Source organism: Modestobacter roseus (assembly GCF_007994135.1).
GTDB classification, from domain to species: domain Bacteria; phylum Actinomycetota; class Actinomycetes; order Mycobacteriales; family Geodermatophilaceae; genus Modestobacter; species Modestobacter roseus.
In genome coordinates, this window is sequence record NZ_VLKF01000001.1 from 2,174,391 (window position 1) to 3,095,230 (window position 920,840).

Below are 920,840 nucleotides of genomic sequence, written 5' to 3' on the forward strand. Positions count from 1 at the left end.
GGGTGGCGCCGATCGGCGCCTTCGGGGCGATCGCGGCGGTGGTCGGGGAGACCGGCATCGACGCGCTGAAGAGCCTCGCGGTGATCATGCTCGGCTTCTACGCCACCTGCCTGCTCTTCGTGGTGGTCGTGCTCGGGTCGCTGCTGCGGGTGGTCGCCGGGGTCAACCTGTTCGCGCTGCTGCGCTACCTGGGCCGGGAGTTCCTGCTCATCGTCTCCACCTCCTCCTCGGAGACGGCGCTGCCGCGGCTGATCGCGAAGATGGAGCACGCCGGGGTGAGCAAGCCGGTGGCCGGCATCGTGGTGCCGACCGGGTACTCCTTCAACCTCGACGGCACGGCGATCTACCTGACCATGGCCTCGCTGTTCATCGCCGAGGCGCTGGGCGACCCGCTGTCGGTGGGCGAGCAGATCGGCCTGCTGGTCTTCATGATCGTCGCCTCGAAGGGCGCGGCCGGGGTCACCGGCGCGGGCCTGGCCACGCTGGCCGGTGGGCTGGCGGCACACAAGCCCGAGCTGCTGGACGGCGTCGGGTTCATCGTCGGCATCGACCGGTTCATGTCCGAGGCCCGCGCGCTGACGAACTTCGCCGGCAACGCGGTCGCCGCCGTCCTCGTCGCCACCTGGACCCGGGAGCTGGACCGCGAGCAGCTCGACGCGGTGCTGGCCGGGCAGCGCCCCTTCGACGAGGCGACCATGCTCGACCCGCACGACGACGAGGAGCCCGCCTCGGCGACCAACGCCGGCCCCGGCCAGGCCGACGCCGGCCGCGCCCAGCGCGAGGCCGCGCTCCCGCACTGAGCTGCGCGACCCGCCCCGCGAGGGCATCCAGCGGCGCCGTCCCGGACCTCCGGGACGGCGCCGCTGCGCGTTCCGGACGACCCCGGGGTGTGACCGCCCGGCGGCGGTGCGGTGTGCGACACACCATGTTGTTTACAGCGTAAACGGACGGGCTACCAGTGCTCCGCCAGGCCGGCCGGCGCGCACCGCGCGCCGCCGCCCGGGCCACATCTGCACCCGACGCACGAGGAGACATCCGTGATCACCGAGCAGGACATCCACACCGTCATCGGCACCAACGCCGTGGACGCCGACGGCGACAAGCTCGGCAAGGTCGGCCAGGTCTACCTGGACGACCAGACCGGCCGCCCCGAGTGGGCCACCGTCAGCACCGGCATGTTCGGCACGTCGGAGACCTTCGTCCCGCTGGCCGACGCCCAGCTCGCCGACGGAGCCCTCCGCGTGCCCTACCAGAAGGCCAAGGTCAAGGACGCGCCCCGGATGGACGCCGACGCCGGCCACCTGAGCCCCGAGGAGGAGGCCGAGCTCTACCGCTACTACGGCGTCGCCACGGGCACCGGGACGGTGGACCGCACCACCGACCGCACCGAGGGTGTCACCGACACCAACCGGCACGGCACGACCGGCCACGACACCTCCGGCCCCACCACCGACGACGCCATGACGCGCTCGGAGGAGCAGCTGCGGGTCGGCACCCAGCAGGTCGAGACCGGCAAGGCCCGGCTGCGCAAGTTCGTCGTCACCGAGAACGTCACCACCACGGTCCCGGTGTCCCACGAGGAGGTCCGGCTCGAGCGTGAGCCGATCACCGACGCCAACCGCGAGGCCGCACTCGCCGGCCCGGGGATCTCCGAGGAGGAGCACGAGGTCGTGCTGCACGCCGAGCGCCCCGTGGTCGCCAAGGAGACGGTGCCGGTCGAGCGCGTCCGGCTCGACACCGAGACGGTCACCGGCGAGGAGACGGTCAGCGACTCCGTGCGCAAGGAGCAGATCGACGCCGACACCGACGGCCGCACCGAGGCCCGCACCGAGGGCCGCACCGAGGGCCGCACCGCGGGCTTCGACGACACCACCCGCTGATCCGCCCGGCCGGCGGGTGCCCGCACCCGCCGGCCGGCCCCGCACGACCCCATCCCAGACCCCGGAGACCCCGATGGCCACCAGCTCCTCCCCCGATCCCACCGGCGCCGCGACCAGCGCCCGGGACACGGAGTTCCGCAACAACTCCGCCACCGGCGCTCGCGCCACGAGGGGCACCGCCCACGACGCGGTCGACGCCCAGCACGCCCGCTTCGGCGGGATCAAGTGGGGCGCGGCCTTCTTCGGCTGGCTCTCCGCCAACGGCCTCGCCGTCCTGCTCATCGCCGCGGTGTCCGCCGCGGGGGTGGCCATCGGGCTGACCGAGGACCTGGACGCCGGGCAGGTCACCGACCAGGCCGGCACCGTCGGCATCGGCGGCGGCATCGCGCTGCTCGTCGTGCTGTTCCTGGCCTACCTGGCCGGGGGGTACGTCGCCGGCCGGATGGCCCGCTTCGACGGCGTCCGCCAGGGCATCGCCGTCTGGGTCGTCGGCCTGCTCGTCGTGGTCGTCCTCGCGATCCTCGGCGTCGTGTTCGGGTCGCAGTACAACGTGCTGTCCCAGCTGAACCTGCCGCGCATCCCGATCGACGAGGGCACCGCCACCACCGCCGGGATCATCGCCCTGGTCGCCGTCCTGGTGGTCACGCTGGTCGGCGCGATCGTCGGCGGCACGCTGGGCGAGCGCTTCCACCGCAAGATCGACCGGGCCGGCTTCACCGCCTGATCGACACCGGCGCACCGCACGACCACAGGTGCGCGCACGACCACAGGGACTGCCCACCGGGGACCACCCGGTGGGCAGTCCCCTGTGACGTGTGCGGCGCCTGGGGCGCCGACCGGGCAGGGTCTGGCGTGTTGCCCGGCGAACGCCGTCGACACCTCACATCGTGGGGGCATGGGATTCACCTACCGCACGGCGCGCGCCGTGATGATGGTCGGGTCCATGTCGGACCCGGCCGGCCAGCAGGCCCGGCTCATCGGCCCCGCCCACGCGACGCTGGGACTCAGCGGCGCTCGCGGACGGACGGCGTTGTGCGGCCTCTACGTCGCCCGGGACGAGCAGGTCCCGTGGCCGCCGCAGCCCGACGTGTGCGACTCGCTCTGCCCCACCTGCAGCCAGCTCGCCCTGCTCTGAGGGCGGTGCCACCGGCCCCACCGGACACCTGTCGTCACACCCGCACCACCTGTCGGCCGGGTGCGCCGGACCGGTCCGTCCGAACCGGTAGACAGAACCCATGGGGAACGTCGCCGACCTGCAGGACGAGGCCGAGGGGCCCGTCCGGCCGCCCGCCGAGGCCTCCCTCGAGCTGACCGCGACCCCGGTGCTCAGCCAGGCGCTGGCGCACAACGGCGTCCCGGTCGTCTCCCGGCTGGCGGTGCACAGCGCCACCACCGTGCGCGGCGCCACCGTCCGGTTGTCGGTGGCCGACGACGGCGGCCCGGTCGGCCCACCGGTGGAGCGGCTGGTCGACCTGGAGGCGGGCCGCACCACCGTCGTCGGCGACCTGGGGCTCACCCTGGACGCCGGGGCGCTGCTGCAGGTGCCCGCGCGCCGCTCGGGCTGGGTCCGCGTCGAGCTGACCGCCGAGCGCCGCACCCTGGCCTCCCGCCGCCTGCCGGTGCACGTGCTCGCCCCGGGCCAGTGGCTGGCCACTCCCCTGCCGCTGGCGCTGGAGCTGCTGGCCGCGCACGTGCTCCCGCACGACCCGGCGATCGGCCGGCTGCTGGACGACGCCTGCGACCTGCTGGAGGAGGGCACCGGGAGCCGGGCGCTGTCCGGCTACGACGAGGGCCCGGAGCGGGTCGACGAGGTGGTCGACGCGCTCGTGTGGGCGATGCGCCGGCGCAGCGTGCGGCCCACCCTGCCGCCGGTGAGCTGGACCGACGTCGGTCAGGTCGTGCGCACCCCCGAGGAGGTGCTCGCTGGCGACGTCGGCACCAGTCTGGACACCACGCTCACCCTGGCCGCGGCCTGCGAGCGGGCCGGCATCCGGCCGCTGGTCTGGGTCGCCGACGGGCACGCCTTCTGCGGCTACTGGCGCGAGGAGCGCAGCACCGAGACCGCGGCCACCACCGACGTGGCCGCCCTGGTCGACCTGGTCGACCTCGGCGTGATCCGGCTGGTGGAGACGACGCTGCTGGCCGCCGGCGGGCAGAACGTCGCCGACCTGCACCGCCCGGCCCACGCCGCCTGGCTCACCGGCGACCTGGGCCGGCTGCTGGGGGTGACCGACGTGGTCCGCGCCCGCCGCGAGGGCGTGCGCGCGCTGCCGGTGCACACCGCCGGCGAGGTCGTGCCGGAGGACCGGCCGGCTCCCCTGCCCGCCGGTGCCGCCGACGCCGAGGCGCCGGCGGCACCCGACGGCCGCCCCGAGGTGCCCGCTCGCGTGCGGCAGTGGCAGAACGCCCTGCTGGACCTGAGCCCGCGCAACCGCCTCATCTCCTACGGCGAGCGCGCCGGCGTGCCGCTGGCCGTGCCGCACGACGCACTGCCCCTGCTCGAGGAGCTGCTCACCAGCGGCGTCACGCTCACCCTGCTGCCCGGTGACGCGCTCTCCGGCGTGCAGCGCGAGCGCGGGGTGCGCTCGGCGCGCGAGCTGCCCGGCGAGCTGCTCACCGAAGCCCTCGCCGAGCGCCGCGCCGTGCACACCGACGTGCCGCAGGCCGGGTACCTCGCCCGGCTGCGCAGCCTCACCCACCGGGCCCGCACCGTGGTCGAGGAGACCGGTGCGAACAACCTCTACCTGGCGCTGGGGAGCCTGGTCTGGGAGGCCGAGGGCCGCCCGCTCCGCTCCCCGCTGGTGCTGCTCCCGGTGCTGCTGGCCCCGGCCTCCCGGACCGGCGGCTACCGGCTGACCGCCGACGAGGCCGGCGTCGCCACCGTGAACTGGTGCCTGCTGGAGAAGCTGCGCCGGCTGCACGGGCTGACCTTCCCCGGCCTGGCCGACGGCGTGCGGCTGGGCACCGCGCTGCAGACGGTGCGCGAGGCGCTGGCCGAACGCGGCCTGCCGTGGCAGGTCGAGCCGACGGCCGACCTCGCCGTCCTGCAGTTCGCCAAGTACCGGCTCTGGTCCGACCTCGACCGGCACTGGGCCGACTTCGCCCGCAACCCGCTGGTCGCCCACCTGATCGACGACCCGAACGCCCCGTTCACCGACCCGGTACCGGACACCGCCGGCACGGTCGACCTGGACGAGCTGGCTGCCGGCTGCCCGGTGCCCGCCGACGCCTCGCAGCTGCGCGCGGTCGCCGAGGCGGTCGCCGGGCGCACCTTCGTGCTGGAGGGCCCACCCGGCACCGGCAAGTCCCAGACGATCACCAACCTGCTCACCCGGGCGGTCGCCGAGGGCAAGCGGGTGCTGTTCGTCGCCGAGAAGCGCGCGGCGCTCGACGTGGTGGCCCGGCGGCTGGACGCCGTCGGCATGGGGCCGTTCGCGCTGGACCTGCACGACAAGGGCAGCCGGCCGGCGGTCGTCCGGGCGCAGATCCGGGCCGCGCTGGACCACGCGGTCGAGGTCGACGAGCAGGGCCTGGCCACCGACGCGGAGGACCTCCGCTCGGCCCGCCGGAGCCTGGACCGCTACGCCCAGCGCCTGCACGCCGCCAACCCCGCCGGGCTCTCGTACCACTCCGCGCACACCGCGGTGCTGGCTGCCGGCGACACGGTCCCGCCGCTGCCGGTGCCCCCGGCCTTCGCGGGGCAGGCCGACGCCGGGACGGTCACCGCGGTGCGCCGGGCACTGGCGCTGCTGCCGGACATCGCCGACCTGGCCCGCCCCTCCGCCGGTCACGCGTGGGCCTTCCTGGACACGGTGGACATCGACATCGAGGTGGTCCAGCGGGCCGCCGTCGCCGTCGACACCGCCATCCGCGACCTGCCCGGCTCCGACGCCCTGGCGGCCGTGCTGCGGGCGGTCCGCACCCCCGAGGACCTCGACGACCTGGCGCACCTGCTGGCCGGGCCGCCGCTGGGTCTGGACGTGCTCGACCAGGTGCGCACCGCCCGCTGGGCGGCCGCGGTCGACGACCTGCTCGCCGACGTGGAGGCGCTGGCCGAGGCCGGCTCCCCCGCCTTCGCCGTCGTCACCCCCGAGGCGCTGGGCCTGCCACTGGGCGAGTTGTTCGTGCAGGCGCAGGAGGCCGCCGCCGGGTCCCTGCTGAGCCGGCGCGGCAAGCTCGCCGAGGTGCGCACCCGGTTCGCCGGGGTGCTGGTCGACGGAGCGACCCTGCGCACCAAGGACGTGCCGGAGCTGACCGCCACGCTGCGCGGCGCGCAGTCGGCGGTCCAGGCCCTGGCCGCCCGGGCCACCGCCGTGCCCGGGCTGCAGGTGCCCGCCGGCTGGAACCCGTTCACCGACGCCGGGCGCACGCTGCTCGCGGCGGAGGCCCGCTGGCTGCGCCGGGCGTCGGCCACCGCCGACGGGTCGGTGGGGCTGGCCGGCGCGGTGCGCCGGCTGCTCGTCGCCGCACCCGCCTCCGACCCCGCGGCGGCGGGCCTGGTCGTCCGGCTGCGCGACGCGGTCACCGCACTGCTGGACGCGTGCGCCAGCAGCTCGGCGCAGCTGGCGGCGTGGAGCGGCGAGCAGGGGCTGGTGCTGCACTGGACGATGACCCGCCCCGAGCGTGGCGTGGAGTACGTGCACCCGATGTCGCTGCGGCGCTGGGTGAGCCTGCTGGACACCCTCGAGCCGCTGCGGCTGTCCGGGCTCACCGAGGCCCGCCGGCTGCTGGTGCACGGTGAGCTGCCGGCCGAGGACGCGGTGCGTGCCTTCGACCGCGGCCTGGCCGAGGCCTCGCTGGCCGAGCGCCGGGCGGCCACCGGGCTGAGCGCCTTCGACGCCGGCCGGCACGAGGCGACGATCACCCGGTTCGCGGCGGCGTCCCGCGCCGTCCGGTCGCACCTGACCAGCGCGGTGCCGGCCGGGGTGCTGGCCGCCCGCCCGTTCGACCCGGCGACCGGCGACAGCCGGGTGGGCGCGCTGCAGCGTGAGCTGGCCGGACAGCGCCGAGGGCTGGGCGTGCGGGGCCTGCTGGCCACCCACGGCGACCTCATCACCTCGGTGCTGCCCTGCGTGCTGGTCAGCCCGGACTCGGTGGCCCGCTTCTTCCCCGCCGACGCCGACCTGTTCGACCTCGTGGTCTTCGACGAGGCCTCGCAGATCCGGGTCGCCGACGCGATCGGGGCGCTGGGCCGGGCCCGGGCCGCGGTCGTCGTCGGGGACAGCCGGCAGCTGCCGCCGTCGACGTTCGGCGAGCCCTCGGCGGCCGACGACGAGCCGGCCGAGGACACCGTCGCCGACGAGGAGTCGATCCTCTCGGAGTGCGTGCAGGCCCGGGTGCCGCGGCAGTGGCTGTCCTGGCACTACCGCAGCCAGGACGAGACGCTGATCGCCTTCAGCAACGCCCAGTACTACGACAACCGGCTGGCCACCTTCCCCGCCCCGGCGCACGGGCGCGCGTCCTCCGGGCCCGAGGGCCGCGGGGTCTCGCTGGTGCAGGTCGAGGGCACCTTCCACCGCACCGGCGGCGGGAAGCTGCTGCGCACCAACCCGGTCGAGGCGGCGGCCGTGGTCGCCGAGGTCCTGCGCCGGTTCGCGGCGGCCGCACCCGCGGTGCCCTCGATCGGGGTGGTCACCTTCAACGCGCCGCAGCGCACGCTGATCGAGGCCCAGCTGCGCGACAGCGGCGACCAGCGGGTGGTGGACGCCCTCGACCGCACCGACGGCGAGGGCCTGTTCGTGAAGAACCTGGAGAACGTGCAGGGCGACGAGCGGGACGTGGTGTTCTTCTCCACCGGCTTCAGCCCCGACGAGCGCGGGAACCTGCCGCTGAACTTCGGCCCGCTGAACCGCGCCGGCGGCGAGCGGCGGCTCAACGTGGCCGTCACCCGCGCCCGCCGCCAGGTCGTCGTCTTCACCTCCTTCGCCCCGGAGCAGCTGCACGCCGAGCAGACCGCGTCGCTGGGCGTGCAGCACCTGCGGGCGTACCTGGACCTGGCCGCGCTGGGCACCGACGCGCTGCCGCGCGGCGCCCGCCCGGCGGGGGCACCGGACCGGCACCGGGACGAGGTCGCCACCGCCCTGCGGGCCCGGGGGCTGGTGGTCCGCACCGACGTCGGGCTCTCGGACTTCCGGGTCGACCTCACCGTCGCGCGGCCGGCGGCCCCGGACGCACCGGTGCTCGCGGTGCTGCTGGACGGGCCGGCGTGGGCGCGGCGGCGGACGGTCGGCGACCGGGACGGGCTGCCGGTCGAGGTGCTCTCCGGCCTGCTGGGCTGGCCCGCGGTCGAGCGCGTGTGGCTGCCGACCTGGCTGGCCGACGCCGGCGCCGTCGTCGACCGGCTGGTCGCCGCCGTGGAGGCCGCTCCCCTGCCCCGCCCCGTCCCGGCGGAGCCCCCGGCGGTCGAGTCGTCCCCTCAGGCCCCGGTCGCCCTGGAGGCCTCGGCTGCCGAGTCGGGGCCGGCCGAGGACGAGCCCGAGGCAGCCGCCGCGGACCAGGACGAGAGCCCGCTGGCCGACGTCATCCCGATCCGCCCGGTGACCCGCCGGACTGAGCCGCGCCCGGCGGAGCCGGCCGCCGACGCCGAGGTCCGCACCGAGGCGCCCGTGGCCGCCGAGACCGCCGTCGCTCCGAAGACCGGGGCGGAGGTCGAGCTCGAGCTGCCGGCTGCCGTCACCCCGCCGCGCGCCCGGTCGGCGCAGCCGGCCGGGCCGCTGGACGAGGAGCTGCCCTTCATCGCCTGGGCACCCAGGCCGGCCGGGGAGAAGGCGCAGCTCGACCAGCTGGGCGACCCCGCGGTCGCGCGGGTGGTGCGGCGGCTGCTCAACGCCGGCATCAAGGCGGAGGGCCCGATCCACCGGGACCGGCTGGCCCGGCTGACCGCGGGCGCCTTCGGCCTGACCCGGGTCGGCGTGGCCCGCCGCGACGCCCTGCTGGACCTGCTGCCGCCCAGCGCGCTGCAGGGCGAGCACCTGTGGCCCAAGGGCACCGACCCGGCGGAGTGGACCTGGTTCCGCCGGCAGGCGACCGCCGCCGAGCGGCCGCTGGAGCACATCGCCCCCCGGGAGATCGGCAACGCGATGGTCGCCCTCACCCGGGCGGCCGGGAGCCTCACCGCCGACGATCTCCAGGCGCGGACGGCGGAGGTCTTCGGGCACCGCCGTCGCACCCCGGCGGTCCGCTCGCTGCTCGAGGCGGCGCTGCAGGTGGCCGTCGAGACCGGTCGCCTGACGGTCGCCGCCGACGGGGCCGTCACCGCCTGAGCCACTCCCCCTGGACGGTCGTGCGCTGCCCACCCGGGGTGGGCAGCGCACGACCGTCCGCGGGTGTCCTCGATGCGGACGGTGGGTCAGCGGTCCAGCGGGTTGGCGCGCACGCGCTCGGCGAACCCGCCGGCCACGAACTGGCCGGCGAGGGAATCGGGCTTGCGGCGGGCCTGCGCGGTGAAGCAGCCGACGAACTCCTCGGCCAGCCCGAGCCGGGGGTGGCGGGCGAGCACCTCGGTACGGACGTCGGCCGGCCAGTCCTCGGGCCGGCGCCCGGAGACGTCCAGTCCGGTGGCCAGCTCCAGCAGGTGACCCTCGGGGTCGGCGTCGACGTCGACCTCCGGCCACATGTGCCGGACGATCACCTCGGAGACCCGGCGCCGCCGGTCGGGGTCCCAGCCCGCACCGGCGGCGAACGCCCAGGCAACCGCGCCCCCGGCCTCCTCGAACGGCTCGGTGACGCTGTCGAAGACCGGCACCAGGCCGAGGTCGTGCAGCATCGCGGCGACGTACAGCAGCTCGGCGTCGAAGCCGATGCCGCGGGCCCGGCCGTACTCGGCGGCCCAGAGGTAGGAGCGGTCGCAGTGGGCGAGCAGCGAAGGCGAGGAGAACGCCGCGGTCACCGCACGGGCGGCGCGGGCGACGGCGGAGTCGGGTACCAGGACGACGAGGGGCACGGACAGCAGTCTCGCCGCCGTCCGTGCCCCTCGTCCCGCCGGTCCCGGCCCGATGGCAGGAACCCTGCGGAGGTCGGCAGGGTGACCTGCCGTTCCTCCGCTACCGGGGTCAGCCCCGGCGAGCGGTGCCCTTGGTGCCGCCGCTCTTGCCGCGGTTGGTCATCGACGAGATCGCGCTCTTGATCTTCGCCTGGTTCTGCGGCTTGCGGGCCTCGTCCATCGCCTTCTTGGCCACGCCTGCCTTGGTGAGCTTGCTCATCAGCCCCATGGCTGCCTCCTCGTGTCGCTGCGGTCGTTGCCCGAGTGGGTGCCCTGGAACGGCCAGGCCAACCACGGGGCGGCGATGCGAGGTGCGTCCGTCAGCCGGCGGCGGCCGGGCGGGCGCCCTCCCCGGCCCCGGCACCGTCCTCGTCGCCCTCGCCGCTGTCCCGGGCGAGCAGGTAGGTCGCCCCACCGAGCAGCGCCCCCGCCAGCACCGACAGCACGACGACGACCGGGGTGCTGATCGGCCCGACCACCGCGGTCAGCAGGGACCGGGACTGCGAGGTGGGGTCGGCCAGCACCACCCCGACGAAGACGGCGACCAGCGTCCCGGCGATCCCGGCGAACAGGTGCGCCCCGCGACCGGCCAGCCCGATCCGGGCAGCCAACACCCGCGCGGCGCGCACGATCCGGCCCGCGCGCAGCACCCGGAGCGCGCCGACCGTCCGGATCAGCCGGAGCACCTGGACCGGCCCGACCGCGAGCACGATCGCCAGCAGCACCCCGCCGGTGAGCAGCAGCATCCCCCGGTGACCGCGGATCCAGGCCCGCTTGTCCTCGGCCACCCACAGGAGCACGACCGACTCGGCGACCAGCACCAGGCCGCTCAGCACGTCGACCGCCCGGCCGGCGGTGCCCAGCGTGCCCCCGGCGAAGGTCAGGAACATCGCCGGGATGGAGGCCAGCGCGGCGATCAGCACCGGGAGCGCCAGCCGCCGTTCCCAGCGTTCCTCGCGGCTCATCGCTGCACGGTAACCGCGGCGGGCCCGGAGCCGTTGCAGGTCACATCCAGCCCGGACCTACCGTGGGTCGCATGCAGACCCCTTCGCGCAACCGCGCCGTCGTCGCCACCACGAGCGGCCCGGTCGACGTCCTCACCGACGTCGAGCTCGACGTCCCCACCCCCGGCCCGCGTGACCTGCTGGTCGACGTCCGCGCCGTCTCGGTCAACCCGGTCGACGTGAAGCTGCGGGGCGGCGCCCTGCCCGGCGACGGCGGCCCGCAGGTCCTCGGCTACGACGCCGCCGGGGTCGTGCTCGCGGTGGGCGAGGAGGTCACCGCCTTCACCGTGGGCGACGAGGTGTACTACGCCGGTTCCATCGCCCGGCCGGGGTCGAACCAGCAGGTCCAGCTGGTCGACGAGCGGGTCGCCGGGCACAAGCCCACCTCCCTCGACTTCGCCGAGGCCGCCGCGCTGCCGCTCACCACGATCACCGCCTGGGAGACGCTGTTCGAGCGCTGGCGGCTGTCCGCGGACAGCACCGGCACGTTGCTGGTCATGGGGGCCGCGGGCGGCGTCGGCTCCATCCTCGTGCAGCTCGCGCGGCAGCTCACCGGCCTCACCGTGATCGCCGCGGTGGGCCGCCCGGAGTCCCGCGAGTGGATCAGCGGGCTCGGCGCGCACCACGTCGTCGACCGCAACGACCTGCTCGCGCAGGTCGCCGAGATCGCCCCGCGCGGCGTCGACCTGGTGTTCAGCCCCTTCTCGGCGGGGATGGTCGACACCTACACGCAGGTGATGGCCGTCGGCGGCTCGGTGGTCGCCATCGACGAGCCCGAGGGCGTGGACACCCTGCCGCTGAAGTGGAAGAGCCAGGGCTGGCACTGGGAGTTCATGTTCAGCCGGGTGCTGCACGACCCGGAGAGCACCGCCCACCGGGAGCTGCTCGACGAGGTGGCCCGGCTGGTGGACGCCGGCACGCTGCGCACCACGCTCGGCACCCGGCTGTCGCCGATCGACGCCGCGACCCTGCAGGAAGCGCACCGGCAGCTGGAGTCCTCGGCCACGATCGGCAAGGTCGTGCTCGCCGCGGAGTGATGCACACGGAGTGACCCGTCCCGCCGGTGCTCTGCCGCCCACGAGGCAACGCGAGCAGCAGAGCACCGGCGCCGCCGTCAGGACGACGGGGTCAGGGCGCGGACCCGCTCGATCAGCTCGTCCTTCGCCACCTGCATGAACCCCTCCGGGTCGGGGCCGGCGTTCTGGAAGACGATGTGGTCGAAGCCGGCGTCGACGTAGGGCTGCGCCTGCTGCACGTGCCGGTCGAGGTCCGGGCCGCAGGAGAACTGGCCCTTGATGTCCTCGGCGGTCACCGTGCTGCTGGCGGCGTCGAAGTTGACCGGGTTGGGCAGCTCGCTCATCACCTTCCAGCCCGACAGCGCCCAGCGGCTGGTCTTCAGCGCCTCCTGCGCGGCCGCGTCCTCGTCGGGCGCCCAGGCCATCGGCACCTCGCAGTACTTGGGGCCGCTGCCGCCGTGCTCGGCGTAGGCCTGCACCAGCTCAGGCTTCGGCTCGGTCGCGAACAGGCCGCTGCCGTACTTCGCGGCGAGCTTCGAGGCGCCGGGCCCGCCGCTGGCCACCGCGATCACCGGCAGCTGGTCGGGCAGGTCGAAGACGCGAGCGTCCTCCAGGGTCAGGTACTCGCCCTCGTAGGACTGGTAGCCGCCCTGCCAGAGCAGGTTGATGATCTCCAGGGCCTCGCGGAGCATGTGGTGCCGGATCCGGACCGCGGGCCAGCCACCGCCGACGACGTGCTCGTTGAGCCGCTCCCCGGCGCCGATGCCGAGGGTGAACCGGTTGCCGGAGATGAGCTGCATGGTCGCCGCGGCCTGGGCGATGATCGCCGGGTGGTACCGGACGGTCGGGCAGGTGACCCCGGTGGCCAGCCCGATCCGCTCGGTCTTCGCGGCCATCGAGCCGAGCATCGACCAGGTGAACCCGCTGTGCCCCTGCTCCTCCAGCCACGGGTGGTAGTGGTCGCTGAGCTCGACGAAGTCGAAGCCGGCCTCCTCGGCCGCCACCGTCTGCTCGATGATCTGCATGGGGCTGAACGCCTCGGTGGCGAGCTTGTAACCGACCTGCATCGGGGTTGTCCCTCCGTCGTCTCCGCTGTCGCCTGCCCTCGTGCCCGAGGGCCGCGCAGCGGAAACGGCGGCCCGTGCGTCAGCCGGCCGTGACGGCGGCCAGCGCCCGCGCACCCAGCCGGGCGCCCCACTCCTCGGCCCGCTGCTCCTCCCCCGGCGCCAGCGGGCCGGTCGTGTCGAGGACGAGGAAGTGCTCGGCCGGCGCGATCGACGCACCGCCGTGCGCGCCGAGCAGCTTCTCCTCGGTGCGCGCGGCGTGGTCCAGCCGGGTCAGGAACCGCGGGTGGTCCATCCGGGTGTCGAACGCGCCGACGTGCGTCCCCCCTGCCTCGAACTGCACCCGGCCCAGCCACTCGCGCAGCCCGGTGTGCGGCGAGGACACCTGCGCCCCGCGGTTCACCGCATCCTCGCGCGTGCTGGGGCGGGGCATCGCCATCGCGTGGTTGGGCCCGCCGACGACGAGCAGCGCCACGTCCCGGCCGACCGTCTCCGGCGCACCCGCGGCCGGCACCGCCTCGGCGGGCAGCTGGGTCGCCAGGCCGCGGGCGATCGCCCGGGCGATCGTCTCCGCGTTGCCGAACAGGGACTCGTAGACGACGAGAGCACGCACCGGGACCTCCGAGCTGGGCATCGCCCGCCGCCCACCGGCGGGCATCGCCGAGCGTCGTCCGACTGGGTCGTCCAGGAGCCGGGCACAGCGTCCTGGCAGGCGGGGTCGGAGGTCCCGTCAGCCGCCGACCAGCGCCCAGTCCTCGGCGGCGACGTCGTCGGCCTCGGCCCGGGTGAGCTCGCCGACGTCGACCAGGCGGTCGAGCACGTGCGCCTGCCGTGCTGCGGCCCGCTCCGGGTGGACCAGCGGGTCGTAGGCGCTGGGCGCCTGCAGCAGCCCGGCCAGCAGGCTGGCCTGCGCCCAGCTGAGCTCACCGGGCGCCAGCCCGAAGTAGCCCTGCGCGGCGTCGACCACCCCGGTGAAGCCGTGACCGAGGTAGGCGTCGTCGAGGTACATCCGCAGCAGGTCCTCCTTGGACCACGCGGCGTCCAGCTTGAGCGCGAGCACCACCGCGGAGACGCGGTCCAGCACTCCCGCCTCGCCGTCCTCGTAGACGTTCTTGGCCAGCTGCTGGTCGAGCGTCGACCCGCCCAGGTCCTCCCCGGTCACCGCACCGATGGGCGCCCGCAGCGCGCCCCGCCAGTCGACGCCGATGTGGTGCTCGAAGTGGCTGTCCTCGGTGGCCAGCACCGCCGCGACGACCCGGTCGGGCAGCTCACCCTCCAGCGGCGTGGCGTCGGCGGCGGCCAGCCGCTCGGTGACCCGCTCGCGCGCGTCGCCGACGCCCGGGGTCACCACCCAGGCCACGCCGAGGACGGCGACGCCGAGCACGGCCAGCGCGGCCGCAGCGGCGACCAGCCGGCGCAGCAGCCGGGCCCACCAGGGGCGCTTCCGCGCTCCCGCCGGGCCCGACCGCATCGTGCCGTCGAACCCCTGGCCGTCCTCCTGCCGGTGGCGGGAGGCGGTCGGGTGGGCTGCCAGCACGGGGTTCTCCTCGGTCGGTGCGGTGGACGATCCCAGTCCACCCCGTCCACCGCTGCGCGCGCATCCGCCCGACGGGTGATCATCCGCCGTTCCCGGGTGCGACTCCAGGCTGATCGTGCAACCGGCGGGGTAAACGGGGTGCGCGCTCCCTGGTCAGCGCGTTGACTGCACCGGCTGCGCAGCGCCACCCCTCCCCCGACCGAGAAGAGAAAGGACCATGGAGCAGATCAACGGACGCCTGCTGAGCTGGGCGTCCATCCTGGAGCCGAGCACCCGCGAGCAGGCCGAGCGCACGGCGACGATGCCGTTCATCCAGCCGTACCTCGCGCTGATGCCCGACGCCCACCTGGGCAAGGGGGCCACCGTCGGCTCGGTCATCCCGACCGAGGGCGCGATCATCCCGGCCGCGGTCGGGGTCGACATCGGCTGCGGCATGATGGCCGTGCGCACCCAGTTCGACGCCGCCGACCTGACGGGTGCGGACCTCGGCGTCCTGCACGGCTGGATCTCCCGCGCCGTCCCGCTGTCGGCCGGCCGGTACAACACGAGCGTCAGCGCCACCGCCGAACCGCGCATCGCGGAGCTGCGGGCGATGACGGGCGCCGACCAGGCCGACGGCGTGGTCGGCAACTGGCCGCTGCAGCTGGGCTCGCTCGGCTCGGGCAACCACTTCATCGAGGTGTCGCTGGACGAGCAGGACCGGGTCTGGCTCTTCCTGCACTCCGGCTCGCGCGGCGTGGGCAACAAGCTGGCGTCGGTGCACATCCGCCGGGCGCAGGAGGAGTGCCGGGCGCAGGGCATCGAGCTGCCCGACCGGGACCTCGCGTACCTGGTCGAGGGGACGCCGGAGTTCGACGCCTACATCACCGCACTGCGGTGGGCGCAGCGGTTCGCCTACCTGAACCGCGAGGAGATGATGGACCGCGTCGTCGAGCAGACGGGTCGGTTCCTCCGGGACGACGTCCAGCGGCTGGAGACGGTGAACTGCCACCACAACTACACCGAGCGCGAGCGGCACCAGGGGCGCGACGTGTGGCTGTCCCGCAAGGGCGCGATCAGCGCGCGGGCGGGGCAGGCCGGGCTCATCCCCGGGTCGATGGGGACGGCGTCCTACGTCGTCGAGGGACTGGGCAACGAAGCGGCGCTGCTGTCATCCCCGCACGGTGCGGGTCGGAACCACTCGCGGAACGCGGCCCGGCGGCTGTTCAACCGGGCCGACCTGGAGCAGCGGATGGCCGGCATCGCGTGGGGGCACTCGGACGCGTTCCTCGACGAGCACCCCGACGCCTACAAGGACATCGACGTCGTCATGCGCGACGCCGCCGACCTGGTGTCGATCCGGCACACCCTGCGCCAGGTGGTGAACGTCAAGGGCGACTAGCGCCCTGCCTTCCGCGGAAATGGCCATTTCTGCCCCTCCTCCGAGGGGCGGAAATGGCCATTTCCGGCCCTCAGAGGGAAGCGGCGAGGCGGTCGAGGAAGACGACCTGGCCCTTCACCAGCTTGGTGCGGGCGGCGTCGAGGTCGAACCAGGCGGCGCGGTCGATCTCGGGGAACTCCTGCAGGCGGCCCGACCGCGGCGGCCACTCCAGGGTGAAGGTGTTGCTCACCGCGGCGTCGGCGTCCAGGTCGCCCTCGGCGGCCCAGACGGTGAGCACCTTGCCGCTGGTCACCCGGGCCTCGCCGAGCGGAGTGAAGTCCTGGGCGGGCACCGGCGACCCGAGCTCCTCGGCGAACTCGCGCAGCGCGACGGCGAGCGGCTCCTCGTCGGGCTCCAGCTCGCCCTTCGGGATCGACCAGCCGCCGTCGTCCTTCCGCGCCCAGAACGGCCCGCCCATGTGGCCGATCAGCACCTCCGGGCCGGCCGGCCCGGCGCGGTGGAGCAGGATCCCGGCGCTGCGTCTGGTCGGCACCGGCCCAGTGTCAGGTGTGCAGCCAGGGCGTGATGAACCCGGGCCCGCCCTCCGGGGTGCAGCGCAGACGGACCAGCCCGACCGGCACACCGTCGAGCAGGAACCGCCCCAGCTCGTCGGTGTCCTCGGTCAGCGTGCCGTCGGTGTGCTCGAGGACGACGCGGGCCGGCTGCGCGGGGCTGAGCTCCCCGACGAGCCGTCGGGTGGCGCCCTCGGCCAGCACCTCGACGTCCAGCCGCAGGTCACCGGCGCTGAAGGTGAGCAGCCGGACGTCGTCGCCGGCGGTGCGGACGGCGCGGGCCACCTCGTGCGAGTCGGCGGTCAGCTCGGCGAGCTCGGCGTCGACGGTGCGCCAGGTCAGGGACTGCCGGGCGAACTCGAGCAAGTCCGTCGGCACCGGGTCGCGGTCGCGGGCCACCCGGGCCAGGTCGTGCAGCAGCCGCTCGTCGGCGGCGTCGTCGTGCTCGGGCACCCTGCCCCCTCCCCCGTCAGGACCGGTCATGGACGCCCACCTCCGCCAGGTCGCGGCGCAACTTCTCCAGGCAGCGGCGTCGCGTGGGCCCGATGCTGCCGATCGGCATGCCCAGCAGCTCGGACACCTCGGTGTAGCTCAGCGGCGGCTCGGCCAGCAGCACGCCGAGCAGCTCGCGGCAACGGCCGGTGGTGTTCCGCAGCGCATGCCACACGGCGGTGTCCCGCTCCGCAGTGACCAGCCGGGAGGACACCTCCGGCCCGTCGTCGGGCGTCAGGTCGAGCAGCTCCGGCTCGCGCGCCGTCTCGCGCCCGGACCGGCGGATCACTCTGAGGCACTCGTGCCGGGCGGTGGTGGCGAGCCAGGCACCGACCCGCTCGGGCTCGCGCAGCCGCGGCAGGTGCTCGACCAGCCGCAGCCATGTCGTCTGGAACACGTCGGCGGCGTCGTCTCCCTGCAGGCGGTGGGCCCGTGCCACCGCCCACACCAGGTTGCCGAACCGCTCGACGAGCCCGTTCCACGCGGCCTGGTCGCCCGCCGCGGCGGCGCGGACCAGCGCGGCGACGTCGGTCGCCGGCGAGCCGGTCATGCGGCGTCCCGGCAGCGGCGAACCGCGCGTCCGGGGGCGCGGCGGGGCGGAGAGCATGCAGCACAGAGCACGACCGACGGCGCCTGATACACCCGCCTGCTCATGCGCCCACGCAGAGGAACGCCGCCCCGGTGGCGGCGTCCGCGTCGGATCCGGCGCGAGCCCGGGCGACGGCGGCGGCGAGCGCCGCGGGCACGCTCGCACCCGCGAGCAGCTCGCGGTGCAGGTCGAGCATCAGCGGCGCGGTCTCGGCGTCAGGCACCTGCAGCACCGGCGCCACCACCGAGCGCACGCCCATCGACAGCAGGGTCGCGGCCAGGCCGAGCAGCTCACCGCCGGCCAGGACGGCGGCGGCCCCGGTCTCGCAGGCCGACAGCACGGCGACCTCGGGCGGGTGCTGCAGCCGCTCCAGGTCGTAGCCGGTGAGCGGCCCGTCGGCGAGGTCGACGGCGGAGAACTGCGGGTTGTCGCCGCGGAACCGGCCGTGCGCGGCGAGGTGCACCAGCCGCGCGCCGGACGCCGCGGTGAGCACGTCGGCCACCCGGGCGTCGTCGCCGGCCAGCACCCGGGCGCCTGGGCGCAGGTCGGCCAGCGCCTTCACCTCGGGCTCGGCGTGCGCGAGCCCCGGCCCGGCGGCGAGCACCACCGCGCCGTTCCCGGCCGGCACCGACCGGGCGCGCTGCCACAGGGTCGCCGACGGGGACACCGAGAAGGCGCGCCCCGCGCAGGTGGGCAGCACGCCCCACGGCAGCGCGTGCAGCTGCTCGGTCGGGACGACGACCAGGTCGCGGTCGCCCAGCTCCGCGGACAGCGGCGCGAGCAGCTGGGCGTCGAGCCGGGCGGCAGCGGCCTCCAGCCGGCGCCGCAGCCCGGGTGCCGGGTCGACTCCCGGGGCGGCCATCCGGCGCAGCGCGTGGAAGAGGTGGTGCAGCTCCCGGGTGACCGCCGCGGTCTCGCCGAGCCGGTGCAGCCGGAACCGCCCGCCGACGGCGACCACCGCGACGAGCCGGCCGTCGCACTCGGCGAACTCGACCAGCGCCCGGTCGTCCAGCGCGGTGTGCAGCCGGCCGGCGTCCAGATCGGGCCGGACACCCCGGCCGTCGCCGCTGGTGTGCCGCACCGCCTGCCGGATGCGCTCCTCCAGCCGGGCCTGCCGGCGGGCCAGCTCCGGTGCGGCCCGGCCTTCGGTCGCGGTGTCCTGGCGCTCCCGGACGACGGTGCGCAGCTCGGCCAGCGCCTGCTCGGTGTCCTCGTCGTCGGGCGGGTGCACCGGCGGGTGCAGGAGGGCGGCGGCCCGGGTTCGTTCGGCCCAGCGCCACACCAGCTCGGGCCGGCCGCCGTCGAGGGCCAGCCGGAGCCCGGTGGACGCGAGTTCGGCGACGTGCGCGGACGCGGCCGCCCGCAGGTCGGTGGCCCCGAGGGTGGCGCGGTGGTCGTCGGCCAGGTCGAGGCCGCGGGCGACGGCGCGCAGTGCCCCCGCGCGGTCCCCTCGGCCTCGGCGGAGCAGGGCCTCGGCGTGCCAGCCCAGCTGGCGGTGCCAGACCGTGCCCGACCGGCGCGCCCGGCTGACCGGTTCCAGGTGCTGCTGGGCCCGGGCACGGGTGGTCGCCCGCTGGCCGGCACGGAGCCGGGCCTGGAGGGCGGCCTCCGGCCAGCCGGCGCGCTCCAGCCGGTCGGCCGCGCGGCGGTAGCCGGCCTCGGTCACCGAGTCCGGGTCCTGGGCCGCGCAGGCGAGGACGACGGTCCAGTGCGCCAGCGCGGCCCAGCCGGTGCGGCGCTGCCGGGTGAGCGCCCGAGCGGCCTGGTCGGCGAGAGTCTGGGCGGTGGCCGGGTCGCCGTCGGCGAGCGCGGCCTGGGCCAGCCGGAGGCGCGCCTCGGCGAGCTCGGCGGGTTCGCGGCGGGCGGTGGCGGCGTCGACGGCGCGCTGGGCGGCTCGGCGGGCCTCGGCGGTCAGCCCGGCGGCGAGCAGCAGCTCGCATCGATCCCGCCAGAGCTCGCCGGGGACCTCGCGGTGCCGGACGTAGCCGGCCTCCGCCTCGTCGTACCGGGTCAGGGCCAGCGGGACCTGACCCCGTAGTGCGGCGACATAGCCGAGGTTGTGCGCGGTGATCGCCCGGTGCATGTCCGACGCCGAGCTGCCGAGGAGCCGGTCGGCCTCGATGAAGTCCCGCTCGGCCTCGCGGGCCCGGCCGAGCAACAGGTGCACGACGCCACGATTCCCCACCAGCATCGCGAGGCTTCGCAGGTCACCGTCATGCCGGACCAGCGGGAGTGCCTGGTCGTACGCTTCCAGCGCATCGCTCCACTGCCCGAGCGTCTCCAGCACCATGGCCCGCTCACGCAGGACCGGGCCGACGTTCGGATCACCCGGGCTCAGCACCGGCACCCGGTTGAGTTCCTGGACAGCCGCCTGCCGACGGCCGCAGCGGGCATGCACGTAGGCGAGCTGACACCGGGCCCGAGCGGTCACGCCCTCGGCACCGGATCGGGCGCCATGACGAACGGCATGTCTCAGGTGTCGGGCGGCCGAATCGCTGTCGGCCATGTGCCCCGCGACCAGCCCGAGCACGCGCTCACACACCGAGGCGACAGCCCAGTCACATTGGGTCTGTGCCAGAACGAGGCCGCGTTCGGCGGCGGACTTGGCGGCGACCGGGTCTGTGAGGTAGCCACGCAGGGCCTCGTCGGCGAGGTCGCCAGCTACAGACATGGGCACTCCCATCTGACGTCCGAATGAGCCTAGGGGTTCGAGTTCCCAGGTCACGGATGTATCAGGTCGGTTCTCCGCCCCTCCTGTCCCCCGGCGCGTGCGTTGAGTGACGCCGCGCTGCAAGTCACCAGCTCATCGGTCCGTTGGTCTCAGCCACCCCGCTGTTCACACGGTGGCTGATGGCTGATGCCACGGTCACCTCGGAGCCCTGCCCATCTCCACCCACAGGAGGAAGTCGTGCCCGCTGCTCTCGTCGTCGACCGATCCGTCCCGCGCGTCCGGGAGGTGCTCGGCCGCTCCGCCGGATGGACTCGGGTCGGCTCCCGCCTCCGCCGCATCCACCTGCCCGACCAGGAGTTCGCCGACGTCCGCCGACGGTGCGCCGGGGTCGACGAGGACCGGGTGATGACGGTCCGGATCACCGGCCAGCCGATGCGGTACAACGGCGACGGCGCCGCGCTGCCCACGCTGGCCGAACTGCGCGACCGGCGAGACCAGCCGGGTGGCAACTGGACCGGTGAGGGCGTGCTGGTCGGCAGCGTCGACACCGGCGTCCAGCAGCACCTGTGGCTCTCCGGCGGCTACCTGTCCGCCCCCGCCGACTTCGAGGCGCCCACCGGTACGGCGCCGGGCCTGCAGGTGGGGCACGGCACCTTCATCACCGGGCTGGTGCTGCAGCAGGCACCGGCCGCCGGCGTCTGGGTGGAGAAGGCGCTGGCCGCCGACGGGCAGGCGCTGTCCAGCGTGGTCGCCGACGCGGCGATGCAGCTGGCCCGCCGCGGCGTGCACGTGCTGAACCTGTCGCTGGGCTGCTTCGCCGACGACCCGAACGCCCGCGAGGTCATGCAGCAGCTGGTCGACGACCTGCACGAGGTGAACCCCGAGCTGGTGATCGTCACCGCGGCGGGCAACCTCGGCGGGCCGGGCGAGCCGGCGACCCCGCAGGACTTCTGGCCGGCGGCCCTGGACGACGTCGTCGCCGTGGGGTCGGTCGACTCCCCCACCTCGACCGGCTGGTCGGCGTGGAGCAACCGCGGCCCGTGGGTCGACCTCGCCGCGCCGGGGCACGAGCTGCTGAGCACGTTCGTCGACGGCACGCTGACCGACGCCGACGGGACCGCCCAGACCTACACCGGCTGGGCGCGCTGGTCGGGCACGTCGTTCGCCGCGGCCGTGGTGGCCGGCGCGATCGCCCGGCTGATGACCGGTCGCCGGCCGATCACCGCACGGGAGGCCGTCGCGGCCCTCCGCAGTGGCGCGTACGGCACCGGCTGGACGGCACCGGAGGAGGGCGTGCCCGCCGTTCCGGTGGTGCGGCTGGCCACCTGGGACGAGCAGCAGGCCGACACGGCGGTCGCCTGATCTCCGCACGCGATCAGGTATCAGCGGCCGCCGAGCCGGCTCTGTGCCCGTGACGCAGCCCTGACCCCGCTGCGTCGACCCGTGACGGCTGCCGGGGCCCACACCACGGGGGTGGGCCCCGTCAGTCGGTGGTCGGCCAGGGACGCTCGTCGCTGATGCCCAGGTCGACATCGCAGGTGCGGTCGGGGTCGATCTGCTGCGGCCGGAAGAAGACGGTGGAGGCGGTGACGTCGTCGCCGAACGCCTCCGGCGCCTGGACGTCGGCCGCGGTGGCCGGGTCGGTGAGGACGGCGGTGTCCTGCGGGGTGATCTGGAACCGCATGATCCGGGTGAACTGGCAGGCCTCGGAGACGAAGCCGATGGAGAAGCTGATCGGCGGTCGGTCCTGGCCGCGGACGATGTTGTCCAGCCCGCCGGCGCCGGTGGAGCCCTCGACCAGGGTGATCGCGCCGTCGCCGTCCTGCAGTTCGTCGCTGCTGCTCTGCTGGTGCGTGTGCCCGGAGACGGTCAGCCGGACGTCGTTCTCCAGCACCTCGCGCACCTCCTCCGCAGCGACCGGCTCGTGGAGGGCGAACACGTCGATCGGCGTGGTGTCGATGGCCTCGTCGGTGCGGGTGGCCGTGCTCGACGCCTCCGGCGGCGGCTGGCTGCCGTCGGCCACCGGGCTGCCGTCCGCGGGCGGCGCAGTGGCCGTGGTCGCCGGGTCGTCGGTCGTCGCCGCCACGGCCGTCGGGTCGGCGACCTCGAGGGCCTCCTGCACAGCCCGCCGCTGGAGCGGCTCGACGACGGACGGCGCGTCGGCGCCGTACTCACCGGGGCCCCCGTACACCCGGGGGTCGGGGAGGCCGGCGATGGTGAGCCCGAAGGCGTCGACGAGCCCCGCGGAGACGTCGAAACCGTCGGAGGTGGCGGTCTTGCTGCCGAGCACGGTGACGCCGGGGATCGAGCGCATGACCTGCTCGGTCTCCGGGGAGTCGTGGTTGCCGGCGACCCAGAGCATCGGGGTCTCGGCGGTGACGGCCCGCAGCGCGTCGAGGTAGCCGGGCGTCAGCTCGAAGGCGGGCCCGAAGGCACCCTCGTCACCGGTGTTGATGATCAGGTCGACGTCGTAGGTGGCGGCGTACTGGGCGACCAGCGGGTAGTTCGCCGCCAGGTGCATGTCGGAGATGTACATGATCTGCAGCGCCGGCTGCGGGGTCTGGTCGTCCTCGACCTGCGACTGCAGCTCGGCCTGGATGCCGACGATCGAGCCGAGCACGTCGAGCGCCTTGGAACGCTGGGTGTAGTACTGGCTCAGCTGGTCGGGGAAGAGCTGCGCCGCGGCGAGCGAGCCGGTCAGGCGGGACTCACGGACCCAGTCGGGGTTGTAGCTGACGACGCCGTAGACCGTGACGGCGGCCAGGGCGAGCCCGGCCGCGCCCAGCTGCCGCGCGCGGTAGCGGAGTTCGGACGGCCGGCGGGGACGGCCGCGCAGGTACCGGACCGACATGTTGATCGCGGCCGCGACGGCCAACCCGACTGCGAGGCCGATGAGGAACTCGGCGAGCAGCCAGGTCGCGATGCGGGGCACCTGGGCGGCGAAGTCGGCCTGCAGCCGTTCGACGAAGGCGGGCAGGTTGCCCTCGGCGGCGCGGGTGATCTGGAGGACATCGACGTCCTCCGGGGAGATGTGCACCCCGAAGGGGAGGCCGACAAAGTCGGGGAACTCCCAGCTACCCAGGGTGGTGTCGGCCGACAGCACCGGGCGGCTGAAGAGGCTGCCCTGGACCTCGAACGGGATGCCCTGCACCGTGGCGTGGTACGGGAACGCCTGGAGCGCGGCGGCGGCGCCGAGCAGCGGCAGCGCGATCCGGAGCACCCAGCGCATGACCACGCTCAGCACGCGGGCGGCGACGTCCCGAGCCCGACCGAGCCGCTGGCGGGCCCGCTCCCCGCGGGTCGGTGGGAACGGGAGCGGGAGCTGATCGCCGGGCTGGTGAGACATCGCGATCATTGTCCGTGGCCGGACGACGGTTCGCCGCAACGACGCGAGGACGTAACTGAACCGACGCGCGTGCTCGGGGCGAACGTGGTGGGACGCCCCGCTCCCCTGTTCCCGGAGCGGGGCGTTCCCCGGGGCTGTCCACAGATCGGGTGACGGCGGCGGCGGTGAGGTCGTCGAGCTGCGTAGTCTCCCGGCAACTGTGCGCAGGCACTCGGGAGGACGACGGATGCGGCGGGTTCGACTGGTGGCGGCGCTCACCATCGGTGCGGCGGTGCTCGCCGGCTGCTCGGGTGGGCAGCAGGCCAACGAGACGCTGCCGTCGGCGAGCAGCACGACGGCGACCGCGGAGGCACTGCCACCCCTGGGGCCGCCGGACTTCCCGATGCCCGACGAGGCGCGGGAGATGACCCCCGAGGGAGCCGAAGCCGGCCTCCGCTACTACCTCGACCTGATCACGCACCAGGCCGGCGTGAGTGGCGAGCCACTTCGTGATCTCAGCCGTGACTGCGAGTTCTGCACCTTCATCGCCAACCGGTACGACGAGGACGCCGCCGCCGGTTACAGCTACCGCGGCGGAGAACTCACTGTGGAAGGTATGAGCAGGCCCGCAGTCAACGGTTCAACCGCGGAATTCTCTCTCAGTCTGACCCAAGCAGCTGTCGACATCTTGGATGCGAACAACGCTCCCGTGCCCGGTCGTGGTCAAGCTGCAGCCGAACGCCTCAACACTGGGGCGCGGATGACTTGGAGCAGTCAGCAAGAGTATTGGGTAATGAATCAGATCATCGTAAACAGCTGATGAAGCACTTGCTCAGCATTCTGGCTCTGCTCGTTGTCGCACTATTCCCTTCTGCTGCCGTGGCAGCGCCTTGCGAACTCATCTTTTGTTCCACACCTGATCCCGATGTGACCCTGAACGACGGCGCAGTGACAGCCAACTATGTCGATGGAGTACCGGGCCAACGACTGCGTTCTGCCACCAACCGCCAACCGATCACTGAGTTCAAATACAGGCTCGTACGCCCGTGTGATTTCACCGACGAAACACTAGGCGGCTGCGAACAAGGAATTGAGCCATGCCCCGATTCCCCGGACCGAGTTCTGGCTGAGTACTACGTACTCAGTCAGAGAATCGCGCAGCCCGATCGACGCCCACTCGCCGATCTAGAGCCCGAGTCGGACGTTCCCACCGGGGCTCCCTACGGCGGCGAGATCAACGAGGGCCTGTCCTGCGTCGACGTGACGGACCTGAATCCGCCGCCGTCGCCGGATGAGGTGTTCCGCTACTTCCAGACGCTGCCGCTGCCGCACCTGGAGACGCGGCAGCAGCCACCGGGCAACGCGCTCACCGGGCTGCCGGTCATCTTCTACACCGACAGCCCGTCGACCCAGACCTTCACCGTCGACATCCGCGGCTTCGAGGTCGTCATCGTCGCCACCGCCACCGGCTACAGCTGGCACACCGGCGACGGCACCACCCTGACGACCGACCACCCCGGCGCGCCCTACCCCGACCAGTCGATCACCCACGAGTACGGCTCGGGCGACTACACGGCCAGCCTCACCACCACCTGGGGTGGCACCTTCTCCGTCGACGGCGGCGTCCAGGCCGACATCCCCGGCACCACGACCACCGAGGGCCCACCGGTGAGCTTCACCGTGCTGCAGGCCCGCCCGGTCCTGACCAACCCTTACGACTAGGGGTCGGCGAACCTGGTGCTCCGCTCACGGGGGGTGAGCAGAGCACCAGATCCCCGACCCCACCACCGTCAGGCGCTCGCCGGCGCCTGGTCTCAGTGGATGCAGCTCGTGTCGGTCGCCGTCCGCTCGTTGGTCTCCAGACCGGCGGACGCCGGCGCCTCGACGGTGACCGGCTGGCCGACGCCCTCGAAGTCGCCGCCGATGACCAGCTGCACGGCACCCACCGGGATGCTGTCGTCGACGGCCACCGCCGCGCCGGGCACCTGGCCGACCACCAGTGCGGCCGCGGCCTCGTCCCCGGTGCGGTGCCGCACCGTCGTCGTCCCGGTGCTGGCCGCGTTGCCGCCGCTGCTCGCCTGGAAGCCGCCGGCCGTCAGCGCGGTCGCCGCCGTCGCCGCGGCGCCCGAGACACCGGAGCCGTTGAGCACGCTGACGGTCACCGCCGACGGCGCCAGGGCCGGCGCGGCGCTGGACGGCGCGGGCGGCGGCGCGGGCGCCGGGTCCGCGGTCAGTGTCGCGAAGAAGTCGTTGACCACCGCCTGGCTCGGCGGCTTGAGCACGTCGGCGCCGTCGACCTTGGCGTCGGTGAGCCCGGGGATGGTCTGGAAGGAGAGGCTGCCCGGGTCCACGTTCTGCATCTGCGCGGCCAGGTCGAACACGTTCAGGCCCTCGTCGAAGGTGATGCTGCTGCCCACCTGCTCGACGATCGCCTGCTGCTTGCCCAGGTCCAGCAGCAGGTTGGAGCTGAGCACGTTGCGCAGCATCCCGGCGATGTACACCTGCTGCCGCACCACCCGGTCCAGGTCCGACCGCAGCCCGTGCCGCTGCCGGACGAACGACAGCGCGTCGGTGCCGGAGATGGTCTGCACGCCGGCCGGGAAGTCCGCACCGGAGTAGGAGTCCTGCGTCGCCGCGCAGAGGTTGACCTCCACGCCGCCGACGATGGTGCTCAGGTTGATGAAGCCGAGCAGGTTGACCTCGGCGAAGTGGTCGATGCGCAGCCCGGTGAACTGGCTGACCGTCTGCACCAGCAGCTGCGCCCCGGCGGCGTCCTTCTCCACCTCGCCACCCGATGCGGCGTTGTACCCGCGCGCATAGGCGGAGTTCAGCCGGGCCTTGCCGTAGCCGGGGATCGACACGTAGGTGTCCCGCGGCAGCGAGACGAACGACGCGGCCGATCCGTCGGCCGGCACGTGCACCAGCATCATCGAGTCGGTGTTGAGCACCCCGTCGGCGTCGCCGGTGCTGAACAGCGCCTTCTGCTCATCGGTCAGCCCCTTGCGGGAGTCCATCCCGACCAGCAGCAGGTTCATCGCCGCCCCGGCGTGCGCGCCGCCGTTCACGTCGGAGTTGCCATCATCGGGGATGGCGTCGGTGCGGCTGACGCTCGCCTCGGCGACCCGGGCCAGGTTCCAGCCCCAGCCGCTGCCGGCCAGCAGCAGCACGCTGAACACCGCGGCGAGCGACCGCACCACCACCGCAGCCCGCCGGGAGCCACGCCCCGCACCGTCGCCACGTGCCCCGCTGCCGGGGGGCCGGCCCACGCGTGGGTCCAGCCGCGCCGGCAGGGGACGCTGCTCGTCCCGGCTCATCGCACACCCCGGTCACGCCGGCCGAGGGCACGCCCACCGAGCAGGCCGGGACACGTCACGGGGAGGGAGCAGCGCACCCACAGGAGGCTGCCAGCCCGGAGCCGCCGTTCGGCTGAGGGACGGGCGCGCCGCGACTCGCCCGCCACAGCAGGAACAGCAGCCACGACCAGGTCGACGGTTCAGCCGACGACCACGTCACCGGTGCCGTTGGGCACCAGCTCCACCCAGGTGTTGCCGGCCTGCAACTGCACGGGCATCCCGTCGGGCCCGGTGAGGATGATCCGGTCGGCGACGCCGGCCTTCGTCCACGTTGCCTGCACGGTGTGCCCGCCGGTGGCGACCACCGCGGCGCCGGTGCCGGTCAGCACCGTCTCGGGCACCGGGTTGCCCGCCGGGTCGGTGAAGCTGGTGTTCTGCACGTCCACCCGCAGCACGACGACGTTCACCGCCCGCAGCGGCGTCCCGTCCGCCTCGACCGCCGGGGTGCTGCCCTCGGCCCGCACCCACCGGCCGTCCGGCGGGCTCCACGTCCACTGCGGACGGCCCACCCCCGACAGCTTCAACTGCAGCGTGGTCGCCGGGGTCCCGCCGACGACGGCCGTCGGCTGACCGTCCGGGGCGGCGGTCTCGAACTGGGGCGGCGGCGCGGCCAGGTGACCGGCGTCGGCCTGGGCGACCAGAGCGGCCGGGTCGGCGTAGACGTTGTGCGGCGCCGAACGGGTGCTGAGCCGCGAGAAGCCGGGGGCGCCGGCGTCCTGGCTGATGATCTGCAGGCCGGCGGCCGCGGCGGCGTCGATGAACGGCCGCTGCCCGCCGGAGAAGGCGAACAGCCCGTGCAGCGGGCCGGCGATCGCCGCGTCCATCGGCCGCACCGAGCGCACCGGCCCGATCTGCGGCGGCAGCGTCGAGTGGTAGACGGCGACGAAGCGGGTGATGCCGCCCTCGACGACCTCCTCCCAGACCATGTCGGCGGCGTTGAGCCCGGTCTGCGGTCGCGCAGCCACCGAGTTCTCGATCTTCACCGCGAGCGCCGGGCGGGGTGGCACCTCACCGCTCTCCACCCCCGTCAGCGGCCAGAGCACCGGCGGCGGAGGCGGCGGGGGTGGGGTGGACGACGTCGGCGCCGGCTCCGCGACCGGCTCGGTGCCCCCGCCGCCGCAGCCGACCGTGCCGGCGAGCACTGCTCCGATCAGCAGGGCGGCGCGGAGGGCTCGACGGGGACGCCGGACGGCGAGGTGGTGCACGGTGGAGCCTGCTCTCGGTCGACGACGCGGTGGATCGGTGCCCACGCTAGGTCGGCGGACCGCCGCCAGGGGGCAGGACGCACGCCCCCCGCCTCACGCGGCCCACCCGCCCCGGACGACGGGCCCGGAGACACCGGCGCCCCGCCACCCGGGTGGGCGGCGGGGCGCTGGAGTGCGTCGCTCAGCGACCGCTGAAGGCGGCGACGCCGAACTGCTGCACGCCGTCCTCGTCCTCCTGGACGAGCACCGTGTAGGCGGAGCCGCCGATGATCGCGCTGCAGATGTCGCCGTGGCACTCCACGGTCGACACCTCGGCGCCCTGCGACTGCACCGACTGGCGGAACGCCGCCTCGGTGTCGGCGTTGCGGTCGGCGATCCGGTCGCGCCACAGGATCAGCCCGGTGATCGCCACCGCGACGACGATCACCGCCACCATCAGGGCGATCAGCGTGCCGGTGTGCCGGCTGACCCAGCCCGGGTCGCCCTCCTCGCCGGTGGCCGGGTCGTGGGCACCCGCGGTGTCGGGGGTCTGGTCGGCCGTGGGGCCGTCGTCGTGCCGGCGGCGGTCGCCCCCGGCTGCCCGGGGGTGTTCTCGGGCGTGCTCGTGCCGTCGGTGCTCATGGTGGAGTGCCTCGTCCTGTCGGGTACCGGGTTCGCGCGCGCGACCGGCCAGGCCGCGGTGCCTGCCGTGCGTCGTCGTCAGTGCGCGACGATCCCACACCCCGCTGTGGGCCACGGAGCACCGGCGTCGGACGTCGATGACCCAGCGGATCCAGACTCTTCGCCGACGAGAGGCAGCGGCCGCACGCCGGCCGTCTGACGGCGGAGCGGTGGAAACCTGTCGCCTGCGGTGGACCGGTACGGGCAGGCTGCGCCCCGTGTTCTTCGACGAGCGGGTCGCCGCCACCTACGACGACGACGGCATGTCCGCGCCGGAGGTGGTGGATCCGGCGGTCGACCTGCTGGCCGAGCTCGCCGACGGCGGGCCCGCGCTGGAGCTCGCCGTCGGTACCGGCCGGATCGCGCTGCCGCTGGCCGCCCGCGGCGTCCCGGTGAGCGGCATCGACACCTCCGCACCGATGCTCGCCCGGCTCCGCGCGAAGCCCGGCGCCGACGCCGTCCGCGCCACCGAGGGCGACATGACCACCGCGCGGGTGCCGGGCACCTTCTCGCTGGTCTACCTGGTGTTCAACACGATCATGAACGTGACCAGCCAGGACGGGCAGGTCGCCGTCTTCGGCAACGCTGCCGCGCACCTCGGGCCGGGCGGGCGGTTCGTGGTCGAGGTGATGGTGCCGGCGCTGCAGCGGCTGCCGCCCGGGGAGACGGTGCGCGCGTTCACGCTCACCGACGAGCACCTGGGCTTCGACGAGTACGACGTCGTCACCCAGAGGCTGGTCTCGCACCACCACCGCGTCGGCGAGGGCGTGCTCCGGGTGCCGTTCCGCTACGTGTGGCCGGCCGAACTGGACCTGATGGCCCGGCTGGCCGGCATGGAGCTGGAGCACCGCTGGGCCGGCTGGGACCGCGCGCCGTTCACCGCGGCCAGCACCGCGCACGTGTCGGTCTACCGACGCCCCTGACGGTCAGGGCCGGGTGCGCAGGGTGGCCCGCTTGAGCCGCATGATCAGCCGCATCCCGCCGGAGCGGCCCAGTTCACGCTGCCGCTGCTGCAGCTGGGCGCCCAGCTCCTCCAGCCGCCGCTCCCCGAGGGCGTGCGACTGCGGGAACATCCGCTCCTCCTCCTCGAAGGTGTGGTGCCGCAGCGTCGACTCCAGCATCCGCACTTCGGTGGTGAACTCCGGGTCGTCCAGCGCCAGGCGCATCACCACCGCCAGCTGGTCGTCGATCTGGCGGTGCTCGGCGTGCGCGAGCGACAGCAGCGGGGAGACGTCGACGACGGCCGGGTAGAACAGCTCGTCCTCGATCTGGGTGTGCACCTCCAGCTCCCGCAGCAGCTCGTCGCGCAGCTCCCGCCGCCGGTCGGTCTGCCCGTCGCTGGTCTCCGCGAGGTCGCGGAGCAGGCCCCGCAGCACGTCGTGGTGGGCGGTGAGCACCTCGTCGGCCTTCATCGGGACGCCTCCTCGACCGTGGTGACCGCCGTCTCGCTGCGCCAGTGCGCCCGGCGGCGGATCTCGACCTGCCCGTCGCGGACCCGGGTGTCGAAGCAGGGCAGCGGCGCGGTCGACGGCCCCTGCGCCGGTTCGCCGTCCGCCAGCGAGAACCGCGACCCGTGCCAGGGGCAGACCAGCTCGCCGCGGTGCAGCCAGCCCTCCCCCATCGGCGCGCCCAGGTGCGGGCACCGGCCGCCGACGGCCCGCACCCCGCCGTCGGTGGCGACCAGCACGACCGGCACGCCGTCGACGTCGACACCGACCGGCTCGCCGTCGGGCAGGTCGGCCGCCGCGGCGACCCGGGTGAACCGGCGCGGCTCGTTGCTCCGCTCGCTGTGGTCGACGCCCAGCCGGTGCCGGTAGGACAGCTCCCCGCCGAGGAAGCCGCCGGCCACGGTGAACGCGAAGCCGGCGGCGGCGGTGACCCGGGCCCGCACCGCGCGCCCGCGGGACCGGTCGGCGAACGACCAGGTGTAGAGGCCCAGTGCGGTGGAGTTGACGGCGGCGTGGACGAGGCCGACCCGCCGGGCGCCGTCGTGGGCGTGCTGCCAGTCGGTGAGCCCGGTGGCGGCCGAGGCGACGGCGCCGCTGATGCCCAGCCCGACGACGGCGCGGGCGGCCTGGCCGGTCGCCGGCCCACCCCGGCCCGCGACGTCCAGGCCGTCCAGCAGCAGCGCGCTGCTCCACGCCCCGATCGGCACGGTGACCAGCACCGGGTGCAGCGGGTGGCCCAGCCACACGCCGTGCAGCAGGTCCTGCAGCGGCCGCGCCCACCGGCCGGTGAGCAGGAAGGTCAGCGCGACGCCGTGCTCGACCTGGTAGCCCGGCGCGTCGAGGTCCTCCCACCGCTCGATCGCGCCGGTGGCCCGCTCGAGCAGCCCGCGCACCCTCATCGGGCCGCTCCCCGGCCGGCGGGCGGGCGGGAATGGGCAGCGGGTTCAGCCATGGTGCCCGCGTGCCCAACCGGCGGGTGTCGCAACCGCGGACCAGTGGGTCAGCGCACCGCGGCGGCGTCCCCGGCGAGCCACTCCCCGAAAGTGGCGCGCCCGCGGTCGGCGTCCGGCCCGGGGAGCAGCCCGCCCGCGCGCATCCGCCGGCCCAGCTCCCCCGGCAGCGGCACCCGGACGACCCGGCGGCGCTGACCGGTGGCCGCGAGCCAGCGCCGCACCAGGTCGGCGAGCTCGGCCTCCTCCGGGCCACCGAGGTCGGTCGCCCGCCCGCTCGGCCCGGCCTCGGCCAGCGCGACCAGCGCCGCACCGACCTCGCTCGCCGCCACCGTGCAGACCCGGCCGGCCGGCACCGCGACGACCGGGCCGATCCCCGTCCGCTGGACCAGCTGCGCCGCGAACTCGTGGAACTGGGTGGCCCGCAACACCGTCCACGGCACCGGCCCCGCGGTCACCAGCCGTTCCTGGGCGACCTTGCCGGCGTAGTAGCCGCGGCGCGCGCCGTCGACGCCGACGATGGACAGCGCCAGGTGGTGCCCGACCCCGGCGTCCTGCTCAGCGGCGAGCAGCTTCCCGGTGGCGCGGGTGCAGAAGTCGACGGCGGGCCGGGTCCGGGTCGTCAGCACGCTGGTCACGTCGACGACGACGTCGGCGCCGGTGAGCGCCTCGGCCAGGCCCGCTCCGGTGGTGACGTCCTGCCCGGTGCCGCGCGACATCGGGACGACGCTGTGCCCGGCCGCCCGGGCGTGCGCGACGACGTGCCGGCCGACCACCCCGGTGGCCCCGGCGATGGCGATCCTCAGCTGCTGCGGTGGTGTCATGCCCTCTTGACGACGCAGCGGCCGAGGATGTGAGGCTGCCCGGGTGATCGTGGACGAGCAGCGCGCGCACCTGACCGGCGTGGCGTACCGGATGCTCGGCACGACGGCCGACGCCGAGGACGCCGTCCAGGAGACCTTCGCCCGCTGGTACCGGCTCACCGACGCCGAGCGGGCGGCGATCGAGCGGCCGGCCGCCTGGCTGACCCGGGTGGTGAGCCGGGTGTGCCTGGACGTGCTCGGCTCGGCCCGGGCCCGCCGGGAGCGCTACGTCGGCGAGTGGCTGCCCGAGCCGGTGCCGGCCGACCCGGTCGACGACCCGGCCGAGCGGGCAGCGCTCACCGACTCGGTGGGCCTGGCGCTGCTCGTCGTCCTGGAGTCGCTGACCCCGGCCGAGCGGGTCGTGTTCGTGCTGCACGAGGTGTTCGCGGTGCCCTTCGGCGAGATCGCCGAGGCGGTCGGGCGCAGCCCCGCGGCCTGCCGGCAGCTGGCCACCTCCGCCCGTCGCCGGGTCGACGCCGCCCGCGCCGGCACCCCGCCGCGGGCCCGGCGCGACGCGGTGGTGCGCGCCTTCGCCGCGGCCTGCGCCGGCGGCGACCTCACCGCACTGGTCGCGCTGCTCGACCCGCAGGTCACGCTGCGCTCGGACGGCGGCGGCCTGGTCAGCGCCGCGCGCAACCCGGTGCACGGCCCGGAGAACGTGGCGCGCTTCCTGTTCGGGGTGCTGGCGAAGAACCCGGCGGCCCGGGTCGAGGAGGTGGCGACCGGGGACGGCGTGGCGTACCTCTGGCGCGACGCCGACGCCGTCCGGGGACTGCTCACCCTCGGCGTCACCGGTGACCGGGCCACCGACGTCTGGATCGTGCTCAACCCGGAGAAGCTCACCCGCTGGGCCTGACCCGTCCAGGGACTCCGGACCCTGCCGCATGCGTCGCGGCGCACCTAGCGTCGGCAGCGGGCCGGTGGTTCCGCCGGCCCGGAACACGAGCGGAGGAGAGCCATGCGCGCGGTGCAGTACCGGACGATCGGCGGCGAGCCCGAGGTGGTGGAGGTGCCCACCCCCGAACCGGGCCCGGGCCAGGTGCGGCTGCGGGTGACCGCCGCGGGACTGTGCCACTCCGACTCGTTCGTCATGGGCCTGCCCGCCGACCAGTACACCTACGGGCTGCCGCTCACCCTGGGGCACGAGGGCGCCGGCGTCGTCGACGCCCTCGGTGACGGGGTCACCGGGGTGTCGGTCGGTGACGCCGTGGCGGTCTACGGACCGTGGGGCTGCGGGCAGTGCCACGCCTGCGCCCGGGGCGCGGAGAACTACTGCACCCGCGCCGCGGAGCTGGGCATCCAGCCGCCCGGGCTGGGCTCCCCCGGTGCGCTGGCCGAGTACATGCTGGTGGACGACGTCCGGCACCTGGTGCCGCTGGGTGACCTCGACCCGGTGGCCACCGTCTCGCTCACCGACGCCGGTCTGACGCCGTACCACGCGATCGTCAGCAGCCTGGGCGCGCTGCCGCCGGGCGGGACGGCGGTGGTCATCGGCGCCGGCGGGCTCGGGCACGTGGCGATCCAGCTGCTGCGGGCGATCTCCGGGGCGACGGTGATCGCACTGGACATCAGCGACGAGAAGCTCCAGCTGGCCAAGGAGCTGGGCGCGCACCACGTGCTCCGCTCCGACGACGACGCGGCAGCGAGGATCCGCGAGCTCACCGGCGGGGTGGGCGCGGCTGCGGTGTTCGACATCGTCGGCGCCCAGGCCACCATCGACCTCGCCCGCTCGGTGGTCGCGATCGGCGGCGTGGTGCAGATCGTCGGCATCGGCGGCGGCACGCTGCCCACGGGGTTCTTCTCCACCCCGATGGGCGCCGCGGTGCGCGCGCCGTACTGGGGCACCCGGACCGAGCTGATGGAGGTGCTCGACCTGGCCCGGGCCGGGGCGGTGCACGTGGAGGTCGAGCGGTTCACCCTCGACCAGGCGCCGGAGGCCTACCGGCGGCTGCACGCGGGGACGATCCGCGGCCGCGCCGTCGTCGTCCCCTGAGCCGTGCCCGGCCGGGACGGGCGGACCTCATCCGTCACATCCCGGCCGGGCTCCCGGACTCCGCGGTTCCGCGGGGGTAGACAGGCGGCATGGGCGACTCCCCGTGCCCGCAGCAGCCGGTGACGATCGAGGCCGAGTGCGTCCCCGTGCTGGACGAGGCGCTCGCCGCCCTCGCCGTCCCCGTGGTCACGCGGCTGGTCCTGACGGCCGAGCGCGAGCTGCTCGGCGCCCGGGTCACCGTCGCCGTCCGTGCCGCGGGGCGCCCGCTCGCCGACCCGGTCGAGCTGCGCGCCGACCTGCTGCCCGGCCGGCCCACCGTGCTGCTCGACGTCCCGCTGCTGCTCGACCCGGCCGCGTTCGCCGCGCTTCCCGAGGCGTCACCCGGCGAGGTCACGGTGCGGGTCGGGCACGACGACGACGTGCTCGCCGGGACGAGCGCGCCGGTGCGGGTGCTCGGCGCCGGGCAGTGGCTGGCCGCGCCCTCACCGCTGGCGCTGGAGCTGCTGGCAGCGCACGTCCGCCCCGACGACCCGGCGGTGGCCGGGCTGGTCGGCGCGGCCGCCGACCACCTGCGGCAGCGCACCGGCCGCCCCGAACTGGCCGACCTCGACCCCGCGCACCTGGACCCAGCCGAGCTGGACCAGGCCGCCGCCGCGATCGTCGAGGCGATGCGCCGCCGCGGCATCCGCCCGCTCCCGGCGGCCGCCCGCTGGGCCGACGTGGCACAGCGGGTGCGCACCCCCACCGAGGTGCTCGACGAGCGCGCCGGGACCGGCCTGGACACCGCCCTCACCCTGGCTGCCGCGTTCGAGCACGCCGGGCTGCGGCCGCTGGTGTGGATCACCGCCGACGACGCCGGACCCGCGCACGCCTTCCTCGGCTGGTGGCGGGGCGGGCCGGGCGCCGAGCACACCGCGACCACCGACGTCGCCGGGCTCGCGGAGCTGGTCGCCGACGGCACGATCGGCCTGGTCGAGCCGGCCCTGCTGGTCGCCGGTGCCCCACCGGCGACCTTCGGCGACCTGCACCGGACGGCGGCCGCCAGCTGGCTCACCGGCGACCACCACCGGCTGCTCGGGGTCACCGACGTGCACCGCGCCCGCGCCGACGGCGTCCGGCCGCTGGGCCCGAAGCCCCGCGCGGCGACCCCGCTGGCCGCAGCGCTGGCCACGCTGCCCGCGCCGCAGCCGCTGGACCTGGCCGACGCCCTCCCGCTGACCGTGCCCGCCGGCCGGCTGTCGGTGCTCGCCGAGCGGCTGGCCGCCGGTGCCCCGCTGACCCTGCTGCCCGCCGACCAGCTCGGGGCGGCCGCCCGCCGGCGGGGCATCCGCGCCGCCCGCGACCTGCCCGCGCACCAGCTCGCCGAGCTGCTGACCGAGCACGGCGGCCTCTACACCGAGCTGTCCTCGGCCGCGTACGGGGAGCAGGCCGGGGCGCTCGCCGAGCGGGCCCAGGCGGTCCTCGCCACCCGCGGCACCAACGACCTGTGCCTGGCGCTCGGCTCGCTCACCTGGGCACCCGAGGGCCGCGCGGTGCGCGCCCCGCTGGTGCTGCTGCCGGTGACCCTCACCGCCGGCGCGAACGGCTCGTTCCGGCTCGTCGCCGACCCGACCGGCGGCACCACCGTGAACGCGCAGCTGCTGGCCGAGCTGCGCCGTCGGCACGGCGTCTCGCTGCCGCTGCCCGCCGAGCCGGACCCGGCGGCGGTGGTGGTCGCGCTGCGCCAGGCGCTGGCCCGCAGCGGGGCGTCGGCCCGGGTGGAGCCGACCGCCGACCTCGCGCTGCTCCCCGCGGCGGCGTCCCGGGTGCGGCAGGACGCCGAGCACCTCGGGGCCGCCGCCCTGCGCAACCCGCTGGTGCCGGTCCTGCTGCGCCCCGGCCAGCCGTTCCCGGCGCAGGACCCGGCCGGCACCGACCTCGACCAGCTGGCGACGACGCTGCCGCTGCCGGCCGACGGGAGCCAGCTGGCTGCGGTCGCCGATGCGCTCGCCGGGCGCACGTTCGCGCTGCTCGGCGCGGCAGGCACCGGGAAGGCGCAGACGGTGGCGAACACCGTCGCCGCCGTGGCCGGGGCGGGGCGGCGGGTGCTCGTGGTCGCGCCCCGGCGCGGCACGCTCGACACCGTCGCCGCACGGCTGGCCGACGCGGGCCTGTCCGCGCTGGTCACCGGCGAGCAGGCACCCGAGCTGCCGACGTCGGAGCTGCCCGACCTGGGCCCGTTGCGCAAGCAGCTGGCCGGGTACTCCGCGCGGCTGCACGCACCCAACTCGGCGGGCCTGTCGCTGTACGACGCCTCGGCCTCGCTCGTGGCGGCGGGCGCCGCGATCCCGTCGCTGCCGGTGCCGCCCGCCTTCGTGGTCAACGCCTCCACCCGCACGACGGCTGCGGTCCGCGCCGCGCTCGCCGAGCTGCCGGCGGTGGCGGCCCGCACCCGGCCGCGCGCCGGGCACCCGTGGGGCTTCCTCGACTCGGCCGACGTCGACCCGGTGGCCGTGCAGGCCGCGGTCCGCGCCGTCGACCGCGCGCTGGACGCCGTCCCGCCCGGCCCGGTGGCCCGGGTGGTGTCGGCCGCGCCGACCCCCGCCGACCTGTCCGCGGTCGCCGTCCTGCTCGACGGGCCCGCCGTGCCGCTGGCCGACCTGGACCTCGCCGGCACCCCGGAGTGGGAGGAACAGGTCGCCGAGCTGCGCGCCGACGTCGCGTTCTTCTGCACCGAGCAGCACCCGGGCATGGACGTCGCCGGTCCGGCGGTGCTGGACCTGCCGCTGGCCGCGATCGCCGAGAACGCCCGGCAGGCGGCCGCCTCGGGCCGGATCGGCCGCGGCAAGCGGCTGGCCGCCGTGCTCGCCGAGCTGACGCCGGCGCTGCTGCCCGGCGCGGAGGTGCCGCCGGCCGAGGTGCCGGCGCTGGCCGAGGAGCTGCTCGCCGTGCAGGCCGCCGCGCGCGAGCTGGGTTTCCGTGCCCGCGAGCTGCCCGGGGTGGACCTGCCGTGGAACTGGAACCCGTTCACCGACGTCGACCGGCTCGACGCCCAGCTGGAGGCGGTCCGCCGGCTCGCCGCCGCGCTGCGGGCGAACCCCGACCACACCCCGGCGCTGCGGCGGTTCATCGACACCGCGTCGCTCCCCGACCCCGCCCGCGCGTCCGCCGTCCGGGCGCTGCAGCGGGCCCTCGCCGAGCTACCGGGGGCCTGCCTCGCCACCCCGGAGCAGCTGCTGGCCTGGGCCGGGGACCGCCGGCTGGTGGCCCGCTGGGAGGAGACCCGGGCCGGGCGGGCGATCGACGAGTTCGGCCTGCCGTCGCTGGCGCACTGGCTGGACCTGCTGCGCGCGCTGCACCTGCTGGACGCCGCCGGGCTGACCGCGATGCGGGATGCACTGGTCTCCGGGGCGGTCCCGGCCGAGCAGGCCGTCGCCGCCTTCGACCGGGGGCTGGCCGAGTCCTCCGTGACCGAGCGGGCCGCGGCCGCCGGGCTGACCGCCGCCGACGCCCGCGCGCACGAGGCGGCGGTGGGGCTGTTCCTGCGGGCCTCGGCCGCGGCCCGGGCCGCCGCCGCCGCGCGGGTGCTGGCCGGCGCGATCCCGGGCAGCTGTGTGCTCGCCACCCCCGACGAGGTGGCCCGCCGGCTGCCGCCGGAGCCGGGTTCCTTCGACCTGGTCGTGCTCGCCGACGCCGGCCGGCTGCCGGTCGCCGACGCGCTGGGCGCCCTCGGCCGGGCGACCGCGGCGGTGGTGGTGGGCGGGGAGCAGGACGGCCTGCTGGCCGCCTGCCTGCGCGCCGGCGTGCCCCGGCGGGAGCTGGCCTGGCACCACCGGAGCGAGGACGAGCTGCTGTTCGCGGTGCCGAACGCGGTGCACCGGGTGGGCACGTTCCCCTCGGCCGTGCCGGGGCCGGCCCTCGCGCTGGTGTCGGTGGACGGCCGCTTCTCCCGGACCGGCTCCGCTGCGGGCACGAACGCGGCGGAGGCAGCAGCGGTGGTGGCCGAGGTGGCGCGGCGGTTCGCCGACTCCCCCGGCGCGGCGCCGTCGGTCGCCGTCGTCACGGTGCACGCCGCGCAGCGCCGACTGGTCGAGGAGCTGCTGCGCGCGGCGGCCGATCCCCGGGTCGTCTCGGCGCTGGACTCCGGTGACCTGCGGGTGGCCGCGGTCGAGGCCGTGCACGGCGGCGAGTGGGACGTCGTGCTGCTCTCCCTGGGCGCCTCCCCGGACGAGCGCGGCGGGCTGCCACTGGACCTCGGACCGCTCAACCGGGCCGGCGGGGAGCGGCGGCTGCGCGCCGTCGTCACCCGGGCCCGCCGTCAGCTGCTGGTGTTCGCGTCGTTCCCGCCGGCGGCGCTGGTGCCGGCCGGCACGGCGCAGCGGGGGGTGCGCGAGCTGCGTGCGCTGCTCGACGTCGTCACCGCGGGCGCCGCGGCGGCGCCGCGGGACGGCGTGCCCGCGCCGGTGCACGACGCGCACCGGGAGGACGTGGCGGCAGCGCTGCGGGACCGCGGGCTGTCCGTGCGGACCGACGTCGGGCTCTCGCAGTTCCGGATCGACGTGGCGGTGGCGCCGGCCGACGAGCCGGGGCAACCGCGGGTGGCGGTGCTGCTCGACGGTCCGGACGCCGCGGTGACGCTCGGCGACCGACTGGAGCTGCCGGTGCGGGCGCTGGCGGCGCGCGGCTGGGCGGTGGAGCGGGTGTGGCTGCCCGAGTGGCTGGCCGACCGGGCGGCGGTGCTGGACCGGCTGGTGACGGCGGTGCAGGCGGCGCGACCGCCGGCGGCCCTGCCCACGCCGCTGCCCGCCGAGGCTGCCCGGCGGGAGGCGCCGACCCCGGCTCCGCCGGCCGGGGACGCGCCGCGGCGGGTGCCGGCGCGGCCGGTGGTGCCGCCGGTGCGGCTGCCCGGGGAGGAGCCGTTCGTGCCCTGGACGCCGGGGCCGGCGGGTGAGCCGCGGGACCTGCGCCGGCTGGACGACCCGGCGATCGCGCGGCTGGTGCGCGAGGTGCTGGTCGACGGGATCGCCGCGGAGGGGCCGGTGCACCGGGAGCGGCTGGCCCGGCGGGCGGCGCGGGCGTTCGAGGTGCCGCGGCTGACCGATGCACGGATGGCGGAGCTGCTGGCGCTGCTGCCCGAGCCGGCGGCGGAGTGGCTGTGGCCGGAGGACCTGGACCCGGTGTCCTGGGCGGGGTTCCGCCGGCAGGGGTCGGCGGGTGACCGGCCGCTGGAGCACGTGCCGCCGGAGGAGATCGGGAACGCGATGGTCGCGCTGCTGCGGTCCAGCGGTGGGTTGACGCACGAGCAGCTGGTGGCGCAGACGCTGGCGGTCTTCGGGCACCGGCGGCTGCACCCGGTGCTGATGCCGGCGCTGGAGGCGGGGCTGGCGCGGGCGGCGCGGGCCGGTCGGGTGACCCGGTCGGGCAGCGGGCAGCCGATCACCGCGACCGACGCGGTGGGTGCGGGCTTCTTTGCGGGTGCGTGACGACGCTTGACCCCGCTCCGGGTGCCGGGGAGGTTGGGGGGTGCGAGGCGAACCGTCTCCGGTCGACCGCCTTGCCCGCCGGCCACCGACGTCCGGCGGGCTGGGCCCCCTGCAACCGAGAGGACCCCGCACGATGCTGACCCTCACCCCCACCGCCGCCACCGCGATCAAGGGGATCCTCGGCCAGTCCGAGGTCCCCGAGGCCGGTGGTCTGCGGATCGCCAACGACCCGACCGGCGCGAACCTGGAGCTCAGCCTGGCCGCCGTGCCCGCCGAGGACGACGCGGTGCTCGACGAGGCCGGGGCGCGGGTGTTCCTGGACTCCCGCGCCGCGGAGCTGCTCGACGACAAGACGCTCGACGCGGCCGCCGGCCCCGACGGCTCGCTGCAGTTCGGGATCGGCGAGCAGACCGCCTGATCTCCGCAGCACCAGCACGACGACAGCGCCGCCGAGGAGTGATCCCCGGCGGCGCTGTCGCGTGCTGGGGAAGTACCCCCGGCAACGTCGTGGTCTGCCCACCCCCGGTGGGCAGACCACGACTGTCGGCAGCACCCCATGTGACCCCCGCCGTGCGCCCGGGCCCCCGCTCCTGACGCAGCTCCAGGGCTTGGCGCGTCGTGAGGCCGTCAACACGAAGCGTGGGCACGCGCCGCCGTCCGACACGATCGTTTCCCCGCGAGACACGCCGGGGACGGCTTGGCGTTTGTTGCGGTCGCGACGGCGAGTCGCTGTCCGAGGGCTCCCGGATCGGGTCGAGATGGACCGCTGCGGACTCCGGGATGCCGACCTAGCGTCATCGCGGCCGACCGGGTCCGACCGTCACCGCCTGTGGTGACACCCGGACGGCACCGCCGAACCGGACGTCGGCTGCGCACGCTGCAGCCGCCGCCTGGACCGGGGACCCACCGCAGTTCTGGGGTGAAGCACGGCCGCACGCAGGTGCGGCCGAGCCGGGCGAGTTCCCCGCCCGAACCCGTCAGCTAACTCGGTAGGCGGTTGAGGAGAACAAGGAGAACCCGTCGTTCCATGACGACCCTGCGCACCACCTCTGCACGTCGTTCCACCCGCACCGCCAAGGGCGCGCTGATCGCGCTGCTCACCGGCGCCGGCGTGGTGCTCACCCCCCTCGCCGCACAGGCCAACGCCGGGGCGCCGCCCCGCCGGCCGCGGCTCCGATCGCCGCGCCGGTCGCGGCCACCGCAGCGCCGAACTCCGCCGCCCAGGTGGTCATCGACACCGCGCTCGCACAGCTGGGCAAGCCCTACGTGTGGGCCGGGGCCGGCCCGAACGTCTACGACTGCTCGGGCCTGACCCAGTTCGCGTACCGGGCGGCCGGGATCACCCTGCCGCACTCGTCGCGGATGCAGTCCACGATGGGCGTGCCCGTCGACCGGGCCCACCTGCAGCCGGGTGACCTGGTCTTCTACTACTCCCCCGTCGGGCACGTGGGGATCTACCTGGGCGACGGGCTGATGGTGCACGCGCCGACCAGCGGCGACGTCGTCCGCGTCGCCAGCATCGACATGTGGGGCTACAACACCGCGCGTCGGCTGGTCTGAGTCGCACACCTCCCGGGGACGCCGCAGTGGCGCCCCCGGGAGGTGTCAGGCCGCCTGGGCCAGGCAGCTGACGGCCGGCCAGCCCGGCGGCAGCGCCCGGGTGGCCTCCCCACCGCGGACGGCGAGGAAGGGGCGGGTCAGCCGCTCCTTCTCGATCCGGTCCCAGGCGGTGAGCAGCTCGGCGACCCAGCGGGCCAGGGTCAGCGCGTCGCTGGCCAGCGGATCGCCGGCGGTCTCCGGACGCGGCCGGGTCGGGATCCGCGGCCAGCGCGGGCTCACCAGGCTCCGCTTGGACGACGGCAGCGACGCGACGTGCGCGGCGAAGGCGGCGTCGAGCGCGCTGGTCTCCGCGACGATCGCCACGGCGAGCGCAGCGGCGTCGGCACCGCGGCCGAACCGCACCGAGGCCTTCTCGGTGGGCACCATGATCCGGCCGACGAGCAGCCGGGCGATCCGGTCGTCGTCCGAGGGCAGCACCCAGGCACCGGCCATCGTCGACTCGAGCCCCTCGCCGACGTTGACGTGCCAGCCGACCACCCGGTCCTCGACCGGCTGGTCGATGACGACGATCCCGCGCATCCCGCTCTCCTGACTCCGGTGAAGCCGTGTTGCTGCGCAGCATCGAGGACGTTGCCGACAGGATTCGCCGAAACGGGGCGTCGACGCCGAGTCGTCACACCATCCGCACCGGCAGTCCCACGAGCCGCAGACGCGCTGGTCAGCCGCCCACGTCGACCGGTACGCCGGAGGGCAGCCAGCGGAACCGCCGACCGACGTCCGGCGCCCGGTCCAGCGCACGCTGCACGCCGTCCCGCCCCTCGCGGAAGTGGCTCCAGCCCTCGTGGTGCACCGGGACGACGACCCGTGGCTCCAGCAGCCGCGCCGTCCGTACCGCGCCCCGGCCCGTCATCGAGAAGCGCAGCGGGCCGGTGACGGGAAACCGGACGCCGCCCAGGTGCAGCACGGCCACGTCGACGGTCAGCCGGTCGGCGACCTCCCGCAGCCGGCGGTGGAACACGGTGTCCCCGGAGATCCACACCACGCCACCCTCGGCTCCCTGCGGGTGGACGGCGAAGCCGACGACGTCCCCGGACACCCGCCGGCTCAACGGCGGGCCGTGCCGCGCCGGCGTCGCGGTGACCACCAGCGGCACCCGACCGGGGGCGGTCAGCACCGTCGAGGCCCACGGCACGAGACCCCGCGCGCCGTCCCCCAGCCGCGCGGCCCCGGCCACCGTCGTCACCACCACCGGGGCCGACGGCAGCAGCGCCCGGCCGGCGTCGTCCAGGTTGTCGGCGTGGTGGTCGTGGCTGAGCAGGACGGCGTCCACCGGCGGCAGGTCACCCCGGTCAAGCGCCGGGCCGGTGACCTTGCGCGAGCTGGTGCCCCAGCCGAAGTCGTACCGCCGTCCGGGCGGGTCGAAGGTCGGGTCGGTGAGCAGCGTCCACCCGGCGAGCTCGACCAGCAGTGTCGGCCCGCCGACGTGCGTGAGCCTCACTGGGCGCCGAGCACCCGGGGGCCGGTCGCGTGCTCGAGCGCCCAGTCGAGGGCCTCGTCGGCGACGGCCTGCCAGCCGGGAGCGGCGGGCAGCAGGTGCGGGAAGCCCTCGTGCTCGCGGAGCTCGGTGACCGTGTCGCCCCGGTAGTGCTTGGCGTTCGAGCGCTGCACCGACGGCGGCATGATGTGGTCCTCGCTGCCGGAGATGAACAGCAGCGGCGGGCGGGCCGGGTTGGCGTAGTCGACGTGCGCGTCCTGCGGCCCGGGCATGAAGTTGGCCAGCACCGAGCTCCACAGGATGTTGCCCGGCGCGGGGATCGCGTACCGCTGGTACAGCCGGCGGGACTCCTCCTCGGTGAAGGTGTTGGTGAAGGCGTAGTGCCACTGCTCCTCGCTGAGCGGGACGGCGCGGTGCCGGTTCGCCGGGTTCTTGAACGCCGTCCAGGTCGACCGCAGCTGCGACAGCGGGAGCACCCGTACGTCCTCGGTGGGGGCGGAGTTGAGCGTGACGCCGACCGCGCCGAGGCCCCGGTCGAGCAGCAACTGGGTGATCGCGCCGCCGGCGGAGTGGCCGATGAGGACCGGCGGCTGCTCCAGCTCACCGATGACCTGCGCCAGGGAGTCGACGATCTGCGGCAGGGTGACCTCGGCGACCGGGGTGGGGTCGGCGTTGAGCGCCTCGACCTCCACCTCGAAGCCCGGGTAGGCGGGGGTGAGCACCCGGAAGCCGCGGGCCTCGTAGTGCGCCTTCCACTCCTCCCAGCTGCGCGGGGTCACCCAGAAGCCGTGGATCAGGACGATGGTGTCGGGGGCGGTGTCCATGGCGCTCTCCCTGCGGGTCGGTCGGGCTGCTGACGCGGGGAGCGTGGCAGCGTGCCGGACTGCAGGATCGGCTCTCCCTGCAGACCTCTGGCCCCTCCGTGCCGGGAGTGGTTCCGCCGGTGCGGTGCGCCTGCCACCCTGGGCGCCACCGCACCGTCGTCCGCAGGGGACTGCCGATGCTGCTGCTGGACACCGCCACCGTTGCACCCGCCGCCCGGGTCGGCGCCTTCCGCGACGCCTTCGGGCAGGCGTCGGTGCCCTGCCGGATCGACCAGCTCGAGCCCGCCGAACGGATGCACTCACGAATGCACCTGTGGCAGTTCGGGACGGCGTCGCTGTTCACCACCGACGCGTCCGGTTTCCGGCTGACCCGCACGGCGCGGCACGTGCGCCAGGAGGCACCGTCCGTGGTGGCGCTGGCCGTGCAGGTCAGCGGCATGGGGCGGTTCAGCCAGTTCGACGCCGACCAGCTGGTGCGCGCCCGCGAGCTGATGCTCAGCGACCTGACCGCGCCGTACCAGTTCTCCTGGGCCGGGGACGGCGGGTCGCGCGCCTTCCACGTGTCCTACGACCGGCTGGCCCTGCCGACCGACGTGATCCGGGCCGCCGGACCGCGGCTGCGTGCCAGCCCGCTGCACGACCTGGTGCGCGACCACCTCGAGGGGCTGACGGCGCACGCCGACCGGCTCGGCAGCGACCCGGCCGCGGCGTCACTGGGGACGGCGACCGTCGAACTGGTGCGGGCACTGCTGGTCTCCGCGGCCGGCGACGTCCGACAACGGCACGTGTGGGAGGACACGCTCCTCACCCGGGTGGGGGCGTACATCGCCCGGCATCTCACCGACCCGGCGCTGACGCCGTCGTCGATCGCCGCGGCGCACGCGGTGTCCGTGCGCCGGCTCTACCAGGTGTTCGCCGACGCGGGGCTGAGCCTGGAGCAGGAGGTCATCGGCCGGCGGCTGGAGGCGGCCCGGGCCGCACTGGTGTCCCCGGCCGGGCGGCGGCGGTCGATCGCCGCCACCGCCCGTGCGCACGGGTTCACCGACCCGAGCCACTTCGCCCGACGCTTCCGTGAGGCCTACGGCCTCCCGCCGAGCGAGTGGCAGCGGTCAGGTCACTCGCACCCGACGCCGTCGCCGTCCCGGTCGAACGTGGTGTCCCAGCCGGGGTCGCCGGCGCGGATCGGGTCGGCACCAGCAGCTCGGACGGCGTCGCAGTTCTTGTAGAACACGCCCGGTGCCGGGGCGGGCGCCGGAGCCGGGGCGGGCGCGGGAGCCGGTGCGGGGGCCGGTGCCGGGGCGGGCGTGGGCGCGGGGGCCGGCGCGTGGACGTTCGCGACGACACCGCCGGGCAGCGGCTCGGCCGGGCAGGTGGCGAGCACGGTGGCGATGGCGTTGCGCTCGGCCTGGGTCATCCAGAGGCCGTAGCTGACCTTCACCGCGACCTGCCGGGCGACGTACGCGCAGCGGTAGGCCTTGTTCGGCGGCAGCCAGGTGGCGGCGTCGCCGTCGCCCTTCTGCATGTTCAGCGGGCCGTCGACGGCGAGCAGGTTGAGCGGGTCGTTGGCGAAGGCGGTGCGCTTCGCGGCGTCCCAGCCCTGGGCGCCGGTCTGCCAGCTGTTGGACAGCGCGACGACGTGGTCGACCTGCACGTCGCTGCTGGTGTCCTGGCCGCGCTGGAAGGCGATGGTGGTGCCGGAGTAGGGGTCGGCGAGGGAGCCGGTGAGCACCACGCAGTCCCGGGTGCCGGGCTTGAACGTCTCGGCGGTGAGGTCGCGGGCGAGGACGTCGTTGCGGGTGTCGCAGCCGTTGCGGTCGACGTCGGTCCAGGCGGCGCCGAACTGGTCGCGGTCGTAGCCGGTCTTCGGGGCACGGCCCTTCACCTCGACGGCGGCCAGCGCCGCGAGCGCGGTGGTGGGCGGCGCCGCGGTAATCGCCGAGTCGGCGTCCGCATCGGTGAGCAACCCGGTCGTGTTCTCGGAGGCCGTCGCGGCCTCCGCCGTCTCCTCGCGCGCGAGCGACGCCTCGGCGGCGGCGATGGCGGCCTCGTCGTCGGCCGGGGTGGCGGGCGCGGTCGCCTCCGTCCCGGAGCTGGCGGTGTCGGCATCGGTCTCCGACGACGCGGCCGTGCCCCCGACGAGCAGGGCGATGACGAACAGGAGCGCAGCGACCGCGGCCGCGGCGCGGGTGGGGGTCAGCCGGGCGGTGCGCGGCGCGGCGGACGCCGGTTCCGGTGCGGCCGGCAGTTCCGCCGTCGGCGGGTGCGCGGTCTCGCCCGTGGCGGCAGCCCGGAACCCCTCGAGGACCTCGCCGGGGTCGGCGGCGTCGAAGGGGAACTGGACGTCGCGCGGACGGACGACGGCGCCGGGCAGCGAGCCGGCGAGGTCGCGCAGACCCGCGCCGGCTGCGGTGAGCCGCTGGGCGTCGGCGTACAGGGTGACCGAGCCGCCGGGGGCGTCGAGCACCAGGCGCAGGTACCGGGCCGAGCTGGTCGGCTCGGCGACGACGAACCCCAGGTCGACGGCCTGCTGCACCACCGGCCGGACCGGGGTGCCCGGGTTCTTGGCCTCCCACCGCTGCAGCATCTGCTCGATGGCGGACTCGGACCGTGACATGCGCTGACCCCCGTGATGCTCCAGTGAGCGTCCATGGTCAGTCGGCGGGCGCGTCGTCCACGGCAGGACAGGCCGGATCTACCTCGTCCGTCCCACTCGCCCCACACCTCGCGGTGCCGGGCGGGGTCAATCGGTCGGCGGTGGAGGGCGGTAGGCCGTGGCCCGGTGCGCGATGCGGACGACGAGCACCGTTCGGGCGACCTCGTCGACGACGACGAGCACCCGGTAGTCGCCGCGGCGGGCGCTGCGCAGGCCGGCGAACTCACCGCTCAGCGGCTTGCTCAGCCGCAGCGGGTTCTCCGGCAGGACGGCAGTGAGGAACTCCACCACGGCAGGCGCGACCCGCGGTGGGAGGCGACGCAGCTGGCGGAGGGCCGCGGACGAGATCTGGACGTCGAACGGCGAGCTCACCCGGGGAGCCCGAACTCCGTCCGGAGCTCGCCCGCGCCGGTGGTGCGCCCCTCGGCCACCTCACGTCGCGCCGATTCGATGTCCTCCCGGACACCGGGTTGCGACAACCAGAAGATCGTCTCGTGCAGCGAGTCCAGGTCCGACTTGGCCATCAGGACGGCGGCTTCCCGGCCGTGCCGGGTGATGGTGACGATCTCGTGCGTGGTCTCTGCCGCCTCGACGAGCGCGGAGAGCTTGTCCTTGGCCTCGCTGAGCGGAACAGTGGTCACGCTGGCCAGCTTAGCCGGAATTCTGGCCGATTCGGCTTCAGAGACGAGGGTGCCGCTCGGAGGGGTCAGGGGTCGATGGTCCCGCCCGCCCCGACTCGGGCAGACTCCGAAGCCGTGGCACGGCGCAAGCGCGGGACCCACCCGTACGACTACACGCCCGGCGACGACCTGCGGTTCGCCGACGCCGGGATCGGCGGCACGCTCCGCGTGCTGCACGGCCCGGGCAGCGGCATGGGCGTGCCGGCGGGCGTCCGCTGCACGGTGGAGGTCACCGCAACCGACGGCGAGGTCCTCGACGAGTGCCACGAGGGGAAGCTCGGCAAGGAGCACCGGCTGCACGACACCGGAGCCGGCGATCGCGTCACGGTGACCGTCCGCGGCGGGTTCGACGAGGGCGAGCAGCTGACCGCATCGCGGACCGTCCGGTTGACCGGGGACCTCGCCGACGTCGTGCGCATCGGTGTGGGCCCGGCGTGGCACCTGGTCGTCGCGATCGACACCGGCGACGAGGACCCGCGGGAGCACTCCCCCAGCAGCGACTCCTGGGGCGCGGGAGCTCGGCTGCGGGGCGCACGTCAGGAGTGACGGCTGCTTACGTCGACTGCCTTCCCCTCATCGTGGCAACCGCGACCACTCGACGGGAATGCCGGCAGCGGTCAGGTGGTCGGCAGGACGTCGACGTCCGACATGAGGCCGACCAGGAGGTCGGCCAGCGGCGCGGGGCGCCCGTAGCGCCAGCCCTGCGCGAAGGTGCAGCCCACGGCCCCCACCGCGGCGGCCTGCTCCGCGGTCTCCACGCCCTCGGCGACGACGTCCAGCCCGAGTCCCTGACACATCGCGGCGAGGTGCGCGAGCATCTGCGCGCGCCGCGGGGACTCCCCGAGGCTGGCGACGAACGAGCGGTCGAGCTTGAGGACGTCGGCCGGCAGCGTGTCCAGCCGGCTGAGCGAGGAGTAGCCGGTGCCGAAGTCGTCGATCGACACCTTGAGCCCGGCGGCGCGCAGCTGGTGCAGCGCGGTGACGGCGGTGGGTGACTCCCCCTCGACGAGGCTCTCGGTCACCTCGAGCACCAGGTGCTGCGCGGGGAAGCCGGTCTCGGCGAGGACGGCGAGCGCTCGCGCGGGGTAGCCGGGGTCGGACAGTTCCCGCCCGGAGACGTTGACCCCGAGGGTGACCTGCTCGCCGGCCCCGGTGCGCACCCCGGCCAGGTCGGTGCAGGCGGTGCGCAGCACGTGCTCCCCCAGCGCCGCGACGAGGCCGGTCTGCTCGGCGACGGCGACGAACTCGACGGGCGGCACGGGACCGTGCTCGGGGTGGGTCCAGCGGGCGAGCGCCTCGACGCCGACCACCTCGCCGTCCGGCAGGGCGACGATCGGCTGGTAGTGCACCTGGAGGTCGCCGGCGTCGAGGGCGGCCGCCAGGTCGCCGGCCAGCTCGGACGACGGCCCGCTCTCCAGCTCGCAGCGGCCCCGGCCGGCGGCCTTGGCGTCGTAGAGCGCGCGGTCGGCGCGGCGCATGAGGTCGGCGGCGGAGTGGTCGGGGCGGTGCTCGGCGACGCCGACCGACAGCGACACCTCCGGGTGCCGGGCGGCGATGTCATCGACCAGGGTCAGCGCCTCCGCGCCGGAGAACCCGGGCAGCAGCAGCGCGAACTCGTCGCCGCCCTGGCGGGCGAGGACGGCGTCGGCGGGCAGCTCGCGGCGCCAGACGTCGGCCACCCGGCACAGCACCCGGTCACCTGCCTCGTGGCCCTGGCTGTCGTTGACCCGTTTGAAGTGGTCGAGGTCGAGCAGCGCCGCGGAGATCCGTCTCCCGCCCCGGGAGGACGCGGCGAGCAGCTCCTGGAGGGCGTCGTCGAAACCGCGGCGGTTGGCCAGCCCGGTGAGCGGGTCGCGGCTGGCGCTGGAGGCCCGCAGGACGAGACCGCGCACGACGGTGCCCAGTGCGACGACGACGGCGTCGAGCGCGAGTGCGATGGCGGCCGGCACGTCGCCCTGGGCGATGAGCGCGGCAGTGACCGCGGCGATGCCGAAGCCCATGTGCAGCCAGGCCAGCGGCAGGCTGAAGAAGAAGCAGGCGTCGACCGCGACGAACGACAGCAGCGCGGCGGCAGCCATCGCGGTGGCCGGGTCGGGGCTGACCAGGACTCCGCAGGCCACGAGCGCGGACGCCGAGGCGACGGGCCCGTGGAAGACGTGCCGCGGCCAGCGGGAGCCCCAGCGGAAGGAGACCGCGCCGCAGAGCAGGACGACGACCGACAGGCCGAGGATCTGCCAGCGCCCCTGCGACCCGGCACCGGGCCCGACGACGGCGAACAGCCCGGCGATCCCGGCGGCGATGTAGAAGGTGGCCAGGACGCGCGCCATCATCCGCGGCGTGGCCACCGCGGGCGCCGTCGACCAGGTCATGCGGTCTGGTCGGCCTGCCGGCGCGCGAGGTTGACCGGCACCGCGGAACCGGGCCGTCTCGCTCCCCCGCCCGGGTGACCGCTGGTCACATGGTGACGGCCGCCCCGTCGTCCGCGCCATCGTCGGACGAATCGGGCGCAGGCACCGATGCTGCCAGCTCGACGCCGTCCTGCGACGAGAGCGCAGTGCTCGCGAGTGCCGGCGACGTCTCTTTGGGGAGTTCGGCGACGTCCCTCATCTTGGGCGCTGCAGCCGTCCATGCCCTCAGGTTCTGCAGCACCTCCCCGTAAAAGGTCTCAACTGCATCCAGGACCGAATCGATGGCCGCCCCTCGGCCTCGACCGCGCTTGGTCCCCAACGGACTGGTGAGCGCAACGCGGAAGCTCCTAATCTCTCGCTTCGGGTCCTGAACGAGAACGGCAGAGTCCTCGCGCACTGCTCTGAGCAGCTCAGCGGCCCCCGGGCCCCTCGCATGCATGGCGAATGCCTCGATGCGAACGCTCTCGGGAGCCGCCCTCAGCTGCCGGACCAGCCAGTTGACCCGGGTTGTGGGGCGCCCTTCCCGGGGCGCGTCGACGTCGACATGGCAAGTCACACGATTGGCCCGGAGGTCCAGTTCGATGCTCAGCGGGGCGACAGCATGCGGGATCCGTATCGCCCCCGAGACTCGCCCATCTCGGACCAAGCTCTCGACCAGAGTCGTGTTCCGCAGGGCTGGCTCCGCCATCTCGCGGCGTGTGAGGGCAGGCACGACCTCGGTGCCGAGCGTGCGACCGAGTCGCAGCGACACGTAGCGCATCAGCGCATCGAAACGAGCGGCGACGTCGGCGACGCCCTTGTCCGACGCTCGCAGCGTGCCCGCACCAACGGCGTCGCGAACGGGAACCCAGGACGCGCCCATGTCCTCGAACTCGAGCGCGCCGGAACGCGGGTGCTCCAAGTAGCGGATGAGTTCACCGAGAATCCACGCCTGGTCGGGGTCTGCCACCCCGCGGTGCTCTTTCTGGACGACCGCCGCAGCCAGGATCTGACTCCACGGCAGATGGTGCATGGCGACCTTGCGGAGCTTGCGCTTGTCCACCTTGGTGGGATGTTGACCCGCGAGCGGGGAGATCTCGTTGCTGATCGTGATCAGCGCGTCGAAGCCGTTCTCGCGCGCGATGTCGAGGTAGTTCTCGAGTTGCTCGGTACCCAGCTCGTTCGTGCCCGTCTTCACCTCGACGAGGGCCGTCCAGCTCCGCTGTCCACGAGTGACGCGGATGAGCCCGTCCGGATAGCACCGCTTCTCGCCGAGCATGAACGGCACCTCGATGAAGGCCTCGATGGCGCCCGCCGGCGCACCGAAGGGTTGCGTCAGACCGCGGCCGAACTCCTTGACGGCGGTGATCACCGCGAGGAGGGCCGACGTGGCACGTCGCTCCTGCTCTTCAGCCCCGTTGATCCCTGATGTCGGGATCAACCGCGCTTCGTGCCAACTCTCCTCAGTCATCCCCGTTGCACCCTTCGATCAGTCAGCGATTCGCTTTCGACACTAATGATCAGAATTCACAGACACGACTCACCCGCCAGGTCTCAGTTCTCTCAAGCGGATTGACACCACTCAGGCACCACCGCCCACTCTGTGAAGGCCGCCGACAGGGCGGTTCGCTCAGCGGCGGATGCGCTCGCGGCCGCGGGTGAGCGAGGTGTAGCCGTGGGCGAACGGGCGGCCGTCCTCGTCCACCGCCACGAAGACGACCTTGTCGATGGTCAGGATGCTCGCCCCGGTCACGATGTTCCGCGCCTCGGCCCGCATGGTCAGCGACGTCCGGCCGAACTCGGTGGCGACCAGCCCGATCTCGATGATGTCGCCCAGCCGCGCGGAGCCGACGAAGTCGATCTCCGAGATGTACTTGGTGACCACCTTCGCCGTGCCGAGCTGGATGGCCGCGTAGACGACGGCCTCGTCGTCGATCCAGCGCAGCAGGCTGCCGCCGAACAGGGTGCCGTGGGCGTTGAGGTCCTCGGGCCGCACCCACTTCCGCGTGTAGAAGTTGATGCTCGGCTCGACGTCGCCGTCCTCGTGCGTCACCTCGGCGACCCTAGCGGCGGCTGGTCAGGCCCAGCGGGGGTCGGCGGGCAGTCGCGGGTTGAGCAGGTGCGCGACCAGCGCCGTCCAGCCGGTCTGGTGCGTGGCACCGAGGCCCTCGCCGGTGTCGCCGTCGAAGAACTCGCTGAACGTCGGGTGCTCGCGCCACAGCGGTGAGTCGCTGGACTCGATCCGCTTGCCGTCGGCGGGGCGCTTGCCGTCGACCGGGCGGAACAGCCGGGTGAGCGAGTTGTCGATCAGGTCGGCCGCCTCGATGAGCGTGCAGTGGTTGCCCGAGCCGGTGGGGATCTCGATGGTGAACGAGTCGCCGTAGTGCCGGCCCAGCGTGCGCAGCTTGTCCGCCAGCAGCACGTTCACCGGGAACCACACCGGCCCGCGCCAGTTGGAGTTGCCGCCGAACAGCTTGGTGCGCGACTCCCCCGGCTCGTACTCGATCGACACGTCCCGCCCGCCGACGTTGGCGAACACCTGCCCGGTCGACTTCGACAGCGACCGGATGCCGAACGGGGAGAGGAACTCCTCGGTGTCGAACATCCTCTGCAGGATCCGGGTCAGCCGCTCCTTGCCGACCAGCGAGAGCAGCATCTTGCGCCCCTCCGGCGTCGACCGGCTGCGCAGCGGGCCCATCAGCTCCGGCCGGCGCTTCTGCAGCCACCGCACCCGGTCGGCGACGTCGGGCAGCTGGCTCACCCACGCCGGGATCTCGGTCGTGCCCAGGATCGGCAGCAGCCCGACCATCGACCGCACCCGCAGCGGCTCCGTCGTCCCGTCGGGGGCGATGAGCACGTCGTGGAAGAAGCCGTCCTCCTCGTGCCACAGCGAGACCTCGTGCGAGCCGAAGGCGTTCATCGCCTGCGAGATGGCGAGGAAGTGCTCGAAGAACTTCGTCGCGACGCCGTCCCACGCCTGGTCGGTGCGCGACAGCTCCAGGGCGATCTTCAGCATCTGCTGGCAGTAGAACGCCATCCAGCTGGTCGCGTCGGACTGCTCGAGCTTGTAGCCGGGCGGCAGCGGCGCGGACCGGTCGAACAGCGCGATGTTGTCCATCCCGAGGAACCCGCCCTCGAAGACGTTCGAGCCGTCGGCGTCCTTGCGGTTGACCCACCAGCTGAAGTTCAGCAGCAGCTTGGTGAACACCCGGACGAGGAACTGCTGGTCGCGGTAGCCGTCGATCCGGTACACGTGCCAGGCGGCCCAGGCGTGCACCGGCGGGTTGACGTCACCGAACGCCCACTCGTAGGCGGGCAGCTGGCCGTTGGGGTGCATCGCCCACTCACGGCACATGAGCAGCAGCTGCTCCTTGGCGAAGTCGGGGTCGACGTGCGCCAGCGGCAGGCAGTGGAAGGCGGTGTCCCACGCGGCGAACCACGGGTACTCCCACTCGTCGGGCATGGAGATGACGTCGGCGAGCGCGAGGTGCCGCCAGCCGACGTTGCGCCCGCCGCGCTTCTTGCGGGTGTCCGGCGCCGGCGCCTCCGGGTCGCCGTCCAGCCACTGGGCGACGTCGTAGCGGTACAGCTGCTTGGTCCACAGCAGGCCGGCGTAGGCGCGGCGGGCGACGTGCCGGTCGTCGGCGGACAGGCTCGGGTGGATGACGTCGGCGTAGAACTCGTCGGCGTCGGCCTTCCGGGCATCGAGGACGGCGTCGAACTGGGGGCCGAACGTCGCGTCGTCCGGGTCCTCCTTGCGCAGCCGCAGCTTGACGGTGACCGTCTCACCGGGCTGGACGGCGTCCCACGAGTACCAGAACGCGGCCTTGGTGCCGGTGTCGGCGGGGTTGACGGCGTCGCGGTCGCCACGGACGACGCGGCGGTCGATGCCGTCCTTCGTGTACCGGGTCTCGTTGCGCGCGGCGCCGAAGAGCTCGACGGCGTTGGTCTCGTTGTTGCAGAACAGCACGTTCGGCGCGCCCTCGGCGGCGAGCACGTACCGGCCGAGGAAGCCGTGCTCGGCCTCGATGGCCTCCAGGCCGTTGACGGCGAGGGTGGGCGCGAGCAGCTGGCTGAGCACGCCCTGGCGCTTGTCGCCGCCCCAGGACCAGGTGTTGCGGAACCAGACCTGCGGCAGCAGGTGCAGCGGTGCGGCCTGCGGACCGTGGTTGGTGGCGGTGACGACGATGCAGACGTCGTCCGGGGCGTTCTTCGCGTAGGTCATCTGGACGTCGAAGAAGCGGTCGTCGTCCAGGACGCCGGTGTCGGCGAGCTCGAACTCCCGCTCCAGCTTGCTGCGCTGCGCGTTCTCGTCGCGGAGCTCCTGGTACGGGAACTCGGCCTGCGGGTAGCGGTAGAGCCACTGCATCCAGGAGTGCGTGGGCGTGCCGTCGACGGCCCACCAGTGCTCCTTGGCGTCCTCACCGTGGTTGCCCTCGGCGTTGGTCAGCCCGAACAGCCGCTCCTTGAGCACCGGGTCCTTGCCGTTCCACATCGCCACGGAGAAGTTGAGGAAGCCGTAGCGGTCGCAGATGCCGCCCAGGCCGTCCTCGCCCCAGCGGTAGGCGCGGGCGCGCGCGTGGTCGAACGGGAACGACGCCCACGCGTCGCCGTCGGCGGAGTAGTCCTCGCGGACGGTCCCCCACTGCCGGCCTGCCAGGTAGGGGCCCCACATCCGCCACGGCGCCGACATGTCCGCCGACTCGGCCAGCCGGGCGTGCTCGGCGCTGAGCGGCGTCGGCTCGGGTCGGGGGGCGGGCTCGTCGATCGGCGCGGCGCCGGGGGTCGCGTCAGACACGTGCCCCACGGTCCCACGGGTTCGTTGCGTGGTCGTGTCGGACCGGCGGGTCGGAGACGCGTCTCACGGCGGGGCGTCCCGCCCGTCGCACGGACCCCGTGGGCTCGACGGGGATGGATCAGCCGCGGTGGACGCCTCCCGCGGGGGCGGCCTGGGCGGCGAGCAGACCGGGGAACGGCACCGGGTGGCCGTGGCGCCAGCCCTGGGCGAACGTGCAGCCCATCGCCCGCACGGCCGCCTCCTGCTCGGCGGTCTCCACGCCCTCGGCGACGATGTCGAGGCCGAGCCCGCGGCACATCGCCACCAGGCTGTGCAGCATCTGCGCGCGACGCGGCGAGCTGTGCACGGTCGCGACGAACGACCGGTCGAGCTTGAGGAGGTCGGCCGGCAGCGTGTCCAGCCGGCTGAGCGAGGAGAAGCCGGTGCCGAAGTCGTCGATGGCGACCGACAGTCCGGCGTCGCGGAGGGCCTGCAGGGTGGCGACGGCGTCCGGCGACCCGCCCTCGAGCAGGCTCTCGGTCACCTCGATCACCAGGTGGTCGGCGGGGAAGCCGGTGTCGGCGAGCACGGCCGCCACCCGCTGTGCGTAGCCGGGGTCGGTGAGCTCGCGGCCGGAGACGTTGACGCCGAGGGTCAACTGCTCACCGGCAGCGGTGCGGACGCCGGCCAGGTCGGCGCAGGCGGTGCGCAGCACGTGCGCGCCGAGGGCGTGGACCAGCCCGCTCTGCTCGGCGACCGGGACGAACTCGCCGGGCGGCACCGCGCCGCGCTCCGGGTGGGTCCAGCGGGCCAGCGCCTCCACCCCGACGACGGCGCCGCCGGGAAGGGCCACGATCGGCTGGTAGTGCACGGCGACGTCGTCCGCGGCGAGCGCGGCGGCGAGATCACGGGCCAGGGTGGAGCCGGTGCCGCCGGCCAGTTCGCACCGGCCCCGGCCGGCGGCCTTGACCTCGTAGAGGGTCCGGTCGGCCCGGCGCATCAGCTCCGCGGCGGTCTCCCCGGGGCGCACCTCGGCGACGCCGCACGAGACGCTGATCTCCGGGTGACCGGCGGAGGCGCGGCGGACCAGCGCGAGGGCGTCGGCGCCGGCCGTGCCGGGCAGCAGGACGGCGAACTCGTCACCGCCCTGCCGGGCGAGGACGGCCGACGGCGGCAGCTCGTGCCGCCAGACGTCGGCGACCCGGCAGAGCACCCGGTCGCCGGCCTCGTGGCCGTCGGTGTCGTTGATCTGCTTGAAGTGGTCGAGGTCCAGCAGCGCGGCCGACAGCGGCTCATCCCGGCGGGCGGCCGCGGCGAGCAGCTCCTGCAGGGCGTCGTCGAAGCCGCGGCGGTTGGCCAGCCCGGTGAGCGGGTCGCGGCTGGCGCTGGAGGCGCGGATGACCAGGCCGCGGGTGACGTTGCCCAGCGCGGCGACGACCGTGTTCAGCGCGAGCGCGATCGAGATCGGCACCTCGCCCTGGACCAGCAAGGCGACGGTGGTGGCGCTCATGCCCAGCAGCAGGTGCGCCCAGGCGAGCCGGAGGCTGAAGAAGAAGCAGGCGTCGACGGCGGCGAAGGCGAGCAGCGAGGCGGCGGCCATGGCGATGGCCGCGTCGGGGCTGACCGCCACCACGAGCGCGATCACCAGGCTGGCCGACGCGACCAGACAGTGGAAGACCCGCCGGGGCCAGCGGGAGCCCCAGTGGAGGGAGGTCGCACCGGCGGCGATCGCGGCGACGGCGAGGACGGCGGTGAGCGAGCGGCTCTGCTGCGCTGCGCCGGGACCGAGGACGGCGAACAGCCCCGCGATCCCGGCGGCCACGTAGAAGGTGCCCAGGACCCGTGCCATCAGCCGCGGTGTCGCCACCGCGGGCGCCGTCGACCAGTTCACCGAGTGGTGGTCGGTCCGGCGGCGCACGAGGTTGACGATCCGAGCGAGACCGAGGGGTTCAGCTACCTCGCCCGGGTGAGGGGGCTCGGGTGCCGACGGCAGTCCGTGCGCCGGCGAGCCAGTGGCCCGGGCTCCCACCCGCACGTCGCGGCGGTTCAGCGGGGGATGCTGACCGCGCCGTCGACCCACCGGGCCGCCAGCCACCCCGCCAGCTCGTCGGCCGGCATCGGCCGGCCGTAGAACCAGCCCTGTCCGAAGTGCACGCCGAGCCGGCGCAGCTCGGCGTCCTGCTCCCGGGTCTCCACACCCTCGGCGAGGAGACCGAGCCCGAGGTTGTCGGCGAGCGCGACGATGCTGGCCACCAGCTGCGCCCGGCGCGGGGCGGTGGTGATCGAGGCGATGAACGACGTGTCGAGCTTCAGGTGCTGGACGGGCAGCACGTCGAGCCGGCTCAGCGAGGAGTAGCCGGTGCCGAAGTCGTCGGCGGCGACGACGTGCCCGATCCGAGTCAGCGTCTCGAGGTTCTGCCGGACGACGGCGACGTCGGACTCCAGCTGGGTCTCGGTGACCTCGACGACGACGTGGGCGGCGGGCCAGTCGAACTCGGCCAGCACCGCCGCCATCCGGTGCGGGTACCCGGGGTCGGCGAGCTCGCGCACCGACACGTTGACGCCGAGCGCGAGCTGCACGCCGTTGGCCGCACGCAGGGCGGTGAGCTGCTGCAGGCCGGTGCGCAGCACCTGCCGGCCGAGGGTGGCGATCAGGCCGTGCTGCTCGGCGAGGGCGACGAACTCGGCGGGCGGGACGGCGCCGCGCTCCGGGTGGTCCCACCGGGCCAGCGCCTCCACGCCGATCACCCGGTTGCCGGCGAGCTCCACCACCGGCTGGAAGGCCACGCCGATCCGGCCCGCGGCGAGAGCGGCGGTCAGGTCGGCGGCCAGCTGGTCGCCGGCGGCGTCGTCGAGGGCGCAGCGGTTGCGACCGGTGTCCTTGGCGACGTACAGGGCGGCGTCGGCGCGGCGCATCAGCTGGGCCTTGGTCTCGCCGGGGATGTGCTGGGCGACGCCGCAGGAGACGCCGATGCCCGGGTGCAGCCCGGTCAGCCGTTCGACCTCCGCCAGGGCGACCGGCCCGGTCAGGCCGGGGAGCAGCAGCGCGAACTCGTCGCCGCCGTGCCGGGCGAGCACCGCGCCCGGGGCCAGCTGGGCGCACCAGACCTCGCTGACCCGGACCAGCACGCGGTCGCCGGCCTCGTGACCGTCGGTGTCGTTGATCCGCTTGAAGTGGTCGAGGTCGAGCAGCGCGGCGGACAGCGGTTCACCACGGCGCTCGGCGGCGACGAGCAGCTCCTGCAGGGCGTCGTCGAAACCGCGCCGGTTGGCCAGCCCGGTGAGCGGGTCACGGCTGGCGCTGGAGGCGCGCCAGGCGAGGTCGCGGGTGACCGTGCCCAGCGCGACGACCACCGCGACCAGGGCCAGCGTGGTGAACAGCGGGACGTCGCCGCGCAGCACGAGCACGCCGCTGACGCCGACCAGCGCGATCACCAGGTGCGCCAGCGCGGGCCCGGGCCGAAAGAAGAAGAACGCGTCGACGGCGACGAAGGAGATGATCGAACCGATGGCGAAGGCGGTCAGCGGGTCGGGGGCGAGCGCGGCGGCGCTGCCGATCATCGCGGTGGCCGCGGCGACCGGGACGTGGAAGGCCGCGCGGGGCCAGCACGGGCCCCAGCGGCCGATGACGCCGGCGCCGAGCAGGGCGGTGGCCGCCAGAGCTGCGATGGCCACGCTGCGGCCGGAGTGCGCGGCCGCCCCGAGGAGCGCGAGCAGTCCCGCGGTGCCACCGAAGGCGTAGAAGACGGCCAGGATGCGCGCCGTCATCCGCGGGGTGGCGACCTCGGGGGCGTGCGAGCCGAGGCGCCTCACCGAGCCGGGCCCGCGCACGGGCCGACCACCGCCCCGTCGTCAGGGGTGCGCACCGTCGAATGCATGGCCCAGCTCACCCCTCACCCCTCGGATCGATTGCGTACGAGGTTGATGAGTTCTACCGGACCGGTGAGTTCAGCTACCCCGCGGGGGTGAGGCCCTGACCTGCGGCGCAGAGCTGCCAGAGGCGGTGCCGGCGGGAACCGTGCTCCCCCTCACCGGGGACGCCGCGCAGCGCCCGGTCGATCCGGGACATCGCGGCCGGGTCGGCGAGCACCCGCGGGAGGTCGTCGACGCCGAGGAGGCCGTGTGCCACGAGGATGCGGGCGACCCGGAGGACGGCCTCGGCCTTGGGCACGCCGCCCCGGGTCGAGGTGCGCTGCCGGTTCTGCGCGGCCTCCTCCAGCGCCGGGGCGTCGGGGAAGCGGGCGAGCAGGCGCGGCAGCGGGTGGCTGTCGGTGGCCGGCAGCTCGGTGGTGGTCATCGGCCCGGACGCCGCCGGGCCGAGCACCCGGTGCACCAGGGGGACGACGACCCGGCCGTGGGAGGTGCCGGGCGTCCAGACCGCGTCCAGCACGACCGCGGACAGGCTGGCCCAGCGCGGTCGGCCAGCCTGCGCGCCGGCCGCGGGCGCGCGGGGGGTCTCCGCCGCCGACTCGAAGTCGAGCATCGGCGCCTCGGTGTCCTGCACGCTCACCCCTCGATGCGCGCCGCGCCGGTCGCAGCGGACCGGTCGATGATGCCGCCGGACGTCGACCGCGCCCGGCCGACACGGCGGGTGCGCGTCACGGTGCCGCGGCCGGCGCTCATTCCTCGCCGGCGTCCGGCTCGGCGCTCCCGCGCCGACGGAAGCCGGCGATCCCTCCGGCGATGCCGCCCGAGATCCCCCCGGAGATGCGACCCGTCACCGACTTGGCGCGGTCGAGGGTCTCGGTGCCGAGGCGCCGGGAGGCGTCGAGACCCTCTGCCCCCGTGTCGAGGACCTTCCCCTTGAGTTCCGTCGCCGCAGCCGTCCACGCCCGCGCCTCCACGAGCTCGGGTCCGGACGCTATCCCGAGCGGGCCGTGGAAGTCCGCGACGGCGAGGGCGACCTTCTCGCTCGACTGCACGATCGCCGGGGACTGGATCGGGTTGAGCAGCACCTTCGCGTTCGCCGTGCCCGCGGCGTCGGCCATGCGGGTCAGCAGGTGGTGGGTGACCTGCGCGATGGTGTCCAGGCGCTTCTGCCGGGCTGCCCTGAGCCCGAGGCGGTGACCGTCGACGTCGTCCGGCGCCACCTCCAGCACGCGGTCGATCTCCAGCACGGCGATCGCGTCCTGGAGCTGGAAGGTGCGAGCCAGGACGGCGAGCCACCCCTGGGCCTTGGCCGCGACGTCCTTGGTCGCGTCGGCGAGCTCGCTGATCCTCGCCTTGTGCTCGACCTTCTCGGTGATCGCCTCGAGCTGTCGCACCGCGTACGCCTGGGTCCGCGCGATCGTCGACGACGATCCCTGGACCTTGGACCAGGTGACCTCGTTGACCCGGCCGCCGTGCTCGCGCAGGGTCATGGCCTCGTCGATGTCCAGGCCGACGCCGATCAGGTCGGCGTGGACGGCGTCCTCCTGCGCGCGCAGGACGTCGTCGAGCTTCTCGTCGATCGTGGCGAGGTAGTCGGTGATCTCGTCCATGGCCTGCTGCATGGCGAGCTGCGTCATGATGCCGGCGGCACCGGTGAGCAGCGCCGGGTTCCTCGCGAGCGTGCCGGGTCCCTTGTCGATCTGCAGCCACTTCTTGATCTCGCCCGGCCGCCCGACCATGGCGTGGCTGACGCCGTGTGTCTTGCTCGGCATCAGCCCGAACTGCTTGACGTGCTGCGCCGACTCCGGCGTCAGCTTCACCCAGCGCCCCGAGTTCGCCGCGATCTCGGAGCCCGCCTGTGCCAGTGCTCCCCCGGCGCTGAGGAAGCCACTCAGCCGCGACAGCTCGAGCTTCTTCGCTGACAGACCCTGGTCGGCGACGAAGCGCTCGACGGCTGCCGGTTCGCCGATCACCGCCAGGCCATCGCCGTCGCTGATCAGCTGGATGTCGTCACTCATGACTGTCCCCCGTGGATCGATGCGAGTCGGCCTGCGCCGGGCACCCGCGAGGGCGTGCACAGGTCGAGCACGGGCACCCTGACATGCGCCACCGACGAACGAGGGCCGCTTGCGTCGAATCGGTGACGCGGCGACGTTCCTGGTGCAGCTGATGACTGCCCTGGCACGACATCGAGCGCGGAGCGCTTCAGTCCTCGACACGAGCCAGGCTGGCCGCGGCAGCACGACGGTGTGCCGCGTACCGTACGGCCTGCGTCGGCGGGCCGTCCGGGCTGATCAGTCCTGTCGGCCGGTCGACCCTGGAGGCGTCGACGCCCCGCGACCGATGGGGACGGCCCGCAGCCGGTCGGCGATCTCCGCCACCTCAGCGCCGCCGGCAGCCACGTCCATCACCAGCACGAAGGCGGCCTCGTCGTCCAGGTCGGGAGCGTGCCCGTTGAGGTCGAGGAAGACGACGGTGGCAAGCCAGCCCAGCCGCTTGTTGCCGTCGACGAGGGCGTGGTTGCCGACCAGCGAGTGGAGCAGCGCCGCCGCCTTCTGCGGCACCGTGGGGTAGGCCTCCTCCCCGAAGACCGTTGCCTGCGGTCGCGCCGCGGCAGCACTCAACAGGCCGACATCACGCACCGGGCCGGTGCGCAGCGCGCGGACGAGAGCGAGGAGATCGTCGAGTTGCAGGTACTCGACGTCGCTCACACCGTGCCCAGGCGGTGCAGCACGTCGCCCCACCGGTCGATGAGCCGGGCGGAGCTCTCCTCGACCCGGCCGGCGTGACCGCTGCGCTCGTACCGCTCGAGCACGGCCCGTCGGATGACCTCCTGACGAGAGGTGCCCTCGGCCTCTGCGAGGGCCGTCAGTGCCTGCTCGAGCTCGTCATCGGTTCGTACGGTCAGCGCCATGCGGGCGACGATACCAAGGTGATACCACCGTGAGGCCCCATCAGATCGAGCCGAAGGAATCGGTGAAGCCGAAAGCACCCCCGTCGGTGCCCATGGCCCGGGCCCCCTCCGCCCGCGTTGAGTCCATCGCCAACCCCGCAGCAACTGGGAGCCCGGGTGCTGGTCCGTGTCGGCCTCCTCCGCCACCCTGTGCGACCCGACCCTCTACCGCCTGCCCCAGGAGCGACCCGTGGACCCCAGCAATGCGACACCCCCGCCGATCTCCGGCATCAAGGCGATCGAGGACGCCGCCATTGCCTTCGTCATCGAGCAGGAGACGAAGGAAGGACGCACGGCGCGGGACACCCGCCAGGACAACAGCGCCTCCGCCGACCTCATCAGCGGCGACCGCATCATCGAGGTCAAGGCGGCGGGCACGAGCTCCCGGGGATACGACCTGTGGCTGGAACCGGCCCAGTACCACGCTGCTCGCGCCGACCCGGATCACTCTTGGTTGTACCTGGTCGAGAACGTGCGCCAAGGAGATCCCGAGAACTTCAGGCTGCTCCGTCTCGGCGGTCAGCAGCTGAGTGACCTGTTGGTCAAGGCAAGGCGCCGGGAGTACTTCACGGTTCCCGTCCCGGTCGCCGTGCACGACGCTCTGTCCGAGCACCTGTGACCACCGAGGGCCGCACGCTCTGTCGGCTGCGCCAACCCCTCCTGCCCGTCACGGCGCGGCGTGGTTGACCGAGAGATCGACCGGAAGACTGCCCGCGGAACGCTCGGCCTGCCGCCGGCATCTCAGCCGACGACGGTCGCCATCTCGACCAGACGACACAGCGCATTCACCTGGCGCAGTTGCTCCGGCTGAAGTGACCCCCGTCGGCTGAACACCTCCAGACTTGGCATCAGCCAAGGAGGGAGGGCCCGGATGGGCCGACGGAGCAAGTACCCCGAGGAGTTCCGGCAGCGAGCCGCGCAGCTGGTGCTGGACAGCCGCCGCAGCGTCCGCGAGGTCGCCAGTGAGCTGGGCATCAACCACGAGACGCTGCGCAACTGGGTCACCGCCGAGAAGCGTCAGCGAGCCGATGGGCCGGCCGCGCTCAGTGCCGACGAGCGGATGGAGCTGGCCCGGCTGCGGCGCAAGGTCGCTGAGCTGGAAGTCGAGCGGGAGATCTTGAAAAAAGCCGCGGTCTTCTTCGCTCGGGAGACGGGCCGGTGAGCCGCGGACTGGTCTGCGAGTTCATCGCCGCGGAGAAGACCAGCTACGGCGTGCGCCGTCTCTGCCGAGTGTTTCGGATCAGCCCCACCAGCTTCTACGCATGGGCCGCCCGCGCCGGCGGGCCGACAGCCGGCGAGCTCGACGAGGCCTACGCGATCGAGGCCGCTCGTGAGGCCTGGGTAGCCCACCGCCGGATCTACGGCGCCCGCCGGCTGACCGCAGAAGTCCGCGACCGCGGGCACGGCTGGAACCGGAAACGGGTTGCGCGGCTGATGCGGCTGGGTGCGATCGAGGGCGTGCACCGGCGCCGGCGAGGCAAGTACGGCCGCCGCGCGGTCTCCACCGCGACCGCCCCGGACCGGGTGGAGCGGAACTTCACCGCGGCCGCCCCCAACCAGCTGTGGGTCGCCGACATCTCCTACCTGCGCTCCTGGGAAGGCTTCGTCTACCTCGCCGTGGTCGTCGACGCCTTCAGCCGCAAGGTCGTCGGCTGGGCGATGGCCGACCACCTGCGCACCGAGCTCGTCCTCGACGCCGTCGGCATGGCCATCACCACCCGCAAGCCCGCTGCAGGAACGGTGCACCACACCGACCGCGGCAGCCAGTACACCTCCTATGAGTTCGGCAAGGCGCTGCGCGCCTCCGGGGTACTGGCCTCGATGGGCCGGGTCGGGTCGGCATTCGACAACGCGATGGCCGAATCGGTGTTCGCCACGCTGAAGACCGAACTGATCTACCGCCGCTCCTGGCCCACCCGCCACGAGCTGGAGATGGAGGTCTTCTCCTACCTCGAAGGCTTCTACAACACCCGCCGCCGGCACTCCCGGCTCGGCAACCTCAGCCCCACCGACTACGAGAACATGCACCTGACACAGAACGAGGTGTCCGCCTGACGGGGGTCACTTCAGGCGTCCGCACCGGGGCGTCGAGCAGCTCCTCACTCATCACTGCGACCGCCAGCGCCTTCGCCCGCGACACCGCCATGTTCAGCCGGTGCAGGTTGTGAAGAAGGGGGGCCCCGCGGGGTGCGTCCTCCGCGCTGGTCGACGTCATCGAGTACAGGACGGCGCCTCCTGCCCTTGGACTCGGTCAAGGGCAGGAGGCGCCATCGGCGCAGCAGCCCGCGGATCAGCGCGACCTAGTTGTTGCACGGCGAGACCACCAGCACGTCGCCGACGCTGACCACGTGCCGCCACCCTTCGGCGTCCACCCAAGTCAACGCCCTGCAGCAACCGCCACAATGTGGCCACGGCTTCCGCCTCACCAGCAGAGGCGGCCGCCGCCGACCGGGCGCACTCGACGAACCGCACGGTCCGTTGAGAAACTGCAGCAATGATTAGGCCTTAGCAGCGACGCCCCCCTGCGCCGTCTGGCACGCCGCGACAAGAGGACAGTCAGAGCAGTCGGACAATTCCTTCTTACAGCGCGTAGCCGCTAGGAGGCGCAGCCCGGCCATGCGTAGGGCAGCATCCTCTCCACCACCGACGAGTCGCGCGAGGTCGATCCTGCCATCGGACAGGCGATTAGTCTCATGCGACGTACTGCCCGCAACCCGGGCAGCCACACGCAAGACGCCCTGCGACCGCAGAAGGAGATCCTCCCCGCGTAACAGTGCAAAAACCTGCCGTTCGGCGGGAGTCAGAGCGATTAGCTGCGGGACGGACTCAGGCGCGACCCAGGCTGATTTCCGCCGGACGAGCGGCCGCAGTCGCTCTAGCGACCGGCCGGCCTTGCCAGCGGGAAGCGCTTCGATTGCACCCTTGAGAGCTAAGGCCGACAGTTCGGCTAGGCCACGGAAATGACGCAGAGCGTCACCCTGCACTTTTAGATCTGTACGTGTGCTGCACAACACGGCCGCCCCAATAGCCACGGGCGGGGTCACGGCTGAACCTGGGAGTGTGTGCCAATAATCCCCGGTGCGTTGCTTCGCCGCCCAATCAGCCAGTTGCCGACGCACTTGGAGCCAGTTGATTGAATCCCCGGCCGCGGGGCGGTCGTACCCTCCGAGGGCGCGGGCAGCTGCCTCCCCCAGCAGCGGGGGCACAGCATTCCCAATCTGCCGGAAGGCATCACTCCGAGTTCCTGCGAAACGGAACTCGTCTGGGAAGGTTTGGATCCGGGCAGCCTCTCGGACCGTCAAGGTTCGGTGCTCCTCAGGATGGATGTACCAGTACCCGTCCTTGGCGATGTGCGCCGTGATCGAGCGGCTGACATCGTTCCAGTCGAGTCGCTTGTACTTGTCGTCGAAACTGTCCGCTTTATATCGCCTGAGGTGCTCAGGGATATCCGAGTACAAGGTCTTGGACGTCATCATCTGGAAGACCTCGAGGTCGTCGGGTCGCACCGGCCGCGTCATGTGGTCGTGGAGCACCTCGGGGACGGCTCCTTCTCGCATCCGCGCAGCGAATGCCGAGAAGGTAGGTGGGGCCACATAAGGCATCTCCCGTGCACCCGTCGTTCCGTTGAGCGCCGGCAGATCGCTGATGCTGTCGCGCAGGGTTGTCACCACGGGTGCTTCATCAGGCCAACTGAACGCGCACCCGTCCCGCCGAGCGAGCAGGATGAGTCGCTTGCGATGCTGCGGGACGCCGAAACGCCAAGCCTCGGCCAACTGCACCTTCGTTGCGTAGCCAGCCGCCTCCAGAGCATCCACCATAGTGCGGACCACCCGGAAGTCATCACCCAGCCCCATATCGGGGACGTTCTCCATGAGAATGGCTCGCGGCTTGAGACGTAGGGCGATGTCAAGAAATGCCGCCCACAACTCCCGCCGCGTGTCGACCGCGTCACGCGTGCCGGCCTCGACGAGGCTACGAATTTTGCTCCGACCAGCTCGGCTGAAGGGCTGGCAGGGAGGGCCGCCGGCCACCAGATCAACCGGAATGTCCGCAAAAAGGTTGACGAAGGAGTCCCTGGCGGCCGACTCGCCGAGGTCCAAGTCCAAGGCGAGCCCCGGAAAGTTGTGCCGGTGCGTCTCGAGAGCCCGCGCATCATGGTCAACCGCAGCCGCCACCGCCCAACCAGCGGCCTCGACCCCGGCGCTCAACCCACCTGCTCCGGAGAACAGGTCGACAGCGATGGGCCGGCCCGCAGCTACCTGGCCATGGGCCCACGCGCGGAGAGTGCGGACACTGGGACCTTCCGGGTGCGGCGGCAGCCGCAGGGCGTCGCTTCGCTGAAGCGTTACGCCGTAGTGTCCCACCAAGTATTCCTTTCCCCCCAGATCGGCGACCAGGAGAACACGCTGACAGGGGTACGAGCAAGCACCGTCATCGGAAGCGCGCCGTGTCGGGTGTCTCGGCGACGCGCCAGTCGGCGCATGCGTTCATATCAAGCTGGTACGACAGCTTCGTGATGGCGGGAGGCAGCCCGTCCGCGAACGACGCTCTCGTCAGGCGCGGGAAGCTGTCGGCCACCCGGTACAGCGCCTCGTCGACAACGCGGAACGGAACACGGGCGTGCTCATCCGCGGCGGGTGTGTAGCCGCGCCGACTCAGCTTGGCAAGCAGCTCGGAGCGGGCCGCAGGATCGTCGGCCAGCGCCCCGGTGGCCGCGTGCACGAGGCCTGCCAGGGTGTTGGCCCCGAGCGCGTCCCGGCTTACCCGCAGACTGAACAGGTAGAGCTGCCCGGTCTCCGCATCCTCGAGCTGCTCGAGGCGCTCGATGTTGTGAACGACCGCACCCCCGCTTGACGTCGTCTTGACTTCCACGGACTGGGCTGGCCACTGGAAGTCGTGCCGGGCTCCGTTTGATGCGTCCCATGCCTCGATGGCCTTCGATGAGACGCCGACCCACCGGACGAGGAACCAGAGCTCTCCGAACAGCCCGAGCGCGTCCGTGGCGGAGAGGCGGGAGGGGTCCACTCCCCAAAACCAGCGCCACTCGCTTAGCACAGACAGCAACTTCTCCCGCCGCGCATCGAGGTCTGCCTCCAACACCGCCCGAACCAGATCCGATGTAACAGCCGCGAACGTGTGCAGGACCGCCTGATCGAGACAGACGAAGTCGACATACGTAGCGTCGGGCAGCCCCATGATCCGGTGTCGTCCGACGCCTACGCCGAGGCCGTGCGTCTCGGCAGCGTTGAACGACGCACCGTCGGGAATCCGCACCAACAAGTGCGGACGTGCGCTGTGATCCCGCGCTACCCAGACCCCCGACTGACCCAACACCTGAATCGCCTGCAGTTCACGGCCGGACGCTGGAATGATGATCTCCCTCCAGCGGGATTGGAGCTCCTCTGGCGTCACAAGGTGCCCTTCGGCGGCGGCGCCGAGACGTATTCCACAGTGGCATTGCTCCGGCTCGCGGGGAATGAGACAGCATAGGAAATGAGAGGAGCAACATTTTCCGGATTCGCAAACAGCCTAATCCGGTTCTTGGCATTGCCACCTGCTTCTGAAGCCGCGCTGATGGGATAGATGACGAGGAGCCCCTCTGCGGGGTTCCGGTAGGCGCGGTAGGCCTCCGCTAGGGACGAAAACTTTCCATCGCGCACGTCTTCGTCTGCAGACTGGATATCCGCCTCCTCTAGGCCAAGCAGCTCGTCGTTCGGGGTCGTGATAACACCGAGCGAGGTCGGATCGTTCTTGAGGCGGCTGCGCGCGATCAACGGAACCTGCTTCATCCCACTGACCCCTAGATCCGTAGTCCACGCTGCACTTGTCCTCACCTGGCTGGCGCAAGCTAGCAGGACACGCCACCGCGTCAGCTCACCGTGCTCGAGCTGCTTGTCGATGTAATCGACCACCGAGCGAGGATCGATTGCAGTTTGCTGGATGACACGAAAGTTGCTCAAGAAGGCGATGACCAGTCTCGGATCGACGCCAGACCATGAAGGTTTACCCGATTCGAACGCCTCAGGTTGCCCAAGCGCACGGAAAAGATCTGCGGCGACACCAACGTTGATCTGCAGGTCGTCCGTTGGCCGCTCTGGGAAGCGAAGCGCCTGGACCCTCTGTCCGGCGAAGTTTGCGCTGACCTCTTCGGCCGCACGCATCTTGCTTTTCTGCGTCACTGCCATCTGAGGATGGGTCCGAACTTTCGGCACAAACTCCGTTGGCGTAAGTCGTTCGTGTTCATACCGGGCGATTTGCTTGCGCAGTTCCTCCTCGGCCGTGGCCAGATCGTGAAAGCAGGAGACGAGCAGTTCCGTGCTGTAGAGCCGCGTCAGATCCACGTAACGTCCGCGGTACCCGAACCATCGTCCCATCTGCATCAACGTGTCGTAGTAAAGCGTCTCGCGAACATAGTAGGAAACGAGGAGACCCTCAATCGTTACGCCCCGGCTCAGCTTATTGCCGCCGATCAGTACGGCTTTGAGGGTCGGTTCGGCATCGAAATCGATGGTGTCAGGCCAATCCGAATTCAGCACCCTGACTACTATTCCACTCCGAAGAAGACGATCGACATAAGGCTCGATCGTCTCAAATGGCACTTCGCGCGCGAGATCCACACTGGCTGAGAGCGGCCTGAAACGGGTATCCCACCGATCCCGGAGTCGGGGACGGTACTCGGCCGCTTCATACAGCCACCGTTGTCGGATGTAAGCCAACTCAGCGGCCACGTCGGGGGCTAGGTCGTTCTGGAGCGCCCGACGCATGTCTGTGTGCACGAGCATCGTGCACGGCTCGTCCTTGCCGGAGCGCTCAAGCCAGGCAGCCGACGCGAGGACATAGTCGACGAGCGCCTGCTTGAGGCTGGGCGGGATCGCGGGAACGAATCCCTGACGCTGCCTGGGAGGCGGCACGACCATGTCAACCTCGTGATCGGGCACGAATTCGACGACATCGAGACCGTCGTGGCTGCTGGTATCGGGATCGCCTGGTAACCGATCGCGACCGAAGAGCGTCGCAGCGCCCACATAGACGTCGCCAGGGGGCGGCGGCAGCGAGATGATGAAGTGGCTCGGGAAGAGGTCATTACCTCCCTCCCTGTCGACAGCAGATGGGTCGATGAGGACGTTCGCAAAGGGTGTCGCCGTGTACGCCACGTATGAGCAGCGCACGAAGTTGCGGAGCAGCTTGCGAATCTCGAGATTGATGGCACTGGGGTCGAGCTCATCCTCGCTCAGCACGTCCCCGTCGAAATCAGCGCCGCCGACGAGGTCGACCTCATCGCGAGCCGACCGGTTGCCCCCTGTGTTCACGGACGCCTGATCCGCCTCGTCGTCGATCACGAGGACGGGGACGTGAGCGGGCACCCTCCCTTGCATCCATCCGTTCAATCGCTCGAGTCGCGTCTTGTTTTTCTTGACAACGAAGATGACTTGTTCATTGCCCTGAAGGATGGCCGCGTTCACACCGCGAGGTTCGAAATCGCCCCATATTTCACCGCCGGTCATCCACTGCCAGCGCTTCCCAGCCTCGGGCTCACCGACCCCGGGGACGTTCTCTCGCCCCAGATCCCGCTCCAGTCGTCGCTGCGTCTGCTGACGTAGTGAGTTATGCAGCCCCGACAATACGATGACTATCTTGTAACCTGCATCAGCAGATTTGGCAATGAGCGCTGAGAAGTTCTGGGTCTTACCGCTCTGGACGTGGCCGACGACTAGGCCGCGGATCGCAAAGCCCTCCGGGGAGCGCGGATCCTCTAGGTGACTCAACACCTTATTGCTGGCCCGGTCTAGGCTATCGAGCTCGAAATCCTTTCGACCAACCTCGTGCGCGAGATAGTCGCGCTGACGCCGCCAGTAGTAGCCCCGGGAGGGATCATATCCGTCAAACCACTCCCGCGGCCCCCCCTCGGACAGCGCGCCTGGCTCTAAGACCTGGATGGTCGTAGAGGACTGCTGCTGATAATGGCGCCGGACAGCCTCATGATCGTCGCTTGGCACAAGAGGTCCTGCAGCAGCAAGAGCCTCTTCGAACGTTACCGAGTCACGAGTCATCAGGATCCGAACCAAGCGGAAGTGCCCCTCGATGCGTTCACCAACCGAGGTCACTTGCCACCTCCGGCGCGGTCCGACGCAGGCTGTCGACGATTCGTTGCAACGCTTCCTGCTCTCCCGCCGCTTGCGCGGCAGCCTCAATCGCTCGTCGAATGGGCGGTTCGATACTCGATCCAGTGGACCCGGCAGGCGTGGGGGCTGAAAGGACGTGATCCGTGTAGCGGGTAGTCGTGGCGGTGGCCGGGGGCGTCAAGCCAGACGCGGCCGGTGCTGGATGCGCCGGAAAGGCCGGTCGCGGAGTCATCGGGGAAGCGCCAGTCCGGCCGGTAGGCCGGGTCTCGTTCCCCTTGCGATATCGCTGGGAGGCGATCCGCGCCACCTGGTTCACGACGGGTTCAATGTCATCCCGAAAATCCGTCGGCAGCTTGACGATCGCCTTGGAGATGTTTATTCCAAAGGCAGAGTCCAAGTTCGGGGAGAAATCGAGTGCGACACGGGCGAGCTTGCTGTGCTCGTCGATCGTGCGGATTCGACTCCAGCCACCCCACTGGATCAGCCTGTTCGCACGATAGATGTAGAGACCCTGCTGCCGATTCCACTTGAGAGGGCCAGACGCCCGCTGCCAAGCGGAGGCATCTGAGAACTCACCCTTGTCCGGGAGGACGAATGGCCGAACGTGCACAATTCCCATGCCCTCGTCCGAGGCGACGCGGAAATCATGCTCGGGCAGTGCGGTCGTTCCCGACTCGTTCCGACAGAACGGATCCCAAGGGTCGACCGCGGCACCGTTCACGTGGATCTCCACCTTGTGGCCGCTCACCTCCCCCGCCAAGAAGCGGTGGAAGACCATCCCTAGGTGCTCGGCGATGGCCTCGGCCCGGTCGAGAAGCTTTCGACGTGCCCACCCACCCCAAGGATCCTTATAGTCCAAGATCCGGTCGAGATCTTCCCACAGGACCACCGTTCCTGTGGTCTCCTTTAGCGGCTCGACAAGGTGGCCCGGACGTTCGGCGGGGCCGACGATCAGGATTTCCCACCGGTTCGTTCGCTCGATCTGGGCTAGGTCTAGGGCTCGGACCTCGATACGGGCTCGCGACAGGGCTCGTCGCGATGCGACAACGACACGGCGGCACTGCGAGGTGGAGGCGGTCTTCAGACCAAAGCCGAACTTTCCTAGGTCGTCGCTGTCGTAGTCCCGCATGGATCCGTAGCGCAGGGACTCGGTCAGGGTCGCCGTGTCCATGCCCCGGCCGTTGTCGGCGATCCGGATCCAGGAGTCCGTGCCATCGAAGTGCAGGTCGATAGACACCCTGCTGGCTCCATGCGACACACTGTTGTCCACGAGGTCCGCGACCGCCTGAGGCAGCTCGTAACCGATGTCGCGCAGGGACAGGATGGTTCGCGCCGCTGCCGGGACGACCTCCTCGACTCGCTGTCGACGAGCCGTGGCGGCCCCCGCTGCTCTCTCCAAGCCAGGCCTCCCTGCACACCGACGCGTTGACACAGACCATCCGCGGTCTAACGCAGCGTAGGCGGTACTCCGGAGAATCCGTGCGAGGTGACCCTCAACTGCTCCCAGCGGGGCCTTCGGACGGGCACTCGCCACTGAAGCGTGGCCGCCCCCTCACTACGTAGGCGCTGCGCCGACGCAGCACCCCAGCAAGGGAGGTTCCATGAGCGGCCGGTGATGGCAGTCCGCAGGCCGTTAACTGGACCCGGGGTGGGCGTGGCGGGATAGCCGCTGGGTCGCCATGTAGAGCCACAACCGGACCCCAACTTCCGGAACGGCAGCGTACGAGCGACGCCGACTTCGAGCTGCTTGCGCGGAATGCCTTCAAGGTGCTAGCCGCCCGCGGCCTGCGCGGCGGCGAGCTATATTCGTTCGGCCTGCAGACTCGACGCTTGTTCGACAGCTTGCTCGCCTGACCGAGTCCTACTTCTGTCAATGCCGCCAACGGGTTGCCGTGCTAGGGGGGGTGAGCAGTGCAGTCCGGCTGCGACGGTCCGTCGGGCCCCCTTTTCATGCCCACCGTCGACCCAGGGCCGCACCCGGGTGCATCGACGGACGAAATCCGCGCACGCATGTCCCGCTTGCGCCGACGGGACAACGCCCCCGAGATGGCCGTCCGGCGACTGCTGACAGCTGCTGGCCTTCGCTACCGGGTCACATACCGCATCCCCGGCCAGCGGCGGCGGACGATGGACATCGCGGTGCTCCGCTGCAAGCTGGCTGTCTACATCGACGGGTGCTTCTGGCACAGCTGCCCCGAGCACTTCCACCTGCCCAAGGCCAACGCGGACTGGTGGGTGCGCAAAATGGCGATGAACCGAGCCCGCGATGCGGCGAGCACAGCTCAGCTGGAGGCGCTCGGCTGGACGGTCTTGCGGTTCTGGGAGCACGAGCCGCCAGCCGAGGTGGCGTCGACCATCCTCGCCGCGGCGAGGTACCGGCCCAAGCACTCAGACGAGCAACTTGGCGAGCGTGTGCGTGCACTGCTCGACCCGGGTGGGTGTCTCCGGCACGGCCGAACTCGTGCTCAGCACCACCCCGGCGACGAGCTCGCCAGCTCGCGATCGGACGGCAGCCACACTGCAACCGACCCGGTCGTGTAGCTCGCCGCACTCCGCCGCCCACCCGCGAGCCCGGATGTCCGCGAGGCAGGCATCGCGCTGGTCCGACTCGGTCACCGTCGCGCCGGGGGTCGCCCACATCGCAGGGGGCAGTCGATCCGGTCCCGCACCCAGCCGTGGAAGGTGCTCAGGTGGTGCTCCGCAGGAACCAGCACGCCTCCGGCCGCGCACGCCCGCGAGCTCATCTCATCCCGCAGCTGCACTGGCACCAACGCGTTCGCCACCCGGTCGACGTCGGGCATATGCCGCAGGGTCGGAGCGCCGACCAGCGTCCCGTCCAGCCCGTACGACCGCGTGGTACGGACACCGCAACGTCCGCTTGGTCTGCCCCGACTCCTCGGTGCACAGCAACGCGCCGCGGTGACGGCAAACATTGAGGAACGCCCGCAGCTCGCTCTCCCGACCCCGGACCACCAGCACGCTCTCCCGGCTCACGCGGACTCGGCGGTGTAGTCCCCGCCGACGGCTTCTTCCACCACGCGGGACGACGTCCTGTGCCACCCGCGCCGGCTGCCTAGCGTCCCCGCCACCGGCACCGAGGCGAGGGAGCGGACATGGCTGTGGGCTTCGACCTGATGGACCCGACCGAGCAGGCCAAGGACGACGGCACGGCGGTGCTGCTCGCCGAGCGGCCGGCCGACCTGCGGGGTAAGCGCCTGGTGCTGATGGACAACGGCAAGCACAACGCCCGCGAGCTGCTGGAGGCGGTCTTCGCGCTCGTCGAGCCGGAGCTAGCGCCGTCCGAGGTGATCTGGAAGACCGTCCCCGCCACCTGGCCCGCGCCCGACGAGACGCTCGACGCCATCGCCGCGGAGTGCGACCTCGTCATCGAAGCGGTCGGCGATTAGGGCAGCTGCAGCGCGGCCAGTGTGGCCGACGTCATCCTGATGGAGAAGCGCGGAATCCCGTCGGCAGCGATCTGCACCGACGCACTCAAGGCGAGCGCCGACGCCATGGCGCGCATCCAGGGCGCACCCGGCTACACGTTCGCCGTCGTCCCCCACCCGGTGAGCAGCCTGGACGCCGACGGCATCGCCGAGCACGCCCGGCTGGCGGCACCGCAGGTCATGGCGATCCTGCGCGGGGAGGTCTCGTGACCGAGCAGCAGACCGGCCTCACCCCCGAGGACCTCATCGCCGCAATCGAGGAGTGCCACGCCAACGGCTGGACCGACGGCCTCCCCGTCGTCCCGCCCATCCCGAGCCTGGTGCACCGCTTCCTCGAGCACACCGACCGCTCGCCGTCCGAGGTCATCTGGACGATGACGCAGGTCAAGCGCGGCTGCACCGTCCAGGCCGCGGCGATCAACGCCGCCATGGCCGGCTGCCTCCCCGAGCACTTCCCCGTCGTCCTCGCCGCGCTCGAAGCCGCGGTCGACGAGGGCTGGCCGGCCCTGGGCGGCTGGCAGAGCACCACCGGCGGCGGCCCGCTGCTCGTCGTCAACGGCCCTGTCCGCACCGAGCTCGGCTTCAACTCCCAGGGCAACGTGTTCGGCCCCGGCTTCCGCGCCAACGCCACCGTCGGCCGGGCGATGCGGTTGATCATCATGAACGCCTACGGCATCCGCCCGCACGAGCTCGACCAGGCCACCCAGGGCTTCCCGGGCAAGTTCTCCCTCTGCATCGCGGAGAACGAGGAGGAGAGCCCCTGGGAGCCGCTGTCGGTCACCCTCGGCCACGACGCCGGCGCCAGCACCGTGTCGGCGCTGCACACCCGCAGCACCGAGCACGTCGACAACCGCAACACCGGCGACCCGAAGGCCGTGCTCAACGACATCGCCGACACCTGCGGGCGGATCGGGTCGATGACCCGCCGGTTCCGCCGGGTCGGCGTGGTCATCGGCCCTGAGCACGCGCAGCTGCTGGCTTCGCACGGGATGAGCAAGCAGGACGTCCGCGAGTACCTGGCCGAGCACAGTGGCCGGACGGCGGGTGCCCTGCGCGCGGCCGGCCGGGGCGAGTCGACCGCCGTCTTCTCCAACCACCCGACCGCGGCGGCGTTCGACGAGAAGCAGGCGTCGGACATCGAGCAGATCCCGGACGACGACCTCGTGACGTCGCTGCGCACGCCAGACGACGTCATCGTGGTGGTCGCCGGCGCCGCCAACGCCGGGATCTCCACGGTCGTGCAGACGCTGGGCTTCCCGACCAAGACGATCGGCACCGCCGTCGTCCGCCGCTGATCCGGTCCCCCGTTTCGTCCTGCGCCGCGGAACGGCCTCCAGGAACCTTCATCACTAGCCGAATACTTATCCGAGAGATAAGTTCCTGCACAGTGACAAGGGAGGCAGCCGTGGCCGGAGCACTCGACGTCATGACCCGCGCTCCGCTCCGGACGGTACGGCCGCGCGACCTCGCCGCGGTGTACACCCAGCCCAACGTCCAGCTGACGCGGCTGACCCGACAGGGCCGCGTCCGCAAGGTGGCGGCCGGCCTGTACTACGCCCTCCCCGACGACCGGGACCCCGCGTGGCTGCCCACGCTCGAAGCTGCCGCCGCGGGCGCTGCCACCGCGTTGTACGGCGACCGGGTCCCGGTGCTCATGCACGTGACGGCGGCTCGCCTGCACGGCGCCCTCCCGCGCGCCATCACCCAGGCCGTGGTCGCCGTCCCCGCGCAGCACCGCGCCCTTCAGGTGCTGGACCGCCCCACGGGGGTGATCACGTTCGTCACCCGGGACGTCGAGGCGCTCGATGCGGTGCTCGTCCGCACGGACCTGGGACCTGCACTGGTGACGACACCCGAGCAGACCGTGCTCGACCTGACGAAGCGTCCCGCTCTGGCCGGCATGCCGGGAGAGGTCCGGGACGCCGTCCGGACGCTGCTCCCCCGCTGTGCGCCGGACCGCCTGGACGAGATCGCGCGCGAGCAACGGATGGGCACGACCCTGGCGCGTCTGCGCGCGGAACACCCGTGACGCCGCGTCGATCGCGAGGCCTGGATGCCGCAGAGGCGGCCGCAGTCCGGGAGCAGTTCGGCGTCGCGGACGAGCAGGTGCTGCGAGACCACGCCATCAGTCACGTCCTGGGGGCCCTGTCCGCGGCCGGCCTGCACGATGACCTGGTCTTCTTCGGCGGCACCGCGCTGTCCCGGACCTTCCTGCCCACCCTGCGACTCAGCGAGGACATCGACCTCATCGCCAGCGCGCCACGCGGGGTGATCGGACCTGCCATCGAGGCTGCTGTCTCGACGGGCCTCCAGCGGTCCCACGGCACCGTCAGCTGGCTGCCTCCCCTCGCCGCGACCCGAGGCCCCGCCTCGAGCGTGCTGGTCGTGACCGACACCATCTCCATCCGAGTGCAGCTGCTCTCGGCCACGGGGTACCCGCGCTGGCCGGTCGAACTGCGTCCGTTGGAGCAGCGGTTCAGCGACGCCCCGCCCGCATCGATGGTCACACCGACCGCTGCCGCTTTCGCGGGCTGGAAAGCAGCCGCCTGGCACGACCGATCGGCGGCGCGCGACCTCTACGACCTGTGGGGCCTGGCTGCGGCCGGCCTCATCGACCGCGAGGCCGCTCGACTGTTCTGTGAGCACGGCCCCACGGCCGGCCACGTGCAGCCCTGGATGTTCGACCATGCCCCCAGCGAGGCCGAGTGGCTGACTGCACTCGGCCATCAGGGTCGCGTCCAGGTCGGCCCGGTGGACGCCCGGGACACGGTCCGGGCAGCGTGGACCGCTGCCGTGGACGCCGATGGCTGACCCGGAGATCCTGGTGGTCGCCGGCGCCGCCAACGCCGGGATCTCCACGGTCGGGCAGACGGTGAGCTTCCCGACCAAGACGATCGGCACCGCCGTCGTCCGCCGCTGGTCCGTTCCCGCCGCCTCCCCCCGCCACAGTGGCCACTTCGGCGAAGAGAGGCGGCGCCGGGATCAGCAGCGCTTCCAGCCCCGGGCTCGGGACAACGAGCCGCGGGCGCGGTGGTCACAGCTGGAGATGCAGTCGCAATGCCTCGTCGAGCTCCTGCATGAGGTCGGCCGGCACGCGGCCGAGCACCGGTCCGATGCGCTTCAGGGCAACCGACCGGATCTGCTCTGCCTGCGCCTTCGAGTCAGCGGCGAGACCGGTGCGGCCGGCGGGTTCCCCGGACCGGATCGAGGTCGATGAGCCGGACCTCACCGCGACGCATCGGCCGGGCCATCCGCCACCGTCGTGTCCCACACGGTTGCGTCGTCCGTCTCCCACTCACCCCACGCTGCGGCGTAGTCCTGCTCGAGCTCCGCCTCCCGCAACAGCCGGAGTGCGTGCTGGATGACCGCGGAACGTCCCTTCAACCCCGACGTGCGGGCGTACTCGTCCAACAGCGCGACGTCCGCATCGGACAGACTGACGCTCAGCTTCACACCGGCATGCTCCTTCGGTGGCACTCCGGTAGCAATCAGCGCGGTGCACCCCGACCGCAGTCACCCCGCTCAGCTACCGGCGGCGCCTGCGGGTGCCGAACAGGCCGCGGGTGATCTCCCGGCCCAGCGCGGACGCCGCCGACCGCGTGAACGACCGGAACGCCGCCGAGCCGAGCACGTCGGCGACCACGCCACCGGACGGTTCGGGCTCTCGCTCCGGCGGACGACGACGCGGTGCCGGCCTCCTCTCGACGGGCGCATCGGCAGCGACCGATGGCGGGGCGAGCCGAGCGGCCAGCCGCTCGTACGCCGACTCCCGGTCCACCGGCTGCCCGTACTTCGCCGTCAGCGGCGACCCCGCGACGGACTGCTGCAGGTCGCCCTCGGGGACCGGACCCATCAGCGACCGCGGCGCCCGCAGCATCGTCCACGCCAGCGGCGTCGGCGTCCCACGGTCGGACAGCACCGTCACCGGCCGCCTCGCCGGTGCCCAGCGAGGTGAGCATCTCGGCGACGTCGTAGTCGGTCGACGTCGGGAAGGTCTTCACCGTCTTGCGCAGCGCGGTGGCGTCCTCTGGGGTGAACGTGCGCAGCGCGTGCTGCACCCGGTTGCCCAGCTGACCCAGCACCGACGACGGCACGTCGGTCGGGTTCTGCGTCACGAAGAACACCCCGACGCCCTTGCTCCGGATCAGCCGCACCGTCTGCGTCACCGACTCGAGGAACGCCTTGCTCGCCCCGGTGAACAGCAGGTGCGCCTCGTCGAGGAAGAACACCAGCTTCGGCTGCTCGACGTCGCCGACCTCGGGCAGCTCCTCGAACAGCTCGGCCAGCAGCCACATGAGGAACGTGGAGAACAGCGCCGGCCGGTCCTGCACCGCCGGCAGCTCCACCGCGCTGATCACCCCGCGCCCGTCGGCGGCCGTCCGCAGCAGGTCCGCCGGCTCCCACTCCGGCTCGCCGAAGAAGACGTCGCCGCCCAGCTGCTCCAGCCCGATCAGCTCGCGCAGCAGGACACCCGCCGTGCTCGACGACAGCCCGCCCAGCCCCTTGAGGTCGGCCTTGCCCTCGTCGCTGACCAGCCAGCTGATCACCGACCGCAGGTCCTTGAGGTCCAGCAGCGGCAGCCCGGCCTGGTCGGCGTAGTGGAACACCAGCCCGAGCGAGCTCTCCTGCGTGGCGTTGAGGTCGAGCACCTTCGACAGCAGCACCGGCCCGAACTGGGTCATCGTGGCCCGCACCGGCACGCCCGGCCCGATGCCGCCCAGCGACAGGTACTCGACCGGGTAGCCGGTCGGCGTCCAGGTGTCGGCGGTGTCCGCGGCGCGCGTCACGACCCGGTCGCCGCCGGCCCCCGGCGCCGCCAGACCGCTCAGGTCGCCCTTGATGTCGGCGACCACCACCGGCACGCCCGCCGCCGAGAGCTGCTCGGCCATCAGCTGCAGCGTCTTCGTCTTGCCCGTGCCGGTGGCGCCGGCGATGAGGCCGTGCCGGTTGAGCATCGCCAGGGGCAGCTGCACCTGGGCGTCGGGGTGCGGCCGGCCGTCGTGCACCACCGAGCCGAGCACCAGCGCCGGGCCGGCGGTCGCGTAGCCGGCGGCGATGCGCGCCGCGGCGTCGTCCGCAGAGGTCGTCTCCGTCACCGTGCGGACGCTAGCGCCCGCCGCCGCAGTCTGCGCCTCCACGGAACCGCCCGGCCCGTGCACGCACGGTCAGAAACGCCGTAGGCGCACGCCGCTCGACCGCGCACGCACCGGCGATCGACGGCGCACGCGAGGAGACTCCAGGTTGCGGCGGTGCCGCCGGTGCCCGCCGCGGGGAGGTGCCACGGCCATGTTCGCCAGGACCACCATCATCCGCGGAGAGCCCGCCGCGGTGGACGCGGGCATCGCGCACGTCCACGACTCCACCTGGCCGACGCTGCGGGGCATGAGCGGGTGCGTCGGGATGTCGATGCTCGCCGACCGGGAACTGGGCCGGTGCATCGTGACCAGCGCGTGGGCCGACGAGTCGGCGATGCACGCCAGCGCTGGCGCGGTGGACGACGTCCGCCGGCAGGCCACCGAGGTGATGCGCGCCGACGCCGTCGAGGTCGGCGAGTGGCGGATCGCCGTGCTGCACCGGATGCGGCCCACCGGCGGCAGTGCCGCCACCCGGGTCATCTGGGCAGACCAGCCCCCCGGCACCGCCGAGGCGACCATCGACGCCTTCCGGTTGAGCCTGCTGTCGCAGCTGGAGGACCTGCCCGGCTTCTGCAGCGTCAGCGTGCTCCTGGACGCCGACGAGCAGCACAGCGTCACCGCGGTCACCTACGACAGCCGCGACGCCATGCACCAGGCCAGCGGGCCGGCCATCGCGCTGCGCGAGAGCTTCAGCCGGTCGGTCGGGATGGTCATCACCGAGACCGCCGAGTTCGACCTGGTGCTGGCCCACCTGCGCGTGCCCGAGATGGCCTGAGGCGACCCGGGTCAGAGCGGCGCAGCCCTCGCTGCCTCGCGCGTCCGCGTGGCTGCTTCCCGATAACACAGATGCGGAATGGTGCCCGGCTGCGGATCATCTCCGCATGCCCGACCTGCACCTGCGCAACGTCCCCGCCGAGGTGGTCGACCGGCTCACCCGGCTGGCCACGCGCGAGCACACCTCGGTGAGCGCGGTGGCGATCCGCGAACTCACCCACGCCGGCCGGCGGGCGGGCAACCCAGCACTGCTGGCGCGCCTCCCGGACACCGGCATCGACCTCGACGAGATCGTCGCCGCCGTGCACGCCGGCCGCTGACAGCCCCAGCCGGATCACGCCAGTAGCCCGGCCAGCGTGGGCGCGCACTCGCGGACGCCGGCCGGCAGCTCCCGCACGCCCGCCCGGGCGCTCACCACCACCCCGGCCACGAGCTCCCCCGCCGACCGCACCGGCGCCACCGCGCAGCCCACCCCGTCGTGCAGCTCTCCCGTCTGCGAAGCCCAGTCCGCGGCCCGCACCTCGGCCAGGCAGGCGTCCAGCTGGTCCGGCCGGGTCACCGTCGCCGCGGTGAACCGGGTCAGCCGCGACGGCGGCAGCAGGTCCCGCCACTCCGGCTGCTCGGCCAGCAGCAGCCGCCCCGCCGCCGTCGCGTGCAGGTGCCGCTCGACCAGCGCCGGGTCGTGCAGCGGCAGGTCCGGGTCGACGTCGGCCACCCGCAGCGTCGTCGCGGTGTACAGCACCAGGTGCACCCCGGCCCGCACCTCCCGGCGCAGCTCGGCCAGCACCTCCCGCGCCGCCGACGGCACCCGCACCGGCGCGATCGCCCCCGCCAGCCCGGCCACCTTCCGGCCCAGCGCGAACCCGCGCAGGTCCGGCAGCCGCACCAGGTACTCCTCCCCCACCAGCAGGTTCAGCAGCCGGTAGGCCGTGGCCGGCGGCAGCTCCAGCGCCGACGCCACCTCCTTCGCCGTCACCCCCGCCCCCAGCCGCGCCACGCACTCCAGCACCGCCAGCGCGCTCTGCACCGCCTTCGGCTGGCGGCCGCTCAACCCCTCGGCCATCAGGCCGCCAGCGACCCGGGCAGCACGCTGGCCAGCGTCGGCTCGTCGTACACACCGACGGACGAGAGCCGCTGCGGCCGCCGGAACCGCAGCCACAGCGCCCACGCCACCCCGGGCAGCAGCGCGCCGAGGTAGACCACCGTCATCGCCCGGCCGCCCTGCCACGACTCCCCGCCCAGCGCCACCACCAGCACGAGCAGCCACAGCCCCGCTGCGCCCAGCCCGACCACCACCGGCGCCGGGGTCAGCTCACCGATCCGCCGCAGGAACGCCGGCGCCGCCACGCACACCAGCACGTAGGCCAGCACGTAGCCGAACGCCGACACGGTGATCGTGCCGGTCAGCACCGACCGCCCACCCGCACCCGCCACCAGCGCGACGAACGGCACCGCCACCACCAGCGGCAACGCCAGCAGCAACGCCCGCACCGGGGTGCCGCGTCGCGCGTGCACCCGCCCGAGCGCCGCCGGCAGCACCCCCTCCCGGCCCATCGAGAACAGCACCCGGGCCAGCGCGTTCACCGACCCGGTCACGCAGGCGAAGAACGACGCCGCGATCCCCGCGTCCAGCAGCCGCACCAGCCAGCCGATGTCCGCCGCCAGCGACGACACCGGCACCGGCCCGGTCAGCACCTCCAGCGGCGCCCGGCGCAGCAGCACCACCTGCGCCACCGCCCCGGCCAGGAACAGCACCCCCGCCACCGCCGGCGTCCCCAGCACCGCCCGCGGCACCGCCAGCAGCGGCCGCTGCGCCTCCACCCCCAGCACCCCGGCGCTCTCGAACCCCATGAACGCGGTCACCCCGAGCACCACGCCGATCGCGATCCCGCCCCAGCGCACCTCGCCGTCCACCAGCGGCGCCGCCGTCCCGGGGCCGCCGTCCAGCCGCAGCAGCAGCACGGCCAGCACCACCAGGACGACGCCGATCGACACCACCTCCAGCGCCAGCGCCACCCGCGCCGACAGCTGGATCCCGCGCACCGTGCACCACCCGGCCAGCCCACCCACCAGCAGCACCAGCAGCGCCACGGCCGACGACGGCAGCCCCAGCAGCGCGGCCAGGTACAGCGCGCACCCCACCAGCGCCGACATCGCGACCGCCGCGTAGCCGATCACCAGCGACCACCCGCCGACGACGGCGCCCAACGGCCCCAGCCCCCGCGCGGTGTAGGTGTACAGCCCACCCACCGCGGCCAGCCGCTGCGCGAACAGCGACACGCACCAGCCGACCAGCAGCACCAGCACCGTCGCGGCGACCAGCACCGGCAGGGTGGCCCGGCCGGCGTCCACCAGCACGATCGCCGGCACCGTCACCATCGCCGCCGACGGCGCCAGCGCCGACACCGACTGGGCCAGCACCTCCGGGAACGACAGCCGCCGCCGGTGCAGCCCGGCCACGGGCGAGATGCGGGCGAGTCGGGTCACGCGGGCGCCTCCAGGTCGGGACGCCGGAGCGTAGGCAGCCGCCCGTTGCGCCGGTGTTACCGCCGAGGTCCGCGACCGCGTCGCCGAATGAGAAGACCCCCGCCCGGCTCTCCCACCCGGGACGTCGCAGAACGTCAACGACCCCGAACGCGGCGGCAACCGGCCGCGGCCAGGGTCTGCGGGCAACGCGACGCCACCGGGGCGCCGCCGGACCCAGGAGACCGCAGATGGCCATCTCCGACCCGCCCGCCACCGGCGCGCCGACCACCGCGCCGCCACGCCTCACCGGCTCGCTCGGCGTCGGCGCGATCATCTTCATGGTCGTCGCCGCCGCGGCGCCGCTCACCGTCATCGCCGGCGCGGTGCCGATCGGCGTCCTCGTCGGCAACGGCGCCGGCTACCCGGCGGCCTTCGTGGTCAGCGCGGTCATCCTGCTGTTCTTCGCCGTCGGCTTCGTCGCGATGACCCCGCACGTGCCGCAGGCCGGCGCCTTCTACTCCTACATCTCCCGCGGCCTGGGCCGCCCGCTCGGCCTGGGCGGGGCGATGCTCGCGCTGCTCACCTACGTCACCATCCAGGGCGCGGTGCTCGGCTACATCGGCCAGGCCGTCGCCGACCTGCTCGGCCGCTACGGCGTCGCCTCCCCGCCCTGGTGGGTGTGGACGCTCGCCGTCGTCGCCGGCATCGGCGTGCTCGGCTTCCGGCACATCGACCTGTCCAGCAAGGTGCTCGGGCTGCTGCTGATCGCCGAGGTCGCGATCGTCGTCGTCCTCGACGTCGCGGTCGTCGGGCAGGGCGGGCCGGAGGGGTACTCCACCGGCGTCCTCAGCCTGTCCACGGTTACCAGCGGCTCCCCCGCGCTCGGCCTGATGTTCGCCATCGCCGGGTTCATCGGCTTCGAGGCCACCGCCGTCTTCCGCGACGAGGCCCGCGAGCCCGAGCGGACCATCCCCCGCGCCACCTACCTGGCGCTGGCGATCATCGGCGTCTTCTACGCCGTCTCCAGCTGGGCGATCATCACCGCCTGGGGCGACGGGGGGGTGGTCGAGCGCGCCGCCGCCGACCCGGGCTCGATGGTCGTGGAGACCACGGAGGTCTACCTGGGCACCGTCGCCGCCGACGTGCTCAACGTGCTGCTGGTCACCAGCCTGTTCGCCTGCGCGCTGAGCTTCCACAACGTGCTGGCCCGGTACTACTTCAACCTCGGCAACACCGGCGTGCTGCACACCCGGCTGGGCAGCGCGCACGCCACGCACGCCTCCCCCGCCACCGCCTCGCTGACGCAGACGGTGATCAGCGCGGCACTCATGGTGGTGTGCGCGCTGGCCGGGCTCGACCCGGTGCTCGAGGTCTTCACCTGGCTGTCCGGGATCGCCACCGTGGGCATCGTGGCCCTGATGCTGCTCACCTGCGCGGCGGTGCTGGTCTTCTTCCGCCGCACCCGGGTCGACACCCGCCCCTGGCAGACGCTGATCGCGCCGGGCCTGGGGTTCCTCGGGCTGGCCGCCGTGCTCGTCGTCCTGGTGCAGAACCTGCCGCTGCTGATGGGCGAGTCGACGGCGCTGGGCGTCGGCGCCGGCGTCCTGCTGCTGGCCACCCTCGCCGTCGGCGCCGTCATCGCCCGGACCCGGCCGCAGGCCGCCGCCCTCACCGACACCGACCTCTCGTCCTGACCCCCTCCCCCGGTTTCGGCGCCGAAACCCCGCCGGGTTCCGGCGCCGGAACCGGGACAGCCACCACCGGAAGGAACCACCCCCATGACGATGACCGCGCCGGTCAGCACCGCCACCCACCCGCTCTCCCGGCTGTCCGCCGAGGAGTTCACCGCGATCCGCGGGATCGTCGCCGACGCCGGGCTGGTCGGTGAGCGCACCAAGTTCGTCTACGTCGGCCTGGCCGAGCCGCACAAGGACGTCGTCCTCGCCTGGCAGCCCGGCGACCCGATCGAGCGCCGGGCCCGGGTGCTGCTGCTGGACCGCGCCACCGGCACCGGCGCCGACCTCACCGTCTCGTTGAGCACCGGCCAGGTGGAGAGCAGCACGCCGATCGACGCCCTGGTCGACGGGCAGGTGCCGATCCTGGACGCCGAGTTCGAGGCCATCGAGCCGATCCTCGCCGCCGACGAGCGCTGGGTCACCGCGATGACCAAGCGCGGTCTGGACGTCGCCAACGTCCGGTCGGTGCCGCTGTCGGCCGGCTCCTACTTCCCCGACGAGTTCGGCTCCCGCGTCGTCCGGGTGCTCGGCTTCCACCAGGCCGACGCAGCAGACCTCCCCTGGGCGCACCCGGTGGACGGCGTCGTCGCGTTCGTCGACGTCACCCGCGGCGTGGCCATCGACGTGCAGGACCACGTCGACCTGCCCGTGCCGGCCGAGCGCGCCGAGCTCACCCCCGACGTCGTCCGGGACCTCAAGCCGATCGAGATCACCCAGCCGGAAGGGCGCAGCTTCACCGTCACCGACGACGTCGTCCGCTGGGCCGGCTGGGAGGTGCGGGTGGGCTTCGACGCCCGCGAGGGCCTCACCCTCAACCAGCTGTCCATCGACGGCCGCTCGGTCATCCACCGCGCGTCGATCAGCGAGATGGTCGTGCCCTACGCCGACCCCTCACCGGTGCGGTTCTGGCAGAACTACTTCGACACCGGCGAGTACCTCTTCGCCCGGTACACCAACTCCCTCGAGCTCGGCTGCGACTGCCTGGGCGAGATCCACTACTTCGACGGCGTGCTCGCCGACGAGGACGGCAACCCGCGCACCATCCGCAACGCCATCTGCCTGCACGAGGAGGACTACGGCGTCGGGTGGAAGCACACCGACATGTTCAACGGGATGGTCGAGACCCGGCGCTCCCGGCGGCTGGTGATCAGCTTCTTCACCACGATCGGCAACTACGACTACGGCTTCTACTGGTACCTCTACACCGACGGCACGATCGCGCTGGAGTCCAAGGCCACCGGGATCGTGTTCACCTCCGCCTACCGCGGCGAGGAGCACCCGTTCGCCACCGAGATCGCACCGGGCCTGGGCGCGCCGTTCCACCAGCACCTGTTCTCCGCGCGGCTGGACATGGCCGTCGACGGCGTCGCCAACACGGTGCACGAGGTGGACGCCGTCCGGCTGCCGGTGTCGCCGACCAACCCCTACGGCAACGCCTTCACCCGGAAGCTCACCCCGCTCACCACGGAGAAGACGGCGGCCCGGACGACGGACGCGACGGTCGGGCGCACCTGGCACATCGTGAACCCGTCGGTGACCAACCGGCTGGGCCAGCCCGTCGGGTACGCGCTGCACCCGGAGAACGGCCCCACCCTGCTGGCCGACGAGTCGTCGTCGGTGCACAAGCGGGCGACGTTCTCGACCAAGAGCCTCTGGGTGACCGCCTACGACCCGGCCGAGCGCTATCCGGCCGGTGACTTCGTCAACCAGCACCCCGGCGACGGCGGGCTGCCCGCGTTCGTCGCCGACGACGCCCCGGTGGAGAACGCCGACGTCGTCCTCTGGCACACCTTCGGGCTCACCCACTTCCCGCGCCCGGAGGACTGGCCGGTCATGCCCACCGACTACGCCGGGTTCACCCTCAAGCCGGTCGGCTTCTTCGACAAGAACCCGGCGCTGGGGGTGCCGACGTCCAGCTCGTCGCACTGTGCGACCGAGACGGGGCACTGCTCGTGACGACCGCCGTCGTCCCCACCCGGCCGAGGGCGGTCGCCCTCGGCCGGGTGGCCGCCGGCCTGGCGGCGGCCTCGGCCGCGGTGCACCTGCTGCTGGTCGACGGCTCGCTCGGGTCGCTGGTGATGGTGGCCATGGCGGCGGCGTGCCTGCCGTGCGCCTGGCACCTGTGGCGTTCACCCACCGGGTCGGTCTGGCGGTTCACCGCCGGAGTGGACGCCGCCATGCTCGTGCTGCACGCGCAGCTGATGGGCGGCTCGCCGGTCCACGCGCACCACGGCGGGACGTCGCCGTCGCTGATGTGGCTGGGTCTCGGCCTGGTCGGTGCCCAGCTGCTGCTCGCCGGGCTGGCGGCGGTGCGCCGACCCTGAGCGGGCGCGCCGGCGGCTAGAGCTGCAGGTGCACGCGCAGCGCATCATCCAGTTCACCCATGAGGTCCAGCGGCACCTGACCGAGCACCGGACCGATCCGCTCGACCGCCACCGACCGGACCTGCTCGGCCTGCGCCTTCGAGTCGGCCGGCAGGCCCGTGCGATCGGCCGGCAGCAGCGCCTGGAACGGGAAGACGCGGGTGACGTTGCTGGTCACCGGCACGATCGTGACGACGCCGCGTCCCAGGCGGGCGGCAGTGGCGTTGGCCCGGTCGTTGCTGACCAGCACAGCCGGTCGACGCTTGCTCGCCTCGTTGCCGCGGACCGGATCGAGGTCGACGAGCCGGACCTCACCGCGACGCATCGACCACGCCGTCCCCCGCGGCGGCATCCCACGCCGACTGATCTCCGGAGGTCTCCCACTCCCGCCACGCCGCGGCGTAGTCCTGCTCGAGTTCCGCCTGGCGGAGAAGCCGGAGCGCGTGCTGGATGACCGCGGACCGTCCCTTCAGGCCGGCGGTACGGGCGTACTCGTCCAGCAGCGCCACGTCGTCGTCGGGCAGGCTCACGCTCAGCTTCACGAAGGTCATGCTACTCAGGTAGCAACCGGGTAGCAACGGCCGACGGCGGTGAGCACGCACGAGATGGGCGACACTGCCGGGCGTGGACGTCGAGGCCTTCTACCTGCCGCTGGGCGACAACCGGTTCTCCCCCACCCGGGCCACCGAGAGCCCCTGGGACGCCGACGCCCAGCACGGCGGGCCGCCGTCGGCGCTGCTGGCGCACCTCGCGGCCGGCGCGACCGGCGACGGGCTGCGCGCGGCCCGGGTCAGCGTCGACTTCCTCGGCGCCATCCCCCGCCGCGAGCTGACCGTCGAGGTCTCCGCCGTCCGCCCCGGCCGGCGGATCGCCCTCACCGAGGCCGCGATGAGCGTCGACGGGCGCACCGTGGCCGTCGCCCGGGTGTGGTCGATCGCGACCGGGCCGACGCCGCCGGTGGTCACCGAGCTCAGCCCGCCGCCCGCCGTCCCGACGGCGAACGACCTGTTCCTGCCGCACCTCCCCGACTGGGGCTACGGGCAGGCCCTCGACTGGCGCTACACCGCCGGCTCACCGGACCGGCCCGGCGCGGCCGACGTCTGGACCCGGGTCCGGCTCCCCCTCGTGGCCGGCCGGCCGCTCACCGGACTGGACCGCACGCTGATCGCCGCCGACGCCGCCAACGGCATCTCCGCCGAGCTGCCGATCAGCAGCTGGTTCTCCATCCCGCCGGGCATGACCACCCACCTGACCCGCGAGCCGGACGGCGACTGGGTGCACCTGTCCTGCCGCTCGACGATCGCCGCCGACGGCATCGGGTTGTGCCTCGGCACGCTGTCCGACGCGCGCGGTGAGATCGGCCAGGTCGCCCAGCCGCTGCTGGTCCAGCAGCGCTGACTACCGCGGGTCGTCGATCGCCCCGGCGCCGGCCAGCCAGTCGTCCTCGCGCCGGTGGAAGGCGACCAGCTCGTCCCACCGGTCGTCGCCGAGCAGGTCGAGGTCCAGGTCGACGCCGCGGTCGACCTGCGCGTAGCCGAGGTGCCGGTAGGACGGCCGGAGCCGGGCGAGCAGCGCGGGGTCCAACGCGGGCACCTGGCCGGCGGTGATCGGTCGCAGCTCGTCCCACTCGAAGAGGACGTGGAAGGTCAGCAGCCGCCACTCCCCGCCCTGGCGGACCGCTCGGGAGAAGAAGCGGCAGTAGGCGTGCAGGTCGACCTCGATGCCGCCGAGCTCCTGGCGCAGGAAGATCTTCGCCGGGCTCTCCACGGTCGCCCGGTCACCGCGCACCCGCGCGAAGGCGGGGAACACCCAGTGCTTGCCGGTGTACGGCCCGGCCGGGGCGTCGCCCAGCAACGACCGGGTCGCCTCGACGTAGGCCCGGCCGCCCACGCCGTCGTACCAGGTGGTGCGCACCCAGGCGCCGGGGTGGAAGCACGCCGCCATGACGTCGAACCGCCGCTGGTCGCGCGCGAACCGCTCGCGCCGCACCAGGTCGAACAGCGCGTCCTCGTCAGCCGACGGCACGCGGGCCGCCTTCGCCCCGGTGCCCCAGCTCCTCGCTCAGCGCACCGGCCGTGGCCAGCAGCTGCTCCAGGGTCGCGTCGAGGTCAAGCTCCCCGGCACCCAGCAGCGCCACCGTCGCGGCCAGCCCCTTGTCGTCGAACACCGGCGCGGCCACGGCGACCGTGCTGTCGTTCCACACCACGCTGTAGCCCTGCCGCCGGGCCGAGTAGACGTCGGTCTCCAGCCGGGCGCGCTGGGCCGCTGGCATGCCCGTGGTCGCCAGCTCCATGTCGGCGGCGTCCCCGTAGGCCAGCATCAGCTGCGACTGCGCCGCCGTCGGGTCCAGCTTCGTGCCCGGGTGCACGGTCATCACGACCACCCGGCTGGTGTCCTCCTCGGCCAGCGCCACCACCGGCCCGGTGGTGCCCTTGATGCTGAGGACCGCCGTCATCCGGACGGCGGTCCTCAGCCGCTGCAGGTGCGGACCGGCGATCTCCACCACGCGCTTGCGCCCCAGCGCCTGCACGCCCAGCTCGAGCATCAGCGCACCCAGGGCGAAGGTGCCCCGCCGCTCTCCCCGCTGGAGGATGCCCGCCGCTGCCATCGACGCGCAGTAGCGGTAGGCCGTCGTGCGGTTGAGCCCGGTGGCCTCGGCGATGTCGGCCGCGGACAGCTCCACCACCGCGGGCCCGAAGAGCGCGCAGATCTGGCCGACGCGCGCCACCGCCCGGATGTCAGCGGTGGACGTCGCATCCTCGGAGTTCGCCATGCGTGAAGAGTAGTTCACCAGGAGCACTTCCCAGACCTTCTCCCCCTCGCCAGGAGGGCGTGATCAGCCGGCCAGCCAGTTGGTGAGCTGCGCCGTCACGTCGTTGAAGTTCTCCGCGTACCAGTCGACGTCCTGCATCACGGTCTCCCCGGTGTTGACCGGCCCGTACACCTCGACCACCTGCTGGTTCTCCGACAGCTCCGGCTGCGCCGTGGTGTTCACCGGCGCGGTGCCCAGGTCCTCCGAGATGGCCGCCGAGGCCTCCGGGCCGGTGAGGGAGGAGACGAAGGCCGCCGCGGCCGCCGCGTTCGGGGCGTCCTTCGGGACCGCGAAGGCGCTCAGCGTGGTGACCGTGGTGTCCCAGACGACGGTGATGTCGGTGCCCTGGTCCAGCAGCGGCACCAACCGCGAGTCCGACAGGAAGAACATGTCCACCTGCCCGGATCCGACCGCCTGCTGCAGGGCACCCACGTTCGGGGCGAAGGTCGTCACGTCCCGGATCGTGTCCAGCTTCTCCAGCGCCCGGTCCACGTCCAGCGGGTACAGCTCGTCCGGCGCGACGCCGTCGGCCAGCAGCGGGTACTCCAGGATCCCGTTCTGCAGGTTGGTCAGGATGCCTCGCTGACCAGGGAACTCCTCGGTGTCGAAGAAATCCTCCACCGTCTTGGGCGCCGTGCTGGGATCGGGAAAGGCCTCGGTGCGGTAGGCCAGCGGCGTGGAGTTGATGAAGCCGCCGACGTAGCAGTCCCCGACCGCCTGCTCGACCAGTTCGGCCTCCGGAGCCCCGCTGTAGTCGATCTCCTCGAACAACGTGCCGCAGTTCTGCTGGGCGGCCGCCGGCGCGACCGCCACCACGTCCCAGGCCACCGCCCCGGCCTCCACCTGCGCCTTGACCTGGGCGACGTCCGGCGGCGAGGTGTTGACGAAGGTGACCTCGGGATGCTCCGCCGTGTACGGCTCCTGCCAGTCGGCGATCATCGCGTCCTGGCCGTCCCCGCCGTAGCCGACGAAGGTCAACTGGGCGTCGCCGGTGGCCGAGCCGCCGCCGGAGCCGGCCGCACTCCCGTCGTCGCTCCCGCAGGCGGCCAGCGAGGTCGCCAGGGCGATCACTCCGAGAGTCCCGAGCATGCGCGTGGATCGTGGCACCGTTGTCACTTCCCTCTGGGATTGCGGGGTCGAGAGCCCCGGACCGAGTTGTTCGGCATGCGATGAGTCACATCGCCATGTGAACGCTAGCCCCGGTACGCATTGCCCGGCAAGCATGCGGGGCAGGTCGTCCCAGAAAGTCCGACCGCAGCGGAACAGCCGCGTGCGCATCGTGAACGCGCAGGTGACAGGCCTGCCCCACCCGGCACCGGACATGCCGGGGCGCCGCGTGCGGAGTTCCCCACGCGGCGCCCCGGACGACCTCAGCGCGCGACGATCCGCTGCCGCTCGACCCGCCACCAGGCCGTCACCGGCTGGCCGACCGCCAGTTGGGTCTCCGACGCGTCCAGCCGGGCCCGGCCGACCGTGCCGTCGGCGTGGGACAGCGCGACGGTGCGGTAGGAGCCCAGGTAGTGGACCTCGGCGACCGTGGCCGGCACGCCGTTGGCGTCCGGTGGCACGGCGGCTCCCCCCGGGGCGATGTGCACGTCCTCCGGCCGGACCACCAGGGCGGCGTGCTCGGCCGCGCGCGCCCGGTCGGACACGGTGCGCGGGTCGACCGCCCAGGTGTGCCCGCACCAGCCGACGCTGCTGCCCGGCACGTGCGCCAGCTCGAACACCGTCGAGTCGCCGAGGAACGAGGCGGTGAACAGGGTCTCCGGCGCCTTGTACAGCGTCTCCGGGGTGCCGACCTGCTCGATCCGCCCGCTGTTGAACAGCGCGATGCGGTCCGAGAGGCTCATCGCCTCCTCCTGGTCATGGGTGACGAAGACGAACGTCGACCCCACCTCCCGGTGGATCCGCTGGATCTCCGCCTGCAGCGCACCGCGCAGGTTCCGGTCCAGCGCGCCCAGCGGCTCGTCCAGCAGCAACGCCTTGGGGCCGAAGACGATCGCCCGCGCCAGCGCGACCCGCTGCTGCTGCCCACCGGACAGCTGGGCGGGCACGTCGTCGTCGCGGCCGGGGAGCTGCACCAGCTCCAGCACCTCGGCGACCCGGCGGGAGATCTCCGCCTTGGGCACCTTGCGTTCCCGCAGCGGGTAGGCGACGTTCTGCGCCACCGTCAGGTGCGGGAACAGCGCGTAGTTCTGGAACAGCATGCCTAGGTTGCGCTTGTGCGGCGGCAGGCTGCCGACGTCGTCGCCGTTGAACGCGATGTGCCCGGAGGTCAGCGTCTCGAAGCCGGCGATCAGGTTCAGCGTCGTGGTCTTCCCCGAGCCCGACGGCCCGAGCAGGGTCATGAACTCCCCCGGCTCGATGGTCAGCGAGACCCCGTCCACGGCCGGGACGGCCAGGCCGTAGTCCTTGACGACGTCGGTCAGCCGGATCTCGGTCCCCGCCCGGGGCAGGGTCGGGGCGACCGGGGGCACGGCGGTGGTGGTGGCGGGCATCAGGGCTCCTGTCGGTTCTTGCCCCGACTGCCCAGCAGCAGCGGGACGAGGCAGAGGACGGTGACCGCGGTGACCACCAGGCTGGACGTCGCGGCGATGGTGGGGTCGACCTCGAAGGTGACGCTGTTGAACATCTGCACGGGCAGCGTCTGGAAGGTCGGGGAGCGCAGGAACAGCGCGATGACCACCTCGTCGAAGGAGGTCACGAACGCGAAGACGGCGCCGGTGACGATGCCGCGGCTGATCAGCGGCATCGTCACCCGGGCGAACGTGCGCAACGGGCTGGCGCCCAGCGACGCCGACGCCCGCAGCAGCTTGGGGTCCAGGCCGCTGAGCGCGCTGGTCACCGACACCAGCACGAACGGCACACCGATCGCGGCGTGGGCCAGCGCGTACCCGGCGAACGTGCCGACCAGGTGCCACTTGAGGAAGGAGATGTAGACGACGACGGCGAGGACGATGCCGGGCGTGACGATGGAGATCATCAGCACCGTGCGGGCCAGCTTGGCCATCCGGCCGGTCAGGCTGTGCAGCCCGATCGCGGCGGCCGTGCCGACCGCCGTGGCGAGCGCCGCGGCGACGACGGCCACGAAGAAGGAGTTGCGCAGCGACGTCAGCCACACCGGGTCGGTGAAGAAGTTCCGGTAGAGCTCGAGCGAGAAGCCCTCTGGCGGAAAGCTGAACGTCGTCGAGTCGCTGAAGCTCATCGGGATGACGAACAGCGTCGGCAGCACGAAGTACAGCGCCACCAGCGCGACCACCAGCCGCAGCCACCACGGGACGGCGTCCACGCCGCGGGGACGGCGGCGCGGCGGGCGGGCGGGCCGCCGCTCGGCGGTGCCGGGCCGGGCCGGGGCGAGCTCGGCGGTGCTGGTCATCGCTGCTCCTTGCTGGACGAGGTGGCGACGACGCCGATCGCCGAGACGGTGCCGCCGATGCGGTTCGCCCAGGCCACCAGCACGAGGGTGACCACGAGCACGAGCATCCCCAGGGCCCCGGCGCCGGCGAAGTCCAGCAGCTGGGTGGTCCGCTGGGCGAGCAGCTGGGCGATCAGCGACTCCTGCGGGGTGCCGAGCAGCGCCGGGGTGACGTAGAAGCCGAGGCTGAGGGTGAAGACCAGGATCAGCCCCGCGGTGACACCGGCCCGGGACAGCGGCCAGTAGATCTTCCAGAACGCGATCAGCGGGGAGGACCCGAGGCCGCGGGCGGCCAGCAGCAGCCGGCGGTCGATGCCGCTGAGCGCACTGAACAGCGGCAGCACCATGAACGGCAGCAGCACCTGGCTCATCGCGATCGCGACGCCGGTCACCGACCCGTACAGCACCACGTCCATCCCGAACAGCGCGAAGAACTCGTGCACCGGGCCCCCGCGCTGCAGGATGAGGATCCAGGCGTAGTTGCGGGCCATCACCGAGGTCCAGAACGGCACCAGGACGACGACCAGCAGGATCGCGCGCGCCCGCGGCCCGACCCGGGTCATCACGTAGGCGTACGGGTAGCCCAGGGCGAACGCGATCACGGTCACCAGCAGCGCCGTCTGCGCCGTGCGCAGCAGCACCCGCATCGTCACCCCGTCGGTGAACAGCGACCGGTAGTGCTCGTCGGTCAGGTCCGGGGCGCCGACGCTGCGCAGGAAGCTCTGCGCCAGCGGCAGCAGGAGGACCACGCCGAGCAGCGCGAGGGCGGGGACGAGCAGCAGCCAGTGCGGTCGCGGCGCCCGGCGCCGGGGCTCGTCCGTCCTGGGCTCGTCCGTCCTGGGCACCACCGTCCTGGGCACCACCGTCCTGGGCACCACCGTCCTGGGCACCACCGTCCTCGGCAGCTCTGTCCGGGGCACGTCTGTCATGGGGACTCCACCTTCGTCGAGGGTCAGCCGGCGACCATGCCGCCGAGCGAGGTCGCGGCGTCCTGGAGGGCGCGCACCCGCTCCGCCGTACCGGCGGGGTTGAGCATCGTGCTGGTGCCGATCAGGGCCATGGCCGCCTGCACGTCGTAGGTGGCCAGCACCGGGACGGCGACCGAGGCGAGCCCGACCCGGTCGAGGTCGGCCCAGGCCAGCCGACGCCGCCGGACGTCGCGCAGGGCCTGGCGCTCGACCGCGGCCTGCGCCTCGGTGAGCGTGGCGTGCGCGCGGGTGACCGCCGTCGGGTCGGACTGGAAGGCCAGCAGCACCCGGGTCTGGGCGGCCTTCACCTCGAGCACCGTGCCGACCCGGACGGTGAGCAGGATCGTGGTCTGCTGCGGCTCCTCGACCAGCGTCACGACGGCGCCGGTGCGGCCGAGGAAGCTGAGCACGGCGGTCAGGCCGCTGGTGTCGGCCAGGTGGCGCATCACCGCCGGCGCCAGGGTGATCAGCTGCTGGCGCACCGAGACCAGTGCGGAGAGCTGGTCGAGCAGCGGCCCGGGGCCGGCGGTGGCGTTGAGGAAGCCCGCCTGCTGCAGGGCCTGCAGGTACCGGTGCGCGGTGGTCCGGTTGAGCCCGAGCCGCGCGGCGACCACCCCTGCCGTCAGCCTCCGGGTGTCCTGGTCCAGCAGCGACAGGACGTTCGCGGCCCGGTCGATCGCCTGGATCGGCGCCCGCTCCGCCTCGGCCGCGGGCGCCGCGTGGGTGTCCCGGGCAGCCCGGCCGTGCAGCGCCAGGTCCATCTCCCACCTCCTCGGCGGGTGCGGCGGTGCACCCGGCGGCCGGAGTCAACCAGGTCACAGTTCACGATGCAATCGCCAACTTCGCAGTGCGAACACGCGGCCCGCCAACACTGGACAGCGACCCCTCGACGTGCATAGCGTGAACATCAGATGCGCATACCGAACATCATGTTCGCTCTACAAGGAGGATCCCGGATGGCCACCGTCGACGCGGACGTCGAGCCGACCCCGGCACTGTTGAAGGTCCTGGACGGCGTCGTCGACCTGCACTGCCACTCCGGTCCCAGCCCCTTCCCCCGGCGGCTGGACCACGTCGAGGCCTCCTACGACGGGGCCCGGATCGGCATGCGGGCAGCGCTGGTGAAGTCCCACCACCACAACACCGTGATGGACCTGCTGGCCATGGGCCCGCGGCTGACCGAGGCACCGACGCCGATGTACGGCGGCGTAGCGCTCAACTCCGAGGTCGGCGGGATCAACCCCTCGGCCGTCGCGGTCGCCCTCACCATGGGCGGCCGGTGCGTCTGGGGGCCCACCGTCTCGGCCGGCCAGCACATCGAGGCCCACCGGCACGACGACGGCTTCCCGCACAACACCGGCAACCTCTACGAGCAGGAGGTGTCGGTCTTCGATGCCTCCGGCCAGGTGTCGCAGGAGGCCGACCTGGTCACCCGGCTGGTCGGTGACGCCGACGTCCTGCTCACCGGCGGCCACCTGGACGGTGAGTCGATGGTCGCCTGGTTCGAGACGGCCCACCGCAACGGTGTCCGGCGGATGCTGATCCACCACCCGGACTACATCATCAAGGCCTCGGACCAGGCGATCGAGAAGATGGTCGGCCTCGGCGCCTTCGTCGAGCACGAGCTGTCCATGTACGACCCGCGGGTCACGGCACCGGACTGGCCGATCGAGCAGCTGGTCGACTGGATCCGCAAGATCGGGCCGGAGCACACCGTCATCGACTCCGACCTGGGCCAGATCGGCAACCCGCTGCCGGTCGACGCCTACCTGCTGGTCACCCAGCAGCTGCTCGACCACGGCATCCCGGCCGCCGACATCCGCCAGATGATGTGCCGCAACACCGCCTTCCTCCTCGGCCTGGAGGAGAGCAACTGATGCGGAAGGCGGAAAAGGTCGTCATCACCACGGCCGTGACGGGCTCGGTCAACGTCCCCTCGCAGAGCCCGTTCCTGCCGGTGACCCCGGACGAGGTGGTCGAGGCCGCGCTGGGCGCCATCGAGGCGGGCTCCGCCGTCGTGCACCTGCACGCCCGGCACCCCGACGGACGCCCCGCCTGGGAGCCGGAGGTGTTCACGCAGATCGTCCCGCGGATCACCGAGGCCACCGACGCGGTCATCAACATCACCACCGGCGGCTCGTCGCAGATGACGATGGAGCAGCGGCTGGCCGGCGCGACGACGTTCGCACCTGAGCTCGCCTCGATGAACATGGGCTCGATGAATTTCGTCTACTCCGGGATCGCCGACCGGGTGACCGAGTGGCGGCACGACTGGGAGAAGCCGTACGTGCAGGCCACGTACAGCCACCCGTTCATCAACACGTTCGACCGGATCGAGCACACGCTCCGCACCCTGGGTGCGGCCGGCACCCGGTTCGAGTTCGAGTGCTACGACATCGGTCACCTGTACTCCCTGGCGTACTTCGTCGACCGCGGGCTGGTGCCGACCCCGCTGCTGGTCCAGGGCGTCTTCGGCATCCTCGGTGGCATCGGTTCCGACCACGAGAACCTCGAGCACATGGTGCGGATCGCCGACAAGCTCTTCGGCGACGACTACTCGTTCTCCGCCTTCGCCGCCGGCCGGGACCAGATGCAGTTCGCCACGCACAGCGCCTGGCTCGGCGGGCACGTCCGGGTCGGCCTCGAGGACAGCCTCTGGCTCGGCAAGGGCCGGCTGGCCGAGAGCAACGCCCAGCAGGTCATCAGGATCCGCGCCGTCGTCGAGGACCTCGGCAAGCAGATCGCCACCCCCGCCGACGCCCGCGCGATGCTCGCGCTCCGCGGCACAGCCACCCTGAACGGGAGAGCACTCGCATGACCACGTACGCCGCCGACGACATCCGCTCGAAGCTGGCCACCGCCGCCCCGCAGCGGAGCGTCGACCCGTCGACCCCGATCAAGGCCTCGCAGTGGATCGAGTTCCTGTCCCTGCCGCCGTCGGAGACCGCACCGCACGGCAGCCGCACCTGGATCGCCCGCGCCACCAACCTGGTGATCGCCTACACCGAGGCGACGGCCGGTGACGTGTTCACCCGCACCGGGCAGCCCGACGAGTACGCCGTCCTCCTGTACTCGGGCAGCGCGCCGGTCACCGTGACCGGTGGCGGGGTCACCGAGTCGGTCGCGAAGGAGGCGTTCGTCGTCGTCCCGCCCGGGGACAGCGAGGTCCGGGTCGACGGCGACGGCGTCCTCATCCGGCTGTTCTCGTCGGCGGCCCCCGACCTCACCGCGAGCGCGCTCAACGCCGGGGCCTATGCCGAGCCCGACCTGCGGGCCGCGCCGCTGGTGCCGTGGCCGGACCCGGTCGGTGGCTTCCGGCTGCGTGTCTACCGGCTCGCCGACACCCCGATCGCCGAGGGCCGGTTCGGCCGGATCTTCCGCACCACCAACCTGATGGTGAACTTCCTGGCCGAGGAGCCGCAGCCGCGGAACGCGCAGAAGCTCTCCCCGCACACCCACGAGGACTTCGAGCAGATCTCGCTGGCGGTCAAGGGCCGGTTCATGCACCACATCCGCTACCCGTGGGGCCCGGACTCGGCGCAGTGGCGGCCGGACGAGAACCGGGAGATCGCCACCCCGTCGATCTGCGTCATCCCGCCGCCGACGGTGCACACCACCCAGGGCGTGGGCCCGCACCAGCAGCTGATCGACCTGTTCTCCCCGCCGCGTGCCGACTTCTCGGCCTCGGGCTGGGTGCTCAACGCCGACGACTACCCGGCGCCGTGAGGACCAGCCTGTTCCGGGCCGCCCTGGCCCGCGGAGACGGACCGGCGCTCGGAACGTGGGTGAAGATCCCGGCACCGGAGGTGGTGGAGCTGGTCGCACTGGCCGGCTTCGACGTCGCGGTCATCGACCTCGAGCACTCACCCATGAGCCTGGAGTCGGCGTCCACGCTGATCGCGACGGCGCTGCACACCGGGGTCTCCGCGATCGTGCGTGTGCCCGGCCTCGACCCGGGGCTGGTGCAGCGGGTGCTCGACGCCGGTGCCGAGGGCGTCATGGTGCCGCACGTGGACACCGTCGAGCAGGCCCGAAGCGCCGCCGCCGCCGTGCGCTTCCCGCCACTGGGTGAGCGCGGCGTGGGGTCGACCAGCCGGGCGGGTGCATGGGGCGCCCAGCCCCTGGCCGAGTACCTGCGCTTCGGCCAGGAGGAGGCGATGCTCATCGCCCAGATCGAGTCCGCCGCGGGCGTACGCAACGCCGAGGAGATCGCCGCGGTCGACGGCGTGGACGCGCTGCTCGTCGGCACGGTCGACCTGGCGGTCAGCGAGGGACGGACGCCGGGCGACCCGGCGGTCGCCGAGCTCGTCGCCGCCGTGGTCGACTCCGCGCGCGCCGCCGGGGTGCCGGTGGGCAACGCCGGCGCCGCGACGGCTGAGGCGGCGCAGACCGCCGTCGACGCCGGGTTCACCTTCACCATGCTCAGCAACGACGCCACGATGCTCGGCACCGCCGCGCGCGCGGCCGTCGCCGCGGGCCGATCCGCACGACCGCGACAGGAGACCCGATGAGTGCCGCGTTGGAGGGGAAGGTCGTGCTGGTGGTCGGCGCGAGCGCCGGCATCGGCGCCGACGCCGCCCGGGTGCTGGCCGGGGACGGCGCGTCGCTGATGCTGGTGGCGCGCGGCGAAGAGCCGCTGGCCGCGTTGGCGAAGGAGCTCGACGCCGCCGGTCACGATGTCGGGTACTGCCCGGGTGACGTGTCCCGGGCGGCGGACGTCGTCCGGTTCGTGGACGCGACCGTCGAGCGGTTCGGTCGGTTGGACGGGGCGTTCAACAACGCCGCGATGACCCAGGCGGGCCGGCTGGACCAGGTGTCCGAGACCGACTTCGACCAGCTCATGGCGGTCAACGTGAAGGGCACCTGGCTGTGCCTGCGCGAGGAGATCCGGGTGATGGCGGCGGCCGGCGCGGGCTCGATCGTGAACGTCAGCAGCATCGGCGGGCTGCGCGGCAGCTCCGGGATGGGCGCGTACCAGGCCAGCAAGCACGCAGTCATCGGGCTGACCCGCACCGCCGCGCACGACGTCGGGCCACTGGGCATCCGGGTGAACGTCGTCGCCCCCGGACCGACCGAGACCCCGATGCTGGAGAAGACGCGGCAGGCGATCCCCGGCGGCGTGGAGGCGCGCATCGCGGCCACCCCGCTGCGCAAGGCGGGCACCGGCGCCGAGGTCGGCAGCGTGGTGTCGTTCCTGTTGTCGGACCGGGCGTCGCACCTGAGCGGCGTCGTCCTGCCGGTGGACGGTGGGTTCGTTGCCTGAGGCCGTGGGGACGCTGCGGCTGCCGGCGCGGGTGCACGTCGGGTGGGGTGCCCGGGCGCAGCTGCCGGAGCTGGTGACGGTGTCCGGCAACCGGGTGCTCGCCGTCGTCGACCCGTTCCTGGCCGGCACGGAGCTGCTCGCGTCCGTCGTCGCCGGCCTGACCGCGGCCGGCCTGCACGTGCGGGTGCACTCCGACATCACCCCGGAGCTGCCGGTCGCGAGCCTCACCGCGGCCGCCGAGACGGCGCGGGAGCACGCGGCCGACGTCGTCCTGGCCATCGGCGGCGGCAGCGCGCTGGACGCGGCGAAGGTCGTCGCACTGCTGTCCCGGTACGAGGGCCCGCTGTCCCGCTTCTACGGCGAGAACCTGGTGCCCGGGCCGGTGCTGCCGGTCGTCGCGGTGCCCACCACGGCGGGTACCGGCTCGGAGGTCACCCCGGTGGCGGTCGTCTCCGACCCGGAGCGCGAGCTGAAAGTGGGTATCTCGAGCCCGTTCCTGGTGCCGGTGGCCGCCGTCGTCGACCCCGAGCTGACCCTGGGTGCCCCGGCGAGCGTGACGGCCTTCGCCGGCATCGATGCCCTGGTGCACGCCGCGGAGTCCTACACCGCGCGGCCGCTGCCGGTCGACTGGTCCGCGCCGCTGCCGGTCTTCACCGGCCGCAACGCGCTGGCCGATCCGGTCGCGCTGCAGGCGGCCGGCCACCTCGGGCCCTGGCTGCCGGTCGCCGTCACCGAGCCGGGCAACCGGCGCGCCCGCGAGGAGGTCGCGCGCGGCGCGCTGCTGGCAGGCATCGCGTTCGGCTCGACCGGCACCCACCTCTGCCACGCGCTGCAGTACCCGATCGGCGGGCTGACCAAGACCCCGCACGGCCTGGGCACCGGGCTGCTGCTGCCCTACGTCCTCGACGTGCTGCGCCGCGACCCGGCGGTCGCCGACCGGATCGCCGCGCTCGGCGCGGCGCTGGAGGGCATCGGTGCCGCCGAGGCCTCGGCAGCGCGGACCGTCGCCCGGGTCGTGGAGATCAACGCGCGGATCGGCGTACCCGCGGACCTGGCAGCGATCGGCATCGGCCGCGACCAGCTGCCGCGCGTCGCCGACCTCGGCCTGCGCTCGGCCCGGCTGCTCGCCATCGCGCCAACCGACCCCACCCGGGACCTGCTGCTCGAGGTGCTCGAGCACGCCCATGCCGGAGAACTCACCGATCGGAGCCCCGCGTGACCCTTCCCGAGCTGCACACCGACCTGTTCATCGACGGGCAGTGGCGACCCGGCTCCGACGGCCGCCGGTTCGACGTCGTCGACCCGGCCGACTCCTCGGTGGTCGCGTCGTTCGCCATCGCCACCGCCGCCGACTGCGCGGCCGCCGTCGACGCCGCGGCCGCCGCGCAGGAGGGCTGGGCGGCGACCGCGCCACGCGTGCGCAGCGAGCTGCTGCGGGCGGCCTACGAGGTGCTCACCGCGGAGCGCGAGTCCTTCGCCGAACTGATGGTGCGGGAGAACGGCAAGTCCTGGGCCGACGCGATCGGCGAGGCCGGCTACGCCACGGAGTTCTTCCGCTGGTTCGCCGAGGAGGCGGTGCGGGTGCCCGGCGAGTACCGCCTCTCCCCCGCTGGTGACAAGCGGATCGTCGTCGACCGGCAGCCGATCGGGGTCTCCCTGCTCGTCACCCCGTGGAACTTCCCAGCCGCGATGGCCACCCGCAAGCTCGCACCCGCGCTGGCCGCCGGCTGCACCACGATCCTCAAGCCGGCCCGGGAGACCCCGCTGACCGCGGCCTACGTCGTCGACGTGCTGCACCGGGTCGGGGTGCCGCGCGGGGTGGTGAACCTGGTGACGCCGGTGCCCACCGGCCCACTGGTCAAGGAGATGCTCGACCGGCCTGAGGTGCGGAAGCTGTCGTTCACCGGGTCGACCGAGGTCGGCCGGGACCTGCTGCACGCCTGCGCCGACACGGTGGTGAGCGCGTCGATGGAGCTGGGCGGCAACGCGCCGCTGCTGGTGCTGCCCGGCGCGGACCTGGAGTCGGCGGTGGAGGGCGCGCTGCTGGCCAAGATGCGCAACGGCGGGTCGGCGTGCACCGCCGCCAACCGGTTCTACGTGCACTCCTCGGTGCACGACGAGTTCGTCGCGCGGATGGACGCCGCGCTGTCGAAGGTCGCCGTCGGCCCGGGGCTGGACCGGGCCAACGACCTCGGGGCGCTGGTGTCCGTCGCCGAGCGCGACAAGGTCGCCGGTCTGGTCGACGGTGCGGTGGCCGACGGCGCGACCGTGGTCCGCGGCGGCTCGTCGTCGGCCGAGGGCGCCTTCTACGACGCGACGCTGCTGACCGGGGTCCGGCACGGCTCGGCCATCTCGACCACCGAGATCTTCGGCCCGGTGACCGCGGTGGTCCGGTTCGACGACGTCGACGACGCGGTGCGGATGGCCAACGACACCGTCTACGGGCTGATGGCCTACGTGTTCGGCGAGGAGCGGGAGGCGATGGCCGTCGCCCGCAGGCTGGAGGCCGGGATGGTCGCGGTCAACCGTGGCGTCGTCAGCGACCCGGCCGCCCCGTTCGGCGGGGTGAAGCAGAGCGGGCTGGGCCGGGAGGGCGGCTCCGAGGGGATCCTGGAGTTCCTCGAGGAGAAGTACATCGCGCTGACCGCCTGACGGCGGTTCGGGTCGGGGCGGCCGACCCGGTGGCAGGAGGACACCTCCCTCCGAGGAGCGACTGGGCCGGGCGCGACGCGCACTCGTCGGTTATCGTCGTGAGGTTCCTGAAACACGTGTGTAACTACCTGCTGGCACAGCAAGGCGGCACGCCCGATCCCGCCAGCAGAGGTCATGTTCCACACCCGATCGTCCGGCAACGAGCTGATCAAGCAGGCCGGCTTCTCCTACTTCCCGCTCGCCTTCGTCGCGCGCCTGCCGTACGCGATGATCACCGTCGGCGTGCTCACCCTCGTCGTCGCCGAGCGCGGCTCGGTCACCCTCGGCGGGCTCAACTCCGCCGCCGCCGGCCTCGGGACGGCGCTCGTCGGGCCGCTGCTCGGCGCGGCCGCCGACCGGTTCGGCCAGCGCCGGGTGCTCGTCCCGGTCGGGCTGGTCAACGCCTCCCTGCTCGCGGCCTTCCCGTTCGTCGTCGCCGGCAGCACGCCCGACCTGCTGCTGCTCGCCCTGTCGGTGCTGATCGGCGCCTCCGCGCCGCAGATCGCGCCGATGTCGCGCACCCGCCTGGTCGCGATCATCCGCCGGGTGATCGCGCCGCACCGGCGCGAGAAGGTGCTCAACTCGACGATGGCCTACGAGTCCGCGGCCGACGAGATGGTCTTCATCGTCGGCCCGTTCCTGGTCGGGCTGCTGGCCACCGCCGTCGCTCCGTGGCTGGCGATCGCCGGGGCCTCGGCGCTGACGTTCGTCTTCGTCACCCGGTTCGCGCTGCACCCCACCGGCCGGCTCCACCCCGGCAGCGCCGACTCGCCGCAGGTGCAGGCGCCGGCCCGGGAGCTGGCCCGCTTCTCGCTGCTCACCGTGGTCGCCGGCACGCTCGGCATCGGCTTCTTCTTCGGCGCCACGCTCACCTCGCTCACCGGCTTCCTCGCCGACGACGGCGCGGGCGACCGGGCCGGGCTGCTCTACGGCGTCATGGGCATCGGGTCGGCCGCGCTGGCCCTGGGTTCGGCGGCGTTCCCGGCGCGGTTCAGCCAGCGGGCGCGGTGGCTGGTCTTCGGCTCGCTGCTGCTCGCCGCCGCGATCGCCTACGCCGGCGCGCGCTCGGTCCCGGTGCTGATCGCGGCGCTGGCGGTGCTCGGCTGCGGCATCGGCCCGACGCTGGTCAGCCAGTACAGCCTCGCCGCGCGGTTCAGCCCGACGGGCCGCTCGGCGACCACGATGACGATGCTCGGCTCCGCCGTGGTCGTCGGCCAGGCGGTCGCGTCGGCGGTCACCGGCATCGTCGTCGACCAGCTGGGCGCCGAGGCCGGCCTGCTGCTGCCGGCCGTCGCCGCGGCCGTCGTGGTGGCCGCCGGGGTGGCGCACGCGGCGACCACCCGGCCGTTCGAGGTCGAGCGGGAGCGGGAGCTGGTCCCCGCCTGAATCGGGGCCGCGATCAGGGTCATCCCTGATGAGGACGGGGCCTCGCAGCCCTAGCGTCCGCTGCGCCGGGACGGCCCCGGGCCCAGCGCAGCGAGAGGCGCCGCCATGCAGGCGATCACCCAGGACACCTACGGATCCACCGACACCCTCACGCTCCGGGACGTCGACGCCCCCGTCCCCGGCGCCGGGCAGGTGCTGGTCCGGGTCCGCGCGGCCTCGGTCAACGCGGCCGACTGGCACGTCATGCGCGGTGACCCGCGGATCGCCCGGCTCGCGCTCGGGCTCCGCCGGCCGAAGGCCCGCATCCGCGGTCGCGACGTGGCCGGGGTCGTGGCGGCCGTCGGTGCGGGTGTCACGCACGTCCAGCCCGGCGACGAGGTGTACGGCGAGGCCGGCGCCGCGGACGGCGCGTTCGCCGAGTTCGCCTGCCTGCCCGCCGGTCAGGTCGCGCCGAAGCCGGCCGGGTCGACCTTCGAGCAGGCGGCGGCCATGCCGCTGGCAGGGTGCACCGCCCTGGAGGGGCTCCGCGACCACGCACGCCTGACGGCCGGCCAGCGGGTCCTGGTCAACGGTGCTGCGGGCGGGGTGGGCACCTTCGCCGTGCAGATCGCCCGCGCCCTCGGCGCCGAGGTGACCGGCGTGTGCAGCACCCGGAACGTCGAGCTGGTGCGCTCCCTCGGCGCGGACGTCGTCGACTACACGGTGGAGGACGTCACCGCGCGGACGGACCGCTACGACGTCGTCTTCGACCTGGTCGGGAACCGGCGGTTGCGTGAGCTCCGCGGCCTGCTCACCGACGGCGGGACGCTGCTGCTGGCCGGTGGCGGGGTGTGGGACGGCGGCAGCCTGCTGGGTCCCATCCGGCTGCTCGTGACCGGCGCGGTCGTCGGGCGGCTCCTGCGCCAGCGCATCGTCACCTTCACCGCGACCCCGACCACCGAGCGGCTGACCGCGCTGGCCGAGCTGTTCGGGTCGGGTGCGGTCACCCCGGTGGTCGACCGCACCTACCCACTGGCCCAGGTCCCCGAGGCGATCCGGCACGTCGAGACCGGCCATGCCCGCGCCAAGACCGTCGTCGTCGTGCCCTGACCCTCCCCGGGTGGGCGCCCCACCGGCGCTGTCCGGGCCGGGCTCAGGCGCGCGTGGCGCCGCCGCCCGAGGGGGTGCGGTCGTCGTGCGCGACCGGCTGGACGACGTCCGGCTGCTGGACGGCGTCCGGCTCCGGCTGGTCGTCGTGGTCGTCGTGGTCGTCGGCGAGGTCCTGCTCGGACAGCCCCGGCGCCAGCTTCTGGGCCCGGGCGCGCAGCTCCTGGGCGGCCGACCGGTCCTCGTTGGCCCGGCCGGCGTGCTCCAGCGCCTCCCGCTCGGCCAGCGCCAGCCGCTCCTCGGCCTCGGCGCGCTCCCGGCGGGTGCGGGCCATCTGCTCGTCGGCCAGCGCCTGCTCCTGGTCGGCGCGGGCCTGGCGGACCTGCGCCTCGCGCAGCGCCTCCCGCGCCTGGTCGGCCTTGCGGGCCCTGGCCGCGGTGCCGCGGCGGGCCAGCACGACGGCGATGGCTGCCAGCAGCAGGACCGCTGCGATCACGATGACGACGATGGCCCAGGTCGGCATGGCCGCTCTCCTCTGTCTCAGGGGCCGGGGACCTGCCCCGCGCCGCCCACCGGGAAACGGCGCACCGGGTCAGGCCGGCGTGCGCAGCGGGGCCGAGCGCAGCACCCGCCGGCGGTGCTCCTGGACGACGACCAGCGACCCGCCCCGCGCCGTCCCGCTGAGCGCCTCGAACACGGCCGGGTCCAGCAGCGCCGTCTCGGTGCGCCCGCGCACCCCGGTCTGCGTCTCCGCCCGGGCCACCTGTGCCTCCAGCGCCGCCCGGGCGAGGTCGCGCTCGACGTCGTCCGCCCGCGGGTGCACGACGCGGCAGGCCAGCACGCTGCCCTCCTGCCGGGCCGCGTCCCGCAGGGCGCGGACCAGCTCCGCGGCTCCCCCGGTCACCCCGTCGAGCACGACGAGGAGGCGGGCGCGCTCGCGACGGGAGACCCGGCTGCCGACCACCTCTGCTGACGTCATGCGCATGATCGTGAGCGCGCCGACACGCCGGCGGTAAGGGGCCAGCGTCGTTCCGAGACCGCCACGCACCTGTGAGAGCGCGGACATCGACGCACCGTGTGCGACCGGTCACAGCAAGACCGGCATCCGCACAGCGCGCACGGGAGCCGCGTGCGGAAGAGTTGACCGGCTCCCCCGGCGGCCGTAACCGGCCCGGAGCACCGGCGCGGTGTGCTCGGCGCACTCACCGCAGCACCGAGAGGAACGCCATGCCGGACCTGTTCTCGCCCTTCAGCCTCAAGGGCGTCACCCTGCGCAACCGCATCGCGATGTCGCCGATGACGATGTACGGCTCCGTCGACGGCCACATGGACGACTACCACGTGATGTACCTCGGCGCCCGCGCCGCGGGCGGCTTCGGACTGGTGTTCCCGGAGCAGATCGCCATCACCCCCGACGGCCGGACGACGACCTCCTGCGCCGGCATCTGGGACGACGACCAGATCGCCGGCCACGCCCGGGTGACGGCGATGATCAAGCGCTTCGGCGCCGTCCCGGGGATCCAGCTGGGGCACACCGGGCGCAAGGGCAGCGAGGTGCCGCCACACCAGGAGACCAACGCGCAGGGCAGCTGGAAGGCGCTCCCGCCGGACCACCCGCACGGCTGGCAGACCGTGGGCCCCTCCGCCATCCCGGCCGGTGGCGACCACTCCTACCCGGTGCACGAGCTGACCGTGGAGGAGATCAAGGCGCTGCACCGCAGCTACGCCGACGCCGCCCGCCGCGCCCTGGACGCCGGCTACGAGTGGCTGGAGATGCACTTCGCGCACGGCTATCTCGCCGCCAGCTTCTTCTCCCCGCTGGCCAACCAGCGCACCGACGCCTACGGCGGCAGCAACCGCAACCGCGCCCGGTTCCTGCTCGAGGCGCTGGACGCCGTCCGGGAGGTCTGGCCCGAGCGGCTGCCGCTGACCATGCGACTGGGCTCGGACGACTTCCACCCCGACGGCGTCCAGTTCACCGACTCCCTCGAGGCGATCGGCTGGATGACCGAGCACGGGCTGGACCTCGCCGACCTGAGCATGGGCGGCAACACCGACGACATGGTCGACCCGCACTTCTTCAACGAGCCGGCCGGCTTCGTCCCGCGGGCGACCCGGGTGCGCCGGGAGATCGGCATCCCGGTGGCCACCAGCTGGAACCTCGGGGTGCCGCAGACCGCCGACACCGTCATCCGCCAGGAGCTGATCGACGTCGCGATGATCGGCCGACCCGCGCTGGCCAACCCGCACTGGCCGGTGTGGGCCGCCCGCGAGCTCGGCCACCCGGCGCCGTTCGAGCTGGTGCCCGCCGACTGGCGCTGGTGGCTGTCGAACTTCCGCGGCCACGCCCCGAGCATCGGGCTGCCGCCGACCCCGGCCGAGGTGCGCGCCGCCGCGGCGGCCGACGTCCCGGTCGCCGAGTTCGGCGAGGTGCCGGTCAACGCCTGACCGCCGCGCCGGGGGGCGGTGGCTCGATGCCGCCACCCTCCGGACCGGGCGAGCACGCCGGATCCCGCACCGCACCACCGCGATCTGGGACAGTCGAGCGGGCAGGGACCGCCGCACGCGGCGACCCGACACCCCCGCCGCCGCACGGACAGGAACCCGGTCATCGCTCTCCCCGGAACGTCGCGGGCACTGCTCGCGCTCGCCGCTGTCCTCCTGCTGACCGGCTGCTCCGGCTCGGATGACGCCGGAGCAGCCGCACCCGCGGCCGGAGTCACCGTCGTCGAGCCCAGCACGGCCCTGGAGGAGATCGGCGTCGCCGGCAACACGGTCATCGACGTCCGCACCCCCGCCGAGCACGCCGACGGGCACCTCGTCGGCGCGCGGAACATCGACGTCAGCGCGGACACCTTCCCCGACCAGGTCTCCCAGCTGGACCGGGACGCCACCTATGTCGTCTACTGCCGCACCGGCGCCCGCTCCGCCGAGGCCGCCGCGCGGATGGCCGACCTCGGGTTCACCGACATCCGCGACGCCGGCGCCCTGTCCGACCTCGTGGCCGCGGGCGGGGCCACCGAGACCGGCTGACCCCAGGCGGCGTTGCGGGAGACCGCCGGGGCCGTGCACGAGCGGCCTGACGTGCCGCAGTCAGCGTCGCTGACCGGCTGCCGCACCGCGGAGAGCGGCCCTCAGTCCGCGGCGACGTGGGTGAGCGCTTCGCGGAGGACGGCGAGCTGGGTGGGGGTCATCCGGTCGATGAACAGCTCGCGGACCAGCGCGATGTGGGCGGGCAGCGCCCGCGCCAGCAGCTCCGCGCCGTCCGCGGTGAGCCGGAGCCGGACGGCGCGGTCGTCGTCCAGGTCAGCCGTCCGGTTGACCAGCCCACGGCTCTCCAGCTGCCCCGCCTGGTAGGTCAGTCCGCTCTTGGTCACCACCAGCCGGTGGGCCAGGTCGGACATGCCGATCCCGTCCGGGCTCTCGCCGAGCTGGGCGAGGACCGAGAACTGCACCTCGGTGAGCCCGAGGTCGCGCAGGTGCCCGGTCACGGCCCGCTGCAGCCGGTCACCGGCGCGGCGGAGCGCGAAGTAGGCCGCCAGCTCGCCGGCGCTCAGCTCGGTGGACACACGCCCTCCTGGTTGTTCAAATTCGAATTATCTGTTACGGTCGGCTCGTTCAAGTTCGAACAATATCAGCGGACCACCCGAGACAGGAGCACGTCATGGACATCACCGTCCTCGGCACCGGCCAGATGGCCCAGGTCCTCGGCGCAGGCCTCCTGCGCGCGGGCCACGACGTCGTCTTCGGCTCCCGCGATCCCGGCCGGGCCCGCGACCTGCCCGCCCCGGTGCTCGGCCACGCCGAGGCGATCGCGCGGGCGGACGTCGTCCTCAGCGCCCTGGCCGCGGCCCACTCGCTGGAGACCCTCACCCCGCTGCGCGATGCGCTCGGCACGCGGGTGCTGATCGACATCGGCAACGCCGTCGACGAGCGGATGGAGCTGATCTACACCGACTCCAGCCTCGGCGAGCGCCTGCAGCGGGCACTGCCGGAGGTGCGCGTGGTCAAGACGCTGAACACCGTCGGCGGCCCGATCGGGGCCGACCCCGCACTCCTCCCCGAGCCGACGAACGTCTTCCTCTCCGGGGACGACGCCGCCGCGAAGGCCACCGTCGCCGGGATCCTGGCCGACCTCGGCTGGGCCACGGAGCAGCAGATCGACCTCGGGGGGATCGCCACGGCCCGGGCCGTGGAGCACTGGTTCCTGCTCTTCGCCGCCCTGATGGGCGCCCTGCGCGACCCCGGTTTCAACCTCTCCATCGTCCGCTGAACCCGACCCGCCACGAGAGGACCGACATGTCCCAGCAGCAGCGCGACACGATCGACCAGGTGCTCCGGCACAGCGGGCTCGACCTCGGCGGCGAGGTGGCCGAACAGCGGCGCCGCTACCGCGAGATGATGTCCGCGATCCCCCTGCCCGGCGACGTCCGGACCGAGGACGCCGCCCTGGGCGGCGTGCCCGTCGTCGTGGTCACCGTCGACGACGTCCCGGCGACCAGCACGATCCTGTACTTCCACGGCGGCGCGTACGCGATCGGGGCCGCCGCCCTGTCCGTGGGGCTGGCGTCAGGGGTGGCCCGGGCGGCCGGGGCCCGGACAGTCTCGGTGGAGTACTCCCTCGCCCCCGAGGCGCCCCACCCGGCAGCCACCGACGACGCGGTCGCGGCCTACCGGGGACTGCTCGAGGACGGCGTGCCGGCCGGCGCCGTCGTCCTGGCCGGGGAGTCCGCCGGCGGCGGCCTCGCCTTGGCCGCCGCGGTGGCGATCCGGGCAGCCGGACTGCCCGCCCCGGCGGCGGTGTACCTCGTCTCCCCCTGGGTCGACCTGACCCTGAGCGGGGAGAGCATCGTCACCAAGGCCCCCGTCGACCCCTCCGTCGACCCTGCCGGGCTGGGCCGGCGGGCGCTGGACTACGGCGGCGGTCACGACCTCGGCGACGGGCGGCTCAGCCCGCTCTTCGCCGACCTCACCGGCCTGCCACCACTGCTGCTCCAGGTGGGTGGCAACGAGGTGCTGCTCGACGACTCCACCCGGCTCGCCGCGAGAGCCGCCGCCGCCGGGGTCCAGGTGACCCTGCAGGTCACCCCCGGCGTGCCACACGTCTTCGTCGGGTTCGCGGGGATGCTGGACGAGGCCGACCGGGCGCTGGCCGAGGCCGGGCGGTTCCTCGCCACCCACCTGGCCGGCTGAGCACCGGGGCGGACCGCCGGCCCCGTCCGCATCCGGGGCGGGCGAGCGCCGCGGAGCCAGGTCGCTAGCCGGTCGTGACGACGATCTTGCCGTGCACGTGGCGGGCGGCCTGCGCGGTGACGGCGTCCCGGATGCGCTCGAGCGGGAAGGTGACGGCGACGGGCACGTGCAGCCGCCCTGCGCGAAGGGCGTCCATGAGGGTGCCCATGGCGTCCGGGCCGGCGTCCCGGGCGCCCGTCGAGCGAACGCCCGGAGGCAGGGCCGCTCCGGCGGCGATCGCGGAGATCCGGCGGGGTTCCACCCCGAGGGCCAGGGCGGCGTGCACGGCGTCGGCCCCGAAGAGGCCGGTGCGGCAGTGACGCGCTCGGCGGCGATCGCGGCGACCCGGCCCGCGAGTCCGGGGCCGTGGGCGACGGGCTCCGCTCCCAGTCCGCGCAGGAAGGGAGCGGTCTGCGGCGCCGCCGTCCCGATCACCGTCGCGCCCGCCGACCTGGCGAGCTGGACGGCGAAGACACCCACTCCTCCCGCTGCGCCACCGATGAGGACGGTGTCCCGGGCGGCAACCCCGATGACCGAGAGCGCAGCCGATGCGGTCAGGCCGGCCACGGTCAGCGTGCTCGCGACGACGTCCGGGATCTCGTCGGGCGTCCGGTACACGGTGTCGGCGCGATCGAGCACGAGATGGTCGGCGGCAGCCCTGCTCGGGACGGTGCCGAACACCCGGTCCCCGACGGCGAAGCCGGGTGCGGCGTCGCCGACCTCGTCGACCACTCCCGCGAAGTCATGCGCGAAGCCGGACGGGAGGGAGATGCCGAGAGCCGCCGCCAGACCGGGTGTGGAGGAGATCATCCAGTCCATCGGGTTGAGCCCGATCGCGGTGACGCGCACGCGCACCTGACCGGGACCGGGGCGGCTCGGCCCGCCGGCGCAGGACGAGCCGGTCGGGGCCCCCGAACTGCTCGACGACGACGCGGCTCATGACCGCTGGTCCCGGGGCCGGGCTCCGGAGCCGATGAAGCGGGGCACGGCGTCATCGACCAGCGCCGGCACGGCCGCCGGCGGCACGACACCGCAGCTCACCAGCGCGGCGAGCCCCTGCAGCATGGCGAGGAACAGCGTCGCGGCGGACTCGGCGTCCCCGCCGCGCAGGAGCTCCTCCTGCCCGGTACGGCGGAACAGGTGCACCAGCGGTTCCAACGCCGCGGCCGCGCTCCGGCCAACCACCTCCGCGTCGCGCCCGGTCTCGTGCCGGTACATGACCTCGACCAGGTTGGCCTTCTCGATCGCGAAGGCCAGGTAGGCGTGCGCCAGACGGCGCACCTGGGCGTCCGGCTCGCTCGTCGAGCCGACCGCCTCGGCGATCTCGACGGCGAGCAGCCGGAATCCCTCGACCGCCACCGCATCGAGGAGCTGCTGGCGGTCGGCGAAGTGCCGGGACGGTGCGGCGTGGGACACCCCGACGTCCCGCGCGAGCTCGCGCAGCGACAGCGCTGCTGCCCCGCGGTCCCGGAGGACCAGCAGGGCCCGGTCCAGGAGCGCTTCCCGCAGGTTGCTCCGCCGGTACGGCACCTTCTCGACCATGCTGGCAGCATAACCGCCGTGTAGTCATTGACAACTATGTTGTCACTGCCTACAGTGTGCGGCATGAACCGACTCACCTCTCCCGCACAGCTGCCAGACCAGACGGGGCGGACCGCGGTGATCACCGGCGCGAACAGCGGGATCGGCCTGGCAACCGCAGCCGCCCTCGCCGCCAAAGGCGCGCGCGTCGTCCTCGCGGTGCGCGATGTCGACAAGGGCCGGACCGCGGCGAGGACGATCGGGGCAGGGGTCGAGGCCCGCCGGCTCGACCTGTCGTCGCTGGCCTCGGTGCGGGAGTTCGCCGCCGGCATCGGGGAACCGTTCGACCACCTGATCAACAACGCCGGCACCATGACCGGCACCCGGCAGGTGACCGCCGACGGATTCGAGAGCCAGTTCGGGGTCAACCACCTCGGCCACTTCGCGCTCACCAACCTGCTCATCGACCGCATCACCAGCCGCGTCGTGACCGTCACGTCCAGCGCGCACCGCACCGCGACGATCGACGTCGACGACCTGCAGTGGGAGCGCCGCCCGTATCGCCCGCTCGGTGCCTACGGGCAGTCGAAGCTGGCCAACCTGCTCTTCACGGTCGAGCTGCAACGGCTCCTCACCGCCGCGGGGTCGTCCGTGCTCTCCACGGCCGCCCATCCCGGCTGGGCATCGACGGGTTTCACCATCACCAGCGGCAACCGCCTCCTCGACCGCCTGAGCGCACTCTCCACCCCGCTGCTGGCGCACGGCCCCGATCGCGGAGCGCTCCCCACCCTCCTGGCCACCGCCGGGGACGTCGCCGGGGGCTCGCTCACCGGCCCCGGCCGCTTCGGGGTGCGAGGCCCGGCCACTGTGGTCGACCGATCGGCTGCGGCGGACGATCCAGCGCTCGCGCGACGGCTGTGGTCGACGTCGGAGGAGCTGACCCACACCACCTCCTCGCTCGACCCCCGCCCGAGCACCTGAGCCGGCCGGGCGCCCTGCTCGAGCACCCACCGGTCCGCGCTGGATCGCCGTCGCTGCGCCGGGGTCTCAGATCTGGTTCTCCCCGCCGTCGACGTAGAGGTTGGCCCCGAGCATGAAGCTGCTGTCCGCCGAGGCCAGGAAGGCGACAGCGGCCGCCACCTCCTCCGGGCGACCGATCCGCCCGATGGCGATCCGGGCACCCTCGCTCGCCTTGTGGGCCGCCGCGTTGGCCTCTCCCACGAGTTCGGTGATCCCGGAGGTGTCGATGGGCCCCGGGGAAATGGCGTTCACCCGGATGCCCCGCCCTTTCAGCTCGTTGGCCCAGGTCCGGGTGAGAGCCCGCAGGGCCGCCTTCGAGGCGGCGTAGGCACCGAATCCGACCGCGCCGTGGTCGGCTGCGGTCGAGGCGTTGACGATGACCGAGGCACCCTCGTTGAGCACCGGCAGCGCCTTCTGCACCGTGAGCACCGTGCCCACGACGTTGACACGGAAGACCTGGTCGAGATCCTGCGCGGTGATCGTCTCGATGGTCGCGAACGAGGCGGTGGCCGCGTTGGCGAAGAGGACGTCCAACCCTCGGCCACGGGCGGCGACCGCCTCGAAGAGCCGGTCCAGGTCCGCCGGGTCCGTGATGTCGCCCGGTACGGCCGTCACCTCAGGGCCGATGACCCGCACCGCCTCCTCCAGCTCGGTCCGCCGTCGGCCGACGATGAACACGTGAGCGCCTTCGCTCACCAGCCGCGCGGCCGCGGCTCGCCCGATGCCCTGCGTGCCACCCCCGGTGACGATCGCGGTCTTGCCTTCCAGCCTGCGCATGCCAGCCTCCTCAGTTGTGCACCGATCGGTGCATAACAGGAACGTAGCAGTTGGCTACCGATCGGTGCAGAAGACGTAGGGTGGTGCGGTGGAGACAGCACGACCGGGACGACCGCGGGCCTTCGACGCCGGGACGGCGTTGGAGAAGGCGATGATCGTCTTCTGGAGGCAGGGGTACGACGGCGCCAGCCTCAGCGACCTGACCGAGGCGATGGGCATCTCCCGGAAGAGCATGTACGCCGCCTTCGGCAACAAGAGCGACCTCTTCGACAAGGCGCTGCAGCGCTACACCGACGGTCCCGGCGCCTACCTGCTCCAGGCACTGGGAGCAGCCACCGCGCAGGAGGTGGCGCGGGCGTTCCTCGCCGGCTCGGTCCGCGCCAACACCCGGCCGGGACTTCCCGCCGGCTGCCTGGGCGTGCAAGGCGCACTGGCCGTCGGCGAGAGCGGGCGAGCCGCACACGACACCCTGGCGCAGTGGCGAGCCCGAGGGCAGCAGCTGCTCCGCGACAGGTTCCTGCAGGCGGTCGAGGAGGGCGACCTGCCTCCTGACGCCGACCCGGACCTGATTGCCCGCTACGTCATGACGATCGCGAACGGCCTGACCGTGCAGGCCACCGGCGGCGCAGCGGCCGAGGACCTCCAGCGAGTAGCCGACGCCGCGCTCCGCAGCTGGCCACCGGGATGAGCCCGGCGACGCACGAGCACCGACGTCCCGGGACCCGACCGCCCTCGGGCGGTCGCGTGCGCGAACAGGGAGCCGTCCGCACGGGCAGCCGTCCTCGCCGGGCCGGACGTCGTGCCCCGCTGATCGTCCCGCCGGCCCGGGCTCCGGCGGGCACTGCTGCTCACCTGGCCACCGGCTCATCGGGATCGGGCACGTGGCCGTCGACCTCTGCCCGCTCGAGGTTGTCGATCAGGCGCTGCACGGTGGAGAGGAAGGCTGCGACCTCGGCCTCGCTCAGACCGGCGGTGGCCGCGGTGTTCACCCCGAGGGCCGAGGCGACAAGCACGGCCTCGAGGTAGCGCGCCTTCGGGGTGAGGTGGACGAGGGTGCGGCGGCGATCCCGGTGATCGGCGGTCCGGACGACCAGCCCGTCCCGCTCCATCCGGTTGAGCGTGTTCGCCATCGTGGCCTGCTCGATCTGGACATCGCGGCACAACTCGGCCTGCGTCCGCCCGTCGCGCTCGTACAGCGCCAGGAGCTGCGCGAACTGCCCCGGGACGACGCCGAACGCCTGCACCCGGGATCGCAGCGCGTTGGTGAGCAGCCGGCTGAGGTGGTTCACCTGGTACCCCAGCGACTCCTCCCGCCGCAGCAGCGGCTGCTGCGTCATGACCGCACAGCCCGCACCAGCCGCCGGATCCGCGGCCACTTCCACAGCACCACGCCCGAGACGACCAGCACCGGCAGGGCGACGAAGCGCACCACACCCATCAGCCACCCCGGCAGGAGGTCCCCGCCGTAGACCGCCGCGACGACCAGCGCGCCGCTCACCAGGTGGATCGCCCGCTGTCCCTGCCGAACCGCGATGCGCGGTGCTCGACCGGTCCGGCCTCCAGCTGTCATCGCCATGCCGGAAACATAGCAAGCTATGCTTGGTTGGACCAAGCCCATCCGGGTCGTCATCCGGCCACCCGCTCGCCGGCGCTCGACCGCGCCGCGGCCGCCCGGCATCGAGCTGATCGACCTCCGTCGCTCCGTGACGCGCACGGATGCGAGCGTCGCGTCGCGTCACCCCCCGCTGACGTGCGCGGCGGACCGATACCGACACCGGTCCGCCGCGCCATCGGTCAGGTCTTCCCGGGCACCGGCAGGTGGCCAGGGAGAGCACGAAGTTGGCGGTGTCGGTCACGGTGATGCCCATCGCGGGCCCGAACTCCTCGCGGAACACCCGCGCCCCCTCGGCGGCCTGCTCGGGGTCGGCCCAGCTGGCGTACGAGACGACGGCGACGGCCATCCCGTCGCTGGGGCGGGCCATCACGCTGACACCGCAGTGCCGGCCGGACCGCCGACGTCCGGATCGCCGGCCTCAGCAAGGCCTACGCCGGGGACGTCGCGGCGATGGCCGACGTCGACCTGACCATCGCCTCGGGTGAGTTCGTCGCCGTCGTCGGGCCCAGCGGGTGCGGCAAGAGCACGCTGCTGCGCATCCTGGGCGGCTTCGAGCAGCCCACCGCCGGCACCGTCGAGGTCGGCGGGACGCCGGTCACCGGCCCCGGGCCCGACCGCGGCGTCGTGTTCCAGGACCACGGCCTGTTCTCGTGGCTGTCGGTGCGGGAGAACGTCGCCCACGGGCCGGCCCGGAAGAAGCTGCCCAAGGCCGAGGTCACCGCTCTCACCGACCGGTTCATCGCCGCCGTGGGGCTCGCCCGGTTCGCCGGGACGTACCCCGGGCCGCTGTCCGGCGGCATGCAGCAGCGGGTGGGGATCGCCCGGGTGCTCGCCAACGACCCGGCGCTGCTGCTGATGGACGAGCCGTTCGGTGCCCTGGACGCGCTCACCCGTGCCGACCTGCAGGCCGAGCTCAAGCGCATCCACGTCGACACCCGGACGACGGGGGTGTTCGTGACCCACTCCATCGAGGAGGCGGTGTTCCTCGCCGATCGGGTCGTGGTGATGACCGGCGGCGCGGCGCACGGCGTCCCGGGGCACGTGCAGGCGATCGTGCCCGTCGACCTCCCGACCGGGACGTCACGTCACCGGCGTTCAGCGCGGTGAAGCGGCAGATCGCCGACCTGGTGCACACCGCGCCCGTCCCCGCCTGAGCCCGCCCGGCACCTCGAGGCATAGGAGCCTCTGCACCCGGTATCCGTCGCGGAACCGGGTGCAAAGGCTCCTGTGCCTGGGTCGACGGGAGCGGGCGGTCAGACGCCGAGGTGGGCCAGCGCCTGCACCACGAGCGCGCTCTGCCCGTTGGCCAGCTCCGCGAGGACGGCGGCCTCCCGCACCTCGTCGGGGGTGAACCAGGTCAGCTCCAGCGCGTCCTGCTGCGGCGCGCAGTCGCCCTCGACCGGCACCACGTAGGCCAGCGACACCGCGTGCTGCCGCGGGTCGTGGAACGGGGTGACGCCGGGGGTCGGGAAGTACTCGGCGATGGTGAACGGCTGCGGCGCCGCCGGCACCCGGGGCAGGGCCAGCGGGCCGAGGTCCTTCTCCAGGTGCCGCAGCAGCGCCGAGCGCACCCGCTCGTGGTAGAGCACCCGGCCCGAGACGAGCGCCCGCTTCACCTGGCCGTCCTCGCCGATCCGCAGCAGCAGCCCGACGGCGGTGACGACGCCGTGGTCGTCGACGCGCACCGGCACCGCGTCGACGTAGAGGATCGGCAGCCGTTCCCGGGCGGCGTCCATCTCCTCCCGGGACAGCCATTGGGAGCCAGAGCTGTTCGTCACCTCGGTCATGCCTGCTTGTCTAGCCCACGACCGGGCGCCCGGCACGCTGCGGGGCGGTGCCGTCACTCACGTCGGGGGCGAAAATGGCCATTTCCGCCCCCTGTGAAGGGGGCGGAAATGGCCATTCTCGGCGAACGCGGGGTCAGCGGTCGCTGTCGTCGGCTCCGGCCAGGACGGCCTCGGCGGCCGGCCGGGGGCCGGGCACCTCGGGGCGGCCGGCGCGGCGGGAACCTGTGCCGTACATCCCCGCCTCGTAGGAGCCGGTGAGCAGCGCCTCCAGCTCGCCGGTGTCCAGCGTCGGCTCGATGATCTCGGGCGCGGCCGGGGCACCGTCGCGGGCCGGGAAGATCGCCCGCAGCGTCCGCGGCAGCCGGCGGGCGCGCCGGCGGGCTGCCTTGCGCGCCGCCTCCTCGCGCTGGGCGGCCTCCCGCTCCAGGATCTCCCGCGCCATCCGGTCGGTCTCCGCGGCGACGACCAGGTCGGCGCGGGCCCGCTGCGCCCGCTGCCGGCCGTTCACCCGAATCTTCTCCGCTTCGATCTCCTCGGCGTCGCGCACCTCCAGCAGCCGGTCGTAGGCGCTGGGCGGGGAGAAGTTCAGCATCACCTTCACCAGCACCGGCAGCACCTCGATGCAGAGGAACAGCAGGAACAGCATCAGGTGGGCGGTGCCGACCATCGGCCGCTCCTCACCGAGCCGGTCCATCGCCTCCAGCCGGGCCAGGATGCCGTCGCTCTCGCCGTTCTCGGCGTCGAAGGCGGCCTGCTCGGCGTTGCGGGCATCGGTCAGCCGGGTGAGCTCCGCGGAGTCCGCGGCCAGGTCGGTCCGCGCCAGGGCGAGCCCGCGGGCGTCGGCGCTGGCGGCCTCGTCGGCGGCGGTCGCCCGGGTCTGCTGCAGCGCGGCCTCGGCGTCGTCCAGCTCGGCCTTCGCCCGGTCGCGGGCGGTGGCTTCCTGGGCCGCGGCCGCCGCAGCGGAGAAGTAGGCGTCGCCGGTGCCGGCCCGGCCGGAGCCGCAGGTGCCGTCCAGCTCGCACTGCGCCTTGGCCTGCAGCTCGTCGTACCGGCCGACCGCGGCGTCGTAGGCGGCGCGCTTGGCGTCCCGCTCGGCCTGCGCGGCGACGACGGTGGGGGCGGCGTTCGGGTCGGCGGTGCGCCCACCGGCGAGCACGGCTTGCGACTCGGCGATCCGCTCGGACAGCACCGGGATCTGCGCGTACCGCTCGTCGGCGTCCAGCCCTTCGCTGAACTCCTGCGCGGCCTCGGCCTGCATCGTCACGATCGTCGCGTCGATCTCCTTGCTGAACACCTGCAGCGTCAGCGGGGTGGAGATGACCGTGCCCAGGATCAGGGCGAGCGCGACGCGCGGCAGCGCCATCGCGACGTTCCGCTGCCAGGACGGGTCGTGGGACATCCCGGTGAGCAGCATCCGGTCCAGGTTGAGGATCACCAGCCCCCAGCCGAGGCCGATCGCCGTGGCCAGCGCCCACCAGGCGCCGAGGGTCATGTGGACGGCGAACGCCGCCGACAGCGCGGCCAGCGCGGCCGTGCTCACCAGCACGCCGCCGAGGGCGACCTGCCGGGCGCGTGCGCCGGGGGCGACACGAAGGACGTCGAGCCGGGCTCCGCCGAGCACGGCCAGCCGGTCGCCGAAACGGGTGCGGGTGCGCACTGGGTGGTTCCTTCCGCCGGGATCTCCTCCCCGCTATCGGTCGCCCACGACCGGTCCGGTACCGCCGTGTCCGACGTCGGCCGGTGTGGGCTGCGCCGCCGCCCCGTCACATCCGGCTCATCCTGCGCACCCGTGCCGCGACGGTCCCGCCCGGCCGGCCGGCCGCCGATGACCCCCGCATGCGCACCACCGACCACGCACCACAGGCAGACGCGCTCGACAGCTGGATCTCCGAGCTGTCCGACGGCGCCCGCTCCATGCGCCGGCTGCGCCAGCGGCTCGGCACCGAGGGCAACCTGGTCGCCGACCCCTGCCCGTCCTGCCAGCGCCCGGCGACCGAGGACTTCTCGCACACCGGTCACTGGATCGCCGACCCGGCCGACTGACCCGTGGCCCGCGACGGCGGGCGGACCGCGCGCCTCAGGCGGTCGGCGACCAACCGAGCGCCGGGCCGAGGTGCTGGGCGGTGTCGGTGAGGATCTGCACGTAGTCGGCCGCCTCGAAGCTGAACGGCAGCGCGAACACCACCTCGGACACCTCGCGGAACCCGGCGTGCGCGTGGAGCTGCTCGGCGATCTGCTCCGAGGTCCCGATCAGGTCGGGGGCGAACATCATCCGCGCCGGTCCCTGCGGCGTCGCCGTCCGCGGCAGCCGCGCCTCGACGTAGGCGGCGTACTTCTCCCGCTGCTCGGCCGTCGCCGAGTCGGTCGGGATGACCACCAGCCCCTGCGACACCCGGCCCGCCGGGTTCGCCGCCCGGAACGCCTGCACCTGGGTGGCCTGCTCGGTGGCGAAGTCCTCGCTGGACTCGGCCTTGACCACCGACGAGGTCAGGAAGTTCAGCCCCTGCTCCCCCGCCCACTGCGCCGAGCGCAGCGACCCGCCGCCGTACCAGACCCGGGACGCCAGCCCGGGTGAGTGCGGCTGCACCCGGTCCGACCACTCCTCGACCACGCCCTCGCGGCCGGCGAACGACGACGCCGGCTCCCCGGCCAGGAAGCGCACCAGCCGGGACACCCGCTCGTAGGAGAGGTCCTCGAGGTCGGCGGTGTCCGGGTAGAGCGCGGCCTTCACGTCGTCCCAGTGCATCGGCGGGCCGACGCTGACCCCGGGGTTGAGCCGGCCGCCGGACAGCACGTCGACGGTGGCGAGGTCCTCGGCCAGCCGCAGCGGGTTCTCCCAGCCCAGCGGGGTCACCGCGGTGCCCAGCGCGATGCGGGAGGTGCGCTGGGTCGCCGCGGCCAGGACGGCGACCGGCGAGGAGATGCCGTACTGCAGGTGCCGGTGCCGCAGCCAGGCGCTGTCGAAGCCCAGCTGCTCGCCGAGCTCGATGACCTGCAGGGTGGTCTCGTGGCCGGGACCGGGGTCGGCCCCGTCGAACAGGCCGATCGTCAGGAAGCCGAGCGAACGCAGCGGGTCACCGGGAGCGGGCATGCCCCGATCCTGTCCGGTGAGCCGCAGTCGGGTGTCACCGCCGGCCCACCCGGGTGCGGGCGGGCCGGCGGGAGTCGGTCAGACGGCCATCCCGCTGCAGGCCGACGCGCAGTTGACCTGCCAGATCCGCGGTACCAGCGACGCCAGCACCGTGGACCGCACCAGCCGCATGCCGTGCGGGCCCGCCAGCTCGGTGGGCCGGGCACCACCCGACGTCGGTGTCGCCGTCGCCGTGGCCGTCGCCGTGGCCGTCGCCGTGGCCGTCGCCGTGGCCGTCGGCGTGCTGCCGGCCGAGGTCGGCGCGGCCCCGCCGGAGCCACCGTCCACCGCCGTCAGCGCCACGGGCAGCGTCGCGGAGGTGGTCCGGTCGGGGGCGAAGACGGTGACGTCGTGGCTGCCCACCGCCAGCGGCGGTGCGATGAACACCAGCCGGGTCGCCGACACGCTGGTCACCGTCGCCGAGCGGCTGCCCCCGACGACCACCAGGGCACCGGCGGGGATGGCCGTGCCGGTGACCGTCACCGACGTACCGCCGGCGGTGCCCACCTGCGCCGGGCTGATCGAGGTCAGCCCGAACGCCCCGGTCGGCGGGAAGGTGGTGCCACCACCCGGCGCTGTCGGCGACGGCGAGGACGTCGGCGTGCTGCCCGGCGCCGGCGCGGTGGAGCTGCGCGGGGGCGCCGCGGTGCCGGTCGAGGTCGGGGTCGGCGTCGAGGTCGGGCTCGGGGTCGAGGAGGCCGACGACGAGCCGGTCGGGGTCGCGCCGCCCGAGCCGCCGCCGGAGCCACCGGACGAGGTGGGCGTGGCGGTCGCCGACGCCGTGGGCGACGAGGTCACCCGCGGGGTCGTCGGGGCCGGCGCGGTGCCCGTCGGCGCACCGGCCGTCGGGGTCGCGGCGGACGACGTCGGTGTGGTCCCCCCGGACCCGCCCGGGGCGGACGAGGTCGGCGCGGTCGTCGTCCCGGGGGTCGGGGCGACGGTGCTCCCCGGGGTCGGCGCGGACGTCGGAGTCGATCCACCGGAGGGCGCCAGGGAGGTCGGCGCGGACGGGGTGGGGGTGGCGGCCGCGGCGGCGACCAGCAGCGGCGCGGCGTACTGCCGGCCGGCCGCGACGCCGTCGCGGTAGAGCTGCACGGTCAGCACGTACCGCCCGACCCCGAGCTCGGTCGAGGGGCTCAGCACCTGCGGGCCGGCGCTCGGGCGGCTGCCCAGGTCGAAGGTGACCCCACCGGTGTCGTCGGTGGTGGCGACCGTCCCGCCCAGGTCGATCGGGTGCCCGGCGACCGCCATGACCTCGCCCTGGTACTCCAGGCCGAGCCCGAGGCGCACGCTGTACACGCCGGCCGGCGTCGAGCCGTCGACGACGACCTGCGGGGTGACCGTGCCCGGCGTCGTCCGCATGCCGGTGAAGGAGTAGTGCACGTCCTCGACGGTGCTGCCCAGCGCGGCCAGGGACAGCCGGCCGCCGCTGACCGACTTCCCGACGAACGCGGGCGCGGTGCGGGTGTCGGCCATCATCCGGGCCTTGAGGTCGGCGGCCGACGCGGTGGGCAGGTGCGCCCGGTACAGCGCCAGCGCGGCGGCCACCTGCGGCGCCGCGGCGCTGGTGCCGCTGATCAGGCTGTAACTGCCGGTGTTGTCCGTGGTGAAGACCCAGTTGCCCGGGGCGAACAGGTCGACGGTGGTGGCGCCGTAGGCCGAGCTCGGGCTGACCGTGTCGGAGGCGGTGGCGTTGCCGACCGTGACCACGTTGGGCGCCCGGTAGTTGGCCGGGTAGACCTCGTTGACGTCGCGGTTGCCGGAGTCGTTGCCCGCGGCGGCCACCACCGGCACGCCGTGGGCGTTGGCGTAGTCGATCGCCGCGACCAGCTGGGCGGACAGCCCGGCCCCGCCCCAGGAGGCGTTGATGACGTCGGCGCCCTGGTCGACGGCGTAGACGATCGCCGCGGCACCGGCCACCTGGTCGACGGAGCCGCCGGAGCCGATGACCAGCGGCATGATGGTGACGTCCGGGGCGACCCCGGCCGAGCCCGCGCCGTTCCCGGCGCGCGCGCCGGCCAGGCCGGAGACGCCGGTGCCGTGGCTGTTGTCGCCGCCGGCGTTCGTGTAGTCGGCGTTGGCCCGGTAGAAGTTCCAGCCGTGGCAGTCACCGGCCAGGCCGTTGCCGTCGGTGTCCGGGGCGTTGCACGCCTGGTCGGGGTTGGTCCACAGCGCGCCGGCCAGGTCCGGGTGGTCGGCCACCAGCCCGGTGTCGGTGACCGCGACGACGAGGCCGCGGCCGGTGCCGGCCGCCCAGCCCTCGGGCGCCGCGACGTCGGCGCCGGCGACCGCCGACTGGCCGTAGGCGTTCGAGCCGGTGTTCTGCAGGTTCCACCCGTACTGCGCCCAGTACGGATCGCTGACGGTGCCGAACACCGAGGCGGTGATCGAGGGCTCGACCGTGGCGTCGGTGACGACGCCGTCCAGGTCGGCCACGGACAGGCCCTCGGTGGCCACCAGGACCGACCCGTCGAAGATCCGCTGCGCGCTGACCACGCCGGGGTGCGCCTGCAGGGCGGCGAGCCCGGCGTCGTCCACGGCGCGGCCGGCGGCGGTGACCACCAGCCGGCTCAGGCCGTCGCCGTCCGGGCCGAAGTCGGCCAGGGGCTCGATGCCGTCGGCCAGCGCCAGGTGGTCGATGGCCGCGGCCCCGCCGAACCCGAGCACCGCGGCCGCCGCGGCGGCGAGCAGCCGCTGTCCGGTCCGGCGGCGCGGGGGCGCGTCGGGCCGGCGCACGGCGGGCTCGTCGGGTCGCTGGTGGTCCATCTGGATGTCTCCTGGTCGCCGAGGGCACCGGTCCCGGGCAGGGACTGCCTGGTAGCTGTCGACCGGCGCACCGGCGTGCTTGATGACCCGGATGGGTGAGACCGCCTACGACTCGGGGATGACCCCGGCGGCGTGTTCCCCCGACCTTGGGCTGATCTTGGCCGCCGGACCCCGAAATCACTGTCCGGCCGGGGCTCGGCCGCCCTACCGTGCTGGCGTCCGAACCACTGCCGAACCGGAGAAGGTGCGCCATGACCGCCGCGGTCCTCCCCCGCCCTGCGGCCGCTCCGACCCCCGACCCCGACCGGCTGCCGAGCACGGCCGCCGTCGCCTACCAGCGGGTGCTGCACGGGCTCGCCCGCCGCGAGCTCCGGCTGCTCGCCGAGCTGACCTCCTGGGCGCCGGCCGACGACACCGCCCGCGCCGGCGAGCTGGCCGCCCACGCCGACCTGGTCGCCCGGGTGGTCGTGCAGCACCACGCCACCGAGCGCGACCTGCTCTGGCCGCTGCTGCTCACCGGGCTCCCCGACGGCGTGCGCGAGGACGCCCGGGGCGAGGTGCGGGCCTGGACGACCCGGGCCACGCTGATCGACCAGCTGCTGCGGGACCTGACCACCGCCGGCCGCCAGTGGGCGGTCGCGGGCGGCGACCGGGCCCAGGAGGTCTTCGCCGGGGCGTGCACCCGGCTGGCGGCCGCCGTCGGCGTGCACACCGCCGCCGAGGAGCGCGCACTGCTGCCGCTGGTCGCCACGCACCTCACCTCGGCCGACTGGGCGGCGATCAGCCGGGCCGCGGGCAACCCGCTGTCCGGGCGGGAGCAGATGCTCGTGCTCGGCCTGGCCCTGGAGGACGCCTGCGCCGGCGACCGGGCCCGGCTGATGGTGGGGCTGCCCCGCGCGGCGCGGACCGCGTGGCGGCTCTTCGGCCGACGTGACTTCCGCGCCGCCGTCGTCCGGCTGCGCGGCGCCCCGCCCGCCGCCTGAACTCCCTCCCCCGGCGCCGGTCCCGCCCCGATGGCCGTGCCGACGCCGCCGGGTAGCAGATCGAGGCACGCCGCGGGCGCCGCCGGCCGGCCGGCTGTGGAGGGACGAGCACCCTGTGGACGGCGGACGCGATGGACGAGGAGTTCGCCGATTGCGTGGACGCCACCTGGAGCCTGCACCTCGCCGCCGGCGGCACCGTGCGGCCGCTGCTCGAACCCCCGGTGTGGACCTGGCGCTGACCAGCCGTCCCGGGGTGTGGTCCGCAACCGGACCGGGCACTGCCGGTGCGGCCACCCACGACCAGAGGAGACCCGTGCCCGACCAGTTCACGTTCACCGACCCGACCACGCGGTACCGCACCGACGGCTTCCCCGAGCAGAGCCAGGACGCCCCCGGCCTCGCCCAGGACCTGGCGCCGCGCGCCGACCACGGCGAGACCAGCTACCGGGGCACCGGGCGGCTCACCGGCCGCAAGGCGCTGGTCACCGGCGCCGACTCCGGCATCGGCCGGGCGGCGGCGATCGCCTTCGCCCGCGAGGGCGCCGACGTCGTCCTCAACTACCTGCCCAGCGAGCAGTCCGACGCCGAGCAGGTCGCAGCGCTCATCGAGGAGGCCGGCCGCAAGGCCGTGCTCGCCCCGTCCGACATCGCCGAGGAGTCCGCCGCCCGGGCGCTGGTGCACACGGCGGTCGACGAGCTCGGCGGGCTGGACATCGTCGCCAACGTCGCGGGCCGGCAGACCTACGTCGACGACCTCGCCGACGTGACCAGCGAGCAGTTCGACCGGACCTTCAAGACCAACGTCTACGCGCTGTTCTGGATCGTGCAGGAGGCCCTGCCGCACCTGCCGGCCGGCGCGACGATCATCAACACCAGCTCGATCCAGGCCTACCAGCCCTCTCCCGGCCTGGTCGACTACGCCACCACCAAGGCCGCGATCAACACGATGAGCAAGGCGCTGGCCCAGCAGCTCGCCCCCAAGGGCATCCGGGTCAACGTGGTGGCCCCCGGCCCGTTCTGGACGCCGCTGCAGGCCTCCGGCGGCCAGCCGACCGAGGCGCTGCCGGAGTTCGGCCAGGAGACCCCGCTCGGTCGCGCCGGCCAGCCGGCCGAGCTGGGGCCGGCCTACGTCTTCCTCGCCTCCCCGGAGTCCAGCTACGTCAGCGGGGAGACCCTCAACGTCAACGGTGGGATGCCGACCCCCTGACGCCTGCCGCCCCGGCGACGCGTGCCCTGCCGCTGCCGTCCCGGCCGCGGGGTGGCAGGGTCGTTGACCGGGTCGCCGGCAGACCGCCGGACCACGGACGACGACGGGAGCGCCAGGTGCACCCCACGGGCCGGCTGATCGACGGCCGCTACCAGCTGACCTCCCTGATCGCGACCGGCGGCATGGGTCAGGTCTGGCAGGGGCGCGACACCGTGCTCGACCGGGACGTCGCGGTGAAGGTGCTGCGCAGCGAGTACACCGGTGACCCCACGTTCCTGGCCCGGTTCCGCAGCGAGGCGCAGCTCTCCGCGGGGCTGCTGCACCCCCACATCGCCACCCTCTTCGACTACGGCGAGGTCCCTGCCCAGCACCCGGGTGACGAGCACCTGGCCTACCTGGTCATGGAGCTGGTGCGCGGGGAGTCGCTCTCCCAGCTGTTGCACCGCGAGCACCGGCTCACCCCCGACCGCACCCTGGAGGTCCTCCGGCAGTGCGCCGCCGGGCTGGCCGCCGCGCACGCCGGCGGCGTGGTGCACCGGGACGTGAAGCCGGGCAACGTGCTGCTCGCCGACGACGGCACCGTCAAGCTCACCGACTTCGGCGTCGCCCTGTCGGCGGCGAGCGTCTCCCTCACCCAGACCGGCCAGGTCATCGGCACCGCCCACTACCTCTCCCCCGAGCAGGCGCAGGGCTCACGGGCCACCCCGGCCAGCGACGTCTACGCCCTGGGGCTGGTGGGCTACGAGTGCCTCGCCGGGCACCGGGCGTTCGACGCGGAGAGCTCGGTGCAGGTCGCGCTGATGCAGATCCGGGACACCCCGGCACCGCTGCCGGCCGACGTCCCCGAACCGGTCCGCGCCCTGATCGGCGCGGCGCTGGCCAAGGACCCGGCCCAGCGGATCGCCGACGGCGCCGCCCTCCGGGACGCCGTCGACGACGTGCGCGCCGGACGCCCCCTGCCCGGCCCGGTCACCGACCGCACCACCGTGCTGCCCACCGCCTCCGCCGCCTCCACCGCCTCCACCGCCTCCACCGCCGACGAGACGACGGTGCTGCCACCGGCCGGCTCGGCGTCGGCCGCCCGGTCGACCCCGGCCACCCGGGTGTTCGCCGCCCCGGTGCCCTCCGGCGGCTCCCCCGCCGGAGCCCGGCCGGCCGGGTCGACCGGCGCACGCCCGGGTGGCCCGGGCCGCGGTGCGGCCCCGGCCGACCCGCCGGCACCGCGCTCGCGCAGGCGGCTCGCCCTGGCCGGCCTGGCGCTGCTGGCCGTGGCCGCGCTCGTCTTCGGCATCACCCAGGTGACCGACAGCGGCACGACCGGCGACGCCGACACCACGCCCCCACCGACCACCGGCACCTCCGCTCCCGAGACGACCGGGGCGCAGACCACGCAGACCGTCACCGTCACCGCCGCCGACTTCGTGGGCCGGCCGGTCGACGACGTGCAGGCGGAGCTGAACGAGCTCGGCCTGGCGGTCGACCTGGTCCCCCGCCGCACCGCCGACGTCGATCCCGGCGAGGTCGTGGCGGTCTCCCCGACCGGCGAACTCAGCCCCGGCAGCACGGTCACCGTCGAGTACGCCACCGAGCCCCCGGCAGCGTCCCCGCCGAGCACCACCCCGCCGAGCAGCCCCCCGCCGTCCACCACCCCGGCCCCGTCGACCGGCGGCGACGAGGACGAGGCGAACGAGGACGAGCCCGACGAGGACGAACCCGACGAGAACGAACCCGGGAACGGCGGCGGCAACGGGAACGGCGGCGGGAACGGGAACGGCGGCTGACCACGCCCCCACGGGCGCGGTTCCGGGCACTCCCGTGCCGGCTGCGACTCCCGCCCCAGCCGTCACACACCGCCGCCGCGCAGCGGTCACCATCGGCGGGTGCTCCCCGACCGTCCGCTGCTCGGCCGGCGCTACGACCTGCTGGCGCCGATCGCCACCGGCGGCACGGGCCGGGTGTGGCGTGCCCGCGACACCCTGCTCGGCCGGGACGTGGCGGTGAAGGTGCTGCGCCCGGAGTACACCGCCAACGCCACCTTCCTCGCCCGGTTCCGCGCCGAGGCCCAGCACTCGGCCGGCCTGCTGCACCCGGCCATCGCCACCCTCTTCGACTACGGCGAGGTACCGCCCGACGCCTCCCCCGACGGTGAGCACCTCGCCTACCTGGTGATGGAGCTGGTCCGCGGTGAGTCACTGTCGATGCTGCTGCGCCGGGAGCGGCGGCTCTCCCCGGAACGCACGCTGGCCGTGCTCCGGGAGTGCGCCGCCGGGCTGGCCGCCGCCCACGCCGCCGGGGTCGTGCACCGCGACGTCAAGCCGGGCAACGTGCTGCTCGGCGACGACGGCGCGGTCAAGCTGACCGACTTCGGAATCGCCCTCTCCGCGAGCAGCGTGCCGCTGACCGTCACCGGTGAGGTCGTCGGCACCGCCCACTACCTCTCACCAGAGCAGGCCGCCGGGGAGCGCGCCACCCCGGCCAGCGACGTGTACGCCCTCGGCCTGGTGGGCTACGAGTGCCTGGCCGGTCACCGGGGCTACGACGGCGGTGACGCGGTGGAGGTCGCGCTGCGTCGGATCCGGGAGGTCCCGCCGCCGCTGCCCGACGACGTCCCGGCGGCTCTGCGCCGGCTGATTGACCGCGCCATCACCAAGGACCCCGCCCAGCGGTTCGCCGACGGCGCCGCCCTCCGCGCCGCCGTCGAGGACGTCCTCGCAGGTCGGCCGGCCGCCGGCCCGGCCGACGGGCCGCGGACGCTGGTGATGCCCGCCGTGCGCATGGCGGCACCGCCGCCCCCGCCGCCGCGCCCGCCGTCCCCGGCCCACGAGGCCGACGAGGCCGACGAGGCCGAGCCGGAGCCGGCACCCCACCGACGCTGGCCGTTCCTGCTCGCCGCGGTGCTCACGTTCCTGGTCGTGGCCGGCGGCACGTCCGGCCTGCTGCAGCTCGCCACGGACCGCGGCGACCAGGCCGCAGCCGCAGCGGTGCGCCCGTCGCCCACCCCCGCGTCCGCCGCACCCACCGAGCCGGCGGTGCGGCTGGTGTCGCTGTCGACGGCCGACTACGTGGGGCGCCCGGTCGCCGAGGTGCAGGCCGAGCTGGCCGAGCGCGGGATGGTGGTGACGTTGCGGCCGCTGCAGACCGGCGACGTCCCCGACGGCCAGGTGATCGCGCTGTACCCGGTCGGGCAGGTGCTCCCGGGCGCGGCGGTGGACCTCACGCACGCGGTCGCGCCGCCACCTCCCCCACCACCGCCGCCCGCGCCGGCACCCGCCCCGGTCCCCGCCCCGACGGAAGCCGTCGATGAGCCGGACGACGGCCGGGACGACGGCTGGCACGACGACCGGCACGACGACCGGGACGACGGCTGGCACGACGACCGGGACGGCCACGGGGACGGCGACCGGCAGGACCGGCGGGACCGCTGGCGCGATCGGGGCGACCGGGACGGCTGACCTCCCGTCGCGCGCCCGTCCGGTGTCACTTCGACGGGCGGTACCGCGCGGGGTCCGAGAGGCTGGCACCTCAGGGCCCGGAGACGACGGGTCGGTCCGTCAGACACCGAGGAGGCAGTCGTGCCCGCTCGCACACCACCCGAGATCGCCCAGGCCGCCGCCGAGACCGGCGCCAAGAAGACCCGCCGCACCTGGGACAAGGTGCTGGTCAGCGCGTTCCTGGCCGGCGCCTACATCGCCTTCGGCGGCCTCGTCGCCATCACCGTCTCCTCCGGGCTGGACCCGGAGACGTGGGGCACCCTGCCCACGCTCTTCACCGGGGCCACGTTCACCCTCGGCCTGGTGCTGGTGCTCATCGCCGGCTCCGACCTGGCCACCGGCAACATGGCGCTGGTGCCGCTGGGCGCGATGCGCGGCAAGATCGGCATCGGCGACGTCGCCAGGAACCTCTCGCTGGTGCTGATCGGCAACCTGATCGGCGCGCTGTTCGTGGCGTACTTCCTGGCCGTGCAGACCGGCGTGATCGGCAGCTCCGGCGCCAGCGGCACCGGTGCGCTCACCTTCGAGCGGCTGGCCTCGATCTCCGAGGGCAAGGCGCTGGACGAGTCGTCCTGGCAGGTCTTCCTGCGCGCGGTGGGCTGCAACTGGCTGGTCTGTCTCGCGGTCTGGATGTCCCTGGCGGCGAAGACCGTCTCGGGCAAGATCCTGGCGATCTTCTTCCCGATCATGGCGTTCGTGGCGATGGGCTTCGACCACGTGGTGGCCAACATGTTCTTCCTGCCGGCGGCCATCTTCGCCGGGGTGCCCGACCTGGGCTGGGGCGACGTGCTGGTCAACTGGCTGTTCGCCGGCCTGGGCAACCTGGTCGGCGCCGTCGTCTTCGTGGCGACGTCGTACTGGTACCTGTTCCTGAAGGACGACCCGGACGACGAGTCCGCCGAGGACGCGCCGGCCGCCGAACGCGGCTGAGCCGGCACCAGACGCAGCACCGCCCCGGAACTCTCGGGGGCGTCCGGGGTGGTGCTGCCCCGCCAGCCAGGGTCGGCCGGTCAGCGCTCCGGAGGGGGCGGTGCGTCGTCGCCCGCGGCGCGGGCGGTCTCCTGCTCCCGGCGGAAACGCAGCGACTCGACGGCCACGTAGCCGAACACGGCGCACCAGGCGAAGCTGAGGAACGCCTCCCCCCACAGCCCGTCGACCAGCCGCAGCACCAGCTGGACGGCGTTGTACAGCGCGGCGGCGCCGGCCACGATCGGCAGCACGGGGTGGCCGAACCAGGGCGGGCGGAAGGGTGCGGCGGCCATCCCACCAGGCTAGACGTGATCAAGGGAACGGGATCACCGGCGCCGGGTCGGCGCGCGCGACGGGCGGCCGTCGGCGAGGCTGGGGTGGTGAGCACCTCGAAGAGCGGCAGCGGCTACGTCGAAAAGGGCCAGGACTACCAGCGCGACCAGAACTACATCACCGACCGGATCACCGCCGATGGCTCCAGCGGGTGGCCGGTCGAGGCCGACCGCTACCGGCTGGTGATCGCCCGGGCGTGCCCGTGGGCGAACCGGGCGGCCATCGTCCGCCGGCTGCTGGGCCTCGAGCAGGTCATCTCGATGGGCATCTGCGGTCCGACGCACGACGAGCGCAGCTGGACCTTCGACCTCGACCCGGACGGCCGCGACCCGGTGCTGGGCTACGAGCGGCTGCAGCAGGCGTTCTTCGCCCGCGACCCGGAGTACCCGCGCGGCATCACCGTGCCCGCGATGGTCGACGTCCCGACCGGCGCCGTGGTCACCAACGACTTCAAGCAGATGACCCTGGACTTCTCCACCGAGTGGTGGGAGTTCCACCGCGACGGCGCCCCCGACCTCTACCCCGAGCACCTGCGGGCGGAGATGGACGAGGTGATCGAGCGGATCTTCACCGAGGTCAACAACGGGGTCTACCGCTGCGGGTTCGCCGGTTCCCAGCGCGCCTACGACAAGGCCTACGAGCGGCTGTGGACGGCGATGGACTGGCTGGAGGAGCGGCTGACCACCCGCCGGTTCCTGATGGGCGACACCATCACCGAGGCCGACGTCCGGCTGTTCACCACGCTGGCCCGCTTCGACGCCGTCTACCACGGCCACTTCAAGTGCAACCGGAACAAGCTGACCGAGATGCCGGCGCTGTGGGGCTACGCCCGCGACCTGTTCCAGACCCCGGGCTTCGGTGACACCACCGACTTCCCGCAGATCAAGGAGCACTACTACGTGGTGCACGCCGACATCAACCCGACCCAGATCATCCCGATGGGCCCGGACACCTCGGTCTGGCTGACCGCGCACCACCGCGAGGAGCTCGGCGGCCGCCCGTTCGGCGACGGCACCCCGCCCGGCCCGCCGATCGACGGCGAGGTCGTCCCGGCCGAGCACGGCCCGGGCGGCATCGGGCACCGCTGAACGCGCCTGGTCGGCCGACCCCTGGTTGGCTGACCCGGATCCCGGGCAGCGGAGCCCGCGGACCGTGGAGAGGTGGCGCAGTGGTGCACCGACTGATCGTCCAGTACGGCCGGCCGACCGACCCGGCGGAGTTCGACCGGCACTACCGGGAGGTGCACGTCGGCCTGGCGCAGGCGATCCCCGGCCTGCTGCGGTTCACCCTCGGCCACCCCGCCTCGATGGACCCGACCGCGCCGGCGCCCTACCTGATCGCCGAGCTCGACTTCGAGTCCGCCGAGGCGATGGCCGCCGGGATGGGCTCGGCAGCGGGCCGGGCCGCCGGGGTGGACGTCGCCTCCTTCGCCACCGGCGGGGCGAGCATGGCCGCCTTCGACGTGGACGACGTCACCCCGGGGGGCTGACCCGCCACCATGGCCCCCGACCACCCGGCGTCCCCCGACCACCCGGCGTTCACGCTGCCCACCACGGGCCCGGACCCGCTGCCCTGGGACACCGCGCTGGCCGCCGTCCTGGGCTACGTCCGGGGACGCCGGCCGTTGCGGTACCGCTCCCCCACCGAGCGCGAGGGGCGATGGGTGCAGGTGGCCGCCTTCGGCCACGACCGGTTCGACGCCCGGCCGGTGCCCGCCGGCCCGCTCGGTGAGGACGACGTGCTGGTCGCCGAGGGGCTGCACGGGCGACTGGACCCGGCCGGCTGGGCCGCGGTGCGCGACGGGCTGGACGAGGCGCAGTCCACCACCGACGCACTGGTGGCGCGGGCCGCCGGTCGGGCGTTGTGGGAACTGCCCGAGGACGAGCTGTCGGTGCTGGGCGAGCCCGGCACGGTCGGGGCGCACCTGCGCGCGCTCGCCGGGCTGCCCGAGCCGCAGCCGCGCTACGTGCTGGCCGCGCTGCACCACCGCCACCCGCGGCTGGTGCCGCTGCTGTCCCGGGCCACCTGGCTGCAGTCGGTGCCGCACGTGCGCGAGGGCGACAGCAGCGTGGCCGCGGTCGTGCACCGGGAACTGCGGGCCGACGACGCCGCGTTCGCCGCGCTGGAGACAGCCACCACCGACCTGCTGGGCCGGGAGCTGAGCCGCCTGCGGCTGCACGACCTGCTGGTCTACCTGGCCGGCACCCTGCGGCTGACCACCGCCGTCGCCCTCGGGGAGCAGACCGAGGAGTGGCTGCGGTGGCACTCCGCCCGGATGCCGGTCGCCCGCGACGTCCAGGCACACCTGCACGTCCCCCGGGCCGGGCCGGGCCGGTAGGGGACGCCGACGGCGGCCGCCAGGTCCCAGCCGTGCACCACGGCGAACTCATCGGCCAGCCCGGGCGGGACGGTCGCCGAGCCGGCTCAGCGCTCGGCGACGCTCCGCCGGCGACGGCGGAACCGGGAGGTCACCAGCTCCAGGGTCGGCCCCGGGTCCGCCAGCCGCCAGACGCTGGTGGTCGCGCCGGGCAGCCAGCGGAGCGTCGACGCCACGTCGGCCACCAGGCCGCCGCGCCGCTCCACCGCGGCCCGGCGCAGGTCGCCCGCGGTCCACAGGAACCGCACGCCCGGCCGTGCGTCGGCCAGCGGGGGGACCGGCCGGCCGAGCACCTGGCGGCCCCAGGCATCGGCGAGGTTGGCGCCCGCGGCGTTGGCCAGCGCCATCGAGCCGAAGAACCGGCCGTTGAGGTCGATGAGGTGGGGGACGCCGTCGTCGTCCCGCAGGAACTGCAGCTCGACCAGTCCCGACCAGCCCAGGTCGGTCAACAGGTCGGTGGCGCAGGCGGTCAGCCCGGGGTCGACCGGGAGGGTCTCCGCCCGGCAGGAGACCCCGCTCGGGGTGGGCCACAGCCGCGGTGAGCGCTGGTGCACGCGGCCCCGCAGCTCGCCGTCGACGAACAGCCCGATCAGCGCGGTCAGCTCCCCCTCGACCGGCTGCTGGAGCACCGGCTCGAGCCCCGCCTCCCGGAGCCGTTCGATCCTGGTCCCCGCGGCCCGCACGTCGGGGTACGAGCGCGCCTCGATCCGGTGCGGGTGCGCGTGCTGGGGCCGCCAGTGCGCCCGGCACTTGACCACGACGGGCCCCTGCCAGCCGGCCACGGACGCCTCGGTGGCGAGCTCGGTGCGCGGCGCGGCGAGCCCGACGGCCCGAGCACGTTCGGTCAGCCCCACCTTGTCCAGCGCCCGGTCCACCACGTCCGCGGCCGGGTGCGGCACCACCGCGGGCACCTCGTCGCGGTACAGGGCGAGCGCGGCCATCCAGTCGTCACCGCCCCCGAAGACCACGTCGTAGCCGCCGTCGGCCACCGCGTCCCGGATCCCGTCGAGGAAGTCGCGGCAGTCACCCCGCGGCCGCGCCACCCGGTGCGCCCGGGCGCACGCCCGTGAGGTGGTCACCATCCCGGCGCCGTCCGGCGTGCCGACGCCGACGGTCCATCCCGCCTGGTGCAGCGCGCGCACGGCGGCGAGCGAGCCCCGGGCCCGGCCCGCGGTGAGCACGAGGGCACGTCGGGGAGCAGGCATCGCCGAACGCTAGCAAGCGGTGGTGTCCGGCAGTCGCCCTCGCGGTCAGGCCCGGTGGCCGGGACGCCGGCGGAGCCCCGGCAGGCTGCGCAGCTCGGCGAGCTCCGGCGCGCGGATCGCCACCAGCACGGCGAGGTGGACGCCGGCGACCACGCTCCCCGCGACGGCCAGCCGGAGCAGCGCGTCCGGGGCGCCGTCGTCGCCGGGGCCCAGGCCGGCCAGCGCGCCCGCGGCCAGCAGCCCGCCGAGCAGCGCGGCCCCGCCCAGCCGGGCCACCGACCGGGCCAGCGGGCCCAGCGAGACGCCGTCGTGCCGGCGGGCGAGCAGCGCGATCGACAGCCCGGCGGCCAGCACGAGCGAGAGGCTCGTGGACAGCGCGATGCCGGCGATGCCGTAGGCGACGCCGAGGGTCAGGTCGCCCACCACGTTGACCGCCATCGCCAGCAGCGCCACCACCGTGGGGGTCCGCCGGTCCCCGACGGCCAGGCAGGCGCGGGAGGTGATCGACCGCAGTGCCAGCCCCAGGGTGGCCGCGGCGTACCAGGTCGCCGCGGTGGTGGTCGCCGCGACGGCGGCCGCGTCGAAGTCCCCCCGCCCGAACACCAGCTGCACCAGCGGGCGGGCCGCCACGACCAGCACGACGGTCACCGGCAGCAGCACCAGCAGCACGGCCCGCAGCGCGCGGTCGACCAGGCTCCGCAGCTCGGCCCGGCGGTCGGGGGTGCCGGCGGCGCTGAACGCCGGGTACAGGGCCGCGACCACGGTGGCCACCAACAGCGACTCCACCAGGCTGACCACCCGGAAGCCCAGGTTCAGCGCGGTGATCACGCCCTCCACCTGGCTGGATCCCACGGCCCGGTCCACCAGGGTGTTGACGTTGAGCACGGCACTGCCCACCAGCAGCGGAGGGGTCAGCCGCAGCACCTCGCGCACGTCCGGGTCACGCAGCGCCAGCCGGGGTCGCAGCCGGATGCCGGCGGCCCGGACGGCGGGCAGCTGGGTGAGCAACCGCACCGCGGAGCCCGCCACGAACCCGACGGCGAGCGCCTCGATGCCGAACCGCGGGCCGGCCCAGACCGCGGCGGCGATCATCACCAGGTTGAACGGCACGCCCTGCACCCCGGAGCCGAAGAACCGGCCGTGGGCCTGCGCAGCGGCGGCGAGGATGTCGGTGCCGGCGATGAACAGCGCGGCCACCAGCACGATCCGGGTCAGCTCGACGGCGAGCTCCGCGGTCGCCTCGTCGAACCCGGGCGCCAGCACCGCGACCACCTGCTCGGTGCCGGCCAGCACCAGCCCGGCGCCCACCAGCAGGACCAGCACGGCGAGGGTCAGCACCGACTGCACCGTGCGATCGGCCCGGCCGCTCTCCCCGGCGGCCGCTGCCCGGCTCACCGGCGGCACCACCGCGCGGGCGAGCGCACCGGCCATCAGCGCCAGCACCAGGTTCATCACGCCCTGGGAGACCAGGTAGGCGTCCAGCGCCGCCCCGGCCCCGAAGACCGCGGCGATGACCGCGTCCCGGACGAACCCCAGCACCTGGCTCACCGCGGTGAGCGACACCAGCAGGGTCGCCGCCCGGGCGATGCCCCGGCCCGGAGCGGGCAGGCGGCCCCTGCCCCGGTGCCGGTCGCTGGTCATCGCGGCCCATCATCCGGGTCGCCGGCCCCAGCCCCGACCGCACCCGCCGGAGAGGCACAGGGTGACGGCCGTCAGGCAGGCGGTCACGGAACGCCGAGGACCCCACCCCCGCGACGCCGGGCGCACCCACCGCGGACGACCGGCGAGGACAGTGCAGCTCCTCGCGGCGATGTGGCCGAGGCGTCGCCGCCCGGCGCGGAGGCCCGCCATGTTCGCCCGATCCACCACCGTGCGCGGCGACCCCGCCGCGATCGACGCCGCCGTCTCCTACGTCCGGGACGAGGTGCTCCCGGCCGTCGAGCCGATGGCCGGCTGCGTCGGGCTCTCCCTGCTGACCAACCACCGCAACGGCCGGTGCGTGCTGACCAGCGCCTGGGCCGACGAGGAGGCCCTGCAGGCCAGCGCGGAGGGCACCCGCGGGTTCCGGGCCCGGTTCGGCGAGCTGCTCGACGCGGTGCCGATGGTCGCCACCTGGGAGATCGCGGTGATGCACCGGCTGCGGCCCGCCGGGGACGGCGCCTGCTGCCGGGTGGTGCGCGGCGCGCTGCACGAGCCGGCCGCGATGGACGACGTGCTCGGCACCGTGCGCACCAGCCTGCTGCCCCGGCTGGAGGAGCTGCCCGGCTTCTGCAGCGTGAGCTTCCTGGTCGACCGGATCTCCGGGCGCACCACGACCACGGTCACCTACAGCGACCGGGCCGCGATGGCCCGCGCCGTCGACCCCGGCGGCGCGCTGCGGGAGGAGTTCAGCCGGGCCAGCCGGACGACGGTCCAGGAGGTGAGCGAGTACGCGCTGTCGGTGGCCCACCTGCGGGTGCCCGAGACGGTCTAGGTGGTCGGCGACCCCAGGTAGGTCGTCGGACCGGCGTCGGCCACGGCGATCTCGGTGAACCCGAGCCGGTCGTAGAAGGCCCGGGCGCGGGTGTTGGTGGCGACCATGCCCAGGTGCAGAGCGGGCGCGCCGGCGCCGGCGGCCGCGGCGCGGAAGGTGTCGACCAGCGCCCGACCGTGCCCGCGGCCCTGGTGCTCGGGCAGCAGGTCGATGTGCAGGTGGGCCGGGAACGGGGCCAGCTCCGGGCGCAGCATCCGCTCCGGCCGGTACAACAGCGCCACCATCGCCTGCTCCGCATCCCGGGGCGGCTCCGGTGGCCGCGGGTACCGCCCGGCGGTCCGCGGCAGCCACTCGGCCCGCCACCTGCGCACGAAGGCGGCGGTGTCCGCGGTGCCGACCACGTAGCCGACCGCGCGCTCGCCGTCGTCGAGCACGAACGCCAGGCCGGGCTCGAGGTCGACGTAGGGCCCGGCGAAGAGGTCGGGCATCAGGTCGTCGGTGGACCACTGCCCGCGGGCGTCGCCACCGGCGTCCGCGGTACGGACGCAGACGTCGTAGACCGCGGCCCGGTCGCCCGCCCGGTAGGGGCGGATCAGCGGCGTGCCTGCCATGCCGCCAGCCTGACAGGCGGCGGCGGACGGCTCAGCACGGGAGGATGCCCGCATGCCCGCGGACCCCTTCGACCTGCAGCGCTTCGTCGACGCCCAGGACGCCGGCGGCACGTACGACCAGGCGCTGGCCGAGCTGCGCGCCGGCAGCAAGCGCAGCCACTGGATGTGGTTCGTCTTCCCGCAGGTCGCCGGCCTGGGCCGCAGCCCGATGGCGCAGCGCTACGCGGTCAGCGGCGCCGAGCAGGCGCGGGCGTACCTGGCCCACCCGGTGCTCGGCCCGCGCCTGGTGGCGTGTGCGCGGGCGCTGCTCGACCTGGCCACCACCGACCCGGTCGCCGTCCTCGGGGGGATCGACGCGCAGAAGCTGCGCTCGTCGGCGACGCTGTTCGCCGCCGTCGCCGAGGAGCCGGCGTTCGGCGCGGTCCTGGACCGGTTCTTCGCCGGCGACCGGGACGACGCCACCCTCGCCCGCCTCTGATCCGCCTGCCGCCTGCGGGCATGATCGACGGCCGCTGGCCGGAACACCGGCCGGCCGGGCATCGTTGGTCGCCGCGGACGCCCCGGGAGGGCGCGCCCGGACAGCTCCGCGCCACCGCGGCCGCCGACGGACAGCAGGGAGAGACCGGAATTGTCGAGCTCACCGGCCGGCGTCGGGAACGACGCCGTGCAGGACCCCGAGCGGGCGGCCGAGCAGCCGGCCGTCGACGACCTCTACCGCCGGCTGGACGCCGCGCGCGAGCTCGCCGTCATGCGGTTCCGCCAAGCGCTGGCGATGCCCGTGATCAACCCGCAGTCCCTCGGTGAGCGGGAGGCCGCGGCCCGGTTCCAGTCGGCCCGGATCACCGCGCTGGACGCCGCCGACCACGGGCTGGTGATCGGCCGGCTGGACCGCGAGGCGGCGCCGCAGCCGCTCTACATCGGCCGGGTCGGGCTGCCCGCCGACGACCCCGCGGGCGACCCGGCGCTGGTCGACTGGCGGGCGCCGGCGTCCCGGCCGTTCTACACCGCCACCGCGTTCCGCCCCGAGGGCGTCGTCCGGCGCCGGCACATCCGCACCCGCGGGCGCGCCGTCACCGCGGTCAACGACGAGGTGCTCACCGTCGACCCCGAGCGCGGCGACGGCCCCGAGCTCACCGGCGAGGCCGCGCTGATGGCCGCGCTGACCGCCGAGCGCACCGGCCGGATGACCGACATCGTCGCCACCATCCAGGCCGAGCAGGACGCCATCATCCGCAGCGACGTCCGCGGCGTGCTCGTCGTCCAGGGCGGCCCGGGCACCGGCAAGACCGCCGTCGCCCTGCACCGCGCGGCCTACCTGCTCTACACCCACCGCGAGCGGCTGGCCCGCAGCGGCCTGCTCGTCGTCGGCCCGACACCGACCTTCCTGCGCTACATCGCCGACGTGCTCCCCGCGCTGGGCGAGACCGGCGTGCTGCTCTCCGGCCTGGGGCAGCTCCGCCCCGGGCTGGATGCCCGCGGCACCGACGCACCGGCGGTGGCCGAGCTCAAGGGCCGCCTGGCGATGGTCGACGTGCTCAAGGCCGCCGTCCGCGACCGCGAGGTCGTACCCCGGGGCGGCCGCCAGCTCGTCGTCGACGGGGTGCGCATCAGCCTGCGCGGGCCCGACCTCACCAGCTGCCGCACGGTGGGCCGGCGCGCCTCGCGCATGCACAACATCGCCCGCCCGGCGTTCGCCCGGGCCGTGGTCGACCTGGTCACCGACCGCTTCCTCGGCCGGATCGGCAACGACGTGCGCGGCGCGGAGAGCCTGCTCTCGCGCCGCGACGTCGACGACGTGCGCCGCGAGATGGCCGCCGACGCCGGGGTGCGCGAGCTGATCGACGAGATGTGGCCGCTGCTCTCCCCCGAGCAGCTGCTGCGCGACCTGCTGGCCGACCCCGACCGCATCCGGCGGGTCACCAAGGGGTGGACCGACACCGACCGCGCGCTGCTGCACCGCCGGGCCGGCGCCGAGTGGACCCCCGCCGACGTGCCGCTGCTGGAGGAGCTCGACGAGCTGCTCGGCCACGACGACAGCGCCGAGCGGGCCGCGGAGGCCCGGCGCCGGCGGCAGGCGCGCGAGCACGCGCAGGAGACCCTCGACCTGCTGTACGGCTCGCGCTCGCACGACGCCGACGAGGACGAGGAGAGCGAGGAGCTCACCGCCGTCGACCTGCTGGACGCCGAGATGCTGGCCGACCGGGAGACCGAGGTCGACGTCCGCAGCGCCGCCGAGCGGGCCGCGACCGACCGCACCTGGACCTTCGGGCACGTCGTCGTCGACGAGGCGCAGGAGCTCTCCCCGATGACCTGGCGGCTGCTGGCCCGCAAGTGCCCGACCCGGTCGATGACCGTGGTCGGCGACCTGGCCCAGACCGGCAGCCTGGCCGGCGCGACCGACTGGGCGCAGGCGCTCGGCCCGCACGCCGAGGGGCAGTGGCGGCTGGCCCAGCTGACCGTCAACTACCGGACGCCGACCGAGATCATGGACGTCGCCGCCGACGTGCTCGCCGCGAGCGACGCGGTCGCCGCCGCGCCCCGCTCGGTGCGCAGCACCGGCGTGCCGCCGACCGCGCACCGGGTGACCGAGGAGGCGCTCGCGGCCCGGACGGCGGAGCTGGCCGCCGAGCTGGCCGCGCAGGGCGGCACCGCGGCGGTCATCGTCCCGCCCAGCCGGCACGAGGCCGTCGCCACCGCGCTGCCCGGCGCCCAGACCGGCCCGGCCGCCGACTCCTCCCGCGGCACGGTGGTGCTGCTGCCGGGTGAGGCCAAGGGGCTGGAGTTCGACTCGGTCGTCGTCGTCGACCCGCAGGGCGTGCTCGACGAGGGCGTGCGCGGGCACAGCGACCTGTACGTGGCGCTGACCCGGGCCACCCAGCGGATGGCCGTCGTGCACCCCGGCGACCTGCCCGACGAGCTGTCCCGCCTCGCCGACGCCTGATGGCAGTCAGGCGAGGGTGAGCACCTCGGCGACCGGGCGGCGGCCGGTGGACGGGGCCGCGCCGGTAGGGGCGCCCAGCCGCAGCAGCATCTGCGGGTGACCGACCAGGTCCAGCCGGCGGGTCAGCCGGGCCCGCGCCCAGGACTGGTCCAGCGCCTGGGTGAGCGGTGAGGCGACCAGTCCGGCCTCGGTGAGCGCCAGCAGCAGCCGGCCCAGCGCCATCCCGGCGCGCACCCAGGCGGCGCGGTCGTCGGCCGTGGTGCCCAGCAGCAGCACCGAGGGGTGCTCGACCGGCGGCGCCGGGTCGTCGTCGTCGGGCACCGCCACGGGGGCCGGCCGGGCGGTGCCGAAGTCGCGCACCGGCACGTTCGAGATGCGCTGCTCCCCGTCCGGGACGGCGTCCGCGGGCACACCGTCGAGCGCGGACGGGTCGGTGCGGGTCCACGCCCGCAGCTCGGCCAGGTAGGCGGGGTCGCGCTGCTCGGACTCCTCGGCCTCGCCCAGCAGGGTGGTCACCGCGGTCTCCTCCTCGCTGCGGCTGATCAGCTTCAGCCACACGCCGTCCCGCCCGAGCGTGCGCTCCAGCTGATCGACCAGGCCGGCCGGGAGAGGCTGCTCGAGGAAGCGGGCGCGGTCGGTGTGCCGCTGCCCGATCGCCGCCGCGGCGCGCCGGTCGCCGTCGGTGGGCTCGTGCCGGCCGATCACCCGGACGACGGCGACCAGCTCGGGGTCGGCCGGGTCGGGGAGCACGTCGACCTCGGCGGCGGCGCCCAGTGCGGCCAGCGCGACGACGGCGAACTGCACCGCGACGCCCACGCTGAGCACCTGCTGGCGGCCGGTCGGGTCGATCGCCGGCAGCCCGCGGGACGGGTCGTGACGCACCTCCAGCCGGTCGCCGTCGGCACGGAAGGACCACGGCTGGGTGTTGTGGATCGACGGGGCCCGCACCGCCCGCTCGACCACCTGCGTCCACCGGTCCGCGTCCAGCATGGGGGTCCCCTCTCGGTGTGCCACGCCCCCACCCTCACCCAGCGCAGGCCGGAGGTCACGGGCCGAAGGTCCCGCCTCAGGCACAGGAGGCTGTGCACCCACTTTCCGGGCGAGAACCGGGTGCAGAGCTTCCTGTGCCTCGCGGATCGGGCGGGGGGTCAGCGGTCGCGGGTCAGGGCGAGCAGGGCGATGTCGTCGGCCCGGTGGGTGCCGGCCAGATCGCCGAGCAGCCGGTCGCACAGCTCGTCGGGGTCCGCGGTCGGGGCCCGCTCCGCCGCCACCCGCAGCCGGTCCAGCCCGGCGTCGATGTCGCTGCTGCGGCTCTCCACCAGGCCGTCGGTGAAGAGCACCAGCGTGGCGCCCGGCGGGATGACGCCGCTCCACTCGACCGGGGCCGACGGCGGCGCCCCGAGCATCCGGCTGGGGCGCACCGGCAGGAACTCCGCGCCGGCGTCGGTGACCAGCAGCGGCGGCGGGTGCCCGGCCGAGGCCACGTGCAGCAGCCCGGTCGGCAGGTCGAGGGTGGCGAAGAGCGCGGTGGCCATCCGCTGCAGCCCGAGCAGCGGCCAGCTGGCCTGCAGCCGGTCGATGACCGCGGTGGGCGACGGGCTCTCCACCAGCAGCGCCCGGTAGACGCTGCGCAGCTGGCCCATGGTCGCCGCGGCGGTGATGTCGTGCCCGACGACGTCGCCCACGGCGATCGCCACGTGGTCGCCGGGCAGCGGGGCCAGGTCGTAGAAGTCACCGCCGATCTCCACCCCGGAGGTGGCGGCGAGGTACCGCACCGCCACGCGCATCGCCGGCACCTGCGGAGGTGCCGGCGGCAGCAGGGTGGCCTGCAGGGTGTGCGAGGTGCGTGCCTCCAGCTCGTAGCGCTGCGCCTTGGCCATCATCAGCGCGACCTGCAGCGCCAGCTGTTCGACCAGCTCGACGTCGGCGGCGGTCAGCGGACGGCGGCGACGGTCGGCGGAGACGGTGAGCACCCCGAGCGACCGGCCCTCGGCGGCCAGCGGCACGGCGATCATCCCGGCCAGCTCCAGCGCCTGCACCGCGGCCAGCTCGGCGGGATCGCGGACGACCCCGGCCAGCCACTCGTCGGAGACCGCCGGGAACCAGCGGGTCCGGCCCTCCGCCAGCGCCGTCCGGGCCGGGTAGGGCAGCTCCCGCGCCGGGGGCGCCCACGAGCGCAGTGCGTCGACCAGGTGCTGGCGGCCCGGGTCGCCGTGCCGGGCGACCACCCGGTAGGTGCCCGCGTCGGTGATCAGGTCCAGCAGGCAGACGTCGGCCAGCTGCGGCACGACCATCTCCGCCAGCCGCTCGACGGTCTCGGTGACCCCGGAGGCCCGGGCGAGCAGCCGGGCCGCGTCGAGCAGGAACGCCGAGCGCTCCGCCTGGCGGGCGGTCTCCTCGTGCAGCCGGGCCCGCTCCAGCGCCTGCCCCGCCTGCTGGCCCACCGTGGTGAGCAGGTCGACGTCGGCGGCGCCGAGGGGCTGGTGCGCTCCCGGTTCGCGCAGGCTGATCAGGTCCTCCGCAGGCTGGCCGCCGAGCGCCACCAGCAGCGCACCCAGCGGGGCGTCGTCGGCGGTGACCGGGACGACGACCAGCTCGGTGTACCCGGCCGCCGCGGCGGCGGCGGCCAGCCGGGGCCACACCTGGGCGAGCTGCTCCCCCACCGGCACCGAGCGCACTCCCGCGGCCAGCGCCAGGTCCGCCCGGCCCTGGGCGGTCGCGGTGAGCGCCGCGGCGACCTCGTCGTCCAGCTCCTCCCGGGCGGTCAGTGCCACGCGGACGTCGTCGGCGCGGCGGCCGGTGCGGTCCAGCAGCCACAGCCCGGCGGCGGTCGCCCGCACGGCCCGCCGCGCCCGGTGCACGACGACGGCGGCGGTGTCGGCGGTGGTGACCGCGGCGGACAGCTCGGAGACGAACTGCTGGAGCGTGCGCGACCGCAGCTCGGACTCCTCCGCGACGCGCTGGGCGGCGAGCCGGTCGGCCTCGTACCGGCGACGCGCGGTCGCCTCGAACAGGGTGTAGCGGACCAGCACGGGCTCGCCGTCGGCGTCCCGGACCTCGACGGCGTGCACCAGGCAGGGCACCGTGCCGCCGTCGGCCCGCCGGACGTCCAGCGCCACCTCCCGGACCACCCCCTGGGTGCGCAGGGTGGGCACGAGGTGTGTCTCGGTGAACACGCGGCCGCCCACGGTGAGCAGGTCGGCGAAGCGGACGCCCAGCACGTCACCGGCCGGTCGGCCGACCCATCCGCAGAACGTCTGGTTGACCTGGACGACGGTGCCGTCGGGCAGTGCGGACAGGTAACCGCAGGGCGCGTGCTCGTAGTAGAGGTCGGCGGGGTCCTCGTCGAGGAACCTGGCCCGGTCGCCGTCCGGGCGCGACCCGAGGTCGGCGCTCACCGGGGACTCAGCGGGCCGGGAGGCTGGTGGAGAGGAACGCGCGGATCGCCGCTGTCGTCTCCGCCGGGGCGCTCAGGTGCGGGCAGTGCCCGGTGGCGGCGAGCTGGGTGAAGTGGCTGCCCGGGATCGCCGCGTGCACGTACCGGCCCACCGCCTCGGGGGCGATGACGTCGTCGGTGCACTGCAGCACCAGCGTCGGCACCGTGACCCCGGGCAGGTCGGCCCGGTTGTCGGAGAGGAAGGTGACCCGGGCGAACCGGCGGGCCACCTCGGGGTCGGTGCGGCAGAAGCTCGCGGTGAGCTCGGCGGACAGCTCCGGGCGGTCGGCGTTGCCCATGATCGCCGGCGCCATCGCCGCCGACCAGCCGGTGTGGTTGCTGTCCAGGGTGTCCAGCAGCTCGGCGATGTCGGCCCGGCTGAAGCCACCGGTGTAGTCCCCGTCGTCGACGTACCGCGGGTTGGGCCCGATCAGCACGAGCGCCCCGACGAGCTCCGGCGCCTGCTGCTGGGCGAGCACCGCGATCATGGCGCTGACCGAGTGCCCGACCAGGACGGCGTCGGACAGCCCCAGCTCGCGGCAGACGGCGACGACGTCGGCGGCGTGACCGGCCAGCGAGCCGTGCCGCTCGGGCTGCCACGCGGTGGCGTCGGAGTCCCCGAACCCGACCAGGTCCAGGGTGACGACCTGGTGGTCGAGCGCGAACTCGGGCACCAGGTACCGCCACATCTCCTGGTTGCAGCCGAAGCCGTGCACGAACACGATCGGGCGGCCCCCGGCCAGGCCGGTCACGCGGGGGTGGTTCCGCGTGCTCACGACCATGCCGCAGACGGTACCCAGCGGCCGGGGCACGCGACAGCCCCGGACCGCACGCCAGCCCCGGACCGCGCGGGTCAGCCGGGCCGGACGTCGGTGAGCACGACCCCGCTGGCCGGCCGGGCGGGGATGCGGCTCAGCGAGATCGAGAGGTCCTGCTCGGGCAGCGTGTAGTCCAGCTGCGCCAGCCGCAGCGCCAGCGCCGACAGCAGGGCCACGGTGATGTCCTCCCCCGGGCAGCGGTGCCCGGTCCGCGGGTCGCCGGCGCCCTGCGGGACGAGCTCCCACTGCCCGATCTCGCGCACCTCGTCACCGTCCAGGAAGCGCTCGGGCCGGAACTCGAACGGCTCGGGGAACAGCTCGGCGTCGTGGTCCTGACCCCACAGGTCCAGCAGCACCATCGACCCGGCCGGCACCCGCTCGCCGTCGAACTCGACCTCCTGCGGGCTGCGGCCGCCGATGAACGGCGCGAACGGGTAGAACCGGCGGACCTCGTGGGCGAAGGCGACGGCGAAGGCGCGGTCCCCGGCGCGCAGCCGCTCCCGGTGCTGCGGCCAGGTGTGCAGCGCGTGCGCGGCGAAGCCGACGAACCAGCTGACCGCGACCGTGGGCCGGATGACGTTGAGGACCTCGACGGCGGCCACCCGCGGCTCCAGCAGCTCGCCGTCGGAGTCGCGGTGCCGGGCGACCACGTCGACCACCGAACCCGACGGGACGGTGCGGGTGCCCTCGCGCACCTCCTCGACGATGCCGGCCAGCCAGGCCTCGCGGCGCTGCCGGGCGCGGCGGGCCCGCCAGTGCCGCGGGGCGCCCGTGGCGAAACCGTCGATCTCCACGGTCAGGTCCCGGGTCAGCGCGGGCAGCTCGTCGTCGGTCACCGGGACGGCGGCCCAGTCGCACACCCCGCGGGTGATCAGCAGGGCGGCCTCGTCCATCAGCACGATCTCCGGCCGGCCGGCCCAGCGGGCCGCGGTGGCGTCCCAGGCGGCGGAGACCTGGCCGACCAGCGGCCAGACCCGCTCCGGCCCCATGAGCAGCTCGATGAACATCCCCTTGCGCACCCGGTGGGCCTCGCCGTCCAGGGTGTGCACGGCGCCGTGGCCGAACAGCGTGCTCACCACCGGCTCGGGCAGCGCCCCGCTGCGCCGCACGTTGTCCTCGTCGTAGAGGAACTGCGCGCCGGCGGGTCCCTTGACCCCCAGCGTCCGGCGGAGCATCAGCCGGCTGCGCACCGTGCCCCCGCCGTCGGCGCGGCGCCGGTCGGGCAGCCAGGCGTACCCCTTGGCGAGCAGCGGGATGGTCTGGTCCAGGTCGGGCGTCCGGGTCATGGACCCTGCTGTGCCCACCCCGTCCGCCGTCGGAAACGGGAGCGGGCCGACGGGCCCGGCTGCGGGCTTGGGCAGGATGGCGCGGTGACCACCTCCGCTCCCCCGCTCGGCCTGCTGCTGGACGTCGACGGGCCGATCGCCAGCCCGGCCACCCGCACGGTGGCGGCGCCGGGCCTGGTCGCGGACCTGCGAACCCTGCTGGCCGCCGGCGTGCCCGTGGTCTTCAACACCGGCCGCTCCGACGCGTTCCTGCGCGACCAGGTCGTGCCCCCGCTGCTGGCCGGCGGGCTGCCCCGCGGCGCGCGACTGCACGCGGTGTGCGAGAAGGGCGCCGTCTGGACCTCGATCGGCCCGGACGGGATGGGGCCGGTGCACGTCGACGAGGCGCTCGCCGTGCCCCTGGCCGTGCACGAGGTGGTCGACGAGCTGCTCTCCCGGTACCGGGACACGATGTTCCTCGACGGCACGAAGCGGTCGATGGCCAGCGTCGAGGCACGCACCGACGTCCCGGCCGCCGACTACACCCGGGCCCAGGCCGCCTTCGACGCCGAGCTGGTCGCCGCGCTCACCGGCCGCGGCCTGGGCGTCGGGTACCGCGACCGGCAGCACCCCGACGACGCCGGCGCCGTCCCGTGGCGGGTCGACCCGTCGGTGATCGCCACCGACGTCGAGTCCGCCGACGTCGGCAAGGACCTGGGCGCCCGGCGGGCGCTGACCCTGCTGTCCGCCGACGGGCCGCTCCCCCGGGCCTGGCACACGGTCGGCGACTCGCGCAGCGACTACCGGATGGCGGACCAGCTGCACGCACTGGGCCACCGGGTCACCCACGTCGACGTCCGGCCGGCCGGCCCGCTGCCCACCACGCCGTACCCCGTGCTCACCGACCCGGTGCGGGTCGACGACGCCGCCGGCGCCGCGCACCTGCGGGCGCTGGTGGTGGAGCTCCGGCTCGGCTGATCCGGGTCAGTGCCGGGTCGTGCCGCAGTCGGTGCAGCGCTTGCGGCTGGTGCTGTTGGAACGGTTGCAGTTCTCGCAGACCCAGACGGTCCGCTCGAGGGTGCGCATCTCGCTGTGGCTCCTCCCCCGGCCGGCGCGCCGGCCTCGTCGTGCCCGGCAGACCCCGGACCACCGGCGCCGTTGCCGCGATCGACGCTAGGCCGGTCGGATGACGAGGAGGTGACGTGGACGGGACGAGTGGGCACGCCCCGGAGTGCGCCTCGACACAGCTCGGCGCAGGGCGGCGCAGGGCGGCGCAGGGCGGCGCAGGGCGGGACAGCTCAGCGCAGGGCGAGAAGGCTCAGCGCAGGGCGGCGGCGCCGCAGCCCCCCGCGCTGCACGCGCACCCGCCGCACCCGGCCGCAGGAGCGGGCTCCGGGCGCCGGGCCAGCCGGGCCAGCCCGACGGCGGCGGCGACGTCGGCCAGCCCGACCACGCCGGCGAGGATGGCGGCCGCGACCCGGCCGGTGGCCAGCAGCGCGTCGGCCCCGCCGACGGTGCCGAGGACGACGGCTCCGGCCAGCAGGGCGACGCCCAGCCCCGCCGCGGCCGCCCGGCCGGTGGCTGCGACGGCGAGCGCGGTGGGCACCAGCACGACGGCGGCGACGAGGACCCAGCCGGTGGCCGTCGCGGACACCAGCGCGACGAGGAGCGCGAGCACGCCGAACCACACGGCGACGGCGCCGCCGGCGGCGCCGGTGCGGGTCACCTCCCCCGTCCGGGCCGCGCGCAGCAGGGCCGCCCCGCGCAGCACCGCGAGGGCCCCTGCGCCACCGAGCAGCAGCTGCGGCCCGACCGACCAGGTGAGCGCGAGCACGGCCAGCACGATCAGCGCCGCACCCAGGGCGGCCGTCCGGGGCCACGTCCGCCGGGCCTGCTCGGGGGTGGTCGGGGCGGTGCCGGGCAGGCGGCCGGCGGTCACGGCGTTCGTCACCCGCCCAGTGTCCCCCACCGGGGCGGGGCGCCGTCCCCGCCCCGCGCGCGGCGGACCGCCCGGGACGGTGGGATCCTCCTCCCGGGCCCAGGACCGGCCCGGAGCGGAGCGCACGGGTGGGAACGGGGCAGGCGGCGCACGACGCCGCCGCCAGCACGACGCTCCGGCGGTTCGCCGCGGTCGGGCTGGTCGGGTACGGCCTGCTGCACCTGGCCGTCGCCTGGCTGGCGCTGCAGCTCGCCTGGCGGGAGACCGGCACGACCGGCACCGGGGGCAACCGGGGTCCCGGCCGGGAGACCACCGCGGACCCCAGCGGCGCACTGTCCGTGCTGGCCGGGTCGCCGTCCGGCACGGTCGCGCTGTGGGTGCTGGTCGCCGGGTTGGCCGGGCTGGCCCTCTGGCAGGCCGCCGAGGTGCTGCGCCACCACCGGTCGGTGCCCCCACCCGGGCGGGCGCGGTGGAGTGCGCTCGCCCGGATGGTGCGAACGGTGGCCACCGCGGCCGTCTACGGCTACCTGGCCGTCCTCGCCGCGCGGGCCACGGTCACCGGCGGCCAGCAACGGGACGAGGAGCAGTCCGCCGTCCGCGGGGTGCTCGGCTGGCCGGGCGGGCAGCTGCTCGTGGTCGCCGTCGCGGTCGTCGTGGCCGGGGTCGGGGCGCACCTCGCGCAGAAGGGCGTGCGGGCCGCGTTCGGCGACGAGCTGGACCTGGCGCCCTTCTCCCCCCGCCTGCGCCGGCTGATCCAGGTGCTGTGCCAGGCCGGCTTCGTCACCAAGGGCGTCGCGCTCCTGCTGGTCGGCGGTGTGGTCGGCTGGGCGGCGGCCACCTTCGACCCGGAGCAGGCCAACGGCCTGGACGGTGCGCTGCGCACGATCGCGGACGCCCCGTACGGGCGCTGGCTGCTGAGCGCGATCGCCGCGGGCACCGCCCTGTTCAGCGTCTACTGCTTCGCCCGGGCCCGGCACCCGGTCGGCTGATCGTCCGCCGGGCGGTCCGGCCTCGCGTGTGCCACGCTGATCGCCGCCACGGGGGCCGGACGACGGGGAGTGACAGGTGGGGACGACCTCGGGGGCAGGCACCTCGGCACAGCAGGCCGGCGACAGCGACGCCCTGGAGCACCTCGCCCGGGTCGGCCTGATCGCCTACGGCGTCGTGCACCTGCTGATCGCCTGGCTGGCGCTGCAGCTGGCCTGGAGCGGCGGCAGTGGCTCCGCCGACCAGTCCGGGGCGATGGCGACGCTGGCCCAGCAGCCCTTCGGCCAGGTGCTGCTGTGGGTGCTGGCGATCGGGCTGGTGGCGCTGGCGCTGTGGCAGCTGGCCGTGCTCCTGCGTCACCGCGCCGGGCTGCGCAGCTCCGGGGACCAGCGCAAGGAGGCGGCCGCGAAGAGCGCCAAGGCGGTGGCCAAGGCCGTCGTCTACGTGTTCCTGGCGGTCACCGCGATCCGCTTCGCCACCGGTGGCGGGCAGTCCAGCTCCGGGCAGGAGCAGCAGACCGTGGCCGGCGTGTTCGGCTGGCCCGGCGGCCGCTGGCTGGTCGGCCTCGCGGCCCTCGTCGTGATCGGGGTGGGCGCCTACCACGTGCACAAGGGGCTCACGAGCCGCTTCCTCAAGGAGATCGACACCGCGGAGGCCTCCGCCGGGCAGCGCCGGGTCATCGAACGACTCGGCCAGGTCGGCTACCCGGCCAAGGGCATCGCCCTCGCGCTGGTCGGCGGCCTGCTGGGCTGGGCGGCGATCACCTTCGACGCCTCGAAGGCCGGTGGCCTGGACAGCGCACTGCACACGGTGCTCGACGCGCCGTTCGGCAAGCTGCTGCTCACCCTGGTCGCGCTCGGCATCGCGGCGTTCGGCGTCTTCTCCTTCGCCCGGGCCCGGTATCCCCAGCGCACGTGACCCGCGCCCCTGACCAGCGGCACGTGCCCTCGGCGGTGCGCGGCCCGCTGCGGTGGGTGCACGACGCGGCCGACCGGGCCCGCGAGGTCACCGACCACCCGGTGCTCGAGCACCTGGCCCGGATCGGTCTGGTGGCCTACGGGGTGCTGCACCTGCTCATCGGCTGGCTGACGGCCCGGATCGCCTGGTTCGTGCAGCCGCGCACCGAGGACGCCGACCAGACCGGCGCCCTGCAGGCGGTGGCCGACTCACCCGGCGGCCTCGTCCTGCTCTGGCTGATCGGGCTCGGGCTGCTGGCGCTCGCGGTCTGGCAGGGCGGGGAGGTGCTGCGCTGGTGGACCGGGCTGCTCCGCCCCGGGCACCGGCTGCGGGTGGCGCTGGTGTGCGCGAAGTGCGGGGCGAAGGCGGTCGTCTACGCGGTCCTCGGGGCCACCGCGCTGCTGTTCGCCGCCGGCGCCGGCTACGAGGCCGACGAGCGCGTCCAGGAGCTGACCGGCGACGCGTTCCTGGTCCCCGGTGGCTCGACCCTGGTGGGTGCCGTCGGCGTCGGCGTCGCGGCCGTCGGGGTGTACGTGCTGGTGCGCGGGGTGACCGGGGGCTTCATGCGGGACGTCGACCTGCACGCCGCCCCGGACCGGTGGGAGCCGCTGATCGAACGGATCGGGCGGGTCGGCTACGTGGCCAAGGGCATCGCCTTCGCCCTCTCCGGCGGGCTGCTGACCCACGCGGCGGTGCAGCGCGACGTGTCGACCGCGACCGGGCTGGACGGGGCGATGAACGCGATCGGCGCCGTGCCCACCGGGCAGTGGCTGCTGACCGCCGTCGCCGTCGGCTTCGCCGCGTTCGGGGTGTACGCGCTGGCCCGGGCCCGCTACCCCGACCGGGACCCCTCGACCTGACACGCGGCTCCCACGCTCTTCGCGCGCTCCCCACGCGGTGCGGTGCGTGGGGAGCGCGCGAAGAGCGTGGGTGGCCGTCAGGCGTCGACGACGGTGAAGACGTCCCAGAGGCCGGTGATCTGCAGCGGCCGGACGACGGCCCGTGCGGTGCCGCAGCGCATCTGCAGGGTCCGCCCGCCGGCGAGCGCTGCGCGGTGCGCGGTGGCCAGCGCCGAGAGGCCGGCGGAGTCCAGGAACGTGACGCCGGACAGGTCGAGCTCGACGACGTCCAGGCCCGGGCGGGCGAGCACCTCGAGGACGGCACCGCGCAGACCGGGAGCGGTCGTCGAGTCGACCTCACCGCTCACGGTGACGGTGCACCCGGCGGCCGAGGGGACGGCGGCGAGGTGGACGGTGACGTCGATGCGGGTGGGGTCGATGTCGACGGGCAGTGCGGTCATGATCGCCTCCGGCGGGCCCGAGCGCGGCCGGCGACGCTGCCGGCCAGGCGGCCGGACCCCTGCCGGGGTCCGGTCACGGCTGGTGGTTGAACCGCGTGGCCCTGACGCTAGGGAGCCGATCGGCTGCGCACAAGAGGCCTGCGGCGTTTCGGGTTCCGCCACGCCGGTGGTACCGATCTCCCGGGGCGGCCGGACCGGTCAGCCCCAGACCTCCTGCGCGGTCTCCACGACCAGCGCGAGCTTGCGGATCTGCTCGTCCCGGGTCAGCGCGTTGCCCTCGACGGTGGAGGAGAAACCGCACTGCGGCGACAGCGCCAGCTGCTCCAGCGGCACGTACCGGGCGGCCTCGTCGATGCGCCGCTTCAGGTCGTCCTTGTCCTCCAGCTCCGGCCGCTTGGTGGTGACCAGGCCGAGCACGACCCGCGTGCCCGCGGGCACGAAGCGCAGCGGCTCGAACCCGCCGGAGCGGGCGTCGTCGTACTCGAGGAAGAAGCCGTCGACCTCCAGCCCGCCGAACAGCGCCTCGGCGACGAAGTCGTAGCCGCCCTCGGCGACCCACGAGGACCGGAAGTTGCCCCGGCACAGGTGGGTCGTGACGGTGAGGCCCGCGGGGCGGCCGGCCAGCGCGGCGTTGATCTGCCGGATGTAGCGCTCGTGCTGGTGCTCGGCGTCGCGGCCCTGACCGGCGAGCTCGGCGCGTTGCTCCGGGTCGTTGAGGTAGGCGAGGCTGGTGTCGTCCAGCTGCAGGTAGGTGCACCCCTGGGCGGCGATGCCCTGCACCTGCTGCCGGTAGGCCGCCGACAGGGCGTCCCAGAACGCGTCCTCGTCCGGGTAGACCGCCGGGTCGATCGCCGCCGCCCCGCCCCGGTAGTGGACCATCGACGGGGACGGGATGGTCAGCTTCGCCGTCTGCCCGGCGCCGACCTGCGACTGCAGGAACGCGAAGTCCGCGGCGAACACCGGCTCGTCGATCGACAGCGGCCCGTCGACCCGCAGCCCGGCCGGGGTGAAGTCGATCGTGCCGTCGGCGTTCTTGAAGTGGACCTCGATCGGCTGCTGCACCTTGCTGATGCCGTCGATGGCGTAGATGAAGTCCATGTGCCACGAGGCGCGGCGGAACTCGCCGTCGGTGGCGGTGGCCAGACCGACGTCGCCCTGGAGCCGGACGACGTCGGCGATGGCGGCGTCCTCGGCGGCGCGCAGCTCGGCGGCGTCGATCTCCCCGGCGGCGTGCCGGGTGCGGGCCTCGAGCAGGGCCGGAGGACGGAGCAGGCTGCCGACGTGGTCGGCGCGGAAGGGCGGGCCGGAGAGGTCGGTCATGCCCTCAGCATGCCCGCGCCGCCCAGCCCTCGCCGCCGGGGGGATACTCGCGGGCATGTCGAAGCGGACCGTCGTCGCCGGGGCCGCATGGCTGGCCCTCACCGTGCTGGCGTTCCTGGCCGACCCGATCCTGGGGGCCGTGGTGCTGATCTTCGGCGCCATCGGGGTGGTCATGGTCCAGCTGGCCAGCACCTGGGACGAGCACCCGGACTTCGAGGCCCGCGAGCAGGCCCGCGCCGAGCGCCGCAAGGTGAAGTGGGAGGCCAACGCCCCCGCCCGCGACCGGGATCGGGAGCGCTACCAGGCACACAAGGCGCGGCAGGCCGAGAAGGCCGCCCGGGCGCAGGATCGCGCCGAGCGCTGAGCCCGCTCGGTAATCCGGTCGACGCGCCGCACCGCGGGCCCTACGGTCCTCGGCATGGGCACCCTCTCGCTGTGACCGCGGACCTCCGGCTGAGCTGATCGCCGGAGCCGATCCGCCGCGGGCGCTGCCGCGCAGCCCGCCGCCGGCCGTCCCCGACCGGCCGCACCGCACTCCCCGTTCCCCGGCCTGCCCGCCGGACGTCGCGGGCTGCCCGTCGCCCTCTCCCGGAGGCACCCCATGTCACGACCCACCCCTGCCCCCGTCGGCCCCGCCGCCGAGGCGCGCGCCCAGCTCCCCGAGGAGGCGCACGCGGGCTTCGACCGCCTGGTGCACGCGGTGCTCGCCTCCCCCGGCAACGGCCGGCAGCCCGTGCTCGGTGCGGCGCTGCGCAGCCAGCTGCCCGGCACCGCCGGGGTCCGCTGGCTGCACGCCGAGGGGTTGCCGCCGACCGCTCGGGCCTCGGCGCTGACCGCCGCGCACTGGCTGTCGCTGCACACCGCGTGGCTGGCGCAGGAGCGCGCCCCGCGGGGTGGGGGCCGGCCGGCGGCGTCCGCGGGCCGCGCCGACAGCCGGCACGGGCACGCGCCCGGGGCGCAGGCCGCGCCGCGCTGGTTCTGACGAAGGACCCCGTCCAGCGGCTCACCCCTCGCAGGCTCGGGGCGAGCCTGCGAGGGGCCGGACTACAGGGCGTCCTCCACCGCGAGGTCGGCGGACCGCTGCGGGTGGGCGAACGCCTCGGTCAACGCCGCCCGCAACGGCCACGCCCCGGCCCGCCAGGCCAGCGCCCGGCCGAAGGCCGCGGGGGTGCCGTCGACGGCGTCCGGGTCGCCCGGCCACCAGGAGACGGTGCGCCCACCGGTGACGGCGACCTCGGCGTGCACCGCGACAAGCCCGTCCAGCTCGGCCAGGCCCAGCCGGGCGGCGGCCAGCTCGGCCCCGGGCACCTCCGACCACGGCAGCGTGCGCACCGGCCGGCTGGTCACGCGCGCCCGCCCGGCGAGCTCGGAGGCCAGCGGCAGGTCCAGCAGGTCGGCCACCGCACCGGGAGCCCCGCCCGCGGGCACGAGCGCACGATCGACCAGTGGCTGTAACCACGGCGCGTCCAGGACGACGGCGTCGTCGCTGACCTGCCGCGGCCCCACCCGCACCCGCTCCGGCGGGTCGACGTCCACTCCCTCCAGCGCGGCGGCCAGCTGGGCGTAGACCGTGCGGAGCACCGCCGGGACGACGGTCCGCCGGGGGTCGCCGAGCCGGTCCAGGAGGTCGAGCGCGTCGTCGACGTCGGCGAGCACGTCGGCCACCGTGCGCGGCGGGGCGAGCAGCTCGAGCACGCCCGGGACCAGCTCGGGGACGGGTTCGTACAGTCCCTGTAACTCCGTGCCGTCCGGGTGTCGCAGCCGGTCGGGCCGCTGCCCGCCCAGCACCGGCGACGTCCGCAGCCACCACCGCAGGTAGCCCGGCACGGTGACCCCGTCCAGCTGCACGTCGGCCCGCGCCTCGGCCGGGAGGGCGGCCAGCAGCGGCAGGGCGCGAGGCCAGTCGCGGACCAACTCGAGGTCCCGGACGGCGGTCAGCCCCGGCCAGTCCGGTGGCGGTGCGTCGGCGGGCAGCCGGTCGAGCACCGCATCGGCCCATTCCTCGGCGCGGTCGACGTCGAGGTCGTCGGGGTGCTCGGCGCGCACGGTGGCGAACCCGTCGAGCACGCCGACGGCGACCAGCGCGGCGCGGTCGTGCCGGCGGGCGAACGCCCTGTCCAGGGTCCCCAGCGAGCCCCGTTCGAGGACGGCGGCCAGCGGTGAGCCGGGCAGCACCAGCTCCCCCGCCGGCGCCCAGCCGCCATCGTCGTCGGGCAGCGCGAGCTCGGCCAGCTCCGGGTGCTCACCCGGTCCGGCCGCGGCGACCAGCGCGAGGACGGCGTCGGCCAGCGGGGCGACGTCCTCGCCGTCGTCGGCGCGGTCCAGCGAGGTCCGGGCAGCCGCGGCGACGGCGGGGTCGGCGATCACGGCGGCCGCGGTTGCCGGACGTGCACCGAGCCGTTCCAGCACCTGCCCGGCCCGGCCGGTGGTCGCGGCGGGGTCGGCGATCCGCAACCCCAGCGGCGCGAGCCGCTGGGTGGGCAGGTCGGGGCTGGGCAGCAGCACTCCGGCCGGCGACTGGGCGGTGCGGCCGTCCGCGAGCGGCACCGGCAGCGCGGCGAGCTCCTCCCGGTCGGCGTCGGCCAGCGCGGTGTAGAGCGCGGCCCACCACTCCCCCGGGCGCTGCACGCCGCGGACGGCCTCGACCACCTCGGCCAGGCCGGCGCGCCGCACGCCCAGCGCGGTGAGCACCGGCCCGTCGGTGCGCCGGGACCAATCAGCCGGCAGGAGCCCGGGCAGCACACCGGCCAGCGCCGCGACCCGCTCGGGTGTCGGGTCGTGCAGGGCGACCGCGCGGTCCGGGCGCAGCGGCGGCTCCTCCGGGTCGGCAGCCGGCAGCCACGCCGCGCGGCTGAGCCGGTCGAGCACCGCCCGGCAGAGCGCGGCGTCCAGCTCGGTGGCGGCCAGGTTCGCCGTGGGCACGAGGTAAAGCAGCGCTGGTTCCGTGGGGAGCTCGGTGAGCAGGTCGGTGTACGCCTGCGCCAGCACCGCGACGAGGGCGTCGGTGAGCGGCCCGGGGGCGACGTGCCGGCGGTCGGGGGCGAGCGGGAACGGCGCGATGAGCCGCACGGGCAGCGAGAGCAGCTCGTCGCTGGGGGTGGGGGCGTGCAGCACCTGGCGGCCGGGCAGCCGGGTGGGGGCGCCGTCGTCGTCCAGCGGGACGGCGCAGGTGACCGTGTAGCCGCGGCGGTCGCGCTCCTCCACGGGACGGTCGGCGAACAGCTCGGCGGGCAGCTCGCCGGTGCGGGTGACCACGGCCCAGGTGGTGCGAACCCCGTCGGCGGTGAGCTCCACCCGGTCGCCGTCGCCGGACCGGGTGTGCACGCGGACGGCGCCGTCGACGACCACCTCGATCTCCGTGAGCGCGGGCAGACCGAGCAGCAGGGTGGCGTCGAGGCCGCGCAGCGCGGCGCGGACGACGTCGCCGGCGCCGGGGCGCAGCGGCAGGACGACGGCGGTGGCGAAGCCGTCGGGCACCTCGCCCGCCGCGTCGAAGGGCAGCCGGAGCACGGGGACGGCCCCGTCGCGGCGGCCCAGCTCGTCGGCCAGGGCGGGGACGGCGGCGACCGCGTCCCGGGTGGCGGCGGCGCTGAACCGCACCGACCGGCCGGTGGAGAGGACGGCGGGCTCGTCGGTGACCGCGAGGACCGCGGCGAACCCGACGCCGAACCGGCCGACGCCGGTGCCGTCGCGCTTGGCGGAGGCGCGCAGGCTGGCAAGTGCCTGGACGCCGTCGTCGTCGAGCGGGGCACCGGTGTTGGCCGCGGTGAGGGTGCCGCTCTCCAGGCTCAGCTGCAGCCGGCCGGGGACGCCGGCGCGGGCGGCGGCGTCGGCGGCGTTCTGCGCGAGCTCGACCAGCAGCCGGTCCCGGTAGCCGCCGCGGACCAGGTCCTCCTCGGCGTTGGCGTCCTCCCGGAAGCGGGCCGGGGAATCGGTCCAGGCGGCGAGGACCCGCCGCTGCAGCTCAGCAGGCTCGGGCACCCGCCGAGCTTCCCACTGGCCGGCCGGTTCGATCGGCGCGACGCAGCCGAACCAGGGTCAGTGGCGACACGGACCCCGTCGCTGCCGCTTCATGCAAGGGACGCCAGTGACCGGCGAGCGTGCTCCAGCTCTTGCGAGATGCGCGCTCGGCCGGACCGTGTGACGTGCCGGATCGGGAGCCCCAGCACCGCGGTTGCCGCATCTTCGTTCCACCCGAACGCACCCGCCAACGCCCTCCGCGCCGCATCGTCGTCCTCGGCTTCACCGACCAGCCGGAGCACGGTGAACCGGTCGCGCAACGCGCGCTCGTAAGCGTCGAGGATGTGCGCTCGATGCTCCAGCAGCAGACGGGCTCGGGCGTCGCTCACGTCCATGCGGACATCCTCGTCCCGACGCACGGTGTACGCAGGTCGGGCGCTTGATCTCCGCGGCGCCTGCGCGAGGCGTTCCAGGTGAGAGGCTCACACGATGCGGATGGAGCAGACGTCGCGGAGGTGTCTCACCACGCTGGCCGCGATCGCCGTGCTGACCGCGTGCTCGTCGGACGAGGAGCGCGGACCGCAACCGATCGTGGGGTGGTCGACCGACGGGGACGTGCTCCAGGTCTGGTTGCCAACCTGCAACGGCGACCCGGAGACCGAGGTACTCCACGCCGATGACCGGGTGACCGTCACCGTCGTCGCGACGAAGCGGGACCCCAGCGACGCCTGCCAGGACTCGGTGACCGTGCTGCTGGACGAGCCGCTGGGCGACCGCACCGTCGTCGATGGGTCGACCGGGCGCGAGGCCGAGCCGATGGAGGGGTGACCTGCCCCCAGCAGGTCTACTCGATGAGCGGGCCGATCAGGATCTCGGTGCCGTCGGGGCGCCAGGTGCGCCACTGCCCGTCGGGTTGTCGCTCGACCCGGAACCCGTGATGGACCTTCGTGTGTCAAAGGACCACCCCCTCCCCACGACTCGCAAGCTCGCCGCGGGCCCCTGGGGATGGCCGAATGGTGCACGTCGCACCACCAGGTCGGTGCACCGCAGCCGGTGAACACGCAGGACTTGTCGCGACGCTCCACTGCCTTGCGCAGACCCGGCGTCACCACCCGGTGGTCCCGGCCCAGGTCCAGCGGGGTGCCGTCCGGCCCCATCACGATTCGGGAGATGCTGCCGTCGCAGGCCAGGTAGCGGGCCCGCGCGGCGGAGATCGTCGCGCCGAACCCCAGGTCGGCGGCACCGCGGCCGGTCGCCTCGTCGACGAGGTCCTCCAGGTCGATCCCGACGACGACGTGCGGCTTCACCGTCCGCAGCGTCGGGAGGTTGCCGGAGGCCAGCGCGTTGTCGAACACCTGCACGAACGCATCGGCCTGCTGCTGGGGCCGGGTGCGGGTGTCACCCTTGGGCCGGTCGGCCTGCACGTGGGACTCCAGCCCGGCCTTCACCTTCTCCCCACCGGCGGCGTCCAGGTCGAAGTGGCCGCTGATGCTGCCGTCGGCGTGCGTGACGATGACCAGCCGCCGCCCCTCGGTGGGGTCGGGCTCCGGTCCGTCGGGGTCGAGGGCATCGTCGAAGGCCTGGACCGCCTGCACCAGCGACGCATGCGGCGACTCGGCCGCCACCCGCGCCCATGCGGTGTCGAACACGCCCAGGTCGATGCCCTGCTCCGCAGCCTCCGCCACCTCAGCGGAGCCGACCTTCTCCGCGATCACGTTCACCTGCGTCGCGCTCACCTCACCGGCGGCGAACCCTGCCGCCAGCACCGGGAAGGACTCCAGCACCCGCCCCGACCGGCCGATCCGGTCGGCCTCCCCCGCCGACAACCGCACGTGCCCGATCAACCACGACCGCATGCTCTTCAGCCCGTCACGCTCGGCGGCCTGGGCCAGCTTCGCGTGCCGCACCGTGCGGGTCAGCTCCGCATCCAGCCGGTTCCGCGCCGCCACCAGCAACGCCGTCCGCTCCAGCACCCCACCATCGCCGAACGCGTGCAGGTCATCGGCCGCGAGCGCGTCGAGAGCCGACTGCAACTCGCCCACGGCCACCTCCCGACGCATTCGAACGTGTGTACGAAGTCTACCGCGGATCACCGACACGTGCGAGATGAATTAGCAGGTCAGGGCGCTGATTCGGCCTTCCACTGAACGGGGTCACGACGTCCGACGGCGACCCGTCGCCGGTAGCGTCCACGGCATGGCGACAGCGACGACGACGGCGGTGGTGACCGGGGGCAGCCGCGGGCTGGGCGCAGCGATCGCAGCCCGCCTGCGCGCCGACGGGCACGCGGTGGCGGTGCTCGACGTCATCCCGCCCGACGACACCGATCTGGCCGCCGGGTACACCGAGTGCGACGTCACCGAGCCCGACCAGCTCGACGCGGCGATGACCGCGATCGCCGGGCAGCACGGCGGCATCGACGTCCTGGTCAACAACGCCGGCCTGATCTCCCCGCGGCGCCCCTACACGGAGAGCTCCAAGCAGGAGCTGCTGCGCTTCCTGACCGTCAACGCGGTCGGGTACGCGCTCGCCACCCAGGCCGCACACCCGCACCTCACCGCCAGCGACCGGGGCTGCGTGGTGAACGTCGCCTCCCGCACCTTCTTCACCGGCGGCCCGGGGCAGCTCGCCTACGTCGCCAGCAAGGGGGCGGTGCTCGGCATGACCCGGGTGCTGGCCCGTGAGCTCGGCGAGCACGGCGTCACCGTGAACGCGGTCATGCCCGGGCAGGTCGCCACCCCCGGCACCGAGCAGTACAACTCGGAGGACGACTTCGACCGGACCATGGCCCAGCAGGCGATCCGCCGCCGGGTGCAGCCCGACGACCTCGCCGGCCTGGTCTCGTTCCTGGCCGGCGCCGACGCCCGGATGATCACCGGCCAGACCATCGTCTGCGACGGCGGCGGCCTCCTGCACTGAGCGTCAGCGGGGCAGCCCCAGCGCCCGGGCCACCAGGTTGCGCTGGATGTCGTTCGTCCCGCCGGCCACCACCGACATGATCGAGTAGCGCAGCGCCGTCTCGAAGGTCTCCGGCGACCCGGCGTTCGGGCCGTCGGCGAGCGCGGCGGCCGGGCCGAGCAGCCGCAGCACCGCCTCGCCGAACTCCTCCTCCAGCTCGCTGCCCACGATCTTCGCCATCGGCGCGGTGGCGACGCTGCCGCCGTCGCCGAGCGCGTCCCGGGCACTCGTGGCGACCAGGGCCCGGGCGGCCTGCAGCCGGACGGCGAGCGAGGTGAGCGTTGCGCGCGCGGCCGAGCCGCGCGGGCCGGCGCGATCGGGATCGGCGCGCAGCGCGTCGACCAGGTCCTCGAACAGCCGCAGCAGCGCGGCGGTGCCCGACGCGATGACGATCCGCTCGTGCGCCAGCGCCTCGGTGAGCACCCGCCAGCCCTGGTTCGTCTCCCCGATCCGGGCCGAGTCGGGCACCCGCACCTCGTCGAAGAAGGTGGTGCAGGAGACGCCACCGGCCAGCGACCGGTGCTGCTGCAGGCTCCAGCCGGGCAGCCCGGTCGGGAAGCAGAAGACGGTGATGCCCGCGTGCGCCTGCGCCGCGGGGTCGGTGCGCGCGGCCAGCCAGGTCCACTCGGCCAGGTGCGCGCCGGTGCCCCACATCTTCTGCCCGGTGACCACCCAGTCGTCGCCGTCGCGCACCGCGGTGGTGCGCAGGTGCGCGAGGTCCGAGCCGGTCTCCGGCTCGGAGTAGCCCAGGTAGAACGGCATCCGGCCTCGGCTGATCAGCGGCAGCAGCTGCGCGCGCTGCGCCGGGGTGCCGAGCCGGTCGATCGTCGGGCCGAGCATCCCGGCCGCCACCCGGGCCTCGGGCGCCAGCCCGGCGTAGGTGAGCTCTTCCCCGATGGCCACCTGCTCGGCGGCGCCGGCGCCGCGCCCGCCGTGCTCGACGGGCAGCCCGGGCGCCAGGTACCGCGCGTCGGCGAGCAGCTCCACCAGCGCGGGGTCCTCCCCGGTGAGGCCGGGCGGCACCGACTTGGCCAGGAACGCCCGCACCTCCGCGCGCGCCGCCTCGGCCGCCTCGCCCAGGTACGGGGTGGGCAGCCGGGCACCGGTCTCCAGCAGCAGGTCGGCGGGCTCGCCCGCGGCCGGGACGAAGAGAGCCACCCGGGTGACGTCGGCGTGCACCCGGCGGAACAGCCAGGGCGCCTCGTGCTCCTCGAAGTAGCCGGTGGCGGCGAGCGTGTGGTGCGCGCCGAACTGCACCCGGGGCGCCGCCTCGACCGCGTGCGCGACGGCGAGCTCGGTGGCCAGCAGCCACCCGGCGTCTCCGGCCAGCGCCAGCCGGGTTGCCTCGGTGCGCAGCGCGTCGAAGGCCGCGAGGTCGATGGCGCCGTCGACGCAGCGGTGCGAGACCGCCTGGAACGACGCGATCGGCCGGCCGAACTGGTGCCGCAGCGAGGCGTGCTCCAGCGCCAGCTCCGCCGCCCGGGCGGCCGCGCCGAACGCCCGGGTGGCCAGCGCCAGCCGCAGCAGCACCTGCGCCCGCTCGGCGGCCGCCGCGTCCACCGGTGCGCGCACGGCGCCGTCGGCGGTCCAGTCGACGTCGGCCCAGGCCGGGACGGGCGTGCCGGGGGTGGGCCGGACGCCGGTGACGGGGGCGAGCACCGCCTCGCCCGCCCCCTCGGGGAGGAGCAGCAGGTGTGTGGCCGCGCCCGCGCCGTCGACGAACCGGACCGTGCCGGAGACGGCCGGCACGACCACCGGCCGGACGGCGCCCTCGCCGATGGCGGCCACCACGTCGTCGTGCTCGGCGAACAGCTCGGCGGCCAGGTGGGCGTCGGCGAGCGGCAGCGGGCAGGCCAGCCGGCCCAGCTCCGCGGTCACGGCGAGCAGCGCGTCCAGCGCGCCGGCCGCGCCCAGCTCGGTCCAGCCCTGCCGTACGGCGACCTGCCACGCCGCGGCCAGCCGGGCGTCGCCGGCGTCCGGCTCACCGGCGGTCTGCGGCCGTTCCCAGACGGCGCGCAGCGCCCCCGCGACCGTGCCGCGCAGCTCGGCGAGCTCCTCGGGGGCGAGTGCCTCCGGGGCAGCGCCGGCCCGCGCGGCCGGCGCCGCCCCGGCGCTCACACGTACTGGCGGACGACGATCGTCGCCACGCAGGCCGGCTTGGTGCCGCCCTCGACCTCGAAGGTCAGCGTGGTCTGCATCTGCACCCCGCCGGGGACGTCGGTGACCTGGTCGACGACGGCGCGGGCGCGGAGCTTGCTGCCCACCGGCACCGGGGAGGGGAAGCGGACCTTCTCGGTGCCGTAGTTGACGCCCATCGAGAAGCCGGTGATGGTCATCAGCTGCGGCAGGAACATCGGGGTGAGCGACAGGGTGAGGTACCCGTGCGCGATCGGCCCGCCGAACGGGCTCTCCTTCTTCGCCCGCTCGGGGTCGACGTGGATCCACTGGTGGTCGCCGGTGGCGTCGGCGAAGGTGTTGACCATCTCCTGGGTGATCTCCACCCAGTCGCTGACGCCCAGGTCCTGGCCGGCCAGGCTCTTGACGCCCTCGACGCCGTCGACGGTGATGGGGCTGCTCATGGGTCTCTCCTCGGGGTGGGGTGGTGGTTCAGGGCCGGTCCGTGCCGGTGGCGACGGAGCTGGCCCACCGCAGGTCTGCCTTGCCCGACGGGCTGCGCCGCAACTCGTCGACGACGACGAGTTCTCGCGGCCGCTTGTGGTCGGCCAGCCGCTCGCCGACGTGGGCACGGGCCTCGGCCTCGGTCAGCTCCGCACCGGGGTGCAGCGCGACGACGGCGACGATCCGCGAGCCCCAGCGCTCGTCGGGCGCACCGACGACCATCGCGTCGCGCACCGCGGGGTGGGTGAGCAGCAGCTGCTCGACCTCCTCGGCGAACACCTTCTCGCCGCCGGTGTTGATCACCCGGCTGCCGCGGCCGTGGAAGACGACGGTGCCGTCGGCGTCCAGGCTGGCCATGTCGCCGGGGACCACCCAGCGCCGGCCGCCGAGCTCGCGGAAGGTGGCCGCGGTCGCGGCGTCGTCGCCCTGGTAGCGGATGTGCTCGTCGACCGGGGCGGCGAGCATGCCGACCTGACCGGAGCCGGGTTCGACGTCGCGTCCCTGCTCGTCGATGACCCGCGCGCCGGGCACCAGCCGGAAGCGGGCGGTCTCGGTCGGCTCGCCCCGCCGGGTCTCGATGACCGCGTACGGCCCGCCCTCGGAGGAGGCGACCAGGTCGCGGCACACGATGTCGGCGTGGTGCAGCAGGCGCTCCTTGACGTCGGCGCTCCAGGTGACCCCGACGCTGATGATCCGGCGCAGGCTGGACAGGTCGTAGGACCGTCCCTCGGCCTCGGCCCGGTCGAGCGCCTGGGCCAGCGGCCGGGCGAAGACGTCGCCGACGATGGAGACGGTGTCCACCCGCTCCCGCTCGACCGTGGCGGCGAGCTCGTCGGGGTCGTAGGACCGCGAGGGCAGGTAGACCACCCGGCCACCGGCGAGCAGGGCACCGAAGGTCGTGTACATCCCGGTGGCGTGCATGAGCGGCGGCGCCGGCAGGCAGACCATGGCGTCCCGGTCGGCGCCGAGGCGCTCGACGGTGGCCCGCAGCTCGTCGAGGGTCTGCGGGAAGGGCACCTCCCCGAGCAGCAGGAACCCGTTGGCGCAGACCGTGTTGTAGAGCCCGGAGTGCCGGGACAGCACGCCCTTGGGCCGGCCGGTGGTGCCGCCGGTGTACATCAGCCAGTGGTCGTTGCCGCGCTCCTGCCGGGGCGCGGGCTCGGCGGCCGCCAGCGCCGCGTCGTAGCCGGCGGCCCAGTCGGGCACGTCGTCGCCGCCGAACTGCACCAGCGTGCGCAGCCGCGGCAGGTCCGGGCGGGCCTCGCCCATGCGCTCGGCCAGGGTGGCGTCGAACACCACCGCCTCCGCCTGCGCGTCGTCCAGCAGGCCGACGATCTCGTCCCGGCGGTAGCGGTAGTTCACGTTCAGCGGCACCGCGCGCAGCTTGAGCACCGCGTACACGCTCTCGATGTACTCGACGCCGTTGTACAGCGCGATCGCGACCCGGGACTCCGGGCCGACGCCCTGCGCCGCGAGGTGCCCGGCGAGCCGGGCGGCCCGCTCGTCGAGCTCGGCCCAGGTGCGGGTGCGGTCGCCGTGGCTGACCGCGAGCCGGTCGGGCCGGACGTCGCCGACCGTCTCCAGGATCGTCGCGAAGCTCTCGTTCACGCCGGCGTCCCGCCCGCGCCCGGACGCAGCCCGAACAGCCGGGCGGCGTTCTCCTTGAGGATCTTCGGCCGCACCGTCTCCTTGATGGAGAGGGCGTCGAAGTCCTTCATCCACCGCTCGGGGGTGATCACCGGGAAGTCCGAGCCGAACAGCACCTTGTCCTGCAGCAGCGAGTTCGCGTACTGCACCAGCTGCGGCGGGAAGTACTTCGGCGACCAGCCGGACAGGTCGATGTGCACCCGGGGCTTGTGCGTGGCCACCGCCAGCGCCTCGTCCTGCCAGGGGAAGGACGGGTGGGCCAGGATGATGTCCAGGTCCGGGAAGTCGACGGCGACGTCGTCGACGTCCATCGGGTTGGCGTACTTCAGCCGGATCCCGCCCCCGCCCCGGGTGCCGGCGCCCACCCCGGTCTGCCCGGTGTGGAACAGCGCCACCAGGCCGGCCTCGGCGATCACCTCGTAGAGCGGGTAGGCCATCCGGTCGTTGGGGAAGAAGCCCTGCGCCTGCGGGTGGAACTTGAAGCCGCGGACGCCGTGGTCGTCGATCAGCCGCCGCGCCTGGCGGACGCCGGCGGCGCCCCGGGCGGGGTCGATGCTGGCGAACGGGATGAGCACGTCGGCGTGCTCGGCGGCGAGCTCGGCGACCTCCTCGTTGGCCGGCACCGGGTCGTCACCGGTCCGGGACCAGTCGTCCACCCCGAAGACGACGGCGGCCATCGACCGCTGCCGGTACTCGTCGGCGAGCTCGGGCACCGTGAAGGTGCGCATCCCGCCCTGGCCGAAGTACTCCCCCAGCGCCTCGATGCCCTCCTCGCCCTCGGCGGTGTGCCGGGTGCCGCGGGCGGAGCGGTGCACGTGGGTGTGCACGTCGATGGCGACGAGCGCATCGACGTCCATCGCGGGGGTGCTGCCGGCGACGTTGCCGGTCATGCGGTCACTTCCCTTCGGGCGCGCCGGGAACGGTGTCGGGCTTGAACGGCTGCAGGTGCGGCTGGAACGCGGTGGGGAACACCTCGGCGATCGCGTCGGCGCTCCAGCCACCCGCACGGCTCTCGACGGCGACCTCGGTCGGGTGCGACCAGATCGCGATCCGGTCACCGCCGACGCCGATGGCCTGGCCGGTGACGCCGGCGGCGTCGTCGGAGGCGAGGAAGACCACCAGCGGGGCGACGTCGTCGGCGGTGCCGAGGCCACCGGCGCGGACGTCGGCCGGGATCGGCTCGCCCTTGTCGGCCTTCTCGACCAGCTCGGCCATGCCCGGGATGGTGGCGACCATCCGGGTCAGCGCGACCGGGATGACGGCGTTGACGGTCGAGCCGCTGCGCTCGAGCTCGGCGGCCCAGGTGCGCACCAGACCCACGATGCCGGCCTTGGAGGCGGTGTAGCCGGTCTGCCCGAAACTGGCGCGCTGGCCGGCCGGGGAGCCGATCAGGATGAGCCGGCCGTTGCCGCCCTGCTCCTTGAACTGCCGGGCCGCCGCACGGGCACAGGTGAAGGTGCCCCGCAGGTGCGTCTCGACGACGACGTCGAAGTCGGCGTCCTCCATCTTCAGCAGTGAGCGGTCGCGCAGCACGCCGGCGTTGGTGACCATGACGTCGAGCCGGCCGAACTCACCGACCGCCGTCGCGACGATCGCGTCGGCGGCCTCGGTCGAGCCGATGGCCGAGTGCTCGGCGACCGCCCGGCCGCCGGCGGCGCGGATGCCCTCGGCGGTCTGCTCGGCGAGCTCCCCGTCGAGGTCGTTGACCACCACCGCGGCGCCCGCGGCGGCGAGCGCCCGGGCGTAGGCCTGGCCGAGCCCGCGGCCGGCTCCGGTGACGACGGCGACCTTGCCGTTCAGCTGCATGGGGGTCCTCTCGTAGCGCGTCGGCCCATCGGCGGGGAGCGCTGCTGGAGCCTCCTCGCACCACCGCGGACGTTATTCACTCTCGTGGCGGACGTCAACGGCACTGCCCAGTGAGGAGACCGCGACCTCCGGCGGGTCAGAGCGCGGCCACCCCGACCCCCTCGGGCAGCTCGTCCTCGGCGTCCGCGACGACCGGCGCGGCGATCTCGGCCTCCGACAGCCGCTCCACCAGCCCGTCGGCGATGACCCGCGCGCCCGCCTCGTAGCGGGTGCGCAGCCGCAGCGCGACGTGCTCGGCCCGCACGGCCGGCCAGTCGGCGGGCAGGTACTCCACCGGCAGCGCCGGGTCGTGCCGGGCGAGCAACGTCCACTCGGCGAGCAACCGCAGCTGACGGGCCAGGTCGTCGGGGGCGTCGGGCAACGGGTCGGGGGTGTCCCAGCGCGCGAGGAAGTCGGCGTAGCCGCGGGCGATCGCCGCGACGTCCCAGGCGTCCTCGATCAGCTCGGCCACCTCGGTGGGCGCGGCGACCTGCGCCCGGAACACCCGCAGGTGGTCCAGCACGTCCAGCTGCCGCAGCATCCCGGCGACGTCGACGTCGCCGGCGGCCACCCACAGCCCGTTCTGCAGCATCCCGAACCCGGCCCACTGCAGCCGGGACCGCAGCAGGTGCCGGTCGGCCCGGCGGCTCTCCGGCAGGGAGAAGCCCAGCAGCGTCCAGTGCCCGTCCCAGGTGCGGTTCACCGGCGAGCGCCAGGCCCGTTCCCCACCCTCGGCCAGCATCGCCCGGGCGCTCGGCGTGGGCGACAGCAGGATCCGCTTGCCCCGGCGGCGGCGCTCCAGGGTGCCGCGCCGGATCATCCGGCTCACCGTGGAGCGCGCGGCGTGCTCGCCGACGCCCACCCGGGACAGGGCGTCGATGAGCCCGCCGGTGGGGACCGCCAGCCCGGGTTCACCCAGGTGGGTCCCGGAGAACATCAGCACGTGGGTCTGCGGGCGGACGGCCGGGCCCCCGGGCCAGGCGTCGCCCGACCCGCGCCGTGCGCCTCCGTCGCTCATCCGCTCTCCTGCCGCAGCCGGTCCCCGTGGTCGACGGCAGCCGACTCTAGGGGCAGCGCCCACCACGGCGACACCTCTGCACCCCCGCCGCCCGCCGGTCGACCCCTGTCGGCCGGTGAGGCACAGCGGTGACGGCCGGCAGCGAGATGCCTCCACCGCCTCGGGCGACGACCCCCTGGGCGCCCACCCGCCGGTAACCTACGTCACATGCTGCGCAGCGAGGGAACGGGCGACACCACGGGCGCGACGGCCGGGACGGTCGCCCCCTCCCCCACCGGGGGGACCTTCGAGTCACGTGACCCGGCGACCGGGACCGTGGTCGGCGTCTTCCCGGTGCACGACACGGCCGCCGTCGACGCGGCCGTCGCCCGGGCGCGCACCGCCGCCGAGCGCTGGGCCGCCCTCGGCTTCGGGGAACGCCGGCTGCGGCTGGCCGCCTACCGGGGCCACCTGGCCCGCCGACTGCACGAGCTCGCCGACCTGGTGCACCGGGAGAACGGCAAGCCCCGGGCCGACGCGGTGCTGGAGATCGCCCTCGCCGTCGACCACCTGGCCTGGGCCGGGGCGCACGCCCGCCGGACCCTGGGGCCGCGCCGGGTGCACCCGGGGCTGCTGGCGGTCAACCACGCGGCGCACCTGGAGTACCAGCCCCTCGGCGTCGTCGGGGTGATCGGCCCGTGGAACTACCCGGTGTTCACCCCGATGGGCTCGATCGCCTACGCGCTGGCCGCCGGCAACGCCGTGGTGTTCAAGCCCAGCGAGTTCACCCCCGCCGTCGGCGCCTGGCTCGCCGAGGCCTGGCGGGCGGCCGTACCCGACGTCCCCGACGCCCTGCAGGTGGTCACCGGCCTCGGGGAGACGGGGGCGGCGCTGTGCCGCGCCGGCGTCGGCAAGCTCGCCTTCACCGGCTCCGCACCGACCGGCCGGACGGTGATGGCCGCCTGCGCCGAGACGCTCACCCCGGTGCTCATGGAGCTCGGCGGCAAGGACGCGATGATCGTCGACGACGACGCCGACGTGGCCGCCGCCGCGGACGCCGCCGTCTGGGGAGCGATGAGCAACGCCGGGCAGACCTGCATCGGCATCGAGCGGGTCTACGCCACCGCCGCCGTCCACGACCGGTTCGTCGCCGAGGTCGTCACCCGGGTCGAGGCGCTGCAGCCCGGCTCGGACGCCGACGCCAGCTACGGGCCGATGACCATGGCCGGGCAGACCGACGTCGTCCGCCGGCACCTGGCCGACGCGGTCGCCGCCGGCGGCACGGTCGCCACCGGCGGCACCGTGGACGGCGGCTACGTCGCCCCCACCGTGCTGCTCGACGTACCGGAGACCTCGGCCGCGGTGCGCGAGGAGACCTTCGGCCCGACGCTGACCATCACCCGGGTCGCCGACGCCGAGGAGGCGCTCACCCGCGCCAACGACAGCAGCATGGGCCTGGGCGGGTCGGTGTTCAGCGGCTCGCGGGACCGCGGGCTGGACCTGGCCCGCCGGATGCGCAGCGGGATGACCTCGGTCAACGCCGTGCTCACCTTCGCCTCGGTGCCGGCGCTGCCGTTCGGCGGGGTCGGGGAGAGCGGCTTCGGCCGGATCCACGGCGAGGACGGGCTGCGGGAGTTCACCCGGGCCAAGGCGGTCACCGTCAAGCGGGCGCCGCTGCCGGTGGACTTCATGAGCTTCGGCCGGCCCGCCGGCGCCGCCGACGCCCTGGCCCGGGTGCTCCGACTCGTGCACGGCCGCCACCGCTGACCACAGGGGCGGCCCGCACCCGATGTGACGAGTCCCTCCTCCGTGGCCACCCGGTGACGGAGCGCGTCTGGCAGAGTGGGGCGCACCGGCGCCGCCCCCGCTCATCCGAGAGCTAGTGGACTCGACGTCGGCGCGAGGCTGCGCCACCGAGGCGCGCCGGCGACCAGACGTCCGGTCCCGTCGATGCGACGCGGCTCCCCCGTGGTGCCCCGCACCGGGTGGACGAACGGTGGCCACCTGAGTGTTGAGGAACTCGATGACCTCCAACCCCGCCCACGACGAGCGCCCGCGCCGTCGCGCCACCCGCCCCGCGACCGCCCCCACCGGGACGGCCGCCACCCCCGCCTTCCGCAGCGCCCCCACCGCCGCGCCGGCCGCCCCCGCCGCGCCGTCCCGTCCGGAGGCCGCCTCCCGCCCCGATGGAGCCTCCCGCCCCGACGGTGAGGCCAGCCGCCGCCGTCGCGGTGGCCGCGGCCGCGGCACCGGTCCCCGTCCGGCCGAGCAGCAGGCCGCGCCGGCCGCCGCGGCGCCGGTCGTCGTCCCGGCCGGCGCCGACGCCACCGTGCTCCCGACGGACAGCACCTGGGCCGACCTCGGCGTCCCCGCGCCGCTGGTCGAGGTGCTCACCCAGAGCGGGCTGACCTCGCCGTTCCCGATCCAGGTGGCCACGCTGCCCGACTCGCTGGCCGGCCGGGACGTGCTCGGCCGCGGCCGCACCGGCTCGGGCAAGACCCTCGCCTTCGCCATCCCGCTGGTGGCCCGGCTGGCCACCTCGAGCAGCCGCCGCCAGCCCAAGCGGCCGCGCGCGCTGATCCTCGTGCCGACCCGGGAGCTCGCCAACCAGGTCAACGCCACCGTCGAGCCGCTGGCCCGCGCGCTCGGCCTGAAGACCACCGTCGTCTTCGGCGGCGTGGGCCAGAACCCGCAGGTGCAGGCGCTGGCCGGCGGCATCGACGTGCTCATCGCCTGCCCCGGCCGGCTGGAGGACCTGATCGGCCAGGGCCACGCGGACCTGGGCGCGGTCGAGGTCACCATCCTCGACGAGGCCGACCACATGGCCGACCTGGGCTTCCTGCCCGGCGTCAAGCGCCTGCTGGACCGGACGCCGAAGGTCGGCCAGCGGCTGCTGTTCTCCGCGACCCTGGACAACGGCGTCGACGTGCTGGTCAAGCGCTACCTGACCAGCCCGGTCACGCACTCGGTCGACCCCGCCGTCGCCCCGGTCTCGACGATGACCCACCACGTCTTCCGGGTCGACGCCGCGGACAAGCCGCAGATCGTCAAGGAGCTCGCCTCCGGCGAGGGCCGCAGCGTGCTGTTCACCCGCACCAAGCACCAGGCGAAGAAGCTGGCCAAGCAGCTCACCGCCGCGGGCGTGCCCGCCGTGGACCTGCAGGGCAACCTGAGCCAGAACGCCCGCGAGCGGAACCTCGAGGCGTTCAGCACCGGCGAGATCCGGGTGCTCTGCGCCACCGACATCGCCGCCCGCGGCATCCACGTCGACGACGTCTCGATCGTGGTGCACGTCGACCCGCCGGCCGAGCACAAGGCCTACCTGCACCGCTCGGGCCGTACCGCCCGCGCCGGTGCCGGCGGCACGGTGGTCACCATCGCCACCCCCGACCAGGCCGGTGAGGTGCGCACCCTGGCCCGCCAGGCCGGGATCACCCCGGAGGTCACCGCGATCAAGCCCGGCGCCCGGGAGATCACCGCGCTGACCGGTCCGGCCGCGCCCTACGTCGAGCCGGCCCCGGCCCCCGAGCCGCAGCCCCAGGGCAGCGGCGGTGGCGGTGGCGCCAACGGTGGCCGTCGTCGGCGCAGCGGTGGCGGCGGGGCCTCCGGTGCGTCGTCGGCCGCCTCGGGCGGCGGCCGCGGGCAGGGCCGCCCCGGCGGCCCGGCGCGCACCCGGGCCGAGCTGGCCGCCCGCGCCGGCCAGGCGCCGTCCGGCGGCGGTCGGGGACGCGGCCGGTCGGGTCGCTGACCGCCCGCTGATCGCTCCGGGCCGGTGGTGGTCGTCCGCACGGACGACTCCCACCGGCCCGTCCCGTTCCCGGCCCCCGGTCGCGGAGGGGCCGCCGGACGACGACGATGATGTTGAGCACTGCAGCATCCCCCGTCGCCAGTGAGGTCCCCCATGCGCCTGCCCATCACCCCCGCCGAGATCGCGCCCCGCATCGCCACCGGCGCGTTCATCCTCAACTCCGGCCTGGGCAAGCGCAGCGTCGACGGCGGCACCGCCGCCGGGCTGCACGGCTTCGCGGCCGGCGCCTACCCGTTCCTGAAGAAGGTCCAGCCCGCCACCTTCGCCAAGGCGCTGTCCACCACGGAGATCGCGATCGGCGCGGCGCTGCTGACCCCGTTCGTGCCGACCGCGGTCGCCGGCGCCGCGCTGACCGGCTTCTCCGGCGGCCTGGTCGGGCTGTACCTGCGCACCCCGGGCATGACCAAGCCCGGCAGCGTGGCCCCCACCCAGGACGGGCTGACCATCGCCAAGGACGTGTGGATGCTCGGCATCGGCCTGGGCCTGCTCACCGAGGCCCTCACCGGCCGGTCCGACCGGGCAGCCGCTCGCCGGCGCGCCCGCCGCGCCCCGGGGAAGCGTGCGATGGGCAAGGCCGCGCACCAGGGCAGCCGGAAGGCCGCCCGGAAGGGCGCGAAGCTCGCGGCGGCGGAGAACCGGGCTCTCGCCCGGGCCGCGGCCACCGCCGGTGCCGTCAGCGCCCGGGCGCGCGACGCCGTGGCTGCCTGACCGCTCAGGACACCTGCCGGACGAGGTCGGCCACGACCGCGGCCACCTCGTCCGGGTGGGTCTGCGGGGTCATGTGCGCCGCCCCCGGCAGCTCCACCAGCCGGCCGTGCGGCGCGGCCGCGGCCAGCTGCCGGGCCCAGTCGTGCGGGCAGAGCGCGTCGTGGCTGCCGCGCAGGACGACGACGGGCACCCGCACCCGGCGCAGCCGCCCGTCCAGCCGCTCCCCCGACGTCCGCCGCCACAGCGCCGACATCCGGACCGGACCGGTGGTCGCCCACTGGGCGAGCAGCAGCGGCACCTGCCACCACGGCTCGTGCACCGCGGTGCGCGCCCACCGGCCGGCGAGCACCCGCAGCCGCCGCGTCCGCGGGTCGGGCGTGGGGCCCAGCAGCAGCACCCCGGCCACCCGCGGGTCGTGCTCGGCGAGGGCGGCGACGACGCCGCAGCTCTGCGAGTGGCCCACCAGGACGACGCGCCCCGCGGGCAGCTCGGCGGCGAGCCGCGCGGCCAGCACCGGTGCAGGCGGTACCGTTTCCCGCCGGCCCAGGCCGGGCAGGTGCACGACGGCCCCGCCGATGCGGCCGCGCACCCGCGCCGAGGACCGGCGGTCCAGTCCCAGACCAGGGACCCAGACCACGCCGGTCCGCGGAACACCCGGGACGCCCCCGCTGCTCACCCTGGTGAGCCCTCGGATGCCCCGGCAGGGGCACCCCGGAGTGGGGTGCCGATCGGCAGCATCAGCGCAGTGGGAGGATGAGTCATCATGACGACATCAGGAGGCAGTGTGACCACCGCAACCCCGTCCACCGGACAGCGACCCCGCGTCGTCATCGTCGGGTCCGGGTTCGGCGGTCTCTTCGCCGCCCAGCGCCTGAAGAAGGCGCCCGTCGACGTCACGCTCATCGGGAAGACCACGCACCACCTCTTCCAGCCGTTGCTCTACCAAGTGGCCACCGGCATCCTCTCCGAGGGTGAGATCGCCCCGCCCACCCGGGAGATCCTGAAGAACCAGGACAACGCCCGCGTGGTGCTCGGTGAGGTCACCGACATCGACCTGGCCGCGAAGACCGTCACCTCGACCGTCCTGGGCCGCACCACGGTGCACGCCTACGACGAGCTGATCGTCGCCGCCGGCGCCGGCCAGTCGTACTTCGGCAACGACCAGTTCGCCGAGTTCGCCCCGGGCATGAAGAGCATCGACGACGCGCTGGAGCTGCGCGGCCGGATCTTCGGCGCCTTCGAGCTGGCCGAGCTGGCCACCGACCCGGCCGAGATCGACCGGCTGCTGACCTTCGTCGTCGTGGGCGCCGGGCCGACCGGCGTGGAGATGGCCGGCCAGATCGCCGAGCTCGCCCGCCGCACCCTGCGGCACGACTTCCGCCGGATCGACCCGACCAGCGCGCGGGTCATCCTGCTCGACGCAGCGCCCAAGGTGCTGCCGCCGTTCGTCGACAAGCTGAGCCAGAAGGCGCACAAGCAGCTCAACGAGATCGGCGTCGAGGTCCAGCTGGGCGCGATGGTCACCAACGTCGACGCCGACGGCATCGTGGTGAAGGACGGCGACGGGCACGAGCGCCGGATCAACGCGGCCACCAAGATCTGGGCCGCCGGCGTGCAGGCCAGCCCGCTGGGCAAGCTGCTGGGCGAGCAGTCCGGCGCCGAGGTCGACCGCGCCGGCCGGATCTCCGTGCAGCCGGACCTGAGCCTGCCCGGGCACCCCGAGGTGCACGTGGTCGGCGACATGATGTCGCTCAACCGCCTGCCGGGGGTGGCCCAGGTGGCCATCCAGGGTGGCCGGTTCGCCGCCGAGGCCGTCGCCGCCCGGGTCGCCGGCCGGCCCACGAAGCCGGAGTTCCACTACTTCGACAAGGGCAGCATGGCGACGATCTCGCGGTTCCACGCGGTCGCCGACACGTGGAAGTTCCAGTTCGGCGGGTTCATCGCCTGGGTGCTGTGGCTGGTCGTGCACCTGATGTACCAGGTGGGCTTCAAGAACCGGTTCAGCACCGTCGTCCACTGGGCGGTCAGCTTCCTGGGCCGCGGCCGTTCGCAGCGGGTGGGCACCCAGCAGCAGGTCTACGGCCGGTTGGCGCTGGAGCACCTGGGCCCGGACTTCGAGGTCTCCAAGACCGGCGGCAAGCGGCACACCGGTGAGCCGGTCGACGTCACCGGGCGCGAGTCCGCCTGAGCTCCACCGCCTGAACCCCATGCCTGAGCCCATCGGCTGAGCCGTCGACGGCCCGGTCACCGCTGCTGCGGTGACCGGGCCGTCGTCGTAGTCGGCTCAGAACGGGTAGGCCGGCAGGTCGCCCCGCACGGTGACCCACTGGGTCTCGGTGAACGCCTCGATGTTGGCCTGCGGGCCGCCGTGCCGGGAGCCGGTGCCCGAGGCCCCCACCCCGCCGAAGGGCGCCACCGCCTCGTCGTTCACGGTCTGGTCGTTGATGTGCACCAGCCCCGAGGGGATCCGCTCGGCCAGCTGCAGCCCGGCGTAGACGTCGCGGGTCAGGATGCCCAGGCTCAGCCCGTACTCGGTGCCCGCGGCCAGCTCCGCGACCTCGTCGAGGGAGGAGAACGCCGTCACCGGGGCGACCGGACCGAAGATCTCCTCCTGGTAGGCCGGGGAGTCGACCGGCACGCCGCCGAGCACCGTCGGGCGGTAGAACAGCCCCTCGTAGGTGCCGCCGGTGCGCACCGTCGCGCCGCTGTCGACGCTGGCCGTGACCAGCCCGTGCACCCGGTCGCGCTGGCCGGCGTCGATCAGCGGGCCGAGCGCCACCTGCTCGCGCCAGGTGTCGCCCACCGGGAGGTTCTCGACCTTGCTGGTCAGGATCGCGGTGTACTCCTCGGCGATCGACTCGTGCACCAGGTGCCGGCTGGTGGCCATGCAGATCTGACCGGAGTGGGCGAACGTGCCCCACGCGCCGACCGAGGCGGCCGCGGTCACGTCGACGTCGCCCATGACGATGAGCGCGGAGTTGCCGCCCAGCTCCAGGTGGGCCCGCTTGAGGTGCTGGCCGGCCAGCGCACCGACCGCGCGGCCGGCCTTGGTCGAGCCGGTGAACGCGATGACCCGAACCGCCGGGTCGGTGACCAGCGCCTGGCCGACGTCGGCCCCGCCGGGCAGCACCTGGAACACCCCGGCCGGCAGCCCGGCCTCCTCGAAGACCCGCGCGAAGACGGCGCCGCCGCAGATCGCCGTCCGCGGGTCGGGCTTGAGGACGACGGCGTTGCCCAGTGCCAGCGCGGGGGCGATCGCCCGGATCGCGAGGATGGTGGGCACGTTGAACGGCGCGATCACGCCCACCACGCCGGCGGGCACCCGGCGGGCGAACGACAGCCGGGGCGACCCGCTGCGCAGCAGCTCGCCGTAGGGGTGGCTGGGCAGGGCGGAGGCCTCGTAGCACTCCTGCGCCGTGGTGTGCACCTGGAAGTCGCCGAAGGGCTGGATGGCGCCGGACTCCCGGGCCAGCCACTCCTTGATCTCGGCGGCGTGCTCGGTGAGCAGGTCACCGGCCTTGCGCAGCACGGCTGCCCGCTGCTCGAACGGCAGCGCCGCCCACTCGCGCTGGGCCTGCGCCGCGCGGGCGCCGGCCTTCTCCACGTCGGCCGGGGTCGCCTGGCCGACCTCACCGAGCTCGGCGCCGGTGGCCGGCTCGACCGCGGTGTAGGTGCCGCCGCTGCCGTCGGTCCAGGAACCGGTCCAGATCTTGCCGCGCCATTCGCCCTTGTCGAGCAGTGCCATGGGAGTCCTCGTCTCGTCGATGAGCGGTCGGAACGGTTCTGCCACCCGGCACCACCGCCGTCCACCGACCTCTTCCGCTGCACGGAAGGGCGGGTGTGCCGGGGCGGGAGAACCGTCCACACCGTAGGACGGCTGCCTTGTCCGGGTGAGGACACGTGCCCGCCCTCTTGCCGTTCCGGCCGCGCTGGTCGACAGTCCCCGTTCATGGACGGGGGAACGGTGCTGCGGGGGCGACCGGTCCGGGTGGTGCTGCTGGCCGCGCTGTTCCTGGTCGGCGGGGCCTTCTGCCTGGCGGCGGCCGTGCGGCCGCTGTCGCCCGCGGCACCGACGACGCTGAACGCCGCGCTCGGGGTCACCGGGGTGCTGCTCGGGTCGGCGCTGTGGGCGGCCGCCTCCCGGGTCACCGCCGTCGTGGTGCACGCCGCCCTGGTGTTCCTCACGGCAGCCACCGCGCTGCTGGCCTGGCAGTCCGCGACCGCCGTCGGGGTGGTCGGGCTGGGTCCGATGGTCATCGCCCTGGGCTCCTACGCCGCGCACTTCACCTCGCTGCGCGCCACGCGCGCCCACGTGTCCACCACCGTGGCGCTGGTGACGACCGGGGCCGTGGCCGCGACCCCCGGCGGGTTCGCCGTGCCCTGGCTGATCGCGATGGTCACCGCGGTGGCGTTGACCGAGTCCCAGGCCCAGCTGAGCGGCCGGCTGCGGGCGATCGCCGCCACCGACCCGCTCACCGGCCTGGCCAACCGGCGGGCCTGGCAGGCCGAGACGGCCCGCACGCTGGCGCGGGCACACCGCACCGGGGCCCCGCTGACCCTGGCCGTGCTCGACCTGGACGGGTTCAAGGAGGTCAACGACCGGGACGGCCACGACGCCGGCGACGCGCTGCTGCGGCGGCTGGCACGGACCTGGTCCGGCCGGCTGCGGACGTCGGACCTGCTGGGCCGGTACGGCGGCGACGAGTTCGTGCTGTGCCTGCCCGACACCGACCTGCTCGGCGCGGCGGAGATCCTGGCCCGGCTGAGGCACGACGCGGCGACCACCTGGTCGGTGGGGACGGCGGTCCGGGAGGACGGCGACTCGCTGACCGCCCTGCTGAACCGGGCCGACGCCGACCTGTACCTGCGGAAGCGGGCCCGCCGCGCGCCCGAACCGGACGTGCACTGAACCGTCAGTCGTCCTCGTCGCGCAGCCGGGTCACCCGGTCCCGGGCCCGGTCGGCGATGGCGGTCGCGGTGGCCGCGCGCCGGGCCGCCGCGTCGCGGCGCCGCTCGCGGTCGGGGAGGGTGCGGCCCGCGGCGAGCGCCTCCTGCTCGGCCTGGTGCAGCGCGGCGGTGAGCTCCTCGACCCGCTCCCGCAGCTGCTCGTGCCGGTCGGTGGCCTCGGTGAGCTCCCGCTCGGCGTCCGCGGTGGCTGCGGCGGCGTCCCGGGCGACGGCGGCGGCCTCCTCGGCGTCCCGCTCCGCCTGCGCCAGTTCGCGGGCCCGGCGCTCGGCCGCCTCCTGACGGGCCCGCTCGCGGGCGTCCGCAAGGTCGTCGGTGTCGTCGGCGGGCGCCGCCGACGGCGAGCTGCGCGGCGGGCGCGCGGGGGCGGCGACCGCGGCGGAGAGGTCGACCGGGCCCAGGCCGGTGTAGGACAGCGCCGTGGTGAGCCGGCCGGCCTGCAGCGCCGACCCGGCGTCCGGGTCGGCGACCGCCGCGCGCAGCGTGGCCTCGACCTGCTCGGCGACGGCGGAGCTGACGTCGTGCCCCTCCCGGTGCGCGATCGCCCGCGCCTGCCGGGTCAGGGCGGCCACCACCTGGTTCCGCTGGCGGCCCAGCTCGCGGAGCTGATCGCCGGCGAGCCCCTCCTGCGCCGCGCGCAGCAGCTCGCCGAGCTCGGTCAGCTGGGCGACCTCCGCCGGCGCGCGGCGGCTGAGCAGGTTGCAGACCCAGGCCGCCGTCGTCGGCTTCGGCAGCACGGCCACGTCCCGGGCCAGCTGCTTGTCCCCCGCGGCGCGGGCCCGGTCCCGGGCGGCCGTGCGGGCGGCGACGAACTCCTCCGGGGGGACGCCGTAGAGCTCCTCGGCGACCTCGTCCAGCGCGTCCCTGCCGTCCACCCCGTCATCGTGCCCGGTGCTCAGCCGGCCCGGACGGCGGCCACCACCTCCTGCAGCGCGGCCAGGCTGTGCCCGCTGACGAACGCGTCGCAGAAGGGCAGCGCCGCCGCCATCCCGCCGACCCGGGGCGCGAAACCCGGCGCGGCCGCCCGGGGGTTGACCCACACGATCCGGTGGGCGAGGCGGCGCAGCCGGGCCATGGCCGCGGCGACCTCCTCCGGCGGATCGGTGGCCCAGCCGTCGGAGAGGACCACGACCACCGCGCCCCGCGCCATCCCCCGCCGGCCGAAGACGGCCAGGAACTCCTCGATGCTGGCGGCCAGCCGGGTGCCGCCCGACCAGCCGGTGCACACCGCCGCCGCCCGGGCGAGCGCGGCGTCGACGTCGCGGCCGGCCAGCTGCCGGGTCAGCCGGGTGACGCCGGTGGCGAAGACGAAGGCCTCCGCCGAGGCATCGGCCACCGCGCCCTGCAGCAGGGTGAGGAAGACGCGGCTGTAGGGCTGCATCGACCCGGAGACGTCGCACAGCAGCACCAGCCGGCGGGCCCGCGGACGGCGCTCGGCGAACACCAGCCGCTCGACGTCCCCGCCCCGGCGCTGCGCTGCGGCGACGGTGCGGCGGACGTCGATGCGCCGGCCCTGGCCCGGCCGGGACCGCCGGCTCAGCCGCTGCGGGGTGGCGAGCACCAGCCGGCGGACCAGGTCCCGCACCTCGGCCAGCTCCCCGGGCTCCAGCTCCGCGAAGGCGGTCGTGCCGAGCCGCTCCTGCGCCGACGCGACCGCCAGCACCGTCTCCCGCTCCGCGCCGTCCGCGTCCCCCGCGCCGGGGCTGCCGGCGCGCGGGCCGTCGTCCGGTGCCGACGTCGCCGGGTCGCTGCGCCGCCGGTCCGGGGGCACCGGCCGGGTGCGCGGCTCCGACCCGACCGCCGGCGGTGCGGCGTCGTCGCCGCGGGAGTCGGCCGGGTCCAGCCGGCCGTCGAAGACCGCGGAGAAGACCGCGTCGAACAGCGGCAGCTGGGCCCGGGTGGGCACCAGCGTCACCCGGGCCGTCCAGTACAGGCTGTCCCGGTCCACCGGAGGCACGAGCCGCAGGGCGCGGGCCAGCCGGGCCGCCCGGTCGGCCGTCACCGGCAGCCCGGCCCGCTGCAGCGCGGCCGACAGGCCCACGGCGAGCGGGCCCGGCGCCACCGGCAGGTCAGCCACGGCCGGCACCGGCGAGCCACGCCGCTCCGCGGTCGGCCGCCACGTCCAGGTCGTCCCGGTTCTTGAGCACCGCACCCCAGGTCGCCGCGACCGCCGCCGGGTCGAGCCGGCGCACGCCCAGCAGCGACAGGGCGGTGACCCAGTCGATCGCCTCGGCGATGCCCGGCGGCTTGACCAGGTCCAGTGCGCGCAGCCGGCCGATCGCGGCCGTCGCGTCGTGGACCAGCGGCTCGTCGCTGCCCGGCACCCGGCGGCGGACGATCTCGGCCACCCGCTCCGGGGCCGGGTGGTCGATCCAGTGGTAGAGGCACCGGCGGGTGAGCGCGTCGTGCAGGTCCCGGGTCCGGTTGGAGGTCAGGACGACGACCGGCGGGTGCGTGGCGCGCACGGTGCCGAGCTCCGGGATGCTGACCGCCGCCTCGGCCAGCGCCTGGAAGGTGAACGCCTCGAACTCGGCGTCGGCCCGGTCGATCTCGTCCAGCAGCAGCACCGCCGGCCGCGGCCCGGGGTGCGCGATGGCCGCCAGCAGGGGCCGGCGCAGCAGGTACTGCGGGCCGTACAGGTCTGCCTCGGCCACCTCGGCGTGCCGGGCCTCGGCCAGCCGGACGGCGAGCAGCTGGCGGGGGTGGTCCCACTCGTAGAGCGCCTCGGCGGCGTCGATCCCCTCGTAGCACTGCAGCCGGAACAGCGGGGTCTGCAGCAACCGGGCGAGCGCCTGCGCGGCCGCGGTCTTGCCCACGCCGGGTTCGCCCTCCAGCAGCAGCGGCTGGCGCAGCCGCACGGCGAGGAACAGCGCGGTCGCCAGCCCCAGGTCGGTCAGGTAGTCGACGGCGTCCAGTCCCGCGGCGAGCGCGGCGATGTCCGGCAGCAGCTGCGCTACGTCGTCGTCCCGCTCCCCTGTCCCGGCGCCGGAACCGGGGTCAGACGGGGGCATACCGGGCGGGGTCGGCGGCGTAGGAGTCCCGGCAGCCGGCGCAGCAGAACCACCGGACGCCGTCGGGGGTGTCCAGGTGCACGGAGGTGTCGACGGCGGCCACGGTCATGCCGCACACCGGGTCGACCGCACTTGCCGGTCCCGGCCGTGCGCTCGCCCGGGCGGCGGCCCGCCGCTCCCCCACCAGCTCGGCCAGGATCGACAGCGCGATCTCCGCCGCCGTCCCCCCGCCCAGGTCGAGCCCGGCCGGGCTGTGCACCCGGGCCCGCAGCTCGTCGGGGACGTCGAGCGAGCCGATCACCGCGGCACCGCGGGTGCGGCTGGCGACCAGCGCGACGTAGGGGACGCCGGCCCGCAGCGCCGCCGTCAGCGCCGCCTCCTCCCCGCGGCCGTGCGAGGCGACCACCAGGGCGGCGTCGTCCGGCCGGGGGCCCGCGTCGGAGAGCTCGACGTGCAGGCCGAGTGGGCCGCCGAGCGCGGCCAGCGCGCGCCCGATCGGGGTGTCGCCCACGACGGTCATCCGCGGGGCGGGCAGCCTGGGTTCCAGGAAGATCTCCACGGCTCCCCCGGAGAGGCACGGGTTGGCCACCGTGACCGCGCCCGGCTCGGCGCTCCCCGGCACCTCCCCGGGCACGATCCGCAGCAGCAACGGCTCGCCGGCCTGCAGCGCGCGCAGCCCGTACTCCCGGACCGAGGACTCCGCGCAGGTGCCGCCCACGAAGCCCTCGATGCTGCCGTCGGCCCGCACCAGCGCGGTGTCCCCGGCGTGCGAGCTGGTGGGGTGCTGGGCGCGCACCACCGTGGCCCGCACGAACGGCACCCGGCTCGCGGTGAGCTCCTCGCTCCGCATGGTCAGGGTGGTCGTCATCAGACCGGCGGGGTGGCGCGGCCCTGCATGGCCGCCCAGACCCGGGCCGGGGTGCACGGCATGTCCATGTGCCGCACGCCGTACGGCTCCAGCGCGTCGATGACCGCGTTGACCACCGCCGGCGGGGAGCCCACGGTCGCCGACTCCCCGATGCCCTTGGCGCCGATCGGGTGGTGCGGGCTGGGGGTGACGGTGTGCCCGGTCTCCCAGTCCGGCACCTCCATCGCGGTGGGGATCAGGTAGTCCATGAACGACCCGCCCAGGCAGTTGCCGTCCTCGTCGAAGTCGATGAGCTCCATCAGCGCCATCCCGACGCCGTCGGCGAGCCCGCCGTGCACCTGCCCCTCGATGATCATCGGGTTGATCCGGGTGCCGCAGTCGTCGACGGCGACGAACCGGCGGACCGTCACGTGCCCGGTGCCGGGGTCGACGTCCACCACGCAGATGTAGGCGCCGAACGGGAACGTGAGGTTGGGCGGGTCGTAGGTGACCTCGGCGTCCAGGTTGCCGTCGACGCCCTCGGGCAGCTCGATCGTGCCGTGCGCGGCCATCGAGATCTCCGGCATCGTCCTCCCCTGCGTGGGGTCGCCGGTGACGAACCAGCGGCCCTTCTCCCACTCCAGGTCCTCCGGCCGGGCCTCGAGCATCGCCGCGGCGATGAGCTTGGCCTTCTCCCGCACCTTGCGGGCGGCGAGTGCGACGGCGGCACCGCTCACCGGGGTCGACCGGCTGCCGTAGGTGCCCAGCCCGAACGGCGTCTGGTCGGTGTCGCCGTGCACGACGTCGATGTCCTCGGGCGGGATGCCCAGCTCCTCGGCGACGATCTGCGCGAACGTCGTCTCGTGCCCCTGGCCCTGGCTCTGCACCGAGAGCCGGACGACGGCCTTGCCGGTGGGGTGCACCCGCACCTCGGCGCCGTCGGCCATGCCGAGCCCGACGATGTCCATGTGCTTGCGCGGGCCGGCGCCGACGGTCTCGGTGAAGAACGAGATGCCGATGCCCATCAGCTCGCCGCGGGCCCGCTTCTCGGCCTGCTCGCGACGCAGCTCGTCGTAGCCGGCCATCCGCATCGCCAGCCGCATGGTCGGCTCGTAGTCGCCGGAGTCGTACTCCCAGCCGGTTTTGTTCGGGTAGGGGAACTGCTCGGGCCGGATGAAGTTGCGCAACCGCAGCTCGGCGGGGTCCATGCCGAGCTCGTCGGCGAGCAGGTCGACCATCCGCTCCACCAGGTAGACCGCCTCGGTGACCCGGAACGAGCACGCGTAGGCCACTCCCCCCGGCGCCTTGTTCGTGTAGACGCCGGTGACCGTGCAGTGCGCGGCCTCGAGGTCGTAGCTGCCGGTGAAGATGTGGAAGAAGCCGGCCGGGTACTTGGTCGGCTGGGCGGTCGCGTTGAACGCCCCGTGGTCGGCGAGCACGTTCGTGCGGACGGCGAGGATCTTCCCCTCGCGGGTCGCGGCGATCTCCCCGGTCATGATGTAGTCGCGGGCGAACGAGGTGCTCATCAGGTTCTCCGAGCGGTCCTCGACCCACTTCACCGGTCTGCCGGTCACGATCGACCCGACGACGGCCAGGATGTAGCCGGGGTAGATGCCGACCTTGTTGCCGAAGCCGCCACCGATGTCCGGGCTGACCACCCGGATCTTGTGTTCCGGGATGCCGGCCACGATGGCGAACAGCGTGCGGTGCGCGTGCGGGGCCTGCGTCGTCTCGTAGAGGGTGAGCTTGCCGTCGACCGCGTCGTAGTCGGCGATCGCCCCGCAGGTCTCCATCGGGGCCGGGTGCACCCGCGGGTAGACCACCTCCTGCGTCACCACGACGTCGGCCCGGGCGAAGACGGCGTCGGTCGCCGCGGCGTCGCCGGCCTCCCAGTCGAAGACGTGGTTGTCGGTGCGCCCCTCCATCTCGTCCCGGACGACGGGCGCGCCGGGGGCCAGCGCCGTCCGCGCGTCGACGACCGGGGTGAGCTGCTCGTACTCGACGTCGATCAGCTCCAGCGCGTCGCGGGCGGCGTAGCGGTCCTCGGCGACGACGAAGGCGACCTCCTGCCCCTGGAAGCGGACCTTGTCCGTGGCGAGCACGGCCTGCACGTCGGCGGACAGCGTGGGCGCCCAGGCCAGGTTCAGCGCCTCCAGGTCCTTGCCGGTGACGACGGCGTGCACCTTCGGGTGGGCGAGGGCCTCGGTGGTGTCGATGCTGACGATCCGGCCGTGCGCCATCGGCGACCGCAGGATCGCGCCGTGCAGCATCCCGGGCAGCACGATGTCGTCCAGGTAGCGCCCCTTGCCGCGGACGAAGCGCGGGTCCTCCTTGCGCTGGATCCGGCCGAAGCCGATGGGCCGGTCGGCGGCGGTGGCCGACGGGTTGGCCTCGCGGGTGGCCGGTCCGGTGGTGGGCCGGTCCTCGACGGCGGTCATGCCTGGGCCTCCGCCGGCTGCGCCGCCGGCTGGTCGGCCGGCTGGTCGGCCGGCTGGTCGGCCGGGTGGTCGGCCGCCCACTGGATCGACCGGACGATGGTCGCGTAGCCGGTGCACCGGCAGATCTGCCCGGAGATCGCCTCCCGGATCTGCTGCTCGTCCGGGTGCGGTTCGCGGTCCAGCAGCGCCCGGGCGGTGAGCAGCATCCCCGGGGTGCAGAAGCCGCACTGCAGCCCGTGCTCGGCCATGAAGCCCTGCTGCACGGGGTCGAGGGTGGCGCCGTCGGCCAGCCCCTCGACGGTGGTCACCTCGTGCCCGTCGGTCATCACGGCGAGCACCGTGCAGGACTTCACCGGTTCGCCGTCCAGCAGCACCACGCAGGTGCCGCAGTTGCTGGTGTCGCAGCCCCAGTGGGTCCCGGTCAGCCGCAGGTCGTCGCGCAGGTGGTGCACCAGCAGCACCCGGGGTTCGACCTCCCGGGTGACCTCGGTGCCGTTGACGGTCGTGGTGATCTGCATGTCAGCTCCCGGTGGAGGCGCGCTGGACGGCCCGCCGGAGGACCCGGCGGGTGAGCTCGTCGGCGAGGTGCCGCTTGTAGTCGACCGGGCCGCGCTGGTCCTCGGTCGGGTCGCTGGCCTCGGCGGCCAGCCGGCCCGCCTCGGTGACGGCCTGCTCGCTCGGCGGTCGACCGACGAGGGACGCCGCCGCCTCGGTGGCCACGCCCTCCAGGCCGAGTGCCGTCAGCCCGATGCAGGCGTCGGCGACGGTGCCGTCCTCGGCGAGGGTCACCGCCGCCCCGGCGGCGGCCACCGCCCAGTCGCCCACCCGGCGCTCGACCTTCTCGTAGGCGCTGGAGGAACGGGGGACGACCGGGAAACGGATCTCGGTGACCAGCTCGGACTGCTCGCAGGCGCTCTCGTAGGGGCCGCGGTGGAACTCGGCCAGCGGCACCGCGCGCTGGCCCGCGGGGCCGGTGATGAGCACGTCGGCGCGCAGCACGTCGCAGACGGTGGTCAGGTCCTCGGCCGGGTCGGCCTGGCACAGCGAGCCGCCGATGGTGCCGCGGTTGCGCACCAGCGGGTCGGCGATGACGCGCTCGGCGTCGTGCACGATCGGGAAGAGCCGGCCCACCAGCGCTGAGTCCAGCAGCGTGGCGTGCCGGGTGAGGGCTCCGACCCGCAGCACCCCGGGCTCCTCGACCACGAAGTCCAGCTCGGCGAGGCCGTTGATGTCGATCAGGCAGTCCGGCCGGGCCAGCCGCAGCTTCATCATCGGCAGCAGGCTGTGCCCGCCGGCGACGACGCGGGCCTCGGGGCCGTGCCGTTCCAGCAGGTCCAGCACGTTGCCGACGCTCTCGGCCCGGACGTAGTCGAAGGCTGCTGGGATCTGCACGGGGACGCCCCCTCGCTGGCGGACCGTCGACGGTGACGGCCAGGTGGGCGGACCTTGTCGCCGCGCGCCAGGGGTGTCAATGTCGACATAACCACTCGGTTATGAGGTGCTCGACGGTGACTCCTCGATGACGGCGCCCCGCCTCCCCGGGGCCGTGCCGTGACGCTCACCCAGTTGCGCACGTTCGCGCTGGTGGCCCGGTTGGGCTCGCTGCGGGCCGCCGCCGCCGAGCTGGGGGTGAGCGAACCCGCGGTCTCCGCTGCGCTCGGCGCGCTGCGCACCGACCTGGGCGACCCGCTGTTCGTCCGGGCCGGCGGCGGGATCGAGCTGACCCCGGGCGGGCAGGCGCTGGCCGCCTACGCCGGGGAGATCGTCGGGCTGGCCGACCGGGCCCGCCGGTCGGTCACCGCGGCGACCTCGACCGTCGGCCGGCGGCTCCGCGTGCTGGCCAGCGCGGCCTGCGAGGAGCACGCGGCCGGGCCGCTGATCGACGCCTTCACCGCCCGCGTGCCCGGGGCGGCGGTGGACGTCGTCCGCGGCGACGCCGCGGCGATGGCCACCGCGCTGGCCGAGGACCGCTGCGACCTGACCCTGGGGGTCCGGCCACGACCGGTCCCGGGCGTCGACTCCGTGCCCTTCCTGCGCTACCAACGGGTCCTGGTGGCCGGTGCTCGGCACCCGATCGCCGCATCCGGACCGGTGCCGCTGCCCGCGGTGCTGGCCGAGCCGTGGGTGACCGGCCCCGCCGGGCTGGAGGACGGCAGCGCCGAGCGGTGCTGGGCGGCCGGCCTGCCCACGCCACCCCGGCTGGAGCGGCACGACAGCGAGGCGGACGCGCTGGCCGCCGTCCTGGCCGGTCACGGGGTGCTGCTGGCGCTGGCCCACGCGGTCCGCGACGAGCTCCGCCGGGGCACGGCGGTGGTGCTGCCGGTCGCCGGCACCCCGGTGCGTGACCTGTGGTGGGTGACCGTGCCCGGCCGTGCGCGCGCGACCGGACCCGCGCACGCACTGCGCCGGTTCCTCACCACCCCGGATGCCACCACCGCGTTGATGTCCGGCAGCGGGCGGAGCCGGCCCCGCCCGCGCCCCACCGTGCGCGTGGCCCTGTGGAGCCGTCAGTAGGCGGGTCCGTCCGGCAGCGGCTCATCGGCCGCGACCCGGTCGCTGGCCCGGGCGCCGACGATCGACTGGGCGCCGCCGGAGCCCGCGGCCGCCGGGTCGGGGTTGCCGGCGGGCCGCGACTCGTCCTCCCCCAGCACGACCTGGCCCCCGGTCATCTCCGGGTCGTCGCGCACCTGCTCGACCGGCGCGCTGCCCGGTGCACCGGGCAGGCCGTGCGCGTCCTCGATGGCCGATCCGGCCTCCGCGGTGCGGACGGCGTCGACGACGTCCTCCCCGCTGCGGGTGGGGTCGGCCGGGTCGCTGTCCGGGTGGGGCTGGGTCATCGGGTGCCTCCGCGCACGTCGTCGGGCTGGGCTGCCCCGGAGTGTGTTCCTCCCCGGCCCCGGTGGGCAACGTCCCCAGCGCCACGGACTTGTTCTAGTCGACATAGAACAGTTAGCGTTGCGCCGTGCTCGTCCGCATCGACCCCACCTCGGCGGCACCGCTGCACGCGCAGATCTCCGCGGCGGTGCGGCGGGGCATCGCCCAGGGCGAGATCGCCCCGGGCGAGCGACTGCCCGGCGCCCGCGACCTGGCGGCGTCGCTGGGCGTCAACCTGCACACCGTGCTGCGCGGCTACCAGGAGCTGCGCGCCGAGGGCCTGGTGGAGCTGCGCCGCGGCCGGGGCGCGTCGGTGCGTGCCGACGCCGCCCCCGCGGTGGCCGCGCTCCGCCAGGCGGTGCACGCGCTGGTCGAGGAGGCGCGGCGGCTCGGGCTGGAGCCAGGCGAGGTCACGGCGATGGTGAGAGAGGCGATGTCATGAGCGGTCGGGGGAACAGGCGGCTCCGGGAGCTGGCGGCGGGCGCGGCGCCGGTCGCCGGCTGGGCCGTCGGGGTGGCGCTGGTGGCGTCCTGGACGGCCGAGCTGCCGGCCCGGGTGGCGGTCCACTGGGGGCCCGACGGCCGGGCCGACGGGTTCGGCGGGCCGGTGTCGACCGTGCTGCTCACCGGGGTCGTCGCCGGTCTCGCCGCGCTGGCCACCGCCGGTGTGCTGCGCGCCCGCCGGTTCGCCGTCCCCGAGCGCCGGCTGCTCGTGGGCTCCGCGGCCGGCACGGCGTTCTTCTGCGTCGCGCTGCTGGTGGGCGCGCTCGCCGGTCAGCGCGGGCTGGCCGACCCGGCCGCCGCCCCCTCCCCCACGGTGCCCGCCCTGGTGGCGGCCGTGCTCGCCGTCGCCGGCGGGGCCGTCGTCGCCCGGCTGCTGCCGGCCGACCCGCCCGGTGCGGCCCACGCCCGCACCGCACCGCCGGCGACCGCCCCGCGGTTGCCGCTGGCCGAGGGTGAGCGGGCCGTGTGGTCGGGCTTCACCACGATGCAGCCGGCCGGCCTCGCCGTGCTGGTCACCACCGGCCTGGTGCTCGGCGGGCTGGTCGTGGTCGGGGTCGCCCCCGTGCCCCTGCTGCTCGCCCCGGCCCTGCTGCTGGTCATCGGGCTGGTCGTCGGCAGCGCCCGGGTCTGGGTCGACGAGCGCGGGCTGACGGTCCGCTCCCCGCTGGGTCGCCCCACGTGGTCGGTGCCGCTGGCCGAGGTCGCCGAGGCAGGCGTCACCGACGTCCGGCCGTTCCGCGAGTTCGGCGGCTGGGGGTACCGGGTGGGCCGCGACGGGCGGGCCGGCATCGTGCTGCGCGCCGGCGAGGCGCTGGAGGTGACCCGGGGAGACGGGCGGCGCTTCGTGGTGACCGTGCCCGGTGCCGCCCAGGCCGCCGCGCTGCTGAACAGCCTGGCGACCCGGCAGCGCACCTGACCGGCTGGTCGGCGCCGCCAGTGCACCCTGCCCCTGTTCGTCGCCGGGGACGAAGACCCGCCGTCCCCGGGAGCAGCAGGCTCGGCGCATGGGCCGGCCACTGGACCTCGCGGACGTGCACTGCCTGCAGCTGCCCGACTCGCCCACCATCGCCCCGGACGGACGGCACGTCGTCTACGTGCTGCGCACGACCGACGCGGACGCCGACGCCGACCGGCGGGCGCTGTGGTCGGTGCGCGCCACCGCCGACGGCTGGGCGGCGCCCACCCCGCTGACCCGGGGCACTGCCGACACCGCCCCCGCCTTCTCCCCGCAGGGTGACCGGGTGGCCTTCCTCCGCGCCGGTGACGGCCCGGCCCAGCTGCACCTGCTGCCGGTGGACGGCGGGGAGGCCGAACGGGTCACCGCCCTGCCCGCCGGCGCCGGGGCCGCGGTGTGGAGCCCGGACGGTGGACGGATCGCGTTCACCGCGCCGGTGCGGCCGGAGACGGACGAACACGACCCGGTGCCGGTCACCCGGATCGGCTTCAAGGCCGACGGCGTGGGGCTGCTGCGCGGCACCCGCCAGCACCTGCACGTGCTCGACCTGGCCACCGGTGAGGTACGGCAGCTGACCGACGGCGACTGGGACGCCGGCCGCCCCGCCTGGTCACCCGACGGCGCCCGGCTCGCCTTCGCCGCCGCGACCGACCCGGACGCCGACCTCACCCACCGCACCCCCGTGCACGTCATCGACGCCGCCGGGGGACCGCCCCGGCGGGTGGGCGACGGCCTCGGCGTCGCCGGCCCGGTGCTCTGGACCGCCGACGGCGAGGCGTTGCTGGTCGCCGGGCAGTCCACCGTCGCCGTCGGCCACACCGGGCTGCTGCTCCAGCCACGGGACGCCGCCGCCGTCGCGCGGGACCTGGCCGCGCCGCTGGACCGCACCGTCATGCCCGGCGGGCCCGGCTACCCCGGCGGGCTGCCGCAGCTCACCGCGGACGGCGCCACCGTGGTCTTCTGCGTCCGCGACCGCGGCTGCTCGCACGTGTACGCCACCGCCGTCGACGGCTCGTCCGCGCCACGGCCGGTGGTCACCGGGGCGGACACGGTCGTCTCCGGGCTGGCCGTCGCCGCCCGCGCGGACGTCGTGGCGGTGGTGCTGGCCGACCCGGCCACCTTCGGCGAGGTCGCCGTCGTCGACCTGACCACCGGCGCCCCGACCCGGCTCACCGCGCACACCGCCGGCAGCCTCCCCGACGTCGACCTCGTCGTCCCGGAGCCCCGGACGTTCACCGTGCACGACGGCACCGAGGTGCACGGCTGGCTGCTCCGCGGGCCGGCGGCCGGCCCGGTGCCACTGCTGGTCGACGTGCACGGCGGGCCGCACAACGCCTGGTCACCGGCCGCGGACCCGGCGCACGCGTACCACCAGGCGCTCGTCGCGGCGGGCTGGGCGGTGCTGCTGCTCAACATCCGCGGCAGCGACGGCTACGGCCACGCGTTCTTCACCGCCGCCGTCGGCGCCTGGGGCACCGCCGACGAGCGCGACGTCCTCGACCCGGTCGACCAGCTGGTCACCGAGGGCGTGGCCGACCCGGCCCGGCTCGCGTTGACCGGCTACAGCTACGGCGGCTACCTCACCTGCTGGCTGACCGGGCGCACCGACCGGTTCGCCGCCGCGATCGCTGGCGGGGTGGTCGCCGACCTCACCAGCCTGGCCGGCACCAGCGACGCCGGGGAGGCGCTGGGGCTGGAGTTCGGCGACCCGGTCATCGACCCGGAGGCCGTCAGGGAGCACTCACCCATCACGCACGTGCACCGGGTGCGCACGCCGACGCTGGTGCTGCACGGCGGCGCCGACGAGCGCTGCCCGGTCGGCCAGGCCGAGCAGTGGTTCACCGCGCTGCGCACCCAGCGGGTGCCCACCGAGCTGGTGCTGTTCCCCGGCGGCTCGCACCTGTTCATCCTCGACGGCCGCCCCTCGCACCGGGTCGACTACGGCCGCCGGCTCATCGACTGGGCGCTGCGGCACACGACCGGGGCGGGCGGCCGGTCGGTCACCGGCGGACTGTTCGCGCCGGGCGCCCCGGGTACCCGGGTGGCGCACCCACCCCAGGAAAGGGCTGAACTCCCGTGACCGACCTGCTGGCCGGAAGTGACACCGAGGCACTGCTGCCCGGGATGCTGGCCGACCTCGAGGAGCTGGTCAGCTGCGAGACGCCGTCGTCGGACCCGGCCGCGGTGGCCGCCGGCGCCGAGCGGGTGGCCCGGCTGGGCGCCCGCGACCTCGGTACCGACCCGGAGGTGCTGGTCGTCGACGGCTGCACGCACCTGCGCTGGCGGCTGGGCGGCGGGCCGCGGCGCCTGCTGCTGCTGTGCCACCAGGACACCGTGTGGCCGCGGGGCACCCTGGCGGAGATCCCGTGGTCGGTGACCGACGGCGTGGTGCGCGGACCCGGCTGCTTCGACATGAAGGCCGGCATCGTGCTCGCCTGCACCGCGCTGGCCCGGCTGCGTGCCGACGGCCTCGACCTCGACGGCGTGACCGTGCTGGTCACCGGCGACGAGGAGATCGGCTCCCCGACGTCGGCCGACCTGATCCGCGCCGAGGCCCGGGACTGCGCCGCCGTCCTGGTGCTGGAGGCCAGCGCCGACGGCGGCGCGCTGAAGACCGGCCGCAAGGGCGCGTCGATGTACGAGCTGCTGGTGACCGGCCGGGCCGCGCACGCGGGGCTGGAGCCGGAGGCCGGCGTCAACACCACGATCGAGCTGGCGCACCAGGTGCTGGCGATCGCCGCCCTGGCCGACCCTGCACAGGGCACCACGGTCACCCCGACCGTGCTGGCCTCGGGCACGACGACGAACACCGTGCCGGCAGCCGGGCGGCTCGCCGTGGACGTGCGGGCGCTGACCGCGGCCGAGCAGCAGCGGGTGGACGCCGGCATCCGGGCGCTCACCCCGCGGGTGCCCGGCGCGGTGCTGGAGCTGCGCGGCGGCATCAACCGCCCGCCGCTGGAGGTGGCGTCGTCGGCCGCGCTGTTCGCCCTGGCTCAGCAGGTGGCGGCCCGGCTCGGGCTGCCCGCCCCTGCCGGGGTGACCGTCGGCGGGGCCTCGGACGGGAACTTCACCGCCGGCATCGGGGTGCCGACGCTGGACGGGCTGGGCGCCGTGGGCGGTGGGGCGCACGCCGTGGGCGAGCACGTGCTGGCCGGTGAGCTCCCCGCCCGGCTGGCGCTGCTGACCGGTTTGGTCCGCGCGGTCCTCGACGGCGAGCTGGGCACGCACGCCCGGGACGGCGGGGGCGTTGGTGTCCCGGACGAAGAGCCCTCCGGTGAATGAGGAGCCCGCACCAAGCCCGGCGGGGTCTCCCCCACCGACCATGGCCGGTGTGACCGACCTGATCGACGCGACGCCGGCGTCCCCGCTCCCGGCAGCAGGGGGCACCGGGGTCGCCCGGGCCGTCGCGCGTGCGGCCGCCGCCACCTCCGGCGTCCGGATCGTCGAGCTGACCGACCTCGCCGAGCTGCGCGCGGTGCAGGCGCTGTTCGACTCGATCTGGCACCCGGCGCCGGACAACCCCCCGGTGACCATCGAGCTGATGCGCGCGCTCACCAAGGCGGGCAACCCCCTCACCGGCGCCTACGCCGGCGGTGAGCTGGTCGGCGCCTGCATCGGCTTCTTCGCCGCCCCGTCGGGCACCTCGCTGCACAGCCACGTGACCGGCGTCGTCCCGGCCGCGCAGCGGCGGAGCGTGGGCCGGGCGCTGAAGCTGCACCAGCGCGCCTGGGCACTGGAGCACGGCATCACCCGGATCAGCTGGACCTTCGACCCGCTGGTGCGGCGCAACGCCTGGTTCAACCTGGGCCGGCTGGGCGCGGTGCCGGTCGAGTACCTGACCGACTTCTACGGCCCGATGCACGACACGATCAACGCCGCGGACGCCTCCGACCGGCTGCTGACCTGCTGGGCGCTGGACAGCGAGCCGGTGGTCCGCGCGGCGGCCGGGGAGCCGGTGACGGTCGACCTGCCGGGGCTGCGGGCGGCCGGGGCCGACGTCGTCGTCTCCGCCGGTGCCGACGGCGCCCCGGTGCTCGCCCCCGGCACACCGGGCCACCCCTGGCTGGTCGGGGTGCCGGCGGACGTCGAAGGCCTGCGCGCCCGGGACCCCGAGCTCGCCGCACGATGGCGGGTGGCGGTGCGCAGCGCGCTGGGCGGGGCGCTGGCGGCCGGCGGCCGGGTGCGCGGTTTCGCCCGCGAGGGCTGGTACGTGGTGGACGGCGCAGGCACAGTCGACGGCGCGGGGACACCCGCCGCCCCCGAGGCCGGGAGGGCCACCCGATGAGAGCCACGCCGTGAAGCTGCAGAGCGTCGAGCTGCGCCGGATCAGCATGCCGCTGGTCGCGCCGTTCCGGACGTCGTTCAGCACCCAGACCAGCCGCGACATCCTGCTGGTGCGCGCCCGCACCGACGTCGGCGAGGGCTGGGGCGAGTGCGCCGCGCTGGTCGACCCCCGGTACTCCGCCGAGTACGTCGACGGCGCGGCCGACGTGCTGCGCCGCTTCCTCGTGCCGGCCGTCGCCGCGGTGCCCGACCTCGACGCGAACGCCGTCGGCCGGGTGCTGTCGCCCTTCCTCGGCCACTTCATGGCCAAGGCCGCGCTGGAGACCGCCGTCCTCGACGCGGAGCTGCGCGCGGCCGGCCGGTCCTTCGGCGGGTTCCTCGGCGCCGCCACCGACCGGGTGCCCTGCGGGGTCTCGGTGGGGATCATGGACTCGATCCCGGCGCTGCTGGACGCCGTCGGGGGCTACCTCGAGCAGGGGTACCTGCGGATCAAGCTGAAGATCGAGCCCGGCTGGGACGTCGAGCCGGTGCGCGCCGTGCGGGAGCGGTTCGGCGACGTCGCACTGCAGGTCGACGCCAACACCGCCTACGCGGTCTCCGACGCCCGGCACCTGGCGAAGCTGGACCCCTTCGAGCTGCTGCTGATCGAGCAGCCGCTGCCCGAGGACGACGTGCTGGGCCACGCCGAGCTCGCCCGGCTGGTGCGCACGCCGATCTGCCTGGACGAGTCGATCACCTCCGCCCGGACCGCGGCCGCGGCGATCCGGCTGGGCGCCTGCTCGATCGTGAACGTCAAGCCGGCCCGGGTCGGCGGCTACCTGGAGGCCCGGCGGATCCACGACCTCTGCGCCGCGCACGGGGTGCCGGTGTGGTGCGGCGGCATGCTGGAGACCGGGCTCGGGCGGGCGGCGAACGTGGCGCTGGCGGCGCTGCCGAACTTCACGCTGCCCGGCGACACCTCGGCGTCCGACCGCTACTACGCCACCGACATCACCGAGCCGTTCCGGCTGTCCGACGGCCACCTCGCCGTCCCGACCGGCCCCGGGCTCGGGGTCGAGCCCGACCCGGCCCGGCTCGACGCGGTGACGACGTCGGTCGAGGAGCTCAGCCTGCGCTGAGCCCGGCGGACTCCCGAGCGCGCGAGATCTGCGGTCTCGGGGCCACCGCGGCCGGGAAGCCCCGAGACCGCAGATCTCGTCGCGCGACCGGTCGCCGGCGCACCAGGCGATGAGTTCCGGCGCCGGCGGGCGTCTCATCGATGGGCGCCCGCCGGCGTCCATGGCGACGGAGGCAGCAGATGAACGGGGACGGGGACGTCCGGTCCTGGGTGGGGCGCACGTACGACGGGCTCGCGGACCTGCTGGCCACCGGGCCGGCCGGCACCTGGGAGGCACCGACGCTCTGCACCGGCTGGCAGGCGCGGCACGTCGTCGCGCACGTGACCATGCCCGCGCGGCTGTCGGCCGAGCAGTTCGGCGCCGAGCTGGCAGCAGCGGGCGGCGACTTCGGCCGGCTGTCGGACACGGTGGCCGCCCGCGACGCCGCCCTGCCGACGGACGAGCTGCTGGTCGCGCTGCGCTCGCCGGTGCTGCACGCGTGGCAGCCACCGGGCGGGGGCGCCGCGGGGGCGCTGGTGCACGCCGTCGTCCACTCGCTGGACGTGACCGTCGCGCTGGACCGGCCGCCGGCCGCCCCGGCGGACGCGGTGCGCGCCGTCCTCGACCAGCTGACCGCCGCGCGGGGCGCGGTCTTCGGCGTGGACCTGGCCGGCGTCCGGCTCGAGGCCACCGACACCAGCTGGAGCTGGGGCGAGGGCACCAGCGAGGGCGACGTCGTCCGGGCGGACGGCGGCTCGCTGGTGGCGCTGCTCAGCGCCCGCCGGCTGCCCGACGGCCGCGACCTCCGCCGCTGACTCGTCCGACCCGACCATGGAAAGCGGCCTGATCGTGCGATCGGACAACCACGGGAGGCCCCGATCTCCCTAGGCTCGGGGAGGTGACCCTGACTGCTGCGCACGTCCCGGGACCGGCCCCGCTCCAGCACGCCCCGCGGGCCAGCCTCGGCAACGTGCTCGAACACCTGGGCACCACCCTGCTGGAGGTGGTGGCCGGCGACCCCACCCGGCCACTGGACGAGCTCGGCGTGGGCGGGGTGGTCATCCACGACCCGGTCGACGCCCCGGTCCTGCCGCCCCGCGCGCTGGTGCTGGGGGTCGGGGTGCACGAGCCCGACGACGTCCTGGCGCTGCTGACGGAGACCGCCGCCGCCGGCGGTGCCGGGGTGGTGGTGCGCGCGCCGGCGCCGACCGACCCGCGGATCGCCGAGGTCGCCGCGCGCACCGGCACCCTGCTGCTGGCGCTGACCCGGGGCGCGAGCTGGAACCAGCTGGCCGCCCTGGTGCGGGCCCTGCTCGGCGAGGGCGAGGTGGGCACCGCCGAGCCGGAGTCGTTCGGCGGCGTGCCGGCCGGTGACCTGTTCGCCCTGGCCAACGCGATCGGGTCGCTGCTGGACGCGCCGGTGACGATCGAGGACCGCAGCTCCCGGATCCTGGCGTTCTCCGGCCGCCAGGACGAGGCCGACGAGTCACGGATCCAGACCATCCTCGGCCGCCAGGTGCCCGACCGGTTCACCCGCGGCCTGGAGGCGCACGGCATCTTCCGGCAGGTCTACGCCAGCGACCGGCCGGTGTGGCTGCCCGCGGACACCCTGGGCATGCCGGAGGTGACGGTGGCGCGCACGGCGATCGCGGTGCGGGCCGGCGACGAGATCCTGGGCACCATCTGGGCCGCCACCGACGAGCCGCTGGACGACGCCCGGGAGCGCAGCCTGGTCGACGCGGCCAAGCTGGTCGCGCTGCACCTGCTGCGGATGCGGGCCGGCGCCGACGTCGAGCGCCGGCTGGCCAGCGAGCTGGTGGCCACCGCGCTGGAGGGCGGCCCGGGCACCGTCGACGCGCTGGCCCGGCTCGGGCTCGCCGGCCGCCCGCTCATCGTCCTGGCGATGGGGCTGACCGAGCCCGACGCCGAGCCGGGCACGCTCAGCCTGGCCCGGCGGGAGGCGGAGCGGCAGCGGTCCGCCGACGCGCTCGCCGTGCACCTCACCGCGCTGCACCCGGGATCGGTGGTCGCGGTGGTCGGCGGGGTCAGCTACGCCGTCCTCCCGGTGACCGCCGGGATCGAGGGCGCCGACGAACGGGCGGCGGCCGTGGCCACGGAGTTCCTGCAGCGCACCGGCGGGCGGGTGCCCGGGATGATCGGCGTCGGCACCGTCGCCGCGGAGGTCTCCGCGCTGACCCGCTCCCGGGACAGCGCCGACCGGGCGCTGCGGGTGCTGCGCAGCGGCACCACCTCCCGGCGGGTGGCGCGCGCCGCCGAGGTGCACATCGAGTCGCTGATGCTCCAGCTGGCCGACCTGGCCGCCGCCGAGGGGCACCAGGCCTCCGGTCCGGTGGCCCGGCTGGCCGCCTACGACGCCGCGCACCGCACCCAGCTGGTGGCGACGCTGCGGGCCTGGCTGGACGCCTTCGGCGACGCCATCCGCGCGGCCGGTGAGGTGCACGTGCACCCCAACACGTTCCGCTACCGGCTGCGGCGGATCGCCGAGGTCGGCGGCATCGACCTCGACGACGCCGACTCCCGGTTCGCCGCGATGCTGGAGCTCCGCCTGCTGCGCTGGTGAGCCGTCCCGCCGCCGACCACTCGGCCAGCCGGTCACTCAGCTCCGCGGGGGCGAGCACGGTGAACTCCGCCCGGGTCGCGCCGAGCACCAGCACCGGTTCGATCCACACGCTGGGCGGGTGATGACCAGCCCGCCTCCCCCCGGCGCGGTGGCGCGGGGCGGACCGCTCGACGGCAGCGTCCTCGGCGAGTCCGCACCGGCGCAGTTCGAGGTCGAGATGGCGGACGGCTCGCGCCACCGGTACGTCGCCACCGACGAGTGGTCCGAGAGCGCACGGGTCTACGACTGGCGTGGCCGGGCGGGAGCCCGCTGAGCCCGTGGCGACCGGCCGCGCCGGTCCGGCTCAGCCGGTCGCGGGCCGGCCGGTGACCTGGAGCAGCGGCTCCCGCGTCGCGGCGAAGTGGCAGGCCGCCGCGTGCCGGTGGTCGCTGCCGGGCTCGGTCGTGCGGCAGACCTCGCGGTCGGGGTGCACGAGCGGGCCGATCGGGCAGCGCGGGTGGTACCGGCACCCCGACGGCGGGGCGTGCGGGTCGGGCGGGTCGGCGTCCGGCACCGCCACCCCAGCCGCTGCCTCCGCCGGATCCGCCTCCGGGATGGCCCGGGGGTGCACCGAGTCGGGGACGGCGGCCAGCAGGTCGCGGGTGTAGGGGTGCTGGGGGTCGGTGAGCACCTGCTGGGCCGGCCCGTGCTCGACGATCCGGCCCAGGTACATCACCGCGATCTCGCTGGCCACGTACCGGACGACGGCGAGGTTGTGCGAGATGAACAGCATCGAGGTGCCGAGCTCCCGCTGCAGCCGGCGCACCAGGTTGAGCACGGTGCCCTGGATGGAGACGTCCAGCGCGGAGGTGATCTCGTCGGCGATGAGCACCTCCGGCCGGGCAGCCAGCGCCCGGGCCAGCGCCACCCGCTGCCGCTGCCCGCCGGACAGCTCCCCGGGGTACGCGCCGGCCCGGGTCGGGTCGAGCTCCACCAGCTCCAGCAGCCGGGCGACCTCGGCGCGGCGCTCGGCGGCGCGGAGGCCGCGGGGCACCGCCTCGGCGATGCTGGCGCCCACCGTCATGCGCGGGTCCAGCGAGGAGTACGGGTCCTGGAAGACCAGCTGCACCGGCCGGGCACCGGACCGGTGCGACAGCGGCCGCCCGTCGAGGGAGATCTCACCACCGGCCAGCGGGGCGAGGCCGACGGCGGCGCGGGCGAGGGTGGACTTGCCCGAGCCGGACTCCCCCACCAGGCCGACCACCGCGCCGTCGGGGACGGTCAGCGAGACCCGGTCGACGGCGGTCATCGCCCGCCGCCGGGAGCCGAAGCGGACGCTGACGTCGGAGAACCGCAGTTCGCTCATGCCTGCCTCTCCAGGGCGGTCCCGGCGGGGAGCTCGTCCTCGGTGTCCCCGGCGTCCGCCGTCGCCCCGGCACCGGGTTCGGCCGGGGCGCGCTCGCCGGCGTGCCAGCAGGCCACCCGGCGGCCGGCGCCGTCGTCGGCCAGCGCCGGGTCCTCCTCGTGGCAACGGGCCGAGGCCAGCGGGCACCGCGGCGCGTAGGCGCAGCCGACGGGCTGGTGCGCTGGGTCGACCGGCCGCCCGGGGATGACCGGGAGCGGGCGGTCGAGGTCGACGTGCATGTCCGGCACCGTGGCGACCAGCGCCCGCGTGTAGGGGTGCCGGGCCGCGGTGGCCAGCTCCGCGGCGGGCAGGTCCTCCACGACCCGGCCGGCGTACATCACCAGCACCCGGTCGCAGACCTGGCCGACGACGGCGACGTCGTGGCTGATCAGCAGCAGCGCGACGTCGTCTGCGGCCCGGATCGAGGCCAGCAGGTCGAGCACCTGACGCTGGACGGTCACGTCGAGGGCGGTGGTCGGCTCGTCGGCGACGATCAGCGCCGGCTCGCCCATCAGGCCCATGCCGATCATCGCCCGCTGCCGCATGCCACCGGAGAACTCGTGCGGGTACTGGTGGGCCCGCCGCTCGGCGGCGGGGACCCGGACGCTGCGCAGCCGGTCGACGGCGCGGCCCAGCGCCTGGCGCCGGTTCATCCCCTGGTGCTCCTCGGCGACCTCGGCCAGCTGCCGGCCGATCCGGCGGGTGGGGTTGAAGGAGGTCATCGGGTCCTGGAAGACCATGGCGAAGGAGGTGCCGAGCAGCCGGCGGTGGGGCCGCACGTCGCCCCGCAGGTCCTCGCCGAGGAAGTCCAGCCGCTCCGCGGTCACCTGCCCGGGCTGCTCGACCAGCCGGGCCACCGCCAGCGCGGTCAGCGACTTGCCCGACCCGGACTCCCCCACGACGCCGACGGCCTCGCCGCGGCCGATCCGGAAGCTGACCCCGCGCACCGGCCGCACCGGCCCGTTCCCGCTGCCGGGGAAGGTGACCGTGAGGTCCTGGACGTCGAGCACCGTCCGGCCCCCGGCCGGCCCCGGATCGGTCGCCGGCGTCCCCTGGTCCTCGGTCCTCGCCCGCGCGGTGTCCAGGCTGACCACGCGGCCGGGGGCGAAGGCGCCGCCGACGCCGGCGGTCAGCCCGATGCCCTTGGCCACCGCCTCGCCGAACATGTTGAACGCCAGCCCGGCGACGACGATCGCCAGGCCGGGGGCGAGCGCCGCCACGGGGTGGATGTAGATGCCGGAGAGCCCGTCCTGCAGCAGCCGCCCCCAGTCGTAGGCCGGGGCCTGCACGCCGAGGCCCAGGAAGGACAGCCCGGCGAAGGCCAGCAGCGCGCCGCCGGCGCCGATGGTGGCGTTGACCACCAGCGGCTCGCCGATGTTGGGCAGCACGTGCCGCAGCAGGACCCGGACGCGGCCGACCCCGACGATCCGGGCCGCGGCCACGTAGTCGCGGTCGGCGACGCCGGCGGACAGCGTGTGGGTGAGCCGGGCGAAGGCCGGTGCGCCGGCGAAGCCGATGGCCAGCACCGCACCGGTCGCGCCGACGCCGAAGACGACGGCGAAGAACAGCGCGAGCAGCAGCCCGGGGAAGGCGACGGCGATGTCGACCCCCGCGGTGACCAGCCGCCCGGCCCGCCGCCCCAGCAGCAGCGGTGCGGTGCCCAGCAGGAGTCCCGCGACGACGGCGATGAGGGTGGCCAGCAGGGCCAGCCCGATCGACAGCCGGGTGGCCACGAGCACGCGGGCGAACAGGTCCCGGCCCAGCGCGTCGGTGCCCACCCAGTGCTCGGCGGAGGCGCCCTGCAGTGCGTCGGCGGTGTCCACCGTGTCGGCGGCGTCGGACCAGAACACCGGGCCGAACACCGCCAGCAGGAGCACCAGCGCCAGCAGCAGACCGGCCCCCGCGCCGACCGGCGTCCGCAGCACGGCGAACCAGCGGGAGCGCCCCGCCGACCGGCGGGGCGCCACGGCCGCCGGACGGTCGTCCGGTGCGGCGGCGGGGGTGGCTGCTGCCGGGGTGGCTGGGGTGACCATCGCTCAGCTCTCCCGGATGGCCGAGCGCGGGTCCAGCAGCGCCAGCACGACGTCGACGACGAGGTTGACCAGCAGCACCCCCGCGCCGTAGACGAGGACGATGCCCTGCACCACCGGGTAGTCCTTGAGCAGGATCGACTGCACGATCGTGCTGCCCAGGCCCGGCCAGGCGAAGACGTTCTCCACCAGCACGGTGCCGGCGATCAGCGCGCTGAGCAGCAGCCCGCCCAGGGTGATGGTCGAGGTGAGCGCGTTGGGCACCGCGTGCCGCAGGTAGGTCTTCGACGGCGGCAGGCGTTTGGCCCGGGCGGTGCGCACGTAGTCGGTCTGCAGCACCGCGAGCATCTCCACGCGCAGGATGCGCGCCAGCGCCGCCGCCGGGCCGATCGCCAGCGCCAGCACCGGCAGGACGTAGGAGCTGGGCCCCTCCTGCCCGGCCACCGGCAGCCACCCCAGCTCGACGCCGAAGACGAAGACCAGGCCCACCCCGAGCAGGAACTCCGGGATCGCACCGAAGACGACGCTGCCGGAGGAGAACGCCAGCTCCCGGCGCCGGGCCCGCCCGCCCCGGGTGAGCACGCCCATCGCCACCCCGATCGGGACGGCGAGGGCCATGGTCACCAGGAACGCCAGCAGGGCCATCTGCACGGTGGCCGGCAGCCGCTGCCCGATGACCTGCGACACCGGCAGCTGGGAGGTCATCGACGTCCCCAGGTCCCCGGTGAACACCCCGCGCAGGCTGCGCAGGTACTGCAGCAGCAGGGGGTCGTCCAGCCCGAGCGACGCCCGGCGGGCGGCCACCAGCGACGCCGGCGCCGTCGGCCCCAGCGCCGAGCGGACCGGGTCGCCGGGGATCAGGTGGATCATCAGGAAGGAGGCGGTGAACAGCACCCACAACGAGACCAGCAGCCGGCCGCCGCGGCGGAGCGCGAAGCGGGCCCAGGGGCCCTGCAGCGCCGCCGCCACCCTCCCCTGCCCCGTGGTCGGACCGTGTTCCGCGGTCGTGCTGGCCACGTGCACCTCCTCCGCTCCGAGCGCCCTGTCCGTGACCCGCCTGCTCAGTCGGCCAGCATCCGGATGGTCGTGGGCACGACGGCGACCGCACCGGAGTCGAACTCCGCCCCGCTGCCGAACGTGCTGGCCGACTGGTTGGCGAAGGGGACGACGTCGGCCGCTTCGATGAGGTTCGCCTCCGCGGCCAGCCACTCGTCGCAGCCCTCGGCGCCGGCCATCGCCGCCGCCCGGGCCACGCCCTCCTCGTAGTCGGCGTTCGCGATCCGCGAGAAGTTGTTGCCCTCGGGGGCGGCCGGGCCGGAGAAGAAGGGCACCAGCTGGTCGGGGCTGCTGACGTTGAGCGCCAGCCAGGTCACATCCCAGTTGCCGCTGCCGAAGACGGTCTGCAGGAGTGCGGTGTCGTCCTGCCCGCTCATGCTCACCTCGGCCCCCAGCTCCTGCCACGTCGCGGCGGCGAGCTCGGCGGCGGCGGCCCCGCCGGAGCCCAGACCCGAGTTGTAGATGAAGGTCAGCTCGAGGGGGGTCCCGTCCTTGGTCCGGGTGCCGTCCGGCCCGGCGGTCCACCCGGCGTCGTCCAGCGTCTGCCGGGCCACGTCGAGCCCCCCGGTGGGGAGCGCGCCCGACACCGAGTCCCCCGGGCAGGCCACCGGGGCAGCGGTCGCCAGGGTGGTGGCGGGACCGCCGGTGCCCCCGGTGAGCACCGACTGCAGCTCGTCCAGGTCCAGGGCCTGGGTCAGCGCGCGGCGGACCGCCGGGTCGGCGCCGGGCCGGCCCTCCTGCTGGTGGAACCACATCTCGCCCAGCACCGCGTCCAGGGTGCTGGCGAAGAGGTCGGACTCGACGAGGCGCTGGGCGTCCGGGCCGAGCACCGTGGCCGCGTTGAGCCCGCCGGACAGCAGCAGGTTGGCCGCCGTCGTCGCGTTCGGCACCACCTGCACGACCACCTGGTCGGGCATGCCCTCCTCGGCCGTGGTCGCGCCGTCGGGCCCCCACGTGTAGCCCTCGCGGAGCGTGTAGGTGATGCGGTCGCCCGGGACCACCTCGGTCAGCTCGTACGGGCCGGTGCCGCGGGTCTCGTCGGCCAGCACCGAGCGGTCCGCCAGCCCGCTGGCGCAGACCATCGGGATGCTGGCCAGTCCCTGGAGGACGAAGGGCGCGGGCTCGGCGAGCGTGATGGTCAGCGTCGAGCCGTCGGCGGTGGCCGTGGCGCCGGGGGGCAGGTACGTGCCCAGCAGCGGGCTCTCGTTCGCCGGGTCGGCGACGTAGGAGATGTTCGCCGCGGCGTCGGCCGCGGTGAACGGCGAACCGTCGGCGCAGGTGACGCCGTCGCCCAGGGTCAGCGTGACCTCCGTGCCGTCCACCGCCCAGTCGCTGGCGAGCCCGCTGACCACGGTGCCGTCGTCGGCCAGGTGCACCAGCGAGTCGTAGGCGAAGGCGCTGAGCTGGAACACGTTGCTGGCCGGGGACATCTGCGGGTCGAGGTTCCCCGGGTCGGCGTCCATCGCCATGGTGAAGGTGCCGCCGGAGGCGACCTCTCCCCCGCCACCGCCGCCGTCCCCACCTCCGCAGCCGGCGAGGAGGATCACGACGGCACACGCGCCGGCGCCGGTGCGGATGAACCTCATGGGGTGTCCTCTCGGGAGGTCAGTGCGGAGGAGTGGCGGTTGCGAGAAGGCTGCCCGGCATCGGGCGGGGGGTCTTCGTGCGCTGGCACGAGGTGACCGGGGGCGGCTCGTCGGTGGTGACGAGCCAGGTGGACGACCGGGTCACCCAGCGGCCCGGGGCACGGCCCGGCCGATGTGCAGGAACGCGGCGTGGCCGGCGCCGTCGTCACCGAGGAAGGCGAAGGGCACGTGCAGCCCCGACTGGGCCTGCACCGGGATGAGCGTGTCCGGGGCGAAGGCCACCAGCTCGCTGCGCTCGGGCTGCTCGCCCAGCTCGAGCGCGTCGCCCTTGGGCCGCATCTCCAGCCACACCCGGCCGTCGTCGTCCTGGCTGACCACGAGGTCGGCGACCCGGCTGCTGTAGGTGCCGGCGTACCGCATCGCGTCGACCGGCTCCGGGTGCTCCGGCGGCACCGGCAGCGGGTGCAGCTGCACGTCGGCCAGTTCGCGGAGCACGTGCCCCACCACGTCGCGGTAGAGCCCGTAGGGGTTCCCGCCGTTGGTGAGCAGGACGACGGCGATGCCGCGCTCGGGCAGCACCCGCAGGAACGAGGCCTGGCCGATGGTGTTGCCGTCGTGCCCGACCACCGGGGTGCCCAGCCCGTCGAACAGCTCCCAGCCCAGCCCCCAGGCGTCGCCCATCACCCGGATGTCGGGCAGCCGCACCCGGGGCTCCTGCATGGCCGCGACCGTGCCGGCGTCCAGCACGGTCGCGCCGTCGGCGGCCTTGCCCGCCTCCAGGTGCATCCGGGCGAAGGCGATCAGGTCCCGCGGCCGCATCGCCAGCGTGGAGCCGGCCGGGGCGTTGGACCGGGCCAGCGCCCACACCGGGGCCGGCACCTCCGGGGCGTCCGGCTCGGGGCGCACGTGGCCCACCGCCACCCGGTGCACGATCGCCTCGTACGGGCTCGCCGCGGCGTGGGTGAGCCCGAGCGGGGTGAACAGGTGCTCGGCCAGGCACTCGTCGAAGGGCTTGCCGCGCAGCACCTCCACCAGCCGGCCGAGCACGCAGTAGCCGGCGTTGTTGTAGGAGAACTGGTCGCCGGGCGGGAAGAGCTGGGCCAGGTCGCCGAGGCCGGCGACGTAGCGCGCCAGGGCGTCGTCGCCGCGACCGGTGTCGGTGAAGACGTCGCCCTCGAAGCCCGCGGTGTGGCTGAGCAGCTGCTCGACGGTGAGGGTGCGGGCCGCGTGCTCGTCGGCCAGCGCGAAGTCGGGCAGGTGCCGGCTCACCGGGTCCGCCAGCGCGACCCTGCCGTCGTCGACCAGCTGCATCACCAGCGTCGCCGTCCACACCTTGGTGATCGAGCCGATCTGGAACAGCGAGTCCGGCGTCGCCTCCACTCCGGTGGCCGTGCTGAGCAGCCCGGCGGCGGCGTCGACCACCTCGCCGTCGGCGAGCACCGCCACCCCGGCGGCGGGTACGTCGTGCTCGGCCAGGAGTGCGGGCAGGCGGTCGCGGATCCAGGCTCCGACCTCGTCCAGCTTCGTCATGCCGGAACGGTAGGAGCGCCGGTGCGCTGGTGGTTCGTGGTGGCGGCCAGCCCTCGGGGACGGCGTTCGTGCGCACCGACGAAGCCCGCCCTGGGCCGTCGCGGCAGACCGCGAGAGGCGGACCGACCGGGTGGACGCCGACCCGCGGGGCCCGACGGGTGGACCAGCACGTGCCCCGGTGGCACGGCGGCGCCGCCGCCGTGCCACCGGGCCGGATCAGTCCTCGACGACCGGCGACCAGACGCCCAGCTCCCACAGCGAGTAGCCGTACCCGGTGGCCCGCTGCAGGCCCTGCACCCGCACGTGGCGCGCGGTGGCCGACACGTCGTACGCCGTCTCGCCGACCGACCCGGCGCGGTCGGGCCCGAGCTGCCGCCAGGGGTCGTCCTCGCTGTCGCGCACCTGGATGCGGAACTGCGTGGCGTACGCGGCCTCCCAGTCGGTGGTCACCCGGGAGATCGGGGTGACCCGTCCCAGGTCGACCTGCACCCACTCGTCGTCGCTGCCCCAGGCGCTGGACCAGCGGGTGGTGGTCCGCCCGTCGACGGCGTCGGCGAGCGGGGTGCCCTCCCACTCCACCGACGAGGCGGTCACCGGCCGACCGAGCGCGACGTTGCGCAGCGCCGGGGGCGGAGCGGGCGACGTGGCCTGCGTCCGGACGTCGACCGTGGCCGTCCCGGTGGCCGACCCGACGGCGGCCGTGACCGTGGCCGAGCCGGCCGCCGGGGCGGTGAACCGGCCGGTGGCGTCGACCTCGCCGGCGGTGGTCGTCCAGGTCACCGGCGCGTCCGCGGTCAGCGGGCCGCCGTTGCCCGCGGCGTCGAAGGCGTACGCGGTGAGCTGCGTCGTCGTCCCGGCGAGCACGGTGCTCGTCGGCGGGCCGACCAGCACGGTCGTCGGGGTGACCGCCGCGGCGCTGGGCGTGCCGTGGACCTCGACTCCGTAGATCGAGTAGCCGTACTGGGTCAGCCGGGTCAGCCCGGTGATCCGGACGTACCGGCCGGTGGCCGCCACGACCAGGTCGTCGTCGCCGGCGTCGGTCTTGGTGACCGTCTGCACCGGGGCGCCGCCGTCCGGGTCGTCGGAGACCGACAGCTGGTACGTGCGCGCCGCGGCCCCCTCCCAGTCGACGTGCACCCGGCGGACGTCGTACTCCGCACCCAGGTCGATCTGCAGCCACTCGTCGTCGCTGCCGTGGACGCTCTCCCAGCGGGTGTCGCCGCGCCCGTCGACGGCCAGCGGCGCGGTGTTGCCACCGAGCTCGCTGCTCGCGGTCACCTGGGCGCCGCGGGCCACGTCGGCCAGCGGGGCGACCACGGCGACGACGGCGGAGCCGGTGGCCCCGCCCGCCGCGGTCGCCGTCACGTACCCGGCCCCGACCGCACCGGCGGTGAACCGGCCGCCCTCGACCGTCCCGTCGGCGGACGTCGTCCAGGTGAGCTCGCCGGCATCGGCCGGGTCGCCGTACTGGTCCCGGCCGGTCGCGGTGAGCGCCAGCTCCTGTCCGCTGACCACCTGCTGCCACCCGGGGGTGACGGTCAGCGCGGTGAGCACCGGTGCCGGCGCGACCCGCAGCGCGTACGCCTGGGTGACGCCGCCACTGGTGGCGGTGACGGTCACCGGGTCGGCCTCGGTGGTGGCGGTGAACACCCCGGCCGGGCTGATCGTGCCGCCGCCGCTGACCTGCCAGGTCACCTCGTCCAGGGCGATGGTGGCGCCGTACTGGTCGATGCCGGTGGCGGTGAAGGCCACGGTGCTGCCCGGCTGGACCGTGCGGACGGCGCCCGGGGTGGTGACCTCGACGTGGTCGAGCGCCGCGTCCAGGTGGTGCCGCACGGTGGCGTGCGCCGGCACCCGGATCGTGCCGATCTCCCGCGCCGCCGTACCGGTGCCCTCGTAGACCGGGTACACCTGCTCGCTGTCGGTCGGGTTGGTGACGACGTAGGTGTACGTGCCGTCGGCGGCGCGGTAGACCTGGCTCAGCGGGGCGCCGGTGTGCCGGTCGAGGGTCTCGGTGCCGGTGCCCAGGTTGGACAGGGCGTTCCAGTAGACGATCCCGGCCATCGACTGCGACGTCGCCACCGGGTCCTGCGCCGCCCACAGCGCGTCGGCGATGTCGACGTACTGCGCCGGGTCGGCCTGGGCCAGGTAGCCCAGCAGCACGTTGCCCAGCGCGTCACCGATCCGGCTGTACACGGCCACCGCCTGCGCGGTGTCCTCGCCGGGCTCGTAGTCCCCGGCGTCGTAGGCGTACAGCGCCCTCGCCGCTGCGGGGTCGGCCACGTAGTCCGTGGACAGCCGCTCGAACAGCGGCCAGGCGGGGCCCCACGTCTTCGGGTCGGCGTCCGGGTCCGCGGCCGGCGGGGCGATCGGGGTCAGCGCTGCGGGCAGGGCGTCGGGCGTCCAGACGTCGGCCGGGAAGGTCAGCGAGCCGTCGGCGGCGACCGTGACCAGCAGCCGGCCGTCGTCGTACAGCGGGTTGTCCGGGGTCTCCGCCGTCACGTACGCCGGGTTGTGCAGGTACGCCGTCCGGACGGCGTTCTGCACGTCGCCGATCGCGGCGTTGCGGTCCAGGGTGATGATCGTGTCGCCGTAGGTGCCGACGCCGTACCAGCTCTTGGCTGCCGCCTGCAGCCTGCCCGCGACGTCGCCGGGCACGCCGGCCGCGAGCGCGGCCGGTCGCAGGGTGAAGAGGTCGGCCAGCCGGGACCGGGAGAACGCCGGGTCCCAGCCGAGGTAGTTGAACCACGGCGCGGTCGGCATCCACTGGATGCCGTAGGTCCACGCCGGGTCGCCGGAGAAGTAGTTGGCGAACGTGGGGCCGCTGTCGAAGAGGATCCCGACGGTGGTGTGGTCGAACTCCGCCGGGTAGGTCGAGGGCCCCTGCGGGTCGCTGGCAGCCGGGCTGCCGACGGCATCCAGCCAGTACTGGCGCACCGAGGCGCGCTCGGTGACGTAGCCCATCGCGCCCTCGGCCTGCATCTCGGCGTCGCCGAGCACGGTGCCCAGCAGGTAGAGCCCGGCCCACGACTGGATCGCCTCGGAGCTGGACTCCTGGTTGTTGCCGCCGGGCGAGCTGAAGCCGCCGGCGTAGGAGTGGCCCTCGAAGGTGTCGAAGGTGCGCTGGTAGGGGAAGTCGGCGTCGTCGCGGTCCCAGTTGGCGTACTGCTTGGCCACCAGGGTCGCCATCTCGCCGTACTGCTCGGCGAACTGCGGGTCGGTCAGCCCCAGCAGCGCGGTGGCCAGGGTGAAGTAGCCGTAGTGGAAGTGGTTGTCGGTGAACTGGTAGGAGCCGTAGGAGTCACCGAACCCGATGAGCGCCGCCCACGAGTCGTACCGGGCGAAGAAGTGCTCGGTCTCCCCCGGCGTGTACGTGTACCAGTCGGCGAGCGCCGTGCGCAGCGTCGACTGGAGCGTGGTGAACGCCTCGGTGTCGCCGATCTGCTGGGCGATGAGCATGTACTCGGCGTACTGCTGCAGGTCCTTGCCGCCCCAGTAGGTGTCGCCGCCGTAGCTGGTGCGCTCGGCGTACTCGTCGACGTAGCGCTGCATCCGCGCCGGGTCGTACTCGGCGGCCTCGGGCAGCGCGGCCAGCGGGCTGATGCCGGTGAAGGGGTAGGTGACCGTCCACGGTCCCGGGCCGATCGTGGTCTCCATCGGCCCGCGCGGGGTGGCGTAGCGGACGCCGGAGAACGCCAGGTCGTGCGTCGTCTCGACGTGGTGGTGCGGCAGCCAGCCCTGCACGACCTCGGTGCCGGTGCCCTCCAGCGCCTCGGCGTCGACGGTCCAGGTCTCGGCGACCGTGCCGGCCGCCTGGTCGTAGACCGACTCCATCGCCACGTCCCGCGGGACGGCGAACGCCGTGCGGTGCAGGTCGTCCAGCGTCGCGCCGCTGGCCGGGACGGCGCTGACGACGAGGTGCGGCACGTCGGTCTCGGCGGTGAGCACGTCGCCCGCGCGGGAGAAGGTGGTGCCCGCCGGCACGTGGACGCCGTAGGTGCGCCCGCCCTGGGTGACGGCGAACCGGTCGGCGGTCAGCGGGAAGGTCACCGGGTCGCCGTCGGCGTCGGTGACCACGGCGCCGGGCTGCAGGGTGAGCCGCGGGGCCATGTCGGTGTACTCGAACCAGGTGTAGGGCATGCCGCGCGAGGCGGTGACGTCGACGTGCTGGGTGCCGCCGGTCTGCTGCATCCGCCAGCTCACGTTCTGGTCGCCCCAGCGCAGCGCCGTCGCGCTCTCGGCGCGGAACGCCGGGTCGAAGCGGGTGGCCAGACCCTCGGGTTCGTCGGTGAGCACGACCTGGTCGACGAGCACGTGCGCCCAGCCGGCGGTCAGCGTGTCGACCACCCGGATCTGCGCCTGCTGCCCGGCCCAGGCCGACAGGTCCCAGGTCACCCAGCGCAGCGCCTCGGAGTTCTCGCCGGTGGCCGACTGCACGACCTCGCCGTCGACGACCAGCTGGACCTCCTCGGCTCCCGGGTGGTTGCCGCCGGCGACCAGGAAGCCGGCGAAGCCGCGGTCGACGGTGAACGCCGGCGAGGTGAGCGTGCCGGTGGCGCCGTCGCCGCGGCCGTCGGTGAAGGAGTTGGCCAGGCCGGCGCCGAGGAAGCCGGCGACCGCGCTCTGCCCCGCGTTGGTGCCCGCCGAGGGCACGTCGGCGAAGGCGTCGCCGGTCGCGGTCCAGCCGGTCGCACCGGTGGCGGAGTCGAAGTCGGCGAGGACCACGTCGGAGGCGGCCGGCTGCGGCGTCACGGTGCCGCCGACGACCAGCGGCTGCTCGAGGCGCATCGCGGTGCCGTCGGCGTTCCACCGCGTGGGGTAGGTGACCGTGGTGCCGTTCGCGCTGTTCGAGACGACCAGCGGGTCGGCCCACAGGTCCCCGGACCAGCGGCTGACCACGAGGTCGGTCCACCAGGCGTTGGTCGGGACGGGGTGGCCGTCCAGGCTGGGGTCGATGAACAGCTGCTGGTCGACCGTCTCCGACACCGTCGGCCGGTGGTTGGCGTCCAGCGACGCCGGGGGCGCGGCGGCGTAGGACCCGCTGCCGACCGCCACGACGGACGGGTCGCCGGGAGCGGCGTGCGCGGGCGGGGCGGCCAGCACGAGCGGGACGGCGCCCAGCGCGGTGGCCGCGGCGAGCGCCGCGGCCAGCCGCGGCATCCGGCGGGACGGCGTCGGTCGGCGGGTGCGGTGCGGGTCGGTCACGGGGTCTGCCACCCGATCAGCGGAGGTCACGGGCGGTGAACCTATAGGCACTTTGTGTCACATAGATTGCCGGGTGCAACCGCAGGGACGAACAGCCGGTGCCGGCATCGGCCCCGACGCCGCGAGCCGGCGCCGGCACTCGCCGCGGTGCGCCGGCCCCCTCCCGGCTTCGTGGTCCCGGCCAGCCGTGCCCGGCGGCGTTCGTACGCACCGACGAAGCCCGCCGCGGGCCCGCGCGGCAGGCTGCGGCCACGGGCCGACCAGGTGCACGCCGACCCGCCGACACGCCGACCCGCGCAGCCCGACGGACGGAGCAGCACGTGACCAGCAACCCGACGACCCCGACCGACACCCGACCCGCCCTGGACCGGGAGCACTGGCAGCAGCGGCTGGACGAGCTGGCCGCGAAGCACCAGGTGCCCGGGGCGACCCTCGCCGTCCTGCGGCTGGGCCCGGACGGCGACGAGCTGGTCGAGGCCGCCACCGGCGTGCTGAACAAGTCCACCGGCGCCCGGGCCACCCCCGACTCGGTGTTCCAGATCGGCTCCATCACCAAGGTGTGGACCGCGACCCTGGTCATGCAGCTGGTCGACGAGGGGAAGCTGGACCTGGACGCCCCGCTGGTCGAGGTGCTGCCCGACCTCCAGCTCGGCGACCCCGAGGCCACCCGCCAGGTCACCATGCGGCACCTGCTCAACCACACCAGCGGCATCGACGGCGACGTCTTCACCGACACCGGCCGCGGCGACGACGTGCTCGAGCGCTACGTCGCGGCGCTGGCCGACGTGGCGCAGAACCACCCGCTGGGCGCCACCTTCTCCTACTGCAACTCCGGCTTCAGCCTGGCCGGCCGGGTCGTCGAGGTGCTCACCGGCAAGACCTGGGACGCCGCGCTGCGCGAGCAGCTCGCCGAGCCGCTCGGCCTGACGCACACCTCGACGCTGCCGGAGGAGGCGATCCGGCACGGCGTGGCGGTCGGGCACATCAGCCCCGAGCCGGGGCAGGAGCAGCAGGTGGCCCCGGTCTGGATGCTGCCCCGCTCGCTCGGCCCGGCCGGACTGGTCAACGCCACCGCCCGCGACGTCGCCGCCTTCGCCCGGATGCACCTGTCGCAGGGCCGGGCCGCCGACGGCACGGCGGTGCTGTCCCCGGCGTCGACCGCGGCCATGCAGGCGCACTCCACGGACCTGCCCGACCACTGGTCCCTCGGCGACTCGTGGGGGCTGGGCTGGATCCGGTTCGACTGGCAGGGGCGGCGGCTCTACGGCCACGACGGGACGACGTTCGGCCAGAACGCCTTCCTGCGGGTGCTGCCCGGCCCCGACGGCACCGGGGGCATCGCGGTGGCCCTGCTGACCAACGGCGGGCAGCCGCGCGACCTGTTCAACGACCTCTACAGCGAGCTCTTCTCCGAGCTGGCCGGCATCCGGGTCGCCGAGCAGCTGGAGCCGCCGGCGGAGGCGCCCGAGGTCGAGCTGACCCGCTTCGTGGGCACCTACGAGCGCAGCTCGATCACCACCGAGGTCTTCGAGCGCGACGGCGGCCTGGTCATGCGGGTCATCCCCACCGGCCAGGTCGCCCTGGAGTCCGGGGCGACCGTGGAGGAGCTGGCGCTGCACCCGGTGGAGCCGGGCGTGTTCGCCACCCGGGCACCGGAGTCGGAGACCTGGATGGCCGTGGTCTTCTACACGCTCCCGGGCGGCGCCGAGTACCTGCACTACGGGGTGCGGGCCAACCCGCGGAAGGCCTGATGCCGGCACCGGTCGCCGACCTCGTCCTGACCGGCGCCCGGGTCATCGACCCGGAGACCGGCCTGGACGCGGTGCGGGCGGTCGCGGTCACCGGCGGCACGATCACCGCCGTCGGTGAGGCCGCGCCGCCGGCCCGCGAGGTGTGGGACGTCGCCGGGTCGGTGCTGGCCCCGGGCTTCATCGACCTGCACAGCCACGCGCAGAGCACCACCGGGCTGCGGCTGCAGGCGCTGGACGGCGTGACCACCGCCCTGGAGCTGGAGGCCGGGGTGCTGCCGGTGGCCGGCGCCTACGCCCGCGCGGCGGCCGAGGGCCGGCCGGTCAACTACGGGTTCTCCGCCTCCTGGACCGACGCCCGCATGCACGTGCTGGACGGCGTCCCGCTGGACGCCGACGGGTCACTGGACCTGTTCAGCACCCACCAGGCGCTGCCGAACTGGCGCGGTCCGGCGGGTGACCGGGACGTCGCGCGCATCCTGGACTTGCTGGAGGGCGCGGTCGCCGACGGTGCGCTGGGCATCGGGGTGCTGGTCGGCTACGCCCCGGACAGCGGCCGGGCGGAGTACTTCCGGCTGGCCGGGCTCGCCGCCCGGCTGGGCGTGCCGACCTTCACGCACACCCGGTACATCTCGACCGCGGAGCCGGGCACCTCCCTGGAGGGGGCGCTGGAGGTGATCGCCGCGGCGGCCGGCACCGGGGCGGCCATGCACATGTGCCACGTCAACAGCACCTCGAACCGGATGATCGACGAGGTGGCCGGCGCCGTCGACGCCGCCCGCGCGACCGGGGTGCGGGTGACGACGGAGGCCTACCCCTACGGCGCCGGCGCGACGGTCATCGGCGCGGCCTTCCTGGCTCCCGAGGTGCTGCACCGGATGGGCATCGGGCCGCGGCGGCTGACCTACCTGGCCACCGGGGAGCGGGTCGCCGACGAGCGCCGGCTGGCCGAGCTGCGCGCCGCCGATCCCGGCGGTGACGTGGTGGTGCACTTCCTCGACGAGGAGGACCCGGCCGACCTCGCCGTCCTGGAGCGGTCCTTCACCCTCGCCGACACCGCGATCGCCACCGACGCGATGCCGCTGGTCTCCCCGGGCGGAGGCGCTGCACCGGACGTCTGGCCCCCGCCACCGGGCGTGCACACCCACCCCCGCTCGGCGGGGTCGTACGCGCGCACGCTGCGCTGGCTGGTCCGCGAGCGCGGCGTGCTGACCCTGACCGAGGCGCTGCGGCGCTCGTCGCTGCTGCCGGCGCAGGTGCTCGCCGAGGCCGTGCCCGCCATGCGGCGCAAGGGCCGGGTGCAGGCGGGGGCCGACGCCGACCTCGTGGTGTTCGACCCGGACACGGTCACCGACCGGGCGACCTACGCGCAGGTGGCGCCCTCGACGGGCTTCCGGCACGTGCTCGTCGGCGGGACGCCGGTGGTCCGCGACGGCGAGCTGCAGACCGGCGCCCTGCCCGGGCGGCCGATCCGGTCGGGCGACCGCTGAGGCCCGACGTCACGATGCCGTTGCGGATCAGCGGCTCCCGGGTGCGGCGGCCTCCGGTGGGTACTCCTCACCGATGCATCGCTCTGCCCTCCTGACTCCGCTGGCCGCCGTCCTGATCGGGTGCACCGGCTGCGCCGTCGTCAGCACCGACGTCGCGGCCGGTGGTGCCGTCGCGACCGCCCCGGCGTCCCAGTCCCCGCCCGCCGGCGGGACCGGGGCGCCCGCCGAGGAGCAGGTGGCCCGAGCCGTCTTCGACCGGGTCAACGCCGAGCGCGAGGAGCGGGGTCTGGGACCGGTGTCCTGGAACGACGACCTGGCCGCGGTGGCGAGGGGCTGGAGCCAGGAGATGTCCGAGACCGGCCGGTTCGAGCACCAGGACCTCCAGCAGGTGCTGCAGAGCGACCGGGTGTCGGGCTTCACCGCGATGGGCGAGAACCTCTTCCGGTCGACCGGGCCGGTGCCGGCCGGCACGATCCATGCCGGCTGGATGCGTTCGGACGAGCACCGGGTCAACGTGTTGAACCCCGGCTTCGACCGCCTCGGCGTCGGGGTGTTCTGCGCCGCCGACGGCTCGGTCTGGGCCACCCAGGAGTTCGGCCGGACGACGGGCGCCGACCGGCCCGCCGTCGCCTCCACCACCCCGCCGGTCGAGCCGATCGCCCGCCCCGAGGACGACGGACCGACCTGCTGATCCCACGGTTGCCCGGCGCACCCGATCGGGTAGCCGATCGCGGATGACCAGCCTCGACCACCTGCCCCGCGTCCGCCGGGCACTTCGCCGTGCCCGGCAGCGGTACGCCCGCACCCGGGACACGCTGCCGGCCCCCGTGCTGCGCTTCGGCCGGTGGGTGCGCGGGCCGGAGTTCTTCACCGTCGCCGCCAGCCTCGCGTTCTACGCGATGATCTCCCTGCCTCCGATGGTGCTGATCGCCTTCTGGATCGCCGGGGCCTTCGTCGACGCGTCGGCGCTGGAGGGGCTGGGCAGCGAGGTGTCGGGGCAGACACCCGAGCAGCTGCCGGTGGGCGAGGTGCTCCGCGCGCTGATCGACATCGCCTCCCGGGCCGGCCCGCTCGCGGTCCTCTCCGCCGCCTGGCCGGCTACCGCCTACGGCGCCGCGCTGGCCCGGGCGTTCACGCAGGTGGCCCCGCAGTCCGAACGGCAGATCCGCGGCTGGCGGGGCCGGCTGCTGGCGCTGGTGCTCATCGCCGTCCTGCCGCTGGTCGTGTTCTCCGCCCTCGCCACGCTGTACGTCGTGCCCCGCCTGTTCGGCACCGGCTGGGCCCTCACCGCGCTGCTCGGACTGGGCGCGTTCGTCGTGCTCGCCCTGGTGATCGCGCTCGTCTACGCCCTCTTCCAGCTCCGGGACACGCGCTGGCACGACGTGGCCTTCGGGGCGCTGATCGCCGCCGGCCTGGTCGCCGTCACCACCGCCGGCTACCTGGTCTACCTGCGGTTCTTCGCCGACTTCTCCGACCGGTACGGCACCAGCTCGCTCGCCACCGCGGTGCTGCTCGGGCTCTGGCTGCTGCTGGGCAACGCGGTGCTGCTGGTCGGGTACCGGCTGATGCTGCGCCGGGCCATCCGCCGCCACGAGGCAGGCGGCTGATCGTCCCCGGGTGTTCGCTCAGGGCGTTCCCACCACTGCCCGGAGCGGCGTTCACTGGTGCACGTAACCGTGTAATCGTCGGAGGTCGGACATGGACGGGATCGACGAGACGGCGCTGGACGCCTACTCGCGGGTGGTCACCACCGTGGCCGCGGAGCTGATGCCGCACGTCGCCGCGCTCTCGGTGGGCGGTCCGGGTGGCCGGGGCGGCGCCGGGTCGGCCGTCGTCGTCGACGCAGACGGGCTGCTGCTGACCAACGCCCACGTCGTCGGCCGGGCGACCGGCGGACGCGCGGCGTTCAGCGACGGCTCGGAGGTGCCGGTCGACGTGGTCGGGGCCGACCCGCTGTCGGACCTGGCCGTGGTGCGGGCCCGGGGTGCGACTCCCCCGCCGGCCGAGCTCGGCGACGCCGCGGAGCTGCGGGTCGGCCAGCTGGTGGTGGCGGTCGGGAACCCGTTCGGGCTCGCCGGGTCCGTCACCGCCGGTGTGGTGAGCGGACTGGGCCGCTCGCTGCCCACCCGGGAGGGCCGGGCCGCGCGGGTGGTCGAGGACGTGATCCAGACCGACGCGGCGCTCAACCCGGGCAACTCCGGTGGCGCGCTGGCGGATGCGCACGGCCGGGTGGTCGGGATCAACACCGCCGTCGCCGGGTGGGGCCTGGGCCTCGCGGTGCCGGTCAACGACACCAGCCGGCGGATCGTGGCGACGCTGGTCCGCGACGGCCGGGTGCGCCGCGCCTACCTCGGCGTGGTCAGCAGCCCGGTGCCGCTGCCGGCCGAGCTCGCCGCGCGCACCGGGCAGCGGCGCGGGCTGCAGGTGCTCGACGTCATCGCCGGCTCCCCGGCCGACCGGGCCGGGCTGAAGGGCGGCGACCTGGTGCTGGAGGCGGGCCGGGCGGCCGTGGCGTCGGCGCAGAGCCTGCAACGGCTGCTCTTCGACGAGGCGATCGGGCAACCGCTGCCGGTGACCGTGGTGCGCCGCGGGGCGATGGTCGACGTCGTGGCGGTGCCCACCGAGCTCACCGGCTGACCGGCGGGTCAGTCGTCGAGCGGGTCACCCACCAGGGCGTCGATGGCGACGTCGTCCTGCTCCACGACGCGGGCGGTGCCGTCGGCGCGCGCGACGTCGCTGAGCACGCCGCCGGGCACGCTCAGCAGGCGGATCATCTCCTCGCCCGGTCCGATGGCCAGCACGGTGTACGGGCCGGTGACCAGCTCGCCGTCCACCCGGACGCCGTCGGCACCGTCGACCAGGGCGGTGGAGACGACCACCCGCACGCCGTTGACCTGGATCGCCTCCGCGCCGGCGCCGCGCAGCTCCTGCACCGCCTCCAGCAGCAGGGCGGCGTCGACCTCCTCCTCCGGGTCGACGATCGACAACCGGATACCAGGGCCGCGGACGGGGACGGCACCGGTCAGCACGTCGACCGCCTGCGAGCGCTCCACCGCCTGCTCGAGGGCGCTGTCGGCCTCCGACCGGTCACTGGTCAGCTCGTCCACCGTGCGGCGGGTCTCGGCGAGCTGCTGCCGCAGCAGGTCCTCGTTGGCGTCGATGTCGTTGAGGATCGTGACCAGGTCCTCCTCGGTGGTCGTACTGAGCGGGTCATCGGTGTTGCTGATCCGGATCTGCAGCGTCATGCCCAGCCCGAGCGCCAGCGCCAAGGCCCCGGTCACCACGGACAGCACGAGGCGGCGTCGCCGCCGCTGCCGGGCCCGTTCCGGGCCTGCGGGGCTCACCGGCCCGGTCTCGTCGCCCCCGGTCACGTCGCCCCCGGGTTCGCTGCCTGCGGGTTCGCCGGCGGGCGGACTCCGGTCGGGGTCGGTCTGGCCAGGTGCCGACCGGTTCGCTGCGGGGTCGACCCGGACCGCGCCGGCCTCGTCGGCGGGCGCGGTCTGCTCCGGACCGGCGTCGTGGGACGGTCCGGTCGGCTCGCCGGCGCTCATCGCAGCCAGCCTAGGCGGCGGACGGCGCCTGTCGACGATGACGCGAGGGAGCGCTTGTCCTCGCTCCCGGAGGTGGATAGCCTGCCGACGTGGACGGGCAGCAGATTCGGTGCGGGCTCGCCGGCGACTGATCCTCGCACCGGCGGGTCCGTGGGCACACCCTCGAGGTCGCTCCCCCGCTGACCAGGGCCGTTCCGGCCCGGAGGCACTCATGTCCCTGCGCCCCACCCCCACCATCAGCTACCGCGCCGCGACCACGGACGCCGCGCGCCTCCGGGTGACCGTCACCGACGGCGTGGCCCTGCAGCGCGTGCTCACGGTGCTGACCGGACGCAATCACACGTTCACCCGCCTGGAGGCCGAGGAGGCCGGCGGCGGCCGGTGGACGGTCAGCCTGGACCTGGCGGCCTCCCCTCGGGAGGTCGACCTGGTGGCCGTCCGACTGCAGCGGCTGCCCAGCGTGCTGAGCGTCGCCGTCGTGGGCCACGCCGTCGAGCTGGTCACCGGGGTCGGCCAGACCCGCGCGGGCTGACGGTCGGCCGGTCCCCTGCGGGCCACCGAACGGGGCCGCCTGTCCTCGGACTGACCGACGTCCCCTCGTCGCACGAGCCGCCCCCTGGAACGCCACCGGCCCGGTCCCCTGGTGGGGACCGGGCCAGTGGTCGGTGGGTCGCGGCCACGGGGCGTCCGATCAGCTGGTGACCGGCCACCCCGTGGCCGACGGCGTCAGCTGCAGCCGCTGGTGGAGCCGCAGCCCTCGCAGACGTAGCAGCTGCCGGCCGGGCGCATCTTCGTACCGCAGGTCATGCACAGCGGCGCGTCGGTCGCAGTGCCGGTGACCAGCTCCAGCAGCTCGGCCGAGGAGTGGGCCTCCTTGATCGCCTGCTTCGGCGACTCCTTGACGACCGTCTCGGTCTCCGCCTTGGCCGGGGCCTCGGTGGGCACCGAGCCGCGCAGCGCCTCGACGTCGACCTCGTCCTCCTCGGTCACCTGCGGGGTGGCGGCGGAGGTGTCGTAGCCGGCGACCTGGGCGGCCCGCTCCTCGGCGCTGAAGATGCCGAGGTTGGCCCGCGCGTCCACCGGCAGGTGGTCCAGCGCCAGGCGACGGAAGATGTAGTCCATCACCGACTGGGCGATGCGGATGTCCGGGTCGTCGGTCATGCCGGCCGGCTCGAAGCGCATGTTGGTGAACTTCTGGATGTAGGTCTCCAGCGGCACACCGTGCTGCAGCGCGATCGAGATGCCGATCGAGAAGGCGTCCATCACCCCGGCCAGGGTCGAGCCCTGCTTGCCGAGCTTCAGGAAGACCTCACCGAGGCTGCCGTCCTCGTACATGCCGGCGGTCATGTAGCCCTCGGCACCGGCGACGCTGAACGACGTCGTCATGCTGGTGCGCTTCTTGGGCAGCCGCTTGCGGACCGGGTGCGCCAGCGCGGTGGCGGCGGGTGCGGTCTCCTCGGCGGCGACCTCGGCCTTGGTGCCGTCGTTCTTGCCCTTGCCACCGGACAGCGGCTGGCCGACCTTGCAGTTGTCGCGGTAGATGGCCAGCGCCTTGATGCCCATCTTCCAGCCCTGGAAGTAGATGTCCGCGACCTCCTCGACGGTCGCCGACTCGGGCATGTTGACCGTCTTGCTGATCGCGCCGGAGATGAACGGCTGCACCGCGGCCATCATCCGGACGTGGCCCATCGGGGAGATGGCCCGCTCGCCCATGGCGCAGTCGAAGACCTCGTAGTGCTCCGGGCGCAGGCTCGGGGCGTCGACGACGTGGCCGTGCTCGGCGATGTACTCGACGATCGCCTCGACCTGCTCGTCCTGGTAGCCCAGGCTCTTCAGCGCCCGCGGCACCGTCTGGTTGACGATCTGCATGGAGCCGCCGCCGACCAGCTTCTTGAACTTGACCAGCGAGAAGTCCGGCTCGATGCCGGTCGTGTCGCAGTCCATCATGAAGCCGATGGTGCCGGTGGGGGCGAGCACCGAGGCCTGCGCGTTGCGCCAGCCGTTCTCGGTGCCGATGGCCAGGCAGTCCTGCCACTGCTGGGTGGCGACCTTGAGCACGTCGGCGTCGTCGGCGCCGACCGGGCGGATGGCGTCGTTGGCGGCGGCGTGCTTGCGCATGACCCGGGCGTGGGCGTCGGCGTTGCGGGCGTAGCCCTCGTAGGCGCCGACGACACCGGCCAGCTCGGCCGAGCGGCGGTAGGCGGTGCCGGTCATCAGCGAGGTGATCGCCGCGGCCAGGGTCTGCCCGCCCCGGGAGTCGTAGGCGTGGCCGGTGGCCATCAGCATCGCGCCGAGGTTGGCGTAGCCGATGCCCAGCTGCCGGTAGGCCCGGGTGGTCTCCCCGATCGGGTCGGTCGGGAAGTCGGCGAAGCAGATCGAGATGTCCATCGCGGTGATGATCAGCTCGACGGCCTTGACGAAGTTCTTGGAGTCGAACGTGCCGTCGTCCTTCAGGAACTTCATGAGGTTCAGCGACGCCAGGTTGCACGAGCTGTTGTCCAGGCTCATGTACTCCGAGCAGGGGTTGGACGCGTTGATCCGCCCGGTCTCGGGGTTGGTGTGCCAGTCGTTGATCGTGTCGTCGTACTGGATGCCCGGGTCGGCGCACTCCCAGGCGGCCTGGGTGACCTTGCCGAACAGCTCGCGGGCGTCGACGGTCTCGATGACCGAGCCGTCGGAGCGGGCCCGGAGACCGAACTCGGCGCCCTCCTCCACGGCGCGCATGAACTCGTCGTTGACCCGAACCGAGTTGTTGGCGTTCTGGTACTGGACGCTGGTGATGTCCTTGCCGCCGAGGTCCATGTCGTAGCCGGCGTCGCGCAGCGCGCGGATCTTGTCCTCCTCGCGCGCCTTGGTCTCGATGAACTCCTCGATGTCGGGGTGGTCGATGTCGAGGACGACCATCTTCGCCGCGCGGCGGGTGGCGCCACCGGACTTGATGGTGCCGGCGGAGGCGTCGGCACCGCGCATGAAGGAGACCGGGCCGGAGGCGGTGCCACCGGAGGAGAGCAGCTCCTTGGAGGAGCGGATCCGGGAGAGGTTCAGGCCGGCGCCGGAGCCGCCCTTGAAGATCAGGCCCTCTTCCCGGTACCAGTTCAGGATCGAGTCCATCGTGTCGTCGACCGCGAGGATGAAGCAGGCGCTGACCTGCTGCGGCGAGGCGGTGCCCACGTTGAACCAGACGGGGCTGTTGAAGCTGAACACCTGGTGCAGCAGCATCCAGGTGAGCTCGTGCTCGAAGATCTCGGCGTCGCCCTCGGTGGCGAAGTAGTCGTGCTCACGGCCGGCCGCGCCGTAGGTCAGGACGACCCGGTCGATCAGCTGGCGGAGGCTCGTCTCCCGCTGCGGGCTGCCGACCGCGCCGCGGAAGTACTTGGTGGTGACGATGTTGGTGGCGTTGATGCTCCACTCGGCCGGGAACTCGACGCCCCGCTGCTCGAAGTTGATCGAGCCGTCCCGCCAGTTGGTCATGACGACGTCGCGACGCTCCCAGACCACCTCGTCGTAGGGGTGCACCCCCGCGGAGGTGAAGACGCGCTTGACCTTGAGGCCCTTCCCCCGGGCTGGCGCCTTGCCGCCGCGGCGTGCACGGGTGGTGGCGAGGCGGTCTTCGGTCTCGGTCATGGTGTGCGGGATCTCCCTCGTGGGCAGCGGCGGGGGAAGCGCCGCGATGGGTGCTGCTCTGACTGGTGTAGCGGACGGTGCTGACAGTTCCGGGACGGCCCGGCGCCGGTCGTCAGGAGGTGGTCGGGGCCCGGCTGCCCGCACGACGCCGGCCGCCCGGCTCGTCGGGCTGCAGACCGGGCAGTGGCGGGGTGCCACCGGGCAGGTGCCGGGAGCGGAGCTCGGTGATCTCCTGCTCGAAGTCCTCGATCGAGTCGAACGCCCGGTAGACGCTGGCGAACCGGAGGTAGGCCACCTCGTCGAGCTCCCGCAGCGGCTGCAGGATCGCCAGCCCGACCTCGTTGCTCGGCACCTCGGCGCAGCCGGTGGCCCGGACCGCCTCCTCGACCCGCTGGGCGAGGACTGCCAGCTGGTCCTCGTCGACCGGGCGGCCCTGGCAGGCGCGTCGCACGCCGGCGACGACCTTGGTGCGGTTGAAGGGCTCGGTGACCCCGCTGCGCTTGACGACGGCGAGGACCGGCTCCTCGACCGTGGTGAACCGGCGTCCACAGCCGGGGCAGGACCGGCGGCGGCGGGTGGTGGCCCCCTCGTCGGTCTCGCGCGAGTCGACCACGCGGGAGTCGGGGTTGTGGCAGAAGGGGCAGCGCACAGCGGTTCACCTCCTCTCTCGAGGTGTCGCGGGCGGGTTCCTCCCGGCGACGTGACACCGTGGGGAGGGACCTGCTCGACGGGCCGTCCTGTGGACTCGTCCGGGGACATCCGGTGGATGCCCCGGGGAGAACGTGTGGAACGGCTGTGGACGACTTACAGCGGTGTAAGCACTAGATGTTGTGGTGGAACCGTAAGGGAGACCCCACAGAAGGTGCAAGCGCTGCGCGGCGTGTCCTGTTCCACCGCGCGCACCCGCCCACGCACCACCAGCCGCCACACCGGCCACAGCCGCCGGCAGGCCGCACCACGCCCCCTGCCCTGACGGCTCGGCGCCCCGTCAGGGCAGCTCGAGCACCTGCCCCGGCTGCAGCACGACGTCGTCGAGGTCGTTGCGCTCCAGGAGCGCGTCGACCACGGCGCGCCGGTCCTCGTCCGGGGCCACCTCGCCGGCGATCGACCACAGCGTGTCGCCGGGCTGGACCACCACCGTGCCGGCGGCGGCCAGTCGCAGCGCCGGCCCCCCGTCGCCCGCCACGGCGAGCGTGCCCGCCGCCACCCCCAGGCCGACGGCGATCGACAGGGCCGCCACGACCCGCCGACCGCGACGGGTGAGCCGCATCGGCAGCTCGTCCCGCTCGCCCACCCGCGAGGGCGGCCCGGTGGGCACCGTCCGGCACCCACCACCGCGGACGGTCCGCGTGCTCGCGACCCCGGAGCCCGCCACCGGACGCCCACCGGGACGCGCCGACGGCCGTCGCACTGCACCCGACCCGGCCCGCCCGGCCGAGACCTCCTCGACCACCGGGGAGGTCACCAGCCGCAGCGGCGGGCGGGAACGGGTGACACGGGCATCCGGGGACTCGGCGGTGACCATCGGTGCACTCCTCGCAACGGGCACCCGTGCGGGTGCTGGCTCGAACGCCTGTTCGATTCGAACGTCTGTGCGATGTCTACCGCATGCCACCGACAGACGGGCCGCGACACGGCGTTTCTTCGAACACGTGTTTGAACCGGACCCCGGGAGCCGTTACCGTGCGCAGGGAGACCACGACGGCGTCTCACTCCCGTCCCCGCGGGAGCGACGCCACCGGGCAGCTGCGCGGGCAGCCGGACGAGGAGGACACATGGCGGTCGACGGCCGGACGGCGGACGAACGCAAGGGGTCCAGCCGACGCAAGCGACCGGCTGGGCAGTCGACGGAGACCGCCGAGACCACCGGCGGCGCCGCGGTCCGCGAGTTCCCCGACCGCGGGGAGGCCGGGGACGGCCTGACCCAGCGCCAGCGCCGGGTGCTCGAGGTCATCCGCGACTCGATCGAACGCCGCGGCTACCCGCCTTCGGTCCGCGAGATCGGCGAGGCCGTCGGGCTCTCGTCCGCCTCCTCGGTCGCCCACCAGCTCTCGGTGCTGCAGCGCAAGGGCTGGCTGCGTCGCGACCCGAACCGGCCGCGCGCTCTCGACGTCCGGCTGCCGGGCGAGAACGGCACGACCACGGCCACCGACACCGCACCCTCGGCGCTCGCCGCCGCGGGTGCGGGCAGCGGGGTCGACGAGGCGGGCGCCCCCGCCCCGACGTACGTGCCCCTGGTGGGCCGCATCGCGGCCGGTGGCCCGGTGCTGGCGGAGCAGGCGGTGGAAGAGGTCTTCCCGCTGCCGCGCGAGCTGGTCGGCGAGGGCACGCTCTTCATGCTCAAGGTCGCCGGCGACTCGATGGTCGAGGCCGCGATCTGCGACGGCGACTGGGTGGTGGTCCGTCAGCAGCCCACCGCGGAGAACGGCGAGATCGTCGCCGCCATGATCGACGGCGAGGCGACCGTGAAGACCTACAAGCGACGCGACGGGCACGTGTGGCTCATGCCGCACAACCCGGCGTACGCGCCGATCCCGGGTGACGACGCGACCGTCCTCGGCCGGGTCGTGACGGTCCTGCGCCGGGTCTGAGCCCGATCACCGGGCCGGCGGCGACGATGCCGCCGTCGGCCCGGTCACTCCCGCCGTCGGCGGAGCTTCCCCCCGACCCAGACGAGCACGGTGGCGATGCCGGCGGCGATGATGCCCGCCGTCACCGGGGGCACCCCCGGAGCAGCCGTCGCCAGCTCCCCGGTCGGGGCAGGCCCGGACGCCGCACCGGCCGGGCCTGCCGCAGCCGCCTCCCCGGTCACCGGGACCAGGGTCACCGGTGCGGGCAGGCCCTCGCTGGCGACCAGCAGGTCCCGGTTGTTGGCCGCGAAGGTGATCGCCTCGCCCTGGGGCGACTCCGGGAGCGGGACCCGGATCGGGGCGCCCGACAGCGCGCCGGCCACGTCGGAGCCCTCCAAGGTCCAGACGTAGGCGTCGGTGTAGGTGCGCAGGGCGATCCGCTCCCCGTCCGCCGAGACCGCTCCGCCGGTCACCAGCAGCTGCCCGGCCCGGCCGACCGGACCGCCCGGCGTGCCGGTCAGGGTGAAGCCCAGCCCGACCACCCTGGTCATCGGCACGGTGGCGCCGTCGGCCAGGAGCGCGTCCGGGCGGTAGACGCCGGATGCACCGAGCACCTCCTTGGTCACGATGTAGGGGGTGCCGTCGGGCGCCAGCAGCAGCGCTTCGGCGTCGTGCGCGCCGTCGGGGTAGGTGAGCCGGGTCAGCGTGGTCCCACCGTCGGGCCGGAGCCCGATCAGCGCGACGGTCTCCCGGACGGCGTTGTTGTCACCGATGTCGGCCAGCCAGAGCGTGCCGTCGGCGGCCAGCGCGAGGTCCTCGGGGTCGTAGGGGTCGACCTCACCCGACCGCACCTCGGCGACGGCGCAGGCGGCGTCCAGGACGTACACCTCGGCCCGGTCGCCGCCGTCGTTCATCGCCAGCAGCGTCTCCCCCGCGCTGGCCAGCCCGGAGATCTCCGGCAGCCGCGGGTCGGTGATCGTGCAGCGCGTGCCGGGAGCCGCCTCCTCGGCGAGTGCCACGGAGACGGGCAGGACCGCCAGCAGGGCCGCCGCAGGCAGGGCGAGGACCGCGGCGTCCGCCAGACAACGGCGGCCGGCGCGGCTACGCGTGCGTGCGGCCCACTCTGGCACGAACCCAGCGTGACACCACGGCTGCGTCCAGTGCGTGAACCACGCCCAACAGCACGATCCCGACGGCCGCGCCGACGACTGCGTCGGTGACCCAGTGGAAGTTCAGCGCCACCATGGCCACTCCCGTGGCCAACGGCCCCAGCACGCTGAGCAGCCAGGCGGCTCGCTGCACGCCGGCGGGCAGCCCGTAGCTGACCGCCTGCCAGCGGGCGACGCCCCACATCAGCACGGCGTTGGCCACGTGCCCGGACGGGAAGCTCTCCCCGTCCCGGTGGAAGTACGACCCGGGGTAGGCCGGGGCGGTGCGGCCCGTGCCCCACTTGAACGCGTAGACCACCGCGGTGAGCAGCACCAGGGCCAGCAGCACGCGCACGAGCGGCGCGACCGTGCGGTGGCGCCAGAACAGCCAGGCCACCAGCGCGGTGAGGACCAGCAGGATGGTGACCCGTCCGCCGGCCTGGGTGAACACCCACACCGGCCAGTAGGCGGCCGAGTCGCGCAGCCCCCAGGCCCCGATCTGCTCCGAGATCGCGACGTCCAGCCGTTCGAGGCGGCCACCGACGAGGAGGTCGACGGTGACGCCTGCGGCGAGGAGCACGGAGGCGAGCACCAGCCACCACGGCGGACGCCCCACGCCGACCACCGGACGGGCCCGGGAGGGCGGCCCACCGGTGGCGCCGTCGCTCACGCGCACCGCTCCGCTCGCCACGGCGTCACGGTACCGGCACCGTGACCTGACCGTGATCGAGCGGGGACACCGCTGGCGGCGCGACCCGTCACGGGTCGCGCCGTCCGACGGTGCCGTGCAGCCGGGTGGTCAGCCGCCGGCGACGGGGGTGGCGAACCCGTCGAGCGCCGCAGCCAGCCCGTCGTCGACCCGAGCGGTGAGCCGGGTGCCGTCGGCCTCGTGCCGCTCCTCGAGCACCTCGCCGTCCCGGTGCACCCGGGCGACCAGGTCGCCCCGGTCGTAGGGCACGAGGACGTCGACGTCGATCTGGGGGTGCGGCAGCCGGGCCGCGACGATGTCGCGCAGCGCCTCGATCCCCTCGCCGGTGCGGGCGGACACCCACGCGGCACCGGGCAGCGCCTGGCGCAGCGCCAGGACGTCGTCCTCGCTCATGGCGTCGATCTTGTTGACCACGATCAGCTCGGGCACGGCGGCGGCGTCGATCTCGCCGAGCACGGTGTGCACCGCGTTGATCTGCCCGATCGGGTCGGGGTCGGCGCCGTCGACGACGTGCAGCAGCAGGTCGGCGGCGGCCACCTCCTCCAGCGTCGACCGGAAGGCGTCGACCAGCTGGTGGGGCAGGTGCCGCACGAAGCCGACGGTGTCGGTCATCGTGAACTCGCGCCCCTCCGGGGTCTGCGCCCGGCGGACCGTCGGGTCCAGGGTGGCGAACAGCGCGTCCTGCACCAGCACGCCGGCATCGGTGAGCTGGTTGAGCAGGCTGGACTTGCCGGCGTTGGTGTACCCGGCGATGGCCACGCTGGGGGTGGCGTTCCGGTCGCGGGAGTTGCGCTGGGTGGTGCGCGCGGTCGCCATGCCGGCGATCTCCTTGCGCAGCTTGCTCACCCGGGCCCGGATCCGGCGTCGGTCGGTCTCGATCTTCGTCTCACCGGGACCACGGGTTCCGATTCCGCCACCGCCGGCGACGCGACCACCGGCCTGCCGGCTCAGCGACTCACCCCAGCCGCGCAGTCGCGGCAGCATGTACTGCATCTGGGCGAGCTCGACCTGCGCCTTGCCCTCCCGGCTGGTGGCGTGCTGGGCGAAGATGTCCAGGATCAGTGCGGTCCGGTCGACCACCTTGACCTTGAGGATCTTCTCCAGCTGGTTGAGCTGGCCGGGGGCGAGCTCCCCGTCGCAGATCACCGTGTCCGCACCGGTGGCCGCGACGATGTCCCGCAGCTCGGCGGCCTTGCCCGAGCCCACGTAGGTCGCCGGGTCGGGCTTGTCCCGGCGCTGCATCAGCGCGTCGAGCACCTGCGAGCCGGCGGTCTCGGCGAGCGCGGCCAGCTCGGCCAGCGAGCGCTGGGCGTCGGCGACAGTGCCCTCGGTCCACACGCCGACCAGCACGACGCGCTCCAGCCGGAGCTGGCGGTACTCGACCTCGGTGACGTCGGTGAGCTCGGTGGAGAGCCCGGCGACGCGGCGGAGGGCTCCGCGCTCTTCCTTGATGTAGGAGCCCGTGGTGTCGTCGGGGGCGTCCCAGGGGGTGGCCGCGGCGGGGCTCGGGTCCTTGGCGCGGGCACGCGCCGCCTTGTCCACCCGGGCTTCGGCCTCGTCGAGGATCGCGCGGTTCTGGGCTGTCGTCATCGGGTCCAGCGTGGCACGCCCGTCGGTGCGGGGCGAGTGAGTTGTCGTCATCACGGGGTGCAACGCCTCAGCGCTCCGGATGCATCCCCAGGTAGAGCGACCACCGCTCGCCTGCCGGGTCGGCCGGGCGGCGGGCGTACTCGTCCAGCAGTTCGTGGAGCCGGTCCCGGAGCTCCGCCAGCGCCTCGGGCGCGAGCTGCAGCCCCAACCGGGTGCTCTCCAGGTGCGCCTCCCCCACGGCGGCGACCTCCTGGAGGAAGGCCGCGAGCAGGACGTCGGACCCGGGCGTGGCCGCGCCGGAGCCGTCCATCAGCCAGCTCTTGCCGGTGGCCCGGTAGGGCACCTCCCGGGCGCCGCGCCTGCCGCGCCGCGGCGGCTCGGCGGCGAGGAAGCCGGTGTCGACCAGGGTGCGCACGTGGTGCAGCACGGTGGCCGGGTTGCGGTCCAGGCGGGCCGCGATCTCCTTGTTGGTCAGCGCCTCGTGCAGGCACAGCCGGAGGACCCGCAGGCGCAGCGCCGAGGCCAGCGCCCGCGCCTCGGCGTCGGTGGGTGGACGGCGCGGGCCGGACGCCCGCCCGGTCGTCGCGGGCTCCCCCTGGTCGCTCATCCCGGCCAGCGTAGGACGACGCGCCCGCCAGTGATTGACATCCCCCAATCACACGACCACGCTCGCCCGGTGAGCAACGACCGGAGCCTGGTGCGGCACCCCGACTTCCGCCGGCTGTGGGCCGCGGAGACCGTCAGCCAGGTGGGCACCCAGGTCACCCTGCTCGCCCTGCCGGTGCTGGCGGTCTCCCTGCTCGACGCGACGCCGCTGCAGATGGGGTACCTCACCGCGCTGGAGACCGCGGCCTTCCTGCTCATCGGCCTCCCGGCCGGGGCGTGGGTGGACCGCTGGCGGCGCAAGCGGGTGCTGGTGACCGCCGACCTGGTGCGCGCGGTCGTGCTGGGCACGCTGCCGCTGGCGTACCTGCTCGACGTGCTCACCCTCGGCCAGCTGTTCGTCGTCGCGGCCCTCACCGGGACGGCGACGGTCTTCTTCGACGTCGCCTACCAGAGCTACCTGCCCGCCCTCGTCGACCGCGACCAGCTCGTCGACGGCAACGGCAAGCTGGAGGCCAGCCGCGCCGTCGCCCAGGTGGCCGGGCCGGGGGTCACCGGCGTGCTGCTGCGCGTGATGAGCGCGCCCGTCGTCATCGCCCTGGACGCGGCGTCCTTCCTGCTGTCGGCGTTCTTCCTCGGCCGCATCCGCCGGCCCGACGTCGTCCCCGACCGCGCCGGCCGCCGGTCGTTGCGCGCGGAGATCGGCGAGGGGCTGTCCTTCGTCGTCCGGCAGCCGCTGCTGCGCCGGATCGTGGCCTGCACCGGCACCTCCAACCTGTTCTCCTCGATCACCACGACGCTGCTGGTGCTGTACGCGCTGCGGGAGCTGGAGCTGTCGGAGAGCACGCTGGGGCTGGTCTTCTCCGCCGGCGCGGTGGGCGGGCTGGTCGGTGCGGCGACCGCGGCCCGGTTCGCGCGGCGGGTGGGCGAAGGGCGGGCGATCCCGCTGGCGATCCTGGTGGCCCTGCCGTTCACCGCGCTCACCCCGCTCGCCGCCGTCGGGGCGCCGCTGGTGCTGCTGACGCTGGGGCAGCTGGGCTTCAGCTGGTCGGTCGTGGTCTACAACGTGACCCAGGTGAGCTTCCGCCAGCGGCTCTGCCCCCCGGCGCTGCTCGGCCGGATGAACGCCTCCGTGCGGTTCATCGTCTTCGGCACCATGCCGCTGGGCGGCCTGCTGGGCGGGGTGCTCGGCACCTGGCTGGGAGTGCTGCCGGCGCTGTGGATCGCCGCCGCCGGGCAGGTGCTCGCCGCCGGCTGGGTGGTGGCCAGCCCGCTGCGGCACCTGCGGGAGCTGCCGGGAGGGCCCGACGACCCCGCCGTCCCGGTCGTCGGGTTGACCGGGCCGGCGCCGGGTAGCCCGCCGGGGACCTGACGCCCATCCAGGGAGGACGACGATGACCAGCCCGAACGAGGAACTCGACGACCCCGGCCGCGACCCCGTCGGCCTCACCCCGCCGCGCAACCCGTTCGGCGGCGCCGACCAGGACACCGGCCGCGGGGAACCGCGCGGCACCGGCAACGTCGGGCCGGGCGACAAGCCCGAGGCGCCGACCGACGACCCGGAGACCCGGGCCGACGAGCCGGACCGGCCCTGACCCTCAGCTGGCCAGCCACTCCGGGGTGAGCACCCCGGTGGCGACGACGACGGCGGGGCCGGCGAGCACCGTCGTCGTCCCGTCGAACTCCACCGACAGCCGGCCGCCCGGGACGTCCACCGTGACCGTCCCGGCGGTCCGGCCACCGGCCTCCAGGGCGGCGAACGCCGCGGCGCAGGCCCCGGTGCCGCACGAGCGGGTCTCCCCCACCCCGCGCTCGTGCACCCGCAGCCGGATGTGCGCACTGGCCCCGCCCGGGGCGTCGCCGGCGGCCAGCACGTTGACCAGCTCGACGTTCACGCCGTCGGGGAAGAAGTCGGCGTCCACCCCCGGCAGGACGGTCAGGTCCAGGGTGTCGACCGGGACGTCGGTCAGCGCGGCCAGGTGCGGGTTGCCCATGGAGACACCCAGGCCGGGGAACTCGGCGCCGCCGATGCGGGCGGCGCTGCGGCCGAGCACCCGGGCCGGGCCCATGTCCACCCAGTAGCCGCCGTCGGGGCGGGCGCCCACCCGGCGGGGGCCACCGCGGGTGCCGACCAGCACGCCGGCCTCGGCCACCGCGCGGTCGAGCAACCCCTCGGTCAGCAGCACGTGCAGGAACAGCCGGACGCCGTTGCCGCACATCTCGGCGAACGAGCCGTCGGCGTTGCGGTGGTCCATGAACCACTCGCACTGCGGGAGCGCCTCGCCCAGCACGGCGGCCGCGTCCGGCACGTGCCGGCTCGGCACCACCCGCAGCACGCCGTCGCCGCCCAGACCCGCCCGCCGGTCGCACAGCCGGCGGACCAGCGCGGCGTCCAGCCGCTGCTCCGGCCACACCGAGCCGTCGGGGTCGGGCAGGACGACGAAGTCGTTCTCCGTGCCGTGGCCGAGGAGGACCCGGGGACCAGCGCTGTCGATCACCGCCCGATCGTACGGTCGGTGATCGCGGTGGCCACGGCGTCGGCCAGGTCTGCCCGGGCGGCGTCGAACCAGGCCGTGGCCGCGTCGCGGCGGAACCAGGAGCGCTGCCGGCGGACGAACCGCCGGGTGGTGGTGACCGTGCGCTCCCGGGCCTCGTCGGCGGTGAGCGCGCCGTCGAACTGCTGCAGCACCTGCGCGTAGCCCAGCGCCCGGGAGGCGGTGGGGCCCGCGCGCAGCCCGTCGGCGGCCAGGGCCGCCACCTCCGCGACGAAACCGGCGGCCCACATGGCGTCCACCCGGCGGGCTACCCGGTCGTCGAGCTCCTCGGGTGCCCGGTCCAGCCCGACGGTCACCGACGGGTAGCGGGGGCGGGGATCGGGGAGCCGGGCGGTGAACGGCTGCCCGGTGAGCTCGATGACCTCGAGGGCGCGCACCACCCGGCGGGTGTTGCTGGGCAGGATCGCCGCCGCGGCCGCCGGGTCGAGCCCCGCCAGCCGGTCGTGCAGCGCCTGCGCCCCCTCGACGGCGAGCTCACCGTCCAGCCGCGCCCGCACCCCGGCGTCGGTGCCCGGGAAGTCCAGCTCGTCCAGGACGGCGCGCACGTACAGCCCCGACCCGCCGACGAGCAGCGGGACGGCGCCGGCCGCGCGCAACCGGTCGATCTCGGTGCGCGCCCGCTGCCGGTACTCCGCCACCGAGGCCGGCTCCCGCACGTGCCAGAGGTCCATCAGGTGGTGCGGCACCCCGTCGCGCTCGGCGGTGCTCGGCTTGGCGGTGCCGATGTCCATGCCGCGGTAGAGCTGCATGGAGTCGGCGTTGACCACCTCGCCGCCGAGCCGGTGGGCGAGGGCGACGGCGAGGGCGGTCTTGCCCGTGGCCGTCGGCCCGACCACCGCGACCACCGGCGGCAGCCCCGCGGACTGCCCGGTCACCGGGCAGTCCAGGAGGCGACGAGGTAGCCGACCCCGAAGGGCGCATCGTCGTGGCGGAGCTCCGCGGTGACCGGCCTGCCCAGCAGGGCAGCGCCCACGGCCCGCCAGACCGGCACCCCGGCGGCCAGCAGGCGGGCTCCCTCGGCGGCGTCCAGGTCGGCCAGGACCGCGGCGTCCCCGGAGGCCAGCGCCGCGGCGACGGCGGCGTCGAACGGCGCGGCCGCCGGGTCGAGGGCACCGGGCGCCTTCTCGCTCCGCCGCGCCGACCCGTCCCCCATGGCCAGCACGCCGACCGGGCCGGGGAGGTCGCGCAGCACGCCCGCCAGGTCGTCGGGGCCGACACCCAGGCGGGACCCGGTGTGGCCGGCGTCGTCGAGCAGCTGGGCGCCGACCAGGTGCGGCAACGGCGGCCGGCGCCCACCCGGTCGCACCCGCCCGGCGAAGGGCACCTCCCGGTCGACGCCGAATCCGCGCAGGTCACCGCCGTCCCCGGGGCCGAACCGCACGCCGCCGGCGCCGTCACCGACGACGACCACGACCTCGGGGCCGGCCTCCAGCACGGTCTGCACCGCAGCCGAGACCGCGGCCCGCAGCACCGCGAGCGCGGAGCCCGGCGAACCGGTGACGACGGGCAGCAGCACCGGAGCCTGCGGGCAGAACGCCAGCGTGACCGGAGAGGGAGGACTCACGCCAGGCAGTGTCGCGCAGGCATCGTGGGACACTGCTGGCGTGTCGAGCACGGAGAACACCGGAGACCGGACGCAGCAGGCCACCCCCGACGTCGAGGAGCACCCCGAGACGGCAGCGACCGCGGTCGCGCCGGTCGACGAAGGGCCCCTGGCCGCGACCCCGGACGCCGCCGTCCCCACCGGCGCCGCCGAGCAGGGTGAGGCGGTCCAGGAGACCCCGGCGGCACCCGACGCCGCCGCGGCTGAGGAGCCGTCGGTCGCGGTCGCCCCCGTCGACGAGGGCCCCCTGGCGGCCACCCCCGACGCCGCCGTCCCCACCGGCACCGAGTCCCCCGCCCAGGCGGTGACCGACACCGCCGACACCCCGGCTGCCGAGGCCCCGGCCGCCGCAGAGACACCCGGCACCGAGACACCCGGCACCGAGACACCCGGCACCGAGACACCCAGCACCGAGACGCCGGCTGCCGGGACGCCCGGCGAGACCCCTGCCCCGGCGCCCAAGCCCGGCCGCAACCGGGGTCGTGGCCGTGGCCGCGGCGCCGGCGCCCCGGCCGCCGAGCCGCTGGTCGTCCCCGCCGTCACCCCCTCCGACCCGACCGAGTGGGGCCGGGTCGACGAGGAGGGGACCGTCTACGTGCGCACCGCCACCGGCGAGCGCCCCGTGGGCTCCTGGCAGGCCGGCGCGCCCGACGAGGGCCTGGCGCACTTCGGCCGGCGCTACGACGACCTGGCCACCGAGGTGGCCCTGCTGGAGGCGCGGCTGGCCGCGCACACCGGAAACCCCAACGAGATCAAGACCAAGGCCGAGGAGCTCGCCGAGCAGATCCTCACCTCGGCCGCGGTCGGCGACCTGGACCACCTCGCACTGCGCGCCCGGGCGATCAGCAGCATGGCCGAGACCGCCGTCGCCGCGAACCGCCGGGAGCGGGCCGCCCAGCGCGCCGTCCTCGTCGAGCGCAAGGAGTCCCTCGCCGCCGAGGCCGAGCAGATCGGCGCGGAGTCCACGCAGTGGAAGGCCGCCGGCGACCGGCTCAAGGCCATCGTCGAGGAGTGGAAGACGATCAAGGGCATCGACCGCAAGACCGACGAGGCGCTGTGGCAGCGCTTCGCGGCCGCGCGGGACGCCTTCGGTCGTCGCCGGGGTGCGCACTTCGCCGAGCTGGACAAGCAGCGGGGCGAGTCGCGGGCGGCCAAGCAGGAGCTCATCGCCGAGGCCGAGCGGCTGTCGACCTCCACCGAGTGGGGGCCGACCAGCGCCGCGATGCGCACCCTGATGGACCGCTGGAAGGCCGTGCCGCGGGTGGGCCGGGACACCGACGACGACCTGTGGAAGAAGTTCCGGGCCGCCCAGGACGTGTTCTTCGCCGCCCGCACCGCCAACGACCAGGCGCGCAGCAGCGACGAGCTGGCCAACCAGCAGGCCAAGGAGGAGCTGCTCGCCGAGGCCGAGAAGCTCGACCCTTCCAACCGGGGCAACCAGAACGCGCTGCGCAAGATCCAGGAGCGCTACGACGCCATCGGGCACGTGCCCCGTGGCGCCATGCGGCAGCTCGAGGACCGGATGCGGGCCGTGGAGGAGAAGTTCCGGGGCGTCGCCGACGCCTCCCGCCCCCGGGTGCAGCCGGAGAACCCGCTGCTCACCTCGATGCGTGAGGCCGTCACCAAGGCCGAGGACCAGCTGGCCAAGGCCCAGGCCGCCGGCAACGCCAAGCGGATCAGCGAGGCGGAGGCCAACCTGGCCACCCGCCGCGAGTGGCTCGCCGAGGCCGAGAAGGCCGCCGGCCGCCGCTGACCCCCACCCCGAGCCGCCGTCGGCCGGGGAGCACCGCCCCGAGGGCCCGTCCGTTCACCGGACGGGCCCTCGGTGTTTTCCGGAACGGTCGTGTAGCCCTGAGGTCGCCGGGTAGGTCGTGGACGACGGAATGCGCCGCGCTGCATGCGTGCGCGCCCCTCCAGCTCACCCGGGCGTTCGGCACCTGCTGTTCGCCGCCCCCCAGGGAAGGAGCACCACCATGAAGGCCATCGTCTACCGAGGCCCCAAGAACGTCGCCGTCGAGGAGGTGCCGGACGCCACGATCCAGGCGCCCACCGACGCGGTCATCCGGATCACCACCACCAACATCTGCGGGTCCGACCTGCACATGTACGAGGGCCGCACCTCCGTCGAGGAGGGCAAGGTCCTCGGCCACGAGAACATGGGCGTCGTCGAGGCCGTCGGCGACGGCGTCGACCGGATCAAGGTCGGCGACCGCGTGTCGGTCCCGTTCAACATCGCCTGCGGCAGCTGCCGCAACTGCACCGAGGGCTGGACGTCGTTCTGCCTGCGCGCCAACCCCACCGAGGGGATGGACGGCGCGGCGTACGGCTACGCCAACATGGGCCCCTACGACGGCGGGCAGGCCGAGTACCTGCGCGTGCCGTGGGCGGACTTCAACCTGCTGCACCTGCCCGAGGGCAGCGAGCACGAGAACGACTTCACGATGCTCTCGGACATCTTCCCGACCGGCTGGCACGGCGTGGAGCTCTCCGGCTTCCAGGTCGGTGACCGGGTGGCGGTGTTCGGCGGCGGCCCGGTCGGGCTCATGGCCGCGCACAGCGCGATGATCCGCGGCGCCTCCGAGGTCTTCGTCGTCGACAAGGAGACCGACCGGTTGGCGCTGGCGGAGAAGTACGGGGCCACCCCGATCGACTTCAGCGCCGGCGACCCGGTGGAGCAGCTGATGCAGGCCACCGGCGGGCGCGGCGTCGACCGTGGCGTCGAGGCGGTCGGCTACCAGGCGCACGACTCCGACGGCGAGGAGCACCCGGAGCTGGTGCTGGACAACCTGGTGCAGGTCGTCCGCGCCACCGGTGGCATCGGCGTCGTCGGCGTCTACATGCCGGAGGACCCGGGCGCGGGCAGCGACCTGGCCAAGGAGGGCCGGATCCCCTGGCAGTTCGGCACCTTCTTCACCAAGGGCCAGTCGATGGGCACCGGGCAGGCGCCGGTCAAGCGCTACAACCGGCAGCTCCGTGACCTGATCATCGACGGCAAGGCCAACCCCGGCTGGATCACCAGCCACGAGCTGGGTCTGGACCAGGCCGTCGAGGGCTACCAGCACTTCGACGACCGGGACAAGGGCTGGACCAAGGTCCTGCTGCACCCCGGCAGCTGACCCGTCGGCCGTGGGTTCGATCAGGTGACCTGATCACTGGGCGTCCCCCTGCACCAGCTTTGGTGCAGGGGGACGCCTTTTGATCAGGGCACCTGATCAAAAGGCGCAGGGGTGAGGGCGCTGGCTCAGCCGCAGGCGGGAACGGCGGCGGGCAGCGGCGCGGGGACGCCGATGCCCGGCATGCCCAGCGCGACGCCGGGCGTGGTGGGCCGGGTGCCCGCCTCGGCGGCGTCGCCGGCCCGGGTCCGGCGGTGCGAGAGCAGCGGGCCCTCGGCGACCAGGAAGTGCGGCTTGCCCTCGGTGACCACCGTCTCGACGACGTCGCCCGGGCGGACGCCGGCCGCCGCGTCGAAGTGCACCAGCCGGCCGTCGCGGGACCGCCCGGAGAGCCGGCCGCGAGCGGCGTCCTTGCTGCCCTCCCCCGCCGCGACCAGCAGCTCCACGCGGGTGCCGACGAGCGCCTTGTTCAGGTCCCAGCTGATCTCGTCCTGCAGCGCGGTGAGCCGCAGGTAGCGCTCCTGGACGACCTCCTTGGGCAGCTGGTCGGCCATCTCCGCGGCCGGGGTGCCCGGGCGCTTGGAGTACTGGAAGGTGAAGGCGCTGGCGAAGCGGGCCTCGCGGACGACGTGCAGCGTCTGCTCGAAGTCGGCCTCGGTCTCGCCCGGGAAGCCGACGATGATGTCGGTGGTGATCGCGGCGTCGGGCATCGCGGCCCGCACCCGGTCGATGATCCCCAGGTAGCGGTCCTGCCGGTAGCCACGGCGCATCGCACGCAGCACCTCGTCGGAGCCGGACTGCAGCGGCATGTGCAGCTGGTGGCAGACCGCGGGGGTCTCGGCCATGGCGGAGATGACGTCGTCGGTGAACTCGCGCGGGTGCGGGCTGGTGAAGCGCACCCGCTCCAGGCCCTCGATCGCGCCGGTGGCGCGCAGCAGGTCGGCGAAGGCCCCGCGGTCGCGGAACTCCACCCCGTAGGCGTTCACGTTCTGGCCGAGCAGGGTCACCTCGAGCACGCCCTGGTCGACCAGCGCCTGCACCTCGGCCAGGATGTCCCCGGGACGGCGGTCCTTCTCCTTGCCACGCAGCGCCGGGACGATGCAGAACGTGCAGGTGTTGTTGCACCCGACGCTGATCGACACCCAGCCGGAGTGGGCGGAGTCCCGCTTGGCCGGCAGCGTGGACGGGAAGACCTCGAGCGCCTCGGCGATCTCGACCTGCGCCTCCTCGTTGTGCCGCGCCCGCTCCAGCAGCGCCGGCAGCGAGCCGACGTTGTGCGTGCCGAAGACGACGTCGACCCAGGGGGCGCGCCGGACGATCTCGCCGCGGTCCTTCTGCGCCAGGCAACCGCCGACGGCGATCTGCATGCCGGGGTGGGCGTCCTTGACCGGGCGCAGGTGGCCGAGGTTGCCGTAGAGGCGGTTGTCGGCGTTCTCCCGGACCGCGCACGTGTTGAGCACGACGACGTCCGCGTCGGTGCCTTCCGGAGCTGCCGAGTACCCGGCCGACTCCAGCAGCCCGGACAGGCGCTCGGAGTCGTGCACGTTCATCTGGCAGCCGTAGGTGCGCACGAGGTAGGTCTTGCCGTTCACCACCGCATCGTACGGAGGACCGCGCCGGACCCGGTGCCCGCAGCCAGGTCCTGCGTTCGACCGACTCCGGAAGGTGACCGGGACGACCCCCACCGGGTGAACTCCGGGCCCGCCGGCAGCTTCGTTACAGGTTCGTGATGGCTTCGCGACGTTCCTGCGGCGGGAGCCACCTAGGGTCACCCGCTGTGACCGAACGTCCGACCGGAGAGCCTCTCGTCCGCCTGTCCGGCGTCAACAAGTGGTTCGGCGAACTGCACGTCCTGCAGGACATCGACCTGACGATCGACCGCGGCGAGGTCGTCGTCGTCATCGGCCCCTCCGGGTCGGGCAAGTCGACGCTGTGCCGGACGATCAACCGGCTGGAGTCGATCGAGCAGGGCGAGATCACCATCGACGGCCAGCGGCTGCCCGAGGAGGGCAAGGAGCTGGCCCGGCTGCGCGCCGACGTCGGCATGGTGTTCCAGAGCTTCAACCTCTTCGCGCACAAGACCGTGCTGGAGAACGTGACCCTCGGTCCGGTCAAGGTCCGCAAGCAGTCCAAGGCCGACGCCGAGAAGCGCGCCCGCGAGCTGCTCGACCGCGTGGGCGTGGGCCACCAGGCCGACAAGGTGCCCGCCCAGCTGTCCGGCGGCCAGCAGCAGCGCGTCGCGATCGCCCGGGCGCTGGCGATGGACCCGAAGGTCATGCTCTTCGACGAGCCCACCTCCGCGCTGGACCCGGAGATGATCAACGAGGTCCTCGACGTGATGACCGGGCTGGCCCGTGACGGCATGACGATGGTCGTCGTGACCCACGAGATGGGCTTCGCCCGCCGGGCGGCCAACCGGGTGGTCTTCATGGACGGCGGCCGCGTCGTCGAGTCCGCCACCCCGGAGGAGTTCTTCACCAACCCGAGCTCCGACCGGGCCAAGGACTTCCTCTCCAAGATCCTCAACCACTGATCCGCCGCACCACCGACGAGAGGACCCCCTCATGCGCATCACCCGCTACGCCGCTGGTCTCGCGGCCCTGGGCATCGTGCTCACCGGCTGCTCCAGCGAGGCCGGCAACCAGGCCGAGGAGGCCGCCGAGGGCACCGCCGAGGTCGCCGAGGACGTCGAGTTCGAGGCCGGGACGACCATGGCCGAGCTCGCCGAGGCGGGCTCGATGACCGTGGGCACGAAGTTCGACCAGCCCGGGTTCGGCCTGCTCAACCCCAGCGGCACCCCCGAGGGCTTCGACGTCGAGATCGCCAAGATCATCGCGGCCGAGATGGGCATCGCGGCCGAGGACATCGAGTGGACCGAGACGGTCTCGGCGAACCGGGAGCCGTTCATCGAGAACGGCCAGGTCGACATGGTCGTGGCCACCTACACGATCAACGACGCCCGCAAGGAGCGGATCGACTTCGCCGGCCCGTACTACGAGGCCGGGCAGGACATCATGGTCGCGGCGGGCAACCCGCTGGGCATCGAGGGCCCCGAGGACCTGGCCGGCAAGAACGTCTGCTCGGTCGAGGGCTCCACCCCGGCGGAGACGATCCGCACCGACTACCCCGAGGCGCAGCTGACGCTCTTCGACGTGTACTCCAAGTGCGCCGACGCCCTCACCAACGGCCAGGTCGACGCGGTCACCACCGACAACGTCATCCTGACCGGCCTGGTGGCCGGCAACCCCGACGGCTTCGAGCTGGTGGGCAACCCGTTCACCGAGGAGCCCTACGGCATCGGCATCGAGAAGGGCGACCAGGAGTTCCGCGACTTCATCAACGACACCCTCGAGCAGGCGTACGAGGACGGCACCTGGGCCGCCGCCTGGGACCGCACCGCCGGTGCCATCAGCGACACCGAGGCCCCCGAGCCGCCGGACGTCGACCGCTACTGACCGTTCCATGACACCGCCGGGTGGGGTCAGCCCCCGCCCGGCGGTGTCACGCTCCCCCAGCCTCGAGAGGAGGCGCTGTGCAGTTCTTCGTCGACAACTTCCCGCTGCTGCGGGACGCCTTCCTCACGACGCTGAGCCTGTCCCTGCTGGGCGGGCTGCTCGCCCTGGTGCTCGGCACGCTGCTCGCCGCGTTCCGGGTCAGCCCGATCCCCCCGCTGCGCGGGCTGTCCACCTTCTACGTGGAGACCTTCCGCAACACACCACTGACCGTGGTCTTCTTCTTCATCATCTTCGGGCTGCCGCAGATCGACTTCGCCCTCAGCTTCTACACCGGCTCGGTGCTCGCGGTGGGGCTCTACACCGCGGCCTTCGTCTGCGAGGCGGTGCGCTCGGGCATCAACGCGGTGAACCCCGGCCAGGCGGAGGCGTCCCGGGCCATCGGTCTCACCTTCGGCCAGTCGCTGCGGGAGGTCGTCCTCCCGCAGGCGTTCCGCACGGTGGTCCCACCGCTGGGGAACGTCTGGATCGCGATGGTGAAGAACACCTCGATCGCCGCCGGGTTCGCCGTCACCGAGCTCACCGCCTCGCTGCAGCGCCTCGCCAACGCCAACGCCGGTGAGCTGCTGCTGGTGCTGGTCGCCGTGGTCGCCGGGTACATGCTCATCACGGTGCCGTCCGCGATCGCGATCAACCACGTCGAGCGACGGGTGGCGATCCTGCGATGAGCACTCCCGTTCTCTTCGACGTCCCCGGCCCGAAGGCCAAGGCGCGGATCCGGATCGGCACCGTCGTCGGCGCGCTGCTCGTGCTCGCCGTCATCGCATTCGTGCTGGTCCGGCTGGCCGGCAACCAGCAGCTCGACCCGCAGCGCTGGTCGGTGCTCTTCGACCCCGCGAGCGGCGTGCCGCAGGCGCTGGGTGAGGCCCTGGTCAGCACGCTGCAGGTCGCCGCCGTCGGCATGGTGTTCGCCACCCTGCTCGGCCTGCTGCTCGCCGTCGGCCGGCTCTCCGACCACCGCTGGGTGCGACTGCCGATCACCCTGCTGATCGAGTTCTTCCGCGCTGTGCCGCTGCTGGTGGTCATCTTCGCGCTGTACCTCGTGCTGCCCGGGTTCGGGATCCGGCTCAGCGCCTACGCCGCGCTGACCGGCGGCCTGGTGCTCTACAACATGGCGGTGCTGGCGGAGATCTTCCGGGCCGGCATCCTCTCGATCGACAAGGGGCAACGGGAGGCCGCCTTCGGTCTCGGCCTGCGGAAGTCGCAGGTGATGACCCTCGTGCTGCTGCCCCAGGCGATCCGCCGGATGCTGCCGGTGCTCGTCGCCCAGCTGGTCGTGCTGCTCAAGGACAGCTCGCTGGGCTTCATCATCGGCTACTTCGAACTCCTCCGGCAGGCGCGCAGCCTGGTCGAGTTCTTCACCCCGCAGTTCGGCAACCAGTACACCTTCCAGCTCTACGTGGCCGCCGGGCTGATCTACATCCTGGTGAACGTGCTGCTCTCCCAGCTGGCCAAGTACCTGGAGGGACGGACGAACCGCAGCAACCAGGCCGGCGGCGCTGCCGTGAAGGCGGAGCCGGCCGACCAGATGGGGGCCGGCGCCGGGGCCCCCTGACCCCAGCCCCTGCACCACCTTCCGGGGAGGCGGTGCAGGGGTGCAGGACCCGCGTGCCGCCCGTACTGTCGACCAGCGTCGTCCCGGGCCGGACCGGCTCTGGCCGTCGCAGCGGACGGGTGGGCCGGTGCAACGCCGCGCTCCCCGCGGACTCGACGAGGAGTCGCATGGCAATGGCGCCATCACGGCCTGAGTTCCCGGTCGACGGTCCGGTCTCGGGCCTGCTCGACCACCTGATCACGGTCAGCGGCCGGGCGCTGGGGGCGGGAGCAGGCAGCATCTCGCTCGTCGACGGCTCCCGGGACCGTTACGCCAAGCTCGCCGAGCGCGGCACGTCCTGCCAGCTGGGCGGCAGCTTCCCGCTCGACGAGGGGGTCACCGGCCGGGTGGTGGCCCGGCGACGCCCCGTCGTGCTCGCGGCCTACGGCGAGATCGGCGCCGGGCACCTGGCCGCCGACGGGGCGGCCCGCGCCGGTTCCGTCGTCGCCGTGCCGCTCTGGTGGCGCGGTGAGGTGGTGGGCGCGAACGTCGTCTTCGCCTGCCGGCCCCGCCGCTTCACCACGGCCGAGGTCGACGAGCTCGAGCTGCTCACCCAGGCCGCGGTGCCCCGCCTGGTCCGCGCCGGGGTCGATGACGCCTCCCTCTGCCACCTGATCCGCCGGCAGGACGCGGGCGACCGTCCGGAGTGCGACGAGGCCGCCGCATCACCGCTGACCCGGCGGGAGCGGGAGACCGTCGCCCTGCTCGCCCGCGGCTTCAGCAACCGGCAGGTGGCCACTGCCCTGGTGCTCTCCCCCAAGACGGTCGAGAAGCACGTGGCCGCGGTGCTGCGCAAGACCGGGACCGGCAGCCGCACCGCGGCGGTGATGGCTGCGCTGGCCCAGGGCTGGGTGCTGCCCGCGCCGGCCCGCCGACCAGGGCCGGGACGCACAACTGGGGGAAACACCCCATAGAACTGTTGCGCACGTCACGGTCTACTCCGGGGACACAGCTGGCAGCCCGGCCCGACCGACAGCGCAGGAGCGTCCGTGCCCGTCGTCCCCCTGAAGGAACTGCTCGACCGAGCCCTGGCCGACCGGTACGGCGTGCCGGCGTTCAACATCGTCAACGACCTGAGCATCGAGGCGGTGGTGGCGGCCGCCGTCGCGGAGAACTCGCCGGTGATCCTGCAGACCTCGGTCAAGACGGTGCGGATGTACGGCCGAGCGCAGCTGTTCGACATCGTGCACACCCTGATCCGCGACTCGACGGTGCCGGTGACGCTGCACCTGGACCACTGCCCCGACCGCGCGGTGATCAGCGACTGCCTGGCCGGCGGCTGGAACTCGGTGCTGTTCGACGCCCACGAGCTGGACGTCGCGGAGAACCTGCGCCAGACCACCGAGGTGGTGGCCGAGGCCCGGGCCCGTGGCGCGCACGTCGAGGGTGAGATCGAGGGCATCCAGGGCGTCGAGGACGACCTGGGCTCCGACGAGGCCGCCGTCCTGCAGACCCTCGAGGTGGCGGTGGACTTCATCCAGCGCACCGGCGTCGACTGCTTCGCGCCGGCCATCGGCAACGCGCACGGTCAGTACGCGAGCGCGCCGGTGCTCGACGCCCAGCGGGTCAGCGACCTGGTCGCGGCGACCGGCGTGCCGATGGCCCTGCACGGCGGCACCGGGTTGTCCGCCGAGCAGTTCCAGGACCTCATCAGCCGCGGCTGCGCCAAGGTCAACATCTCCACGGCGCTCAAGCAGGTCTACATGCAGTCCAGTCTGGAGTTCCTCCGCGGCGCGGAGGAGAAGGGGAAGTGGGACCCGCCGTCGCTGTTCACCCACCAGCGCGCCGCGGTCATGGCCATGGCGCAGGAGCACATGCGGGTCTTCGGCAGCTCGGGGCGTGCCTGGTGAGCGCGCTGGTCTTCGACTGCGACGGCGTGCTGGCCGACACCGAGCGGTACGGGCACCTGCCGGCGTTCAACGCGACGTTCGCCGAGCACGGTCTCCCGGTGCGGTGGAGCGAGGAGGAGTACGGCGAGAAGCTGGCCATCGGCGGCGGCAAGGAGCGGATGGCCAGCCTGTTCGCCGACCCGGCGTTCGTCCGGGAGGCCGGCGTCCCGGACGACGACGCCGCGCGCGCGGAGCTGCTCGCCCAGTGGCACCGCACCAAGACGACGCGGTTCCGGGCCCTGGTGGCCGCCGGGGAGATCCCCGCCCGCCCCGGGGTCGCCCGGCTGATCGGCGAGGCGCTGGACGCCGGGTGGACGGTCGCGGTGGCCTCCACCTCGGCCGAGGAGTCCGTCCGCGCCGTCCTCGAGCACGCCGTCGGCGCGGACACCGCAGCCGGCATCCCGGTGTTCGCCGGTGACGTCGTCCCGGCCAAGAAGCCCGACCCGGCCATCTACGACCTCGTGGTGGCGGACCTGGGCCTGGACCGCGGCGACACCCTCGTCGTCGAGGACTCGCGCAACGGGCTGCTCGCCGCCACCGGCGCCGGGCTGCCCTGCCTGGTGACGGTCAACGGCTACACCCGGGCCGAGCCGTTCGACGAGGCGGTCCTGGTGGTGTCCGAGCTCGGTGACCCCGACCGCCCACCGGTCGAGGTCCTCGCCAACCGCGGCCCGGCCCGGCCCGGGCACCACGTCACCCTGGCCGACGCCCGCGCCTGCCTGGGGGCCGTCCCGTCCACCGACCGTCCCGAGGGAGCCACGCCGTGAGCGGGTCGCAGCAGCAGGTCGACCTCGTCGTCCGCACGATCGCCCAGGCGGCGGTGGACAACGAGAAGTACTTCGGGGACCTGGACGCCGTCGTCGGCGACGGCGACTTCGGCTACTCGCTGGCCCGCGGGTTCGAGACGGTGCTCGCCGGCTGGGACGACGTCGACCGCAGCGACATCGGCACGTTCCTGAAGAAGACCGGGATGATGATCACCGCCAGGATCGGCGGGACGTCCGGGCCGATCTGGGGCACGGCGTTCATGCGCGCGGGGATGACCGCCGGCGCGACGGACACCCTGACCGGGAACCAGGTCGTGGCGATGCTCCGGGCGGCCATCGAGGGCATCAAGGCCCGCGGCCAGTCCGACGTCGGCGACAAGACGCTGCTCGACGTCCTGGTGCCGGTCACCGACCGGCTCGAGGCCGAGGTGGCGGCCGGCGCCGACGCCGGGCAGGCGCTGTCCGCGATGGCCGACACCGCCCGCGAGGCGGCCGAGGCGACCGCCGACATGGTCGCGAGGCGGGGACGCGCCTCCTACACCGGGGAGCGCAGCAAGGGCTCGGTCGACGCCGGCGCCATGGGCGTGGCCGTGATCATCGGCCGGATCAACGAGGCCTGGCAGACAGAGGGCTGGCAGACAGAGGGAGCGTCATGAAGAAGTTCGTCAACGACCCGAAGCAGTTCGTCCCCGAGATGCTCGAGGGCCTCGCGCTGGCCAACCCGGACACCCTCCGGTACGTCCCCGAGCACAACCTGATCATGCGGGCGGACTCGCCCCGCGACGACAAGGTGTCCGTCGTGCAGGGGTCGGGCTCCGGTCACGAGCCCGCCCACGTCATGGTCGTCGGCACGGGGATGCTGGACGCCGCCTGCCCCGGCGACGTCTTCGCCGCACCGCCGATGAACTACGTCTACGAGACGGCCAAGCTGCTGGCCACCCCCAAGGGCGTGCTGCTGCTGGTGAACAACTACACCGGCGACCGGATGGCCTTCGACATGGGCCGGGAGATGGCCGAGGCCGAGGGCATCAAGGTCGAGATCCTGACCATCAACGACGACGTCGCCGTCAAGGACTCCACGTACACCGTCGGCCGCCGCGGGGTGGCCGGCAACTTCTTCGTCATCAAGGCCGTGGGCGCGGCCGCCGAGCAGGGCGCCGACCTCGACGAGGTGGTGCGAGTCGGGAAGAAGGTCAACGACGTCACCCGCACCATGGGCGTGGCCCTCACCGCCTGCACCCCGCCGGCCAAGGGCTCCCCGCTGTTCGAGCTCGGCGCGGACGAGATCGAGATGGGCGTGGGCATCCACGGCGAGCCGGGCCGGGAGCGGAAGAAGCTGACCAACGCCGACGCCATCGTCGACGAGCTGCTCGACTCGGTGGTCGGTGACCTGCCCTACCAGTCCGGCGACAACGTGGCGCTCATGATCAACGGGCTGGGCGGCACCCCGATCAGCGAGCTGTACATCCTCTACCGCCGCGCCCACCAGCAGCTGGCCGAGCGCGGGATCACGGTGACCCGCAGCTACGTCAACGAGTACTGCACCTCGCTGGACATGGCAGGGGCCTCGCTGACCCTGGTCCGGCTCGACGACGAGATCGACGCCCTGCTCGGCGCACCGGCGGAGGTCCCGGTCCGGGTGTTCTGAGGGGTCCCCTACCGGTCCGGGGCCCCCGACCCACATCTCCCGACGGAGGCGCCATGGGCAGGCAGATCACCCTCGAGCAGGCCGAGTCGATCATCGACGCGTGCACGGCGGAGGCGGTGTCCGTCGGGTAGCCGATGAACATCGCCGTGGTGGACGACGGAGGCAACCTGGTGACCTTCGTGGCGATGGACGGCACCAGGCTCATCGGCGTCGACATCTCGCAGAAGAAGGCGCTCACGGCGGTCTGGTTCCAGACCGACACCCGCGAGCTCGCCGCGCTCGTGCAGCCGGGTCAGCCCCTCTACGGCATCGAGTCGACCTCCGGCGGCCGGCTGGTCGTCTTCGGCGGCGGGGTGCTGCTGACCGGTGCCGACGGCGCCGTCGTCGGCGGGGTGGGGGTCAGCGCCGGAACCGTCGACCAGGACCACCAGGTGGCCGACGCCGGCCGGCGCGCCTGGTCCGGCTGACGCTCCACTCCCCCAGCCCGGTCCGCCGGGCAGCCCCGACCGCTCCGGCGGTCGACTGCCCGGCCGCGCTGCCCCGACGGCCCTGCCCCGCCGCCGGGGTGGCTGCACGTCTGCCCGAGTTCGCCGGCGAGCTTGTCACTTTCAGCCGGTCAGCGGCGGGCACCGACTGCCGAGAACGGGGGTGTGACCGCCTCTCCCCTCGCCGCGAGGTTCGACATGGACTACGACCTGGACCACACCTCGCAGCTCTTCGTGAACCGGCTGCGGTCGTCCGCCGCGGGTTTCGCCGCCGCAGCCGGCGCCGAGGAGGCGATCGTCCGCGAAGCGGTACCCCCGGCCCGCCACCGCCGCTCGCGCTGCCGGGTGGTGCTGCGCTACCCCGGTGGGCAGGAGAGCGACGTGACGTTCCTGGGTCCTGTCGTCTCCCCCGACCTGGGCAAGTACCTGTCGATGTCGGAGTTCGACTCCTCGATCGAGCAGTGGCTGGTCGCCGGTCAGCAGCGCAGCCGCCGCTGGCTGGTGCCGGACGACGAGGCCGCCGACGGCGTCGCGATCGACGTCAGCGCCTGGCTGGACCGCGCCCCCGGCGCGTTCGTCCCACGCCCGCGCTGAACCACCCGCGCTGAGCCCATCGGTCCCGGGTCCGCGAGGCGGCGGGCCCGGGACCACGACTCCCCCAGCACGCGCTCCGGACGTGCGGGGACGACGGAGGCCGGCACGACGCACCGAGCGTCGCACCGGCCTCGTCGGCGTTGCGGGCGTGCGTGCCTCAGAAGCCGCTCCCGCCGAGCATCCAGCTGTTCTTGTTCACGGCGCCGCGGGCGTCGGGCGACTGGTTCTCGGAGCGAGTACCGCGGCCGGGTGGGTCGTTGCTGGGGAACTGCGGAGTCATCGCCTGTTCCCAGCGGCGACGGCGGCTGCCCAGGTAGCCGACGGCGCCGACCACCACCAGGACCGGGACGAGCACGAGCAGCCACTCCACCAGCAACCCTCCCCTCGTCTGCCCGGGCAGGGCGGCAGCGCCTGCTGGGCGCACTCCGGCGCGCCGCCGTGAGCCGCCCCGCGCTCAGGGAAGGTAGTCCTCCCAGACGTCGCCCGACTGTGCGGCACGGCGACCGAGCCGGCGTGCCTGCCCCTCCCCCACCTCGGCGGCACCGGACCCGGGACCATCGTCGCGGGGACCATCGTCGCGGGGGCCATCGTCGCGGGGGCCGTCGTCAGCGGAGCCGCCGTCGAGAGAACCTGCCTCCTCGTCACTCCGTTCGTCCTCGGCCAGCAGCTCGGCGGTGAGCGCGTCCAGCGCCTCGCGGACCACGTAGCCGGCCAGCCCACCGCCGTAGCCCTTGCGGGCGAGCATGCCGACCAGCCGGCGTTCCGCGGTCACCCGGTCCAGCCTGCGCATCCCGGGCAGCTTGCGTTCGACCAGCCGGCGGGCGGTGTCCCACTCGTCCTGGGGGTCGACCTCGGCGACCGCCGCGGCAGCCACCTCGCCGTCCACGCCCTTGGCCCGCAGCTCCGAGGCGAGCGCCCGGCGGGCCAGCCCCCGGCTCGACTGCCGCGAGCTCACCCAGGCGGCCGCGAAGGCGGCGTCGTCGATCAGCCCGACCTCGGTGAACCGGTCGAGCACCGTCGCCGCCACCTCGTCGGGGATCTCCCGCGTGGCGAGCAGGTCGGCCAGCTGCTTGCGCGTCTTGGATGCGCCCGTCAGCGCGCGCAGGCAGATCGCCCGCGCCTCCTGCGCCGGGTCACGGGGCTCGTCCTCGGGACGGTCGGAGGCCTGGTCCCGGCCCGGGCGGCGCTCAGCGCGGGAGGACCGGGCCCCCCGGTCGCCACCTCCCGATCGACCGGCGCTGGACCACCCGGAACGACGACGGCCGGCGCGGTGGGTCTCCCCACCGGCCGGCCGTGCGTGGTCCTCGGCCGGCCCGTCGCTGGTGGACAGCGAGTCGGACACGGCCGGGCTCAGAAGTCGGCCGGCTCGGCGGCCGGGGTCTCGGCCACGACACCGATGCCCAGCTTCTCCTTGATCTTCTTCTCGATCTCGTCGGCCAGGTCCGGGTTGTCGCGCAGGAAGGACCGGGCGTTCTCCTTGCCCTGGCCGAGCTGGTCGCCCTCGTAGGTGTACCAAGCGCCGGACTTGCGGACGAAGCCCTGCTCGACACCCATGTCGATGAGACCGCCCTCGCGGCTGAAGCCGTGGCCCCAGAGCAGGTCGAGCTCGGCCTGCTTGAACGGCGCGGCGACCTTGTTCTTCACGACCTTCACCCGCACCCGGCTGCCGACCGCCTCGGTGCCCTGCTTGAGGGTCTCGATGCGGCGGATGTCGAGGCGGACCGAGGCGTAGAACTTCAGCGCCCGGCCACCGGTGGTGACCTCCGGCGAGCCGTAGACCACGCCGACCTTCTCGCGCAGCTGGTTGATGAAGATGCAGGTGGTGCCGGAGTTGCTGAGCGCGCCGGTGATCTTGCGCAGCGCCTGGCTCATCAGCCGGGCCTGCAGACCGACGTGGCTGTCACCCATCTCGCCCTCGATCTCGGCGCGGGGCACCAGAGCCGCCACGGAGTCGATGACGATGAGGTCGAGCGCGCCGGAGCGGATCAGCATGTCGGCGATCTCGAGCGCCTGCTCACCGGTGTCGGGCTGGCTGACCAGGAGGGCGTCGGTGTCGACGCCGATGGCCCGGGCGTACTCGGGGTCGAGGGCGTGCTCGGCGTCGACGAAGGCCACGATGCCGCCGGCGGCCTGGGCGTTGGCCACCGCGTGCAGGGCGATCGTCGTCTTGCCGGAGGCCTCGGGGCCGTACACCTCGACGACGCGGCCGCGGGGCAGGCCACCGACACCGAGGGCGATGTCGAGGGCCACCGAGCCGGTCGGGATGACCTTCATGGCGATCTCGGGCGAGTCGCCCAGCCGCATGACCGAGCCCTTGCCGAACTGCTTGTCGATCTGGGCGAGGGCCATGTCGAGGGCCTTGTCGCGGTCCAGGGTTGCTGCCATGGTGGCCACCTTCGGGTGTCGCTGTGCGCTGTCTGCGGGTCGTCGCCGACGCTAGGTCGGGGGTCTGACAGTTTCGCCGGGCCGACGTCATCTGTGGACGAGCACCGGACCTGTGGACACCGTAGGCCGAACACGTGTTCGAAGCCAGCGACACGCCGTCCGCGCGCCACTCCCGTCCCACCGCGGGCGCGGCCGGCCTCAGTGAGCCGCGCGCGCTTCGTCCGCCGCGGCCCGGGCGGCGTGCACCGCCGGCATCCGCCCCTCGACGAAGTCGATGAGCGCCAGCAGGTGCGGCACCAGCTGCGCCCCGGCCTCGGTGAGCCGGTACTCCACGTGCGGCGGGATCGACGACCGCACCTCGCGGTGCACCCAGCCGTCGCGCTCCAGGGTCTGCAGGCTCTGCGCCAGCATCTTCTCGCTGACGCCCTCGATCCGGCGGCGCAGCTCACCGAACCGGTGCGGGCACTCGGCCAGCGCCGACAGGGCGAGCAGCGACCACTTCCCGGTGACGTGCTCGAGGGCCTCGCGGGAGGTACAGGCGCGCCGGAACACGTCGGCGACCAGTTGCTCCACCGTCTGCTCCACGGAACCCCTCCTGTTCGATGCGGCGACCCAGTGTACGGTGCGAACCTCCTGCACTAACGAATAGTTAGTGCCCCTGCTCCCGCAAGCTCTCGGAGGGTCCCTTGATCACCGTCACCGGAGCCAGTGGCCACCTCGGCCGGCTCGTCGTCCTCGGCCTCCTCGACGCCGGCGTGCCCGCCGCCGAGGTCGTCGCCGTCGTGCGCACCCCCGCCAAGGCCGCCGACCTCGCCGACCGGGGGGTGCAGGTGCGCCAGGCCGACTACGCCGACCCCGCCGCCCTGGCGTCGGCCCTGCAGGGCACCGACCGGCTGCTGCTGGTCTCCGGCAGCGAGGTCGGCCAGCGCGTCGAGCAGCACGGCAACGTGCTGCAGGCGGCCGAGGCGGCCGGCGCCCAGCTGGTCGTCTACACCAGCGCGCCACGGGCCGACGACACCTCGCTCCCGCTGGCACCCGAGCACATCGCGACCGAGCGGCTCATCGCGGAGGCGGGCATCCCCGCCGTGGTCCTGCGGAACAACTGGTACCTGGAGAACTACGACACCCAGCTCCAGCAGGCGGCGAGCACCGGTGAGCTGACCGGCAGCTCCGGCAGCGGCCGCATCGCCGCGGCGACCCGGGCGGACTACGCGGCCGGGGCGGTCGCCGTCCTCACCGCCGACCAGCCGGAGACCGGCGTCCTGGAGCTCGGCGGCGACGAGGCGTTCAGCCTCGCCGACCTCGCCGCGGTCGTCGCGGCGCAGACCGGCCGCGACGTCGTCTACCGGGACCTCTCCCCCGAGGAGCACCAGCGCACCCTGGTCGAGGCCGGCGTGCCCGAGGCCACCGCCGGGTTCGTCGTGGCGCTGGACCAGTCGATCGCGCAGGGTGCGCTGGACACCGGCAGCACCGACCTGCACCGGCTCATCGGCCGCGCCCCGACCACCCTGGAGCAGTACGCCCGCACGGTCCTGGGCAGCTGACCCGGCGGCGTCCCGCCGGACGGGCCTCAGCGGTCCTTCGGCGGGACGTCGTACTCCTTGCAGATCTCCAGCCAGACGGTGCGCACCGGCACGCCCGCCTCGATCGCCTCGGACGCCGTCCGACCGCCCAGCGCACCGAACGAGTGGTCGCGCACGACGCTCTGCGACCGCATCGAGCCGAACTGCTGCTCCATCCGGGACCAGAACTCCTGCAGACGCACGGCGAGCACGGTACCCGCCGGCAGCGCCCGGCCTACCCTGGGCGCATGGTCCCGAGCACCGGCTCCCCCACCTGGGACACCGTCCTGGAGATCGGGATCGTGTGCGCGCTGGTGGTCTGGCTGGTGCTCCTGTGGCGGAGCTACCGCAACCGGCGCTGAGCCGCCCACACCACCGCCAGCGGGACGACGAGCGCGGCGCTGACCGCCGCGACCAGCCCGAAGCCCCCACCGGCCAGCAGTGGCCCGCCGACCGCGCCGGCCAGCGCCGCCCCGAGCCCCATCAGCAGGTCGGTGGCGCCCTGCGCAGTCGGGCGCAGCTCGTCGGTCACCGACTCGGTGACCAGGGTCGAACCGGCCACGAGGCCGCACGACCAGCCGACCCCGAGCAGGAACAGGCCGACGCCGAGCTGCCAGGCGGCGCCCGGCGGGGCGGTGCCGGCGACGAGCGCGGCCACCAGCAGCAGCGCACCGCCGAGCCCCACCGTGGCCGTGCGGCCGAACCGGTCGGCCAGCCAGCCGACCACCGGGGAGAAGAGGTACATCCCGGCGACGTGCACGCTGATCACCAGGCCGATCACCCGGAGCGTGGGGCCGTGGTCGTGCGCGCCGCCCGCGCCCATGTGCACGGGGGTCATGACCATCAGCCCGACCATCACCGAGTGCGCCACGACGACGGCGGTGAGCCCGAGCCGCCCGTCCGGCGTCGCCCACACCGCGCGCACGGCGGCGGCCGCGCCGGTGCGGGGGCGGGCCCGGCGGCGGGTGCGGCGGGGGCGAGCCGACGGGCGAGCAGCAGCGGGTCGGGCCGCAGCAGCGCGAGCACCCCCAGGACGACGGCGAGGAAGGCCACGACCGGCAGCACGAAGGCCCCGCCCAGCGCCGGCAGCCCCAGGGCCCGGCCGAGGTCGTCGCCGGGGCCGGCCAGGTTCGGCCCGAGCACCGAGCCGATCGTGGTCGCCCACACCACCAGGGACAGCGCCCGGCCGCGGTGCGCCGGTTCGGCGAGGTCCGCGGCGGCGTACCGGGCCTGCAGCCCGCTGGTCGTGGCCGCCCCGAAGAGGAACAGCCCGGCCAACAGCAGGGCCAGCGACGAGAGTGCGGCGGCCGCGACGACGACCAGCGCGCCGAGCACCGCGACCGCGTAGCCCAGGGCGAGTCCGGCTCGCCGGCCGGCGCGGTCGCTGACCCGCGCCAGGGGCACGGCGATCAACGCCGCGCCCAGCACGCTCGCGGTCTGGCCCAGCCCGGCGGCGGCGTCGCTGCCGGCGACCTCGCGGGCGAGCAGGCCGCCGACGGTGATGCCGACGGTCACCCCCAGCCCGCCCAGGGCCACCCCCGCGGAGAGGACCCCGACGGTGCGGCGCTGCACGGCCGCACGGTCCGGGATCGTCGTCGGCAGGGTCACGGCGGGGAGTCTGCCGCAGTCACCACCCGAGACGGCGCGGGGAACACGCCGTTCAGGCCACCCGGTGGACCACGCGGCAGCGGTGGTGCGGCTTGACCACGCCGTTGAGGTACCGGCCGATGGAGTCGGACTCCAGCAGCGCCAGCGCCTCCTCCGGCGGGACGTCGAGGTAGTCGTAGACCCCGCCGCCGACGTACTCGATCTCCAGCACGCGGTGGTCGAGGTCGTACCCCACCGACCGGACGCTGGACGACTGCACGTGAGCCCGTCTCATCGGCCCTCCAGGGTCACACCGGTGTGGTTCCACCAGTGTGATCCCGAGGCGTCACGGGGACAAACCCGCTTGTCGACTCGTGGACCATCCGGGCAACCTCGGGCGATGCGCTCGTTCGAGGACCTGGTCGCCGAGGCCGAGGCGGCGCCGGTCGACGGCTGGGACTTCTCCTGGTTCGCCGGGCGGGCGACCGAGGAGCGCCCGGCCTGGGGCTACGCCCGACTGCTGATCGCGCGCCTGGCCGGTGCCGACACGGCACTGGACGTGCAGACCGGGGGCGGCGAGGTCTTCACCGAGTGCCTGGGGCGGGCCGCGCGACGCCCCGCCGTCGTCCTCGCCACCGAGGGCTGGGCACCGAACGCGGCGCTCGCCCGGGTGGCCCTGGCCCCGTTCGGCGGCCGGGTCCACGAGGTGGGCGAGCGCGACCCGCTCCCGCTCGCCGACTCCACGGTCGACCTCGTCAGCAGCCGCCACCCGGTCGCCCGCGGCTGGGACGAGCTCGCCCGGGTGCTGCGACCCGGCGGCACCTACCTGTCCCAGGGCGTGGGACGCGGGTCGAACCGGGAGCTGGCGGAGTTCCTGCTGGGCCCCCAGCCGGACGTCGGCCAGCCCACCCTGGCCGAGGAGGTGGCCGCCGCAACGGCCGCCGGGCTGCAGGTGGTCGACGCCCGGGAGCAGTCGACCCGGGTGGAGTTCACCGACGTCGGCGCCGTCGTCCACTTCCTGCGCAAGGTCGTCTGGACCGTGCCGGGCTTCTCCGTCGAGGAGCACCGGGCACGCCTGGCGTCGCTGCACGACCGGATCCGCCGGGACGGGAGCTTCGTCTGCCACTCGCACCGGCAGCTGATCGAGGCGAGGCGCCCCCGCTGAGGTCACCCGTTCGCGCGGGAGGACGGCGAACTGTCGTACCCGCGAGGAGACTGGAGACGTGTCGGCCCTCGAGCGCTTCTCCGCGCCCACCCAGGCGTGGTTCACCGGTGCCTTCGAGCAGCCGACCGCCGCGCAGGAGGGCGCCTGGACGGCGATCAGCAGCGGCGAGCACGCGCTGGTCGTCGCCCCCACCGGATCGGGCAAGACGCTCGCGGCGTTCCTGTGGTCGCTCGACCGACTGGCCGCCGCGCCCCCGCCCGAGGAGCCGCTGGCCCGCTGCCGGGTGCTCTACGTCTCCCCGCTCAAGGCGCTGGCCGTCGACGTCGAGCGCAACCTGCGCGCACCCCTGACCGGCATCGGCCAGGCCGCCGCCCGGCTGGGCCTGCCGCGCCCGGAGATCACCGTGGGTATCCGGTCCGGCGACACCCCGGCCGACGAGCGACGGCTGTTCGCCAAGCGACCGCCGGACATCCTGATCACCACGCCCGAGTCGCTGTTCCTGCTGCTCACCAGCCAGGCGCGGGAGGCGTTGCGCGGCGTGGAGACGGTGATCCTCGACGAGGTGCACGCGGTCTGCGGCAGCAAACGCGGCGCCCACCTGGCGGTCTCCCTCGACCGGCTCGACGAGCTGCTGGAGCGGCCGGCGCAGCGGATCGGGCTGTCGGCGACGGTGCGGCCGATCGAGGAGGTGTCGACCTTCCTCGCCGGCGGGCGCCCGGTGCAGGTGGTCGCGCCGCCGTCGCAGAAGCAGTGGGACCTGTCCGTCGTCGTCCCGGTCGAGGACATGAGCCAACTGGGTCAGCCGACCGGGGAGCTGGAGGGCTCGGCGGCGGGCAACCAGCCGCGGACGTCGATCTGGCCGGCGGTCGAGGAGCGGGTGCTCGACCTGATCGAGTCGCACCGCAGCACCATCGTCTTCGCCAACTCACGGCGGCTGGCCGAACGGCTGACCAGCCGGCTGAACGAGCTGGCCTACGAACGCGCCACCGGGGAGCCGCTGCCGCACGGCGCGAACCCGGCCGAGCTGATGGCGCAGGCCGGCTCTGGCGGTGGGCTGCCACCGGAGGTGAAGCCGGTCGCTTCGGCCCACCACGGCTCGGTCTCCCGCGAGCAGCGCGCGGTGGTCGAGGAGGCACTCAAGTCCGGGCAGCTGCCCGCGGTGGTCGCCACCTCCTCGCTGGAGCTGGGCATCGACATGGGCGCGGTCGACCTCGTCGTCCAGGTCGAGTCACCGCCGAACGTGGCGGCCGGGCTGCAGCGGGTGGGCCGGGCCGGCCACCAGGTGGGCGCGGTCAGCGAGGGCGTGATCTTCCCGAAGTTCCGCGGTGACCTCGTGCAGAGCGCCGTCGTCGCCGAGCGGATGCGCGCCGGCGCCATCGAGTCGACCCGCTACCTGCGCAACCCGCTCGACGTGCTGGCCCAGCAGATCGTGGCGATGGTCTCCGAGCGGCCGCGCACCGTCGACGAGGTCGCCGCGGTGCTGCGCCGCTCGGCCGCCTTCGCCTCGCTCCCGGAGTCCGCCCTGCACGCGGTGCTCGACATGCTGGCCGGCCGCTACCCCTCCGACGCCTTCGCCGAGCTGCGCCCCCGGCTCACCTGGGACCGGGTCACCGACACCCTCACCGCGCGCACCGGCGCCCAACGGCTGGCGGTCACCAGTGGCGGCACCATCCCCGACCGTGGGCTCTTCGGCGTCTTCCTGGTGTCCGGCGCCGGGGAGAAGGGCGGCCGCCGGGTCGGCGAGCTCGACGAGGAGATGGTCTACGAGTCGCGGGTGGGCGACGTCTTCCTGCTCGGCTCGTCGTCCTGGCGGATCGAGGAGATCACCCACGACCGGGTGCTGGTGAGCCCCGCGCCCGGGCTGCCCGGCAAGATGCCGTTCTGGCACGGCGACACCCTGGGGCGGCCGCTGGAGCTGGGCCGGGCCCTGGGCGCGTTCCTGCGCGAGGTGGGTTCGGCGACGCCCGAGGCCGGCGCGGAGCGGGCCCGGGCCGCAGGGCTGGACGAGTGGGGCGCGGCCAACCTGCTCGCCTACCTGGCCGAGCAGAAGCAGGCCACCGGGCACCTGCCCGACGACCGCACGATGCTGGTCGAGCGGTTCCGCGACGAGCTGGGTGACTGGCGGCTGGTCGTCCACTCCCCGTTCGGCGCGCAGGTCAACGCACCGTGGGCGCTGGTGCTCGCGGCCCGGCTGCGCGAGCGGTACGGCGTCGACGTCGCCTCGATGCACTCCGACGACGGCATCGTGCTGCGGCTGCCCGACACCACCGGTGAGGCGCCCGAGGCCGATCTCGCGATCCTCGACCCGGACGACGTCGAGCGGGAGGTCACCGCCGAGGTCGGCAACTCCGCGCTGTTCGCCAGCCGGTTCCGCGAGTGCGCGGCCCGTGCTCTGCTGCTGCCCAAGCGCGACCCGCGCAAGCGGACCCCGCTGTGGCAGCAGCGTCAGCGGGCGGCCCAGCTGCTCTCGGTGGCCAGCGAGTTCTCCTCGTTCCCGATCACGCTCGAGGCGGTGCGGGAGGTGCTGCAGGACGTCTACGACGTGCCCGGCCTGGTCGAGCTGATGAGCGACGTCCGGGCCCGCCGGGTGCGGGTCGTCGACGTGCAGACCCAGACGGCGTCCCCGTTCGCGCAGTCGCTGCTGTTCGGCTACGTGGGCCAGTTCATCTACGAGGGCGACGCCCCGCTGGCCGAACGCCGGGCACAGGCGCTGGCCCTGGACACCGGCCTGCTGGCCGAGCTGCTGGGCCGCTCCGAGCTGCGCGAGCTGCTCGACGGCGACGCGATGGGCGAGATCGAGTCCGAGCTTCAGCGGCTGCCGGCCGAGCGGCACCCCCGCGACGTCGACGGCGCCGCCGACCTGCTCCGGGTGGTCGGCGACCTCACCGTCGCCGAGGCCGCCGCCCGGGGGGTGCCGGCCGACTGGCTGACCGAGCTGGTCACCACCCGCCGGGCGCTCGTCGTGCGGATCGCCGGCGAGGAGCGCCACGTCGCCATCGAGGACGCCGGCCGGCTCCGCGACGCGCTCGGCACCGCCCTGCCGGTCGGCGTGCCCGAGGCGTTCACCGAACCGGTCGCCGACCCGCTCGGTGACCTCGTGGGCCGCTTCGCCCGCACGCACGGCCCGTTCGTGCCGGCCGACGTCGCCACCCGCCTGGGCCTGGGTGTCGCCGTCGTGACCGCGACGCTGCAGCGCCTGGTGGGCACCGGGCGGCTGGTGACCGGCGAGTTCCGGCCCGGCGGGACCGGTCAGGAGTGGTGCGACGCCGACGTGCTGCGCTCCGTCCGCCGGCGGTCGCTGGCCAAGCTGCGCCAGGAGGTCGAGCCGGTCCCGATCGACACCCTGGCCCGCTTCACCCCGTCCTGGCAGTCGGTCGGCGGGCGGCTGCGCGGTGTCGACGGCGTGCTGGCCGTGGTCGAGCAGCTGGCCGGTGCCCTGGTGCCGGCGTCGGCGCTGGAGTCGCTGGTGCTGCCGTCCCGGGTGCGCGACTACTCCCCCGCCCTGCTCGACGAGCTGACCAGCGCCGGTGAGGTGCTGTGGGCCGGCGCCGGTGGGCTGTCCGGTGGCGACGGCTGGGTCACCCTGGTGCCCGCCGACCTCGCACCGCTGCTGCTCCCCGAACCGCCCGGCGCTGCCTCGGTGGAGGGCGGCTACGGCGCGGCCCTGCTCGACGAGCTCGCCGGCGGGCAGGCGCTGTTCTTCCGCTCGCTGTCCGACCGGGTCGGAGCGACCGACGATCCGGCGCTGGCCGAGGAGATCTGGGACCTGGTCTGGGCCGGCGCCCTCACCAACGACACCCTGGCGCCGCTGCGCACCCGGCTGTCCGGCGGCGGTACCCACAAGCGGCAGCCGGCGGCACCCCGGGCCCGGTTGGACCGCACCCGGCACGGGCGCACCCGGCTGGGCCGCCCGGCGATGCCCAGCCGCACCGGGCCGCCGTCGATGGCCGGCCGCTGGTCGCGGCTGCCCGAGCTGGAGGACAACGCCACGAAGCGCACCACCGCGCGGGCCGAGGCGCTGCTGGAACGGCACGGCGTGCTGACCCGCGGTGCGGTGCAGGCCGAGCAGGTGGCCGGCGGGTTCTCCGCCGTCTACCCCGTGCTGCGGGCCTTCGAGGAGAACGGCCGGGCCCGCCGCGGCTACTTCGTGGAGACGCTGGGCGCCGCCCAGTTCGGCACCCCCGGGTCGATCGACCGGGTGCGCAGCTTCGCCAGCCCCGACCGGGTGCCGGCCGGCCCGGTCGTCCTGGCCGCCACCGACCCGGCCAACGTCTACGGCGCTGCGCTGCCGTGGCCCGAGCGGGCGGTCGCCGCCGGGGACGGCGACGCGGTCGACCTGGGCGAGGGCACGGCCACGAAGAAGAGCGGCCACCGGGCCGGGCGCAAGGCAGGCGCCCTGGTCGTGCTGGTCGACGGCGAACTTGTGCTCTACGTCGAACGCGGCGGCAAGACGCTGCTGTCCTGGACCGATGAGGAGACCGTGCTCAAGGAGGCGGCCACCGCGTTGTCCGGTGCGGTCGCCTCGGGCGCGCTGGGCCGGATGGTCGTGCAGAAGGCCGACGGCGCCTCGGTGCACGAGTCCGGCCCGCTCACCGCCGCCCTCCAGGCAGCCGGTTTCGCCGCGACCCCGCGCGGCCTCCGCCTCCGCGCCTGACCAGCCGGGCACCTGTGCGGCTGAACGCCGGGTCAGGTGGGCGCCGGGTCAGGTGGGCGCCGGGTCAGGTGGGCGCCGGGTCAGGTGGGCGCCGGGTCAGGTGGGCGCCGGGTCAGGTGGGCGCCGGGTCAGGTGGGCGCCGGGTCAGCGGCGGCGCGAGCCCTGCAGCCACGGGGCCAACCAGCGGCTCAACCGTGGCATCAGCAACCGCAGCGCCGTCACGACGTAGACCGCGGACAGCAGCAGGCGCAGCGGCCACGGCCAGTCGCCGACGACCGGCACGGCCAGCAGCTGGAAGCTGGTGGTGAACAGCAGCACGACGGCGACTGTGAGCAGCCAGCTGCGCCACACCGGGCCCGGCCGCGGCGGTACGGCGAAGAACGTCTCCAGCCCGACCGCGCGGGCCACCCGCTCGTCCTCGACCAGCCGGCGCACGCGGTCCAGCGCCTCCCGCCGCTGCGGCGAACGCTCCCACGCGGCCAGCGACGCGTCGTCGGCGAAGCGGTAGACCAGGTGGTACTCGTCGCTGGCCGGCCCCGGCCGCAGCAGCGACGACCCGAGGTGCCCGGGGAACGTGGCGACCAGCTCCTGCACGTCGTCCGCCCACCGCTCGAACGCGCCGTGCTGCTCGGGCCGCACGACCCGGGCGACGGTCACGGTCACCGGCTCGTGCGCCGGTGCCCGGGTGGTGCCGGTGCTGGTCAGGTGCCGCAGTCGCGAGGTCACGTCCACGAGGTGCACCAGCACCGACGATCCCCCGCCTGTTCCGCGCTGTCGGCCCACTCACAGCGCTCCACCCCGGACGGGGGACCCCGACCGCCCGCCCCGGGGGACCATGGACGGCGTGCCCGAGGGAGACACCGTCTGGCTGGCCGCCCAGCGGATGAACACGGCGCTGGCCGGCGCGACCCTCCGCCGCGGCGAGCTCCGGGTACCGCAGCTGGCCGCCGTCGACCTGACCGGGGCGACCGTCACCGAGGTCGTGCCCCGCGGGAAGCACATGCTCATCCGCCTGGCCGACCGCCGTACGCTGCGCACCCACTACCGGATGGACGGCAGCTGGCACATCTACCGCCGGGGCAGTCGCTGGCGCGGCGGCCCCGGGCACGACGTCCGCGCCGTGCTGGCCACCGACGTCCACGAGTGCGTGGGTTACCGGCTGCACGACATGCGCATCGTGCCCACCGCCGACGAGGCCCAGCTCGTCGGCCACCTCGGCCCCGACGTGCTGGGCCCGGACTGGGACGTCGATGAGGCGCTGCGGCGGCTGCGCTCGCACCCCGACGAGCAGATCGGCGTCGCCCTCCTGGACCAGCGCAACCTGGCCGGCCCGGGCAACCTGTACAAGGTCGAGTCGCTGTTCCTGACCGGGGTGAACCCGTGGGCCCGGGTCGCGGACGTGCCCGACCTGCGCGCACTGGTCGAGCGGGCCCGCACGCTCATGCTGGCCAACCGCGACCGCCCCGAGCAGAGCACCACCGGGATCCTCCGGCGCGGGCAGGACCACTGGGTCGCCGGCCGGAAGGGCCGGCCGTGCCGCCGCTGCGGCACGCGGATCGAACTCGGCGACCAGGGCCCGGACCTGCAGGAGCGGGTGACCTGGTGGTGCCCGACCTGCCAGGCCACCCCGGTGCCGGTGGACCCGCGAGCGCGCACCGGCCTGCCCGGCACCGAGCCCCGTCGCGCCGCCTACTGAGGCGCACGCCCCGCGCGGCGGGGATCATGACGGCATGCCCGAGGGAGACACCGTCTGGTTGGCGGCCAACCGGATGAACACCGCGCTGGCCGGCGCCACCCTCACCACGGGCGAGCTGCGCGTGCCCCAGCTGGCCACGGTCGACCTCGCCGGCGCCACCGTCACCGAGGTGGTGCCGCGCGGCAAGCACATGCTCACCCGCTTCGCCGACGGCCGCACGCTGCGCAGCCACTACCGGATGGACGGCAGCTGGCACATCTACCGGAACGGCACCCCGTGGAAGGGCGGGCCCGCGCACAGCATCCGGGCCGTGCTGTCCACCGACGCGTGGGACTGCGTCGGCTACCGGCTGCACGACCTCCGGATCGTGCCGACGAGCGCCGAGCACGAGCTGGTGGGCCATCTGGGTCCCGACGTGCTGGGCCCGGACTGGGACCTGGACGAGGCGCTGCGCCGGCTGCGGTCGCACCCCGACGAGGAGATCGGCGTGGCGGTGCTCGACCAGCGCAACCTGGCCGGCATCGGCAACCTGTACAAGGTCGAGACGCTGTTCATGACCCGCACCCACCCGTGGACCCGAGTGGCCGACGTCCCCGACCTGCCCGGCCTGGTCACCCGCGCCCGCACGCTGATGCAGGCCAACCGCGACCGCCCCGAGCAGAGCACCACCGGCTCGACCCGGCGCGGGGAGGACCACTGGGTCTTCGGCCGCCGCGGCCGCCCGTGCCGCCGCTGCCGGACGCCGATCCTGCTCGGTGACCAGGGCCCGGACACCCAGGAGCGGGTGACCTACTGGTGCCCGCAGTGCCAGGCCGCCCGCAGCCCCATCGACCCGACCGCCCGGACCGGCGAGCGCGACCACCCGCCGTCGCTGGCCGGCCGCTGATCCCCGCGCACCGTCACCCGCCGGAGCGGTCCCGCGAACGCCCCGCACGACGGGCATCGCGCCGGCGCCCGAGCCAGCGGATCAGCCGGGCGACCGCCAGGTCCGGGCCCGCCGCGTTGCCCACGCTCGCCTGCTCGCCCAGGAACCCGCCGTTCGGGTCGTGCCGCCCGTCCCGGCCCCAGGGGCCGCGGTCCAGTGTGCCCATCGTCGCCTCCGTGGTCCGGGTGCTCTCACCCGGCTGCCTCGCCCGGCTGCCTGCGTCGGGCCGAGTGTGCCGTACCGGGACGCACCGCGGGCCGATCCGGGACCGGACACGGCACCGCCCGGTGCCGGACGACGTCCGGGACCGGGCGGTGCGTGTCCTGCGTGTGCGGGCTCAGGCCTGCTCGGGCCGCTCGGCCGGCTGGGCGGCCGGCTGCTGCTCGGTGCCGGGGACGGCGTCGGTGCCCTGCTCGATGGCCGCGGCCTGCTGCCCGCCGGTGACCGCCTGCTGCCCGGTGCCGCCGGCACCCTGCTGTCCGGCCATCGCGGCGCGGATCTCGGCGAGCCGGGAGGAGCCGGCCACGTCGAGGGTCGCCTTCTGCACGTCGAGCATCCGGCCCTCGACCGAGTTCTGCGCCAGCTCCGCCTGGCCCAGGGCGTTGGCGTACCGGGACTCGATCTTGTCGCGCACCTCGCCGAGGCTCGGCGTGTTGCCCGGCGCGGACAGCTCGTTGACCTGACGCAGCGAGTCCGAGACCCGCTCCTGCATCTTGGCCTGCTCCAGCTGGGACAGCAGCTTCGTGCGCTCGGCGAGGGTGGTCTGCAGCCGCATCCGGCTGGTCTCCACCGCGCCCTTGGCCTGCTCGGCGGCCTGCAGCGCCTCGTCGTGGCTGCGCTTGAGGTCCTCCATCGCCTGCTCGGCGCTGACCAGCTGGGTGGCGAACGCCTGGGCCGCCTGCTCGTACTCGGCGGCCTTCGCCGCGTCACCGGCAGCCCGGGTCTGGTCGGCCAGCACGAGCGCCTGCCGGGCGGACGCCTGCATCTGCTCGACCTCGCTCAGCTGCCGGTTGAGCCGCATCTCCAGCTGACGCTGGTTGCCCAGCACCGCGGCGGCCTGGTTGGCCAGCGCCTGGTGCCGCTGCTGCTCTGCCTCGATGGCCTGCGAGATCTGGACCTTGGGGTCCGCACGCTGGTCGATCTGCTGGTTGGCCGACGCCGTCAGGTACTTCCACAGCTTCACGAACGGGTTGGGCATGGCTCCTCCTGTCCGGCGCGCCGGCCCGCCGGGAGGCGGTGGGGCGCGGCACGGGCGACGTCGTCATCGATCATCGTCCCAGTCGGTCGCGGAGGTCAGCCACCGCAGCCCTCCGGGCGTCGTGCTGGTGTTCCCGGGGCGTGCGCGGGGGCACGCCCGGGAACAGCCGGGGCCTGCGTCAGACGGGGCGGTTGCGCAGCCGGCGGTAGTGCTCGACCAGGGCGACCGTCGAGTCGTCCTGGTCGATCTCCGGCGCGTCCTCGCTGGTCAGCGCGGGGGCGAGCTGGCGGGCCATGACCTTGCCCAGCTCCACGCCCCACTGGTCGAAGGAGTCGATCTGCCAGATGACGCCCTCGGTGAAGACGGTGTGCTCGTAGAAGGCCACCAGCTGCCCCAGCGTCGACGGGGTGAGCTTCGGCGCGAGGATCGTCGTCGACGGCCGGTTGCCCGGCATGACCTTGTGCGGGACGACGTCGGCGGCGGTGCCGTCGGCGGCGACCTCCTCCGCGGTCTTGCCGAAGGCCAGGGCCGCGCTCTGCGCGAACATGTTGGCCATCAGCAGGTCGTGCATGTCGCCGATGTCGTGGTTGGGCTCGCCGAACCCGATGAAGTCCGACGGGATCAGCGACGTGCCCTGGTGCAGCAGCTGGTGGAACGCGTGCTGGCCGTTGGTGCCCGGCTCCCCCCAGTAGACCTCGCCGGTGGTGGTGCTGACGGGCTCGCCGTCCCAGGTGACCGACTTGCCGTTGCTCTCCATGGTCAGCTGCTGCAGGTAGGCCGGCAGCCGGGACAGGTACTGGCTGTAGGGCAGCACGGCGTGGGTCTGCGCGCCGAAGAAGCTCGTGTACCAGACGTTGAGCAGGCCCTGGAGCACCGGGAGGTTCTCCGCCAGCGGGGTGCGGCGGAAGTGCTCGTCGACGGCGTGGAAGCCGGCGAGCATCTCGTCGTAGCCGGCCGGCCCGATGGCGACCATCAGCGCGAGCCCGACGGCCGAGGTGAAGGAGTACCGGCCACCCACCCAGTCCCAGAACCCGAACATGTTCTCGGTGTCGATGCCGAACTCGGCGACGGCGTCGGCGTTGGTGGAGACGGCGACGAAGTGCTTCGCCACTGCGGACTCGTCGGCGCCGGAGGCCAGCAGCCAGTCGCGGGCGGCCGTCGCGTTGGTCAGCGTCTCCAGGGTGGTGAAGGTCTTGGAGCAGACGACGAACAGCGTGGTCGCCGGGTCCAGGTCCCGGGTCTTCTCCGCGAAGTCGGTCGGGTCGATGTTGGACACGAACCGGGCGGTGAGGCCGCGGTCGCTGTAGTCGGCCAGCGCCGTGTAGGCCATCGCCGGGCCGAGGTCGGAGCCACCGATGCCGATGTTGACCACCGCGCGGATCCGCTCGCCGGTGTGCCCGGTCCACTCCCCCGACCGCACCCGGTCGGCGAAGCCGCGCATCTTCGCCAGCACCTCGTGCACGTCCGCGGCCACGTCCTGGCCGTCGACGACCAGTTCCTGGCCGGCGGGGGCGCGCAGCGCGACGTGCAGGACCGCGCGGTCCTCGGTGGTGTTGATGTGCTCGCCGCGGAACATCGCCTCGATGCGCTCGGGCAGCCCGGCGCGCTCGGCGAGGGCGGCCAGCAGCCGCACCGTCTCGTCGGTGACCCGGTGCTTGGACCAGTCGACGTGCAGGTCGCCGGCGGTCCCGGTGAGCCGGTGGCCCCGGCCCGGGTCGTCGCTGAACAGCTGCCGCAGGGTCGCGCCCTCGATGGTGGCGTGGTGGGCGGCGAGCGCACCCCACTCGTCGGTCGCGGTGATGTCCAAAGCTGCCTCCTGGGTCGACCGAGGTCCGTCCCGACACAGGTGTGCACCACCGGGTCCGGACAAACGCTGCGGGGGCAGCATGCCGCACCGGGGCCACCGGTCCCCACCCGGGGAACCGGTGACCCCGCAGCCGGGTCAGGCGGCGCTGTTGCTGCGCTCGCTGATCGAGCCCTGGGCGTCGGCGACCTGCTCCTCGCGGTCCTGGGCGGCCATCCGGGTCAGCTCGGCACCGGCCTCGGCATCACGGGTGAGGTTCTCCCCCGACGCCGGGTCGAAGACGTGCACCTTGCGGCTGTCCAGCCAGAACTCCGCGTCGCGCCCCTCCCGGATCCGGCTGGTCGCATCGATGGACACGATCGCCTGGGTACGGAGCTCCTCGGCGTCCAGTTCGCGGGACAGGTCGCGCAGCTGCGCGCGGATCTCCTCGGGGGCCTCGTAGGGGATGTAGGCGAACTGCGAGTCGCCCAGCCACTCGGTGACGTCGACCCGGGCGGTGAACACCGAGCCCAGCGGCCGCTTCGCCTCGTCGACCAGCGAGGCGTCCTCGAAGTACTCCGGCCGGATGCCCACCAGCAGCACGTCGCGCCCGGCCACGGCGGCGGCCCGGCGCTCGTCGAGCTCGATCTGCCCGAACGGCGTCGTCAGCGTGCGGTCGTCCAGCGTGGCGGGCAGGAAGTTCATCGGCGGGGAGCCGATGAAGCCGGCGACGAACAGGTTGACCGGCTGCTCGTAGAGCTCCCGCGGCGAGGCGACCTGCTGGATCTTGCCCTTGCGCAGCACGCAGACCCGGTCGCCGAGCGTCATCGCCTCGGTCTGGTCGTGGGTGACGTACACCGTGGTGATGCCCAGCCGGCGCTGCAGCCGGCTGATCTCGGTGCGCATCTGGCCGCGCAGCTTGGCGTCGAGGTTGGACAACGGCTCGTCGAAGAGGAACGCCTCCGCCTGGCGCACGATGGCCCGGCCCATCGCCACCCGCTGGCGCTGACCGCCGGACAGGTTGGCCGGCTTGCGCTCCAGGTGCTCGTGCAGCTCCAGGACGTCGGCGGCCTCGTTGACCCGCTTCTGCACCTCGGCGTCGTCGACCTTGGACAGCCGCAGCGGGAAGGCGATGTTCTCGAACACCGTCAGGTGCGGGTAGAGCGCGTAGTTCTGGAAGACCATCGACAGGTTGCGCTCCCGCGGGGCCAGGTCGTTGACCCGCTTGCCGCCGATGACCATGTCGCCGCTGGTGATGTCCTCCAGCCCGACGATCATCCGCAGCAGGGTCGACTTCCCGCAGCCGGAGGGGCCGACCAGGATCATGAACTCGCCGTCGGCGATGTCCAGGCTGACGTCGTTCACCGCGGGGAACCCGTCGCCGTACTTCTTGACGATGCTCTTCATCTCGATGGAGGCCATCGGTGTCCGTTCCCTTCGTGGGGTGGGGATGCAGTTCGCTGGATGGCGCGCTGACCGGGCGGCTCAGCCCTTGACGGCGCCGTTGGTGAGGCCGGCGACGATGCGCCGCTGGAAGAGCAGCACCAGGACGACGACCGGGATGGTGACGATCACCGCGGCGGCGGCGATGGCGCCGGTCGGGTCCTCGAACTGCGAGGCGCCGGAGAACAGACCCAGTGCGGCCGGCACCGGCCGGGACGCCTCGGTGGAGGTGAGCGAGATGCCGTAGACGAAGTCGTTCCAGGCGATGAAGAACGCGATGATCGCCGTGGTGAAGACCCCGGGTGCGGCCAGCGGGACGATCACCTTGCGGAACGCCTGCCAGGTGGTCGCGCCGTCGACCTGGGCGGCCTGCTCCATCTCCCAGGGGATCTCCCGGAAGAACGCCGACATGGTCCAGATCGAGATCGGCAGGGTCAGCGACAGGTACGGGATGATCAGCCCCGGCCAGGTGTCGTACAGGCCGATGTTCCGCCACAGGTTGAACAGCGGCGTGACGATGGAGATGACCGGGAAGATCGCCACCGCCAGCGCGGTGCCGAGGATGAACTTCTTGCCGGGGAAGTCCAGCCGGGCGATGGCGTAGGCGGCGAACATCGACAGGATGCAGGAGATGAACGTCGCGATCAGGCAGATGCCGAACGAGTTGCGCAGCGCCGGCAGGAACAGGTCACTGGCCCCGCCGGTGAGGATCAGCGAGTAGTTCTCCGTCGTCGGGCTGCTCGGGAAGAACGACTCGTTGGCCAGGTCGCTGGGCGCCTTGAACGACAGCGACACGATCCAGGCGATCGGGGCCAGGCAGTACAGCACGATGGCGAAGCCCGCGACGATCCACCAGGTGCGTTCCTTCGTGGACATCAGCTGTCCCCCCTCGTCTGCGACAGGTCGACCTTGAAGCCCTTGATGAAGCTGAACGCGATGAGCACCACCGCGAGGAACAGCAGCACCGAGACCGCCGACCCGAGGCCGATCTCCAGCCGCGAGATGGTCTGCCGGTAGGCGAGGAACGAGACCGACTCGGTCGCGTTCGCGCCGCCGGTCATGATGAAGATGCTGTCGAAGACCCGGAAGGCGTCCAGGGTGCGGAACAGCAGCGCGACCATGATCGCGGCCTTCATGTTGGGCAGGGTGACCTTGCGCATCCGCTGCCACCAGGTCGCACCGTCGACCTTCGCCGCCTCCTGCAGCACCTCCGGCACCTGGGCCAGGCCGGCCAGCAGGAGCAGCGAGATGAACGGCGTGGTCTTCCAGATCTCGGCCAGGCAGATGACGAACAGCGAGCTCCAGGTGCCACCGAACCAGTCGGTGTCGGCACCGATCCCGGGGATCCAGCCGAACCAGCTGTTGATGAACCCGGTCTGGATGTCGAAGGCGAACTGCCAGGCGAACGCCGAGACGACGGTGATGACCGCGTACGGGATCAGGATCGCCGCGCGGAGCACCGGACGGATCGAGCTCAGCGCCTTCGCCATCACCAGCGCCAGGGCGAACCCGAGCACCAGCTCCACGGCGACGGTGACCGCGGTGATGAACAGCGTGACCAGGATGGCCCGCCACCACAGCCAGTCGGTGAGGATCACGAAGTAGTTCGAGAACCCGGTGAACGACCGGTTGTCCGGGTCGGTGAGCCGGAAGTCGAACAGCGAGTCGTAGAACGCCTGGGCGATCGGGTAGGCGGTCACCAGCAGCATGACCACGAGGGCGGGGCCGGCCAGCAACCAGCCCAGCCGCCGCTCGCTGCGGGTCCGGTCGCTCGCCTTCCCGTCGGGGGCGGAGACCGGGGTGGTCTTCTCCGCCGGGGGCAGCGTCGTGGTGCTCACAGCAGCTCCTCCTTCCGCAGGACTGCGTTGATCAGTTCGGTGGCCTCTTCCGGCGTCCGCTCCGGGTTCACCGACGACGGCGGGTGGTAGACGCGCTGGATGCCCCCGGACACCTCGCTGTAGTACGGCGTCTGCGGCCGGGGGGCAGCCAGTTCCAGGGAGTCCCGGATGGTGGGCGCCATCGGGAACTGCTCCAGCACCTCCGGGTCGTCGTAGACCGCGGTGTCCGACGCCGGGTTGCCGTTGCTGACGAAGTAGTACGCCTGGTTCTCCGTCGAGGTGATGCACTCGGTCGCCTCGTAGGCGAGGTCGACGTTGTCGCTGAAGGCGCCGACGCCGAGGTTGATCCCGCCGTAGGGCGGCGCGGCCGGGGTGTCCTCGTCGACCCGCGGGTAGATCGCCCAGCCGTAGTCCTCGGGCACCGAGGCGTCCATGGTCCCGTCCTCCACGGCGGCCAGGGCGCGGGGGTAGATGAACGGGTAGTTCACGTTGAACCCGCCGTCGGGGCCCTCGAACGCGGTTGCGGTGGAGTCCTCGTTCGCCGTGGACAGCGCCGGGCCGGCCGTGCCGCTGGTGGCGATCATCTGCATCACCTCGGTGGCGCGGACCCCTGCCTCGGACGTCAGACCCAGCTCGATCGCCGACGGGTCGGTGGAGTTCTCCTGGATGATCGAGCCGCCGGCGGATTCGATGAGCGCGTTGAACCAGACGGTCAGCGCCTCGGCGCGGATGCCCTGCACGCCGACCTGCACGCCCTGCTCCTGGGCCGCCGCCACGACCTCGTCCCAGGTGACCGGCTCGCTCATGTCCAGCCCGGCCGCCTCGGCGACCGACTCGCGGTACCAGAGCAGCTGGGTGTTCGCCCAGAACGGGACGGCGACCAGCTCGTCGTCCCACGTCGAGCCCTCGATGGCGCTGTCGACCACGTCCTCGGTCACCCGTTCGGCGACGTCCTCGGGCACCGGCGCGAGGAACCCGGCCTCGGCGAACTCGGGGATGAACGGCGGGTCGAGGCTCATGATGTCGATCGAGGAGTCGTTGGCCGCCAGCCGCCGGATCAGCTGCTCCCGTTGCTGGGACGCCTCGCGGGGCAGGACCGCCGTCTCGATCGTGTACCGACCCCCGGCCGCCTCGGTGCAGCGCGCCGCGATCTCCGCTTGCCCCCCGGAGTCGGGGTTGGTGTACCAGGTCAGCGTGGGCGTGCCGCCCCCGTCACTGCCACAGGCGGCGAGCGCCGAGGTGAGCACCACGGCCGCGGCGGCACCGCCCAGACCGCGCCTCAACCGCCCCCGGTGTGCCGCCCGCCCCGGGCCCGCCCGCTCTCCGTCGACACCGACCTTGCGAACGTCGCGCACCGTCCACCGCCTCCGTTGGCGCCGGGGCGATCCGATGATCGCCGTGGATCTCGGAGAGTGGCCCAGGCCACAGGGGCTGTCAAACGGACGGAGACCCCCCGGTGACCATCGCCGTGCCGACCGCCGAACGGTGGGCCATGACCGACGGCGTGGTCAGCACCTCGGGCAGCCGGGGCAGCTCGTGCTGGACGTAGGAGCGGGCGGCCGTCCAGGTGCCGACGTCGAAGCCGGCCTGCTCGGAGAGGAACCAGCGGTGCTCCAGCACCTCGTGGAAGACCTCCGCCGGGGCGAGCCGGCCGGCCAGCTCCTCGGGGACCGCCCCGATCACCGGCTGGTAGACCTCGGCCAGCCAGCGGTGGCCGGCGACCGTCTCGGGCACCGGCTCCCCGGCCCGCTGCTCGAGGTAGGCCCGGTAGGAGCGGACGTCGTTGAGCAGCCGCCTGGCCTGGTTCTCCTGCACCTCCAGCCCGGTCAGCCGGAACAGCTCGCGGCGGTTCTCCCCCGGCTCGGCGACCCGGGTCTCCACCCGCAGCCGGGCACCCTCCGCGGAGGTGATCAGCTCGATCTCGCCGACGTCGAAGCCCAGCTCGTTGATCCGGGCCAGTCGCTCGGCAACCCGGATGGCGGACTCGTCGAGCCGGAAGACCTCCTCCCGGGTCACCTCGTCCCACAGCGCCTCGTAGCGCTCGGGGAGGCAGTTGGCGACCTCCAGCGGGTCGATCTCCTCCGGCAGCAGCTCACCCGCCTGCAGGTCCATCAGCTCGGCACCCACCCGTTCCCGGGCCAGCTCGACGTCGTAGGTCCGCAGGCCCCGGGACAGCTGCGGGTGCCGCTCGGCGGTCTCGGCGTCGACCAGGTAGGCGGTGTAGGCCCCGGCGTCCAGCCGGAACAGGGTGTTCGACAGCGAGCAGTCGCCCCAGTAGACGCCGGCCAGGTGCAGTCGCACGAGCAGCTGCACCAGGGTGTCCAGCAACCGCTCGGCCGAGTCTCCGGCCCGCGCGCCGGAGAACAGGTAGCGGTAGGACATCGAGTACTCGAGGTACCGGGTGACCAGCACCGCCTCCAGCCCGTCCGGCCGGTCGACGCAGATGCCGAGCACCGAGACCGAGGGCAGGCCCTCCCCCTCGAACTCGGTCAGCAGCGCGTACTCGTGCCGGGCCAGCGGCTCGGCGATCTCCTTGAGCGCGTACACCCGGCCCTCGGCGACGGTGAAGCGCACGACGTGCCGGGAGATGCCGCGCTGCGGGACGTCGAGCAGCAGGCTCTCGTCCCACTCCTCCAGCGGCTGGTCCCAGGGCAGGGCCAGCAGCTCGGCGGCCTCGGTGGCCGGTGGGCGGAAGAGGAACCGCATCAGGTGCTCCAGAGGGTGTGCGGACGGCGGATCGGCCGGTGCTGGGCGGGACGCCGTCGTCCTGGCCTCACGATGCCACGGCGCCGCCCGCCCACGAGGCACAGGAAGCTCTGCACCCGGTTCCAGCCGCGAGACCGGGTGCAAAGCCCCCTGTGCCAGATGGGACGGGGGCGGGAGCGGGAGCGGCTCAGCCCAGGATCTGGCCGGTGATCACCGCGGCCTGCGCGGCCCGCTCCGGCGCCGTGCCCGGCTGCAGCACCAGGCCGAGCAGCCACCGGCACACCAGCTCCGCCTCCGGGCGGGAGATCCGCAGCGCCTGGGCGAGGGTGAGGACCACGTCGGTCCAGCGCCCGGCGTCCAGCGCCATCATCTGCACGAGGGTCTCGGGCTCGGTCTCGGCCAGCCGGCGCAGCACCGGGTGCCCGCCGACCTCCTCGGCCAGCGCGGGGACGGCGACGGTGAGCGGCAGCTCGGCGGCCAGCGCGGCCAGCCGGTCCAGCTCGAAGGCGATCAGCGCCTGGGCGACGTCGTCCTTGGTGCGGAAGTGGTTGTACAGCGTCGCCTTGGCCACGCCTGCCGCCGCCGCGACGTGCTGCATGGTGGCCTTGCGCACCCCCCGCTCGGCGAAGGCGGTCCGGGCGCCGTTGAGCAGGCCGCGCCGCGTGCGGCTCATCGCGGAGCCGGTGCGGATCGGCGCGCGGCGGGGGTCGCGGGCCGCAGCCGGCGCCGTCGGACGGGGCGCCGGGACGGCGACGGCGAGCGCGGGCACCGGCGCGGTCAGGTGGTGGCCGGGGACCGGGGGCTGGATGCGGCCCGCGCCGACCGGGACCGGCGTGGTCAGGTGCTGCCCACCGGAGACCGCCGCCTCGGCGGCCGCGGCCTCGGCGGCGTCGGCCTCCAGCACGGTGGCCGCGCCGCGACCGGCGAGGGTCGCCTGCGGTGCGGCGGACGGCGACTGCGGGGAACGGGAACCCGGGGAAGACATGGACACTTTGTGCCTTCCCGGTCGCACTGGGTCAAGGATGTGGACGCCGAGCGCTGTTCGTGTCGCACCGTTCGTCCGCCGCTGGCAACTGGTGGACGGTCGAGGGCGTCGGGGTCCACCACGGAACGAGCCCCGCCGGAGTACTCCGGCGGGGCTCGGTCGAGCGGCTGGTTCAGGCGGCGAGGGAGACCGCGCCGGAGGCCCGGGAACCGCGGGCGGGCTGTCCCCCTCCGACGAGCGCCAGGGCGGGCTCGGCGACCGGCGCCTCGACGGCGACCTGCTCCGCCGGCTCGGCGGCGTCGGCCGCACCGGCCTCGTCAGCAGCCGCCCCGGGGACCGGGAGCGCCACCGGGCGGACCGTGCGACCACCGGGCTCGGCCAGCCGCATCTCCAGGCTCACCTCGGCGAGCAGGTCGGCGAGCTCCACGTCGAGGGCGTCGCAGATGGAGGCCAGCAGCTCCGAGGAGGCCTCCTTCTGGCCGCGCTCGACCTCGGAGAGGTACCCCAGGCTGACCCGCGCAGCGCCGGACACGTCCCGCAGCGTGCGCCGCTGCCGCAGCCGGTGTCCCCGCAGGGTGGTGCCGAGCTGGGTGCGCAGCAGCGTCATGGCCGTCTCCTGTCCACTCATCTCGAGCAGTCGCAACGAGCAGCTGCGGCGTCGACCGGCCGGGCCGGGGGACGCCGTGCGCCCACGGTACGCGGACGTGCCCGCCCTCACGCGCCGGGTCGGGCCGCGTCCGCTCCTGGCGTAACACCTGCGCCACCGTCGGGCTTCCCGGTGTCCAGCCGCGCCAGCAGCCGCTGCACGGCCGCGGCCACCGCCCCGGACCGCACGGCCGCCCGGTCCCCCGGCAGGTCGAGTTGGTGCACCTCGGTCCGCACGCCGTCGCTGATGCCCAGGTAGACCCGCCCGGGACCGTGGCCGTCGACCGGGTCGGGGCCGGCCACGCCGGTGAGCCCCACCCCCCAGGTGGCCGTGCAGCGCTCCCGGATGCCCTCGGCGAGCGCGGCCGCGGTGGGCTCGCTGACCGGGCCGACGGCGGCCAGCAGCTCGGCCGGCACCCCGGCCAGCGTCGTCTTCAGGTCGGTGGCGTAGACGACGGCGCCGCCGCGCAGCGTGGCGCTGGCGCCGGGGACGGCGGCCAGCGTGGCGCAGAACAGCCCGGCGGTCAGCGACTCGGCGGCCGCGATCGTCTCACCCCGGGCCAGCAGGGCGGCGTGCAGCCGGGTGGCGTCGTCGGCCGCCGGCGCGCTCACGCCGCGGTGTCCCGGCGACCGGGTTCGCCGGGCGGTCCACCCCCGGCGCGCCGGTCGGCTGCCTCGCGCATCGCCCGGGCACTGGTGCGGCGCAGGGTGAGCGCCCGGTAGACGTAGTCGATCCCGGTGATCACGGTGAGCACCAGCGCCGCCGCCATCACCCACCAGCGGGCCGACGCCAGCACCCCGCTCAGCGGCAGGATGTAGAGCCCGATCGCCAGGGCCTGCAGCACGGTCTTGGCCTTGCCGCCGCGGCTGGCCGCGATCACGCCGTGCCGGATCACCCAGAAGCGCAGCACGGTGACCCCGAGCTCGCGGAACAGGATCACCACCGTCACCCACCAGGGCAGCAGCGCGAGGATGGACAGCCCCAGCAGGGCGGTGCCGGTCAGCGCCTTGTCCGCGATGGGGTCGGCGAGCTTGCCGAACTCGGTGACCTGGTTGGTGCGGCGGGCGATCATCCCGTCGTAGCGGTCGGTGATGATCGCGAGGGCGAAGAAGACCGTCGCCCACACCCGGCGGTCGTCGTCCATGCCGCCGTCGGTGAGCAGCAGCAGGGCGAAGACCGGCACCATGGCCAGCCGCAGCGTCGTCAGTGCGTTGGGGAGGTTGACCAGCCGCGTGGAGTGCGGCGGCGTGGCGGCCGGGTCGGCCGCCCCCTCGGGCACCGCCGCGCTCACGTGGTCAGACCCCGGCCGCGGCGGACGCCGAGGCTCCGGCGAGCGCCGGCGTCACCGCGACGGCGACCAGGTCGATCCCGTCGGTGTCGACCACCTCGGCGCGCACCAGCTGGCCGGCGACGGCGCCGGCCGGCACCCCGCTGACCGTGGTGGTGCCGTCGGCGTCGGGGTCCTGGTGGGCGGCGTGACCGCCCCAGGTGCCCGCCTCGGTCACCTCGGACAGGTCGTCGGTGAGCAGCACGTCGACCGTGCTGCCGATGCGCTCCTCCGCCCGCTGGGCGGTGAGCTCCTCCACCAGGTCGGTGATCCGCCGCACGCGGGCGTCGATCTCGGCCTGGTCGAGCTTGCCGTCCAGTCCTTCGCCCTCGGTGCCCTCCTCGTCGGAGTAACCGAAGACGCCGACCGCGTCGAGCCGGCCCTCGACCAGGAAGCGCTCCAGCTCGGCGACGTCGGCCTCGGTCTCCCCGGGGAAGCCGAGGATGACGTTGGTGCGGAAGCCCGCCTCCGGGGCGAGGGACCGGGCTCGCGCCATCACCGCGAGGAAGTCGTCGGTGCCGCCGAAGCGGCGCATCCGGCGCAGCAGGGTCGGCGAGGAGTGCTGGAAGGACAGGTCGTAGTAGGGCGCGACCCCGGGGGTGCCGGCGATGACCTCCAGCAGGCCCGGCCGCAGCTCGGCCGGCTGCAGGTAGGCGACCCGGACCCGGACGATCCCCGGGACCGCCGCCAGCTGCGGCAACAGCTTCTCCAGCGAGCGCAGGTCGCCGGTGTCCTTGCCGTAGGAGGTGGAGTTCTCGCTGACCAGGACGATCTCGGTGACGCCCTCGGACGCCAGCCACTGGGCCTCGCCCAGCACCTCGGCCATGGGGCGGGAGACGAACGCGCCGCGGAAGGTCGGGATGGCGCAGAAGGCGCAGCGCCGGTCGCAGCCGGAGGCGATCTTCAGCGCCGCGGAGGGGCCGCTGGCCAGTCGACGCCGGCGCAGCCAGTCGTGCCCGGGGATGGCCGGGGCGTCGGAGCCGGTGGTCGCGGCGGTGCGCGCGACCGGGCTGATCGGCAGCAGGGTGCGCCGGTCGCGGGGCGAGTGCGGCACCAGCGGACGGCCGGACAGCACGTCGTCGAGCCGGTCGCCGATCGCGGCGTAGTCGTCGAAGCCGAGCACCGTCGCCTCGGGCAGCGCCCCGGCCAGCTCGTTGCCGTACCGCTCGGCCATGCAGCCGACGGCGATCACCTCGGCGCCGGAGTCGGTGGCCTCCAGGATCGCGTCGAGGGAGTCCTTCTTGGCGCTCTCGATGAACCCGCAGGTGTTGACCAGCACGGCGTCGGCGTCGTCGGCGTCCTCGACCAGCTGGTAGCCCTCGCCGGCCAGCCGGCCGGCCAGCTCCTCGGAGTCGACCTCGTTCCGCGCGCAGCCCAGGGTGACCACGGCGACCCGGCGCGGCGAGGCGGCCCCGGCCGGCGGTTCGTCCGGCTGTCCACCGGCCCGACGGTCGGTCGGGGCGGCGGCGGGCACGGAGCGGGGCAGAGCTGACACCGGTCCATCGTAGGCGCCGCCGCTCCCCCACCCCCGCGCCCCGGCCGCGTGGCTCGTCCCCGCCTGCCGGCCCCGCTGCAGGGTCCCGCGCCGAGCCTGCGAGGCGTGGGGGGACAGCGGGGTCCTTCTGCTCGCCCCCCTCCGCGGCCGCCGACGCGCTCAGCCTCCGCCGCCGCGCAGGACGAGCCGGGCGACGACCTCGCCCCCCTCCGCGGCCGCCGACGCGCTCAGCCTCCGCCGCCGCGCAGGACGAACAGCGTGGACTCCAGCTCGTCGGGCTTGATCAGCACGTCGCGGGCCTTGGAGCCCTCCGAGGGCCCGACGATGCCGCGGCTCTCCATGAGGTCCATCAGCCGCCCGGCCTTGGCGAAGCCGACCCGCAGCTTGCGCTGCAGCATCGAGGTGGAGCCGAACTGGCTGGTGACGACGAGCTCGATCGCCTGGACCAGCAGCTCCATGTCGCCGCCGACGTCCTCGTCGATCTCCTTCTTCTCGCCCGCCGCCGCGGTGAAGACCTCTTCCCGGTACTCGGGCTCGGCCTGCCGCTTGGTGAACTCGACGACCGCCTCGATCTCGGCGTCGGAGACGTAGGCGCCCTGGACGCGCATCGGCTTGCCCGCGCCGATGGGCAGGAAGAGCGCGTCACCCATGCCGATCAGCTTCTCCGCGCCGGGCTGGTCGAGGATGACCCGGCTGTCGGTGAGGCTGGAGGTGGAGAACGCGAGCCGGGAGGGCACGTTGGCCTTGATCAGGCCGGTGACGACGTCGACCGAGGGCCGCTGGGTCGCGAGCACCAGGTGGATGCCGGCGGCACGGGCCTTCTGGGTGATCCGGACGATCGACTCCTCGACGTCCCGCGGGGCGACCATCATCAGGTCGGCGAGCTCGTCGACGATGGTGAGGATGTACGGGTAGGGCTGGTAGACCCGCTCGCTGCCGGGCGGGGCGGTGATCTCGCCGCGCTCGACCTTCTTGTTGAAGTCGTCGATGTGCCGCACCCCGGTGGCCCGCATGTCCTGGTAGCGCTGCTCCATCTCCTCGACCAGCCAGGCCAGCGCGGTGGCGGCCTTCTTGGGGTCGGTGATGATCGGCGTGATCAGGTGCGGGATGCCGTCGTAGGGCGTCAGCTCGACCATCTTCGGGTCGACCAGGATCATCCGCAGCTGGTCCGGGGTGGCCCGCAGCAGCAGCGAGGTCAGCAGCGAGTTGATGCAGCTGGACTTTCCGGCACCGGTGGCGCCGGCGACCAGCAGGTGCGGCATCTTCGCCAGGTTCGCGCAGACGAACCCGCCCTCGATGTCCTTGCCCAGGCCGACCAGCATCGGGTGCGGGTCCTGCTTGGCCACCTGGGAGCGCATGACGTCGCCCAGGCTGACCGTCTCGCGGTCGGTGTTGGGCACCTCGACGCCCACCGCGGACTTGCCGGGGATCGGCGCCAGGATGCGGATGTTGTCGTTGGCGACGGCGTAGGCGAGGTTCTTGGTCAGCGCGGTGATCTTCTCGACCTTGACCGCGTTGCCCAGCTCGATCTCGTACCGGGTGACCGTCGGGCCGCGGGTGTAGCTGGTGACCGCCGCGTCGATGTTGAACTGCTCGAGCACCCCGGTGATCGCCTCGATGGCGACGTCGTTGGCCTTGGACTTCGCCCGCGGCGGGGTGCCCGGGCGCAGCACGCTGACCGAGGGCAGGGTGTAGGTGCCCTCGACCGGCTGGATCCGGAGCTGCTCGGGCTCCTCGATCGGCGGCAGGTCCTCCGGCGGCGCGGTGCGGTCGACGACGGCCGGCCGGCGCACCGGCTCCGCCGGCGGGGGCGGCTCGTGCACGACCGCCAGCGGCGCCTCGTCGAGGGCGCCGACGTCGATCCGGCCGGTGTCCAGGGTGTCCTGCACCGCCGCCGCGGCGGTCTTGCGCCCGCGGCGGGCCCGCGGGGCGGGTTCCTCCTCCGGCTCGTCGTCGTAGAGCTCGTCGTAGTCGTCGTACTCGTCGGTGTCCCGGCCGAGCTTCTCGTCGACCCACCCGCGCAGCCGCTCGGGCACCTGGTGCACCGGGGTGGCGGTGACGACGAGCAGGCCGAAGAAGGCCAGCAGCACGAGCAGCAGCACGGTGACGACGTCGCCGACACCGGCCACCAGCGGCGTGCCGACCGCCCAGCCGAGCAGGCCGCCGGCGCCGCTGCGGTCGGTGTCGCTGAGGTCGGGCCCGGTCACGTGGGTGATGCCGACGACGGCGGCGAGGACGCAGATCCACCCGATGGTCAGCCTGCCCCGGGCCTCCGGCTGCGGGGGGTGGCGCAGCAGGCGCAGCGCGACCAGCAGCAGCACGACCGGCAGCACCGCGGTGAGCACGCCGATGGTCCAGCGGACCCCGTCGGCCATGCCCGCGCCCACCGGGCCGATGCCGCCGGTCCAGGTCGCCGCGCCCAGCACGATGGCCAGGCCCAGCACGAACAGGCCGACGCCGTCCCGGCGGTGCTCCGGGGCCAGCGGCTCGGCCTCCGGCGGCCGGGCGACGGAGCGGGCGAGCCCGCCGGCGCCGCGGGCCAGCAGCGACCAGGCGCCGACGGCGCCGCGCATCAGCGATCCGCTGAGGGTGTTCTTCTTCTTGGCCGCCGGGCGGCGGGCGGCCGTGGAGCCGCCCCGCTTGGCCGGGGGGCGCTTCTTGGCCGTGGACCCGCCGGAGCGCGGGCGGGAGGAGGCCCCACCACGCGCCGGCGCCCGGTTCGACGTCGCGCGAGCAGGCATGCGTCGACGGTAATGGCCTGGGGGGTGCAGGTGGATGATCCTGGCCCCGCGTGTCCACCTCCGGCTCCCGACCAGACGTGCCGGCTGGCTACCGTCTCGGAGGTGACCGAGACCCGCCCGTACGGCAGCTGGCCCACCCCGATCACCTCCGAGCTGGTGGTCCGCGCCTCCGCGCGGCTGGGCGAGGTGGCCGTCGACGGGGACGACGTCTGGTGGGCCGAGGGGCGGCCGGGCGAGGGCGGCCGCAGCGTGCTGGTCCGCCGCGCCGCCGACGGCACGACCACCGACCTGCTCCCCCCACCCTGGAACGCCCGGACCCGGGTGCACGAGTACGGCGGCGGGGCGTGGACCGTGGCCGACGGCACCGTCTGGCTCACCTCCTACGCCGACCAGCGGCTGTACCGGGTGCCCGCGGGCGGCGAGCCGGTGGCGGTCACCGGCGAGCCGGACCTCCCGGCCGGGGTCCGCTTCGCCGACCTCTCCGCCGACGGCGACGGGGTGCTGGCCGTCCGGGAGACCCACTCCCCCGGCGGCGCCTCGGCCGACGTCGTGCACGAAGTGGTCCGGGTGCGCGCCGACGGCGCGGTCGAGGTGCTGGTGTCGGGCAGCGACTTCGTCTCCGACCCACGACGCTCCCCCGACGGCCGGTCGCTGGCCTGGTTGCAGTGGCAGCACCCGGACATGCCGTGGGACGCCGCCGAGCTGGTGGTCCGCGGCCCGGACGGCAGCGAGACGGTGGTGGCCGGTGGCCGGTCGGGTGCCCGGCCGGAGTCGGTGGTGCAGCCGGTCTGGGCCGCCGACGGCGCGCTGTGGTTTCTCGCCGACCGCACCGACGTGTGGTCGCTGTACCGCTGGGCACCGGGCGGCGGGCCGGAGCTGGTCGTCGGCGTCGGGAGCGACATCGCCGGCCCGCAGTGGGTGTTCGGGCAGAGCCGGTTCGCCCTGCTGCCCGACGGCCGGGTCGTGCTGGCGTACGGCCGGGACGGCGCCGACCGGCTCGCGGTGCGGGACCCCGACGGGACGCTGCGCGAACTCGACCTCCCGTACGGGTCCTTCGGTCAGCTCCGGGCGGCCGGCGACGGCGTGGTGTGCGTGGCCGGCGGGCCGACGTCGGAGCCGGTGGTGCTTCGGGTGTCGGCCGACGGGCGGGCCGAGGTGCTGCGCCCGGCCCGCGACCTCGGGCTGGACCCGGGCTGGTTCTCCCGCCCGGAGCACGTCACCTTCCCCACCGAGGACGGCGGCAGCGGGGTGGCCTCCGCCCACGCACTGGTCTACCCGCCGACCAACCCCCGGGTGACCGGCCCCGACGACGAGCGCCCGCCTCTGCTGGTGCTCGTGCACGGCGGACCGACCTCGGCCGCGTCGTCGGTGCTGTCGCTGGGCGTGCAGTACTGGACCTCCCGGGGCTTCACCGTGGCCGACGTCGACTACCGCGGCTCCACCGGCTACGGCCGGCGGTACCGGGAGGCGCTGCAGGGGCGCTGGGGCGTGGCCGACCTGGACGACGTCGTCGCCTGCGCCCGCTGGCTGGCCGGCCAGGACCGGGTCGACCCCGCGCGGATGGCGATCCGCGGCGGCTCGGCCGGCGGGTACACGACGCTGGCCGTGCTGACCTTCCGGCCGGGCGTCTTCGCGGCCGGCGCGAGCCACTACGGCGTCGCCGACCTGGCCGCGCTGGCCGCCGACACGCACTCGTTCGAGTCCCGGTACCTCGACGGGCTGGTCGCGCCGTGGCCCGAGGGGGCCGACGTCTACGCCGAGCGCTCCCCCGTCCACGCCACGGACGCCCTGGACACCCCGCTGGCGGTGTTCCAGGGCGACGAGGACCGGGTGGTGCCGCCGGAGCAGGCTGAGATGATGGTCGCCGCGCTGCGGGAGAAGGGCGTACCGCACGCCTACCTGCTCTTCGCCGGGGAGCAGCACGGGTTCCGGCAGGCGGAGAACATCCGGGCCGCGCTCGACGGCGAGCTGTCGTTCTACGCCCAGGTGCTCGGCTTCGACCTGCCCGCCGAGGAGGGCATCACCCCGATCGACGTCGTCCGCGGCTGACGGATCCCCGCGCCGGGTGAACCGATCCGGCTCGGGCGACGTACACCCCGGGGAGACGACGTCCGGACCGGGAGGTGCCCATGGCGCGGCGACAGCTGCGAGCGGTCGAGCCGTGCCGTCTCGACGTCCCGGCCGCCTACGCGGCCCACGGCCCGGAGCTGTACCGCTTCGCCCTGCGGCACCTCGGCGACCAGGGCGCCGCCCAGGACGTCGTGCAGGAGGTGTTCCTGCGGGCCTGGCGGTCGGCGGACTCCTTCGACGCCGGCCTGGCCAGCCTGCGCACGTGGCTGTTCGCCATCGCGCGGAACCTGGTGGTCGACGAATCGCGGCGCGGCGCGGCCCGGCCGTGGCAGCGCGAGCTCACCGACGGCTCGGGGCACGCCGACGTCGGGCCGCCCGGGCCCGGCCTGGACGAGCGGCTGGTCGACGCGTGGGTGGTCGAGGAGGCGCTGCGGCGGATCGGGACCGAGCACCGCGCCGCCATCGTGGAGACCCACCTGCGCGGCCGGCCGCACGCCGAGGTGGCCGCGGAGCTCGGCGTCCCGGTGGGCACACTGCGCAGCCGGGTGTTCTACGGCCTGAAGGCGCTGCGGCTGGCGATGGAGGAGATGGGGGTGGAACCGTGACCGAGGAGCAGGCGCACCGCGCCCTGCGGGAGCAGCTGGGCGTGTACGCCCTGGGGGCGGGGACCGCGGACGAGCGCGCCGTCGTCCGGGCGCACCTCGAGGGCTGCGCCGCCTGCCGCGCCGAGCTGGCCGAGCTGACCCCGGTGGCCGCCCGGCTCGCCGACGTCGACCCGGACCGTCTCGACGAGCCCCCGCACCGCCGCCCGGGCTGGCCGACGCCGTCCTCGCCCGCATCGCCGCGGAGGGCACCCCGTCCCGGCGCGGGACGGCGCCCCGTCCACCCCGGTCCCGGCTCGCTGCCGGTGCCGTCGTGCTGGCCACCGCCGCGGCGGCGTTCGCGGTCGGCTGGCTGGTCCGCCCGACGCCTCCCCCGCCACCGTTGGAGAGCGTGGCCGTGCAGGTGAGCGACCCGGACATCAGCGCCACCGCCGACGTCGTGCCGCACACCTGGGGGGTGGAGGTGAAGCTCTCCGGTTCGGGGTTCACCGCCGGGGAGGTCTACCGGGTCGCCGTCCTCGAGGAGGACGGCGACGCCGCACCCGCCGGCGCCTTCCTCGGCACCGGCCCGGCGGAGCTGGACTGCAACCTCAACTCCCCGGTGCTGCGCACGGACGCCGAGGGCTTCGTGGTCGTCGACGCCAGCGGCGCGGTGGTGCTCAGTTCGGAGTTCTGAGCCGGCGGTGAACGGGACGGCGGTGGGCTGCGTAGACCCGGTTGTCCGATCACCGAGACCGCAGGAGCCAGCCATGACCCGCATGCGCCCGACCCGCACGCGCACCACCCGCACCGCCGTCGTCGCCGGGGCGGTGGGGGCCCTCGTCCTCACCGGTGCCGGCACCGCCTCCGCCGAGACCGAGGTGGCCGAGCCCTCGACCTTCACCAGCGCGTTCACCGCGATGGCCACGCCGGACATGGTGGTCGACACCGACGGGGTGCCCACGCCCGGCGAGCCCGGCGCCTCGGGCAGCTTCATGTACCGGATCAACTCCGACCTCGAGATCATCTGCTACGACATCACGCTCGACGGCGTGACCCCGCCGTACCAGAGCCCGGCGAAGACCTCCACGCACATCCACGAGGCGGCGCGCGGCCAGTCGGGCCCGCCGCGGATCGCGCTGCCCGACCCGCAGGACGACGGCACGGGGAAGCTGGTCAGCAGCGGCTGCCTGCAGGGCCCCTTCACCACCGGCCTCGCCCCCGAGGGCACCGACACCGGTGAGGGCTTCTCGCTGGCCGAGATCGAGGCCGACCCGGCGGCGTTCTTCACCGACAACCACACCGCGGCCTTCCCCTCGGGCGCGGTGCGCGGGCAGCTGACCCAGGTGCCGGTGGAGGGCATCGACACCGGCGCCGGTGGCACGGCCGGCGACGGGCCGTCCGGGGCGCCGCTGGCCGCGCTCGGCGGCTCGCTCGCCCTCGCCGGAGCCGCGGCTCTCGGACTGCGCCGCCGCGCACTCCGGAGCTGAGCCGTGCGCCCCGGACGCGGGACCCTGCTGGTCGGCGGCGTGCTGCTCGCCCTCAGCGGGTGCGGCGCGCCGGCCGGACCTCCCGCGGCCGGGGCGCCCAGCGGGCAGTCGACGCCGGCCGGCTCCCCGTCGACGGCCCCGGAGGCGCCGGTGGCGGCTGCCGCCCCGGTGCTCGACCCGGCCACCGTGCCGGAGCCGGAGTCCGTCCGGATCCCCGCGATCGGGGTCCGGCGGGACCTGGTGGACCTCGGCCTGGCCGGGGACGGCACGGCCGAGGTGCCCCGGGACTTCGACGACGCAGGGTGGTTCACCGGCGGCGGCCGGCCGGGGTCACGGGGCCCGACCGTCCTGCTGGGCCACGTCGACTCCACCGCCGGGCCGGCGGTCTTCGCCGACCTGCGGGACCTGGTGCCCGGGGACGTGGTCGAGGTGACCGTCGCCGGCGGTGCCGTCGCGCGGTACGCGGTGACGGGCAGCGAGCAGGTGCCCAAGGACGAGTTCCCGACCGCGGCGGTCTTCGCCGCCACGACCGAGGACGTGCTCCGGCTGATCACCTGCACCGGTGACTTCGACCGCGGCGCCCGCAGCTACGAGGACAACCTCGTCGTCACCGCCGAGCGCATCGGCTGACCCGGGTGCCGGCCACGTCCCGCCGTTCAGCGGAGCGTGGCCGACACCCGGGCGGCCAGCTCGTCGAGGTGCTCGGCGGCAAGCAGGTCCCAGTGGTCGCCGGGCACCTCGGTGATCACCAGGTGCGGGGCCACCCGGAGCCAGGCGGCCAGCGTGTTGCCGACCACGGGCAGCCGTTCGCGGGCCTGGTAGTAGGTGACCATGCCGTCGTAGCGGGACAGCTCGTGGTCCTCCACGGCAGCGAACAGGCCCCGCACCATCGCCTGCACCGGGTCGGCGAACCGTTGCCGGAGGCCGCCGGGCAGGTGCCGGGCCAGCGCCTTGCGCACCTTCGTGCCGGAGCGGGCGGTCTGCACCCGACCGGCCCAGGAGTGGGCCCGGCGCTCGGCCGGCGTCAGGTTCACCGCCGGCGGCAGCACGTCGAGCAGCCCGACGGAGGAGACCTCCGCACCGGCTGCCCGGAACCGGACCGCTGCCTCGTAGGCCACCAACCCGCCGAACGAGTAGCCGAGCAGGCTGTACGGGCCCTGCGGTTGCACCTCGCCGATCGCGGCCAGGGCGTCGTCGACCACCGCGGCCACGGGCCGGCGCACCCCCGCGTCGTCGGTCACCGCCAGGCGCAGCCCGTACACCGGCCGCGTCGTCTCCAGCCGGCCGACGAGCCCCGCGTAGGAGTTCAGCTGCCCCCAGGCGTCGGCGACCACGAACACCGGCCGGCCGGTGCCCGGGCGCATCAGCTCCACGACGTCCGGGACGGCGACGCGGGCCGCGGTGGCGAGCCGGACCAGCCCGCCGAGCGTGGGCTGGCGGGCGAACTCCGCGATGCCCACCTCGGCACCGAGCTCGGTGCGCAGCCGGCGCAGCAGGTCCACGGCCTGCCGGGAGGTGCCGCCCAGGTCGGTGAAGTCGTCGTGCGGCTCGGCGGTGCGCAGGCCCAGCACCGCACACCACTCCCGGGCGACCCCGGCGCGCAGCTCGTCGTCCCCCGCCGCGGTTGCCGCCGGGCGGCCGCCGGCCGGTCCGCCGCCGGGACCGCGGCGCGGATGGCCGCCACGCACGCGGGGTCGCGCAGGGCGTCGAGGTTCGGCACCGGGTCGCCGTTGACCGCGTCGCGCGCCGCCCGGTACGACTGCTTGCCGTTGTGGGTCACCGGCAGGCTCGGCACCGCGATCACGAGCGAGGGCACGTGCGCCGCGGACGCCTCCCGGCGCAGCGTCCGCCGGACCGCCCGGTCCAGCGCGGCATCCAGTTCGGCGCCGGGGGCCAGGACGACGAGCAGCACCATCCTGGTCCGCCCCGGGTGGCCGGGGTCGCGCTGCTCGACCGGCATGGCGTCGGCCACCTCGGGCACAGCGCGCAGCACGGACACCACCTCGGCCGGGCCGATCCGCACGCCGTCGACGTTCAGCACCCCGTCGGCGCGGCCGTGCACGCGGGCCGACCCGTCGGCCGCGACGTCGACCAGGTCACCGTGGGTCCAGACGCCGGGGTGGTCGGCGAAGTAGGCGGCGTGGAACCGGCTGCCGCAAGGGTCGGCGAGGAAGCCGACCGGACGGGACGGGAACGGGTTCCGGCACACCAGCTCACCGGTCCGGCCGACGACGACGTCCCCCCGCTCGTCGACGGCGGCCACGTCCAGCCCGAGGCTCAGCGACTGGGAACGCCCCCGCCGCACCGGCGCCTCGGGGTGGCCGAGCACGAAGCAGCCGATCACGTCGGTCCCGCCCGAGATGGACTGCAGCGGCTGCGGGCCCACCGCCTCGGCCACCCAGTCGAACTGCCACTCGTGCAGCACCGAGCCGGTCGACAGGACGGCGCGCAACGCGGAGAGGTCCACCCGGTCGCGCGGGCACCACCCGGCGTCCTCGCACAGCTGCAGGTAGGCCGGACTGGTGCCGAAGACCGTCACCCCGTGCTCGGCCACCAGCTGCCAGAGGGCTTCCGGGCCCTGCACCGGGCCGTCGTACAGCACCACCGATGCGCCGACGGCGAGCGCGGACAGCTGCCAGTTCCACATCATCCAGGCGGTCGTGGTGTGGAAGTACATCCGGTCCAGCGAGCTCAGGTCGCCGTGCAGCCGGTGCTCCTTCACGTGCTCCAGGAGCGTGCCGCCGGCGCCGTGGACGATCGCCTTCGGCGGCCCGGTGGTGCCCGAGGAGAACATCACGAACAGCGGGTGGTCGAACGGCAGCCGCGGCCAGTCGCGGTGTCGCCCATCCGCGGCCCGCGCGACCAGGTCGGCGAGGCGGTCGACGGGCACGCCCGGGTGCCCGGGCAGCGGGCCGTCGTCGAGGACCACCACTCGGCGCACCGTCGGCAGCCCGTCGAGCAGTACCGCCAGCTCCGCCGCGCCGACCGCCGGCCCGGCTGAGCGGTCCAGCACCAGGGTGGTCGGCTCGACCTGCGTGAAGCGCCCCAGCAGGGTGGCGGTGCCCATGTCCGGGGTCGACGTCGACACCGTGGCCCCCACGGCGGCGAGCCCCAGCACCGCCACGGTCACCGCACCGTCGTTCGGGCCGATGACCGCAGCCCGGTCGCCGGGGCCGATGCCGAGGCCGGCCAGCGCGTCGGCAGCACCGGTGACCGCCCCGCGCAGCTGCCGGCGGGACCACCGCTGGTCCGGGGCGGAGGCGTGCACGGAGATGAGGGCGGGAGCGTCGTCGTCGACCCAGGAGAGCGGGGCCAGCAACGCCTCGGCGTAGTTGAGCGTGACGTCGGGGAAGAACCGGGCCGTCTCGACGTCGTCCCCGGTGCGGACCGTGTCCGCCGAGCCCGACCAGGGCAGCCCGGACCACTCCAGCAGGAGGCGCCAGAACGCCTCCGGCTCCGCCACCGAGAAGTCGTGCAGCTCCGTCGGGCTGGCCAGCGGGCGCCCGACCAGCTGCTCGCAGGCGGCCCGGAAGGCGGCCAGCTGGGTGCCGGTGGACCGCCGGTCGGCGATGGACGTCATGGGGTGCTCCCTCCAGCGGGGTCGAGGTCGAGCGGTCGTGGGACGAGCGGGCGAGGGCGCAGTGGTCGTGGGCTCAGGGCTCGGGGGCCCAGGGCTCGGGGGCCCAGGGCTCGGGGGCGCGAGCAGGCGATCCGGCCGACCGTCCCCGGCGGGGTCGCGAGGCCGGCCACCGTCCAGCCGGCCACCTGCACCGGCGTGGTGGCGAAGCCCGGTTCGACGAGCGTCGGAGCGACCGTGAGGCCGCACCCGACGGCCTTGAGGACGGCCTCCTTGCCGGCCCAGACGCGGGCGGCCGCGATCCCCCGCGCGCGGGCGGGCAGCGCGAGCAGCGCCGCGACCTCGGCGTCGGACAGCCACCCCTCGGCCAGGACCTCGGGAGCCCACGGGGTCACGCGCTCGAGGTCGATCCCGACCCGGACGCCGCGGCCCACCGCGACCAGCCCCACGGCGCCCGAGGAGGAGCAGGTGACGTCGAGCTCCGCCGGGCCGGCGACCTCGGGTCGGCCGGACTCCCCGGTGCGCAGCGGCACCTCCGCCGGCGAGCAGCCGAGCTCACGGGCGGCCGCCGTGCGCAGGGCGGCACGCAGCGCGATCCGCCGCCGCCGGACCGACTCGGTACCGCGGTCCGCCCGGGCCCGCTCGGTGGCCGAGAGCACCGCGGACGCCGCCACCAGGGCGTCGTCCGGCAGGTCGAGCGCCACCTGCCACACGGCGACGGAGGCACCTCGACGAGGGCGTCGACCGGTGACGTCCGTCCGGGGTCCCCGTTCCGGACCGGGGACCCCGCGCTGCCACCGCCTCATCCTGATCATGCTGGCACTGCGGCCAGCCCGCCGCAGCCCCTGTTCGCGCGCCGTCCACGGAGCCCGCTGATCGGGCCCGGCGGACCGGCCGGAGTCACACCTCCAGGACGGTGGGGATGATCATCGGGCGGCGGCGGTGCCGGTCGCTCACCCACTTGCCGACCGTGCGGCGGATGACCTGGGAGAGCCGGTGCGGGTCGACCTCGCCGTCGGCCAGGGTGCGGCGCAGGTTGTCCTCGACCAGGGCGAGCACCTCGTCGAAGGCGGACGGGTCGTCGGAGAAGCCGCGGGTGGACAGGTGCACCGGCCGGACGATCGTGCGGGTCGAGGGCTCGATGACCACGGTGAGCGCGACGAAGCCCTCGTCGCCGAGGATCCGCCGGGCCTGCAGCGACTCCTCGCCGACGTCACCGACGTTGACCCCGTCGACGTAGACGTTGCCGATCGGCACGCTGCCCACGATGGCGGCCTTGCCGTCGACCAGGTCGACGACCACGCCGTCCTCGGCGAGCAGGATCCGGTCGCGGCTCATGCCGGTCTGCTCGGCCAGCGCGGCGTGCGCCCGCAGGTGCCGCCACTCGCCGTGCACCGGCATCAGGTAGCGGGGCTTGGCCACGTTGAGCAGGGTGCGGAGCTCACCGGCCGGGGCGTGCCCGGAGACGTGCACCCGCGCGGTCTCCTTGTGCACCACGGTGGCGCCGAGGCGGGCCAGCTGGTTGATCACCTTGTAGACGGAGGTCTCGTTCCCCGGCACCAGCGAGGAGGCGAGGATGATCGTGTCGCCGGCCTCGATGGTGATCTGGTGGTGCTCCCCGCGGGCCATCCGGCCCAGCGCCGACAGCGGCTCGCCCTGCGAGCCGGTGCTGATCAGCACCACCTGCTCCGGCGGCATGGCCGCGGCCTCGTCCAGCTTCACCATCAGCCCGGGGGCCACGCGGAGCAGGCCGAGGTCCTGGGCGACGCCCATGTTCCGCACCATCGACCGGCCGACGAACGCGGCCTTGCGGCCGTGCTTGACCGCCGCGTCGAGCACCTGCTGGATGCGGTGCACGTGGCTGGCGAAGCTGGAGACGATCAGCCGCTGGGTGGCGCGCTCGAACACCGAGTCCAGCACCGGGCCGATCTCGCGCTCCGAGGTGACGAACCCGGGCACCTCGGCGTTGGTGGAGTCGCTCAGCAGCAGGTCGATGCCCTCGACGCCGAGCCGGGCGAAGGCGCCCAGGTCGGTGAGCCTGCCGTCCAGCGGCAGCTGGTCCATCTTGAAGTCACCGGTGTGCACCAGCGTGCCCGCGGAGGTGTGCACCGCGACGGCCAGCGCGTCGGGGATCGAGTGGTTCACGCTGATGAACTCGGTGTGGAACGGGCCGGCCAGGTGGTCGTCCCCGGCCGCCACCTCCACCAGGACCGGGTCGATGCGGTGCTCGCGGAGCTTCGCCTTGACCAGGGCCAGGGTGAACCGGGAGCCGATGAGCGGGATGTCGGCGCGCAGCCGCAGCAGGTAGGGGATCGCCCCGATGTGGTCCTCGTGCCCGTGGGTCAGCACGACGCCGGTGACGTCGTCCAGCCGGTGCTCGATGACGCCGAAGTCGGGGAGGATCAGGTCGACGCCGGGCTGCTCGGCCTCCGGGAAGAGCACCCCGCAGTCGATGACCAGCAGCTGCCCGTCGAACTCGAGCACGGCCATGTTCCGGCCGATCTCGCCCAGCCCGCCCAGCGCCATCACGCGCAGCCCGCCGGCGGGCAGCGGCGGGGGCGCCTTGAGGTCCAGGTGCGGCTGCAGGGCCTGCTGACCGGGCGGGGGCATCGAGGTCACAGCTGAACTCCTCCGGCGGCGAGGTCCTCGCGCAGCTGCGCGAGCTCCTCGGCCGTCGCATCGACCAACGGGGGGCGCACCGGGCCGGCCGGCAGGCCGAGCGCGCGCAGCGCCGCCTTCACCGTGATGACGCCCTGGGTGCGGAAGACGCCGGTGTAGACCGGCAGCAAGCTCTCGTTGACGGCGCGCGCGGTGACCAGGTCACCGGACTCGACCGCGGCGATCATCTCCGCGAGGCGCGTGCCGACCAGGTGGCTGACCACGCTGACCACGCCGACGGCCCCGACGGCCAGCAGCGGCAGGTTCAGCATGTCGTCGCCGGAGTAGTAGGCGAGGTCGGTGCGGGCGCGCGTCCACTGCACCGCGCCGAAGTCGCCCTTGGCGTCCTTGACGGCCACGATGTTCGGGTGCTCGGCGGCGCGCACCAGCGTGTCCACGTGGACCGGGACACCGGAACGGTGCGGGATGTCGTAGAGCATCACCGGCAGCTCGGTGGCGTCGGCGACCGCGGTGAAGTGCCGCAGCAGCCCCGCCTGCGGTGGCTTGTTGTAGTACGGGGTGACGACGAGCAGCCCGTCGACACCGAGCCGGGCAGCGGACTGCGCCTTCTCGATCGAGTGCGCCGTGTCGTTCGTGCCCACGCCGGCGATCACCGTGGCCCGGTCGCCCACGGCGTCGAGCACCGCCTCGAGCACCGCGTGCTGCTCGCCGTCGCTGATGGTGGGCGACTCCCCCGTGGTCCCGAAGACGACCAGCCCGTCGTTGGACTCGCGCTCGACGAGGTGCGCGGCCAGTTCCTGGGCGCCGGCGAGGTCGATCGTGCCGTCCTCGGCGAGCGGGGTGACCATCGCCGTGATCACGCGCCCGAAGGGCCGGGCGGGGTCGGTGGTCATGGCGGCGAATCTACCGGCCCGTACCGACGTCGCCGTCGGACCGTCCGGCGGCGGCCCACCGCCGAGCGTGCTCGGCCAGCACACCGGGCACCGGACCGGCCGGCGCGGCTCCCCGTCGCCACGACGACACGCGGAAGCGCAGACCGCCGGACGACGTGGCCCACCCGCCCGCCGGCTGCTGCACGGCGGGCTCCCACTCCGGCCCCAGCGGCGGGGCCCAGGTGTCGCCGGGCAGCTGCGCGTCGACCTCGGTGACGACGACCTCCGTGGCGTGCGGGGCGAACGCGGCGTAGACGGCGCCACCGCCGATCACCCACCGGTCGTCGTCGCGGGCGAGGACGTCGGCCACCGACCGGACCACGGGCACGCCGACCTCGGCCGGGTCGAGCGCCGTGCTGAGCACGACGTTGCGGCGCCCCGGCAGCGGCCGGTACCGCGGCGGCAGCGACTCCCACGTTCGCCGCCCCATCACCACCGTGCTGCCGAGGGTCAGCGCCTTGAACAGCCGGAGGTCCTCCGGCAGGTGCCAGGGCAGCGCGCCGTCGGCGCCGATGACGCCCTCGGTGGTCTGCGCCCAGACCATCCGCAGGGTGCCCGTGGTGGTCGCTGCGGCCACGGTCAGACGGCCACCGCGCCGCGGATCGCCGGGTGGTGGCGGTAGTCCAGCAGGTGCAGGTCCTCGTAGCGGTGGTCGAACAGCGTGGTGGCCGGGTCGATGGTCAGCCGCGGGAAGGGCAGCACCTCGCGGGACAGCTGCTCGCGCACCTGGTCGACGTGGTTGGTGTAGACGTGGCAGTCGCCGCCGACCCAGATGAAGTCCCCGGGCTCCAGGCCGACCTGCTGGGCGACCAGCTGGGTGAGCAGGGCGTAGCTGGCGATGTTGAACGGCACGCCGAGGAACATGTCGGCGCTGCGCTGGTAGAGCTGGCACGACAGCCGGCCGTCGGCGACGGCGAACTGGAACAGCGTGTGGCACGGCGCCAGGGCCATCTCCGGCAGCGCGGCGACGTTCCAGGCCGAGACGATCATGCGGCGGGAGTCCGGGTCGCTGCGCAGGGTCTCCAGGACGCCGGCGAGCTGGTCGACCGTCCCGCCGTCGGGGGTGGGCCAGGAGCGCCACTGGACGCCGTAGACCGGGCCGAGGCTGCCGTCCTCGGCCGCCCACTCGTCCCAGATGGAGACGCCGTGCTCCTGCAGCCAGCGGACGTTGCCCTCACCGCGCAGGAACCACAGCAGCTCGTAGGCCACGGACTTGAAGTGCACCTTCTTGGTGGTCACCAGCGGGAAGCCGGCGGAGAGGTCGTAGCGCAGCCGCTCGCCGAAGAGGCTCAGCGTGCCCGTGCCGGTGCGGTCGGACTTCGCCGTGCCGGTCTCCAGCACCCGGCGCAGCAGGTCCTCGTACTGGGTGTCGCTGGTCGCGTCGGCCACGGGAGTCGACTCTAGGCTGGGGTCAGCCCTCGGTGACGTAGGGGCTGGCCGCCACCTCGGTGCCGTCGGTCAGCGCGCTGACCCGGAAGTCGCCGAACACGTTGGGGGCGATGCGCTGCAGCTCGCGCAGGCAGGCGACGGCGAGCTCACGGATCTCGACGTCGGCGTGCTCGCTGGCGCGCATCGCGATGAAGTGCCGCCAGGCACGGTAGTTGCCGGTGACGACGATGCGCGTCTCGGTGGCGTTGGGGAGGACGGATCGGGCCGCCTGCCGGGCCTGCTTGTGGCGCAGCGTGGCGTTCGGGACGCCGGCGAACCGCTGCTCCAGCCCCTCCAGCAGGTCGGCATAGGCGGCCCGGGCCGCGTCGGTCGCGGCCAGGAAGCGCGCGTGCAGTTCGGGGTCCTCGGCGATGACGGCCGGTTCGACCACGGCGGCGTCCCGCTCGGGCACGTAGCGCTGGGACAGCTGGCTGTAGGAGAAGTGCCGGTGCCGGATCAGCTCGTGGGTCAGCGACCGGGACACCCCGGTCAGGTACATCGTCACGCTGCCGTGCTCGAGCACCGACAGGTGACCGACCTCGAGGATGTGCCGGAGGTAGGAGGCGTTGGTCGCCGTCGCGGGATTGGGCTTGTCCCAGGACTGGTAGCAGGCGCGGCCGGCGAACTCGGCGAGCGCCTGCCCGCCGTCGGCGTCGGTCTCCCAGGTCACGTCGGCGGGCGGGGTGAACTGCGTCTGGGCGATGACCTGCACCTGGAGCGGAGCGATCGCGGGCACCCGTCGAGGGTACGGGGGGCGCAGCGCCCGGCTCCCCGGGCTCACCAGGAGGGCGCCGGGGCTCCGAGCGCGCCGGCCAGCGCGGGGGCGAGGTCGCCCGGGCCGGCCACGGCCACGTCTTCCAACGCCAGCCAGCCGGCCACCAGCCGGAGCTCGGCGGCGAGCTCGGCCGCCACCGCGCCGTGGTCGACGCCCGGCTCGGCGTGCGCGGCCTGCACCCGGAGCACACCGGCCTGGCGGTCGGCCTTGAGGTCGACCCGGGCGACCAGCCGGTCGCCGAGCAGGAAGGGCAGCACGTAGTAGCCGTGCACCCGCTTGTGCGCCGGGGTGTAGATCTCCAGCCGGTACCGGAAGCCGAAGAGCCGCTCCACCCGCGGACGTTCCCAGACCAGCGAGTCGAAGGGGCTGAGCAGGGCCCGCGCCCGGACCCACCTCGGCCGCCGGGCGAGCGGGTCGGCCCAGGCCGGCCGTTCCCAGCCGGCCACCTCCACCGGCTGTAGCTCACCGGCGTCGGCGAGCTCGGCGATCGCCGTCCGGGCGTCGGTGGGCGTCAGCCGGAAGTAGTCGCGCAGGTCGGTCTCCGTGGCGACGCCCAGCGCCCGCGCCGCGGTGCGCACCAGCTCACGGATCGCCTCGGCCCGGTCCGGTGTCGGCGCCTCGACGACGGCGGCCGGCAGCACCCGCTCGGTGAGGTCGTACACCCGCTCGAAGCCGGCCGTGCGGGCCCGGGCGGTGAGGGCGCCGGTGAAGAACAGGTACTCCAGGGCCGCCTTGCCCGCATGCCAGTTCCACATGCTCCCGGGACGGTTCGGGCGGGCCTCCTGCAGCTGGCTCGCCCGGATCGGTCCCTCCTCCCGGACCCGGGCGAGCAGCGCGGCCACGAACTCCGGTCGCTCGCGCTGGACCCTGGTCATCGAGCCCCACGCCTCGCGGTCGGCGGCGTCCATCCGCCATCGGAGGGAGGGCTGCAGGCGTGCCGGCAGGAACGAGGCCTCGTGCGCCCAGTACTCGAACAGGTCGTGCCGGCGGTTGGCGAGGGCGTCGAGCACCGTGCGGTCGTAGGGACCGAGCCGGCTGAAGAACGGCAGGTAGTGCGAGCGGGAGAGGACGTTCACCGAGTCGATCTGCACCACGGCCAGCCGCTCGGCGGTCCGCCGCAACTGGCGGGTGCCCACGACCCCGCCGGGCCGTGGCTCGGCGAAGCCCTGGGCGGCCAGCGCCATCCGCCGGGCGAGGGCGGCAGGGAGCCGTTCGACAGCCGTGGTCACCCCGCCGATCCTGCCCCGGGGGTACGACGGTCGCGGTTCGGGCCGGCCCGGCGACGACCTAGGCTGCCCCGGTGGACCTGCCCCCGTTCCCCGGCCCGCGTGGTCGCGCGGACGTGTCCGTCCGTCCGGCCGTGGCCGACGACGCGGAGGCGATCGCCCGGGTACAGGTGGTCACCTGGCGCACCGCCTACCGCGAGGTGCTGCCCGCGGCGGTCCTCGACGGGTGGGACGACACGGCCGCGGCGGACACGTGGCGCCGCTCGATCGCCTCACCCCCCTCCCCGGCGCACCGGGTCCTCGTCGCCCAGGAGCGGGACGTCACCGTCGGGCTGGCCGCCTGCGCGCCGGCGGAAGACGCGACCGGTCCCGGTCTGCTGGAGATCGTGGCACTGGCGGTGGAACCGCGCTGGGGACGGCGGGGACACGGCAGCCGCCTGCTGGCCGCCGTCGCCGACACTGCCCGCGACCTGTCGGCGCCCGGGCTGACCATGTGGCTGGCGACCGCGGACGCGGTGACCGCGCGCTTCCTGACCGGTGCGGGGTGGGCCCACGACGGGGCGACCCGCACCCTGGACGCGGGTGACGCACTGGTGCCGCAGGAACGCTGGCACAGCTGGTTCGACGAGTGAGGAGCACGGTGGGGTTCAGCGGTTTCCCGGACGAGGGCCTGGTCTTCTACGAGGGCCTGGAGGCGGACAACAGCCGGGCCTACTGGACGGCGCACCGCGCCGACTGGGAGACCCACGTCCGCGCCCCGATGCAGGCGCTGGTCGACGAGCTGACCGGTGAGTTCGGCACCCCCAAGCTGTTCCGCCCCTACCGAGACGTGCGCTTCAGCCACGACAAGACCCCGTACAAGACGCACCAGGGGGCCGTGCTGCACCCGGCAGGCTCCGGTCTGGGCTCGGTGTACGTCGAGATCTCGGCGGACGGCCTCCGGGTCGCTGGCGGCTGCTGGCGGCTGCAGCCGGACCAGCTGGACCGATTCCGGCGGGCCGTCGCGGACGACCTGCAGGGCCCGCGGCTCGTGGCCGAGGTGGACCGGCTCCGCTCGGCCGGCTACGAGATCGACGGAGATCGGCTGGTGCGGTCACCGCGGGGTTGGCCGGGCGACCACCCGCGCATCGAGCTGCTGCGGCACAAGGCGCTGCACGGGTCCCACCGGTGGGAGCCCAGCGACTGGCTGCACACCCCCACCGCGGTGGACCGGGTGCGGGACGCCTGGCGTGCGTTCGCCCCACTGAACCGGTGGCTGGACGACAACGTCGGTGCCACGACCGCGCCGCCTGATCGCCGGCGCTGAGAACGACGACCCCGACCAGATCGGGGCGTCTTCCGTCACGTGACGTCCAGGTCCGTGGAACGGCAGTCGGGGGTTCCGCGCAGCCTGTCCGCCGTCGAGCTCGCGGTGCTCTCACAGCCCGAGAAATGCCGAAACGGGGCCACAGCGTGAGCTGTGACCCCGTTTCGGGAAAGATTGTCCGGCGGCGTCCTACTCTCCCACCCGGTCCCCCGGGCAGTACCATCGGCGCTGAAAGGCTTAGCTTCCGGGTTCGGAATGAGACCGGGCGTTTCCCTTTCGCCATGACCGCCGTAACACTGTGAAACTATCGGCCACCCCTTGTTACGGGGGGCTCGTCGTTTCAGAGCTGCACAGTGGACGCGACACAACATTTTGCAAGAAAAGGCTGGATGGTGTGTGTGATCAAGCCCTCGGCCTATTAGTACCGGTCAGCTCCACGACTCACGCCGCTTCCACTTCCGGCCTATCAACCCGCTGGTCTGGGCGGGGGCCTTACCCGGTTAACCCGGTGAGAGACCTCATCTTGAAGCGAGCTTCCCGCTTAGATGCTTTCAGCGGTTATCCCTGCCGAACGTAGCCAACCAGCAGTGCTCCTGGCGGAACAACTGGCACACCAGAGGTTCGTCCGTCCCGGTCCTCTCGTACTAGGGACAGCTCTTCTCAAGTCTCTTACGCGCACGGCGGATAGGGACCGAACTGTCTCACGACGTTCTAAACCCAGCTCGCGTACCGCTTTAATGGGCGAACAGCCCAACCCTTGGGACCTACTCCAGCCCCAGGATGCGACGAGCCGACATCGAGGTGCCAAACCATCCCGTCGATATGGACTCTTGGGGAAGATCAGCCTGTTATCCCCGGGGTACCTTTTATCCGTTGAGCGACACCGCTTCCACATGCCGGTGCCGGGTCACTAGTCCCAGCTTTCGCTCCTGCTCGACCCGTCAGTCTCGCAGTCAAGCTCCCTTGTGCACTTGCACTCGACACCTGATTGCCAACCAGGCTGAGGGAACCTTTGGGCGCCTCCGTTACATTTTGGGAGGCAACCGCCCCAGTTAAACTACCCACCTGACACTGTCCCTGATCCGGATCACGGACCGAGGTTAGACATCCAATTCGACCAGAGTGGTATTTCAACGATGACTCCACGAACACTGGCGTGCCCGCTTCACAGTCTCCCACCTATCCTACACAAGCCGAACCGAACACCAATATCAAGCTATAGTGAAGGTCCCGGGGTCTTTCCGTCCTGCCGCGCGTAACGAGCATCTTTACTCGTAGTGCAATTTCGCCGAGCCTGTGGTTGAGACAGCTGAGAAGTCGTTACGCCATTCGTGCAGGTCGGAACTTACCCGACAAGGAATTTCGCTACCTTAGGATGGTTATAGTTACCACCGCCGTTTACTGGCGCTTGAGTTCTGAGCTTCGCCCCGAAGAGCTAACCCGTCCCCTTAACGTTCCAGCACCGGGCAGGCGTCAGTCCGTATACATCGTCTTTCGACTTCGCACGGACCTGTGTTTTTAGTAAACAGTCGCTTCTCACTGGTCTCTGCGGCCACCCACCGCTGCCCCGCGCAAGGCGGTTCACAGCAGATGGCCCCCCTTCTCCCGAAGTTACGGGGGCATTTTGCCGAGTTCCTTAACCACAGTTCGCTCGATCGCCTTGGTATTCTCTACCTGACCACCTGAGTTGGTTTGGGGTACGGGCCGCTAAGAACTCGCTAGAGGCTTTTCTCGGCAGCATAGGATCATCCAATTCGCCTCATTCGGCTATGCGTCGGGCCTCACCCTGCATGTGCCACGGATTTACCTATGGCACGGGCCACACCCTTGCACCGGTACTACCACTCACCGGTAGGACTACCTTCCTGCGTCACCCCATCGCTTGCCTACTACCAGTCCGGGTCCCACGCTCCACCAGATCAGACCCGAAGGTCAGTCACCGGCTTCGGATGGTTAGCATCGCTGGGTTCAGCATGGGCGTTCTTTCGCGGGTACGGGAATATCAACCCGTTGTCCATCGACTACGCCTGTCGGCCTCGCCTTAGGTCCCGACTCACCCTGGGCGGATTAGCCTGGCCCAGGAACCCTTGGTCATCCGGCGGGGGAGTTTCTCACTCCCCTTTCGCTACTCATGCCTGCATTCTCACTCGTGTGGCGTCCACGGCTGGATCACTCCGCCGCTTCCACCGCCACACGACGCTCCCCTACCCATCCACACACCTGGCCCTGAACCGAAATCCTGGACGGGTTCATGTGAATGCCACAGCTTCGGCGGTGTGCTTGAGCCCCGCTACATTGTCGGCGCGGAACCACTTGACCAGTGAGCTATTACGCACTCTTTCAAGGGTGGCTGCTTCTAAGCCAACCTCCTGGTTGTCACTGCGATCCCACATCCTTTTCCACTTAGCACACGCTTAGGGGCCTTAGCCGATGATCTGGGCTGTTTCCCTCTCGACTACGAACCTTATCGCCCGCAGTCTCACTGCCACGCTCTCACTTACCGGCATTCGGAGTTTGGTTGACTTCAGTAAGCTTGTGGGCCCCCTAGGCCATCCAGTGCTCTACCTCCGGCAAGAAACACGTGACGCTGCACCTAAATGCATTTCGGGGAGAACCAGCTATCACCGAGTTTGATTGGCCTTTCACCCCTACCCACAGCTCATCCCCTCCGTTTTCAACCGAAGTGGGTTCGGTCCTCCACGCGGTCTTACCCGCGCTTCAACCTGGCCATGGGTAGATCACTCGGCTTCGGGTCTAGAGCACGCGACTGAGACGCCCTGTTCGGACTCGCTTTCGCTACGGCTACCCCACACGGGTTAACCTCGCCACGTACCGCTAACTCGCAGGCTCATTCTTCAAAAGGCACGCAATCACCCCTCCACCGAAGTGGATAAGGCTCTCACGGCTTGTAGGCACACGGTTTCAGGTACTATTTCACTCCCCTCCCGGGGTACTTTTCACCTTTCCCTCACGGTACTTGTCCGCTATCGGTCACCAGGGAGTATTTAGGCTTAGCGGGTGGTCCCGCCAGATTCACACCGAATTTCACGGGCTCGGTGCTACTTGGGATACAACTCGGGAGGCCATGCGTTTTCGTGTACGGGGCTCTCACCCTCTACGGCGACCCCTTCCAGAGGCCTTCCACTAACACAAGACTTTCTGACTCCCTGCACCCTCGGCAGAAGATGCTGAATCGTCCCACGACCCCGACCACACAACGCCTGCCGGCTTGGCATGCAATCGGTTTAGCCTCATCCGCTTTCGCTCGCCACTACTCACGGAATCACGGTTGTTTTCTCTTCCTGTGGGTACTGAGATGTTTCACTTCCCCACGTTCCCTCCACACGCCCTATGTGTTCAGGCGCGGGTCACACCACATGACTGGTGCGGGGTTCCCCCATTCGGAAATCCTCGGATCAACGCTCGGTTGGCAGCTCCCCGAGGCTTATCGCAGCCTCCTACGTCCTTCATCGGCTCCTGGTGCCCAGGCATCCACCGTGTGCCCTTAACAACTTGACCACACAACAACACCCACACCCACCCACCACCAACCCCACCCACCAGACCCGAAGACCCAGCCCAGCGACCGAAGCCGCCAGCGGTGACACAAGTGATGGACCAGTGCGGATATCCAGATACCTACAAAAGATGCTCGCGTCCACTGTGCAGTTCTCAAACGACGAACAGTCACCCCGCTACCACCCACCACCAGACCCCACCACCCACCAACCCCACACAGGGACCAGCAGACGATCAGCGGTATGACGAGCACGAAGCCCTGCCACCAGAAGCAACAACCCAACCCAGCCACACCCACAGGCATGACCACGCCGGCCCGTTCCCTCAGGACCCAACAGCGTGCCTACGACCAGCCACCCACCACCACCCCGCTCCACACCCCCACCCGCGAACGAGTAGAAGGCCGTACTAGGGGCAGCACCAAGCCACCAGCCGAACTGGTCAGTGTTCCACCCTCGAGCTCCGCCACGAACACCCGAGCCCCTCGAGATTGAGGACACTTCACGGTCCGTGCACGGCTCTGGACCACCACACAGAATGTGGCGGCCAGTGCTCCTTAGAAAGGAGGTGATCCAGCCGCACCTTCCGGTACGGCTACCTTGTTACGACTTCGTCCCAATCGCCGATCCCGCCTTCGACGGCTCCCTCCACAAGGGTTGGGCCACCGGCTTCGGGCGTTACCGACTTTCGTGACGTGACGGGCGGTGTGTACAAGGCCCGGGAACGTATTCACCGCAGCGTTGCTGATCTGCGATTACTAGCGACTCCAACTTCATGGGGTCGAGTTGCAGACCCCAATCCGAACTGAGACCGGCTTTTTGGGATTCGCTCCACCTCGCGGTATCGCAGCCCTTTGTACCGGCCATTGTAGCATGTTTGCAGCCCTAGACATAAGGGGCATGATGATTTGACGTCATCCCCACCTTCCTCCGAGTTGACCCCGGCAGTCTCCTATGAGTCCCCACCATCACGTGCTGGCAACATAGAACGAGGGTTGCGCTCGTTGCGGGACTTAACCCAACATCTCACGACACGAGCTGACGACAACCATGCACCACCTGTGCACGACGCCAAAGGCACCCCGTATCTCTACGAGATTTCCGTGCATGTCAAGCCTAGGTAAGGTTCTTCGCGTTGCATCGAATTAAGCAACATGCTCCGCCGCTTGTGCGGGCCCCCGTCAATTCCTTTGAGTTTTAGCCTTGCGGCCGTACTCCCCAGGCGGGGCGCTTAATGCGTTAGCTGCGGCACGGAGACCGTGGAATGGCCCCCACACCTAGCGCCCAACGTTTACGGCGTGGACTACCAGGGTATCTAATCCTGTTCGCTCCCCACGCTTTCGCTCCTCAGCGTCAGTAACTGCCCAGAGACCCGCCTTCGCCACCGGTGTTCCTCCTGATATCTGCGCATTTCACCGCTACACCAGGAATTCCAGTCTCCCCTGCAGTACTCCAGTCTGCCCGTATCGACTGCAGGCCCGAGGTTGAGCCTCGGGTTTTCACAGCCGACGCGACAGACCGCCTACGAGCTCTTTACGCCCAATAATTCCGGACAACGCTTGCACCCTACGTATTACCGCGGCTGCTGGCACGTAGTTGGCCGGTGCTTCTTCTGTAGGTACCGTCACTTGCGCTTCGTCCCTACTGAAAGAGGTTTACAACCCGAAGGCCGTCATCCCTCACGCGGCGTCGCTGCGTCAGGCTTTCGCCCATTGCGCAATATTCCCCACTGCTGCCTCCCGTAGGAGTCTGGGCCGTGTCTCAGTCCCAGTGTGGCCGGTCACCCTCTCAGGCCGGCTACCCGTCGTCGCCTTGGTAGGCCACTACCCCACCAACAAGCTGATAGGCCGCGGGCCCATCCTCAGCCGATAAATCTTTCCACCACCAGACCATGCGGTCAGCGGTCACATCCGGTATTAGCACCAATTTCTTGGAGTTATCCCAGAGCTGAGGGCAGGTTGCCCACGTGTTACTCACCCGTTCGCCGCTAGGGCACCCCCCGAAGGAGGGCCTCGCTCGACTTGCATGTGTTAAGCACGCCGCCAGCGTTCGTCCTGAGCCAGGATCAAACTCTCCGTAGATGAATTCAACCCACGGCTGAGAACCGAGAGCTAGCACTCTCGATGTCAATCAACCAAAGGAATCCCCAACCAGACCACCCGAAGGCGACCCAGCCGAATGGGGTTTAACTATATGGCACTGACTTTCGGCACGCTGTTGAGTTCTCAAGGAGCGGACGCGCACGAAACCCGACCGGATCTCTCCGGCCATCGTTCGCGGCGGCTTGTTCCACGTTACGCCGTGCACGGCTCGCTGTCACACCCGGGGGTCTGACCTCGCGGCTCCCGGCTCTTTCGACCCGGTCTCGCTCGGCGCAGAGAGAAAGTTACGTGGCCGGACGGGGCTCGTCAAACCGCAGATGGCCACCAGGTGGCCATGCCGCCTCCCATGGGACGGTTTGCACGAAGAACGTGCAGGTCAGCGTCGAGCGGTCGGTGCGGGATTGCGAGCCAGGTCACGTGTCCGCGGGATGTCCGACCGGCCCACCGGCCCCAGCCGCCCCACGGAGGGGGCTCAGAGACCGAGCAGGGACTCGATGCCAACGGTCAGACCGGGCCGGGTGCGCACCTCGCGGACGGCGAGGAGGACGCCGGGCATGAACGACGCCCGGTCGTAGGAGTCGTGCCGCAGGGTGAGCGTCTCCCCCGCCGCACCCATCAGGACCTCCTGGTGTGCGACGAGCCCGGCGAGCCGCACCGCGTGCACGGGAACGCCCTCGACGTCGGCACCGCGGGCACCGGGCAGCGAGTCCGACTCCCTGGTGGCGTCCGGGGCCGCCGGCACGCCCGCCGTCCGCCTGGCCGCTGCGACCAGCCGGGCGGTCCGCGCGGCGGTGCCCGAGGGGGCGTCGACCTTGCCGGGGTGGTGCAGCTCCACGATCTCCACCGAGGGGAAGAAGCGGGCCGCCTCCTGGGCGAAGCGCATGAGCAGGACCGCGCCGATGCCGAAGTTCGGTGCGATCAGCACGCCCAGGTCGGGCTTGGGCTCCAGCCACTGGGCGATGGTCGCGAGCCGCTCGTCGTCGAAGCCCGTCGTCCCCACGACGCAGTGGATGTTCTGGTCGATGCAGAAGCGGATGTTGTCCATGACCGAGTCGGGACGGGTGAAGTCCACGACGACCTGGGCACCGGCGTCGGCGACGTTGAACAACCAGTCCCGCTCGTCGACCATCGCGACGAGCTCCATGTCCTCCGCGGCGTCGACGGCCCGGCAGACCTCGGTCCCCATGCGTCCCCGCGCGCCCAGCACCCCGACCGGGATGAGCGGGGCCTCCCCGGCGGGGGCCTCGGGGGCGGACACGGTCGCAGTGGGGGGTGTGCTCACCCCGCGATGCTCACCAACCCGGCCGCCAGGCGCAAGGCGGCCCTCCCGGTGGCGGCAGATCGGGTCGGCGGATCAGTGGGCTGTCGCGCGGTTCCGGCCTGCCCACGCCGCCCAGGCCGTGAGACCGAGCAGCACACCGACGACGTCGGCGAGGAGGTCGCCCACGGAGGCGTCCCGGCCCACCAGGTCGGTGGCCTGCAGCAGTTCGCTGCCGGCTGCGTAGAGCACCAGCAGACCGGCCAGGACGCCGCGGCCGACGCCGGCCCACCGGCCACTGACCGCGAGCGTGGCGAAGAGCAGCAGGTGGACCAGCTTGTCGACCCCGGGTGGGCTGTCCGGGACGTCGGAGGGCGGCGCGAAGAGGACGGCGAGGGAGATCAGCACGGCGACGGCCAGCACGCCACGGGACAGGGCACCGTGCACCCGGAAGGGGGAGCTCATCCCTCAGCCCAGGAGCGCATCGAGGTCACGCTCGCGGTACGGCCCCACCACGGCCAGGCAGGTGGGACGGGTGAGCAGCTCGGCGGCGACCGATCGCACCTGGTCCTCCTCGACCGAGTCCAGCCGCTCGAGCACGGTGCGCACGGGCAGGTACTCCCCGTGGGACAGCTCGCTCTTGCCGAGCCGGCTCATCCGTGAGCCGGTGTCCTCCAGCCCGAGCACCAGGCCGCCCTTGAGCTGTCCACGGCCGCGGGTGACCTCCTCGGTGCGCAACCCGTTCGCGGCCACCTCCGCCAGTTCGGCGCGCACCAGCCGGAGCACCTCGGGCACCCGCTTGGGCGAGCACCCGGCGTACACCAAGAAGCTGCCGGTCCCGGCGTAGTGGGTCAGCGACGACCCGACGGTGTAGACCAGGCCACGCTTCTCCCGGACCTCCTGGAAGAGCCGGGAGCTCATCCCCCCGCCGACGGCGGCGTCGAGCACCGCTGCGGCGTAGCGGCCGTCGTCCAGCCGGCCGAACCCGACCCCACCCAGCAGCAGGTGGGTCTGCTCGGTCCGGCGGTGGATCAGCCCCGCCGGCCGGGCCGGGACCGTCGGCACCGCGTCGTCCCCCAGCCGCAGCGGATCCGGTCGCCCGGGACCGGCGAGCCGGTCACCGAAGGCCCTGGTGACCAGGTCCACCACCTGCTGGTGGTCGACCCGACCGGCAGCGGAGACGACGATGGAGGGCACCCGGTAGCGCGAGCGGTACCAGCCGTCGACGTCGTCGCGGGTCAGCGCCTCGATCGAGTCGACCGTGCCGAGCACCGACCGCCCCAGCGGGGACTCGCCGAACAACGTCTCGGAGAACAGGTCGTGCACCGCGTCGGCGGGCTCGTCGTCGCGCATGGCGATCTCCTCGAGCACCACCGTGCGCTCGGACTCCAGGTCCGGGGCGGTGTTGAGGGCCTCGGTGACCAGGTCACCGAGGAGCGTGACGGCCAGCGGGAGGTCGCTGGCGAGCACGTTCGCGTAGTAGCAGGTGTGCTCCTTGGCGGTGAAGGCGTTCATCTCACCGCCGACGGCGTCCATGGCCGTGGCGATCTCCAGCGCCGTCCGGCTCCGGGTGCCCTTGAAGAGCAGGTGCTCCAGGAAGTGCGAGGAGCCACCCAGCTCCGGGCTCTCGTCCCGGGAGCCGACGCCTACCCAGATGCCCAGCGTCGCCGAGAGCACGCCGGGCATCGTCTCGGTCAGCACCCGCAGGCCGCCGGGCAGCTCGGTCCGTTCGACCCGGCCGCCGACCTCGTCGACGTCCAGCACCTGGGTGACACCGACCGGGGCCGGGACGGACGCCGCAGCGCCCGTCCCGGCCCCGGTCAGGTCGGTACCCGTGGTCACGCCTCCGCGGGAGCGGCGGCCTCGTCGGCCGGGGCCGCGTCAGCGGCAGCGCCGGCGTCGCCCTCGGCGACCGGCACCAGGCTGATCTTGCCGCGGGCGTCGATGTCGGTGATCTCCACCTGGAGCTTGTCACCGACGTTCGCGACGTCCTCGACCTTGGCGATCCGCTTGCCGCCACCCAGCTTGCTGATGTGCACCAGACCGTCGCGGCCGGGCAGCAGGGAGACGAACGCACCGAAGGCGGTCGTCTTCACCACGGTGCCGAGGAACCGCTCGCCGACCTTGGGCAGCGTCGGGTTGGCGATCGCGTTGATCCGGTCGACGGCGGCCTGGGCCGACGGGCCGTCGGAGGCGCCGACGTAGATCGTGCCGTCGTCCTCGATGGTGATGTCGGCGCCGGTCTCGTCCTGGATGGCGTTGATCATCTGGCCCTTCGGGCCGATGACCGCGCCGATCTTGTCGACCGGGATGCGCACCGTGGTCACCCGCGGGGCGTAGGGGCTCATCTCGTCGGGGCCGTCGATCGCCTCGAGCATGACGTCGAGGATGTGCAGCCGGGCCGCGCGGGCCTGGGTGAGCGCACCGGCGAGGACGTCGGAGGGGATGCCGTCGAGCTTCGTGTCCAGCTGGAGGGCCGTGACGAAGTCCTTGGTGCCGGCGACCTTGAAGTCCATGTCACCGAACGCGTCCTCGGCGCCGAGGATGTCGGTCAGCGCGACGTACTGGGTCTTGCCGTCGACCTCGTCGGAGACCAGCCCCATGGCGATGCCGGCGACCGGGGCCTTCAGCGGCACACCGGCGTTGAGCAGGGCCAGCGTGGAGGCGCAGACCGAGCCCATCGAGGTCGAGCCGTTGGAGCCGAGGGCCTCGGAGACCTGACGGATCGCGTAGGGGAACTCCTCGCGGTCCGGCAGCACCGGCAGCAGCGCCCGCTCGGCGAGCGCGCCGTGGCCGATCTCGCGGCGCTTGGGCGAGCCCACCCGGCCGGTCTCACCGGTGGAGTACGGCGGGAAGTTGTAGTTGTGCATGTAGCGCTTGCGGGTGACCGGGTTCAGGGTGTCCAGCTGCTGCTCCATGCGGAGCATGTTCAGCGTGGTGACGCCCATGATCTGGGTCTCGCCGCGCTCGAACAGCGCCGAGCCGTGCACCCGCGGCAACACCTCGACCTCGGCCGACAGCGGCCGGATGTCGGTCAGGCCACGGCCGTCGATGCGGATCTTGTCGCGCAGGATGCGCTGCCGGACGACCTTCTTGGTGACCGCGCGGAAGGCCCCGGAGATCTCCTTCTCCCGGCCCTCGAACTGGCCGGCCAGAGCGGCCTTGACCTCGTCCTTGAGCGCGTCGGTGGCCTCCTCGCGCTCCTGCTTCCCGGCGATGGCCTGGGCCACGGCGAGCTTCTCGGCGGCCTGGGCCTCGACGGCGGCGTAGACGTCGTCCTGGTAGTCCAGGAAGCGGGGGAAGTGCGCCTCGGGCTTGGCGGCCTTGCCGGCCAGCTCCGACTGCGCCTGGCACAGCGCCTTGATGAACGGCTTGGCGGCCTCGAGGCCCTGGGCCACGACCTCCTCGGTCGGGGCGGTGGCCCCACCGGCGATGAGCTCGATGGTCTTCTCGGTGGCCTCGGCCTCGACCATCATGATCGCGACGTCGCCGTCGGGCAGCAGCCGGCCGGCCACGACCATGTCGAAGACGGCGTCCTCGAGCTCGGCGTGGGTCGGGAAGCCCACCCACTGGCCGTTGATCAGCGCGACCCGGGTGCCGCCGACCGGGCCGGAGAACGGCAGGCCGGAGAGCTGGGTGGAGGCGGACGCGCCGTTGATGGCGAGCACGTCGTAGAGGTGGTCGGGGTCCAGGGACAGGACCGAGATGACCACCTGGACCTCGTTGCGCAGGCCCTTGGCGAACGTCGGGCGCAGCGGGCGGTCGATCAGCCGGCAGGTGAGGATCGCGTCCTCGGACGGGCGGCCCTCACGGCGGAAGAACGAGCCGGGGATCTTGCCGATCGCGTACATGCGCTCTTCGACGTCCACCGTCAGCGGGAAGAAGTCGAACTGCTCCTTGGGCTGACGGCCGGCCGTGGTGGCCGACAGCAGCGTGGTGTCGCCCATGGTGGCGACGACGGAGCCCGCGGCCTGCTTGGCGAGGCGGCCGGTCTCGAACGTGACGGTGCGGGAGCCGAGGGCCCCGTTGTCGATCACCGCGGTGGCGGTGTAGACGCCGTCCTCGGCGTCGAAGTCGGTGGTGTCGGTGGTGGGTGCGGACATCGTGTCCTCTTCCTGCGTCGCATACGGCGACGTCTCTTCTCGGCGGTCGGCACCGGCGGTGTCCGGGGCGACCGGTCTTCGATCGAAGCCCTCGGGGGGTGCGCGTCCCTGCGGTGCGGCTCGCTGCGTCCCGGGGGCCACTACCGAGGACCGGCCCACGCGGGGCGCGGCGGTGCGGTCGGCCGGTGGGCCCGTGCGGCGGGTGCCGCACGAGTGAGGGGACCGTCCCGGCGTACCGGAGCGGTCCCCTCGGTGGTGCTAGCGGCGCAGGCCGAGCCGCTCGATGAGCGAGCGGTACCGGTTGATGTCGGTCTTCGCCAGGTAGTTCAGCAGCCGACGGCGGCGGCCGACCAGCAGGAGCAGGCCCCGCCGGCTGTGGTGGTCGTGCTTGTGCATCTTGAGGTGCTCGGTCAGGTCGCTGATCCGTCGGGTCAGCATCGCGACCTGCACCTCGGGGGAACCGGTGTCGTTCTCGACCGTCGCGTACTCGGTCATGATCTGCTTCTTCGTCGCGCTCTCCAGCGCCATGGTGCCTCCAGGGCAGGTCACGTGTGGCCCCCGGTCTGTGTCACGGGGGCAGCATGCACACACGTCGGTCACCCGACGTCGGGTGCCAGGCTACACGGCCGTCTCACGGCACCGTCGCGAGGAGCGGGGCCCGGTAGCCCCCGCGATCGAGGGGGGCCAGGGAGCAGTGCCGTGCCGAGTGGGGGCCGGAGGCTCCCGCGCTGGCACGACGACGTGGCTCGACGCCGTCGGGACGACGCCTGGCCGCGGTGCGGCCCGTCAGGGTCGCCGTGTCACCGCGGTGCGGCCCGTCAGGGTCGCCGTGTCACGGCGGTGCGGCCCGTCAGGGCCGCACTCCCACGATGTCGCGGGTCCGGGCGACGTCGTCGGCCATCGCGAGCAGCAGGTCCGGGACGCCGGTGAAGGCGGTCATCGGGCGCAGCCGCTCGGCGAACTCGACCCCGACGTGCTCCCCGTACAGGTCGCCGTCGAAGTCGAGCAGGTGGGCCTCGACCGTGCGGCGGGCCCCGGAGAACGTCGGGTTGGAGCCGACCGAGATCGCCGCGGGGTGGCGGGCGCCGCTGGCCCCGGTCTGGTGGTCGCGCAGCACCAGGTGCCCGGCGTAGACGCCGTCGGCCGGGACGGCGGTGTGCGCCGGGCTCTCCACGTTGGCCGTCGGGTACCCCAGCTCCCGGCCCCGCCGGTCCCCGCGCACGACGATCCCGTCCACCCGGTGCGGACGACCGAGCGCCAGCGCGGCCGAGGTCATGTCGCCGGCGGCCACGCAGGCCCGGATGTAGGTGGAGGAGATCGTGACGTCGCCCCCGCCGGCCGGGTCAGGGGCCTGCGCGACGCTGGCCAGGTCGACGCCCTCGACGCCGAGCCCGAACCGGCGGCCCTCGGCGGTGAGCGTCTCCACCGTGCCGGCGGCCTTGTGCCCGTAGGTGAAGTTGCGGCCGACGACGACCCGCGCGGCGTGCAGGTGCTCGACCAGCACGGTGTGGGTGAACTCCCCCGGGCCGAGCCGGCTGAACTCCTGGGTGAACGGGAGCACGCACATCGCGTCCACGCCGAGGGCGGCGACGAGTTCCGCCTTGCGGTCGGCCGCGGTGAGGATCGCCGGGTGGGAGCCGGGGCGGACCACCTCGGAGGGGTGCGGGTCGAAGGTCAGCAGCAACGCCGGCCGGCCCGCCGCGCGGGCCCGCGCCACCGCGGTACCGATCAGCTCCTGGTGCCCCCGGTGCACGCCGTCGTACATGCCGATCGTGACCACCGTGCGCCCCAGGTCAGCGGGCGTCGCGTTCAGCCCGCGCCAGCGCAGCACGCCGCTCCCCCGTCCCGGCCGGCTCAGGAGGCGGGGGCGACGCGGTGCAGCCAGCCGTGGGGGTCGGCCACCCGGCCGTGCTGGACGTCGAGCAGGTGCTCACGCAGGCGCATGGTCAGCGGGCCGGGCTCGCCGTTGCCGACGACGAAGTCACCGGTGCGCGCCGTGACCGAGCCGACCGGGGTGATCACCGCGGCCGTGCCGCAGGCGAAGGTCTCGGTGACCGTGCCGTCGGCCACCCCGGCCCGCCACTCCTCGACGGTGAACTTCCGCTCGGTCACGGTGTGCCCCAGCTCGCGGGCGACGGTGATCAGGGAGTCGCGGGTGATGCCGGGCAGCAGCGTGCCGGTGAGCTCGGGGGTGACCAGCTCGGCGTCGTCGCCGGAGCCGAGGACGAAGAACAGGTTCATCCCGCCCATCTCCTCGACGTACTTCTTCTCGACCGCGTCCAGCCAGACCACCTGGTCGCAGCCGGCGGCGATGGCCTGCTCCTGGGCCAGCAGGCTGGCCGCGTAGTTGCCGGCGCACTTGACGTCGCCGGTGCCGCCGGGGGCCGCGCGGATGTAGTCCTCGGAGAGGTAGACCGACACCGGGTGCACCCCCCGCGGGAAGTAGGCGCCGGCGGGGCTGGCGATGACCACGAACAGGTACTCGTGCGCCGGGCGCACGCCGAGGAAGGGCTCGACCGCGAGCTGGTAGGGGCGCAGGTACAGCGTCTGGTCGGGCCCGGTCGGCACCCAGTCGCGGTCGGCGTCCACGAGGGCGTCGACCGCGGTGAGGAACGCCTGCTCGGGCACCGGCGGCATGGCCAGCCGGCGGGCGCCGCGGGCGAAGCGGGCGGCGTTGGCCTCGGGGCGGAAGGTGGCCACGCTGCCGTCGGGCTGGGCGTAGGCCTTGAGCCCCTCGAAGATCGACTGCGCGTAGTGCAGGGCGGCGGCGCTCGGGTCCAGCTGCAGGGGCGCGTAGGCGGTGAGCCGCGCGTCGACCCAGCCCTCGCCGGCGCGGTACCGGGCCACGAACATCGAGTCGGTGAAGTGCCGCCCGAAGCCGGGGTCGGCGAGCACCGCGGCGCGGTCGACGGCGGGCCGGCGCGGCACGTCCTCCACGACCAGCGGCACGCCGTCGGTGAAGACCCGACCGGAGGTACGGCTGTCGGCGAGGGTGTCGGTCATGGCTCCCACCTGCTGGTGCTCGTGCTGGCGCCTGGTGTTCGTGCTGGCGCAGGGCCCGGCGGGTGCCGGGCCGCCCCGTCACCCTAGTCCGCGCCCCTCGCGCGGCCAGCGGAGCCGGGGCGGCCCACCCCCGGAGCGGGGACGGTCAGCTCTTCTCGCCGTGCGGGCCGGAGGACTGGACGACCTCGTAGCTCCACAGGTGGTTCTTGGACCGCTCCGCGGCCGGAGCGAGGGTGTCCCCGCCGCCGGCGTGGGCGCGATCGAAGTCCTGGCTGGACTGCCAGGCCTGGTAGGCCTCCTCGGTGGTCCACCGGGTGTAGACCAGGTAGGCATCGGTGCCCTCGACGGGCCGCAGCAGCTCGAACCACTCGAAGCCCTCGGTGGTCTCCACGGCGCCGGCCCGGCCCCGGAACCGCTCCTCGAACCGCTCGCGCTTGTCCTCGGGCATGGTCACCACGTTGATCTTCACGACGCTCATGCCCCGCATCCTGCCCGTCCGGCGGGGACCCGACACGCCGAGTGCGCCAGACTGCGGCCGTGGACCGGCAACCGCGCACCACCGACCTCGGGTACGCCCGGCTGGACCCCGACCGGGCGGCCCGCACCGGCACCCCCGAGGTCGTCTACGCGGCCGGGAAGGCCCCCGCGGAGACCGTCGGCTGCCTGGCCGGCCTGCTGGACGCCGCCACCGGGGCCGGGGTGGGTGGGCAGGCCTTCGCCTGGGCGACCCGGGTCGACGAGGCCACCGCCGACGCCGTCCGGGCCCGCTGGCCGGACGCGCACGTCGACCCGGTGGCCCGGGTGGCCTGGGTCGGCGCTCCCCCGCCGCCGGTGGGCGAGGTGCTGGTGCTGACCGCCGGGACGTCGGACGGGCCGGTCGCCGCGGAGGTCGCCGCGACGCTGACCGCGAGCGGCGTGGGCTGCCGCCGGGTGGACGACGTCGGGGTGGCAGGCGTGCACCGGGTCCTCGCCGTCGCTCCCGACATGGCAGCCGCCGACGCCGTGGTGGTGGTCGCCGGGATGGACGGCGCGCTGCCGAGCGTCGTCGCCGGGCTGACCGACCGGCTGGTGGTCGCCGTGCCGACGTCGGTGGGCTACGGCGCCGCGTTCGAGGGGCTCGCGGCGCTGCTCACCATGCTGACGGCCTGCGCGCCCGGCGTGCTCGTGGTGAACATCGACAACGGCTTCGGCGCCGGGGTCGCTGCCGCCCGCATCGCCCGGTCGGCTCAGCGGTAGCGCACGGGGTCCGGCAGCAGCTCGTTCATCGACCCCGACCGGAACCCCCGGGGGTCCAGCTCGACGCGCTCGAACCCGGTGACCGCGCCCAGCAGCTCCGGCCCGATCTCCGGTACCAGGCCGGCGTCCAGCTCCACCCGGGCCACGTCGCCGCCCAGGTCGCGCACCCGCAGGTCCCGCACGGCCAGCCCGGCCCCGGTCAGCGCGGCCCGCAACGCCACCTCGGCGCGCTCCACCCGGGCCAGTCCGGCGGCCGAGACGGGCACCCCGTAGGCGATCCGGCTGGCCAGGCAGGCGGCCGCCGGCTTCTCCGCCAGCGGCAGGCCCCACCGGCGGGCGGCGGACCGGACGTCGTCCTTGGTCAGGCCGGCCCGGGCCAGCGGCGCCCACGCGCCCCGCTCGGCGGCGGCCCGGATGCCCGGGCGGAACCCGGCCCGCACGTCGTCGGCGTTGGTACCGGTGACGACGTCGGCGATGCCCAGCCCGGCGGCCAGCGGCACGAGCACCTCGACCAGCTCGGTCTTGCAGAAGGCGCACCGGTCGCCGGCGTTGGCCACGTAGCCCGGCCGGGCCAGCTCGTCGGTGCGGGGCTGCTCGTGCCGGACGCCGAGGCCCACGGCGAACGCGTGGGCCGCCACCCGCTCGGCGGCGGGCAGGCTCGGGGAGACGGCGGTGGCGGCCACCACCCGGTCGGTGCCCAGCGCGCGGACGGCGGCGGCGAGCACCACCCCCGAGTCGACACCGCCGGAGAAGGCCACCAGCACGGCGGGGACCGCCGCCAGCTCGGCGTCCAGCGCGGCCAGCCGGTCGTCGAGTCCGCTCACGCCCCGGAGCGTGCCACCGCGGTCAGGGCGCCGGGAAGCCCACGGCGACCCGGGCGATCCGGCCGTCGTCCTCGACCAGCGCGACGAGCCGCCCGTCGGGGGCGACCGCCGCGTGCAGGCCGGGGGTTCCGGTGGCCGGCACCCGCTGGCCGTACCCCAGGGCGACCGCCTCCTCGGCGGTGAGCTCCCGGGCCGGGAAGACGGCCCGGGCAGCGTCGGCGAGCCCCAGCACCCCGGGGCCGGACCCCCGCTCGCCGAGGGCGCCCGCGGCCTCCTCGACCGGGCGGGCCTGCCCGGTGTCGAACGGCCCGGACGAGGTGCGCCGCAGCGCGGTGAGGTGCCCGCCGACGCCCAGCGCCGCGCCGACGTCCCGGGCGATCGCGCGGACGTAGGTGCCGGTGCTGCAGGAGACGGTGACCTCGACGTCGACCAGATCCGGCGTCGGCCGGGTCAGCCGGTGGACGTCGATGGCGTGCACGGTCACCGAGCGGGCGGCGAGCTCGACCTCCTCGCCGGCGCGCACCCGGTCGTAGGACCGCCGCCCGTCGACCTTGACGGCGCTCACGGAGGAGGGCACCTGCTGCAGCGCGCCCACCTGACCGGCGACGGCGGCGCGCACCGCGTCGTCGGTCAGGCCGGCCGCGGAGGTGGTGTGGGTGACCTGCCCCTCACGGTCGTCGGTGACCGTCGACTGGCCCAGCCGGAGCGTGGCCGCGTAGACCTTGTCCGAGCCGGCCAGGTGGCCCAGCAGCCGGGTGGCGGCGCCGACGCCGAGCACGAGCAACCCCGTGGCCATCGGGTCGAGCGTGCCCGCGTGGCCGACCTTGCGCACCGACAGCACCCGGCGGGCGATCGCGACGACGTCGTGGGAGGTCATGCCGCCGGGCTTGTCGACCAGCAGCAGGGACGGCGGGACGTCGGCATCTGGGCGGCGGCGTCTGGCCGCGCTCCGCCCTCCTTCCGCTCCTCGGTCGCTGGCGCTCCCTGCGATGCTCGGTCGGGCGTCGTCGTCGCGGTCGGGGCTCACGCCGACACCGTCTCACCCAGCCACGCACTCCCCCGCACCCGCCAGCTGACCGCCGCCAGCCGCAGCACGATGAACAGGGTCAGGCCCGACCACACGCCGGCCAGCCCCCAGTCCAGCCAGCCCGACAGCAGCGACAGCGGCAGGAAGCCGACCAGGGCCGACCCCACCGTCACGGTGCGGAGCCAGGCGACGTCGCCGGCGCCCATGAGCACGCCGTCGAGGGCGAAGGCCGCGCCCGCCAGCGGCTGCATCAGCGCGAGGAACCACCAGACGACGTCGGCCTGGGCGAGCACCGCGGGGTCGTCGGTGAACAGCGGCGGGAGCACCGGCCGCAGCGCCAGCAGCACCGCGGCGGCCACCGCGCCCGTGCCGGCCCCCACCGGACCACGCGTGCGGCCGTCCGGCGGGCGTCACCGGGGCGCGCGCCGCCCAGCGCCTGGCCCACCAGGGTCTGCGCGGCGATCGCGTAGGCGTCCAGCACCAGGGCCAGGAAGAGCCACAGCTGCAGGGCGATCTGGTGGGCGCCCAGCTGTGCGGTCCCCGCCCGGGCCACCACCGCGGCCGCGGCGGCGAACGCCAGCTGCAGCACCGCCGCGCGCACCAGCAGGTCACGGCCGAGCACCAGGTGCGCCCGCAGCGCCGTCGTCCGGGGGCGCCAGTCGATCTCCTGCCGGGCCAGCTCCCGGGCCAGCGACCAGGCGAACAGCGAGGCGGCGACGGCCTGCCCGGCCACGTTCGCCACCGCGGAGCCGACCAGGCCGAACCCGGCCGGGTACACCAGCAGCGGGCAGAGCGCGAGGCTGACCAGGCTCCCGGCGAGCACGTAGCCCATCGGCCGGCGCAGCTCCTGCACCCCACGCAGCCAGCCGTTGCCGGCCAGCGCCACCAGCAGCAGCGGCAGCCCGGCGCTGGCCACCCGCAGCCACTGCTCGCCGGCGGCGGCCACCGGGCCGGCGCCGCCGGCCATCAGCCGGGTGAGCGGGCCGGCGAGCAGCTGGAGCAGCAGGGCCGTCCCGACGCCCAGGCAGACGGCCAGCCAGGTGGCCTGCACGCCCTCCGCGACGGCGCCGGGCCGGTCACCGGCCCCGGCCCGGCGCGCGGCGCGGGCGGTGGTGCCGTAGGCCAGGAAGTTCAGCAGCCCGGCGACGACCGCGAGGATGCCGCCGCCGACGGCCAGCCCACCCAGCGCGACCGTGCCCAGGTTGCCGACGACCGCGGTGTCGACCAGCAGGTACAGCGGTTCAGCGGCCAGCACGACCAGCGCGGGTGCGGCGAGCGAGGGGATGCTCCGCTCGGCCGGCGGCCGGACCGCCCCGGTCATGCCCGGCCGAGCTCCGCGCGCAGCTGGGCGACGGTGCCCTCGAGGTCGTACGCGGAGCTGTACCCGGCCGCGGCCCGATGCCCGCCGCCGCCCAGGGCGATCGCCACCCGGGAGACGTCGGTGGCGCCGCGCGAGCGCATGGAGACGACCCAGGTGCCGTCGTCCTGGCCCTTCAGCACGGCGGCCACGTCGGCCTCCGCGGTGGCCCGGACGACGTCGACGAGCGCCTCGAGCTGGTCGGCGGGGAGCCCGTGCTCCTGCGCATCGGCCGCGGTCGCCCACGTCCACACCAGGCCGGCCCCGACGCCGGTCTCCAGCCGGGCGCGGCCGGTGACCTGGGACAGCAGGCCGAGCCAGCCGAACGGCGCGGTGTCGAACAGCCGCCGGCTGATCGCGGCGTGGTCGATGCCGGTGCGCAGCAGCCGGGCGGCCAGCTCGTGCGTGCCGGGAGACGTGTTGCCGAACCGGAACGAGCCGGTGTCGGCCGACAGCCCGGCGTAGAGGCAGGCGGCCAGCTGCTGGTCCAGCTCGACGCCGAGGGCGTCGAGGAGGTCGGCGACCAGCGCGACCGTGGCGGCGCCGTGCGGGTCGACCAGCCGGACCTCGCCGAACCCGGGGTTGCTGGCGTGGTGGTCGACCACGACCGAGCGCCCCGCCGTCTCCAGCAGCGGGGCCAGCTCACCCAGCCGGCCGGGGGAGGCGGCGTCCAGGCTCACGAAGACGTCGACGTCGCCCGGCACGGTGGCCGGGTCGGTCAGCTGGTCGGCCCCGGGCAGCCAGCCGAGCGACGCGGGCAGCGTGAACGGCGCGGGGAAGGTGGCGACGACGCGGGCACCACGCCGGCGGAGCCCCTCGGCCAGGGCCAGGGTGCTGCCGAGCGCGTCGGCGTCGGGCTGCACGTGCCCGGACAGCACGACCGTCGCACCCGCTGCCGCCGCCTCCGCCAGCACCTGGACCGCGGCCGCGAGGGGCGTGGAGACGGTGGCGGTCACGGGGTGCCGTCGGGCCCCGCGTCGGCGTGCGGGACGGCGTCGGACTCCTCACCCACGCCGCCACCGCCGACGGGGTAGCTGCTGCCGTCGTCGGGCTCGTCGGCCGCGATGCTCGGCACCTCCCCGATGTCGCCGCGCTTGCCCCCGGCGGTCGGGTCGCCGGAGGCCGGCTCCTCCCGCCCGCCCAGGGTCACCCGGCGCTCGGGGGTGCCGTCGGGGTCGATCGGGTCGCTGGTCTCGGTCACGATGCGCTCCGCGGGGTCGCCGGCGCGTCGGCCGGGTCGGTGAGCTCGGCGGCGTCGGCATCGGCGTCGTCGGCCTGCTGGTCGTCCTGCTCGCCCTCCTCGTCGACGGTGTCCTCGTCGACCGCGGGACGGCGGTACGGGTCCGCCTCACCCGCGTACTGAGCGCCCTCGCGGGCACGGGCGAGTTCGGCGTCGGCCTGCCGCACCCGCTCGAGCGCCTCCTCGAGCTCCCGGGCGGTGTCCGGGACGATGTCGGCCACGAAGGTCAGCGACGGCACGAACTTGATGCCCGTCTGCTTGCCCACGGTCGACCGGAGCACGCCGGTGGCGCTGGCGAGCGCCTTGGCGGAGTCCTCGATCGCCTGGGCGTCGCCGTAGACGGTGTAGAACACCGTCGCCTCGCGCAGGTCGCTGGTCACCCGGGAGTCGGTGATGGTGACCATCCCCAGGCGCGGGTCCTTGATCTGCATCTCGATGGTGGCGGAGACGATCTGGCGGATGCGCACCGCCAGCCGGCGTGCGCGGGCCGGGTCGGCCATCAGATCTCCTCGTGGTGCGGGGGCGTCGGTGGGACGCCCGGTGGTGACGGTGGCTGTTCGTCAATCCGTGTCGCTGTGCAGCTGCCGGTGCGTCGACAGGAGCGTCACCTCGGGGCGCTCGGCCAGCAACCGCTCGCAGGCGTCGAGCACGTCGGTGACCTGCCCGGCCTCGCCGGCCACGGTGGCCACCCCGATCTGCACCCGGCGGTGCAGGTCCTGATCGCCCACCTCGGCGGCGGCCACGGCGAAGCGTCGTCGGAGTTCGGCCACGATCGGCCGGACGACGGCGCGCTTCCCCTTCAGCGAGTGGACGTCCCCCAGCAACAGGTCGGCGGTGAGCGTGCCCGTGAACACGCTCACCGCCTCCCTGGTGCTCAGTGCGTCCCGCCCGTGCGGGCGGGGTCGATCAGGCGCGCGGCTTCTCGCGCAGCTCGAAGGTCTCGATCACGTCATCGACCTTGATGTCGTTGAACGACCCCAGGCCGATACCGCACTCGTAGCCCTCGCGGACCTCGGTCGCGTCGTCCTTGAAGCGGCGCAGCGAGTCGACCGACAGGTTGTCGGCGACCACGGCACCGTCGCGGATGAGGCGCGCCTTGGAGTTGCGCACGATCGTGCCGCTGCGGACCAGCGAGCCGGCGACGTTGCCGATGCGCGGGACCCGGAAGACCTCGCGGACCTCCGCGGTGCCCAGCTGCACCTCTTCGTACTCCGGCTTGAGCATGCCCTTGAGCGCGGCCTCGATCTCCTCGATGGCCTGGTAGATGACCGTGTAGTACCGGACGTCCACGCCCTCGCGGTTGGCGAGCTCGGTGGCCTGCCCCTCGGCCCGGACGTTGAAGCCCAGGACGATGACGTCGTCGGCCAGCGCCAGGTCGATGTCGCTCTTGGTGATCCCACCGACGCCGCGGTGGATGACCCGCAGCGAGATGTCGTCGCTCACCTCGATCTTCATCAGCGCCTCTTCGAGCGCCTCGACGGTGCCCGAGTTGTCGCCCTTGATGATCAGGTTGAGCTGACGGGTCTCCTTGAGCGCCGCGTCGAGGTCCTCCAGGCTGATCCGCTTCCGCATCTGCGCGTTCTGCGCGTTGCGGATCCGGGCCTGACGGCGGTCGGCGATCTGCCGGGCGATCCGGTCCTCCTCGACGACGAGGAAGGTGTCACCGGCACGTGGCACGGAGGTCAGGCCGACGACCTGGACCGGACGGGCCGGCAGGGCCTCCTTGAGCTTGTTGCCGTGCTCGTCGAGCAGCGACCGGACGCGACCGTAGGCGTCGCCGGCCACGATCGAGTCGCCCTGGCGGAGGATGCCGCGCTGGACCAGCACCGTGGCGACGGGGCCACGGCCCTTGTCCAGCTTGCCCTCGATGACCACACCCTGCGGGTCCTGGCCCACGTTGGCGCGCAGGTCCAGCGAGGCGTCGGCGGTCAGCAGGATCGAGGTCAGCAGGTCGTCGAGGCCCTGACGGGTGGTCGCGGAGACGTCGACGAACATCGTGTCGCCGCCGTACTCCTCGGCCACCAGGCCGTACTCGGTCAGCTGCTGACGGATCTTGGCGGGGTTGGCCCCCTCCTTGTCGATCTTGTTCACCGCGACCACGATCGGCACCTCGGCGGCCTGGGCGTGGTTCAGCGCCTCCACCGTCTGCGGCATGACGCCGTCGTCGGCGGCGACGACCAGGACCACGATGTCGGTGACCTTCGCGCCACGGGCACGCATCGCGGTGAACGACTCGTGACCCGGGGTGTCGATGAAGGTGACCGGACGCTCGTTGCCCTCCAGCTCGGTGACGATCTGGTAGGCGCCGATGTGCTGGGTGATGCCACCGGCCTCCTTGCCCGCCACGTTGGCGTGCCGGAGCGCGTCCAGGAGCTTGGTCTTCCCGTGGTCGACGTGACCCATGACGGTCACGACCGGCGGGCGGACGTCCCAGTCGTCCTCGTCGTCGCTCTCCTCGTCACCGAAGGTGAGGTCGAACGTGTCGAGGAGCTCGCGGTCCTCGTCCTCGGGGCTGACGACCTGGATGACCCAGCCGATCTCGGCACCGAGCAGCTGCAGCGTGTCGTCGTTGACCGACTGCGTCGCGGTGATCATCTCGCCCAGGTGGAACAGGGCGGTGACCAGCGCGGCGGGCTCGGCGTTGATCCGCTCGGCCAGGTCGGTCAGCGAGGCGCCGCGGGGCAGCCGGACGGTCTGCCCGTTGCCACGGGGCAGCGAGACGCCGCCCATGCTCGGCGCCGCCATGGAGTCGAACTCCTGACGCCGCTGCTTCTTGCTCTTGCGCCCGCGGACCGGACCGCGACCACCGGGACGCCCGAAGGCACCCGCGGTGCCCGCACCGGAGCCGCCGCGGCCACGACCGCGGCCACCACCACCGGGACGGAAGCCACCACCGGCCGGAGCGCCACCGGGCGCACCGCCGCCGCCACCGGGACGGAAACCGCCGCCACCACCGGGACCACCCGGGCGGCCACGGCCACCGGGAGCACCGGGGCGGCCGCCACCGGCCGGGCGCGGCGGCATCATGCCGGGGCTCGGACGCTGCGGCATCATGCCGGGGTTGGGACGCGGGCCACCCGGGCCGGCGGACGGACGGGGACCGCCCGGACCGGCGGACGGACGGGGACCACCCGGACCGGCACCGGGACGTGGGCCACCGGCGCCCGGCGCGGGCGCGGACCGCCCTGGCCGGGAGCGCCGCCCGGCGCGGGACGGCCGGGAGCCGCGGGACGCGGCGCGCTGCTGAAGGGGTTGTTGCCCGGACGCGGCGCCGGCCGCGGGCCGGGACGCGGACCGCCACCCGCCGGACGGGGAGCGCCGGGAGCGGCGCCGCCGCCGGCACCCGGACGCGCCGCCGGACCCGGGCGCGGCCCGGACTGCGGAGCGGCCGGGGGCTGCTGGGGCGGAGCACTCGCCGCGGCCGGAGCCGGTGCGGGCGCAGGGGCCGGAGCGGCCGGACGCGGACCCGGGCGCGGGCCCGGAGTCGCCGGACGGGCAGCGGCCGGGGCGGGAGCCGCCGGCGCCTGGGGGGCGGCGGCAGCGGGCGCCTGCGGGGCGGGCGCCGGAGCAGCGGGAGCCGGAGCTGCCGGAGCGGCGGGCGCCGCCGGGGCGCTGGCCGCCGGGGCGCTGGGCGCGGTCGGGCGCGGGGCCGGAGCCGGGCGCGGACCGGGACGGGGGGCGGAGCTGCTGCGGCTCTCACCGGAGCTGCCCCCGGGGAACGCCTCGCGCAACCGTCGGGCCACCGGGGCCTCGACGGTGGACGAGGCGGACTTCACGAACTCGCCCTGCTCCTTGAGCTTGGCGAGCACTGCCTTGCTGTCGACGCCGAGCTCTTTCGCGAGCTCGTGTACGCGGGCCTTGCCTGGCACGGGTCTCCTCTTCGTGAGGCCGGCGGCTGGCCCGCTCGACCTCGTCGTCAGTGGTGCATGGTCATCGTGGCGACTTCACGGGTTGCTCATCCGAGGGGTCGTCCTGTTCGAGTGGTGGACCGGCCGGGTGCCGGTCCGACGGTGTCCCGCCCGGGGCCGGCCGCCCGGCGGACCGGGCGACGTGGCTCTCGAGCGGACCGGTCTCCAGCGGAACGCTGCTGCGCAGCGCGCGCGGGAAGGCCCGGCGCCGGGCTGCCGCACGCAGGCACTCCTCGGTGGGGTGCAGGGACGCACCCCGGCCGGGGAGCCGCCGCCGTGGGTCGGGGGTGAGCCCCCCGTCACGGACGACGACGCGCAACAGCTCGGTGACCGGAGCGCGTCCCCGGCACCCCACACAGGTGCGGACCGGGATCGACGAGTCGGCCATCGACGAGTCTAGCGCGCCGCGCGTCCGGGATGTTCCGCCCGCCGTACGGGCGGGCGCTGACCCGTCTGCGGACCGCGGAGTCCGGGGCGCTGCTCGGCCGGGCCGGGGCGCAGCGGTGCGCGCCCCACACCGGGCGAGGCCGGACCGTCGTCGAGGGGCTGGGCGTCGCTGCGGATGTCGATCCGGCACCCCGTCAGGCGCGCGGCCAGCCGGGCGTTCTGCCCTTCCTTGCCGATCGCCAGCGAGAGCTGGTAGTCGGGGACGACGACCTGGACCGCCCGCGCCTTGGGATCGACGACGCGGGCGCTGGAGACCCGGGCCGGGGACAGCGCGGAGGCGACGAACGTGGCGTCGTCGTCCGACCAGTCGACGATGTCGATCTTCTCGCCGTTGAGCTCGGCCATCACGTTGCGCACCCGCTGGCCCATCGGGCCGATGCAGGCACCCTTGGCGTTCAGCCCGGGGACGGACGTGCGGACGGCGATCTTGGTGCGGTGCCCGGCCTCCCGCGCCACCGCGACGATCTCCACGCTGCCGTCGGCGACCTCGGGGGCCTCCAGCGCGAACAGCTTGCGCACCAGGTTGGGGTGGGTCCGCGAGACGGTCACCTGCGGGCCGCGGAAGCTGCGGGCCACCGAGACGACGTAGCCCTTGAGCCGGCTGCCGTGGGTGTAGCGCTCGCCCGGCACCTGCTCGGCGGCCGGCAGCGTCGCCTCCACCTTGCCGATGTCGACCATGACGACACCGCTGGCGTTGCGCCGCTGGTCGGCCTGGACGATGCCGCTGACGATGTCGCCTTCCTTGCCGGCGTACTCCCCGAAGGTCTGCTCGTGCTCGGCGTCGCGCAGCCGCTGCATGATGACCTGCTTGGCGGTGCTGGCCGCGATCCGGCCGAAGTCACCGGGGGTGTCGTCCCACTCGTGGACGACCTCGCCGTCGGGTCCGAGCTCCTGGGCGAGCACGGCCACCTCACCGCTCTTGCGGTCGACCTGCACGCGCACGTGCTTGGCGGCGCCGTCGGCGTGCCGGTAGGCGGTGACCAGGGCGGTCTCGATCGCCTCCAGCACCGTGTCGGCGGGGATGCCCTTCTCCCGCTCGACCGCCTTGAGGGCGGTCACGTCGATGTTCACTTGTTGCCTCCTCGTCGCGGCCGGTCGCCCCGCGGCGCGCGGCGCGGGCCCGGTCGCCCGGTGCGTCCGCTCGCGCCGGCCGCGGGTGCACCGGCCGGGTCCTGCTGGTGGTCCATCGGGTCGTCGTCCCCGGTGCCGGGGTACGCACCCTCGTCGTCGTCGTCCTCGTCGTCGGCCTCGCCGTCGTCGTCGGCCTCGTCGTCGTCACCGGTCGACTCGTCGACCAGGGCGGCGTCCCGGTGCCCGGCGGGGCGGGCGAACTCGACCTGCACCCGGGCCTCCCCGAGCTCGGCCCAGGCGATCGTGCGCTCCCCTGCCGCCTTGCGCACCTGGCCCTTCTTGGCCCCGCCCTTCTGCACCTCGAGCACGACGCCCTCGTCGGTGACCCGCAGCACGCGGGCGGCCAGCTGCTCCCGCGACCCGTCGGGGCCCACGGCGACGTCGACCAGCCGGCCGACGTTCCGCCGCCAGTGCCGCGGTGCGGTGAGCGGCCGGTCGACCCCGGGGCTGGTGACCTCGAGGACGTAGGGCGCGCTGCCGAATGCCTCGTCCTCGCCGTCGAGCACCTCGGACAGGGACCGGCTCAGCTCGGCGACGTCGTCCAGGCTCACGCCGGCGTCCCGGTCGATGACCACGCGGACGACCGAGCGCTGCCCGGCCGGGCGGACGACCAGCTCCTCCAGGTCGTAACCGGCGGCGGCGACGACCGGCTCGACCGAGGCGACGAGCTGGGCGGTCGCCTCGGGGGTGCGGGCACCTCGGGTGGACACCGGCTGCCTCCTGTCGTCCGTGCTGCTCGATGTGCGTGCGTCACCTCGCGGACCGGGGAACGGACCGTGAACCGGTCCGGGCGCGAGGGAGTGAACCGTCAGGCTACCGCCCACCCGGGGACGCGCTCACGGCCAGCGACGGACTCCGGCGGCACACCGGTGCGTCACCCCCGGGGTGTGGCCGGTCGGCTGTCAGGATGGACGTCGATGTCCGCTGCCGGATCCCCTCCCCCGCGCACGGGCGCCTTCTCCCGGCGCACCCTGCTCGTGGCCGCCATGGTGGGCACCGCGTCGACCGCCGTGGCGTGCACCGGCGGCAGCGGCGGCGACCCGGCCGACGCGGTCACCCCCCAGCAGGCCGACCAGCTCGCGGCCCAGCTGACCGTGCAGCAGGCCCTGGTCGACGCCTACGACCAGGCCTTCGCCGCCGACCCCGGGCTGGCCACCGCTGCGGCGACGCTGGCCGAACAGGCCCGGACCCAGCTCGACCGGTTGCAGGCGGCCGCACCCGGGGCCACCGGCAGCCCGGCGCCGACGACCGGCGGCGGCCCGGGCCCGGCCGACGCGCGCGCCTGGCTGCGCACCCAGGTGGTCGCCGCGGCCGACGCGCACGCCGCCGCCGCCGCGACCTTCAGCGGTGGCCGCGCGGCACTGCTGGGCAGCATCGCCGCCGGCCTGCGCGGCCAGGAGGGGCTGCTGGCATGACCGGCCGGACGGCGGACGGCACACGGGGCAGCACACGAGACGGGGAGCGGGACGGCGATGGCTGACGGCACCGAGGGCGGGGCGCCGGCGAGCGGGGCGACGACCCCGGCCGGACGGGAGACCGCCGCGCTGCAGGACGCGCTGGCCGCCACCCGCGCGGCCATCTGGGGTTACGGCGTGGTCGGCGCGGCCTGGCCCGCGGAGGACCGGGCGGTGGTCGCCGCGGCGGAGGAGGCGCACCGGGACGTCCGCGACACCCTGCTCGCCCTCCTGGACGCACGGGGGGTCGACCCGGCGCCGTCGGCGGGCGGCTACACGCTGCCCTTCCCCGTGCTCTCCCCGGTGGACGCCGCCGCCCTCGCGGTCACGCTGGAGGAGGGCACCTCCCGGTCCTGGACCTGGGTGCTCGACCAGGCCGCCGAGCAGGCCACCCGCGAGCTGGCCGTGCGCGAGCTGACCGCGGCCGAGCTCCGCGCCGTCACCTGGCGCACGGCGGCCGGCCGCACGCCGGTCACCAGCGCCCTGCCCGGCCTCTGATCGGGCCCCGGCGCCCGATCAGGCGGCCGGGCCTCAGCCCAGGTTGCCGAGGAAGGCGTCGGTGACGGCGACCGCGGCGCTGCTGGACTGCCCGGCCTCGACCAGGACGGCGAAGGCGATGTCGCCCTGCGGCCCACCCAGCTGGTAGCCCATGAACCAGCCGTGGGAGTCCGGCGGGGTGTTGGTGCCGAACTCCGCGGTGCCGGTCTTGCCGAACACCTGACCCCGGTCGCCCAGCGCGATGGCGGTGCCGCTGACCACGACCTCGCGCATGAGCGGGCGGAGCTGCTCCAGCACCGCGGAGCCGGGCCCGGCGGGCGCCGGTCCGGCGGGCTCGCCGCCGACGACCTCGACCGGCGCGGCGGGGGTGCCGCTGGCGATGCCGGCGGCGACCAGCGCGAGCTGCGCCGGGCTCATCAGGACCTGGCCCTGCCCGATGGCGTCGGCCGCCTTGGTGGTGCCGGTGCTCGTGCTGGGCACCTGCCCGCTGAAGACCGGGACCGGGAGGTCCCACTCGGAGCCGACGCCGTAGGAGGCCGCCGCCTGGGACAGCGCGTCGTCGGGCAGGGCGAGCGCCTGCTGGATGAACGTGGTGTTGCAGGACTCGGCGAAGGCCTGGGTGAAGGGGACCGTGCCCAGGTCGAACTGGTCCTCGTTCTCGAACTCCCGGCCGTCGACGACCGTCGTCCCCGGGCAGGCCACCGGCGTCTGCGGGGTCAGCGCACCGGCGCCGAGCAGCGCGGTCGCGGTCATCGTCTTCATGCTCGACCCGGGCGGGAACTGGCCCGACAGCGCGTAGGAGGGGTTGGCCGCCTCGTTGGAGCTCACCGCGAGCAGCTCACCCGTGCCCGGCCGGACGACGACCAGGTGCGTGGCCAGCGGCTGGGTCGCGACGGCGGCGTCCGCGGCGTTCTGCAGCGCCGGCACGAGCGGGGTCTGCAGCGGGGTGCCGGGCACCGGCTCGACGGTCGCGACCACCTGGCCGGCGTCGTCGGTGGCCTCGTCGGCGCTGACCACCGAGACGGTGAAGCCCGGCGTGCCGGTCAGCTGCTCCTGCGCCTGCCGCTGCAGCCCGGACAGGCCGAGCTGGTCACCGGCCGCGTAGCGCGGCGCACCGTCGGTGGCGCTCTCGTCCAGCAGCTCCTGGGTGGCCGCGCCGACCCGGCCGAGCAGCCCGACCGCGAACCGCGACGAGGGGGCCAGCAGGCGGGTGCCAGGGGGGAAGACCGCGCCGGGCAGGTCGTAGACCTGGGCCCGGATCGCCTCGAAGTCGGGGCGACGCAGGGTGATCACCGGCACGAACTGGCCGGCGGGCGCGGCCTGCACGTCGGCCACGATCGTCGCCGCGTCCACCCCGGTCGCCGCGGCGAGCGCCTGGGCCAGCGCCGGCAGGTCGGTGACCTGTGCGGGGTCGACGCCGACGTTGACCACGTCGGTCTCGGCGAACAGCGGGGCGCCGGAGCCGTCGGTGATCGGGGCCCGCTCGGGCAGGGTGCGCGCCAGTTCGAGGCGCTGGCCGGCGGCGAGCTCGGGGTGCACCGCGCTGGGCTCGGCGGCCACCCCCCAGCGGTCGTCCCGCTCGGTCAGCGAGAGCGTGCCGGGGTACTCCCAGTCGGGTGCCGCGACCAGGTCCCAGGTCGCGGTCCAGTCGACGGTGGCGGCGCCGTCCTCGCCGACCTGCACCTCGCCCACCTCGGCCGCGAGCTCCGCGCCGGACAGGTCGGTGGCGGTCTGCTCCAGCAGGGCGGTGGCCGCCGCGGGATCGGTGGTCCGGCCGGCCGCGCCGGCGACGTCACCGGCGGACCAGTCCGCCAGGAACGCCTCGGCCGCGGCCCGGACGTCGTCGGAGGGGTCGCTGGAGCAACTGGTCAGCAGGGGGCCCAGCAGCAGCACCACCGCCCCCGCGGTCGCCGTCGCCCGTCCTGATCTCGGACCCGTCACCGTTCCCCGTGCACGCACCCCGCCACCCTGGCAGACGCCGGCCCCGGAACCGAGGCGGCCGCACCACCCGCCCCGTGACTCACAGCTGAGCGGGCCGGCCGCTCAGAAGAGCACGGAGGCGTAGGTGCCGACCTGCTGGAAGCCCACCCGCTCGTACGTGGCCCGCGCGGCCCGGTTGTAGTCGTTGACGTAGAGGCTGACCACCGGGGCGATCGCGGCGCGTGCGTACTCGACCACCGCCGCGGTGCCCGACCGGCCGATCCCCTGCCCGCGCAGCCGGGGCGCGACCCAGACCCCCTGCACCTGGCAGGCGGCCCCGGAGACGGCGCCGACGTCGGCCTTGAAGAGCACCTCGCCACCCTCGATCCAGGCGAGCGCGTGGCCGGCGCGGACCAGCTCGGTGACCCGGGCCCGGTAGCCGGCACCGCCGTCGACCCGGACCGGGCTGACGCCGACCTCCTCGGTGAACATGGCGATCGCCGCGGGCAGCAGGGTCTCGAGCTCGCCGAGGGCGACCGGGCGCACCCGGGGCTCCGCCGGGACGGCCGGCGGACCCTCGATGGCCAGCAGCGGCTGCCGGGCACGCACCTCGCGCGCCGGACCCCACGACGGCTCGAGCAGGTCCCACAGCGGGAGCACCGCCGCCGACGGTCCGACGATGGTCGAGCAGCGCCGCCCGGCGCGCCGGGCCCGGTCGGCGAACGCGGCCGCCGCGGCCTGCTCGACACCGGGGCGGGCGAACGGGATCAGGTTGGCCCCGGCCAGGCACACCGCGTCCAGCCGCCGCCCCGAGTGCAGGCCCCACAACGGGGCGCCCAGGGTCGCGGCCGACGTCCCGTGCGCCTCGATCCGGCCGGCCAGCATGCAGGCCGCGACGGGGTCGGTGGCCAGCAGCTCGCGGACCGGGACCTCGTCGTCGGCGTCCAGCACCCGTGCCGACGGCGCGCGCAGCACCCGGTTGCCCCGTTCCCGTGTCGGTCGGCTCAGGAGACGCTGACGACGGGCGGACCCGACGGGGTGCCGTCGGCGACCTGCGCCTCCGCGATGCGCATGGCCTCCTCGATGAGCGTCTCGACGATCATCGACTCGGGCACGGTCTTGACCACCTCGCCCTTGACGAAGATCTGGCCCTTGCCGTTGCCGGAGGCGACGCCGAGGTCGGCCTCGCGGGCCTCCCCCGGGCCGTTGACGACGCAGCCCATGACCGCCACGCGCAGCGGGACCTCCATGCCCTCCAGCCCGGCGGTGACCTCGTCGGCGAGCTTGTAGACGTCGACCTGGGCGCGGCCGCACGAGGGGCAGCTGACGATCTCCAGGCCGCGCTGGCGCAGGTTCAGCGACTCGAGGATCTGGTTGCCGACCTTGACCTCCTCCGCCGGCGGGGCCGACAGGGAGACGCGGATCGTGTCGCCGATGCCCTGGGAGAGCAGCGCGCCGAAGGCGACGGCGGACTTGATCGTCCCCTGGAAGGCGGGGCCGGCCTCGGTGACGCCCAGGTGCAGCGGGTAGTCGCACTGGGCGGCGAGCAGCTCGTAGGCGCGCACCATGACCACCGGGTCGTTGTGCTTGACCGAGATCTTGATGTCCCGGAAGTCGTGCTCCTCGAACAGCGAGCACTCCCACAGCGCGGACTCGACCAGCGCCTCCGGGGTGGCCTTGCCGTACTTGGCCAGCAGGCGCTTGTCGAGCGAGCCGGCGTTGACGCCGATCCGGATGGGGGTGCCGGCGTCCTTGGCCGCCCGGGCGATCTCGCCGACCTTGTCGTCGAACTTCTTGATGTTGCCCGGGTTCACCCGGACGGCGGCGCAGCCGGCGTCGATCGCGGCGAACACGTACCGCGGCTGGAAGTGGATGTCGGCGATGACCGGGATCTGCGACTTCCTCGCGATGATCGGCAGCGCCTCGGCGTCGTCGGTGTCGGGCACCGCGACCCGCACGATCTGGCAGCCCGAGGCGGTCAGCTCGGCGATCTGCTGGAGCGTGGCGTTGATGTCGGCGGTCTTGGTGGTGCACATCGACTGGACGCTCACCGGGGAGTCGCTGCCGACGCCGACGCCCCCCACGTCGAGCTGACGGGTCTTGCGCCGGGGCGCGAGGACCGGTGGAGGAGCTGCGGGCATGCCGAGACTGACGGGGGTCGCCATGCCGCCCAGTATCCCCCTGCCCGCCACCGCGCCGCCGCCGCGCCGGGTGTGACCGTCGCCGTGCCCGGTGCGGGCGGCTACCGGAGGGTGATCGGGTTGACCACGTCGGCGACCACGAGCAGCAGCGACAGCAGCACGAAGGCGCCGGCGATGACGTAGGCCACCGGCATCAGCCGGGCGATGTCGAACGGCCCCGGGTCGGGGCGGCCGCGCAGCCGGGCCACCGTCGCCCGGGCCTTCTCGTACAGCGCCCCGGCCACGTGCCCGCCGTCCAGCGGGTACATCGGCAGCAGGTTGAACAGGAACAGGATCAGGTTGAGGCTGGCCAGCAGCCCGACGAAGAAGCTGACCTTCGTCGTCGTGCTGAAGCCCTCGAAGGCGAACGCCTCCCCGGACAGCCGGCCGACGCCGACCAGGCCGATCGGCCCCTCCCGGTCCCGCTCCTCGCCGAGGAACGCGGCCCGGAACAGCTGCGGGATGCGCTCGGGGATGCCGACCAGCCGCTCGACGGACTCCACGACCACGTCGCCGAAGAAGCCCGGCAGCCGGCTCAGCGGCTGCCGCACGTAGGTCTCGGCCGACTGCACGCCCAGGTACCCGACCTCCGCGGTGCCGTCGACCTCGTCGTCCCCGTCACGGTCGACGTAAACGGTGTTCTGGATCGGGGTCACGGTCAGCTCGAACTGCCGGGTGTCCCCGTCGTCGTCCTCCCGGGCGACGGTCAGGGTCAGCGGTTCGCCCGCGCTCGCCTGCACGGTGTCGACCAGGGCGTCCCAGCCGTCCTCGGGGGCCTCGGGCAGCGGCTCGCCGTCGATGGCCAGCACGGTGTCGCCGGCCCGGAGCCCGGCCTCGGCGGCCGGCCCGGCCGGGGGCAGCGCGCAGTCCCCCGAGCCGGCGGCGCACAGCTCCCCGGCCGGGGTGATCGGCACCTGGCAGGGCTGGTCGTCGGCGGCGCTGGCCGCGCCGGCGGGCAGCACGCACTCGGGCACGGCCTGCAGGGTGGGGCTGACCGTGGGCAGGCCGATGCCCACCAGCAGCACGAGGAAGAAGACGACGGCGAGCACCAGGTTGTGGAACGGCCCGGCGGCCATCACGATCACCCGCTGCCACCAGGGCTTCTTGTAGAAGACCCGGTCGCCGTCGGTGGGCCGCACGTCGTTGAGGGCGGCGCCGCGGACCTCGGCGATGAAGCTGCGCATCCGGGTGGCGCGCTTGCTCTCGTTCTCCTCGGCCGGCGGGATCATCCCGACGATCCGGATGTACCCGCCCAGCGGGACGGCCTTGATGCCGAACTCGGTCTCCCCGCGGCGGCGCGACCAGACCGTCGGGCCGAAGCCGACGAAGAACTGCGGCACCCGCATGCCGAACTTCCGGGCCCAGTAGTAGTGCCCGAACTCGTGGAAGCCGATGCTGAACAGCAGCCCGACGGCGAAGGCGACGATCCCGAGGACCGTCAGCAGGAACCCGCTCAGCTCAGCCTCCTGCGATGGCGCCGCGAGCGTGCTCCCGGGCCCACTTCTCAGCGGCCAGCACGTCCTCGACGCAGGTGGGTGCGCCGAGGTCCGGCGCGGCGTCGAGGGTACGCGCGATGACCTGCACGATCCCTGGGAACGACAGGTGTCCGGCGGTGAAGGCGGCGACCGCCTCCTCGTTGGCCGCGTTGTACAGCGCCGGCACGACCCCACCGGCCTCGCCGGCCTGCCGGGCCAGCCGCACAGCCGGGAAGACCTCCTCGTCCAGCGGCGTGAACTCCCAGGTGCTGGCGGTCGACCAGTCCAGCGCCGGCTGCACGTCGGGCAGCCGGTCGGGCCAGGCGAGCGCCAGCGCGATCGGCAGCCGCATGTCCGGCGGGCTGGCCTGGGCGATGGTGGCGCCGTCGACGAAGGTCACCATCGAGTGGACGATCGACTGCGGGTGGACGACGACGTCGATGTCGGCGTAGGGGACGCCGAAGAGCAGGTGCGCCTCGATGAGCTCCAGCCCCTTGTTCACCAGGGTGGCCGAGTTGATCGTGACCACCGGACCCATGTCCCAGGTGGGGTGGGCCAGCGCGTCCTCCCGGGTGACACCGGCCAGCTCGGCAGCCGTGCGACCGCGGAACGGGCCACCGCTGGCGGTGAGCACCAGCCGGGCCACCTCCCCGCGGTCGCCGCCGCGCAGGCACTGGGCCAGGGCGGAGTGCTCGGAGTCGACCGGCACGAGCTGGCCGGGGGCCGCGGCGGCGGTCACCAGCTCCCCGCCGGCCACCAGCGACTCCTTGTTTGCCAGCGCGACGGTGCGGCCGGCGGCGAGCGCGGCGAGCGTCGGGCCCAGGCCGATCGACCCGGTGATGCCGTTGAGCACGATGTCGGCGGGGCGGGCGGCGAGCTCCTCGGCGGCGCGCGGCCCGGCCAGGATCTCCGGCAGTGCGTAGTGGCCCTGCGACCAGCCCCGCTGCTGGGCGGCCGCGTAGAAGGCCAGCTGCAGGTCCTGGGCCGCGGTGGCCCGCGCGACGGCCACGGTGCGCACGCCCAGCGCGAGGGCCTGCTCGGCCAGCAGCGCGACGTCGCCACCGCCGGCGGCGAGGCCGGTGACCCGCAGCCGGTCGGGGTTCTGCCGGGCGACGGAGATCGCCTGCCGACCGATCGACCCGGTCGACCCCAGCACGGTCACGGTGCGGGGTGTCGAGGAAGAGGGCTCGCTCATGCCCCGATCCTGCCAAGCCGCCCGGCGTCCGCGTCAGCGGCGCCCTCGACAAGAACACCCCGGATCGTCCGACACGTCGTCATCCGTGCATGAACTCGACCATCCACCCCAAGGTCTGCCAGCTCGAAAGTGGACAACGATCGCCTCGGTCGTGCAGTTGTGGGCGAATTCGCGGCGTGTCGTCGTCCACAGCTACAGCTCAGCCGTCTCCGTACCGATACTCAGCGCGACGGCTCGGCACTCGGGCCCCGACAGACGGAGAAAGTCATGACCCGCGTGTCCCCGTTCCGCGCCACCGCCGCGGCCGGCCTGGCCCTCGGCACCGCCGCCCTCGGCGTCGCCTTCGCCCCGGCCGCCCTGGCCGCCGGTCTGACCACCGCCCCGACCGGGCCGGCCAGCGTGATGGCGGAGAAGCTCTTCGACGTCTCCGGCTCGGGCTGCGTCACGGAGACCGACCCGGCGTACCCGGACTACGAGGCCGGCGTCCTGCTGATCACCGACATGACCGACATCGAGGACCCCGAGGCACTGATCTTCCTGGCCGACCCGGACGACGCCGGTGACTGGACCGCCCAGGTCGCCTTCCCGGCCGGCACCCCGGCCGGTGCGCACGAGGTCTACGCGGCCTGCGCCACGACCTACACCGGCGAGCCGGTCGAGTACCCGACGCTGACGGTGGAGGTCACCACCGCCACCACCACCCCGGCCCCCGCTCCGGCCCCGGCTCCGGCTCCGGCTCCGGCTCCGGCTCCGGCGAAGCCGGTCGTCACCGGCGTCCTCGGGACCAAGGCCATCACCCCCGGCGTGGCCGCTGCCAAGGCCACCAGCCCCCTCAACGACACCCTCGCCGCTGCCGGTGAGAAGGTCGTCCGGGTGATCAAGGGCTTCCAGCCCGCCGAGGTGGTCACGGTCACCCTGCACTCCACCCCGCAGACCGTCGGCACCTTCACCGCCGACGCCAACGGCGTGCTGACCGCGGAGTTCACCCTCCCCGCGGGTACGCCGGTCGGCGACCACACGCTGGTCTACAACGGCACCGTGACCTACTACCAGGAGGCGTTCGAGGTCACCGGCGCCGGCGACCCGCGCCTGGCCTACACCGGTGCGAGCATCGCCCTGCCGCTGGCGCTGGGCACCGGCCTCGTCGCCCTCGGCGGCGGCGCCCTGCTGGTCACCCGTCGCCGCGCCTCGGGGGCCTCGCAGGCCTGAGCATGACCGCACCGCACGTCCCGAACGCCGGCCAGGGCCCCCCTGGCCGGCGTTCGGCATGGCTGGGTCCACTCGCCCCCCACCGACGCCTGCGAGCGGGCCTGCTGGTCCTCGTCGTCGTGGTGGTGGCCCTGGTGGCCGACGTCGCGGTCCTGGCCGCACGCATCGACCGCATCGACGTGGACCTCTCCGGCGGTGCCGGTGACGCGGACGGCCGGACATGGGTGCTGGCCGGGCTGGACAGCCGAGACCGGTTGCCCGCCGGCGCGGACGTGTCCCAGTTCGGCACTCCCGACGACGTACCCGGGGCGCGCGCCGACGTGATCGTCGTCGTGCACCAGACCGACGCCGGGACAACCGCGCTGTCCGTACCGCGTGACCTCGTGGTCCACACCGACCACGGCCCGGACCGCCTCGCGCTGGCCTGGCTGGAGGGCCCACAGGGCCTGGCGGACTCGCTGTGCCGACTGGGCATCCCCACCGACCACCTGGTCACCGTCGACCTCGCCGGGTTCGCCGCGGTCGTCGATGCCGCCGGCGGGCTGGACGTGGAGGTCCCCGAGCCGGTGCGCGACCGCCCGGCCGGGCTGCAGGTCGACGAGGCCGGACACCAGCACGTCGACGGCGCGACCGCTCTGGCACTGGTGCGCTCACGCCACCCCGAGCACCTGGTCGACGGGACATGGCGCGCGGCGCCGGTCGACCCCGACGGCCGGGCGACCGCCGCGGGCACGGTGCTCGACGCGCTGGTCGACCAGGTCCGCGGCTCTCCGCTGCGCCCGTGGCGCCTGCAGTCGCTGGCCTGGGCCGCCTCGGGGGCCCTCGCCGTCGACCCGGACACCTCCATGGCCGACCTGGCCGGGCTGGCCCGCGCGGAGCTGGACCGGCTGGAGGTGCTGCCGGTCGACGACCCCGTGGGTGACACGCTGCTGCGACGCCCGACCGCCGCGACGACCGCGGCTCTCGCGGCAGCCGGCCTCACCTGCGACCCGTGACCGTCCTCCGCGCGGTCTCCCCGCCACGCCCACGCCGCGCCCGGCAGGTGCCGCACCGCACGGCCTGGCAAGATGACCCCCGTGAGCGAGCACAGCGGCCGGGGACAGGGCCAGCAGACCAGCGCCCGGGTGGTCGAGCAGTCCGAGCGCGAAGAAGGCATCGTCCGCGCTGGCGAGACACCGATCACCCACGAGAGCCCCGAGGACTGGGGCTGGCACGGCGAGGCCGGCAAGGCAGGCCGCATCGGCGGGTGGTTCATGGTCGTGGTGCTGCTGGCCTTCCTGGTCGGCAACCACGACGGCCAGGTCGAGAACCTGTGGATCATCGGCTTCGCCGCCTACCTCGTCGGGCTGCTGATCTGGGACGCCCGACGGCGCAAGAACGCCTGGCGCTCACGCTGAGCTGACCTCGACGGGCCCGTCCCCCATCGGGGGCGGGCCGTCGTCGTTCCCGGCCCAGGTCAGGCGACCGAGACGCCGATCGCCAGGCCGATGAGGTAGGTGGCCCCGGCCGCCAGCGCGCCGAACAGGAGCTGCCGCAGGGCGCTGGACCACCACGCGCGTGGGGTGAAGCGGGAGGAGAGGGCGCCGGCCACCGCCAGCCCGATGCCGCCGCAGACCAACGCGACCCAGAGCAGGTCCAGCCCGATCAGGTAGGGCAGCAGGGGCACCGCGGCCCCGACCGAGAACGTGATGAACGAGGAGACCGCAGCCACCCGCGGCGAGGGGGTGTCCTCCGGACTCAGGCCCAGCTCGGCCACCACGTGCAGCCGCAGCGCGGTCTCCGGGTCACGGGACAGCTGCACCGAGACCGTCTCGGCCACGTCATCGTCGACGCCCCGCGCGCGCAGCATCTCGACCAGCTCCTGGCGCTCCCCCTCCGGGTTGACCTCCAGCTCGCGCCGCTCCTTGGCGACCTCCAGCGCCAGCTGCTCGTTCTGGGTGGTCACCGAGGTGTACTCCCCGAGCGCCATCGAGATCGCGCCGGCGACCAGGCTGGCGACGCCGGACAGGACGACGGTCTGCGCCGCCACCCCGCCGGCGCCGACCCCCGCGACGAGCGCGGTGTTGGTGACCAGGCCGTCCATCGCCCCGAAGACCGCGGCCCGGAGCCAGCCGCCGGAGACGTCGGCGTGGCTGTGCTCGTGCAGCTCCGCCGGCGACTCCGTGCTCATCCCTGGTCGGCCTCGGCCCCGAGCGGCACGCCCTCCTCGACGCCCGGGGTGGCCACGGCGACGCTCGGCACCCCGTCGACCCGGTCGGCGGCGGCCAGCTGCCCGCAGGCGCCGTCGATGTCCTGGCCGCGGGTGTCGCGCACCGTCGTCGGCACGCCGGCGGCGCGCAGCCGGGCGACGAACTCCCGCTGGGCCGGCAGCGGGCTGGCGTCCCACTTGCTGCCCGGGGTCGGGTTGAGCGGGATGAGGTTCACGTGCGCGAGCCGCTTCGACAGCAGCTTGCCGAGCAGGTCCGCCCGGAACGGCTGGTCGTTGACGTCCCGGATCAGCGCGTACTCGATCGAGTACCGCCGGCCGGTGCGGCGGGCGAAGTCGTCGGCGGCGGCCAGCACCTCCGCGATGTCGAACCGGGTGTTGATCGGCACGAGCGTGTTCCGGAGCTCGTCGTCGGGGGCGTGCAGGCTCACCGCGAGGGTCACGTTGAGCCCCTCCTCGGTGAGCTTGCGGATCGCCGGCACGACGCCGACCGTCGACACGGTCACGGAGCGCTGGGCCAGGCCCAGCCCGTGCGGGGCCGGGGTGAGCAGCGCGTCCAGCGTCTTGCGCACCCGGGCGTAGTTGGCGAGCGGCTCGCCCATGCCCATGAAGACGACGTTGGACAGCCGACCGGGGCCCCCGGGGATCTCGCCGTCGGCCATCGCCGCCGCCGCGGCGACCGCCTGGCCGATGATCTCCGCGGCGGAGAGGTTGCGGGTCAGGCCGCTCTGGCCGGTGGCGCAGAAGGGGCAGGCCATGCCGCAGCCGGCCTGGCTGGAGATGCAGACCGTCGCGCGGTCGGGGTAGCGCATCAGCACGCTCTCCACCAGCGCCCCGTCGTGCAGCCGCCACAGGGTCTTCCGGGTGCGGCCGCCGTCGGCGGACTGGTGCCGCACCGGGGTGAGCAGGCCGGGCAGGAGGGCTTCGGCGAGCTCGGCCCGGGCCGCCGCCGGCAGGTCGGTCATCTGCTGCGGATCGGTGACCCCGGCGTAGAAGTGCCGCGCGAGCTGGTCAGCGCGGAACGCCGGCTGACCGAGCTCGGCGACGGCGGCGCGCGCCTCCTCACGGGTGAGGTCGGCGAGGTGGCGAGGCGGCTTGGTGCGGCGCGGGGCGTCGAAGACCAGGGGGAGGGCAGTCATGGCGACGTCCATGCTCCCACTCCCCCGCGGCCCGTGGCGCCCGCGGGCCGTGAGATGGCTCCCCCGGAGGGGTCAGCGCGGCACCGCGGGCGCCGTGAGCGGCAGCTCGTCACCCGGGGTCGTCGTGAGCGGGGTGGTCGTGAGCGGGGTGGTCATCAGCGGGGTGGTCTCCGTCGCCGGGGTGTCCCCGGACGGCGGCGCGGAGGTGGGCTCCGTCGGGGCGCCCGTCTCCGTGGGGGTCCCCGTGTCCGTCGGGGTCCCCGTGTCCGTCGGGGCGCCCGTCTCCGTGGGGGTCCCCGTGTCCGTCGGGGTGCCCGTCGGCGTCGGGGTACCGGTCTCCGGCGGAGTGCTCGTCAGCGTCGGGGTGCCGGTCGGCGTCGCGGTGCCCGTCGGGGTCGGCGTGCCGGGCCGAGGCGCCGTGGAGGGAGCCGGAGCTGGCGGGACCACCGGTGCGCCGGTCACCGGGAGCACCGGGGCCGCCACGGACGGCGGCAGCGGCGACGGGGCGGCAACCGGGGGCCGTGCGGCCGACCCAGCGACCACGGCTGCGGGTGCGGGTGCCCGCACACTCCCCCGGTTCGCGGCCTGCCGACCGGGCTCGGCGCGGGGCTCCACCGGCGCGGGGGCGACCGATTCCACCCCGGGGGTCACCGGCTGAGCCGGGGGCGGCGCCGGCGTCGTGCGCCGGGGACGGCTGGGCGAGGCACTGGGTGTGCTCTCGTCGGGGTTCGCGACGGCCTCCCGGGTCACCGCGGCCGCCGTCGTCTCCTCGCCGTCCGCGCCACCCAACGCGGCGAAGCCACCGAACACCCCGGCGACGACCAGCACCAGCAGCGGGACGAGCACCCGGGCCCGATGGCGCGGCCGGACCGGAGGGCCGACCACGGACGGCACCGACTCCGCCGCCGGCGCGGCGACCGGGTCGGGTGCCGGTACCGGCGCCACTGCCGGCAGGTCCGGTGCCGGCTCGGACGGTCGCGCGGCGGCAGTCCCGACCGCGAGCAGTTCGTCGGCGAGACGGGAAGCGGCCTGCGCGACCTCGGCACGAACCGCAGCGCGCTCCTCCTCGGCCCGGCGCAGGGCGGCGAGCTCCTCGTCCAGCTCCGCGGCGGCGCGGATCAGGTCGGCGCGGGGGTCAACGGCCGTGGGGCCAACGGTGTCCTGCGTGGGGGAAGGCTCCGGGTCGGCCGCGGGCTGCGGGTCGGTCTCCGGCAGGTCGTCGGTCTCGAGCAGCGTGTCGGTCTCGAGCAGGGCACCGGTCTCGAGCAGTGCGTCATCCGCGCCCGGGGACGCGGCCTCGGGGGCGCGCTCCTCCGCCGGGGCCGCATCGGCCACCGCGACCCAGGCCGGGAGCCACGCCTCGTCCCAGCTGTCACGCGGGTCGGACTCCACGCCGGCCTCGGCGCGGGGCTCCGAGGGCAGCTGCTCGGCCGACGGTCCGGCACCGGCAGCCGTGGCGGTCACCGCGACGTCGCCGGTGGCAGCTCGCGGCTGCGGCAGCTCCTGGCCCGTCGCCTGCGAGCGCTCGACCTCTGGTCGGCGCGACCCCACGTGCACTCCTCGTCGGCGGCCGTCTCCCCGGCCGCCGTCTGCGACCGGCCCGTCGGCCGCCTGTGGATGCTCCCCTGCGGGGGCCCATCGACCCGGCGTGACGGGGCGGTCACATCTGACGACGCGCGTCAGAGCTTTGGTGAGGTCTCGCCAGCACCCGGGAGTCCGGCGTGCTGCCGGATCCAGCTGTGCATCGCGATGCCCGCGGCCACGCCGGCGTTCAGCGAGCGGGTGGACCCGAACTGCGCGATGGAGACGGTCAGCGCCGCCCCCGCCGATGCCGCCGCGGTGAGCCCGGGCCCCTCCTGGCCGAACAGCAGGAGGCAGGCGCGGGGCAGCTCGACCGTCTCCAGGGGCACCGCACCGGGGCCGTTGTCGACCCCGACCACGACGAGCCCGGCCGCGTCGGCGTGCGCGAGCAGCGCCGCGACGTCGGAGTGGTGGCGCAGGTGCTGGTACCGGTCGGTGACCATCGCCCCGCGGCGGTTCCAGCGCCGGCGGCCGACCACGTGCACCTCGGCGGCGAGGAAGGCGTTGGCGGTGCGCACCACCGTGCCGATGTTGAGGTCGTGCTCGAAGTTCTCGATCGCCACGTGGAAGGGGTGCCGCCGGCGGTCGAGGTCGGCGACGATCGCCTCCAGCCGCCAGTAGCGGTACCGGTCGACGACGTTCCGCCGGTCCCCGCCGGCCAGCAGCTCCGGGTCGTAGCGGGGGTCGGTGGGCCAGTCGCCGGGCCACGGACCGACGCCGACCGTGGTGCCCCACTCGGTGGGCCCCAATCCGGTCCCACCGTCACCGGGGTGCTGCTGCTCGACCACCGGCGCATGCTGCCACGCCCGCCGGGCCCGGCGGGCGGCCGCCCGGGCACAGTGGACCGGTGGACGACCGCGTGCTGCTGCACCTCATCGAGCCGGCCGCCTGGCGGGCGGCGCTGGACACCGGGGTGGTCGAGCCGCCGTCGCTGGCCGGCGCCGGCTTCGTGCACCTGTCGACGCCGGACCAGGTCCACCTGCCGGCCCGGCGGCTGTACGGGGACCGGCGCGACGTCGTGGTGCTCGTCGTCGACCCGGCCCGGCTGACCGATCCGGTGCGCTGGGAGCCCGGCGTGCCCGGTGACCCGTCTGCGATGCGCTTCCCGCACCTGTTCGGTCCGCTGCCCACCGCCGCCGTCGTCGGCGTGGTGCCGTGGCTCCGCGGCAGACCGCTGGCGCTGCCCGATCCCGGGGACGCGGCCGCGCGTGCCCGGGCGCTCGCGGTCTCGGTCGCCACCCGGCGAGCCGCACAGCTGCGGCCCGTCCCCGGGGGTCTGGTGGTCTCGGAGCCGGCGTTCCCCCACTCCCGGGACGACAACCGGGTGCTCGTCACCGGCGCCGTCACCGCCGCGGCCGTGGCGGAGCTGACGGCTGCGGCTGCGACGGACGCGGCCTGGCCGGCGCAGGCCGCGACCCTGCTGCACCCGGCCGCCGGCCCGGTCGCGCAGGAGCTGGCCCGGCGGGGCTGGGACGTCTCCCCGACCGTGGCCATGGCGCGCCGGGCACCGTTCCCCGAGCGTCCGCCCGGGTCCGTGGAGGCGGTCCCGCAGGAGCGGGTGCACGAGTTCTGGGCACAGTCGTGGCGGCGCGAGCTGGCCGGCGCGGACCCGCCGCTGGCCGAGGTGGTCGCGCAGCTGGTCGGCCGGGAGCACCGCACCGACCGCGTGGTGCAGGTGACCGACCTGGTGGTCCGCGAGTCGGGGCGGGTGGTCGCTGCCGCCCAGCTGCGGGTGGACGGGGCCACCGCGGCCGTGGACTCGGTGCTCACCGACCCGGCCGCGCGCCGCCGGGGGCACGCCGACGCGCTGCTGACGGCTGCGCTCCACCGGGCCGGCCGGGCAGGCTGCGACCTCGTGGTGCTGGACGCCGCAGCGGAGGACTGGCCGCGTCAGTGGTATGCCCGGCGTGGCTTCGACGTGGTCGGACGGAGCTGGGAGGCGGTCCGCGCCTGATCAGGCTCCGCGCCTCGTCAGGTCGGGACGACCAGCGAGAGCACCAGCCAGGCGACGGCGGCCGAGGGCAGCAGGGAGTCCATCCGGTCCATCAGCCCGCCGTGCCCGGGCAGCATCGTGCCCATGTCCTTGATGCCGAGGTCGCGCTTGATCAGCGACTCACCGAGGTCGCCCAGGGTGGCGGTCAGGGCGATCGCGACGCCGAACAGCACGCCACCCCACCAGGGGCCGTGGAAGGTCAGCGTGAACAGCAGGACGCCGACCAGCACGCAGGCGGCGACCGAACCGGCCAGCCCCTCCCAGGACTTCTTCGGGCTGATGCTCTTCGCGAGCGGGGTCTTGCCGAAGAGCACGCCGGCGGCAAACCCGCCGGTGTCGCTGCACACGACCGTGACGATGAACGCCAGCACCCGGGCGACGCCGTCGTCGGGCACCAGCAGCAGGACGGCGAACCCGGCCAGCAGCGGGACGTAGAGCGCCACCAGGACGGCGGCGGAGGCGTCGCGCAGGTAGCCCACCGGTCCGTCGCCGAGCCGCCAGAGGACCACCGCGAACACCGTCAGCAGGAAGCCGACGACCAGCCCGGAGGGTCCGCGGGTCCACGCGAGGGCCATCATCGCCACCGAGCCGACGACGACCGGGGGCAGCGGCGGGCGGTGCCCGCCGGCCTGCAGCGCCCGGCTCAGCTCCACCACGCTGACCAGCACGGCCAGGGTGATCACCAGCAGGAACGCCGGACGCCAGACGAGCAGGGTCGTGATGACCACCGCACCCAGGGCCAGCGCGACACCGATGGCCGACCCCATGTCCCGGCCGGCGCGGCCAGGACCCTTGGGCGTGTCCCGGGGCGGCTCACCGCTGACCTCGGTGCCGGGCGCCCCGGGCACCGCCGTCAGCGGGGCGTCGTGCTCCGCGTCGTCGTACGGTGCGTCGTCGTCGTGCGCCGCGTCGTCATCGCCGGGCTCTGCCCCGTCGGCCGGCCCGTAGGCGGCTCCCTCCGCCGCGCGTGCGCCGCCACGGAGCCCGCCGTGGGAGGTGAGCAGACCGTCGGCCAGGGTGTCCTGCGACGGCTCGTCGTCCGGGGCACCGGCCGGCCGGCGGGCGGCGTGTCCGGGCGGCGCCGGCCGAGCCCGCCCGGGAGGCACCGGCGGCCGGCCGACCCGGGGCAGGGACCCGGTCGCCGGCTCCCCGACGGACGGCTGCGGGGCGGTCGCCGGGTCGCCGGACGACCAGCCGGACTCGGCGAGGCCGGCCCGGCCACGGGCAGGCTCGCGCTCCGGACCATCGGGTCCGGAGCGGGACAGGAAGCGGGGCACCGCGCGGGTCCGGTCGGGATCAGACGTCGAGGAGCTCGGTCTCCTTGTTCTTCATCGCCTCGTCGATGGCAGCGACGTGGGTGGCGGTGAGGTCGTCGAGCTCCTTCTCCGCGCGTCGCACGTCGTCCTCGCCGGCCTCGCCGTCCTTGGCGATGCGGTCGAGCTCCTCCTTCGAGCGGCGACGGATGTTGCGGATCGCGACCTTGGCGTCCTCGCCCTTGGCCCGGGCCTGCTTGACCAGGTCGCGGCGCCGCTCCTCGGTCAGCTGCGGGAAGACCACCCGGATCAGCGTGCCGTCGTTCGTCGGGTTGACGCCGAGGTCGGAGTCGCGGATCGCCCGCTCGATGGCCTGCAGCTGACCCATGTCGTAGGGCTTGATGACCGCCATGCGCGCTTCGGGCACGGTGATCGAGGCCATCTGCGGCACCGGGGTGTACGCGCCGTAGTAGTCGACCGAGATCTTGTTGAACATGGACGGCGCAGCGCGGCCGGTGCGCACGGAACCGAGGTCCTCGCGGGCGACCGACAGGGCCTTGTCCATCCGCTCCTCGGCGTCGAGCAGGGTGTCGTCGATCACGGTTCTCTCCTCCTGCGGCAGCTGCCGCCGTGCTGGCCGTCTGGTCGGTCGGCGTTCAGCCGACCGGTACCCGGGTCGGGGCGCGGCGACCGTCGCCCGCCCGGGAGCCGACCGGTCAGGCCGGCTGGCTGATCAGGGTCCCGATCTTCTCACCTGCGACGGCACGACCGATGTTGCCCTCACGCAACAGGTTGAACACGACGATCGGCATGCGGTTGTCCATGCAGAGGCTGATCGCCGTGGCGTCGGCCACCCCGAGCTGCTTGGCCAGGACCGTGGCGTAGTCCAGCTCCTCGTACATGGTCGCGGAGGGGTCCTTGCGGGGGTCGGCGTCGTACACGCCGTCCACGCCGTTCTTCGCCATCAGCAGCACCTGGCAGCCGATCTCCAGGGCACGCTGGGCGGCGACGGTGTCGGTGGAGAAGTAGGGCATCCCGGCACCGGCGCCGAAGATGACCAGCCGGCCCTTCTCCATGTGCCGGACGGCCTTGCGCGGGATGTAGGGCTCGGCGACCTGGCCCATGGTGATCGCCGTCTGCACCCGCGTCTCCAGGCCGATCTGCTCGCAGAAGGCCTGCAGGGCCAGCGCGTTCATCACCGTGCCGAGCATGCCCATGTAGTCGGCGTGCCGGCGGTCCATGCCCGCTTGCGCCAGCTCCGCGCCGCGGAAGAAGTTGCCACCGCCGACGACGACGGCCACCTGGGTCCCGCCGTGGACGACCTCGGCCAGCTGCTCGGCGATGTCGTGCACGATGCCGCCGTCGACCCCGACGCTGCCGCCACCGAACGCCTCACCGGAGAGCTTGAGCAGCACCCGCCGGTAGCCGCTGCCGTCGGTCGGCGCGGAGGCGGCGGGCGCGAAGAGCAGGCCCTCCGGGTTGCTGGCGGCGGTCGTGTCGGTCACAGGTGTCCTTCGCGTCGGGGTGTTCGTTGGTCGATCCTGCCGCATGCCGGGGACGTCGTCGCTCCCGGGACGGGGCCGGACAGGCCACCGGCCCCGTCCCGGGAGGGACGGGGCCGGCGGTGAGCTGCTGGTCCTGCGTCAGGCCTGGCCGACCTCGAACCGGGCGAACCGGTCGACGGTCAGGCCGGCGTCGCCGATGACCTGCTTGACGGTGCGCTTCGGCTCGGTGATCGAGGGCTGCTCGAGGAGCACGAAGTCCTTGAAGTAGGAGTTGACCCGCCCCTCGACGATCTTCGCGATCGCCTGCTCGGGCTTGCCCTCCTCCTTCGCCGTCTGCTCGGCCACCCGGCGCTCGGTCTCCACCGTCTCGGCGGGGACCTCCTCGCGGGTCAGGTAGCGGGGACGGGCCGCGGCGATGTGCATCGCCAGGGCGCGGGCCGCGTCCTCGTCGCCGCCGGAGTACTGCACCGCGACACCGATGGCCGGGGGCAGGTCGGTGGCGCGCTTGTGCAGGTACACGGCCGTGGGGCCCTCGAAGACCGCGAAACGGGAGAGGACGAGCTTCTCGCCGATCCGGGCGGACTCGGACTCGATCAGCTTCTCGACCGTCTGGCCGTCGACCTCGGTGGCCAGCAGCGCCGCGACGTCGGCGGGCTTCTGGGCCAGCACGACGTCCAGGAGCTTCTCGCCCAGGGCGACGAACTCGGCGTTCTTGGCGACGAAGTCGGTCTCGCAGTCGAGCTCGAGCAGCGCGCCGTCCTTGCTGACCACGATGCCGTTGGTCGTCGAGCGCTCCAGGCGCTTGCCGACGTCCTTGGCGCCCTTGACCCGCAGGATCTCGACGGCCTTGTCGTACTCGCCGTCGGCCTCGGTCAGGGCCTTCTTGGCGTCCATCATGCCGGCGCCGGTGGCGTCGCGGAGACGCTTGACGTCGGCTGCGGTGAAGGCGGGCATGTCACTTCCTCTGGTCTGGTGGTAACCGGGTGCGGACGTGCGGCGGCGCCGCCCCCCTCAGCAGGGGGCGGCGCCGACCGGGTCAGCCGTTCTGGGCGTTCTGGGTGCCGGTGGCGGTGTCGCCGGTGGCGGGGACGCCCTCGACGGGCGCGACCTCGTCAGCGGTGACGGCCGGCGGGGCGGCCGGGGTCTCGGGCAGCTCGGCGGCCGGGGCGTCACCGGACTGGCCGGTGAGCAGCTCGCGCTCCCAGTCGGCCAGCGGCTCGGCGGCGGCACCGGCCGGAGCGCCGTCCTCGGTGCGGCCGGCGTTGGCCTGCGCGGCCGAACGGGCCATCAGGCCGTCGGCGACGGCGTCGGCGATCACGCGGGTGAGCAGCGCGGTGCTGCGGATCGCGTCGTCGTTGCCCGGGATCTTGTAGTCGACCTCGTCGGGGTCGCAGTTGGTGTCGAGGATCGCGACGACGGGGATGCCCAGCTTGCGGGCCTCGCCGACGGCGATGTGCTCCTTCTTGGTGTCCACGACCCAGATGGCGCTGGGCACCTTCTGCATGTCGCGGATGCCGCCGAGGCTGCGCTCGAGCTTGGCCTTCTCGCGGGTCAGGCCCAGCTGCTCCTTCTTGGAGAGGGAGGCCATGACGCCGGTCTGCTCCATGTCCTCCAGCTCCTTCATGCGCTGGAGCCGCTTGTAGACGGTGGAGAAGTTGGTGAGCATGCCGCCCAGCCAGCGCTGGTTCACGTAGGGCATGCCGACGCGGGTCGCCTGCTCGGCGATGACCTCCTGCGCCTGGCGCTTGGTCCCGACGAACATGATCGAACCGCCGTGGGCCACGGTCTGCTTGACGAACTCGTAGGCCTGGTCGATGTAACCCAGCGTCTGCTGGATGTCGATGATGTAGATGCCGTTGCGCTCGGTGAAGATGAAGCGCTTCATCTTCGGGTTCCAGCGACGGGTCTGGTGCCCGAAGTGGACCCCGCTGTCGAGCAGGTTCTTCATGCTGACGACTGCCACGAGGCGCCGCCTTCCTTCTCGTGCGCGGACGGCCGGGGGCCGGGCCGCGCTGTGCCGGTTGTCGCGGGCACCGGGTGGTGCACCGCCCTGGTGTCGCAGATCGCGTCACCGACCCGCCGCGAGACGGGACCGAGGTGACGAGCTCCCCGCATGGCTCGTCGAGGTGCACGAGCAGCGGGATGCGGACACGCGAAGTCGACCCGCCGGAGCGGGCCGCACCGGCAAGCATACGCGGTGCCCGAGGGTGCTCCACGCCGGTCGTCCCCAGGCGGACCCGCCGTCCACAACCGGGGCGGCAGGCCGCCACCCGCACGCCGGTGACCGCAGGGTCGGCGGGTGCCCCTCGCCCGCCTGCTCGTGCTGCTCACCCTGCTCTGCGCGGCTCTGCTCGGACCCGCGGCGGGGGCGGCCACGCCGGCTCCGCCCCCACCGTCCTCCCCCGCCCCGTCCGGTGTCTGGGGGTGGCCCTTCCCGGGGGCGCCGGAGGTGTCCCGCGCCTTCGACCCCCCACCGACGCCGTACGCCGCGGGCCACCGGGGCGTGGACCTGCTCGGCGGGGTCGGCGCACCGGTGCTCTCCTCCGGGGACGGCGTGGTGGCCTTCGCGGGCATGGTGGCCGGGCGGCCGGTGGTGAGCGTCGAGCACGCCGGTGGCCTGCGCACCACCTACGAGCCGGTGGAGCCGTCGGTGGCCGCCGGCCAGGCAGTCGCGCGGGGCTCGCCGCTGGGCACCCTGGCCGCCGGGCACGCCGGCTGCCCGGCCGAGGCCTGCCTGCACTGGGGGCTGCGGCACGGGGGGCTGCGGCACGGGGAGGTGTACCTGGACCCGCTCTCCCTGCTGCAGCCGCCGCGGATCAGTCTGCTGCCGTGGTCCTGAGTGCGGGAGGCGTTACCGTCCGGGCGTGCGCTGGCGACGGAAGAAGGAGTCCGGACCGGAGGAGCAGGACGGCGGCCAGGTGCTGCGCGACCTGCAGGCGGTCATCGGCCGGTTCGGCTGGGCGGTGCTGCACGGCGGCGGGTCACCCGGGGAGCCGCGCTGGTCGCACACCGTGGGCCTGACCGCGCTCGGGCACCCGGAGGTGATCGTGACCGGGCTGCCCTTCGAGGCCGGCGAGAAGTACCTGAACCTGGTGGGCGAGGCCGTCCGGGCCGGCGCCCGGTTCGCGCCGGGCGCGGCGACCACGGCGATCACCGACGCCGACTCCCCCGTGGTCTTCCTGGCCGTGGCCGACACCGGCCGGCTGGCGGTGGCCGAGCAGCTCTACGGGAGCGTCGAGGTGCTGCAGCTGGTGTGGCCGGACTCCCAGGGGACGCTCCCCTGGGAGGAGGGGCACCGCAACCCGCCGACGGCGCAGCCCCTGCTGGGGCCCCGCCCCGGAGAGCAGAGCGCCTGATCCCAGCGGGCCGACCGACCGCCGACGGCGCTCAGGCGATGTCGGCGAGCTTGGTGCGCAGCTGGAGCACGGCCTTGGTGTGCAGCTGGCAGATGCGGCTCTCGGTCACCCCGAGCACCCGGCCGATGTCGGCCAGGGTGAGCCCCTCGAAGTAGTAGAGGCTGACCACGACCTTCTCCCGGTCGGGCAGCTGCTCGACCGCGCGTGCCAGCAGCTGCCGGGCCTCACCGTGCTCGGCCATCGCCTGCGGGTCCAGTGCGCTGGTGTCCTTGAGCGTGTCGACCAGGCGCGGGGCGGAGCCGTCGTCGTCGACGAGCAGCTCGTCGAGGGCGACGACGTTGACCAGGGAGAGCTGGCCGAGGAACTTGCGGATCTCCTCGACGTCCATCTCCATCTCCGCGGCGATCTCCTCCTCGGAGGGGCTCCGCTGGAGCCGGCTCTCCAGGGCCGCGATCGTGCGCTCGAACTGGCGGGCCTTCATCCGCACCGACCGCGGGATCCAGTCGGTGGAGCGGAGCTCGTCGATGATCGCGCCGCGGATGCGGGACATCGCGTAGCTCTCGAACTTGATCTCCCGGGACGGCTCGAAGCGGGTGATCGCATCGATCAGCCCGAAGGTGCCGTAGGAGACGAGGTCGGCCTGCTCGACGTGGGCGGGCAGGCCGCTGCCGACCCGGCCGGCGACGTACTTGACCAGCGGCGCGTAGTGCAGGATCAGCCGGTCGCGCAGACCGGTGTCCCGGTCGAGGACGTAGCGGGCCCAGAGCTCGGCGACCACCGCGTCCGGGTCGTCGCTCGCCCCGAGCTGGACCGTCGCCTCAGACACCTGATTCCCCCTGATCGCCCGTCGCCGTGCACAACCTGACCGTGCGCACCGGTGTCGTCCCCACTCTGTCAGGCCCGCGGATGGGCCTGCGCGTGGACCGTGCGCAGCCGCTCGACCGTCACGTGCGTGTAGACCTGCGTGGTCGCGAGGCTAGCGTGACCCAGCAGCTCCTGGACCGAGCGCAGGTCGGCCCCGCCCTCCAGGACGTGCGTGGCCGCGGAGTGCCGCAGCCCGTGCGGGCCGATGTCCGGGGTGCCGGGGGCTGCCTGGACCGCGGTGTGCACGACGCGGCGCGCCTCCCGGGCGTCCAGCCGCCCACCGCGGGCGCCCAGCAGCAGCGCCGGGCCGCTGTCCGGGGTGGCGAGCGTCGGCCTCCCACCGGTCAGCCAGGTCTCCAGCGCCTGGGCCGCCGGGGCGCCGAAGGGCACGCTCCGCTCCTTGCGGCCCTTGCCGAACACCCGGAGCAGCCGCCGGCCCCGGTCGACGTCATCGACGTCCAGGCCGACCAGCTCCCCCACCCGGATGCCGCTGGCGTAGAGCAGCTCGAGCACCAGCACGTTGCGCAGCCGGAGCGCGGTCTCGGCCGGTTCCTCGCCCTCGCCGACGGGCTGGGCGGCCTGCTCCAGCACGGCGCGCGCCTGCTCGGTGCCGAGCACGCCGGGCAGGGTGCGGTGCGCCTTCGGGCTGGCCAGCCGGAGGCCGACGTCCTCGGCGACCTGGCCGCTGCGGCGCAGGTACGCCGTGAACGACCGCGCCGACGCCGACCGCCGGGCGGTGGTGGACCGGCTGTCGCCGCGGGTGCGGCCGGCGGCCAGCCAGCTGCGCAGCGTCGCGAGGTCCAGGTCGGCCGGGGTGGCCCCCTGCCGGCGAGCCAGGTGGTCCAGCAGCGAGACGACGTCGCTGACGTACCCACGGACCGTGTGCGCGGACAGGTCCCGCTGCAGCCGCAGGTGCTCCTCCCAGCCGTCCAGCGACTCGGCGAGGGCAGGGGGCAGCCCCGCCCGCAGCTCCGCCGTCCCCGCCATGGGGGCAGCGTCCGTGCCGGACCACGACCGGTCAACGTGACGCGCCGGTCCCGGTCTTCGGCGGCGGGTGCAGCCGCCAGCCGGTGCCGGTCCACTGGACGAGGTCGGCGAGCTCCAACGCCGGCAGCACCCGCAGCACGTCGAGGACGTCGCACCCGGCCACCGCGGCGAGCCGTTCGGGGCTGACGCCGGTGCGCACCGGGCAGGCGTCGAGCACCCGGCGGGCCACGTCGGACAGCTCGTCGCGGGGACTGGCCGGCCGCGCCGGTGGAGCGGCGAGGTCGGCCCCCAGCGACCCGACCTGCTCGACCACCTGCGCGGCGGTGGTGACCAGCCGGGCGCCGCGCTCCTCGTCGCGGAGCAGCTCGTGGCAGCCCACCGACATCGCGGAGGTGACCGGACCGGGGACGACCATCAGCGCCCGCCCCAGGTCTCGGGCCCGGTGCGCCGTGGCCAGCGCCCCGGACCGCGCGGCCGCCTCGACCACCACGGTGCCCCGGGTCAGGGCGGCGATCAGCCGGTTGCGCACCAGGAAGCGGTGCCGCAGCGGGGCGCACCCGGGCGGCCACTCGCTGACCAGCAGCCCGCCGTCGAGCAGCCGGGAGAACAGCGCGGAGTGCGACGCCGGGTAGGCGCGGTCGACGCCGCAGGCGAGCACGGCCACGGTGGGGGCACCGGCGGCCAGCGCCCCGCGGTGGGCGGCGGCGTCGATCCCGAAGGCGCCGCCGGAGACGGTGGTCCAGCCCCGCTCCCCCAGTCCGTGGGCCAGCTCCCCGGTCACGTGCTCGCCGTAGGCGGTCGCCGCCCGGGAGCCGACCAGGGCCACCGAGCGGTCGACCACGTCGGCCAGTGCCCCGTCGCCACGGACCCACAGCCCCAGGGGCGGCACGGGCGTGAGGGTCCGGTCCAGCCGGTGGTCGTCCGGCAGCGCGGAGCTGGCCACGGTCAGGCAGTGCAGGGCGGAGGTGGGCCACTCGTCGTCCTCGGGCACCACCAGGCGTGCGCCGCACCGCTCGGCCCGCCGGAGGTCGTCGAGGCTGGCGTCCTCGGCGACCCGCGCACCGGCGACCGCCTGCACCCGGGGCGGGGCCGTCCCGGCCCGGAGCGCGGCCACGGCCTCGACCGGCCCGACCCGCTCCACGAACCGCCAGGCCGGCACCGACCCCGGTTCCAGCGCGCGGGTGAGCCATGCCCGCGCCCGGCGGACGGCCGGCCCGGCGGTGCCCGGCTCGTCCACGACCGACCCGCCGCGCAGGTCGGCCACCAGCTCGTCGGCGCTCACGCCGCGGCCCGCGACAGCCGCATGCCGAGCGCCTCGGCGATCTGGTCGGGGCCCGGCGTACCGAGACCGGCCAGGTCGGCGAGCGTCCAGGCGACCCGCAGCACGCGGTCGAAGCCGCGGACCGACAGCGAGCCCCGCTCCAGTGCCCGCTCGGCCAGCGCCAGCGCCCGCCGGGGCACCGGCCACCGTTCGCGCAGCAGCCGGCCGGGCACCGCGCTGTTGAGGGTGAGACCGGTGCCGGCCAGCCGGGCTGCGGCTGCCTCCCGCGCCGCCCGCACCCGCCGGGCCACCACCTGGGTCGATTCCGGGGGCGCGACGCCGTCCAGCCAGGCAGCCCGGCTCACCGCCGGCAGCGTGACCCGCAGGTCGATCCGGTCCAGCAACGGTCCGGAGAGCCGGGCCTGGTAGCGCCGGCGTTCCAGCGGGCTGCAGGTGCAGGCCGTGTCCCCGGCCGCGCTGGCGCAGGGACACGGGTTGGCGGCGAGCACCAGCTGCGCCCGGCAGGGGAAGGTGGCCGAGCCGTTCGCCCGGTGGATGGTGACCTCGCCCCGCTCCAGCGGCTGGCGCAGCGTGTCGAGCACCGCACGAGGGAACTCGGGCGCCTCGTCGAGGAAGAGCACGCCCAGGTGGGCGCGGCAGAGCGCGCCGGGACGGATCTGGCCCGACCCACCGCCGACCAGCGCGGCCATCGTCGCCGAGTGGTGCGGTGACTCGAACGTCGGGCGGCGGACCAGCGGCGCCCCCGGCGGCAGGGTGCCGGCGACCGAGGCGATCGCGGTGACCTCCATGGCGGCGCGCTCGTCCAGCGGGGGCAGCAGACCCGGCAGCCGCTCGGCGAGCATCGTCTTGCCCGCACCGGGCGGGCCGGTGAGGAACAGGTGGTGTCCCCCGGCGGCGGCGACCTCCACCGCGCGGCGTCCGGCGGTCTGGCCGACGACGTCGGCCAGGTCCGGCCCCGGCGGCTCGGGCGCCGCCGACGCACGCTCGTGCACCGGGATGGCGGTACCGCCGGCGAGGTGGGCGACGACCTGCCCCAGCGTCTCCGCAGCGAGCACCTCGACGCCCTCGACCAGGGCCGCCTCGTCGGCGTTGCCGGCCGGCACCACGACCTGCCGGTGCCCGGCCCGGGCGGCGGCCAGCGCCGCGGGGAGCACCCCGCGCACCGTCCGCAGTGACCCGTCCAGGCCCAGCTCACCCAGCAGGACGAGCTCCCGCACCCGCTCGGCCGGCACCACCCCGACGGCGGCGAGCACGGCCACGGCCAGGGCGAGGTCGAACCCGCTCCCCTGCTTGGGCATCGCCGCCGGCGACAGCCCGATGGTCACCCGGCGCAGCGGGAAGTCGTGCCCGCTGTTGACCACGGCCGCGCGCACCCGGTCGACCGACTGGCGCACCACGGCGTCGGGCAGGCCGACGAGCACCACCGTGGGCACCCCCGGGGCGAGGTCGACCTCCACCTCCACCAAGGCGCCCCGCACGCCGACCAGCCCCACCGACCAGGTCCTCGCCAGCGCCATCAGAACGCGTTCCGCAGGTGCGCCACCCGGGCCGGGCCGGCGTCCGGGACGTGCACCCCGACGACGTCGAAGCGCAGGTCGGGCGCGTGGTGGTCGTGCGCCGCGAGCCAGGCGCTGGCCAGCTGGCGCAGCCGGCGCCGCTTGTCCGCGGTGACCGCCTCCACGGCGTGCCCGAAGCCGGTGCCGCGCCGGGTCTTCACCTCGCAGAAGACGATGGCGTCGCCGTCGCGGGCGACGACGTCGAGCTCGCCGTGCCGGCAGCGCCAGTTGCGGTCGAGCACCTGCATGCCGGCATCGGTGAGCAGCCGGACGGCCACGCGCTCGCCGTAGGCGCCGAGCGCGGCTCGTGGGGTGGGGGTCGTGGACACCCCTCGACCCTGGGTCCGGCGCTGCCCGCGGGCCAGCGCCCAGCGAGGTCTGTGGACAGCGCCCACGACTGTGGACGACGGGGCCCGACCGGCGCCCGGCCGGGGCAACCTGGCCGGGGAAATCTGGCCGGGTGCGCGGCGACCGGGTCAGGGCAGGCGCGGGCTGTCCGGCAGCTCGAGGTCGGGCTTGTCCAGCTCCTCGACGTTGACGTCCTTGAACGTCACGACCCGCACGTTCTTCACGAAGCGGGCCGGCCGGTACATGTCCCAGACCCAGGCGTCGGTGAGGGTGAGCTCGAAGAACACCTCGCCGCCGGCGTCCCGGACCTGGAGGTCGACGCTGTTGGCCAGGTAGAACCGCCGCTCGGTCTCCACGACGTAGGAGAACTGGCGGACGATGTCCTTGTACTCGCGATAGAGCTGCAGCTCCATCTCGGTCTCGTACTTCTCGAGGTCCTCGGTGCTCATCGGGTGTGCTCCACGAGTGCCGGCGTGGGCAGGCCGGCACGGTGGTCGGCAGCCCGCGGGATGGATCCGGAGACGAGCTCCGGGGGGTCGTTCGACTGGGCGGGCACGGGTCCATCATCGGGCATGGCCCGTGTCCGCGGCAGCGCTGGTGTCCGCGCGGCGTGCGCGTCCCGCGCCCGGGCCACGTTGACGAACCGCATCCGGTGCTCCGGGCAGGGTCCGTGCCGGTCGAGGGCAGCACTGTGCGCCTCGGTGATGTAGCCCTTGTGGACGTCGAAGCCGTAGGCCGGGAACCGCTCGTGCAGGTCGAGCATCATCCGGTCGCGGGTGACCTTCGCCAGCACCGATGCCGCGGCGACGCAGGCGGCGACCCGGTCGCCCTTCCAGACCGCCAGCGAGGGCTGCGCCAGCCCGCTGACCGGGAAGCCGTCGGTGAGCACGTACTGCGGGCCCGGTTCGAGGGTGTGCACCGCCCGGCGCAGCGCCTCGATGTTGGTGACGTGCATCCCCCGGGCGTCGAGCTCGCCCACCGGGATCACGACCACCGACCAGGCGACCGCCCGGTCGAGCACCTCGGCGTGCACCCGCTCCCGCGTCGCGGCGGTGAGCAACTTGGAGTCGGCCAGTCCCGGGACCCGTCCACGTCGGCCGGCCGGCAGCACGCACGCGGCGGCGACCAGGGGTCCGGCGCAGGCACCGCGGCCGGCCTCGTCGGCCCCGGCGATGGCGGCGAACCCGCGCCGGCGCAGGGATCGCTCCATCTCCCAGAGGGCGTCGTCGGCGTCCGCGACGGCGCCGCCCCGGGAGCGGGGGGCGGTGGGGGTGGCTCGGGCAGGCATCGACTGCCGACCCTACGACGCACCGACGACGGCGCGCCCCCGGGCTGGGACCGACGGCGCGCCCGGCCGGACCCGGACGCACCACGAGCCGGTCCGCGGGGGAACGGGGACCGGCTCGTGGCGGCTGGGCGCGGTCGACAGCTGCCGACCAGCCCTGCCTGCCGGGGCGTGGGGGGACGCCCCGGCCGTCGTGTCGGGTCGGTCGCGGTGGGCGTGGTGCCCGGTCCGCCACCGGCCCGCCGGCTCAGACGCCGGTGGCGGTGAAGGAGTGCGCGCCGCAGGTGCAGCCGGGGTTGCGGGCGGAGAGCACCAGCGACACGGCGTGCGCCCGGTCGCGGGCGCCGAGCTTGCGCAGGATCGCCTTCACGTGGGACTTGACGGTGTCCTCGCTGATGAACAGGTTCCGGCCGATCTGCCGGTTCGACTGCCCCTGGAGGAGCTCGTCGAGGACGTCGGACTCCCGCCGGGTCAGCGGCACCTCGGGGGTGAGCGGCTTGGCGACCGGCTCGGCCCCGCCCTCGGTGCGGCGGATCTGCGGGTCGACGACGGTGCGCCCGGCACGGGCGGCGAGCACCGCCCAGCCCAGCAGCGTGGGCGAGGTGTTCATCAGCAGGTAGCCGCGGACACCGGCGGCCAGCGCCTCGTTGACCACGGCCGGGTCCTCGGAGGTGGCGATCGCGACGATCGCGATCTGCGGGTAACGGCGACGGAGGTCGCGGCAGGCGTTGAGGGTCGCGGCCCGGCCGGCGCCCAGCTCCACCACGACGGCGTCGGGGCGGGCCGAGTCGGCGAGGGTCAGTGCGCGCCGGGGCTCACCGGGGCTGCCCACCGCCTGCATGCCCGCGGTCTCGTTGATCATGCCGATCAGGCCGCGGCGCAGAACCGGGGCGTCCGCGAGGATCATGACGCGGGTGACGCCGCGCGTGGTGCTCGCCATGGGTGCAGACACTGTCTGACTCTCCGTTCGGGTCTGATGACTCTCTGCGATGTACATCGACCGGGTGAACGGATTGCTTGAACAACTTCCGCGAACTTCTTTCCACGACGCGCGCAGATCCTGCCGAAAGCCGTATCCGGGCGGTAGCCCGGCGTGGCCGATCGGCGGCGCGCCTGCTCGACAGTGGCCCGGAGAGGACGCCATCGAGTCGGGCCGTCAGCCGGCCGCGGAGTCTCGCGCCGGCCGGGTCTGCGCGGGCCGGCGCACGCGCCGCCAGCCGGTGCGCGGAGGACGACGGGACGGACCTGCCGCCCGGAGGGGCCGTAGCCGCCGCCGACGACGCCAGGCGGTCAGCGGCACGGCCCCGACCAGGCCCAGGACGTAGGGCACCGCCACCGCCGCGCCGCCCTGCACCGGCAGACCGGCAGGAGCCGCAGCGGCGTCGGCCTGGATCTCCGGATCGTCGATGAAGCCGAGCCGGTCCAGTGGCCAGACGATGACGGCCGCCTTGCCGATCACGTCGTCCACGCCGATGGTGCCGGAGTACTCGTCCCCGCTGTGCTCGACGGAGTCCGCCGACGCCGAGCGGTGGTCCCCCATCACCCACAGCCGCCCCTCGGGCACGACCACCGGGGAGAACGCCCGCGACTCGATCGGGTTGTCCTGGTAGATGTACGGCTCGTCCAACGGCTCGCCGTCGACGGTCACCCGCCCCTCGGCGTCGCAGCAGGCGACCTCCTGCCCCTCGGTGGCGATGACCCGCTTGACGTAGTCGTCCTCGCTGGGCGGCGCCACGCCGATCGCCCGGCCCAGGGTCAGCAGCGCACCGGTGAACCAGTTGCTCGGCTCCTCGACGGTGATCTCCGGGGACCAGGTGTCCGGACCGCGGAAGACCACCACGTCGCCGGGCTCGGGCTCGCCGAACCAGTAGGGCACCTTGTTCACCAGCACCCGGTCCCCGGTGCAGCCGGGACAGCCGTGCAGCGTCTGCTCCATCGAGCCCGAGGGGATGAAGAAGGCCTGCACCAGGAAGGTCTTCACCAGCAGCGCCAGCACGAAGGCGATGACCAGCAGCACCGGCAGCTCCCGCAGCAGGGAGCCCTTCTTCGCCGGCGCCCGGCCACCGTGCGCCGCCGCGGGGGTCGCCCCGCCCGGCTCGGGCCCACCGGACCGGCGGTCACCCGCCTCGACGGAGGGCGGGGAGTCCGGGGCGTCCCCGTCGGGACGGCCGGTGGGCGGGTCGGTGGGGCCGTGCGTGCTCATCGCCGATCAGCGTACGGTCCGCGCGCCACCGCGCCCGGTGGAACGCCGGATGCCACGGAACGCACAGTCGCCCGGGAACGCGAACGGGGCCGGCTGCCCATGGCAGCCGGCCCCGTGCGACGTCGGGACGCTGGGATCAGCGCGAGACGACCTCGCGCTTCTCCTTGATCTTGGCGGCCTTGCCGCGCAGCTCACGGAGGTAGTACAGCTTCGCCCGGCGGACGTCACCGCGGGTGAGCACCTCGATCTGCTCCACCACCGGGGTGTGCACCGGGAAGGTGCGCTCCACGCCGACGCCGAAGCTGACCTTGCGGACGGTGAAGGTCTCGCGGATCCCGCCACCCTGGCGCCGGATGATGACGCCCTGGAAGACCTGGACGCGCGAGCGGGTGCCCTCGATGACCCGCACGTGCACCTTCACGGTGTCCCCGGGGCGGAAGTCGGGGATGTCGTTGCGCAGCGACGCAGCGTCGAGGGCGTCCAGGGTGTTCATCGCAGCAGTCCTCAGATCTAGGGAACTCGTCGTGGAACGGGCAGCGGGGTCCCGGTGAGTCCGTACCGGGGGGCCGCGCTCCAGCGCCCGCGAGATCGGCCGTGGCGGTGCCACAGGACGTCGTCGTCAGGTGCGGAGCCACCGTCGACAGGAGCCGACGGCGTGCAGCAGCTCTCTACTGTGCCACATCTTCAGCTGACGATGCGCGGCGGCCCCGTCCACGGGCCGGTGAGCAGCTGCGGGAGCACCTCGGCGAGCTCCTGCGGGGCGAAGGCGACCCCGCCGGCCGCCACCTCGGCGGCGGTCCACCAGCGGTGCGGCTCGTCGGCGAGCAGCTCCAGTTCGGTGCGGCCGGCGACGTCGACCTCGTGCCGGACGTCGCGCAGCACGAAGAAGGTCTCCCGCGAGTCGATCTCCCGCCCGCCCCACCGACCCAGGTGCCGCCGCAGCCACACCGGTCCCTCCAGGTCGACCGGGTCGGCGCGCAGGCCGGTCTCCTCGGCGAGCTCGCGGACGGCGGCCGTGCGCAGGTCCTCGCCGTCCTCCACTCCCCCGCCGGGCGTGTACCAGAACAGCACCTCCCCGGGGACGGCGTCCGGGCCGGTGAGCCGGGCGCCGAGCAGCAGCACCCGCTGCGCCGGGTCGAGCACCAGCACCCGCGCGGTCGGCCGGACCCACGGCTGGCCGGTCACGACTGCGCCGGTCACTGCTGGGGGTCGGCGTCCAGCGCCGACCGGTCGGCCGCCGACAGGGCGTCGTCCGGCAGCGCCGCCAGCAGGTCGGGACGGCGGTCGGCGGTGCGCCGCAGCGACTCCGCGCGGCGCCAGCGGGCGATCGCGGCGTGGTCACCGGACAGCAGCACCGGCGGCACGTCCTGGTCACGCCAGGACGCCGGGCGGGTGTAGGAGGGCCCTTCGAGCAGCCCGTCGGCGTGCGAGTCGAACTCCACCGACTCGGCGTTGCCGACCACCCCGGGGATCAGCCGGGTGACCGCCTCGACCATCACCAGCACCGCGGACTCACCGCCGGCGAGCACGTAGTCGCCGATGGAGACCTCCGACACCGGCCCGGCCGAGGCCGCCCAGTCCGCGACCCGCTGGTCGATGCCCTCGTAGCGGCCGCAGGCGAAGACCAGGCCGGGCTCGGCGGCCCACTCGGCGGCGACCGCCTGGGTGAAGGGCCGGCCGGCCGGGGTCGGTACGACCAGCCGGGTGCCCGGAGGGCGGACCGCCTCCAGCGCGCGCGCCCAGGGCTCGGGGCGCATGACCATGCCGGGGCCGCCGCCGTAGGGGGCGTCGTCGACCGTGCGGTGGACGTCGTCGGTCCACTGCCGCAGGTCGTGCACGCCGACGGAGACCAGGCCCCGGGCCGCGGCCTTGCCGAGCAGGGACTGGCCGAGCGGGGCGAGGTACTCCGGGAAGATCGTGACCACGTCGATCCGGAAGCCGGTCACAGGTCGAGCAGCCCCTCGGGCGGGTCGACGACGAGCCGGCCCCCGGCCACGTCCACCACCGGGACCATCGCCGTCACGAACGGCACGAGGAGCTCGCGGCCGTCGGTGCGGCGCACGACCAGCAGCTCGGCGCCCTCGTGCTGCACGGCGGTGACCTCGCCCAGCGGCGAGCCGTCGGTCAGCTCGGCGGCCAGGCCGACCAGCTGGTGGTCGTAGAAGGAGTCCGGGTCGTCGAGCTCGGGGAGCGCATCGACCGGGACGAGCAGCCGGGTGTTGCGCAGCGCGTCGGCGGCCTCGCGGTCGGCGACCACGACGCCGTCCGGGCCGGCCAGCTGCAGCAGCAGGACGCCGCTGTGCCAGCGGGCGGCGGAGACGGTGAGCGGGCCGCGCGCGGCGGGGTCGGTGAGCAGCACCGACCCGGGCGCGAACCGCAGGTCGGGGTCGTCGGTGCGCACCTCGACGGTCACCTGACCACGGACACCGTGGGGCCGGCCGATGCGGCCGACCACCACGGTGTCGGGGTGTGCGGGGGTGGCGCCAGGGGCGCCGGGAGTGCTCAGCGCCCGTCGGTGTCGACGACGTCAACCCGCAGGCCGCGGCCGCCGACACCGGTCATGACCTGACGCAGGGCCTTGGCGGTGCGCCCGCCGCGGCCGATGACCTTGCCGAGGTCATCGGGGTGCACCCGGACCTCGAGGGTCTTGCCGCGACGGCCGTTGACCAGGTCGACCACGACGTCGTCGGGGTTGTCGACGATGCCCTTGACCAGGTGCTCGAGCGCTTCTTCGAGCACGTCTTACTCGGCAGCAGGCGTCTCGGCGGCGTCCGCGGCCGGGGCGTCGGCAGCGGCGTCGGCCTTGGGGGCGGCCTTCTTGCGCGGGGTGGTCGCCTCGGTCGTCGGCTCGTCGGCGGCGGCGCGGGCGGCCTCCTCGTAGAGGGCCTTCTTGTCCGGCTTGGGGGCCGCGACCTTCATCGGGGCCGGGGCCGGCTCGCCCTTGAACTTCTGCCAGTCACCGGTGACCCGGAGGATGGCGGCGACGGCCTCGGTCGGCTGGGCGCCGACGCCGAGCCAGTACTGCGCGCGCTCGCTGTCGACCTCGATGAAGGACGGGTCCTCCTTCGGGTGGTACTTGCCGATCGTCTCGATCGAGCGACCGTCCCGCTTGGTGCGGGCGTCGGCGACGACGATGCGGTAGTACGGCGCGCGCATCTTGCCCAGGCGCATGAGCTTGATCTTGGTGGCCACGGTGTGTGGTGTGCTCCTCGAACGTGTGTGGTTGCCCGCCGGACGGACGCGTGGGGGTACGCCGGGGCGGAGCGCTGGACACGGGCGGGGATGGTGAGAGGGCCGCCCACCGCCGTGTTCGACAGACCATGATGCCAGACGCCCGGAGGAGACACATGACCGCTGCTGGGCCGCTGCACCACATCGAGCTGTGGGTGCCCGATCTCGCCCGGGCGGAGCGGTCCTGGGGGTGGCTGCTCACCGCACTGGGCGCGGAGCCGTTCCAGCGCTGGGAGCACGGGCGCTCCTGGCGCTGGGGCGAGGGCACCTACCTCGTCGTCGAACAGTCGCCGGCGCTGACCGGCGACCGGCACGACCGGTGCGCACCGGGGCTGAACCACCTCGCGTTCACCGTGCCCGGTGACCTCGACGCGCTCGTCACCGAGGCAGCGGCGCACGGGTGGACGCTGCTGTTCGGTGACCGTCACCCGTTCGCCGGCGGTCCGGAGCACCGGGCCGCCTACCTCACGGACGCCGACGGCTACGAGGTGGAGCTGGTCGCCTCGCCCGGCTCCTGAGGCGGGACGAGGAAGCCGCCCCAGCCGTCGTAGCGGCCGCCGTGCCGCCCGACGATCGCCACGATCTCCCGGGTGAACGCCGCCGCGGTCTCGTGGTCCACCGCGGTCATCGCGCTGAACTCGACCCAGACGGTCAGCAACCGGCGGTAGGTGCCGTCGACCCGGTAGCCGGCGTCGACCAGCTCCCGGCAGGCCGCGGTGGCGGCCCGCCGGGAGCGGAACCCGGCCAGGTGGTCGATCGGCCGGGGCGCGTGCACCTGGTCGCCGTGGCCGAGGTTGGCCTCGACCACCTCGGCGGTCAGCCGCAGCTGCTCGTCGAGCGACCGCTCAGCCACGGACGGCGGCGAGGACCGCGTCGGCCGCCTCGGCCACCGCGACCTCGGACCGCTCCCCCGTCGCCCGGTCGCGCACCTCGATGACGCCGTCGGCCAGCCCACGTCCCACGGTGACGATCGTCGGCATGCCCAGCAGCTCGGCGTCTTTGAACTTGACCCCGGGCGACACCTTCGGCCGGTCGTCGAAGAGCACCGTGACCCCGGCGTCGACCAGCTGGCCGGCGAGGGTCTCGGCGTACTCGAAGACGGCGGCGTCCTTGCCGGTGGCGACCAGGTGGACGTCGGCCGGCGCGACCGACCGCGGCCAGCGCAAGCCGAGCTCGTCGTGGGTGGACTCGGCGATGGCGGCCACCGCTCGCGAGACCCCGATGCCGTAGGAGCCCATGGTGACGGTGACGAGCTTGCCGTTCTCGTCGAGCACCTTGAGGTCCAGTGCCTCGGCGTACTTGCGACCCAGCTGGAAGATGTGACCCATCTCCACGCCGCGGGCGAGCTCCAGCGGGCCGGAGCCGTCGGGCGCGGGGTCACCGGGGCGCACCTCGGCTGCCTCGATCACGCCGTCCCAGGTGAAGTCGCGCCCGGCCACCAGGTCGAACACGTGCTTGCCGGGCTCGTTGGCGCCGGTGATCCACCGGCTCCCCGGCACCACCCGCGGGTCGACGAGGTAGCGGATGCCGGTCTTGCTCTCGCTGCCCAGCACCTGCGGGCCGATGTAGCCCTTGACCAGGTCGGGGTGGGCGGCGAAGTCGGTGAACGGCTCGACCTCGGCCGGCGACACCTGGGCCTCCAGCCGCTTGGCGTCGACCTCCCGGTCACCGGGCAGGCCGATCACCAACGGCTCGCGGGTGCCGTCGGGGTGCACCAGCGTGACCACGACGTTCTTCAGCGTCGAGGCACCTGTGTACCCGGCCTGGGGGAAGAGCTCGTTCGCCGCGGCCACGAGCGTCTCGATGGTCGGGGTGTCGGGGGTGTCCTCGACGTGCGCGTCGGGCAGGCCGTCGAACGGCACCGCCTCGGGGACGACGGTGGCGACGGCTTCGACGTTCGCCGCGTACCCGCCGGGCGAGCGGACGAAGGTGTCCTCACCGATCGAGGTCGGGTGCAGGAACTCCTCGCTCTTCGAGCCGCCCATCGCCCCGGACATCGCCGAGACGATCACGTAGTCCAGGCCCAGCCGGTCGAAGATCCGGATGTAGGCGGCGCGGTGCGCGGCGTAGGAGGCGTCCAGGCCGGCGTCGTCGACGTCGAAGGAGTAGCTGTCCTTCATGGTGAACTCGCGGCCGCGGAACAGCCCGGCCCGGGGACGCGCCTCGTCCCGGTACTTGGTCTGGATCTGGTACAGCGAGACCGGCAGGTCCTTGTAGGAGCCGTAGAGGTCCTTCACCAGGAGGGTGAACATCTCCTCGTGGGTGGGGCCGAGGAGGAAGTCGTTGCCCCGGCGGTCCTGCAGCCGGAAGAGGTTGGGGCCGTACTCGGTCCACCGGCCGGTCGCCTCGTAGGGCTCGCGCGGCAGCAGCGCCGGGAAGTGCACCTCCTGCGCGCCCATCGCGTCCATCTCCTCGCGGACGATGCGCTCGACGTTGCGGAACACCCGCCAGCCCAGCGGCAGCCACGTGAACCCACCCGGCGCGGCCCGCCGGATGTACCCGCCCCGGGCGAGCAGCCGGTGGCTGGGGACCTCGGCGTCGGCCGGGTCGTCGCGCAGGGTGCGCAGGAACAGGGAGGACATCCGCAACAACACGGTGCTCATTGTCGCCCCCCGGGCTCCCACCGCGGCCAGCGGGTTTCCGGCGACACCGTCACCCTCCGGGCGACACCGCGACCACGAGCCGTCCCGGCCGCCGACGAGCCACTTCCCGTGTCCCTGCCGGGAGGCCTCCGGCCCCCGCGGCAGGGACACCCGCTTCGCGGTCTCCCCGCGGGTCACCTGACAGTGAGGATGCTGTCGGCGTCATCGGGTGCGGCCTGACCCTGGGTTCTGACCGACGCCTGGCTGTCTTGGCTGAGATCTGTCGGCCGTGCCCGGTGGCGCCGTTTCGCACGTCCGGACGGGTGGCCGTGACCTCATAGGAGCCTGTGCGAGAGGCGCCCATCACTGTCTTGTCCGACCGGCCCGCCCGGACGCGCGTCGCCATCACCGGTGCGAGCGGGAGACGACATGACGAGCATGACCAGCACGCGGCGGGTTGTCACCGTCGGCGTGGACACCCACAGCGACACCCATCACGCGGCGGTGATCGACGACGTCGGCAGGCCGCTGGCCGACGCTGGCTTCCCGACGACCCCGGCGGGCTACCGGCAGTTGCTGGCCTGGGCGGGCGAGCACGGGGACGTCGCCGCGTTCGGGGTGGAGGGCACCGGCGCCTACGGTGCGGCCCTGGCCCGGCATCTGCGGGCGGCCGGGCAGACGGTCATCGAGGTCGACCGGCCCGACCGCAGAACCCGCCGCCAGCGGGGCAAGAGCGACCCGATCGACGCTTACGCTGCCGCGGCCGCCGTGCTCTCCGGTGCCGCGGCCGGTACTCCGAAGACCCGCGACGGGAGGGTCGAGGCCATCCGCACCCTGCGAGTCGCCCGGCGCAGCGCGATAAAGGGCCGCACCCAGGCGATCAACCAGCTCAAGGCAGTGGTGCTCACCGGCCCGACCGAACTCCGTCAGACGCTGGGCGGGCAGTCCACTCGCCAACTCCTGGCCACCTGCCGGCGGTTGAGGGTGACCGAATGCCTGGTCGAGGCCGCCGATCCGGTCACCGCCGCCACCAAGCTCACTTTGCGCCGGCTGGCCCGGCGCATCGCCGCCCTGACCGAGGAGATCGACGAGCTCGACGCCGACCTGCAGCCGCTGGTCACGGCTACCGCGCCGGCGCTGATGGCCGTCTACGGCGTGGGCACCGAGGTTGCCGCCCAGCTGCTGGTCACCGCCGGGGACAACCCCGACCGACTGCGCTCCGAAGCGGCCTTCGCCCAGCTCTGCGGCACCGCACCACTACCGGCAAGCAGCGGCCGCACCACCCGACACCGGCTCAACCGCGGCGGCGACCGGCACGCCAACTACGCCTTGCACATCATTGCGCTGGTCCGGCTCTCATCTCATCAACCGACACAGGCCTACGCCGCCCGCCGCCGAGCCGAAGGCCTCAGCAACCTCGAGATCATTCGCTGCCTCAAGCGCTACATCGCCCGCGAGATCCACCACGTCATGACCGCTTGACGAGGCATAGGAGCATCTCAGGCGACGACGCGGCCGCGGAGGACGAGTCGCTGCGGTCGCTGCAGCGTGTCGAGGTCGACCCGGGGGTCGGCGTCGTACACGACCAGGTCGGCCGGGGCCCCCTCCGCGACGCCGGGCAGGCCGAGCCACTCCCGCGCCGCCCAGGACGCCGCGGCGACCGCCGCCTCGGCGGGCAGGCCGGCGGCGTGCAGCGCCCGCACCTCGTCGGCGATGACGCCGTGGTCGATGCCGCCACCGGCGTCGGTGCCGGCGAACACCGGGACACCGGCGTCGTAAGCGGCCCGTACGACGGCACCGGCCCGTGCGTACAGCCGCCGCATCGTCGAGGCGTAGGCGGGGAACCTCTTCTCCCCCGCCGCCGCGAAGCCGGGGAAGTTCGCCACGTTGACCAGGGTGGGGACGACGGCGGTGCCGCGTGCCGCCATCTCCCCGACCAGCTCCTCGGTCAGCCCGCTGCCGTGCTCGATGCAGTCGATGCCGGCGCCGATCAGGTCGGGCAGCGCGTCGGTGCCGAAGGTGTGCGCGGTGACCCGGGCGCCCTCCTCGTGGGCGGCCGCGATCGCCGCGGCGACGACGTCGGCCGGCCACTCCGGCGCCAGGTCACCCACCCCGCGGTCGATCCAGTCACCGACCAGCTTCACCCAGCCGTCGCCCCGCCGGGCCTGCACCCGGACCTGCTCCACCAGGTCGCCGGGCTCCAGTTCGAGGGCGAGCCCGGGGATGTAGCGCCGGGTCGCGGCCAGGTGCCGGCCGGCCCGGATCACCCGCGGCAGGTCCTCGTGCTCGTCGAGCACCCGGGTGTCGACCGGCGACCCGCAGTCGCGCAGCAGCAGCACCCCGGCGTCCCGCTCGGCGAGCGCCTGGACGCGGAGGCCGTCGAGGTCGCCGACGTGCTCGCCGCCGTGGCCCAGGCCGACGTGGCAGTGCGCGTCGACCAGCCCGGGCAGCACGAACCCGCCCCGGCTCACCGTCTCGGCGCCGGGAACGGGGTCGAAGGTGATCCGGCCGTCCCGCACCCACAGGTCGCGGTGCTCCCCGGCGGGGAGCACCACGCCGGCCAGGTGCAGGGCGGGGGCGGTCACCGGGTCAGCGGCCCTGGTCCTTGAACTTGCTGAAGTCGAGCGTGGACAGGTCGGGCAGGGCCTGACCCGGCGGGAGGCCGGGCACGCCACCGGGCGGCAGCTGACCCGGCATGCCGCCCATGGCGCCGGGGGCACCGATGGGCCGGCGGGCCGGGCCGCCCTTCTTGCCGCCCTTGCCCTTCTTGCCCTTGCCGCGCGCCTGCACCTGGTTCTGCCGGCCACGCTGCTTCTTCGACATCGGGCCCATGCCGGGCATGCCCATGCTGCCGGCCATCTGGCCCATCATCTTCTGCGCCTGGGCGAAGCGCTCCAGCAGCTGGTTGACGTCGGTGACGCTCATCCCGGAGCCGTTGGCGATGCGCACCCGCCGCGAGGCGTTGATGATCTTGGGGCTGACCCGCTCGGCCGGGGTCATCGACCGGATGATCGCCGCGGTGCGGTCGAGATCGCGCTCGTCGACCTGCGCGAGCTGCTCCTTCATCTGGCCCGCACCCGGGAGCATCCCGAGCAGGTTCGCGATCGGGCCCATCTTGCGGATCGCCATCATCTGCTCGAGGAAGTCCTCGAGGGTGAACCCCTCGCGGGCGGCGAGCTTGCCGGCCATCCGCTCGGCCTGATCGGCGTCGAACGCCTGCTCGGCCTGCTCGATGAGGGTGAGCACGTCGCCCATCCCGAGGATGCGCGAGGCCATCCGCTCGGGGTGGAAGACGTCGAAGTCGGCGAGCTTCTCCCCGGTCGAGGCGAACATGATCGGCTGGCCGGTCACGTGCCGGACGGAGAGCGCGGCACCACCGCGGGCGTCGCCGTCGAGCTTGGTCAGGACGACGCCGGAGAAACCGACGCCCTCCTGGAACGCCGTCGCCGTGGTGACGGCGTCCTGCCCGATCATCGCGTCGACGACGAACAGCGTCTCGTCGGGCTGCACGGCGTCGCGGATGCCCGCGGCCTGCGCCATCAGCTCGGCGTCGATGCCGAGCCGGCCGGCGGTGTCGACGACGACGACGTCGTGCATCGTGCGCCGCGCGTGGTCGATCGACTCGCGGGCCACCGCGATCGGGTCGCCCACGCCGTTGCCGGGCGCGGGGGCGAAGACGTCGACGCCGGCCTGGCCGGCCACCACCGACAGCTGCTGCACGGCGTTGGGGCGCTGGAGGTCGCAGGCGACCAGCAGCGGGGTGTGCCCCTGGCTCTTGAGCCAGCGGCCGAGCTTGCCGGCCAGCGTGGTCTTACCGGCACCCTGCAGACCGGCCAGCATGATCACCGTGGGCGACTGCTTCGCAAAGCGGATCCGCCGCGTCTCGCCACCGAGGATGCCGACGAGCTCCTCGTTGACGATCTTGATGATCTGCTGCGCGGGGTTCAGCGCCTGGGAGACCTCGGCGCCGCGCGCCCGCTCCTTGACCGAGGCGATGAAGGCCCGGACGACCGGCAGCGCGACGTCGGCCTCGAGCAGGGCGATCCGGATCTCGCGCGCGGTGGCGTCGATGTCCTCGTCGGAGAGCCGGCCCTTGCCGCGCAGACCGGTGAAGACCTTGTCCAGGCGGTCGGAGAGGGTCTCGAACACAACACGTCCTCAAGCAGTCGGGCGCGCAGCCGTCGTCCGGAGCGGACGGCTCGGCTCGGGCACCCGGGGCCACCCCGGGGCCGTCACGCCACCTCGGCCCAGCCTAACGACCCCCGGCCCGGCGCGGCGGCCACGGCGTCCGCCGACCCGGCGCCGGGAGGGCTCAGGGCCGGTTCGGCCGGTCCAGCACCAGCGCCAGGAACGCCCCGACGGTCAGGTGCTCCTCCAGCGGGTGCCGGAAGCTCGCGTCGGGGACGACGGTGTACCGATTGCGCCGCCCGATCCGCTCGCGTCGCACGTGACCGGCGGCCGTCAGGTCGGCCACGATCATCTGCACGGCGCGCTCGGTGATGCCGACCTGCGCGGCGATGTCACGGATGCGGACGTCGGGGTCGGCGGCGAGGCTCACCAGCACGTGGCCGTGGTTGGACAGGAAGGTCCAACCGGGCGCAGATGCGGTCACCACCTAACCGTATCCGGGGGGCACGCCCAGCGACTGGACGTCTGAACTCAGTTTCGTCTATTGTGGCCGTGCGAGGGGAGTACCCGCCGCACCGCGGCGTCGTCGCCCGACAGTCCCGGCCCAGCGCCCGGGCACGGCCGGCCTCCGGGCCGGGGGAGACCTCGCCCGCCCCGGGGAGACCCCGTGCCCGCACCCAGCCTGCTCCGCGTCCGCCGTTCCAGCCCGGTCCAGCCACCCGAGGCAGCCGGTCCACCGCCGCCGGGAGCGCGCCGGCGGCTGCTGGCCGTCGTCCTGGACGAGACCGACCTCGACACCCTGCTGCCTCCCGCCATCGCCGCCGCCGTGCTGGACGACCGCCCGCTCACCGTGGCGGTGCTGCGCCCCTCCCCCGGCTGGACGATCGACGCAGCGCTGGTCGCCGCGCTGGCGGTGGAGTCCGAGCGGGTGACCGGCCAGCTCACCGCACGGGCCGGCGCACGGGTCCGGGCGGCGGGCCTGGAGCCCCACGTCGTCGTCCACCACGTGCGGGGCCTGCGCGGTCGTCGCCGGGCGACCGCACTGACCCGTGCGCTGCGCGAGGTGGCCCGGCGGTACGACGCCGAGCCGATCGTCCGGCCGCTGCCGTGACGGCACGGATCCGGCCGGGGGTGGTCTCCCCCGCCCGCGTCATGGCGCTGCAGGCCGTGCGGGCCTACCCCTCGGTCTCGCTGCTGGCGACGACGTCGCCGGCGGCGCGGATGGGCAGCGACGACGTCCGCACCCTGCGCCGGCTGGCCGCCTCGGCGACGGCCCGGCTCGCCACCGAGGACCTGCCCGAGCGGGCGGACGTCGTCCGCGGGCTGGAACGGACGCTGGCGGAAGCCACCCACGGGCCCACCGACGAGGCGATCGGCCTGTTCGTCAGCGCCGCGACCCGCGAGATCGTCCGGCTGCCGGTGCCGGTCACCGACCGGGTGGTCATCGACCCCACGTTCGCCACCCGCGATCTGGTGCGCAGCCTGCACCGCACGCCCCGGCACGTGGTGCTGCTCCTGGCCGAGCGGGAGGCCCGGCTGCTGGACGGCGTCGGCGACCTGCTCACCCCCGCCGCGGGATCGGGCTTCCCGATGCGCGCCCCGGACCGCGACGCAGGTGGCTCGACGGAGTCGTTCCTGCGTGAGGTGGACCGGGCCCTCGGGACCCACCTGCGCCTGCACCCGGCGCCGCTGGTGCTGGTCGGCGCCGAGCGCACGGTGGCGCAGTTCCGACAGCTGTCGCGGAACACCGGCCGCCTGGCCGGCACGGTGAGCGGGGCGCTGACCACCGCACCGCTGACCCGGCTGACCCCACGGATCCGGCTGGTGCTCGAGCGCTACCTGTTCTCCCGGCAGCAGGACGCACTCGACCTGCTGGAACGACGGCGCTCCCGCGGGCGGGTGGTGGACGGCATCGCGTCCGCCTGGCTGGCCGCCCGGGCCGAACGGCCGGAGGTGCTGGCCGTCGAGGAGGGGTTCGTCTTCCCGGCCCGGATCAGCGAGGACGGCGACCTGCTGACCCCGGCCGACGACGTCGAGCACCCGGACGTCATCGACGACGCCGTCGACGAGCTGATCGAGACCGTGCTGCTGCGCGGTGGCTGGGTCGCGTTCCTCGTCGACGGGGCGCTGCCGGACCGGGTGGCGCTCGCGGTGCGGTGACCGGTGGCGCTCAGGCCGCGCGCTGCCGCTCCCGCACCGACACCTGGCCGTTGACGATGGCGGTGCCGCAGTCGACGCACAGCCACTCGGGGCAGTCGCCGCCGTCGTCGGTGTGCCCGTCGGCGCACGGCGGCTGCTCGAACCGGGTGTCGTGCCCACAGCCCACGCAGGGCCAGGTCGGCAGCTCGTCCACGAGAGGTCCCTTCCGTTCGTCCGGCGCCGGTCGTCGTCCGGCACGTGCACCGTGCCACGGGGCTCCGACAGAACCGGGACCGGCCGCCGGTCAGGTGTCGCGGGCGGACTGCCCGGCGGGATCGCGGACCTCGCCGCGAGCGGCGGCGGCGAGCGCCCGCTCGGCGCGTTCCCGCTGGCCGGCGTCGATCGGGGTGCCGCTGGGATCGGCGACGTAGAAGGCGTCGACGGCATCCGCGCCCAGCGTCTCGATGGTGGCCGAGCTCACGTCCAGCCCGGCGTCGGCGAGCGCCGCGGTGAGCCGGTGCAGCAGACCGGCGCGGTCGGTCGCCCGGACCTCGACCAGCCCCGTGACCCCGGTGGCCTCGGCGTCGAACCAGGAGATCCGCGGCGGGCGCCCGGGCGCCCGGTCCTGGCTGTAGTCGTGCTCGCGCTGCCGCAGCCGCTCGGCCAGCGGGAGCGTGCCCTCCAGCGCCGCACGGACGCCGTCGGCGAGGATCTCCGGCACCGGAGCGCGCCCGAACCGGGGCCGGACGGCGAAGACCTGGGTGGCGTGCCGGCCCTGCACGCTGACCCGGGCCGCCCGCACGTCCAGCTGGTTGAGCGCCAGCACCCCCGCGCACAGGCTGAACAGACCCGGCCGGTCGGGCGCCCCGATGGTGATCTGCTGGCCGTCCAGCACGTCCTCCACGCCGACCGTGACCGGCTCGGTCGGCCCGGGGATCGCCGGGGCCGGCGTCGTCACCTGCGGCTCGGTGGGCTCCAGCACCGGCTCCGGGGTCGCGGAGCTGCCCAGCCGCGCGGCCACCCGGGCGACCAGGGCGGCGACCAGGTGCGCCTTCCACGGCGACCACGCCGACGTGCTGGTGGCGGCGCCGTCGGCCTGGGACAGCGCGTGCAGCAGCTGCAGCAGCGCGGGGTCGCCGTCGATCGCCTCCACCACCCGGTCGACGGTCAGCGGGTCGTCCAGGTCGCGACGGGTGGCCACGTCGGGCAGCAGCAGGTGGTGGCGGACCATCGCGACCAGGGTGGCGACGTCCGGCGGGCTGAACCCCATCCGGGCGGCCATCTCCCCGACCACCACCACGCCGACGTCGGTGTGGTCACCCGGCCAGCCCTTGCCGATGTCGTGCAGCAGGGCGCCGACCAGCAGCAGGTCGGGCCGGTCGACGTCGCGGGTGAGCTCCGCGGCCGCGGCCGCGGCCTCCACCAGGTGCCGGTCGACGGTGAAGCGGTGCCAGGGATGGCGCTGCGGCAGCGACCGCACCCGGTCCCACTCCGGCAGCATCCGGGACAGCAGCCCCTCCTGGTCCAGCTGCTCCAGCACCGGGACCGCGCTGCGCCCGCTGGCGAGCAGCCGCAGGAACGACCAGCGGACCTCCGGCGGCCAAGGCTCGGGCAGCGGCGGGGCGTGCACGGCGAGCACCTTGAGCGTGTAGGGCGACAGCAGCAGGTCGGCCCGGGCGGCCGCGGCGGCACCGCGCAGCACCAGGCCGGGGTCGGCGGCCGGCCGGGCGTCGCGGGCCAGCACCACCTCGTCGCCCTGGCGCACCAGCCCCTCGGCGAGCGGTTCCCGGCGGACCCGCCGGTAGCGGGCGCGGGGCCGGCGGACCAGTGAGGCGTCCACCCGGCGCCAGGTCTCGTCGGCGACGAACGCCAGCCGGCGGCCGGCCAGGCTCACCTGGCGGAGCAGCACGTCGTCGTCGGCCAGCCCGAGGGCCTCGGCGACCGGCCGCTGCTCCTGGCGGACCAGCACGTCGGTGGCCCGGCCGGTGTGCGCGCGCAGCGCGTCCCGGGCGTCCAGCAGCAGGGCGTAGGCCTCCCCCGCGTCGGCCGGGGGCTGGTCGGCCAGCTGGGCGGCGGCCAGCGCGCGGAGCACCTGCCCCTCGCGCAGCCCCCCGTAGGCCTCCTTCAGGTCCGGCTCGAGCAGGAACCCCAGCTCGCCGACCAGCCGGCCCCGGGAGCGCCGGAGGTCGCGCAGCTCGGGCAGCAGCCGGCCGGCGTGCTGACGCCAGGTGGCCAGCGTCGCGGTGCGCAGCGCAGCGCTCACCTCGGCGTCGCCGGCCACGTGGCGGACGTCGAGCAGCCCGAGCCCGGCCTTCACGTCGTCGCCGGCCACCGAGACGGCCTCGGCGACGGTGCGCACCGAGTGGTCCAGCCGCATCCCGGCGTCCCAGATCGGGTACCACAGCGCGTCGGCCAGGGCGGCGATCTCCGGCCGCCCGTCGTGCACGAGAACCAGGTCCAGGTCACCGTGCGGGGGCAGCTCGCGCCGCCCCAGGCTGCCGACGGCGACCAGCGCGACCCCCTGTCCGGCCGGCGTCGTCGGCACGACTCCCCGCCGGCCGGACGGACGCGGGGTGCCGGCGAGCGCCTCGGCGAGGAGGCCGGCCAGCCAGGTGTCCAGCGCCTGCACCCGCTCGGCACGGGACAGGCGGGGCAGGGCCTCGAGGTCGAGCACGCGACACCTCTCGCGGTCGTGGGGTACGGGGTGGGGTGGGCGGAAAGGCGTCGGCCGGGGCGGCGGGTCTCCCCACCGCCCCGGCCGACCTCAGGTCACCGGCTGCGCGTCACAGCGCTGCGCATCAGAGCGCGTCGGCGCCGCGCTCCCCGGTGCGGACCCGGACGACCTCGTCGATCGTCGTCACCCACACCTTCCCGTCGCCGATCTGCCCGGTCGAGGCGGCCTCGACGATCGCGTCGACCACCCGGGCGGCCTCGATCTCGCCGACCACGACCTCGATCCGCACCTTCGGCACGAAGTCCACCTGGTACTCCGCCCCGCGGTAGACCTCGGTGTGGCCCCGCTGGCGGCCGAAGCCCTGGACCTCGCTGACGGTGAGCCCGGCGATGCCGATCAGCTCGAGTGCGTTCTTGACGTCGTCGAGCTTGAACGGCTTGACGATGGCGGTGACGAGCTTCATGCCCGGCTCCCTTCCGTGTTGCGCGCCTCGGCGCGTGCCTGGCCGCCCAGGGGCGCGGTGCTGCCACCGCCGCCCAGGGAGGCGAAGTCGTACCCGGACTCAGCGTGCACCACGGTGTCGATGCCGGTCACCTCGTCGTCCTCGGTGAGCCGGAAGCCGATCGTCTTCTGGATGGCGAAGCCGATGATCAGCGTCACCACGAAGGAGAAGGCGAGCACCGCGAGTGCGCCGACGACCTGCCGCCAGAGCTGGTCGACGCCGCCGCCGTAGAAGAGGCCGTCGACCGCGGCCGGGGCCTCGGCGGTGGCCAGGAAGCCGATGGCGATCGTGCCCCACAGACCACCGACCAGGTGCACGCCGACGACGTCGAGGGAGTCGTCGTAGCCCAGCTTGAACTTCAGGCCGACCGCCAGGGCGCAGAGCACGCCGGCGATGACACCGACGACCAGCGCACCGATCGGGGACACCGCGGAGCAGGCCGGGGTGATGGCGACCAGGCCGGCGACGACGCCGGAGGCGGCGCCCAGCGAGGTGGCGTGCCCGTCGCGGATCTTCTCGATCAGCAGCCAGCCCAGGACGGCGGCCGCGGTGGCGGCCAGGGTGTTGACCCAGGCGACCGAGGCGGTGTTGTTCGCCGCGAGCGCGGAGCCGGCGTTGAAGCCGAACCAGCCGAACCACAGCAGCCCGGCGCCGATCATCACCAGCGGCAGGTTGTGCGGGCGCATCGGGTCGCGGCCGAAGCCCCGCCGCTTGCCGAGCACCAGCGCCAGGGCCAGGCCTGCGGCACCGGCGTTGATGTGCACCGCGGTGCCGCCGGCGAAGTCGATGGCCCGCAGGTCGTTGGCGATCCAGCCGCCGGTGACCTCGTCGCCGTCGAAGGCGAACACCCAGTGCGCGACCGGGAAGTAGACGATCGTGGCCCAGATGCCGGCGAAGACCATCCACGAGCCGAACTTGGCGCGGTCGGCGATCGCCCCGGAGATCAGCGCGACGGTGATGATCGCGAAGACGGCCTGGAAGCCGACGAAGGCCATGACCGGCAGGCCGCCCGCCTCGGTGGTGGTGTCCTCCATCAGGCCGGAGAGGCCGAAGAACTCCGCGGGGTCGCCCAGCAGGCCGGCGCCGACGTCGTCACCGAAGGCGACCGAGTAGCCGTAGAGGACCCACAGCACGCTGATCAGGGCCAGCGCGCCGAAGCTCATCATCATCATGTTCAGCACGCTCTTCGCGCGGACCATGCCGCCGTAGAACAGTGCCAGACCTGGCGTCATCAACAGCACGAGCGCCGCGCTGGTGAGGATCCAGGCGGTGTCGCCGGTGTTGACCACGGCAACCTCCTGAGGGTGTCGTCGGCCATCGGCCGCAAGCGGGGGCCCGGGGGCCTCGGGGTCGACCGCCGCCCGTGCGGGCGGCGGGTTGAGCCGGCGTCCCCACCGGGGGGTGACGCAGGGAGAACGGTGCCGACCTCGTGTTTCCGGATGCAGCGCGAACGTGTTTCGCGACCGTGAACTCCGCTGCGCGTGTCGGCGGGTTCTGTTCCAACCGTGTTGCCGACGCCACCGGACCCGGTCGGCGAGGACGGAACCGGGAGTTCACCGGAGCTTCTTGCGAACACTGTGCAACTGCCAAAGAGCTGCAATAGGGTCGAGCGGCCGGCGTCCCGACCGGACCGGCGCACCACCCGACGTCCCGGAGGTCTGCGTGCACGTCCCCGATGGCTACCTCGATGCGGCGACCACCGCGGGCACCGCGGCCGTCGCCGCAGCCGGCGTCGCCCTGGCCCTGCGGGGCTCCCGACGGGAGCTGGACGAGCGCACCGCGCCGATGGCCGGCCTCACCGCCGCCTTCGTCTTCGCCGTCCAGATGATGAACTTCCCGGTCGCCTACGGCACCAGCGGCCACCTGATCGGTGGCGCGCTCACCGCAGTGCTGGTCGGCCCGTGGACTGCGGTGCTGTGCATGACCGTGGTGTTGCTGGTGCAGGCGCTGGTCTTCGCCGACGGCGGGCTGACCGCGCTGGGCACGAACGTCACGCTGATGGGCCTGGTCGCGGTGGCGGTCGGCTACGGCGCCTTCGCCGGGCTGCGCCGGGTGCTGCCCGACGGTCGCACCGGGGTGCTCGCCGCGGCCGGCGTCGGAGCGTTCCTCTCCGTGCCCGCGGCGGCGCTGGTCTTCGCCGGGCTCTTCGGCCTGGGCGGGGTGGCCGACGTGTCGCTGGCCGCGGTCGCCGCCGCCATGGGCGGGGTGCACCTGCTCATCGGGCTGGGCGAGGCGGCCATCACCGTCGCCGTGCTCGGGGCGGTCCTCGCCGTCCGCCCGGACCTGGTCCGCGGCGCCCGGCACCTCACCCGGTCCGCCGGCACGCTGGCCCCGCGGCCGGAGGCCGCCGGCCGGCCCCGCACCCCCAACACCACCGCCCCGATGCCCCCGGCCCACCCCGCCGCCGAGCAGCCGGCGCTGATCCGGACGGACGCCCGATGACCGCCGCGCAGCACCGCACGCGCACCTTCCTGTTCATCGGCGTGGTCGTCGCGCTGCTGATCGCCGGGCTGGGCAGCTACTACGCCAGCTCCTCCCCCGACGGCCTGGAGGCCACGGCCGCCGAGCAGGGCTTCGACACCGCACAGGACAGCGCGGTCGCCGGCTCCCCGCTGGCCGACTACGGCACCGCGGGCATCGACGACGCCCGGCTCTCCGGTGGCCTGGCCGGCGTCGTCGGGGTGCTGCTGGTGCTGGTGCTGGCCGGCGGGCTCACCCTCGTGCTGCGCCGCCGCAACTCCACGGCCGACGACGAGCGGGCGGACGGCTCTGCCGCGGACGACGAGCGGGCGCCCACCGCCGCCCGCGGCTGAGGTGAGCGCCGGACACGCGCACGGCGGGCTGGGCGCGACCTACGTCCCCGGCGACAGCCCCGTGCACCGCCTGGAGCCGCACACCAAACTGGTCGCCGTCCTGGGCTTCGCGCTGGTGGTGGTGCTCACCCCGGTGCACGCCGGGTGGGCGCCGCTCGCGTACGCCGCCTTCCTGGGCCTGCTGCTGGTCGTCGCCGCCGTCGCCGGGGTGCGCCCCGGTCGGCTGCTGCGCGGCCTGGTGGTCGAGGTGCCGTTCGTCCTCTTCGCCGTGCTGCTGCCGTTCGTCTCCCGCGGACCCCGCACCGAGGTGCTGGGGCTCTCGCTGTCGGAGAACGGCCTGGCCGCCGGCGGCAGCATCCTGGCCAAGGCGACGCTGTCGGTGCTGGCCGCCACCCTGCTGGCCGCGACCACGGACCCGCGGGCCCTGCTGCGCGGGCTGGAGCGGCTGCGGATGCCGTCTGTGCTGGTGCAGATCCTCGGCTTCATGATCCGGTACGCCGACGTCGTCGGTGGTGAGCTGCGCCGGATGCGGGTGGCCCGCGAGTCGCGCGGCTTCCGCGCCCGGCACCTCGGCGCGCTCAAGGTGCTCGGCCCGGCCGCCGGGTCGCTGTTCATCCGCTCCTACGAGCGGGGCGAGCGGGTGCACCTGGCGATGCTGTCCCGCGGCTACACCGGCCGGATCCCGACCGGGCCGGTCGCGGTGGTCGGGTCGCGGTCGTGGGCGCTCGCGCTCTCGCTGCCCCTGGCTGCGGCCGCCGTCCTGACGGCGGGTTCACTGCTCGGGTGAGCACTCCCCCGCCGTCCCTCGTGGTGGACGACCTCGCCTTCGCCTACCCCGACGGGCACCAGGCGCTGTTCGGCGTCGACCTGCGGATCGCGCCGGGTGAGCGGGTGGCGCTGCTGGGCCCGAACGGGGCCGGCAAGACGACGCTGGTGCTGCACCTCAACGGGATCCTGCGGGGCGGGCGCGGGCGGGTGGAGGTCGGCGGCCTGCCGGTGACCGACCGCTCGCTGCAGGAGGTGCGCCGTCGGGTCGGGATCGTCTTCCAGGACCCCGACGACCAGCTGTTCATGCCCACGGTCGGCGAGGACGTCGCCTTCGGCCCGCGGAACCTGGGGCTGCCCGAACCCGAGGTCGCCCGGCGGGTGGCCGACGCGCTGGCCGCCGTCCGGATGGCCGACGCCGCCGACCGGCCACCGCACCACCTGTCCTTCGGGCAGCGGCGCCGGGTCGCCGTCGCCACCGTGCTGTCGATGCAGCCGGAGGTGCTCGTCCTCGACGAGCCGAGCAGCAACCTGGACCCGGCCGGGCGCCGGGAGCTCGCAGAGGTGCTCCAGTCACTGCCGGTGACGATGCTGATGGTCACCCACGACCTGCCCTACGCGCTGCAGCTGTGCCCGCGCTCGGTGGTGCTCGACGGCGGGGTCATCGTGGCCGACGGCCCCACCCGCGAGCTGCTGGGCGACCCGGCGCTGCTGGCCGCCCACCGGCTGGAGCTGCCCTTCGGCTTCGACCCCCGCGCCGTCGGCTGATCCGCGTCCCCCGGGTCCCCACGTCACGGAACCGCCAGGTTGCAGCCGGCTTCACCGTGGGTAGCCCGCACGGTCGGGTGAGGACGGCAGCCGGGGAGGAGGGGCCAGCGACGTGGCCGAGGGACGTCCGCCGTACCGGGTGAGCCGCGCCGGTCTGCCGGTGCCCGACTACGCCCAGGTGTTCGAGGCGGCGCCCGCACCGTTCCTGCTGCTGACCCCCGACCTGGTGATCGTGCACGCCAACCGTGCGCGGCGTGCGTCGACCGCCACCACGGTCGCCGAGAACGTGGGGCGGCACCTCTTCGACGCCTTCCCGATGAACCCCGACGACCCGGCCGCCGACGGGATGACCCGCCTGGCCGCCTTCCTCGCCGAGGCCCGCGACACCCGGCGGCCGGTGTTGATGCCGATCCAGAAGTACGACATCCGGATTCCCGACGGCAGCTACCAGGAGCGTTTCTGGAGCTCGCGGAACGTGCCGATCCTGGACGACGCCGGGCAGGTCGTGTTCCTGCTGCACCACGCCGACGACATCACCGCCTACGTCCGCGACCGCGACCAGGCACGCCGGGAGGCGGCTCGCGGACAGGACCGGGCGTCCCGTGTGGAGTCCGACCTGTTCGTCCGGACCCAGGAGCTGGAGCGGCTCAACACCCGGCTGCGCGAGGTCGGCGAGCGGCAGGAGCGCACCGCCGGTTCCCTCGCCGGGCTGGCGGCCACCGTCTCGGCGCTGGCCCGGGCCCAGACCACCCGCGAGCTGCTGGAGCAGCTCTTCCGGCACAGCTGCGAGGCGCTCGGCGCCGACGCCGCCGCCGTGTGCCTGGCCGAGCCGGGCGGTGGGCCGCTGCAGCTCACCGAGTGGCGCCGCGGCCGGCTGTTCACCGCCGAGCTGGCCGCCGACTCGACCCTGCCGATGGCCGTCGCCGCCGCCGGCTCCCCGCGGATCGTGCGCGACGCGACGCTGAGCGGCTGGTCGGACGTCGAGGCCACCCGAGTGGCCGAGGGCCTCGGCGTGCGGTCGTGGGCCGCGCTCCCGCTGCGCGCCGGTGGCCGGCTGCTGGGCTCGTGGACGGTCGGCTGGGCCGGACCCCGGGCCCTGGAGGACGAGGAGCTCCGCGTCCTGGACGCGTACGCGGCGCAGTGCGCGCAGGCGGTCGAGCGGGTCGCCCGGCTGGAGGAGGAGCGGCGGCGGGCCCGCGCGACCCGCAGCCTCTCCGAGGCCCTGCAGCGCTCGCTGCTCACCGCCCCACCCCAGCCCGACCACCTGCGGATCGGCGTCCGCTACCGGCCGGCCGCCCGTGAGGCCCAGGTCGGCGGGGACTGGTACGACGCCTTCCCGTCCCGCGACGGCGCGACCACCCTGGTCATCGGCGACGTCACCGGGCACGACCGGGACGCCGCAGCCGCCATGGGACAGCTGCGCAACCTGCTGCGTGGGGTCGCGCACGCGCTGGACGCGCCGCCCGCTCCGGTGCTGTCCGCGCTGGACCACGCCGTCCGCGACCTCGGCGTGGCCACCCTGGCCACCACGGTGCTGGCCCGGGTCGAGCAGACACCGGAGCAGGCAGCCGCGGGCGTGCGCACGCTGCGCTGGTCCAACGCCGGTCACCCGCCGCCGGTGCTGGTCCGCGCCGACGGGTCGACGCAGCTGCTGGAACGGCCCCGCAACCTGCTGGTCGGCGTCGACCCGGACACCCCGCGGACCGACCACGCGGTGGACCTGGCGCCCGGGGACACCGTCGTCCTCTACACCGACGGCCTCGTCGAGCGCCGGGACGCCGACCTCGACGACGGCCTGGACCGGCTGGTCGCGGCCGCCGCCGAGCTGGCCGGCACCCCCGTGGACCAGCTCTGCGACGCGCTGCTGGCCCGGATGGCGCCGGACTTCGCCGACGACGTGGCCCTGCTGGTGCTGCGCATCAGCCCCGGCTGAGCCCCACCCCCGAGGCATAGGAAGCTCTGCACCCGGTCTGAGCCACGAAACTGGGTGCAAAGCCTCCTGTGCCTGGGATGGAGCGGGGTCAGCCGACGATCGCCTCGGCGAATGCCTCCGGCTCGAACGGCGCCAGGTCGTCCGGCCCCTCGCCCAGCCCGATCAGCTTCACCGGGATGCCGAGCTCACGCTGCACCGAGACGACGATGCCGCCCTTCGCCGTGCCGTCGAGCTTGGTGAGCACCACCCCGGTGACGTGCACCGCCTCGGTGAACACCCGGGCCTGGACGACGCCGTTCTGCCCGGTGGTCGCGTCCAGCACCAGCAGCACCTCGTCGACCGGACCGTGCTTCTCCACGACCCGCTTGACCTTGCCCAGCTCGTCCATCAGGCCGGACTTGGTGTGCAGCCGGCCCGCGGTGTCGACCAGGACGGTGTCGACCTCGCCCTCGGTACCGGTGCGCACGGCCTCGAACGCGACGGCCGCCGGGTCACCGCCCTCCCGGCCGCGTACGGTGAGCACCCCCACCCGCTCGCCCCAGGTCTCCAGCTGGTCGGCGGCGGCGGCGCGGAAGGTGTCGGCCGCGCCGAGCAGCACGGTCTTGCCATCACCGACCAGCGAGCGGGCGATCTTGCCGACCGTCGTCGTCTTGCCCGCGCCGTTCACCCCGACCACGAGGACGACGGCGGGGCGGCCGTCGTGCCGGTCGGTGTGCAGCGTGCGGTCCAGGTCGGGCCCCAGGACGGCGGTGAGCTCGCGGACCAGCAGCTGGCGCAGGTCCTCCCCGGTCGCGGTGGCCAGCACCATGCTCTGGGTGCGCAGCCGGGACACGATCTGGGTGGTCGCGGCCACGCCGATGTCGGCGGCCAGCAGGGTCTCCTCGATCTCCTCCCAGTCGTCCTCGGTGAGCTTCTCCCGGCCCAGCACGGTGAGCAGCCCGCGGCCCAGCGAGGACTGCGACCGGGCCAGCCGGGACCGCAGCCGGACCAGCCGGCCCGCCGACGGCGGCGGGGTCTCGAAGACCAGCCCCGGCTCCGGCTCGGCCGGGGGCAGCTCGACCGGCTCGGCCACCGGGAGGTCGGCCGGGTCGACGGCGGTGGACCCGGTTCGCTCCGGCGCGGGCGCGGGCGCGGGCGGCGGGGTGGTCTGGGGCGGTCGGGGCCGGGTCAGCGTGGTGCCGGCCGCGGCGTCGTCGTCCAGCCGGGTGGTGCGCCGGCCCCGGCCGACGAGCAGGCCGACGGCGGACACCAGGCCGACGACGAGGATCGCGACCGCGATCAGCACGTACTCCACGAACTCCATGGGGGCAGTCTCCCAGCCGCGTCCGTACCGTTGCACAGCCTGATGGGGCACGCTGTCGCGCATGCCCGAGACCGCCGGCCCCGCTCCCCTCCTGCTGCTCGGGCCCCTGCTCCGGCACGTCGACCCGGTCTCGGCGACCGTGTGGGTCGAGACCGACCGGGCCTGCGAGGTGACCGTGCTCGGCCGCACGGCGCGCACCTTCTGCGTCAACGGCCACCACTACGCCCTGGTCGTGGTGGAGGACCTGGAGCCGGGCTCGAGCACCCCCTACGAGGTGCACCTGGACGACGTCCGGGTGTGGCCGCCGGCGCAGTCGCCGTTCCCGGCCAGCCGGATCCGCACCGCCGGCCGCCCCGGCCCGTTCCGCCTGGCGTTCGGCTCCTGCCGGTACGCCACCCCGACCTCGGTCGACGTCCGGGAGCAGATCCCGCCGGACGCCCTGGACGCCTTCGCCCGCCGGCTGCTGGGCATGCCCGAGGACGAGTGGCCCGACGCCCTGGTGCTGCTCGGCGACCAGGTCTACGCCGACGAGATCACCCCGGCCACCCGCACCTGGATGGCGGCGCGGCGTGACCTCGACGAGCCGCCGGGCGCCCAGGCGGCGGACTTCGAGGAGTACACCCGGCTCTACGCGGAGTCCTGGAGCGACGCCGAGGTCCGTTGGCTGATGTCGACCATCCCCTCGTCGATGGTCTTCGACGACCACGAGATGATCGACGACTGGAACACCTCCGCCGCCTGGCGGGCCGAGGTCACCCCCACCGACTGGTGGAAGCGCCGGATCTGCGGCGGGCTGGTCACCTACTGGATCTACCAGCACCTGGGCAACCTGTCGCCGCGGGAGCTGGCCGAGAACGACACCTGGCAGGCGATCCAGGCCTCCCCCGACGAGGACGCCGGGCCGATGCTCGACGAGATGGCCCGCGCCGCCGACGAGGAGCCGCTCACCGTGCGGTGGAGCTACGTCCGGCACTGGGGGCCGGCGCGGCTGGTCATGGTCGACACCCGGGCCGGCCGCGCGCTGGAGGAGGCCGACCGGAAGATCGTCGACGACGAGGAGTTCGCCTGGGTCGACGCCCAGGTCACCCAGGCGGTGGCCGACGGCGTCGACCACCTGCTCATCGGCACGTCGCTGCCGTGGCTGCTGCCGCACGCGGTCCACGACATCGAGCGGTGGAACGAGACGCTCTCGGTGCGGCACCACGGCCGGCTGCTGGGCCGGCTGATGGAGAAGCTGCGCCAGGCCGCGGACCTGGAGCACTGGGCCGCGTTCGAGCAGTCCTTCGAGCGGCTGGGCCGCACGCTGCTGGAGGTCGGGCGGGGCGAGCGGGGCCGGCCGCCGGCGACCGCGCTGGTGCTCTCCGGCGACGTCCACCACGCCTACGCCGCCGAGCTGGTCAACCCGGGCGGGACGGAGAGCCGGATCCACCAGCTGACCGTCTCCCCGCTGCACAACGCGGCCCCGCACGCGATCGAGATCGGCTTCAAGCTCGGCTGGAGCCGCTGGGCGCGCGGGCTGACCGGTGCGATGACCCGGCTGGCCCGCGTGCGCCCGAGCGCGCTGCAGTGGCGCAAGCATGCCGGGCCGTTCTTCGGCAACGAGCTGGGCGAGCTGGTGCTCGACGGCCGGGACGCCCGGTTCCTGCTGTGGGCCACCTCCCGGGACGAGGACGGCACCGAGCACTTCACCCAGGTGCTGGACACCCGGCTCTCGGCAACGACCCGCTCATCGGCCACGCTGGGGGCATGACCGAACGCGCGCCCCTCCCGGTCCGGCTGGTCACCTTCAACGTGCACCACGGCGTCGGGGACGACGGCCGGCACGACCTGCCCCGGCTGGCCCGGTTGCTCGCCGACGTCGACGCCGACCTGATCTGCCTGCAGGAGGTCGACCGGCGCTTCGGGCCGCGCAGCGAGGGCGTGGACCAGGCCGAGCTGCTGTCCCGGGCGCTGGAGATGGACCTGGCCTGGGGGCCGGCGATCGACGCACCCGGCCCGGCGGGCAGCGAGGACGGCGGTGACCGGCGGCAGTACGGCAACGCCCTGCTGTCCCGGCTGCCCCTGCTGGCCACCGAGGTCCACCCGCTGCCCGGTGGGGGCGAGCCGCGCAGCGCGCTGCGGGTCCAGGTCGGGCTGACCGATGGCGCGCTGTGGGTCACCACCACCCACCTGTCCAGCGGTTCGGCGGCCGACCGCGCACGGCAGGCGGCCGCGGTGACGGAGCTGCAGATCGCTGCTCCGGGGGTGCTGGTCGGTGACCTCAACGCCGACGCCGGCGCACCCGAGCTGGCGGCGCTGCGCGAGCGGCTCTCCGACGCCTGGCAGCAGGCGGCCGCCCGCAGCGACCAGGGGGGCCGGCTCTCCCTGCACCGGGAGGCCGGGCTCACCCACCCGGCCCGCCGGCCACGGGTGCGGATCGACCAGGTGTGGGTGACCGGCGGTGTCTCGGTGGCCGACGCGCGGGTGCTCGACGGCGCCGGCACGTCCGATCACCACCCGCTGCTGGTGGACCTGCTGGTCACGCCCGAGCGCTGAGGTCCACCCCGCGCGGACCGCAGGAGCCGGGTCAGACGGGCTGCGCCTCGCGGAGGCGCTGGCTGATGACCCCGGTGATGCCGTCGCCGCGCATGCTGACCCCGTAGAGCGCGTCGGCGATCTCCATGGTGCGCTTCTGGTGGGTGATCACGATCAGCTGCGAGGTGCCCCGGAGCTGCTCGATGAGCGTGATGAGCCGGCCCAGGTTGACGTCGTCCAGCGCCGCCTCGACCTCGTCGAGCACGTAGAACGGCGACGGCCGGGCCCGGAAGATCGCGACCAGCAGCGCCACCGCGGTCAGCGACCGCTCGCCACCGGACAGCAGCGACAGCCGCTTCACCTTCTTGCCCGGCGGGCGTGCCTCGACCTCGACGCCGGTGGTGAGCAGGTCCTCGGGGTTGGTGAGGAAGATGCGGCCCTCACCGCCGGGGAACAGCGTGCCGAAGACCTGCTCGAACTCGCGCTGGGTGTCGGCGAACGCCTGGGCGAACACCTCGTGGATCCGGGCGTCGACCTCGCGGACGACGGTCAGCAGGTCGCGGCGGGTGGTCTTCAGGTCGTCCAGCTGGGTGGCGAGGAAGGTGTGCCGCTCCTCCAGCGCCGCGAACTCCTCCAGCGCCAGCGGGTTGACCTTGCCCAGCGCCGCCAGGTCGCGCTCGGCGCGGGCGGCCCGGCGCTCCTGCGCGGCCCGGTCGTAGGGCACCGGCTCGGGTTCGGGCTCACCGGCCGTCTCGGCTGCGGCCACCTCGGCCTGGCTCGGGGGCACCTCGGCGGCGGGGCCGTACTCGGCGACCAGGGTGGGCAGGTCGACGCCGTACTCCTCGGCGGCCCGGGCCTCCAGCGCCTCGATCCGCAGCCGCTGCTCGGCGCGGGCCACCTCGTCGCGGTGCACCTCGTCGGTGAGCCGGTCCAGTTCGGCGGTGTGCTCGCGCACCCGGGCGCGGACGGCCAGCAGCTCCGCCTCCCGGCCGGTGCGGGCCTCGGCGAGCGCGTCGCGTTCGGTGGCGGCCCGGGCCAGCGACGTGGTCAGCGCGGTCAGCGCGTCCTCCGCCCCGGCCCGCACCCCCGCGGCGACGCGGGCCCCGCGCTCGCGGGCCGCGCGGGCGGCGGCGGCCCGTTCCCGGGCGGCCCGCTCCTGCCGCGCCTGCCGGCGCAGCGACTCGGCGCGGCCGGACAGCGATCGGGCCCGCTCCTCGGCGGTGCGCACCGCCAGCCGGGCCTCGGTCTCGGCCTGCCGGGCCGCGGTGGCCTCCGCGCGCAGCCGGTCCCGCTCCTCGGTCGAGGGCTCCTCGTCGACCGGCGCGGCCTCGGCGGCGGCCAGCCGGTCCGCCAGCTCGGTCAGCCCGGCGACGGCCTGCTCGTGGGCCTGCTCGGCCCGCACCCGCGCGGCGTCCAGCCGGTCGGCCTCGGCGACGGCCGAGCGGGCGGCGGCACCGAGCTCGGCGAGCTCCGCCGCCGCGACCGACCGGGCCCGGTCACCGGCCTGGCGGGCGGTGAGGGCGGCGTCGACGTCGGCGGAGCGGTCGGTGGCCACCTGTCGGGCCACGGCGAGCTGTTCGGCGAGCTCGGCGGCGGCGATGCTGGCCGCCTCGAGGGCGGCGGTGGCCTCCTCGACCCGTGCGCGCACCTCGAGGCCGGAGGGGGCGTTGGCCTGCCCACCGGTCGCCCAGTCGGCGCCGAGCAGGTCACCCGCGCCGGTGACCGCCCGGACGCGCGGATGGGTGCGCACCAGGGCCACGGCGGCGGGGAGGTCGGCGACGACGGCCACCCGCTCCAGCGCACGGGCCAGGGCCGGCCCGAGCTCGGCGGGCGCCTGCACCAGGTCCAGGGCCCAGCGGGCGCCGGCGGGCAGCTCGGGCCAGCCGTCGCGGGAGACTGGCGGGAGCCCCCCGGTGACCAGCAGCCCGGCCCGGCCACCGGCGCCGTCGGCCAGGTGGGCGAGCACGTCGGCCGCCTCGGCCACCCCCGCGACGACGACGGCGTCGGCCAGGCCACCGAGCGCGGCGGCCAGCGCCACCTCGGCGCCGGGGGTCACGGTGAGCCGGTCGGCGACCGGGCCCAGCACGCCGGGCAGCCCGGCATCGAGCACGGCGGCGGCTCCGTCGGCGGGGGCCAGCCCGAGGGCGAGGGCGTCGCGGCGGGCCTGCGCGCCGGCCCGGTCACGCTCCGCGGCGCGCTCGGCGGCGGTGAGATCGGTGACGGCGCGCACCGCCTCGCGGTGCGCGGTGACCGCCGCCGCGTGCGCCTCGGCCAGGTCGGTGTCGTCGCCGGCGTCGTCGGTGAGCTCCTCGCGCCGGCGGGCCAGCCGCTCGGCCGCGGCCTCGGCCCGCTCGGTCGCCTCCGCCGCGGCCGCGGCGAGGCGCTCGGTCTCCGCCTCCCCGGCGGCGGCGCGGGAGCGGCCGGCGGCCACCTGGCCGGAGAGCCGGGCCAGCTGCTCACGCCGGTCGGCGAGCGCCCGGGCGGCGGCGACCAGCGCCCGCTCGGCGTCGGCCAGCGCGGTCTCGACGTCGCTGCGGACGGCGACCGCGGTGGCGAGCCGGGCCCGTTCGGCGTCCAGGGAGGCGCCGAGCTCGCGCTCGGTGGTCTCGACCCGGTCGGCCTCCGCGTCGAGCTGCTCGGGGTCCCGGCCCGCGGGGCCGGCCGGGGGCGCGGCGGAGAGGTGCCGGTGCCGCTCGGCCGCCAGCTGGGCGACGCTGCGGAACCGCTCCCCCAGGGTGGACAGCCGGTACCAGGCCTCCTGCGCGGCGGCCAGCTGCGGTGCGTCGGCGGCCAGCTGCCGCTCCAGCGCCGACTCGGCGCGGGACGCCTCGGCGAGCGACTGCTCGACCACCGCCCGCCGGGCGCGCGCGGCGGTCTCGTCGGCGACGTCCTTGTCCAGCGCGTCGCGCAGGCCCACGAGGTCGTCGGCGAGCAGCCGGAGCCGGGAGTCGCGCAGGTCGGCCTGCACCCCGGCAGCACGCCGGGCCACCTCGGCCTGCCGGCCCAGCGGCTTGAGCTGGCGGCGCAGCTCCGCGGTCAGGTCGGTGAGCCGGTCGAGGTTGGCCTGCATCGCGTCGAGCTTGCGGAGCGCCTTCTCCTTGCGCTTGCGGTGCTTGAGGACCCCGGCGGCCTCCTCGATGAAGGCGCGGCGGTCCTCCGGGCGGCCGGAGAGCACCGCGTCGAGCTGCCCCTGGCCGACGATGACGTGCATCTCGCGGCCGATGCCGGAGTCGCTGAGCAGCTCCTGGACGTCGAGCAGGCGGACCTTGTCGCCGTTGATCTCGTACTCGCTCTCCCCGGAGCGGTACATGCGGCGGGTGATCGACACCTCGGTGTAGTCGATCGGGAGCGCGCCGTCGGCGTTGTCGATGGTGAGCGTCACCTCGGCCCGGCCCAGCGGCTGGCGGCCGGCCGTGCCGGCGAAGATGACGTCCTCCATCTTGCCGCCGCGCAGGCTCTTGGCGCCCTGCTCGCCGAGCACCCAGGCGATCGCGTCGACGACGTTGGACTTGCCCGAGCCGTTCGGGCCGACGACGGCGGTGATGCCCGGCTCCAGGCGGAGCGTCGTCGGCGACGCGAAGGACTTGAAGCCCTTGAGCGTCAGGCTGGACAGGTGCACGGTGAAACCCTAGCTCCGGCCGACGACGGAAAGCCGCTGCTGGAACGGCCTCGCCGCAGGGCACCGCCCCGAGCGGAGCGAGGGGTGGGAGGCGGCGAGGTCCTTCTTCAGGCCAGGGCGGGGGCGGCCGACTCGTCGGCCAGGGTGAGCAGCTCGCGGGCGATCACGTTGTCGCGCTCCTCGCGGAGGACGGCGAGCTCCTCCTCCAGGCGGCGTACCCGCGCCCGCAGCGCGGCGTTCTCCTGGGCCATCCGGAGCTCGTGCGGAGCGACGACGGAACCGAACAGGGCCTTGGCCATGACTGAGCGGCCTCTCACTGACAGGAGGTGGTTCCCCGTGCACCGACGAGGCGGTCTGCACGGGCTGGTCGTCTCAGGGTGACACCCGTCTCGACCTGGGTCAACGGATGCACTACCGCCTCACCGTGTCGGGTGGATGTCGCCTTGGTCACCCCGTGGTGAAGCCGTGCACGCCCCGCACCACGTCGTCCCGCGCCTGCACGCCGCGCACCGTGCCGGGGGCGTCCGCGCCGTCCAACCCGGCCAGCACCGCCGCGACGTCGTCGGCCGGCCCCTCCAGCACGACCTCCACCCGGCCGTCGGGCAGGTTGGTCGCCGAACCGGCCAGGCCCCGGGCGGTGGCCGCGCGGTGCACGAAGAAGCGGTAGCCGACGCCCTGGACCAGGCCGTCGACGAGCGCGACCACCCGCCGCGCGCTCATGCGCGCCGCCGGGGACGCGGCTGGCACTGCGGGCAGCTGTAGCTGGACCGGTTCATGAACTGCTCCCGGACGACGGCGGTGCCGCACCGCGGGCAGGGCCGGTCCTCCTGCCCGTAGACGGCCAGGTGCCGGGAGAAGTAGCCGCTCTGCCCGTTGACGTCGACGTAGAGCGAGTCGAACGACGTGCCGCCCTGCGCCAGCGACTCTCCGAGCACGTCCCGGATGCCCTCCAGCAGCGCGCCGACCTGCGGGCGGGTGAGCTTGTCGGTGGGCCGGGCACCGTGCAGCTGGGCGCGCCAGAGCGACTCGTCGGCGTAGATGTTGCCCACCCCGCCGATGAGCGTCTGGTCCAGCAGCGCCCGCTTCACCTCGGTGCGGCGCCGGCGGAGGGCGGCGGTGAACGCCGCCTCGTCGAAACCGGGGTCCAGCGGGTCGATGGCGATGTGCGCGAGACGGGGCGGCAGCCGGTCACCGGTGGTCTCCTCGACGGCCAGGCCGCCGAAGGTGCGCTGGTCGACGAAGCGCAGCTCCCGGCCGCCGTCGGTGAACCGGAAGCGGGCCCGCAGGTGCACCTCGTCGGGCTCGCTGCGCTTCTCCACCAGCAGCTGGCCACTCATCCCCAGGTGCGCCACCAGCGCCCGGTCGGCCGGGACGCCGTCGGCTCCGGCCAGCGGCAGCCACAGGTACTTGCCGCGCCGGTGGGCGGCGGTGAACGTGGCCCCGGTCAGCGTGGCGACGAAGTGGTCGACGCCCTCCAGGTGCCGGCGGACGGCGCGGGGGTGGTGCACCTCGACGGTGGCGACGGTGCGGCCGGCCACCCAGCGCTCCAGCCCGCGCCGGACGACCTCGACCTCGGGGAGCTCGGGCACTCAGACCCCCGTCTCGCCGGCTGTCCCGCCTTCGGGCCCCGGCTCGGCCGACAGGGCCCGCCAGGCGGCCTCCGCGGCCTCCTGCTCGGCGGCCTTCTTGGTGCGGCCCGAACCGCGGCCGCGGGCGGCGCCGGCCAGCAGCACCGACGCGGTGAACGTCTTGGCGTGGTCGGGGCCCTCGTCCTCGACCTCGTAGACCGGTGCGCCCAGCCCCTGCGCGGCGCCCAGTTCCTGGAGGCTGGTCTTCCAGTCCAGGCCGGCACCGCGGGTGGCCGACTCGGCCAGCAGCGGGTCGAACAGCCGGTGCACGATCGAGCTGGCGACGTCCAGGCCGCGGCCGAGGTGGATCGCGCCGATCAGCGCCTCGAGGGCGTCGGCGAGGATCGAGTCCTTCTCCCGGCCGCCGGTGGTCTGCTCACCGCGGCCGAGCAGCAGGTGCGGACCGATGCCACCGTCGCCGAGGGAGCGGGCGACCTTGGCCAGCGAGGTCATGTTGACCACCGACGCCCGCAGCTTGGCCAGCTGCCCCTCGGGCAGGTCGGGGTGGCTGCGGTAGAGCTCGTCGGTGACGACCAGGCCGAGCACCGAGTCGCCGAGGAACTCCAGGCGCTCGTTGGTGGGCAGGCCACCGTGCTCGTAGGCGTAGGACCGGTGGGTCAGCGCCAGGGTCAGCAGGTCACCGGGGAGCGAGACGTCCAGCGCGTCGGCCAGCCAGCGGGCGGCCTGGACGGCGTGCGTCCCACCGGTGGGGAAACCGCCACCGGCGTCCACCGCCGACGGCTGCACGGAGCCGTCGGCGGTGGACGCCGGTGTCGTGGTCGAGCTCGCCACGCGGGGAGCGGTTGCGGAGCTGGTCAGACCGCGAGGGTCTGACGGCCGTCGTACTGACCGCAGGTCGGGCAGGCCTGGTGCGGCGGCTTGAGCTCGCGGCAGGCCGGGTTCTGGCAGGCGGCCAGGGTGGGGGCGGTCGTCTTCCACTGCGAACGGCGGGACCGGGTGTTCGCGCGCGACATCTTCCGCTTCGGGACGGCCACGTCAGTTCTCCTCTGGGTCGGTGCGGGCGGACCCGGACTGGGACCCCTCCGCGGTGTCGGTCAGGTTCGCGAAGCGGTCGGCCAGACCGGCGAACCGGGGGTCGATCACCTCGTGCGAGTGGTCGGCGGGCAGGTCGTCGAGCCGCTCACCGCAGTCGACGCACAGCCCCGCGCAGTCGGGCGTGCAGGTGGGCGACAGCGGCAGGGTGAGCACCACGGTGTCGCGGACCAGAGGCGCGAGGTCGATCGCGTCACCCTCGATCCGGCGCACCTCGTCCTCGGCGCTGGTGGCCTCGGTGGTGCTGCCCTCGTAGGCGTACAGCTCCTGCACGTCCAGGGTCAGGGTGTCCGAGAGCGGCTCCAGGCAGCGGGCGCACTGGCCGGTCACCGGGACGTCGACCTCGCCGGAGACGAGCACGCCCTCCATGACCGACTCCAGCCGCAGCCGCAGCTCGACCGGCGCGCCTTCGGGGACGCCGATCATCTCCACACCCCAGCCCCCGGGGGCGGGCAGCGTCTTGTCCCACTCGCGCAGCGAGCCGGCGCGGCGGCCCAGCTCACGGAGTTCGACCTTCCACGCCTTGGCGGCGGCCCGCTCCGCGGCGGTCGCGGCGGGGTCGCCGGCAGGACGCCGGGCGTCGGTGGACGCGGCGTCGGAGCGGCGGGCGGAGGCAGCAGGCATGTCAGTACTCGTCGTCGTCGGTGTGGGGTGCCGGCACGGCCCCGCGCGGACGGCGCGGGACGGCACGGAGCCGGACAAGCGTCCAGCCTACCCGATCCTCGGCGGGCACCCGCCGGGCGCCGGGGCCGGGGCAGCCGTCAGGAGGACCTGAGGTTGCTGCGTGCCTGCTCGACCGAACGTGCCATGTGGGCGAGGGTGTTCCCGAAGTCGGCGAGCCGGGTGTCGACGTACTCGTCGACCTCGGCCCGCATCCGGGCCACCTCCGCCACCGTCTGGGCGCCGAGCTCGTCGGCGCGGGCGACGGCGGTGCGGTAGACCTCGGTCTCGGTGAGCAGCCGCTCGTTCTCGGCGACGCCCTCGGCGACCAGCTGCTCGGCCTGCGCCCGCCCCTCGGCGACCAGCTGGTCGCGCAGCCGCTCGGCCTCGGCGACGACGGCCTCGGCCTCGGCCTCGGCGCGGGCCAGCAGGTCGTCGGCCTGCTCGCGGGCCTGGGAGAGCAGCTCGTCGCGCTGCCGCCGGGCGGTGCCGACCATCTCCTCGCGCTGGCGGCGCGCGGCGGCGACGACCTGGTCGCTCTCGCTGCGGGTGCGCCCGGTCAGCCGCTCGGCCTCGGCCTGCGCCTGCTGGAGGATCTCGGTGCGCTGCTCGACGATCGCGCCGGCGGCGTGCACCTCCTCCGGGAGCGTCTCGCGCAGCTCGTCGAGCAGGTCCAGCAGGTGGTCGCGCGGGACCATGCAGGAGCCCGACATCGGCACGCTGCGGGCGTTCTCGATCACCGTGGTCAGCTCGTCCACGGTCTCGTAGAGCCGGTACACGACCTCGGTCATGCGGATGCCTCCCCTGCCCGGGCCACCAGCCGGTCGTTGACGGCCTTGGGGACCAGTGACGAGACGTCGCCGCCGAACCTGGCGATCTGCTTTACCAGGCTGGAGGACAGGTGGCCGACCTGGGGTGCGGTGGGCACGAACAGCGTCTCGACGCCGGCCAGTTCGCGGTTCATCTGCGCCATCTGCAGCTCGTACTCGAAGTCGCCGACGGCACGCAGCCCCTTGACCACCACCGGCAGGTCGTTCGCCGTGCAGTAGTCGACCAGCAGGCCGGAGAAGCTGTCGACGACGACGTTCGGCAGGTCGACGACGGCTTCACGCAGCAGCGCCATCCGCTCGTCGACGTCGAACAGGCCTGCCTTGCCCGGGTTCACCAGCACCGCGACGACCAGCTCGTCGTACAGCGCGGCGGCGCGGCGGATGACGTCGACGTGGCCGTTGGTGACCGGGTCGAACGAGCCGGGGCAGACCGCGCGCCTCACAACGAGCGACCGTACCGGAGCACGGCCTCGCCGTAGCGCCGATCGCGCAGCCCGGTGATCGGTGTCGGCCACTCGAACGGCGCGTCCCGGCTGGCGCGCTCGACCACGACGACCGCCTCCGGGGCCAGCCAGCCGCCGTCGGCCAGGGCACGCAGCACGCCGAGCACCTCGGCGTCGTCGATGGCGTAGGGCGGGTCGGCGAGCACCAGGTCGAACGCGGCCGGGGCCGGCCCGGCGACCACGGCGGTCACCTGCCCCTGGACGACGCGCGCGCCGGGCAGGCCCACGGCCTCGACGTTGGCGCGGAGCACCGGCAGCACCCCGGCCCCGGACTCCACGAACACCGCCTCCGCCGCCCCGCGGCTCAGCGCCTCCAGGCCCAGCGCGCCGGTGCCGGCGTACAGGTCGAGCACCCGGGCGCCGTCCAGGTCGAGCAGCGAGTTCAGGGAGTTGAACAGCCCCTCGCGGGCACGGTCGCCGGTGGGCCGCACCCCGGCCCGCGGCACCTTCAGCCGCCGCCCGCCCGCGGTTCCCGCGATGATCCGCGTCATAGGTGTCCCCCCACCCCTGGCCCGGTCCAGAGGCTCACCCCGAGCTCGCGAGGGGTGAGGGGGACCGGGTCCTTCAAGCCTTCTCCAGGTAGTCGGCGCGGTCGTCCAGCGCCAGGGCGGCGACCGCCGCGGCGAGCTCCGGGTGGTCGGCGAGCCCGCGGCCCTCCTCGACCAGCCGGGTGGCCTCCACCCGCGCCTCGGCGATCAGGTGCTCGTCGTCGAGCAGCGACAGCAGCCGCACCCCCGACCGCCGCCCGGACTGCGCAGCGCCGAGCACGTCGCCCTCCCGGCGGGTCTCCAGGTCCAGCCGGGCCAGCTCGAAGCCGTCGGTCGTGGCGGCGACCGCGGCGAGCCGCTGGCCGGTGGCCGAGGTGGCGGGCGCCTCGCTGACCAGCAGGCACAGCCCGGGGTGCTTGCCGCGCGCCACCCGGCCGCGCAGCTGGTGCAGCTGGCTGACGCCGAACCGGTCGGCGTCCATCACCACCATCACCGTGGCGTTGGGCACGTCGACGCCGACCTCGACGACGGTGGTGGCGACCAGCACGTCGACCTCGGCGGCCGCGAAGGCCCGCATCCGGGCCTCCTTGTCCTCCGGGGTCATCCGGCCGTGCAGCACCTCGACCCGCAGCTGCGCCAGTGGCCCGGCGCGCAGCTCCTCGGCGACGTCGAGCACCGCCAGCGGTGGTCGACGGTCGCTGCCGCCCTTCTCGTCCTCGGGCGGGGCGCCGTCCTCGCCGCCGGGGCCGTCGTCCTTCTCACCGGGGAGGTCACCGATGCGCGGGCAGACGACGTAGGCCTGCCGCCCGGCGGCGACCTCCTCGCGCACCCGCTCCCAGGCGCGGTCGAGCCAGCTCGGCTTCTCCCGGACCGGCACCAGCGAGCTGGACACCCCGCCGCGGCCGGCGGGCAGCTGGCGCAGCGTGGAGGTCTCCAGGTCGCCGTAGACGGTCATCGCCACGGTGCGCGGGATCGGGGTGGCGGTCATCACCAGCACGTGCGGCGGGCGGTTGCCCTTGGCCCGCAGCGCATCGCGCTGCTCGACGCCGAACCGGTGCTGCTCGTCGACGACGACGAGCCCCAGGTCGGCGAACTCCACCCCCTCCTGCAGCAAGGCGTGCGTGCCCACCACGATGCCGGCGCTTCCGTCGGCGACCGCGGCCCGCGCCTCGCGCCGGACCGCGGCCTTCTGCGAGCCGGTGAGCAGCACGACCCGGGTGCCGGCCGGGTCGCCGTCCAGCTCGCCGGCCCGACCGAGCGGACCGAGGACGGCGGCGAGGCTGCGGGCGTGCTGGGCGGCGAGCACCTCGGTGGGCGCCAGCAGCGCGGCCTGCCCCCCGGCGTCGACGACCTGGGCCATCGCCCGCAGCGCGACGACGGTCTTGCCCGAGCCGACCTCGCCCTGCAGCAGCCGGTTCATCGGCTGCTCGCGAGCGAGCTCCGCGGCGAGCTCCTCCCCCACCTCGCGCTGCCCGTCGGTGAGCGCGAACGGCAGCGCGGCGTCGACGGCGTCGAGCAGGCCACCGGCGCGGCGGGGGCGGGCGATCCCGGGCTCGAGCGCGGCGGCGCGGCGGCGGCCGGCCAGGGTGGCCTGCAGCACCAGCGCCTCGTCCCACTTGAGCCGCTCGTCGGCGGAGTCGACCTGCTCCTGGGACTCCGGGCGGTGCTTCCAGCGCAGCGCGGTGGCCAGCGGCACCAGCCCGTGCCGCTCGCGGACCGGCGCGGGCAGCGGGTCGTCGAGCGCCTGCTGCAGGGAGCGCTCGTCGTCCAGCAGCAGCTTCACCGACTTCTGGATCACCCAGCTGGAGACGTCCTTGCTGGCCGGGTAGATCGGCACCAGCGCCCGGGCCCAGTCGTCGTCGTCCCCGGTGATCACGTGGCAGTCGGGGTGGGTGAACTGCAGGTCGCCCTGCCACTTCCCGACGCTGCCGGCGAACAGCCCCCAGGCGCCGACCTCGAGGTGGGCGTGCCGGTGGTTGAAGAAGACCAGCCGCATGCTGCCCGCGCCGTCGCCGACGGTGACCTCGGTGATCGTGCCGCGGCGCTGGCGCATCGGCCGGCTGCTGACCTTCTTCACCTGGGCGAGCACGGTGACCCGGTCGCCGACCTGGAGGTCCTCCAACCGGCTCATCTCGCCGCGGCGCGCGTACCGGCGCGGGTAGTGCCGCAGCAGGTCGCGGACGGTGTGCAGCGAGAGCTGGTCGGCCATCGCCTTCGCCGTCTTCGGCCCCACCACCTTGCCCAGCGGGGTGTCCATCGCCAGCGCCACGTCACTCCACCCCGACCACTGTCACTCCACCCCGACCAGCAACGGGAGCGCACCCTCGCCGCCGGCGTGGCGCAGCACCTCGACCGTGGGGTGCACGGCGGCCAGGTGCGCGCACACGGCGTCGCCGAGCGCCTCGTCGCCGGCGACGACGGTGGTCAGCTCACCGCCGGCGGAGAGCAGCCGGTCCAGCAGCTCGGCGGCGACGGCGGCCTGGTCGACACCGATGACGACGACGTCGCCCTCCGCGCTGCCCAGCACGTCACCGGCGGAGCAGCGGCCGGCCGAGGTGAGCGCCTCGTGCTCGGCGACGGTGACCTCCGCCCAGCGGGTGGCGGCAGCGGCCTCGGCCATGGCGATCACGTCGTCGCCGAACCGGCGCGCGGGGTCGGCGACGGCGAGCGCGGCCACGCCTTGCACCGCCGAGCGGGTGGGGACGACGACGACGTCGCGCCCCTCCGCCCGGGCCCGCTCGGCCGCCCGCGCCGACACGGCGGTGACCTCGGGGTGGTTGGGCAGCAGCACGACCTGCTCGGCGCCGGTGCCCAGCACCGCGGCCAGCACCTCGTCCTCGACGACGGCGTCGACCGGGGCGGTGAGCACGGTGACCCCCTCCTCGGCGGCGAAGAGGTCGGCCAGGCCGGCCGAGCAGGCCAGCGCCACCACCGCGCGGACCCCGGGCGCGGCCGCCGGCGGGCGCACCGGGGCCAGCGGGGTGACCGCGATGCGGTGCGGTCGGCCGGCCTCGATCCCGGCCTCGATCGCCGCACCGACGTCGTGCACGTGGACGTGGACGTTCCACTCCCGCCCGCCGGGGGTGTCGACGCCGACGACGACCAGCGAGTCACCGAGCGCCGCCAGCCGGTGCTGCAGCGCGGTGACGGCGGCCTCGTCGGAGTCGGCCAGCAGGTACTGCACCTCGCTGCCGGGGCCGGCGGGGGGCTGGCCGACCAGCGGTGCGGGAGCGGCCCGGTGCCGGTGCGGCCGGCCGGCGAGCGGCGGGCGCGCCGGGACCTCCCCGGTGACCGTGCCGACGAGCGCGTCCAGCACCAGGCACCAGCCGGCACCGCCGGCGTCGACCACCCCGGCGTCGCGGAGGACGGCGAGCTGGCCGGGGGTGGCCTGCAGCGCGGTGCGTGCGCCGTCGGCGGCGGCCCGGACGACGTCGGGCAGCGCGTCGCGCCCGGCCTCGACCTCGGCCACGGCGGCGTCGGCCCCGGCGCGGGCGACGGTGAGGAAGGTGCCCTCCTCGGGGTCGGCCACCGCGCCGTAGGCGGCCCGTGCCGCGGCGGCGAGGGCCCCGGCGAGCACCGGGCCGTCGACCCGCGGGGCACCGGCCAGCCCGTCGGCCAGGCCGCGCAGCAGCTGGGCGAGGATCGCGCCGGAGTTGCCGCGGGCGCCGAGCACCGCGCCACGGGCGAACGCCGTCCACGCCGGTTCACCGGCCGCCGTCGTCAGCTCGGCCCGACCCGCCTCGGCGGTCAGCAGCAGGTTGGTGCCGGTGTCGCCGTCGGGCACCGGGAAGACGTTGAGCTCGTCCAGCCGGCTCCGGGAGGCGGACAGCGTCTGGACGACGGCGGCGCTCCACCGGCCGACCGCCGCGTCGTCGAGCACCTGCAGCACGGACGGGAGGGTACCGGCGCCCACCGACGGGAGCTGTTCCCACGCTCCCCGGGCTCCGGCCGTCCCGGCCGGTCCGACGGCCGCTGCGGGGACCGGCTACAGTGGTCTCCAGTCTGCGTGTGGGTACCCGTGTGCCCGTGTCCGAACGACCTCGCTGCAAACGACTTACGTTGAACGACTTCTGGGAGTGATCCACCGTGGCTGCCGTGTGCGATGTCTGTGGCAAGGGGCCCGGTTTCGGTATGTCGGTGTCGCACTCGCACCGCCGCACGCCGCGCCGTTGGAACCCGAACATCCAGTCCGTGCGGGCTGCGCTCTCCGGCGGTGGCCGGCAGCGCATGAACGTCTGCACCTCCTGCATCCGCGCGGGCAAGGTCGTCCGGGGCTGACACCCCGGAACTGATCGCCCCCGGCTCCGGCCGGGACACCAGACCCCGGAGGTCCTCGTGACCTCCGGGGTCTTTCGTGTGCCCGTCGACCCCCCGTGGGTTCGGCGGGGCCGGGTCAGCGGCCGATGCCCCGCGCCCGCGCGGCGGTGACGACCAGCTCGACGACGGTGTCGTGCGGCAGCTCGGTGCTGTCCACCACCAGGTGGTAGTGCCGCGCCTCGGCCGGGTCGCACCGGTAGAAGTGCCGCACGTAGGCGGTCCGGGCGGCGTCGGCGGCGTCCCGCTCCCGGCGCACGTCGTCCTCCGGCCCGCCCCGGTGGGCCAGCGCGGCGGCCAGCCGCCGGTCGGGGTGCCCGTCCAGCCGCACGTGCAGCACGTCGGGGCGGTCGCGCAGCACCATCGCCGCCGCCCGGCCGAGCACCACACCCCCGGCGCCCTCGGCGATCTCGGCCAGCACCCGCTCGGTCTGCACCCGGTAGGCGCGCTCGTCGGGCAGCGTCGAGGTGGGCAGCACCCCGCCGACCGGGTCGGGCATGGTGCCCAGCGAGGTGACCAGCCGCCACAGGCCCCGGGTGATCGTCTCGTCGTTGGCCTCCGCCTCGGCGACGGGGACGCCGAGGCGGCCGGCGACCTGGGCCGGGATCACCCGGTCGTGGAACGGCAGCCCGAGCCGCTCGGCGACGGCGGGGGCGATCTCCGCCCCGCCCGCACCGAACGACGCCGACACCGTCACGACGCCCATGCGTCCTCCCCACCCGTTGCGTCCCCGCGGACCGGGGCCAGGTCCTTGCCGAGGAACACCGCCTCCGGGGAGTCCGCGTACATGCCGTAACCCATGACGGGCGTGTAGCCGTGCCGCGCGTACAGCGCCAGCGCCTCGGGCTGCCGGTCGCCGGAGTTGAGGAGCAGGTGCCGGTGCCCGGCATCGGCGGCGGTGCGCTCGAGCTCGGTGAGCACCCGGGCGGCCAGCCCGCGGCGCCGGAACGCCGGCTCCACGTACATCCGCTTCAGCTCGACGGTGCCCGACGCCCGGTCGTGCACCCGCCAGCCGCCGCACGCCGCGGGCACGCCGTCGACGTCGGCGACGAGGAACAGGCCCTGCGGCGGTGCGAACTCCGCAGGGTCGACGACCGCGCCGTCCCGGCCGCCGTAGCGGACCACGTACTCCTGCTGCACCCGCTCGATGAGCTGCTGGGCCACCGGGTCGGCGTAGCCGACCGTGCGCAGCCGCACGCCCTGCTCAGCCGAAGTGGACATGTCCGGCCCCCTCCCCCAGGTCGGCGGCCACCTGCGCGGCGGGCACGCCGTCCACCTCGACCCCGGACGCGTCGTCGTGCACCCGGCCGATGACGGTCCAGCCCTCCGGCAGCGCCGCGGTGGGCGGGAAGGTGGCCACCAGGGCATGGTCCTCGCCGCCGGTGAGCACCCAGCCCAGCGGGTCGCCCCCGAGGGCGGCGGCCACCTGGGGCAGGGGGCCGGTGACGAAGGCGGCGAGCGTCGCGCGGTCCAGGTCGATGCCCACGCCGCTGTCGGCGGCCAGGTGGCCGGCGTCGGCGAGCAGCCCGTCGCTGGTGTCGCACATCGACGTCGCCCCGGCGTCGGCCGCGGCCGGGCCGGCGGCGTAGGGCGGGGTGGGACGGCGGTGCGCGGCGATGGCCGCGGCCGGGGCGCGGAAGCCGCGGCGCAGCACCGCCAGCCCGCAGGCCGACCAGCCGAGCCGGCCGGCGACGGCGACGACGTCCCCGGGGCGAGCGCCGTCGCGGCGGACCGGGGCGCGCCCGCCCAGGTCGCCCAGCGCGGTGACCGACAGGACGACCGACGACGAGTCCGGGGCGCTGGCCACGGTGTCCCCGCCGACGACCGCGGCACCGAAGGGCGCGCACTCGGCCGCCATGCCGTCGGCCACGCCCTCCAACCAGACCGCGGGGGTGTCGGCGGGGCAGGCCAGCCCGACCAGCAGCGCGGTCGGGACGGCGCCCATCGCGGCGACGTCGGCGAGGTTGGCGGCGGCGGCCTTGTGCCCGACGTCCTCGGCGGAGGACCAGTCGCGGCGGAAGTGCCGGCCCTCGACCAGCACGTCGGTGCAGGCCACGACCCGCCCGTCCGGGGCGCGCAGTACCGCGGCGTCGTCCCCGGGGCCGACCTCGGCCACCCGGGCGGAGCCGGAGCGGGCGAGCACCCGGGCGATCAGCCCGAACTCGCCGACCACGCCGATGGCGTCGGCGGGATCGGGTCGGGGCACCAGCGGCCGGGGGCGAGTCACCGGGCACCTCCTGCCGCTGGGGTACGTTGCCGGTCGGTCTGCCGTTCGGCAGGCTCGTTCCGCCCCCAGCCGTTGCCGACGTGGTGACGCCCGAGGAAGGTCAACCCGTGGTTCACGCCTACATCCTCATCCAGACCGAAGTCGGCAAGGCAGCCGCGGTCGCCGCGAGCATCGGCGAGATCGCCGGCGTGACCAAGGCGGAGGACGTGACGGGCCCCTACGACGTGATCGTGCGGGCCGAGGCGAACAACGTCGACGAGCTCGGCCGGCTGGTCGTGGCCCGGGTGCAGTCGGTCGACGGCATCACCCGCACGCTGACCTGCCCCGTCGTCAACATCTGAGGCACGTGAGCACCGCCCCGGACGCTCCCGCCGACCCCGCGCCGTCCCCGGCGCCCGACCCGCTGCGCCGGGCCGCGCTGATCGCGCTGGCCGTCGCGGTGCCGCTGGTGGCCGCGCTGCTCGTGGTGGTCAACGTCGTCGGGGGGAACGAGGAACCGGACGGCGACGACGACGCGGTGGCGGAGATCTCGGGCACGACGTCGGCGCCGCGCGGGGACCTGCCGCCGGTGGAGGTCGACACCCCGGAGGTGACGCCGGAGGCGGAGCTCGCCTGCCCGGTGCTGATGGACCAGCTGCCGCTGGAGCTGGCCGGGGAGACCTCGCGGATGGTCAACTCGGACTCGGTGTTCGCCTACGCCTGGGGCGACCCGGCCCAGGTGCTGATCTGCGGCGTCGACCCGGTCACCGCCGGGCAGCCGGACACCACCGAGATCCAGCTCAGCGGCGTGCAGTGGCTGGTCGACACCTCCGCCCCGGAGGCCAACGTGTGGACGACGGTCGACCGGCTGGTGCCGGTGCAGGTGACCGTGCCCGAGAGTGCGGACAGCTCGCTGCCGCAGGCGCTGAGCCCGATCATCGCCACCACGCTGCCCGTCACCGACCCGTCCGCCACCGACTGACCGACGGTTCGCCGACGGCGCCGCAGCCAGTCCAGGCTGAGAGCGAGAAGACCGAGAACCCGGTGAGAACGCCATGCTCGGTCCGGCGAGGTATTCCGAGCAGATGGGGGCGGAAGCATCACGGGCAAGGGGTCAATCAACCTGGTGCACCCCGCTGCCAACTTTGGTGGGATCGGCGAGGTTGCGCAGGCCCACGCCGCGATCGGTCAGGTCGTGGCTCGGTTCGGGGTGTCGCAAACGGTGCGGCCGAGTCGGTCGAGGGTGTTCACGACGGACTCATCGACGGGACGGGCGAGGGCCAGGAGTGCGGTCAGCCCGGGGCAGTCGGTGGTAGCGCCGGACTTCCTGTCCAGCCAGATCCACTCGGGAGCGACGCCGGCGGTCGTGAGGGCGTCGACCTGGCGGTCGAGATCCCGCTGGGTCGTCGAGACCCGCTCATACACAAGATCCACACCCGGGGGTTACCGGCGACGTCTGACAAGTCGGAGGCGGTTGGGTGAAGTGAGACGGCGTTTTGAGACGATCTCGGAGACGGTGACGACCTGTGGACTTGATTCGTTGGACTGGTGGCAGCGCGGGTGTCTCACTTCCAAGGATGTGAGACGGTCCGCCCGAGCGTGAGGTGACGCCTCTGGTGCCACGGCACATCGCGTTCGGTAAGGCCTCAAATGGCCGGAAGGCCACACGACCCGACTAGCACGATGCCAGCGACCCTTAAGTCCCCATCGCGGCGCTAGCGTGGCCGGATTAGGTGGAGCTAGGCGGCCGGGCCAACCCAGTTCGGTCGCCTAGCTTAATCGCGCCTCCTTATGTGGATTCGGGTCTGGGTCGTATCACCTGAATGGGTAGCGTGTCCGCCGCACCCCGGTCCGCCGCTTTTCGGCCATTTGAGCTAAATACCCCCAACCGCACAAGTATGCGAAGACGGCGGTAAATGCAGCTAGACCCGACTGAATTGCGTCAGAACTGTTGGCGAGGCCGCCCACCAAGAAGGCCACCCCTACTGTCAATGGGAGAAGATGGCGAGAGTCGGTGGGTGAGACTGATCCTCCTAGTCGGCGCTTCAACTGCAGTCTCGGGACAAGCGCCGAGCGCCAGTAGAATCCCAACGTAAAGCACAAGATCAGTACAGCTCCGATAAAGCAAACTAAACGCACCGATGACGTGGTCGGCTGTAGAAATCGCCAAGTCAGCTGGACTGCGCCACCAAGGATGGCGATCGTCGCGGCCAGCGTAACCAATGAGAGAACTCGGTCGACCCGCTCAGGCTTAGTCCAGCTGCGGATCCATCCTGCTTTCGCCATCAGAAACACCAAGCTCCCTTGTAGTGCCCCGGGACTACGGCAACGGTCGGCGCGGGCCCTGGGAAAGCGAGACCGTACTTGACCTTCAAGCATGTATTCGCGTAGAACCTGGCCGACACTGCCCAAGCCATCACGTTACCCACCGTCCACAGGACGAAGAAGTTCACGCCCGGCACGAACACAAGGAGTGCGAGCGCGGTCGCGTAGCTCCCGCCGGCCATCAGGCGGGTCTCCTTCTTGTTGAAGTAGGCCGTGCCAGTAATCCAACCCCAGGTGAACCTGGGATCTGCTACAACGGGGTATGCGTACGACATCTTGGTGTGTTCTACAACTTGAACGAGCGTAGTGCCTATGACCTCGTATCGGGTTGGCACCCCGGTGCCGTTGACGTCCTTGGCCCACGGAGCGCTCACGGCACCAATTAGAGTGCCATTCGTGCCGCGAATCTCTACGGACCCGTCCGCCAGGCGGGTCATCCGCGCAGTCGGAGGAAGAGACATTTCGTACTCATAGCGGGTAGGCGCTGCGGCACTCGAGATAACCGTTGCAAAGCGGACGCTCTCATCGCCAAGCTTTTGCACCGTCAAGCTGTCGTCATTCTCGGCGCCATAAACAGTAGTTCCGTCTTGAGCTGTTGTTGCCTTTTGCGAAGTGGCTAGATCTGGCAGTTGTACTCCAAGTTGAGTGGTTTGACCAGAAGCATCTTTCGAAGTCAGTAGTACAGGATTCGTGGAGGCGGACGGCGCCATGACACTTGTTGTTGCGCCGGAGTCGATGGACTGAGCAGCGGCGTATTGATCGCTTGCTATCGGCTGGAGCATCTCAGCGTCCTGCGATGGCGACGCTGCGTTGACCATGTCGGCCACTGCATCGGCCGGTCCCTGGACTCTGATCGTCTCACAGTCCGACATGTCACCCGATTCTTCGTCTTCCGTGCAGATATCGATACCGCTTCCGCCTTGCGAGATGTCCTTGGACGGTCCGCCGTTCAGGGTGTCATCGCCCACATCTCCGTTCAGGCGGTCTTCGCCGAGCCCTCCATATATGAGGTCAGTCCCCGCCCCACCGCTTAGAAGATCGTGTCCGTCATCGCCGTGCAGGACGTCGTCACCTTCGTCACCCTCCAGGGTGTCGTCTCCACTGCCACCCCGGAGCAAGTCGGCACCGTCGCCACCAGTCAGTACGTCGCCACCGTCTTCTCCCGACAGGTCGTCGTCACCTTGACCACCGATGAGCCGATCATCGCCCGTGCCGCCGCGGATTGTGTCGTTGCCCAAACCTCCGATGATCACGTCATTTCCTGCTTGGCCACTGGCGGAGTCGTCGCCCTCACCCAGGTCGATCCAGTCATTGCCGGGCCCGCCGAAGACGATGTCGTCACCACCCAGCGCTTCTACTCTGTCGTCTCCTCCCAGTGCGCAGATGATGTCTGGACCGGCAGTGCCGACGATAATGTCGGGACCACTGGTTCCCATGACTGTACAAGGCACTGCGATGGCATTTGTGTCGGTAAAAAGGGTTGTTCCAACGAATTCTTGAACTTTCCCCTCCGAAATCGGACGCTCTGCGCTCCTCGGGTAGCCGAACGTTGACTCGACTCCACCTGCCGCAAGCCACAGGTCGCGCGTCTGTCCAGTGACTGGATGTGCCCCGGTGGCGGGTGAGTGGTAAATGGAGCCGCCTTGAAAGTCGTTATAGCTGCCGCCGTTGACGTTGGTGGGGTCGCTGGTGGGGAAGCCGAGGTAGCTGCGTTCCCAGTTCATCGCTGCGTACTTGGCGCGGATGGGGCCTTGGACGTAGTAGGCGGCGGGTGCTCCGGGGGTGGAGTACATGATGGCGTCGCCGGAGAAATACTGGTGGAAGTGGTTGGGCTGGGCCATGCCGTACTGGGGGCTGGTGGGGTAGCCCAGAGGGCCGTTTTCGTAGCCGGTGGCGGCCCACTTGCTGCGGATGGGGCCGTTGCCGATGTCCCAGGCGTTCGTGGCCGGGGAGTAGTAGATGGAGCCGCGCTGGAAGTGGTTGAAGCAGCCGCCGTTCTGCAGACCGCAGGTCTGGCCGGTGGTGGGGTAGCCGAGGTGGCTGCCTTCCCAGCCGATGGCTGCCCACCGGTCTCTGATCGCGCCGGTGATGTCCTGGGCGCCGGTGGCGGCGGTCCAGTAGATGGACCCGCGTTCGAAGTGGTTGTAGCAGCCGCCGTCACGTAGCCCTGAAGTGACCCCCGTCGGCTGAACACCTCCAGACTTGGCATCAGCCAAGGAGGGAGGGCCCGGATGGGCCGACGGAGCAAGTACCCCGAGGAGTTCCGGCAGCGAGCCGCGCAGCTGGTGCTGGACAGCCGCCGCAGCGTCCGCGAGGTCGCCAGTGAGCTGGGCATCAACCACGAGACGCTGCGCAACTGGGTCACCGCCGAGAAGCGTCAGCGAGCCGATGGGCCGGCCGCGCTCAGTGCCGACGAGCGGATGGAGCTGGCCCGGCTGCGGCGCAAGGTCGCTGAGCTGGAAGTCGAGCGGGAGATCTTGAAAAAAGCCGCGGTCTTCTTCGCTCGGGAGACGGGCCGGTGAGCCGCGGACTGGTCTGCGAGTTCATCGCCGCGGAGAAGACCAGCTACGGCGTGCGCCGTCTCTGCCGAGTGTTTCGGATCAGCCCCACCAGCTTCTACGCATGGGCCGCCCGCGCCGGCGGGCCGACAGCCGGCGAGCTCGACGAGGCCTACGCGATCGAGGCCGCTCGTGAGGCCTGGGTAGCCCACCGCCGGATCTACGGCGCCCGCCGGCTGACCGCAGAAGTCCGCGACCGCGGGCACGGCTGGAACCGGAAACGGGTTGCGCGGCTGATGCGGCTGGGTGCGATCGAGGGCGTGCACCGGCGCCGGCGAGGCAAGTACGGCCGCCGCGCGGTCTCCACCGCGACCGCCCCGGACCGGGTGGAGCGGAACTTCACCGCGGCCGCCCCCAACCAGCTGTGGGTCGCCGACATCTCCTACCTGCGCTCCTGGGAAGGCTTCGTCTACCTCGCCGTGGTCGTCGACGCCTTCAGCCGCAAGGTCGTCGGCTGGGCGATGGCCGACCACCTGCGCACCGAGCTCGTCCTCGACGCCGTCGGCATGGCCATCACCACCCGCAAGCCCGCTGCAGGAACGGTGCACCACACCGACCGCGGCAGCCAGTACACCTCCTATGAGTTCGGCAAGGCGCTGCGCGACTCCGGGGTACTGGCCTCGATGGGCCGGGTCGGGTCGGCATTCGACAACGCGATGGCCGAATCGGTGTTCGCCACGCTGAAGACCGAACTGATCTACCGCCGCTCCTGGCCCACCCGCCACGAGCTGGAGATGGAGGTCTTCTCCTACCTCGAAGGCTTCTACAACACCCGCCGCCGGCACTCCCGGCTCGGCAACCTCAGCCCCACCGACTACGAGAACATGCACCTGACACAGAACGAGGTGTCCGCCTGACGGGGGTCACTTCAGGGCATCGGTGCGGGAGGCACATCGATGAGCGATCTCGGCCACGCGATCTTCTGCGGGCTGGACGTCGGCAAAGGCACCCATCACGCGGTGGCACTGGACCCTGACGGGAAGCGGCTGCACGATGCCGCGCTACCGCAAGACGAGCAGCGGTTGCGCCAACTGTTCACCGGCCTGCAGGTTCACGGCGACGTGCTGGTGGTCGTGGATCAGCCGGCCACAATCGGTGCGCTGCCGATCGCGGTCGCCCGGGACGTGGGATGCCAGGTCGCCTACCTGCCCGGGCTGGCGATGCGCCGGATCGCGGACCTGCACCCGGGGTCGGCCAAGACCGACGCCCGGGACGCCTACGTCATCGCCGAGGCCGCCCGGACCATGCCGCGCACACTGCGCCAGGTCGATCCCGGTGAAGAAGTGCTGGCCGAGCTCGGCGTGCTGATCGGATTCGACGATGACCAGGCCGCCGAGGCCACCCGGCTGAGCAACCGCATCCGCGGGCTGCTCACCCAGATCCACCCCGCCGCCGAGCGAGTACTCGGTCCTCGAGTGAGCACCACGGTCGTGCTGGAGTTGCTCTCCCGTTTCGGCGGCCCCGCCGGACTTCGCGCAGCCGGCAAGCGGCGACTGATCACCGTTGCCCGCAAGGCCGCACCCCGCGCTGGCGAGCAACTGGTCACCGACCTGCTCGCCGCACTCGACGAGCAGACAGTGGTCGTTCCCGGCAGCGCAGCCGCGGAGAAGGTGCTGCCGCGGCTGGCCGAATCCCTGGCCCAAGTGCTCACCCAACGGCGGCAGATCGCCGAGGAAGTGGAAGGGATCCTCGATGCCCACCCTCTTGCCAAGGTCCTGACCTCGATGCCCGGCGTGGGGATCAGGACCGCAGCCCGCATCCTGCTCGAAGTCGGCGACGGCAGCGCCTTCCCGACCTCCGGGCACCTGGCCGCCTACGCCGGCCTGGCGCCGGTCACCCGCCGCTCGGGCTCCTCGATCCGCGGCGAGCACCCGCCCCAGGGAGGCAACAAGCAGCTCAAGCGGGCACTGTTCCTCTCCGCCTTCGCCGCCCTGGCCGACCCAACCTCACGGGCCTACTACGACCGCAAGCGCGCCGCCGGGAAACGACACAACGCCGCCCTCATCTGCCTGGCCCGACGCCGAGTCGACGTCCTGTTCGCCATGCTCCGCGAAGGCACCCTCTACGAGACCCGGTCCGCCCGACCGGCTTGACCGGACCCATAGGGACACCCCCCCCGATACTGACCGATCGCTTCTCTCGACGCGCTATCGCCTTTCCCTTGTTGCTCCGGCAATGATCCCGAACGCGAGTATGGCCATCAGCGAGAACGTAAGCACGAGTAACAATCCGCGATCATTGGCTATCGAATCCCATAGTCCCCAGATCCCCAACGGAAGCAGGATGATGCCGACAATAAGACGCGTGCGCTGGATTGGTCTCATCACTAGAAGCAAGAGTCGATAACGCTGGCTATGGCAAAGGTGCCGAAGATAGACGATACCCCGTATTCGGCTACCAGGCCAGCGAATGCAAGGGCCGAAATTCCACCCGAAGCGGCAATGCCGGCTAGGGCGACTGCCGTTGCACTGCCTGCACCGATAACTCCGAGGATTGACAAAGCACAGGAGGAGATGAGTCCAGTCGGGTCGGATCGGTTGCAGGGATTCCCTGCGGCGTAGAGGTAGTCGTTGGCTTCTTGGCCGCTGGGGTCGGTCTGGGTGAAGCGGCCGTGGGTGGGGTCGTAGTAGCGGGCGCCGAGTTTGATCAGCCCCGAGTTGGTGTCGGTGTAGCCCTGGCCGTAGCGGTAGGGGTTGGTGGCGGCGTAGCTACCGGTGCTGGTCTTGGTGGCCCCGTAGGCGCTGTAGGTGTAGGCCGCGGCGACTGTGCCGGTGGTGGTTACGAGGGTGCGGACGGCGTCGACCTGGTCGGTGAAGGGGTAGTAGCTGGTCGCACCGTTCGGGTTGGTGATGCTGCCCTGGCGCACGGCGATCAGCGTGCCCTGCGGGTCCCGGACCGTCCAGGTGCCTGAGCCCGAGGCCGCGGACCAGGCGGGTGCCGGAGAGAGCGGGCTGAGGCCGAAGGTGGTGTTCCCGGCGGTAACCCGGTCGTTGTTGCCGGTTCCGGCGTAACCCGAGGTAACCGCGGTGCCGCCGGTGGGGGTGGTGGTGACGGCCTGATCGCGGTCGTTGTAGGCCACCGTGCGCCCGGGGCTGGACTTGGCGGTGGTCTGGTTGCCGTTGCCGTCGTAGCTGAAGCCGCTGCCGGTCAGGCCGCTGCCGGTGGCGCCGGTGAGCTGGTTGGCCGCGTCGTAGCTCAGCTGCTGGGCCGGGTTGGCGGTGGTGCAGGTGGCGCCGGCGGCGGTGTAGCTGCGGGTGCGGTTGCCGGCGGCGTCGTAGCAGAACGCCTCGTAGTCCACGCTCGCCCCGCCGGCGGTGGGGGTGGTGTTGGCGATGGTGAGCCGGTCGAGGGCGTCGTAGCTGTAGGCGGTGGTGCGGGCGGTGACCGCGTCCCGGATGGAGGTGACCAGTCCGGTGTCCTTGGTCGGGTTCTCCGCCGTGGCCGGGACGGTGGGGTCGGTGTAGACCAGGGTCAGGTCCAGCCGGGTGCTGCCGGCAGCCGTGCCCTTGATGTTGGTCGGCCGGCCGGAGCCGTCCAGGGTCCAGGTCTGGGTGGCCCCGCCGGGGTAGCGGACGCCGGTGCGCTGCCCGTCGTCATCGACCCGGAAGAGGATGCACTTGGTGGAGGCCGCACCGGGGCTGGTGTAGCTCTGCCCGGAGCACGTGCCGCCGGGCTCGGCGATGGAGGTCAGCTGGTTGGCGGTGTTGTAGCCGTAGGTGATCTGCCCGCCGGTGTCCTGGTAGCCGACCAGCAGCCCGAGGCCGTCGTAGTCCAGGTAGGTGTCGCCCTCGGGGGCTTCGATGGACTGGATGCGGTCGACCAGTTGGGCGTGACGGTTGTACTGGGTGTAGCGGGTCTGGGTGCCGGCGGGGTTGTACTCGGCGACCGAGCGCAGCGGCCCGTCGCCGGTGATGTAGCGGGACTCGGTGGAGCCGTCGTCGTGCCGGGTCCAGGCCACCCGGTCCAGCCGGTCGTAGCCGTAGCGGGTTTCCTTGCCGTTGCCGTCGGTCAGGCTGGTCAGCCGGGAGAGGGCGTCCCAGGTGTAGGTCTGCACCCCCCGCCCGGTGGTGGTCGCGCCGTCGGCGGTGGTGCCCGGCGGGATCATCGTGGCCAGCTGGCCGGCGGTGTCGTAGCGGTAGGCGGTGCGGTGCGCGGTGGTCGCCGCCGCCGATGCCCCGGGGGTGTAGAGGGCGTCGCGCTCCTCGCACAGCACCCCGGTCTTGGTCGCACTCGGCGCGCCGCCAGTTGCCATGGGACCTGCACTTGATCAAGTCGGCGCCGGCGCCGTGGCGACTACTTCTTTGATCGCAAGTACATGACCACAGCAAAGAGCAGGACCACGAATACTGCGATCGCAATGCCCACAACGGGGCTCGTTGACCCGCCCGTACTGTTCGTTGGATTGTTCGTTACCGCCAGGATGAGCACCTGCACTCCACCAGTAACGGGCGTTGTCGGTCTCCGTGGTGCGGACGGCAGCGATCACGAAGTCCAGGCTCATGCCTCCCGCTCCGTCCTCTCGCCGGTGAGGTTCGCGTCCGGTTCGCGACCCTCCACCGACACTCGCACCGCACTCGTCGGGCGTCGTCTCACTTCTTCCTCATCCGCTTGACGAGCAAGCCGATCACAGCAATCGCCATGATCACACCGACGATGACGAAGCTCGCCGGGCTGCTGTCACCGCCGCTGTAACTCGTATTCGCGGCCAAGATCTGCACTGTCGACTCCGATCACTGGGTACGGGCTTCCACGAACGGCACGTCATCGAGACCGGCCGGACGGTCAACGGCGCCGGGGACATCCCCGTTACGATGTCGGCGCCAAACGCTACGGCTCCCCACGCCGGCCCTCCTGCGGGCAACGCCCGGCCGACCTCGACCCGGTCAGCTGGACAGCCAGTCGGCGACGACCAGCCCGACGCCGGCGACGAGCAGCACCGCTCCCGCGAGTGCGGCGCCCCTTCGATCGTGGTCGAGGGGCTTCTCCTCGCGGTCGCTCACGCCGAGCCACCGGTTGCCCTTCTCGTTCATCGCCGAGATGACCGACCGTCCGGTGATGAGGAGCACTCCTGTCAGAGCGAGCGCCCCACCGATCACCACCCCGGCCACCGGCTCGAATCCCTTCAGCGATCACTCAGACCCGGAGAACGGGTGCAGGGTCGACATCTCGGCTCTCAGTTGTCCGGGAGCTGGGCGAGCTGGTCGGCGACGACGGCGGACAGCTCGGTGCGCGCCTCCTCCGCCGTCGGCTGCACCGAGGCCACCGCGACGGTGAACGCCCCGCGGGTGCACCAGGCGAACGCCGGCGGCCCCTCCAGCCCGTGCTCGGGCACCGCCTCGGGCATGGCCATCAGCACGCAGTCCTCCGGCAGGCCGGCCGGCGCGTGGTCCAGGGTGCCGCCGTAGTACTCGGCGTCGTTGCGGGCCAGGTCCTCGGCGTAGGTCGCCGCGCCGGCCGGGTCGGCGAACTGGTCGATGAAGACGCTGGTGATCCGCGGACCGTCGCGCCAGAACCGCTCCCACCCGCGCAGGTACCCGTACTCGCCGAGCACCTCCTCCTGCTGCTGCGCGTCCTCGCCGTAGCCGGCGACGTCGTCGACCGTCTTCTCCCCCGCCGGCGGGTCCAGGTCGTCGTCGGGCACCCGGGGCAGCCCGGAGGGCACCTCGTCGACCAGCAGCTCCTCCAGCTCCCGCGCGTCAGTGGGCAGCGACGGGGCCGGGCTCTGCGCCAGGGAGGTCTGCGGCGCCGGCTCGGTCTCCGCGCAGCCGGCACACACCGGGGCGACCGCCAGCAAGGCTGCCGCCAGCGCCCAGCGCGGCCACAGCCCGGAGGTCATCCGGCGTCCAGCGCGCTGCGCACCAGCCGGTCCACCAGCTCCGGGTAGCTGACGCCGGACGCCGCCCACATCCGCGGGAACATCGAGATCGGCGTGAAGCCGGGCATCGTGTTGACCTCGTTGACCACCAGCCGGTCCGCGCCGGTGGCCGGGTCGGTGGAGAGGAAGAAGTCGACCCGGGCCAGCCCGCGGCAGTCCATCGCCAGGTAGGCCCGCCGGGACATCTCCTGCACCGCCGCGGTCTGCGCCGGCGTCAGGTCGGCCGGGACGTCGAACTCCACGGCGTCGGCGAGGTACTTCGCGTCGAAGTCGTACCAGTCGGTGCCCGGCCGCAGCCGGATCTCCGCCGGCAGGCTGGTGTCCGGCACCGGGGAACCGGGCCGGGCGAGCACCCCGCACTCCACCTCGCGGCCGGGGACGGCGGCCTCGACGACCACCTTCGGGTCGACCGCGGCCGCCGTCGCCACCGCCGCGGGGAACTGCGCCCAGTCGGTGACCTTGGTGATGCCGATGCTGGAGCCGGCCCGCGAGGGCTTCACGAAGACCGGCAGGCCCAGCCGCTCCCGGGCCGTGGCGTCGAGCAGCTCGGGATCGGCGCTCAGCGCGCCGGCGGCGTCGCGGAGCACCACGTGGTCGCCCTGCGGGATGCCGGCGGCGGACAGGAGCTTCTTGGTGAACTCCTTGTCCATCGACGCCGCGCTGGCGAACACCCCGGAGCCCACGTAGGGCAGCCCCGACATCTCCAGCAGGCCCTGGATGGTGCCGTCCTCGCCGTAGGCGCCGTGCAGCACCGGGAAGACGACGTCGACCGCGGTGAGCCGGCCGATCGCCTGACCGGCGTCCAGCACCGCCAGGCCCCGCCCGGCCGGGTCGCCCACCAGGCAGACCGCGGTGCCGTCGGTGACCTCGGGCAGCTGCCCGGCGTCGATGGCCAGCGCCTTGCCGTCGTGCAGCACCCAGCGGCCGTCGCGGGTGATGCCCACCGGCACCACGTCGTAGCGCTCCGGGTCCAGCGCGGCCAGCACGCTGCCGGCCGAGACGCAGGAGATCGCGTGCTCCGCGCTCCGCCCGCCGAACACGACCGCGACCCTCGTCTTGCCCGGCTTCCCCGTCATCGCCGCCGACCCTAGCCGAGCGGGCGGCCGGCCACGGCAGGCAGCGCGGAGAGCCCGGCCTCGAGGTCGGCGACGAGGTCGGCGGTGTCCTCGATGCCGCAGGAGAAGCGCACGAACCCGGCCGGGACGGCGTCCCCGCCCCACTGCGCCCGCCGGTCGACGGTGGTGTGCACGCCACCGAAGCTGGTCGCCGCGGCGAAGAACCGGGTGGCCGCGACGAACGCCGCCACCGCCTCGGCGTCGGCGAGCTCGGCGGAGACGACCCCGTTGGGGCGCAGCATCTGGCGCTGGGCCAGCGCGAACGACGGGTCGCCCGGCCGCCACGGCCAGCGCACGTCCCGCACCGCTGGGGAGCCGGCCAGCACCTCGGTGAGCGCGGCGGCGTTGGCCGCCTGCCGGGCCAGCCGCAGGTCCAGGGTGCCCATCGAGCGGTGCGCCAGCCATGCCTCGAACGCCCCGGGGGTGTTGCCGGTCGTCTTGCGCCAGGCGGCGATCCGGGTGTTGAGCTCGCGGCCCCGCTCGGTGTGGGCGGTGCTCACGTGCCCCAGGAGCACGTCGCTGTGGCCGGTCAGCGCCTTGGTGTCCGACGCGACGACGACGTCGGCCCCCAGCGCCAGCGGGCGCTGGCCGATCGGGGTGGCCGTGGTGTTGTCGACCACCAGCACCGCGCCGGCCGCCTGGGTGGCCGCGGCCACGGCGGCGATGTCGCAGACGTCCAGCTGCGGGTTGCTGGGGGTCTCCAGCAGCACCAGCCGGGCGCCGTCGAGGTCGCCGCGGGCGGCGACGTCGGCGATCTCCAGGGTCGGCACCAGCTCCACCTGCACGCCGAACCGGGCCAGCTCGTCCCGGGCGAGCACCCGGGTGGCGTAGTAGCCGTCCGACGGCAGCACCACCCGGTCACCGGGGCCGGCCAGCGCGAGGACCGCGGAGCTGATCGCCGCCATGCCGGTGGCGAAGGACAGGCAGTCGCCGCCGTCCAGCTCACCGACCGCCCGCTCGAACACCCGCAGCGTCGGGTTGTCCGGCCGGGCGTACCCGTCGGCGCCCTGCCAGCCGGGGGCCTGGTCGCCGAGGTGGTACGGCGCGGCGAACACCGGGGAGGGCCGCAGCGGGGCACCCGGCACCAGGGGCTCGTCGCCGGCGTGCACCAGCCGGCTGCCGTCACCCAGCTCGGCGGGCAGGTCAGGGGTGGTCACAGGAGTCCTCCACGGGGGTGCGACAGTGACCCGGGGCTATTCGGGCTTGGCCTCGCGGGACATCATCTCGCGCACCATCCGCGCCGCCGACTCCCCCTCGTGGCACACCCGGACGACGGCTTCGGTGATCGGCACGTCGACCCCGTGGGCGCGGGCCAGGTCGAGCACCGAGCGGCAGCTCTTGACCCCCTCGGCGGTCTGCCGGGTGATCTGCTCGACCTCCGCGACCGACATGCCCTGGCCGAGGTGCTCGCCGAAGGTGCGGTTGCGCGACAGCGGGGAGGAGCAGGTGGCCACCAGGTCACCGAGCCCGGCCAGCCCGGCGAAGGTGGCGGCGTCCGCGCCCAGGGCCAGGCCCAGCCGGGTGGTCTCGGCCAGGCCCCGGGTGATCAGCGAGGCCCGGGTGTTGTCGCCGTAGCCGAGCCCGGCGGCGATGCCGCAGGCCAGCGCGATGACGTTCTTCACGGCGCCACCGAGCTCGCAGCCCACCAGGTCGGCGTTGGTGTACGGGCGGAAGTACCGGGTGTGGCAGGCGGCCTGCAGCGCCGCGGCGCGGTCGGTGTCCGCGCAGGCGATCACGGTGGCCGAGGGCTGCTCCTCGGCGATCTCCCGGGCCAGGTTCGGGCCCGACAGCGCGGCCACCCGGTCGGTGCCGGCGCCGGTGACCTCGCTGATCACCTCGCTCATCCGCTTGGTGGTGCCCAGCTCCACGCCCTTCATCAGCGACAGCAGCGTCGCGTCCGGCGGCAGCTGGGGCGCCCAGCCGGTCAGGTTGCGCCGCAGCGTCTGGCTGGGCACGGCCAGGACGACGACGTCGGCGCCGTCCAGCGCCTCGGCGGCGTCGCTGGTGGCCCGCACCGCGTCGGGCAGGCGCACGCCGGGCAGGTACTCGGCGTTCTCCCGGGTGCCGGCGATGGCCTCGGCCAGCTCGGGACGCCGCGCGTGCAGGGTCACCGTGCTGCCGGCGTCGGCGAGCACCTTGGCGAAGGTCGTGCCCCAGGAGCCGGCGCCGAGCACCGCGGCCCGGGTCACGCCGCGTCCCCGGGCAGCGTGCGGAGGGACGGGCGGGGGTGGAAGGCGGTCGGCGGGGTCTGGCCGCGCACCTCACCGAGCTCGTCGCGGACCCGGGTCATCACCAGGTCGGTCACCTCGCGCAGCAGCTCGGGGCTCAGCGCCCGGCCGGCGCGGACGTCGGCCCGCTGGGCGGAGAGGTCGACCGGCTCCCCCACCCGGTACTCCACCGGGGTCCGCAGCCGCAGGTGCAGCTTCCTGGCGTGGTAGTCGTGCACCCGCTGCGGACCCCACTGGGCCACCGGCAGCACCACGGCGTCGGTGGACAGCGCCAGCCGGGCCACCCCGGTGCGCGCCTGCATCGGCCACCAGTCCGGGTCGCGGGTGACCGACCCCTCCGGGTAGATCACCACCACCGCGCCGGCGTCGAGGGCCTGCTTCGCCGCGTGCACCGAGGAGCTGGCCGTGCTCGACCCCCGGGAGACCGGGAACTGCCCGGCGGCACGCAGGATCGTCCCGGCCAGGCCGCGGAACAGGGCGTCCTTGGCGAGGAAGTGCGGTACCCGCCCGGCGTCCCAGACCAGCCGGGCGCAGCCCAGCGGGTCGAGCACCGAGACGTGGTTGGCCACCAGCAGCACCCCGCCGGCCGGCGGGATGCGGTCGGCGTGCCGGTAGCGCAGCCGGAACACCAGCGAGGCCGCCGGGTACACGACGAGCACGCACAGCCACAGCGCGAACGGCACCGGCCGGCGGGTCGCCCAGCGGGGCGGCCTACGGCCCGGCGGGCCCTGCTCCTGCGACACGTGCACCCTCTCCTCCCGGGGCCGACGGCTCCTGAGCCGGTGACCCGACTCGTGATCGTGCCCCCCGCCCCCCGGTCGTGCGCAAGCGCCCCTGGCCCAGCTCCCCGCCGCGGTGGGTGAACCGGCCGCCGACCAGGGTGGCGAGCACCTCCGTCGTCCGCAGGCCGGCGGCGCCGTCGCGGGCCAGCACGGTGGCCGGCGGCTCGGCGACGACGACCAGGTCCGCGACGTCGCCCACCCGGACGGCGTCGCGGCCACCGCTGGCCGCCCGCAGCGCGACCGCCAGGTCCAGGTGCTGCTCGGGGTGCCAGGCGGCACGCTCGTCCAGCGACCGGTGCACGGCGGCGGCGATCCCGTCCCAGGGGTCCAGCGCGGCCACCGGGGCGTCCGAACCCAGCGCGAGCTCCGCCCCGGCGCCGGCGAGCGCGCCGTAGGGGAACGCCGTGCCCGTCGCGCCGGCCCAGTGCAGGTCGGCGGCGTCCCGGTCGTCGACGGCGTGCCGCGGCTGCACGCTGGCCACCACGCCGAGCTCGGCGAAGCGCGGCAGGTCGCGGTCGGCCACCTGCTGGGCGTGCTCGATCCGCCCCGGGGCGCCGACGGCGGCGAAGCCGTCCAGGGCGACGGCGGTGGCCCGGTCGCCGATGGCGTGCACCGCGAGGTCCAGCCCGGCCGCGCTCGCCCGGCGCAGCAGCCGTTCCAGCTCCGCCGGCGGGGTGCGCAGCAGCCCGTGCGCCTCCGGCCCGGTCACACCGGGGTAGGCGTGTGAGCAGTACGCCGTCCGGGTGCCGAGCGACCCGTCGACGAACACCTTCAGCGGGCCCAGCCGCACGCGGTCGGCGGCCACCGGGTCGGTCAGGCCGGGCAGCGGGTCGCCGCTGCGCAGGCCCGCGGCGAGCACGTCGTCCAGCCGGTCGACGTAGACGCCGGCGGCCACCCGTACCGCCGGCCCGCCCGGGCGCAGCGCCGCGCGCCGCACCCACGAGGTGACCAGGTCGTCGAACTCCAGGTCGACCACCGCGGTCACCCCGCGGGCGGCCGCGGCGTCGGTGGCCGCCAGCACCCACTCGTCCCGGACGTCGGGGCCGGCGGACTCCGCGGCCGCGTAGACCCGCATCGCCTCGTGCTCCCGCAGCACGCCGTCGGCGGTGCGCAGCCCCAGCCACCGGACGGCCGCGGTGCTGCACCAGGCGGTGTGCAGGTCGCCGCTGACCACCACCACCGGCAGCCCGGGCAGGGCGGCGTCGAGCACCGCGGCGTCCGGGCCGGTGGTCCACAACGCGTCGCGGAAGCCCTGGGCGACGACGACGGCGTCCCCGGCCGGCGGCGCCGCGGCCACCACCGCGGCGATCATCGCCGCCACCTGCTCCGCGGAGCCGGCGGTGGAGACGTCGATCCGGCGGCGGGCTGCCGCCCACTGTTCCAGGTGCACGTGCGCGTCCCGCAACCCGGGCAGCAGCACCGCGCCGTCCAGATCGACCACCTCGACACCGTCGGGCAGCCGGTCCAGGCCGGGCGCACCGCCGGACAGGTCGTCGGCGATCGCCACCACCCGGCCGGCGGTGACCAGCACGTCCCGGACCGCGGTCCCGAGCCGGGCCCGGCGCAGCAGCAGGCCGCTCACCGCGGCTCCCCGGCCACCTGCGCGGCGCGGCGGGCGCGGAAGGCGTCGACCGGCCAGGCGGTGATCCCGCCGATCCGGACGGCGGTGGCCGCACCGTCGTCGCCCCACTCGTAGGTGATCGGCTCCCCCGCCGAGCCGAAGCCGGCCACCGACTCCTGGCGCAGCGTGTCGCCGTCGACGACGGCCAGCTCCAGGTGCTCGTCGGCCGGCGCGGTCGAGCCGGGGTGCAGCAGCACGAGGCGGCCGCCGAGCAGGGCGACGTCGGTGACCCCCCACAGGTTGGCGAACCGGCCGGAGAACCGGGCCAGGTCCGCACCGGCGGCGTCCTCGGGCGCGGCCAGCGCCAGGTCGACCAGCCCGACCAGCCCCCGGGCGAGCACGTCGGCCGGGCCCTCCAGGCAGTTGGTCAGCACGCTGACCACCAGCTGCGCCTCCGGGTCGAGCCAGGTGCGGGTGATGTGCCCCGGGTAGCCGCCGCTGTGGCCGACCAGCCGACGCTCGCCCACGGTCTTCAGGTCCATGCCCAGCCCGTACCAGCGGGCCTCCTGCCCGTGCGCGCGGATCTCGGACTCCGGGCGGCGCATCAGCCGCTTGGCCGCCTCGGGCAGCAGCCGGTCGTCACCGGTCGCGTGCGCGGCGAAGAACGCCGAGAGGTCGCGGGCGGTGGACCAGAAGCCGGTGGCCGCGGCCATCGCCCGGGTGTCGACGTGCGGGATGCGCAGCCGGGTCAGCTCGCCCTCCAGCAGCGCGGTGTGCCCGGCCGCGTACTCCGCCGCGCGGGCCGGCTCCCACTCCGGGCCGGTGTCGGTCAGCCCGAGCGGGTCGACCACGGCGCGCTGCACGTGCTCGGCGTACCCGGTGCCGGTCACCGCCTCGACCACCTGGCCGAGCAGGGAGTAGCCGACGTTCGAGTACTTGAAGTGCTCGTTGCGGCCGAAGACGACGGCGTCCGGCCCGACCACGAGCTCGCTCAGCCGCTGCGCGTCCGGGAAGGCGTGCAGCAGCTGCCAGAAGTCGTTGTCCGCGCCGTCGCGCAGCAGCCCGGACTGGTGGCCCAGCAGCTCCCGGACGGTGACCGCCGCGACCGCCGCGGGCAGCCCGGGCACCCAGGAGCCGACCGGGTCGTCCAGCCGCAGCCGCCCGGCCTCGACCAGCTGCAGCACCGCGGTCGCGGTGAAGGTCTTGGAGTGCGAGGCGACCCGGAACAGGTGCCGCGGGGTCAGCGGCGCCCCGGTGGTCTCGTCGGCGACCCCGAGCGCGACGTCGAGGACCAACCGGCCACCCACCCGGACGGCGGCCTGCACGCCGGGCACCCGCCCCCGCCGGCGCTGGTGCTCCAGCCACGACTGCAGGTACGGCGCGGCCGCGGTGACGACGTCGGCGGTGCGGTCGGGGGTGCTGGGCATGCTCGGGCGCTCCTCGGGAGGGGACGGTGCCGCAGCAGCCCACCACACGGGCGCGCGGGCGGTGTGCTCACATGGCCCGGTGCACCAGTGGTCAGTGCAGCAGTGGTCCGTGGTCGTGCCGGCCAAGCGGCTGGTGTCGGCCAAGACGCGGCTGACCCCGCTCACCAGCGGGCTCGGCGCCGCGGGCACGGCCCGGCACGAGGAGCTGGTGCTCGCGCTGCTGGCCGACACCGTCGCCGCGGCGCTCGCCGCCGACGCCGTCGCCGGGGTGCTGGTGGTCACCGACGAGCCGCGGGCCGCCGCCGTCGTCGGCGCACTCGGGGCGGCCACCGTGGGCGACGAGCCCGACCGCGGGCTCAACGCCGCCCTGGAGCACGGCGCGGCGCACGCCCGGCGCACCGGCGCGACCGCCGTCGCGGCGCTCTCCTCCGACCTGCCGGCGTTGCGCCCGGCCGAGCTGACCGCGGCCCTGCGCGCGGCGGCGGCACACCCGCGGGCCTTCGCCGCCGACGCCGCCGGCACCGGGACGACGCTGCTCTGCGCCGGCCCCGGCGCCGCCCTGGACCCCCGGTTCGGGCGCGCTTCGGCCACCGCGCACGCGGCCAGCGGCGCCGTCCCGCTGGGCGGGAGCTGGCCGGGGCTGCGCCGCGACGTCGACACGCCTGCCGACCTGCGGTCCGCCGCGCGGCTCGGGCTGGGCCCGCGCAGCACGGATCTCCTCTCGGACACCCTCTGGTCACCTCGGTGAGGCAGGATCGACCCGTGCCTGCCGCCGACCCGACGCTCCCCGCCGACCGGTTCCTCAACCGTGAGCTCTCCTGGCTGGACTTCAACGCCCGGGTGCTCGAGCTGGCCGAGGACGACAGCCTGCCGTTGCTGGAGCGGGTGAAGTTCCTCTCGATCTTCGCCAGCAACCTCGACGAGTTCTTCATGGTCCGGATCGCCGGCCTCAAGCGCCGGCAGAGCACCGGCCTCACCGTCCGCTCCCCCGACGGGCTGACCATCCGCGAGCAGCTCGCCCTGGTCACCGAGCGCACCCAGGACCTGATGCACCGGCACGGCGGCGTCTTCACCAAGGACGTCACGCCGCTGCTGGAGGCGCAGGGCATCCGGATCCTGCACTGGAGCGACCTCGCCGACACCGATGCGATGCGCCTGCGCGAGTACTTCCGCGACCAGGTGTTCCCGGTGCTCACCCCGCTGGCGGTCGACCCGGCGCACCCCTTCCCCTACATCAGCGGGCTGTCGCTGAACCTGGCGGTCTCCGTCCGCGACCCGGACACCGGCGCCCCCCGCTTCGCGCGGGTCAAGGTGCCCAACAACGTGCCGCGGTTCATCCCGGTGTCCCCGGCCGGGGGGCAGCACAGCGACGCGACGGCGGTCTTCCTCCCGCTCGAGGACCTGATCGCCGCGCACCTCGGCCAGCTGTTCCCCGGCCTGGACGTGCTCGACCACCACCTGTTCCGGGTCACCCGCAACGCCGACCTCGAGGTCGAGGAGGACCGGGACGAGGACCTGCTGCAGGCCCTGGAGCGCGAGCTCGCCCGGCGCCGGTTCGGGCCGGCGGTGCGCCTGGAGATCACCGCGTCGATGGACCCGCAGATCCTCGACGTGCTCGTCTCCGAGCTGGAGATCAGCCCGTCCGACGTCGTCTCGGTGCCCGGGCTGCTGGACCTGGCCTCGCTGATGGAGCTCTACGACCTGGACCGGCCCGAGCTCAAGGACGACCCGTTCGTGCCGGCCACCCACCCCCGGCTCTCCGAGGGCGAGACCCCCAAGAGCGTGTTCGCGACGCTGCGCGAGGGCGACGTGCTGGTGCACCACCCCTACGACTCCTTCGCCACCAGCGTGCAGCGGTTCATCGAGCAGGCCGCCGCCGACCCGCACGTGCTGGCGATCAAGCAGACGCTCTACCGCACCTCGGGTGACTCCCCCATCGTCTCGGCGCTGATCGAGGCGGCGCAGGCCGGCAAGCAGGTCGTCGTCCTGGTGGAGATCAAGGCCCGCTTCGACGAGGAGGCGAACATCAGCTGGGCCCGTTCGCTGGAGCGGGCCGGCTGCCACGTCGTCTACGGGCTGGTGGGGCTCAAGACGCACTGCAAGACGGCGCTGGTGGTCCGGATGGAGAACGGGGTGATCCGCCGGTACTGCCACATCGGCACCGGCAACTACAACCCGAAGACCGCCCGGATCTACGAGGACCTGGGCATCCTCACCGCCGACCCCCGGGTGGGCGCCGACCTCACCGACCTGTTCAACACCCTCACCGGTTACTCCCGGCAGACCACCTACCGGTCACTGCTGGTGGCGCCCCGCGGGGTGCGCACCGGGCTGGTGGAGCGGATCCGCCGCGAGGCCCGGCACGCCGCCGAGGGGCGCGCGTCGGGCATCCGGATCAAGGTGAACTCCCTGGTCGACGAGCAGATCATCGACGCGCTCTACGAGGCGTCCCTGGCCGGCGTGCCGGTCGAGCTGCTGATCCGCGGCATCTGCGCGCTGCGCCCGGGGGTGCCGGGGCTGAGCGAGAACATCCGGGTGCGCTCGATCGTGGGCCGCTTCCTGGAGCACTCGCGGGCGATCAGCTTCGTCAACGACGGCGAGCCCGAGTGGTGGATCGGCAGCGCCGACCTCATGCACCGCAACCTCGACCGCCGGGTGGAGGTGCTGTTGCGGGTGAACGACCCGGCCGCCCAGCGCCAGCTGCAGCAGGTCTTCGACGGCGCGCTCGCGCCCGACGTGCTCAGCTGGGAGCTGTCCGCCGACGGGAGCTGGCGCCGCTGCGGGCAGCGCGACCACCAGCGGGAGCTGCTCACCGGGCGGGGTGAGCACGCTGCCTGAGCCCGCCCCGCTGATCCCGGCGGCCGGCGGTGCGCTGTGGCGCCGCCGCCCCGACGGCACGCTCGAGACCGCACTGGTGCACCGGCCCAAGTACGACGACTGGTCGCTGCCCAAGGGCAAGCTCGACCCCGGGGAGCACCCGCTGCTGGCCGCCGTGCGGGAGGTCGACGAGGAGACCGGCCTGCGCACCGTCGTCGGCCGGCGCAGCGTGCAGACCCGCTACGAGCACCGGCAGGGCCCCAAGCGGGTCGACTACTGGGTGATGCGCGCCGCCGGCGGTGACTTCGTGCCCAACGACGAGGTCGACGAGCTGCGCTGGCTGTCCCTGCCCGACGCCGACCGGGTGGTCAGCCACGACCACGACCGCGCGGTGCTGCACGACCTGGCCCGCACCGACGTGCCGCGGATGCCGCAGCTGCTGCTGGTCCGGCACGCGTCGGCCGGTGAGCGCGGCGACTGGGACGGCCCGGACGACGAGCGCCCGCTGGACCGCCGGGGCCGCGGGCAGGCGGCCGCGCTGGCCGCGGTGCTGCCCGCCTTCGGCCCCGTCCGGGTGCTCGCCGCGCCACCGGTGCGCTGCCGGGAGACGGTGACGCCGCTCGCGGAGGAGCTGGGCCTGCCGGTGGGCGAGGTGCCCGAGCTCGGCGAGGACGGCTTCGAGGCCGACCCCGAGGCGGGGCTGGCCGTCGTCGAACGGCTGCTGACCACCGACGCGCCGGACGACGGCGTGACCGTGGTGTGCAGCCAGGGCGGGGCGATCCCCTCGGTGCTGCTCTCCCTCGGGGTGCGCTGGCACGGCACCGCCGGGGCGCTGTGGCCGCCGGCGGCCAAGGGCAGCGTGTGGGCGCTCAGCGGCCGGCCGGGCGCGCTGGCCGCGGACTACTACCGCGACTTCACCGCCGACCCGGCGGCGCCGTCGGGCCGGGCGACCGGCACCGCCGGCCGGGTCGCCGCCACCAGCTGAGGAAGGACCCCGCTGCCCCCCACCGCTCGCACGCTCGCGGTGGGCCCCTGCAGCGGGGCCGTTCCAGCAGCTGGCGTCAGGCGGGCAGGGCGGGGAGCGCCTTCGGCTTCCAGGACGGGCGCTGCGCCTCGAACGCCGCGACGTCGTCCAGGTGGCGCTCGGTGAGCCCGACGTCGTCCAGCCCCTCCAGCAGCCGCCAGCGGGTGTAGTCGTCGATCTCGAACGGCACCGTGACGTCGGCGTAGGTGACCTGCTTGGCCCGCAGGTCGACCGTCACCGCCGTCGCCGGGTCGGCCTCGATCGCGGCCCACAGCGCCTCGACCTCCGGCTGCGCCATCAGCACGGTGAGCAGCCCGGACTTGGTCGAGTTGTTCTTGAAGATGTCGGCGAACCGGGAGCTGATCACGACCCGGAACCCGCCGTCGAGCAGCGCCCAGACGGCGTGCTCCCGGGAGGAGCCGGTGCCGAAGTCGGGGCCGGCGACCAGCACCGAGGCGTCGGCGTACTCCGGCTGGTTGAGCACGAAGTCCGGCTCGTTGGTGCGCCAGGCGACGAACAGCCCGTCCTCGAAGCCGGTGCGGGTGATCCGCTTGAGGTACTCCGCCGGGATGATCTGGTCGGTGTCGACGTTGCTGCGCCGCAGCGGGGCGGCGCTGCCGGTGTGCGTGGTGAAGGCGTCCATGGTGCGGCTCTCCAGCGGGTCAGACGGTCGTCGGGACGGCGTCGGGCAGGTCGGCGGGGGCGGTGAGCCGGCCGGTCAGCGCGGTGGCCGCGGCGACCGCCGGGGAGACCAGGTGGGTGCGACCGCCCTTGCCCTGCCGGCCCTGGAAGTTGCGGTTGCTGGTCGACGCCGACCGCTCGCCCGGCTTGAGCTGGTCGGGGTTCATGCCCAGGCACATCGAGCAGCCCGCGCCCCGCCACTCGGCGCCGGCGTCCAGGAAGACCTGGTCCAGCCCCTCGGCCTCGGCCTGCAGCTTCACCTGCACCGAGCCCGGGACGACGAGCATCCGGGTGCTCTCGTCGACGTGCTTGCCCTTGAGCAGCGCGGCGGCGACCCGGAGGTCCTCGATCCGGCCGTTGGTGCACGAGCCCAGGAAGACGGTGTCCACCTCGATCTCGCGCAGCGGGGTGCCGGCGGTCAGGCCCATGTACGCCAGCGCAGACTCGGCGGCCCGGCGCTCGCTCTCGTCGGCGATCTGCGCCGGGTCGGGCACGCTGGCGTCGATCGGCAGGCCCTGGCCGGGGTTCGTGCCCCAGGTGACGTAGGGGGTCAGCGACGCGGCGTCGATGCGCACCTCGCGGTCGAAGACGGCGTCGTCGTCGGTGCGCAGCGTGCGCCACTGCGCGACGGCGGCGTCCCAGTCCGCACCCTGCGGCGCGTGCGGGCGCCCCTGCAGGAAGTCGAACGTCGTCTGGTCCGGGGCGATGAGCCCGGCCCGGGCGCCGGCCTCGATGGACATGTTGCAGATCGTCATCCGGGCCTCCATCGACAGCGCCTCGATCGCGCTGCCGCGGTACTCGATGACGTGGCCCTGGCCGCCGCCGGTGCCGATCTCGGCGATGACCGCCAGGATGATGTCCTTGGCGCTCACCCCGGGCGGCAGCTCGCCGTCGACGGTCACCGCCATCTGCTTGGCCGGCAGCTGGGGCAGCGTCTGGGTGGCCAGCACGTGCTCGACCTCGCTGGTGCCGATGCCGAAGGCCAGCGCGCCGAACGCCCCGTGGGTGGAGGTGTGGCTGTCGCCGCAGACGATCGTCGTGCCGGGCTGGGTGAGCCCGAGCTGGGGGCCGATGACGTGCACGATGCCCTGGTCGCGGTCGCCCATCGGGGCCAGCCGGATGCCGAACTCGGCGGCGTTGCGCCGCAGCGCCTCGACCTGGGCGCGGGAGACCGGGTCGGCGATCGGCTTCAGGATGTCCAGCGTGGGGACGTTGTGGTCCTCGGTGGCCATGGTCAGGTCCGGCCGCCGGACGGTGCGACCCGCCGCGCGCAGGCCGTCGAAGGCCTGCGGGCTGGTCACCTCGTGCACGAGGTGCAGGTCGATGTAGAGGAGGTCGGGCTCCCCCGCCGTCCGCCGCACGACGTGCTGCTCGTACACCTTCTGCGCCAGGGTCGTGCCCACGGTGCGTCCTCCTCGATCGGGCGATGCGGTTGACCGTCTCACCCACTGGGATGCGAGTATTGCTGCGTGGGACAGCCTAACCCCGTTGCCGTGCTGGACAAAGCAGTGGCCATCCTCCGCGCCGTGAGCGACGACCCGGCCACGCTCGCCGAGCTGGTGACCCGCACCGGCCTGCCGCGCGCGACCGCGCACCGGCTGGCCACCGCCCTGGAGGGCCACCGCCTGCTGCGGCGCACCGCGGGTGGCGCCTGGGCACCCGGCCCCGGCCTCGCGGAGCTGGGCCGAGGTGGCGCCGACCTGGCCGACCTCGCCGGCCGGTACCTGCCGGGGCTGCGCGACGCGACCGGGGAGAGTGCCCAGTTCTACGTGCGCGACGGGGGCAGCCGGGTCTGCATCGCGGCGGCCGAACGGCTGAGCGGGCTGCGCGACACCGTGCCGGTGGGCGCTCGCCTCCCGCTCACCGCCGGGTCGGCCGCCCACGCCCTGCTGGCCTTCGCCCCCGCCGACGAGGTGAACGCCCTGCTGCCCTCGGCGAGCTTCACCGCCCGCACCCTGCTCGACGTCCGGCGTCGCGGCTGGGCGCACAGCATCGCCGAGCGCGAACCGGGGGTCGCGTCACTGTCGGCCCCGGTCCGCGACGGCACGGGCGGGGTGCTGGGCGCGATCTCGATCTCCGGCCCGATCGAACGGCTCGGGCGCCGGCCCAGCCCGGAGGTGGTGGCCGCGGTGCTCGAGGCAGCACTGACCCTCTCCCGCGCCGCGCGCTGACCGCACTTGATCGTTGATACGTAGTTCCGTACTTTCGGCGTCGTGGACGACGCCCGGCTGACCCGGATCGAGCAACGACTGGCGGCGCTGGAGGCACGGCTGATCGCCGTGCCGGCCGGCCCACCGGCGCCGGAGCAGTTCTGGCTGCTGCACGCGCTCGCCACCGAGGCGGCCGGGCTGCCCGGCGGCGCGGTGGCCTACGGCGGCCAGGTGCGGCTGCCCGGGGGCGAGGAGTACGCCTGGCAGCGGACGCACGGGGCCGAGGAGGTGCGCGCCGCGGACCCCGAGGAGGACGACGCGCTCGCCGCGGCCCTGTCCGCACTGGCCCACCCGGTGCGCCTGCGACTGCTGCGCGAGGTGCTGGGCGGCACCACCACGACCGCGGCGCTGGCCGCGCTCCCCGGGCTGGGCACCACCGGCCAGCTGCACCACCACCTGCGGCAGCTCACCACCGCCGGCTGGCTGCGCACGACCGCTCGCGGCGCGTACGGGGTGCCGCCCGAGCGGGTCGTCCCGCTGCACGTCGTCCTGGCGGCGGTGTCGTCGTGAGCGCGGGCGACGTCGGCACGGCCACCGGCCCGGTGGTGCGCCGGCTCGCAGCCCGGATCCGGCCGCCGCTGCTCCCGCTGGGCATCCTGCTGATCCTGGCCGACGCCCTCGGGGTGCTGCGGTGGACGGCACTGCTGGGCATCGCCGTCCTGCTCGGCGCCGGGCTGCTCGAGCGGGTGCGCCCGCCCGCGGCACCGCTGCGGGTCGTCGAGTCGCCGGTGCGGGGACCCTGGCGGGCACTCAACTCCCCCGCCACCAAGGTGCCCTCGCACGGCACGCACGGCCTGGGCCAGACCTGGGCGATCGACCTGGTGCTCGACCCGCCCGACGGCAGCCGCCCGGAGCTCGGCTCCGGCGGCCAGTGGCGCCGGCCCGAGGAGTACCCCGCGTTCGGCACGCCGCTGCTCAGCCCGGTCGACGGCGTGGTGGTCCGGGTGCACCAGCGGCGGCGCGACCACCGGGCCCGCAGCGGCTGGGTGTCGCTCCTGTACCTGATCGTGGTGGAGGGCTTCGTCCGGTCGTTCGGTGGCGCGCGCTGGATCGCCGGCAACCACGTCGTCGTCCGGGCCGACGACGGGGTGCACGCCGCCCTGGTGCACCTGCGACGGGGCTCGGTCCGGGTGCGGCCGGGCGAGCGGGTGGCCGCCGGCCAGCAGCTGGCCGAGTGCGGGAACTCCGGCAACAGCAGCGAACCGCACCTGCACGTCCAGCTCTGCGACTCACCCCACCTGGCTGCCGCCGGGGGCCTGCCGATGGCCTTCCGGGCCGGCGCGCCGGACGGCACCGACGGGCTGCCGGCCAACGGCGAGCTGCTCGGGGCGACCGGGTCCTGACGCACGACGGCCCGCAGCGGGAACACCCGCTGCGGGCCGTCGGCGGGTCGTGCCGGGACTACCGGCCGGCGGTGTCCGCGCCGCCGGTCGGGTCCTCGACCGCCTCGTCGTCCTCGACGACGACCGGCCGCAGCCGGGTCCAGACGGCGAAGGTGAGGGCGAAGACCACCATGCCCAGGCCGACCCACAGGTTCGCGTTCCAGCCGCCGGTCTTGGCCGCGTCGGCATCGCTGAAGTCGACGATGCCGACGACCACCAGGACGATGCCGTAGAACCCGATCAGCCCGGCGATGACCGTACGGACGTCGTAGGCCCCCGCGGTGTGCTTGCGGCCGGCCGCCTCAGCGGCCTGCCCGTTGGATCCGGTGCTCATGGGGTGCTCCTCTCGAGGGTGCTGGCCGCGGTCAGCGGAAGATCAGGTTCAGGGCGATGACGAGCACCAGCGAGATGCCGGCGAGCTTCGTCGGCGACTGGTACCAGGGCAGCTTGTGCGCATCGGGGTCGGTGCGCACCTCCTTGGGCGTCTCGGAGTAGACGAGGCCGGCCAGTTCTGAGACCGGCTTGGGCGTCGTGACCATGCTGACCCCGACGCTGACGGCGATGTCGACCACGAACGCCGCGCCCGCGGCGACGAAGCTCGCGCCCTGCCCCTCCAGGCCGATCACGCCGGTCTCGCTCAACGACCAGACCAGCACCGCGGCGAGCGTGCCGGACACCAGCCCGGTCCAGCCGGCCGTGGGCGTCATCCGCTTCCAGAACATGCCGAGGATGAACGTGGCGAACAGCGGGGCGTTGAAGAACCCGAACAGCGTCTGCAGGTAGTCCATCAGGTTGTCGAAGTTGGCGGCGATGAGCGCGGTGAAGATGGCGATCACCGTGGCGCCGACCGTGGCCAGCCGCCCGACCCGCAGGTAGTACTCGTCGGGCCGGTCCTTCTTCACGTACTGCTGCCACAGGTCGTAGCTGAAGACGGTGTTGAAGGCGGAGATGTTGGCTGCCATGCCGGCCATGAAGGAGGCGAGCAGACCGGCGATCGCCACGCCCAGCAGGCCGTTGGGCAGCACGTCGCGGATCAGCAGCAGGATCGAGTCGTTGTAGGTGACCCCCGGGTCCCCGCCGGCCTTCAGGTCCGCGGTCTCGTTGACCAGGACCGCGGCGATCATGCCGGGGACGATGACGATGAACGGGATGAACATCTTCGGGAACGACCCGATGATCGGGGTGCTCCGGGCCGCCGACATCGACTTGGTCGCCATCGCCCGCTGGACCTCGACGAAGTTCGTCGTCCAGTAGCCGAAGGAGAGCACGAAACCCAGGCCGAAGACGATGCCGATGACCGACAGCACCGGGTTCTCGATGCTGGTCAGGTCCGAACCCGGCCAGGAGCTCAGGTCGTTCTCGTTGCCGCTGTCCCGGATCGCGTCGATCAGGCCACCGACGCCACCCACCCGGTGCAGGCCGATGAGCGTCAGCGGCAGCAGCGCGGCCACGATGACGAAGAACTGCAGCACCTCGTTGTAGATGGCCGCGGAGAGGCCGCCGAGGGTGATGTAGCTGAGCACGATGACCGCGGCCACGATCAGCGAGATCCACTGCGGCCAGCCGAGCAGCGCGTTCACGATGGTGGCCAGCAGGTACAGGTTGATGCCGGCGATGAGCACCTGGGCCAGCGCGAAGCTCAGCGCGTTCACCAGGTGCGCCCCGGTGCCGAACCGCCGGCGCATGAACTCCGGCACGGACCGGACCTTCGAGCCGTAGTAGAAGGGCATCATCACGACGCCCAGGAAGAGCATCGCCGGGACGGCGCCGATCCAGAAGTAGTGGAACGTGGCCATGCCGAACTGGGCACCGTTGGCCGACATGCCGATGATCTCGACCGCGCCGAGGTTGGCCGAGATGAAGGCCAGGCCGGTCACCCAGGCCGGCAGCGACCGGCCGGAGAGGAAGAAGTCGAGGCTGTCGGACACGCGCCGCCGGGCGGCGAAGCCGATGAGCAGCACGACAGCGAAGTAGGCGACGACGAGCAGGTAGTCGACGAAGTTGGCGTCGAGCCGCAGCGTCTCGTCAGCAGCGAGCACCACCGGGGGTGTCCCTCCTGGGTCGGGATGGCGGGCCCCCGACACCCTCGTGCGGCGGCCCCTGTTCTGCCGTCAGGGGCGGGGCACGAGGGTCCAGCGCGGTGATCAGCAACGGGACGCTAACACCGTTGCTGTGAGCAAGCATTCCGGCGTTCACCGGGACGGGTGACGACCCGTGACCGGGAACACGAGAGCCCCCGACCCGGGTGGGTCGGGGGCTCTCCGCTGTAGCCCCGAAGGGATTCGAACCCTCGCTACCGCCGTGAGAGGGCGGCGTCCTGGGCCGCTAGACGACGGGGCCGTGCGCGCAGAGATGGTGCCACACCGGCCCGGCCGGATCGACACCCGGGGGTGGGTGGGCTCCGGAGACGACGAGAGCCCCCGACCCGGGTGGGTCGGGGGCTCTCCGCTGTAGCCCCGAAGGGATTCGAACCCTCGCTACCGCCGTGAGAGGGCGGCGTCCTGGGCCGCTAGACGACGGGGCCAGGCGTACTGCTCGGTGGTGCTGGAGGAGATGGTGCTTCCTCGCTGGGGTACCAGGACTCGAACCTAGACTAACGGAACCAGAAACCGTCGGGCTGCCAATTACCCCATACCCCAATGGCCGTTCATCGCCTTGCGGCGACGGGAAGAAACGATACCCGATGCGCGGGGAGCGTGTGGAGGCACCCCCCTCCCCGGCGCGTCAGCCCCCCGTCGGCCGGGCCCAGCGGTCGTCCGGCGGGGGCGGCGCCGCGTGCCCGGGCGGCCCGTAGGCGGGCGGCGCGTACCCGGGCGGGCCGTAGGCGGGCGGCCCGTAGGCGGGCGGGCCGTAGGCGGCCGGCCCGTAGGCGGGCGGCCCGTAGGCGGGCGGCCCGTACGCCGACTGCGGGACGGCCGGCGGCCCGACGTGGTGCGGGACGCCCTGGGACGGCCACCCCGGCCCGCTCGGGGCCTGGGACGTCACCCGCAGGTCCAGCGCCGGGCTGAGCAGCTCCGGGTGCAGCCGACGGCTCAGGCCGCGCACCCACAGCACGTAGGCGACCATGCCGACGGCGCCCAGCAACGCCGCCCACCAGCCGAGCAGGTCGTCGGAGGCGTCGGCGGAGACCGCGCCACCCAGGGCGCCCCCCAGCAGGAAGATCACCACGTTGTTCACGGTGTGCGCGACGATCGCCGCCTCGAGGCCGCCGGTCCACCAGACGACGGCGGAGAAGGACAGGCCCATGGCGAACCGGTAGAGGAACGACTCGACGTCCGGTGGGAGGTGGGCGGCGGAGAACAGCGTGGCGGTGACCAGCGCGGCGACCAGCGCACCGGCCCGCGGCCGGCCGATCCAGCCCGCGATGGCCTGGCTGAGGTAGCCGCGGAAGGCGTACTCCTCCGCGGCGGCCTGCAAGGGGGTGGTGAGGACCACGACCAGCACCAGCCAGCCGTAGGAGGCCGACGGCCCGGTGACGCCGCCCGGCCCGGTCACGGTGTCGATGACCACCAGCACGGCCACCGCGGCGCCCAGGGTGGCCAGGCCGCGCCAGCCCAGCGGCCGGAACAGCCGCCAGCGCAAACGGCCGAGGACCGAGGAGGACCAGCCGATCCGCATGCCGTGCGCCACCGACCAGCACAGCCAGATGATCGGGATCGCGACGATCAGCGAGATGTTGGTCAGCAGCAGCACGCCGGCGTCGGTGAGGTCCATGTACAGGTCGACGGTGAGGCCGGTGAACAGCGCGATCCCGCCGATCACCGCACCGGCGACGACGTACAGCACGACGAGCAGCAGCAGCCCCAGCACCGGTCGCCACCAGGCCCAGTCGCGGGTCCGCATGAGCAGCGCGTAGGGCTGCGGGGCATCGTGCGGGGGCGCCCCGGGTGGCGTGACCGGCCGGCTCTGCCGGCGGCGCCCGGTCGGGGGCGCCGGCGGCCCGGGAACGGCCGCCGGCGGGTACCAGACGGCCACCCGGGGCACGACCGGCGGCGCACCGGCCGGGCCCGTGGGCGGTGGGCCGGCGTAGGACTGACCCGGCGGGCCGGCGTAGGGCTCCCCCGGCTGCCCGCCGGGCCAGCCGCCCCAGCCGGTCATCCCGTCGCGATCCCGCGGGCGGCGGCCAGCCGGGCCAGGGTGCGCTCGCGGCCCAGCAGCTCGATCGACTCGTACAGCGGCGGGGAGACCGTGCGGCCGCTGACCGCCACCCGCACCGGCCCGAACGCCTGGCGCGGCTTGCGGCCCAGCCCGTCGACGAGGGCCTCCTTCAGCGCCGCCTCGATCGCCGGGGTCTCCCAGGCGGCCAGGTCGCGCAGCGCGGCCGTGGCGGCGTCGAGCACCTCCCCCGCGCCGGCGCCCAGCTGCTTGGCCGCGGCGGCCTCGTCGATCTCGACGTCGTCGGTGAAGAGGAAGCCCAGCAGACCGACGGCGTCGGAGAGCACGATCATGCGCTCCTGGGCCAGCGGGGCGATCGCCGTCAGCACGCGCTGCTGCTCGGGCGTCGGCGGGTCGGCGACCAGCCCGGCCGCGGCCAGGAAGGGCGTGACCCGGGCGCGGAACTCCTCGACCGGCAGTGCCCGCAGGTGGGCGGCGTTGATCGCCTCGGCCTTCTTGAGGTCGAAGCGCGCGGGGTTGGCGCTGACCCGGGTCACGTCGAAGGCCTCGACCATCTCCTGGACGGAGAAGACGTCGCGGTCCTCGGCGATCGACCAGCCCAGCAGCGCCAGGTAGTTGACCAGCCCCTCGGGCAGGAAGCCGCGCTCCCGGTAGACGTCGAAGTTGGACTGCGGGTCGCGCTTGGACAGCTTCTTGTTGCCCTCGCCGTTGACCAGCGGGAGGTGCCCGAAGCGGGGCGTGCCGGCGGCGACGCCGATGTCGGTGAGCGCCCGGTACAGCGCGAGCTGCCGCGGGGTGGAGGGCAGCAGGTCCTCCCCGCGGAGCACGTCGGTGACGCCCATCAGCGCGTCGTCGACGGGGTTCACGAAGGGGTAGAGCGGGGCGCCGTTGCCGCGGACCAGCACGAAGTCGGGCACCGAGCCGGCGGCGAAGCGCACCTCGCCGCGCACCAGGTCGGTCCAGCTGATGTCCTCGTCGGGCATCCGCAGCCGCAGCACGGGCTGGCGGCCCTCGGCGCGGAAGGCGGCCTTCTGCTCCTCGGTGAGGTGGCGGTCGGCGTTGTCGTAGCCCAGCTTGGGGTCCTGGCCGGCGGCCCGCCGGCGCGCGTCGACCTCCTCGTTGGTGGAGAACGACTCGTAGGCGTGGCCGGCGGCCAGCAGCTTCGCGGCGACCTCCCGGTAGACCTCCGCCCGCTCCGACTGGCGGTAGGGCCCGTTGGGACCGCCCACCTCGGGGCCCTCGTCCCAGTCCAGGCCCAGCCAGCGCAGGGAGTCGAGCAGGTGCCGGTAGGACTCCTCGGAGTCGCGGGCGGCGTCGGTGTCCTCGATGCGGAACAGGAAGCTGCCGCCGGTGTGCCGGGCGTGCGCCCAGTTGAACAGCGCCGCCCGCATCACCCCGACGTGCACCAGCCCCGTCGGGGACGGGCAGAACCGGGTCTTGACGCTCATCGGGCGCCACCGGCGGTGGAGGTCGGGTCGGCACCGGCCACGGAGCTGGTCAGCGTGCCCAGGCCCTCGATGGTGCACTCGACGCGCTGACCGGGGCGGATCGGCCCGACGCCGGCGGGGGTGCCGGTGAGCACGACGTCGCCGGGCAGCAGCGTCATCACCTGGGAGACGTGCGAGATCAGCCGCGGGACGTCGAACAGCAGCTGGCTGGTGCGGCCGGACTGGCGGAGCTCGCCGTCCACGCTGCAGGTGATCTCCAGGTCCGCCGGGTCCTTGCCCAGACCGGCCAGGTCGGTCTCGATCCACGGGCCCAGCGGGCAGAACGAGTCGAAGCCCTTCGCCCGGGTCCACTGCCCGTCGCTGCGCTGCATGTCCCGCTCGGTGACGTCGTTGCCGATCGTGTAGCCGAAGATGCTGGCCGGCGCCTGCTCCGGGGTGACCTGACGGGCCCCGCGGGCGCCGATGACGACGGCGAGCTCCACCTCGTGGTGCACGTTGGTGCTGCCCGGCGGGATGCGGATCGCGTCGCCGGGGCCGATCACGGTGGTGGAGGGCTTGAGGAAGAACAGCGGCTCCGCCGGCGCCTCACCGGTGTTCATCTCCTTGACGTGGTCGGCGTAGTTCTTGCCGATGCCGACCACCTTGCTCGGCAGGATCGGCGAGAGCAGCCGGACGTCGGCAGCGGCGAACCGCTGGCCGGTGAAGGAGATCTGACCGAACGGGTGGCCGTCGATCTGGGCGACCTGACCGTCCCCGTCGAGGACCCCGAAGGACATGCCGGCTGGGTGGGCGTAACGGACGATGCGCACGCCGCCAGGCTAGTCGGGGTCGACCTGCGGTCAGCCCGCCCGGTGCCGGACCGCGTAGGTGAGCGCGTCGACCAGGGCGTGCCAGGAGGCCTCGACGATGTTGTCGTGCACGCCGACGGTGGTCCACTCCCCCGCGCCGTCGGTGCTGTCGATGAGCACCCGGGTGGTGGCGCTGGTGCCGCCGTTCCAGCCCAGGATGCGCACCTTGTAGTCGGCCAGCGACACCCCGGCGAGCGCCGGGAACCGGCCGACGAGGGCCTGGCGCAGCGCGTTGTCCAGGGCGTTGACCGGCCCGTTGCCCTCCGCGGTGCTGATGACCCGCTCCCGTTCCCCGGTGGCGGTGTGCACGTGCACCTTCACGGTGGCCTCGCTGACCACCACGCCGTTGCCCCAGTGCTCGACCGAGGTGCGGTAGCTCTCCAGCTCGAACAGCGGCTCGGGGGCGCCGGGCAGCTGGGCGCGCAGCAGCAGCTCGAAGGAGGCGTCGGCGGCCTCGAACGACCAGCCGTCGGCCTCCAGCACCTTCACCTGGTCGACCACCCGGCCGATCGCGTCGCCCTGGCCGGTGAGGTCCACGCCCAGCTCGCGGCCCTTGAGCTCGACCGAGGCGCGGCCGGCCATCTCGGTGACCAGGATGCGCATGTCGTTGCCGACGACGGCCGGGTCGAGGTGGTTGTAGAGCTGCGGGTCGACCTTGATGGCGCTGGCGTGCAGGCCCGCCTTGTGGGCGAACGCGGAGGCGCCGACGAAGGGCTGGTGGTCGTCGGGGGCGATGTTGGCCAGCTCGGCGATGGCCGCGCTGACCCGGGTGAGCTCCGGCAGGCACTCGGCCGGCACCACGGGCAGGCCCATCTTGGTGACCAGGTTGCCGATCAGCGCGAACGTGTCGGCGTTGCCGGCGCGCTCGCCGTAGCCGTTGGCGGTGCCCTGCACGTGCGTCACCCCGGCCTCCACCGCGGCCAGGGAGTTGGCGACGGCGCAGCCGGTGTCGTCCTGGCAGTGGATGCCGAGCCGGCCGACGACCTGGCCCCGCACGTCGGCCACCACCCGGGCCACGCCCATGGGCAGCATGCCGCCGTTGGTGTCGCACATGACCCCGACCTCGGCGCCGGAGGCGAACGCGGTGGCCAGCACCCGCACCCCGTAGCCGGGGTCGACGGCGTACCCGTCGAAGAAGTGCTCGCAGTCGACGAACACCCGCCGTCCGGCGGCGACCAGGTGGCTCACGGTGTCGGCCACCATGGCCAGGTTCTCCTCCAGCGTCGTGCGCAGCGCCTCGCGCACGTGCCGGACGTCGGACTTGGCGACGATGCAGACCACCGGGGCCCCGGAGTCCAGCAGGGCCTGCACCTGCGGGTCGTCCTCGACGCGCACCCCGGCCTTGCGGGTCGCACCGAAGGCGACCAGCTGCGCGTGCCGCAGCTGCAGCTCGGTGCGCGCGCGGGCGAAGAACTCGGTGTCCTTGGGCAGCGCACCCGGCCAGCCGCCCTCGATGAAGCCGACACCGACCTCGTCCAGCAGCCGGGCCACGGCGAGCTTGTCGGCCACGGAGTAGCTGACGCCCTCCCGCTGGGCGCCGTCGCGCAGCGTGGTGTCGAAGACGTGGAAGTCCAGATCGGTCGGCACCGGGTCGGTCAGCACCGGGTCGGTCAGCACAAGGTCCTCCGGGTGAGGTGGGTCGTCCCCAGACACGAAAAAACCTCCCGGGGTACGGGAGGTTGCGCGCAGTCGGGGAGGAGACTGCGCGCTAGGCGATGATGATCGGGGCGGTGGCGTCCATCGGGTCGAGTGAAGCACGCCGGCCGCGGATGTGGAACGCCCCGTCCACTGCCTGGGACGCGAGGTCGCCGGCGCGCCGTGCGCCGCCGGGTCCGCATACGGTGCCGGCGTGATCGAGGTGGGCGCCCGGCGGCGCAACCAGCCGGCACCGCCGCACGTGCTCTACGCGGCCCTGACCACGCCGGATCGCGACCCCGCCCGGAATTGGCTGCTGCTGCTGGCCGACGAGCGGCGTCCGGCGGTCGTCGAGGCCGAGGAGCCCGGGCTGGTGGTGTGGTCGTCGCTGTGGCCTCGCCGGCCCGACGCCCGCATCCGGTTCGAGCTGCCGGCCGACGCCTCCGGCCAGGGCACGGACCTGCGCTGGGTGCTGCTGGTGGACGAGCCGCCGCCGGACGCCTCGTTGCTCGGCCACCTGCGCCGCCGGGTCAACGAACTGGTCAACGCGAACCTGAGGTACACGCTCGGCCAGTAGCGCCGGTCAGCCGCCGGCGAGCGCGGCGAGCCGGTCGCCGACCTCCGCGGTGCGGATCTGCGCCTTCGGGTCACGGGTGGACAGGTCGAAGGCGACCGCCGCGTTGACCTTCTTCGCCAGCTCCGGGCGGCCCAGGTGCTCCAGCATCAGGGCCACCGACAGCACGGTCGCGGTGGGGTCGGCGATGCCCTGCCCGGCGATGTCGGGGGCGGAGCCGTGCACCGGCTCGAACATGCTCGGGTTGGTGCCGGAGACGTCGAGGTTGCCGCTGGCGGCCAGCCCGATGCCGCCGGTGACCGCGGCCGCGACGTCGGTGACGATGTCGCCGAAGAGGTTGTCGGTGACGATCACGTCGTACCGGGCCGGGTCGGTGATGAAGAACATCGCCGCGGCGTCGACGTGCTGGTAGGCGACGGAGACCTCCGGGAACTCCGCGGCCACCTCCTCCACCGTGCGCGACCACAGCGACCCGGCGTGGGTGAGCACGTTGGTCTTGTGGATCAGCGTCAGGTGCTTGCGCGGGCGGGCGGTGGCCCGCTCGAAGGCGTACCGGACCACCCGCTCGACGCCGAAGGCGGTGTTCAGGCTGACCTCGGTGGCCACCTCGTGCGGGGTGTCCCGGCGCAGCACGCCGCCGTTGCCGACGTAGGGGCCCTCGGTGCCCTCGCGGACGCAGAGCATGTCGATCTCGCCCGGGTCGGCCAGCGGGCTGCTCACGCCGTCGAAGAGCCGGGCCGGGCGCAGGTTGACGTGGTGGTCGAGCTCGAAGCGGAGCTTCAGCAGCAGGCCGCGCTCGAGGATGCCGGCCGGCACGCTGGGGTCGCCGACGGCGCCGAGCAGGATCGCGTCGTGCTGGCGCAGCTCGTCGAGCACCGCGTCCGGCAGCAGCTCGCCGGTGCGCTGCCAGCGGGCCGCGCCCAGGTCGTACCGGGTCGTCTCGACGTCCGGCGCCACCGCGCCCAGGACCTTGAGGCCCTCCGCCACCACCTCGGTACCGATGCCGTCTCCAGGGACCACTGCCAGCCGCATGAGGCCAGAGGTTAGTGGTCGCCGTCTCCCGCACCACTACCCGCACACGCCGGACGCCCCCGGCGAGGGAGGTCCTCACCGGGGGCGCCGGGGTGCTGCGGGGTCGGTGGTACGGGGGTCAGGGCCGGCCGGCCCGGCGTGGTGCCGGGCCGGCCGGCACCGTCACGGGGCGGCCGGTCGCTCCCCCACCGGGACGAACTGGGTGCGCCCCGGGCCGGTGCTGCCGTTGTGCTGCAGCACCACCATCGCGCCCTTGGGCCCGCCGACGGCGGTGTCCTGGGCGTAGGCCGCCGGGTCCTGCGTCACCGAGATGGTGCTCCCGCCGGTGACCGGGACCAGCACCGCCGGGCCACCCGCGGCGGTGAACGACAGCCCCGGGTGCAGCGGGTCGAAGCTCATCCGCTCCCCCGCCAGCTCCGCGCCGCCGTCCGGCCCGGTGACCGTGCCCAGGTCGTCGACCGTGCCGTAGGCGCTGGTCGACTGGACCCCGAGGGAGACCCGGCCGGTGACCAGCGGCATCACCGACAGCGGCGCGGACAGCAGCTGGACGTCGGAGTCGAAGGCGTTGGTGTCGATCGTGCCGTCGGCGACGTTCAGGTAGCCGATCCACGGGTTCCCCCGGGGCAGCAGGTTGTACGCCCGGTCGGTGACCACGACCAGCGGCGCGTCGTAGTCGGCGATCCGGTAGGTGGTCACCTGGTAGTCCCAGGCGCCGTCACCGGTCGCGTCGAGGTAGACGCCGTAGTTCACCGCGGTCTCCGGGGAGGTGTACTTCCCGTGCGCCGAGACCCCGACGTAGAGCCACGGGTCCTGCGGGCTGACCGCGACGTCGGAGGCGACGCCCACCTGGGCCAGGTCCACCGACCGCTCCAGCTCGGACTTGTAGCAGTCCGCGCGGGCCTCGGTCGTGCACCTGGGCAGCTGCGGGCTTGCGCCCAGCCGCTCGAAGGCGCTGCCGAGGGAGGTGTAGGCCGTAGGGTCACCGAGGGTGCCGTTGGCCACGCCGCGGCCGACCAGCGCGATCGTCTTCCCCGGCTGCCGGTCCTGGGCGACCAGGTTCGACGCCGGCTTGGCGTTGGCGTGCACCGGCACCCGCAAGGTCGGCGCACCGCCGGTGCCCGGGGTGAGCACCACCCGGCCGCTGGCCTCGCCGAGGAACTGCCGCCCGTCGTCGGTGACCACGGTGGGGTCGGCCACCTTGCGCAGCTGGTCCCGGGTGACCGTCATGACCACGTTGACCACGGTCTTGGTGTTCGGGGCGACGGCGACCACCGACGGCTCGACCCGGTAGCTGACCCCGGGCTGCTGGGCCAGCGCCTCGTAGGCGAGGCGGTAGCGGACGGTCCGGTCGCTCTTGTTCGACACCGTGACCTGCCGGTTCTGCACCACCTTCGGGTCGACGGCCTCGACGACCCCGAAGGACGCCGACACGACGCCACTGCCGGCGTTCGCGTAGGCCAGCACCTGGTTGTCCAGCGCAGCCTTGGCGTCGATCCGGCCGGCGCCCTGACGGTTCGGTCCGTACACGGTGCCGTCGGCGGTGTGCACGTCGTGGACGGCGGTGTTCATGAGGTCGGCCTTGACCTCCTCCGTCGTCCAGTCCGGGTGGGCGGCGCGGACGAGCGCGGTGACCCCGGAGGTGGTCGGCGCGGCCATCGAGGTGCCGGACTCGCTGACGCCCTGGGTGCCGGTGCCGACCGCGGCGGAGTACAGCGTCACGCCGGGCGCGGAGACGTCCGGCTTGAGGCCGTTGGCCTGCCGGCTGCTGCGCGAGGAGAACGACGCGAGCAGGTCCACCTGCGCCGGGTCGTCGACCGTGGCCGCGTCCTTCAGGCTCGGCCCGAAGGTGACGGTGACCGGGCCGGCCACGACCGCGTCGGCCAGCGCCGCGCCGTCGGTGGCCGTGGTGAGGATGCCCGGGATCTGCGGGACGCCGGTGATGCCGGTCTCCAGCAGGTCGTCGTCACCGATGATCATGAAGCCGATCGCGCCGTGGTCGCGGGCGTTGCCACCCTTGGCCACCGAACCGCAGGCGAAGCCGGCGGCCTCGATGAGCACGATCTCGCCGCTGTAGTCCCCGCTCCAGGACGCACAGCCGGTCGGGTCGTCGCCGGCCTCGGGCAGCACCACCGGACCGGTGACGTCGGGCTTCACGGCCCCGGACTCGTCCAGGTCGCTGTAGGAGACCGACCGCAGCCCGGGCCGGACGCCCTCGGGTCCGCCGCCGGAGACGACCTGCCAGCCGTCGAAGACCCCGTAGCCGTCGTTGGAGGCGGCGACGCCGATGCCCCGCGGGGCGTTGCCGGGCGAGCCGCCGATGTCGTAGCTGTCGCCGGCGTTGCCGGCCGACATCACCACGAGCATGCCGCGGGCCATCGCCTCGTTGGCGACCATCGCGTCGGCGTCGTCGGCCAGGCCGTAGTCCGATCCGAGGGAGAGGTTGACCACGTCGAGGTGGTCGTCGATGGAGCCGTCACCGTTGGGGTCCATCGCCCACTCGATGGCCTGGACGGTGACGTCGGTGGACCCCTCACAGCCGAAGACCTTCAGCGCGTACAGCTCGGCGTCCGGCGCCATGCCGGGGCCGATGCGCAGGCTGCCGGCGTCGAAGCCGTCGCCGTAGCCACCGCGGTAGGTGGCGCCGTCGGCGGTGACCCCGTACCCGGCGGCCGTGCCGGCGACGTGGGTGCCGTGGCCGTTGCAGTCCAGCGGGTTGTCGTCGGGGCGGGCGACCGGCTGGTAGTCGGGGCTGGACGGGTCGGCGTTGTAGTCGTCACCGACGAAGTCGTGCCCACCGACCACCTTCGCGTTGGGGTACACCCCGGCCGGCGCGGGTGCCGCCTCGGCGGCCTGGAGGGCGGCGAACTGGGCGACGTCGCCGCTTCCGCCGAAGTCGGCGTGGGTGTAGTCGATGCCGGTGTCGATGATCCCGACCGAGACGCCCGCGCCGGTGTTGCCCAGGTCCTGCCAGGCGGCGACGGCGTCGACGACCCGGGCGGCACCGGTGTTGCTGATCGTCTTCGGGGTGATCGGGAGGACCGCGGTCACCCCGGGCAGCGTCCCCAGCGCGGCCTGGTCGGCCGCGTCGGCGGCCACCGCGACGCCGGTGACGACGGTCGAGGCGGTGTAGAGCACCTCGGCCTCCGGCACGGTCGCCGGCAACTCGCCGACGACGTCGGCCGCGGCGGCCTCCACCTCCGGCTTCGCCGCGCGGGCGGCATCGGCCGCCTGGGCCGCGCTCCCGGAGGCCAGGGCGTCGGCGTAGACCTGCGACGTCGCCGGCGTGTCCAACTGGAGGAAGAACGAGGCCGGCCCGCTCGCGGGGAGTCCGGCCGAGCCCTGGGCCGCCACGGCCGCCTGCACCTGTGCCAGCTGGTCCGCGCTCAGCTCCGCCTGCGCCCGGTCGCCGATCGGGGTGGCCGGCGCGGCCAGCGCCGCGGTCGTCCCCCCGGTGGTCACCAGGGCCGCCGCGACGGCGACGACCCCGGTCCGGACGGCGACGCGTCGGCGCCCCGCCCGGTTCGTGTGTGTGCTGTTCGAACCCACGTGCACCCCTGTCCGATGTTCCTGCGCGAGGTCCGCCTGCACGCACCGTCAGACGGACCAGACAGAGAGTGGTCATTGCCGTCGCTAACGGCCAATAGACCGTTCGGAGCAGTCATGGCGTCCAGGTGGCGCATCTGCCACACCTGGTCGGGCGCTGTGTTCGTCTTCTGTTCCGAGGATGTTCCACTGCTCGTGGCGTGGGCCGTTCGGCCCAGTGCCGGTGGCGCATACGACACGATCGATCCGCTCTCAACGACCCGACCCGTTCCGTCGGGCAACGACCTCGAACCAGGACGCAACGGGCCCGGAAGCGACGAGGCCGCGCCGTCCGGGTGGACGACGCGGCCTCGGGGCGCGGTGGGCTCAGGCGGGGTTGAGGTCCGCCGCCCGCACCTGGCGGGCACCGATGCGCCCGGCGATGTCGGCGAGCAGCTCGCCGCTGACCGGGCTGTCGACGGTGACCGCCATGAGCGCGTCACCGCCCTGCGTGGTCCGGCTGACCTGGGCGCCGGCGATGTTGATGCCCGCCTCCCCCAGCGCGGCACCCACGGCGCCGACCACCCCGGGCCGGTCCGCGTAGACGAAGAACAGCAGGTACCCGTCGGCGGTGAGGTCGAGGTCGAACCCGCTGACCTCGGTCAGCTTCGGCACCTGGTTCTTGCCGTAGAGGGTGCCGGAGACGGCTACCTCGGTGCCGTCGGCCATCGCCCCGCGGATGCTGATCAGGTTGCGGTAGTCGGGGCTCTCCGTGCTGCTGGACAGCCCCACCTCCAGGCCTCGCTGGTCGGCCAGCAGCGGGGCGTTGACGTAGGTGACCGGCTCCTCGACGACGTCGGAGAAGACCCCGCGCAGCACCGCGAGCTGGATGACGGAGACGTCGAACTCGGCGATCTTGCCCTGCACCTCGACGTGCACCGACTGGGCCAGCCCACCGGCCACCGCGGTGAACACCCGGCCCAGCTTCTCCGCCAGCGGCAGCCCGGGCCGGACGTCCTCGGCCACCACGCCGCCGGCCTGCACGTTGACCGCATCCGGCACGAAGTCGCCCTGCAGCGCCAGGCGCACGCTGCGCGCCACCGCGGTACCGGCCTTGTCCTGGGCCTCGGTGGTGGAGGCGCCCAGGTGCGGGGTGACGACGACGTTGGGCAGCCCGAACAGCGGGCTGTCGGTGCACGGCTCCTTGGCGTAGACGTCGATGCCCGCCGCGCCGACCTGGCCGGACTGCAGCGCCTCGGCCAGCGCCGCCTCGTCGACCAGCCCACCGCGGGCGGCGTTGACGATGATCACGCCGCGCTTGGTCGCGGCGAGCTGGTCGCGGCCGATCAGGCCGAGGGTCTCCGGCGTCTTCGGCAGGTGGACGGTGATGAAGTCCGCCTCGCGGAGCAGCTCGTCGAGGCTGACCAGCCGGACGCCGAGCTGGGCGGCCCGGCCGGGCTGGATGTACGGGTCGTAGGCGATCAGGGTGACGCCGAAGGCGGCCAGCCGCTGGGCCACCAGCACGCCGATGCGGCCGAGCCCGACCACGCCGACGGTCTTGTCGGTGACCTCGACGCCGGTGAACTTCGAGCGGGCCCACTTCCCGTCGCGCAGCGAGGCGTCCGCGGCCGGGATGTGCCGGGCGGCGGCCAGCAGCAGCGCGACGGCGTGCTCCGCGGCGCTGACGATGTTCGACGTCGGCGCGTTGACCACCAGCACACCGCGCTCGGTGGCGGCGGGGACGTCGACGTTGTCCAGCCCGATGCCCGCCCGCGCGACGACCTTCAGCCGGGGGGCCGCGGCGAGCGCCTCGGCGTCGATCTGGGTGGCGGAGCGGATGAGGACGGCGGAGGCCTCGGCCAGCGCCGGCAGCAGCGCGGCGCGGTCGGCGCCGTCGACGTGGCGGATCTCCACGTCGTCGCCCAGCACCTGCAGGACGCTGGGTGCGAGCTCTTCGGCGATGAGGACGACGGGCGCGGTCCCGGGCGTGGTGGCGGTCACGGGGCAACAGCCTAGGAGCGCGGCCGCCCCGCCGGTCGGGCCGGTGTCGCCGGTCCCACTGGGTGGACGCCGGGCGGACACCCCGACCGCCCGGGTGAGGCGTGCTTGCCCCCCGCCGCCCGGCGCCCGCATCCTGACCGCAGCGCCGGTGCCGCCGGCCCGTGCGGAGGAGACCATGAGCAACGACCCGGACGCCCCCGGCCGGCAGGAGCCCGGCTGGGGCCAGCAGCCGCAGTCCGGCCCGCCGTCCCCCTACGGGCAGTACGGCCAGTCCCCGCAGCCGGCGCCCTGGGGCCCCTACGGTCCACCGCCCCAGCAGACGTCCCCGCCCGCGTCGTGGGGCCAGTACGGCCAGCAGCCGCAGTACGGCCGGTACGGGCCCTACGGTGGCGCTCCCGGCGGCTTCGACCCGGCGCTGCCCCCCGCCCGGCCCGGCGCGGTCATCACCGCGGCGGTGCTGGCCTTCGTCTACGCGGCGCTCGGGGTGCTGGTCGCCCTCGGCCTGTTCGCCGGTGGCGCGTTCCTCGACGACCTGGTCGACGCGAGCCTGGCCGCCGACCCCTCGCTGGGCAGCGACGTGGGCGCGGAGGAGGTCGGCACCCTGCGCGGGATCATCGTGCTGATGGGGGTCCTCGCGCTGGCCTGGACGGTGGTGATGGCCTGGGGCGGCGCGCTGGCGCTGCGCGGCCGCAGCCGGGTACTGCTGCTGGTCGGGGCGTCGATCTCGGTGGCGGCCACCGGGTTCCTGCTGCTGTCCGCCGTCCTCACGGCCGCCGCCGGGGAGCCCGGGATGGCCGGCCCGCTGGTCTTCTCCCTGGTGCTCTTCCTCGGTGCGCTCGCCGTCCTGGTGCTGCTGTGCCTGCGCCCCGCCGCGGACTACTTCGACGCACACCGGGCCCGGCGGCAGGCCCGGCGGTGAACGCGGACGGCCCCCGCAGCGTGCGCTGCGGGGGCCGTCCGTGCGGTGCGGGCACGATCAGCGGGCGGCGGTGCCCGTGTAGTCGTCGCTGGCCGAGACCCAGCTCATCAGGCCACGGAGCTTGCGGCCGGTCTCCTCGATCGGGTGCGCCTCGGCGGCGGCCCGCTTGGCCTTGAAGTCCGGGGCACCGGCGTCCTGGTCGGCGATGAACGCCGCGGCCCACGAGCCGTCCTGGATGGCGGTGAGCACGTCCTTCATCGACTCCTTGACCCGGGCGTCGACGACCTTGGGGCCGGAGGTGTAGTCGCCGTACTCGGCGGTGTCGGACACCGACCAGCGCTGCTTGGCGATGCCGCCCTCGTACATCAGGTCGACGATCAGCTTCAGCTCGTGCAGGCACTCGAAGTAGGCGATCTCCGGCTGGTAGCCCGCCTCGGTGAGGGTCTCGAACCCGGCGGCGACCAGGGCCGACATGCCGCCGCAGAGCACCGCCTGCTCACCGAAGAGGTCGGTCTCGGTCTCCTCGGCGAAGGTGGTCTTGATGACCCCGGCGCGGGTGCCGCCGATGCCCTTGGCGTAGGAGAGCGCGAGCGCCTGGGCCTTGCCGCTGGCGTCCTGCTCGACGGCGATCAGGCAGGGCACGCCCTTGCCGTCGGCGAACTCCCGGCGCACCAGGTGGCCGGGGCCCTTGGGGGCGACCATCGCGACGTCCACGCCGGCCGGGGGCTTGATGTAGCCGAACCGGATGTTGAACCCGTGGCCGAAGAAGAGGGCGTCGCCGTCCTGCAGGTTGGGCTCGACGGACTCGGCGTACAGCTTCCGCTGCACGTGGTCCGGCGCCAGGATCATGATCAGGTCGGCCTCGGCGGAGGCCTCGGCCGGGGTGACCACGCGCAGGCCCTCGGCCTCGGCCTTGGCCCGGCTCTTCGAGCCCTCGGGCAGGCCGACGCGGACGTCGACGCCGGAGTCGCGCAGCGAGAGCGCGTGCGCGTGCCCCTGGCTGCCGTAGCCCAGGACGGCGACGGTGCGCCCCTGGATGATCGAGAGGTCGGCGTCGTCGTCGTAGAAGATCTCGGCGGCCATCTGGTGGTGCTCTCCTTCGGTTGGTGACTTCCTGGAACGGCCCCGTCGCGGGGCCCCGCGGCGTGCGGAGCGCGTCGTGGGGGGCGACGGGGTCCTTTGACTAGGCGGAGCGCTCGACCGGGCGCAAGGTACCGGCGCCGCTCATCGACCGGGGGCCGCGGGCCAGCGCGACCGTGCCCGACTGCGCCATCTCCTTGATGCCCAGCGGGGCGAGGACGGCCAGCAGCGCCTGCAGCTTGTCCGGGGTGCCGGTCGCCTCGAGGGTGACCGTCTCGGTGTTGACGTCGATGACCCGGGCGCGGAACAGCTCGGCGGTCTGCAGCACCTGGGACCGGTCGGCCATCGGTGCGCGGACCTTCACCAGCAGCAGCTCGCGCTGCACGGCCGCGTCGGACTCCAGCTCGACGATCTTGATCACCTCGATCAGCTTGTTCAGCTGCTTGGTGATCTGCTCCAGCGGCTGGCTCTCCGCCTCGGCGACGATGGTCATCCGGGACAGGTCGGGGTTCTCGGTCGGCCCGACGGCGAGGGACTCGATGTTGAACCCGCGCCGGCTGAACAGCGCCGACACCCGGGCGAGCACCCCGGACTTGTTCTCGACCAGCACCGACAGCGTGTGGCGTGGCATCAGACCTGGCCCTCTCCGAAGACGGGCCGCACGTCGCGCGCGGCCATGATCTCGTCGTTGCTCGCGCCGGCGGCGACCATCGGCCACACCTGGGCGTCGGAGCCGACGACGAAGTCGATCACCACGGGGGCGTCGTTGATCGCCATCGCCTTCTCGATCACCCCGTCGACGTCGTCCTTGATCTCGCACCGCAGCCCCACGCAACCCAGCGCCTCGGCCAGGGTGACGAAGTCGGGGATGCGCACCGGCTTGGCCGCCCCCGGCTTGCCGCTGTGGGTGTTCAGGTGGGTGTTGGAGTAGCGCCCCTCGTAGAAGAGCGTCTGCCACTGCCGGACCATCCCGAGGTTGCCGTTGTTGATCACGGCCACCTTGATCGGGATGCCCTCGATGGCGCAGGTGGCCAGCTCCTGGTTGGTCATCTGGAAGCAGCCGTCGCCGTCGATGGCCCACACGGTCGTGCCGGGAGCGCCGTACTTGGCGCCCATGGCCGCCGGGACGGCGTAGCCCATCGTGCCCAGCCCGCCGCTGTTGAGCCAGGTGCCCGGCTTCTCGTAGCGGATGAACTGGGCGGCCCACATCTGGTGCTGGCCGACGCCGGAGGTGTAGATCGCGTCGGGCCCCGCGATCGCGCCGAGCCGCTCGATCACGTACTGCGGGGACAGCGCGCCGTCCTCGGGCCAGTCGTAGCCCAGCGGGTAGCGGGTGCGCCAGTCGTCCAGCTGGGTCCACCAGGCAGCGAGGTCGGAGGTGTGGCCGGCGGCCTGCTCGGCGCGCAGCGCGGTCACCAGCTCGGCGATGGTCTCCTTGGCGTCGCCCACGATCGGGACGTCGGCCTTGCGGTTCTTGCCGATCTCGGCCGGGTCGATGTCAGCGTGCACGACCTGCGCCTCGGGCGCGAAGCTCGACAGCTGGCCGGTGACCCGGTCGTCGAACCGGGCGCCGAGGGCGATCAGCACGTCGGACTTCTGCAGGGCGGTGACCGCGGCGACGGTGCCGTGCATCCCGGGCATGCCCAGGTTCTGCCGGTGGCTGTCGGGGAAGGCGCCGCGGGCCATCAGCGTGGTGACCACCGGGGCGCCGGTCAGCTCGGCCAGCTCGGCCAGCTCGGGGCTGGCGCCGGCCTTGAGCACCCCGCCTCCGACGTAGAGCACCGGCCGGCTCGCCCGGGCGATGAGCGCCGCCGCCTCGCGGACCTGCTTGCCGTGCGGGCGCGTCGTCGGCTTGTAGCCGGGCAGGTCCAGCCGCGGCGGCCAGCTGAAGTCGGTGGTCGCCTGCAGGGCGTCCTTGCTGATGTCGACCAGCACCGGGCCGGGGCGGCCGGTGCCGGCCAGGTGGAAGGCCTCGGCGATCGCCTGCGGGATGTCGTCGGGGTCGGTGACCAGGAAGTTGTGCTTGGTGATCGGCATGGTGATGCCGCGGATGTCCGCCTCCTGGAAGGCGTCGGTGCCGATCGCCGCGCTGGGCACCTGGCCGGTGATGGCCACCACGGGCACGGAGTCCATGTAGGCGTCGGCCAGCGGGGTGACCAGGTTGGTCGCGCCCGGTCCGGAGGTGGCCATGCAGACGCCGACCCGGCCGGTGGCCTGGGCGTAGCCGGTGGCGGCGTGCCCGGCGCCCTGCTCGTGGCGCACCAGCACGTGCCGGACGGCGGAGTCGAACAGCGGGTCGTAGGCGGGCAGGATCGCTCCGCCCGGGATGCCGAACACGACCTCGACCCCGACCGCCTCGAGCGCGCGGACCAGGCTCTGCGCCCCGGTGATGCCGGTGGCGGGCTCGGCGGCGGCCGCGGCGATCGAGCGCTCGGTGGCCTCGACCCCGAGCGTCGCGGCGGCGGCGGCCTCGGTGGGGCGACCGGCGTGGCCGGTGCGGGACCGGCTCCCGGCGCGGCGGTGGGGCCGGGGGCCGCTGCGGTGCGGCCGGTGCTGGTGCTCATTGTCGACGATCTCCCTGGGCGGGTGGGGTGCTGCGGCGGGTCGCTCGATGGTCGGGCCGAGCGGTGCCCGGCCAACAAAAAACCCCTCGTGCCGTGGCACGGAGGGGTGGCGCGTCGGTCGGGAGGGACCGGCGCGCTAGCGGATCGCTACGAGACCAGGAGCACGGAGCAGACGGGTGCGGGGCACCGGACCACTGTGCGCCCCTCCCCGTCCCGGCGTCAACAGCTGCGTCTCATCCAGTGGACAGCGGCGTGAGCGAACGTGGGACGGCGGTCAGCGGCCGCCCGCGGCGGCCGGCTCGCCGTCGAGGAGCGTGGCGTCGAAGGAGTCGATGACCGCTGCCAGGCCCTCGGGTCCGACGGGCCGCCCGAGCAGGTGGCCCTGCAGGTACCGGCAGCCCAGCACCTGCAGCGCGGCCAGCTCCCCCGGCGTCTCCACCCCCTCGGCGACGACGTCGATCGAGAGCCGGCGGCCCAGCTCGATGACCGTGTGCACCAGGGCGGCGCTGCGCTCGTCGGCCTCGATGCCGGCCAGGAACTCCCGGTCCATCTTGAGCACGTCCACCGGGAGCCGGGTGAGGTGGGCGAACGTCGAGTAGCCGCGGCCGAAGTCGTCCAGGGAGATCACGCAGCCCATGTCGTGCAGCGTCTGCAGGTCGCCGTCGGCCCGGTCGGGCTGGCCGAGGAAGAGCGACTCGGCGACCTCCAGCATCAGCCGCCGCGGGGGCAGCCCGGAGCGCGCCAGCGCCGCGGCGACGTCGGGGACCAGGCTGCCCGACTGCAGGTGCCGGACGCTGATGTTCACCCCCAGCTGCAGGTCCCGCCCCTGGCGCAGCAGCCCGGCGAGCTCCGCGGTGGCCTGCTCCAGCACCCAGCGCTGCAGCGGCACGATCAGCCCGTCGTCCTCGGCCAGCGGGACGAACTCCGCCGGCGGCACCGGCCCGAGCACCGGGTGGTCCCAGCGCAGCAGCGCCTCCACGCCCAGCACCCGGCGTTCCACGGTGCCGACGACCGGTTGGTACTCCAGCCGCAGCTCGCCCCGGGCCAGCGCGTCGGGCAGGTCCCGGGCGAGCCGGGTGCGCCGGCCGGTCGCGCTGTCGGCCGCCTCGCCGTGGCGGCGCACGCAGCCCTTGCCGGCCGCCTTGGCCGCCCGCAGCGCGAGGTCGGCGGAGCGGATGGTCACGGCCACCTCGTCGACCGGGTCGAGCGCGGTCACCCCGATGCTGCAGGAGACGTCGAAGACCAGGTCCGGGTCCGCACCCGGCGTCGGCACCGCCCGGTGCACGCCGGCGAGCTCGGTGACCACCCGCTCGGCCAGCGCCGTCGCCTCCGACAGCCCACCGCGCACCACGACGGCGAACTCGTCGCCGCCGAGCCGGCCGACCAGGTCACGGTCGCGGACGGTGGCGCGGAGCCGGTCGGCGACCTCGATCAGCAGCAGGTCACCCGCCTCGTGCCCGGCGACGTCGTTGACCGCCTTGAAGCCGTCCAGGTCCAGCAGGAGCAGGCAGCCGGCCTCGCCGGCGGCCGCACGGCTGCGGGCCCCGGCCAGCGCTGCCATCAGGCGGGCCCGGTTGGGCAGCCCGGTCAGGTAGTCGGTGTAGGCCAGCCGCTCGAGCTCCAGCTCGACCGAGCGCCGGTCGTCGACGTCGCGCAGGTGGAGCACCAGCCCGTTCCCGCCGCGAGCCGCGCCGCGCGGGGCGCCCTCGGGGGCGGCGTGCAGCGCCTCCGACGGGATGACCCGGACCGGCTCGAACGGCCGCCACCCGCCGTCGCGGGTGCGGAGCCGGAAGGAGCGGCCGCTCGGGTCGTCCAGGTCGGCGGCGGCCAGCACGCGCACCAGGTCGGCGCGGTCCTCGGGGTGGACGAAGTCCAGCAGCGGCCGTCCTTCCAGGTCGCGCGCGGCCCAGGCAGCCGGACCCTTGCCGGCCCCGGACGCCCAGGTGATCGCGCCCCGCTGGTCCAGCACGATGGTGATGTCCGCGGCGCTGTGCACCAGCGTGCGGAAGTACGCCTCGGCGCGCAGCACCTGACGGGTCAGCCGGGTGGCGTCGGCGGCCCAGAGCAGCGTGCGGGCCAGGGTGGCGGCCAGCAGAACCCCGGTCGCCACCGCCTCCAGCACGCTGATCGGCCGCCCGCCGGCCCACCCGGCCAGCAGCAGGAGGACGACCCCGAACGCCAGGCAGTAGCTGACCAGCACCCCCGCCAGCGGGGTGACCACCGGGTCGGCGTCCTCGTCGGTGCCCGGGCCCGGGTCCGCGTCGAGCGCCAGCGTCGTGGCCGCCAGGCCAGCCACGTAGGCCACGGCGGTCAGTGCGTCCCACCCCGCGGCAGGCTCCGCGGCCGCGATCGACCCGCTGGTCAACGTCACCGCCAACGCACCGAGCGCGAGCAGCAGCCAGCCGGCGGCCCGGCGGCGTGCCGGACCCACCGAGGCCAGCGTGACCAGCCCGACCGCGACGAGCACCGCGCTGGCCGCCGGGTACCCGGAGGTAAGCAGCCGATCGGCACCGGCCGCCCGCGGGGCGACCGCGGGGAGCACCACCTCGACCAGGACACCGAGGGCGATCAGCGCGACGGCGCCGTCGAGGGCCACCTGCAGGCTCGCCCGCCCGCCCGCGGCACGCGCGAGCAGGTACCACAGCACCAGGGCGAGCGGTGCAGTGGCGGCCAGCGCCACGTCGGCCGGCCCTCCGGTCTGCGGGTTGACCCCGGCGCCGGTCACGCCGCGGATCAGCTGTCCGGCCCCGACCAGGGCGGTGATGACCGCGAAGGTTCGCCACACGCCCGGGGACACGGCGCCGGGACGGCGGCTGTGCCGGTGCACCAGCACGCCCACGATCAGGGTGGTCGCCCCCGCCAGCAGCGGGCCGGCGTGGCGGGACAGGCCGGCGGGCGCCAGGACGGGGAGCGCGGCCAGCCCCGCGGCGACGGCGGCCAGCGCGACCAGCACCGTGGTGCGCGGCCACGTGCCGGTCGCCGGCGGCGCCACACCCGGGCACCCCCGCGGAGCGTTCACACCGCCCGCCCGACGAGCCCGGGCCACAGCCGCCCCGCGCCAGCGTCCAGCAGCTCGGTGAGCGCACCGAGCGGGACGGGCCGGGAGAGCAGGAAGCCCTGCGCGAAGCCGCAGCCGACGCCCTCCAGCACGGCGAGCTGGCTGGTGGTCTCCACGCCCTCGGCGACCACGTCGATGCCCAGCGATGCGCCCAGGCCGACGACGGACTCGCACACCACCCGGGTGTAGGCGTCCCGGTCGACGGCGGCCAGCAGCGCCCGGTCGAGCTTGATCACGTCGACCGGGAGCCGACCCAGCCGCGGCAGGGCGGACCGGCCGCTGCCGAAGTCGTCGAGGGCCAGGTGCACCCCCATCAGCCGCAGCGCGGTCACGTCGTCGATCACGTGCGGGCCGTCCAGGGCCGCCTCGGGCACCTCCACCACGAGCCGCTCGGGCGACAGCCCGCTGGCTGCCAGCGCGGTCGTGACGTCGGCGACCAGCGTGCCGGCGGCCAGGTGGGCGGCGGAGACGTTGACCCCGAGCCGGAGCGGCGCCGGGCCGTGCTGCGGCAGCTGCTGCACCCCGGCGGTGGCCTCGGCCAGCAGCCAGCGCTGCAGCTCGACCACCAGACCGGCGCGCTCGGCGACCGGCAGGAACTCCTCCGGCTGCACCTCGCCGTGCACCGGGTGCCGCCAGCGCAGCAGCGCCTCCACCCCGGCGACCTGGTGGTCGGTCAGGGACACGATGGGCTGCCAGACGAGCGTGAGCTCACCCCGTTCGCGGGCGCCGACCAGGTCGCGGCGCAGCTGGTCCCGGCGGTCCCGGGCGGCGGTCAGCTCCGGGCGGTAACGGCGCACCGAGCCCGGCCCCGCCGCGCGGGCGTCGAGCACGGCCAGGTCGGCCCGGTCACTGGCCTGGCGGCCGGTGAGGCCGGGCGGCAGCGCCACGACGCCGACGACGGCGGTGAGGTCGACCAGGCCGGCATCGGTGCCGATCGGCGCCTCGATGACGGCCAGGCAGCGTGCGGCGAGGCGGTCCGGCTCGTCGCCGGTGCCGTGGGCGAGCACGCCGAACGCCTCGGCGGAGAGCCGGGCGACCTGGTCCTCGGTGCGCACGGTGGCGCGCAGCCGGCGGGCGACCTCGGCGACGGCGACGTCCACGACGTCCCGGCCGGCCTGCTCGCCGGCCTCGCGCAACCCCAGCACCTCGATGACCAGCAGCGCCACCTCACCGGAGGGGTCCGCACCGGCCGGCCGGTCGAGGAGCTGCGCCAGCGAGCGCTGCTGGGCCGCCCGGTTGGGCAGCCCGGTCAGGGGGTCGGTGAAGGCCAGGGAGCTCAGCTCGCGCTCCCGGTCCAGGCGCGCGCCCACGTCCCGGCAGTGCAGCACCAGTGCCCGCACCTCCGCGTCGGCGCGCAGGTCGGTGGCCGCCGCCTCCAGCACCCGCCAGCCCACGCCGGGCACGGGCAGCCGGAAGGTGTGCACCCCGGTGGGGCCGGGGACGTCCGACGGGCCGGTCAGCCACGCCAGCACCCCGGCCGCGTCGTCCGGGTGCACCACGTCGGCCAGCCGGGAGCCGGTCAGCGGGACGTCGACCGGCGTGGCCGCCGACAGCCCGGGGGCGGCCCAGGAGATCCGCAGGGTGCCGTCGAGCACGAGCGCCGCGTCGCTCCCGGCCTGCGCCAGCGACCGGGCGAACGACGGCGACTGCAGCAGCCGGGCGAACCCGCGGGCCCGGTCCCGGTCACCGCGCTGCCGGCGCCAGAGCCCGAGGGCCAGGCAGCCGAGCAGCACGCCGCCGGCCGGCCGGGGCGGCACCAGGTCGGTGAGGAGTGCGAGGGCGACCGCGACCACGGCGGCGCCGAACAGCACCCCGGTGGCCTGGCGGGCCAGCACCGGGGCAGCGCTCAACCACCAGCCGGGTGCGCGCCGGCGCCTGGACTCCACACGGTGAACTGTCGGCGCCGGACCCACCCGGCCGAACGGTGCGCCGGGTGGGTCTCACCCCATGGGGGCGGCGGCGGTCAGCCGCAGACGGCGCCCTGCGCGGCCGAACCGACCAGCTTGGCGTACTTGCCGAGCACGCCGGTCGTGTAGCGGGGCGCGGGCGGCGCCCACCCCGTGCGGCGGCGGGCCAGCTCGTCGTCGTCGACCAGCAGCTCCAGGGTGCGGTTGGCCAGGTCCAGGCGGATCGGGTCGCCGTCCTGCACGAAGGCGATCGGGCCGCCGTCGGTGGCCTCGGGCGCGATGTGCCCGACGCAGAGGCCGGTGGTGCCCCCGGAGAACCGGCCGTCGGTGAGCAGCAGGACGTCCTTGCCCAGCCCGGCGCCCTTGATCGCGCCGGTCACCGCGAGCATCTCCCGCATCCCCGGGCCGCCCTTGGGGCCCTCGTAGCGGATGACCACCACGTCCCCGGCCTGCAGCGTGCCCTCGGTGACGGCGTCCATCGCGCCCTGCTCACCGTCGAAGACCCGGGCGGTGCCCTCGAACACGTCGGTGTCGAAGCCGGCGGACTTGACCACCGCGCCGTCGGGGGCCAGCGACCCGCGCAGGATCGTCAGGCCGCCGGTGCGGTGGATCGGCTCGTTCATCGCGTGGATGATCGCGCCGTCGGGGTCCGGCGGGGACAGCTCGGCGAGGTTCTCCGCCATGGTCTTCCCGGTGACGGTGAGGGTGTCGCCGTGCAGCAGGCCTGCGTCCAGCAGCGCCCGCAGCACGACGGGGACGCCGCCGACCCGGTCGACGTCGGTCATCACGAACCGGCCGAAGGGCTTCACGTCGGCCAGGTGCGGGGTGCGGTCGCCGATCCGGTTGAAGTCCTCCAGCGTCAGCTCGACCTGCGCCTCGTGCGCGATCGCCATCAGGTGCAGGACGGCGTTGGTGGAGCCGCCCAGCGCCATGACCACGGTGATCGCGTTCTCGAACGCCTCGCGGGTCATGATCTGCCGCGCGGTGATGCCCGTGCGGAGCAGCTCGACCACGGCCTCGCCGGACTTGACCGCGTAGTCGTCGCGGCGGCGGTCCGGGGCCGGCGGGGCGGCGCTGCCGGGCAGGCTCATGCCCAGCGCCTCGGCGACGCTGGCCATCGTGTTGGCGGTGTACATGCCACCGCAGGAGCCCTGGCCGGGGCAGGCGGCCTTCTCGATCGCGGTGAGCTCCTCGCGGGTGATCAGCCCGCGCGCGCACGCACCGACGCCTTCGAAGACGTCGATGATCGTGAGGTCCTTGTCGCCCAGCTTCCCCGGCAGGGTGGACCCGGAGTAGAGGAAGACGCTGGCCAGGTCCAGCCGCGCGGCGGCCATCAGCATGCCGGGCAGGGACTTGTCGCAGCCGGCCAGCAGCACCGAGCCGTCCAGCCGCTCGGCGAACATGACCGTCTCCACCGAGTCGGCGATCACCTCGCGGGACACCAGCGAGGCGCGCATGCCCTCGTGCCCCATGGAGATGCCGTCGGAGACCGAGATGGTGCCGAACTCCAGCGGGAACCCGCCGGCGGCGTGCACCCCCTCCTTGGCGCTCTTGGCCAGCCGGTCCAGGGAGAGGTTGCAGGGGGTGATCTCGTTCCAGGACGAGGCGACGCCGATCTGCGGCTTGGCGAAGTCGTCGTCGCCCATGCCCACCGCGCGCAGCATCGCCCGGGCCGGGGCCTTGGCGTCCCCGTCGGTCACCGCCCGGCTGCGCGGCTTGATGTCGATGCCGGGTGCACCCGGGGTGGTCTGCTCGGCACGGTCGTCCACGGTGCTGGTCACGACGGCGATGCTAGGCGGGTCCGGCCGCCTCCCCCAGATGCGGTCCATGCTGGTACCAGCACCACCACCCAGTCCCGAGGAGGACACCCGTGCCCGGCACCCCGCGCGAGGAGCTCGCCGCCTTCCTGCGGTCCCGCCGCCGGCAGGTCGACCCGGCCGCCGTCGGCCTGCCCGGGGCCGGCGCCCGGCGCACCCCGGGGCTGCGCCGGGAGGAGGTCGCGCTGCTCGCCGGGGTCAGCCACACCTGGTACACGTGGCTGGAGCAGGGGCGGGACATCCGGCCCTCCCGGCAGGTGGTCGACGCGGTGGCCGGCACGCTGCAGATGTCGGCCGCCGAGCACGAGTACGTGCTGCGGCTGGCCGGGCACCCCGCCGCGACCCCGTCCGGCACCGCCGGCGGCCTGCCGCCGCACCTGCAGCGGCTGCTGGACGCGCTGGGCCCCTCCCCCGCCTACGCGATCACCCCCGACTGGTCGATCGTCGGCTGGAACGACGCCTACGCGCGCTTCTACCCGGGCGCCGCCGACGCCGCCGAGGGCGACCGGAACCTGCTGTGGCTGGTCTTCACCGATCCCCGGGTGCGCGGGCTGCTCGCCGACTGGACCACCGACAGCCGACGCTTCCTCACCCAGTTCCGGGCCGAGGTCGGTGGCCGGCTGCACGACCCGGCCGTGGTGCGCCTGGTGGCCCGCCTGGAGGCGGCCAGCGAGCACTTCCGGGCCGGCTGGGCCAGCCACGACGTCGACCGGTTCACCTCCGGCGAGCGCCGCTTCGCCCATCCCGAGGTCGGTGAGCTCGTGCTGGAGCACCACCAGCTCACCCCCGCCGACGCGCCCGGGGTGCACCTGGTGGTCTACACCGCCGCGCCGGGCACCGACGCCGCCGACCGGCTCGCCCGGCTCGCCGCGGGGTGAGCCGGGTCTGGGAGCCGAGTGGTTCTGGGACCATGGCGGACGTGAGGACGGCGCGGATGCGGATGAGCCGGACGGCGCTGCTGCCGGTGGGCCTGCTGGCCATCGGGGTGCTGCCGCTGGCGACCGCCACGGCCTGGCTGCTGCTCCTGCTGGTGGTGCCGCTGGTGCTCGGCCTGTGGGTGCTCCGGGTCGGCGTCGACGTCGGCCCCGACGGGATGACCGCCCGCTCCCTGGCCGGCCGGCGGCTGGTGCCCTGGGCCGAGCTGGCCGGCGTGCGGGTGGCCGAGGACCGCGCACTGTGGCTGGTCACGACCGGCGGCAGCGAGGTGCGCCTGCCGGTGCTGCGGGCCCGCGACCTGCCCCGGCTGGCCGCGCTGACCGGCGGGCGCATCCCCGCCCCCTGAGCAACGACCCCGTCCCCCGGACTCCTCGCAGGCTCGGGGCGAGCCTCTGGACGGGGCCGTCAGTAGTCGCGGACGACGTTCTCCAGCGGGCGGCCGGCCAGCACCCGTGCCAGCTGCTCGGTCACGGCCGCGGTCGCCCGTGCCTCGGTGCCGGGCACGTCGCCGGCCACGTGCGGGGTGAGCAGCAGCCCCGGGGCGGCGAACAGCGGGTGCCCGTCGGGCAGCGGCTCGGGGTCGGTGACGTCCAGCGCCGCGCGCAGCCGGCCGCGGTGCAGCTCGGCCAGCAGGGCGTCGGTGTCCACGACCACGCCGCGGGCGGCGTTGACCAGCAGGGCGCCGTCCTTCATCGCGGCCAGGAAGCCGGCGTCGACCATGCCGGTCGTCTGCGGGGTGACCGGGACGATGAGCACCACGACGTCGGCGTGCGGCAGCAGGCCGGGCAGCTCGTCCATCGCGTGCACGCCGTCGCGGGCGGTGCGCGCGACCCAGGTCAGCTCGACGTCGAAGCCGGCGAGCATCCGGCCGATGGCCCGGCCGATGTCGCCCGCGCCGACGACGAGCACCCGGGCGCCGACCAGCGAGTGGTGCGTGGCGGGCGCCCAGCGACCGGCGTCCTGCGCCCGGGTGAAGGAGGGGAGGCCCCGCTGGGCGGCGAGCGTCGCGGCGACCGCCCATTCGGCGGTCGCGGGGGTGTGCGCACCCCGGGCGTTGCAGAGCACCACCCGGTCGGGCAGCCGGCCGGCGAACTTCTCCGCGCCCGCGCTGAGCAGCTGCACCAGGCGCAGGTCCGGCAGCGCGTCCAGCAGCTCCTGGGTGGGCGCCGCGCCGCCCCGCGGCACGAGCACCTGGGCGCGGGTGGCCTCCCCGGTGGGCAGGCCGTCGGCCGGGTCGAAGCGGTGGGCGGTCACCCGCGGTGACAGCGCCTCGACCGCTCCGGCCATCGCGCGCGAGGGCACGAGCACGTGCAGCGTCTCGTCGGGGCCGAGCTCCAGCAGGGGCGGGGACGTGTCCGGCACGGCTCCCGACCCTAGGGTGCGGCGGTCCCGGCGGCCCGTCCGGGCGACCGCGGCGGTGGCGGGCGGGCCGTACTGTGGCAGGCGTGGGCGGGTCGACGGCGGGAGCGCGCACCCGGCTGGCCGGCGCCCTGCTCGCCGGCACCCTGCTCGGCGGTGCCGCCCTGACCGGCTGCGGCGGCGGCTACACCCCGTCCGGTCCGTTCCGGGAGATCCCGCAGGGGCAGCCGCCGCAGGTGGGCCCGCCGCCGGGGAGCGCCCCCGCCCCCGTCCCGGGGCAGCCCTCCACGCCCGGCACCCAGCAGGAGCAGGCCGCCGGCGACCCGAACGTCGTCGCCACCGACCTCGACGTCCCCACCGGGCTCGTGGTGCTGCCCGACGGCACCGCCGTCGTCGGGGAGCGGGACACCGGCCGGCTGCTGCAGGTCTTCCCCGACCGCTCGCCGGCCCGCGAGCTGATGGTGCTGCCGGTCGACACCACCGGCGAGGGCGGGCTGCTCGGGCTGGCGCTCTCCCCCACCTTCGCCGAGGACGGGCTGCTCTACGCCTACGTGTCCACCGCCACCGACAACCGGGTGGTCCGCTTCCCGATCGGCGGCGCGCCCAACCCGGTGCTCACCGGCATCCCGCGCGGTGCGGTGGCCAACGGCGGCGGGCTGGCCTTCGGGCCGGACGGCACCCTTTACGTGGGGACCGGCAACACCGGCGACCCGGCGCTCGCCGCCGACCCCGCGTCGCTGGCCGGCAAGGTGCTGGCCGTCGACGTGTTCGGCCAGCCGGTCGGCGCCGGCCCGGTCACCTCACGCGGCCACCGGGACGTCACCGCGCTCTGCGCGGGCCTCGACGACCGGGTGTACGCCACCGATGAGGCGGCCACCGGCCCCGACGCGCTGGACGCGGTACGACCCGACGGCGACGTCGGGCCGGCCGGTGCGCGCCCGGTGCTGGAGGTGCCCGCCGAGGAGGGCGGGCTGGGCGGTTGCGCGGTCAGCGGTGCCTACGTGTTCCTCGGCGCCCTCGACGGCGAGCGGGTGACGATCGTGCAGCTGGACGAGACCGGCCGGCCGGTCGAGGAGCCGGAGTCCTTCCTGGACGGCCGCTACGGGCGGCTGCGCAGCGTCGCCGTCGACCCGGCGGGCGCCCTGTGGGTCACCACCTCGAACCGCGACGGCGCCGGCGAGCCGGCCGAGGACGACGACAAGGTGCTCCGGGTGACCCCGCCGTCGTCGGGGGCCACCTCCCCGGTCTGACCGGCCGGCAGCAGCGGCACGGGCCCCCGGCGGGGCCCGTGCCGCGGACGCTCAGCCCTGCAGCACGCGCTCCTCGAGCATGCGCTTGACCGTGGGCGCGTCGGCCTTGCCGCGGGTGGCCTTCATGACCTGCCCGACGAGCGCGCCCAGCGCCTGCACCTTGCCGGCGCGGACCTTCTCGACCACGTCGGGGGCTCCGGCGATGGCGGCGTCGACGGCGGCGACCAGCTCGTCGGACTCCCCCATCACCGCCAGCCCCTGCGCCTCGACGACCTGCGCCGGGCCGCCCTGGCCGCCGAGCACGCCGTCGAGCACCTGCCGGGCGAGCTTGTCGTTGATCGTGCCGGCGGTGATCAGCCCGGTGAGCTCGGCGACCTGCGCCGGGGTGATGGCCAGCTCGGCCAGCTCCACGCCGCCGTCGTTGGCCCGCCGGGCCAGGTCGCCCAGCCACCACTTGCGGGCGTCGCCCGGGGCGGCGCCGGCGGCGACGGTCTGCTCGACCAGGCCCAGCGCACCGGCGTTGGCCAGCCAGGTCATCTCGGTGCCGGAGATGCCCCACTCCTGCTGCAGCCGGACGCGGCGGGCGGCGGGCAGCTCGGGCAGCGCGGCGCGCAGCGACTCGACCCAGTCGGCGTCCGGCGCGAGCGGCACCAGGTCGGGCTCGGGGAAGTACCGGTAGTCGGTGGCCTCCTCCTTGCTGCGCCCGGGCGAGGTGGAGCCGGTGTCCTCGTGGAAGTGCCGGGTCTCCTGCCGGATCGTCCCGCCGTCGTCGAGCAGGGCGGCCTGGCGGCGCATCTCGTACCGGACCGCCCGCTCGACCGACCGCAACGAGTTGACGTTCTTGGTCTCGGTGCGGGTGCCCCACTCGAGGCTGCCGACCGGGGCGAGGGAGGTGTTCACGTCGCAGCGCAGGTTGCCCTGCTCCATGCGCACCTCGGAGACCCCGAGGGTCAGCAGGATCTCGCGCAGCTCGGTGACGTAGGCGCGGGCCACCTCCGGCGCCTTGGCGCCGGTGCCCGGCACCGGCCGGGTGACGATCTCGACCAGCGGGATTCCGGCGCGGTTGAAGTCGACCAGCGAGTGGTCGGCGCCCTGGATGCGGCCGGTGGCGCCACCGACGTGCAGGTTCTTGCCGGTGTCCTCCTCCAGGTGCACCCGCTCGATCTCCACCCGGTAGGTCTCCCCGTCGACCTCGACGTCGAGGTGTCCGGCGGTGCACAGCGGCTCGTCGTACTGGCTGGTCTGGAAGCCCTTGGGGATGTCCGGGTAGAAGTAGTTCTTCCGGGCGAACCGCGACCAGTTGGCGATCCGGCAGCCCAGCGCCAGGCCGATCCGGATCGTCGCCTCGATCGCCGCGGCGTTGGCCACCGGCAGCGAGCCGGGCAGCGCCAGGCAGACCGGGCAGGTCTGGGTGTTCGGCTCGGCGCCGAAGGTGGTCGAGCAGCCGCAGAACATCTTCGACGCGGTGCCCAGCTCGACGTGCGTCTCCAGGCCGATCACCGGCTCGTAGCGGGCGACGGCATCGTCGAACTCGACCAACCGGTCCGTCATGGTGGCGGTCACTCCTTCTCCTCCGGGTAGCTGAGCTCGCCCGTCGCCCGGGTCTGCTTCCCTGTGGGTGCGGTGCGCCCGGTGAACCAGGCGCCGACCGCGGTGAGCAGGCCCAGCACGATGAAGACGGCGAAGATCGCGCGGCCGGTGACGGCCCAGAGCACGATGCCGGCGACGATCACGAAGGCGGTCAGCCCCCAGGCGGCCTTGAGCGGGCCGGTCACGCCGCGCTCCCGGCGGCCGGCAGCTCGTCGAGCAGGCGGTGGCCGCGGGCGGCGTCCTGGGCGGCCTCGAGCGCGGCGGCGACCCGGTAGCAGCGGTCGTCGGCCAGCGCGGGCGCCATCACCTGCAGGCCGACGGGCAGCCCCTCGGACAGCCCGCTGGGCACCGAGATCGCCGGCAGCCCGGCCAGGCTGGCCGGGAGCGTGCACAGGTCGGCGGCGTACATCGAGATCGGGTCCTCCACCCGCGCGCCCAGCGGCCAGGCGACGGTCGGGCTGGTCGGGCTGACCAGCACGTCGACCCCGGCGAAGGCGGCGGCGAACTCGCCGGCGATGAGCGAGCGGACCTTCTGCGCCTGGCCGTAGTAGGCCTCGTAGTAGCCGCTGGACAGCGCGTAGGTGCCCAGGATGATCCGGCGCTTGACCTCCGGGCCGAAGCCCTGCTCCCGGGTCAGCGCCATGACGTCGTCCAGGTCCCGGCTGCCGTCGTCACCGGCGCGCAGCCCGAAGCGGACGCCCTCGTAGCGGGCCAGGTTGCTCGACGCCTCGCTCGGGGCGATCAGGTAGTAGGCGGCCAGGGCCAGGTCGAAGGAGGGGCAGGAGACCTCGGTGACCTCGGCGCCGAGGCTCGCCAGCAGCTCGACCGCCTCCCGGGTCCGGGCCAGCACGCCGGGGTCGTACCCGTCGGTGTGCCCGTCGCCGCCGAGCTCGCGGACGACGCCCACCCGCACGCCGCTCAGGTCGCCGGCGGCGCCGGCCCGGGCCGCGTCGGCGAGCCCGAACAGCGGCGAGTCGATGCTGGTGGAGTCCCGCGGGTCGTGGCCGCCGATGACCTCGTGCATCAGGGCGGCGTCGAGCACCGTGCGGGCCATCGGACCGGCCTGGTCGAGGCTGGAGGAGAACGCGATCAGGCCGTACCGGGAGACCGAGCCGTAGGTGGGCTTGTGCCCGACCAGGCCGGTGACCGCGGCGGGCTGGCGGATCGAGCCGCCGGTGTCGGTGCCGATCGCCCAGGGCGCCAGGTGCCCGGCGACGGCGGAGCTGGACCCACCGGAGGAGCCGCCGGGGATCCGGTCGTGGTCCCAGGGGTTGCGGCTCACGCCGTAGGCGGAGTTCTCGGTGGAGGAGCCCATCGCGAACTCGTCCATGTTCGTCTTGCCGAGCAGCACGGTGCCGGCCTCGGCGAGCCGGGTGGCGATCGTCGCGCTGTACGGCGGCCGCCAGCCCTCGAGGATCTTCGAGCCGCTGGTGGTGGGCACCCCCTCGGTGACGACGAGGTCCTTGAGCGCCACCGGGACACCGGCCAGCGGGCCGAGCTCGGCGCCCGCGGCGCGCGACTCGTCGACGGCGGTCGCGGCGGCGAGCGCCGCGTCGGCGTCGACGTGCAGGTAGGCGCCGAGGGCGCCGTCCTCGGCGGCGATCCGGTCCAGGTGGGCGCGGGTCACCTCGGCGGCGCTCACCTCACCGGCGGTCAGCCGGCGGGACATCTCGGCGACGTCGAGGGTGGTCAGGTCGGTGCTCACTGCTCGACTCCGTACTCGTTCCGCTCCTCGGTGGCTGGCGCGCCCTGCGATGCTCGCTCGCACGTCGTCATCGCCGCGCTCACTCGGCCTCCCCCAGGATGCGCGGCACGCGGAAACGGCCGTCCTCGGCGGCGGGGGCCGCGGCCAGCACCGCCTCACGGGGCAGGCTCGGGGTGACCACGTCGGCGCGCAGCACGTTCGTCAGCGGCACGGCGTGGGTCATCGGCGGGACGTCCCCGGCGGCGGCCTCACCGACGCGGGCGACCGCTGCGAGCACCTGGTCGAGCTGGCCGGCGAACCGGTCGAGCTCCTCGTCGGTCACCGCCAGCCGGGCCAGGCGCGCCAGGTGCGCGACGTCGTCCCGGGAGATGCTGCTCATGCTCTGTTGCGACCCCACTCCGTCTGCCGGCCGGGCCCGGTGGAGGCCCACGTCCACGACCCCGCCACTGTACGTGGGGGCCGGACGGCGGTCGGCGGTGCACAGGAGGCCGTGCGAGCCGGGCTTGGTGCGCGGGCCGGCATGCGGGAGGCTGCACCTGCCCGCGATCGACGGAGATCGGCCTGCACCGGACGACACCGGAGGATCGACGTGTCCTACCTCTTGCGGCTGGTCGTGCCCGACCGGCCCGGCATCCTCGGCGCGGTCGCCACCGCGCTGGGCGAGGCCGGCATCGACATCGTCTCCGTCGACGTCCTGGAGCGCGGCAACGGCGTGGCCGTGGACGACATCGTGGTCGAGCTGCCGCCCGAGCGGGTGGCCGACAGCCTGATCACCGCGGCGACCGCGGTGGAGGGCGTCCAGGTGGAGTCGCTGCGCCCGTTCGCCGGGCCGCTGGACACGCACCGGGAGCTGGACCTGCTCGAGGCGCTCGCGCCGGCCGGCGAGGGCACGGTGAAGATGCTGGCCGCGGAGCTGCCACGGGTCTTCCGCAGCGGCTGGGCGGTGGTGCTCACCGGCTCGGGCGACGACGTCCAGCTGCTCGCCGCCTCGGACGCCGCGCCCTCCCTGGACGGGGTGGCCATGCCGTGGCTGCCGCTGACCGGGCCGCTGCTGCTGCCCAGCGAGGCGGACTGGGTGCCGGCCCGCTGGCAGGAGCTCGCGGTGGAGATGATGGCGGCACCGCTCGACGGCGCTGCGGCGGTGCTCCTCGGCCGCTCCGGCGGACCGGCGTTCCGGCGCTCGGAGCTGCTGCGGCTGACGCACCTCACCGGCCTCGCCGCGACCGTCGCCCGGATGCCCCCCGTCTGAGGGCGGCCCCTCTCCCTGCGCCGAGCTACCCCTCCTCGCTCCCGTCGCCGATGGTGGCGACCTCGCGGGCGGCGTCCGGGCCCTGCTCGAGCAGCACCTGGAACCCGTCGTCGTCCAGGATCGGCGCCTTCACCTGCACGGCCTTGTCGTACTTGCTGCCCGGGTCGGCGCCGACGACGACGAAGCCGGTCTTCTTCGACACCGAGCCGGTGACCTTGCCGCCGCGCTCCTGGATCGCGGCGATCGCCTGGTCCCGGCTCAGGTCGCGCAGCGACCCGGTGACGACGACGGTGACCCCGGTGAGCGGCCCCGGCCCGGCGTCCTCGCCCTCGTCGGCCATCCGGACCCCGGCCCGGCGCCACTTCTCCACGACCTCGCGGTGCCAGTCGACGGCGAACCAGTCGCGCACCGCCGTGGCGATGGTGGGACCGACGCCCTCGGCGGCCGCGAGCTCCTCCTCGGTGGCGGCCATCAGCCGGTCGATGGAGCGGAACTCGCGGGCCAGCGCCTGGGCGGCGGTCGGGCCGACGTGCCGGATGGACAGCCCCACGAGCACCCGCCACAGCGGCACGTCCTTGCGGGTCTGCAGGTTGGCGAGCAGCTTCTGCCCGTTCGCGGAGAGGGTGCCGTCCTTCTTGGTGAAGAAGTCGGTGCGGCACAACGCGTCCTCGTCCAGGAAGAAGACGTCCCCCTCGTCGGTCAGCAGGTGCGACCCGAGGAGGGCGACCGCCGCCTCGTAGCCGAGCACCTCGATGTCGAAGGCACCGCGGCCGGCCACGTGGTAGACGCGCTCACGCAGCTGGGCGGGGCACGAGCGGGAGTTCGGGCAGCGGATGTCGGCATCGCCCTCCTTCTCCGGGCGCAGCTCCGTGCCGCACTCGGGGCAGTGGGTGGGCATGACGAAGGCCCGCTCGTCGCCGGTGCGCGCCGCGACGACCGGGCCGAGCACCTCGGGGATGACGTCGCCGGCCTTGCGGATGACGACGGTGTCGCCGATCAGCACGCCCTTGCGCTGCACCTCGCTGGCGTTGTGCAGGGTGGCGAGCTGGACGGTGGAGCCGGCGACCTTGACCGGCTCCATGTACGCGAACGGCGTCACCCGGCCGGTGCGGCCCACGTTGACCCGGATGTCGACCAGCGTCGTGGTGGCCTCCTCCGGCGGGTACTTGAACGCGATCGCCCACCGGGGGGCGCGGCTGGTCGACCCGAGCCGTCGCTGCAGCGCGACCTGGTCGACCTTCACCACGACGCCGTCGATCTCGTGCTCGACCGAGTGCCGCTGGTCGCGGTAGCGCTCGATGTAGCCCCAGACCGCCTCGAGGTCGTCGACGACCTCGTACCGCCCGCTGGTGGGCAGGCCGAGGTCGCGCAGCCGGGCGTAGGCCTCGGACTGCCGCTCCGGCTGCCAGCCGTCGTGGGCGCCGATGCCGTGCACGATCAGCTGCAGCGGGCGCGAGGCGGTGACCTTCGGGTCCTTCTGGCGCAGCGAGCCGGCCGCGGCGTTGCGCGGGTTGGCGAACGGCGCCTTGCCCTGCTCGACCATCGCGGCGTTGAGGTCGGCGAACGCGGCCACCGGGAAGTAGATCTCGCCGCGCACCTCGAGGCGGTCGGGCAGGTCGTCGCCGTCGAGCTGCTGCGGGACGTCGCGCATGGTGCGCACGTTGGCGGTGACGTCCTCGCCGGTGGCGCCGTCGCCGCGGGTGGCCGCGCGCACCAGCCGGCCCTTCTCGTAGAGCAGCGCGACGGCCAGGCCGTCGATCTTGAGCTCGCACAGCCAGCTGACGCCGGTGCCCGCGTCCCGCTCGACCCGGGCGGCCCAGGCCGACAGCTCGTCGGAGGAGAAGGCGTTGTCCAGGCTCTGCATCCGTTCCAGGTGCTGGACCGGCGCGAACGTGGCGGTGAAGCCGCCGTTGACCTTCTGGCTGGGCGAATCGGGGGTGATCAGCGCCGGGTGGGCGGCCTCGATCGCCCTCAGCTCGCCGAGACGCTCGTCGTACTGGCCGTCGCTGACCAGCGGCGCGTCCTGCACGTAGTAGGCGAAGGCGTACCGGTCGAGCTCCTCGGAGAGGTCGCGGTGCCGGGTGCGCGCGTCGTCGGGGACCTCGGTGAGGTCCTCCCGGTCGACGGCCGCCTCGACCGTGGGCTGCTGCTCCAGCCCCTCCTGCTCCACCCCTGCCTCGGTGCTCACGGGCAGCACGGTATCCGGCGGGTCCGACGGGAAACGGCCATCGCCGTCGCGTCACCCGCCCGGGGAACCGGGTGCGGGCCGGCGAGGCGGGCGTACCTCGACGGCCGAGCAGACCGCGAGCAGCCCCACGACGACGGCGACGACGACCGACCAGCCGCCCAGCCCGTCCCAGGCGGTCAGCGCGCGCACGGCCACCACGCCGAGGGCGACCGCCGCGAGCGCGTTGAGCAGGCGGTACCACCAGGGCCGGGCGCGGCCCAGGGCGGCGTAGCGGTCGGTCCAGGTGCCGCTGCCCGGTGGTGGGGCGAAGTCACCGCGCACGGCGGCCCGCATGCCGCCGACCACTCCTCTGCCGGCCACCCGGCGGGGCTCCTGGACGGCTTCCCCGCGGAGCAGCCGGACGGCGTCCTCGGGGAGGTCCAGCACCGTCGCGAGGTGGTCCACCACCTCGTCCGGCCCACCGGACCGGAAGAGCGCGCCGGCGACCGCTGCCGGGTCGGCCCCGGTGAGCCGGGCCAGCCGGCCCGCGTCCCCGTGCACGGTGCCCCAGCGGTGCCGGTCGACCTCCACCCCGCGCTCGTACAGCACGTAGTCGGCGTCCACCCGGCCCTGCCGGACGGCGAGTGCGACCGTCCGCTGCCCCGAGACACCAGCCAGCCGCTGCGCCCACTCCCAGGAGGGGTGCGCCTCGTCGGGCACCAGGGCGGTCCAGCGCTCGTCCCCCACCAGCGTGGCCTCCCAGCGGGTCACGCCGATGGCCTCCTCGACCCGGTGCACGGGCGCCTTGACCAGGAGCACCGCACCGTCGCGCGCGTCGTCGGCGAGGACGTGCAGCTCCGCGGGGACCGCGGCGCGGACGAGCGCCTCGGCCTCGGCGCCGTCCCGCCAGTCCGAGGCCACCACCGGCAGGGCGAAGCCGTCCCGACCGTGGACCCGGCTCGTGTCCGGGTCCACCCGGACCAGGCCCACGACGTCCGCCCACCGCACGGTGACCCGCTCCGCGGAGTCGAGGAACAGACTCACCCCCTCCTCGCCGACGACCAGCCGGGCGGCGGGCGGCGCGCCGGAGCGCCGGGTGGGCCGGAACTCCCGACCGAGGACCACCTCCTGCGACCACTCCGGCCAGCGGGGCAACCCGGCCGGGCCGGCCGCCAGCGGTTCGGGCAGTGCGAGCAGGGCGGCGTCCCGCAGCGCGGCCGCCACGACCCGCACGGCCTCCGGGGTGAGGGCGGTCGCCCGGGCGCGCAGCTCGGACCGGGTCACCGGGGTGGTGCCGGTGACCCGGTCGCGCGCGTGGCTGCGCGCCTCCTCGACCGCGGACCGCGGGTCGTCGAGCACCGCCTCGAGCACGGCCCGCTCGTGGTCCAACTCCTCGGGCCGCGGACCGTGCAGGGCGAGCGCGACCAGCTGTTCCCACAGCACGTGGGCGGCGACCGCCTCGTGCCCCGGTCGTACGTCGGTGGAGAGCACCACCACGTCCTCGTCCGGGCCCACGGGGACCTGCTCGGTCTGCACCGCGTAGCTGACCCCGCGCCGGTGGCGCAGCTCGTCCTCGACCCGGCTGCGGAGCACCGCCAGGCAGGCCCCCACCCCTGACCGCACGCCCGTGCGAGCCGCCAGGGTCACTCGCTCGGGGAAGGGCGATCCGGTCCAAGCCGGCGTGTCCAGCGCGCGAGGTACGGCTGCAGGGCGCGGCGGGACCTCTCCTCCCGGCAACGGGAGGGACGCATCAGCGGGGACCGGCCCGGACCACCAGACGGCGGCGTTCCGGCGGTGGAACCAGCGCGCCGACCACGTCCGCACGTCGGACACGGTCAACGCCAGCAGCGCCGGCTCGGGGACGGCTGCCAGCCCGGGGCCGTCCGCTCCGTAGAGCTCACCGAGCAGGTGCGCGACGGGGGGCGAGGCGACCGTGCCGCCCTCGGCGCGCAAGACGTCGGCCTCGACCTGGAGCCGGTCGACCGGCGGGTCGGCCAACTGGGTGCACACGTCCCGCAGGAAGGCGGCCACCTGATCCGCCGGACCGGTGCACGTGAACTCGGTCGTCGTGAGGTCGACGGAGGCGTTCACCTCGATCGCCCGCCTGCCCACCCCGCCCATCACCAGGTGCTCGACGAGGTGGGTGATGCCGCTGCGGACGAACGTCTCGTCCTGCCGGCCGACCCCGAACACGAGCCCGGCGGCGACCGGCGCCGGCCCGTCGGCCACGAAGGCCGGGACCCCGTCGATGCTGGTGGTGTGCACGCCGGCAGGCTAGGGCTGCCGGACGCCGATCAGCGGGGAGCCGCGCGGACAGCCACCCGACCGGGTCGGGCGGTCAGTCGGGCAGCAGGAACCTCGCCGCCTCGCGCACGTGCTGCATCGCCGTCCGGGCGTAGGCCGGGCTGGCGCCGGCCAGGCCGCAGGCCGGCGTCAGGGTGACCGCCTCGTGCAGCTGCTCCACCGGGAAGCCGAGCTCCCGCCACCACGACTGCACCCGACTGGCGGTCACCTTCGGGGCGCCCAGGGTGGCGTCGGTCCCCGGCACCACCCCGACCAGCAGCTGGGTGCCGGCCTCGACCGCGGTGCCGATGTCGTCGAGGTCCTGCACCATGCCGAGGTCGAAGGAGACGCCGGCGGCCCCGGCGGCGCGGAACAGCTCCAGCGGCGCCCGGTTGGCGCAGCAGTGCACGACCACGGGCGCCGCGATCCGGCCCACGACGTCGGCGAGCAGCTCCTCGACCACCTGCGCCTCGACCGCGGCCAGCTTGCCGAAGCCGCTCGCCGTGGGCAGCCCGCCCTGCAGCACCGCGGGCACCGAGGGCTCGTCGAGCTGCACGACGACCCGGGCGCCGGGCACCCGCCCGGTCACCGCGGCGACGTGCGCGGCGACGCCCTCGGCCAGCGACTGGGCGAGGTCGCGCCGCGCGCCGGCGTCGACGACGGCCCGGTCACCGCGGGTGCGCTCCAGTCCGGCGGCCAGCGTCCAGGGGCCGGTGACCTGCACCTTGAACGGGCCCGTGTGGCCCTCGGCCACCTCGTGGAGGGCGTCGAGGTCACGGGCCAGGAGCTCCTGCGCGCGGCGCTGGTCGGTGCCCGGGCGGGCGACCAGCCGCCAGCCGGCCGGCACCAGGTCGACGGCGACGTCGACCAGCAGCGCCGCCGAGCGGCCGATCATGTCCGACCCGGCACCCCGGCCGGGCAGCTCGGGCAGGTGCGGGAAGTCCGGCAGCTCGCCGAGCACCACCCGCATCGCCTCGAGCGGGTCGGTGCCGGGCAGCGACCCGACACCGGAGGCGGGTCCCCAGAGTGCGGGCTGCGGCGACTCGTCCGCGTTCCCGCCGCCGTCCGGCGACCCGGGTGCGTCGAGGGGTCCTTCGTCTGTCGGCGGGGCCACGCCGCCGACCGTAGCCCGCGCCGTCCCGGCGCCGTCCGCCGGATCCGGGTCGCTCAGGCCGCGAGGTCCACGGCGGCCTGGCCGAGCACCCGGTCCCCGCGCACCGGGTCCGGCGCGTAGAGCACCGCCGACTGCCCCGGGGCCACGCCGCGCTGCGGGCTCCCCAGCTCGATCCGCAGCCCGCCGTCCCCGGCCGCGGAGACGGTGCACGGCACCGCCGCACCGTGGGCGCGCAGCTGCACCTCGGCGGTGAACGGCAGCTCGGGCGCGGGCCCGGCCCAGGTGGGCAGCGCGGTGCGCACCTCGCCGACCTCGGCCTGCTCCGCGGTGCCCACGGTGACCGTGCGGCTCACCGGCTCGATGCCCAGCACGTACCGGGGCCGCTGGTCGCCGGTGGTGATGCCCAGCCCGCGCCGCTGCCCGACGGTGAACCCGTACGCGCCGCCGTGCGTGCCGACCGTCTCCCCGGTCAGCGCGTCGACCACCGGGCCGGGCTGCTCGCCCAGGCGGCGGGCCAGGAAGCCGCGGGTGTCCCCGTCGGGGATGAAGCAGATGTCGTGCGAGTCGGGCTTGGCGGCCACCGCGTAGCCCCGCTCGGCGGCCAGCTCGCGCACGCGCTCCTTGGTCATCTCCCCCAGCGGGAAGGCAGCACCGGCCAGCTGCTCGGGGGTGAGCACGCCCAGCACGTAGGACTGGTCCTTCGCCGCGTCCACCGAGCGGCGGAGCTCGCCCCCGGCCAGCCGGGCGTGGTGGCCGGTGACGACGGCGTCGAACCCGAGCGCCTGCGCGCGGTCCAGCACCGCGGAGAACTTGATCTTCTCGTTGCAGCGCAGGCAGGGGTTGGGCGTGCGGCCGGCGGCGTACTCGGCGACGAAGTCCTCGACGACGTCCTCCCGGAACCGCTCGGCCAGGTCCCAGACGTAGAACGGGATGCCCAGGGCGTCGGCGACCCGCCGGGCGTCGTGCGCGTCCTCGACGCTGCAGCAGCCCCGCGACCCGCTGCGCAGCTGCTGGCGGTCCGGGGAGAGCGCCAGGTGCACACCGGTGACGTCGTGGCCGGCCTCGACCGCCAGTGCGGCGGCGACCGCGGAGTCCACTCCCCCGCTCATCGCGGCGATGACCCGCACGGTCAGGACCGCCCGGTGCCGGCCCGGCGGGCCCGCTCGACGACCGGCGCGATCACCTCGAGCACGGCGTCGACGTCGCCGTCGGTGGAGGTGTGGCCGAGGCTGAAGCGCAGCGAGCTGCGCGCCCGGGCGGCGTCGGCCCCGGTGGCCAGCAGCACGTGGCTGGGGCGGGCGACGCCGGCGCTGCACGCCGACCCGGTCGAGCACTCGATGCCGCGCGCGTCGAGCAGCATCAGCAGCGCGTCGCCCTCCGCGCCCGGGAAGGACAGGTGCGCGTTGCCGGGCAGCCGCCCCGGCCCGCCGGCCACGACGTCGTCCAGCGGTGGCCCGTTGAGCTGCGCGTCGGGCACCTGGGCGACCACGCCGGCCACCAGGCGGTCGCGCAGCGCGGCGACCCGGGCGACCCGCTCGACCCGGTCGACGACGGCCAGCCGGGTGGCGGTGGCGAGCCCGACGATCGCGGCGACGTCGAGGGTGCCCGACCGCACGTCGCGCTCCTGGCCACCGCCGTGCAGCAGCGGGGTGCACTCGGCGTCCCGGCGCAGCAGCAGCGCACCGGCGCCCATCGGCCCACCCAGCTTGTGCCCGGTCATGGTCAGCGCGTCGACGCCGCTGGCGGTGAAGTCGACGGCCAGCTGCCCGACGGCCTGCACGGCGTCGGTGTGCAGCGGGACGCCGACGGCGTGCGCGACCTCGGCCAGGGCGGCCACGTCGCTGACCGCACCGATCTCGTTGTTCGCCCACATGACGCTGACCAGGGCGACGTCGGTGCCCTCACCGAGCGCGTCGGCCAGCGCCTCGGGGGTGATCCGGCCGCTGGGCTCGACCCGCAGCCAGGTGACCTCGGCACCGTCGTGCTTCTCCAGCCACTCCACGCTGTCCAGGACGGCGTGGTGCTCCGCCGGGCTGGCCACGATCCGGCGCCGCCGGTCGTCGACGCCGCGGCGGGCCCAGTAGAGGCCCTTGACGGCGAGGTTGTCGCCCTCGGTGCCGCCGGCGGTGAACAGCACCTCCGAGGGGCGGGCGCCCAGGGCCGCGGCGAGCTGCTCGCGCGACTGCTCGGCCACCCGCCGGGCCTCCCGCCCGCTGGCGTGCAGCGAGGAGGCGTTGCCGACCCGGCCCAGCTGCGCGGCCATCGCCTCGACGGCGGCCGGCACCATCGGGGTGGTGGCCGCGTGGTCCAGGTAGGTCATGGCAGGTCCACGGGGGTCATGGCAGGTCCTGGTGCGTCATGGCACCGGCAAGCGTAGGCGCCGCAGGACGGGCCCGGTCGCCGGGCGCCCGGCTGGTGGAAGTGGACGGCCCCGCACGCGCGTCGGGCGCCGGCCCCGGAGGACCGACGCCCGACACGTGACGTACTGGGCCCGTCGACTACTTGCGGGCGGCGATCTGCTCGGTCGCGGCGGGGACGACGGCGTTCAGGTCGCCGACCACGCCGAAGTCGGCCAGCTCGAAGATCGGCGCCTCGGGGTCCTTGTTGACCGCGACGATCGTCTTCGAGGTCTGCATCCCCGCGCGGTGCTGGATCGCCCCGGAGATGCCCACGGCGATGTACAGCTGCGGGGAGACGGTCTTGCCGGTCTGCCCGACCTGGAAGGTGTGCGGGTAGAAGCCGGAGTCGACCGCGGCGCGCGAGGCGCCGACGGCGCCGCCGAGGGCGTCGGCGAGCCCCTCGATGACGGCGAAGTTCTCCGCACTGGCCACCCCGCGGCCGCCGGAGACGACGATCGACGCCTCGGTGAGCTCGGGCCGGCTGCTCTTCTGCTCCACCACGCGGTCGACCACCCGGGTCTGCCGGGCCTGGTCGGAGACCGACACGGCCACGGGCTGTTCGGTGCCGGCCGCCGGGGCGGGCTCCGCGGTGACCGAGTTGCCGCGCAGGGTGTAGATCGGCGTGCCCACCGTCACCTTCGAGTGCACGATCGTCGCCCCGGCGAAGGCCACCTGGGTGGCGGTGCCGTCGGGGGCGATCTCGGTGACGTCGGTGAGGAAGCCGCTGCCGGTCTTGATCGCGAGCCGACCGGCGATCTCCTTGCCCTCCGACGAGGACGGGATGACGACCGCGACCGGCTGCTTCTCCGCGACCAGCTGGGCCAGCACCTCGGCCTTGGGGGCCACCAGGTAGGCGTCGACGTCGTCGGACTCGGCCACGTAGACGGTGGCCGCGCCGTACTCGGCCAGCTGCTCGCGGACCGACGCGGCGGTGCCGGGGGCGCCGAGCACCACCGCCGAGGGCTCACCCAGGGCGCGGGCCGCGGTCAGCGCCTCCAGCGTCGTCTTGCGTGCCCGGCCGGACGGGTCGAGCTCGGCCAGGACCAGTACCTCTGCCATGTTCCGCTGCTCCTCTTCCTCGAGGTCCGGCTCAGACGATCTTCTGCTCGGCGAGGAAGCCGACCAGCTTGCCGGCGCCGTCGCCGTCGTCGGCGACCTTCACGCCCTCGCCCTTGGGCGGGCGGCCGGCGAAGTCGACGACGGCGCTGGTGGCGGTGGCCAGGCCGACCGTCGCCGGGTCGATGCCCAGGTCGGCGAGGGTGAGGGTCTCCACCGGCTTCTTCTTGGCCGCCATGATCCCCTTGAACGACGGGTACCGGGGCTCGTTGATGGTGTCCCAGGTGGAGACGATCGCCGGCAGCTCCGCCTCCAGCGCCCAGTAGCCGCCGTCGGTCTGCCGCTCGACCTTGGCCGTGGTGCCCTCGACCGTGAGCTTGCGGGCACCGGACAGCTGCGGGATGCCCAGCCGCTCGGACAGCAGCGCGGGCATGACCGAGACCTGGCCGTCGGTCGACTCGGCGCCGCAGAGCACCAGGTCGTACGGCAGCCGGGACAGCGCCGCGGCGAGCACGGCGCTGGTCTGCGGGGCGCAGGAGCCGTGCATCGCCGGGTCGCTGACGTGCACCGCCTTGTCCGCGCCCATCGACAGCGCCTTGCGGATCGCGTCGGTGGCGGTGTCCGGGCCGACGGTCAGCACGGTCACCTCGCCGCCGTGCGCCTCCTTGAGGGTCAGCGCCTCCTCGATGGCGTACTCGTCCATCTCGTTGATGACGTTGTCGGCGGTGGCCCGGGCGACGGTGTTGTCCGCCGGGTCCAGCTTCCGCTCGCTGCCGGAGTCGGGGACCTGCTTGACCAGAACGACGATGTCCATCGTCAGACGACCTCCGCGGTGCTCAGTCGGGGCGCGGGCGGGGGCCCGCCTCGCTGCCGATCATCGAGGCTACCCACCGGTAACGACGCCGGTGAGGGTGGGCCCCGTCACGTCGGAGGGTGCCACTCCCCGGTCGCGGCGAAGTGCTCGAGGGTCCGCGTGCACGGGCCCAGGTCCATGCCCCGCGCCGCCAGCCACGCGTCGGAGTGGTACGTGTCGGCGTACCGCTCACCGCCGTCGCAGAGCAGGGTCACCACGCTGCCGGTGCGGCCGGCGGCGAGCATCTCCGCCACCAGCCCGAACGCGCCCCACAGGTTCGTGCCGGTCGACCCGCCGGCCCGCCGGCCGGTGACCCGCTGCAGGTGCCGCATCGCGGCGAGCGACCCCTCGTCGGGCACGCGCACCATCCGGTCGACGATGGTCGGCACGAACGACGGCTCCACCCGGGGCCGGCCGATCCCCTCGATCCGCGACCCGCGCGCGGTCGCCGCCGGGTCGCCGTCCCGCCAGCCGGCGAAGAACGCCGACCCCTCGGGGTCGACGACGGCCAGCCGGGTGGGCAGCCGGCGGTAGCGCAGGTACCGGCCGATCGTGGCGCTGGTGCCGCCGGTCCCCGCCCCGACGACGACCCACTCCGGCACCGGGTGCCGCTCCCGGGCGAGCTGGTCGAACACCGACTCGGCGATGTTGTTGTTGCCGCGCCAGTCGGTGGCGCGCTCGGCGTTGGTGAACTGGTCCAGGTAGTGACCGTCGCACTCCGCGGCGATCCGGCGCGCCTCGTCGTAGACGCTGCCGGCGTCGGCGACCAGGTGGCACCGGCCGCCGTGGAACTCGATGAGCGCGATCTTCTCCGGGCTGGTGGCCGCGGGCATCACCGCGACGAAGGGCAGCCCCAGCATCCGCGCGAAGTAGGCCTCGCTGACCGCGGTCGAGCCGCTGGAGGCCTCCACCACGGTGCTGCCCTCGTGCAGCTGCCCGGAGCACAGCGCGTAGAGGAACAGCGACCGCGCCAGCCGGTGCTTGAGGCTGCCGGTGGGGTGGGTGGACTCGTCCTTGAGGTAGAGGTCGATGCCCCACTCCGGGGGCAGGGGGTAGACCAGCAGGTGGGTGTCGGCCGACCGGTGCGCGTCGGCCTCCACCAGCGACACCGCCCACTCGACCCAGGCGCGGGCGGCGCGGTCGGAGCGGTCGACGTCGGCGGGTCGCGGGGCGGTCACCCCGGCATGATGCCCGGTCGGCTCCCGAGCAGCTCAGCTGCGGCGGGCGGTGCGGCACTGTGCGGCAGGTGCCCACTCCGGCGCCGGAGTGGGCACCTGCCGCACAGTGCCCGGGCTGCCCGGGGCGCTCACCGGCCGGTGAAGGTGGCCTTGCCCGGCCCCTGCTCCAGGAACGAGCGCATCCCGGTGGCCTGGTCCTCGGTGTCGAACAGCTCGGCGAACAGCCGGCTCTCCAGCTGCAGGCCGGCCGCGAGGGACCCGTCCAGCCCCTCGTCGATCGCCCGCTTGGCAGCGGCCAGCGCCAGCGGCGGGCCGGCGGCGAACTTGCGGGCCATCGCGAGGGCGGTCGGGTAGACGTCGTCGTCGGGGACGACGGCGTCGGCCAGCCCCATCTCCAGCGCCTCCTCCGCGGACACGTGCCGGCCGGTGAAGACCAGGTCCTTGGCCTTGGCCGGGCCGACCAGCCGGGCCAGGCGCTGGGTGCCGCCGGCGCCCGGGATCACCCCGAGCTGGATCTCCGGCTGCCCGATCTTCGCGCCGTGCCCCATCACCCGGAAGTCCGCGCACAGCGCCAGCTCGTACCCGCCGCCCAGGGCGTAGCCGGTGATCGCGGCGATGACCGGCTTCGGCACCCGGGCCACCTCGGTGAAGGACGCGGTGAGCTCGCGGCCCCAGGCGACCATGCTCGCGCCGGTCAGCTGGGACATCGCCTTGATGTCGGCGCCGGCGGCGAACACCCGCTCACCGCCGTAGAGGACGACGGCGCGCACGTCGTCCCGCGACCCGGCCTCCAGCGCCGCGGCGCGCACCTCGCGGTGCAGCTGCTCGTCGATCGCGTTCATCTTCGGCCGGTCCAGCCGGATCGTGCCGACGCCGTCCTCGACCTGCAGGGTGACGAACTCGGGCGATGTCATGCCGGGCCTCCGTGGAGTCGGTGGGACGTCGGTGTCCGGTTGCTGACCTTAGGCGGCGCGGCGGGCGGCGAACCGGCCGCGCTCCAGCTGGACGTCGAGCCCGACGCCGAAGGCCTCCGAGAGCAGCGGCGCGGTGAGCACCTCGGCCATCGGGCCGGCGGCGACCACCTCGCCTTCGCGCAGCAGCAGCGCGTGGGTGTACCCCGGGGGGATCTCCTCGACGTGGTGGGTGACCAGCACCTGGGCGGGGGCGTAGTGGTCGCGGGCCAGGCCGGTGAGCCGGGTGACCAGGTCCTCCCGGCCGCCGAGGTCCAGCCCCGCGCCGGGCTCGTCCAGCAGCAGCAGCTCGGGGTCGGTCATCAGCGCGCGGGCGATCTGGGTGCGCTTGCGCTCACCCTCGCTGAGGGTGCCGAAGGGCCGGTGCGCGAAGGGCGAGACACCCCACTGCTGCATCAGCATCGCCGCGCGGGTCAGGTCGTGGACGTCGTAGCGCTCGCGCCACCGGCCCATCACCGCGTAGCCGGCGCTGACCACCACGTCGCCCACCCGCTCGCTCGGGGAGATCCGCTGGGCGAGCGCCGCGCTGGTCAGCCCGATCCGCGGGCGCAGCTCGAAGACGTCGACGGCGCCGAGGGTCTCCCCCAGCACCCGCACCTCGCCGCGGGTCGGGTGCAGCTGCGCGCCCGCCAGCTGCAGCAGCGTGGTCTTGCCCGCCCCGTTGGGCCCCAGCAGCACCCAGCGCTCGTCGGCCCGGACGGTCCAGTCGACCCCGCGCAACAGGTGCGCCTGGCCCCGGACGACGTCCACACCCCGGATCTCGACGACGGGCTCGTGTTCCACGCAGGCCATCCAACCAACCAACCGGGCGTCGCGACGACCGGGCCGGGGCCGTGTCGGGCACCATGCTCCGGGTGGACGCACAGACGGGGGCACGCTGGCACGGCGGGACGGCGGAGGTGTGGCCGGGCAGCCCGGCTCCGCTCGGCGCGCACTGGGACGGCACGGGGACCAACTTCGCCCTGTGGTCGGCCGGCGCGTCGGGGGTCGACCTGTGCCTGTTCGACGCCGACGGCACCGAGCACCGGCAGCAGCTGCAGGAGACCACCCACCAGGTGTGGCACGGGCGGCTGCCCGGCGTCGGCCCCGGGCAGCGGTACGGGTACCGCGTGCACGGTCCGCACGACCCGGCGTCCGGCGCCCGGTACAACCCGGCCAAGCTGCTGCTGGACCCCTACACGCGGGCGGTCGACGGCGAACTCGTGCTCGACGACGCGCTGTTCGGGCACGACCGGCACGACCCGAACCTCGCCGACCCGCGCGACTCCGCGCCCTTCGTGCCCCGGGGCGTGGTCATCCACGACTCGTTCCCCTGGGACGGCGACACCCGGCTGGACACCCCCTGGTCGGACACCGTCGTCTACGAGGTGCACGTCAAGGGGGCGACGATGCTGCACCCCGACGTCCCCCCGACGCTGCGCGGCACCTACGCCGGCCTCGCGCACCCGGCCTTCGTCGAGCACCTGGTCTCCCTCGGCGTGACCGCGGTCGAGCTGCTGCCGGTGCACCACTTCGTCAGCGAGCCGCACCTGCTGCGGCGCGGGCTGACCAACCACTGGGGCTACAACACCCTGGGCTACTTCGCCCCGCACGCCGCCTACAGCTCAGCGGGGTCGGCCGGCGGCCAGGTCACCGAGTTCAAGGCGATGGTCAAGGCGCTGCACGCGGCGGGCATCGAGGTGATCCTGGACGTCGTCTACAACCACACCGCGGAGGGCGACCACACCGGCCCGACCCTGTCGTTCAAGGGCATCGACAACGCGGGCTACTACCGGCTCGGCGGCTTCGGCGCCGGCGACGACCGGTCCCGCTACACCGACTACACCGGCTGCGGGAACACCCTCGACGTCCGGCGGCCGGCCGTGCTCGGGCTGCTGATGGACTCGTTGCGCTACTGGGTCACCGAGATGCACGTGGACGGCTTCCGGTTCGACCTCGCCTCCGCGCTGGCCCGCTCGATGCACGACGTCGACCGGTTGTCCGCCTTCTTCGACGTCGTCCACCAGGACCCGGTGGTGAGCACCGTCAAGCTGATCGCCGAGCCGTGGGACGTCGGCGAGGGCGGCTACCAGGTGGGCAACTTCCCCCCACCGTGGACGGAGTGGAACGGCAAGTACCGCGACACCGTGCGCGACGTGTGGTCCGGCGCGCGGGTGGGCGTCCGCGACCTGGCCTACCGCCTCACCGGGTCCTCCGACCTCTACCGCTCCGACGGCCGCCGCCCGTTCGCCTCGGTCAACTTCATCACCGCGCACGACGGCTTCACCATGGCCGACCTGGTCACCTACGAGCAGAAGCGCAACGAGGCCAACGGCGAGGACAACCGGGACGGCGAGAGCCACAACCGGAACTGGAACTGCGGCGTCGAGGGCCCCACCGACGACCCCGCCGTCACCGAGCTGCGGGCCCGGCAGGTGCGCAACCACCTGGCCACGCTGCTGCTGTCCACCGGGGTGCCGATGCTGACCGCCGGGGACGAGCTGGGGCGCACCCAGGGCGGCAACAACAACGCCTACTGCCAGGACAACGAGGTCTCCTGGATCGACTGGGGGGCGATCGACGCCGACCTGTGGTCCTTCGTCGCGCACGCGGTGGGGCTGCGTCGCCGCTCGCCGGTGCTGCGCCAGGAGGCGTTCTTCGAGGGCGCCGAGGTGGCCGGCACCGGAGGCACCCGCGACCTGGCCTGGTTCTCCCCCAGCGGGGAGCAGCTCACCAGCAGCGACTGGTTCGACACCGGGCTGCAGACCGTGGGCATGTACCTCGACGGCCGCGGGATCCGGCACCGCGACCAGCGCGGGCGACCGGTGGTCGACGACTCGTGGCTGATCTGGCTGCACGCCGGCGCCGACGCCGTCGACGTCGTCCTGCCGGGCGACCCGTGGGGCGACGGGTACGAGCTGGTGCTCGCGACCGAGTACCCGACCGGCCAGCCACCCCGACCGACCGCCCTGCCCCCGGGTCCGGCCCAGCTGCCCGGCCGCTCGGTGTGGGCGCTCCGGGTGCTCCGGCACCCGCAGCCGGAGGCGCACGCCGACTGACCCTCAGCCCACCACCGCCGACGGCCGGCCGGCCGCCACCGCGACGGCGAGCGCGTCCAGCGGCCGGCGCGGCAGCAGCCGGGGCAGGTCGGTGACCGTGCCGGCCAGGAACCCGCCGGCCACCGCGCTGAAGAGGGACAGCAGCATCGGCGGCTGGAACGGGAGCAGCCCCGCGCCGGCCAACGCCGCCCGGTGGTCCTGCAACGAGACCGGGCGGCGCGCCACCCCCCACGCCCGGGCGAGGTCCGCCGCAGTGAAGGCGGCGGTCCCGGCCAGCTCGTAGGTCTGCCCGTGGTGCGCTGCGGCGTCGGCCGCCACGACGGCGGTGACCTCGGCCAGGTCCTCCCGGGCGACGGCCGCGAGTGCACCGTCCCCGAACGGCGCCGTCACCGCACCGTCCAGCGGGCTGGCGAGCCGACCGAACAGCTCGGCGTACAGCCCGTTGCGCAGCACGGTCCAGCCCAGCCGGCCCGCCCGGAGACGCCGCTCGGTCCACCGGTGCGCCAGCGCGAAGCCCAGGTGGTCGCCGGCCGCGGTCAGGCTGGTGTAGACGACGTGCCGGACACCCTGGTCCTCGGCCGCGGTGATCACCCGGTCGTGCCGGGCGATGACGACGTCGTCCTCGGCGTAGCCCGCGGAGACGAGCACGAGGGTCTGCACCCCCGAGAGGTCGAGCGTCGCCGGGTCGTCGAAGTCCAGCGCGCGCGCGCCGGCACCGAGCCGCCGGGGATCGCGGGACCCGGCGAGGGCCGGGACGCCGGCGGCCAGCAGCCGGGCGTGGACGCGGGAACCGAGCTGACCGGACGCGCCGGTGACGAGCAGCATGAGGGGTCTTCCTCCGGAGGGTGGACGATGTCCGACGGCGTGATCGTCAGCGGCCCGCGCGGCCGGGACAAGGAGGCACTTCCATGTCAGCAGGGCACACCGGGGGAACCGACCTGCTCGAGCCGTGCGGCCGGGCCGATCACCCGGACTGCGGCATCCGCGACGTGCTCGACCGGGTGGGCGACACCTGGTCGGTGCTGGTGCTCTCCGAGCTGTCCGCCGGCACCCGTCGCTTCGGCGAGCTGCAGCGAGCGGTCGCCGGGGTGTCCCAGCGGATGCTCACCCTCACGGTGCGCCGGCTGGAGCGCGACGGGCTCGTGACGCGGACGGTGTACCCCACCGTGCCGGCCACGGTCACCTACGCGCTGACCGACCGCGGCCGTGAGCTCAGCGCCCTGGTGCGGGGGTTGGCGGAGTGGTCACTCGCCAACCGCGCCGCGATCGCCGGGTCACGGGAGAGCTGGGACGCGGCCCACCCGGGCTCCACCGTCCGCTGACCCTGCCGGGCCGCACCTGCTGTTGATCATGGGCACGTCGCCCGTAGACCCGCGGCCGGCGGAGTGTCGACGGGCAGGACCACCATGATCAACGGCGGACCTGCGGCTCTGGAGACGCAGACGGCCCCGTTCCCGGATCGGGAACGGGGCCGTCTCGGCGTGTGGGGCTCGGTTACTCGGCGGCCTGTTCGAAGGTGATGACGGTCCAGCCCAGCAGCAGGCGGTCGCCGTCGGCCAGCACGTGCGGCACGCCCGGCTCGAGCTGGGTCCACTCGGTGGCCTCGGGGCCGGCGACGTGCGTGCCGTTGAGCGACCCCAGGTCGATCAGCGACACCTCCCGACCGGACCGCTGGATGGCGGCGTGCGCGGAGGACAGCACGTTCTGCGTGTCGGCGATCGGCACGGGCCGCGCCGAGCCGCTGGTGACCAGGTCGTGGCCGTCGGGACGGCGACCGAGGACCAGGTCCTCGTCGACGGTGACGACCAGGCCGTCGTCGAAGCGGAGCACCGGCGCCGCCGGCGGCTCCGGCCGCCAGAACGCGGTCTGCTCACCCGACGGTGCAGCCGCCGCGGCGGCGCGCCCGCCACCGCTGAAGCCGCCGTCGGTGCTGGCGGTGAAGGGCGACTCGCTGGGCAGACCGGTCGACCTCGGCACGGCGACCGAGGGCGGCACGGCGGCGGCCAGCTGCAGCAGCGCGCCGGAGCCGGGCACGGTGCCCTCGACGAGGTCCAGGGCGACCCCCGGCGGCATCGCGGCGGCCGGCTGCCCGGGCCCCACGTACAGCGTCTGCCCCAGGGCGAAGCCCGCGGCCAGGGTGCAGCCGTCGGCGGCCGACCCAGAGACGGGCACGCCGTCGACGGCGGGCTGACCCTTGCCCGACCACAGCGCGACGCCGGAGCCGGCGCCGTCGGTGGTGTCGGCGAGGACCAGGGCGAAGGAGACGGGGCCGTCGGAGAGCCGGCTCACCTGCCCGGCGACGGCGGCGAGCACGCGGTCGGCGCCCGGGCCGCTGACGCCGAGACAGGCGTGCAGCGCGGCGACGAGCGCCGGTGAACCGGGGGCGTCGACCCACAGCAGGCCACCGCCGCGGCGGGCGACGACAGAGTCTCCGGGGAGCACCTCACAGCGGTCGGGCATGGAGGCCAGCCTAACGACGCGCGCGCACATCCGAGCGCCCGCCACCGCACGCCGCGCCGTGATCTCGGCCCGTTCTGCACGGCACGTACCAGCGGTCACACCTTCACCACCGAGACTGCGACGTTCCGCTGTCGAGCGCGCACCCAGCGTGAGCGATCGACCGGCGACCGCACGCCCTCAGGCGTTGACCACGACCCCGAGCTCGGCGGGCGTGGCCAGCAGCTCGGAGTGCGGCAGCACCCGGACCGTGTAACCGAAGGCGCCGGTACGCTCGAGTGGCACGGTGCCGGTGAACCAGTGCCGCGAACCCTCCGCGCCGTCGTGCCGCAGCCGGAGCGTGGTGACCTCGTGCAGCCCGTCCGCGTCGTCGACCCGGCCGTAGGCCGCCTCGACCAGGACGTCGGACGGCGCGAGGCCGGGCAGCTCCACCTCGGCCCGCAGCCCGATGCCCCCGCCGATCTCCGGGGTCTCCCCCACGCCGGTCGCCTCCACGTGGGCCACCCGCACCCCCGGCCACTGCTCCAGCAGCTGCGCGCGCCAGGCCGCCTCCGCGCGAGCCGGCTCGTAGCCGCCGGCGGCCATCGCCCGGGCGGCCCCGGCCGCCGGGACGTAGAGCCGCTGCACGTAGTCGCGCACCATCCGGGTCGCGAGCACCTTCGGCCCGGTCTCGCGCAGGGTGTCGCGGACCATCTCCACCCAGCGGGTCGGGATGCCGTCGGCGTCGACCTCGTAGAAGCGCGGGATGACCTGGCGGCCGAGGAGGTCGTAGATGGCCTGCGCCTCCACGTCGTCCCGCCGCTCCGGGTCCGCGACGCCGTCGGCGGTCGGGATCGCCCAGCCGTTCTGGCCGTCGAACCACTCGTCCCACCACCCGTCGCGGATCGAGAGGTTCAGCCCGCCGTTCAGCGCCGACTTCATGCCCGAGGTGCCGCAGGCCTCCAGCGGCCGCAGCGGGTTGTTCAGCCAGACGTCGCAGCCCCAGTACAGGTAGCGGGCCATGCCGATGTCGTAGTTGGGCAGGAAGGCGATCCGGTGCCGGATCTCCGGGTCGTCGGCGAACTTCACCATCTGCTGGATCAGCTGCTTGCCGCCGTCGTCGGCCGGGTGGCTCTTGCCGGCGATGACCAGCTGGACCGGCCGCTCGTCGTCCAGCAGCAGGGCCTTGAGGCGTGCGGGGTCGCGCAGCATGAGCGTGAGCCGCTTGTAGGAGGGCACCCGGCGGGCGAAGCCGATGGTCAGCACGTCCGGGTCGAACGCGGTCTCGGTCCAGTCCAGCTCGGCCTCGGCCGCACCGCGGGACAGCGCGGTGGCCCGCACCCGGCGGCGCACCTCGTCGACCAGCCGGCCGCGCAGCAGCCGGCGGGTGCTCCAGAGCTCGCCGGCGGGGATGCGGTCGACCCCGTCGAAGTGCACGTCGTCGTCGACCTCGAGCGGGTCGCCCTGGCTGGTGGTCTGCGTGCCCAGCTCCAGCAGCTCGCGCGCGGTCCAGGTCGGGGCGTGCACCCCGTTGGTGATCGAGCCGATCGGCACGTCGTCGGGGTCGAAGCCCGGCCACAGGGGCCCGAACATGTCCCGGCTGACGTGGCCGTGCAGCTGGCTCACCCCGTTGGCCCGCTGGCCCAGCCGCAGCCCCATGTGCGCCATGTTGAACTTGCTCGGGTCCTCCTCGGCGCCCAGCGGCAGCAGCTGGTCGACCGGGACGCCGAAGCCGGCGAAGTACCGCTCGATGAGCGCCTTGGGGAACCGGTCGATCCCCGCCGGCACCGGGGTGTGGGTGGTGAAGACCGTGCCGCCGCGCACCGCCTGGAGCGCCTCGGCGAAGGACAGCCCGTGCGACTCGGTGAGCTCGCGGATCCGCTCGACGCCCTGGAACCCGGCGTGGCCCTCGTTGGCGTGGAACACCTCCGGCTGCGGGGTGCCGGTCAGCGCGCAGAAGGCCCGCAGGGCCCGCACCCCGCCGATGCCCAGCAGCATCTCCTGGCGCAGCCGGTGGTCCTCGCCGCCGCCGTAGAGCCGGTCGGTGACCCCGCGCTCGGCCGGGGCGTTCTCCTCGATGTCGCTGTCGAGCAGCAGCAGCGACACCCGGCCCACCTGGGCCCGGTAGACGTGGGCGTAGAGGGTGCGCCCCTCGGGCAGCGGCACCGCGACGACGACGGCGTTGCGGTCGCCGTCGCGCAGCAGCTTCAGCGGCAGGCCGTGCGGGTCCAGCGCCGGGTAGTGCTCCAGCTGCCAGCCGTCGGCGGACAGCCCCTGGGAGAAGTAGCCGGACCGGTAGAGCAGCCCCACCCCGATCAGCGGGACGCCCAGGTCCGAGGCGGCCTTGAGGTGGTCGCCGGCCAGGATCCCCAGGCCCCCGGAGTACTGCGGCAGCACCTCGGTGATGCCGAACTCGGCGGAGAAGTAGGCGATCGTCGCCGGTGCGTCCGCGCCCAGTGACTGGTACCAGTGCGGGGCGTCGAGGTACTCCCGGAGGTCGTCGGCGACCGACTGCAGCCGCTGCAGGAAGGCCGGGTCACCGGCCAGCGTGGCCAGGCGTTCGGCCGACACCTCACCCAGGACCTTCACCGGGTCGCCCCCGCAGCTGTCCCACAGCTCGGGGTCCAGCGCCTCGAACAGGTCGCGGGTCTCCGGGTGCCAGGACCAGCGCAGGTTCGTGACCAGCTGGGAGAGCGGACGGAGCGCCTCGGGCAGCGAGGCTCGGACGGTGAGTCGACGCAGGGCTCGCACGGACCCGACCCTAGCCGCGGACCCCGGTCCGCACCGGGTCGAACGACCTCCGCCGTCCACCCACCGGACACGACCTCCCGGGCCGACCGGGCCGGTCCGGGCGGCCCGACGGCTCACCCGCCTGGCGGAGGGGAGATCACTTCGACGTGCCCACCTGTGCGGATGTGGATAGCGTGGCCGCGATGACTGGCCGCGCAGATCTCCGTCTCGGCATCACCGATGTCGCCCCCGTCGTGTCGTGCGGGTCGTTCTCGACCCGCGCCGTGGTCGGTGAGCACCTGCCGATCACCGCCACCGTCTTCCGCGAGGGCCACGACGCCGTGGCCGCCACCGTGGTGCTCACGCCCCCGGACGGCCCCGCGGGAGCTCCCGCCCTCACCAGGATGCGGAAGTACGGGCCCGAACCCGACCGCTGGACCGCCACCGTCGTCCCCGACCGGGAGGGTCTGTGGACCTACCGGGTCGAGGCGTGGGACGACCCGTTGAGCACCTGGCACCACGACGTCGAGGTGAAGGTCGAGGCCGGCCAGGGCGCCGACGAGCTCGCCAACGACCTCGAGTCCGGTGCCCGGCTGCTGGAGGAGGTCGTGGCCGGCGTGCCCGAGGAGCACCGCCCGGCGCTGCACGACGCCATCGGCGCGCTCCGCGACGAGGGCCGCGAGCTGACCGCCCGGATCGCCCCGGCGTTCGCCCCGGCGCTGCAGCAGTTCCTCCACGAGCACCCGGTCCGCCGGCTGGTCACCGCGACGCAGGAGCACGAGCTGTGGGTCGACCGCCCGCGGGCGCTGTACGGCTCCTGGTACGAGTTCTTCCCGCGCTCGGAGGGCCCGGTCGTCGGCGACCAGCCCACGCACGGCACCTTCGCGCAGGCCGCCGACCGGCTGCCGGCCATCGCCGACATGGGCTTCGACGTGGTCTACCTGCCGCCGATCCACCCGATCGGCAAGGTCAACCGCAAGGGGAAGAACAACACCCTGGTCGCCACCCCGGAGGACGTCGGCTCCCCGTGGGCGATCGGCAGCGACGAGGGCGGGCACGACGCCGTCCACCCGCAGCTGGGCACCCTCGACGACTTCAAGGCCTTCGTCGGCCGCACCCGCGAGCTGGGCATGGAGGTCGCCCTGGACCTCGCGCTGCAGGCGGCGCCGGACCACCCCTGGGTGCGCGAGCACCCGGAGTGGTTCACCACCAAGCCCGACGGCACGATCGCCTACGCGGAGAACCCGCCGAAGAAGTACCAGGACATCTACCCGATCAACTTCGACAACGACCCGGCGGGCATCTACGCCGAGGTGCTGCGGGTGGTCCGGCACTGGATGGACGCCGGGGTGCGGGTGTTCCGGGTCGACAACCCGCACACCAAGCCGCTGAACTTCTGGCACTGGCTGATCTGGGAGGTCAAGAAGACCGACCCGGACGTGATCTTCCTGGCCGAGGCGTTCACCCGGCCGGCCATGATGCACCAGCTCGCCCGGGTCGGCTTCACCCAGAGCTACACCTACTTCACCTGGCGCACGGAGAAGTGGGAGCTCGAGGAGTACGGCCGCGAGCTGGCCGCCAACGCCCACTACATGCGGCCGAACTTCTTCGTGAACACCCCGGACATCCTGCACGAGACGCTGCAGGTCGGCGGCCCGCCGATGTTCAAGATCCGCGCGGTGCTGGCGTCGATGATGAGCCCGACCTGGGGCGTCTACTCCGGCTACGAGCTGTTCGAGCACGTCGGCCTGCGCCCGGGCAGCGAGGAGTACCTGGACACCGAGAAGTTCCAGCTGCGTCCCCGCGACTGGGCCGGCGCCGACGCCAGCGGCCGCTCGCTGGCGCCCTACCTGCGCCGGCTCAACGAGGTCCGCCGGGCGCACCCGGCGCTGCAGCAGCTGCGCACGCTGCGGTTCCACCACATCGACAACGAGAACCTGCTGTGCTTCTCCAAGACCGACCCGGGCTCGGACGACGCAGTGCTCGTGGTGGTCTCGCTGAACAGCAGCTACGCCCAGATCGGCACCACCTCGCTGGACATGCCGGCCCTCGGGCTGGACTGGTCCGACCGGTTCTCGGTCACCGACGAGATCACCGGCGCGCACTACGACTGGGGCCAGCACAACTACGTCGAGCTCGACCCCTACCGGGAGCCGGCCCACGTGTTCACCGTGCACCGCAGCCTGGCCGCACCGGTGGACCCGCAGTGACCGGCCGACCGGCCTCCTGACCGTCCTCACCCGCGACGGCGCCGGACCTGCCGCGGCCGGCGCCGTCGCACCGCCCCGCACCTCCGAGAACGAACGAGGACCCCAGTTCCATGACCCTCCCCGTCCCCGCCCAGTCGACCCCCGGCACGGCTGAGCAGTCGGGCCTGCCCGCCCCCGGCAGCGACCCCGAGTGGTTCAAGCGCGCCGTCTTCTACGAGGTGCTCGTCCGCGGCTTCGCCGACAGCAACGCCGACGGCATCGGCGACCTGCGCGGCATGATCGGCAAGCTCGACTACCTGCAGTGGCTCGGCGTCGACTGCCTCTGGCTGCCGCCCTTCTTCGCCTCACCGCTGCGTGACGGCGGCTACGACGTCAGCGACTACACCGCGGTGCTGCCGGAGTTCGGCGACATCGAGGACTTCAAGGAGCTCATCAGCGAGGCCCACTCCCGTGGGATGCGGATGATCATCGACTTCGTCATGAACCACACCTCGGACCAGCACCCCTGGTTCCAGGCCAGCCGCAGCGACCCCGACGGCCCCTTCGGCGACTTCTACGTGTGGGCCGACGACGACACCGGCTACGCCGATGCGCGGATCATCTTCGTCGACACCGAGAGCTCGAACTGGACGTTCGACCCGGTCCGCAAGCAGTACTTCTGGCACCGCTTCTTCAGCCACCAGCCCGACCTGAACTTCGAGAACCCGAAGGTGCAGGAGGCGATCATCGACGCCCTGCGCTTCTGGCTCGACCTCGGCATCGACGGCTTCCGGCTCGACGCCGTCCCCTACCTCTTCGAGGAGGAGGGGACCAACTGCGAGAACCTCCCCCGCACCCACGAGTTCCTGAAGAAGGTGCGCAAGGTCGTCGACGCCGAGTACCCCGACCGGGTGCTGCTGTGCGAGGCGAACCAGTGGCCGGCCGACGTCGTCGAGTACTTCGGCGAGGACGGCGACGAGTGCCAGATGGCCTTCCACTTCCCGGTCATGCCGCGCCTGTTCATGGCCGTCCGCCGGGAGCAGCGCTTCCCGATCTCCGAGATCATGGCGCAGACGCCGGACATCCCGGAGAACTGCCAGTGGGGCGTCTTCCTGCGCAACCACGACGAGCTGACGCTGGAGATGGTCACCGACGAGGAGCGGGACTACATGTGGGGGGAGTACGCCAAGGACCCCCGGATGAAGGCCAACATCGGCATCCGCCGCCGGCTGGCCCCGCTGCTGGACAACGACCTGGACACCCTCGAGCTGTTCACCGCGCTGCTCATGTCGCTACCCGGCTCGCCGGTCATGTACTACGGCGACGAGATCGGCATGGGCGACAACATCTGGCTCGGTGACCGCGACGGCGTGCGCACCCCGATGCAGTGGACGCCGGACCGCAACGGCGGCTTCTCCACCGCCGACCCCCAGCGCATGCACCTGCCGCTGGTCGCCGACCCGGTCTACGGGTTCCAGGTCACCAACGTCGAGGCCCAGCTGCGGAACTCGAACTCGCTGCTGCACTGGACCCGGACGATGATCTCCATCCGCAAGCAGCACCCGACGTTCGGCGTCGGCAGCTTCACCGAGATCGGGTCGCGCAACCCCACGGTGCTGTCGTTCGTGCGCGAGTTCGGCGACGACGTCGTGCTCTGCGTCAACAACCTCTCGCGCTTCCCCCAGCCGGTCGAGCTGGACCTGCGGCGCTTCGAGGGCTACACCCCGGTCGAGCTGACCGGGCGCGTGCAGTTCCCCCAGATCGGGGTGCTGCCCTACATGCTGACCCTCGGCGGTCACGGCTTCTACTGGTTCGAGCTGCAGAAGCCCGTCGCGACGACGACCGAGGACGAGGAGGACTGGGAGACCACGACGAGCAGCAGCGTCGCACGGTCCCTGCTGGACTCCGGCCTGGTCTCCGAGGGCAACCCGGCGGGCAGCGGGGGCCTCGGCAGCGAGGCCACGACCATCGACCACGAGGGAGAGGCCTGATGACTGCGGTGACCGACCTGCTGGCCGGCTGGATGCCGGGACAGCGCTGGTTCGGGGGCAAGGGCCGCGACTGGGCCGAGGTCAGCGACGAGGGGTTCTTCCTCGACCAGTCCGACCCGGTGCTCTCCGTCCACCGCGTCCAGATCACCTACACCGACGGGGCGACCGAGACCTACCTCGTGCCCCTCTCCTGGCGCGAGTCGCCGGCCGAGGAGCTGGCCGGTGCCTTCATCGGCGCGGTGACCGGTTCCAACGGCACGGAGAACTACGCCTACGACGCGATGCGCGACCGCGAGGCCACCGTCCCGTGGCTGACCCACCTGGTGGCCGCCTCCACCGTGGGCCCGATGCGCTTCCACCCGGCCGGGGTCGCGCACATCCCCGAGGGGCTGCCCGGCGACATCATCTCCACCGAGCAGAGCAACACCTCGCTGGTCTACGGCGAGTCGGCGATCCTCAAGCTGTTCCGCCGGCTCGAGCCCGGGCTCAACCCGGACGTCGAGATCCACGACGCGCTGCGCCGCGCGGAGAACCCGCACATCGCCGGGCTGCTCGGGCACATCGAGATCGACGGCGCCCCCGGCGAGGAGCCGGCCACCGTCGCGATGCTGCAGACCTTCGTGCCCAACGCCAGCGACGGCTGGCGACTGGCCACCTCCAGCGTGCGCGACCTGTACGCCGAGGCCGACCTGCACGCCGACGAGGTGGGCGGTGACTTCGCCGGGGAGAGCGAGCGGCTCGGTGAGGCGACCGCCTCGGTGCACGCCGACCTCGCCCGGGTGCTGCCGACCGAACCCGCCGACCGGGACTGGTACCGCACGCTGGCGGAGCAGATGACCCAGCGGCTGGACGCGGCGCTCGCCGTCGTCCCGGACCTGGCCGAGCACGCCGATGCGCTGCGGACGCTCTACACCGCGGTGGCCGGCACCGAGGAGCCGGTCACCCGCCAGCGGGTGCACGGCGACCTGCACCTGGGCCAGGTGCTGCGCACCACCAGCGGCTGGATCGTGCTGGACTTCGAGGGCGAGCCGGCCCGACCGCTGGCCGCCCGGCGCGAGCTGGACACCCCGCTGCGCGACGTGGCGGGGATGCTGCGCAGCTTCGACTACGCCGCGCGGCACATGCTCGTCGAGCAGCCCGACGACCCGCAGCGCGCCTACCGCGCCCAGGAGTGGGCCGAGCGGAACCGGGCCGCCTTCTGCGCGGGCTACTCGGCCGCGGGCGGGGTGCCGCTGGCGGCCGACTCGGCCCTGCTGCGGGCGTTCGAGGCGGACAAGGCGGTCTACGAATGCGTCTACGAGGCGCGCAACCGGCCGCACTGGTTGATGATCCCGCTCAGCTCGTTGTCCCGGCTGACCTCCGGCGACTGATCCGCCGACGCGGCCGGCGACGACCACAGACCACCGAGAAGCACCTGGAGACACCGATGAGCACCGAGGACACGCAGGGGAACCCCCCCGACGCGGAGCCGGCCGGCAAGGACGAGCTGATGCGCCGGGTCGAGGAGAAGACGGCCGCCGTCCAGGAGGCCGCCACGACCGACGAGAACGCCACCGAGGCGGCGCCGCCGGCGAAGAAGGCCACCCGCAAGGCCGCCGCCACGAAGGCCCCGGCGAAGAAGGCCCCGGCCAAGAAGTCCCCGGCCAAGAAGGCGGCCGCCGCGACCGCTGACGCCGGTGCGCAGAGCGAGCTGCCCACCGAGGCGGCGCCGGCCACGAAGGCCACCAAGCGGACGACGAAGAAGGCAGCTGCGGCCGCCGCTGACGGCGACGCCGCCCCGGCCAAGCGCACGCGGAAGGCCGCCGCCAAGAAGGTGACCGCCGCGCCCGTCGTCGCCCCGGCGCCGATCGCCGAGCCCGGCGACCCGACCGCGCCGTCGGCCCCGCAGCCGGAGCCGCCGAGCCCCGACCCGGCCGAGCCGAGCACCCCGCAGGCGCCGGAGGACGGCGAGCACGCCGGTACCGGGGGCAGCTCCCCGGCCGAGACCGCCTCCGAGCCGGGCGCGGAGAGCGCGCCCGACACGGTCGGCGCGCCGGACAGCCAGGCGTCGGCCCCCGAGCCGACGACGGCGGAGACCGCCACCGCCGACCTGGTCGTCGGCGAGGTCACCGACCTGCCCCCCGCTCCCGGTGAGGCCCCAGAGCCTGCCGCCACCGAGCTGGTCGCGGCGCTGCCGGAGGGCGAGACCCCGGTGAGCACCTCGGTGCCCGCCGACGCCACCCCGGCCGGTCGCGAGGTGTCCGGCGAGGAGCTGCGCGCCGTCGTCGAGGGCTGGTCCTACGACCCGCACGGGGTGCTCGGTGCCCACCGACTGCCCGAGGGCTGGGCGGTCCGCACCCTGCGGCCGGACGCCGTGGCCGTGGTGGTCGTCGACCAGGACGGCACCCGGTACGAGGCCCACCAGCTGCACGGTGGCGGCGTCTACGAGGCGCGACTGCCCCAGCAGCCCGGTGACTACCGGATCGAGGTCGTCTACCCCAACGGGGACGGCGGCACCGACACCTACACCGTCGACGACCCCTACCGCTGGCTGCCCACGCTGGGCGAGGTCGACCAGCACCTGATCCGCGAGGGCCGGCACGAGAAGCTGTGGACCGTCCTCGGTGCGCACGTGCGCCACTACGACACCCCCGGCGGCCCCGTCGACGGGGTGTCCTTCGCCGTCTGGGCGCCCAACGCCCGCGGCGTGAAGGTCACCGGCGACTTCGACTACTGGGAGGCGCGCGCCTACCCGATGCGGTCGCTGGGCTCCTCCGGCGTCTGGGAGGTCTTCGTCCCCGGCGTGCAGGTGGGCACCCGCTACCGGTACCACGTGCTGGGCGCCGACGGTCAGTGGCGGGTGAAGAGCGACCCGATGGCGTTCGCCACCGAGGTGCCGCCGGCCAACGCCTCCGTCGTCACCGAGTCCACGCACGAGTGGCACGACGACGCGTGGCTCGCCTCCCGCGCCGAGAGCCGCTGGCACGAGCGGCCGATGAGCGTCTACGAGGTGCACGCCGGCTCGTGGCGGCAGGGCCTGTCCTACCGGGAGATGGCCGACGAGCTCGTCGCCTACGTCAAGGACGCCGGGTTCACCCACCTGGAGTTCATGCCGCTGGCCGAGCACCCCTTCGGCGGCTCGTGGGGCTACCAGGTCACCTCCTACTACGCCCCCACCTCGCGCTTCGGCAGCCCCGACGACCTGCGCTACCTGATCGACGCCGCCCACCAGGCCGGCATCGGCGTCATCGTCGACTGGGTGCCGGCACACTTCCCGAAGGACGACTGGGCGCTGGCCCGGTTCGACGGCACCCCGCTGTACGAGCACGCCGACCCGCGCCGCGGCGAGCAGCCGGACTGGGGAACCTACGTCTTCGACTTCGGCCGGAACGAGGTGCGCAACTTCCTGGTCGCCAACGCGCTGTTCTGGGCCAAGGAGTTCCACATCGACGGCATCCGGGTCGACGCCGTCGCCTCGATGCTCTACCTGGACTACTCGCGCAACGACGGTGAGTGGACGCCGAACGAGTACGGCGGCCGGGAGAACCTGGACGCGGTCTCCTTCCTGCAGGAGATGAACGCGACCGTGTACCGCGAGGTGCCCGGCGTCGTGACCATCGCCGAGGAGTCGACCGCCTGGCCGGGCGTCACCCGGCCCACCTACCTCGGCGGCCTGGGCTTCGGCTTCAAGTGGAACATGGGCTGGATGCACGACTCGTTGGGCTACATGGCCAACGCGCCGATCTACCGCAGCTACCACCACGGCCAGCTGACCTTCTCCCTGGTCTACGCGTTCTCGGAGAACTACGTCCTGCCGATCAGCCACGACGAGGTCGTGTACGGCAAGGGCTCGCTGCTGCGGAAGATGCCCGGTGACCGGTGGCAGCAGCTGGCCAACCTGCGCGCCTACCTGGGCTACATGTGGGCCCACCCGGGCAAGCAGCTGCTGTTCATGGGCTCGGAGTTCGGGCAGCTGTCGGAGTGGGCGGAGAGCCGCTCGCTGGACTGGTGGCACCTCGACGACCCGGCGCACCGCGGCGTGCTCGACCTGGTCCGCGACCTCAACACGGTCTACAAGGAGACCGAGGCGCTGTACTCCCAGGACGTCGATCCGGCGGGCTTCCAGTGGATCGACGCCAACGACGCCGGCGGCAACACGCTGACCTTCCTCCGGTACGGCAAGGACGGCCAGGTGCTGGCCTGCATCGTCAACCTCTCCGGCAACCCGCACCACGACTACCGGGTGGGCCTGCCGCGGGGTGGCCGCTGGCGCGAGCTGATCAACACCGACTCGGAGGGCTACGGCGGGTCCGGCGTGGGCAACTTCGGCGGGGTCGACGCCGTCGCCGAGGCGTGGCACGGGCAGCCGTGGTCGGCGACGCTCACCGCGCCGCCGCTGGCCACCGTGTGGCTGGTGCACGAGGGCCCCGAGCCCGAGCTGCCCGACTCCGGCGTGCCGGCGGACCAGGCTCAGATCGCCGCCGCCGAGGCCTCCGGTGCCGCCGAGGGCCCGGGCACCGGTCTGGAGCCAGCACAGCCCGACTCCCAGGAGTGACCCTGAGGTGGTGGCGGTCCCGTCGGGCCGCCACCACCTCCGCGTCCTCCAGGGGTGGACCGCCACCGACCCGGTGGCCTGGACGACAGGGAGCCGATGTCCACCTCCTCGCGTCGGCTCGCCGGCGTGGTGCTGGCCGCAGGGCTCGGGACGGCGACGCTGACCGGGTGCGCGGTCACCTTCGTCGAGGGCACGGCGACGCCGCTGTCCGGTCTGCGCGGTCCGGACGAGCCGGCGGAGTTCCCGGTCGTCGGCGCCGTCGACTCGGACGTCGACCAGATCGCCCGCAACGCGCTGGCCGACCTGAACCTGTACTGGGGTGAACAGTTCGGCCCGGTGTACCAGCAGGAGTTCCCGCCGCTGACCGGTGGCTACTACTCCGTCGACCCCGACGACATCGACCCCGTCGCCTACCCCGGCGGGGAGATCGGCTGCGGGGAGCCGCCCGAGGCGGTGACGGACAACGCCTTCTACTGCGGGCCCAGCCAGGAGTACCCGAACGGGGACGCCATCCAGTACGACCGGGCCTTCCTCGACGAGCTGGCCTTCGGCACCGGTGGGTCGGAGGGCTACGGGCGCTTCATCCCGGCGCTGGTGATGGCCCACGAGTTCGGCCACGCCGTGCAGGGCCGGGTCGGCTACCCGTTCCAGGCCTCCATCGCGATCGAGACCCAGGCGGACTGCTTCGCCGGCGCCTGGACCCGGTGGGTCGCCGACGGAGAGGCGCCGCACAACTCGATCCGGCCGGCCGAGCTGGACGACGTGCTGCGCGGCTACCTGCTGCTGCGCGACCCGGTGGGCACCGGCCTGAACGCCGGGGAGGCGCACGGCTCGTACTTCGACCGGGTCTCGGCCTTCCAGCAGGGCTTCGACGACGGCCCGACGGCCTGCCGGGACGACTTCGGCGGTGACCGCCCGTACACCCAGGGCGCGTTCCGGGACGACGACGACGCGCTGACCGGTGGCAACGCCCCCTACGCGCTGACCGTGGACCAGTTCCTCCCCGAGGGGCTGGGCGAGTTCTGGCAGCAGGTGCTCGCCGACCGCGGCCGGACGTTCCGCCCGCCACGACTGGAGCCGTTCGACGGCCGGGCACCGGACTGCGCCGACGAGGGGGCCGACGTCGACCTGGTCTACTGCGCCGGCGAGGACACGGTCGCCTTCGACGAGGCCGACCTCACCGAGCCGCTCTACCAGGCCGAACGGGGCGGTGACTACGCCGTCCTCACCGCCGTGGCGATCCCCTACGGCCTGGCCGGCCGGGCGCAGCTCGGGCTGTCCACCGACGGCCAGGAGGCCTTGCGCTCAGCGGTCTGCCTGTCCGGGGCGTTCACCGCCTCGGTGCTCAACGGCGAGAGCACGGTGCTCAGCATCTCCCCCGGCGACGTCGACGAGAGCGTCTCGTTCCTGCTCGAGTACGCCACCGACCCCGACGTGCTCCCCGACGCCGAGCTGACCGGGTTCCAGCTCGTCGACGTCTTCCGCACCGGCGTCTTCGACGGCCCCGCCGCCTGCGACCTCGACAGCTGAGCCCGGCCCCCTCGGGCCGTGCGGCCGCGTCAGTACAGGGCGAGGGTGAGCGCGCGGCGGGCGGCGCCGACCCGGGGGTCCTCGTCGCCGACGACGCCGAACAGCTCGACCAGGTGCTTGCGGGCCAGGTCGCGGTCCTCACCGGCGGTGCGGCGGATGACGTCCAGCAGCCGGTCGAAGGCCGCGTCCACGTTGCCGGTGCCCAGCAGCAGGTCGGCGGCGCGGGTCTGCGCGGCGACGTCGTCGGGCGAGGCGTCGGCGACGTTCAGCGCGTCGGGCCCGGCCTCCTCGGCCCGGCGGAACAGCTGCACCTGCCGCAGCGCGAGGCCGGCGACCGGGTGGTCGGGCTCGGCGTCGAGGATCGCCTGGTAGGCGGCCTCGGCGGCGGTCAGGTCACCGCGGTCCAGCGCGGCCTCGGCCTCGTCCAGCCGGGGGTCCTCCTGCTCGGCCGGCTCGGCCTCGGCGCCGCCGGGGACCGCTCCCCCGCTGGTGGCGGCGACCAGCTCGGTGACGAACTGGCGGGCCTGCTCCTCCGGGATGGCCCCGGTGAACTCGGCGACCAGCTGGCCCTGCCAGACCGCCTTGACCGCCGGGATGCCCTGCACCCGCAGGCCCTGGGCCAGCGCCGGGTTGGCGTCGACGTCGACCTTGGCCAGCACCCAGGAGCCGGCGCCCTCGGTGGCCAGCTTCTCCAGCACCGGAGAGAGCTGCTTGCAGGGCCCGCACCACTCGGCCCACAGGTCCAGCACGACCGGCACCTGGAAGGAGCGGTCGAGGACCTCGGACTGGAAGGTGTCCTCGGTGACGTCGACGACGGCGCTGCCCGGGGCGCCGGCCGGCGTGCTCGCCGACGGCGGCGGCGCGGCCTGGGCCCGGGCTGCGGCCTCGCTGCGCGCCTTGACCGCGGCGAGGTCGACGGCGCCGGCCAGTGAGGCGGCCATCTGCGCCTGCTGGGCGGCGGCGCGGGGGTCACGCGGAGCGGCGGGGCGGTTCGGCTGCATGGCCACGATCATCCCACCGGACGACCGGGCGCGTGGCGGCCGGTCGTCCGACCTCAGAACCGGGCCGGTTCGGTGTAGGTGCCCCACTCCGCGCGGAGGGCGTCGCAGATCTCGCCGAGCGTCGCCTCGGCGCGGGCGGCGGCGAGCATCGCCGGCACCATGTTCTGGTCCGTGCGGGCCACCTCGACCATCCGGGCCACCGCCGCGCGGGCCGCCTCGTCGTCCCGGTCCTGCCGCCGGGTGGCGAGCTCGGCCCGCTGGTCGAGCTCGACCTGGTGGCTGATCCGGAGGATCTCCAGCTGGTCCCCGTCGGTCACCGAGTCGGTGAGGGTGTTGACCCCGACCACCTTCTTCTCGCCCTTCTCCAGCGCCCGCTGGTAGGTGAACGCGGCCTCGGCGATCTCCCCGGTGAACCAGCCGTCCTCGATGCCCCGCAGGATCCCGCTGGTCATCGAGCCGTCGGAGCCCATCTCGCGGATCCGGGCGAAGACCTCCTCGGCCTGGGCCTCGAGGGAGTCGGTGAGCGCCTCGACGTACCAGGAGCCGCCCAGCGGGTCGGCCACGTTCGCCACCCCGGTCTCCTCGGCGAGCACCTGCTGGGTGCGCAGCGCGATCTGCGCGGCCTTGGCGCTGGGCAGGGCGAGCACCTCGTCGAGGGCGTTGGTGTGCAGCGAGTTGGTGCCGCCGAGCACCGCCGCGAGCGCCTCGACCGCCGTCCGCACGATGTTGTTCTCCGGCTGCTGCGCGGTGAGCGAGACCCCGGCGGTCTGGGTGTGGAAGCGCAGCTGCTGCGCCTTCGCCGTCCGCGCGCCGTAGACGTCGCGCAGCCAGCGGGCCCAGATCCGCCGGGCGGCCCGGAACTTGGCGATCTCCTCGAAGAAGTCGATGTGCGCGTCGAAGAAGAAGCTCAGCCCGGGGGCGAACACGTCGACGTCCAGCCCGCGGGAGAGGCCCAGCTCCACGTAGCCGAAGCCGTCGGCCAGCGTGTAGGCCAGCTCCTGCGCGGCGGTCGAGCCGGCCTCCCGGATGTGGTAGCCGGACACCGAGACCGGCTTGTAGGCCGGGATCGCGTGCGCGCAGTACTCCATCAGGTCACCGATGAGCCGCAGGTGCGGCTCGGGGGCGAACAGCCACTCCTTCTGCGCCGTGTACTCCTTGAAGATGTCGGTCTGCAGCGTGCCGTCCAGCTTCGCGAGGTCCGCTCCCTGACGTTCGGCGGCGACCAGGTACATGCAGAACACCGGGACGGCGGGGCCGCTGATCGTCATCGACGTGGTGGTGTCCTGCAGCGGGATGCCGGCGAAGAGCACGTCCAGGTCGGCGGCGGAGTCGACGGCGACGCCGCAGTGCCCGACCTCGCCGAGCGCGCGGGGGTCGTCGGAGTCCCGGCCCATCAGGGTGGGCATGTCGAAGGCGACCGACAGCCCGCCCCCGCCGGCGGCCAGCAGCGACCGGAACCGCTCGTTGGTCTGCCGGGCGTTGCCGAACCCGGCGAACTGCCGGATGGTCCACAGCCGGCCGCGGTAGCCGGTGGGGTGCAGCCCGCGGGTGAACGGGAACTCCCCCGGCCAGCCGATCCGCGCGAAGTCCGGGACGGCGCGTTCGTCGGCGGGCCCGTAGGCGGGCTCCACGGGCACGCCGGACAGGGTGGTGAAGTCCGCCTCCCGCACCCGCCCGGCGGCCTGCGCCGACTCGTACCGCTGCTGCCAGCGCTGGCGGGCCTCGCTGCCCGCGGGCTCGGTCATGGACAGATGCTAGGACGTCCTAGCATCTACGGCCAGCGGCCGACCTCGATCAGTCCGGGACGACGTCCCCCGCGCCGAGCCGGACCTTGCGGAGGATGTCGAACAGCGCGTCCAGCTCGGCCTCGGGCACGTCGGCCAGCCCGAAGTCCTGGCCGGTGAGCGCCTCGGTGGCCAGCGGGACGACGTCCCGGCCGGCGTCGGTGATCGCCGCCAGCACGCCCCGGCCGTCGGTCGGGTTGGGGCGCCGCTCGACGTAGCCGGCCGCGACCAGGCGCTCGATCGCGTTGGTGACGCTGGTCGGGTGCACCATCAGCCGGCTGCCGATGACCTTCAGCGGCAGCTGCCCGGTGCGGGAGAAGGTGAGCAGCACCAGCACCTCGTACCGGGCGAAGGTCAGCCCGTGCGGCTTGAGCGCCTCGTCGAAGCGGGCCAGCAGGATCTGCTGCACCCGGAACACGCTGGTCGCCGCCCGCATCGACGCCGCCGGGCCGAAGCGCTCAGCCCAAGTCTGCGCCGCGCGCTCGATCGGGTCGAAGGGCAGGCCCAGCGGTCGCACCATGGCCGCAGAGCGTAGTTGCGGGCTGCGACCGCCCGGCCGCGGCCGCCGCCCGCCGACCGCGGCCATCGAGTGCCGACCTGTCGACGCCGGTCGCTGCGCCGACATGTCGATGAGTCGACACTCGCCGATACCCGCACCAGGGCTGTGGACAGCGCGGCCGGTCCCCGCGCCCGATCGGCCAGGCTCCCCCGGTGGTCGCCCCCGCACACCGCCCGCCGGCACTCCGCGGACGGGTCTTCCGCGGCACCACCGCCGTCCGGGCCGGGCTGGTCACCCGGCGACAGCTGGACAGCAGCCCCTGGCACCGGCTCTTCCGCGACGTCTACGCCTGCGCCGACCTGGCCGTCACCCATGAGCTGCGCGCTGTCGCCGCCGCGTCCGTGCTGCTGCCGGGTGCGGTCGTCACCGGAGCCAGCGCCGCCGTCCTGTGGCGGCTGGACGCGGCCGGCCCGGACGACGACGTGGAGCTGACCGTGCCGCCGGGCACGCCTGCCCGCGCGGTCAGCGGGCTGCGGGTCCGCCGGGCGCGGATCCGCCCCGAGGACCTCACCCGCCGGCGCGGCGTCCCGGTCACCACCCCTGAGCGGACGGCGGTGTCACTGGGTGCCGAGCGTCCGCTCGACGAGGCGGTCGTGCTCATCGACCAGTTCGCCGCCGCCGGCCTGGTCGACCTCGGCGACGTCCGGGCGATGGCCGCAGCGACCACCGGCCGGGGATGCCGGAGGGCCCGGGACGCCGCCGCGCTCGCCGACGGTCTGGCCGGCTCACCCCAGGAGACCCGGCTCAGGCTGCTGGTGCACCGCAGCGGGCTGCCACTCCCGGTAGCCCAGCACCCCGTGCACGACGGGCGGGTGTTCGTCGCGCGCGTGGACTTCGCCTGGCCTGCGCAGCGCCTGGCACTGGAGTACGACGGGCTCTGGCACGCCGAACCCGGTCAGTTCGCCGCTGACCGCCGCCGCCTCAACCGCCTGCTCGCCGCGGGATGGCGGGTCCTGTTCGTCACCGCGGCCGACCTGCACCGGCCCGATCGGCTGATCGCCCGGATCGCCGCTGAGCTCGCTCGCTGAGTGTCGACTCGTCGACGTGTCGGCCTGGCCAGAGGGGTCGGCATGTCGACACTCGACGCGCGATCGGCGAGGGGGCGGATCAGGCGGGCGGGGCGGGGCGCAGCGCCGGCGCGTGCCGGATGCCGAAGACGTCGCGCAGCGCCACCCGGGCGGCGTTGTCGCCGCAGTGGCCGTGCACCGCCGGCCCGGGCGGGGTCGCCGCACCGGCCAGGTAGACCCCGGTCATCGGCGTCTTGTAGGTGTTCCAGCGGGGCACCGGGCGGAAGAGCATCTGCCGCAGCGACGCCTCGCCGTTGGAGATGTCCCCGCCGACGTCGTTGGGGTTCCACTGCTCCATCTCCCCGGCGTGCATGGTGTGCCGGGCCAGGATGGTGTCGCGGAAGCCGGGCGCGAACCGCTCGATCTGGTCCTCGATGGCCTCGGTCATGTCGACCGTCGAGCCGTGCGGCACGTGCACGTAGGCCCAGAACACGTGGCCGCCCGCCGGTGCCCGCGAGGGGTCCACGACGGTCGGCTGCACGGCGAGCACGTAGGGCTTCTCGGCGACCCGCCCGTGCGCCGGCGCGGCCTCCCCGGCGATCGTCTCCTCCATGGTGCCGGCGACGTGCACCGTCCCGGCCCGGCGGACGTCGGGGTTGGTCCACGGCACCGGCTCCGACAGCGCCCAGTCGATCTTGAACACGCCGGGGCCGTGGGTGTAGCGGCGGACCCAGCGCCGGTAGCCCTCGGGCAGCGCGTTGCCCGCCATCGCGACGAACGCCCCGGGGGTGGTGTCCAGCAGCACGGCGGGCACCCCGGCGAACTCGCGCAGGTCGGTGACCTCGTGCCCGGTGACGACCTCGCCGCCCTGCTGCTCCAGCGCGGTGACCATGGCGTCGGCGAGCACCTGGGACCCGCCCTCGACCACCGGCCAGCCGCGGTGGTGCGCGAGCATCGCCAGGATCATGCCGAGCCCGGCGGTCAGCGGGCGGGAGAGCTCGAGCATCCCGTGGGCCGCGGCGCCGGCGATCAGCGCGCGGGCCTCCTCACCCTCGAACCGGCGGCGCGCCAGCTGCCCGACGCTGGGCAGCGCCTGCAGCCCGAAGCGGGTGATCCCGGTGATCCCGCGGGTGGGCAGCCGGCGGAACGCGGAGGTCAGGAAGAAGTCGACGATCTCGGGGGCCTGCCGCAGCAGCGGGCCGAACAGCTGCTGCCAGGCCGCGTCGTCGACACCGAGCCCGGCCGCGGTCTGCTCCAGCGACCCGACCGACACCGCGGCCCGGCCGCCGTCCAGCGGGTGGGCGAAGGCGACCTCGGGCTGCAGCAGCCGCACGCCCCGGCTGTCCAGGTCGAACTCCTCGAAGAACGGCGCCGCGGCCGCCATCGGGTGCACCGTGGAGCAGATGTCGTGCCGGTAGCCCGGCAGCGTCACCTCCTCGGTGCGCAGCCCGCCCCCGGCCTGCTCACCGCGCTCGACGACCTGGACCCTCAGGCCGGCCGCGGCCAGGCGCAGGGCAGCGGCCAGACCGTTCGGGCCGGCTCCGACGACGACGGCATCCGGGGTCCCGTTCACGCCGCCATCCTGCCCGCCGGGCCCTAGAGCTGCGCGACCAAGTGGTCGGCGGCCCGGTACGGGTCGGTCTCCCCCGCGACCACCCGCTCCGCCAGCGCCGGCAGCGCGGCCGAGCCGCCGACGTCGCCCATCCGCTCCCGCACCCCGGCGACGGCGATCGCCTCGATCTCGCGGGCGGCCCGGGCGACCCGGCGCCGGTGGCCCTCCCCCGAGGAGTCCAGCCATGCGGCGTGCTCCCCGATCCGGGCCACGACCTCCTCGATCCCGGCGTCGGCGTCCCGGTACGCGACGGTCTTCACGATCGGCGGTCGCCACGCCCCCGCGTCGGTGTGCCGGCCACCGAGGGAGAGCATCCCGCGCAGGTCGCGCACCGTCTGGTCCGCGCCGTCCCGGTCGGCCTTGTTCACCACGAAGACGTCGGCGACCTCGAGGATCCCGGCCTTGGCGGCCTGGATGCCGTCGCCCATGCCCGGGGCGAGCAGCACCAGCGTGGTGTCGGCGAGCGAGGCGACCTCCAGCTCGGACTGCCCGACCCCGACGGTCTCGACCAGCACGACGTCGCAGCCGGCCGCGTCGAGCACCCGCAGCGCCTGGGGCGTGGCCCAGGCCAGCCCGCCCAGGTGTCCCCGGGAGGCCATCGACCGGATGAACACGCCGGCGTCACCGGCGTGGTCCTGCATCCGCACCCGGTCACCGAGCAGAGCGCCCCCGGAGAACGGCGAGGAGGGGTCGACGGCGAGCACCCCGACCCGCTGCCCGGCGGCCCGGAAGGCGCGCACCAGCGCCGTCGTCGTCGTCGACTTGCCGACCCCGGGCGGCCCGGTCAGCCCCAGCACCCGGGCCCGGCCGGTGTGCGGAGCCAGCGCCGCCGCGACCTCGCGCAGCAGCGGGCTGGCGTCCTCCACCAGCGAGATCAGCCGGGCCACCGACCGGGCGTCGCCCTCCCGGGCCCCGGCGACCAGCGCCGGCACGTCGGCCGTCCGCCGGCCGCGCCGGCCACCGGCTCGAGCGGGGGCGTTCACGCCGCGGCGGGGACCCTGAGGATCAGCGCGTCGCCCTGACCGCCGCCGCCGCAGAGCGCGGCCGCTCCGACCCCGCCGCCGCGGCGGCGCAGCTCCAGCACCAGGTGCAGCACGATCCGGGCACCGCTCATCCCGACCGGGTGCCCCAGCGCGATCGCCCCGCCGTTGGGGTTGACCCGCTCCGGGTCGATGCCCAGCTCGCGGGTGGAGACGATGCCGACGGCGGCGAAGGCCTCGTTGAGCTCGACCAGGTCCAGGCCGGCGGGGTCGATCCCCTCCCGGGCGCACGCCTTGGCGATCGCCCGCGAGGGCTGGGTCTGCAGCGTGGCGTCCGGCCCGGCGACGACGCCGTGCGCGCCGATCTCGGCCAGCACGGTGCAACCGAGCTCCGCCGCCTTGGCCGCGGACATCACCACGACCGCGCAGGCGCCGTCGGAGATCTGCGACGCCGACGCCGCGGTGATCGTGCCGTCGGCCGCGAAGGCGGGCTTGAGCCGGGCCAGGCTCTCCGCGGTGGTGTCCGGGCGGATGCCCTCGTCCTCGCGGAACTCGATCGGGTCGCCCTTGCGCTGCGGGATGAGGACCGGGGTGATCTCGTCGTCGAACAGGCCGTTCTTCTGCGCGGCGGCGGCCTTCTGGTGGCTGGCGGCGGCGAAGGCGTCCTGCTCCTCGCGGGTCAGCCCGTAGCGGCTGTTGGCCTGCTCGGTCAGCGCGCCCATCGCGACCTGGTCGAAGGTGTCGGTGAGGCCGTCGTGCGCCATGGCGTCGACGAGAGTGGCGTCGCCGTACTTGGTGCCGGTGCGCGAGCTGGGCAGCAGGTGCGGCGCCCGGGTCATCGACTCCATGCCGCCGGCCACCACGACGTCGAACTCCCCGGCCCGGATGAGCTGGTCGGCCAGGGCGATCGCGTCGATGCCCGAGAGACACACCTTGTTCAGCGTGAACGAGGGCACCGACATCGGGATGCCGCCGGCGACCGCGGCCGGGCGGGCGGGGTTCTGCCCGGCGCCGGCCTGGATGACCTGGCCCATGATCACGTAGTCGACCTGGTCACCGGTGATCCCGGCGCGCTCGAGGGCAGCCTTGATGGCCACGCCGCCGAGGTCGGCGGCGCTGAAGTCCTTGAGGGAGCCCAGCAGCCGGCCCATCGGCGTGCGGGCCCCGCCGACGATGACGGAGCGGGTGGGTGCGGGCTGGCTCATCGGGGCCTCCAGTGGCTCCGGCCGCCGCCGTTGGCGGCCTGCTCCGGGGTCGCGGCGCAGTGCTCCGCGCCGCTGCGGGACCCGTCGAGGATAGGGCCCGGAGAGCGACCGACGGCCCGGGGTGAGCCACGTCACGTACCGGGCGGTGCGGGTGGGTCCCCAGCGGGCGGGTGCGGCGGCAGGATGCGACGCATGCCCGACGACGCGCTGACCGGCCTCCCCGCCGGCCTGTTCACCACCATCGACCACGTCGGCATCGCGGTGCCCGACCTCGACGAGGCGATCGCCTTCTACGCCGGCACGTTCGGCGTGCACTCGGTCCACGAGGAGACGAACGAGGAGCAGGGCGTCCGGGAGGCGATGCTCGCCGTCGGTGACGGCACCACGCGCATCCAGCTGCTGGCACCGCTCACACCCGAGTCGACGATCGCGAGGTTCATCGGCCGCTCCGGCCCGGGGCTGCAGCAGCTGGCCTTCCGGGTGACCGACGTCGAGGCGGCGGCGCAGACGCTGCGCGACCGCGGCCTGCGGCTGCTCTACGACGAACCGCGCCGCGGCACCGCCGGCAGCCGGGTGAACTTCGTGCACCCCAAGGACGCCGGCGGCGTGCTGGTCGAGCTCGTGGAGCCCGCCGCCGCGCACTGACCCGTTGCACCGCCGCACAACTGCACACAGCGCCACCACCGCACCTGCACCGACCGAGACCTGCACCGACCGAGACCTGCACCTACCGAGCCAACGACGACTCGGGAGAGCACGCATGGACGAGATCAGGGACGCCGTCCTCGGCGACCACCTCGACGCGATCGGAGGGCTCCCCGTGCCGGGGTCCTACCGCGCCGTCGTGGTGCGCGAGGACGAGCAGGGGATGTTCGAGGGACTGCCCACCCGGGACAAGGACCCCCGGAAGTCGCTGCACGTGCAGGAGGTGCCCACCCCCGAGCTCGGCCCGGGCGAGGCGCTGGTGGCGGTGATGGCCTCGGCGGTCAACTACAACACCGTCTGGACGTCGATCTTCGAGCCCGTCTCGACCTTCGGCTTCCTGCGGCGCTACGGCCGGGTCTCCGACCTCACCAAACGGCACGACCTGCCCTACCACGTGGTCGGGTCCGACCTGGCCGGCGTCGTGGTCCGGGTGGGGCCGGGCGTCAACCGCTGGAAGCCCGGCGACGAGGTCGTCGCGCACTGCCTGTCGGTGGAGCTGGAGGACCCGGCCGGGCACGACGACACGATGCTCGACCCGCAGCAGCGGATCTGGGGGTTCGAGACGAACTTCGGCGGCCTGGCCGAGCTGTCGCTGGTCAAGAGCAACCAGCTCATGCCCAAGCCCGCCCACCTGACCTGGGAGGAGGCGGCCAGCCCGGGGCTGGTCAACTCGACCGCCTACCGGCAGCTGGTCAGCCGCAACGGTGCGGACGTGAAGCAGGGCGACGTCGTGCTCATCTGGGGCGCCTCCGGCGGGCTCGGCTCGTACGCCACCCAGCTGGCGCTCAACGGCGGCGCCATCCCCGTCTGCGTGGTGGGCAGCCCGGAGAAGGCCGAGATCGTCCGCTCGATGGGCGCCGAGCTGGTCATCGACCGCTCGGTCGAGCAGTACGCGTTCTGGAAGGACGAGGAGACGCAGGACCCGGACGAGTGGAAGCGGCTCGGCGCCCGGATCCGGGAGCTGACCGGGGGCGACGACCCGGACATCGTCTTCGAGCACCCCGGGCGGGAGACCTTCGGCGCCAGCGTCTACGTCGCCCGCAAGGGCGGCACGGTCGTCACCTGTGCCTCCACGACCGGGTTCCTGCACTCCTACGACAACCGGTACCTCTGGATGAACCTCAAGCGGATCGTCGGCTCGCACTTCGCCAACTACCGCGAGGCCTGGGAGGCCAACCGGCTGGTCCAGCGGGGCCTGGTCCACCCGACCCTGTCGCGGACCTACGCCATGGACGATGTCGGCCAGGCCGCGTACGACGTCCACCGCAACGCCCACCAGGGCAAGGTGGGGGTGCTGGTCCTCGCCCCGGAGGAGGGGCTCGGGGTCCGGGACACCGCGCTGCGGGCGCGCCACCAGACGGCGATCGACCGGTTCCGCGACCGCTGACCAGGGCTCCGGGACCCGGCCGCCGGCCGGGCCCCGGGCTCCCTGGCAGTTGCCTGCGGAGCGGTCGGGGACACGCTGACCCGGCGCCGGTTCTCTGCGAGGATGACGCCCATGAGCGACCCTCGTGACGACCTCTTCCGCGACGGCGGCCCCGGCTTCGACGTGGTACGCAAGGGTTACGACCGGGAACAGGTGCACGAGACCCTCTCCGGGATGGACGCCGACCTGCGGGTCGCCATCGCCGACCGGGACGCCGCCGTCGCGCGCTCCTCGGACCTGGCCCGCCAGCTGCAGGCGCTGCACGGCGAGGTCGAGTCGCTGCGCCGCCGCGCCGCGAGCGCCAGTGCACCCACGTTCGAGAACATGGGCGAGCGCATCTCGAACATGCTGCGGCTGGCCGAGGAGGAGGCCGCGGAGATCCGCCGGGCCGCCCAGGAGGAGGCCGCGCAGCTGCAGTCCGCGGTCGCCGCCGAGGTCGAGGCGGTGCGCGAGCGGATCACCGGTGAGGAGCGGTCGCTCGGCGAGCGGGCGGCCGCCAGCCGGGCCGAGGCCGAGCGCCTCGTGGCGGAGGCCCGGGCGCACGCCGAGCAGGTCGCGGTGAAGGCCCAGGCCCGCGCCGACGAGCTGGTCACCAAGGCCCAGGAGCGGGTGGCCCGGCTCGACGCCGACTCGCAGACCCGCCGCACCAAGGCGGAGGAGGACTTCGAGATCGCGATGCGCATCCGGCGCACCGAGGCCGCCCGGCTGGAGGACGAGCGCGAGCGCGCCTCCGTCGCCGCCGCCCAGCAGCGGGTCACCACCGCCGACGAGCGGGCGCGCCGGACGGTCACCGAGGCGGAGGCCTCCGCAGCCGCCGTCCGCGCCGTCCGGGACGAGCTGGCCCAGCGGCTGGCCGAGGTCCGCACGCTCCTCACGCAGCTGCCCGACCTGGGCGACCGCCCCGCACCGGCCGCCCGACCTGCCGGGCAGCAGTCCACCCCGCCGCAGGGCACTCCCCCGCGGGCGGCCGGCCAGCCAGGCCCGGCCTCCGACGCCCCGGCGCCGTCGCAGCCCGCCCCGTCCCCGCCGAGCCGCCGGCCGCGCGCACCCAGTCGCTGCGGGTGCCGCCGCGCACGGAGGAGCCGGCCGCGAAGCCCGCCCCCGAGTCTCCGACGGACGGGGCGGCGCAGGACGAGGCACCGGAGACCGAGGCGACCAAGACCGAGGCGCCGAAGACCGAGGCGCCGAAGACCGAGGCGTCGACCGACCAGGCGCCCACGCCGGCGGCCGCGCAGCCGGAGTCCGGGGCACCGGCACGACCGCAGCAGGCCCCGGCTCAGCAGGCCCCGGCTCAGCAGGCGCCGCCGGTCCAGCCGGCTGCCGGACCGCGCACCGCGCCGGCCAGCCCGGCCCAGGAGCAGGCCCCCGCGCCGGCCACCACCGCGGAGCGGCCCGCCGCCGAGCGGGAGCCCGGGCGCCCGGTGGCCGCGCCCCGCCACACCCCGCCGGTGCCGCCGCGGAGCACCCCGCCCCGCGGCCAGCAGCCGCCCACCACCCCGGTGCCCGCCGGCACCGGCAGCGCCCCGACCAACGGGTCGACCGAGTCCGGCCACAGCTGACCCGGTCCGGCGCTGCCCCCGCGCGCCGGCTGCCCTGACGAGGACCCGCCCCGGCCCGGCCGCGGCGGGTCCTCGCGCGTCCGGAGCCACCCGCTCGCGCCGTCCGCCCCGGTGGCCCGCCCCCCGTCCCCGTGTCAGGGTCGACCCCGGCTGAGTACCGGGGCGACCACAGCGGGTGGCGAACCGGGCGCTGCCCGCACCACGAGACGCCGGGAGGACCGCCACCGTGCCGGACCCGACGCCGCCGGTCGGCCGTCGTCGCCCGGGCGCCCGGCGGGCCCGGCACGCAGCGACGGCCCCGGGTCACCGGCGCACCGGCGTCCTCTGGCCGCTGACGGCGCTGGCGGTGCTGGCCGCCGTCGCCGCCCGGCGCCTGTCCGGACCGCGACTGCCGGGCGACGACACGCTCGCGGCACCGGCGGCCGTCCTGCTCCGCGGCGACGGCGACCTGGCGCTGCTCTCCCCGGAGGGACTGGGGGCGCTGCACACCGCGGTCTACGCCACCGTCACCCGTGCCTTCGCCCGGCACGACACCCTCGTGGGTGCGGAGCGGGAGCTGCTCGCCGTGGCCCTGCTCGGCACGGGCGTGCTGCTGTGGCGGACCGGCCGACGGCTGGGCCTGGGCGACGCCGGGTGCGCGCTGGCCGTGCTCGCGCTCGCGGCGGTGCCGGCGCTGGCCCCGCTCTCGGCCGCCGCGTCGCCGTCCTGGCTGGCCCTGCCGTGGCTGCTGCTCGCGGCCTGGCTGCTGCTGTCCGGTCGCCCCTCCCGCGCCAGCGCGGTCACGGCCGCGGTGGCCACCTCGCTCGGGGTCCTGCTCGCCCCGGACGCGCTGGTGCTCCTGGTCCCCGGCGTCGCCGCGGGAGTGGCGGCGCGTGCAGCGTGGCGCAGGCCGGCGCGCATGCCCCCGGGGGTGACCCGGGCGCTCACCGTCGCCGGGATCGCGGTGGGCGCCGGCGTCACCCGGCTGCTGGTCGGCGCCTGGTACCCGCAGCCGGGCGACCCGACCAGGTGGGGGGCGGGCACCGCGGAGCTCGTGCTGGTCGGCAGCGGGCTGCTCGTCGTCGGGGTGCTGGCGGTGGTCTGGCTGCCGCGCCTGCGCGGGCCGGGCGCGGCACTGCTGGCCGGGACGCTGCTCGGCGTCGTCCCGCCCGGGGACAGGCTGCCGACCCTGCTGGTCTGCCTGCCGCTGGCCGCTCTGCTCGCCGCGGTGCTGGCCGATGCGCTGGTCGACCGGGTCGCCGCCGCCCGGCCGGCGTTCGGCCGGGTCGCCCGGCCGGCCGCCGCCGGGGCCCTGGTGCTGGTGCTCGCCGCCGCACTCGCCGGAGTCGTCACCGGACCCCGGGGCGACCTCGGGGCCGAGGCGTACGGCCAGCTCGTGGCGTGGTCCGACCAGCAGCTGCCCGACGACGCGGTGCTCGCCGCGGACCCCCGGCCGGCCGCCGAACTGGTGCACGCCGGCCTGGACCTCGACCGGCTGGTCACCGCCCGCGGCCCGGTCACCGCCGCGACCGGGGAGCTCCCGCTGCAGCTGCAGGTCAGCGCCGACGGCGACCCGGCGGCCGACGCCCGCCCCGTGGCCCGCTTCCCGGCCGGCTCACCCACGGACGGCGGGGCACCGGACGACGGGGCACCGGACGACAGGGCACCGGACGGCGTCACGCTGACCGTGGCCGACCCCGATCCCGCCGAGCCGACCAGCGAGCAGCTGGCGGCCCGGCGCGAGCTCGGCGAGGCGCTGCTGGCCAACCCGGCGACCACCGCGCCCCCGGCCGCCGCCGAGCTGCTGCGCGCCGGCTCGGTCGACCCCCGCCTGCTCACCACGCTCGCCGGCCTCGCCGCCCGGTTCGGCGTCTCGCTGGCCGACCTGCCCGCGGTGCCCGGCGAGCTGCCCGGTGTCCCGGTCCGCCAGGCCGTGCTCGGCTCGGTCGCCGGTGTGCCGTTGCCCGGGGACTCCCCGGCGGCCGACCGGCTGCGGAACTGGCTGGAGGCCCAGCGGTCCCCCTACCGGCCGGCCCGGGTGACCAGCGTCGAGGACGGGCTGCTGCTGACCTGGCCGCTGGCCCCGGACCCCGACGCGCAGGTGACCCCCGGCGGAGGAGGATGACGCACCGCGGTCTTCCGCGAACCCGGCGTGCATGTGCCGTGCAGCGTGGGTAGGGGTGGCCGAGCACTGCCCAATCGACTGGAGGACGCCGATGTCCCGGCTCAACCGAGGCCCGTTGCTGCTCCTGCTGGGGGCGGGCCTCTGCGCCCTGGGGCTCGTCGCCCCCGCTGCCGCGGCCGCCGCGCCGAGCGGTGAGACGGCGCTGGTGCGGATGATGCACCTGTCCCCGGACACCCCGTCGGTCGACGCGTACATCGACTCGGTGTCCGCCCCGGGCACCGGGGTGGTGCTCCCGGCGGTGACCTACGGCGACGTCTCGGCCTACCAGGCGGTGCCGCCGGGCACGTACACCGTCAGCGCCCGTGCCGCCGGGGCCAACCCAGCGAGCCCGCCGGTGCTGGCCACCACGGTCACCGTGGCCCCGGGCAGCGCGACCACGATCGCCGGGGTCGGCTACTTCGCCGACCTGGGCTTCGCCGTCCTGCCCGACGACCTCTCCCTCCCGCCGGCCGGCCAGGCCCGCGTCCGCGTGGTCAACGCGGCGGCCGGGGTCTCCCCCGTCGACCTGGCCCTGGCCGACGGCCCGCAGCTGGCCGCGGACCTGGCCTTCCCCAGCAACACCGAGTACCAGGACGTGCCCGGCGGCCCGGCCACGCTGACCGTGACGCCGGCGTCCGGCGAGCCCACGGAGCTGCCGCTCGACCTGGCCGCGGGCTCGGTGCAGACCGTGCTGCTGCTGGACCGCGGCGAGGGCGGGGTCACCGTGACCACCGCGCTGGACGCCGCCAGCCCCGGCGTCGTCCCGGTCGGCGGGGTGGAGGCCGGCGCGGGCGGGACCGCCACCGGCGGCGGTGCGCCGGTCGGTCGCGTGGCGCTGGCGGTGCTCGCGGTGTCCGCCCTGCTGGTCGCCGTCCGTGGCCGGGTCGGCCCCCGTGGCCGGGTGGCCCGGCACACGGCGTCCTGACCGGCGACGCGATGACCGGAGGCCGGCACCGGCGCCCGCCGTCCCGGATGCCGGCGCGGGCGCGGCTGGCGCTGGCCGCCGTGGGTGTCACCGCGGGGGCCGTCGCCCTGCTCTCCCCCACCCCGGCGACGCCGGCCCGGGCCGCGGCGCCACCGGCGCCGGTGGTGGTCGCCGACACCGCCACGGCGACCGCCCCGGCGCCCGTGCGGGTCCGGGTGCCCGCCATCGGCGTGGACAGCCCGGTGCCGGCCATCGGGGTCGACGGCGACGGCGCGCTCGTGCCGCCCGCCGACTTCACCCGGGCGGGCTGGTTCGCCGCGGGGCCCGCCCCCGGCGAGACCGGCCCCGCGGTGCTGGCCGGCCACGTCGACGACCGCAGCGGGCCGGCGGTCTTCTTCCGGTTGGAGGAGCTCAGCGCCGGCGACGAGGTCGTCGTCGACCGCGCCGACGGCAGCCAGGTCACGTTCACCGTCACCCGGGTGGCCGCCTACCCGAAGACCGACTTCGCCACCGCGGAGGTGTACGGCCCGACGGCCGACGCGCAGCTGCGGCTGATCACCTGCGGCGGCGAGTTCGACCGCGACCGCCGCAGCTACACCGACAACGTGGTGGTCTACGCCCGCCTGTCGAGCTGATCCTGCGGCTCAGCGGCGGCGGAGGCGGCTGTCCCAGCAGATCCGGTGCCAGTGCCGGCGCAGGTCGGCGGCGGACTCGGTGTCCCACGGGTCCAGATCGGAGTCGCGCGCGTAGGCGGGCCAGGTGACCACGTGCGGTGTCCCCGGGCGGATCTCCTGGTCGCAGCCCGGGCAGCGGTAGCTCTTGTCCCCCGCCGCGCCGGTGAGCGGGCGCACCGCCCAGTCACCGTCCGGGGCCTCCTCCACCGGGGTCGACCGCGGGACGGGCCGCCGCGCGGACGGCCGGGCACCGCGACCGGCCGGGGACGACCCGGCCCGATCGCGGCGAGAGCCACCGCGGCGGGGCACGTCCCTACCGCGCCGCGTGGTCGCGGAAGCCGCGACCGGTCTTGCGGCCGAGGTAGCCGGCAGTCACCAGGTGCTCCAGCAGCGGGGCCGGCGCGAACCCCGGCTCGCGGAACTCGGTGTAGAGCTCCCGCTCGATCGCCAGCGAGACGTCCAGCCCGACGACGTCCAGCAGCTCGAACGGGCCCATCGGGTAGCCGCAGCCGACCTTCATCGCCGCGTCGATGTCGTCGGCGGTGGCGTAGTGCGCCTCGAGCATCTTGACCGCGTCGTTGAGGTAGGGGAACAGCAGCGCGTTGACGATGAACCCGGCGCGGTCGGTGCAGGAGACCGTCGTCCTGCCCAGTCGCTGGCCGAGCGCGTGTCCGGTGGCGGCGACGTCCGGCGCGGTCGCGATGGTGGAGACCACCTCGACCAGCTTCATCACCGGCGCCGGGTTGAAGAAGTGCAGGCCGACGACGTCGGCCGGGCGACCACTGGCGCGGGCGCACTCGATCACCGGCAGGCTGGAGGTGCTGGTGGCCAGCACGGCACCGGGCTTCGCGACCCGGCCCAGCTCGGCGAAGAGCTCGCGCTTCACCTGGAGGTCCTCGGCCACCGCCTCGACCACCAGGTCGGCGTCGGCCAGGTCGGCCAGCGAGGTGCTGGCGGTGACCCGCCCCAGGGCGGCGTCCCGGTCGGCGGCGTCCAGCCGGCCCCGGTCGACCTGCCGGTCCAGCGAGCGGGTCAGCGCGTCCCGCAGGGCCTGCACCTTCTCCCCGGTGCGGGCGACGACGGTGACGTCGCAGCCGCCCGTGGCGAGCACCTCGACGATGCCGGTGGCCATCGTCCCGGAGCCGACGACGCCCACGGCCTGCACCGGGCGGGCCCCCTGCGCCGCACCTCCGGCGACCGGGGTCTGCGCGTCCGGCACGACCTCGGCGGAGTCGCGACCGGCGTAGCTGTAGAAGCCGCGACCGGTCTTCCGGCCCAGCAGCCCGGCGGTCATCATCTGCTTGATCAGCGGGCTCGGCGCGTGCAGCCGGTTGCGCGACTGCTGGTACATCGTCACGAGGATCTCGTAGGCGGTGTCGATGCCGATGAGGTCCATCAGCGCCAGCGGCCCCATCGGCAGGCCGCAGCCCAGCCGCATGGCGGCGTCGAGGTCCTCGCGGCTGGCGTAGCGGTTCTCGAACATCGAGACGGCGTGGTTGAGGTAGCCGAACAGCAGCGCGTTGGCGATGAAGCCGGCCCGGTCGCCGATCGTGACGTCGGTCTTGCCCAGCCGCGCGCACAGCGCCTCGACGTCGGAGACCACCGACGGCTCGGTGACCACCGTGCGGACCACCTCGACCAGCTTCATCACCGGCGCCGGGTTGAAGAAGTGCATCCCGATGACCTTGCCCGGGCGGCCGGTGGCCACCGCGAGCTCGGTGACCGACAGGCTGGAGGTGTTGGTGGCCAGGATCGTCTCCGGCGGGCAGACCCGGTCCAGCGTGGCCAGCACCTGGCCCTTCAGCTCCAGCCGCTCGGGGACCGCCTCCACCACGAGCTCGGCGACGGCGAGGCCGTCCATCGCGGTGGTGAAGCGGATCCGGGAGAGGACGGCGTCCCGGTCGGCGGGGTCGAGCTTGCCCCGGGCGACGGCCTTGTCGGTGGAGGTGACGACGTGCTCCCGGCCGCGCTGCACCGCCTCGTCGGTCACCTCGACCGCGGTCACCGACAGGCCCGCGCGGGCGAACACCTCGGCGATGCCGGCGCCCATCGTGCCCAGCCCCACCACGCCGACCTCGGTCAGTTCTCTGGCCACGCTGCCGTCCTCCTGTCGTCCGGTGATCGCCCTGCCGTCCCGTGACCGACGGAGTCTCCCAAACGGCGAGGCCGGGACCCCGCGCGGGCGCACCGGGCCGTGCCGCTCCCGGTGCGGGCCCGACGTCTCGTCTCGTCGCGGGACGTCGGGCCTCCGGGTCACCGGGCCGGGGCGGGGTCTGCGGCCGTACCCACGACGGTGTCGTGGACCGGGTCGCCGGCGTCGTCGTCGAGCAGCGCCCGCAGCGCCGGGTGGCGTCCGAGCCGCGCGCGGGCCCGGTGCAGCCGCACCCGCGCCGTGTTCGCGGTGATCCCGACGACCCGCGCCGCCTCGGCCGGGCTCAGCCGTTCCCAGGTGGTGAGGGTGATCAGTTCCCGGTCCACGTCGCTGAGCGAGTCCAGGGCGCGGCGTACGGCGTCCTCCCGTCGGCTGCCGGCGGTGTCCGGTCCCGGGGTCGTGACCCGCCCCGCCTCGTCCTCGACGTCCGAGCGCGTCCACGCCGCCCGGTGGTGCTCGGCGAGCAGCCGGCGGGCGACACCGAACAGCCACAGCCGCCGCTCGTCCCCCGCCGGCAGGTCCGCCCGCCGGCGCCAGGCGACCAGGTAGACCTCGGCGAGCAGGTCCGGGGCGTCGTCGACCGGGGCCCGGCGGGACAGGTAGGCCAGCAGCGGGGCGCGGGTCTCCCGGAACAGGGTCTCGAATCCCGCCCGCTCGTCGCTCACCGGAGACCGTGCCACTCGTACGCCGGGTCGGCGTCGATGACCGGGAGGTACTCCCAGCCGCAGGTGGCGCTGTCGGCCACCGCGTCGAGGACCGCCTGCCGGTCGCCGGCCCGGGCCGCCTCGGCGAGCGGGCGCATCCACCAGCGGTAGGACCCCTCCCCGGTCGACTCCGCCGGGAGCGGCTCCTGGTGGTCGGTGGCGAAGGTGAGGAACGGCTCCCAGGACAGCGCGGCGCTGAGTGTCTCCGTCGCCGCGGCGCGCGCCGCGACGTCCCCGGTGGCGTCGGCGGCCACCCAGGCGTCGGCCCAGGTGCACACGGCGAGGCCGGCGACCCCGGACCGCAGGTGGCTCTCGGTGATGGCCGAGCCGAGGTCGTGCTGGCCGTACTGCGCCAGGGCCCGGTCGCGCTGAGCCGCGTAGCCCGGCGCGAAGACGATGTCGGCGGTGGCCTCCTCCACCACCTGGGCCAGGTCGGTGCCCTCCAGGTCGAGGACCTCCCCGGACCCGCCGGCGCCGACCTCCCAACCGGTCAGCTCCTCGCCGGTCCGGGTCGCGATGTAGGCCGCGGCCGCCGCCGTCCCGCTGCCGGCCACGACGACGGCGAGCGTCACCGTCGCCAGCCGGGCCGTGCGCCGCCGGCGCCGCGCGGCCACCTCGCGGTCCCCGATCAGGCCCAGCCGGCGCCGCTGCAGGTCGTCACCGCTGCCTGCGGGGTCGTCGTCCATGGCCGCCTGCACCCGTGACCACACGTCGGTGAAGACCTGCTCGTCCTCGGCCCGGGTCCGCTGGACCCTGCCTGCGTCGCGCAGCAGCGCGTCCAGCTCGTCGCCGTCCGGCTCTCTCATGGGGGTCGCCCTTCGCGGGGGGCCGCGGTCAGCGGCCCGTCACCTCCACATGCGGGAGCGTTACAGCAGCACGCCCAAGCGGTCACTCGGCTCTGCGAGACTCGCCTCATGGCAGGCCGGATCTCCTCCCTGGGCACCGCGCCTGCCGTCGTCAGCACACCGGTGGCCGAGAAGGTCGGCAGGTTCCGCCGGAAGATGGTCCCCCGCGCGTTCACGTACCTGGAATGGACCATCGACGGGGTGCCACTCCGTGAGGTCGTGGCGTGGCCGGACGGTTCGGTGGCTCGTGAGGTGACCCCGGTGGGGAACGGCGCTGCCCTGCCCGAGTACGAAGTCGACTACCTCCGAGCAGTCCTCGGGGAGCCGGTCAGCCGCGAGTGGGCGGTGATGCCGGACGGACGAGTGCCGCTGCTCGTCTGTGAGGTCGACTTCGACCTGGACTGTCGTGCGCTCACGGCTGAGCTGGTCCGGAGTGACGACCGCGTCGAGTGGCGCGACATCGCATGGCAGGTCACCTACGAGCCGCTCGACCTGACCGAGCAGGAGCTGCCGGTCATGACCCTCGCATTCGACCGGCAGCAGTACGACGACGTCGTGCGGCCACTGCTCGCGGCGGCACCCGAGGGCTAGAAGAGCCGGGCGGAGGGGTCGTCGGTGCCCTTGAGGACGGCGTAGTCGACGGTCACGCAGTCGATGCCCCGGTCAGCGGCGAGCACCCGGGCCTGCGGCTTGATCTCCTGGGCGGCGAAGACGCCCTTCACCGGGGCGAGCAGGGGGTCGCGGTTGAGCAGCTCCAGGTAGCGGGTGAGCTGCTCGACCCCGTCGATCTCGCCGCGCCGCTTGATCTCCACCGCCACCGTCATACCGTCGGCGTCCCGGCAGAGCAGGTCGACCGGGCCGATCGCGGTCGGGTACTCCCGGCGCACCAGCGACCAGCCCGCGCCGAAGGTCTCCACGTGCAACGCCAGCAGCCGCTGCAGGTCGGCCTCGACGCCGTCCTTCTGCAGCCCCGGGTCGACGCCGAGCTCGTGCCGGGAGTCGTGCTCGACCGACTCGATCGTGATGATCAGCTGCTCGCCGGCCTTGTTGGTGACCGTCCAGGTGCCCGCTCTGCCGCCCTCCGGGGTGTCGGTCAGCTCCTCCTTGAGCGAGCACGGCGGGCTCATCCAGTTCAGCGGCTTGTAGGCCCGGTCGTCGGCGTGGATGGACACCGACCCGTCGGCCTTCACCAGCAGCAGCCGCAGCGCGGGCGGCAGGTGGGCGGTGAGCCGCCCGATGTAGTCGACGGAGCAGCGGGCAATGACCAGACGCACGGACGGCGACGCTACCGGGCCGTGGAACCACACGCCCGCCCCCTTCGTCAGGACGGTGTGCGCATGATCACCACGCTCCGCGCGTCCGCCGTCGTCGGCCTGCTGGCCGTGCTCGCCGCCTGCGCCGAGGGGAGCGGCGGCACCACCGCTGCGCCGGCCACCCCCGGCCTGGAGCTCCCCGACGCCGCCGATGCGCTGGTGCTGTCGGTGGAGCAGACCGGCGGCTTCACCACGCCGGAGATGCTGGCGGCCCGGCTGCCGGTGGTGAGCGTCTACGCCGACGGGCGGGTGCTGACCGAGGGGCCGGTCATCGCGATCTACCCCGGCCCGGCCTGGCCCAACGTGCAGGTGCAGCAGATCGACCCGGCCGACGTCCGGGCCCTGGCGCAGCGGGCGCTGGACGCCGGGCTCGCGGAGGACGGCGACCTCGGCTCGCCGCCGCTCGCCGACGCGACCAGCACCCGGTTCACCCTGCAGACCGCCGACCAGGCGTTCGTCCGGGAGGCGTACGCCCTGGCCGAGGGGCAGGACTGGCCCGACAGCGGACTGACCGAGGACCAGCAGGAGGCCCGCGCCCGGCTGGCCGAGCTGCGCGACGCCCTCACCGACCTGACCGCCACCCTCGGCGCGGACGCGGTGAGCGAGACCGAGCCGTACGAGCCGGCCGCCGTCACCGCCCTGGTCCGGCCGTGGACCGAGCCGGCCGACGACCTGGCCCCACCGGCGGAGGTCGCCTGGCCCGGTCCGGCCCTGCCGGGCGAGCCGCTCGCGCCGGGCGTGACCTGCCTGACCGTCGAGGGCGAGCAGGCCGCCGCCGTCGTCGCCGCCGCCCGGGACGCCACGACGGCGACCCCGTGGGTGGGGTCCGACGGCGCCCGGTGGTCGGTCACCTTCCGGCCGCTGCTGCCGCACGAGGAGGGGTGCGCCGACCTGACGGCGTGAGCCCGGCGGCACTCCGGTGCGGTGCCGGGCGTGTCGAGGGCCCCGGGCCGGTGCGGGCTGCCAGGGTCTGCCCGTGCGGCGACCGACGACCCTGCTGGACGGGTCCCGCCGCGAACGGGTCCTGCTCGGCGGGCTCCTCGTCCTGCTGGTCGTCGTCGCCCCGCTCGCGGCGTTCCTCGGCGACCCGGCGCTGGCCGCGCTGGTGACCGCCGGCCCGGCCGTGGTCGGGCTGCTGGTCGCCTACGCGGGAGCCGTGGCACCCCGCGGCCCGGCCGGGGGACGACCGGACGCCCGCACCGCGCTGGACGCGACGGCCCCGGCGGTCTCGGTGCGGGTGGCCGACGTGGTGGCCTCCCGGGGCGACGGCGACGTCCGCTTCGAGCTGCGGCTGGAGGTGGAGAACCACGGCGCCGCACCGGTGGTGGTCGTACCGGGCCGGTCGTCCCGCGGACGCTTCCGCGACCAGGGGTCGCTGGCCCTGCCCCCGCGCCGCGGCGGCGCCCATCCGGGCCCGCACGTCGGCTCCCTCGACCTGCAGCTGGTGGTGCCGGCACCCGAGGTGGCCGCCGGACTGGCCGGCTGCACCGGCCGGCGGTTCGGCTGGACCGGCGTCACGGTCGTCCTGCTGGCGCACAACCTGGGCCGCACGGTCACCGACGAGCTGCGGCTGGCCTTCGACCTGGAGCCCTTCACCCGCACCGCCGACGGCGGCTGGGCGTGGACCGAGGACCTGCTCACCGACGACGGGGGCTGGGGCTGGCTCGCGGGCCGGTCCTACCGGGACCTCCCGCTGCCGGTCTGACGGGGCGAGCGGGAGACCGGGGAAGCTGGAGGGCATGGCCGACCCGGAACCGTCCACCGCGACCAGCCCACGCCCGGTGCTGCGCGGCATCTCCACCCAGGGCTGGCGCGACCTGGCCTTCCTGCACTGGGCGGTCGACCCCGCCGTGGTCGCCCCGCTGCTGCCGGCCGGGACCGTGCCCGACGTGCACGAGGGCGCCACCTACGTCGGCCTGGTGCCCTTCCGGATGGTCCGCATCGGCCTGTTCGGCAGCCCGGGGCTGCCGTATCTCGGCACGTTCGCCGAGACGAACGTGCGGCTGTACTCGGTCGACGACGCCGGCCGCCGGGGCGTGGTCTTCCGGTCGCTGGACGCCGAGCGGCTGCTGCCCGTGCTCGCCGCCCGCTGGGTGGCCCGGCTGCCCTACCTGTGGTCGCGGATGCGCGTGGAGCGCACCGGCGACCGGGTCCGCTACACCTCCACCCGCCGCTGGCCGGGCCCCGGCCGGCGGAGAGCCGGGTCGAGCTGCGGATCGGGGAGCCGCTGACCGGGGACGACCCGCTGGCCCGGTTCCTGACCGCGCGCTGGGGGCTGCACCGCCCGGGCCGGCGCGGGCCCGTCTACTGGCCCAACGAGCACCCGGAGTGGCCGCTGTTCTCCGCCGAGCTGGTCTCGCTGGAGGAGTCGCTGCTGGCCGCGGCCGGGCTGCCGGACGTCACCGGCGCGCCCGACAGCGTCCTGTTCTCCCCCGGCGTCGACGTCCGGTTCGGGCCGCTGCTGCGCTGATCCCGGCCCGGCGGGGTGAGCGCCGGGCCGGGGAACCTCAGACCGACGCGGGCTGCGGGGCGCGCAGGTCGCCGTCGACGCCGTCCTGGCCGGTCGCGGCGCGCAGCGGGTCGGCGGTGCGGGTGGCGTTGAACCGGGCGAGGTCCAGGATGCCCTCCCGCTTGGCGACGATGGTCGGCACCAGCGCCTGGCCGGTGACGTTCGTCGCGGTGCGGCCCATGTCCAGGATCGGGTCGACCGCCAGCAGCAGCCCCACCCCGGCCAGCGGCAGGCCCAGGGTGGACAGCGTCAGCGTGAGCATCACGACGGCACCGGTGACGCCCGCGGTCGCCGCCGAGCCGACCACCGAGACCAGCGCGATGAGCAGGTAGTCGGTCAGCGACAGCGGCACGTCGAAGAACTGGGCCACGAAGATCGCGGCCAGCGCCGGGTAGATCGCCGCACAGCCGTCCATCTTCGTGGTCGCGCCCAGCGGCACGGCGAAGGAGGCGTAGCTGCGCGGGACCCCGAGGTCGGCCTCGGTCACCCGCTGGGTCACCGGCAGCGTGCCGATCGAGCTGCGGGAGACGAAGGCGAGCTGGATGGCCGGCCAGGCGCCGGCGTAGAAGCGCAGCGGCGAGAGGCCGTGCAGCTTCAGCAGCACCGGGTAGACGACGAGCAGGACGATCGCCAGGCCGGCGTAGACCGCGCCGACGAAGACACCGAGCGAGCCGAGCGACGTCCAGCCGTAGCTGGCCACCGCGTTGCCGATCAGGCCGACGGTGCCGATCGGGGCCAGCAGGATGACCCACCAGAGGACCTTCTGCACGACCGCCAGCACCGAGCGGGTCACCGACAGGAACGGCTCGGCGGCCTCGCCCACCTTGAGCGCGGCGACGCCGATGGCGACCGAGACGACGATCAGCTGCAGGATGTTGAAGCTCACCCCACCGGAGCCGTTGCCCTCCAGGCCGAGGAAGTTCGCCGGCACCAGGCCGGTGAGGAAGTCCCACCACGAACCGGACCCGCCGTCGTAGTCGGCCAGCGCGGCGTCGACGGAGCTGTTGTCCCCGGGCCGGGTGAGCAGCCCCAGCCCGATGCCGATGGAGACGGCGATCAGCGAGGTGATCGCGAACCACAGCAGGGTCTGCCCGGCCAGCCGGGCGGCGTTCGACACCTGCTTGAGGTTGGCGATGCTCACCACGATCGCGGTGACGATCAGCGGGACGACGATCGCGCGCAGCAGCCCGACGAAGCTGCTGCCGATGGTGCCGAGGGTGCTGGTCAGCCAGTTGGCGTCGGTGCCGGGGACCAGCGTCCCGTCGACGAAGGAGCCCTCGACGGGGCCCATCGCGCGGGCGACGAGCCCGAGGGCGATGCCGACGACGAGGCCGAGGAGGACCTGGACCGCGAACGGGACGCGGCGCAGACGTGCGAGCACGGTGGTGGTGCCTTTCCGGAGATGAGGTGGGGGAGGGGGTGCCGCACCGCGCCTAGCGGTCGGCGGTCATCCGCCCGAAGTCGATGACGCGTCGCCGCGTCAGCCCCCAGCCATCACCCACGGGGGGACGAAGGCGCCGCGGGTGGGTCCCGATTCCCGCCGGTGACCGTGATCACCGTCCGGCGGGAGCCGTCCGGGAGTCGCAGGCGGGTGCTACTCCCGGGGGACCCCGATCGAGACCTCGGGTGGATGTGCCCGGCCGCCGGCGCGAGCAGGCTGGCCGCATGCCGTCCCCGGGGAGCCGACCGTGACCGACGCCCTGCTGACCTGGGTGCACGACCTGATGGCCTCGCCCTGGGTGCTGGTGGCCCTGTTCACGCTGGCCGCCGTCGACGGCTTCTTCCCGGTGGTGCCGGGCGAGAGCGTGGTCATCACCGCCGGGGTGTTCGCCGCCACCGGCCAGCCCGACCTGCCGTGGGTGATCGCGGCCGCCGCGCTCGGCGCGTTCGCCGGCGACCACGTCTCCTACCTGCTCGGGCACACGGCGGGCCCGCGGCTGCGCTCCCGGGCGCGGCCCGGCAGCCGCCGCGCCGCCCTCGACCGGGCCGATCGGCTGCTCGCCCGGCGCGGGGGCGTGCTGCTGGTGACCGCCCGCTACGTGCCCGGACTGCGGACGGCGGTCACCCTGACCGCCGGCGCGGTCGGCTGGCCGCTGCGCCGGTTCACGCCGTTCGCCGCGCTGGCCGCGGCCACCTGGGCCGGGTGGTCCGCGGGGATCGGGTACGTCGGTGGGCTGGCCTTCGAGCGCGACCCGCTGCGCGGTCTGCTGCTGGGACTGGGGCTGGCGCTGGGTCTCGCCGCACTGGGCGAGCTGGTCCGCTTCCTGCTGCACCTCCGGCGCCCCCGGGACGACGAGCCCACCGACCCGGCACGAGTGCCGGTGCCGGCGGGCTGAACCCGCGACCCGGAGGACAATCGGTACCAGGTCGTTCCGCCATCGCCGCTCCTGCGGGACACTGGGCGAGTGATCGGGAGCACACCGTCGCCGTCCGCACCCGCCCTGTCCCCCGCCTGGCTGCACCGGGTGCTCGACGCGGCGCGCACCCGGCTGGGCATGGAGGTGGCCTGGATGTCGACGTTCACCGAGAGCGCCCAGCTGATCCAGGCCGCCAGCGGCGCGCTGGAGGAGATGCACGTCCAGGAGGGGATGCAGCCCTCGCTGGAGGGGTCGTTCTGCGTGCGGGTGCTCGGCGGGCAGCTCCCCCCGGTGGTCACCGCCGCCCGCCGGAACACGGTCACGCGCGACCTGGCGGTCACCGCCGACCTGGGCATCGGGTCCTACGTGGGGGCGCCGGTGCGGAGCCCGGACGGCCGCCCGGTCGGGATGCTGTGCTGCCTGAGCCGCGACGACGGCGCCCACCTGGACGGCGCCGCCGCCCGCACCCTGGAGCTGCTGGCCGACCTCATCGCCGACCGGCTGGCCGACCCGCTGCCCGCACCCCCGCTCGACCCCGCCGGGCAGGTGCGCGAGGTGCTCCTCGAGGGCGGGGTCGTCACCCACGTGCAGCCGATCGTCGACCTGGCGAGCGGGGCGACGGTGGCCTACGAGGCGCTCGCCCGGTTCCCCGAGGTCGGCGGCGGACCTGCGGGGCTGTTCAGCGCCGCGGCCGCCGCCGGGCTCGGGCGGGAGCTGGAGGAACTGGCCGCCCGCGCCGCCCTCGCCGTCGCCCCGCGGCTGCCCGCAGGACGCCCGCTCGGGATCAACCTCTCCCCGGACGCGCTGCTGTCCCGGTCGGTGACCGGCCTGCTGCTCGACCACCGGCACCTCGACCTCGCGGTCGAGGTCACCGAGCACAGCCCGGTCGCGGACTACGACGCCCTGGAACGGGCGCTCGGGTGCCTGCGGGAGGCCGGGATCGGGCTGACCGTCGACGACGCCGGGGCCGGGTACGCCAGCCTGCGGCACGTGCTGCGGCTGCGCCCGGACGCCGTCAAGCTCGACATCGCGCTGGTGTCCGGCCTGCACACCGACCCGGCCAAGCAGGCGATGGTGACCGCGCTGGTCAGCTTCGCCGCCGCGACGGGGACCCGGCTGGTCGCCGAGGGGGTCGAGGAGGCCGCCGAGCTGGAGACCCTGCGGTCCCTGGGCGTGGGCCAGGGGCAGGGGCACCTGTTCGGCCGGCCGGCGCCGCTGCTCTGAGTGCCCTGGCGGCGGGCTGCCCGCTCCCGCCGACCCCGGGCAGGAGAGGATCCGGGCACGCGTCGTCGAGGCAGGGAGCGCAGGAGATGGACCCCGTTCGGTTCGGACTGGTCGGCTACGGGTTCGGCGGGCGGTACTTCCACGCGCCGCTGCTGGCCGCCGCCGCGGAGGTCGACCTGGTCGGCGTCGTCACCTCCTCGGCGCAGCGGCGGGAACTGGTGGCCCGCGAGCACCCCGGGACGGCGACGTTCGGGTCGCTCGCCGAGCTGCGTGCCGCCGGGGCGGAGGCGGTGGCGATCTCCACGCCCGCCGACACCCACAGCGCGCTGACCGACGAGGCGCTGGACCTCGGCCTCGCCGTCGTGTGCGACAAGCCGTTCGCGCTCGACGCGACCGCCGCCCTCGCCAGCGTCGAGCGGGCCGAGCGGCTGGGCCTGCGCCTGGCGCCGTACCAGAACCGGCGCTGGGACTCCGACTTCCGCACCGTCCAGGCGCTGGCCGAGGCCGGCACGCTCGGCACGATCACCCGGTTCGAGTCCCGCTTCGAGCGCTTCACCCCCGAGCCCGGGCCCGCGCCCGCCGGCGGGGGCACGCTGCTGGACTTCGGCAGCCACCTGGTCGACCAGGCCCTGGTGCTGCTCGGCCCGGTCACCTCGGTCTACGCCGAGTGGCGGGTGCGCGCGAACGGGCTGGACGACGACGTCTTCGTCGCCCTGACCCATGTCGGCGGCGCCCGCTCGCACCTGGCCGGCAGCTGGAGCGAGGGGGCGCCGGGCGACCGCTTCCGGGTCACCGGCACCGCCGGCAGCTACGTCGTCGGCGGGCCGATGGACGGCCAGGAGGACGCGCTGGTCGCCGGGCAGACCCCGGCCACCCTGGGGCCGGCCTGGGGTGCCGAGCCCGAGGAGCGCTGGGGGCGGGTCCGGCGCGGCGACCAGGCCGAGCGGGTGCCCACGCTGCCCGGCGCGTGGGACACCTTCTACCCGGCGTTCGCCGCCGCGGTGCGGGGCCTCGGCCTGGTGCCGGTGGAGCCCCGGGACGCCGTCGCCAGCCTCACCGTGCTCGACGCCGCCCGGCGCAGCGCCACCGAGGGCGTCGTCGTCCGGCTCCCCTAGACAGGCGCCGGGACGTCGTCCGGGAGGTCGTGGGCCGCCCGGACGACGTCGACGATCTCGCCCATGATCCCGGTGATGCCGACGTCCTTCGGGGTGAACACCCGGGCCACCCCCAGCTCCCGCAGCCGGCGGGCGTCGGCGTCGGGGACGATGCCGCCGACGACCACCGGGACGTCGTCCAGGCCGGCCGCGCGCAGACCGTCGAGCACGGCCGGCACCACCTGCAGGTGCGAGCCGGAGAGCACCGAGAGCCCGACGACGTGCACGTCCTCCTCGACGGCGGCCGCCACGAGTTGGGCGGGGGTCAGCCGGATGCCCTGGTAGACGACCTCGAAGCCGGCGTCCCGGGCGCGGACGGCGATCTGCTCGGCGCCGTTGGAGTGCCCGTCCAGCCCCGGCTTGCCCACCAGCAGGCGGAGCCGGCCGCCGAGCTCCTCCCCCGTCCGGCGCACCCGCGCGCGCACCTCGGCCAGGTCGGCGTCGCCACCCCCGTCGGGGTGGCCGCCACCGGCCGCGGCCACCCCGGTCGGCGCCCGGTACTCCCCGAACACCTCGCGCAGCACCCCGGCCCACTCCCCCGTGGTCACCCCAGCCCGGGCGCAGTCCAGGGTCGCGGGCACCAGGTTGGCATCGGTGCCGGCCGCCTCCCGCAGCGCGGCCAGCGCGCGGCGCACCGGCTCCGGGTCGCGGGCGGCCCGCCACGCGCGCACGGCCTGCTGGGCGGCGGCCTCCACCGCGGGATCGACGGTCTGGACCGCGGTGTCCAGGTCGGCCAGCAGCGGGTTGGGCTCGGTGGCCTGGAACCGGTTCACCCCGACGACGACGTCGTCACCGCGCTCCAGCCGGCGCCGGCGTTCGGCCAGCGAGGCGACCAGCCGGCCCTTCATGTAGCCGGACTCCACCGCGGCGACCGCGCCGCCCAGCTCCGCCACCCGCGCCATCTCCGCGCGGGCACCCTCGACCAGCTCGGCGACCTTGGCCTCGACCACCACCGACCCGGTGAACAGGTCCTCGTACTCCAGCAGGTCGGTCTCGTGGGCGAGCACCTGCTGCAGGCGCAGCGACCACTGCTGGTCCCACGGCCGGGGCAGCCCGAGCGCCTCGTTCCAGGCCGGCAGCTGCACCGCGCGGGCCCGGGCGTCCCGGGAGAGGGTGACGCCGAGCATCTCCAGCACGATCCGCTGGACGTTGTTCTCCGGCTGCGCCTCGGTCAGGCCGAGGGAGTTGACCTGCACGCCGTAGCGGAACCGGCGCTGCGCCGGGTCCTGCACGCCGTAGCGCTCGAGGGTCAGCTCGTCCCACAGCCGGCCGAAGGCGCGCATCTTGCACATCTCCTCGACGAACCGGATCCCGGCGTTGACGAAGAAGGAGATCCGGGCGACGACGTCGCCGAACCGCTCCGGCGGCACCTGCCCGGAGTCCCGGACCGCGTCCAGCACCGCGATCGCGGTGCTCATCGCGTAGGCGATCTCCTGCACCGGCGTCGCCCCGGCCTCCTGCAGGTGGTAGCTGCAGATGTTGATCGGGTTCCACCGCGGCATCGCCGTCACCGTGTAGGCCACCATGTCGGTGATCAGCCGCAGGCTCTGCGCCGGCGGGAACACGTACGTGCCGCGGGACAGGTACTCCTTGATGATGTCGTTCTGCGTCGTCCCGGCCAGCTGGGCGACGTCGTGCCCGTGCTCCTCGGCGACCACCTGGTAGAGCGCCAGCAGCCACATGGCCGGGGCGTTGATGGTCATCGACGTGTTCATCCCGTCGAGCGGGATGCCGTCGAAGAGCGCCCGCAGGTCACCGAGGTGGCTCACCGGGACGCCGACCTTCCCCACCTCCCCCACGGCCAGCTCGTCGTCGGGGTCGTAGCCGGTCTGGGTGGGCAGGTCGAAGGCGACCGACAGGCCGGTCTGGCCCTTGGCCAGGTTGCGGCGGTAGAGCGCGTTGGACTCGGCGGGGCTGGAGTGGCCGGCGTAGGTGCGCATGACCCACGGACGGTCGCTCTCCTTCGGCGCTGAAGGGAACGGCATGCCGCCGCAGTGTAGGGAGGCTACCGGCCGGTAACAACGGCTCGCGTGCCCGGCGGGAGTGGCACACTCGGTCGCGGGCCGGTGACCGACCGACCCGGTCCAGCCAGGAGGTGGCCGTGCCGATCGACGCCGGGAGCCTGCACTTCATCGTGGGGCCGGCCATCGCGCTGGCGGTGCTCGTCCTGATCGGGTTCTTCCTGCGCTGGGCGTTCGCCTCGGACTCCTCGGCGAAGCCGCGCCGGCCCGAGGAGCTGCTCACCCCGGTCGCGTCGATGACCCGCCGGGAGTCGGCGCTGGCCTTCCGTGCGGTGCTCTCCGACGCCGGCATCCGCTCGACGATCCGGCACCCGGCCGCGCACCGCTCGGACGTGCTGGTCTTCCCCGAGGACCTCGACCGCGCCCGCGCGCTCGCGCTGTCCTTCCACGGCCAGTGACGACGGCGCCCTGACGGCGGGCGTCAGCCCGGGCGCTCGGTCCGTTCGATCTGCACGCCGACCCCGCGCAGCTGGTCGAGGAACGCCGGGTAGCCGCGGTCGACGTGGTGCACGTCCTGCACCTCGGTGACCCCGTCGGTGAGCAGGCCGGCGAGCACCAGGCCGGCACCGGCGCGGATGTCGGTGGCCAGCACCGGCGCGCTGGACAGCCGCTCGCGGCCGCGGACCACCGCGTGGTGGCCGTCGATGCGCACGTCGGCCCCCAGCCGGACCAGCTCGTTGACGAACATGAACCGGCCCTCGAACACGTTCTCGGTGATCAGCGCGGTGCCCGTCGAGACCGCGGCCAGGGCCACCGCCATCGGCTGCAGGTCGGTCGGGAAACCCGGGAAGGGCAGCGTGACGACGTCGACCCCGCGCGGGCGGTCGTCCATCGCGACCCGCACCCCGTCGGGTCGGGCCTCGACGGTGGCCCCGGCGGCGACCAGCTTCTCCAGCGGCACGGAGAGGTGGTCGGCGACCGCGCGCTCGACGAGGACGTCGCCACGGGTCATGACCGCCCCGATCGCCCACGTGCCGGCGACGATCCGGTCGGGCACGGTCGTGTACTCGACGGGGTGCAGCTCGCTCACCCCCTCGACGGTGATCGTGGAGGTGCCGGCGCCCTCGATCCGGGCGCCCATCGCCGTGAGCATCCGGCAGAGGTCGACGATCTCCGGCTCGCGCGCGGCGTTGTCGACCACCGTGGTGCCCTGAGCCAGGACCGCGGCCATCACCAGGTTCTCGGTGGCCCCGACGGACGGGAAGTCCAGCCAGATGGAGGTGCCCACCAGCGTCGGGGCGGTGGCGATCAGGAAGCCGTGCTCGTTGACCACCGTGGCACCCAGCCGCTCGAGGCCGGCGACGTGCATGTCCAGACCGCGGGACCCGATCGCGTCACCACCGGGGAGGGCCACCTTGGCGGTGCCCAGTCGCGCCACCAGCGGGCCGAGGACGCTGATCGAGGCCCGCATCCGGCGGACCAGGTCGTAGTCGGTCTCGCTGGAGGGCTCCTCGGGAACGTCGATGAGCACCCGGCCGCCCCCGCTGCGGCTCTCGCCCTCGCGCGCCGGGTACCGCTCGTAGCTGACCCCGCAGCCCAGCCGGCGCAGCACCTCGCTCATGATCTCGACGTCGAGGATGTCGGGCACCTCGTCGAGGGTGGTGCGGCCCGGGGCGAGCAGCGCCGCGGCCATGAGCTTGAGAGCGCTGTTCTTCGCACCGGTGACCCGCACCCGGCCGCGCAGCGACGTACCGCCGGTCACCTCGAAGCACTCCACGAGCCCAGCCTAGAGGCGCCCGCCGCGCCCCCTCGCCGGCGTGGTCCCACCCCGGTCCGCCCGGGCCGCGCAGCCTAGGCTCCTGGGCATGACCGTCCGGCTGACCCGCATCTACACCCGCACCGGTGACGCCGGCCAGACGCACCTGGGCGACATGTCCCGGGTGACCAAGACCGACCCCCGGCTCATCGCCTACGCCGACGTCGACGAGACCAACAGCGTGCTGGGCGTCGCCCTGGCGCTGGGCTCCCCCACCCCCGAGGTCGCCGGCCTGCTGAGCTCGGTGCAGAACGACCTGTTCGACGTCGGCGCCGACCTGTCCACCCCGGTGGTCGCCGAGCCCGCGCACCCCCCGCTGCGGGTCACCGCCGCCTACACCGAGCGGCTGGAGGCGGCGTGCGACGAGCACAACGCGCAGCTGCCCGCGCTGACCTCGTTCGTGCTCCCCGGCGGGACGCCGCTGGCCGCACTGCTGCACCAGGCCCGCACCGTGGCCCGGCGGGCGGAGCGCAGCGTCTGGGCGCTGCTCGAGGCCGACGGCGAGCGCACCAACGCCGAGACCGCGCGCTACCTCAACCGGCTCTCGGACCTGCTGTTCATCCTCGCCCGGCGGGCCAACCCCGACGGCGACGTGCTGTGGGAGCCCGGCGCGCACAGCGGCGTGCACGCCCAGCGCGAGGCCCGCGACCGCAGCTGACGGGAACGGCCCCTCCCGAGGGGCCGTTCAGCGGTCGACGGGCGGGGCGGACTCGATCCAGGACAGGAAGCCGGTCACCGTCGAGGGGTCCATCGCGAGCTCCTGCGGGCCGACGCCGGTGCGGCAGGTCAGCACCACGCTCTCGGCAGGGAGCGCGAGGTCGCCCTCGTCGGGACGACGCCGCGCCTCGACCTGGAACTCACCACGGCACAGGCGCTGGTTGGGCCGCACGGAGAGGGAGAGCGCGCGGTACCAGAGCAGGGTGTCGCCGGAGTACCAGGCGACGCCGAGCCCCCAACGGCCCGCGTCGGGGGCCCGCAGCCACATCGTGACCGCGCCCAGCCCGGAGAGCAGGAAACGACGACGCAGCAGGAAGGCCGCGACCAGCGCCACCAGCAGCACGCCGACGACGACCAGGACGAGGGTGGTCACCGGGGCGCGGCTGGCGGGAGCGGGAGAACGGTCCGGCCGATCAGGCGTCCTGGCCGGCGGCACGCAGCCGGGACTGGGCTCGGCGGCCTGCGGCGACCGCCTCCGGGTCGTCCCCGGCCTGCTGGGCGCGGCGGAGCGCCTCACGGGCCCGCTCGACGTCGATCTCGTCAGCGAGCTCCGCGGTCTCGGCGAGGATCGAGACGCCCTGGCCGGTCACGGAGAGGAAGCCCCCGTGGGCGGCGACGACGAGCTCCTCGCCGGACTCCTGCTGGATGCGGACGATGCCGCCGGGGGCCAGCTCGCCGAGCAGCGGTGCGTGACCGGCCAGCACCCCGAGCTCACCTTCGGTGGTCCGCGCGATCACCCGGGTGGCCTCACCCGACCAGATCATCCGCTCCACGGCCACGAGCTCGACCTGCAAGGTCGCCACGACACTCCTCGGGGGTCACCGGGCCGGCGGTGCGCCGGCGGTGCGGGCCACCGGTCCGGCTGGACGCGGCGACGGGTCGCACTCACTGTAACGGCAGACGCGGCCGCCACCTCGCCCAGGGCGCCTCGGCGCCGCGGCAGGAGGATCCTCGCTCAGGCGCTGCGCCGGTAGACGACGGTCCAGCGGCCGAGGCGCACCTGGGGGTGCCACACGACCGATGGCGGAGCCCAGTCGTCCTCGGCGGCGGCGAAGGAGCGCCCCTCGACCGGCGCGTAGGGCGGCCAGCTCCACTCCAGGGCGTCCGCGGGCAACGGCGCGTGCCGGTCACCGGGGAGCGCGTCCACGGCCGTCGGTCGCAGCGGTCCTGCGAGGTCCCTCTTGCGCACGAGCCGATCTCCCCGGTGCCGCACCCGCTGGTCGGGTGCTCCCGGACCATGGTCGTCACGTCCCTGCCGTTCCTTGAGCGCCGGTGCACGCCGACCACCCGATCGGGGACCCGGGCCGCGCGCGTCGTCACCCTGCGCACCTCCGACACCGCAGGTGCAGCACGACGACGGCCGGGCCCCCGAAGGGACCCGGCCGACGTGACGTGCTGGAACGGTCGTCGATCAGCTCTTCTTGAGCTTGTCGAAGTTCCGCTCGAGGTCCTCGAGGCCACCGCACATGAAGAAGGCCTGCTCGGGGACGTGGTCGTACTCGCCGGCCGCGACCGCCTTGAACGCCTGCAGCGTCTCCGACAGCGGGACGTAGGAGCCAGGCTGACCGGTGAAGGCCTCGGCGACAAACATGTTCTGCGAGAGGAAGCGCTCGATGCGACGGGCCCGGTTGACGGTGACCTTGTCCTCCTCACCGAGCTCGTCGATGCCGAGGATCGCGATGATGTCCTGCAGCTCCTGGTAGCGCTGCAGGATCCGCTGCACCTCGCGGGCGATGTCGTAGTGCTCCTGCCCGATGTACTGCGGGTCGAGGATCCGGCTGGTGGAGTCCAGCGGGTCGACGGCCGGGTAGATGCCCTTCTCGGAGATGGGCCGGGAGAGCACCGTGGTGGCGTCGAGGTGGGCGAACGTGGTGTGCGGCGCCGGGTCGGTGATGTCGTCGGCGGGCACGTAGATCGCCTGCATCGAGGTGATCGACCGGCCGCGGGTGGAGGTGATCCGTTCCTGCAGCGTGCCCATCTCGTCGGCCAGGGTCGGCTGGTAGCCCACCGCGGAGGGCATGCGCCCGAGCAGGGTGGAGACCTCGGAGCCGGCCTGGGTGAACCGGAAGATGTTGTCGATGAAGAGCAGCACGTCCTGGTCGGCCTCGTCGCGGAAGTACTCCGCCATGGTCAGCGCCGACAGCGCGACCCGCAGCCGGGTGCCCGGCGGCTCGTCCATCTGGCCGAAGACCAGCGCGGTCGAGTTGATGACGCCGGACTCGGTCATCTCGGTGATGAGGTCGTTGCCCTCGCGGGTCCGCTCCCCCACGCCGGCGAAGACCGAGACGCCACCGAACTCCTGGGCGACGCGGCGGATCATCTCCTGGATGAGCACCGTCTTGCCCACGCCGGCACCGCCGAACAGGCCGATCTTCCCGCCGCGCACGTAGGGCGTCAGCAGGTCGATGACCTTGATGCCGGTCTCGAGCAGGTCGGTGCGTCCCTCGAGCTGGTCGAACTTCGGCGCGTGCCGGTGGATCGTCCAGTGCGGGGCGTCCTCGCCGTAGCCGGGGGTGTCCAAGCACTCGCCGAGCGCGTTGAACACGTGGCCGGTGACGGCCTCGCCGACGGGCACGGAGATCGCCGAGCCGGTGTCGCTGACCGGGGCCCCGCGGACCAGGCCGTCGGTCGGGGCCATGGAGATGGTGCGGACCACGTTGTCGCCCAGGTGCTGGGCGACCTCGAGGGTCAGCGTCTTGCGGAGGTCGGCCAGGGTGACGTCGACCTTCAGCGCGTTGAACAGGTCGGGCATCGCGTCGCGGGGGAACTCGACGTCGACGACCGGCCCGGTGACCCGGACGACGCGGCCGGAGCCGGTCGTCTCCCGGGTGGTCGGACGGTCCTCGGTGACGGTCATCTGTGCTGCTCTCCTGCCCTCGGGCTCGGTGGTCCTACGTCTTCAGTGTCCCCGGCGGCGGCGATCGGCGCCGCCGCCGGCGGACGGTGGAACGGGTGCGGGCTCAGTCGTCCTGGCCCGCAGAGACCAGCGCGTCGGCGCCGCCGACGATCTCGCTGATCTCCTGGGTGATCTCCGCCTGCCGGGCCTGGTTGGCCTGGCGGGACAGGTTCTTGGCCAGCTCCTCGGCGTTGTCCGAGGCGGACTTCATCGCCCGCCGCCGCGACGCCGACTCCGAGGCCGCGGCCTCCAGCATCGCCGCGTAGATGCGGGTGGTGACGTACTTGGGCAGCAGCGCGTCCAGCAGCTGCTCCGGCGAGGGCTCGAACTCGTAGGAGGCCACCGGCTCGTTGCCGTTACCGGGCTGCTGCTCCTCGAGCTCGTCGACCTCTTCGACGACCAGGGGCGCCATCCGCTTGGCGACGGGCACCTGGCTCAGCAGCGAGCGGAACTCGGTGTAGACGATGTGCAGCTCGTCCACGCCCAGCACGCCATCGGCGCCGGCGCCGCCGGAGGCCCCGGCGTCCGCTCTGTCATCGTCGGCCCCGGCGGTGAACGCCTCGATCAGCGTGCTGCCGACCTCCTGGGCGTTCTCGTACCCGGGCTGCTCGGAGAAGCCGGTCCAGCTGTCCTCGATGGCGCGCTCACGGAACCGGTAGTACGTCTCGCCCTTGCGGCCGACGACGTACAGCAGCGGCTCCTTGCCCTCGTCCCGCAGCAGACCGAGGAGCTCCTCGGTGCGCCGCAGCACGTTGACGTTGTACGAGCCGGCGAAGCCCCGGTCGGAGGTGATCACCAGGACCGCCACCCGGCGCGGGTTCTCCCGCTCGGTCAGCAGCGGGTGGTCCAGGCTGGCGGAACCCGCCAGCGCGGAGAGCACCCGGGTGATCTCCCGGGAGTAGGGCTTGGAGGCCTCCACCCGGGCCTGGGCACGCACGATGCGGGCACCGGCGATCAGCTCCTGCGCCGAGAAGATCTTCTTCGTCGAACGCGTGGAGCGGATCCGGCGCCGCAGCGCGCGCAGACTGCCGGCCACGTCAGGAGCTCCGCTTGACCCGGACGGTCTCCTGGCCGCGCTCGCTGGCGTCCATGGACTCGACCTCGGGCTCGTTGATCTGCAGCGACTCGCCGTCACCGGTGGTGAACTGCCCGTAGAAGGCCTCCACCGCCCGCTCCAGGCTGCTCACCGTGTCGTCGCTGAGCTTCTTGCTGTTGCGGATGTCGTCGAAGACGGTGTTGTCGCCCCGGGCGATGAAGTCCAGGAACTCCGACTCGAACCGCCGGACGTCGCTGACCGGCACCTTGTCCAGCTTGCCGGTCGTGCCCAGCCACAGCGAGACGACCTCGCGCTCGACCGGGTAGGGCGAGTACTGCCCCTGCTTGAGCAGCTCGACCAGCCGCTGACCGCGGTCCAGGGTGGCCCGGCTGGAGGCGTCGAGGTCCGAGGAGAAGGAGGAGAAGGCCTCCAGCTCGCGGAACTGCGCCAGGTCGAGGCGGAGCCGGCCGGCGACGGACTTCATCGCCTTGATCTGGGCGGAGCCACCGACGCGGGACACCGAGATGCCCACGTTGATCGCCGGGCGCACACCGGAGTTGAACAGACCCGTCTCGAGGAAGATCTGGCCGTCGGTGATGGAGATGACGTTGGTCGGGATGTACGCCGACACGTCGTTGCCCTTGGTCTCGATGAGCGGCAGGCCGGTCATCGAACCCGCGCCCAGCTCGTCGTTGAGCTTCGCGCAACGCTCGAGCAGGCGGGAGTGCAAGTAGAAGACGTCGCCGGGGTAGGCCTCGCGGCCCGGCGGGCGGCGCAGCAGCAGCGACACCGCGCGGTAGGCCTCGGCCTGCTTGGACAGGTCGTCGAAGACGATCAGGACGTGCTTGCCCTCGTACATCCAGTGCTGGCCGATGGCCGAGCCGGTGTAGGGGGCGATGTACTTGAAGCCGGCGGCCTCCGAGGCCGGGGCGGCGACGATGGTCGTGTACTCCATCGCGCCGGCGTCCTCGAGCGCCGCGCGGGTGGCGGCGATCGTGGAGCCCTTCTGGCCGACGGCGACGTAGATGCAGCGGACCTGCTGCTTCGGGTCGCCGGTCGCCCAGGCCTGCTTCTGGTTGATGATCGTGTCCAGCGCGATCGCGGACTTGCCGGTCTGCCGGTCGCCGATGATCAGCTGGCGCTGACCGCGGCCGATCGGCGTCATGGCGTCGATCGCCTTGATGCCGGTCTGCATCGGCTCGTGCACCGACTGCCGCTGGACCACCGTGGGCGCCTGCAGCTCGAGGGCGCGGCGGGTGCTGGTCTCGATCTCGCCGGCGCCGTCGATGGGGTTGCCCAGCGGGTCGACGACCCGGCCGAGGTAGCCGTCGCCGACCGGGACGGAGAGGACCTCGCCGGTCCGGCGGACCGTCTGGCCCTCCTCGATGCCGGCGAAGTCACCGAGGATGACGACGCCGACCTCGCGGGTGTCGAGGTTCAGCGCCAGGCCACGCACACCGCCCTCGAACTCGAGCAGCTCGTTGGTCATGACCGAGGGCAGGCCCTCGACCCGGGCGATGCCATCGCCGGACTCGGTGACGACGCCGACCTCTTCCCGGGAGACGTCCGGGGTGTACTCGGTGACGTAGTTCTGGATGGCACTGCGGATCTCGTCCGCAGAGATCGTCAGCTCGGCCATGGCTCTCGCGTCCTCTTCTGCTGGTGTCTTCGGGTGGTGGGGCGGGCCGGGTCTGGGCGGCGGGCCGGGTGCGCGCGGCGTGGCCGCGGCGGGCTCAGCCGGCCAGCCGCCGGCCGGCGGCCTCGAGGCGGTGGGCGATGCTGCCGTCGATGACCTCGTCGTCGACGCGGATGACCAGCCCGCCGAGGACCGCCGGGTCGATCTGGATCTGCAGCCCCATGGTCCGCCCGTAGATGCGCTCGAGTGCGGTGACGAGCCGCCGCTGCTGCGGCTCGGTGAGCGGGACCGCGCTGATCACCGAGGCGACCGACCGGCCGCGCCGGTGGGCCGCGACCGTGGACAACCGCTCGATCTCGTTCTCCGCGTTGAACACGTGCGAGCTGGTGAGCGAGTTCCGCAGCAGCCGGTCGGTGACCGGGCTGACCTTCCCGGCCAGCAGCCGGTCCAGCAGCTCCAGCTTCCCCGGGCGGGGCGCCGAGCGGTCACCGAGGATCCGGGCCAGCTGCGGGTCCGCGGCCACGATGCGGCCGAACCGGAACAGCTCGTCCTCGACGCCGTCGAGTTCGCCACGGGCATCGGCCGCGTCGAGCGCGGCCTCCGTCGCCAGCGTCTCGGTGGCCTCGACCAGGTCCAGCGGGCGGGACCACCGCTGCCGGGCCACCGTCTCGACGACGTCGAGGGCGGTGGCACCGACCTGGGCGGACAGCAGCCGACGGGCCAGCCCGGCCCGGTCGTCCGGACGGACGGACGGGTCGGACAGCGCCCGGCGCAGGGTGACCTGCCCGTCGAGCAGGTGCGCGACGGCGAACAGCTCGTCGGCCAGCGAGAGCAGCGAGTCACCGCGGGTGCGACTGCGCGCCCCTGCGGTGTGCTGCTCCAGCTGCGCCCGTGAGGCGTCCAGGGCGGCCCGGCTCGCGGCGTGCATCAGCGAGTGCCCCCGGACGCGGACGAGGCGGTCATGCCGTCCAGGTTGTCCAGGAACCGGTCGACCGTGCCGCTGCGGCGGGCGTCATCGGCGAGGGACTCACCGACGACCCGGCCGGCCAGGTCGACCGCGAGCGTGCCGATCTGGCCGCGCAGCTCGGTGACCACCTGCTGGCGGGAGGCAGCGAGCTGCTCCTCGCCGCGGGCGACGATCCGCGCGGACTCCTCCTGGGCCTGGGCCCGGAGCTCCTCGATGATGCGCTGCCCCTCGGCGCGCGCGGCATCGCGGATCTGCGCCGCCTCGGTGCGGGCCTCGGCCAGCTGGGCGCGGTACTGCTCCAGCGCCGCCTTGGCCTCGGCCTGCATCGCCTCGGCACGCTCGATGCCACCCTCGATCGCCTCGCGGCGGGCCTGGAAGACCTGCTCGAAGCGGGGGGCTACGACCTTCATCATCACGAACAGGAGGACCAGGAAGGCGATCGTCCCGATGATGATCTCGCCCACCGGTGGGATGAGCGGGTTCGCGCTCTCCGCAGCCAGGATGCTCATGCTGTCAACGTCCTCGTCTGGGTGTCAGTGACCGATCTCGTCAGCGAGGTGGCTCAGGTGCCGTAGACGAGCGGGGCGACGAAGCCGATGAGGGCCAGCGCCTCGGCCAGGGCGAAGCCCAGGAAGGCGTAGGTACGGGTGAGACCGGCCGACTCGGGCTGGCGAGCGGTGGCCTGGATGTAGGCGGCCCAGACGAGGCCCACACCGATACCGGGGCCGATCGTGGCGATGCCGTAGCCGACCGAACCGATGCTGCCCTCGAGCTCTGCGAGTACCTCGATCATTGCGGGGTGTTCCTCCTGTGTCGGTCGCCCGGTGGACACCGGGCGGCTGGCGGGGTGGTGCGGGTGGTGCAGTTCAGGTCGACCGGGGGCGGTCGGGGGTGGGCGATCCGATCAGTGCGCGGCCTCGACCGAACCGTTGAGGTAGGTGCCCATCAGCATGGTGAAGACGTAGGCCTGCAGGAAGATCACCAGCAGCTCGAAGAACGTCATCACGATGGCCATCAGCGCGGAGATCGGCCCGAAGACGGCGGAGAAGTTGCCCACCGTGAACAGGTAGGTGGCGCCCAGCGCGAAGGTGACCAGCAGCATGTGGCCGGCGAACATGTTGGCGAAGAGCCGGACCGCGAGCGTGAACGGCCGCACGATGAAGTTCTGCAGCAGCTCGAGCGGGGTGATCAGGATGTACATCGGCTTGGGCACGCCGGGGAGGAAGGCGATGTCCCGGAAGTAGGGCACCAGGCCCTGGTTCTTGATGCCGACCCAGATGTAGACGACCCAGCAGATCAGGGCCAGCACCAGCGGGAAGGCGAACTTCGACATCGGCGAGATCTGCGCGAGCGGGATGATCGCCATCAGGTTGTTCGCCAGGATGAAGAAGAACAGCGAGGCGAGGAACGGCGCGAAGGGCAGCCCCTTCGGGCCGACCACGTCGCGGGCGATCCCGTCGCGGATGAAGGAGTAGCCGCTCTCGCCGACCCACTGCAGCTTCCCCGGCACGATCTGCGGGTTGCGGACCGTGGCGACCAGGAAGGCGATCATCGCCGCGGTGGCGATCCACAGCAGCAGCGTGATGCGGGTGATCTCGAAGTCGACGCCGAGGATCGAGAACTGGAAGAGCGCCTCGGGGAAGAACTCACCGAGGCCGGGGGGCACGAAGCCGCCACCGGGGTCGCTCTCCACAGCGAGCACGTCGCCGAGCGCGTGGGCGCTGGAGGTCACCGTCGTCCCTTCTGCGTCCTGGGCTGGCTCCGTCGTCCGCCCGGGGTGGTACCGGTGTGCTGCCCGGGGACCGGGTCGAGCGCACCGTACTTCTTGACCACAACGTAGATGGCCACACTCACGCCGAGCACCACGCCTACCGGCAGGAAGAAGATCGTCTCCAGCCACCGGTCCAGCAGCCACCCGACCCCGCCCCACACGGCCATCCCGGACATCATGGTCCCGGTGACCGCCCAGCCCATGTCGGCCCCGCTGGGCTGACGAGCTGGTACTACGGGTCGTGGTCGGGCTTCCCCGCGAGCGGGCAGGTCCTCAGCCATCGCGCCGGACACTATCAGCCGCGTGTCGCGGCCTCTCCGGGTCCGCTGCCCGACCCATCTGCGGCCCCACCCGGTGGACTGGGTGGCGGCACGTAGTAGAGCTGCCGGGTCCACACCCACCGGAGCTGCACCCCGCTCCACAGCAGCGCACCGGCGACCACCGTCCAGGCCATCACCTGCCGGTCCGGCCAGCCGTCCTCCGGCAGCCCGGTCAGCAGCGGGAAGAGCAGCACGGCCTTGAGCCCGAAGGTGCCCAGCGCGGCGGGCAGCGTCCAGGTGTCGTCGACCCGGCCGGCCCAGCCGACCACCGCACCGGAGACGCAGAAGAAGAACGTGACGATCGCGCTGCCGAGCAGCACGCTCAGCGCATCCGCCCAGCTCAGCGCCAGGCCGACGACCAGCGCGGCGACCGCGGCGAGGGCCGTGGTGACCAGCACGCCGACCCGCAGGAACGACAGGTCCCACGGCACGGCCGACCGCTCCGGCGTCCCGGCGGTCATCGTCGGACCCCCGCCGGCCGAGGTGCCTCGGGCTGCGCCGGGACGACGTCGGCCGCTCGCCTCCCCCGCGCCGCACGGGTCGCGGGGTGCGCGGTGCGGCTGCGTTCCCGCATGGCCGCGAGCTCGGCCTGACGGGCGGCGATCGCGGCCCGCCGGGCCCGCGGGCTGAGCACGACCACGACCCCCACCACCAGCAGCGCACCGATCACCACGAGCACCTCGACGGTGCCCCCGGTGATGGACAGCGCGACGGCGCCGAAGCTCAGCAGGGCAGCCCAGAAGTACATGATCAGCACCGCCCGGCGGTGCGAGTGGCCGATCGACAGCAACCGGTGGTGCAGGTGCATCTTGTCCGGCGCGAACGGCGACTGCCCGCGCATGCTGCGCCGCACGACCGCCATCACCAGGTCCATGAACGGGATGAAGAGCACCGCGACCGGCACCAGCAGCGGCAGGGTGAGCGGCAGCAGGCTGGCTGCCGAGCCGAGGGTCTGCGAGTCGGTCTGCCCGGTGGCCGAGACCGCGGCGGCCGAGAGCATCAGTCCGACCAGCATCGACCCGGAGTCGCCCATGAAGATCCGCGCCGGGCTGAAGTTGTGCGGCAGGAAACCCAGGCAGGCGCCGGCGAGCACGGCGGTGATCAGCGCCGGGGCGCTGGAGACGTCGTCGTAGCCGATGTAGCCCAGGTGGTAGCTGTAGGCGAAGAAGGCCAGCGCGGCGATCGCCGAGACCCCCGCGGCCAGGCCGTCGAGGCCGTCGATGAAGTTGAGGGCGTTCACCGTGAGCACGGTCAGCAGCACGGTCGCCGGCACCCCGACGTCCGGGCCCAGCGACAGCGTGCCGATGTCGGCGACCGGCAGGAACACGTAGGCCAGCTGGACGCCGAGGAGGACCATCACCCCGGCCGCGGCGATCTGCCCGGTGAGCTTGGTCAGTGCGTCGAGGCCGAACCGGTCGTCGAGCACGCCGAGGAGGCAGATCAGGCCTCCGGCGACCAGCACCGCCACCGTCTGCGAGCTGAAGTCGAAGCTGCGCTGCAGCGAGGGCAGCTGTGCGGCCACCAGCACGCCGGCGGCCACCCCCAGGTACATCGCCACTCCCCCGCCGCGGGGGGTCGGGATGACGTGCACGTCGCGGTCGCGGACCGCCGCCATCACCTTGAAGCGGACCGCCGCGACCCGCACCACGGGGGTGGCCAGGAAGGTGACCAGCCCCGCGGCGAGCAGGACGACGGCGTACTCGCGCATGCGGTCAGCCGGCCGTCGGGTGCGTTCCGCACGGACGGGTCATCGGGGTGCACTCCAGAGCGGTGGTGGGACGTCGACGCCGCGATCCCCGGGGCGGGGGCGGCAGACACGCCACGGTATCCCGTGTCGAGGCCCCGCCCCTGCCAGACGGCTGTGAACTGTGGCCGCGTCCGGTCGCTAGTCGGTGAGCTCGGGCACGACCTCGCGCAGCCGCGCGACGTCGATGGCCCCGTGCCGGAGCACCCGAGGGGCCGGGGCGGTGCAGTCGACGATCGTGCTCGCGCTGCTCCCGGTCCGCGGGCCCGCGTCGAGCACCACGGCCGCGTGCTCACCGAGCTGGGCCACCGCCTCCTCCGCGGTGGTCGCCGCCGGCCGGCCCGACCGGTTGGCACTGGACACCGCCAGCGGCCCGGTGCGCCGCAGCAGGTCACGGGCGACGTCGTCGTCGGGCAGACGGACCGCCACGGTGCCCTCCGCGTCGCCGAGGTCCCAGGCCAGCGAGGGCGCGTGCTCGACCACCAGGGTGAGCCCGCCGGGCCAGAACGCCTCGGCGAGGGCGTGCGCGGTCTTCGGCACGGTCGTCACCAGCCCGGCCAGGGTCGAGGCCTCACCGATGAGCACGGGCGTGGGCATGCTGCGGCCGCGGTTCTTCGCGGCCAGCAACCGGGTGACGGCCGCCGGGGTGAAGGCGTCGGCGGCGACGCCGTAGACGGTGTCGGTGGGCACGAGGACGAGCTCGCCACGCGAGACGGCGACCGCGGCGGCGGTCAGCCCCTGCTCGCGGAGCTCGGGGTCACTGCAGTCGTAGACGTCGGGCACGAGTGCGCAGTCTGCTCCCCCTACGCTGCGCACTCGTGCACAGGTGGGCGCTGGCGACGTCGACGGCGCTGCTGCTGACCGCCTGCGGGGCGAGCGGCGGGCCCGCCGACCCGACCGGGGGCCGCCGTCCGGCGCGCGGTTCGACTACCAGCTGGGTGGCGCCCACCCGCCGGCGGACGGCGTGCAGGTGGTGGTCCGCGACCGCACCGCCGAGCCAGCGCCGGGCGGGTACCCGGTCTGCTACGTCAACGCCTTCCAGACCCAGCCCGGCGTCGCGGAGGTGCCGGACGACCTGCTGCTGCGGGACGGTGGCGCGCTGGTCGCGGATCCGGACTGGCCCGACGAGCACCTGCTCGACGTCTCCACGGCCGACCGGCAGGAGCGCGTCGCCGACCTGGTGGGCGGCTGGATCGACGGCTGCGCCGACGACGGGTTCGCCGCCGTGGAGCTGGACAACCTGGACAGCTGGACCCGGTCGCGGGGCCTGCTCGAGCGGGCCGACGCCGAGGCGACGGCCCGGCTGCTGGTCGACCGGGCGCACGCCGCCGGGCTGGCCGTGGCGCAGAAGAACGCCCCCGAGCTCGACGGCGCCGCACTGGGGTTCGACTTCGCCGTGGCCGAGGACTGCGGCGCCTACGACGAGTGCGCCGTGTTCACCGACGCCCACCCGGTGGTGCTGGACGTCGAGTACACCGACGAGGGCTTCGCCGCCGCGTGCGACCTCGCGGACGACCTCGCGGGCCTGAGCGTGCAGCGCCGCGACCTGGCGGTCTCGCTGCCGGACGACCCCGACTACGTCGCGGAGTGGTGCCCGGCCCGCTGAGCCCGGGTCCGCTGAGCGGTGGTGTGCCGGGGGCGGCCGGCGAGGTCGGGGTGATCGGCCACGTCGGTCCAACCGCCGTGCGCGCGGACCAGCGCCGGCAGCGAGGCACCCTGCTGGTCGGCGTGCTCGATGCCCAGCCAGCCGCCGGGCCGCAGCAGCCGGGCCGCGGTGTCCAGCAGCCCGCGGACGACGTCCAGCCCGTCCGGGCCGCCCCACAGCGCCAGCGGCGGGTCGTGGTCGGCGACCTCCCGGGGCAGCCCGGCGCCGTCGGGGACGTACGGCGGGTTGGAGACGACGACGTCGACGGTGCCGTCGAGCTCGGCGAGCAGCTGCGGGTCGGTCATGTCCCCGGCGCGCACGTCGACCGGGGTGTCGCCGGCGGCGGCCCGGGCACGGGCGTTGTGCCTGGTCCACTCGATCGCGCCGGCGTCCCGCTCCACGGCGACCACCCGGGCGCCCGGGTGCTCGGAGGCGACCGACAGCGCGATCGCCCCCGAGCCGGTGCCCAGGTCGACGACGAGCGGCGCGTCCTGGCCGGCGATGCGGTCGAGCACCCAGCCGGCGATGAGCTCGGTCTCCGGGCGGGGCACGAAGACGCCGGGCCCGACGGCGAGCTCGAGGTGCCGGAAGGGGGCCGTGCCGGTGAGGTGCTGCAGCGGCACCCGGTCGGCGCGCAGCTCCACCCACCCGGCGAACCGGTCCACGGCGGCCGCGGGCACGTCCCCGGCGGTGAGCAGGCCGGCGCGGGTCGTGCCCAGGACCGCGGCGAGCAGCAGCTCGGCGTCCACCCGCGGCGACTCCACGCCGGCCTCGGCGAGCCGGCGCGCGGCGTCGGCCAGCAGGCTCCGGGCGGCGGTCAGGAGCCGGCCGCCAGCAGCTCGGCGGTGTGCGCGGCGGTCAGCGCGTCGATCACCGGGTCCAGCTCGCCGTCGAGCACCGCGTCGAGGTTGTGCGCCTTGAAGCCGACCCGGTGGTCGGAGATGCGGTTCTCCGGGAAGTTGTAGGTGCGCACCCGCTCGCTGCGGTCGACGGTGCGGACCTGGCTGCGGCGGGCGTCGCTGGCCGCGGCGGCGGCCTCGTCCCGGGCGGCGGCGAGCAGCCGGGAGCGGAGCACCCGCAGCGCGGACTCGCGGTTCTGCAGCTGGCTCTTCTCGTTCTGCGAGCTGACGACGATGCCGCTGGGCAGGTGGGTGATGCGCACCGCCGAGTCGGTGGTGTTCACGCTCTGCCCGCCGGGCCCGGACGACCGGAAGACGTCGATCCGCAGGTCGCCCGGGTCGACGCTGACGTCGACCTCCTCGGCTTCGGGGAGCACCAGGACCCCCACCGCGGAGGTGTGGATGCGCCCCTGGGACTCGGTGACCGGCACCCGCTGGACCCGGTGCACGCCGCCCTCGAACTTGAGCCGCGACCACACCGCCTCCGGCCCGCGGGCCTTGATGGCGACCGCGACGTCCTTGTAGCCGCCCAGCTCGGCGTCGACCGCGTCGAGCACCTCGGTCGCCCAGCCCCGGCGCTCGGCGTAGCGCAGGTACATCCGCAGCAGGTCCCCGGCGAACAGCGCCGACTCCGCGCCGCCCTCCCCCGCCTTGATCTCGAGGATGACGTCCTTGTCGTCGTCGGGGTCCTTGGGCAGCAGCTGCTCGGTGAGCTGCTGGGTCAGCTCGCCGATCCGGACCTGCAGTCCCTCGGCCTCGGCGGCGAAGGAGGCGTCCTCGGCGGCCAGCTCCTGCGCCGCGGACAGGTCGTCGCGGGCGGCGTCCAGCGCGCGGGCGGTCTCCACCACCGGGGCCAGCTGGGCGTAGCGACGGCCCAGCCGCCGGGCGCGCGCGGTGTCGGCGTGCACCGCCGGGTCGGCGAGCTCCAGCTCCAGCTCGGCGTGCTCGCTGAGCAGACCGGCGAGCCGGTCGCTGCCGGTGTCACTGCTGCTCACGCACACGCTCCTGCGAGGAGGGCAGAAATGGCCATTTCTGCCCGGTTGGGGCCGGACATGACGACGGCGCCCGCCCCGCCCCGGTGAGGGGCGGCGCGGGCGCCGTCGGAGGTGCTACTTCTCGGCGCCGGTGGTGCGCTTGCCGAACCGCTTCTCGAAGCGGGCGACGCGGCCACCGGTGTCCAGGATGCGCTGCTTGCCCGTGTAGAAGGGGTGGCAGGCGGAGCAGGTCTCGACGGTGAGGGTGCCGCCAGGCGCCGTGCTGCGGGTGGTGAACGTGTTGCCGCAACCACAGGTCACCTGGGTGACGTTGTAGTCGGGGTGGATGTCGGCCTTCATGCCGTGCACCCTCTCTCTGTCTCGGGATCTGGTGGTTCGGACGCCGCCGGTGACAGCGGCGGAGGCTCGACGGGCCAGTGTACGGCTCCGCCGACGCAGCGGAGCGGCCCCCTGCGCGAGGGGGCCGCGCCCGTCACTCCTTCTCGTTGACGCCGAGCGTCGTCTTCTGCACCTGCATGAGGAACTCGATGTTGTTGCGGGTCTTCCGCATCCGGTCGAGCAGCAGCTCCAGCGCCTGCTGGGGCTCCAGCGCCGACAGCACCCGGCGCAGCTTGATGACGATCGCCAGCTCGTCGGGCGAGAGGAGGATCTCCTCCTTGCGGGTGCCCGAGGCGTTGACGTCGACGGCCGGGAAGACCCGCTTGTCCGCCAGCCGGCGGTCGAGCTTGATCTCCGCGTTCCCGGTGCCCTTGAACTCCTCGAAGATGACCGTGTCCATCGTGGAGCCGGTCTCGACCAGCGCCGAGGCGATGATCGTCAGCGAGCCACCGTTCTCGATGTTGCGGGCGGCGCCGAGGAAGCGCTTGGGCGGGTACAGCGCCGTGGAGTCGACACCGCCGGAGAGGATGCGCCCGCTGGCGGGGGCCGCCAGGTTGTAGGCGCGGCCCAGCCGGGTGATCGAGTCCAGCAGGACGACGACGTCGTGACCCATCTCGACCAGGCGCTTGGCCCGCTCGATGGAGAGCTCCGCGACGGTGGTGTGGTCCGCCGGCGGCCGGTCGAAGGTGGAGGCGATGACCTCGCCCTTCACCGACCGCTGCATGTCGGTGACCTCCTCGGGCCGCTCGTCGACGAGGACGACCATGAGGTGGCACTCGGGGTTGTTCGTGGTGATCGCGTTGGCGATCGACTGCAGCACCATCGTCTTGCCGGCCTTCGGCGGGCTGACGATCAGCGCCCGCTGCCCCTTGCCGATCGGCATGACCAGGTCCATGACGCGGGTGGTCATCAGGTGCGGCTCGGTCTCCAGCCGCAGGCGGTCCTGCGGGTAGAGCGGGGTGAGCTTGGTGAAGTCCGGCCGGTTGCGGGCCTGCTCGGGGTCCATGCCGTTGACCGAGTCGAGCCGCACCAGCGCGTTGTACTTGTCCTTGCGCTCGCCCTCGCGCGGCTGGCGCACGGCACCGGTGATCGCGTCACCGCGGCGCAGCCCGTACCGGCGCACCTGGGAGAGCGACACGTAGACGTCGTTCGGGCCGGTCAGGTACCCGGAGGTGCGGACGAACGCGTAGTTGTCCAGCACGTCGAGGATGCCGGCGACCGGCAGCAGGACGTCGTCCTCGCTGACGGTGGGCTCGTTCTGGTCGAAGCGCTCACGCCCACCGGCCTGGCCGCCACGGCGGTTGCGGTCGCGGTAGCGCCGGCCACGCCGGCGGCCGCCGCCCTCGAAGTCGTCGTCGTCCTCGTCGTTGCGGACGTCGTTGCGCGGGTCGTTGCGGTCGGTGCGCTCGTTGCCCCGGCCGCCGTCCCGCTGCTGCTCGGCGCGGTCGTTGCGGTTGCGGCCGTTGCGACCGCCCCCGTCCCGGTTCCCACCGTCGCGGTCGTCGTTGCGGGCGTCGCGGTCGCGGTCGTTGCGGTTGCGGCCGCCACGGTCCTCGCCCTCCCGGCCACCCTCGGAGCGGGCGGCGCGGTCCTCGCGCGGAGCCCGCTCCTCACGGGTGCCCCGCTCCTCGCGGTTGCCTCGCTCCTCGCGGTTGCCTCGCTCCTCGCGGGTGCCTCGCTCCTCACGAGGGGCCCGGTCCTCGCGCGCGGGCTCGCCGTCCCGGTCGCCGCGGTTGCGGTTGCGGCTGGGGCGCTCACGCTGCGGGCGCTCGCCGTCGGTCGCCGGGGTCTCGGCGGCCGGGGCGTCGCTGGTGCGCGCATCGGTGGCAGGGGCGTCGGCGGCAGGTGCCTCGCTGGCCCGTGCGTCGGCGGCCGGCGCATCGCCGGTGGCTGCCTCGGGGGCGGCGTCCGCGGTCGGTGCGCCGGCGGGGCGGCTCGCCGCACGCCGGCGACGGCCGGTGGGGGCGCTCCCGGCGGGGTCGGCGTCCGCGGTGGTGACCGGGCCGCCGTTGGCGCCGCCGCTCACCGGCGCCTCGAGGGGCGCCGAGGTGGCGGCCCCGCTGTCGGCGGCCGGGGCGTTCGGGGCCGGGGCGTTCGGGGTCGGGGCGTCAGCGACCGGGGCGTCGGCGGTGGGGCTCGCGGCCGGGGAGGCCGGGGCGCTCACCTGGCGCTCGGAGATCGCGGCCACCAGGTCGCTCTTGCGCATCTTCGCGGTGCCGGGGATGCCCAGCTCGCCGGCCAGGCGCTGCAGCTCGGGGAGCAGCATGCCGGACAGCCCGCTGCCGCGACGGCGGGAACGGGGAGCCGTTCCGGCACCGGCGGCTGCCTCGTCGGACGGGGCGGCGTCGCGCGCGCCGTCGATGAGGTCGGTGGTCTCACTCACGTACAGGTCCTTCCCTGCGGTGACCTGCGCCTACCAGCGCAGGAGGTGACCCGGTCCCGGAGGCGGCAGGAGCCCGGGGGCTCGTGGCGACCGTGCGGAGGCGTCGGGTCTGTGGATGCGGGCCGAGGATCGGGGAGACGATCACCGTGAGAGGGTCGTCCGTCTGCAACGTCCCGCGTGAGGCTCGCCCGAGGGCGGCTACGTCGTCAGCCTAGATGCCGGCTGACATGGGCCACAACACCGGCTACCACCAGTGTGTTCCTGGGCATCACAACCGTACCGCACGCCCCATCTCGTGGACGACCGCGCCGTCGTCGTCCACCGACAGGGGCATGCACCGCCACCCGTTCGGGGCGTGGGCGGCCAGCTCGTCGGCCGCGCCGGCGTCCGGCGCGAGCACCAGCACGCAGGGGCCGGCACCGGAGACCACCGCGGCGTGCCCGTCGGCGCGCAAGCGCGCGAGCAGGGCGGCGCTGTCGGGCATGGCGGGGGCCCGCTGCGCCTGGTGCAGCCGGTCCTCGGTGGCCTCCAGCAGGAGCTCGGGCGCGGTGGTGAGCGCGTGCACCAGCAACGCGGCCCGTCCGGCGTTGGCGGCGGCGTCGGCGTGCGGCACCGCCGCCGGCAGCAGCCCGCGGGCCACGTGGGTCGAGAGGGTCGCGCCGGGCACGAAGAGCACCGGCGTGACCTCCGGGCGGACCGCCAGCCGCACGGCGCGGGCGCCGGCCGGGGTGGTCCAGGACAGCGTCGCCCCGCCCAGCAGGCAGGGCGCCACGTTGTCCGGGTGGCCCTCCAGCGCCGAGCACAGTCGCAGGACGGCGGCCTCGTCGACGTCGGTGACGTCGGGGCACAGCGACCAGGCGGCCAGCACCCCGGCGGTGACCGCGGCGGCCGAGGAGCCCATCCCCCGCCCCTGCGGGATGCCGTTGGTGGCGGCCAGGCGCAGGCCCGCCGGTGACCAGCCGAGCTCTGCGCAGGCGGCCCGGAAGGCCTGGACCACCAGGTGCGACTCGTCGGTGGGGAGGTCGCCCTCGCCCTCGCCGGCCACGGTCACGGCCAGGCCGCCGTCGGTGACCTCGACCTCCAGCTCGTCCCAGCAGGTGAGGGCCAGCCCGGCGGCGTCGAACGCCGGCCCGAGGTTCGCGCTGGTCGCCGGGACCCGGATCCGCACGCCGTCCACCGGCTACAGGCCCAGCTGCGCGGCGGCCGCCGCGGCGTCGACCGGGACGGTGACCGGGGCCGGCGCCCCGGAGATGGCCCACTCGGGGTCCTTGAGGCCGTTGCCGGTGACCGTGCAGACCACCCGCTGGCCGGGCTCCAGCCCACCCGCCTCGGCGACCTGCAGCAGCCCGGCGACCGAGGCGGCCGAGGCCGGCTCGACGAAGACCGCCTCGGAGCGGGCCAGCAGCCGGTAGGCGGCGAGGATCGCCCGGTCGGTGACCGCGTCGATCCGGCCGCCGGACTCGTCGCGGGCGGCCAGCGCCTTGGTCCAGGACGCCGGGTTGCCGATCCGGATGGCGGTCGCGATGGTGCTCGGCTGCTCGACGACCCGACCGGTGACGATCGGCGCGGCGCCAGCCGCCTGGAAGCCCCACATCCGCGGCGTGCGGGTGGCCGGGCCGTCGGCGGCGTACTCGCGGTAGCCCTGCCAGTAGGCGGTGATGTTGCCGGCGTTCCCGACCGGCAGGCAGTGCACGTCAGGCGCGTCGCCGAGGACGTCGACGATCTCGAAGGAGGCGGTCTTCTGCCCCTCGATGCGGTACTGGTTCACGCTGTTGACCAGGCTGACCGGGTAGTCGATCGCCAGCTTGCTGGCCAGCGCCAGGCAGTCGTCGAAGTTGCCCTCGACCTGCAGCAGCTTGGCCCCGTGCACCAGCGCCTGGGCCAGCTTGCCGGTGGCGATCTTCCCCTGCGGGACGAGCACCGCGCAGACCAGCCCGGCGCGCGCGGCGTAGGCGGCGGCGCTGGCGCTGGTGTTGCCGGTGGAGGCGCAGATGACCGCCTGCGCGCCCTCCTCCAGCGCCTTGGTGATCGCCATGGTCATGCCGCGGTCCTTGAACGACCCGGTCGGGTTGGCGCCCTCGACCTTGAGGAACACCTCGCACCCGGTGCGCCGGGAGAGCTCGGGCGCGGGCACCAAGGGGGTGGCGCCCTCCTGCAGCGTCACCACCGGGGTGCTGTCGCTGACCGGCAGCCGGTGCCGGTAGGCCTCGATCAGCCCCGGCCAGTACGGGGAGACCGCTCCCCGGAGTCCCGCAGTGGTCATGACAGCCCCTCCACGCGCAGCACGCTCGTCACGCCGCGGACGGCGTCCATCTCCCGCAACCGGGCCACCGTCGTCGCCAGCGCGGCGTCCGGGGCCCGGTGGGTCACGATCACCAGCGTCGCGGCGTCGCCGTGGCCGTCCTGCCGGACGGTGGCGATGCTGACGCCGTGCGCGGCGAACTCCTGGGCGACCGTCGCGAGCACGCCCGGCACGTCGGCGACGTCGAGGCTGACGTGGTACCGGGTGGGCGTCTCGGCCATCGGCCGCACGCTCAGCCCGGCGTAGCCGGTGGTGCCCGGGCCGGCGGCGCCGGTCAGCCGGTTGCGCGCCACCGCCACCAGGTCGCCGAGCACCGCGCTCGCGGTGGGCTCCCCCCCGGCGCCCTGGCCGTAGAACATCAGCTCACCGGCGGCGTCGGCCTCGACGAAGACGGCGTTGAACGCGCCGCCGACCGCGGCCAGCGGGTGGGTGGTCGGGATCATCGCCGGGTGCACGCGGACCGCGATCGTGTCGCCGTCCTCCCCGGCCACCCGCTCGCAGATGGCCAGCAGCTTCACCGTGCAGCCGATCTCCGCCGCCCGGGCCACGTCGCTGGCCGAGACCGCGGCGATCCCCTCCCGGTACACGTCGGAGGAGCGCACCGGGGAGTGGAAGGCCAGCGAGGCGAGGATCGCGGCCTTCGCGGCGGCGTCGAACCCGTCGACGTCGGCGGTCGGGTCGGCCTCGGCGTAGCCGGCCTCGGTCGCCTCGGCCAGCGCCTCGCCGAAGCCGGCGCCGGTCTCGGCCATCCGGGAGAGGATGTAGTTGGTCGTGCCGTTGACGATGCCGACGACGCGGCGCAGCTGGTCACCGGCGAGCGACTCGCGCAGCGGGCGCAGCAGCGGGATCGCCCCGGCCACCGCGGCCTCGTAGTAGAGGTCCACCCCGGCGTCCGCGGCCGCGGCGTGCAGCGCCACACCGTCCTCGGCCAGCAGCGCCTTGTTCGCGCTGACCACCGACTTGCCGGCGCCGATCGCCGCCAGCAGCAGGGTGCGGGCCGGCTCGATGCCGCCGATCACCTCGACCACCAGGTCGACGTCGTCCCGGGTGACCAGCGCCTCGGCGTCGGTGGTGAGCAGCTCGGCGGGGACTCCCGCGTGCCGGTCGGGCCGGCGGACGGCGACCCCGGCCACCTCGACCCGGCGGCCGACGCGGGCGGCGAGGTCGTCGGCCTGCTCGGACAGCAGCCGGAGCACGGCGCTGCCGACGGTGCCGCAGCCCAGCAGGGCGACCTTCAGGGAGTCACTCACGAGCGGGCTCCAGCGGGGTGCTCGGGGGCCGGCTGGTCGATCGCCGGCGAGGGGGCGGGGACGTCGGCGAGGACCGCGTCGAGGGCGAACACGTCGGACAGGGTCTGCCGCCGCACGATCTCGGTGGCCGCACCGCCCCGGACGGCGACGACCGGGGGCTTGAGCAGGTAGTTGTAGTTGCTCGCCATCGACCAGCAGTAGGCGCCGGTCGCGGCGACGGCGAGCAGGTCGCCGGGCTGCACGTCCGAGGGCAGCCACAGGTCGCGGACCAGCACGTCCCCGCTCTCGCAGTGCTTGCCCACCACCCGGCACAGCGCCGGCGGGGCGTCGGAGGTGCGGTTGGCCAGCACGCAGGTGTAGGCGGCGTCGTAGAGGGCGGTGCGGATGTTGTCGCTCATCCCGCCGTCGACGGAGACGTAGTTGCGCACCAGCGGCGCACCCGGGGCGCCGCTGGAACCGAGCCGGACCGGCTTGATGGTGCCGATCTCGTACAGGGTCACGGTGCCCGGCCCGGCGATCGCCCGCCCGGGCTCCACGGCCAGCCGGGGCACCGGCAGCCCCAGCTGGGCGCACTCGGCGGCGACCACCGTGCGCAGCCGCGCCGCGACGTCGCCGGGGGTCACCGGGTCGTCCTCGGGCAGGTAGGCGATGCCGAACCCGCCGCCGAGGTTGAGCTCGCCGAGCACCTCGCCGGTGGCCTGGTGCACCTGCCCCAGCAGGCCCACCACCCGGTGCGCGGCGGCCTCGAAGCCCGCGGTGTCGAAGATCTGCGACCCGATGTGGCTGTGCAGACCGGCCAGGTGCAGCGCCGGCTCGCGGATGACCCGGACCGCGGCGGTCAGCGCGTCGCCGGTGGCCAGCGAGAAGCCGAACTTCTGGTCCTCGTGGGCGGTGGCGATGAACTCGTGGGTGTGCGCCTCGATGCCCACCGTCGCGCGGATGAGCACCGGCACCGGCGTGCCGCCGCCGGCGACCCGGGCCTCGGCCATCGGCACCAGCCGCTCGATCTCGTCGAAGGAGTCGAGCACCACGTGCCCGATCCCGGCGTCGACGGCGAGCTGCAGCTCGACCAGGGACTTGTTGTTGCCGTGCAGCGCGATCCGCTCGGCGGGGAAGCCGGCGGCCAGCGCGACGGCGAGCTCGTTGCCGCTGCAGGCGTCCAGGAACAGCCCGTCGTCGGCGATCCAGCGGGCCACCTGCCCGCAGAGGAACGCCTTGGAGGCGTAGTGCACGTCGGCGGGCAGCTGCGGGTCGGCGAAGGCGGTGGCGAAGTCCGCCGCCCGGCCGCGGAAGTCGCCCTCGTCCAGCACGAACAGCGGCGTGCCGTGGGTGCGGGCCAGCTCGGTGACCGGGCGGCCGCCCAGGTGCATCTCCCCGCCGACCCGGGTGGCCGAACGCGGCCAGACGTGCGGGTCGAGCGTGCCCAGGTCGGTGGGCGGGGCACCGGCGGCCGGCGGCGGGGTCAGCGTGCCGTGCAGCGGCCCGGCCGGGTGCGCCCTCACATCCGCTCCGGCGCGGAGACCCCGAGCACGCCCAGGCCGTTGCGCAGCACCGTGGCGGTCGCGGCGCACAGCCACAGCCGGGCCGTGGTCACCGGGGTCGCCTCCTCGTCGCCGCGGGGCAGCACCCGGCAGACGTCGTAGAAGCGGTGGTAGGTGCCGGCCAGCTCCTCCAGGTACCGGGCCACCCGGTGCGGCGCCCGCAGCTCGGCGGCCGAGGCGACCACCTGCGGGAACTCCGCGAGCGCGCGCAGCAGGTCGCTCTCCCGCTGGGTCTCCAGCAGCGCGGTGTCGACCCCGCCCGCATCGCCCAGCGCCAGCCCCAGGTCGGCCGCCCCGCGCAGCACCGAGGAGATGCGGGCGTGGGCGTACTGGACGTAGAAGACCGGGTTGTCGTTGGTCTTCCGCGTCCACGCGTCCAGGTCCAGGTCGATCTGCTGGTCGACCGAGGCCCGGGCGAGGGCGTACCGGGCGGCGTCCGCGCCGATCGCGTCGACCAGGTCCTCGAGGTTGACCACCGTGCCGGCCCGCTTGCTCATCCGCACCGGCTCGCCGTTGCGGACCAGGTTGACCAGCTGGCCGATGAGGATCTCCAGGTTCGTGGCCGGGTCGTCGCCCATCGCCGCGACCAGCGCCTTGTACCGCCCCACGTAGCCGGTGTGGTCGGCGCCGAGCATGATCACGACCCGGTCGAAGCCGCGCTCCCGCTTGTCCAGGTAGTAGGCGCAGTCGGCGGCGAAGTAGGTCGGCTCGCCGTCGCTCTTGACCAGCACCCGGTCCTTGTCGTCGGCGAACGTCGTCGTCCGCAGCCAGACCGCACCGTCGGACTCGTAGACGTGCCCCTGCTCCCGCAGCCGGGCCACCGCCTTCTCCAGCGCGCCGCTGTCGTGCAGCGTCTTCTCCGAGAAGTAGGTGTCGAAGACGACGCCGAAGCCGGCCAGGCTGCGCTTGATCTCGGCGAACATCAGCTCGACGCCGCGCACCCGGAAGCGCTCCTGCTGCTCGGGGGCGGGGAGCTCCAGGACGCCGGGCTCCGCCGCGACGACCTGGGCGGCGATCTCGCCGATGTAGTCGCCGGCGTAGCCGTCCTCGGGCACCGGCCGGCCCAGCGCCGCGGCCTGCAGGCTGCGGGCGAACCGGTCGATCTGCGAGCCCGCGTCGTTGAAGTAGTACTCCCGGGAGACCTCCGCGCCGCTGGCGGTGAGCAGCCGGCCGAGCGCATCACCGACCGCAGCCCACCGGGTGCCGCCGATGTGCACCGGGCCGGTCGGGTTGGCCGAGACGAACTCCAGATTCAGCCGCTGCCCGGCCAGCACCGTGGTGCGCCCGTAGGCCTCCCCCGCGGTCACCACCCGGACGGCGATCTGCCCGAGCGCGTCCTTGGCCAGGGTGACGTTGAGGAAGCCGGGGCCGGCGACGTCGACCGCCGCCACGCCCTCGTGCTCGCGCAGCTGCGCGGCCAGCACCTCGGCCACCTCGCGCGGCGGCCGCGCGGCCGGCTTGGCCAGCCGGAGCGCCACGTTGGTCGCGTAGTCACCGTGCTCGGGGTTCTTCGGGCGCTCGATGACGACGTCCTCCGGGACGGCGACGGCGAGGTCGCCGCGCTCCACGGCCGCCGCGACAGCGGACCGGACGACGTCACTGAGCTGCTCGGGTGTCACCCGGCGAGCGTACTGAGCGGCTCGGCGCCCCGGGCCGGACAGGTCGGCGACGTCCAGGGTCCGCACAGGTCGGCGACCTAGACTCGCGACCGTCCGGGCCAGCCCCGGGCCGCGACCTGCGGGGGCACCAGGCGCCCGCGGAGCAGCACCTGCGAGGAGAGACAGTTGGCCAAGGACCCCAAGCCCGGAACCGGTCGCCCGTCCGGTGGCGCCTCCCGTGGGGGGTCGGGGGCATCTCGGCCAGGGGTACAGCAGTCCGGCGGGCGCGGGCGCACCCGGCCGCCGGCCAACGTGGTGACGCCGCAGCGGCCCTGGGGGCTGATCGCCGCGGCGGTCGCGGTCGCCGTCTTCGCGGCCGCGATCCTCACCTACGCCGTCGTCACGGTGAACCGGTCCAACGCGAACCGGATCACCTCCGCCGACCAGCTCGAGGGGCTGGAGACCTACGACTACGCCGGCGCCGAGCACGTCGTCACCGGGGTCGACTACGTGGAGACCCCGCCGGTGGGCGGGCCGCACGACAACGAGTGGGCCGACTGCACCGGCACGGTCTACGACGCGCAGATCCGCCCCGAGAACGCGGTGCACAGCCTGGAGCACGGTTCGACCTGGATCACCTACGACCCCGACCTCACCAGCGACGACGACGTCGCCACGCTGGAGGAGCTGGTCGACGGGCGCCAGGGCCTGATGCTCTCCCCGTGGCCGGGCCAGGGTGCGCCGATCAGCCTGCAGTCCTGGAACCACCAGCTGACCGTCGACTCGGCCACCGACGAGCGGGTCGAGCAGTACGTCGACTTCTTCACCCTCAACGCCGACTTCCACCCCGAGCCGGGCGCCAGCTGCGACAACCCCGCCTTCCTCAGCGACCCGCTGGTCGTCGGCGACGAGAGCCGCTACGCCGGCGCGGGTGAGCCGGACATGAGCGGCGTCCCGAGCGACGCCCCGGTGAGCGAGACCCCGGCGGCCGACGCCACCGGCACGCCCTGATGACGGCACCGGAGACCGGGCACCCCGCCCCGGGACGGCCCCGCTGGCTGACCGCCCTGCTGGTCGGCGTGATCGCCGTCGGCATGCTGGTGGCCGGTGGCGGCCTGGCCGTCGCGCTCGGCATCGGCTCGGAGGAGACCCCGGCCGCGGACTCGGTCGACGCCGGGTTCGCCCGGGACATGTCCCGCCACCACCTGCAGGCCGTGCAGATGGCCAACCTCGCGCTCACCCGCAGCGAGGACCCGGAGGTGCAGCAGCTGGCCTTCGACATCTCGGCCACCCAGACCAACCAGGTCGGCCGGATGCAGGGCTGGCTGTCGCTGTGGGGGCTGCCGCTCACCAGCGGTGAGGTCATGGGCTGGATGGACGACGGCGAGATGGCCGACATGGCCGGGATGGACCACGCGGGCCACGGCGACGGCGCTGCCGAGGATGCGGCGCTGATGCCGGGGATGGCCACCGACGCCGAGCTGGCGGAGCTGCGCGCCGCGACCGGCGACGAGCTCGACGTGCTGTTCCTGCAGCTGATGACCCGGCACCACCAGGGCGGGCTGGAGATGGCCGAGTACGGCGAGGAGCACGCGCAGCGGGCCGCCGTGCAGCGACTGGCGGAGTCGATGGCGCAGAGCCAGACGGCGGAGACCGCGACGATGGTCGACATGCTCCGCGACCGCGGGGCGGAGCCGCTCCCCTTCCCCTGACCCCACCCCCTGACCCCGTCGGCCCGGCCGGTCACCCGGGCTGGTAGTTTCTCTCCCGGCGCCGGGAGACCGGTCGCCGCGGAACGAGCCCCCGTAGCTCAGGGGATAGAGCACTGCCCTCCGGAGGCAGGGGCGCAGGTTCGAATCCTGCCGGGGGCACCCACAGCCCCGAGGCTCACCGCAGCACCGAGACCGCCCGCCCGGCCACTGGCCGGGCGGGCGTCGTCGTTCCCGAGGCCACCCCGCGTCAGGCGTCCCGGACGATGCCGTCGCTGACCAGCAGCCGCCGGGTGGTGTGCACGGCCTCGAGCATCCGCCGGTCGTGGGTGACCAGCAGCAGCGTGCCCGGGTAGTCGGCCAGCGCCTGCTCCAGCTGCTCGATCGCCGGCAGGTCCAGGTGGTTGGTCGGCTCGTCGAGCACCAGCACGTTCACCCCGCGGGCCTGCAGCAGCGCCAGCGCGGCCCGGGTCCGCTCCCCCGGGGAGAGCGTCGCGGCCGGGCGCAGCACGTGGTCGGCGCGCAGGCCGAACTTCGCCAGCAGGGTGCGCACCTCGGCGTCGGGCCAGTCGGGCACCTGCCGGCCGAAGGCGAGGGCGAGCGGCTCGTCGCCGAGGAAGAGCCCGCGCGCCTGGTCGACCTCGCCCAGCCGCACCCCGGGGCCCAGGGCGGCGGCGCCGTCGTCCAGCGGCAGCCGGCCCAGCAGGGCCGCGAGCAGGGTGCTCTTGCCCGACCCGTTGGCGCCGGTGATCGCCAGCCGGTCACCCCAGCCGACCTGCAGGTCGACCGGGCCCAGCTGGAAGCCGCCGCGGCGGACGACGGCGCCGCGCAGCGTGGCGACGACGTCACCGGCCCGGGGCGCGGCGGCGATCTCCATCCGCAGCTCCCACTCCTTGCGCGGCTCCTCGACCACCTCCAGCCGCTCGATCCGCCGCTCGGTCTGCTTGGCCTTCGCCGCCTGCTTCTCCGAGCTGGCCCGGTTGGCGGCCTTGATGTGCTTGTCGCCGTCCTTGCTCTTCTTGATCGAGTCGCGCACGCCCTTGGCCATCCAGTTGCGCTGCATCCGCCCCCGCGCCTCCAGCGACGCCTTCGTGTCGGCGAACTCCTCGTACTCCTCGCGGGCGTGCCGCCGGGCCACCTCCCGCTCGGCCAGGTATGCCTCGTAGCCGCCGTCGTGCACGCGGACCAGCTGCTGGGCGAGGTCCAGCTCGACCACCCGGGTGACCGTCCGCGCGAGGAACTCGCGGTCGTGGCTGACCAGCACCACGCCCGCGCGCAGGCCGCCCACGAACCGCTCCAGCTGGTCCAGACCGGCCAGGTCCAGGTCGTTGGTCGGCTCGTCGAGCAGCAGCACGTCGTAGCGGGACAGCAGCAGCGAGGCGAGCCCCACCCGGGCCGCCTGGCCACCGGACAGACCGGTCATCGCGGCGTCCAGCGCCACCCCGGGGGCGACGCCGGCCACCACCTCCTCGGCGCGCTCGGCGAGGTCGGCCCCGCCCAGGGCCAGCCAGCGCTCCAGCGCGTCGGCGTAGGCGTCGTCGGCGCCGGCCTCCCCCGCGGTCAGTGCGTCGGTGGCGGCGTCCAGGGCCCGCTGCGCCGCGTCGACCCCCGTCCGCCGGGCGAGCGCGTCGAGCACCGTCTCCCCGGGACGGCGCTCGTGCTCCTGGGGCAGGTAGCCCACGGTCGCCGACGGCGGGGACAGCGCGACGTCACCGGACTCGGCGGGCAGCCGACCGGCCAGGGTCTGCAGCAGGGTGGACTTGCCGGCGCCGTTGACCCCCACCAGCCCGACGACGTCGCCGGGGGCCACGACGAGGTCGAGGCCGGTGAACAGGACACGGGCACCGTGGCCGGCGGCGAGGCCGCGGGCCAGCAGGGTGGCGGACACCCGCACATCGTGCCCACCGCCCTGCGCGGCGGTCGACCGGGTTCCCCGGTCAGGCCGGTGGCTCGTCCGAGCCGCGCCGCAGCACGTCGTGGGCGATCTCGTCGAGCAGCTGCTCCAGCGCCGCGACGCCCGGCACGTCGCCGGCCTCGCGCCGGCGGACCAGCCAGGGCCGCAGCTGGTCGTAGCCACGGACCGACACCTGCCGCAGCGGCCGGACCCGGTAGGCGGGCGAGCCGAGCAACCGGCGGGCCAGCTCCCGGTCGACCAGCACGGTGGACGGCCGCGCGATCGAGGTCAAGCGGCTGGCCAGGTTGACCACCGGGGAGTACACGTCGCCGAGCCGGGTGAGCACCGGCCCGTAGGCGGCCCCGACCCGCAGCGGCGGGCGGTCGTCGGCCGACCACTCCACCGGCAGCCGCAGCGCGATCTCCACCGCGTCGACGGCGTCGGCGCAGGTGAACAGCACCCCGTCACCGACGGTCTTGACCACCCGGCCGCGGTACCGCGCGATGACGTCGGCGGCCAGGCCCTCGAAGTCCTCGACCATGTCGCCCAGCTCGCGCCCGCCCATCCCGCGGCTGCGGGAGGTGTAGCCGACCAGGTCGGCGAAGCCGACCGCGAGCTCCCGGTGGTCGGCGCCGGAGGACAGCACCAGCCGCCCCGCGTTCGCGGCCAGGTGCCGGCGCCAGACGTAGTCCTGCAGCTCGCTCATCAGCGGCAGCAGCGCTTCCGTGGAGCGCAGCACCGCAGCCGCCACGGCGTCCGTGCCGGCGTCCACCCCCAGTCCGACCCCGGCCTCGGCGAGCCGGGCGGCGACCAGGTCGGTCTGCCAGTCGGCCAGCCGGGACAGCGTCTGCCCCATGGCCCGGGCGATCGACGCCTCGGTCAGCGGGTCCACGAACCCGGAGTCGATCAGCGCCGACAGCCGGGCCAGCGCGGTCACGTCGGCGTCGGTGAAGGCCGGGTCGTCGTCGGCGACGTCGGCGAAGCCCAGCGCCCGCCACAGCCGCTGGGTCCGTTCGGCGGGCATCCCGGCCAGCTCGGCCACCTGCCGCCGGGTGTACCGGCGCGGACCGTCGAGCAGCAGCCGCTCGAGCTCCTCCCGGGCAGCCGCCGATCGTCCGGCCGGCTCGGCCGGCTCGGTCGGCCCGGTCTCCGTCAGCGGTCGGCCCGCGGGGTCCGCCGCCACCCGGCGACCGTGCGGGAGGCGTTCACGAGGCCGGAACCTACCAACCCGGCGGGTGCACTGTGCCCACGGTCACGCCGCCTGGACCCCGGCCCCGCCACGCCCGGCCCCGGCGGGCTCCCCCAGGGCGTCCCCGTGCGCTTGGATGACCCCCGGAGTGCGCGACCCGCTGATCCCTCGCCGACCCCAGGAGCCCGAGATCGCCAGCCCCAGCAGCGCCCGGACCGACCCCGTACGGGTCGAGGTCCGCGGCCTCACCAAGTCCTTCGGCGCCGTCCGCGCCGTCGACAGCCTCAGCTTCACCGTCGAGCCCGGCCAGGTGACCGGCTTCCTCGGCCCCAACGGCGCCGGCAAGACCACCACGCTGCGGATGGCGCTGGGCCTGATCACCCCCGACGGCGGGACGACGACCTTCAACGGCACGCCCTACGCCCGGCTGGACGAGCCGCTGCGCCGGGTCGGCGCGGTGCTGGAGACGGCCTTCCACCCGGCCCGCAGCGGCCGGGACCACCTGCGCGTCTACGCCGCTGCCGCCGGCCTGCCCGCCGCCCGCGCCGACGAGGTGCTGGCCCGGGTCGGGCTCGGACCGGCCGGCCGGCGCCGGGCCGGCGGCTACTCGCTGGGCATGCGCCAGCGCCTGGGGCTGGCCACCGCACTGCTGGGCGACCCCCAGGTGCTCGTGCTCGACGAGCCGGCCAACGGGCTGGACCCGGAGGGCATCCAGTGGCTGCGCGGCTTCCTGCGCCACCTGGCGCACGAGGAGGGGCGCACCGTCCTGGTCTCCAGCCACCTGCTGTCCGAGGTCGAGCAGACCGCGGACCGGGTGGTCATCGTGGGCGCCGGGAAGCTCGTGCGGGAGGGCTCGCTGGCCGAGCTGCGCGGTGGCGCCGGCGGTGGCACCGTGCTGGCCCGCAGCCCCCAGGTGGTCCAGCTCGCCGACCTGCTGGCGGCGGCGGGCGCCACCGTGGCGCCCAGCGGACCCGACGGCGTCACCGTGTCCGGCATGCCCACCGAGGAGGTGGGGCACCGGGCGTTCACCGCCGGGGTCGAGCTGCACGAGCTGCGCGCGCAGACCAGCGGCCTCGAGGAGGTCTACTTCCGGCTCACCGCCGGGCAGGAGCAGTACGCCGCGGGTGTCCCCGCGCAGACCGAGGGGACGACCCGATGACCCGGCTGGTGCGCGCGGAGTGGCTCAAGCTGCTGACCACCCGCGTCTGGATCGGGCTGCTCGTCGGCGCCTGCGTGCTGGCCGGCGGCTTCGCCGCCCTGTTCACCGGCCTGGCCGGACAGCAGGGCGGTCCGGCGCCGATCGGCACCCCCATGTACGAGCAGCTGGCGCTGGGCGCCGCCGGCCAGGCGGCGATCCTGTCCCTGGTGCTGGGCATCATCGGGATGACCCAGGAGTACCGGCACCGCACGGCCACCCCCACCTTCCTGGCCACCCCGCACCGCGGGCGGGTGGTGATCGCCAAGCTGATCGCCTACCTGGTGGCCGCCGTCCCCTTCGCGCTGGCCGCCTGCGCCGTGGCCGTGCTCGTGGTGGTCGTCTACGCCGGGGCACGCGGGGCCGCGCCCTCGCTGAGCGGTGACAACCTCGAGGTGCTGCTCGGGGCGACCGTCTCGATCGTGCTGTACGCGGTCATCGGGGTCGGGGTGGGCGCGCTGTTCCGCAACCAGGTGGGCGCGATCGTCGGCTCGCTGGTCTACCTCTTCATCATCGAGAGCATCGTCGGCGGCATCCCCGCCACCGCCGGCGTCTACAAGTGGCTGCCCGGCGGCGCGGCGGCGGCGCTCACCGCGGTCAACGAGGGGCCGGACCTGCTCAACCAGTGGCAGGGCGGGCTCCTGCTGCTGGGCTACGGGCTCGTCGCCGCCCTGCTCGGCACGCTGCTGGCGGTCCGCCGCGACGTCGTCTGACGGCCCTGGCGGACCGTGCGGCCGTCACCCGCCGCCCGGGTCGGGCGGGTGACGGCCCGGCCGCGCGCGGGACCCGTGGGACCGGTGAGCCGGGACACGTGCGGCACCTCACGTCGCACGATCCGCGGCACGGGGGCCGGGCGTAGAGTCGGACACCGGTCCAACGACGTCCACCGACGAAGAAGGCACTCCTCCCCGTGTCAAGCGTGAGCTCATCCCAGCCGTCCGCCGCCAACAGCAGCCCGGTGGCGGGTTTCGGCACCAACGAGTGGCTGGTCGAGGAGATGTACCAGCAGTACCTCGCCGATCCACGCAGCGTGGACCAGGCCTGGCACGACTTCTTCGCCGACTACCGGCCGGGCAGCCCGGTCGCCGACGGGCAGGACCGCACGTCCGCCGCGGCCACCCCGGCCCCGTCGTCCACGCCGACGCCCGCCGCCGCCCCCACCGCGACCGGCTACGCGTCCCCCGCCCCCGAGCGCGAGGTCACCGGCCGCGACGCCGCACCGCAGCGGGCCGAGGCGCCCGCACCGCGGGAGGCGAAGGCCACCGCCGCGCCGTCGTCCGGCGACGCCGCACCCGCGGACCGGCCCAGCACGCCTGCCGCCAGCCCCGGCACCGAGGAGACCGTCTCCCGGGCCCCCATCGCCGACCCCCGCTCGGAGGGAACCGTGGTCAACCGCGCCGCCGAGCGCGCCTCGCAGCAGCAGCCCGCCGCACCGGCCAAGCCGGTGGCCAAGGCAGGGGCCGCGAAGCCGGCCGCCGACGCCGGGGAGGGCCCGAGCCGCACCCCGCTGCGCGGTGCGGCCGCGAGCGTCGTCAAGAACATGAACGCCTCGCTGACCGTCCCGACGGCCACCAGCGTGCGCGCGGTCCCGGCCAAGCTCCTGGTCGACAACCGGATCGTCATCAACAACCACCTGGCCCGTGCCCGGGGCGGCAAGGTGTCCTTCACGCACCTGATCGGCTACGCGCTGGTCCGGGCGCTGGACGCCTTCCCGAACATGAACAGCTCGTTCGCCGAGGTCGACGGCAAGCCGGTGCTGGTGCGCCCCGAGCACGTCAACTTCGGGCTGGCCATCGACCTGCCCAAGCCCGACGGCTCGCGGTCGCTCGTGGTCGCCTCGATCAAGGCCGCCGAGACCATGGACTTCGCGGAGTTCTGGGGCGCCTACGAGGACATCATCCGGCGGGCCCGCGCCAACAAGCTGACGATGGACGACTTCTCCGGCACCACGGTCAGCCTGACCAACCCGGGCACGATCGGCACCAACCACTCGGTGCCGCGGTTGACCACCGGCCAGGGCACGATCGTCGGCGTCGGGGCGATGGACTACCCGGCCGAGTTCCAGGGGATGAGCCCCGAGGCGCTCGCCGAGATGGCCGTCTCCAAGATCATCACGCTCACCTCGACCTACGACCACCGGGTCATCCAGGGCGCGGAGTCCGGCGACTTCCTGCGCCGGATGCACCAGCTGCTGCTGGGTGAGGACGGCTTCTACGACGACGTCTTCCGCTCGCTGCGGGTGCCGTACGAGCCGGTCCGCTGGGTGCCCGACATGCGGGTCAGCCACGAGGGGCAGATCGACAAGAACGCCCGGGTCATCGAGGTCATCGAGGCCTACCGGCGCAACGGCCACCTGATGGCCGACACCGACCCGCTGGAGTTCAAGGTCCGCACCCACCCCGACCTGGACATCGTCCAGCACGGGCTGACGCTGTGGGACCTCGACCGGCAGTTCCCGGTCGGCGGCTTCGCCGGCGAGCGGACCATGCTGCTGCGCGACATCCTCGGCGTGCTGCGCCAGTCGTACTGCCGCACGGTGGGCATCGAGTACATGCACATCACCGACCCCGAGGAGCGCACGTGGCTCCAGGAGCGGATCGAGGTCAAGCACGACAAGCCCGCCCGGGACAAGCAGAAGCGGGTGCTCGGCCGGCTGAACGCGGCCGAGGCGTTCGAGACCTTCCTGCAGACCAAGTACGTCGGGCAGAAGCGCTTCAGCCTGGAGGGCGGCGAGTCGGTCATCCCGCTGCTGGACGAGGTGCTCACCTCCTCCACCGAGCACGGCCTCGAGGAGGTCGCGATCGGCATGGCCCACCGCGGCCGGCTGAACGTGCTGGCCAACGTGCTGGGCAAGAGCTACTCGAAGATCTTCGGGGAGTTCGAGGGCAACATCGACCCGGGCACCGTGCAGGGCTCCGGCGACGTGAAGTACCACCTGGGCGCCGAGGGCAGCTTCGAGCACGAGGGCCGTCGGCTCGCCGTGTCCCTGGCCAGCAACCCCAGCCACCTGGAGACGGTCAACCCGGTCCTCGAGGGCATCGTGCGCGCCAAGCAGGACATGATCGACAAGGGCGAGGGCGGCTTCACCGTGCTGCCCGTGCTGCTCCACGGGGACGCGGCCTTCGCCGGCCAGGGCGTCGTGCAGGAGACGCTGAACCTGTCGCAGCTGCGCGGCTACCGCACCGGCGGCACCGTGCACGTGGTCATCAACAACCAGGTCGGTTTCACCACCAGCCCGGCGCAGTCCCGCTCGACGCTCTACTCGACCGACGTCGCCCGGATGATCGGCGCCCCGGTCTTCCACGTGAACGGCGACGACCCCGAGGCCTGCGTCCGGGTCGCCCGGCTGGCCGTGGACTACCGGCAGGCGTTCAACAAGGACGTCGTCATCGACCTGGTCTGCTACCGCCGGCGCGGGCACAACGAGGGCGACGACCCCTCGATGACCCAGCCGCTGATGTACGACATCATCGACCGCAAGCGCTCGGTCCGGAAGCTGTACACCGAGGCGCTGGTCGGCCGGGGCGACATCACCCTCGCCGAGGCCGAGGAGGCGCTGAAGGACTACCGCGACCAGCTGGAGCGGGCCTTCGCCGAGACCCACGACGCGCGGGACTCCTCGGCGCCGGAGCCGGTGATGGACCCGCGCTCGCCGCAGTCGATGACGGTCGACACCGCCATCACCCGCGAGGTGCTCAAGGCCATCGGCGACGCGCACGTCTCGCTGCCGACGGACTTCACCGTGCACCCCAAGCTGCAGCGGATGCTGGAGCGCCGGGCGGCGATGGCCAGCGAGGGCGGCGTCGACTGGGCGATGGGCGAGCTGCTGGCCTTCGGGTCCCTGCTGATGCAGGGCGTGCCGGTGCGGCTGGCCGGCCAGGACTCCCGCCGCGGCACCTTCGTGCAGCGGCACTCGGTCCTCATCGACCGGGAGTCCGCCGCCGAGCACACCCCGCTGGCCCACCTGACCGAGGACCAGGCGAAGTTCTTCGTCTACGACTCGCTGCTGAGCGAGTACGCCGCGCTCGGCTTCGAGTACGGCTACTCGGTGGCCAACCCCCAGGCGCTGGTGCTCTGGGAGGCCCAGTTCGGCGACTTCGTCGACGGCGCGCAGATGGTCATCGACGAGTTCATCAGCTCCGGCGAGGCCAAGTGGGGGCAGCGCTCCGGCGTCGTCCTGCTGCTGCCGCACGGGCTGGAGGGCCAGGGGCCCGACCACTCCAGCGGCCGGATCGAGCGCTTCCTGCAGCTGTCGGCCGAGAACAACATGACGGTCGCCAACTGCTCCACGCCGGCGAACTACTTCCACCTGCTGCGCCGCCAGGCGCTGTCGGAGGTGCACCGCCCGCTGGTCGTCTTCACCCCGAAGTCGCTGCTGCGCGCCAAGGCCGCGGTGAGCCCCGTCGAGGAATTCACCGAGCAGCGGTTCCGCCCCGTCCTGCCCGACCCGGGCGTGCGCGGCGCGGCGCTGGACGCCGCCGCGGTGCGTCGCGTGCTGCTGTGCAGCGGCAAGGTGAGCTACGAGCTGCTGTCCCAGCGGGAGTCCGAGGGTCGCACCGACACCGCGGTCCTGCGGGTCGAGCAGCTCTACCCGCTGCCGGCCGAGGAGATCACCGAGGCGCTGGCGCAGTACCCGGACGCGACCGACGTCGTGTGGGTGCAGGAGGAGCCGGCCAACATGGGCGCCTGGCAGTTCATGGCCTGCAACCTGCCCGAGCACCTCACCGGTGGCCGGACGCTGCGCCGGGTCTCCCGCAAGGCCTCGGCCAGCCCGGCCGTGGGGTCGGCGAAGGTGCACGAGGTGGAGCAGCGCCAGCTGGTCGCCCAGGCCTTCGCCGACTGACCGCGCTCCGCCGACCGAGGGGGAACGCCGGTGTACTTCACCGATCGCGGTATCGAGGAGCTGGCCGGCCGGCGGGGCGAGGAGCAGGTCAGCCTCGCCTGGCTGGCCGACCAGCTGCAGGCCTTCGTCGACCAGCACCCGGACTTCGAGGTGCCGGTCGAGCGGCTGGCCACCTGGCTGGCCCGCGGCGGCACCGACGACGACCTGGACGACGAGTGACACCGGACGACGAGTGACCGGCGCCCCCTCTGCTCCCCCGCGGAGGGGGCGCCCGGCCGGATGGGACCTGATGGTCCTGCTGGGCGCCCTGTCGGCCCTCGGTCCGCTGTCGATGGACCTCTACCTGCCGGCGCTGCCCACCCTCGAGCGTGAGTTCGACGCCGGCCAGTCGGCGACCCAGCTGACGCTGACCGCGGTGGCGCTGGGGCTGGCGCTCGGCCAGCTGGTCGTCGGCCCGCTGTCGGACCGGCTCGGCCGCCGCGTCCCGGTGCTGGTCGGGGTGGGTGCCTACGCCCTCGCCTCGCTGCTGTGCGCCCTCTCCCCCGACGTGTGGGTGCTGTCCGGCATCCGGCTGCTCCAGGGCGTCGCCGGAGCGGCCGGCATCGTGCTGGCCCGGGCGGTCGTCCGGGACCGGCTGGAGGGCGCCGAGGCCGCCCGGGCGTTCGCCGTGCTCGCCTCCATCATGGGCGCGGCTCCGGTCCTCGCCCCGGTGGCCGGCGCCCAGCTGCTGCGGTTCACCGACTGGCGGGGTGTGTTCGTCGCGCTCACCGGCATCGGGGTGGTGCTCTTCCTGGCCACCCTGTGGCGGATGCCGGAGACCCTCCCCCCGGAGCGCCGGGTCGCGGGCGGCTTCCGCACCACCGCGCGCAACGCCCGCCGGCTGCTGGCCCGGCGGGCCTTCGTCGGGGCCGTGCTGGCCCAGGGGCTGGGCTTCGGCACGCTGTTCACCTACATCTCCAGCTCCTCGTTCGTGCTGCAGTCGGGGCAGGGCCTCAGCGCGCAGCAGTTCGGCCTGGTGTTCGCCGTCAACGGGATCGGCATCGTCCTCGCCGGCCAGGTGTCCCGGCTGCTGGTCCGCCGGCTGGGATCCCGCACGCTGCTGGTCACCGGGCTGAGCGTGGAGGTCGTCGGCAGCGCCGTGCTGCTCGTCGGGGCGATGGCCGGGGCAGGGCTGCCGCTGGTGCTGCCGATGCTGTTCCTGGTGGTCTCCGCCAACGGCCTGGTGCTGCCCAACGCGACCGCGCTGGCCATGGCGGACGCCGCCCGGATGGCCGGGACGGCATCGGCGCTGGTCGGCACGGCGCAGTTCGCGCTGCCCGGGCTGGGGGCACCCCTGGCCGGGTTCGGCACCCCCGGCACGCTGCTGCCGATGGCGGCGGTGATGGTCGGCTTCGCCGCGACCGGGTGGCTGGCCGCCGTCGTCCTGACCCGGGAGCGGGCCCCCGCCGGCCGCGACCCCGGAGAGGTGCCGGCCGCGGCCTGACCGGCGGCCCGGTCACGCGGGGTGCGCACCACCCGCGCGCCTCCCCCGCCGCGCCTCACGTCGGCGGCACGCTCCGTGCGTGCTCGGTCACTCTCATGCGCTCTCCGGCCTGGCCGCCGGCGCCGCGACGCTGCCCTGGGCACCGGTCGAGGGCACCGTGGCCCAGGTGGCGTGGGTGGCCGCCGCGGGCGGGTTCGCCATGCTCCCCGACCTCGACCAGCGCGGGTCGACCATCTCCCGGATGTGGGGGCCGTTCACCGACGCGCCGTCCGGGCTGGTCAACACGATCGCCCGAGGGCACCGGTGGGGCACGCACGACGCCGTCCTCGGCCCGCTCGCGTTCGGCCTGCTCGCCTCCGTCGCCGCCTGGCAGCACTGGTCGAGCCTGCTGCTGCTGGCGCTGGCCATCGGCCTGGCGCTGCGGGCACTGCACTTCGTCATCCCCGGACGGGCGGAGAACACCGTCCTCGGCAACCTGGTGCTCTCCTGGGGTGGCGCATGGCTGCTGCTGGCGCACAGCCCGCCCCCCGGCTGGCTGCCGTGGGCCGTCGTCGTCGGGGTGCTCACGCACATCGCCGGTGACGGGCTGACCAAGGAGGGCGTGCCGCTGCCGGTGTTCTGGGTGCTGCGCCGCACCCGGCTCAACCCGGTGCACCTGCGCACCGGCGCGACGATCGAGAAGGCGGTGCTCGTGCCGTTGTTCGGCGCGGCGACGCTGGTGTTCCTGTACCTCAACACCGGAGCCCGGGACCTCGTCGACCCGCTGCTGGACCGCCTCGGCTGAGGGGCCGCTCAGCCCGGCGGCGGGGCCGCCGGCAGGCGTCCGGGGCGGGGCCACAGCCGCGCCACCACCCGACCGACCACGACAGCCGGGCCGAACGCCCGGCTGTCGTCGGTGACGAACGGGTTGTCCCCCTCCACCCACCAGCGGCCGTCGTCGAGCGGCCGGCGGGCGCGCTTGACCACCAGCAGCTCCGGCCGCGAGGGGAACCGGGCCAGGACCACGTCGCCGGAGCGGACCGCGTCGCCGGAGCGGATCGGGCGGGACCGGGGCAGCCGTCGCACCAGCAACCGGTCCGCCGACCGGACGGTCGGGGACATCGACGGCCCGGCGACCCGGGCCAGGACCCACGGCGTGGGCAGCCCGGGGAGCTCCGCGGAGCCACCGCCGCTGGACGTGTTCGCGCTGATCACCGCGGGTAGGGTCCCAGACGATCCATCCCCACGAACCCGGAGGCACACCCATGCGTCTGTTCCGCATGTTCTCCGCCGTGGAGGCCACCGCGCACTGTGACCTCCCCTGCGGCGTCTACGACCCCGCCCAGGCCCGGATCGAGGCCGAGTCGGTCAAGGCCATCCAGGAGAAGTACCAGGGCAACGAGGACCCGGTCTACCGGACCCGCGCCGTCCTGATCAAGGAGCAGCGGGCCGAGCTGGTCAAGCACCACCTGTGGGTGCTCTGGACCGACTACTTCAAGCCCCCGCACTTCGAGAAGTACCCGCAGCTGCACGAGCTGTTCAACAAGGCCACCAAGCAGGCCGGCGCCGCCGGCGGCAAGGGCAGCATGGACCCGGCCGAGGGTCAGAAGCTGCTCGACTACATCGCCGAGATCGACAAGATCTTCTGGGAGACCAAGGCAGCTGCCTGAGGAAGGACCCCCTCCCTCCCCCGCCACTCGCTCCACCGGTGGCGGGCCCCGGGGAGGGGGCCGTTCCGCCACGTCACCTGCCGGGTCGCCCTCGGGCGACCCGGCAGTGCCGTTCCTGCCTCCGGTCCTGGGTGGCAGCCCCCTGCCGACCCAGGAGACCGGTAGCCCGTGAGCCCCCACTTCGACCTGCGCCCGTTGCTCGAGCGGGTGGAGGCAGCCGCCCCGGTCGACGCCGTCACCGCCGTCACCGCCGAGCTGGCCAGCCTCTCCGGCGCGACCGAGGTGTCCTTCCTGATCGCCGACTTCAGCGGCCACGCCCTGGTCCGGCTCGGGACGGCGACCCGCGCGCCGGACGGGTCGCGCGTCCAGGGCGCCGAGCACGCGGAGACCCTCCGGCTGGAGGGCACGGTGCACGAGCAGGTGCTGCGCACCCAACAGGCCGCCGTGCAGGCCGGGGACGACGCGGGCGTGCACGTGATCGTCCCGGTCACCGACCGCGGCGACGCCATCGGCCTGCTGGAACTGGTGCTCCCCGAGCCGCCCGGCGAGCAGGAGCTGGCCGACATCTCCGCGGCCGGGCACGCACTCGCCTACGTGGTCGTCGCCAACCGCAGGCACACCGACCTCTTCGAGTGGGGCCAGCGCACCACGCCGTTCTCGCTGGCGGCGGAGATCCAGCGCCGGCTGCTGCCCAGCGCCTTCACCTGCGAGGCCGGCCAGTTCACCCTGGCCGGCTGGCTGGAGCCGGCGGCCACCGTGGGCGGGGACACGTTCGACTACGCCCTGGACCGGGACTCCCTCCAGGTCTCGATCACCGACGCGGTGGGGCACGAGGTCGGCGCCGCCCTGCTGGCCACGCTGCTGGTCGGCAGCCTCCGCAACGAGCGGCGCCGCGGGATGGACCTGGGTACGCAGACGCGCAACGCCAACGACGCCGTCGCGGCGCACTCCGCGGCCGGCGGGTTCGTCACCGGCCAGGTGGTGCGCGTCGACCTGCACAGCCGCCGAGCGCAGATCGTGAACGCCGGGCACCCCTTCCCCCTGCGGCTGCGCGAGGGCCGCGTGGAGGAGGTCGAGCTGCTCATCGACCTGCCCTTCGGCATCCAGGCCGGCACCGGCTACCGACTGCAGCACTTCCCGCTCGAACCCGGCGACCGGGTCGTCTTCGTCACCGACGGGATGCAGGAGCGCAATGCCGCCTCCCTGGACGTGGCGGCGACGCTCGCCGCCACGTCGGCGCTGCACCCCCGGGAGGTGGTGCACGAGCTCGGGCAGGCGGTCCTGCGCGCCACCGGCGGGGTCCTGCGGGACGACGCCTCCGTGGTCTGCCTCGACTGGTACGGCGGTCCCCCGCGGGCGCGGGAGAGCGACGCCGGGGCCAGCAGGCGGCTCGCCTCCGGCGGGGCCGGCTCCGGCGCACCCTCCCCCGGCGCCACGTCCGCGGGCGCCGCGTCCGGCTCCCGGTAACCTCGGTCCGCGATGCGCATCGACCCGGCCGGCTGGCCCTTCCTCGCCGTTCCGTCGGTCTCCGCGGCGGCGCTGTCCACCCTGGGCCGCGCCACCGGGTCCCGACCGGTCCGGCTGGCGGCGTGGCCGCTCCTGGCCCTGACCGGCTACATGGCGCTGTTCTTCCGCGACCCGGACCGGCCCTGCGACACGGTGCCGCCGCCGGACGACGAGGTCATCTCCCCCGCCGACGGCGTCGTCATGGTGGCCGGCGAGCCGCAGCCCGGGGTAGCCCCCGACGGCGACTGGCAGCAGGTCAGCGTCTTCCTCTCCGTCGTCGACGTGCACGTCAACCGGTCGCCCTACCGGGGCCGGGTCACCTCCGCCAGCTACCGGCCGGGCAGCTTCCTGGCCGCGTACCGCAAGGAGAGCGCGCACCGGAACGAGCGCAGCGAGCTGTGGCTCGCCGACGGCGACCGCACCGTGGTGTTCCGCCAGATCGTCGGGGTGCTCGCGCGGCGGATCGTCACCCGGGTGCGGGAGGGACAGCAGGTGGCCACCGGAGAACGGATCGGGCTGATGAAGTTCGGGTCGCGGATGGACGTCTTCGTGCCGCGCGAGTGCACGGTCACCGTCTCCACGGGGCAGCGGGTGCGCGGCGGCGAGACCGTCATCGCACGCTGGCCGCGGCCGGCCTGAGATGCCTCCGGTGTCCGGCAGACGGACGACGACGGTCGAGTTCGTCCGCGGGTCGATGCGCGGCGGGCGGCGGCGGGCCCGGGCCTGGCTGCCCAGCCTGTTCACCCTGGCCAACATGGCGTGCGGCTTCGCGGCCATCCTGGTCTCCTTCCGCGGGGAGTACCGGCTCGCCTGCCTGCTGGTCGGCCTGTCGGTGGTCTTCGACATCGCCGACGGCGCGGTCGCCCGGCTGGTCGGAGCGGTGTCCCCCTTCGGCCTGCAGTTCGACTCGCTCGCCGACCTGGTCTCCTTCGGCCTGGCCCCGTCGCTGGTGGTCTTCGCGCTGTTCTCCGACGGCCGTGACCAGTGGGACCCGCTGGGCTGGCTGGCCTGCTTCGTCTGGGTGGCCTGCGCCGCGATCCGGCTGGCCCGGTTCAACACCACGATCGACCCGACGGCGGACAAGCGGTACTTCACCGGGCTGCCCAGCCCCGGCGCGGCCGGCGTCGTGCTGGCCAGCGTCTTCGCCTTCGCCGACGCCATGCAGGGGCGCGACCGGCTCTGGGTCCTGCTGGTGCTGGTCGTCCCCGGACTGCTGATGATCAGCAACGTCCGCTACCGGTCCTTCCGCTCCCTGGTCAGCCCCAAGAGCGGCAAGCCCTACAGCCTGGTGGCCGCCGCCGTGGTGGTCGTGGTCGGCTTCTCCACCGTGCCGGTGGTGACCGGCTGCGTGCTGGCCTACGGGTACCTGCTGTCCCCGCTGGTGATGCCGCTGCTCTCCCCGCTCGAGCGGCTGGTGCCCGACCGGGTCAAGGAGGTCCTGTCGTGACCGTGCGCCCGGTGGAGCCCGACGACGTCCCGGCCGTGCTGGAGATGATCCGGGAGCTCGCCGCCTACGAGCGGGCCGAGCACGAGGCGCAGATGACGCCCGGCCAGCTGCACGGGGCCCTGTTCGGGGAGCAGCCCGCGGTGTTCGGGCACGTCGCGCTCGCCGCGGACGGCAGCACCGCCGGGTTCGCGCTCTGGTTCCGCACCTTCTCCACCTGGCGCGGCACCCACGGCATCCACCTGGAGGACCTCTACGTCCGGCCCGAGCACCGCGGCACGGGCCTGGGCCGGGAGCTGCTGCGCACGCTGGCCGAGGTCTGCGTGGCGCGCGGGTACGCCCGGCTGGAGTGGTCGGTGCTGGACTGGAACGCGCCGTCGATCGAGTTCTACAGAGCGGCCGGCGCCGTGCCGATGGACGAGTGGACGGTCTACCGGCTGACCGGCGGGGCGCTGGACTCCTTCGCCGCCGCCCGCCGGTGACCACCCCGACTGACGAGGAGGACGGCGTGACCACCGAACGCAGCGAGTCCCTGTGCTGGCTGACCGACATGGACGGCGTGCTGGTGCACGAGGGCAACGCCCTGCCCGGCGCCGCGGAGTTCCTGCAGCGGCTGCGGGACCGGGAACGCCGTTTCCTGGTGCTGACCAACAACTCGATCTTCACCCCGCGGGACCTCTCGGCCCGGCTCTCCCGCAGCGGCCTGACCGTGCCGGAGGAGTTCATCTGGACCTCGGCCCTGGCGACGGCGGACTTCCTCTCCTCGCAGCTGCCCGGGGGCTCGGCCTACGTGATCGGCGAGGCGGGGCTGACCACCGCGCTGTACGAGGCGGGCTACGTGCTCACCGACACCGACCCGGACTACGTGGTGCTGGGCGAGACCCGCACCTACTCCTTCGAGGCGATCACCCGGGCCATCCGGCTGATCGGCGACGGCGCGCGGTTCATCGCCACCAACCCGGACGTGACCGGGCCGTCGCCGGAGGGACCGCTGCCCGCCACCGGATCGGTCGCGGCGATGATCACCAAGGCCACCGGCGCCGAGCCCTACTTCGTCGGCAAGCCGAACCCGATGATGTTCCGCAGCGCGATGAACCGCATCGAGGCCCACTCGGAGTCCACGACCATGGTCGGCGACCGGATGGACACCGACGTCGTGGCCGGCATCGAGGCCGGGCTGGACACCGTGCTGGTGCTCACCGGGTCGACGAAGGAGGCGGACGTGACGCGCTTCCCGTTCCGACCGGGTCGGGTGCTCCCCTCGATCGCCGAGGTCATCGACCTCGTCTGACGAAGGCCCCCCGTGCCCCCACCGCTCGCACGCTCGCGGCGGGTCCCTGCACCGGCGCCTAACGGTCGAGGAACGCCAACCGGGCCTCGGGCGTGGCCAGCAGGTACAGCTCCAGCCCCACCAGGGCCAGCAGCGGCACCCCCAGCAGCGGCTGGTCGGCCTGGAAGGCCGCGGTGTACCCGATGACCCCCAGCAGCAGCTGCAGCACGATCACCGGGCCCCTGGACCACCCGGACACCCGCCACAGCCCGACCGCCGCGGCCGACAGCAGCCCGGCGCCCAGTCCGACGTAGACCACCTCGGCCAGCGCCCGGCTCACGCTGTCCGGGTCCCCGGCGACCGTCAGGAAGAGCAGCAGCAGCGCCAGCGCGATCAGCCCCGCCGCCTCGACGGCGACCACCAGGGCCGCCCAGCGGACCGCGCGGGGCGCCGGCGGGCGCTCGCGCACCGGCTTCGGCGCCGCCGGCCGCGCGGCGCCGCCGAGCAGCCCCTCCGCCCGGGGCCGCCGGCGACCGGCGGCGTTCGACTCCTCGCCTGACACGGCCCAGAGGCTACGCCCGGGGCCGCCGGGTGAGTTGCCCGAAGGCGCCGCGGAGGCGCTGGCTATGTTGACCGCATGCGTGCGCTGCTGGTGGCGAACCCGGCGGCGACCACCACCACCCGGAAGGTGCGCGACGTCCTGGTCCGGGCGCTCTCCAGCCAGCTCGAGGTGGAGGTCGCGGAGACGGCCCACCGAGGGCACGGGCAGGAGCTCGCGGCGCAGGCGGCGACCGACGGTGTCGACGTCGTGGTCACCCTCGGCGGCGACGGCACGGTCAACGAGGCGGTCAACGGCCTGCTCGCCGCCGGCCCGGGCGACCGGGTCCCCACGCTCGCCGTGGTCCCCGGCGGTTCGACCAACGTCTTCTCCCGGGCGCTGGGGCGTTCCCGCGACCCCGTCGAGGCGATCGGGGAGATCCTCGATTCGCTGCGCGCCGGGCGCACCCGAACGGTGTCGCTGGGGACCGCGTCGGCGCGTCTGCCGGACGACGGCGGAGCGACCGGTGAGCAGTGGACCGAGCCACGCTGGTTCGCCTTCGCCGCCGGCATGGGGTTCGACGCCGACGTGATCTCCCGGGTCGAGGCGCAGCGGGAACGCGGACGCCGGTCCAGCGGTCTGCTGTACGTCCGGGCCGGCCTCGACGCCTTCGTGCGGGGCCAGGACCGGCGCCGCCCGACCATGACGCTCACCGTGCCCGGGGAACAGCCCGTCGACGGGCTGTTCCTCGCGCTGCTGTCCAACGTGAGCCCGTGGACCTACCTGGGCTCCCGGCCGATCGACCCGAGCCCCCAGGCGTCCTTCGACACCGGGCTGGACGTGTTCGCGATGGGCCGGGTCGGCGTGGTGCGCATGCTGCACCACGTCCGCCAGGTGATGGCCGCCGAGCCGGACGCCCGGGGCCGGGGCATCCACCGCTGGCACGACCTGACCGAGCTCACGCTCACCGCCACGCGCCCGCAGGGGTGGCAGCTCGACGGCGACCACCTCGGCACCACGACCGGCTTGCGGGTGCGCTCGGTGCCCGACGCGCTCCGGGTGGTCGTGTAGGGGTCGTCGCCCCGTGCGCGCGGCGCCCGCCCACCCCGCCGGGGGATGCGCGGACGGCGTCCGACCCGGACCCGAGTGGCGAGGCCCGCACACCCGTGGTGAGCTTCCTCACGAGCACCGGTGAACAAGCGGGAGTCTGCTTGACAGCCCGGCGTCTCGTGAAAGCATCACAAGCAAGCAACCTGCCGGTAACAAGGCAGGCGGTCGCCGTTCACGACGCCGGGCCTCCGGCGCGTTGATCTGCGGGGGCGGTCATCAGAGCCGGCGGCCGACTGCCCACCGACAGCACTCAGCCGAGATCGAGGAGTACACAGCCATGGACTGGCGCCACCGCGCGCTCTGCCGGGACGAGGACCCGGAGCTCTTCTTCCCGATCGGGACGACGGGCCCTGCGGTCGTCCAGATCGAGCAGGCCAAGGCTGTGTGCCGTCGCTGCCCGGTCGTGGAGTCGTGCCTGGAGTGGGCACTCAGCTCCGGCCAGGACTCCGGCGTCTGGGGCGGCCTGTCCGAGGACGAGCGCCGCGCCCTCAAGCGACGCACCGCCCGCACCCGGGTACGCACCGCCTAGTCGAACGACCCGTCCCCTCACCCCGCACACCCGGGGGTGAGCCGCTGGACGGAGCACACAGCGAGGGCCGTTCCGTGATCCGGGACGGCCCTCGCTGCGTCACCGCCGCGGACGGCCCGCTCCGGGCAGGGTGAGCACGGCCTCCGTGCCCGGTCCACCGCCGGCCGGCGGCCCCATCTCCAGCGTGCCGTGCAGCTCGCTGGTGACCAGCGTGCGGACGATCTGCAGGCCCAGGCCGGTGCTCGCCGCCGGGTCGAAGTCCGGGGGCAGCCCCCGCCCGTCGTCGTGCACCCGGACCTCCAGGTCGGCGCCCTCCCGGCGCGCGTGCAGCACGATCGTGCCGGGCGAGCCGTCCTCGAACGCGTGGTGCGCGGCGTTGTGCAGCAGTTCGGTCACCGCCATCACCAGCGGCGTCGCGGCGGCCGCGGGCAGCTCCCCGAACCGGCCGTCCCGGGTGAACCGCGCCGCCGGCCCCACCGAGGTGACGTCCCCGAGCATCGGCAGCACCTGGTCCAGCACGTCGTCGACGTCGACCACGTCCTCCCGGCTGCCGGCCAGCGTCTCGTGCACCACCGCGATCGACGCGACCCGGCGCACCGACTCCTGCAGCGCGGCGCGGGCGGCCGGCTCGGTCATCCGGCGGGCCTGCAACCGGAGCAGCGCCGCCACGGTCTGCAGGTTGTTCTTCACCCGGTGGTGGATCTCCCGGATGGTGGCGTCCTTGGTCATCAGCGCGCGGTCCCGCCGGCGGACGTCGGTGACGTCCCGGACCAGCACCAGCGCGCCCTCCTCGGCCCCGGGCGCCTGCAACGGCAGCGCCCGGACCAGCATGGTCGCCGCGTCGTTCTCCACGTCCATCGGGTCGGGGAACCGGCCGGCCACGGAGGCCGCGATGCTCGCCGCGACCGCCTCCCCGGCCACCCGGTCGGCCGAGACGCCGCGGGTGACCTCGGCGAGGTCCGCACCGACGACGTCGCCCATGACCCCCATCCGCCGGTAGGCCGACAGCGCGTTGGGGCTGGCGTAGACGGCACGGCCGGCGGAGTCCAGCCGGACCAGCCCGTCGCCGACCCGCGGGCTCATCTCGGCGTCGTCGAGCATCCGCGGCGGGAAGGTGCCGGCGGCCACCATGAGCGATAGGTCGGCGGCGATGTCGAGGTAGGTCAGCTCGAGCGTGGACGGCGCCCGGGTGGCCGCGAGGTTCGTGTCCTTGGCCAGCACCGCGACCACCACGCCGTCGTGCCGGACGGGGATGACCTCGCGCCGGCGCGGAGCCGTCCCGGTCCAGTCCGGCTCCCCCTCGGTGACCGGGCGCCCCTCGGTGTGCGCCTGCACCAGCTGGGCGGCGTCGTCGCCGCTGAGCTCGGTCCCGATCAGGTCGTCGGGTTGGCTGGTCGGCGCGGTCAGCGGGCGCACCTGGGCCACGCACCACCACGCGCCGTCCTGCAACGGCACCCACAGGGTGAGGTCGGCGAAGGCCAGGTCGGCGAGCAGCTGCCAGTCGGCGACCAGCCGGCGGGCGTGGTCGACCTGGGACGGGCTCGCCGCGGAGCTCCGGGTCAGGCGTTCGGACAGGCTGCTCATCGGGAGGAGCTTAGAGGCCCTGTCCGGAGGCTCACCCGAGCCTGCGAGGGAGGAGCGGGGCAGGGTCCTTTCACTACCCTGCGCTGGTGACCCCCTCCACCCCGATCCGCGGCGCCACCGTCGACATCGGCCCCGCCCGCGCCGACGAGCACGACCGGATCGGCCGGCTGACCGCCGGCGTCTACACCGCCGAGGGGTTCGCCTCGCCGGACTACGCCCAGCAGCTCGCCGACGTCGCCGGCCGGGCCGACCGGGCCGAGCTGCTCGTCGCCCGGGACGGTGACGGCCGGGTGGTGGGCAGCGTCGCGCTGGCGCTCACCGACGACTTCGGCCAGGTCACCGAGGCCGACGACGAGGCGGCCTTCCGGATGTTGGTGGTCGACCCCGCCGCGCGCGGGCAGGGGCTCGGCGAGGCCCTCGTGCAGGCCTGCCTGGACCGCGCCCGGGCGGCCGGCAAGCGCCGGATGCTGCTCTCCACCAGCCCGGAGATGACGACGGCGCACCGGATCTACGAGCGGCTGGGGTTCACCCGGCTACCCGAGCGCGACTGGAGCCCGGTCCCGGGCATCGACCTCCGGGTGTACGCGCGCGAGCTCTGACCTCAGCCGGGGACGACGGTGGCGATGAGGTCGCCCTCCTGGAGCACCTCGCCCTCCACCACGTGCAGCTCACCGACGACGCCGGCCCGCTCGGTGAGCACCGGGATCTCCATCTTCATCGACTCCAGGATCACCAGCGTGTCCCCGGCCGCCACCTGGGCGCCGGGGGCCACCAGGACCTTCCAGACGCTGGAGACCATCTCGGCGTGGATCTCCTCGACCGCCACCGGCGCGCCTCCTCAGTCGTCGTCCCCGCCGCCCGGCGGGGACGACCATGAAAGCACGCCGGGTGGTCAGCGGCGGTCGGCCACCAGCGGACCCGCGATCCGGTGCAGCACCCGGCAGGCCTCGGCTGCGTCGTGCGGCACCCCGGTCTCGGGCAGCCCGGTCAGCACGTCGGTGGCCGCGCGCGCCGCCGCGGCGACGTCCGGGGCCGACGCGCTGACCGTCGCCAGCAACGCGTCGTACCAGCCGTCCAGGCGGTCCCCGGGGTCGTAGCCGCGGACGGCGACCACCTCGCGGTCGGTGCCCTGCACGCTGCCGGGCGGGAGGTCCGGGAGGCGCCCGGTCACCCGTCCGGCGACCCCCGGCGCCAGGGTGGCGCGCAGCTGGACGGCCACCGCCGGGCGACCCGGGGCCGTCCCGTCGTCGTCGGGGGCGTCGTCGACGGCGCTGCGCAGCGAGAGCTCGACGGCGTCCACGCCGTGCGACCGTTCCAGCACGGCCATGTCCAGGGAGAACCCGGCGGCGACCTCGGCCAGCTCGCCGTCCGGGTCGATGCCCACCGTGACCAGGCCCCGCCACCCCAGCTCGGGCAGGCGGCGGGCCGCGGCCGGGAGCGGGCCGACCCCTTCCGCGGGGGTCCAGCTGACCCGCAGCGTGCCCCCGGCCGGGTCGCGCACCACCGGGGTCACGTACCGCAGGGCGTCTTTGGTGACCCAGGCCAGGAACCCGCGCCCACTGGCCGGCTCGACCCCGTCGCCCCCCAGCCGTTCGAGCACCTCCGCGTGCGGCCCGATCCAGGTCAGCCCCGCCTCGGCCACCGCGGCGGCCAGCCGGGCGTTCCCGGCGAGCGCGGACGGCACCGGCAGCACGGCGTGCACGCGGGTCCGGCGCGCGGCCTCGACCAGGCGGCGCACGTCGAGGTAGGACTCGGCAGCGGGTGCGGGACCCAGCAGCACCGACTCGTCGGCCATCCGGACGTGCCGGGCGTCCTGCTCGGCCTCGGAGCACACCGCGACCGCCTTGACACCCAGCTGCGTGCAGGCCGCGATCACCGCGCACGCCGCCGGGCCACGGCCGGCGACCAGCACGCTCTCCACCGCCGTCTGGGCCACCCCGTCCCCCTCCCCGGCCTGAGGCCGGCCTCGTCCCCACCAGTTGGTCCCCACCAGTTGGTCCCCACCACTCGCCCCCGAGCCTGACAGGTGCCCGGGTGGACCGCGCACCGCCGCACGGCAGCAGCCGGGCGCGTGAGATCCTCGTCGGGTCAGCTTGGCCGGTCCAGGTGCTCCTCGCACGCTGCACCGGTCGACATCACCCGCCCGCCGGGGCACCACCGGCGGGAACCCGACCAGAGTGAGGAGGCAGCGATGTCCAAGCGTGGACGCAAGCGGCGCGCCCGCAAGAAGAGCGGCGCCAACCACGGCAAGCGCCCCAACGCCTGATCGACGGCGCCAGATCCACGGCGACCGGGGGCGCCCCTCCCGCTCAGGCGGAGGGGCGCTCCCCCGGCAGCTGCTCGGTGTAGGTCTCCACGCTGGACCGCTCGATGCGGACCTGGGTGCCGTCCTCCTCGAAGGAGACGGTGGTCAGCTGCACCTTGATCCGGTCACGCAGCCCGGGCGGCGGCGCGTCGCCCCCGCAGCGGCGCCGCACCAGCGCCTTGAACTCCTGCTCGATGCCGAACTGCCGCAGGCAGGGCGAACAGTCCTCGAGGTGCTCGGCGATCACCGATCGGCGGGCGTCGTCCGTCTCGTGGTCGAGGAACTCGAACACGTGCGAGAGGACGTCGTCGCACGAGGTGATGTCGACGTCGTCGTGGGCGCCGTGCCCACCCTCGGTCGCGCGCGTTCCGTCGTGAGCGCCGGTGCTCATGAGCGGGTCGCCTCCTCCGTGGCCCCCGCGCGGACGAAGCCGCGGTCGCGGGCGTAGTCGGCCAGCAGCTTCTGCAGACCGCGGCGACCGCGGTGCAGGCGGGACATCACCGTGCCGATGGGCGTGCCCATGATCTCGGCGATCTCCTTGTAGGCGAACCCCTCGACGTCGGCGAGGTAGACCGCCAGCCGGAAGTCCTCCGGCAGCTGCTGGAGGGCGTCCTTGATGTCGGAGTCGGGCAGGTGGTCCAGCGCCTCGATCTCCGCCGAGCGCAGACCGCTGGAGGTGTGCTCCTCCGCGGCGTAGAGCTGCCAGTCCTGCACCTGCTCGGTGGGGTACTGCTGCGGCTGCCGCTGCTTCTTGCGGTAGCTGTTGATGTAGGTGTTCGTCAGGATCCGGTACAGCCAGGCCTTGAGGTTCGTGCCCTCGGCGAACTGGTGGAACGCGGAGTAGGCCTTGACGAACGTCTCCTGCACCAGGTCCTCGGCGTCGGCCGGGTTGCGGGTCATCCGCAGGGCCGCCGGGTAGAGCTGGTCCAGGTAGGGCAGGGCGTCGCGCTCGAACCGGGCGTCACGCTGCGCCCGCGACTCGGCGAGCTCGCTCCGACTGCCGTCGGCGCGGGCCTCCGGCGTCTCCTCGCGCTGGTCCGGCTGCGCTGCAGCCGCGTCCGCCTCGACGACGGGGTTCTCGACCGTGGGCTCCTCGGGCACCGACCGTCCTCTCTGCGGCGCCCGGGAACGGGGCACCACGTCGGACGATCCTAGCCGGGACCGGTCGGGACGGCCGGGGGGACGACGGGACGGGGCGGCGCTGCGCGCGGTCCGCGCCGCCGCACCCGGGGCTGTGCTGCTCACGAGGGGTCCAACCGTGCGCCTCCCGAGGGGATTCCCACGACCGGGGGACCCCGGGACGCGTCGTGCCGTCCGCCCCCGACGGCCGTGCTCGGTGCACCTAGGCTCACCGGCCGTGGCGGCGACCCCGGCGGTGCGGACCCTGGACCAGGCGCGGGCGCGGTACTCCCTGCACGAGTACGACCCGGCCGACGGCGGGGACGGGCACGGGTACGGCGAGGTGGCGGTGGCCGCGCTGGGCGCCGACCCGGCCCAGGTGTTCAAGACCCTGGTGACCCGGGTTGACGGAGCGCTGACCGTCGCCGTCGTGCCGGTCAGCGGGCACCTGGACCTCAAGGCGCTGGCCGCCGCCGCCGGGGGCCGGAAGGCCGCGATGGCCGACCCCGCCGACGCCGAGCGCGCCACCGGCTACGTGCGGGGCGGGATCAGCCCGCTGGGCCAGCGCAAGGCGCTGCCCACCGTGGTCGACGACTCGGCGCTGGGCTTCACGACGGTGCTGGTGAGCGCCGGCCGGCGCGGGCTGCAGGTGGAGCTCGCGCCCGCGGACCTGGTGCGGCTCACCCGCGCGCGGACCGCGCCGATCGCGCGGTAACTGCTCGGTTATCAAGTGTCACAACATGCCTTCGCCCCCCCAGTCGCCGGCCTAGGCCCTCGCATCTAGACCAGCGATTTACGCGCGCCAGGCGAGATAGGTCTGATTGGCCGCGGCATCGATGACCTGATTAGCTACAGAATCCATCAGCGAGACGACCCGATCCTTGAGCTCGCTCCATTCAGTCTCTGCAATGGCCGTGAATTCGCCATGAGCAACCCTATTGCGCGAAGCGACCAGGTTCTCGTCGATCAGATCTTGGAATTCGTCATACATGTCGGTGGGGCAGCCAATGCTCGTCAGCACGTCCATCAGTACCCGGTAGGACAGATTCGATTCCGTTCTAACATCGTCGCGCGAAGTAGGGATCAAGATGCGCGCAGTCGCCTCCTCGCGAATCATTCGCACGACATCAACGTGCCCCTGAATCCTGCGCGACTGCTCGAGCCCGAGAAGCCGCCCACGAATCGCTAAAGCGGCAATCTCTGGACGCACCTTTTGGGTGGTAAGTCGCTGGGATGCCAAAAAGCACAGATACCAGTGACACGAGTTTTTTACGAATCCCTCCCAGTGTGCATAGAGCATCGCGACTGATGCACGAAGAAGAGCGCGCTGCACATCCGGGTTGCTTCGCCGAACTTCGGCAGAGAAGACTGCAATCTCCTTCTTGCGCCACGCGAGGTCGTCCGCGATGCGCTCAAAGAGCAACTCTGAGGTTTGAATTTTCACGACTCACTCAGGACGCGAAGAAGCTCGAAGCGAACGGAAGGGTCTTCGTGACTCGAGTCGACGCGCGTATGCCGCTCCCCGACCCAGTTCGAAACTCGTCACTTTCCCAAAGCTCGCACACCCGGTTGACCAGTGTTTGAGGGTCCTCCGCTACGCGCGCCTGCCAGACATCGACCGACTTCGACAGGCCGACCGTAATAGATTCGAAAGCCGAGACCGAAAATCCGCCCAGAAAGCGGTCTCGCGCTGCGTCATAGCGCCTGAAGCTCTCATCCGCCAGCGACTTGTTCAAGAGACTGAAAATCGCCCCGAACGTGCTCGCTTGCGTCGCCCGGTCAAAGTTCGAGTCGAACGTGAACTCAAAGAGCTTCTCCGAGAGAAAGTCATCCATGCTTCGCATGTTTCGCCACTCGCTCTCTATCGAGTTCGCGAGGACCAGATAACGACAGACCAGTTCTGCGTCGTACCCCTCATCGTAAAGTCGATCACTGATCGCAAGCGTAGCCTGGAAGTCAGGATTGATTCGAAGCGCCTCGATCCACTCGAACATCGACGCATCGCGCATGATTAGCTGAGCGTTACGAATTTCCTGAGAAGTGGCCACGCTCCCGCCAGCATTTAGTCGGTCGAATAGCTCATACTTGCTCTTGTCGTCACTCTCCGGCAGAAGGATCTTGACGTCAATTTTCGCTCGTTTCAAGGAGAGTCGCTGCCCAGGTGTCAGGGTCGAAGGTCCAGTAGGCCCATCATCAGCTCCGTAAACGAGACCTTGCAACGACGGCAAGTACGCGGTGCTCACCAGAGCACTGGCCGGCAAAGTCTCCGACTTAGCCTCGTCGCGCAACTCACCCATGAACTCAAGAATAGTGCTCAGCCGCTGGAGTCCGTCGATAACCTCCCACACGCCATCCTCTCGCTGCATCACAAAGATCGAAGGCAAAGGGATTCCCAGAAGAAGGCTCTCGATTAGCCGCGACTTCTGATCGATCCCCCAGCGAAAGAGACGCTGAAACTCTGGACGAATGATCAGCTCAGACTGTCGGTATAGATTGACGAGTTCCCCGATCGACATCGCGTACGACTCGGCTCGGATGGTCTGACGACCGGATTCGATCTCAGCTTGCAGTCCTGACGGCGCCACGAACCATCCCTCATTGCGTGTCGATAGCGTTTCGATCTGAGCCTAGAACGTGTTTAGGCAGAGCCCTAACAACATGCGGCGTGTTGGGCCGGCGCGCTCAGCGGGCGGTGGTCGCGTACGGGGTGAGCAGCTGGTCGACCGGCGCGAAGTCGTCGGTCAGCACGCCGGCGTCGCCGACGAACCGGTCGAGCTCCTTCCCCGTCGCCACCTGCCAGGCCAGTTGCCGCTCCTCCAGGGCCGCGGCAATGCCCTCGACCGGCAGCGGCTGCTGCGAGGCCACCGCGACCACGTTGCCGCCGTCCTCACCGGCCAGCACCGGGGCCCGGGCCAGCAGCGCGACGTGGTCGAACACCTCCCGCAGGGTGGCGAGCTCCGCCCGGACGAACCCCAGCGGCGGGTGGTCGATGAGGTTGACCGCGTAGACGCCGTCCTCGGCCAGGGCGTCGTCGACCAGGCGCAGCGCCTCCACCGTGGTCAGCTGCCAGGGCACCGAGAGACCGCCGAAGGCGTCGCCCACGACCAGGTCGCGCTGCCCGGCCGGCTCCTCCCCCAGCCCGACCCGGCCGTCACCGACCCGCACCTGCAGCTGCGCGGACCGCTCCAGCCCGAGCTCCTCCTCGTCGATGGCGACCACCCCCGGGTCGACCTCCAGCACCCGGCTGACCGTGCCCGGCCGGACCTCGGCGAGGTAGCGGGGCAGCGTGAGCCCGCCGCCGCCGACGTGCAGGGCGGACAGCGGCTCCCCCGCCGGCGCCAGCGCGTCGGTGACCGCGGCGATCGCCTGCACGTACTCGAACTCCAGGTACGTGGGGTCGGCCAGGTCGACGTAGGAGTGGCGCAGCGTGTCCAGCTGCAGCACCCGCCCGGTCGGCCGTCCCGGATCGGTGGTGACCCGGGCGCAGTGGTAGGCGGTCTCCCGCCCGCACGGGGTGGGGGCGACCGCGGCGAGCAACGGAGCCGCGAGGGCCAGCACGAGCAGCCCGACCGGGAGCCGGCCGGTCACCCCCGGGGTCCGGCGGCGCAGCAGCACGGCCAGGGCCACGCCGACGAGGACGACGAGCAGCCCGGTGCCCACCAGGATCACGCTGCTGGGCAGCACCGCGATCAGCAGGAAGCCGGTGGCGAAGGTGGCCACGATGCCGCCGATGGTGCCGATGCCCGACAGCCGCCCGACCACCGAGCCGGTCTGCGCCAGGTTGCCCAGCTGCAGCGCCACCACCATCGGCGGGACGGCGGACAGCAGCGCGGCCGGCACGACCACGGCCACCGCGGCCAGCAGCAGCACGTTGCCCGCGGCGGCGCCGGTGAGCAGCTCACCGGCGAACCGGACCAGCGGCAGCACGGCGACCACCAGGGCGCCCCCGGCGACCATCAGCGGCGCGATCAGCCGGCGCGGGTCGGTGCGGTCGGCGGCCGCACCGCCGGCCCAGGCGCCCACCGCGATCGCGGCCAGCGCGAAGCCGATGACCGCGGTGCTGGTCTGGAGGGTGACGCCGACGTAGGGCGCGATCAGCCGGAGACCGACGATCTCCAGCACGAGCACCGCCCCGGAGGACAGGAAGGTGACGCCGGCGGCGATCCAGTCGGGCAACGCCCGCGACTCGGGTGCCGACGTCTGCGGTCTGCCCGCAACGGTGGTCGGGTCGGGGTCCAGCGGGCTCACCTCGGGCATCAGGGACGGACGATCAGAACAGGGCGGGCTGGTCGGCCGGCTCGGCGACCGTCTCCACGCGGGCGGTGAGCTGCGGGCCGTTGTTGGCCACGTTGCCCACGGCCGGGCCCACCGGGCGGATCTCCAGCCGCTCGACGAGCTCCGGCGGGGTCGGCTCGGCCACCTCGGTGACGTCCTGCACCGCCGGGTCCAGCCAGCCCGCCCAGCGCTCGCGGGGCAGCACCAGCGGCATCCGCGGGTGCACCTCGGCCAGCGCCCCGACGGCCGGCGCCGTCACCACCGTGCAGGTGTAGAGCCGGTCGTCGCCGCGCCCCCAGACCTCCCACAGCCCGGCGAAGGCGAGACCGGCGCCGTCCTCTGGGGTGACGTAGTACGGCTGCTTGCCCGGCCGGTCGGTGCGCGGCGCCCACTCGTACCAGCCGTCGGCGGGCACCAGGCAGCGGCGGCTCGCCGCGGCGGTGCGGAACGCCGGCTTCTCGGTCAGCGACTCCACCCGGGCGTTGAGCATCCGGTTGCCGATCGCGACGTCCTTGGCCCAGGAGGGCACCAGGCCCCAGCGCACGGCCCGCAGCTCGCGGTGCCCGCCGCCGGTCAGCGCCCCCTCGGCGTCCCGCTCCTTCGTGTGCCGGACGACGTACACGTCCTTGGTCGGCGCGACGTTGTGGTCCGCCGGCAGCGCGGGCTGCCCCTCGGCGGCGACCGCCTCGAACTCGACCACCAGGTCCTCGGGACGGCGGCTGGCGGCGTAGCGACCACACATGGCGACTCCTCCCCGGGCACCGGTGGGCCGGCGACCAGCAGCCACCCTAGGTGGGTCTTCCGTCCCGCGCCGCCGCCCGTGTGATCCGGGCCGCACAGCGGTAGGACGGAGGGGCACAGCGCCGACCCAGACAGCCGACCCGAGCGATGGAGGCACGACGACGTGACGACCCAGGCTCCACCGACCGACCACCCGAAGACCGCCGGCGACGCCGGCGACCGCCCGTACGCGACGATCGACCCGGCCACCGGACGCACCGAGCAGGAGTTCCCCTTCCTGGACACCGCCGAGGTCGACGGCGTCGTCGAGCGGGCGCACGCCGCCTTCGCCGAGTGGCGCCGCCGCCCGGTCGCCGAGCGCGCCGCGGTCGTCGGCCGCATCGGCGAGCTGATGCGCGAGCGCCGGGACGACCTCGGCGCGCTGATCACCAAGGAGATGGGCAAGCGCATCCAGGAGGCGACCGGCGAGGCGATGCTCGTCTCGATGATCTTCGACTGGTACGCGCAGAAGGGCCCGGGCTTCCTCGAGCCGAAGCCGATCGACGTGATGGAGGGCGAAGCGGTCGTCGTCAACGAGCCGGTCGGCGTACTGCTCGCGATCGAGCCGTGGAACTTCCCGCTCTACCAGGTGGCCCGGGTGGTCGCCCCCAACCTGGTGCTCGGCAACGTGGTGCTGCTCAAGCACGCGGAGAACAACCCGCTGACGGCGCTGGCCATCGAGCAGCTCTTCCGCGACGCGGGAGTCCCCGAGGGCGTCTACACCAACCTGTTCCTGCGCATCTCCGACGTCGAGCAGGTGATCGCCCACCCGCACGTGCAGGGCGTGACGCTGACCGGCAGCGCCCGCGCCGGCAGCAGCGTGGCCTCGCTGGCCGGCAAGCACCTGAAGAAGTCGGTGCTCGAGCTCGGCGGCAGCGACCCGTTCATCGTCCTCGACGCCCCCGACGTCTCGAAGACGGTGCAGGCGGCCACCATGTCGCGCACGCTGAACACCGGCCAGGCCTGCATCGCCGCCAAGCGGTTCATCGTGATGGACGACGTCTACGACGAGTTCGTCTCCGGGCTGACCGAGGCGTTCCGCGGGCTGCAGCCCGGCGACCCGGCCGACCCGGCCACCACGCTGGGCCCGCTGTCCTCCGAGCGAGCCGCGCAGGACTACACCGCCCAGGTGCAGGACGCGATCGACAAGGGCGCGACGGTGCTCGTCGGCGGCGGCCGGCCGGACCGCGAGGGCGCCTACGTCAACGCGACGCTGCTGGCCGACGTGACCCCGGAGATGCGTGCCTACCGCGAGGAGCTCTTCGGCCCCGCCGCGGTCGTGTACCGGGTGTCCAGCGAGGACGAGGCGGTCGAGCTGGCCAACGACACCGAGTTCGGGCTCAGCGCCTCGGTCTTCTCCGCCGACGTCGAGCGCGCCCGGGCCGTCGCCGACCGGGTCGAGTCGGGGATGGTGTGGATCAACTCCCCGTCCGGCACCTCCCCCGAGCTGCCCTTCGGCGGGGTCAAGCGCTCCGGCTACGGCCGCGAGCTCTCCGAGCTGGGCATGTTCGAGTTCGCCAACCAGCGGCTGGTGCGCACCGTCGGCACCCCGAAGCGCGAGACGGTGGAGGCGGCGGCCGGCTGACCCGCCGGCCCCGGGGTGACGGCCGCAGCGCGCCGTCACCCCGGCCCCCCGGCGGGGACAGGGCAGGATGAGCGGCATGGCCGAGGTCTGGACGACGCCGCACCGCACCGCCCCCGTCGACGCGGTGGTCGCGCTGCCCGGGTCGAAGTCGCTCACCGCCCGCGCGCTGGTGCTGGCCGCGCTGGCCGACGGGCCCAGCCGGCTGGTCCGCCCGCTGCGGGCCCGGGACACCGACCTGATGGCCGCCGGGCTGCGCGCGCTGGGCACCGGGATCGAGCAGGACGGGGACGACTGGCTGGTCACCCCCGGCGAGCTGCGCGGTCCCGCCGACGTCGACGCCGGCCTGGCCGGCACCGTGCTGCGCTTCCTGCCGCCGGTCGCCGCGCTGGCCACCGGTCCGGTGCGGCTGGACGGCGACCCGCGGCTGCACGAGCGCCCCAACGCCGGGCTGATCGCCGGGCTGCGCGACCTCGGCGTCCGGATCGACGACGGCGGCCGGGGCCGGGCCCCGTTCACCGTGCACGGCACCGGCGCGGTCCGCGGCGGTGCGGTGACCGTCGACGCCAGCGAGTCCAGCCAGGTGGTCTCCGGGCTGCTGCTGGCCGCCGCCCGCTACGACGCCGGGATCGACCTGACGGTCGCCGGCTCGCTGCCCTCGATGCCGCACGTGGAGATGACCGTGCGCACGCTGGCCGAGCACGGCGTCGACGTCGCCGCGACCGAGCGGGGGTGGCGGGTCTCCCCCTCGCCGATCGCCGCCGTCGACCGGGTGGTCGAGCCGGACCTGTCGAATGCCGCCCCCTTCCTCGCGGCGGCGCTGGTCACCGCCGGGCGGGTCACCGTGCGCGACTGGCCGGCCGAGACCACCCAGCCCGGCGCCCAGCTGGACCGGCTCCTCACCGCGATGGGCGCCGAGGTGCGGGCGACCCCGGCCGGGCTGCAGGTCACCGGGGGCGGCCGGATCGCGCCGCTGGAGGCCGACCTGGGCGCCGTCGGCGAGCTGACCCCGGTGCTCGCGGCGCTGTGCGCGCTGGCCGACGGGCCGTCCCGGCTGACCGGCATCGCGCACCTGAGAGGGCACGAGACCGACCGGCTGCAGGCCCTGGACGAGGTGCTGACCGCCGTCGGCGCCCGGGTCGAGCAGCTGCCCGGCGGCCTGGTGATCATCCCGGGCCCCGGCCGGGCCGCGCAGCTGGACTCCTACGCCGACCACCGCATGGTGCACGCGGCGGCGGTGCTGGGCCTGGCGGTCGATGGCATCGAGGTCACCGACCCGGGCGCGGTCAGCAAGACGCTGCCGGACTACCTGGACCGGTGGGCCGCGCTGGTCGACCAGCCGGCGGAGGTGGGCCGTTGAGCCGGCGGATGGACAGCCGGTCCGACGAGGACGACGTCCGGGTCCGGCCGACCCGGCACGGCTCCCGCCCGCGCACCCGCACCCGGCCGGCGCACGACGACGCCGTCCCCGGGATGGTCATCGCCGTCGACCGCGGCCGGATGCAGGTGCGGGTCGAGGGCCCGGACGGCGCCCCGGTCGACGTGACCGCGATGCGCGCGCGGGAGCTCGGCAAGCACGGTGTGGTCGTGGGCGACCGGGTGCGGATCGTCGGCGACACCTCCGGCCGGACGGACACCCTGGCCCGGATCGTGGTGATCGAGGACCGGGCGACGTCGCTGCGCCGCACCGCCGACGACACCGACCCGACCGAGCGGATCGTGGTGGCCAACGCCGAGCTGCTGGTCGTCGTCACCTCGGTGACCGACCCCGAGCCGGCGCTGGGCTTCCTGGACCGCTGCCTCGTCGCCGCCTACGCCGGCGGGCTGGCCCCCCTGCTGTGCCTGACCAAGACCGACCTGGCCAGCCCGCAGCCGCTGCTGGACCGGTACGCCGGGCTGGAGGTCGAGGCGGTGCCGATGTCGCGCGAGGCGTCGCTGGCGGAGCTGCTCGAGCGGCTGACCGGGCGGATGAGCGTGCTGGTCGGCCAGTCCGGGGTCGGCAAGTCGACCCTGGTCAACCGGCTGGTGCCGGACGCCTTCCGGGCCACCGGCGACGTCAGCAAGATCGGCAAGGGCCGGCACACGTCGTCCTCGGCGGTGCTCCTGGACCTCCCCGGTGGCGGCACCGTCATCGACACCCCGGGCATCCGGTCGCTGGGGCTGGCCCACGTCACCGCCCAGGACGTGCTGGCCGCCTTCGACGACCTCGCCGAGGCCGCCGTCGACTGCCCGCCCGGCTGCGGGCACACCGCCGAGGACCCGGAGTGCGCGCTCGACGCGTGGGCCGCCGACGGGCCGCCCGCCCGCGCCGAGCGGCTGGGCAGCTTCCGCCGGCTGATCACCGCCGTCGGCCACGTGACGTGACGAAGGACCCCGCTGCCCCCCCGACGCTCGCAAGCTCGCGACGGGCCCCTGCAGCGGAGCCGTCAGATCGGGCGCGTCGGCAGCGCGCGCTCGGACCAGCCGCCGGTGCCGTCGGGGCGCACGTGCCACGCCTGGGCCCCGGGCCGGACGGTGACCGCCTCGGCGAGCGCCGCGCCGATGTAGTGCAGACCGACGCCGTCCTCGGTCGCGTACCCCCCGGGCAGTTCGCCCTGCGCCACCGACCGGCGGTAGGCGTCCCGGCGAGGGAGCTCCCCGTCGGCGTCGTGCACGTTGTTGCTGAACGGCAGCAGGCCCAACCCCTCGGTCAGCGGCGCGAGCCGGTCACCGAGGGCGTCGGTGGGGCCGCCCACGTGCCAGCACTGGCTGCCTGCGCCGGTGCCGGCCAGCACGATCCCGGCCTCCCAGCACTCGCGCAGCACGGCGGGCAGGTCGTGCGCGCGCCAGACGGCCAGCAGGTTGACCAGGCTGCCGCCCTCGACGAGCACGACGTCCTGGGTGAGCAGGTGGCGGCGCGCGTCGGGCTCGCTCGGCCGCGGGAACAGCCGCAGCGTGCTGAGCGTGACGTCGCCCCGGTTGCCGAAGACCCGGTCGTAGACCGAGACCGCGGTCGGGTCGTCGCCCACGGCCGTCGGGACGTAGCAGACCCGCACCGGCCCCTCGGCGGTACGCCGGTCCCGGCCCAGGCGGAGCACGTGCTCGATGAGCGGCTGGTTGCCGCGCTCGCCCGGCCGGGGCGCGAGCACCCCGGAGAAGGCGAAGACCTGCCGTTGCACGCTGCTCCCCTCGTCCGGCCGACGCCGGTCAGTCGTCGACGCCGTGCACGTAGCCCCCGCTGCGCCAGTAGACCCCGGCGCCGTCGCGCGAGAGCAGCCCCTCGTCGACCAGGTACCGGCGGAGCGCGGCCACGTCGGGGTGCCAGGCTGCCAGGAGGGCGTTCACCTCGCGCTCCGGGTACCGCACGCCGGCGTCGAAGACGTGCACCAGGTGCGCCAGCACCACCCGCCGTTTGCCCTGCTGCGCGGGGATCCCGGTCAGCCGGCCGTCGCGCACGAAGGCCTGCAGCACGGCGTCCTCCGCGGGGTCCGCGGACAGCGGCTCGGGGGCCGGTTCGCGCGCGGCGGCGGCCCGGGCGGCGCTGCCGAAGCGGTCCTCGTGCAGCGTGAGCCGGTGACCGTCGCGGCCGACGAGGCCGCCGCGGGCCAGTCGGCGGGCGGCCAGCGCGACCTCCTGGAGGGAGAGTCCCGCGACCTCGGCGACCTGCTCGATCGTGCCGGCACCGAGCGCGAGCGCGGCCACCACCTTCAGCCGGACCGGATCGGCCAGCAGCCCGACGATCGTCCGCGCCTCCACTCCCCGACCGTAACCGGGCCGCCGGCCCGGGCATCGTCGCGCGGGTCCCGGGGTAGCCGACCGGCCATGGTGAGCCCGATCGACATCCAGAAGGCCCTCGGCGGCATCGACTACCCGGCGACGAAGGAGGACGCGGTCTCGCACGCGGAGTCCAACGGCGGCAGCGACGAGGTGCTCGACGCGCTGCGCGGCATGGGCGACGGCGAGTACGACACCCCCGCGGCGGTGGAGAAGGCGGTTTTCAACAGCTGAGGAACCCCCGCCGGTCCCGGCCCCTCGGGGCCGGGACCAGTAGGTTCCGGTGTCATGACACCGGGGATGCGCGGCTACACCGAGGACATGCGCCTGGCGCACGTCCTCGCCGACCAGGCCGACGCGATCAGCCTCGACCGGTTCCGGGCGCAGGACCTGCGGGTGGAGACCAAGCCCGACCTCACCCCCGTCACCGACGCCGACCGGGCGGTCGAGGAGCAGCTGCGGGCCACCCTCTCCCGGGCCCGGACGCGGGACGCCGTCCTCGGCGAGGAGTTCGGCAGCACCGGACGGGGTGACCGGCGCTGGGTGATCGACCCCATCGACGGCACGAAGAACTTCGTCCGCGGCGTGCCGGTGTGGGCGACCCTCATCGCCCTGCTGGAGGGCGAGGTCCCGGTCGTCGGGCTGGTCTCCGCGCCGGCGCTGAACCGGCGCTGGTGGGCCGCCGCCGACGTCGGCGCCTGGACCGGCCGCCGGCTGGAGAGCGCGACCCGCTGCACCGTCTCCCAGGTGGCCAGCCTGGCCGACGCCAGCCTCTCCTACTCCAGCCTCTCCGGCTGGGAGGAGCAGGGCCGTCTCGAGCCGTTCCTGGACCTGACCCGATCGGTGTGGCGGACCCGCGCCTACGGGGACTTCTGGAGCTACATGATGGTCGCCGAGGGCGCCGTGGACGTGGCCTGCGAACCCGAGGTCTCGCTCTGGGACCTGGCCGCGCTCGACGTCATCGTGCGGGAGGCCGGCGGCAGCTTCAGCGACCTCGAGGGCGCCGCGGGCCCGGCGGGCGGCAGCGCGGTCGCCAGCAACGGCGTGCTGCACGCCGACGTGCTGACCGCGCTCGCCTCCCGCTGAGCGCTCGTCCCCGCACGGCGCTCGCCCCCCGCGAGGGACGAGCGCCGACCGGTCAGCGGGCCGGGCCGGTGCCCCTGGAGCCGCCGCGACCGCCCTGGATGCGGCGGCGCACGTCGTCGATCTTGGCCCGGTTCTTCGGGTCGCTCGCGAACTGCTGGGCCTTCTCCGTCGCCTGACGGATCACCTGCTTGCCCTTCGGGCTGTTCGCGAACTGCATCACCTTGGTCATGATCGACGCCATCGCGCGTCACCCCTCTCGTCGACGGGGAGCCGCGGCCGGCTCCCTCTCCCGGCCAACGGTGCCCCGGCGAGGGCGGTTCCAGTCCTGGACGACGAGGTCAGCCGATGGCGGCGGTCCAGCGGTCCCGGGCGGCCCGCAGCTCCGGCACCGGCCGCGGCCGCACCACCGGCCCGTGCGCCCGCTGCGGGGTGACCGGCACGCCGACGCCGTGCGCGGCGAGCACCGCGGCGCCGGCGGCCGACGCGCTGCGCACCTGCACGTGCTGCACGGGCCGGCCCAGCACGTCGGCGAGCAGCTGCTGGAGCCCGGGGTCTCGTCCGCCACCGCCGGTGAGCACCACCGGGACCCCGTCGTCCGGCGGAGCGGGCAGCAGGTCCAGCGCGGCCCCGACGGCGAAGGCGACGCCCTCGAGCGCGGCACGGGCCAGGTCGGCCCGGCTGGTGTCCGCCGACAGCCCGGTCCAGCCGCCGCGCGCCGCCGGACCGGCCACCCCGCCGCGTTCCCCGGTGAGGAAGGGGGCGAAGACGACCCCACCGGCGCCCGGCGGTGCGGCGTGCAGGCAACCGGCGAGGGTCGCCCAGTCCAGGCCCAGCACCTGCTGCACCCAGGCCCAGGCGGTTCCCGCGTTCTGCAGCGCGGCCATCGCGTACCAGCCGTCGTCGGCGTCGGCGAAGCAGTGCACGACCGGATCGGCCACCGGCCGCGGCCGCACACCGGGCCGCAGCACCTGGGCGCCCGACCCGAGGTTCACCTGCACGCCGTCGGCGGTGCCCGCGGCCAGCAGCGCCAGCGGGGTGTCGGCCCCGCCGACGACGACCGGCACCTCACCCACCGGCAGGGACGCCGTCCCGAGCACCTCGGCGCCGGGGCGGACGGCGGGCAGCAGCCGGGCGGGCAGGCCGGCGGCGGCCACCGCGGCGGTCGACCAGCGCTCCCCGGGGACGTCCCACAGCAGGGTGGCCGACGCATCGCTCCGGTCGGTGACCGCCGGGTCGGTGCCGGGCAGCAGCGCGGCGCGCAGGGCGTCCTTGGGCAGCAGCGCCGCCGCGGCCCGGTCCAGCAGGTCGGGGTGGGCGCCGGACAGCCAGGCCAGCAACGGCCCGGTCATGCCCGGGACGAGCGGGTTGGCCAGCGCCGCCCGGTCGGCGTCGGGCAGCGCCCGCCACCGGTCGAGCTCCGCCACAGCGCGCTGGTCGGGCCAGAGCAGGGCGGGCGTCAGCGCGTCGCCGGCGCCGTCGACCAGCACCACGCCGTGCATCTGTCCGGAGAGTCCGAGGGCGGCCACCGGACGACCCGCGAGCCGGCCGGCGAGGGTGGCCAGCACGTCGTCGAGCGCGTGGCGCCACACCGCGACCTCGGTCTGCGCCCAGCCCGGCTGCGGCCGGTCGACGGCGTAACCGGCCTCCTCCTCGGCGACGACCCTCCCCGCCAGGTCCAGCGCGGCGACCTTCCACCCACTGGTGCCGAGGTCCGCGCCGACGACGACGGGGTCGCTGCTCACCGCCGCATCCTGACCGCCCGCGGACCGGCCGCGCCAGCCCGGGCCGAGCTCAGCGGGCGGTGAGCTCGCCGGTCGCCACCAGCTCGTCGGCGATCTCGCGCAGCTTCACGTTGCGCTGCTGGGAGGCGTGCGTCAGCACGGTGAACGCCTGCTCGGCGGTGATCTTGTGCCGCTCCATCAGGATGCCCTTGGCTTGCTCGATGACCGCGCGGGTGGCCATCGCCCGGCGCATGTTCGCCGCGTCCTCCACCGCGCGGGAGGCCGCCTCGGCGTTGCCCACGACGACGGCGACGAAGGCGGCGACCTCCTCGGCGAGCGCGACGTCGGCCTCGCCGAAGCCATCCACCCGGGTCGAGTAGACGTTGAGCCCGCCGATCGTGGCGCCCTGGAAGGGCAGCGGGGTGGACAGCGAGCTGCGCACCCCCCGCTCGACCGCGTGCCGGCCGTAGTCCGGCCAGCGGTCGTCGGTGGTCATGTCCGCCACCAGGAACGTCTCGCCGGCCCGTGCGGCGTCCATGCAGGGGCCGTACCCCCGCTGGTACTGCAGCTCGTCGGCGTCCATCGCCAGCTGCCCGTCGAAGGCGGCGGTGAACGACCGCTCGCCGCGGATCAGGGTGACCGAGGTGGCCTCGGCGCCCGGGATGGCCCGGCGGGCGATGCGCACGACCTCGTCGAGCACCTCCGGCAGCTCGCGCCCGGCGAGCACCACCCGGGCCAGGGCCGCGTGCAGCGTGGACGAGGCCTCGCTCATCGGGCGGACTCCCTCCGTCGACGGTCCCCGCTCGTGGACGACCCCCGCCGAGTGGCGCACCCGGCGGGATGAGAGTAGTGCCCTCCTGCAGGAAGTCGGTTGCCGTGCCCGGACCGCAGCGGCAGGGTGCCCCCGTGCCCGAGGCCGTCCACCCCCTGCCCGGCGGGCTGGTGCTGCGCCCGTGCCGCCCCGCCGACCTCGACCAGGTGGGTGCCCTCCTGGCCGCCCGCGGCGAGGAGACCGACGCGGAGGACCAGCGGCTGGTCGCGGACGACCCGGACCTCGGCCCCGCGGCGACCGCGGTCGTCGCCGACGGCGACCGGGTGGTCTCCACCGCGACGCTGCTGGCCGAGACCGTCCGCCTGGACGACGTCGTCCTGCCCGCCGGCCAGGTCGAGCTGGTGGCGACCGACCCCGGCTACGAGGGCCGCGGGCTGGTGCGCGCGCTGATGGCCTGGGCGCACGCCCGGTCGGCCGCGCGCGGCGACCTGGTGCAGGTCATGATCGGGATCCCCTACTTCTACCGGTTGTTCGGCTACGAGTACGCCGTCGACATCGCCCCGGCCCGGCCACTGGTCGACGTCCCCGCAGCGGCCCCCGGGCTGCGCCCCGCCACCCCCGCCGACCTGCCCGACCTGGCCGCCCTGCAGGCGTCGGCGCAGCAACGGGCCGACGTCGCCGTGCCGCACCCCGCCGCGCGACTGCGGTGGCTGGTGGCGCACGCGGCCAGCACCACGTGGGTGGCCGAGCGGGACGGCGGGGTGGTGGCCTCGGCCCGCAGCCGTGCGGACGACGGCGCGGTGCTGCTCGCCGAACCGACCGCGGTCGACGACCGGGCCACCGACCAGCTGCTGGCCGGTGTCGTCGCGCTGGCCGCCGGCCGCGCGGTGCGGGTGACCGACCGCCCCGCGAGCCTGCCCGGGCAGGCCTGGGCGCGCCGGCTCGGGCCGGGCAGCGAGCTGGCCGAGCAGTACTACCTGCGCGTCCCCGACCCCGGGGCCCTGCTGGAGGCGATCCGCCCGGTGCTCGGCCGCCGGCTCGCCGGGTCCGGCGTCGACCCGGGCGGGACCGACGTCGTCGTCTCCACCTACGGCGCCAGCTGGCGGCTGCCGGTCACCGACGACGGGCTGGGCGCGGTGGTGCCCGGCGGGCGCCTGCAGGCCCCGGAGGCCCGTGGTGGCGCCGGCGTCGCCCCGGACCAGCTCGGCGCCCTGCTGTTCGGCCCGCACGGCATGCACGGGCTGGCCCGGCGGCGGCCCGACGTGTACCCCGGCCGCCGCCGTGAGCTGTACGAGGCGCTCTTCCCCCCGCTCTCCGCCGACGTCCTCACGTACTACCTGCCGTACTGACCCGGGTCTGATGGGATGGGCGGACCGCCGGGGGCGTGATCCGTCCCCGTCCCGAGCGCCGCAGGAGACCCCGTGCAGTACGCCCAGTCCGTCGTCGAGCTGATCGGCGGCACCCCGCTGGTCCGCCTCAACAAGGTGACCGAGCACCTGGGGCCCGACGCCCCGCTGGTGCTCGCCAAGGTCGAGTACGTCAACCCCGGCGGCTCGGTGAAGGACCGGATCGCGCTGCGCATGATCGAGGAGGCGGAGGCCTCCGGCGCCCTGCGTCCCGGGGGCACCATCATCGAGCCGACCAGCGGCAACACCGGCATCGGGCTGGCCCTGGTCGGCCAGCAGCGCGGGTACCGGTGCGTCTTCGTCTGCCCGGACAAGGTCAGCCAGGAGAAGATCAACGTGCTGCGCGCCTACGGCGCGGAGGTGCACGTCTGCCCCACCGCCGTCGACCCCGCCGACCCGCGCTCCTACTACTCGGTCTCCGACCGCCTGGCGAAGGAGATCCCCGGCGGCTGGAAGCCGGACCAGTACGCCAACCCGGCCAACCCGCGCTCGCACTACGAGACCACCGGCCCGGAGATCTGGAGCCAGACCGACGGGCGGGTCACCCACTTCGTCACCGGGGCCGGCACCGGCGGCACCATCTCCGGCGTCGGCCGGTACCTCAAGGAGGCCTCCGGCGGCCGGGTGCAGGTGGTCGGCGCCGACCCCGAGGGCTCGGTCTACTCCGGCGGCACCGGCCGGCCCTACCTGGTCGAGGGCGTCGGCGAGGACTTCTGGCCGGAGGCCTACGACCGGACCATCGCCGACGAGATCGTCGCCGTCTCCGACGGCGACTCCTTCGCGATGACCCGGCGGCTGGCCCGCGAGGAGGGGCTGCTGGTCGGCGGCTCGTGCGGCATGGCCGTGGTCGCCGCGCTGCGGGTGGCCGAGCGGCTGGGCAAGGACGACGTCCTGGTCGTGCTGCTGCCCGACGGCGGCCGCGGCTACCTGAACAAGATCTTCAACGACGAGTGGATGGCCGACTACGGCTTCCTGGACGCCGGGGGCGGCGAGACCGTCGGCGAGCTGCTCGACGCCAAGTCCGGGAGCACGACCCCCACGCTGGTGCACACCCACCCGAACGAGACCGTCCGCGACGCGATCGACATCCTGCGCGAGTACGGCGTCAGCCAGCTGCCCGTGGTCCGCGCCGAGCCGCCGGTCACCGCCGGCGAGGTGGTCGGGTCGGTCGCGGAGAAGGCGCTGCTGGACGCGCTGTTCACCGGCCGGGCCACGCTGGCCGACCCGGTCGAGCGGCACATGTCCGCACCGCTGCCGATCATCGGCTCGGGCGAGCCGGTCTCGGCCGCGGTCGGCGCCCTCGGCGACGCCGACGCGCTGCTCGTGCACGTCGACGGCAAGCCCGCCGGCGTCGTCACCCGGCAGGACGTGCTGGGTCACCTGGTCGGCATCCCGGCTCCTACGGTGGAGCCATGACCGGCTTCGACACCCGCGCCATCCACGCCGGGCAGGACCCCGACCCGGCGACCGGCGCGGTCATCCCGCCGCTGCACCTGACGACCACCTACAAGCAGGACGGCGTCGGCGGCCTGCGCGGCGGGTACGAGTACAGCCGCAGCGGCAACCCGACCCGGGACACCCTGCAGACGGCGCTGGCCTCCCTGGAGCAGGGCACCCGCGCGATGACGTTCGCCTCGGGCCTCGCGGCCGAGGACGTCCTGCTGCGCACCGTCTGCCGGCCCGGCGACCGGATCGTGCTGGGCGGCGACGCCTACGGCGGCACGTACCGGCTCATCTCCAAGGTCCAGGAGCCCTGGGGCGTCGGGCACCTCCCCGTCGACCTGAACGACCTGGACGCCGTCCGGGAGGCGGTCGCGCCGGAGACCACCCGGGTGCTGTGGTGCGAGACGCCCAGCAACCCGCTGCTCAACGTCTCCGACATCGCGGTGCTCGCCGAGATCGCGCACGCCGCGGGGACACTGCTGGTCGTCGACAACACCTTCGCCAGCCCCTACCTGCAGCAGCCGCTGACGCTGGGCGCCGACGTCGTCGTCCACTCGACGACGAAGTACCTGGGCGGGCACTCCGACGTCGTCGGTGGCGCGCTGGTGGTCGCCGACGCCGAGCTCGGCGAGCGGCTGGCGTACCTGCAGAACGCCGCCGGAGCGGTCAACGGCCCGTTCGACGCGTGGCTGCTGCTGCGCAGCCTGAAGACCCTCGGCGTGCGGATGGACCGGCACAGCGCCAACGCCGGCCGGATCGCCGAGTGGCTGCTGGAGCACCCGGCCGTGGGCGACGTGCTCTACCCGGGGCTGCCGCAGCACCGCAACCACGAGATCGCCGCGAAGCAGATGTCCGGCTTCGGCGGGATGGTGTCGTTCCGGCTCAGGGCGGGCGAGGAGGCGGCGCTGCGCGTGTGCGAGCGCGCGCAGCTGTTCACCCTGGCCGAGTCGCTCGGCGGGGTGGAGTCACTGATCGAGCACCCGCACCGGATGACCCACGCCAGCGCCGCCGGCTCCCCGCTGGAGGTGCCGGCCGACCTCGTCCGCCTGTCGGTGGGCATCGAGGACGTCGACGACCTGCTGGCCGACCTGGACCAGGCGCTGGGCTGATCCACCGGCGTGTCACTGCCTTTGTGCACCCCTCGTCGGTTCCCGCGGCGGGAACCGACGAGGGGTGCACAACGGCGAGCGTCAGCGGGGGGCGGTGAGGATGCGCGGGCCGTCGTCGGTGACCGCGACGGTGTGCTCGACGTGCGCGGCCCGGCTGCCGTCCGCGCTGCGCAGGGTCCAGCCGTCGGCGTCGACCCGGTAGTCGTCGCTGCCCCCGGCCAGGAACCACGGCTCGATGGCGATCACCAGCCCGGCGCGCAGCTTCAGGCCGCGACCGGCGCGGCCCTCGTTGGGCACGGACGGCGCCTCGTGCATCGAGCGGCCCACCCCGTGCCCGCCCTGGTCGGTGTTGATGCCGCACCCGCCGGCCCGGCCGACCTCGGCGATGGCGGCCGAGATGTCGCCGATCCTGTTGCCGACCACCGCCGCAGCGATCCCCGCGGCCAGCGCCCGCTCGGTGGTCTCCACCAGCTGGAGGTCCTCCGGCCGCGGGGTGCCGATCGGGTAGGTGCGGGCTGCGTCGCCCACCCAGCCGTCCAGGGTGGCGCCGGCGTCGACGCTGAGCAGGTCGCCGTCCTCGAGCTCCTGGGCGGTGGGGATGCCGTGCAGCGCCACGTCGTTCACCGACAGGCACAGCACCCCGGGGAACGGCGGCGTGCTGCGCAGCGGCGCGTAGCCCAGGAACGGGGAGGTGGCCCCGGCGTCGGCGAGGACCTGCCGGGCGACGGCGTCCAGCTCGGTCAGCCGGACCCCGGGTGCGGCCAGCGCGTGCACCGCGGCGTGCATGTCGGCGACCACCGCACCGGCGGCGCGCATGGCGTCGATCTCCCCGGGTGTGCGCAGCTCGATCATCTGAAGTCCTTCCGGGATTGGTATCCCGGTATCAGTACCACGTGCTCCCGATCCGTCCTACTGTCACGGCCATGGTCCGACCGCCGCTGAGCCCCGAGGAGCGCGACCGCGGTCGCCGGCTGGGCGCGCTGCTGCGCGCGGCGCGCGGGGACCGCCCGCCGTCCGACGTCGCCGCCGCGTCCGGGGTGAGCCTGGAGGCGCTCCGCAAGATCGAGTCCGGCCGGGTGCCGACGCCGGCGTTCTTCACCGTCGCCGCCCTCGCCGGCGCCCTCGACCTGCCGCTGGACCAGCTCGTGGCCGCCCTGCACACCCCGGTGACGGAGGCCACGCTCATCGCCTGAGCGCTCGGGTAGGGCTGGGCGGTGCCCCGCGTCAGCGTCGTGATCGCCACCCGCGACCGGAGGGAGTCGCTGCTCCGGTCGCTCGCCCACCTCGACGACGGCCGACAGCCGATCGTGGTCGTCGACAACGCCTCGTCCGACGGCACGACAGCCGCCGTACGGGCCGCCCATCCCCGGGTCGACGTCCTCGAGCTGCCGGAGAACGCCGGCGCGGTCGCCCGCACCGAGGGCGTCCGGCGCGCGACGACCCGCTACGTGGCCTTCGCCGACGACGACTCGTGGTGGGACCTCGGCGCGCTGGACCGGGCCGCCGAGCTGCTCGACGCCCATCCGCGGGTCGCGGTCCTGGTCGGCCGGGTGCGCCTGGCGGCGGACCGCGTCGACGACCGGGTGTCGGTCAAGCACCGGGCCGCGCTGCTGGGCCGCTCCCCCGGGGCGCCCGGCCCGGACGTCCTCAGCTTCCCGGCCTTCGCCGCCGTGGTGCGCCGGGACGCCTACCTGGCCGTCGGGGGCTTCTCCCCGCTCCTGTTCTTCGGCGGCGAGGAGCACCTGCTCGCCCTCGACCTGGCCGCCGCCGGCTGGCAGCTCGCCTACGCCGACGACGTCGTCACCTGGCACGACCCGGCGGGGCCGGGCATCCCGAGCCCGGCCCGGTGGGCGCTGCAGACCCGCAACGACGTGCTGATCGACTGGCTGCGCCGCCCGCTGCCGGTGGCGCTCGCCGCGACCGCGCGACTGGCCCGCGGCTGCTCGCGCGACCCGGCCGCGCGCACGGCCCTGGCCGGCGTGCTGCGGCGACTGCCCACCGCCCTGCGTCAGCGCCGGCCGGTACCCGCGGAGCTGGAACGACGGTTCGCCACGGCCCAGCGCCCGCTCAGCCCTGCAGCTGGCGGGTGAACCAGTCGCGGGCCGCGGCGTTGCCCTCGGCGCCGCGCCGCTGCGCGGTGGCGATCTCCTCGGTCAGCGTGCCCGACAGGGCGTGCTCGAGGGCGGCGTCCAGCGTGACCGGGTCGATCTCGCCGGCCCGCAGCACCACCGGCCAGCCGAGCGACGCCGCCTGGGCACTCACCTTCGCGCCGCCGACGATCGAGTCGCAGGCGATGACCGGCGTGCCGTGCGCGAGCCCCAGGACCAGCGCGTGCAGCCGCATGCTGAGCACCACGTCGGCCCGCCGGATCAGCGCCTCGACCTGGGAGGGGAACCGCTCGTGCGGCTTCTCGAACAGGTCCATGGTCAGCTCGAACCACGGGATCGCCCGGGCGCCGAGCCAGCCCTCGATCGCCGCCCGCACCTCCCCGGCCCGGCTGCGGTCGCCGTACTCCTCCTGCGGCGGGGCGAAGGCGACGGCCAGCACCGGGACGTCCGGCGTCGACGTGCCGATGGCCAGGTCGGGCCGGGAGATGCCCGGGGCGTCCCGCTCCCAGACCTGGTCGAACAGCGCGCGCCCGGCGTCGGAGACCACCGAGACGTTCACCGCCCAGCGCTGGGCGTGCGCGAAGGCGTCGGTGAGCTCGCGGAGCAGTGGCGTGTCCGACACCGGGCCGCTGACGAACACCAGGTGGGTGTACTGCGCCGGGTCGACGTCGCGCCAGTGCGGGCCGCGCTGCAGGTAGGGCGCCCAGGCGACGTCGTGGTCGACCCCGAGCTCGCGGAGCCAGCCGGTGACGACGTCGGCCCCCAGCTCGTCACCGATGGTCGCGATGACCTCGTCGAAACTGAACCACCCGGCGACCAGGACGCGCATGCCCCCACCCTCTCAGGCGGGCCGTCGCGCGGTTGCAGGCGGTCAGCTCTCGGCGGCGACCAGGTCCCGGTACTCCGGGTGACGCTCGATCCAGCCGCGCACGAAGGAGCACATCGGCACGACCGTCTCCCCCTTGCTGCGGACGTCGTCCAGCGCGGCCCGGACGAGCCGGCCGCCCAGCCCGGAGTGCTCCTCGCCGCTGTCGACCTCGGTGTGGGTGAACACCACCTGGTTGCCGCGGCGCTGGTACGCGGCCTGGCCGAGCAGGCGGTCGCCGTCGCGGATCTCGTAGCGGCTGTCCTCGGGGGCGTCGGTGACGGTCGTCTCCATGTCCGGGCCCAACCCCGTGGGCCGGGGTGCTGTTCCCCGGCCCGCGGGGGCTCAGGACAGCCGGCGCGCCGCCGGGCCGGAGGTCACGGTGAGCGTGCCGGGCTCGGTGAGGCCACGCTCCCGGCAGGCGGCGACGACGGCGTCGCTGATCGCCTGCGCGTCGCCGGGGCGGATCAGCGCGATCGCCGAGCCGCCGAACCCGCCGCCGACCATGCGTGCACCCAGCGCACCCGCCTTGCGGGCCGCCTCGACGACGAGGTCGAGCTCGGTGGCCGAGACCTCGTAGTCGTCGCGCAGCGAGACGTGCGAGGCGTCCAGCAGCGGCCCGATCTCGGCCACCCGACCGGCCCGGACCAGCTCGACCACCCGGTCGACCCGCTGGTTCTCCCCCACCACGTGCCGGGTGCGGGCCCGCAGCCGCTCGTCGGTCAGCCGGTCGACGTCGGCCTCGGTGGCGTCCGACAGCCACTCCAGCCCCAGCTGCCGGGCCGCCTCGTCGCAGTCGGCCCGCCGCTTCGCGTACTGGCCGTCGGCGAGGGAGTGGGTCACCCGGGTGTCGATGACCATCAGCTCGAGCCCCGCCTCCTCGAGTCCCAGCTGCACCGGCTCGGTGCGGAAGTCGCGGGTGTGGATGAGCAGCGCCGAGCCCTCCTCGGCCAGCAGCGCGACGGTCTGGTCCATGCCCCCCGTGCCGGCGCCGACGACCTCGTTCTCGGCGCGGATCGCGGCCTGGACGAGCAGGTGCCGCAGCTCGGGCGAGTCGGCGCGACCGGCCAGCTCGGCCGCGGCGATCGCCACCGTCGCCTCCAGCGACGCCGAGCTGGACAGCCCCGCGCCCAGCGGCACGTCGCTGCTGACCGCCAGGTCCAGGCCGGGGACCTCCACGCCGGCTTGCTGCAGCGCCCACAGGGTGCCCGCGGCGTAGCCGGCCCAGCCGGAGACCTGGCCGGGGCCCAGCGCGTCGAGGGACCCCTCGAACACCGGCGCTTCCGGGTCGGTGCTCGCCAGCCGGACGACGTCGTCGTCCCGGCGGCGCACCGCCGCCGCGGTGACCCGGGTCAGCGCCATCGGCAGGCAGCGGCCGCCGTTGTAGTCGACGTGCTCACCGATCAGGTTCACCCGGCCGGGCGCGGCCCAGACGCCGTCGGGCTCGACGCCGAAGGCCTCCTGGAGCGCCTGCGCGGCGAGGTCGGCCTGGTCCTGTCCGCTCACGACGCCACCTCGCGCAGCCGGTCGGCGATCCGTTCCGGCGTGGTGTCGTTGATCCAGGCGCCCATCCCCGACTCCGAGCCGGCCAGGTACTTGAGCTTGCCCGGCGCCCGCAGCAGGGAGAACAACTGCAGGTGCAGCCGGCCCAGCTCGCGGTCCGCGCCGGTGGGCGCCTGGTGCCAGCCGGCGATGTAGGGCACCCGGTCGACCCCGGGGTGGAACCGGTCGACCCGCCGCAGCAGCTCCTGGTAGACCACGGCCAGCTCGGCCTTCTCGGCGTCGTCCAGCGCGGCCAGGTCGGGGACGTCGCGGTGCGGGGCCAGGTGCACCTCCACCGGCCAGCGCGCCGCCCGGGGCACGTAGGCGGTCCAGTGCTCACCTGCCAGCACGACCCGCCGGCCCGCGGCCTGCTCGGCGCGCAGCACGTCGGCCAGCAGGTGGCCGCCGGTGGCCTCCCGGTGCCGGCGGGCCTGCTCGACCAGCTGGCCGGCGCGCGGCGGCAGGAAGGGGTAGGCGTAGATCTGGCCGTGCGGGTGGGTCAGCGTGACGCCGATCTCCTGACCCCGGTTCTCGAAGACGAAGACCTGCGCGATCCGCGGATCCGCCGAGTGGGCCGCGGTCCGCTGCGCCCATGCCTCCACCACCGTGCGCATGCGCTGGGCCGGCAGGTCGACCACCGACGCCTCGTGGTCGCTGGAGAAGACCACGACGTCGCAGTGCCCGTAGGCGGGGCCGTCGGCCGGGCCGAACGGCGGCGCCTCGACCCCGGACTCCACGGCCACCGGGGCGAAGCTGGGGAACTGGTTGGCGAAGACGACGACGTCGTAGTCGCTGTCGGGCACCTCGCTGGGGTGCGCGGGGTCCCGGGTGGGGTCCAGCGGGCAGTCCGCGGCCGCCGGCAGGAAGGTGCGGTTCATCCGGTGCCCGGCGATCGTCACCCACTCCCCGGTGAGGACGTCGTAGCGCACCTCACCGGCGCGCGGCAGGCCGTCCAGGGGCCGCTGGTCGACGGCCTCGTGCACGGGCCCGGCCCGGCGCGCGTCGTCGAAGTAGAGGATCGGGCGACCGTCGGCGAGGGTCCGCTCGGTCACCTGCCCGGTCCAGCCCTGCGGCGCCCCTGCAGACCCCGGTGCCATCGACTGCGTCCTCTCCGTCCCGGGCGGCCGGAGCCCGGGGAACCGGGTCGGCACCACCACACAGACCGGAGGCCCGGTCACCAGAACGGTGACCGGGCCTCCGGGTTGGTAGCGGGGACAGGATTTGAACCTGTGACCTCTGGGTTATGAGCCCAGCGAGCTACCGAGCTGCTCCACCCCGCGTCGGTGAGATCAGGTTACCCCACCTCACGACCTGATGCGAACCGGGGGGTCCACGGGCTACCCCACCCCCGGAGCCCGACGCCGCCGGGGAGCAGTGCGGCCCGGTCGTGACGCCGGCAGCCCGGAGGTGCAGCAGGACCGGACATGACGGAGGGCCGGTCACCGTGACGGTGACCGGCCCTCCGGACGAGTAGCGGGGGCAGGATTTGAACCTGCGACCTCTGGGTTATGAGCCCAGCGAGCTACCGAGCTGCTCCACCCCGCGTCGGTGAGACAACAGTACAACAGGCCCACCCGGCCCTGCAGAGGGGGGCTGCGCGGCGCCCCGGGAGGCGCCGCGCAGCCCGTCCGTCAGTCGGCCGGAGCGGCCGAGCCGGCTGCCTGGGCCGCCTGGTAGGCGTCCACCGCAGCCTGCAGATCGGCCTGCGCCTGCCCGATCGCCGCGAAGTCGGCGTTCCGCTGCGCATCGGCCAGCGCGTCCAGTGCGGCGTCGATGTCGGCGAGGGCCGCCTCGAGGGTCGGCGACCCGCTGCCACCATCGGCCGGCGGCGGGCTGGTGCCCGGGTCCGCCGGCTGCTCCGGTGCGGGGGTCTCCCCGGGAGCGACGTCGCTGTCCGGGGCCGCCTCCCCCGCACCCTCGCCGAACACCTGGGTCAGCGCCTCGGCCAGGGTGTTCGCGTAGCCGATCTTGTCCTGGTAGTTCACCAGCACCTTCTGCAGCAGCGGGAACCCACCGGCTCCGGTGCCCTGCACGTACAGCGGCTCGATGTAGACCAGTCCGGCGTTGCCGATCGGCAGCGTCAGCAGGTTGCCGAACACCGGTTCGGAGTTGTCGCTGTCGAACAGGGTCAGGTCCGGTCGCACCTGGTTGTTCGACTCGAACGCGTTCTGCACCTGCAGCGGACCGCGGTAGGGCGTGTTGCCCGGCAGCCGCAGCACCTGGATCTCCCCGTAGGTCTCCGGCGCGGACGAGGCCGAGATGAACGCCGACAGGTTGTCGCGGTTGTAGGCGTTCAGCGCGCTGGTCAGCTGGAAGCTGGCCTCCTCGTCACCGGGCCGCTGGGCCACGATGTAGTACGGCGGCTGCGGGTCGGTGCTCTCCGGCTGCTGCGTCGGGTCGACCGGCACCTGCCAGCGGTCGTTCTGGTTGTAGAAGTCGACCGGGTTGGCGACGTGGTACCGGGTCAGCACGTCCCGCTGGAGCTTGAAGAGGTCCTCCGGGTAGCGGACGTGGCTGATCAGCTCCTCGGACATGTCGCTCTCCGGGCGCACGATCCCCGGGAACGCCTTCATGTAGGTCTGCAGGACCGGGTCCATCCGGTCCTCCTGGTCCCAGGCGTAGAGCGTGACCGTGCCGTCGTAGGCGTCGACCGTCGCCTTGACCGAGTTGCGGATGTAGTTGAACTGCTGGTCGGGCAGGGCCGTCGTGCCGACCCCGGTCAGGGCGTCGGTGGCGGCCTCGCCCAGCGACATCTGCTCGGCGTAGGGGTAGGCGTCCGACGTCGTGTAGCCGTCGAGGATCCACTGCACCCGCCCGTCGATCACCGCGGGGTACGGGTCGCCGTCCACGGTCAGGAAGGGCGCGGCCTTCTCCACCCGCTCCAGCGGGTCGCGGACGTAGAGCACCTTCGACTGGTCGTTGACCGCGTCGGAGAGCAGGAAGTTCCGCTCCCGGTAGAAGATCGCGAAGGTCAGCTGGCGGAAGAAGCTGCCGATCGAGACCCCGCCCTCGCCGTCGTAGGTGGAGTTGATCTGCCGGTCGCCGGACCCACCCTCGGGCAGGTCGAACTCGCGCGGCTCGTCGTTGCCACCCACCACCGAGTAGACGTCCTGGCCGTTGACGTTCATCAGCTCGCCGTAGTAGATGCGGGCCTGGTCGACGTCGATGTCGCCGGTGGTCGGCAGGTTGCCGGTGGTGAAGTCCGGCTCGCCACCCTCCTGGCCGGCGACGACCTCGTTGGCCGGGGCCGCGACGAAGCCGTTCCCGTGCGTGTAGACGGTGTGCCGGTTGATCCAGCTGCTCTGGTTCTCGCTCAGCCCCGACTGGTCCAGCTCGCGGACGGCGACCACGTAGTCCTGCAGCTCGCCGTCGACGGTGTACCGGTCGATGTCCAGCTTGTCCGGGAACCCGTACACGTTGCGGATCTGCTGGCGCGCGGTGAACGTCGCCGAGAGGACGTTCGGGTCCAGCAACCGGGCGTTGGAGATCGTCGGGGAGTCGGCGAGCTCGGCCAGCGCCGCCTCGGTGTCGGCGTTGTCGGAGAGGTCGGCCTCGCCGGCCTCGCCACCGGTGGTCTGGTTCTGCGCGTAGGGGACGTACTCGATCTCGTCCAGACCGTAGGCGTCCAGCGTGGAGCCGATGGCCCGCTCGATGTACTCCTGCTCGCGCTGGTCGGCCGAGGGGCGGACGAGGAACTGCTGCACGCCCGCCGGGTAGGCCACCCCGGTGACCAGGCTGGCCACCAGCAGCACACCGAGCGCACCGGCCGGGAGCAGGGTGTTGCGGACGAAGACGTTGGCGAAGAAGGCCAGCGCGCAGAAGGCCGCCACGAACACGAGGATGTTCTTCGCCGGGAGCAGTGCGTTCACGTCGGTGTACGAGGCACCGGTGAACACGTCGCCGCGGTTGGAGTAGACCAGCCCGTAGCGGTCCAGCCAGTAGCCGACCGCCTTCAGCGCGACGAACACCCCGACCAGCACCGACAGCTGCACGCGGGCGGCGCCGCTGAGCTTCTGCCCCGGCGTCTGCAGCCGCAGGCCCCCGAAGACGTAGTGGGTCAGCACCGAGCCGATCAGCGCCAGCAGCACGATCGCGAAGGCGAAGCCCAGCGCGAGCCGGTAGAAGGGGTAGTCGAAGACGAAGAACGAGATGTCCAGGCCGAACTGGGGGTCGACCCGGCCGAAGTCGGTCGCGTTGCGGAACTCCAGCCAGGTGCGCCAGCTGCCCTGGGCGGTGAAGCCGGCGAACAGGCCCAGCACCACGGCGAGCGCGGTCAGCAGCGTCTTGCGACGCGGCTCGATCGACTGCCGGTAGCGCTCGAGGTTCTGCTGCTCCAGCGACATCGGCCGGAAGGTCGGCCGGAAGCGGTAGGCCAGGTGCACGGCCAGCGCCACCAGACCGCCGGTGGCCACGCCGGTCACCGCGAACAGCAGTGCGCGGGTCTGGACCTCGGTCCAGAAGACCTCGGTGAAGTCGGTCTCGTCGAACCAGAGGTAGTCGACGTAGACGTTGGTCAGGGTGCCGATGACGGTGAACAGCACCAGCAGGACGGCGACAGCGCCGATGACCAGCTTGGCGCGCCGGGACAGCGTCGGCACCGGCACGGGGGGCCGCATGGCCACGGTCGGTCTCCTGTCTGTTGCGCGGTTCTCGAAGAGCGGTGTTCGGGGGGACGAGGTCGTCGGGAGGTCCCGGCGGGGCCGGCGCGTCGCCGGTCACCCGGGTCCGACCGTAGGGGCACCGGCGGCGCCCGTGGGCGGCCGGTCACTCCGGGGTCGCATCCTCAACTGCTGTCGACCGCGCGGGGTTCCCGGGCCGTCCGCCACGACCGGCGGAGACGTGCCGGCGGCGTCAGGTCAGCAGGGATCGGGCGTCCGCCCGGCCCGCAGGTCGGCGAGCGCCTGCAGCGCGTCGTCCAGGGTGGCGACCTCGGCCATCGGCAGCCCGGGCTGGGCGTTGGCCAGCGCCTCGGCACAGTTGGCGCTGGGCACCAGGAACAGCTCGGCGCCGATCTCCCGCGCGGAGACGAGCTTCAGCGGGATGCCACCGATCGGCCCCACGTTGCCCTCGACGTCGATCGTCCCGGTGCCCGCCACCACGGCCCCGCCGGTCAGGTCGGTGTCGCCGACCAGGTCGATGATCCCGAGGCTCAGCATCAGCCCCGCCGACGGGCCGCCGACGTCGTCCACCTGGATGTCGACCTCGAACGGCGCGTTCGGGATCTCCAGCACGTTGATCCCCAGCGCGGACCCCTCCCCCTCGGTTGCGGCCATCGTGGTCACGGTCCCGCTCTCCTCGACACCGAGCCGCGTGTACTCGACCTGGACCTCCGTGCCCGGCGGGATCGCCTCGAGCACCGCGGAGAGCGTGTCGAAGTCCGGCGTCGGCGTTCCGTCCACGGCCTGGACGGCGTCGCCTGCCTGCAGGGTCCCCTCGGCCGGGGAGTCCTCGGGCAGCGCCTGGACGACGACCTCCGCCGGGTAGCCGAGCTCCCCCAGCGCCGCGCCGCGGGCGGACTGCTCGGAGGTGAGGAAGGCCTGCCGGTTCTGCTGGCGGGTCTCCTCTTCCGACTGCCCGGACGGGTACACCTGCTCGCGCGGTACGACGGTGACCTCGTCGTCGAACCAGCCCTGCACCGCACCGACCAGCGTCAGCGGTCCGGAGGGGACGCCGACGGTGGTGAGGTTCAGGTTGCCCGAGGTCTCGTTCTCCTCGCGGCCGGTCACGCTGATGATCGGGGTGCCGTCGATCTCGCCGAGGGTGTTGTACGTGGGACCGGGCACCTGCGCGACGTAGGGCACCGGCAGCAGCGAGCCGAGCCCCCCGAACACGGGCAGCAACACCGACCCGGCGACCAGCACGGTGGTCCGACGGCTCACGTCTCCTCCTCGTCCGGCGCGACACCGACCTCGGGGTGCCCGTCGAACGGCGAGAGTAGGTGACTTCCCCGTGAGGACCGCGGAGCGCGCTCAGCTCACAGCGCAACGGAGGGTGCCCGGGACGTCCCGGGAGGGGCGCTGCGGACCGCCGCCCGCGTCTACGGTGGAGGCATGAGTGATCTCCCGTTCGGCTTCGGCGTCCCCGACCGCGACCCCGAGCGCCGGGGCGAGTCCGGCGGCTCGGGCGGCAGCTCGGGTGGGGGCTCGGGTGGGGGCCCCGCCGGGAACGACCCGTTCGGCCTGGGAGCCCTGTTCGGCGCGGCCGGGGGTGCCGGCGGCGCCGGTGGACCGGCCGACCTGCTCGGCAAGATGCCGCTGTTCGCCGAGCTCCAGAAGCTGATGAACTGGTCCGGCGGCCCGGTGAACTGGGACCTGGCGCGCCAGGGCGCGATCAGCCAGCTCGCCCCCGGGCACCAGCCCACCTCCGCCGGCGAGCGGTCCGCGGTCACCGAGGCCCTCCGCCTGGCCGACCTCTGGCTGGACCAGGTCACCGAGCTGCCCTCGGGCATCGACCGCGGCCTGGCCTGGTCGCGCGTGGAGTGGGTCGAGCAGACCCTGCCGGCGTGGGCCGCCCTCATCGACCCGCTGGCGGAGCGGGTGGTGGCTGCGATGACCAGCGCCCTGCCCGCGGAGGCCGCGTCGATCGCCGGCCCGCTGGCCGGGATCATGGGCCAGATGGGCGGCGTCATGTTCGGCGCCCAGGTCGGCCAGGCGCTGGCCCGGCTGGCCGACGAGGTCACCACGAGCACCGACGTCGGGCTCCCGCTGGGCCCGCAGGGCGCCGGCGTGCTGGTGCCGCAGAACGTCGCCGCCTTCGGCGCCGGGCTGGACCGCCCCGAGGACGAGGTCCGGCTCTTCCTCGCGCTGCGCGAGGCCGCCCACCAGCGACTGTTCGCGCACGTCCCGTGGCTGCGCCAGCAGCTCACCGACGCCGTGCACGCCTACGCCCGGGGCATCCACGTCGACCGCGAGGCGATCGAGCGGAGCATCCAGGACGCGATGGGCGGCATGGAGGGCGGGCTCGACCCGAGCGACCCGGAGAGCATCCAGCGGCTGCTGGGCAGCGGTGTGCTGGAGCCGGAGGAGACCCCCGAGCAGCAGATGGCGCTGCGCCGGCTGGAGACCCTGCTGGCGCTGGTCGAGGGCTGGGTGGACAGCCTGGTCGCCGCCGCGGCGGCCGAGCGCCTGCCCGGGCACTCCGCGCTGGCCGAGACGATGCGCCGCCGCCGGGCGTCGGGCGGGCCCGCCGAGCAGACCTTCGCCACGCTGGTCGGGCTCGAGCTGCGGCCGCGCCGGCTGCGTGACGCCAGCACCGTCTGGGGCGCGATGGCCCAGCAGCACGGCACCGCGGCGCGGGACCGGCTCTGGTCGCACCCGGACCTGCTGCCCACCTCCGACGACCTCGACGAGCCGCTGGACTTCGTGGCCCGGCAGGGCGCGGCGGACCCGTTCGCCGAGCTCACCGACGGGCTCGCGGAGCAGGCCGGGGACCAGCCTGGCGACGACGCCGAGGACGGGGACACACCCCGCGGCTGAGGCGACGGCCCCGCTGCAGGGTCCCGCCGCGAGCGGGCGAGTGGCGGGGGTGAGGCCCCGTCCCGAGGCTCGCCCCGAGCGTGCGAGGGGTGAGGAGGACGGGGTCCTTCGACCTTCGTCAGTCGATGGCGCCGGGCTCCAGGTCGTCGTCGGTCGCGGCGGGCGTGGTGCGCCCGCCGTGCTCGACGCCCTCCAGGAACCCGAGGGCCCGCTCGGCCCGCGGATAGGCGTGCACCAGGGCCCAGAACCGCTGGTCGTGGTTGGGCTCGAGCAGGTGGGCGAGCTCGTGCACCAGGACGTAGTCGACGACGAACTCCGGCATCCCCCGCAGGCGGCTGGACAACCGGATGGTGCCGTCGGCCGGGGTGCAGGAGCCCCAGCGCCGGTTCTGGTTGTCGACCCACCGCACGCTGACCGGCACGGCGCGCCCGTCCAGGTGCGCGTCGGAGAGCTGCCGCGCGCGGGCCATCAGGTCGTCGTCCGAGCCGAGGGTGCGCTTGCGCCGCTCCTCGCGGGTCTGCAGCTTGGCCACCATCTGGTCGACCCAGCGGCGCTCCTCGGCCGCGCTGAACGCGGCCGGGATCAGCACGATGGTGCGGCCGCCCTCCCGGTAGGCGGTCACGGTCCGGCGCCGGCGTGCGCTGCGCCGCACCTCGACGGGCCCGGCCATGGTGGTCAGCGCCTCGCTCGCGGCGGAGGACCCCGCGCTGGATGACGAGGCGGCCGGGCGGCGCTCGGGTCGCTGGTGCACGGACGCACGGTAGCCGCCGGCACAGGCTGCGCCCAGCGGGCGGACACCCGGTGGTGGACAGGTGCACACGGTCAGTGGACCCCCCGGTGCGCCGGATCCCCCGAACGGTGGAACGGAACGCGCTCCTCCACACCCGGGGGACGACGTCCCCGCAGGTGAGCGAGCCACCGAACGGACCACCCAGGGCCGCGTCCCCCGTCCGTGCACAGCGCGACCCGGCCGGTTCCCCATCCTGTCCACAGCCCTGTCCCCACCATGTGGGCAGGGATCCGGCGGGATGCGCTCCGGCCTGTGGACGACGCCGGTGCGACCCCCTTCCCGCTGGCACGCTCCTGCCGGTGACCGAGACGCCGCACCCCCTGCTCCCCGCCACGACGCCGGTGACCCGCCCCGACGAGCACACGGTGCAGGTCGGGGGCGCCGACGGGCGCGACGGCGTGCGGGTGTGGCCGGCCGGTCCGGAGGTCGCCCGGCTGCTCACCGGCATCGACGGCCGGCGCACCGAACGCGCGCTGCGGGGCGACTGGTCCGCGGCCGGGCTCGACGACGACGTGGTCGAGGACCTGCTGGCCGGGCTGCGCGGCGCCGGTCTGCTGCGCGAGGTGACCGCCGGCGACCTGCTGGCCACCGACCCCGGCCCGGCTGCCGCCGCGCGGGCCGGGCTGGAGCTGCCCACCGTCGCCGCCGGACGCTGGCGCACCCGGCGGCAGAGCTCGGTGGTCGTGGAGGGCGCGACCCGGGTCGGCACCCCGCTCGCCGGGCTGCTGGCCGCCAGCGGCGTCGGCCGGGTGTCGGTCCGCGACCGCGGGCTGACGACGGCGGGGGAACCGGTCGTCGGCGGCGTCGCAGCCCACGACGAGGGCCGGCCGCGGGTGCTCGCGGCCGCCGACGCGATCCGCCGGGCCAGCCCGCTGACCGACCTGCGCCCGCTCCCGGCGACCCAGCGTCCGGACCTGGTGCTGCTGTGCCGCCCCTGGGCCGCCGTCGACCCGCTGACCGCGGCACTGCAGCGCGACGGGGTGCCCCACCTGGTCGCGACGGTGCGCGGGGACACCGGTGTGGTCGGTCCGCTGGTCCTGCCGGGGTCACCAGCTGCCTGCGGTGCGCGGACGGGTGGCGCCGGGAGGACGACCCGAGCTGGCCCGCGACGGCCGCCCAGCTCGCGACGGCCCGGCCGGCTCCGGCGGGCAGCACCCTCACCTGCCTGGCCACCGCGGTGACCGCCGCGGTGCAGGCGCTCGCCCACCTCGACGGCGGCGACTGCGCGCCCGGCGTGCTGGACGCGGCGCTGGAGCTGGGCCCGCCGACGTTCCAGCCTCGCCTCCGCCGGTGGCCGCCACACCCCGGGTGCGGCTGCGGCGCCCGGCAGGAGGGGGTGGCGGAGCGCGAGGTCGCGGCCGAGAGGGGACAATGGGGTGGTGAGTGACACGGGGCGGGACATCCCACGGGGGGCGGTGTCCCGAACGGCCCGGCTGGCGGCCCTGCCGCTCGGCGCCGCCGGACGGGCCACCCTCGGCATCGGCAAGAAGCTGTCCGGCCGGCCGGGTGAGGAGGTCGACGCGGAGCTCCAGGCGCGCACGGCCGAGCAGCTCTTCGCCGTCCTCGGGCAGCTCAAGGGCGGGGCGATGAAGCTCGGCCAGCAGCTGTCGATCTTCGAGGCCGCCGTGCCCGAAGAGGTCGCCGGCCCGTACCGGGAGGCCCTGGTCAAGCTGCAGGAGGCCGCACCGCCGATGCCGGTGCGCACCGTCCACGCGGTGCTGGCCCAGCAGCTGGGCGGCCGGTGGCGGGAGCGGTTCCGGGAGTTCGACGACACCCCGGCCGCCGCGGCCAGCATCGGCCAGGTCCACCGGGCGACCTGGCGGGACGGCCGGGACGTCGCGGTCAAGATCCAGTACCCGGGCGCCGGGACGGCGCTGATGGCCGACCTCAACCAGCTCGCCCGCTTCGCCCGGATGTTCGCCGTGCTCTTCCCGGGCATGGAGGTCAAGCCGCTGATCGCCGAGCTCAAGGCGCGGGCGGAGGAGGAGCTGGACTACGGGCTGGAGGCCGACGCCCAGCGCGGCTTCGCCGCCGCCTACGCCGACGACCCGCAGATCGCCGTGCCGCGCGTGGTGGCCAGTGCCCCCAAGGTGATCGTCTCGGAGTGGCAGGAGGGCACCTCGCTGGCGAGGATCATCGCCTCGGGCACCCGGGAGCAGCGCGACCGGGCCGGGCTGCTGATGGCTGTCCTGCACTTCTCCGGCCCCCAGCGGGCCGGGCTGCTGCACGCCGACCCGCACCCGGGCAACTTCCGGCTGCTGCCGGACGGCCGGCTGGGCGTCATCGACTTCGGCGCGACGGCGCGGCTCCCCGGCGGCCTGCCGGAGCCGATCGGCCGGCTGGTGAAGTGGGCGCTGGACGGCCGGGCCGAGGACGTGCTCACCGACCTGCGCGCCGAGGGCTTCGTGCGCCAGTCGGTGCAGGTGGACGCCCAGGCCGTGCTGGACTTCCTGCTCCCCTTCCTGGCGCCGGTGGCCGAGCCGTCCTTCCAGTTCACCCGGGCGTGGATGCAGCAGCAGGCGAACCGGCTCGGCGACCCCCGCAGCGAGGCCAGCCAGCTGGGCCGGCAGCTCAACCTGCCCCCCGCCTACCTGCTCATCCACCGGGTGACCATCGGCTCGATCGGGGTGCTGTGCCAGCTGGACGCCCAGGCTCCCTACCGGGGCGTGTGCGAGGAGTGGCTGCCGGGCTTCGCCGGCTGACGACCCGGTCCTGAGCGCCCGGGTGCGGTGACGGTGCTGCGCCACCGCACCCGGGCGGGGGTCGGTCGATCCGGGGCGGGTCGAGCGAGGTGGGACTCACCAGACGGCGGCCCCGGCCCGGGCCGCGCGGCGGTTCGCCCGGGCGGCCCGACGGTCGCACCGGCGGGCGGTGACGATCCGGCGTGCGCGCGCCGACCGGTCGGCGTGGACCAGTCGTTCTCGTACCTGGTCACGTGCCAGGTCGGGGTCCATCAGGAACATCGGGGGTCCTCCGGGTGCGGGAGCGCCGTCCGGCGCTCGGACGTGGTGCATCGGGTGGCCGGCCGGCCGCCGTGCGGACGTCGGACGGCGGCCGGCCGGGTGGTGCGGTGGGCGGGGCTCATGCCGCCGCCCCGGTCCGGACCTTCGGGGGACGGCCGCGCGGCCGCTTGCGGGGGATCACGACGCCACGGTCGAAGATCTCCCCTCCCCAGACGCCCCAGGGCTCGGCCCGGTCGAGCGCGCCGGCCAGGCACGACGCCCGGACCGGGCACTCGAGGCACAGGTCCTTGGCCTGCTCGAGCTGGGCCGGCGCCTCGGCGAACCACAGGTCCGGGTCGGATGACGCCCGGCAGGGCAGCGTGCGGCGCGGCGCCGGGCTGAGCCCGGTGGTGGACAGGTGCGTGCGGTCGATCCCTCGCCGGCGGTGGGTCGTCGCGGGCTCGATCGTGGTCGGCACGACCGCTCCTCCTCTTCCTCGGTCGGTGGACCGGGCGGCGGGGTCCCGCCGACCGGTGGTCGGGGTGGGTCCGCGAGGTGGAGAAAGAAGAAGGCCGCGGATCCCGGTTTCCGGGTTCCGCGGCCTCGAGGAGGACCAGCCGAGCGGCTAGCTCAGCGGGTCTTCCGGGGGCAGGTCACCCGGGGTGGTGCTGGTGGTGCGCAGTGCGGTGAGGGTGGTGCGCAGCGCGGGGACGCCGGAGACGGCGAAGCCCGTGCCCGTGGGGTCGATCAGGTGCGCATCGGTGCCGTAGGTGGCACCGGTGGCGTGAGCAGCGGTGGCGAGGAGGTCCAGAGCGCGCAGCCGGACAGCCGGCTCGGTGGTGGACAGACCCGTCCCCTGGAACGGAGCGGCGGTGGGCGCCATCAGGACGACCCGCTCGGTCCACTCACCCGGGCGCACGGCCGGAGCGCACGCGGCAGCAGCCGGCTCGGGGGCCACGACGCCCTTGCCGGTCACGACGAAGTCGGTGCTGTTCACGGTCCCCTCCTCTCCGGGGTCGGGGCTCGGCCTGCCGGCCGGGCTCCCTGCTGGTGGTGCGGTCTGTGCTGTGCAGTGCGTCCTGGGTCACCCCCAGGTGCTGCAGCGAAGGCTAGGGGGTGGCCGACGAACGGGTCAATCGAATTAGCGCACGATCGCCGGAAAGTGTGTCCGTGCAGGTCAGCGGCGCATCACTCGTCGATGGCCGCGAGCACGCCGGCGCCGTAGAGCTCCAGCTTCCGGGCGCCGACGCCGGGCAGGGCCGACAGCTCGCGCAGTGACGTCGGCCGGGTCTCGGCGATCGCCTGCAGCGTGGCGTCGGTGAACACCACGTAGGCCGGCACGGACGCCTCCTGGGCGGTGGTGCTGCGCCAGGAGCGGAGCCGTTCGAACCGCTCGCCCGCCTCGCCCTCCAGGACGACCTTGGGGCGTTTGGCCGGCCGCCGGGGCGCCGCCGCGGTGTCGGGGGCCAGCCCGTCGAGGAACCGGCTGCGCGGCCGGGCCCGCCGTCCCCCGGGGTTGCGGGCGAGCGACCAGGAGAGGGTCAGCTGCTCGCGGGCCCGGGTGACCGCGACGTAGAGCAGCCGCCGCTCCTCCTCGACCGCCTCCGGGCGCGACTGCGACTGGGCGATGGGGACCACACCGTCGACGAGCCCGACCACGAAGACGGCGTCCCACTCCAGGCCCTTGGCCGCGTGCATCGACGCAAGAGTCACGCCCTGCACCGTCGGGGCGTGCTGGGCGTTGGCGCGCTCGGCGAGGTGCGCGACGAACCCGGCGAGGTCGAGCGCGGGCTGCTCGGCGACGAGGTCGACGGCGAGGTCGACCAGCGCGGCGAGGGACTGCCAGCGGTCGCGGGCGGCGCCGCCCGGCGGCGGCTGGTGCTCCGCCCACCCGAGCGAGGCCAGCACGTCGCGGACGGTGGGCACCAGCGCGCCGGCCTCGTGACCACCGGCGGCCGCACCGCGCAGCAGCAGGACCGCCTCGCGCACCTCGGGTCGCTCGAAGAACCGCTCACCGCCCTTGAGCACGTAGGGGACGCCGACGTCGGCCAGCGCGCTCTCGTAGACCTGGGACTGCGCGTTGATCCGGAACAGCACCGCGATCTCGCTGGCCGGGAGCCCGCCGTCGATCAGCTCCCGGCAGGCCGCCGCCACCGCGGCCGCCTCGGCCGGTTCGTCGGGGTGCTCGACGAACCGCGGGGCCGGGCCCTCGGGGCGCTGACCCAGCAGCCGCAGCCCGGGCAGCCCCTTGCGCGGCGGCGCCTGGCCGATCAGCTTGTTGGCCAGCCCGACCACCTGCGGGGTGGAGCGGTAGTCGCGCTCCAGCTTGACCACCTCGGCGTCGCCGTAGCGGTCGGCGAACCCGAGCAGGTAGTCGGGGTCGGCGCCGGTGAAGGAGTAGATCGTCTGGTTCGGGTCGCCGACCACGCACACCTCGGCCCGGCCGCCGAGCCAGGCGTCCAGCAGCCGCTGCTGCAGGGGGTTGACGTCCTGGTACTCGTCGACGACGAAGTGCCGGTACTGCGCGCGCACCTCCCGGGCCACGTCCGGGTGCTCCTCGATGGCGTAGGCGGTGACCAGCAGCAGGTCCTCGAAGTCCAGGGCGCCGTCCCGGGACTTGGCCTCCTCGTAACTGCGGTAGACCGCGGCGACCGCCGCCGCGTCGAAGGGCAGCTCGCGGGCGGCCGCCGCGGCCCGGGCCGGGTAGTCGTCCGGGGTGGCCAGCGTGGTCTTGGCCCACTCGATCTCGCTGGCGAGGTCGCGCAGGCTGGTGCGGTCGGTGGTCAGCCGGTTGCGGGTGGCGGCGCCGGCGACGACGCGGAGCTTGTTCTCGACCAGCTCCGGCATCGGGCCACCGAGGACCCGCGGGGCGAAGTAGCGCAGCTGCCGCATCGCCGCGGAGTGGAAGGTGCGTGCCTGCACGCCCCCCACGCCGAGCGCGGACAGCCGCCCGCGCAGCTCGCCCGCGGCTCGGGCGGTGAAGGTCACGGCGAGCACCTGCTCGGGGACGAACTCCCCCAGGTGCACGCCGTAGGCGATCCGGTGGGTGATCGTGCGGGTCTTGCCGGTGCCGGCACCCGCGAGGATGCAGACCGGCCCCCGGACCGCCACCGCGGCCGCCCGCTGCTGCTCGTCCAACCCGGCGAGCACCGCCTCGGCGCCCGCCGACCCGTCGTGCCCCTGTTCTGCCCTGTGCACCTGATCTGCTACCCGCGGCATCCCCACGCCGCCGAGTCTCCCAGCCCGGGACGACAGCCCGGGGAAGCATCCCCAGGACGGCTGCGTTCCCCCATCGGCACAGTCCCCGGGGCGGGCCACCTCCCCCGGGTGGCCGTCCGGGGCACGGACGAGGGAGGATCCATCCGATGAGCGCTCCGGCACCCACAGTGACGATGTACACCACCAACTGGTGCGGCTACTGCGTCCGGCTGAAGAAGCTGATGCAGCGCGAGGGGATCGAGTACGCCGAGGTCAACATCGAGACCGACGAGAACGCCGCCGAGCTGGTCATGAACGCCAACGGCGGCAACCGGACCGTCCCCACGCTGGTGTTCGCCGACGGCTCGGCGCTGACCAACCCGAGCATCGAGCAGGTCAAGGGCCAGCTCGCGAAGCTCCCGGGCGCGTGATCCCCGACCCGCGGCCCTCCGGGGGCGATGACCGCCCCGCGGGGGGCTGCGGGAACCTGTCCGCGGCCGCCGAACCGGCCGTGGACCGCAGCACCTCGGTGGTGCTTCCCCCGGACGCACTGCGCACGCCCGACGGCGCGCCGGCGGTGCTGCTGACCCGCACCACGGCCGGCTGGACGGTGCTCCAGCCCCCGGCCGGCGGTGGCCGGTCCGCCGCCGCGGAGGGCGACGCCGGACTGCCGCTGGTCGAGGCGATGACCCTCGCCGACCTGGTGGCCGGGGAGCTGGGCGTCCACCCGGAGCCCAACCGGCAGGCCCGCCGCGCGGCCCGGTCCGGCGCCACGGCGGAGTCACCCGAGGAGGGCGCCGAGAGCGAGCAGCTCCAGGCGCTGCGCCGCACCGTCGCCCAGCTGGAACACGCCCTGGCCGCCCGGGTGTCGATCGAACGGGCCATCGGCGTGCTCGCCGAACGCCACGACACCCCGCCGAGGCAGGCCTTCGAACGGCTGCGTCAGCAGGCCCGCAACTCCGGACGTTCGGCTGCCGACCTCGCCGTCGAGGTGCTGGACTCCCTCGCCCCGCCGGCTCCGGGCCCGACCACCGGACGGCGAGGTGCCGACGACGAGCGCGCCGCGCGGTCGGAGGGCCTGCTGGGGTCGGCCGGTGGCGACGGGACTCCCCCGGGAGCGCCGAGCTGAGCGCTCCGCTCCCGCTCTCCCCCGACGCGCTCGCCGACCGGCTGGCCGAGCTGCTCACCCCACTGCGTCCCGAGCCCGGCGCCGCGACGCTGCGGGTGGCCGTCGACGGGCCCGACCTGCCCGGCCCGGCCGGTGGGGTGACCGGGCCGGAGGTGCTCGCCCGGGCGATCGCCGAGCGGCTGCCCGGTCGCAGCCGCGCGGCCGTCGTCGTGCCGGCCGAGGGCTTCTACCGTCCGGCGTCCCTGCGGCTGGAGCACGGCCGCACCGATCCCGATGCCCGGTACACCGACTGGCTGGACGCCGGTGCGCTGGCCCGGGAGGTGCTGGACCGCTGCGGCCCCGGTGGCCCGGGCGAGTACCTCCCGGCGCTGTGGGACCTGGCGCGCGACCGGGCGGCCCGGGCGAGCTACCAGGCGGCTCCGGCCGGCGGGGTGCTGCTCGTGCCCGGCTCCCTGCTGCAGGGCCTGGGGCTGGCCTTCGACGTCGTCGTCCACCTGCGGGTCAGCCCGGCCGCCCGCCGGCGGCGGGCGCCGGAGGAGCGGGAGTGGGAGCTGCCCGCCTTCGACCGCTACGACGAGGAGGTCGACCCGACGACACTGGCCGACGCCGTCGTCCTGGCCGACCACGCCGACCGCCCCGCTCTCGTGCTGCAGGGGAGGCTCAGCTGAACTCGCCGGCCACCCAGCGGTCGATGATGTGCCGCGCGATGGAGACCGTGGGCGGCAGCGCCTGCGGGCCGGTGCCCGAGCGCAGCTCGTCCCGGGTGAACCAGCGGGCCTCCTCGATCTCGTCGTGGTCGATGCGCAGCTCGGTGTCGACCGCACGGGCCACGTAGCCGAGCATCAGCGACTGCGGGAACGGCCAGGGCTGGCTGGAGACGTACCGCACGTCGGTGACGCGGATCCCGACCTCCTCCGCGACCTCGCGGGCCACCGCGGCCTCCGCGGACTCCCCCGGCTCGACGAAGCCCGCGAGGATCGAGAAGCGGCCGGCCGGCCAGACGGCCTGGCGGCCCAGCACGCAGCGGTCACCGCCGTCGTGCACCAGCATGATCACCGCCGGGTCGGTGCGCGGGAACACCTCGCGGCCGTTCTCCGGGTCGCGCTGGACCCAGCCGGACCGCTCGACGGTGGTGCGGCTTCCGGTCATGGGCGAGAAGCGGTTGCGCTCGTGCCACTCGACGATGCCCACGGCCTGGGCGAGCAGGCCGGCGTCGAGGTCGCCCAACTCGCCGCCCACCTCGCGGAGGCCGGCCCAGCGGCCGATCTGCCCGCCCTCGGTCACGTCGGGGCGGGGCCCGCGCAGCGCGGCGTAGACCGCGCCGTCGGCCTCACCGAGGTAGATCGCCCCCTCGGGCATGGTGGGCCGCTCGTCGTAGACCAGCTCCGGCCGGCCGTCGCCGTCGCGGACCGGGACGGCGCGCTGGTCGTCGACGAGCAGCACCCGCACCGGCCGGCCCTGCGCGGGGTCGGGGAGCGACCGGGACAGGTGGCCGCGGTCGTGCGCGGTACGGGAGAGCAGCGGGACGTCGGTGACCGCGCCGGCGATCCGGTCGTCAGGCCAGAACCCGCGGACGTCGGGCGGCGGGTTGTCGGCGGGGGTGCTGCCGCCGGGCGGGACGCTCACTCCCCGGCCTGCGGCGCCGGTGCGATCGGCGCCGGGCGGACCTCGACCGGGCCGACCGCGCCCAGCGGGTCGGTGATCCGCTCCGCGTCCCCGACCACGACCGCGGTCAGGCCGGTGGGCGCGAGCCAGCGACGGGCGGCCTCGGTGACCTCGTCGACCCCGACGGCGGCCAGCGCCTGCTGGTGGTCGGCGAGCCACTCGGCGGACAGCCCGGACCCGAACAGCGCCGAGAGCGTGCTGGCCAGGCCGGCGTGCGTCGCAGTGCCCAGCGCAAGGGTGCCCAGCAGGTAGCGGCGGGCGGACTCGAGCTCGGCCTCGGTGACCGGGGTCAGCGCCATGCGCCCGAGCTCGTACAGCGTCTCGAGCAGCGCAGGGCCGGTGACCTCGGTGGCGACGTCGGCGTCGACCAGGAACGAGGAGCCGGCGACCAGGTGCTCCACCGAGCTGCGCGGGCTGTAGGTGTACCCGCGCCGCTCGCGGAGGTTCTCCACCAACCGGGAGGAGAAGTAGCCGCCGAACACCATGCTGGCCAGCCGGACGGCGGCCAGTTGCGGGTCGGTGCGTCCGGGTGCCGGGCCGCCGAGCCGGATGTTGGACTGCACGGCACCCGCCCGGTGGACGAGCTCCAGCGGGCCGGGGGCGGTCACCGGTGCCGGCGGCGCGGTGACGGCCACTCCCTCGGCGCTCCAGCCGGCCAGGGCAGTGCCGACGGCATCGGCCGCAGCAGCCGGGTCGACGTCGCCGACCAGGACCAGCGTGCTGCCCGCGGGCAGCACCCGCTCCCGGTGCAGCTTCCGCAGCGCGGCCGGGGTGACCGCACCGACCAGCTCGGCCGAGGGCAGCTGCTGGGCGTAGGGGTGCGAGCCGTAGCGGCGCTCGGCCAGGGCGGTGCGGGCGATCAGCCCGGGCTGGGAGCGGGCGATGCGCAGCCGCTCGCCGACCCGGGAGCGCTCGGCCTCGACCTGGCGCGCGGGGTAGGTGGCCGAGCCCAGCAGCTCGGCGACGATGCCCAGGACCTCGCCGAGGCCGCCTGGCAGCATGGTGGTCGCCAGCAGCAGGCGGTCGGCGTCGGCGGAGACCGAGAGCTCCGCGCCCTGGGCCTGCAGCAGCTGGGCGAGCTGCAGCTCGTCGTGCTGTGCGGTGCCGAGCAGCACCGCGCCGCTGAGGACGGCGGTGCGCGCGGCGTGGACGGCGGCCGTGCGCGGGGTGGCCGCAGCGAAGGGCACCCGCAGCCGGAGCTCGACCAGCGGCACACCGGGGCGCGGGACGACGACCAGCCGCAGGCCGTTGGGCATCGTCGTCTCGTGCACCTGCGGCACCGGCATGGGCCGGGGGTCGCCCAGCGGCGGCACCAGCACCGGGGCGCTCATCGGGCACCGCCCGCGCGGAGCTCGAGCACCGCGGCGGTGTCCGGGGACAGGCCCCGCGCCGCCGTCTGCACCTGGTCGGGGGTGACCGCGGCGAGCCGGGCGGCCAGCTCCCCGGCGAGTTCGGCACGACCGTGGACGAGCTCCGCGGCCGCGAACCCGAGGGTGCGGCCGAGCACCGAGTCGGCCTGCTGCAGCAGCTGGGCCTCGGCCCGGGCGGTGACCCGGGCGAGCTCCTCGGCCGGGACGCCGTCGGTGGCCACCTTCTCGACCTCCTCGTGGACGGCGCGCAGCACCGCGTCGGTCGACACCTCCGCCGGGTGGTGCACCTGGGTGACCAGCAGCGTGGCGTCGCGGACGTCGAACGGGTCGCCGAACAGGCCCAGGTAGCTGCTCTGCCCGACCGCGAGCTGGTCGGTGTGCAGCAGCCGGCGCTCCAGCCGGGAGGCGTCGCCCTCGCTGAGCAGCTCGGTGAGCAGGACGGTGCCGAGGTAGGTGTCCAGGTCGTTGACCGGGTCGGGCACCCGCCAGCCGATCGCCACCGCGGGCGCCGGGGCCAGCGGGTCCTCCACCACGCCGCGCCGGACGGCGGTCGGCGAGGGCTCGCCGGTGTTCGGCATCGGCGGGGCCGGCCGGGCGGGCACCTGGTCGAACCAGCGGCGCACCAGCTGCTCGGTCTCGGTGACGTCGAGGTCGCCGCCGATGCACAGCACCGCGTTGGCCGGGGCGTAGTAGCGGTCGAAGAAGTCCTGCGCGTCGTCGACGGTGGAGGACTCCAGGTCGACGAAGGAGCCGTAGCCGTCGTGCGTGTTGGCGAAGGTCTCGAAGGCGATCGGCGGCAGCTGCAGCCACGGGAAGGCGCCGTACGGGCGGTTGAGCACGTTGACCCGGATCTCCTCCTTCACCACGTCGATCTGGTTGCGGAGGTTCTCCGGGGTGATCGCCGGGGCGGCCATCCGGTCGGCCTCGAGGAAGAGCGCGCGCTCGAGCGCCTCGGCGGGCAGCGCCTGGAAGTAGTTCGTGTAGTCCTGGTGCGTGGAGCCGTTGAAGGTGCCACCGGCGGCCTGCACCAGCCGGGCGTGCTCCATCTTCGGGACGTTCGCCGAGCCCTGGAACATCATGTGCTCGAACAGGTGGGCGAAGCCGGTGCGGCCCGGCGGCTCGGACCGCATGCCTACGTCGTAGAAGACGCTGACGGCGACGACGGGGACACTCCGGTCGGGCGCCAGGACCACGCGCAGCCCGTTGTCGAGCGTGAACCGCTCGACCGGGTGGCGCAGGACCAGGTCGCCCTGAGCTGCTGTCACGCGACCGACCCTAACCGTGCTCATCGCGGTCCTCCGGACCGCACCGCGTCCAGGCCCCCTGATCCGAGCGGCTGGTGCGGATCTCCGGCGCGCAGCGGCGTCGGGCTGACGAGTGGGCCCGGTGCGTCCGCGAGGATGGCCGGCAACGGCTCAACGCCGGTCGGGCACGGCTCGTGGCCGCGGTGCGGCCCGCCAGGGTCGCCATGTCACAGCACCTCGACGGACTCCAGGACGCGGTCGACGACGCCGTAGAGCTCGGCGTGGGTGTTGGGCACCGAGACGTACAGCAGCGCCGGGGCCTCCCGGCCGACGTCGATGAGCAGCAGCGCGGCCCGCTCCCCGGTGGCGTCGTAGCCCTCGACGTCCCAGGCGAGGTCGAACTCGTAGACCCAGGCCTGCGCGCCGTCGACGGTGACCGCCTCGTCGCGGCGCACCGTGCGCTCGTTGGGGCCGGGGTAGTGGGCCTGCCGGACGTAGTCGGCGATCGTGGTGGTGGTGGCCTGCAGGCTGTCCGGCCCGCTGTACCCGAACTCGGGCACCAGCGGCCCCGAGGTGCACTGGGCGATGAAGGAGTCGAAGGCGTCGGGCAGCTCCTCCTGCGTGACGAAGTACTGCCCGGCGGTGCTGCTGGTCTCCAGCTGGTCGCCGCGGTCCCACTCGTACCAGCCGTCGCCGAGCCACGGGTAGGAGATGCCCGCGGCCTCGTCGACGACCCGGACGGTGCCCGGCGGGAACGGGGTGCCGGGCTCGATGACGGGCCGCGCGACCGGGGTGCCGGCGTCGTCGCCGCCCGACCGGCCGACCAGCACGCCCACGAGCACCACGAGGGCCACCACCAGCAGTGCGCCGAGCCCGATGAGCAGCGGCCGCCGCGACCGCCGCTCGGGTTCGGCCGGCCCCGCACCCCAGGCCTCCCACGAGGCGTCCGCGCTCGGCCGGGCGGGTCCTTCGAACGACTGACCCACGGCGACGCCGGGGCCGGCCGGGGTGGTGACGTCGGACCAGCCGGCACCGTCCCACCACCGGACGAGCCCCGGCCCGCCGTCCGGGTCGGGGTACCAACCGGGCGGGGCGGCGCCGGGCGCGGTCACGTCAGCGGGCGACGGTCGCGAGCTCGCGCCACAGGTGGGCGGCGGCCTCCGCGCCTCGGTGCAGCTGGGACAGCAGCACCCGCTCGTTGGGCGAGTGGATCCGGTCGGTGGGCAGCCCGGCGCCGAGGAACACCAGCGGCGCATCGAGCTGGTCGACCAGGTCGGCCTCGGGGCCGCTGCCGCCCTCCTTCATGAAGAGGACGTCGTCCGGGGAGCTGTCCCAGGCCTGCGCGATGGAGGACAGCAGCGCGGCCATGTACGGGGAGTCCAGGTCGCTGGCGCAGGGGGCGACGCCACCGGGCGGGGCGTGCACCTCGGCCTCGATGCCCTCGGGGAGGTGCTGGTCGACCCAGGCGCGCACCTGGTCGGCGATCTGCTCCGGCCGCTGGTCGGCGACCAGCCGGAAGGTCAGCTTGGCGTGCGCCTCGGCCGGGATGATCGTCTTGTGGCCGGGGCCGGTGTAGCCGCCCCACATGCCGTTGACCTCCGCCGTCGGCCGGGCACCGATCCGCTCCTGGGTGCTGAAGCCCGCCTCCCCGGTGGTGGTCCGGGAGGCGGCCGGGCCGGCGAGCCAGGCGGCCTCGTCGAAGGGCACCCGACCCATCAGCTCGCGCTCGCGCTCGGACAGCGGGCGCACCGCGTCGTAGAAGCCGGGCAGGGTGACCCGGCCCTGGTCGTCGTGCAGGGCGCTGATCAGCTGGGCGAGAGCGTGCAGCGGGTTGGGGACGGCGCCGCCGAAGGAACCGGAGTGCAGGTCGACCGCCGGGCCGCGCAGGGTGATCTCGGCGTCGGCCAGGCCGCGCATGGAGGTCACCGCGCTGGGCAGGTGCGGGGCGGCCATGCCGGTGTCGCTGACCACGACGACGTCGCAGTCCAGCCGGTCGCGCTTCTCGCGCAACAGGTCGGCGAAGTGCGGCGAGCCGGACTCCTCCTCGCCCTCGATGACCAGCTTGACCGTCACCGCGGGGGTGTTGCGTCCCGTGGCAGCGAGGTGCGCGCGGATGCCGAGCAGGTGGAAGGCGACGTTGCCCTTGTCGTCGATGGCGCCGCGAGCGTGCAGCTCGGGACCGTCGGGGCCCTCGACCCGGGTCGGCTCGAACGGCGGGTGCTCCCACAGCTCCAGCGGGTCGACCGGCTGGACGTCGTGGTGGCCGTAGACGAGCGCGACCGGGGCGCCGGCGTCGGCCGAGGGCCATTCGGCGAAGACCGCCGGGGCACCGGGGGTGTCCCAGATCTCGACGGTCGGGAAGCCGGTGCGGCGCAGCGCCTCGGCCAGCCATCCGGCGCTGGCCCGCACGTCGCCGGCGTGGGCGGGGTCGGCGGAGATCGAGGGGATCCGCAGCCACGCGTCGAGGTCGGCGTGCAGGTCCTCGAGGTGGGCGGTGACGAAGTCGCGTTCGGCGCTGCTGCTCACCGCCGAACGGTAACGCGGGGCGCTGGGCCGCCCGGCGTGGTGGCGGCTACGTTGCGTGCATGCCGGTGGGGATGCTGCAGGTGGACGTGGGTGACCTGACGTTCGACGTCCGGACCGACGGGCCGGAGGACGGGCTGCCCGTGCTGCTGCTGCACGGGTTCCCGGAGACGTCGCTGTCCTGGTCGGCGGTGACGCCGCTGCTGGCCGAGGCGGGGCTGCGCACGTTCGCCCCCGACCAGCTGGGCTACTCCCCCGGCGCGCGGCCGCTGGACGTCGACTCCTACGCCCTGCCCAACCTGGTGCAGGTGACCGCGGACCTGATGACGGCGCTGGACGTGCCGGTGGCGCACGTGGTCGGCCACGACTGGGGCGCGAACGTGGCCTGGGCGCTGGCGGCCTGGCATGCCGACCGGGTGGCGTCGCTGACCGCGGTCTCGGTGCCGCACCCGACGGCGTTCACCCTCGCCTACCGTGCCGACCCGGAGCAGCGGGAGCGGTCGGGTTACATCCGGCTGTTCCGCACGCCGGGCGACGCCGAGGAGGCGCTCCTCGGCGACGGCGCACGACGGCTGCGGCGGCTGCTGGAGGCGCCCGGGGTGCCCGCGGAGGCGATCGACGCCTACGTCGACGTGCTGTCGGCGCCGGGCGCGCTGACGGCGGCGCTGAACTGGTACCGGGCGATGGACGCCACCACCCGGGTCGACCCGGTCGAGGTGCCGACGACCTACGTGTGGAGCGACGGCGACGTGGCGGTCGGCCGCACCGCGGCGGAGGCGTGCGCGGACCAGGTCACCGGTGACTACCGGTTCGTCGAGCTGCCCGGGATCACGCACTGGGTGCCCGAGCAGGCACCCGAGGCGCTGGCCGGGGCGATCATCGAGCGGGTGGCCGGCGGCACCGTCTTCGACCCGGCCCGCGGCCACCACCACGCCCCGCCGAGCTGACTGCCCCGGCGATGTGCGCTGGGTGCCCACTCCCGGCGGCAAATGGGCACCCAGCGCACAGTGCCCGCCGCCGTGCACTGGTTGCTGGTCCGCCAGCCGGAAACGAGCATCCAGCGCACACCGGCGGCGCCGTCGCCGTCAGGCGGTGCCGGTGACCAGCGCGAGCAGGCCGGCCTCGTCGAGCAGGTCGACCGGGCGGAGGGTGACCCCGGCGGCGACGTGGTGGAACCCGGCGCTGACCCGCTCCACCGGCACGCCGGTCAGCCGCGACCAGCCCAGCCGGTAGGCAGCCAGCTGCACGCTCGCGGCGGCCAGCTCCACCGCTCCGGGCACCGGGCCGGTCTTCCAGTCGATGACCTCGAAGCCGCCGTCCGGAGTGGCGTAGACCGCGTCGATCCGCCCGCGCAGCGTCAGCGGCCCCAGCGGCGTCTCGAACGGCGCCTCCACGTCGACCGGCTGCCGGTCGGCCCACTCACTGCCCAGGAACGCCTCCTGCAACGCCGACAGCGCCTCGTCGGGCGCGGCCCCGGCGTCCCCGGAGCCGGGCAGCTCGTCGAGGTCGATCAGCCGGGAGGTGCCGAACCGCTCCTCCAGCCAGGCGTGGAACGCCGTGCCGCGGCGGGCCAGCGGCGCGGGCGCTGCGGGCATCGGACGGCGCAGCCGCCGGGCCAGCTCGGCCGGGTCCCGCCGCAAGGCCACCAGCGCCGACACCGACAGGTGCGCGGGCAGCGGCACCTCGACGGTGCCCCGCCAGGACTCGGCGCGCTCCCGCAGCAGCAGGTCGGCGTCGCGCAGCCAGTCGGCGACCAGCGGGTCGTCGGTGGCCTGCAGAGCCTCGTCGGTGAGCGGGTGCGGACTGCTCGCGGCGACCAGCTCGGCAGCGGCACTCAGCGCCCGGCGCCGGTTCGCCGACAGCGGGTCGGCCGGCCACACGCCGATCGGCCACTCGGCCAGCGCGGGGTTCTCCGCCTCGTCGGCAGGCGGCTCCGCCCAGGCGTCGACGACACCGGCGCCGGCCTCGACGGCGTCCTTGACCGCCTGCAGCAGCACGGAGGGGCCGCAGACGGTCTTGCCGTCGCGCCACCAGCTGCCCGAGCACAGCAGCAGGTGCTTGGCCCGGGTGACCGCCACGTAGCCGAGGCGGATCTCCTCGGCGAGCCCGAAGTCCTTCCACTCGGCGACGTAGTCGGCCAGCGCGTCGCGCACCGACGCCTGGTCACCGGAGCCGGGCACCGGCAGGTGCAGCCGGGGCAGCTCCGCGCGGTCGGTGAGACGCAGGTCGACCGGGACGGCGCCGGGGTCGCGGATCCAGGAGTCCGACGCGTCGCCCTTGGCGGGGAACTGGCCCACGGTCATGCCCGGGACGGCGACGACGTCCCACTCCAGGCCCTTGGCGGAGTGGCCGGTGAGCAGCTGCACCGCCTCCGGGTTGACCGCGACCTCCCCGGGTTCGAGCCCGCGTTCCCGGACCTCGGCGTCGGCGAGGTAGCCGAGGAACGCCGGCAGCGAGGGCAGCTCGGCGAGCTCCGAGAACTGGGCGGCCACCTCGTGCAGCGCGTCCAGGTGGGTGCGCGCCCGGCCGGGGGTGACGTCGGGGTGGCTGGCGAGTTCGGTCTCCAGGCCCAGCACCCGAACCACCTCGTCGACCAGGTCGGGCAGCGACTCCCCCAGCCGCCCGCGCAGCGTGGCCAGCTCGGTGCCGAGCCGCCGCAGCCGGCGGAACCCTTCGGCCGAGTAGGCCTCCGGGCGCCCCAGGTCGTCGAGGGCCTCGATGATGCTGCCGCGCTCGCGGGGCAGCTCCGGGGTCGGGACGGCGGCGCCCTCACCCGGCTCCGTGGCCGCGGCCCGCCGCTCGCGCACCAGTGACCGCGCGCGGCCCTCCAGGGCAGCGAGGTCACGCGGGCCGATCCGCCAGCGGGCGCCGGTGAGCAACCGGCCCAGCGCGTCCCCGGCGGTGGGGTCGACGAGCACCCGCAGCGTGGCGACGACGTCGGAGACCTCCGGCACGTCGAGCAGCCCGCCGAGCCCGACCACCTCGACCGGCAGCCCCCGCTCGCGCAGCGCCGCGGCGATGCCGGGCAGCTGGGCGCGGCGGCGGGCCAGCACCGCCATCGTCGGGCGGCGCCGGTCGGCCGGGCCGTGAGGGGGTCCGTGCCACTCGGCGGCGAGCCGGTCGGCGAGCGCGGCGGTCTCCTCGGCGACGGTCTCGTAGAGCCCGACGTGCACGGCGCCCGGGCCCGCGACCGGGGCTGCGGTGAGGTCGGGCAGCGGCTGCTCGGGCTCGGGCAGCATCCCCGAGACCGCGTTGGCGATGGCGAGCACGGCGCGGTCGTTGCGCCAGCTGGTCGACAGCGTGAGCCGCTCGGCCGGGCGCTCCGGGGTGCCGGGGAACGTGCGGTCGAACCGCTCGATGGTGCCGGCCGAGGCGCCTCGCCAGCCGTAGATCGACTGCCGCGGGTCGCCGACGGCGAGCACCGGGTGCCCGCCCGGGCCGCCGAACAGCGCTTCGAGCATGCGCAGCTGACCGACGCTGGTGTCCTGGTACTCGTCGAGCAGCACCACCCGCCAGCGGGCCCGCTCCCGGCGGCCGACCTCCGGGGAGCTGACCGCCACCCGGGCGGCGTAGGCCACCTGGTCGGCGTAGTCGATCGCGCCCGCGGCCCGCTTGCGCGCCTCGAACGCCTCGACCATCGGCAGCAGCGCGACCCGGGCCCGCTGGCGGGCCAGCAGGGCGAGCACGTCGGCGTAGGGCCCCTTCTTGCGGCCGGCGTCGGCGTAGCCGCGCAGCTGGGCCTCGAACCGGGCGGTCCAGGCGCGCAGCCGCTCCGGGCTGACGTCGTGCTCGCCGAGCTCGGCGGCCAGCTGCAGCACGTCCTCGGTGGTGGTGACCAGCCCCAGGGCCACGTCGGCCATGTCTCCGGTGTGCCCGGCGACGACGGTGGCCGCCTGTCCCCAGCACATCGCCGGGCCGAGCACGCCGGCGCCGGGCTCCACGCCGATCCGCAGACCGTGCTCGGCGACGATCCCGGCCGCGTAACCGTGGTAGGTGGCGACGGTGGGCGCCGCGACGGACAGCCGCTCGCGCAGCGCCGGGTCGGTGTCGGGGTGCTCGGCCAGCGCACCCAGCCGCAGCCGCACCCGGGCGTTCAGCTCGCTGGCGGCCTTGCGGGTGAAGGTGAGCCCGAGCACCGCCTCGGGGGCGACCAGCTGGTTGGCGACCAGCCAGGCGACCCGGGCGGCCATCGTCTCGGTCTTGCCCGACCCGGCGCCGGCGACCACGACCAGCGGCCGGTCGACCGGTGCGGACACGACCCCGGCCTGCTCGTCGGAGGGCGCGTAGCTCAGCCCACACCGGGTGGCGACCTCGGCCGGGGTCAGCAGCTCCGGCAGCGCCGGCTCCCCGATCGGCCCCATCCCCGGCAGGTCGAACGCGAGTTGCGTCATGACGTCACCTGCCGGCCGGACTCCTGCACCGGGCAGCTGCGCCGGAACGCGCAGCGCTCGCAGTCGGTGTCGGTGCGCGCGACGAACGTGCCGGCACCCATGCCCTCGCCCACCTCCGCGATCAGCTCCCCGGCCCACGTCTCGCGCGGGTCGACGTCGGTGGGCAACGGCGACTGCGCGTGCTCCTTGGCGGCCTTCTGCGCGCCACCCACCTGCAGCAGCGCCGCTCCCCCGCTCACCGTGCCGTGCTGCTCGAAGGCGCCCTCGGCGACGGCCACCTGGTAGGCGGCCAGCTGCCCGTGCTCCTCGACGGTGCGCGGCGCGGTCTTGCCGGTCTTCAGGTCGACGACGACCAGCCGGCCGTCGGCGTCGCGCTCCAGCCGGTCGACCTGCCCCCGCAGCCGGGCCCGGCCGACGACGACGTCGAAGTCCTCCTCCGCGGCGACCAGTTCGCGGTCGCCCTTCGCGTGCCAGGCGAGGAACTTGGTCAGCATCTCCTGGGCGCGGTCGCGCTGCCGCTGGTCGAACCAGCCCGGCCCGAGGTCCAGCCCGTCGAGCTCGGCGTCGAGCACCGCCGGGGCCTCGGCCGGGGGCAGGCCCTCGGCCACCCGCTGGGCGACGTCGTGCACCGCCGACCCGACCGTGCGGGTGGCCTCCGGGGCCGCCTCCGCACCGACCGCGCCGAGCACCCACCGCAGCGGGCAGCGCTGGAAGGTGTCGATCGCCGAGGGACGCACCGGGACGACGTCGGCGGGGTCGACCAGGGGCGCGTCGTCCGACAGCGGCGCCAGGCCCCACCAGCCGACCGGGTCGGCGCCGGGCACGCGTTCCTCGGCCAGCCGGCGCAGCACCGCTCCGGCGCTGGACCGGCGCGGCGACGGGGTGTGCGGGTCGGTGAGGTGCCGACGCAGCTCGGCGACCAGCGCCGGGAGGGTGAGCTGGCGGGGCAGCGGGGTGTGCGGCCGGGTGCCGTCGCCGCCGGCCGGTGGCGGGGCGACCAGGTCCAGGAAGCGCGACGCCGCGGCCCCGGCGTCCCCGCCGTCCAGCGCGCCGTCGACGGCGGTGACCAGCAATCGCCGCCGGGCCCGGGTGCAGGCCACGTAGAACAGCCGCCGCTCCTCGGCGAGGGCGAGCGTGCGGCGGTCGAGGTTCTCCGGGTCGGTGCCCCCCGCGGCGTCCACCAGGTCCTCGGCGCCGAGCAGGCTGGCCCGGGTGCGCAGGTCCGGCCACACGCCCTCCTGCACCCCGGCGACGCAGACGACGTCCCACTCCAGGCCCTTGCTGGCGTGCGCGGTGAGCAGCCGGACCGTCTCCCCCGCCGGCGCGCGGGCCGCGCCGCTGTCACCGGGCAGCTGCTGGGCACCCAGGTGGGCCACGAAGGCGGCCACCCCGGCGTGCGGCAGCCGGTCGACGAAGGCCGCGGCGGCGTCGAAGAGGGAGACCACCGCGTCGAGGTCGCGGTCGGCGACCGCGCCGGTCGGCCCGCCCGCCGCGCTCGCCCGGGCCCAGCGGTGACCGAGCCCGCTGGCCTGCCACATCGCCCACAGCACGTCCTCGGCCGAGCCGTCGGTGGCCAGTGCGAACCGGCCGGCCGAGAGCACCCGCGCGACCCGGGCCGCCGGGCGGGCCACGTGCTCGGGCAGCACGTCCAGCAGCGTCGCGTCGGCGAGCACCGCGGCCAGCGGCGCACCCCGCAGGCCACCGTCGTCCGGGCGGTCGACCAGGGCCCGCCGGGCCGCGCGGCGCAGCCGGCGCAGGTCGAGCACGGTCGCCCCGCCCAGCGGCGAGGCGAGCAGGGCCTCCGCGCCCGGCTCGTCGAACCCGGCCTCGCCCGGTTCGCCGCCGGCCGGGGACGGCGCCGGCAGGAGGGCACCGAGAGCGGCCAGGAACGGCTGGACCGCCGGCTGCGCGGCGAGCGCGACGTCGTCGGCGGAGACGGCGACCGGGACCCCGGCCTGGGACAGCGCGCGGCGCACCGGCGCGAGCCCGGTCGCCGCCGAGCGGACCACCACCGCCATCTGCGACCAGGGCACGCCGTCGAGCAGGTGGGCCCGGCGGAGCGTGTCGGCGAGGAACGCCGCCTCGGTGGCCGGGGAGTCGAAGACGTGCACCTGCGCCTCACCCGGTGCAGCCGCGTCACCCGGGGTCAGGCGGCGGTGCTCCCAGGGGCCGGGCAGCCCTTCGGCGACCCGGCGGCTGACCGCGAGCAGCTCGGCCCCCGAGCGACGGCAGACGCCGAGGGACAGCCGGTCGGCGGGGCGGCCGTCCCGGTGCCGGAAGCGGGTGGGGAACTCGACGATGCCGCGCGGTTCGGCGCCGCGGAAGGCGTAGATGGCCTGGTCGGGGTCGCCGACGACGACCAGGTCGCCGCCGCCACCGGACAGCAGCTCGACCAGGTCCACCTGCGCCGGGTCGGTGTCCTGGTACTCGTCGACGAACAGCCAGCGCGCCCGCTCGCGCTCGGTGCGCAGCAGGTCGGGGTCGGCGCGCAGCTCGTCGATCGCGGTGCGCACCAGCTCGGCCGGGTCGTAGCCGCTGGCGCCGCCGCGGGCCGCCGTCGCGAAGGCGGACACCCCGGCGTACTGGTCGGCGAAGCGGGCGGCGGCCACCCAGTGCGGCAGCCCGCGGTCCCGGCCCCAGGCGGCCAGCCGGTCGGGGTCGATGCCGCGTTCGGTGGCCCGCAGCAGCAGCTCGCGCAGCTCCTCCCGGAAGCCGGTGGTCTGCAGGGCCGCGGCGAGCTCGTCGGGCCAGCGCACGCCGTCCTCGGCGACGTCACCGGCGAGGAGCTCGGCGACGACCGCGTCCTGCTCGGCCGCGGTCAGCAGCCGGGGGGCGGGCTCGCCGCGCAGCACGGCGGCCCGGCGCAGCACCCCGAAGGCGTAGGAGTGGAAGGTCCGCGCCACCGGCTCACGGATGGTGCGCCCGACCCGGGCGGTGATCCGGGTGCGCAGCTCACCGGCGGCCTTGCGGCTGAAGGTGAGCACCAGCAGGCGTTCGGGGTCGGCGCCGGCCTCGATGCGGGTGGCGACTGCCTCCACGATCGTCGTCGTCTTCCCGGTGCCGGGGCCGGCCAGCACCAGCAGCGGCCCGCCCGGGTGGTCGACGACCGCCTGCTGGGTCGGGTCGAGCCGCGGGCGGACGACCGGCGCGACCTCGGGCTGCACCAGCCGGTAGACCGGCTCCGCCGTCGACCCGATCGCCCCGCTGTCCCCCCGCACCCCTCGATGAGAACACGACCCACCGACGGTTCCGCGGACTCAGGGCTCCTCGGGCCAGCCGACGGCGGCGAGGTCGACCCGGATGCCGCGCAGCGGCACGCCCTCGGCGGCCAGCAGGGCGAGCTGGCGCACCCGCACCGGCTCGGCCGGGGTGCCGTCGGCGCGCACGACCCGGTGCCAGGGCACCGCCCCGCCGCCGGCCGACAGCGCGCGGGCCACCCGCCGCGGACCGACACCGACCAGCCGGCCGATGGCCCCGTAGGTGCTCACCCGGCCCGGTGGGATGGCCTCCACGGCGTCGAAGACCGCCTCGTCGACGTCGGCGGCCGACCGCTCCTCCCCCGCGGACGCCACCGGCTCAGCCCACGAAGTCGCTGTTCTCGACCCACCACTCGTACAGCGCGACGACGTCGTCCTGGGACTCCCCCGGTGCGCTCACCACGCCCTCGGTGAGGAACTCGTCGTCGGTCCAGTAGACGAACGCGGTGCCGTCGGTCAGCCCGCAGGCGAGCAGCCCGCCGACCGCGTCGCCCCGCACCCACTCGCCGTAGCCGTCCTCGGTGCAGTCGGTCGCAGCACCCCACTCCTCGAGGCCCAGCCCGGTGACGTCGGCGGCGAAGACGTCGTCGAGGGTGTCCACGTCGGGGTAGCGGAGGAAGGTCGCGTCGGTCGGTCCGGGCCGGCTCGACGCCGGCCCGCAGGCGGCCGCGGCGACGTCGCCGTCCCCGATCAGGTCGGCCTCACCGCAGTCGGTGAAGTCGGCGGGCAGCGTGGCGAGGAACTCCTCGATCCCGACGGACGGGGCCGCGGTGAAACCGCCGGTGTCCGGTGCCGTCGACGGGGGCGCCGGCCGGGAGGCGGAGGTCGAGGCGTCGGTCGAGGGGGCAGCCAGTGAGGTGGACGGCTCGTCCCCGTCGCTCCCCAGCCACAGCACCAGGCCGACGGCGAGCCCGGCCAGCAGCGCCACCACGGCGGCGGCGGTGATGACCACCGTGCGCTTCCGGTCCGGCTGCGGTGCCCGGGGGCAGCCCCCTGTCCGGGGGCGCCCCAACCGCCGGACGGCCCGGCCGCCGGGCCCCACGCGCCCCCGCGGGCTGCTGGCCAACCGGTGGGATCCCCCAGCCGGTGCCCGGCTGCGGCCCCCACGGTGACTGCCCGGTGGGCTGCGCGTCGTGGGGCGGTGGCCCCTGGGGTGGCTGGCTCATGGGTGCGGACCTCCGGCTCGGCTGTTCGACGACGGAGCCTAGGTGCGTGACCGGCGCCATCGGGCCCGACAGGCCCGCGACCCACCCTCAGGAGCGACGTCCGAACCGGGCCAGCAGCCGGGTCTGCAGGTCTGCGCCGGGCGGTGGCTCGACGGGCGCGGCGAACAGGCCGGGCTGCCCGTCGTCGCCGAGGTGGGCCTCGGCGTACCGGAACGCGGCGGCGGCGAGCTCCGGGTCGAGGTGGGTGTCCCCGCCGACCGCGCGGGCGAGGTCCCACGCGTGGACGGTGAGGTCCGCGGTCATCTCGGTGAGGTAGACGGCGGCGCTGGCCGGGCCGGCGGACAGCTGCACCGTGCGGTCGAGTGCGGCGGGGTCGGCCCACGCCGCCAGCGCGCCGTCGGCCGCGGTCTCCCAGGCGGTGAGCGGGTCGGTGCCGACCAGCGCGTCGGTGTCGGTGGGGATGCGCGGGGCGACGTCGTCGAGCGGCTCGCCGGCCAGCAGTGGCGGCACCCACAGCTGCTCGCTGGTCAGGTGGGCGACCAGGTCGGCGACGCTCCACTCGGGCAGCGCGGGAGCGTCCCACTCCCCCGGTTCGACGGCGTCGACCCGGTCGGTGAACTGCGCCTGGGCCCGCTGGAAGAGCAGCAGCAGGTCGGCGTGGCTGGACTCGGGCATGCCGCCAGTAGACAGCACGAGGGCCCCGCTCCTGGGTGGAGCGGGGCCCTCGTCGTCCGTCAGTACGTGGGGAGCGTCTTGTCGATCCGCGTGGCCCACGAGGTGACGCCGCCCTGCACGTGGACGGCGTCCTTGAAGCCGGCGTTCTTCACCGCGGCCAGCGCCTCGGCGGAGCGCACCCCGGTCTTGCAGTGCAGCACGATCGGCTTGTCGTTGGGCAGCTGGGACAGCGCCCGGCCGGAGAGGATCTCGTCCTTGGGGATGAGCTTCGCGCCCGGGATCGAGACGATCTCGTACTCGTTGGGCTCGCGGACGTCGATCAGCTCGAAGTCCTTGCCGGCGTCCATCATGTCCTTGAGCTCGTCGACGGTGATCGTCGAGCCGGCCGCGGCCTCCTGCGCCTCCTCGGAGACGACGCCGCAGAAGCTCTCGTAGTCGATGAGGCCGGTGATCGGCTCACCCTCCGGGTCCTTGCGCACCTTGATGGTGCGGAAGGTCATCTCCAGGGCGTCGTAGACCATCAGCCGGCCGAGCAGCGTCTCGCCGATGCCCGTGATCAGCTTGATCGCCTCGGTCGCCTGGATGGCGCCGACGGTGGCGCACAGCACACCGAGCACGCCACCCTCGGCGCAGCTGGGGACCATGCCCGGCGGCGGCGGCACCGGGTACAGGTCGCGGTAGTTGGGCCCGTGCTCGTTCCAGAAGACCGAGACCTGGCCGTCGAACCGGTAGATCGAGCCCCACACGTACGGCTTGTCCAGCAGCACGGCGGCGTCGTTGACCAGGTACCGCGTGGCGAAGTTGTCGGTGCCGTCGACGATCAGGTCGTACTGGCTGAAGATCTCCAGCACGTTCTCGTTGTCCAGCCGCGTCTCGTGCAGCCGGACGTCGACGTAGGGGTTGATCTCCCGGATCGAGTCGGCGGCGCTCTGCGCCTTGGACCGACCGACGTCGGACTGCCCGTGGATGATCTGGCGCTGCAGGTTGGACTCGTCGACGGTGTCGAACTCGACGATGCCCAGGGTCCCGACGCCGGCCGCGGCCAGGTACATCAGCACCGGCGAGCCGAGGCCACCGGCGCCCACGGCGAGCACCTTGGCGTTCTTGAGCCGCTTCTGCCCGTCCATCCCGACGTCGGGGATGATCAGGTGGCGGCTGTAGCGGCGGACCTCGTCGATCGACAGGTCGTCGGCGGGCTCCACCAGGGGTGGCAACTGCACGGGGCGCTCCTCACACGGCTGTGTTCGTCAGGGCTGTCCGGCCGGGCCGGCGTCCTGGACTGCGCAACAGCCTGAAACGGGCCGGTAATCCCGGTCCCGAACCCGATCCCACTGACCGGGACGGCCGCCGTCACCGGTCGTCCTCGAACGGCGGCTTGCTCCACCAGTGGCCGGCCAGTCCGGCGAAGACGACGCCGGGGACCAGGAGGAGTGGTGCCCCGATGGCGACTCCGCCGCCGGCTACCGCGGTCCTGATCACCATCACCACCGCGACCCCGATGAAGGCACTGGCCACGACCGCGTACGCGATCACCCGGAACCGCCGGTCGGCACCCTCGTCCACCTCGCGCTCGCGTGGCACCGCGGCACTCGACCGCACCGGGGTGGCACCGTCGTCCGCGGGGCGTCCCGCCGCTCCGGGACCTCGTCGGGCGGCCGTGACGGACGCCGTCGTCGCGGCGATGGCCATGAGCAGCACGAGGCCCTGACCGACCGGTGACCCGTTCCCGTCGTGGGTCACCGAGAGAACGGCCGTGGCGACCCACAGCACTCCTGCTGTCGCGCCCAGCCACAGGACACGCGGCCTCATGTCACCAGACCCTCGCACAGCTGTCGTCCAGCCACCTGCTCCACAGCAGCGGCAGCCGGAGGCGCCTGGGTACGGACCATGGCTCGGCGCAGCCGGGGGACGGAACCTGACGGCGGGGCGATCCGGAGGATCGCGATGTCACGGAGAACGGCGGCGTCAGCCGCCTCAGCGGAGTCGACGCGGGGCCCGGAGGGTCCCCGGCGGGGCCGCTGGGAACGGCTCAACGCACCAGGGGCACGGCACCTGGCCGCGATGCGATCCGGAGGATCGCGACGTCACGGAGAACGGCGGCGTCAGCCGCCTCAGCGGAGCCGGCGCGGGGCCCGGAAGGTCCCCGGCGGCGCTGCTGGCAGCGGCTCAACGCACCAGGGGCACGGCACCTGGCCGCGATGGCGGCCGGAGGCCGCCTACGGGTAGGGCCAGGCGTTCTTGACGCAGCCCTGCAGCCCGAGCGTCTGCTGCTGCATGACCGGGGCGAGCTGCCCCGGTCCGGGGCAGGGCTGGTGGCCGTTGCCGAGCGCGTGCCCGACCTCGTGGTTGACCACGTACTGCCGGTAGGTGGCGATGTCGCCGCCGTAGTCGGGGACGGCGGTCTCCCACCGGGCCAGGTTGATCACGGCGCGCTCGCCGTACCGGCAGGAGGTGTAGCCACCGGTGCCGACCCCGGGGCAGTAGGTCTCCATGCTCCCCGGGCTGACCAGGCTGACCCGGAAGTCGTAGCCACCGGCGTCGGCCTCGGTCGCCCCGACCCGCTGGAAGGACCGCTGCCCACCGGCGCCCCAGGAGCGCGGGTCGCCGAGGATGCCCTCGACGGCGGCGGCGAACTGTGCGCCGTCCACCCCGATGCCGTCCTCGACCTCGACGACGAAGCGTTCCAGCGGCCCGGTGCCGTAGACCTGCGAGCTGCCGTCGACCACCGAGACGGTGCCCGCTCCCTGCTCGACGTAGGTGGGCGGCGCAGCCGCCGGCGGGGGCTCCGCCACCGGCGCACCCTCACCCTCGGCGGGGGCTTGGTCGACCGGCGCCGGCTCGACGGCGGGCGTGCTCACCGCCGGCGGGGCCGCGACCGGGTCGGCCATCGTCGTCCGGTCGGAGCCGCTGAGCGCGACGTCGGCCAGGGTGATCACGGTGGCCAGGGCGAGCACCGGGATGGCGTAGGCGCGCCAGCCGTACCGGCGGACGAGCCGGCGGAACGGGCCGACGGGCGGCGGCGCCGGACGACGGCCCCGGGGCACCGGGTCGCGGCGGGCGACCAGCGGTCCGGTGCGCGCGCCGGGGCCGGCCGGCGGTGCGCCGCGCGCGGACCGGGGCGCCGGGACGGGAGGCCGCGGCGGCCGCGCCGGGGGGCGACCGGGACGGTCGTCGGGGCTGGCCACGGCGGCCAGGTTCTCACGGATGGCGCGTTGCGCGGCAGAGCCGCCGGGCGACGACCCGGGCGCGTGTCCGGCTCAGGCCTGCGCGGTCGGGGAGTCCTGGCCGACGGCCCGCGCGCGGTCCGCCACGTCCTCGGCGAGGGCGAGCACGGCCCGGGCGGTGGGCTCGGGCGCCTCCATCATCGCCAGGTGGCCGATGCCGGGCTGCACCTGGAGCCGGGCGTCGGGCAGCACCTCGGCGAGGCGGCCGGCGACCGCCGGGTCGACCAGCCGGTCGCGGTCGCCGGTGACCACGAGCGCCGGCATCCGCACCGACCTGGCCATGCGCCAGGCGTTGGCCCGGCCGAACCGCAGGTAGGAGGTGATCAGGCCGCGCAGGCTGCGGGTGAGCGCCTGCCCGGCCCACGGCTGCTCGTCGCGTTCGCGCATCTCCTCGACCACCTGCTCCAGGCGTTCGGGCGGGACGCGGCTGGGGTCTCCGAAGCAGGTCTGCACCAGCCCGCGCACCCGCTCCTCCGGGCTGATCCCGGACAGCCGCCGCTCGGCCAGGGACGGCACACCCGGCAGCAGCACGAGGGTGATCGCGCGGTCGAGCGCATCGGGCACCCGGTAGACCGGCATGGCCGCGGAGATCAGCGTCAGGGTCGCGACCAGGTCCGGACGACGGGTGGCCACCCACACGCTGACCAGCCCGCCGAGGGAGTTGCCGACCAGGTGCACCGGCTGCCCCTGGCCCGGACCGGGGCGGGCCGTGACCCACTCCAGCACGTCGATGACGGCCTGCGCGTGCCGCTCGATCGAGTAGCGCCGCGGCGGCCCGGACCGGCCGAACCCGGGCAGGTCCAGGGCGTGCCCCTCGAAGCGGACGGCGAGCAGCGCGGCCAGGTCCGTCCAGTTGGTCGAGGCCCCACCCAGACCGTGCACGTACAGCGCCCGCTCCCGGGGCGCATCGTCGGCCGGTCCCCGCCAGGGGGTGGAGCGGACGAAGACCTCGCCGCCGGTGACCGGAACCATCTCCCCGGACCACGGCGGGAGCAGCCGGGCGAGCCGGGGCAGCGGACTCTCGGACAGCCGTGCGTCGGTCACCCGATCGACGGTAGAACACCGGGGCGACGGCGCGGCGTGGGTCGCCCGACCGTGGGCCGGTACGGCGTCGTCCGCACTACCCGCCGGTAAGCTCGCCGGGCCATGCAGCCCAGCCTCCCCGCCCCCGCGCCCCGGCCGGCCGCCGGACCGCCCGCCTGCCGCGCAGCGCCCGCCGGCTGCAGCTGCTGCGCGCCGCCCAGGACGTCTTCGTCGCCCAGGGTTTCCACGCCGCCGCGATGGACGACATCGCCGACCGCGCCGGCGTCAGCAAGCCGGTGCTCTACCAGCACTTCCCCGGCAAGCGCGAGCTCTACCTGGCGCTGCTGGAGCAGCAGGTCGACGTGCTCACCGACCGGGTCCGGGAGGCGCTGGCCACCACCGAGGACAACCGGATGCGGGTGGACGGCGTGGTGGGCGCCTACTTCGGCTTCATCGACACCGAGGGCGAGGCGTTCCGGCTCGTCTTCGAGTCCGACCTGCGCAACGACCCCGACGTCCGGCGCGTCGTCGACCGGAGCGCGCAGCTGTGCATCGACGCCGTCGCCGAGGTCATCGCCGACGACACCGGGGTCGACCGCGAGCGGGCCCTGCTGCTGGCCTCGGGACTCATCGGGTCGGCCGAGAGCAGCGCCCGCTGGTGGCTGGCCGGCAAGGGTTCGCTGTCCCGGGAGGAGTCGGTCTCGCTGATCTCGCGGCTGATGTGGCGCGGCATCTCCGGCTTCCCCCGCCGCGACGACGGCGACGGGCAGTGACGTCGGGCACCGTCGTTCGCTGACGGCGCATCCGCCGGACCGGCTGGCCCACGGCGGCTGCACTAGCGTGGTCGGCAGCAGCCAGACCTGAGGAGGCATCTCCACGTGGAAGTCAAGATCGGTGTCCAACACTCCCCCCGCGAGCTGGTCATCGACAGCCCGAAGACCCCCGACGAGATCGCGACGGAGGTCTCGAAGGCCATGGCGGCCGACGACGGTCTGCTGACGCTGGTCGACGAGCGCGGTCGCCGCGTCGTCGTCCCGACGTCCAAGATCGCCTACGTCGAGATCGCCGAGGCCGACCAGCGCCGGGTGGGCTTCATCGCCGGCTGACGAAGGACCCCGGTGCCCCCCACGACTCGCTGTCGCGCGTCGCGGGCCCCTGCACCGGAGCCGTTCCATCAGCTCCCCAGGGGGCGTCACCGCAGCCGCGGTGGCGCCCCCTCGGCGTCGGTCAGGGGTTGAGTCCCAGCGCCTTCATGCGCACCCCGTGTGCAGCCGTGAGCCGCTGCAGCAGCTTGCCCACCCCGGCCAGGTCGCCGGTGCCGGTCATCATCAGGTCGGCGAGGTCGTCGTGCTCGGCGATCACCGCCTGCGACTGGGTGAGCGCCTCACCCACCAGCCGGCGGGCCCACAGGGCCAGCCGCCCGGCCTGAGTGGGGTCGGCCGCGATGGCCGCCCGCACCTCCCGGACGGCGAAGTCGGCGTGCCCGGTGTCGGCGAGCACCTCCTCGACCAGCCCGCGGTCGGGCTGCGGCAGGAACGTGGCGACCTCCCGGTAGAAGTCGGTGGCCAGCCCGTCGCCGACGTGCGCCTTGACCAGTCCCTCCAGCCAGCTGCCGGCCCGCGTCTGGTCGTGGAAGCCGTCCAGCGCCGCGACGAACGGGGCCATCGCGTCGGCCGGGTCGACGCCCAGCTCGACCAGCCGGGCGGAGAGCCGGTCGTGGTGGGCGATCTCCGCGGCCGCCATCCGGGCCAGCGCCGCGCGGCCGGCGAGGGTCGGCGCCATCCGGGCGTCCTCGGCCAGCCGGTCGAAGGCGGTCAGCTCCGCGTAGGAGAGCACGCCGAGCAGCTCCACCACCGCCCGCCGCTGCACCTCGACGTCCAGCACGCGCACCTCGGCACCCACTCCGCGCCGCCTCCCGTCGCCGTCCGCCTGCCCCCGCCGGGTGGTCCCGACGGTGTCGCAACGGCGCACCGGCAGGTTAACGGGCTGCCGCAGGTTAGGATGGAATGCGCGGACCGCCAGGTCCGTTCCGCACAGAGCACGACCGCAATGCAATTCCGTGTGCGCTGATGACCGCTGGATGACGCTCCTCGCGGAGCTCTCCCGGGCAGTCTGCACTCGACGCCCGGTCGAACTGGCCACGTCGGCGCTGGATCACCAATCCCGGAACCGACCGGGACCGACGTGCGTCGCCGGCGGCGCCCCGAGACGGGGCCGCACCACGACGCCGAGGTCCCCCACCAGACCGAGGCGAGAGAACTGACCTCCACCGAGAACACCCCCACCGCCAGCACCGACCCCACCGCTCCGGAGCTGGAGCACGCCGAGTCCGGCGCGCCCGCCCCCGAGGAGCTCGAGCAGCAGGTCGAGGAGCTGGGCGGCGCTCCCGTCGCCAGCGACAGCCCGCTGTTCAGCGACTTCGACGTCCACCCCGACATCGTCGCCGCGCTCGCCGAGGTCGGCATCACCCGCACCTTCGCCATCCAGGAGCTGACGCTCCCGCTGGCCCTGGCCGGCAACGACCTCATCGGGCAGGCCCGCACCGGCACCGGCAAGACGCTGGGCTTCGGCGTCCCGCTGCTGCAGCGGGTCACCCCGCCGGCCGAGGGCGCCGACGGCGTCCCGCAGGCCCTGGTCGTCGTCCCCACCCGCGAGCTGTGCGTCCAGGTCTCCCGTGACCTGGCCGCTGCGGGCGCCAAGCGCGGCGTCCGGGTGCAGGCCATCTACGGCGGCCGCGCCTTCGAGCCGCAGGTCGCCGCGCTGCAGGCCGGCGTCGAGGTCGTCGTCGGCACCCCCGGCCGGCTGCTGGACCTGGCACAGCAGGGCCACCTGATCCTGGGCAAGGTCCGCGGCCTGGTCCTCGACGAGGCCGACGAGATGCTCGACCTGGGCTTCCTGCCCGACATCGAGCGCATCCTGGCGATGGTCCCGGAGAAGCGGCAGACGATGCTGTTCTCCGCGACGATGCCCGGCCCGATCGTCACCCTGTCGCGGTCGTTCATGACCCAGCCCACGCACATCCGGGCGCACGGCAACGACGAGGGCTCGACGGTCCCGCAGACCACCCAGTTCATCTACCGGGCGCACAACCTGGACAAGCCCGAGCTGCTGTCCCGGGTGCTGCAGTCCCGCGACCGCGGCCTGGTGATGGTCTTCTGCCGCACCAAGCGGACCGCGCAGAAGGTCGCCGACGAGCTGGTCGACCGCGGGTTCGCCGCGGCCGCGGTGCACGGTGACCTCGGCCAGGGCGCCCGCGAGCAGGCGCTGCGGGCCTTCCGCGCCGGCAAGGTCGACGTGCTGGTCGCCACCGATGTCGCCGCCCGCGGCATCGACGTCACCGGCGTGAGCCACGTCGTCAACTACCAGTGCCCCGAGGACGAGAAGACCTACGTGCACCGGATCGGCCGCACCGGCCGTGCGGGGAGCACCGGCGTCGCCGTCACCCTGGTCGACTGGGACGACATCCCGCGCTGGCAGCTGATCAACAAGGCACTGGACCTCGACTTCGCCGACCCGCCGGAGACGTACTCCACGTCGCCGTGGGTCTACACCGACCTCGACGTGCCGACGACGGCCACCGGCCGGCTCCCCCGCTCCCAGCGCACCCGCGAGGGCCTGGGCGCCGAGACCCTCGAGGACCTCGGCGAGACGGGCAAGCGCCAGCGCACCGGTGCCGGTTCCGGCACCGGCACCGGGCGCGGCTCCAGCGGCAACCACTCCGGCCCCGGTCGTGAGGACGCCGAGCCGACCGCCGGCCCCAGCAAGAGCCGCCCGCGCCGGCGCACCCGGGGCAGCGGCGCGGCGGCCGCCGGCGCGGCAGCCGCACTCGGCACCGACGGGCCGGCCGCGGCCGAGGCCGGCGGCAGCGAGGGCGGCGGCAGCGAGGGCGCGGCCACCGCGACCGCATCGACCGCCGGTGACGGCGGCGCGCCCAAGCGCCGGCGTCGTCGCCGTGGTGGCGCGGGGCGCAGCGGGTCGGGGCGCAGCGGTGGCGGCGCGGCCGACACCGGCTCGGCCGGCGGCAGCGAGCCCGCCGCCGGATGACCGCACGCGGCCGTCGTCTCCGTCCTCGCCCGCCGCTGCGGGTGTGGGTGTGGACGGCGGCCGCCCTCGTGGTGGCCGCCGTCGCCGTGTCGCTGTGGCTGACCTCCGACGTCGCGGCGACCTCCTCGACGACCGCTCCTCCCGCCTCCGTCGCCGACGAGGCGCCGGCCGGGGCGCTGACCGCGGCCTGGTCGGCACCGACCGACGGTGACCTGCGCGGCCGGGTGGTGGAGAGCGGACGGGTCCTGGTCACCGACGAGCACGGCGTCGCCATGGTCGACCCGGCCACCGGCGAGGAGGCCTGGCACTACCGGCGGTCCAACGCCCGGCTGTGCGACGCCACCGCCGTCGACGGTCTCGTGATCGTCGCCTTCCGCACCACCGGCCGGTGCAACGAGCTCACCGGGCTGACCGCGGCGACCGGGGAGCGCGCCTGGTACCGCAACGTGCGCTTCCGCACCGACGTCGACCTGACCAGCACCGAGCAGGTGCTCCTGGCCAGCAGCCCCACGGGGATCGTCACCATCGACCCCACCGGCGACAACACCCGCTGGCGGGTCTCCCCCGCCGACGGGTGCCGGTTCGTCGACGCCGCCGCCGGGAGCACCGGCGTCGCCGTGCTCCAGCGCTGCGGTGCGGGCGCTCCGCTGCAGGTGCTGCTCTACGACGGCATGGCCGGGGACCTCACCTGGACCCGCGAGCTGGACACCGGGACGGCGACCGCGCGCCTGACCGGCGCCGACCGGCTGGTCGGCGTCGTGGTCGGGGACACGGTGACCGTGCTCGCCCCGGCCGACGGCGCCACGCTGCGGACGATCGAGCTCCCCTCCCTGCCCGCGGGCGCCGACGCGCGTGCCGAGCCGCTGCTGCAGGCCGGCGTCGAGGACGTCGCCCTGCTGTGGGCCCGCGGCACGGTCGTCGCCCTGGACCAGGCGACCGGCGCCACCCGCTGGAGCGGGCCGGCGCTGGGGCTGCCCGCGGCGGTGGGCAGCGCCCCGGTCGGCGAGGTGCTGGTGCCCGAGGACGGCGCGTTCGTCCGCCGTTCCCTGGCCGACGGCGCCGAGCTGGAGCGGTCGACGGTGACGGGCGAGCTGCCCACGGGCGGCCGCGCCACCGTCGTGGGGCCGACCGTCGTCCTCGCCACCCCGGGTGAGGTCCGCGCCTTCCGCTGAGCCGGTTCCGCCACCTGTCGGCGGTGCGGTGCACACTCGGGGTCATGGTCCTGCCAGGTGGCTCCGAGCACGTCGCTCCCCACGACCTCCGCCAGCTCGCCGTGCACGACGCCCGCCCGATCGCCTTCCGCGGTGGCGCCGGCCCGATCGCCGGGCTGGACACCGGCGCCGACCGGGACGCCCGCGCCACCGTGCTGCTGGTGGCCGGCTACACCGGCAGCAAGGAGGACTTCGCACCGCTGCTGACGCCGCTGGCCGACGCCGGCCTGCGCACGGTCGCGATCGACCAGCGCGGGCAGTACGAGTCCCCCGGCCCCGACGACCCGGCGGCCTACGCCGTGCCCGAGCTCGCCGCCGACGTCGTCGCCGTGGCCCGCCAGCTGCAGGAGCGCGACGGCCGCCCGGTGCACCTGCTGGGGCACAGCTTCGGCGGCATCGTGGCCCGCGCCGCCGTGCTCGCCGACCCGGCGCTGTTCGCCTCGCTGACGCTGCTCGGCAGCGGCCCGGCCGCGCTGACCGGTCCGCGCGCGGAGCTGCTGGACCACCTCGCCCCGCTGCTGGACGCCGGTGGCGTGCAGCTGGTCAGCGACACGCTGGAGCAGCTGGCGATGACCGACCCGCGGGCGCAGGCGGTCCCCGCCCCGACGCGTGAGTTCCTCACCCGCCGGTTCCTGTCCAACAGCGCCGCCGGGCTGCGCGGCATGGCCGACGCGATGCTCGGCGAGCCCGATCGGGTGGCCGAGCTGGCCGCCACCGGGGTGCCGGTCCTGGTCGCGCACGGCATCGCCGACGACGCGTGGCGCCCGGCGGCACAGGCGGAGATGGCCGCGCGGCTGGGCGCCCGGCACGAGGTCATCCCGCAGGCGGTGCACTCCCCCGCCATCGAGAACCCGGCCCGCACGCTCGCCGTGCTGCTGGACTTCCTGGCCGACCCGGCCGCCTCCACCGCCGCCGCCCGCTCGGCCGACGTGCCCGCGACCGGCGACCACGAGGCGGCGCGATGAGGCCGACGCCGTCCCTGCGCGAGTTCACCGCGGAGGAGGACAGGCTCGGGTTCTTCGGCCCGGACAGCATCAGCTGGCGGATCCACGCCGACCCCGCGTTCTCCGTGGGCGGCATCCGGGCGCTGCTGCTCCAGGCGCTGCACCCGGTGGCGATGGACGGCGTCCACCAGTTCTCCGAGGCGTTCGGCAGCGAGCCGTGGGCCCGGCTGACCCGGACCGCGGAGTACGTCGCCACCCTGACGTTCGGCACCCGCCGGGACGCGCTGCGCGCCGTGCGCCGGGTCCGCGGCATGCACCGCGGCAAGTCGTCGGTGGAGGAGACCACCGGGCGCGCCTACTCCGTCGACGACGCCGACCTGCTGCTGTGGGTGCACTGCTGCGAGGTCGACTCGCTGCTGTCCACCGCCCGGCGCGCCGGGGTACCGCTGACCGACGCCGAGGCCGATCGCTACGTCGCCGAGCAGGTGGTGGCGGCCGTGCTGATCGGCTGCGAGCCCGACGACGTCCCGGCCACCGCCGCGGAGCTGGCCGCCTACCTGGACCGCACGCGGCCCCGGCTGGCGGTCACCCCCGCCGCGCGCACCGCCTCCCGGTTCGTCCTCCTGCCACCGATGCCCGGCTGGGTGCAGCTGTTCACCCCGGCCCGCCCGGCGTGGAGCACCCTGGCCAGCCTGGGTGCCGCGACGCTCCCGCAGTGGGCCCGCCGGCTCTACGGCCTGCCCGGCTTCGGGCTCACCGACGCCGCGGCGACCGCCGCGGTGCGTGCCTTCCGCCAGACGGCGCTGGCGGTGCCGGCCCGGGTGCGTGAGTCGCCGATCGTGCGCGCTGCTCGCGAGCGGGTCGCCGAGCCGCTCGCTGCCTGACCGATCCCGGGTCGCCGGGGCTCCGGCTGCTCAGCGAGCGGCGAGGGTCCTGCGCCACGGGGTCAGCGCGGCGGCGACGAACTCCACGATGACTGCCGGGAGCAGCACCAGCCCGCCGCCGAGGCCCCACACGACTGCCCAGGCCAGCACGGCCGTGGCCGCAGCCGTCGAGGCGAGGCGCACCCAGCGGGACCGGGCGAGGAGCACGGGAACCAGGAGCACCACCACCGGCAGCCCGAGCGCCGCGTACACGAACGGGGTGGCGTCGAGCCAGGTGTCCCGGATCAGCACGGCGCCGCCCAGCGCCGCGAGGAGCGGCGCCACCCAGCGAAGCACGTCCGCCGTCCGGCCGTCGGAGCGGCGCGCGGCTGGCACCGCGGCGACTCCCGCGGCGAGCACCACCGTGACGACGACCACCGCGATCAGCGCGAGCATCCCCGGAGTCTGCCGCAGTCAGGCCGCGACGGTCTGGTCCAGCGCGCGGCGCGCGGCGGTCAGCACGGCATCGGCCACCCGGTCCAGCGCCGGGGAGCGCAGCTTCCACTGCTGCCAGTGCAGGAGCACCTCGACCGCGCCGGCGTCGTCCAGGGCGACCAGCTCGCCCGGCGGCTCCTGCTGCCGCGGGACCATGCCCCAGCCGAAGCCCAGCCGCACGGCCTCGACGTAGTCGGTGGACGACGGGACGAAGTGCGCCGGGACGTCGTCCGGGTCCACGCCACGGGACCGCAGGTAGCGGTGCTGCAGGTCGTCCCGGCGGTCGAAGACGACGACCGGCGCCCGCGCCAGCGCGGCCGCGCTCACGCCGTCCGGGAACCAGCGGGCGACGACGGGGGCGGTCGCCATCGGCCGGTAGCGCATCGCCCCGAGCCGGGTGACCGTGCAGCCGGGAACCGGGTCGGCGTCGGCGGTGACGGCGGCCGTGACCGACCCGTCGCGCAGCAGCGCGCTGGTGTGCTCCTGGTCCTCCCGGCGCAGATCGAAGGCGACCTCCCCGGCCAGCGGGGCCAGCGCGGGCAGCACCCAGGTGGCCAGCGAGTCGGCATTGACCGCGATCGACAGGACCAGCGGGCCGCGATCGGCACCCAGCTCGCGGGCGGTCTCGGCGGCGAGCAGCCCCACCTGGCGGGCCAGGCGCAGCACCGCCTCGCCGGACGGCGTCACCCGCACCGGCCGGCTGCGCACCAGCAGCACCCGGCCGGTCGCCGTCTCCAGGGCCTTGAGCCGCTGGCTGACCGCGCTCGGCGTGACGTGCAGGACGCGGGCGGCCGCGTCCAGGCTGCCGGCCGCGACCGTCGCCTCGAGAGCCCGTAGCTGGCCCAGGTCGAGATCCACCCGATCATTAGAGCAACTGTCGCTCCCGTAGAGACGTGAGCGGAACTGCATCCATCGGCCGCCTAGCGTCTCCGGACGTGCCCACCGCCGCCCTCGCCGCCGCCTCCGGGCTCGGACTCGGCCTGTCCCTGATCATCGCGATCGGCGCGCAGAACGCCTTCGTGCTGCGCCAGGGGCTGCGCGCCGAGCACGTCGCGGCGGTGGTCGCCGTCTGCCTGCTGTCCGACGTCGTGCTGATCGCGGCCGGCACCGCGGGCGCCGGGGCGCTGGTGACCCGGGTGCCGGAGCTGCTGACCGTCGTGTGCCTCGCGGGCGCGGCCTTCCTGCTCGGGTACGGGCTGCTGGCCGCTCGCCGGGCACTCCGCCCGGCCGTGCTGCTGCCCGCCGACGGCGGCGCCCGCGGGTCGCTGGCCGCCGCCGTCACCACCTGCCTGGCGCTGACCTGGCTCAACCCACACGTCTACCTGGACACCGTGGTGCTGCTCGGCTCGCTGGCCAGCACCTGGTCCGAGCAGCGCTGGTGGTTCGCCGCCGGCGCGGCGCTGGGCTCGGTGGTCTGGTTCACCGGCCTGGGCTACGGGGCGCGCCTGCTGCGCCCGCTGTTCGCCCGGCCGGCCGCCTGGCGGGTGCTCGACGGCCTGATCGCCGTGGTCATGGTGGCGCTGGCGGTCTCGCTGGTGGCCCGCGGTCTGTGATCCGCCGGTCAGTCGGCCGCCGGCTCCTCGGGGAGGAAGCTCCACGACTCGCGCGCGGGGACGGCGGCCCGGCCGACCGGACAGCTGGGCCGGAAGTCGCACCAGCTGCACTGCCGCCCGGTGACCGCCGGGAACGCCTCGTCGGGGCTCTGCCCGGCCTCGACCGCCTCGGTGGCCGTCGCGATGTCGGCCGCGATGTCCTCGGCGCGGCGCACGTGGTTGGCCAGCGAGCGATCGGTGTGCTCGAAGGCGGCGACCGTGCCGCTGGGCAGGTGGTGCAGCTCGACCCGGCTGCACGGCCGGCGCAGCGTGCGACGCACGCCGAGCACGTAGGCGGCCAGCGCCGGGGAGCCGCGGGCCTCGTCCTCCGTGCTGGGCACCCGCCCGGTCTTGTAGTCGACGACGACCAGCTCGTCGCCGCGCCGGTCGATCCGGTCGACGCGGCCGGACAGCGCCAGCGCGGGGGTCGTCGTCCCCACCGTGCGCTCGGTGCCGGCCGGTTCGTCGGCCGGGTCGAGCCCGGCGACGTAGTCGGTCAGCCAGGTCGCGGCCTTGGCGCGCCAGCGGTGCGACTGCTCGTCGTCGCGGAAGCCGGTGGGCGACCAGGCGCCGTACAGCAGCTGGCGGACCGCGGCGGTGGTCCGCTTCTCGATCGGCAGCTCCCACCAGCTCCGCAGCGCCGCGTGCACCGCCGAGCCGACGGTGTTGTGCGCCCACGGCGGGCCCTTGGGCGGGCTGGGCCGCTCGACGTAGGCGAACCGGTAGCGGCGCGGGCAGTCGGCGAAGGTGGCGAGCTTGCTCGGCGTGCAGGCGAACAGCCGCTTGGGCATGCCCGGCATCTCCATCTGCACGACGGTCACGCTATCCCGCGGCACCGACAGCCTCAGTCGCCGACGACGGTGCTCCCGGTGCCCGCGGCCACGATCGCCTCGTACTGGTCGGGGTCGGTGGTGCAGGCCGCGATCGGGGTGAGCTTGTTGGTGCCGTGGTAGTCGCTGGACCCGGTGCGGATCAACCCCAGGTCGCCGGCCAGGGCGCGCAGGTGCTCGCGCTGCTCGGGGGTGTGGTCGGGGTGGTCGACCTCCAGGCCCAGCAGCCCGGCGTCGGTCATCGTCGTGAGCGCGGCGTCGTCGACGACCCGGCCGCGGGAGGTGGCGAGTCCGTGGGCGAAGACCGGCACCCCGCCGGCCGCGCGGACCAGGGCGATACCGTCGAGCACGTCGGTGTCGGCCTTGGTCACGTAGTGCGGGCTGCGGTGGTTCAGCACGGTGGCGAAGGCCTGGTCGACCGAGTCGACGACCCCGGCCTCCACCAGCGCGCCGGCGATGTGCGGCCGGCCGACCACCCCGCCGGCGCTGCGGGCCACCACGACGTCCCAGGTGATCGGGTAGCCGGCCGCGGCCAGGTTGCCGACGATCCGCTCGGCGCGCCCGAGCCGCTCCTCCCGCAGCCGCACGCGCTCGGCGGCGAAGCCGGGGTGCTGCGGGTCGAACAGGTAGGCCAGCAGGTGCACGCTCATCGGCGGCTCGTCGGCCGGGAACCACCGGCAGGACAGCTCCATCCCCGGCACGATCGTGAGCCCGGTCGGCCGGGCGGCCGCCGCCGGCTGCCAGCCGGCGGTGGTGTCGTGGTCGGTGAGGGCGATGACGTCGAGGCCGGCCGCGGCCGCGGTGGCGACCAGCGTCGCGGGGCTGTCGGTGCCGTCGGACACCGCGGAGTGGGTGTGCAGGTCGATGAGCACGCCGTCAGCCTGCCGCACCCGGCGCGGCGGCGGGCGACCGGAGGCCGGTGCTCACTCAGGGGCCGGGCTGCGACGGCCGCTGCGCACCCGCGGGATCGGCTCGGTGTCGTGCCGCCGCCCGGAGGTCATCGGTGGGGGCAGGTGCTGCTCGGGAGCGCCGCCGTCCCCGCGGTCGTCGGCGTTCATCGACCCGTCGGCGTCCTCGTCGCTGCTGACCGGGTTCGTGGACGTGTCGCTGCCGAACATCAGCTCGCTCAGCCGCTTGTACAGCGACCCGGCGTGCGGCATGAAGGTGACGACGTCCAGCCCCTGCTGCTGGCCGGCCGACTCGAACCGGAAGGTGCCGTAGCCGAGGATCTGCCCCCAGAAGGTCTCCTTCCAGGTCAGGTCGGTGATCCGGCGCAGCGGCATGACGGCGACGGTGCGGATGATCACCCCGGAGGTGAGCAGCACCCGGCGCCGGGTGACGAGCAGGTGCCGCACCCACCACTCGGCGGTGTGCAGGCCCAGGTAGCTCAACGCGCCGACGGCCACGGCCAGGCCGAGCACCGTGCTCACCTGGTTGTCCGGGTCGAGTTGCAGCAGCCAGACGCCGACGACCAGCGCGGGGATCCCCCGCACGTAGGGGCGCACCAGCACCGCCGGGTGCCGGCGGGTGGCGATCACCGGCGGCTCGTCGGCGAGCAGGTACTTCTCGGCGTCCTTGCCCCAGCGGGGCCGTCGCGGGCCGGACACGCCCCGGCTCAGACCAGCGAGCCCACGAAGGCCGACAGCGACTGCGCCGCGTCACTCAGCGCCCCGCCCGCGCTGCGCACGATGCCGGCCGCGTCCTCCGGCCGCTGGATCACGTAGAAGACGACGAAGGCGATGGCCACCCAGGTGAGCACCTTCTTCAGCACGGTCGCACCGTTCCTCCCATCGGTCAGCAGGCAGGCCACGGCGTCCGCGGACCACGGACGACGGCATGACTCCACCACGGCCTGCTGGACCGCACCCCATGCGTAACAGCAGCCCCACGGGCAGCACCAGTCGCCACGCCGGAGGGCCGGGGGAATCGGCGCCCGGGAATCAGTGCCCGGGGAGCAGCCGCCCGGTCGGTGGACCCAGCGGGAGGTCGGGGTACACCCGCTCGCGCAGGTCCAGCAGCGCCGGGTCCTCGGCCAGCAGCCAGGCGGCCGACGCCGGCCAGGTCACCAGCCACAGCCACACCCCGTAGGCCTCGCCGACGAACGCGGCCCGGTCGTCCCTGGTGGGCACGGTCCACAGCGGCGCGCGCTGACCGGCGGCGCGGACCGCCGCCGCGGACGGACCGTCGATCAGCTCGCCCGGGTCGACGCCGGGCAGCCCCGCGTAGCCGCAGCCCAGGCCGGTGCCCGGCTCCTCGGCGACCAGCACCAGCTCCGCCGCCTCGCCGAGCGGCCCGGGCCCGGCGCAGGCGACCACGATGGCCCGGGCGCCCGGTTCGCCGCCCCAGGCCAGGCCGGTGACCGACCAGCCCGGCGGCATCGGGTCGGGCACCCAGGCCGGCACCTGGGCGTCGGCGCAGACCGCGGTGATGGCGTCGTGCGCCACCACCGCCGTGTGGTGCAGCGGGGTGACCGCGGCGTGCAGGTGGCACCAGCCCTCGGCCGTGGAGCCGGACTTCACCATCAGCGGCTCGCCGCAGCGGGGGCACACCGGGGAGACGCTCATCGCCGCTCACCGTCGGTCCCCGGCGCGGTTTCGTCAAGCGTGAGTTGCCCGGCTGGGCTGCGCCGGCCCGCCCGGGGCCGGTGCGCGCCGCCGTAGCCTCCGGGGGTGCCCGAACGTGACGCGGTCGTCCCCGAGGTGCCCTGCGTGGGCGGCCTCGTGCACGACGCCGCGGGCCGGCTGCTGCTGATCCGGCGCGGGCACGCCCCGAGCGCCGGGCTGTGGTCGGTGCCCGGCGGCCGGGTCGAGCCCGGGGAGAGCGAGCCCGACGCGGTGGTGCGCGAGGTCCGCGAGGAGACCGGGCTGCGGGTGCGCCCGGTCTCGGTGGCCGGACAGGTGCGCATCGCCGGGCCCGGGGTGCTCTTCACCGTGACCGACTGGCGGTGCGACCTGGCCGGCGACGACCAGACACCGGTGGCCGGTGACGACGCCGTCGACGTGGCGTTCGTCGACGCCGCCGGCCTGACCGCGCTGGAGGACGCCGGCCGGATGGCGCCGGGCGTGGTCGCCGCCCTGACCGGCTGGGGACTGCTCCCCCGCCGCTGAACCACCACCGCGGGGCTGCCGGTCAGCGACGGACCGGGTCCGGGCGGCCGGGCTGCTCGCCGCCGCGCTGCTCGGCGGCGGCGCGTTTGGGCACCATCACCTTCCGGCGGAAGGTGCACACCACGGTGCCGTCCTGCTTGTAGCCGATCGTCTCCACGTGCACGACGCCGCGGTCGTCCTTGGTCCGGGACCCGGTCTTGTCCAGCACGGTCGTCTCGCCGTAGATCGTGTCGCCGTGGAAGGTCGGGGCGACGTGCCGCAGCGACTCGACCTCGAGGTTCGCGATCGCCTTGCCCGACACGTCGGGCACGCTCATGCCCAGCAGCAGGGAGTAGACGTAGTTGCCGACGACGACGTTGGCCCCGAACTCGGTGGCCTCCGCGGCGTAGTGGGCGTCCAGGTGCAGCGGGTGGTGGTTCATCGTGAGCAGGCAGAACAGGTGGTCGTCGTACTCGGTGACGGTCTTGCCGGGCCAGTGCCGGTAGACGGCGCCGACCTCGAACTCCTCGTAGTACCGGCCGAACTGCATCTGCTCAGCTCCCGCTCATCGGCGCACGACGACGGGGCGCTGGCGCCTCAGGCGAACCCCGCTCCCCATGCGGAACGCGAGTTGCCCGTGCGGGGCGACGATGACCCGTCTGGACGGCCGCCGATCCTACGATGGGCCGGTGCTGTCGCTGTCCCCTCCCGCCCTGACCACGGAGGACGAGGTGGTGCGGCTGTCCCCCGGTGGACGGCGCGCCCGGCTCGCCGCGGTGGTCGTGGTGCTCGCCCTGCTGCTGGCGGGGACGGTGTGGGGGGACGACGACTCCTTCCCCTTCGGCCCGTTCCGGATGTACTCCACGCGCGCGAACCCGGACACCCCGGTGGTCTCCACCCGGGTGGTCGGGCTGACCCCCGCGGGCACCGAGGTGCGGCTCTCCGGTGGGGAGGTGGGCCTGCGCCGGGCCGAGTTCGAGGGGCAGCTGCCCCGCATCGAGCGGGACCCGTCGCTGCTCGGTCTCCTGGCCCACTCCTACGCCGAGCACCACCCCGACGCCGAGGAGCTGGTGGCGGTGCAGGTCGTGCAGCGCCGCTACGAGCTCGCCGACGGCGTGCGCACCGGCGAGATCAGTGACCGGGTGCTGATCGAGCACCAGCTGGAGGCCGGCGAGTGAGCACCCCGAGCTCCACCCCCTCGGCCACCACCCCCTCGACCACCACCCCTTCGGCGCCCACCCCACCCGCCGCGGCGCCGGTCCGCCCGGAGGAGGCGCCGGCCGTCCCCGGCACCCCGCGCTGGTGGTTCCGCCCGGTGCCCCTGGCCCGGATCGCGGTGTTCCGGGCGATCGCCTACCTGTTCATCCCGGTCGACGTCCTCCTCACCACGTCCTGGGTGCGGGCGCACGCCGACGTGCCCACCGACTGGTACGCCCCGCTGCTGATCGGCCGGCTGCTGCACCTGCCCACCCCGACGCACACCCTCGTGCTGGTCGTGCAGTGGGCGCTGGTGCTCGCCGCCCTGGCCGCGGCCACCGGCCGCGCGCCCCGGCTGCTCGGGTTCGCCGTCTTCCTCCTCTACATGGAGTGGATGGTGATCGCGATGAGCTACGGGAAGGTCGACCACGACCGGATCGCCTTCCTGGTGGCCCTGGCGGTGCTGCCCACGATCGGTGCGGCCCGGTGGCGGGACCGCCGCTCCTCGGAGGCGGCCGGCTTCGCCATGGCGGCCGTGCTGGTCACGGTGATGCTCACCTACTTCCTCGCCGCCTGGGCGAAGATCCGGTTCGGCGGCTGGGACTGGCCCACCGGGTCGACCCTCACCCGCGCCGTGGTCCGCCGGGGCACCGACCTGTCGACGTGGACCCTGGACTTCCCCTGGCTGCTGGCCACCGCCCAGTGGGTGATGCTGGCGCTGGAGTTCCTCGCCCCGCTGATGCTGCTGGTGCGCACCGACCGGGCACGCGTCGCCCTGGTGCTGTTCCTGCTGGGCTTCCACGTCATGGTCTTCGCCGGCGTCGGGATCATCTTCCTGCCGCACTGCATCGCGATCGTGTCGATCCTGCCCTGGGAACGGCTGGCCGCCCGCCGCCAGGACAGGATCCTCGACCGGACCGCACCCCAGGCCCCCGCGCCCGCCCAGGGGTGACCGGCCGGGCGCCCGGCGGTCAGACCATGGCGCCGATCCGGGCGGCCATCTCCGCCTCGTGCTGCTGGTACGCCGCCGCGACGTTGGTGAGCAGCTGCCCCATCCCGGTCAGCGCCTCGCTCAGCCCCTGGCTGGACAGCCGCCACTTCTCGTAGAGCTCGGTGAACTGCACGGCCGCCTGGCTGTCGGTCCAGCCCTCGAGCACCGAGGTGTTGATCCCCGCGGACAGCGCCGTGTGCCGCGCGGTGGTCTCCCCGGCCTCGGCCTGGCAGCGACCGGCCATGCCCTGCAACGTCGCGATGTCGACCTTCACGGTTCCTCCTCCTGACCCGGGCACCTCCCGGTGGAGCAGGACGGTAGGTGCCCAGGGCGGTCGGCGTGACCCGTTGTCCACAGCCCCCGGCGCTGTCCACAGATCACCCTGCCGGGCGCCACGGACGGGGTGTCCGGCGGCACGATCCCCCGGTGCCCACCTCCGCGGGCGCCCCGGGTGGGGCGCCGACCACCAGCCGCAGCTGGACGCTGCACACGGCCCGTGGCGCCCTCGACGTCGAGGTCAGCGCCCCCGGCGACGCCGCGCTGGACGACGTCCTGCCCGCCCTCGCCGCCGAGCTGGGCGAGCCGGGCGGCCCGCTGTGGTCCGGTTCCACGGAGCTGCCCGGCAGCACGCCGCTGTCGGCGTCCGACCTCCGCCACGCCACGGTGCTGGGCTGGGGCCGCCCCGGTCCCCGCGACCCGGCCGTCTGCGGCGCGCTGGAGCTGCAGGTCACCGGCGGACCCGACGCCGGGCGCAGCCTGCCGCTGGGGCGCGGGAGGCTCGTCGTCGGGCGGAGTGCGGCCTGCGGGCTGCCGCTCGACGACCCGGACGTGTCGCGCCGGCACGTCGCCGTCACCGTGGCCGAGGGGCGGGTGACCGTCGCCGACCTCGGTTCCTCGAACGGCACGCTGCTGTCCACGCGCCAGGGCGCCACCGCGCTGGGTTCCACCGAGACCACGTGGCCGGTGGGCGAGGCGATCCAGCTGGGCGCCACCACGCTCCGCCTCACCGGCCCGGCGGGGTCCCCGCTGGAGGGCCGGGAGACCGGTGCGGGACGGGTCGTGGTGCACCCCCTCGGCACCTCCCCACCGCCGGCGGTCCCGGTCACCGTCGCGCTGCCCACGCCGCCTGCCGACCCGCCGAGCCGGCGCCTGGGGTGGGTGGCGGTGTCCCTGCCCGCGGTCGGCGGGGTCGCGATGGCCTGGCTGCTCGACACCCCCGCCTTCCTGTTCTTCGCCCTGCTCAGTCCGGCGGTGGCGGTGGCCGGCTGGTGGTCCGACCGGCTCAGCGGGCGGCGGAACGGCCGGCGGGCCCGGGCCGAGCACGCCGCCGCGCTGGCCCGGGCCGAACTGGAGGTCGCGGCAGCCGTCGCCGCCGACGTGGCCGGCCAGGAGGCGCGCCACCCCGATCCGGCCCGGCTGGTCGCCGCGGCGCGACGGCGGGTGTCGCCACTGTGGTCCCGCGGCGCCCACGACCCGGCCGGCTGGGTGGTGCGCCTGGGCAGCGGCCCCGGCACCACGGCGGTGACCGTGACCGGCCCGGACGGCGAACGCGCCACCGCACCGGCCGAAGCCGTCCCGGTCACCCTGGACCTCGGCTCCTGCGGCGGCCTGACCCTCAGCGGGCCGAGGCCGGCCGTGCTGGGCACGGCCCGCGCGCTGTTGTGCCAACTGGCTGCGCTCCGCCCACCCGGCGCGGTGTCCCTCGAACTGGTCGCCGACCCGGGGCGGCTGCCCGACTGGGCGTGGGCCCGCTGGCTCCCCCACCTGGGCGCCGTCCACCCGGCCGGGCCCGTCGTGGACGACCGGCTCGCCACGTCGACCGCCGCCGGCGGTGACGCCGGAGCCCGGACCCTCCTCGTGGTCGACGGCACCATCGGCGCCGAGGCGCGGGCCGCGCTGGTGGCCGCCGCACCGCGGGTGGCCCTGCTCCAGCTCACCGACCGGCCGGGGGACGCCTCCGGTGCGCACGTGACCGTCACCGGCGAGACCGGCTCTGCCGGCCGGCTGGTGCTGCCCGGCACCCCCGGTCGCCCGGTCACCCTGGACGGGGTGCGGGAAGCCGTGGCCGCGGGGCTGGCCCGCACGCTGGCCGCGCTGACCGCACCGGCGGACGGGCAGGCGATCCCCGACAGCGCCCGGCTGCTCGAGCTCTGCGCGGCACCCGGGCAGAGCGGCGAGGAGCCCGCGCCGGGCTGGGACCGGTCGCGCAGCCGGCTGACGGCCACCCTCGGCGCGACCGCCCGCGGCCCGCTCACCCTGGACCTGGTGTCCCAGGGCCCGCACGCGCTCGTCGCGGGGACCACCGGGTCGGGGAAGTCCGAGCTGCTGCAGACCCTCGTGGCCAGCCTGGCCCTGCACCACCCACCGGACCGGTGCAGCCTCCTGCTGGTCGACTACAAGGGCGGCGCCGCCTTCGCCGAGGCTGCCGCGATGCCGCACACCGTCGGGGTGCTCACCGACCTGGACCAGCAGTCGACCGCCCGGGCGCTGCGGTCCCTCGCCGCCGAGCTCGCCCGCCGGGAGCGGCTGCTGGCCACGCACGGCGCCCGGGACGTCGGTGACCTGCCCCAGGACGTGGCGCTGGCCCGGCTGGTCATCGTGGTCGACGAGTTCGCCACCCTGGTCGAGGACCTGCCCGGCTTCGTCAGCGGGCTGGTGGGCATCGCCCAGCGCGGTCGCTCCCTCGGCGTGCACCTGGTGCTCGCCACCCAGCGCCCGTCCGGCGTGGTCAGCCCGGAGATCAGGGCCAACTGTTCGCTGCGGATCTGCCTGCGCACCACCGACGAGGCGGAGGCCCGCGACGTGCTGGGCAGCGCACTGCCCGCCCAGCTGCCCGCTGACCGGCCCGGCCGTGCGTGGCTGCGCGCCGGTGGCGCGGCGCCGGTCCTGCTCCAGGTGGCCCGGGTGTCCGCCCCGGCACCGGCCGGACCGTCGATCCGGGTGCGCCGGCAGTCCTGGCCCCCGCTGCCCACCCCGGCCCCGGGCGCGGACGGCGCTGACGACGGAAGCGATCTGGCCCGGATCGTCGCCGCCGTCGCACGGCGGACGGCCGCCACGGCGCTGGAGCTGCCGGAACGGCCCTGGCTCCCCCCGCTGCCCGGGCGGCTCACCGTCGGCGACCTGGCCGACGCCGTCGCCGCGGCCGCAACCGGCCCGACCGTCCTCCGGATCGGTCTGCTGGACCTCCCTGATCGGCAGGTGCAACGCCCGTTCGAGCTGGACCTCGCCGCCGGTGGCGGCTGGCTCGCGGTGGGTGGGCCGCGCAGCGGGCGCAGCACCGCCCTGGAGACCGTGCTGACCGAGGCGGCGACCCAGCTGTCCCCGGACCAGCTGCACGTCCACGTGCTCGACCACGGCGGCGGCGCGCTCGCCGCACGGGCCACCGGGCTGCCGCACACCGGCACCGTGGTGCGACGCGGTGACCCCCACCGGAGTGGTCGCCTGCTGCACCGGCTGGCCGCGGAGGTGGACCGCCGGCGTGCGGGGCACCGGGCCGGCCAGCCGCTGATCCTGCTGCTGGTCGACGGCTACGACGGCCTCACGAGCGAGCTCGAGGGCGGCGACCCCACGGGCGGCTCGGCCGACCTCCTCCGCCTGTGCCGCGAAGGAGGGGCGGTCGGGCTGACGGTCGCGCTGACGGCCGACCGCGCCGTACCCGGCAGCCGGCTGGCCGGCGCGGTCCGGGAGCGGGTGGTGCTGCCACTGCCCGACCGCACCGACTACGCCGTCGCCGGGGTGCCCCCGCGATCGGTGCCCGAGGACCGTCCACCCGGTCGCGCGCTGGTCGGTGAGGGCGCCGTGGAGTGCCAGCTCACCCTGCCCCGGGACACGGTCCGCACCTGGCCCGTCCCGGCGGGCGCCGACGGCCCCGTGCGCGTGACCGAGCTGCCCGCCGATCCCGAACTGCCGCTGCCCCCGCCGGGTACCGGGCTCCCGTGGCTGCCCGTCGGCCCCGGCGGCGACGAGGGGCAGGTGGCCCGGGTCGACCTCGCGGCAGGCGGGGGCCTGCTCGTGGTGGGCCCGCCGGGGAGCGGCCGCAGCGAGGCGGTGCGCGCCTTCGGCCGGCACTGTCACGCCGGCGGCGCCCGGGTGCTGGAGCTGGCCACGGCGCCCGCGGGCCCCGGAACCCCGGCGGACCCGTCAGACCCCGGGGACCGGATCGACCGGGTGGACCGCCGGGACGCGGCCGCGGTGCGGGCGTGGCTCGCCGAACCGACGCCCGGCACGCGGGTGGTGCTGGCCGACGACGTCACCTCCCTGCCCGACGCCGTGGCCGACGCGCTCGCGGTCGCCGTCGGGCCGCCGACCGGCGCCCCCGGCGGTGACGCACCGGCTCCCGGCCCCGCGCTGGTGATCGCCGCCGGGGGCCCGGCCGAGCTGGCGGGCAGCTTCCGCGGGCCGGTGGCCGTCCTGCGCCGGTCCCGCACCGCCCTGCTGCTCCGCCCGGGTCCGGGCGACGCCGAGCTGCTCGGGCTGCGGGTGCCGCGCACTCCCCTGCCGGCCCGGCCCGGCTCCGGATGGCTGCTGGTCCGCGGCGAGCCGACCCGGGTGCAGGTGGCACGGCACCGGGTCACCGGCCGGGGACGGTGACCCGGTGCGCAGGTCAGAGCAGCTCGAGCGCCGGCCCGATCTCCTGCGTCGCGTACCAGGCCAGCTCGTGCCCCTCGGCCTGGTCCACGGTGAACTGCGCCTCGTCGCTGCCCAGGTCGGCCTCGAGCACGACGGCCACCGCGGCCGACACGTCCTCCTCGGCCTCGGCCACGTCGAGGTGGGCGCTGGCCACGTCCGCCAGGGAGACGTCGACGGCGATCCGCGCCGCCCCCGGGTCGGCGGCGGGGTCCTCGATCGGGGTGAGCGAGGAGTCCGGCACGTCCGCGGCCAGCACCACCCGGCGCCGGGCAGCGGCCGGGTCGACGTCGATCAGCCGGAGGCTGGCCCGGGCGGCGGCGAGCAGGGCGGCGTACTCCAGCTCCTCGTCGTCGCGGAGACCGTCGCTGAGCTCGTAGTGGCCGCGCAGCTGTGGCGTCACGGCGAACACCGTGAGCGGTCCCTCCAGTCGGCCGTCGTCCAGCAACCGTCGCAGGACGGTGGTCGTGGCCGGCAGGTACACGCGCACCCGGGTCGCCTCCTCAGTCGTGGGACAGCGACCGTAACGTCGCCCGCCACGCTCCCCGTTCCCCGGCCGGGTGGACCACTCGACCGGCACCGCCGCGGACCTGCTCGGAACGGAGAGGAGGGCCGTTCAGCCGGCGGCCTCCCGGAGGTCGCCGACCTCCCGTTCGATGAGGTCGGCGAGCACGTCGACGTCGCTGATGCTGTCCCGGTCGGCGTTCAGCCCGACGTAGACGGTGCCGTCGTAGCTGGTCAGGCCGATCGCCAGGCCCTGCCCCCGCACCAGCGGGACCACCGGGAAGACCTCCACCATCCGGGCCCCGCCGGCGTACAGCGGCACCTGGGGGCCGGGCACGTTGGTGACCACGAGGTTGAACAACCGCCGGGACAGCCCGCTGGCGGCGCGGGCGCCGAGGGCGTGCAGGGTGGGCGGAGCGAAGCCCGACAGCGCGCTGAGGGTGTCCGCCCCGACCGACTGGCCCCGCGGTGCCAGCCCCCGCATCGCGTAGCTGATCCGGGCCAGACGCACCCGCGGGTTCGGCTCACCTACCGGCAGGTCCACCAGCAGCGAGGAGACCTGGTTGCCGGCCGTGTCGTCCTCGGTGCGCACCGACACCGGCACCAGGGCCCGCACGACCGTGCTGCCCACCACCGGCTCACCGCGGGACAGCAGCCACTCCCGCAGCGCGCCGGCAACCGTGCTGAGCAGCACGTCGTTGACGGTGCCACCGAGGGCGCGCCGCACCTCCCGCAGCTCCGCCAGGGACACCCGGGCGACGGCGAACCGCCGCTGCCGGCCGATCGGTGCGTTCAGCGGGCTGGCCGGGGCCGGCGACACCGCGGTCCGGGCCACGGCGGCCAGCAGGCCGGTGGCCACGCCGGCCCAGCGGGCGCCGGTGGCGCGCACGTCACCGACCGCGGTCCGGGCGGTCTCCAGCACGGCGGACGGACGCTGCAGGTAGTCCTCGACCGCCTCCCAGACCAGCGCGGCCGGACCCGGGGGGCGCCGGGGGCGCCAGTCGTCGGGCACCGCGACCGACGCGGCGTCGGCGTGCGGGCTGGGGTCGAGGATGACCTGCCCGATGTCGATCGCCGCGAGGCCGTCGACCAGCGCCGGGTGGGTCTTGGTCACCACCGCCGTCCGGTCGCCCGCCAGCCCCTCGACCAGGTACATCTCCCAGAGCGGCCGGGTGCGGTCCAGCGGCCGGGCGGTGAGCCGGGCGACCAGGTCCAGCAGCTGCTCCTCGGTGCCCGGGCGGGGCAGCGCCGAGCGGCGCACGTGGTAGCTGATGTCGAAGTCCGGGTCGTCGATCCAGGCCGGGTTGGCCAGGTGCCCGGGCACCTCCACCACCTTCTGGCGGTAGCGGGGCACGAGCGGCAGCCGGGCCCGGACGAGCTCCACGAGCGCCTCGTGGTCGAGCCCGCCGTCGGGGCACTCGAGCACGAGCACCCCACCCACGTGCATGGGCGTCGCCGGCTCCTCCAGGTAGAGGAAGGACGCGTCCAGCGCGGTGAGCCGTTGGACCACGGCGTGACCTCCCTCACTGACGGTCGCCCCAACCTACGGGGTGGCCCTCTCCCGGGCCGGGGTGCCCCCGTCGGCCCGACCCGGCGACCGGTCCAGGAGCAGGTCAGCGGCGGCTGCGCCGGCGGGCCGTGGGCGCCGGCACCCCGCTCAGGCCGACGGCGAGGTCGCGCAGCGCGGTCCGCAGCGGCGACGCGGGGGCGACCTCGGCCAGCGTCCGGCCCGCGGCGAGCGCGGCATCGGTCGACCGCCGGTCCGCGGGCAGGAAGCGGTCCACCTCCGCGCCGGTGAAGCGCGTCAGCGCCGCGGCGATCTCGCGTCGCGGGTCCCCGGCCACCGGCCCACGGCGCACCTGGTTGACGACCACCCGGGGGTGCACGTCCGGCAGCACCTCCTGCAGCTCGCCGAGCGCCCGGATCGTCCGCTGCAGGGCGACCGGGTCGGCGCCGCTCACGCACAGCACCTCGTCGGCGGACTCCAGCACGGCCAGGGTCGCCCCGTTGCGCCGCGGCGCCGCCGTGTCGAAGGAGAGCTCCTCGTCCTCCTCCAGGCAGAAGGCGCAGTCGACCACGGTGAGCTCCGCCAGCCGGCGGGCCTCCTCCAGCACCACCGCGACCGCCTGCGGCCGCAGTTCCGGCCAGCGGTCGGCGCGCGCGAGCCCGGTGAGCACCCGCAGCCGCGGGCCCACCGACCCGGCCAGGCGGGACAGCGCGGCGCCGTCGAGGGTCCCCGCGCCGGCCTGACGCGCGGCGGCGGCCAGCCCCGGCGCCTCGTCCAGCAGCCCCAGCACCTGGGCCACCACACCGCCGTAGACGTCGGCATCGACCAGCAGGGTGCTCACGTCCAGCCGGGCGGCCTCGTCGGCGAGCCCCACGGCGACGGTGGTCCGCCCGGGTGCGCCGGTCGGGCCCCAGACGGCGACCACGCGCCCGCGGCCGACCGGCCGGGGCGGTTCCTGCTGGTCAGGCCCGGCCGGGCGGAGCGCGGCGCGCGGATCGGCGACGTCCCGGCCGGCCGGTGGTCCGCCGGCGACCGCGGCCCGCAGCGCACGGGCGATCTCCTCCGGCGGCGCGTCGGCGGGGAGCACCCGTTCGACCCCGAGCTGGCGCAGCCGTTCACCCGCCCGCGCGTCCCCGGGCTCGACCAGGCCGACGACGGCGACGCCCGCGGCGACCAGCCGGGTCACCGCGCCGACGTCCAGCCGGCGCAGCTCCGCAGAGAGCAAGGCGGCCTGGCCGGTACCGGTGCTGGCCGCGGCGAGCAGGTCGGCGACGTCGACGCACCGGCGGACGACGGTGACGCCGTGGTCCTCCCGGTCCAGGGCCCCGACCAGCTCGGACTCCCAGGCCGCCCCGGTGACCGCGGTGAAGACCTGCAGCGACATCAGCCGGTGGGCCCGGGCTCGGCGACGGCGTCGTCCCGGGAGGAGGCGTCGGCACCGGAGGCGGCGTCCACCGAGTCGCGCACCACCACGACCAGCCCGCGGCCGCCGATCGCGGCCAGCACCTCGGGTGCCTCGTCGGCCGGCACGGTGACCACGACCTGCAGGGTGCTGGTGGACGCCGACAGCACCCCGTCGGACCGGCCGGTCACCGCCTGGACCGGTGCGGCGCCGACGACCAGGTCGACGTCACCCCCGGTCTCCAGGGCGGCACCCACGGCCGGGTCGGCCACCGCGTAGACGTCGACCAGCTGACCGCGGGACAACCCCGGCGGCACGAAGCCGGCCTGGACCGGCAGCGCCAGCTGCACCTGTCCGGTCACCTCCTCCAGCGCCGACCGGGGCACCAGCTCTCCGGCGCGGACCGCGCGGGCGAGCACCCGACCCTCGGGACGGGTGCTCGCGGACAGGTAGGCGCCGGCGACGTCGTCCAGCCGCACCGGGACCGGCACCAGGTCCTCCGGCGTGAGCACCGTGCCGGCGGCGAGATCGGTGCCGACGGACCAGACGGGCACGGTGGCGTCGGCGGCGGTCACCACACGGGCTCCGACCAGCACCGACCCGAGCACCAGCAGGACGCCCAGGACGAGGCGCAGGTCCAGCCAGCGCGGCGGCCGGACTCGCCGGGCGACCGGTCCGGCCGGCGCGGGACCGCCGCCGGGGGCCATGCCGGGGGCCACGGACGTGCTGGGCGCACTCATGCCTGGTCGTCCTCCCGGATCAGGGCCGGACGCCGGGCGTCCGACAGCGGTACCGCGACGTGCGGCGGAGGCAGATCATGACCGAGGACGGGGGGCAGTGCAGCCGTTGTCCACACCTTCGGGTGGACGATGCGGCCGCACGTCACCCGACTGACAGACTGGCGGCCACCTTCGACGGGAGAGCGACCCACCTCATGGCGACCCAGCGGTTCTGGACCCTCGACGACGTCGCGGAGATCCTCAACGTCTCCTGGTCGCAGGCCTACGCGATGGTCCGCCGCAAGGAGCTCGTGGCCATCCAGATCGGCGGCCGGGGCCAGTGGCGGGTGGAGAAGGACGAGCTGGAGCGCTTCATCCAGCAGAAGTACGCCGAGGCGCGTGCGGTCGAGCCGGACGTGGCCGGCGAGCAGGTCCCCGCTGGGGAGACACGGGACGCAGGGGTCGACTCCCCCTCCTGACCGGCTGAGCCGCCGCCTCAGGCCGCCGTCGGCGGCAGGGTGCGGACCGCGACCACCGCGGCCAGCACGACCGCCCGGACACCGCTGACCGAACCCCGCCGGCGGGGTCGGTCGACCGCGTGCTCGGCCAGCTCCAGGTGGTCGGCGCCCACACGGTCGACCGTGCCGGCGAACACGCTGCCGTCGTCCAGCAGGCACTGCACGGTCGCCCGGTCGCGGGCCAGGGCGCGCAACGCCCGGCGGAGGTCCAGCCTCGACTGCGCACCGCCGCCGGGGGACTCGACGGTCAGCGCCGTCAGCCCGCCCACGGCCCGGACCGCCCGCGTGGCGACGAGCAGCTCACGCAGCTGCACGTCGGTCAGCAGCAGCCAGTCCCCCCCCCACCTCGACCAGCCGGCCGGTGAGGTCACCGACCCCGGCGCAGGTCAGCACGAGCTCGGTGCCGACGGCGCCGCGCAGCCGGTCGGCCAGGTGCACCCGCCCGATCTCCGCCCGCGACCGGGAGGCCGCCTCGGCGTCGAGCTCGGCTGCCTCCTGGTCGGCGGCTTGCGCTTCGAGGTCGGCGAACAGCTGCTCCCAGCGCATGGCCGGAGCCTAACTCGTCCACAGATCCTTGCGTTTGGTTGCGTTTGCTTGTTTTGATGCTGTTTGGTGGACGAAAAGGAGGTGTGATGTCCACTCGACGCTGGCTGACGACGACGGCGGTGATGGCCGCCGTGGCCTGGTGCCTGGCTGCCCTGGGCGCCGATCCAGCCGAGCTGCGTGCGGCGCTGGCCGATCCCCAACGGCTGGTCGACGGCGCGGGCCCGGACGCGCTGGTGCTCGTGGGCGTGACCGCCGCGGCCTGGCTGTGCTGGGCCTGGGGGGCCGTGGGCCTGCTGCTCACCGCGCTGTCCACCGCGCCGGGGGCAGCCGGCCGGGCCGCCGGCCGGCTGCTCGGACTCCTGCTGCCGGCCGGCGCCCGGCGCGCTGCCGCGCTCGCCGTGGGGCTGAGCCTGGTGACCGCCGGGCCGACGCTGGCCTGGCCCGCCGCGCCTCCGACCGTCGTCGCGACCGTCTCCGCCGGCACCGACCTCGGGTCGCCGGTGTCCGTCGACTGGCCGACGGCTCCCGACGCCGACTGGCCCGGCAGTCCCGGCGCCTCCTCGCCCCGGTCCGGCGACGTCCCGGACGGATCCGCCCCCGACCACCGCCTCCCCGCGCAGCACGTGGTGCTGCGCGGGGACTGCCTGTGGGACATCGCGGCCGCCTGGCTGGCCAGGACCTCCCCTGGCGCCCCGGTCACCGACGCAGCCACCGCCACCGCGGTCGCCGCCTGGTGGCAGGCCAACGCCGACGTGATCGGCCCCGACCCCGACCTCCTGCTGCCCGGTCAGGTGCTGCAGGCCCCGCCCTCCGAGGAGCCCCGATGAGCGCCCCCCAGCACCAGCTGACCCCGTCCGCCCCCGGCCCGGCGGAGCCGGCCGCCCGACCGCGGCTGCACCTGACGGTGGTGCGCACCCCGGGACCGGTGCTGGAGCCGGCGACCGACCCGGTACGGCTGCTCGTGCCCGGTCACCGGCACCGGCGGCCGGCGCCGCCACCGGGGCCACGCCCGCGGTTGGACCGCGCCGCGCAGCCGTTCGCCCCGGAGGAGGTGGAGTTCGGTCCCCGCTGGTCGGGGCGGGCGGAGCTGCCCGACGCGACGTCGGCCGGGCGCCGGCTGGTCACCCTGGCCCTGGAGGCGTTCGCCGGGCGCCGGCCGATGGCGCAGCTGCAGCCGCTGGTCACGCCCGCGCTGTTCACCGCCCTCGGCGAGCGACGCCGTCCGCGCTGGTGCGCCGAGGGCACCGCGCCGCTGCTGGTGGGCCGGGTGCGGGTGTGCGAGCCGGTGGACGGCGTCGCCGAGGTCAGCGCGGTGGCCCGTCGGGCCGGGCGCGCCCACGCGGTGGCCGCCCGGCTCGAGGGGATCGACGGGCGCTGGCGGTGCACCGCACTGCAGATCGGCTGAGCACGACGCCCCGCCGACCGTCGGTCGGCGGGGCATCCGTGGTGTTCTTCACGGCCCCGTCCGGAGGCTCACCCCGAGCCTGCGAGGGGTGAGGGGGACGGGGTCCTTGTTCAGGCGTTGCCGGCCGCGCCGTGGCACTGCTTGAACTTCTTGCCCGAGCCGCAGGGGCAGGGGGCGTTGCGCGGGGTCTCCCTGGTGCCGGTGACCGTCGCGGACTTGGCCGCCTTCGGCCGCCCGGCGTCCTTGGCGGACTGGTCCAGGCTCGGCGCGCTGTAGGTCAGCTGCTCCTGCTTCGGGGCGTCCAGACCCTTGACCTGCAGCTCCGGCCCTCCGTCGGGGGCGCCGGGCACCGCCGCAGCGGCCGGGGCCTCCGGGGCCGTCACGGTGGCGGCCGCCGGCGCGGGCTTGCGGGTGCGGCGGGCCGAGCTCGCCGTCCCCGCCCCGTCACCCGCACCGCCGTCCGGCCCGGCGCCGGTGCCGTTCGCCGACGGCGCACCGTTCCCGTCCGCGCTGGGCGCCGCGGCCGCGGGAGCGGACGCCGCGGGGGCCGGCGCGGCGCCGTCCCCGTCGGTGGACGCCGGGGCCTGCGCGGCCGTCGCGGTGGCGGCCGTGCTGGCCGCGGCCTGGGCGGCCGCGGCGGCGGCCTGCCGGGCGAGCACCCGCTGGGTGCCGGCCTGCGCGCGGGCCAGCGCCTCGGCCTCGGACTGCGCCTGCTTCGCCCGTGCCTCGGCCTGCTGCTGCTCCTTGGTCTTGACCTCGAGGTTGAACAGGAAGCCGACGGACTCCTCCTTGATCCCGTCGAGCATCGCGTTGAACATGTCGTAGCCCTCGCGCTGGTACTCCACGACCGGGTCGCGGTTGGCCATCGCGCGCAGGTGGATGCCGGCCCGCAGGTAGTCCATCTCGTAGAGGTGCTCGCGCCACTTGCGGTCCAGCACGCTGAGCAGCACCCGCCGCTCCAGCTCGCGCATCACCTGCTCACCCAGCCCGGACTCCCGCTCCTCGTAGGCGCGGTGCACGTCGGCGAGCAGCTCGTCCTTCAGCACGTCGGCGGTCAGCGCCGCCTGGTCGCCGTCGGCCACCCGGTCCAGCAGCTCCTGCCGGTCCAGGCCCACCGGGTAGAGCGCCTTGAGCCCGGTCCACAGCTGCTCGAGGTCCCAGTCCTCGGCGTAGCCGATCTCGGTGGCCCCGTCGACGTAGGCGGCGACGACGTCGTCGACCATGCTGCGCACCTGCACGTGCAGGTCCTCGCCGTCGAGCACCTTGCGGCGCTCGGCGTAGATCACCGTGCGCTGGCGGTTGAGCACCTCGTCGTACTTGAGGACGTCCTTGCGGACCTCGTGGTTCTGCTGCTCCAGCTGCGTCTGCGCCGAGCGGATGGCCCGGCTGACCATCTTGTGCTCGATCGGCTGGTCGTCGGGGACGCGCAGCGTGTTCATCATGTTCTCGAGCATCGGCCCGTTGAACCGGCGCATCAGGTCGTCGCCCAGCGACAGGTAGAACCGGGACTCGCCCGGGTCGCCCTGCCGGCCCGAGCGTCCGCGCAGCTGGTTGTCGATCCGGCGGCTCTCGTGCCGCTCGGTGCCCAGCACGTAGAGACCCCCCGCCTCGGCGACCTGGTCGTGCTCGGCCTTGACCTGCTCCTTGGCCGCGGCGAGCGCGTCGTCCCAGGCGGCCTCGTACTCCTCGGGGGTCTCGGTCGGGGTGAGCCCCTGGGCCCGCAGCGCCTCGTCGGCGATGACCTCGGCGTTGCCGCCGAGCTGGATGTCGGTGCCGCGACCGGCCATGTTGGTGGCGACGGTGACCGCGTTGAGCCGCCCGGCCCGGGCGATGATCGACGCCTCCTGCGCGTGGTGGCGGGCGTTGAGCACGTTGTGCGGGATGCCCCGGCGCTTCAGCAGCGTGTCCAGCACCTCGGACTTCTCCACGCTGGCGGTGCCGACGAGCACCGGCTGGCCGGCCTCGTGCCGCTCGGCGATGTCGTCGACGACAGCGTCGAACTTGGCCTTCTCGGTCTTGTAGATCAGGTCGGGCTCGTCGGCCCGGACCATCGGCCGGTTCGTCGGGATCGGCACCACGCCCAGCCCGTAGGTCTGGTGCAGCTCGGCGGCCTCGGTCTGCGCCGTGCCGGTCATCCCGGAGAGCTTGTCGTAGAGCCGGAAGTAGTTCTGCAGGGTGATCGTGGCGAGGGTCTGGTTCTCGTCCTTGATCTGCACCCGCTCCTTGGCCTCGATGGCCTGGTGCATGCCCTCGTTGTAGCGACGGCCGGCCAGCACGCGGCCGGTGAACTCGTCGACGATGAGCACCTCGCCGTTGCTGACGATGTACTGCTGGTCCTTCTTGAACAGCTCCTTGGCCTTCAGGGCGTTGTTCAGGTAGCTGATCAGCGGGGTGTTGGCCGCCTCGTAGAGGTTGTCGATGCCCAGCTGGTCCTCGACGAACTCCACGCCCTCCTCGGTGATGGCGACCGTCCGCTTGCTCTCCTCGACCTCGTAGTGCCGGTCGCGCTTCATCAGCGGGGCGATGCGGGCGAACTCGCCGTACCAGCGGGCACTGGACTCGGCCGGCCCGCTGATGATCAGCGGCGTCCGGGCCTCGTCGATGAGGATCGAGTCGACCTCGTCGACGATGGCGAAGGCGTGCCCACGCTGCACCAGGTCGCCCTTGGACCAGGCCATGTTGTCGCGGAGGTAGTCGAAGCCGAACTCGTTGTTCGTGCCGTGGGTGATGTCGGCGAGGTACTGCTCCCGCCGCTGCTGCGGGGCCTGGCCGGAGACGATGGTGCCGACGCTCAGACCCAGGAAGCGCTGGACCCGGCCCATCCACTCCGCGTCGCGGGTGGCCAGGTAGTCGTTGGTGGTGATGACGTGCACGCCCTCGCCGGACAGCGCGTTGAGGTAGGCCGGCAGCACACCGGTCAGGGTCTTGCCCTCACCGGTCTTCATCTCCGCGATGTTGCCCAGGTGCAGCGCCGCGCCGCCCATGATCTGGACCCGGTAGTGCCGCTGGCCCAGCGTGCGCTTGCTGGCCTCGCGGACCACCGCGAACGCCTCGGGCAGCAGCTGGTCGAGGGTCTCCCCGTCGGCGTAGCGCGCCTTGAACTCGTCGGTCTTGGCCTGCAGCTCGGCGTCGGTGAGGTCGACGACGTCGCCCTCGAGGGCGTCGACCGCATCGGCGATCTTGGACAGACGGCGGAGGATCTTGCCCTCACCGGCACGCAGGATCTTGGAGAACACCACGACCCCAGCGTAGGCGGCCGGGCTGAGAACCTGCTGCGTCCCGGACCGCGTCGGCCCCGCCCGTACCCTCTGAGGACGTGGACGACGCCTACGGACCGGGACTGGTCGCGTTCCTCACCGAGCGCCACCTCGCGACCCTCACCACCCTGCGGGCCGACGGCACACCGCACGTCGTCCCGGTCGGGGTCACCTTCGACCCGGACACCGGCACCGCACGGGTGATCACCTCGGGCACGTCGATGAAGGCCCGGCACGTGCTCGCCGGGCAGCAGCGGGTGGCCGTGTGCACCGTCGACGGACGGCGCTGGGCGACGCTGGAGGGGACGGCGGTGGTGCGCGAGGACGCCGCATCGGTCGCCGACGCCGAGTCCCGCTACGCCCGCCGCTACAAGCAGCCCCGCCCCAACCCGGCCCGGGTGGTCATCGAGATCGCGGTGGACCGGGTGCTGGGCAACGCCGACCGCCTCACCCCGCCGTCGACGGAGGCGTGACGTGCTGGACGTCAGCGGCATCGACCTGACCACCGAGGTGGTGCGCACCGAGCGGCTGGTGCTGCGGCCCTACCGACCCGACGACGTCGACGCGGTGCTGGCCGCCTGCCAGGACCCGGACATCGGTCGCTGGATCCCCGCGGTCGGTCCGGCGTACGGCCGGGACGACGCGGTCGCCTGGGTGACCCGGGAGGCACCGGCCGAGCGCGCGGCGGGCACCGGCCTGACCGTCGCCATCGAGGCGGACGGGGAGTTCGTCGGGTCGACCGGCGTGCACCGCATCGGCCAGCACCCGCTGGGCCCGGAGGTCGGCTACTGGATCGCCGCCGGGGCGCGGGGACGCGGCTACGCCGCTGAGGCGGCCCACGCCATGGCCGAGTGGGCGCTGGGCCTGGGCGCCTCCCGGGTGTACCTGGTCGCCGACGTCGGCAACACCGGCTCGCAGTCGGTCGCCCGCCGGGCCGGGTTCACCCAGGAGGGCGTGCTCCGCTCCTACCTGCACTACGCCGACGGCCGGGCCGCGGACGCCGCGCTGTTCTCCCGGCTGCCCGGGGACTGACGAAGGACCTCCCTGCCCCCCACCACTCGCACGCTCGCGGCGGGCCCCTGCCGGGAGGCCGACGGCGGGCCGCCTCCCCGAGGGGAGACGGCCCGCCGGTGGAGGCCCTTCCTCAGACGGTGGCCGGCTGCCGTTCCGTCGACGCCACGGTGTCCCCGCCGCTCGCCGCGTCGGCGCCGGAGACGTCGGCCCCCGGCACGGTGGCGCCGAGCCGGATCAGCCCGTAGTCGAAGGCGTGCCGGCGGTAGACCACCGACGGCTGCCCGGTGTCGGCGCACAGGAACAGGAAGAAGTCGTGGCCCACGAGCTCCATCTCGTACAGGGCCTGGTCGACGTGCATCGGCGTGGCCGCGTGCACCTTCTCGCGCACGATCCGGCCGGGCAGGTGCTCGTCGAGGTCGGTGACCAGCGGCGCGCCGTTGGGTTCGAGGTCGGGGGCGTTCCCGCCGAGGTCCGCCGGGCTGGCGGTCAGCATCTCCTCCACCGGCGCGTCGGACGCGCCGTCCAGCCGGACGCTCGCCGGCGTCCGGCGGCCGTGGTGCACGCGACGGCGGTCGTTCGCCCGCCGCAGGCGGTTCTCCAGCTTGTCCACCGCGAGTTCGAGCGCGGCGTAGAAGTCGGGGGCGCACGCCTCGGCACGGGCCACGGGGCCCTTGCCGCGGAGCGTGATCTCCACGCGCTGGCAGTTGGCTGCCTGGCGCGGGTTCTTCTCGTGCAGAAGCTCGACGTCGATGCGGATCAACTTGCCGTCGAAGCGTTCGAGCTGGCCGACCTTGTCCTCGACGTGCGTGCGGAAGTGCTCGGGCACCTCGACGTTGCGTCCACGGACCACGATCTCCATGAGACCTCCCGGTGAGCGGGTGTGATCGGACCCACGCTAGTTGCGTCTCGTGGTTCCCGACACCGGAGACACCCCCTTCGGGCCCCCGGGTCAGCCACGCACGGTGAAGGCCCCTGCTGAGGGCACCGCCCCAGGGGTCGCGGTGCGCCGCGGGGTCGCGGCGACGACCGCCGCGAGCACGGGCGTGTCGGCCGACCGGCCGTGCCGTGCCACCGCCCGCAGCGCCCGGGCTGCCTCGGTCAGGGTGGCCCCGCTGGTGACCACGTCGTCGACCAGGACCAGGACACCGGAGGGCGCCGGCCGCCTCCGGGCGGCGAACCGGCCGGCCAGGTTGGCCTGCCGGTCGCGCGCCCCCAGCCCCGCGCTGTCCACGGCTCCCCGGGGTCGCCGCAGCAGCGGGACGGTCGACGCCGGCACGCCTGCGGCGCGCAGTTCGGCCACCGCGCGGCCGGCCAGCTCGCGCACGTGGTCCCGGCCGCGGGCCCGGACCGCCGCCGCCGACCTCGGCACCGGCACGAGCAGGACCGGCGCCCCGGCGTCCGGCGGTCGCGCCAGGCCGGCGAGCACGACGACGACCGACAGCGCCAGCGCGGTGCCCAGCGGTACGGCCAGCTCCGCGCGCCCGTGCTCCTTGAACGCGACCACCGCCGGGCGGACCGGCCCGGCGTAGGCGCCCGCGGCGACGGTGGGCGGGAAGCCCGGGGGGTGCCGACGCGGCTGGGCCAGCCGGGGGCGGGCCAGCAGCACCCGGCAGCGCACGCACAGCACCGGCCCGGGGACCGCGCAGCCGGCACAGGTCCGGGGCAGCACCAGGTCGGCCAGCGTCCGGGCGGCGTCCCCCAGCCGGCCGGACGGCGTCGTGCCCATGCCCGCCAGGCTGCCCGGTGACCACGGGCTCAGCCGCCGGCCACGATGCCCTGGGGACGACCGGCACCACTGGGGACGGCGACCGCCCCCGGCGGCTCAGAGCGGGTAGAAGGGCGCGGCCCCGGCCAGTGGTCCGGCGCTGCGGATCGGCGTCACCCAGGTGCCGCTGACCAGCTGCCAGATGGTGCCGTCGGCGCTGACCAGCAGCGGGCGGCCCGGCGCGGCGGCCAGGCCGGTGCGGTCACCGGGCAGGCCGGCGGTGGCCAGCTGGGTCAGCGCCCAGCCGTCGACGTCGACCGACCAGGGCACGGCGCGCTCCTCCCCTGCGGCGGCGGCCAGGACGACCAGCGCGTCCGCGCTCCGCCACGCCACGTCGGTGACCTGGCGCAGGGAGGGGGCGATCGAGCGCAGGTCGCGGACGCTGACCGCCTCCTCGTCACGGACCACGGTGCCGACGTACAGCCGGCCGCCGTCGGGGCCCTGGATGACCACGGCCGCACGGACGCCGTCCGGCGACAGCTCGAAGGCGGTGGCCCGCCCCAGGCCGGCCAGCGTCGTCGCGCTGACCGTCTGCGGGGCGCCTCCGGCGGCGAGCCGGACCACCTCGGTGCCGTCGCGGACGGTCCAGACCTCCGCGCGCGGACCGGCGCTGGTCGGCGGGGTGAACCCCGGGCCGCCGAGCACCGGCGCCATCTCCCCGCCGTAGGGCCCGGCGAACAGGGTGGCCGGCGCACCCGTCGGGGACACCGTGGTGGAGACCCCCGCCGTCAGCCCCAGCGCGCCCTCCCGGTCGGTGGTGATCGCCGCGGACTGGAGCCCGTAGACGCCCTCCCCGGCCGGGCCCGGCGCCGGCTCGCCGTCGGTGGCCCGGCGGAGCGCGCCGTCGGCCAGGTAGTGCCCGACGGCGTCGGCCGGCGCGTAGTCCGGGTCCAGCCGCACCCAGTCGTCGATGGTCTGGGTGACGGGCAGGTCGGCGACGTCCAGCGGCTGGCCGTCCCGGAGCACCTCGACCGCCCCCAGCCCGGCCCGGACCAGGGTCCAGACCAGCTGGCCGGCCGCGGCCTCCAGCGTCGTGTCGGTGACCTGGTCCGGCCAGGTGAGGTCGACCGTCGCCGTCTGCCCGGACACCTCGACGGCGCTGCGCAGCTCCGCACCCGCCAGCGGGTTCTCCACCCCGGCCGCGAGGGTCGGTGCCGGGCCGGCGATCAGCCGTTCCACCAGGAGGTTGAGCTGGGCGTCCCCGGAGACCAGGTAGCGGGGGTCGGGCACGACCCGGCTGCGCGTGGGGTCGAGGAAGAAGGCGTCGAGCTGGTCGTAGGTGCGCTCGAAGTCCGGCTGCAGCATGACCAGCCCGGGCGGTGGGTCGGTGATCCGCCACTCCCCGTCCTCCTCGACGAGGGTGAACGACCGGTTGTACGGCTCGTCGCCGGCGATGGTGAACACCCCCCGCCGATCGACGGTGCCCACCTGGGACGCGGTCACCTCCACGGTGCCCGGCTGGGTGCGCACCGCCGCGTAGTCGCGGCTGATGATCGTGACGCCGTCGGCGTCGGACCAGGACTCCGCGGCGCCGGCCGCCAGGTACTGCCGAGCCACCGGGTGGTTGCGGGCCGGGCTGGCGCTGGCCTCGATGAACCCGCGGACGACCTCCTCCGGCGTGGCTCCGGCCACCGGCCCGAAGGGCTCCACGCCGACGTCCCCGCTGGGTGGCTGGGCCACCTGGGTGATCCGCACGGTGGGTGAGCTGCTCGGCACGGTGCTGCAGCCGGCCAGCAGGAGGACCGCCAGCAGGCTCAGCAGGGCGGCGCACCGCCGCGGCGCGGTCACGGGGCGTCCTCCGTCCGGCGCGGCGCGGCCGGGCGCAGCGGCAGCGGGCTGCTGGTCAGCGACTCCCCCGCGGTCAGCGGCACGGTCAGCCGGAACTGGGCCCCCTGCCCCGGCTGACCCCAGACCTGCAGCCAGCCGCCGTGCAGCCGGGCGTCCTCCAGGCTGATCGACAGCCCCAGCCCGCTGCCGCCCACGGTGCGCACCCGCGAGGGGTCGGCGCGCCAGAAACGGTCGAAGACGTGCTGGGCGTCGGCGCTGCTCAGCCCGACGCCGTGGTCCCGCACGGTGATCGCCGCCGCACTGCCGGAGGCGGCCAGGGTCAGCTCGACCGGGCGCCCGGTGCCGTGCTCGATCGCATTGCCCACCAGGTTGCGCAGCACCCGCTCGATCCGCCGGCCGTCGACCTCGGCCACCACCGGCGTGGCCGGCAGCTCGACGCGCAGGTCGCAGGCGTGCAGGTCCGCCAGCGCGGTCATCCCGTCGACCGTCTGCTCGACCAGTCGCCGCAGGTCCTGTGCCTCGGCCTCCAGGACCGCCGCACCGGCGTCGTAGCGGCTGATCTCCAGCAGGTCCGACAGCAGCACCTCGAAGCGGTTGAGCTCGGCCTGCAGCAGCTCCGCGGAGCGGGCCACCGCCGGGTCGAACTCCTGGCGGGCGTCGTGCAGCACGGCCGCCGCCATCTGCACCGTCGTCAGCGGGGTGCGCAGCTCGTGCGACACGTCGGAGGTGAAGCGCTGCTGCAGCTGGGACAGCGCCTCGAGCTGGGTGATCTGGCGCTGCAGGCTGTCGGCCATCGCGTTGAAGCTGGTGGCCAGCCGGGCCAGCTCGTCCTCGCCACGCACGGCCAGGCGCTCCTCCAGGTGTCCCTCGGCCAGGCGCTGGGCGCTGCCGGCGGCGCGCCGCACCGGGTCGACGACCAGGCGGGTGACCAGCACCCCGATGCCCACCACGAACAGCACCAGGGCGGTGCCGCTGATCACCACGGTGCTGCGGATCAGGTCCAGGCTCTCCTGCTCCTGGTCCAGCGGGAAGGCGAAGTACAGCTCGACCTGCTCCCCCGCCCCCGCGTCGGTGAGCACCGGCGCGCCGACCAGCAGGGTGGGCACCGGCTCGCCCTCGTCGTTGGGCACCGGCGCGTAGCGGTAGGCCTGCGACCCGGTCGCCACCTCCGCGCGCAGGTCGGCCGGGAGCGCCGGGTAGACGTCGCGCCGGCTGACCGCCGGCCGTTCGAAGTCACCGGAGCGGTAGAGCATCACGACGTTGAAGTCACCCGCGGCGCCACCGCGCTCCTGCAGCCCCCGGACGGTGCGGGCGAGCGCGGACCGCACGCTGGCGGAGTCACTGGTGGCGATCCCGCTGACCTCGGACTGGGCGAACGGGATCCCGTTGAGCGACTGGTCGATCGCCGCCTGCTCCTTCACGCCCAGCAGCTGGTCGGTGATCTGGCGGAACAGCACCAGGCTGACGACGACCACCACCGCACCCGCGACGACCACGGTGATCGAGGCGACCCGCAGCTGCAGCGAGGACCGCCACGCCTGCAGCACCCGGCGGGCCAGCCGCCAGCTGCCGACCAGCGCCTTGCGCCGGAAGCGCCGCGCCCGGCGGGCCAGGCCGCGCCGCAGCCGCTGTGTGGTGCTCGGCGGCCGCTTCGCCGGCACGGTCGCCCGGGGCGCCGGGTCCGGCCCGGTCGCCGGCGGCGCCGTCGGGGCGGGTCGGACGGTGCTCACCGGACCGACGGCCCGCTCACGGTGCCCACGGGCTCGCTCACGGCGCCCACTGGCTCGCTCCGCTCACGGGGGCCCGCTCCGCTCACGGTGCCCACTGGCTCGCTCCCGCGGCCCGCTCCGCTCCTCGCTCGCTGGCGCTCGCTGCGATGCTCACGGCCCGCTGCGCTCACGGGGGCCCGGCCTTGTAGCCGACGCCACGGACGGTCAGCACGACCTCCGGCTTCTCCGGGTCGCGCTCGACCTTGGCCCGCAGCCGCTGCACGTGCACGTTGACCAGCCGGGTGTCCGCGGCGTGCCGGTAGCCCCAGACCTGCTCCAGCAGCAGCTCGCGGGTGAACACCTGACGCGGCTTGCGGGCCAGCGCCACCAGCAGGTCGAACTCGAGCGGGGTCAGCGCGATGGGCACGCCGTCCCGGGTCACCTGGTGCGCGGGGACGTCGATCAGCACGTCGCCGATGGACAGGCTCTCCGCCTGCCCCGTCTCCCCGCGGCGCAGCTGGGCACGGACCCGGGCGACCAGTTCCACCGGCTTGAACGGCTTGGTGACGTAGTCGTCGGCGCCGGCCTCCAGGCCCTGGACGACGTCGATCGTGTCGCCCTTGGCCGTCAGCATGATCACCGGCACGGTCGACTGGGTGCGGATGTCGGCGCAGATCTGCAGGCCGTTGCGCCCGGGCAGCATCAGGTCCAGCAGCACCAGGTCGGGCCGGACCTGCTGGAAGGTGGCGACCGCACGGGCGCCGTCGGAGACGAAGGCGGGTTCGTAGCCCTCGCGCCGCAGCACGATGCCGAGCATCTCGGCGAGGGCGGCGTCGTCGTCGACGACCAGCACGCGGCCGCGACTGGCTCCTGGCATGGGCGCGGAAGGGGGCACGGCGCCATTGTGCGTGACGGAGCCCGGCAATCGTTCCCACCCGGCCGGGAAAGCCACCCGTCCCTCACCCCGGCCGGGGTGAGGGACGGGCAGATGACCTGCTCGAACGGGCCGTCAGTAGCGGTAGTGGTCGCTCTTGTACGGGCCCTCGACCGGGACGCCGAGGTAGTCGGCCTGCACCTTGGTGAGCTCGGTGAGCTTCACACCGAGCGCGTCCAGGTGCAGCCGGGCGACGTGCTCGTCGAGCTTCTTGGGCAGCACCGTCACGCCGGGGGTCTTGCCCTCGTAGGCGGCCCGGTTGTTCCACAGCTCGATCTGGGCCAGCGTCTGGTTGGAGAACGACGCGCTCATCACGAAGCTCGGGTGCCCGGTGGCGTTGCCCAGGTTCAGCAGCCGGCCCTCGGAGAGCACGATGATCGTGTGGCCGTCGGCGAACCGCCACTCGTCGACCTGCGGCTTGATGTTGGTCCTGGTCACGCCGGGCGTGCGGGCCAGGCCGGCCATGTCGATCTCGTTGTCGAAGTGGCCGATGTTGCCCACGATCGCCTGGTGCTTGGTCGAGGCCAGCTGCTCGGCGGAGATGATGTCCTTGTTGCCGGTGGTGGTGATGATGATGTCGGCCTTGCCGATGACCTCGTCGAGGGTGGTCACCTCGTAGCCGTGCATCGCCGCCTGCAGGGCGTTGATCGGGTCGATCTCGGTGACGATGACCCGGGCGCCCTGGCCGCGCAGCGACTCCGCGCAGCCCTTGCCGACGTCGCCGTAGCCGCAGACGACGGCGACCTTGCCGCCGATCATCACGTCGGTGGCCCGGTTGAGGCCGTCGATGAGGGAGTGGCGGCAGCCGTAGAGGTTGTCGAACTTGCTCTTGGTGACCGAGTCGTTGACGTTGATCGCCGGGAAGAGCAGCCGGTTCTCCCGGGCGAGCTCGTACAGCCGCAGCACGCCGGTGGTGGTCTCCTCGGTGACGCCCTTGATGCCCTGACCGATCCGGGTCCAGCGCTGGGCGTCCTCGGCGAGGCTGTCCCGCAGCACCTGCAGGATCACCCCGTACTCCTCGGAGTCGGCGTCGGTCGTGTCGGGGACGGTGCCGTCGGCCTCGAAGCGGGTGCCCAGGTGCACCAGCAGGGTGGCGTCACCGCCGTCGTCGAGCAGCATGTTCGGCCCGATCACGTCACCGTTCTCGTCGCGGAACTCGAACAGCCGCTGGGTGCACCACCAGTACTCCTCCAGGGTCTCGCCCTTCCAGGCGAAGACCGGGACGCCGGCGGGCTGCTCGGGGGTGCCGTCGCCGACGACGATCGCGGCGGCCGCGTGGTCCTGGGTGGAGAAGATGTTGCAGCTGACCCAGCGGACGTCGGCGCCGAGCGCCGTGAGCGTCTCGATGAGCACGGCGGTCTGGATGGTCATGTGCAGCGAGCCGGCGATGCGGGCGCCGGCCAGCGGCTGCTCGTCGCCGTACTCGGCGCGCAGCGCCATCAGGCCGGGCATCTCGTGCTCGGCGAGGGAGATCTCCTTGCGGCCGAAGCCGTGCAAGAAGAGGTCGGCGACCTTGAAGTCGGCCTCGCCGGTCGGGGTGGTCAGGACGGGGGTGCCAGTGCTGGCGGTCATGTCGCTCCAGTGTCCGGCCCACCTGGTCGGCGGGCTGTCGTCGGTCGCTGAGTCGCCTGACGATCGGTCAGGCGGACGCGGTGAGCGAGCATGCCGAGGCTTCGGCGGGGCTCGTGCCGCGTCCCAGGGTAGTGCCAGGCGGGGTGCCGCACCCGCCACCCGCCGTAGGCGGGCGGCCGGCGTCAGCGCAGCGCGGTGGTGCTCCGGTAGAGCACCGCAGGGCCGCGGGCGGTGATCGGGGCGCCGGCCGGCACGAACGCCGACTGCCCCTGCTCCAGGACCAGCTCGCCGTCGGCCGCGGTCAGCCGGGCGGTGCCCTCGGCGCACAGCAGCAGCTGCGGGCCGGAGGTGGTCAGCACGCCGGGGTCGACGTCGACCTGGCACCGGGTCAGGTCGAAGTCGTCGACCGGCACCGGGTACCGCAGGCCGCCGGGGCCGAGCACCGGGTGGATCACCGGGACCCGGCCGTCGGTGAAGTCGAGCACCTCGATCAGCGCGGCCAGGTCGACGTGCTTGCTGGTGAGGCCACCGCGCAGGACGTTGTCCGAGCTGGCCATCACCTCAACGCCGGCCCCGCACAGGTAGGCGTGCAGGTTGCCCGCGGGCAGGAAGACGGCCTCCCCCGGGGCCAGGCGCAGGTGGTTGCACATCAGCGAGATGACGACGCCGGGATCACCGGGGTACGTCTCGGCGAGCGACGCCGCCCAGCGGTAGGTGTTGATGAACTCCGGGTCGTGCGCGGCCACGAAGGACGCCGCCCGCGCGGCCACCGCCGACACCAGCGAGGTCTTGCGCAGCGCCGAGAGCGCCAGCAGCTGCGGGATCGCGGCGCGCAACCCGCCGGTGGCCAGCGCCGCGATCGTCGGCATCAGCTCGGGCAGCTGGAGCTTGGCCAGGCAGTGCAGCGACTCCTCGACCGGGCGGAAACCGCACAGCGCCTCGACCGGGGTGATCGCGAGCAGGATCTCCGGCTTGTGGAAGGGGTCCTTGAAGGTCCGCGTCGGGTCGTCGTGCGGTACCCCGGCGGCCTCCTCGGCGGCGAAGCCCACCTCGGCCTGCGCCGTGGTGGGGTGCGCCTGCAGCGACAGCGGGGTGTCGGCGGCGAGCACCTTCATCAGGAAGGGCAGCCGGGGCCCGAAGCGATCGCGCACCCGGGTGCCCAGCAGCTCGTCGGGGTTCGCGGCGATCGCCTGGTCCAGTCCGGTGCCGTCGGCGAGCCGGCTCGGGGCGTCGGGGTGGGCGCCCATCCAGAGCTCGGCGAAGGGCTGCTCGGCCGGTGAGGGCAGGCCGAGCAGCTCGGGGATGACCGTCCGGCTCCCCCATGGGTAGTGCCGAACCGGGCTGTCCAGCTGCCACATCGCTTCGGAGGCTACCGGTGGAGTGGTCACCTCCGAGCTGTCGGCAGCCTCCCTCGCGGACTGGAGGCCCTCGGCCCCGGTGCTCACCCGGCGGGGGCAGTCGCGTCAGCGACGGGCTGCGGCGCCCGCCGGATGTCGGGCTCGAGGTAGATGACCCGGGCGATCGGCACCGCCGCCCGGATCCGCGCCTCGGCGTCGTCGATGGCCTGCGCCACCGCACCTGCGGTCTCGTCGTGCCGGACGCCGATCTTCGCGGCCACCAGCAGTTCCTCCGGGCCCAGGTGCTGGGTGCGCATGTGGATCAGCTCGATGTCACCCGCGGCCAGTGCCCGCACGATCTGCCGCCGCACGTCCGGGGTCGCCGACTCCCCGAGCAGCAGGCTCTTGGTCTCCACGGCGAGCACGACGGCGATCACCACCAGCAGGACGCCGATGGCCACCGTGCCCAGCCCGTCGTAGACACCGTTGCCGGTGGCGGTGGACAGCCCCACGCCCAGCAGCGCGAACGCCAGACCGACCAGGGCACCGGTGTCCTCGAGCAGCACCACCGGCAGCTCGGGCGCCCGGGCGTGCCGGATGAAGCCCCACCAGCTCTCCCCCGGCTTCCGCACGGTGTTCGACTCCTTGACGGCCGTGCGCAGCGAGAAGGACTCCAGCGCGATCGCCACCACCAGCACGCCGATCGCCCAGGCCGGGGAGGTCAGCTCCTCCGGGTCCTGCAGCTTGTGCACGCCCTCGTAGATCGCGAAGAGCCCGCCGACGCTGAACAGCACGATCGCGACGATGAACGCGTAGATGTAGCGGTCGCGCCCGAAGCCGAACGGGTGCTCCGGCGTCGCCGCGCGCGTGGCGCGCCTGCCGCCGACGAGCAGCAGCACCTGGTTGCCGGAGTCGGCCACCGAGTGGATGGACTCGGCGAGCATCGAGGAGGCGCCGGTCACCAGGAACGCGACGAACTTGGCGATCGCGATGCCGATGTTCGCCAGCATGGCGGCGAGGATCGCCTTGGTGCTCCCGCCGTGCCCACCACCGTCGGAGCCGTGGTCCTCCGGTGCCGGGGTGTCGCTCATGAGCCCAGTGCCCTCTCGTGGTCCAGCGCGAGCGCCAGGTAGACGGCGCTGAAGTCGGCGACGGCCAGCTGCCGGGCCAGCCGGGCCAGCCGGGGGTGGCGCTCGCTGTCGTCCTCATCGGCCAGCCGGCTCACCGGCACGTTGTGCTCCGCGGCGATCCGGAGCACCTCGGCCATCGCCTCGCCGGCCGACCGGGGCTCCCGCTCGTGCGCGCCCTCGGTTGCCCCGGCGCCGGCGTCGCGCAGGGTCAGCAGCCGCAACCGCCGGCCGGCGTCCTCGGCCCGGTCCCGGAAGAAGTCGTCCTGGCCGCCCTCCGGTGCCAGCGGACCGGCGAGCACGGTGCGCGCGGCGACCCGCTGGTCGGGCAGCCGGAAGGTGCTCGCCGGCAGCCCGGCGAGGGTGGCCAGCTGGTCGGCGACCCGGCCGGCCGCGGCGCCGGCCAGCGGCCCCTCCGCGACGATCACCGGCAGCGCGTCGAGCAGCTCCAGCGCCAGGGTCTTCGCCGGGTTGACGAAGGACTCCCGGGCCGGACCGCACTCGGCGGCGACTGCGTCGAGCGCGTCGGCGACCGGCGCGACGTCGGCCGCGTCGGTGGGCAGCAGCCCGAGCTCGGCGGCGAGCAGCAGCATGGGGGTGAGCAGCGACCACAGCGTGGCGTGCCGCACCCGGTTGGCCGGCAGCGGCACGTAGGGGGCGCGGGCGTTCGCGCACGCGGCGTGCAGCGGGGCGTCGACGGCACCGATGCCGACGACCGCGACGCCGCGGCGGGCGGCCTCGTAGGCGGGGGCGACGGCGTACTGGCCCGCTCCGGTCCGGGTGGCGATCACCGCGATGTCCGAGGCGCCCATCCACACCGGCAGCGCCGGTCCGGGCACGACGTCGACGGTGACCGGGCTGGCCGGGCCGAGCAGGCTGCGCAGCACCTCGGCGGCCACCGCGCCCTCGCGCCGGCCGACGATGACCAGGCCGCGCGGGCGGCCGCCCGCGGTGACCCGGCGCAGGTCGGTCTCGCCGGTCAGCGCGGCGGTCTCCCGCATCTGCGCCCCGGCGCCGGCGACCGCCGGCAGCAGACCGCGGGGGTCGCGGGCGCGCAGCAGGGAGAGGTCGTCGAGGACCTCCTCGGCGAGCTCCGGTGAGGTCATGCCCGGCTCCCTCTCGTGGTCGTCATCAGGCCCCGGCCGTCACGACCGCAGCCGCGCCTCGTCCAGCAGCAGCACCGGGATGCCGTCGCGCACCGGGAAGGCCCGGGAGCAGGTCGGGCAGACCAGCTCCGCGGCCGGCACGTCGAGGGCCAGCGGGGTGTGGTGCACGTCCGGGCAGGCCAGGATCTCCAGCAGCGCCGGGTCGATGCCCAGGGTGTCGCCGCCCCCGCCCACCGCGTTCTCGGTCATGCCCGCACCGTCCTCAGCACCTCGTCGCGCAGCTCGGCCATCCGCGCTGCGTCCGCCGCCTCCACGTTGAGCCGCAGCAGCGGCTCGGTGTTGCTGGCCCGCAGGTTGAACCAGGAGCCGTCGGGCAGCGAGACGGTGAGGCCGTCGAGCTCGTCGAAGCTGACGTCGTCCCGCGCGCCGAAGATCTCCCGCACCGCGGCGACCCGGCCGGCGGCGTCGGTGACGGTGGAGTTGATCTCCCCGGAGGCGGCGTACCGCTCGTACCGGGCACTGATCTCCGACAGCGTCCGCGACTGCTCGCCGAGCGCGGCGAGCACGTGCATCGCGGCGAGCATCCCGGTGTCGGCGCGCCAGAAGTCGCGGAAGTAGTAGTGCGCGGAGTGCTCACCGCCGAAGACGGCGTCGGTCCGGGCCATCTCCGCCTTGATGAACGAGTGACCGACCCGGGTGCGCACGGGGTCCCCACCGTGCTCGCGCACGATCTCCGGCACGGCCCGCGAGGTGATCAGGTTGTGGATGATCGTCGTCCCACGGCCCTTGGCGAGCTCGCGGACGGCGACCAGGCCGGTGATCGCCGAGGGGCTGACCGGCTCACCCCGCTCGTCGATGATGAAGCAGCGGTCGGCGTCGCCGTCGAAGGCCAGGCCGATGTCCGCACCGTGCTCGACCACCGCAGCCTGCAGGTCGACGAGGTTCGCCGGGTCCAGCGGGTTGGCCTCGTGGTTGGGGAAGGAGCCGTCGAGCTCGAAGTACATCGGGACGACGTCCAGCGGCAGCCCGGTGAGCACCACCGGGACGGTGAGCCCGCCCATCCCGTTGCCGGCGTCCACGACGACCTTCAGCGGACGGATGCCGGAGAGGTCGACCAGCTGCCGCAGGTACGCCGCGTACTCGGCGACCAGGTCGCGGCTGGTCACCGTGCCCAGCCGCTCGGGCTGCCGCTCGAAGACCGCGGCGCCGTCGACGAGCTGCTCGGCCCACTGGCGGATCTGCACCAGCCCGGAGTCCTGCCCGATGGGGGCGGCGCCGGCACGGCAGAGCTTGATCCCGTTGTACTGGGCCGGGTTGTGGCTCGCGGTGAACATCGCGCCGGGCAGGTCCAGCGACCCGGCGGCGAAGTACAGCATGTCGGTGGAGCCGAGCCCGGCCTCGACGACGTCGACGCCGCGGGACAGGACGCCCTCGGCGAACGCGCGGGAGAGCGGGACCGAGGAGTCACGCATGTCGTGGGCGGTGACGACGCTGGCCGCCCCCGTCTCGGCGTGGACGAACTCGGCGAAGGCGGCGCCGATGGCCCGCGCGACGCCCTCGTCCCACTGCTCCGGGACGAGCCCACGGACGTCGTAGGCCTTGATGATCGACGACAGGTCTGTCACGCGGAGGACCTTAACGGCGCGCCGGACCGCCCGCGCCCGCCGTGCGACGGGGCCCCTCCGTCAGGGGAGGTTCGGGAGCACCCGCAGGTGCCCGCGGCGGGTACCGCTGCCGTCGTCCGCGGGGTTGCGCGGGGGCTCGGGGCGGGCCGCCTCACGGACGGCGTCGGCGAGCGCCAGCAGGTCGTCGCCGGTCATCCCGGCGTCGTCGGCGTCGATCTCGTGCCGCACGACCTCCCAGCCCCGGGGCACGGTCAGCCGCTGGGCGTGGAACTCGCACAGGTCGTAGCTGTGCGGCTCCGAGTACGTCGCCAGCGGGCCGACGACGGCCGTGGACTCCGCGTACACGTAGGTCAGGGTGGCCGCTGCCGGCTGCGCGCAGCCACTGCGCGAGCAGCGACGGGACTGCCTCACCACCGGTTCCTCACGTCCGGCACAGTAATCGCGGATCCACGACTTGGGGAGCAGGCACACCGGGCAGCGCACCGCTGACCCCACCCGCCACCGCAGCCCCGACAGGAGGAACGGATGACCTCGAGCGGCGCTGTGCTGCTCCTCGGCGGGCGCAGCGAGATCGGGTTGGAGGTCACCGAGCGGCTGGTCCGCGCGGGGGCCGGCCCGGTGGTGCTCGCTGCTCGCCGGCACCAGGACCTCGACGACCAGGAGCACCGTCTGCGGGCCGCAGGCAGCACGGCGGTGACGCGGGTGGAGTTCGACGCCGACGACGTCGCCTCCCACGGAGACCTGCTGGCCGGCGTGCTCCGCGACGTCCCGCCCGGCGACGTGGTCGTGGTCCTGGCCTTCGGCGTGCTCGGCGACCAGCGCCTCGCGGAGGAGGACGCCGCGGCGGCGGTGGCCACCGTGCACACCGACCTGGTGGCCCAGGTCTCCGTGCTGACCCACCTGGCTCGGCTGCTGCGGGTGCGGGGCCAGGGGCGGCTGGTGGTCTTCTCCTCCATCGCCGGGTTCCGGGTGCGACGGGCCAACTACGTGTACGGGGCGGCGAAGGCCGGTCTCGACGGGTTCGCCTGCGGCCTGGCCGACGCGCTGCACGGTTCCGGGGTCCAGCTGCTGCTCGTCCGGCCGGGTTTCGTGGTGGGCCGGATGACCGCCGGCATGACCCCGGCCCCGCTCTCGAGCACCCCCGCCCAGGTGGCCGACGCCGTGGTCGACGGGCTCCGCCGTGGGCGGTCGGTCGTCTGGGTGCCCGGGTCGCTGCGGCTGCTCGCCGCGGTGTTCGCCGTCCTGCCGCGGGCGATCTGGCGCCGGCTGCCACGCTGACCCCGAGGGGCGGGGCACCGTAGGCTCTGCCTGCGATGGACCGCCTCCCTGCCCGCCCGCGGCGCGACCGACACGGCCGCGGCCTGCGCGGACGACTGGTGCCGCCGAGCGTCCCGCTGTCCCGCAGCCGGGCCGAGCAGTTCGACGACCTGGTGCTGGACGCGGTGGAGGACCTGGAGCGCCGCTGGGAGCGGGAGCTGGCCGGGGTCGAGTTCGCCGTCGAGGACGTCCCGTGGGTCGACCACTCCAGCCCCGACGACGTGGTGCTGGACTCCGATGTGCTGGACGACGGCAGCGTCCCACTGGCCCGGGTGCTGCCCGGCCGCCGCGAGGGCGGGCGCGAGCACCCGGCGCGGATCGTGGTCTACCGGCGTCCGCTGGAGATCCGCGCCGCGGACCGCGACGACCTCGCCGACCTGGTCCGGGACGTGGTGGTCGACCAGGTGGCGGTGCTGCTGGGCCGCGACCCGGAGGAGATCGACCCCACCGGCTGACGGAGGACCGGTCGAGCTCCACTGCCATGCTGTCCGGCGATGAGCGCACCGGACCGCCGCCCGACCGACCGACGGGACGCCCGGCGCCCCTGGCTGGCCGGCGGGCTGGTCCTGCTGCTGGTGCTGGCGGTCACCGCCGGGGCGCTGGCCCTGCGTCCCCGCGAGACGAGTGCCGCCGCCGCCCTGTCGGTCACCCCCCGCACCGCGGACGGCGCGGCGGCGGCGGTGCTGGTGGCCGACCGGTACGCCGCGCTCGCCACCGCGCCGGAGACCGTGCGCGCCGCCGCCACCGACCTGGCGGTGGCGGCGACCGACCTGGCGGACGGGCTCGCGGTCGAGCGGGTCGGTGACGCGGCGACGATCACGGTGCGCGGCACCCTGCCGGACCGGGCGGACGCCGTCCGGGCCGCCGACGCCGTCGTCGACGTGCTCGTGGCGGAGGGCGCGACGGAGGAGCTGGTGGACGTCGCCCGGGTGTCGACGGCGACCCCCGTCGACGGCGGCGACGGGACCGGGCGCTGGCTGCTGGTGGGCCTGCTGACCGGCCTGGCGCTGGGCCTGGCGACGGCGGCGGTCACCGCCGCCACCCGCCGCGGACCGGCCCCGGGCCCCGCACCGGCCCCCGGCAGCACACCGGGCTCCGGCCCCCCGGTCGACGTCATCGACGACCTGCCCGGCTTCCTCGACCACCCGCCGGGCTCTCCGGCTCCCGCCGCTACCCCCGCCCCCGCCCCCGCTCCCGCTCCCGCCCGGACCGGCAGCACGACCGCCCCGACGATCGGCGCCGGCGGCCGGGCCGCCCGGGCCGGCACCGCAGCCGCCGTCGTCCTGCTGCTCGGCGCCGCGGTGCTGGCCGGGACCGGGCGCACCCCCGCGCCGGCGAACGCGGCGCGGTCGGTCCCGCTGGCCTTCCCGGACTCCGGGCCGGACACCGCCGCCGGGTCGCCGCCGGACCTGGCGGCGGCGGGGGCGAGGGCCTTCGACTCGGTGCTCCCGGGCGAGGACGGGCTGACCGCCCGGGCCACCTTCACCGGCCTCCTGCTGGAGGAGCGTGCGGTCGGGCTGACGGTCACGACCCCGGCGCTGAGCGTCTCCACCGACGGCGACCGCGCGCTGGCCCACCTCCGGCTGCCGGTGTGGAACTGCCTCACCGCCGAGCCCCCGGCCGATCCGGCGGCTGCCGGTTGCGCCCGCGGGCGGACCGAGTACGCCGACCTGAGCGACCCCGACCTCCAGGTCCGCCGGGACGGCGATCGGGTCGAGCTGACCGGGTCGTTCCCCACCTACACGCGGCCCAACGGCGGTCCGCCCGCGTACACCGGCCGCGCCTACCGGCTGACCGCGACGCTGGCGGCCGACGGCGGAATGCTGCAGCTGGGCCTGGACAGCGCTCCGGCGGACCTCACCGAGGTGCAGTTCCGCGGCTGACGCCGCGCCGGGTCAGGTTCACCAGGCCACGCGAGGCGGTGAGCGACACCGACGGTGAACCGAGCTCGCGGCGGAGCCCCCCGACGTCGCTGACCCCCCACCAGGGCCAGCGCTCCTCCCCCGCCGGTCCGGTCGTCAGCAGCGTGAGCAGGACCGCGGCGGCACCGGCGCCGGCGGGCACCACGGCCAGCTCCAGCCGGCCGATCGCGGCGTGCAGCCGGGCCGCGGCACGCACCGGGACGAACTCCCGGGGTCCGAGCCGCTCAGCCAGCGCGGGCAGCCAGCGTTCCAGCTCCCCGGGGTCGCGACTGCGCCGCACCTCGGCGACCGTGTCCAGCTCGTCGACCAGCCGACGGCTGCGCCCGGTGGCCAGCTGGGCGTCCGGCAGCGCCGCGGCCAGCCGGCGCACGACCGGATCGCCCAGCGGCAACCCCGCCAGCCGCAGGGTCCAGGCACCCCGGACCGAGTCGAGCAGGTCCAGCACGCCCCCGGCGAGCTCCTCGGCGACCTCCGGGTCCCGGGCGAGCAACCGGGCCGGCGGCCGCCCGGCGGGCAGCGGCGGGGCACCCGGGCCGGAGCCGAGCAGGCCCACCACGGCCGTGGGACCGCGCCGGTGCACGGTGAGCAGGGCCAGCCCGTCCGGGCGGGCGCCCACCTCGGGGGCCACCACCACGGCCCGCACCCGCAGAGGCGGGACAGCCCGGGCGCACTGGGCGTTGAGCGCGGCGGTGAGCCACGGGCCACGCGCCGTCGGCGGGGCGACCACCGCGGTCATCAGCGGCGCGGCGGCGCGGATCTCCCGGACCACCCGGGCCCGCCCGTCGGCGACGTACGGCTGCACGGTGTCAGTCCACCACGACCGCCGGGTCCGGACCGGTCACCGGGTCCCGGCGAGGGGAGGGGCCCGGTGGACGCGATCAGCCCGAGCGTGGGGCGCGACGACCTCGCGTCAGCCGGCGCGGCGACGCAGCCGGCGGCGCTCCCGCTCGGAGAGGCCGCCCCAGATCCCGAAGCGCTCGTCGTTGGACAGCGCGTACTCCAGGCACTCGGCGCGGACCTCGCAGCCGGTGCAGATGCGCTTGGCCTCGCGGGTCGAGCCACCCTTCTCCGGGAAGAAGGCCTCGGGGTCGGTCTCGGCGCAGAGCGCACGGTCCTGCCACCCCTGCTCGTCGCCGTCCAGGCCGGGGAAGCCGGGGTCGAAGACGCCGGCCACCCCCAGCACGTCCCGCCCGTGACCGGCCGGTGCGGCACCCCGGTACTCGCTCATCCACGACACCTCGGCCATCACGTTGCGTCCCCTCTCGCTGACTTCCTGTCACCCGCCGGGGCCACTCCGGAGCCGTCGGCGTCTGATGACAACGTCGGAATTACACGCGTGTCGTTGAGTCGAGGTCAAGTTGGGAGGGTGTAACCGCTCGTCACTCTGGTCACTCCCGTGACGAGTTGTCCGTCAGTGGTCACCCAGCACGCGGACACGCCGTGGTTTCCAGCACGATCTGCCCACCGGTACCGACCGGTTTCGTGAAGATCGTCCGGGCGACGACCGGTGCCGAGGTGGAGATCTGCCGAGGGGCAGGATGGGCCGGTGCACATCGTGGTCCTGGCCGGCGGCGTCGGCGGAGCCCGTTTCCTGCGCGGTGTGATCTCCGCCGCTCCGGACGCCGAGATCACCGCCGTGGTCAACACCGGCGACGACGTCACCATGCACGGGCTGCGCATCTGCCCGGACCTGGACACCGTCATGTACACCCTCGGCAACGGGATCGACGACGAACGCGGCTGGGGCCGGCGCGGCGAGACGTGGACCGTCAAGGAGGAGCTCGCCGCCTACGGTGCCGAGCCGACCTGGTTCGGGCTCGGCGACCGCGACCTCGCCACCCATCTCGTCCGCACCCGCATGCTCGACGCCGGCTACCCCCTCTCGGAGGTCACCGCGGCGCTCGCCGAACGCTGGCGCCCGGGGGTGCGGCTGCTGCCCATGAGCGACCAGCGGGTGGAGACCCACGTCGTCGTCGCCGACCCCGACACCGGCCGGCAGCGGGCGATCCACTTCCAGGAGTGGTGGGTGCGCCACCGCGCCGCCCTGGACGCCCGGGCCTTCGTCCAGGTCGGCGTGGACGACGCCCGGCCCGCCCCCGGGGTCGTCGAGGCCATCGGCACCGCAGACGCGGTGCTGTTCGCCCCCTCCAACCCGGTGGTCTCCATCGGCACCGTCCTCGGCGTGCCCGGCGTCCGGGACGCCCTCCGCGGCGCGGCCGGGCGGGTCGTGGGCATCTCCCCCATCGTGGGCGGGGACGTCGTCCGCGGCATGGCCGACCGCTGCCTGCCGGTGGTCGGCGTGGAGGTCAGCGCCGAGGGCGTCGGCCGGCACTACGGGGGCCGGCGCGAGGGCGGGCTGCTCGACGCCTGGCTGGTGCACACCGGGGACGCCGCCACGGTGCCCGGCGCCGACGTGCACACCGTGCCGCTGCTGATGAGCTCGCCGGCGGCCACCCGAGCGATGGCCCGGGCCGCCCTGGACGCCGCGGGTGCCTAGCCCGGCCGGGGCGGTCAGCGTGCTGCCGGTGCCGGGGCTGCCGGAGTTCGTGCCCGGTGACGACCTGGCCGGTGCCATCGCCGCTGCCGCCCCCTGGCTGGCCGACGGCGACGTCGTCGTCGTCACCTCCAAGGTGGTCTCCAAGGTCGAGGGCAACCTGGTGACGATCGAGCCGGGCACCGACCGGGAGACGGCCCGGCAGCGGGCGATCGACGCGGAGACGGTGCGGGTGGTGGCCCGGCGCGGGCCGCTGCGGATCGTCGAGACCCGGCACGGCTGGGTGGTCGCCGCCGCCGGCATCGACGCCTCGAACATCGCCGCCGACGCGCTCGTGCTGCTGCCGGCCGACGCCGACGCCTCCGCCCGGCAACTGCGCACCGCCCTCGCCGGGCTGCTCGGGGTGACCGTGGGCGTGGTGGTCAGCGACACGTTCGGCCGCCCGTGGCGGGACGGGGTCGCCGACGTGGCCATCGGGTCGGCGGGGCTGCCGGCGCTGGTCGACCACCGGGGTTCCGTCGACGCGCACGGCAACCGGCTGGAGACCACCCAGGTGGCCGTGGTCGACGAGCTGGCCGCCGCCGCCGACCTGGTGAAGGGCAAGCTGGCCGGGCTGCCGGTGGCCGTCGTCCGCGGGCTGGCCCTGCCGGTACCCGACCCGGACCCCGGCACCCGCCCGCTGGTGCGCCTGGGCGCCGGCGACCTGTTCCCCACCGGCACCCGGGACCTGGTCGCCAGCCGCCGTCCCGTCGCCGAGCCCGCCGCCCGGGACGGCGCCCTCGCCGCGGTCGCCGAGGCCTTCCGCACCGCGGTCGCCGCACTCCCCGAATTCCCGGTCGTCTTCCGCTACGGCAGCGAGGGGGGTGACGCCGGCGGGGTCGTCGACGTCCACCTGGCCGACCCGGTCACCCCGGTCACGTCGCTGGCCCTCGGCGCGCTCGTCGGCGCGGCCCTGGTGCAGCTGCAGGCCGAGGGGTGGGCGACCCGCTGGGAGCCCGCGGCCACGTTCGGCGGGGCGTCCCTGGCCGGCCGGCTGCATCTGGGCGGGCCCACCTCCTGAGGGGGAGAATGCCTGGCGGACGGCCGCCGGGTCGTTAGCGTCAAGACGTGCAGATCCGAGAGATGGCCGTGCCCGACAGCTACGTCGTCGACCTGGTCGCGCACGGCGACGCCCGGGGACGGTTCACCGAGTGGTACCGGGCCGACCTGCTGGCCGAGGCCACCGGCGCCGCCCTGCCCCTGGCCCAGGCCAACCACAGCGTCTCCGCCCGCGGGGCGCTGCGCGGGGTGCACTTCGCCCTGGTGCCACCCGGGCAGGCCAAGTACGTCTACTGCCCGGCCGGGCGGGTGCTCGACGTGGTGGTCGACGTCCGGGTCGGGTCACCCACCTTCGGCGTGCACGACGCGGTGCTGCTGGACAGCGAGCAGCCGCGGGCGGTGTACCTGTCCGAGGGTCTCGGGCACGCCTTCGTCGCCCTCGCCGACGCCAGCTCGGTCACCTACCTGGTCTCCACCGGCTACTCCCCGGGCCGGGAGTTCGGCGTGCACCCGATGGACCCCGAGCTCGACCTGCCCTGGCCGGCGGACGTCGAGCTCCAACTCTCCGCCAAGGACACCGCCGCCCCCACGCTGGCCGAGGCCCGCGAGCAAGGGTTGCTGCCGACCATGGACCAGTGCCGCGCCCGGTACACCGAGCGGCACGGCTGACCGGCGCCCCGGTCAGGGCCGCAGCGCCCCCAGCTCGGCCAGGCACGCCCGCAGCGACTCGCGCCAGGCCGGCAGCGAGGTGAGCCCGGCCGCCTGCCAGGCCGCCGGGTCGAGCACCGACCATGCCGGGCGCGGCGCGGGCCGGGGGAACTCCGCGGTGGTCAGCGGCAGCACCCGGTCCGGGTCGGCGCCGGAGAGGGCGAACACCTCCCGGGCGAACCCGTGCCAGGTGGTGGCGCCGGCGCCGGTGGCGTGCAGCACGCCACCGATCGACGTCCCCGCCAGCTCGACGAGCCCGCTTGCCAGGTCCGCGGACCAGGTCGGGCTGCCGGTCTGGTCGGCGACGACGGAGACCGTGTCGCGCTCGGCCTCCAGCCGCAGCATCGTCCGCACGAAGTTGCTGCCGTGCGCGGCGTACACCCAGGCGGTCCGGACGACGACGGCGTCGCCCCCCACGGCGGCGACCGCCCGCTCCCCGGCCAGCTTGGTGCGGCCGTAGGCGGTGCGCGGCGCCGGCTCGTCGTCGACGCCGTAGGGGGTCCGCGCGTCGCCGGCGAAGACGTAGTCGGTGGAGACGTGCACCAGCCGACCGGCACCGGCGAGCTCCTCGGCCAGCCAGCCGGGGGCCTCGCCGTTGACCCGCCGCGCGGTGACCTCGTCGGTCTCCGCGGCGTCCACCGCGGTGTAGGCGGCGGCGTTGACCACGACCGGGCGGGCGCCGCGAGCAACCGCGTCGTCCCGCCAGCGGCCGACGACGTCGCGCACCTGCGCCTCGTCGGTCAGGTCCAGCCGGCCGCGGTCCAGCGCGGTGAGGTCGGCCCCGGCGAGCAGGCGCTGCAGGTCGGTGCCCAGCTGGCCGGAGGCACCGGTGACCAGCCAGGCGGTCGGGGCGCTCATCGGCGTGCGGTGGCCGCGGCCGCCTTGAGCGGCTCCCACCAGGCGCGGTTGTCCCGGTACCACTGCACGGTGAGCGCGAGCCCCTCCTCGAACGGCATCCGCGGCGCGTAGCCCAGGGCCGCGGTCTTGGAGAAGTCGACGGAGTAGCGCAGGTCGTGACCACCGCCGCGGGGGTCGACGATCTGCTCCACGGAGCTCCAGTCGCGGCCGGTGGCGGCGAGCAGCTGCTCGGTGAGCTCCCGGTTGGACAGCTCGCGGCCGCCACCGATGTTGTAGATCTCCCCCGGGGCGCCCTGCTCGAGCACCAGCTGGATGCCGCGGCAGTGGTCGTCGACGAACAGCCAGTCGCGCACGTTGGCGCCCTCGCCGTAGAGCGGCACCGTGTGCCCGTCGAGCAGGTTGGTGACGAACAGCGGGATGACCTTCTCCGGGAAGTGGTACGGCCCGTAGTTGTTGCTGCACCGGGTGATCGAGACGTCCAGGCCGTAGGTCTTCGCGTAGGCGCGGGCGAGCAGGTCGCTGGCGGCCTTGGACGCCGAGTACGGGGAGTTCGGCTCGAGCAGGTGCTCCTCGGTCCAGGAGCCGGAGTCGATCGAGCCGTAGACCTCGTCGGTGGACACGTGCACGACGCGACCGACGCCGGCCCGCAGCGCCGCCTCGAACAGCTGCTGGGACCCCAGCGCGTTGGTGAGCACGAAGTCGGTGGCCCCGCCGCCGATCGAGCGGTCGACGTGGGACTCGGCGGCGAAGTGCACGACGGCGTCGTGCCCGGGGAGCGCGGCGTCGAGGTCGGCGGCCGAGCAGATGTCGCCCTGCACGAATCGGTAGCGCGGGCTGTCGGCCACCGGGGCGAGGTTGGCCGGGTTGCCGGCGTAGGTGAGCTTGTCGAAGACCGTCACCTCGGCGTCCTCGAACCCCGGGTAGCCGCCGGTGAGCACGGTGCGCACGTAGTGCGATCCGATGAAGCCGGCTCCGCCGGTGACCAGTACGCGCATGACCACAGACGCTAGGCGACGCCGGCGCCCGGTGGGGCGGCGCCACGGCGGGCCCTCATCCGCCGGGGTGAGCACCCCCTCCCGTTACCGGTGAGGGGCCGCCTACGGTCACCGGGTGCGCGGGATCATCCTGGCCGGGGGAACCGGCAGTCGGCTGTGGCCCATCACCCTGGGCGTGAGCAAGCAGCTCATGCCCGTCTACGACAAGCCGATGATCTACTACCCGCTCTCCACGCTGATGATGGCCGGGATCCGCGAGGTCCTGGTCATCACCACCCCGGAGGACCGGGACTCCTTCGCCCGCCTGCTCGGCGACGGCTCGCGGCTGGGCATGCGCATCGAGTACGCGGTGCAGCCCCGACCGGAGGGGCTGGCGCAGGCCTTCCTCATCGGCGCGGACTTCCTCGGCGGGCAGGCCGCGGCGCTGGTGCTCGGCGACAACATCTTCTACGGCGCCGGTCTGGGCACCGCGCTGTCCCGGCTGCCCGAGCCCGACGGCGGGCACGTGTTCGCCTACCACGTCGCCGAGCCGGCGGCCTACGGCGTGGTCGAGTTCGACGACGCCGGCCGGGTGCTCTCCATCGAGGAGAAGCCCGCCCACCCCAGGAGCAGCTACGCGGTGCCCGGGCTGTACTTCTACGGCCCCGACATCGTCGACGTCGCCCGGGGCATCACCCCCAGCGCGCGGGGCGAGCTGGAGATCACCGCGGTCAACGAGCACTACCTGCGGCAGGGCCGGCTGACCGTCACCGCGCTCGACCGTGGCACGGCCTGGCTGGACACCGGCACCTTCACCTCGCTGCGCCAGGCCACCGAGTTCGTCTCCGTCGTCGAGGAGCGCCAGGGCCTGAAGATCGGCTGCATCGAGGAGGTCGCCTGGCGCAACGGCTGGCTCGACGACGACGGGCTCCGCCGGGCCGCCGAGCCGCTGGCCAAGAGCGGCTACGGCGACTACCTGCTGGGCCTGCTGGGTCAGAACCGCCGGTAGTCGGTCGGGGCCATCCGCGGCCCTCGCTTGGGCGGCATGCTCCCGCCCACCTCCAGCAGCCGGACGACGCGCTGCCGGTGCCCCCGCCAGGGCTCGAGCAGCTCCAGCATGCCGGCGTCGTCGGTCTTCCGGCCGGCCAGCGACCAGCCGACCAGGTTCTTCAGGTGGTAGTCCCCGACGCTCACCGAGTCCGGGCAGCCCACCGCCCGCTGGGCCACCTCCGCCGCGGTCCACACCCCGATGCCGGGCACCGACTGCAGCCGCCGGCGCAGGTCGGCGCAGTCCTCGTGCGCGGCGGCCTCCAGCCGGGAGGCGACCGAGGCGACCGCCCGCAGCGCGCGGCGGCGGGCACCGTCCAGCCCGCAGGCGTGCCACTCCCAGTCGGTCACCGCCAGCACCCGCTCGGCCGAGGGGACCACCCGCATCCCGGCCGGGGCCGGCCCGGGCGCCGGCTCACCGGCCAGCCGGAGCAGCTCCCGCCAGGTGCGGTGCGCCTCGATGCCGGTCACCTTCTGCTCCAGCACCGCGGGCACCAGCGCGTCCCACACCCGGCCGGTGGCGCCCAACCGCAGCCACGGGGCGGCCCGGTGCAGCCGCGCCAGCAGCGGGTGCGGCGCCGGGTCGAACCCGGCCGGGGCGTCGTCGGCGCCCAGCCAGCGCGGGCCGGTGGCCACGGCCCACTCCGCACCGGGCCCCCACGCCTGGAAGCGCAGCCCGCCGGGTCCACCGTTGACCCGCAGGGTGGCGGGGCCCTCCGGCGTCGTCGTGGTGCGCCAGACGCCGTCGTCGGCGTAGCGCAGCGTCGGGTCGCCGGTGCCCCGGCGGTCCCGGGAGAGCACCCGGCGCACGTCCAGCGGCCAGTCCGGCGTCCAGGTCCGGCTGACCGCGCGGGCCGGGGCGGCCGCCGTCACCGCGGTGCCATCCGGAGCGCGCCGTCCATCCGGATGACCTCGCCGTTGAGGTAGCCCTGCCGCACGACGGCCAGCGCCAGGTCCGCGTAGTCCGCCGGCCGGCCTAGCCGGCGCGGGAACGGCACGTTGTCGGCCAGCGCGGTGCGCGCGGCCTCCGGCAGCGCGGCCAGCAGCGGGGTGTCGACGATCCCGGGGGCGATCGTGACGACGCGGACGCCGACCGGCGCGAGGTCCCGGGCGGCCGGCAGCGTCATGCCGACGATGCCGCCCTTGGACGCGGCGTAGGCGACCTGCCCGACCTGCCCGTCGTAGGCGGCGATCGAGGCGGTGTTGACCACCACGCCGCGCTCCCCGTCGGGGCCCGGCTCGGTGGCGGCCATCGCGGCGGCCGCCAGCCGGAGCACGTTGAACGTGCCCACCAGGTTGACCGTCACCGTGCGGGTGAAGGCACCCAGCTCGTGCGGGGAACCGTCGCGGCCCAGCAGCCGGCCGGCGTACCCGATGCCGGCGCAGTTCACCGCGATCCGCAGCGGGCGGCCCTTGCCGGCGGCGTCGGCCACCGCGGCCTGCACGGAGGCCTCGTCGGTCACGTCGGTGCGCACGAACGACGCGTCCCCGCCCAGCTCCGCGGCGAGCGCCGCGCCGCGGTCGGCGTCGAGGTCGACGACGGTCACGGCGGCACCGGCCGCGGCGAGGGCCCGGGCGGTGGCGGCACCGAGCCCGGAGGCCCCGCCGGTGACGAGTGCGGCGACGTCGAGGTCGGTCATGGCAGCGAGGTTAACCACCGGCGGCGACCGCCCGCGTTCAGCTGAAGCGGCGGCCGAACCGCTCCTCGACGGCGGCCAGCAGCTGCTTGACCCGCTCGGCGTCGGCGACCGGGCAGACCATCGTCACGTCGGCGGTGTGCACCACCACGCTGTCGCGCACCCCGACGAGGGCGACCAGGTGGTCGGGGTCGTCGCTGAGCACCACGTTGCCGGCGCTGTCGGCGAGCACCGTCAGCCCCCGGGTGGCGTTGCCGGCGTCGTCGACGGGGAGCGTGTGCGCCAGCGCCGGCCACGAGCCGACGTCGAGCCAGTCGACGTCCAGGTCGACGACGACCACCCGGCCGGGCTCGGTGGCCGCGGGCTCCAGCACGGCGTAGTCGACGCTGATCTTCGGGAGCGTCGGGAACACCTCGGCGAGGACGGTGTCGCGCTGCGCCCCGGCCGGGGCGCCCACGATCCTGGCCAGCCCCGCGGCCGTCTCGGGCAGGTGCTCGGCCAGCGCGTCCAGCACGGTGCGGGCGCGCCAGACGAACATGCCCGAGTTCCAGACGTAGCTGCCCGAGGCGAGGTAGGCCTCGGCGGTGGCCCGGTCCGGCTTCTCCTTGAACGCCGCCGCCTCCGCCGCGCCCGGGACCTCGGTGGGCGCGCCCTTCTGCACGTAGCCGAAGCCGGTGGCCGGCGCGGTCGGGGTGACCCCGAGGGTCACCAGGGCGCGCGGCCGGGCGGCCAGGACGGCGTAGGCGGTGCGCAGGGCCGCGGCGAAGCGCGCCACCGGCCGGATGACGTGGTCGGCGCTGACCACCGCGAGCTCGGCGTCGGGGTCGACGTCGGCGACCAGCGCGGCGGCCAGCCCCACGGCGTTGGCGGTGTCCCGGGCCACCGGCTCGAGCACCAGCCGGTGCGCCGCGAGATCCGGCAGCACCGCTCGCACCGCATCGGCGTAGCCGGCCGCCGTGCACACCCAGATCTGCTCGGCCGGCAGCACCGCCCGCAGCCGGTCGAAGGCCTCGGCCAGCAGGCTGTGCGCGCCCTGCTCCTCACCGGCGGCCCCCTCCTCGGCGACCACGTCGAGCAGCTGCTTGGGCCGCGCCGCCCGGGACAGCGGCCACAGCCGCGTGCCCGAACCACCGGCCATGATCACCGCGTGCTGCACGTCAGTGCTCCGTTCGGTCGAGGTCGTCGGCGCCGCGCTGGAAGCGGGCCCCGGCGGCCACCTGGCCGCTGACGAAGGACAGCAGCATCCTGGCGCCCAGCCCCGCTCGGAGAGCGGCCCGCAGCGGCGCGTTGCGCGCGCCGGGGTGCCGGGCGGCGAGGTACCGGAGCGCACTGGTGTGGTGCACCCGCGCCATCCGGTGCGGCTGGCGGCGGGTGGCGTGGCCGCCCTCGTGCACGACGACGGCGGAGGGGACGTAGACGTTCAGCCAGCCCCGGCGGCCCAGCCGCTCGGCGAGGTCGACGTCCTCGAAGTACATGAAGTAGCCGGGGTCGAAGCCTCCCACGGCGTGGAAGGCGGCCAGGTCGACGAGGAGGCAGGAGCCCGACAGCCACCCGGCCGGGCGCTCGCGGGGCGCCTCCCGTTCGCGCCGGTAGCGCGCCGTCCACGGGTTGGCCGGCCAGAACCACCCGAACGCCGCGTGCCCGATGCCGGTCGAGAGCCGGGGCAGGTCGCGGGCGGACGGGTAGAGCTCGTCCTCCGGCGTCCGGATGGCGGGGCCCAGCGTGGCCGCCCGCGGCCAGCGGTCGGCGGCGGCGAGCAACGCATCCACGGAACCGGGCTCGAAGCGGACATCGGGATTGGCCACCAGCGCCCAGCCCTCGGCGACGTCGGCCAGGCCGGCGTTCACCGCCGCGCCGTAGCCGACGTTGCCGCCGGTGGGCAGCAGCCGGACGTGGCCGTGCACGGCCGCAACCCGCTCCGGCGCGCCGTCGGTGGAGCCGTTGTCGGCGAGCACGACGTCGGTGGGCCGGGTGGTCGCCCCGCCCAGCGACTCGACGAAGCCGTCCAGGGTCTTCCCGGGTGAATAGGTGACGGCCACCACGCGCAGCGAAGAGATCGGGACCGTGGAAGACACGGGCCGACCTTAGAGCCGTCCGCTCCCGCAGACGTGGACCGGTCGGTCTCCTCGAGATGCGGACCAGGCGGTCCGGGCCCGTATCTTCACCGGTGCGGAGCAGCCCACCCTGTCGGGAGCCCGCCCCAGGAGGACCGTTGTCCACCAGCACTGCCGATCCAGGGGCCGCCGGGGCCCCGACCGGCGAGTCCGCCAGCAGCACTCGCCTCACGACGTCGCGCGGCGACCTGTGGTGGGCCGTACCCGGAGCGGTCGTCGGCGCTCTCGCCTTCTGGGCGGCGCACCGCGGTCTGATCGACGACGCGTACATCACCCTGGACTACGTCCGGAACGTCGCTCGCGACCTCCACTGGGGGTTGATCCCGACCGAGGAGTCCAATGCGGCCACCTCACCGCTCAACGTCCTCATGCTGTCGCTGAGCACGTGGCTGCTCTCGTTCGTCACCGGCGACGTACGGCCGGTGCTCGGCCTGGGTCTGCTCACCGTCGTGCTGTCCGCGGCGATGGCCGTCTGGGCGGCCCGGACCGCTCGGCACCTGGGGGTCTCCACGGCGTGGGCTCTCGCGGTCCTGGCGGTCGTGTTCGCCAACCCCTTCGTCAACTCCGCCCTCGGTCTCGAGGTGCTGCCCATCTCCGCCTTCCTGATGGGTCTCACCGCGCAGGCGGTGCGCGGCCGTCAGGTCGCCTTCGGGGTGCTCGCCGGCCTGCTCGTGCTGACCCGCCTGGACCTGGGCGTCATCGTGGCGGTCGTCTACCTCCTGACCCCGGCGCTGCGGCGGCGGAGGTGGGTCGCCCCTGCCGTGGCCGCTGCGGTGTCCCTGCCCTGGTACGCCTTCAGCTGGTGGCACTTCGGCTCGGCCATCCCTGCCACCTTCGTCATCAAGACCCTGCAGGAGTCGTTCGGGGACCAGACCTTCTTCAACGGCCCCTGGACGCTGTGGGCCGGCCGTGGGGGGCTCCCGTTCGCGCTGGCCGCCGCACCGGCCGCCATCGGTCTGGTCACGGTGCTGACGTTGCTGACCGGGGGGCTGCGCCGCCGGCTGGCCGGTCACCTGTGGCCGGTGGCCGCCATCGGCCTCGGTGGCGTCGCGTACTACGTGGCGTACTCGCTGCTCGGCGTGCCGCCGTACCAGTGGTACTACGTGCCGAGCACCGTCGCACTGGGGGTGGCGGGCGTGTTGGGCCTCGCGCTGGCACTCCGTCAGGTCACGCCGATCTCCCCACGGGGTGTCCGGTGGGCCGGACCGGCGGTCACCGCGGCGCTGCTCGCCGCCCTGGCCGTGACCTCGCTGGACGGCAGGCCCCTGCCGTGGCAGTACCCCGTCTACTTCGGTGCCTGGGCGCTGCCGTCCGAGTACCGGGACATCGGAGCGGCCGTGCACGACGAGATCGGCGACGGCACCGTGCTGGCCCCGCCCGAGATCGGGACGCTGGCCTTCGGCTGCGACTGCTCGATGGTCGACGTGTTCTCCGACCCGGGCACCACACTGCCGCTGATCGAGCAACGGATCGACCAGGCCGGCCCGGTCGGCCGGTTCCTGCTCGAGCTCAACTTCGCCCGGCTCGACCGCGACCGGGAGCCGCGGGACCCGGACCACCGGCTGGTCTGGACGCAGGGCGAGGTCCCCGAGGGAGTGCCGAGCTGGCCCACCCACTCACCTGCGACCGGTCCTGCGACCCTGTACCTCGAGCCGGTGGGCTGACCGCGCATCAGCGACGCAGTAGCGTCGGGCGGGTGCAGGCCCTGGACAACGACCACGCCGTCGACGAACGGACCACCCGGCGACGACCGGCGCGACGACGGCACCTGGTCTCTGCCGCCGCGGGTGGTGCCGCCGCCTTCGTGGTCTTCCTGCTGGTCCGGGGCAGCCTGATCGACGATGCCTACATCACCCTGTCCTACGCCCGGAACCTGGCCGAGCACCTGCACTGGGGGCTGACCGAGGGGCGCACGGCGAACAGCGCCACCTCCCCGCTGAACGTCCTCGTGCTGGGCGCCGGCGCCTTCGTCGTGCGCGACCCCATCTGGGGTCTCGGACTGGTGTTCGTGCTCCTCACCGCGGCTCAGGGCTGGGGGATGTCCCGCCTGGCCGAGGCAGCGCGGCTGGGGACGGTCACGGTGGTGCTGGGGGTCGGCATGGTGTTGCTGTCCCCGCTGATGCTCTCCGTCGTCGGCATGGAGATGGCCCTGGCGGCTGCCCTGCTGGTGTGGCTGACCGTGGCCGCCCTGGACGACCGCCCCGCCCTGTTCGGCGTCCTCACCGCACTGCTCGTGCTGACCCGGCTGGACCTCGGGGTCTTCCCGCTGGTGATGCTCATCGCGATCGGCACGATGCGGCGGCGCGCCGTCCGCATCGTGCTGGTGGCCGCTGCCACCGCCGCGCCGTGGTTCGTGTTCAGCTGGGTGGCGCTGGGGGCCCTGGTGCCGGACACCCTGGTGATCAAGACCGTGGCCAGCGCCGGCTGGGGTCCCTGGGAGTTCGGCAACGGGCCCCGGCTGTACCTCGACGCCTATCCCACGGCCACCAGGGTCACGACCCTGCCCGTCCTGCTGGGTCTGGTGGCGCTGCTGGCATGGCCGATCACCCGGGCGTGGCGGCGCCCCCGCTGGACCGGCCTCGCGCCGGTGGCGGCCCTCGGCCTGGGCGGCGTCCTGCACTACGCGGCGTACTCCCTGCTGGCCCCGCCGCCCTACCACTGGTACTACGCCCCCTCGGTGATCGCGCTCACCGTGGTCGCGGCCGTGGCCGCCGGGACCGCACGCCGGGCCGGACCACGGCCGGGCAGCTCTCCTGAGTCCGCGCACCGGGCCACCGTGCCCGCGAAGGTCTGGGCCCTCGCCGGCGCGCTGGTGCTGGTCCTCGACGTCGGCTACGCCGCGCAGCGCCCGGTCCCCTGGACGCAGGTGCCGATCATGACCAACTGGGCGACGGCGGAGCAGTACCAGGAGGTGGGCGAGGCACTGGCCGATCGGATCGGTGACGAGGTGGTGAGCAGCCCCGGCGAGATCGGGACCCTCGCGTACTACTGCCGCTGCGACATCGTCGACCTGTTCTCCGACCGCGGGACGCTGCAGCCGTTCATCGACCAGCGCGAACGGGAGGCCGGTCCGGTCATGCGCCGCCTGCTGCAGCTGAACTTCGCCAACCTCGAACGGCAGCCGGCGGCCGAGCCGACGCAGGCCGTGGTGTGGGTCGGTGGCCCGGACGCCGAGGCGGCGCCGTGGCCGGTCGAGTCCAACTGGCGGGGCCCCGGCGCGTTCGACCTGGTGCCCGTCGCCCCCTGATCTCGGCCCCGTCGCACCGCGGTCCGTCCGGATCCCGGTGTCCCCTGGTGTCGGTGTGACGGAACGGGTCACCACGACCGCGCCGCGCCCGGCATCCAGTCGTGGGGACGGCGCCGTGCCAGGTACCGTCGGTCCCCGTGACTGGTGCCCCCCCTGACCTGATCGTCGTCGGCTCCGGCTTCTTCGGTCTCACCGTGGCCGAGCGTGCGGCCACCCAGCTGGACAAGAAGGTCCTGGTCCTCGACCGCCGCGACCACATCGGTGGCAACGCGTACTCCGAGCCGGAGCCGGAGACCGGCATCGAGATCCACCGGTACGGGGCCCACCTGTTCCACACCTCGAACAAGCGGGTCTGGGACTACGTGAACCAGTTCACCGCGTTCACCGGGTACCAGCACAAGGTGTACTCGACCTACTCCGGCCAGACCTACTCCCTGCCGATGAACCTGGCCACGCTCTGCCAGTTCTTCGGCAAGAGCTTCTCCCCCACGGAGGCCCGGGCGCTGGTCGCCGAGCAAGCCGGGGAGATCGACACCGCCGAGGCGGCGAACCTCGAGGAGAAGGCGGTCTCGCTGATCGGCCGCCCGCTGTACGAGGCGTTCATCCGGGGCTACACCAAGAAGCAGTGGCAGACCGACCCGACCGAGCTGCCCGCCGCGGTGATCGCCCGGCTACCGGTGCGCTACACCTTCGACAACCGCTACTTCAACGACACCTACGAGGGTCTGCCGGTCGACGGCTACACCGCGTGGCTGACCCGGATGGCGGAGCACCCCAACATCGAGGTGCGTCTGTCCACCGACTACTTCGACGTCCGCGACGAGCTGCCGGCCGACGTGCCGACGGTCTTCACCGGACCGATCGACAAGTACTTCGACTACTCCGCCGGCGAGCTGGGCTGGCGCACCCTGGACTTCGAGACCGAGGTGCTGCCGATCGGTGACTTCCAGGGCACCTCGGTGATGAACTACGCCGACGAGGACGTGCCCTACACCCGGATCCACGAGTTCCGGCACTTCCACCCCGAGCGCGACTACCCGGCCGACAAGACCGTCGTCGTCCGGGAGTACTCCCGGTTCGCCGAGAGCGGCGACGAGCCGTACTACCCGATCAACACCCCCGAGGACCGGGCCAAGCTGGAGACCTACCGGGAGCTGGCCGCGAAGGAGGCCGCGGAGAAGCGCGTGTTGTTCGGCGGTCGCCTGGGGACCTACAAGTACCTGGACATGCACATGGCCATCGGGTCGGCACTCAGCATGTTCGACAACCGCATCCGACCCTTCTTCGACCAGGGCGGCGCTCTCGACGGCCGCCTTGACGACTGAGCACCGACGACTGATCAACGAGGACTGAGCGTCACCATGACGACGACCGAACCCATCGCCCCCGAGGACGCCCCGGTCTCGCCCGAGGTGGTCAGTGACCCCGCGGCGGAAGACCTGGCGCCCGGCAAGGCCGTCGAGCTCCTGCAGCGGGTGCTGATGCCCCGTCCGGCCGACCAGCTGAAGGTCCGGAGCCTCTACCTGGACGAGGTGAACGCCGGCCGGGTCAAGGCGCAGGACCGGTTCAGCGCGGTCATCGGCCCGGCGTCCGAGCTCTCCTTCGCCACGTACTTCAACGCCTTCCCGGCCAGCTACTGGCGGCGGTGGAGCGTGCTGGACAGCGTCGTCCTGCAGGTGACGGTCGCCGGCACCTGCCGGGTCGACGTCTACCGCTCCAAGGCCGACGGCGAGTCGATGCACGTCACCGGGGCGACCCACGAGGGTCACGACGAGCGGACGCTGGAGTTCGAGCTCGACCTCGGCCCGTTCATCGACGGCGGCTGGTACTGGTTCGACGTCACCACCGAGGACGAGACGACCGTCCGGCGGGCAGGCTGGTACGCCCCGCAGGCCCCGGCCGAGCAGCCCCGACTGGGCATCGGGATCTGCACCTACAACCGGCCGGTCGACGCGGTCGCCGCACTCACCGCCCTGGTCGAGGACGACGTCGTCCGCGACGCGCTGCACCTGGTCACCGTCGCCGACCAGGGCGGCAACCACGTGCGCGATGCCGCGCTCTACCCGGCCGTCGCCGAGGCGCTCGGCGAGCGTCTGCGCATCGTCGAGCAGCCCAACCTGGGCGGCAGCGGCGGCTTCGCCCGGACGATGTACGAGTCCTTCACCGCCAGCGACGTGACCCACCACATCCTGCTGGACGACGACATCCAGCTCGAGCCGGACAGCATCCTCCGCGCCCGCGCCTTCGCCGCGTACGCGGAGAAGCCGATGCTGGTCGGTGGGCAGATGCTCGCCCTGCAGGACCGCTCGGTGCTGCACACCATGGGCGAGATCGTCGACCGGTCCAACTTCTTCTGGCGGAACGCCCCGAACACCGAGTACTTCCACGACTTCGGCGAGAAGACGCTCCGCGAGTCCCCGGACCTGCACCGGCGCATCGACGTCGACTACAACGGCTGGTGGATGTGCCTGATCCCCCGCACCGTCTTCGAGGCGATCGGCATGCCGTTGCCGGTCTTCATCAAGTGGGACGACGCCGAGTACGGGCTGCGCGCGTTCGCCGCCGGGTTCCCCACCACGTCGCTCCCGGGCACCGCCATCTGGCACCTCTCCTGGGGCGACAAGGACGATGCCAGCGACTGGCAGGCCTACTTCCACATCCGGAACCGGCTGATCGCCGCCGCGCTGCACTCGCCCCACAAGCACGGCGGCAAGCTGTTCCGGGAGATGCTCAAGGCGGACCTCCGCTTCCTCATCACCCTCCAGTACTCGACCGCCGAACTTCACCAGATGGCCTACCGGGACTTCCTGGCCGGCCCTGAGCGGCTCTTCGAGGACATGCCCGGCTCGGTGGGCAAGGCCCGCAAGACCCGCAGCCTCCACCCCGACGGCCGGGTGCTCGGCAACTCCGGCGACCTCCCGCTGCCCTCGATGAGCACGGCGGAGGCGCTGTCGTTCCGGCGCATCCCGGTCGGGGCGGCGCAGATCGGCAAGACCCTGGTCAAGGCGATCGCGCACAACGCCACCAAGGTCGACCCGGGCGCCCGGGAGGTGCCCCAGCTGAACCTGGCCTTCCAGGACGCGCAGTGGTTCCTCCTGGCCCGGCTCGACAGCGCCACCGTGGGCACCGCTGACGGCCGGGGGGTGACGTTCCGGCAGCGTGACCCGGAGGCGTTCCGCCGACTGTTCGGCAGGTCCAGCCAGCTGCTGCGCCGGCTGTACACCGAGTGGCCGGAGCTGCAGCGGCGGTACCGCGACGCCGCCGGCGAGCTGACCTCGGTCGAGCGCTGGGGCACGGCCTTCGACTCGTGGGGCTCGACCCGCTTCTGAGCAGCGCCCACCGGGTGCACGGAGGCCCCGGTTGCCGGACAGGCGACCGGGGCCTTCGTCCGTCCGGGCTCAGGGCCGCGTGAACCGCTCCCGCCGACCGGCGCGGGTCAGCCGCAACCACTCGCGGAACCCCGCCGGATCGCGCCGGGACACGAGGAAGAACCAGCCGAAGCGGACCGTCTCCAGCGGGCGGAGCCAGCGCATGCCCGGCTGAGCCATCAGGTAGCCGCGATTGCGGTAGGTGAAGTACCGCTTGACCTCGTTGGCCGGGTGCTGCGCCGACAGACGCCCCCCGAGGATGGGCTGGAACTCGGTGGTGCCCTCGGGATGGAGGTAGGCAGCGGCGGTGCAGGTGCCGAACGGCAGCCCGGAGCGGACCAGCCGGCGGTGGACCTCGGTCTCGTCGCCGCGGAAGAAGAGCCGGTAGTCCGGCACTCCTACGACGTCGAGGGCGTCGGCGCGGAAGAGCGCGCCGTTGAACAACGAGGCGTAGCCGTGCAGCACCTCGATGCCGGTGAAGTCGCTGCGCCTCCGCCGCCAGCGCAGACCCCTTCGCAGCGGGAAGGCCAGCCGGTCCGGGTCGGCGAGGTCGGCGACCAGCGGCGAGACCTCAGCCAGCCCGTGCCGGGTCGCGCAGTCCAGCAGGGTCGCCAGCGTCGTCGCGTCGGACGGGCGGCCGTCGTCGTCCGCGCACCACACCCAGTCGGCCCCGAGGGCCAAGGCGTGCAGCATGCCGAGGGCGAAGCCCCCCGCGCCCCCCAGGTTCCGCTGGCTGGGCAGGTAGGTGACGGGGAGCCCGCTCGACCGCACCACGTCCTCGGCGGGCTGGTCGACCCCGTTGTCCACGACGAGCACGTGATCGGGTCGACGCGTCTGCCCGGCCAGGCTCTCCAGACTCACCCGTAGCTGCTCGGCGCGGTGGCGCGTCACGACCACGGCCACGACGACGCCACCGGTCACGCGGCGGCGCCCTTGTACGAGCGGAGCACGTCGTCGAGATCGCCGTGCTGGACGATCCGCCCGTGCTCCATCCAGATGGCGGTGTCGCACAGCTCGCGGAGGAACTCGTCCGAGTGGGAGGCGAAGACGAGCAGACCCGAACGCTCGACCAGCTCCGACAGCCGCCTCTTCGACTTCTCCAGGAAGGCGGCGTCCACCGCCCCGATGCCCTCGTCGAGCAGCAGGATCTCCGGGTCGATGCTGGTGACCACGCCCAGGGCGAGGCGGACCCGCATGCCGGTCGAGTAGGTGCGCAGCGGCATCCGGAGGAAGTCGCCCAGCTCGGTGAAGTCGGCGATGTCGTCCACGCGCGCTTCCATCTGCTTGCGCGTCATGCCCAGGAAGAGGCCCCGGACGACGATGTTCTCCAGCCCGGAGACCTCCGGGTCCATGCCGACGCCGAGGTCGAACACCGGCGCGACCCGGCCCCGGACGACGGCAGAGCCCCGGGTCGGCTCGTAGATCCCCGACAGCAGCCGCAGGAGCGTCGACTTGCCAGCGCCGTTGTGGCCGACCAGCCCGACGCGCGCCCCGTGCCCGAGCTCGAGGGTGATGTCGCGCAGCGCCTCGATCACCGGCACCCGCGCCTCGCTGGCGATGTTCCCCCCGACCATGCCCATCACGGTCTTCTTGAGCGAGCGGCTCTTCGCGTCGAAGATGGGGAAGTCGACGCAGGCGTTCTCGGTGGTGATGCTGACCAGGGGTCTGTCCTCCGACACGGTCACACCCAGTAGGAGATGCGCGACCGGTAACGGCGCAGCACGACCAGGGTCGCGGCCCAGCCGACGACGGTGATCACCAGGACCACGATCCAGTGCCGGATGTGCTGGTCCTGACCCAACATGGGCTGGCGGATTATCTCGATGAAGTGCAGGAACGGGTTGAACTCGGCCAGGCGCGCCCGTTCGGCGATGCGCGGGTCGGGGCTGTTGAGCAGGTCGCTGTAGATCCAGACGATCGGGGTGAGGAAGAACATCAGCTGGACGATGCTCTGGGTGATGGGCGTCAGGTCGCGGAACCGGGTGGTCACCATGCCGAGCGCCAGTGCGACCCATGCACCGTTCACGACGAGCAGGACCAGCGCCGGCAGCGCGACGAGCGACGCCCACGTGAGTGGCTGCGGGAAGATGATCAGCATGATCGCGTAGACGATCAGGTTGTGGCCGAAGAAGAGCAGTTGGCGCCAGACCAACCGGTACACGTGCACCGACAGGGGCGAGGGCAGGTGCTTGATCAGGCCCTCGTTGGCGATGAAGACCTCTGAGCCCTCGCTGATGCAGCCACTGATGAAACCCCAGACGATGAACCCGACCAGGATGTAGGGCAACTGCACCGAGATCTCGTTGCCGAACAGGCCGGCGTAGAGGATGCCGAGGGCGACGGCCGTGACGGCCATCGAGATGGTGATCCAGATCGGCCCCAGCAGCGACCGGCGGTAGCGCTGACGGATGTCCTGCCAGCCGAGGTGGCCCCAGAGCTCCCGCTGACCCCACCCGCCGACGAGGTCGTCGGTTGCGCGCCTCCAGCTCCTCGCGCCGGCGACGGCGGTGACGGTCATGGCGCCCACGCTACCTGGGCCCATCGGCCGCTCAGCACCACCGCTGCCCACTGCGCGGGGCATCACGGCCCGATGTGCACGGTGGCCACACCCGTCCCGCTCGCCACGTCGATCCAGCCGCGCTGGAAGTCGGTCCGGGTTCCCCCGGCGACCGGCCGCTCGTCCGACGTGGGATACCCGAGCGCCCCTCGTTCCCAGCCGGTGCCGGCCCAGGCGCGGACCACGTCGTTGCCCAGGACCCGGGCGCCCGTCGCCGCGGTGGAGTAGACCGCGCCGCCCTGGAAGTGCGCGTACTGGCCCACGCCGTCCGGGGTGCTGGTGACGTCGGTCAGCGGGTAGCCGAGGACGCCGGTCTCCCAGCCGCTGCGCGCCCAGGCGTCGCGAACGACGCCGCGGACCGCGTGGGCGCCGGTCGCCCGGGTCCAGTAGACCGATCCGCCCTGGAAGTGCTGGTAGCGGCCGAGCCCGTCGGGCGTCGTGGAGACGTCGGTCGTCGGGTAGCCGAGCGGGCCGTTCTCCCAGCCGGTCAGCGCCCAGGCATCCCGGATGACGGTGGGCAGCGCGCGTGCCCCGGTCGCGGCGGTGACGTAGACGGATCCGCCTTCGAAGTGCTGGTAGGTGGCCTTGCCGTCGGGGGTGCGTGCCGCCGCGGAGACGGGCAGCCCGAGGGCGGCCGCCTTCGCGGCGCCCAGCACGGCCGTCGGCACGATTCGCGCCCCGGCGGTCGCCGAGGCGTACACCTCGCCCCCCTGGAAGGCCTGCACCTGGGCACGCCCGTCCGCGGTCGTGCTGGCGATGCCGGTCGGGTAGCCCAGCGGACCACGCTCCCAACCCGACGCCGCCCAGGCATCCCGGATCGCCGTCGGCACGACGCGTGCGCCGGTCGCGGCCGTCGCGTAGATCGATCCCCGCTCGAAGTGCTGGTAGCTCGCGACCCCGTCCGGGGTCTTCCCGGCACCGCTGACCGGGAACCCGAGCGTCCCGGCCGGCCCGCCCGCGACGCCGTAGGCACCCAGCAGGGCGGCGGGCACGCTGTGGCCGCCCGTGGCCGCCGAGGCGAAGACCTGCCCACCTTGGAAGGACTGCACCTGGCCCCGCCCGTCCGACGTCGGCACCGCTGCCGACGTCGGGTACCCCAGCGCTCCACGCTCCCAGCCCGCGGCGGCCCAGGCGTTCCGGACGACCGTCGGCAGCACCCAGGTGCCGGTCGTCGTCGCGTAGACGGAGCCACCCTGGAAGTGCTGGTAGGTGGCCTTGCCGTCCGGCGTCGTGCCGGAGGCGCTCACGGGGAAACCGAGCGGGCCACCGGCCCCTCCGGCTGCTTGGTAGGCGCCGAGCAGGGCCGCCGGCACGGCCCGCCCACCAGTCGCCGCGGAGGCGTAGACCTCACCGCCCTGGAAGGACTGCACCTGCCCCCGCCCGTCGGCCGTCGCCACGGCAGACGCCGTCGGGTACCCCAGGGGCCCGACCTCCCAGCCGGCAGCCGCCCAGCCGTCCCGGACGGCCACGGGGACCACCCAGGTGCCGGTTGCCGTCGAGGAGTAGACGGAGCCGCCCTGGAAGTGCTGGTACGTCGCCTTCCCGTCGGGGGTGCGGCCGGGGCCGGCGACCGGCAGCCCGAGCGGTCCGTTCTCCCAGCCGCTGGCGGCCCAGGCGTCCCGGACCGCACCGGAGACCGGGTGCGCACCGGTGGCCGCCGACGCGTAGAGCGAGCCGCGCTGGAAGTGCGCGTACTGGGCCTTGCCGTCGGGGGTGGTCGCCGCGTCGGAGACCGGGTAGCCCAACGCGCCCGCTTCCCAGCCGGTGGCGGCCCAGCCGCGGTACAGGTCCGCGGAGAGCGCCCGGGCACCGGTGGACGGGGTCCAGTAGATCGAGCCGCGCTGGAAGTGGGCGTACAGGCCCACCTTGTCCGGTGCCACGGCGAGGTCGGTGACCGGCAGGCCCAGCGACCCGTTCTCCCAGCCGGAGGTGGCCCAGCGGTCGTAGACGACACCCCCGAGCACGTGGGCGCCGGTCGCCGGCGACCAGTAGACGGACCCGCCCTGGAAGTGCGCATAGGCCGCGCCGCCCCCGAGGATCGCCGTCTGGTCGGTCACCGGGTACCCCAGGAAACCGCCCTCCCAGCCGGTCGTCCCCCACTTCTCGCGCACCTGGCTGCCGACCGTGTGCGCACCCGTCGATGGCGACCAGTACACCGATGCGGTCTGGAACTCCTGAAAGCACCCGCCGCCGGGCAGGCCGCACAGCGCGTCCCGGACCGGCCAGCCCAGCGGGCCGGCCTCCCAGCCCAGCGAGCCCCACTTGTCCCGAACGGCGCCCAGCAGGACGAAACGGGCACCGGTCGCGGGGGACCAGTAGATGGCCCCGTTGGCGTAGGGCTGGTAGCACCCGCCGCCGGCGAGACCGCAGACGACGTCCCCGGTGAGGTTGCCGAGCCGGCCGGTGGCCCCGCCCAGCTCGGCCCACCGCCCCGTCACCTGGGCCGCCCCCGGGATCTGGGTCGAGCCGAACCAGTCGGTGTAGTAGATCCAGAAGTTGCGGTTGCCGTAGGCGGAGCACCCGTCGCCGGTACCCTTCCCGGCGTTGAGGGCGGCGGCGTTGGGCTGGTAGGGCGTGTAGTTGTACAGGCCCGCCGTCGCCTGGTTCTCGATGAAGACCGGCGCGCTCCCGCAGTCCGCATTCGGGTGGTAGCGCAGGTTGTTCACGAGGCCGGCCCGGTAGTTGTAGCGGGTCGGGTTGGCCGCGTAGTTCCGGTACTGCCACGCGGCGCTGTACACCTGGTTGAAGAAGCCGTTGTACTCCGGCCTGCACGGCGCGGTGTCCGGGCAGGCGAAGCCCATCGCCTCCCGGTACCGCCGGGGGTACAGGCTCGAGCCGCTGGCGGTGACCAGGCTCTGCTCCTTCTGCAGGATGACCAGCAGCACCCGCTGGCTGATCCCGCACGCCCGCCCCACCTTCGCGATGATCGCGGCGGCCGTCTCGGCCGGCGCACCGGCGTACGCACCGGGGCACCGGTCGTCCGCGGGCTTGGCGTAGGTGTCCGCGCGGTAGTCCTTGAGGCACGCCGTCCCGTCGTTGCCCACCTTGCAGGTGGGGTTCTTCGAGTTCAGGAACGCCTGCACCGCGCCGGCGTCCATCGCGTTGCCGTCGAAGAACAGCTGGTCGCTGATGATGTTCCCGGGGCGGAACTGGCCGGTGTCCGCCGCCTCGACCGGGTCCACCGAGGGGACCTGGGCACCCCCGCTGACCAGTCCGGTGACGACGACCGCACTGCAGAGCACCACGAGCACCCCGGTCAGCAACCGGCGCAGGCGGTTCACCGGGTCACCTCGACGGACAGCGCCGGGGAACGACCGGTCGACGTGCCGGAGCGGTAGCTGATGACCCCGGTCCACTCGCCGGCGCGGAGCTCCGCGCCGGGGACGGTCAGCTGACCGCAGGAGGTGGTGGTGGCATCGGCGAAGGCCGCCGAGGTCGTCGTGGCCGTCTCCCCGTCCCGGGTCAGTTCCAGGGTGCAGGTGCCGCCGTCCTCGATGACCGGGCTGACCCACCCGCTGGCGAGCACCTCGCCCTCGGCGCCGTCCCACACCAGGTAGCTGATCGCCACGTCGGTGGCGCTCGGTCGGGGGGCGTCGGTGGCCACCGGTGCGTCGTCGTCGGTGACGGCGCCCGGCGGAGGCGACGGCGTCGCTGCGGCAGCTGCCGCTCCCCCGGACCCCGCCGGCGCACGGCCGTCCCCCTCGACGTCCTCCGACGGCCCGCTGTTGGCCGCACCGGCCGTGCAGGCGGTCAGCACGGAGAACAGGGCAGCGCACAGCAGCAGAGCCCCGCGACGGGACGGGGGGAGATGGGACGGCATCGCAGGGTCCTCCACGGTTCTGCTCCTCAGCGGTAGTGGCGGTTTGAGGAGCGGAACATCACCGTACGGTCACGACCGCTTGACCCGTGGCAGTCGACACGCTGATGTACCCGCCCTGGAAGTCGGTTCGGGTGCCATCGGCGACCTGCCGGGTGGCCGAGGTCGGGTAGCCCAGCCGCCCCTGCTCCCACCCGGTCCTCGCCCAGGCGTCGAGCACCGCCCCACGCAGCACGTGGGCACCGGTCGACGCACTCCAGTAGACGGCGCCACCCTGGAAGTAGGAGTAGGCCCCCCGACCGTCCGGGGTCACCGTGTGATCGGTCGTCGGGAAGCCGAGGGCCCCCTGCTCCCATCCCGCGGCCGCCCAGGCGTCCCGGATGGGCCCTCGCAGGGTGTGCGCGCCGGTCGGCCGGCTGTAGTAGACGGAGCCGCCCGCGAAGTGGACGTACTCCCCCAGCCCACCGGGCGTGGACTGCACCGTGGTCACCGGCAGGCCCAGGGGTCCGCGCTCCCAGCCGGTGCGTGCCCACGAGTCACGGACCGCGGTCGGCAGGGCGGAGACCACGGCCTGTGTCGCGTAGACCGATCCCCCGGCGAAGTGCTGGTACCTAGCCTGACCGTCGGGGGTGGTGAGCTGTGCGCTGGTCGGAAAACCGAACCGCGCCGTCCCACCAGCACCTGCGACGGCCGCCTGGACCGGGCCGGCCACGATCGTCGTGGCACCCCCGACCGTGTAGAGGGCACCTCCCTGGAAAGACTGGACCGTCCCGGTCGTCGGGCCGGTGGCCGCGGTACCGGCCACGGTCACGGTCGTCGCCACGGGTCCGGAGGTCGGGTAGCCCAGCGGTCCGCGCTCGAAGCCGGAGGCGGCCCAGGCACCGAAGGCCGCCGCGGGGATCACGTGTGTGCCGGTGGCCGCCGTGGCGTAGATCGAGCCGCCCTGGAAGTGCTGGTAGGTCGCCTTGCCGTCCGGCGTCCGCCCGGCGCCGCTGACCGGCAGACCGAGCGCCCCGGCCACCCCGCCGGCGGCCTCGTGGGCGATCATGAGGGCGGCCGGCACGGCGTGACCGCCGGTGGTGGCGGACGCGTGCACGACACCGCCCTGGAACGCCACCGTCATCGCACGCCCGTCGGGCGAGCGGACGGCGTCGCCGACGGGGTAGCCGAGGGGGCCCACCTCCCAGCCGGAGGCCGCCCAGCCGTCCCGGATCGCGGTCGGCAGCACCCGCGTGCCGGTGGCCGTGGTCGAGTAGATCGACCCACCCTGGAAGTGCTGGTAGATCGCCTTGCCGTCCGGCGTCCGACCCGAGCCGCTGACCGGGAGGCCGAGGGCCCCCGCCTCCCACCCCTGGGCCGCCCACGCAGCGAGGACGTCACCGGTCAGCGCCCGGGCGCCCGTGCTCGCCGACGCGTAGACCGATCCCCGTTGGAAGTGCGCGTAGTCGGCCTGCCCGTCCGGGGTCCTGGTCACGTCCGTCACCGGGTAGCCCAGCGGACCGGCCTCCCAGCCGGTGGCCGCCCAGGCCCCGTAGACGGCCTTGTCGAGCACCCGGGCACCCGTGCTCGGTGTCCAGTAGACGGAGCCGTGCTGGAAGTGCGCGAAGAGGCCGACACGGTCCGGCGCCACGGCCAGGTCCGCGATCGGCAGACCGAGGCGGCCGTTCTCCCACCCGGAAGCCGCCCAGCGGTCGTAGACGACGCCACCGAGCACCCGGGCACCGGTGGCCGGCGACCAGTAGATCGACCCGCCCTGGAAGTGCACGTAGGCGCCGCCGCCGCCCAGGATCGCCGTCTGGTCGGTCACCGGGTAGCCCAGGTAGCCGTTCTCCCACCCGGTGGTGGACCACTTGTCCCGGACTGCGGCGGCCACGACGTGCGCCCCCGTCGCCTCGCTCCAGTAGAGAGACCCTCCCTGGAAGTGCTGGTAGAGGCCCGTCCCGTCCGGGGTCGCCGACGTGTCCGTCGTCGGCCAGCCCAGTGAGCTGTTCTCCCAGCCCAGGGCGGCCCACTTGTCGCGCAGTACGCCGCGGACGACGCGCGCACCGGTCGCGGGCGAGGCGTAGATCGAACCGTTGGCGTAGTGGGCGAAGGCGCCACCCGGGATGACCGTCACCGGAGTCGCCGGTGCGCCCAGCAGCTTCCTGGCGGCGGCGTCGGAGTCGTACCGGCGCTGCACGAGGGGCGCCGACGAGCCCAGCTGCGCGGACACCCGGTCGCGGATCTCCCCGAGCCGGGCATAGCCGTACCTGCCCGGGCAGGCCGTCGCACCGACGTCCCGGTGCCCGAAGATGGTCGGCAGGGTCACCTTCGTGCCGGCGGGGTACCTCGAGGTCCCCCCGCCGCCGGAGGTGAGCACGGTGCTGCCCCGGGGGTCGACCCCGAAGAGCGAGAACTTCCAGGCGATGACCGCCGCGACGGCGTCGACCGTTGCCTGCGGGACGGGCACCGCGTCGTAGTTCCCCAGCATCGAGACGCCGAAGGTCGACGTGTTGAACCCACCCGCATGCGCTGCTATGACGGTGCTGGCCAGACCGCCGGCCCGCCCCTCGAAGAGCCGGCCGTACTTGTCGACGATGACGTTGTACCCGATGTCGCCCCAGCCGAGGCTCTTCGTGTGGTACTGGTAGATCGAGCGCATGATCGCCGGGACCTGGTCAACGGTGTAGTTGTTCGAGTCCGCCGTGTGGTGCAGCGTCGCGGCCTTGATCGTCGAGGCGTACTGCGGGTCCCAGGTTCGGATCGACTCGTCGGCCCCCCACTGGGCTCGGGAGTAGACGGCCGGCATGGTGGCTGCGGCGTGCGCCTGATCGGTGATGTCCGGGGCGCCGAGTGAGCTGTCCGCCGGCGACTCCCCCGGGTCCACGAGGTCCAGCGCGACGCCGGTGGGCTGCGCACCGGATCGGGTGACCAGTTCGACGTCGACCGCGGTGCTGGGACCGGTCCACAGTGGCTGGGTGCCGCCGCGCAGCTCCTGACCTCGCGAGGACGCCGTGCCCTGCTCCGCGGCCTCCGGGGTCACCTCGGTCCACGCACCCCAGGTGCCGCCCTCGTCCACGACCCGGACCTGCACCACGGTGTCGGTCACCCCTGGGTCGAGGTCCCAGGTGACCCCGACCAGCGAGAACGGCTCGACGTCCGTGCGCGTCACCCGCAGCGCTCGATCGGTCTCCTCGACTCCGGGGACCGGGTCGGTCGTGCCCTCCTGCACCTCCGCAGCCGGGGCCGGTTCCTCCACCGAGCCCATCACGACGGTCTCGGTGCTGCCGGTGACCGGCTCGGGTTCAGGGACCGGCGCGGCGTAGACCGGGAGGACGAGGATCGTCCCGGTCATTCCCAGGAACGCGGTCAGGCCGGTGACGAGGCGACGCACGAGGTTGCCCTCCAGGAGTCGGTGGTGCAGAACCGCCAGGGCGACTCACTTCCACCTCTGTCCTTCGACCACGTCACGGCGGTCTTGAGCCGACCCGCCCGACCGGATGGCGGGTTGCGGTGCGACGCCGGGGGCAGCTGAGGGACGAGAGCCGGCAGGACCGCTGACCTGCCGGGGCCGCACAGGTGCGCGACGTAGAGTTCGCGCCGATCACGCCGCTGGACGGCTGGCCTCCCGGGGGCAGCGCACCGACGTCGGCACGTCGACGTGAGGACCACTGATGAGCACAGACGACGACCGCCGTCGCAGGGGGGCGTCGCGCCCCCTCCCGGCGCGACTGGACCCTCGGGCCGGCCGCGCGGCGGGCGGCGCCAGCGACGGTGCGTCGGGCGACCGGCGGCTGGCCTGGACCGGGCGGCTCGTGGCGCTGGTGGTCTCCGTGGTCGTGCTGGCCACCAGCGGATGGGGCTGGTACCTCGGGCGGGTCGCCGACGCGACGGTCAACCGGACGGACGCGATCCCCACCGACGGCAACGACGAGACGGTTCAGACCGGTGAAGCGATGAACCTGCTGCTCGTCGGCAGCGACAGCCGGGCGAACCTCACCGAGCAGCAGCTCGCCGAGCTCCAGGCCGGGGAGGACTCCGGCCTCAACACCGACACGATGATCCTGGTGCACGTCCCGGCCGACGGGTCGAAGGCGTCGTTCGTCTCCTTCCCCCGCGACTCGTTCGTGCAGATCCCCGGGTACGGCAGGGACCGGCTCAACGCCGCCTACGCCTATGGCCGGCAGAACGCCCCGGACGGCGCCTCCGACGAGGCGAAGAACGCCCAGGGCGCTCAGCTCCTGGTGCAGACGATCAGCGGCCTCACCGGGCTGCGGATCGACCACTACGCCGAGGTCGACCTGCTCGGCTTCTTCGAGCTGAGCTCCGTGGTCGGCGGTGTCGAGGTCAACCTGTGCGAGGCGGTCGACGACTCTCGCTGGTCCGGTGCGGTGTTCCCGGCAGGGGTGCAGACCATCAGCGGCGCCGACGCCCTCAAGTTCGTCCGGCAGCGGCACAACCTGCCGCGCGGGGACTTCGACCGGATCGTCCGCCAGCAGGTCTTCATCGGCGGGGTGCTGCGCAAGATGCTCTCCGAGGACGTCCTCCTCGACCTCGGCAAGCAGCGGGAGCTGGTGGAGGCCGCCGCGGACTCGCTGACGGTCGACCAGAACCTGAACCTGCTGCAGCTGGCCCAGCAGATGCAGTCGGTCACCGCAGGCGGCATCGAGTTCCAGACGGTGCCCAACCGGGGCACCGCCAACGAGGACGGCAAGTCGATCGTCCAGCTCGAGGACACCGACACACTGCACGCCTTCTTCGCCGAGCTGAACGCCGAGCCCGAACCGCCCGCCGACGCCACCGCCGAGCCGCCGGCCCCGGTGGCGCCTGCCCAGGTCACCGTCGAGGTCTACAACGGTTCCGGAGTCGGCGGCCTGGCCGCCAGCGCGGCCGCCGAGCTCGAGGGCGCCGGCTTCCCCGTGGCCGGGACCGCCAACGCCGACTCCTCCGACTACTCGGTGACCGAGATCCGCCACGCCGCCGGCGACGAGGGCCTGGCGGCCACCCTGGCCGCCGCGGTCCCCGGCGCAGTCACCAAGCAGGTCGGTGACGCCACCAGCGGCACCGTCCAGCTGGTGCTGGGGTCGGACTTCAACGGGGTCGGCCAGCCGGTCACAGCCTCACCGGCCGCCCCGGATGCTCCGGCCGAGGCGCCCCGGACCGCCGCCGACACGAGCTGCATCTACTGATGGGGTGCGGTGGGGGCCGGACCCCCGCCGCCCTCGACGACCCGGGACGCTAGATGGGCAACCGTCGGAACACCGGTCGCGGGACGTGCCGCAGCACGCTCATCACCACTCGCATCAGGCCGGGTACCCAGACCGTGTGACGACCGCTGCGGATCCCGCTGACGATCGCCTCGGCCACTGCCTCGGGCGTGGTCGCGAGGGGTGCGTCGCCCAGGCCCTCGGTCATCTTCGACCGGACGAAGCCCGGCCGGACGACGAGGACGGAGACACCGCTGCCGACCAGGGAGTCGGCCAGCCCGGAGTAGAAGGCGTCCAGCCCGGCCTTCGTGGAGCCGTAGACGAAGTTGGACGCCCGCGGCCGCTCTCCCGCCACCGAGGAGAGTGCGACGATCACCCCGTGGCCCTGGCGGCGCAGCTGGTTGGCCAGCTCCGTGCCCACCACGGTCGGGGCGACGTAGTTCACCTGCGCCAGCCGGGCCACCGCGGTGGCGTCACTGCGCAGCTGGTCGGCGTCCCCCAGCAGCCCGAAGGCCACCACGGCCACGTCGATGTCTCCCCCGGCCGCCACCTCGGCGACCATCCGGGCCGGGGAGGACGGCTCGTCGGCATCGAAGTCGACGACCTGCACGGTGGCGCCGGCTGCGGTCAGCTCGGCAGCCACCGCGCTGCGGCGCGGGGTGTCCCGGGCAGCGACGATCACCCGCAGCGGCCGCTCGGACAGGTACCGGCGGGCGGTGGCCACCGCGATGTCGGAGGTGCCGCCGACGAGCAGCAGGGAACTGGGCGAGCCGAGCGCGTCGATCACAGTGCGAGCCTCCGGGCCAGGTCGGACATGAACACGCCGGCCGGGTCGACCTGCTTGCGCACGGCCCGGAAGTCGTCGAGCCGGTCGTACATCTTCTCGAAGGTCTCCGGACGCACCCGGGAGTCCTTGGCCAGGTAGGTGCGTCCCTCGGCGGCGATGACCACCTCGTCGAGGGAGTCGAGCAGGCCGGCCAGCCCCTTCATCACCGGGATGTCCAGCGCCAGCGTCCAGCCTGGGGAGGGGTAGGACAGCATCCCGGGGTTGTCCGGGCCGAACCGCTTGAGCACGGCGAGGAAGGACGCGGTCCCGAAGGCGCTGAGCCGGTCCAGCAGCTCGCGCATGGCCTCCTCCTGCCCGAAGGGCACGGTGACCTGGTACTGCACGAAGCCGCGCGGGCCGTAGATCCGGTTCCAACCGCCGACGGCGTCGAGCGGGTGGAAGAACGTCGGGATGCTCTGCAACTGGTCCCGCTTGCGCGTCGGCGCCTTGCGGTACCAGACCTCGTTGAACGCCGCGACCGTGGCCAGGTTGAGCAGCCCGGGAGGGAAGACGTCGGGCACGGATGCCTTGACCGAGCCGTGGTACTCGAGCGGGTCGGTGCGCCGCTTGGCCGGCAGCTCGTCGAGCTTGGCGAACCGCCCGCGGGTGACCACCGACCGGCCCATCCGCTTGCCCTTGGCCAGGGTGTCGATCCAGGCCACCGAGTACTCGTACAGGTGGTCGGTCTCGGCCAGCAGGGACATCAACGAGTCGAGGTCGGGCGTGCGGTCGGTGTCGACCAGGCAGCGGGAGGACTCGATCGCCTTCATCTGCACCTGCGCCCGCAGGATGACGCCGGTCAGCCCCATGCCCCCGACGGTGGCCCAGAAGAGGTCCGGGTCGGACTCCGGGCTGACCCGGCGCACCTGCCCGTCGGCGGTGAGCAGGTCCAGCCACCGGACGTGCTGGCCGAAGCTCCCCGCGACGTGGTGGTTCTTGCCGTGGATGTCCGCGGCGATCGCCCCGCCCACCGTCACGAGCCGGGTGCCGGGGGTGACGGGGACGAAGTAGCCCTGCGGCACGAACCGGTTCATCAGCTCGTCGAGGGAGATGCCCGCCTCGACGTCGACCAGGCCCGTCTCCAGGTCGGCCTGCAGCACCTGGTTCGCGCTCGTCATGTCCAGCACGGTGCCGCCGGCGTTCTGCGCTGCGTCGCCGTAGCTGCGCGCCAGTCCACGGGCCACGACACCCCGACCGGTCGCGGCGAGCACGGCGGCGCGGACGTCGTCGTCACCACGTACCGGGGTGAGCGTGGCGCGGGTGGGCGCGGTGCGGCCCCACCCGGCCAACGGGACGAGCGGCGCGGCGGCGTCCGTGGTGGCGGCCTCAGGCACCGAAGACCCCCAGACCGACGGTCAGCGCCCACAGGGCACCGAGGACGAGCAGGACACGGTCGTGCACGACGATCTCCTCCGGGGCCCCCGCCGATCCCTTGTCGACGTCCCGCGCGTACCGCAGGATGGCGAGCACGAAGGGCGCGATGGAAATGGTCGCCCAGGGCACGCCATCCTGGGTCTCGGCCATCTCGAAGGCCCACAGGCTGTAGGCCGTGACGGCCACCCCGGCCGACAGGCTCCAGACGAAGCGCAGGTAGCTGGCCGAGTACTCGCGCAGCGTCTTCCTGGTGGCGGCCTCGTCGCCGACGAGCACCAGCTCCGAGTACCGCTTGCCGGCCACCATGAACAGCGACCCGAAGGCGGCCACCAGCAGGAACCACTGCGAGAGGAACAAACCAGCGGCGACGCCGCCGGCGATGCCGCGCAGCAGGAAACCCGAGGCCACCACGGCCAGGTCGATGACCGGCTGATTCTTCAGGAAGAGGCAGTAGGCGAGCTGGATGACCACGTAGGCGCCCAGCACCCCGGCCAGCGCGGGCCTGGTCAGCAGCACCGCGGTGGTGAGGGCCACCGCGAAGAGGACCAACGCCAACCCGACGGCCAACGGCCGGGGGACCAGGCCGGCGGCGATCGGGCGGTGGCGCTTCCGCGGGTGCCGCCGGTCCTCCTCGACGTCGATCGAGTCGTTGACCAGGTAGACCCCGGACGCCGACAGGCAGAACAGCAGGAAGGCCACCCCGGTCGGAGCCATCACGTCGGGGTCGAACACCGCCCCGGCGGCCAGCGGCACGGCCAGCACCAGGACGTTCTTCACCCACTGCCGCGGGCGGAGGGCGCGCACCACACTCCAGGCGAGGGAGCCGCGCCATCCGGTCGGCCGGGGTACCGGACCCGGCGCCACGGCGTCCGCGCTCGGCTCGGCGTCCGGGTCGCGGACCACCGACGGCGCCACGGCCGCCTGGTCCGACTCGAGCGGCAGCAGGGGCATGACGGCGTTGGGACGCCGGAACTGCGCCTCGAGCTCGGGATCGCCGTGCACGGCTGGCCTCTGTGGGGTGGTCACGGCGTTCCTCCATGGTCGACTGCTCGCCGGACACCGGCGGCCACGCCGGCGCCCAGCAGGGCACCACCGACGACGTCAGTGGGCCAGTGCACTCCGAGGAGCATCCGGGAGACCGCCATGGCGGACAACGCGCCGAGCATGACGGGGCCACCGACCACGGGGCCGTAGCCGATGACGGCGGCCGCAGTGGAGGTGGTGTGGGCGCTGGGGAAGGACAGCAGGCTGTGCACCGGCCCCAATGGCGGGACATCGGTGAGGTCGGGGCGGGTCCTGCGGACGACGCGCTTCAGCCCGACCGCACTCGCGTGGGCCAGGGCGACGCCGACGGCCCCGGTCGCCCACTCGCGACGGCGGCGACCGGTGGCCCAGCCCACCGCACCCAGGGCGAGCCAGCCCAGGGCGTGCTCGCCGAAGGCGGACAGGCCGCGGGCCACGGGGACGGCGGGAGTTCCCCCGAGCCCCCGCCGTACTGCGGCGAGCACGGTGGTCTCCACGCGCTGGACGCCGCTCGTCGTTCTGCTCATCGCGCATGACCATAGGCGCCAGCACGGCAGTTCACCTGGCCGGTGCTCCGCCGTTGCACCCGTGCGGGCGACGCCGCCCCGGACGGACCGGTCCGTTTCTGGCGGTCCCCCGCGAGCCGCTGACCCCGCGACGGGTGTGGCCGGTGTGACTGACGGGTCACGGCCGGTCGAGTCCCGGCGCGCCACACACTCAAGTCCAACTGCAGAGAGTGTCCGGATCGTTACCCTCGCCCGGCGCGAGCAGCTCTCCCGCTGAACCGCGCGACCAGTTGACGAGGACCGCCACAGGCGACCACGAGCGGACACCGGCCCACGGGCCGGGCCGGATGCGAGACGAGGGAAGCGTGACGGGTCAGCACACGACGACGATGGCCGCGGTCCGGGCGGGGACGGCGACCGCCGTCGACGAGGCCACCGAACGGGTCCCCCGGTCGGACCGCCCCAGGATCGGCCTGCCCCCCGTTCCTCCTCTGCCGTCGACCACGAGGGCCCCGGTCCCGCGGGAGAGCTCAGGCATCCGGGTCGAGATCCAGGCGCTCCGCGCGCTCGCCTGCGCGCTGGTCGTGCTGTACCACGTCGTCCCGCTGCGCCTGCCCGGCGGCTACGTGGGCGTCGACGTCTTCTTCGTGGTCTCCGGCTTCCTCATCACCGGCCACCTGCTGCGGGAGGTCGAGCGCAACGGTCGCGTCCGCCTGGGCCACTTCTGGGCCCGGCGGGCCCGGCGACTGCTGCCTGCCGCCCTGCTGGTGCTGCTCAGCACCGCCGTCGCGACCTTCCTGTGGGTCCCGCAGACCTACTGGCAGTCGTTCCTCCGCGAGATCGGCGCTTCGGCGCTCTACGTGGAGAACTGGCTCCTGGCCGGCGACGCGGTCGACTACCTGGCGCACACCAACGCAGCCTCCCCCGCGCAGCACTACTGGTCGCTGTCGACCGAGGAGCAGTTCTACGTCCTCTGGCCGCTTCTGATCGTCGGCTCCGTGTGGCTGGCCGCCCGGATCCGCGTGCACCGGCTGGTCGTGGTCGGCGGGCTGCTGAGCGCCCTCACGGTCGCGTCCTTCGGCTACTCGCTGTGGACGACGAGCACCAGCCCGCCCGAGGCCTATTTCACGACCCCGGCCCGCGCCTGGGAGTTCGGCCTCGGCGGGCTGCTCGCCCTGCTTGCCGCCAGCCCGCTCGCCGGCCGCCACCGGCTTCGCACGATCGTGTCGTGGCTGGGGTTCGGTGCCATCGCCGCCAGCGCCTTCGCCTTCACCGCGGCCACACCCTTCCCCGGGACGGCGGCGCTGCTGCCCGTGCTCGGCACCGTCGCCGTGATCTGGGCCGGCGCACCGCGCAACGACTGGAGCCCGACGAAGGTCGCCGACTTCGGCCCGGTCCGCTTCCTCGGGGACGTCTCGTACTCCGCCTACCTCTGGCACTGGCCGCTGGTCGTGATCGTGCCGTTCGCCATCGGGCACGAGATGGGCACGCTGTCCAAGGTCGGCGTACTGGTGGCCACCGTCGCGCTGGCCTGGGCGACGAAGGTCTGGGTGGAGGACCCGGTCCGCACCGGGACGCCGCTGGCGCGCCGTGGTCTGGGCGCAACCGCAGCAGCGACCGCGCTGGCCACGGCCCTCGTCGTCGCCGTCGCGTCGGGGGGCTGGCTGTACGTCAAGCACGAGGTCGAGCAGGCGCGCGCGGTGGCCGAGGCCTGGGCCACCGGCGGCGACCCCTGTTTCGGCGCCGGTGCACTGGACCCGCAGCGCGGGTGCGGTGATCCGTTCGCCTACACGGAGACGGTCAACACCACCTTTGCCAAGGCCGACGGGTCCCGGGGCATGAGCTGCCTGTCGGTGCTCGCCGAGACCGAGGTGCAGACCTGCCGCTTCGGCAGCGACGACCCGGACGAGACCGTCGCCCTCTTCGGCGACTCGCACACCGCCAGCCTCTACGAGGCGATGGAAGAGGTCGCCGAGGAGCGCAACTGGGCCGTGGTCACCTACCTCAAGGCGGGCTGCCCGCCGCTGGCCACGGCACGGATGCCCGCGGTGAACCAGCCGTCGGACGAGCCGCCGGCCTGTGCCGAGTGGGGTGCAGAGGCCCTGCGGCAGATCACGGCGGACCCGGCCATCACGCAGGTCTTCACCAGCTACCGCTCGGACGTCTACAAGTACCGGGACGACCTGGGCGCCCTGCACGATGAGATCCCGGCCGAGGTCGCGCAGGCGCCGATGCGTCTGCTGGCCGACGCCGGCAAGCAGGTGCACGTCGTGCGGGCGGTCCCCACCACCAACGGGGTACACCTCGGTCCGGAACTGGTGAGCCTGGAGGTCAGCGCGCCGGACTGCATCGCTGCCGCCGGTGAGGTGGACGATGCCTGCGCCGGTCCCCGCGAGGTGCGGCTGACACCCGATCGACTCGCGGAGGCCGCGACCGCCCTCCAGGACGGCCGGGTGTCGGTTCTCGACCTGACCGATGCGTTCTGCGACGAGAAGACGTGCCACTCGGTGATCGGGGGGACGGTCGTGTACTTCGACGGCAGCCACCTGTCGGCCACGTTCTCCCGCTCGCTGGGACAGCTCATCGCCGCGCGGGTCTGACCCACGACGGACGAGGGCCCCTCCCGCCGACGGCGGGAGGGGCCCTCGTCCGTCGTCTCTCAGACGGGGGCGCCGGTCGCCTCGAACGCCGCGAGCTCCTCAGGGGTGCCGAAGCAGTAGAAGTCACCGTGCGCGAGGCCGACCCGGCGGCCGGCGTCGATCAGCTCGTTGAAGACGAGCGAGACGTAGTACTCGGGCATGGCGGCGTCGATCTGCCGCGCCATCAGCCGATCGGCGGCGTCCAGGAACACCCGGGTCGTGGCGAACGAGTAGACGCCCATCAGCGCGTCGGAGGAGATCGCCTGCTTCTCCGCCGTCCGGGTCACAAGGCCTGCGTCGTCGACCTCGGCGAAGCTGTAGCGCGGCTCGGAGGACCGGAAGGACAGCAACAGCCCGTCGACCGACTGCGCCTGCACCGCCCGCTCGAGCACGCGGAACCACTCCGGGCTGTCGAAGGCGATGTCGCAGTCCATGATCACCAGCGGCTGGTCCGGGTCGAGCCGGTCCCGGGCCACCAGGCAGGTCTCCACCGCGCCCCGGGTGTCGTGGTCGAGCAGCACGATCTCCGCCGACGGCTCCACGCCGCGGACCCGGGCCGCCAGGTCGAACTCCCGGTCGTTGTCCTCGCGGACGACGACGGTCACGGTCTTCGGCCCCTGCCAGGGGTCGAAGGAGCGCAGCGCCCGCTGGAACATCGGGACACCGCCGACCTCGATCAGCGGCTTGGGCGTGGTGACCCCGACCTTCCGGAAGCGGGTCCCCAGCCCCCCCATCGGCATCAGCACCTGCAGGGTGGCCATCACCGCACCTCGTCCCACTCGTAGTCCCGGCCCTCGGCCGGCTGGGTCGTCCGGCGGCCGAGCCGCCACAGCGCCAGGTTGCGCAACGCGGTGCGGAAGACGTTCCAGTTCCGGGCGTTGGAGACCTGGTCCTCCTCGCGCCAGGTGATCGGCACGTAGGCGAACCGGACCCCGCGGGAGACCAGGTCCAGGATCAGCTCGTAGTTGAACGTCAGCTTGTCGGCGAACCGCAGGTACGTGGCCGGGTCCAGGTCGCGAAGGGCGAACAGGTTGAGCCCCGAGCCCAGGTCCTCGAGCCGGCGCACGGCGACGACGCTGTACACCGCGTTGAGCACCCGGTTGCCCCAGACCCGCTTCGCGTCGTAGCCATGCAGCCGGGAACGGCGACTGAACCGGGAGCCCAGCACCGTCTGCGTCTGGGGGTGCGCCTGGGCGTGGTCCAGCAGGAGGGCGACCTCGTCGCTCCTGGCCTGGTTGTCGCCGTGCAGGATCACCACGTGGGTGTGCCCGGCAGTCCGGGCGTGCTCGAAGGCGACCTTGTGGGTGCCACCCAGGCTGTTGTTCTGCCGGTTGCGGAACACCCGGAGCCCGGGGAGGCGGCCCGATCGGCGGTACTCCAGGGCCCGCTCGAGGGTGTCGTCGGTGCTCTGGTTGTCGATGACCCAGATCTCGGCGACCCGGGCGGCCACGTCGTCGCTGATCTCGTCGAGCACCCGGCCGATCTGCGGGGCGCAGTTGTACGCCGGGATGGCGATCACGGCATTCACGTCGTGGCGACCTGTCCTTCTCTCGATCCGGTGCTGAAGACGTCGTCCCGCGGGTCGTCGCGGTGGGGCTCGTACTGGTCGAGGAAGCGGTTGAGCGCCTGGACGCAGACCGCGTAGTACTTCAACGCCGTGCCGGGGTTGATGACCACCCGGTGGGTGAGCATCCGACCGTAGAACAACCCGACGTGGAACAGCACCGAGCGCTGCTCGGCGACCGACAGGTGCTTGGGCATGACGACCGTGCTGACGTAATCGGCGAGCTCGGCGTACCGTGCCGACCGGTCATCGCGGTAGGTGATCTCCGGGGAGCCCTGCGACCAGCCCAGCAGCACCGGCGTCTCGTCCTCGTTGAGGAACTCGTAGCCGTAGAGCAGTGACTGCATGTGCCGGCCGAAGTCGATCACAGGCCCCCGGACCTGGTTGTCGTCGGAGGGGTCGATGACCAGGACGTCCCGGGACGGCAGGTCGACCAGGATGTTGTCCACCGTCAGGTCGCCGTGGATGTGCGAGGACGACGCGAAGGTCGCCAAGTCCCGCCAGGCGGCCTCGGTGGACTGGATCCGGTCCAAGATCCGGTCGAAGTTGTCCAGCAGTTCACCGTTGACGACGATCTGCTCGCCCTTCATCGCCTCGGCCAGACCGGAGTGCTGCTCCGCGGCGGCGCGAACGCGGAGCACGAAGCGCTCGCCCACGTAGTCGTCCCGCAGCTGGGTCTGCAGCTCCACCGGCCCCAGCTGGTACACCCGGCCGTACATGTAGTCCCAGACGTCCGCGAGCTTCGCCTTGCACTCCTCGAGCGGGTTCTCGTGGACGTACTCGAACAGCGGGACGCTGCTGGGGCGGTACTCGAGATCGATGGCGTAGTGGTCCTCCGCCGAGGTCTCCCGGAGCACGGTGACCAGCTGGCTGTGGTCCGCGCGCTCGGCGAGCCAGTCGTGCTGGTTCTTCAGCCGGTGCGCGTGCTCCAGCGGGACCATCTTCTTCACGAACAGCTCGGTGCCGTCGGTCGCCAGCAGCGTGACCGCGTTCGAACCGCCCTTGAAGAACTGCACGAGGCTCACGTTGCCGCTGACCTCCAGACGGTGGAGCACCTGGCTGAGGTGCTGGCGCTGGAAGTAGGCATCGAGGAAGTGCGTGATGGACCCCGAGATGTCCTGGTCGCGTCCCAGCTTGTTGACGTAGCCGTCGGCCGGGGCGAGCTCCGCGCCGGAGAGCGGGTCACCGGTGCGCCGTGCCCAGTTCACGAACAGCGCGACGACGGCGACGAGCAGCACCGGGACGTTCGTGACCACCCATGCCGCGGCGGCGAACGTGACGACCGACGGGCCGCTGAGCGAGCTGCTCCCCTCGAGGAAGGACGTCGCGCCGTCGATGTAGGCGGCCGGGGCCCCGTTGCCCAGGGAGGGGCTGATCTCGGCCGAGGGGGTGGCGGTCGCGGCGACCCCGTCGCGGAGTGACAGCTGCGGGAACACGGCTGCGGCGATCATCGCCGCCGCACCCAGGTAGCACGCCCACGAGGCCACGGCGAGCAGTCCATAGCGCACCAGCTGCCGCCGCTGCCGGAAGAAGCGCTGGAACCCGAAGATGGCCGACCACAGCTTGAAACGCGCCCGGTTCTCCAGGTCGTGGTTGAGCCAGCCGGTGGCCTTCCAGGCCAGCCGCATGAGCACGGTGTTCTCCCGCACCAGCGCGGCGAAGGAGGCGATGAGGGCAACCGAGACGACCAGCGCGACGACCGCGGCGGCTGGGACGACCCCGTTGAGCGGCGCGCCCACGACGGCGACGAAAACCAGGAAGGCGACCGACACCAGCACGACGTCGATCAGCCGCTCCAGGACGATGGCCAGCAGGGTGTACAGGAAGCTGATCCGGACCGTCTTGGCGATCAGCCAGGCGCGAACCACCTCGCCCACCCGCAGCGGCCAGACGACGTTGAAGAGGTAGCCGATCGTCAGGTGCCGGAACTGACCGGCCAGGCTGCCGCGCCGGACGTTGTCGATGGGCACCTTGGTGCGGGCCGCGCGCAGCACGTGGCCGGTCAACTGGACCACCGAGGCACCGGCGAGGACCAGCCAGCCGCCGCCGTCGAGGGCGTCTGCCAGCCGGGAGGTCAGGTCCTGCAGCGACGACCAGGTGAGCGCGACGAAGCCGGAGAGGGAGGCCAGCGCGACCACGATCAGGACGACGCGACCGCGGGAGTAGCGGGGAGCGGACATCAGAAGTGCGGCACCTGGAGAACGGGGAGCCCGGCAGCGAGCGCCGCCTGGCGGCCGGTCTCGGAGTCCTCGAAGGCCAGCGACGACGCCGGGTCGGCGCCGAGCATCTCGAGGGCGCGCAGGTACCCCTCCGGGTCCGGCTTGCTCCGGCCGACGTCGTCCCCCCAGATCACGACGTCGAACAACGGGGTCAGGCCGTGCACGTCGAGGATCTGCCTCCCGTTGCCCGACTTCGCCGTGCTGACCAGCGCAGTGCGATGGTGGGGGGCCATGAGCCGCAGGAACGCGATCAGCGCGTCGTTGGCGGTCGTCCGGTGCAGCTGCTGGGCGTAGAGCCGGCTCTTGGCCTCGCGGATCGTGTCGACGCTCCGCTGGCCGATGTCGGGCAGCAGGTCCGGGATGAAGTCCCGGGAGTCCCGCCCCCACGTGGTGGCGAACGTCGCCTGGGTCAGCTCGTGCCCGGACTCGGCGAAGGCGTCGCGGTAGGCGAGGTAGTTCGCCTCGCGCGTGTCGACGAGCGTGCCGTCGAGGTCGAAGAGGAGGGCCTGCACGGCGCCCGCTGTCCTGACCATCGTCCCGCGTTCCTCCTCTGCTCCGGGCCGGTCCCCCGGTCCGTTCTGCTCCCCGACCCCTGCCTGCCGCACCCGCTCGCCGAGCGGGGCGGCACCGTCCGCCGATGGCATCAGGCCGCCGGGTGCCGCGCGGGCGGAGTGGTGGGTGCCGGCCGGTGCCCCGACCCTCCGGCGGGCGTCGCGGGGCCGTCCCCGCGACGCCCGAAGAGCACCTTGCTGGCTCCGAAGTTGGCGGCGAACGACAGGGGCAGCGACACCAACTTACAGACGAAGGGCAGCCACCCCGTCGCCCCGTGCAGGACCTCGATCAACACCGAGAAGATGACGATCGACGTGACGTACCAACCGACGAACAGCAGGAACGACGTGCGCGACCGCTCAGCGGAGAAGGCGTACTTGGTCACGAAGAGGTAGACAACGACCACCGCGCAGCCCGAGCTGATCGCGTTCGCCACCCCGGGCGTCGCGCCCAGGAGGACCGCGGCCTGGAAGACCGCCAGGTCGACGGCCAGCCCGAGGCAGGAGCCCAGCAGGAAGCGGACGACTTGGTGCAGCAGCCCCGTAGGCCCCCCGCTCACCGGGCACCCCGTCGCCGGGCGACCCCGCCGGCCACCGCGGCCAGCGCGATGACGGCCAGGCCGGCCAGCGTGGCCGGCACGACCGCCCCGGCACCGGCCGGCGCGTAGGAGAGGTCCAGCCGCCCGCGGTCGATGCCGGACGGCAGCCCGACTGCCAGGGCCGCCCCCTCCACCGTGGTCACCGGCAGCGGCCGACCGTCCAGGGAGGCGGTCATGCCCGGGTAGTAGGGGATGCGCAGGGCCAGGGTGCCGCCCTGGTCGCCGGTGGACACGACGTAGCTGTCCATCGGCTGGTCGACCCGGGCCAGACCGGAGGTCCAGCCCTCCCCCGAGACCGTCACGCCTTCCGCGGCGGTGATCCGGCCCGGCAGGCCGTCGTCCCGCTCGTACCGCAACCAGGTGTCGTCGGCAGACACCTGGGTCCAGGCGGCGGCGAAGTGGTCGAGGACCTCCTCCGGGGCACCGGTCGACAGCAGGACGGTGTCCGAGGACATCAGGTCCAGCCACGGCGACCCGGTGTCGCCGGCCTCTGCCAGCAGCTCCGCCGGCTCCGAGCACGTCGCGCCCCACACGCCCCGGCACCAGTGGTCGTTGAGCGCGGCCTGCCAGACGGCGAGGGATGCGTAGCCCGGTGCGAGGCCGGCGACGACGTTTCCGCTGCCGTTCACCACCCCGTCCTCCCATCCCCGGTCGCCGTCGAAGCCCCAGGTGATGACGGTCAGCTGCTCGTCCGGCGCGTAGGACTCCGCCCGGTAGTCGTCCACCGTGGTGCCGACGTCACGTCCGGCGTCCAGCGCACGGAGCGGAGCACCACCACTGGAGGGGGCCCCGGCGAGGGCGTCTGCCCGGTCCTGGAGCGAGACCATCATCTGCTCCCCGATCGGAAAGGCCGCTGCCACGGCCAGCACGAGGACCGCGGCGGCGACCGACCGGACCGGACGCCCGGTGGGTCCACCGGTCAGGCTGCCACCGGTCCCTGCCCGGAGGAGCAGCACGACGGCGGCGAGTGCGATCAGCTCGACCACCAGGGTGAGCAGGTGCCACTTGAGCAGCACAGGGGCACGGGAGACCGCGACGGCGACCTGGGCAGCGACCAGGCCGACCGCCCAGCCGAGGCGCGGACGGCTCAGGCGCGGGGCGACGGTGAGTGCGATCAGGACGGCGAGGGGCAGGAACACCTCGACGTAGACCAGGTAGCGCACCGGGTACCGGAACACCGACACCTGGGTCGGCAGCTGAGTCGCGAGCACCGCGGCGCCCCAGACCAGCAGGCCGGTCAGGACCCCGGGACAGCGCCAGGCCCGCCGCCAGTCGACGAGCGCGGCCAAGGGCAGGGCGACCAGCATGGTCGCCATCGCCGGGACCAGGCCGATGGTGCCGGTCCAGGCGTTGGTCTGGCCGAGGAGGGTGGCTCCGCCGAGCAGGACGTCGGCCAGGTTGGGCACCGCAAAGCCGTCGTTGCCGATGAGCTCACCGGGCTGCGGCCGGCCCATCACCTCGGAGAGCTGCAGGGTCGACAGCAGCGTGGGCAGCGCGATGATCAACCCACCGGCGCAGGCCGCCACCCGGCTCAGCGCCCGGACGTTGAGCACGCCACGCCACGAGCCGTACTCCCGGCGGTACTCGAGGAGCTGACCGACGATGACCAGCCCGGCGAACGGGAAGGCGTAGGGGTTGCCGGAGGTCAGCAGCGCCCACGAGGCCAGTCCGGTGACGAGGACGCCGAGGGCGGACCGGCTGCGCAGGCCGACCCAGAGCCAGGGCAGGCACGCCGTCGCCCACAGCAGGGGCCACCAGGAGCTGCCGTACCAGACGACGAAGCCGCTCGAACCGATGCCGACGGCGCCGGCCACGGCGAGCGCTGGTCGCACCCGGTGCTGGAGAAGCACGAGCAGCGACCCCGACCCGAGCAGCAGGAGCATGCCGGCGCCGTACGCCCAGGAGATCGTGAGGAAGTCGTCCGAGGAGGCGACCAGGTACTGCAGGGCCCAGTGCAGCGGGTCGAGCACCCCGTACTGCATGTCCGCGACCACGTTGCCGCCCATGCCGAGGTCGGGGTCCATCAACGGCGGGCGGCCGCCCTCGAGGTTCTGGCCGAGCCACCAGGCCATCGGGCCGAACTGCGCCTGGGAGTCGTCGAACCAGAAGAACCGGGGCGCCCAGCGGCGGACGAGGAGCAGCTGCAACCCGGCGACGAGGAGGTAGGCGAGCAGCGGCCCCAGCCAGCGCAGGGCCGGCCGGCCGGATCCGGTCACGAGAGCGCCGCTGCCCTGTGCCCCCGCCGGCGCTTCGTGCGCACGCTGGAGGACGGCGGCCTGGGAACCGGTTCCTGTCATCATGTGTCTCGGCTTCCTCGTCCGGGGCGGGGCGGCTGACCAGCCTGCGCCGCGGCACCGACCACCCCGGTGGTGCGGGCGCGCAGACCCGACCGGGCTCACGGGGCGTTCCAGGAGCGACTGTAACCACGCGCGGTGGGGTACCGGCGCATGCAGGACGCGTCCGGTGCCACCCTGTGCTCGTGCCCCCCACTCGTCCCACCGGCCCCGCTGACCTGCTCGCCGCCGCGGTACGGCGTGACCCGGCTGCGCCGCTGGTCACCTGGTACGACGACGCCACCGGGGCCCGCGTCGAGCTCTCGGCGACCACGCTGGCCAACTGGGTGTCCAAGACGGCGAACCTGCTGCAGGAGGAGTTCGACACCGCTCCCGGCAGCACCGTCGCGGTGGCGCTGCCGGTGCACTGGCAGACGACGGCCGTCCTCCTCGGTGTCTGGAGCTGCGGGGCCGCGGTCCTCGACACCGCCGTCGAGGACGACGGCCGGCTCGCCGACGCCGACGTCGTGCTGGCCGCCCAGGACCGGCTGCCACCGCTGGAGGAGCAGGACCTGCCCGAGCTGCTGGGTCTCTCGCTGCACCCGCTGGGCATGGGGATGACCGGCTACGCCGGCCCGGCGCGGGACTTCGCACTGGAGGTCCGCGGGCACGGCGACGTGTTCACGCCCTGGCAGCCGGTCGACCCCGCTCGACCGGGTCTGCTCGCCGGCGGCGCGCAGTTCAGCCTGGGCGAGCTCGTCCGCACCGCCGAGGAGCTCGCCGCCAGGCTGGGCCTGGTCGCCGGCGACCGGGTGCTGGTCGACGAGCGGGCGGCGACCGAGGCCGGGCCGGTGGCGTGGCTGCTCGCGCCGCTGGCGGCCGGCGCCTCGCTGGTGCTGGTCCACGACGCGGCTTCCGCCCAGTTGCAGAGCCGGGCCGAGGCCGAACGGGTCACCGCTACGCTCGGCACGAAGCTCGACGGGATCCGCGAGCTGGGCCACCCCGTCTGACTCGTCGCCGGCCCAGCCGACGAGAGACGGTGGTCAGCCGCATGGACAAGGTCGTCCCCAGTGCACGCGAGGCCGTGGCGGACATCCCCTCCGGGGCCACGCTGGCGGTCGGCGGGTTCGGGCTCTGCGGGGTGCCCATCGCCCTGATCGAGGCCCTGCTCGACCAGGGCGCCGACCGGCTGACCACGATCAGCAACAACTGCGGCGTCGACGACCAGGCGCTCGGCGTGCTGCTCTACGCCGGGCGGATCGCCAAGACGATCAGCTCCTTCGTCGGCGGCAACAAGGAGCTGGCCCGGCTCTACCTGTCCGGGCAGCTGGAGGTCGAGCTGACCCCGCAGGGGTCGCTGGCCGAGCGATTGCGCGCCGGTGGCACCGGCATCCCGGCCTTCTACACGCCCACCGGGGTGGGCACGCTGGTCGCCGACGGCGGCATCCCGGTGCGCTACGACGCCGACGGCACGGTGATCGCGACCAGCCCGCCGAAGGAGACCCGCCGGTTCGGCGACACCGACTACGTGCTGGAGACGGCGCTGACGGCCGACTACTCCCTGGTCCGCGCCGCGGTGGGCGACCGGCACGGGAACCTGGTGTTCCGCGAGTCGGCGCGCAACTTCAACCCGCTGGCCGCGATGGCCGGTGAGGTGACGATCGCCGAGGTCGAGCGGCTGGTGGAACCCGGGCAGATCCCGCCCGAGGCCGTGCACCTGCCCGGGGTGTTCGTGCAGCGGGTGGTGGCCGTGGGCGCGGCCGGCAAGAAGATCGAGAAGCGCACCACCCGCCCCCGCCCGAGCGCGGCCACCCCCGCGGCCGCCGGCACCGAGACCACGGAGGCCTGACCATGGCGCTCTCCCGCGACCAGCTCGCCGCCCGCGTCGCCGCCGACCTGCGCGACGGGCAGTACGTGAACCTGGGCATCGGCATGCCCACCCTGGTGCCCAACCACGTGCCGGACGGTGTGCACGTGGTGCTGCAGAGCGAGAACGGGATCCTCGGCGTCGGCCCCTACCCGTACGAGGGCGAGGAGGACGCCGACCTGATCAACGCGGGCAAGGAGACGGTCACCGTCCTGCCCGGCGCGAGCTACTTCGACTCCGCGCTGTCCTTCGGCATGATCCGCGGCCACCACATCGACCTCGCCGTGCTGGGCGCGATGCAGGTCAGCGCCACCGGCGACCTGGCCAACTGGCTCATCCCCGGCAAGATGGTCAACGGCATGGGCGGCGCGATGGACCTGGTGCACGGTGCCCGCGAGGTGATCGTGATGATGGAGCACACCGCCCGGGACGGGTCGGCGAAGATCGTCGCGGAGTGCTCGCTGCCGCTGACCGGCAAGGCCTGCGTGGACCGGATCGTCACCGACCTGGCGGTCATCGACGTCACGCCCACCGGGCTGGTGCTCCGCGAGACCGCCCCCGGGGTCAGCGCCGCCGACGTGGTCGCCGCCACCGGCGCCCCGCTGGAGGTCCCCGCCGATGTGCCCACGATGATCCTGCCGGCCACCGTGTGAAGAAGGACCCCCCTGCCCCCCACCCCTCGCACGCTCGGCGTGGGCCCCTGCAGGGGGGCCGGCAGCGCAGCAGGAACACGAGACGATGACCTTTTCCGTCATAGCCCGGGACCCGGGCAGCGGCGACCTGGGCATCGCCGTCTCCTCCTGCATCCTCGCCGTCGGCCGCGCCGTGCCGACCGTGCGTCCTGGCGTCGGGGTGGTGGCCGTGCAGGCGCGCAGCCGGCGCGGCCTGGGCACCTCGTTGCTGGCCGGGCTGGCGGCCGGCACCTCGCCGCAGGACCTGGTGCGGCACGCCTCGCACGCCGCCGAGGACGTCGACCGGCAGATCGCGGTGCTGGACGCCACCGGGCAGGTCGCCGCCGACACCGGACGCGGATCGCTGCCGGCCAGCGGGCACCTGCTCGGGGACGGGTTCAGCGTGCAGGGCAACATGCTCACCTCCCCCGACGTGCTGCCGGCGATGTCGGCCGCCTTCGCCTCCGCGGGCGGTCCGCTCGCCGACCGGCTGCTGGCCGCGCTCACCGCCGGCCAGGACGCCGGCGGCGACCTGCGCGGCCGGCAGTCGGCCGCCCTGCTGGTGGTCGGCGGGGAGGCCGCCACCGAGGACGACGACGGGGTGCGCATCGACCTGCGGGTCGACGACTCCGGTGACCCGGTGGCCCAGCTGCGGATGCTGCGCAACCTCCAGCGCGCCTACGACGAGCGCGACTACGAGACCCTCGCCGTCTTCGCTCCCGAGGGCGCGCGTGACCTGTACGCCGCGCTGGCCGCCTCGCGGCGGGGCGACCGGGCCGCCGCGCGCAGCGCCCTGGAGGCAGTGCGCACCCGGCCCGGCTGGGCGACCTGGCTGGCATCGATGGCCGGCGACGCCCGGCTGTCAGCGGTTTCCCGGCTCCTGGACTGACGTGTCCACACGACCGGGCCCGCAGGACGGCCGTTCAGTCCGCGCCGTCCCCGCCCGACCGGACGGGCTCGAGCACGTAGCGCCGAGCGCCGTCCACCTGGTCCGCCGCCCGGTGGAACCCGGCGGCCTCGAAGACCGCGATGCTCGCCGCGTTGTCGGGCTTGACCTCGGCCAGCAGCCCCCGCCCGCTCGCCGAGACGTAGAGCGCCGAGGCCTCGGCGACGACCCGCCGTCCGTGCCCCTGTCCGCGCTCGCCCGGCGCCACCTGGACCGACACCCGGGCCCGATCGCCGAACGGCTCGAACCGGATGGAGGCCACCGCCCGACCGTCGCTCTCGAGCAGCCACAAGGCTCGTTCGGTGTCCGCGAGCAGGGCGGTGAACCACTGCAGGTGGTCGGACCAGGTGATCGCGGTACCGGAGAAGGACCGGGCCCGCGTCTCCGGGTCGTTCGCCCAGGAGAAGAGGAGCTCGGCATCGGCAGCGGTGGCAGGTCGGAGCACGTCCGGCAGCCTAGGGCGGTGCGGCCGACGTCCGGCGGCCCGTGCAGCGTCGGCACGAGGTCATGAGCCGGGGCGTCCTGCTGCTCTGCGAGGCGGCACGGGCGACCGGGCTGGGCCACCTGGTCAGGTCGCTGGCCCTGGCCACCGAGCTGGCCGGACGCGGCCGCGAGGTGACCATCGCCCTCCGCCCGGACGCCCTGCCCGAGGCCCGGGACCGGGTCCGCGCCGCGGGGCTGACCCTGGCGACCGGCGGGTGGGTGGACCCCGACCTGCGCGCCGGTGCTCCAGGGACCGTCGTGGTCGACAGCTACCGGGTCACTGGTGCGGAGCTGACCGGCCTGCACCGGCGTTGTGGCGAGACCGCGGCGCGGCTTGTCGTGATCGACGACCTGGCGGACCGGTCGTTCACCGCCGACGTCGTGGTGAACCAGAACGTCGGCGCCGAATCGCTGTCCTATCCCGGCGCGGGCACGGTCCTCCGCGGCCCACGTCACGCACTGCTCCGCCCGGCCTTCCCGGCCGCCCGGACGGCCGGACTGCGCAGCGCGGCCGAGCTGCCGGACGTGCCGCGCCGGGTGTTCGTGCTCTTCGGCGGCACCGACGCCGCCGGGATGGCCGGCACGGCCGCCGCGGCCGCCCTGCGAGCGTTCCCCCACGCCCGGGTCCGGGTGGTGGTGCCCGGAGCGGCTCCGGTGCCGGTGGAGGTGACGGCCAGTCCGCGGGCCACGGTCCTGCCCCCGGTCGACGCGGTGCACGAGGAGATGCTCGACGCCGACCTGGTCGTCTCGGCCGGGGGGACGTCGCTGTGGGAGCTGTGCTGCCTGGCCCGCGCGACCGCGGTGGTGGCCGTGGCGGAGAACCAGCTGCCCACCTACGACCGGCTGACGGCGGCCGGGCACGTGCTGGGGGCCGGCCGTCACCCGGGGGCCACCGTCGGAGAGCTCGCCGACCGACTGCGCACGCTCACCGCGCCGCCGGGCACGCTGGGACGGGTGGCCCGTTCGGCGGCGACGGTGACCGACGGCGCCGGCTGTGCCCGGGTCGCCGACGCGCTGGCCGGCTGACCGGCGGGCTCAGCGCAGCAGGCTGCGGGCGATCACCATGCGCTGCACCTGGTTGGTGCCCTCGTAGATCTGGGTGATCTTGGCGTCGCGCATCATCCGCTCGACCGGGAAGTCCTGGGTGTACCCGGCTCCACCGAACAGCTGGACGGCGTCGGTGGTCACCTGCATCGCGACGTCGGAGGCGAAGGCCTTGGCCGCGGCGGACACCCGGGTGACGTCGGGGCTGCCGGCGTCCCCGGCGGCTGCGGCGACGTAGACCAGGTGCCGCGCGGCCTGCACCTTCATGTCCATGTCGGCGAGCATGAACTGCACGCCCTGGAAGTCGCTGACCGCGGAGCCGAACTGGCGGCGCTCCTTGGTGTAGGCGACCGCGGCGTCCAGCGCCCCCTGCGCCACGCCGACCGCCTGGGCGCCGATCGTCGGGCGGGTGACGTCCAGCGTGCGCAGCGCGGTCGTGAAGCCGGTGCCGGGCTCGCCGATGATGCGGTCGGCCGGGATGGTGCAGTCGGTGAAGTACAGCTCGCAGGTGGGCGACCCCTTGATGCCCATCTTCTTCTCCTTGGGCCCCACGGCGAAGCCTGGGTCGTCGCGGTGCACGACGAACGCGGAGATGCCCTTCGCGCCCCGGTCCGGGTCCGTGACCGCCATGACCGTGAACCACTCCGACACGCTGGCGTTCGTGATCCACGCCTTGGCGCCGCTGAGCACCCAGCTGTCGCCCTCGAGCCGGGCGCGGGTGCGCATGGCGGCCGCGTCGGAGCCGGCCTCCCGCTCGGACAGGCCGTAGCTGATCATCGCCTCGCCCGAGGCGATCGAGGGCAGCACCCGCTGCTTGAGGTCCTCGGACCCGGACAGGATCACCGGCACCGAGCCGAGCTTGTTGACCGCGGGGATCAGCGAGGCGCTGACGTCGACCCGGGCCACCTCCTCGATCACGATGCAGGTGGCGATCGCGTCGGCGCCCTCGCCGCCGTACGCCTCCGGCACGTGCGTGGCGTGGAAACCCGCTGCGGTCAGCGCCTTCTGCGCCTCCACGGGGTAGCGCGACTCGGCGTCCACCTCCGCGGCGAAGGGCGCGATCTCCCGCTCGGCGATGTCGCGGACGGCGTCCCGGATGGCCTCGTACTCGTCGGTGAGCGCGTAGGGCCCAGCGTTGTTACCCACGAGTACAGATTAGGCCGGTCCGCCGCCGGACAGAAGGCGACTCACCCGTGCGGGAGGCGCTCCTGCAGCTGGGCATCGCGGTCCAGGACGGACGCCGCCAGGTCGGCCTGGAACCGCTCGACCCGCGCCCGCAGCGCGTCGTCACCGGCGGCCAGGATGCGCACGGCGAGGAGGCCGGCGTTGCGCCCCCCGCCGATCGACACCGTGGCCACCGGCACGCCGGCCGGCATCTGCACGATCGACAGCAGGCTGTCCAGCCCGTCGAGGCGGTCCAGCGGCCGGGGCACGCCGATCACCGGGAGCGGGGTGGCGGCGGCGACCATGCCCGGCAGGTGCGCGGCTCCCCCGGCCCCGGCGACGACCACCCGCAGCCCACGGCCGGCGGCCGACTCGGCGTAGTCGAGCATCCGGCGGGGGGTGCGGTGCGCGGAGACGACGTGCGCCTCCCAGGGGACGTCGAACTCGGCCAGCGCCTGGGCGGCGGGCTCCATCATCGGCCAGTCGGAGTCGCTGCCCATGACGATGCCGACGACCGGGTGGGTGCTCGGTGCCATGGTCAGTGCTCCTGGTCGGGGAAGGCGAAGGCGGGGTCGACGACCCCGTCGGCCAGGTAGCGGGCCGCAGCCACGGCGCGGGCGCGCACCTCGGTCAGGTCGTCGCCCAGCGCGGTCACGTGCCCGAGCTTGCGGCCGCGGCGCTGGCCCTTGCCGTACCAGTGCAGCTTCACGTCCGGCCAGTGCGCCATCAGGTGGTGCACCCGCTCGTCCAGGCCGGGCCCGGACCAGTCGTCGGCCGCGGCGTCGCCGCCGAGCACGTTGGCCATCACGACGACCGGTGCGGTCATCGCCGTCGAGCCGAGCGGGTAGTCCAGGATGGCGCGCAGGTGCTGCTCGAACTGGCTGGTGCGGGCGCCCTCGATGGTCCAGTGCCCGGAGTTGTGCGGGCGCATGGCCAGCTCGTTGACCAGCACTCCCCCGGTGGTCTCGAACAGCTCGACGGCGAGCATGCCGACGACGCCCAGGGAGTCGGCGATCCGGACGGCCAGCTCCTGGGCCGCGGTGGCCTTCTCCTCGCTCAGGCCGGGCGCCGGGGCGTACACCTCGTTGCAGACGCCGTCCCGCTGCACGGTCTCGACCACCGGCCAGACCGCGACCTGGCCGAACGGTGAGCGGGCCACCTGGGCGGACAGCTCCCGGGTCATCGCGACCCGCTCCTCGGCGAGCAGGGTGCCGTGCCGCTCCAGCAGGTCGGCCACCTCGTCGGGCCCGGACACCACGAACACGCCCCGGCCGTCGTAGCCGCCGCGCGGGGTCTTCAGCACCACCGGCCAGCCGACCTGCTCGGCGAACACGGCCGCGTCGTGCACGGTGCGCACCTCGGCCCACGCCGGCTGCGGCTCGCCGGCGGCGGTGAGCGCCCGGCGGAGCACCAGCTTGTCCTGGGCGTGCACGAGGGCCGCGGACCCGGGGGCGACCCGGTGGCCGGCGTCCTCCAGGGCGCGCAGGTGCTCGGTGGGCACGTGCTCGTGGTCGAAGGTGACCACTGTGGCGCCCTCGGCGAGGCGGCGCAGGTCGGCGAGCTCCCGGTGGTCACCGAGCTGGACGTCGGCCGCCACCAGCGCCGCGGACTCGGCCGGGTCGCCGGCGAGCACCCGCACGGACTGCCCCAGCGCGATCGCAGCCTGGTGGGTCATCCGGGACAGCTGCCCACCGCCGACCATCGCCACCACGGGCAGGCCGGTTCGGGGGTCCAGGGAGGTGGCCATCGGGCGCAACGCTATCGGCCTGTCTCCGGGCCGCCGCCAGTCGCTCCGTGCACGAGCGCCTCGTGCAGCTCCCGGCCCACCGCGAATGCGACCTGCTGGGTGGGATGCACCCCATCGGACGTCGCGCCTGGTCGGTAGACACCCTCGAGAGCGACGTCGGTCCAGGGGTCGACGAACTCCCATCCCTCGAGCTCGGCGAGCTCACGGAGCCGGTCGTTGAAGACCACGACCTCATCGGGGAGGACGTCCAGCGGCGGGATCGCCGCCAGCACGACCCGGTCGACCGACGCTGTGGACACGATCGCGCGGATGTTGTCGCGCGTGTCCGCCCACGGCACGTCCCGCTGCAGGTCGTTCGTCCCGCCCATGACCACCAGCACGTCGGCGTCCAGCCGGCGAACACCGTCGCGCATCTCCCCCGTCGAGGCACCCGGGACGGCCCACCCGGCGCCCAACTCCAGCGGCGGCAGGTCCGCGCCGGTGAGCCAGGACTGCCCGCCGGGACTCTCAGCGTCGTCCCCCGGCGCGACACCTGCGGTGATGGAGTCCCCCACCACCGCGACCTCGAGCCCGGCGGCACCCGCCTCCGGCGCCGACACGGTCGAGGGCGCCGCCGGGGAGTTGCTCGGCGGGGTGGCCGCACCGCTGCCCGGCCCGAGACCTCCAGCAGGACCGCAGCCGGTCAGCGCAACGGCCAGCAAGGCGGACACCGCCACCCGGCGGGCGACGAACGCGGTTCGCTCGATGGGGGACACGCCCTCCATCATCTCCGAGCCCGATCCGGTAGCCGCGCAGCGACCGTGACGAGTCGGCCACGTCGACGATCGGGCGAGTCCCGATCCGTACAGTCGGACCGTGCTGATCGCCGGGTTCGTCCAGCGTCGCCTGGGACCCACCTGGCGGGTCCTGGTCAAGGAGCTCGGTGCCTTCGGCGTCGTGGGGGCCGCCTGCTTCGTCCTCGACGTCGGCCTCTTCCAGCTGCTGTACACGCAGACCGCGCTGGACGCCGTGGCTGCGAAACTGGCCTCGACACTGGTCGCGATGACCGTTGCCTACGTGGCCCACCGCCACTGGTCGTTCGCCCACCGCGCGCACACGGGGGTGCGTCGCGAGTACCTCCTCTTCGCCGTGGTCAACGGCGCCACCCTGGTGCTGGGCCTGCTGGTCGTCGCCGTCGTCCGGCACGTCCTGCACCAGGACGACCCGCTGGTACTGCAGGCGGCGAACGTCGCCTCCATCGGCCTCGGAACTCTGTTGCGCTTCCTCGGGTACCGACGCTGGGTCTTCCCCGCCGAACCTACGGGAGTTCCCGCGCCCGAAGCCCCGGCACCGGCACAGCCGCCGCCTCTGTCCCACGCTCCCCAGCCCCCCCGCGCAGGAGCCCGGACAAGAGGCGGCCCCAGGTAGCGTGTGGACCGTGTCTCAGGTGTCCGCGAAGCGGCGGACCCAAGTCCGCGACCTGGCCGCCGCTCACGCTCAGAACTCTGCTGTCCGCACCGTGGCGGTGGTCGGGAACAAGCCGCTGGAGCCCTCGGCCGATCGCGCCGCGGCCGTCGACGGCTGCGACCTGGTGGTCCGGGTCAACGGTTTCCGGCTCGACGACCCCGGCAGCGCGGCGACCTACGGCCGGCGGGCGGACGTGGTCTTCTTCAACCGCGCACTCCGGGCGACGCCGTGGTTCTTCGACGACTACCAGGACCGGGTCTACCTGATGGTCGAGCCGGGGCGCCTGCACTGGGAGCCGGACCTGGTCCCCAGTTGGTGGCCCGCCGACCTCGGCCAGGTGCACGTGGACAACGAGGACCTGACCATCCCGCTGTCGGAGGACCTGGGGCTGGACTCCCGTGCGGAGGGCCTCTGGGCCACCACAGGGACGATGGCCGCCTGGTGGGCCCGCACCACGTTCCCCGACGCCGAGCTGGTGCTGGCCGGCTACTCCTTCGTCGACGACCCCGACCAGACCAGCTGGCGGCACGCCTCCGGAGATGACTGCATCGTCGGCCCCGAGCACCGCATCGCACTGGAGTCCCGGCTGTTCCGCCGCTGGGCCGAGGCCGGGCGCACGGCGATCTGGCCGTGACCGGCGACCGCCGACCCACCGATCCACTGGAGGAACGACCATGAAGCTGCCCACCCGGTTGAGCACCCGGGTCGATGAGGCCGTCTCCTGGCGGGTCGCCCGCCAGTTCGAGGAGGTCCACGGCCGGCTCGGTCACCTGGAGGACCAGGTGCGGGGCCTGGCGGAGCGGCTGGACCAGCTGGACGGCCGCGACGGCGAGCTGGACAAGCGCCTGGGTGAACTGGAGCGCCGACTCGACCCGGTCGAGCGCGAGTCCTCCTGGTCGGCCAACGAGCTGGCCCGGCTGGCGCCGCAGGCCGCCGCGTTCGAGGAGCGCCTGGAGCGCCAGCAACGCCCCATCGTGCTGACCGGCGAGCTGGCCGACCTGCCCGAGGCGCGCCTGCTGGTGGACGTCGTCCGCGAGGAGCACGCCCGCGTTCGCACTCGGCTGGCCCTGGTGTCCGCCTACGAGGAGCGCCTGCGCCGGCTCGAGCAGCGCCTGCGGGAGGAGCCGCCGGCATGACCGTCGTCACCGAGCTGCTGGCGCAGGCTGCGGCGGGCCGGCCATGGGTGATCGCCGAGCTCTCGGCCAACCACGACGGCAGCCTCGACCGGGCGCTGGCCACGATCGACGCGATCGCCGGCACGGGCGCGCAGACGGTCAAGTTCCAGACCTACACCGCCGAGTCGATGACGCTGGACTCCGACCAGCCCGCCTTCCGGGTCACCGACGACCACGGGCTGTGGGGCGGCCGCGGACTGTTCGACCTCTACCGCGAGGCCGGCACGCCGTACGAGTGGCACCAGGAGCTGTTCGACCGGGCGCGCAGCCACGGCCTGACCCCGTTCTCCAGCCCCTTCGACGGGTCCGCGATCGAGCTGCTGGAGGGGGTGGGCTGCGAGATCTACAAGATCGCCTCGGCCGAGCTGCTGGACCTGCCGCTGATCCGGCTGGCGGCCTCCACCGGCAAGCCGCTGGTGATCTCCACCGGGATGGCCTCACTCGGCGAGATCGACGCGGCGTTGTCGGCGGCCCGCAGCGGAGGTTCCGGCGAGGTGGTGCTGCTCAGTTGCACCGCCGCCTACCCAGCCGACCCGGGGCAGAGCCATCTGGCGAACATCGCCGTCCTGCGCGAGGCTTTCGGGGTCCCGGTCGGTCTCTCCGACCACACGCCCGGCATCGGCGTGCCGGTGGCTGCGGTCGCCCTGGGCGCGGTGGCCGTGGAGAAGCACGTCACCCTGGACCGGGACGGCGGCGGCGTCGACTCGGCGTTCTCCCTGGAGGTCGACGAGCTCGCGGCCCTGGTCCGCGAGTGCGCGGCCGCGCGCGCAGCGGTGTCCGCCGGGCCGTCGTTCGGGGTGCGCCCGGGCGAGGAGGAGACCGCCCGGTTCCGGCGGTCGCTGTGGGTCACCAGGGACGTCGCCGCCGGGGAGACCGTCGGCCCGGGCACGGTGCGCGCCCTGCGGCCGGCCGGCGGCCTGCCCCCGGGCACCTGGGACGACGTCGTCGGCCGCCCCTTCGCCCGTCCGGTACGCCGGGGGACGCCGCTGGGCTGGGACCTGCTGGACGCGCCGGTCAGGCCCTGAAGAACCCGCGGACCAGGTCGCACACCCGGTCGACGTCGTCGTCGGTGACCCCGACGAACAGCGGGAGCGAGATCTCCTGCCGGTACCAGCGCTCGGCGACCGGGCAGCTGCCCCGCTGGTAGCCCAGGTCGGCGAAGACCGGATGCCAGTGCGCCGGCAGGTAGTTGACCTGCACGCCGACGCCGGCGGCGCGCAGGTGCTCGAACAGCGCCCGCCGGGCGTCCTCGGGCACCCGTGCGGGGTAGAGGTGCCAGGCGACGTCGGCGTCGGCCGGGCGGGCCGGCCGCGTGACCTCAGGGACGTCGGCCAGCGCGGCGTCGTACCGGGCGCTCAGCTCGGCCCGCCGTTGCTTGAACTGCGACAGCCGGCGCAGCTGGCTGGAGCCGAGGGCGCACAGCACGTCGGGCAGCCGGTAGTTCAGGCCGAGGGCGTGCACCTCCTGGTGCCACGGGCCCTCGTCCGGCTCGCGTTGCTCGGCGGGGTCCCGGACCAGGCCGTGGTTGCGGAAGCGGGCGGCCCGCGTCAGCAGCTCCGGGGAGGTGCTGACCACTGCCCCGCCCTCCGCGGTGGTCAGGTTCTTCGTGGCGAAGAAGCTGAAGGTGGTGAGGTCAGCCAGGGAGCCGACCGGGCGACCGCGCCAGGTGGTGCCGATGGAGTGGGCGGCGTCCTCCAGCAGCAGGGCGCCTGCGCCGGCGGCGACCTCGCGGAGGGCGTCCATGTCCGCCGGCGCCCCGGCGTAGTCGACCGAGGCGACCACCGTGGTGCGACTGGTGACGGCCGCCGCGGCGGCACCCGGGTCCAGACAACCGGAGGCCTCGTCCACGTCGGCGAAGACGACCCGCGCGCCCAGCAGCGCAGCGGTGGCGGCAGTGGCGACGAAGGTGAGCGGCGGGACCACCACCTCCTGCCCGGGGCCGACGCCGGCCGCGGCGTAGGCGGTGTGCAACGCCGCCGTCCCGGAGGTGACCGCGACCGCCGGGTGCCCACCGGTCCAGCCCGCGAGGTCGTCCTCGAAGCGGGTCACCGCCGGCCCGGTGGTCAGGAACGGGTCGGTGATCGCCGCGGCGACGGCGGCGACGTCGGACTCGTCGACCGACTGCCGGGCGTAGGGCAGCACGTTGGTCAGTCCAGGGCGGCGACGAGCTCGCGCAGCTCGTCGACGCCCAGCAGCAGGTCGTTGGTGTCCGACCGGTAGGCGAACCCGTCGGGCAGCGGCTCCCCGGTCGGCGGCTCGTAGCCCCAGCCGGCGAGGTAGGGGGTGATGACGTAACGGTCGCCGGTGCGCAGCGTCCGCCGGGAGTCGTCGGCGGCGATCATCTCCTCGTGCAGCTTCTCCCCGGGGCGGATCCCCACCTCCTCGGTGGCCGCACCGGGCGCGATGGCCTCGGCGAGGTCGATCAGCCGGCTGCTGGGGATGCGGGGCACGTAGAGCTCCCCGCCGGCCATCTGGTCCAGTGAGTCGACGACGAACTCGACGGCCTGCGGCAGGGTGATCCAGAAGCGGGTCATCCGGGCGTCGGTGATCGGCAGCGGGCGCCCCTCGGCGGCCAGCCGGCGGAAGAACGGGATCACGCTGCCGCGGCTGCCCAGCACGTTGCCGTAGCGCACCACGCTGAACCGGGTGGGCTGGTGGGCGGCGTAGTGGTTGGCCGAGATGAACATCCGGTCGGCGCACAGCTTCGTCGCGCCGTAGAGATTGATCGGGCTCGAGGCCTTGTCCGTGGACAGCGCCACGACCTTCTGCACGCCGGTGTCGATGGCCGCCTCGACGACGTTCTCCGACCCGTTGACGTTGGTGCGGATGAACTCGACCGGGTTGTACTCGGCGGTGTCGACCTGCTTGAGCGCCGCGGCGTGGACCACGATGTCGACGCCGTCCATGGCTCGGCGCAGGCGCTCGCGGTCCCGGATGTCGCCGATGAACCAGCGCAGCCGGGCCTCGCCCGGGAAACGGCCGCGCATGTCGTGCTGCTTGAGCTCGTCCCGGCTGAAGACGACCACGCGCCGGGCACCCAGGTCCAGCGCCCGCCGGACGAAGGCGGTGCCGAAGGAACCCGTGGCTCCGGTGACCAGGACCGACGCGCCCTCCAACGAGGTCCGGCCTGTCAGCTCTGCCACGTGTTCCCCCGCTCGTCCGTCGACCTGACTCCGGATCGTGTCACAGCGCCTGCCGAGCCCGTCTCCGGGTCGGGCAGGATGGCCGGGTGCGGGTGGTCGCGGTGGTGCAGGCACGGATGGGCTCGACTCGGCTGCCGGGGAAGGTGCTGCGCCCGCTGGGCGGGCGGCCGGTCCTGTCCTGGGTGTTGCGGGCGGTGCACGAGAGCGGCTGCGCCGACGCGGTGGTGGTCGCCACGAGCGACCTGCCGGAGGACGACCCGGTCGCGCGGCTGGCCGCGCAGGAGGGCGCAGCCGTGGTCCGCGGCTCGGCCGAGGACGTCCTGGACCGTTACCTGCTGGCGCTGCGTGAACACCCGGCCGACGCGGTGGTCCGGCTGACCGCCGACTGCCCGCTGCTCGACCCGGCCCTGCTGCGCACGGTCGTGGCCGCGTGGCGGGCGGCGCCGGAGACGACCGACTACGTGGCGACGACGCTCGAGCGCACCCTGCCGCGTGGGCTGGACGTCGAGCTGGTGACGGCGGCAGCGCTGCGGGTGGCCGGCCGTGCGGCCCGGGGCCACGACCGCGCGCACGTCACCTCCTACGTGTGGAGCCGGCCGGCCGACTTCCGCCTGCTGGGCATCGTGGTGCGGCCGGGCGCCGCCGAACTGCGGGTCACCCTGGACACCCTCGAGGACGCCGCGCTGCTGGACGGCGTCGTGGCCACCACCGGCGACCGCGCGCCTGCCTGGCGGGAGGTGGTCGAGCTGCTGCGCTCCCGACCAGACCTCGTCGACCTCAACGCCGCGGTGCAGCAGAAGGAGCTCGAGGAGGGCTGACCCCCGGCGGCCGCCCACCCTCGGCGGGTCCTGCTCCTCAGCTCGCCAGCCGGGACCCCTCGCGGCCGGCGACGACCTCCAGGCGGCTGGGGATCCGGGTGCGCAGCTCCTCCACGTGGCTGATCACCCCGACCGTGCGTCCGCCACGGCGCAGCTCGTCGAGGACGGTCATCACCGCGTCGAGCGCCCGCGGGTCGAGGGTGCCGAAGCCCTCGTCGACGAAGAGGGTGTCGATCTGTACCCCGCCGCTCTCCGCGGTGACCACGTCGGCCAGCCCGAGCGCGAGAGCGAGGGAGGCCATGAAGCTCTCGCCGCCGGAGAGCGTCTTGGTGGGCCGCCGCGCCCCGGTGTACTCGTCGAGCACGTCCAGCCCCAGCCCGCCGCGGGCGCCGTGCCGGCCCAGGGCGTCACTGTGCAGGAAGCGGTAGCGCCCGCCGGACATGTCGGCCAGCCGTCGGCTGGCGACCTCCGCGACCTGCTCCAGCCGGGCGGCGAGCACGAAGGCCTGCAGCCGCATCCGCAACGTGTTGGCCCCTCGCCCGTTCACCAGGTCGGCCAGGCCGGTCACCTGGTCGGCGACCGCGCGACGCTCCTCCAGCTCCAGCTCCACCGTGGTGAGCTCCGCGGTCAGCCCGGTGAGCGAGGCCAGGCAGCTGCCCGCCGCGGCGAGCTCGGCGACGGCGGCCTCCCGGGCAGCGGTCGCGCCCTGGCAGGCACCGGTCAGTGCGGCCAGGTCGGCCCGCGGGGGCAGGTCGGCCAGCTCGGGTTCGGCGAGCACGGCGGTCGCCACGGACCACTGCTGGTCGTGCTCGGTGACGCGCCGCTCGAGGGCGGCCGCCCGGGACCGGTCCAGGAGCGCGTCGGCGGCGGAGAGCAGGTCGGGGAAGCCGGCTCCGGCCACCCGCTCGGCAGCCAGCCGGCGCGCGCGCTCGGCTGCAGTACGGGCCCGCAGCTCCGCCGCCTCGGCGTCGACCACCGCCTCGCAGCGCTCGGCCTCCGCGGTCAGCCGGCGGATGCGGGCGGTCAGGTCGCGGTCGTCGCCGCGGGCGGCGGCCAGCCGGTCGCGCACCTCCACCAGCGCGCGCTCGGCGGCGGTGCGGTGGGCCTGCCGGGTGACCAGCTGCTCGCGCTGCTCGGCCAGCGCGGTCGCGGCGGCGTCGCGCTCCGCGGACCGCTGGACCAGCTCGCGCCGGGCGGCGTCGAGCCCCTGCGCCCGCTCGCGCAGCTCGCGCGCGGCCGCGGTGGCGGCTGCGACCGTCTGCTCGTGCCCGGCCGGCGGCAGCTCACCAGCGCGAGCCAGGAGGACGGCGAGCTCCCGCTCCCCCTCCTGCAGGGACCGCTGCAGCTCGAGGTGGTGTGCCTCGCGCTCGTCGGCGCGGGCTCGGGCCGCGTCCTCGTCGGCGCGGGTGACGGGCGAGCCCTCGGCGGCTGCCGGTGCCGGGTGCTCGGTGCCGCCGCACACCGGGCAGGGCGCGCCGTCGGTGAGCTGCGCGGCGAGCTCCGCGGCCATGCCGTCGAGCCGCCGGGCCCGCAGGTCGTGCCACGTCTCCCGGTCGTCGAGCCACTCCTCGCGAGCCCGCAGGGCGGCTGCCCGCCGGGCGACGAGCTGATCGGTGGTCGCGGCGGCGTCCCGGGCGGCGACGAGCGCGGCATGTGCCTGCTCGGCGGTGGCGGTCGCACCGGGCAGCGCGGCGGCCGCCTCGGCCGCGGCCGCGACCGCCGACTCGAGGGCGGCCAGCCGCGCCGGCCACTCGGCGGCCGAGCGGGCACCGCGCTCGCACTCCGCGGTGAGGCCGGCGATCTCGCGGACGGCGGCGGTGACCTCGCGTTCCAGGACTGCGGCGCGGTCGACCTCGGGGAGGAGGGTGCGCAGCTCGGCGGCCTCGTCCCGGAGGGTGCGGGAGAGCACGGTGTCCGCCGGCCGGTCGGCGGCCACCTCCGCCCAGGACCGCTGGGCGGCCGACAGGGCGGCCTCGGCGGTCTCGGCCTCCTGAGCGGCACGCCCGGCCGCCTCCAGCACGTCACGCACCGGCTCGGCCCGGGTGCCGGCCTCCAGGGCGGCCCGCAGGGGGCGCAGGTCGGCGGCCTCGGCCTGGAGGCGGGCGAGATCGGCCCGGGCGCGGTCGCGCCGGACGTGGCGCGCCTCCTCCTCGCGGGCCCGCGCCAGCTCCGCGTCCGCCTGGGCCACCGCGGCAGCGGCACGGGTGGCTGCCTCCTCCTGCCGGGCGAGCCGCTCGGCGGCCTCGGCCCCCACCTGACGGACCCAGCCGGCGGCGTGCGCCGGCTCCGCCGCGCCGACCAGCTCCGGCGCCAGCTCCTCGGGCACCTCGACGTCGGCGACCTGCGCGACCCGGGCGAGCACGGTGCTGGCCCGAACCCGCAGCTCGTCGAGCTCGGCGCGCGCGGCCCGGCGCTGCTCGTCGAGCCAGGTCTCCACCCGGGCGAAACGGCCGACGTCGAACAGCGTGCGCAACAGCCGCTGGCGGTCATCCGGCTCGGCCCGCAGGAAACGGGCGAAGTCGCCCTGGGGCAGCAGCACGACCTGGCAGAACTGCTCGGCGGAGAGCCCCAGCCGGGTGCGCAGGTGTTCGGACCCCTCGTCGATGCGGGTGCTCACCGGCTCCCAGCCGCCGTCGGTGAGCCGCTGGACCGTCAGCCGGGCCTGCTCCGTGGTCCACCCCGTGCCGCGACGCTTGGGACGCTGCTGCTCCGGCCGGCGGGTGACCAGCAGCCGCTCACCGCCCAGGGTCACCTCGCACTCCACCTCGGTGCGCACGGCCTCCCCCGCGTGGTCGCTGCGCAACCGCTTCTCCTCGCCCCGCGCACCCGGGACCGTGCCGTACAGGGCGAAGACGACGGCGTCGAGCAGGGTGGTCTTGCCCGCCCCGGTGGGGCCCCACAGCAGGAAGAGCCCGTCCCGGCCGACGTCGTCGAAGTCGACCTCCACCCGGTCGGCGAACGGCCCGAAGGCGCTCACCGTGAGCCGGTGCACCCTCACTGGGCGGCCTCCTCACGCGCCACGGCGGCCAGCGCCCGGGCCAACAGGTCCCGCTCGCCGCGCGCGGGGGCCACCTGCCGGACGTGGCTCACGAACTCCTCGGCGACCTCGAGATCACCGCGTCCGGAGAGCCGCTCGGTGTAGCTGCGCCCGTCGGCGACCGCCCCCGAGCCCACCCACTCCAGGTGCACAGAGTGCCGGAACCGGCCCTGCAACTGCCGCATCGGATCGGCGGGGCGCACCGCATCGGTCAACTGGGCGGAGACGAAGTGCTCCTCGACCGCCGCCAGCTCCGGATCGGCCAGCAGCTCCGCCAGCTCTCCGCGCAGCAGGGTCAGCTGCCGCGGCGCCGGCAGCGGGACGGGCCGCACCCCGGCCAGTCCGCGGGCGTCGAGGTCGACCAGCCAGGCCTGCTTGTCCTGACCCGCCTCGCCGAACGAGTAGGCCAGCGGCGAGCCGCTGTAGCGGATCCGCGGGGTCAGCGTCTGCGGCCGGTGCAGGTGGCCCAGGGCGACGTAGTCGACGCCGTCGAACACCGACGCCGGGACGAGGTCGACGCCACCGACGCAGATGTCGCGCTCGCTGTCGCTGGCCACCCCGCCGCCGACGAAGGCGTGCGCCAGCACCACCGACCGGGCCCCGGGCCGCAGGAACAGGTCGGTGCGGACCCGGTCCATCGCGGCGGCGAGCACCGCCTCGTGGCTGCGTGCCTCCGGCAGCCCGAGCTCGTGCCGGGCCACCTCGGGCTCCAGGTAGGGCAGCCCGTAGACGGCCACCTCCCCGTGCGCGTCGGCCAGCAGCACCGGCTCGTCGAGCTGGGGGGTGACCGCCCGCACGTGCACGCCGGAGGCGGCGAGCAGCCCCGAGGCGAAGCCCAGCCGCCGGGCGGAGTCGTGGTTGCCGGGGGTGAGCACCACCTGGGCGCCGGCGGCACGCAGCCGGGTCAGCGCCCGGTCCAGCACCGCGGTCGCGTCGGCCGAGGGCACGGCGCGGTCGTACACGTCGCCGGCCACGACGACGGCGTCGACCTGCTCCGCCCGCACGACGTCGGCCAGCCGGCCCAGCACCGCCTCCTGCTCGGCGAGCAGGTCGGTGCCGTGCAGGGACCGGCCGATGTGCCAGTCGGAGGTGTGGAGCAACCGCATGGGCCGGAAGGTAGGTCGGGGTACCGACAGAACCGTCCAGGCGCGCCGTGACGGACCGGTCACGCCGCCGCGGATCAGCGGAACTGCTGGGTCGTGCCGTCGCCGGGGTCGTCCCACGGCCCTCCGAGGTGACCGACCTGGTCCCGCGCGCGGCGGTCGGCGTCCTCCTCGACCAGCTGGTTGAGCAGCTGCTGCACGCCCTCGCTGTCGGGGATGGCGGAGAAGACGGTGGGGCCGCCCTCCCCCGCGGTCTCGATGGAGACCGTGCCCGAGCGGACGACGCGGTCCCACAGGGTCTGCCGGTAGGACACGTCGGTGATGCGGGACAGGCCGATGTCGCGGCCGGACCGGGCGAGCACCCCGGTGCGGTGGAGCAGCCGGTGGGTGGTGATCACGTAGTGCGTCGTCCGCCAGCGGAGCAGCGGGACGGCGACCAGGACGAGGGCCAGCACCACGGCCGCGCCGACGACCACCAGCCGCCAGAGGGCCTGCTGGTCCCCCGCCGGGACGAGCGCCGCCCCGAACGACGCCACGCCCACCAGCACCAGGAAGAGCACGACCGGGCCGAAGACGGTCGTCCAGTGCGGGTGCAGGTGGGCCACGACCTCCTCGTCCTCGCCGAGGACCTTCTCCGGGTACGCCACGGGGACAGGATGACCGACCCGGGCGCCGGCGTCACGGCGCCACCCGCGGCAGCGGGTTCGGCGGCCCGGTCGCGGGGCCGGAGGCTCCCGACCGGGACGACCGGCAGCGGCTCAGCTCACCGGGACACGGCACCTGGCCGGCGGTGCGGCCCGTCAGGGTCGCGATGAGCTCCGCACGTGTCGCACGTCGCCGGAGGCCAGCTCGACGACGCCGGCCGGGGTGCGCACCACCAGCCGGCCGTCCCAGTCGACGGCCTCGGCGACGCCCTCCAGCACCGACCCGTCGGGCATCGTCACGGCCACCTCGGTGCCCACGGTGCTGCACCAGGCCAGGTAGTCGGCGGCCAGCCCGGAGGAGACCGGGTCGCCCAGCACCTCGACCCAGCTGCGGTAGCGCCGCTCCAGCACCTGCAGGAAGCCGAGCAGGACGGCGGCCCGGTCGACCTCCCCCCCGCGGACCAGCGCCAGCGACGTCCCGGTGCCGGGCAGCTCGTCGGCCGTGGTGGAGACGTTGAGCCCGACGCCCACGACGACGGCGCCGCCCACGCTCTCGGCGAGGATCCCGGCGAGCTTCGCCCCGCCGGGGGCGAGCAGGTCGTTGGGCCACTTCAGCGACGCCCGGACGCCGGCGACCTCCCCCACCGCCTCGGCGAGCGCCACCCCGGTGAGCAGCGAGAGCCAGGCCCGGCGGGCGGCGGGGACGTCGGGGCGCAGCAGCACCGACACGGTCAGGCCGGCGCGCGGCGGGGACGTCCAGCTGCGGTCCAGCCGCCCGCGCCCGGCCGCCTGGTGCTCGGCGACCAGCACGAGCCCTTCGGGTTCGTCCTGCCCGGCCCGGGCGGCCAGGTCGGCGTTGGTCGAGCCGACCTCCGCGACCACCTCGACCGCCCGCCACAGCCCGCCGGACGGCCCACCCGTCAGCAGGGCGGTCAGCGCGCCGCCGTCGAGGGCGGGACGGTCGGGGCGGGGTGCTGCCAGAGGCTCGCCGTCGGTCACGTCACTACGCTACGGCCCGTGAGTGCCGCCGAACCCGGGAGCGCGGGGGAAGACCTGCCCGCCGACGTCGACCTGCACACCACTGCCGGCAAGCTCGCCGACTTCGAGCGGCGGGTGCAGGAGGCCACGCACGCCGGCTCCGAGCGCGCGGTGGCCAAGCAGCACGCGGCCGGGAAGATGACCGCCCGGGAGCGGATCGAGGCGCTGCTGGACCCGGGCTCGTTCACCGAGCTCGACGAGTTCGCCCGGCACCGCTCCACGAACTTCGGCCTGGAGGCCCGCCGCCCGATGGGCGACGGCGTGGTGACCGGCCACGGCACGGTCGACGGCCGCCCGGTCTGCGTCTTCTCCCAGGACGTGACCGTCTTCGGCGGCAGCCTCGGCGAGGTCTACGGCGAGAAGATCACCAAGGTGCTCGACCTGGCCGTGCGCACCGGCTGCCCGGTCGTCGGCATCAACGAGGGCGGCGGCGCGCGGATCCAGGAGGGCGTGGTCTCCCTCGGCCTGTACGCGGAGATCTTCCGGCGCAACGTGCACGCCTCCGGCGTCGTCCCGCAGATCTCCCTGGTGATGGGCCCGGCCGCCGGCGGGCACGTCTACTCCCCCGCGCTGACCGACTTCATCGTGATGGTCGACAAGACCAGCCAGATGTTCATCACCGGCCCGGACGTGGTGAAGACGGTCACCGGCGAGGACGTCACCCTGGAGGAGCTCGGCGGGGCGCGCACGCACAACACCCGGTCCGGTGTCGCCCACCACCTGGCCGAGGACGACGCCGACGCGATCGACTACGTCAAGGCGCTGTTGTCCTACCTGCCCAGCAACAACCTCGACCCGCTGCCCGCCGTCGAGGTGCCCCCGGTCGACGTCGCGCTGCCCGCGGCGCTCACCGCGGAGGACCTCGAGCTGGACGGGCTCGTCCCGGACTCGGCGAACACCCCCTACGACATGCACACCGTGATCGAGCACGTGCTCGACGACGGCGAGTTCCTCGAGGTGCAGGCGCTGTTCGCGCCGAACATCCTCGTCGGCTTCGGCCGGGTCGAGGGCTGCCCGGTGGGCGTGGTGGCCAACCAGCCCACCCAGCTCGCCGGCACGCTGGACATCGACGCGAGTGAGAAGGCGGCGCGGTTCGTCCGCACCTGCGACGCGTTCAACGTCCCGGTGCTCACCTTCGTCGACGTCCCCGGGTTCCTCCCCGGGACGTCGCAGGAGTGGGACGGGATCATCCGCCGCGGCGCCAAGCTGCTGTACGCCTACGCGGAGGCGACCGTGCCGCTGATCACCGTGATCACCCGCAAGGCCTACGGCGGCGCCTACGACGTGATGGCCTCCAAGCACCTCGGCGCCGACGTGAACCTCGCCTGGCCGACGGCACAGATCGCGGTGATGGGCGCCCAGGGTGCCGTCGGCATCCTCTACCGCAAGGAGCTCGCCGAGGCGGCGGACCCCGAGGCCCGCCGTGCCGAGCTGATCACCGCGTACGAGGACACCCTGCTCAACCCCTACGTCGCCGCCGACCGCGGGTACGTCGACGCGGTGATCCCGCCGTCGCACACCCGCGTCCACGTCGTCCGGGCGCTGCGGCTGCTGGCCGGCAAGCGCCAGACCCTGCCCCCCAAGAAGCACGGGAACATCCCACTGTGACACCGCGATCCTCCGGACCGCACCGCCACCAGGTGCCGTCCCCGACTCCCGCCGAGCCGCTCCGTCGCTCGCTCGCGGAGACCCTCCGGGCCTCCACTCCTCACGACAGGACTTCCGGTGGCTGAGTCTGCTGCTCCCCTTCTGCGTGTCGTGCGCGGCAACCCCTCCGACGAGGAGCTCGCCGCACTGACCGTCGTGGTCGCGGCGCTGTCCAGGCCCCGGCCCCGCCGTCGGGCGACCCCGGTCGGCGCCTGGGGCTCCCCGGCCGCGCTGCACCGACCGCCACTGCGTCCCGGCCATGGTGGCTGGCTCGCCGCGGGGCGGCCGGCATGACCCGCCGTCTGGTGCTGGCGTCCCAGTCGCCGGCCCGGCTGCAGCTGATGCGCCAGGCCGGGCTGAACCCGCAGGTGGTGGTCAGCGGCTTCGACGAGGACTCGGTGACCGCCCCCCGGGTCGGCGAGCTGGTGGCGCTGCTCGCGTCGGCCAAGGCCTCGGCGGTCGCCCGCCAGGAGACCGACGCCCTCGTCGTCGCCGCGGACTCGCTGCTGGAGTTCGGCGGCAAGCCGCTGGGCAAGCCGGTCGACGCCGCCGACGCCCGGCTGCGGTGGCAGCGGATGAGCGGCCGCAGCGGCGTGCTGCACACCGGGCAGGCGGTGTTCGACGTCCGCGAGGGCCGGATCGCCCAGCGCGACGTCGGTGTCTCCTCGACCGTCGTCCACTTCGCCGAGCCCACCGACGCCGAGGTCGACGCCTACCTGGCCACCGGTGAGCCGCTGGCCGTCGCCGGCGCCTTCACCCTCGACGGGCTCGGTGCTGCGTTCGTCCGCCGCGTCGAGGGTGACCCGTCGGCGGTCATCGGCCTGTCGCTGGCGCTGCTGCGCACGCAGCTGGCGACGCTCGGCGTGCCGATCACCGATCTCTGGCAGCGCTGACCCACCCGCTCCACCCGCCTCTCGAGGGAGAACTGACGTGCAGAAGGTCCTGATCGCCAACCGCGGCGAGATCGCGGTGCGGGTGGCGCGCGCCTGCCGGGACGCCGGGCTCACCAGCGTCGCCGTCTACGCCGAGCCCGACCGCGAGGCCCTGCACGTGCGCACCGCCGACGAGGCCTTCGCCCTCGGGGGCACCACCCCCGGAGACTCCTACCTGGTGGTCGACAAGATCATCGACGCCGCCCGCCGGTCGGGTGCCGACGCCGTCCACCCCGGGTACGGCTTCCTCTCCGAGAACGCCGGGTTCGCCCAGGCCGTCCTCGACGCCGGGCTCACCTGGATCGGCCCGTCCCCGCAGGCGATCGTCGACCTCGGCGACAAGGTCGCCGCCCGGCACATCGCCACCCGGGCCGGCGCGCCGCTGGTCCCCGGCACGAAGGACCCGGTCGCCGACGCCGACGAGGTGGTCGCCTTCGCCCGCGAACACGGGCTGCCGGTGGCGATCAAGGCGGCGTTCGGCGGCGGGGGCCGGGGGTTGAAGGTCGCCCGCACGCTGGAGGAGATCCCCGAGCTGTTCGACTCCGCCGTCCGGGAGGCGGTCTCCGCCTTCGGCCGCGGCGAGTGCTTCGTCGAGCGGTTCCTGGACCAGCCGCGGCACGTCGAGGCGCAGGTGCTGGCCGACACCCACGGCAACGTCGTCGTCGTCGGCACCCGGGACTGCTCACTGCAGCGGCGCAACCAGAAGCTGGTCGAGGAAGCCCCCGCCCCGTTCCTGACCGACGAGCAGCGCGCGCGGATCCACTCCTCGGCCAAGGCGATCTGCCGGGAGGCGGGCTACCACGGCGCCGGCACCGTCGAGTACCTGGTGGGCACCGACGGGTCGATCAGCTTCCTCGAGGTCAACACCCGCCTGCAGGTCGAGCACCCGGTCACCGAGGAGACCTCCGGCATCGACCTGGTGCGCCAGCAGTTCCGGATCGCCGAGGGCCTGCCGCTGGAGATCACCGAGGACCCCACCCCGCGCGGGCACAGCATCGAGTTCCGGATCAACGCCGAGGACGCCGGCCGCAACTTCATGCCAGCCCCCGGCCCGGTCACCCGGCTGGAGGTCCCGCAGGGCCCCGGCGTGCGCTGGGACTCCGGCGTCGAGGCCGGCGGCGAGGTGGCCGGTGCGTTCGACTCGATGCTGGCCAAGCTGATCGTCACCGGCTCCACCCGCGCCGAGGCCCTGCAGCGGGCCCGCCGCGCGCTGGACGAACTGGTCGTCGAGGGCATGCCGACCGTCGTCCCGTTCCACCGGGCCGTCGTCCGGGACGAGGCGTTCACCAGCGAGCCGTTCCGGGTGCACACCCGCTGGATCGAGACCGGCTGGGACAACCAGGTGCCGCCGCACGGTCCGGCCGCGGAGACCGAGGAGGCCGGACCGCGGCAGACCGTCGTCGTCGAGGTCGGCGGCCGCCGGCTGGAGGTGTCGCTGCCCGCTGGGCTGACCGCAGGTGGGCCGGCCCCGGCTGCCGGTGGGGCCCGGCCCCGCCGGCGGAGCGGCAGCGGGGCATCCGCCGCATCGGGCGACGCACTCACCGCACCGATGCAGGGCACCATCGTCAAGGTGGCGGTGTCCGACGGCGACACCGTCGCCGCCGGCGACCTGGTGGTCGTGCTCGAGGCGATGAAGATGGAGCAGCCGATCGTGGCGCACAAGGCCGGCACCGTCTCCGGGCTGGCCGCGGAGGTCGGCGCCGCCGTCACCAGCGGCGCCGTCCTCTGCTCGATCGCCGACGCTGCGGACTAGCACCGACGACGGGAGCCCGCTCCCCGGATGACCGGGTTCCGTCGCACGGCACGGATCACGCGGGCCGCTGCGGCGCGAACGTGTGGTTCCGGGTGAACCGGATGCCGGTGGACGGCGAACGCGAGATCGTCCCGTGCTCGAACAGCTGCTGGCACTGGTCCGGGGTGACACAGGTTGCCGCCGACACCGGGTACCCCAACCAGCCGCCCTCCCAGCCCTGGGAGGCCCACGCCGCCAGGAACGGCGGGGAGACCGCCCAGGCACCGGTCGACGGGGACCAGTAGATGGCGCCGCCGGCGAAAGCCTGCCAGCACCCGCCACCCCGGAGACCGCAGACCGGGTCCGCCGCCGGGTGGCCGAGTGGCCCGGCTTCCGAACGCGAGGCGAACCAGCGGTCGCGCAGTGGCCCCGACACGACCCGCGGCAGGGCGCCCGCCGGGCCGATGAGCGTCCCCCCCTCGAAGTGCTGGTAACAGCCCCCGCCGGCGAGACCGCAGCCCATGCCGCTCACCGGGTACCCCAGCAGCCCGAACTCCCAGCCCCAGCGGGCCCAGGGGGTGCTCATCGGTTCCGTGACCGCGTGGGCCCCGGTACGGGGCGACCAGTACAAGGCTCCGCCCTGGAAGCGCTGCAGGCACCCACCGTTGCGCAGCCCGCAGGTAGCGCCGGACGTCGGGTAGCGCAGCCGGCCGGCCTCCGAGCCGCTCGCGAACCACCCGTCGCGGAGCGCTCCCGAGACGGGCCAGGCGCCACTGCTGGGGCTCCACATCACCGTTCCACCCTGGAAGTGCTGGAAGCAACCGCCATCGCCCGGCTGGCAACCCATGTCGGTCACCGGGTAACCGAGCGGACCGGACTCCCAGCCCTGCCGGGCCCACCCGGCCGCCACCGGGTCCAGGACGGGGAACACCCCGCTGGCAGGGGAGGAGTAGAGGGAGCCGCCGTCGAAGCGCTGGAGGCAACCACCGGCACGCAGGCCACAGACCTGTTCCCCGACCGGGAAGCCGAGGTCCCCGAACTCGGCGTCGCGGTCGTACCACGCGGACTCCAGCTTCCCTGTGACGGCCCAGGCGCCGCGGCGGCCTGCGACGACCGTGCCCCCCTCGAACTCCTGGACGCAGGTCCCGTCCGATGCCTGGCAGTCCGGCGGGGTCACCGGGTACCCGAGTGGCCCGAACTCCCAGCCCTGCTGGGCCCACCGCGAGGCGATGCCGCCGCTGACCGGGTGGGCGCCGGTGTCCGGGGACCAGTAGACGGTCCCGCGCGCGTACGGCCGCAGGCACCCGCCGTCCCGCAGTCCGCACACCTCAGCCCCTCGCGGCGGACCCAGCGGGCCGGCGTCCCCCCCGGTCTGCTCGTGCAGGAGCGTGATCGGGTTCCGCGCGACGGGTGTCACGGCCGCGGTGGCGACGCCGTCCGGGCCGGTGCCGGCGATGTTCACGGCGCGGACCCTGAAGGTGTACGCGACACCGTTGGTCAGGCCCTCGACCAGGAGGGTGGTGGCCGAGGTGGAGGACTCCAGGTGCGGGAGCTGCGGTGACCGGATGAGGTACCGCTCGACCGGCCCCCCGGTGGCCGGCGCCGTCCAGGACACCGTGGCGCTGCCGTCGTGCGCCACGGCGGTCACCGCGGTGGGCACTCCGGGGACCGCGATGGGGGTGACCGGTGAGCTGGCCACGCTCGCCGGGCTCGTGCCGAGGTCGTTGGTCGCGGTCACCGTGAAGGTGTAGGCGGTGCCGTTGTCCAGGCCGGGCACCACCACGTTGGTCGCTCCGGTGGTCGTCACGGTCGCACCGCCGGGGGCAGCGGTGACCGCGTACCCCGTGACGGCGCTCCCGTTGGGCAGCGCCGGGGTCCACCACACGGTCGCCCGGCCCGTGCCCGCTTGGGCCGAGACGCCCGTCGGCGCGGACGGCCGGGTACGGAGGAGGTCGACGGTGGTCGCCGGCCCGACCTGGTCCCATGCATCGATCGCGGACACCTCGTAGGTACGGGTCACGTGCGCCGGTGGCACGTCCAACGCGACACCGGAGCTGCGCGGCGTGGCCACGGTGCCACCATCGACCCGCACCCGGTACCTGTACCCGTCGCCCAACGCGGTCCAGGTCAGCCGGGCGTGGTCTCCCTCGATGCGCGCGGTGAGACCGGTGACGGCACGCGGCGCCGCGGGTTGGCCTGCCCCCGTGCTCACCGGCTCCGAGAGGACGGACGTCCGACCGAGGCCGTCCACGCCCCGCAGCTGCCAGCGCACCGGGCCGGTGGGCATGGCTCCGATCCGGAGCGACTGGAGCGTTGCGGAGCCGGTGAGTGCCAGCGGGAAGCTGCCGATGGTGACGCCGTCGCGGATCAGCGAGTACTCGGCTGCGGGCATGCCGGCGACGGATACCTGGAGATCCAGGAAGGCGTCGGCGCTGCTGCCCCGGAGCGCCGCGCTGTGTACGACCGGGGCGCCAGGCGCCTCCGCCCCGACGGTGGCGAGGGACGGCTGGGACCGCGCTCCACCGTCGGGCTGGACGTCGACCGCGACCTGTGTCCCGTCCACGAGGCCCGCGACGTGCGCCCCCGTGCCGCCGACCTGCGCAGCCACCACCCCGTCGACCCGGACCGTGTAGGCGGTCGCCCCCGGGACGGCGGCCCAGGTCACGTCGACCGCCTGCGACGAAGGCGTCACCGTCGGGGCTGCGCCGGTCCGGTCGGCGGCGGCGAAGGCCGCGGGGACGTCCAGTCGCCCGGCTCCGTACGCGCGGTCCCAGGTGCTCCCCGCAGAGGCCCCCGCCTGCAGCGCGGCCTGCACCCGTGCCGGGCTGATGCCGGGATGGGCAGCACGCAGCAGGGCCGCCGTCCCGGCGATGGCCGGGGCGGAGAAGGAGGTGCCGTCCCGGTGCCCGGACTGCTGGGCAGGGAGGGCGACGAACACGCCCTCCCCCACGGTGGACAGGTCCACCTGCCAGCCGTGCACCGCCCAGGGAGCCGGCACCCCCTGCGCCGTGGTCGCGGAGACGGCGATCACCCCGTTCAGCGCCGCCGGGTAGGGGATCGGGGCACCGCTCGCCGCGTCGTTGCCCGCCGCGGCGACCACCGATACGCCGTGGTCCAGGGCGTACTGCACGGCAGCCGCCGTCACGTCGGAGTAGTCGGGCCCGGCGAAGGACATGTTGATGACGTCCGCCCCCTGGTCGGTCGCCCAGAGGATCCCTCGGGCGACGGCCGCGGAACTGCAGCCGTCCACGCCGCAGACCTGGACCGGCATGATCCCGGCCTCGGGTGCCATGCCGGCGCTCGCAAGACCGTTGTCCGCCCGGGCCGCCACCACGCTCGCCACCGCAGTGCCGTGGTAGCCGGTGCCGCCCACGGCGAACGACTTCCCCGGCGTCTCCGCACCGCTGAAATCCATGTGGGTGAGCGCGCTGACGTCGTCGAGCACCGCAACCACCTGCCCGGCTCCCCGGGTCCGGGGCCAGACCGAGCGCACGTCGCTGACGGCGCCCGGGTCGTCGGCCTCCCAGGCCGGGTCCGGGGTCCCGGCCGTCCGGTAGGTCACCTGCGGGCTGGCCGCCACGACCCCGGGGTCCGCGGTGAGCCGGTCCGCGGTCGCCTCCGCACCGGGCGCCGACACGACCAACGTCTCGACGACGTACTCCCCATCGACGATCCTCAACACGTCGACGGTCGTCTGCTCCTCGGCGGCCGCGGCCCCCGGGACGGCGACGCAGAAGAGGATCGCGCCGACGGAGGCCGTCAGCGCGCGGGCGAGCCGGCCACGGGCAGGACGATGCACGGCCACCTCATCGGCAGGCCGCCGCGCGATCGGGACTCACCCGCTCGTCTGCCCGCCGACCCGTCGGGCCCGCTCTGAAGGACCCGGACCACGCGGCAGTGCGGGTCACTACGTCGTCACACAGCCGGAGACGGAGCCGTCGTCCCCCGAGGTGCAGGCGTCGATCCGGACGCCGGCAGAGACCGGGCCGTCATCACTGCCGGGCCCGGACCGGTATGGCACCCGAGGGTCCGCGATCCACCGGCGGACCGTCGACGCAGAACCCGTCGGCTGGCCGAGCCACCGGACTGGCGCTGTGTCCCGGTGCCGCCACTCACCGGTACGAGACCTGCACGGAGCAGGGCTGCTGTGGGTCCCGGCAGCCGACGTACGCCGAACCGTTCACGAACCGGGCGTAGACCAGGTTGGGCTCCACGAGGGTGCTGTCGGCCGTCGGGTAACCCAGCCCGTCCTGCGCGCCGTAGTCCTGCCAGACCCGCCACACCTGCGGGTCCAGGACCCATCCCCGGGTCTCCTGCGACCAGGCGATGCGGTCCCCGCTGGCGAACTCCTGCGTGCACCCGTCGGCGAGCAGCCCGCAGTAGGGGTCACTGACCGGGTAGCCCAGCGGACCCCGCTCCCAACCCGAGGCGGCCCAGCGGTCACGGATGCCGGCCGGCACGAGGTGGATACGACCGTCGGGCACCTGGTAGAGGGAGCCGGCCTCGAACACCTGGTGGCAGCCACCACCGATCAGCCCGCACGCTCCGTCCGTGAGCGGGTAGCCCAGCCGGTAGCTGTTCTCCCAGCCACGACGCGCCCACTCCGCCCGCATGGCGCCGGTCACGGAGTGGGCGCCCGTTACCGGGGACGAGTAGATCGACCCCGCCTGGAAGTGCTGGAAGCACCCGCCCGCGCGCAGGCCACACGTGGCCGCGCTCGTCGGGTACCCCAAGGAGCCCCTCTCGGAGCCGCTGGCGAACCAGCGGTCCCGCACCGCCCCGGACACGGCCCACGCGCCGGTACCCGGGCGGTACACGACCGAGCCGCCTTGGAAGTGCTGATAGCAGCCACCGTCCACCAGGCCGCAGGTGGTGTCGGTGACCGGGTAGCCCAACGCGCCCTGCTCCCAGCCCTGCCTGGCCCAGCCCTCACCGGCCGGGCCGGTCACCGCACGCGCCCCGCTCGCCGGCGACCAGTACACCGCGCCAGTCTGGAAACGCTGGAAGCAGCCACCAGCCCGCAGCCCGCAGACCGGCGCCGACGTCGGGTACCCCAGCGCGCCCCCCTCGGACCCGCTGCGGAACCACGCATCCCGCAGCGCCCCGCTCAACGCCCACGACCCACCGGTCCGGCTGTACATCACCGTGCCGCCCTGGAAGTGCTGGTAGCAGCCACCGTCCCGCAGGCCGCACACCGTGTCCGTCACCGGGTAACCCAGCGCCCCCCGCTCCCACCCCTGACGCGCCCAGGCATCGGACGCGGGGCTCAGCACGGCACGCGCGCCTGTGGCCGGTGAGGAGTACAACGTCCCCTTGACGAAACGCTGGAGGCAACCACCACCGGGCAACCCGCACACCGGAGCCCCCGTCGGGTACCCCAGCAACCCACCCTCCGAGCCGGTCCGGAACCAGCCGTCCCGCAGCACCCCGGCGACTGCCCACGCTCCCGTCGCCGGGCTGGACATCACCGTCCCGCCCTGGAAGTGCTGGTAGCACCCACCGTCGACCAGACCGCACTCGGTGCCGGTCACCGGATAACCCAGCGGACCCCCTTCCCAGCCCTGGGCCGCCCACCGCCCGAGCACCGCCCCGCTGACCGCATGCGCCCCCGTGCCGGCGGTCCAGTAGATCGAGCCGCCGACGAAGGTCCGGTAACAACCACCCCCGCGCAGCCCGCATCGCTCCCCCGACGTCGCCGCGCCCAGTCGCCCCGCGCTCCCCCCGAGAGCGTCGTACGCACGCGTGATCGGGCTGTCAGAGCCCGAGGCACCCGCCGCGCCCGGCACGACGACGGACACCCGCTCCTCCGCCGACGCGTGACCCGGGGGAACGGCGCCGCTGAGCAGGACGCCGAGGGAGGCAGCCAGGGAGATGAGCAACCGGAGTCGCATTCGACGGGGCACGGCACATGCATCGGCAGCCCTCACGTGAACTCCACCGGAGCTCACACCCTCCTGACCTGCCCGGTCGTCCGGTCCCACACCAGGGTGCCCAGCTGGAAGCGCTGGGCGCGGCCCTCGGGGATGCTCCGTTCCTCGTCCAGCGGGTAGCCGAGCCCGCCCTCCCAGCCCAGCCCCGCCCACCGGTCCCCGATGGCGCCGGGGACCACCGCCCGGGCGCCGGTGGCGGGCGACCAGTAGAGGGCTCCCCCGGCGAAGCGCTGCAAGCAGCCGGCATCCCGCAGCCCGCAGACGGGCCCGGCGACGGGGTACCCGAGCACGCCGCCCTCGGAGCCGAGCCGGAACCAGCCCTCGCGCAGCGCACCCGACAGCGGCCAGGAACCCCGGCTGGGGCTGTACATGACCGTGCCGCCCTGGAAGTGCTGGTAGCAGCCGCCGTCCCGCAGGCCGCACACGGTGTCCGTGAGCGGGTAGCCCAGCGCGCCACCCTCCCAGCCCTGCCGCGCCCACGCGTCACTGGCCGGCGTGGTCACCACCCGGGCCGGCGTCCGCGCCGATGCGTAGAGCGTCCCCCTCTGGAACCGCTGCAGGCAGCCACCGTCGCGGAGCCCGCAGACCGCCGCCGATGTCGGGTAGCCGAGCCCGGCCTCGGAGCCGGTCCGGAACCAGCCATCACGCAGCGCGCCGCTGATCGGCCACGCACCGGTTGCCGGACTCGACATCGCCGTCCCGCCCTGGAAGTGCTGGTAGCACCCGCCGTCACGCAGGCCGCACACCGGATCGGTCACCGGGTAACCCAGCGGACCGCGCTCCCAGCCCTGGCGGGCCCAGGGCTCGGCCGTCGGCCCGGCCACCGACCGGGCACCCGTCGCAGGGGACCAGTACAGCGACCCGGACTGGAACCGCTGGAAGCATCCTCCGCCGGGCAGTCCACAGACCTGGTCGGCCGCCGGGTAGCCGAGGACGCCACCTTCTGATCCGCGGGCGAACCAGCCGTCCCGCACCGCCCCGGAGACCGACCAGGCGCCCGCCGGACCGGACATCACGGTGCCCCGTTCGAAGTGCTGGTAGCAACCGCCGCCGACCAGGCCGCAGACCGTGTCGGTCACCGGGTAACCGAGCGAGCCGTTCTCCCAGCCGGTCGCAGCCCAGCGGTCACGCACGGCGCCGGACACGACTCGCGCACCGGTGCCCGGTGACCAGTAGATCGCCCCACCGCGGAACTCCTGGAAGCACCCGGAGGCACGCAGCCCGCACCGCTGTCCCGCCGTGGGTGCGCCGAGGGACCCGGTGGGGCCCCCGGCATCGGCGTAGCGACGACCGATGGGCGTGGCTCCCGGGCTGACGGTGACCGTGGCCGATGCCGCGTCGACCCGGGTGACGGTGATGGTGACCTCCGCCCGCGCGATGGCCAGGGAGCGGCCGACCGGCAGCGCGACCTGCTCGTCGGCGGACCAGCCACTGGCCGGCGACGGCGTGCCGTCCAGCAGCAGTGAGGTGTCCGGCTGGTCGCCCCGCTGGCGCAGCACCACGCCCTGGTCCAGCCGGAGCCGGTTCGCCGTCTGCGATCCGAGCCAGGTGTCCCGCCCGGTGGCGGCGCGGTACTCCAGCCACAAGGAGGCGCCATCCGGTGCCCGCAGCTGGATGGCCCGAGTGCCCGACGTGGCGGAGACCGGGGCCAGCGTGAAGCCGGCCGTGGCGGCCCACGGCTCGACGACCGCCCGCTCCTCGACGGGCAGGAGGCCCAGCCGGTCGGCATGCGTGGTGGACAGCGTGCCCATCTGTTCCCAGGAGAAGCCCATGACGTCGTACCAGTCGTCGTAGGCGATCGTCCGGCACGACCCGCTGTCCACGGTGGCGTCGCAGCGCACGCTCGATGCGTGCCCGAGACCCATGTTGTGCCCGAACTCATGGCTGATGACCGACGGCAGGGTGTCCCGCACGTAGGAGACGCCCCCCTCACCCACCGAACGGCCGACAGATCCCAGGCCGAAGGCGCACCCGGTGGCCGAGCGGGGCACGTAGACCAGCAGGTGCTCTGCGGCGAGGCCCCGCCACCCGGCCGCGGCGGCCGCCGCCTCCCAGATCCTCAGCGGCTCGCTGCACGTCGCGCTGGTGGTGATCCAGTCGACCCTGCCGGTGACCCCGAAGCGGACGGCCCCACGGCTCTGCTCGGCCCAGAAGTCGGCGACAGGACCGTCGACGACGGCGGCGACCTGGTCGATGGTCGCGTCCGACGTGCTGCGCTGGGTGCCGGCCGGCTGGACGAGGACGACGGTGACGGGGTGGTTGACCGTCCCGGCAGCCGGAGCCGTGGGCACGGGCTCGGGCGCGGCCAGCACCTCGGCGGCCAGTACGTCCCGAGCGGGTTCCAGCCCACCTGCGGACGCGTCGTCGTGGACCGCGCGCCCGACGGTGACCTCCACGGTCGCGCCGACGGGCAGGTCGTCGACGGCGCCCGTGGGCACCCGCACCGCGTCACCGCCGTCCGGCTGCACCCAGCTCAGCAACCCGCTGTCCTCGGCGTGCTCGTCGTCGGCGTGCTCGTCGTCGGCGTGCTCGTCGTCGGCGTGCCCGTGCTCGGGGTCGGCGTAGGCCTGGACCAGCTCCCCGACGACGGTGTCACCGGCTGTGGTCGGTGCAGCTTCGGCGCGGGTCACCGACCCGGCGATCCCCGAGACGGGCAGGACCAAGGCCAGGGCGGCACAGACGACCAGGCCGCGGGAGGCCTGGCGGACAGCGAGGGGCACGGGGACTCCAGGGCAGACGGGAACCCCCACAGCATCGGCAGGCCGGCACCGGTTCCACAGCTGGAACACCCGATCGGTCGAGCGAGTCGGCGCCGGGCTCCCGCCTGACGCGCGGGCCCCGCCCGTCACACGCGCACGGTCAGCTGTGCTCGTCCTCGGTCCCCATCAGCCGGCGGCCGGCCTCGGTGATCGACCCCGACAGCGACGGGTAGATCGCGAAGGTCTGCGCCAGGTCGGCGGCGGTGAGGCCCTTGGTGACGGCCAGCGCGATCGGCAGGATCAGCTCCGAGGCGCCGGGGGCGACCACGACGCCACCGACCACGACGTCGGTGGAGCGGCGGGTGAACAGCTTGACGAACCCGTCGTGCAGGTCGCCCATCTTGGCCCGCGCGTTGGTGGCCAGCGGCAGCCGCACGACCTCGACATCGGCGTCCTCGGTGAGCGTCTTCTCCTGCACGCCGACCGTGGCGATCTCCGGGTGGGTGAACACGTTGGCGGAGACGGTCTTCAGCCGGATCGGCGCGACGGCCTCCCCCAGCGCGTGCCACATGGCGATCCGGCCCTGCATCGCGGCGACCGAGGCGAGCTGGAAGACGCCGGTCACGTCACCGGCGGCGTAGATCCCGGGGACGGTGGTGCGGGAGACCCGGTCGACGACGACGTGCCCGGACGGCGTCAGCTCGACCCCGCACTCCGCCAGCTGCAGCCCGCTGGTGTTCGGCACGGTGCCCACGGTCATCAGCGCGTGCGAGCCCTCGACCACCCGGCCGTCGGTGAGCTCGACCCGCACGCCCTTCTCGGTGCGGACGACGCTCTGCGCCCGGCCGCGCTCGGCGATCCGCCCGCCGCGGGACTGGAAGACCTTCTCCACGACGGCGGCGGCGTCGGCGTCCTCACCGGGCAGCACCTGGTCGCGGGAGGAGACCAGGGTGACCGGGACGCCGGCCTCCAGGTAGCCGGAGGCGAACTCCGCCCCGGTGACGCCGGATCCGATCACCACCAGGTGCTCGGGCATCTCGGTGAGCTCGTAGACGTCGCGCCAGGACAGGATCCGCTCGCCGTCGGGCTCCGCGCCGGGCAGCACCCGGGGGTCGGCGCCGGTGGCGATGAGCACGACGTCGCCCTCCAGCGTCTCGGTGACCCGCCCGTCGCCGTCCAGCACCTCGACCCGGTGCACGGTGAGCCCGCGGACGTCGTCGGCGAGCCGCGCGGCGCCACCGATGATGCGCACGCCCTCGGACGCGAGACGGTGGTGGATGTCGGCGGACTGGGCGACCGCAAGCCCCTTGATCCGGGTGTTCACCGCCGGCAGGTCGATCGCGGCCCGGCCGAGCTCGGTGCCGGTGACGCCGAGGGTGGCCGAGTCGCGGACCGCGGTCATCGCGCCGGCGGAGGCGATGAAGGTCTTGGACGGCACGCAGTCGGACAGCACGCTGGCTCCCCCGATGCCGTCCCGTTCGACGACGGTGACGTCGGCGCCGAGCTGGGCGGCGACCAGGGCCGCCTCGTACCCGGCCGGGCCGCCGCCGATGATCACGATGCGGGTCATGGTTGCTGCTCCAAGCGTGGACCGACTGCTGGCGGGCCCATCATCCCCGCGTCCGGGCCACCGGTCGTCCACCACGCGGCAGGGCGCTGCGGCTGCCGCCCGACGTGGTCGAGGCGACAGCGCCTCCGCTGCGCGGCTCGTTAGGCTCGGCAGATGGGCCTCCACGCAGCGTACGGGGCGCGGGACGGGGAGGGGCGGCACGTGACGGCTGAGTCGGGATCGCGCGCCGGTCTGGTGGCCCAGGCGGGCCGATTCCTGGTCGTCGGCGTGCTGGGCGCCGTCGTCGACCTGACCGTCTACACCCTCGCGCTGCACCTCGGGCTGTGGGTGCATGCCGCGCGAGCGCTGAGCTTCGTGTGCGGCACCACGACCGCCTACGCGCTCAACCGGCGCTGGGCCTTCCGGGTGGAGGGCGGCAGGCGGCGAGCGCTGGGGTTCGCGCTGCTCTACGGCACGACCTTCTTCCTGATCCTCGGGGTGAACGCGGCGACCCTGGCCCTGCTGCCCGACCGCAGCTGGACGGTCACGCTGGCCTGGGCGATCTCCCAGGGGGTCGGCACCACCTGGAACTTCGTCATGCTGCGGACCGTGGTGTTCCGGCCCTGAGCCGCTCCCGGCGCCGCGGCCGGACTCAGGGACGCTCCAGGCGGAGGACGACGGTGGTGTCCGTGGCGTAGGCCGGCTCGGCCCACGGTGACCACGTGCGGGTCGTGGTCGAGGCCAGGTCGACCACGACCCACCGCACCCCGGCGTCCCAGAGCACCCGGGCGTCGGCCTCTCCGGGTGCGTCGACGAAGCGGCGGGACCGCTCGACGCGCTCGTCCACCCAGGCGGCGTGCGGCAGACCGGCGACGTAGTCGGCACCCTCGACGTACGTGCGGCGCTCGGCGAGGGCCGCGGTCATGAACCAGCGCTGCCGGTCGCACGGTGCGGCTCCGACCTGCGGCGCACTGCACTGGCGGTTCGTCACGACGACGTCGTCGACCGCCGAGTGGTCGCGCAGCCAGACCAGGGCGGCGGCCTGATCCGGCGCCCAGGCCAGCGGAGCCCCCGGCGCCGCGGCCACCGGGGGTGGCGTGCGGGCGGTGTCCACCAGGGCCACCTGGCCGGCGGTGAGCGCGGCGACCGTGAGGGCCCAGGCTGCGACCGCGACCGCCCCGGACGTGCTGACCGCGAGACGGTCCGGACCACCCTGCCGCCACCGGCGGAGGAACACCACCGCAGCCACGAGCAGCGGCAGCGCCCAGACCAGGTAGGGCGGGATCCACGGGTGCTCGGGGACGGCGACCAAGCCCAGGACGCCAGCGGTCACCCCGACGGCCGCGGCCGTCCACCGTGACCGCGCCGTCATCCGGGTCAACGCCGCCCCGACCCCGGCGGCGGCCACCACCGACACGACGACGCCCGCCGAGATCGGGAAGTAGAGCTGGCTGAAACCCGGGTGGGCCAGCACCGACAGCAGGAAGAGCCCTGCGGCTCCCGCGCCGACGGCGAACCACACCTCCGGCTGCGGGCGCCGCGAGAGGAGGGCCGCGACCCCCGCCCATCGAGCCGCGACGAGCAGCAGCGTCGCGCCGGTGCCGATCACCAGGCCGAGCCGCCCCTCCCCCGCGAAGCCCATGGCCCGGGCCGTGGCACCCGGCTGCAGCACCAGGTCGCCCTTGCTGCCCATGATCAGGACGACGTAGGCACCGGCCACCGCGACCAGGACGACGGCCAGCGCGGCGAGCGCGCGGCGACGGGTGCCACGGTCCCGGAGCTGGGACAGGGCGAGCAGGCCGATTCCCCCGCCCAGGACGGCCGCGAAGCTGGTCTTGCCGCCGACGCACCCGACCGCGAACAGCCCGAGCAGGGCGTAGGGCCAGCGCACCGAACCCCGCAGCAGGTCGGTGAGGACCACGGCGGCGCCGAGCACGGACAGCGCGCCGAAACCGAGCGAGGGCGAGAGCAGCGAGTGCTGCAAGAAGGTGATCGACGAAGCGCTGGCCACGTTGAGGCCCACCGCCACGAGCAGCACGGCGAGGAAGGGCACGGCGCGGTGGGCGGAGAGGCGGCGGCTCCAGGTGACGACCAGGCACAGCACGCCCAGGAAGGCGACCAGGGGCAGCACCCGGGTGATGACGACGAACGAGCCCGCGCCCGCCGCGTCCGTGGTCGAACCGGACCAGGCGTGCACGAACCAGTGGTACCGCACCGGCTCGCCGGCCCCGACGATGCTGTCGCCCGGACCCCACGTGGCCAGCGAGGTCGCGAGCGCCTCGTGGTACGGGATGTCGACGTAGTAGCTCCACCACCCGGTGGGCGACAAGGGGTGGTTCCGCCAGAACGACCAGAGGAACAGCAGCGCGGCCGCGAGCCCGGCGCTGACCGCGGCCACCTCGTCGACGCCGGGCCCGGCCACCGTGCCGGTGCGGAACCGGGCCCGGACGGCCGGGGCCAGCAGGGTGAGCGCGACGAGGGCGGTGGCCGCCAGCCAGCCGACCGGCCCCAGTGGGGTCGGTCGCAGCAGCTGCGCGCCGAGCATCGCCAGCAGCGTCCCCAACGCGGTGCCCATGCCCAGCAGCTCGCTGACGGCCACGGTCGCCGGCCCCCGCGCCAGCCGCCACAGCACCGCGCCCGTCAGCACCTGGACGGCGACGACGAGGACCAGGCGGGCGGCCTGGAGCGTGTCCACGCCACTCAGCACCAGCGCGGACCAGCCGAGCACCGCCAGCGCCGGCGGGACCACCCACGCGGCAGGCCGGCCGGGCCCCTCGACCGGGCCTCGCGCGGGCGCCGGGCGCTCCAGCAGCGCCGTCGTCACGACGAGGCCGCCCGCGCGACCTCGGCGAGGAACTCGTCGTGGTCGCGGATGTAGTCGGCCGGGTCGTAGGGGTCGGATGCGAGCACCAGGAGCACGGCGTCGGCGGAGTACCGGTACTGCGTGCCCCAGGTCATCGGCTCCATGTGCAGCCCGACGTCCGGCTCGTCCAGCACGAACTCCTGGCGCTCGTGCCCGTTGTCCACCACGGCGTTCACGCTGCCCTGGACGCAGACCAGCAGCTGGTGGCACCGCCGGTGAGCGTGGGCACCCCTGACGTCGGACGAGGGGACCCCGAAGACGGTGAAGAAGCGCTGCGGCACGAACGGCAGCGCCCCGGCGAAATCGGCGGCCACGAGGCTGCCCCGGAGATCGTCGACCCGGGTCAGCCGGACCAGCCGCACGCCCGGTACCCGGCTCTCCGGGAGGTGACCGGCCAGCGAGGGGGTCGGGTCGCTGTCCTCCGGACCGGCGTCGACGTACCCCACGATCCGTGCCGGGTTGCCCACCACGATCGCATTGGGCGGGACGTCCTTGGTCACGACGGCGCCGGCCCCCACCATCGCCTGCCGGCCGATGGTGACACCGGGCAGGATCGTCGCGTTGCCGCCGAGGGAGGCGCCCGGGCCGACGATCGTCTGGGCGAACGACTCCGGGTACACCCGGCTGCGCGGGAACGGGTCGTTGGTGAAGGTCACGTTGGGGCCGACGAACACGTCGTCGGCGAGCCGGATGCCGTCCCACAGCTGCACGCCGCACTTCACCGTCACCCGGTCGCCGACCACGACGTCGTTCTCCACGAACACGTGGTCGCAGATGTTGCAGTCCGCGCCGATCCGCGCCCCCGGCAGGACGTGCGCGAAGGCCCACACCCGGGTGCCCGCGCCGACGTCCGTGCTCTCGCAGATCCCCTGCGGGTGGACGAAGTGGTTCATCGGGCGATCTCCTGACCGGGGCATGCGAACGGGACGCGCAGCTGCCGGGCCGTTCTGCGGGCGGCAGGCGTTCGCCCCCACAGTCGCAGAAACGACCCGCCGATGCGCCCAGCAGTCCCGGGATCCGCCACGGGAGAGCACTTCCGGTGCCGATGGTGCTGCTGTGACGGACCGGTACTCCCGATCGGCCCGTGCGGGTGGCCCGGCTGCCCGGACTGCCTACGATCGAGCAGGCCAGAGTCGCCCGACCGCCTCCGTGCCGGAGTGGCTCGGGGCCCGGGCTGCCCGCCGCCCGGACCCCGGCCGGACACCGCGCTCATCGGAAAGGCGGTCCATCCATGGACACCGTGCCCCTGAACGACCTCTCGCGTGGCTTCGCCGTCATGGAAGGTGAACTGCGTGGGGTGGTGGACGAGGTACTGGCCAGCGGCTGGTACGTCCTGGGCCCGCAGCACGACGCCTTCGAGACCGAGTTCGCCACCGCCGTGGGCGCCGCACACTGCGTGGGCGTCGCCAACGGCACCGACGCCCTGGAGCTGGCCCTGCTCAGCGTCGACTGCCGGCCCGGCGACGAGGTGGTGACCGCCGCGAACGCCGGCATGTACACCTCGACCGCCGCGCTCAAGGCCGGCCTGGTCCCCCGGTTCGCCGACGTCGACCCGGCGTCGCTGCTGCTCACGGCCGCCACCGTGGAACCGGCCCTGTCCCCGCGCACCCGGGCCGTCGTCGTCACCCACCTCTACGGCAGGGTCGCCGAGATGGGTCCGCTCCGCGAACTCTGCCGGTCGGCCGGGGTGGCGCTGGTCGAGGACTGCGCGCAGTCCGCCGGTGCCCGCGCCGAGGAGGGCCCGGCCGGGTCGCTCGCCGACGTCGCCTCCTTCAGCTTCTTCCCGACCAAGAACCTCGGGGCGCTCGGTGACGCCGGGGCCGTGGTGACCGACGACCCGGACCGGGCGCAGCTGCTGCGGAGCCTGCGTCAGTACGGCTGGTCGGCCAAGTACCACGCCACCGTGCCCCGGGGCCGCAACAGCCGGCTCGACGAGCTGCAGGCCGCCGTCCTCCGTGCCCGGCTGCCGCACCTGGCCGGCTGGAACGAGCGGCGACGCGAGATCGTCGGCCGCTATGCCGCCGCCCTCGGCGAGGGTCCCCGGCGCATGGTGCACGGCGACGTCGCTGCCTCCCCCGCCTACGTCGCGCACCTGGCCGTGATGAGCAGCCCCACCCGGGATGCGGACCGGGCGGCGCTGACGGACGTCGGGATCCGGACCGACGTCCACTACCCGGTCCCCGACCACCGCCAGCCGGTCCTGGCCGGCACCACCGACGGCGTCTCGCTCCCGGTCACCGAGCTCGCCGCGACCCAGATCCTGACGCTCCCCTGTTTCGCCGAGTTGACCGATGCCGAGATCGAGCGGGTGTGCGATGTCCTTCACCGACTTTGACGTGAGCGTGCTGTCCGGCCTCCGGGAGTCCCCGGACGGGGACACCGACCCGTCGCAGTCCCCACGCGCCGCCGTCACCTACTCGGTGGTGGTGCCGGTGTACGGCAACGAGGCCACGATCCCGCAGGTGATCGAGCGGCTGGCCGCGCTCGCCCAACGGGTCGAGGGCGGCATGGAGGCGGTCTTCGTCGTCGATGGTTCCCCCGACGGCTCGCTGCTGCAGTTGCGCCGACTGCTGCCGGCGTCCGGGCTGCGCGCCCAGCTGGTGACCCTGTCCCGCAACTACGGGTCGTTCTCCGCGATCCGCGCCGGGCTGGCCGTGGCGCAGGGCGAGTACGTCGCCGTCATGGCCGCTGACCTGCAGGAGCCGGTGTCGCTGGTCGAGGACATCTTCGCGCGGTTGACCACCGGCGCACACGACGTCGCCGTCGGCGTCCGCCAGGGGCGGGACGACCCGGCGCTGTCCTCGCTGGCCTCCCGCACCTTCTGGGGCCTGCAGCGCCGGTTCGTGCAGCCCGACCTCCCCGTGGGCGGCGTCGACATGTTCGGCTGCACCCGGCAGGTGGTCACCGAACTGCTGCGCCTGGACGAGTCGCACACCAGCCTCGTCGGCCTGCTCTACTGGCTCGGGTTCCGCCGCGTGGAGGTCCCGTACGTCCGGCTGGAGCGGGAGCACGGCACCAGCGGTTGGACGCTGCGCAAGAAGCTGCGGTACATGAACGACAGCATCTTCGCCTTCACCGACCTGCCGATCACCGTGCTGATCACCGCAGGATTCCTCGGAGTGCTCGGGTCGATCACGGCCGGCATCGTGGTCTTCGCGGCGTGGGCCACCGGCAACGTGGACGTGCCCGGGTACACGCCGCTGATGCTCGTGCTGTTCCTGCTCTGCTCCTCGATCCTGCTGGCGCTGGGCATCGTCGGCTCCTACGTGTGGCGCACCTACGAGAACAGCAAGCGTCGGCCCGGGGCGGTGCCGATGCACCACGAGCTCTTCCCGGCACCCCCGCCCGACCGTGGCTGAGCACACCTCGCCGGCGGGCTCCGGACCCGGCGGCGCAAAGGTGCTCGCCGCAGTGCTCGACCCGGGCAGCCGGTTCGGGCCGCTGCTCCGCTTCGCGCTGGTCGGCGGCAGCAACACGCTGGTCACCCTCGCCCTGTTCGTGCTGCTGCAGCAGTGGCTCAGCCCGGGGGTCGCCTACACGATGGTGTTCGCCGTCGGCCTGGCCTACACCACCGCGATGACCGCGCGGGTGGTCTTCGGCACCCGGCCCACCTGGTGGTCCGGTGCCGCGTTCGTCGGCTGGTACCTGCTGGTCTACCTGGTGGGGCTGCTGGTGGTGCGCGGGCTGCACACCTGGTGGGAGCCCGGGGCTCTGGTCACCGCCGTGGTCACGGTGGGTGTGACCGCGCCGCTGAACTTCCTGGGCGGCCGGGTGCTGTTCCAGCGCCTGCCCGCGGGGACGGGACCGGCCTGAGCGGGCCGGCCGAGGCCGCACCCGCTCAGCGCCCGGAGCAGAGCTCCGGGGTCGCCATCCCGGCGAACGGGTGCTGCAGTCCGGCGACCCCTACGGCGTAGACGGCCGCCACGGCAACGACGGTGCCGGCGACCCACCACCAGGCGCTGCGGCCCTGCGGGCGGCCACCGGCCACCACCGTCGCGCACCCGGCGACCCCGATGAGCACCAGCGGCAGGGCGAACCGGGTCTCGGTGGCAGAGGTCACCAGCGTGGCCAGCGACCCGAGCCACACCAGGAGAACCGCCACCCGGCCCAGCGTCGTCCGCCCGCGCTCACGAGTGCTCAGGCGCAGGAGTGCGGCGACCCCGGCCACCGAGACGGCGGTGACCAGCACGGCGAAGACCACGTCCACGCCGGGGGCCGGCGTCAGGTACGGCGTGGACAGCGGCCAGTGCAGCGCGGCCCCCACCTTCTGGGCGGCGAAGGGCACCGACTGCGGCAGGTGGTGCAGGAAGGCCGAGGCCAGCCCAGCGGGTGACCGGGGGACCTCCCCGGCGAGGGCGTCGACCATCGCCGGGGAGCAGGAGAACAGCCGCGGTTCCGCGTCCGGTCCGGCCACCACCGTGTCGTACCGGACGACGTAGGACGCGAAGGACGCCTGGAGCTCGGTGAGGCCGCCGGTCCCTGGCGGCACCGGCAGCCAGGACGTCCCGCGGCTGCGGTTGAGGGCGACCTGGGGCGCCAGTGCGAGGGTCGCGCCGAGGGCTGCCCACAGCGCCGCCCACCGGCGGGCGAGGAGGACGGCCACGCCGACGGCCGCCAGCGGCAGCAGCGTGGCGGGCCGGATGTTGACCGCCGCACCGGCGGCGACGCCGGCCAGCACGAGCCACCCGCGACCCTGCCGGTGCAGCGCCGCCACGACGGTCAGGAGGAGCGCGGCGGCCCAGAGATCGGTCAGCGGGAACGGGGCGAACCCGCCGGTCACGACCGCCGTCCCGAAGGCGCAGCAGACCACCGTCCATGGCCCCGCAGGGCGCCAGATCGACACCAGGGCCGGCAGCAGGACCACCCCGATGAGCCCGATGAGCACGGCGTTCTCGGCGAGCACGGCGGCACCGGCCAGGTCGTCCCCCGCAAGCCGCGTGACCACCGCTGCCGGCAGGTAGAGCAGCGTGGTCAACACCCCGCGGAGGTCGAGCAGCCCTTCGACGACGGCGCTCCGCTCGTCGAGCAGCGCCTGCGCACCGCCCCAGTACCTCGTGGCGTCGTAGCGGAAGACCGGTGCCGGTGGTTGCAGGTGGACCACGAGCACCAGCAGTGCGCCGAGTGCCGCACGCAGCCCACCGGGGACCCGGTGGGTCTGCTCGCGGAGCGGGCCCTCGACGGGAAGTGCTTGTGCCACGTACGGGACCTCCGGGTGATCGCGCCCTCCCGGACGGGCAGGGTGAAGGGCAGGCGACGGCGACCGGGCCGACTGCGCCGGGGCAGGTTAGGACGCCCGGCGGGTCCTGCGCGGGAGGCAGGCCGGGAGCACCGCGGTCAGCGGTCGGGTCAGCCCAGGAAGGTGCCCAGCAGCCGGCGGGCGGCCAGCGCCGGGGTGAGCTCGCCGGAGAGCACCTCGCGCTCCAGCTCCGGCGCCAGCGACCGGACGCCGGGGTGTTCGCGCAGCCGGTGCTCCAGCCCGTCCCGGACCAGCTGCCACAGCCAGCGCACCTGCTGTTCGCGGCGCCGCCGGTCCAGCTCCCCCGAGGCGCGCCGCCGGTCCTGGTGCGCGACCACCGCGGCCCACACCTCGGGCAGCCCGGCGCCGGTGAGCCCCGCGCAGGTGAGCACCGGCACGGCCTCGCCGCGCAGCATCCGCATCGCCCCGGCCAGCTCCCGGGCCGCCCGCCGGGCGTCGGGCTCGCCGGGGCCGTCGGCCTTGTTGACCGCGACGACGTCGGCGATCTCCAGGATGCCGCGCTTGATCCCCTGCAGCTGGTCGCCGGTGCGGGCCAGGGTGAGGAAGAGGAAGGAGTCGACCATCTCGGCGACGGCGGTCTCGGACTGCCCGACGCCGACGGTCTCCACCAGGACGACGTCGTGCCCGGCCGCCTCGACCACGACCACCGACTCGCGGGTCGCCTGGGCCACCCCGCCGAGCGTGCCGGCGGTCGGCGCGGGCCGGATGAACGCGGCCGGGTCGACGGCGAGCCGGCTCATCCGGGTCTTGTCCCCCAGCACCGACCCGCCCGAGCGCGCCGACGACGGGTCGACCGCGAGCACCGCCACCCGCGCCCCGGCCGCGGTGAGCTGCACGCCGAGGGCGTCGATGAACGTGGACTTGCCGACCCCGGGCACCCCGCTGATGCCGACCCGCCGGGCGCCCCCGGCGTGCGGCAGCAGCTGCACCAGCAGCTCCTGCGCGCGGTCGCGGTGGTCGGCGCGGCGGGACTCGACCAGCGTGATCGCCCGGGCCACCGACCGGCGGTCCCCGGCCAGCACGCCGTCGACCAGCGCCGGGACGTCGACCGCTGGGCTCACGGGTGGCCCAGGCGGTCCGACAGGGTCCGGAGCAGCTCCTGCGCGGCCTCGGCGATGACCGTGCCGGGCGGGAAGACCGCGGCCGCGCCCATCTCCCGCAGCGTCGGCACGTCGTCGGGCGGGATCACCCCGCCCACGACGACCAGCACGTCGTCGGCGCCGAGCTCGGCGAGCGCGTCGCGCAGCGCGGGCACCAGGGTGAGGTGGCCGGCGGCCAGCGAGGAGACGCCGACGACGTGCACGTCGGCCTCCACCGCCTGCCGGGCCACCTCGTCCGGGGTCTGGAACAGCGGGCCGACGTCGACGTCGAAGCCGAGGTCGGCGAAGGCCGTGGCGATCACCTTCTGCCCGCGGTCGTGCCCGTCCTGGCCCATCTTGGCCACCAGGATCCGCGGCCGGCGCCCCTCGTCCTCGGCGAACCGGTCGGTCATGGCGCGGGTCTCCCCCACGGCGCCGGAGTCGCCGGCCTCGTCGCGGTACACACCGGAGATGGTGCGCACCTGACCGGCGTGCCGCCCGTACACCGCCTCCAGCGCGTCGGAGATCTCCCCCACGGTCGCCCGCGCCCGGGCGGCGTCGATGGACAGCGCCAGCAGGTTCTGCTCGAGCCCCGGCCCGCGCCGGCCCTCGGCGGCGGCGCGGGCGGCGTCGGTGAGCCGGGCCAGCGCCTCGCGCGTCGCGGCCTCGTCGCGGGTCGCCCGCAGCTCGGCGAGCTTCGCCCGCTGCTGGGCCAGCACGTCGGCGTTGTCCACCCGCAGCACCTCGACCGGCTCGTCGGCGTCGACCCGGTACTTGTTGACCCCGATGACCGGCTGGACGCCGGCGTCGATGCGCGCCTGGGTGCGGGCCGCGGCCTCCTCGATGCGCAGCTTCGGGATGCCGTCGTCGATCGCCTGCGCCATGCCGCCGTGCGCCGCGACCTCCTCGATGTGCGCCCAGGCGCGGCGGGCCAGGTCGGCGGTGAGCTTCTCCACGTAGGCCGAGCCGCCCCACGGGTCGATCACCCGCGTCGTCCCGGACTCCTGCTGCAGCAGCAGCTGGGTGTTGCGGGCGATCCGCGCCGACGCGTCGGTGGGCAGCGCCAGCGCCTCGTCGAGGGCGTTGGTGTGCAGCGACTGGGTGTGCCCCTGGGTGGCGGCCATCGCCTCCAGGCAGGTGCGGACGACGTTGTTGTAGACGTCCTGCGCGGTCAGCGACCAGCCCGAGGTCTGCGAGTGGGTGCGCAGCGACATCGACTTCGGGTTCTGCGCGCCGGCCTCGCGCACCAGCCGGGCCCAGAGCAGCCGGCCGGCCCGCAGCTTCGCGACCTCCATGAAGAAGTTCATGCCGATGCCCCAGAAGAAGCTCAGCCGCGGGGCGAAGGCGTCGACGTCCAGGCCGGCGGCCTTCCCCGCCGCCAGGTACTCGACGCCGTCGGCCAGGGTGTAGGCGAGCTCCAGATCGGCCGTCGCCCCGGCCTCCTGGATGTGGTAGCCGGAGATGGAGATCGAGTTGTACCGCGGCATCCGCTGCGAGGTGAACGCGAAGATGTCGCTGATCACCTGCATCGACGGCTTCGGCGGGTAGATGTAGGTGTTGCGGACCATGAACTCCTTGAGGATGTCGTTCTGGATCGTCCCCGAGAGCTGGTCCGGGCCCACGCCCTGCTCCTCCGCCGCGACGACGTAGAGCGCCAGCACCGGCAGCACGGCGCCGTTCATCGTCATCGACACGCTCATCCGGTCCAGCGGGATGCCGTCGAACAGCTGACGCATGTCCAGGATCGAGTCGATCGCCACCCCGGCCATCCCGACGTCGCCGATCACGCGCGGGTGGTCGGAGTCGTAGCCGCGGTGGGTGGGCAGGTCGAAGGCGACGCTCAGCCCCTTCTGCCCGGCGGCCAGGTTGCGCCGGTAGAAGGCGTTGGAGGCCGCCGCGGTGGAGAAGCCGGCGTACTGCCGGATGGTCCACGGCTGGGTGGTGTACATCGTCGGGTAGGGCCCACGCAGGTACGGGGCGATGCCCGGGTACGTGCCCAGCGTGTCGAGCCCGGCGAGGTCGGCCGGGGTGTACAGCGGCGGGACGGCGATCCCCTCCGGGGTCTGCCACGCCGCCTCGGCCGGGGTACGGCCGGTGGCCTGCGCGAAGTGCGCCGCCCAGTCCGCGCCGGTGGCCCCGGCGCCCGGGGCGCCGAGCTCCAGGTCGCCGAAGTCGGGGATCGCGCTCACGGCCGGACCTCCAGCTGGTCGAGGACGGTGGTCAGCACCGCGAGGGCGTCGCAGCCGGCGGACAGGTGGCCGTCCACGCCCGCGACGTCCGCGGTGCCGGCCAGCCAGACGTGCGTCGCGCCGGCCGCGCGGAGCTCCGCCGCCAGCGCCGCCGCCGACTCGGCGTAGTCGCGGTCGGTGCCGCAGATGCAGGCGACCGTCGTCCGTGCCTCCGCGAAGCCGGTGGCGCCGTCACCGGACGGGGTGCGCAGCCCGCCGGCGGCGAACAGGTTGCTGGCGAACCCGGCGCGGGCGGTGTGCCGGGCGACCGGGCCGAGCGTCGCCAGGTACACCGCCGGTTGCGGTTCGTGGGCCTGGACGGCGTCGCGCAGCGCCTCGAAGCGCTCGGCGGCCCGCACCCGGGGCAACCCGGCCGAGGTCCGCGGTGGCGGCGCCGGGCGGCGTTCCGGCAGCACCTCCGCGGCATCCGGGAACTCGGTCACCCCGGTGATCGCGTCGGTGCGGTGCGCGACCCGCTCCTGCCGGGTGGCCCAGACCGCGGCGAGCCGCTCACCGACCAGGCCGGAGGCCAGCGCGGCGGGGAGCCCGCCGGCCCGCTCGACCTCGGTGAACCAGGCCCAGGCGGCCTGCGCGATCGACTCGGTCAGCGCCTCGACGTACCAGGAGCCGCCGGCCGGGTCGAGCACCCGGCCCACGGAGGCCTCCTCCAGCAGCAGGTTCTGGGTGTTGCGGGCGATCCGCCGGGCGAACGCGTCGGGCAGGCCGAGGGCGGCGTCGAACGGCTGCACGGTGACGACGTCGGCGCCGCCCACCCCCGCGGCGAAGCCGGCGACCGTCTTCCGCAGCATGTTCACCGCCGCGCCGTGCCGGGTGACCATGACCGAGGAGGTGACGGCGTGCTGGCGCATCGCCCGGTGCTCGGCCGCGACCCCGCTGGCCTCGCCGACCCGGTTCCACAGCCGGCGCGCGGCGCGCAGCGCGGCGATGGTGGTGAACTGGTCGACCCCGGCGGAGAGCCGGAACTCCAGCTGGCCGAACGCCTCGTCCACGCCCAGCCCGCCCGCGGTCAGCGCGCGCAGGGCGGCCACCCCGGCGGCGACCGCGCAGCCCAGCTCCTCGACCACCGAGCCACCGGCGTCGGCGAACACCGTGCCGTCGACGGCGACGGTGCGCCAACCCGCCGGTGCGCGGCGGGCCAGGCCGGCGAGGTCGCCGGTGCCCAGCGGGTCCAGGCCCAGGCAGCCGCCGGGCGCGAGGTCGGTGCGCCCGGCCACGAGGTCGAGGAACGCCTCCGCCGCCGGGGCACCCCCCTGCAGGGTCACCGGGGCGAGGTCCAGGTAGACGTCGGTGAGCACCTCGCCGAGCGCCTCGACCGGGATCGCGCCGTCGCCCAGCACCAGCCACAGCGAGGTGACGCCGTTCTCCAGGTCGGCGGCGATCGCCTCCCGGGTGCCCGCGACGTCGGGGTCGGCGTGCCGCTGCCGGACGTCCCAGCCGGCCGGGACCCCGGCCTCGGCGCTCCCCGCCCGGGCCCCGCGGACGAACGGCGGCGACCCGGGCACCCCGGCCGCGGTGGGCAGGTCACCGGCGTCCTCGGCGGTGTAGAGCGGTGCGACGGTGACGCCGGTGGCCACGGTGGCGCGCAGCGCGTCCTCCACCGGGTCGGGCAGGTCGTCCCGCCCCGCCTTGCGCAGCACCCCGGCGACCAGCTCCCGCCACTGCTCCCGGGTGGCGGCCGGGGAGCCCGCGGCGAGGTCGAGCTGCGCGGGCGTCTCCGGCTCGGCGGGGGGCGGCCCGGTCGGGCGCCCCACCTGCTGGTCGGGAGAGCTCATCGTCGGGTCTCCGCCTCTCGGTGGGTGGCACGGCGTCACGTCGACCGAAGCTCTACACGATCTACCGGGCGGGGTCACCCACGGGGACGGCGGAGTCGGCGGCGAGCGCGTGCAGCGCGGTGCGGCCCAGCAGCCGGACGCCGACGCCGATCGCCCGCTCGTCGACGTCGAACGTGCCGCGGTGCAGGTCGAGCGCGGGACCGGAGCCGGCGGTGCCCAGCCGGGCCAGCGCGATCGGCAGCACCTCGGCGAACCACCCGAAGTCCTCCCCGCCCATGCTCTGCGGGGACTGCACCACGCCCTCTCCGCCGACGGTCTCGATCGCGGCTCCACGCAGCAGCGCGACGCTGCGCGGGTCGTTGACCACCGGCGGCACGCCCCGCACGTAGTCGATGGCGACCTCGGCGCCGGAACCGTTCGCGACCTCGGTGACCAGCCGGCGGACCAGGTCCTCGGCCTGGCTCCACACCGAGCGGTCCAGCACCCGCAGGGTGCCGCGCAGCGTGCCGGTCTGCGGGATGGCGTTGGCCGCGACGCCGGCGCTGACCGCCCCCCAGACCAGGGACAGGCTGGACCGCGGGTCGACCAGGCGGGAGAGCAGACCAGGCACGTCGGTGACCACCTGGCCGAGCGCGTGCACCAGGTCGACGGTGAGCTGCGGCCGGGCGGTGTGCCCGCCGGGGCCGGTCAGGGTGACCTCGACCCGGTCGCAGGCGGCGGTGATCGCCCCGGTGCGCAGTCCCACCTGCCCGACCGGGAGCGAGGGGTCGCAGTGCAGCGCGAACGCGCGGCTGGCGCCGGCCAGCACGCCCTCGTCGACGACGGCCAGGCCGCCGCCGGGCAGTTGCTCCTCGGCCGGCTGGAAGACGCAGCGGACGGTGCCGGGCAGCCGCTCCTGGGCGGCGAGCGCCAGCGCGACGCCGAGCAGCACCGTGGTGTGCACGTCGTGCCCGCAGGCGTGGCACATCCCCTCGCGGGTGGAGCGGTAGGGCACGTCCTTCAGGTCGGCCAGCGGCAGCGCGTCGATGTCCGCGCGCAGCACGACGGTCGGGCCGTCGGGGTCGCCGGGCACGTCGCACACCAGGCCGGTGCCGCTGCGCAGCCGCCGCGGCCGCAGCCCGGCCGCGGACAGCCGCTGCTCGAGGTGGGCGGTGGTCTCGTGCTCGGCGAACCCGAGCTCGGGGTGGGCGTGCAGGTGGCGGCGGACGGCGACCAGCTCGGGCTGGTGCTCCCGGGTCCAGCGGTCCAGCCGGGCGCCGGCGTCGTCCTGGGGACGGGCCTCGCTCACCGCGGCTCCCCGACGCCGTCGTCCGGGGTGGGGAGGCCGTCGCGGAGCTCGGCGACCAGGCTGTCGACGACCGGGTGCAGGTCGCCGTCGTGCGCCGCCGCGACCGCCCGCTGCCGCTGGTAGGACCCGCCGACGGCCAGCACCCGGCGGACGTCGAGCAGCTCGGCCTCGCAGTCGAGCTTGCGGGCGGTGGGCAGCAGCTCCTCGACCAGCTCGGCCAGCGCCTCGCGGACCGGGGCCACGGTGCCCTGCTCGTCGACGACGATCTGCGCGTCCAGGCCGTAGCGCACCGCGCGCCACTTGTTCTCCCGGACGATCCAGCCGGCCGGCGTGGGCAGGGTGTAGCCGCGGTCGAGCTGGGTGTCCAGCTGCTCGACCAGGCACTGGGCGAGGGCGGCGACCGCACCGATCTCGTCGAGGGTGGGCAGCCCGTCGCAGATGCGCAGCTCGACGGTGCCGAAGTCCGGGTGCGGCCGCACGTCCCACCACACCTCGCGGACGCTCTCGATCGCCCCGGCGGCGACCAGCGTGCCCATGTACTCCTCGAACCCGGCCCAGTCGGTGAGCTGGTAGGGCAGGCCGGCGGTCGGCATGCCCTCGAACACCTTGGTGCGCACCGAGGCGAGCCCGGTGTCGCAGCCGGACCAGAACGGGGAGGACGCCGACAGCGCCAGGAAGTGCGGCACGTACTGCAGCAGCGCGTTGACGATCGGCATCGCCTTGTCCGGCGAGCGGACGCCGACGTGCACGTGGACGCCGAAGATCTGCAGCCGCCGGGCGGGCCACTGCATCCGCTCGACCAGCTCGGCGTACCGCTCCTTCGGCGAGATCTCCTGGGTGTCCCACCGCGTGTAGGGGTGGCTGCCGGCGCACATCAGGTCCAGCCCGCGCCGGTCGGCCGCCGCGACGACCTCGGCGAGCGTGCCCGCGAGGTCGGCCTTGGCCTCGGCGACGGTGGCGCAGATGCCGGTGATCACCTCGACCGTCGACTGCAGCAGCTCGTGCTTGGCCTTCGGGTGCTCCGCGAGCCCCTCGGGGGTGATCTCGGCCAGGATCTCGGTGGCGCCGGAGGTCAGCTCACCGGTCTCGCGGTCGACCAGCTGGAGTTCCCACTCCACTCCCAGGGAGGCGCGCTCGGACGAGTGGAAGGGGATCTGCACCCCGCGAGTCTAGGAGCGGGCCGGGGACGGCGCCGGTCGTGCGAGCGGGTGCGGTGGCCGACCCGGTCCCTATGCTCGCGCAGGTGAGCGAGCCGACCACCGCACCCGTACCCGAAGCAGCTCCGACCGATCCCACCGCGCTGGCCGCCCGGGCCGCCGAGCAGCTGACCGCCGCCGTCGGCGGGGACCACGACGTCGCCGTCGTCATGGGGTCGGGCTGGGCCCCGGCCGCCGACGCGTTCGGCGAGACGCTGGCCAGCGTCGCCATCGGCGACCTGCCCGGCTTCGCCGCCCCGACCGTCACCGGCCACGGCGGCGAGATCCGCTCGGTCCGGGCGGGCGACCGCAAGGCCCTGCTCTTCCTCGGCCGCACCCACCTCTACGAGGGCCGCGGGGTCGAGCCCGTCGTGCACGGCATCCGCACCGCCGCCGCCGCCGGCGTGCGCACCGTCGTGCTGACCAACGCCGCCGGCGGCCTGCGCCCGGAGCACCGGGTCGGCCAGGCGGTGCTGATCAGCGACCACCTGAACCTGACCGCGCGCTCCCCGCTGGTCGGCGCGACGTTCGTCGACCTCACCGACCTGTACTCCGCCCGGCTGCGGGCGCTGGCGACGGAGATCGACTCCTCCCTGGCCGAGGGCGTCTACGCCGCGCTGCCCGGCCCGCACTTCGAGACCCCGGCCGAGATCCGGATGCTCACCACCCTCGGCGCCGACCTGGTCGGCATGTCGACGGCGCTGGAGGCGATCGCCGCCCGCGCGGCCGGGATGGAGGTGGTCGGCCTCTCGATGGTCACCAACGCCGCGGCCGGCATCACCGGGGAAGCGCTGGACCACCTGGAGGTGCTCGAGGCGGGCAAGGCCGCGGCCGGCCGGCTCGGCAGCTTCCTGGTCGAGCTGATCGGCCGCATGCCGTGACCACTCCCGGGCCGGTCCTGGTGACCGGGGCCGCCGGCGGCATCGGCACCCTGCTGCGCGGCGGCCTGCCCGAGCACGGCTGGGCGCTGCGCTGCCTGGACGTCGTCCCGGTGCCCGAGCCGCGGCCCGGGGAGGAGCACCTGGTCGCCGACGCCGCGGACCTCGCGGCCGTCACCGCGGCGGCCGACGGCGCCGGCGCGGTCGTCCACCTGGCCGGGGTGCTGGGCGAGTCGACGTGGGAGGCGATCGAGCGCTCGCACATCGAGACCACCCACGCCGTGCTCGAGGCCGCGCGGCGGGCCGGGGTCGGCCGGGTCGTGCTGGCCAGCAGCAACCACGCCAGCGGCTTCACCCCCCGGCCGGCCGACGGGCTGCTCACCGAGGCCGCCGCGCCCCCGCGGCCGGACACGTTCTACGGCGTCGCCAAGGTGACCATGGAAGCGCTCGGGTCGCTCTACGCCGACCGGTACGGGATCGACGTGGTCTGCCTGCGCATCGGCAGCGCCTTCCCCCGGCCGACGACGCTCCGCCAGCTGTCCACCTGGCTCTCCCCGGGTGACACGGTGCGGCTGTTCGACGCGGCCCTGCGCGCGCCGTCCCCGGGCTTCCGCGTGGTGTGGGGCGTGTCGGCCAACACCCGCGGCTGGTGGGACCTGACCGCCGCCCGCGCGCTGGGGTACGAGCCCCAGGACGACGCCGAGGCGCACGCGCCGGCGCTGGTGGAGGTGCACGGCGAGCCCGACCCCCGCGACCCGGTGCACGGCCGGGTGGGCGGCGAGTACACCCTGCCGGACCTCGACGCCGACGTGGTCGCGGCGCAGACGGCGCCGGTCCAGCCGAGCAGCGGAGGCGCCCGGTGACCCCCTCCCCCAACCTGCTGAGCACCGCCCGCGCCTGGGCTGACGACGACCCGCACGACGGCGACCGGGCCGAGGTGGAGGCGCTGATCGAGGCGGCTCCCACCGACGACGCCGCCACCGCCGAGCTCGCCCGCCGGTTCGCCGGTCCGCTGACCTTTGGCACGGCCGGGCTGCGCGGCCCGCTGCGCGCGGGGCCGGCCGGGATGAACGCCGCGGTGGTCACCCGCGCCGCCGCCGGGCTGGGCGCGTGGTTGCGCGCGGGCGGTCACGACGGGGGCGGGGTGGTCATCGGCTACGACGCCCGGCACCGCTCCGACGAGTTCGCCCGGCTGTCCGCCGAGGTGCTGGCCGGGGCGGGGTTCGCCGTCCAGGTGCTGCCGCGGCCGCTGCCCACGCCGGTGCTCTCCTTCGCCGTCCGGCACCTGGGCGCGGTCGCCGGGATCATGGTGACCGCGAGCCACAACCCGCCCCAGGACAACGGCTACAAGGTCTACCTGGGTGACGGCGCGCAGCTGGTGCCCCCGGCCGACCGGGAGATCGAGGCGGCCATCGCCGCCGTCGGGTCGCTCCGGTCGCTGCCGCGCAGCGACGAGTGGGTGACCTGCGGGGACGACGTCGAGGCCGACTACGTGGCGGCCGTCGTCGACGCGCTCGAGCCCGGCCGGGTGGCGCTGGCCGACCGGCAGCGGCTCACCGTCGCCTACACCGCGATGCACGGGGTCGGCTCGGCCACCACCCGCCGGGTCTTCGAGGCGGCCGGCTTCGGCCCGCTGCACACCGTGCCGCAGCAGGACCGGCCCGACCCGGCGTTCCCGACCGTGGCCTTCCCCAACCCGGAGGAGCCGGGGGCGGTCGACCTGCTGGTGGCCAGCGCCGAGCAGGCCGGTGCCGACGTCGCGATCGCCGAGGACCCGGACGCCGACCGCTGCTCGGTGGTGGTGGGCGGGCGCCAGCTGACCGGCGACGAGGTCGGCGTGCTGCTGGGCGACTGGCTGCTGCGCCGCGGGGTGCGCGGCACGTACGCCTGCTCGCTGGTGAGCGGGTCGCTGCTGGGGGCGTTGGCCCGCGCCCACGGGGTGCCGTTCGAGCAGACCCCCACCGGCTTCAAGTGGATCATCCGGGCCGGGTCGGCCGGGGCGCCGCTGGTCTTCGGCTACGAGGAGGCGCTGGGCTACGCGGTCTCGCCCGGCGTCGCGCACGACAAGGACGGCATCTCCGCCGCGCTGGCGGTGGCGCTGCTCGCCGCCGAGCTGCGCGCCGACGGCCGCACGTTGACCGACCGGCTCGACGAGCTGGCGGTGGAGCACGGGCTGTTCGCCACCGGGCCGCTGTCGGTGCGGGTCGAGGACCTGTCGGTCATCTCCGGCGCGATGGCCCGGCTGCGGGCCCGGCCGCCCGCGCAGCTGCTCGGCCGGGACGTCGAGGCCGTCGACCTGGCGGACGCCGATCCGCCGGTCGACGCCGTGCGCCTGACCGGGGACGGCGTCCGGGTGGTCGTGCGGCCCAGCGGCACCGAACCGAAGCTCAAGGCCTACCTGGAGACCGTGGTGCCGGTGGCCGACGCCGCCGGGCTGCCCGTGGCCCGCGAGCGCGGCGCGGCGGAGCTGGACCGGCTGCGCACGGAGATGTCCGCGGCCCTCGGTCTGTGACGCCGCCGGTGTCCCGGTCTGCGGGGCACCGGCGGACCGGTCAGTTGTAGGTCTGCGGGTAGTCCGGCTCGGGCACCCGCTCGCCGGCCGGGGGCGGGCCGTAGCCGTTGGTGCGCTCCTCCCCGGGCAGGAAGCCGAGCTGGACGAGCAGGATCAGGCCGCCCACCAGCGGGATGAGCCCCATCAGCAGCCACCAGGCCGAGTGCCCCCGGTCGTGCAGCCGGGTGACGTTCGAGGAGAACGACGGCACCAGGGTGAGCAGCGCGACGATCGGGGACAGCACGCCGAACGTCGCCTGCACGCTGAAGCTGGTCGTGGTGGTCGTGGTGTCGGTGACCTGGCTGAAGCCGAGGGCCAGGTCGGCCGCGACGGCCAGCGCGTTCACGAGCAGGATCGGCAGCACGTAGTGGAGCCAGAAGGTGCGGCGGCTGATCCGGCCGCGGGACACGTACCACTGGGCGATGCTCACGCAGACCTCATCCGTTGCGAAGTGACGCCGTCCGGAAGGCCGGCGGCCCATCGTCGCCGTCACCCACCGCGGGGTCTGTCCCCCGACCGGGTGACTCCGACCGGGGCACCCCGGCCAGCCGGGCGGCGGGCCGAGGCGGTCGGGCCGGGGCGGTCGGGCCGGGGCGGCCGCGGTGGTCGTGGTCGCCCTGGTCGCGGCGGCGGTGCTGCGGGTGCGGGCCCGCTGGGCGCGGCGCGCCCTCTCCTGACGGCAGCGACCGGCGGGTCAGCCGGAGGTCGGCAGCGCCCGGCGCCCGGCGACGGCCACCGCGACCAGGACCACGGCGGCGAGCCCCGGCCCGACGGCCAGGTGGACCCGCAGCAGCAGCGCGCCCACGGCGGCGCCGGCCACCAGCACGAGGATGGCGCCGGCCCGCCGTCGCCACTGCGCACCGGAGGCCCCGGCCAGCCGCGAGTCGGCGGCGAGCCCGGTCAGCGTGGAGGTCACCACCACCGTGGTCAGGTCGGCGACGGCGATGCGGCGGGCGGTGGCGGCCTGCACGCCCATGGCGACGGCCATGACGGTGGTCACGGCCACGAGCCAGGGCGGCCCGCCGCCGGCGTCGTCCGGTCCGACGACCTGTGCGCCGGCCAGTGCGAGCACCACGGTGACCGCGGCGAAGACCGCCCCGGCGACGACCAGCAGCAGCCCGGCCCGCCCGGACCAGCCGGCCTGCCGGCTGCGGAGGGCCCGGCCGGCGAGGACGGCCCCCACCACGAAGCCGAGCAGCGCGACGGCCGGCCCGAGCACGGGCAGCTCCCCGCCCCCGGCCAGCGCCATGCCGAGGATGGCCACGTTGCCGGTCATGTTGCCCACGAACACCCGGTCCAGCCCCAGGTAGCCGACCGCGTCGACGACCCCGGTCGCGAAGGTGCACCCCAGCAGCAGCGCAACGGTCCAGCGCACTCGCGTGCCCTCGTGAGCCACGTCGTCCCTCACGCGCGCTCCCGCCCGCCGGCGCCCTGGCCCCCGGTCACGCCCGCCGCGGCGGCGGGCCGTACCGGTTGGGGCGCGGATCGGTGCCGAGGAAGCCGAGGGTCACCAGGAGGACCAGCCAGCCGATGCCCGGCAGCAGCGCCCACAGCAGCCACCAGGCGGAGTGGTCGCGGTCGTGCAGCCGGGTCACCATCGCCGTGACGTTCGGCACCAGGAGAACGAGCGCACTGACAGCGGTGACCGGGCCGCCCTCTGCCGGGAAGAACCACAACCAGTCGACGGGATCGAGCTGGTTGGGGCGGGACTCGAACCGCGGGTAGCTTTCCGGGAACCAGGTCGCGTCGATCGACGTGGCCATCAGCCCGACGAGCGCGATCGGCAGCACGTACCGCAGCCACCAGTCCCGGCGCCGGATCCGCCCGGTCGGCAGGTACCAGGCCGCCAGCCCGCTCACGGCGCGACGATCTCCCGGCAGCCGCTCGCCAGGGCCCGCTGCGCCGCGGCGAGCACCCGGACGACGTCCCGCCCGAAGGCGACGTCGCAGGGGTGGGCACCACCGGTGAGCGCGGCGGCCTGGAGCTCGTCGACGGCGACCCGGTGCGCGGCGACCGCGATGTCGGGCTCCGGCAGCAGCACCAGCCGGCCGGCGTCGCCGTGCACCCACGCGTCGATGCCCGCGGACAACCCGGCGGCCGTGTGCGACAGCGTCACGGTGCTGGCCCGGCCCTCGTCGTGGCCGAGGACCAGGTGCACGGTGTCGCCCTGCCCGGCCCCGGCCTGCACCGTGCGCACCGGCCCGAGGGTGGGCACCAGCAGCGCCAGCGCGTGCGGACCGACGTCCCACAGCGCACCGTGCTGCCGGCGCCAGGCGGAGTCGAAGGGGCTGCCGGCCAGGGAGCCCAGCCAGGTCACCGCGCCACCGGCCAAGGTGGTGCGGGCGGCCTCCTGCAGCCAGGTGGAGGTCGCCGTCCGGAAGCGGCTGGTGAAGAAGACGACCGAGGCGACACCGGCGGTCTCGACGGCGGCGACCACGCGGTCGGCGGCATCGACCGACAGCCCGACCGGCTTCTCCAGCAGCAGGTGCTTGCCGGCGGCAGCCGCGCGCTCGGCCAGCGGGACCTGCGCGTCCGGGGGGACGGCGATGCTCACCGCGTCGACGTCGGCCAGCAGCGCGTCGAGGTCGTCGGTGCCGGCCACGTCGAACTCGGCGCCGGCGGCCTTCGCCTTGGCCAGGTCGCGACCCCAGACACCGGCCAGCTCGGCGTCCGGGTGCTCCGCCAGGGAGGCGGCGTGCACGGTGCGTGCCCAGTGACCGGTGCCGAGCACCCCGAACCGCACGGTCAGACCGCGCCGAACTGGCGGTCGCCGGCGTCGCCGAGGCCCGGGACGATGTAGGCGTTCTCGTTGAGCCGCTCGTCGACGCTGGCGGTGAAGACGCGCAGCGGCAGCCCGCTCTCCTCCAGCCGCTGGAGCCCTTCGGGGGCGGCCAGCGCGCAGAGCACGGTGATGTCGGTGCAGCCGCGGTCGGTGAGGAGCGTGCAGCAGTGCACCAGCGAGCCGCCGGTGGCCAGCATCGGGTCCAGGACGAAGACCTGGCGGCCGACGAGCGACTCGGGCAGCGAGGCCATGTAGGCCTCCGGCTGGAAGGTGACCTCGTTGCGGGCCAGCCCGACGAAGCCCATCTGGGACTCCGGCAGCATGCCGTGCGCGGTGTCGGCCATGCCGAGGCCGGCGCGCAGCACCGGCACGATCAGCGGCGGCGCGGCCAGCCGGTACCCGGTGGTGTCGGTGACCGGGGTGGTGATCGGCTCCTCGGCGACGGAGAGGTCGCGGCTGGCCTCGTAGACCAGCATCTGGGTCAGCTCCCGCAGCGCGGCCCGGAAGGCGGCGTTGTCGGTGCGCTCGTCACGCATCCGGGACAGGCGGGCGCGGGCGATCGGGTGGTCGACGACGGTGAGCTGCACGGCGCACACCGTATCGGCCCATCGCACCCGGTCAGGCGTGGAGCCGGACCGGGTGGCGCACGCCGGCGCAGGATGGGCGGATGGACACGGTGACCCGGCTGCTGACGTCGGCCGAGGTGGACGACCGGGCCGGCGCGGGCGTCTCGGTGTCCACACGCCTCGAGCTCGAGCTCGTCGACGGGAGCCGGGTGCTGCTGCTGGACGACCGGGGCTGGAGCTCTTCGGGCGGGTGGGACACCGTGTCCGTCGCGGACGCGGACCGGACGGCGCGCATGGTCGTCGGGCCGGATAAGCCCTTCGGCGGCCGCTCGCAGGAGCAGGTGGCGGCCGCCCACTGGGACGAGCTGGCCCGCACGGCCCGGTCGCTGGGCGTCGCGGTCGACGGCGCCACACTCCGGCTGCTGCCGCACGACGTCGCGCTGAGCCCACGGCTGCTCGCCCGCCTCGGCGCAGGAGCGGACGGGGCGGACACCGGTGCGGAGCCCGGCGTGGCCACGCCCTCGCCGACGGTCGGCCTCCTGTCAGCGTCAGCGGCCGGGGAGCTGCTGACCCTTCAGCGGGCGGCGTACGTGAGCGAGGCACAGCTCTACGACGACGTCCGGCTGCCGGCACTCACGCAGACGCTCGACGAGCTGACGTCCGAGCTGGCCGTGAGCAGGTGTCTGGCCGCGTGGTCCGGTCACCGGCTGGTCGGCGCCGTGCGCACCCGCGAGGTCGACTCGGTGCTGCACATCGCACGGCTGGTCGTGGCACCGGACCAGCAGGGGCTGGGCATCGGCAGCCGCCTGCTGGCCGCAGCCGAGGCAGGGACCGCCTGCACCCGAGCCACGTTGTTCACCGGATCACGGAGCCAGGCCAACCTCCGGCTGTACCGGCGACGCGGGTACGTCGAAGACCGGCGGGAAGAGCTGCACCCTGGGTTGGAGATCGTGCACCTGGTCAAGGCGCTCCGCTGAGTCCGTGCGGCACACCGGCTGAGAGGGCAGGGTCGCCACATGGCGCGACGACCACGGAGCCGGACCGGCCGCGGGCTGGCGACGACGGGCACCTTCGTCCTCTGCGCCCGGCACCGTCACCGAGCGAGCAGGGTGCTCAGCAGCTGGCCGGTACTGGGGGTGTGCCAGTGCCAGGTGCGGCAGCTCCCCCGCGCCGACCCAGCGGATCTCGTCGTGCTCGTCGGGGCAGGCGTTGACCGGCGTTCCCACCCAGTCGCGGACCACCCAGAGCCCGAGGCGGAGGTCGGCGGCCGGGTCCTCGACCCGGGCCAGCGGTGCCGGGTCGATGCCCTGGGCCTCGACCGCCAGTTCTTCGCGCAGTTCCCGGCGCAGCGCCTGGAGCTCGGTCTCGCCGTCGTCGACGTGACCGCCCGGGAGGTCCCAGACGTCGGGGTACCAGCGGCGGTCTGGCGACCGGTGGGTGAGCAGGACGCAGCCCGGCCGCACGAGCGCACCGGTCACGACGTGGTGCACCGGCCCAGTCGACCACGCCGCAGGACTGCAGCGCGCCACGCTAGAGCGGCGGTCCGATGAGGATCTCGGTGTCGTCGGGTCGCCAGGTACGCCATCGGCCATCCGGTTGTCGCTCGACCCGGAAGCCGTGGTGGACCTTCGTGTGCCAAAGGACCACCCCCTCCCCACGACTCGCAAGCTCGCCGCGGGCCCCTGGGGATGGCCGAGTGGTGGACGTCACACCACCAGGTCGGCGCACCGCAGCCGGCGAACACGCAGCTCTTGTCCCGCCGCTCGACTGCCTTGCGCAGGCCGGGGGTGACCACGCGGTGGTCCCGGCCCAGGTCCAGCGGGGTGCCATCGGGGCCCATGACGATGCGGGAGATGCTGCCGTCGCAGGCGAGGTAGCGGGCGCGGGCGGCGGAGATCGTCGCCCCGAAGCCCAGGTCCGCAGCCCCCGCACCGGTCGCCTCATCCACCAGATCCTCCAGGTCGACGCCGACCACGACGTGCGGCTTCACCGTCCGCAGCGTCGGCAGATTGCCGCTCGCGAGTTGGTTGTCGCACACCTGCACCAGGGCGTCGCCCTGCTGCTGGATCCGGGTGCGGGTGTCGCCCTTGGGCCGGTCAGCCTGCACGTGGGACTCGATCGCCGCCTTGAACTTCTCCCCGCCGATCGCATCGGCGTCGAACCGGGCAGTGATGCTCCCGTCGGCGTGGGTGACGATGACCAGTCTCCGGCCCTCGGTGGGGTCGGGCTCCGGCCCATCGGGGTCCAGGGCGGCGTCGAAGGCCTGCACTGCCTGCACCAGCGACGCATGCGGCGACTCGGCCGCCACCCGCGCCCACGCGGTGTCGAACACACCCAGGTCGATGCCCTGCTCCTCGGCGCGGGCGACCTCCCTGGGGCCGACCTCCTCCGCGACCACGTTCACCTGAGCAGCAGTCACCTCCCCGGCCGCGAACCCCGCCGCCAGCACCGGGAACGACTCCAGCACCCGCCCGGCCCGCACGATCCGGTCGGCCTCCCCCGCCGACACCCGCACGTGCCCGATCAACCACGACCGCATGCTCCTCAGCCCGTCACGCTCAGCGGCCTGGGACACCGCCGCATGCCGCACCGTGCGGGTCAGCTCCGCGTCCAACCGGTTCCGCGCCGCCACCAGCAACGCCGCCCGGTCCAGCACCCCACCATCGGTCAACCCGTGCAGGTCCTCGCCCGCCAAACCGTCCAACGCCGCCAACACGTCCAACCCGGCCAGGTCATCGACGAGCTCGGCGACCACGTTCGGCGGAGAAACGTCCAGCGTCGTCGAGCCGGTCACCGAGCACCTCCCCATCGCTTCGAACACGTGTACGAAGACTAGTGGATCGACTGGATGCCGACAAGCCGAAACCCCAGGTCAGCCGCTCGTCCACAGATCCTCCCGAGGCCTTGACGGGCACCTCCAGCGCAGGCCCCCACCGGCCGGGTCCCCCGCAGGAGGGTGAGCACCCCAGGACTGTCGGTGGGCAGTGGAGAATGCCCCGCATGACCCACGTGCTCGACCCGAACGCGCTGGCCGCGTCCGGCGGTGCCCCGGGCACCCCACCGGACCCCTTCGCCGACGTGACCCGCTCGGACGACGCCTTCCGCGCGTTCCTGCACGGGCTGCCCGGCGTCGACCAGGTGGGCGCCCAGCAGCGGGTCGCCGTCCTCGGCTCCCGCTCGATCAAGACCACCGCCAAGGCCTGGGCGATCGACACCGCGATCTCGATGGTCGACCTCACCACGCTCGAGGGCGCCGACACCCCGGGGAAGGTGCGCAGCCTGGCCGCCAAGGCCCGCCGCCCCGACCCGGAGGACCTCACCTGCCCGGCCACCGCCGCGGTCTGCGTCTACGGCGACCTCGTCGACGTCGCCAAGGAGGCCCTGACCGGCACCGACGTGAAGGTGGCCGCCGTCGCCACCGCCTTCCCCAGCGGCCGGGCCAGCCGGCGGGTCAAGATCGCCGACGTCGAGGACGCCGTCGCCAACGGCGCCGACGAGATCGACATGGTGATCGACCGTGGCGCGTTCCTGTCCGGCCGCTACCTCGACGTCTTCGAGGAGATCGTCGCGGTGAAGGAGGCCTGCGGGCCCGCGCACCTCAAGGTGATCCTGGAGACCGGCGAGCTGGTCACGCTGGACAACGTCCGCCGCGCCTCCTGGCTGGCGATGCTGGCCGGCGGCGACTTCATCAAGACCTCCACCGGCAAGACCTCTCCCGCCGCCACCCTGCCGGTCTGCCTGGTGATGATGGAGGCGGTCCGCGACTTCCGCGCCGCCACCGGCCGCCAGGTCGGCGTCAAGCCCGCCGGCGGCATCCGGACGACGAAGGACGCCGTCAAGCACCTGGTGCTGGTCAACGAGACCGCCGGTGCCGACTGGCTCTCCCCCGACTGGTTCCGCCTCGGCGCCTCCAGCCTGCTCAACGACCTGCTGCTGCAGCGCCAGAAGCTCCGCACCGGCCACTACTCCGGCCCCGACCACGTGAGCGTGGACTGAGATGACCAGCCTGTTCGAGTACGCCCCTGCCCCCGAGTCCCGCTCGATCGTCGACCTGAAGCCCAGCTACGGCCTGTTCGTCGACGGCGAGTTCACCGACGGTGGCGGCACCCCGCTGAAGACGGTCAACCCGGCCACCGAGGAGGTGCTCAGCGAGGTCGCCGTCGGCACCGAGGAGGACGTCGACCGCGCCGTCCGCGCCGCCCGCCGCGCCTTCAGCCGGGTCTGGGGGCCGATGCGCCCGGCCGACCGCGGCAAGTACCTGTTCCGCATCGCCCGGCTGCTGCAGGAGCGCGCGCGGGAGTTCGCCGTCCTGGAGTCGCTGGACAACGGCAAGCCGATCCGGGAGAGCCGGGACGTCGACGTCCCGCTGGCCGCGGCGCACTTCTTCTACCACGCGGGCTGGGCCGACAAGCTCGAGCACGCGGGCCTCGGACCGGCCCCGCGCCCGCTCGGCGTGGCCGGCCAGGTCATCCCGTGGAACTTCCCGCTGCTGATGCTGGCCTGGAAGATCGCCCCGGCGCTGGCGGCCGGCAACACCGTCGTCCTCAAGCCCGCCGAGACCACCCCGCTGACCGCGCTGCTGTTCGCCGAGGTGTGCCAGCAGGCCGACCTGCCGCCCGGTGTGGTCAACATCGTCACCGGCGCCGGGGCGACCGGCCGGGCGGTGGTGTCCCACCCCGACGTCGACAAGGTCGCCTTCACCGGCTCCACCGAGGTCGGCCGGGAGATCGCCCGCTCGGTCGCCGGCACGGAGAAGCGGCTCACCCTGGAGCTGGGCGGCAAGGCGGCGAACATCGTCTTCGACGACGCCCCCATCGACCAGGCCGTCGAGGGCATCGTGCGCGGCATCTTCTTCAACCAGGGCCACGTCTGCTGCGCCGGCTCCCGCCTGCTCGTCCAGGAGTCGGTGCACGACGAGGTCATCGCCTCGCTGCAGCGGCGGATCGGCACCCTGCGGGTGGGCGACCCGCTGGACAAGAACACCGACCTGGGCGCGATCAACTCCGCCGAGCAGCTGGCGAGGATCCGGGAGCTGTCGGAGATCGGCGTCGCCGAGGGCGCCCAGCGCTGGCAGCCCGCGTGCGACCTCCCCGACCGCGGCTTCTGGTACCCACCGACGGTCTTCACCGGCGTCTCGGCGGCGCACCGGATCGCCCGCGACGAGGTGTTCGGGCCGGTGCTGTCCGTGCTCACCTTCCGCACCCCCGACGAGGCGGTCGCCAAGGCGAACAACTCGACCTACGGGCTGTCGGCCGGCATCTGGTCGGAGAAGGGCTCGCGGATCCTCAAGGTCGCCGACCAGCTGCGCGCCGGCGTCGTGTGGGCCAACACCTTCAACGAGTTCGACCCGACCTCGCCGTTCGGCGGCTACAAGCAGTCCGGCTACGGCCGGGAGGGCGGCCGGCAGGGGCTCGCCGCCTACCTGGAGGGAACGAAGTGACCAGTCGCGAGGAGTGGGGCCCGGCGGGCTCCGCGATCGAGGGACGCAGCAGCTCAGCGCAGATCGGGGACGCGACCTGGTCGCGGTCGGAGTCCGGAGGACGACAGTGAGCACCGACCGGCTGACCGTGCGCAAGACGTACAAGCTCTACCTGGGCGGGGCCTTCCCCCGCTCGGAGTCCGGCCGCACCTACGAGGTGCACGACGCCAAGGGTCACTTCCTGGCCAACGCCGCCTGGGCCTCCCGCAAGGACGCCCGGGACGCCGTCGTCGCCGCCCGGGGCGCCTTCGCGAAGTGGTCCGGCGCCACTGCCTACAACCGCGGACAGGTGCTGTACCGGGTCGCCGAGGTGATGGAGGGCCGCGCCGCCCAGTTCGCCGAGGAGGTGGCCGCGGGCGAGGGCTTGAGCAGCACCAAGGCCCGGGCCGCCGTCGACGCCGCCATCGACCGCTGGGTCTGGTACGCCGGGTGGACCGACAAGCTGGCCGCCGTGCTGGGCAGCGCCAACCCGGTCGCCGGCCCCTACTTCGGCTTCTCCACTCCCGAACCGACCGGGGTGGTCGCCGTCCTGGCCCCCCAACGGTCGAGCCTGCTCGGCCTGGTCAGCGTGCTCGCGCCGGTGCTGGCCGCGGGCAACACCGCCGTCGTCGTCTCCGCCAAGGAGCGCCCGCTGCCGGCGATCACCCTCGGCGAGGTGCTCGCCACCTCCGACGTCCCCGGTGGCGTGGTCAACCTGCTCACCGGCGACGCCGCGGAGATCGGGCCGTGGCTGGCCGAGCACGCCGACGTCGACGCGATCGACCTGGCTGGCGCTCCCGGCCCGCTGGCGATGGAGCTGGAGCGCTCCGCCGCCGGCACCATCAAGCGGGTGCTCCGGGCTGCCACCGAGGAGCCGGACTGGACGGCAGACCCCGGCCTGAGCCGGATGACGCCGTTCCTGGAGACCAAGTCGGTGTGGCACCCGATGGGCGTCTGACACCGGCGCCTCGGCTCAGCAGCGCCTCGCTCACCGGCGGCGGGGGCGGCTCCGCCTCCGGTCACGGGCGTGGAGCAGCGCCGCCGCCGCGGTGGCGACGACGAGGTGCTCGTGGGAGGCCGGGTCGTCGACCGACCGGCCCAGGAGCAGCTCGATCCGCTCCAGCCGCTGGTAGAGCGACTGCCGGTGCACGTGCAGCGCCCGGGCGGTCTCGGTCCGGCTGCCGTGCCGCAGGTGGACCGAGAGCGTGTGGACCAGGTCGCTGCCGTGGGCGGCGTCCCAGCTGACCAGCGGCGCCAGCGCGTCGTCCACCAGCTGCCCCAGGCCGCGGTCGTCGAGGTCGGCGAGCAGCCGCGGCAGCACCAGCTCCCGGGACGGGACCGTGCCCCGGCCGAGCAGGGTCGCGGTGGGCAGCGCGGCGTGCGCCTCCCGCAGCGAGTGGCCGGCCTGGGGCAACGACACCGCCGGCCCCACGGTGGTCACCGCACCGTCGACGGCCAGCACGCCGGCCAGCCAGCCGGCCGGGTCGCCGCGGTCCGGGGCCGCCGGGACGGCGACCAGTCCCAGCGCCTCCCCCCGCACCCGGTCGGCCAGCAGCTCCAGGTGGTGCACGTGGGCGGCGTGCGCCCAGGCGCCCACGACCTGTCGGGGGTCCGGTGCCGTGGCGGCCAACCCCAGCACCCGTGCGGTCGGTGGGGGGTGGAAGTCCGCGAGGCCGGCGCGCAGCAGCAGCTCGCGGGTGCCGGGCACCGTGTCGGCCAGCAGGTCGGCCAGCAGCGGCGCGGCCGGGTCGCCGGCGGATCCGCTCCCCGACTGCCCCACCGCCACCGCGGCGACCCCGGCGAGCCGGTCGGCCAGCAGCTCGAGCCCGGGCAGGTCGGCGCCCGGTCCGTCGCCCAGCAGCACCGCTCCCCAGTCCAGGTCCCACAGCCGCACGGGAGCCGAGGCGATCGGCCGGCGCAGCAGCCGGTCGGTGGCCCGCTGGTCCCGCACGCCGGCCGCGGCGACCACCTGCCCGGACCGGGTCACCAGCGCCACCGGCCCCCGGGTGACCGACGCCGCCGCGGCCACCAGCTCGGCAACCCCACCGCCGGCGGCGAGTGCGGCGTGCACCTGACCGAGCACCGCGTCGACGGTCCGCAACCGCCGGGCGCCGAGCTGCAGGATCGCACCGTTGGCCTCCTCGCAGACCCGGATGAACGGCACCACCCGGTGCAGCACGTAGAGCGGCAGGCCCGCCCGCCGCGCCTCGTCGAGCAGCTCCTCGGGCAGCTCCGGCAACGACCGGCCGAGCTCCAGCACGACGGCGGCGACGTCACGCGCCGCCAGCTCGCGGACCCAGTGCCGGCGGGCCCCGGCGTCCGCACCGGTCAGCCCTAGCCCGGTGGTGAGCAGCAGGTCCCCGGCCGACAGCAGCGGCCCGATCTCGTAGATCTCGCTGGAGTGCACCCAGCGCACGGGCGCACCCGGGGACGGCGGCGCCACTGCCACCTCGGGCCCCGCCTCCCGGACCGCGTCCAGCTCGAGGAAGTCGGCGAGCGTCAGCACGGCTGCTCCTCCTGGTCGGGGCGACGATCCGCCACGGATCGCGGTGCTGATCCACGGCGGGTTGATCATTGCGGTTCACGGCGGCCTGGAACAGCGTCCTTGCTCACCGGTGCAGCACCCGGCCGCACCGCTGAGCGAGGAGGCCCTGGACGTGACCACACCACCCGTCCCCCTGGACGAGTCGACCGCCCGCACCTGGCTCGCCGTCGCGCTGGCGGAGGCCCGCGCCGGCGGCGCGAGCGGCGGCGTCCCGATCGGCGCCGCGCTCGTCGCGGCCGACGGCACCGTGCTCGGCCGGGGTCACAACCGCCGGGTGCAGGACGGCGACCCCTCGGCGCACGCCGAGACGGCGGCCTTCCGCGCGGCCGGCCGCCAGCGGTCCTACCGGGGCACCACGATGGTCACCACCCTCTCGCCGTGCTGGTACTGCACCGGCCTGGTCCGCCAGTTCGGCATCTCCCGGCTGGTCGTCGGGGAGACCCGCACCTTCACCGGCGGCCACGAGTGGCTGGCCGAGCACGGCGTCGAGGTCGTCGTCCTCGACGACCCGGACTGCACGGACCTGATGACCCGGTTCGCCACCGAGCAGCCCGGCCTCTGGCTCGAGGACATCGGCAGCGACGACGACGCCGCGGCGGTCTCCCGATGAGCAGCACGCGAGCCCGGGACGACGCCTCGGTGGCGGCCGCCGTCGACCCCGACTACCCCATCGACCCGGTCCCCACCGCGGCGCGCAAGTCGCTGTTCTCCCTGGCGATCGTGCTGCTGGGCTTCACCTTCTTCACCCCGACGATGCTCGCCGGCGCGCAGGTGGGGACGGCGTTCGCCGCCGGCTCGCTGTTCTGGGTGCTGCTGCTCGGCAGCCTCGTCCTCGGCGTCTACGTGGCGGTGATCGGCGGCATCGGTGCCCGCACCGGGCTCACCACGGTGATGATGTGCCGCTACTCGCTCGGCACGGCCGGCTCCAAGCTCGCCTCGGTGCTGCTGGGCGGCACCCAGGTCGGTTGGTACGGCGTCACGGTCGCCACCCTGGCCGGCCTCGTCGCGAGCGCGCTGGAGTGGCAGGGCCGCGGCGCGGAGATCGCGCTGATGCTGGCCGGTGGCGCGGTCATGGGCGTGACCGCCTACGTCGGCTACGCCGGCATGTACGCCCTGTCGGTCGTGTCGGTGCCGCTGATGCTGGCCCTGGCCGGCTGGGTGACGTGGCGCTCGCTGGACGAGGTGGGCGGCTGGAGCGGACTGGCCGGCATCGAACCCACGAGCTCGATGACGATCGCGGTGGCGGTCACCGTCATCGTGGGCACGTTCGTCTCCGGGGGCACCCAGGCGCCGAACTGGACGCGGTTCGCCCGCACACCGCGCAGCGGCTTCTGGGCCTGCCTGGTCGCCTTCCTGGTCGGCGAGTTCCTCATGCTGTTCTTCGGTGCCATCGGGGCGCTGTCCTTCGGCGAGGGCGACTTCGTGCTCGTGCTGTACCAGCTGGGCCTGGTCGGCTGGGGGCTGGTCTTCCTGGTCGCCAACCTGTGGACCACCAACGACAACACCGCCTACAACTTCGGCGTCGCCGGCGCGGAGCTGGCGAACTCACGGTCCAAGAAGCCGTTCGTCGTCGGTGGGGTGGTGCTGGGCACCCTGCTCGCCGTCACCGGCATCTACGACAACCTCATCGAGTACCTGGTGTGGCTGGGGATCCTCGTCCCACCGCTCGGCGGCGTCGTGATCGGCGACCACTTCGCCCGCTGGCGCGCAGGGATGACCGTGCCGGCCGGCCGCCTGCCGGCCGTCGAGTGGCGGAACGTCGCCGTCTACGCCGTCGCCGCCCTCGCCGCGTGGTGGAGCAACGAGGCGGAGTGGTTCATCCCACCGGTCGTGGGGGTCGTGCTGGCGGTCGCCGGGACCTTCGCCGTGCAGCGTCGGCGACGTCCCCAGATGACACCGGCCGGGTGATCCGACCGACCGGCCTGCGGACGTGTGGCCCGACCGGGCAGGATGGGCGGGTGGCCAGGCCCAGCATCGTCCCCATCGCCCTCACTCTCGACGACCGCACCGGCTACACGCTCTGGGCTCCTCCCTGGGAGGAGGACGGCGAGGAGTGGCAGGCGTTCCTCGGCAGCACGGTCGACGTGCCCGCCGACCTCAACGACGACGACCCCGAGGACGGCGTCACCAAGGCCGTCGTGCACCTGTTCCCCTCCCCCGCTGCCCTGGCGGCCTTCTGCCGCACCAGCACCGACCACGACCTGGCCGACCACCCGGTCTGGCCGGTCGTCGCCGGGCTCGACGCCGGTGACCTCACCCCCGACGAGGACCACCGGTTCGACCTCGACGGCGTCTACGACGTGGTCGCGGAGAACCCGGACCGCTGGGCGGTCGACGAGCTGGCCGCCGTCGTCGACGTCGTCGGCCGCATCGCCGAGTGCTGCGACACCACCGACGACGAGGACGACCTGCTCGACGACGACGAGACCGAGTTCGAGTCCGTCGCCGAGCTGGTCGCCCGCCCCGAGGTGGCCGCGCTGCCCCTCGGCGTGCAGGCGTTCCTCGGCCGCACCGGTGAGGAGTCGTGGCAGCGGCTGGGCACCGCCATCGACGAGCTGTGGGAGGACGTGCTCGAGGAGCTCGACGACCACCTGGACTGGACCGGCGCGGGCCGGGTCTCCACCGACGACTACCCGTCGGCCGCCGAGGAGGCGGAGGCCCGCGCGGCCGAGCCCGACGACGACGAGGACGACGTCGACCTGGTCGACGAGGACGACACCGCCCGCCCGGCCGTGGCCGGGGCCGGCGCGCAGCGCCAGCCCGCCGGGTCCACCGCTGCCGCGCCGGGCGTGCAGACCACCGGCACCCGGGACATCCGCGGTGGCAGCCGGCTGACCGCCAGCCCCGCCGCGGTCGCCGCCGCCCAGGAGTTCTGGGAGGCCGTGGGCATCCTCCCCGTCGAACTCGTCGTCCCCGAGGGCGCCGGCCTGACCCTCCGCTGCTACGTGGAGGACCGGGCCCGGTTCCTCGGCCGGGACGGGCAGGTCTTCCTGTTCCCCTCCCCGGTCGAGCTGGCCCGGTTCTGCTCCTCCGACGAGCGCCACGACCTCACCGGCATCGCCTCCTGGCCGGAGGTGGCCGACACCGACGTCCTGCCGCTGCCGGCCGACCAGGACCGCTACGACCTCACCGTGCTCGCCGAGGTGCTGCGCGAGGTCGTCGGCGGGGCGGGCGGGCTGGTGCAGCACGAGGCGCTCGAGCAGCCGGTGGAGGGCGTGCGCGACGTCGCCGAGTACGCCGGGCTCGCCCGGGTGGAGCAGTTGCTCACCGGCGACACCCCGCTGGGTCGCGCCGTCGCCCGCAGCGAGTCCGACCCGTCGGCGCCGCTGCCGGCCTCGGACGCCGCCGTGCTGGCCAGCACCTGGGACGAGGTCGTCACCGAGGTCAGCGGGGTGCTGCGCTTCCGCGAGTGACGCGCCGTCCCGCTCCCCGCGGGGTCACCCACGAACGGCAACGGCCGGCCCCCGCGGTGCGGGGGCCGGCCGTTGCCGTTGCTCGCCCGTCCCTCAGGGGACGGGCCTGACCTCAGTAGGAGCGGGCCGGGCGCGAGGGCCGGCCGCCGGAGCGCTGCCCCTCGCTGGAACCGCGGTAGCCACCGGTGCGCCGGTCGCCGCCACCGGAACGATCCCGATCGCCGTAGGAGCGCTCGCCCGAGGGGCGGTCACCGTACGAGCGGTCGCGGTCACCGGAGGGACGGCCGGCGGAGCGATCCCGATCGCCGTAGGAGCGCTCGCCCGAGGGGCGGTCTCCGTACGTGCGGTCGCGGTCGCCGGAAGGACGACGGGGGCCACCGCGGTAGCCACCGGGACGCTCGCCCGAGGGGCGGCGCCCGCCGGAGCCACCGGCCGGACGGCGCGACTCGCGCACCGGACGGACGATCGGCTCCACGAAGGTGCCACCCGCGACCAGGTCGCTGATCGCGGTGTCACCCGGACGGATCCGGGAGACCTGCGGGTCGACCTTGGCCTGACGGAACCGGCGCTTGGACTGCCCCACCTGGTCGGGGAGCAGCAGCGAGACGACGACACCCGCGGCACCGGCGCGCGCGGTGCGGCCGGAGCGGTGCAGGTAGGTCTTGTGGTCGGCCGGCGGGTCGTAGTGCAGCACAAGCGACACGTCGTCGACGTGGATGCCACGCGCGGCGACGTCGGTGGCCACCAGCACCGGGCTGCGGGCGTCGGTGAACGCCTCCAGGGCACGGCGGCGCGCGGACTGCGGCAGCCCGCCGTGGATGGCCTCGGCGGAGATGCCGACGGCCTGCAGGTTGCCGGCCAGCCGGTCGGCCCCGTGCTGGGTGCGCACGAAGATGATGATCCGGCCCGGACGGGCGGCCATCGCCTCGGTGACCTTCAGCTTGTCCGGGAAGGACACGCTGTAGGCCAGGTGCTCGGCCTGCGGACCGGAGTCGGCGGCCTTGACGACCTCGTGCCGCGCCGGGTCCTTGAGGTAACGGCGGACCAGGGTGTCGACCTCGCCGTCCAGGGTGGCCGAGAACAGCAGCCGCTGGGCGTCCGAGCGGGTCTGGTCGAGCAGCTCCTTGACCACCGGCAGGAAGCCGAGGTCGGACATGAAGTCCGCCTCGTCGATGATCGAGACGGCGACCTCGGAGAGGGTCGTCTCGCCCTGGTTGATCAGGTCCTGCAGCCGGCCGGGGGTGGCGATGAGCACGTCGACCCCACGACGGAGCTGCTGGATCTGGCGGTACATCGAGGCGCCGCCGTAGACGGCGGCCAGCTGGACGCCGACCGACTGCCCGAGCGGGGCCAGGTTGTCGTGCACCTGCTGGGCCAGCTCGCGGGTCGGCACGAGGATCAGGCCGCGCGGCGCGCGGCGGCCCTGCTGGACGTCGTCGCCGAGGCGGGCGAGCAGCGGCAGGCCGAAGGCCAGCGTCTTGCCCGAGCCGGTGGCGGCCTTGCCGAGCACGTCGCGCCCGGCGAGGGCGTCCGGCAGGGCGGAGGTCTGGATGGCGAACGGGTGGCGGATGCCCTTGCGCTCCAGCGCGGTGACCAGGCCCTGGGGCAGGCCCAGCTGGGCGAAGGTCGGGCCGGTGGGCTCGGGGGCCTCGACCGGGGTCACGGCAGCGGCCGTGACGTCGTCGGGGGTGTTCTCAGGGGTGGTGCGGGTGTCGACAGAGTCGAACGAGGACAAGCGGGAACTCCGATACAGATCGGTGCGCGTCCCGTGGTGATGCCGGGCGCCGGGGAACCGACGCCCACACTGGTGATCGCCGCCGTCTGCGATGACGCGTGATCTGCACGGATGCGCTGTGCCCGGGCAGGACCGCCCGGGAGGATGACCGGCACACTCACCGGCACGGTCAGGTTAGCAGCGCGACGGCCATCGGCATTCCCGAGCGCCCGGAGTTCCTCCGGCCGGGGGTCAGCCGCGCAGGGCGGCGTAGCCGGGGCGGAGCACCTCGGTGAGCAGCCGGTCGCGCTCGGCCGGGTCGACGAACGCCCCGGTCAGCGCGCGTTCGGCGACCGTCTGCACGTCGTCCCACCCCCAGCCGAAGGTGTCCACGACCGCGGTCAGCTCGCTGCTGGCCGAGACCCCGCTCATCAGCCGGTTGTCGGTGTTGAGGGTCACGGCGAAGCCGGCCCGGTGCAGCCGGTCGACCGGGTGGTCGGCCAGCGACGGGTAGGCGCCGGTCTGCACGTTGGACGACGGCGCGACCTCCAGCGGCACCTGCGCGTCGCGGACCCGCTGCGCGACCGGGCCCAGCGGGCCGCCGTCCGGCACCTCGTCGGCGATGCGCACCCCGTGGCCCAGCCGCTCGGCGCGGGCGCCGTCCAGCGCGGCGGCGATCGAGCCGATCCCGGCGGCCTCCCCCGCGTGGACCGTGCGGTGCGCGCCGGCCCGGTCCAGCACGGCGATCGCCTCCGGGATGCGGTCCGGCGGGAAGCCGTCCTCGGGGCCGGCCAGGTCGAACCCGACGACGCCCGCACCCCGGTGCCGGACGACCTGCTCGGCGACCTCGACCCAGCGGTCGGCCTGGCGCATCGCGCACAGCAGGGTGCCGACGACGATCGGGGTGCCGGTGGCCGCCGCCTCCCGGGCGCCCTGGGCGTAACCGTCGAGCATCGCCTCGACCACCTCGTCCAGCGACATCCGCCCGTCGGTGAGCAGCTCCGGCGCCATCCGCACCTCGGCGTAGACGACGCCGTCGGCGGCCAGGTCGAGGGCGCACTCCCGGGCCACCCGCTGCACCGCCTCCGGGCGCTGCAGCACCGCGACGGTGTGCGCGAAGGTCTCCAGGTAGCGCGGCAGCGACCCGGAGTCGGCCGCCTCGCGGAACCAGCGGCCGAGCGCGTCGGGCTCGTCCGCCGGCAGGTCGCGGTACCCGGCCTCGTCGGCGAGCTCCAGCACCGTCTGCGGCCGCAGCCCGCCGTCCAGGTGGTCGTGCAGCAGCACCTTCGGCGCACGGGCGAGGTTCTCAGCGGTCAGCGGGGCGGCCATGGGGTGATCCTGCCCAACGGTGCGATGACACGCGGAGCCGGGGACGGGTACGGACCCCGCCCGTCAGGGCGTCCGGAGTCGGGTCGCGGGGCCGGAGGCTCCCGACCCGACTCCGGGGAACGGCTCAGCGCGGCCGGGGGACGCCTCCTGGCCGCGGTGCGGCCCGGAGGGCCGCTGTGTCATCTCCGGTCCTGCCAGCGGAAGGTGCGCACGCAGAGCACCAGGCCGACGACGCACCAGATGCCCAGCACCAGGGCGACCCGGCCCAGCTCCCAGGTGCCGGCCGGCTCGGCGGCCGCCAGCGCGTCGGGCAGGAAGACCGACCGCAGCCCCTGCGCCATCCACTTCAGCGGGAACAGGGCCGCGATCGTCTGCAGCCAGGTGGGCACCTCGCTGAACTGGAAGAACACCCCGGAGATGAACTGGAGCACCAGCGCGATCGGGGTCACCGTGGCCGACGCCGACCGGCCGTTGCGGGCCAGGCTGGAGACCGCGATGCCCAGCAGCGTGCAGGCCGCCGAGCCGAGCCCGGCGACCCAGGCGAAGGTCAGCCAGTCGGTGCCCGAGGGCAGCGCGACGTCGTAGAAGACGACGCCGATCACCAGCAGGATCGCCACGATCGCCAGGGTGACGACGAGGACCTGCACGACCTTGCCGACGAAGTAGGCGCTCTTGGGCATCGGCGTGCCGGCCAGACCCTTGAGCGTGCCGTCGGAGCGCTCGGTGGCGATGCTGATCGCCATGTTCTGCAGGCTGGCGCCGAGGATCCCGGCGGCGATCACCCCGGCCATGAAGTACTGGGTGAAGCTGACCCCGGATCCCAGGTCGTAGTCGAGCACCGCGCCGAAGACCAGCAGCAGGATGACCGGGAACATCAGCGTGAAGACGACGGACTCGCGCTGGCGGAAGAACTCCTTGAGCTCGACCCCCGCCCGGGTCCGGCAGACGCCGGCGATCGACGGCAGCGAGCGCTCCGTGGTGGCCGTCATGCCGGCTCTCCGATCATCTTCAGGTAGACGTCCTCGAGCGTGGGGCGGGCGACGGCCAGGTCGGGCACCTCACCGGGGAACCGGGCGGCGAGCCCGGCGACGAACGCCGTCGGGGTGGCGGTCTCGGCCACCCGGCGGGCGCCGTCCTCGGTCCAGCTGACGACGGCGGGCGCGGTCCCCCGCCCACCGAGCTCGGCCGGGACGGCGACCTCGACCAGCCGGCCGCGGGCGATCACACCCACCCGGTCGGCCAGCTCCTCGGCCTCGTCCAGGTAGTGGGTGGTGAGCAGCATCGTGGTGCCCAGGTCGCGCAGCGACCGGATCAGCGACCAGAACTGCCGGCGGGCCTCCGGGTCGAAGCCGGTCGTCGGCTCGTCCAGGAACAGCAGCCGGGGGCGGCCGACGATGCCGAGTGCGACGTCGAGGCGGCGGCGCTGGCCGCCGGAGAGGGTGCGGCCGCGGGAGCCCGCCTTCTCGGTGAGCCCGACCAGCTCCAGCACCTCGTCGGGGTCGCGCGGGTCGGCGTAGTAGGACGCCTGGGCGCGCAGCAGCTCGCGGCAGGTCAGCTGGCTGTCCCCGGCACCGGACTGCAGCACGATGCCCAGCTCGCCCTTCCAGGCCCGCCCCCCGGCGGCCGGGTCGACGCCGAGCACCCGGACGTCGCCGCCGTCACGGCTGCGGTAGCCCTCCAGCACCTCGACGGTGGTGGTCTTGCCGGCGCCGTTGGGTCCCAGCAGCGCGAAGATCTCCCCGCGCCGGATGTCCAGGTCCAGGCCGTCGACGGCCGCGCGGTCCCCGTAGCGCTTGACCAGGCCGCGCACCGAGATGGCGGCGTCCGGGTCCAGCGGCGGCGCCACGGCCGCGCCGGTGGCGGGGAGGAGCGAGTCCTTCTGCACGAGGGGACAGTGTCCTCCACCCACCTGTGCGACCGGGCGCCGGGGCGCGCCGCTCAGCCGGTGATGCGGTCGATCAGCAGCGGCAGCGGCTGGTCACCGGTGTCGACGCCGACGGCGCCCTCCAGCGCCTCCAGCGCGCGCGGGATGCGGGCGGCGTCGTCGGTCTGCAGCTCCAGCAGCGGCTGCCCGGCGGTCACCTGCTCCCCCACGCCCGCGTGCCAGACGACACCCGCCGCGGCCGAGACCGGGTCCTCCTTGCGGGCACGCCCGGCGCCCAGGCGCCAGGCGGCCACCCCGAGCGCGTAGGCGTCCAGCCTGGTCAGGGTTCCGGTGGCCGGGGCGGTCACCACGTGCCGCTCGGTCGGCTGCGGCAGGGCGGCGTCCGGGTCCCCGCCCTGGGCGGCGATCATCGCCCGCCAGGCGTCCATCGCGCGCCCGTCGGCGAGCGCGTCGGCGGGGTCGACGTCGTCCCGCCCGACCCCGGCGAGCATCTCCCGGGCCAGCGCCAGGGTCAGCTCGACGACGTCGGCCGGCCCGCCGCCGGCGAGCACCTCGACGGACTCGGCGACCTCGACGGCGTTGCCCGCCGAGCGGCCCAGCGGCCGGTCCATCGCCGTCACGAGCGCGACGGTGCGCACGCCGGCCGCCTCGCCCAGACCGACCATGGTGCGGGCCAGCATGCGGGCGTCGTCGGGGTCGCGCATGAAGGCGCCCGAGCCGGTCTTCACGTCCAGCACGAGCGCGTCGGCGCCCTCCGCGATCTTCTTGCTCATGATCGAGCTGGCGATCAGCGGGATCGACTCGACCGTGCCGGTGACGTCGCGCAGCGCGTACAGCACCTTGTCCGCCGGGGCGAGGTCGGCGCCGGCGGCGCAGATCACCGCGCCGACGTCGCGCAGCTGCTGCACGTACTCCGCGTCGGTGAGCGAGGCCCGCCAGCCGGGCACGGACTCCAGCTTGTCCAGCGTGCCGCCGGTGTGGCCCAGCCCGCGCCCGGACAGCTGCGGGACGGCGACCCCGCAGGCCGCCACCAGCGGGGCCAGCGGCAGGGTGATCTTGTCGCCGACGCCGCCGGTCGAGTGCTTGTCGGCGGTCGGCCGGCCCAGCGAGGAGAGGTCCTTGCGGACCCCGGAGTCGATCATCGCCTGGGTCCACGCGGCGAGCTCGTCACCGGACATGCCGCGGAAGAACACCGCCATGAGCAGCGCGCTCATCTGCTCGTCGGGCACCACGCGGTCGGTGTAGGCGCGGATCACCCAGCGGATCTCCTCCGGGGTGAGCGGCCGGCCGTCGCGCTTGGCGCGGATGACGTCGATGGCATCGAACGGCTGGGTCATCGGGACGCCGCCTTCACGAGATCGTCGGGACCGAAGGCGTCGGGCAGCACGTCGCTCATCGGCACGATGCCCAGCGACACCGTCTCGATGAGCATGTCCGCACCCCCGTGCTCCCACAGCAGCTGCCGGCAGCGACCGCAGGGCATCAGCGGCTGCCCGTCGCCGCCGACGCAGGCGACGGCGACCAGCCGGCCGCCCCCGGAGCGGGCCAGGTCGCTGACCATGCCGCACTCGGCGCACAGGCCCAGGCCGTAGGAGGCGTTCTCCACGTTGCAGCCGGTGACCACCCGGCCGTCGTCGACCAGACCGGCCACCCCCACCGGGAACTTCGAGTAGGGGGCGTACGCGTGCGTCATCGCCTCCCGGGCCGAGGCCCGCAGGGCGTCCCAGTCGACGTCCATCAGTGCTCTCCTCGTCGGTAGACCAGCCCGTCGGCCTTCGGCGGCCGCAGCCGTTGCGAGGCCAGCGACAGGACCAGCAGCGTGGTCAGGTGCGGGGTGAAGGAGACGATGCCCGGGGGCAGCTGGTCGATGGTGAGGAAGCCGGCCAGCGCTGCGGCACCGAACGCCACGGCGATCACCGCCTGCACGTAGCGGCGCCGGGTGGCCTGCCAGATCGCCACCCCCACCAGGATCACGGCGACGAGCAGCAGCAGCGCGACGACGGCGGTCCGGCTGCGCAGCTGCAGGGCGTCGGCGAAGCCGAACAGGCCGGCACCGGCGGCGAGCCCGCCCGGCCGCCAGTTGCCGAAGATCAGCGCGGCCAGGCCGATGAAGCCGCGGCCGTTGGTCTGCCCCTCGCGGTAGATGTTCGCGATGAAGACCAGGAAGACGCCGCCCAGCCCGGCCAGCATGCCGGAGATGACCACCGCGATGTACTTGAGCCGGTAGACCGGGACGCCGAGGGAGTCCGCCGCCGCCGGGTTCTCCCCGCAGGAGCGCAGCCGCAGGCCGAACGCGGTCCGCCAGAGCACCAGGTAGGCCGCCGGGACCATCAGCACCGCCAGCACGGTGAGCACACCGACCTCGTTGCTCACCCCGCGGAGCAGGCCGGCGAGGTCGCTGACCAGGAACCAGTGCCGGGACTCCAGGTCACCGAGCAGGTCGGGCCCGGAGGAGAGCACCGGCAGCGAGAGGCGCGGTGGGCTCGAGGACAGCGGCGGCGACTGGGTGACACCGCCGCCCGCGGCGTTGTCGGTGTAGAGCAGCTCGGAGAGGAAGCGGACGACGCCGGCGGCCAGGATGTTGATCGCCACACCGGAGACGACGTGGTCGACGCCGAAGGTGACGGTGGCGACCGCGTGCACCAGGCCACCGAGCGCCCCGAAGAGCGCGCCGCCGGCCAGCGCACCGACCCAGCCCCACTGGTACCCGGCCCAGCCGGCGCCCCAGGTGCCCAGGATCATCATGCCCTCGAGGCCGATGTTGACCACGCCCGCGCGCTCGGCGAACAGCCCACCGAGGGCGACCAGCAGGAGCGGCACGGCGAGCAGCAGCGCGGCGCCGAAGGTGGACGACGACGTCAGCGCCTGCTGACCCGAGATCACCCGGACCGCGGAGAACAGCACCAGCAGCCCGACCAGCAGCCAGGTCACCCGGCGCGCCCGGCCACCGCCGAGGAACAGCTCGGTCACCGGCCCGCGGCCGGCGGAGGTGGGTACGGCGGTTGCGGTGCTCATGCCCCTGCTCCCTGACGGCTGTCGGTGCGGCCGGGTTCGCCGGACGCGTTGCGGACCCCGACGCCGGTGCCGGTGCCCGTCGTGGGACCGCCGTCCGGCGGCGGCCCGTCGCCGGGCCCCTGCCCGCCACCGGTGCTGCCGTCACCGGAGGTGGGCGGCGCGACCGCGTTGCCGCGCTCGGCCTGCTGCCGGGTCACCCGGCGGGCGATCTCGTTGGCGACGACGACGGCGAGCACGATCGTGCCCTGGATGATCGTGACGACCGAGGCCGGGATGTCGGCGAACTGGAGCGGGATCGCGGCCCGGTCCAGGAAGGCGAACAGCAGCGCCCCGAAGGCGATGCCCAGCGGGGAGTTGCGGCCCAGCAGGGCCACGGCGATGCCCAGGAAGCCCAGCCCGGCGGTGAACTCGGTGTTGTAGTCGTGCGCGTCGCCGAGCAGTTCGGGCAGGCCGATCAGGCCGGCGATGGCACCGGAGATGAGCATCGTCTTGAGCACCATGCGGCGGGCGTCCACCCCGCTGGCGGTCGCCGCGGACGGCGACATCCCGGTGGCCCGCAGGTCGAAGCCGAACCGGGTGCGCTTGATCAGCACGGCCACGACGACACCGACCACGATGGCCACGACCAGGAAGCCGTAGAGGTCCGAGCGGGGTTCGGCCAGGCCCAGGCCGGTGAGCACCCCGTTGAGGCCGGGGAACCAGCCGGACTCGGGGATCTCGCTGGTGGTGATGATCGAGGCGCCCTCCGGTGACCCGCGCAGCGGCCCGGTGAGCAGGTAGGACGCCAGCCCCAGGGCGATGAAGTTGAGCATGATCGAGCTGATCACCTCGCTCACGCCCCGGGTCACCTTCAGCACGGCGACGATGCCGGCCCAGAAGGCCCCGACCGCCATCGCGACGACGATGATGAAGAGCAGGTGCAGCGGCCCGGGCAGGACCACCGCCGCGCCGGCGCCGGCGGCGAGCACGGTGGCGATCCGGTACTGGCCCTCGACGCCGATGTTGAACAGGCCCATCCGGAAGGCGACCGAGACCGCCAGCCCGGCCAGGAACAGCGGCACCGCCCGGTTGAGCACGAGCACGATCGCCTGGGTCTGCTGGGCCGGCGAGTCGCCGAAGTCGAACATGACGCGGACCGCGGTGACCGGGTTCTGGCCGATCAGCGCGATGACGGCCGCGGACAGGGCGAGGGCCACGACCAGGGCGATGGCCGGGGCCATCAGCGACAGGCCCAGCCGGCGGAGGGCGGTCACGCCGCACCCACCGAGTGGTCGCCGCGCGAGGCGCCGGTCATGTGCCCACCGAGTTCCTCCGGGGTGACGCGTCTCGGGTCCAGCGTCGCGACCAGCGCGCCGCGGAGCATCACGTGCAGCGTGTCGGACAAGCTGATCAGCTCGTCCAGGTCGGCCGAGACCAGCAGGATCCCCATCCCCTCCGCGCGGGCGTCCTTGAGCAGCTCCCAGATGCCCGCCTGGGCGCCGACGTCGACCCCGCGGGTCGGGTGGGCGGCGATCAGCAGCCGCGGGTGCGCGCTCATCTCGCGCCCGACGATCAGCTTCTGCTGGTTGCCCCCGGACAGCGCCACCGCCGCGGTGTCCGGCCCGGGCGCGCGGACGTCGTACTCGCGCATGATCCGGGCGGTGTCCGCGCGGGCGCCCTTGCGGTCGATGAACACGCCCTTGACCGCCGGCGGCTGGGTCTGGTGTCCCAGGATCCGGTTCTCCCACAGCGGCGCGTCCAGCAGCATCCCCTGCCGGTGCCGGTCCTCGGGGACGAAGCCGATGCCGCCCTCGCGGCGTCGGCGGGTGCTCCAGTCCGCGATGTCCTCGTCGCCGAGCCGGAGCTCACCGGCTGCCAGGGGCCGCAGGCCCATGATCGCGTCGACGAGCTCGGCCTGGCCGTTCCCCTCGACGCCGGCGATCCCGACGACCTCCCCCTCGCGCACGGTCAGGGTCACGTCGTCAACGACCGACCGGCCACCGGCGACGGCGCTGACGGAGACCCCGCGCATCCGCAGCACGGGGACCTCGCGCACCGTGGACTCCCGGGGCGCGGCGACGGGCAGCTCGGCGCCGACCATCAGCTCCGCCAGCTCCTTGGCCGTCGTCGTCCGGGGGTCGGCGGTGCCGACGGTGGTGCCCCGGCGGATGACGGTGATCGCGTCGGCGACCTTGCGCACCTCGTCGAGCTTGTGCGAGATGAAGATGACGGTGAGGCCCTCGCGCTTGAGCTCGGCGAGGTTGCCGAACAGCTCGTCGACCTCCTGCGGGACCAGCACGGCGGTCGGCTCGTCGAGGATCAGGGTGGTGGCGCCCCGGTAGAGCACCTTGGCGATCTCCACGCGCTGCCGGTCACCGACGCCGAGGTCCTCGACCAGGCTGTCGGGGTGCAGGCCCAGGGCGTAGCTGTCGGAGATCTCCTGGATCCGGCGACGGGCCGCCGCGCGGTCCAGCCGGCCGCCCCTGGTCGGCTCGCTGCCGAGGACGACGTTCTCCAGCACGGTGAAGTTGTCGGCCAGCATGAAGTGCTGGTGGACCATCCCGATGCCCGCGGCGATGGCATCGGCCGGGCTCCGGAAGGTCGCCGGCTTCCCGTCGAGCAGGATCTCGCCCTCGTCCGGGCGGTGCATGCCGTACAGGGTCTTCATCAGCGTGGACTTGCCCGCGCCGTTCTCCCCCACGATGGCGTGCACCTCACCGCGCCGGACGCGCAGCTCGATGTCCTTGTTGGCCACGACGCCGGGGAAGCGCTTGGTGATGCCACGCAGCTCGACCGCCAGTGGTGCCGACTCGTTCAACGGGGACTCCATGGTGGGCGCTGGACCGGGACTGGTGACCGGAGGTCTTCCGGTCGTGAGCGCGTCGGACGACGTCCGGTCCGACGCGGAGACGGTACACACGGAAAACGGCGGGCCCGGGGGGTGTACCGCCCCCGGGCCCGCCGCGTCCGTGCTGCTCAGGACGAGCGCGTCACGGGATCGTCGGGACCTCGATCTCGCCGTCGATGATCTGCTGCCGGTAGTCGTCGATCTGGGTCTGGATGTCGTCGATCTGCCCGCCGGAGGTGGACAGCCCCACCCCGTCGGTCGACAGGTCGTTGACGATGTCCTGGCCGCCGTCGACGGAGCCCTCGGAGAAGTCGGTGATGAACGACTCCACCGCGTTGTCGACCCGCTTCAGCATCGACGTCATGATCACCGCCTGCAGCGCCGGGTCACCGACCGTCTCGTACTGGTCGGAGTCGACACCGATCGCGCGGCCACCGGAGGCGGCCGCGGCCTCGAAGACGCCCTGACCCGAGCCGCCGGCCGCGTGGTAGACGATGTCGGCGCCGGCGTCGAACATGCCCTGGGCGACGATCCGGCCGCGGGCCGGGTCGCCGAAGCCGGAGAAGTCACCGGCCGGGGAGATGTACTGGGTGTCGATGATGATGTCCGGGTCGACCGCCTGGGCGCCCGCGACGTAGCCCGCCTCGAACTTCTGGATCAGCGGGTTCTCGACGCCGCCGACGAAGCCGATGTGGCCGGTCTCGGACTTCAGCGCCGCAGCCGCGCCGGCGAGGAAGGACCCCTGCTCCTCGGCGAAGAGCAGGCCGGTCAGGTTGTCGGCGTCCATCTCGGCCACCGACGAGTCGACGACGGCGAAGGTGGTCTCGGGGTACTCGGCGGCGATGTCGCCGATGATCTCGCCGTAGGCGAAGCCCACGCCGATCACCGGGTCGTAGCCCTGCTCGGCCAGCTGGGTGAGCAGCTCGGCGCGGTCGGAGCCGTCGTCGTTGGGCGACAGCTCCTGCACCTCGCCGCCCATCTCCTCGATGGCGGCCTCGACCCCGGCGTAGGCGGAGTCGTTGAACGACTTGTCGCCCCGACCGCCGGTGTCGTAGGCCAGACCGACCATGAGCTCGTCGCCGCCGCCGCCACTGGCGCTGCCGCCCGAGTCGCCGTCGGTCTCGTCGCTGGCGCAGGCCGCCAGGGCCATGCTGCCGGCCAGCAGCAGTGCCGCGGCCTTCATCCCACGCACTCGGCGCAAGACGGTCTCCTCTCTCATGGGCCCGCCGACCTGGTCGGTGGACCCCGGTGCCTGGGGGTGTCCGGTGCTCCGTCGCCGCCCTCTGCCCGGGAGCCGGGCGGGACGACGACGCCCCCGGCACGCTAACTGCGGGTGGCGCGGGTGCGGCCACCAGGCGACGGATAGAGATGGGATCGTTGCCTACGGGCAACACCGGGCACACACCTGCCGGCCGTGGTGAGACGGCGCCCACACCCGGCCCTCGGGCCCGGCCGGGTTAGCGTGCCCGTCATGCGCCACCCGACGCCCCCGGCCCGGTCGCGCGCCGGCGCCGCCGTCCGGTCCGCCGTCGCCTGCACCCTGCTCACCTGCCTCACGGCCGCTGTCGCGGTGCTCGCCCCCGCCGGTGCCCCCGCCCGCGCCGAGACCGCCCGGCCCACCGTCGACCCGTCCGCCCCCACCCCGAGCACCCCCTACGCCGCGGGTCCGCCGCAGGGGAGCGCCGCGGACGGCAGCACCGTGGGCGGGGAGGGGCTGGACACCCGCGGGGTGGTCACCGCCGAGGGCGCCCCGCCGCTGCCGGAGGGCATCGACGCGCGCGGCTGGCTGGTGGCCGACGCGGGCACCGGCCAGGTGCTCGGCGCCCGCGACCCCCACGGCCGCTACTACCCGGCGAGCGCCCTCAAGACGCTGACCCTGCTGACCCTCGCCCCGCAGCTCGACCCGGGGCAGGTCGTGGTCGGTACGGTGGAGGACGAGGCGATCGAGGGCAGCCGGGTGGGCCTGGTGCGCGACGGCCAGTACCCCGTCGACCTGCTCTTCCGGGCGCTGGTCATGCAGTCGGGCAACGACGCGGCCAACGCCCTGGCCCGCGCCGCCGGCGGGGTGCCGCCCACGGTCGCGGCGATGAACGCCACCGCCGCCCGGCTGGGGGCATCGGACACCGTCGTCGGCACGCCGTCCGGGCTCGACGTCGCCGGCCAGTCGTCCTCGCCCTACGACCTGGCGCTGTTCATGCGCGAGCTGGTCACCGACCCCTACACGCTCGACGTCCTGCAGACCCGGATCGCGCAGATGCCCCCGGCGCCCGGGTACGAGGGCTTCCAGATCCAGTCGCAGAACGGGCTGATGTGGGACTACCCGGGGACGCTGGGCGGCAAGACCGGCTTCACCGACGCGGCGCGGCACACCTTCGTGGCCGCCGCCGAGCGTGACGGCCGCCGGCTGGTGGTCAGCCTGATGCAGGCAGAACGCCGCCCGGTGCACGAACAGCAGCAGGCGGCCCGCCTGCTCGACTGGGGCTTCGCCACCCCGGCCACCGTCGAGGCCCCCGGCCGGCTGGTCGCCCCGGACGAGCCCGAGCCGACCGCGCCGGCCACCTCGGCCCGGCCCAGCCGGACCGCGACGCCGTCGCCGGCCGCCGCTGCGCCACCGGTCACCGCCGCACCGGCCGCGGCCGAGCAGGACAGCCCGCTGGTGCCGGCCGCCCTGGCGGTGGCCGCGGTCCTGGTGGTGCTCGCGACCCTGCTGGGCCGCCGCCGGGCCCGTCGCCCGGTCAGCCGCCGGCCGGAGGCCGGCGACGACGGGTCAGCAGCCGGCTCCCCACCGCACCCACCAGCGCACCGGCCCCCAGCAGCCCGACCGCCGTCCGCACCGGGGACACCACCGGGGACACCACCGTCGGACGACCCGGACGGTCCGGGGGCACCGGGTCCGGGGGCACCGGGTCCGGGGGCACCGGGTCCGGGGGCACCAGGTCCGGAGCGCTGACCCTCGGCCGCACGTGGCCGGCAGCGATCCGCTCCCGCTCCACGGCCGGGATCGTCGCCGTCCACGCGGCGGTGTAGAAGGCGAACTGGAAGACCAGGTTCAGCCAGACGATCAGGCCCACGATCCCGCCGAAGGTCTGCGCGGTGACGTTGCCGCTGATGATCGTCAGGTAGATGTTGCCGGCCACCTTGAGCAGTTCGAAGCCGACCGCCCCGAACACCGCGCCGGGCAGCAGCCGGCGCCAGCCGAACGGGTTGTCGGGCACGCCGCGCAGCAGCCACAGGAAGACCAGGGTGTCCCCGGCCAGCGCCAGCACGATCGCCACCGCCGCGGTGACCACCCCGACGCCGGGCGCGTCCGCCAGCCCCAGCAGGTCCAGCAGCCACGCCGACGCCGACGTCGCACCCGTGGTCAGCCCGACGCTCAGCGCCCCCGCCACCCCGAAGCCCAGCAGCCCGGCGACGTCCTTGACCCGGTCGGCGAGGAACGCCGGCGGGTCGGGTTGCCCCCGCCAGACGACGTCCATGCCCACCCGGATCCGGTCCATCGCGCGCAGCCCGAGGAGGAGCGCACCCAGCAGCCCGACGACGCCGAAGGTGGTGGCGCTGTCGATCGCCACCTCCGCCTGGGCGGCGAGGTCGTCGCCGGTCGAGCCGGGCACCGCGTCGCGGATGCCGGAGACGAGCTGTTCCTCCAGCAGCGGGTTGCCGCGCAGCACCAGGCCGGCGACGGCGGCGACCAGCAGCAGGACGGGGAACAGCGCCAGGAACACGTAGTAGGTGACCCCGGAGGCGAGCAGGTCGGCCTGCACCCGGTCGAAGTGGCCACCGGCGTGCACCAGGTGGTCCAGCCACCCCCATCGGTCGCGCCCCCGGCGCAGCAGGCGGCGTGCGGCGGCCGCCAGCCGGGTGAACGGGCCGCCCGGGGCCGGGCCGTCGGCACGGCCGGGTGTCGTCCTGGCCTCGGTCACCGGACCGAGTCTGCGGTCTGACCGCCTCCCGCGCGCGTCGGCCGACGGGCCCCGGGGCCGGTCGCGCCGCAGGTCAGCGCGGTGCGCCGGTGAGCGGGTACTCGCGGGCGACGGCCCACGCGCCGTCGGGGAGCTGCTCGAACTCGGTGAAGGACTCCACCCGGAACTCCGCGTGCACCTCGGCCAGTCCGGCGTGCGCCAGGTCGAGCATCTCGCCGGGCACGTCGTGCGCGACGGTGACGTGCGGGTGGTACGGGAACGCCAGCGGCCGGGCCAGCGGCCCGGTGCGGACGTCGGTGGCGATCAGCTCGCAGTCGGCGATGCCCCGCACCACGGCGACGAAGACCACCTCCGAGACCGGCCGGAACGTGCCGGTGCCCGACAGGCGCATGTCGAAGGGCGGGTGGGTGTCCGCGACCTGCGCCAGGTGTGCGCTGATCGTCTGCCGGTCGGCGACCGCGACCTCGGTGGGCGGCAGCAGGGTCACGTGCGGCGGGACCAGGTTCGCCTGCGGGTCACCGCACTTGCCGCGCCACTCGACCAGCAGCTGCGCCCACGGCTCCGGGATCGACACCACCACGCCCAGCACGGCGGTGTCGGCCGGCACCTCGCGCTCCGCCGGGGGGCGGTGCACGAAGGTGTCGTCGGCGCGCAGCGGTCGTCCGGTCACGCCGGCGTGCCCCCGAACGGGGCCAGGAAGCCCACCCGCTCGTAGACGGTGGCCAGGGTGGGGGCCGCGACCGCACGGGCGCGGGCGGCGCCGGCGGCCAGCACCCGCTCCAGCTCGGCGGTGTCGGCCAGCAGTTCTGCGGTGCGCTGCTGCACCGGGGCGAAGGCCTCGGTGACGACGTCGGCGAGCTCCTTCTTGAGGTCGCCGTAGCCGCGGCCGGCGAAGTGCTCCTCCAACTGGGCGGTGCTCTGCCCGGACAGCGCCGAGTGGATGGCCAGCAGGTTGGTCACGCCCGGCTTGCCCACCGGGTCGGCGACGACCTCGCGGCCGGTGTCGGTGACCGCCGAGCGGATCTTCTTCGCCGTCACCTTCGGGTCGTCCAGCAGGTTCACGCAGCCGGCCGGCGGGAGGCTCTTGCTCATCTTCTTGTCCGGCGACTGCAGGTCCAGCACCTTCGCCGCACCCGGGGGCACGTAGGCCTCCGGCAGGGTGAAGGTGTCGCCGTACCGACCGTTGAACCGGGTGGCCAGGTCGCGGGTGAGCTCCAGGTGCTGGCGCTGGTCCTCGCCCACCGGCACCCGGGCGGCCTGGTACAGCAGGATGTCGGCGGCCTGCAGCACGGGGTAGGTGAACAGCCCGACCGACGCCGCGCCGGCGCCCTCGCGGGTGCTCTTGTCCTTGAACTGGGTCATCCGGCTGGCCTCACCGAAGCCGGTGAGGCACTGCAGCACCCAGGCGAGCTGGGCGTGCTCGGGCACGTGGCTCTGCACGAACAGCGTGCTGCGCTCGGGGTCGACGCCCAGCGCGAGCAACTGCGCGGCGGAGACCAGCGTGCGCTGGCGCAGCACTGCCGGGTCGGGCTGCTCCGCGGTGATCGCGTGCAGGTCGACGACGCAGTAGAAGGCGTCGTGGTCGTCCTGCAGCGCCACCCACTGCCGCAGCGCACCCAGGAGGTTGCCGAGGTGGAACGAGTCAGCCGTCGGCTGGATGCCGGACAGCACGCGGGGAGCAGGCACGTCCCTCATCGAACCACGCGTCCCACCGGTCCCCGGTCAGGTGTCCGCAGCCGCGGCCCCGCCGCTGGTCAGGACGGCGTCCAGCGCGCCGAGGAAGACGTCGTCCTCCTCCGGCGTCCCGACGGTCACGCGCAGGCCCTCGCCCGCGAACGGCCGGGTGATCACCGCGCGCGACTCCAGCGCGGCCGCCACCTCGGCGGTGCGCTCACCCAGCGGCAACCAGACGAAGTTGGCCTGGCTGTCGGCGACCGGCAGGCCGCGCTCCCGCAGGGCCGCGGTGAGCCGGGCGCGCTCGGTGACGACGGCGGCGCAGCGCCGCCGCACCTCGTCCTCGCTCGCCAGCGCGGCGACCGCCGCGGCCTGCGCGAGGCTGGAGACGCTGAAGGGCACGTGAGTGCGGCGGACGGCGTCGGCGACGGCCGGGTCCTCGGCCAGCAGGTAGCCCACCCGCAGGCCGGCCAGCCCCCACGCCTTGGAGAACGTGCGCAGCACCGCGACGTTGGGCCGTCCGCGCATCAGCTCCACGCCGTCGGGGACGTCCTCGTCGGTGACGAACTCGCGGTAGGCCTCGTCGAGCACGACCAGGGCCGTCTCGGGCACCGCATCGAGGAAACGTTCCAGCTCGGCTCGGCGCACCGCCGTCCCGGTGGGGTTGTTCGGGTTGCAGACGAACACCAGCCGGGTGCTCTCGTCGACCACCGCGGCCAGCGCCTCGAGGTCGTGGGTGTCGGCGGCGCCGCCCGGCGCGCCGGGCACCAACGGCACCTGCTGGGCGCGGGCACCGGCCACCTGGGCCAGCAGCGGGTACATCTCGAACGACCGCCAGGCGAACGCGATGCCGGTGCCCGGGTCGCAGTAGGCCTGGGTCAGCTGCTGCAGCACGGTCACCGCGCCGCACCCGGTGGCCACCTGCGCGGGCGCGACGCCGTACCGCTCCGCCAGCGTCGCGGTGAGCACCGTCGCGCCGTTGTCCGGGTAGCGGTTGGTCTCCCCCGCCGTCGTCGCGATCGCCTCGACGACGGCGGGCAACGGGGGGAAGGCCACCTCGTTGCTGGCCAGCTTCACCGCGCGCGGGACGCCGATCTCCCGGGCGAGGTCGGCGGGGTTGCGGCCGGGCCGGTAGGCCGGCATCGCTGCGACGGCGGGGCGTGCGCTGACCACGGGCGGGCTCCTCCTGCGCGCGGCGGCCGGACCCCGGCGGGGCGCTGGCTAGGCTCGCACCATGCGCGTTCTCGTCACCGGCGGCGCCGGGTACATCGGCAGCGTAGTCACCGCGGCCCTGCTGGCCGAGGGCCACGAGGTCACCGTGCTCGACGACCTCTCCACCGGGCACGCCGACGCCGTCCCGGTCGGCGCCCGGCTGGTCCGGGCCTCGCTGCACGACTCCGCCCCGGTGCTCGCCGAGGTGCGCCCCGAGGCCGTGCTGCACTTCGCCGCGAAGAGCCTGGTCGGGGAGAGCCAGCAGGCCCCGGAGCTCTACTGGGAGAACAACGTCGGCGGGTCGCTCGCCCTGCTCGAGGCGATGCGCGCCGCGGACTGCCGCCGGATCGTCTTCTCCTCCACCGCCGCCACCTACGGCGAGCCCACCGAGGTGCCGATCCCGGAGACGGCGCCCACGCGGCCGACCAACACCTACGGGGCCAGCAAGCTCGCCGTCGACACGATGCTGACCAGCTACGCGGTGGCGTACGACGTCGCCGCGGTGAGCCTGCGCTACTTCAACGTGGGCGGCGCCGCCTTCGGCCGGGGCGAGCGGCACGCCACCGAGACGCACCTGATCCCGATCGCCCTGCAGGTCGCTGCCGGCACCCGCGAGTCCCTGACCGTCTACGGCGACGACTACCCGACGCCGGACGGCACCTGCATCCGCGACTACGTGCACGTCACCGACCTCGCCGCCGCCCACCTGCTGGCCCTGCCGGCGCCGGCGCCCGGCGAGCACCGGGTCTACAACCTGGGCAGCGGCAGCGGGTTCTCCGTGCAGGAGATGGTCGACGCCGTCCGCGAGGTCACCGGGCACGAGCTGCCGGTGGTCGTGGGCCCGCGGCGTGCCGGCGACCCGGCCCGCCTGGTGGCCAGCTCGGCCCGCATCCGCGAGGACCTGGGCTGGCAGCCGGTGCACACCGACCTGCGGGAGATCGTCGGCGACGCCTGGACGTTCGCGCAGCAGCGCGGCTAACGGGCCTCGGGCTCCGCGGCCGCGCCCTCGGCGTCCTCGGGCTCGGGCGCGGCGCTGACGCCGATGCGCGCGATCCGGCGTCCGTCCAGCTCCAGCACGGTGAGGGTGCGCCCCTCGACGTCGGCGACGTCCCCGACCACCGGCAGCCGGCCCAGCGCGGCGAGCAGGTAGCCGGCGACCGTCTCGTAGGGGCCCTCGGGCAGGTGGAGGCCGGTGGACTCGGCGAAGTCGTCGAGGTTCAGCAGCCCGTCGAGCTCCTGCGGGCCACCGGTGGGCTCGGCGTCCTCACCGGCGACGTCGGCGTCGTACTCGTCGTAGATGTCCCCGATGACCTCCTCGATGAGGTCCTCCAGCGTGACGATGCCGTCGGTGCCGCCGTACTCGTCGACGACGATGGCGAAGTGCCGGTTCTCCCGGCGCATCTCCGACATCGCGTTGAGCACCTTCGCCGTGCCGGGAAGCCGCTTGACCTCCCGCGCCAGGTCGGCCACGGTCGCCGCGCGGCCGGCGGGGTGGGTCGGCAGGAAGAGGTCACGGACGTGCACGAAGCCGACGACGTCGTCCTCACCCCGGCCGATCACCGGATAGCGCGACCAGCTGGAGTCGGCGACCTGCTTGGCCGCCCGGCTCGCGGTGGTCGAGCCGTCCAGGAAGTGCACCTCGGTGCGCGGGGTCATCACCTCGCGCACCTCGCGGTCCCCGGCCCGGAACACCTCGTCGATCAGCCGCCGCTCGTCGCTGGACAGCGACTCGTGCGCCGCGACCAGGTCACGCAGCTCCTCCTGGCTGATCGACTCCCCGCTGACCTTCGGGTCGCCGCCCAGCAGCCGGACGAGCAGGTCGGTGCTCGTCGACAGCAGCCAGATCACCGGCCGGAAGAGCTTGGCGATGGCGTTCAGCGGCGCGGCGACGACCAGCGCGAAGCCCTCGGCCCGCTGCAGCGCCAGGCGCTTGGGGGTGAGCTCGCCGACCACCAGGGACAGGTAGCTGATGGCGATGGTGACCGCGACGAAGGACAGCGGGTCCGCCAGCCCCTCCGAGAGGCCGAACGTGCCCTGCGCCCAGTCGGCGAGCGGCGCGGACAGCGTGCTGGCGCCGAAGGCGGCGGAGAAGAAGCCGGCCAGGGTGACCCCGACCTGGACGGCGGCGAGGAACCGGTTGGGGTCGGAGACCAGCTTGCTCAGGGCCTGTCCCCGGCGGCCGGTGTCGGCCAGCGCCCGGACCTGCGAGTCGCGCAGCGAGACCAGGGCGATCTCGGCCCCGGCGAAGGCGCCGCCGACGAGGACGAAGCCCAGGACCATGACGATGTTGAGCCAGACGTCGCTCACGAGCGGCGTGTTCCTCCAGATGCGGTGCTCGGCAGGGCTCTGCCGGCGTCAGCGGACCACGGTAGTGGCCGGACCCGGGGCAGGTCCTCCAGCGGCAACCCGCCCCCCTCCCCCGGGTGTTCCCCACCACGACCCGCTGGTGACGCTGTGTCCCCGGCTACCCTCGACCGGGTGACCGCCGCGACCCGCTGCTGAGGACGTGCCATGCCGCCCTCCCCGCCCCGCCCGTCCGCGCTCCGGCGTCTGGACGCCGCCCTGTCCCGGCCCCTGCGGCGGGGTGGCCGGCAGCTCTGGGCGCCCCTGCTGCTGGTCGCCGTCCTGGTGCTCCTCGGGTCCGGCGCGACCGTGGTGCACGGCGTGGTGCGCACGCAGCTGGCCGAGACCGCCGCCGAGGCCCCGCAGCCCGAGGCGGCGGCCACCCCTGCCCCGGACACAGCTCCGGACGACGCCGCCGCCGACGTTCCTGCCGATGTCCCGGCGGAGGCGGTGGCCGAGACCGCCGCTACCGATCCCCCGGCCGCCGAATCCGCAGCGGAGACGGAGCCGGCCGTCTCGTCGTCCGCCCCCGCGCCCGCTCCCGCCCCGACACCCGCCCCGTGCCGGCACCGGCCCCGGCCCCGGCACCTGCGGCCCCGGCCGCCGCCGGCACCGAGCAGCGGGTGCTCGACCTGGTGAACGCCGAGCGCGCGACGGCCGGCTGCCCGGCCGTCATCGCCGACCCCGCCCTCGCCGGCGTCGCCCGCGCGCACAGCGCGGACATGCGGGACCGGGACTACTTCTCCCACATCGACCCCGACGGCCAGGACCCGTTCGCCCGGGCTCGAGCGGCCGGGATCCAGACCGCGCGGGCGGAGAACATCGCCTACGGCCAGCCGGACGCCGCCGCGGTGATGGCCGCCTGGATGGCCAGCCCCGGCCACCGGGCGAACATCCTGAACTGCGAGCTGGGCACCCTCGGCGTCGGCGTCGCGGAGGGCGCCGGCGGCCCCTGGTGGACCCAGCTCTTCGGCTCCTGAGCCGGGCTGGTGATCACCTCGGCAGCAGCGGGCTCTCGCCATCCCTGAGAGCCCCGCTGGTGCCGAGATGATCACCCGCGCAGGGCCTCTGCCACTCGCGCCGCGAGCAGGTCGGGCCGATGCAGATCGGCCGCGGTGACGAAGACGACCCGCCAGCCGGCCGCGGTCAGACGGTTCAGCCGCTCCCGGTCGCGCGCGAACTGACCCGGCTCGGCGTGCCACTGACCGTCGTACTCCAGCGCCAGCCGGTGCTCGGGCCAGCCGAAGTCCACGCGGGCCACGAACCTGCCGCGGTGACGTACCTCCAGTTGCGCCACCGGTGACGGGAGTCCGGCGCGCATCAGCACCAGTCGCACCCGGGTCTCCTGCGGGGAGCCGGCCCGCCCATCGGCGAGCGCGGCGGCGCGCCGGGCCTGTGCGCTGCCCCGCACCCGGGGGAGCGCTGCGACCGCCGCGCGCACCTCCTCGAGCCGCACCACGCGCTGCTGTGCGAGCTGGTCCAGGACGACGACCGCCTCGTCCACCGGCCCGCGCCGGATCAGGTCGACCGCCGTGCGCGTACGCCCGGTCACCCGGAACCGGCCCACCACCTCGACATCGCCGTCGCCCAGCGGTGCGGTGCGCACCCGGACGGACGGTGACCGCGGGCTCCAGCGCCGGCCGGTCGGCAGCACGACCTCGACCGGATCAGCAGCGCCGAGGATGCCGTCGGCACCCCACAGGAACGCGGCGGTGAGACCGCCGAACACGGCGGTCGGTGGGGCGACCAGCGACACGGCGGCGACCGTGAGCCGGTGGTCCGCGGCGAGCCGGGCGTCGGCGTAGACGCCGGGCAGCACCCGCCGCCACGCGGTGCTGCGGAGCTGGTCGGGCGTGAGGAGACCACGGGACACCACCGTCTCCGCCCGGAAGACGCGCCCGTCCAGAGCAGGTGGACGCGCGGGCGGGCGGGGCACCCGCGGAGCGTGCCGGAACCGGCGACTCGCGCGCCGACGCCGTCCACAGGCTCGATCACCCCCGCACCATCGGGGTCATCGCATGGTCGACACCCCGAGACCGCCGAGGTGATCACCGCCGGGCCCGGACGCGCGACGGCCCCCGCGACCGGTGGTCGCGGGGGCCGTCGTCAGATCGTCAGACCGTCAGGCCATCGCCTTCTGCAGGTTGGCGTCGATGGCCGCCAGGAAGTCCTGGGTGTTCAGCCACGGGCTGTCCTTGCTGATCAGCAGCGCCAGGTCCTTGGTCATCTGACCGCTCTCGACGGTGTCGATGCAGACCTTCTCCAGAGTCTCGGCGAACCGGGTCACCTCGGGGGTGTTGTCCAGCTTGCCGCGGTGCGCCAGGCCCCGCGTCCAGGCGAAGATCGACGCGATCGGGTTGGTCGAGGTCGCCTCGCCGCGCTGGTGGGCGCGGAAGTGGCGGGTGACCGTGCCGTGCGCCGCCTCGGCCTCGACCGTGCGGCCGTCCGGGGTGGCCAGCACCGAGGTCATCAGGCCCAGCGAGCCGAAGCCCTGCGCCACGGTGTCGGACTGCACGTCGCCGTCGTAGTTCTTCGCGGCCCAGACGTACCCGCCCTCCCACTTGAGGGAGGCAGCGACCATGTCGTCGATGAGCCGGTGCTCGTAGGTGATGCCGGCGGCGGCGAACTGGTCCTTGAACTCGGCCTCGAAGACCTCCTGGAACAGGTCCTTGAAGCGGCCGTCGTAGGCCTTGAGGATCGTGTTCTTGGTGGAGAGGTAGACCGGGTAGTTGCGGGCCAGGCCGTAGTTGAGCGAGGCGCGCGCGAAGTCACGGATCGACTCGTCGAGGTTGTACATCGCCATCGCGACACCGGAGCCCGGCGCCTGGAAGACCTCGTGCTCGATCGGCGCGGAGCCGTCGGTCGGGGTGAAGGTCACCGTGAGGGTGCCCGGCCCCGGGAAGCGGAAGTCGGTGGCGCGGTACTGGTCACCGAAGGCGTGGCGGCCGACGATGATCGGCTTGGTCCAGCCCGGCACCAGACGCGGCACGTTGGCCATGATGATCGGCTCACGGAAGATGACGCCGCCGAGGATGTTGCGGATCGTGCCGTTGGGCGAGCGGTACATCCGCTTGAGGCCGAACTCCTCGACCCGCGCCTCGTCGGGGGTGATGGTGGCGCACTTGACGCCGACGCCGTGCTGCTTGATGGCGTTGGCGGCGTCGACGGTGATCTGGTCGTCGGTGGCGTCGCGCGACTCCATGCCCAGGTCGTAGTACTCGAGGTCGACGTCCAGGTACGGGAGGATCAGCTGGTCCTTGATGAACTGCCAGATGATCCGGGTCATCTCGTCGCCGTCGAGCTCGACGACCTTGCCCTCGACCTTGATCTTGCTCACGTGTTGGCTTTCCCTCTCTGCATGCTCTGACCGTCGTGGTCAGAGGTCGGCTACATCGGCCTGCTTGGCGCGCACGGCCTCGGCGGCCTCGCGCAGGCCCGCCAGCTCACTGTCGGTCAGGTCGCTCTGCACGACCCGCCGCACTCCTGCCCGGCCGATCTCGGCCTCGACCCCGAGGTAGACCCCGGAGATGCCGTACTCGCCGTCGACCCACGCGCACACCGGCATGACCGCCCCGGCGTCCTCCCGGACGGCGCGCGCCATCCGGGCGGCCGCCGCGGACGGCGCGTAGTAGGCCGACCCGGTCTTCAGCAGCGCGACGACCTCGGCCCCGCCGTTGCGGGTGCGGTCGACCAGGTGCGCGATCCGGTCGGCCGGCAGCACGTCGGCCAGCGGACGGCCATCGACGGTGCACCGCGAGGGCACCGGGACCATCGTGTCGCCGTGCGACCCGAGCGTCAGGGTGCGCACGGAGTCGACCGGGACGCCGCACTCCTCGGCCACGTTGTTCGTGAACCGGGCGGTGTCGAGCATCCCCGCCTGGCCCATGACGCGGGCCTCCGGGAAACCGGTGGCCAGCTGGGCCAGCGCGGTCATCTCGTCGAGCGGGTTGGAGACGACGATGACGACGGCGTCCGGCGAGGTGCGGGCCACGTTCTCCGCGACCGACCGGACGATGCCGGCGTTGGTCTCGATGAGGTCCATCCGGCTCATGCCGGGCTTGCGCGGCAGGCCGGCGGTGATGACCACGATGTCGGAGCCCTCGGTGCCCTCGTAGGAGCCACCCCCGACGCCCACGACCCGGGTCTCGAAGCCCTCGATCGGCCGCGACTGGTTGATGTCCAGCGCCAGGCCCTCGGGCTTGCCCTCGACGATGTCGGTGAGCACCACCGTCTCGAACAGGTCGTACTCCGCCAACCGCAGCGCCGTGGTGGAGCCGTAGAAACCGGCGCCCACGACGGTCACCTTGCCCTGCCGGTCCCGCTCCGCCATGCCCGCCAACCTAGCCCCGGACCCGCCTGCGGGGCCATGCGGGGCGCCCCGCACGGGTCACTCGACCGGGATGGCCAGCGCGATGGACACGACCGCGATGCCCACCACGGAGCTCAGCGCCACGTCGACCCGGCGGCTGCGCACCGCCAGGAAACCGATCCGGCGGGCCGGCAGCAGCAACCGCAGCACCCCGGCTCCGAGCACGGCCAGCCCCATGACCACCAGCCCGCTCCGCCACTGCTCGAGCGCCACCAGCCCCAGCCCCGCGCCGACCACCACGATCACCAGCAGCAACGGCCACTGCCGGAGGAAGCCGGCCAGCAGCGGCCGCCGCCGGTACAGCGGCTCGCGGGCCGCGGCGGGCCGGGTCATGCCGTGAGCACCCGGGTCATGCCGAGAGCACCTCGGTGCCGGCGCCCTGCTCCGCGGCGAGCACCACGTTGGCCAGCAGCATCGCCCGGGTCATCGGCCCGACCCCACCGGGGTTCGGCGCGACGAAGCCGGCGACCTCCCGGACGTCGGCGGCGACGTCCCCGGCGATCTTCCCGTCGACCCGGCTGACGCCGACGTCGAGCACGGCGGCACCGGGCTTCACCATGTCCCCGGTGATCAGGCCCGGCACCCCGGCCGCGGCGACGACGACGTCGGCGGTCCGGGTGTGCGCGGCCAGGTCGCGGGTGCCGGTGTGGCAGAGGGTCACGGTGGCGTTCTCGGTGCGCCGGGTGAGCAGCAGGCCGAGCGGCCGGCCGACGGTGATCCCCCGGCCGACGACGACGACCTCGGCACCGGCGAGCGGCACGTCGTAGCGGCGCAGCAGCTCGACGATGCCCACCGGGGTGCAGGGCAGCGGGCCGGGCACGCCGAGCACGAGCCTGCCCAGGTTGGTGGGGTGCAGGCCGTCGGCGTCCTTGGCCGGGTCCATCCGCTCGAGCACCTCGCTCTCGTCGATGCCCCGCGGCAGCGGGAGCTGGATGATGTAGCCGGTGCACGCGGGGTCGGCGTTGAGCTCGTCGACGACGGCGAGCACGTCGGCCAGCGAGGCGTCGGCGGGCAGCTCGCGCTGGATGCTGGCGATGCCCACCTCGGCGCAGTCGGAGTGCTTGGCCGAGACGTACCAGCGGCTGCCCGGGTCGTCGCCGACCAGCAGGGTGCCCAGCCCGGGACGCCGCCCGGCGGCCGCGAGCGCGGTGACCCGCTCGGTGAGCTCCGCCCGGATCGCCGCCGCCGTCGCCTTGCCGTCCAGAGTCGTCGCCGTCACGCCGCCAGTCTGCCGCACGCCCGCTCCCCCTAGGCTCCCGGACACCATCACCTCAGGGGCCCGGGCGCACCGGGCGACCCTGCGCGCGAGGAGGACCGATGAGCGAGCCCGGCCCGAACGGCAGTTCCGCGTGGCGCGGCGACCGGCCGACTCCCGAGCCGCTCGCCGACCGGCCCACCGAGGTGGTGCAGCCCGCGGAGCGCTGGCCCGCCACCGCGGGGAGCGGCCCGGCACCCTCCTGGCCGCAGACGGCCCCGGTCGCGGTCCAGCACCCGGCCGACGAGCCGCACGACGCCTGGCGGACCGGCGCCACCGCCGCCGGGTCCTGGCCCGACGACGCCGACGGGCAGCCGGACGCCGACGACCGGCCGGCGGTGTGCCGCCGCCCGGACACCCTGGCCGGGCTGCTGCTCCTGCTCGCCGGCGTCGCCGCCGGGCTCAGCCTGCTGGTGGTGTGGGTCAACGGCGGCGAGACCGGGCTGGAGCTGGTGGACGCCGGCCTGGCGGACCTGACCGGGGATGCCGGGCAGCTGGCCGAGCAGCTGACCTGGGCCCCGCTCGCCGTGGTGTTCGGCGGGGCGGTGCTGTTCGTGCTGGGCCTGCTGCTGTTCGTGCCGGCCCGCTCGCACCGGTTCCTCGGCGCGTTGGCCCTGGTGGTGGCCCTGGTGGTGACGGCCGGGGTGCTGGTGCCGCTGGCCGACGCGAACTGGGACCTGCAGCGGTGGGCGGTCGGCGCCTGGTTCGCCGTCGCCGCTGCGGGGCTCGGGGTGCTGGGTGGCCTCAAGGCGCTGGTCACCGGACCGCGCACCCGCTGAACGTCCGGCCGGTCAGTCGGCCACCAGCGCGCCGTGCGCGCGGGCGAACGTCACCGCCTGGACGACGTCCAGCCGCACGCCGGCGACGTCGAAGCCGTGCCAGTTCACCCCGTCGGTGTCCGCGCCACGCAGGTCGGCACCCCGGAGGCGGGTGCTCTGCAGCCGGGCGTGGCGCAGGTCGGCCCCGGTGAGGTCGGCCTCGCGCAGGTCGGCGTCGGTGAGGTCGGCCTCGACCAGCTTCTGACCGGACAGGTCGACGCCGGACAGGTCGACCCCGCGCAGCGACGTGTAGCTCCAGTCGGTGTCCGCGGTGGTCAGCGGGCGCAGCGTCGCGCCGGGGAACTGCGACCCGGTGAGCTTGCAGCCCGACCACGTGCTGCCCGACAGGTTCGCCCGGTCGAACCGGCAGGACAGGAACGCCGTGCCCTCGTGCCGGGCACCCGCCATCGCCACGCCGGTGAGCAGGCACTGGTCGAAGACGCACCGGACCGTGACCAGCTCGGCGAACGAGGCGTCGTCGAACCGGCAGTCGAGGAAGGTGACCCGTTCCAGCCGGGCCCAGTCCCACTCGACCCCGGCCAGGTCCTCGCCCTCCAGGAGGGTGTCCGGGAGCGGCGGGCCGACCTCCACTAGTGCGCGAAGTGGCGGGTGCCGGTGAGGTACAGCGTGACTCCGGCGGCAGCCGCGGCCGCGACCACCTCGTCGTCGCGCACCGAGCCGCCTGGCTGCACGACCGCGCGCACCCCAGCGTCCAGCAGCACCTGCAGCCCGTCGGCGAAGGGGAAGAACGCGTCGGAGGCGGCGACGGACCCGGCGGCCCGCTCCCCCGCCCGCGCCACGGCGAGCCGGGCCGAGTCCACGCGGTTGACCTGGCCCATGCCCACCCCGACGGTCGCCCGGTCGCTGGCCAGCAGGATCGCGTTGCTCTTCACCGCGCGCACCGCGCGCCAGGCGAACACCAGGTCGTCGAGGCCGGCGGCGTCCAGCGGCTGACCGGTCGCCAGGGTCCAGCTGGTCGGGTCGTCACCGGCGGCGTCGACCCGGTCGGCGGTCTGCAGCAGGAGCCCGCCGCTGACCGGGCGCAGCTCGACGGTCAACCGCGGGGACTCCGGCATCCGCAGCAGCCGGAGGTTCTTCTTCTGGCCGAGCAGCGCCAGGGCGTCCTCGGTGAACGACGGGGCGACGACGACCTCGGTGAAGACCTCGGAGATCTGCTCGGCGAGGGTCAGGTCGATCTCGCGGTTGGCGGCGATCACGCCGCCGAAGGCCGACACCGGGTCACAGGCGTGCGCCTTGCGGTGTGCGGCGGCGATGTCGGCGCCCACGGCGATGCCGCACGGGTTGGCGTGCTTGATGATCGCCACGCAGGGGTCTCGGTGGTCGTGCGCGGCCCGCCAGGCGGCGTCGGTGTCGACGTAGTTGTTGTAGGACATCTGCTTGCCGTGCAGCTGCTCGGCGTCGGCGAGCCCGGGCTGGCCGCTGCGGTAGAGAGCGGCTCCCTGGTGCGGGTTCTCGCCGTAGCGCAGCACGTCGGTGCGCTCCCAGCTGCCGCCGACCCACTCGGGGAAGCCGCTCTCGTCGTCCGGGGAGAGCACGTTGCCCATCCAGGAGGCGACGGCGACGTCGTAGGCGGCGGTGTGCCGGAAGGCCTCGGCGGCCAGCTGCTGGCGCTGCGCCAGGCTGAAGCCACCGGCGCCGACCGCTTCGACGACCTCCGCGTAGCGGCCCGGGTCGACGACGACGGCCACCGACGGGTGGTTCTTCGCCGCGGCCCGCACCATCGCCGGCCCGCCGATGTCGATCTGCTCGATGCACTCGTCCGGGGAGGCACCGGAGGCGACCGTGTCGCTGAACGGGTAGAGGTTCACCACGACCAGGTCGAACGCGGCGATCCCCAGCTCCTCGAGCTGGGCCAGGTGCGCGGGCTTGCGGCGGTCGGCCAGGATGCCGGCGTGCACCGCCGGGTGCAGCGTCTTGACCCGGCCGTCGAGGCACTCGGGGAAGCCGGTGACCTGCTCGACGGGGGTGACCGGCAGCCCGGCGGCGGCGATCCGCGCCGCGGTGGCGCCGGTGCTGACCAGCTCGACACCGGCGTCGACCAGGCCGCGGGCGAGCTCGTCGACGCCGGTCTTGTCGTAGACGCCCAGCAGCGCGCGGCGGACGGGGGTGCGCTCGGTCATCGGGTGCTCTCCTCGGTCGGGACGGCGGGAGTGGGGCTGCCAGGAGTCGGCAGGGCGGGCACCGGCGCGCCGGTGGCCAGCGCGGCCACGGTGCGCACCAGGAGCTCCCGCTCGACGGTCTTGATGCGTTCGTGCAGGCTCGCCTCGTCGTCGCCGGCGTGCACCGGGACGGGGAGCTGGGTGAGCACCGGGCCGGTGTCCAGGCCGGCGTCGACCAGGTGCACGGTCGCACCGGTGGTGGCGACGCCGGCGGCCAGCGCGTCGCGGACGGCGTGCGCGCCGGGGAAGGCCGGCAGCAGCGCCGGGTGGGTGTTGACCACCCGGCCGGCGAGGGGGGCGAGCACGGCCGGGCCCAGCAGCTTCATGAACCCGGCGGAGACCACCCAGTCGGGCCGGCGGGCGACCAGTTCGGCGGCCAGCGCCCGGTCCCAGGACGCCCGGTCGGGGTGGTCGCGCACCGCGACGACGAAGGTGTCGATCCCCCGGTCGGCGGCGAGGGCCAGCCCGCCGGCGTCCGGCCGGTCCGCGCCCACGGCGACGACCTCGGCGGGGTAGCCGGGCTCATCGGTGGCGGCCAGCAGGGCGGCGCACAACGAGCCGGCTCCGGAGAGCAGGACGACCACGCGCGCCCGGGCACCTGGCGTCCCCGGGACGGCGGATGCGTCGGCGGGCACGTCCGCAGACCCTAGTGGCCGGGTCCGGAGCCGGGTGCCGACGGGTGGGTGACGACGGGCGGTCAGGACCGGGCGCGCCAGCGGGCGACGGCGGCGCCGGGGACGGCGGCGATCCCCGCCTGCGCGGCGACGGCCAGCCCGGTGGCCAGCGCGGGCGCGCCGACCTCGGCCAGGACGGCGTCCCCGAGCGCACCGCCGGCGACGAGCACCCACAGCCCGGTGACCAGCCCGACGCCCGCGGCCGCGAGGACGCCCCACAGCGCCGCGGTGACGGCGCCGCCGTCGTCCGCAGCCATCCGCCGGCCCAGCGCGACGCCGGCCACCAGCCCGGCGAGCGCCGGCAGCGCCTGGGACAGGAACGCGATCAGCGGCACGGCCTGGGTGTCGGGCAGGGCGGCGAGCAGCGGCAGCGCGGGCACCGGCCCGAGCGTCACGCTGCCGACCGACACGAAGGTGCCCGCGCCGACGACGAAGCCGGGACCCGCGGCGAGCCCGGCGACCGCGGCCAGGGCGTTGGGCAGCAGCAGCAGGCTCAGCCCCACCAGCCCCGCAGCCCCGGCGCCGGCGCCCCCCAGCCCGGTGACCATGGCGGCGGCGCCGTCGACGTCGGAGCCCAGCGCGACGGCGAGGACGGCGGCGCACCCGGCGGCCAGCGCCAGCGTGCCGGCGGCCACGCCGCGCAGGACGGCGCGACCGGGCCCGGGGAACCGGTCCAGCAGCTCACCGCCGAGCGGGGAGTCCCGGAACGCCCCGGCGCCGCCGGCGAGCAGCGCCAGCAGCACCGCCCCGGCGAGCGGCCGGACCAGCCCCACCTCGGCGTCGAGCGTGGTGACCAGCGTGGTGACCAGCGCCGTCGTCGCCGTGTGCACCGCGACGACGACCGCCACCACCCCGGCGACCGGCCCAGGCGAGTCCAGCTCGCGGACCGCGACCACCGAACCCGCCGCCCGGGCCAGCCCCCAGGCGATGCCCGCGGTGACCAGCAGCGGGGCGATCCGGAGAGGGCCGGAGGGGAGCTCGACCGCGGCACCGTGCGCCAGCAGCCAGAGCTGCCCGGCCACCCGCGCCGACGAGCCCGCCGGCAGCCCGCCGTCGGGGTCGAGGGCCTGCACGACCAGCATGGCGAGCCAGAGCCCGAGCAGCCCGGTGACCGGCACCGCGAGGGCGGTGGCCACCGCGAGCCAGCCGGTGGCGGGGCCGCGGCGTCCACCGGTGCCGCGTGACCCGAGGGGCAGGCGGGACAGCAGGGACGTCACCTCCCCACTCTCGCAAGCGACGTCACCGGATCGGCGGTGCACGCGCCGGGCCCGGCGATCTCACACGCCGGTGTCACCGCACGGGGTTCAGGCGCCCCCGGCGGCGGTGCTGCCGCCGGGCTGCCCCGGCTCCTGCCCGGCCGGCCGGTCCGGACCCGGCGTCCAGGAGGGCGGGCCCTGGTACCCACCGGCCGGTGGCGGCCCCCAGCCGGCCTCGGGAGCCGGCGGCCCGTACGGCGGGGGTGCGCCGGGAGCCCACCCGCGGTACTGCGGCGCGGCGTCGTACGGGGACGGCGCGTACCCCGGCGGCCAGCCGGTCGGTGGGCCCCAGCCGGGGGCGCCGGGTGGCGGCTGCGGCACGCCGGTCCACCCGGTCGGGGCGGCACCCGCCGCACGCAGCTCGGGGACCAGCCGGGAGATCGTGACCGCCAGCAGCGCTGTCGCGGTGAGGAAGGCGAGCAGCCCCATCAGCGTGAAACCGACGTCGAACGTGGTCAGCCACTCGGTCAGGGTGGTCAGGAAGACGAGCGCGGCCAGCCCGGCCGGGACGACGGCCCGCGGGAAGGGCACCCGCACCTCCCGGAAGGCCGGCAGCACGCTCCACACCGCCGCGACCACCAGCAGCACGAACGCGGCGGTCAGCCACACCGACCGGAACCCGTTGACCGAGGTGGCGGGGGCCCTGTAGCCGAAGCCGAGGTCGTACGCCGGGACGCTGAACCAGGGCACGCTGAGGAAGACCAGGTAGAGCAGCGCCCCGGCCGGGACGGCCAGGTCGGCCCACCCCAGCACCCGCAGCCCGGGCCGGCGGCGAGGCGCCGGGGCAGGGGCCGCCGGCCCGTCCGCCGGCTGCTCGGGACCACGGGACGTCATCGCTGCGAGCTCCTCGGGGGCGGGACGGGGTGCTGCGGGGGCCTCCGCATCGTCCCCCACCGCCGAACGCCGCTGCCCGGCACCTCCGCGGAGGTGCCGGGCAGCGCAGCTCTCCCGGCCCCGTCCCGGGTCCCACCCTGAGCGTGCGAAGGGTGGGGAGGACGGGGTCCCACCCTGAGCGTGCGAAGGGTGGGGAGGACGGGGTCCTTTCTCAGCCGCCGACGATCTCGCGCATCAGCACCGCGGTCTCCGACGGGGTCTTCCCCACCCGGACGCCGGCGGCCTCGAGGGCCTCCTGCTTGGCCTGGGCGGTGCCGGCCGAGCCGGAGACGATGGCGCCGGCGTGGCCCATGGTCTTGCCCTCGGGCGCGGTGAAGCCGGCGACGTAGCCGACGACCGGCTTGGTCACGTTGGCCTTGATGAAGTCCGCGGCCCGCTCCTCGGCGTCGCCGCCGATCTCGCCGATCATCACGATCGCCTCGGTCTCCGGGTCGTCCTGGAACGCCTGGAGGCAGTCGATGTGGGTGGTGCCGATGACCGGGTCACCGCCGATGCCGACGGCGGTCGAGAAGCCGATGTCGCGCAGCTCGTACATCATCTGGTAGGTCAGCGTGCCGCTCTTGCTGACCAGGCCGATCTTGCCGGCCTTGGTGATGTTGGCGGGGATGATCCCGGCGTTGGACCGCCCGGGGCTGATCAGGCCGGGGCAGTTCGGGCCGATGATCCGGGTGGTGCCGCCCTGGGCGTGCGCCCAGAAGTAGGTCGAGTCGTGCACCGGGATGCCCTCGGTGATCACGACGGCGAGCCCGATCTGGGCGTCGACGGCCTCGATGACGGCGCCCTTCGCCCCGGCCGGCGGCACGAAGATGACGCTGACGTCGGCGCCGGTCTCCTTCATCGCGTCGGCGACGGAGCCGAAGACCGGCACGCTGGCGCCGTCGAAGTCGACGGACTCGCCGGCCTTCTTCGGGTTGACGCCACCGACGATGGCGGTGCCGGAGGCGAGCATGCGCTGGGTGTGCTTGCGCCCCTCGGACCCGGTCATGCCCTGGACGATGACCTTGCTGTTCTCGGTGAGGAAGATCGACATCTCGGTAGTCCTGTTCAGGCCGGGGGCGATTAGAGGGCGGCGAGCTCGGCGGCCCGGCGGGCGGCGCCGTCCATCGTGTCCACCACGGTCACCAGCGGGTGGTTGGCGTCGGCGAGGATCCGCCGGCCCTCCTCCACGTTGTTGCCGTCGAGCCGGACGACCAGCGGCTTGCTGGCCTCGTCGCCGAGCTGGCCCAGCGCCGCGACGATGCCGTTGGCGACGGCGTCGCAGGCGGTGATCCCGCCGAAGACGTTGACGAAGACGCTCTTCACGGCCGGGTCGGAGAGGATGATCCCCAGGCCGTTGGCCATGACCTCGGCCGAGGCGCCACCGCCGATGTCGAGGAAGTTGGCCGGCCGGACGCCGCCGAACTCCTCACCGGCGTAGGCGACGACGTCCAGGGTGCTCATGACCAGGCCGGCGCCGTTGCCGATGATGCCGACCTCGCCCTCGAGCTTGACGTAGTTGAGGTCCTTGGCCTTGGCCGCGGCCTCCAGCGGGTCGGCGGAGGCGGCGTCGGCGAGGTCCTCGTGCTCGGCGTGCCGGAAGCCGGCGTTCTCGTCCAGGGTCACCTTGGCGTCGAGGGCGAGGACGGTGCCGTCGGGCGCCTTGGCCAGCGGGTTGATCTCGACCAGGGTGGCGTCCTCCTTGCTGAAGACGTCCCACAGCTGCACGGCGATGGCGATGACCTGGTCGCGCACCTCGGCCGGGAAGCCGGCGGCGTCGACGATCTCGGCGGCCTTCTGCGCGTCGACGCCCACGGAGGCGTCGACGGGGACGCGGGCCAGCGCCTCGGGGCGCTCGACGGCGAGCTGCTCGATCTCCATGCCGCCCTCCTTCGAGGCCATCGCCAGGAAGGTGCGGTTGGACCGGTCGAGCAGGTAGGAGAAGTAGTACTCCTCGGCGATGTCGCTGGCCTGGGCCACCATCACGCGGTGGGTGATGTGCCCCTTGATGTCCAGCCCGAGGATGTCCTGGGCGCGCGCCTTGGCGGTCTCGGGGTCGTCGGCGAGCTTCACGCCGCCCGCCTTGCCCCGGCCACCGACCTTCACCTGCGCCTTGACCACGACCGGCGCCGCGATCTCGCGGGCGATCGCCTCGGCCTGCTCAGGTGTCTCGGCTACGCCGCCGGGGAGCACGGGGACGCCGTGCGCGGCCAACAGGTCACGGGCCTGGTACTCGAAGAGATCCACGATCAGGCACCGTAGACCGCCGTCCCGGCGACCGCTCACGCACCCGGCCGTGAGTGCGGCGAGTCACCCCGATCGGGGTGGCGGCGGTCAGGCGCCGGCGGGGGCCCCGACGTGCGCACGCACCCAGCCGACGATCTCCTCGGTGCTGGCGCCGGGGGTGAACACCCGCGCCACGCCCAGGCGTTCCAGCTCGGGGAGGTCGGCCTCGGGGATGATCCCGCCGCCGAACACGACGACGTCGTCGACCCCGCGCTCGCGGAGCAGCTCGGCGAGCCGGGCGAAGAGGGGGAGGTGCGCGCCGGAGAGGACCGAGAGGCCGACGGCGTCGGCGTCCTCCTGGACGACGGTGTCCACGATCTGCTCCGGGGTCTGGTGCAACCCGGTGTAGACGACCTCCATGCCGGCGTCACGCAGGGCGCGCGCGACCACCTTGGCACCCCGGTCGTGCCCGTCCAGGCCGGGTTTGGCGATCACCACCCGGATGCGCTCGGTCGTCACGCCGTGGACCCTAGGCCCTGAGCGTGTCCTGCGTCACTCTCCGGCGGTCACCGTCGTGCCGGTCCGCCAGCGCCAGGCGAGCACGGTCAGCCCGGCGAAGCCCAGGCCGACGACCAGCAGGGCCATGCCGGGCACGGTCCACTCGACCTCCGGGCTCCGGGCGGCGTCCCGCATCCCGGCCAGCGCGGTGGCCAGCACGAACACCGACAGCGCCAGCAGCCCGCCGACCGCACCGAGCCGGGGGCGGAGCGACGGCGCGGTCACCGAGCACAGCAGCAGGGCCCCGGCGAGCAGCAGCCCGCCGAGCAGCGCGAGCCCGGGACGTTCCAGCAGCGCCTGCGGCCCCTCGACGGTCACCACCGTCTCCAGGCCGGTCACCGGGTCGGTCACCACCCGGTCCGGGACGTCGGCGGCCGGCAGCGCCAGGCACAGCACTGCGGCGACGCCGAGCAGCACGGCCACCCCCGCCAGCACCGGCCGCAGCGGGTCCAGCGCCCCGGCGTCCTCCATCACGGTGCGCCCCCAGGCCACGAGGGCGACCCCGCCGGCGAGCACCGTCAGGCCCAGGGCGACGACGCCGAGCAGCCACCCCGCGCCGGTCTCGACGGAGCTGGTGAGCACCCGCTCCCCGGCCAGCACCTCCACCGCCGGGCGGGCGGTGGAGCCGTGCCCCTGGTGCAGCTCGATCAGCAGCCGGCCGATCGCGAGCGCGCCGCTCACCGCGGCGTAGGCCAGACCCAGCCGCGGCACCCGGCCCCGCGCCAGCAGCACCCCGACCAGCAGGGCCGCCAGCGGGGCGAGCAGGGCCACCAGGGCGTCGAGCGGGCCGGTGACGACGTCGATCGTCGTGCCGCCGACCGTCAGGTAGGTGGGGAACACGGCGACGGCGCCGATCAGGCCGGCGAGCGCCAGCAGCACCCCGGTCGCGCGGGCGGCCGCGGGGACGGCCCCGACGACGACCGGGTCACCGGCGGCGCGTTCGGCCGGCCGGCGGGCGGGCCGGGCGGCGCCGGTGGCGGCCCGACGGGCGTTCGGTCGGCCGGCCGTGGAACGGGCGGGCGCACGGTCGCGGGCGGGCACGGTTCCCCCTCGGAGGTCACTCGGACGGTCGTGTCGCATGGCAGTTGTGTGACGTTCGGCACGTGGGGGCATTACGGTCCCCGAACCGAGCACACCACGGGTGCACGCGGCGCCCCCGGCGCCGGGCCGGACGGGCGGAGGGAGACCAGGTGCACACCACCGACCCGCCCTCTCCCCCAGAGTGGCACGCCCGTGCGACCGAGCCCGGCAACGACGTCCCGGACCCGGCGGCGCCGGCCCGCTCGGCGCTGCGCTCGCTGGTCAGCCCGACCGCGCTCACCGGCGGCCTCACCGAACTGGCGTGGGTGGGCGCGCACGCGCTGCTCTACCCCCTCGGCGCCCGCACCGAACCCGTGCGGGCCGACGGCCGCTACCGTCCGGGGGCCCAGCCTCCCGGGGTGCGGGCCCTGTTCGCCGACGACCCGCTCGCAGCCCGGATCCCCGTCGTGCTGGTGCACGGCCTGGTCGACAACCGGTCGGTCTTCGCGGTGATGCGGCGGAGCCTGCGCCGGCGCGGCTTCGCCTCCGTCTGCTCGTGGAACTACAGCCCCCTCGTCCGCGACGTGGCCGGCGCCGCGGAGGCGCTCGGCCGGCACATCGAGCGGGTGTGCAGCGAGACCGGTCACGAACGGGTGCACGTGGTCGGGCACAGCCTGGGCGGGCTCATCGCGCGCTACCTGGTGCAACGGCTCGAGGGCGACGAGCGGGTCGAGTCCCTGGTCACCCTGGGCACCCCGCACGGGGGCTCCCGGTGGGCGCACGTGCTGCCGACCCCGCTGATCCGCCAGCTGCGGCCGGGATCGGCGCTGCTGCAGGAGCTGGCCCGGCCCGCTCCCGGCTGCCGCACCCCGGTGACGGCCGTCTACAGCGACCTCGACCAGGTCGTCGTCCCGTCGTCGGCCGGCCGGTGCGAGCACCCCGACCTCCAGGTGCGCAACGTGCTGGTCCGCGGCGTGGGGCACATGTCCCTGCCGATCCACCGCGGCGTCGTCGACGAGGTCGCCGCGACCCTGGCCGGGCACCGGGGCACCACCCCCGCCGGCTCCCCCATCGCTGCCTGACGCCGCACTCGTGGGCCCGGTGGGGCGTGTGTCGTCACTCAGCGCCCAGCGATGCGACACGTGCCGTCAGGTCGTTGTTCGGGTTCACCACCGTCGTTAGCGTCCGGAATGACATCGATGGGATTTCCGGAGACGTCATCGCACAGCGCGTGTGCAGCCCGGCCGCCCTCCCCGGCGACCGCGGCCCGCCAGGCTCCCGGCTCCCCCCGGGAGCCGCCCCCGGAAGGTGCCCGTTGACCCGACTGCGCGAGCTCGTGGGCCGGACCAGGTCGGCGTCCGACGCCGACCTGGACACCGACGGCGCCTGGGTCGGCGACTGGACGCCCGGGCCGGACTGGGACGACCGCTGGGCCGAGCTCGACGACGAGCTGGCCGAGGGCGACCTCCAGGACGACGACGGCCAGGACCACGACCTCCCGGACGACGCCGGCCGCGACGACGCCGGCGAGGACGACGCCGGGGACCGCGATCCGACGCCCTCCCGCCGGTTCTCCGTGCCCCGCCTCCGCGGCCCCCGCATCCCCGCCGTCACCCGCCGCCCGCCGGGCCGTCGCGCACCGGTGCTGCTCGCCGTCGCCGTCGCCGGTGCGCTGGGTGCGGCGTTGCTGGGTGGGACCACCGACACCACGCCGCTGGCCTCCGGCCAGGACTACGGGCTGGGCGTCGACGAGGCCAGCTTCGCCGGCGGGGTCGACGTCGCCGGCGCCCGCGGGGAGATCAGCCAGGCCGAGGCCGCCGCACGCCTGGGCGAGATCGCGGCGTCCCGCGCAGCCCGCGAGCCCGACTTCGTCGTCCCCACCACCGGTCGGCTCACCACCTGCTACTGCATGCGCTGGGGCACCATGCACTGGGGCCTGGACCTGGCCGCGCCGCTGGGCACGCCCATCTACTCGGCCGCCGACGGAGTGGTGCTCCGCGCCGGCCCGGCCTCGGGCTACGGCAACGCCCTGTACATCCAGGACGCCGACGGCAACGTGCACATCTACGGCCACATGCGCTACTACGACGTCGAGGCCGGTGACGTCGTCTCCGCCGGTGAGCAGATCGCGAAGGTCGGCAACCAGGGGCAGTCGACCGGCCCGCACCTGCACTACGAGATCCACGTCGGCGGCATGAACGGCAAGCCCACCGACCCGGAGGCCTGGCTGGCCGAGCGGGGGCTCTCGGTCCGCTGACCGCGCGCCCGGGCTCAGCCGCCCGGCAGGCGGAGCAGGACCCACTGGTAGCGGCCGTCCGGCCGGTCGCCGGCCGGCCACGTCTCCGACCGCGCCACCTCGCCGTGCCGCCCCAGCAGCTCGACCATCCGCGCGGGCGACCGGAGGCTGAAGAAGCGCGGCGGGTAGAACGAGTCTAGGGTCAGCGGCCCCTCCACGTCGGCGCCGCACCAGGTGCCGACCGCGAGTAGGGCACCGGGGCGCAGCACCCGGCGGATCTCGGCCAGCGCCTGGTCGAGCTCGGCATCGGGCACGTGCAGCAACGTGCTCATCGTCCACCCCGCGTCGCAGGTCGCGTCCGCGAAGGGCAGGGCACGCACCGGGGCGACGTGCGCATCGACCCCTGCCGCCCGGCACAGCGCGACGTGCGCGGCGGAGAGGTCGACGCCGGAGACGTCCAGACCCGCGCCGGTGAACGCGACCGCGTCGAGGCCCGGGCCGGTGCCCACCTCGAGCACCCGTCGCCTGCCCTCGGCGAGGAGCAGGTCGGTGAACTCCTGCCGCCGGCGCACGCGCTCGGGGTCGATCGGCCGGGTGCTCCGCCCGGCGGCGTCCCGGTCGTACCAGGCGGCGAGGTCGGCCTCCCGGCCACCACCCGCCACCTGACCCACGACGGCTCGCCGGCTACAGCTTGACGAGCGGGGCGTAGCGCAGCACCAGGCGCTTGGTGCCGCCGGAGCCGAAGTCGACCGTCGCCTGCGCCTTGTCGCCGGCGCCGTTGACCTCGACCACGGTGCCCAGCCCGAAGGCGTCGTGGCTGACCCGGTCGCCGACGTCGACGCTGATCACGGCGCGGTTGCCCGCCCCGCCGCGCAGCCCGCCGGTGGACAGGCCGGTGGCGGCGACCCGCTGCTGCGCCGAGGACAGCGGCACGGTGGGTGTCGGCTGCAGGTTGGCCCACTGCACGGTGTCGCCGGGCAGCTCGTCGAGGAACCGGGACGGCGGGTTGTAGGCCGGCTGACCCCAGTTGGTGCGCACGGTGGCCCGGGAGAGGAACAGCCGCTGCTGCGCCCGGGTGATGCCCACGTAGGCCAGCCGCCGCTCCTCCTCCAGCTCCTTGGGGTCGCCGAGCGCCCGCAGGTGCGGGAAGACGCCGTCCTCCAGGCCGGTGAGGAACACGACCGGGAACTCCAGTCCCTTGGCCGTGTGCAGGGTCATCAGGGTGACCACGCCCGCGTCGTCCCCGGTGACGGGGATCTGGTCGGCGTCGGCCACCAGGGAGACCTGCTCCAGGAAGTCGGTGACCGTGCCGCCCGGCGAGGCGGCCTCGAACTCGGCGGCCACCGAGATGAGCTCGTTGAGGTTGTCGACCCGCCCCTCGTCCTGCGGGTCGGTGCTGGCCGAGAGCTCGGCGAGGTACCCGGTGCGGTCGAGGATGCTCTCCAGCAGCGCGGCCGGCCCCGACCCGGTCTCGACCAGGTTCTCGAACTCCTCCAGCAGCGCGACGAACTCCTGCAGCGCCTTGAGGGAGCGGGGGGCGAGCGTGGTGATCTCGGCGCAGCGGCGCAGCGCGGTGCCGAAGGCGATCCGCTCACGGTCGGCGAACTGCTCGACGCTGGACTCGGCCTTGTCGCCGATCCCCCGCTTGGGCACGTTGATGATCCGGCGCAGGCTGACGACGTCGGCCGGGTTGGCGACGAGCTTGAGGTAGGCCAGCGCGTCGCGGACCTCCTTGCGCTCGTAGAAGCGCACCCCGCCGACGACCTTGTAGGGCATGCCGACCCGGATGAACACCTCCTCGAACACCCGGGAGGCGTTGTTGGTGCGGTAGAAGACCGCGATGTCGGCCGGCCGGGCCTTGCCCTCGTCGGTGAGCGCGTCGATCTGCTCGGCGACCCAGGCGGCCTCGTCGTGCTCGTTCTCGGCGACGTAGCCGGAGATCAGCTCGCCGTCGCCGGCGTCGGACCACAGGTTCTTCGGCCGGCGGGCGGTGTTCTTGGCGATGACGGTGTTGGCGGCCCGGAGGATCCGCTGCGTGGAGCGGTAGTTCTGCTCCAGCACGATCGTCGTCGCGTCGGGGTAGTCGCGTTCGAACTCGTCGATGTTGCGGATCGTGGCGCCGCGGAAGGCGTAGATCGACTGGTCGGCGTCGCCGACGACACACAGCTCGGCCTGGGGCACCGGCCCGCCGGGCCCACCGGCGAGCTCCCGCACGAGCATGTACTGGGCGTGGTTGGTGTCCTGGTACTCGTCGACCAGCACGTGCCGGAACCGGCGCCGGTAGTGCTCGGCGACGTCCGGGAACGCCTGCAGCAGGTGCACCGTCGTCATGATCAGGTCGTCGAAGTCCATCGCGTGGGCCTCGCGCAGGCGCCGCTGGTAGAGCGTGTACGCCTCCTTGAGCACCTTCTCCGGCGCCGTCTGGGGGCTGAAGGACTCCTCGTCGACCAGCTCGTTCTTCAGGTTCGACACCTGGTTGGACAGGCTGCGCCCGGGATACCGCTTGGCGTCCAGGTCGAGGTCGCGGGCGACCATCGTCATCAGGCGCACCGAGTCGCCCTGGTCGTAGATGGTGAAGGAGCTCTTCATCCCGAGCTTCGCGGCCTCGGCGCGCAGGATGCGCACGCACATCGAGTGGAAGGTCGACACCCACATCGCCCGCGCGCGGGGCCCGACGAGCGCGGCGACGCGCTCCTTCATCTCCCCGGCGGCCTTGTTCGTGAAGGTGATCGCCATGATCTCGCCGGGCTGCACCCCACGGGCGCCGAGCAGGTAGGCGATCCGGTGGGTGAGCACCCGTGTCTTGCCCGAGCCCGCCCCGGCCACGATGAGCAGCGGGCTGCCCTCGTGGACGACGGCGTCGCGCTGCGGCCCGTTCAGGCCGGCGAGCATCCGGTCGAGCTCCCGACCGGGCTGGCCGGGGGTGGAGCGGGCGAGCGCGGCGGTGCCGGGGAGGGAGATCTGCGGGCTGCTCATGACGTGGCCACTCTAGGCCGGGACACCGACATCGCCGGGGCCCGCGTGTCGGCCGCGGACGGCGTCGCTGGCCGCGCGCTCCCAGGTGTGGCAGACTCCACGACGTGCTGACGCATCGCGAGTTTTACTACGGCCACCGGGTTCCGGTGTCCGTACTCGCTGGCTGATCAGCCACCGCACACGACGCCCCGGGCCCAAGGCCCCGGGGCGTTTTCCGTCTCTCCCGGGTCCGACGGCCTCCCGCCCGCCCCGGAGGACCCCATGACCACCAGCCTCTCCCCCAGCGCCACCGCCCCGCCCGACGCCGACCCGGCCGCGCGGATCGACGCGCTGCGCGCCGAGATCGACGCCTGCGACGCCCAGATCATCGAGCTGGTCCAGCGCCGGCTGTCGGTGGCGCAGGAGATCGGCGCGCTCCGCACCGCCTCCGGTGGCATGCGGCTGTCGCTCTCCCGCGAGCAGCGGGTGCTCTCCCGCTTCCGCACCGCGCTGGGCCCGGACGGTGCCGCGCTCGGCATGATGCTGCTCCGCCAGGGCCGCGGCCGGCTGTGACGGCGGGCGGTCCGGGACGGCCTCAGGGCGGGCCCGGGACCCGGCGGCCTAGGCTGCCGCGCGTGATGCCGCTGCCCACCGCCCCCGCCGAGCACGTCGAGCGCGCCCTGTGCGTGCTGGCCCACCCCGACGACGTCGACTTCGGCAGCGCCGGGACCGTCGCCACCTGGACCGCGGCCGGCACCGAGGTGACGTACCTGATGGTCACCGACGGCGACGCCGGCGGGTTCGACGACACCCCCCGGGAGCGGATGGGCCCGCTGCGCCGCGAGGAGCAGACCGCGGCCGCCGCCGCGGTCGGGGTGACCGACGTCCGCTTCCTCGGCTACCCCGACGGGCGGTTGGAGCCCTCCCTCGACCTGCGCCGGGACATCAGCCGGGTGATCCGCCAGGTGCGTCCCCAGCGGGTGCTCACGAGTTCCCCCGAGCGGTTCTGGGAGCGGATCGGCGCCAGCCACCCGGACCACATGATCGTCGGCGAGTCGACGCTGCGCGCCGTCTACCCCGACGCCCGCAACCCCTTCGCCTTCCCCGAGCTGCTGGCCGACGAGGGCCTGGAGGCCTGGACGGTGTCGGAGGTGTGGCTGGGCGGCGGCCCCCGCTCGGACCACGCCGTCGACGTCACCGACGTGCTGGACCGCAAGCTCGCCGCGCTGCGGTCGCACGTCAGCCAGGTGTCCCACTGGCCCGAGGGTCAGCTGGCGGAGTTCCTCACCGGCTGGATGCAGCAGAACGCGCGCACGCACGGCCTGCCCGCCGGCCGTGTCGCCGAGGCGTTCCAGGTCGTGCACACCGCCTAGAGCAAGCGGTTGGTCGCCGCCCAGCGGGTGAGCTCGTTGCGGTTGGACAGCTGCAGCTTGCGCAGCACGTTGGAGGCGTGCGACTCGACGGTCTTGACCGAGATGAACAGCCGCTGGCCGATCTCCCGGTAGGTGTAGCCCCGCGCCAGCAGCTGCATCACCTCCCGCTCCCGGGCCGAGAGCAGATCCAGCCCGGGGTCGACGGCGGGGTCCCCGCCCGGGCCGCCGGTGGCGGGCGGGGCGGCACCGCCGGCGGCGAAGGCGTCGAGCACGAAGCCGGCCAGCCGCGGGCTGAACACCACGTCGTCCTCGGCCACCCGGCGCACGGCGTCCCGCAGCTCCGCCCCCGAGATCGTCTTGGTGACGTAGCCGCGGGCGCCGGCCCGGATGACCGCGATGACGTCCTCGGCGGCGTCGGAGACCGACAGCGCCAGCCAGCGGGTCTGCGGCAGCTCGGTGCGCAGCGCCTCGAGCACCGCCTGGCCGTTCCCCCCCGGCAGGTGGACGTCGAGCAGGACGACGTCGGGTGCTGCGGCGCGGACGCCGGCGATCGCGGTGGCGACGTCGGCGGCCTCGCCCACCACCTCGACGTCGTCGCCCAGCTCGGAGCGGACCCCGGCCCGGACCATCGCGTGGTCGTCGACGAGGAAGACCCGGATCGGCGCGCTCATCCCGGCACCCCCGCCGTCCGCGGGAGACACAGCTCCACCTCGGTCCCCTCTCCTGGTGCCGAACGCACCGTCGCCGTTCCGTCGAGCCGGGTCAGCCGGCCCACCACCGAGTCGCGCAGTCCGCGGCGGTCCGCGGGGACCGTGGCGGGGTCGAAGCCGGTGCCGCGGTCCCGGACGAACACCGTCACCGCCGTCGGCGTCACCTCGGTGTAGAGCGACACCCGGGGAGCGCCCGAGTGCTTGGCGGCGTTGACCACCGCCTCCTTGGCGGCCTGGCCCAGCGTGGCGACGGCGTCGTCCACCGGCAGGTCGCCGACCACCACCGGGTCGACGGCGACGGCGTGGTCGGCCTCCACCTCGGCGACGAGCCGGGCGATCAGCCCGGCCCACGTGCCGCCGGTGACCACCGTGGGCTCGTACAGCCAGGCCCGCAGCTCCCGCTCCTGGCTGCGGGCCAGCCGGCCGACCGCGGTGGGGTCGTCGGCGTGCCGCTGGATGAGCGCGAGGGTCTGCAGCACCGAGTCGTGCAGGTGCGCGGCGACGGCGGCACGCTCCTCCGAGCGGATGCGGGCCGCGCGCTCGGCCGCCCGCTGGTCGAGCAGCCGGCGCCACAGCGGAGCGGTCGCCAGTGCCAGCCCGACGAGGATCACCACGGTGGCGGTGAATCCGTTGCGGGCGTTGGCGAGCTGGCCGGTGGTGACCAGCAGGAGCACCACCCCGACCACCCCGACGGCGACCCCGGCGGCCAGCCCCCAGCGGCTGGTGCTGCGGGACAGCGCGCCGTCGACGTCGGTCTGCCGCCAGATCACCGCCAGGCCGATCCCGGCGAGCACGAGCGGCAGGACGACGTCGTAGCCGCCGAAGGTGAGCAGCTGGGAGACCGTCCCGAACGCGGCGAAGGAGAGCAGCGCCAGCAGGATCAGCTGGCGGCGGCCGGGCCGCTGACCGAGCACGGCGGCCGCGGGGTCCTCGGCCGACGGGTCGGCGACCGGCATCGTCAGCCACAGCAGGGCGTAGGCGACGACGCCGACGCCGGTGAAGGCCAGCCCGACCACGACCACCCGGACGACCAGCGGGTCCAGGCGCAGGTGCGCCGCCGTCCCCGCGGCGACCCCGGCGAGCAGCCGGCCGGAGGCCGGGCGCGCCAGCGGGGGCCGTGCGCCGCGGCCCAGCCGGGGCTCGGCACCCGGCGAGGCGCTCGGCGCGGTGCTCGGCGCGGTGCTCGGCGCGGTGCTGGTGGTCACCCGACGATCGTGTCACCGTCCGCCCCGTCGGCACACCGGTGATCACCCGGAGTGCGGGGACGGCCCGGACACGAGGTGCCCGGTGGGGATCAGGGTCGGCCCAGGGGGTTCCCGGATACCCCGGCGCGGCCGGAGCGGCCAGGCTGGTGCCATGACCTCAGCAGTCCCGCCCTCGGCGCCACCGCCCGCCGCCGATCCGCCCCCGGCTCCTGGCACCCGGGTTCCTGGCCCCCGCCGCCGACCCCGCCCGGGCCGGCGCCCCGCCCGCAGCTGCGCCGCAGCCGCACCGACAAGGTGATCGGCGGCGTCGCCGGCGGTCTGGCCGACTACACCGGCGTCGACGCCCTGCTCTGGCGGGTCGGCGCGATCGCGCTCACCCTGGCCGGCGGCAGCGGCATCGTGATCTACGTGCTGCTGTGGCTCCTCATGCCGGCGGCGCCCGCCGGCCAGCCCGGTGACCCGGCCGCGGCCCCGCAACGGCCGTCCGGCCCGCGCTCGCCGGTGCCCGGCGTGACCGTCGCGGCGCTGCTGATCGTCCTCGGGCTGGGCGTGCTGGTCACCCAGTTCACCGACCTGGACGTCGGCGCCCGGGGCTTCCTCGGCAGCGCCCTCCTGGTCGTGGGCGTCGGGCTCGTCGTCGGCGCGGTGACCGGGGTCGGACGCGGCGCCAAGGGGGGCCTCATCACCCTGGGGTTGCTGCTGTCGGCCGCGCTGCTGGCGGTGGCGACCGTCCAGCTGCCCAACGGGGAGGTGGGAGACCGCACCTACCGGCCGACCACCGCCGCCGCCGTGCAGTCGCAGTACGAGCACGGTGCCGGGAACCTCACGCTCGACCTCACCGAGATCGACCTCGCAGACGCCGACGGCCCCGTCCGCACGGGCGTGGACGCCGGGGTGGGCGACATCAACGTGCTGGTGCCGTTCTCGGCCGACGTCCAGGTGAGCGTGGACAGCGGCATCGGTGAGGTGGACCTGTTCGGCGACGTCGTCGACACCGGCTACTTCCCGGGGACCGGCGCGGACTGGAGTGACGACGACGAACCCGAGATCGTCCTCACGATCACCAACGGCATCGGGGACGTGGAGGTGTCCCGTGGCTGAGCACGACTCCCTCGGCCGGCAGCAGACCGAGGTCTTCCCCAGTGGGTCCTCGCCGACCGACCCGCCGCGCCGGCGGGACGTGGACACCACCGCCCTCGTCGCCGGGGTGTTCTTCATCGGTCTGGCCGTGCTGCTGATGACCGGGATCGACCTGCCGCTGGGCTGGTTCAACGACGGCTTCGCCTGGGTGCTGCTGATCGGCGCCGGGCTGGCGCTGCTGGTCAACGAACTGCGCCGAGCCCGCCGCCGACGTTGATCCGGGGCCCGGGGAGAGCGCCTGCTCCCCCGGGCCAGGTCAGCGGCTGATCACCGCGAGGGCGATCGTCGCCGCGTAGATGAGCGGCAGCAGGATCCCCTCGAAGCCGATGCCCTTCCGGTCCCGCATCACCAGTCCGGCGGTGAGCACGGTGGTGAGCAGGACCGTCCCGCCGAGCAGGACCAGGCTGACCGGCCCGGCGTCCCGGTAGATCGGCCCGTCCAGGTAGAAGGCGTCGGCCACGGCGATCATGAGGGTGTCGAAGGTGTTGCCGCCGATGATGTTGCCGACACCGAGGCTCAGCGCGCCCATCCGCACGGCGGTCAGCAGCACGACCAGCTCGGGCAGCGAGGTGACCGCCGTGGTGAGCGTGAACCCGACGATGCCGCTGGACAGCCCGGTGGCCTGCGCGACACCCAGGCCGGCCTGGCCGATCACCCAGCCGGCGACCCCGACCACCAGACCGAGCGACGCCAGCAGGGCCCACAGCCGCCGGGTGGAGCGGTCGCTCCCCTCCTCCTCCGGGTCCTGCTCCACGGTGGCCGAGGTGTGCGTCGGGATCCACATCGGGTGGTCGTCCATGCGCCGCAGCAGCACCAGGCCGTAGGCGTAGAGCACCGGGATCAGCAGGGTGAGCGGGTGGATCCAGCCCCACCGCAGGTCGGGGGTCGCGTAGGCCATCACCGGCACCGACAGCAGCGCCACGAGGATCAGCGACTGCAGCACGTTCTGCAGCGAGGCGGCGGAGTGCTCCAGGTTGGCGCGGCGATACACCAGGTCGGCGATCGCCAGCCAGACCGTCTGGATCGCGACACCGCCGATCGGGTTGGCCAGGCCGAACCCGGGATCCCCCTCCAGGGCGCCGGTCGCGGTGGCGACGATCCCCGGCAGGGAGGTGACCGCACCCAGCAGCAGCGCACCGCCGAGCGCGTCGCCCAGGCCGGTCCGATCGGCGAGCTCGTCGGCGACGCGGGTCAGCCGGACGCCGGCGAAGACGATCACCAGGGCCATGGCGGCGAGCGCGAGCGCGCTGGGCAGCAACGGCCACGTTCCGGCGATCACGCAGGGACCTCCTGAGGACGACGATCAAGACCGTCGACCACCTCACCACGGGAGACGGTCACCCGCAGGTCGGGTGACCGTCCGCCCGCTACTCCCACTCGATCGTGCCCGGGGGCTTGCTCGTGACGTCGAGCACGACCCGGTTCACCTCGGCGACCTCGTTGGTGATCCGGGTGGAGATCTTCGCCAGCACGTCGTAGGGCAACCGGGTCCAGTCCGCGGTCATGGCGTCCTCGCTGGACACCGGGCGCAGCACCACCGGGTGGCCGTAGGTGCGCCCGTCGCCCTGCACGCCCACCGAGCGGACGTCGGCCAGCAGCACCACCGGGCACTGCCAGATCTCGGTGTCCAGCGATGCTGCGGTCAGCTCCTCGCGGGCGATCGCGTCGGCCTGGCGCAGCACGTCCAGCCGCTCCCGGGTGACCTCGCCGATGATCCGGATGCCCAGCCCCGGGCCGGGGAACGGCTGGCGCTGCACCAGGGTGTCGGGCAGGCCCAACTGGCGACCGACCTCGCGCACCTCGTCCTTGAACAGCGTGCGCAGCGGCTCGACCAGGGTGAAGGTGAGGTCCTCGGGCAGCCCGCCGACGTTGTGGTGGCTCTTGATGTTCGCCGTACCGGTGCCGCCTCCGGACTCCACGACGTCGGGGTAGAGCGTGCCCTGCACGAGGAAGTCGACGGTCTCGCCGTGCTCCTTGGCGTCGGCGATCACGTCGAGGGCGGCCTGCTCGAAGACCCGGATGAACTCCCGGCCGATGATCTTCCGCTTGGTCTCCGGGTCGCTCACCCCGGCCAGCGCGGTGAGGAACTGCTCGCTGGCGTCGACGACCCGCAGGTCGGCGCCGGTGACCGCGACGAAGTCCCGCTCGATCTGCTCGGTCTCGCCCTCGCGCATCAGGCCGTGGTCGACGTAGACGCAGGTCAGCCGGTCGCCGATGGCCCGCTGGACCAGCGCCGCCGCCACCGCGGAGTCGACCCCGCCGGAGAGCCCGCAGATGGCCCGCCGGTCGCCGATCTGCTCGCGGATCAGCGCGACCTGCTCGTCGACGACGTTGGCCATCGTCCAGCTGGGCGTGAGGCCGGCGATGTCGAACAGGAAGTGCTCGAGCACCGTCTGCCCGTGGGCGGTGTGCTTCACCTCGGGGTGGAACTGCACGCCGGCCAGCCGCCGGTCGACGTCCTCGAACGCCGCGACCGGGGCGCCGCTCGAGGTGGCGGTGACGGTGAACCCGGGCGGAGCCGCGCTGACCGCGTCGCCGTGGCTCATCCAGACCGACTGCTCGTTCGGCACGGCGCCGAAGAGCCGGCCGGGCGTGGTGACCGTCAGGGGGGTGCCGCCGTACTCCCGGTCACCGGTGCGGGCGACGGTGCCGCCCAGGCTCGCCGCCATCGCCTGGAAGCCGTAGCAGATGCCGAAGGCCGGCACCCCGGCCTCGAAGACCGCCGGGTCGACCTGCGGCGCACCCTCGGCGTAGACGCTGGACGGGCCACCGGAGAGCACGATCGCCGCCGGCTTGCGGGCCAGCAGCTCCTCGACCGGGACGTCGGAGCCCACGAGCTCGGAGTAGACGCCGGCCTCACGGATCCGGCGCGCGATCAGCTGCGCGTACTGCGCGCCGAAGTCGATGACCAGGACGGTCGGGAAGTCCATGTGCGACGCACCGCTGCTCATCGTCGCCCTCAGCCGGCCAGGTGGCCGGCGGCGTCGTCGCGCCCGCCGCCGAGGACGAGGTCGACCCGCTGGAACTCCTTGAGGTCCCGGTAGCCGGTCTTGGCCATCGTCCGCCGCAGCGCGCCGAAGAGGTTGGTGCGCCCGTCGGCGGCCTCGGCCGGTCCGAGCAGCAGCTGCTCGAGCGTGCCGCGCGGCTCGGCCACGCCGGAGGTACCGCCCCGGGGCAGCCGCGGGTGCGCGGCCACCGAGTCCCACCACACGCCGCCGGCCGGCGCCTCGCTCGCCGCACGCAGCGGCTCGCCCAGCTGGACGGCGTCGGCGCCGCAGGCCAGCGCGCGGGCGATCGCCCCGCTGGTCTCGATCCGGCCGTTGGCGATCACGTGCACGTACCGGCCACCGGTCTCGTCCAGGTAGTCGCGGCGGGCCGCGGCGGCGTCGGCGATCGCGCTGGCCAGCGGCACCCGGATGCCCATGACGGCGTCGGCGGTGGACCAGCTGTCGGCACCCACGCCGACGATCACGCCGGCGGCGCCGGTGCGCATCAGGTGCAGCGCGGTCTGGTAGTCGGCCGCGCCGCCGACGATCACCGGGACGTCGAGGTCGGCGATGAAGTCCTTGAGGTTCAGCGCCTCCCCCGCCGTCGTCACGTGCTCGGCGGAGACGATCGTCCCCTGGATGACCAGCAGGTCCACCCCCGCGGCGAGGATCGCCGGCGCGAGCTGCAGCGTGTGCTGCGGCGAGACCCGCACCGCCGTCGTCACCCCGGAGTCACGCAGCTCCTTGACCCGGGCGGAGACCAGGTCGGGCTTCACCGGCTCGGCGTAGACCTCCTGCAGCAGCGCGGTCGGCGGCCCGCTGTCGGGGCCGGCGGCGTCCCGCAGCCGGCGGTAGACGTCGGTGGGGTCGTCGTAGCGGGTCCACAGCCCCTCCGCGTTGAGCACCCCGAGCCCGCCGGCCTGGCCGATGGCGATCGCGGTGGCCGGGCTGACCACGGCGTCGCTGGGGCTGGTGACCAGCGGCATCTCGAACCGGAAGGCGTCGATCTGCCAGGCGGTGGAGACGTCGTCGTGGTCGCGGGTGCGCCGCGAGGGGACGATCGACACCTCGTCCAGGTCGTAGCCCCGGCGGGCGAAGCGGTTCAGGCCGATCTCGACGTTGTCGCGTACTGGCATGGGGTCAGCGGCCTCGGTGGTTGGGGGCTACGGCGTTCTCACGGATGGCGCGGGTGCGCACCGTTCACCGGCCTCGGTAGTTGGGTGCTTCGACGGTCATCTGAATATCGTGCGGGTGGCTCTCGGTCAGGCCGGCGGAGGTGATCCGGGTCAGCTGGCCGTGCTCCTGCAGGTCGGCGATGGTGGCTGCACCGGCGTAGCCCATGCCGGCGCGGAGCCCGCCCACCAGCTGGTGGGCGACCCCGGACAGCGGTCCACGGTAGGGGACCTGGCCCTCGATGCCCTCGGGGACGAGCTTGTCGTCGGAGAGGACGTCGTCGGCGAAGTACCGGTCGCGGCTGAAGGACTGGTTGCCGCGCTTCTGCATCGCGCCCAGCGACCCCATGCCGCGGTAGGTCTTGTACTGCTTGCCGTTCATGAAGACCAGCTCGCCCGGTGCCTCCTCGACGCCGGCGAACAGGCCGCCGATCATCACGGTGTCGGCGCCGGCGACGAGCGCCTTGGCGATGTCGCCGGAGTACTGCAGGCCGCCGTCGGCGATGACCGGGACACCGGCCGGGCGCGCGGCGAGCGCGGCCTCGTAGATCGCGGTGACCTGCGGGACGCCCACGCCGGCCACCACCCGGGTCGTGCAGATCGAGCCGGGGCCGACGCCGACCTTGACCGCGTCCACGCCGGCGTCGATGAGCGCCTGGGCGCCGGCCCGGGTGGCGATGTTGCCGCCGACGACCTGCACGCCGTGCCCGACGTTCGCGAAGTCCTTCTTCACCCGGGCGACCATCTCCAGCACCGCGCGCTGGTGCCCGTGCGCGGTGTCGACGACGAGCACGTCGACCCCGGCGTCCACCAGCAGGCCGGCGCGCTTGTAGGCGTCCTCGCCGACGCCGAGCGCCGCGCCGACCGACAGCCGGCCGTCGACGTCCTTGGTCGCGTGGGGGTACTGGTCGCGCTTGACGAAGTCCTTGACGGTGATCAGCCCGCGCAGCCGGCCGGCGGCGTCGACCAGCGGCAGCTTCTCGATCTTGTGCTGCTTGAGCAGCGCCAGCGCCTCGTCCGGGTCGACGCCGACGGGCGCGGTGACCAGCGGCATCGGCGTCATCACGTCGCGGACGAGCCGGTGCTGGTCAGTCTCGAAGCGCATGTCCCGGTTGGTGACCATGCCGACCAGCACGCCGTCGGCGTCGACCACGGGGGCGCCGGAGATCCGGTACCGGCCCGAGAGGGCGTCGACCTCGGCCAGGGTGTTCTCCGGGAGGCAGGTGACCGGGTTGGTGACCATGCCGGCCTCGGAGCGCTTCACCAGGTCGACCTGGCCGGCCTGGTCCTCGGCGGCGAGGTTGCGGTGCAGGATGCCGATGCCCCCGGCGCGGGCCATGGCGATCGCCATCCGCGACTCGGTCACGGTGTCCATCGCGGAGGAGACCAGCGGGATGGCCAGCCGGATGCCGCGGGTCAGCCGGGTGCTGGTGTCGACGTCGGTGGGGACGATGTCCGAGGGCCCGGGGACGAGGAGGACGTCGTCGTAGGTCAGCCCCAGCGGAGCGAACTTGGCCGGCAGTTCGGGACGGTGCTCATCGGGCTGCACGTGTCGCCACCCTCTCGGAGTTGGTGGTGGAGCGCCGCCGACGGCGCAGGGGGACCACGTCGATCGTAGGCGGAGGCCCCAGGCACACCGATCCCCCGTTACCGTGGTCCGTCGGACGCCGCCCCCGCTGGTCACCAGCGGGTACCGGCCCGGCGACGGCAGCAGGTACCGGCGAGGAGGACACGTGGACGCGTGGGACGACGCAGCTGACGGGTTCGCCGACCGCGACCGTGACTTCAGCGGTGACTTCGGCGGGGAGTTCGGGCGCGACCCCGACGGCGGGCCGGGGCACCCGCCGCTGACCATGGAGGAGCGGGCGGGGGTGCTCGACGACCTCGCCGAGCTGGAGGTCTTCCGCACCCTGCTGGAGCCCACCGGCGTCAAGGGCATCGTGGTGGACTGCCCCGACTGCCAGGAGGAGCACCACGTCGACTGGGCGCTGATGCAGGCCAACCTCCGCCAGCTGCTCGACGAGGGGCAGACCGGCCGGCACGAGCCGCCCTTCGACCCGGACCCGGACGACTACGTCAGCTGGGACTACGCCAGCGGCTACGCCGACGGGATCGCGGCGCTCGCCGAGCGCGAGGAGCCGACCGGCCGCCACGGCACCGGCGGCCGGCACGCCCGCGAGGAATAGCGGGACGCAGCAGTGTGGTGACCGGGAGCCGGTCACCACACTGCTGCTACGGATCTCCGTCCGTCAGGACGTCGCTGGTCCGGTGGCGGGCCCGGAGGGTCCCCGCCGGAACGGCGGGAACGGCTCAGCGGCCGCAGGGGACGGCTCGTGGCCGCGGTGCGATCCGGAGGATCGCGATGTCACTCGTCAACTCATCATGCCGCGGCGGAAGCCGGTGGCCACCGCCTCGGCGCGGTCCTTGGCGCCCAGCTTGCGGAACAGCCGCCGGGCGTGGGTCTTGATGGTGTCCTCGGACAGGTAGAGCTCCCGGCCGATCTGGGCGTTGCTCTTGCCCTGGCTCATGCCGGTGAGCACCTGCATCTCCCGCATCGACAGCGCGACGGCGGGGGTCTCGGGGACCGTCGAGCGGACGGTCGTGGGGGCCAGCCCGGCCAGCGGGGTCGCCCCGCCCCAGGACGGCCCGGACGACGGGCCACCGGCGCCGGCCATCACCTGGTGCGCCGAGCGGGGCGCAGGGGCCAGCGACGGCGGGCGGCCGGGCTCGTTGCGCATGCCGGTCCGGGAGAGCCCCAGGCCGAGCTCCAGCGGGCTGGCGTCCCACCGGAGGTACCCGCGGGCACCGGCGGCCACCGCGGCCCGCACGGAGTCCGCGTCGTCGGGGGCGCCGAGCACCAGCACGCGCAGCGCGGGGTGCGAGCGCAGCACCTGGGTGGCGACCGAGAGGCCGCTGTCGGTGGCCCGCTGGGTGCCGACGAGCAGGACGTCGGGCAGCCGGTTGTCCAGCCGCGCCATCAGCGAGGCCGGGTCACCGACCGCCTCGACCCGGCTGACGAACGGCAGGGCGAGGAGCCGGGCGGCGACCTCGTCGCGCACCCGTCGGCGCTCGTCGAACACCCAGACCACGGCACCTGCGCTCCCGTTGCTGCGCATCCTGTCCTCGATCACCGCGTGCTCCCGTTCTGCGCCGGCGGGGAGCCGGTGCGTACCGGTCCGGGCGAGCGCCCGGCCGATGGTCGGGAACGGGGTGCGCCCCGCTCCCGGGGGCGCCGCCACCTCCGACCCCCGGACGGGTGTCGGGGTGTCCCCCACCCCGGTGGTCGGCACTCCCTGTCACCACCTTGATCGCCCGGGTGACGGGGCAACAGCGCCCGTCACCCCCGGGGGTGAGAGCCGGGCGGACGGCGGCCATCGGCGACGACGCGATGCACATCCCGGCAGATCTCGCACGACGAAACGTGATCAGCGGTGTTTGCCGCCTGCTGCGCGGGGGCACCCGCTGCTCCGTGACCGGGCAGACCCCCCGGTGCATCCGAGCCGAGGAGGTCCAATGGCCGACATCCGCCGACTGCCCAACCCCGTCGCCGAGGTCTGGGACTGGCAGTTGCACGGCGCCTGCCGGGGAGAGAGCACGTCGCTGTTCTTCCACCCGGACGGTGAGCGCGGCCCGGCGCGTGCGCGCCGTCAGGCCGCCGCCAAGGCCGTCTGCGGAACGTGCCCCGTGATCGACGCGTGCCTCAAGCACGCGCTCGCCGTCCGCGAGCCCTACGGGGTCTGGGGCGGCATGAGCGAGGAGGAGCGGGCCCGGCTGATCGCCGCCGAGCCCGCGGCCATCGCCGCCGGGGTCTGAGCACCGGGGTCTGCACCGCCGGGCGGGAGACCCCCCCGCCCACGAACGCCGAGAGGGCCGGTCCGACAGCACGTCGGACCGGCCCTCTCGGCGTTCACCGGGACCGCCGGCCGGGACTCGTCTCCCGGCCGGCGGCCCTTCGTCAGTGGCTGTGCCCGTGGCCGTGCGAGTGGCCGTGGGTGTGGTGGCCGCCGGCGGCGGCCTCCTCCTCGGCGGGCTTCTCCACGATCGCGGAGTCGGTGGTGAGCACCATCGCCGCGATGGAGGCGGCGTGACCCAGCGCGGCCTTGGTGACCTTGACCGGGTCGATGACGCCCTGGGCGGCCAGGTCGCCGTACTCGCCGGTCGCGGCGTTGAAGCCCTGACCGGCACCGGCCTCCCGCACCTTGCCGACGACGACAGGGCCCTCGAAGCCGGCGTTGGCGGCGATCAGCGACAGCGGGGCGTCGAGCGCCGTGCGCACCGACCGGGCGCCGGTGAGCTCGTCACCGTCGAGCTGCAGCCCGTCGATCGCGGTGGCGGCGTGCACCAGCGCGGAGCCACCACCGGGGACGACGCCCTCCTCCACCCCGGCGCGGGTGGCGGCGATGGCGTCCTCGATCCGGTGCTTCTTCTCCTTCATCTCGACCTCGGTGGCCGCACCGACCCGGATGACCGCGACGCCGCCGGCCAGCTTGGCCAGCCGCTCCTGGAGCTTCTCGCGGTCCCAGTCGGAGTCGGTCGCCTCGATCTCCTTGCGGATCTGGGCGACCCGGTCGGCGATGCCCTCGGAGGTGCCGCCGCCGTCGACCAGCGTGGTGTCGTCCTTGGTGACGGTGACCCGGCGGGCGGTGCCCAGCACCTCCAGGCCGACGCCGTCCAGGGACAGGCCGACGTCCTCGCTGACGACCTGGCCACCGGTGACGACGGCGAGGTCGGCCATGAACGCCTTGCGCCGGTCGCCGAAGAAGGGCGACTTCACCGCGACGACCTTGACGGTCTTGCGGATGGAGTTGACCACCAGGGTGGACAGCGCCTCGCCCTCGACGTCCTCGGCGACGATCAGCAGCGGGCGGCCGCCGGTCGAGAGCACCTTCTCCAGCAGCGGCAGCAGGTCGGCCAGCGCGCTGATCTTGCCCTGCACGAGGAGCACGAGGGCGTCCTCGAGGACGGCCTCCTGCTCCTCGGTGTCGGTGACGAAGTACGGCGACAGGTAGCCCTTGTCGAACTGGACGCCCTCGGTGACGTCGAGGTCGGTGGTCATGCCACTGGCCTCCTCGACGGTGATGACGCCGTCCTTGCCGACCCGCTCCATCGCCTCGCCGATCAGGTCGCCGACCGTGGCGTCCTGGGCGGAGATGGTGGCGACCTCGGCGATGGCGCCCCGGTCGTCGACCGGGATCGCGACCGCGTCCAGCGCCGCGTGCACGGCGTCGACGGCCGCGCGCATGCCGCGGCCCAGCGCCATCGGGTTGGCCCCGGCCGCGACGTTGCGCATGCCCTCGTGCACCAGCGCCTGGGCCAGCACGGTGGCGGTGGTGGTGCCGTCACCGGCGACGTCGTTGGTCTTGGTGGCGACGTTCTTCGCGAGCTGGGCGCCGAGGTTCTCGTAGGGGTCCTCGAGGTCGATCTCGCGGGCGATCGTGACGCCGTCGTTGGTGATCGTGGGGGCGCCGAAGCTCTTGTCGATCACCACGTTGCGGCCGCGGGGGCCGAGGGTGACCTTGACGGCGTCGGCGAGCTTGTCGACGCCGCGCTCGAGGGCGCGCCGGGCGTCCTCGTCGAACAGGATGATCTTGGCCATTGCCAGACCTCTCTCAGGGTGCTGCAGGGGAGAACCGGGCAGACGACGACCGCCCCGGGACCCGGTGTCTCGGGTCGCCGGGGCGGTGTCGTGCAGTGCGTGCGCGCTGTGGGTCAGTGCGCGGGGAGAGGTGAGGTCACTTCTCCACGACGGCGAGCAGGTCGCGCGCGGACAGCACGAGGTAGTCCTCGCCGCCGTAGCGCACCTCGGTGCCGCCGTACTTCGAGTAGATGACCACGTCGCCGACGTTCACGTCGAGCGGGACCCGGTTGCCGTTGTCGTCGACGCGGCCGGGGCCGACGGCGACGACGGTGCCCTCCTGGGGCTTCTCCTTGGCGGTGTCCGGGATGACCAGACCGGAGGCGGTGGTGGTCTCGGCCTCGTTGGCCTGGACGACCACGCGGTCCTCGAGCGGCTTGATGTTGACCTTGGTAGCGGTCGTCACGTCGTGACGCCCCCTTCGGTGTCGGACGGGTACTCGGGTAGGTGGTGCGGTGGTGCAGATGCTGTGGCACGGAGTCGCGGGAGCTGCCGTCGCGGGGGTCAGCCACCGGCCGTGTCGTTGGCACTCTACCCACGTGAGTGCCAGCCACTCAACCGGGTCGCCCGCCCGGGCGACAGGGCCGTGGGCCAGGCTGGTGGCCGTGTCCAGCACGCACCCGGCGGCCGAGTCCGGCGACCCGTCCGGCGATGAGGCCACCGAGACGGTGCGCCAGCTCCGCGACGTCGCCACCCCGGCCGGAGCCGCGGCCCTGGACCGGGCCGCCGCCCTGCTGGCCGAGGGGGTCGACGCCGTCGCCGCGCTGACCCGGTTGCGCGCCGAGGTGGGCGTGGACCTGGCCGGTCCGGCCTGGGGGTTCGCTCGCCAGCGTGCCCGCGCCCGGGCCGTCTTCGGCGCCGACGCCGACCGGCTGCTGTTCACCGGCGACACCCTGGAGCAGGCCGGCCGCCCGGTGCTGGCCACCCGGAGGGCGCACCGGCTGCTCGCCGGCGGGGCCACCGCCGTCGCCGACCTGGGCTGCGCCGCCGGCACCGACACGATCGCGCTGGCCCGGGCAGGCGCCCGGGTGGTCGCCGTCGACCGGGACCCGGTCGCCCGGGAGCTCACCGCGTTCAACACCGCGGCGCTGGGGCTGGCCGACCGCGTGCAGGTGCGTGCCGCCGACGTCGTCGACCTGGTGGCCGCGATCCCCGATGGCCCGGCGACCGGCGGACGGGTGGCCGGGTGCGCCGCCGCCTTGCTGGACCCGGCACGGCGGGCCGGCGGACGGCGGCTGCTGGACCCCGACCGCTGGTCACCCCCCTGGTCGACGGTGTCCCGGCTGCTCGACGTGCTGCCCACCTGCGTGGTGAAGGTGGCGCCGGGGCTCGACCACGACCGGGTGCCACCGGGGGTCGAGGCCGAGTGGGTCTCCGCCGGCGGGTCGATCGTCGAGGCGCTGCTGTGGGGCCGCGGGGTGTCGGCCGCGTGGCGTCGCGCCGCCCAGCTGCGGCCCGACGGCTCGGTGGCCGAGCTGACCGCCGACGCCGACCCCGGGCTCGCCCCGGTGGCCGGGGTGCGCGCCTGGCTGCACGAGCCGGACCCGGCGGTGATCCGCTCCGGCCTCGTCGCCCTGGTCGCCGAGCAGCTGGACGGCAGCCTCGTGGACCCGACGATCGCCTACCTCACCTCCGACGCGGCAGCCGACTCCCCCTGGGTGTCGTCGTACCGGGTGGCCGAGGTGCTCCCGTTCAACCTCAAGAAGCTCAGGGCCCTGCTGCGCGCCCGCGGCGTCGGCCGGGTCACGGTGAAGAAGCGCGGTTCGGCGATCGAGCCCGAGACGCTGGCGCGGCAGCTGCGCGGCCCGGGCAGCGGGACGGCGGTCGTCGTCGTCACCCGGGTGGCCGGCGCCCCCACCGTCCTGGTCTGCGAGCCGGCTCAGGCCCGGTAGGCCAGCCGCAGCCCGCGCCAGTGCCGGTCGCGCGCCAGGATCGGCCGCGGTGAACCGGGTGGTGTGCTGCAGCGGGTCCGAGCCGCGCACCGGCCGGCAGTCGGTGTCGAACAGGTCGCCCAGGCTGACCGCCCCGCCGGCGAGGGCCTCCTCGAAACCGGGCGGCGGCCAGCTGCCGCACGTTGTCGGCGATGACGGTGAGCCCTTGCCGGCCGCGCCGGAGCGGGCGGGCTCGATCCGGGCGTCGAGCGCCAGCACATGGGTGCGCTCGGCGAAGGCGGTGCCCTGGGCGGCGGTGGCGGCGATCTCCGGCAGCGCGCTGCGGGTGGCGGCCAGCTCCCCGCCGACCGAGGCGACCCAACCGACCAGCGAGTGGATGGCGGCCGGCGATTCGCGCACCGCCTCCTGCGAACCGGCCGAAGGTCTCGGCCTGACCGGCCACCGCGCCGGAGAGGACGTCGACGCTGACGTCGACCAGCTCGATCGCCAGCCGTCCGGCGTCGTCGGCGACGCGGGCCACCACCGGGAGACGGCGTCGGGAGCCGGGCGACGGTGCAGCCTCATCCGCTGGACCACGGCCACCACTCCCGCCCGGGCCCGCGGGCCCGTCCGACGCACTCAGCTGCGGGGAGCATCGGCGTCGGCCGCTGGTACGTGAGCCGGGTCGTGCACCGGGGTTCGGGCGGGTCAGCGGCTGACGACCTCGATCGGCAGCGAGCTGTCCGCGCCCAGGTCGACCTGCGAGGCGGTGACCCCGGCCTCGACGAGCCGGGAGCCGAGCGCGGCCACCATCGCGCCGTTGTCGGTGCACAGCCGGCGGCTGGGCACCCGCAGCACGATGCCCGCCGCGTCGCAGCGCTCCTGGGCCAGGGCGCGCAGCCGCGAGTTGGCCGCGACTCCCCCGCCGATGACCAGGTGGTCGACGCCGTGGTCCCGACAGGCCCGCACCGCCTTCGCGGTGAGCACGTCGACCACCGCCTCCTGGAAGGCGGCGGCGACGTCGGCCACCGGCACCGGCTCACCGGCGCGCTCGCGGGCCTCCACCCAGCGGGCGACCGCCGTCTTCAGGCCGGAGAAGGAGAAGTCGTAGGCGGCGTCCCGCTGGCCGGTGAGGCCCCGCGGGAACGCGATTGACGCCGGGTCGCCGTCCCGGGCCGCGCGGTCGATCGGCGGGCCGCCGGGGAAGGGCAGCCCGAGCACCCGGGCCACCTTGTCGAACGCCTCGCCGGCGGCATCGTCGATGGTGCGGCCCAGCTCCTGCACGTCCTGGGTCAGGTCGGGCACCAGCAGCAGCGAGCTGTGCCCGCCGGAGACCAGCATCGCCAGCGACGGCTCGGCCAGCCGGCCGTGCTCGAGCTCGTCGACGGCGACGTGCGCGGCGAGGTGGTTGACCCCGTAGAGCGGCACGTCCAGGGCGAGCGCGTAGGCCTTGGCGGCCGCGACCCCGACCAGCAGCGCGCCGGTCAGGCCCGGTCCCGCCGTCACCGCGACGGCGTCGACGTCGTCCAGGGAGACCCCGGCGTCGGCCAGCGCCCGGTGCACCGTGGGGACCATCGCCTCCAGGTGCGCGCGGGAGGCGATCTCCGGGACGACGCCGCCGAAGCGCTCGTGCTCGGCCATGCTCGTGGCCAGCGCATCGGACAGCAGCGTCTGCCCGCGCACCAGGCCGATCCCGGTCTCGTCGCACGAGGTCTCGAACCCCAGCACCAGCGGCTGGCTCATGACCGCACCTCCCTGCTCATGACGACGGCGTCGGCCCCGCTGAGCGGGTAGTAGTGCGGCCGCCGGCCGATCTCGGCGAAGCCGCGGCGGGCGTAGAAGGCCTGGGTGGCCGCGTCGTCGGCGCGCACCTCCAGCAGCACCGGGGTGGGGCGCCGGTCGGCCTCGGCCAGCAGGGTGTCCAGCAGCAGCGCCCCGATCCCCTCCCCCTGCCGCGCGCCGGTGACCCCGATCGTGGCGATGTGCGCCTCGTCGGCGTAGGCGATCAGCCCGGCGTACCCGACCACGCGGTCGTCGGGGTCGACGGCGACCAGGTAGCGGCGGGTGCCGGGGCGGGCGAGCTCGTCGCGGTACATCCACTCGGTCCAGGTGTCCGGGGCGAAGAGCTCCTCCTCCAGCTCCATCACCCGGGGCAGGTCGGCGACGGTCATGGCGCGCAGCCGCACGCTCACTGGCTCACCGGCTTCCGGGTCACCGACGGCACGGCGTCGGGACGGCGGAGGTACAGCGGCTCCAGCGGTGCCGGCGGCCGACCGAAGAGCGGGGCGGCGGCGCGCAGCAACCCGGCGGTGGTCACCTCGGCGGCGGCGACGTCGCGGCCCAGCCGCTCGGCGAAGCGGACGTCGCCCACCACCGGGTCGGTGACCGGGGCGTCCTCGGGCCGGTCCACCCCGGGACCCGCCGTCCGCGCACCCGTCGCGTCGTAGGTGGCCCAGTGGACCTCCTTGCGCCGGGCGTCGGTGACCACCGAGCGGGCGCCGTCGCCGACGGCGTCCAGCGAGCAGACCCCGTGCACCGGCAGGCCCCGTGCGTCGCCGAGCGCCGCGGCGGTGACCACGCCGACGCGCAGCCCGGTGAACGGGCCCGGCCCCAGGCCGACGACGACCGCGTCCAGCTCGCGCATCGCGACCCCGGCCTCGGCGAGCACCTCGCGGACGGCGGGGGTGAGCAGCTCGGCGTGCCGGTTGCCCGAGGCGACGGCGCGCTCGGCGAGCACGGTGACGCCGTCGTCCGCCGTCGACCGGGCCAGACCGACGACGAGGGTCGGGGTGGCGGTGTCGAGCGCGAGGACCAGCACGACCGACGAGCGTAGTTCGCCGCGGTCAGCGCTCGGTGAGCCGCTGCTCCCAGCCGGGGCCCACCGGCACCAGCCGGGCGGTGCGCACGTCGTCGTCCCGCCGGTCCAGCTCGACGACGAGGTGCTCGTCGGCCAGCTGCTCGACCAGGCCGTGGCCCCACTCGACGACGGTGACCGCCTCGTCGGTGGTGGCGTCCAGGTCCAGGTCGTCGACGTCGGCCATGCCGGACAGCCGGTAGGCGTCGACGTGCACCAGCGGCACCCGGCCGCCGCGGTGCACCCGGGCCAGCACGAACGTCGGGGAGGTCACCGGGCCGCGCACGCCCAGCCCAGCGCCGATGCCCTGGGTGAGCGCGGTCTTGCCCGCGCCCAGCGGCCCGGCGAGCACCACCAGGTCACCGGCGCGCAGCAGCCCGGCCAGCTCGCGGCCGAAGGCCTGGGTGTCGGCGACGGTGCGCAGCTCGTGCTGGCGGTTCACAGCGCGCCCGCCACGGCGCGCAGGTCGGCGGCGAGGGCGGCGCGCGGGGCGCCGTTCGGGCCGAACCGGATCGCCGCCGACGGGTGGTAGGTGACCCAGACCGCGCGCCCGTCGACGTCGTGCGCCCGGCCGCGCACCTGACCGAGCACGGTGCGCGGGCCGAGGAACCACTTCGCCGAGGAGAGCCCCAGCGCCACCACCACCCGGGCGTCGAGCAGCTCCAGCTGGCGGCGCAGCCAGCCGCTGCACCGGGCCACCTCCGGGGCCTTCGGGGTGCGGTTGCCCGGCGGCCGGCACTTGACGATGTTGAGCACCGCCACCTCGGCCCGGGCGAGCCCGGCCTCGCCGAGCAGCTGGTCCAGCAACGCACCGCTCCGGCCGACGAACGGCCGGCCGGTCTCGTCCTCGGTGGCGCCCGGGGCCTCCCCCACGATCACCAGCCGCGGGCGGCCGCCGGTGGGCACGTCCCCGACGACGACGTGCTGCCGGGTGGCGGCGAGCTCCGGGCAGGCCACGCACGAGCGGGCGACCCCGGCCAGCGCCGCCCAGTCGGCGGCCGCGGCTGCGGTGCGGGCCACCTCGTCGGCGCCCGCGTCCGGACGGTGCGGTCGAGGTTCGGGCGGTCGAGGTGCGGGCGGTCGGGGGGCGGCCACGCCCGCACCCTATGACCGGGCCGGAGCGGTCACCCGCGGCGGGACCCTCGCTCGGCGTCCACCCGGCGCAGCAGCTCGGTCAGCGCGTCGGTGACCTGCTCGGGGTGCTCGAGGAGCACCAGGTGTCCCGCGTCCGGGACGACGACGAAGTCCGCGCCGTGCTCGTCGTGCCCCAGCTCCTGCACGATCAGCTCGCTGTGCGCGGAGGGGATCATCCGGTCGGTGTCGCCGGTGAGCACCAGCACGGGCACCCGGCGCAGCGGCTCGATGGCCCCGCTCTGGTCCAGCCGCACCAGGGCCGGGTAGAACTCCGCGATCACGTCGACCGGGGTGCCGGCGATCATCGCGTCCACGTAGTGGCCCAGCTCCGGGGGGACGTCGGTGGAGGAGAACGACAGCGCACGGGTCGCCGCGGAGACGACGTCCTGGGCCAGCCGGCGGGTGTGCTCGGCGATGCCCGGGCGGCGGCGCGCGGTCCAGGCGGCCACGGGCAGCACCGCGGCCCGCACCCGGGTGAGCAGGTGCGGCAGCCCGAAGTCCAGCTGGCCGAGGTTGCCGCTGGAGGTGGACACCAGCGCGGCACCCACCACCCGGTCACCGAAGAGCTCCGGGCGGCGCCGGGCGAACGCCAGCACGGACATCCCGCCCATCGAGTGGCCGACGAGCACCACCGGCCCGCGCGGCACCCGGGCGGTGAGCACCGCCTCCAGGTCCGCGCCGAGCTGCTCGATGGTGGCGTGCGCGGCGTCGCCCCGGCCGGAGGAGCCGTGGCCGCGCTGGTCGTAGAAGACCAGCCGGGCGGCCGGCCGGTGCCCGTTGGCGGTGGCCAGCCGTGCGCCGAGGTCGCGGCGCTGGAACGTCCAGGAGTGCATCGACAGCGCGTAGCCGTGCACGAAGACCACGGTCAGCGGCGCGTCGAGCGGGCCGACCTCCTCCACTGCCAGCCGGCAGCCGTCGTCGGCCTCGACCGTCGTCGTCCGGTCGGCCTCCCGCCGGCCCAGCCCGAGGGGGTCCTCCTCGCGCAGCTGCTGCCAGGTCTCCTGCTCGACGTCGGGGACCTGACCGGCCAGCCGCTCGGCGCGCACCCGGGCCGTCGCGGCCCGGGCGGCCGTGATCCCCACGGCCGTGCCCGCGGCGGCCAGCCCCAGCACCGCACCGACCAGGCCGACCGTGCGGCCGTTGGGCAGGTGCGGGCGGTGTCGTTCGGCGGCGGGCATCAGACCGCCCCGGCCGTGCCGACGTACCGGCGGGTGAACCGGCCGCCGACCCGGGTGACCAGCTCGTAGTGGATGGTGTCCAGGGCGTCGGCCCAGTCCTGCGCCGTCGGCTCGCCACCGTCTCCCGGGCCCCACAGGACGACGTGGTCGCCGGGGGCCACCGGGTCGTCACCGACGTCGAGCACGAACTGGTCCATGCACACCCGGCCGGCGATGGTGCGGTGCGCGCCCGCGGCCAGCACCGGGGCGCGGTTGCCCGCGGCCCGCGGCACCCCGTCGGCGTACCCGACCGGGACCAGGGCGAGCGTCGTCTCCCCGGCGGTGGCGTAGGTGTGGCCGTAGGAGACGCCCGAGCCCGCGGGCACCCGCTTGGTCAGCGCGACCCGGGCGCGCACGGTCATCGCCGGGCGCAGCCCGTACTGCGCCGGGTCGCCGCCCAGCGGGTCCAGCCCGTAGACCGCGACGCCGGGCCGGACCATGTCGAACCACGTCCCCGGCAGCGCGATGGTCGCCGCGGAGTTCGCCAGGTGCCGGCGGGCGTCGGTGAGACCGGCCGCCCGGGCGAGCGCCACGGCCTCCTCGAAGACCGCCACCTGCCGGCCGATCGTCGGGTGCGTCGGGGCGTCGGCGTAGGCCAGGTGGCTCCACAGGCCCGTGACGGCGAGCTCGCCGTCGACCTGCGCGCGCGCCGCGGCCGCCACCAGCCCGGGCCAGGCCTCGGGGGTGGCGCCCTCCCGGGACAGCCCGGTGTCGGCGAACAGCTGCACCCGGGCGGTGCGGCCGGCGGCCCGGGCGGCGTCGACCACCTCCGCCAGCGCCCACTCGGCGTTGACCGAGAGCTCGACGTCGGCGGCCAGCGCGGCGGCGTAGTCCTCCCCCGGCGCGTGCTGCCAGGACAGCAGCGGTGCGGTGACGCCGGCCGCGCGCAGCGCGAGCGCCTCCTCCAGCACCGTCACCCCGAGGGCGTCGGCCCCGCCGGCGAGCGCGGCGCGGGCGGCCGGGACCAGCCCGTGGCCGTACCCGTCGGCCTTCACCACGGCCATCAGCGGCCGGCCGACCCGCTCGCGCAGCACCGCGGTGTTCGCCGCGATCGCGTCCAGGTCGACCAGCACCTCGGCCCGGCTCTCCCCGGCCCGCCGGGGGGTCTGCTGCACCGTCGTCACCGTTCCACTGTCCCAGGCGCGCCCGCTCAGGCGGGGGCACCGCCCCGGTACAGCCGGCCGACGGCCTCCGCCAGGTGGCGCACCAGGTCACCGGCGATCAGCGGCCCGTCGGCAGCGGCCAGCTGCCCGGCGCGGCCGTGCAGGTGGGCGGCGGCCGCGGCCGCCTCCACCGCGGGCAGCCCGGTGACCGGCGTCTGCGCCAGCACCGCACCGAGCACCCCGGACAGCACGTCGCCGGTGCCGGCGGTGGCCAGCCAGGGGGTGCCGGTGCCGTTGACGTACGTGGTCCCGTGCGCGTCGGCGATCACGGTCGCGTCGCCCTTGAGCAGGACCGTGCAGCCCAGCTCGGCCGCACCCCGACGCGCGGCGGCCATCCGGTCACCGCCGATCCCGGTCGACCCGCCCGCCCAGGTGAACAGGCGGGCGAACTCGCGGTCGTGCGGGGTGAGCACCGTCGGTGCGGTGCGGTCGCGGACGAGCTCCGGGGCGTCGGCGACCATCGTCAGCCCGTCGGCGTCCACCACGACCGGCAGGTCGGTGGCGAGCACCTCGGCGAGCACGCTGCGCGCGTCGTCGTCGGTGCCCATGCCCGGGCCCACCACCCAGGCCTGCACCCGGCCGGCGTCCCCGGGGCGGCCGGAGGTGACGATCGCCTCCGGCCAGGAGGCCCGGACGCCGTCGGCGGCGGTGCCGGCGTAGCGGACCAGCCCCGGACGGGTGCGCAGCGCGGCCCCCGTGCACAGCACGCCGGCGCCGGGGTAGGTGGCCGAGCCCGCGACGACGCCGACCACCCCGCCGCTGTACTTGTCGCTGTCCGGCGACGGCGGCTCGATCCGGGCCGCGGCGTCGGCGTCGGTCAGCTGCCGCGCGGCCGGGTCGCCCAGGTGCGGCCCCAGGCCGATGTCGACCAGGTGCACCTGCCCGGCGTGCCGGCGGCCCTCGCCGACGACCAGTCCGGGCTTCACCGCGCCGAAGGTGACCGTGTGCTGGGCGGGGAACACCTCCCCGGGCACCTCGCCGGTGTCCGCGGCCACCCCGCTGGGCAGGTCGACGGCGACGAGCAGCCCGGGCCCGGCGGCCGCCTGCCCGGCCAGGTCGGCGGCGGCCGGGCGCAGGCCGCCCGAGCCGCCGATGCCGACGATCCCGTCGAGGACCAGGTCGGCGCGGTCCAGCCCGCTGCGCGCGGGGTCGTCGGCGACCCGCCCCCCGGCCCGGCGGAACGCGGTCAGGCCCGACGCGTGGGCGCGCTCGGGGGCGAGCAGGACGGCGGTCACCTGCGCTCCCCGGCCGGCCAGCTGGGCCCCGGCGAACAGCGCGTCCCCGCCGTTGTCACCGGCACCGACGAGCAGCACCACCCGCAGCCCGTGCGCCCGGCCGGCCAGCCCCAGGCAGACCGTCGCCAGCCCGGTGGCGGCCCGCTGCATCAGCGTGCCGGGCGGCAACGTCGCCATCAGCGCACGCTCCGCCGTCCGCACCTGCTCGGCGGTGTGGAGCCCGATCACAGAACACCCTCGGCGATGACCACGGCAGAGGCGATGCCCCCGTCGTGGCTCAACGACACGTGCCAGTGGGTGACGCCCAGCTCCGCCGCCCGCCGGGCGACGGTGCCGCGCACCTCCAGGTGCGGCCGGCCCCGCTCCCCCACGACGACCTCCGCGTCGTGCCACTGCAGGTCGCCGGGGGCACCGAGCGCCTTGGCCAGCGCCTCCTTGGCGGCGAAGCGGGCGGCCAGCGACTCCCCGGTGCGCTCCGCGCCTGCGGGCGTGCGCTGCTCGGCGGCGGTGAACAGCCGGTCCCGGAGTGCCGGCGTCCGCTGCAAGGACGCGGCGAACCGCTCGACCGGGCACACGTCGATGCCGACCCCGATGATCACCGGGTCAGTCTGCCTGGCTGGACGGGCCCGGAGCCCGCCGCGTCATTCGACCGTGACGGACTTCGCCAGGTTGCGCGGCTGGTCGACGTCCAGACCCCGGGTGTCGGCGATCTCGCAGGCCAGCACCTGCAGCGGCACGGTGGTGACCACCGGAGCCAGCAGCGTCGGCGTGCGCGGCACCCGGATCAGGTGGTCGGCGTAGGGCAGCACGTCGTCGTCGCCCTCCTCGGCGACGACGATCGTCCGCGCACCGCGGGCGCGGACCTCCTGGATGTTGGAGACCACCTTGCCGTGCACCGACCCGCGGCTGCGCGGCGAGGGCACGACGACGACCACCGGCGTGCCCGGCCCGATCAGCGCGATCGACCCGTGCTTGAGCTCACCGGCGGCGAAGCCCTCGGCGTGGATGTAGGCCAGCTCCTTGAGCTTGAGCGCGCCCTCGAGCGCCACCGGGTACCCCACGTGCCGGCCGAGGAACAGCAACGTGTCCTCGGTGGCCAGCGACCGGGCCAGCTCGCGCACCGGCTCCATCCCGGCGAGCACCTGGGACACCGCAGCCGGCAGCTCCCGCAGGTCGTCGACGATGGAGGCGACCTCGTCGGCGTACTTCACCCCGCGGACCTGGGCGAGGAACAACCCGACCAGGTAGCAGGCGACCACCTGGGTCAGGAAGCCCTTGGTCGAGGCGACGGCGACCTCCGGCCCGGCGTGGGTGTAGAGGACGGCGTCGGACTCCCGCGGGATGGTCGAGCCGTTCGCGTTGCAGATGGCCAGCACCCGGGCCTTCTGATCGCGGGCGTGGCGCAGCGCCATGAGGGTGTCCATCGTCTCGCCGGACTGGCTGATGACGACGACGAGCGTCGAGCGGTCCAGCACCGGGTCGCGGTAGCGGAACTCACTGGCCAGCTCGACCTCGACCGGGATCCGGGTCCAGTGCTCGATGGCGTACTTGGCGATCAGGCCGGCGTGGTACGCGGTGCCGCAGGCGACGACGAACACCTTGTCGATGTCGCGCAGTTCCTGGTCGGAGAGGCGGACCTCGTCGAGCACCAGCTCGCCGTTCTCCCCGAGCCGGCCCAGCAGGGTGTCCGCGACCGCCTGCGGCTGCTCGGCGATCTCCTTGAGCATGAACCAGTCGTAGCCGCCCTTCTCGGCGGCCTCGGCGTCCCAGTCGACGTCGTAGGCGGTGGGCTCGACCGGCGCGCCGGCGAAGTCGGTGACCGTGACGCCGCGGGTGCGGTCGATCTCCACGACCTGGTCCTGGCCGAGCTCGAGCGCCCGGCGGGTGTGGCCGATGAAGGCCGCGACGTCGGAGCCGAGGAAGTACTCGCCGTCGCCGACGCCGACCACGAGCGGGCTGTTGCGCCGCGAGGCGACGAGGGTGTCGGGCTCCGCCGCGTGCCCGGCGACGAGGGTGAAGGCCCCCTCCAGTCGACGGCTGACCACGCGCATCGCCTCGGCGAGCCGCCCGGGGCCGGCGGGCAGGCCACGGTAGGTGGCGGCCAGCAGGTGGGCGACGACCTCGGTGTCGGTCTCGGAGGTGAACTCGACGCCGGTCGCCTCGATCTCGGCGCGCAGCGCGGCGAAGTTCTCGATGATGCCGTTGTGCACCACCGCGACGGTGCCGTCGGCGGAGACGTGCGGGTGCGCATTGCGGTCGGTCGGGCCGCCGTGGGTGGCCCAGCGGGTGTGGCCGAGGCCGATGGTGGCGGCGGGCAGCCCCTCCTCGGCGAGCTCCTTCTCCAGGTTGGCCAGCTTGCCGGCCTTCTTGGCGGTGCTCAGCCGCCCGTCGGCGACGACCGCGACCCCGGCCGAGTCGTAACCGCGGTACTCGAGCCGGCGGAGTCCGTCCAGGACCACGTCCAGCGAGTTCTGCGGTCCCACATACCCCACGATGCCGCACATTCCGCCGATGGTACCGGCGCGGACGGCCCCGCCTCGTCCCCGCGACCGGGACGGATGTCACCCGGTGGCGGCGACCACCGCGGCGAGCCGGGCGGCGGTGGCGTCGGCCTCCTCCTGGGTGGGGGCCTCGACCATCACCCGGACCAGCTGCTCGGTGCCCGAGGGGCGCAGCAGCACCCGGCCTGAGTCACCGAGCTCGGCCTCGACCGCGTTCACCGCCTGGGCGACCTCGTCGCTCTCCACGACGGCCAGCCGGTCGGTGACCGGCACGTTGACCAGCGTCTGCGGCAGCCGCCGGACGACGGAGGCCAGCTCGGCCAGCGATGCCCCGGTCGCGCTCATCCGGGACAGCAGGGCCAGCCCGGTGAGCAGGCCGTCGCCGGTGGTGGCCCAGTCGAGGAAGACCAGGTGACCGCTCTGCTCGCCGCCCAGGGACAGGCCCCGCGAGCGCAGCGCCTCCAGCACGTAGCGGTCGCCGACGGCGGTGGTGTGCACCCCGATGCCCGCGTCGCGCATCGTGTGGTGGAAGCCGAGGTTGCTCATCACCGTGGCCACGACCGTGTCGTCGGTGAGGTTGCCGCTCTCGTGCAGCGCGAGCGCGCAGATGGCGAGGATCGCATCGCCGTCGACCACCTGCCCCTCGGCGGTGACCGCCAGGCAGCGGTCGGCGTCGCCGTCGTGGGCGATGCCGATGTCCGCGCCACGGCGGGCCACCTCGGCGATCAGCGGCTCGAGGTGGGTGGAGCCGATGCCGTCGTTGATGTTCCAGCCGTCGGGCTCGCCGCCGATGACGTGCACCTGCGCCCCGGCCCGGCGGTAGACCTCGGGGGCGCAGCGGTAGGCGGCGCCGTGGGCGCAGTCGACGACGACGCGGAGCCCGCGCAGCGGCTCACGCAGAGCGGAGAGCACGTGGGCGGTGTAGTCCTCGGCGGCACCGGCCAGCTCGCGGACGCGGCCGATCCCACCGCCGGTCGGGCGGTGGTCGTCGCCCTCGGCACCGGTGACCCGGCGCTCGATCGCCGCCTCGACCGCGTCGGGCAGCTTGTGCCCACCGCGGCTGAACAGCTTGATGCCGTTGTCGGGCATCGGGTTGTGGCTGGCCGAGAGCATCACGCCGAGGTCGGCGTCGGTGCGCCCGGTCAGGTGCGCGATGGCCGGGGTGGGCAGCACGCCCACCCGCAGCACCTCGGCACCGGCGCTGGCCAGCCCCGCCACCACCGCGGCCTCGAGCATCTCCCCGCTCGCCCGGGGGTCACGGCCGACGACCGCGACGGGACGCGAGGTCCCGTCGCGGTCGGCGAGCACGCTGGCGGCCGCTCGGGCCACCGAGAGGGCCAGTTCCGGCGTCAGGTCGGCGTTCGCCCGGCCCCGGACGCCGTCGGTGCCGAAGAGGCAACCCATGGAACAGACCCCCGGACGCCGGTCAGCGCTTGGAGTACTGCGGGGCCTTGCGGGCCTTCTTCAGGCCGTACTTCTTGCGCTCGGTGACCCGGGGGTCACGGGTCAGGAAGCCGGCCTTCTTCAAGGTCGGGCGGTCGTCGGGCTCGACCTCGATGAGGGCGCGGGCGATCGCCAGGCGCAGGGCACCGGCCTGACCGCTGACACCGCCGCCGTGCAGGATGCCGACGACGTCGTACTGCTCGGCCTTCTCCAGGATCACGAACGGCTCACGGATGAGCTGCTGGTGGACCTTGTTGGGGAAGTACTCCTCGATGGAGCGGCCGTTGAGCCGGAACTGGCCGGTGCCGGGGAGCAGGCGCACCCGGACGATGGCCTCCTTGCGGCGGCCGACGGTCTGCACCGGACGCCCGTCGGCGTCGGTCACGGACAGTGCCGTGGTCATGGGCGTGGTCACTGGGCCACCTGCTTGATCTCGTAGGTCTGGGGCTGCTGGGCGGCGTGCGGGTGCTCGGGCCCGGCGTAGACCTTGAGCTTGGAGAGCATCTGCCGGCCCAGCGAGTTGTGCGGCAGCATCCCCTTGACGGCGCGCTCGACCACGCGGTCGGGGCGGGTCCGGAGCTCGTCGCCGACGTTGGTGCGCTTGAGGCCACCCGGGTGACCCGAGTGGCGGTAGGCGATCTTGTCGTCGCGCTTGGAGCCGGTCAGCGCCACCTTGCCCGCGTTGACGATGACGACGAAGTCACCGGCGTCCACGTGCGGGGCGAACTGGGGCTTGTGCTTGCCGCGCAGCAGCTGCGCGGTCTGGCTGGCCAGTCGACCGAGCACCACGTCGGTGGCGTCGATGACGTGCCACGCCCGGGTGATGTCACCGGGCTTGGGGCTGTACGTGCGCACGAGGCTCACTGTCCTTCGTCGATCGGGCGGGCGGCTGGTGGGATCGCCTCACCGAGCACGGGAGACTTGGCCGCCATCCGGGCACCAGGTGAACAGGTGACCGACGGCCCGGGACACGCGTGCACCAGCCGGCAGCGCGCGCCAAACGGACACGATACCAGTCACGCCGCGGGCAGCCGCCGGCTGCGTTCAGGCCACCTCGCGCAGCCGCCCGGTGGCGACGTCGTACACGGTGCCCCGGATCTCCTCGGTCACCAGGTACGGCGCCTCCCGGATGCGGCGGATCGACTCCCGGACGTCGCCGTCGAGGTCGGTGAACGCGCCCGCGGGCCACGGCGGGCGCACCCCGGTGGCCTCCTCGACGGCGGCCCGGAACTGCTCCTCGGTGGCCTTGTTCAGCCCGCAGTCGGTGTGGTGCACCAGGACGACGGACCGGGTGCCGAGCAGGTGCTGGGAGACGGCCAGCGACCGGAGGGTGTCCTCGGTGACCAGGCCGCCGGCGTTGCGCAGCACGTGCGCGTCGCCCACCGCCAGGCCGAGCAGGCCGAACAGCGGCATCCGGGAGTCCATGCAGGCCACGACGGCCACCTTGCGCGCGGGCGCCACGGGGACCGGCCCCGGGAACTCGCCCAGCCACTCCTCGTTGGCCGCCAGCATCCGGTCGATCTCGCTCACAGCAGTCCTCTCGCCCGTTCCCGGGCGCCCACGGTACCGGCGGGTTCAGCGCCGGGCCGGGCGACGTGCCGCGCCGGCCGCCCGCTGCACGTCCGCCGCGTCCAGCGCCGGGCGGCCACCCAGCCGGGAGACGGTGCGCGCCGCGGCGACGCCGGCCTCCCAGGCCGCCTCGCCGGGGTCCCGCCCGGCCAGCAGCGCCACGGTCAGCGCCGCGACGACCGTGTCGCCCGCACCCGTCGGGTCGACCGGGGACTCGCCCTGGAGCGGGACCAGCTGCTCCTGCACCCGCCCGCTGCGCGAGCGCCACACGGTCAGGTCACCCGCCTCGCCGGCGGCGAGGCAGACGACCCGCGGACCCCGGTGGCACAGCTCGGTGGCGGCTCCCCGGACGTCGTCGAGGCCGGCCAGCTCACCGCCCACCCACGCGCCGGCCTCCACCGCGTCCGCCCGGAGCACCTGGACACCGGCCAGCAGCGCCGTCGCGGTCTCCTCGTCCGGCGGGGCACCGTCGGCCACGGTCAGCGCACCGCGCGGCGCCAGCTCCAGGGCCGCCCGCACCGCCGGGCCGGGCTGCTGGAGCTGCAGCACCACCGCCGGGGCACGTCCGAACAGGTCACCCGCGGCGGCCACGTCGTCCGGGGTCAGCAGGCTCGAGCCGGGCACGTCCTCGACCAGCCGCCGGGTGCCGCCGGACTCGACCAGGTCGACCAGCAGCGCGGTCGTCCCACCGCGCCGGCGCGCCACCCCGGAGATCCACAGGCCGTCCCGGACCGCCTGGGCCAGCACCTGGTCACCGGCTGCGTCGTCGCCCAGCACGCCCACCAGCGCGGCCGGGAGCCCCAGCTGCTGCATGGCCACCGCCTGGTTCGCGCCCTTGCCCCCGAGGAGCTCGCGGCGGGAGCGCGCCGGGACGCTGCCACCCCCGTCGGGCAGCCGGTCGACCTCCAGGACCAGGTCACGGCCCACCTGCCCGACGACGACCGCCGGTCCCTCCGGAGCACTCACGGAGCCCACCCTGCCCGGTCGCGCCGGGTGACGCACGCGCCCGGCGGCCCGGCGCCGGGGCGTGTCGGTGAGGATGGGGGCGTGCGCACGGTCGAGGAACACCAGGCGGTGGTGCGCGGCCTGCTGGCCCCGCTGCCGATCGAGGACGTCCCGCTGGGCGCGGCGGCCGGGCGGGTGCTCGCCGCCGACCTGCCGGCGCTGGTCTCCCTGCCCGGCTTCACCAACTCGGCGATGGACGGCTACGCGGCCCGGCACGCCGAGGTGGGCACCGCGGGCGAGGCGACCCCGGTGCGGCTCCGGGTCGCCGCCGACATCCCGGCCGGGCGCAGCGACGTGCCGGTCCTCGAACCGGGCACCGTGCACCGGATCATGACCGGGGCCCCGCTGCCGGCCGGCGCCGACGTCGTCGTCCCGGTCGAGCGCACCGACGGCGCCACCGACGTCGTCACCATCACCGGCTCCCCCGCCGTCGGGGCGCACCTGCGGCACACCGGGGAGGACATCCGCGCGGGCGAGATCGCCCTGCGGGCCGGCACCCCGCTCGGCGCCGCCCAGCTGGGCCTGGCCGCCGCGGTCGGGCACGCCGTGCTGCCCGTGCGCCGCCGACCGCGGGTGCTGGTGCTCTCCACCGGCAGCGAGCTCGTCGAGCCCGGCCGGCCGCTCCTGCCGGGGCAGATCTACGAGTCCAACTCCGTGCTGCTGGCCACGGCGGTCGAGGCCGCCGGCGGCGAGGCCCGCACCCTGCACTTCGTCCCCGACGACGTCGAGCAGTTCCTGACCGCCGTCCGGGCCGAGCTGGCGGACGCCGACCTGCTGGTGACCAGCGGCGGGGTGAGCGCCGGCGCCTACGAGGTGGTCAAGGACGCCTTCCGCGAGCTGGGCACCGTCGAGTTCGGCAAGGTGGCGATGCAGCCCGGCGGGCCCCAGGGCGCCGGCACGGTCGACGGGGTCCCGGTGGTGACCCTGCCGGGCAACCCGGTGAGCTCGTTCGTGTCCTTCGAGGTGTTCGTGCGGCCGGCGCTGCGCCGGGCCCTGGGCCACAGCGACCCCGACCGGCTGCGCACCACCGCCCGCCTCACCACACCGCTGCGCTCCCCCGCCGGACGGCGCCAGTTCCTCCGCGGCCGCTTCGACGCCGGCTCGGTGTCCCAGGTCGGCGGCCCCGGCTCGCACCTGGTCGCCCACCTGGCCCGGGCCAACTGCCTGGTCGTCATCCCCGAGGACGTCACCGAGCTGCCCACGGGCGCCGAGGTGACCGTCGTCCTGATCGAAGGAGCACTCCAGTGACCGAACCGCGGCTCACCCACCTGGACGAGTCCGGCGCCGCCCGGATGGTCGACGTCACGCAGAAGGCGGTCACCGCCCGCACCGCGACCGCGGCCGGCCGGGTGCTGGTCGGCCCCGACGTCGTCGCCCTGCTGCGCGGCGGGGGCGTGCCCAAGGGCGACGCGATCGCCACCGCGCGGATCGCCGGCATCGCCGGGGCCAAGCGGACGCCGGACCTGGTGCCGCTGTGCCACCCGATCGCGCTGCACGGGGTGACCGTCGACCTGGAGGTCACCGACGACGCGGTGGAGATCACCGCGACCGCCCGCACCGCCGACCGCACCGGCGTGGAGATGGAGGCGCTCACCGCGGTCACCGTCGCCGGGCTCACGATGATCGACATGGTCAAGGCCGTCGACAAGCGCGCCTCCCTCACCGACGTGCGCCTGCTGTCGAAGACCGGCGGCAAGAGCGGGGACTTCACCCGATGACCGCCGCCGAGCTGCCCGCCGACGCCCTCGCCGTCGTCGTCACCGCCTCCAACCGGGCCGCGTTCGGCGTCTACGCCGACCGCAGCGGCCAGGCGCTCGCCGACGGGCTGCGGGAACTCGGCTTCACGGTGCAGGGCCCGCACGTGCGCCCGGACGACGTCGCCGAGCTCGAGGTCGTCCTCCGGGAGGCGGTGGCCGCCGGCGCCGACGTCGTCCTCACCACCGGCGGCACCGGCCTGACCCCCACCGACGTGACGCCGGAGGCCACCCGCGCGGTCCTCGAGCGGGAGGCGCCGGGCATCGCCGAGGCGATCCGCCGGTACGGCCAGGACCAGGTGCCGACGTCGGTGCTGTCCCGCGGCCTGGCGGGCACCTGCAGCCGCACGCTGATCGTGAACCTGCCGGGCTCGACCGGCGGCGTCCGCGACGGGCTCGCCGTGCTGGGCCCGCTGCTGCCGCACGTCGTCAGCCAGCTCCGCGGCGGCGATCACTGAGCCGACTGCGATGCTCCGCATCGCACCGCGGGCAGGTGCCGTGCCCCGCCTGCGCTGAGCCGTTCCCACCGCTCCTCGCGGAGGCCTCCGGCCCCCACTCGTCGCGGTGACCGGCTCACGCCGGGATCCCGTACTCGTTCCCGGCTTGGTTCGTGCCCGGCTTAGTTCGTGCCCGGCTCAGCCCTCACCCCAACTCCAACCGCTCGGGGTGGGTGTAGACGTTGCAGCCGTCGCCGCGGAGGAAGCCGATCAGGGTCATGCCGAACTGCTGGGCCAGCTCCACCGCCAGCGAGCTGGGGGCCGACACCGCGGCCAGCACGGGGATCCCGGCCATCGCCGCCTTCTGGGTCAGCTCGAACGACGACCGCCCGCTGACCATGAGCACGTGCCCGGACAGCGGCACCCGCCCCTCGCGGACGGCGTTGCCGATCACCTTGTCCACCGCGTTGTGCCGGCCCACGTCCTCGCGCAGCGCGACCAGCTCACCGTCGAGGGTGAACAGGCCGGCGGCGTGCAGGCCACCGGTCTTGTCGAACACCTGCTGCGCCGCCCGGAGCCGGTCGGGGAGCGCCAGCAACGTCTCCAGGGTGAGCCGGGCGCCGTCCCCGGCGATGTCGTAGCTGGTGCGGGTGCGGATCGCGTCGATGCTCGCCTTGCCGCACACCCCGCAGGAGCTGGAGGTGTAGAAGTTCCGGTCCAGGGCGGTGTCCGGGGCCTCGACGCCGGGCGCCAGGTCGACGTCGACGACGTTGTAGGTGTTGCGCCCCGCGTCGTCCACGGAGTTGCAGTACCGCAACCCGGCCAGGTCGTCGGTGCTGCGGATGACGCCCTCGGTGGCCAGGAAGCCGTGCACCAGGTCGAAGTCGTCCCCCGGGGTGCGCATGGTGACCGCCAGCGGGGTTCCGCCCAGGCGGATCTCCAACGGCTCCTCCGAGGCGACGGTGTCCGGGCGCTGGCTGTGCAGGTCGCCCCGGATGCGCAGCACCGGGGTCCGGCTGGTGACTCGTCCCACGCGGCTGACGGTACTCACCGCCCGCGCCCTACCGTTCGGGCCGTGACCGAGCTCCCGCCCTACGCCGCGGTCGTCCTCGCCGGCGGCCGCGCCGCCCGCCTCGGCGGGCAGCCCAAGCCCCAGCTCGACGTGGGCGGCCGCACGATGCTGGGCGCCGTGCTGGCCGCGGTCGCGGACGCGCAGCTGCGGGTCGTCGTCGGCCCGCCGCAGGAGGTGCCCGGGAACGTCGTGCTGGTGCGGGAGCGCCCGCCCGGCGGCGGCCCGGTGCCGGCCCTGGCCGCCGGGCTGGCGGCGGTGCCCGACACCGTCGACGTCGTCGCGGTGCTCGCCGGCGACCTGCCGTTCCTCACCCCGCAGCTGGTCGCCGGACTGCGGGAGCGCCTGACGGGGGACGGCGTGCTGGTGGTCGACGACACCGGTCGCGACCAGCTGCTGCTCGGGGTGTGGCGCACCGCGGTGCTCCGCGTGGCCCTCAGCGGTGCCCGCCCGCATGCGCCGCTGCGGTCGGTGCTCGGCCCACTCGCGGTGCGGAGGCACCGTCCGGTGGTCCCGCCCGGACAGGCCGCGCCGTGGACCGACTGCGACACCCCCGCAGAGCTGGCCGCCGCCCGGGCCACCGCGGCACGAGGACTGCCGGACGGCAGCTCCGGGTAGGGCCGGCGCCATGCGCATCGTCATCGCAGGAGCCCATGGGCAGATCGCCCGCCGCCTCGGCCGGCTGCTGAGCAGCCGCGGGGACACCGTGGTCGGCATCGTCCGCAACCCCGATCACCGGGCCGACCTGGAGTCCGACGGCGTCGAGCCCGCCGTCCTGGACCTGGAGCAGTCCTCGGTCGACCAGGTCGCCGAGGTGGTCCGCGGGGCGGACGCGGTGGTCTTCGCCGCCGGTGGCGGCCCGAACAGCGGACCGGAACGCAAGCAGACCGTCGACCGTGGCGCGGCCGTGCTGCTGGCCGACGCCGCCGAGCGCGCCGGGGTACGCCCCTACCTGCTCGTCTCGTCGATGGGCGTCGAGCAGGCCCGCGACGGGGCCCCCGAGGGGATGGACCCCCAGTTCGCGGTCTACCTCGAGGCCAAGCTGGCCGCGGAGGACGACGTCCGGGGCCGGGCAGCGCTGGACGCCACCGTCGTCCGGCCCGGCGGCCTCACCGACGACCCGGGCACCGGCCGGGTGACGCTGGCGCACGAGGTGGAGCGAGGCAGCGTGCCCCGGGACGACGTCGCCGCGGTGCTGGCCGAGATCGTGTCGACCGGCACGTGGGGCCAGGTGGTCGAGCTGGTCGACGGCGACACCCCGATCGACGAGGCCGTCGCCGGCCTCCGCTGATCAGCCGTCCCGCCGCGCCCGGGTGAGCTGCGCGCGGGCCGCCAGCTGGGCGTCGGCCGGGTAGTCGACCCGCACCAGGGTCAGGCCACCGGCCGGCGCCACCGGCACGTCGTTGGCCCGCTGGCGCAGCTCCAGCAGCGAGGCCGGCCAGCCCACGGGCCGGCGGCCCTCACCGACGGCGATCAGCGCGCCCACGAGGCTGCGCACCATCGAGTGGCAGAAGGCGTCCGCCGAGGCGCGCACCTCGACCAGGTCGCCGTCCCGCACCACGTCGAGGTCGAGCAAGGTGCGGATGGTGGTGGCCCCCTCGCGCCGCCGGCAGTAGGCGGCAAAGTCGTGCTGCCCGAGCAGCAGACCGGCGGCCAGCGCCATCGCCGCGGCGTCCAGCGTGCGGGACCAGCCGACGGTGTCCGCCCGGCGCAGCGGCGGCGGCCCGGCGTCGGCGTCGGTGAGCCGGTAGACGTAGTGGCGGCCGAGCGCACCGAAGCGGGCGTCGAAGTCGGCGGTCACCGCCCGGGCGCCGGTCACCGCGACGTCGGGCGGCAGCACCCCGCGCACCCGGCGCAGCAGTCGGCGCTCGTGCGCGGCGAACAGCTCGGCCGGGAGGTCGATGTGCGCCACCTGGCCGGTGGCGTGCACGCCGGCGTCGGTACGCCCGGCGACGGTCAGGTCCACGTCGTGCCGGAGCACGGTGGCCAGGGCGAGCTCCAGTTCACCCTGCACGGTGCGCAGCCCGGGCTGGCGGGCCCAGCCGTGCAGCGCCGTGCCGTCGTAGGCGATGTCCAGCCGAACGCGGACGAGCCCGCCACCGGGTGCGGTGACGGGCTCGTCCGTTGCGTGCTGGTGCTCCATGAGCTCCGGCCTCAGCGCGAGGCCGGGGAGGTCACTTGGGGTCGACCTCGGGCTCGCCGCCCGGGGCGTCGGTCCCGGCGGTGGCGGCGTCGCTGAGCTCGGCGGCCTCGACCTCGGCGGCCGCGGCGCTGGCCACGTCCGGGGAGAGGGTCGGGTCGTCGACGACGGCCAGGTTCTCGGCGGTCGGCTCGGGGGTGACGTCGCCGTCGTCCTGCCGCTCGCCGTCGGGGTTGTAGACGTCGGTGACGACGTCCTGGGCTTCGGCGGACGCATCGGCGGTGACCTCGCCAGCGGCGGCCGCGGAGCCGGCGCCGGCGGCGAAACGGGTGCCGCGGGCGCGCTCGGCCTCGCCGACGGCCTGCTGGGCCACGGTCTGCGCCTCGACGAGCTCGATGATCGCCATGGGTGCGTTGTCGCCCTTGCGGGGGGCGACCTTCACGATGCGCGTGTAGCCACCCGGGCGCTCGGCGAAGCGGGGGCCGATCTCGGCGAACAGGTGGTGCACGACGTCCTTGTCCCGGATCACCGTCATCACCTGCCGACGGGCGTGCAGGTCACCGCGCTTGGCGAAGGTCACCAGCTTCTCGGCGTACGGGCGCAGCCGCTTGGCCTTGGCCTCGGTCGTGGTGATCCGGCCGTGCTCGAACAGCGAGGTGGCCAGGTTGGCCAGCATCAGCCGCTGGTGCGCGGGGGATCCGCCGAGACGGGGGCCCTTGGTGGGGGTGGGCATGTCGGTCCTTCCTCAGGCGGCCGGGCGGGCGTGTGCCGGCTGCGTCGTCCATCGCGGTGCTGCGTGGCCACCGTGGGATGGCCTGTGCTCGGTGCGGGGTGCGGCCGGCGGGAGATCCCCGCCGGCCGCACCCCGGATCACGAACAGCTTCTCAGAGCTGCTCGGTCTCCTGGTAGTTGCCCTCCTCGTACTGGGCCGGGTCGCCGAAGGCGGCGTCGCCCTGGTACGCGTCGGTCTCGTAGCCCTCGTCGTAGCTCTCCACCGAGGAGGGGACGAACCCGGGCGGGCTGTCCTTGAGCGCGAGACCCATGGCCGCCAGCTTCAGCTTGACCTCGTCGATCGACTTGGCGCCGAAGTTGCGGATGTCCAGCAGGTCGGCCTCCGACCGGGTGACGAGCTCACCGACGGTGTGCACGCCCTCGCGCTTGAGGCAGTTGTAGGACCGGACGGTGAGGTCCATGTCCTCGATCGGCATCGAGAAGTTCGCGATGTCGGCGGCCTCGGCCGGGCTGGGCCCGACCTCGATGCCCTCGGCGTCCACGTTCAGCTCGCGCAGCAGCCCGAAGAGCTCGACCAGGGTCGAGCCGGCGCTGGCGATCGCGTCGCGGGGCTCCATCGACGGCTTGGTCTCGACGTCGACGACCAACCGGTCGAAGTCGGTGCGCTGCTCGACGCGGGTGGCCTCGACGGCGTAGGTCACCTTGAGCACCGGGGAGTAGATCGAGTCGACGGGGATCCGCCCGATCTCCTGGCCCGGCTGCTTGTTCTGGGTGGCCGGGACGTAACCGCGGCCCCGCTCGACGACGAGCTCGACCTCGAGCCGGCCCTTGGCGTTCAGGGTGGCGATGTGCAGCTCGGGATTGTGCACCTCGACACCGGCCGGCGGCGCGATGTCAGCGGCGGTGACCTCGCCCGGGCCCTGCTTGCGCAGGTACATGGTCACCGGCTCGTCGGAGTCGGAGCTGACCACGAGACCCTTGAGGTTCAGGATGATCTCGGTGACGTCCTCCTTGACGCCCGGCACGGTGGTGAACTCGTGCAGGGTGCCCTCGATGCGGATGCTGGTGACAGCAGCGCCGGGGATCGAGGACAGCAGGGTGCGACGCAGGGAGTTGCCGAGGGTGTAGCCGAAACCCGGCTCCAGCGGCTCGATGACGAACCGCGAGCGCTGGGCGTCGATGGTCTCCTCGGTGAGGGTCGGACGCTGTGCGATGAGCATGGTTCTCCTTCAGGTCCTCCGGCACCCGCCATATGACGCCGTGAGGTGTGGTGCCGGCGGGACGGACATCCGTCCGCCCGTCCCGCCGTCGTGCAGGCCCTGACCAGGCGAGCCGCCTGGTCAGGGCCGGTGGGTCACTTGGAGTAGAGCTCCACGATCAGCTGCTCCTGCACCGGGGTGTCGATCACCTGGCGCGCCGGGATGCTGTGGACGAGCACCTTCAGCTGCGTGGTGATGACCTCCAGCCACGGCGGGACCGGACGGGAGCCGGCCTTCGCCTGGGCGAGCTGGAACGGGACCATCTCGACCGACTTGGCGGCGACCTCGACGATGTCGTTGGCGCTCACCCGGTAGGACGGGATGTCGACCTTGCGGCCGTTGACCTTGATGTGGCCGTGGCGCACCAGCTGGCGGGCCATGTCGCGGGACTCGGCGAAGCCGGCCCGGTAGACCACGTTGTCGAGGCGGGACTCGAGGATCTGCAGCAGGACCTCACCGGTCTTGCCCGTCTTCTTGTTCGCCTCTTCGTAGTAGCCGCGGAACTGCTTCTCCAGCACGCCGTAGATGCGGCGGGCCTTCTGCTTCTCGCGCAGCTGCAGCAGGTACTCGCTGTCCTTGCTGCGACCCCGGCCGTGCTCGCCCGGCGGGTACGGCCGGATCTCGATCGGGCACTTCGGGGACTCGCACTTGCTGCCCTTGAGGAACAGCTTCATCTTCTCGCGCCGGCACAGGCGGCAGTCGGCTCCGGTGTAACGGGCCACGTCTATCTACCTCTTCGTCTCGTCAGTGACCGGTCAGACCCGGCGGCGCTTCTTGGGGCGGCAGCCGTTGTGCGGCTGCGGCGTCACGTCCTGGATCTGACCCACCTCGAGGCCGGTGGCCTGCAGCGAGCGGATCGCGGTCTCGCGGCCGGAGCCGGGGCCCTTCACGAAGACGTCGACCTTGCGCATGCCGTGCTCCTGCGCCTTGCGCGCGGCGTTCTCGGCAGCCATCTGCGCGGCGAACGGCGTGGACTTGCGGGAGCCCTTGAAGCCGACGTGGCCGGCGGAAGCCCAGCTGATCACGTTCCCGGTCGGGTCGGTGATCGACACGATCGTGTTGTTGAACGTGCTCTTGATGTGCGCCGCGCCGTGGGCGACGTTCTTCTTCTCCTTGCGGCGCACCTTCTTGGTGCCAGCAGCCGCGCGAGCCCTGGGAGGCATGTCTCTCCGGTCTGTGTCTGTGTTCGTGGCCTGGTGGTGCAGGTGCAGCGCTCGCGCTGCGGGCGCGCCGTCGGTCCGGCCCTACGGACCCACGACGGCGCGCCGTCGGGCTCGACTCAGCGAGCCTTCTTCTTGCCGGCGATCGTCTTGCGCGGGCCCTTGCGGCCACGCGCGTTGGTCTTCGTGCGCTGACCGTGCACGGGCAGGCCACGCCGGTGGCGCAGGCCCTGGTAGCAGCCGATCTCCACCTTGCGACGGATGTCGGCGGCCACCTCCCGGCGCAGGTCACCCTCGACGCGGAAGTGCTCGTCGATGTAGTCGCGCAGCTTCAGCAGGTCCTCGTCGGTGAGGTCCTTGGCGCGCAGGTCCGGGCTCACGCCCGTCGCGCTCAAGGTCGCCTTCGCCGAGGTCTTGCCGATCCCGTAGATGTAGGTGAGCGCGATCTCCATCCGCTTCTCGCGGGGAAGGTCGACGCCAGCAAGTCGTGCCATTGTCAGGTACTCCCTCAGCCCTGGCGCTGCTTGTGCCGGGCGTTCTCGCAGATGACCATGACCCGGCCATGCCGGCGGATCACCTTGCACTTGTCACAGATCTTCTTCACCGACGGCTGGACCTTCACCGGTGCCGCCCTCATTCCTGTAGATCGTGCGCCGACCCCCGGACCCACGTGGGAGCCCGGACCGGCAGCGGGTTACTTGTAGCGGTAGACGATGCGGCCGCGGGTCAGGTCGTAGGGCGAGAGCTCCACGACCACGCGGTCCTCGGGCAGGATGCGGATGTAGTGCTGCCGCATCTTGCCGCTGATGTGGGCGAGCACCCGGTGCCCGTTCTGCAGTTCGACCCGGAACATCGCGTTGGGCAGCGGCTCGACGACACGACCCTCGACCTCGATGGCCCCGTCCTTCTTAGCCACGCCTACACGGCCTCCTCGTTCGATCGGACTGCATGCGCCCATGCCGGAAGGCACGAACGGTGGTGCTGGATCGGCGATCTCGCAGAGGGCGTCCGTCGGACTACGGCCACAGCAGGACGACGGACGACGCGAACGCCATCGGCCACTCTACCCCGCCCCGGCGACACTCTCCAACCCGGGCTGCTGTGCAGCACCCCACCCTCCCCGCCTCGCACGCTCGGCGGGGCCATCCGGACGGGACCGGACCGCTCAGGTGCGGGGCGTGATGCCGAACGGGGCCAGACCGGCGACCCCGCCGTCCTCGGCGGTCAGCACCCAGGGGCCCTCGGGCGTGATCGCCACGGAGTGCTCGAAGTGGGCGGCACGGGAGCCGTCCTTGGTGACGACCGTCCACCCGTCGTCGAGCTCCACCGTCGCCGGGTCGCCCACGGTCACCATCGGCTCGATGGCCAGCGCCATGCCGGGCACGAGCTTGGGTCCACGGCCGGCCCGGCCGTAGTTGAGGACGTGCGGGTCCTGGTGCATCTCGGTGCCGATGCCGTGCCCGCCGTAGTGGTCGACGATCCCGTACCGGTGAACCGATGCGGTGATCGCCTCTTCCACCGCGTGGCTGATGTCGGTGAGCCGCCCCCCGGCGAGCGCCCGGGCGAGGCCGGCCCACATCGACCGCTCGGTGACCTCGAGGAGCGCGGCGTCCTCCGCCGAGGGCTCCCCCACAGTGACCGTGATGGCCGAGTCGCTGTGCCAGCCGTCGAGGATGGCTCCGCAGTCGATGGAGATGTTGTCGCCCTCGGCGAGCACCCGGTCGGCGTTCGGGATGCCGTGCACCACCTCGTCGTTGACCGACGCGCAGATGGTGCCCGTGAAGCCGTGGTACCCGAGGAAGTTCGGCACCGCACCGTTCGACCGGATGTGGTCCTCGGCGATCGCGTCGAGGTCCTTGGTGGTCACCCCGGGCCGGACGGCGGCCCGCACTGCCGTCAGCGCACCGGCAGTGATGAGGCCCGAGGCGCGCATCAGCTCGATCTCGTGCGCCGTCTTGATCTGGATCATCCGTCCACTCCACTTCGCCAGCAGCGGGATCCGGGCCAGCAGCCCGGTCATCCGCGAGTACCCGGGGCGACCGGCACCGGGGCCGTCCTCAGCCGCCGGCCGGGGCCCCGGGCTGTTCGCCAGAGGCCTCGAGGGCGGCCATCGCCCGCTCGGTGACCTCGTCGATCTCACCGATGGCGTCGATCCGGGCCAGCAGCCCCGCCTGCTCGTAGAAGCCGGACAGCGGCGCGGTCTGTTCCCGGTAGACGTCGAGGCGATGACGGACGGTCTCGGGCTTGTCGTCGTCGCGCTGGACCCACTCACCGTCGACGAGCATGCGCCGCCCGGACAGCCGGCGGACCAGCTCGTCCTGGTCGACGACGAGCTCGAGCACGCAGTCCAGCCGGTGCCCCATCTCGGCCAGGGAGTCGCGCAGCTGCTCGGCCTGCGCGATGGTGCGCGGGAAGCCGTCGAGCAGGAAGCCCGCCTTGGCGTCGGGCTCGGCGAGGCGGTCGGAGACCATGGCCACGGTGATCGCGTCGGGGACGAGGTCGCCGGCGTCCATGTAGGTCTTGGCCTGCTGGCCGAGCTCGGTCTTCCCGCTCACGTTCGCGCGGAAGATGTCGCCCGTGGAGATCGCGGGCACCGAGAGGCGCGCGGCGATGATCTGGGCCTGGGTCCCCTTGCCGGCTCCGGGAGGGCCCAGCAGCACGACGCGCACTACTTCAGGAACCCTTCGTAGCTGCGCTGGTTGAGTTGCGTCTCGATCTGCTTCACCGTCTCCAAGCCCACTCCCACCATGATCAGCACCGCGGTCCCGCCGAACGGGAAGTTCTGGTTCTGCCCCTCCTGCGTGATGGAGAGGAAGAGGTTGGGCAGCACGGCGACCAGGCCCAGGTAGATCGACCCGGGCAGGGTGATCCGGGACAGCACGTACTGCAGGTACTCCGCGGTGGGACGCCCCGGCCGGATGCCCGGGATGAAGCCGCCGTAACGCTTCATGTCGTCGGCCCGCTCTTCGGGGTTGAACGTGATCGACACGTAGAAGTACGTGAAGAAGATGATCATCGCGAAGTAGATCGCGATGTGCACCGGACTGCTCTGGTTGATCACGTAGGACTCGAAGAACCGGCGGACCGGTCCCGCGGAGTCGCCCTGCAGCTGCGCGATCAGCTGCGGCAGGTAGAGGAGCGACGAGGCGAAGATGACCGGGATGACACCGGCCTGGTTCACCTTCAGTGGCAGGTACGTCGACGTGCCGCCGTACATCCGGCGCCCGACCATGCGCTTGGCATACTGCACCGGGATGCGTCGCTGTGCCTGCTCGACGTAGACGACCGTGCCGATGATGACCACGGCGATCACGCAGACGATCGCGAAGATGAACGCGCCTCGGGCCTGCAGGATCGACCCGCCCTCGGCGGGGATGCGGGCGGCGATCGACGTGAAGATCAGCACGGACATCCCGTTGCCGATCCCCTTCTCGGTCAGCAGCTCACCGAGCCACATGATCACCGCGGTGCCCGCGGTGAGCGTGACGACGAGGACGATCGTGGTCCACACCGAGTCGGAGGGGATGATCTCCTGCGCACACCCGGGGAAGAGCTGCCCGCTGCGCGCGAGGGCGATGATGCCGGTGCTCTGCAGCACGGCGAGGGCGATCGTCAGGTACCGGGTGTACTGGGTCAGCTTCGCCTGACCCGACTGCCCTTCCTTCTTCAGCTGCTCGAACCGCGGGATCACCACGACCAGCAGCTGGACGATGATGCTCGCGGTGATGTACGGCATGATGCCGAGCGCGAAGACCGACAAGCGCAGCAGCGCCCCACCGGAGAACAGGTTGACCAGGGAGTAGAGGTCCTGCTGGTCGGAGGCCTGCGCCTGCTCGAGGCAGCTGTTGATCGCCTCGATGGAGACCCCTGGCCCGGGGACGCTCGCGCCCAGCCGGTACACGGCGATGACCGCCAGGGAGAACAGCAGCTTGCGCCGGAGGTCTGGCGTCCGGAACGCCGCGGCGAACGCCTGCAGCACGTGCCCTCCCCGAGTCGGTCGTGCGAGGTTATCAACAACGGGACCGCCGCCGGTCACCCGTCGCCCGGAAGGGGCGGTGGGTGACCGGCAGCGTCGTCCGGCCTGGGGCCGGGCAGCAGACGACCCCCGGGTCGCTCACCCGTGTCGGGTGGCTCCCCGGGGGTCGTCGGCGGTCAGATCTGGGTGGTGCTGCCCCCGGCGGCAGCGATCTTCTCCGCCGCGGAGGCGGAGAAGGCGTGTGCCTGCACGGTGACCTGGACGCCGCCGAGCTCGCCGGTGCCCAGCACCTTGACCGGCTGGCCGCGCCGCACCGCGCCGGCGTCAGCCAGCGAGTCCGGGTTGACCGAGCCGCCCTCGGGGAAGAGCGAGGCGATCCGGTCCAGGTTGACGACCTGGAAGACGACCTTGTTGTTGTTCTTGAAGCCCGAGAGCTTCGGCAGCCGCATGTGCAGCGGGGTCTGGCCGCCCTCGAAGCGGGCCGAGACCTGCACGCGGGCGCCGGAGCCCTTGGTGCCGCGACCGGCGGTCTTGCCCTTGGAACCCTCACCGCGACCCACACGGGTCTTCTTGGTGTGGGCGCCAGGGGCAGGACGCAGGTGGTGGACCTTGAGAGTCATGGTGTTCCCCTGCTCAGACGATCTCTTCGACGGTGACCAGGTGCGGCACCGTCGCGACCATCCCGCGGATCTCGGGACGGTCCTCCTGGACGACCGAGTCGTTGATCCGCTTGAGCCCCAGCGAACGCAGCGTCTGACGCTGGTTCGGCTTGGTGCCGATGGTCGACTTGATCTGGGTGACCTTCAGCTGAGCCATCTCAGACCCCCTGACCGGCCCGCGCACGCAGCATGGCGGCCGGAGCGACGTCCTCCAGGGGCAGACCGCGGCGGGCCGCGATCTCCTCGGGACGGACGAGGTCCTTCAGCGCCTGCATGGTGGCGTGGACGATGTTGATCGGGTTCGACGACCCGAGGCTCTTGGAGAGCACGTCGTGGATGCCGGCGCACTCCAGCACGGCACGCACCGGACCACCGGCGATGACACCGGTACCCGGGCTGGCCGGCTTGAGCAGCACGACACCGGCCGCCGCCTCACCCTGCACCGGGTGCGGGATGGTGCTGGCGATGCGCGGCACGCGGTAGAAGTGCTTCTTGGCCTCCTCGACGCCCTTGGCGATCGCCGCGGGCACCTCCTTGGCCTTGCCGTAGCCGACACCCACGGTGCCATCGCCGTCGCCCACGATCACCAGAGCGGTGAAGCTGAAGCGCCGACCGCCCTTGACGACCTTGGACACGCGGTTGATGGCAACCACGCGCTCGATGAACTGGCTCTTCTCGGCGGGCGCGCCTCCGGGCCCCCGCCCGCCGTCACGGCGGTCGCGGCGGTCGTTACCGCCGCCGGCGCCGCCGCCGCGTCGCTGTGGTCCTGGCATCAGACGTCCCTCTCGATCTCAGTTGCCGTGCTCATCAGAAGTCCAGCCCGCCCTCGCGGGCGCCGTCCGCCAGCGCCGCGATGCGGCCGGCGTACCGGTTGCCACCACGGTCGAAGACCACCGCGGTGATCCCGGCCGCCTTGGCCCGCTCGGCCACCAGCGCACCGACCTGCTTGGCGAGGGAGGACTTGTCGCCCTCGGCGCCCTTCAAGCTGGCGTCCAGCGTGGACGCACTGACCAGGGTACGGCCGACGGTGTCGTCGACCACCTGGACGTGCATGTGCCGGCTGCTGCGCTTGACCACCATGCGGGGACGCTCCGGCGTGCCGGAGACCCGCTTGCGCAGCCGGTTGTGGCGGCGCAGCCGCGAAACGCGGCGGGCGGTGCTGATGTCGGTGCCCACGGGCTTGTGCACCCGGGCACCCTTGTCGCTCTGTGCCTGTGCCATCACTTGCCCGTCTTCCCGACCTTGCGCTTGACGACCTCACCCTGGTACCGCACACCCTTGCCCTTGTACGGGTCGGGCTTGCGGAGCTTGCGGATGTTGGCCGCGACCTGGCCCACCTGCTGCTTGTCGATCCCGCTCACCCGGATGCGGGTGGGGGCCTCGACGGTGAAGGTGATGCCCTCGGGCGCCTTCACCGGAACCGGGTGGCTGAAGCCCAGGGCGAACTCGAGGTCCGACCCACGGGCCTGCACGCGGTAACCCACGCCGACGATCTCCAGGGTCTTGTCGTAGCCCTGGGTCACGCCGGTGATCATGTTGGCGATGAGGGTACGGGAGAGGCCGTGCAGCGCCCGGCTCTCACGCTCGTCGTTGGGACGCTGCACCAGGAGGGTGCCGTCCTCACCGCGCTCGACGGTGATGGGAGCTGGGACCGTGTGGCTCAGCTTCCCCTTCGGGCCCGAGACGTTGACGGTCTGCCCGTCGAGGGCGACCTCCACACCACTGGGCACCGGAACCGGGAGTCGTCCGATCCGTGACATGTCTGCTCGCTCCTCTTACCAGACGTAGGCGAGGACTTCCCCACCCACGCCCTTCTTGTTCGCCTGCTTGTCGGTGAGCAGCCCGGTGGAGGTCGAGATGATCGCGACCCCCAGGCCACCCAGCACCTTGGGCAGCGACGTCGACTTCGCGTAGACCCGCAGGCCCGGCTTCGACACGCGCCGGACGCCGGCGATGCTGCGCTCACGGTTGGGGCCGTACTTGAGGGTGACGACCAGCTCCTTGCGGATGTGGCCGTCCTTCTCGACGTCGTTGACGGTCCAGCCGCCGATGTAACCCTCCTTCTGGAGGATCTCGGCGACGTGCGTCTTGAGCTTCGACGACGGCATGGCGGCGGTGTCGTGGTACGCCTGGTTGGCGTTCCGCAGCCGCGTGAGCATGTCCGCGATCGGGTCGGTCATCGTCATGTCGGGTGGTGCCTCTCTCGCCGCGGTTCCTCTGGGGCTGGGTCGGTACGACTTGGCCCGGGGCCTCTCGGCGATCGGTGGTGCTCGAGTGGTGATGTGCTGGAACGCCCCGGCTGCTCAGCGAGCAGCCGGGCCGTTCACCAGCTGGACTTGCTGACGCCCGGCAGTTCGCCGGCGTGCGCCATCTCGCGCAAGCAGATGCGGCACAGGCCGAACTTGCGGAACACCGCGTGCGGACGACCGCACCGCTGGCAGCGGGTGTAACCGCGCACCGCGAACTTCGGCTTGCGAGCCGCCTTGTTGATCAGAGCCTTCTTGGCCATATCGCTTCTCCTCGCCCGCTCAGCGGGTCGCGTTCACGACGGTCTGGCCGGCGAAGGGGAAGCCGAGCAGCGTGAGCAGCTCGCGGCCCTCCTCGTCGGTGGTCGCGGTGGTCACCAGGGTGATGTCCATGCCGCGGGGCCGGTCGATCTTGTCGACGTCGATCTCGCGGAACATCGACTGCTCGGTCAGGCCGAACGTGTAGTTGCCGTGCCCGTCGAACTGCTTCGGGTTCAGGCCACGGAAGTCGCGGATGCGGGGCAGGGCCAGCGACAGCAGCCGGTCCAGGAACTCCCACATGCGGTCGCCGCGCAGGGTGACCTTCGCGCCGATCGGCATGCCCTCGCGCAGCTTGAACTGCGCGATGGACTTGCGGGCCCGGACGACGGCGGGCTTCTGGCCGGTGATGGCGGTGAGGTCGCGGACCGCGCCGTCCATCAGCTTGGCGTCACGGGTGGCCTCGCCGACGCCCATGTTCACCACGATCTTCACCAGACCGGGGATCTGCATGACGTTGGGGTAGCCGAACTCGCTCTGCAGCGCCGGTGCGATGTCCGCGCGGTAGCGGGCGAGCAGGCGGGGCAGCTCACGGGAGGGTGCGCTCATGGGGATCAGAGGTCCTTACCGGTGCGCCGCGAGACCCGGATGCTGCGGCCTTCCTCGTCCTTGCGGTAACCGACCCGGGTCGGCTTGTCCTCGCTGTCGATGACCATCACGTTGCTGACGTGGATGGCCGCCTCCTGCGTGACGATCCCGCCCGACTGCGCACCACGCTGGGTGGAGCTGATCCGGGTGTGCTTCTTCACCCGACCGATGCCCTCGACGAGCACCTTCTGGGTCTTGGGGAAGGCGGCGATGACCCGGCCCTTGGCGCCCTTGTCCTTGCCGGACAGCACCACGACCTGGTCGCCCTTCTTGACCTTCATCGACGGGGTCTTCCCGCTGACGTGCTCAGCCATGATCACAACACCTCCGGAGCGAGCGAGATGATCCGCATGAAGCGCTTGTCGCGCAGCTCGCGGCCGACGGGGCCGAAGATGCGCGTCCCGCGCGGGTCGCCGCTGTCGCGGATGATGACCGCGGCGTTCTCGTCGAAGCGGATGTAGGAGCCGTCGGGACGGCGCCGCTCCTTCACGGTGCGGACGATGACGGCCTTGACCACATCGCCCTTCTTCACGCCGGCGCCCGGGAGGGCGTCCTTCACGGTGGCCACGATGATGTCGCCGATGCCCGCGTAGCGTCGCCCGGAGCCACCGAGCACACGGATGCACAAGATCTCCTTGGCACCGGTGTTGTCGGCGACTCGCAGCCGCGACTCCTGCTGGATCACTACCTGCTCCTCGTACTAGTGGTGACAGCCGGGCCGGATCGGTGAACCGGCTGTCCGGTTCCCACGTGCGGACAGCCGGTGGCGTGTGCCACCGGCCGTCCGTACAGGGGTACCGGGATGCGGCGCGCCCGTCAGGCGCGCCAGTCGTCCAGAGTACCTGCTGTTCACCCGGCCGTTGCAGCCGGATGCGTCACTTGGCCTTCTCGACGACGGTCACCAGGCGCCAGCGCTTGGTGGCCGAGGTGGGGCGCGTCTCCATGATCTGCACCCGGTCGCCGATGCCGGCGGTGTTCTGCTCGTCGTGCGCCTTCAGCTTGCTGGTCCGGCGGAGCACCTTGCCGTACAGCCCGTGCTTCACGCGGTCCTCGACCTCGACGACGATGGTCTTGTCCATCTTGTCGCTGACGACCAGGCCCTCACGGACCTTGCGGTAGCCACGCCCGGCCAGGCCGGGCCCGGTCGAGGTCTCGGTGGTGTTGGTGACCTCGCTCATGCGACACCCTCGTTCGGGGCGACCGAGAGGCCCAGCTCGCGCTCGCGCATGATCGTGTAGATCCGGGCGATGTCGCGGCGGACGGTCTGCAGTCGCCGGTTGTTGTCCAGCTGGCCGGTGGCCACCTGGAACCGCAGGTTGAACAGCTCTTCGCGCGACTCGCGCAGCCGGGTGGCCAGCTCGTCGGCGGACAGCTCGCGCAGCTCGGGCGCAGTCAGTCCGGCGGCCATCACACCTCTCCTTCACGGGTGATGAAGCGGCACTTCATGGGGAGCTTGTGGATGGCGCGACGCATGGCCTCGCGGGCCACGGGCTCGGCGACACCGGAGAGCTCGAACATGATGCGGCCGGGCTTCACGTTGGCCACCCACCACTCGGGCGAGCCCTTTCCGGAACCCATGCGGGTCTCGGCCGGCTTCTTGGTCAGCGGGCGGTCCGGGTAGATGGAGATCCAGACCTTGCCGCCACGCTTGATGTGGCGGGTCATGGCGATACGAGCGGACTCGATCTGCCGGTTGGTGACGTACGCCGGCTCGAGGGCCTGGATGGCGTACTCGCCGAAGTTGATCGCCGTGCCGCCCTTGGCCCGCCCGGTACGGTCCGGGTGGTGCTGCTTGCGGTGCTTGACCCGACGCGGGATCAGCATGATCAGGCCCCCTGCTCCGGAGTCGTGTTGTTCTCGGTACCGGCCGCGTCAGCGGCGGACGTGGCGGCCGCGGTGCCCTCGGCGCCGGCGGCCTGAGCGATGGTCTGCTCGGCCGGGGCGTCACCCGAGGTGACGGCGACAGCGTCCGGAGCGGCGTCCGGCGTGGGACCCGAGACCTCGGCAGCGGCGCGGCCGGCCTCGGTGCCACCGGCGGTGGTGCCGCTGGAGCCCGAACGACGCGGACGCTGCGGACGCTCACGGCGGGCCTGGCGCTGGGCGAGGGCCTCGAGGGCCTCCCGCTCGGCACGCGAGCCGCTGGCGTCACCCTTGTAGATCCACACCTTCACGCCGATGCGGCCGAAGGTCGTGCGGGCCTCGTAGATGCCGTAGTCGATGTTCGCGCGCAGCGTGTGCAGCGGCACCCGACCCTCGCGGTAGAACTCCGAGCGGCTCATCTCGGTGCCGCCGAGGCGACCCGAGCACTGCACCCGGATGCCCTTGACCTGCGGGCTCCGCTGCGCGGACTGCATCGCCTTGCGCATGGCACGGCGGAAGCTGACCCGGCTGGAGAGCTGCTCGGCGACGCCCTGGGCGACCAGCTGCGCGTCCGACTCGGGGTTCTTGACCTCGAGGATGTTCAGCTGCACCTGCTTGCCGGTGAGCTTCTCCAGCTCGCCACGGATCCGGTCCGCCTCGGCGCCGCGGCGACCGATGACGATGCCCGGACGGGCGGTGTGGATGTCCACCCGGACCCGGTCACGGGTGCGCTCGATCTCAACCTTCGAGATCCCGGCGCGCTCCATACCCTTGCCCATGAGCTTGCGGATGGCCACGTCTTCCTTGACGTAGTCGGCGTACAGCTTGTCGGCGTACCACCGGGACTTGTAGTCGGTGGTGATGCCGAGCCGGAACCCGTGCGGGTTGACCTTCTGACCCACTAGCGGGTCCCTCCCCTCGTGTTGTTCTTCGACTGCTGGGTGGCCGGGCCGGGCTGGCCGGTGTCCCGACGTGCCTTGCGCGACCGCTGCGCGAGATCCGCGCTGCTGGTCACCTCGCTCACCTCGATGGTGATGTGGCTGGTGCGCTTGTTGATCCGGAACGCACGGCCCTGGGCGCGCGGACGGATCCGCTTCAGGGTCGGGCCCTCGTCGACGAACGCGGCGCTCACCACGAGCGCCGCCGGGTCCAGCCGCAGGTTGTGCTCGGCGTTGGCGACCGCGCTGGCGACGACCTTGGCCACCGGCTCGCTGGCGCTCTGCGGTGCGAACCGCAGCAGCGCCAGGGCCTCGTCGGTCGGCAGGTAGCGGACCAGGTCCACCACCCGACGGGCCTTCATGGGGGTGACGTGGACGAACCGGGCCGTGGCCCGGGCGACCGGCGTCTCCTGTCCCAACTGGGAAGTCATCTGATGCGTCTCTTCTCTACCTGGTCCGCGCTCAGCCGCGCCGCGACCGGCGGTCGTCCTTGACGTGCCCACGGAAGGTGCGCGTGGGCGCGAACTCGCCGAGCTTGTGCCCGACCATCGCCTCGGTGACGAACACCGGGACGTGCTTGCGGCCGTCGTGCACGGCGATCGTGTGCCCGAGCATGTCGGGGATGATCGTCGAGCGCCGCGACCAGGTGCGGATGACGTTCTTGGTGCCCTTGTCGTTCTGAGCGTCCACCTTGGCGAGCAGGTGGTCGTCGACGAACGGGCCCTTCTTCAGGCTGCGTGGCATGTCTGTCGGACTCCTCTACCCGCTCAGCGCTTCTTGTTGGTGCGCCGGCGGCGCACGATCAGGGCGTCACTGGCCTTCCGCTTGCGCGTCCGGCCCTCCGGCTTGCCCTTCGGGTTGACCGGGTGCCGGCCACCGGAGGTCTTGCCCTCACCACCACCGTGCGGGTGGTCGACCGGGTTCATGGCGACACCGCGGACGGTCGGGCGCTTGCCCTTCCACCGCATCCGGCCGGCCTTGCCCCAGTTGATGTTGGACTGCTCGGCGTTGCCGACCTCGCCGATGGTGGCGCGGCAGCGGACGTCGACGTTGCGGATCTCACCGGACGGCATGCGCAGCTGGGCGAAGCGGCCCTCACGGGCGACCAGCTGCACGCTCGTGCCGGCCGAGCGGGCGATCTTGGCCCCGCCACCGGGCCGCAGCTCGATGGCGTGGATGACGGTGCCGACCGGGATGTTGCGCAGCGGCAGGTTGTTGCCGGGCTTGATGTCGGCGGCCGGGCCGCACTCCACCGTGTCGCCCTGCTTCAGCTTGGCCGGGGCGATGATGTAGCGCTTCTCCCCGTCGGCGAAGTGCAGCAGCGCGATGCGCGACGTGCGGTTCGGGTCGTACTCGATGTGCGCGACCTTCGCCGGCACGCCGTCCTTGTCCGCCCGGCGGAAGTCGATCAGCCGGTAGGCGCGCTTGTGCCCGCCGCCCTGGTGCCGCGCGGTGACGCGGCCGTGGACGTTGCGCCCGCCACGACCGTGCAGCGGCCGGACCAGCGACTTCTCGGGGTGGTCGCGGGTGACCTCGGCGAAGTCGGCGACGGACGAGCCGCGGCGGCCCGGCGTCGTCGGCTTGTACTTACGGATGGCCATGGTTCCTCAGAGTCCTCTGGTCCAGTCAGGTGGTCCGAGCGCCGTCAGGCGCCCGGGCCCCCGAAGAGCTCGATGCGGTCGCCGGGTGCCACGGAGACGATGGCGCGCTTGGTGTCCTTGCGCTTCCCCATCACAGCGCCGCGCGAGCGCTTCCTCTTCCCCTGACGGTTGATCGTGTTGACGGACAGGACCTTCACGTTGAAGACCTGCTGCACCGCGATCTTGATCTGGGTCTTGTTGGCGTCCGGGCGGACGATGAACGTGTACTTGTTCTCGTCGAGGAGCCCGTAGCTCTTCTCGGAGATGACCGGGGACAGCAGGACGTCCCGGGGGTCGCGGACGCTCATGCCTTCTCCTCGGTGCTCGCGTCGGTGGTGCCGTCCTCGGTGGGCGCCGTGGCGTCCGCACCGGCGTTGGCGACCTCGGCCTGCTCGGCCGGGGCTGCAGCCGCCTCGGCCGCGGTGGCCGGTGCGGCGTCGGCCTTGGCCGCCGCCTTCTTGGCCGGGGCCTTCTTCGCCGCCGCCTTCTTCACCGGTGCCGCCTCCGCCGGGGTCTCCCCCAGGTCGAGGTCGGTCGTACCGGTGCCCGCGATCGAGGGGATCGCACCGGGGACGTCCGGCGTGGTCAGGTCGGGCAGCTCGACGGAGCGTCCGCCCCGGGCCGGGCCGGACACGTACTCGGCCAGCGCGGTCTCGGTGAAGACCACCTCGTCGGAGACGAGCACGTCGTAGGTGTTCAGCTGACCGGCCTCGATCAGGTGCACCCGCGGCACGTTGCGCAGGCTGATCCAGTTGAGGACGTCGTCACGGTCGAGCACGACGAGGACCCGCTTGGCGGTGGTCACCGCGTCCAGGACCTTCAGCGCGGCCTTGGTCGACGGGGCGTCGCCCTCGACGAACGCCGAGACCACGTGCACGCGGTCCTCGCGGGCCCGGTCGGAGAGGGCCCCGCGCAGGGCGGCGGCCTTCATCTTCTTGGGCGTCTTCTGCTCGTAGTTGCGCGGCTGCGGGCCGTGGGCGATGCCACCGCCGGCGAACTGCGGGGACCGAAGCGAGCCCTGGCGAGCCCGGCCGGTGCCCTTCTGCCGGTACGGCTTGGCGCCGGTGCCGCTGACCTGCGCACGGGTCTTGGTGGCGTGCGTGCCCTGGCGGGCCGCAGCCAGTTGGGCCACGACGACCTGGTGCAGCAGCGAGACGTTGGCCGGGGCGTCGAACAGCGCTCCCGGCAGCGTCACGCTGCCGGCGGTGTCGCCGGCCGGGGTGCGGACGTCGACCTGCCGGTCGGCGCGCTCACTGGTCGATGAGGTCACTTCGCGTCACTCCCCACGGGGCCGCCCTTGACCGCGGAGCGGACCAGCAGCAGCCCGCCGCGCGGGCCCGGAACGGCACCCTTGATCAGCACCAGGCCCTTCTCGGTGTCCACGGCGTGGACCTTCAGCGAGAGGGTGGTGGTGGTGACCGCGCCCATGCGCCCGGCCATCTTGAGTCCCTTGAACACCCGGCCGGGGGTCGAGGCCCCGCCGATCGAGCCGGGGGCGCGGTGCTTGCGGTGGGTGCCGTGGCCGGCGCCCAGACCCTTGAAGCCGTGACGCTTCATGACACCGGCCGTGCCCTTGCCCTTGCTGGTGCCGATGACGTCGACCTTGGCGACGCCGGAGAGGACCTCAGCGGTCAGCTCCTGGCCCACGGTGTAGTCGCTGGCGTCCTCGGTGCGCAGCTCGACCACGTGCCGCCGGGGGGTGACGCCCGCCTTGGCGAAGTGCCCACCCTCGGGCTTGTTCACCTTGCGGGGGTCGATCGCGCCGAACCCGAGCTGGACGGCCGAGTAGCCGTCCTTCTCCGGGGTGCGGACCTGCGTGACCACGCACGGGCCCGCCTTGACGACGGTCACCGGCACGATGCGGTTGTTCTCGTCGAAGACCTGGGTCATCCCCAGCTTCTCGCCGAGGAGACCACGGAATGTGCTCGCCATGTCTGGAACAGCCCTTACTGGATGTTGACGTCGACCGAGGCCGGCAGGTCGATGCGCATGAGCGCGTCGACCGTCTTCGGCGTCGGGTCGAGGATGTCGATGAGCCGCTTGTGCGTGCGCATCTCGAAGTGCTCGCGCGAGTCCTTGTACTTGTGCGGCGAGCGGATGACGCAGTACACGTTCTTCTCCGTCGGCAGCGGCACCGGGCCGACGACGCGCGCTCCGGTCTTCGTCACCGTGTCCACGATGCGCCGCGCCGAGGCATCGATGGCCTCGTGGTCGTAGGCCTTCAGCCGGATGCGGATCTTCTGTCCCGCCATCGCCTGTCTTCGCTCCTGCCGATCGGTTGTGAAAGTCCAAGGGGTCCACGGACCCGCAAGTGGGTCTGCTGACCCGTGCGACGGGCGGCGGCCGAGGACCGGCCGCCGCCCGTCTGGGTGTTACTTGATGATCTTCGTGACCCGGCCGGCACCCACGGTGCGGCCACCCTCACGGATGGCGAACCGAAGGCCCTCCTCCATGGCGATGGGCTGGATCAGCTCGACGGTCATCTCGGTGTTGTCACCGGGCATGACCATCTCGGTGCCCGAGGGCAGCGTGACGACGCCGGTCACGTCCGTGGTGCGGAAGTAGAACTGGGGCCGGTAGTTGTTGAAGAACGGCGTGTGACGGCCGCCCTCGTCCTTCGAGAGGATGTAGACCGAGCCCTCGAAGTTCGTGTGCGGGGTGATGGAACCCGGCTTCACGATGACCTGGCCGCGCTCGACGTCCTCGCGCTTGATGCCGCGCAGCAGCAGACCGACGTTGTCACCGGCCTGGCCCTGGTCGAGCAGCTTGCGGAACATCTCGACGCCGGTGACCGTGGTCTTGGTCGAACCGGGACGGATGCCGACGACCTCGATCTCCTCGGAGACCTTGACGATGCCGCGCTCCACACGACCGGTCACGACGGTGCCGCGGCCGGTGATGGTGAAGACGTCCTCGACGGGCATGAGGAACGGCTTGTCGATGTCGCGCTCGGGCTCCGGGATCGCCGTGTCGACGGCGTTCATGAGCTCCATGAGCTTGTCGCCCCACTCGGCGTCGCCCTCGAGGGCCTTGAGCGCCGAGACGCGGACCACGGGGACGTCGTCGCCCGGGAACTCGTACTCGGAGAGCAGCTCACGGACCTCCAGCTCGACGAGCTCGAGGATCTCCTCGTCGTCGACCATGTCGGCCTTGTTGAGCGCCACGACGATGTAGGGGACGCCCACCTGGCGGGCCAGGAGCACGTGCTCCTTGGTCTGCGGCATGGGGCCGTCGGTCGCCGCGACCACCAGGATGGCGCCGTCCATCTGCGCCGCACCGGTGATCATGTTCTTGATGTAGTCGGCGTGCCCGGGGCAGTCGACGTGCGCGTAGTGCCGGTTCTCGGTCTGGTACTCGACGTGCGCGATCGAGATCGTGATCCCGCGGGCCTTCTCCTCGGGCGCCTTGTCGATCTGGTCGAAGGCGGACGCCTCGTTGAGGTCCGGGTACTTGTCGTGCAGCACCTTGGTGATCGCCGCGGTCAGCGTCGTCTTGCCGTGGTCGATGTGCCCGATGGTGCCGATGTTGACGTGCGGCTTGTTCCGCTCGAACTTGGCCTTGGCCACTGGGTTCCTCTCTCCGTGTCTTCGCAGTCGTGCGCGTGCGTGGGGGTGGGCAGTGCTCGGGGCCGGCGGGGCGGGGACTGGGAGCCCCCGCCCACCGGCCGGTTACTCGCCGGTCGCCTTGGCGATGATCTCCTTGGCGACGTTGGCCGGGACCTCGGCGTACGAGTCGAACACCATGGTGTAACTCGCCCGTCCCTGGGTGCGGCTGCGCAGGTCGCCCACGTAGCCGAACATCTCCGACAGCGGGACCAGGGCCCGGACGACGCGGGCGCCGGAGCGCTCCTCCATCGCCTGGATGGTGCCGCGGCGGGAGTTCAGGTCACCGATGACGTCACCCATGTAGTCCTCGGGGGTGACGACCTCGACGGCCATCATCGGCTCGAGCAGGGCCGGGCTGGCCTTGCGTGCGGCCTCCTTGAAGACCATCGAGCCGGCGATCTTGAACGCCATCTCCGAGGAGTCGACCTCGTGGTACTGCCCGTCGATCAGCGTCGCCTTCACGCCGACCATCGGGTACCCGGCCAGGATGCCGTACTGCATGGCGTCCTGCATACCGGCGTCGACCGAGGGGATGTACTCCCGCGGGATGCGCCCACCGGTGACGGCGTTCACGAACTCGTAGGTCGGACCGTCGGCCGCGACCTCGAGGGGCTCGACCGTCACCTGGACCTTGGCGAACTGGCCGGACCCACCGGTCTGCTTCTTGTGGGTGTAGTCGACCTTCTCGATCTTCTTGCGGATGGTCTCGCGGTAGGCCACCTGCGGCTTGCCGACGTTCGCCTCGACGCGGAACTCGCGCCGCATGCGGTCGACCAGGATCTCCAGGTGGAGCTCGCCCATGCCCGAGATGACCGTCTGACCGGTCTCCTCGTCCAGCTTCACCTGGAAGGTCGGGTCCTCCTCGGCGAGCTTCTGGATCGCGGTGCCCAGCTTCTCCTGGTCGCCCTTGGTCTTCGGCTCGATGGCCACCGAGATGACCGGGGCCGGGAAGGTCATCGACTCGAGGATCACCGGGTGCTGCGGGTCGCAGAGGGTGTCACCGGTGGTCGTCTGCTTCATGCCGTTGACGGCCACGATCTCGCCGGCGCCCACGCCCTGGCGCTCTTCGCGCTTGTTGGCGTGCATCTGGTAGATCTTGCCGACCCGCTCCTTGCGGTCCTTGGTGCTGTTCAGCACCGGGGAGCCCGCGTCGAGCTTGCCGGAGTAGACCCGGACGTAGGTCAGCTTGCCCAGGTGCTGGTCGGTCTGGATCTTGAACGCCAGCGCCGAGAACGGCTCGTTCTCGTCGGCGTGCCGCAGGACCTCGGTCTCGCCGTCGAGCGCGGTACCCCGGATGGACTCGACGTCCAGCGGGCTCGGCAGGTAGTCGACGACGGCGTCGAGCAGGGGCTGCACGCCCTTGTTCTTGAAGGCGGTACCGGTGATCACCGGGTTCACCTGACCGGCGATCGTCGCCTTGCGGATGGCGGCCTTGAGGCGCTCGGGGGCGATCTCCTCGCCGCCGAGGTAGTCCTCCATCAGCGCGTCGTCGAAGTCCGCGATGTTCTCGAGGAGCTTCTCGCGGTACTCGGCGGCCTGGTCGGCGAGCTCGGCGGGGATCTCCTCGATGGAGTAGTCCTCACCCATCTTGGTCTCACCGCGCCAGGTGAGCGCACGCATGTAGACGAGGTCGACGACGCCGATGAAGTCGGCCTCTGCCCCGATCGGCAGCTGCAGCACCAGCGGGTTGGCCGCCAGGCGCTCGACCATCATGTCGACGCAGCGGAAGAAGTCCGCGCCGGTGCGGTCGAGCTTGTTGACGAAGCACATGCGCGGGACGCCGTACTTCTCGGCCTGGCGCCAGACCTGCTCGGTCTGCGGCTCCACGCCGGCCACGCCGTCGTAGACCGCCACGGCACCGTCGAGCACCCGCAGCGACCGCTCCACCTCGACGGTGAAGTCGACGTGCCCGGGGGTGTCGATGATGTTGATGTCGTGGTCGTTCCAGGAGCACTTCGTCGCGGCGGACGTGATGGTGATGCCGCGCTCCTGCTCCTGCTCCATCCAGTCCATCGTGGCCGCGCCGTCGTGGACTTCACCGATCTTGTAGTTGATACCGGTGTAGAAGAGGATCCGCTCGGTCGTCGTCGTCTTGCCGGCGTCGATGTGCGCCATGATCCCGATGTTGCGGGTCTTGGCGAGCTGGGCCTCGTTCTGGGCCATTCCCTTACTCCTCTTCCTTCTCGTCCGTGCGCGGTGTCCGGGGGTCGCCCGGGTGGACCGCGGGCAGCGGCTGCTGGTGGACCGACGTCACCAGCGGTAGTGCGCGAAGGCCTTGTTCGACTCGGCCATCTTGTGCGTGTCCTCGCGGCGCTTGACCGCGGCGCCGAGACCGTTGCTCGCGTCGAGCAGCTCGTTCATCAGGCGCTCGGTCATCGTCTTCTCCCGACGGGCCCGGCTGTACTGGATCAGCCAGCGCAGGCCGAGGGTGGTGCTGCGGGAGGCGCGGACCTCGATCGGCACCTGGTAGGTCGCACCACCGACGCGGCGGCTGCGGACCTCGAGGGCCGGCTTGACGTTGTCCAGCGCACGCTTGAGCGTGACCACCGGGTCGGTGTCGTTCTTTGCGCGGCAGCCCTCGAGGGCGCCGTAGACGATCGCCTCGGCGACCGAGCGCTTGCCGTCCACGAGCACCTTGTTCACCAGCTGGGTGACCAGCGGCGACTGGTAGACCGGGTCGGCGACGAGCGGACGGCGGGGAGCGGGACCCTTGCGGGGCATGTCAGCTCTTCTCCTTCTTCGCGCCGTACCGGCTGCGAGCCTGCTTGCGGTTACGGACACCCTGGGTGTCCAGCGAGCCGCGGATGATCTTGTACCGGACGCCGGGCAGGTCCTTCACCCGGCCGCCGCGCACGAGCACCATGGAGTGCTCCTGCAGGTTGTGGCCGACGCCCGGGATGTAGGCGGTCACCTCGATGCCACTGGTGAGGCGGACGCGAGCGACCTTGCGCAGCGCCGAGTTCGGCTTCTTCGGCGTCGTCGTGTAGACGCGCGTGCACACGCCGCGGCGCTGAGGGGAGCCCTTCAACGCCGGGGTCTTGGTCTTCTCGACCTTGTCCTCGCGGCCCTTGCGGACCAGCTGCTGGATCGTGGGCATGGGTGGCCTGGATCTCCTGCCTGCGCTGGGTGGTGCTTCGAGTTCTGCTGACGGTGGTGCGGTGATCGTGCGTGCCCGGTTGCCCGGCCCGATCCCGGTCGCGCGTCACCATCCGGCCCCCGCGTTCGGGCGTGTCGCCCTTCGCGAGAACCGGCCAGGTGATCGGACCGGACTCGTCGCCCCTCGCGACTCGGCACCGGCCTGCCCACCTGCTGGTGGGCCGGACCCCCGGCACCCCACCGGCGTGACCGGCAGGCGCTGAGTGCACCGCGAACGGGAGCAGGCCCAGAGGAACCTGGGCACGGCTGACCACGATACCCGGGCATGTGGACCCGGTCAAAGCCGGGTCCCGATGCCTGTGCGGGCACCGGACCAGCCGGTCGTCCGGGGAACCGCAGGGCCGCGTCGACCATTCCTGATCCACTGCGGCCCGGGTCGCTCCCGGACGGACGGCGGGCACCGGGTGCCCAGTCGCCACGACACCACCGGGGCGCTGGCGAACACGCACCCCGGGGTCCGGCGGCGACCGGCCGGGACCGTACCGCTGGCCAATGTAGCGCCGGCGACGGCAGGGTGTCCCCTCCCCCGCGCACGTGTCGTCCACCGCCCGCCCCCGCAGCAGCCCTCACCTCGTGGGACGGCGATCGCTCGGCGCGCTTCTGTCGGAGGCCGCCCTTACGGTCGGTCTCGACCCGGTGACGTCCTGCTCTGTGAGGTGCTCGTGCTGCCCGACTCCGCCCGCGAACTGAAGCACCGGCTCTCCCGGCGGCTGGCCGAAGGACCGCCCGGGGTGGTCGCCCGGAGCAACGGCGCCACTGCGACGTGGAGCGGCGTCGCCCTCGGCCTGACGCCGATCGGTCCAGAGCAGGTCCACCTGGCGGTCCGGGTCATCGGGCCGGCGGACGCCGCGGTGGTCCTGGCGGGCCTCGGCGAGGCGGCCCTCGCCGAGGTCGACGTCCGGGCGATCGGGGTGGTGCGCGCACTGGGCTCTCCCACACCCGGCTCTCCCACACCCGGCTCTCCCACCCCCGGCTCTCCCACCCTCGAGGAGCTGCGGCGGCGGACCCGGCCACTGCGCCCGGGTCTGTCGATCGGGCACGAGCGGGTGACCGCGGGGACGCTCGGTGGGTTCGTCCGCCGTCCCGGCGTCGACGGCCTGCTCGCGCTGTCCAACAACCACGTGCTGGCGGCCAGCGACGCGGGCGCCGTCGGCGACCCGGTGCTGCAGCCCGGGGTGGCCGACGGTGGTGTCGGCACCGACCGCGTCGGCGTGCTCGCCGGCGCGGTCCGCTTCGAGGACCGTCCCGGCAACCAGGTGGACGCCGCCGTCGCGCTGCTCGACCCGGGGGTGGTGGCCGACCCCACCGGCTACCCCGGGGGTGCCCTGCTGCCCACGGTGGCCGCGCCGGACACGGTCGACCCCGAGGAGCTCGTGGAGAAGGTCGGCCGGACGACCGGGCACACCCGGGGCCGGGTGACCGCGGTCGAGGTCGACGGCGTGGGGGTGCAGTACGACCGTGGCGTCTTCACCTTCGACGACCAGATCGAGGTCGAGGGGCTCACCGGCGCCTTCAGCGCCGGTGGCGACAGCGGTTCGCTGATCTGGCGCAGCGCCGACCGCGCGCCGCTGGGGCTGCTGTTCGCCGGTTCGGAGCTCGGCGGGAGTGCGGGCGGCGGGGTCACCTTCGCGAACCCGCTGGCCACGGTGCTCCGGCGGTTGGGCGTCGAGTGGGCGGCCGGGTGACCCCACCGGAGGGGTGACGCGGCCGCGCACCTGCCGCTGGGCGGCCGTAGGGGGCACCATGGGGTGCATGTCCGACCGCACCGCCGCCAGCGCCGCCAAGCGCCTCCTGGCGTCCCGGCTCGCCGCCCGGCCGGGCATCGCCGCCGTCGGGCTCGCCCGGCAGGACGCCGGCTACGTGGTGCGGGTCGACCTCACCGACGCCGGAGCCGGAGCCGGCGTGCCGCAGGACGTCGACGGCGTCCGGGTCGTGACACACGTGATCGGCGCGGTCCGCCCGCTCTGACCCACCACCTCGCCGACCGGCCCGGCCGATAGCGTCGCAGGTGCGGCGCCGACGAGGGCGCCGCGGACACCGAGGAGGGCGCGTGCGCATCGGCATCCAGGCGAGCTACGCCGGGGACTTCAGGCAGACGGCCGCAGAGATCCGCGACCTCGAGTCGGCCGGGCTCGATGTCGCGATGGTCGCGGAGGTGTACACCTTCGACGCGGTCAGCCAGCTGGGCTACCTGGCGGCGGTGACCGAGCGCGTCGAGTTGATGAGCGGCATCCTGCCGATCTACAGCCGGACGCCCGCCCTCATCGCGATGACCGCGGCCGGCCTGGACTTCGTCTCCGGCGGGCGCTTCACGCTCGGGCTGGGCGCCTCGGGACCGCAGGTCATCGAGGGCTGGCACGGGCTGCCCTACGACGCCCCGCTGCAGCGGACACGGGAGATCGTGGAGATCTGCCGCCAGGTCTGGCGCCGGGAACGGCTCGTGCACGAGGGCCCGAAGTACAGCGTGCCGCTGCCGGCCGAGCAGGGCACCGGCCTGGGCAAGCCGCTCAAGCTGATCAACACCCCGGTGCGCGACCGGGTGCCGGTGCTGCTCGCCGCCCTCGGCCCGAAGAACGTCCAGCTGGCCGCCGAGATCGCCGAGAAGTGGGAACCGATCTTCTTCCACCCCGAGCGTGCGGCCGACGTCTGGGGCGCCTCGCTCGCCGCCGGGCGGGCCGAGCGCGACCCCGCCCTGGGCGACCTCGACGTCGTCGTCGGCGTCCCCGTGGCCATCGGCGAGGACGTCGAACACCTGCTGGACGCCGTCCGGCCCGGCATCGCCCTGTACGTCGGGGGCATGGGCGCGAAGGGGAAGAACTTCTACAACGACCTGGCCCGCCGGTACGGCTACGAGGCGGAGGCCGAGGCGATCCAGGACCTGTACCTCGCCGGCCGCAAGGACGAGGCCGCGGCCGCCGTCCCGGAGGACCTGGTCCGCGCCACGTCGCTCATCGGGCCGGAGTCCTACGTGGCCGAGCGCATCGCCGCCTTCGCCGAGGCCGGCGTCACGACGCTGAACCTCCAGCCGCTCGACGACAGCCGCGAGGGCCGGCTCCACACCGTCGAGACCATGCGCCGGCTCTGTTGACCACGATCCTCCGGATCGCACCGCGACGCTGAGGCGATCCTCCGGATCGCACCGCGGTATTGAGGCGATCCTCCGGATCGCACCGCGGTATTGATGCGATCCTCCGGATCGCACCGCGGTATTGATGCGATCCTCCGGATCGCACCGCGGTATTGATGCGATCCTCCGGATCGCACCGCGGCCAGGTACCGTGCCCGACCTGCGCTGAGCCGTTGCCCGCCTCTGCTCCCGGGAGCCTCCGGCCCCCGTCGTCGAGCCGAAGCCTCTTCGCCGCGGAATCCGTACTCGTGCCCCAGTGAGCTCGGGTTTGCGTCACGTGACGCGCACGCAAAGAGGCCCCGCACACCAGTGGTGTGCGGGGCCTCTGTGTCACTCAGCGCATCAGCGCCAGTCGTACTCCTCCAGGCGGACCGCCTCGCCCGTGCCCGAGCCGAAGACGTCGGGGCTGTAGTACTGCCCGTCGTCGTAGCCGGCCATCGTGTACACGGCGGCGCGGGCCTCCTCGGTGGGCTCGACCGTGATGTTCCGGTAGCGGCTGATCCCGGTACCGGCCGGGATCAGCTTGCCGATGATCACGTTCTCCTTGAGCCCGAGCAGGCTGTCGCTCTTGCCCTGGATCGCGGCGTCGGTGAGCACCTTGGTCGTCTCCTGGAAGGAGGCGGCCGACAGCCACGACTCCGTGGCCAGCGACGCCTTGGTGATCCCCATCAGCACCGGGCGGGCCGAGGCAGGCTCGCCGCCCTCGGCGACGACCCGGCGGTTCTCCGTCTCGAACAGCGTCCGCTCGACCAGCGCACCGGGCAGGAACTCCGTCGCACCCGAGTCGATGATGGTCACCCGCTTCAGCATCTGCCGGATGATCACCTCGATGTGCTTGTCGTGGATCGACACACCCTGGCTGCGGTAGACCTCCTGGACCTCACGCACCAGGTGCAGCTGCACCTCGCGCGGGCCCATGATCCGCAGCACCTCGTGCGGGTCGACCGCACCCTCGGTCAGCTGCTCGCCGACCTCGACGTGGCCGCCGTCCTCGACCCGCAGCCGCGACCGGCGCGACAGCTTGTCGTAGACGACCTCGTCGGAGCCGTCGTCCGGGGTGATGGTCAGCTTCCGGAACTGGTCGCCGTCCTCGATCCGGACGGTGCCGGCGAGCTCGGCGATCGGGGCCTTGCCCTTGGGGACGCGGGCCTCGAAGAGCTCCACCACACGCGGCAGACCGTGCGTGATGTCGGCACCGGCCACACCACCGGTGTGGAAGGTGCGCATCGTCAGCTGGGTGCCGGGCTCGCCGATGGACTGCGCGGCGATGATGCCGACGGCCTCGCCGACGTCCACGAGCTTGCCCGACGCCAGCGACCGGCCGTAGCAGGTGGCGCAGGTGCCCAGCAGCGACTCGCAGGTCAGGACGCAGCGGACCTTGACCTCCGAGACACCGGCGTCGACCAGCGCCTGGATGAGCACGTCACCCAGGTCGGCGTTGGCCTGCGCGATGACCGTGCCGTCCTCGGCCACCACGTCGGCGGCCAGGGCGCGGGCGTACACGCTGGTCTCCACGTGCGGGTCCCGCGTGACGACGCCGTCGTGGACGGTGCCGATCGGCATGAGGACGCCGCGCTCGGTGCCGCAGTCCTCCTCGCGGATGATGACGTCCTGCGAGACGTCGACCAGCCGGCGGGTGAGGTACCCGGAGTCGGCGGTCCGCAGCGCGGTGTCCGCCAGGCCCTTGCGGGCACCGTGCGTGGAGATGAAGTACTCCAGCACGGACAGACCCTCCCGGAAGTTGGCCTTGATCGGCCGCGGGATGATCTCGCCCTTCGGGTTGGCCACCAGGCCGCGCATGCCGGCGATCTGGCTGATCTGCATCATGTTGCCTCGGGCGCCCGAGTTGACCATGACCCAGACCGGGTTGGTGGTGGGGAAGTTGTCCACCATCGCCTGGCTGACCTCGGCCCGCGCACGGGTCCAGATCTCGATGAGCTCCGAACGACGCTCGCCGTCGGTGATGACGCCGCGCTCGTACTGGCGCTCGATCTTGCGCGCCTCGTCCTCGTGCCGGTCCAGGATCGCCTGCTTCACCGGCGGGGTGACGACGTCGTCGATCGCGATCGTCACACCGGAACGGGTCGCCCAGCGGAAGCCGGCCGCCTTGAGGGCGTCCAGCGTCGCCGCCACCTGCACCTTGGGGTAACGCTCGGCGAGGTCGTTGACGATCGCGCCCAGCGCCTTCTTCGGCACCTGGTAGTTGACGAACCGGTAGTCCTCGGGCAGGGCCTCGTTGAAGAGGACCCGGCCGAGGCTGGTGGAGACGACGGCCGGCTGGCCGGGCTCCCAGCCCTCGGGGGCCTCCCACGGCTCGTTCGGGCCGTTGTCGACGCCGAAGACCTCGTCGAGGCGGATCTGCACCCGCTCCTGCAGCCCCAGCGCACCCATGTCGAAGGCCATGACGGCCTCGGACGTGGTCGAGTAGGACTTGGGCCGCTCGCCCTCGGGCACCTCGACCGACCCGGAGAGGGAGGTCAGGTGGTAGAGGCCCAGCACCATGTCCTGGGTCGGCGCGGTGATCGGACGACCGTCGGCCGGGCTCAGGATGTTGTTGCTGGACAGCATCAGGATGCGGGCCTCGGCCTGCGCCTCGGCCGACAGCGGCAGGTGCACCGCCATCTGGTCGCCATCGAAGTCCGCGTTGAACGCGGTGCAGACCAGCGGGTGGATCTGGATGGCCTTGCCCTCGACCAGCTGGGGCTCGAAGGCCTGGATGCCCAGACGGTGCAGCGTCGGCGCACGGTTCAGCAGCACCGGGTGCTCGGTGATGACCTCCTCGAGCACGTCCCACACGACCGGCCGCGCACGCTCCACCATCCGCTTGGCGGACTTGATGTTCTGCGCGTGGTTGAGGTCGACGAGCCGCTTCATGACGAAGGGCTTGAACAGCTCCAGCGCCATCTGCTTGGGCAGACCGCACTGGTGCAGCTTCAGCTGCGGGCCGACGACGATGACCGAACGGCCGGAGTAGTCGACACGCTTGCCCAGCAGGTTCTGGCGGAACCGGCCCTGCTTGCCCTTGAGCAGGTCGCTCAGGGACTTCAGCGGGCGGTTGCCCGGGCCGGTGACCGGACGGCCGCGACGACCGTTGTCGAACAGCGCGTCCACGGACTCCTGGAGCATCCGCTTCTCGTTGTTGACGATGATCTCCGGCGCGCCCAGGTCGAGCAGTCGCTTGAGCCGGTTGTTCCGGTTGATCACCCGGCGGTACAGGTCGTTCATGTCGCTGGTGGCGAAGCGGCCACCGTCGAGCTGCACCATCGGGCGCAGGTCCGGCGGGATGACCGGGACGCAGTCCAGCACCATGCCCATGGGCGAGTTCTGGGTCTGCTGGAACGCCGCGACGACCTTCAGCCGCTTGAGCGCGCGCAGCTTGCGCTGGCCCTTGCCGCTGCGGATGGTCTCGCGCAGCGAAACGGCCTCGGCGTCCAGGTCGAAGCCCGCGAGGAGCTTCTGCAGCGCCGCGGCGCCCATGCCGCCCTCGAAGTACTCCCCGAAGCGGTCGCGCAGCTCGCGGTAGAGGCCCTCGTCGGCGATGAGCTGCTTGACCTCGAGCTTGCGGAAGGTGTCCATCACCTCGTCGAGGCGGTCGATCTCCCGCTGGGCCCGGTCGCGCAGCTGACGCATCTCGCGCTCGCCGCCCTCGCGCACCTTGCGGCGCACGTCGGACTTGGCACCCTCGGCCTCGAGCTCGGCGAGGTCGGCCTCCAGCTTCTGCTGGCGGGCCTCCACGTCGGCGTCGCGCCGGGTCTCGAGGTTGTGCTTCTCCGCGCTGATCTCGGCCTCGATGGTCGGGAGGTCGCGGTGGCGCGTCTCCTCGTCGACCGAGGTGATCATGTAGGCGGCGAAGTAGATGATCTTCTCGAGGTCCTTGGGCGCCAGGTCGAGCAGGTAGCCCAGGCGCGAGGGGACGCCCTTGAAGAACCAGATGTGGGTGACCGGCGCGGCCAGCTCGATGTGGCCCATCCGCTCACGGCGCACCTTGGCGCGAGTGACCTCGACGCCGCAGCGCTCGCAGATGATGCCCTTGAAGCGGACGCGCTTGTACTTCCCGCAGTAGCACTCCCAGTCCCGGGTGGGACCGAAGATCTTCTCGCAGAAGAGACCGTCCTTCTCCGGGCGGAGGGTGCGGTAGTTGATGGTCTCGGGCTTCTTCACCTCGCCGTGCGACCACTGACGGATGTCGTCGCCGCTGGCCAGGCCGATGCGCAGTTCGTCGAAGAAGTTGACGTCGAGCACTGAGTGACCCCTTTCAGGGGCTAGTTACTGCACTTTCTTGTCTTGTCCGGGGAGGGCGCCGGCCGGCCCCGCTACCAGGGCCGGCCGGCCGCCGATCACACGTCCTCGACGCTGGAGGGCTCGCGGCGGGACAGGTCGATGCCCAGCTCCTCCGCGGCCCGGAACACCTCGTCGTCGGTGTCGCGCAGCTCGATCGCCTGGCCGTCGCCGGAGAGGACCTCCACGTTCAGGCAGAGCGACTGGAGCTCCTTGAGCAGCACCTTGAACGACTCGGGGATGCCCGGCTCCGGGATGTTCTCGCCCTTGACGATGGCCTCGTAGACCTTGACGCGGCCGAGGATGTCGTCGGACTTGATGGTGAGCAGCTCCTGCAGCGCGTAGGCCGCGCCGTAGGCCTGCATCGCCCAGCACTCCATCTCGCCGAACCGCTGGCCACCGAACTGCGCCTTACCACCCAGCGGCTGCTGCGTGATCATCGAGTACGGGCCGGTCGAACGGGCGTGGATCTTGTCGTCGACCAGGTGCAGCAGCTTCAGGATGTAGACGTAGCCGACCGAGATGGGCTCGGGGAACGGCTCGCCGGAGCGGCCGTCGAACAGCCGCGCCTTGCCGGTCTCCTTGACCATGCGGTTGCCGTCGCGGTTCGGGATCGTCGAGCCCAGCAGGCCGATGATCTCGTCCTCCTTGGCGCCGTCGAACACGGGCGTCGCGGTCCGGGTGCCCGGGGCGGCCTGGCGCGCGGCGCCGGGGAGCCGAGCCGCCCACTCCGGGGTGCCCTCGACCTCCCAGCCGGTCTTGGCGATCCACCCGAGGTGGGTCTCCAGCACCTGGCCGACGTTCATCCGGCCGGGCACGCCCAGCGGGTTGAGCACGATGTCGACCGGGGTGCCGTCCTCGAGGAACGGCATGTCCTCCTGCGGGAGGATCTTGGAGATGACGCCCTTGTTCCCGTGGCGCCCGGCCAGCTTGTCGCCGTCGCTGATCTTGCGCATCTGGGCCACGTAGACCCGGATGAGCTCGTTCACGCCGGCGGGGAGCTCGTCGCCGTCCTCGCGGGAGAAGACCCGGACGCCGATGACCTTGCCCGACTCGCCGTGCTTCACCTTGAGGCTGGTGTCGCGCACCTCGCGGGCCTTCTCACCGAAGATCGCCCGCAGCAGCCGCTCCTCGGGGGTCAGCTCGGTCTCGCCCTTGGGCGTGACCTTGCCGACGAGGATGTCGCCGGGGACGACCTCGGCACCGATGCGGATGATGCCGCGCTCGTCGAGGTCGGCGAGGACCTCCTCGGAGACGTTCGGGATGTCCCGGGTGATCTCCTCGGCACCGAGCTTGGTGTCGCGGGCGTCGACCTCGAACTCCTCGATGTGGATCGAGGACAGGACGTCGTCCTGCACGAGGCGCTGCGACAGGATGATCGCGTCCTCGTAGTTGTGGCCCTCCCACGGCATGAAGGCGACGAGCAGGTTCTTGCCCAGCGCCATCTCGCCCTCGTCGGTGCAGGGACCGTCGGCGACGACCTGACCGGCCTCGACCCGCTGGCCCTCCTCGACCACCGGGCTCTGGTTGATCGAGGTGCCCTGGTTGGAGCGCTGGAACTTCAGCAGCCGGTAGGTCTGCCGGGTGCCGTCGTCGGCCATGACGGTGACGTAGTCGGCGGTGGAGTCCTCGACCACACCGGCCTTCTCGGCCACCACGACGTCGCCGGCGTCGACCGCCGCACGCAGCTCCATGCCCGTGCCGACCAGCGGCGCCTCGCTGCGCAGCAGCGGGACGGCCTGACGCTGCATGTTCGCGCCCATGAGGGCACGGTTCGCGTCGTCGTGCTCGAGGAACGGGATCATCGCCGTCGCGACCGAGGTCATCTGGCGCGGCGAGACGTCCATGTAGTCGACGTTCTCGGGAGCGAGGTAGTCGACCTCACCGCCCTTGGTGCGGACCAGGACCCGCTCCTCGGCCAGGCGGCCGGTGGCGTCCAGCGGGGAGTTGGCCTGGGCGACGACGAAGCGGTCCTCCTCGTCGGCGGTCAGGTAGTCGATCTGGTCGGTGACCTGACCGTTCTCCACCTTGCGGTACGGCGTCTCGATGAAGCCGAAGGGGTTGACCCGGCCGAAGGAGGACAGCGAGCCGATCAGGCCGATGTTCGGGCCCTCAGGGGTCTCGATCGGGCACATCCGGCCGTAGTGGCTGGGGTGCACGTCGCGCACCTCCATGCCGGCGCGCTCACGCGACAGACCACCCGGGCCCAGCGCCGACAGGCGGCGCTTGTGGGTCAGGCCCGCGAGCGGGTTGGTCTGGTCCATGAACTGCGACAGCTGGCTGGTGCCGAAGAACTCCTTGATGGAGGCGACGACCGGCCGGATGTTGATCAGGGTCTGCGGCGTGATCGCCTCGACGTCCTGGGTCGTCATCCGCTCGCGGACGACGCGCTCCATGCGGGAGAGGCCGACCCGGATCTGGTTCTGGATCAGCTCGCCCACGGTGCGCAGCCGGCGGTTGCCGAAGTGGTCGATGTCGTCGACGCCGTGGTCGGGCTCGCCCGCGTGCAGGCGAACCACGTACTCGATGGTGGCGACGATGTCGTCCTCGGTCAGCGTCGTCGTCGCGGTGGGGGCCTCGACGCCGAGCTTCTTGTTGACCTTGTACCGGCCGACCTTGGCCAGGTCGTAGCGCTTGGGGTTGAAGAACAGGTTCTCCAGCAGCGCCTGCGCGGACTCACGCGTCGGCGGCTCGCCCGGGCGCAGCTTGCGGTAGATGTCCAGCAGCGCCTCGTCCTGCCCGGCGATGTGGTCCTTCTCCAGGGTGGCCAGCATCGTGGGCGACCACTGGAAGTGCTCGCGGATGCGGTCCTCGGTCCAGCCCAGCGCCTTGAGGAGCACGCTGACCGGCTGGCGGCGCTTGCGGTCGATGCGGACGCCGACGGTGTCGCGCTTGTCGACGTCGAACTCCAGCCACGCACCGCGGCTGGGGATGACCTTGGCGCTGAAGACGTCCTTGTCCGAGGTCTTGTCCAGCGTCTTGTCGAAGTAGACGCCAGGGCTGCGGACGAGCTGGGAGACGACGACGCGCTCGGTCCCGTTGATGACGAACGTGCCCTTGTTCGTCATGACCGGGAAGTCGCCCATGAACACCGTCTGGCTCTTGATCTCGCCCGTGGTGTTGTTCATGAACTCGGCGGTGACGAACAGCGGCGCCGCGTAGGTCATGTCCTTGTCCTTGCACTCCTCGAGGGACGCCTTGACGTCCTCGAAGCGCGGGTTGGAGAAGGACAGCGACATCGACCCGCTGAAGTCCTCGATCGGCGAGATCTCCTCGAGGATCTCGGCCAGACCACCGACGGCGTCGGCCTGCTCCTCGGGGGCGAGGGTGGCGCGCCAGACGGGGCTGCCGACCAGCCACTCGAACGAGGCCGTCTGCAGGCCGAGCAGGTCCGGGACCTCGAGCGGCTCGTGGATCTTGGCGAACGAGACGCGGAGCGGCGCGCCGGGGATCTTCTGGTGGTCGGTGCCACCCGTGCGGGGCCCGGCCTGCGGCTCGACCGCGGCCGGGGTGCTGCTGGGGGACTCGGTGGTGCCGGGGGTGATGCTGGTGGGGCGAGAGCCTGCCAAGATGCGTCCTTTCGAGGACCTCACGACGTGCGGGCGGTGGGTGCAGTTCGTCCTGGGTCGTCGTCGTTGTCGGCGAGGCTGACCGCGGATGCCTGCCCCGTCAGTAGGGTCAACACAAGGTCGCCCGGAGCCGTTCCCGGGCACTCCTGCTGACCCGTCTCGACGGGCTGGCAGTCAGAGGGCAGCGCAACAGGAGACCCTACCCCTGATGCACGCCGGTGTCCACGTCGGGCCGCCGGTGCGGCGCGGAACACACCCGTCGGGGTGCCCGGCGCCCACCGTGGTCCCCGACGCCCGACCGGGACGCCGTGGCTCCCGGGACTCTCGACCGTGCGGGTGGGGTGTTGCCGCCCCCCGATGATGCCAGTGGACCGGCCGGGTGCGGGCAGGCACGCCGGGCGGCTGTGGATCGGCCGCCGAACGCCGCAGGGGCCGCCCTCCACGCGGAGGACGGCCCCTGTCGGGTCGTGCAGCCCGGCTCACGCCGGGCAGGGGGTCACTTGACGGTGACGGTCGCGCCGGCGCCCTCGAGGGCGGCCTTGGCCTTCTCGGCAGCGTCCTTGGCGACCTTCTCCAGGATCGGCTTCGGCGCGTTGTCGACCAGGTCCTTGGCCTCCTTGAGGCCGAGCGAGGTCAGGCCGCGCACCTCCTTGATGACCTGGATCTTCTTGTCGCCGGCAGCCTCGAGGATGACGTCGAACTCGTCCTGCTCGGCGGCGGCCTCGGGGGCAGCGCCACCACCGGCGGGGCCGGCGGCCGCGACGGCCACGGGAGCGGCGGCGGTGACCTCGAAGGTCTCCTCGAACTGCTTCACGAAGTCCGACAGCTCGAGGAGGGTCATCTCCTTGAAGGCGTCGAGCAGCTCGTCGGTGGAAAGCTTGGCCATGGTGTCTCCTTGGTGGGTCAGGCGTCGCTGGCCGCGGTGTCCGCGGCAGCGTCGGTGGTCTCGGGGGTGGTGTCAGCAGCAGCAGCTTCGTCGGCAGCAGGAGCGCCCTCGGCGGGCTTCTTCTCCTGCAGTGCCGCGGCCAGACGGGCGACCTGCGACAGCGGGGCCTGGAACAGCCCGGCGGCCTTGGTCAGGTTGCCCTTCATCGCGCCGGCCAGCTTGGCCAGCAAGACCTCGCGCGGCTCGACGTCGGCGAGGCGGGTGACCTCGGAGGCGTCGACCGTGCGGCCGTCGACCACGCCACCCTTGACGACGAGCGACGGGTTGGCGCGCGCGAAGTCGCGGATGGCCTTCGCGGCCTCCACCGGGTCACCTTCGACGAAGGCGATCGCGGTGGGGCCGTTCAGGAGCGGACCCAGGTCGGAGAAACCGACCGAGTCCGCCGCCCGCTTCGTCAGGGTGTTCTTGACGACGGCATAGCTGCTGCCCGCACCGAGGGAACGACGCAGCTCGGTCAGCTGCGCCACGGTCAGCCCGCGGTACTCGGTGAGCACGGCCGCGCTTGATGCCTGGAAACGCTCGGTGATCTCCTGGATCGCGGCGTCCTTGGCCTGCGTGGGCATGGGCCTCCTCTCGCTGTCGGGCGACCACCGGCCGGTGCGCGCTCGCACACGATCGGGGCCCGGAGACGAGGAACGCCCCGGCGCACGGCGCACGGGGCGAGGAAGGCCGGTGACCTCGGGACGACCCGGGCTCCGACGCTCTCATCGAACCGTCCACCTGCGCGGGCCGTCCGGTGATCCGGACCTTCGATCGCACGCGGACGTGCGACGACCAAGCGGTCATGGGGGGAACGGGGGGAAGACTACGGCATGGCCGGGGGTTTGCGCCAACCGCCTTCGCCACATCGCCCCTCGGGGACCCCGTCCGGCGTCAACACGCCCCCGGGACGACGGACGGCGCCGACCCCAGGAGGGGGCGGCGCCGTCCGGTGAGACCGTGTCGGTCAGGCGTTGGCCTCGTCGACGGTCAGGTTGCGGGTGCGGTTCGGGTCGACCGGGATGCCCGGGCCCATGGTCGTGGAGATGGTGACCTTCTTGACGTACCGCCCCTTGGCCGCGGAGGGCTTGGCGCGGAGGACCTCGTCGAGGGCCGCGGCGTAGTTCTCCACCAGCTTGGTCTCGTCGAAGGAGGCCTTGCCGATGACCAGGTGGAGGTTGGCCTGCTTGTCCACGCGGAAGTTGATCTTCCCGCCCTTGATGTCGTTGACCGCCTTGGTGACGTCGGGGGTCACGGTGCCGGTCTTCGGGTTCGGCATCAGGCCACGGGGGCCCAGGATGCGGGCGATGCGGCCGACCTTGGCCATCTGGTCCGGGGTCGCGATCGCGGCGTCGAAGTCCAGGAAGCCGCCCTGGATGCGCTCGATCAGGTCGTCCGAGCCGACCACGTCGGCGCCGGCGGCCTCGGCCTCGGCGGCCTTGTCGCCGGTCGCGAAGACGATGACGCGGGCGGTCTTGCCGGTGCCGTGGGGCAGGTTGACCGTGCCGCGGACCATCTGGTCGGCCTTGCGCGGGTCGACGCCGAGCCGGATCGCGACCTCGACGGTCGCGTCGTACTTGGTGGTCGACGTCTGCTTGGCCAGGCCGGCGGCCTGCAGCGGGCTGTACAGCCCGTCCGCGTCGACCAGCTCGGCGGCCTTGCGGTAGTTCTTGCCGTGCTTCGCCATGGTGGTGCTCCTTCCCCCCGGATCGGGGGTCGTGTGGTGCGCGGGCCGGCGAGGCCCTCCCACAGTTGCTGTCCGGGTCCGTCGGACCCGGTGGTGGAACGCCGCCGTCAGCCGGCGGCTTCCCTCACTGGACGGTGATCCCCATCGACCGGGCGGTGCCGGCGATGATCTTCTCGGCGTGGTCGAGGTCGTTCGCGTTCAGGTCGGCCATCTTGGTCTGGGCGATCTCCCGGACCTGGTCGCGCGTGACGGTGGCGACCTTGGTCTTGTGCGGCTCGCCCGAGCCCTTCTCGACACCGGCGGCCTTGAGCAGCATGCGCGCGGCCGGCGGGGTCTTGGTGACGAAGGTGAACGACCGGTCCTCGAAGACCGAGATCTCGACCGGGATCACGTTGCCGCGCTGCGACTCCGTGGCGGCGTTGTACGCCTTGCAGAACTCCATGATGTTCACGCCGTGCTGACCGAGGGCCGGGCCCACGGGCGGGGCGGGGGTGGCCGCACCGGCGTTGATCTGGAGCTTGATGACCGCGGTCAACCGCTTCCTGGGGGGCATGACTTCTTCCTCTTCCTGACTGACTGGGACGTCGTCGTCGTGGCCCGGAGGCCTCGACTAGATCTTGGCGACCTGGGTGAACGAGAGCTCGACGGGCGTCTCGCGACCGAAGATGGAGACCAGGACCTGCAGCTTCTGCTGCTCGGCGTTGATCTCGTTGATGGTGGCCGGCAGGGTGGCGAACGGCCCGTCCATGACGGTGACCGACTCGCCGACCTCGAACTCGACCGTGGGCACCGGGCCGGCCGCGGGCGAGCTGGTCTCGGTCGCCACCGCGGCCGGCTTCGCCGGGGTGTCGGCGACCAGCAGGTTGACGACCTCGTCGATGCTCAGCGGCGAGGGCTTCGACGTCGCGCCCACGAAGCCGGTGACCCCGGGGGTGTTGCGGACCGCGCCCCAGGACTCGTCGTTGAGGTCCATCCGGACCAGCAGGTAGCCGGGCAGCTTCTTCCGGTTGACCTGGGTCCGCTTGCCGTTCTTGATCTCGGTGACCTCCTCGGTGGGCACCTCGATCTGGAAGATGTAGTCCTCCATGTCCAGCGACGTGATGCGGGACTCCAGGTTGGTCTTCACCTTGTTCTCGTAACCGGCGTACGAGTGGATGACGTACCAGTCGCCGAACTGGGTGCGCAGCGTCTTCCGCAGCGCCTCCCGGGGGTCCTCGTCGGCCTCCTCGGCCGCCGCGACCGTCTCGGTGACCAGCGGGTCGTGGTCGAGCGCCGGCTCGGGCTCCGGGTCGCTGGCCAGGGTGTCCGGCTCACCGGACTCGACCGCGGGGACCACGTCGGAGACGCCGGTCTCGGTGTCCTGGTCGGTCGTGTCGCTGGACCCCTCGGCGGCGCCGGGCTCGTCGGCTCCGGTCTCGAGGTCGGCGGTGCCGCGCACGTCGAACCGCGCGTCGTCGAGGTCGGTGCCCTCGACGGCGTTGTCGGTCTCGAAGGGCTCGCGGGGGTCAGTCACGTGGTCTCTTCCTCCTGGGGTGTGGTGCAGCTCGCGGGGCGCTCAGCCGAAGACGGCGAGCACGCCCTGGGCGAAGACGATGTCCAGGCCGGCGACGAGCGCGACCATGACCGCCACGAAGATGATCACCACGGTCGTGTAGGTGATCAGCTCCTTGCGGCCGGGCCAGATGACCTTGCGGAGCTCCGCGACGACCTCGCGGAGGAACCGGCCGATGCTGCGCTTGTCGCGGAGCTCCTCGGCGCGCGCCCGCTCGGCGGCCGCCCGCGAACGGGTGCCCTCGCCGGTGCGCCCCTCGCCCGGCCGGCCGGCCGGGCTGCTGCCCGACCGCCCGGTGCCGCGCTGACGGCGGGTGGGCGTCGCGACGACCTTGTCCTCGTCGGTCTCGGCCTCGTCCGCGATCTCCGCCTCGGCGGCCTCGAGCTCAGCGGCGTCGTCGACACCCGGCGCATCGCGGTCGAACTGCTCGGCGTCGGGCCGGTCGCCGTTCGGCTCGCCGTCCTTGTCGCTCACAACGCCTCGCTCTGCTCGATGGATCGTCTGCGCCGGCTCGACGCCGGTCCTCGGTCGGTGGCAGGGGTGACAGGACTTGAACCTGCAGCCTGCGGTTTTGGAGACCGCTGCTCTGCCAATTGAGCTACACCCCTAGGAGCCCTGTCGGGCCGACCCGCCGGCCTGCCACGAGCACCGCTCGCGCAGGACGTCTGGAGTCCGTCAGGAACACCCGCCCGGGACCGGTCCGCCTCGCAGCGGTACCGGGCCCCAGAGGGTCCCGGGGCACGCCGGTGGCGGGGTCAAGCTGGCCCCAGGCTGACGAGTGTACGGGACCGGCAGGAGCACTGGCCAACACGGCCGGGCCCGACCCCTCCGGCCGGGGGGCGCGGACACGCCAGGGAGCCTCCTCGGTCGAGGCGCTCAGGCGAGGGCGACGACGGCCCGGGCCAGGGAGAGCACCTTGTCGCCACCGCTGGTGACCGTGAGGTCCACCCGGACCCGCCCGTCGTCCAGCAGTGCGGCCACCCGCCCGCGGACGGCGACCTCCGCGCCGGCGTCGTCGTCGGGCACGACGACCGGGCGGCTGAACCGCACGTGGTAGTCGACCACCGCACCCGGGTCGCCCGCCCACCCGGTGACGGCCCGGGCCGCGAGCCCGGCGGTGAGCATCCCGTGGGCGATGACGCCGGGGAGGCCGACCTCGCCGGCCACCCGGTCGCTCCAGTGGATGACGTTGAAGTCGCCCGAGGCGCCGGCGTACCGGACCAGGTCGGCACGGGTGACCCGGGAGACCTGCTCGGGGAGCTCGGTGCCGACCACGACGTCCGCGGCCCGCAGCCGGCTCACGCGGCGCCCCGGACGACGAGCATCGAGCGGGTGGTGCAGACCGGCTCGCCGTCCTCGGTGGCCAGGTCTACCCGGGTGGTCAGCATGTCGTTGCCGGCGACCGACCGGACGGCGTCGATGGTGGCGGTGGCGACCAACCGGTCACCGGCCCGGACGGGGCGGTGGTGGGTGAACCGCTGCTCGCCGTGCACCACGCGGCTGTAGTCGATGCCGACGTCCGGGTCGCCGACGACGACGTTTCCGGCCCCGAGGCTCAGCACGATCGCGAAGGTGGGCGGCGCGATGACGTCCGGGTGCCCGAGCGCCCGCGCCGCGGCGGGGTCCCGGTAGGCCGGGTCGGGGTCACCGAGCGCGGTGGCGAACTCGGCGATCTTCTCCCGGCCGACCTCGTAGACGACGGAGGGCGGGTAGCTGCGCCCGACCAGTCCTGGGTCCAGCGCCATGCTCCCGCCCTCTCGCCTCGACGTCCGCTGGGGTCAGCGGGTCTCGCGGTGCACCGTGTGCTTGCGGTCCGTCGGGCAGTACTTCTTCAGCTCGATCCGGTCGGGGTCGTTCCGCCGGTTCTTGCGGGTGATGTAGTTGCGGTTCTTGCACTCCTGGCACGCCAGGGTGATCTTCGGACGGACGTCAGTGGCGGCCATGTGTGCTTCCTCGCCTTGTTCTGGTCAGTGGGTGGTGCCCGCGCCCAGCAGGTGCTGAACACGACGACGGACCCCGAGAACGGGGTCCGTCTGGAGTAGCGGTGACCGGACTTGAACCGGTGACACAGCGATTATGAGCCGCTTGCTCTACCAGGCTGAGCTACACCGCCGGGCGACCGTGCGGCCCGGTCTCGCGACTGGACCGGTGGTCGGTACTCGATCGTACGAGCCCCTTTACGGAATCGAACCGTAGACCTTCTCCTTACCATGGAGACGCTCTGCCGACTGAGCTAAAGGGGCCTGCTCCGAGGAGCCGTGGAGAACTGTACCTGATGCCTCCGGCCGCTCTGCAGGGGCCCGCCGCGGGCCTGCGAAGCGGTCAGGGGAGCCCGCTCAGGTGCGGACGAACAGCCGGCGGTGGGTGCCACCGGGCGCCGCGGTGCGCACCCCGGTGCGCGCCAGCAGCCACCCCTCGAGGCGGTCCTCCGGCAGCGGCCGGCTCACCAGGAAGCCCTGCACCTTGTCGCAGCCCATCTGGGCCAGCAGGTCGCGGGTCACCTCGTCCTCGACGCCCTCGGCGACCACCCGGAGACCGAGGTTGTGCGCCAGCTCGACGATCGACCGGGCGATGAACGACTCGTTCTGGCTGGTCGACATGCCCAGCACGAAGCTCTTGTCGATCTTCAGCTCGTCGATGGGCAGCGCACGCAGCTGGGAGAGCGAGGAGTAGCCGGTGCCGAAGTCGTCCATCGACAGCCGCAGCCCGAGCGCGTGCAGGTCGGCCAGCACGGTGCCGTTGCGCACCGTGTCGTCGACGACGCTGCCCTCGGTGAGCTCCAGGGTGAGCAGCTCCCCCGGGACGCCGTGGTGCCGCAGCGCGCGGCGCACCCGGTCGACCAGGTCCGGCTCGGCGAGGCAGTGCGCGGAGAGGTTGACCGCCACCGACAGCGCGATGTCCTGGTCCAGCCAGCGGCGGCAGCGGTCCAGCGCCCGGTCGAGCACGTGGTCGGTCAGCGGCCCGATCCGGCCGATCTGCTCGGCCAGCGCGATGAAGTCGTCCGGGGGCACGTCGCCGTAGCGGGGGTGCGACCAGCGGACCAGGGTCTCGACGGAGACGATGTCGGACGTCCGGGTCTCCACGATCGGCTGGAACACCACGGTGATCTGGCCGTCGGCGATCGCCGACTCCAGCTCGGTGCCCAGCTGCAGGCGGCGGAGGCTCTGCTGGTCCAGCACCGGGTGGTAGGTGGCGACGCCGCTGGAGCCGTGCGCGGCCAGCAGCGCGACGTCGGCCCGCTGGATCAGCGCGCCGGCGTCCGACCCGTGCACCGGCGCGGCGGCGACCCCGATGGTGAGGGAGACCTCCAGGTCCAGGCCGGCGACCTGGGCGCGGGTGGACGCCGCCTCCCGCAGCCGGCGGGCGGCCCGCTCGGTGGCCGCGAGCGACAGCCCGGGCAGCAGCACGGCGAACTGGCCGCCCTCCATGCGGGCCAGCACGGCCTGCGGCGGGGCGTGCTCGCGCAACAGCCCCGCGGTGACCATCAGCAGCTCGTCACTGGCGGCGTGGCCCAGCGTGTCGGTGACGTTGGTGTAGCCGTCCAGCGCCGCCAGCACCAGGCCGACACGGGCGGTCTCGGGCTCGGCCCGCAGCAGCGCGTCGATCTCGGCCGCCAGGCGCTGCCGGTTGGGCAGCCCGGTGAGCCGGTCGTGGTCGGCGTCGTGCCGGATCTGCCCGAGCAGCTGCTGCTGCCGGATCGCCGCGTTGACGTGGGTCAGCATCGACTCCAACGCCGCCCGGTCGGCGGCAGCGAAGGTGACGCTGTCGCTGCGCCGGTCGCAGACCTCGAGGTAGCCGGGCTCGCCCGCCGCGGTGACCACGGCGGCGCCGAGGGCCTCCCGCGCTCCCCGGCGGCCCAGCGCGGCGAGCTCGTCGGCGGAGGCGCGAGCGGCCGAGACCAGTACCGCGCCCGTGCCGTCCGGCGCAGTGGCCCGGCGACGCAACAGGTCGTCGGGGTCGCCCGGGCCGTCGTACCAGCCGAGGTCGCCGTCGGTCGCATCGACGAGCAGCAGCGGGCCGTCGTCCAGGTAGGGCGGCAGCCAGAGCGCCACCCGGTCGGCGTTCAGCAGCTCACGGACCGCGCGCACGATCTCCTGGGTGCCCGCTTCGTCCGGGCTCACCAGCTCGACCCGGCGGGCGAAGTCGTAGACGCGCTGCACCGTGCGCCGCTCCCGCGCGGCGCGCGCCGACTGCCGGAAGATCGCCAGGGCGCCGAGGAGCATCGGCAGGATCAGCACCCAGCTCCACGGGGTCATCCGGACGAGCAGCAGTGCGATCACCGCGACCACGACGCTCAGGGGCGCGAAGAGGGCATTCGGCAGGGCCGCCGCCCAGAACGGCCGGCTCGGGAAGCCCTCGGTGAGCGTGATCGCCAAGCAGACCCCGGCCATGCCCACGAGGTTGGCGCTCAGCACCGCCAGCACCAGACTGGCCCAGCTGAGCGGCTCGATGAGCTCCAGTGGTGGGAGGAGTGCGAGCACCGCCAGCGCGGCACACAGCTCCAGCACCGCGATCCCGGAGTTGAAGGCGAGCTTCGCCGGCGGGTTGCTCCGGATTCCCATGACAGCCAGGACGGCCACCACCCGGCAGACCGCGGTCCAGGCGCCGCCCACCTCGACCAGGCCGACCACCAGCGGGATCTCGGTGGGCGACAAGGAGATGGTCTGCCGGCGGAACTCGACGTCCAGCTGGGCGGACTCGGTCAGCAGGAACGCGACCAGCAGGGTGAGGACGGCCCAGGGAGACGGATGAGCCCAGTTCCCGGGCAGCACCACGAGCGCGACGAGTGCGGCGGCGACCAGGGTGAGGACGCCGATCGTCCCGGGACGGTGCAGAGGGGAGGTCCCCCGCTGCTCGGGGACCGGCTGAACGGCCAACGTGAGCCTGTCTCTAGAGGAGGCTGGTCGGGCGACGGTAACAGCGTGCTCGGCGCCCTGGAGGGCTCGTCTCACCCCGTCGGGGCGGCCCGGGGACGGGCCCGCCCCGACGTCACGGGCGCGTCGTCAGCGGGTCCACTTCCAGCCGCGGGTCCACTTCCAGCCGCGGTCGGCGGTGGCGGTACGGACGACGGAGGTGCTGGTGGAGCTGGACATGACGTCTCCTCGGGGCATGACGGTCTGCTCTGTCAGTTCTCGCTGAGCGGCAGCGGCCCACGCGGGGGCAGAGCGTCATCCGGCAACACACCGCGTTGATCACATTGCAGAAGGTCACTCGATCGGGCAAGTCCATCCACTGCCGTGTCGGAATTTTTCGCGGTGTCGTGACTGAGAGTCACGAATTCAGGGGTCGATGGTGTCGATCGGGTGAACCACCTCAGCGGGGCCCCACAGTCGGGCGCGGGCGGCGCTCCCGCTCGGAGGGAGGGCCGAGCGCATCGGAGACCAGCCCCTCGACCACGTCGTGGAGAACGGCTCCGGCCGTGCTGCCGGTGTACCGGGCCGGCAACGGCGGGAGGGTCAGGACGGCCGAGGTGCGGGTGAAGCCGGCGCTCCCGGCCTGGACGGCGGCCCGGCCGGCCGGCGTGCCCACGCCGGACGGCCGCACGCCGGCGGCACCCGTGACGACGGCCGCCGCCAGCCTCGCGGCGTCCTCGGCGGTGTGCACCGGCCCCGTGTCGGGCTCGAACCGGATCCGCCCGTCCGCCTGCAGGAGCACCGCGCCGACGTCGACGACGACGCCCGCGGGAACGCCGACCTTCGCCTTCCGGACGAGGTCCACCGGCGCGGTCAGCAGGTCGTAGGTGGCGGTCCACGCCCGGGTGTCGACGACCTCCTCGGCGAAGCGCAGGGCGTACCGGGCCCGGTGCCCGAACTCCTGGACGGCGACCAGGGCGCCGGCCGTCTCGGCGCGGTGCTCCCCACCGAGCGCCAGCCCGCCGACCAGGCTGCTGGTGAGCCGTTGCTCGGCCGGGGGCTCGGTGAGCAGCAGCCCGAGGCCGCGCAGCCCGGTGTCCTGGGCCGGGGACAGCGGCTCGCCCGTGCCGGCGGCGGCGAGGTCGCCGCGGACCAGCTCCGACCGGTCGGCCACCAACATGCCGATCGCGCCCGCCAGCTGACCGAGCGCCTCGAGGTGCACCGGTTCGCCGATGCCCAGCGGCCCGCTCCCCCGCCCGGGGGCGCCGAGCGCGGCGTCGGCCGGGTCGAGCCCCTGGCCCAGCGCCTGCAGTGCCTGCCTGGCGAGGTGGTCCGTGTCGGTCGCGTCGCCGGCCAGCGCGATCAGCGCCGAGGCGGTCCAGCCGTCGTCGTCGTGCACCCGGCGCAGCAGGCCGGCCCAGGCGAGGGAGGTGTGCAGCAACCGGCTCGCCGCGTCGGCATCCCCGGCGCCGACGATCGCGGTGAGCGCCGCCGCCACCGGGTCAGGCCGCCCGGCCGGGACCCGGTCGACGGCGCGGTGCCCCTGGACCGCCTCACGTTCGAGCAGGTGCCTGCCCCAGGCGGCGACCAGCGCCGCCCCGGCGCCCGGCGCGGCGAGCACCACCCCCATGCCGACCGCCGTCTCGTCGTGCCGCGGGTCCGGGTCGTGCAGCGGCAGCGTCACTGCGCTGAGCACCTCGCGCACCCGGGGAGTGGGCTGGGCTCCGGCACCTGCGGAGGTGAGCGCGGCCGCCAGCAGCCCGGCGAGCGGCGCCTCCTCGCCCGTGCCGGCCTGCTCGGAGAGCAGCGCGAGCAGGAAGGTGAGCCCGTCCGCGCCGAGCGCGGCGACGAAGGCCTCGGCCACCGCCGGCACGGCCACCGCCTCGGCCCACCGGAGGGCGGCGTCACGGGTGTCCGTGGCGGCGTCCGGGCCGGTCAGCTCGGCCGCGGCGCGGACGCCCATCGTGGTCAGTGCCCCGTCACCCCAGCCCGGCAGGAGGCCGGCCAGGTGCACGGTGACGTCGGTGACCGACCTCGATCCACCACTCCCTGCCACTCCCTGACCGGCAGCGGCCAGCACCCCGGCCGCCTCAGCCGCGTCCCGCTCCAGGTCGGCGAGGAGTGCCGCGTGCTCGGCCGCCCGGTCGCCCTCCGCCACGACGAGTCGGGCGGCCAACGCCTCGGCCCGTCCCCGGGCGGTCTCGTCACCGGTGCGGGCCGCGGCGAGCAGCCGGCCGAACTCGGCACGGGCCTGCGCGACGTCGGCCTCCTGGTCCTCGCGCAGGGCACGCAGCCGGGCCAGGGCACCGAGCCAGCCGTCGTGGTGCTCCCGCAGCCGGCCCGACACGACGGTCAGGGCGTGGTGCAGCCCGTCCGCGACACCGAGGGCCGCCGCCACCTCGCCCGCCGCGACGCGCGCGTCCTCGCCCTGCCAGCCGGTGAGCACCGCGGCCGGTCGGAGCAGGTGGACCGCCAGGCCGGCGGTGAAGGCGGCCGACCCGAGCTCGTCGAGGACCGCACCGAGCGCGGTCACCGATCCCGGCGGGTCGGGCAGCTCGACCGGCCTCGGCAGGGTGGCGGTCACCGGGGCAGTCCCTCCCCTGGTACGGGCCGCACCGAGCCGTCCAGCCCGAGCCAGGAGTCCGCCGCGGCGGCCACCGCACCGCCGAGCCAGGTGAGCTCGGCCGCCAGGCACCCGGCGGCGGTGCGGAGGACCTCGGTGCACGCGGTCACCTCCGGGCCCACCGGGCCACCGACCGCGCCGCCCAGCAGTGCCTGCCCGGACGTGCCGACCTGGCCGGCCGCTGCCCCCAGCACCTCCGCCAGCTCGTACAGCCGGGCCGGGACCACCTCGATGACCATGGCGGCAGTCTGCGGGCTGCGCCGTGCCCGGCCGGGCGTCGTCCACAGGCTCCCCTCGGCCACCCGGGCCGGACGGGGTGGTCGTCCACACCACCCACAGGCGCCGTCCACAATCGGTGGACAACGGTGCCGGCCCCGACGTCAGCGCCCTACGCTGCCCGCGTGCACGCCCGCCCACCCGCCGCCGACCCGGCCCGGTCCGACCCCGAGGCCGGGTCGACCCTGCCCTTCGTGCTGGTCTGCTGGCTGGTCGCGGCGCTGATGGTGCTCGGGGCCGTCGCCGCCTCCGACGCCTTCCTCGAGCAGCAGGAGGTGCAGTCGGTGTGCGACGGAGCCGCGCTCGCCGCGGCCAACCAGGCCGACGAGGCGGTCGTCTACCGCCAGGGCGTCGGCACCGAGCTGCCGCTCACCCGCGCGGGGGCCGAGGCTGCGGTCGCCGACCAGCTCGCCGACGCCGGGGTCCGGCTGGACGCCTGGTCGGCGGCGACCGACGGCGTCGAGGTGACCGTCCGCTGCACCCGGGTGGTCGAGATCGCCTTCGGCTGGCTGTTCCTCGGCGGTGAACCGCTGGAGCGCACCGCGGTGGCCAGCGCCCGGGCCCCGACGGTGGCCTGACCCCGGGAGACGGAACGGCCCCCGACCGGGGGTCGGGGGCCGTTCGTACCAGGCGTGGCGGGTGAAGGATTCGAACCTTCGTAGGCTAAGCCGACGGATTTACAGTCCGCTCCCATTGGCCACTCGGGCAACCCGCCGTGGTGGTACGGGAAGAGAGTACAAGACGAGGGTCGGCCGTCTCCGGGGTACCGGGAGGGGGCCGCCCGCGGCAGAGGAGGAAACCCCAGATGGCCGATGCGTCCTTCGACGTGGTGAGCAAGGTCGACCGGCAGGAGGTCGACAACGCTCTGAACCAGGCCGGCAAGGAGCTCTCCCAGCGGTTCGACTTCCGGGGCGTCAACGCCTCGATCGCCTGGGCCGGCGAGGAGGGCGTCACGCTGACGGCCGACACCGAGGAGCGGGTGACGGCCGCGCTGGACGTGTTCAAGGAGAAGCTGGTCAAGCGCGGCATCTCGATGAAGGCGCTCGACGCCGGCGAGCCGCAGGCCTCCGGCAAGAGCTACAAGATCACCGCCACGATCCAGCAGGGCATAGCCTCGGACAAGGCCAAGCAGATCGCGAAGATCATCCGGGACGAGGGCCCGAAGGGCGTGCAGGCGCAGATCCAGGGCGATCAGCTGCGGGTCAGCGGCAAGAAGCGCGACGACCTGCAGGCGGTGCAGCAGCTGCTGAAGGGCAAGGACCTCGACGTCGCCCTGCAGTTCGACAACTACCGGTGACGTGTGGAGGGCCCCCTCGCCCGGCGAGGGGGCCCTCCCGCTACCGGCCGAGCCGGCGGGCCATCTCCTCGAGCCGGGCGATCCGCTGCGGCATCGGCGGGTGGGTGGCGAACATCGAGGCCATCCCCGCCCCGCGGAACGGGTTGGCGATCATCAGGTGGCTCTGGGTGACCAGCCGGTCGTCCTGCGGCAGCGGGCGGGCGGCCACGCCCTGCTCGAGCTTGCGCAGCGCACTGGCCAGTGCCAGCGGGTCCTGGGAGAGCTCGGAGCCGGAGGCGTCCGCCTGGTACTCCCGGCTGCGGCTGATCGCCGTCCGCACCAGGCCGGCAGCCAGCGGGCCCAGGAACACCAGCAGCAGGCCACCCAGCGCGCCGCCACCCTCCCGGTCCTCGGACCGGCCGCCGAACAGCGAGGCGAACATCGCCATGTGCGCCAGGTAGGTGATCACCGTGGCCATGGCCCCGGCCACCGAGCTGATCAGGATGTCGCGGTTGTAGACGTGCGAGAGCTCGTGCGCGAGCACCCCGCGCAGCTCGCGCCGGTCCAGCAGCTCCAGGATCCCCTGGGTGCAGCAGACCGCGGCGTTGCGCGGGTTCCGCCCGGTGGCGAACGCGTTGGGCTGGTCGGTGGGGCTGACGTAGAGCCGGGGCATCGGCTGGCGCGCCTCGGTGGCCAGCTCCCGCACGATGGCGTACAGCTGCGGCGCCTGGGTCTCGGTCACCGGGAAGGCCCGCATCGCCCGGAGGGCCAGCTTGTCGGAGTTGAAGTAGGCGTAGCCGTTGACCCCGAGAGCCACCACCAGGGCGATCAGCAGGCCGCCCCGACCGAAGAAGCTGCCGACGAGCAGGATCGCGCCGGCCATCAGGCCGAGGAGCACCGCCGTCTTCAGACCGTTGTTCCACCGTTGCACGCCCAGCAGAACGGAGGGGACCCGGCACCCGTTCCCCGGAGACCCGGGGACCCGGGGAGGCGCCGTGAGGCCAGGCAACCCTGTGTGCGGTACCTCACGTTCGCCCGGGACCGGGTCGGTGGCGGCGACCCGCACGTAACCTGGCGCGTTGGAGGTACCTCACAGATGACTGGCACCACTCCCGGAATCACCCCCGGCGCGGACGGCGTTGCCCCCGGCATGCACCCCGCCGTGGACCCGACCGTGCCCAGCTCCGCCCCCGGCGGCCTGGTGAAGAGCGTCGTCGAGCTCGACCGCGTCGTCATCCGGCTGGCCGGCGACTCCGGCGACGGCATGCAGCTGACCGGCGGTCGCTTCACCAGCGAGACCGCCAGCTTCGGCAACGACCTGTCGACCCTGCCGAACTTCCCCGCCGAGATCCGGGCGCCAACGGGCACCCTGCCCGGGGTCAGCTCCTTCCAGCTGCACTTCGCCGACCACGACATCATGACCCCGGGCGACGCCCCGGACGTGCTGGTCGTGATGAACCCGGCCGCGCTGAAGGCCAACCTCGTCGACCTCCCCGGCGGCGGCCTGCTGATCGCCGACTCCGACGAGTTCACCCCGCGGAACCTGGCCAAGGTGGGCTACGCCAGCAACCCGCTCGAGGACGGTTCGCTGGAGAAGTGGCAGCTGGTGAGCGTGCCGCTGACCTCGATGACCACCGATGCGCTCGCGGACTCCGGCCTGGGCAAGAAGGAGGCCGAGCGCAGCAAGAACATGTTCACCCTCGGCCTGCTGTCCTGGATGTACCACCGGCCCACCGAGGGCACGATCCGCTTCCTGGAGCGGCAGTTCCGCCGCAAGCCGCAGATCGCCGCGGCCAACATCGCCGCCTTCCGCGCCGGGTTCAACTACGGCGAGACCACCGAGGCCTTCGCGGTCTCCTACGAGGTCAAGCCGGCGCCGATGGCGCCCGGGAAGTACCGGCACATCTCCGGCAACCAGGCCCTCTCCTACGGCCTGGTCGCCGCGGGGCAGCGCTCGGGCCTGCCGGTGTTCCTGGGCGCCTACCCGATCACCCCGGCCAGCGACATCCTGCACGAGCTGTCCAAGCACAAGTCCTTCGGCGTGCGCACGTTCCAGGCCGAGGACGAGATCGCCGGCATCGGCGCGGCCCTGGGCGCCTCCTTCGGTGGCGCGCTGGGCGTGACGACGACGTCCGGCCCGGGTGTGGCGCTCAAGGCCGAGACCATCGGCCTGGCCGTGATGACCGAGCTGCCGCTGCTCGTCGTCGACGTGCAGCGCGGCGGTCCCTCGACCGGGCTGCCCACCAAGACCGAGCAGTCGGACCTGCTGCAGGCCCTCTACGGCCGCAACGGCGAGGCTCCCGTGCCGGTCATCGCGCCCCGCTCCCCCGGCGACTGCTTCGACGCCACGCTGGAGGCCGCGCGGATCGCGCTCACCTACCGGACGCCGGTCATCCTGCTGTCGGACGGCTACCTGGCCAACGGCGCCGAGCCGTGGTCGATCCCGGCCACCGACGAGCTCCCCGACCTGCGCACCGAGTTCGCCACCGAGCCCAACGGCGAGGACGGCGAGTTCCTCCCGTACCTGCGTGACCCGGAGACCCTGGCCCGCCCGTGGGCGGTGCCCGGGACGGCGGGGCTGCAGCACCGGATCGGTGGGCTGGAGAAGGCCGACAAGACCGGCAACATCTCCTACGACCCGGCCAACCACGACCTGATGACCCGCCTCCGGCAGGCCAAGGTCGACGGCATCGCCGCCTCGATCCCGCCGACCGAGGTCGACGACCCCGACGGCGACGCCCGGGTCGCGGTCATCGGCTGGGGCTCCACCTACGGACCGATCGGCGCGGCCTGCCGGCGGATCCGCGCCTCGGGCCGCTCGATCGCCCAGGTGCACCTGCGCCACCTGAACCCGCTGCCGGCCGACCTCGGCGAGATCCTCGCCCGGTACGACAGGGTGGTCTGCCCCGAGATGAACCTCGGCCAGCTCGCCATGGTCCTCCGGGCCAAGTACCTGGTCGACGTGCACAGCCACACCCAGGTGCGCGGGCTGCCGTTCCGCGCCGCGGAGCTGGCCGCCGTGTTCCAGGACGTCATCGACGGGACCACCGGGACGGTCGCCACCCTCGACACCGGCTCCGACACCCCAGCACAGACGGGAGCGGCCCTGTGACCGCCATCGGCTCCAGCGACACCGAGTCCACCAACGCGCACGTCCACGACCTCGGCATGCCCGCCGGCGGCCCGGACGTCACGACGATCGCCGGCGCCATCGACGCCTCGATCGCCGCCAACGGCGAGAAGCAGACGGCGCTCAAGGCCAAGGACCTCAAGACCGACCAGGAGGTGCGCTGGTGCCCCGGGTGCGGTGACTACGTCATCCTCAACGCGGTCCAGAGCTTCCTGCCCAGCCTCGGCATCGCCCGCGAGGACATGGTCATCGTGTCCGGGATCGGGTGCTCCTCCCGGTTCCCGTACTACATGAACACCTACGGGATGCACTCGATCCACGGCCGCGCCCCGGCCATCGCGACCGGTCTGGCGGCCTCCCGCCCCGACCTGTCGGTGTGGGTCGTCACCGGGGACGGTGACGCGCTCTCCATCGGCGGCAACCACCTGATCCACACCCTGCGCCGCAACGTGAACCTGACGATCCTGCTGTTCAACAACCGGATCTACGGGCTCACCAAGGGCCAGTACTCGCCGACGTCGGAGGTCGGCAAGGTCACCAAGTCCACGCCGATGGGCTCGATCGACGCCCCGTTCAACCCGGTGTCGCTCGCGCTGGGCGCGGACGCGACCTTCGTCGGCCGGGCGATGGACTCCGACCGCAAGGGCCTCACCGACGTGCTGCGCCAGGCCGCCGAGCACCAGGGCACGTCGCTGGTGGAGATCTACCAGAACTGCAACATCTTCAACGACGGCGCGTTCGAGCTGCTCAAGGACCCGGCCACCGGCCCGATGTGGACCATCCCGCTGGTGCACGGCGAGCCGCTCGTCTTCGGCCCGGGGGGCGCCTCCTGCGTCGTCCGCGACGACTTCGGCGGCCTGCGGATCGCCGAGACCAACCAGGTCGACGCCAGCCAGATCGTGGTGCACGACGCGCACCGCGAGGACCCGTCGTACGCCTTCGCGCTGTCCCGGCTGTCCAGCCAGGACCTGCGCTACAGCCCGATGGGCGTCTTCCGGTCGGTGGCCAAGCCCACGTACGACCGGATGATGGCCGACCAGCTCGAGGACGCCGCGGCGCAGGAGCCCGCCGACCTCGACGCGCTGCTGGCCGGCGGCGACAGCTGGACCGTCCCCGCCTGACCCGGACGCCGGACGCCCGTGGCCCAGGACCTGCGAGGTCCTGGGCCACGGGCGTTCAATGCTCTTGAGCGGTCCGGGGCGGGGGGTGAGCGCGGTGGACGAACGCCTCGCCCGGCTGCGGGCGGACGCCGGGCTCGGCCTGCAGATCGGGGTGCTCCGCACCGGTGGGCTCGCCCTGGCGGTCGGCGGTGACCGGGTGGCCCGGTTGCTGCACCGGCCGTGGCGCCTGGACCCCTACCCCGTCTACCGGGACCTCCGCGCGGCACAGATCGCGCCGGGCGGCGGGCCGGTGCGCAGCCGGACCGGGATCACCGCCGTGGCCACCCACGCCAGCTGTGCCGCCGTGCTCCGGGACCGGCGGTTCGGCGTCCGGCTGGCCGACGGGCGACGCCGGATGGACGAGGGCGGGGCGGGCGGCGCCGCGGCCGCCGTCTTCGAGCCGGTGGACCTGTCGCTGCTGACCCTGGACCCACCCGACCACACCCGCCTCCGCCGGCTCGCGCAGCCGGCCTTCTCCCCGCACCGGCTCGTGGAGTACCGCGCGGTCGCCGAGGACGTCGCCGCCCGGCTGCTGGACGAGGCCCTGGCCCGGGACCGACGGGAGGGTCGGTTCGACCTGGTGCGCGACCTGGCATCCCCGCTCCCCATCACGGTGATCTCCGCCCTGCTGGCCGTGCCGGCGGTCGACCGCGAGCGCTTCGCCCGCTGGGGCCGCGTCCTGGGCAGCGCACTGGACGGCGTCCGGTCACCCGCCCACGCCCGGCAGCTGGCCGACAGCACCGCCGACCTGCGGGAGCTGTTCGGCGGACTGCTCGAGCTGCGCCGGCGGGAACCCGGCGACGACGTCGTGAGCGCCCTGGCCACCGCCGTGGACGACGGTGGGGCGACCGTCGACGAGGTGCTGGCGCTGGCCCAGCTGCTGCTGGTGGCCGGGTTCGAGACGACCACGAACCTGATCGGGAACGCGGTGCGGGCGCTGCTGGCCGAGCCGGGCCAGTGGCGCGCCCTCACCGGCGACCCGTCGCTGGCCGCGGCGGCCGTCGAGGAGACGCTCCGCTTCGACCCACCGGTGCAGCTGACCGCCCGCGTCGCCCACGAGGACACCGAGGTCGACGGCGTGCCGATCCGCCGCGACCACGGGGTGCTCGTGCTGCTCGGGGCCGCGGGGCGTGACCCGGCGGCCCACCGGGACCCCGACCGCTTCGACGTCCGTCGCGCCCGGACCAGCGCGCACCTGGCCTTCTCCAGCGGCGCGCACTACTGCCTCGGCGCCCCGCTGGCCCGGCTGGAGGCCGAGGTCGCGCTCCGGCTGCTCGCCGAGCGCGCGCCCCGGCTGCGGGTGGCGGGCCGGGCGGTGCCCCGGGTCGCCACGGTGCTGCGCGGGCCGCTGCGGTTCCCGGTCAGCGCCGGGGCGTGACCCGGAGCAGCTGGTCCTCCCCGCCGCCGTTGTCGGTGGTCAGGTACAGCGCCCCGTCCGTGCCCTGCGCCGGGGTGCGGATCCGGCCGTAGGAGTCCTCCAGCTCGGGCACGCGGAACTGCTCCAGCAGCTCGCCGTCCGGGCTCAGCCGCAGCCCGAGGACGCCGGTGTCCTTCTGCACGCCGACCATCAACAGCCCGTCGTAGCTGCCCCAGTCCTCGCCGCTGAGGAAGGTCGCTCCCGACGGGGCGATCGTCGGATCACCGGAGGACCACACCGCGGGCACGGCCCCCTCGGCGGTCATCGGCACGCTCTCGTCGTAGCTGCCCGAGCCGACCGGGTCCCAGCCGTAGTCGGCCCCGGGCTGCAGCAGGTTCACCTCGTCGTCCCGGTCGGGACCGTGCTCGACGGAGTAGACCTGGTCGGAGTCCGGGCGCACGGCCAGGCCCTGCACGTTCCGGTGCCCGTAGGTCCAGATCCGGTCCGCGGCGTCGGCGTCGCCGGTGAACGGGTTGTCCGGGAGCGCCTCCCCGGTGTCCGGGTCGATCCGGAGGACCTTGCCGGCCAGCGACCCGAGGTCCTGCGGGTTGGTGCCGACCGCGTTGTCCCCCGTCCCGACGTACAGCGCGCCGTCGGGGCCGAACTCGACCCGGCACCCGCCGTGCCGGCCGCTGGCCTCGTTGACCGGGATGCCGCCGAGCAGCGGGTCGGCGACCCGGGTCGCCGACGTCCAGTCCGCGGACACGGTCCAGGCGATCACCTGGATCTCCGCACTCCCGCCCTCCTGCACGCCCTGGCAGGTGTAGAGGCGGCGGTCCTCGGCGAACTCCGGGTCCAGGGTGAGCCCCATCAGGCCGGTCTCGCCGTCGGCGAACAGGTCGTCGAAGTCGGCGTCCACCGGCTGCACGGTGCCGTCGGGGAGGACGGCGGTCAGGCCACCCGCGCGCTCGTCGAGCAGCAGCGTGCCGTCGGGCGCCTGGTCGACGTCCCAGGGGTGGTCCAGCCCGTCGGCGACGACCTCCACGTCGAGCTCCGGGGCACCGGACGGCGTGGTGGTCGGGGCGGCCGCGGCCGGGTCGGCTCCCCCGTCGTCCGGCGCAGCGCCGCAGGCAGCCAGCAGCAGCAGACCGGCGAGGGCGGTCGAGGTCCGGAGACGACGGGTCACCGCCCCAGCATCCCCGGCTCGGACCGGTCGTGCACGATCAGCTGGTGCGGGTCACCACGTAGGTGCACAGGGCGGACAAGGCCTCGCGCACCGGCCCGTCGGGCACGGCGGCCAGCCGGGCGCGGGCCCGGTCGGCGTACCCCTCGGTGACGGCGGTGGCGCGGGCCAGCGAGGCCGAGCCGCGCAGCAGGTCCAGCGCCTCGGCGTGCGCGGTGTCGTCGACCACCGGGCCGGAGACCAGCTCGCGCAGCCGGGCCTCCGCGGGGTCGTCACCGGCGAGGGCGAACAGCACCGGCAGGGTCGCGACGCCCTCGCGCAGGTCGGTGCCGGGCGACTTCCCCGAGGCGCCGTCGGTGCTGACGATGTCGAGCAGGTCGTCGGACAGCTGGAAGGCGACGCCGACCTCCTCGCCGAACGCGGTGAGCGCGGTGACCAGCTCGGCGTCGGCTCCGGCGAAGGAGGCGCCGAATCGCGCGGAGGTGGCCACCAGCGACCCGGTCTTGTCGGCCAGGACCGCCAGGTAGTGGGCGACCGGGTCCTCCCCCGGCTGGGCGCCGACGGTCTCCCGCAGCTGACCGGTGACCAGGCGCTCGAAGGTCTGGGCCTGCACCCGGACGGCCTCCGGGCCGAGGTCGGCGAGCAGGTCGGATGCCCGGGCGAAGAGGAAGTCGCCGGTCAGGATGGCGACGCTGTTGCCCCAGCGGCTGTTGGCGCTGGGCGCCCCGCGGCGCACGGACGCCTCGTCCATCACGTCGTCGTGGTAGAGCGTGGCCAGGTGGGTCAGCTCGCAGACGACGGCGGCCTCGACCACGCCCACGGCGTCCGGGTCGCCGAGCTGGGCGGCCAGCAGCGCGAGCATCGGCCGGAACCGCTTGCCCCCGGCGGCCATCAGGTGGCCGGCGGCCTCGTTGACGAAGGCGTTCTCGCTGGAGACCGCGGTGGTCAGCGCGTCCTCCACCCGCCCCAGTCCGGCGGCCAGCGCGGCGCCCAGCTCACCCTCGGGCAGCCACGGGCCGATCGTCGAGGCGGGGCTGGAGGGCCGGTGCCAGGCGGTGTCCCGCTGGGTGTCGCGCCCCCCGCCCCACGGGCTGGTGGTACCGGCTCCGGTCATCAACAGCCGAAGATAGCTGCCGCCGGACGGGCGCGGCGCACCGGGCGGTGCAGCAGGGGTTGCACCGGCTCGGGTCGCCCGGTCAGCCGACCAGCACGGCGGCCGACTCCGCGAGCTCCAGCACGGCTCCGGGAAGCACGCCGAGCACCAGCGTGGCGGCCGCGGTGAGGCCCAGGACGACGGTGGTCGGCAGCCCAGGCACCCCCACGGTCGGCCCGTCCGGTGCCGGGTCGGAGAAGTACATCAGCACCACGACGCGCAGGTAGAAGAAGGCGGCGACGGCGCTGGTGAGCAGCGCGACCAGGACCAGCGGCCACGCGCCGTCCCCGATGGCGGCCCGGAAGACCGCGAACTTGCCGGTGAACCCGCTGGTGAGCGGGATGCCGGCGAGCGCCAGCAGGAAGAAGGTCATCAGCGCGGCCACCACCGGGGAGCGCTGGGCCAGCCCGGCCCACTGGGCGAGGTGGGTGGCCTCGCCGTCGCCGTCCCGGACCAGGGTCAGCAGCGCGAAGGCGCCGAGGGTCATCAGCCCGTAGGTGAGCAGGTAGAACATCGTCGCGGACAGGCCGGAGCCCTCGCCGGCGCCCAGGCCGATGACGCCGGTGAGCAGGAACCCGGCGTGCGCCACCGAGGAGTAGGCGAGCATCCGCTTGAGGTCGGTCTGGGTGAGGCCCAGCACGGCACCGATGACCATCGAGGCGATCGCCAGGCCGTAGACCAGCGGCCGCCAGGCCCAGACCTCGGTGCCGAAGGCGACGTAGAGCACCCGCAGCACCGCGCCGAACGCGGCGACCTTGGTGGCCGCGGCCATGAAGGCGGTCACCGCGGTGGGGGCGCCCTGGTACACGTCCGGCGTCCAGGTGTGGAACGGGGCGACGCTGGCCTTGAACATCAGCCCGACGATCAGCAGCCCGAGGCCCAGCACGAGCAGCGTGCCGGCGCCCTGCACGGCGACGGCGTCCCGGATGCCGGCCAGCCGCACGGTGCCGGTGGCGCCGTAGACCAGCGCGAGCCCGTAGAGGAGGAAGGCGGAGGCGAAGGCGCCGAGCAGGAAGTACTTGACCGCCGCCTCCTGGGACAGCAGCCGCCGTCGGCGGGCCAGCCCGGCCATCAGGTAGAGCGGCAGGCTGAGCACCTCGAGCGCCACGAACAGCAGCAGGAGGTCGTTGGCGGCGGTGAACAGCATCATCCCGCCGACGGCGAAGGAGGCCAGCGGGTAGACCTCGGTCTGCACCCGCTCGTCGGTGGCCAGCTGCCGGTCCCGCACGCTGCCGGCGGGCACCGCGGCCGCGGCGACGAACGCCGACCGGGCCGGGTCCAGCGCCCGCTCGGCGAACAGCAGCACCGAGAGCGCCCCCAGGACGGCGATCGTGCCCTGCAGGAACAGCGCGGCGCCGTCGACGGCCAGCGCACCGACGGCGGTGGTGGTCGCCTCGCGGCCGTCCAGCGCCAGCAGCACGACGGCGACGAGCGCCCCCAGCATCCCGGCCAGCGCGAGTGCCACCTGCACCGGCTGCCGCACCCGGCGGGGCACGAACGCCTCCACCAGCACGCCCAGGCAGGCCGCGCCGAGGGTGAACAGCAGCGGCGCGAGCGCCCCGTAGGACAGGTCCGGTGCCGCGAGCTCGCCCATCACTCCCCCTCGACGGCCGGCACGATGCCGTCCGGGTCGCCACCGACGTCGGCCACAGTCGCCTGCACCGCGGGCTCCACCAGGTCGATCAGCGGCTGCGGGGCGAACCCGAGCACCAGGACCAGCGCCACCAGCGGGGCGACGACGGCCAGCTCGCGCCGGCTCAGGTCGGCCACCCGCATCGTCCGGGGGCGTGCCGGGGCGGCGAGCACCGCGGTGGCTCCGCCGCCGTCGGGCACCGGCGGGGCGGCACCCTGGTTCGTGACGTCGTCGGGGTCGTCGACCAGCAGCACGCCGCGCGGCGGGCCGTGCATGGTGCGTTGGTAGACCAGCAGCACGTACAGCGCGGCGAAGACGATCCCGACGGTGGCCAGCACCGTGAACACCGGCCGCACCGGGAACGAGCCGATGAGCACCAGGAACTCGCTGACGAAGCTGTTGGTGCCCGGCAGCGCCAGCGACGCGAGCCCGGCGATCAGGAAGGCGCCGGCCAGCATCGGCGCCTTGCCCGCGACGCCGCCGTAGTCGGCGATCCGCCGGGAGCCGCCGCGGGTGATGAGCATGCCGACGACCAGGAACAGCAACCCGGTCGCGATCCCGTGGTTGACCATGTAGAGCACCGCGCCGGTGACCGCCTCGGTGGTGAAGGCGAAGATGCCCAGCGCGATGAAGCCGAAGTGGGCGATCGAGGTGTAGGACACCAGCCGCTTCAGGTCGGTCTGCCCCATCGCCACCAGCGCCGCGTAGAGGATGCCGACGACGGCGAGCACCAGCACCACCGGCGCCAGGTCGCGGGAGGCGTCGGGGAACAGCGGCAGGCAGTAGCGCAGGAAGCCGAACGTGCCGACCTTGTCCAGCACGCCGACCAGCAGCACGGCCCCACCGATCGGCGCCTCGGCACCGGAGTCGGGCAGCCAGGTGTGGAACGGCACCAGCGGGGCCTTGATGGCGAAGGCGACGAAGAACCCGGCGAACAGCAGCTTCTGCACGCCCGGGTCGATCTCCAGCTGGCGCAGCGCGTCGAAGGCGAAGGTGCCCTCGCCGAGCTGGGAGTTGCTCACCACGTAGAGGCCGATGACGGCGGCGAGCATCACCAGCCCGCCGAGGAGGCTGTAGAGGAAGAACTTCACCGCCGCGTACTGCCGGTTGGGCCCGCCGAAGCCCCCGATGAGGAAGTACATCGGGATGAGCATCGCCTCGAAGAACACGTAGAACAGGAAGACGTCGGTGGCCGCGAAGACCCCGACCAGGGTGGCCTCCAGCACCAGCAGCCAGGCCCAGAAGCTGCGCATCGACCGCCGTCCGGGGGCGACGTCGCGCCACGACGCGAGCACCACGACCGGCACCAGCACCCCGGTCAGCAGGAGCATCGCCAGCGCGATCCCGTCGACGCCGAGGGCGAACTCGACGCCGAAGTCGGGGATCCAGGCGACCGAGGTGGTCAGCTGGAAGCGGGGTCCGGCGGTGTCGAAGGCGGCGGTGGCCAGCCCGGCGAGCACCAGGACCAGCAGGCTGGTGCCCAGCGCGATCACCCGGGCGAGGTCGGCGCGCGCGGCGGGCAGCGCGGCGACGACGCCGCCACCCAGCGCCGGGACGACGATCATCGCCAGCAGGTACGGGAACTCGCTCATCGGTCGCCCTCCAGGCCCGGTCCGGCGCTGCCGCCCTCGTCACCGCGCACGCCGTCCTCAGCGCTCACGCCGTCGTCACCGCCACCAGCGCGCCGGCGATCACGACCGCGCCGCCGAGCACCCCCAGCGCGTAGCTGCGCACGAAGCCGGTCTGCACCCGGCCGAGCCGGGACGACGAGCCGCCGAGTGCGGCGGCGGTGCCGTTGACCAGTCCGTCGACCCCGCGGTTGTCGAGGAAGACCAGCGCCCGGGTGAGCCAGACGCCCGGGCGCATGAGCAGCGTCTCGTTGACCGTGTCGGCGTAGAGCGCGCGCCGGGCGGCGGTGACCACCGGCGACACCCGGGCCGGGGCGGTGGTGGGCACCTCGCGGCGGCCGACGAGCAGCCACGCGGCCAGCACGCCCACCGCCATCACCGCGGTGACGACCAGCCCGACCACCGCCGGGGCGACGACGTGCGCGGCTTCCGCCGGCTCCCCGAACACCGGGGCGAGCCAGTCGGCCAGCGGGAAGACCGACACCAGCAGGAACCCGGCGGCGACCGAGCCGACGGCCAGCAGCACCATCGGCGCGGTCATGGTGGCCGGCGCCTCGTGCGGGTGCACCCCCGGGTCCCAGCGGGATCGGCCGAAGAAGGTCATCAGCACCAGCCGGGTCATGTAGAACGCGGTGAGCCCGGCGCCGAGGACGGCGACCCCGCCCAGCAGCCAGCCCGCCCAGTCGCCACGGTCCAGCGCGGCCTCGATGATCGCGTCCTTGGTCCAGTAGCCGGACAAGAACGGGAAGCCGATCAGCGCCAGGTAGCCCAGGCCGAAGGTGACGAACGTGACCGGCATCCGCCGGGCCAGCCCGCCGAAGCGGCGCATGTCGGTGCGGTCGCCCATCGCGTGCATCACCGAGCCGGCGCCGAGGAACAGCCCGGCCTTGAAGAAGCCGTGGGTGAGCAGGTGCGCGATGCCGGCGGCGTAGCCGGCCGGGCCCAGCCCCACAGCCAGGAACATGTAGCCGATCTGGCTGACCGTGGAGTACGCCAGCACCTTCTTGATGTCGTCCTGGGCGCAGCCGACGACCGCGCCGATCAGCAGGGTGACCGCGCCGACGACCAGCACCACGGTGCGGGCGGTGGGGGTGGCGTCGTAGATCGGCGCGCTGCGGGCGATCAGGTAGACCCCGGCGGTGACCATGGTGGCCGCGTGGATGAGCGCCGAGACCGGCGTCGGGCCCTCCATGGCGTCGGGCAGCCAGGCCTGCAGCGGGAACTGGCCGGACTTGCCGCACGCGCCGAGCAGCAGGAGCAGCCCCAGCGCGGTGACCACCCCGCCGGCCAGCGCGCCGACCGAGCCGAGCACCCCGGCGTAGGACGTGGTGCCCAGCTGGGCGAACATCAGGAAGACCGCCAACGCCAGGCCGACGTCGCCGACCCGGTTCATGATGAACGCCTTCTTCGCCGCCGTGGCCGCGGCCGGGCGGGTGTACCAGAAGGCGATGAGCAGGTAGGACGCCAGGCCGACGCCCTCCCAGCCGACGTAGAGGGCGACGTAGCTGTTGCCCAGCACCAGCAGCAGCATCGCGGCGACGAAGAGGTTGAGGTAGGCGAAGAACCGCCGGCGGCCGGGGTCGTGCGCCATGTAGCCGATCGAGTAGACGTGGATCAGCGCGCCCACCCCGGTGATGAGCAGCGCGAAGACCGCCGACAGCGGGTCGAGCAGCAGCCCGGCGGTGACGTCGAGCGAGCCGGTGTCGATGAACGTGTACAGGTCGACGCTGGCGGCGTGCCCGGGCCGGTCGGTGAGCTGCAGGGTGCAGGCGACGGCGAGCAGGAACGCGGCGACGACGGTCGCCGTGCCCAGCAGGTGGCCCCAGCGGTCGGTGCGCCGGCCACCGAGCAGCAGCACCGCCGCGCCGGCCAGCGGCAGCGCGATCAGCAGCCAGGCGACCGACAGCAGCCCGTCGACAGGGAGGGACACCGGCACGACCTCGTTCACCCTCGCACCCCGTTCGGGTCAGTACTTCAGGAGGTTGGCGTCGTCGACCGACGCCGAACGGCGGGTCCGGTAGATCGACATGATGATGGCCAGCCCGACGACGACCTCGGCCGCGGCGACGACCATCACGAACAGGGCGATGACCTGACCCTCGACCGTGCCGCTGGCCCGGGCGAAGGTGATCAGGGTGAGGTTCACCGAGTTGAGCATCAGCTCGATGCACATGAAGACGACGATGGCGTTGCGGCGCACCAGCACGCCGACCGCGCCGATGGTGAACAGGACCGCCGCGAGCACCAGGTAGTTGGTGAGGGTCATCGCCGGTCCTCTCCCAGCGTGCCCAGCGCGGCGTCGGTGCCGCCGGCGTGCGGCAGCCCCTCCCGCTCGATCCCGGTGCTGCCGGCCGGGGGCAGCGGGTCGACCGGCTGCGGGTCGACCCCGGTCAGCAGGGTGTCCGGGGCCGGGCGGCCGTCGGGCAGCCGGCCCGGCGCCGCGACGGAGTTGGCCCGGGCGTAGACCCCGGGGCCGGGGAGGGTCTGCGGCCGGTCGGTGAGGAACCGGGCGCGGGAGAGCTCCTTCTGGGTGCGCCGGGTGCCGGGCTCCTTCTCGGCGTGGGTGAGCAGCAGCGCGCCGACCGCGGCGACGATGAGCAGCGCCCCGGTGACCTCGAAGGCCAGCACGTAGCGGCCGTAGAGCACGCCGGCGATCGCCTCGACGTTGCCGGCCGCCGGCCCGCCCTCGGTGCCCTGCACGGCGGTGAGGCCGGCGACCGGGAGGTCCTGGGTGGCGCGGGCGATGCCGGCGCCGACCAGCGCGGCGAACCCGGCACCCAGCACCAGCGCCGCCACCCGCTGCCCGCGGAGGGTCTCGACCACCGAGTCCGAGGAGTCCCGGCCGACGAGCATCAGCACGAACAGGAACAGGATCATGATCGCGCCGGTGTAGACGATGATCTGCACCGCGCCGAGGAACGGCGCCTCCTGGACGACGTAGAAGACGCCGAGCACCAGCATGGTGGTGACCAGCCAGAGCGCGGAGTGCACCGCGTTGCGGGACAGCACCATGCCCAGCGCCCCGGCCAGCGCGATCGGCGCGAGCAGCCAGAACACGACCGTCTCGGCGGTGCCCAGCTCGACGGCGGTGTCGGCGGCGGCCGCGACGACGGTGGGGGGGAGCACGCTCATGCCCGCTCCCCCACGACCGGCTCGGCGGGCGAGGAGCGCTCGGGCTCGCGCACGTAGTAGTCCTGCTCGTCCTCGCCCAGCCGCATCGGGTGGGGCGGCTGCTCCATCCCCGGCAGCAGCGGCGCCATCAGCTGCTCCTTGGTGTAGATCAGCGCCTGCCGGTCGTCGTCGGCCAGCTCGAAGTCGTTGCTCATGGTCAGCGAGCGGGTGGGGCAGGCCTCGATGCACAGGCCGCAGAAGATGCAGCGCAGGTAGTTGATCTGGTAGATGCGGCCGTACCGCTCGCCGGGGCTGAACCGGGCGTCCTCGGTGTTGTCGCCGCCCTCGACGTAGATGGCGTCGGCCGGGCAGGCCCAGGCACAGAGCTCGCAGCCGACGCACTTCTCCAGCCCGTCGGGGTGCCGGTTGAGCACGTGCCGCCCGTGGTAGCGCGGCTTGGTCTGCTTGGGCACCTCCGGGTAGGACTCGGTGGTCACCTTCTTGAACATCGTGGCGAAGGTGACGCCGAACCCCTGCGCGGGGCCGGGCAGCCAGCTGCGCCGACCCGGCGCCGGGTCGCCCTGCTCGCGGCGCGGGGCGAGCTCCCCACCGCTGCGGTTCTGCTCAGACATCGCCGTCCTCCTGCTCGGGGGTCGAGGTGCCCCGCCGGCCGGTGGCGACGACGGCGCCCACGCCCACGGACTCCCGGCGGCCCAGCCGCGGGGAGGGCGGCACCACCAGGTCCATCGGGGGCACCGGGAAGCCGCCGGCGGCCGGGCCCTGCCCGGTCGGGGGCAGCACCTCGGGCTCGGTGGGGTTGAGCGCACCGGCCGCCGCGGCGCGGGCGGCCACCCGGGTGTCCCGGTTGCTGCGCCGGGAGGCGAGCAGCAGCCCGCCGAGGATCAGCAGCGCGAGCGGCACCCCGACGAAGACCGCGACCTGGCCGCCGTCGAGGTCGGCCTCGCGAGCCACCGCCCGCATGGTGGCCACGGCGAGGATCCAGACCAGCCCGACCGGGACGAGCACCTTCCAGCCGAAGCGCATGAACTGGTCGTAGCGGAGCCGGGGCAGCGTGCCGCGCAGCCAGACGAACACGAAGAGCGCGAGCACGACCTTGGCCAGGAACCACAGCACCGGCCACCAGCCGGTGTTCGCGCCGTCCCAGATGGAGATCGGCCAGGGTGCCCGCCAGCCACCGAGGAACAGCGTCGCGGCCAGCGCGGAGACGGTGACGATGTTGATGTACTCGGCCAGGAAGAACAGCGCGAACTTCAGCGACGAGTACTCGGTGTGGAAGCCGCCGACCAGCTCGCTCTCCGCCTCGGGGAGGTCGAAGGGCGCCCGGTTGGTCTCCCCGACGACCGCGATCACGTAGATCACGAAGGAGACCGGCAGCAGCACCGCGTACCAGCCGGGCCCGGTCACGCTGCCGCCGAACAGCGGGATGCCGTCGGCCTGGGCGGCGACGATCTCCGAGGTGGACATCGACCCGGCGTAGAGGAACACCGCGACGATCGACAGGCCCATGGCGATCTCGTAGCTGACCATCTGGGCGGCGCTGCGCAGCGAGCCGAGCAGCGGGTAGGTCGACCCGGAGGCCCAGCCGCCGAGCACGATGCCGTAGACGCCCATCGCCGAGCAGGCCAGCACGATGAGGACGCCGATGGGGGCGTCGGTGAGCTGCAGCGGGGTGCGCTCGCCGAAGATGCTCACCGTCGGGCCCAGCGGGATGACCGAGAACGCCAGGAACGCCGGGATGGTGGCGATGACCGGGGCCAGGAAGTACACCGGCTTGTCGGCCAGCGCCGGCATGATGTCCTCCTTGAACGCCAGCTTCAGGCCGTCGGCGAGGCTCTGCAGGTAGCCGCGCGGGCCGACCCGGTTGGGGCCGATCCGCTGCTGCATGCGGGCGACGACCTTGCGTTCGAAGACGATCGCGAACAGCGTCATCAGCACCAGCACGCCGAAGATGCCGACGATCTTGATGAGCACGATCCACCAGACGTCGCCGCCGAAGTCGGCGAGCGTGGGCTGGTCGGCGGCGGCGAGCACGCTCATGCCCCCTCCCCCCGCAGGCTGGAGACCGCGGTGGCCCCGGCGGGGACCGGCGGCGGGCCGGCCAGCCGGACGACGGCGCCGGGGCCCGCGCCGAGCTGGCTGCGCACCTCACTGCCCGGGGAGCGCATCGGCAGCCAGACCACCCCGTCGGGCATGTCGGTCAGCCGCACGGGCAGGGTGACCGCCCCGGCCGGGCCGGTGACGGTGAGCGGGTCGCCGTCGGCGAGGCCGAGCCGGCGGGCGGCGTGCGCCCCCAGCCGGGCCACCGGGGGGCGGGCGGTGCCGGCCAGAGCCGGCTCGTCGCGCTGCAACGTGCCGACGTCGACCAGCTGCCGCCAGGAGGCGAGCACCGCCTGGTCGCCGGCGGGCTCCGGCAGCGGTGCCGGCGCGACGTCCGGCACCTGGCCGGCCGGGGCCTGCGCGGCGCCGCCCAGGGCCATGAGCTCGGCGCGGACCTCGGTCACCGAGCCCAGCCGCAGCTCCAGGCCCAGGTGCTCGGCCAGGCCCTGCAGCACCCGGCCGTCGCTGAGCTGGCCGGTGCCGTGCAGCGTCGCGTCGAACGCGCGCACCCGGCCCTCCCAGTCCAGGTAGGCGCCGGCCTTCTCCGGCGCCGCGGCGACCGGCAGGACGACGTCGGCGTGCGCGGTGACCGCGGAGGGGAAGAGCTCCAGGCTGACGACGAAGCCGGCGGCGGCCAGCGCCTGCTCGGCCAGCAGCGGGTCGGGCAGGTCGGCGGGGTCGACGCCGCCGACGAGCAGCCCGGCCAGGGCGCCGTCCCGCGCGGCGGTGAGGATGCCGGTGAGGTCACGGCCCGGGGTCGCCGGGACGTCGGCGCCCCAGCGCTGCGCGACGGCCGCGCGGTCCGCGGCGTTCGCGACGGTGCGGCCGCCGGGCAGCAGCGTGGGCAGCGCGCCGACCTCGACCGCGCCCCGCTCCCCCGCCCGACGCGGCACCCAGCCGATCCGGGCGCCGGTCTCGCCGGCCAGGGCGGTCAGCGCGGTGAACGCGCCGGGCGACTCGGCCAGCCGTTCCCCGGCCAGCACCACCGCGCCGGGCCGGAAGAGGGCGGCGGCCACCTCGGCCAGCACCCCGTCCACCGGGTGGCTGGTCAGGTCGCGGAGCAGCCGGGCCTCCTGGCCCGGGACGGTCGGCAGCACGGTGGCCTGCAGCTTCTCCGCCGCGCGCGTGGCGAAGGGGGCGACGTCGAACACCTGCAGGCCGGCGGTGCGGACCGCCCGGCGCAGCCGCAGGAAGACGATCGGCGACTCCTCCTCCGGCTCGAAGCCGACGAGCAGCACCACGGGCGCGGCGGAGAGGTCGTCGTAGGTGACCGCCCCGGCGCCGGGCCCGGTGCCGGCGACGTGCGTGGCCAGGAAGTCGAGTTCCTCGGTGGAGTGCGCGCGCGCCCGGGCGTCGACGTCGTTGGTGCCCAGCGCCGCCCGGGCGAAGGTCGCGTAGGCATAGGCGTCCTCGACGGTGAGCCGGCCGCCGGGCAGCACGCCGACGCCGCCGGCCTCCCGCGCCCGCCGGAGCCCGTCGGCCGCCGCGGCCCAGGCCTCCGGCCAGGACGCGGGGTGCAGCTCGCCGTCCGCCCCCCGCACCTGCGGCGTCATCAGCCGCTCGTTGCTGCTGGCGTAGCGGAAGGCGTAGCGGCCCTTGTCGCAGTTCCACTCCTGGTTGACCGCCGGGTCCTCCCCGGCGAGCCGGCGGGTGACCGTGCCGCGCCGGTAGTCGGTGCGCTGGGCGCAGCCGCTGGCGCAGTGCTCGCAGACGCTCGGCTCGCTGCGCAGGTCGAACGGGCGGGCGCGGAACCGGTAGGTGGCGCTGGTCAGCGCGCCGACCGGGCAGATCTGGGTGGTGTTGCCGGAGAAGTAGGACTCGAACGGCTCGTCCTCGTAGATCGCCACCTGCTCCAGCGCGCCGCGTTCGAACAGCTCGATGAACGGGTCACCGGCCACCTGCTGGCTGAACCTGGTGCAACGGGCGCAGAGCACGCACCGCTCGCGGTCCAGCAGCACCTGGGAGCTGATCGGCAGCGGCTTGGGGTAGGTGCGCTTGGTCTCGACGAACCGGCTCTCGGTGCGGCCGTTGCTCATCGCCTGGTTCTGCAGCGGGCACTCCCCGCCCTTGTCGCAGACCGGGCAGTCCAGCGGGTGGTTGACCAGCAGCAGCTCCATGGTGCCCTGCTGCGCCTTGTCGGCGACCGGGCTGCTCAGCTGGGTCTGCACCACCATGTCCGGGCTGACCGGGGTGGTGCAGGAAGCGACCGGCTTGCGCTGGCCCTCCACCTCGACCAGGCACTGCCGGCAGGCGCCGATCGGGTCGAGCAGCGGGTGGTCGCAGAACCGCGGGATCTGCACGCCGATCATCTCGGCGGCCCGGATGATCAGCGTGCCCTTCGGCACCGCGACCGGGAAGCCGTCGATGGTGCAGTGCACGGCGTCGGGCGGGGTGTGCGGTCCGGGCATGCCGGGCGGCAGCGCCGGCGCGGGCTCGGGGGTGGCCGGGGTGAGGGTCATGACGCGGCTCCGACCGGCTCGAGACGCAGTGACCGGCCCAGGCGGCCCCGTTCCTCGGCCGGCAGCAGCGCCACGTAGTCGTCCTTGAAGTACTTCAGCGAGCTGGAGATGCAGCTGGTGGCGCCGTCACCGAGGGCGCAGAACGACCGGCCCAGGATGTTGTCGCAGGTGTCGGTGAGCAGGTCCAGGTCGGCGGCCCGACCCTGGCCGTGCACCAGCCGTTCCAGGATCTGGACCAGCCAGTAGGTGCCCTCCCGGCACGGGGTGCACTTGCCGCAGCTCTCGTGCGCGTAGAACTCGGTGAACCGCAGCGTCGCCTCGACGATGGAGTCGGTCTCGTCGAAGACCATCAGCGCGGTGGTGCCGAGCATCGAGCCGGCCTTGGCCACCGAGTCGAAGTCCAGCGGGACGTCGAGGTGCTCGGGGGTGAAGTAGGGGGTGGAGGAGCCGCCCGGCGTCCAGAACTTCAGCCGGTGCCCGGGCCGGACGCCCCCGGCCATCTCCAGCAGCTCGCGCATCGTCGTCCCCATCGGGGCCTCGTACTGCCCCGGGCGCACCACCCGGCCCGACAGCGAGAAGATCTTCGGCCCGGGCGACTTCTCCGGGCCCATCGTCTTGAACCACTCCGCGCCACCACGCACCACGTACGGCACGCTGGCCAGCGTCTCCACGTTGTTGATCACCGTCGGGGAGCCGTAGAGGCCGGCGACGGCGGGGAACGGCGGCTTGAGCCGGGGCTGCCCGCGGTAGCCCTCCAGGGAGTCCAGCAGCGCGGTCTCCTCCCCGCAGATGTAGGCGCCGGCGCCGGCGTGCACGACCAGCTCCAGGTCGTAGCCGGTGCCGAGCACGTCGCGGCCGAGGTAGCCGGCGGCGTAGGCCTCCTGCACCGCGGCCATCAGCCGGCGGTGCGCGTGCACCGCCTCCCCCCGGACGTAGATGACGGCGAAGTGCGACCGGATCGCGTAGGCGGTGATGATCACCCCCTCCACCAGGGAGTGCGGGTCGGCCATCATCAGCGGCACGTCCTTGCAGGTGCCCGGCTCGCCCTCGTCGGCGTTGACCACCAGGTACTTCGGCGCCGCCGCCGGGCCGGTGGGCTGCTCCCCGGGCTTGGGCTGCGGGATGAAACTCCACTTCATGCCGGTGGGGAAGCCGGCGCCGCCGCGGCCGCGCAGCCCGGAGTCCTTGACCAGGGCGACGACGTCGTCCGGGGTCATCGCCAGCGCGGAACGCAGCGCGCGGTAGCCGTCGAGCCGCTCGTAGGTGTCCAGCGTCCAGGAGCGGGGCGCGTCGAAGCGTGCGGTGAGCACGGGGGTCAGGGGCATGTCAGGCGTCCCGCTCTCTCGCGTCGCCGGCCACGGACTGGGTGTGCGCGGCCGGCGTGTCGGTGCCCTCGCCGCCGCGCTCGGCCGGCTGGCGGCCGGCGGGCTCGGGGGCGTCGGGGTGGTGCTGGGCGGCGCCGGCCCGCTCGGCCGGGGTGTCGGCGGAGGCGACGGCGGTGTCGGCGGCCTGCTCGCTCGCCGTCTCCCCGGCACCGGACGTCGGCTCGACGTCCGGCTCGGGGGCGGCCTCGGGCTCGGGGTGCTGCAGCGGTGGCGCGGTCTCGCCGCGCTCGGCGGCCAGCCGGACGCCGGCCAGCGTCGGCGCCCCGGTGGACGGCGCGTCGATGGCGGCCCGCTCGGCGGCGAGGTCGGCGTGCTGGTTCAGGCCGGCCAGCTGGCGGGAGATGCCCCGGAAGTCGGTCAGCGGGGCGCCCCGGGTGGGCAGCGGCTTCTCCCCCCGGCGCAGCGCGGCGACCAGCTCCCGGGCCGACTCGACGTCCTGCTGGTCGTAGAACTCGTAGTCGACGGTGACCACGGGGGCGTAGTCGCAGGCGGCCAGGCACTCGGCGTGCTCGAGGGTGACCGAGCCGTCGGCCGCGGTCTGGTCGTGGCCGACGCCGAGGTCGGCGGAGACGGCGTCGTAGATGCGCTGCCCGCCGAGGACGGCGCAGAGCGTGTTGGTGCAGACGCTGACCAGGTGCCGGCCGGTCGCGTGCCGCTTGTACATCGTGTAGAAGGTCGCGACCGCGCCGACCTCGGCCTTGGTCAGCCCGAGCAGCCGGGCGCAGAAGCCGACGCCCTCCGGGGAGACGTAGCCCTGCACCGACTGGACCAGGTGCAGCATCGGCAGCAGCGCGGAGCGGGCCTGCGGGTAGCGGGCCATGATCTCCCGCGCCTCGGCCTCGGTCTGCGCGGTGAGGGGCGGCAGGTCGGGGGCGGCGGGCTCGACCGGGCTGGAGTCCAGCCCGGTGACCGCCGTGCCCTCCTCGGACCCCGGCAGCGCGCTCACCGGTCGACACCCCCCATGACGGGGTCGATGGAGGCGATCGCGGCGATGACGTCGGCGATCATCCCGCCCTCGCTCATCGCCGCCGTGGCCTGCAGGTTCACGAAGCTGGGGTCGCGCACGTGCACCCGGAACGGGCGGGTGCCGCCGTCGCTGACCACGTGGTAGCCGAGCTCGCCGCGCGGGCTCTCGACCGGCACGTACACCTGGCCGGCCGGCACCCGGAAGCCCTCGGTGACCAGCTTGAAGTGGTGGATCAGGGCCTCCATCGACTGGCCCATGATGTGCCGGACGTGGTCGAGGGAGTTGCCCATCCCGTCGGCGCCGAGGGACAGCTGCGCCGGCCAGGCGATCTTCTTGTCCTCGACCATCACCGGGCCCGGCTCCAGCCGGTCCAGCGCCTGGGCGATGATCTTCAGCGACTCGTTGACCTCGCTCATCCGCACCAGGTAGCGACCCCAGGCGTCGCAGGTGTCGGCCGTCGCCACCTCGAAGTCGTAGGTCTCGTAGCCCAGGTAGGGCTCGACCTTGCGCAGGTCCCACGGCAGGCCGGCGGCGCGCAGCACCGGGCCGGTGACGCCGAGGGCGACGCAGCCGGTGACGTCCAGGTACCCGGCGTCCTTCAGCCGGCGCTGCCAGATCGGCTGGCCGGTGAGCAGCCGGTGGAAGCCGGTGACCCGCTCGGGCATGACCTGCAGGAACTCCCGGATGTGCTCGACGCACCCCTCGGGGAGGTCCTGGGCGAGGCCGCCGGGGCGGATGTAGGCGTGGTTCATCCGCAGGCCGGTGATCTCCTCGAGCAGGTCGAGGACCAGTTCGCGCTCGCGGAACCCGTTGGTCATCCCGGTGAGCGCGCCCATCTCCATGCCGAAGGTGGCCAGCGCGACCAGGTGGGAGGCGATCCGGTTGAGCTCCATGACCAGCACGCGGATGGTCTGCGCGCGGGGCGGGGCCTCGATACCCAGCAGCTTCTCGACGGCCAGGCAGTAGCCGGCCTCGTTGAACAGCGGGGACAGGTAGTCCATCCGCGTGACCAGCGTCGTCCCCTGCACCCAGGTGCGGTACTCGGTGGTCTTCTCGATGCCGGTGTGCAGGTAGCCGATGACCACCCGGGCCTTGGTGACCGTCTCGCCCTCGAGGTCGAGCACCAGGCGGAGCACCCCGTGGGTCGAGGGGTGCTGCGGGCCCATGTTGACCACGAGCCGCTCGTCCTCGTGGGGGTCGGCGCCGAAGGTCTGGTCCCAGTCACCACCGGTGACCGTGTAGATCCGACCCTCGGTGGTCTCGCGGGACCCGGCGTACGGGTCCTGGGTGGTGGTCATCGGTAGCTCCGCCGCTCGTCGGGGCAGGGGTGGGTGGGCGGGGACGCAACCACGCTCGCCCGTGCGAGGTCCCGGCTCACCGGTAGCTCCGTCGTTCGTCGGGAGGAGGGATCGTCGCGCCGTGGTACTCCACCGGCACGCCGCCCAGCGGGTAGTCCTTGCGCTGGGGGTGCCCGTCCCAGTCGTCGGGCATGAGGATCCGGGTGAGCCCGGGGTGGCCGTCGAAGACGACGCCGAACATGTCCCAGGCCTCCCGCTCGTGCCAGTCGGCCGTCGGGTAGACGCCGGTGACCGACGGGACGTGCGGGTCCTCGGCGGTGACCGCGACCTCCAGCCGGATCCGGCGGCGGTAGGTCATCGAGGTCAGGTGGTAGACGACGTGCAGCCGGGGGCGCCCCGGGGCGACGTCCGGGCCGCCGCTGTCGAGGAAGTCGACGCCGGAGACGCTGGAGCACAGCTCGAAGCGCAGCGCCTCGTCGTCCCGCAGCGCGCGGACCAGGGTGAGCAGGTGCTCCCGGGCGACGAAGTACGTGATCTCCCCGCGGTCGACGAGCACCCGCGGGACGGCGGCGTCGTAGGTGGCCTGCCCGACGGCGTCGATCAGCGCGTCGGTGACCTCGTCGAACCAGCCGCCGTAGGGCCGCTCGGTGGAGTGCAGGGCGACGGCGCCGCCGGGCTCGACCCGGACCAGACCGCCGAAGCCGGAGGTATCGCCACTGCCGGTGACGCCGAAGGCGCCCTTGCGGAACCCACCGCTCGGTGCTGCCGCCGCGCCGGCGCCGGCCTCGTCGCTCACCGCCGTCCACCCCGCTCCGCGCCGGGCAGGACGACGGCGTTGCCGCCGCGCTGCTCGATGGCGAACTGGCCGGTGCGGCCGGCGGCCGCGGCCTGCTCGTAGGCGCGCCGCTGCTCCTCGTCGACCCGCACCGTCGAGGGCATCTCGAGGTGCAGGTCGGGCGCGGTGCCGTTCGCGCGGGCCTCGGCCTGCTCCCGGGCGCGCTTCGCACCGAGCGGCTGGTGGGAGATCTTGTGGTGCAGCTTCAGGATGGCGTCGGTGAGCATCTCCGGCCGCGGCGGGCAGCCGGGCAGGTACATGTCGACCGGGACGACGTGGTCGACGCCCTGCACGATCGCGTAGTTGTTGAACATCCCGCCGGAGCTGGCGCAGACGCCCATCGCGAGCACGTACCGCGGCTCGGGCATCTGGTCGTAGATCTGGCGCAGGACCGGCGCCATCTTCTGGCTCACCCGGCCGGCGACGATCATCAGATCGGCCTGGCGCGGGGAGGCGCGGAAGACCTCCATGCCGAAGCGGGCCAGGTCGTACCGGCCGGCGCCGGAGGCCATCATCTCGATCGCGCAGCAGGCCAGGCCGAAGGTGGCCGGCCACAGCGAGGACTTGCGGGTCCAGTTGACCAGCTTCTCGACGCTGGTCAGCAGCACGCCGCTGGGCAGCTTCTCCTCCAGGCCCACGTCAGCGGCCCCCGTCCCTGGTCGGTGTGGTGCGGGTCAGTCCCACTCGAGACCTCCGCGGCGCCACTCGTAGGCGAAGGCGATGAAGACCGTGCCGATGAACAGGGCCATCGCGCCGAGACCCCACAGGCCGAGAGCGTCGTTGGCGACCGCCCACGGGTAGAGGAAGACGATCTCGATGTCGAAGACGATGAACAACATCGCGGTCAGGAAGTACTTGACCGGGAAGCGGCCGCCGGTGAGCGGCTGGTCGACCGGCTCGATGCCGCACTCGTAGGCCTGCAGCTTGGCGTGGTTGTACCGGCGCGGGCCGACGAACGGGGCGACGGTGACCGAGAAGAGCGCGAAGCCCGCGGCGAGGACGAAGAGGCCGACCAGCGGCGCGTAGGTGGACAGCATCAGCGGCCGCCCACCGGGGGCGTGCGCCGGGCACGCGCCCGGGCGGTCTCGCGTGTGCACCTCGCTGTGCGGACCACGGCGGCGACCTCTCCTCCGCCCGGCGGTGACCGGACGGACGCTTGTGAACTACTTCACAAAGTCGAGCGGTCGAAGCCTATGACAGACGGCCGACGGAACGCCAGGACCTTCGGTGACCGAGTTCACACAGCGGGTCGGGACCGGCCGCCTGCCGAGTCACGTGAGGTCTGCGGTCTCGTGGCCTCCTGAGCCGGAAGGCCACGAGACCGCAGATGCCGCCTCGCGCGCACCGAGCACGCGGGGTCAGGCGCGGGTGCCGCGGTGCAGGGCGACGGCCCCGCCGGTCAGGTTGCGCCAGGCGACGTCGCCCCAGCCGGACTCCTGCAGCCAGCTCGCCAGCTCCGGCTGCGCCGGCCACGCCCGGATCGACTCGGCCAGGTAGACGTAGGCCTCCGGGTTGCTGCTCACCGCGCGGGCGATCGGCGGCAGCGCGCGCATCAGGTACTCGGTGTAGACGGTGCGGAACGGCGCCCAGGTGGGCCGGGAGAACTCGCACACCACCAGGCGGCCACCGGGCCGGGTGACCCGGCGGAACTCGCGCAACGCCTGCCGCGGGTCGGCCACGTTGCGCAGCCCGAAGGAGATGACCACGCCGTCGACGCTCTCGTCGGCCAGCGGCAGCGCCATCGCGTCCCCGGCCACCTTCGGCACCGGCCGTGACGCCCCGGCGCGCAGCATCCCCTGGGAGAAGTCGCAGGCGATGGCGTGCACGCCCCCCGCCGCGAGCTCGACGGTGGACACCGCCGTGCCTGCCGCGACGTCGAGCACGGTCGAGCCCGGGCGCGCGTCCAGCGCCTCCCGGGTGGCCCGCCGCCAGCCGCTGTCGAGGCCGCCGGAGAGCACCGTGTTGGTCAGGTCGTAACGCCCGGCGACCCGGTCGAACATCGCCGCGACGTCGGCGGGCCGCTTGTCCAGCCCGGCCCGCACGCCCACCCCGTCAGGTCGTCCACCGGTCGCCACCCCGGGGACGCTACCTGCGCGCCTCCTACCCTGGAGCGGTGAGCCCGGCAGCGCCCTCCCCCGCCACCGCGGCCGTCGTCACCACGACCGCCCTGGGGAACCGGCGCACCCCGCTGCTCACCCTGGTCCCCCGCGACGGCGCGCTGGCCTGGGTGCGCCGCGGCGAGGGGCTGGTCGGCTGGGGCGAGGCCGACCGGCTGGAGGTCTCCGGCCCCGACGCGCTGGCCACCGCCGCCGCCTGGTGGGCCGACCGGTGCGCCCGCACCGAGGTGCACGACCCGGTCGGCGTCCCCGGGTCCGGCCCGGTGGTCTTCGCCTCCATCGCCTTCGACCCGGCCGCCTCGACGTCGGTGTTCGTCGTCCCCGAGGTCGTGGTCGGGCGGCGGGACGGCGCCACGTGGGTCACCGTCACCGGCGACGCCGGCGCCGAGGAGCGCGCAGTGGTGGAGACCTCGCCGGCGGTGACGACGACGTCGATCGGCCAGCTCCGCTATGCCGACGGCTCCCTGGACCCCGCGACCTGGTGCGGCGCCGTGGAGGCCGCGGTCGCCCGGATCGACGCCGGCGCCCTGGACAAGGTGGTGCTCGCCCGCGACCTGCTGGTCAGCGCCGACGAGCCGATCGACCCGCGCCGGCTGCTGCTGCGCCTGGCCGAGCGCTTCCCCGACTGCTGGACCTTCGCCGTCGACGACCTGCTCGGCGCCACCCCGGAGCTGCTGCTGCGCCGCACCGGCGACCAGCTCTCCGCCCGGGTGCTGGCCGGCACCACCCCGCGCGGCGCGGGCGCCGAGGACGAGCGGCTCGCCACGGCGCTGCAGGGCTCGGCGAAGGACCTGGCCGAGCACGGCTACGCCGTCCGCTCCCTGGTCGACGCGCTGCGCCCGTACTGCGACGAGATGGACGTGCCGGCCGGGCCCTCGCTGCTCACGCTGCCCAACGTCCGCCACCTCGCCACCGACGTGCGGGGTCACCAGCACGGCGACGCCGACCTGCTCGAGCTGATCGCGGCGGTGCACCCGACGGCGGCGGTCTGCGGCACCCCCCGGGACCGCGCCGCGACCCTCATCGGCGAGCTCGAGGGGATGGACCGCGGCCGGTACGCCGGACCGGTCGGTTGGCTCGACTCCCGGGGCGACGGCGAGTTCGGCCTCGCCCTCCGCTGCGCCCAGCTGACCGGGGCCGAGGGCGGCCGGCAGGCCCGGCTGTTCGCCGGCTGCGGGATCGTCTCCGGCTCCGACGCCGCGGCCGAGCTCGCCGAGACCCAGGCCAAGTTCGCCGCCGTCCAGACCGCGCTGGAGGACTGAGCGGGCTCACCCGTCCGGGCGGGCCCGCGCCCGTACGCGTCAAGTCCCGCGGCGGACCGGCCGACGGTCCCGGGGTGACGCCCGCCCGCTCCGTCCAGCGACCGGGGCATCGGCGGCGACTCGGTGCCGGTGCCGTGGTCGCCGTGGGGACGGCGGCCGCCGTCGCGACGGTCCTGCTCCTCTCCGGCACCACCGCGGCCGGCTGCGCGTACCTGCTGGTGAGCACCGGGGCTGCGGCCGGGGCCTGGTACGGCGACCGGACGCGTCCGCAGAACCGCCGCACCCGGCGGCCCTGGCTGCCCATCGCGCTCACCGGCAACGCGCTGGGCGACCTCGCGTGGCAGCTGCAGGTCTGGCTGACCGGCTCGGCCCCGGGGGTCTCGGTGGCCGATCTGGGGTGGCTGGCCAGCTACGTCGCGCTCGCCGCGGCCTGCCTCACCGCCCGGTTCGACGGCCGTCCCCGGCCCGGCGCCCGGACGTACGCCCTGCTGGACGGCGCCGCGGCCCTGGCGGTGGCCCTCCTGCTGGTGCACCACAGCTCGGTGACCGAGACGCTCACCGATCACGGGGTGCCCACCCTCGCCCGCCTGGCCTGGATCGGCTACCCGGTGCTCGACGCCGTCGTCGTCGGGCTGATCGCCTGGCGGGTGATGCTCAACGGCCGGGTCCGCGCGGTCAGCGCACTCGTCCTCAGCGGCGCCCTGTGCTGGCTCGGCGCCGACCTCGGCTGGCTGCTGCTCGCCTCGCCGGACACCGTGAGTGGCTGGCTCGACGTCGCCTGGCTGGCCGGCATCCTGCTGTTCGCACTGATCCCCTGGGTGCCGCCGTCGTCCCCGGGTGGCGCCGGCGCCGCGGTCACCCGGCCCGGGCACGGCCCCTGGCGGGTGGCGATCACGATCGCGCCGTTCACCGCCCCGGCACTGGTCGAGGTGCTGGCCTGGCAGCGGCACGCCCACGTCAACCCGGTGCCGGGCCTGCTGGTGTGGACCGTCCTGCTGGCCATC

General features: G+C 74.2%; 860 protein-coding genes, 10 tRNA genes, 3 rRNA genes, 7 pseudogenes and 1 riboswitch (2 of these 881 cut by a window edge). Of the genes and pseudogenes, 307 read left to right on the forward strand and 573 right to left on the reverse strand.

What is annotated here, in order from left to right; all coding sequences use genetic code 11:
- From JD78_RS10340 to JD78_RS10360, 5 genes are all read left to right on the forward strand, one after another.
- Positions 1-800, forward strand: the 3' portion of a protein-coding gene (locus tag JD78_RS10340; RefSeq protein WP_153361842.1) for a cation:dicarboxylate symporter family transporter. It extends 613 nt beyond the left edge of the window; only the last 800 of its 1,413 coding nucleotides appear in the window; its start codon lies off the left edge, out of view; its stop codon occupies positions 798-800.
- A 237-nt stretch (positions 801-1,037) separates the two neighbouring features.
- Entirely contained in the window at positions 1,038-1,880 is an 843-nt protein-coding gene (locus tag JD78_RS10345) for a DUF2382 domain-containing protein (protein ID WP_153361843.1), read from the forward strand.
- A 73-nt stretch (positions 1,881-1,953) separates the two neighbouring features.
- Complete coding sequence (locus tag JD78_RS10350) at positions 1,954-2,604, forward strand: hypothetical protein (protein WP_153361844.1); 651 nt, start codon at positions 1,954-1,956, stop codon at positions 2,602-2,604.
- 171 nt (positions 2,605-2,775) lie between these two features.
- A complete protein-coding gene (locus JD78_RS10355; RefSeq protein ID WP_153361845.1) occupies positions 2,776-3,015 on the forward strand; it encodes a hypothetical protein in 240 nt (79 codons plus the stop codon).
- Between the two features lie 100 nt (positions 3,016-3,115).
- Positions 3,116-9,142, forward strand: coding sequence for a DUF3320 domain-containing protein (locus JD78_RS10360; RefSeq protein ID WP_166521117.1), 6,027 nt, complete (start codon positions 3,116-3,118; stop codon positions 9,140-9,142).
- A gap of 86 nt (positions 9,143-9,228) precedes the next feature.
- On the opposite strand, the gene JD78_RS10365 is transcribed toward JD78_RS10360, so the two are convergent.
- From JD78_RS10365 to JD78_RS10375, 3 genes are all read right to left on the reverse strand, one after another.
- Positions 9,229-9,822 (reverse strand): HD domain-containing protein, encoded by a 594-nt coding sequence (locus tag JD78_RS10365; RefSeq protein WP_166521118.1) that lies wholly within the window; start codon positions 9,820-9,822, stop codon positions 9,229-9,231.
- 109 nt (positions 9,823-9,931) lie between these two features.
- Positions 9,932-10,090, reverse strand: a complete 159-nt coding sequence (locus JD78_RS10370) for a hypothetical protein (protein WP_166521119.1) — start codon at positions 10,088-10,090, stop codon at positions 9,932-9,934.
- 91 nt (positions 10,091-10,181) lie between these two features.
- The gene (locus tag JD78_RS10375) at positions 10,182-10,826 is read right to left on the reverse strand and encodes a hypothetical protein (protein WP_166521120.1); all 645 of its coding nucleotides are present in this window, start codon (positions 10,824-10,826) and stop codon (positions 10,182-10,184) included.
- A 71-nt stretch (positions 10,827-10,897) separates the two neighbouring features.
- On the opposite strand from JD78_RS10375, the gene JD78_RS10380 reads away from it, so the two are divergent.
- Positions 10,898-11,902, forward strand: a complete 1,005-nt coding sequence (locus JD78_RS10380; RefSeq protein WP_153361968.1) for a zinc-binding alcohol dehydrogenase family protein — start codon at positions 10,898-10,900, stop codon at positions 11,900-11,902.
- A 77-nt stretch (positions 11,903-11,979) separates the two neighbouring features.
- On the opposite strand, the gene JD78_RS10385 is transcribed toward JD78_RS10380, so the two are convergent.
- From JD78_RS10385 to JD78_RS10395, 3 genes are all read right to left on the reverse strand, one after another.
- Entirely contained in the window at positions 11,980-12,948 is a 969-nt protein-coding gene (locus JD78_RS10385; RefSeq protein WP_153361969.1) for a TIGR03557 family F420-dependent LLM class oxidoreductase, read from the reverse strand.
- Between the two features lie 79 nt (positions 12,949-13,027).
- Positions 13,028-13,579, reverse strand: coding sequence for a flavodoxin (locus JD78_RS10390; protein WP_166521121.1), 552 nt, complete (start codon positions 13,577-13,579; stop codon positions 13,028-13,030).
- A gap of 96 nt (positions 13,580-13,675) precedes the next feature.
- The gene (locus JD78_RS10395; protein WP_153361970.1) at positions 13,676-14,482 is read right to left on the reverse strand and encodes a biosynthetic peptidoglycan transglycosylase; all 807 of its coding nucleotides are present in this window, start codon (positions 14,480-14,482) and stop codon (positions 13,676-13,678) included.
- 217 nt (positions 14,483-14,699) lie between these two features.
- Here JD78_RS10395 and JD78_RS10400 point away from each other — a divergent pair, with 217 nt between their 5' ends.
- Positions 14,700-15,863 carry an RtcB family protein gene (locus JD78_RS10400; protein WP_153361971.1) on the forward strand — a complete coding sequence of 388 codons (1,164 nt, stop codon included), beginning with the start codon at positions 14,700-14,702 and terminating at the stop codon, positions 15,861-15,863.
- A gap of 70 nt (positions 15,864-15,933) precedes the next feature.
- Here JD78_RS10400 and JD78_RS10405 read toward each other — a convergent pair whose 3' ends face one another.
- The 4 genes from JD78_RS10405 to JD78_RS10420 all read right to left on the reverse strand — a co-directional run bounded on the left by JD78_RS10405 (position 15,934) and on the right by JD78_RS10420 (position 19,662).
- On the reverse strand, positions 15,934-16,395 hold the full coding sequence (locus tag JD78_RS10405) for an NUDIX hydrolase (RefSeq protein WP_153361972.1): 462 nt from the start codon (positions 16,393-16,395) through the stop codon (positions 15,934-15,936).
- Positions 16,396-16,405: 10 nt separating this feature from the next.
- A complete protein-coding gene (locus JD78_RS10410) occupies positions 16,406-16,897 on the reverse strand; it encodes a hypothetical protein (RefSeq protein WP_153361973.1) in 492 nt (163 codons plus the stop codon).
- Positions 16,884-17,456 (reverse strand): RNA polymerase sigma factor, encoded by a 573-nt coding sequence (locus JD78_RS10415; protein ID WP_153361974.1) that lies wholly within the window; start codon positions 17,454-17,456, stop codon positions 16,884-16,886. Before JD78_RS10415 ends, JD78_RS10410 begins: the two co-directional genes overlap by 14 nt.
- A 100-nt stretch (positions 17,457-17,556) precedes the next feature.
- Positions 17,557-19,662, reverse strand: a complete 2,106-nt coding sequence (locus tag JD78_RS10420) for a CHAT domain-containing protein (RefSeq protein ID WP_153361975.1) — start codon at positions 19,660-19,662, stop codon at positions 17,557-17,559.
- Between JD78_RS10420 and JD78_RS10425 the strand changes: the two genes are divergently transcribed.
- Both JD78_RS10425 and JD78_RS10430 read left to right on the forward strand, forming a co-directional pair.
- Positions 19,657-20,193 carry a hypothetical protein gene (locus tag JD78_RS10425; RefSeq protein ID WP_153361976.1) on the forward strand — a complete coding sequence of 179 codons (537 nt, stop codon included), beginning with the start codon at positions 19,657-19,659 and terminating at the stop codon, positions 20,191-20,193. The two genes, JD78_RS10420 and JD78_RS10425, sit on opposite strands and share 6 nt — an antisense overlap.
- A gap of 210 nt (positions 20,194-20,403) precedes the next feature.
- Complete coding sequence (locus JD78_RS10430; RefSeq protein ID WP_166521122.1) at positions 20,404-21,528, forward strand: S8 family peptidase; 1,125 nt, start codon at positions 20,404-20,406, stop codon at positions 21,526-21,528.
- A 121-nt stretch (positions 21,529-21,649) separates the two neighbouring features.
- On the opposite strand, the gene JD78_RS10435 is transcribed toward JD78_RS10430, so the two are convergent.
- Positions 21,650-23,512 (reverse strand): metallophosphoesterase family protein, encoded by a 1,863-nt coding sequence (locus tag JD78_RS10435; protein WP_153361978.1) that lies wholly within the window; start codon positions 23,510-23,512, stop codon positions 21,650-21,652.
- Positions 23,513-23,756: 244 nt separating this feature from the next.
- Between JD78_RS10435 and JD78_RS10440 the strand changes: the two genes are divergently transcribed.
- Positions 23,757-24,311: a DUF6318 family protein gene (locus tag JD78_RS10440; protein ID WP_153361979.1), complete on the forward strand. Its 555-nt coding sequence runs from the start codon at positions 23,757-23,759 to the stop codon at positions 24,309-24,311.
- A gap of 440 nt (positions 24,312-24,751) precedes the next feature.
- Positions 24,752-25,213 carry a hypothetical protein gene (locus JD78_RS22175; RefSeq protein WP_243731020.1) on the forward strand — a complete coding sequence of 154 codons (462 nt, stop codon included), beginning with the start codon at positions 24,752-24,754 and terminating at the stop codon, positions 25,211-25,213.
- A gap of 92 nt (positions 25,214-25,305) precedes the next feature.
- Here the strand turns inward: JD78_RS22175 and JD78_RS10450 are convergent, their stop codons facing one another.
- The 3 genes from JD78_RS10450 to JD78_RS10460 all read right to left on the reverse strand — a co-directional run bounded on the left by JD78_RS10450 (position 25,306) and on the right by JD78_RS10460 (position 28,785).
- A complete protein-coding gene (locus JD78_RS10450; protein WP_243731021.1) occupies positions 25,306-26,757 on the reverse strand; it encodes an LCP family protein in 1,452 nt (483 codons plus the stop codon).
- Between the two features lie 227 nt (positions 26,758-26,984).
- Positions 26,985-28,049 carry a DUF3048 domain-containing protein gene (locus tag JD78_RS10455; RefSeq protein WP_166521123.1) on the reverse strand — a complete coding sequence of 355 codons (1,065 nt, stop codon included), beginning with the start codon at positions 28,047-28,049 and terminating at the stop codon, positions 26,985-26,987.
- Positions 28,050-28,230: 181 nt separating this feature from the next.
- A complete protein-coding gene (locus JD78_RS10460; protein ID WP_166521124.1) occupies positions 28,231-28,785 on the reverse strand; it encodes a hypothetical protein in 555 nt (184 codons plus the stop codon).
- A 142-nt stretch (positions 28,786-28,927) separates the two neighbouring features.
- On the opposite strand from JD78_RS10460, the gene JD78_RS10465 reads away from it, so the two are divergent.
- The gene (locus JD78_RS10465) at positions 28,928-29,632 is read left to right on the forward strand and encodes a class I SAM-dependent DNA methyltransferase (protein WP_228395360.1); all 705 of its coding nucleotides are present in this window, start codon (positions 28,928-28,930) and stop codon (positions 29,630-29,632) included.
- A gap of 3 nt (positions 29,633-29,635) precedes the next feature.
- On the opposite strand, the gene JD78_RS10470 is transcribed toward JD78_RS10465, so the two are convergent.
- From JD78_RS10470 to JD78_RS10480, 3 genes are all read right to left on the reverse strand, one after another.
- The gene (locus tag JD78_RS10470) at positions 29,636-30,121 is read right to left on the reverse strand and encodes a hemerythrin domain-containing protein (RefSeq protein WP_153361984.1); all 486 of its coding nucleotides are present in this window, start codon (positions 30,119-30,121) and stop codon (positions 29,636-29,638) included.
- Complete coding sequence (locus JD78_RS10475; protein WP_153361985.1) at positions 30,118-31,056, reverse strand: Rieske (2Fe-2S) protein; 939 nt, start codon at positions 31,054-31,056, stop codon at positions 30,118-30,120. Before JD78_RS10475 ends, JD78_RS10470 begins: the two co-directional genes overlap by 4 nt.
- Before the next feature lie 101 nt (positions 31,057-31,157).
- Complete coding sequence (locus tag JD78_RS10480) at positions 31,158-31,931, reverse strand: SDR family oxidoreductase (protein WP_153361986.1); 774 nt, start codon at positions 31,929-31,931, stop codon at positions 31,158-31,160.
- A gap of 43 nt (positions 31,932-31,974) precedes the next feature.
- On the opposite strand from JD78_RS10480, the gene sigJ reads away from it, so the two are divergent.
- The 5 genes from sigJ (at position 31,975) to JD78_RS10505 (ending at position 40,985) form a co-directional block, all read left to right on the forward strand.
- Entirely contained in the window at positions 31,975-32,826 is an 852-nt protein-coding gene (gene sigJ / locus JD78_RS10485) for an RNA polymerase sigma factor SigJ (RefSeq protein ID WP_153361987.1), read from the forward strand.
- A 102-nt stretch (positions 32,827-32,928) separates the two neighbouring features.
- The gene (locus JD78_RS10490; protein WP_153361988.1) at positions 32,929-33,963 is read left to right on the forward strand and encodes an NAD(P)-dependent alcohol dehydrogenase; all 1,035 of its coding nucleotides are present in this window, start codon (positions 32,929-32,931) and stop codon (positions 33,961-33,963) included.
- 89 nt (positions 33,964-34,052) lie between these two features.
- Complete coding sequence (locus JD78_RS22585; RefSeq protein WP_153361989.1) at positions 34,053-39,425, forward strand: DUF4011 domain-containing protein; 5,373 nt, start codon at positions 34,053-34,055, stop codon at positions 39,423-39,425.
- A gap of 133 nt (positions 39,426-39,558) precedes the next feature.
- Positions 39,559-39,843: a HesB/IscA family protein gene (locus JD78_RS10500; protein ID WP_166521125.1), complete on the forward strand. Its 285-nt coding sequence runs from the start codon at positions 39,559-39,561 to the stop codon at positions 39,841-39,843.
- Positions 39,844-40,299: 456 nt separating this feature from the next.
- Positions 40,300-40,435, forward strand: a riboswitch (cyclic di-AMP (ydaO/yuaA leader).
- 214 nt (positions 40,436-40,649) lie between these two features.
- Positions 40,650-40,985, forward strand: coding sequence for a C40 family peptidase (locus tag JD78_RS10505; RefSeq protein ID WP_243731022.1), 336 nt, complete (start codon positions 40,650-40,652; stop codon positions 40,983-40,985).
- Between the two features lie 45 nt (positions 40,986-41,030).
- Here JD78_RS10505 and JD78_RS10510 read toward each other — a convergent pair whose 3' ends face one another.
- From JD78_RS10510 to JD78_RS10520, 3 genes are all read right to left on the reverse strand, one after another.
- Positions 41,031-41,564, reverse strand: a complete 534-nt coding sequence (locus tag JD78_RS10510; protein ID WP_153362483.1) for a hypothetical protein — start codon at positions 41,562-41,564, stop codon at positions 41,031-41,033.
- Positions 41,565-41,703: 139 nt separating this feature from the next.
- A complete protein-coding gene (locus JD78_RS10515; RefSeq protein ID WP_153362484.1) occupies positions 41,704-42,483 on the reverse strand; it encodes an MBL fold metallo-hydrolase in 780 nt (259 codons plus the stop codon).
- Positions 42,480-43,304 carry an alpha/beta hydrolase gene (locus tag JD78_RS10520; RefSeq protein WP_153362485.1) on the reverse strand — a complete coding sequence of 275 codons (825 nt, stop codon included), beginning with the start codon at positions 43,302-43,304 and terminating at the stop codon, positions 42,480-42,482. Before JD78_RS10520 ends, JD78_RS10515 begins: the two co-directional genes overlap by 4 nt.
- Before the next feature lie 176 nt (positions 43,305-43,480).
- Between JD78_RS10520 and JD78_RS10525 the strand changes: the two genes are divergently transcribed.
- Positions 43,481-44,530 carry a helix-turn-helix domain-containing protein gene (locus tag JD78_RS10525; RefSeq protein WP_153362486.1) on the forward strand — a complete coding sequence of 350 codons (1,050 nt, stop codon included), beginning with the start codon at positions 43,481-43,483 and terminating at the stop codon, positions 44,528-44,530.
- Here the strand turns inward: JD78_RS10525 and JD78_RS10530 are convergent.
- The 3 genes from JD78_RS10530 to JD78_RS10540 form a co-directional block, all read right to left on the reverse strand.
- Positions 44,419-45,918, reverse strand: coding sequence for a GmrSD restriction endonuclease domain-containing protein (locus JD78_RS10530; protein WP_243731023.1), 1,500 nt, complete (start codon positions 45,916-45,918; stop codon positions 44,419-44,421). The two genes, JD78_RS10525 and JD78_RS10530, sit on opposite strands and share 112 nt — an antisense overlap.
- Positions 45,919-46,044: 126 nt before the next feature.
- Positions 46,045-46,329, reverse strand: a complete 285-nt coding sequence (locus JD78_RS10535) for a type II toxin-antitoxin system RelE family toxin (protein WP_153362501.1) — start codon at positions 46,327-46,329, stop codon at positions 46,045-46,047.
- Positions 46,326-46,598 carry a type II toxin-antitoxin system Phd/YefM family antitoxin gene (locus JD78_RS10540; RefSeq protein ID WP_153362500.1) on the reverse strand — a complete coding sequence of 91 codons (273 nt, stop codon included), beginning with the start codon at positions 46,596-46,598 and terminating at the stop codon, positions 46,326-46,328. Before JD78_RS10540 ends, JD78_RS10535 begins: the two co-directional genes overlap by 4 nt.
- A gap of 114 nt (positions 46,599-46,712) precedes the next feature.
- Between JD78_RS10540 and JD78_RS10545 the strand changes: the two genes are divergently transcribed.
- Positions 46,713-47,183: a hypothetical protein gene (locus JD78_RS10545; RefSeq protein WP_153362499.1), complete on the forward strand. Its 471-nt coding sequence runs from the start codon at positions 46,713-46,715 to the stop codon at positions 47,181-47,183.
- Positions 47,184-47,254: 71 nt separating this feature from the next.
- On the opposite strand, the gene JD78_RS10550 is transcribed toward JD78_RS10545, so the two are convergent.
- From JD78_RS10550 to JD78_RS10595, 10 genes are all read right to left on the reverse strand, one after another.
- Positions 47,255-49,006, reverse strand: coding sequence for a putative bifunctional diguanylate cyclase/phosphodiesterase (locus JD78_RS10550; protein WP_166521126.1), 1,752 nt, complete (start codon positions 49,004-49,006; stop codon positions 47,255-47,257).
- A gap of 85 nt (positions 49,007-49,091) precedes the next feature.
- Complete coding sequence (locus JD78_RS10555; protein ID WP_153362497.1) at positions 49,092-50,495, reverse strand: hypothetical protein; 1,404 nt, start codon at positions 50,493-50,495, stop codon at positions 49,092-49,094.
- Positions 50,496-50,654: 159 nt separating this feature from the next.
- Positions 50,655-51,077 carry an acyl-CoA thioesterase gene (locus tag JD78_RS10560; protein ID WP_243731024.1) on the reverse strand — a complete coding sequence of 141 codons (423 nt, stop codon included), beginning with the start codon at positions 51,075-51,077 and terminating at the stop codon, positions 50,655-50,657.
- 24 nt (positions 51,078-51,101) lie between these two features.
- Complete coding sequence (locus JD78_RS10565) at positions 51,102-53,822, reverse strand: MGH1-like glycoside hydrolase domain-containing protein (RefSeq protein ID WP_208104071.1); 2,721 nt, start codon at positions 53,820-53,822, stop codon at positions 51,102-51,104.
- Positions 53,823-53,940: 118 nt separating this feature from the next.
- Positions 53,941-55,719: a putative bifunctional diguanylate cyclase/phosphodiesterase gene (locus tag JD78_RS10570; protein WP_153362427.1), complete on the reverse strand. Its 1,779-nt coding sequence runs from the start codon at positions 55,717-55,719 to the stop codon at positions 53,941-53,943.
- Between the two features lie 128 nt (positions 55,720-55,847).
- Positions 55,848-57,569: a putative bifunctional diguanylate cyclase/phosphodiesterase gene (locus JD78_RS10575; protein WP_153362428.1), complete on the reverse strand. Its 1,722-nt coding sequence runs from the start codon at positions 57,567-57,569 to the stop codon at positions 55,848-55,850.
- A 184-nt stretch (positions 57,570-57,753) separates the two neighbouring features.
- Positions 57,754-58,311, reverse strand: a complete 558-nt coding sequence (locus tag JD78_RS10580; RefSeq protein ID WP_153362429.1) for a hypothetical protein — start codon at positions 58,309-58,311, stop codon at positions 57,754-57,756.
- A gap of 109 nt (positions 58,312-58,420) precedes the next feature.
- Positions 58,421-59,689, reverse strand: a complete 1,269-nt coding sequence (locus JD78_RS10585) for a hypothetical protein (RefSeq protein ID WP_153362430.1) — start codon at positions 59,687-59,689, stop codon at positions 58,421-58,423.
- Between the two features lie 276 nt (positions 59,690-59,965).
- Positions 59,966-60,382 (reverse strand): type II toxin-antitoxin system death-on-curing family toxin, encoded by a 417-nt coding sequence (locus JD78_RS10590; protein WP_153362431.1) that lies wholly within the window; start codon positions 60,380-60,382, stop codon positions 59,966-59,968.
- Positions 60,379-60,585: a ribbon-helix-helix domain-containing protein gene (locus JD78_RS10595; RefSeq protein ID WP_153362432.1), complete on the reverse strand. Its 207-nt coding sequence runs from the start codon at positions 60,583-60,585 to the stop codon at positions 60,379-60,381. The genes JD78_RS10590 and JD78_RS10595 overlap by 4 nt, the downstream gene beginning before the upstream one ends.
- Positions 60,586-60,814: 229 nt before the next feature.
- Here JD78_RS10595 and JD78_RS10600 point away from each other — a divergent pair, with 229 nt between their 5' ends.
- The 3 genes from JD78_RS10600 (at position 60,815) to JD78_RS10610 (ending at position 62,679) form a co-directional block, all read left to right on the forward strand.
- Positions 60,815-61,243 (forward strand): protein NO VEIN domain-containing protein, encoded by a 429-nt coding sequence (locus JD78_RS10600; protein ID WP_153362433.1) that lies wholly within the window; start codon positions 60,815-60,817, stop codon positions 61,241-61,243.
- A gap of 252 nt (positions 61,244-61,495) precedes the next feature.
- The gene (locus tag JD78_RS10605; RefSeq protein ID WP_166521127.1) at positions 61,496-61,786 is read left to right on the forward strand and encodes a transposase; all 291 of its coding nucleotides are present in this window, start codon (positions 61,496-61,498) and stop codon (positions 61,784-61,786) included.
- Positions 61,783-62,679, forward strand: a complete 897-nt coding sequence (locus JD78_RS10610) for an IS3 family transposase (RefSeq protein ID WP_153362660.1) — start codon at positions 61,783-61,785, stop codon at positions 62,677-62,679. The genes JD78_RS10605 and JD78_RS10610 overlap by 4 nt, the downstream gene beginning before the upstream one ends.
- Positions 62,680-63,122: 443 nt before the next feature.
- On the opposite strand, the gene JD78_RS10615 is transcribed toward JD78_RS10610, so the two are convergent.
- The 4 genes from JD78_RS10615 to JD78_RS10630 all read right to left on the reverse strand — a co-directional run bounded on the left by JD78_RS10615 (position 63,123) and on the right by JD78_RS10630 (position 70,281).
- On the reverse strand, positions 63,123-64,832 hold the full coding sequence (locus JD78_RS10615) for a DNA cytosine methyltransferase (protein ID WP_166521128.1): 1,710 nt from the start codon (positions 64,830-64,832) through the stop codon (positions 63,123-63,125).
- A 223-nt stretch (positions 64,833-65,055) separates the two neighbouring features.
- The gene (locus tag JD78_RS10620; RefSeq protein WP_166521129.1) at positions 65,056-66,036 is read right to left on the reverse strand and encodes a PD-(D/E)XK motif protein; all 981 of its coding nucleotides are present in this window, start codon (positions 66,034-66,036) and stop codon (positions 65,056-65,058) included.
- Complete coding sequence (locus JD78_RS10625; RefSeq protein WP_153362392.1) at positions 66,033-68,729, reverse strand: Z1 domain-containing protein; 2,697 nt, start codon at positions 68,727-68,729, stop codon at positions 66,033-66,035. Before JD78_RS10625 ends, JD78_RS10620 begins: the two co-directional genes overlap by 4 nt.
- Positions 68,713-70,281, reverse strand: a complete 1,569-nt coding sequence (locus tag JD78_RS10630; protein ID WP_323368972.1) for an ATP-binding protein — start codon at positions 70,279-70,281, stop codon at positions 68,713-68,715. The genes JD78_RS10625 and JD78_RS10630 overlap by 17 nt, the downstream gene beginning before the upstream one ends.
- A gap of 476 nt (positions 70,282-70,757) precedes the next feature.
- Between JD78_RS10630 and JD78_RS10635 the strand changes: the two genes are divergently transcribed.
- On the forward strand, positions 70,758-71,288 hold the full coding sequence (locus JD78_RS10635; protein ID WP_153362394.1) for a very short patch repair endonuclease: 531 nt from the start codon (positions 70,758-70,760) through the stop codon (positions 71,286-71,288).
- Here the strand turns inward: JD78_RS10635 and JD78_RS22880 are convergent.
- Together JD78_RS22880 and JD78_RS22195 are read right to left on the reverse strand one after the other, a co-directional pair.
- A pseudogene (locus JD78_RS22880) lies at positions 71,256-71,387 on the reverse strand (hypothetical protein); the annotation flags it as partial. The gene JD78_RS10635 and the pseudogene JD78_RS22880 sit on opposite strands and share 33 nt — an antisense overlap.
- A gap of 105 nt (positions 71,388-71,492) precedes the next feature.
- Entirely contained in the window at positions 71,493-71,807 is a 315-nt protein-coding gene (locus JD78_RS22195; protein WP_228395435.1) for a Rieske 2Fe-2S domain-containing protein, read from the reverse strand.
- A 74-nt stretch (positions 71,808-71,881) separates the two neighbouring features.
- On the opposite strand from JD78_RS22195, the pseudogene JD78_RS22885 reads away from it, so the two are divergent.
- From JD78_RS22885 to JD78_RS10665, 4 genes and pseudogenes are all read left to right on the forward strand, one after another.
- Positions 71,882-72,403, forward strand: a pseudogene (locus JD78_RS22885) (UGSC family (seleno)protein).
- Positions 72,400-73,488, forward strand: coding sequence for a hypothetical protein (locus JD78_RS10655; protein WP_166521130.1), 1,089 nt, complete (start codon positions 72,400-72,402; stop codon positions 73,486-73,488). Before JD78_RS22885 ends, JD78_RS10655 begins: the two are co-directional and overlap by 4 nt.
- A gap of 110 nt (positions 73,489-73,598) precedes the next feature.
- Positions 73,599-74,222 carry a type IV toxin-antitoxin system AbiEi family antitoxin domain-containing protein gene (locus tag JD78_RS10660; RefSeq protein WP_208104072.1) on the forward strand — a complete coding sequence of 208 codons (624 nt, stop codon included), beginning with the start codon at positions 73,599-73,601 and terminating at the stop codon, positions 74,220-74,222.
- Entirely contained in the window at positions 74,219-75,004 is a 786-nt protein-coding gene (locus JD78_RS10665) for a nucleotidyl transferase AbiEii/AbiGii toxin family protein (protein WP_153361660.1), read from the forward strand. Before JD78_RS10660 ends, JD78_RS10665 begins: the two co-directional genes overlap by 4 nt.
- Positions 75,005-75,227: 223 nt before the next feature.
- Here JD78_RS10665 and JD78_RS22890 read toward each other — a convergent pair whose 3' ends face one another.
- The 4 genes and pseudogenes from JD78_RS22890 to JD78_RS10680 form a co-directional block, all read right to left on the reverse strand.
- Positions 75,228-75,488, reverse strand: a complete 261-nt coding sequence (locus tag JD78_RS22890) for a type II toxin-antitoxin system PemK/MazF family toxin (RefSeq protein ID WP_153361659.1) — start codon at positions 75,486-75,488, stop codon at positions 75,228-75,230.
- A complete protein-coding gene (locus tag JD78_RS10675) occupies positions 75,419-75,646 on the reverse strand; it encodes a ribbon-helix-helix domain-containing protein (protein WP_153361658.1) in 228 nt (75 codons plus the stop codon). Before JD78_RS10675 ends, JD78_RS22890 begins: the two co-directional genes overlap by 70 nt.
- Positions 75,647-75,719: 73 nt before the next feature.
- Positions 75,720-76,070 carry a helicase HerA-like domain-containing protein gene (locus JD78_RS22595; RefSeq protein WP_267128572.1) on the reverse strand — a complete coding sequence of 117 codons (351 nt, stop codon included), beginning with the start codon at positions 76,068-76,070 and terminating at the stop codon, positions 75,720-75,722.
- Between the two features lie 112 nt (positions 76,071-76,182).
- Positions 76,183-77,148 (reverse strand): annotated as a pseudogene (locus JD78_RS10680) (helicase HerA-like domain-containing protein); the annotation flags it as partial.
- A gap of 331 nt (positions 77,149-77,479) precedes the next feature.
- On the opposite strand from JD78_RS10680, the gene JD78_RS10685 reads away from it, so the two are divergent.
- Together JD78_RS10685 and JD78_RS10690 are read left to right on the forward strand one after the other, a co-directional pair.
- Positions 77,480-78,103 (forward strand): hypothetical protein, encoded by a 624-nt coding sequence (locus tag JD78_RS10685; RefSeq protein WP_153361657.1) that lies wholly within the window; start codon positions 77,480-77,482, stop codon positions 78,101-78,103.
- A 106-nt stretch (positions 78,104-78,209) separates the two neighbouring features.
- On the forward strand, positions 78,210-78,422 hold the full coding sequence (locus tag JD78_RS10690) for an antitoxin (protein ID WP_153361656.1): 213 nt from the start codon (positions 78,210-78,212) through the stop codon (positions 78,420-78,422).
- A gap of 14 nt (positions 78,423-78,436) precedes the next feature.
- Here the strand turns inward: JD78_RS10690 and JD78_RS10695 are convergent, their stop codons facing one another.
- Positions 78,437-79,165, reverse strand: a complete 729-nt coding sequence (locus JD78_RS10695; protein WP_153361655.1) for an IclR family transcriptional regulator — start codon at positions 79,163-79,165, stop codon at positions 78,437-78,439.
- Positions 79,165-80,589, reverse strand: a complete 1,425-nt coding sequence (locus tag JD78_RS10700) for an APC family permease (protein ID WP_208104073.1) — start codon at positions 80,587-80,589, stop codon at positions 79,165-79,167. Before JD78_RS10700 ends, JD78_RS10695 begins: the two co-directional genes overlap by 1 nt.
- A gap of 227 nt (positions 80,590-80,816) precedes the next feature.
- On the opposite strand from JD78_RS10700, the gene JD78_RS10705 reads away from it, so the two are divergent.
- From JD78_RS10705 to JD78_RS10715, 3 genes are all read left to right on the forward strand, one after another.
- The gene (locus JD78_RS10705) at positions 80,817-82,262 is read left to right on the forward strand and encodes an APC family permease (protein WP_153361654.1); all 1,446 of its coding nucleotides are present in this window, start codon (positions 80,817-80,819) and stop codon (positions 82,260-82,262) included.
- 84 nt (positions 82,263-82,346) lie between these two features.
- A complete protein-coding gene (locus tag JD78_RS10710) occupies positions 82,347-84,260 on the forward strand; it encodes a primary-amine oxidase (RefSeq protein WP_153361653.1) in 1,914 nt (637 codons plus the stop codon).
- Positions 84,257-84,628: a hypothetical protein gene (locus JD78_RS10715; RefSeq protein ID WP_153361652.1), complete on the forward strand. Its 372-nt coding sequence runs from the start codon at positions 84,257-84,259 to the stop codon at positions 84,626-84,628. The genes JD78_RS10710 and JD78_RS10715 overlap by 4 nt, the downstream gene beginning before the upstream one ends.
- Before the next feature lie 16 nt (positions 84,629-84,644).
- Here JD78_RS10715 and JD78_RS10720 read toward each other — a convergent pair whose 3' ends face one another.
- Positions 84,645-84,992: a type II toxin-antitoxin system PemK/MazF family toxin gene (locus tag JD78_RS10720; RefSeq protein WP_153361651.1), complete on the reverse strand. Its 348-nt coding sequence runs from the start codon at positions 84,990-84,992 to the stop codon at positions 84,645-84,647.
- A complete protein-coding gene (locus JD78_RS10725) occupies positions 84,979-85,209 on the reverse strand; it encodes a ribbon-helix-helix domain-containing protein (protein WP_153361650.1) in 231 nt (76 codons plus the stop codon). Before JD78_RS10725 ends, JD78_RS10720 begins: the two co-directional genes overlap by 14 nt.
- A gap of 82 nt (positions 85,210-85,291) precedes the next feature.
- Here JD78_RS10725 and JD78_RS10730 point away from each other — a divergent pair, with 82 nt between their 5' ends.
- The gene (locus tag JD78_RS10730; RefSeq protein ID WP_153361649.1) at positions 85,292-86,065 is read left to right on the forward strand and encodes a thioesterase family protein; all 774 of its coding nucleotides are present in this window, start codon (positions 85,292-85,294) and stop codon (positions 86,063-86,065) included.
- Here JD78_RS10730 and JD78_RS10735 read toward each other — a convergent pair whose 3' ends face one another.
- The 7 genes from JD78_RS10735 to JD78_RS10765 form a co-directional block, all read right to left on the reverse strand.
- The gene (locus JD78_RS10735) at positions 86,066-86,692 is read right to left on the reverse strand and encodes a nuclear transport factor 2 family protein (RefSeq protein WP_153361648.1); all 627 of its coding nucleotides are present in this window, start codon (positions 86,690-86,692) and stop codon (positions 86,066-86,068) included.
- Positions 86,679-87,440 carry an IclR family transcriptional regulator gene (locus tag JD78_RS10740; protein ID WP_153361647.1) on the reverse strand — a complete coding sequence of 254 codons (762 nt, stop codon included), beginning with the start codon at positions 87,438-87,440 and terminating at the stop codon, positions 86,679-86,681. The genes JD78_RS10735 and JD78_RS10740 overlap by 14 nt, the downstream gene beginning before the upstream one ends.
- A gap of 63 nt (positions 87,441-87,503) precedes the next feature.
- Positions 87,504-88,568: an extracellular solute-binding protein gene (locus JD78_RS10745; RefSeq protein WP_153361646.1), complete on the reverse strand. Its 1,065-nt coding sequence runs from the start codon at positions 88,566-88,568 to the stop codon at positions 87,504-87,506.
- Between the two features lie 281 nt (positions 88,569-88,849).
- Positions 88,850-89,977 carry an ABC transporter ATP-binding protein gene (locus tag JD78_RS10750; protein ID WP_153361645.1) on the reverse strand — a complete coding sequence of 376 codons (1,128 nt, stop codon included), beginning with the start codon at positions 89,975-89,977 and terminating at the stop codon, positions 88,850-88,852.
- The gene (locus JD78_RS10755; RefSeq protein WP_153361644.1) at positions 89,977-90,855 is read right to left on the reverse strand and encodes an ABC transporter permease; all 879 of its coding nucleotides are present in this window, start codon (positions 90,853-90,855) and stop codon (positions 89,977-89,979) included. The genes JD78_RS10750 and JD78_RS10755 overlap by 1 nt, the downstream gene beginning before the upstream one ends.
- Positions 90,852-91,823 (reverse strand): ABC transporter permease, encoded by a 972-nt coding sequence (locus JD78_RS10760; RefSeq protein ID WP_153361643.1) that lies wholly within the window; start codon positions 91,821-91,823, stop codon positions 90,852-90,854. The genes JD78_RS10755 and JD78_RS10760 overlap by 4 nt, the downstream gene beginning before the upstream one ends.
- A 23-nt stretch (positions 91,824-91,846) precedes the next feature.
- Complete coding sequence (locus JD78_RS10765) at positions 91,847-92,623, reverse strand: IclR family transcriptional regulator (RefSeq protein ID WP_153361642.1); 777 nt, start codon at positions 92,621-92,623, stop codon at positions 91,847-91,849.
- Positions 92,624-92,773: 150 nt separating this feature from the next.
- Here JD78_RS10765 and JD78_RS10770 point away from each other — a divergent pair, with 150 nt between their 5' ends.
- The 9 genes from JD78_RS10770 (at position 92,774) to JD78_RS10810 (ending at position 102,291) form a co-directional block, all read left to right on the forward strand.
- Positions 92,774-93,739: a DUF6282 family protein gene (locus JD78_RS10770; RefSeq protein ID WP_208104074.1), complete on the forward strand. Its 966-nt coding sequence runs from the start codon at positions 92,774-92,776 to the stop codon at positions 93,737-93,739.
- On the forward strand, positions 93,739-94,680 hold the full coding sequence (gene kce / locus JD78_RS10775) for a 3,5-dioxohexanoate:acetyl-CoA acetone transferase (protein ID WP_153361640.1): 942 nt from the start codon (positions 93,739-93,741) through the stop codon (positions 94,678-94,680). Before JD78_RS10770 ends, kce begins: the two co-directional genes overlap by 1 nt.
- Positions 94,677-95,588, forward strand: coding sequence for a cupin domain-containing protein (locus JD78_RS10780; protein WP_153361639.1), 912 nt, complete (start codon positions 94,677-94,679; stop codon positions 95,586-95,588). The genes kce and JD78_RS10780 overlap by 4 nt, the downstream gene beginning before the upstream one ends.
- Entirely contained in the window at positions 95,585-96,373 is a 789-nt protein-coding gene (locus JD78_RS10785; RefSeq protein ID WP_153361638.1) for an HpcH/HpaI aldolase family protein, read from the forward strand. The genes JD78_RS10780 and JD78_RS10785 overlap by 4 nt, the downstream gene beginning before the upstream one ends.
- A complete protein-coding gene (locus tag JD78_RS10790; protein WP_153361637.1) occupies positions 96,370-97,125 on the forward strand; it encodes an SDR family NAD(P)-dependent oxidoreductase in 756 nt (251 codons plus the stop codon). The genes JD78_RS10785 and JD78_RS10790 overlap by 4 nt, the downstream gene beginning before the upstream one ends.
- Positions 97,118-98,344, forward strand: a complete 1,227-nt coding sequence (locus JD78_RS10795; RefSeq protein WP_166521131.1) for an iron-containing alcohol dehydrogenase — start codon at positions 97,118-97,120, stop codon at positions 98,342-98,344. The genes JD78_RS10790 and JD78_RS10795 overlap by 8 nt, the downstream gene beginning before the upstream one ends.
- On the forward strand, positions 98,341-99,777 hold the full coding sequence (locus tag JD78_RS10800) for an NAD-dependent succinate-semialdehyde dehydrogenase (RefSeq protein ID WP_153361635.1): 1,437 nt from the start codon (positions 98,341-98,343) through the stop codon (positions 99,775-99,777). The genes JD78_RS10795 and JD78_RS10800 overlap by 4 nt, the downstream gene beginning before the upstream one ends.
- Before the next feature lie 174 nt (positions 99,778-99,951).
- Complete coding sequence (locus JD78_RS10805; protein ID WP_153361634.1) at positions 99,952-101,202, forward strand: MFS transporter; 1,251 nt, start codon at positions 99,952-99,954, stop codon at positions 101,200-101,202.
- 105 nt (positions 101,203-101,307) lie between these two features.
- Complete coding sequence (locus JD78_RS10810) at positions 101,308-102,291, forward strand: NAD(P)-dependent alcohol dehydrogenase (protein WP_153361633.1); 984 nt, start codon at positions 101,308-101,310, stop codon at positions 102,289-102,291.
- A gap of 43 nt (positions 102,292-102,334) precedes the next feature.
- On the opposite strand, the gene JD78_RS10815 is transcribed toward JD78_RS10810, so the two are convergent.
- Together JD78_RS10815 and JD78_RS10820 are read right to left on the reverse strand one after the other, a co-directional pair.
- On the reverse strand, positions 102,335-102,811 hold the full coding sequence (locus JD78_RS10815) for a hypothetical protein (RefSeq protein ID WP_194290523.1): 477 nt from the start codon (positions 102,809-102,811) through the stop codon (positions 102,335-102,337).
- 69 nt (positions 102,812-102,880) lie between these two features.
- Positions 102,881-103,267: a hypothetical protein gene (locus JD78_RS10820; RefSeq protein ID WP_153361632.1), complete on the reverse strand. Its 387-nt coding sequence runs from the start codon at positions 103,265-103,267 to the stop codon at positions 102,881-102,883.
- A gap of 248 nt (positions 103,268-103,515) precedes the next feature.
- Here JD78_RS10820 and JD78_RS10825 point away from each other — a divergent pair, with 248 nt between their 5' ends.
- Positions 103,516-104,736 (forward strand): oxidoreductase, encoded by a 1,221-nt coding sequence (locus tag JD78_RS10825; protein ID WP_153361631.1) that lies wholly within the window; start codon positions 103,516-103,518, stop codon positions 104,734-104,736.
- An 18-nt stretch (positions 104,737-104,754) separates the two neighbouring features.
- A complete protein-coding gene (locus JD78_RS10830; RefSeq protein WP_208104075.1) occupies positions 104,755-105,321 on the forward strand; it encodes a rhodanese-like domain-containing protein in 567 nt (188 codons plus the stop codon).
- A gap of 101 nt (positions 105,322-105,422) precedes the next feature.
- On the opposite strand, the gene JD78_RS10835 is transcribed toward JD78_RS10830, so the two are convergent.
- The gene (locus tag JD78_RS10835; protein WP_153361630.1) at positions 105,423-105,857 is read right to left on the reverse strand and encodes a MarR family winged helix-turn-helix transcriptional regulator; all 435 of its coding nucleotides are present in this window, start codon (positions 105,855-105,857) and stop codon (positions 105,423-105,425) included.
- Positions 105,858-105,952: 95 nt separating this feature from the next.
- On the opposite strand from JD78_RS10835, the gene JD78_RS10840 reads away from it, so the two are divergent.
- Positions 105,953-106,561, forward strand: coding sequence for an NADPH-dependent F420 reductase (locus JD78_RS10840; protein WP_153361629.1), 609 nt, complete (start codon positions 105,953-105,955; stop codon positions 106,559-106,561).
- Between the two features lie 26 nt (positions 106,562-106,587).
- Positions 106,588-107,481, forward strand: coding sequence for an alpha/beta hydrolase fold domain-containing protein (locus tag JD78_RS10845; protein ID WP_153361628.1), 894 nt, complete (start codon positions 106,588-106,590; stop codon positions 107,479-107,481).
- A 64-nt stretch (positions 107,482-107,545) separates the two neighbouring features.
- Here the strand turns inward: JD78_RS10845 and JD78_RS22200 are convergent, their stop codons facing one another.
- From JD78_RS22200 to JD78_RS10855, 3 genes and pseudogenes are all read right to left on the reverse strand, one after another.
- Complete coding sequence (locus JD78_RS22200; RefSeq protein WP_228395311.1) at positions 107,546-107,806, reverse strand: zinc-binding dehydrogenase; 261 nt, start codon at positions 107,804-107,806, stop codon at positions 107,546-107,548.
- Between the two features lie 401 nt (positions 107,807-108,207).
- Positions 108,208-108,375: pseudogene (locus JD78_RS22960) on the reverse strand (alcohol dehydrogenase catalytic domain-containing protein); the annotation flags it as partial.
- 81 nt (positions 108,376-108,456) lie between these two features.
- Entirely contained in the window at positions 108,457-109,062 is a 606-nt protein-coding gene (locus JD78_RS10855; RefSeq protein ID WP_153361627.1) for a TetR/AcrR family transcriptional regulator, read from the reverse strand.
- Between the two features lie 63 nt (positions 109,063-109,125).
- Here JD78_RS10855 and JD78_RS10860 point away from each other — a divergent pair, with 63 nt between their 5' ends.
- Positions 109,126-110,022, forward strand: a complete 897-nt coding sequence (locus tag JD78_RS10860; RefSeq protein ID WP_153361626.1) for an oxidoreductase — start codon at positions 109,126-109,128, stop codon at positions 110,020-110,022.
- A 66-nt stretch (positions 110,023-110,088) separates the two neighbouring features.
- Here the strand turns inward: JD78_RS10860 and JD78_RS10865 are convergent, their stop codons facing one another.
- A complete protein-coding gene (locus JD78_RS10865; protein WP_153361625.1) occupies positions 110,089-110,838 on the reverse strand; it encodes an SDR family NAD(P)-dependent oxidoreductase in 750 nt (249 codons plus the stop codon).
- An 88-nt stretch (positions 110,839-110,926) separates the two neighbouring features.
- Here JD78_RS10865 and JD78_RS10870 point away from each other — a divergent pair, with 88 nt between their 5' ends.
- On the forward strand, positions 110,927-111,526 hold the full coding sequence (locus tag JD78_RS10870; RefSeq protein WP_208104076.1) for a TetR/AcrR family transcriptional regulator: 600 nt from the start codon (positions 110,927-110,929) through the stop codon (positions 111,524-111,526).
- A gap of 160 nt (positions 111,527-111,686) precedes the next feature.
- Here JD78_RS10870 and JD78_RS10875 read toward each other — a convergent pair whose 3' ends face one another.
- The gene (locus JD78_RS10875) at positions 111,687-112,175 is read right to left on the reverse strand and encodes a MarR family winged helix-turn-helix transcriptional regulator (RefSeq protein ID WP_153361624.1); all 489 of its coding nucleotides are present in this window, start codon (positions 112,173-112,175) and stop codon (positions 111,687-111,689) included.
- On the reverse strand, positions 112,172-112,336 hold the full coding sequence (locus JD78_RS10880) for a hypothetical protein (RefSeq protein WP_153361623.1): 165 nt from the start codon (positions 112,334-112,336) through the stop codon (positions 112,172-112,174). Before JD78_RS10880 ends, JD78_RS10875 begins: the two co-directional genes overlap by 4 nt.
- 567 nt (positions 112,337-112,903) lie before the next feature.
- Between JD78_RS10880 and JD78_RS10885 the strand changes: the two genes are divergently transcribed.
- Complete coding sequence (locus JD78_RS10885) at positions 112,904-113,560, forward strand: ABC transporter ATP-binding protein (protein WP_208104077.1); 657 nt, start codon at positions 112,904-112,906, stop codon at positions 113,558-113,560.
- A 146-nt stretch (positions 113,561-113,706) separates the two neighbouring features.
- On the opposite strand, the gene JD78_RS10890 is transcribed toward JD78_RS10885, so the two are convergent.
- Together JD78_RS10890 and JD78_RS10895 are read right to left on the reverse strand one after the other, a co-directional pair.
- Entirely contained in the window at positions 113,707-114,240 is a 534-nt protein-coding gene (locus tag JD78_RS10890) for an NUDIX hydrolase family protein (protein ID WP_153357856.1), read from the reverse strand.
- A 133-nt stretch (positions 114,241-114,373) separates the two neighbouring features.
- Positions 114,374-115,897 (reverse strand): DUF4407 domain-containing protein, encoded by a 1,524-nt coding sequence (locus JD78_RS10895; RefSeq protein WP_153357853.1) that lies wholly within the window; start codon positions 115,895-115,897, stop codon positions 114,374-114,376.
- 179 nt (positions 115,898-116,076) lie between these two features.
- Between JD78_RS10895 and JD78_RS10900 the strand changes: the two genes are divergently transcribed.
- A complete protein-coding gene (locus tag JD78_RS10900; protein ID WP_153357850.1) occupies positions 116,077-116,283 on the forward strand; it encodes a hypothetical protein in 207 nt (68 codons plus the stop codon).
- Between the two features lie 34 nt (positions 116,284-116,317).
- Here JD78_RS10900 and JD78_RS10905 read toward each other — a convergent pair whose 3' ends face one another.
- A complete protein-coding gene (locus JD78_RS10905; RefSeq protein ID WP_166521132.1) occupies positions 116,318-117,331 on the reverse strand; it encodes an LLM class flavin-dependent oxidoreductase in 1,014 nt (337 codons plus the stop codon).
- A gap of 78 nt (positions 117,332-117,409) precedes the next feature.
- The gene (locus JD78_RS10910) at positions 117,410-120,136 is read right to left on the reverse strand and encodes a S8 family serine peptidase (protein WP_166521133.1); all 2,727 of its coding nucleotides are present in this window, start codon (positions 120,134-120,136) and stop codon (positions 117,410-117,412) included.
- A gap of 251 nt (positions 120,137-120,387) precedes the next feature.
- Between JD78_RS10910 and JD78_RS10915 the strand changes: the two genes are divergently transcribed.
- The 5 genes from JD78_RS10915 to JD78_RS10935 all read left to right on the forward strand — a co-directional run bounded on the left by JD78_RS10915 (position 120,388) and on the right by JD78_RS10935 (position 126,747).
- Positions 120,388-121,119: a hemerythrin domain-containing protein gene (locus tag JD78_RS10915; RefSeq protein WP_153357847.1), complete on the forward strand. Its 732-nt coding sequence runs from the start codon at positions 120,388-120,390 to the stop codon at positions 121,117-121,119.
- A 313-nt stretch (positions 121,120-121,432) separates the two neighbouring features.
- A complete protein-coding gene (locus tag JD78_RS10920; protein WP_153357844.1) occupies positions 121,433-122,326 on the forward strand; it encodes a glucose 1-dehydrogenase in 894 nt (297 codons plus the stop codon).
- A gap of 116 nt (positions 122,327-122,442) precedes the next feature.
- Positions 122,443-124,107, forward strand: a complete 1,665-nt coding sequence (locus JD78_RS10925) for a protein kinase domain-containing protein (RefSeq protein WP_243731025.1) — start codon at positions 122,443-122,445, stop codon at positions 124,105-124,107.
- A 99-nt stretch (positions 124,108-124,206) separates the two neighbouring features.
- The gene (locus JD78_RS10930) at positions 124,207-125,778 is read left to right on the forward strand and encodes a protein kinase domain-containing protein (RefSeq protein WP_194290405.1); all 1,572 of its coding nucleotides are present in this window, start codon (positions 124,207-124,209) and stop codon (positions 125,776-125,778) included.
- A 120-nt stretch (positions 125,779-125,898) separates the two neighbouring features.
- Positions 125,899-126,747 carry a formate/nitrite transporter family protein gene (locus tag JD78_RS10935; RefSeq protein WP_153357840.1) on the forward strand — a complete coding sequence of 283 codons (849 nt, stop codon included), beginning with the start codon at positions 125,899-125,901 and terminating at the stop codon, positions 126,745-126,747.
- 80 nt (positions 126,748-126,827) lie between these two features.
- Here the strand turns inward: JD78_RS10935 and JD78_RS10940 are convergent, their stop codons facing one another.
- Positions 126,828-127,079 (reverse strand): hypothetical protein, encoded by a 252-nt coding sequence (locus tag JD78_RS10940; RefSeq protein WP_153357837.1) that lies wholly within the window; start codon positions 127,077-127,079, stop codon positions 126,828-126,830.
- 87 nt (positions 127,080-127,166) lie between these two features.
- Between JD78_RS10940 and JD78_RS10945 the strand changes: the two genes are divergently transcribed.
- The 3 genes from JD78_RS10945 (at position 127,167) to JD78_RS10955 (ending at position 129,457) form a co-directional block, all read left to right on the forward strand.
- Positions 127,167-128,207, forward strand: coding sequence for a glutathione S-transferase family protein (locus JD78_RS10945; RefSeq protein ID WP_153357834.1), 1,041 nt, complete (start codon positions 127,167-127,169; stop codon positions 128,205-128,207).
- Between the two features lie 80 nt (positions 128,208-128,287).
- The gene (locus tag JD78_RS10950) at positions 128,288-128,608 is read left to right on the forward strand and encodes an EthD family reductase (RefSeq protein WP_153357832.1); all 321 of its coding nucleotides are present in this window, start codon (positions 128,288-128,290) and stop codon (positions 128,606-128,608) included.
- 9 nt (positions 128,609-128,617) lie between these two features.
- A complete protein-coding gene (locus tag JD78_RS10955; protein WP_208104078.1) occupies positions 128,618-129,457 on the forward strand; it encodes a hypothetical protein in 840 nt (279 codons plus the stop codon).
- 86 nt (positions 129,458-129,543) lie between these two features.
- On the opposite strand, the gene JD78_RS10960 is transcribed toward JD78_RS10955, so the two are convergent.
- Both JD78_RS10960 and murJ read right to left on the reverse strand, forming a co-directional pair.
- Positions 129,544-130,701: an ATP-grasp domain-containing protein gene (locus JD78_RS10960; RefSeq protein ID WP_153357830.1), complete on the reverse strand. Its 1,158-nt coding sequence runs from the start codon at positions 130,699-130,701 to the stop codon at positions 129,544-129,546.
- A 45-nt stretch (positions 130,702-130,746) separates the two neighbouring features.
- The gene (gene murJ / locus JD78_RS10965; RefSeq protein WP_153357826.1) at positions 130,747-132,342 is read right to left on the reverse strand and encodes a murein biosynthesis integral membrane protein MurJ; all 1,596 of its coding nucleotides are present in this window, start codon (positions 132,340-132,342) and stop codon (positions 130,747-130,749) included.
- A gap of 208 nt (positions 132,343-132,550) precedes the next feature.
- Here murJ and JD78_RS10970 point away from each other — a divergent pair, with 208 nt between their 5' ends.
- Positions 132,551-133,174: a putative quinol monooxygenase gene (locus JD78_RS10970; protein WP_153357824.1), complete on the forward strand. Its 624-nt coding sequence runs from the start codon at positions 132,551-132,553 to the stop codon at positions 133,172-133,174.
- Here the strand turns inward: JD78_RS10970 and JD78_RS10975 are convergent.
- Positions 133,171-133,785 carry a GNAT family N-acetyltransferase gene (locus JD78_RS10975; protein WP_153357821.1) on the reverse strand — a complete coding sequence of 205 codons (615 nt, stop codon included), beginning with the start codon at positions 133,783-133,785 and terminating at the stop codon, positions 133,171-133,173. The two genes, JD78_RS10970 and JD78_RS10975, sit on opposite strands and share 4 nt — an antisense overlap.
- A 52-nt stretch (positions 133,786-133,837) precedes the next feature.
- Here JD78_RS10975 and JD78_RS10980 point away from each other — a divergent pair, with 52 nt between their 5' ends.
- Complete coding sequence (locus JD78_RS10980; RefSeq protein ID WP_153357818.1) at positions 133,838-134,263, forward strand: DUF1810 domain-containing protein; 426 nt, start codon at positions 133,838-133,840, stop codon at positions 134,261-134,263.
- Positions 134,264-134,449: 186 nt separating this feature from the next.
- Positions 134,450-136,726, forward strand: coding sequence for a HelD family protein (locus JD78_RS10985; protein ID WP_243731026.1), 2,277 nt, complete (start codon positions 134,450-134,452; stop codon positions 136,724-136,726).
- 6 nt (positions 136,727-136,732) lie between these two features.
- On the opposite strand, the gene JD78_RS10990 is transcribed toward JD78_RS10985, so the two are convergent.
- From JD78_RS10990 to JD78_RS11005, 4 genes are all read right to left on the reverse strand, one after another.
- Positions 136,733-137,716: an Acg family FMN-binding oxidoreductase gene (locus tag JD78_RS10990; RefSeq protein ID WP_153357815.1), complete on the reverse strand. Its 984-nt coding sequence runs from the start codon at positions 137,714-137,716 to the stop codon at positions 136,733-136,735.
- A 158-nt stretch (positions 137,717-137,874) separates the two neighbouring features.
- Entirely contained in the window at positions 137,875-140,124 is a 2,250-nt protein-coding gene (locus tag JD78_RS10995; RefSeq protein WP_153357813.1) for a SpoIIE family protein phosphatase, read from the reverse strand.
- 7 nt (positions 140,125-140,131) lie between these two features.
- Complete coding sequence (locus tag JD78_RS11000) at positions 140,132-140,944, reverse strand: alpha/beta fold hydrolase (protein WP_153357811.1); 813 nt, start codon at positions 140,942-140,944, stop codon at positions 140,132-140,134.
- A 71-nt stretch (positions 140,945-141,015) separates the two neighbouring features.
- Positions 141,016-142,266 (reverse strand): cytochrome P450, encoded by a 1,251-nt coding sequence (locus tag JD78_RS11005; protein WP_153357809.1) that lies wholly within the window; start codon positions 142,264-142,266, stop codon positions 141,016-141,018.
- Between the two features lie 84 nt (positions 142,267-142,350).
- Between JD78_RS11005 and JD78_RS11010 the strand changes: the two genes are divergently transcribed.
- The gene (locus JD78_RS11010; RefSeq protein ID WP_166521134.1) at positions 142,351-143,223 is read left to right on the forward strand and encodes a Cof-type HAD-IIB family hydrolase; all 873 of its coding nucleotides are present in this window, start codon (positions 142,351-142,353) and stop codon (positions 143,221-143,223) included.
- 340 nt (positions 143,224-143,563) lie between these two features.
- Here JD78_RS11010 and JD78_RS11015 read toward each other — a convergent pair whose 3' ends face one another.
- Positions 143,564-144,196 carry a hypothetical protein gene (locus tag JD78_RS11015; RefSeq protein WP_153357805.1) on the reverse strand — a complete coding sequence of 211 codons (633 nt, stop codon included), beginning with the start codon at positions 144,194-144,196 and terminating at the stop codon, positions 143,564-143,566.
- Positions 144,197-144,312: 116 nt separating this feature from the next.
- Between JD78_RS11015 and JD78_RS11020 the strand changes: the two genes are divergently transcribed.
- The 3 genes from JD78_RS11020 (at position 144,313) to JD78_RS11030 (ending at position 146,988) form a co-directional block, all read left to right on the forward strand.
- Entirely contained in the window at positions 144,313-145,173 is an 861-nt protein-coding gene (locus tag JD78_RS11020) for a DUF1206 domain-containing protein (protein WP_153357803.1), read from the forward strand.
- Between the two features lie 76 nt (positions 145,174-145,249).
- Positions 145,250-146,089 (forward strand): DUF1206 domain-containing protein, encoded by an 840-nt coding sequence (locus tag JD78_RS11025; RefSeq protein ID WP_153357781.1) that lies wholly within the window; start codon positions 145,250-145,252, stop codon positions 146,087-146,089.
- A complete protein-coding gene (locus tag JD78_RS11030; RefSeq protein ID WP_228394969.1) occupies positions 146,086-146,988 on the forward strand; it encodes a DUF1206 domain-containing protein in 903 nt (300 codons plus the stop codon). Before JD78_RS11025 ends, JD78_RS11030 begins: the two co-directional genes overlap by 4 nt.
- A gap of 77 nt (positions 146,989-147,065) precedes the next feature.
- On the opposite strand, the gene JD78_RS11035 is transcribed toward JD78_RS11030, so the two are convergent.
- On the reverse strand, positions 147,066-147,428 hold the full coding sequence (locus JD78_RS11035; protein ID WP_153357778.1) for an STAS domain-containing protein: 363 nt from the start codon (positions 147,426-147,428) through the stop codon (positions 147,066-147,068).
- 198 nt (positions 147,429-147,626) lie between these two features.
- Positions 147,627-148,748, reverse strand: coding sequence for a 5-methyltetrahydropteroyltriglutamate--homocysteine S-methyltransferase (locus JD78_RS11040; protein ID WP_153357775.1), 1,122 nt, complete (start codon positions 148,746-148,748; stop codon positions 147,627-147,629).
- Between the two features lie 55 nt (positions 148,749-148,803).
- Here JD78_RS11040 and JD78_RS11045 point away from each other — a divergent pair, with 55 nt between their 5' ends.
- Entirely contained in the window at positions 148,804-149,112 is a 309-nt protein-coding gene (locus JD78_RS11045) for a hypothetical protein (protein WP_153357772.1), read from the forward strand.
- 237 nt (positions 149,113-149,349) lie between these two features.
- Entirely contained in the window at positions 149,350-149,730 is a 381-nt protein-coding gene (locus JD78_RS11050) for a hypothetical protein (protein ID WP_153357769.1), read from the forward strand.
- A 62-nt stretch (positions 149,731-149,792) separates the two neighbouring features.
- On the opposite strand, the gene JD78_RS11055 is transcribed toward JD78_RS11050, so the two are convergent.
- From JD78_RS11055 to JD78_RS11070, 3 genes are all read right to left on the reverse strand, one after another.
- Positions 149,793-152,729 (reverse strand): sacsin N-terminal ATP-binding-like domain-containing protein, encoded by a 2,937-nt coding sequence (locus JD78_RS11055; RefSeq protein ID WP_166521135.1) that lies wholly within the window; start codon positions 152,727-152,729, stop codon positions 149,793-149,795.
- 89 nt (positions 152,730-152,818) lie between these two features.
- Positions 152,819-153,103: a hypothetical protein gene (locus JD78_RS11060; protein WP_153357763.1), complete on the reverse strand. Its 285-nt coding sequence runs from the start codon at positions 153,101-153,103 to the stop codon at positions 152,819-152,821.
- Positions 153,104-153,190: 87 nt separating this feature from the next.
- Positions 153,191-154,750, reverse strand: a complete 1,560-nt coding sequence (locus tag JD78_RS11070) for a DUF222 domain-containing protein (RefSeq protein ID WP_323368781.1) — start codon at positions 154,748-154,750, stop codon at positions 153,191-153,193.
- A gap of 154 nt (positions 154,751-154,904) precedes the next feature.
- Between JD78_RS11070 and JD78_RS11075 the strand changes: the two genes are divergently transcribed.
- Complete coding sequence (locus JD78_RS11075) at positions 154,905-155,627, forward strand: SDR family NAD(P)-dependent oxidoreductase (RefSeq protein ID WP_153357758.1); 723 nt, start codon at positions 154,905-154,907, stop codon at positions 155,625-155,627.
- Positions 155,628-155,630: 3 nt separating this feature from the next.
- On the opposite strand, the gene JD78_RS11080 is transcribed toward JD78_RS11075, so the two are convergent.
- The 6 genes from JD78_RS11080 to JD78_RS11105 all read right to left on the reverse strand — a co-directional run bounded on the left by JD78_RS11080 (position 155,631) and on the right by JD78_RS11105 (position 162,795).
- The gene (locus JD78_RS11080; protein WP_153357754.1) at positions 155,631-157,784 is read right to left on the reverse strand and encodes an acyl-CoA dehydrogenase family protein; all 2,154 of its coding nucleotides are present in this window, start codon (positions 157,782-157,784) and stop codon (positions 155,631-155,633) included.
- Complete coding sequence (locus JD78_RS11085; RefSeq protein ID WP_153357751.1) at positions 157,781-158,245, reverse strand: MaoC family dehydratase; 465 nt, start codon at positions 158,243-158,245, stop codon at positions 157,781-157,783. The genes JD78_RS11080 and JD78_RS11085 overlap by 4 nt, the downstream gene beginning before the upstream one ends.
- A gap of 28 nt (positions 158,246-158,273) precedes the next feature.
- A complete protein-coding gene (locus tag JD78_RS11090; RefSeq protein WP_153357749.1) occupies positions 158,274-159,893 on the reverse strand; it encodes an AMP-binding protein in 1,620 nt (539 codons plus the stop codon).
- Positions 159,890-160,822: an amidohydrolase family protein gene (locus tag JD78_RS11095; protein WP_279526839.1), complete on the reverse strand. Its 933-nt coding sequence runs from the start codon at positions 160,820-160,822 to the stop codon at positions 159,890-159,892. Before JD78_RS11095 ends, JD78_RS11090 begins: the two co-directional genes overlap by 4 nt.
- Positions 160,823-160,826: 4 nt before the next feature.
- Positions 160,827-161,738: an SDR family NAD(P)-dependent oxidoreductase gene (locus JD78_RS11100; RefSeq protein WP_153357746.1), complete on the reverse strand. Its 912-nt coding sequence runs from the start codon at positions 161,736-161,738 to the stop codon at positions 160,827-160,829.
- Positions 161,739-161,874: 136 nt separating this feature from the next.
- The gene (locus JD78_RS11105; RefSeq protein WP_153357743.1) at positions 161,875-162,795 is read right to left on the reverse strand and encodes a PaaX family transcriptional regulator; all 921 of its coding nucleotides are present in this window, start codon (positions 162,793-162,795) and stop codon (positions 161,875-161,877) included.
- A 207-nt stretch (positions 162,796-163,002) separates the two neighbouring features.
- Here JD78_RS11105 and JD78_RS11110 point away from each other — a divergent pair, with 207 nt between their 5' ends.
- The 3 genes from JD78_RS11110 to JD78_RS11120 all read left to right on the forward strand — a co-directional run bounded on the left by JD78_RS11110 (position 163,003) and on the right by JD78_RS11120 (position 167,290).
- On the forward strand, positions 163,003-164,541 hold the full coding sequence (locus JD78_RS11110) for an aldehyde dehydrogenase family protein (protein WP_153357740.1): 1,539 nt from the start codon (positions 163,003-163,005) through the stop codon (positions 164,539-164,541).
- A gap of 256 nt (positions 164,542-164,797) precedes the next feature.
- The gene (locus tag JD78_RS11115; protein WP_153357737.1) at positions 164,798-166,522 is read left to right on the forward strand and encodes a DEAD/DEAH box helicase; all 1,725 of its coding nucleotides are present in this window, start codon (positions 164,798-164,800) and stop codon (positions 166,520-166,522) included.
- Between the two features lie 153 nt (positions 166,523-166,675).
- The gene (locus JD78_RS11120) at positions 166,676-167,290 is read left to right on the forward strand and encodes a hypothetical protein (RefSeq protein ID WP_153357734.1); all 615 of its coding nucleotides are present in this window, start codon (positions 166,676-166,678) and stop codon (positions 167,288-167,290) included.
- Between the two features lie 4 nt (positions 167,291-167,294).
- Here JD78_RS11120 and JD78_RS11125 read toward each other — a convergent pair whose 3' ends face one another.
- Positions 167,295-167,927, reverse strand: coding sequence for an alpha/beta fold hydrolase (locus tag JD78_RS11125; RefSeq protein ID WP_166521136.1), 633 nt, complete (start codon positions 167,925-167,927; stop codon positions 167,295-167,297).
- Positions 167,928-168,074: 147 nt separating this feature from the next.
- Between JD78_RS11125 and JD78_RS11130 the strand changes: the two genes are divergently transcribed.
- Complete coding sequence (locus tag JD78_RS11130) at positions 168,075-169,478, forward strand: NAD(P)/FAD-dependent oxidoreductase (RefSeq protein WP_228394968.1); 1,404 nt, start codon at positions 168,075-168,077, stop codon at positions 169,476-169,478.
- Between the two features lie 96 nt (positions 169,479-169,574).
- On the opposite strand, the gene JD78_RS11135 is transcribed toward JD78_RS11130, so the two are convergent.
- Positions 169,575-171,035 carry a benzaldehyde dehydrogenase gene (locus tag JD78_RS11135; RefSeq protein WP_153357726.1) on the reverse strand — a complete coding sequence of 487 codons (1,461 nt, stop codon included), beginning with the start codon at positions 171,033-171,035 and terminating at the stop codon, positions 169,575-169,577.
- Positions 171,036-171,239: 204 nt separating this feature from the next.
- Between JD78_RS11135 and JD78_RS11140 the strand changes: the two genes are divergently transcribed.
- Positions 171,240-172,199 carry a GGDEF domain-containing protein gene (locus JD78_RS11140; RefSeq protein WP_153357723.1) on the forward strand — a complete coding sequence of 320 codons (960 nt, stop codon included), beginning with the start codon at positions 171,240-171,242 and terminating at the stop codon, positions 172,197-172,199.
- 4 nt (positions 172,200-172,203) lie between these two features.
- Here JD78_RS11140 and JD78_RS11145 read toward each other — a convergent pair whose 3' ends face one another.
- Genes JD78_RS11145 through JD78_RS11175 form a run of 7 tightly spaced genes read right to left on the reverse strand, consistent with a single transcriptional unit; the run spans position 172,204 to position 179,943 of the window.
- On the reverse strand, positions 172,204-173,130 hold the full coding sequence (locus tag JD78_RS11145) for a hypothetical protein (protein ID WP_153357721.1): 927 nt from the start codon (positions 173,128-173,130) through the stop codon (positions 172,204-172,206).
- Positions 173,131-173,150: 20 nt separating this feature from the next.
- Positions 173,151-174,332: a vWA domain-containing protein gene (locus JD78_RS11150; protein ID WP_208104079.1), complete on the reverse strand. Its 1,182-nt coding sequence runs from the start codon at positions 174,330-174,332 to the stop codon at positions 173,151-173,153.
- Positions 174,325-175,266: an AAA family ATPase gene (locus JD78_RS11155; protein WP_153357716.1), complete on the reverse strand. Its 942-nt coding sequence runs from the start codon at positions 175,264-175,266 to the stop codon at positions 174,325-174,327. The genes JD78_RS11150 and JD78_RS11155 overlap by 8 nt, the downstream gene beginning before the upstream one ends.
- A complete protein-coding gene (locus JD78_RS11160; protein ID WP_153357713.1) occupies positions 175,253-176,134 on the reverse strand; it encodes an XdhC family protein in 882 nt (293 codons plus the stop codon). Before JD78_RS11160 ends, JD78_RS11155 begins: the two co-directional genes overlap by 14 nt.
- Positions 176,134-178,551 carry an aerobic carbon-monoxide dehydrogenase large subunit gene (locus JD78_RS11165; RefSeq protein WP_153357711.1) on the reverse strand — a complete coding sequence of 806 codons (2,418 nt, stop codon included), beginning with the start codon at positions 178,549-178,551 and terminating at the stop codon, positions 176,134-176,136. The genes JD78_RS11160 and JD78_RS11165 overlap by 1 nt, the downstream gene beginning before the upstream one ends.
- Positions 178,548-179,069: a (2Fe-2S)-binding protein gene (locus tag JD78_RS11170; RefSeq protein ID WP_153357708.1), complete on the reverse strand. Its 522-nt coding sequence runs from the start codon at positions 179,067-179,069 to the stop codon at positions 178,548-178,550. The genes JD78_RS11165 and JD78_RS11170 overlap by 4 nt, the downstream gene beginning before the upstream one ends.
- 1 nt (position 179,070) lies before the next feature.
- Positions 179,071-179,943: an FAD binding domain-containing protein gene (locus tag JD78_RS11175; RefSeq protein ID WP_153357705.1), complete on the reverse strand. Its 873-nt coding sequence runs from the start codon at positions 179,941-179,943 to the stop codon at positions 179,071-179,073.
- A gap of 159 nt (positions 179,944-180,102) precedes the next feature.
- Between JD78_RS11175 and JD78_RS11180 the strand changes: the two genes are divergently transcribed.
- Positions 180,103-181,065 (forward strand): LysR family transcriptional regulator, encoded by a 963-nt coding sequence (locus tag JD78_RS11180; protein WP_153357702.1) that lies wholly within the window; start codon positions 180,103-180,105, stop codon positions 181,063-181,065.
- On the opposite strand, the gene JD78_RS11185 is transcribed toward JD78_RS11180, so the two are convergent.
- The gene (locus tag JD78_RS11185) at positions 181,059-181,388 is read right to left on the reverse strand and encodes a hypothetical protein (protein WP_153357700.1); all 330 of its coding nucleotides are present in this window, start codon (positions 181,386-181,388) and stop codon (positions 181,059-181,061) included. The two genes, JD78_RS11180 and JD78_RS11185, sit on opposite strands and share 7 nt — an antisense overlap.
- A gap of 125 nt (positions 181,389-181,513) precedes the next feature.
- Between JD78_RS11185 and JD78_RS11190 the strand changes: the two genes are divergently transcribed.
- The 10 genes from JD78_RS11190 to JD78_RS11230 all read left to right on the forward strand — a co-directional run bounded on the left by JD78_RS11190 (position 181,514) and on the right by JD78_RS11230 (position 191,158).
- Complete coding sequence (locus JD78_RS11190; RefSeq protein ID WP_153357697.1) at positions 181,514-181,867, forward strand: GntR family transcriptional regulator; 354 nt, start codon at positions 181,514-181,516, stop codon at positions 181,865-181,867.
- Complete coding sequence (locus JD78_RS11195) at positions 181,864-182,844, forward strand: DUF1648 domain-containing protein (RefSeq protein WP_153357693.1); 981 nt, start codon at positions 181,864-181,866, stop codon at positions 182,842-182,844. The genes JD78_RS11190 and JD78_RS11195 overlap by 4 nt, the downstream gene beginning before the upstream one ends.
- An 88-nt stretch (positions 182,845-182,932) precedes the next feature.
- Positions 182,933-184,963 (forward strand): S9 family peptidase, encoded by a 2,031-nt coding sequence (locus JD78_RS11200; protein WP_153357690.1) that lies wholly within the window; start codon positions 182,933-182,935, stop codon positions 184,961-184,963.
- Complete coding sequence (locus JD78_RS11205; RefSeq protein ID WP_228394967.1) at positions 184,960-186,165, forward strand: M20 family metallopeptidase; 1,206 nt, start codon at positions 184,960-184,962, stop codon at positions 186,163-186,165. The genes JD78_RS11200 and JD78_RS11205 overlap by 4 nt, the downstream gene beginning before the upstream one ends.
- A 40-nt stretch (positions 186,166-186,205) precedes the next feature.
- Positions 186,206-187,168 carry a GNAT family N-acetyltransferase gene (locus JD78_RS11210; protein WP_153357687.1) on the forward strand — a complete coding sequence of 321 codons (963 nt, stop codon included), beginning with the start codon at positions 186,206-186,208 and terminating at the stop codon, positions 187,166-187,168.
- 10 nt (positions 187,169-187,178) lie between these two features.
- A complete protein-coding gene (gene menC, locus JD78_RS11215; RefSeq protein ID WP_153357683.1) occupies positions 187,179-188,285 on the forward strand; it encodes an o-succinylbenzoate synthase in 1,107 nt (368 codons plus the stop codon).
- 179 nt (positions 188,286-188,464) lie between these two features.
- Positions 188,465-189,079, forward strand: a complete 615-nt coding sequence (locus JD78_RS11220) for a maleylpyruvate isomerase family mycothiol-dependent enzyme (RefSeq protein ID WP_153357680.1) — start codon at positions 188,465-188,467, stop codon at positions 189,077-189,079.
- An 83-nt stretch (positions 189,080-189,162) separates the two neighbouring features.
- Positions 189,163-190,845: a PucR family transcriptional regulator gene (locus JD78_RS11225; RefSeq protein WP_208104080.1), complete on the forward strand. Its 1,683-nt coding sequence runs from the start codon at positions 189,163-189,165 to the stop codon at positions 190,843-190,845.
- On the forward strand, positions 190,842-190,967 hold the full coding sequence (locus tag JD78_RS22600; RefSeq protein WP_267128553.1) for a hypothetical protein: 126 nt from the start codon (positions 190,842-190,844) through the stop codon (positions 190,965-190,967). Before JD78_RS11225 ends, JD78_RS22600 begins: the two co-directional genes overlap by 4 nt.
- A complete protein-coding gene (locus JD78_RS11230) occupies positions 190,967-191,158 on the forward strand; it encodes a hypothetical protein (protein WP_153357677.1) in 192 nt (63 codons plus the stop codon). Before JD78_RS22600 ends, JD78_RS11230 begins: the two co-directional genes overlap by 1 nt.
- Before the next feature lie 30 nt (positions 191,159-191,188).
- On the opposite strand, the gene JD78_RS11235 is transcribed toward JD78_RS11230, so the two are convergent.
- The 6 genes from JD78_RS11235 to JD78_RS11260 all read right to left on the reverse strand — a co-directional run bounded on the left by JD78_RS11235 (position 191,189) and on the right by JD78_RS11260 (position 203,648).
- Complete coding sequence (locus JD78_RS11235; RefSeq protein WP_153357674.1) at positions 191,189-192,190, reverse strand: ABC transporter ATP-binding protein; 1,002 nt, start codon at positions 192,188-192,190, stop codon at positions 191,189-191,191.
- Positions 192,187-194,262 carry a dipeptide/oligopeptide/nickel ABC transporter permease/ATP-binding protein gene (locus JD78_RS11240; RefSeq protein ID WP_153357671.1) on the reverse strand — a complete coding sequence of 692 codons (2,076 nt, stop codon included), beginning with the start codon at positions 194,260-194,262 and terminating at the stop codon, positions 192,187-192,189. The genes JD78_RS11235 and JD78_RS11240 overlap by 4 nt, the downstream gene beginning before the upstream one ends.
- A 3-nt stretch (positions 194,263-194,265) precedes the next feature.
- Positions 194,266-195,276: an ABC transporter permease gene (locus JD78_RS11245; protein WP_208104081.1), complete on the reverse strand. Its 1,011-nt coding sequence runs from the start codon at positions 195,274-195,276 to the stop codon at positions 194,266-194,268.
- A 44-nt stretch (positions 195,277-195,320) separates the two neighbouring features.
- Positions 195,321-196,901, reverse strand: a complete 1,581-nt coding sequence (locus JD78_RS11250; protein ID WP_153357668.1) for an ABC transporter substrate-binding protein — start codon at positions 196,899-196,901, stop codon at positions 195,321-195,323.
- Positions 196,902-197,042: 141 nt separating this feature from the next.
- Positions 197,043-198,431: a serine hydrolase domain-containing protein gene (locus tag JD78_RS11255; protein ID WP_153357665.1), complete on the reverse strand. Its 1,389-nt coding sequence runs from the start codon at positions 198,429-198,431 to the stop codon at positions 197,043-197,045.
- Positions 198,432-198,647: 216 nt separating this feature from the next.
- Positions 198,648-203,648 (reverse strand): glycosyl hydrolase, encoded by a 5,001-nt coding sequence (locus JD78_RS11260; RefSeq protein WP_153357662.1) that lies wholly within the window; start codon positions 203,646-203,648, stop codon positions 198,648-198,650.
- A gap of 308 nt (positions 203,649-203,956) precedes the next feature.
- Between JD78_RS11260 and JD78_RS11265 the strand changes: the two genes are divergently transcribed.
- The 5 genes from JD78_RS11265 (at position 203,957) to JD78_RS11285 (ending at position 209,511) form a co-directional block, all read left to right on the forward strand.
- A complete protein-coding gene (locus tag JD78_RS11265; RefSeq protein WP_228394965.1) occupies positions 203,957-205,387 on the forward strand; it encodes a serine hydrolase domain-containing protein in 1,431 nt (476 codons plus the stop codon).
- Entirely contained in the window at positions 205,387-206,874 is a 1,488-nt protein-coding gene (locus JD78_RS11270) for an amidohydrolase family protein (RefSeq protein ID WP_153357656.1), read from the forward strand. Before JD78_RS11265 ends, JD78_RS11270 begins: the two co-directional genes overlap by 1 nt.
- Positions 206,875-206,947: 73 nt before the next feature.
- Positions 206,948-207,565 carry a CAP domain-containing protein gene (locus JD78_RS11275; protein WP_153357654.1) on the forward strand — a complete coding sequence of 206 codons (618 nt, stop codon included), beginning with the start codon at positions 206,948-206,950 and terminating at the stop codon, positions 207,563-207,565.
- 43 nt (positions 207,566-207,608) lie between these two features.
- Positions 207,609-208,481 carry a YihY/virulence factor BrkB family protein gene (locus JD78_RS11280; RefSeq protein ID WP_153357651.1) on the forward strand — a complete coding sequence of 291 codons (873 nt, stop codon included), beginning with the start codon at positions 207,609-207,611 and terminating at the stop codon, positions 208,479-208,481.
- 91 nt (positions 208,482-208,572) lie between these two features.
- The gene (locus JD78_RS11285) at positions 208,573-209,511 is read left to right on the forward strand and encodes a S1C family serine protease (protein WP_153357650.1); all 939 of its coding nucleotides are present in this window, start codon (positions 208,573-208,575) and stop codon (positions 209,509-209,511) included.
- An 8-nt stretch (positions 209,512-209,519) separates the two neighbouring features.
- On the opposite strand, the gene JD78_RS11290 is transcribed toward JD78_RS11285, so the two are convergent.
- Positions 209,520-210,425 (reverse strand): DUF881 domain-containing protein, encoded by a 906-nt coding sequence (locus JD78_RS11290; RefSeq protein ID WP_153357647.1) that lies wholly within the window; start codon positions 210,423-210,425, stop codon positions 209,520-209,522.
- A gap of 211 nt (positions 210,426-210,636) precedes the next feature.
- On the opposite strand from JD78_RS11290, the gene JD78_RS11295 reads away from it, so the two are divergent.
- Positions 210,637-210,957, forward strand: a complete 321-nt coding sequence (locus JD78_RS11295) for a hypothetical protein (RefSeq protein ID WP_153357644.1) — start codon at positions 210,637-210,639, stop codon at positions 210,955-210,957.
- 194 nt (positions 210,958-211,151) lie between these two features.
- Here the strand turns inward: JD78_RS11295 and JD78_RS11300 are convergent, their stop codons facing one another.
- The 3 genes from JD78_RS11300 to JD78_RS21750 form a co-directional block, all read right to left on the reverse strand.
- The gene (locus tag JD78_RS11300) at positions 211,152-214,049 is read right to left on the reverse strand and encodes a vitamin B12-dependent ribonucleotide reductase (protein WP_153357641.1); all 2,898 of its coding nucleotides are present in this window, start codon (positions 214,047-214,049) and stop codon (positions 211,152-211,154) included.
- Positions 214,050-214,161: 112 nt separating this feature from the next.
- A complete protein-coding gene (nrdR, locus tag JD78_RS11305) occupies positions 214,162-214,698 on the reverse strand; it encodes a transcriptional regulator NrdR (protein ID WP_153357638.1) in 537 nt (178 codons plus the stop codon).
- A gap of 339 nt (positions 214,699-215,037) precedes the next feature.
- Positions 215,038-215,574, reverse strand: coding sequence for a LysM peptidoglycan-binding domain-containing protein (locus JD78_RS21750; protein WP_208104082.1), 537 nt, complete (start codon positions 215,572-215,574; stop codon positions 215,038-215,040).
- A gap of 250 nt (positions 215,575-215,824) precedes the next feature.
- On the opposite strand from JD78_RS21750, the gene lexA reads away from it, so the two are divergent.
- On the forward strand, positions 215,825-216,640 hold the full coding sequence (gene lexA / locus JD78_RS11315) for a transcriptional repressor LexA (RefSeq protein ID WP_153357635.1): 816 nt from the start codon (positions 215,825-215,827) through the stop codon (positions 216,638-216,640).
- A gap of 44 nt (positions 216,641-216,684) precedes the next feature.
- On the opposite strand, the gene JD78_RS11320 is transcribed toward lexA, so the two are convergent.
- From JD78_RS11320 to JD78_RS11335, 4 genes are all read right to left on the reverse strand, one after another.
- The gene (locus JD78_RS11320) at positions 216,685-217,749 is read right to left on the reverse strand and encodes a hypothetical protein (protein WP_228394964.1); all 1,065 of its coding nucleotides are present in this window, start codon (positions 217,747-217,749) and stop codon (positions 216,685-216,687) included.
- On the reverse strand, positions 217,721-218,458 hold the full coding sequence (locus tag JD78_RS11325; protein ID WP_228394963.1) for a phosphatase PAP2 family protein: 738 nt from the start codon (positions 218,456-218,458) through the stop codon (positions 217,721-217,723). Before JD78_RS11325 ends, JD78_RS11320 begins: the two co-directional genes overlap by 29 nt.
- Before the next feature lie 108 nt (positions 218,459-218,566).
- Positions 218,567-220,066 (reverse strand): GTPase HflX, encoded by a 1,500-nt coding sequence (gene hflX, locus JD78_RS11330; RefSeq protein WP_153357632.1) that lies wholly within the window; start codon positions 220,064-220,066, stop codon positions 218,567-218,569.
- Positions 220,067-220,133: 67 nt separating this feature from the next.
- Positions 220,134-220,673 carry a winged helix-turn-helix domain-containing protein gene (locus JD78_RS11335; RefSeq protein WP_153357629.1) on the reverse strand — a complete coding sequence of 180 codons (540 nt, stop codon included), beginning with the start codon at positions 220,671-220,673 and terminating at the stop codon, positions 220,134-220,136.
- 69 nt (positions 220,674-220,742) lie between these two features.
- Here JD78_RS11335 and JD78_RS11340 point away from each other — a divergent pair, with 69 nt between their 5' ends.
- A complete protein-coding gene (locus tag JD78_RS11340; RefSeq protein ID WP_153357626.1) occupies positions 220,743-222,041 on the forward strand; it encodes an MFS transporter in 1,299 nt (432 codons plus the stop codon).
- A 22-nt stretch (positions 222,042-222,063) separates the two neighbouring features.
- Entirely contained in the window at positions 222,064-222,264 is a 201-nt protein-coding gene (locus JD78_RS11345) for a hypothetical protein (protein ID WP_153357624.1), read from the forward strand.
- 3 nt (positions 222,265-222,267) lie between these two features.
- Here the strand turns inward: JD78_RS11345 and dapF are convergent, their stop codons facing one another.
- From dapF to JD78_RS11360, 3 genes are read right to left on the reverse strand one after another with little or no spacing between them, the layout of a single operon-like run.
- The gene (dapF, locus tag JD78_RS11350) at positions 222,268-223,167 is read right to left on the reverse strand and encodes a diaminopimelate epimerase (RefSeq protein ID WP_153357621.1); all 900 of its coding nucleotides are present in this window, start codon (positions 223,165-223,167) and stop codon (positions 222,268-222,270) included.
- Positions 223,164-224,099 (reverse strand): tRNA (adenosine(37)-N6)-dimethylallyltransferase MiaA, encoded by a 936-nt coding sequence (gene miaA, locus JD78_RS11355; protein ID WP_208104083.1) that lies wholly within the window; start codon positions 224,097-224,099, stop codon positions 223,164-223,166. Before miaA ends, dapF begins: the two co-directional genes overlap by 4 nt.
- Positions 224,096-224,788, reverse strand: coding sequence for a class III extradiol ring-cleavage dioxygenase family protein (locus tag JD78_RS11360; RefSeq protein WP_153357615.1), 693 nt, complete (start codon positions 224,786-224,788; stop codon positions 224,096-224,098). Before JD78_RS11360 ends, miaA begins: the two co-directional genes overlap by 4 nt.
- Positions 224,789-224,828: 40 nt before the next feature.
- Between JD78_RS11360 and JD78_RS11365 the strand changes: the two genes are divergently transcribed.
- Positions 224,829-226,580 carry a DUF349 domain-containing protein gene (locus JD78_RS11365; protein ID WP_153357612.1) on the forward strand — a complete coding sequence of 584 codons (1,752 nt, stop codon included), beginning with the start codon at positions 224,829-224,831 and terminating at the stop codon, positions 226,578-226,580.
- A 220-nt stretch (positions 226,581-226,800) separates the two neighbouring features.
- Entirely contained in the window at positions 226,801-227,943 is a 1,143-nt protein-coding gene (locus JD78_RS11370) for a glutathione-independent formaldehyde dehydrogenase (protein WP_153357610.1), read from the forward strand.
- Between the two features lie 125 nt (positions 227,944-228,068).
- Here the strand turns inward: JD78_RS11370 and miaB are convergent, their stop codons facing one another.
- Positions 228,069-229,532: a tRNA (N6-isopentenyl adenosine(37)-C2)-methylthiotransferase MiaB gene (gene miaB, locus JD78_RS11375; protein ID WP_153357608.1), complete on the reverse strand. Its 1,464-nt coding sequence runs from the start codon at positions 229,530-229,532 to the stop codon at positions 228,069-228,071.
- 185 nt (positions 229,533-229,717) lie between these two features.
- On the opposite strand from miaB, the gene JD78_RS11380 reads away from it, so the two are divergent.
- From JD78_RS11380 to JD78_RS11430, 11 genes are all read left to right on the forward strand, one after another.
- Positions 229,718-230,473: an amino acid ABC transporter ATP-binding protein gene (locus JD78_RS11380; RefSeq protein ID WP_194290404.1), complete on the forward strand. Its 756-nt coding sequence runs from the start codon at positions 229,718-229,720 to the stop codon at positions 230,471-230,473.
- A gap of 31 nt (positions 230,474-230,504) precedes the next feature.
- Positions 230,505-231,395 (forward strand): glutamate ABC transporter substrate-binding protein, encoded by an 891-nt coding sequence (locus tag JD78_RS11385; protein ID WP_153357600.1) that lies wholly within the window; start codon positions 230,505-230,507, stop codon positions 231,393-231,395.
- Between the two features lie 77 nt (positions 231,396-231,472).
- Positions 231,473-232,120 carry an amino acid ABC transporter permease gene (locus tag JD78_RS11390; RefSeq protein ID WP_153357598.1) on the forward strand — a complete coding sequence of 216 codons (648 nt, stop codon included), beginning with the start codon at positions 231,473-231,475 and terminating at the stop codon, positions 232,118-232,120.
- Entirely contained in the window at positions 232,117-233,007 is an 891-nt protein-coding gene (locus JD78_RS11395) for an amino acid ABC transporter permease (RefSeq protein ID WP_153357595.1), read from the forward strand. Before JD78_RS11390 ends, JD78_RS11395 begins: the two co-directional genes overlap by 4 nt.
- 173 nt (positions 233,008-233,180) lie before the next feature.
- Positions 233,181-233,960, forward strand: a complete 780-nt coding sequence (locus JD78_RS21755; RefSeq protein WP_208104084.1) for a LuxR C-terminal-related transcriptional regulator — start codon at positions 233,181-233,183, stop codon at positions 233,958-233,960.
- A gap of 75 nt (positions 233,961-234,035) precedes the next feature.
- Complete coding sequence (locus JD78_RS11405) at positions 234,036-234,896, forward strand: class II fructose-bisphosphate aldolase (protein WP_153357592.1); 861 nt, start codon at positions 234,036-234,038, stop codon at positions 234,894-234,896.
- Positions 234,893-235,702, forward strand: coding sequence for an HAD-IA family hydrolase (locus JD78_RS11410; RefSeq protein ID WP_153357589.1), 810 nt, complete (start codon positions 234,893-234,895; stop codon positions 235,700-235,702). Before JD78_RS11405 ends, JD78_RS11410 begins: the two co-directional genes overlap by 4 nt.
- Positions 235,699-236,358, forward strand: a complete 660-nt coding sequence (dhaL, locus tag JD78_RS11415; protein WP_153357586.1) for a dihydroxyacetone kinase subunit DhaL — start codon at positions 235,699-235,701, stop codon at positions 236,356-236,358. Before JD78_RS11410 ends, dhaL begins: the two co-directional genes overlap by 4 nt.
- Positions 236,355-237,350 (forward strand): dihydroxyacetone kinase subunit DhaK, encoded by a 996-nt coding sequence (dhaK, locus tag JD78_RS11420; protein WP_153357583.1) that lies wholly within the window; start codon positions 236,355-236,357, stop codon positions 237,348-237,350. The genes dhaL and dhaK overlap by 4 nt, the downstream gene beginning before the upstream one ends.
- Positions 237,351-237,484: 134 nt before the next feature.
- On the forward strand, positions 237,485-237,817 hold the full coding sequence (locus JD78_RS11425) for a GlcG/HbpS family heme-binding protein (protein WP_228394960.1): 333 nt from the start codon (positions 237,485-237,487) through the stop codon (positions 237,815-237,817).
- Positions 237,818-238,000: 183 nt separating this feature from the next.
- Entirely contained in the window at positions 238,001-238,429 is a 429-nt protein-coding gene (locus JD78_RS11430; RefSeq protein WP_228394959.1) for a hypothetical protein, read from the forward strand.
- A gap of 157 nt (positions 238,430-238,586) precedes the next feature.
- Here JD78_RS11430 and JD78_RS11435 read toward each other — a convergent pair whose 3' ends face one another.
- From JD78_RS11435 to JD78_RS11450, 4 genes are all read right to left on the reverse strand, one after another.
- Positions 238,587-238,799 carry a hypothetical protein gene (locus JD78_RS11435; protein WP_153357580.1) on the reverse strand — a complete coding sequence of 71 codons (213 nt, stop codon included), beginning with the start codon at positions 238,797-238,799 and terminating at the stop codon, positions 238,587-238,589.
- 84 nt (positions 238,800-238,883) lie between these two features.
- Complete coding sequence (locus JD78_RS11440; protein ID WP_228394958.1) at positions 238,884-239,771, reverse strand: regulatory protein RecX; 888 nt, start codon at positions 239,769-239,771, stop codon at positions 238,884-238,886.
- 8 nt (positions 239,772-239,779) lie between these two features.
- The gene (gene recA, locus JD78_RS11445; RefSeq protein WP_153357577.1) at positions 239,780-240,814 is read right to left on the reverse strand and encodes a recombinase RecA; all 1,035 of its coding nucleotides are present in this window, start codon (positions 240,812-240,814) and stop codon (positions 239,780-239,782) included.
- A gap of 198 nt (positions 240,815-241,012) precedes the next feature.
- Entirely contained in the window at positions 241,013-241,399 is a 387-nt protein-coding gene (locus tag JD78_RS11450; RefSeq protein WP_194290403.1) for a winged helix-turn-helix transcriptional regulator, read from the reverse strand.
- A 101-nt stretch (positions 241,400-241,500) separates the two neighbouring features.
- Between JD78_RS11450 and JD78_RS11455 the strand changes: the two genes are divergently transcribed.
- Complete coding sequence (locus JD78_RS11455) at positions 241,501-242,358, forward strand: NmrA family NAD(P)-binding protein (protein ID WP_153357575.1); 858 nt, start codon at positions 241,501-241,503, stop codon at positions 242,356-242,358.
- A gap of 26 nt (positions 242,359-242,384) precedes the next feature.
- On the opposite strand, the gene JD78_RS11460 is transcribed toward JD78_RS11455, so the two are convergent.
- The 4 genes from JD78_RS11460 to JD78_RS11470 form a co-directional block, all read right to left on the reverse strand.
- Positions 242,385-242,579, reverse strand: a complete 195-nt coding sequence (locus JD78_RS11460; RefSeq protein ID WP_153357572.1) for a DUF3046 domain-containing protein — start codon at positions 242,577-242,579, stop codon at positions 242,385-242,387.
- A gap of 140 nt (positions 242,580-242,719) precedes the next feature.
- Positions 242,720-243,247, reverse strand: a complete 528-nt coding sequence (locus tag JD78_RS22205; protein ID WP_243731028.1) for an MFS transporter — start codon at positions 243,245-243,247, stop codon at positions 242,720-242,722.
- The gene (locus JD78_RS22210) at positions 243,232-243,984 is read right to left on the reverse strand and encodes an MFS transporter (RefSeq protein WP_243731029.1); all 753 of its coding nucleotides are present in this window, start codon (positions 243,982-243,984) and stop codon (positions 243,232-243,234) included. Before JD78_RS22210 ends, JD78_RS22205 begins: the two co-directional genes overlap by 16 nt.
- Positions 243,985-244,036: 52 nt before the next feature.
- On the reverse strand, positions 244,037-244,258 hold the full coding sequence (locus JD78_RS11470; RefSeq protein WP_153357566.1) for a KTSC domain-containing protein: 222 nt from the start codon (positions 244,256-244,258) through the stop codon (positions 244,037-244,039).
- A 105-nt stretch (positions 244,259-244,363) separates the two neighbouring features.
- Between JD78_RS11470 and JD78_RS11475 the strand changes: the two genes are divergently transcribed.
- Together JD78_RS11475 and JD78_RS11480 are read left to right on the forward strand one after the other, a co-directional pair.
- A complete protein-coding gene (locus tag JD78_RS11475) occupies positions 244,364-245,128 on the forward strand; it encodes a class I SAM-dependent methyltransferase (RefSeq protein WP_153357563.1) in 765 nt (254 codons plus the stop codon).
- Positions 245,129-245,186: 58 nt separating this feature from the next.
- Entirely contained in the window at positions 245,187-249,782 is a 4,596-nt protein-coding gene (locus tag JD78_RS11480) for an ATP-dependent helicase (RefSeq protein ID WP_153357560.1), read from the forward strand.
- A 144-nt stretch (positions 249,783-249,926) separates the two neighbouring features.
- Here JD78_RS11480 and JD78_RS11485 read toward each other — a convergent pair whose 3' ends face one another.
- Positions 249,927-250,529, reverse strand: a complete 603-nt coding sequence (locus JD78_RS11485) for an antibiotic biosynthesis monooxygenase (protein ID WP_228394957.1) — start codon at positions 250,527-250,529, stop codon at positions 249,927-249,929.
- 97 nt (positions 250,530-250,626) lie between these two features.
- On the opposite strand from JD78_RS11485, the gene JD78_RS11490 reads away from it, so the two are divergent.
- The gene (locus tag JD78_RS11490) at positions 250,627-251,478 is read left to right on the forward strand and encodes a DNA-formamidopyrimidine glycosylase family protein (protein ID WP_153357558.1); all 852 of its coding nucleotides are present in this window, start codon (positions 250,627-250,629) and stop codon (positions 251,476-251,478) included.
- Positions 251,479-251,512: 34 nt separating this feature from the next.
- Positions 251,513-252,364, forward strand: coding sequence for a DNA-formamidopyrimidine glycosylase family protein (locus JD78_RS11495; protein ID WP_153357555.1), 852 nt, complete (start codon positions 251,513-251,515; stop codon positions 252,362-252,364).
- A 13-nt stretch (positions 252,365-252,377) separates the two neighbouring features.
- Here the strand turns inward: JD78_RS11495 and JD78_RS11500 are convergent, their stop codons facing one another.
- The 14 genes from JD78_RS11500 to JD78_RS11565 all read right to left on the reverse strand — a co-directional run bounded on the left by JD78_RS11500 (position 252,378) and on the right by JD78_RS11565 (position 268,565).
- Positions 252,378-252,569, reverse strand: coding sequence for a hypothetical protein (locus JD78_RS11500; RefSeq protein ID WP_153357553.1), 192 nt, complete (start codon positions 252,567-252,569; stop codon positions 252,378-252,380).
- Positions 252,570-252,740: 171 nt separating this feature from the next.
- A complete protein-coding gene (locus tag JD78_RS11505; protein WP_153357550.1) occupies positions 252,741-253,601 on the reverse strand; it encodes a PspA/IM30 family protein in 861 nt (286 codons plus the stop codon).
- A 178-nt stretch (positions 253,602-253,779) separates the two neighbouring features.
- A complete protein-coding gene (pgi, locus tag JD78_RS11510) occupies positions 253,780-255,408 on the reverse strand; it encodes a glucose-6-phosphate isomerase (RefSeq protein ID WP_153357547.1) in 1,629 nt (542 codons plus the stop codon).
- Between the two features lie 135 nt (positions 255,409-255,543).
- Positions 255,544-256,806: an ABC transporter ATP-binding protein gene (locus JD78_RS11515; protein WP_153357544.1), complete on the reverse strand. Its 1,263-nt coding sequence runs from the start codon at positions 256,804-256,806 to the stop codon at positions 255,544-255,546.
- Between the two features lie 63 nt (positions 256,807-256,869).
- On the reverse strand, positions 256,870-257,703 hold the full coding sequence (locus JD78_RS11520; protein ID WP_153357541.1) for a carbohydrate ABC transporter permease: 834 nt from the start codon (positions 257,701-257,703) through the stop codon (positions 256,870-256,872).
- Positions 257,703-258,665: a carbohydrate ABC transporter permease gene (locus JD78_RS11525; protein ID WP_153357538.1), complete on the reverse strand. Its 963-nt coding sequence runs from the start codon at positions 258,663-258,665 to the stop codon at positions 257,703-257,705. Before JD78_RS11525 ends, JD78_RS11520 begins: the two co-directional genes overlap by 1 nt.
- Positions 258,662-259,948 carry an extracellular solute-binding protein gene (locus JD78_RS11530; RefSeq protein WP_166521139.1) on the reverse strand — a complete coding sequence of 429 codons (1,287 nt, stop codon included), beginning with the start codon at positions 259,946-259,948 and terminating at the stop codon, positions 258,662-258,664. Before JD78_RS11530 ends, JD78_RS11525 begins: the two co-directional genes overlap by 4 nt.
- 151 nt (positions 259,949-260,099) lie before the next feature.
- Positions 260,100-261,371 carry a DUF4032 domain-containing protein gene (locus tag JD78_RS11535; protein WP_153357535.1) on the reverse strand — a complete coding sequence of 424 codons (1,272 nt, stop codon included), beginning with the start codon at positions 261,369-261,371 and terminating at the stop codon, positions 260,100-260,102.
- A 187-nt stretch (positions 261,372-261,558) separates the two neighbouring features.
- Positions 261,559-262,356 carry a TetR/AcrR family transcriptional regulator gene (locus JD78_RS22215; RefSeq protein ID WP_228394956.1) on the reverse strand — a complete coding sequence of 266 codons (798 nt, stop codon included), beginning with the start codon at positions 262,354-262,356 and terminating at the stop codon, positions 261,559-261,561.
- A 172-nt stretch (positions 262,357-262,528) separates the two neighbouring features.
- Positions 262,529-262,963 (reverse strand): helix-turn-helix domain-containing protein, encoded by a 435-nt coding sequence (locus JD78_RS11545; RefSeq protein WP_153357532.1) that lies wholly within the window; start codon positions 262,961-262,963, stop codon positions 262,529-262,531.
- A 107-nt stretch (positions 262,964-263,070) separates the two neighbouring features.
- Positions 263,071-263,613, reverse strand: a complete 543-nt coding sequence (locus tag JD78_RS11550; protein WP_153357529.1) for a CinA family protein — start codon at positions 263,611-263,613, stop codon at positions 263,071-263,073.
- Entirely contained in the window at positions 263,610-264,293 is a 684-nt protein-coding gene (gene pgsA, locus JD78_RS11555; RefSeq protein ID WP_153357527.1) for a CDP-diacylglycerol--glycerol-3-phosphate 3-phosphatidyltransferase, read from the reverse strand. Before pgsA ends, JD78_RS11550 begins: the two co-directional genes overlap by 4 nt.
- 4 nt (positions 264,294-264,297) lie before the next feature.
- Complete coding sequence (rimO, locus tag JD78_RS11560) at positions 264,298-265,824, reverse strand: 30S ribosomal protein S12 methylthiotransferase RimO (protein ID WP_228394955.1); 1,527 nt, start codon at positions 265,822-265,824, stop codon at positions 264,298-264,300.
- Positions 265,825-266,051: 227 nt separating this feature from the next.
- The gene (locus tag JD78_RS11565) at positions 266,052-268,565 is read right to left on the reverse strand and encodes a DNA translocase FtsK (RefSeq protein WP_153357524.1); all 2,514 of its coding nucleotides are present in this window, start codon (positions 268,563-268,565) and stop codon (positions 266,052-266,054) included.
- Positions 268,566-268,667: 102 nt separating this feature from the next.
- On the opposite strand from JD78_RS11565, the gene JD78_RS11570 reads away from it, so the two are divergent.
- From JD78_RS11570 to JD78_RS11590, 6 genes are all read left to right on the forward strand, one after another.
- Positions 268,668-270,614, forward strand: coding sequence for a S9 family peptidase (locus tag JD78_RS11570; RefSeq protein WP_228394954.1), 1,947 nt, complete (start codon positions 268,668-268,670; stop codon positions 270,612-270,614).
- Between the two features lie 80 nt (positions 270,615-270,694).
- Positions 270,695-271,240, forward strand: coding sequence for a sigma-70 family RNA polymerase sigma factor (locus JD78_RS11575; protein WP_153357516.1), 546 nt, complete (start codon positions 270,695-270,697; stop codon positions 271,238-271,240).
- A 41-nt stretch (positions 271,241-271,281) separates the two neighbouring features.
- The gene (locus JD78_RS22220; RefSeq protein WP_243731132.1) at positions 271,282-271,644 is read left to right on the forward strand and encodes an anti-sigma factor family protein; all 363 of its coding nucleotides are present in this window, start codon (positions 271,282-271,284) and stop codon (positions 271,642-271,644) included.
- Positions 271,551-271,913 (forward strand): hypothetical protein, encoded by a 363-nt coding sequence (locus JD78_RS22225; protein ID WP_243731151.1) that lies wholly within the window; start codon positions 271,551-271,553, stop codon positions 271,911-271,913. Before JD78_RS22220 ends, JD78_RS22225 begins: the two co-directional genes overlap by 94 nt.
- A 73-nt stretch (positions 271,914-271,986) precedes the next feature.
- On the forward strand, positions 271,987-272,706 hold the full coding sequence (locus JD78_RS11585; RefSeq protein ID WP_208104086.1) for a CHRD domain-containing protein: 720 nt from the start codon (positions 271,987-271,989) through the stop codon (positions 272,704-272,706).
- 3 nt (positions 272,707-272,709) lie between these two features.
- A complete protein-coding gene (locus JD78_RS11590; RefSeq protein WP_153357510.1) occupies positions 272,710-273,336 on the forward strand; it encodes a class F sortase in 627 nt (208 codons plus the stop codon).
- Between the two features lie 26 nt (positions 273,337-273,362).
- Here the strand turns inward: JD78_RS11590 and JD78_RS22230 are convergent, their stop codons facing one another.
- From JD78_RS22230 to JD78_RS11630, 9 genes and pseudogenes are all read right to left on the reverse strand, one after another.
- Positions 273,363-274,394, reverse strand: a complete 1,032-nt coding sequence (locus JD78_RS22230; protein ID WP_341800134.1) for a thioesterase domain-containing protein — start codon at positions 274,392-274,394, stop codon at positions 273,363-273,365.
- Positions 274,395-274,450: 56 nt separating this feature from the next.
- A pseudogene (locus JD78_RS22235) lies at positions 274,451-276,286 on the reverse strand (acetoacetate--CoA ligase); the annotation flags it as partial.
- On the reverse strand, positions 276,283-276,996 hold the full coding sequence (locus tag JD78_RS11600; RefSeq protein WP_153357505.1) for a 4'-phosphopantetheinyl transferase family protein: 714 nt from the start codon (positions 276,994-276,996) through the stop codon (positions 276,283-276,285). The pseudogene JD78_RS22235 and the gene JD78_RS11600, both read right to left, overlap by 4 nt.
- A gap of 187 nt (positions 276,997-277,183) precedes the next feature.
- Positions 277,184-278,893, reverse strand: a complete 1,710-nt coding sequence (locus tag JD78_RS11605; protein ID WP_153357863.1) for a ribonuclease J — start codon at positions 278,891-278,893, stop codon at positions 277,184-277,186.
- Between the two features lie 5 nt (positions 278,894-278,898).
- Entirely contained in the window at positions 278,899-279,795 is an 897-nt protein-coding gene (dapA, locus tag JD78_RS11610; protein WP_153357502.1) for a 4-hydroxy-tetrahydrodipicolinate synthase, read from the reverse strand.
- A gap of 10 nt (positions 279,796-279,805) precedes the next feature.
- Positions 279,806-280,411: a dihydrofolate reductase gene (locus tag JD78_RS11615; RefSeq protein WP_228394953.1), complete on the reverse strand. Its 606-nt coding sequence runs from the start codon at positions 280,409-280,411 to the stop codon at positions 279,806-279,808.
- Positions 280,412-280,413: 2 nt separating this feature from the next.
- Positions 280,414-281,223, reverse strand: coding sequence for a thymidylate synthase (locus JD78_RS11620; protein WP_153357499.1), 810 nt, complete (start codon positions 281,221-281,223; stop codon positions 280,414-280,416).
- Positions 281,224-281,245: 22 nt separating this feature from the next.
- Positions 281,246-281,998: an FAD-dependent thymidylate synthase gene (thyX, locus tag JD78_RS11625; RefSeq protein ID WP_153357495.1), complete on the reverse strand. Its 753-nt coding sequence runs from the start codon at positions 281,996-281,998 to the stop codon at positions 281,246-281,248.
- A gap of 41 nt (positions 281,999-282,039) precedes the next feature.
- Entirely contained in the window at positions 282,040-283,266 is a 1,227-nt protein-coding gene (locus JD78_RS11630; RefSeq protein ID WP_228394952.1) for a winged helix-turn-helix domain-containing protein, read from the reverse strand.
- A gap of 71 nt (positions 283,267-283,337) precedes the next feature.
- Between JD78_RS11630 and JD78_RS11635 the strand changes: the two genes are divergently transcribed.
- Positions 283,338-283,895 carry a GNAT family N-acetyltransferase gene (locus tag JD78_RS11635; RefSeq protein ID WP_153357492.1) on the forward strand — a complete coding sequence of 186 codons (558 nt, stop codon included), beginning with the start codon at positions 283,338-283,340 and terminating at the stop codon, positions 283,893-283,895.
- Between the two features lie 8 nt (positions 283,896-283,903).
- Positions 283,904-284,569, forward strand: a complete 666-nt coding sequence (locus JD78_RS11640) for a DUF2461 domain-containing protein (protein WP_153357489.1) — start codon at positions 283,904-283,906, stop codon at positions 284,567-284,569.
- Between the two features lie 176 nt (positions 284,570-284,745).
- Here JD78_RS11640 and rrf read toward each other — a convergent pair.
- From rrf to JD78_RS11695, 11 genes are all read right to left on the reverse strand, one after another.
- Positions 284,746-284,862, reverse strand: a 5S ribosomal RNA gene (gene rrf, locus JD78_RS11645).
- Positions 284,863-284,967: 105 nt separating this feature from the next.
- Positions 284,968-288,088 (reverse strand): 23S ribosomal RNA (locus JD78_RS11650).
- 560 nt (positions 288,089-288,648) lie between these two features.
- Positions 288,649-290,168, reverse strand: a 16S ribosomal RNA gene (locus tag JD78_RS11655).
- The 16S, 23S and 5S rRNA genes sit together here, the layout of an rRNA operon.
- 493 nt (positions 290,169-290,661) lie before the next feature.
- Positions 290,662-291,447: a 4-hydroxy-tetrahydrodipicolinate reductase gene (dapB, locus tag JD78_RS11660; protein WP_166521140.1), complete on the reverse strand. Its 786-nt coding sequence runs from the start codon at positions 291,445-291,447 to the stop codon at positions 290,662-290,664.
- 96 nt (positions 291,448-291,543) lie between these two features.
- Complete coding sequence (locus JD78_RS11665; protein WP_153362065.1) at positions 291,544-291,912, reverse strand: VanZ family protein; 369 nt, start codon at positions 291,910-291,912, stop codon at positions 291,544-291,546.
- A gap of 3 nt (positions 291,913-291,915) precedes the next feature.
- Entirely contained in the window at positions 291,916-293,289 is a 1,374-nt protein-coding gene (locus tag JD78_RS11670; protein ID WP_153362064.1) for a M16 family metallopeptidase, read from the reverse strand.
- Positions 293,286-295,550, reverse strand: coding sequence for a polyribonucleotide nucleotidyltransferase (locus JD78_RS11675; RefSeq protein ID WP_166521141.1), 2,265 nt, complete (start codon positions 295,548-295,550; stop codon positions 293,286-293,288). Before JD78_RS11675 ends, JD78_RS11670 begins: the two co-directional genes overlap by 4 nt.
- Positions 295,551-295,808: 258 nt before the next feature.
- On the reverse strand, positions 295,809-296,078 hold the full coding sequence (rpsO, locus tag JD78_RS11680) for a 30S ribosomal protein S15 (RefSeq protein ID WP_029339129.1): 270 nt from the start codon (positions 296,076-296,078) through the stop codon (positions 295,809-295,811).
- 322 nt (positions 296,079-296,400) lie between these two features.
- A complete protein-coding gene (locus JD78_RS11685) occupies positions 296,401-297,381 on the reverse strand; it encodes a bifunctional riboflavin kinase/FAD synthetase (protein ID WP_153362062.1) in 981 nt (326 codons plus the stop codon).
- Between the two features lie 23 nt (positions 297,382-297,404).
- The gene (locus JD78_RS11690; protein WP_194290555.1) at positions 297,405-298,553 is read right to left on the reverse strand and encodes a branched-chain amino acid aminotransferase; all 1,149 of its coding nucleotides are present in this window, start codon (positions 298,551-298,553) and stop codon (positions 297,405-297,407) included.
- A gap of 145 nt (positions 298,554-298,698) precedes the next feature.
- A complete protein-coding gene (locus JD78_RS11695) occupies positions 298,699-299,031 on the reverse strand; it encodes an antibiotic biosynthesis monooxygenase family protein (protein ID WP_153362061.1) in 333 nt (110 codons plus the stop codon).
- Between the two features lie 59 nt (positions 299,032-299,090).
- Between JD78_RS11695 and larB the strand changes: the two genes are divergently transcribed.
- Positions 299,091-299,789, forward strand: a complete 699-nt coding sequence (gene larB / locus JD78_RS11700; protein ID WP_153362060.1) for a nickel pincer cofactor biosynthesis protein LarB — start codon at positions 299,091-299,093, stop codon at positions 299,787-299,789.
- Here larB and larE read toward each other — a convergent pair.
- The 13 genes from larE to rimP all read right to left on the reverse strand — a co-directional run bounded on the left by larE (position 299,780) and on the right by rimP (position 310,433).
- Positions 299,780-300,613, reverse strand: coding sequence for an ATP-dependent sacrificial sulfur transferase LarE (gene larE / locus JD78_RS11705; RefSeq protein ID WP_153362059.1), 834 nt, complete (start codon positions 300,611-300,613; stop codon positions 299,780-299,782). The genes larB and larE overlap by 10 nt on opposite strands.
- Before the next feature lie 22 nt (positions 300,614-300,635).
- Complete coding sequence (truB, locus tag JD78_RS11710; protein WP_243731031.1) at positions 300,636-301,640, reverse strand: tRNA pseudouridine(55) synthase TruB; 1,005 nt, start codon at positions 301,638-301,640, stop codon at positions 300,636-300,638.
- Positions 301,637-301,987, reverse strand: coding sequence for an MATE family efflux transporter (locus JD78_RS22605; RefSeq protein WP_279526840.1), 351 nt, complete (start codon positions 301,985-301,987; stop codon positions 301,637-301,639). Before JD78_RS22605 ends, truB begins: the two co-directional genes overlap by 4 nt.
- Positions 301,891-302,961 carry an MATE family efflux transporter gene (locus JD78_RS11715; protein WP_279526841.1) on the reverse strand — a complete coding sequence of 357 codons (1,071 nt, stop codon included), beginning with the start codon at positions 302,959-302,961 and terminating at the stop codon, positions 301,891-301,893. Before JD78_RS11715 ends, JD78_RS22605 begins: the two co-directional genes overlap by 97 nt.
- A complete protein-coding gene (locus tag JD78_RS11720; protein ID WP_153362056.1) occupies positions 302,958-303,953 on the reverse strand; it encodes a DHH family phosphoesterase in 996 nt (331 codons plus the stop codon). The genes JD78_RS11715 and JD78_RS11720 overlap by 4 nt, the downstream gene beginning before the upstream one ends.
- Entirely contained in the window at positions 303,950-304,198 is a 249-nt protein-coding gene (locus JD78_RS11725) for a hypothetical protein (protein WP_153362055.1), read from the reverse strand. Before JD78_RS11725 ends, JD78_RS11720 begins: the two co-directional genes overlap by 4 nt.
- Positions 304,195-304,737, reverse strand: coding sequence for a 30S ribosome-binding factor RbfA (gene rbfA / locus JD78_RS11730; protein ID WP_153362054.1), 543 nt, complete (start codon positions 304,735-304,737; stop codon positions 304,195-304,197). The genes JD78_RS11725 and rbfA overlap by 4 nt, the downstream gene beginning before the upstream one ends.
- Positions 304,738-304,797: 60 nt before the next feature.
- Positions 304,798-305,097 (reverse strand): DUF503 domain-containing protein, encoded by a 300-nt coding sequence (locus JD78_RS11735; RefSeq protein ID WP_228395375.1) that lies wholly within the window; start codon positions 305,095-305,097, stop codon positions 304,798-304,800.
- Positions 305,098-305,143: 46 nt separating this feature from the next.
- Positions 305,144-306,982: a translation initiation factor IF-2 gene (gene infB, locus JD78_RS22240; protein WP_166521142.1), complete on the reverse strand. Its 1,839-nt coding sequence runs from the start codon at positions 306,980-306,982 to the stop codon at positions 305,144-305,146.
- 305 nt (positions 306,983-307,287) lie between these two features.
- Positions 307,288-308,106, reverse strand: a complete 819-nt coding sequence (locus JD78_RS22245) for a translation initiation factor IF-2 N-terminal domain-containing protein (RefSeq protein WP_166521143.1) — start codon at positions 308,104-308,106, stop codon at positions 307,288-307,290.
- 61 nt (positions 308,107-308,167) lie between these two features.
- The gene (locus tag JD78_RS11750; protein ID WP_153362052.1) at positions 308,168-308,533 is read right to left on the reverse strand and encodes a YlxR family protein; all 366 of its coding nucleotides are present in this window, start codon (positions 308,531-308,533) and stop codon (positions 308,168-308,170) included.
- Between the two features lie 8 nt (positions 308,534-308,541).
- Positions 308,542-309,663, reverse strand: coding sequence for a transcription termination factor NusA (nusA, locus tag JD78_RS11755; RefSeq protein WP_153362051.1), 1,122 nt, complete (start codon positions 309,661-309,663; stop codon positions 308,542-308,544).
- Entirely contained in the window at positions 309,660-310,433 is a 774-nt protein-coding gene (gene rimP / locus JD78_RS11760) for a ribosome maturation factor RimP (RefSeq protein ID WP_166521144.1), read from the reverse strand. Before rimP ends, nusA begins: the two co-directional genes overlap by 4 nt.
- Before the next feature lie 207 nt (positions 310,434-310,640).
- On the opposite strand from rimP, the gene JD78_RS11765 reads away from it, so the two are divergent.
- Both JD78_RS11765 and JD78_RS11770 read left to right on the forward strand, forming a co-directional pair.
- A complete protein-coding gene (locus tag JD78_RS11765; RefSeq protein ID WP_153362050.1) occupies positions 310,641-311,138 on the forward strand; it encodes a hypothetical protein in 498 nt (165 codons plus the stop codon).
- Between the two features lie 57 nt (positions 311,139-311,195).
- Entirely contained in the window at positions 311,196-311,675 is a 480-nt protein-coding gene (locus JD78_RS11770; RefSeq protein WP_153362049.1) for a ferritin-like domain-containing protein, read from the forward strand.
- A gap of 33 nt (positions 311,676-311,708) precedes the next feature.
- Here the strand turns inward: JD78_RS11770 and JD78_RS11775 are convergent, their stop codons facing one another.
- The 5 genes from JD78_RS11775 to dxr form a co-directional block, all read right to left on the reverse strand.
- Positions 311,709-313,571 (reverse strand): penicillin-binding transpeptidase domain-containing protein, encoded by a 1,863-nt coding sequence (locus tag JD78_RS11775; RefSeq protein WP_153362048.1) that lies wholly within the window; start codon positions 313,569-313,571, stop codon positions 311,709-311,711.
- A 147-nt stretch (positions 313,572-313,718) separates the two neighbouring features.
- Positions 313,719-314,570 (reverse strand): GNAT family N-acetyltransferase, encoded by an 852-nt coding sequence (locus tag JD78_RS11780; RefSeq protein ID WP_194290554.1) that lies wholly within the window; start codon positions 314,568-314,570, stop codon positions 313,719-313,721.
- A gap of 29 nt (positions 314,571-314,599) precedes the next feature.
- Positions 314,600-315,760 carry a flavodoxin-dependent (E)-4-hydroxy-3-methylbut-2-enyl-diphosphate synthase gene (gene ispG / locus JD78_RS11785; RefSeq protein WP_153362047.1) on the reverse strand — a complete coding sequence of 387 codons (1,161 nt, stop codon included), beginning with the start codon at positions 315,758-315,760 and terminating at the stop codon, positions 314,600-314,602.
- Positions 315,761-315,837: 77 nt separating this feature from the next.
- Positions 315,838-317,232: a M50 family metallopeptidase gene (locus JD78_RS11790; protein WP_341800143.1), complete on the reverse strand. Its 1,395-nt coding sequence runs from the start codon at positions 317,230-317,232 to the stop codon at positions 315,838-315,840.
- Position 317,233: 1 nt separating this feature from the next.
- Entirely contained in the window at positions 317,234-318,445 is a 1,212-nt protein-coding gene (gene dxr, locus JD78_RS11795; protein WP_153362046.1) for a 1-deoxy-D-xylulose-5-phosphate reductoisomerase, read from the reverse strand.
- Between the two features lie 267 nt (positions 318,446-318,712).
- Here dxr and JD78_RS11800 point away from each other — a divergent pair, with 267 nt between their 5' ends.
- From JD78_RS11800 to JD78_RS11810, 3 genes are all read left to right on the forward strand, one after another.
- Positions 318,713-319,654, forward strand: a complete 942-nt coding sequence (locus JD78_RS11800; RefSeq protein WP_166521145.1) for a hypothetical protein — start codon at positions 318,713-318,715, stop codon at positions 319,652-319,654.
- A gap of 134 nt (positions 319,655-319,788) precedes the next feature.
- The gene (locus JD78_RS11805) at positions 319,789-320,649 is read left to right on the forward strand and encodes an LCP family protein (RefSeq protein ID WP_228395364.1); all 861 of its coding nucleotides are present in this window, start codon (positions 319,789-319,791) and stop codon (positions 320,647-320,649) included.
- A 72-nt stretch (positions 320,650-320,721) separates the two neighbouring features.
- Positions 320,722-321,051 (forward strand): DUF2631 domain-containing protein, encoded by a 330-nt coding sequence (locus JD78_RS11810; RefSeq protein WP_228395365.1) that lies wholly within the window; start codon positions 320,722-320,724, stop codon positions 321,049-321,051.
- 59 nt (positions 321,052-321,110) lie between these two features.
- Here JD78_RS11810 and JD78_RS11815 read toward each other — a convergent pair whose 3' ends face one another.
- From JD78_RS11815 to JD78_RS11830, 4 genes are all read right to left on the reverse strand, one after another.
- Positions 321,111-321,824 carry a VIT1/CCC1 transporter family protein gene (locus tag JD78_RS11815; RefSeq protein ID WP_153361993.1) on the reverse strand — a complete coding sequence of 238 codons (714 nt, stop codon included), beginning with the start codon at positions 321,822-321,824 and terminating at the stop codon, positions 321,111-321,113.
- Positions 321,821-322,999, reverse strand: a complete 1,179-nt coding sequence (gene rlmN, locus JD78_RS11820) for a dual-specificity RNA methyltransferase RlmN (RefSeq protein ID WP_153361994.1) — start codon at positions 322,997-322,999, stop codon at positions 321,821-321,823. Before rlmN ends, JD78_RS11815 begins: the two co-directional genes overlap by 4 nt.
- A gap of 72 nt (positions 323,000-323,071) precedes the next feature.
- Complete coding sequence (locus tag JD78_RS21765) at positions 323,072-324,550, reverse strand: hypothetical protein (RefSeq protein WP_208104087.1); 1,479 nt, start codon at positions 324,548-324,550, stop codon at positions 323,072-323,074.
- Between the two features lie 128 nt (positions 324,551-324,678).
- Entirely contained in the window at positions 324,679-325,368 is a 690-nt protein-coding gene (locus tag JD78_RS11830; protein ID WP_153361995.1) for a TrmH family RNA methyltransferase, read from the reverse strand.
- A gap of 59 nt (positions 325,369-325,427) precedes the next feature.
- Here JD78_RS11830 and JD78_RS11835 point away from each other — a divergent pair, with 59 nt between their 5' ends.
- Positions 325,428-326,534 carry a GNAT family N-acetyltransferase gene (locus tag JD78_RS11835; protein ID WP_153361996.1) on the forward strand — a complete coding sequence of 369 codons (1,107 nt, stop codon included), beginning with the start codon at positions 325,428-325,430 and terminating at the stop codon, positions 326,532-326,534.
- 17 nt (positions 326,535-326,551) lie between these two features.
- Here the strand turns inward: JD78_RS11835 and JD78_RS22250 are convergent, their stop codons facing one another.
- From JD78_RS22250 to rpsB, 5 genes are all read right to left on the reverse strand, one after another.
- A complete protein-coding gene (locus JD78_RS22250; RefSeq protein WP_228395366.1) occupies positions 326,552-327,850 on the reverse strand; it encodes a phosphatidate cytidylyltransferase in 1,299 nt (432 codons plus the stop codon).
- Between the two features lie 19 nt (positions 327,851-327,869).
- Positions 327,870-328,427 (reverse strand): ribosome recycling factor, encoded by a 558-nt coding sequence (gene frr, locus JD78_RS11845; protein WP_153361997.1) that lies wholly within the window; start codon positions 328,425-328,427, stop codon positions 327,870-327,872.
- Positions 328,428-328,542: 115 nt separating this feature from the next.
- Positions 328,543-329,331 (reverse strand): UMP kinase, encoded by a 789-nt coding sequence (gene pyrH, locus JD78_RS11850; protein ID WP_267128575.1) that lies wholly within the window; start codon positions 329,329-329,331, stop codon positions 328,543-328,545.
- Between the two features lie 138 nt (positions 329,332-329,469).
- Positions 329,470-330,285 (reverse strand): translation elongation factor Ts, encoded by an 816-nt coding sequence (gene tsf / locus JD78_RS11855; RefSeq protein WP_153361998.1) that lies wholly within the window; start codon positions 330,283-330,285, stop codon positions 329,470-329,472.
- A gap of 82 nt (positions 330,286-330,367) precedes the next feature.
- Entirely contained in the window at positions 330,368-331,294 is a 927-nt protein-coding gene (gene rpsB / locus JD78_RS11860) for a 30S ribosomal protein S2 (protein ID WP_153361999.1), read from the reverse strand.
- 336 nt (positions 331,295-331,630) lie between these two features.
- Here rpsB and JD78_RS11865 point away from each other — a divergent pair, with 336 nt between their 5' ends.
- The gene (locus tag JD78_RS11865; protein ID WP_166521146.1) at positions 331,631-332,170 is read left to right on the forward strand and encodes a M23 family metallopeptidase; all 540 of its coding nucleotides are present in this window, start codon (positions 331,631-331,633) and stop codon (positions 332,168-332,170) included.
- A gap of 25 nt (positions 332,171-332,195) precedes the next feature.
- The gene (locus JD78_RS11870; RefSeq protein ID WP_153362000.1) at positions 332,196-332,687 is read left to right on the forward strand and encodes a DUF4262 domain-containing protein; all 492 of its coding nucleotides are present in this window, start codon (positions 332,196-332,198) and stop codon (positions 332,685-332,687) included.
- Between the two features lie 31 nt (positions 332,688-332,718).
- Here JD78_RS11870 and whiG read toward each other — a convergent pair whose 3' ends face one another.
- The 15 genes from whiG to rpsP form a co-directional block, all read right to left on the reverse strand.
- Positions 332,719-333,513, reverse strand: coding sequence for an RNA polymerase sigma factor WhiG (gene whiG / locus JD78_RS11875; protein ID WP_153362001.1), 795 nt, complete (start codon positions 333,511-333,513; stop codon positions 332,719-332,721).
- 68 nt (positions 333,514-333,581) lie between these two features.
- Positions 333,582-334,538, reverse strand: coding sequence for a tyrosine recombinase XerC (locus JD78_RS11880; protein ID WP_153362002.1), 957 nt, complete (start codon positions 334,536-334,538; stop codon positions 333,582-333,584).
- Positions 334,539-334,569: 31 nt separating this feature from the next.
- Positions 334,570-335,820: a DNA-processing protein DprA gene (dprA, locus tag JD78_RS11885; RefSeq protein WP_228395367.1), complete on the reverse strand. Its 1,251-nt coding sequence runs from the start codon at positions 335,818-335,820 to the stop codon at positions 334,570-334,572.
- On the reverse strand, positions 335,817-337,337 hold the full coding sequence (locus tag JD78_RS11890) for a YifB family Mg chelatase-like AAA ATPase (RefSeq protein ID WP_153362003.1): 1,521 nt from the start codon (positions 337,335-337,337) through the stop codon (positions 335,817-335,819). The genes dprA and JD78_RS11890 overlap by 4 nt, the downstream gene beginning before the upstream one ends.
- On the reverse strand, positions 337,337-337,705 hold the full coding sequence (locus JD78_RS11895) for a YraN family protein (RefSeq protein WP_153362004.1): 369 nt from the start codon (positions 337,703-337,705) through the stop codon (positions 337,337-337,339). The genes JD78_RS11890 and JD78_RS11895 overlap by 1 nt, the downstream gene beginning before the upstream one ends.
- 147 nt (positions 337,706-337,852) lie before the next feature.
- On the reverse strand, positions 337,853-338,173 hold the full coding sequence (locus JD78_RS11900; protein WP_153362005.1) for a DUF2469 domain-containing protein: 321 nt from the start codon (positions 338,171-338,173) through the stop codon (positions 337,853-337,855).
- Positions 338,170-339,012 carry a ribonuclease HII gene (locus JD78_RS11905; RefSeq protein ID WP_153362006.1) on the reverse strand — a complete coding sequence of 281 codons (843 nt, stop codon included), beginning with the start codon at positions 339,010-339,012 and terminating at the stop codon, positions 338,170-338,172. The genes JD78_RS11900 and JD78_RS11905 overlap by 4 nt, the downstream gene beginning before the upstream one ends.
- Before the next feature lie 244 nt (positions 339,013-339,256).
- On the reverse strand, positions 339,257-339,949 hold the full coding sequence (locus tag JD78_RS11910; protein ID WP_228395368.1) for a response regulator transcription factor: 693 nt from the start codon (positions 339,947-339,949) through the stop codon (positions 339,257-339,259).
- 216 nt (positions 339,950-340,165) lie between these two features.
- Positions 340,166-341,212 carry a signal peptidase I gene (lepB, locus tag JD78_RS11915; protein WP_153362008.1) on the reverse strand — a complete coding sequence of 349 codons (1,047 nt, stop codon included), beginning with the start codon at positions 341,210-341,212 and terminating at the stop codon, positions 340,166-340,168.
- Positions 341,213-341,348: 136 nt separating this feature from the next.
- The gene (gene rplS / locus JD78_RS11920; protein ID WP_153362009.1) at positions 341,349-341,705 is read right to left on the reverse strand and encodes a 50S ribosomal protein L19; all 357 of its coding nucleotides are present in this window, start codon (positions 341,703-341,705) and stop codon (positions 341,349-341,351) included.
- 191 nt (positions 341,706-341,896) lie between these two features.
- Positions 341,897-342,397, reverse strand: coding sequence for an NUDIX hydrolase (locus JD78_RS11925; RefSeq protein WP_153362010.1), 501 nt, complete (start codon positions 342,395-342,397; stop codon positions 341,897-341,899).
- 11 nt (positions 342,398-342,408) lie between these two features.
- Positions 342,409-343,158, reverse strand: a complete 750-nt coding sequence (gene trmD / locus JD78_RS11930; protein WP_153362011.1) for a tRNA (guanosine(37)-N1)-methyltransferase TrmD — start codon at positions 343,156-343,158, stop codon at positions 342,409-342,411.
- Positions 343,155-343,670, reverse strand: a complete 516-nt coding sequence (gene rimM, locus JD78_RS11935; protein ID WP_153362012.1) for a ribosome maturation factor RimM — start codon at positions 343,668-343,670, stop codon at positions 343,155-343,157. Before rimM ends, trmD begins: the two co-directional genes overlap by 4 nt.
- Before the next feature lie 44 nt (positions 343,671-343,714).
- On the reverse strand, positions 343,715-343,951 hold the full coding sequence (locus JD78_RS11940; RefSeq protein ID WP_014742367.1) for an RNA-binding protein: 237 nt from the start codon (positions 343,949-343,951) through the stop codon (positions 343,715-343,717).
- Positions 343,952-343,954: 3 nt separating this feature from the next.
- Positions 343,955-344,404, reverse strand: a complete 450-nt coding sequence (gene rpsP, locus JD78_RS11945; RefSeq protein ID WP_153362013.1) for a 30S ribosomal protein S16 — start codon at positions 344,402-344,404, stop codon at positions 343,955-343,957.
- Between the two features lie 155 nt (positions 344,405-344,559).
- On the opposite strand from rpsP, the gene JD78_RS11950 reads away from it, so the two are divergent.
- On the forward strand, positions 344,560-344,961 hold the full coding sequence (locus JD78_RS11950; protein WP_153362014.1) for a VOC family protein: 402 nt from the start codon (positions 344,560-344,562) through the stop codon (positions 344,959-344,961).
- Here JD78_RS11950 and JD78_RS11955 read toward each other — a convergent pair.
- Complete coding sequence (locus JD78_RS11955; RefSeq protein ID WP_166521147.1) at positions 344,925-345,296, reverse strand: ribonuclease E inhibitor RraB; 372 nt, start codon at positions 345,294-345,296, stop codon at positions 344,925-344,927. The two genes, JD78_RS11950 and JD78_RS11955, sit on opposite strands and share 37 nt — an antisense overlap.
- Complete coding sequence (locus JD78_RS11960; protein WP_228395369.1) at positions 345,289-347,046, reverse strand: proline--tRNA ligase; 1,758 nt, start codon at positions 347,044-347,046, stop codon at positions 345,289-345,291. The genes JD78_RS11955 and JD78_RS11960 overlap by 8 nt, the downstream gene beginning before the upstream one ends.
- A 408-nt stretch (positions 347,047-347,454) precedes the next feature.
- On the opposite strand from JD78_RS11960, the gene JD78_RS11965 reads away from it, so the two are divergent.
- Positions 347,455-348,507, forward strand: coding sequence for an IS110 family RNA-guided transposase (locus tag JD78_RS11965; protein ID WP_166521148.1), 1,053 nt, complete (start codon positions 347,455-347,457; stop codon positions 348,505-348,507).
- A 17-nt stretch (positions 348,508-348,524) separates the two neighbouring features.
- On the opposite strand, the gene JD78_RS11970 is transcribed toward JD78_RS11965, so the two are convergent.
- The 3 genes from JD78_RS11970 to JD78_RS11980 all read right to left on the reverse strand — a co-directional run bounded on the left by JD78_RS11970 (position 348,525) and on the right by JD78_RS11980 (position 351,637).
- Positions 348,525-349,610: an amidohydrolase family protein gene (locus JD78_RS11970; protein ID WP_228395370.1), complete on the reverse strand. Its 1,086-nt coding sequence runs from the start codon at positions 349,608-349,610 to the stop codon at positions 348,525-348,527.
- Between the two features lie 4 nt (positions 349,611-349,614).
- Positions 349,615-351,174 carry a signal recognition particle protein gene (gene ffh, locus JD78_RS11975; protein WP_153362021.1) on the reverse strand — a complete coding sequence of 520 codons (1,560 nt, stop codon included), beginning with the start codon at positions 351,172-351,174 and terminating at the stop codon, positions 349,615-349,617.
- Positions 351,175-351,337: 163 nt separating this feature from the next.
- Positions 351,338-351,637 carry a MarR family transcriptional regulator gene (locus JD78_RS11980; RefSeq protein ID WP_228395371.1) on the reverse strand — a complete coding sequence of 100 codons (300 nt, stop codon included), beginning with the start codon at positions 351,635-351,637 and terminating at the stop codon, positions 351,338-351,340.
- Positions 351,638-351,820: 183 nt separating this feature from the next.
- On the opposite strand from JD78_RS11980, the gene JD78_RS11985 reads away from it, so the two are divergent.
- Entirely contained in the window at positions 351,821-352,264 is a 444-nt protein-coding gene (locus JD78_RS11985) for a hypothetical protein (protein WP_153362023.1), read from the forward strand.
- Positions 352,261-353,313, forward strand: a complete 1,053-nt coding sequence (locus tag JD78_RS11990; protein WP_153362024.1) for a baeRF3 domain-containing protein — start codon at positions 352,261-352,263, stop codon at positions 353,311-353,313. Before JD78_RS11985 ends, JD78_RS11990 begins: the two co-directional genes overlap by 4 nt.
- Positions 353,314-353,323: 10 nt before the next feature.
- On the opposite strand, the gene JD78_RS11995 is transcribed toward JD78_RS11990, so the two are convergent.
- The 4 genes from JD78_RS11995 to JD78_RS12010 form a co-directional block, all read right to left on the reverse strand.
- Entirely contained in the window at positions 353,324-353,506 is a 183-nt protein-coding gene (locus JD78_RS11995) for a hypothetical protein (protein WP_153362025.1), read from the reverse strand.
- A gap of 90 nt (positions 353,507-353,596) precedes the next feature.
- Positions 353,597-355,966, reverse strand: a complete 2,370-nt coding sequence (locus JD78_RS12000; protein WP_153362026.1) for a [protein-PII] uridylyltransferase — start codon at positions 355,964-355,966, stop codon at positions 353,597-353,599.
- 124 nt (positions 355,967-356,090) lie between these two features.
- Positions 356,091-356,429, reverse strand: a complete 339-nt coding sequence (locus JD78_RS12005) for a P-II family nitrogen regulator (protein ID WP_153362027.1) — start codon at positions 356,427-356,429, stop codon at positions 356,091-356,093.
- Positions 356,426-357,757 (reverse strand): ammonium transporter, encoded by a 1,332-nt coding sequence (locus JD78_RS12010; protein WP_153362028.1) that lies wholly within the window; start codon positions 357,755-357,757, stop codon positions 356,426-356,428. Before JD78_RS12010 ends, JD78_RS12005 begins: the two co-directional genes overlap by 4 nt.
- Positions 357,758-358,130: 373 nt before the next feature.
- Between JD78_RS12010 and JD78_RS12015 the strand changes: the two genes are divergently transcribed.
- The 5 genes from JD78_RS12015 (at position 358,131) to JD78_RS12030 (ending at position 362,747) form a co-directional block, all read left to right on the forward strand.
- Positions 358,131-358,910 (forward strand): energy-coupling factor ABC transporter permease, encoded by a 780-nt coding sequence (locus tag JD78_RS12015; RefSeq protein ID WP_194290552.1) that lies wholly within the window; start codon positions 358,131-358,133, stop codon positions 358,908-358,910.
- Positions 358,907-359,281 carry a PDGLE domain-containing protein gene (locus tag JD78_RS21770; protein WP_194290553.1) on the forward strand — a complete coding sequence of 125 codons (375 nt, stop codon included), beginning with the start codon at positions 358,907-358,909 and terminating at the stop codon, positions 359,279-359,281. The genes JD78_RS12015 and JD78_RS21770 overlap by 4 nt, the downstream gene beginning before the upstream one ends.
- A gap of 1 nt (position 359,282) precedes the next feature.
- Positions 359,283-360,068 carry a cobalt ECF transporter T component CbiQ gene (cbiQ, locus tag JD78_RS12020; RefSeq protein WP_153362029.1) on the forward strand — a complete coding sequence of 262 codons (786 nt, stop codon included), beginning with the start codon at positions 359,283-359,285 and terminating at the stop codon, positions 360,066-360,068.
- Positions 360,065-360,814: an energy-coupling factor ABC transporter ATP-binding protein gene (locus JD78_RS12025; RefSeq protein ID WP_153362030.1), complete on the forward strand. Its 750-nt coding sequence runs from the start codon at positions 360,065-360,067 to the stop codon at positions 360,812-360,814. Before cbiQ ends, JD78_RS12025 begins: the two co-directional genes overlap by 4 nt.
- 112 nt (positions 360,815-360,926) lie before the next feature.
- The gene (locus JD78_RS12030) at positions 360,927-362,747 is read left to right on the forward strand and encodes a SpoIIE family protein phosphatase (protein ID WP_208104088.1); all 1,821 of its coding nucleotides are present in this window, start codon (positions 360,927-360,929) and stop codon (positions 362,745-362,747) included.
- Between the two features lie 88 nt (positions 362,748-362,835).
- Here JD78_RS12030 and ftsY read toward each other — a convergent pair whose 3' ends face one another.
- Positions 362,836-364,050: a signal recognition particle-docking protein FtsY gene (gene ftsY / locus JD78_RS12035; RefSeq protein ID WP_228395372.1), complete on the reverse strand. Its 1,215-nt coding sequence runs from the start codon at positions 364,048-364,050 to the stop codon at positions 362,836-362,838.
- A 61-nt stretch (positions 364,051-364,111) separates the two neighbouring features.
- Here ftsY and JD78_RS12040 point away from each other — a divergent pair, with 61 nt between their 5' ends.
- Together JD78_RS12040 and JD78_RS12045 are read left to right on the forward strand one after the other, a co-directional pair.
- Complete coding sequence (locus JD78_RS12040; protein WP_153362031.1) at positions 364,112-365,800, forward strand: alkaline phosphatase D family protein; 1,689 nt, start codon at positions 364,112-364,114, stop codon at positions 365,798-365,800.
- A complete protein-coding gene (locus JD78_RS12045) occupies positions 365,797-366,585 on the forward strand; it encodes an endonuclease/exonuclease/phosphatase family protein (protein ID WP_153362032.1) in 789 nt (262 codons plus the stop codon). Before JD78_RS12040 ends, JD78_RS12045 begins: the two co-directional genes overlap by 4 nt.
- Positions 366,586-366,616: 31 nt before the next feature.
- On the opposite strand, the gene smc is transcribed toward JD78_RS12045, so the two are convergent.
- From smc to JD78_RS12105, 12 genes are all read right to left on the reverse strand, one after another.
- Entirely contained in the window at positions 366,617-370,183 is a 3,567-nt protein-coding gene (gene smc / locus JD78_RS12050; RefSeq protein ID WP_153362033.1) for a chromosome segregation protein SMC, read from the reverse strand.
- A gap of 107 nt (positions 370,184-370,290) precedes the next feature.
- Complete coding sequence (locus JD78_RS12055) at positions 370,291-370,482, reverse strand: hypothetical protein (RefSeq protein WP_153362034.1); 192 nt, start codon at positions 370,480-370,482, stop codon at positions 370,291-370,293.
- A gap of 148 nt (positions 370,483-370,630) precedes the next feature.
- Positions 370,631-370,903, reverse strand: coding sequence for an acylphosphatase (locus tag JD78_RS12060; RefSeq protein WP_153362035.1), 273 nt, complete (start codon positions 370,901-370,903; stop codon positions 370,631-370,633).
- Positions 370,900-371,772 (reverse strand): bifunctional DNA-formamidopyrimidine glycosylase/DNA-(apurinic or apyrimidinic site) lyase, encoded by an 873-nt coding sequence (gene mutM, locus JD78_RS12065; RefSeq protein ID WP_166521149.1) that lies wholly within the window; start codon positions 371,770-371,772, stop codon positions 370,900-370,902. Before mutM ends, JD78_RS12060 begins: the two co-directional genes overlap by 4 nt.
- A complete protein-coding gene (gene rnc / locus JD78_RS12070; protein ID WP_228395373.1) occupies positions 371,773-372,603 on the reverse strand; it encodes a ribonuclease III in 831 nt (276 codons plus the stop codon). It lies immediately after the preceding gene.
- Between the two features lie 23 nt (positions 372,604-372,626).
- The gene (rpmF, locus tag JD78_RS12075; RefSeq protein ID WP_153362036.1) at positions 372,627-372,806 is read right to left on the reverse strand and encodes a 50S ribosomal protein L32; all 180 of its coding nucleotides are present in this window, start codon (positions 372,804-372,806) and stop codon (positions 372,627-372,629) included.
- 1 nt (position 372,807) lies between these two features.
- The gene (locus JD78_RS12080) at positions 372,808-373,488 is read right to left on the reverse strand and encodes a YceD family protein (RefSeq protein WP_153362037.1); all 681 of its coding nucleotides are present in this window, start codon (positions 373,486-373,488) and stop codon (positions 372,808-372,810) included.
- Between the two features lie 137 nt (positions 373,489-373,625).
- Positions 373,626-374,315 carry a hypothetical protein gene (locus JD78_RS12085; RefSeq protein WP_153362038.1) on the reverse strand — a complete coding sequence of 230 codons (690 nt, stop codon included), beginning with the start codon at positions 374,313-374,315 and terminating at the stop codon, positions 373,626-373,628.
- The gene (coaD, locus tag JD78_RS12090; protein WP_153362039.1) at positions 374,312-374,797 is read right to left on the reverse strand and encodes a pantetheine-phosphate adenylyltransferase; all 486 of its coding nucleotides are present in this window, start codon (positions 374,795-374,797) and stop codon (positions 374,312-374,314) included. The genes JD78_RS12085 and coaD overlap by 4 nt, the downstream gene beginning before the upstream one ends.
- Positions 374,794-375,348, reverse strand: coding sequence for a 16S rRNA (guanine(966)-N(2))-methyltransferase RsmD (gene rsmD, locus JD78_RS12095; protein WP_153362040.1), 555 nt, complete (start codon positions 375,346-375,348; stop codon positions 374,794-374,796). Before rsmD ends, coaD begins: the two co-directional genes overlap by 4 nt.
- Positions 375,349-375,421: 73 nt before the next feature.
- Complete coding sequence (gene recG, locus JD78_RS12100; protein WP_243731033.1) at positions 375,422-377,614, reverse strand: ATP-dependent DNA helicase RecG; 2,193 nt, start codon at positions 377,612-377,614, stop codon at positions 375,422-375,424.
- 21 nt (positions 377,615-377,635) lie between these two features.
- Positions 377,636-379,234 (reverse strand): DAK2 domain-containing protein, encoded by a 1,599-nt coding sequence (locus JD78_RS12105; RefSeq protein ID WP_166521150.1) that lies wholly within the window; start codon positions 379,232-379,234, stop codon positions 377,636-377,638.
- Between the two features lie 206 nt (positions 379,235-379,440).
- Here JD78_RS12105 and rpmB point away from each other — a divergent pair, with 206 nt between their 5' ends.
- On the forward strand, positions 379,441-379,623 hold the full coding sequence (rpmB, locus tag JD78_RS12110) for a 50S ribosomal protein L28 (protein WP_438861325.1): 183 nt from the start codon (positions 379,441-379,443) through the stop codon (positions 379,621-379,623).
- A 115-nt stretch (positions 379,624-379,738) separates the two neighbouring features.
- Here the strand turns inward: rpmB and JD78_RS12115 are convergent, their stop codons facing one another.
- The 3 genes from JD78_RS12115 to JD78_RS12125 are packed head-to-tail and all read right to left on the reverse strand — an operon-like array spanning position 379,739 to position 381,886.
- Positions 379,739-380,365: a cytidylate kinase-like family protein gene (locus tag JD78_RS12115; RefSeq protein WP_153362589.1), complete on the reverse strand. Its 627-nt coding sequence runs from the start codon at positions 380,363-380,365 to the stop codon at positions 379,739-379,741.
- On the reverse strand, positions 380,353-380,880 hold the full coding sequence (locus JD78_RS12120; protein WP_153362590.1) for a GNAT family N-acetyltransferase: 528 nt from the start codon (positions 380,878-380,880) through the stop codon (positions 380,353-380,355). The genes JD78_RS12115 and JD78_RS12120 overlap by 13 nt, the downstream gene beginning before the upstream one ends.
- Positions 380,864-381,886 (reverse strand): thiamine-phosphate kinase, encoded by a 1,023-nt coding sequence (locus JD78_RS12125; protein ID WP_243731034.1) that lies wholly within the window; start codon positions 381,884-381,886, stop codon positions 380,864-380,866. Before JD78_RS12125 ends, JD78_RS12120 begins: the two co-directional genes overlap by 17 nt.
- Positions 381,887-381,993: 107 nt before the next feature.
- Between JD78_RS12125 and JD78_RS12130 the strand changes: the two genes are divergently transcribed.
- Positions 381,994-382,227 carry an Lrp/AsnC ligand binding domain-containing protein gene (locus tag JD78_RS12130; protein WP_153362507.1) on the forward strand — a complete coding sequence of 78 codons (234 nt, stop codon included), beginning with the start codon at positions 381,994-381,996 and terminating at the stop codon, positions 382,225-382,227.
- A gap of 5 nt (positions 382,228-382,232) precedes the next feature.
- Complete coding sequence (locus JD78_RS12135; protein WP_243731035.1) at positions 382,233-382,847, forward strand: DUF3515 family protein; 615 nt, start codon at positions 382,233-382,235, stop codon at positions 382,845-382,847.
- A gap of 206 nt (positions 382,848-383,053) precedes the next feature.
- On the opposite strand, the gene JD78_RS22895 is transcribed toward JD78_RS12135, so the two are convergent.
- Positions 383,054-383,299: a recombinase family protein gene (locus JD78_RS22895; RefSeq protein WP_424991694.1), complete on the reverse strand. Its 246-nt coding sequence runs from the start codon at positions 383,297-383,299 to the stop codon at positions 383,054-383,056.
- Positions 383,300-384,150: 851 nt separating this feature from the next.
- Entirely contained in the window at positions 384,151-386,406 is a 2,256-nt protein-coding gene (locus JD78_RS12145; RefSeq protein WP_166521151.1) for a hypothetical protein, read from the reverse strand.
- A 15-nt stretch (positions 386,407-386,421) separates the two neighbouring features.
- Between JD78_RS12145 and JD78_RS12150 the strand changes: the two genes are divergently transcribed.
- The 3 genes from JD78_RS12150 to JD78_RS12160 are packed head-to-tail and all read left to right on the forward strand — an operon-like array spanning position 386,422 to position 388,841.
- Complete coding sequence (locus JD78_RS12150; RefSeq protein WP_166521127.1) at positions 386,422-386,712, forward strand: transposase; 291 nt, start codon at positions 386,422-386,424, stop codon at positions 386,710-386,712.
- Positions 386,709-387,605, forward strand: a complete 897-nt coding sequence (locus JD78_RS12155; protein WP_166521451.1) for an IS3 family transposase — start codon at positions 386,709-386,711, stop codon at positions 387,603-387,605. Before JD78_RS12150 ends, JD78_RS12155 begins: the two co-directional genes overlap by 4 nt.
- Before the next feature lie 39 nt (positions 387,606-387,644).
- Entirely contained in the window at positions 387,645-388,841 is a 1,197-nt protein-coding gene (locus tag JD78_RS12160; protein WP_166521152.1) for an IS110 family RNA-guided transposase, read from the forward strand.
- 233 nt (positions 388,842-389,074) lie between these two features.
- Here the strand turns inward: JD78_RS12160 and JD78_RS12165 are convergent, their stop codons facing one another.
- The 11 genes from JD78_RS12165 to JD78_RS12215 form a co-directional block, all read right to left on the reverse strand.
- Complete coding sequence (locus tag JD78_RS12165) at positions 389,075-391,000, reverse strand: RHS repeat-associated core domain-containing protein (protein WP_153360259.1); 1,926 nt, start codon at positions 390,998-391,000, stop codon at positions 389,075-389,077.
- Between the two features lie 15 nt (positions 391,001-391,015).
- On the reverse strand, positions 391,016-391,249 hold the full coding sequence (locus JD78_RS12170; protein ID WP_153360257.1) for a hypothetical protein: 234 nt from the start codon (positions 391,247-391,249) through the stop codon (positions 391,016-391,018).
- A gap of 88 nt (positions 391,250-391,337) precedes the next feature.
- A complete protein-coding gene (locus JD78_RS12175) occupies positions 391,338-391,466 on the reverse strand; it encodes an LPXTG cell wall anchor domain-containing protein (protein WP_153360255.1) in 129 nt (42 codons plus the stop codon).
- Between the two features lie 165 nt (positions 391,467-391,631).
- Positions 391,632-391,856, reverse strand: coding sequence for a hypothetical protein (locus JD78_RS12180; RefSeq protein ID WP_153360253.1), 225 nt, complete (start codon positions 391,854-391,856; stop codon positions 391,632-391,634).
- A 65-nt stretch (positions 391,857-391,921) separates the two neighbouring features.
- A complete protein-coding gene (locus JD78_RS12185) occupies positions 391,922-392,584 on the reverse strand; it encodes a hypothetical protein (RefSeq protein WP_153360251.1) in 663 nt (220 codons plus the stop codon).
- Positions 392,581-393,699, reverse strand: coding sequence for a D-alanine--D-alanine ligase family protein (locus JD78_RS12190; RefSeq protein WP_153360249.1), 1,119 nt, complete (start codon positions 393,697-393,699; stop codon positions 392,581-392,583). Before JD78_RS12190 ends, JD78_RS12185 begins: the two co-directional genes overlap by 4 nt.
- An 11-nt stretch (positions 393,700-393,710) precedes the next feature.
- On the reverse strand, positions 393,711-394,895 hold the full coding sequence (locus tag JD78_RS12195; protein ID WP_153360247.1) for a cystathionine gamma-lyase: 1,185 nt from the start codon (positions 394,893-394,895) through the stop codon (positions 393,711-393,713).
- 36 nt (positions 394,896-394,931) lie between these two features.
- Positions 394,932-395,927, reverse strand: coding sequence for an NAD(P)H-dependent glycerol-3-phosphate dehydrogenase (locus JD78_RS12200; RefSeq protein ID WP_153360245.1), 996 nt, complete (start codon positions 395,925-395,927; stop codon positions 394,932-394,934).
- Positions 395,924-396,649 carry a lysophospholipid acyltransferase family protein gene (locus JD78_RS12205; protein WP_228395153.1) on the reverse strand — a complete coding sequence of 242 codons (726 nt, stop codon included), beginning with the start codon at positions 396,647-396,649 and terminating at the stop codon, positions 395,924-395,926. The genes JD78_RS12200 and JD78_RS12205 overlap by 4 nt, the downstream gene beginning before the upstream one ends.
- Before the next feature lie 28 nt (positions 396,650-396,677).
- A complete protein-coding gene (locus tag JD78_RS12210; RefSeq protein ID WP_153360241.1) occupies positions 396,678-398,330 on the reverse strand; it encodes an amidohydrolase in 1,653 nt (550 codons plus the stop codon).
- Positions 398,327-399,736 carry a serine hydrolase domain-containing protein gene (locus tag JD78_RS12215; protein WP_153360239.1) on the reverse strand — a complete coding sequence of 470 codons (1,410 nt, stop codon included), beginning with the start codon at positions 399,734-399,736 and terminating at the stop codon, positions 398,327-398,329. The genes JD78_RS12210 and JD78_RS12215 overlap by 4 nt, the downstream gene beginning before the upstream one ends.
- A 79-nt stretch (positions 399,737-399,815) precedes the next feature.
- On the opposite strand from JD78_RS12215, the gene cofC reads away from it, so the two are divergent.
- The 3 genes from cofC to JD78_RS12230 are packed head-to-tail and all read left to right on the forward strand — an operon-like array spanning position 399,816 to position 403,538.
- Complete coding sequence (gene cofC, locus JD78_RS12220; RefSeq protein WP_243731036.1) at positions 399,816-400,484, forward strand: 2-phospho-L-lactate guanylyltransferase; 669 nt, start codon at positions 399,816-399,818, stop codon at positions 400,482-400,484.
- 14 nt (positions 400,485-400,498) lie between these two features.
- Positions 400,499-402,574, forward strand: coding sequence for an RNA degradosome polyphosphate kinase (locus tag JD78_RS12225; protein WP_228395151.1), 2,076 nt, complete (start codon positions 400,499-400,501; stop codon positions 402,572-402,574).
- The gene (locus tag JD78_RS12230) at positions 402,558-403,538 is read left to right on the forward strand and encodes an NUDIX hydrolase (protein ID WP_228395150.1); all 981 of its coding nucleotides are present in this window, start codon (positions 402,558-402,560) and stop codon (positions 403,536-403,538) included. The genes JD78_RS12225 and JD78_RS12230 overlap by 17 nt, the downstream gene beginning before the upstream one ends.
- A gap of 76 nt (positions 403,539-403,614) precedes the next feature.
- Here the strand turns inward: JD78_RS12230 and leuD are convergent, their stop codons facing one another.
- Together leuD and leuC are read right to left on the reverse strand one after the other, a co-directional pair.
- On the reverse strand, positions 403,615-404,220 hold the full coding sequence (gene leuD, locus JD78_RS12235) for a 3-isopropylmalate dehydratase small subunit (RefSeq protein WP_153360233.1): 606 nt from the start codon (positions 404,218-404,220) through the stop codon (positions 403,615-403,617).
- Positions 404,221-404,239: 19 nt separating this feature from the next.
- Positions 404,240-405,661 (reverse strand): 3-isopropylmalate dehydratase large subunit, encoded by a 1,422-nt coding sequence (leuC, locus tag JD78_RS12240; RefSeq protein WP_153360231.1) that lies wholly within the window; start codon positions 405,659-405,661, stop codon positions 404,240-404,242.
- A gap of 90 nt (positions 405,662-405,751) precedes the next feature.
- On the opposite strand from leuC, the gene JD78_RS12245 reads away from it, so the two are divergent.
- Genes JD78_RS12245 through JD78_RS12255 form a run of 3 tightly spaced genes read left to right on the forward strand, consistent with a single transcriptional unit; the run spans position 405,752 to position 407,811 of the window.
- A complete protein-coding gene (locus tag JD78_RS12245; RefSeq protein ID WP_481822773.1) occupies positions 405,752-406,429 on the forward strand; it encodes an IclR family transcriptional regulator in 678 nt (225 codons plus the stop codon).
- Between the two features lie 42 nt (positions 406,430-406,471).
- Positions 406,472-406,978: a helix-turn-helix domain-containing protein gene (locus JD78_RS12250; protein ID WP_153360227.1), complete on the forward strand. Its 507-nt coding sequence runs from the start codon at positions 406,472-406,474 to the stop codon at positions 406,976-406,978.
- Positions 406,975-407,811 carry a M23 family metallopeptidase gene (locus JD78_RS12255; RefSeq protein ID WP_166521153.1) on the forward strand — a complete coding sequence of 279 codons (837 nt, stop codon included), beginning with the start codon at positions 406,975-406,977 and terminating at the stop codon, positions 407,809-407,811. Before JD78_RS12250 ends, JD78_RS12255 begins: the two co-directional genes overlap by 4 nt.
- A 58-nt stretch (positions 407,812-407,869) precedes the next feature.
- Here JD78_RS12255 and JD78_RS12260 read toward each other — a convergent pair whose 3' ends face one another.
- From JD78_RS12260 to cimA, 9 genes are all read right to left on the reverse strand, one after another.
- Entirely contained in the window at positions 407,870-408,184 is a 315-nt protein-coding gene (locus JD78_RS12260; RefSeq protein WP_153360223.1) for a hypothetical protein, read from the reverse strand.
- Positions 408,185-408,215: 31 nt separating this feature from the next.
- Positions 408,216-409,892: a sodium:solute symporter family protein gene (locus tag JD78_RS12265; protein WP_153360221.1), complete on the reverse strand. Its 1,677-nt coding sequence runs from the start codon at positions 409,890-409,892 to the stop codon at positions 408,216-408,218.
- A gap of 225 nt (positions 409,893-410,117) precedes the next feature.
- A tRNA-Glu gene (locus JD78_RS12270) sits at positions 410,118-410,190 on the reverse strand.
- Positions 410,191-410,301: 111 nt separating this feature from the next.
- Positions 410,302-410,374 (reverse strand) — tRNA-Glu (locus JD78_RS12275).
- A gap of 43 nt (positions 410,375-410,417) precedes the next feature.
- Positions 410,418-410,489, reverse strand: a tRNA-Gln gene (locus tag JD78_RS12280).
- A gap of 85 nt (positions 410,490-410,574) precedes the next feature.
- The gene (locus tag JD78_RS12285; protein WP_153360219.1) at positions 410,575-411,948 is read right to left on the reverse strand and encodes a CPBP family glutamic-type intramembrane protease; all 1,374 of its coding nucleotides are present in this window, start codon (positions 411,946-411,948) and stop codon (positions 410,575-410,577) included.
- Positions 411,945-413,414 carry a glutamate--tRNA ligase gene (gene gltX / locus JD78_RS12290; protein WP_153360217.1) on the reverse strand — a complete coding sequence of 490 codons (1,470 nt, stop codon included), beginning with the start codon at positions 413,412-413,414 and terminating at the stop codon, positions 411,945-411,947. The genes JD78_RS12285 and gltX overlap by 4 nt, the downstream gene beginning before the upstream one ends.
- Positions 413,411-414,223: a fumarylacetoacetate hydrolase family protein gene (locus tag JD78_RS12295; RefSeq protein ID WP_153360215.1), complete on the reverse strand. Its 813-nt coding sequence runs from the start codon at positions 414,221-414,223 to the stop codon at positions 413,411-413,413. Before JD78_RS12295 ends, gltX begins: the two co-directional genes overlap by 4 nt.
- 30 nt (positions 414,224-414,253) lie before the next feature.
- On the reverse strand, positions 414,254-415,879 hold the full coding sequence (gene cimA / locus JD78_RS12300; RefSeq protein ID WP_228395149.1) for a citramalate synthase: 1,626 nt from the start codon (positions 415,877-415,879) through the stop codon (positions 414,254-414,256).
- 232 nt (positions 415,880-416,111) lie between these two features.
- On the opposite strand from cimA, the gene JD78_RS22255 reads away from it, so the two are divergent.
- The gene (locus JD78_RS22255) at positions 416,112-416,474 is read left to right on the forward strand and encodes a hypothetical protein (protein WP_153360213.1); all 363 of its coding nucleotides are present in this window, start codon (positions 416,112-416,114) and stop codon (positions 416,472-416,474) included.
- A 6-nt stretch (positions 416,475-416,480) separates the two neighbouring features.
- On the opposite strand, the gene JD78_RS12310 is transcribed toward JD78_RS22255, so the two are convergent.
- The 3 genes from JD78_RS12310 to serA form a co-directional block, all read right to left on the reverse strand.
- Positions 416,481-417,503: a 3-isopropylmalate dehydrogenase gene (locus JD78_RS12310; protein ID WP_153360211.1), complete on the reverse strand. Its 1,023-nt coding sequence runs from the start codon at positions 417,501-417,503 to the stop codon at positions 416,481-416,483.
- Positions 417,504-417,665: 162 nt separating this feature from the next.
- Positions 417,666-420,962: a S8 family peptidase gene (locus tag JD78_RS12315; protein ID WP_166521154.1), complete on the reverse strand. Its 3,297-nt coding sequence runs from the start codon at positions 420,960-420,962 to the stop codon at positions 417,666-417,668.
- 450 nt (positions 420,963-421,412) lie between these two features.
- Complete coding sequence (serA, locus tag JD78_RS12320; protein ID WP_153360207.1) at positions 421,413-423,026, reverse strand: phosphoglycerate dehydrogenase; 1,614 nt, start codon at positions 423,024-423,026, stop codon at positions 421,413-421,415.
- A 175-nt stretch (positions 423,027-423,201) separates the two neighbouring features.
- Here serA and JD78_RS12325 point away from each other — a divergent pair, with 175 nt between their 5' ends.
- Positions 423,202-423,945, forward strand: a complete 744-nt coding sequence (locus JD78_RS12325; RefSeq protein ID WP_153360205.1) for a hypothetical protein — start codon at positions 423,202-423,204, stop codon at positions 423,943-423,945.
- 57 nt (positions 423,946-424,002) lie between these two features.
- On the opposite strand, the gene ilvC is transcribed toward JD78_RS12325, so the two are convergent.
- The 6 genes from ilvC to ilvD form a co-directional block, all read right to left on the reverse strand.
- Complete coding sequence (ilvC, locus tag JD78_RS12330) at positions 424,003-425,028, reverse strand: ketol-acid reductoisomerase (RefSeq protein WP_153360203.1); 1,026 nt, start codon at positions 425,026-425,028, stop codon at positions 424,003-424,005.
- A 100-nt stretch (positions 425,029-425,128) separates the two neighbouring features.
- Entirely contained in the window at positions 425,129-425,656 is a 528-nt protein-coding gene (ilvN, locus tag JD78_RS12335; protein WP_153360201.1) for an acetolactate synthase small subunit, read from the reverse strand.
- A complete protein-coding gene (locus tag JD78_RS12340; protein WP_243731038.1) occupies positions 425,656-427,689 on the reverse strand; it encodes an acetolactate synthase large subunit in 2,034 nt (677 codons plus the stop codon). The genes ilvN and JD78_RS12340 overlap by 1 nt, the downstream gene beginning before the upstream one ends.
- 174 nt (positions 427,690-427,863) lie before the next feature.
- Positions 427,864-430,581 (reverse strand): putative bifunctional diguanylate cyclase/phosphodiesterase, encoded by a 2,718-nt coding sequence (locus JD78_RS12345; RefSeq protein WP_153360197.1) that lies wholly within the window; start codon positions 430,579-430,581, stop codon positions 427,864-427,866.
- Positions 430,582-430,604: 23 nt separating this feature from the next.
- Positions 430,605-432,497 (reverse strand): putative bifunctional diguanylate cyclase/phosphodiesterase, encoded by a 1,893-nt coding sequence (locus JD78_RS12350; RefSeq protein ID WP_166521155.1) that lies wholly within the window; start codon positions 432,495-432,497, stop codon positions 430,605-430,607.
- 113 nt (positions 432,498-432,610) lie between these two features.
- A complete protein-coding gene (gene ilvD / locus JD78_RS12355; RefSeq protein WP_228395148.1) occupies positions 432,611-434,335 on the reverse strand; it encodes a dihydroxy-acid dehydratase in 1,725 nt (574 codons plus the stop codon).
- 89 nt (positions 434,336-434,424) lie between these two features.
- Here ilvD and JD78_RS12360 point away from each other — a divergent pair, with 89 nt between their 5' ends.
- A complete protein-coding gene (locus tag JD78_RS12360) occupies positions 434,425-435,249 on the forward strand; it encodes a helix-turn-helix transcriptional regulator (protein ID WP_153360193.1) in 825 nt (274 codons plus the stop codon).
- Positions 435,250-435,281: 32 nt separating this feature from the next.
- Positions 435,282-435,653, forward strand: coding sequence for a PH domain-containing protein (locus tag JD78_RS12365; protein ID WP_228395147.1), 372 nt, complete (start codon positions 435,282-435,284; stop codon positions 435,651-435,653).
- A gap of 59 nt (positions 435,654-435,712) precedes the next feature.
- Here the strand turns inward: JD78_RS12365 and JD78_RS12370 are convergent, their stop codons facing one another.
- Entirely contained in the window at positions 435,713-436,669 is a 957-nt protein-coding gene (locus JD78_RS12370) for a 2-hydroxyacid dehydrogenase (RefSeq protein ID WP_208104090.1), read from the reverse strand.
- An 83-nt stretch (positions 436,670-436,752) separates the two neighbouring features.
- On the opposite strand from JD78_RS12370, the gene JD78_RS12375 reads away from it, so the two are divergent.
- Positions 436,753-437,916, forward strand: coding sequence for a PQQ-dependent sugar dehydrogenase (locus JD78_RS12375; protein WP_166521156.1), 1,164 nt, complete (start codon positions 436,753-436,755; stop codon positions 437,914-437,916).
- 51 nt (positions 437,917-437,967) lie between these two features.
- On the opposite strand, the gene gatB is transcribed toward JD78_RS12375, so the two are convergent.
- The 4 genes from gatB to gatC all read right to left on the reverse strand — a co-directional run bounded on the left by gatB (position 437,968) and on the right by gatC (position 441,590).
- Positions 437,968-439,479, reverse strand: a complete 1,512-nt coding sequence (gene gatB, locus JD78_RS12380; protein ID WP_228395146.1) for an Asp-tRNA(Asn)/Glu-tRNA(Gln) amidotransferase subunit GatB — start codon at positions 439,477-439,479, stop codon at positions 437,968-437,970.
- A complete protein-coding gene (locus tag JD78_RS12385; protein WP_153360189.1) occupies positions 439,476-439,691 on the reverse strand; it encodes a hypothetical protein in 216 nt (71 codons plus the stop codon). Before JD78_RS12385 ends, gatB begins: the two co-directional genes overlap by 4 nt.
- A complete protein-coding gene (gatA, locus tag JD78_RS12390; protein WP_228395145.1) occupies positions 439,688-441,211 on the reverse strand; it encodes an Asp-tRNA(Asn)/Glu-tRNA(Gln) amidotransferase subunit GatA in 1,524 nt (507 codons plus the stop codon). Before gatA ends, JD78_RS12385 begins: the two co-directional genes overlap by 4 nt.
- 79 nt (positions 441,212-441,290) lie before the next feature.
- Complete coding sequence (gene gatC, locus JD78_RS12395; protein ID WP_153360187.1) at positions 441,291-441,590, reverse strand: Asp-tRNA(Asn)/Glu-tRNA(Gln) amidotransferase subunit GatC; 300 nt, start codon at positions 441,588-441,590, stop codon at positions 441,291-441,293.
- A gap of 210 nt (positions 441,591-441,800) precedes the next feature.
- On the opposite strand from gatC, the gene JD78_RS12400 reads away from it, so the two are divergent.
- Positions 441,801-442,460 (forward strand): ACT domain-containing protein, encoded by a 660-nt coding sequence (locus JD78_RS12400; protein ID WP_153360186.1) that lies wholly within the window; start codon positions 441,801-441,803, stop codon positions 442,458-442,460.
- 25 nt (positions 442,461-442,485) lie between these two features.
- Here JD78_RS12400 and ligA read toward each other — a convergent pair whose 3' ends face one another.
- From ligA to JD78_RS12450, 10 genes are all read right to left on the reverse strand, one after another.
- A complete protein-coding gene (gene ligA, locus JD78_RS12405) occupies positions 442,486-444,648 on the reverse strand; it encodes an NAD-dependent DNA ligase LigA (protein ID WP_153360185.1) in 2,163 nt (720 codons plus the stop codon).
- Between the two features lie 51 nt (positions 444,649-444,699).
- Complete coding sequence (locus JD78_RS12410; protein ID WP_153360184.1) at positions 444,700-446,892, reverse strand: peptidase M16 family protein; 2,193 nt, start codon at positions 446,890-446,892, stop codon at positions 444,700-444,702.
- Positions 446,893-446,965: 73 nt separating this feature from the next.
- Positions 446,966-448,024 carry a methionine synthase gene (locus JD78_RS12415; RefSeq protein WP_228395144.1) on the reverse strand — a complete coding sequence of 353 codons (1,059 nt, stop codon included), beginning with the start codon at positions 448,022-448,024 and terminating at the stop codon, positions 446,966-446,968.
- Positions 448,025-448,077: 53 nt separating this feature from the next.
- On the reverse strand, positions 448,078-449,151 hold the full coding sequence (gene mnmA / locus JD78_RS12420; protein WP_153360183.1) for a tRNA 2-thiouridine(34) synthase MnmA: 1,074 nt from the start codon (positions 449,149-449,151) through the stop codon (positions 448,078-448,080).
- A gap of 2 nt (positions 449,152-449,153) precedes the next feature.
- Complete coding sequence (locus tag JD78_RS12425; protein ID WP_153360181.1) at positions 449,154-450,344, reverse strand: cysteine desulfurase family protein; 1,191 nt, start codon at positions 450,342-450,344, stop codon at positions 449,154-449,156.
- Between the two features lie 178 nt (positions 450,345-450,522).
- Positions 450,523-451,482, reverse strand: a complete 960-nt coding sequence (locus JD78_RS12430; protein WP_153360179.1) for an electron transfer flavoprotein subunit alpha/FixB family protein — start codon at positions 451,480-451,482, stop codon at positions 450,523-450,525.
- Positions 451,483-451,513: 31 nt separating this feature from the next.
- Positions 451,514-452,293 carry an electron transfer flavoprotein subunit beta/FixA family protein gene (locus JD78_RS12435; RefSeq protein ID WP_153360177.1) on the reverse strand — a complete coding sequence of 260 codons (780 nt, stop codon included), beginning with the start codon at positions 452,291-452,293 and terminating at the stop codon, positions 451,514-451,516.
- Positions 452,294-452,400: 107 nt separating this feature from the next.
- Positions 452,401-453,510, reverse strand: coding sequence for an L-cysteine desulfhydrase Cds1 (gene cds1 / locus JD78_RS12440; protein ID WP_153360175.1), 1,110 nt, complete (start codon positions 453,508-453,510; stop codon positions 452,401-452,403).
- Between the two features lie 128 nt (positions 453,511-453,638).
- Positions 453,639-454,424 carry an enoyl-CoA hydratase/isomerase family protein gene (locus tag JD78_RS12445; RefSeq protein ID WP_153360173.1) on the reverse strand — a complete coding sequence of 262 codons (786 nt, stop codon included), beginning with the start codon at positions 454,422-454,424 and terminating at the stop codon, positions 453,639-453,641.
- Between the two features lie 48 nt (positions 454,425-454,472).
- On the reverse strand, positions 454,473-455,273 hold the full coding sequence (locus tag JD78_RS12450; RefSeq protein WP_153360171.1) for an ABC transporter ATP-binding protein: 801 nt from the start codon (positions 455,271-455,273) through the stop codon (positions 454,473-454,475).
- Between the two features lie 62 nt (positions 455,274-455,335).
- On the opposite strand from JD78_RS12450, the gene glgX reads away from it, so the two are divergent.
- Positions 455,336-457,519, forward strand: coding sequence for a glycogen debranching protein GlgX (gene glgX / locus JD78_RS12455; protein WP_228395143.1), 2,184 nt, complete (start codon positions 455,336-455,338; stop codon positions 457,517-457,519).
- 3 nt (positions 457,520-457,522) lie between these two features.
- Here glgX and JD78_RS12460 read toward each other — a convergent pair whose 3' ends face one another.
- A complete protein-coding gene (locus JD78_RS12460; protein WP_153360169.1) occupies positions 457,523-458,344 on the reverse strand; it encodes an NAD(P)H-binding protein in 822 nt (273 codons plus the stop codon).
- Positions 458,345-458,427: 83 nt separating this feature from the next.
- On the opposite strand from JD78_RS12460, the gene JD78_RS12465 reads away from it, so the two are divergent.
- Positions 458,428-458,841 carry a winged helix-turn-helix transcriptional regulator gene (locus tag JD78_RS12465; protein ID WP_153360167.1) on the forward strand — a complete coding sequence of 138 codons (414 nt, stop codon included), beginning with the start codon at positions 458,428-458,430 and terminating at the stop codon, positions 458,839-458,841.
- Positions 458,842-459,013: 172 nt separating this feature from the next.
- Here JD78_RS12465 and JD78_RS12470 read toward each other — a convergent pair whose 3' ends face one another.
- On the reverse strand, positions 459,014-459,979 hold the full coding sequence (locus tag JD78_RS12470) for an FHA domain-containing protein (RefSeq protein WP_153360165.1): 966 nt from the start codon (positions 459,977-459,979) through the stop codon (positions 459,014-459,016).
- Positions 459,980-460,156: 177 nt separating this feature from the next.
- On the reverse strand, positions 460,157-462,706 hold the full coding sequence (glgP, locus tag JD78_RS12475) for an alpha-glucan family phosphorylase (protein WP_153360163.1): 2,550 nt from the start codon (positions 462,704-462,706) through the stop codon (positions 460,157-460,159).
- A gap of 182 nt (positions 462,707-462,888) precedes the next feature.
- Here glgP and JD78_RS12480 point away from each other — a divergent pair, with 182 nt between their 5' ends.
- The 5 genes from JD78_RS12480 (at position 462,889) to JD78_RS12500 (ending at position 472,929) form a co-directional block, all read left to right on the forward strand.
- Positions 462,889-464,895, forward strand: coding sequence for an alpha-1,4-glucan--maltose-1-phosphate maltosyltransferase (locus JD78_RS12480; RefSeq protein ID WP_153360161.1), 2,007 nt, complete (start codon positions 462,889-462,891; stop codon positions 464,893-464,895).
- A gap of 110 nt (positions 464,896-465,005) precedes the next feature.
- A complete protein-coding gene (gene treS / locus JD78_RS12485) occupies positions 465,006-466,865 on the forward strand; it encodes a maltose alpha-D-glucosyltransferase (protein ID WP_153360159.1) in 1,860 nt (619 codons plus the stop codon).
- Positions 466,865-468,235, forward strand: a complete 1,371-nt coding sequence (locus tag JD78_RS12490; RefSeq protein WP_153360157.1) for a maltokinase N-terminal cap-like domain-containing protein — start codon at positions 466,865-466,867, stop codon at positions 468,233-468,235. Before treS ends, JD78_RS12490 begins: the two co-directional genes overlap by 1 nt.
- A 56-nt stretch (positions 468,236-468,291) precedes the next feature.
- A complete protein-coding gene (gene glgB, locus JD78_RS12495; protein WP_153360155.1) occupies positions 468,292-471,399 on the forward strand; it encodes a 1,4-alpha-glucan branching protein GlgB in 3,108 nt (1,035 codons plus the stop codon).
- A 96-nt stretch (positions 471,400-471,495) separates the two neighbouring features.
- Positions 471,496-472,929 (forward strand): neutral zinc metallopeptidase, encoded by a 1,434-nt coding sequence (locus tag JD78_RS12500; protein WP_153360153.1) that lies wholly within the window; start codon positions 471,496-471,498, stop codon positions 472,927-472,929.
- 29 nt (positions 472,930-472,958) lie between these two features.
- Here JD78_RS12500 and JD78_RS12505 read toward each other — a convergent pair whose 3' ends face one another.
- Genes JD78_RS12505 through JD78_RS12515 form a run of 3 tightly spaced genes read right to left on the reverse strand, consistent with a single transcriptional unit; the run spans position 472,959 to position 476,234 of the window.
- Positions 472,959-473,930, reverse strand: a complete 972-nt coding sequence (locus JD78_RS12505) for a tetratricopeptide repeat protein (protein WP_153360151.1) — start codon at positions 473,928-473,930, stop codon at positions 472,959-472,961.
- Between the two features lie 53 nt (positions 473,931-473,983).
- Complete coding sequence (icmA, locus tag JD78_RS12510) at positions 473,984-475,675, reverse strand: coenzyme B12-dependent isobutyryl-CoA mutase large subunit (protein ID WP_153360149.1); 1,692 nt, start codon at positions 475,673-475,675, stop codon at positions 473,984-473,986.
- Positions 475,676-475,724: 49 nt separating this feature from the next.
- Positions 475,725-476,234, reverse strand: a complete 510-nt coding sequence (locus JD78_RS12515) for a MarR family winged helix-turn-helix transcriptional regulator (RefSeq protein ID WP_153360147.1) — start codon at positions 476,232-476,234, stop codon at positions 475,725-475,727.
- 191 nt (positions 476,235-476,425) lie between these two features.
- Here JD78_RS12515 and JD78_RS12520 point away from each other — a divergent pair, with 191 nt between their 5' ends.
- A complete protein-coding gene (locus tag JD78_RS12520) occupies positions 476,426-477,301 on the forward strand; it encodes a PDDEXK family nuclease (protein ID WP_153360145.1) in 876 nt (291 codons plus the stop codon).
- Positions 477,302-477,380: 79 nt separating this feature from the next.
- On the opposite strand, the gene JD78_RS12525 is transcribed toward JD78_RS12520, so the two are convergent.
- From JD78_RS12525 to JD78_RS12535, 3 genes are read right to left on the reverse strand one after another with little or no spacing between them, the layout of a single operon-like run.
- Positions 477,381-478,853 carry a phytoene desaturase family protein gene (locus JD78_RS12525; RefSeq protein ID WP_153360144.1) on the reverse strand — a complete coding sequence of 491 codons (1,473 nt, stop codon included), beginning with the start codon at positions 478,851-478,853 and terminating at the stop codon, positions 477,381-477,383.
- Between the two features lie 23 nt (positions 478,854-478,876).
- Positions 478,877-479,875, reverse strand: coding sequence for a methylmalonyl Co-A mutase-associated GTPase MeaB (gene meaB, locus JD78_RS12530; protein ID WP_153360142.1), 999 nt, complete (start codon positions 479,873-479,875; stop codon positions 478,877-478,879).
- Positions 479,872-481,077: an acetyl-CoA C-acetyltransferase gene (locus tag JD78_RS12535; protein ID WP_153360140.1), complete on the reverse strand. Its 1,206-nt coding sequence runs from the start codon at positions 481,075-481,077 to the stop codon at positions 479,872-479,874. The genes meaB (JD78_RS12530) and JD78_RS12535 overlap by 4 nt, the downstream gene beginning before the upstream one ends.
- Before the next feature lie 192 nt (positions 481,078-481,269).
- Here JD78_RS12535 and mce point away from each other — a divergent pair, with 192 nt between their 5' ends.
- Entirely contained in the window at positions 481,270-481,722 is a 453-nt protein-coding gene (mce, locus tag JD78_RS12540) for a methylmalonyl-CoA epimerase (RefSeq protein ID WP_153360139.1), read from the forward strand.
- 115 nt (positions 481,723-481,837) lie between these two features.
- Positions 481,838-483,169, forward strand: a complete 1,332-nt coding sequence (gene ccrA / locus JD78_RS12545) for a crotonyl-CoA carboxylase/reductase (protein WP_153360137.1) — start codon at positions 481,838-481,840, stop codon at positions 483,167-483,169.
- A 176-nt stretch (positions 483,170-483,345) separates the two neighbouring features.
- Here ccrA and JD78_RS12550 read toward each other — a convergent pair whose 3' ends face one another.
- A complete protein-coding gene (locus JD78_RS12550) occupies positions 483,346-484,083 on the reverse strand; it encodes a hypothetical protein (RefSeq protein ID WP_166521158.1) in 738 nt (245 codons plus the stop codon).
- A gap of 186 nt (positions 484,084-484,269) precedes the next feature.
- Here JD78_RS12550 and JD78_RS12555 point away from each other — a divergent pair, with 186 nt between their 5' ends.
- From JD78_RS12555 to JD78_RS12570, 4 genes are all read left to right on the forward strand, one after another.
- Positions 484,270-484,767 (forward strand): hypothetical protein, encoded by a 498-nt coding sequence (locus tag JD78_RS12555; RefSeq protein ID WP_166521159.1) that lies wholly within the window; start codon positions 484,270-484,272, stop codon positions 484,765-484,767.
- A 226-nt stretch (positions 484,768-484,993) separates the two neighbouring features.
- Positions 484,994-486,871, forward strand: a complete 1,878-nt coding sequence (locus JD78_RS12560; RefSeq protein WP_153360130.1) for a hypothetical protein — start codon at positions 484,994-484,996, stop codon at positions 486,869-486,871.
- 91 nt (positions 486,872-486,962) lie between these two features.
- Positions 486,963-487,835, forward strand: a complete 873-nt coding sequence (locus JD78_RS12565; RefSeq protein WP_153360129.1) for a DUF4397 domain-containing protein — start codon at positions 486,963-486,965, stop codon at positions 487,833-487,835.
- A gap of 11 nt (positions 487,836-487,846) precedes the next feature.
- The gene (locus JD78_RS12570; protein ID WP_153360128.1) at positions 487,847-488,470 is read left to right on the forward strand and encodes a class F sortase; all 624 of its coding nucleotides are present in this window, start codon (positions 487,847-487,849) and stop codon (positions 488,468-488,470) included.
- A gap of 9 nt (positions 488,471-488,479) precedes the next feature.
- Here JD78_RS12570 and JD78_RS12575 read toward each other — a convergent pair whose 3' ends face one another.
- From JD78_RS12575 to JD78_RS12590, 4 genes are all read right to left on the reverse strand, one after another.
- On the reverse strand, positions 488,480-488,716 hold the full coding sequence (locus JD78_RS12575) for a hypothetical protein (RefSeq protein ID WP_228395142.1): 237 nt from the start codon (positions 488,714-488,716) through the stop codon (positions 488,480-488,482).
- Between the two features lie 106 nt (positions 488,717-488,822).
- Entirely contained in the window at positions 488,823-490,604 is a 1,782-nt protein-coding gene (locus JD78_RS12580) for a 3-hydroxyacyl-CoA dehydrogenase family protein (protein WP_153360126.1), read from the reverse strand.
- Between the two features lie 158 nt (positions 490,605-490,762).
- Positions 490,763-491,326, reverse strand: a complete 564-nt coding sequence (locus tag JD78_RS12585; protein ID WP_153362579.1) for an RNA polymerase sigma factor — start codon at positions 491,324-491,326, stop codon at positions 490,763-490,765.
- Positions 491,323-492,171, reverse strand: coding sequence for a hypothetical protein (locus JD78_RS12590; protein ID WP_153362580.1), 849 nt, complete (start codon positions 492,169-492,171; stop codon positions 491,323-491,325). The genes JD78_RS12585 and JD78_RS12590 overlap by 4 nt, the downstream gene beginning before the upstream one ends.
- 108 nt (positions 492,172-492,279) lie before the next feature.
- On the opposite strand from JD78_RS12590, the gene JD78_RS12595 reads away from it, so the two are divergent.
- Positions 492,280-492,801: a hypothetical protein gene (locus JD78_RS12595; RefSeq protein ID WP_153362581.1), complete on the forward strand. Its 522-nt coding sequence runs from the start codon at positions 492,280-492,282 to the stop codon at positions 492,799-492,801.
- On the opposite strand, the gene nucS is transcribed toward JD78_RS12595, so the two are convergent.
- The gene (gene nucS / locus JD78_RS12600; RefSeq protein WP_166521160.1) at positions 492,798-493,484 is read right to left on the reverse strand and encodes an endonuclease NucS; all 687 of its coding nucleotides are present in this window, start codon (positions 493,482-493,484) and stop codon (positions 492,798-492,800) included. The genes JD78_RS12595 and nucS overlap by 4 nt on opposite strands.
- Positions 493,485-493,547: 63 nt before the next feature.
- Here nucS and JD78_RS12605 point away from each other — a divergent pair, with 63 nt between their 5' ends.
- From JD78_RS12605 to JD78_RS22610, 4 genes are all read left to right on the forward strand, one after another.
- The gene (locus tag JD78_RS12605) at positions 493,548-494,426 is read left to right on the forward strand and encodes a cold shock domain-containing protein (RefSeq protein WP_166521161.1); all 879 of its coding nucleotides are present in this window, start codon (positions 493,548-493,550) and stop codon (positions 494,424-494,426) included.
- A gap of 73 nt (positions 494,427-494,499) precedes the next feature.
- Positions 494,500-495,228, forward strand: coding sequence for a hypothetical protein (locus JD78_RS12610; RefSeq protein WP_153361410.1), 729 nt, complete (start codon positions 494,500-494,502; stop codon positions 495,226-495,228).
- Positions 495,229-495,262: 34 nt separating this feature from the next.
- Complete coding sequence (locus tag JD78_RS12615; RefSeq protein ID WP_279526842.1) at positions 495,263-495,754, forward strand: YqjF family protein; 492 nt, start codon at positions 495,263-495,265, stop codon at positions 495,752-495,754.
- Positions 495,637-495,993 carry a DUF2071 domain-containing protein gene (locus JD78_RS22610; RefSeq protein WP_279526843.1) on the forward strand — a complete coding sequence of 119 codons (357 nt, stop codon included), beginning with the start codon at positions 495,637-495,639 and terminating at the stop codon, positions 495,991-495,993. Before JD78_RS12615 ends, JD78_RS22610 begins: the two co-directional genes overlap by 118 nt.
- Positions 495,994-496,030: 37 nt before the next feature.
- Here the strand turns inward: JD78_RS22610 and JD78_RS12620 are convergent, their stop codons facing one another.
- Positions 496,031-497,413, reverse strand: coding sequence for a dicarboxylate/amino acid:cation symporter (locus JD78_RS12620; protein ID WP_166521162.1), 1,383 nt, complete (start codon positions 497,411-497,413; stop codon positions 496,031-496,033).
- A gap of 307 nt (positions 497,414-497,720) precedes the next feature.
- On the opposite strand from JD78_RS12620, the gene JD78_RS12625 reads away from it, so the two are divergent.
- The 3 genes from JD78_RS12625 (at position 497,721) to JD78_RS12635 (ending at position 500,728) form a co-directional block, all read left to right on the forward strand.
- Entirely contained in the window at positions 497,721-498,368 is a 648-nt protein-coding gene (locus JD78_RS12625) for a DedA family protein (protein ID WP_166521163.1), read from the forward strand.
- 69 nt (positions 498,369-498,437) lie between these two features.
- Positions 498,438-499,613: a sensor domain-containing phosphodiesterase gene (locus JD78_RS12630; protein ID WP_153361408.1), complete on the forward strand. Its 1,176-nt coding sequence runs from the start codon at positions 498,438-498,440 to the stop codon at positions 499,611-499,613.
- 86 nt (positions 499,614-499,699) lie between these two features.
- On the forward strand, positions 499,700-500,728 hold the full coding sequence (locus tag JD78_RS12635; protein WP_153361407.1) for a Gfo/Idh/MocA family protein: 1,029 nt from the start codon (positions 499,700-499,702) through the stop codon (positions 500,726-500,728).
- Here JD78_RS12635 and JD78_RS12640 read toward each other — a convergent pair.
- Positions 500,725-502,752, reverse strand: coding sequence for a methylmalonyl-CoA mutase family protein (locus tag JD78_RS12640; RefSeq protein WP_166521164.1), 2,028 nt, complete (start codon positions 502,750-502,752; stop codon positions 500,725-500,727). The two genes, JD78_RS12635 and JD78_RS12640, sit on opposite strands and share 4 nt — an antisense overlap.
- Before the next feature lie 116 nt (positions 502,753-502,868).
- On the opposite strand from JD78_RS12640, the gene JD78_RS12645 reads away from it, so the two are divergent.
- Positions 502,869-503,186 carry a hypothetical protein gene (locus tag JD78_RS12645; protein WP_153361406.1) on the forward strand — a complete coding sequence of 106 codons (318 nt, stop codon included), beginning with the start codon at positions 502,869-502,871 and terminating at the stop codon, positions 503,184-503,186.
- A 23-nt stretch (positions 503,187-503,209) separates the two neighbouring features.
- Here the strand turns inward: JD78_RS12645 and murA are convergent, their stop codons facing one another.
- A complete protein-coding gene (gene murA, locus JD78_RS12650) occupies positions 503,210-504,505 on the reverse strand; it encodes a UDP-N-acetylglucosamine 1-carboxyvinyltransferase (protein ID WP_153361405.1) in 1,296 nt (431 codons plus the stop codon).
- Positions 504,506-504,593: 88 nt separating this feature from the next.
- On the opposite strand from murA, the gene JD78_RS12655 reads away from it, so the two are divergent.
- Positions 504,594-505,202: a cob(I)yrinic acid a,c-diamide adenosyltransferase gene (locus tag JD78_RS12655; RefSeq protein WP_153361404.1), complete on the forward strand. Its 609-nt coding sequence runs from the start codon at positions 504,594-504,596 to the stop codon at positions 505,200-505,202.
- A gap of 27 nt (positions 505,203-505,229) precedes the next feature.
- Here JD78_RS12655 and JD78_RS12660 read toward each other — a convergent pair whose 3' ends face one another.
- The 14 genes from JD78_RS12660 to JD78_RS12725 all read right to left on the reverse strand — a co-directional run bounded on the left by JD78_RS12660 (position 505,230) and on the right by JD78_RS12725 (position 516,414).
- On the reverse strand, positions 505,230-505,634 hold the full coding sequence (locus tag JD78_RS12660; protein ID WP_153361403.1) for a DUF2550 domain-containing protein: 405 nt from the start codon (positions 505,632-505,634) through the stop codon (positions 505,230-505,232).
- A gap of 40 nt (positions 505,635-505,674) precedes the next feature.
- On the reverse strand, positions 505,675-506,064 hold the full coding sequence (locus tag JD78_RS12665; protein WP_153361402.1) for a F0F1 ATP synthase subunit epsilon: 390 nt from the start codon (positions 506,062-506,064) through the stop codon (positions 505,675-505,677).
- Between the two features lie 152 nt (positions 506,065-506,216).
- Positions 506,217-506,450 (reverse strand): hypothetical protein, encoded by a 234-nt coding sequence (locus JD78_RS12670; RefSeq protein WP_166521165.1) that lies wholly within the window; start codon positions 506,448-506,450, stop codon positions 506,217-506,219.
- 222 nt (positions 506,451-506,672) lie between these two features.
- Positions 506,673-508,118: a F0F1 ATP synthase subunit beta gene (gene atpD, locus JD78_RS12675; protein WP_153361400.1), complete on the reverse strand. Its 1,446-nt coding sequence runs from the start codon at positions 508,116-508,118 to the stop codon at positions 506,673-506,675.
- 103 nt (positions 508,119-508,221) lie between these two features.
- Positions 508,222-509,193, reverse strand: coding sequence for a F0F1 ATP synthase subunit gamma (locus tag JD78_RS12680; protein WP_153361399.1), 972 nt, complete (start codon positions 509,191-509,193; stop codon positions 508,222-508,224).
- A gap of 1 nt (position 509,194) precedes the next feature.
- Entirely contained in the window at positions 509,195-510,832 is a 1,638-nt protein-coding gene (gene atpA / locus JD78_RS12685; RefSeq protein ID WP_153361398.1) for a F0F1 ATP synthase subunit alpha, read from the reverse strand.
- Positions 510,833-510,926: 94 nt separating this feature from the next.
- Positions 510,927-511,757, reverse strand: a complete 831-nt coding sequence (locus JD78_RS12690; protein ID WP_153361397.1) for a F0F1 ATP synthase subunit delta — start codon at positions 511,755-511,757, stop codon at positions 510,927-510,929.
- Entirely contained in the window at positions 511,757-512,305 is a 549-nt protein-coding gene (locus tag JD78_RS12695; RefSeq protein ID WP_153361396.1) for a F0F1 ATP synthase subunit B, read from the reverse strand. Before JD78_RS12695 ends, JD78_RS12690 begins: the two co-directional genes overlap by 1 nt.
- Positions 512,306-512,358: 53 nt before the next feature.
- Positions 512,359-512,589, reverse strand: coding sequence for an ATP synthase F0 subunit C (gene atpE / locus JD78_RS12700; protein WP_014377627.1), 231 nt, complete (start codon positions 512,587-512,589; stop codon positions 512,359-512,361).
- 111 nt (positions 512,590-512,700) lie between these two features.
- Positions 512,701-513,528 (reverse strand): F0F1 ATP synthase subunit A, encoded by an 828-nt coding sequence (atpB, locus tag JD78_RS12705; protein ID WP_153361395.1) that lies wholly within the window; start codon positions 513,526-513,528, stop codon positions 512,701-512,703.
- Positions 513,525-513,770: an AtpZ/AtpI family protein gene (locus JD78_RS12710; RefSeq protein ID WP_228395273.1), complete on the reverse strand. Its 246-nt coding sequence runs from the start codon at positions 513,768-513,770 to the stop codon at positions 513,525-513,527. The genes atpB and JD78_RS12710 overlap by 4 nt, the downstream gene beginning before the upstream one ends.
- 92 nt (positions 513,771-513,862) lie before the next feature.
- Positions 513,863-514,348, reverse strand: coding sequence for a hypothetical protein (locus tag JD78_RS12715; protein ID WP_153361393.1), 486 nt, complete (start codon positions 514,346-514,348; stop codon positions 513,863-513,865).
- Positions 514,345-515,595, reverse strand: a complete 1,251-nt coding sequence (locus JD78_RS12720) for a glycosyltransferase family 4 protein (protein ID WP_228395272.1) — start codon at positions 515,593-515,595, stop codon at positions 514,345-514,347. The genes JD78_RS12715 and JD78_RS12720 overlap by 4 nt, the downstream gene beginning before the upstream one ends.
- 177 nt (positions 515,596-515,772) lie before the next feature.
- On the reverse strand, positions 515,773-516,414 hold the full coding sequence (locus JD78_RS12725) for an L-threonylcarbamoyladenylate synthase (RefSeq protein ID WP_153361392.1): 642 nt from the start codon (positions 516,412-516,414) through the stop codon (positions 515,773-515,775).
- A 43-nt stretch (positions 516,415-516,457) separates the two neighbouring features.
- Here JD78_RS12725 and JD78_RS12730 point away from each other — a divergent pair, with 43 nt between their 5' ends.
- On the forward strand, positions 516,458-517,237 hold the full coding sequence (locus JD78_RS12730) for an endo alpha-1,4 polygalactosaminidase (RefSeq protein WP_208104091.1): 780 nt from the start codon (positions 516,458-516,460) through the stop codon (positions 517,235-517,237).
- On the opposite strand, the gene prmC is transcribed toward JD78_RS12730, so the two are convergent.
- The 9 genes from prmC to argS form a co-directional block, all read right to left on the reverse strand.
- Positions 517,207-518,097, reverse strand: coding sequence for a peptide chain release factor N(5)-glutamine methyltransferase (prmC, locus tag JD78_RS12735; protein WP_153361416.1), 891 nt, complete (start codon positions 518,095-518,097; stop codon positions 517,207-517,209). The genes JD78_RS12730 and prmC overlap by 31 nt on opposite strands.
- Complete coding sequence (gene prfA / locus JD78_RS12740) at positions 518,094-519,170, reverse strand: peptide chain release factor 1 (protein ID WP_153361390.1); 1,077 nt, start codon at positions 519,168-519,170, stop codon at positions 518,094-518,096. The genes prmC and prfA overlap by 4 nt, the downstream gene beginning before the upstream one ends.
- Before the next feature lie 114 nt (positions 519,171-519,284).
- A complete protein-coding gene (gene rpmE, locus JD78_RS12745) occupies positions 519,285-519,509 on the reverse strand; it encodes a 50S ribosomal protein L31 (RefSeq protein ID WP_153361389.1) in 225 nt (74 codons plus the stop codon).
- Between the two features lie 133 nt (positions 519,510-519,642).
- Complete coding sequence (gene rho / locus JD78_RS12750) at positions 519,643-521,931, reverse strand: transcription termination factor Rho (RefSeq protein ID WP_153361388.1); 2,289 nt, start codon at positions 521,929-521,931, stop codon at positions 519,643-519,645.
- A 268-nt stretch (positions 521,932-522,199) separates the two neighbouring features.
- Positions 522,200-523,099: a homoserine kinase gene (gene thrB, locus JD78_RS12755; protein WP_228395271.1), complete on the reverse strand. Its 900-nt coding sequence runs from the start codon at positions 523,097-523,099 to the stop codon at positions 522,200-522,202.
- A gap of 12 nt (positions 523,100-523,111) precedes the next feature.
- Complete coding sequence (gene thrC, locus JD78_RS12760; protein ID WP_153361386.1) at positions 523,112-524,194, reverse strand: threonine synthase; 1,083 nt, start codon at positions 524,192-524,194, stop codon at positions 523,112-523,114.
- Positions 524,191-525,483 carry a homoserine dehydrogenase gene (locus tag JD78_RS12765; RefSeq protein ID WP_153361385.1) on the reverse strand — a complete coding sequence of 431 codons (1,293 nt, stop codon included), beginning with the start codon at positions 525,481-525,483 and terminating at the stop codon, positions 524,191-524,193. The genes thrC and JD78_RS12765 overlap by 4 nt, the downstream gene beginning before the upstream one ends.
- On the reverse strand, positions 525,480-526,985 hold the full coding sequence (gene lysA / locus JD78_RS12770; protein ID WP_153361384.1) for a diaminopimelate decarboxylase: 1,506 nt from the start codon (positions 526,983-526,985) through the stop codon (positions 525,480-525,482). The genes JD78_RS12765 and lysA overlap by 4 nt, the downstream gene beginning before the upstream one ends.
- Positions 526,982-528,643: an arginine--tRNA ligase gene (gene argS / locus JD78_RS12775; RefSeq protein WP_153361383.1), complete on the reverse strand. Its 1,662-nt coding sequence runs from the start codon at positions 528,641-528,643 to the stop codon at positions 526,982-526,984. Before argS ends, lysA begins: the two co-directional genes overlap by 4 nt.
- Positions 528,644-528,937: 294 nt before the next feature.
- Here argS and JD78_RS12780 point away from each other — a divergent pair, with 294 nt between their 5' ends.
- The 3 genes from JD78_RS12780 to JD78_RS12790 all read left to right on the forward strand — a co-directional run bounded on the left by JD78_RS12780 (position 528,938) and on the right by JD78_RS12790 (position 530,493).
- On the forward strand, positions 528,938-529,633 hold the full coding sequence (locus JD78_RS12780) for a DUF3105 domain-containing protein (protein WP_228395270.1): 696 nt from the start codon (positions 528,938-528,940) through the stop codon (positions 529,631-529,633).
- Positions 529,633-530,334 carry a DUF305 domain-containing protein gene (locus JD78_RS12785; RefSeq protein ID WP_153361381.1) on the forward strand — a complete coding sequence of 234 codons (702 nt, stop codon included), beginning with the start codon at positions 529,633-529,635 and terminating at the stop codon, positions 530,332-530,334. Before JD78_RS12780 ends, JD78_RS12785 begins: the two co-directional genes overlap by 1 nt.
- 87 nt (positions 530,335-530,421) lie before the next feature.
- A tRNA-Arg gene (locus JD78_RS12790) sits at positions 530,422-530,493 on the forward strand.
- Positions 530,494-530,581: 88 nt separating this feature from the next.
- On the opposite strand, the gene JD78_RS12795 is transcribed toward JD78_RS12790, so the two are convergent.
- Both JD78_RS12795 and JD78_RS12800 read right to left on the reverse strand, forming a co-directional pair.
- On the reverse strand, positions 530,582-532,219 hold the full coding sequence (locus JD78_RS12795) for an ABC-F family ATP-binding cassette domain-containing protein (protein ID WP_153361380.1): 1,638 nt from the start codon (positions 532,217-532,219) through the stop codon (positions 530,582-530,584).
- Positions 532,220-532,268: 49 nt separating this feature from the next.
- Positions 532,269-533,408, reverse strand: a complete 1,140-nt coding sequence (locus JD78_RS12800; RefSeq protein ID WP_228395269.1) for an adenylate/guanylate cyclase domain-containing protein — start codon at positions 533,406-533,408, stop codon at positions 532,269-532,271.
- A gap of 142 nt (positions 533,409-533,550) precedes the next feature.
- Between JD78_RS12800 and JD78_RS12805 the strand changes: the two genes are divergently transcribed.
- The 6 genes from JD78_RS12805 to JD78_RS12830 all read left to right on the forward strand — a co-directional run bounded on the left by JD78_RS12805 (position 533,551) and on the right by JD78_RS12830 (position 541,719).
- A complete protein-coding gene (locus JD78_RS12805; protein WP_153361379.1) occupies positions 533,551-534,573 on the forward strand; it encodes an ABC transporter ATP-binding protein in 1,023 nt (340 codons plus the stop codon).
- Positions 534,570-535,322 (forward strand): ABC transporter permease, encoded by a 753-nt coding sequence (locus JD78_RS12810; protein WP_153362731.1) that lies wholly within the window; start codon positions 534,570-534,572, stop codon positions 535,320-535,322. The genes JD78_RS12805 and JD78_RS12810 overlap by 4 nt, the downstream gene beginning before the upstream one ends.
- A 206-nt stretch (positions 535,323-535,528) precedes the next feature.
- Positions 535,529-539,452, forward strand: coding sequence for a multifunctional oxoglutarate decarboxylase/oxoglutarate dehydrogenase thiamine pyrophosphate-binding subunit/dihydrolipoyllysine-residue succinyltransferase subunit (locus JD78_RS12815; RefSeq protein WP_153361378.1), 3,924 nt, complete (start codon positions 535,529-535,531; stop codon positions 539,450-539,452).
- A gap of 30 nt (positions 539,453-539,482) precedes the next feature.
- On the forward strand, positions 539,483-539,671 hold the full coding sequence (locus JD78_RS12820) for a DUF6104 family protein (RefSeq protein ID WP_153361377.1): 189 nt from the start codon (positions 539,483-539,485) through the stop codon (positions 539,669-539,671).
- A 70-nt stretch (positions 539,672-539,741) separates the two neighbouring features.
- Complete coding sequence (locus JD78_RS12825; RefSeq protein ID WP_153361376.1) at positions 539,742-540,935, forward strand: multidrug effflux MFS transporter; 1,194 nt, start codon at positions 539,742-539,744, stop codon at positions 540,933-540,935.
- Positions 540,936-541,014: 79 nt separating this feature from the next.
- The gene (locus JD78_RS12830) at positions 541,015-541,719 is read left to right on the forward strand and encodes a metal-dependent hydrolase (RefSeq protein WP_153361375.1); all 705 of its coding nucleotides are present in this window, start codon (positions 541,015-541,017) and stop codon (positions 541,717-541,719) included.
- Positions 541,720-541,727: 8 nt separating this feature from the next.
- On the opposite strand, the gene JD78_RS12835 is transcribed toward JD78_RS12830, so the two are convergent.
- A complete protein-coding gene (locus JD78_RS12835) occupies positions 541,728-542,129 on the reverse strand; it encodes a S24 family peptidase (RefSeq protein ID WP_228395268.1) in 402 nt (133 codons plus the stop codon).
- 50 nt (positions 542,130-542,179) lie between these two features.
- Between JD78_RS12835 and sodN the strand changes: the two genes are divergently transcribed.
- The 6 genes from sodN (at position 542,180) to JD78_RS12865 (ending at position 546,825) form a co-directional block, all read left to right on the forward strand.
- Positions 542,180-542,584, forward strand: a complete 405-nt coding sequence (gene sodN, locus JD78_RS12840; protein WP_153361373.1) for a superoxide dismutase, Ni — start codon at positions 542,180-542,182, stop codon at positions 542,582-542,584.
- Positions 542,585-542,752: 168 nt separating this feature from the next.
- On the forward strand, positions 542,753-544,051 hold the full coding sequence (locus JD78_RS12845) for a PP2C family protein-serine/threonine phosphatase (RefSeq protein ID WP_153361372.1): 1,299 nt from the start codon (positions 542,753-542,755) through the stop codon (positions 544,049-544,051).
- Between the two features lie 12 nt (positions 544,052-544,063).
- Positions 544,064-544,729 (forward strand): phosphatidylserine decarboxylase, encoded by a 666-nt coding sequence (locus JD78_RS12850; protein WP_153361371.1) that lies wholly within the window; start codon positions 544,064-544,066, stop codon positions 544,727-544,729.
- A gap of 1 nt (position 544,730) precedes the next feature.
- Positions 544,731-545,537: a CDP-diacylglycerol--serine O-phosphatidyltransferase gene (pssA, locus tag JD78_RS12855; RefSeq protein ID WP_153361370.1), complete on the forward strand. Its 807-nt coding sequence runs from the start codon at positions 544,731-544,733 to the stop codon at positions 545,535-545,537.
- The gene (locus tag JD78_RS12860) at positions 545,534-546,016 is read left to right on the forward strand and encodes a GNAT family N-acetyltransferase (RefSeq protein WP_208104093.1); all 483 of its coding nucleotides are present in this window, start codon (positions 545,534-545,536) and stop codon (positions 546,014-546,016) included. The genes pssA and JD78_RS12860 overlap by 4 nt, the downstream gene beginning before the upstream one ends.
- Before the next feature lie 26 nt (positions 546,017-546,042).
- Positions 546,043-546,825, forward strand: a complete 783-nt coding sequence (locus tag JD78_RS12865) for an HAD-IIA family hydrolase (protein ID WP_208104094.1) — start codon at positions 546,043-546,045, stop codon at positions 546,823-546,825.
- Between the two features lie 58 nt (positions 546,826-546,883).
- Here the strand turns inward: JD78_RS12865 and JD78_RS12870 are convergent, their stop codons facing one another.
- Positions 546,884-547,366, reverse strand: a complete 483-nt coding sequence (locus JD78_RS12870) for a hypothetical protein (RefSeq protein WP_153361369.1) — start codon at positions 547,364-547,366, stop codon at positions 546,884-546,886.
- A 75-nt stretch (positions 547,367-547,441) separates the two neighbouring features.
- Here JD78_RS12870 and JD78_RS12875 point away from each other — a divergent pair, with 75 nt between their 5' ends.
- Together JD78_RS12875 and JD78_RS12880 are read left to right on the forward strand one after the other, a co-directional pair.
- Entirely contained in the window at positions 547,442-548,413 is a 972-nt protein-coding gene (locus tag JD78_RS12875) for a diacylglycerol/lipid kinase family protein (RefSeq protein ID WP_153361368.1), read from the forward strand.
- A gap of 316 nt (positions 548,414-548,729) precedes the next feature.
- On the forward strand, positions 548,730-548,981 hold the full coding sequence (locus tag JD78_RS12880) for a WhiB family transcriptional regulator (protein WP_153361367.1): 252 nt from the start codon (positions 548,730-548,732) through the stop codon (positions 548,979-548,981).
- A gap of 99 nt (positions 548,982-549,080) precedes the next feature.
- Here the strand turns inward: JD78_RS12880 and JD78_RS12885 are convergent, their stop codons facing one another.
- Positions 549,081-550,565, reverse strand: coding sequence for a sensor histidine kinase (locus JD78_RS12885; RefSeq protein WP_153361366.1), 1,485 nt, complete (start codon positions 550,563-550,565; stop codon positions 549,081-549,083).
- 86 nt (positions 550,566-550,651) lie between these two features.
- Between JD78_RS12885 and JD78_RS12890 the strand changes: the two genes are divergently transcribed.
- On the forward strand, positions 550,652-551,164 hold the full coding sequence (locus JD78_RS12890; RefSeq protein ID WP_228395267.1) for a GNAT family N-acetyltransferase: 513 nt from the start codon (positions 550,652-550,654) through the stop codon (positions 551,162-551,164).
- A gap of 2 nt (positions 551,165-551,166) precedes the next feature.
- On the opposite strand, the gene JD78_RS12895 is transcribed toward JD78_RS12890, so the two are convergent.
- Together JD78_RS12895 and JD78_RS12900 are read right to left on the reverse strand one after the other, a co-directional pair.
- Complete coding sequence (locus tag JD78_RS12895) at positions 551,167-551,391, reverse strand: biotin/lipoyl-binding carrier protein (RefSeq protein ID WP_153361365.1); 225 nt, start codon at positions 551,389-551,391, stop codon at positions 551,167-551,169.
- Between the two features lie 66 nt (positions 551,392-551,457).
- Positions 551,458-552,501 carry a biotin carboxylase N-terminal domain-containing protein gene (locus JD78_RS12900; protein WP_153361364.1) on the reverse strand — a complete coding sequence of 348 codons (1,044 nt, stop codon included), beginning with the start codon at positions 552,499-552,501 and terminating at the stop codon, positions 551,458-551,460.
- Positions 552,502-552,756: 255 nt separating this feature from the next.
- Here JD78_RS12900 and JD78_RS22900 point away from each other — a divergent pair, with 255 nt between their 5' ends.
- The gene (locus tag JD78_RS22900; protein ID WP_014742531.1) at positions 552,757-552,831 is read left to right on the forward strand and encodes a 50S ribosomal protein bL37; all 75 of its coding nucleotides are present in this window, start codon (positions 552,757-552,759) and stop codon (positions 552,829-552,831) included.
- A 43-nt stretch (positions 552,832-552,874) separates the two neighbouring features.
- On the opposite strand, the gene rsrA is transcribed toward JD78_RS22900, so the two are convergent.
- On the reverse strand, positions 552,875-553,261 hold the full coding sequence (gene rsrA, locus JD78_RS12905) for a mycothiol system anti-sigma-R factor (RefSeq protein ID WP_228395266.1): 387 nt from the start codon (positions 553,259-553,261) through the stop codon (positions 552,875-552,877).
- The gene (locus JD78_RS12910) at positions 553,258-553,971 is read right to left on the reverse strand and encodes a sigma-70 family RNA polymerase sigma factor (protein WP_228395265.1); all 714 of its coding nucleotides are present in this window, start codon (positions 553,969-553,971) and stop codon (positions 553,258-553,260) included. The genes rsrA and JD78_RS12910 overlap by 4 nt, the downstream gene beginning before the upstream one ends.
- Before the next feature lie 256 nt (positions 553,972-554,227).
- Between JD78_RS12910 and ybaK the strand changes: the two genes are divergently transcribed.
- Positions 554,228-554,704: a Cys-tRNA(Pro) deacylase gene (ybaK, locus tag JD78_RS12915; RefSeq protein ID WP_166521166.1), complete on the forward strand. Its 477-nt coding sequence runs from the start codon at positions 554,228-554,230 to the stop codon at positions 554,702-554,704.
- Positions 554,705-554,782: 78 nt separating this feature from the next.
- On the opposite strand, the gene JD78_RS12920 is transcribed toward ybaK, so the two are convergent.
- The 4 genes from JD78_RS12920 to JD78_RS12935 all read right to left on the reverse strand — a co-directional run bounded on the left by JD78_RS12920 (position 554,783) and on the right by JD78_RS12935 (position 559,006).
- Positions 554,783-555,433 carry an MAE_28990/MAE_18760 family HEPN-like nuclease gene (locus JD78_RS12920; protein WP_153361580.1) on the reverse strand — a complete coding sequence of 217 codons (651 nt, stop codon included), beginning with the start codon at positions 555,431-555,433 and terminating at the stop codon, positions 554,783-554,785.
- Positions 555,434-555,440: 7 nt separating this feature from the next.
- Entirely contained in the window at positions 555,441-556,574 is a 1,134-nt protein-coding gene (locus JD78_RS12925) for a DUF262 domain-containing protein (RefSeq protein ID WP_153361579.1), read from the reverse strand.
- 97 nt (positions 556,575-556,671) lie between these two features.
- On the reverse strand, positions 556,672-558,246 hold the full coding sequence (locus JD78_RS12930) for a fused MFS/spermidine synthase (protein WP_166521167.1): 1,575 nt from the start codon (positions 558,244-558,246) through the stop codon (positions 556,672-556,674).
- Between the two features lie 13 nt (positions 558,247-558,259).
- Positions 558,260-559,006: an SOS response-associated peptidase gene (locus JD78_RS12935; protein WP_153361578.1), complete on the reverse strand. Its 747-nt coding sequence runs from the start codon at positions 559,004-559,006 to the stop codon at positions 558,260-558,262.
- A 162-nt stretch (positions 559,007-559,168) separates the two neighbouring features.
- Here JD78_RS12935 and JD78_RS12940 point away from each other — a divergent pair, with 162 nt between their 5' ends.
- The 3 genes from JD78_RS12940 (at position 559,169) to rsgA (ending at position 562,990) form a co-directional block, all read left to right on the forward strand.
- Positions 559,169-560,629, forward strand: a complete 1,461-nt coding sequence (locus JD78_RS12940) for an NAD-dependent succinate-semialdehyde dehydrogenase (RefSeq protein WP_153361577.1) — start codon at positions 559,169-559,171, stop codon at positions 560,627-560,629.
- 76 nt (positions 560,630-560,705) lie between these two features.
- Positions 560,706-561,986: a 3-phosphoshikimate 1-carboxyvinyltransferase gene (gene aroA / locus JD78_RS12945; RefSeq protein ID WP_153361576.1), complete on the forward strand. Its 1,281-nt coding sequence runs from the start codon at positions 560,706-560,708 to the stop codon at positions 561,984-561,986.
- Positions 561,987-561,994: 8 nt separating this feature from the next.
- Positions 561,995-562,990 carry a ribosome small subunit-dependent GTPase A gene (rsgA, locus tag JD78_RS12950; protein ID WP_153361582.1) on the forward strand — a complete coding sequence of 332 codons (996 nt, stop codon included), beginning with the start codon at positions 561,995-561,997 and terminating at the stop codon, positions 562,988-562,990.
- A gap of 62 nt (positions 562,991-563,052) precedes the next feature.
- Here the strand turns inward: rsgA and JD78_RS12955 are convergent, their stop codons facing one another.
- Positions 563,053-563,784: a Type 1 glutamine amidotransferase-like domain-containing protein gene (locus JD78_RS12955; RefSeq protein ID WP_153361575.1), complete on the reverse strand. Its 732-nt coding sequence runs from the start codon at positions 563,782-563,784 to the stop codon at positions 563,053-563,055.
- Positions 563,785-563,812: 28 nt separating this feature from the next.
- Positions 563,813-564,361: a DUF2087 domain-containing protein gene (locus JD78_RS12960; protein ID WP_153361574.1), complete on the reverse strand. Its 549-nt coding sequence runs from the start codon at positions 564,359-564,361 to the stop codon at positions 563,813-563,815.
- Positions 564,362-564,427: 66 nt separating this feature from the next.
- Here JD78_RS12960 and JD78_RS12965 point away from each other — a divergent pair, with 66 nt between their 5' ends.
- Entirely contained in the window at positions 564,428-564,613 is a 186-nt protein-coding gene (locus JD78_RS12965) for a DUF2795 domain-containing protein (protein WP_153361573.1), read from the forward strand.
- A 54-nt stretch (positions 564,614-564,667) separates the two neighbouring features.
- On the forward strand, positions 564,668-565,465 hold the full coding sequence (gene hisN, locus JD78_RS12970) for a histidinol-phosphatase (RefSeq protein WP_153361572.1): 798 nt from the start codon (positions 564,668-564,670) through the stop codon (positions 565,463-565,465).
- A 52-nt stretch (positions 565,466-565,517) separates the two neighbouring features.
- On the opposite strand, the gene JD78_RS12975 is transcribed toward hisN, so the two are convergent.
- The 3 genes from JD78_RS12975 to JD78_RS12985 all read right to left on the reverse strand — a co-directional run bounded on the left by JD78_RS12975 (position 565,518) and on the right by JD78_RS12985 (position 567,958).
- Complete coding sequence (locus JD78_RS12975; RefSeq protein WP_153361571.1) at positions 565,518-565,706, reverse strand: hypothetical protein; 189 nt, start codon at positions 565,704-565,706, stop codon at positions 565,518-565,520.
- 97 nt (positions 565,707-565,803) lie between these two features.
- Positions 565,804-567,207, reverse strand: a complete 1,404-nt coding sequence (locus JD78_RS12980; protein ID WP_153361570.1) for an FGGY family carbohydrate kinase — start codon at positions 567,205-567,207, stop codon at positions 565,804-565,806.
- 49 nt (positions 567,208-567,256) lie between these two features.
- The gene (locus tag JD78_RS12985; RefSeq protein ID WP_153361569.1) at positions 567,257-567,958 is read right to left on the reverse strand and encodes a GAF and ANTAR domain-containing protein; all 702 of its coding nucleotides are present in this window, start codon (positions 567,956-567,958) and stop codon (positions 567,257-567,259) included.
- A gap of 134 nt (positions 567,959-568,092) precedes the next feature.
- On the opposite strand from JD78_RS12985, the gene JD78_RS12990 reads away from it, so the two are divergent.
- From JD78_RS12990 to JD78_RS13000, 3 genes are all read left to right on the forward strand, one after another.
- The gene (locus JD78_RS12990; RefSeq protein ID WP_208104095.1) at positions 568,093-569,307 is read left to right on the forward strand and encodes a GNAT family N-acetyltransferase; all 1,215 of its coding nucleotides are present in this window, start codon (positions 568,093-568,095) and stop codon (positions 569,305-569,307) included.
- A 72-nt stretch (positions 569,308-569,379) separates the two neighbouring features.
- Positions 569,380-570,780, forward strand: a complete 1,401-nt coding sequence (locus tag JD78_RS12995; protein WP_153361567.1) for a cystathionine beta-synthase — start codon at positions 569,380-569,382, stop codon at positions 570,778-570,780.
- Entirely contained in the window at positions 570,777-571,916 is a 1,140-nt protein-coding gene (locus JD78_RS13000) for a cystathionine gamma-synthase (RefSeq protein WP_153361566.1), read from the forward strand. Before JD78_RS12995 ends, JD78_RS13000 begins: the two co-directional genes overlap by 4 nt.
- Positions 571,917-571,997: 81 nt before the next feature.
- On the opposite strand, the gene map (JD78_RS13005) is transcribed toward JD78_RS13000, so the two are convergent.
- The gene (map, locus tag JD78_RS13005; protein WP_153361565.1) at positions 571,998-572,768 is read right to left on the reverse strand and encodes a type I methionyl aminopeptidase; all 771 of its coding nucleotides are present in this window, start codon (positions 572,766-572,768) and stop codon (positions 571,998-572,000) included.
- A 71-nt stretch (positions 572,769-572,839) separates the two neighbouring features.
- Here map (JD78_RS13005) and JD78_RS13010 point away from each other — a divergent pair, with 71 nt between their 5' ends.
- Both JD78_RS13010 and JD78_RS13015 read left to right on the forward strand, forming a co-directional pair.
- Complete coding sequence (locus JD78_RS13010) at positions 572,840-573,109, forward strand: helix-turn-helix domain-containing protein (protein ID WP_153361564.1); 270 nt, start codon at positions 572,840-572,842, stop codon at positions 573,107-573,109.
- Between the two features lie 21 nt (positions 573,110-573,130).
- On the forward strand, positions 573,131-574,006 hold the full coding sequence (locus JD78_RS13015; protein WP_153361563.1) for a glycosyltransferase family 2 protein: 876 nt from the start codon (positions 573,131-573,133) through the stop codon (positions 574,004-574,006).
- On the opposite strand, the gene JD78_RS13020 is transcribed toward JD78_RS13015, so the two are convergent.
- The 8 genes from JD78_RS13020 to JD78_RS13055 all read right to left on the reverse strand — a co-directional run bounded on the left by JD78_RS13020 (position 573,984) and on the right by JD78_RS13055 (position 582,310).
- Positions 573,984-574,853, reverse strand: coding sequence for a polysaccharide pyruvyl transferase family protein (locus tag JD78_RS13020; protein ID WP_153361562.1), 870 nt, complete (start codon positions 574,851-574,853; stop codon positions 573,984-573,986). The genes JD78_RS13015 and JD78_RS13020 overlap by 23 nt on opposite strands.
- 42 nt (positions 574,854-574,895) lie before the next feature.
- A complete protein-coding gene (locus JD78_RS13025) occupies positions 574,896-575,183 on the reverse strand; it encodes a GNAT family N-acetyltransferase (RefSeq protein WP_153361561.1) in 288 nt (95 codons plus the stop codon).
- Between the two features lie 51 nt (positions 575,184-575,234).
- Complete coding sequence (galK, locus tag JD78_RS13030; RefSeq protein WP_208104096.1) at positions 575,235-576,395, reverse strand: galactokinase; 1,161 nt, start codon at positions 576,393-576,395, stop codon at positions 575,235-575,237.
- Positions 576,392-577,483, reverse strand: a complete 1,092-nt coding sequence (galT, locus tag JD78_RS13035) for a galactose-1-phosphate uridylyltransferase (protein ID WP_228395301.1) — start codon at positions 577,481-577,483, stop codon at positions 576,392-576,394. Before galT ends, galK begins: the two co-directional genes overlap by 4 nt.
- Before the next feature lie 151 nt (positions 577,484-577,634).
- A tRNA-Met gene (locus tag JD78_RS13040) sits at positions 577,635-577,711 on the reverse strand.
- A 191-nt stretch (positions 577,712-577,902) separates the two neighbouring features.
- Positions 577,903-577,976, reverse strand: a tRNA-Met gene (locus JD78_RS13045).
- Positions 577,977-578,062: 86 nt separating this feature from the next.
- Positions 578,063-581,047, reverse strand: a complete 2,985-nt coding sequence (locus tag JD78_RS13050) for a UPF0182 family membrane protein (RefSeq protein WP_228395304.1) — start codon at positions 581,045-581,047, stop codon at positions 578,063-578,065.
- Positions 581,048-581,287: 240 nt separating this feature from the next.
- On the reverse strand, positions 581,288-582,310 hold the full coding sequence (locus tag JD78_RS13055; RefSeq protein ID WP_153361557.1) for a YlbL family protein: 1,023 nt from the start codon (positions 582,308-582,310) through the stop codon (positions 581,288-581,290).
- A gap of 171 nt (positions 582,311-582,481) precedes the next feature.
- Between JD78_RS13055 and JD78_RS13060 the strand changes: the two genes are divergently transcribed.
- The gene (locus tag JD78_RS13060) at positions 582,482-583,906 is read left to right on the forward strand and encodes a zinc-dependent metalloprotease (RefSeq protein ID WP_153361556.1); all 1,425 of its coding nucleotides are present in this window, start codon (positions 582,482-582,484) and stop codon (positions 583,904-583,906) included.
- 118 nt (positions 583,907-584,024) lie between these two features.
- On the opposite strand, the gene JD78_RS13065 is transcribed toward JD78_RS13060, so the two are convergent.
- A complete protein-coding gene (locus JD78_RS13065) occupies positions 584,025-584,657 on the reverse strand; it encodes a M48 metallopeptidase family protein (RefSeq protein ID WP_228395300.1) in 633 nt (210 codons plus the stop codon).
- A gap of 338 nt (positions 584,658-584,995) precedes the next feature.
- Here JD78_RS13065 and JD78_RS13070 point away from each other — a divergent pair, with 338 nt between their 5' ends.
- Genes JD78_RS13070 through JD78_RS13075 form a run of 3 tightly spaced genes read left to right on the forward strand, consistent with a single transcriptional unit; the run spans position 584,996 to position 587,398 of the window.
- Positions 584,996-585,877, forward strand: coding sequence for a ubiquitin-activating E1 family protein (locus JD78_RS13070; RefSeq protein ID WP_243731040.1), 882 nt, complete (start codon positions 584,996-584,998; stop codon positions 585,875-585,877).
- On the forward strand, positions 585,874-586,083 hold the full coding sequence (locus JD78_RS22260; RefSeq protein ID WP_243731041.1) for a hypothetical protein: 210 nt from the start codon (positions 585,874-585,876) through the stop codon (positions 586,081-586,083). The genes JD78_RS13070 and JD78_RS22260 overlap by 4 nt, the downstream gene beginning before the upstream one ends.
- Positions 586,076-587,398 (forward strand): ABC1 kinase family protein, encoded by a 1,323-nt coding sequence (locus tag JD78_RS13075; protein ID WP_153361554.1) that lies wholly within the window; start codon positions 586,076-586,078, stop codon positions 587,396-587,398. The genes JD78_RS22260 and JD78_RS13075 overlap by 8 nt, the downstream gene beginning before the upstream one ends.
- A gap of 96 nt (positions 587,399-587,494) precedes the next feature.
- On the opposite strand, the gene JD78_RS13080 is transcribed toward JD78_RS13075, so the two are convergent.
- The 4 genes from JD78_RS13080 to JD78_RS13095 form a co-directional block, all read right to left on the reverse strand.
- On the reverse strand, positions 587,495-587,659 hold the full coding sequence (locus tag JD78_RS13080; RefSeq protein ID WP_166521168.1) for a hypothetical protein: 165 nt from the start codon (positions 587,657-587,659) through the stop codon (positions 587,495-587,497).
- A gap of 118 nt (positions 587,660-587,777) precedes the next feature.
- Positions 587,778-588,116, reverse strand: coding sequence for a WhiB family transcriptional regulator (locus JD78_RS13085; RefSeq protein WP_153361553.1), 339 nt, complete (start codon positions 588,114-588,116; stop codon positions 587,778-587,780).
- Positions 588,117-588,263: 147 nt separating this feature from the next.
- Positions 588,264-588,635 carry a hypothetical protein gene (locus JD78_RS13090; protein ID WP_153361552.1) on the reverse strand — a complete coding sequence of 124 codons (372 nt, stop codon included), beginning with the start codon at positions 588,633-588,635 and terminating at the stop codon, positions 588,264-588,266.
- A 191-nt stretch (positions 588,636-588,826) separates the two neighbouring features.
- Positions 588,827-590,836 (reverse strand): ATP-dependent DNA helicase UvrD2, encoded by a 2,010-nt coding sequence (locus tag JD78_RS13095; protein WP_279526844.1) that lies wholly within the window; start codon positions 590,834-590,836, stop codon positions 588,827-588,829.
- 167 nt (positions 590,837-591,003) lie between these two features.
- Here JD78_RS13095 and JD78_RS13100 point away from each other — a divergent pair, with 167 nt between their 5' ends.
- The 3 genes from JD78_RS13100 to JD78_RS13110 all read left to right on the forward strand — a co-directional run bounded on the left by JD78_RS13100 (position 591,004) and on the right by JD78_RS13110 (position 592,633).
- Positions 591,004-591,267, forward strand: a complete 264-nt coding sequence (locus JD78_RS13100) for a mycoredoxin (protein WP_153361550.1) — start codon at positions 591,004-591,006, stop codon at positions 591,265-591,267.
- A gap of 80 nt (positions 591,268-591,347) precedes the next feature.
- Complete coding sequence (locus JD78_RS13105) at positions 591,348-591,965, forward strand: ANTAR domain-containing protein (protein ID WP_153361549.1); 618 nt, start codon at positions 591,348-591,350, stop codon at positions 591,963-591,965.
- 95 nt (positions 591,966-592,060) lie between these two features.
- Positions 592,061-592,633 carry a nucleoside/nucleotide kinase family protein gene (locus JD78_RS13110; protein ID WP_228395299.1) on the forward strand — a complete coding sequence of 191 codons (573 nt, stop codon included), beginning with the start codon at positions 592,061-592,063 and terminating at the stop codon, positions 592,631-592,633.
- On the opposite strand, the gene nudC is transcribed toward JD78_RS13110, so the two are convergent.
- The 5 genes from nudC to JD78_RS13135 form a co-directional block, all read right to left on the reverse strand.
- On the reverse strand, positions 592,626-593,591 hold the full coding sequence (gene nudC, locus JD78_RS13115) for an NAD(+) diphosphatase (protein ID WP_153361547.1): 966 nt from the start codon (positions 593,589-593,591) through the stop codon (positions 592,626-592,628). The genes JD78_RS13110 and nudC overlap by 8 nt on opposite strands.
- The gene (locus JD78_RS13120; RefSeq protein ID WP_153361546.1) at positions 593,588-594,961 is read right to left on the reverse strand and encodes a M16 family metallopeptidase; all 1,374 of its coding nucleotides are present in this window, start codon (positions 594,959-594,961) and stop codon (positions 593,588-593,590) included. The genes nudC and JD78_RS13120 overlap by 4 nt, the downstream gene beginning before the upstream one ends.
- Positions 594,958-596,265 (reverse strand): M16 family metallopeptidase, encoded by a 1,308-nt coding sequence (locus JD78_RS13125; RefSeq protein ID WP_208104097.1) that lies wholly within the window; start codon positions 596,263-596,265, stop codon positions 594,958-594,960. The genes JD78_RS13120 and JD78_RS13125 overlap by 4 nt, the downstream gene beginning before the upstream one ends.
- 206 nt (positions 596,266-596,471) lie before the next feature.
- Positions 596,472-597,356 carry a DUF2510 domain-containing protein gene (locus JD78_RS13130; protein ID WP_153361766.1) on the reverse strand — a complete coding sequence of 295 codons (885 nt, stop codon included), beginning with the start codon at positions 597,354-597,356 and terminating at the stop codon, positions 596,472-596,474.
- A gap of 1 nt (position 597,357) precedes the next feature.
- Positions 597,358-598,770, reverse strand: a complete 1,413-nt coding sequence (locus JD78_RS13135; RefSeq protein ID WP_153361767.1) for a dipeptidase — start codon at positions 598,768-598,770, stop codon at positions 597,358-597,360.
- Positions 598,771-598,829: 59 nt separating this feature from the next.
- Here JD78_RS13135 and JD78_RS13140 point away from each other — a divergent pair, with 59 nt between their 5' ends.
- The gene (locus JD78_RS13140; RefSeq protein ID WP_153361768.1) at positions 598,830-599,714 is read left to right on the forward strand and encodes an alpha/beta fold hydrolase; all 885 of its coding nucleotides are present in this window, start codon (positions 598,830-598,832) and stop codon (positions 599,712-599,714) included.
- A 138-nt stretch (positions 599,715-599,852) separates the two neighbouring features.
- On the opposite strand, the gene JD78_RS13145 is transcribed toward JD78_RS13140, so the two are convergent.
- The 9 genes from JD78_RS13145 to JD78_RS13185 form a co-directional block, all read right to left on the reverse strand.
- A complete protein-coding gene (locus JD78_RS13145) occupies positions 599,853-603,158 on the reverse strand; it encodes an ATP-dependent helicase (RefSeq protein WP_153361769.1) in 3,306 nt (1,101 codons plus the stop codon).
- Positions 603,155-606,376: an ATP-dependent helicase gene (locus tag JD78_RS13150; RefSeq protein ID WP_228395335.1), complete on the reverse strand. Its 3,222-nt coding sequence runs from the start codon at positions 606,374-606,376 to the stop codon at positions 603,155-603,157. The genes JD78_RS13145 and JD78_RS13150 overlap by 4 nt, the downstream gene beginning before the upstream one ends.
- A 39-nt stretch (positions 606,377-606,415) precedes the next feature.
- Entirely contained in the window at positions 606,416-606,730 is a 315-nt protein-coding gene (locus JD78_RS13155) for an MGMT family protein (protein WP_153361770.1), read from the reverse strand.
- Positions 606,731-606,734: 4 nt separating this feature from the next.
- Entirely contained in the window at positions 606,735-607,367 is a 633-nt protein-coding gene (locus JD78_RS13160; protein ID WP_153361771.1) for a hypothetical protein, read from the reverse strand.
- Positions 607,368-607,668: 301 nt separating this feature from the next.
- Positions 607,669-608,256 (reverse strand): TIGR03086 family metal-binding protein, encoded by a 588-nt coding sequence (locus JD78_RS13165; RefSeq protein WP_153361772.1) that lies wholly within the window; start codon positions 608,254-608,256, stop codon positions 607,669-607,671.
- 59 nt (positions 608,257-608,315) lie between these two features.
- Positions 608,316-609,476: an adenylyltransferase/sulfurtransferase MoeZ gene (moeZ, locus tag JD78_RS13170; RefSeq protein WP_153361773.1), complete on the reverse strand. Its 1,161-nt coding sequence runs from the start codon at positions 609,474-609,476 to the stop codon at positions 608,316-608,318.
- A 130-nt stretch (positions 609,477-609,606) separates the two neighbouring features.
- Positions 609,607-609,837, reverse strand: a complete 231-nt coding sequence (locus JD78_RS13175) for a hypothetical protein (protein ID WP_153361774.1) — start codon at positions 609,835-609,837, stop codon at positions 609,607-609,609.
- Positions 609,838-610,472: 635 nt separating this feature from the next.
- Positions 610,473-611,441 carry a DUF3152 domain-containing protein gene (locus JD78_RS13180; RefSeq protein WP_153361775.1) on the reverse strand — a complete coding sequence of 323 codons (969 nt, stop codon included), beginning with the start codon at positions 611,439-611,441 and terminating at the stop codon, positions 610,473-610,475.
- Between the two features lie 72 nt (positions 611,442-611,513).
- The gene (locus tag JD78_RS13185) at positions 611,514-612,524 is read right to left on the reverse strand and encodes an alpha/beta fold hydrolase (RefSeq protein ID WP_153361776.1); all 1,011 of its coding nucleotides are present in this window, start codon (positions 612,522-612,524) and stop codon (positions 611,514-611,516) included.
- A gap of 185 nt (positions 612,525-612,709) precedes the next feature.
- Here JD78_RS13185 and JD78_RS13190 point away from each other — a divergent pair, with 185 nt between their 5' ends.
- Together JD78_RS13190 and JD78_RS13195 are read left to right on the forward strand one after the other, a co-directional pair.
- A complete protein-coding gene (locus tag JD78_RS13190) occupies positions 612,710-613,276 on the forward strand; it encodes a TetR/AcrR family transcriptional regulator (protein ID WP_279526875.1) in 567 nt (188 codons plus the stop codon).
- 105 nt (positions 613,277-613,381) lie between these two features.
- Positions 613,382-613,609 (forward strand): DUF3107 domain-containing protein, encoded by a 228-nt coding sequence (locus tag JD78_RS13195; protein WP_153361778.1) that lies wholly within the window; start codon positions 613,382-613,384, stop codon positions 613,607-613,609.
- Between the two features lie 121 nt (positions 613,610-613,730).
- On the opposite strand, the gene JD78_RS13200 is transcribed toward JD78_RS13195, so the two are convergent.
- Complete coding sequence (locus JD78_RS13200) at positions 613,731-614,405, reverse strand: ferritin-like fold-containing protein (protein ID WP_243731043.1); 675 nt, start codon at positions 614,403-614,405, stop codon at positions 613,731-613,733.
- Between the two features lie 282 nt (positions 614,406-614,687).
- On the opposite strand from JD78_RS13200, the gene JD78_RS13205 reads away from it, so the two are divergent.
- Genes JD78_RS13205 through JD78_RS13220 form a run of 4 tightly spaced genes read left to right on the forward strand, consistent with a single transcriptional unit; the run spans position 614,688 to position 619,586 of the window.
- Positions 614,688-616,547: a DEAD/DEAH box helicase gene (locus JD78_RS13205; RefSeq protein ID WP_228395337.1), complete on the forward strand. Its 1,860-nt coding sequence runs from the start codon at positions 614,688-614,690 to the stop codon at positions 616,545-616,547.
- Positions 616,544-617,719 carry an outer membrane protein assembly factor BamB family protein gene (locus JD78_RS22615; RefSeq protein ID WP_153361779.1) on the forward strand — a complete coding sequence of 392 codons (1,176 nt, stop codon included), beginning with the start codon at positions 616,544-616,546 and terminating at the stop codon, positions 617,717-617,719. The genes JD78_RS13205 and JD78_RS22615 overlap by 4 nt, the downstream gene beginning before the upstream one ends.
- A gap of 44 nt (positions 617,720-617,763) precedes the next feature.
- Entirely contained in the window at positions 617,764-618,723 is a 960-nt protein-coding gene (locus JD78_RS13215) for an alpha/beta fold hydrolase (RefSeq protein WP_153361780.1), read from the forward strand.
- The gene (locus JD78_RS13220) at positions 618,720-619,586 is read left to right on the forward strand and encodes an oxygenase MpaB family protein (protein ID WP_153361781.1); all 867 of its coding nucleotides are present in this window, start codon (positions 618,720-618,722) and stop codon (positions 619,584-619,586) included. The genes JD78_RS13215 and JD78_RS13220 overlap by 4 nt, the downstream gene beginning before the upstream one ends.
- Positions 619,587-619,616: 30 nt before the next feature.
- Here the strand turns inward: JD78_RS13220 and JD78_RS13225 are convergent, their stop codons facing one another.
- Together JD78_RS13225 and JD78_RS13230 are read right to left on the reverse strand one after the other, a co-directional pair.
- Positions 619,617-620,021: a hypothetical protein gene (locus JD78_RS13225; protein WP_153361782.1), complete on the reverse strand. Its 405-nt coding sequence runs from the start codon at positions 620,019-620,021 to the stop codon at positions 619,617-619,619.
- Positions 620,022-620,039: 18 nt separating this feature from the next.
- A complete protein-coding gene (locus JD78_RS13230) occupies positions 620,040-620,918 on the reverse strand; it encodes a LysR family transcriptional regulator ArgP (protein WP_194290533.1) in 879 nt (292 codons plus the stop codon).
- 77 nt (positions 620,919-620,995) lie between these two features.
- Here JD78_RS13230 and JD78_RS13235 point away from each other — a divergent pair, with 77 nt between their 5' ends.
- Entirely contained in the window at positions 620,996-621,613 is a 618-nt protein-coding gene (locus JD78_RS13235) for a LysE/ArgO family amino acid transporter (protein ID WP_153361784.1), read from the forward strand.
- A gap of 8 nt (positions 621,614-621,621) precedes the next feature.
- Here the strand turns inward: JD78_RS13235 and JD78_RS13240 are convergent, their stop codons facing one another.
- The 5 genes from JD78_RS13240 to JD78_RS13260 form a co-directional block, all read right to left on the reverse strand.
- Entirely contained in the window at positions 621,622-622,473 is an 852-nt protein-coding gene (locus JD78_RS13240) for a RecB family exonuclease (RefSeq protein WP_228395338.1), read from the reverse strand.
- A gap of 23 nt (positions 622,474-622,496) precedes the next feature.
- Positions 622,497-623,354, reverse strand: coding sequence for a PHP domain-containing protein (locus JD78_RS13245; RefSeq protein ID WP_153361785.1), 858 nt, complete (start codon positions 623,352-623,354; stop codon positions 622,497-622,499).
- Positions 623,355-623,405: 51 nt separating this feature from the next.
- Positions 623,406-624,089, reverse strand: a complete 684-nt coding sequence (locus tag JD78_RS13250; RefSeq protein WP_153361786.1) for a PH domain-containing protein — start codon at positions 624,087-624,089, stop codon at positions 623,406-623,408.
- Between the two features lie 8 nt (positions 624,090-624,097).
- Positions 624,098-624,253: a hypothetical protein gene (locus JD78_RS13255; RefSeq protein ID WP_166521171.1), complete on the reverse strand. Its 156-nt coding sequence runs from the start codon at positions 624,251-624,253 to the stop codon at positions 624,098-624,100.
- 169 nt (positions 624,254-624,422) lie between these two features.
- Positions 624,423-625,046 (reverse strand): DUF6758 family protein, encoded by a 624-nt coding sequence (locus JD78_RS13260; protein ID WP_153361787.1) that lies wholly within the window; start codon positions 625,044-625,046, stop codon positions 624,423-624,425.
- A 105-nt stretch (positions 625,047-625,151) separates the two neighbouring features.
- On the opposite strand from JD78_RS13260, the gene JD78_RS13265 reads away from it, so the two are divergent.
- Positions 625,152-625,589, forward strand: a complete 438-nt coding sequence (locus JD78_RS13265; protein ID WP_153361788.1) for an NUDIX domain-containing protein — start codon at positions 625,152-625,154, stop codon at positions 625,587-625,589.
- Between the two features lie 22 nt (positions 625,590-625,611).
- Here the strand turns inward: JD78_RS13265 and JD78_RS13270 are convergent, their stop codons facing one another.
- Positions 625,612-626,118, reverse strand: a complete 507-nt coding sequence (locus JD78_RS13270; RefSeq protein WP_153361789.1) for a MaoC family dehydratase — start codon at positions 626,116-626,118, stop codon at positions 625,612-625,614.
- 139 nt (positions 626,119-626,257) lie between these two features.
- On the opposite strand from JD78_RS13270, the gene JD78_RS13275 reads away from it, so the two are divergent.
- Together JD78_RS13275 and JD78_RS13285 are read left to right on the forward strand one after the other, a co-directional pair.
- A complete protein-coding gene (locus JD78_RS13275) occupies positions 626,258-626,746 on the forward strand; it encodes a hypothetical protein (protein WP_153361790.1) in 489 nt (162 codons plus the stop codon).
- Positions 626,743-627,717, forward strand: coding sequence for an MFS transporter permease (locus tag JD78_RS13285; RefSeq protein ID WP_228395339.1), 975 nt, complete (start codon positions 626,743-626,745; stop codon positions 627,715-627,717). Before JD78_RS13275 ends, JD78_RS13285 begins: the two co-directional genes overlap by 4 nt.
- 19 nt (positions 627,718-627,736) lie before the next feature.
- Here the strand turns inward: JD78_RS13285 and JD78_RS13290 are convergent, their stop codons facing one another.
- Positions 627,737-628,030 (reverse strand): WXG100 family type VII secretion target, encoded by a 294-nt coding sequence (locus JD78_RS13290; protein ID WP_153361791.1) that lies wholly within the window; start codon positions 628,028-628,030, stop codon positions 627,737-627,739.
- Between the two features lie 152 nt (positions 628,031-628,182).
- Between JD78_RS13290 and JD78_RS13295 the strand changes: the two genes are divergently transcribed.
- Entirely contained in the window at positions 628,183-632,346 is a 4,164-nt protein-coding gene (locus tag JD78_RS13295) for an FtsK/SpoIIIE domain-containing protein (protein ID WP_166521172.1), read from the forward strand.
- Positions 632,347-632,359: 13 nt separating this feature from the next.
- Here JD78_RS13295 and JD78_RS13300 read toward each other — a convergent pair whose 3' ends face one another.
- The 4 genes from JD78_RS13300 to JD78_RS13315 form a co-directional block, all read right to left on the reverse strand.
- Positions 632,360-632,872, reverse strand: a complete 513-nt coding sequence (locus JD78_RS13300; protein WP_153362397.1) for a DUF6912 family protein — start codon at positions 632,870-632,872, stop codon at positions 632,360-632,362.
- Between the two features lie 126 nt (positions 632,873-632,998).
- Complete coding sequence (locus tag JD78_RS13305) at positions 632,999-634,396, reverse strand: WS/DGAT/MGAT family O-acyltransferase (protein ID WP_153362398.1); 1,398 nt, start codon at positions 634,394-634,396, stop codon at positions 632,999-633,001.
- 103 nt (positions 634,397-634,499) lie between these two features.
- On the reverse strand, positions 634,500-635,777 hold the full coding sequence (locus JD78_RS13310; protein WP_166521173.1) for a CpaE/TadZ family protein: 1,278 nt from the start codon (positions 635,775-635,777) through the stop codon (positions 634,500-634,502).
- Positions 635,777-636,535 carry an SAF domain-containing protein gene (locus JD78_RS13315; RefSeq protein ID WP_228395436.1) on the reverse strand — a complete coding sequence of 253 codons (759 nt, stop codon included), beginning with the start codon at positions 636,533-636,535 and terminating at the stop codon, positions 635,777-635,779. The genes JD78_RS13310 and JD78_RS13315 overlap by 1 nt, the downstream gene beginning before the upstream one ends.
- A gap of 194 nt (positions 636,536-636,729) precedes the next feature.
- Here JD78_RS13315 and JD78_RS13320 point away from each other — a divergent pair, with 194 nt between their 5' ends.
- Positions 636,730-636,993: a helix-turn-helix domain-containing protein gene (locus JD78_RS13320; RefSeq protein WP_228395437.1), complete on the forward strand. Its 264-nt coding sequence runs from the start codon at positions 636,730-636,732 to the stop codon at positions 636,991-636,993.
- 17 nt (positions 636,994-637,010) lie between these two features.
- Here the strand turns inward: JD78_RS13320 and JD78_RS22275 are convergent, their stop codons facing one another.
- The gene (locus tag JD78_RS22275) at positions 637,011-637,346 is read right to left on the reverse strand and encodes a hypothetical protein (protein WP_228395438.1); all 336 of its coding nucleotides are present in this window, start codon (positions 637,344-637,346) and stop codon (positions 637,011-637,013) included.
- Positions 637,333-637,578, reverse strand: a complete 246-nt coding sequence (locus JD78_RS22280) for a hypothetical protein (protein ID WP_228395439.1) — start codon at positions 637,576-637,578, stop codon at positions 637,333-637,335. Before JD78_RS22280 ends, JD78_RS22275 begins: the two co-directional genes overlap by 14 nt.
- An 86-nt stretch (positions 637,579-637,664) precedes the next feature.
- Between JD78_RS22280 and JD78_RS13330 the strand changes: the two genes are divergently transcribed.
- Positions 637,665-638,405 (forward strand): LysM peptidoglycan-binding domain-containing protein, encoded by a 741-nt coding sequence (locus JD78_RS13330; protein WP_153362399.1) that lies wholly within the window; start codon positions 637,665-637,667, stop codon positions 638,403-638,405.
- Complete coding sequence (locus JD78_RS13335; RefSeq protein WP_153362400.1) at positions 638,402-638,983, forward strand: Rv3235 family protein; 582 nt, start codon at positions 638,402-638,404, stop codon at positions 638,981-638,983. Before JD78_RS13330 ends, JD78_RS13335 begins: the two co-directional genes overlap by 4 nt.
- A gap of 110 nt (positions 638,984-639,093) precedes the next feature.
- Here JD78_RS13335 and secA read toward each other — a convergent pair whose 3' ends face one another.
- On the reverse strand, positions 639,094-642,222 hold the full coding sequence (secA, locus tag JD78_RS13340; RefSeq protein WP_166521174.1) for a preprotein translocase subunit SecA: 3,129 nt from the start codon (positions 642,220-642,222) through the stop codon (positions 639,094-639,096).
- 77 nt (positions 642,223-642,299) lie between these two features.
- On the opposite strand from secA, the gene JD78_RS13345 reads away from it, so the two are divergent.
- Together JD78_RS13345 and JD78_RS13350 are read left to right on the forward strand one after the other, a co-directional pair.
- On the forward strand, positions 642,300-642,713 hold the full coding sequence (locus JD78_RS13345; protein ID WP_166521175.1) for a pyridoxamine 5'-phosphate oxidase family protein: 414 nt from the start codon (positions 642,300-642,302) through the stop codon (positions 642,711-642,713).
- A 1-nt stretch (position 642,714) separates the two neighbouring features.
- Positions 642,715-643,272: a GNAT family N-acetyltransferase gene (locus JD78_RS13350; protein ID WP_153358991.1), complete on the forward strand. Its 558-nt coding sequence runs from the start codon at positions 642,715-642,717 to the stop codon at positions 643,270-643,272.
- A gap of 112 nt (positions 643,273-643,384) precedes the next feature.
- On the opposite strand, the gene hpf is transcribed toward JD78_RS13350, so the two are convergent.
- The 12 genes from hpf to JD78_RS13410 all read right to left on the reverse strand — a co-directional run bounded on the left by hpf (position 643,385) and on the right by JD78_RS13410 (position 656,628).
- Positions 643,385-644,113 carry a ribosome hibernation-promoting factor, HPF/YfiA family gene (hpf, locus tag JD78_RS13355; protein ID WP_153358992.1) on the reverse strand — a complete coding sequence of 243 codons (729 nt, stop codon included), beginning with the start codon at positions 644,111-644,113 and terminating at the stop codon, positions 643,385-643,387.
- 90 nt (positions 644,114-644,203) lie between these two features.
- Positions 644,204-644,980, reverse strand: coding sequence for a ComF family protein (locus JD78_RS13360; RefSeq protein WP_153358993.1), 777 nt, complete (start codon positions 644,978-644,980; stop codon positions 644,204-644,206).
- 96 nt (positions 644,981-645,076) lie between these two features.
- A complete protein-coding gene (locus JD78_RS13365; RefSeq protein WP_153358995.1) occupies positions 645,077-646,807 on the reverse strand; it encodes an LpqB family beta-propeller domain-containing protein in 1,731 nt (576 codons plus the stop codon).
- Positions 646,804-648,537 (reverse strand): MtrAB system histidine kinase MtrB, encoded by a 1,734-nt coding sequence (gene mtrB, locus JD78_RS13370; protein ID WP_153358997.1) that lies wholly within the window; start codon positions 648,535-648,537, stop codon positions 646,804-646,806. The genes JD78_RS13365 and mtrB overlap by 4 nt, the downstream gene beginning before the upstream one ends.
- 166 nt (positions 648,538-648,703) lie before the next feature.
- A complete protein-coding gene (gene mtrA / locus JD78_RS13375; RefSeq protein ID WP_438861307.1) occupies positions 648,704-649,369 on the reverse strand; it encodes an MtrAB system response regulator MtrA in 666 nt (221 codons plus the stop codon).
- A 156-nt stretch (positions 649,370-649,525) separates the two neighbouring features.
- Positions 649,526-651,022 (reverse strand): adenosylhomocysteinase, encoded by a 1,497-nt coding sequence (ahcY, locus tag JD78_RS13380; RefSeq protein WP_153359001.1) that lies wholly within the window; start codon positions 651,020-651,022, stop codon positions 649,526-649,528.
- A 182-nt stretch (positions 651,023-651,204) separates the two neighbouring features.
- Entirely contained in the window at positions 651,205-652,380 is a 1,176-nt protein-coding gene (gene manA / locus JD78_RS13385) for a mannose-6-phosphate isomerase, class I (RefSeq protein ID WP_153359003.1), read from the reverse strand.
- An 83-nt stretch (positions 652,381-652,463) separates the two neighbouring features.
- On the reverse strand, positions 652,464-653,450 hold the full coding sequence (locus tag JD78_RS13390) for a cation diffusion facilitator family transporter (RefSeq protein ID WP_153359005.1): 987 nt from the start codon (positions 653,448-653,450) through the stop codon (positions 652,464-652,466).
- Positions 653,447-654,592, reverse strand: coding sequence for an SIS domain-containing protein (locus tag JD78_RS13395; RefSeq protein ID WP_166521176.1), 1,146 nt, complete (start codon positions 654,590-654,592; stop codon positions 653,447-653,449). Before JD78_RS13395 ends, JD78_RS13390 begins: the two co-directional genes overlap by 4 nt.
- 39 nt (positions 654,593-654,631) lie before the next feature.
- Positions 654,632-654,841, reverse strand: coding sequence for a Trm112 family protein (locus tag JD78_RS13400; RefSeq protein WP_153359009.1), 210 nt, complete (start codon positions 654,839-654,841; stop codon positions 654,632-654,634).
- Entirely contained in the window at positions 654,838-656,217 is a 1,380-nt protein-coding gene (locus tag JD78_RS13405) for a phosphomannomutase/phosphoglucomutase (RefSeq protein WP_153359011.1), read from the reverse strand. The genes JD78_RS13400 and JD78_RS13405 overlap by 4 nt, the downstream gene beginning before the upstream one ends.
- 60 nt (positions 656,218-656,277) lie before the next feature.
- Positions 656,278-656,628 (reverse strand): DUF3499 domain-containing protein, encoded by a 351-nt coding sequence (locus JD78_RS13410; protein ID WP_166521177.1) that lies wholly within the window; start codon positions 656,626-656,628, stop codon positions 656,278-656,280.
- A 114-nt stretch (positions 656,629-656,742) separates the two neighbouring features.
- Here JD78_RS13410 and dprE2 (JD78_RS13415) point away from each other — a divergent pair, with 114 nt between their 5' ends.
- Genes dprE2 (JD78_RS13415) through JD78_RS13425 form a run of 3 tightly spaced genes read left to right on the forward strand, consistent with a single transcriptional unit; the run spans position 656,743 to position 659,417 of the window.
- Positions 656,743-657,495, forward strand: coding sequence for a decaprenylphospho-beta-D-erythro-pentofuranosid-2-ulose 2-reductase (gene dprE2 / locus JD78_RS13415; RefSeq protein WP_153359013.1), 753 nt, complete (start codon positions 656,743-656,745; stop codon positions 657,493-657,495).
- A gap of 35 nt (positions 657,496-657,530) precedes the next feature.
- The gene (locus JD78_RS13420) at positions 657,531-657,989 is read left to right on the forward strand and encodes a metallopeptidase family protein (RefSeq protein ID WP_153359016.1); all 459 of its coding nucleotides are present in this window, start codon (positions 657,531-657,533) and stop codon (positions 657,987-657,989) included.
- 39 nt (positions 657,990-658,028) lie between these two features.
- Entirely contained in the window at positions 658,029-659,417 is a 1,389-nt protein-coding gene (locus tag JD78_RS13425) for a hypothetical protein (RefSeq protein WP_166521178.1), read from the forward strand.
- Here JD78_RS13425 and JD78_RS13430 read toward each other — a convergent pair.
- Together JD78_RS13430 and JD78_RS13435 are read right to left on the reverse strand one after the other, a co-directional pair.
- Positions 659,392-660,258, reverse strand: coding sequence for a hypothetical protein (locus tag JD78_RS13430; RefSeq protein WP_153359021.1), 867 nt, complete (start codon positions 660,256-660,258; stop codon positions 659,392-659,394). The two genes, JD78_RS13425 and JD78_RS13430, sit on opposite strands and share 26 nt — an antisense overlap.
- A gap of 108 nt (positions 660,259-660,366) precedes the next feature.
- Positions 660,367-660,684 carry a WhiB family transcriptional regulator gene (locus tag JD78_RS13435; RefSeq protein WP_228395060.1) on the reverse strand — a complete coding sequence of 106 codons (318 nt, stop codon included), beginning with the start codon at positions 660,682-660,684 and terminating at the stop codon, positions 660,367-660,369.
- A 318-nt stretch (positions 660,685-661,002) separates the two neighbouring features.
- Between JD78_RS13435 and cofD the strand changes: the two genes are divergently transcribed.
- The 3 genes from cofD to JD78_RS13450 are packed head-to-tail and all read left to right on the forward strand — an operon-like array spanning position 661,003 to position 663,657.
- Complete coding sequence (cofD, locus tag JD78_RS13440; protein WP_153359025.1) at positions 661,003-661,953, forward strand: 2-phospho-L-lactate transferase; 951 nt, start codon at positions 661,003-661,005, stop codon at positions 661,951-661,953.
- Positions 661,946-663,010 carry a coenzyme F420-0:L-glutamate ligase gene (locus tag JD78_RS13445; protein ID WP_153359028.1) on the forward strand — a complete coding sequence of 355 codons (1,065 nt, stop codon included), beginning with the start codon at positions 661,946-661,948 and terminating at the stop codon, positions 663,008-663,010. The genes cofD and JD78_RS13445 overlap by 8 nt, the downstream gene beginning before the upstream one ends.
- A gap of 47 nt (positions 663,011-663,057) precedes the next feature.
- A complete protein-coding gene (locus JD78_RS13450) occupies positions 663,058-663,657 on the forward strand; it encodes a dTDP-4-dehydrorhamnose 3,5-epimerase family protein (RefSeq protein ID WP_153359030.1) in 600 nt (199 codons plus the stop codon).
- A gap of 12 nt (positions 663,658-663,669) precedes the next feature.
- On the opposite strand, the gene rfbD is transcribed toward JD78_RS13450, so the two are convergent.
- Complete coding sequence (gene rfbD / locus JD78_RS13455) at positions 663,670-664,554, reverse strand: dTDP-4-dehydrorhamnose reductase (protein ID WP_153359032.1); 885 nt, start codon at positions 664,552-664,554, stop codon at positions 663,670-663,672.
- Complete coding sequence (rfbB, locus tag JD78_RS13460) at positions 664,551-665,549, reverse strand: dTDP-glucose 4,6-dehydratase (protein WP_153359034.1); 999 nt, start codon at positions 665,547-665,549, stop codon at positions 664,551-664,553. Before rfbB ends, rfbD begins: the two co-directional genes overlap by 4 nt.
- A gap of 115 nt (positions 665,550-665,664) precedes the next feature.
- Between rfbB and rfbA the strand changes: the two genes are divergently transcribed.
- Complete coding sequence (rfbA, locus tag JD78_RS13465; protein ID WP_153359036.1) at positions 665,665-666,537, forward strand: glucose-1-phosphate thymidylyltransferase RfbA; 873 nt, start codon at positions 665,665-665,667, stop codon at positions 666,535-666,537.
- Here rfbA and JD78_RS13470 read toward each other — a convergent pair.
- From JD78_RS13470 to JD78_RS13485, 4 genes are read right to left on the reverse strand one after another with little or no spacing between them, the layout of a single operon-like run.
- Positions 666,522-667,448, reverse strand: a complete 927-nt coding sequence (locus JD78_RS13470) for a DNA-3-methyladenine glycosylase family protein (RefSeq protein ID WP_153359039.1) — start codon at positions 667,446-667,448, stop codon at positions 666,522-666,524. The genes rfbA and JD78_RS13470 overlap by 16 nt on opposite strands.
- Complete coding sequence (locus tag JD78_RS13475; RefSeq protein ID WP_153359040.1) at positions 667,445-668,215, reverse strand: SDR family NAD(P)-dependent oxidoreductase; 771 nt, start codon at positions 668,213-668,215, stop codon at positions 667,445-667,447. Before JD78_RS13475 ends, JD78_RS13470 begins: the two co-directional genes overlap by 4 nt.
- Positions 668,216-668,252: 37 nt before the next feature.
- Positions 668,253-669,368 (reverse strand): mannose-1-phosphate guanylyltransferase, encoded by a 1,116-nt coding sequence (locus tag JD78_RS13480; RefSeq protein ID WP_153359042.1) that lies wholly within the window; start codon positions 669,366-669,368, stop codon positions 668,253-668,255.
- Position 669,369: 1 nt separating this feature from the next.
- The gene (locus JD78_RS13485; RefSeq protein ID WP_194290429.1) at positions 669,370-670,287 is read right to left on the reverse strand and encodes a glycosyltransferase family 2 protein; all 918 of its coding nucleotides are present in this window, start codon (positions 670,285-670,287) and stop codon (positions 669,370-669,372) included.
- 137 nt (positions 670,288-670,424) lie between these two features.
- On the opposite strand from JD78_RS13485, the gene JD78_RS13490 reads away from it, so the two are divergent.
- From JD78_RS13490 to JD78_RS13505, 4 genes are all read left to right on the forward strand, one after another.
- On the forward strand, positions 670,425-671,990 hold the full coding sequence (locus JD78_RS13490; protein ID WP_153359044.1) for a glycosyltransferase family protein: 1,566 nt from the start codon (positions 670,425-670,427) through the stop codon (positions 671,988-671,990).
- A 32-nt stretch (positions 671,991-672,022) separates the two neighbouring features.
- Positions 672,023-673,573 (forward strand): hypothetical protein, encoded by a 1,551-nt coding sequence (locus JD78_RS13495; RefSeq protein ID WP_153359045.1) that lies wholly within the window; start codon positions 672,023-672,025, stop codon positions 673,571-673,573.
- A 137-nt stretch (positions 673,574-673,710) separates the two neighbouring features.
- Positions 673,711-674,898, forward strand: a complete 1,188-nt coding sequence (gene glf, locus JD78_RS13500; protein WP_153359047.1) for a UDP-galactopyranose mutase — start codon at positions 673,711-673,713, stop codon at positions 674,896-674,898.
- A 36-nt stretch (positions 674,899-674,934) separates the two neighbouring features.
- Positions 674,935-676,902 carry a glycosyltransferase gene (locus JD78_RS13505; protein ID WP_153359049.1) on the forward strand — a complete coding sequence of 656 codons (1,968 nt, stop codon included), beginning with the start codon at positions 674,935-674,937 and terminating at the stop codon, positions 676,900-676,902.
- Between the two features lie 69 nt (positions 676,903-676,971).
- Here JD78_RS13505 and glfT1 read toward each other — a convergent pair whose 3' ends face one another.
- The 6 genes from glfT1 to JD78_RS13535 all read right to left on the reverse strand — a co-directional run bounded on the left by glfT1 (position 676,972) and on the right by JD78_RS13535 (position 686,688).
- Positions 676,972-677,862 carry a galactofuranosyltransferase GlfT1 gene (gene glfT1 / locus JD78_RS13510; RefSeq protein WP_153359051.1) on the reverse strand — a complete coding sequence of 297 codons (891 nt, stop codon included), beginning with the start codon at positions 677,860-677,862 and terminating at the stop codon, positions 676,972-676,974.
- Positions 677,859-678,620, reverse strand: a complete 762-nt coding sequence (wzt, locus tag JD78_RS13515; protein ID WP_228395061.1) for a galactan export ABC transporter ATP-binding subunit Wzt/RfbE — start codon at positions 678,618-678,620, stop codon at positions 677,859-677,861. Before wzt ends, glfT1 begins: the two co-directional genes overlap by 4 nt.
- A 2-nt stretch (positions 678,621-678,622) precedes the next feature.
- A complete protein-coding gene (wzm, locus tag JD78_RS13520) occupies positions 678,623-679,459 on the reverse strand; it encodes a galactan export ABC transporter permease subunit Wzm/RfbD (protein WP_153359052.1) in 837 nt (278 codons plus the stop codon).
- Between the two features lie 62 nt (positions 679,460-679,521).
- A complete protein-coding gene (locus tag JD78_RS13525) occupies positions 679,522-682,779 on the reverse strand; it encodes a hypothetical protein (protein WP_153359053.1) in 3,258 nt (1,085 codons plus the stop codon).
- Positions 682,776-683,318, reverse strand: a complete 543-nt coding sequence (locus JD78_RS13530; protein ID WP_153359054.1) for a hypothetical protein — start codon at positions 683,316-683,318, stop codon at positions 682,776-682,778. The genes JD78_RS13525 and JD78_RS13530 overlap by 4 nt, the downstream gene beginning before the upstream one ends.
- A gap of 58 nt (positions 683,319-683,376) precedes the next feature.
- Positions 683,377-686,688 carry an N-acetylmuramoyl-L-alanine amidase gene (locus JD78_RS13535; RefSeq protein WP_153359055.1) on the reverse strand — a complete coding sequence of 1,104 codons (3,312 nt, stop codon included), beginning with the start codon at positions 686,686-686,688 and terminating at the stop codon, positions 683,377-683,379.
- Between the two features lie 280 nt (positions 686,689-686,968).
- On the opposite strand from JD78_RS13535, the gene JD78_RS13540 reads away from it, so the two are divergent.
- Positions 686,969-688,483, forward strand: coding sequence for an LCP family protein (locus JD78_RS13540; protein WP_153359057.1), 1,515 nt, complete (start codon positions 686,969-686,971; stop codon positions 688,481-688,483).
- A 49-nt stretch (positions 688,484-688,532) separates the two neighbouring features.
- Here the strand turns inward: JD78_RS13540 and dprE2 (JD78_RS13545) are convergent, their stop codons facing one another.
- The 4 genes from dprE2 (JD78_RS13545) to JD78_RS13560 are packed head-to-tail and all read right to left on the reverse strand — an operon-like array spanning position 688,533 to position 692,251.
- On the reverse strand, positions 688,533-689,288 hold the full coding sequence (dprE2, locus tag JD78_RS13545) for a decaprenylphospho-beta-D-erythro-pentofuranosid-2-ulose 2-reductase (protein WP_153359059.1): 756 nt from the start codon (positions 689,286-689,288) through the stop codon (positions 688,533-688,535).
- The gene (dprE1, locus tag JD78_RS13550) at positions 689,285-690,661 is read right to left on the reverse strand and encodes a decaprenylphosphoryl-beta-D-ribose oxidase (protein WP_153359061.1); all 1,377 of its coding nucleotides are present in this window, start codon (positions 690,659-690,661) and stop codon (positions 689,285-689,287) included. Before dprE1 ends, dprE2 (JD78_RS13545) begins: the two co-directional genes overlap by 4 nt.
- Positions 690,654-691,727: a decaprenyl-phosphate phosphoribosyltransferase gene (locus JD78_RS13555; protein WP_228395062.1), complete on the reverse strand. Its 1,074-nt coding sequence runs from the start codon at positions 691,725-691,727 to the stop codon at positions 690,654-690,656. Before JD78_RS13555 ends, dprE1 begins: the two co-directional genes overlap by 8 nt.
- Entirely contained in the window at positions 691,724-692,251 is a 528-nt protein-coding gene (locus JD78_RS13560) for a phosphatase PAP2 family protein (protein ID WP_153359063.1), read from the reverse strand. Before JD78_RS13560 ends, JD78_RS13555 begins: the two co-directional genes overlap by 4 nt.
- Positions 692,252-692,595: 344 nt before the next feature.
- Between JD78_RS13560 and JD78_RS13565 the strand changes: the two genes are divergently transcribed.
- Positions 692,596-694,830: an acyltransferase family protein gene (locus JD78_RS13565; protein WP_166521179.1), complete on the forward strand. Its 2,235-nt coding sequence runs from the start codon at positions 692,596-692,598 to the stop codon at positions 694,828-694,830.
- Between the two features lie 59 nt (positions 694,831-694,889).
- Here the strand turns inward: JD78_RS13565 and JD78_RS13570 are convergent, their stop codons facing one another.
- The 6 genes from JD78_RS13570 to JD78_RS13595 form a co-directional block, all read right to left on the reverse strand.
- Positions 694,890-695,630 (reverse strand): glycosyltransferase family 2 protein, encoded by a 741-nt coding sequence (locus tag JD78_RS13570; RefSeq protein ID WP_153359068.1) that lies wholly within the window; start codon positions 695,628-695,630, stop codon positions 694,890-694,892.
- Positions 695,630-696,388 (reverse strand): glycosyltransferase family 2 protein, encoded by a 759-nt coding sequence (locus JD78_RS13575; protein ID WP_166521180.1) that lies wholly within the window; start codon positions 696,386-696,388, stop codon positions 695,630-695,632. The genes JD78_RS13570 and JD78_RS13575 overlap by 1 nt, the downstream gene beginning before the upstream one ends.
- A gap of 5 nt (positions 696,389-696,393) precedes the next feature.
- Positions 696,394-698,613, reverse strand: a complete 2,220-nt coding sequence (locus JD78_RS13580) for a lysylphosphatidylglycerol synthase domain-containing protein (RefSeq protein WP_153359072.1) — start codon at positions 698,611-698,613, stop codon at positions 696,394-696,396.
- On the reverse strand, positions 698,613-699,185 hold the full coding sequence (locus JD78_RS13585; protein ID WP_166521181.1) for an HAD family hydrolase: 573 nt from the start codon (positions 699,183-699,185) through the stop codon (positions 698,613-698,615). Before JD78_RS13585 ends, JD78_RS13580 begins: the two co-directional genes overlap by 1 nt.
- A 110-nt stretch (positions 699,186-699,295) precedes the next feature.
- Entirely contained in the window at positions 699,296-699,763 is a 468-nt protein-coding gene (locus tag JD78_RS13590; RefSeq protein WP_166521182.1) for a GtrA family protein, read from the reverse strand.
- Positions 699,760-702,018 carry a YfhO family protein gene (locus tag JD78_RS13595; RefSeq protein ID WP_166521183.1) on the reverse strand — a complete coding sequence of 753 codons (2,259 nt, stop codon included), beginning with the start codon at positions 702,016-702,018 and terminating at the stop codon, positions 699,760-699,762. Before JD78_RS13595 ends, JD78_RS13590 begins: the two co-directional genes overlap by 4 nt.
- 263 nt (positions 702,019-702,281) lie before the next feature.
- Between JD78_RS13595 and JD78_RS13600 the strand changes: the two genes are divergently transcribed.
- The 4 genes from JD78_RS13600 to JD78_RS13615 all read left to right on the forward strand — a co-directional run bounded on the left by JD78_RS13600 (position 702,282) and on the right by JD78_RS13615 (position 705,502).
- Positions 702,282-703,085, forward strand: a complete 804-nt coding sequence (locus JD78_RS13600) for a TIGR03089 family protein (protein ID WP_153359076.1) — start codon at positions 702,282-702,284, stop codon at positions 703,083-703,085.
- A gap of 29 nt (positions 703,086-703,114) precedes the next feature.
- Positions 703,115-703,924: a CoA transferase subunit A gene (locus JD78_RS13605; protein WP_243731044.1), complete on the forward strand. Its 810-nt coding sequence runs from the start codon at positions 703,115-703,117 to the stop codon at positions 703,922-703,924.
- 2 nt (positions 703,925-703,926) lie between these two features.
- Positions 703,927-704,595 (forward strand): CoA transferase subunit B, encoded by a 669-nt coding sequence (locus JD78_RS13610; RefSeq protein WP_153359078.1) that lies wholly within the window; start codon positions 703,927-703,929, stop codon positions 704,593-704,595.
- An 85-nt stretch (positions 704,596-704,680) separates the two neighbouring features.
- Positions 704,681-705,502 carry a DUF1028 domain-containing protein gene (locus JD78_RS13615; protein ID WP_153359080.1) on the forward strand — a complete coding sequence of 274 codons (822 nt, stop codon included), beginning with the start codon at positions 704,681-704,683 and terminating at the stop codon, positions 705,500-705,502.
- A 34-nt stretch (positions 705,503-705,536) separates the two neighbouring features.
- Here the strand turns inward: JD78_RS13615 and JD78_RS13620 are convergent, their stop codons facing one another.
- Complete coding sequence (locus tag JD78_RS13620) at positions 705,537-706,004, reverse strand: GNAT family N-acetyltransferase (RefSeq protein ID WP_166521184.1); 468 nt, start codon at positions 706,002-706,004, stop codon at positions 705,537-705,539.
- A gap of 62 nt (positions 706,005-706,066) precedes the next feature.
- Between JD78_RS13620 and JD78_RS13625 the strand changes: the two genes are divergently transcribed.
- Positions 706,067-707,068: a PseG/SpsG family protein gene (locus tag JD78_RS13625; RefSeq protein WP_153359084.1), complete on the forward strand. Its 1,002-nt coding sequence runs from the start codon at positions 706,067-706,069 to the stop codon at positions 707,066-707,068.
- 9 nt (positions 707,069-707,077) lie between these two features.
- Here JD78_RS13625 and JD78_RS13630 read toward each other — a convergent pair whose 3' ends face one another.
- The 4 genes from JD78_RS13630 to JD78_RS13645 are packed head-to-tail and all read right to left on the reverse strand — an operon-like array spanning position 707,078 to position 710,752.
- On the reverse strand, positions 707,078-708,232 hold the full coding sequence (locus JD78_RS13630) for an acyl-CoA dehydrogenase family protein (protein WP_153359086.1): 1,155 nt from the start codon (positions 708,230-708,232) through the stop codon (positions 707,078-707,080).
- Between the two features lie 41 nt (positions 708,233-708,273).
- On the reverse strand, positions 708,274-708,786 hold the full coding sequence (gene purE / locus JD78_RS13635) for a 5-(carboxyamino)imidazole ribonucleotide mutase (protein ID WP_166521185.1): 513 nt from the start codon (positions 708,784-708,786) through the stop codon (positions 708,274-708,276).
- A gap of 2 nt (positions 708,787-708,788) precedes the next feature.
- Complete coding sequence (locus JD78_RS13640) at positions 708,789-709,997, reverse strand: 5-(carboxyamino)imidazole ribonucleotide synthase (protein ID WP_208104099.1); 1,209 nt, start codon at positions 709,995-709,997, stop codon at positions 708,789-708,791.
- A gap of 11 nt (positions 709,998-710,008) precedes the next feature.
- Entirely contained in the window at positions 710,009-710,752 is a 744-nt protein-coding gene (locus JD78_RS13645) for an SGNH/GDSL hydrolase family protein (RefSeq protein ID WP_166521186.1), read from the reverse strand.
- A 100-nt stretch (positions 710,753-710,852) separates the two neighbouring features.
- Between JD78_RS13645 and JD78_RS13650 the strand changes: the two genes are divergently transcribed.
- From JD78_RS13650 to pseI, 4 genes are all read left to right on the forward strand, one after another.
- A complete protein-coding gene (locus JD78_RS13650; protein WP_194290431.1) occupies positions 710,853-711,404 on the forward strand; it encodes a GtrA family protein in 552 nt (183 codons plus the stop codon).
- A 91-nt stretch (positions 711,405-711,495) separates the two neighbouring features.
- A complete protein-coding gene (locus JD78_RS13655) occupies positions 711,496-712,077 on the forward strand; it encodes a hypothetical protein (protein ID WP_208104100.1) in 582 nt (193 codons plus the stop codon).
- 40 nt (positions 712,078-712,117) lie between these two features.
- The gene (locus JD78_RS13660; RefSeq protein WP_153359092.1) at positions 712,118-712,579 is read left to right on the forward strand and encodes a hypothetical protein; all 462 of its coding nucleotides are present in this window, start codon (positions 712,118-712,120) and stop codon (positions 712,577-712,579) included.
- Positions 712,576-713,643 carry a pseudaminic acid synthase gene (gene pseI / locus JD78_RS13665; RefSeq protein ID WP_153359095.1) on the forward strand — a complete coding sequence of 356 codons (1,068 nt, stop codon included), beginning with the start codon at positions 712,576-712,578 and terminating at the stop codon, positions 713,641-713,643. Before JD78_RS13660 ends, pseI begins: the two co-directional genes overlap by 4 nt.
- Here pseI and JD78_RS13670 read toward each other — a convergent pair.
- On the reverse strand, positions 713,633-714,760 hold the full coding sequence (locus JD78_RS13670; protein WP_208104101.1) for a DegT/DnrJ/EryC1/StrS family aminotransferase: 1,128 nt from the start codon (positions 714,758-714,760) through the stop codon (positions 713,633-713,635). The two genes, pseI and JD78_RS13670, sit on opposite strands and share 11 nt — an antisense overlap.
- Before the next feature lie 5 nt (positions 714,761-714,765).
- Positions 714,766-715,761, reverse strand: a complete 996-nt coding sequence (gene pseB / locus JD78_RS13675; protein ID WP_228395063.1) for a UDP-N-acetylglucosamine 4,6-dehydratase (inverting) — start codon at positions 715,759-715,761, stop codon at positions 714,766-714,768.
- An 86-nt stretch (positions 715,762-715,847) separates the two neighbouring features.
- On the opposite strand from pseB, the gene JD78_RS13680 reads away from it, so the two are divergent.
- Positions 715,848-716,579 carry a cytidylyltransferase domain-containing protein gene (locus JD78_RS13680; RefSeq protein ID WP_153359097.1) on the forward strand — a complete coding sequence of 244 codons (732 nt, stop codon included), beginning with the start codon at positions 715,848-715,850 and terminating at the stop codon, positions 716,577-716,579.
- 37 nt (positions 716,580-716,616) lie between these two features.
- Here JD78_RS13680 and JD78_RS13685 read toward each other — a convergent pair whose 3' ends face one another.
- The 4 genes from JD78_RS13685 to JD78_RS13700 form a co-directional block, all read right to left on the reverse strand.
- Entirely contained in the window at positions 716,617-719,577 is a 2,961-nt protein-coding gene (locus tag JD78_RS13685; RefSeq protein WP_153359100.1) for an AAA family ATPase, read from the reverse strand.
- A complete protein-coding gene (locus tag JD78_RS13690) occupies positions 719,574-720,722 on the reverse strand; it encodes an exonuclease SbcCD subunit D (RefSeq protein WP_153359103.1) in 1,149 nt (382 codons plus the stop codon). Before JD78_RS13690 ends, JD78_RS13685 begins: the two co-directional genes overlap by 4 nt.
- A gap of 74 nt (positions 720,723-720,796) precedes the next feature.
- The gene (locus tag JD78_RS13695) at positions 720,797-721,366 is read right to left on the reverse strand and encodes a PH domain-containing protein (RefSeq protein WP_153359105.1); all 570 of its coding nucleotides are present in this window, start codon (positions 721,364-721,366) and stop codon (positions 720,797-720,799) included.
- Between the two features lie 153 nt (positions 721,367-721,519).
- The gene (locus tag JD78_RS13700; protein WP_228395064.1) at positions 721,520-722,362 is read right to left on the reverse strand and encodes a biotin--[acetyl-CoA-carboxylase] ligase; all 843 of its coding nucleotides are present in this window, start codon (positions 722,360-722,362) and stop codon (positions 721,520-721,522) included.
- Positions 722,363-722,380: 18 nt separating this feature from the next.
- Between JD78_RS13700 and JD78_RS13705 the strand changes: the two genes are divergently transcribed.
- From JD78_RS13705 to JD78_RS13720, 4 genes are all read left to right on the forward strand, one after another.
- Positions 722,381-724,009, forward strand: coding sequence for an acyl-CoA carboxylase subunit beta (locus tag JD78_RS13705; RefSeq protein WP_153359107.1), 1,629 nt, complete (start codon positions 722,381-722,383; stop codon positions 724,007-724,009).
- Positions 724,010-724,126: 117 nt separating this feature from the next.
- Positions 724,127-724,342, forward strand: coding sequence for an acyl-CoA carboxylase subunit epsilon (locus tag JD78_RS13710; protein ID WP_153359109.1), 216 nt, complete (start codon positions 724,127-724,129; stop codon positions 724,340-724,342).
- A complete protein-coding gene (locus JD78_RS13715; RefSeq protein WP_153359111.1) occupies positions 724,339-724,941 on the forward strand; it encodes a Maf family protein in 603 nt (200 codons plus the stop codon). Before JD78_RS13710 ends, JD78_RS13715 begins: the two co-directional genes overlap by 4 nt.
- Before the next feature lie 37 nt (positions 724,942-724,978).
- Complete coding sequence (locus tag JD78_RS13720; protein ID WP_153359113.1) at positions 724,979-726,733, forward strand: acetyl/propionyl/methylcrotonyl-CoA carboxylase subunit alpha; 1,755 nt, start codon at positions 724,979-724,981, stop codon at positions 726,731-726,733.
- Positions 726,734-726,788: 55 nt separating this feature from the next.
- Here JD78_RS13720 and JD78_RS13725 read toward each other — a convergent pair whose 3' ends face one another.
- The 5 genes and pseudogenes from JD78_RS13725 to JD78_RS13740 all read right to left on the reverse strand — a co-directional run bounded on the left by JD78_RS13725 (position 726,789) and on the right by JD78_RS13740 (position 736,911).
- The gene (locus tag JD78_RS13725; protein WP_153359115.1) at positions 726,789-730,511 is read right to left on the reverse strand and encodes a S8 family serine peptidase; all 3,723 of its coding nucleotides are present in this window, start codon (positions 730,509-730,511) and stop codon (positions 726,789-726,791) included.
- A 313-nt stretch (positions 730,512-730,824) separates the two neighbouring features.
- Positions 730,825-731,919: a hypothetical protein gene (locus tag JD78_RS22290; RefSeq protein ID WP_243731045.1), complete on the reverse strand. Its 1,095-nt coding sequence runs from the start codon at positions 731,917-731,919 to the stop codon at positions 730,825-730,827.
- A 27-nt stretch (positions 731,920-731,946) separates the two neighbouring features.
- Positions 731,947-732,603: pseudogene (locus JD78_RS22905) on the reverse strand (LGFP repeat-containing protein); the annotation flags it as partial.
- A 53-nt stretch (positions 732,604-732,656) separates the two neighbouring features.
- On the reverse strand, positions 732,657-735,362 hold the full coding sequence (locus JD78_RS13735) for a hypothetical protein (protein ID WP_153359119.1): 2,706 nt from the start codon (positions 735,360-735,362) through the stop codon (positions 732,657-732,659).
- 139 nt (positions 735,363-735,501) lie between these two features.
- Complete coding sequence (locus tag JD78_RS13740) at positions 735,502-736,911, reverse strand: NAD(P)H-quinone dehydrogenase (RefSeq protein WP_153359121.1); 1,410 nt, start codon at positions 736,909-736,911, stop codon at positions 735,502-735,504.
- 201 nt (positions 736,912-737,112) lie between these two features.
- On the opposite strand from JD78_RS13740, the gene JD78_RS13745 reads away from it, so the two are divergent.
- Positions 737,113-737,517, forward strand: a complete 405-nt coding sequence (locus JD78_RS13745) for a GtrA family protein (protein ID WP_243731046.1) — start codon at positions 737,113-737,115, stop codon at positions 737,515-737,517.
- Between the two features lie 25 nt (positions 737,518-737,542).
- Here the strand turns inward: JD78_RS13745 and JD78_RS13750 are convergent, their stop codons facing one another.
- Both JD78_RS13750 and JD78_RS22620 read right to left on the reverse strand, forming a co-directional pair.
- Positions 737,543-739,714, reverse strand: coding sequence for a hypothetical protein (locus JD78_RS13750; RefSeq protein ID WP_153359125.1), 2,172 nt, complete (start codon positions 739,712-739,714; stop codon positions 737,543-737,545).
- Positions 739,711-740,646 (reverse strand): WxcM-like domain-containing protein, encoded by a 936-nt coding sequence (locus JD78_RS22620; RefSeq protein ID WP_153359127.1) that lies wholly within the window; start codon positions 740,644-740,646, stop codon positions 739,711-739,713. The genes JD78_RS13750 and JD78_RS22620 overlap by 4 nt, the downstream gene beginning before the upstream one ends.
- Before the next feature lie 338 nt (positions 740,647-740,984).
- On the opposite strand from JD78_RS22620, the gene JD78_RS13760 reads away from it, so the two are divergent.
- From JD78_RS13760 to JD78_RS13770, 3 genes are read left to right on the forward strand one after another with little or no spacing between them, the layout of a single operon-like run.
- Positions 740,985-742,088: a DegT/DnrJ/EryC1/StrS family aminotransferase gene (locus JD78_RS13760; protein WP_153359129.1), complete on the forward strand. Its 1,104-nt coding sequence runs from the start codon at positions 740,985-740,987 to the stop codon at positions 742,086-742,088.
- 1 nt (position 742,089) lies between these two features.
- Positions 742,090-743,112, forward strand: coding sequence for a glycosyltransferase family 2 protein (locus JD78_RS13765; RefSeq protein WP_208104102.1), 1,023 nt, complete (start codon positions 742,090-742,092; stop codon positions 743,110-743,112).
- Between the two features lie 40 nt (positions 743,113-743,152).
- Positions 743,153-743,566 (forward strand): GtrA family protein, encoded by a 414-nt coding sequence (locus tag JD78_RS13770; protein ID WP_166521188.1) that lies wholly within the window; start codon positions 743,153-743,155, stop codon positions 743,564-743,566.
- A 25-nt stretch (positions 743,567-743,591) separates the two neighbouring features.
- Here JD78_RS13770 and JD78_RS13775 read toward each other — a convergent pair whose 3' ends face one another.
- From JD78_RS13775 to JD78_RS13800, 6 genes are all read right to left on the reverse strand, one after another.
- Positions 743,592-744,950, reverse strand: a complete 1,359-nt coding sequence (locus tag JD78_RS13775) for a hypothetical protein (protein ID WP_153359134.1) — start codon at positions 744,948-744,950, stop codon at positions 743,592-743,594.
- 149 nt (positions 744,951-745,099) lie between these two features.
- Positions 745,100-746,071 carry a methylmalonyl Co-A mutase-associated GTPase MeaB gene (gene meaB / locus JD78_RS13780; protein ID WP_153359136.1) on the reverse strand — a complete coding sequence of 324 codons (972 nt, stop codon included), beginning with the start codon at positions 746,069-746,071 and terminating at the stop codon, positions 745,100-745,102.
- Positions 746,068-748,278 carry a methylmalonyl-CoA mutase gene (gene scpA, locus JD78_RS13785; RefSeq protein WP_153359138.1) on the reverse strand — a complete coding sequence of 737 codons (2,211 nt, stop codon included), beginning with the start codon at positions 748,276-748,278 and terminating at the stop codon, positions 746,068-746,070. The genes meaB (JD78_RS13780) and scpA overlap by 4 nt, the downstream gene beginning before the upstream one ends.
- The gene (locus JD78_RS13790; RefSeq protein WP_166521189.1) at positions 748,275-750,110 is read right to left on the reverse strand and encodes a methylmalonyl-CoA mutase family protein; all 1,836 of its coding nucleotides are present in this window, start codon (positions 750,108-750,110) and stop codon (positions 748,275-748,277) included. The genes scpA and JD78_RS13790 overlap by 4 nt, the downstream gene beginning before the upstream one ends.
- Positions 750,111-750,171: 61 nt before the next feature.
- The gene (locus JD78_RS13795) at positions 750,172-751,398 is read right to left on the reverse strand and encodes an amidohydrolase (protein WP_194290433.1); all 1,227 of its coding nucleotides are present in this window, start codon (positions 751,396-751,398) and stop codon (positions 750,172-750,174) included.
- Positions 751,395-752,558, reverse strand: a complete 1,164-nt coding sequence (locus JD78_RS13800; RefSeq protein WP_166521190.1) for a glutamate--cysteine ligase — start codon at positions 752,556-752,558, stop codon at positions 751,395-751,397. The genes JD78_RS13795 and JD78_RS13800 overlap by 4 nt, the downstream gene beginning before the upstream one ends.
- Positions 752,559-752,641: 83 nt before the next feature.
- Here JD78_RS13800 and JD78_RS13805 point away from each other — a divergent pair, with 83 nt between their 5' ends.
- From JD78_RS13805 to JD78_RS13815, 3 genes are read left to right on the forward strand one after another with little or no spacing between them, the layout of a single operon-like run.
- Positions 752,642-753,475: a purine-nucleoside phosphorylase gene (locus tag JD78_RS13805; protein WP_228395067.1), complete on the forward strand. Its 834-nt coding sequence runs from the start codon at positions 752,642-752,644 to the stop codon at positions 753,473-753,475.
- Positions 753,472-754,335, forward strand: coding sequence for an NAD-dependent epimerase/dehydratase family protein (locus JD78_RS13810; RefSeq protein WP_166521191.1), 864 nt, complete (start codon positions 753,472-753,474; stop codon positions 754,333-754,335). The genes JD78_RS13805 and JD78_RS13810 overlap by 4 nt, the downstream gene beginning before the upstream one ends.
- Positions 754,332-755,984 (forward strand): phospho-sugar mutase, encoded by a 1,653-nt coding sequence (locus JD78_RS13815; RefSeq protein ID WP_166521192.1) that lies wholly within the window; start codon positions 754,332-754,334, stop codon positions 755,982-755,984. The genes JD78_RS13810 and JD78_RS13815 overlap by 4 nt, the downstream gene beginning before the upstream one ends.
- A gap of 40 nt (positions 755,985-756,024) precedes the next feature.
- Here JD78_RS13815 and JD78_RS13820 read toward each other — a convergent pair whose 3' ends face one another.
- From JD78_RS13820 to upp, 5 genes are all read right to left on the reverse strand, one after another.
- Positions 756,025-756,453 carry a DUF805 domain-containing protein gene (locus tag JD78_RS13820; protein WP_166521193.1) on the reverse strand — a complete coding sequence of 143 codons (429 nt, stop codon included), beginning with the start codon at positions 756,451-756,453 and terminating at the stop codon, positions 756,025-756,027.
- 264 nt (positions 756,454-756,717) lie between these two features.
- On the reverse strand, positions 756,718-757,431 hold the full coding sequence (locus JD78_RS13825; protein ID WP_228395068.1) for a YoaK family protein: 714 nt from the start codon (positions 757,429-757,431) through the stop codon (positions 756,718-756,720).
- Positions 757,432-757,465: 34 nt separating this feature from the next.
- Entirely contained in the window at positions 757,466-757,882 is a 417-nt protein-coding gene (locus JD78_RS13830; RefSeq protein WP_166521194.1) for a DUF805 domain-containing protein, read from the reverse strand.
- Positions 757,879-758,766, reverse strand: a complete 888-nt coding sequence (locus tag JD78_RS13835; protein ID WP_153359145.1) for a Gfo/Idh/MocA family protein — start codon at positions 758,764-758,766, stop codon at positions 757,879-757,881. The genes JD78_RS13830 and JD78_RS13835 overlap by 4 nt, the downstream gene beginning before the upstream one ends.
- 2 nt (positions 758,767-758,768) lie before the next feature.
- The gene (gene upp / locus JD78_RS13840; RefSeq protein WP_153359147.1) at positions 758,769-759,392 is read right to left on the reverse strand and encodes a uracil phosphoribosyltransferase; all 624 of its coding nucleotides are present in this window, start codon (positions 759,390-759,392) and stop codon (positions 758,769-758,771) included.
- Positions 759,393-759,472: 80 nt separating this feature from the next.
- On the opposite strand from upp, the gene JD78_RS21780 reads away from it, so the two are divergent.
- Positions 759,473-760,348 carry a GNAT family N-acetyltransferase gene (locus tag JD78_RS21780; RefSeq protein WP_208104103.1) on the forward strand — a complete coding sequence of 292 codons (876 nt, stop codon included), beginning with the start codon at positions 759,473-759,475 and terminating at the stop codon, positions 760,346-760,348.
- Here JD78_RS21780 and JD78_RS13855 read toward each other — a convergent pair.
- Together JD78_RS13855 and JD78_RS13860 are read right to left on the reverse strand one after the other, a co-directional pair.
- Positions 760,235-760,861: an NUDIX domain-containing protein gene (locus JD78_RS13855; RefSeq protein ID WP_208104104.1), complete on the reverse strand. Its 627-nt coding sequence runs from the start codon at positions 760,859-760,861 to the stop codon at positions 760,235-760,237. The two genes, JD78_RS21780 and JD78_RS13855, sit on opposite strands and share 114 nt — an antisense overlap.
- Positions 760,846-762,165, reverse strand: coding sequence for a DUF222 domain-containing protein (locus JD78_RS13860; RefSeq protein WP_341800135.1), 1,320 nt, complete (start codon positions 762,163-762,165; stop codon positions 760,846-760,848). The genes JD78_RS13855 and JD78_RS13860 overlap by 16 nt, the downstream gene beginning before the upstream one ends.
- 206 nt (positions 762,166-762,371) lie before the next feature.
- Here JD78_RS13860 and deoC point away from each other — a divergent pair, with 206 nt between their 5' ends.
- The 3 genes from deoC to JD78_RS13875 all read left to right on the forward strand — a co-directional run bounded on the left by deoC (position 762,372) and on the right by JD78_RS13875 (position 765,787).
- The gene (gene deoC, locus JD78_RS13865) at positions 762,372-763,367 is read left to right on the forward strand and encodes a deoxyribose-phosphate aldolase (RefSeq protein ID WP_153361723.1); all 996 of its coding nucleotides are present in this window, start codon (positions 762,372-762,374) and stop codon (positions 763,365-763,367) included.
- A 1-nt stretch (position 763,368) separates the two neighbouring features.
- Complete coding sequence (locus JD78_RS13870; protein ID WP_194290530.1) at positions 763,369-764,811, forward strand: aldehyde dehydrogenase family protein; 1,443 nt, start codon at positions 763,369-763,371, stop codon at positions 764,809-764,811.
- A gap of 106 nt (positions 764,812-764,917) precedes the next feature.
- Entirely contained in the window at positions 764,918-765,787 is an 870-nt protein-coding gene (locus tag JD78_RS13875; protein ID WP_166521195.1) for an aldehyde dehydrogenase family protein, read from the forward strand.
- 30 nt (positions 765,788-765,817) lie between these two features.
- Here the strand turns inward: JD78_RS13875 and JD78_RS13880 are convergent, their stop codons facing one another.
- On the reverse strand, positions 765,818-767,335 hold the full coding sequence (locus JD78_RS13880) for a PucR family transcriptional regulator (RefSeq protein WP_166521196.1): 1,518 nt from the start codon (positions 767,333-767,335) through the stop codon (positions 765,818-765,820).
- 151 nt (positions 767,336-767,486) lie between these two features.
- Here JD78_RS13880 and JD78_RS13885 point away from each other — a divergent pair, with 151 nt between their 5' ends.
- Genes JD78_RS13885 through JD78_RS13895 form a run of 3 tightly spaced genes read left to right on the forward strand, consistent with a single transcriptional unit; the run spans position 767,487 to position 770,787 of the window.
- The gene (locus JD78_RS13885; RefSeq protein ID WP_153361721.1) at positions 767,487-767,984 is read left to right on the forward strand and encodes a nucleoside deaminase; all 498 of its coding nucleotides are present in this window, start codon (positions 767,487-767,489) and stop codon (positions 767,982-767,984) included.
- The gene (gene codB, locus JD78_RS13890) at positions 767,981-769,282 is read left to right on the forward strand and encodes a cytosine permease (RefSeq protein WP_153361720.1); all 1,302 of its coding nucleotides are present in this window, start codon (positions 767,981-767,983) and stop codon (positions 769,280-769,282) included. Before JD78_RS13885 ends, codB begins: the two co-directional genes overlap by 4 nt.
- A gap of 50 nt (positions 769,283-769,332) precedes the next feature.
- Entirely contained in the window at positions 769,333-770,787 is a 1,455-nt protein-coding gene (locus JD78_RS13895) for a hypothetical protein (protein WP_153361719.1), read from the forward strand.
- Between the two features lie 112 nt (positions 770,788-770,899).
- On the opposite strand, the gene JD78_RS13900 is transcribed toward JD78_RS13895, so the two are convergent.
- From JD78_RS13900 to JD78_RS13945, 10 genes are all read right to left on the reverse strand, one after another.
- Positions 770,900-772,522 (reverse strand): DEAD/DEAH box helicase, encoded by a 1,623-nt coding sequence (locus JD78_RS13900; protein WP_153361718.1) that lies wholly within the window; start codon positions 772,520-772,522, stop codon positions 770,900-770,902.
- Positions 772,523-772,753: 231 nt separating this feature from the next.
- Positions 772,754-773,830 carry an adenosine deaminase gene (locus JD78_RS13905; protein WP_153361717.1) on the reverse strand — a complete coding sequence of 359 codons (1,077 nt, stop codon included), beginning with the start codon at positions 773,828-773,830 and terminating at the stop codon, positions 772,754-772,756.
- Positions 773,831-774,009: 179 nt separating this feature from the next.
- Positions 774,010-774,819 carry an ABC transporter permease gene (locus JD78_RS13910; RefSeq protein WP_153361716.1) on the reverse strand — a complete coding sequence of 270 codons (810 nt, stop codon included), beginning with the start codon at positions 774,817-774,819 and terminating at the stop codon, positions 774,010-774,012.
- Positions 774,816-775,715: an ABC transporter ATP-binding protein gene (locus JD78_RS13915; RefSeq protein WP_208104105.1), complete on the reverse strand. Its 900-nt coding sequence runs from the start codon at positions 775,713-775,715 to the stop codon at positions 774,816-774,818. Before JD78_RS13915 ends, JD78_RS13910 begins: the two co-directional genes overlap by 4 nt.
- A 53-nt stretch (positions 775,716-775,768) precedes the next feature.
- Complete coding sequence (locus JD78_RS13920) at positions 775,769-777,052, reverse strand: thymidine phosphorylase (protein WP_166521197.1); 1,284 nt, start codon at positions 777,050-777,052, stop codon at positions 775,769-775,771.
- On the reverse strand, positions 777,049-777,453 hold the full coding sequence (locus tag JD78_RS13925; RefSeq protein WP_166521198.1) for a cytidine deaminase: 405 nt from the start codon (positions 777,451-777,453) through the stop codon (positions 777,049-777,051). Before JD78_RS13925 ends, JD78_RS13920 begins: the two co-directional genes overlap by 4 nt.
- Positions 777,453-778,730 carry an ABC transporter permease gene (locus JD78_RS13930; protein ID WP_153361715.1) on the reverse strand — a complete coding sequence of 426 codons (1,278 nt, stop codon included), beginning with the start codon at positions 778,728-778,730 and terminating at the stop codon, positions 777,453-777,455. The genes JD78_RS13925 and JD78_RS13930 overlap by 1 nt, the downstream gene beginning before the upstream one ends.
- The gene (locus JD78_RS13935) at positions 778,727-779,983 is read right to left on the reverse strand and encodes an ABC transporter permease (RefSeq protein WP_194290529.1); all 1,257 of its coding nucleotides are present in this window, start codon (positions 779,981-779,983) and stop codon (positions 778,727-778,729) included. Before JD78_RS13935 ends, JD78_RS13930 begins: the two co-directional genes overlap by 4 nt.
- Positions 779,980-781,527, reverse strand: coding sequence for an ABC transporter ATP-binding protein (locus JD78_RS13940; protein ID WP_228395325.1), 1,548 nt, complete (start codon positions 781,525-781,527; stop codon positions 779,980-779,982). Before JD78_RS13940 ends, JD78_RS13935 begins: the two co-directional genes overlap by 4 nt.
- A 172-nt stretch (positions 781,528-781,699) precedes the next feature.
- Positions 781,700-782,749, reverse strand: a complete 1,050-nt coding sequence (locus tag JD78_RS13945; RefSeq protein WP_228395329.1) for a BMP family lipoprotein — start codon at positions 782,747-782,749, stop codon at positions 781,700-781,702.
- 279 nt (positions 782,750-783,028) lie between these two features.
- On the opposite strand from JD78_RS13945, the gene JD78_RS13950 reads away from it, so the two are divergent.
- On the forward strand, positions 783,029-784,507 hold the full coding sequence (locus tag JD78_RS13950) for a D-alanyl-D-alanine carboxypeptidase family protein (RefSeq protein WP_166521200.1): 1,479 nt from the start codon (positions 783,029-783,031) through the stop codon (positions 784,505-784,507).
- Between the two features lie 109 nt (positions 784,508-784,616).
- On the opposite strand, the pseudogene JD78_RS22310 reads toward JD78_RS13950, so the two are convergent.
- The 4 genes and pseudogenes from JD78_RS22310 to hisC all read right to left on the reverse strand — a co-directional run.
- Positions 784,617-785,477, reverse strand: a pseudogene (locus JD78_RS22310) (YihY/virulence factor BrkB family protein); the annotation flags it as partial.
- A gap of 73 nt (positions 785,478-785,550) precedes the next feature.
- On the reverse strand, positions 785,551-786,147 hold the full coding sequence (locus JD78_RS13955) for a 2'-5' RNA ligase family protein (RefSeq protein WP_153361713.1): 597 nt from the start codon (positions 786,145-786,147) through the stop codon (positions 785,551-785,553).
- The gene (gene trpS, locus JD78_RS13960; protein ID WP_153361712.1) at positions 786,144-787,172 is read right to left on the reverse strand and encodes a tryptophan--tRNA ligase; all 1,029 of its coding nucleotides are present in this window, start codon (positions 787,170-787,172) and stop codon (positions 786,144-786,146) included. Before trpS ends, JD78_RS13955 begins: the two co-directional genes overlap by 4 nt.
- A gap of 27 nt (positions 787,173-787,199) precedes the next feature.
- Entirely contained in the window at positions 787,200-788,324 is a 1,125-nt protein-coding gene (gene hisC / locus JD78_RS13965; RefSeq protein WP_153361711.1) for a histidinol-phosphate transaminase, read from the reverse strand.
- Positions 788,325-788,385: 61 nt separating this feature from the next.
- Between hisC and galE the strand changes: the two genes are divergently transcribed.
- Positions 788,386-789,342: a UDP-glucose 4-epimerase GalE gene (galE, locus tag JD78_RS13970; protein ID WP_153361710.1), complete on the forward strand. Its 957-nt coding sequence runs from the start codon at positions 788,386-788,388 to the stop codon at positions 789,340-789,342.
- On the opposite strand, the gene JD78_RS13975 is transcribed toward galE, so the two are convergent.
- Positions 789,339-790,670: a hemolysin family protein gene (locus JD78_RS13975; RefSeq protein ID WP_153361709.1), complete on the reverse strand. Its 1,332-nt coding sequence runs from the start codon at positions 790,668-790,670 to the stop codon at positions 789,339-789,341. The two genes, galE and JD78_RS13975, sit on opposite strands and share 4 nt — an antisense overlap.
- Positions 790,671-790,874: 204 nt before the next feature.
- On the opposite strand from JD78_RS13975, the gene JD78_RS21785 reads away from it, so the two are divergent.
- Together JD78_RS21785 and JD78_RS13985 are read left to right on the forward strand one after the other, a co-directional pair.
- The gene (locus JD78_RS21785; RefSeq protein ID WP_208104106.1) at positions 790,875-791,345 is read left to right on the forward strand and encodes a hypothetical protein; all 471 of its coding nucleotides are present in this window, start codon (positions 790,875-790,877) and stop codon (positions 791,343-791,345) included.
- Positions 791,330-791,686, forward strand: coding sequence for a CAP domain-containing protein (locus JD78_RS13985; protein ID WP_153361725.1), 357 nt, complete (start codon positions 791,330-791,332; stop codon positions 791,684-791,686). The genes JD78_RS21785 and JD78_RS13985 overlap by 16 nt, the downstream gene beginning before the upstream one ends.
- A gap of 71 nt (positions 791,687-791,757) precedes the next feature.
- Here the strand turns inward: JD78_RS13985 and JD78_RS13990 are convergent, their stop codons facing one another.
- The 5 genes from JD78_RS13990 to JD78_RS14010 all read right to left on the reverse strand — a co-directional run bounded on the left by JD78_RS13990 (position 791,758) and on the right by JD78_RS14010 (position 796,294).
- Complete coding sequence (locus JD78_RS13990; RefSeq protein ID WP_228395322.1) at positions 791,758-792,579, reverse strand: endonuclease domain-containing protein; 822 nt, start codon at positions 792,577-792,579, stop codon at positions 791,758-791,760.
- 249 nt (positions 792,580-792,828) lie between these two features.
- Positions 792,829-794,043 (reverse strand): NADP-dependent isocitrate dehydrogenase, encoded by a 1,215-nt coding sequence (locus JD78_RS13995; RefSeq protein WP_153361707.1) that lies wholly within the window; start codon positions 794,041-794,043, stop codon positions 792,829-792,831.
- Positions 794,044-794,082: 39 nt separating this feature from the next.
- Positions 794,083-795,036 carry a malate dehydrogenase gene (gene mdh / locus JD78_RS14000; protein ID WP_153361706.1) on the reverse strand — a complete coding sequence of 318 codons (954 nt, stop codon included), beginning with the start codon at positions 795,034-795,036 and terminating at the stop codon, positions 794,083-794,085.
- Positions 795,037-795,093: 57 nt separating this feature from the next.
- On the reverse strand, positions 795,094-795,408 hold the full coding sequence (locus JD78_RS14005; protein ID WP_153361705.1) for a DUF3017 domain-containing protein: 315 nt from the start codon (positions 795,406-795,408) through the stop codon (positions 795,094-795,096).
- A 16-nt stretch (positions 795,409-795,424) separates the two neighbouring features.
- Positions 795,425-796,294 (reverse strand): bifunctional methylenetetrahydrofolate dehydrogenase/methenyltetrahydrofolate cyclohydrolase, encoded by an 870-nt coding sequence (locus JD78_RS14010; RefSeq protein WP_153361704.1) that lies wholly within the window; start codon positions 796,292-796,294, stop codon positions 795,425-795,427.
- A 98-nt stretch (positions 796,295-796,392) separates the two neighbouring features.
- On the opposite strand from JD78_RS14010, the gene JD78_RS21790 reads away from it, so the two are divergent.
- Positions 796,393-797,109, forward strand: coding sequence for a hypothetical protein (locus JD78_RS21790; protein WP_194290526.1), 717 nt, complete (start codon positions 796,393-796,395; stop codon positions 797,107-797,109).
- A 12-nt stretch (positions 797,110-797,121) separates the two neighbouring features.
- Here JD78_RS21790 and JD78_RS22625 read toward each other — a convergent pair whose 3' ends face one another.
- The 9 genes from JD78_RS22625 to JD78_RS14060 form a co-directional block, all read right to left on the reverse strand.
- A complete protein-coding gene (locus tag JD78_RS22625; protein ID WP_166521201.1) occupies positions 797,122-797,739 on the reverse strand; it encodes a pentapeptide repeat-containing protein in 618 nt (205 codons plus the stop codon).
- Complete coding sequence (purH, locus tag JD78_RS14025) at positions 797,739-799,289, reverse strand: bifunctional phosphoribosylaminoimidazolecarboxamide formyltransferase/IMP cyclohydrolase (protein WP_153361703.1); 1,551 nt, start codon at positions 799,287-799,289, stop codon at positions 797,739-797,741. The genes JD78_RS22625 and purH overlap by 1 nt, the downstream gene beginning before the upstream one ends.
- Complete coding sequence (gene purN, locus JD78_RS14030; protein ID WP_153361702.1) at positions 799,286-799,963, reverse strand: phosphoribosylglycinamide formyltransferase; 678 nt, start codon at positions 799,961-799,963, stop codon at positions 799,286-799,288. Before purN ends, purH begins: the two co-directional genes overlap by 4 nt.
- A gap of 62 nt (positions 799,964-800,025) precedes the next feature.
- Entirely contained in the window at positions 800,026-801,219 is a 1,194-nt protein-coding gene (locus JD78_RS14035; RefSeq protein WP_166521202.1) for a cell division protein PerM, read from the reverse strand.
- A gap of 87 nt (positions 801,220-801,306) precedes the next feature.
- Positions 801,307-802,092 carry a hypothetical protein gene (locus JD78_RS14040; RefSeq protein ID WP_166521203.1) on the reverse strand — a complete coding sequence of 262 codons (786 nt, stop codon included), beginning with the start codon at positions 802,090-802,092 and terminating at the stop codon, positions 801,307-801,309.
- Between the two features lie 211 nt (positions 802,093-802,303).
- Positions 802,304-803,182, reverse strand: a complete 879-nt coding sequence (gene sucD / locus JD78_RS14045; protein ID WP_153362334.1) for a succinate--CoA ligase subunit alpha — start codon at positions 803,180-803,182, stop codon at positions 802,304-802,306.
- Between the two features lie 29 nt (positions 803,183-803,211).
- Positions 803,212-804,375 carry an ADP-forming succinate--CoA ligase subunit beta gene (gene sucC, locus JD78_RS14050; protein WP_153362335.1) on the reverse strand — a complete coding sequence of 388 codons (1,164 nt, stop codon included), beginning with the start codon at positions 804,373-804,375 and terminating at the stop codon, positions 803,212-803,214.
- Between the two features lie 87 nt (positions 804,376-804,462).
- A complete protein-coding gene (gene icmB / locus JD78_RS14055) occupies positions 804,463-804,873 on the reverse strand; it encodes a coenzyme B12-dependent isobutyryl CoA mutase small subunit (RefSeq protein WP_153362336.1) in 411 nt (136 codons plus the stop codon).
- Between the two features lie 33 nt (positions 804,874-804,906).
- A complete protein-coding gene (locus JD78_RS14060) occupies positions 804,907-805,953 on the reverse strand; it encodes a hypothetical protein (protein ID WP_228395425.1) in 1,047 nt (348 codons plus the stop codon).
- Between the two features lie 149 nt (positions 805,954-806,102).
- Between JD78_RS14060 and JD78_RS14065 the strand changes: the two genes are divergently transcribed.
- Positions 806,103-807,014, forward strand: coding sequence for an esterase/lipase family protein (locus JD78_RS14065; RefSeq protein WP_153362337.1), 912 nt, complete (start codon positions 806,103-806,105; stop codon positions 807,012-807,014).
- A gap of 233 nt (positions 807,015-807,247) precedes the next feature.
- Positions 807,248-808,189: a M23 family metallopeptidase gene (locus JD78_RS14070; RefSeq protein WP_194290577.1), complete on the forward strand. Its 942-nt coding sequence runs from the start codon at positions 807,248-807,250 to the stop codon at positions 808,187-808,189.
- A gap of 14 nt (positions 808,190-808,203) precedes the next feature.
- Here the strand turns inward: JD78_RS14070 and JD78_RS14075 are convergent, their stop codons facing one another.
- Together JD78_RS14075 and pcrA are read right to left on the reverse strand one after the other, a co-directional pair.
- Positions 808,204-808,839 (reverse strand): class I SAM-dependent methyltransferase, encoded by a 636-nt coding sequence (locus JD78_RS14075; RefSeq protein ID WP_153362338.1) that lies wholly within the window; start codon positions 808,837-808,839, stop codon positions 808,204-808,206.
- A gap of 13 nt (positions 808,840-808,852) precedes the next feature.
- Positions 808,853-811,144, reverse strand: a complete 2,292-nt coding sequence (gene pcrA, locus JD78_RS14080; protein WP_153362339.1) for a DNA helicase PcrA — start codon at positions 811,142-811,144, stop codon at positions 808,853-808,855.
- Between the two features lie 261 nt (positions 811,145-811,405).
- On the opposite strand from pcrA, the gene JD78_RS14085 reads away from it, so the two are divergent.
- On the forward strand, positions 811,406-811,696 hold the full coding sequence (locus tag JD78_RS14085; RefSeq protein WP_166521204.1) for a chorismate mutase: 291 nt from the start codon (positions 811,406-811,408) through the stop codon (positions 811,694-811,696).
- Positions 811,697-811,761: 65 nt separating this feature from the next.
- Positions 811,762-812,496 (forward strand): PIG-L deacetylase family protein, encoded by a 735-nt coding sequence (locus JD78_RS14090; protein ID WP_153362343.1) that lies wholly within the window; start codon positions 811,762-811,764, stop codon positions 812,494-812,496.
- Here the strand turns inward: JD78_RS14090 and JD78_RS14095 are convergent.
- Both JD78_RS14095 and JD78_RS14100 read right to left on the reverse strand, forming a co-directional pair.
- Positions 812,493-813,167: a response regulator gene (locus tag JD78_RS14095; RefSeq protein WP_153362340.1), complete on the reverse strand. Its 675-nt coding sequence runs from the start codon at positions 813,165-813,167 to the stop codon at positions 812,493-812,495. The genes JD78_RS14090 and JD78_RS14095 overlap by 4 nt on opposite strands.
- On the reverse strand, positions 813,164-814,411 hold the full coding sequence (locus JD78_RS14100; RefSeq protein ID WP_243731047.1) for an ATP-binding protein: 1,248 nt from the start codon (positions 814,409-814,411) through the stop codon (positions 813,164-813,166). Before JD78_RS14100 ends, JD78_RS14095 begins: the two co-directional genes overlap by 4 nt.
- A 294-nt stretch (positions 814,412-814,705) precedes the next feature.
- On the opposite strand from JD78_RS14100, the gene JD78_RS14105 reads away from it, so the two are divergent.
- Both JD78_RS14105 and JD78_RS14110 read left to right on the forward strand, forming a co-directional pair.
- Entirely contained in the window at positions 814,706-815,512 is an 807-nt protein-coding gene (locus JD78_RS14105; RefSeq protein ID WP_243731048.1) for a PspC domain-containing protein, read from the forward strand.
- A complete protein-coding gene (locus JD78_RS14110; RefSeq protein ID WP_153359913.1) occupies positions 815,505-815,768 on the forward strand; it encodes a hypothetical protein in 264 nt (87 codons plus the stop codon). The genes JD78_RS14105 and JD78_RS14110 overlap by 8 nt, the downstream gene beginning before the upstream one ends.
- Before the next feature lie 39 nt (positions 815,769-815,807).
- On the opposite strand, the gene JD78_RS14115 is transcribed toward JD78_RS14110, so the two are convergent.
- The 4 genes from JD78_RS14115 to guaB all read right to left on the reverse strand — a co-directional run bounded on the left by JD78_RS14115 (position 815,808) and on the right by guaB (position 821,259).
- Positions 815,808-816,830 (reverse strand): sodium:calcium antiporter, encoded by a 1,023-nt coding sequence (locus JD78_RS14115; RefSeq protein ID WP_228395127.1) that lies wholly within the window; start codon positions 816,828-816,830, stop codon positions 815,808-815,810.
- Positions 816,831-816,918: 88 nt separating this feature from the next.
- Positions 816,919-818,502, reverse strand: a complete 1,584-nt coding sequence (guaA, locus tag JD78_RS14120; RefSeq protein ID WP_153359911.1) for a glutamine-hydrolyzing GMP synthase — start codon at positions 818,500-818,502, stop codon at positions 816,919-816,921.
- Between the two features lie 8 nt (positions 818,503-818,510).
- Positions 818,511-819,674 carry a GuaB3 family IMP dehydrogenase-related protein gene (locus JD78_RS14125; RefSeq protein WP_153359909.1) on the reverse strand — a complete coding sequence of 388 codons (1,164 nt, stop codon included), beginning with the start codon at positions 819,672-819,674 and terminating at the stop codon, positions 818,511-818,513.
- A gap of 64 nt (positions 819,675-819,738) precedes the next feature.
- Positions 819,739-821,259, reverse strand: a complete 1,521-nt coding sequence (guaB, locus tag JD78_RS14130) for an IMP dehydrogenase (RefSeq protein ID WP_153359907.1) — start codon at positions 821,257-821,259, stop codon at positions 819,739-819,741.
- A 184-nt stretch (positions 821,260-821,443) separates the two neighbouring features.
- Between guaB and JD78_RS14135 the strand changes: the two genes are divergently transcribed.
- Positions 821,444-821,896 carry a DUF5319 family protein gene (locus JD78_RS14135; protein WP_228395126.1) on the forward strand — a complete coding sequence of 151 codons (453 nt, stop codon included), beginning with the start codon at positions 821,444-821,446 and terminating at the stop codon, positions 821,894-821,896.
- A gap of 186 nt (positions 821,897-822,082) precedes the next feature.
- Here JD78_RS14135 and JD78_RS14140 read toward each other — a convergent pair whose 3' ends face one another.
- Positions 822,083-822,841, reverse strand: coding sequence for a response regulator transcription factor (locus JD78_RS14140; protein ID WP_153359947.1), 759 nt, complete (start codon positions 822,839-822,841; stop codon positions 822,083-822,085).
- Between the two features lie 382 nt (positions 822,842-823,223).
- Here JD78_RS14140 and JD78_RS14145 point away from each other — a divergent pair, with 382 nt between their 5' ends.
- Positions 823,224-823,523 carry a WhiB family transcriptional regulator gene (locus JD78_RS14145; protein ID WP_153359905.1) on the forward strand — a complete coding sequence of 100 codons (300 nt, stop codon included), beginning with the start codon at positions 823,224-823,226 and terminating at the stop codon, positions 823,521-823,523.
- A gap of 142 nt (positions 823,524-823,665) precedes the next feature.
- Here JD78_RS14145 and groL read toward each other — a convergent pair whose 3' ends face one another.
- Positions 823,666-825,306, reverse strand: a complete 1,641-nt coding sequence (groL, locus tag JD78_RS14150) for a chaperonin GroEL (protein ID WP_153359903.1) — start codon at positions 825,304-825,306, stop codon at positions 823,666-823,668.
- Between the two features lie 136 nt (positions 825,307-825,442).
- A complete protein-coding gene (gene groES, locus JD78_RS14155) occupies positions 825,443-825,751 on the reverse strand; it encodes a co-chaperone GroES (RefSeq protein WP_036334331.1) in 309 nt (102 codons plus the stop codon).
- A 199-nt stretch (positions 825,752-825,950) separates the two neighbouring features.
- Between groES and JD78_RS14160 the strand changes: the two genes are divergently transcribed.
- Together JD78_RS14160 and JD78_RS14165 are read left to right on the forward strand one after the other, a co-directional pair.
- Complete coding sequence (locus tag JD78_RS14160) at positions 825,951-827,237, forward strand: class I SAM-dependent methyltransferase (protein WP_153359901.1); 1,287 nt, start codon at positions 825,951-825,953, stop codon at positions 827,235-827,237.
- 205 nt (positions 827,238-827,442) lie between these two features.
- Positions 827,443-827,895, forward strand: a complete 453-nt coding sequence (locus JD78_RS14165) for a hypothetical protein (RefSeq protein ID WP_153359899.1) — start codon at positions 827,443-827,445, stop codon at positions 827,893-827,895.
- Positions 827,896-827,924: 29 nt separating this feature from the next.
- On the opposite strand, the gene tsaD is transcribed toward JD78_RS14165, so the two are convergent.
- From tsaD to JD78_RS14240, 15 genes are all read right to left on the reverse strand, one after another.
- Positions 827,925-828,959 carry a tRNA (adenosine(37)-N6)-threonylcarbamoyltransferase complex transferase subunit TsaD gene (gene tsaD / locus JD78_RS14170; RefSeq protein WP_153359897.1) on the reverse strand — a complete coding sequence of 345 codons (1,035 nt, stop codon included), beginning with the start codon at positions 828,957-828,959 and terminating at the stop codon, positions 827,925-827,927.
- Positions 828,956-829,408, reverse strand: a complete 453-nt coding sequence (gene rimI / locus JD78_RS14175; protein WP_228395125.1) for a ribosomal protein S18-alanine N-acetyltransferase — start codon at positions 829,406-829,408, stop codon at positions 828,956-828,958. Before rimI ends, tsaD begins: the two co-directional genes overlap by 4 nt.
- On the reverse strand, positions 829,405-830,034 hold the full coding sequence (gene tsaB, locus JD78_RS14180; RefSeq protein ID WP_153359896.1) for a tRNA (adenosine(37)-N6)-threonylcarbamoyltransferase complex dimerization subunit type 1 TsaB: 630 nt from the start codon (positions 830,032-830,034) through the stop codon (positions 829,405-829,407). Before tsaB ends, rimI begins: the two co-directional genes overlap by 4 nt.
- A gap of 25 nt (positions 830,035-830,059) precedes the next feature.
- Complete coding sequence (gene tsaE / locus JD78_RS14185; protein ID WP_153359894.1) at positions 830,060-830,512, reverse strand: tRNA (adenosine(37)-N6)-threonylcarbamoyltransferase complex ATPase subunit type 1 TsaE; 453 nt, start codon at positions 830,510-830,512, stop codon at positions 830,060-830,062.
- Entirely contained in the window at positions 830,509-831,090 is a 582-nt protein-coding gene (locus tag JD78_RS14190; RefSeq protein ID WP_228395124.1) for a uracil-DNA glycosylase, read from the reverse strand. The genes tsaE and JD78_RS14190 overlap by 4 nt, the downstream gene beginning before the upstream one ends.
- 104 nt (positions 831,091-831,194) lie before the next feature.
- On the reverse strand, positions 831,195-832,382 hold the full coding sequence (locus tag JD78_RS14195) for an alpha/beta fold hydrolase (protein WP_153359890.1): 1,188 nt from the start codon (positions 832,380-832,382) through the stop codon (positions 831,195-831,197).
- Positions 832,382-833,545: an alanine racemase gene (alr, locus tag JD78_RS14200; RefSeq protein WP_228395123.1), complete on the reverse strand. Its 1,164-nt coding sequence runs from the start codon at positions 833,543-833,545 to the stop codon at positions 832,382-832,384. The genes JD78_RS14195 and alr overlap by 1 nt, the downstream gene beginning before the upstream one ends.
- Positions 833,546-833,571: 26 nt before the next feature.
- Positions 833,572-835,047 (reverse strand): NAD(P)H-hydrate dehydratase, encoded by a 1,476-nt coding sequence (locus JD78_RS14205; RefSeq protein ID WP_153359888.1) that lies wholly within the window; start codon positions 835,045-835,047, stop codon positions 833,572-833,574.
- On the reverse strand, positions 835,044-835,418 hold the full coding sequence (locus JD78_RS14210; RefSeq protein WP_153359886.1) for a holo-ACP synthase: 375 nt from the start codon (positions 835,416-835,418) through the stop codon (positions 835,044-835,046). The genes JD78_RS14205 and JD78_RS14210 overlap by 4 nt, the downstream gene beginning before the upstream one ends.
- 42 nt (positions 835,419-835,460) lie before the next feature.
- A complete protein-coding gene (gene glmS / locus JD78_RS14215) occupies positions 835,461-837,323 on the reverse strand; it encodes a glutamine--fructose-6-phosphate transaminase (isomerizing) (protein WP_153359884.1) in 1,863 nt (620 codons plus the stop codon).
- A gap of 57 nt (positions 837,324-837,380) precedes the next feature.
- Positions 837,381-838,724: a phosphoglucosamine mutase gene (gene glmM, locus JD78_RS14220; protein WP_153359882.1), complete on the reverse strand. Its 1,344-nt coding sequence runs from the start codon at positions 838,722-838,724 to the stop codon at positions 837,381-837,383.
- Positions 838,725-838,746: 22 nt separating this feature from the next.
- The gene (gene rpsI / locus JD78_RS14225) at positions 838,747-839,178 is read right to left on the reverse strand and encodes a 30S ribosomal protein S9 (RefSeq protein WP_438861312.1); all 432 of its coding nucleotides are present in this window, start codon (positions 839,176-839,178) and stop codon (positions 838,747-838,749) included.
- The gene (rplM, locus tag JD78_RS14230) at positions 839,175-839,618 is read right to left on the reverse strand and encodes a 50S ribosomal protein L13 (protein ID WP_153359880.1); all 444 of its coding nucleotides are present in this window, start codon (positions 839,616-839,618) and stop codon (positions 839,175-839,177) included. Before rplM ends, rpsI begins: the two co-directional genes overlap by 4 nt.
- Positions 839,619-839,807: 189 nt before the next feature.
- Positions 839,808-840,293, reverse strand: a complete 486-nt coding sequence (locus JD78_RS14235; protein ID WP_194290458.1) for a beta-class carbonic anhydrase — start codon at positions 840,291-840,293, stop codon at positions 839,808-839,810.
- A 45-nt stretch (positions 840,294-840,338) separates the two neighbouring features.
- Positions 840,339-841,298, reverse strand: a complete 960-nt coding sequence (locus tag JD78_RS14240) for a PfkB family carbohydrate kinase (protein ID WP_153359879.1) — start codon at positions 841,296-841,298, stop codon at positions 840,339-840,341.
- Positions 841,299-841,379: 81 nt separating this feature from the next.
- Here JD78_RS14240 and moeA point away from each other — a divergent pair, with 81 nt between their 5' ends.
- The 3 genes from moeA to JD78_RS14255 are packed head-to-tail and all read left to right on the forward strand — an operon-like array spanning position 841,380 to position 843,549.
- Positions 841,380-842,585 carry a molybdopterin molybdotransferase MoeA gene (moeA, locus tag JD78_RS14245; RefSeq protein ID WP_153359877.1) on the forward strand — a complete coding sequence of 402 codons (1,206 nt, stop codon included), beginning with the start codon at positions 841,380-841,382 and terminating at the stop codon, positions 842,583-842,585.
- Positions 842,582-843,055, forward strand: a complete 474-nt coding sequence (gene moaC / locus JD78_RS14250; protein ID WP_153359875.1) for a cyclic pyranopterin monophosphate synthase MoaC — start codon at positions 842,582-842,584, stop codon at positions 843,053-843,055. The genes moeA and moaC overlap by 4 nt, the downstream gene beginning before the upstream one ends.
- Entirely contained in the window at positions 843,052-843,549 is a 498-nt protein-coding gene (locus JD78_RS14255) for a MogA/MoaB family molybdenum cofactor biosynthesis protein (RefSeq protein ID WP_153359873.1), read from the forward strand. The genes moaC and JD78_RS14255 overlap by 4 nt, the downstream gene beginning before the upstream one ends.
- 184 nt (positions 843,550-843,733) lie before the next feature.
- On the opposite strand, the gene fdhD is transcribed toward JD78_RS14255, so the two are convergent.
- Positions 843,734-844,561 carry a formate dehydrogenase accessory sulfurtransferase FdhD gene (fdhD, locus tag JD78_RS14260; RefSeq protein WP_153359871.1) on the reverse strand — a complete coding sequence of 276 codons (828 nt, stop codon included), beginning with the start codon at positions 844,559-844,561 and terminating at the stop codon, positions 843,734-843,736.
- 42 nt (positions 844,562-844,603) lie between these two features.
- Here fdhD and mobA point away from each other — a divergent pair, with 42 nt between their 5' ends.
- Together mobA and JD78_RS14270 are read left to right on the forward strand one after the other, a co-directional pair.
- Positions 844,604-845,215, forward strand: coding sequence for a molybdenum cofactor guanylyltransferase (gene mobA / locus JD78_RS14265; protein ID WP_153359869.1), 612 nt, complete (start codon positions 844,604-844,606; stop codon positions 845,213-845,215).
- Positions 845,216-845,225: 10 nt separating this feature from the next.
- The gene (locus JD78_RS14270) at positions 845,226-845,888 is read left to right on the forward strand and encodes an SDR family oxidoreductase (RefSeq protein WP_153359867.1); all 663 of its coding nucleotides are present in this window, start codon (positions 845,226-845,228) and stop codon (positions 845,886-845,888) included.
- On the opposite strand, the gene truA is transcribed toward JD78_RS14270, so the two are convergent.
- The 36 genes from truA to rpsL form a co-directional block, all read right to left on the reverse strand.
- Positions 845,889-846,740 (reverse strand): tRNA pseudouridine(38-40) synthase TruA, encoded by an 852-nt coding sequence (gene truA / locus JD78_RS14275; protein WP_153359865.1) that lies wholly within the window; start codon positions 846,738-846,740, stop codon positions 845,889-845,891.
- Positions 846,741-846,771: 31 nt separating this feature from the next.
- The gene (gene rplQ / locus JD78_RS22965; protein WP_153359863.1) at positions 846,772-847,470 is read right to left on the reverse strand and encodes a 50S ribosomal protein L17; all 699 of its coding nucleotides are present in this window, start codon (positions 847,468-847,470) and stop codon (positions 846,772-846,774) included.
- A gap of 151 nt (positions 847,471-847,621) precedes the next feature.
- The gene (locus JD78_RS14285) at positions 847,622-848,689 is read right to left on the reverse strand and encodes a DNA-directed RNA polymerase subunit alpha (protein WP_153359861.1); all 1,068 of its coding nucleotides are present in this window, start codon (positions 848,687-848,689) and stop codon (positions 847,622-847,624) included.
- 134 nt (positions 848,690-848,823) lie between these two features.
- The gene (gene rpsD / locus JD78_RS14290) at positions 848,824-849,450 is read right to left on the reverse strand and encodes a 30S ribosomal protein S4 (protein ID WP_153359859.1); all 627 of its coding nucleotides are present in this window, start codon (positions 849,448-849,450) and stop codon (positions 848,824-848,826) included.
- A 33-nt stretch (positions 849,451-849,483) separates the two neighbouring features.
- On the reverse strand, positions 849,484-849,891 hold the full coding sequence (gene rpsK, locus JD78_RS14295) for a 30S ribosomal protein S11 (RefSeq protein WP_026844840.1): 408 nt from the start codon (positions 849,889-849,891) through the stop codon (positions 849,484-849,486).
- 116 nt (positions 849,892-850,007) lie between these two features.
- Positions 850,008-850,382, reverse strand: a complete 375-nt coding sequence (gene rpsM, locus JD78_RS14300) for a 30S ribosomal protein S13 (RefSeq protein ID WP_153359857.1) — start codon at positions 850,380-850,382, stop codon at positions 850,008-850,010.
- Positions 850,383-850,396: 14 nt separating this feature from the next.
- A complete protein-coding gene (gene rpmJ / locus JD78_RS14305; protein ID WP_014742835.1) occupies positions 850,397-850,510 on the reverse strand; it encodes a 50S ribosomal protein L36 in 114 nt (37 codons plus the stop codon).
- A 72-nt stretch (positions 850,511-850,582) separates the two neighbouring features.
- Positions 850,583-850,804: a translation initiation factor IF-1 gene (infA, locus tag JD78_RS14310; protein ID WP_012950459.1), complete on the reverse strand. Its 222-nt coding sequence runs from the start codon at positions 850,802-850,804 to the stop codon at positions 850,583-850,585.
- Between the two features lie 249 nt (positions 850,805-851,053).
- A complete protein-coding gene (gene map / locus JD78_RS14315) occupies positions 851,054-851,908 on the reverse strand; it encodes a type I methionyl aminopeptidase (protein ID WP_228395122.1) in 855 nt (284 codons plus the stop codon).
- 37 nt (positions 851,909-851,945) lie between these two features.
- On the reverse strand, positions 851,946-852,548 hold the full coding sequence (locus JD78_RS14320; protein ID WP_323368788.1) for an adenylate kinase: 603 nt from the start codon (positions 852,546-852,548) through the stop codon (positions 851,946-851,948).
- 8 nt (positions 852,549-852,556) lie between these two features.
- Positions 852,557-853,867, reverse strand: a complete 1,311-nt coding sequence (secY, locus tag JD78_RS14325; RefSeq protein ID WP_153359853.1) for a preprotein translocase subunit SecY — start codon at positions 853,865-853,867, stop codon at positions 852,557-852,559.
- A gap of 173 nt (positions 853,868-854,040) precedes the next feature.
- Positions 854,041-854,484, reverse strand: coding sequence for a 50S ribosomal protein L15 (gene rplO / locus JD78_RS14330; RefSeq protein WP_153359851.1), 444 nt, complete (start codon positions 854,482-854,484; stop codon positions 854,041-854,043).
- A 13-nt stretch (positions 854,485-854,497) separates the two neighbouring features.
- Positions 854,498-854,680 carry a 50S ribosomal protein L30 gene (gene rpmD / locus JD78_RS14335; protein ID WP_153359849.1) on the reverse strand — a complete coding sequence of 61 codons (183 nt, stop codon included), beginning with the start codon at positions 854,678-854,680 and terminating at the stop codon, positions 854,498-854,500.
- 1 nt (position 854,681) lies between these two features.
- Entirely contained in the window at positions 854,682-855,296 is a 615-nt protein-coding gene (gene rpsE, locus JD78_RS14340; RefSeq protein ID WP_153359847.1) for a 30S ribosomal protein S5, read from the reverse strand.
- Positions 855,297-855,330: 34 nt separating this feature from the next.
- Positions 855,331-855,744, reverse strand: coding sequence for a 50S ribosomal protein L18 (rplR, locus tag JD78_RS14345; RefSeq protein WP_153359845.1), 414 nt, complete (start codon positions 855,742-855,744; stop codon positions 855,331-855,333).
- Positions 855,744-856,283, reverse strand: a complete 540-nt coding sequence (gene rplF / locus JD78_RS14350; protein ID WP_153359843.1) for a 50S ribosomal protein L6 — start codon at positions 856,281-856,283, stop codon at positions 855,744-855,746. The genes rplR and rplF overlap by 1 nt, the downstream gene beginning before the upstream one ends.
- Positions 856,284-856,298: 15 nt before the next feature.
- Positions 856,299-856,703 (reverse strand): 30S ribosomal protein S8, encoded by a 405-nt coding sequence (gene rpsH / locus JD78_RS14355; protein WP_438861311.1) that lies wholly within the window; start codon positions 856,701-856,703, stop codon positions 856,299-856,301.
- A 143-nt stretch (positions 856,704-856,846) separates the two neighbouring features.
- Positions 856,847-857,032 carry a type Z 30S ribosomal protein S14 gene (locus JD78_RS14360; RefSeq protein WP_113838243.1) on the reverse strand — a complete coding sequence of 62 codons (186 nt, stop codon included), beginning with the start codon at positions 857,030-857,032 and terminating at the stop codon, positions 856,847-856,849.
- Positions 857,033-857,051: 19 nt separating this feature from the next.
- Positions 857,052-857,636 (reverse strand): 50S ribosomal protein L5, encoded by a 585-nt coding sequence (rplE, locus tag JD78_RS14365; RefSeq protein WP_153359837.1) that lies wholly within the window; start codon positions 857,634-857,636, stop codon positions 857,052-857,054.
- 5 nt (positions 857,637-857,641) lie between these two features.
- On the reverse strand, positions 857,642-857,989 hold the full coding sequence (gene rplX, locus JD78_RS14370; RefSeq protein ID WP_243731050.1) for a 50S ribosomal protein L24: 348 nt from the start codon (positions 857,987-857,989) through the stop codon (positions 857,642-857,644).
- A gap of 2 nt (positions 857,990-857,991) precedes the next feature.
- Positions 857,992-858,360, reverse strand: coding sequence for a 50S ribosomal protein L14 (gene rplN / locus JD78_RS14375; protein WP_091770139.1), 369 nt, complete (start codon positions 858,358-858,360; stop codon positions 857,992-857,994).
- 190 nt (positions 858,361-858,550) lie between these two features.
- Positions 858,551-858,853, reverse strand: a complete 303-nt coding sequence (gene rpsQ / locus JD78_RS14380) for a 30S ribosomal protein S17 (protein ID WP_153359835.1) — start codon at positions 858,851-858,853, stop codon at positions 858,551-858,553.
- The gene (gene rpmC / locus JD78_RS14385) at positions 858,850-859,083 is read right to left on the reverse strand and encodes a 50S ribosomal protein L29 (protein ID WP_014742850.1); all 234 of its coding nucleotides are present in this window, start codon (positions 859,081-859,083) and stop codon (positions 858,850-858,852) included. The genes rpsQ and rpmC overlap by 4 nt, the downstream gene beginning before the upstream one ends.
- The gene (rplP, locus tag JD78_RS14390) at positions 859,083-859,499 is read right to left on the reverse strand and encodes a 50S ribosomal protein L16 (RefSeq protein ID WP_153359833.1); all 417 of its coding nucleotides are present in this window, start codon (positions 859,497-859,499) and stop codon (positions 859,083-859,085) included. Before rplP ends, rpmC begins: the two co-directional genes overlap by 1 nt.
- A gap of 2 nt (positions 859,500-859,501) precedes the next feature.
- Positions 859,502-860,437, reverse strand: a complete 936-nt coding sequence (gene rpsC / locus JD78_RS14395) for a 30S ribosomal protein S3 (RefSeq protein ID WP_153359831.1) — start codon at positions 860,435-860,437, stop codon at positions 859,502-859,504.
- Positions 860,437-860,904: a 50S ribosomal protein L22 gene (rplV, locus tag JD78_RS14400; RefSeq protein ID WP_153359829.1), complete on the reverse strand. Its 468-nt coding sequence runs from the start codon at positions 860,902-860,904 to the stop codon at positions 860,437-860,439. The genes rpsC and rplV overlap by 1 nt, the downstream gene beginning before the upstream one ends.
- Before the next feature lie 31 nt (positions 860,905-860,935).
- On the reverse strand, positions 860,936-861,217 hold the full coding sequence (rpsS, locus tag JD78_RS14405) for a 30S ribosomal protein S19 (protein WP_153359827.1): 282 nt from the start codon (positions 861,215-861,217) through the stop codon (positions 860,936-860,938).
- 23 nt (positions 861,218-861,240) lie between these two features.
- Positions 861,241-862,074, reverse strand: a complete 834-nt coding sequence (rplB, locus tag JD78_RS14410) for a 50S ribosomal protein L2 (RefSeq protein ID WP_036334274.1) — start codon at positions 862,072-862,074, stop codon at positions 861,241-861,243.
- A 44-nt stretch (positions 862,075-862,118) separates the two neighbouring features.
- Entirely contained in the window at positions 862,119-862,421 is a 303-nt protein-coding gene (gene rplW, locus JD78_RS14415; RefSeq protein WP_153359824.1) for a 50S ribosomal protein L23, read from the reverse strand.
- Entirely contained in the window at positions 862,418-863,383 is a 966-nt protein-coding gene (rplD, locus tag JD78_RS14420; protein ID WP_153359822.1) for a 50S ribosomal protein L4, read from the reverse strand. The genes rplW and rplD overlap by 4 nt, the downstream gene beginning before the upstream one ends.
- Positions 863,380-864,045, reverse strand: a complete 666-nt coding sequence (gene rplC, locus JD78_RS14425; RefSeq protein ID WP_153359819.1) for a 50S ribosomal protein L3 — start codon at positions 864,043-864,045, stop codon at positions 863,380-863,382. Before rplC ends, rplD begins: the two co-directional genes overlap by 4 nt.
- Before the next feature lie 14 nt (positions 864,046-864,059).
- Positions 864,060-864,365, reverse strand: a complete 306-nt coding sequence (gene rpsJ / locus JD78_RS14430; RefSeq protein WP_014742859.1) for a 30S ribosomal protein S10 — start codon at positions 864,363-864,365, stop codon at positions 864,060-864,062.
- Positions 864,366-864,485: 120 nt separating this feature from the next.
- A complete protein-coding gene (tuf, locus tag JD78_RS14435; protein ID WP_153359817.1) occupies positions 864,486-865,679 on the reverse strand; it encodes an elongation factor Tu in 1,194 nt (397 codons plus the stop codon).
- 102 nt (positions 865,680-865,781) lie between these two features.
- Positions 865,782-867,881 (reverse strand): elongation factor G, encoded by a 2,100-nt coding sequence (fusA, locus tag JD78_RS14440; RefSeq protein ID WP_153359815.1) that lies wholly within the window; start codon positions 867,879-867,881, stop codon positions 865,782-865,784.
- A gap of 87 nt (positions 867,882-867,968) precedes the next feature.
- Positions 867,969-868,439 carry a 30S ribosomal protein S7 gene (gene rpsG, locus JD78_RS14445; RefSeq protein WP_153359813.1) on the reverse strand — a complete coding sequence of 157 codons (471 nt, stop codon included), beginning with the start codon at positions 868,437-868,439 and terminating at the stop codon, positions 867,969-867,971.
- Position 868,440: 1 nt separating this feature from the next.
- Positions 868,441-868,815 carry a 30S ribosomal protein S12 gene (gene rpsL, locus JD78_RS14450; RefSeq protein WP_153359811.1) on the reverse strand — a complete coding sequence of 125 codons (375 nt, stop codon included), beginning with the start codon at positions 868,813-868,815 and terminating at the stop codon, positions 868,441-868,443.
- Positions 868,816-869,536: 721 nt separating this feature from the next.
- Here rpsL and JD78_RS14455 point away from each other — a divergent pair.
- The 3 genes from JD78_RS14455 (at position 869,537) to JD78_RS14465 (ending at position 871,962) form a co-directional block, all read left to right on the forward strand.
- Positions 869,537-870,559, forward strand: coding sequence for a chymotrypsin family serine protease (locus JD78_RS14455; protein ID WP_153359809.1), 1,023 nt, complete (start codon positions 869,537-869,539; stop codon positions 870,557-870,559).
- Positions 870,560-870,626: 67 nt separating this feature from the next.
- Positions 870,627-870,842 (forward strand): hypothetical protein, encoded by a 216-nt coding sequence (locus JD78_RS14460; RefSeq protein ID WP_153359807.1) that lies wholly within the window; start codon positions 870,627-870,629, stop codon positions 870,840-870,842.
- 82 nt (positions 870,843-870,924) lie between these two features.
- Complete coding sequence (locus JD78_RS14465) at positions 870,925-871,962, forward strand: LLM class F420-dependent oxidoreductase (protein WP_153359805.1); 1,038 nt, start codon at positions 870,925-870,927, stop codon at positions 871,960-871,962.
- 381 nt (positions 871,963-872,343) lie between these two features.
- On the opposite strand, the gene JD78_RS14470 is transcribed toward JD78_RS14465, so the two are convergent.
- From JD78_RS14470 to JD78_RS14550, 17 genes are all read right to left on the reverse strand, one after another.
- Complete coding sequence (locus JD78_RS14470; protein WP_153359803.1) at positions 872,344-876,243, reverse strand: DNA-directed RNA polymerase subunit beta'; 3,900 nt, start codon at positions 876,241-876,243, stop codon at positions 872,344-872,346.
- A gap of 95 nt (positions 876,244-876,338) precedes the next feature.
- The gene (rpoB, locus tag JD78_RS14475) at positions 876,339-879,848 is read right to left on the reverse strand and encodes a DNA-directed RNA polymerase subunit beta (RefSeq protein ID WP_228395121.1); all 3,510 of its coding nucleotides are present in this window, start codon (positions 879,846-879,848) and stop codon (positions 876,339-876,341) included.
- A gap of 496 nt (positions 879,849-880,344) precedes the next feature.
- On the reverse strand, positions 880,345-880,734 hold the full coding sequence (gene rplL, locus JD78_RS14480) for a 50S ribosomal protein L7/L12 (RefSeq protein ID WP_153359801.1): 390 nt from the start codon (positions 880,732-880,734) through the stop codon (positions 880,345-880,347).
- A gap of 17 nt (positions 880,735-880,751) precedes the next feature.
- A complete protein-coding gene (rplJ, locus tag JD78_RS14485) occupies positions 880,752-881,357 on the reverse strand; it encodes a 50S ribosomal protein L10 (RefSeq protein ID WP_153359799.1) in 606 nt (201 codons plus the stop codon).
- 383 nt (positions 881,358-881,740) lie between these two features.
- Positions 881,741-882,460 carry a 50S ribosomal protein L1 gene (gene rplA, locus JD78_RS14490; protein WP_153359797.1) on the reverse strand — a complete coding sequence of 240 codons (720 nt, stop codon included), beginning with the start codon at positions 882,458-882,460 and terminating at the stop codon, positions 881,741-881,743.
- Between the two features lie 124 nt (positions 882,461-882,584).
- Positions 882,585-883,013, reverse strand: a complete 429-nt coding sequence (rplK, locus tag JD78_RS14495; protein ID WP_153359795.1) for a 50S ribosomal protein L11 — start codon at positions 883,011-883,013, stop codon at positions 882,585-882,587.
- Positions 883,014-883,070: 57 nt separating this feature from the next.
- Positions 883,071-883,973, reverse strand: coding sequence for a transcription termination/antitermination protein NusG (nusG, locus tag JD78_RS22630; RefSeq protein WP_194290457.1), 903 nt, complete (start codon positions 883,971-883,973; stop codon positions 883,071-883,073).
- Positions 883,974-884,015: 42 nt separating this feature from the next.
- A complete protein-coding gene (gene secE, locus JD78_RS14505) occupies positions 884,016-884,486 on the reverse strand; it encodes a preprotein translocase subunit SecE (protein ID WP_228395120.1) in 471 nt (156 codons plus the stop codon).
- A gap of 58 nt (positions 884,487-884,544) precedes the next feature.
- Positions 884,545-884,620 (reverse strand) — tRNA-Trp (locus JD78_RS14510).
- A 268-nt stretch (positions 884,621-884,888) separates the two neighbouring features.
- A complete protein-coding gene (locus JD78_RS14515) occupies positions 884,889-885,314 on the reverse strand; it encodes a MaoC/PaaZ C-terminal domain-containing protein (protein WP_153359792.1) in 426 nt (141 codons plus the stop codon).
- On the reverse strand, positions 885,311-885,757 hold the full coding sequence (locus tag JD78_RS14520; RefSeq protein WP_153359790.1) for a MaoC family dehydratase N-terminal domain-containing protein: 447 nt from the start codon (positions 885,755-885,757) through the stop codon (positions 885,311-885,313). The genes JD78_RS14515 and JD78_RS14520 overlap by 4 nt, the downstream gene beginning before the upstream one ends.
- A gap of 33 nt (positions 885,758-885,790) precedes the next feature.
- Positions 885,791-885,955 (reverse strand): 50S ribosomal protein L33, encoded by a 165-nt coding sequence (gene rpmG / locus JD78_RS14525; RefSeq protein WP_014742879.1) that lies wholly within the window; start codon positions 885,953-885,955, stop codon positions 885,791-885,793.
- 96 nt (positions 885,956-886,051) lie between these two features.
- Positions 886,052-886,125, reverse strand: a tRNA-Met gene (locus JD78_RS14530).
- Between the two features lie 57 nt (positions 886,126-886,182).
- Positions 886,183-886,255: transfer RNA gene (locus tag JD78_RS14535), tRNA-Thr, on the reverse strand.
- A gap of 93 nt (positions 886,256-886,348) precedes the next feature.
- Entirely contained in the window at positions 886,349-888,889 is a 2,541-nt protein-coding gene (locus JD78_RS14540; RefSeq protein WP_153359788.1) for a putative bifunctional diguanylate cyclase/phosphodiesterase, read from the reverse strand.
- Between the two features lie 436 nt (positions 888,890-889,325).
- The gene (locus JD78_RS14545) at positions 889,326-891,449 is read right to left on the reverse strand and encodes a hypothetical protein (RefSeq protein ID WP_153359785.1); all 2,124 of its coding nucleotides are present in this window, start codon (positions 891,447-891,449) and stop codon (positions 889,326-889,328) included.
- Positions 891,446-891,727 carry a hypothetical protein gene (locus JD78_RS14550; RefSeq protein ID WP_153359783.1) on the reverse strand — a complete coding sequence of 94 codons (282 nt, stop codon included), beginning with the start codon at positions 891,725-891,727 and terminating at the stop codon, positions 891,446-891,448. The genes JD78_RS14545 and JD78_RS14550 overlap by 4 nt, the downstream gene beginning before the upstream one ends.
- 162 nt (positions 891,728-891,889) lie before the next feature.
- Between JD78_RS14550 and JD78_RS14555 the strand changes: the two genes are divergently transcribed.
- Positions 891,890-892,342, forward strand: a complete 453-nt coding sequence (locus JD78_RS14555; RefSeq protein ID WP_153359781.1) for a pilus assembly protein TadG-related protein — start codon at positions 891,890-891,892, stop codon at positions 892,340-892,342.
- Positions 892,343-892,397: 55 nt separating this feature from the next.
- On the opposite strand, the gene JD78_RS14560 is transcribed toward JD78_RS14555, so the two are convergent.
- A tRNA-Tyr gene (locus JD78_RS14560) sits at positions 892,398-892,479 on the reverse strand.
- A 90-nt stretch (positions 892,480-892,569) separates the two neighbouring features.
- Here JD78_RS14560 and JD78_RS14565 point away from each other — a divergent pair.
- The gene (locus JD78_RS14565; protein ID WP_153359779.1) at positions 892,570-893,061 is read left to right on the forward strand and encodes a YajQ family cyclic di-GMP-binding protein; all 492 of its coding nucleotides are present in this window, start codon (positions 892,570-892,572) and stop codon (positions 893,059-893,061) included.
- A gap of 40 nt (positions 893,062-893,101) precedes the next feature.
- On the opposite strand, the gene htpX is transcribed toward JD78_RS14565, so the two are convergent.
- Entirely contained in the window at positions 893,102-893,971 is an 870-nt protein-coding gene (gene htpX, locus JD78_RS14570) for a zinc metalloprotease HtpX (protein ID WP_153359777.1), read from the reverse strand.
- A 243-nt stretch (positions 893,972-894,214) separates the two neighbouring features.
- Between htpX and JD78_RS14575 the strand changes: the two genes are divergently transcribed.
- From JD78_RS14575 to JD78_RS14585, 3 genes are all read left to right on the forward strand, one after another.
- Positions 894,215-896,152, forward strand: coding sequence for a 2-oxoacid:acceptor oxidoreductase subunit alpha (locus JD78_RS14575; RefSeq protein WP_243731051.1), 1,938 nt, complete (start codon positions 894,215-894,217; stop codon positions 896,150-896,152).
- Positions 896,149-897,291: a 2-oxoacid:ferredoxin oxidoreductase subunit beta gene (locus tag JD78_RS14580; RefSeq protein ID WP_166521205.1), complete on the forward strand. Its 1,143-nt coding sequence runs from the start codon at positions 896,149-896,151 to the stop codon at positions 897,289-897,291. The genes JD78_RS14575 and JD78_RS14580 overlap by 4 nt, the downstream gene beginning before the upstream one ends.
- A gap of 94 nt (positions 897,292-897,385) precedes the next feature.
- Entirely contained in the window at positions 897,386-898,708 is a 1,323-nt protein-coding gene (locus JD78_RS14585; protein ID WP_153359775.1) for a cytochrome P450, read from the forward strand.
- Here the strand turns inward: JD78_RS14585 and JD78_RS14590 are convergent.
- From JD78_RS14590 to JD78_RS14670, 17 genes are all read right to left on the reverse strand, one after another.
- Positions 898,692-899,873, reverse strand: coding sequence for a PQQ-dependent sugar dehydrogenase (locus JD78_RS14590; RefSeq protein ID WP_194290456.1), 1,182 nt, complete (start codon positions 899,871-899,873; stop codon positions 898,692-898,694). The two genes, JD78_RS14585 and JD78_RS14590, sit on opposite strands and share 17 nt — an antisense overlap.
- Before the next feature lie 37 nt (positions 899,874-899,910).
- Positions 899,911-900,984 (reverse strand): polyprenyl synthetase family protein, encoded by a 1,074-nt coding sequence (locus JD78_RS14595; protein ID WP_153359773.1) that lies wholly within the window; start codon positions 900,982-900,984, stop codon positions 899,911-899,913.
- 82 nt (positions 900,985-901,066) lie between these two features.
- Entirely contained in the window at positions 901,067-902,617 is a 1,551-nt protein-coding gene (gene nuoN / locus JD78_RS14600; protein WP_153359771.1) for an NADH-quinone oxidoreductase subunit NuoN, read from the reverse strand.
- A complete protein-coding gene (locus JD78_RS14605; protein ID WP_153359769.1) occupies positions 902,617-904,248 on the reverse strand; it encodes an NADH-quinone oxidoreductase subunit M in 1,632 nt (543 codons plus the stop codon). The genes nuoN and JD78_RS14605 overlap by 1 nt, the downstream gene beginning before the upstream one ends.
- A gap of 64 nt (positions 904,249-904,312) precedes the next feature.
- Positions 904,313-906,214, reverse strand: a complete 1,902-nt coding sequence (gene nuoL, locus JD78_RS14610) for an NADH-quinone oxidoreductase subunit L (RefSeq protein ID WP_228395119.1) — start codon at positions 906,212-906,214, stop codon at positions 904,313-904,315.
- A gap of 36 nt (positions 906,215-906,250) precedes the next feature.
- Positions 906,251-906,550, reverse strand: a complete 300-nt coding sequence (gene nuoK / locus JD78_RS14615; RefSeq protein WP_153359767.1) for an NADH-quinone oxidoreductase subunit NuoK — start codon at positions 906,548-906,550, stop codon at positions 906,251-906,253.
- Entirely contained in the window at positions 906,547-907,416 is an 870-nt protein-coding gene (locus JD78_RS14620) for an NADH-quinone oxidoreductase subunit J (RefSeq protein WP_194290455.1), read from the reverse strand. The genes nuoK and JD78_RS14620 overlap by 4 nt, the downstream gene beginning before the upstream one ends.
- Positions 907,413-908,027 carry an NADH-quinone oxidoreductase subunit NuoI gene (nuoI, locus tag JD78_RS14625; RefSeq protein ID WP_228395118.1) on the reverse strand — a complete coding sequence of 205 codons (615 nt, stop codon included), beginning with the start codon at positions 908,025-908,027 and terminating at the stop codon, positions 907,413-907,415. Before nuoI ends, JD78_RS14620 begins: the two co-directional genes overlap by 4 nt.
- Entirely contained in the window at positions 908,020-909,453 is a 1,434-nt protein-coding gene (gene nuoH / locus JD78_RS14630; RefSeq protein ID WP_153359766.1) for an NADH-quinone oxidoreductase subunit NuoH, read from the reverse strand. Before nuoH ends, nuoI begins: the two co-directional genes overlap by 8 nt.
- A complete protein-coding gene (locus JD78_RS14635; protein ID WP_153359764.1) occupies positions 909,450-911,972 on the reverse strand; it encodes an NADH-quinone oxidoreductase subunit G in 2,523 nt (840 codons plus the stop codon). Before JD78_RS14635 ends, nuoH begins: the two co-directional genes overlap by 4 nt.
- Complete coding sequence (gene nuoF, locus JD78_RS14640; protein ID WP_153359762.1) at positions 911,969-913,297, reverse strand: NADH-quinone oxidoreductase subunit NuoF; 1,329 nt, start codon at positions 913,295-913,297, stop codon at positions 911,969-911,971. The genes JD78_RS14635 and nuoF overlap by 4 nt, the downstream gene beginning before the upstream one ends.
- Before the next feature lies 1 nt (position 913,298).
- On the reverse strand, positions 913,299-914,303 hold the full coding sequence (nuoE, locus tag JD78_RS14645; RefSeq protein ID WP_153359760.1) for an NADH-quinone oxidoreductase subunit NuoE: 1,005 nt from the start codon (positions 914,301-914,303) through the stop codon (positions 913,299-913,301).
- Complete coding sequence (locus JD78_RS14650) at positions 914,300-915,622, reverse strand: NADH-quinone oxidoreductase subunit D (RefSeq protein WP_153359758.1); 1,323 nt, start codon at positions 915,620-915,622, stop codon at positions 914,300-914,302. The genes nuoE and JD78_RS14650 overlap by 4 nt, the downstream gene beginning before the upstream one ends.
- Positions 915,623-915,698: 76 nt before the next feature.
- Positions 915,699-916,418 (reverse strand): NADH-quinone oxidoreductase subunit C, encoded by a 720-nt coding sequence (locus tag JD78_RS14655; RefSeq protein WP_153359756.1) that lies wholly within the window; start codon positions 916,416-916,418, stop codon positions 915,699-915,701.
- Positions 916,415-917,095, reverse strand: coding sequence for a NuoB/complex I 20 kDa subunit family protein (locus tag JD78_RS14660; protein ID WP_153359754.1), 681 nt, complete (start codon positions 917,093-917,095; stop codon positions 916,415-916,417). Before JD78_RS14660 ends, JD78_RS14655 begins: the two co-directional genes overlap by 4 nt.
- Before the next feature lie 36 nt (positions 917,096-917,131).
- Positions 917,132-917,554 carry an NADH-quinone oxidoreductase subunit A gene (locus tag JD78_RS14665; protein WP_438861310.1) on the reverse strand — a complete coding sequence of 141 codons (423 nt, stop codon included), beginning with the start codon at positions 917,552-917,554 and terminating at the stop codon, positions 917,132-917,134.
- Positions 917,555-917,815: 261 nt separating this feature from the next.
- Complete coding sequence (locus tag JD78_RS14670) at positions 917,816-918,532, reverse strand: demethylmenaquinone methyltransferase (RefSeq protein ID WP_153359752.1); 717 nt, start codon at positions 918,530-918,532, stop codon at positions 917,816-917,818.
- Positions 918,533-918,570: 38 nt separating this feature from the next.
- On the opposite strand from JD78_RS14670, the gene JD78_RS14675 reads away from it, so the two are divergent.
- Complete coding sequence (locus JD78_RS14675) at positions 918,571-919,836, forward strand: isochorismate synthase (protein ID WP_153359750.1); 1,266 nt, start codon at positions 918,571-918,573, stop codon at positions 919,834-919,836.
- A 134-nt stretch (positions 919,837-919,970) separates the two neighbouring features.
- Positions 919,971-920,840, forward strand: the start of a protein-coding gene (locus JD78_RS14680; RefSeq protein ID WP_153362556.1) for a putative bifunctional diguanylate cyclase/phosphodiesterase. Its footprint extends 1,758 nt past the window's final position; 870 of the gene's 2,628 nt are visible here — the first part of the coding sequence; it begins with the start codon at positions 919,971-919,973; its stop codon lies off the right edge, out of view.

Excerpts from the sequence above, each read along its gene's own strand:
- rplJ (WP_153359799.1), bottom strand. The coding sequence starts at position 881,357 with ATGCCCACGCAGGCCAAGGACGCCGCGATCCAGGAGATCACCGAGCGT.
- JD78_RS10855 (WP_153361627.1), bottom strand. The coding sequence starts at position 109,062 with ATGGTCGAGAAGGTGCCGTACCGGCGGAGCAACCTGCGGGAAGCGCTC.
- leuD (WP_153360233.1), bottom strand. The coding sequence starts at position 404,220 with ATGGACGCCTTCACCACGCACACCGGCAGCGCCGCCCCGCTGCGGCGC.
- JD78_RS11495 (WP_153357555.1), top strand. The coding sequence starts at position 251,513 with ATGCCCGAGGGAGACACCGTCTGGTTGGCGGCCAACCGGATGAACACC.
- JD78_RS10900 (WP_153357850.1), top strand. The coding sequence starts at position 116,077 with ATGCGCACCACCGACCACGCACCACAGGCAGACGCGCTCGACAGCTGG.
- JD78_RS14285 (WP_153359861.1), bottom strand. The coding sequence starts at position 848,689 with ATGCTCATCGCACAGCGTCCGACCCTCACCGAGGAGACCATCGACGCC.
- JD78_RS13570 (WP_153359068.1), bottom strand. The coding sequence starts at position 695,630 with ATGGCCACCCTGCAGGTGCTGATGCCGATGGGGGGGCTGGGGACCCGC.
- JD78_RS10745 (WP_153361646.1), bottom strand. The coding sequence starts at position 88,568 with ATGCTCGGGACTCTCGGAGTGATCGCCCTGGCGACCTCGCTGGCCGCC.
- JD78_RS11200 (WP_153357690.1), top strand. The coding sequence starts at position 182,933 with ATGGGCCGGCCACTGGACCTCGCGGACGTGCACTGCCTGCAGCTGCCC.
- JD78_RS13020 (WP_153361562.1), bottom strand. The coding sequence starts at position 574,853 with ATGCGCGTCCTGGTCGCCGGGTGGTTCAGTTTCGACGAGGTCATCGCG.
- rplO (WP_153359851.1), bottom strand. The coding sequence starts at position 854,484 with ATGACTCTCAAGGTCCACCACCTGCGTCCTGCCCCTGGCGCCCACACC.
- JD78_RS11500 (WP_153357553.1), bottom strand. The coding sequence starts at position 252,569 with ATGGGCACACTGGACCGCGGCCCCTGGGGCCGGGACGGGCGGCACGAC.
- JD78_RS11535 (WP_153357535.1), bottom strand. The coding sequence starts at position 261,371 with ATGCGGTTCCTCTTCCGCCCACCGGCCACCGAGGCCGCCGAGCTGCTG.
- JD78_RS12325 (WP_153360205.1), top strand. The coding sequence starts at position 423,202 with ATGAGCAACGACCCGGACGCCCCCGGCCGGCAGGAGCCCGGCTGGGGC.
- JD78_RS21780 (WP_208104103.1), top strand. The coding sequence starts at position 759,473 with ATGGACACGGTGACCCGGCTGCTGACGTCGGCCGAGGTGGACGACCGG.
- JD78_RS11155 (WP_153357716.1), bottom strand. The coding sequence starts at position 175,266 with ATGCCCCCGTCTGACCCCGGTTCCGGCGCCGGGACAGGGGAGCGGGAC.
- JD78_RS10550 (WP_166521126.1), bottom strand. The coding sequence starts at position 49,006 with ATGACCTGGTCGACGGCGCCCGCGGTGGCCACGCCGCGGATGATGGCG.
- JD78_RS10840 (WP_153361629.1), top strand. The coding sequence starts at position 105,953 with ATGGACATCACCGTCCTCGGCACCGGCCAGATGGCCCAGGTCCTCGGC.
- JD78_RS13870 (WP_194290530.1), top strand. The coding sequence starts at position 763,369 with ATGACCAGCCTGTTCGAGTACGCCCCTGCCCCCGAGTCCCGCTCGATC.
- JD78_RS14605 (WP_153359769.1), bottom strand. The coding sequence starts at position 904,248 with ATGAGCGAGTTCCCGTACCTGCTGGCGATGATCGTCGTCCCGGCGCTG.
- JD78_RS10605 (WP_166521127.1), top strand. The coding sequence starts at position 61,496 with ATGGGCCGACGGAGCAAGTACCCCGAGGAGTTCCGGCAGCGAGCCGCG.
- JD78_RS10885 (WP_208104077.1), top strand. The coding sequence starts at position 112,904 with ATGGCCGACGTCGACCTGACCATCGCCTCGGGTGAGTTCGTCGCCGTC.
- atpE (WP_014377627.1), bottom strand. The coding sequence starts at position 512,589 with ATGATCGAGGTACTCGCAGAGCTCGAGGGCAGCATCGGTTCGGTCGGC.
- rbfA (WP_153362054.1), bottom strand. The coding sequence starts at position 304,737 with ATGGCCGACCCGGCCCGCGCACGCCGGCTGGCGGTGCGCATCCGCCAG.
- JD78_RS11505 (WP_153357550.1), bottom strand. The coding sequence starts at position 253,601 with ATGCCCAACCCGTTCGTGAAGCTGTGGAAGTACCTGACGGCGTCGGCC.
- dxr (WP_153362046.1), bottom strand. The coding sequence starts at position 318,445 with ATGAGCGAGCCCTCTTCCTCGACACCCCGCACCGTGACCGTGCTGGGG.
- JD78_RS13320 (WP_228395437.1), top strand. The coding sequence starts at position 636,730 with ATGGCGACCCAGCGGTTCTGGACCCTCGACGACGTCGCGGAGATCCTC.
- JD78_RS13025 (WP_153361561.1), bottom strand. The coding sequence starts at position 575,183 with ATGGAGACGACCGTCACCGACGCCCCCGAGGACAGCCGCTACGAGATC.
- JD78_RS13610 (WP_153359078.1), top strand. The coding sequence starts at position 703,927 with ATGGCGCTCTCCCGCGACCAGCTCGCCGCCCGCGTCGCCGCCGACCTG.
- JD78_RS12120 (WP_153362590.1), bottom strand. The coding sequence starts at position 380,880 with ATGTCCACTTCGGCTGAGCAGGGCGTGCGGCTGCGCACGGTCGGCTAC.
- rplK (WP_153359795.1), bottom strand. The coding sequence starts at position 883,013 with ATGCCCCCCAGGAAGCGGTTGACCGCGGTCATCAAGCTCCAGATCAAC.
- JD78_RS10960 (WP_153357830.1), bottom strand. The coding sequence starts at position 130,701 with ATGCCTGCTCCCCGACGTGCCCTCGTGCTCACCGCGGGCCGGGCCCGG.
- JD78_RS11165 (WP_153357711.1), bottom strand. The coding sequence starts at position 178,551 with ATGACCGCCGTCGAGGACCGGCCCACCACCGGACCGGCCACCCGCGAG.
- JD78_RS10480 (WP_153361986.1), bottom strand. The coding sequence starts at position 31,931 with ATGACACCACCGCAGCAGCTGAGGATCGCCATCGCCGGGGCCACCGGG.
- rplB (WP_036334274.1), bottom strand. The coding sequence starts at position 862,074 with ATGGCCATCCGTAAGTACAAGCCGACGACGCCGGGCCGCCGCGGCTCG.
- JD78_RS10690 (WP_153361656.1), top strand. The coding sequence starts at position 78,210 with ATGCCCGACCTGCACCTGCGCAACGTCCCCGCCGAGGTGGTCGACCGG.
- JD78_RS13100 (WP_153361550.1), top strand. The coding sequence starts at position 591,004 with ATGAGCGCTCCGGCACCCACAGTGACGATGTACACCACCAACTGGTGC.
- JD78_RS11965 (WP_166521148.1), top strand. The coding sequence starts at position 347,455 with ATGACGAGCATGACCAGCACGCGGCGGGTTGTCACCGTCGGCGTGGAC.
- JD78_RS13760 (WP_153359129.1), top strand. The coding sequence starts at position 740,985 with ATGGACACCGTGCCCCTGAACGACCTCTCGCGTGGCTTCGCCGTCATG.
- JD78_RS10815 (WP_194290523.1), bottom strand. The coding sequence starts at position 102,811 with ATGCCGACCTGGGCCATCGTCGTCATCGTGATCGCAGCGGTCCTGCTG.
- JD78_RS13435 (WP_228395060.1), bottom strand. The coding sequence starts at position 660,684 with ATGAGCGAGTACCGGGGTGCCGCACCGGCCGGTCACGGGCGGGACGTG.
- JD78_RS10390 (WP_166521121.1), bottom strand. The coding sequence starts at position 13,579 with ATGCCCAGCTCGGAGGTCCCGGTGCGTGCTCTCGTCGTCTACGAGTCC.
- JD78_RS13640 (WP_208104099.1), bottom strand. The coding sequence starts at position 709,997 with ATGGCCACCTCCCTGGACCCCCGAACCGGCCTGCCCGTGGTGGCGATG.
- pssA (WP_153361370.1), top strand. The coding sequence starts at position 544,731 with ATGCCTCCGGTGTCCGGCAGACGGACGACGACGGTCGAGTTCGTCCGC.
- JD78_RS12080 (WP_153362037.1), bottom strand. The coding sequence starts at position 373,488 with ATGCCTGCTGCCTCCGCCCGCCGCTCCGACGCCGCGTCCACCGACGCC.
- pcrA (WP_153362339.1), bottom strand. The coding sequence starts at position 811,144 with ATGAGCAGCCCGCAGATCTCCCTCCCCGGCACCGCCGCGCTCGCCCGC.
- JD78_RS11395 (WP_153357595.1), top strand. The coding sequence starts at position 232,117 with ATGAGCACTCCCGTTCTCTTCGACGTCCCCGGCCCGAAGGCCAAGGCG.
- JD78_RS11040 (WP_153357775.1), bottom strand. The coding sequence starts at position 148,748 with ATGACCGACCTCTCCGGCCCGCCCTTCCGCGCCGACCACGTCGGCAGC.
- JD78_RS12430 (WP_153360179.1), bottom strand. The coding sequence starts at position 451,482 with ATGGCAGAGGTACTGGTCCTGGCCGAGCTCGACCCGTCCGGCCGGGCA.
- JD78_RS12965 (WP_153361573.1), top strand. The coding sequence starts at position 564,428 with ATGGTGAGCCCGATCGACATCCAGAAGGCCCTCGGCGGCATCGACTAC.
- JD78_RS13425 (WP_166521178.1), top strand. The coding sequence starts at position 658,029 with ATGAGCGCACCGGACCGCCGCCCGACCGACCGACGGGACGCCCGGCGC.
- JD78_RS10845 (WP_153361628.1), top strand. The coding sequence starts at position 106,588 with ATGTCCCAGCAGCAGCGCGACACGATCGACCAGGTGCTCCGGCACAGC.
- JD78_RS11960 (WP_228395369.1), bottom strand. The coding sequence starts at position 347,046 with ATGAGCACCGTGTTGTTGCGGATGTCCTCCCTGTTCCTGCGCACCCTG.
- JD78_RS14565 (WP_153359779.1), top strand. The coding sequence starts at position 892,570 with ATGGCCGATGCGTCCTTCGACGTGGTGAGCAAGGTCGACCGGCAGGAG.
- JD78_RS10760 (WP_153361643.1), bottom strand. The coding sequence starts at position 91,823 with ATGACAGACGTGCCCCGGACAGAGCTGCCGAGGACGGTGGTGCCCAGG.
- JD78_RS12570 (WP_153360128.1), top strand. The coding sequence starts at position 487,847 with ATGACCGGAGGCCGGCACCGGCGCCCGCCGTCCCGGATGCCGGCGCGG.
- JD78_RS11290 (WP_153357647.1), bottom strand. The coding sequence starts at position 210,425 with ATGAGCGCCGGCGAGCCGACCGGACCGTCCCACGACGCCGGTCCGGAG.
- JD78_RS22585 (WP_153361989.1), top strand. The coding sequence starts at position 34,053 with ATGGGCGACTCCCCGTGCCCGCAGCAGCCGGTGACGATCGAGGCCGAG.
- JD78_RS22280 (WP_228395439.1), bottom strand. The coding sequence starts at position 637,578 with ATGCGCTGGGAGCAGCTGTTCGCCGACCTCGAAGCGCAAGCCGCCGAC.
- gatC (WP_153360187.1), bottom strand. The coding sequence starts at position 441,590 with ATGAGCAGCATCTCCCGGGACGACGTCGCGCACCTGGCGCGCCTGGCC.
- JD78_RS10355 (WP_153361845.1), top strand. The coding sequence starts at position 2,776 with ATGGGATTCACCTACCGCACGGCGCGCGCCGTGATGATGGTCGGGTCC.
- JD78_RS13145 (WP_153361769.1), bottom strand. The coding sequence starts at position 603,158 with ATGACGCAACTCGCGTTCGACCTGCCGGGGATGGGGCCGATCGGGGAG.
- dprE2 (WP_153359013.1), top strand. The coding sequence starts at position 656,743 with ATGACCTCGAGCGGCGCTGTGCTGCTCCTCGGCGGGCGCAGCGAGATC.
- JD78_RS10435 (WP_153361978.1), bottom strand. The coding sequence starts at position 23,512 with ATGTCTCACCAGCCCGGCGATCAGCTCCCGCTCCCGTTCCCACCGACC.
- thrC (WP_153361386.1), bottom strand. The coding sequence starts at position 524,194 with ATGACCACTGCGGGACTCCGGGGAGCGGTCTCCCCGTACTGGCCGGGG.
- JD78_RS10350 (WP_153361844.1), top strand. The coding sequence starts at position 1,954 with ATGGCCACCAGCTCCTCCCCCGATCCCACCGGCGCCGCGACCAGCGCC.
- rpsQ (WP_153359835.1), bottom strand. The coding sequence starts at position 858,853 with ATGAGCGAGGTCACCAACACCACCGAGACCTCGACCGGGCCCGGCCTG.
- rplV (WP_153359829.1), bottom strand. The coding sequence starts at position 860,904 with ATGACTTCCCAGTTGGGACAGGAGACGCCGGTCGCCCGGGCCACGGCC.
- rpsK (WP_026844840.1), bottom strand. The coding sequence starts at position 849,891 with ATGCCTCCCAGGGCTCGCGCGGCTGCTGGCACCAAGAAGGTGCGCCGC.
- JD78_RS13690 (WP_153359103.1), bottom strand. The coding sequence starts at position 720,722 with ATGCGGTTGCTCCACACCTCCGACTGGCACATCGGCCGGTCCCTGCAC.
- JD78_RS10875 (WP_153361624.1), bottom strand. The coding sequence starts at position 112,175 with ATGACGCAGCAGCCGCTGCTGCGGCGGGAGGAGTCGCTGGGGTACCAG.
- rplE (WP_153359837.1), bottom strand. The coding sequence starts at position 857,636 with ATGAGCGCACCCTCCCGTGAGCTGCCCCGCCTGCTCGCCCGCTACCGC.
- JD78_RS11100 (WP_153357746.1), bottom strand. The coding sequence starts at position 161,738 with ATGCAGCTGAACGGCAAGGTCGCCGTCGTCACCGGAGCCGGCCGCGGG.
- JD78_RS10860 (WP_153361626.1), top strand. The coding sequence starts at position 109,126 with ATGAACCGACTCACCTCTCCCGCACAGCTGCCAGACCAGACGGGGCGG.
- treS (WP_153360159.1), top strand. The coding sequence starts at position 465,006 with ATGACCCTCCCCGTCCCCGCCCAGTCGACCCCCGGCACGGCTGAGCAG.
- JD78_RS11035 (WP_153357778.1), bottom strand. The coding sequence starts at position 147,428 with ATGACCGCACTGCCCGTCGACATCGACCCCACCCGCATCGACGTCACC.
- JD78_RS13010 (WP_153361564.1), top strand. The coding sequence starts at position 572,840 with ATGGTCCGACCGCCGCTGAGCCCCGAGGAGCGCGACCGCGGTCGCCGG.
- JD78_RS13165 (WP_153361772.1), bottom strand. The coding sequence starts at position 608,256 with ATGCCCGAGTCCAGCCACGCCGACCTGCTGCTGCTCTTCCAGCGGGCC.
- JD78_RS11170 (WP_153357708.1), bottom strand. The coding sequence starts at position 179,069 with ATGCAGATCACCACGACCGTCAACGGCACCGAGGTCACCCGGGAGGTC.
- JD78_RS11110 (WP_153357740.1), top strand. The coding sequence starts at position 163,003 with ATGCTGCGCAGCGAGGGAACGGGCGACACCACGGGCGCGACGGCCGGG.
- JD78_RS11005 (WP_153357809.1), bottom strand. The coding sequence starts at position 142,266 with ATGACCCGGACGCCCGACCTGGACCAGACCATCCCGCTGCTCGCCAAG.
- JD78_RS12640 (WP_166521164.1), bottom strand. The coding sequence starts at position 502,752 with ATGCCGTTCCCTTCAGCGCCGAAGGAGAGCGACCGTCCGTGGGTCATG.
- JD78_RS13140 (WP_153361768.1), top strand. The coding sequence starts at position 598,830 with ATGCCGGTGGGGATGCTGCAGGTGGACGTGGGTGACCTGACGTTCGAC.
- JD78_RS11095 (WP_279526839.1), bottom strand. The coding sequence starts at position 160,822 with ATGACCGGCAACGTCGCCGGCAGCACCCCCGCGATGGACGTCGATGCG.
- JD78_RS12505 (WP_153360151.1), bottom strand. The coding sequence starts at position 473,930 with ATGCAGCCGAACCGCCCCGCCGCTCCGCGTGACCCCCGCGCCGCCGCC.
- JD78_RS12635 (WP_153361407.1), top strand. The coding sequence starts at position 499,700 with ATGGACCCCGTTCGGTTCGGACTGGTCGGCTACGGGTTCGGCGGGCGG.
- JD78_RS12935 (WP_153361578.1), bottom strand. The coding sequence starts at position 559,006 with ATGTGTGGTCGCTACGCCGCCAGCCGCCGTCCCGAGGACCTGGTGGTC.
- JD78_RS13505 (WP_153359049.1), top strand. The coding sequence starts at position 674,935 with ATGACGACGACCGAACCCATCGCCCCCGAGGACGCCCCGGTCTCGCCC.
- ilvC (WP_153360203.1), bottom strand. The coding sequence starts at position 425,028 with ATGGCCGCCGAGATCTTCTACGACGACGACGCCGACCTCTCGATCATC.
- JD78_RS10970 (WP_153357824.1), top strand. The coding sequence starts at position 132,551 with ATGTTCGCCCGATCCACCACCGTGCGCGGCGACCCCGCCGCGATCGAC.
- JD78_RS21785 (WP_208104106.1), top strand. The coding sequence starts at position 790,875 with ATGCCGCCCTCCCCGCCCCGCCCGTCCGCGCTCCGGCGTCTGGACGCC.
- rpsS (WP_153359827.1), bottom strand. The coding sequence starts at position 861,217 with ATGCCACGCAGCCTGAAGAAGGGCCCGTTCGTCGACGACCACCTGCTC.
- JD78_RS13585 (WP_166521181.1), bottom strand. The coding sequence starts at position 699,185 with ATGGTCAGGACAGCGGGCGCCGTGCAGGCCCTCCTCTTCGACCTCGAC.
- rpmE (WP_153361389.1), bottom strand. The coding sequence starts at position 519,509 with ATGAAGGCCGACATCCACCCCGACTACAACGTCACCCAGGTGACCTGT.
- JD78_RS10990 (WP_153357815.1), bottom strand. The coding sequence starts at position 137,716 with ATGCTGGACGCGGACCGGTGGACGCAGGTGGTCGAGCGGGCGGTGCGG.
- JD78_RS12115 (WP_153362589.1), bottom strand. The coding sequence starts at position 380,365 with ATGGGCGTCGTGACGGTGTCGGCGTCGTTCGGTGCGGGCGGGGCGGAG.
- JD78_RS13390 (WP_153359005.1), bottom strand. The coding sequence starts at position 653,450 with ATGAGCGACACCCCGGCACCGGAGGACCACGGCTCCGACGGTGGTGGG.
- JD78_RS12150 (WP_166521127.1), top strand. The coding sequence starts at position 386,422 with ATGGGCCGACGGAGCAAGTACCCCGAGGAGTTCCGGCAGCGAGCCGCG.
- truA (WP_153359865.1), bottom strand. The coding sequence starts at position 846,740 with ATGGAGCACCAGCACGCAACGGACGAGCCCGTCACCGCACCCGGTGGC.
- rplC (WP_153359819.1), bottom strand. The coding sequence starts at position 864,045 with ATGGCGAGCACATTCCGTGGTCTCCTCGGCGAGAAGCTGGGGATGACC.
- lexA (WP_153357635.1), top strand. The coding sequence starts at position 215,825 with ATGGCGGTCGACGGCCGGACGGCGGACGAACGCAAGGGGTCCAGCCGA.
- JD78_RS14095 (WP_153362340.1), bottom strand. The coding sequence starts at position 813,167 with ATGAGCGCGCCGATCCGGGTCTTCCTCGTCGACGACCACGCGATGGTC.
- JD78_RS12365 (WP_228395147.1), top strand. The coding sequence starts at position 435,282 with ATGGCGGACGTGAGGACGGCGCGGATGCGGATGAGCCGGACGGCGCTG.
- JD78_RS22595 (WP_267128572.1), bottom strand. The coding sequence starts at position 76,070 with ATGCTGCGGGCGCCGCGGTCGCTGATGGGTCCGGTCCCCGAGGGCGAC.
- JD78_RS12810 (WP_153362731.1), top strand. The coding sequence starts at position 534,570 with ATGACCCGGCTGGTGCGCGCGGAGTGGCTCAAGCTGCTGACCACCCGC.
- JD78_RS13080 (WP_166521168.1), bottom strand. The coding sequence starts at position 587,659 with ATGTTCCTGATGGACCCCGACCTGGCACGTGACCAGGTACGAGAACGA.
- JD78_RS10510 (WP_153362483.1), bottom strand. The coding sequence starts at position 41,564 with ATGCGCGGGATCGTCGTCATCGACCAGCCGGTCGAGGACCGGGTGGTC.
- JD78_RS11715 (WP_279526841.1), bottom strand. The coding sequence starts at position 302,961 with ATGACCGGGGCGGTCCGGCCGCCGGCCGAGCGGAGCATCCCCTCGCTC.
- JD78_RS13050 (WP_228395304.1), bottom strand. The coding sequence starts at position 581,047 with ATGCGGCCCCCCGTGCCGGTGCCGACGCTGTCCCGGCGCGCCAAGCTG.
- JD78_RS10525 (WP_153362486.1), top strand. The coding sequence starts at position 43,481 with ATGCTGCTGCTGGACACCGCCACCGTTGCACCCGCCGCCCGGGTCGGC.
- JD78_RS10780 (WP_153361639.1), top strand. The coding sequence starts at position 94,677 with ATGACCACGTACGCCGCCGACGACATCCGCTCGAAGCTGGCCACCGCC.
- JD78_RS11075 (WP_153357758.1), top strand. The coding sequence starts at position 154,905 with ATGGCGACAGCGACGACGACGGCGGTGGTGACCGGGGGCAGCCGCGGG.
- JD78_RS13615 (WP_153359080.1), top strand. The coding sequence starts at position 704,681 with ATGACCTTTTCCGTCATAGCCCGGGACCCGGGCAGCGGCGACCTGGGC.
- JD78_RS12045 (WP_153362032.1), top strand. The coding sequence starts at position 365,797 with ATGACCGAACGCGCGCCCCTCCCGGTCCGGCTGGTCACCTTCAACGTG.
- JD78_RS14125 (WP_153359909.1), bottom strand. The coding sequence starts at position 819,674 with ATGCCAGTACGCGACAACGTCGAGATCGGCCTGAACCGCTTCGCCCGC.
- JD78_RS12425 (WP_153360181.1), bottom strand. The coding sequence starts at position 450,344 with ATGACCTACCTGGACCACGCGGCCACCACCCCGATGGTGCCGGCCGCC.
- hisN (WP_153361572.1), top strand. The coding sequence starts at position 564,668 with ATGACACCGGGGATGCGCGGCTACACCGAGGACATGCGCCTGGCGCAC.
- JD78_RS13740 (WP_153359121.1), bottom strand. The coding sequence starts at position 736,911 with ATGACCCGCATCGTGATCATCGGCGGCGGCCCGGCCGGGTACGAGGCG.
- rpmC (WP_014742850.1), bottom strand. The coding sequence starts at position 859,083 with ATGGCCGCCGGACTGACTGCGCCCGAGCTGCGCGAGCTGTCCGCCGAC.
- JD78_RS12005 (WP_153362027.1), bottom strand. The coding sequence starts at position 356,429 with ATGAAGCTCGTCACCGCCATCGTCAAGCCGTTCAAGCTCGACGACGTC.
- JD78_RS11085 (WP_153357751.1), bottom strand. The coding sequence starts at position 158,245 with ATGAGCAGCCCCATCACCGTCGACGGCGTCGAGGGCGTCAAGAGCCTG.
- JD78_RS21790 (WP_194290526.1), top strand. The coding sequence starts at position 796,393 with ATGAGCGAGCCCGGCCCGAACGGCAGTTCCGCGTGGCGCGGCGACCGG.
- JD78_RS12435 (WP_153360177.1), bottom strand. The coding sequence starts at position 452,293 with ATGGACATCGTCGTTCTGGTCAAGCAGGTCCCCGACTCCGGCAGCGAG.
- JD78_RS13560 (WP_153359063.1), bottom strand. The coding sequence starts at position 692,251 with ATGAGCAGAACGACGAGCGGCGTCCAGCGCGTGGAGACCACCGTGCTC.
- JD78_RS13000 (WP_153361566.1), top strand. The coding sequence starts at position 570,777 with ATGACCGGCTTCGACACCCGCGCCATCCACGCCGGGCAGGACCCCGAC.
- atpA (WP_153361398.1), bottom strand. The coding sequence starts at position 510,832 with ATGGCCGAGCTGACGATCTCTGCGGACGAGATCCGCAGTGCCATCCAG.
- JD78_RS10380 (WP_153361968.1), top strand. The coding sequence starts at position 10,898 with ATGCAGACCCCTTCGCGCAACCGCGCCGTCGTCGCCACCACGAGCGGC.
- JD78_RS13360 (WP_153358993.1), bottom strand. The coding sequence starts at position 644,980 with ATGGGCACGACGCCGTCCGGCCGGCTGGGGGACGCCGCCCGGACGCTG.
- JD78_RS12880 (WP_153361367.1), top strand. The coding sequence starts at position 548,730 with ATGGACTGGCGCCACCGCGCGCTCTGCCGGGACGAGGACCCGGAGCTC.
- JD78_RS13420 (WP_153359016.1), top strand. The coding sequence starts at position 657,531 with ATGGACCGCCTCCCTGCCCGCCCGCGGCGCGACCGACACGGCCGCGGC.
- JD78_RS10765 (WP_153361642.1), bottom strand. The coding sequence starts at position 92,623 with ATGGACCTGGCGCTGCACGGCCGGGCTGCCCGGGACACCCACGCGGCG.
- JD78_RS11300 (WP_153357641.1), bottom strand. The coding sequence starts at position 214,049 with ATGACCGAGACCGAAGACCGCCTCGCCACCACCCGTGCACGCCGCGGC.
- JD78_RS10905 (WP_166521132.1), bottom strand. The coding sequence starts at position 117,331 with ATGCCCGCTCCCGGTGACCCGCTGCGTTCGCTCGGCTTCCTGACGATC.
- JD78_RS11690 (WP_194290555.1), bottom strand. The coding sequence starts at position 298,553 with ATGACCGACACCCTCGCCGACAGCCGTACCTCCGGTCGGGTCTTCACC.
- ccrA (WP_153360137.1), top strand. The coding sequence starts at position 481,838 with ATGGACGAGATCAGGGACGCCGTCCTCGGCGACCACCTCGACGCGATC.
- JD78_RS11185 (WP_153357700.1), bottom strand. The coding sequence starts at position 181,388 with ATGACCCAGCCCCACCCGGACAGCGACCCGGCCGACCCCACCCGCAGC.
- JD78_RS10710 (WP_153361653.1), top strand. The coding sequence starts at position 82,347 with ATGACGATGACCGCGCCGGTCAGCACCGCCACCCACCCGCTCTCCCGG.
- JD78_RS11890 (WP_153362003.1), bottom strand. The coding sequence starts at position 337,337 with ATGGCGCTGGCGAGGACCTGGTCGGTGGGGCTGGTCGGCGTGCGGGGC.
- dhaK (WP_153357583.1), top strand. The coding sequence starts at position 236,355 with ATGAAGAAGTTCGTCAACGACCCGAAGCAGTTCGTCCCCGAGATGCTC.
- JD78_RS10810 (WP_153361633.1), top strand. The coding sequence starts at position 101,308 with ATGCAGGCGATCACCCAGGACACCTACGGATCCACCGACACCCTCACG.
- sodN (WP_153361373.1), top strand. The coding sequence starts at position 542,180 with ATGCGTCTGTTCCGCATGTTCTCCGCCGTGGAGGCCACCGCGCACTGT.
- JD78_RS13950 (WP_166521200.1), top strand. The coding sequence starts at position 783,029 with ATGCGCCACCCGACGCCCCCGGCCCGGTCGCGCGCCGGCGCCGCCGTC.
- ahcY (WP_153359001.1), bottom strand. The coding sequence starts at position 651,022 with ATGACCGCCAGCACTGGCACCCCCGTCCTGACCACCCCGACCGGCGAG.
- JD78_RS12985 (WP_153361569.1), bottom strand. The coding sequence starts at position 567,958 with ATGAGCGAGGCCTCGTCCACGCTGCACGCGGCCCTGGCCCGGGTGGTG.
- purH (WP_153361703.1), bottom strand. The coding sequence starts at position 799,289 with ATGACCGAGCGCACCCCCGTCCGCCGCGCGCTGCTGGGCGTCTACGAC.
- wzm (WP_153359052.1), bottom strand. The coding sequence starts at position 679,459 with ATGACCGTCACCGCCGTCGCCGGCGCGAGGAGCTGGAGGCGCGCAACC.
- JD78_RS21755 (WP_208104084.1), top strand. The coding sequence starts at position 233,181 with ATGGCGCCATCACGGCCTGAGTTCCCGGTCGACGGTCCGGTCTCGGGC.
- JD78_RS11515 (WP_153357544.1), bottom strand. The coding sequence starts at position 256,806 with ATGGCCTCCATCGAGATGAAGAGCATCGTCAAGAAGTACGGCGACGGG.
- JD78_RS11765 (WP_153362050.1), top strand. The coding sequence starts at position 310,641 with ATGTCCGCTGCCGGATCCCCTCCCCCGCGCACGGGCGCCTTCTCCCGG.
- JD78_RS10980 (WP_153357818.1), top strand. The coding sequence starts at position 133,838 with ATGCCCGCGGACCCCTTCGACCTGCAGCGCTTCGTCGACGCCCAGGAC.
- JD78_RS12655 (WP_153361404.1), top strand. The coding sequence starts at position 504,594 with ATGACCGTCCGGCTGACCCGCATCTACACCCGCACCGGTGACGCCGGC.
- JD78_RS12690 (WP_153361397.1), bottom strand. The coding sequence starts at position 511,757 with ATGCACGCCGCGAGCCGGGCCGCCCTGGACGCCTCACGGGCGCAGCTG.
- hpf (WP_153358992.1), bottom strand. The coding sequence starts at position 644,113 with ATGGAGATCGTGGTCCGTGGACGCAACGTCGAGGTGCCCGAGCACTTC.
- JD78_RS11370 (WP_153357610.1), top strand. The coding sequence starts at position 226,801 with ATGAAGGCCATCGTCTACCGAGGCCCCAAGAACGTCGCCGTCGAGGAG.
- JD78_RS12470 (WP_153360165.1), bottom strand. The coding sequence starts at position 459,979 with ATGCCCGACCGCTGTGAGGTGCTCCCCGGAGACTCTGTCGTCGCCCGC.
- JD78_RS10825 (WP_153361631.1), top strand. The coding sequence starts at position 103,516 with ATGCCGGACCTGTTCTCGCCCTTCAGCCTCAAGGGCGTCACCCTGCGC.
- JD78_RS10755 (WP_153361644.1), bottom strand. The coding sequence starts at position 90,855 with ATGACCAGCACCGCCGAGCTCGCCCCGGCCCGGCCCGGCACCGCCGAG.
- JD78_RS13580 (WP_153359072.1), bottom strand. The coding sequence starts at position 698,613 with ATGTCCGCTCCCCGCTACTCCCGCGGTCGCGTCGTCCTGATCGTGGTC.
- atpD (WP_153361400.1), bottom strand. The coding sequence starts at position 508,118 with ATGACCGTCACCGAGGACCGTCCGACCACCCGGGAGACGACCGGCTCC.
- JD78_RS11880 (WP_153362002.1), bottom strand. The coding sequence starts at position 334,538 with ATGGCGGGGACGGCGGAGCTGCGGGCGGGGCTGCCCCCTGCCCTCGCC.
- nuoH (WP_153359766.1), bottom strand. The coding sequence starts at position 909,453 with ATGAGCGTGCTCGCCGCCGCCGACCAGCCCACGCTCGCCGACTTCGGC.
- JD78_RS11280 (WP_153357651.1), top strand. The coding sequence starts at position 207,609 with ATGACCAGCCTCGACCACCTGCCCCGCGTCCGCCGGGCACTTCGCCGT.
- rpsJ (WP_014742859.1), bottom strand. The coding sequence starts at position 864,365 with ATGGCGGGACAGAAGATCCGCATCCGGCTGAAGGCCTACGACCACGAG.
- JD78_RS12165 (WP_153360259.1), bottom strand. The coding sequence starts at position 391,000 with ATGGCAACTGGCGGCGCGCCGAGTGCGACCAAGACCGGGGTGCTGTGC.
- JD78_RS13395 (WP_166521176.1), bottom strand. The coding sequence starts at position 654,592 with ATGACCTCACCGGAGCTCGCCGAGGAGGTCCTCGACGACCTCTCCCTG.
- JD78_RS13400 (WP_153359009.1), bottom strand. The coding sequence starts at position 654,841 with ATGACCGAGAACGCGGTGGGCGGGGGCGGCGACACCCTGGGCATCGAC.
- JD78_RS11345 (WP_153357624.1), top strand. The coding sequence starts at position 222,064 with ATGACCAGCCCGAACGAGGAACTCGACGACCCCGGCCGCGACCCCGTC.
- rsrA (WP_228395266.1), bottom strand. The coding sequence starts at position 553,261 with ATGAGCACCGGCGCTCACGACGGAACGCGCGCGACCGAGGGTGGGCAC.
- JD78_RS11900 (WP_153362005.1), bottom strand. The coding sequence starts at position 338,173 with ATGAGCACCGAGGACCTCGAGAAGTACGAGACCGAGATGGAGCTGCAG.
- JD78_RS12310 (WP_153360211.1), bottom strand. The coding sequence starts at position 417,503 with ATGCGGCTGGCAGTGGTCCCTGGAGACGGCATCGGTACCGAGGTGGTG.
- JD78_RS14005 (WP_153361705.1), bottom strand. The coding sequence starts at position 795,408 with ATGACCCGGCCCGCCGCGGCCCGCGAGCCGCTGTACCGGCGGCGGCCG.
- rplS (WP_153362009.1), bottom strand. The coding sequence starts at position 341,705 with ATGAACACCCTGGACGCCCTCGACGCTGCGTCGCTGCGCAACGACATC.
- JD78_RS14520 (WP_153359790.1), bottom strand. The coding sequence starts at position 885,757 with ATGGCGCTGGACCCAGGACTGGTCGGGCGCAGCTACCCGCCCTCCGTC.
- guaA (WP_153359911.1), bottom strand. The coding sequence starts at position 818,502 with ATGAGCAGCGGTGCGTCGCACATGGACTTCCCGACCGTCCTGGTCATC.
- JD78_RS11385 (WP_153357600.1), top strand. The coding sequence starts at position 230,505 with ATGCGCATCACCCGCTACGCCGCTGGTCTCGCGGCCCTGGGCATCGTG.
- JD78_RS11470 (WP_153357566.1), bottom strand. The coding sequence starts at position 244,258 with ATGAGACGGGCTCACGTGCAGTCGTCCAGCGTCCGGTCGGTGGGGTAC.
- JD78_RS14650 (WP_153359758.1), bottom strand. The coding sequence starts at position 915,622 with ATGACCACCACCCAGGACCCGTACGCCGGGTCCCGCGAGACCACCGAG.
- JD78_RS14360 (WP_113838243.1), bottom strand. The coding sequence starts at position 857,032 with ATGGCCAAGAAGGCTCTGATCAACAAGGCGGCTCGCAAGCCGAAGTTC.
- glgB (WP_153360155.1), top strand. The coding sequence starts at position 468,292 with ATGAGCACCGAGGACACGCAGGGGAACCCCCCCGACGCGGAGCCGGCC.
- JD78_RS11475 (WP_153357563.1), top strand. The coding sequence starts at position 244,364 with ATGCGCTCGTTCGAGGACCTGGTCGCCGAGGCCGAGGCGGCGCCGGTC.
- JD78_RS10385 (WP_153361969.1), bottom strand. The coding sequence starts at position 12,948 with ATGCAGGTCGGTTACAAGCTCGCCACCGAGGCGTTCAGCCCCATGCAG.
- JD78_RS11575 (WP_153357516.1), top strand. The coding sequence starts at position 270,695 with ATGGCGCGGCGACAGCTGCGAGCGGTCGAGCCGTGCCGTCTCGACGTC.
- rplQ (WP_153359863.1), bottom strand. The coding sequence starts at position 847,470 with ATGCCCACCCCCACCAAGGGCCCCCGTCTCGGCGGATCCCCCGCGCAC.
- JD78_RS14255 (WP_153359873.1), top strand. The coding sequence starts at position 843,052 with ATGACCGCCGCCGAGCTGCCCGCCGACGCCCTCGCCGTCGTCGTCACC.
- ispG (WP_153362047.1), bottom strand. The coding sequence starts at position 315,760 with ATGGCGACCCCCGTCAGTCTCGGCATGCCCGCAGCTCCTCCACCGGTC.
- JD78_RS10940 (WP_153357837.1), bottom strand. The coding sequence starts at position 127,079 with ATGGCCGCCGCACCCTTCCGCCCGCCCTGGTTCGGCCACCCCGTGCTG.
- groL (WP_153359903.1), bottom strand. The coding sequence starts at position 825,306 with ATGGCCAAGATCATCCTGTTCGACGAGGACGCCCGGCGCGCCCTCGAG.
- JD78_RS12060 (WP_153362035.1), bottom strand. The coding sequence starts at position 370,903 with ATGAGCGCGCGGCGGGTGGTCGCGCTCGTCGACGGCCTGGTCCAGGGC.
- JD78_RS13530 (WP_153359054.1), bottom strand. The coding sequence starts at position 683,318 with ATGCCGTCCCATCTCCCCCCGTCCCGTCGCGGGGCTCTGCTGCTGTGC.
- JD78_RS11230 (WP_153357677.1), top strand. The coding sequence starts at position 190,967 with ATGACCAGCCCGCCTCCCCCCGGCGCGGTGGCGCGGGGCGGACCGCTC.
- JD78_RS14635 (WP_153359764.1), bottom strand. The coding sequence starts at position 911,972 with ATGACCCTCACCCCGGCCACCCCCGAGCCCGCGCCGGCGCTGCCGCCC.
- nuoI (WP_228395118.1), bottom strand. The coding sequence starts at position 908,027 with ATGTCTGAGCAGAACCGCAGCGGTGGGGAGCTCGCCCCGCGCCGCGAG.
- JD78_RS13315 (WP_228395436.1), bottom strand. The coding sequence starts at position 636,535 with ATGAGTGCGCCCAGCACGTCCGTGGCCCCCGGCATGGCCCCCGGCGGC.
- JD78_RS13335 (WP_153362400.1), top strand. The coding sequence starts at position 638,402 with ATGAGCGCCCCCCAGCACCAGCTGACCCCGTCCGCCCCCGGCCCGGCG.
- JD78_RS10740 (WP_153361647.1), bottom strand. The coding sequence starts at position 87,440 with ATGGCGAACTCCGAGGATGCGACGTCCACCGCTGACATCCGGGCGGTG.
- JD78_RS11335 (WP_153357629.1), bottom strand. The coding sequence starts at position 220,673 with ATGAGCGACCAGGGGGAGCCCGCGACGACCGGGCGGGCGTCCGGCCCG.
- JD78_RS11135 (WP_153357726.1), bottom strand. The coding sequence starts at position 171,035 with ATGGCACTGCTCGACAAGGGCGAATGGCGCGGCAAGATCTGGACCGGT.
- JD78_RS10375 (WP_166521120.1), bottom strand. The coding sequence starts at position 10,826 with ATGAGCCGCGAGGAACGCTGGGAACGGCGGCTGGCGCTCCCGGTGCTG.
- JD78_RS11810 (WP_228395365.1), top strand. The coding sequence starts at position 320,722 with ATGACCCCCGTGAGCGAGCACAGCGGCCGGGGACAGGGCCAGCAGACC.
- JD78_RS11220 (WP_153357680.1), top strand. The coding sequence starts at position 188,465 with ATGAACGGGGACGGGGACGTCCGGTCCTGGGTGGGGCGCACGTACGAC.
- sucD (WP_153362334.1), bottom strand. The coding sequence starts at position 803,182 with ATGTCGATCTTCCTCACCGAGAACAGCAAGGTCATCGTCCAGGGCATG.
- JD78_RS11910 (WP_228395368.1), bottom strand. The coding sequence starts at position 339,949 with ATGGCGAGCACCACGCGCGGCGTCACCCGCGTCATGATCCTCGCGGAC.
- JD78_RS12465 (WP_153360167.1), top strand. The coding sequence starts at position 458,428 with ATGTCAGCAGGGCACACCGGGGGAACCGACCTGCTCGAGCCGTGCGGC.
- JD78_RS10770 (WP_208104074.1), top strand. The coding sequence starts at position 92,774 with ATGCGCATACCGAACATCATGTTCGCTCTACAAGGAGGATCCCGGATG.
- JD78_RS12565 (WP_153360129.1), top strand. The coding sequence starts at position 486,963 with ATGTCCCGGCTCAACCGAGGCCCGTTGCTGCTCCTGCTGGGGGCGGGC.
- JD78_RS10750 (WP_153361645.1), bottom strand. The coding sequence starts at position 89,977 with ATGCCCGCCACCACCACCGCCGTGCCCCCGGTCGCCCCGACCCTGCCC.
- JD78_RS12875 (WP_153361368.1), top strand. The coding sequence starts at position 547,442 with ATGCGTGCGCTGCTGGTGGCGAACCCGGCGGCGACCACCACCACCCGG.
- rplF (WP_153359843.1), bottom strand. The coding sequence starts at position 856,283 with ATGTCACGGATCGGACGACTCCCGGTTCCGGTGCCCAGTGGTGTGGAG.
- rlmN (WP_153361994.1), bottom strand. The coding sequence starts at position 322,999 with ATGACTGCCCTCCCCCTGGTCTTCGACGCCCCGCGCCGCACCAAGCCG.
- JD78_RS13930 (WP_153361715.1), bottom strand. The coding sequence starts at position 778,730 with ATGAGCACCGCAACCGCCGTACCCACCTCCGCCGGCCGCGGGCCGGTG.
- JD78_RS13260 (WP_153361787.1), bottom strand. The coding sequence starts at position 625,046 with ATGAGCGTCTCCCCGGTGTGCCCCCGCTGCGGCGAGCCGCTGATGGTG.
- JD78_RS14550 (WP_153359783.1), bottom strand. The coding sequence starts at position 891,727 with ATGGTCATCGAGGTGGTCCCGGCCCGGCTGTACGAGCTGGCGGAGGTG.
- JD78_RS12055 (WP_153362034.1), bottom strand. The coding sequence starts at position 370,482 with ATGGCCAAGGCCCTGTTCGGTTCCGTCGTCGCTCCGCACGAGCTCCGG.
- JD78_RS11140 (WP_153357723.1), top strand. The coding sequence starts at position 171,240 with ATGGACGGGGGAACGGTGCTGCGGGGGCGACCGGTCCGGGTGGTGCTG.
- JD78_RS13330 (WP_153362399.1), top strand. The coding sequence starts at position 637,665 with ATGTCCACTCGACGCTGGCTGACGACGACGGCGGTGATGGCCGCCGTG.
- JD78_RS13790 (WP_166521189.1), bottom strand. The coding sequence starts at position 750,110 with ATGAGCTCTCCCGACCAGCAGGTGGGGCGCCCGACCGGGCCGCCCCCC.
- lepB (WP_153362008.1), bottom strand. The coding sequence starts at position 341,212 with ATGAGCACGCACGGCCCCACCGACCCGCCCACCGGCCGTCCCGACGGG.
- JD78_RS10360 (WP_166521117.1), top strand. The coding sequence starts at position 3,116 with ATGGGGAACGTCGCCGACCTGCAGGACGAGGCCGAGGGGCCCGTCCGG.
- JD78_RS11235 (WP_153357674.1), bottom strand. The coding sequence starts at position 192,190 with ATGAGCGAACTGCGGTTCTCCGACGTCAGCGTCCGCTTCGGCTCCCGG.
- rsmD (WP_153362040.1), bottom strand. The coding sequence starts at position 375,348 with ATGACGCGGATCATCGCGGGAACCGCGGGCGGGCGGCGGCTGAAGGTG.
- JD78_RS13905 (WP_153361717.1), bottom strand. The coding sequence starts at position 773,830 with ATGGCCGCCCCGCTGACCGCTGAGAACCTCGCCCGTGCGCCGAAGGTG.
- rplW (WP_153359824.1), bottom strand. The coding sequence starts at position 862,421 with ATGAGCGTCCGCGACCCCCGGGACGTCCTGCTGTCCCCGGTCATCTCC.
- ilvN (WP_153360201.1), bottom strand. The coding sequence starts at position 425,656 with ATGCCACGCCACACGCTGTCGGTGCTGGTCGAGAACAAGTCCGGGGTG.
- rfbB (WP_153359034.1), bottom strand. The coding sequence starts at position 665,549 with ATGCGCGTACTGGTCACCGGCGGAGCCGGCTTCATCGGATCGCACTAC.
- JD78_RS10520 (WP_153362485.1), bottom strand. The coding sequence starts at position 43,304 with ATGGACACCGCCCCCGACACCATCGTCCTGATCCACGGCTTCTGGGTG.
- JD78_RS21750 (WP_208104082.1), bottom strand. The coding sequence starts at position 215,574 with ATGGTCACCGCCGAGTCCCCGGATGCCCGTGTCACCCGTTCCCGCCCG.
- JD78_RS12785 (WP_153361381.1), top strand. The coding sequence starts at position 529,633 with ATGACGGCACCGGAGACCGGGCACCCCGCCCCGGGACGGCCCCGCTGG.
- JD78_RS11950 (WP_153362014.1), top strand. The coding sequence starts at position 344,560 with ATGACCGCTGCTGGGCCGCTGCACCACATCGAGCTGTGGGTGCCCGAT.
- rpsM (WP_153359857.1), bottom strand. The coding sequence starts at position 850,382 with ATGGCACGACTTGCTGGCGTCGACCTTCCCCGCGAGAAGCGGATGGAG.
- JD78_RS10685 (WP_153361657.1), top strand. The coding sequence starts at position 77,480 with ATGTTCGCCAGGACCACCATCATCCGCGGAGAGCCCGCCGCGGTGGAC.
- JD78_RS10865 (WP_153361625.1), bottom strand. The coding sequence starts at position 110,838 with ATGCGCAGGCTGGAAGGCAAGACCGCGATCGTCACCGGGGGTGGCACG.
- rplR (WP_153359845.1), bottom strand. The coding sequence starts at position 855,744 with ATGGCACAGGCACAGAGCGACAAGGGTGCCCGGGTGCACAAGCCCGTG.
- JD78_RS12500 (WP_153360153.1), top strand. The coding sequence starts at position 471,496 with ATGTCCACCTCCTCGCGTCGGCTCGCCGGCGTGGTGCTGGCCGCAGGG.
- JD78_RS13310 (WP_166521173.1), bottom strand. The coding sequence starts at position 635,777 with ATGTCGCTGCAGGTCTTCACCGCGGTCACCGGGGCGGCCTGGGAGTCC.
- JD78_RS12590 (WP_153362580.1), bottom strand. The coding sequence starts at position 492,171 with ATGAGAGAGCCGGACGGCGACGAGCTGGACGCGCTGCTGCGCGACGCA.
- rpmG (WP_014742879.1), bottom strand. The coding sequence starts at position 885,955 with ATGGCCGCCACTGACGTCCGTCCGAAGATCACCCTGGCGTGCCAGGAG.
- JD78_RS12605 (WP_166521161.1), top strand. The coding sequence starts at position 493,548 with ATGATCACCACGCTCCGCGCGTCCGCCGTCGTCGGCCTGCTGGCCGTG.
- mce (WP_153360139.1), top strand. The coding sequence starts at position 481,270 with ATGCCCGACGACGCGCTGACCGGCCTCCCCGCCGGCCTGTTCACCACC.
- rpsE (WP_153359847.1), bottom strand. The coding sequence starts at position 855,296 with ATGCCAGGACCACAGCGACGCGGCGGCGGCGCCGGCGGCGGTAACGAC.
- JD78_RS11750 (WP_153362052.1), bottom strand. The coding sequence starts at position 308,533 with ATGGCCGACTCGTCGATCCCGGTCCGCACCTGTGTGGGGTGCCGGGGA.
- JD78_RS10530 (WP_243731023.1), bottom strand. The coding sequence starts at position 45,918 with ATGTCACGGTCCGAGTCCGCCATCGAGCAGATGCTGCAGCGGTGGGAG.
- JD78_RS12185 (WP_153360251.1), bottom strand. The coding sequence starts at position 392,584 with ATGACCTCCGGGCTGTGGCCGCGCTGGGCGCTGGCGGCAGCCTTGCTG.
- JD78_RS11815 (WP_153361993.1), bottom strand. The coding sequence starts at position 321,824 with ATGAGCACGGAGTCGCCGGCGGAGCTGCACGAGCACAGCCACGCCGAC.
- infB (WP_166521142.1), bottom strand. The coding sequence starts at position 306,982 with ATGGCGGCGCCGAGCATGGGCGGCGTCTCGCTGCCCCGTGGCAACGGG.
- rpsO (WP_029339129.1), bottom strand. The coding sequence starts at position 296,078 with ATGGCGCTGGAGAGCGCGACGAAGAAGCAGATCATGACCGAGTACGCG.
- JD78_RS10400 (WP_153361971.1), top strand. The coding sequence starts at position 14,700 with ATGGAGCAGATCAACGGACGCCTGCTGAGCTGGGCGTCCATCCTGGAG.
- JD78_RS12825 (WP_153361376.1), top strand. The coding sequence starts at position 539,742 with ATGGTCCTGCTGGGCGCCCTGTCGGCCCTCGGTCCGCTGTCGATGGAC.
- JD78_RS11905 (WP_153362006.1), bottom strand. The coding sequence starts at position 339,012 with ATGCCTGCCCGAGCCACCCCCACCGCCCCCCGCTCCCGGGGCGGCGCC.
- pseI (WP_153359095.1), top strand. The coding sequence starts at position 712,576 with ATGACCGTCGTCACCGAGCTGCTGGCGCAGGCTGCGGCGGGCCGGCCA.
- JD78_RS13715 (WP_153359111.1), top strand. The coding sequence starts at position 724,339 with ATGACCCGCCGTCTGGTGCTGGCGTCCCAGTCGCCGGCCCGGCTGCAG.
- hflX (WP_153357632.1), bottom strand. The coding sequence starts at position 220,066 with ATGACGACAGCCCAGAACCGCGCGATCCTCGACGAGGCCGAAGCCCGG.
- JD78_RS11060 (WP_153357763.1), bottom strand. The coding sequence starts at position 153,103 with ATGGACGTGAGCGACGCCCGAGCCCGTCTGCTGCTGGAGCATCGAGCG.
- nuoF (WP_153359762.1), bottom strand. The coding sequence starts at position 913,297 with ATGCCCCTGACCCCCGTGCTCACCGCACGCTTCGACGCGCCCCGCTCC.
- JD78_RS12710 (WP_228395273.1), bottom strand. The coding sequence starts at position 513,770 with ATGGGCTGGGCGGTCACCGGGACCATGATGTCCGGGATGGCCGTGTGG.
- JD78_RS13270 (WP_153361789.1), bottom strand. The coding sequence starts at position 626,118 with ATGCAGTTCGGCCGGTACTACGAGGAGTTCGAGGTCGGCGCCGTCTAC.
- JD78_RS14090 (WP_153362343.1), top strand. The coding sequence starts at position 811,762 with ATGCCGCTGCCCACCGCCCCCGCCGAGCACGTCGAGCGCGCCCTGTGC.
- JD78_RS12260 (WP_153360223.1), bottom strand. The coding sequence starts at position 408,184 with ATGAGCACCGGATCCAACGGGCAGGCCGCTGAGGCGGCCGGCCGCAAG.
- ftsY (WP_228395372.1), bottom strand. The coding sequence starts at position 364,050 with ATGGAGTTCGTGGAGTACGTGCTGATCGCGGTCGCGATCCTCGTCGTC.
- JD78_RS11210 (WP_153357687.1), top strand. The coding sequence starts at position 186,206 with ATGGCCGGTGTGACCGACCTGATCGACGCGACGCCGGCGTCCCCGCTC.
- gltX (WP_153360217.1), bottom strand. The coding sequence starts at position 413,414 with ATGAGCGTCAAGACCCGGTTCTGCCCGTCCCCGACGGGGCTGGTGCAC.
- JD78_RS12160 (WP_166521152.1), top strand. The coding sequence starts at position 387,645 with ATGAGCGATCTCGGCCACGCGATCTTCTGCGGGCTGGACGTCGGCAAA.
- rfbD (WP_153359032.1), bottom strand. The coding sequence starts at position 664,554 with ATGAGCGCCCCGACCGCCTGGCTGGTCACCGGTGCCTCCGGCCAGCTG.
- rpmD (WP_153359849.1), bottom strand. The coding sequence starts at position 854,680 with ATGGCTCAGCTGAAGGTCACCCAGATCAAGTCGACCATCGGCACCAAG.
- JD78_RS14270 (WP_153359867.1), top strand. The coding sequence starts at position 845,226 with ATGCGCATCGTCATCGCAGGAGCCCATGGGCAGATCGCCCGCCGCCTC.
- JD78_RS12885 (WP_153361366.1), bottom strand. The coding sequence starts at position 550,565 with ATGAGCAGCCTGTCCGAACGCCTGACCCGGAGCTCCGCGGCGAGCCCG.
- JD78_RS12480 (WP_153360161.1), top strand. The coding sequence starts at position 462,889 with ATGACTGGCCGCGCAGATCTCCGTCTCGGCATCACCGATGTCGCCCCC.
- aroA (WP_153361576.1), top strand. The coding sequence starts at position 560,706 with ATGGCCGAGGTCTGGACGACGCCGCACCGCACCGCCCCCGTCGACGCG.
- rplP (WP_153359833.1), bottom strand. The coding sequence starts at position 859,499 with ATGCTGATCCCGCGTCGGGTCAAGCACCGCAAGCAGCACCACCCGGAC.
- JD78_RS13220 (WP_153361781.1), top strand. The coding sequence starts at position 618,720 with ATGAGGCCGACGCCGTCCCTGCGCGAGTTCACCGCGGAGGAGGACAGG.
- JD78_RS13625 (WP_153359084.1), top strand. The coding sequence starts at position 706,067 with ATGAGCCGGGGCGTCCTGCTGCTCTGCGAGGCGGCACGGGCGACCGGG.
- JD78_RS12930 (WP_166521167.1), bottom strand. The coding sequence starts at position 558,246 with ATGCCCGAGGTGAGCCCGCTGGACCCCGACCCGACCACCGTTGCGGGC.
- dapA (WP_153357502.1), bottom strand. The coding sequence starts at position 279,795 with ATGACCACCGACCCCGCCCGGCCCTTCGGGCGCGTGATCACGGCGATG.
- JD78_RS22215 (WP_228394956.1), bottom strand. The coding sequence starts at position 262,356 with ATGTCTTCCCCGGGTTCCCGTTCCCCGCAGTCGCCGTCCGCCGCACCG.
- JD78_RS11250 (WP_153357668.1), bottom strand. The coding sequence starts at position 196,901 with ATGAGGTTCATCCGCACCGGCGCCGGCGCGTGTGCCGTCGTGATCCTC.
- JD78_RS10915 (WP_153357847.1), top strand. The coding sequence starts at position 120,388 with ATGACCGCCGCGGTCCTCCCCCGCCCTGCGGCCGCTCCGACCCCCGAC.
- JD78_RS12595 (WP_153362581.1), top strand. The coding sequence starts at position 492,280 with ATGGCAGGCCGGATCTCCTCCCTGGGCACCGCGCCTGCCGTCGTCAGC.
- JD78_RS11675 (WP_166521141.1), bottom strand. The coding sequence starts at position 295,550 with ATGTCCGCACCCACCACCGACACCACCGACTTCGACGCCGAGGACGGC.
- JD78_RS10805 (WP_153361634.1), top strand. The coding sequence starts at position 99,952 with ATGTTCCACACCCGATCGTCCGGCAACGAGCTGATCAAGCAGGCCGGC.
- JD78_RS10470 (WP_153361984.1), bottom strand. The coding sequence starts at position 30,121 with ATGAAGGCCGACGAGGTGCTCACCGCCCACCACGACGTGCTGCGGGGC.
- JD78_RS10475 (WP_153361985.1), bottom strand. The coding sequence starts at position 31,056 with ATGAGGGTGCGCGGGCTGCTCGAGCGGGCCACCGGCGCGATCGAGCGG.
- JD78_RS14620 (WP_194290455.1), bottom strand. The coding sequence starts at position 907,416 with ATGAGCGTGCTCCCCCCCACCGTCGTCGCGGCCGCCGCCGACACCGCC.
- JD78_RS12215 (WP_153360239.1), bottom strand. The coding sequence starts at position 399,736 with ATGCCCAGCACCCCCGACCGCACCGCCGACGTCGTCACCGCGGCCGCG.
- manA (WP_153359003.1), bottom strand. The coding sequence starts at position 652,380 with ATGTGGCAGCTGGACAGCCCGGTTCGGCACTACCCATGGGGGAGCCGG.
- JD78_RS11275 (WP_153357654.1), top strand. The coding sequence starts at position 206,948 with ATGCATCGCTCTGCCCTCCTGACTCCGCTGGCCGCCGTCCTGATCGGG.
- JD78_RS10500 (WP_166521125.1), top strand. The coding sequence starts at position 39,559 with ATGCTGACCCTCACCCCCACCGCCGCCACCGCGATCAAGGGGATCCTC.
- JD78_RS11120 (WP_153357734.1), top strand. The coding sequence starts at position 166,676 with ATGCGCCTGCCCATCACCCCCGCCGAGATCGCGCCCCGCATCGCCACC.
- JD78_RS14595 (WP_153359773.1), bottom strand. The coding sequence starts at position 900,984 with ATGACCGGAGCCGGTACCACCAGCCCGTGGGGCGGGGGGCGCGACACC.
- JD78_RS14145 (WP_153359905.1), top strand. The coding sequence starts at position 823,224 with ATGGCCGACATCCGCCGACTGCCCAACCCCGTCGCCGAGGTCTGGGAC.
- JD78_RS22620 (WP_153359127.1), bottom strand. The coding sequence starts at position 740,646 with ATGAACCACTTCGTCCACCCGCAGGGGATCTGCGAGAGCACGGACGTC.
- JD78_RS11270 (WP_153357656.1), top strand. The coding sequence starts at position 205,387 with ATGCCGGCACCGGTCGCCGACCTCGTCCTGACCGGCGCCCGGGTCATC.
- JD78_RS10720 (WP_153361651.1), bottom strand. The coding sequence starts at position 84,992 with ATGCGTCGCGGTGAGGTCCGGCTCGTCGACCTCGATCCGGTCCGCGGC.
- JD78_RS12190 (WP_153360249.1), bottom strand. The coding sequence starts at position 393,699 with ATGACGGGGAAGCCGGGCAAGACGAGGGTCGCGGTCGTGTTCGGCGGG.
- JD78_RS11585 (WP_208104086.1), top strand. The coding sequence starts at position 271,987 with ATGACCCGCATGCGCCCGACCCGCACGCGCACCACCCGCACCGCCGTC.
- JD78_RS10370 (WP_166521119.1), bottom strand. The coding sequence starts at position 10,090 with ATGGGGCTGATGAGCAAGCTCACCAAGGCAGGCGTGGCCAAGAAGGCG.
- JD78_RS11000 (WP_153357811.1), bottom strand. The coding sequence starts at position 140,944 with ATGGTCGTGAGCACGCGGAACCACCCCCGCGTGACCGGCCTGGCCGGG.
- nuoN (WP_153359771.1), bottom strand. The coding sequence starts at position 902,617 with ATGGGCGAGCTCGCGGCACCGGACCTGTCCTACGGGGCGCTCGCGCCG.
- mdh (WP_153361706.1), bottom strand. The coding sequence starts at position 795,036 with ATGGCGGAGCGGGACCGGCAGGGCAAGGTGACCGTCGTGGGCGCCGGT.
- JD78_RS11695 (WP_153362061.1), bottom strand. The coding sequence starts at position 299,031 with ATGAGCGTCGTGAAGATCAACGTGGTGACCATGCCCGAGGACAAGCGC.
- JD78_RS10820 (WP_153361632.1), bottom strand. The coding sequence starts at position 103,267 with ATGACGTCAGCAGAGGTGGTCGGCAGCCGGGTCTCCCGTCGCGAGCGC.
- JD78_RS11800 (WP_166521145.1), top strand. The coding sequence starts at position 318,713 with ATGACCCGCGTGTCCCCGTTCCGCGCCACCGCCGCGGCCGGCCTGGCC.
- JD78_RS12170 (WP_153360257.1), bottom strand. The coding sequence starts at position 391,249 with ATGAGCCTGGACTTCGTGATCGCTGCCGTCCGCACCACGGAGACCGAC.
- rplA (WP_153359797.1), bottom strand. The coding sequence starts at position 882,460 with ATGGCGAAGCACGGCAAGAACTACCGCAAGGCCGCCGAGCTGGTCGAC.
- JD78_RS13475 (WP_153359040.1), bottom strand. The coding sequence starts at position 668,215 with ATGACCGACCTCGACGTCGCCGCACTCGTCACCGGCGGGGCCTCCGGG.
- JD78_RS10695 (WP_153361655.1), bottom strand. The coding sequence starts at position 79,165 with ATGGCCGAGGGGTTGAGCGGCCGCCAGCCGAAGGCGGTGCAGAGCGCG.
- JD78_RS11565 (WP_153357524.1), bottom strand. The coding sequence starts at position 268,565 with ATGCCTGCTCGCGCGACGTCGAACCGGGCGCCGGCGCGTGGTGGGGCC.
- JD78_RS13120 (WP_153361546.1), bottom strand. The coding sequence starts at position 594,961 with ATGAGCGCCCCGGTGCTGGTGCCGCCGCTGGGCGACCCCCGGCCCATG.
- JD78_RS12695 (WP_153361396.1), bottom strand. The coding sequence starts at position 512,305 with ATGAGCATCCTGGCTGCGGAGAGCGCGAACCCGCTCATCCCACCGGTG.
- JD78_RS11770 (WP_153362049.1), top strand. The coding sequence starts at position 311,196 with ATGGCTGACGGCACCGAGGGCGGGGCGCCGGCGAGCGGGGCGACGACC.
- map (WP_228395122.1), bottom strand. The coding sequence starts at position 851,908 with ATGACCGGGCTGCTGGCCCGGATCCCGCTGCTGGCGAAGTGGAGTGGA.
- kce (WP_153361640.1), top strand. The coding sequence starts at position 93,739 with ATGCGGAAGGCGGAAAAGGTCGTCATCACCACGGCCGTGACGGGCTCG.
- glmS (WP_153359884.1), bottom strand. The coding sequence starts at position 837,323 with ATGTGCGGCATCGTGGGGTATGTGGGACCGCAGAACTCGCTGGACGTG.
- JD78_RS11545 (WP_153357532.1), bottom strand. The coding sequence starts at position 262,963 with ATGACGCTGCTGCGCACCCAGCTCGGCACCACCCTGCGGGGACACCGG.
- JD78_RS10955 (WP_208104078.1), top strand. The coding sequence starts at position 128,618 with ATGGCCCCCGACCACCCGGCGTCCCCCGACCACCCGGCGTTCACGCTG.
- JD78_RS11425 (WP_228394960.1), top strand. The coding sequence starts at position 237,485 with ATGAACATCGCCGTGGTGGACGACGGAGGCAACCTGGTGACCTTCGTG.
- JD78_RS12445 (WP_153360173.1), bottom strand. The coding sequence starts at position 454,424 with ATGACATCGCCCGAGTTCGTCACCCTGCAGGTCGAGGACGGCGTCGGC.
- JD78_RS12615 (WP_279526842.1), top strand. The coding sequence starts at position 495,263 with ATGGCCGACCCGGAACCGTCCACCGCGACCAGCCCACGCCCGGTGCTG.
- JD78_RS14085 (WP_166521204.1), top strand. The coding sequence starts at position 811,406 with ATGACCACCAGCCTCTCCCCCAGCGCCACCGCCCCGCCCGACGCCGAC.
- JD78_RS11605 (WP_153357863.1), bottom strand. The coding sequence starts at position 278,893 with ATGCCCCCGCCCGGTCAGCAGGCCCTGCAGCCGCACCTGGACCTCAAG.
- galE (WP_153361710.1), top strand. The coding sequence starts at position 788,386 with ATGCGCGTTCTCGTCACCGGCGGCGCCGGGTACATCGGCAGCGTAGTC.
- JD78_RS12720 (WP_228395272.1), bottom strand. The coding sequence starts at position 515,595 with ATGCGCGAGTACGCCGTCGTCCTGCTCGCCGCGGGGCTGGTCACCTTC.
- JD78_RS10790 (WP_153361637.1), top strand. The coding sequence starts at position 96,370 with ATGAGTGCCGCGTTGGAGGGGAAGGTCGTGCTGGTGGTCGGCGCGAGC.
- JD78_RS13540 (WP_153359057.1), top strand. The coding sequence starts at position 686,969 with ATGAGCACAGACGACGACCGCCGTCGCAGGGGGGCGTCGCGCCCCCTC.
- JD78_RS11045 (WP_153357772.1), top strand. The coding sequence starts at position 148,804 with ATGTCGAAGCGGACCGTCGTCGCCGGGGCCGCATGGCTGGCCCTCACC.
- JD78_RS10575 (WP_153362428.1), bottom strand. The coding sequence starts at position 57,569 with ATGACGGCGCGCATCCTGGCCGTCTTCTACGCCTTCGGTGGCACCGCG.
- rplX (WP_243731050.1), bottom strand. The coding sequence starts at position 857,989 with ATGGCTGAGCACGTCAGCGGGAAGACCCCGTCGATGAAGGTCAAGAAG.
- JD78_RS13910 (WP_153361716.1), bottom strand. The coding sequence starts at position 774,819 with ATGACGGCCACCACGGAGCGCTCGCTGCCGTCGATCGCCGGCGTCTGC.
- JD78_RS12040 (WP_153362031.1), top strand. The coding sequence starts at position 364,112 with ATGCCCGAGACCGCCGGCCCCGCTCCCCTCCTGCTGCTCGGGCCCCTG.
- JD78_RS12460 (WP_153360169.1), bottom strand. The coding sequence starts at position 458,344 with ATGCTGCTCGTCACCGGCGCGTCCGGTCAGCTCGGTTCCCGCGTCCAC.
- JD78_RS22615 (WP_153361779.1), top strand. The coding sequence starts at position 616,544 with ATGACCGCACGCGGCCGTCGTCTCCGTCCTCGCCCGCCGCTGCGGGTG.
- recA (WP_153357577.1), bottom strand. The coding sequence starts at position 240,814 with ATGGCAGCAACCCTGGACCGCGACAAGGCCCTCGACATGGCCCTCGCC.
- rpsG (WP_153359813.1), bottom strand. The coding sequence starts at position 868,439 with ATGCCCCGCAAGGGTCCCGCTCCCCGCCGTCCGCTCGTCGCCGACCCG.
- JD78_RS10585 (WP_153362430.1), bottom strand. The coding sequence starts at position 59,689 with ATGAGTGACGACATCCAGCTGATCAGCGACGGCGATGGCCTGGCGGTG.
- JD78_RS11240 (WP_153357671.1), bottom strand. The coding sequence starts at position 194,262 with ATGGTCACCCCAGCCACCCCGGCAGCAGCCACCCCCGCCGCCGCACCG.
- JD78_RS14460 (WP_153359807.1), top strand. The coding sequence starts at position 870,627 with ATGTCCGACCGCACCGCCGCCAGCGCCGCCAAGCGCCTCCTGGCGTCC.
- map (WP_153361565.1), bottom strand. The coding sequence starts at position 572,768 with ATGATCGAGCTGCGCACACCCGGGGAGATCGACGCCATGCGCGCCGCC.
- JD78_RS10595 (WP_153362432.1), bottom strand. The coding sequence starts at position 60,585 with ATGGCGCTGACCGTACGAACCGATGACGAGCTCGAGCAGGCACTGACG.
- JD78_RS12285 (WP_153360219.1), bottom strand. The coding sequence starts at position 411,948 with ATGACCGGCTGGGGCGGCTGGCCCGGCGGGCAGCCGGGGGAGCCCTAC.
- rpsL (WP_153359811.1), bottom strand. The coding sequence starts at position 868,815 with ATGCCCACGATCCAGCAGCTGGTCCGCAAGGGCCGCGAGGACAAGGTC.
- tsaD (WP_153359897.1), bottom strand. The coding sequence starts at position 828,959 with ATGAGCCAGCCGCTGGTGCTGGGGTTCGAGACCTCGTGCGACGAGACC.
- nuoK (WP_153359767.1), bottom strand. The coding sequence starts at position 906,550 with ATGACCCTCACCAACTACCTGGTGCTCGCGGCGGTCCTGTTCACCATC.
- JD78_RS13920 (WP_166521197.1), bottom strand. The coding sequence starts at position 777,052 with ATGACCCAGCCGTTCGATGCCATCGACGTCATCCGCGCCAAGCGCGAC.
- JD78_RS10705 (WP_153361654.1), top strand. The coding sequence starts at position 80,817 with ATGGCCATCTCCGACCCGCCCGCCACCGGCGCGCCGACCACCGCGCCG.
- JD78_RS12085 (WP_153362038.1), bottom strand. The coding sequence starts at position 374,315 with ATGACCGAGGTCGTGTACCGGCTCTACGAGACCGTGGACGAGCTGACC.
- JD78_RS12515 (WP_153360147.1), bottom strand. The coding sequence starts at position 476,234 with ATGGTGCGACCGCTGGGCCTGCCCTTCGACCCGATCGAGCGCGCGGCG.
- JD78_RS10975 (WP_153357821.1), bottom strand. The coding sequence starts at position 133,785 with ATGGCAGGCACGCCGCTGATCCGCCCCTACCGGGCGGGCGACCGGGCC.
- JD78_RS14040 (WP_166521203.1), bottom strand. The coding sequence starts at position 802,092 with ATGACGTCCCGTGGTCCCGAGCAGCCGGCGGACGGGCCGGCGGCCCCT.
- murJ (WP_153357826.1), bottom strand. The coding sequence starts at position 132,342 with ATGACCAGCGACCGGCACCGGGGCAGGGGCCGCCTGCCCGCTCCGGGC.
- JD78_RS10490 (WP_153361988.1), top strand. The coding sequence starts at position 32,929 with ATGCGCGCGGTGCAGTACCGGACGATCGGCGGCGAGCCCGAGGTGGTG.
- JD78_RS13215 (WP_153361780.1), top strand. The coding sequence starts at position 617,764 with ATGGTCCTGCCAGGTGGCTCCGAGCACGTCGCTCCCCACGACCTCCGC.
- rsgA (WP_153361582.1), top strand. The coding sequence starts at position 561,995 with ATGGACAGCCGGTCCGACGAGGACGACGTCCGGGTCCGGCCGACCCGG.
- JD78_RS11520 (WP_153357541.1), bottom strand. The coding sequence starts at position 257,703 with ATGTCCACGAAGGAACGCACCTGGTGGATCGTCGCGGGCTTCGCCATC.
- codB (WP_153361720.1), top strand. The coding sequence starts at position 767,981 with ATGAGCAGCACGCGAGCCCGGGACGACGCCTCGGTGGCGGCCGCCGTC.
- JD78_RS21770 (WP_194290553.1), top strand. The coding sequence starts at position 358,907 with ATGACCGCCGCGCAGCACCGCACGCGCACCTTCCTGTTCATCGGCGTG.
- JD78_RS12975 (WP_153361571.1), bottom strand. The coding sequence starts at position 565,706 with ATGGCGTCGATCATGACCAAGGTGATGCAGTTCGCGAACAGCCCGAAG.
- JD78_RS11115 (WP_153357737.1), top strand. The coding sequence starts at position 164,798 with ATGACCTCCAACCCCGCCCACGACGAGCGCCCGCGCCGTCGCGCCACC.
- JD78_RS11050 (WP_153357769.1), top strand. The coding sequence starts at position 149,350 with ATGTCACGACCCACCCCTGCCCCCGTCGGCCCCGCCGCCGAGGCGCGC.
- rplL (WP_153359801.1), bottom strand. The coding sequence starts at position 880,734 with ATGGCCAAGCTTTCCACCGACGAGCTGCTCGACGCCTTCAAGGAGATG.
- JD78_RS11295 (WP_153357644.1), top strand. The coding sequence starts at position 210,637 with ATGTCCCTGCGCCCCACCCCCACCATCAGCTACCGCGCCGCGACCACG.
- JD78_RS11255 (WP_153357665.1), bottom strand. The coding sequence starts at position 198,431 with ATGACGAAGCTGGACGAGGTCGGAGCCTGGATCCGCGACCGCCTGCCC.
- JD78_RS13925 (WP_166521198.1), bottom strand. The coding sequence starts at position 777,453 with ATGGACGTCGACTGGGACGCCCTGCGGGCCTCGGCCCGGGAGGCGATG.
- icmA (WP_153360149.1), bottom strand. The coding sequence starts at position 475,675 with ATGACCGAGCCCGCGGGCAGCGAGGCCCGCCAGCGCTGGCAGCAGCGG.
- JD78_RS12535 (WP_153360140.1), bottom strand. The coding sequence starts at position 481,077 with ATGAGCCAGCCCGCACCCACCCGCTCCGTCATCGTCGGCGGGGCCCGC.
- JD78_RS11195 (WP_153357693.1), top strand. The coding sequence starts at position 181,864 with ATGAGCGGTCGGGGGAACAGGCGGCTCCGGGAGCTGGCGGCGGGCGCG.
- JD78_RS13660 (WP_153359092.1), top strand. The coding sequence starts at position 712,118 with ATGAAGCTGCCCACCCGGTTGAGCACCCGGGTCGATGAGGCCGTCTCC.
- JD78_RS11105 (WP_153357743.1), bottom strand. The coding sequence starts at position 162,795 with ATGAGCGACGGAGGCGCACGGCGCGGGTCGGGCGACGCCTGGCCCGGG.
- JD78_RS14195 (WP_153359890.1), bottom strand. The coding sequence starts at position 832,382 with ATGCCCGCCGCCGAACGACACCGCCCGCACCTGCCCAACGGCCGCACG.
- JD78_RS13225 (WP_153361782.1), bottom strand. The coding sequence starts at position 620,021 with ATGCTCGCGCTGATCGCGGTGGTCGTCGTCACGGTGGTGCTCGCCGCG.
- fusA (WP_153359815.1), bottom strand. The coding sequence starts at position 867,881 with ATGGCCCAGAACGAGGCCCAGCTCGCCAAGACCCGCAACATCGGGATC.
- purE (WP_166521185.1), bottom strand. The coding sequence starts at position 708,786 with ATGGCACCGAGCACCCACCCGGTCGTCGGCATCGTCATGGGCAGCGAC.
- JD78_RS12490 (WP_153360157.1), top strand. The coding sequence starts at position 466,865 with ATGACTGCGGTGACCGACCTGCTGGCCGGCTGGATGCCGGGACAGCGC.
- JD78_RS12450 (WP_153360171.1), bottom strand. The coding sequence starts at position 455,273 with ATGGCCTGCGTGGAACACGAGCCCGTCGTCGAGATCCGGGGTGTGGAC.
- JD78_RS10555 (WP_153362497.1), bottom strand. The coding sequence starts at position 50,495 with ATGACTGAGGAGAGTTGGCACGAAGCGCGGTTGATCCCGACATCAGGG.
- trpS (WP_153361712.1), bottom strand. The coding sequence starts at position 787,172 with ATGAGGGACGTGCCTGCTCCCCGCGTGCTGTCCGGCATCCAGCCGACG.
- JD78_RS10415 (WP_153361974.1), bottom strand. The coding sequence starts at position 17,456 with ATGACCGGCTCGCCGGCGACCGACGTCGCCGCGCTGGTCCGCGCCGCC.
- JD78_RS10910 (WP_166521133.1), bottom strand. The coding sequence starts at position 120,136 with ATGGACCACCAGCGACCCGACGAGCCCGCCGTGCGCCGGCCCGACGCG.
- rpsH (WP_438861311.1), bottom strand. The coding sequence starts at position 856,703 with ATGACCGACCCGATCGCGGACATGCTCACGCGGCTGCGGAACGCCAAC.
- JD78_RS11665 (WP_153362065.1), bottom strand. The coding sequence starts at position 291,912 with ATGAGCTCCCCCTTCCGGGTGCACGGTGCCCTGTCCCGTGGCGTGCTG.
- JD78_RS11160 (WP_153357713.1), bottom strand. The coding sequence starts at position 176,134 with ATGACGACCACCCTGACCATGCGGAGCGAGGAGCTCACCGCGAGCCGG.
- JD78_RS13060 (WP_153361556.1), top strand. The coding sequence starts at position 582,482 with ATGAGTGATCTCCCGTTCGGCTTCGGCGTCCCCGACCGCGACCCCGAG.
- tsf (WP_153361998.1), bottom strand. The coding sequence starts at position 330,285 with ATGCCCGCCTTCACCGCAGCCGACGTCAAGCGTCTCCGCGACGCCACC.
- JD78_RS10635 (WP_153362394.1), top strand. The coding sequence starts at position 70,758 with ATGTCCCGCTTGCGCCGACGGGACAACGCCCCCGAGATGGCCGTCCGG.
- JD78_RS12850 (WP_153361371.1), top strand. The coding sequence starts at position 544,064 with ATGCGCATCGACCCGGCCGGCTGGCCCTTCCTCGCCGTTCCGTCGGTC.
- glmM (WP_153359882.1), bottom strand. The coding sequence starts at position 838,724 with ATGGGTTGCCTCTTCGGCACCGACGGCGTCCGGGGCCGGGCGAACGCC.
- deoC (WP_153361723.1), top strand. The coding sequence starts at position 762,372 with ATGACCCACGTGCTCGACCCGAACGCGCTGGCCGCGTCCGGCGGTGCC.
- JD78_RS10890 (WP_153357856.1), bottom strand. The coding sequence starts at position 114,240 with ATGACCGAGGTGACGAACAGCTCTGGCTCCCAATGGCTGTCCCGGGAG.
- JD78_RS11285 (WP_153357650.1), top strand. The coding sequence starts at position 208,573 with ATGGACGGGATCGACGAGACGGCGCTGGACGCCTACTCGCGGGTGGTC.
- JD78_RS10410 (WP_153361973.1), bottom strand. The coding sequence starts at position 16,897 with ATGACCGGTCCTGACGGGGGAGGGGGCAGGGTGCCCGAGCACGACGAC.
- JD78_RS12805 (WP_153361379.1), top strand. The coding sequence starts at position 533,551 with ATGACCCCCGGAGTGCGCGACCCGCTGATCCCTCGCCGACCCCAGGAG.
- JD78_RS12715 (WP_153361393.1), bottom strand. The coding sequence starts at position 514,348 with ATGACCGCCGGGACGCCGGAGCGGTCGGCCGTGCCGTGGGACCTGTCG.